Source organism: Pseudomonas sp. L5B5, from assembly GCF_020520285.1.
In the GTDB taxonomy this organism is placed as follows: Bacteria; Pseudomonadota; Gammaproteobacteria; order Pseudomonadales; family Pseudomonadaceae; genus Aquipseudomonas.
Genome location: NZ_CP084742.1, coordinates 3732264 through 4645762, shown reverse-complemented (window position 1 = coordinate 4645762; position 913499 = coordinate 3732264). Strand labels below are relative to the sequence as shown.

Sequence of the window (913499 nt, the reverse complement as noted above, 5' to 3'; positions counted from 1 at the left end):
CGGAGCCAGGGGTACATCGACGTAGCTCAACTGGCTGTCGAGCTTGCAGGAACGCGGAATGCCCTGCACCAGCAAGGCGATGAACTTCACTTCCGCGCGCCCGCCCAGGGCATTGAGCACGACGATCCGCGCCCGCTCGCCGATAACCGTGGGGCTGCCGCAGGCCGACTCGAAGCTGATCAGCGGAATCTGCCGGTCACGCCACAGCACCCGGCCCAGGTACCAGGGCGGCGAGTCCAGGTCGAAGCTGCCCTGCTGGTAGTCGATCAGCTCGGCCACGGCCACGTTGGGCAGGATCAAGGTGCGGTCGGCCAGGGGCAGCAACAGCCCGGTGAGGCTGCTTGCGCGGTGGTCAAGCATGGTTCTTGCTCCACAGGGCGATGCTTTCCAGCAGCACCGACTCTTGATAGGGCTTGCCGAGGTAGTCGTTGACGCCGATGGCCATGGCCCGGTCGCGGTGCTTCTGACCGGTGCGCGAGGTGATCATGATGATCGGCAGGTGCTGCAGGCGCGGGTCGTTGCGCACCTGGATCGCCACCTCGAAACCGTCCATGCGCGGCATCTCGATATCCAGCAGCATCAGGTCCGGGGTGTGTTCGGCCAGCAGCGCCATGGCATCGACCCCGTCCTTGGCGGTCAGCACGTTCATGCCGTGGCGCTCCAGCAGGCGGCTGGTGACCTTGCGCACGGTGACCGAGTCGTCCACCACCAGCACCAGCATCGGCCGTGGCGGCTGCGCCTCGCCCGAGGCTTCGGCACCGCTGGCCCGGGGCTGCGGCGGCTGGTCCTGGCGGGCGCGAATATGAGCCAGCAGGTCGAGGATCAGCACCACCCGGCCATCGCCGAGGATGGTCGCCCCGGACAGTCCCTGGACTGCGGCGAACTGCGGCCCCAGGCTCTTGACCACGATCTCCCGGGTGCCGAAGGTAGCGTCCACCTGCACCGCGATCCGCTGTTCGTTGCACTGCACCAGCAGTACCGGCAGTGCCAGCACCTGGCCCAGCAGCTTGGGCCGTTGCACGGTATTGAGCAGTTCACCGAGATAGCACAGCTCGTAGCACTGGCCGGCGTACTGGTAGCGCGGCGGGTCGAGCTGGTAATAGGCATCCAGCTCGCCCGGCATGACCCGCACGATGCCCTCCACGGTGTTGAGCGGGATCGCATATTGCTCATCGCCACACTGGACCATCAACGCGCGATTGACCGAGACGGTGAACGGCAAGCGGATGCGAAAGTGCACACCCTGCCCGGCCACCGAGTCGATGCTCATGCTGCCGCCCAGTTGGCGCACTTCTTCATGGACCACGTCCATGCCCACCCCGCGCCCGGAGATCTGGGTGATCTTCTCGGCGGTGGAGAACCCTGGCTGCATGATGAACTGCAGCACCTCGCGGTCGCTGAGTTGCGCCAGCGGGTCCAGCAGGCCGCGCTTGATGGCCTTCCTGCGGACGGCCTCCAGGGGGACCCCGGCGCCGTCATCGCGCATGTCGAAGACGATGTCGCCGCCCTCCCGGGACAGGTCCAGGGTGATCTGCCCCTGCGCCGGCTTGCCTGCCGCACGGCGGGCCTCGGCCGACTCCAGGCCATGGTCGACGGCGTTGCGCAACATGTGCTCCAGGGGGGCCACCATGCGTTCCAGGACATTGCGGTCCATCTCGCCCTCGGCGTTGCCGACCACGAACTCGACATCCTTGCCCAGCTCTTCGGCCACTTGCCGGACGATACGTCTCAGGCGCGGAACCATGCGCTCGAACGGCACCATGCGGGTGCGCATCAGCCCCTCCTGCAACTCGGTGTTGATCCGCCCCTGCTGTTGCAGCAGGTCTGCAGCATCATGGTTGCGCCGGTCGAGGGTGTCCTTGAGGTCCCACAGGTCCGAGGCCGACTCGAACAAGGCCCGGGACAGTTGTTGCAGCTGGGAATGGCGATCCATTTCCAGCGGGTCGAACTCTTCGTAACCCAGGCGCTCGGCGTCCACCTGCTGGCGGCTGAGGATCCGGCCCTGGGTCTCGGTGTCCAGGCGGCGCAACTGGTCGCGGATCCGCTCGATGGTGGTTTCCATCTCGTTCAACGTCACCCGGGCATCGTTGACTTGCTGCTCGATGCGGCCTCGGAAGATCGAGGTTTCCCCGGCCAGGTTCACCAGGTCATCCAGCAACTCTGCCGAGACCTTGACCATGTCTGCCCCGGCCGCCACCTCCGGCTGCGACGCGGCCGGCTCGGGCTTGCCGGCTGGCGGCGCAAGCTCCGGGCCCGGGGTGGCGGGTACGCGGGGGTGGCTCAGGTCGTGGATCGCGTCGATGAGCTTCTGCGCCGCTTCGATCGGCTGTCCGGCGCGGGCGGCATCGAGCATCTGCGCCAGGCGGTCGTGGCTCTTCTGCAACAAGGTGAACAGCACCGGGCTGGGCTGCAGCAGGCCGGCCGACAGGCCCTCGAAGAGGAACTCCAGCTCGTGGGCCAGGTCGCCGATGGCGCTGATCTCCACCATCCGGGCACCGCCCTTGAGGGTATGCAGGTCGCGCAGCAGGGTCTCCACCTCCTGGCGGGACTGGGGCTCGGCTTGCCAGCGGCTCAGGGCAGCAGCCGAGCTGTCGATGATGTCGAAACCCTCTTCGAGGAAGATTTCCAGCAGCTCGGGGTCCTGGGCCGCGTGATCCGGGACCTCGGAGTCCGGCACGGCTTCGACGGGGCTGGCCGCCTGCTGCCGGTAGGCCCGTACCGCCTCGACCTGGGCCCGGGAGTCGTCCAGGGGCCGTTGCCCCTGCAATTGCTGGAGCAGCAGGGCCAGCTGTTCATGGCTGCCCCGCAGCAGCAGGCCCAGGTGCTGGCCGTGGCTGTAGCGGCGATCCACCAGGCCTTCGTACAGCGACTCCAGCTCCTGGGCCAGCTCGGCCACCGGCGCCACCTCGGCCATCCGTGCCCCACCCTTGAGGGTGTGCATGTCCCTCTGCAGGGACGACAGCGGCGCGCCGTTTTCCGGATCGGACAACCAGCGCTGCAAGGCCTGGTCGGCGCTGTCGAGGATATCCACCGCCTCCTCGAGGAAGATCTCCACCAACTCGTCATCCGCCTGCTCCGGCGCCTGTCGCGCAAGACTTGCAGTGGCCATGCCCAGCTCGCTGATGCTCAAGGCCCGGCTGCCATCGCTCTTGACCAGGCCGGTGGCAGATGGATCGAGGCCCTCGTCCAGCAATGCACGCAGGGCCCGGAGCCGCTCGGGGCATGGGCTGACTTCCTGGCCGGCGGCCAGTTCGTCGAGCATGTTGATCAGTGCCTCATGGGCGTCCTGGGCCTCATGGAAGAACCGCTCGCTGACCGCCAGGCTGCTTTCCTCCACCGCGCCGTACAGGTCGAGCAGGGCTTCGCAGAGTTCGTCCACCGGCTGCAGGTCCGCCAGGTGCGCACCTTCACCCAGGGTGGTCAGTTCATCCAGCAAGGCACTGAGCTCCTGGCGTTCGCCGGGATGCTGCTGCCAGCGCAACAGCAGGCTTTCGGCATCCAGCAGGATGTCCATGCCGTGGGCCAGGAAGTCGTTGATCAGTTGCGGGTCGCGCTTGGCCCGGGGGGCGCTATCCGGCGCATCGAGCAGGGCTTCCAGGCGCTCGCCCAGCAGGGCCAGGGCCCGACCGGCCAGCGCACGGGCGCCGTCGATGGGCGCCAGCGGGGTGCTGTCCAGCTGCCGCAGGCCCTTGCGCAGCAGGCCTTCGGCCTCCAGCAACAGTTCAACTTCGTCCAGGTCCAAGGGAATCAGGTGCGCCCGGTATTCCCGCGCCAGTTGGTCGAAAGGGCCGGCCAATTCGGCGATCGGCCACACACCGGCCATCGAGGCGCTGCCCTTGAGGGTGTGCAACGCCCGTTGCAACGCATCGCTGGCTTGCAGCGGCATCTGGTCGGCGGCCTGGTCGAGAAAACGGTTGATGCTGTCCAGGTGGGTCTGGGCCTCGGTGCGGAAAATCTCCAGCAGTTGCGGGTCTAGGACATCCTCGCGCGGTACCGGGGTCGCGGCGCCACTGGCCAGGGAATGGGCCCGGGCAGCCAGGCGATCGACATCGTCACGCTGGCGCTGGGCATGGGCGGCATACTCGCCGATCAGCTCGGGCAGCAGCTGCAAGGTGTCAGCCAGCAGCTGGTGGATGTCGGCGCTGGGCTGCACACTGCGTTCCAGCACCCGGTTGAGCAGGTTCTCCACCGCCCAGGCCAGCTCCCCGAGCACCAGGGCACGGACCATGCGGCCACTGCCCTTGAGGGTATGGAAGGCTCGGCGCAGTTCGCTCAAGGCGGACTTGCCCTGGGGGTCGTCCTCCCAGCGCGGCAGGTACTCGCGAAGCATTTCCAGCACTTCCTCGGTTTCCTCGAGGAACACCTCGCGCAACTCGTCGTCCACCGGTTCCTCGTCCCCGGGCGGCGGCAACAGGCTGCCCGGCGTGCTCAAGGCCGGTGGGTTAAGGAGCGAAACCGGCGCGGCCAGGACATCGGCCAGGGATTGCGCCACCAGGGGATCATCCAGCACTTGCTGATCCGCCAGGTCCTGGGCGGCGGCCGGGTCCAGGGGTTGCTCCAGCAGCGGCACCTGGGCTTGCGGCTCATACCCCAGGGCCTCCAGGCCTTGCTGGGCGATATCGAGGATTTTCTCCCCCGGAGCCTCGGGGTCTTCGTTCAGGCGCTCCAGGTAATAGTCCAGGCTGGTGATCACATCCGCCAGGTGATCCAGCTGCCGCCAGCCGGGCCGGGCCGGGGCCGCCAGCAGCCGTTCGCCGATAAAGCGGTTGCAGGCTTGCAGCAATGCGGCCGCCCGGGGCAACGGGATCATCGCCAGGGCGCCGCGCACCTGGGTCAGCAGTTCCGGCAGGGCCAGCAGAGGCTCGTGCTCCCAGGCAGCCTCGATCGACTCGGTGATCAGCTCCCTGGCCTGTTGCAGGCAGACCCGCGACTCCTTGATCACCAGTTGGTGGATCTGGGTCAGGTCGGTGGTGGGCAGGCGGCTTTCCTCGCGGTTCTCCGGTTCCACGGCGCCGGCCATGCCGGCCAGGGTCGCCTCGACGTACAGCAGCGCGCCGGCGACGTCCATCAGGACCGCGTCATCCGGCGCGCGCTGGCCCTGGGCCAGGCTCTGGACCACCGCCAGCTGGTCGATGATCACCTTGCGCGGCTGGCCAAACCCCAGCACGGCCAAGGTGTCGGCGATCTGTCGCAGGGGCGACAGCAGGCTGTCCAGGTCATCGGTGTGCTGGCGGTCGCTGCGCACGAACAGATCGAGGCGCTCCTTGACCCGCACCAGGCCATCGCACACGGCGGTCAGTACCGAGCGCAGGGCATCGCGGTCGGGCCCGGCCATGCGGGCCCGCTCTTCATCGACTACTGCGCTGTCGGGCAAAGCGTCGTCCAGTCCGTAACGTTCTTTCATGGTCAGCATCAATGGGGTGGGATGGCGCGCCTTGGCGATATAGAACAGCAGGCTCTTGAGCAACTCGTCGGGGGCTGCCCGGTTGATCCCCGGCATGCCCTGCTCCTGCAGGCGCTTGAGCTCCTTGTCGGCATCCTTGAGCAGACTGCGCACCGCCGGGCTGTTGGCGATGACACCCTGGCGCATGCCTTCCACCAAGGCCGAGGCGATGTGCCACAAGGGCGCCAGCGGTGCATCCTGGCACAGCGCCTCCAGGCGCTCGAAGACCTTGGCCATGTGGCCCAGGCTGATTTCATCGTCCTGTTCGCGCAGCAGGTCCACCAGGGCGGTCTGCAACATGTGCCGCAGCTTGCGCAACTGGGTCGGCAGCTCCGGCGGTTCCAGGGCTGCCAGGGCCTTGTCGCCCAACGGCGGCAGGCTGGGCAACTGCGGGCTGAACAGGCTGGTTTCCGACAGCAGGCTCTCGCCACGGGCGCTGCGCAGGTCGTTGAGCAGCGGCAGCACCACCAGCGGCAGGTCGCGGCGTGCGCTCTGCACACGGTCCAGGTATTGCGGCAACTGGCCGATGGCCTGGCGCAGCAGACGCAGGGCTTCCTCGCGCTGGGCCACACGGCCCTGCTGCAGGGCCAGGGCGAGTTTCTCCATCTCTTCGGCCAGCAGCGCGGCGCCGTAGAACTCCACCATCTGCAAGCTGCCGTGGACCTGATGGATGCCTTCCAGGCACTGGTCCAGGGCGTCGAGGGCCTGGGGGTCTTCCGCCAGGTGCTCGAGCGCCTGATGCGCCTGCTTCAGGGTTTCGGCAATAGCGCCCTTGACCCATTCGAGGGCCACGTAGTCGTGCCGATCAACCATAACCACTCCAGTCGGGCCGTGCTTCAGTCAACGGTTGTCATTGGTGGCCGGGGCCCGGGTCGCCGGCAAGGTGAAACCGGACACCGAACGGCGCAACTGGCTGGCCATCTTCGCCAGGTTGCCGATGCTCTCGGCGGTCGCCGTGGAACCGGACGAGGTCTGCGAGGTGATCTGCTGGATCACGTTCATGGTCAGGGAAATCTGCCCGGCCGAGGAAGTCTGCTGCTGGGCCGCGTTGGAGATGCTCTGGATCAAAGCCGCGAGAGTCTTGGACACGCCTTCGATTTCCTCCAGGGCCACGCCGGCATCCTGCGCCAGGCGCGCGCCGCGTACCACTTCGGTGGTGGTCTGTTCCATGGAGATCACCGCTTCGTTGGTGTCGGTCTGGATCGCCCGGACCAGGGTCTCGATCTGCCGGGTAGCGGCCGAGGAACGCTCCGCCAGCCGCTGCACTTCGTCGGCGACCACGGCAAAACCGCGCCCGGCATCACCGGCCATGGACGCCTGGATGGCCGCGTTCAGGGCCAGGATATTGGTCTGGTCGGCAATGTCGTCGATCAGGCTGACGATGTCGCCGATTTCCTGGGAAGACTCACCCAGGCGCTTGATTCGCTTGGCGGTGTCCTGGATCTGCTCGCGGATGTTGTCCATGCCGTGGATGGTGTTGTGCACCACTTCGTTGCCCTTGTTGGCAATCTCCACCGAACGCTCGGCCACCGCCGAGGACTCCGCCGCGTTGGCCGATACCTGGTCGATGGACTGGGCCATGTCGTTGATAGCCGTGGAAGCTTCGGAAATCTGTTGTGCCTGGTGCTCCGAGGCTTCGGCCAGTTGCATTGCGGTGGCCTGGGTTTCCTGCACGGCGCCAGCTACCTGGCCGGCGGTGAGGTTGATGGTGGCCACCAGGTCCCGCAGCTGGTCGACGGAATAGTTGATGGAATCGGCGATGGTCCCGGTGAAGTCCTCGGTCACCGAGGCCGTCACCGTGAGGTCGCCGTCGGCCAGGTCTTCAATCTCGTCCAGCAGGCGCATGATCGCGTTCTGGTTGCGCTCGTTCTTCAATGCGGTCTCGCGCAGCTGGCGATTGGTCTCGCGGACCATCACCAGGCCGATGAGGATGACCGAGGCCAGGGCCAGCAGGCCCAGGACATAACCGCCGATGGTGTCCAGCTTGCGGCTGCCGGCCAGGTTCTCGAAACCGCTGGCCAGGCGCGACGCCTCGTCCAGCAGGGTCTGGGACAGGCTGAAGATGCTGCTGGCGGACTCGCGCACCTGGAACAGCTCGGGGGACGTCTCGAGGATCTCGTCCACGGAGCCGGAGACAAACTCGAACAACTCGGAAATCTCCGCCAGCCGGGCCCTTGCGTCGGGGTCCTCGACCTGGCTGATCTTCAGCCCCGGGTTGCCTTGCAGCATGCCGTTGAGCACCTGGCCGAAGCGCGCGGCATCACGGCCAAAGACGTCGGCGGCCTGTACTGCATTCTCATCCCCGGCCAGCACGGTGTTGACCGCGCCGAGAATCCGCTCGGCCAGCAGCGACTGGCGCTGGGCCATGGCCACCTGGCTGGCGGGAGCGCCACGCTGCAGGAGGATCTCCACGACCTTCTCGTACTCCACCTGCAACTGCGGCACGGTTTCGGCCAGGGTCGCGGCCACCTGATGCAGCGACAGCACCGTCTGCTCGCTGGCCAGGATGGCATCGGCGTTCTTCAGCAGTTTTTCCCAGTCCAGCTGCACCGCACGCATTTCCTGGCGCAGCGTCACCGGGGCGCCCGGCAGGCCGGTGGCCGGGTCACCCTGCTTCAGGTAACTCCAGCGCTGGGCGAAATCGTTGCGCGCATCGGCCAGCAGCTTGAACGCCGCGGCCTTGCCCGCGGCGGCCTCGGTGGCGTTCTTGGCGATGCGCTGGGACAGCACGCGCAGTTCACCGGCATGGCCGATGTACTGCTTGTCATAGGTGGCCTGGGTGTTCAGGTAGGCGAAGTTGGCGAACAGCAGCATGATGAACACGATCAGTGCGATGAACAGCACGATGATCTGCGAGCGGCTGCGAGAGCCCTCCTGGGGCATGCCGGGTTTGGCTTTGGTCATCGATCAGGCCTGTGGCGAGCGGGCGTTCCCGCATACGGCCGCCCGGGACACCGGGACGACGTGGGTTGATCCAGAAAGGCCCAGGCCTCCCGTGGTACTGCGATGGATAACGCAGGCGCCGTGGCGCCGTTCACGCCGCCACCTCCAGGAAGCGAGGTGAGCGAGCCAGGGCAAGGGGGCTGAAGACCTGCCAGATCTGCTCGCGGCGAAACTGCCCCTGCAGGTAGGGGTTGATCGCGACGTCGGCAGAATCGCTGAGGCCGGGCTCCAGGGTGTCCTGGGCAAAATGCTTGAGGCCCGCCACTTCATCCACCAGCAGGCCGACGAACAGGTCCTTGTATTCCACCACCAGTACCCGGCGCTGCTTGCGCAGGGGCGACAGCTCATGACCAAGGAATGCGCACAGGTCCATGATCGGCAGCAGCCGCCCGCGCAGGTTGGCCACGCCCCTGACCCAGGGCTTGACTCCCGGCAGCAGGGTGTAGCGCGGCTCATGCAGGACCTCGCTGACCTCGCCCATGGCCGCGACATACCAATGGCTGCCCAGGCGGAAACCGATACCGCTCCAGCTGTGCTGGCGGGTTTCCTGTGAGGGCAGGTCGGCAGCCAGCACGCGACAGCGCTGGTCGATCTCCAGCAGCAGTTCGAAGGCGGTCCGGGATTCACTCATGGCGCGGGCGTTCAGCCGGCCAGGACGTGGTTCAGGGTCTTGATCAGGGTCTCTTCTTCCACCGGTTTGGTCAGGTAGTCCCTGGCGCCCTGGCGGGTGCCCCAGACCTTGTCGGTTTCCTGATCCTTGGTGGTGATGATGATCACCGGGATATGGCTGGTCTCGGCGTCCTTGGTCAGCTGGCGAGTGGCCTGGAAGCCATTGAGTCCGGGCATGACGATATCCATCAGCACCGCATCGGGTTTTTCTTCCCGGGCCAGGGCCACACCGTCGGCGCCGTTCTCGGCCTTGAGCACTTCATGGCCGTGCTTTTCCAGCATGCCGGTGAGTTTGTACATTTCGGTCGGCGAATCATCGACGATCAGGATACGAGCCATGGTCTTCCCCATACGGTATAGGCGCGCGGCCCGCTGGCCGGGCATCGCTGTGCGTGTCTACTGTTGCGCAAGCGCGACGAAGTCCGGGACATGGGCCTTGATCGCGCTCAGCAGTTCTTCCTTGCTGAAGGGTTTGGTCAAAAACTGGTCGGAGCCGACGATACGGCCCTTGGCCTTGTCGAACAGCCCGTCCTTGGAGGACAGCATGATCACGGGAGTGGACTTGAACGCGCTGTTGTTCTTGACCAGCGCACAGGTCTGATAACCGTCGAGGCGCGGCATCATGATGTCGACGAAGATGATGCCGGGATGGTGGTCGACGATCTTGGCCAGGGCCTCGAAACCGTCCACTGCGGTGATGACCTCGCAACCGACGTTCTTCAGCAGCATTTCGGCCGTGCGGCGAATCGTCTTCGAGTCGTCGATCACCATCACCTTCAAGGCGTTGGAATGCTGTTCCATATCTGCTCTACCGTCGCCCCAGCGAATCGATTGGATCGGATGCCGCTGCCAACGCCCGGAACCCTTGAACTTCAAGGCCTCGGCCCGGCATGCGAGCCTTTTTAGCACACTCTCCCCCTGCAATCCATGGAGCACGCCAGGCAGTGGTTTTTCCTTGACCCAAGTCTCTGTCAGCGCCACTCTGACGCCACTTTTTCGCCTTGCTTAGCCTTGCGCCCACCCAATCATTTGAAGGAATCCACCCCATGAGCGTTCGCGTCGGGATTGTCATGGACCCTATCGCCAGCATCTCCTACAAAAAGGATAGCTCGCTGGCCATGCTGCTGGCCGCCCAGGAGCGTGGCTGGAGCCTCTTCTATATGGAGCAGCGCGACCTCTACCAGGGCGCTGGCGTGGCTCGGGCCCGCATGCGTGCGCTGCAGGTCTTCGCCGACCCGCAGAAGTGGTTCGAGCTGGGGGACGAGATCGACAGCCCGCTGAGCGACCTGGACGTGATCCTGATGCGCAAGGACCCGCCCTTCGACATGGAGTTCGTCTACTCCACCTACCTGCTGGAGCAGGCCGAGAACGCCGGCGTGCTGGTGGTCAACAAGCCCCAGAGCCTGCGCGACTGCAATGAAAAGCTGTTCGCCACGCTGTTCCCGCAGTGCACGCCACCCACCGTGGTCAGCCGCCGCGCCGATGTGCTGCGCGAGTTCGCCGCCGAACACGGTGACGTGATCCTCAAGCCGCTGGACGGCATGGGCGGCACCTCGATCTTCCGCCATCGGGCGGGCGATCCGAACCTGTCGGTGATCCTCGAAACCCTCACCGTGCTGGGCAGCCAGCAGATCATGGCCCAGGCCTACCTGCCGGCAATCAAGGACGGCGACAAACGCATCCTGATGATCGACGGCGAGCCGGTACCCTACTGCCTGGCGCGCATTCCCGCTGCTGGCGAGACCCGTGGCAACCTGGCAGCCGGAGGGCGTGGCGAGGCCCGGCCACTGAGCGACAAGGATCGCTGGATCGCCGCCCAGGTCGGCCCGACCCTGAGGGCCAAGGGCCTGCTGTTCGTCGGCCTCGACGTGATCGGCGAGCACCTGACGGAAATCAACGTCACCAGCCCGACCTGCATCCGCGAAATCGACAACGCCTTCGGCACCAACATCGGCGCCATGCTCATGGATGCCATCGACAAGAAGCTGCAAGCTGCAACCAGCAAGCCGCAAAGTTGACCTACATCACATGCAGCCTGTCGCTTGAAGATTGAGGCTTACGGCTTGAAACCAACATTGCGTTATCATGCGCCGCCTGTGAAACCGTGATGTTGGTTGTGCAATGCCTGCTGTGATGCCGAACTGCCAATGAGCCTTCCGTCCGACCTGCCACCCGAACTGGCCCACGGTGGCGTCCGCGCGGCCGATCGCCTGGGATTCACCCTGTTCCTCGCGGCGCTCCTGCACCTGGCACTGATCCTGGGCCTGGGGTTTTCCTTTGCCGAGCCCCAGCAGATCAGCAAGACCCTGGAAATCACCCTGGCCACCTTCAAGAGCGAGACCAAGCCGAAGAAGGCCGACTTCCTGGCCCAGGAAAACCAGCAAGGCAGCGGCACCCTGGACAAGAAGGCGATTCCCAAGACCACCGAAGTAGCGCCGTTCCAGGACAATTCGGTGAAAAAGGTCGTGCCACCGCCATCGGTCAAGCCGCAGGTCAAGGAAGTGGCACCCAAGGCTGCGGTGGCCACCACTGCGCCCAAACCGAAAAAGACCGTGACCCAGCGCGAAGAGGTCAAGAAGGAGCCGACGCCCAAGGCCGACGCCCCTTCGTTCGACAGCTCGCAACTGTCCAGCGAGATCTCCAGCCTGGAGGCCGAGCTGGCCAACGAACAGCAGCTGTACGCCAAGCGCCCCCGTATCCACCGACTGAGCGCGGCCTCGACCATGCGCGACAAGGGTGCCTGGTACAAGGACGAGTGGCGCAAGAAGGTCGAGCGCATCGGCAACCTCAACTACCCCGAGGAGGCCCGGCGCAAGCAGATCTACGGCAACCTGCGGCTGATGGTGTCGATCAATCGCGACGGCTCGCTGTATGAAGTGCTGGTGCTGGAGTCCTCCGGCCAGCCACTGCTCGACCAGGCCGCCCAGCGTATCGTGCGCCTGGCCGCGCCGTTCGCGCCTTTCACCGGTGACCTGTCGGACATCGACCGCCTGGAAATCATCCGCACCTGGCGATTCGCCCGGGGCGACAAGCTGTCCAGCAACTGACCACCCGCCTGGCACCGTGACCCGGGCGGCGGGTGCATCGCCAGCTTGTCAGCCGGGCCCGTCGCCGCCACACTAGCGCTCATGAAAAATGTCAGCCCCAGCTACCTCAAGCATCACTTCCTGATCGCCATGCCGCACATGGCCGACCCGAACTTTGCCCAGACCTTGACCTACATCGTCGAGCACAACGCCAGTGGTGCCATGGGGCTGGTGGTCAACCGCCCGCAGGACCTGAACCTCGCCGATATCCTGGAGCAACTGCGCCCCGACGAGGAGCCACCACTGCTGTGCCAGCATGTGCCGGTCTTCAGCGGCGGTCCGGTACAGACCGACCGCGGCTTCGTCCTGCACCCCAGCGGCCCGGTTTACCAGGCCACGGTGGAACTCGAGGGCTTGTCGCTGTCCACCTCCCAGGACGTGCTGTTCGCCATCGCCGATGGCTCGGGGCCGGCCAAGAGCCTGATCGCCCTGGGTTATGCCGGCTGGGAAGCCGGGCAACTGGAAGCCGAGCTGGCGGACAACGCCTGGCTGACCTGCCCCTTCGACGCCGACATCCTGTTCAACACCAGCAGCGAACTGCGCCTGGAAGCGGCCGCCCGCCACCTGGGCGTCAACCTCAGCCTGCTCACCAGCCAGGCGGGTCACGCCTGATGGCCTTGCGACTGATCCTCGGCTTCGACTACGGCACCCGGCAGATCGGCGTTGCCGTGGGCCAGGCCATCACCGGCCAGGCCCGGGAGCTGTGCACCCTGAGGGCGCAGAATGGCGTACCGGACTGGAGCCAGGTCGAAGCCCTGTTCAAGGAATGGCAGCCCGATGCGGTCGTGGTGGGCCTGCCACTGAACATGGACGGCACGCCCAGCGAGATGTGCCTGCGTGCCGAGAAGTTCGCCCGGCGCCTGAATGGCCGCTTCAATGTGCCCTTCTATACCCACGATGAGCGCCTGACCACCTTCGAGGCCAAGGGCGAGCGCCTGGCCCGGGGCGGACAGAAAGGCAGCTATCGGGACAATCCGGTGGACGCCATCGCCGCTGCCCTCCTGCTGCAGGGCTGGCTCGACGAGAATGCCACGCTGCTCAATACCTAGAGATCACGATCCCGAAGACGCGCGGCCCGCAGCTGCGCGTCTCCTGGCCCAACACCAGCCGCAAGAACCTGTTCACGATCCAGCGAGCGACGCCCAGGCAAGGCAGACATCGCCAAGAAAGCGCAGTTTAGGCACCTAAATGAGCATTCGAAGCCATTTCCAGCGCCAAGCGCAGCAGATCGCGAGCAGGTTCTAAGTCCCCGCGCCCAACTGCCCGGCAGTCAGGCGCGAGCCCACGAAGGAGCCACCATGAGCCTGCCCAATCCCGTCGCCCTGATCAGCCAGATGGCCATCGATCTCAAAGCCCACCTGGTCCAGCGCACCATCAGCGAACCACGCTTCATCGGTATCCGCACCGGTGGCGTGTGGGTGGCCCAGGCCCTGCTGGAAGCCCTGGGCAGCGATGCCCCCCTGGGCACCCTGGACGTCTCCTTCTATCGCGACGACTTCAGCCAGAACGGCCTGCACCCGCAAGTACGCCCCTCCGAACTGCCGTTCGAGATCGAAGGCCAGCACCTGGTACTGGTCGACGACGTGCTGATGAGCGGCCGGACGATCCGCGCCGCCCTCAACGAGCTGTTCGACTATGGCCGCCCGGCCAGCGTGACCCTGGTCTGCCTGCTGGACCTGAACGCCGCCGAGCTGCCGATCCGGCCGAACGTGGTGGGCGCGACCCTGTCGCTGGCGACCCATGAGCGAGTAAAATTGTCCGGTCCTGCGCCGCTTCAACTCGAGCTCCAAGACGTCGCCCCCTAAACCCGCCCTTTTAAAGAGTCCATTGCGATGACGCCTCTAGACGCCAAGCGCCCGCTGCAGCTCAACGATCAGGGCCAGCTGCGCCACTTCCTCTCCCTCGACGGCCTGAACCGCGAACTGCTGACGGAAATCCTCGACACCGCCGACTCCTTCCTCGAAGTCGGCGCCCGGGCAGTGAAGAAAGTCCCCCTGCTGCGCGGCAAGACCGTGTGCAACGTGTTCTTCGAGAACTCCACCCGCACCCGCACCACCTTCGAACTGGCCGCCCAGCGACTGTCGGCTGACGTGATCACCCTGAACGTATCGACGTCCTCGGCGAGCAAGGGCGAGACCCTGCTCGACACCCTGCGCAACCTTGAAGCCATGGCTGCCGACATGTTCGTGGTACGCCATGGCGACTCCGGCGCCGCGCACTTCATCGCCGAACATGTCTGCCCCCAGGTGGCGATCATCAACGGCGGCGACGGCCGCCACGCTCACCCGACCCAGGGCATGCTCGACATGCTGACCATCCGCCGGCACAAGGGCAGCTTCGAGAACCTCTCGGTGGCCATCGTCGGCGACATCCTGCACTCGCGGGTCGCGCGCTCGAACATGCTGGCGCTGAAAACCCTCGGCTGCCCGGACATCCGCGTGATCGCGCCCAAGACGCTGCTGCCCATCGGTATCGAGCAGTACGGGGTCAAGGTCTACACCGACATGGCCGAGGGCCTCAAGGACGTGGACGTAGTGATCATGCTGCGCCTGCAGCGCGAGCGCATGCAGGGCGGCCTGCTACCCAGCGAGGGCGAGTTCTACCGCCTGTTCGGCCTGACCACCACGCGCCTGGCGGGTGCCAAGCCCGACGCCATCGTCATGCACCCAGGGCCGATCAATCGCGGTGTGGAAATCGAGTCGGCGGTGGCCGACGGTCCACATTCGGTGATCCTCAACCAGGTGACCTACGGCATCGCAGTACGCATGGCCGTACTGTCCATGGCCATGAGCGGGCAGACCGCCCAGCGACAATTCGAGCAGGAGAACGCCCAGTGAAGCTCAGCATTCTCGGCGCCCGCGTCATCGATCCAAGCAGCGGCCTGGATCAAGTTACCGACCTGCACCTGGACGCCGGCAAGATCGCCGCCATCGGCGGCGCCCCGACCGGTTTCAACGCCGTCACCGTGATCGACGGCAAGGGCATGGTGGCCGCCCCCGGCCTGGTGGACCTGAACGTCGCCCTGCGCGAGCCGGGCTACAGCCGCAAGGGCAGCATCGCCAGCGAAACCCGTGCCGCTGCCGCCGGCGGCGTCACCAGCCTGTGCTGCCCTCCTCGCACCAAGCCGGTGCTGGACACCTCGGCGGTGGCCGAACTGATCCTCGACCGCGCCCGGGAGGCCGGCAACAGCAAGGTGTTCCCGATTGGCGCCTTGAGCAAGGGCCTGGAAGGCGAACAACTGGCCGAGCTGATCGCCCTGCGCGATGCCGGTTGCGTGGCCTTCGGCAACGGCCTGGAGGGTTTTCGCAGCACCCGTACCCTGTGCCGTGCCCTGGAATACGCCGCCACGTTCGACCTGACGGTGATCTTCAACTCCCAGGACCGCGACCTGGCCGAAGGCGGCCTGGCCCATGAAGGCGCCACCGCCAGTTTCCTCGGCCTGCCGGGCATCCCCGAAAGCGCGGAGACCGTGGCCCTGGCCCGCGACCTGCTGCTGGTGGAGCAAAGCGGCGTACGGGCGCACTTCAGCCAGCTGACCAGCGCCCGGGGAGTGGAGCTGATCGCCCAGGCCCAGGCCCGTGGCCTGCAGGTTACAGCCGATGTGGCGCTGTATCAGCTGATCCTGACCGACGAAGCGCTGATCGACTTCTCCAGCCTGTACCACGTACAGCCGCCCCTGCGCTCACGAGCCGATCGGGACGCCCTGCGTGCTGCGGTGAAGTCCGGCGTAGTACAGGCGATTGCCAGCCATCACCAGCCCCATGAACGCGACGCCAAGCTGGCACCGTTCGGCGCGACCGAGCCGGGGATCAGCAGCGTCGAACTGTTGCTGCCGCTGGCCCTGACCCTGGTGCAGGACGGCCTCCTGGACCTGCCGACCCTGATGGCGCGCCTGAGCGCCGGCCCGGCAGATGCCTTGCGCCTGCCAGCCGGCAAGCTGGCCGTGGGCGGTGCAGCGGACCTGGTGCTGTTCGACCCGGCCAGCTCCACCGTGGCCGGCGAGCGGTGGTTGTCCCGTGGCGAGAACTGTCCGTTCCTCGGCCACAGCCTGCCCGGCGCAGTGCGCTACACCCTGGTGGACGGGCATATCAGCCACCAGGGCTGATTGATCCTGTAGCTGCCGCAGGCTGCGAGCGGCTCCGAAGGGGCCGCCGCTCCTGCTGCTGGCCTGCCGCGACAGCCGCTACATGAGCCATCACCGCCGGCGCCGATGACGGGATCAACGGCGCTTGGCGTTTTCCAGGGAGACCTGGTCGTTCAGTGTCCAGAAGTCGTACAGCACCCCAAGGAAGAACAAGCCGCCGGTGAACAGGTAGATCACCCCGCTCAGCCATTTGCCCTGGTACATGCGGTGTACGCCCAATACCCCGAGGAAGGTCAGCAGGATCCAGGCCACGCTGTATTCAATCGGCCCCGAGGTAAACCGCAGGTCCGCTTCGCGGTCCATGGCCGGGATCAGGAACAAGTCGATCAGCCAACCGATACCCAGCAGGCCGAAGGTGAAGAACCAGAGGGTCCCGGTCACCGGCTTGCCGTAATAGAAGCGGTGGGCACCGGTAAAACCGAAAATCCACAACAGGTAACCGATCACCTTGCTGTGGGTGTCCTGGGTGGATGCGTCCTGACGATAGGTGTTCATTAAGTGCCTCTTGGCGGGTGATAGATAAATTTTCTCAAAAACTTTGTGACTTTTTTACAGGCACTCGACATACGGTCGGTGCTACCTTGTCGTCCGTCAAAGCCTTGTATTGCCTGACTTCTGACGGTTTTCTGCGTCAAGTTGCCGCCTCTTTGCCGAAGTTGACCTCAAGGTTGAATCGACAAACGGCCTCGGAAATGACCTGAAAGCTGTTATAAAGTTGCGCGCTAACCAATAAGAGCCTTGCCTAATGCGTCCATTTTTCAAGACATGGCTAACCATTTGCCTATTAATGCCACTGGCCGCCCACGCCACCAACCGTGAGCAACGACTTCCCAACGTCAACGGCTACACCCCGAAATCCCACGTTTCGACGGTCGCTGCCAAGCACAAGACTTCAATCAAGCATTCCACCCAGCTGGCCAAGGTCGACAGCAAGCTGGTGCCCCAGATGGGTGCCAAGCAGAGCAGCAATGTACTCAGTCGCGCCGTCAATGCCCTCGGTACACCTTATCGCTGGGGCGGTAGCAGCCCAAGCAAGGGTTTCGATTGCAGCGGCCTGGTGAAGTACGCCTTCAATGACGTCGCCGCCGTGGACCTGCCGCGCACCTCCAACGCCATGGCCAGCGGCCACGGGCAGAAGGTCGAGCGCAAGGACCTCAAGCCGGGCGACCTGCTGTTCTTCAACATCAAGAGCCGCAAAGTCAACCACGTCGCCATCTACCTGGGCAATGATCGCTTCATCCACGCCCCTCGGCGCGGCAAGGCAGTGAGCATCGATACCCTGAAGAAACCCTACTGGGACAATCACTACGTGGTTGCCAAGCGGGTCCTGCCCAAGGAACAGAAGACCCTGCGGGTCGTCCAGCGCTGATCCCGACTCGCCGCCTGCTCAACCAGGCGGCGAACGCACTTCCCTTCAAAGACTTTCCGGCATCCGCGCCTTCTCCCGCGCCTGCTCGCGACTGATCACCCCCCGCCCCAGCAACGCTTTCAGGCTCATGTCCAGGGTCTGCATACCCTGAGCACCACCGGTCTGGATTGCCGAATACATCTGCGCCACCTTGTCCTCGCGGATCAGATTGCGGATCGCCGCCGTGCCCAGCATGATTTCATGTGCCGCCACTCGCCCGCCGCCCACTCGCTTGAGCAGCACCTGGGCAATCACCGCCTGCAGCGATTCGGCCAGCATCGAGCGCACCAGGGCCTTTTCTTCTCCCGGAAACACATCCACCAGCCGGTCGATGGTCTTGGCCGCCGACGAGGTGTGCAGGGTGGCGAACACCAGGTGCCCGGTTTCCGCGGCGGTCAGCGCCAGGCGAATGGTCTCCAGGTCACGCAGCTCACCCAGCAGGATCACATCGGGGTCCTCACGCAGTGCCGCGCGCAGGGCCGTGGCAAAACTGTGGCTGTCGCGTGGCACCTCACGCTGGTGCACCAGGCAAGCTTGCGGTGGGTGAATGAACTCGATGGGGTCCTCCAGGGTAAGGATGTGTTGATGACGGGTCCGGTTCAGGTGATCGATCATCGCCGCCAGGGTGGTGGACTTGCCGCTGCCGGTGGGTCCGGTCACCAGTACCAGCCCCCGAGGCAGCTCGCTGACCTGCCGGAACACCGCCCCCAGGCCCAACTCATCCAGGCCCTGCACCCGCGAAGGGATCAACCGCAGCACCGCTCCGGCGCCCCGGGCATGCTGGAAGGCATTGACCCGAAACCTCGCCACCCCCGGCAGTTCATGGGCGAAGTCCAGGTCCCGCTGGGTGGCGAAGGTCGCACGCTGCGTCTCGTTCATCAGACTGTGGATCAGTACCAGCACTTGCTGCGCATCCAGTATCGGCCCCTGCAGCGGGCAGATATCGCCATCGATGCGCAACAGCGGCGCCAGCCCGGCGGACAGGTGCAGATCGGAAGCGCCTCGCGAGACGCTCAATCGCAGCAGTTCGGTGATGTCCATAGTGCCCCCCAATTCCAGTAGAATGCCGCGAGCTTCAGCCCCCCTGCGTGCCCGCAGGCTGGTGCAGGACAATGTCCGGCACGGCCCGGAAGCAACGCACGGGCCGATCGACAGGCAGGGGCTGGTGGATTACGCGGCAGGTGGCGGCCAGGCTCTCAGGCGCCCACCGCAGATACTTTTGAGACGGAATCGAATGTCCACGATAGCAGACAACATCGCCCAGGTAGCCGAACGCATCCGCAGCGCCAGCCAGGCCGCACAGCGTGCCCCGGACAGCGTCCGGCTGCTGGCCGTGAGCAAGACCAAGCCTGCCGCCGCCCTGCGCGAGGCCCACGCTGCCGGCCTGTGCGATTTCGGCGAGAACTATCTGCAAGAAGCCCTGGGCAAGCAGCAGGAGCTGATCGATCTGCCCTTGAGTTGGCACTTCATCGGCCCCATTCAGTCGAACAAGACTCGCGCCATCGCCGAGCACTTTGACTGGGTGCATTCCGTGGACCGCCTGAAAATCGCACAACGCCTGTCCGAGCAGCGCCCGGCCGAACTGGGCCCGCTGAACATCTGCATCCAGGTCAATGTCAGTGGCGAGGCCAGCAAGTCCGGCTGCACCGCGGCCGATCTGCCGGCCCTGGCCCGCGCCATCAGCGCCTTGCCACGCCTGCGCCTGCGCGGATTGATGGCGATTCCCGAACCCACCGAGGATCTCGCTGCCCAGCACGCCGCCTTTGCCGCGGTACAGACCCTGAACAACGACCTGCGCGGCAGCCTGGGGCTGCCCGTGGACACTCTTTCCATGGGCATGAGCCACGATCTCGAAGCGGCCATCGCCCAAGGCGCCACCTGGGTGCGGATCGGTACCGCCCTGTTTGGCGCCCGCGACTACAGCCAGTCCTGAAAGGACTGGCCCTGACCCCTGATAAGGACCTGTCATGAACACGACTCGTATCGCTTTTATCGGTGCCGGCAACATGGCGGCCAGTCTCATCGGCGGCCTGCGGGCCAAGGGCCTCGAGGCTTCGCAGATCCGCGCCAGCGACCCGGGCGAGCAGACCCGGGCCAAGGTCGCCGCCGAGCACGGCATCCAGGTCTTCGCCGATAACGCCGAGGCCATCGCCGGCGTCGACGTGATCGTCCTGGCGGTCAAGCCGCAGGCCATGAAGGCCGTGTGCGAGGCCCTGCGTCCAAGCCTGCAGCCCCACCAGCTGGTGGTCTCCATCGCTGCCGGCATCACCTGCTCGAGCATGGGCAACTGGCTGGGCGAGCAGCCGATCGTACGCTGCATGCCCAACACGCCTGCCCTGCTGCGCCAGGGCGTCAGCGGCCTGTACGCCACTTCCCGGGTGAGCACCGAGCAGCGTCGCCAGGCCGAAGAGCTGCTGTCTGCCGTGGGCACGGCCCTGTGGCTGGAGCAGGAGCAGCAACTGGATGCGGTGACCGCCGTTTCCGGTAGCGGGCCCGCCTATTTCTTCCTGCTGATCGAAGCCATGACCGCCGCTGGCGAAAAACTCGGCCTGCCACGGGAAACCGCTGCCCAGCTGACCTTGCAAACCGCCCTGGGCGCCGCCCACATGGCGGTCTCCAGCGACGTGGACGCCGCCGAACTGCGCCGCCGCGTAACCTCGCCGGCCGGCACCACGGAGGCGGCGATCAAGTCGTTCCAGGCCGACGGTTTCGAGGCCCTGGTGGAAAAAGCTCTGGGTGCCGCCGCGCACCGTTCGGCAGAAATGGCCGAACAACTCGGCCGCTAATTCGCCCCTACAAAGGAATCGACAATGTTCGGACTCAACGACGCTGCCATTTTTGTGATCCAGACCCTGGGCAGCCTCTACCTGCTGGTAGTCCTGCTGCGCTTCATGCTGCAAGCGGTGCGGGCCAACTTCTACAACCCCATCTGCCAGTTCATCGTGCGCGCCACCCAACCGCTGCTCAAGCCATTGCGTCGGGTCATCCCCAGCATGTTCGGCCTGGACATGTCCTCGCTGGTGCTGGCGCTGATCGTGCAGATGGTCCTGTTCGCCATCATCCTGACCCTCAGCTACATCCCCTTCAACGTACTGGGCCTGTTGCTCTGGGCGCCGATCGGCCTCTTCGCGCTGTTCCTCAAGATCTGGTTCTTCGCCATGATCATCAGCGTGATCCTGTCCTGGGTCGCGCCCGGCAGCCAGAGCCCCGGCGCCGAACTGGCCTACCAGCTGAGCGAGCCGCTACTGGCGCCGTTCCGCCGCGTCGTGCCCAACCTGGGCGGCCTGGATATCTCGCCGATCCTGGCATTCATCGTGATCCAGCTACTGCAGCAAGGGCTGATTCCACGCCTGGCGCTCTACACCTTCATGCCCCGCGAGCTGTTCGGGCTGATCTGATGAGCTACTTTCGCTGGGACGGTGACGACCTGTTGCTCGATTGCCACCTGCAACCCAAGGCCAGCAGCGACGAGTTCGCTGGCCTGCACGGCGACCGGCTGAAGATCCGCCTCACTGCCCCGCCCGTCGAAGGCAAGGCCAATGCGCACCTGATGGCGTTCCTGGCCAAGGCCTTCGGCATCCCCAAGAGCCACGTCAGCCTGGTCAGTGGCGAGCTGAACCGGCAGAAACGGGTGCGCCTGCTAGCGCCGAAGAAACTCCCCGAGCTGCCGGGCCTGGCGCGCCCGGCCTGATTCGTCGACAGGCCATTTCCAGCAACGAAATACAGGCCCGGGCTTTGCTTGCCGCTGGACACAGCGGTCTTTAGACTTACGCCTCATTTGAATGAGAGCAGGGTCGATGCCAACTGCCTTTCCCGCCGATTCCGTTGGTCTGGTCACACCTCAAGTTGCGCACTTCAGCGAACCCCTGGCCCTGGCCTGCGGTCGCTCGCTGCCGGCCTACGACCTGATCTACGAAACCTACGGCCAGCTCAACGCCAGCGCCAGCAACGCGGTGCTGATCTGCCACGCCCTGTCGGGCCATCATCATGCCGCCGGCTACCACAGCCCCGACGACCGCAAGCCCGGTTGGTGGGACAGCTGCATCGGCCCCGGCAAGCCGATCGATACCAGCAGGTTCTTCGTGGTCAGCCTCAACAACCTCGGCGGGTGCAACGGCTCTACCGGCCCCAGCAGCCTCAACCCGGACACCGGCAGGCCCTTCGGCGCCGACTTCCCGGTACTCACCGTGGAAGACTGGGTGCACAGCCAGGCCCGCCTGGCCGACCGCCTGGGCATTGGCCAGTGGGCAGCGGTAATCGGCGGCAGCCTGGGGGGCATGCAGGCCCTGCAGTGGACCATCACCTACCCGGACCGGGTTCGCCATTGCCTGGCCATCGCCTCGGCGCCCAAGCTGTCGGCACAGAACATCGCCTTCAACGAAGTGGCGCGCCAGGCCATCCTCACCGACCCGGAATTCCACGGCGGCTCGTTCCAGGAACAGGGCGTGATCCCCAAGCGCGGGTTGATGCTGGCGCGCATGGTGGGGCACATCACCTACCTGTCCGACGACTCCATGGGCGAGAAATTCGGCCGCGGCCTCAAGAGCGAGAAACTCAACTACGACTTCCACAACGTGGAATTCCAGGTGGAAAGCTACCTGCGCTACCAGGGCGAGGAGTTCTCCGGACGCTTCGACGCCAACACCTACCTGCTGATGACCAAGGCCCTGGACTACTTCGACCCGGCCGCCAACTTCGACGACGACCTGGCCAGGACCTTCGCTGGCGCCACGGCCAGGTTCTGCGTGATGTCCTTCACCACCGACTGGCGCTTCTCCCCGGCCCGCTCGCGAGAATTGGTGGATGCGCTGATGGCCGCCCGCAAGGACGTCTGCTACCTGGAGATCGACGCACCGCAGGGCCACGACGCCTTCCTGATCCCGATCCCGCGCTACCTGCAGGCATTTGGTCACTACATGAACCGCATCACGCTGTGAGGACACGATGAGAGCCGATCTGGAAATCATCCAGGAATGGATCCCCGCCGGCAGCCGCGTCCTCGACCTGGGCTGCGGCAACGGCGAACTGCTGAGCTGGCTGCAAGAGAACAAGCAAGTCACCGGCTACGGCCTGGAAAACGATGCCGACAACATCGCCGAATGCGTGGGCAAGGGCATCAACGTGATCGAGCAAGACCTGGACAAGGGCCTGGGCAACTTCGCCAGCAACAGCTTCGATGTCGTGGTCATGACCCAGGCCCTGCAGGCCGTGCACTACCCCGACAAGCTGCTGGATGAAATGCTGCGCGTCGGGCGCCAGTGCATCATCACCTTCCCCAACTTCGGCCACTGGCGCTGCCGCTGGTACCTGGCCAGCAAGGGCCGGATGCCGGTATCGGAGTTCATGCCGTACACCTGGTACAACACGCCGAACATCCACTTCTGCACCTTCGAGGATTTCGAGGCGTTGTGCCGCGAACGCCAGGCCCAGGTGATCAACCGCCTTGCGGTCGATCAACAACACCGCCACGGGTGGGCCAGTAAGCTATGGCCTAATCTGTTGGGAGAGATCGGCATCTACCGCCTCAGCAGTCCCGGCCTGCAGGACCACAAGGTCGCGGTATAACCCACGCTGCATCTAGGAGAACGATCATGGGACGTCTGGTTGCATTTCTACTGTCTGCCTGCCTGAGCCTCTCGGCGCTGGCGGCAGACCCGATCAAGGGCGAACGCCAGGAAGTGTTCGGCGACATCACCGTGCACTACAACACCTTCAACTCCACCTACCTGCAACCGGACATCGCCAGGGCGGCAGAGCTGATTCGCAGCAAGAACCAGGGCGTGATCAACGTTTCGCTGATCAAGGACGGCAAACCGTTGGTCGGCCAGGTCAGCGGTACGGTCAAGGACCTGACCAGCAAGAGCTTCCCGCTGAAGTTCCGCCAGATCACCGAACAGGGCGCGATCTACTACATCGCCCAGTTCCCGGTGGAGCAACAGGAAAACCGTACCTTCACCATCAATGTGCAGACTGGCGGTGATACCAACAGCTTCAGCTTCAACCAAGAGCTATTCCCGGGCGAATGATGAATCTCACGCAACTCGTATTGGCCAGCCACAACGCCGGCAAACTCAAAGAACTCCAGGCCATGCTCGGCGCCTCGGTGCAACTGCGCTCGATCGGCGAATTCAGCAGAGTCGAGCCGGAAGAAACCGGCCTGTCGTTCGTCGAAAACGCCATCCTCAAGGCGCGTAATGCCGCACGCATTTCCGGCTTGCCGGCACTGGCGGACGACTCCGGCCTGGCGGTGGATTTCCTCGGCGGCGCGCCGGGCATCTACTCGGCCCGCTATGCCGACGGCCAGGGCGACGCGGCGAACAACGCCAAGCTGCTCGAAGCCCTCAAGGATGTCCCGCAAGCCGAGCGCGGCGCGCAGTTCGTCTGCGTCCTGGCCCTGGTGCGACACGCCGACGATCCCCTGCCAATCCTCTGCGAAGGCCAGTGGCATGGGCGCATCCTCACCGCCGCCAGCGGCGAGCACGGCTTCGGCTACGACCCGCTGTTCTGGGTGCCGGAGCGCAACTGCTCCAGCGCCGAGCTGGGCCCCGAGGAGAAGAACCAGCTCAGCCACCGCGCCCGCGCCATGGCCATACTGCGGCAACGCCTGGGCCTGAAATGAGTCATGAGCCCTCCGCGTCGCCGCTGATTCTCGGCGGCGCGCATACGCCCCGGACGGCGCTCCCCCAGTTGCCGCCCCTGGCGCTGTACATCCACATCCCGTGGTGTGTACGCAAATGCCCGTATTGCGACTTCAACTCCCACGCCGCCAGCCCGACGCTGCCGGAAGAGGAGTACATCGACGCCTTGCTGGCCGATCTCGACCAGGACCTGCCCGCGGCCCATGGCCGGGAATTGAGCTCGATCTTCTTCGGTGGCGGCACCCCGAGCCTGTTCAGCGCCGCAGCCCTGGGCCGATTGCTGGCCGGCGTGCAGCAGCGGATCCCGTTCGCCAGCGACATCGAGATCACCCTGGAAGCCAATCCGGGGACCTTCGAGCAGGAAAAGTTCACGGCCTACCGCGCCCTGGGGATCAATCGCCTGTCCATCGGCATCCAGAGCTTCCAGGAACAGAAGCTTCAGGCCCTGGGCCGCATCCACAGCGGCGCCGAAGCCGTGCGGGCCGCCGACATGGCGCGCCAGGCAGGATTCGACAACTTCAACCTGGACCTGATGCACGGCCTGCCTGACCAGTCCCTGGACGATGCCCTGGGCGACCTGCGCCAGGCCATCGCCATGGGCCCGACCCACCTGTCCTGGTACCAGCTGACCCTGGAACCCAACACAGTGTTCTGGAATCAACCGCCGACGCTGCCCGAAGACGACATCCTGTGGGATATCCAGGAGGCCGGCCAGGCGCTGCTGGCGGAGCACGGTTATGCCCAGTACGAAGTCTCGGCCTACGCCCAACCCGGTCGTGCGGCGCGGCATAACCTGAACTACTGGAGCTTTGGCGACTTCATCGGTATCGGTGCTGGGGCCCATGGCAAGCTCAGCCATCCGGACGGGCGCATCCTGCGCACCTGGAAGACCCGCTTGCCCAAGGACTACCTGAACCCGGCCAAACCGTTCAAGGCCGGCGAGAAGGCCCTGGGCAACGAAGAGCTGCCGTTCGAGTTCCTGATGAACGCTCTGCGCCTGACCGATGGCGTGGATGCCGTGCTGTTCGCCCAGCGCACCGGCCTGGACCTGGCCAGCCTTGCCGAAGGCCGGCGCCAGGCCGAACAAAGCGGCTTGTTGCAGGTCGAACCGTCACGCCTGGCGGCCACCGCCCGCGGGCAACTGTTCCTCAATGACCTGCTGCAATACTTTCTGATCTAAGGAAACTACATGGATCTGGTACTCGATCTGCTTGCCACCGTGTCCCGCTGGAGTCGCAGCAACCTTTCGGAAATCTCCCTGGCACTGGTGGGCTGCCTGCTGGTGCTGTTCGGCGCCGACATCAAGGGCTGGGTCGAACAACGCCTGGGCGGTATCGCCGGCGCCCTGCGCGTCCCCCTGATGGCCCTGCTGTGCATGATCGGCAGCGGCCTGGCGCTGATCTATGCCACGCCATGGATCGTGCGGGGCCTGAGCCAGTTCAACAACTACAGCCTGGCGCCGGTGCTGCTGGTGGTACTGGTGCTGATCGGCGTGGTCGCGGACCGACGCTGAACTGCCGACGCCGCGAGCCCTCGGCTGCCGTTATCAAGGATGACATGAACAAGAAAACCCTCGAAGACACCAGCAAGTTCCTCAGCTACGTGCTGCGCCACGAACCCCAGGCCATCGGCCTGACACTGGACAGCGAAGGCTGGGCCGATATCGACGCGCTGATCGCCGGCGCAGCCACTGAAGGCCGGCAACTGACCCGGGAACTGATCGAACAGGTGGTCCGGGACAACGACAAGAAGCGCTTCGCCCTGTCCACTGAAGGCCAACGCATCCGCGCTGTCCAGGGGCACTCCAGCAAGGCAGTGCAGCTGCAGCTGGAAGAACGCCAACCACCTGCCGTGCTCTATCACGGCACCGCCACGCGCTTCATGGATTCGATCAATGAGAAAGGGCTGATCCCGGGCTCACGCCATCACGTGCACCTGTCCCAGGACATAGAGACTGCCAGGGGCGTGGGCCAGCGCTATGGCAAGGTGGTGATCCTGCAGATCGACACCCAGGCCATGCAGGCTCGGGGTTGCACGTTCTATCAGGCGGAGAACGGTGTGTGGTTGACCGACCAGGTACCGGCTGGGTTCATCACCGTTCTGTAGCGACCGGGCCCTTGCACGGCCCGGCAAGAGCCCCTCGGGGAGAGGGGCTGGCAGGTCAATCCAGCTTTTCGAACTTCAGGTCCCACACACCGTGGCCCAGGCGCTCGCCGCGACGCTCGAACTTGGTGATCGGACGTTCGGCGGGGCGCGGTACGCACTTGCCGTCTTCGGCCAGGTTGCGATAGCCAGGGGCGACGTTCATCACTTCCAGCATGTATTCGGCATAAGGCTCCCAGTCGGTAGCCATGTGCAGAACGCCGCCGACCTTGAGCTTGCTGCGCACCAGTTCAGCGAAAGACGCCTGGACGATACGACGCTTGTGATGGCGGCTCTTGTGCCATGGATCGGGGAAAAACAGCATCAGGCGATCCAGGCTGTTGTCGGCGATACAGCGGTTGAGCACCTCGATGGCGTCGCAATCATAGACCCGCAGGTTGGTCAGCCCCTGGGTCAGCACGCCATTGAGCAGCGCGCCGACACCTGGACGATGAACCTCCACGCCGATGAAATCCTGCTCCGGGGCCGCCGCCGCCATTTCCAGCAGCGAATGGCCCATGCCGAAGCCGATTTCCAGGGAGCGCGGCGCCGAACGGCCGAACACCTGGTCGTAATCCACCGGAGCATCGGCCAGGGGCAGCACATACAATGGTGCTCCCTGGTCCAGGCCGCGCTGCTGGCCTTCGGTCATGCGTCCGGCGCGCATCACGAAACTCTTGATGCGGCGGTGTTGGCGCTCGTCGCCGGCGTCCGGCTGGATTGGCGTGTCGTTTGATTCAGTCATCAATGGCTCTTACTTGATCAGACCATCCAGCGGCGAAGAGGCGCTGGCATAGAGTTTCTTCGGCATGCGACCGGCGAGGTACGCCAGGCGGCCCGCGACAATTGCGTGTTTCATGGCTTCGGCCATCATTACCGGCTGCTGTGCATGGGCGATGGCCGAGTTCATCAGCACCGCTTCACAGCCCAGTTCCATGGCGATGGTGGCGTCGGAGGCGGTACCGACACCGGCATCCACCAGCACCGGGACCTTGGCTTCTTCAAGGATGATCTGCAGGTTGTAGGGATTGCAGATCCCCAGCCCGGTGCCGATCAGGCCGGCCAGCGGCATGACCGCGATGCAACCCATTTCCGCCAGCTGGCGAGCGATGATCGGGTCGTCGCTGGTGTAGACCATCACGTCGAAACCTTCCTTGACCAGCACTTCGGCAGCCTTGAGGGTTTCCAGCACGTTGGGGAACAGGGTCTTCTGGTCGGCCAGGACTTCCAGCTTCACCAGGTTGTGACCATCGAGCAGCTCGCGGGCCAGGCGGCAGGTGCGCACGGCTTCCACCGCGTCGTAGCAACCGGCGGTGTTGGGCAGGATGGTGTAGCGATCCGGCGGCAGGATATCCAGCAGGTTCGGTTCGCCCGGGTTCTGGCCAATGTTGGTCCGGCGCACGGCGACGGTCACGATCTCGGCACCCGAAGCTTCGATGGCCAGGCGGGTTTCTTCCATGTCGCGGTATTTGCCGGTACCTACCAGCAAACGCGACTGGTACGTCCGACCGGCCAGGACGAAAGGCTTGTCACTACGAACGTTGCTCATCGGAAATCCTCTGTTGGGGTGAGGTTCTTGCAGAATTCTTTGGTGGACCAAATGCCATGAGAACGAGCGAGGGCAGGAAGGCAAAAACAGGCGAGGTGGTGGAACCTAGGCAACTCAATGAGTATTCCGAGCCTGCTTTTTAACGCCGCAATCCTCGCGGTACCTGGCTAGCCGCCGCCGATGGCGTGGACCACTTCCACCTGATCGCCTTCGTTCAGGGAAGTTTGGGCATGCTGGCTGCGCGGAACGATATCCAGGTTGAGTTCCACTGCTATCCGCCGCCCGGTCAGTTCAAGGTGCGTCAGCAGGGCCGCGACAGTCGAGCCATCGGGCAATTCGAAGGATTCACCGTTCAACTGAATGCGCATGCTCGAGGCCGCCATCATTTTTAGGGGCCAGCATTCTAGCCCGATCATGACCTAAAGGTCAGCTACAAGCGTCAGGCGGCCGCTTGCAGGCGCCAGGCGGCAAGCCCCAGCAGCAGCCAGCCGGCGAGGAACGCCGCGCCACCCAGGGGCGTGATGATGCCCAGCTTGCCAACGCCGGTCAGGGTCAACAGGTACAGGCTGCCGGAGAACAGCAGGATGCCCAGGGTGAAAGCCACGCCCGCCCAGGTCACCAGCCGTCCCGGAACCTGGGTGGCCAGCAGCGCCACGCCGAACAGGGCCAGGCAGTGCACCAACTGGTACGTGACCCCGGTATGGAAGATGGCCAGGTACTCGGCGCTGAGGCGGCTTTTCAGGCCGTGGGCGGCGAAAGCGCCAAGGGCTACTCCGGTGAAACCGAAGAAGGCAGCCAGCATCAGGAAGCCACGCAACATGGGGAACTCCAGTCAGATTCAGCGCAAAGGGTCTGTATAATGGCGCGCTCAACGGGTTCGGCCAAGCCATCTCTATGCTGCGTTATCTGTTTCGTCGTCTGGTAAAAGCCTTGAAGTGGTTCGTCATCGGCAGTGTCGCGCTGGTGCTGCTGTTGCGTTTCGTACCTCCGCCCGGCACGGCCCTGATGGTCGAGCGCAAGATCGAATCCTGGGTCGACGGCGACCCCATCGACCTGCAGCGTACCTGGACACCCTGGGACGAAATCTCCGACAACCTCAAGGTCGCGGTAATCGCCAGTGAAGACCAGAAATTCCCCGAGCACTGGGGATTCGACTTCGATGCCATCCAGGCAGCCCTGGCCTACAACGAACGAGGCGGCAAGATCCGCGGCGCCAGCACCCTGAGCCAGCAGGTATCGAAGAACCTGTTCCTGTGGTCCGGTCGCAGCTATCTGCGCAAGGGCCTGGAAGCCTGGTTCACTGCGTTGATCGAAGTGCTGTGGCCAAAGCAGAGGATTCTTGAGGTCTATCTCAACAGCGCGGAATGGGATGAAGGCGTGTTCGGCGCCGAAGCTGCCGCGCGTCATCACTTCGGGGTCAGCGCCGCCAATCTGTCGCGCCAGCAGGCCAGCCTGTTGGCCGCCGTCCTGCCCAACCCCAGGGTCTGGAGTGCCGCACGCCCCAGCACCTATGTCCTACAGCGCGCGGGCTGGATTCGACGGCAGATGAGCCAATTGGGCGGGGCCGACTACCTCAAGCGCCTGAACGAATCACGCCAGGCGCCCTGGGCCGAGTAATCCAGCGCCAAGCACAAACGAAAACGCCCCGATCATCTCGGGGCGTTTTGCTTGGTGCCTGGACGGCATTCAAGCGGCAATGGACAGCTTGAGCTTGTTCATCGCGCTTTTTTCCAGCTGGCGGATCCGCTCGGCCGAAACGTTGTACTTCTGTGCCAGATCGTGCAGCGTCGCTTTCTCTTCAGCCAACCAGCGCTGATAGAGAATGTCACGGCTACGCTCGTCCAACACTTCCAGCGCTTCATGCAGGTTGTTGGTGGAGTTGTCGCTCCAGTCAGCGTCTTCCAGCTGCAACGCCGGATCGTAGCGATGATCTTCCAGGTAGTTGGCCGGCGCCTGGAAGGCGCTGTCGTCGTCGGCTTCGGCAGCCGGGTCGAAGGCCATGTCCTGGCCGGTCAGGCGGCTTTCCATCTCGCGCACTTCACGTGGCTCTACGCCGAGGCTTTCCGCCACGCGATGGACTTCCTCGTTGTTCAGCCAGGCCAGGCGTTTCTTCTGGCTGCGCAGGTTGAAGAACAGCTTGCGCTGGGCCTTGGTGGTCGCGACCTTGACGATCCGCCAATTGCGCAGGATGAACTCGTGGATTTCCGCCTTGATCCAGTGAACGGCGAAAGACACCAAGCGCACGCCCATCTCGGGGTTGAAGCGCTTCACGGCCTTCATCAGGCCAACGTTGCCTTCCTGGATCAGGTCGGCCTGGGCCAGCCCGTAGCCGGAATAGCTGCGGGCGATATGTACGACAAAACGCAGGTGGGCAAGCACCATCTGCCGAGCCGCCTCAAGATTCTGCTCATAGTAGAGACTCTCGGCCAGTTCACGCTCCTGCTCGGGCGTCAGCAATGGAATGCTGTTCACCGTGTGCACATAGGCCTCCAGGTTTGCGCCTGGAACCAATGCGTAAGCAGGTTGCAAAGAAGTGGTCATACGAAAAAACCTCCGACTCACATAACTCGTGCAGTTCAGCACTGCGAAAATTGACCGGAAACCGCTAAACAAGTTCCCATGAACGCTGAAAGGTCAATACAAGCAAAAAGACACTATTTCGGTGCCAGCTCCCTCAGGTGACGGGCCACCGCAATCCACGCACCGATATAACCCAACAGCACCGCCCCTAGCAAGAGCGACAGACCGTCCGCAACAGGCACACCCGCCAGGGCGAAATCACTGCCGTAGAGACCTGCCAGGCCCACTACCGCATCGTTCAACCAATCCAGGCCAAAGGCCAGGACTCCCCAGGACAGGATGCCCGCACCGAAGCCATACAGCGCGCCCATATAAAGGAAAGGACGTCGCACATAGCTGTCTGTGCCGCCGACGAGTTTAATCACTTCTATCTCGGTGCGGCGATTTTCAATATGAAGACGAATGGTATTGCCTATCACCAAAAGTAATGCAGAAACCAGCAGCACCGTCAGGCCGAAGACAAACCGATCGCCCAGCTTGAGGATTGCCGCCAGCCGCTCCACCCAGACCAGGTCCAGCTGCGCCAGCTGCACCTTGGGCATTTCTGCCAGGCGCTGGCGCAAGGCATCCAGGGTCGTCTTGTCCACTTCGTTGGGCGTTACCAGCACCACACCCGGCAGTGGATTATGGGGCAGTTCGCGCAAGGCCTCGCCCAGCCCGGACTGCTGCTGGAACTCTTCCAGGGCCTTTTCCTTGCTGATGAACTCGGCATCCGCCACGCCCGGCAGGCTCTTGATCTGCTCGCGGAGCGTTTCGCCATCACTGGCAGATGCCCCCAGATCCAGGTACAGCGAAATCTGTGCTGCACGCTGCCAGGAGCCGCCCAGGCGCTCGATGTTATTGAGCAGCAGCGACAGGCCCATGGGCAGGCTCAAGGCCACGGCCATCACCAAGCAGGTGAAGAAGCTGCCGATCGGCTGCTTGCCCAGGCGCCGCAAGCTGTCCAGCAGGCTGGCACGGTGGTTTTCGAGCCAGGCGTGCAGCAGGGTGCCAAAATCCGGACCGTCGTCTTCGTCGCGCTTTTTCTTCGGCGGCGGCGCCTCGGAGGCCTTGGGCGCTACGCGCTCCGCCACTTTAGGGGTACGGGTCGCACTCATTCGCCGGCCTCCCCGTCGCCGATCAGGCGGCCACGTTGCAGGGTCAGCATGCGATGACGCATGCGGGCAATCAGGGCCAGGTCGTGGCTGGCTATCAGCACACTGGTGCCCAGACGGTTGATATCTTCGAATACGCCCATGATTTCCGCCGCAAGACGCGGGTCGAGGTTACCGGTGGGTTCATCCGCCAACAGCAATGCCGGACGGTGGACGATGGCTCGGGCGATGCCCACCCGTTGCTGCTGACCGGTGGACAGGTCGCCGGGATAGAGCTCGGCCTTGTCCGACAGGGCCACGCGTTCCAGGGCCGAATCCACGCGCTTGGCGATCTCGGCCTTGGACAGTCCGAGGATCTGCAGCGGCAGGGCCACGTTGTTGAAGACCGTGCGATCGAACAGCAACTGGTGGTTCTGGAACACCACACCGATCTGTCGACGCAGAAACGGAATCTGCGCGTTGCTGATCTGTCCCAGGTCCTGCCCGGCCAGCAGCAACTTGCCCGAGGTGGGGCGCTCCATGGCCAGCAGCAGGCGCAACAGGGTGCTTTTACCGGCACCGGAATGACCAGTGACGAACAGGAATTCTCCGCGCCGGACGCGAAAGCTCAGCTCATGCAGGCCAACGTGACCATTGGGATAGCGCTTACCGACCTGTTCGAAACGAATCATGAACGCTCCCGCTCGGCAAACAGTGCCTGGACAAAGGGTTCGGCTTCAAAGGTGCGCAAGTCGTCGATGCCTTCGCCAACCCCAATGTAGCGAATCGGCAGGCCGAACTGCTTGGCCAGGGCGAAGATCACCCCGCCCTTGGCGGTGCCGTCGAGCTTGGTCAGGGCCAGGCCGGTCAGTTCGACGGTCTGGTTGAACTGCTTGGCCTGGTTGATCGCGTTCTGGCCGGTACCGGCGTCCAGCACCAGCAGCACCTCATGGGGCGCTTCGGCATCAAGTTTGCCGATGACCCGACGGACCTTCTTCAGCTCCTCCATCAGGTTGTCCTTGGTATGCAGGCGCCCCGCCGTATCGGCGATCAGCACATCGATGCCACGGGCCTTGGCAGCCTGCACGGCGTCGAAGATCACCGAGGCCGAGTCGGCGCCGGTGTGCTGCGCGATCACCGGGATCTTGTTGCGCTCACCCCAGACCTGCAGTTGCTCCACCGCCGCCGCGCGGAAGGTATCGCCGGCGGCCAGCATGACCTTCTTGCCTTCCAGCTGCAGCTTCTTGGCCAGCTTGCCGATGGTGGTGGTCTTGCCGGCGCCGTTGACGCCGACCACCAGAATCACGAACGGCTTGTTCTGAGCGACGATCTTCAGCGGCTGCTCCACCGGCTTGAGCATGCCGGCCAGTTCAGCCTGCAGCGAGGCATACAGTGCGTCGGAGTCGGTGAGCTGCTTGCGCGCCACTTTCTGGGTCAGGTTCTGGATGATCACCGACGTGGCCTCGACACCGACGTCGGCGGTCAGCAGGCGAGTCTCCAGGTCTTCCAGCAGCTCGTCGTCGATGGCCTTCTTGCCCAGGAACAGGCTGGCCATGCCTTCGCCGATGCTGGCACTGGTCTTGGACAGACCCTGCTTGAGGCGGGCAAAGAAACCCACCTTGCCTTCTTCGCTCGAGCGAGCGGGTTCGGCGACAGGCTCAGGCTCGGCAACCGCGACTGGCGCCACGACAGGAGCAGGAGCAGGAGCAGGAGCAGGAGCAGGAGCAGGAGCAGGAGCAGGAGCAGGAGCAGGAGCAGGAGCAGGAGCAGGAGCAGGAGCAGGAGCAGGAGCAGGAGCAGGAGCAGGAGCAACAGGCTCGGGGCTGACGAACGCCGGCGCTACCGGTACCTGGACTTCAGCCACGGGAGCCTGGACCTGGACGGGAGCTTCGACCACAGGCTCGGGCGTTGCGGCCACGACAGGGATCGGCGGGGTAATGTGCTCGGCCTGGACATCGTCCACCAGCGCCACCGGCTCCTCGGCCACCGGCAGGGTCGGCCACGGCTTGTGCTCGGGACTTGGAGTCAGTGGCAGGTCGGGGGCAACCGGCGTGGCCGCCTGAGGTTCGATCTGAGGCTGCTGCAGCACCGGCTCGGCGATAGACTGCAACACCGGCTCAGCCGGCGCTACCGTCGAAGCAGGCTCGATGACCGGAGCCGGTACCGGCTCGACAGGCACCTGTGGCTGCTGGACGACGGGCTCCTGCGGCTTTTTGCGCAGCCATCCGAACAGGCCTTTCTTCTCGCCAGCCGCGGCTGGCGTCTTTTTGTCGTCGTTGGAACCAAACATGGAGATGACTATCTCAAGGTAGCGATGCGCCAGCAGGCGCCTCGGTAAATAAATATTCGATGCAGAACAGACTATGTTTCATCCAGCTTGTTCACGCGCAACATGTTGTCGAAATGCCCGAAAGCACCTCAAGGATCGATTTTACTAAAGGACTGGAACGGCAAAATCGGCGAAACGTCGAATTTTAGCTGATAAATCAAGGAATATTGCCGATAACTCATACAACCCGATCAAGTTGTTGCTGAGCCGCAAACACCTGATAGGCGTGGCCGCCAGTGAAACGGATCAGTATCCTAGGGCGTGTCACCCCTCATTACCAGTACCGTGTGGCCACCCGCAGGCCTGACCTGGTAACGAATGGCGACCCGCCCCAACCTCTCGCTCGCTGACCAAGACCCAGCGGGCAGCCCAACAGGTTTAAAAACGAATGAATGCTCTAGCCCGCCGCGCCGCAGGCCTGCTGCTCAGCACAGTTTGTCTGCCTCTTGCAGCCCTGGCTGCCGACCCGCAACCCACCCACGAATTCACCCTCGACAACGGCCTCAAGGTCGTGGTCCGCGAAGATCATCGTGCCCCGGTGGTGGTCTCCCAGGTCTGGTACAAGGTCGGCTCCAGCTACGAAACCCCTGGCCAGACCGGCCTGTCCCACGCCCTGGAACACATGATGTTCAAGGGCAGCGAAAAGGTCGGGCCCGGCGAAGCCTCGTTGATCCTGCGGGACCTGGGCGCCGAGGAGAATGCCTTCACCAGCGATGACTTCACCGCCTACTACCAGGTCCTGGCCCGTGACCGCCTGGGTGTCGCCCTGGAGCTGGAAGCCGACCGCATGGCCAGCCTGCGCCTGCCGGCCGACGAATTCAGCCGCGAGATCGAGGTGATCAAGGAAGAGCGCCGCCTGCGCACCGACGACAAGCCCATGTCCAAGGCCTACGAGCGTTTCAAGGCCATGGCCTATCCCGCCAGCGGCTACCACACCCCGACCATCGGCTGGATGGCCGACCTGAACCGGATGAAGGTCGAGGAGCTGCGCCACTGGTACCAGTCCTGGTACGCCCCCAACAACGCGACGCTGGTGGTGGTCGGCGATGTCACCCCGGACGAGGTCAAGGCCTTGGCCCAGCGCTATTTCGGCGCCATTGCCAAGCGTGACGTGCCACCGGCGAAGATCCCCATGGAGCTGGCCGAACCCGGCGAACGCCTGATCACCCTGCATGTGAAGACCCAGCTGCCAAGCCTGATGCTGGCCTTCAACGTGCCGAGCATCGCCACTGTCGAGGACAAGCGCTCGGTGAACGCTCTGCGCCTGGCCTCGGCCCTGCTGGATGGCGGCTACAGCGCCCGCATCCCGACCCAGCTGGAGCGTGGCGAGGAACTGCTGTCCAACGGCTCGACCAGCTACGACGCCTACACCCGGGGCGACAGCCTGTTCATGCTCTCGGCCACCCCCAACAGCCAGAAGAAGAAAACCATCGCCCAGGCCGAAGCCGGTCTGTGGCGCATGCTGGACCAGCTCAAGACCACCCCGCCGTCCGCAGAAGAGCTGGAACGCGTGCGGGCCCAGGTGATCGCCGGCCTGGTCTATGAACGCGACTCCATCACCAGCCAGGCCACCGCCATCGGCCAGCTGGAAACCGTCGGCCTGTCGTGGAAGCTGATGGACACCGAGCTTGCCGAGCTGCAAAGCGTGACCCCGGAAGACATCCAGAAGGCCGCCCGCACCTACTTCACCCGGGAACGTATGAGCGTGGCCCACGTACTGCCTGAGGAGTCCGCTCATGAATAAGCGCAAGAATGCTTCACCGATCCTGCTGGGCGCCGCGCTGGTGGCCCTGCTCACCGCCGGTGGCCTCTACCTGTCGCGCTCCGGCGAAAGCAATGCCAGCCAGGCCCTGGACAACGCCAAGAGCAGCCAGAAACTGCAATCCCTGGCCGAGCTGGATGGCAAGGCGCCCAGCCACCGCAACCTCAATGTACAGACCTGGAACACCGCAGAAGGCGCCAAGGTATTGTTCGTCGAGGCCCGCGAGCTGCCGATGTTCGACATGCGCCTGATCTTCGCCGCCGGCAGCAGCCAGGATGGCAACACCTCCGGCCTGGCCCTGCTGACCAACGCCATGCTCAACGAGGGTGTGCCCGGCAAGGACGTTGGCGCCATCGCCCGGGGCTTTGAAAGCCTGGGAGCGGATATCGGCAACGGCGCCTACAAGGACATGGCCGTGGTCTCGTTGCGCAGCCTCAGCGCGGTGGATAAACGCCAGCCAGCGCTGAAGCTGTTTGCCGAAGTGGTGGGCAAGCCGACCTTCCCTGCCGACTCCCTGGCCCGGATCAAGAACCAGTTGCTCGCCGGCTTCGAGTACCAGAAGCAGAACCCCGGCAAACTGGCCAGCCTGGAGCTGATGCAGCGCCTGTACGGCAACCATCCCTATGCCCATGCCAGCGAAGGCAATGCCAAGAGCGTTCCGAGCATTAGCCTCGCGCAACTGCAAGCGTTCCACGCCAAGGCCTATACCGCTGGCAATGGGGTGATCGCCCTGGTCGGCGACCTGTCGCGCAGCGATGCCGAGGCGATTGCCGCCCAGGTTTCCAGCGCCCTGCCCAAGGGCCCAGCCCTGGCGAAGATCGAGCAACCCGTAGAACCCAAGGCCAGCCTCGGCCACATCGAGTTCCCATCGAGCCAGACCAACCTGCTGCTGGCACAACTGGGGATCGACCGTGACGACCCGGACTATGCTGCAGTATCCCTGGGCAACCAGATCCTTGGCGGTGGCGGTTTCGGCACCCGGCTGATGAGCGAAGTGCGTGAAAAACGCGGCCTGACCTACGGTGTCTACTCTGGCTTCACCCCGATGCAGGTTCGTGGCCCGTTCATGATCAACCTGCAGACCCGTGCCGAAATGAGCGAGGGCACCCTGAAACTGGTGCAGGACGTGTTCGCCGAGTACCTGAAGAACGGCCCGACCCAGAAGGAACTGGACGATGCCAAGCGCGAGCTGGCCGGCAGCTTCCCGCTGTCCACCGCCAGCAACGCCGATATCGTCGGCCAACTGGGCGCCATGGGCTTCTACAACCTGCCCCTGAGCTACCTGGAAGACTTCATGCGCCAGTCCCAGGCGCTGACCGTGGAGCAGGTCAAGGCCGCCATGAACAAACACTTGAGCGTCGACAAGATGGTCATCGTCAGCGCCGGTCCGACCGTCGCCCAGAAGCCGTTGCCGCCCCCTACTGACAAACCCGCCGAGCAGCCGCTCGGGGTTCCGGAGCACTGATGGCCCGTCCAGCCCGTCCCAGCAAGAAACCCGCCCACAACCTGCACAATGGCGTGGGTCAGTTGCGCATCATCGGCGGCGAATGGCGCAGCCGTAAACTGAGCTTCCCCGACCTGCCCGGGTTGCGCCCAACCCCAGACCGAGTGCGCGAGACCCTGTTCAACTGGCTCGCGCCCTATGTGGCCGGGGCCAAGGTGATCGACCTGTTTGCCGGCAGCGGCGCGGTGTTCCTCGAGGCCCTGTCCCGTGGCGCCGCCAGCGGCCTGGCCCTGGACAGCAGCAGCGTCGCGGTGTCCAGCCTGCGCGAGCACCTGGGTACCCTGCGCTGCACCGTAGGCCAGGTGCAGACGAGCGATGCACTGCGCTACCTGGAGACCCAACCAGCCACCGCCTTCGACCTGGCGTTCCTCGACCCGCCGTTCAACCAGAACTTGCTGCCCGCCGCCTGCGCCCTGCTTGAAGAGCGTGGCTGGCTGGCAGACGATGCCTGGATCTACACCGAAAGCGAGACCCCGCCCTCGACCCTGGGCCTGCCAGCACGCTGGCGCCTGCACCGCGAGCAAAAATCCGGGCAGGTGCATTACGCGTTGTGGCAACGTATGGCAGACAACGCGGCTTAGCACCGGCCGGAACAAGGTGCGCAGCCCGCCCGGACTGCGCACCGCTGCATCGAGATACTCCCCGTGCCCGACTCGCCAGATCGCTTCATCCCCGCCTTCGGCCTAGGCAATCCGCACCTGCAGACCCTCTGGGGGCCCCTGTGGCGGCCGGCCACCCCACTGGAACGCCAGCGCGAACGCCTGTGGCTGGAAGACGGCGACTTTCTCGATCTCGACTGGTACGGCCCCCACAGCGCCGAGGCACCGCTGGTGCTGGTGCTGCACGGCCTGACCGGCTCCTCCGGCTCGCATTACGTGACCGGCCTGCAACAGGCCCTGGCGAACCAGGGCTGGGCCAGCGTGGCACTGAACTGGCGCGGCTGCTCCGGCGAACCCAACCTGCTAGCACGCAGCTATCACTCAGGCGCCAGTGAAGATCTGGCCTCGGCCGTCGCCCACCTGCGCGCCAAGCGCCCACTGGCACCGCTGTATGCCGTGGGCTACTCCCTGGGCGGCAATGTCTTGCTCAAGTACCTGGGGGAAACCGGCAGCGCCAGCTCCCTGCAAGGCGCCACCGCAGTGTCGGTGCCATTTCGCCTGGACCAGTGTGCCGACCGTATCGGCCAGGGCTTTTCCAGGGTCTACCAGGCGCATTTCATGCGCGAGATGCTGGCCTACATCAAGGACAAGCAGCGCCAGTTCCAGCACGACGGCCGCCACGAGGGCCTGGCGACCCTGGCACAACTGGGGCCGCTGACCAAGATGCGCACCTTCTGGGATTTCGACGGCCGGGTCACCGCGCCGCTGAATGGGTTTACCGATGCCCAGGACTATTATCGGCGAGCCTCCAGCCGCTATTTCCTGGGGGAAATTCGCACGCCGACCCTGATCATCCAGGCTGCGGACGACCCCTTCGTCTTCCGCCACAGCCTGCCCGAACCCAGCGAACTGTCATCCAGCACCCAGTTCGAGCTGCAAGCCAGGGGCGGCCATGTGGGGTTCGTCAACGGTTCCCTCAAGCATCCCGGCTACTACCTGGAACGCCGCATCCCACAATGGCTGGCCGATCTGGGCCGCCATGGATAAGTCCACCCGGGAGTCGATCCGTTTCTGGCAGACCGCCCCCCTGAGCGGCGTCGAACTGCTGGCCGCGCGCTACATCGAACACCGCTTCGTGCCCCATGTGCATGATGGTTTCGTGATCGGCATGATCATGGCCGGTGCCCAGCGCTACCGCTATCGCGGGGCCGAACACCTGGCGGGCAGTGGCACGCTGGTGCTGATCAATCCGGACGAGCTGCATACCGGCGCCAAGGGCGTCGAGGACGGCTGGCTCTATCGGGCCTTCTACCCGGAGAACCAGCAGATAATCGGCCTGCTGGATGAACTGGAACTGCCCAGCGGCAGCCTGCCGGCCTTTGGCGCAACCCTGTACCGCGATCCGGACCTGGTACAGGGTTTTGCCCGCCTGCATCACCTGCTGGAAAGCCCGGCCACGGCCCTGCAACAACAGACCCAATGGCGGGAAATGCTGCTGTTGCTGTTGCAGCGGCACGCCGGGGTCCGGGCACCGGGTGAGCCCGGGCAGGAACATCGGGCCATTGTCCAGGCCAAGGAGCTGCTGCGCTCGCAACTGGCAGCGCCGCCGTCACTGGAAGAATTGGCGACGGCAGTGAACCTGTCGCCGTTCCATTTCGCTCGGGTATTTCGCCGGGCAACCGGCATCCCGCCCCATACCTGGTTGATGCAACAGCGCATCGCCAAGGCCCGCGCCCTGCTGCGCGACGGCTGCCTGCCGCTCGAGGTGGCGACGCAGCTGGGGTTTGCCGACCAGAGTCACCTCAGCCGGCAATTCAAGCAGGTGTATGGGGTAGCACCGGCGGCTTATCGCAGCGCCGTGGTGTAGGCGGCGCGGCTCTTGCGAACAGGTTCGCGCCTACCGCCACGCAAGCCGTTTGCCGGCGAAGGAGCCCGCCTGGCTCCACAGGTGCCAAGGATGAAGGCAATCAATCGCCAGTGGCGACAGGCCGCTGGGCGTCGGTGATCCATTCGCTCCACGAGCCGGCATACAGGCGCGCCAGGGGATAACCGGCCAGGCACAGGGCAAACAGGTTGTGGCAGGCGGTGACGCCGGAACCGCAATAGGCCACCAGTTGCTCCGGGGAACGCCCGGCCAGTTTTTCCGCAAAACGCTGCCTGAGCCGATCGACTGGAAGGAAACATCCGTCCTCCCCCAGGTTGTCGGTGAATGCCGCGCATTGTGCCCCGGGAATATGCCCGGCCACCGGATCGATGGGTTCCACTTCGCCACGAAAGCGCGGCAGGCCGCGGGCATCCAGCAAGGTCATGTCCGTCCGGCCCAGGCGTTTGCGCAACTGCTCGGCATCCAGCAACAGCTGTGAATCCGGTTCACCACTGAAGTGCCCCGCGACCGCAGGTGGCGGGTCCAGGCTCAGCGGCAGGCCTGCGGCGTGCCAGGCCTTGAGACCACCGTCGAGGATGAACACGCCGTCGCGCTTGCCCAGCCAGGCCAGCAACCACCACGCCCGAGCGGCGAAGGCACCGGGACCATCGTCGTACAGCACGATGTCGCTGTCGTTATCGATCCCCCAGGCCTGCAAGCGCTCCACCAGCCGGACGGGGTCCGGCAGCGGATGCCGGCCCGTCACGCCCTTGACCACAGGCGCGCTCAAATCCCGGTTCAGGTCAGCGAAGTGCGCCCCCGCCAGATGCCCCTCGGCATAGCTGCGCTGCCCGTAGTCCGGGTCTTCCAGGGCAAAGCGACAATCCAGAATGACCAGGCCGGGCTGTTGTCGCTTCTGGTCCAGGGCAAGCGGGCTGATCAATTGCGCAACGGGCATAGCAGGCTCCTGTGAATGAGTGTCGAAGGTTGATCCTACTGCACTTCTTCCAGGGCTTGGGCCAGGGGCACGTAAAACTCCTCGAACAGGCCGTTGACGGCATCCCGCGCCTGATCGGTGACAAACCCGGCTTCCAGCACCAGCACCTGGTAGACGCCACGCTTGATCGCTTCTTCGCTCAAGTGAGTGGAGTTCTCACGAGTGGTGCACAGAAAACGCACCCAGGACGTGAGGATGATCCAGGCATTGAGGGTCAGTGACTCGATCTGCACCTTGTCCATGGCAATGATCCCCGCATCGACGAAACGCCCGTAGATGGCCATGCCCTGGATCAGGCAACGCTGGGAGAAACGCCGATAGCGCGCTGCGAGATCGCAATCGCTGTCCAGCAGGTGTTCCAGGTCGCGGTGCAGGAAACGGTAGCGCCACATGGCCGCCAGCAGCGCCTGCAGGTAGTAGCGCTTGTCCTCGACGGTGACGGCACGCCCGGAGGGCGGGCGCAGGAAACTGTCCACCAGGCTTTCGTACTCGGCGAAGAGCACGGCGATGATCGCCTGCTTGTTGGGGAAGTGGTAATACAGGTTGCCCGGAGATATCTCCATATGCGCCGCAATATGGTTGGTGCTGACGTTGCGTTCGCCCTGCTGGTTGAAGAGCTCGAGGCTGAACTGAACGATGCGCTCGCGGGTTTTTATACGTGGGGCCATGGCTTTGGGCTTTAATTCGAAAGACTGGATGCATTTTACGATCTATCCCCTTGAGGATAAATCGCGACCGGCACGGGATGGTAATTGACAATTTAGAGCATAAGCTCTAAAAAACTAGCCACCCCATACAAACCGGAGCCCGGTCATGTCTGCCGAGATCGCTTACCTACAGGATTCCCTTCAGCAACAGGACGGGTTGCTCGAGCTGTTCGAAGCTCAGCGCCGGGCCTATGCCGCCCATCCGATGCCCCCTGCCGCCCAGCGCGATCAATGGCTCAAGGCGTTGCAGGATGTGCTCACCACCGAACGCCAGGCGCTGATCGATGCCATCAGCCAGGATTTCAGCAACCGCAGCGCCGATGAAACCCTGCTCGCGGAGATCATGCCCAGCCTGCATGGCATCCACTATGCCCGCAAACACCTCAAGCGCTGGATGAAACCGTCCCGCCGCGCCGTCGGCATGGCCTTCCAGCCCGCCTCGGCCAAGGTGGTCTACCAGCCGCTGGGGGTGGTGGGCATCATCGTGCCCTGGAACTACCCACTGTTCCTGTGCATGGGCCCGCTGACCGGTGCCCTGGCGGCCGGCAACCGGGTCATGCTCAAGCTCAGCGAGTCGACTCCCGCCACTGGCCAGTTGCTCAAGCAACTGCTGGCGCGAATCTTCCCCGAAGACCTGGTCTGTGTGGTCCTGGGGGAGGCGGAGGTAGGCATGGCCTTCTCCAGGCTTCGCTTCGACCACCTGCTGTTCACCGGCGCCACCAGCATCGGCAAGCACGTGATGCGTGCCGCCGCAGAGAACCTGACCCCGGTGACCCTGGAACTGGGTGGCAAGTCCCCCGCCATCGTGTCGCAGACCGTGCCACTCAAGGACGCCGCCGAGCGCATCGCCTTTGGCAAGACCATGAACGCCGGCCAGACCTGCGTCGCCCCGGACTACGTACTGGTGCCCGAGGAACGCGTGGGCGCCTTCGTCGAGGCCTATCGCCAGGTGGTACGCGGTTTCTTCCCCACCCTGGCGGACAACCCCGACTACACCGCGATCATCAACCAGCGCCAGCTGTCTCGGCTCAATGGCTACCTGAGCGATGCCACCAGCAAGGGCGCGGAGCTGGTGCCCCTGTTCGACCAGGGCCAGGAGCGGCGCCTGCCCCACAGCCTGCTGCTCAACGTCAGCGATGACATGACGGTGATGCAGGACGAGATCTTCGGCCCGATCCTGCCGATCGTGCCCTACAAGACCCTCGACCAAGCCCTGGCCTATGTCTGCGAGCGACCTCGTCCCCTGGCCCTGTACTACTTCGGTTACGACAAGGCCGAGCAACAACGGGTACTCAACGAGACCCACTCCGGCGGCGCCTGCATGAACGACACCTTGTTGCATGTGGCCCAGGACGACCTGCCTTTCGGTGGCATCGGGCCTTCAGGCATGGGCCACTATCACGGCCATGAAGGTTTCCTGACCTTCAGCAAGGCCAAGGGGGTGTTCATCAAGCAGCGGTTCAACGCTGCCCGCCTGATCTATCCGCCCTATGGCACATCGATCCAGAAACTGATCCAGAAGCTGTTCATTCGTTAACCAACAGATCGCGGGTAATAACAACAATGACCCCTAGCCTGTCTGAAACACCCGCGCTGTCGCGGCGCGGCCTGCTGAAAATCGGTTTGTGCGCCAGCGCCTTCCTGGCCACCGCCGGTCTTGGCGCCAGCCTCAGCGGCTGCTCCGCCAGCACGCCTGCGAGCGGCTTCACCATGCTGCGCAGCAATGACCTGCCGTTCCTGCGGGCGCTGATTCCGGTGATGCTCGAAGGTGCCGTGGCCGCGGACAGGATGCCCGCCGCCATCGAGGGCACCCTGGGAAACCTGGACAACGCCCTCAATCACCTGTCGACCGAGATGTTCAAACTCACCCAGCAATTGTTCGATGTGCTGGGCATGGCGGTTACCCGTGGCCCGCTGACGGGGATCTGGGGCAGTTGGGAAAACGCCAGCGCGGATGACATCCGCAACTTCCTCAGCCGCTGGGAAAACAGCTTCCTGGCCCTGCTGCGCATGGGGCATGCGTCATTGCTGCAACTGGTGATGATGGCCTGGTACACCCGGCCCGAATCCTGGGCCCATTGCGGTTACCCCGGGCCGCCCAAGGTCTGATCGGCCTTTGTAGCCGCCGCCACAGGCTGCGAACGAGCGGGACGCTCGCGGGGCACTGGGGGTTCGGCTGCAGATCGTCAAGCAAGGCCCTGCGGGCCTTTTCGCAGCTTCGCAGGCTGAGCAGCGCCTACAGTGGATGCGCGCCGAGCCATCAATAATAAGAGAGCACCCGATATGCCTGTACCTGATCTGTTTCGCGAAGGCCTGACTCGTGGCTGGAAAACCTACAACGGCTCGCAACTGGACCAGGACCTGACCCTGGAAGCCGACGTTGCCATCGTCGGCAGTGGCGCCGGAGGCGGCACCACTGCCGAGATCCTCAGTGCTGCGGGCTACAAGGTGCTGCTGATCGAAGAAGGCCCGCTCAAGACCAGCGACGATTTCAAGATGCTCGAAGACCAGGCCTACACCAGCCTTTACCAGGAAGGCATCGGGCGCATGAGCAAGGACGGCGCCATCACCATCCTCCAGGGCCGCGCCGTGGGCGGCACCACCCTGATCAACTGGACATCGAGCTTTCGCACCCCCGACCCAACCCTCGAGCACTGGGCCCGGGAGCATGGTGTGGTGGGCCACAGCTCGGCCGAGATGGCCCCCTGGTTCGAGAAAATGGAGCAGCGCCTGGGCGTTGCGCCCTGGGTCATGCCACCCAACGCCAACAACGACGTGATCCGCAAGGGCTGCGAAGCCCTGGGCTACAGCTGGCACGTGATCCCGCGCAACGTGCGCGGCTGCTGGAACCTGGGTTACTGCGGCCTCGGCTGCCCGACCAATGCCAAGCAGTCGATGCTGGTGACCACCATTCCGGCAACTCTGGAGAAAGGCGGCGAGCTGCTGTACCTGGCCCGGGCCGAACGCCTGCAACTGAGCGGCGACAAGATCACCAGCCTGCAGTGCCTGGCCCTCGATGAGCGCTGCGTGGTGCCCACCGGCCGCACCATCACGGTCAAGGCCAGGCACTATGTACTGGCCGGCGGCGGCATCAATAGCCCGGCCCTGCTGTTGCGCTCCGATGCGCCGGACCCGCATTCGCGCCTGGGCAAGCGCACCTTCCTGCACTTGGTGAACTTCTCCGCCGGGCAGTTCGACGAGGTGATCAACCCCTTCTACGGGGCACCGCAGTCGATCTATTCCGACCATTTCCAATGGCAGGACGGCACCACCGGCAAGATGGCCTACAAACTCGAGGTGCCACCGCTGCAACCGGCCCTGGCCAGCACCCTGCTGGGTGGTTTCGGACCCCAGAGCGGCCTGTCCATGGAACAGTTGCCCCACACCCATGCCATGCTCGCGCTGCTGCGGGACGGCTTCCATCCCGACAGCACCGGCGGCAACGTCGAACTGCGCGGCGACGGCAGCCCGGTGCTCGACTATCAAGTCTCGCCCTACGCCTGGGACGGTCTGCGCCGGGCCTTCCACAGCATGGCGGAAATCCAGTTCGCCGGTGGCGCCAAGGCGGTCAAGCCGTTGCACAGCGACGCCCGGTTCGCCAAGACCCTGGCCGAGGTTCGCGCCCAGATCGACGGCCTGGACCTCGCGCTGTACCGCACTCGCCTGGGCAGCGCCCACGTGATGGGCGGCTGCGCCATGGGCCAGGACCCCAAGTTCGCCGTGGCCGACAGCCTGGGGCGCCACCACCAGTTGCATAACCTTTCGATCCACGATGGCTCGCTGTTCCCCACCAGTATCGGCGCCAACCCGCAGCTGTCGGTGTACGGCCTGACCGCGCAGTTGGCCACGGCCCTGGCGCAACGCTTGAAAACAGCGTGAAGAAGCTCGGGATTGACGGTGTCCATCGTGCTTTGTACCCCAAAAGGCGACTTGGCCGACCGGGAAGGCTGCGATACCATCCGACTCCCCAACGGATTCCCGCCAGGACGACGCGATGAACCGAGTGTTGTACCCAGGAACCTTCGACCCTATTACCAAGGGCCACGGCGACCTGGTCGAACGCGCCTCGCGGCTGTTCGACCACGTGATCATCGCTGTTGCCGCCAGCCCCAAGAAAAACCCGCTGTTTCCCCTGGAACAGCGCGTGGAGCTGGCGCAAGAGGTGACCAAGCACCTGCCCAACGTTGAAGTCGTCGGGTTCTCGACGCTGCTGGCGCATTTCGCCAAGGAGCAGAACGCCAATGTCTTCCTGCGTGGCCTGCGGGCCGTTTCAGACTTCGAGTACGAGTTCCAGCTGGCCAACATGAATCGCCAACTGGCCCCGGACGTGGAAAGCCTGTTCCTCACCCCGTCCGAGCGCTACTCGTTCATTTCCTCGACGCTGGTCCGGGAAATCGCGGCCCTGGGTGGCGATATCAGCAAGTTCGTCCATCCGGCCGTTGCCGAAGCCCTGACCCTGCGCTTCAAGAAGTAGGTCGCCTGGCCCCGGCCAAGGGGTCATCGCCTGCTGTCAGCCATCGCGCCCGCGTGCACTGCGGGCGTCAATACGGCACAATTGCGCGCATTCGTTTTTACATGCCCGGGCCTGGCGCCCAGGCCGGAGTACCCCATGTCCCTGATCATCACCGACGATTGCATCAACTGCGACGTCTGCGAACCCGAGTGCCCCAACGCGGCCATTTCCCAAGGCGAAGAGATCTACGTGATCGATCCGAACCTGTGCACCCAGTGCGTCGGCCACTACGACGAACCGCAGTGCCAGCAGGTATGCCCGGTGGATTGCATTCCCCTGGACGAAGCCCGCCCGGAAACCGATGAAGAGTTGATGGCCAAGTACCGCAAGATCACCGGCAAGGCCTGAGCCTGCCTGGGGCCATGGCGGCCCCTGTGACTGCGGATTTACGAGGATTGGCTGAGCGCCAGTGACGCCAGGATCAGCTCTGGCAGCGCGGGCAATAGACGCTGGCACGCTGGCCCAGCTTGAGCTCCCGCAATCCCGTACCACAGACCTTGCAGTGCTCCGTGCCCCGTCCGTAGACGAACAGCTCCTGCTGGAAGTAGCCGGGCTGGCCATCCCCGCCGATGAAATCGCGCAAGGTGGTCCCGCCACGTTCGATGGCGGCGGCCAATATCCGCTTGATCTCGATCGCCAGCCTCAGGTAGCGGGCTCGGGAAATGCCCTTGGCCTCGCGGCGCGGATCGATGCCCGCAGCGAACAGCGCCTCGGTGGCGTAGATGTTGCCCACCCCCACCACCACCGCGTTGTCCATGATGAATGGCTTGACCGCCATCGAGCGCCCCCGGGACAGCTGGAACAGGCGCTCGCCGTCGAACAGATCGGTCAAGGGCTCCGGCCCCAGCCGCGCCAGCAATTCGTGGCCCAGGGGATCGAGGCTCCAGAGCATGGCGCCAAAGCGCCGCGGGTCGGTATAGCGCAGGGCCAGCCCCGACTCCAGTTCGATATCCACGTGCTCATGCTTGGCCGCCGGCAGGCCGACTTCCACCAGCCGCAGGTTGCCCGACATGCCCAGGTGGCTGATCAGGGTGCCGACTTCGGCATTGATCAACAGGTACTTGGCCCGGCGGTCGACCTGGACGATACGCTGCCCGGACAGACGGATATCCAGGTCTTCGGGGATCGGCCAGCGCAGGCGCCGTTCACGAACGATCACCCGACTGACCTTCTGGCCCTCCAGGTGCGGCGCGATCCCGCGCCGGGTGGTCTCGACCTCGGGCAGTTCAGGCATCAGTGGGCGCCCAGCTCGCGCACGGTTTCCTTGAGGTTCTCGAAGTCGTAGTCCGACAGGCCGACATAATCGAGCACCAGGTGGCCGATGCTGTTCCACTCGTGGTCTTCGACCTGGTTGCCCAGCACCCGATAGGACGAGCAGATATGTTCGGCCATCTTCAAGATCGCCAGCAGGTTCTTCAGCTGGCTGTTGCGCGAGGACTCGTCGCTGAAGATTGCCAGGGCGTTGTGGTGATTGGCGATGGCGTTGGTCACGTGTTCCGGCAGGCGCCAGGACTTGGCCGTGTAGTAGCCCACCACCGCGTGGTTGGTATTGAAGGCGTGATTCTCGGTGTCCACCACCCGCTGCTCGGGGCCGGCACTGCCGTAGGCTTTTTCCAGTACCGTCATGTAGTTGGGGAAACGCTTGAGCATCAGCGGCACGCCACAATCGTGGAACAACCCCAGCGCATAGGCTTCGTCCACGGCCTGCGAGCCGGTGCGCTTGGCCAGGGTCAGGCAGGTCATGGCCACGTCCTGGGCGGTATCCCAGAAACGGTTGAGGGTGACGATGGTTTCATCGCTCATCTCGCCCTTGATCGACTGCGCGTTGATCAGGTTGATGATCGAGCGGCTGCCCAGCAGGTTAACCGCGCGCTGGATCGAGGCGATCTTGTTGCTCAGGCCGTAATAGGGCGAATTGACGATCTTCAGCAGTGCGCCGGACAGGCCCGGGTCCTGGGATATCAGCTTGGCGATCACCTCCAGGTCAGGGTCCGGCATGTACTGCTCCATCTGCAGATCCACCATGATCTGCGGCTGGGGCGGCACGCTGATGCCTTGCAGGGCCTGTTGAATCTGTTCGGCTGATAGCTCTTGGGACATAAGTACACACTCTGGGTCAGGCGGCGATTCTAACCCCTATCTCGGCAATGTTGGGCAAACCGTCAGGAACTTTACCTTGCACATTTAGCCGCAGGTCCAATGGCCATCGCCGAATCCACGGGACGGGGTATAATCGCGCCCTTTTTTCCGGAGCGACGTCATGTCCCTGCCAAGCCTGCGCCTCAAAGCCAACGCCGACCGCCGCCTGCGCGCCGGCCACCTGTGGGTCTACAGCAATGAAATCGATGTAGCCGCCACTCCCCTGCACGGCTTCAAGGCGGGCGACCAGGCGCTGCTGGAAGCTGCGGGCGGCAAGCCGTTGGGCATCGTCGCCATGAGCCCCAACAACCTGATCTGCGCCCGCCTGCTGTCGCGCGATGCCAAGCTGGCCCTGGACAAGTCGCTGCTGGTGCACCGCCTGAACGTGGCCCTGTCCCTGCGCGAGCGCCTGTTCGACAAGCCCTTCTATCGCCTGGTGTACGGCGACTCCGACCTGCTGCCGGGCCTGGTGGTGGATCGCTTCGGCGACATCCTGGTGGTGCAGCTGGCCTCGGCCACCATGGAACGTCACAAGGACGACGTGATCGCCGCCCTGGTCCAGGTGCTCAAGCCCAGCGGCATCCTGTTCAAGAACGATTCCGCGGCCCGTGACGCCGAAGGCCTTGAGCGTTACGTCGACACCGTGTTCGGCGTGGTGCCCGAGTGGGTCGCGCTGGAAGAGAACGGCGTGAAGTTCGAAGCCCCGGTGATGGAAGGCCAGAAGACCGGCTGGTTCTATGACCACCGCATGAACCGCGCACGCCTGGCCCCTTACGCCAAGGGCAAGCGCGTGCTGGACCTGTTCAGCTACATCGGTGGCTGGGGTGTGCAGGCCGGCGCGTTCGGCGCCAGCGAAGTGTTCTGCGTCGACGCCTCGGGTTTTGCCCTGGATGGCGTGGAGCGCAACGCGGCCCTCAACGGCATTGCCGACAAGCTCACCTGCATCGAAGGCGACGTGTTCGAGGCCCTCAAGGAACTCAAGGCCGCTGAAGAACGTTTCGACGTGATCGTTGCCGACCCGCCCGCCTTCATCAAGCGCAAGAAGGACCTGAAGAACGGCGAAGGCGCCTACCGCCGCCTCAACGAACAAGCCATGCGCCTGTTGACCAAGGACGGCATCCTGGTCAGCGCCTCGTGCTCGATGCACCTGCCCGAGGACGACCTGCAGAACATCCTGCTGACCAGCGCCCGCCACCTGGACCGCAACATCCAGCTGCTGGAGCGTGGCGGCCAGGGTCCGGATCACCCGGTGCACCCGGCCATCCCGGAAACCCGCTACATCAAGAGCATCACCTGCCGCCTGCTGCCCAACAGCTGAGGCCAACCGGCTGGCCGCTCCCGTTCGCGACGGGCGCGGCCAGTGGTACCGATTGACTTTGCAGGGCCATGACTCGATCCTCGGGAACACCTCAAGGACCGAGCACTCTGCCCCATGGACCACCCCCCGCGCTCCACGAAAAAGACCTCGGCCATCGTCCTGTTGATGACCATGACGCTGCTCGGCGTCTTCCCGCTGGACGTCATCCTGCCCTCCTTCCCTGCCCTGGCCGAACGCTTCCAGACCTCGAGCGCCGACATCGCGCTGTCAGTCAGCCTGTTCGCCATCGGCCTGTCCTTCTCGCTGATGGTGGTCGGCCCGCTGTCCGACTCCCTGGGCCGCAAGAAGCTGCTGCTGGCCGGCATGAGCGTGGCCATCGTCGGCGCAGCCGGTTGCATCATGGCCCGCGAATATTCGTGGTTCCTGTTCTTCCGGGTGATCCAGGCCATTGGCTGTGGCTGCTTCGTGCTGTCCCAGGCGCTGGTCCAGGACCTGTTCATGGGCAAGGAGCAGGAGCGCCTGCGCATCGCCATGGTCACTGCCAGCGGGATCTTCATTTCCCTGTCGCCACTGTTCGGCACCTGGTTGCAGGACCAGATCGGCTGGCAGGGCAGTTTCGAGGTGTTCATCGCCATCGGCCTGCTGGTGATCCTCAAGGCCTGCCTGCTGCTGGAAAACACCCCAGGCACCGCCTCGGTCCGGCACAGGAACCTGCTCGCGGCCTACTGGCTGGTCTGCTCGGAACCGCGATTCGTGGGTTACTGGCTGATCTCGGCGCTGGCGTTCTCCTGCCATTTCTCGTTCATCGTCATCTCGCCGATCATCTTCATGGAGCAATTGCAGCTCTCGTCCTACCAGTACTCGCTGGCCCTTCTGCTGTACGGCGCGGCCTACGTACTGGGCGGTTTTGGAGCCGGGGTGATGAACCGGTACATGCAGGCCAGCACCCAGATCACCGTCGGGTTGCTGCTGATTGCCCTGTCCGGCCTGCTGATGCTGCTCCTGCAGCAATCAGGCATGAGCGCAATCACGGTGCTGGTGCCCATGATCATCTGCACCGCCGGCACCACCATTACCCGCCCGGTCGCCACGTCCAGGGCCATGGGCCTGTTCCCGCAGAACGCGGGGACTTCGGCCTCGGCCGGCAACATGATCATCTTCACTTGCGGGGGCTTGATCAGTGGCTTCATCAATCTGAGCAGCAACAACCCGACCATGGCCCTGGGCCTGTGCTTCCTGGTGCTGAGTGCAAGTGCGCTGGCCTTGAACAGCCTGGTCAATCGGCGCGACCTGCGAGTCTGTGCCTGACGGGCCGGCTGCGCCACAGCTGGCCGAGAAACAGCGCAACCGAGAACGCCAGGGGCGGGCCGGTGAAGAATGCCACGGACAGCAATTCGTCCTTGAAGGGGTCCAGATGCCGATAGGCCAGCCACCGCTTGAACAGTTCATGGACCAGCCAAGGCCACGGCAGGGCCAGCAGCAGCCACAGGCCGGTTTCGAGCAGCCGTCGCCCCAATCGGGCTCGCCCCTGTGCCAGGGTGGCGCCCACTAGCGCGATCACCAGCAGCGCAGCAGCGATGCCACACACCACCAACAGGGTTACAGGCAGTGCCTGGCATGCCAGCACCAGCCCTGCCGAAACCACGCCCACCAGCAGCACGGCAGCCCAACTGCGCAACCGGCGCCATGGCTCACCCTGCAATTGCAAGGCGGTGCCGCCCGCCAGCAGGACAGCGGCCAGCGCCGCCATGGCGCTGGAGGGCCAGCTGCTATGGAGAAGCAGCCACATCAGCACGCCTCCCTGCAACAAGCCGACAGCCAGGTACAACCTCAAGGATCGAAAAGGGGCGGGCATTCCAGTTCCATTGGTAGCTGATCGAAGGGGCGCGAGTCTAAAGCAATCTGCCGGTTCCAGTCGTGTGCAGCGCGATCGACGCCGCAGAGCGGTCACGGCATTCCTTCCTGGCGCCAGCGGTGTAGAATCGGGCCTATTCATCGCCAGTCATCCCCCGGCGGGTTTATGAGCTCAGGCTGAGTCTCCCGGCGATCCCGCGGGGTCATCGGCAGCTTCGGACACACGGCCATTTCTGAGTGTTCCCGAGGTCAATAGAAGCTCACTCCCCATTTGTCACCTGATTAGCCGCCCGGAGTGCTTCATGCCTGATTACCGTTCGAAAACGTCCACCCACGGCCGCAACATGGCCGGTGCCCGCGCGCTGTGGCGCGCCACGGGGATGAAAGATGCCGACTTCAAGAAGCCGATCATCGCCGTTGCCAACTCCTTCACCCAGTTCGTCCCGGGGCACGTGCACCTGAAGGACCTGGGCCAGCTGGTGGCTCGCGAGATCGAACGCGCCGGTGGCGTGGCCAAGGAGTTCAACACCATCGCCGTGGACGACGGCATCGCCATGGGCCATGACGGCATGCTGTATTCGCTGCCGAGCCGCGAGATCATCGCCGACTCGGTGGAATACATGGTCAACGCCCACTGCGCCGACGCCATCGTCTGCATCTCCAACTGCGACAAGATCACCCCCGGCATGCTGATGGCCGCCCTGCGCCTGAACATCCCGGTGATCTTCGTCTCCGGCGGCCCGATGGAAGCCGGCAAGACCAAGCTGGCCTCCCACGGCCTGGACCTGGTGGATGCCATGGTCATCGCCGCCGACTCCAGCGCTTCTGACGAGAAGGTCGCGGAGTACGAGCGCAGTGCCTGCCCGACCTGTGGTTCGTGCTCCGGCATGTTCACCGCCAACTCCATGAACTGCCTGACCGAAGCCCTGGGCCTCGCCCTGCCGGGCAACGGTTCGACCCTGGCCACCCACAGCGACCGTGAGCAGCTGTTCCTGGAAGCCGGGCGCACCATCGTCCAGCTGTGCCAGCGCTACTACGGCGAGAACGACGAGTCGGTACTGCCGCGCAACATCGCCAACTTCAAGGCGTTCGAGAACGCCATGATGCTGGACATCGCCATGGGCGGTTCGACCAACACCATCCTGCACCTGCTGGCCGCCGCCCAGGAAGGCGAGGTGGACTTCGACCTGCGGGACATCGATCGCCTGTCGCGCAAGGTGCCGCAGCTGTGCAAGGTGGCGCCGAACATCCAGAAGTACCACATGGAAGACGTGCACCGCGCCGGCGGCATCTTCAGCATCCTCGGGTCGCTGGCCCGTGGCGGCCTGCTGCACACCGACCTGCCGACCGTCCACAGCCGCAGCATGAGCGATGCCATCGCCAAGTGGGACATCACCCAGACCACGGATGAAGCCGTGCATACCTTCTTCAAGGCAGGCCCGGCAGGCATCCCCACGCAGACGGCATTCAGCCAGTCGACCCGCTGGGAGACGCTGGACGACGACCGTGAAAATGGCTGCATCCGCAGTGTCGAGCATGCCTACTCGCAAGAGGGCGGCCTGGCGGTGCTGTACGGCAACATCGCCCTGGACGGCTGCGTGGTGAAGACCGCCGGCGTCGACGAATCGATCCACGTGTTCGAAGGCAACGCCAAGATCTTCGAAAGCCAGGACAGCGCGGTACGCGGCATCCTTGCCGATGAAGTGAAGGAAGGCGACATCGTCATCATTCGCTACGAGGGCCCGAAAGGCGGCCCGGGCATGCAGGAGATGCTGTACCCGACCTCGTACCTGAAGTCCAAGGGCCTGGGCAAGGCCTGTGCCCTGCTGACCGACGGCCGCTTCTCGGGTGGTACTTCGGGCCTGTCCATCGGCCACGCCTCGCCGGAAGCCGCCGCAGGTGGCGCCATCGGCCTGGTCCGGGACGGCGACAAGGTGCTGATCGACATTCCCAACCGCTCGATCAACCTGCTGGTCAGCGACGAGGAACTGGCCGCCCGTCGTGTCGAACAGGACAAGAAAGGCTGGAAACCAGTGGAAGTGCGCCCACGCAAGGTGACCACCGCCCTGAAGGCCTATGCCCTGCTGGCCACCAGCGCCGACAAGGGTGCGGTACGCGACAAGGCCCTGCTCGACAGCCTGTGATCGCCACCTGCAAATGAAAATGCCCCGCCAAGTGCGGGGCATTTTTTTACCTTGCCGGCCAGTGGAGCCTCACGGCATGCGTTCGCCCAACTGCCCGCGCAGGAAGCGGTACAGCCCGTCGGCGCTCTTGCGATAACCGTCGGCCGTCAGGTGGATCAGGTCATTGCGCGCCAGGTCACTGGCCTGCCACTGGCTGATGGAACAGTCACCGCCCATGAAAGCCTGCCAATCCCAGAACAGCGTGCGGCTGGTTTTCGCCACGTCCTTCTGGATCTGGATGATCTGGCGCAGCGGCTGCGGTTGCGAGGCAGCGCAACTGCCGGCATTGCGCCGCTTGATGGAGTCCGGCGGACCGACCAGCAGGATCACCGTCTTGGGCAGGTTCTTGCGCAGCACCGCGACCTTTTCCTGCAACTGGCTGCGATACAGCTGCAGATCGAGGTCGTCATCGAAGGCCTCGTTGGTGCCGTAGGCCAGCACCACCATGTCCGGGCGCAGGGCCTTGAGCGCCTCCAGCCAACCGTTCTGCCACTTGTCCAGCACGTCCAGGCGCGCACCGTTGATGCCCAGGGCGGAATAGATCACCCCGGCGCTCTTCTGCCCAAGGATGTTCCAGCCGCCCAGGACCAGGCCCTGGCTGTTGGCCACATTCAGGTCCAGGGGCAGGGTCAGGTTGTTGAACGGCGGGCTCATGCGCCACTGCCCGCCGGTGGCGGCAAGCATGCGGCTGCTTTTGTTGAGGTTGTCCCGTGCCGTCAGGGTGTTGTTGCTGGCCGCCTGGTACAGCGCGGAAATACGGTATTGCTGGTTGCTCGGCTGGCGCTCGACGATGTGCACCCGGGCGCCCGGAGTCATCGGCTGCGACAGGTAGCCACCCAGGGGAAACTGCGTGCTCTGCTGGTTGCGCGCCGACACCAGCGACCACTGGCGCTTGGCTGCGCTGAGGATCACACGCTCGTAGCGGGTTCCCGGCACCGGCGTGGCGGCCACGAAACCGATGCCGCCATCGCCGTATTGCGCCTGCAGCAGACGCCGCATCTCACCGCTGAACAAGTCGGCTGCGGTGTGCGAATCGCCCAACTGAACGATGCTGATCGGCGTGCGATTGGAGGTACTGAACTTGCGTGCCAGCAGCGCCAGGTTCGGATCGCTGCCCGTGGTCAAGACCTTCTTCTGGCTCGGACCGGCCTTGGCCAGGGCCGAGGCAGGAGTGGCCTGGACCTCGGTGGTCGGGCTGCAACTGCTCAGCAAGGTGATGCCCAGCAACAGCGCAATACCTTGCAGTCGCCCCATAGTCAGTGCTCCGTCAATTGTTGACTGGGAAAATTGATCATCGAGATCACACGCTCAGCGATCAGCTTCTGCCCAGTGGGTGTGAAGTGAATACCGTCATCGACCCGGGTCTTGACCTTCTGGCCATCCTTGGTGATGCGGTAGTAGGAAAACTCATCGTTGCGGTAACCGAGAATGTCGTTGGCCGAAACGAAGTGCTGGTGATACTGCTCGATCTGGCTCTTGTACAGGTCGCTCAGGTAAGCCATGGCTGTAGACAGCTTGGCTTTCTCCATGTTCGGCGGACCGACCCAGATGACCTGCACATTATGCGCCTGGGCGGTGTCGAGGATCGAATCGATGCGCAGGCGATAGGCCTGTTCCCAGTCGGGCGTCTTGAACCGCAGGAACGGCTTGCCCTTGACCACCGGCATGTCCCAGGGGTCGTTGGGCCCCAGGAAAATCACCATCAAGCGGATGTTGGGATTGCCTGCCAGGGTGTTTTCAACGGTCTTGGGCCAGTTGAAGAAACTCGGATACGCAAGGCCGGTGCTCTGCTTGCTCAGGTTCAGGCTCTTGACGTTGTAGCGCTTGCGCAAGGTATTGGCCATGTGGGGCGCCACGCCCTGCATCAGCGAATCACCTACGAAAAACACCTCGTCGCCGGTTCCGAGGCTGGCCATCAGAGGCGTCGCTGGATCCTGTGCAGCCTTGGCTGGGTGACTGGTCACAGGCGCCGCTGCCACGGTTTGCGCTGCGGTCACTGTCCCCTGGGGCACAGCCGGAGGGGTACTGGCTACAGGCTTGGCGTGCACAGGTGCGGGCAAAGTGGCCGCGGGTACTGGTGCGGGTGCCACAGGCTCCTGCTCAACCGCGGCTTCGACCTGGGCCACCAGGTTCAGCTCGGGCTGGGCAGCAAAACTGTCGACGAAGGCCACCCGGGCATTTTCCAGGGCCTGGTTGAGCTGCGCACCGAAGCGCCACTGCGGGTTCTGCGACACACCCGGGATCTCACAGGCTTCGTGATACTTCTGCTGGCAATAGAGACGGATCGATTGCTGGTTGAACCACACCAGCAGCAGGCTGGTCGCCACCAGGGCATAAAGCACCTTGGCTGCGCTGCCCAGGCTGACCGACAAGGGTGAACGGTTAGAAACTGGCATAGATGAACCCCGGTACGCCCGACGGTGAGGCGAAAATGACCACGCAGATGAACAGCCCCAGCGGCACTGGATACAGCAGCCACGGCAAGCGGGTGGCCGCGTCGAACAGGCGGCGCAGCAGAGCCACGATCCAGGGATAGAAGGCCACGAACAACAGACAGCCCAGCAGCGACAGCGCACTGCCAGCCAGTCCGGAGAGGGACAGGCCACCCAGGCCGCCCAGCATGTCCAGGGCATCGGACAGGGTCGCGCAACGGAAGAAGATCCAGGCCAGCGCCACGTAGTGGAAGGTCAGCAGGCGGGCCATCAGGTCGGACCGGGACCAGGCCGGGCCACGCGCCAGCAATGGGCTGCACAGCTTGTAAAGCGCCAGGCCGACGCCATGCAGCGCACCCCAGATGATGAAGTTGGCGCTGGCGCCGTGCCACAGGCCGGAGATCAGCATCGCCAGCAGCATGTTCAGGTTGCCGCGCCATACCGGGCCACGGTTGCCCCCCAACGGGATGTACACGTAGTCGCGGATGAAGGTCGACAGGCTGATGTGCCAGCGTCCCCAGAACTCCTTGAGGTTGCGCGCCGCGTAGGGGTAGTTGAAGTTCTCCGGCAGGCGGAACCCCAGCAGCAGGGCAATACCGGTCACCAGGTCGGTATAACCGCTGAAGTTGAAGTAGATCAGGAACGAATAACCGTAGACCGCCCGCAGGATCTGCTCGGCGGAAAACGCCACCGGGCTCTCGAACACCGGATCGACCCACTCGTTGGCCAGCCACGAGCTGAGGAAGAACAGCTTGACCACCGCCACCGCGATCAGACCCAGCGCCCGTTGCGGCTCCAGCACCTGGCGCAGCTGTGGCGGGTTGATCTGTCCCAGCATGGGAATCGCCCGGTTCACCGGGCCGGCAATCAGGCTGGGGAAAAAGGCCAGGTACAGCGCCAGGTCGAAGGGTGAGCCCGCAGTCAGCTCACGGCGATTGATCGACACCAGGTAGCTGACCGAGTGGAAGGCATAGAAGGACAGCCCCACCGGCAGCAGCACCTCCAGCAATGGCAGTGACACTTCCACGCCGAACTGGGCGAAGACGCCCTGCACGCTGCTGGTGAAGAAATCCTGATACTTGAATAAATAGAAGGCCCCCAGCACCAGCAACAGCATCAAGCCGTTGACCCAGCCACGCCCGGGATAACGCTGGCTAAGCAGCCCCAGCAGGTAGACCAGGGCGGTGTAGCCCAGCAGGATATAAAGGAAGTTCAGGCTGAAGCTGGCCAGGATGGCGTAGCTGGCGGCCAGCAGCAGGGCATTCTGCAGCCGCAGGCTGAAACCCAGGCCCCAGTACAGAACGAAGAACAGGATGAAGCAGAGGCCGAATTCGATCGAGAGATAGCTCACAACGTAGTCCATTACGTGCAGACGGGGATGAACCCGGCACAGGGAGAGCAGGCGGGAGAGTGCAAACGGGCGCGATTATGGCAGAGGGGGTTTGGCTGTCACAAGTTGAAACACTCACCGGGACAGGGCCCCAAGGCCCTGGCCGGCATGACGGATGATCCGCTGGGGAAAGCGGTCGAGAGCACCTTCCCCACCGGCTGACAGCGAACTACTGGATATCTTCCGGCTTGACGATCACCCAGTTCTTGTCGGCGGTCACCGCCAGCCCTTGCTTGGCCTGGGCTGCGGCATGCTTGGCGATCATGCCGTTGAGTTGGGTCATGTACTTGTCCTTGCGGTTGATCCACAGGTGGATGCCGCCCTTGGCCACGTCCACATCGTGGAACAGCATGTAGCCATCGCTGGTGGGGGTATCGCCGCCCACCAGCACCGGTTTCTTCCATTCATCGATGTAGGTCAGGATCGCCGCGTGCTTGCCCGCCATCCAGGTGGCCGGGGTCCACAGGTAGGGCGTCAGCTCCAGGCCCAGGTTGGCCTTCTCGTCGTACTTGCCTTCGGTTATCTGCTTGCGTGCCGTCGTCAGCGCACCGGTCTTGCGGTCCTTGAGCAGGGTGGTCACGCCAATGACGTTCTGCGGCTTGACGTTGTAGCCGTACTTGGGATCGGCGGCGACCATGCGCACCAGCTCTTCGGAAGCGGCGGTCATCACGTAGACCTCGATGCCGTTCTCCATCAGCTTGTTGTACAGCTCGGCCTGGCCGGTGAAGACCTTGGGCGGGTTGACCTCGATGGTCTTGACCACGTCACCGTCGAAATAGGTGCTCGGCACCGGCTTGCCGGAGGCCATCAGCTCATCCACATGACCCTTGAGTTCCTTGAGGGTGAAGCCCGAGAACACCTGGGCAACCCAGGGGTAACAGACCATGTCGTCGATCTCGCAGAGCCGATAGTAGTAGCTGAACAGGCTTTCCTTGTGTTCGGCGGTGTCCTTGAACGGGATCAGCTTGAGCGACGGATCGAGCGTGTCGCGGGTGATCAGGCCCTTGTTTTCCATGAAAGGCAGCAGGGATTCTTCCAGGTCGTAGCGGTAACTGGTGTTGTCCATGTCGAACACCGCGTAGTTACCCTTGTTGGCATTGGCCGCGATCATCGCGTCCAGCTGCTTGGCCTGCTCCGCGGGCCAGTGCTTCAACTCGGTGGCGAATACCTGGCCGGCAAGGCCCAGGCAAAGTGCGGCGGCAAGCAGTTTGGGTGCGAATTTCATCGGCGATTTTCTCCCTGGGTGAAAGTTATCGACGCTAACAAATCCCTGTGACAGTTCTCGTCTGCACACGACGGCCTGCGTCCTGTAAGCGTCAACTCCATGCGCCATAACGCCACCGGCTTATTCCAAAAACGACAGTCGCCATGCGATATCGTTATTAATTCAATAGATTTCAAACTGTTAGGCTTGCCGGTTCGCAATCGCCCGAGCCGCGATTGGCACACGTCTTACCGGAGCCCCAATGAATCTGCCGCTGATCCTCAACCTGCTGGTGTTCCTGGCCTTGCTGCTGGGCCTGGCACAAACCCGCCATACCACCTGGAGCCTGGCCAAGAAGGTGCTGCTGGCGCTGGTACTGGGCGTGGTGTTCGGTATCGCCCTGCACAGCATCTACGGTGCCGGCAACCCGATCCTCAAGACCTCCATCGGCTGGTTCGACCTGGTCGGCAACGGCTATGTGCAGCTGCTGCAGATGATCGTGATCCCGCTGGTGTTCGCCTCGATCCTCAGCGCCGTGGCCCGCCTGCACAACGCCTCGTCCCTGGGCAAGATCAGCTTCCTGACCATCGGCACCCTGCTGTTCACCACGGCCATCGCGGCCCTGATCGGCATCGGCCTGACCAACCTGTTCGGCCTGAGCGCCGAAGGACTGGTGGCCGGCACCCAGGAAATGGCGCGCCTGCAGGTCATCCAGAGCGATTACGCCGGCAAGGTCGCCGACCTCAACGTGCCGCAGTTGCTGCTGTCGTTCATCCCGCAGAACCCCTTCGCCGACTTGGCCCGGGCCAAGCCGACCTCGATCATCAGCGTGGTGATCTTCGCGGCCTTCCTGGGCGTGGCAGCCCTGCAACTGCTCAAGGATGACGCCGACAAGGGCCAGAAAGTGCTCAACGCCATCGACACCCTGCAAGCCTGGGTGATGCGCCTGGTGCGCCTGGTGATGAAGCTCACCCCTTACGGGGTGCTGGCCCTGATGACCAAGGTAGTGGCCGGCTCCAACCTGCAGGACATCATCAAGCTGGGCAGCTTCGTGGTGGTGTCCTACATCGGCCTGGGCCTGATGTTCGTGGTCCACGGCCTGCTGGTATCCCTGGCCGGGATCAACCCGCTGCGCTTCTTCCGCAAGGTCTGGCCGGTACTGACCTTCGCCTTCACTAGCCGCTCCAGCGCGGCGAGCATTCCCCTGAGCATCGAGGCCCAGACCCGGCGCCTGGGTATCCCGCAGTCCATCGCGAGCTTCGCCGCCTCGTTCGGCGCCACCATCGGCCAGAACGGTTGCGCCGGCCTGTACCCGGCCATGCTGGCGGTGATGGTCGCACCCACCGTGGGCATCAACCCGCTGGACCCAATGTGGATTGCCACCCTGGTGGCCATCGTGACCCTGAGTTCGGCCGGAGTGGCCGGGGTTGGTGGTGGCGCCACCTTCGCCGCGCTGATCGTGCTGCCGGCCATGGGCTTGCCGGTGTCCCTGGTGGCCCTGCTGATTTCCGTGGAACCATTGATCGACATGGGCCGCACCGCGCTGAACGTCAGCGGCTCGATGACCGCAGGTGCCCTTACCAGCCAGATCATGGGACAGACCGACAAGGCCCTGCTGGACGCCGACGAACACGAAGAACTGGCCCACGCCTGACTGCTCCGTGTAGCCGCTGCCGCAGGCTGCGCATGGCCCGCAGGGCCACGAGGGTCTCAGGATCGCTGAAGGTCCTGCGGCCCTTGGCGCAGCCTCGCAGGCTCGGCAGCGGCTACTGGGTCTTTTCCCAGACTTCGAAGCTGTAGGCCGGCCTGTCGCCTTCCGCCGGGTTGAGTACTTTGGACACCCGCTTCCACTGCTGCTCATCGAATGCCGGGAACCAGGCATCGCCTTGCGGGTTCAGGGCCACTCGCGTCAGGTACAGGCGATCCGCCTGCTCCAGGGCCTGGGCATAGAGCTGTGCACCACCGATCAGCATCAGTTCGTCCACGCCCTGCTCCAGCGCCCATTGCTCGGCGCGCACCACGGCGGCCTCCAGCGAGGGGTACACCTCGGCACCTTCGAGCATCAGGCCGGTCTGACGACTGACCACGATGTTCAACCGGCCGGGTAGCGGCCGTCGGAGCGAATCCCAGGTCTTGCGCCCCATGATGATCGGCTTGCCCAGGGTCGTGGCCTTGAAGTACTTGAAGTCCCCCGGCAGGTGCCAGGGCATGCTGTTGTCGACGCCAATCACGCGGTTTTCAGCGAGTGCCGCGATCAGGCTGAGGGGGAGAGATTTTTTCATGCCGGCGAGCATAACAGAGGGCCAGGGGTCTGTTCCCGCTTGATGGCAGACCCGGCCACCTAACCCGACCAGCGCTGCAGCAGTTATGCTCAGCGCACTCTCGAGCGATGGAATGACGCGTGACTGCAATGACTCCCCTGCAACGACTATGGCTGACCGAAACCGTGCGCCTGCGCGAGGAACACGCCGGCCCCCTGGAAGACCAGGAGGCCAACCGCCTCGCCCGCCAACAAGGCGGCGACCTGGCCACCCGCATCCAGGCCAGGGCCCTGTGGCTGGCCCGGCGTGATGGCCTGGACAGCGCCCTGCTCCACTGGCTGCAAGGTGCTCGCCTGGCCCTGCTGGCGCTGGCGGTGCTGGCGATCCTCAGCGGCGCCGGCCTGGCCTTCAGCGCACTGGGCGACACCCGGGAGCCGGTGAACGTGTTCTGGGCCCTGGGCAGCCTGCTGGGGATCAACCTCGTCCTGCTGCTGGGCTGGCTGGTCGGATTGCTGATGTTCGGCGGCCACGACACCGGCCTGGGCCGCCTCTGGCTGTGGCTCAGCGAAAAATGCTCGCGCGATGCCAAGGCCGCCCAGTTGCCACCGGCGCTGCTGCTCCTGTTGCAACGCCGCAAGCTCAATCGCTGGGCCCTGGGCACCCTGGTCCATGGCCTGTGGCTGCTGGCCCTGCTCAGCGCCATGAGCATGCTGCTGGCGCAGTTGATCACCCATCGCTACAGCTTCATCTGGGAAAGCACCCTGCTGGGGGCCGATGCCTTCATAACGCTGGTCAACGCCCTCAGTGCCGGCCCTCGGGCCATGGGCTTCGGCGTACCGATCGTGGAGATGATTCACGCCAGTACCCGGGACGTCTACAACACCGAGCTGGTGCGCCAGTCCTGGGCGGTCTGGCTGGTGGCATCGCTGGTGATCTACGGGATACTGCCACGCCTGATCCTGATGCTGTTCTGTCGCTGGCGCTGGCGGCACGGCCAGGCCCGCCTGCACCTGGACCTCAAGCTGCCCGGCTATGCCCAGCTGCGCGAGCGCCTGATGCCCAGCAGCGAACGCCTGGGAGTCAATGACCTCGATCCCGGGCAACTGCACCCGATCACGGGCGGCAGCACCCAGCTGGACAGCAGCGGAGCATTGCTGGTGGCCATCGAGCTGGACGACCAGCGAACTTGGCCGCCGCAGTTGCCGGAATCGGTCAAGAACGCCGGGATCCTCGACAGCCGTGAATCACGCCATCGCCTGCTGGAACAGATGAGCCGCTTTCCGCCGGCCCGCCTGCTGATCGCCTGCGATCCTCGGCGCTCGCCCGATCGCGGCAGCCTGGGGCTTATCGCCGAGCTGGCGCGCAACGCTGGCGCCACTCGCGTCTGGTTGCTGCAGGCCCCGCCCGGCCAGGCCCTGGACGCCGATCGCCTGGGCGACTGGCATGCCGCCCTGGAGCGGCTGGAGCTGACCTTCGCCGATTGCGCCCCCTTCAACTGGCTGGAGACCGGCCATGACTGATACCCGCCACACTCCCCTGAAGCTGGCAGTGGTCGGCCACACCAACGTTGGCAAGACCTCGCTGCTGCGCACCCTGACCCGGGACGTGGAGTTCGGCGAAGTCTCCCATCGCCCCAGCACGACGCGCCATGTGGAGGGCGCACGGCTGTCGGTGGATGGCCAGCCGCTGCTGGAGCTCTACGACACCCCGGGCCTGGAGGACGCCATCGCCCTACTCGACTACCTGGAACGCCTGGAGCGTCCCGGTGAGCGTCTGGACGGGCCGGCGCGCCTGGCGCGCTTTCTCGATGGCAGCGAGGCCCGCCAGCGCTTCGAACAGGAAGCCAAGGTGCTGCGCCAGCTGCTGGTTTCAGACGCCGGGCTATATGTGGTCGACACCCGCGAACCGGTGCTGGCCAAGTACCGCGACGAACTGGAAGTGCTGGCCAGCAGCGGCAAGCCCCTGCTACCGGTGCTGAACTTCGTCAGCAGCACCGTCCAGCGCGAAGGCGAATGGCGCGAGGCCCTGGCACGCCTGGGCTTGCATGCCCTGGTGCGGTTCGACAGCGTGGCGCCACCGGAAGACGGCGAACGGCGCCTGTACGAGAGCCTTGGCCTGTTGCTCGAGCACGCCCGCCCGGCCCTGCAACGCCTGATCGACGACCAGTTGGCCCAGCGCCTGGCGCGCCAGCAAAGCGCGGCGCGGTTGATCGCCGAGCTGCTGGTGGACTGTGCAGCCTGTCGCCGCAGCGTGGCCAGCGACCCCGAGCAGGAGCGCCAGGCCATCGCGACCCTGCGCCAGGCCGTACGCCAACGCGAGCAACGCTGTGTCGAAGCCCTGCTCAAGCTGTATGCCTTCCGCCCACAGGATGCCTCGGCCAGCGACCTGCCCTTGCTCGACGGGCGCTGGGGCGATGATCTGTTCAATCCCGAGACCCTCAAGCAGCTGGGGGTTCGGGTCGGCGGCGGGATTGCGGCCGGGGCCGCGGCCGGCGCCGGGGTGGACCTGCTGGTAGGTGGCTTGACCCTGGGCGCGGCGGCCCTGGCCGGGGCCATCGCCGGCGGCGCCCTGCAAACCGCCCGAAGCTACGGCAATCGCCTGCTGGGCAAGATCAAGGGCCAACGCGAACTGACCGTGGACGACAGCGTGCTGCGCCTGCTGGCCCTGCGCCAGAAGCAGCTGGTTCAGGCCCTGGACCTGCGAGGGCATGCAGCGCTGGAGAGCATCCAGCTGGCGACCCCCGAGGTCAAGAGCTGGCGCGAGGGCAAGCTGCCCGACGCCCTGGGCAAGGCCCGGGCCCACCCGCAGTGGTCGTCCCTCAATCCTGGCAAGCGCCTGGAGCAGGCCGAGCGCCAGGAGCAGATCGAGATCCTGGCCCAGAACCTGTAATCCTCCGTGTAGCCGCTGCCGCAGGCTGCGCATGGCCCGCAGGGCCACGGGGCCGCAGGATCGCTGAAGGCCTGGCGGCCTTGTCGCAGCCTCGCCAGCTCGGCAGTGGCTACAAGGGCTGGAGCAGGGTTGCGGCCTTGTCCTTGAGGATCTGCAGGTCCATCACTGGCACCCACTCCTGCTTGGCCTGCTCGTCCCAGTGGCGCAGGCGCAGGCTCAATGCGCACAGCGGGTCCTGCTCGAAGGCCAGCGCCTGCTCGGCGGTCATCACCCCACCCTGGTATTCCAGGGTACGGCGACTGGCCTCGCTCAACCGCTGGTAGTAACCCGGCTCCTTGAGGGTCAGGTAGCGCTTGGCCTGGACGTGATACTCCACCAGCCGCGCCAGGCGCTCGCTGAAACCGGCGCGCCGCAGATAGTCAGCCCCCAGGCGCTCATGGCTGACCACGCCAAAACCATCCATGTTCTCGGCATCCTGTTGACAGATATGCCCGATATCGTGGAAGAACGCCGCCAGCACCACTTCATCGTCATGCCCCTCGGCCAGTGCCAGCTGCGCGGCCTGGGACATATGCTCGATCTGCGAAATCGGCTCGCCGATATAGTCATGGTCCCCGAAGCGCTCATACAAACCGAAGACCTCGGCGATCACTTGTTGATGCTCCATCATCCCTCCTCCAGCATCCTGGCGATGTTGCGCTCGGCCAGCGCCGGGCCGACGCTCATGCCCACGCCGGTGTGCATCAATGCAGCATGGACCCCGGGCAGCGCCTCCAGAAACGAAAACGGTCCTGGCCCACGCGCCCCATAGACGCCCTGCCAACGCTCCAGCACCTGCACCTTGCAGCCCAGGGTCTGCTCCGCCAGCTCGAGCAGCCAGTCGTCCACCTGTTCACTGTTGAAGGGCGACGGATCGCTGCCGTAATCATGGGAATCACCGATGATCAGTTCACCATGAGGCGTCGGGCTGATCAGCAGGTGAATCCCATGTTCATGCAGGTGCGGCGCCTCGCGCAGGATCTGTGCCTGTACCGCGCCGGCTTCCGGCAGATCGGCAAAGGCACCGTAATGCACGCAGCTCAAACCGGTGAGCAAGGCATGTTGCAGGTTGAGATTGATCTCGGGCCGGGCACGGAGCATCTGCAAGCGGCAGACCTGCGGCTGCAGGGCGGCAATCTGTTCGGCCAGCAGGGTCTGGTAATCGTGCCCCGAGCACAGCAGGATGCGCGGCGCCTGGAAGGTCCCGGCCGTGCTGCGCAGCAGGCCCGGCTCGATATCGCGCACCAGGGTCGAGAAGTGAAATTGCACGCCCAGGTCCCGACGCAGGTAGTCGATCAGCATCGGGACAGCCTCGCGCGAATACAGCTGCTGGTCGTCCAGGCCATGCAAGGCCGCGCGATGATGACGGAACCGGCCGCCGTACAGGTCATTGAGCGCCGCGCCCTGAAGCAGTTCGACACGGTAGCCATGCTCCCGCGCACGCCCGGCACAGAAGGCTTCGAGCAATTGCTCCTCGGCCTCGCTGCGGGCGAACAGGTACGACCCGTTGCGCTTGAGCTGCAAGCCGGCCAGTTGCTGCCAGTCGGCCCAGATTTCCCGGCTGGCCTTGGCCAGTTCGAGCAGGGGCCCCGGTGGCTGGCCGGTCACCAGGGCCTGGCCAAAATTGCGCACCGAAGCCCCCAGGGGCGTCGCGCTGCGCTCGAATACCTGCACCCGCAAACCGCGCTTGGCAGCGGCATAAGCATGGGACAGGCCCAGGATGCCGGCGCCGACGATCAGCAGATCACTGTGGTGGGTCATGTTCATGTCTCGTTGTTTGTGGCGAGGGAGCTCGCTCCCGCTGGAGTGCGCAGCACTCCCAGGCAGATGCACCGCACTGTCGGGGTTCAGGGCCGCTTCGCGGCCCAGCGGGAGCAAGCTCCCTCGCCACAACAGTTCTGGTCGTTACTGCGCGGCGACCTTCTCCGACTTGCCGTCGTAGCGCTTGCGCCACTCGGCGAGGATCTGGTCGCGGTTCTTGGAGGCCCAGGCGAAGTCGTTCTTGATCAGACGCTGCTCGTAGTCCGCCGGCAGTTCGGTCTGCGGCTTGGCGATGCCCGGCTGAGCCAGCACGGCGAAGTTTTCCTTGTACAGCTCCATGGCTGCCGGGCTGGCGGAGAAGTCGGCGAGCTTCTTGGCGGCGTTCTCATGGGCACTGCCCTTGATCACCGCAGTGGCCTCGATTTCCCAGCCCAGGCCTTCCTTGGGCAGGACGATGTCCAGCGGAGCGCCCTTGCGCTTGAGCTGCACGGCCGGGTATTCGAAGGAAATGCCGATGGGGAACTCACCGGCAGCGGCCAGCTTGCACGGCTTGGAACCGGAGTGGACGTACTGGCCGATGTTCTGGTGCAGGTCGTCCATGTACTGCCAGCCCTGCTTCTCGCCGAAGGTCTGCAACCAGGCGCTGACATCGAGGAAGCCGGTGCCCGACGACGCCGGGTTGGGCATGACGATCTTGCCCTTGTACTCGGGCTTGGTCAGGTCCTGCCAGCTCACGGGCTTGCTCAGCCCCTGTTTTTCGGCTTCCACGGTGTTGAAGCAGATGGTGGCGGCCCACACGTCCATGCCGACCCAGGCCGGTGGATTGGCGGCGTCGCGGTAGTTGCCGCCGATCTTGTCCAGGTCCTTGGGCGCATAGCTCTGCAGCATGCCCTGCTGGTCGAGGATCGCCAGGCTGGACGCCGCCAGGCCCCACACCGCATCGGCCTGTGGACGGTCCTTTTCCGCCAGCAGCTTGGCGGTGATGATCCCGGTGGAATCACGCACCCACTTGATCTCGATATCCGGGTTGGCTTGCTCGAAGGCCTGCTTGTAGGACTTCAGTTGCTCGGCTTCGAGGGCGGTGTAGACCGTCAGCTCGGTTTTCGCAGCAAAGGCGTTCAGGCTGACAGCAGAGAGGACAGCAGCGGCAAGAGCCAGGGGCTTGAACATGGTGCGGTTCCTTGGTGAGTGCAGATCAGTGGAGGGTTGGGTGAACGAGCATCAGTGGCCCGGAGCAGTCTGGCGCCAGGCCTGGGAGCGACGCAGCAAGCCGCGCGAAGCCCAGGCCAGCAGCAGCGAGACGCCGACCGAGGTGAACAGGATCAGGGTCGACATCGCCGCGGCGCCGCCGACGTTGCCGGCGTCGTCCATGTTCAGCACAGCAACGGCAGCCAGGATGGTGTCGGGGCTGTAGAGGAAGATCGCCGCCGAGACGGTGGTCATGGCCGAGACGAACAGGTAGCGCACGATGTCCAGCAGCGCCGGCAGGCAGATCGGCACTGTGACCCGCAGGTAGTGCCGGTACAGCGGCGCCTTGAGGGACAGTGCCGCCGCCTCGAACTCCGCGTCCAGCTGGCGCAGGGCGGTGGTGGCGGTCATCTGTGCGGTGGTCAGGTAGTGGGCGATGGTGCACACCACCAGCAGGGCCATGCTGCCGTAGAACACATGCAGCGGGTTGCCGTTGAGGTTGAAGAAGAAGACGTAACCCAGGCCCAGCACCAGCCCGGGCACCGCCATGGGCACGAAGCTGAGCATGCGCAGGGCCAGGTTCAGGCCACGCTGGCCGCGGGTCTTCTCCATCAGGTAGGCGCCAGTGAAGATCAGCACGCTGCCGATCAACGCGGTGCACAGGGCCATGGTCAGGCTGTTGCGATAGGCCAGCCAGCCACCGCCGGCGGTTTCGTCGAACTGGTAGTGGTTCAGCGACAGCGACAGGTTGTAGGGCCAGAACTTCACCAGCGATGAATACACGGCCATGCCGAACACCAGCAGCAACGCCGCGCAGACCAGCAGCACGATGGCCAGGTAGCAGCCGTCGCGCAGCCGCGAAGGCGCCGGCTTGAACACCTGGGCCCGGCCACTCATGGAGTCGCCATGACGTCGGCGCAGCCAGGCATCGACACCGAAGCTCAACAGGGCCGGCACCAGCAGCACCATGCCGATCAGCGCACCTCGGCCGAACTGCTGCTGCCCGACCACCGCCTTGTAGGCTTCCAGGGCCAGGACTTGATAGTCGCCGCCCACCACCACCGGTACCCCGAAATCGGTGATGGTCAGGGTGAACACCAGGCAGAACGCGGCGAACACCGCCTGCCGGGTAGCCGGCCAGGTGATACTGCGAAACGCCCTGGCCGGGCTGGCGCCCATGCTCGAGGCAGCATCGAACAGCCGCGCATCGGCCAGGGACAGCGCCGACAGCAGGATCATCAGGGCATGGGGAAAGGTGTAGATCACCTCGCCCAGGACGATGCCCCAGAAGCCGTAGATGTTGTCGGCGAACAGACCGCGAAGCAGGCCCTGGTTGCCGAACAGGTAGACCAGGGCAATGCCCGGGAGCATGGATGGCGCCATCAGCGGCAACAGCGACAGGCCGCGCCAGATGCCCTTGCCGGGGATCAGCGTGCGTTGCAGGGCGTAGGCGAACAGGTAGGCCAGGGGCACGACGATGGCGGCCACGCTAAGGGAGACTTTCAGGCTGTTGCCCAGCAACCAGTGGAAGTTGGCACTGCCCACCAGCTCACGGGCCGCCAGCCAGCCACCGCCCTGCCCGGCCTCGGCACTGAAGCCGCGCCAGAAGATCGCCAGCAGCGGCAACAGCACCGCCAGGCCCAACAACACCAGCAGCAAAAGCTTGCCGCCGATGACGAACACTCGATCGCCGATTTCGGCCCGGGAAGCCTGGCGCGCCCGCTTGGCGGGTAGCGGCAGGGACATTGGCACGCTCATCTTAGGCAAACACCTGGAGACTGCGCGGCGGCAAGGCGACCCAGATGTCCTGGGCCCCCAGGCGCGGCATGGCTTCCGGTGCCAGTTCAGCCAGCAGTGCATGCCCTGGCAGTTGATTGAGTTCGAAGCTCATGCGGCAGCGGTTGCCGAGGAAGGTGATCTCGCGGACCTTGGCCGGGAACAGGTTTTCCTCATGCACCGGCGGATTCACGCTGATGGCTTCCGGGCGGCAGAACAACCGGCCCGAAGTTGCCTTGGCCGAACCGTCGGCCAGGCGCACGTTCATCCCGCCGACCTGTGCATGGCTGTCGCTGCTGCGACTGAACGGCAGCCAGTTGCCCTGGCCGACGAATTCGGCGACGAAGGGCGTGGCCGGGCGGTCGTAGATTTCCTGCGGCGTGGCGTACTGCTCGACCTTGCCGTTGTTCATCACGGCAATGCGGTCGGCCATCAGCATGGCCTCGTCCTGGTTGTGGGTGACCATCAGGGTGGTGATACCCAGGCGCCGTTGCAGCTGGCGCAGTTCGGTGCACAGGTGCTCACGCACTCGGGCGTCCAGGGCCGACATCGGCTCATCCAGCAGCAGCAACGAGGGCGACGGTGCCAGGGCACGGGCCAGGGCCACGCGCTGCTGCTGGCCACCGGACAGCTGGCCGGGGTACTTCTTCTCGCTGCCGGTCAGCCCCACCAGTTCCAGCATCTGCGCCACACGCTTGCGCGCTTCGTCGCGACCGCTGCCGGACAGGCCGTAGGCGATGTTGGCTTCCACCGTCAGGTTGGGAAACAGCGCATAGGACTGGAACAGGATCCCGTAGTCCCGGGCCTGCGGCGCCAGCAGCGACACGTCCCGATCCCCCAGGTACAACTCGCCCGCATCCTGGCGCTCCAGGCCCGCGATGCAGCGCAACAAGGTGGTCTTGCCGCAACCCGACGGCCCCAGCAGGCACACCAGCTCGCCGGCGGCCACGTCCAGGGACACGTTGTCCAGGGCGGTGAAGGCCCCGAAGCGCTTCTGGATGCCACGCACCTTCATCGGCGCGCCGGGGTTGCTCAGGGCAGTTGCAGGGGAGTTGTTCATGGGCGGACCTCATCTGACAGATGCAGGCCATCCTAGGGAGCGAATGCGTAGGTCGTGTGGCAAACAGATAAAACCTGCCGATAGTGGTATTGGCAGATTTGGGTTGAAACCCGGGACAGTCGTTCAGAACGACATGGTCGAGGACTGCTTGAGGCGCATGCTCAGCGAGTGCTTGGTCGAGCCCACGCGCGCGCGCAGGCGCTGCAAGTGGTGCTGGCCAGGCGCATTGCCCAGCGACTCGGCCAATCCTTGCCAGGTTTCATCCAGGCAGCGCTCCAGTTCCGCCAGGCTCATGCCCCGATACTTGATCAGCCAATGCATGACCGGATACAGGTGCCCATGCAGCATGGCGTGGATCAATCGCCCCTGGCCGATCGACGGATCCGGCATATGGACCCAGGTGTCTGGGGCGAGGGGTATGCGCTGCTCCTCGCAAATGGGCCGAACCCGGGCCGGGTCCATGATGGTGCTGTCCAGGTCGCGCAGCAGCAGCCGGACCGGCTGTCCGCCGCGCAGGACAATGCAGCTGTTCTGCATGTGGGGTTCGAGGCAGATGCCCCATTGCGCGCAGAGCAGCACCGGGCCGGACATCACGGCCCTGGCATAGCGCTGGAAGGTATCGAGCCGGTCCTGGTGGCAGTCCAGCTTCAGCAAGGTGGCGGCCTGTCCGGCAGGCGCCCACAGGTTCAGCGCCGGCACCACCTCCTCGCCGGCGGCCACCGGGCAAGGCGCCCTGACAATGGCGCTCAGGTGCTCGCTGACCAGGACGTCGTCCCAGCACAGCGAGGCGACGTCATACTGGAAACCGATGCCGGTGATCTCGCTGCGCCGGTGGATTTCGCGGACAACGCTCGAGACGAACGGCGCATTGTGGCTGTTGAGCCGGTACAGCAACCGACGCTCCCCCGTCAGGGTCGCATCCAGCGACAACTTGATGTCATACCCCGTCGCCAGCACTCGGCAGGTGCGCTGGGAGGCCAGGGGCACCACGGGCAACCGCACCGGTGCGAGCGAGATCAGGTCCCGGCGCAACAGCTCGCGGATCACAGGCGACAGCCGCAACTGCCAGGGATGGACGGGCAGCAAGCCCTCCTGGCTGGCCATGGCCTCCCCCCCCCCAGAGCGCGGCACAGGATTGCGGATCGACATGTTCGCTGGTGTGGAACCGAAAACCTGCGGCATTCACCAGGAACAGCGGGACCGGCTCGGGCGACAGGTTGGAGATCTCCACCACATCCTGAATGCTCGGGCCGATCCGCAGCGCCGGAAAGGGATAGTAGCCATGCCCCCGGCACACGGGCTCGAGGGCGCAACCGGGCTGCGGAGTACGCCGGCCCAGCGCCAGGTTGAGGATGAGGTTGCAGAAGCTGTTGCGGTAATCGAGCACCAGCGCCGGCAGGTACTGGCCATAGGGTGTGCCTGCAAGCACCTGGCCCAGGGCCCGCAGGAAGGCCCCCGACCACGCCAGCTCCCGACGCTGCCCTGCATCAAGCAGCCAGGGGTTGGCGAGCAGTTCGAAATACACCTGCGGCGCATTGCCCGACAAGTGCAGCTCCAGCCTCGGCCCCACGCCCAGGGACAGGCGCAGATCCCCCTGGCAGGCCTCGCAGGTTATCTGCTCATCGCACAGGTGTTCGAGAAACACATAGTGGAGCAGGCGGGCCATGCAGATGAGATGGGCTTCACGATGGAGCGCCCGCAAGGTACGCCGGTCCAGGCCGTTGCGCAGGCACCAGCCCCTGACACCGGCCAGGGAGATCGTCGTTTGAGGGCTCATGTTGTTCACCCCGGCATCAGTCGCTCACTCGAACACCCGCAGCTCAAGTTCCTGGCGGGTGATCGCATCGAAGTCATCCATGCGCTCGACCAGCAGCGCCTTGGCCAGCGCGGCATCGCCCTGGGTGCAGAACCCTTCGATAAGCCTCGCGGTATAGGCCACATGCCGGGTTTCGTCGTGCAAGAGGCGGTCGAGAATCCGCGCCAGCCGAGGCCTGCTGTCCGCCGGACAGAACTGCAAGAGGATCGGTCGCTGCATCAGGTGATGCACGCGGGTGCGAATTTCGGCGATGTTCATCTGGATCAGGTCGTCCAGGGTGATGGCGTGGGCAAAGGCCGAACCGGGTGTGGCCAACGGCGCCTGTTGCCGGGAATAACCGGGCGACAAGGTCAGCAACTCCTCGTGGAGTTTGCGATCGACCGCCCCGGGAAAGGCGATGTCCAGCATCTGCACATAGGCCCGGGAGTGATGGGATTCATCGATGGCGTGCTGGCGTATCTGGCCCGCCATGCTTGCATCCGGCGTACTGGCCGCCAGGTTCCACAGCCGGGTGGCGCCATCCCCTTCCCGCTCGGCATTGGTAATCAGCGAAATCGCCAGCCACTGGGGATCGCGCGCAGCGTCGTGGTAGATATCGGCATAGGCGGTTTCACCGAACAGCGGAGGGCTTTGCTTGCAGGCGTTGCATAACAGGTCGTCGTAATGGAACAGCACCGGGACATTCTGTTCACGCAGTGCCTGCAGCGTTGAATGGGCAATGTCGTTCATGAGGCATCCTCTTCCGTGGAAGTCACGCAAGTGCCGGAAGTTGCATGGCATTACTGCCGGCGACCGGGCCTTGAAACAATAACGAACGACCGTTGTTGAAGCGTTCGACATGAACTAACGAAAGAATTGGGGTATCGAGTATTCCCGGCATACCCCAATAACTCCAGGCTCCAGAGCTTCAGGTCGTCGTGTTCCAGATAGAGACCATCAGGGTATATCGGCTAGTGCGTCCTGAATGGGGCGTTGACCGCCACGAAAGACAAGTTGGCTTGCGGGTGCAACCTGTTCAGCTCGGCCAGGGATTCAGGGTCGATCTCCAGCTTGCCATTCTTGATCGCGCCCACGATCTTCACCGTGTGCCCGTCGTCCGCCAGCTTCTTGAGCGACTCGGACAACCGCCCTGGTTTTTTTGCCGTACCTGCTTCTTCCTTCTTCATGATTCCATCCTCGTTGCGTTCAGTTACCCCCCTGGCGAACGTTAGTGCATAAGTTTTATGCACCTGGGCAAAGCGGACCAACGGCCAGATATAAAACGCGATTAACATCTGCAAATTATGAGGAATCATTATTAGTCGAACCGGGCACTCACTAATGACTAATTAAAAACATCTAGATCAAGACCCTGGACGATTAAGCGAGCAGCACTTTCTGGCAACTAATGGAATTAAGGCAAATGAACGTGGGGTAGGACCTGAAACTCAGGACCCGGCCGGTAATCTTGTTCAGTTAAACGAGGTGATCCCCTGCAGAAGTCCATCGCGGGCAAGCCTCGCTCCTAGCATTTCCTTGACTGAGCAACATCAAGGACTAGGCCGGGGCCATTTCCTGGGCCAGGCCGAGGAAAGCAGCCGGCAGGCGTGCGTTCTTGCGCTCCTTGAGGCAATACAGGTATTCGGCGATCTGCGGCGCATGCTCGATGGTCAACACCCGCAGTTGTGGATCGTGGGGTACTTCCTGGCGGGCAATGATGCTGATGCCGATATTGCGCAGTACCGCCTCGCGAATCGATTCACGGCTGCCGATCTCCAGCAACGGGCCAAAACTGACGTTGGCTTCCTTGAGCAGCGTTTCAGTCAGGCTGCGGGTGGTGGAGCCCGGCTCGCGCATCAGCAACGTATGGCCGGCCAGGGCGCTCAGGGGCACATGCTCCAACGCCGCCAGGGGGTGATTGCGATGCACCGCCAGCACCAGCGGGTCACTGCCCAGCACCCGGCGAACCAGTCGCGCATCCTCCAGCAACTGCGAGGAGGCAGCCACGTCGACCCGGTACTCCTCGAGGGCCTCCAGGACCTGCTGGGAGTTGCCGATCTCCACCGAGACCTCCACCTGCGGCAGGCGCTGGCGAAAGGTCTTCACCAGGTCGAGGATGTAGTACGGCGCGGTGGCAGCGATTCGCAGCGTGCCCTGGACCTGCCCGCTGTTGCGCAGGAAGAATTCGATGTCGGCTTCCTGCTGCAGCAGGTCCTTGACCATCGGCAGCAGGCGCGCCCCTTCTTCGCTCAGGCTCAAGCGCCGGCCGCCGCGGTAGAACAGCTCCACCGAGTACTGGCTTTCCAGGTTGCGGATCTGGGTGGTCACCGTGGGCTGGCTGAGGCCGAGCTTTTTTGCCGCCAGGGTAATGCTGCCCAGGCGGGCGACCATGTAAAAAGCCTTCAGCTCGGCACTCAGCATGGCGGCAAGCCGCAAGCTGCAGCGGGTGCATAGGGGTTCATCACGCTTGCTCTCACCTCAGTCGCTTGCCGCTACGATTGCCTACTTGCGCAGCAGGCGCAAACCGTTGAACACCACCAACAGGCTGACCCCCATGTCGGCGAACACGGCCATCCACATGGTGGCCAACCCGGCAAAGGTTACCCCAAGAAAGATCGCCTTGATGACCAGGGCCAGGGCGATATTTTGCTTGAGCACTGTCGAGGTCTGGCGTGACAGGCGGATGAACGCCGGAATCTTGCGCAGATCGTCGTCCATCAGCGCGACATCCGCGGTCTCGATGGCGGTATCGGTGCCGGCCGCCGCCATGGCGAAGCCGATCTCGGCCCGGGCCAGGGCCGGGGCGTCGTTGATGCCGTCACCCACCATGCCCACCCGATGGCCCTGGGCGTACAGCTCTTCGATGGCTTGCAGCTTGTCGGTGGGCAACAGGTCGCCCCGGGCCTGGTCGATGCCCACCTGCCCGGCGATGGCCTGGGCGGTGTGGGGGTTGTCGCCGGTGAGCATCAGGGTCTTGATCCCCAGCTCGTGCAACTGCTCGATCGCCTCGCGACTGGACTCCTTGACCGTATCAGCCACCGCGAACAGCGCCAGCGGGCCCTTGCTGTCCAGCAACAGGACCACGGTCTTGCCTTGTTTCTCCAGGGCGAAGAGTTTTTCCTCCAGGGCTGGCGAGCACAGGCCCAGCTCTTCCACCAGGCGGTGATTGCCCAGGTGGTACAGCTGGCCGCCGATTTCACCGCGTACACCACGGCCGGCCAGGGCCGCGAAGTTATCCACAGGGTGCATGGCCAGCTGCTTATCCACAGCCGCCTGGGCAATGGCCAGGGACACCGGGTGATCGGAGCGCCCGGCCAGGCTGGCGGCCAGGGCCGGCGCGGTATCGCTGGCCAGCGGGTCCAGGGGCAGGAAGTCGGTCTGTACCGGCTTGCCGTGGGTGATGGTGCCGGTCTTGTCCAGGGCCAGGTAATCCAGCTTGTAGCCACCTTCGAGGTAGACCCCACCCTTGACCAGGATGCCCTTGCGCGCCGCGGCAGCCAGGCCGCTGACAATGCTCACCGGCGTCGAGATCACCAATGCACACGGACAGGCCACCACCAGCAGCACCAGGGCGCGGTAGATCCAGTCGAACCAGACACCGCCCATGAACAGCGGGGGAATCAGCGCCACCGCCAGGGCGAAGGCAAACACCGCCGGGGTGTAGATCTTCGAGAATGTATCGACGAAGCGCTGGGTCGGTGCCCGGGCGCCCTGGGCTTGTTCGACGGCGTGGATGATCCGCGCCAGGGTCGAGTTGCTGGCCGCGGCAGTGACCCGGTACTCCAGGGCGCCCGCCTGGTTGATGGTGCCGGCGAACACCTTGTCGCCGAGGGTTTTCTCCACGGGCAGGCTCTCGCCGGTGATCGGTGCCTGGTCGATGGTGGAGTTGCCGCTGACCACTTCGCCATCCAGGCCGATACGTTCGCCGGGACGCACCCGCACCGTGGCACCCAGTTCGACGCTTTTCGCTTCCTGTTCAAGCCAGGTACCGTCTGCCTGCTGCACCGTGACCTGCTCCGGGGTCATCTGCATCAGGCCACTGATGGCATTGCGGGCCCGGTCCAGGGAGCGAGCCTCGATCAACTCGGCCACGGTGAACAGGAACATCACCATGGCCGCTTCCGGCCATTGGCCGATCAGCACTGCGCCGGTCACGGCGATGCTCATCAGGGCATTGATGTTGAGGTTGCGGTTCTTCAGGGCGATCCAGCCCTTCTTGTAGGTGCCCAGGCCACCACTGAGAATCGACACCAGGGCCACCAGCGCCACGAGCCAGTCCGGACCGGCACCGGTGAAGTGAATGACCTCGGCGGCCAGCGCCCCGACGCCGGACAGCGCCAGGGGCCACCAGGCCTTCTTCACGGGCTGCACCGGCGCGGGCGCGCTGTCGCTGCTCGTGTCCAGCGGCTCGGCCTGCATCCCCAGGGACTTGATGGCCTCGATGATCGGCGCAGTGCTCGGCAGATCATGGGTCACCGCGAGCACCCGGTTGATCAGGTTGAATTCCAGGGCCTGGATCCCCGCCAGCTTGCCCAGCTTGTTCTGGATCAGGGTCTGCTCGGTGGGACAGTCCATGGCCTCGATGCGAAAACTGCTCGACCGCGCACCAGCACCCGATGCCTCGCCCAGGATGACCCGGGCCGGCGCAGCAGCGGAACCGCAGCAGGAGCCGCCATGGCTACCATGATCATGGGGCTTGACCGGCTGCAACGTGCCCACGGCAGCATGGGCATGGCTGTGATCGTGATCGTGATCGTGATCGTGATCGTGATCGTGATCGTGATCGTGGCCAGCATGGACATGCTGGGCGTCGGGCTTGCGCGGGTTGTGGAGAGAATCGCTCATCGGGTCGCGTCCATATGAAGGGTGCTTGTTGCCAAGTGAACACCCTGTAGCCACTATAGGGTCAAGCACCCAATGGGAGACGACGGCGATGAAGATTGGCGAATTGGCGAAACTCACCGACTGCCAGGTGGAAACCATCCGTTATTACGAGCGAGAAGGCCTGCTGCCGGAGCCGGCCCGCAGCGAAGGCAACTACCGTCTCTACACCCAGGCTCACACCGAGCGCCTGACCTTCATCCGCAACTGTCGCAGCCTGGACATGACCCTGGAGGAGATCCGCAGCCTGCTGAACCTGCGGGACAGCCCCCAGGACCAGTGCGCCAGCGTCAACGCCTTGATCGACGAGCACATCCACCACGTCAAGGCCCGGATCGACGGACTGTTGGCCCTGCAGGAGCAACTGGTGGACCTGCGCCAGCGCTGCGGCGAGGAGCCGGACCTGGAGCCGTGCGGCATCCTTCAGCGCCTGGAGGTCAGTGGCTCGGTGGCCCCCAGCGAGGCCGAGCCCTCTCATGTCGGACGCAGCCACGGCCATTGAGCCCATTGGCCGGGCGCTACGTCCTCAGGAGCCGTGGCGCCCGGGCAGCAACCGCAGGTAGATCCCTTCCAGCAGCGCCAGCAGGGTCTGATCGAGCTGACGCCAGGTGACGCACCGCCGCACCAGCCAGGCACTGCCCAGCCCTACCAGGCATCCCCCCAGGATATCGAACGGGAAATGCACCCCCAGGTAGACCCGCGCCCAACCGACCAGCAAGGCCAGGGCCAGCATCACCAGGGCGGTCCTGCGCAAGGAGGCCAGCAGCAACGCGAAGCCCATGGCGAACATGCCGCTGGCGTGGTCGCTGGGGAAGGACGCGCCGGGGGCATGGGCCAGGAAGTTCTGTCCCAGTTCCAGCATGAAGGGCCGAGGATGGAACCATAGACCCCGAATCAGCAGGTTGCTGGCCAGGGCCACAACGATGCTCAGAGTTGCCAGCAGGACGATCATGCGCTGGCGCCGCTCGCCGAAAACCCAGAACAGCAACAGCAGCAACGGCACGCTCAGGACCACCCACTGCGCGAGAAAAACCGCCAGCTCACGCAGGGGCAACGAGGCATCGGCACTGGCATTGATGGCCAGGAACAGGCTGCGATTGAGTTCTTCCATTCAAGGGCTCGCATTCAGGAAAAAGAGGAACGCCGCGCCCGGGGCCTAGTCGCCCGCCAGACACGGCAATGCCCGGGATGCATCCCGGGCACAGGTCGATAACGACAACAGGGTGAATCGACAGGGGCCGCGCGCTATCGGGCGCACGATCCCCGAGTACCGCAGGTGAAGCCTAGACCGCCATGGGCGCGGTCATCGGCGCATGGTGCTCGTACCCTTCCAGGGAGAAATCGCTCGGCTCGATCAGCTCCAGCCACTCCGGCTGATACACGCCGGTCTTGGCGAACTCTGGCACCCGCTCGGAGATCACCAGCTTGGGCATCGGGAACGGCTCGCGCTTGAGCTGCTCGTTGAGCATGTCCAGGTGGTTCTCGTAGACATGGGCGTCGCCGATGAAATAGGTGAACCAGCGCGGGGTGTAGCCGGTCAAGCGTCCGATCAGGCTCAACAGCGCCGCGCCTTCGGTGAGGTTGAAGGGTGTGCCCAGGCCCAGGTCGTTGGAGCGAATGTAGAGCGTCAGGGAAATTTCCCGGGTCTCGACATTGGGGTGGAACTGGTACAGCAGGTGGCACGGCGGCAGGGCCATTTCATCCAGCTGGGCGCAGTTCCAGCCATGGAACAGGATCCGCCGGCTGCCCGGGTCGTTGATGATGGTGTCGACGCACTGGCGCACCTGATCGATGGCCTTGTACAGCACCACGTAGGCTTGCCCGTCTTCCTCGCCCGCCGCGATCTGCCGGTAGCCCTGGCTCAACGCCAGGTCGATGGCGGCCTGGTTGGCCGTCTTGATCTGCTTGTAGGCTGGCCACTTGCGCCATTGCACACCGTAGATCTCGCCGAGATCGTCTTCGCCCTGGCGGAACGGGTTGGCCAGCCACTGGGCGTTCTCGTTGGCGTTCTGGTCCCAGACCTTGCAGCCCAGGGCGCGGAACTCGGCGGCATTGTTGACGCCGCGCAGGAAGCCGACCATTTCGCCGATGGCCGACTTGAAGGCCATCTTGCGGGTGGTGATGGCCGGGAAGCCTTCCTTGAGGTCGTAGCGCAGCATCGCCCCCGGGAAGCTGATGGTGTTCACACCGGTGCGGTTGGCCTGCTTGGTGCCGTTGTTGATGACGTGGGCCACCAGATCAAGATATTGCTTCATGAAGTACCTGCATCCTTGAACCCGGGACCTGCGTCCCGGGATTCGAATTTATTGCGCCGCGCTCTTGGCCGGAGCGCGATGATAAGCCAGCCAGATCAATCCCAGGCCACCGAGGATCATCGGCACGCACAGCACCTGACCCATGGTCAGCCAGTTCCAGGCCAGGTAGCCCAGTTGGGCGTCCGGCACACGGACGAACTCGACGATGAACCGGAAGATCCCGTAGAACAGCGCGAACATGCCGGAGACCGCCATGGTCGGCCGTGGCTTGCGCGAGAACAGCCACAGGATCAGGAACAGCGCCACGCCTTCCAGGGCGAACTGGTACAGCTGCGACGGATGGCGCGGCAACTGGGCCGGATCGCTGAACGGCGGGAAGACCATGGCCCAGGGCAGGTCGGTGGCCTTGCCCCAGAGCTCGGCGTTGATGAAGTTGCCAATGCGCCCAGCGCCCAGGCCGATCGGCACCATGGGCGCGACGAAATCCATCAGTTCGAAGAAGGTCTTGTTGTTGCGCTTGCCGAACCACCAGGCCGCCAGCATTACCCCGATGAAACCGCCATGGAACGACATGCCGCCCTTCCACACCTCGAAGATCAGGGTCGGGTTGGCCAGGTAGGCACTCAGGTCATAGAACAGCACGTAGCCCAGGCGCCCACCGACGATCACGCCCATGGACAGCCAGAACACCAGGTCCGAAAGCTTTTCCTTGGTCCAGGTCGGGTCGAAACGGTTGAGCCGGCGCGATGCCAGCAGCCAGGCACCGCCGATGCCGATCAGGTACATCAGGCCGTACCAGTGGATTTTCAGCGGGCCGATGGCCAGGGCCACCGGATCAATCTGCGGGTAAGGCAGCATTGCGACTCCTCGTAAGGGTTGAGACTTCGATTCCCGGGCGAAACTGTCACGCCAGGATTAAGCCAGGATTGCGTCACGGCTCAGAACAGGAAGCTGACCCCGACGCAGAACAGCAGCGCGGCGAACAGTCGTTTCAGCAATCGCGGTGACAACTTGTGAGCCAGGCGCGCACCGATACGGGCGAACACCATGCTGGTCAGGGCGATGCCCAGCAGCGCCGGCAAATAGACGAAACCCAGACTATGAGCCGGCAGCAGGGGGTCATGCCAGCCCAGAATCATGAAACTTAGCGCACTGGCCAGGGCGATGGGCAGGCCGCAGGCCGATGAAGTGGCCACCGCCTGCTGCATCGGCACGCTGCGCCAGGTGAGGAACGGTACCGTCAGCGAGCCGCCACCGATGCCGAAGATCGCCGAGGCCCAGCCGATCACCCCGCCGGCGGCGGTCAGGCCGAGCTTGCCAGGCACGTCGCGGCTGGCCTTGGGCTTGAGTTCGAGGGTCATTTGCACGGCGATCACCAGGGCGAATACACCGATGATCTTCTGCAGGTTCGGGCCGGAGATCGCCTCCGCGGTCAACGCCCCGAAACCGGCCCCCATCAGGATACCCAAGGCCATCCAGGCAAAGATCGGCCAGCGCACCGCGCCCCGACGATGGTGTTCGCGGACCGAGTTGATCGAGGTGAAGATGATGCTGGCCAGGGACGTACCGACCGCCAGGTGAGTCAGCACCGAGGCGTCGAAGCCTTGCAGGGTGAAACTGAATACCAGCACCGGCACGATGATGATTCCGCCACCTACGCCGAACAGCCCGGCCAGTACGCCCGCGCAGGCGCCCAGTAGCAGATAGAGCAGAAATTCCATGGGAGCATCCAAAATTGAGTCCGGCATGTTAACGGATGCGCCACCTCGGACTCCACCGGATGACGATGGATACCCGCCGGTTCTGTGCGTAAAGTGGGCAAAAACACACAGGGGGCCACCTTCATGTGCTTGATAGTCTTTGCCTGGCGACCGGGTCATGCCCTGCCACTGATCGTCGCGGCCAACCGCGACGAGTTCTACGCCCGGCCCAGCCTGCCACTGGCGCAATGGCCAGAATCGCCGCAGATCCACGCAGGACGCGACCTGGAGGCCGGCGGCACCTGGCTTGGGGTTGGCGCAGGCGGCCGCTTCGCCGCCCTGACCAATATCCGCAACCCGCACCAGCCTCCGGCACGGCGCTCCCGGGGTGAGCTGGTGGCGCGTTTTCTCGCCGGCACCATCGACCTGGATGAGTACCTGCGCGATGTGGTGGGTCGCTCGCTGGAGTACGCCGGTTTCAACCTGCTGCTGGGCACCGCGGACCAACTCTGGCACTACAACGCCGGGGACACGGCACCACGCCAGCTGGAGACCGGCGTCTATGGCCTGTCCAATGCCGGGCTCGACACCCCCTGGCCCAAGCTGATCAAGGCCAAGGCGGCACTGCGCGAAACCCTGGACGATCCCCGGCCCCAGGCCTTGCTGGCCCTGCTGAGCGATCCGCAGACCGCACCGTTCGCCGAGTTGCCGGACACCGGCGTGGGCCTGGCCACCGAGAGCCTGCTGTCGAGCATCTTCATTGCCAGCGCCGCCTATGGCACCCGCGCCAGTACCGCGCTGATCGTCCACGCCGATGGTTCACGGCATCTGGTCGAGCGCAGTTTCGGCCCCTGTGGCGGGCACCTGGGAGAAATCGAGCTGAGGGTCTGAGCCTGGATGGGCAGCCGGTTCCGCAGGAAACCGGCTGGCAGGCTAGAGGGTCTTGTTCGACGCCGGGTTGATCATGCGCGCCAGGCCGAGCTTCTTCAGCGCGAGCTGCAACGAGCTGTGGATAACCTGCGGGTTGTCGATGGTCATCATTTCGTCCAGCAGTTCCCGGGCCTTGGCCATGCTGATCTGGCGCAGCATCCACTTCACCTTCGGCAGGTTGGTGGCGTTCATCGACAGGCTGTCGAAACCCATGGCCATAAGCAGCACCGCCGCAGCCGGATCACCGGCCATCTCGCCACAGATGCTCACCGGCTTGCCTTCGGCATGGGCATCGCGGACCACGGTCTGCAGCGCTTGCAGGACCGCGGGGTGCAGGTAGTCGTAGAGGTCGGCCACCCGCGGATTGTTGCGGTCCACGGCCAGCAGGTACTGGGTCAGGTCGTTGGAACCCACCGACAGGAAGTCCACCTGGCGCGCAAGTTCCTTGGTCTGGTACACCGCTGCGGGAATCTCGATCATCACCCCCACCGGCGGCATCGGCACGTCGGTGCCTTCGTCGCGCACTTCGCCCCAGGCGCGGTGGATCAGGTGCAGTGCTTCTTCCAGCTCGTGGATGCCGGAAATCATCGGCAGCAGGATGCGCAGGTTGTTCAAACCCTCGCTGGCCTTGAGCATGGCCCGGGCCTGCACCAGGAAGATCTCCGGGTGGTCGAGGGTCACGCGAATGCCGCGCCAGCCCAGGAAGGGGTTGTCTTCCTTGATGGGGAAGTAGGACAGCGACTTGTCGCCGCCGATGTCCAGGCTGCGCATGGTCACCGGTTGCGGGTGGAAGGACGCCAGCTGTTCACGATAGATCGCCAGCTGCTCTTTCTCACTGGGAAAGCGCTGGTTGATCATGAACGGCACTTCGGTGCGGTACAGGCCCACGCCCTCGGCACCGCGCTTCTGCGCCCGGGCCACATCAGCCAGCAGCCCGGTGTTGACCCACAAAGGCATGCGGTGGCCATCGGGGGTGATGCAAGGCTGATCGCGCAGGGCATCCAGGCCCTGGGCCAGTTGCCGTTCTTCTTCCACCACATCGGCGAACTGCTTGCGCAGCACGTCGCTGGGGTTGGTGTAGACCTCGCCGTGGTAGCCATCGACGATCATCTGGATGCCGTCGACCTTGGAATACGGCAGGTCGACCAGGCCCATCACTGTCGGGATACCCATGGCCCGGGCCAGGATCGCCACGTGGGAGTTGCCCGAGCCCAGTACCGAGACCAGGCCCACCAGCTTGCCTTCGGGCACTTCGCCGAGCATGGCCGGGGTCAGCTCTTCGCTGACCAGGATGGTGTTGTCGGGGTAGACCAGGGTCTGCTGGCGCTCTTCCTGGAGGTACGCCAGGAGCCGGCGGCCCAGGTCCTTGACGTCCGAGGCGCGCTCACGCAGATAGGCGTCGTCCATCAGTTCGAAACGGTTGACGTGATCGCCGACCACCTGGCGCAACGCGCCCTGGGCCCATTGCCCGGTCTTGATCACGGCCTTGACTTCGCTGCCCAGGGAGGCGTCGTCGAGCATCATCAGGTAGACATCGAACAGCGCCCGCTCTTCGGGGCGCAGTTGGGTCGCAAGTTTTTCCGACAGCGTGTGCATGTCGGCACGCACCCCTTCCAGGGCGCTCCTGAACAAGGCCAGTTCGGCGTCGATATCGGTGATGTGCTTGTCCGGTACCACGTCCAGGTCGGCCGGCGGCAGCATGACCACTGCGCTGCCCACCGCCGCGCCGGGGGAGCCCGGTACGCCGACGAACTTGGCTTCCTGGATGCCCTTGCCCTGGCGCCCCAGGCCGCGGATCGACCCCGTGGCCTCGGCATGGGCGATAACCCCCGCCAACTGGGCACTCATGGTCACCAGGAAGGCTTCTTCGCCCTCGTCGAACTGGCGACGTTCCTTCTGCTGGATGACCAGGACCCCGACCACCCGGCGGTGGTGGATGATCGGCGCACCGAGGAAAGAGGCGTAACGCTCTTCACCGGTCTCGGCGAAGTAGCGATAGCGGGGGTGATCGGCAGCGTTTTCCAGGTTGAGGGGTTCTTCCCGGGTGCCCACCAGGCCTACCAGGCCTTCGTTGGGCGCCATGCTGACCTTGCCGATGGAGCGCTTGTTCAAGCCCTCGGTGGCCATCAGCACGAAACGGTTGGTTTCCGGGTCCAGCAGGTAGACCGAGCAGACCTGACTACCCATGGCTTCTTTGACGCGCAAGACGATGATCCCCAACGCCGTCTTGAGATCCTTGGCGGAGTTAACTTCCTGGACGATCTTGCGCAGCGTATTGAGCATGGCTCGGGGTCGAACTCCGTCGTCAGTCGCGCACTAGAAGGCGCGGGGCAAGCTCTTTGAGAGCGCGGCGATACACCTCGCGCTTGAATGTCACCACCTGGCCCAACGGATACCAATAACTGACCCAGCGCCAGCCATCGAACTCCGGTTTACCGGTCAGATCCATCCGCACCCGCTGCTCGTTGGAGATCAGGCGCAGGAGAAACCATTTCTGCTTCTGGCCGATGCACAACGGTTGGCTGTGAGTCCTGACCAGACGCTGCGGCAAACGATAGCGCAACCAGCCCCGGGTGCAGGCGAGAATTTGCACATCCTCGCGCTCAAGGCCCACTTCTTCGTTCAACTCGCGGTACAAGGCGTCTTCTGGCGTTTCGTCGGGGTTGATACCCCCTTGAGGAAACTGCCAGGCATCTTGATTGATACGGCGAGCCCATAGCACCTGGCCGGCATCATTCGTCAGAATGATCCCGACATTGGGGCGAAAACCATCGGGGTCGATCACGGCCACAACCTCGCAAACGCATGTCGCCGCATTGTTCCATAAAGCTTGGGAATGCAGCAACGAGGCGGCCAAGCTTATGTGCACTCTTGTGAAAAGACCGTATTCTGGGCACCTTTTCCAAGACTTTTCAGTGAGTAACTGCAATGCGCCTGGCTTTATTCGACTTGGACAACACGCTTCTGGGTGGCGACAGCGACCACGCCTGGGGCGACTACCTCTGCGAAAAGGGCTACCTCGATCCGGTGGCCTACAAGACTCGCAACGACGCGTTCTACCAGGACTACCTGGCCGGCAAGCTCGACAACGCCGCGTACCTGAACTTCTGCCTGGAAATCCTCGGCCGTACCGAGATGGACGTGCTCGCACAATGGCACCGCGACTACATGCGCGACTGCATCGAGCCGATCCTGCTGCCCAAGGCCCAGGCCCTGCTGGCCCGGCACCGCGAGGCCGGCGATAAGCTGGTGATCATCACCGCCACCAACCGCTTCATCACCGCCCCCATCGCCGAACGCCTGGGCGTGGAAACCCTGATCGCCACCGAGTGCGAGATGCAGGACGGCCGCTACACCGGGCGCAGCACCGACGTACCGTGCTTCCGTGAGGGCAAGGTGACCCGCCTGCTGCGCTGGCTGGAGGAAACTGGCCACGACTTGCAAGACAGCTATTTCTACAGCGACTCGATGAATGACCTGCCGCTGCTGGAGCAGGTGACTACCCCGGTGGCGGTCGACCCAGACCCCAATCTGCGGGCCGAAGCGCAAAAACGCGGCTGGCAAGTGATCAGCCTGCGCGACTGAGGAACTCCCCGGGCCGCCCTGCGGCCCGCGACGGCTAGGCCGGCTTGGCCACCATCAGGTAGAAGATCGCCATGAAGGCCAGGAAGGCCGGCCAGCCCAGGGCGAACCACCAGCGCATATAAAGAGCCGCCCGCATCGGCATCGGTGTTCCATCGCGCAACGCCTGCTCGGCCATCTTGTGCACCCGGATCTGCAACCAGACCACCGGCAGCCAGCACACCCCCGCCAGGACATAGAGCCCCAGGCTCCACATCAGCCAGGACTGCTGGATCGACCAGCCCGCCAGGTGTATCAGCCCCAGCCCGCTCAGCGGCTGGAACACCGCCGTGGTCGCGGTGAAGGCCCAGTCGGCGAATACCAGGTGCCTGAAAGTCACGGCAATCACCTGCACCTGGCCGCTGCGCCAGGCCCGCAAGGCGTAGTAGGCAGAACCCGCCCCCAGGCCGAAAAGGACGGTGGAGGACAGGATATGCAGGGTTTTCAGCAGCAGGTAAGCGCTCATCGGCGAGGTTCGGTCCACAACAGCCAAAGGGTCGCCACCATCAGCACCAGGTTCTTGGCGACGGCGGCATAAGGGTCAAACCAGAAATGCGGGAGGATCAGGCTGATGATCAGCGTGTAGCCGAACATCAGCAGCAACTGCGCCTGCAAGGCTCGCCGGCGCCAGCGCCGTAGCAGCAGGCCGACGCCCAGCACGGCGTCGCAGAGCGAACCGCCGATCACTGCCACAACCGCCCAGGCACCCTGCACCCCGGCCTCGGCCATGATCCGCAGCCCCCACGTGTAGCCAGGCCCGATGCACACCACCGCCGTTCCGAGCCAGATCAGCACCATCACCGCCAGCAGCATCGGCCGCAGTACCAACTGGGCCGTTTGCCCAGCCTGGGGCCAGTCCCCCAGGCGCATCGCCAGGGGCGCGACGTGATAGCCACAGACCGAAGCCAGCACCTCGGGATCCGCCAGGTTGTCCTGGCGGGCCATGCTCAGGCTCTGTGGGCTCAAGGCCCGCCACCCTAGGCGCTCGCCCAACCCAGCGGCAAGTCCCAGGATCGGCCCGGGCAACTGGATATAACGGGCCGGCGCCCAGCCCTGGGCAGCCCGCAGTCGATCGAGCAGTTGCCCCATGGTCATCCGCTGCGGACCGACCAGCGGCAGGACCATGGACTCTTGCGGCCAGTGCCTGAGCAACGCCAGCACCGCGGCGCTCAAGTCATCCACATGCAGGGGCTGCATCTGCGCCCGGGTGGACAGCAGCGGGATCAGCGGCCAGGGCGACAGCCGCGCCAGCCAGCCACTGCTGGCCCCCCCCGCACCGAGCACCAGCGAGGGCCGCAGCACCACCGCTGGAATATCCAGGCCCAGGAGGTATTCGTCCGCCACGGCCTTGCTTGCCAGGAACGGCACCCGTGGCTGGCTGCCGGCGCCCAACGCGGAAATCTGCAGCACTCGCGTGCCACGCGCCGCCGCCAGGTCGAACAGCGCGCGCGTACCCGAGTCCTGGGTCAGGCTCAGGGCCTTGGGGTCGTTGCTCAGCAGCCCGGCGGCATTGATCAGCAGGTCGGTATCGGCCGGCAGCTCGAACGAGCCGGGCTCACGGGCGAGGCGATCGAGGTCCAACTGCAACCACTGCACCCCGGGCAAACCCCGAGGTTGTGGCTGGCGGCTGGTAGCGATCAATTGATGACCGGCGGCGTGCAACGCCGCCAGCAGATGACGACCGACAAACCCCGTGGCCCCCACCAGAACAACCTTCATGGCGATCCTTAGGCCGGGTCAGACCGGCTTGGCCCCCATGAGGCCGGCGATGGTGACAAAACACAGGGCACTGAAGACCGCCAGCACCAGGGTGAAGGTCAGGCCGCTGGCGGCCTTGGCCTGGCGCAGGCGATTGAGCCGCACCATCAGCCACAACCAGGCCAGCGCTCCCAGGGTGTAGAGCACACTGGAGCCCAGGACCCAGGTCTGCCCCAGCGGCCAGCCCACCAGGTGGACCAGCCACCATCCGGTGAACGGCAAGGTCACCAGGCCCAGGGCCAGCAGCAGCCAGCCGAACAGGCCGGGACGGTGCAGCACCCTGCCGTAGGCCGTCGCATCACCCTGGCGGCGCAGGCGCCAGACCCAGATCGCCAAGCCCAGCGCGCTGCCCAGCAGCAATACCGTGGCCAGTACATGAAGTGTCTTGAGCGTGGTCAGCGTTTCCATATTCTCGCGTCCTTAAGGCCTCGATCCTCAGCGTAGCCGCTCAGCCAAGGAACAGCTGGTAGGCCGGGTTGTCGCTTTCGTCCCAGTACGGATAACCAATCTGCTCCAGGGCTGCCGGCACCAGGTGGCGTTCATCGGCCGGCACTTGCAGGCCTGCGACCACCCGCCCGTCCGCCGCGCCATGGTTGCGGTAATGGAACATGGAGATGTTCCAGCGCCCGCCCAGCTTGTTGAGGAAGTTGAACAGGGCCCCCGGGCGCTCCGGGAACTCAAAGCGCAGTACCAGTTCGTCGCTGACCTTTTCCGCGCGACCGCCAACCATGTAGCGGATGTGCAGCTTGGCCAGTTCGTTGTCGGTCAGGTCGATCACCGGGAAGCCCTGCTCGGCCAGGCTGGCGATCAACAGGCTGCGCGGATCGTTTTCCGGGTGGGTCTGCACGCCAACGAAGATGTGCGCCTCGCTGCCGGTGTTGTAGCGGTAGTTGAATTCGGTGATCTGGCGTTTGCCCACGGCCTCGCAGAACGCCTTGAAGCTGCCGGGCTTCTCGGGGATGGTCACGGCGATGATGGCTTCGCGGCCTTCACCCAGCTCGGCACGCTCGGCTACATGGCGCAGGCGGTCGAAGTTGACGTTGGCCCCGGAATCGATGGCCACCAGGGTCTGCCCGCTGATGCCGCGCTGCTCGACGTACTTCTTGATTCCTGCCACGCCCAGGGCGCCGGCAGGTTCGGTGATCGAGCGGGTATCGTCGTAGATATCCTTGATTGCCGCGCAGATTTCGTCGGTGCTGACGGTGATCACTTCATCCACATAGTCTTTGCAGATATCGAAGGTATGCTGGCCGATCTGCGCCACCGCCACGCCGTCGGCGAAGATCCCCACGGTTGGCAACACCACCCGCTCACCCGCGGCCATGGCGGCCTGCAGGCAATTGGAGTCATCGGGCTCGACACCGATGACCTTGGTCTCCGGGCGCAGGTATTTCACGTAGGCCGCGATGCCGGCAATCAGCCCGCCGCCGCCAACCGGCACGAAGATCGCGTCCAGCGGGCCCGGATGCTGGCGCAGGATCTCCATGGCCACGGTGCCCTGCCCGGCAATGGTGTGCGGATCATCGTAGGGGTGGATATAGACGTAGCCCTTCTCGTCCACCAGCTTCAGCGAATAGGCCAGCGCCTCGGGGAAGGTGTCGCCGTGCAGCACCACCTTGCCGCCCCGGGAGCGCACGCCCTCGACCTTGATTTCCGGGGTGGTCTTGGGCATCACGATGGTGGCCTTGACCCCCAGCACCTTGGCGGCCAGGGCCAGCCCCTGGGCATGGTTGCCCGCCGAGGCGGTGACCACGCCACGGGCGCGTTCGGCATCGGTGAGCTGGGTCAGCTTGTTGTAGGCGCCACGAATCTTGAACGAGAACACCGGCTGCAAATCTTCGCGCTTGAGCCAGATCTGATTGCCCAGCCGCTCGGAAAGCTGGCGGGCGGTCTGCAAGGGAGTTTCTACGGCAACGTCATAAACGCGCGAGGTGAGGATCTTCTTTACGTACTGTTCGAGCATCGGAAAGCATCACTGGGCGGGTTGGGCAGGGCCAAGGAGTCTAACCCAGCGTTTGCCCGTGCGACCACACGAATACCAAGGTTTTGCCCCGCACCCGCAGCATGCGGGGCAGGCAGGCGGGGGATTGGCCAGACGGGCAATGACCTGATCTGCGCCGGCGCCTATAATGCCGGGCTTTGTGCCCCCCCTTGCCCGCTTCGGAGCCCGCATGACCCAGGATCAACTCAAACAGGCCGTCGCCCAGGCCGCCGTCGACCTTATCCTCCCGAAACTCGACGACAAGAGCATCGTCGGGGTTGGCACCGGCTCCACCGCCAACTGCTTCATCGACGCCCTGGCCCAGCACAAGGGTGCCTTCGACGGCGCCGTGGCCAGCTCCGAAGCCACCGCCGCACGCCTCAAGGGCCACGGCATCCCGGTGTATGAGCTCAATACCGTCAGCGACCTGGAGTTCTACATCGATGGCGCCGACGAAAGCGACGCGCACCTGAACCTGATCAAGGGCGGTGGCGCAGCCCTGACCCGGGAGAAGATCGTCGCCGCCGTGGCCAAGACCTTCATCTGCATTGCCGACGCCAGCAAGCTGGTCCCGGTGCTGGGCAACTTCCCCCTGCCGGTGGAGGTGATCCCGATGGCCCGCAGCCACGTGGCTCGCGAGTTGGTGAAGCTGGGCGGCGACCCGGTGTACCGCGAAGGCGTGGTCACCGACAACGGCAACATCATTCTCGACGTGCACAACATGCAGATCACCCACCCGGTGGAACTGGAAAGCCGGATCAACGCCATTGTCGGCGTGGTCACCAACGGCCTGTTCGCCGCGCGTCCTGCTGACGTCCTGCTGCTGGGCACCGCCGAAGGCGTACAGACCCTCAAGGCCTGACCACCCGGACCTGTTCCGCGACCAGCTCCCAGGGCATTCGCCCTGGCTGGCCAGTCTCGACGCCCGGGCTAGCGAGCGGGCTTCTTGAAGACGTAGAACAGGTTCGGCTCGCTGACCAGGTACAGCGTGCCTTCATCGTCCATGGCGATGCCTTCGGCTTGGGGCACCGCCTGCCCCAACCCTTGCCGGCCCTTGCCTAGCGCCAGGGTACTCAAGGGACGCCCCTGGGGGTCGAGCTCCAGCACCAGCCGCGACTCATCCGACAGCGCCAGCAGATGGCCGCTGCGCTCATCGTATTGCAGGCTCGAAAGATCGCGCACGAACAGCGCCGCGTCGCGCTTGGGGTTGTTCACCACGTGCATGGCGTAGGGCGTGTCCGGTTCGCTGTCGGGAAACCCCTGGACCTCGTAGATCAGCATCGGATCACGTTCCTTGGCAACGAACAGGCGCTTGCCCCGGGAGTCGTAGGCCAGCCCCTCGAACCCCTTGTTGCCGCTCATGTGCAGGCCGAGGGTAACCTGCTCCGCTTGCGCCGCATCCACCATCGTGGTGTCGTCCCGCAGCCTGATCTTGATCAGTCGCTGCTGGCGCTCGTCGCTGATCACGTAGGTATCGGCGCTGATGAACTCCACCGCCTCGGGGTCGGCGAACCCCACCAGGGCCACGCGCCGGAGCACCTGCCCATCCAGGGACAGCTCGATCAGCTCGGGCTGCTTGTTGGTCACGGTGAACAGGCTGTTGCGCAACGGGTCGTAGGTCAGCGCCGACACATCATCCAGGCCCTCGATGGCCTGGGCCTCGCGCACCACCCGGTAATCACCCAGGCCCAGCGAATGCGGGTCACCCGCTTGCCAGTAGGCCTGCCAGTCGAACCAGGCGCGCTGCCACAGCCGGTGGTTGTGGGCGAATGCCGCCAGCAGCACGACCACCAGGCCGACAACAAGATAGAGGGGATGGAAACGACTCAAGCGATACATGGCAGGCAAGCTCGAAAACAGGACAGGCAGATGAAATATCACGACCGCCTGAATTCAAGCTTAATCGGAGCAGCCGGGCCCGGCGCTCAGCGTTTCTCGAAGCGATAGAACAGGTTGGATTCGCTGACCAGGTACAGGTTGCCTGCCTCGTCCATGGCCACGCCTTCGGCCCGCGGGATGGTGTTCTTCAGGCCATTGAAGCCGCCAAGCAGGGTCATGAAGCTGACTTGCTCGCCCTGCTCGTCCAGCTCCAGCAGCAGGTGGGACTCGGCAGACAGCACCAGGGTATGGCCGGTGCGCGGGTCGATGCCCAGGGCCGAGAGGTTGCGCAGGTCGAGCTCATCGCTGGGCAGCTTCTGCTTGTCGCCCTTGAGCACGTGGCCATCGCTGCTCCAGGTGAACAGCGCCGGCGGACGTTCCTCGCCCAGCAGCAGCTGCTGCTTGCGTGGGTCCCAGGCCACTGCTTCGAAAGCCTTGTTCTGGTCTTCCGAGGGCCCCAGGTCGTACTTGGGATAATCGGCAATATTCAACTGGCTGGTAGCGGCATCGACCTTGACGATCACCACGGAGTGATCACGCTCATCGACGATCGCCATCAGGCCACCTTCCATCACGGCCACCCCTTCAGGATTGCTCCAGCCCACCAGGGGAATCTTGCGCAGGACATCGCCCTGAAGGCTCAGCTCCACCAGGAACGGATGCTTGCCCATCACGGAAAACAGGGTCTTGGTCTGTGGGTTGTAGGACAGGTCGGAGGCTTCGTCGCGCTCCAGCCCTGGCATCAGCTTGGCGTCGATCACCGCCCGATAGGTGGGCAGCCAGATACTGGCACTGCGCTCAGCCGGGCTGACGAAGCCTTCCTGCAGCCAGAGCACGCCGCGGTCATCCCAATGCATGATGCTGGCCAGCCCATAGCTGAGCACGCCAGCCAGCAATAGCCAGGAATACCAGCGCATGCGCAATCGCAAGCGGCGGGGAGTGTAGGGTTTGGTCAGCGGTTGGGCATCCATTTCACAGATTCCAGAAGCTCGGCCGTAGGTAATAGCACGCAAATTTGAGTACTGCGCACCATAAACCCGGAGATTATCCGGAGGGAATGTGAAAAAACGGTAAAAGCGCGAGGGCTTTCTGCGAGATGTCCGTCCTTTCGGCGCCCTCGCAGAAAGTTTCCGATCAACGGACGGTGCTGGTGAAGCGGCTGACGCCGGGCAATTCAAGCACCAGCTCGTCACCGATATTCAGTGGCCCCACGCCGACCGGGGTGCCGGTCAGGATCACATCACCGGCCTGCAACGAGAAACAGCCCGCCATGTACTGGATCATCGGCACGATGGGGTTGAGCATGATGCTGCTGTTGCCATCCTGGCGCACTTCGCCATTGATGGTCAGGCGAATGCCGATATCAGTCAGGTCGGCGAAGGTGCTGCCCACCACAAAAGGTGCGATGACCGCCGCGCCGTCGAACGACTTGGCGATCTCCCAGGGCAGCCCCTTGGCCTTGAGCTCGGCCTGCTTGTCCCGCAGGGTCAGGTCCAGGGCCGGGGCAAAACCGGAAATGGCATCCAGCACTTCCTCGCGGCTGGGCGCTGGAGACAGCGGCTTGCCGATCAACACCGCGATCTCGGCCTCGTAGTGCACCGAGCCACGCTCGGTGGGAATGGCGAAACCGCCTTCCAGGGGCACGACACAGCTGCCTGGCTTGATGAACAGCAACGGCTCGGTGGGGACCGGGTTGTCCAGTTCCTTGGCGTGCTCGGCATAGTTGCGGCCGATGCAGACCACCTTGCCCAGCGGGAAATGGATCCGGGTACCGTCGACGTACTGGTGCTGATAGCTCATTACCGACTCCTGCTCGTGCGCTTGTTCGGGGGACTGCCTGGACTCAAGCAGCGAAGATCTTGCCAGGGTTCATGATGCCGTTCGGATCGAACACGGCCTTGACCGCCTTCATGTACTCGATTTCCACCGGCGAGCGACTGTAGGTCAGGTAGTCGCGCTTGGTCATGCCCACGCCATGCTCGGCGGAAATCGAACCGTTGTACTTCTCGACGGTTTCAAACACCCATTTGTTGACGGTGGCGCACTTGGCGAAGAACTCGTCCTTGCTCAGGTCGTCGGGCTTGAGGATGTTCAAGTGCAGGTTGCCGTCGCCGATATGGCCGAACCAGACGATCTCGAAATCCGGGTAGTGCTTGCCGACGATGCTGTCGATTTCCTGGAGGAATGCCGGCACTTTCGACACGGTGACCGAGATGTCGTTCTTGTACGGCGTCCAGTGGGAAATGGTCTCGGAGATGTACTCGCGCAGTTTCCACAGATTGTGCAACTGGGTTTCGCTCTGGCTCATCACGCCATCGAGCACCCAGCCCTGTTCGACGCAATGCTCGAAGGTCTCGAGGGCGTGGTTGGCCACCTCCTCGGTGGTGGCTTCGAACTCCAGCAGCGCATAGAACGGACACTCGGTCTCGAACGGTGCCGGCACATCGCCGCGGGCCAGGATCTTGGCCAGGGCCTTGTCGGAAAAGAATTCGAAGGCCGTCAGGTCGAGCTTGCCCTGGAATGCATGCAGCACCGGCATGATCGAGTCGAAGTCAGGCGTGCCGAGCACCATCGCGGTGAGGTTCTTCGGCGCGCGGTCCAGGCGCATGGTGGCCTCGACCACGAAACCCAGGGTGCCCTCGGCGCCGATGAACAGCTGGCGCAGGTCATAGCCGGTGGCGTTCTTGATCAGGTCCCTGTTCAGTTCCAGCAGGTCGCCATTGCCGGTGACCACTTTCATGCCAGCCACCCAGTTGCGGGTCATGCCGTAGCGAATCACCTTGATCCCGCCGGCATTGGTACCGATATTGCCGCCAATCTGGCTGGAGCCTGCCGATGCGAAGTCCACCGGATAGTACAGGCCGCTCTCCTGCGCGAGGTTCTGCAACTGCGCGGTCACCACACCTGGCTGGCATACCGCGGTGCGGTCGGTCAGGTTCAGTTCGAGAATCTGGTTCATGTAGTCGAAGGACACCACCACCTCGCCGTTGGCCGCCACTGCGGCAGCCGACAGCCCGGTACGGCCGCCCGACGGCACCAGCGCCACCTTGTGTCGGTTGGCCCAGCGAACGATGGCCTGGACCTGCTCGGTGCTCTTGGGGAACACGATGGCTGTCGGGGCGGGGGCGAAATGTTTGGTCCAATCCTTGCCGTAGGCATTCAGCGAGTCGGCGTCGGTCAGTACTTTGCCGGGCTCAACCAGGGTCTTCAGCTCATCAATCAGGGCAGGATTGGTCATCGACAGAACTCTCGAACAATTCATGGTCATCCTGAGAACGCTTCACGTCGCAGGAATGAGTGTTTAGCGGGGCGCGTATGCTAGCATACCGCCCCCGCAGCAGAGTGCCCAAGGGCCTTCTGCGGTGCCGGCCTCGCGCCGTCCAGGTCAGCTCGAGCTGTCCACTTCCCTGCCAATTTCTCCGGGACACAGGTTTACGCAGATGAGCAAGACTTCTCTCGATAAGAGCAAGATCAAGTTCCTTCTCCTCGAAGGCGTCCACCAATCCGCTGTCGACGTCCTCAAGGCCGCCGGCTACACCAGCATCGAGTACCTCACCGGTTCTCTGCCGGAAGCCCAGCTCAAGGAAAAGATCGCCGATGCACACTTCATCGGCATCCGCTCCCGCACTCAGCTGACTGAAGAGATCTTCGAGCACGCGAAAAAACTGGTCGCAGTGGGCTGTTTCTGCATCGGCACCAACCAGGTGGACCTGTCCGCAGCGCGCGAGCGCGGCATCGCGGTGTTCAACGCGCCTTACTCCAACACCCGCTCGGTAGCCGAGCTGGTACTGGCCGAGGCCATCCTGCTGCTGCGCGGCATTCCAGAGAAAAACGCTTCCTGCCATCGTGGTGGCTGGATCAAGAGCGCGGCCAACTCCTTCGAAATCCGCGGCAAGAAGCTGGGTATCGTCGGTTATGGCTCCATTGGCACCCAGCTGTCGGTCCTGGCCGAAGGCCTGGGGATGCAGGTGTTCTTCTATGACACCGTGACCAAGCTGCCGCTGGGCAACGCTACCCAGGTAGGCAACTTGCATGAACTACTGGGCATGTCCGACATCGTCACCCTGCACGTGCCGGAAACCGCAGCCACCCAGTGGATGATCGGCGAGAAGGAAATCCGCGCCATCAAGAAGGGCGGCATCCTGATCAACGCCGCGCGCGGCACCGTGGTCGAACTGGACGCCCTGGCGGACGCGATCAAGGACAAGCACCTGATCGGCGCGGCCATCGACGTGTTCCCGGTCGAGCCCCGCTCCAACGACGAAGAGTTCGAAAGCCCGCTGCGTGGCCTGGACAACGTGATCCTGACCCCGCACATCGGCGGTTCCACCGCTGAAGCCCAGGCCAACATCGGTCTGGAAGTGGCCGAGAAACTGGTCAAGTACAGCGACAACGGTACCTCGGTATCCTCGGTCAACTTCCCTGAAGTCGCCCTGCCTGCCCACCCTGGCAAGCACCGTCTGCTGCACATCCACGAGAACATTCCGGGCGTGATGAGCGAGATCAACAAGGTCTTCGCCGAAAACGGCATCAACATCTCCGGCCAGTTCCTGCAGACCAACGAAAAGGTCGGCTACGTGGTGATCGACGTCGACGCCGAGTACTCGGACCTGGCTCAAGAGAAACTGCAGCACATCAACGGCACCATCCGCTGCCGCGTGCTGTTCTGAGAGCAGCTTCAGGCGGCAAGTCTCAAGCTGCACTCCAGCTTGTAGCTTTTAGCTGAAACCTTGCTGCTAGCCGCACCAAAAAGGGAGCCTTGATAGGCTCCCTTTTTTGTCCGGCGTTTACGCTTATTTCACTGTCACTGTGATCTTCTTGGAGACGATCACCGGGTCGAACGGCACGTGGTTCTTGTCGCCCAGTTCCAGCTGCAGGGTGTGTTTGCCCGGAGCCAGGGTGACTTCGGTCTCGGTTTGGGCCTTGCCGAAGTGCAGGTGGTTGGCATCCATCGGAATCGGCATGTTCTCGGCCGGCAGCTGGTCGACGTCGATCAGCAGGTGATGGTGCCCAGTGTTGGCGCTCTGATCGCCCGCCGGTGCCAGGGCAATGCCCTCGACCCCGAACTTGACCTTGAAGGTCTTGTCCACGGTAGCCCCGTCAGCCGGGGAAACGATGAACACCTTGGCGCCGGCAGGTGCCTGCGTACGAGGAATTTCCGCTGCACCGACCAGCATCGAGGCTCCCAGCAATACACCCGCCAGGGCCGCGCAAGACATATACTTTTTCATTATCTTCTCCAGTTTCCGCAAATCTTTTACGGTTATGACAACTTCGTGGCAATTCGTTGTCGAAGGCACTCAACACCTTAGCAAAGCGAGCCTGATCAGAGCATCGCCCATATGAATTCAAGGAGTGACCATGCGTTTCCTGCCTGGCCTGATACTTCTGCTGCCCCTGGCGAGCACCTGCGTCCACGCCGAACTGATGGACGACGTCAATGATCGCCGGGAACTGCGCATCGCCCTGGAGGCCAATACCCCACCCTTCAACTACAAGGATGACGGCAAGCTTGCCGGCTTCGAAGTGGAGCTTGGGCAGTTGCTGGCCGCTGAGCTGGACGTGCGCGCAGACTTCGTGGTGGCAGAGGCTGCCGAGTTGCTGCCGGGTGTCGAGAGTGGCCGGTTCGACGTCGCTATCAATCACATAGCAGTGACACCGGAGCTCAAGGATCGTTTCGACTTCAGCGAACCCTACAGCTACTCCAGTGCCCAACTGATCGTGCGCAAGGAAGAGCAGCGCCCGCTGTTTTCCCTGCAATCGCTGCGTGGCCAGGCCCTGGGCGTGGCGCAGGGCAGCCAGTTCGTCGATCAGGCGCGCACCGTGGAAGGGATCAACCTGCGCAGCTATCCCGATGCCCAGCAGCCGATCAAGGATGTGGCGGACAAGCAGATCGACGCCGCCATCAGCGATCGCCTGCTGATTCCCTACGCCATTCGTGACAGCCGCCTGCCAGTGAAGGAAGGCGCCAAGGTGGGACCGACCCTGAGCCTGGCGATTCCCTTCCAGAAGGGTAACCCGGCGTTCCGGGCCAGCCTGGATAGCGCCTTGCAGCGGATCAAGGCAGACGGCCGGTTGATGGCCCTGTCGGACAAATGGTTCGGCATGGACGCCAGCAAGCCGCCCAAGGGCGAAGCCGAACAATAAACCTGGCCTGCCGCAGGCTGCGAGCGGCCCGAAAGGGCGCAGAGGACGCCAGAAGTTCGCAGGGAGCCGCCAGGCAAGGCCCTTCGGGCCTTTTCGCCGCCTCGCTAAAGCTCGACAGCGGCTACGAGGACAATGCAGCCAGGGCAGTGGCGGCTTCGGGCAGTTGCAGCTCGCTGAAGACCTGTACGCCGTGCTGCTTGAGCAACGCGGCGGTAACGCCCTCCCCCGGGACCTTGATCCCGCTGAAAGAGCCGTCATAGGTCAAGAGATTGCCGCAGGACGGGCTGTTGGCCTTGAGCACGGCAATACGTATGCCGTGCTTTTCCACCAGTTCCAGAGCCTGCCGGGCACCGGAGAGAAACTCGGCACTGACATCTTCACCCTCCGTGGTCATTACCGGTGTATGCCCCTCAAGCACGGCGACGCCCTGCCCACCGGGGATCTCCGCCGCCGCTCGGGGCGTCGGCAAGCCGCCCGCCACCTCCGGACACAGGGCGACCACCCGCCCCTCCTGCAGCCAGGCTGCCAGCACGTCGAACGGGCCACTGGCACCGCCGTCATAGCGCACCCGATGGCCCAGCAGGCAACGACTGACCAGGATCTTGTGCATCATCAGAACGGCTCGTTGCCGCGGCGCCGGAACCAACCCGTCAGGGACAGGCGTTCCCGGGTCGCGGGCAGGACTTCATGGGGCAGCTCACCGGAGAGGAACACCACCAGCCGACCGCCGACAGGCTCCAGGTCATGCTGCCCCTGGGCACCCAGGTACATGCGCAGTTGCCCGCCCTGCTCCGGCAGCCACTGCGAGTTGAGATAGACCACCGCCGACACCATCCGTCGATCATCGTCGCGAAACCGATCCACATGACGCTTGTAGAAGGCACCCGGCGGGTACATCGCAAAATGGCATTCGAAGTCCTCCAGCCCGAGGAACAGGCCACGGTTCAGGGCTTCGCGCAGGCTGTCCATCAGTTCCAGGTAGGCATCGATGGCCTCGGCCTGGCTGGGTTCGAGCCACTGGATGTGATCGCCGCGAATACCCTCGCGGATCTCCTGCGCAGGGCCACGCCCGACCGCTGCAGGGGCCAGTTCACCGTCAGCGGCACGTTTACGGCACTCGGCGGCCAGTTCGAGGGTCAGAGCCTCGGGCAGGAACACATCCTGCTGCGACCAGCCACGGGCGGCCAGGTCGTCGACGATGCGCAACAACAGCGGGTGATCAGAGGGTATGTGCATGGCGCGCATAGTATCCAGGCGCGGATAAATCCGACAGAGCCACAGGGCGGCAGATACAGCATTTTTTGCGCTGCGCCGGGCACCATGACTTCATCTGATACGAATTCTCGACAACTACCGCCTTGCCCCGGAGAATAGTCGCCTGCTGACAGGAGTCCTTATGCGCCGTTTGCTTTTCTCACTGTTGATCTTCTGCACCATGCCTGCCTGGGCAGACAGCCACGACCAGTTGTACAAGGTCGCCGGTTGGGCAGAACAACGCGCGCATTTTACCGATGCCCTCGGCGCCGCCCAGCAGCGCTACCAGAACAGCCTGCCGCCGGCGGTCTACCAGGCCCTGGTGGACAACAGCAACCAGCGTTTCGCCCCCCAGGCCGTGGATCGCCGTGCCGAGGAACAACTGCGCCAGCAACTGGCCGACCCCGCACCGGCCCTGAGCTTTTTCCAATCGCCACTGGGACGCAAGATCGTGGCTGCCGAGCTGCAGGCCACCCGCCGCGACCAGTTGGCCAAGAACGCCCAGGGTCTGCCGAAAATGCAGGCCAGCGACAATCGCCAACTGGTCATCGGCCACCTGGCCCAGGCCCTGCCGGCTCGCGAGGCCGGTGCGGAAGTCAGCCTGGCCATCGCCGGGGTCGCCGCTGACAGCCTGAGCCAGATGATCCCCGGCCTCCTGGGCAACGGCCAGGCCCAGGGCATGCTCAACGGGCAGCGCCAGCGCCTGATGGAGCAGATCGGCAACGACCTCAACAACACCCTGCTGTACGTCTACCGGGACCTGTCCGACACCGAGCTGGAAGAGTTCGCCACCTTCGCCGAGTCCAGCGAAGGCAAGGCCTACTACCAGGCGGCCCTGGCGGCCATCCGCGCAGGCCTGGCAGTGGGCCAGAGCACCTCCAGCCTCGCACCCTGATTCAGTAACGCACCTGTAGCCACTGCCGAGCCCGCGAGGCTGCGCAAAGGTCCGCAGGACCTTGCCCGACGATCGCCCGCCGAACCTCCTGCGCCCCTGGGAACCTTGCGCGCCCTACGAGCCGCTCGCAACCTGCGACTCAGACGTGCTGGCTCAGGAAGGCAAAATACTGGTCACGGTACAACGCCACCTCGTTGGCCAGGTGATGTCGCGCCTGCGGCAGCATCAGCACCTCGGGCGCCGCGAACTTGCCGCGAATCACTTGCAGGTTGTGCTCCCAGTCCACCGTCATGTCCTCTTGCCCCTGCACGATCACCGGTTGCCTGGCACTGCGCGGGGCCGCTTCCAGGTACTTGATCCAGCGAGCCAGCGCGCCGACCCAGGCTGTCGGCAGGCGCTGGGGCTGCAAGGGGTCGGCCTGAAGGAAAGCGAGGAAGTCGCGGTCGTTGGAGTTCTCGCTGAAACGCCGGGCAATGCCGCTGACGAAGGGCCGCAGCAGGTAGTAGCTGAGCAGCGACCAGCCCCAGGCGCGGGGCCGTACCAGCGGTGACAGCAGGATCACCTGGCCCTGGGCCGGGCTCTGGGCGCCCTGGTGCAACAGGTGATCGATGATGATCGCACCCCCCGTGCTCTGTCCGAACAGATGCCAGGGCTGAGGCAGGTCAAGGGACCGCGCCTGTTCGAACAACCCCTGCAGCACCCGCTGGTACACCGCGAAATCGTCGATGCTGGCCCGCTCGCCACTGGACAGGCCGTGCCCGGGCAGGTCACAGGAAATCACCACGAAATCCCGGTGCAACGCCCACTCGATCACATGCCGGTACAGGCCCATGTGATCGTAGAAACCATGGAACAGGAACATCGTCGCCCGGGGCTGCTGCGGCCACCAGACCTGGCTGACCACGTCGTAGCCGTCCACCCGGAAGCGTCCCAGGCGGCTGCGTGGCACCCGGGCGCGCCCGGCGAAATCCAGCCCGTAGAAACGCTGGTAGGCCTGGCCTTGCGCCGACAGGGGCTGCCCATCGACCAAGGGTTGCAGGCTGGCGCGCAGGAGGTCGGGGTCGAAGGTCGCGGACATGGATGTTTCCAAAACGGGAATGCCAGGGGCAAAACGGGCTTTATGAGCCTGCGATATTCATCTGTCGCGACAAGCATGGCAAGCTACGCGACCTTCGAGGACCTCTCTGCATGCGCAAGCCCTACCGCACAACCCTGCTCGCCAGCCTGCTCGTCCTGATCTGCGCCGTGGTGCTGTGGAGTGCCTACGACTGGTTCCAGGGCCGCTACCTGCGCGCCTTCAGCGAGCACACGGCGATGTTTTCCGGCGACCCCCTGCAACTGCCCGCCAAACTGGCTGGCCCCGGAGCGATCCGCCTGGTGCACTTCTGGGACCCGGCCTGCCCCTGCAACGTCGGCAACCAGCAGCACCTGGCCGAGCTGATCGAAACCTACGGGCCGCGAGGCGTGGAATTCTATTCGGTGCAAAGAGCCGGCAGCCACGGCCAGCTGCCAGCCACCCTGGAACGCCTCAAGCCCCTGGAACACCTGCCAGGCGCCGACCAGATCCCCGCCAGCCCCGCCGTGGCCATCTGGGACCGCAATGGCCGACTGGCCTACTTCGGTCCCTACAGCGAAGGCCTGACCTGCAACGCCAGCAACAGTTTCATCGAGCCCATTCTCCAGGCCTTGCAGGAAGACCGCGCGGTCAGCGCCACACATACCCTGGCGGTGGGCTGCTACTGCCCCTGGACCAGCAGCACCGACCAAGGCATTCGCGACTAATCAAGGACTGCCTCCTGCGCAGGGTCTGCCAGATGTGTTACATGTCTGCTGCTCTTCCGGGGCGGCATTGAACACAACAGCAGCAAGGAGCCCGCATGAAACGCAGCCTGATCATCGTCGCCGTGTTGATCCTCGCCCTGCTGGCGGGCCTTGGCGGGTATCTGTACAGCAAGCAGCCGATGCGTCAGGGCCAGGTGCAACTCAGCGGCCTGCAGGGCTCGGCCACGGTGCGCTACGACGAACGCGGCGTACCGCACATCCGTGCGGAAAACGAAACCGACCTGTATCGCACCCTGGGCTACGTGCATGCCCAGGACCGGCTGTTCCAGATGGAAGTGCTGCGACGCCTGGCCCGCGGCGAACTGGCCGAGGTCCTGGGGCCCAAGCTGGTGGACACCGACAAGCTGTTCCGCAGCCTGCGCATCCGCGAGCGGGCCGACAGCTATGTTGCCACGCTGGACCGCCAGTCCCCGGCCTGGAAGGCCCTGGAAGCCTATCTGGACGGCATCAACCAGTATCAGGACAGCCATGCCCGGCCCATGGAGTTCGACATGCTGGGCATCGAAAAACGCCCGTTCACCGCCGAAGACACGGTCAGCGTTGCCGGTTTCATGGCCTACAGCTTCGCCATGGCCTTCCGTACCGAGCCGCTGCTGACCTATATCCGCGACCAACTGGGCAATGACTACCTGAAGGTGTTCGACCTGGACTGGCAGCCCAAGGGCGTGCTGGCCAAGGACCGGTCGCAGCCTTCCCAGCCCCTGGCCGCCATCGACTGGCAAGACCTGGGGCAGATCGCCCACTTGAGCCAGCAGGCACTGGCCGAGGCAGGCTTGCCGCAGTTCGAGGGTAGCAATGCCTGGGCCGTGTCCGGCAGCCGGACCAAGAGTGGACGCCCGCTGCTGGCCGGCGATCCGCACATCCGCTACTCACTGCCGGCAGTGTGGTACGAGGCGCAGCTGTCGGCGCCAGGCTTCGAGCTCTACGGCCACCATCAGGCCCTCGTGCCGTTCGCCTTCCTGGGCCACAACCTGGACTTCGGCTGGAGCCTGACCATGTTCCAGAACGACGATCTCGACCTGATCGCCGAGAAGCTCAACCCGGATAACCCCAACCAGGTATGGTTCCGCGACAAATGGGTCGACCTGATCAGCAGCGAGCAACAGATTGCCGTCAAGGGTCAGGCACCGGTAACCCTGACCCTGCGCCAGTCGCCCCACGGCCCGATCATCAACGACATGCTCGGCAGCACCGTCGGCAAGGCCCCAATCGCCATGTGGTGGGGATTCCTGGAGACCCCCAACCCGATCCTCGACGGGTTCTACCAGCTCAACCGCGCCGACACCCTGGCCAAGGTCCGGGCGGCTGCGGCCAAGATCCATGCCCCCGGACTCAACCTCGTCTGGGCCAACGCCAAGGGCGACATTGGCTGGTGGGCCGCAGCGCTGCTGCCCAAGCGGCCGGCCGGAGCCCAGCCAGCCTTCATCCTCGACGGCAGCACTGCCCTCGCGGACAAGGACGGTTTCTATCCCTTCAGCGCCAACCCCCAAGAAGAGAACCCGGCGCGCGGCTACATCGTCTCGGCCAACTTCCAGCCCGTCTCGCCCACCGGCATGGAGATTCCCGGTTACTACAACCTGGCAGACCGCGGCCAGCAGTTGGATCGCCAGCTCAGCGACAAGGCGGTGAAATGGGACCTTGAGAACACCCAGAAGCTACAGCTGGGCACCACCACCGCCTATGGCCCGCGCCTGCTGGCACCGTTGTTGCCCGTCCTGCGGGAGGTGGTGCGCACCCCCGAGGAGCTCAAGCTGGTGGAGCAACTGGCCCAGTGGCAGGGTGACTACCCGCTGGAGTCCACCAGCGCCACCCTGTTCAACCAGTTCCTGTTCGAACTGGCCCAGGCCGCCTTCCGTGAAAAACTCGGTGATGCCTATTTCGATGCACTGATCCAGGCCCGGGTGGTGGATGCCGCCCTGCCACGCCTGGCGGCGGACCCCGACTCACCCTGGTGGGACGACCGCACCACGCCCCAGCGTGAAAGCCGTGCCGATACGGTGAACCGGGCCTGGCGCGCCAGCATCGATCACCTCAAGCGCACCCTCGGAGCGGACCCGGCGCAGTGGCGGTGGGGCACTGCCCACACCTTGACCCACGGCCATCCCCTGGGCATGCAAAAACCCCTGGATCACCTGTTCAATGTGGGTCCGCTGGAGGCGCCCGGCAGCCATGAAGTGCCCAACAACCTCACCAGCAAGATCGGCCCGGCGCCCTGGTCGGTGGTCTATGGCCCGTCGACCCGGCGCATCATCGACTTCGCCGACCCGGCCCACAGCCTGACCATCAACCCGGTGGGCCAGAGCGGCGTGCTGTTCGACAAGCACTATGACGACCAAGCCGAAGCCTACATCGAAGGGGTCTACCAGCAGGCGCACTTCAGTGAAGAGGAAGTCACTGCCAATACTCGTGCAACCCTGAAGCTGCTGCCCGCCCGCCGCCCCTGATGCCTCCCTCCCGTGGTCGGCAGCGACTACGGGGCAGGAGGGGCGAAGTTCGCGCGAAACTGTTGCGCAGTCAGCCCAAGCCGGCGCTTGAATACGCTGCGCAGGTGCTGGGCATCACGAAAGCCGCAGCGGTAGGCCAGGGTCTTGAGCGGCTCCCGGGAGCGCTCCAGCAGCGCCCGGACCGCATCCACCCGTGCCCGCTCGACAAATTCCCCGGGGGTCACCCCGGCCTCGCGCAGGAATACCCGGGAAAAGTTGCGCGGACTCATGTTCGCCGCCCGGGCCAGCTCGGCGATGCCCAGGTCGCCTTGCAAGTGATCCAGCACATACTGCTGGACCTGAGCCACGATGGAGGTGGCATCGCCCTGGGGCAGCAGGAACGGGCTGAACTGCGACTGGCCACCGGCACGCTGGGTGAACACCACCAGGCGCTTGGCCACATCCAAAGCGACCTTTGCGCCCTGCTCCTGGGCCAGCAGGTACAACGACAGATCGATGCCGGCGCTGACTCCGGCCGAAGTGAACAGCCTGTCATCCTGGACATAGAGGCGATCGGCCTCGACCCGGGTCGAGGGGTACAAGGCTGCCAGCGCCGGTGCATCACTCCAGTGAGTGGTCACCGTGCGCCCCTCCAGCAACCCGGCCCGGGCCAGGATGAACGCACCGTTGCAGATCGAACCGAAACCTGCGGCCCGGGCACAGGCCGTGCGCAGCCAGGCGTAGAAGGCCGCGCCAAAGTCGCTGCCGGGCACCTGCGGCCCGCCCGCCACCAGCAGCAAGTCAAAGGGCTCCAGGGCTGCCTCGAAGGAGCGTCCGGCCTGCAGCACCAGGCCATTGGAGCAGACCTGCGCGCCGGCCTGCAGTCCGATCACCTCCAGCTGGTAATGGGCCTGGACGGGAAGGAAGCGGTTGGCTTCGCAAAACACATCCATGGGGCCCGTCACATCGAGGGCCTGGACACCCGGAAACACCAGGATGGCAATGGATCTGGCCATGGGGCACACCGCCTTCTATGAGCTGGGCAGGCCAGTTTGCCTGTCCGGGGATTGTCGCAACCAGCCCCCCGGCGCAAAAGCCGATGGCCGTAAATGCCTCCAGGTTGGCCGCGATCGCAACCCCGCACCGATTGTTCACCGTGTGGTCCAGGCACAGACTTTCGACTCCAGCGCCAGCACGGCGCTTGCCAAGAGGACAGCCCCATGACTTCCACCATCGCCGGGATCAGGATTCCCGACAGTACCCTGGCCCGGGCCACCACCGACTATATCCGCGATATCGAATCCGACCTGCTGTACCACCATTCGCGCCGGGTGTTCCTGTTCGGCGCCCTGAGCGGCGAGCGGCGCCAGCTGGACTACGACCCGCAGCTGCTGTACGTCGGCGCCATGTTCCACGACCTGGGCCTGGTGCCCGGTCACCGCAGCGACGACCAGCGCTTCGAGGTCGACGGCGCCAATGCCGCCAGGGACTTTCTCAAGCCCCACGGCCTGAGCGACGACGATATCGAGCAGGTCTGGCTGTCCATCGCCCTGCACACCACCCCCGGCATCCCCCAGCACCTGCGCCCCACCGTGGCCCTGGTCACCGCCGGGGTCGAAATGGACGTACTGGGCATCGACTACGCGGCATTCCCGGCCGCCCAGCGCGAAGCCGTGGTCCACGCCCACCCTCGGGGCGAAGGATTCAAGGAGTGCATCCTATGCGCATTCGCCGATGGCCTGCGCCATCGCCCGCAGACCACCTTCGGCAACGTCAAGACCGATGTCCTGGCCGACCAGCAGCCGGGCTTCGAGCCGATGAACTTCGTCGAGGTGATTCGCCGCTCGCCCTGGGTCTCTTGAATGACTGAAGAGCACGTGTACTGAGCGGTCTGCGGCAGCTACTACAGAAACGACAACGCCCCTTTCCAGGGGCGTTGTCATGGCGCAGCAAGGGGCTTAAACGGCTTCCGGTGCCTGGGCCCGGCGCACGTCCGGCTGTTTCCAGAAGTCGGCGGCGCTTTCCTCGATGGCCTGCTGGATCGCCCGCTTGCGGGCTTCCTCGGCACGCCGGCTGAAGTACCAGACCAGGAACGTCACCAGCGACACCGCCAGCAGGATCAGGCTGGCCACCGCGTTGATCTCCGGCTTGACCCCCAGGCGCACCGCCGAGAACACTTCCATCGGCAAGGTGGTGGAGCCCGGGCCGGAGACGAAGCTGGCCAGCACCAGGTCGTCCAGCGACAGGGCGAACGACATCATGCCGCCCGCCGCCAGGGACGGCGCGATCATCGGGATGGTGATCAGGAAGAACACCTTGAATGGCCTGGCGCCCAGGTCCATGGCCGCTTCCTCGATGGACAGGTCCAGCTCGCGCAGGCGCGCCGACACCACCACGGCCACATAGGCCGCGCAGAACGTGGTGTGGGCGATCCAGATAGTCACGATGCCCCGCTCCTGAGGCCAGCCGATGGCCTGGGCCATGGCGACGAACAGCAGCAACAGCGACAGGCCGGTGATCACTTCGGGCATCACCAGCGGCGCGGTGACCAGGCCACCGAACAGGGTACGGCCCTTGAAGCGGCTGATCCGGGTCATGACGAACGCCGCCAGGGTGCCCAAGGCCACTGCCGCCACGGCGGTGTAGCAGGCGATCTCCAGGGAGCGCAGCACCGAGCCCATCAGCTGGGTGTTGTCCAGCAGGCCGACGTACCAGCTGATCGACCAGCCGCCCCAGACCGTCACCAGCCGCGAGGCGTTGAACGAGTAGATCACCAGGATCAGCATCGGCAGGTAGATGAACACCAGGCCGAGCACCAGCATCAGGTTGGAGAAACTGAAGCGCTTCATTCCTTGGCCTCCATTTCTTTGGCCTGGCTACGGTTGAACAGGATGATCGGCACGATCAGGATCGCCAGCATCACCACCGCCAGGGCCGAGGCCACCGGCCAGTCGCGGTTGTTGAAGAACTCCTGCCACAGCACCTTGCCGATCATCAGGGTTTCCGGGCCACCCAGCAGTTCGGGAATCACGAACTCGCCGACCACCGGGATGAACACCAGCATGCAGCCGGCAATGATGCCGTTCTTGGACAGCGGCACGGTGATGCGCCAGAAGCTGTTGAACGTGCCCGACCCGAGGTCGGCGGCAGCCTCCAGCAGGCTCAGGTCGTGCTTGACCAGGTTGGCGTACAGCGGCAGCACCATGAACGGCAGGTACGAATAGACCACGCCGATGTACACCGCGATGTTGGTGTTGAGGATCTGCAGCGGTTCGCTGATCCAGCCCATGGACATCAGGAAGCCGTTAAGCAGGCCGTTGTTGCTGAGGATGCCCATCCAGGCATAGACGCGGATCAGGATCGCGGTCCAGGTCGGCATCATGATCAGCAGCACCAGCACGGTCTGCATTTCCTTGCGGGCACTGGCGATGGCATAGGCCATCGGGTAGCCGATCAGCAGGCAGAGGATGGTGCTGATGAAAGCCATCTTCAGCGAGCCGAGGTAGGCCGCGATGTACAGCTCGTCGTCCCCCAGCATCGCGTAGTTGCCCAGGTTGAGCAGTACCTGGAGCTTCTGGTCGACGTAGCTGTAGATCTCGGTGTACGGCGGAATGGCCACGTCCGCTTCGGCGAAGCTGATCTTCAGGACGATGAAGAACGGCAGCATGAAGAACAGGAACAGCCAGATGAACGGGATCCCGATGACCAGCTGGCGGCCTCCGGGGATGATCCGGTCGAGTCGACGCTTGAGCTTTCGCATGTTCATGAGCGCAGTACCACGCCGCTGTCGTCTTCCCACCAGACGTAGACCTGGTCGCCCCAGGTCGGCCGTGCACCACGACGCTCGGCGTTGGCGACGAAGGACTGCACCAGCTTGCCGCTCGGCAACTCGACGTAGAACACCGAGTGGCCACCCAGGTAGGCGATGTCGTGGACCTTGCCACTGGACCAGTTGTACTCGCAGCTCGGCATCTCGGCGGTCACCAGGAGTTTTTCCGGGCGGATGGCGTAGGTCACCGACTTGTCCTGAACCGAGGTGCTGATGCCGTGGCCCACGTAGATGTTGCGATCCACATCCTTGCAGGTGATCAGCGCGTGCCCTTCGGCATCGTCCACCACTTCGCCCTCGAAGATGTTGACGTTGCCGATGAACTCGCAGACCAGGCGGCTGACCGGGGTCTCGTAGATATCGATCGGGCTGCCGATCTGGGCGATCCAGCCCAGGTGCATGATCGCGATGCGCTCGGCCATGGTCATGGCCTCTTCCTGGTCGTGGGTCACCATCACGCAGGTCACGCCCACGCGCTCGATGATCTCCACCAGCTCCAGCTGCATCTGCGAGCGCAGCTTCTTGTCCAGGGCGCCCATGGGCTCGTCCAGCAACAGCAGCTTGGGCCGCTTGGCCAGGGAGCGGGCCAGGGCCACGCGCTGGCGCTGGCCACCGGAGAGCTGGTGCGGCTTGCGCTTGGCGTACTGGCTCATCTGTACCAGCTTGAGCATTTCGGCCACCCGGGCATCGACCTCCGCCGTCGGGATCTTGTCCTGCTTGAGGCCGAAGGCAATGTTCTGGGCCACGGTCATGTGCGGGAACAGGGCGTAGGACTGGAACATCATGTTGATCGGCCGCTCGTAGGGCGGCATGTCGGTGATGTCCACGCCATCGAGGAAAATCCGCCCTTCCGTTGGGCGCTCGAAGCCGGCGAGCATGCGCAGCAGGGTGGATTTGCCCGAGCCGGAGCCGCCAAGCAGGGCGAAGATCTCGCCTTTCTTGATTTCCAGGGACACATCGTCCACGGCAACTGTCTCGTCGAACTTCTTCGTGACCCGGTCGATCTTGACCAGCACCTGCTTGGGTGTCTGATCGCCCTCGAGGGCTTTCTTATAGGCGCCGGAGGCAACTGCCATTTGCGAAACTCCCAACAAAATTTTCAGCCCGCCCCAGGTGGACGGGTCCAGGATAGTTTGAGCCTGTAGAACTATTTACCCGTCTTGACCTTGGTCCAGCTGCGGTTCATCAAGCGTTGGATACTGACTGGCAACTCTATGGACACGTAAGTCTTGTCGAGCACGGCCTGCGGTGGATAAACCGCCTCATCGGTGCGGATGGACTGGTCCATCAGCTTGTCCGACCCGGGGTTGGGGTTGGCATAACCGACGTAGTCACTGACCTGGGCGATCACCTCAGGTTTCAGCACGTAGTTGATGAAGGCGTGGGCTTCCTTGACGTTGGTCGAATCCTTGGGGATCGCCAGCATGTCGAACCACAGGGCGCCACCTTCCTTGGGGATCGTGTAGGCGATGTTCACGCCCTTGCCGGCGTCGGCAGCCCGGGCACGGGCCTGGAACACGTCGCCGGAGAAACCGACGGCCACGCAGATATTGCCGTTGGCCAGGTCCGAGATGTACTTGGAGGAGTGGAAGTAGGTCACGTAGGGACGCACCGCCAGGAGCGTGGCCTCGGCCTTCTTGTAGTCCTGGGGATTGGTGCTGTTGGGGTCCAGGCCCAGATAGTTGAGCACCGTGAGCATCATTTCGTCGGCAGAGTCGAGGAAGGACACGCCGCAGCTGCTGAGCTTCTTGATGTTCTCGGGCTCGAACAGAACACTCCAGGAGTCGATCTTGTCCACGCCCAGGGCGGCCTTCACTTTCTCGACGTTGTAACCGATGCCGTTGGTGCCCCACAGATAAGGCACTGCGTACTGGTTGCCCGGATCGTTGACTTCAAGACGCTTGAGCAACTTCGGGTCGAGGTTGGCGTAGTTCGGCAACAGGCTCTTGTCGAGCTTCTGGAAAGCCCCGGCCTTTATCTGCTTGCCCAAGAAGTGGTTGGACGGCACCACCACGTCGTAGCCGGTACGCCCGGCCAGCAACTTGCCCTCCAGGGTTTCGTTGGAATCGAACACGTCATACTGCGGCTTGATGCCCGTGGTCTTTTCGAAATCTGCCAGGGTGCCCTGCCCGATATAGTCGGACCAGTTATAAATATGCACGGTCGATGCAGCCTGAGCGCCTGCCACCAGCGTCAGGCTGGCGGCGACCAGCATGGCTTTGCGAAACAAAGAAATAGGCAAGTGGAGGTCCTCTTGAATAGTTGGGCCAAAGTTGCCCCGCGCTACCTGACAGCCCCCAAGCTGCCCAGCAACAAAACCGGCGCGCAACTTACCCTCGATAAACCAATCCAGCAAAACTTTCTGTCATTTAATTGTTTCCTGTTGCCGCCCTCGCCATGACGACGACAACAGGTGATGCAGCAAATCGGCTTACTTGCCGGATTTGATCTTGGTCCAGCTGCGGGTCAGGATGCGCTGGGTCGCGGCCGGCAAATCGGCGATCGCGTACAGCTTGGCCTGGACCTCGGCTGGCGGGTAGACACCCGGGTCGCTGGTGATGTCTTTATCGACCAGGGCGGTCGCGGCAGCGTTGCCGTTGGGGAAACGCACGGCGTTGGTGATCTCGGCCATGATCTCCGGCTTCTGCAGGAAGGTCATGAACTTGTAGGCGCCCTCGACGTTTTCCGCATCCTTGGGAATGGCGACCATGTCGTAGAAGCTGCCAGCACCTTCCTTGGGAATGTTGTAGCTGACCTTGACCTTGTCGCCAGCTTCGGCGGCACGGGCCTTGGCCTGGTAGATGTCACCCGAGTAGCCCACGGCCACGCAGATGTTGCCGTTGGCCAGGTCCGAGATGTACTTGGAGGAGTGGAAGTAGCCGATCGAAGGACGGATCTTGAGGAACAGGGCTTCGGCTTCAGCCAGCTGTTTCTTGTCCTGGCTGTCGGTCGGGTACCCCAGGTAATGCAGCGCCACCGGAATCATCTCGGTCGGCGAGTCGAGGAAGCTGATGCCGCAGGACTTCAACTTCTCGGCGTTTTCCGGCTTGAACAGCAGGTCCCAGGAATTGGTCGGCGCGTCGGCACCCAGTGCCGCCTTGACCTTCTCGGCGTTGAAACCGATGCCGATCGAACCCCACATGTAAGGGAAGGCATGCTTGTTGCCCGGGTCGCTCACCGAGACCGCCTTGAGCAGCGATTCGTTGAGGTTCTTCCAGTTCGGCAACTTGGACTTGTCCAGTTCCTGATAGACGCCTGCCTTGATCTGCTTGGCCAGGAAGTTGTTGGAAGGCACCACCACGTCGTAACCGGACTTGCCGGCCAGCAACTTGGCTTCCAGGGTTTCATTGCTGTCGAACACGTCGTAGACCACCTTGATGCCCGATTCGGCTTCAAACTTCTTGATGGTGTCCGCAGCGATGTAGTCGGACCAGTTGTAGACGTGCAGCACTTTGTCGTCCGCCTGTACTGCCGCCGCCATTACGCCCATCAGGGACATGGCGAGGAGGGTCTTGCCAGCTAACTTCATACCTAATGCCTTCATGCGTAATGCTCCAATTATTCTTCTTAAGCACATTCTCGGTGACCCGCGGCCTGGCACCCATGTCCGGGCCGTTAAAAACGGCGGGTAGTCTGGCAAGATCCAAGGCCGGCTTTCAAGGTGAGCCCCGGCCTTTATATCCGCTTTGGGCGCAATGCCCGCAAGCACTGCGCTCAAAGCCTAGCACTCAGCCCTGCAGAGCACTCAAGGTCAGGTCCAGGCACTTGCGCGCCTTGGCCACCAGCTCGTCGATTTCCGCCTCGCTGATCACCAGCGACGGAGCGATGATCATGGTGTCGCCCACGGCACGCATGATCAGGCCGTTGTCGAAGCAGAACTGCCGGCAGATCATGCCCACACCCCGGCCTTCGTAGCGCGTGCGAGTAGCCTTGTCCTTGACCAGCTCGATGGCCCCCAGCAGACCCACGCCGCGAACTTCGCCCACCAGTGGGTGGTCACCGAGCTCACGCAGACGTTTCTGCAAATAGGGTGCCGCTTTGCTGCGTGCCTTCTCGACAATTTTCTCGTCGCGCAGGATACGGATGTTTTCCAGGCCCACCGCGGCGGCCACCGGGTGACCGGAGTAGGTGAAGCCGTGGTTGAAGTCACCGCCTTCGCTGAGCACCTTGGCCACGGTGTCACGTACGATCACACCGCCCATGGGGATGTAACCGGAGGTCAGGCCTTTGGCGATGGTCATCAGGTCGGGTTCGAGGTCGTAGTAGTCGCAGCCGAACCACTCGCCGGTGCGACCGAAACCGCAGATCACTTCGTCGGCAACGAACAGGATGTCGTACTTGGCGAGGATCTCCTTGACCTTCGGCCAGTAGGTGTCTGGCGGAATGATCACGCCACCGGCGCCCTGGATGGGCTCGGCAATGAAGGCGGCAACGTTGTCTTCGCCGACTTCGAGGATTTTCTTCTCCAGCTGCTCGGCCGCCCACACCCCGAATTCGTCCGGGGTCATGTCGCCGCCTTCGCCGAACCAGTACGGCTGCGGGATGTGCACGATACCCGGGATCGGCAGGCCGCCCTGTTCGTGCATGCCGCTCATGCCGCCCAAGCTGGCGCCGGCGACGGTGGAGCCGTGGTAGCCGTTGACGCGACCGATGATGGTCTGCTTGTGCGGCTTGCCCTTCAATGCCCAGTAATGACGGACCATGCGCAGCACGGTGTCGTTGCCTTCGGAACCCGAGCTGGTGAAGAACACATGGGTCATGCCCTTCGGCGCCACGTCGGTGATTGCCTTGGCCAGTTCCAGCGCAGGCGGGTGGGCGGTCTGGAAGAACAGGTTGTAGTACGGCAGCTCGCGCATCTGCTTGCTGGCCACTTCGGCCAGCTCGTCGCGGCCATAGCCGATGGCTACACACCACAAGCCGGCCATGCCGTCGAGAATCTGGTTGCCTTCACTGTCCCACAGGTACACCCCCTTGGCATGGGTGATGATCCGCGGCCCCTTCTCCTTCAACTGGTTGAAGTCACTGAAGGGCGCCAGGTGGTGATCACTGCTGAGGGTTTGCCACTCGCGGGTTTGCGGGTTTTTATGAGTCATCAATGTCTCCTTGGTATCAGTGAAGGCGCCGCCGACGGGCAGCGGCGCCCGGCGTGTCAGACGGCGAACAACAGGAACTCCCTCTCCCAGGAACTGATCACGCGCTTGAAGTTTTCATGCTCGGCCCGTTTCACCGCGACATAACCGGTGATGAACTTGTGGCCCAGGTACTTCTCGATGGTCTTGCTGTTTTCCATGCGCTCCAGGGCGTCCTCGATGGTCAGCGGCAGGCGCAGGTTGCGCCGTTCATAACCACGGCCCACCACGGGCGCGCTCGGGTTGTGCCCCTCGACCATGCCGATGAAACCGCACAGCAGGCTGGCGGCGATCGCCAGGTAAGGGTTGGCATCGGCACCTGGCAGGCGGTTTTCCACCCGGCGGTTTTGCGGCCCGGCATCCGGTACCCGCAGCCCCACGGTGCGGTTCTCCTCGCCCCACTCGACGTTCACCGGCGCCGAGGTGTCGGGCAGGAAGCGGCGGAACGAGTTGACGTTGGGAGCGAACAGCGGCAGCAGCTCGGGGATGAACTTCTGCAGCCCGCCGATATGGTTCAGGAACAGCTGGCTCATGGTTCCGTCTTCGTTGGAGAAGACGTTCTTGCCAGTGTTGATGTCGATGATGCTCTGGTGCAGGTGCATGGCACTGCCTGGCTCGCCGGTCATGGGCTTGGCCATGAAGGTGGCGGCCACATCGTGCTTGAGCGCCGCTTCGCGCATGGTGCGCTTGAACACCAGGATCTGGTCGGCCAGGGACAGGGCGTCGCCGTGACGGAAGTTGATCTCCATCTGCGCCGTGCCGTCTTCGTGGATCAGGGTGTCGAGGTCCAGTTCCTGCAGTTCGCACCAGTCATAGACGTCCTCGAACAGCGGGTCGAACTCGTTGGCCGCTTCGATGGAGAACGACTGGCGCCCGGTTTCTGGACGCCCGGAGCGGCCCACTGGCGGCTGCAACGGGTAGTCGGGATCGTCGCTGCGCTTGGTCAGGTAGAACTCCATCTCCGGCGCCACGATCGGCTGCCAGCCATGGTCGGCATAGAGCTTGAGGACCTTCTTGAGCACGTTGCGCGGCGACAGCTCGATGGGGTTGCCCTGCTTGTCGTAGGTGTCGTGGATCACCTGGGCAGTGGGCTCGATGGCCCAGGGCACGAGGTACACCGCGTTGTGGTCGGGGCGGCAGATCATGTCGATGTCCGCCGGGTCCAGCAGCTCGTAATAGATGTCGTCTTCGACATAGTCGCCGGTCACGGTCTGCAACAGCACGCTCTCAGGCAGGCGCATGCCTTTTTCGGCGATGAACTTGTTGGTCGGCGAGATCTTGCCCCGGGTGATGCCGGTCAAGTCGCCGATCATGCATTCGACTTCTGTGATCTTGTGGTCTTTCAACCAATCGGTGAGCTGGTCGAGGTTGTTGCTCATAAATGCCTCTAGGCTGAGTTTCCTGCTCGCTATTGAGTCAGGCGTGTGTGACTTCGATGTCGCGCTTTTTTGCCCGCTCGCGGCAGGCATCACCAAAAGCCTGGAAGATGGCCAGGTAGTGAGGGTTGCAGCTTACCTGCCATTCGGGGTGCCATTGCACTCCCAAAGCAAAAGCCTTGCTCGCTTCGACGGAAACAGCTTCGATCAGCCCGTCCGGGGCACGGGCCTCGACTCTCAGGCCGGGGGCCAGGCGCTCCACGCCCTGGGCATGGATCGAGTTGACCTGCAAGGTGTCCGGCAGCCCCAGGCTCGCCAGCAAACCACCGGGCTGGACATGCAGGTCGTGGGCTGGCGCATACCAGGCGTCCAGGGGCTGACCGGGCTGCTCGGCATGACGGTGGTCCATGAACGGCGACACCTGGTGCACGTTCTGGTGCAGGCTGCCCCCCAGGGCGACGTTCATTTCCTGGAAGCCACGGCAGATACCCAGCACCGGAACCCCGCCTTCGACGGCGGCATTGAGCAGCGGCAAGGTGGCAGCATCCCGTGCAGAATCATGAGCAGTTCCCGGCGCGCTGGCCTGGCCCTGGTAATGGAAAGGCTCGATATTGGATGGAGAACCGGTAAAGAGGATGCCGTCCAGACCGTCCAGAATATCGGACGGAGCCAGCAGGTGCGCCATGGACGCAAGGATCACCGGCAGGCCCTGGGCCGCGGTGGCTACTGCCTGGACATACTCGTCGCCACTGATGTGATAGGCGTGCAGACCGATCTGCCTGGAGCAGGCCGTGACGCCGATTAACGGCAGGCGAGACATGAAACACCCCGGTATTATTGCTGTTATGGGTTTGATCCGAGCTTAGCCTTGTTCATTTTTTTACACAACACCCCCGTAAAAGATATGACACGGCCCGCTCAAGCGTGGGGTGGCCGTGGCTTCCGAGGCCCGAAAAGCGCCCTGTTTTGCCGCAAAATCGCCCTGCCAGCCCTTTATTAGGGCATAAAAGGCCTCGCTTGACTTCGGCATGCCGTTCGGGTTGACTGAAACCGGAAAAGATCAATGATTGATATTTTTAACAACAAAGGTGTTGCATCATGTCGGTACCCCCGCGTGCCGTTCAGCTGAACGAAGCGAACGCGTTCCTTAAGGAACATCCTGAGGTTCTGTACGTCGACCTTCTGATTGCGGATATGAATGGTGTGGTGCGCGGCAAGCGCATCGAACGCACCAGCCTCCACAAGGTTTACGAGAAAGGCATCAACCTCCCGGCTTCACTCTTTGCTCTGGATATCAACGGCTCCACGGTGGAAAGCACCGGGCTGGGCCTGGATATCGGTGACGCTGACCGGATCTGCTATCCGATCCCCGACACGCTCTCCAACGAACCCTGGCAGAAGCGTCCCACCGCCCAACTGCTGATGACCATGCACGAAATGGAAGGCGCGCCGTTCTTCGCCGACCCCCGTGAAGTGCTGCGTCAGGTGGTGAGCAAGTTCGACGAGCTGGGCCTGACCATCTGCGCCGCGTTCGAGCTGGAGTTCTACCTGATCGACCAGGAGAACGTGAACGGCCGTCCACAGCCGCCGCGCTCGCCGATTTCCGGCAAGCGCCCGCAGTCGACCCAGGTCTACCTGATCGACGACCTCGACGAGTACGTCGATTGCCTCCAGGACATCCTCGAAGGTGCCAAGGAACAAGGCATCCCGGCCGACGCCATCGTCAAGGAAAGTGCCCCGGCGCAGTTCGAAGTGAACCTGCACCACGTCGCCGACCCGCTGAAGGCTTGCGATTACGCGGTACTGCTCAAGCGCCTGATCAAGAACATCGCCTACGACCATGAAATGGACACCACCTTCATGGCCAAGCCGTATCCAGGCCAGGCGGGCAATGGTCTGCACGTCCATATCTCGGTGCTGGACAAGGATGGCAAGAACATCTTCACCAGCGAGGATCCCGAGCAGAACGCCGCATTGCGTCACGCGATCGGCGGTGTGCTCGAGACCCTGCCAGCGTCGATGGCCTTCCTGTGCCCGAACGTCAACTCCTACCGCCGTTTCGGTGCCCAGTTCTACGTGCCGAACGCACCGAGCTGGGGCCTGGACAACCGTACCGTGGCGCTGCGCGTTCCAACCGGCTCGTCGGATGCAGTGCGCATCGAGCACCGGGTGGCGGGCGCCGACGCCAACCCCTACCTGCTGATGGCTTCGGTATTGGCAGGCGTGCATCACGGCCTGACCAACAAGGTCGAGCCCAGCACGCCGATCGAGGGCAATGCCTACGAACAGGTGGAGCAGAGCCTGCCGAACAACCTGCGCGACGCACTGCGCGAGCTGGACGACAGCGAGATCCTCAACAAGTACATCGATCCGAAGTACATCGACATCTTCGTCGCGTGCAAGGAAAGCGAGCTGGAGGAGTTCGAACATTCGATCTCCGACCTCGAGTACAACTGGTACCTGCATACCGTCTAGGCGACCAGCCTCCAAGAACGCCGCGCGCCCAAGGCCCGCGGCGTTTTTTTATGCCCGTGATCCGCAAACGCGACACCTGCCTGGCGCTACAGGGAGCCCCGCCCTCTGGCGTACAATGCCGGCTGTCCAACAGGAGACCCCGATGACGCGTACCGCCCCTCTTCGCAAACCTCGTGCACGCAGCCAGGCCCGGATCGACTCGATACTCGACGCCGCCCGCGCCCTGCTGGCCGCCGAGGGCGTGGCCAGCCTGTCGATCTACAGCGTGGCCGAACGGGCGCAGATCCCGCCGTCATCGGTCTATCACTTCTTCGCCAGCGTCCCGGCGCTGCTGGAAGCCCTCACCGCCGATGTCCACGCCGCGTTCCGAGCCTGCCTGCAGGCCCCCATCGAGCATGAGCAACTCGACAACTGGGGCCACCTGTCGCGATTGGTGGAGCAGCGCATGCTGGCCATCTACGACGAAGACGCCGCGGCCCGCCAGTTGATCCTCGCGCAGCACGGCCTGACCGAGGTGACCCAGGCCGACCGCCAGCACGATCTCGAACTGGGCGAGCTGATGTTCCAGCTGTTCGACCGGCACTTCGAGCTGCCGGCCCTGCCTCGGGATGTGGACGTGTTCGCCCTGGCGATGGAGCTGGGCGACCGTGTGTACGCCCGCTCGGTGCAGCAACACGGGCAGATCACCCCGCGCATGGCCGAGGAAGGCATGCGCGTGTTCGATGCCTACCTGGGCCTGTACTTGCCGCCCTACCTGCCCAGGCGAGCCGCGCCGCTCTGACCCTCAGGCCTCGCGCAACGACAGCTTGTCGATGTGATGATCCAGGGTCTTGTGGATGATCAGGTTGGCCCGTTCCCGGGTCGGCAGGATGTTCTCGACAAGATTCTTCAGGTTCACCCGATCCCAGGTGTCGGACGCCATGGCCAGCGCCTCGGGGTCGGACAGCCCCTTGAACTTGTTGAAGTAGGAATCGGCCGACTGGAAAGCGGTGTTCTTCAGGTAGACGAAGCGCTCCAGGTACCAGGTCTTGATGGCCTCCGGCGCGGCATCGACGTAGATCGAGAAGTCGATGAAGTCCAGGGCATGCAGGCCCTGCCCCTGCTCGCCCTGCAGGACATTCAGGCCCTCGAGGATGATGATGTCCGGCGCCTCCACCGACTGCGCCTCGTCGGCCAGGATGTCGTAGCGCACATGGGAGTAGATGGGGATCTGCGCAGCCTCGCCCCGCCGGCACACCGCCTGCAGGAACGCCAGGAACAGCGGTTCGTCGTAGGACTCGGGAAACCCCTTGCGATGCAGGATGTTCTTTTCCTGCAGGGTCGCCAGGGGGTAAAGGAACGAGTCGGTGGTCACCAGGTGCACATTCGGCGTGCCCGGCCAATAGGCCAGCAACGCCGCCAGGACCCTGGCAAAGCTGCTCTTGCCCACCGCGACACTACCGGACACACCGATCACATAAGGCACCTTGGCCCCGGCCTGCGGCGCCTTCATTGCCTGCACCCGCGCTGCATGCAAATGCAGCAGGCGCGACAGGGGAAGCAGGATCTGCCTCACCTCCTCGGGCGCCATGGGCTGGGTCGGACTGGTCAGCGTCTCCATCTCGGACGGCGCCAGGCTCATGGGCTCTCCACCCCGGAGAGCCGCCCAATGATCGCGGTCGAACTCCAGGTACCCTGCGTTTGGACCCTGCTGTGTTGTCATGTCTGTACTGTTCAGGCCTTGCGAAAGCAGGGAAAGTATCAAATCTGACCGGTATTTACAGCGCCCATGAAAAAAGCCCCGCAGGACTTGCACCCTGCGAGGCCTGCTACCGCAGTGCTCACAACTTGGCGATCGAGACCTCGGTGGACTTCACGAAAGCAATCACTTCACTGCCGATGGACAGCTCCAGCTCCTTGACCGACCGGGTGGTGATCACTGAAGTGACAATCCCGGAGGCGGTCTGCACGTCGATTTCCGACAGCACATCACCCTCGACGATTTCCTTGATGGTGCCCTTGAACTGGTTGCGAACGTTGATGGCTTTGATGGTCATGGTATTTCTCCTGGGGTCGAAAAACAGAGCTGCAAGTTTCAAGCGGTCAGCGGCAAACAGAAGCACAACACTCTTGCTTGCCGCTGCTCTAGAGCGCCCAACGCAACTGCGTGGGCAAAGGTGAAACGGGTTCCGGTTCCGGCGGCGAGCCGGGCAGTGACAGCACGCGGTTCAGGACTTGGGTTTCCAGGGCCGCCAGGCGATGGGAACCCCGCACTCGCGGACGCGGCAGCTCGACGTGCAGGTCCAGCCCCACCTCGCCGTCCTCGATCAGGATCACCCGATCGGCAATCGCCACCGCCTCGCTGACATCGTGGGTCACCAGCAGGACGGTGAAGCCATGCTGCTGCCACAGCCGCTCGATCAACTGCTGCATCTCGATCCGGGTCAGGGCATCCAGGGCCCCCAGCGGTTCGTCCAGCAGCAACAGCCGAGGTTGGTGAATCAGCGCGCGGGCCAGGGCTACACGCTGCTTCTGGCCACCGGACAACGCCGCCGGCCATTCCTGGGCGCGATCGGCCAGGCCCACGGCTTCGAGAGCTTGCAGGGCCTGGGGCCGCCAGTTGCCCTTGAGTCCGAGCCCGACGTTGTCGATGACCTTCTTCCAGGGCAGCAGGCGCGCCTCCTGGAACATCAGCCGGGTGTCTTCGATGGCTGCGCTCAAGGGCGCGGCACCGGCCAGCAATTGGCCGGCGCTGGGCTGGTCGAGGCCGGCCAGCAGGCGCAGCAAGGTACTTTTGCCGCAGCCGCTGCGCCCCACCACCGCGACGAACTGGCCGGCAGGAATGTGCAGGTCGATTTCCCGCAGCACTTGCCGCGAGCCGAAGGTCTTTTGCAGCTTGCGCACCGCCAGGGGAATGCCCTGCAGCAGCCGCGGAGGTTGTTGAGCCGTCATTGGGCACCGCCTTTGGCTACCTGATAGGCCGGATGCCAGCGCAGCCAGACCCGCTCCAGGCCTCGCGCTGCCAGGTCCGCCAGCTTGCCCAGCACGGCGTACATGACGATTGCCAGCACCACCACGTCGGTCTGCAGGAACTCTCGGGCGTTCATCGCCAGGTAACCGATGCCCGAACTGGCGGAAATGGTCTCGGCCACGATCAGGGTCAGCCACATGAAGCCCAGGGCAAAGCGCACCCCAACCAGGATGGACGGCAAGGCACCGGGCAGGATCACCTGGCGAAACAGGGCGAAGCCGGACAGGCCATAACTGCGGGCCATCTCCACCAGCGCCGGATCGACGTTGCGGATGCCGTGGTAGGTATTGAGGTAGATCGGAAACAGCGTGCCCAGGGCCACCAGGAAGATCTTCGCCGACTCATCGATGCCAAACCACAGGATCACCAGCGGGATCAGTGCCAGGTGTGGCACGTTGCGGATCATCTGCACCGAGCTGTCCAGCAGGCGCTCGCCCCACTTCGACAGGCCAGTGATGAAGCCCAGCGCCAGGCCGATGCCGCCGCCAATGACAAAACCCAGGCCCGCGCGCCAGCCGCTGATGGCCAGGTGGGTCCAGATGTCGCCACTGCGTATCAGGCTGGCCCCGGCTTCGATCACTGCGCTGGGAGCCGGCAGGATGCGCGTCGACAACCAGCCCGCCGACACTGCCAGCTGCCACACCGCGAGCAGCAGCAACGGCAGCCCCCAGGGCGCCAGCCGATGCACTATGCGTTGTCCGTTCATGGCCGCACCTCAGCTCTGGGACACGGCTTTGGGAATGATGTCGTTGGCCACCATCTCGCCGAACGGGCTGACGTAACCTGCGGCTTCCGGCAGCTTGGGACGTTCGATGTCCAGGTGCGGGAACAGCAGTTCGGCCACCCGATAGGACTCCTCCAGATGGGGATAACCGGAGAAGATGAACGTATCGATGCCCAGGTCGGCATACTCCTTCATCCGCGCCGCCACGGTCGGCCCATCGCCCACCAGGGCGGTGCCAGCTCCCCCACGCACCAGGCCAACCCCGGCCCAGAGGTTGGGGCTGACTTCCAGCCGGTCGCGACGGCCGCCGTGCAGGGCCGCCATGCGCTGCTGGCCCACCGAGTCGAAACGCGCCAGGGAGGCCTGGGCCCGGGCAATGGTGTCGTCGTCCAGGTGCGAGATCAGCTTGTCCGCCGCTTTCCAGGCTTCGTCGTTGGTTTCGCGCACGATCACGTGCAACCGGATGCCGAAGCGCACGGTGCGCCCGAGCTTGGCGGCCTTGTCCCGCACTTGCTGGATCTTCTCGGCCACTGCGGCCGGTGGTTCGCCCCAGGTCAGCACCATTTCCACCTGCTCGGCGGCCAGATCCTGGGCGGCTTCCGAGGAGCCGCCAAAGTACAGCGGTGGACGGGGTTGCTGGAGCGGCGGATAGAGCAGCTTGGCGCCCTTCACGCTGATGTGCTGGCCGTCGTAGTTCACGGTTTCGCCTTCCAGTACCCGGCGCCAGATACGGGTGAACTCCACCGAAGCCTGGTAACGCTGTTCATGGTCGAGGAACAGGCCATCACCGGCCAGCTCATCCGGGTCGCCGCCGGTCACCAGGTTGAACAGGGCCCGGCCGCCGGACAAGCGATCCAGGGTTGCTGCCTGACGCGCTGCCACCGTCGGGGAAATGATCCCGGGACGCAGCGCGACAAGGAATTTCAGACGCTGGGTCACCGGAATCAGCGACGCCGCCACCAACCAGGAGTCCTCGCAGGACCGTCCGGTAGGGATCAGCACGCCACCAAAACCGAGACGGTCGGCGGCCTGGGCGATCTGTTGCAAATAACCATGATCGACGGCGCGAGCGCCTTCGGCGGTGCCAAGGTAATGGCCGTCGCCGTGGGTGGGCAGGAACCAGAAGATGTTGAGGCTCATGGAGTGGTCTCCTAAGGGGTCGGGTTACGGCGCTTTGGCCATGGTGGCGCTGGGCGTCCAGATCACATCTTTGATGCTCAGGGGCTTGGGAATCAGCTTGAGCTGGTAGAAGCTGTCGGCGATCTTCTGTTGCGCGGCGATCACTTCCGGGGTCAGGAAGCCTGCGCCATAGCCCTGGCGTTTCACCGAGGTCAGGGTTATTTCCGGGGATAGGCCCAGCAGCGGCGCCACCTGGTCGGTGACCTCCTGCGGGTTGGCCCTGGACCATTCGCCCACCGCCCGCACTTCTTCCACCAGGGTCTTGATCACCTCGGGATGTCGTTGTGCGTAGGGCTTGGTGGCCAGGTAGAACTGGTGGTTGTCGACGATGCCACCGCCGTCACGCAGGGTGCGGGCCTGCAACTGCTGTTCGGCGGCAGCCTGGTAAGGGTCCCAGATCACCCAGGCATCGACGCTGCCGCGCTCGAAGGCCGCACGGGCATCGGCCGGTGGCAGGAACACGGTCTGGATCTCGCTGTACTTGAGCCCGGCATCTTCCAGGGCGCGGACCAGCAGGTAATGAACGTTGGACCCCTTGTTCAGCACCACCTTCTTGCCCTTGAGGTCCTGCACCGACTGGATCGGCGAGCCCTTGGGCACCAGGATCGCTTCGCTGTGGGGGGCTGGCGGTTCGTACGCCACATAGAGCAGGTCGGCGCCGGCGGCCTGGGCGAATACCGGCGGAGTCTCGCCGGTCACGCCGAAATCGATGGAGCCGACGTTCAACCCTTCCAGCAACTGCGGACCGCCGGGGAACTCGGTCCACTGCACGTCGATGCCCTGCTGCGCCAGGCGCTTCTCCAGGGAGCCCTTGGCCCTGAGCAGCACCAGGGTGCCGTATTTCTGGTAACCGATACGCAAGGTCTCGGCTTGGGCTTGGACAATGGCGCCGAAGGACACAGCCGCAGCAAACAGAGCGACCAGACCGCGACGCAAAATGACAGGGCGCATGGCGCTCTCCTTTTTGCTCAGGGGTTATGGCTGCACCTGCTTGCCCGTTGGCGGGCGAGTAAGGCCAGTGATTCAAATCAGGGTGTGGTTCAAATGCTCCAGCGAGCACTCAACAGGCGTTCATTCAACAGGCCCGGGTCCAATGGCTTGGGACGGCGCGCCAGGGCACTGTGGAACTGTTCCAGGGCCTCGTGCAGGCGTTGCTCCAGGGCCGGGGCCAGTTGTGGCTGGGCGCTGCCTTCGCCGTAGGCAATCTGGCTGTCCTCGGCAAAGATTCCCTGGAGCATCTCCTGGGCCTTGAGCGCCGACAGCACGGGCTTCAAGGCGTAGTCCACCGCCAGCATGTGGGCGATGCTGCCGCCGGTGGCCATGGGCAGCACCACCTTGTGATGCAGGGCGCGCTCGGGGAGCAGGTCGAGCAGGGTCTTGAGCGCTCCAGAGAACGACGCCTTGTACACCGGCGTGGCGATCAGCAGGCCATCGGCCTGTTCGATCTGTTGCAGCAGGTCGATGATCCTGGGGCTGTCGAAGCGGGCATGGAGCAAGTCCTCGGCAGGGAAATCCCGCACCTGGTAACTGACCACTTCCACGCCTTGCTGCTGTAACCAGCGCTTGGCCAACTCCAGCAGCACTCCGGAACGGGAGCGTTGGCTGGGACTGCCACCGAGAGAGACCACCAGCATGCAGGGATTCCTTGAGCGATTGAGGCGATTCGCGGGATGCGATCTCGCCGGACTGAACAGACCTTAACAGCCTATTTTTATATCCATAAATCTTATTTATTCATTTGTTTATTCCATATATGAATATATGGAGGCATTTGGCACAGGCAAAAAAATAGGCCGTCGAAACGGCCTGAAAACCCCTGCTTTATGGATCTTTCCCCCTGTCGAGCCGATGGCTTCAACGGTTGGGTTGTGGAGTCAGGCGCAGGTAGGGCTTGACTGTACGGTAGCCTTTGGGAAAACGCCGCTTGATCTCTTCTTCGTCCTTGAGGGACGGCACGATCACCACTTCGTCACCGTCCTGCCAGTTGGCCGGGGTGGCCACCTTGTAGTTGTCGGTAAGCTGCAGCGAGTCGATCACCCGCAGGATTTCGTGGAAGTTGCGCCCGGTGCTGGCCGGGTAGGTGATGGTCAGGCGAATCTTCTTGCTCGGGTCGATGATGAACAGCGAACGCACTGTCAGGGTGTCGCTGGCATTGGGGTGGATCAGGTCGTAGAGGTCCGACACCTTGCGATCGGCATCGGCCAGGATCGGGAAATTGACCCGGGTATCCTGGGTCTCGTTGATGTCCTCGATCCAGCGGTGATGGGAGTCCACAGGGTCGACCGACAGGGCGATGGCCTTCACGCCACGCTGGGCGAATTCATCCTTGAGCTTGGCGGTGAAGCCCAGCTCCGTGGTGCACACCGGGGTAAAATCCGCCGGATGGGAAAACAGCACGCCCCAGCTATCACCCAGCCACTCGTGGAAACGAATCTTGCCGGCACTGGAATCCTGTTCGAAGTCGGGGGCGATGTCGCCCAGTCTGAGGCTCATGGGTGCTGCTCCTGTGAGTGCGGTATGGGCCTACTTTGCCTGCACAGGAGATCATTTAAAAAGAATAAATATCGATTTATTAATAGCTATTTCGAATATTAAAAATCTCTTCACTGGACGCGCAGGCAGCCACGGACCAACCTGCCCAGCAAGGTTCGAGAAGGCCTTGAGTAGCGGTAGACGCTGTAGAAAGAGGAGAACTCAGGATGGGCTCACGGGGGTGGGCCTGACTTGAAGCAGTACCTCGCCCGGCATTGCGCCGGGCGAGGTTTTATTGCGATTACAGCAGCGGGATCGAGTAGCTGACGATCAGGCGGTTTTCGTCCTGATTGCGCTGGCCCGGAATGTCGTTGCGCCACATGGCGTTTTTCCAGGTGAGGCCCAGGTTTTTCAGCGGACCTTCCGGGATCACGTAGGCGACAGTCAGGTCGCGTTCCCATTCGCTGCGGCCAGTGGCCGAAACGGTACGCTGGGTGGCACCGACCTTGCCGGAAGTATCGATGTTGTCGCCACGCAGGTAGACCAGGCCGGCGGTCAGGCCTGGCAGGCCCACCTTGGCGAAGTCATAGGAGTAGCGCGCTTGCCAGGTACGCTCGCCAGCACGGGCGAACTTCTGGATCTGCATGTCGGTAGTCAGGTAGGCCGACGAACCGTCGCCCTGGTTCAGCCAAGGGAAGTCGCTGTCGCCGTTGCTCACCTGGTAACCACCACCGAAGGTGTGGCCGGAAACCGAGTAAAGGAACAGGCCGCTGATCAGACGGTTGTCGACCTTGCCCTTGGTGAAGCCAGTGCCGTAGTCACCGGTGGTGTAGTAGGCCGAATCGTGGCCATTGGCACCGTCGTTACGGCTATTGAAGTAGCGCAGGTCGGACTTCAACACGCCCGGGCCGATAGCCCAGTTGTGGGTCAGGCCCAGGAAGTGCTGCTTGTAGAAGTCTTTCAGGTTGCCGTAGTAGTACTGGGCGGTCAGATCCTTGGTGATCTTGTAGTCACCACCACCGTAGAGGAACTTGTTGCTATCGCGGCCCGAGGCGGTGTGCGCGTTGGCACCAGCGATCGACAGCTCTTCGTTGTTGCTGGAGTTACGACCCTTCGCGTGTTCGATCTGGCCACCGACCAGGGTCAGGTCCTTGATCTCGTTGGTGGTGATCTGACCACCCTGGAAGGTTTGCGGCAGCATGCGACCATCGTTGGTCACGATGACCGGCAGTTTTGGCTGCAGGGTACCCAGCTTCAGCTCGGTCTGGGAGATCTTGGCCTTGGCGGTCAGGCCCAGGCTGGAGTAGTTGTCGACCGCTTTGCCATTGGATTTGCTTGGGAAGACAGTGCCGCCATAGGAGGTAGCGGTAGCGCCGTTGGTGCCGCCGCCCGAGTCCAGCTTGATGCCCAGCAGGCCGATGGCGTCGAGGCCGAAACCTACGGTGCCTTCGGTGTAGCCGGAAGTGAAGTTGAGCTGGAAGCCTTGACCCCATTCTTCCTGCTTGTTTTGGGCGCCGGCCGCTTTGGTGTCGCCGTCGCGGTTATCGGTATTGATATAGAAGTTACGCAGCCCCAGGGTGGCCTTGCTATCTTCGATGAAACCGGCGGCGCCTGCCTGCTGCGCCAAAACCCCTACGGCCACAGCCAGGGCCAAGGTGGACTTGTTCATGTATCGCTCCTCTCGTTTTCTAATTCTTGTGGTTCCTGGCCCCGGATCGAAACGCCCGGGTGCCACAGATGCGCGATTAGCGCCAGACCGTGACTGATAAGTCAATCGTAACGACCTGTGTCTTCGACCATGGTCTAATCGCAGTTATCGGGTCCATGTAGGGTAATGAATCACTCATAAACCCAAAAAGAATTATTCAATTCTTTCTCATACCATTCAGGAATAAAGCTCGTCATTAACCAGCCAAATGGTCCAGCCTAGACGCTTGCAAGCCTATTCCTGAAAAATATTTTCCCGCAGTTGCACCCTTCCAATCCCGGGACGGCATCAATAAACACGTCATTAGGGATCGAAAAAGCGACGCAATCATGGCTAAGAGCCTATCCTCCCGTCAATTTGTTACAGTTTTAGTATTGAACTGAAATTTTTCTGACATATGCAAAGCCGCGCTTCGATCCTTGGATCGAGCGCGGCTTTTTCATGGGAGGAACAACGTCAGAGGGCTTTTTCGAAGATCTTCGAATTGCGCTGGTAGTTGTACAGAGAGGCCCGGGCCGAGGGCAGGCGCTCAACGCTGCTAGGCACGAAGCCCCGCTCACGGAACCAGTGGGCGGTACGGGTAGTGAGGACGAACAGGGTCTTGAGGCCCTGGTCCCGGGCCCGGGCCTCGATCCTTTCCAGCAGTTCGTCGCCACGCTTGCCGTGCCGGTACTCGGGGTTCACCGCCAGGCAGGCCAGCTCTCCGGCTTCGGAATCGGCAATCTGGTACAGCGCGGCGCAGGCGATGATCATGCCCTCGCGCTCGACCACGCTGAACTGCTCGATCTCGCGCTCCAGCACCTCGCGGGAACGCCGCACCAGGATGCCCTGCTCTTCCAGTGGGCTGATCAGCTCCAGCAGGCCGCCGACATCTTCGATCGCCGCCTCGCGCACTCGCTCGAATTGCTCCTGGGCCACCAGGGTGCCGCCGCCATCACGGGTGAAGAGTTCGGTCAGCAGCGCCCCATCCTCGGCATAACTGACGATATGGCTGCGCCCCACTCCACCCCGGCAGGCCTCAGCGGCCGCATCCAGCAGCTCGGCCTGGTAGTTGGCCCCCAGCCGCTGCAGGTGGGCTGGCACCTGTTGCGGACGCAGCTCACGCACCAGCTTGCCGTTGTCGTCCAGCAGTCCCGGGTCCGCACCGAACAGCAGCAGCTTGTCGGCACCCAGGTCGATGGCAGCGCGGGTGGCCACGTCTTCACAGGCCAAGTTGAAGGTTTCACCAGTGGGCGAGTACCCCAGGGGCGACAACAGCACGATGGAGCGCTCGTCCAGCAGGCGGTTGATGCCCTTGCGGTCGACCCGGCGCACCTCGCCGGTGTGGTGGTAGTCGACGCCTTCCAGCACGCCGATCGGGCGCGCGGTCACCAGGTTGCCGCTGGCGACCCGCAACCGTGAGCCCTGCATCGGTGAAGACGCCATGTCCATGGACAAGCGTGCCTCGATGGCGATGCGCAGCTGGCCAACGGCGTCTATCACGCACTCCAGGGTCGCCGCGTCGGTAATCCGCATGCCGTGGTGGTAATGCGGGGTCAGGCCACGAGCGGCAAGGCGCGACTCGATCTGGGGACGCGAACCGTGCACCAGCACCAGGCGCACACCCAGGCTGTGGAGCAGCACCAGGTCGTGGACGATATTGCCGAAGTTGGCGTGTTCAACGCCGTCGCCGGGCAGCATGACCACGAAGGTGCAGTCGCGGTGGGCGTTGATATAGGGAGACGCGTGACGGAGCCAATTGACGTATTCGGGCATGAACCTGAGCCTGTAAATAAAAAGCAGCCTATGGAAGGACGAAATGGAAAACGCACAGCGGGCTGATGGTTATCGTCGGAACAGGCTTGGCAACACGCTTACTCTCCTCATGGGTACGGACAGGGACGACGGCAATTTACTGAAATTGAGCCGGGGTCAGGCAGTAATATTCGATCAGTTCACGCAATAGATGCACGGTAGGCTGCAAGCGTGACATTTCAAGGTACTCGCCTGGCTGATGGGCGCAGGCGATATCCCCCGGGCCGAGCACCAGGGTCTGGCAACCGAGGCGCTGAAGATAAGGTGCTTCAGTGCCGAACGCCACTGCTTCGGCGCGATGACCTGTAAGACGTTCGGCTACACGCACCAACTCGGCATCCTCGGCCTGCTCGAACGGCGGCACGGCGGGGAACAGTGGCGCGTAATCGATCTGCACCTCGTGTCGTTCGGCCACCGGTCTGAGCCTCTGGCGGATCGCCTCGCGCAGGGCTTGCGGGTCCATGCCCGGCAAGGGTCGCAGGTCGAACTCCAGCGAGCACTGGCCGCAGATGCGGTTGGGGTTGTCGCCACCGTGGATGCAGCCGAAGTTCAGGGTCGGCTGCGGCACGCTGAATTGCGGGTTGCGAAATTCCCGTTGCCACTGCAAGCGCAGGCCACGCAGCTCGCCGATGGCATCGTGCATGGCTTCCAGGGCACTGCGCCCCAGGCTCGGGTCCGATGAATGACCGCTACGGCCGAGAATGTCGATGCGCTCCATCATCACGCCCTTGTGCAGCCGGATCGGCTTGAGCCCCGTAGGCTCACCGATCACTGCCGCACGCCCCAGCGGATGACCGGCTTGCGCCAGGGCCCGGGCCCCGGCCATGGAGCTTTCCTCGTCACAGGTGGCCAGGATCAGCAACGGCTGCTTGAACGGCTGAGCCAGCAGCGGCTGTACCGCCTCGATGACCAGGGCGAAGAAACCCTTCATGTCGCAGCTGCCAAGGCCGACCCAGCGGCCGTCGACCTCGGTCAGTTTCAGGGGGTCGGTCTGCCACAGCCCAGCATCGAACGGCACGGTGTCGCTATGGCCTGACAGCACCAGGCCACCGGGACCACTGCCGAAACTGGCCAGCAGGTTGAACTTGCCAGGGCTCACTTGCTGGATGTCGCAGGCAAAGCCCAGGTCGCCGAGCCAGCCGGCAAGCAGGTCGATGACCGGTCGATTGGACTGGTCCAGCGCAGGCTGGGTGCAGCTCACCGAAGGGGCTGCGATCAAGGCGGCGAACTGATCCTTCATGGACGGCAATGGCATGAGCGGGCTCCGCAAGTTCCAGGACGAGGCCCATCATAGGGGCTGTTACCCCGCCGAAGGAACCGTGGCGGCACCTCCAGGCGCCTTGTCCTGTACACTGCACGACCTTGGCAGCCAACTCTTCCCCGGCTGCGCTCCCGATCCTGGATTGTCCGGCCATGCAGAAAGAAACCGAAATCAAACTCCGCGCCAGCCGCGAGACCCTCGCCGCCCTGCGCGAGCACCCGCTCCTGAAAAAACGCAACAAAAGTGGCTGGGAACGCCGTGAGCTGATGAACCAGTACTTCGACACTCCGGACCGCGACCTGGCCCAGGCCAAGGTGGCCCTGCGCCTGCGCCGTGACGGCGACGTGGTGATCCAGACCCTCAAGACCCGCGGGCAGAGCGTCGCCGGCCTGTCCGAACGCAACGAATACGACTGGCAACTGCCCAAGGCCAAGCTCGACCTGAAGAAACTCGATGGCCAATGCTGGCCCGAGGCCCTGGCCGAACTGGACAAGAAGACCCTCAAGCCCCTGTTCACCACTGATTTCGTCCGCGAGCGCGCGGAAATCGCCTGGGGCCGCGGCAAGGCCAAGGTGGTGATCGAGGCGGCGCTGGACCTGGGCCAGGTGATCGCCGGCAAACACAAGGAAGAAATCTGCGAGCTGGAGCTGGAACTGCGCGAAGGCGAGCCGGCCGCCCTGCTGGAGCTGGCAGCGGAACTGGCCCTGACCCTGCCGCTGATGCCTTGCGACATCAGCAAGGCCGAACGCGGTTACCGCCTGTTCGATGCCGGCAGCTACTCCCTGAGCCTGCCTGCCCCGCAACTGAACGCCGAGACGCCCCTGGACGAAGCTTTCGCCGCCCTGGCCTGGCACCTGCTGGCCAGCAGCCAGCGCCTGGCCGAGCAGTATCGCTTCAATGGCCACTGGCGCCTGCTGCAGGACTGGGTGGAGTGCCTCGCCGAACTGCGAGCCCTGGCCAGCAGCCTGGGCCAGGCTGCGCCGCGCCAGTCCACCGCTGAACTGCGCAGTGCCCTGGACGCCCTGCTGGAAGACTGGCGCCCGCTGGTACAGGCCGGTCTCGATGACGAGGACGTGCGCAAGGCAGCACCGGAGCAGTTCATCGAAGAACTGCAGGACGTGCGCTGGGGCCTGTTCTCCCTGAACACCTCGCGCTGGTTGCTCGACCGCGCCTGGACTGCCGAGCGCAGCACCCGGGGCAACCGCCAGGGCGCCGCGCAGCTGGCGAGCTGGCTGCCACGTTTGCTGGCCGAAGAGGCTTCGTCCCTGCAATTGCAGCGCTACCAGCAGCAACCCGAAGACCTGGCCGAGCAACTGCCGCGTATCGAGCGTATCCAGGCCTGGCTGCACCACGCTCGGGGTGCGCTGGAGATCCCCGAGCTGGACCGTCTCTACGGCGAGCTGAACAAGCTGGCGCAACTGGCCAACGAGCCGATCACCGAAGAGGCCCTGGTGGCGCGCAAGCACCAGGCCATCGCGGTGTTCCAGAACCGCGCCTGGAAGACCCTGCTGCGCATGTGATCAGCGCAGAACCGGCAGGCTGGTGGTGGACTTGATCTCCGACAGGGCAACGATCGAGTTCACCTCCTGGATGCCGGGCACCATGGACAGCTTCTCGAAGAAGAAGCGTTCGTAGGCTTCGATGTCCGCCGCCACCACCCGCAGCAGAAAATCCACCGCTCCCATCAGCACATAACACTCCAGCACTTCCGGAAAACCGCGGATCGCCTCGGTGAACTCGGTGAAGTTGGAGCGCCCGTGGGCATTGAGCTTGATCTGGGCAAAGATCTGCGTGTTCAGCCCGATCTTCTTGCGATCCAGCAAGGTCACCTGGCCACGGATCACCCCTTCGTCCTTCAAGCGCTGGATCCGCCGCCAGCAGGGCGACTGCGATAGGCCGACCTGCTCGGCAATCTGCGCGCTGGATAGCGAAGCGTCTTCCTGCAACAGGGCGAGAATCCGGCGGTCATAGGCGTCCAGCTCGTTATGCATGATCAATCCCCAAATATGTTATCTGGCGAATTATTCTATTCAATCATTTCACCAGAACCTCAATCTTAGATAAGAAATACCCGAATCCGAATGTAAAAATTTCTCCACTGAACTGGAGACTGCCATGCCCCCTCTCGACCCTGCCCTCGGCTCATCGCCCCGCCCCGATGTCTGGAGCGCCCACCAGGCCCACTGCCACGTGCAATACCACCTGCAAGCCGACGCCGAAGCCGACGTACTGTGCCGGGTGCTCAATCATTTCGCCTTGCAGTTCCTGGTACCGCAGCGGGTCTCGGTGCAGCAACGGGAAGCTACCTTGCACATGGAGGTGGAACTCGATGGCTTGAGCTGGCACCGGGCCGAAGTGATCGCGGACAAGCTGCGCAACCTGATCTGCGTCTGCTCGGTCGAGCTGCAACAGCTGCATCCGCTACGCCTGCAAGCCACTGGCTGAAATCGGCAAAACCCTGCAACCCTTGGCTGGCGGCCCCACGGCTGCACCGGGCTACTCTTGGCTGTTACCGGTCGGCATCACGACCGTGAGCCGGGGGGAACCTCATGAATGCCACCGATATGCCCCAGGACCGCAGGCTGGAACTCGACGAGCTGTTGCGCGAGCTGCTGGCCCAGGGCCGTATCAGCCCGGACGCCGCCGAACTGGCCCTGGCGGCGCAACCCGGGCCCGATGGTTCCCGGCATCCACTGGAAGAGATTGCCGCCCGGCAACTGCCGGACCTGCATCACCCCGGTCGCCCGCTGGACCTGGACAGTCTCACGGCCTGGCTCGCCCAGCAGGCCGGCCAGCCGTACCTGCGCATCGACCCACTACGGATCGACGTCGCCGCCATCACCCCATTGATGTCCCGCGCCTTTGCCCAGCGGCACGGGATCCTGGCCGTGGCCGTGGACACCCGGCAGGTGACCGTCGCCAGTGCCCAGCCTCATGTCCGCGCCTGGGAAGCCGACCTGGCCCACGCCCTGAAGCGCACCGTGCAACGGGTGGTGGCCAGCCCGGCACAGATCCGTCACCTGACCCTGGAGTTCTATCGCCTCGCCAGGTCGGTCAGCGGCGCCAGCAGCGAACACCGGGGCAGCGGCCCGGGCAGTTTCGAACAACTGCTGAAGCCGGGCAGCGGCGACCGCGAGCCGGACGCCGATGATGCCCACATCATCAACATCGTCGATTGGCTGCTCCAGTACGCCTTCGAGCAACGGGCCAGCGATATCCATGTCGAGCCGCGGCGTGACCAGGGCAACCTGCGCTTGCGCATCGACGGGCTGCTGTACGACGTCTATGCCTTTCCACCCCAGGTCACGCTGGCTATCGTCAGTCGCCTCAAGAGCCTGGGCCGGATGAACGTCGCCGAACGACGCAAGCCGCAGGACGGGCGGATCAAGGTCCTCGCCCCCGAAGGCCATGGCGTCGAGCTGAGGCTCTCGACCCTGCCCACCGCCTTCGGCGAAAAGCTGGTGATGCGTATCTTCGACCCCCAGGTCCTGCTCAAGGACTTCGACCAGCTGGGCTTCTGCGCCGAGGACCTGGCGCGCTGGCAGGCCATGACCGGACAGGCCCACGGCATCATCCTGGTCACCGGCCCCACGGGTTCGGGCAAGACCAGCACCCTGTATGCCACCCTGAAGAAGCTGGCGACCCCCGAAGTCAACCTGTGCACCATCGAGGACCCGATCGAGATGATCGAGCCGGCCTTCAACCAGATGCAGGTCCAGCCCAACATCGACCTGGGTTTTTCCAGCGGAGTCCGCGCGCTGCTGCGCCAGGACCCGGACATCATCATGATCGGCGAGATCCGCGACCTGGAGACCGCCGAGATGGCCATCCAGGCCGCCCTCACCGGGCACCTGGTGTTGTCCACCCTGCATACCAACGATGCCCCGGGCGCCATCAGCCGCCTGCTGGAGCTGGGGGTGCCGCATTACCTGATCAAGGCCACGCTGGTCGGGGTCATGGCCCAGCGCCTGGTACGTACCCTGTGCCCCCATTGCAAGGAACCTGCGGATCTCGACGCAGATCACTGGCACAGCCTGGCGCCGCCTGCCCAGCTGCCGACCCTGCGCCTCGGCCAGCGTGCCGTCGGCTGCGCCGAATGCCGGGGCACCGGCTATCGCGGACGCATCGGAATCTACGAAATCATGCTGTTGAGCGAGGGGCTCAAGCCATTCGTCCAGCCGGACCTCGACCTGGCCGCCCTGCGTCGCCAGGCAGGCGCCGATGGCATGCGTAGCCTGCGCCTGGCCGCCGCGCACAAGGTGGCACAGGGATTGACCAGCCTGGAGGAGGCACTGCGCGTAACCCCCTGCAACGAGTTCGGGTAGCCCCCCAGTCGCTGGACTACGCTCTAGGCACAGCCGAAACGGGCAGGGAACCATGCATGAACATTCGCCAGAACATGATCACCTCCGGAGCTATCAGCCTGCTGGCCATCGCCCTGGTAGCCGGCATCGGCCTCTGGGGCCAGTCGCGCCTGGCCAGCGCATTGGGCGACAACGAACTCAACGCCAGCGCCCTGCGCAACCACCTGGAGGCCGACATGATGCACGACGCCTTGCGGGCCGATGTACTGCAAGCCTTGAGCAGCCAGCCCGGTGATGTGGCAGCCGGTGACGAAGTACGTGACAGCCTGCGCGAACACGGTGACTGGTTCCGCAAGGCCCTGGCCGAGAATGCCCGCCTGCCCCTGGCGCCGGATATCCGCGAGGCGGTCGGCGAGTTGCAGCCCGTGCTGGAAAACTACATTCGAGCTGCACAGGACATTGCCGGGCTGGCGCTCAAGGACCCCCAGGCCGCCCGCCTGCAGATGCCGGAGTTCTCCCAGCGGTTCAGCGAAGTGGAAACCCGCAACGAGGCCCTGAGCAGCAAGATCGAAGCCAGCAGCGCCCAGACCCGCGCCCGCAGCGAAACGGCCGTGCGCCAGGCCGCCTGGTGGCTGATCGGTGGCAGCCTGTGCGCCGTACTGGCCCTGTGCCTGTTGACCCGCCAGTTGCTCAACCGGGTACTCAAGCCCCTGGAAAAATCCGTGGCCACGGCCCGAGCCATCGCCCAGGGCGACCTGACCCGCAGCATCAGCGTCGACAGCCAGGACGAAGCTGGCCAGTTGCAGCAGGCCCTTGGCGAAATGCAGGACAACCTGCGGCAGATGATCACCACCATTCGTCATGAGAGCGAGGAGCTGCGCGGCCGCTCCCATAGCCTCAGCGGTACCTCGTCGAGCATCGCCGACGGTGCCAGCGAACAGGCCGACGGCGCCACCGACATGGCAGCAGCCATGGAGCAGATGATCAGCAACATCGCCCAGGTCGCCGAGCATGCGCGCAACGCCCAGAGTATCTCGGCCCAGTCCGAGTCCCTGGCCGGCAGCGGCGGACAGGTAATACTCGGGGTGGTCGACGGCATGAGCCACATTGCCGAGGCGGTCAATCAGTCCTCTGAAAGCATCACCGCCCTGGGCCAGTCCTCCGAAGAGATTCATTCGATCATCCAGGTGATCAACGGCATCGCCGAACAGACCAACCTGCTGGCCCTCAACGCCGCCATCGAAGCCGCCAGGGCAGGAGAAGCCGGGCGCGGCTTTGCCGTGGTCGCCGACGAGGTACGCAACCTGGCGGCGCGCACCGCGCAATCGACCCGGGAGATCACCGGCATGATCCAGCGCATCCGGGAAACCACCGAGCAGGCGGTCAGCAGCATGCAGACCGGAGTCAGCCGGGTGAACGACGGCGTGAACATGGCCCAGCAGGCGGGCACCTCGATCAACGAGATCCGCCAGGGCGCACAGCGCTCGGCGCTGATGGTGCAGGAGATTTCCCACACCATCGGCGAGCAGTCCAAGGCCAGCGGCGAAGTCGCGCAACGGGTGGAGATGATCAGCGAAGTGGCCCGTCGCAACAGCCAGGCCATGCGTGACCTGAGCCTCACGGTGGAGCAGATGGAGAGTTCGGTGGCCACCCTGCAGACCTCGGTCACACGCTTTCAGCTATGAACCCTACCCGCCGCCCATTGATCAACCGTTGAACAGGTGAGCCAGATGCAGATCACAAGCGTACTGCTACTTTTCGTCGGCCTGGCCGTGGCCCTGGTGTTCATGGGTTTCAAGGTGGTCCCGCAGGGCTATCAGTGGACCGTGGAGCGTTTCGGGCGCTACACCAACACCCTCAAGCCGGGGTTGAACATCATCATCCCGGTGATGGACCGCATCGGGCGCAAGATCAACGTCATGGAGAACGTGCTGGATATCCCGCCCCAGGAAGTCATCACCGCCGATAACGCCACGGTACAGATCGACGCGGTGTGTTTCTTCCAGGTCGTCAATACCGCCCAGGCCGCCTACGAGGTCAACAATCTCGAGCATGCCGTGCGCAACCTGTTGCAAACCAATATCCGGACGGTGCTGGGCTCCATGGAACTGGACGCGATGCTCAGCCAACGTGATGCGATCAACGAGAAACTGTTGAAGACCGTCGATGAAGCCACCGCTCCCTGGGGCATCAAGATCACCCGTATCGAAATCAAGGACATCAGCCCGCCCACCGACCTGATGGCCGCCATGTCAGGGCAGATGAAGGCCGAACGGGTCAAGCGCGCGCAGATCCTGGAGGCCGAAGGATTGCGCGCCGCAGCCATTCTCACCGCCGAAGGCAAGAAACAGGCACAGATCCTGGAAGCCGAAGGCGAGCGCCAGGCGGCATTCCTCGAAGCCGAGGCCCGTGAACGCCAGGCAGAGGCCGAAGCCCGGGCGACCCAGGTAGTGTCCGAGGCCATCGCCCACGGCAACGTCCAGGCGATCAACTACTTCGTGGCGCAGAAGTACGTCGACGCCCTGGGCAAGCTGGCCTCGGCCAACAACAGCAAGGTGATCCTGATGCCACTGGAGGCGAGCCAGGTCATCGGCGCCGTGGGTGGCATCGGCGAAATCGTCAAGGCCACTTTCGACGGCAAGAAGACGTGAGGCGAGCGCCATGTCGGCATTCCTGCAAGCGCTGTCGTTCTGGGACTGGCTGGCCCTGGGCACCGTCCTGCTGATCTTCGAGGTGTTCGGTGCCGGCGGCTACTTGCTGTGGATCGGCCTGGCGGCCGCCAGCGTCGGGGTCCTGGCCTTCCTGATCCCGAGCCTGGCGTGGGAAATGCAGTTCCTGCTGTTCGGCCTGCTGTCAGTGCTGACGGCGCTGTACTGGTGGCGACGCCAACGCAAGGCGATCCGTTCCAGCGACCAGCCTAACCTCAACCTGCGGGGCCAGGAGCTGATCGGCAAGACCTTTGTGGTACACCAGGCGATCGTCAACGGGCGGGGCCGGATCAAGGTCGCCGATGGTGTATGGATCGCCAAGGGTGCCGATGCCCCGCAAGGCGCACGGGTACGGGTGGTGGGCCAGGAAGGCGCGATCCTGCTGGTCGAAAACCTCGACTGATCAGTCACGGAACTCGATCAGGGAATCTAGAATCAAAGAGTGTAGTTCCCCCTAGTCGGAGTCACCCATCATGCGTCTGAAAACAGCTGTCGTCACAATTGCCCTGCTGTCGCTCCCCATAGGTTCGGCAATGGCCGACACCTTCTGGCGTAACGTCATTTCCTCCGGTGCGACCACAGGCTCCACCTACCTGACCTTCAAGGATCACAAGCTGATCGTCGCTGCCCAGGACGACGCCGGCAGCTTCGTCGCCAGCGAAGGCAGCATCCGCGGTCCGTACCTGGAAGCCGCGATGCAGAAGGTCCGCGCCGACAATCCAGGTCTGCAGGCCACCGATATGGAACTGGCCAACGCCATCCTGGCCAAGAATGCCGTTGCCCAGGAATAAGGGTCGTCCCAGGGATGATCCTTGAAAAAACGCCGACCTCAGGGTCGGCATTTTTTTTGCCCGGATGTTCCTAGCCAGCCTTGGTGATACGGGAAACCGCCTGCAGGCCAGCCAGGGCGTAGCACATCATGTGCTCGATCAGTGCCGGTGGGTCGAGCTTCAAGCCGGGCAATACATTGCGCTCCAACGGGTCATGGGCGATCAGCAGGAACAGGCAAGGCGAAAACACGCTGACGGCGCTGCGCAAGGTGGCTGGATCGTCCGGCGACAGCTGCATGATCTGGCCAAGGATGGTGCGCACGATCTTCGCCTTGGGAAACGCCTGTTCCTCGAGCACTTGCGATAGCACCGAGGACGGCGACACCAGCTCGCGGGTCATCACCTTCAGCGCCCATCCGTCACGCTCGTTGCCCAACCCCTCGATCAGTACCGTGATGATCGCCCGCAGCTTGTTCTCGGCGCTGTCCTGGCTCTCGCTCAGGCGAATCATGGTCTCGATGCGGAGCAGGCGATCGTGGGCCTCGCGCAGGACCGCCTGATACAGGCCGTCCTTGTTCTCGAAGTGATAGTTGACCGAAGCGTTGTTGGCTCTGGAATTCTCGCAAATCTGCTTGCTGGTGGTGTTGGCATACCCCTGCTCAGCGAAAAGCCGGCCGGCCACCTCCAGAATCTGCTGGCGGGTCGCCTGGCCATCCTGGCGCGGTGCACGGGCTGCAGCTGTCTGCGGGGAATCGGGAGCGACCATGAGCGTCTCACTAAGTTAAATTCAAATTTGACTTTTGTTTATGGACTGCTTAGCTAAAAAGCGCCAGTTTCTCCTGCAACCCGTGTCCCGGGTTGCCATGAAGTGGCGGCTACTCGTCTAGTTCAGCCAGAGGATATCAGCATGGAAGCGCGCGTCATGACCCCCTTCACTTACTTCTCCCTGCCCATGCAAAAGCTCTTCCTGCATAACCAGGCCGAGGTGAGGAACAAGCCGTACGCCAAGTACTTCCGTGGAGAAATACAGGTGCCGCTGTCTGCCGTGCGCAAGATCCAGCAAGGCCCCATGCCCCTGAAGGACACCCTCACGCCCAGTATCGAGGACATCAATCGCCTGCTCGACCCGGACTATTTCAGCGAAGAGTCCGGTTATGCCCTGCTGCCTGGCCCAATGGCCTATGTGCAAAGTCGCAAGTTCTTCCCTGGGTGCACGGCCAGGATGTTCAAGTGGTGGTTCCTGTGGCACCCGCTGGAGCCGGAGCGCTACTCCCTCTCGTTCCCCTATGCCCATGTCGGCAACCCGTGCCTGAACCGTCAGCGCCTGGGCGACGAGTCCCTGAGTTTCGAGGAGCGGTTGTACGGCAATACCTTCTGCGCCTCCGAATACGTCGGTGACCGCCTGATGCACCTGAACATCGACTTCCAGCACCCGAACACACTGGGACTGGACCCCGACCTGTACCGTGAAGCGAAGATCGACGGCAGCGTCAGCGCCCTGATGAGCCTGTCCGATCATCCGCGGGTCCCCGTGTCATTGATGGTGCACCTGTTCAAGGAAGTCCCGGACGGCATGTACCTCACCAGCCGGTACTGGGTCGGCTCGCACCCGTCGATGGCCCGTTTTCCGGGGGCAGAAAAGGCAGCGGCCTTGTTGGGGGAAAAGGGTTTTGGTACTGCGGGACTGGAAGCCCTGGCCTATGAATTCGCCGTGCACGACATGTGCGAGTTCAACCACCTGGCCAGTTTCCTGCCAGACCTGTATCGAGAGTTCGGCAGGCCTTCAGCCTGAAGCGAAAAGCCCTCGAGCCCACGTCATTCGCAGGCTCGAGGTTGGAATCACTCAACGTTGTGCGCCAGGACAGACACCGTTGAGCAACATGGTCATGAACGCCCCGATGTCCTGCTCCGCACTCAACTGCTCAGTTGCCAACCGCTACCCGCAAAACCCGAAGATCATATCGAGCAGCCACTCTCGGCGGGTGTCCTTGGGCAGCTCGCCATGGCTGATGGCATTCCCCCCCGGTTAACGGGGACACGCCCCCCAACACTTACTGATTGGCTTGAGTACAGCCAAGGATTGGTCATGTCCACACTTTGCCTCCCCCACGTAATGTTTCCGCAACACACGATCACCCAGCAGCAAATGGTCGAACACCTGGAAAACCTGCACCCCGACCACCCACGCATGGCCCTGGCCAAGCGCATGATCGCCAACACCGAGGTCAACGAGCGCCACCTGGTGCTGCCGATCGACGAACTGGCGGTGCACACCGGCGTCACCCACCGCAGCATCGTCTATGAGCGTGAAGCCCGGCAGATGTCCTCGGCCGCCGCACGCCAGGCGCTCGAGAACGCCGGGCTGCAGATCGATGACATCCGCATGGTGATCGTCACCTCCTGCACCGGCTTCATGATGCCGTCGCTGACCGCCCACCTGATCAACGACCTGGGCCTGCCCACCTCCACCGTGCAACTACCGATCGCCCAACTGGGTTGCGTGGCCGGTGCCGCGGCGATCAACCGGGCCAACGATTTCGCCCGCCTCGACGCACGCAACCACGTGCTGATCGTGTCCCTGGAGTTCTCTTCGCTGTGCTACCAGCCGAACGACACCAAGCTGCACGCGTTCATCTCGGCGGCGCTGTTCGGCGACGCGGTATCGGCCTGCGTGCTGCGCGCCGATGACCAGGCCGGGGGCTTCAAGATCAAGAGGACCGAGTCGTACTTCCTGCCCAGGAGCGAGCACTACATCAAGTACGACGTGAAGGACACGGGCTTTCACTTCACCCTCGACAAGGCCGTGATGAACGCCATCAAGGATGTGGCCCCGGTCATGGAGCGCCTCAACCACGAGAGCTTCGAACAGACCTGTGCGCACAACGACTTCTTCATCTTCCACACAGGCGGACGCAAGATCCTCGACGAGCTGGTGATGCACCTGGACCTGACCGCGAACCGCGTCTCGCCCTCGCGCAGCAGCCTGTCCGAAGCCGGCAACATCGCCAGCGTGGTGGTGTTCGACGTGCTCAAGCGCCAGTTCGAGTCCAACCTGAACAAGGGCGACATCGGCCTGCTGGCGGCCTTTGGTCCCGGCTTCACCGCGGAAATGGCCGTCGGCCAGTGGACCGCCTGACGTAAGACCCTGCGTCAGTCCGACCTGGCGTTGCCAACTGCAAGGCAGCGCCAGGTTGTGGTTCATGGTTTCCAGCTGAGCGATGCACACCGCAGTGCCCATCACCGCTGCCGCTGTTGCCGGTGATCATCCACGAGCTGCAACTGGACGCTCAGGGCACCGCCCAGCCTGGTTACCGAGTCAGCGATAGGCCTCCAACGGCACGCAGGCGCAGAAGAGGTTGCGATCGCCGTAGACATTGTCCACCCGGTTCACCGCAGGCCAGTATTTGTGAGCCCGGACATGAGCACTGGGCAGTACCGCCTGCGCAATGCTGTAGCCGCGCTCCCACACTCCAGTGATATCCGCCAGGGTATGGGGCGCCCCCTTGAGCGGGTTGTCCTCGGCCGGCCAGCGGCCCTCCTGGACCTGGGCGATCTCGGCGCGAATGCTCAGCATGGCCTCGACAAACCGATCCAGCTCGGCCTTGGATTCGCTCTCCGTGGGCTCGACCATCAAGGTGCCCGGCACCGGGAACGACATGGTCGGCGCATGGAAGCCGTAGTCCATCAGGCGCTTGGCCACATCCTCCTCGGTAATGCCGGTCAGGGCCTTCAGCGGCCGCAAGTCGAGGATGCATTCATGGGCCACCCGGCCGTTACGGCCGCTGTAGAGCACCGGGAAAGCGCCGCTGAGCTGGGTGGCCAGGTAGTTGGCGGCGAGGATCGCCACCTCGCTGGCATCCGCCAGTTGTGGCCCCATCATGGCGATGTACATCCAGCTGATGGGCAGGATGCTCGCACTGCCCCAAGGCGCGGCGCTGACCGCGTCGTTACCTGGCAGCGGCCCCTCGATCGGCACCACCGGATGGTTGGCGACAAAGGGCGCCAGGTGCGCGCGCACGCCGATCGGCCCCATGCCCGGGCCGCCTCCGCCATGGGGAATGCAGAAGGTCTTGTGCAGGTTCATGTGCGAGACGTCGGCGCCGATGTCCGCGGGCCGGGCCAGCCCCACCTGGGCATTGAGGTTGGCACCATCCATGTAGACCTGGCCGCCATGACGGTGAATGACGTCGCAGATCTGGCGGATGCCCTCTTCGTAGACGCCATGGGTCGAGGGGTAGGTCGCCATCAGGCATGACAGCTTGTCACCGGCCTCGCGGGCCTTGGCCTCCAGGTCTTCGAGGTCGACGTTGCCGGCCTCGTCGCATTCGACGATCACCACCTGCATCCCCGCCATCTGCGCCGAAGCCGGATTGGTGCCATGGGCCGAGGCCGGGATCAGGCAGAGGTGCCGTTGCCCTTGCTGGCGGCTCTCGTGATAGCGCCGAATCGCCAGGAGCCCGGCATATTCGCCCTGGGCACCGGAATTGGGCTGCATGCAGATGGCATCGAAACCGGTGATCGCGCACAGCCAGCGCTCCAGCTCGTCGATCATCAGGCCATAGCCGATGGCCTGGTCCCGGGGGGCGAAGGGATGCAGGTTGGCGAACTCCGGCCAGGTGATGGGGATCATCTCGCTACTGGCGTTGAGCTTCATGGTGCAAGAGCCCAGGGGAATCATCGACTGGTTGAGCGCCAGGTCCTTGTTCTCCAGTTGCTTGAGGTAGCGCAGCATCCGGGTTTCGCTGTGATGGGCACTGAACACCGGGTGGCCCAGCACCGGGCTGCGGCGCAGCAACTCGCCGGGCAACCCGGATACCAGCTCCTCGGCATCCAGAGCGGCCACATCCAGGCCATGGTCGGCGCCCAGGAACACATCCAGCAACCGGGCGACGGTGTTCTCATCGCAGGTCTCATCGAGGCTCAGGCCCAGCCGGCCACGGCCGAGAATCCGCAGGTTGATTCGTTGCGCCTTGGCGCTCTCGATGATCGCGGTCTGGCTACCGCCCACCTCCAGGGTCAGGGTGTCGAAGAAGTGCCGGTTGACCCGCACGATGCCATGGCGCTCCAGCCCCGTAGCGAGGATGCAGGTCAGCCGGTGCACGCGCTGGGCAATGCGCTTGAGGCCCTGCGGGCCGTGATAAACCGCGTAGAAAGCGGCGATGTTGGCCAGCAGCACCTGGGCGGTGCAGATGTTGGAGTTGGCCTTCTCGCGGCGGATATGCTGCTCGCGGGTCTGCAGGGCCATGCGCAGCGCCACCTGGCCCCGGGCATCGCGGGAGACGCCGATGATGCGCCCGGGCATCGCCCGCTTGTATTCGTCGCGGCAGGCGAAGAACGCCGCGTGAGGCCCGCCATAACCCATGGGCACGCCAAAGCGCTGGGACGAACCCAGCACCACGTCCGCGCCCAGCTCGCCGGGCGCAGTGAGCACCAGCAGGCTGAGCAGATCGGTGGCGACACAGGCCAGGGCCTGCCGCGCATGCAGCTGGTCGATCAGCGGCCGCAGGTCACGGATCTCGCCGTGGGTATCCGGGTACTGCAGCAAGGCACCGAAGACCTCATGCTCGGACAGCTGGTCGACGCTATCGACCACCAGCTCGAAACCGAAACCCTCGGCCCGGGTGCGCACCACCGACACGGTCTGGGGATGGCAATGCTCATCGACGAAGAAACGATTGCTCCCGGACTTGGCCACGCGCTTGGCCAGGGCCATGGCTTCGGCCGCAGCGGTGGCTTCGTCCAGCAGCGAGGCATTGGCCAGGTCGAGGCCGGTGAGGTCGATGGTCATCTGCTGGAAGTTCAGCAGGGCCTCGAGCCGGCCCTGGGCGATCTCCGGTTGGTAGGGGGTGTAGGCGGTGTACCAGCCAGGGTTCTCCAGCACGTTGCGCACGATCACATTGGGTGTGCGGGTACCGTGATAACCCATGCCGATCAGGCTGGTCCAGACTTCGTTCTGCGTGGCGTAACCCTTGAGTCGCGCCAGGGCCGCCATTTCGTCAAGAGCCGGGGGCAGGTCCAGGGCCCGGTTGAAGCGAATGGCCGGTGGCACCGTCTGTTCGATCAGCTCGGCCCGGCTGCCCAGCCCAAGGCTGGCCAGCATGGCCTGCTGTTCCTCGGCATCGGGTCCCAGGTGCCGGTCGAGAAATGCATTGGGCTCACGTAGCTGGGTCAGGGATGGCATGACAGGCTCTCTCCGATGAACGGTGCTCAACGTCGATGCGACAGGGTGCCAAGCAGCATAGCAGTCGATTTTGCTGGCCGGCGCCCTGGCGTCCCGGAGCATTCGGGACCATCATGCTGGGCGTCGGCGCGCCTGCCCGGCGCACCTCAACCCACGCTTCCTGCGTCCGCTTATCGGGTGTCCCATCGTCATGAGCCAACTGCCTTTCCTGCCGTTCTCCAAACCCACCATCGATGAACCCACCATCGCCGCCGTCGGCGAGGTGTTGCGTTCGGGATGGATCACCAGCGGGCCCAAGGTCCAGGCCTTCGAAACCCAGCTCTCGGGGTTCTTCGGCGGGCGCACCGTGCGCACCTTCAACTCCGGCACCTGCACCATGGAGATCGCCCTGCGCATTGCCGGCATCGGCCCGGGCGACGAGGTGATCACTACGCCGATCTCCTGGGTTGCCACCGCCAACGTGATCCTGGAGGTGGGCGCCACACCGGTATTCGCCGACATCGACCCGGTGACCCGCAACATCGACCTGGACCAGGTCGAGGCCGCCATCACCCCCCGTACCCGGGCCATCATCCCGGTGTACCTGGCCGGCCTGCCGGTGGACATGGACCGCCTGTACGCCCTGGCTCGCAAGCATGGCCTGCGGGTGGTGGAAGATGCCGCCCAGGCCCTGGGCTCGAGCTGGAACGGCCAGCGCATCGGTGCCGGCGGCGATTTCGTGTCCTTCAGCTTCCAGGCCAACAAGAACGTCACCTGTTCCGAAGGTGGCTGCCTGGTCCTCAATACCCCCGAGGAAGTGCGCCTGGCCGAGAAGTACCGCCTGCAAGGGGTGACCCGCAACGGCCACGACGGCCTGGACGTGGACGTGCTGGGTGGCAAGTTCAACATGACCGACGTCGCTGCGGCCATCGGCCTCGGGCAGTTCGCCCATATCGAGGCGATCACTGCCCATCGCCGCGAGCTGGCCCGGCATTACTTCGAGTGCTTTGGCAGCGATTTCCAGGAGCGCTACGGCGCCCAGCTGCCGCCTGCGGACTTCCACAACAGCAACTGGCACCTGTTCCAGCTGGTGCTGCCGGAACGCCAGGACGGCCAGCCGGCCCGCGCCACGTTCATGGAGCAGATGCAGCAACGCGGCATTGGCATCGGCTATCACTATCCGCCGATACACCTGCTGAGCCTGTACCGCGAGCGCGGCTTCAAGGAAGGGATGTTCCCGATAGCGGAACGGGTGGGTCGCCTGATCGTTTCGCTGCCGATGTTCACGGCAATGGACAAGAACGATGTGGAACGCGCGGTAGCCGCGGTGAAAGACGTGTTGCAGAGGTAGCAGGCTCGCAGCCGGCCTGGTTCCAGGCCGGCTGCACAAGCCTTACTCGCCGATGGCGGCCTTGTAGCCGGCGGCGTCCAGGAGCTTGTCCAGATCAGCCGGATTGGCGGGCTTGAGCTTGAAGATCCAGGCGTCGTACGGCTCGCTGTTGAGCAGCTCCGGGCTGGAGCTCAGCTCTTCGTTGACGGCGATCACTTCGCCAGCCACTGGGGCATAGATATCGGAAGCGGCCTTCACCGACTCCACCACACCGGCCTGGTCCCCTGCGCCGAACACGTTGCCCACTTCGGTCAGCTCGACGAACACCACGTCGCCCAGGGCTTGCTGGGCATGGTCGCTAATACCCACGGTCACGCTGCCGTCGGCTTCCAGACGGGCCCATTCGTGACTTTCGGCAAAACGCAGGTGGGCAGGGATATCGCTCATGTTCTGTGTCCTCAAGAAGAAATGAACAGCGGCGCAATGCCGGCTGCAAAATGTTAGATCAAGGTTTTGCCATGGCGCACGAAGGTCGGCTTGACTACCCGCACCGGGTACCACTTGCCGCGGATTTCCACTTCGGCCCGATCGCCAGTGGCCATCGGCACCCGCGCCAGGGCAATCGACTTACTCAGCGTAGGGGAGAAACTACCACTGGTGATCTCTCCTTCGCCAACATCAGCGATACGAACCACCTGATGTGCACGTAGAACCCCACGCTCTTCGAGCACCAGGCCCACCAGCTTGTGCTGTACCCCGGTCGTGCGTTCGGCCTGCAGGGCGGTGCGCCCGACGAACTGGCGCGACGCCGGCTCCCAGGCAATGCTCCAGGCCATGTTCGCCGCCAGGGGCGACACGTCCTGGTGGATGTCCTGGCCATAGAGGTTCATGCCGGCTTCCAGGCGCAGGGTGTCCCGGGCGCCCAGTCCGATCGGCGAGATGCCTGCGCCTACCAGGTCGTTGAAGAAAGCCGGAGCCTGCTCGGCGGGCAGCACGATCTCCAGGCCGTCTTCACCGGTGTAGCCGGTGCGGGCGATGAACCAGTCACCGTCGACACGACCCTCGAAGGGCTTGAGCTGCTGGATCTGGGTGGCCTTTGACTGGCTGACCAGCGCGGCGATCCGCTGCCGCGCCTGGGGGCCCTGGATCGCCAGCATGGCCAGTTCCGGACGCTCGAGCAGGCGTACCTGGAAGGCCCCGACCTGCGCACGCATCCAGTCCAGATCCTGCTCGCGGGTAGCGGCGTTGACCACCAGGCGATAGCTGTCCTCAAGACGGTAGACGATCATGTCGTCGACGATGCCGCCCTGCTCATTGAGCATGGCGCTGTACAAGGCCTGGCCGGGGTTGTGCAGACGCTCGACATCATTGGCCAGCAGGTGCTGGAGCCAGGCCTTGGCCTGGGGGCCGTCGACATCGATCACGGTCATGTGGGATACATCGAAAACTCCGCAATCACGTCGCACCTGATGGTGCTCCTCGACTTGCGAACCGTAATGCAAGGGCATGTCCCAACCGCCAAAATCGACCATTTTCGCGCCGAGGGCGAGATGCAGGTCATACAGAGGCGTACGCTGTCCCATGGGTTTCTCCTTCCGGGCTTGGCGAGGGTGCGGGCTGGCGCTGCAAGGGTGAGAGCCTTGAAACACAAGGCTTACAGCCGGTTTCAGCGTCCCGGCCAAACAACAGACCGCACCGAATGCCGCGCATTGTAGCCGCAAGGTGCCGGGCTGGCACCTAACCGATTCGATGGGCCGAGCGCCGGATGAGGCCGATCACCGGCAGCAGTCCCACCAGCACCAGGGTCAGGGCCGGCAGCGAGGCGCGTGCCCACTCCCCTTCGCTGGTCATTTCAAAGATCCGCACCGCCAGGGTGTCCCAGCCGAACGGGCGCATGAGCAGGGTGGCGGGCATTTCCTTGAGCACATCGACGAACACCAGCAGGGCGGCGCTCAAGGTCCCGGGCAGCAATAACGGCAGATACACTTTGAAAAACAGTCGCGGTCCCCCGACCCCCAAGCTGCGGGCGGCTTCGGGCAACGACGGGCGAATTCGCTCCAGGCTGGTTTCCAGCGGCCCGTAGGCCACGGCGATGAAGCGCACCAGATAGGCCAGCAGCAGGGCTGATAGGCTGCCCAACAGCAGGGGTTTGCCGGCCCCGCCCAACCAGCCGGACAGCGGAATCACCAACTCGCGATCCAGGTAGCTGAAAGCCAGCATGATCGACACCGCCAGCACCGAGCCTGGCAAGGCATAACCCAGGTTGGCTAGGCTGACGCCCGCACGAATACCCCGAGTCGGCGCCAGGCGCCGGGCGAACGCCAGCAGCAGGGCCACGCTGACCGTGATCAGGGCGGCCATGCCACCCAGGTACAAGGTGTGGACGATCAGGCCGGCATAACGCTCGTCCAGGTCGAAGCGGCCACGTTGCCAGAACCACGCCAGCAGCTGCAGCAGCGGGATCACGAAGGCACAGGCGAACACCAGCAGGCACCAGCCGCTGGCCGCCAGGGCCTTGAGCCCGCGCAGTTGATAAAGGGCCTTGCCCCGGGGCCGCTCGTTGCCCGTGCGACTGGCGCCCCGGGCGCGGCGCTCGCCGTACAGCACCAGCATCACCGCCAGCAGCAACAGGCTGGCCAACTGGGCAGCACTGGAGAGGCTGAAGAAGCCATACCAGGTCTTGTAGATCGCCGTGGTGAAGGTGTCGAAGTTGAACACCGCCACTGCACCGAAATCCGCCAGGGTCTCCATCAGCGCCAGGGCCACCCCGGCACCGATGGCCGGGCGCGCCATGGGCAAGGCCACGCGCCAGAACGCCTGCCAGGGCGACTGCCCAAGCACTCGCGCGGCCTCCATCAAGCCCTTGCCCTGGGCCAGGAACGCATTGCGCGCCAACAGGTAGACATAGGGATAGAACACCAGCACCAGTACCAGGATCACCCCGCCGGTGGAGCGCACCCTGGGCAATCGCAGGCCACTGCCGAACCATTCGCGCAGCAGGCTCTGCACCGGCCCGGAAAAGTCCAGCAGGCCGACGAAGACAAACGCCAGCACATAGGCCGGGATCGCGAACGGCAGCATCAGCGCCCAGTCCAGCCAGCGCCGGCCGGGAAACTCGCAGAGGCTGGTGAGCCAGGCCAGGCTCACGCCCAGCAGAGTGACCCCGACACCGACGCCGAACACCAGGGTCAGGGTGTTGCCCAGCAGACGTGGCATCTGCGTGTCCCACAGGTGGGACCAGATCTGCTGGTCCACCGCCTGCCAGGACAACAGCAGCACGCTCAGCGGCAGCAGCACCAGGGCCGCGACGGCAAAGACCAGGGGATACCAGCGACGTTGGGCGGGATGGGCCACGGCGTACTCTCGGGCAGATTGAACAGACAAAAATACTTGCGCAAAACACGCGTGGCGAGGGCGCTTGCTCCCGCTGGCGGCTTAGCCGCCCCAAGGGCTGCAAACCCGCTCCGAAAGCTGCATCACGAAATCAGGGTTTGCCACCGCTGTGCGGTGGAACGCGAGCAAGCTCCCTCGCTACAAAAGGCCCGGGCGCGAAACAAAACGCCCCGCCAGGGCGGGGCGCAGTATAACGGCCGGCTCAGTTCCAGCCAGCGCGGTCCATCAGGCGAATCGCCTCGGCCTGGCGCTTGCCGGCGATTTCCACCGGCAGGGTATCGGCCACGAACTTGCCCCAGCTGGCCACTTCCGCAGACGGCGCCACCGCCGGGTTGGCCGGGAACTCCTGGTTGACGTCGGCGAAGATCTTCTGCGCTTCAGGCGTGGTCATCCATTCCACCAGCGCCTTGGCCGCTTCCGGGTGCGGCGCGTGCTTGGTCAGGCCGATGCCCGACAGGTTGACGTGTACCCCGCGATCGCCCTGGTTCGGCCAGAACAGCTTCACCGCCAGGTTCGGCTTCTGCTTGTGCAGGCGGCCATAGTAGTAGGTGTTGACGATGCCCACGTCGCACTGGCCGGCGTTGATCGCATCCAGCACGGCAATGTCGTCGGAGAACACATCGGTGGACAGGTTGTTGACCCAGCCCTTGAGGATCTCCTCGGTCTTGTCCGCGCCGTGGGTCTCGATCAGCGTGGCGGTCAGCGACTGGTTGTAGACCTTTTTCGCCGTGCGCAGGCACAGACGGCCTTCCCACTGCTTGTCCGCCAGGGCTTCATAAGTGGTCAACTCGCCCGGCTTGACCCGGTCGGTGGAGTAGGCCAGCGTCCGCGCCCGCAGGCTCAGGCCGGTCCAGGCATGGCTGGAGGAGCGGTACTGGAGGGGAATGTTGCTGTCGATGACCTTGGACGTGAATGGCTGCAGGATGCCCATCTGCTCGGCCTGCCAGAGGTTGCCGGCATCCACGGTCAGCAGCAGGTCGGCGGTGGCGTTCTCGCCCTCGGCCTTGATGCGCTGCATCAGCGGCGCTTCCTTGTCGGTGATGAACTTGATCTTCACCCCGGTCTTCTGGGTGTAGGCATCGAACACTGGCTTGATCAGCTCGTCGATACGGGAGGAGTAGACCACCACTTCGTCGGCCGCATGGGCGATGCCGCCGATGAGGGTGAGGGCCAGGGCGGTCAGTAGACGCTTCGGTGCCAACATGGGAGCAGTCTCTCGTATGCAAAGTGAGGCGAAATGATAAGGACTCCCATTTGTCAGCTCAACCGAACCCGGAACCGAGGAGTAACCAGATGTTGCGCAGTTGAGCCGTTGCGAACCCGCAGCGGCCGGCGTCCGGCAACTCCCGCCTGCAACCGGCAAGAGCCACCGTGAGCCCCGGTCACTCGGCCCGGGCCAGCTCCGGCAGGTCACCACTGAGCCCCAGCGCCTGGCGCACGAACAGGGCCTTGGCCTCGGGCATCTGGTCGACCATCTTCAGGCCGGTGTTGCGCAGCCAGCGCAGCGGCAACGGATCGGCCTGGAACAACCGCTCGAACCCCTCCATCGCCGCCATCAGCGCCAGGTTGTGAGGCATGCGCTTGCGCTCGAAACGGCTCAGCACCTTGACCTCGGCCAGGCGTTCGCCACGACCGGCGGCTTCCAGCAGCACCTGGGCCAGTACCGCGGCATCGAGGAACCCCAGGTTGACCCCCTGCCCCGCCAGCGGATGGATGGTATGGGCTGCATCGCCGATCAGGGCCAGGCCCTCGGCCACGTAGCGCTTGGCATGGCGCTGGCGCAGCGGTACGCAGAGTCGTGGGTCGGCGCTCAGCACCTGGCCCAGCCGACCCTCGAAAGCCCGCTCCAGCTCGGCGCAGAAGCTTGCGTCGTCCAGGGCCATCAGGCGCTCGGCCTCGGCGGGCGTGGTGGACCAGACGATGGAGCACCAGTCGTGCTGCCCATCCCTTACCAGGGGCAGGAAGGCCAGCGGGCCGGTGTCGGTGAACCGCTGCCAGGCCGTCAACCGGTGGGGCTGGCTGCAGCGCACGCTGGTGACGATGGCATGGTGCAGGTAATCCCACTCGCGGGTGGCACACCCGGTGAGGCGGCGCACGGCCGAGTTGGCACCATCGGCCGCCACCACGAGGGGCGCCCGCAGCGTCCGACCATCGGCCAGGGTCAGCAACCAGTCATCACCGGAGCGCCGCATCTGCTCCAGCCGCGCATTGGCCAGCAAACCGACGTCGCACTCATGCAGCCGTTCGAGCAAGGCATCCTGGACCACCCGGTTCTCGACGATGTGCCCCAGCACCTGGGCATGGACGCTGGCCGCCGAGAAGTGGATCTGGCCCGTGCCGCTGCCATCCCAGACCTGCATGTCGCAATAGGGGCTGCTGCGCCGGCGAGCGATGCCGTCCCAGGCGCCAAGGCGCTGCAGGATCCGCTGGCTGGCCGCCGACAGGGCACTGACCCGCGGTTCGAAGGGCGCCTGGTCATCGAAAGGCTTGACACTCAGGGAGCCGCCATCGAGCAGCAGCACCTCCAGGCCGTTGCCCTGCAACGCCAGGGCCAGGGCACTGCCGACCATGCCGGCTCCGACAATCAGCACATCTGCGCGCATTTCCATGCTTTAGGCCTGTCTCGCTTGCGGCTTGAGCCGCACATAAAGGGTTTTGTCGACCCGCGCCACCAGGGTGCCGGAGCCGTCGTGAATCTCGACCTGCAGCTGTGGCAGGTACTTTTGCCCGGCAGCGGTGTGCAGGCGGATCTGGTCGATCAGGGCCTGGTCGATGCTGAACCGGGCAAACACCGGGCCCTTGCCCGGAGCGATGAAATCGATGGCCGCGGCCTTGTCCCAGACGATGTACTCACGCCCCAGGTTCTCCATCAGCATCAGCATGAAGAACGGGTCCACCATCGAGTACAGGCTGCCGCCAAACTGGGTGCCGACATAATTGCGGTTGTACCAGCCCAGGCCCATGCAGGCCTGGACTTCACGGAAGTCCGCGCTGATGTGGCGAATCCGCACGCCGGCTCCCAGGTAGGGCGGGTACAGGTTCAACCCCCAGCGCAGCAGGCGTGCCTTGCCGACACGCCGGGCCAACCAGTCACGCATCGGGACGGGTACCCAGGCCCATGGCCTGGCGAGCGAACCAGCGCTTGGCTGGTGGCAACAGGTCGAGCCCGAGCAGCCCGAGGTTGCGCCCCACCGACAGCAACGGCAGCTTGCTGGCGAACAACCGCGTGACCTGGTCGGAGAAACCCACGGTCAATTCCTGGTCCAGGCGCTGGCGCTCGCGATAGGCCTGCAGCACGGCGAAGTCGCCCGGTGCACGCTCGCTGCCCAGGAGGGCGTCCGCCAGGGCCTGGGCATCGCGCAACGACAGGTTGAAACCCTGGCCGGCGATCGGATGCAAGCTATGGGCAGCGTTGCCCAGTACGGCCAGGTGCGGGCGCACCTGCTCCTCGGCCTCCACCAGGGACAGGGGGTACAGATGCCGGGCGCCCACCTGCTTGAGGGTGCCCAGGCGATAACCGAACACGCCCTGCAATTCACTGAGGAAACTGCGCTCGTCCAGTTCGGCCAGGCGCTGGGCGTCCATGCCCTGGCGGGTCCAGACCAGCGCACAGCGGTTTTCCGGCAATGGCAGCAAGGCCATCGGCCCATCGTCGGTGAAACGTTCGAAGGCCATGCCTGCATGGGCTTCGCTGGGGGTGATATTGGCGATCAGCGCGCTCTGGTCATAGGGCCGGTGCCTGACCCCGATGCCCAACTGCTCGCGCAAGCCGGAACGGCCGCCATCGGCGAGCACCGCAAGATCGCACTCCAGGGTGGTCTCGTCATTCAGGGTCAGGCGGTAGCCGCCTTCCAGGGGCTCCAGGCGAGTGACCTCGGCCGGGCAGCGCCAACTGATCACGTCCTTGTCCAGCGCCTGCCACAGGCATTGGCCGAGCCAGGCGTTTTCCACGACGTAGCCCAGGGCCGGAACGCCCTCCTCCATCGCCGACAGGCGCGCAGTGGAGAAGCGGCCACGGTCCGAAACGTGAATCTGCTTGATCGGCTCGGCACGCCGGGAAATCGCCTGCCACAGGCCCAGGCGCTGGTAGATCTGCCGCGCCCCGAAGGACAGGGCCGAGGAACGCGCGTCATAGCTGGGCTGGAAGCTGTCGCCAGGGGCGAACGGCTCGACCAGCACGATCTTCCAGCCCCGCGCCTTGGCCCCGTCCTGCAGGGCCAGGGCCAGGCTGGCACCGACCAGGCCGCCACCGATGATGGCCAGATTGGCGCGACTCATGATGCCTGGGCCCGGGCAGCGGCCATCAGCGCCTCGATCTCGGCGACGCTCTTGGGCACGCCACCTGTCAGAATTTCACAGCCCTGCTTGGTCACCACCACGTCGTCCTCGATGCGCACGCCAATACCGCGCCACTTCTTCGCTACTTGCTGGTTGTCCGGGGAAATGTAGATACCCGGCTCCACGGTCAGCGCCATGCCGACCTCCAACACCCGCCACTCGCCGCCGACCTTGTATTCGCCGACATCGTGTACATCCATGCCCAGCCAGTGCCCGGCACGGTGCATGTAAAACGCCTTGTAGGCCTCACTGGCGATCAGGTCGTCGACCTCACCTTCCAGCAGCCCCAGCTTCACCAGCCCCGTGGCGATCACCCGAACCGTCGCCTCGTGAGCCTGGTTCCAGTGCTTGTCCGGGGCGATCTCGGCAAAGGCGGCTTCCTGGGCGGCCAGCACCAACTCGTAGATTGCCTTCTGCTCCGGTGAAAACCGACCGTTGACCGGCCAGGTACGGGTGATGTCGCTGGCATAGCAGTCGATCTCGCAACCGGCATCGATCAGCACCAGGTCACCGTCCTTGAGCACGGCGTCGTTCTGCTGGTAGTGCAGGATGCAGCTGTTGCGGCCCGCCGCGACGATGGAGCCGTAGGCGGGCATCTTCGCCCCACCCTTGCGGAACTCGTAGTCCAGTTCGGCTTCCAGGCTGTATTCGTGCAGGCCGGCACGGCTGGCCTGCATTGCCCGAATATGCGCCTGGGCGGAAATCCGCGCGGCTTCGCGCATCACCTTCACTTCCGCCGCCGATTTATACAGGCGCATGTCGTGCAGCAGATGATCCAGGGCAACGAATTCGTTCGGCGGCTGGGCCCCCAGGTGCGCCTTGGAACGGATCACGTTGATCCAGTCCATCAGGTGCCGATCGAACTCGGGATTGCTGCCCATGGCCGAATAGACCCGATCACGCCCCTCGATCAGGCCGGGGAGAATGTCGTCGATATCGGTAATGGGAAAGGCGTCGTCCGCGCCATAGTCGCGGATCGCGCCCTCCTGGCCGGCCCGCAGGCCGTCCCAGAGTTCGCGCTCGGCATTACGCTCGCGGCAGAACAGCACGTACTCGCCATGCTCCCGGCCCGGCATCAGCACGAGCACGGCCTGGGGCTCGGGGAAGCCGCTGAGGTACTGGAAGTCGCTGTCCTGGCGGTAGACGTGCTCCACGTCGCGATTGCGAATGGCCACTGCCGCCGCCGGCAGGATCGCGATGCTGTTGGGCTCCATCTGCGCCATGAGCGCCTTGCGGCGCCGGCTGTATTCCGCTTTCGGGATATGAATCATGGGCAGGCCCGGGTCCCTGTCAGATCAGTGCAGAGAAGGCTTGGCAGCCGGTGCAGCAGCCTTGTTGGTTTCGGTGAACAACAGCAGGGGAGCGACCCGCAGGTATTCCATCACTTCCATGTAGTCGCTTTCACCGTCGTCGGATTCTTCCAGCGCGTCCTGGACCTGGGCAATGGCCGCAAGGTCCTGCAACACTTCCGTAGCCTCGGCGCTCAGCGCGCTGCTGTCACGGGAGTTGAGGCCGAAACCGGCGAGAAAACCCTGGCACCACTGGCCCAGGGCGGCAGCGCGTTCGGTCAGTGGGGCGTCGTCGCTGGGCAGCAGCAGGACCACGGTCATGTCGTCGCTGGTGAGCTCGCCCTTGACCATTTCCTGCAGGCCAATCAAGGCGTTACGCACGTTTTCTTGGGGTTCGCCCTCGAGCAGCTCGGTGGCATCCACCAGCCAGCCGTCGACTTCGAAGCCGGCGCCGGCGCAACTGCGCCCGAGCAACAGACCGTGCAGTTCGGCAGGGGAAACAGGGTGACCGCTGCTGCTGAGCAGGGTGGCGAAGGCGTTATAAGGGGAGTTCTGAATGGGCATGGGCAGCTAGGCGCCAAGCGGCGCAATGTCTAGAATGAAGGCCTTGTATCGTAGGGCGTGTCATCATTCATTGCCAGCGTCGCGTTGTGCTTTGCGCGCCCTTACCGCAGTCCGCAGGGCCTTGGGCGACAGACAGTCTGCCGACCGGGGCAGCGCCGCATGCACCGGGGCTGTACAACCAGTTGCCACTCATCAGATCAAACTCAGTGGGACACAATGGAAGACACCGACCTGCACGCACTGATGGCCAGACTCGAACTGCTTATTACCCGGGTCGAGCAACTAAAAAGTCAAAACGCACTCTTATTAGCTCAGGAAAAGACCTGGCGCGAGGAACGCGCGCACCTCATTGAAAAAAACGAAATCGCCCGGCGTAAGGTCGAATCGATGATTTCGCGCCTCAAGGCCCTGGAGCAAGACTCATGAGTTCAAGCAATAGCGTTACCGTGCAGATCCTGGACAAGGAATACTCGATCATCTGCCCCCAGGAAGAACGCAGCAATCTGGTGAGCGCTGCCCGTTACCTGGACGGCAAGATGCGCGAGATTCGCAGCAGCGGCAAAGTCATCGGCGCCGACCGCATCGCTGTCATGGCCGCCCTGAATATCACCCACGACCTGCTGCATCGCCAGGAACGCCCGGATGTGCAGGCCAGCGCAACCACTCGCGAACAGGTGCGCGACCTGCTGGAGCGAGTCGATCTAGTCCTGGCCACCGATTCGGACGCAAGCAAGGCTGATTCCTGAACGAGCTTGCGGTATACTCCCGCCACTCCCTGGGGTGCTTGCCAGTTGGCGATGTCCCTGAGCCGATTCGCACTACCCTGGAAGTTGCACGTTGGGCTGGTGTGCATGTCCGCTAGACGGAAAGCCTTAAAGCCTGCTGCATCTTCCGCCTTGAACTTTCGGGTTCAAGGGCTAAGTCGACAGCGGTTCGCCTGGGGAGCCTGAATCATCGATCAATGCCAGTTATCCATGCTGGCATTGGTTTTTCCGGGTAGGCTGTCCTGCCATCCCGACTTCCAAAGCTCCTCCATGACCGAACCTGCGCCGCCTTCCCGCCCGCAACTTCGACGCATGCTGCGTAAAGCCCGGCGTTCCCTGACACCCGCTCAGCAGCGTCAGGCTGCCCTTGGCCTGTATCGACAGCTGGCACAGGATCCGGTCTTCCGCCGTGCACGACACCTGTCGCTGTACCTGCCCACCGACGGCGAAATCGACCCTCGCCTGCTGCTGCGCGCCGCCCAGCGCCGGGGCAAGGCTACCTACCTGCCGGTCCTCAGCGCCTGGCCACGGACCAAGATGGTTTTCCAACGCATCCGCCCGGGCGAAAAGCTGCAGCCCAATCGCTTTCGTATCCTCGAACCCAGGATCGACGCCGCCCGCCAGCGCAAGGTCTGGACCCTGGACCTGGTGCTGCTTCCTTTGGTGGGGTTCGACGAAGAAGGAGGACGGCTGGGGATGGGTGGCGGTTTCTATGACCGCAGCCTGGCCTATCTTGCGCGCCGCCAGAGCTGGCGCAAGCCGAAGCTGTTGGGGTTGGCCCACGAGTGTCAGAAGGTAGGAAAGCTGGATCAAGCCAGCTGGGACGTGCCGTTGCACGGCACGGTGACCGATCGGGGATGGTATGGCGCCCGATAGACACCGCGATGGATTAGCGGCGTCCGGCGCAGGTCAGCGCTTGAAGGGTTGCGGCTGCTGTTGTGCGATCTCGACGGGAGCATCGGCCTTGCTGGCCCACAAGCTCTGCGCATAACCGGTGGTCACAACGCCCAAACCGAACAAAATAACCAAAATCCATAGCAAATCCGGTTGGCGTTTCATCGATTGCCCCTCCTCGGGCAAATCACACACGCTGGCTGCGACGGTCTCCATAACAAGCCGTGCAATAGCGTCAAGCTTAAAATCCCGGCATTTTGCGGTAACGTGAACCGACACGCAAATGCTGGCGTCAACCGACCGTCGGTTTGTCATAAAATTGCCAGATCACCCGCTCACTCACCTTGTCGGAGGGCAAGAACATGGCCTATTGGCTGATGAAATCCGAACCGGACGAGCTCTCCATCGAGGGTTTGCAGGCACTGGGGCAGGCTCGCTGGGACGGCGTGCGCAACTACCAGGCACGCAACTTCCTGCGGGCCATGGCCGAGGGCGACGAGTTCTTTTTCTACCATTCCAGTTGCCCCGAGCCGGGCATCGCCGGGATCGGCCGGATCATCAAGACTGCCTACCCCGACCCCACGGCGCTGGAGCCGGACAGTGTCTACTTCGACCCCAAGGCCAGCGCCGAGAAGAACGCCTGGAGCGCCATCGACGTGGCCCATGTGCAGACCTTCGGCAAGGTCCTGCGCCTGGACTATCTCAAGCAGCAGGCCGCCCTCGCTGAAATGCCCCTGGTGCAAAAAGGCAGTCGCCTGTCGGTGATGCCTGTGACCGCCGAGCAGTGGGCCGCGGTACTCGCCCTGCATTGACTGCTGCGGACCATGGCCATGCAAGCCATGGCACCGTTGCCGGTTTTCTGTCGCCCCCCTCATGCAGCCTGCCAGCATTAGGGTTAGGCTAGCGCCCTTTACATTTGACGAGCATCAAGCCGCCCGGGCCCCGGGCTCGTCAAACTAGGACGCTATAGCCGCAGGACGCAGAACACATGTCGACGAATCGCCGTTCCTCTCGCCTTTTCGCTGTATCCCTCTTGATTCTGTTGCTCGCCGCCGGTGGTTTCGGCTACTGGAAGTCTCTCCAGGACCGCCTGCCCGAAGGCTTGAGCATGGGCAACGGCCGCCTCGAAGCCACCGAGGTGCAGATTGCCAGCAAGATTCCCGGGCGCCTGGCCGAGGTACGGGTGCACGAAGGCGACAAGGTGATCCAGGGCCAGTTGCTGGCGCGCATGGATACCCGGACCCTGGAGGCCCAGCGCAGCCAGGCCGAGGCCGAAGTGGTGCGGGCCCGGGAAAACCTCTCCGCCGCCGAGGCCAATGTGCAACTGCGGCAAAGCGAACTGCTGCTGGCCAACCAGGAGCTCAAGCGCTCCCAGGAACTGTTCCGCCGCGGCTTCGCCAGCCAGCAGATCATCGACCAGCAGCAAGCCCGCTTGAGCACTGGCAACGCAGCGGTACTGGCGGCCCAGGCCCAGGTCGCCGCGGTCAAGGCCGCGATCGGTGCTGCCCAGGCCCAGGTGGCCCAGCTCACCAGCGAAATCGACGACAGCAGCCTGCGGGCCCCCATCGACGGCATCATCCAACTGCGCCTGGCCGAACCTGGCGAAGTGCTGGGCGCCGGTGGCCGGGTACTGCTGCTGATCGATCTCAACGACCAGTACATGAACCTCTACCTGCCAGCCTCCGTCACCGGTCGCCTGACCGTCGGCGACGAAGCGCGGCTCCTGCTCGACGGCCTGCCCAACCAGCCATTGCCGGCGAAGATCAGCTTCGTCGCGGCCAAGTCCCAGTTCACCCCCAAGGAAGTGGAGACCCGAGACGAACGCCAGAAACTGGTGTTCCGGGTCAAGGTGCGCCTGACCCAACCTGCCGCCGTGCCCCAAGCCAAGCCGGGCATGCCCGGCGCCGGTTATGTGCGCACTGCCCCCGTGGACTGGCCGGCTAACCTGAAATGAGCGGCCTGGCGCTGCAAGCGACCGGCATCGGCCACCGCTACGGCTCCCAGCAAGCGCTGGTCGATATCACCTTCAGCCTGCCGGCCGGCACCCGCTGTGGCCTGATCGGCCCCGACGGGGCCGGCAAGTCGAGCCTCCTGGGGCTGATCGCCGGGGTCAAGAAACTCCAGCAGGGCGAACTCCAGGTGCTCGGTGGCGCCATCTCCCAGCGCCGTCACCGCAGCAGCCTCTACCCGCGCATTGCCTTCATGCCCCAGGGCCTGGGCGGCAACCTGTACCCCGAGTTGTCCATCAGCGAGAACATCCGCTTCTTCGCCACCTTGTTCGGGCTGTCGGCCAAGGAATGCGAGCAGCGCATGCACAGCCTGCTGCTGGCCACCGATCTGTTGCGTTTTGCCGAGCGGCCGGCCGGCAAGCTGTCGGGAGGCATGAAACAGAAGCTCGGCCTGTGCTGCGCGCTGATCCACGAGCCGGACCTGCTGATCCTCGATGAACCCACCACCGGCGTCGACCCGCTCTCGCGCCGGCGCTTCTGGGAACTGGTGGAAGACGTGCGCCGGCAGCGCCCACAACTGACGCTGCTGGTGGCCACGGCCTACATGGAGGAAGCCGAGCAGTTCGAGCATTGCCTGATGCTCGATCGCGGCCGGTTGATCGCCCAGGGCCTGAGCCAGGAACTGGCCAGGGTTACCGTCAGCGGCAAGCTGGACGATGCCTTTACCCATTTCCAGGGCGACGGCGGCCAGGACACTCAGCCCCTGGTGATCCCGCCCCGTTCTGGCGACAACCAGGACATCGCCATCGAAGCCCATGAGCTGACCCTGCGTTTCGGCGACTTCACCGCCGTGAACAAGGTCAGCTTCGCCATCGGCCGCGGGGAGATCTTCGGTTTCCTGGGTTCCAACGGCTGCGGCAAGACCACCACCATGAAGGTCCTCACCGGCCTGATGCCGGCCACCGAGGGCAGTGCCAAGCTGCTGGGCAACCCGGTCAATGCCAAGGACCTGGCCACCCGCAAGCGGGTCGGCTTCATGTCCCAGAGCTTCTCGCTGTACGGCGAACTCAGCGTGCGCCAGAACCTGGAGCTGCATGCCCGCCTCTTCGATCTGCCCAAGGACCAGAGCGGCCCGCGCATCGAGGAACTGATCCAGCGCTTCGACCTGGGCGAGATCGCCGAGCAGCAGTCCGGCGCCCTGCCCCTGGGTTTGCGCCAGCGCCTGTCGCTGGCGGTGGCGGTGCTGCACCGCCCGGAAGTGCTGATCCTCGACGAGCCCACGTCCGGAGTCGACCCGGCAGCCCGCGACGATTTCTGGCGCCTGCTGATCGAGCTGTCCCGGGAACAGGGCGTGACCATCTTCCTGTCCACCCACTTCATGAACGAGGCCCAGCGTTGCGACCGCATCTCCCTGATGCACGCGGGCAAGGTGCTGGCCTGCGATACCCCGGCCGCGTTGCAGCAGCAGTTCGCCGGCGACACCCTGGAGGCGGCGTTCGTCCGCTGCCTGGAGGAGGCCCAGGGAGCGCCGGACAGCCCCGCCCCGGCGTCGGAACCGGCCGCCACACCCGCGACCATCGCCCCCGTGCGCAAGGGCCTGAGCCTGGCGCGGTTGCTGGCCGTGGCGACCCGTGAAGGCAAGGAGCTGTTGCGCGACCGCGTGCGCCTGGGGTTTGCCCTGCTCGGTGCGGTCTTCATGATGGTGATCTTCGGCTACGGCATTTCCCTGGACGTGGAGAAGCTCGCCTTCGCCGTCTACGACCAGGACCAGACGCCACAGAGCCGCGCCTACCTGGAGGCCTTTCGCAGTTCGCGCTACTTCGAGGAAAAACCGGCAATCGGCAACTCCGCCGACCTGCATCGACGCCTGCAACGCTCGGAGATCAAGCTGGCCCTGGAAATTCCGCCAGGTTTCGGCCGCGACCTGTACGCTGGCCGCCAGCCCACCGTCGCTGCCTGGCTCGACGGCGGCATGCCGTTTCGCGCGGAAACCAGCCGCAACTACGTGGAAGCGGTGCACCAGGCCAACCTGGAACTGCTGGCGGAATACAGCAGCTTGCCTCGCCATTCACCCCCTGCGGCCAAGCTGGAAACCCGTTTCCGCTACAACCAGGACGTGGTCAGCGTGAACGCCATCGGGCCCGGCGTCATGGCGCTGATCCTGGCGTTCATCCCGGCCATGCTCACCGCCCTGGGCATCGTCCGCGAGAAGGAACTGGGCTCGATCACCAACTTCTATGCCACACCCCTGACCCGTCTTGAGTTCCTCCTGGGCAAGCAGGCGCCGTACCTGGCGGTCAGCCTGATCAATCTGGGATTGCTGGTGGCCATGAACCGCTGGCTGTTCGGCGTGCCCTTCAAGGGCAGCGGCCTGACCCTGCTGCTGGGCGGCGTGCTGTACGTGCTGGCCACCACCAGCATGGGGCTGCTGATCTCGGCCTTCACCCGCACCCAGATCGCGGCGATCCTGGGCACCATGATCATCACCAGCCTGCCGACCATCCAGTTCTCCGGGCTGATCGTGCCGCGCTCGTCCCTGGACGGTTCGGCGGCGGTCATGGGCCAGTTGTTCCCCGCCGGCTATTTCCTCGACATCGCGGTCGGTACCTTCACCAAGGCCCTGGACGTGCGTGAGCTCTGGCCACAGTGCCTGGCCCTGGTGGGGTTCTTCCTGGGCTTCACCGGGCTGAGCCTGGTCATGTTGAAAAAGCAGGAGGTCTGATGAACCGGTTTGCCCACATCCTGCGCCTGGGTCTCAAGGAACTCACCAGCCTGCGCCATGACAGCGTGCTGCTGTTGTTCCTGATGTACGCCTTCACCGTGGCCATCTACTTGCCCGCCGCCGGTTCGGTGATCGGCGTGCACAACGCCAGCGTGGCCCTGGTGGACGAGGACCACAGTGCCCTGTCGCGGCTGCTGTCCGAATCCCTGCAGCCTCCTGAGTTCCAGGCGCCAGTGGCGCTACCCTACGACCGACTCGACGCGGTCATGGACAACGGCCAGTACACCTTCGTGATCAACGTCCCGGCCAACTTCCAGAGCGACCTGCTGGCCGGGCGCCAGCCAGCGGTACAGGTCAACGTCGATGCCACCGCCATGAGCCAGGCGTTCATGGGGGCCGGCTACATTGGCCGGATCTTCCAGCGCGAGCTGCTCAACTACGCCGGACAGGGGGACGCGGCAGCCAGGTCCCCGGCCCTGCTGACCCCTCGCGCATTGTTCAACACCAACCTGCAAGGCGGGTGGTTCCTCGCGGTGATCCAGATCGTCAACAACATCACCATCCTGGCCATCGTCCTCACCGGCACCGCGCTGCTGCGCGAGCGCGAGCACGGCACCCTTGACCATCTGCTGGTGCTGCCACTCACGGCCCTGGAAATCATGCTGGCAAAGATCTGGAGCAACATGCTGGTAGTGGTGCTCTGCACCTGGGTGTCGCTGGAGGTGATCGTCAAGGGCTTGCTGGGGGTACCACTGGCGGGTTCGCTGGGGCTGTTCCTGATGGTCACCGCGCTGTATCTGTTCGCCAGCACTGCCCTGGGCATCTTCCTCGCCACCCTGGCCCGCTCGACCCCGCAGTTCGGCCTGCTGGCGATTCCGGTGATCATCCCGATGCTGCTGTTGTCCGGCGGCAGCACACCGCTGGACAGCATGCCGCAGTGGCTGCAATGGGTGATGCAGGGCTCGCCCTCGACACACTTCGTCAGCCTCAGCGCGGCGATCCTGTTCCGGGATGCGGGGGTGAGCGTGGTCTGGCCTGATCTGCTGGCCCTGGCGACGATCGGCCTGGTGTTCTTTGCCATCGCCCTGGCGCGCTTTCGCAAGAGCCTGGCGTCCTGAGGTTGCCTCGGGACGCCGACATGCAGGAGCGGGGCCTGGCACACTCAAAACCTGTAGGAGCGAAGCTTGCTCGCGATCAGCCGTAAGGCTGGAATTTGGCTGGGATCGCGATATCGCTGTCGCGGGCAAGCCTCGCCCCTACGGATCCAGCATTACTGGATGATCAGGTTGTTGAACAGCAAGTCTTCGACCACCGGCTTGCCGGTCTCGTCGTTCATCACCTGCTGTACCTGTTTGAGGGCTTCCTGGCGCAGCTTTTCCTTGGCTTCGACATTGTTCATGGTCTCGGCAGTCTGCTGGGCGAACAGGGCCACCAGCTGATTGCGGATCAGCGGCTCGTTGGCCTTGACCGCCTGGGCCGACGCATCACCAGTCACCCGCAAGGCCACATCGGCCTTGTAGACCTTGAGCTTGGGGCCGCCATCCAGGCCATAGTTGCCCACGAAGGGTGGGTTCAGGCTGATGTAGCTGACTTTCGGCGCTTCGCCTTCTTTGGCTTCTTCGGCCATCGCTGCCACAGGCAGGGAGAGGGCCAGCAGCAACATGATCCACGCTTTCACAATTCGCTCCTTATCCGGTTTGCGGCCTAGCATAAAGGTCCGCCCGCCTGAGCCCAAGCACAAGCTTATGGCTGACTATCAGGACCGGGCATGCTCGTTGACCGCCTGATTCACACTCCTACACTTATCGGCCACCACTCCCAAAGGAATAGCCCTGATGAAAGCCGTGCTGTGCAAAGCCTTCGGCCCCGCCGAAACGCTGGTGCTGGAAGAGGTCGCAAGCCCTGTGCCGAAGAAGAACGAAATCCTGCTGGAGGTACATGCCGCGGGTGTCAACTTCCCGGACACCCTGATCATCGAGGGCAAGTACCAGTTCAAGCCGCCGTTCCCCTTCTCCCCGGGCGGCGAAGCGGCCGGCGTGGTCAGCGCGGTGGGCGAAAAGGTCAGCCACCTCAAGGCCGGTGATCGGGTCATGGCCCTGACGGGCTGGGGCAGCTTCGCCGAACAGGTGGCCGTGCCCGGCTACAACGTACTGCCGATTCCCGCCGCCATGGACTTCAACACGGCCGCCGCCTTAAGCATGACCTACGGCACCTCGATGCACGCCCTCAAGCAGCGCGGCAACCTGAAGCCCGGTGAAACCCTGCTGGTGCTCGGCGCCTCGGGCGGGGTCGGGCTGGCCGCCGTGGAAATCGGCAAGGCCATGGGCGCACGGGTGATCGCTGCCGCCAGCAGCGCCGAGAAACTCGCGGTAGCCAAGGCCGCCGGCGCCGACGAACTGGTGAACTACAGCGAAAGCAACCTCAAGGACGAGATCAAGCGCCTGACCGATGGCAATGGCGCCGACGTGATCTACGACCCGGTGGGCGGCGACCTGTTCGACCAGGCCATCCGCTCCATCGCCTGGAACGGCCGCCTGCTGGTGGTGGGTTTTGCCAGTGGACGCATCCCCGAACTGCCGGTGAACCTGGCCCTGCTCAAGGGCGCTGCGGTAGTGGGGGTGTTCTGGGGCTCCTTCGCCCAGCGCCAGCCACAGGACAATGCAGCAAACTTCCAGCAACTGTTCGCCTGGCACGCCGAGGGCAAGCTCAAGCCGCTGGTGTCCCAGGTCTACCCACTGGCCGAAGCGGCCCGCGCCATCGACGACCTGGGCCAGCGCAAGGCCGTGGGCAAGGTCGTGGTGCAGGTGCGTTGAACCGCCAGGACAGCCGTCCTCAGCAAGCCCTGCAGCGCTTGAGCCGCGCCTCGAGGTTGCGATCCGGCATGGCGTGGCTGCGCAGCGCCTGGACGGTCTGCTCGACGTAGTCGCGGGTGGTGCCATACCGCCCGCAGGCGCTTTCGAACACCTGGCTCAGCACATGATCCGGCAGGTTGCCGGCGTAGCTGGGCAGGTGGCGTTCCAGTACGAATCCCAGCGCCTGAACCTGATTGCCGTCTTCGAGACGGCAGTTGAGCCAGTGCGGACGGTAGGAAGGAAAGGGCATTTCCCGCTGCCACAGGGCGTACAGCGATTCTTCCAGGCGCTCCTGTGGCAACCGATAGGCGAAGCCACTGCAGGAACCGCCACGGTCCAGGCCAAATACCAGGCCCGGTCGCTCGGGCGTTCCTCGATGTTCGTGGGACCACAGATAGAGGCCGCGATGGTAGCCATGCACCCGTCCGCGTACGCGCTCGACCGCCGAACACTCCGGACGCCAGATCAACGAACCGTAGGCGAACAACCAGACCGGCCCGCCCTTGTGTCGGTCCATGGTGGAGTGCATGGAGCTGCGAAGCTGTTCGTGGGTGAGCTGCGGCCCAAGATCGAGCCGTGGAGGGTAAGCCAGATTCAGATAAGCGGATTCAAGGGCTGTCATGGCAAATAGCGTTCGGCTCCCCGCGCAAAAGAAGTTACTTAATAGAACGCCTGGCAGTAACGACAAGACACATGACTTTCAAGGCAAGTTAAATGAAGGCAACTAGCACTACTTAACTTGAAGGACTGATATATAACCTACCGATATTTATCAGTTTGAATAAATATCGTTGAGTTATATATCAAGTTATAACGCGAGAGAGGCTCCTGCCAGGATCAGGATCGCGGGGCGTAGGCGAATACGTCGGCGCGCATCTGGTGCGCATCCATCCCTGAGTTCACCAGGGCATCGAGGGTGGCGTAGATCATCGCCGGCGAGCCACTGGCATAGACATACACCGACGAAAGGTCGCTGATGTCCTCGCTGACCGCTTCATGCAGCATGCCGCAGCGCCCTTCCCAGCCACACAGGTCGCTGACCACCTTGTGCAGGTAGAGATTGGGCAGTTGCTGCCATTGGTCCCAGTGTTCCAGCTGGTAGAAATCTTCGGGGCGACGCACGCCCCAGTACAAATGCACCGGGTGCTTGAAACCCTTGGCCCGGCAATGCTCGATCAGGCTGTGCATCTGCGCCATGCCGGTGCCGGCGGCAATCAGCACCAGCGGGCCATCGGGCAACTCGGCCAGGTGAGTATCGCCGAACGGCAACTCGACCCGCGCCATGCCATTGCGCTGAAGTTGTTCTATCAGGCTTTGCGCGCTGTTCTCCCGGGCCAGCACATGCAGCTCCAGGTCCCGTCCGCGATGCGGGGCCGAGGCCAGGGAGAAGGCCGACTTCTCGCCGTTGTCTCGCTCCAGCATGAGGTACTGGCCGGCGTGATAGCGGGGAAGCTTGCCCGCCGGCGCCCGCAGCCTGACCCGCCAGACATCGCCGCCGACCTCCAGGCACTCAATGAGCTGACACGACAGGCTGCGCACCGGCAACTCTCCCAGCGCAAGGACGCCATCCCACAATACGATGCAGTCTTGCAGCGGCTGCGCGATACAAGTGTAGAACTCGCCGTGGTCACGCACATCGCCGGCCTGCTCCACGCTGCCTTCCACCAGCAGGGCCGCACACACATGACAGTTGCCATTGCGGCAGCTCTGGGGACAGTCGTATCCCAGACGCCTCGCCGCATCGAGAATACGCTCGCCGGGCAGTGTCTCTAGCACGGCTCCGGAGGGCTGCAAGGTTACACGCATCAATCTATTCCTAATTGATTCCAGATGGCATCGATCCGGCGGGTGACCGCCTCATCCTTGACGATGACCCGTCCCCACTCTCGGGTGGTTTCTCCGGGCCACTTGTGAGTGGCGTCGAGCCCCATCTTCGACCCCAGGCCGGACACCGGCGAGGCGAAGTCGAGGTAGTCGATCGGGGTGTTGTCGATCATCACCGTGTCGCGCTTGGGGTCCATGCGCGTGGTGATGGCCCAGATCACGTCGTTCCAGTCCCTGGCATTGATATCGTCGTCGGTGACGATAACGAACTTGGTGTACATGAACTGTCGCAGGAACGACCACACACCCAGCATTACGCGCTTGGCGTGGCCCGGGTACTGCTTCTTCATGGTCACCACCGCCATGCGGTACGAGCAGCCCTCGGGCGGCAGGTAGAAGTCGGTGATTTCCGGGAATTGCTTCTGCAGGATCGGCACGAACACTTCGTTCAGCGCCACGCCGAGGATCGCCGGCTCATCCGGCGGACGCCCGGTGTAGGTGCTGTGATAGATCGGCTTGGTGCGATGAGTGATGCGCTCCACGGTGAATACCGGGAAGCTGTCCACCTCGTTGTAATAGCCGGTGTGGTCGCCATACGGGCCTTCCGGTGCCATTTCGCCCGGGTGAATCACACCTTCGAGGATGATCTCCGCAGTGGCTGGCACCTGCAGGTCATTGCCGCGGCACTTCACCAGCTCAGTGCGATTGCCCCGCAGCAGGCCGGCGAAGGCGTATTCGGAAAGGGTGTCCGGCACCGGGGTCACGGCGCCAAGAATGGTGGCTGGGTCGGCGCCCAGGGCCACGGCCACCGGGAATGGCTGGCCTGGGTGCTTTTCGCACCACTCGCGGTAATCCAGCGCGCCACCACGGTGGCTCAGCCAGCGCATGATCAGCTTGTTGCGACCGATCACCTGCTGGCGATAGATGCCCAGGTTTTGCCGGTCCTTGTTCGGGCCACGGGTCACCGTCAGGCCCCAGGTGATCAGCGGCGCCACGTCACCTGGCCAGCAGTGCTGGATCGGCAGCTGCGAGAGGTCGACATCATCGCCCTCGACCACTATCTCCTGACACACCGCATCCTTGACCACCTTCGGCGCCATCGACACGACCTTCTTGAAGATCGGCAGCTTGGACCAGGCGTCCTTCAAACCCTTGGGTGGCTCGGGCTCCTTGAGGAACGCCAGCAGCTTGCCGATCTCGCGCAACTCGTCAGTGGATTCGGCGCCCATGCCCATGGCCACGCGCTCAGGCGTGCCGAACAGGTTGCCCAGCACCGGGATGTCGAAACCCGTGGGGTTTTCGAACAGCAGCGCCGGGCCCTTGGCGCGCAGGGTGCGGTCGCAGACTTCAGTCATTTCCAGGACAGGAGAGATGGGAACCTGGATGCGCTTGAGTTCACCGCGCTGTTCCAGGCCACGGATGAAGTCGCGCAAATCGCGATACTGCATGCATGAGCCTCGTGTTGGCCGTATCGATCGGGGGTGCAGAGTGTAGCGCCGTTCAGGCCGCAATGGCCAAAGTGCAGACAGCAAAAAGCCGGGTTGCCCCGGCTTTCGCTCGACCCGGCGATGTTACTTGCGTTTCATCGACAGGAAGAATTCATCGTTGGTCTTGGTCTGCTTCAGCTTGTCGATCAGGAACTCGATGGCAGCGACTTCATCCATGGGATGCAGCAGCTTGCGCAGGATCCACATGCGTTGCAGCTCGTCATCGGCAGTCAGCAGCTCTTCGCGGCGGGTACCGGACTTGTTGATGTTGATGGCCGGGAACACGCGTTTCTCGGCGATACGACGGTCCAGGGGCAGCTCCATGTTGCCGGTACCCTTGAACTCTTCGTAGATCACTTCGTCCATCTTCGAGCCGGTCTCGACCAGCGCGGTAGCGATGATGGTCAGCGAACCGCCTTCCTCGATGTTCCGCGCGGCACCGAAGAAACGCTTGGGTTTCTCCAGGGCGTGAGCATCGACACCACCGGTCAGCACCTTGCCAGAGCTCGGGATCACGGTGTTGTAGGCACGGGCCAGACGGGTGATGGAGTCCAGCAGGATCACCACGTCCTTCTTGTGCTCAACCAGGCGCTTGGCCTTCTCGATCACCATCTCGGCCACTTGCACGTGGCGGGTTGGTGGCTCGTCGAAGGTGGACGCGACCACTTCGCCGCGCACGGTACGCTGCATCTCGGTCACTTCTTCCGGGCGCTCGTCGATCAGCAGGACGATCAAGTGGCACTCGGGATTGTTGCGGGTGATGTTGGCCGCAATGTTCTGCAGCATGATCGTTTTACCGGCTTTCGGCGGGGCGACGATCAGGCCACGCTGGCCTTTGCCGATCGGGGCGCACAGGTCGATGACACGACCGGTGAGGTCTTCGGTGGAGCCGTTGCCGGCCTCCATCTTCAGACGATCGTTGGGGAACAGCGGAGTCAAGTTCTCGAACAGGATCTTGTTCTTGGCGTTCTCGGGACGGTCGTAGTTGATCGTGTCGACCTTGAGCAGCGCGAAGTAACGCTCGCCTTCCTTTGGAGGGCGGATCTTGCCAACGATGGTGTCACCGGTGCGCAAGTTGAAGCGACGGATCTGGCTTGGCGATACGTAGATATCGTCCGGGCCGGCCAGGTAGGAGGCGTCGGAGGAGCGAAGGAAGCCGAAGCCGTCCTGGAGGATCTCCAGCACGCCATCACCGGAGATTTCCTCACCGCTTTTCGCGTGCTTTTTCAGCAGGGAGAAAATCACGTCCTGCTTGCGCGAACGGGCCATATTTTCTATGCCCATCTGTTCGGCCAATTCGAGCAGTTCGGTAATCGGCTTTTGCTTGAGTTCAGTCAGGTTCATATAGGAATGACGTAATCATTTATAGAGGGGGAAATTAAGCTTTTGGCTTAATGAGGCCGCGCCGCGGAGAAGGCGACAGGATCGCGTACTTATTCGAAAAGGAGAGCGTCGGCGACGGCTTGCAGGGGGCACTGGAGAAACCAGTGCGGGGCCGAATGTAACACCTGAGTTTCGGAGCGTCTAGCCCTCAATTACGAAAAAGCCCCGCATTTTGCGGGGCCTTTTCGATCACGCTTAAATCGACGTTCAGATGTTGGCGTCGAGGAAAGCAGCCAGCTGCGACTTCGACAGCGCACCCACCTTGGTGGCTTCAACGTTACCGTTCTTGAACAGCATCAGAGTCGGGATACCACGTACGCCGTGCTTGGCCGGGGTTTCCTGGTTCTCGTCGATGTTCAGCTTGGCAACGGTGAGCTTGCCCTTGTAGGTTTCAGCAATTTCGTCCAGCACCGGAGCGATCATTTTGCATGGGCCGCACCACTCAGCCCAGTAGTCGACCAGTACAGCGCCTTCGGCCTTGAGTACGTCGGTCTCGAAGCTGGCGTCGCTGACGTGTTTGATGAGATCGCTGCTCATGGAATTCTCCAGGTTGTAAGCAAAAAAACGTGGCCCATCATATCTGCCCTTCCCGCGTTCAGGAAGCCGCAGGTGATTGACTCTAACTATAATGCCCCTTGAGTTTGGGTATAGCTCAGACGGGCAGGAAGTGGGGACAACGAGCCATCGCGCACCACCCGCTCCAGCCCACGGCACTCCCTGCGCGATGCCTGAACATGCCTTCCAGAAGGCTTGTGGCAGGGCCGGGAACAGTAACCACCCCGCCCCGGCCTGCCGTCGATGAGCCCTGGCGCCGGATGAACGGTAACCTCGTCCTCTTGCGTCACCTCACTCGCAGGCCTTCCAGCCGCTTGCCCCAACGCGGCCGGCACTGCCAGGACAACCAGGTATGCAGGCATAGCCAGCGACCAGGAGAATGCCGCCTGGCGCAGGCTTTTGTGCGTTGAATCAACGCATTGGCCACTGTGCGTTGGCGCGAGCCGTTGATCGTGGCAGGATGGCGAGGTTATCGACCGAGACCCCCAGCCATGCCCCAATCCCAAGCCAAGAATCTGTCCCTGATCGCCGCAATCGATCTGGGCTCCAACAGCTTTCACATGGTCGTGGCCAAGGCCCGGAACGGTGAAATCCGCATTCTCGAACGGTTGGGTGAAAAGGTTCAGTTGGCCGCCGGCATCAATGAAGAACGCCAGCTCAACGAAGAGTCCATGCAGCGCGGGCTCGACTGCCTCAAGCGCTTCGCCCAGCTGATCAACGGCATGCCCCAGGGCACCGTGCGCATCGTCGGCACCAACGCCCTGCGCGAAGCCCGCAACCGTGGCGAATTCATCCGCCGCGCCGAAGAGATCCTCGGGCACCCGGTGGAAGTCATTTCCGGTCGTGAAGAAGCCCGGCTGATCTACCTCGGCGTGTCCCATACCCTCGCCGACACCCCGGGCAAACGCCTGGTGGCCGACATTGGCGGCGGCAGCACCGAATTCATCATCGGCCAACGCTTCGAACCCCTGCTGCGTGAAAGCCTGCAAATGGGTTGCGTGAGTTTCACCCAGCGCTACTTCCGCGACGGCAAGATCACGCCCGCTCGCTACGCCCAGGCCTATACCGCCGCGCGCCTGGAAATCATGAGCATCGAGCACGCGCTGCATCGCCTGACCTGGGACGAAGCCATCGGCTCCTCCGGGACCATCCGTGCCATCGGCCTGGCTCTCAAGGCTGGGGGCCAGGGCAACGGCGAGGTCAATGCCGAAGGCCTGGCCTGGCTCAAGCGCAAGCTGTTCAAGCTCGGCGATGCCGAGAAAATCGACTTCGAAGGCATCAAGCCCGACCGCCGGGCGATCTTCCCGGCCGGCCTGGCGATTCTCGAAGCGATCTTCGACGCCCTGGAACTGCAACGCATGGACCACTGCGAAGGAGCCTTGCGCGAAGGCGTGCTCTACGACCTGCTGGGTCGCCATCACCATGAAGACGTCCGCGAGCGCACCCTCGGCTCGCTCATGGAGCGCTACCACGTGGACCTGGAACAGGCCTCGCGGGTCGAGGGCAAGGCCCTGCGCTCCTTCGACCAGGTCGCGGCCGACTGGGACCTGGAGGATGGCATCTGGCGTGAACTGCTGGGCTGGGCCGCCAAGGTACATGAGGTGGGGCTGGACATTGCCCACTATCACTACCACAAGCACGGCGCCTACCTGATCGAGCACTCGGACCTGGCCGGCTTCTCCCGGGAGGACCAGCAGATGCTGGCCCTGCTGGTACGCGGCCACCGCCGCAACATTCCCAAGGAAAAATTCGCCGAGTTCGGCGACGACGGCATCAAGCTGATTCGTCTGTGCGTGTTGCTGCGCTTCGCCATCCTGTTCCATCACATCCGCGGTACCCAGCAGATGCCCCAGGTGAAGCTCAGCGCCAGCGGCGACCAGCTGAACGTGAAGTTCCCGGCCAACTGGCTGGATGAAAACCAGCTGACCCAGGCGGACTTCGCCCTCGAGTCGGAATGGCTGACCCGGGTCGGCATCGTGCTCAACGTCGGCTGAGCCCGCCTCACAGGCAACAAAAAAGGCCAGCCGGGCAATCCGGGCTGGCCTTTTTTGTTGCCGGTCGTGCTTAGCGCACCGGCAATACCGGGCTGCCGAGACGTTCCAGCAGCGTGGCCTGGGCACTGCGCGGGTTCTGGTTGCCGGTCGGCGTATTACGGATATAACGACCGTCGGACTGCAGGCTCCAACTGTGGGTGTTATCGGTCAGGTAGCTCTCCAGCTCCTTCTTGACCCGCAGGATCAGCTTCTTGCCCTCCACCGGGAAGCAGGTCTCGACCCGCTTGTCGAGGTTGCGCTCCATCCAGTCGGCGCTGGAAAGGAACATCTGCTCCTCGCCACCATTGAGGAAGTAGAACACCCGGGTGTGCTCCAGGAAGCGGCCGATGATCGACCGTACATGGATGTTGTGCGACACCCCGGCAATGCCCGGACGCAGGCAGCACATGCCACGTATCACCAGGTCGATGCGCACGCCGGACTGGCTGGCCTTGTACAGCGCACGGATGATCTTCGGATCGGTCAGCGAGTTGAACTTGGCGATGATGTGCGCCGGCTTGCCGTCCAGGGCGAACTGGGTCTCCCGGGCGATCATGTCGAGCATGCCCTTCTTCAGGGTGAACGGCGCATGCAGCAGCTTCTTCATGCGCAAGGTCTTGCCCATGCCGATCAGCTGGCTGAACAGCTTGCCGACGTCCTCGCACAAGGCGTCGTCGGAGGTGAGCAGGCTGTAGTCGGTGTACAGGCGAGCGTTGGCCGCGTGGTAGTTACCCGTGCCCAGGTGCGCATAACGCACGATCTCACCCTGCTCGCGCCGCAGGATCAGCATCATCTTGGCGTGGGTCTTGAAACCCACCACGCCGTAGATCACCACCGCACCGGCCGCTTGCAAGCGGCTGGCCATCTGCAGGTTGGACTCTTCGTCGAAACGCGCCCGCAACTCGATCACCGCGGTGACTTCCTTGCCGTTGCGCGCCGCATCCACCAGGGCGTCGACGATCTCAGAGTTGGCACCGGAGCGATACAGGGTCTGGCGCACCGCCAGCACGTGCGGGTCCTTGGCCGCCTGGCGCAGCAGGTCGACCACCGGCGTGAAGGATTCGAAGGGGTGCAACAGCAGGATGTCCTGCTTGCTGATGACGCTGAAGATGTTCTCGCTGTTCTGCAGCAGTTTGGGAATCTGCGGGGTGAACGGCGGGTGCTGCAACTCCGGATGACTGTCCAGGCCGGTGATGCTGAACAGGCGCGTCAGGTTCACCGGGCCGTTGACCTGGTACAGCTCGGTCTCGTGCAGGTTGAACTGCTTGAGCAGGTAGTCCGACAGGTGTTTCGGGCAGGTGTCGGCCACTTCCAGGCGCACCGCGTCACCGTAGCGACGCGAGAACAGTTCGCCGCGCAGTGCGCGGGCCAGGTCTTCGACGTCCTCGGTATCCACCGCCAGGTCGGCGTTACGGGTCAGGCGGAACTGATAGCAGCCTTTTACCTTCATGCCCTGGAACAGGTCATCGGCGTGTGCATGGATCATCGACGACAGGAATACATAGTTGTCGCCGGGGCCGCCGACTTCTTCCGGCACCCGGATGATCCGGGGCAGCAGGCGCGGCGCCGGGATGATCGCCAGGCCGGAATCGCGACCGAAGGCATCGATGCCTTCCAGCTCGACGATGAAGTTCAGGCTCTTGTTCACCAGCAGCGGGAACGGGTGCGTCGGGTCCAGGCCGATGGGGGTGATGATTGGCGCGATCTCGTCGCGGAAGTAGCGGCGTACCCAAGTCTTGAGCTTGGTGGTCCAGTAGCGGCGACGGATGAAGCGGATCTGATGCTTTTCCAGTTCCGGCAGCAGGATGTCGTTGAGGATCGCGTACTGGCGGTCGACGTGACCGTGCACCAGTTCGCTGATGCGTGCCAGCGCCTGGTGGGGCTGCAGGCCGTCGGCGCCGGCCTGTTCGCGGGCAAAGGTGATCTGCTTCTTCAGGCCGGCAACACGGATCTCGAAGAACTCGTCCAGGTTGCTGGAAAAGATCAGCAGGAACTTCAGGCGCTCCAGCAGCGGATAGGACTCGTCCAGCGCCTGCTCCAGCACGCGGATGTTGAACTGCAGTTGCGACAGCTCGCGGTGGATGTACAGGCTGCTGTCATCCAGGTTGGGGATGACGATGGCCGGCACCGGTTGCGCCTCGGCCACCGGAGCCGCGGGAGCAGGCTCCAGTTCCGGCGGGGTCTCGGTCACTTGCTCGACCACGGGCTGAGCTTCTTTTACGGCAACTTCTGAGAGTCCTTCAGTATTCATCGCGTGTTCCTGGGAGGGCTATTTTTGCTCTCGTAACAATTGAGCAGCACGAACGGCAAAGTAAGTCAGGATGCCATCGGCACCCGCACGTTTGAAAGCGGTCAGGGACTCGAGAACGACCCCCTCACCCAACCATCCATTCTGGATCGCCGCCATGTGCATGGCGTATTCGCCGCTGACCTGATAGACGAAGGTCGGCACCTTGTAGGCGTCCTTGACCCGCCAGAGGATGTCCAGGTAGGGCATGCCCGGCTTGACCATGACCATGTCCGCCCCTTCCGCCAGGTCCGCCGCCACTTCATGCAGGGCTTCCTCGGCGTTGGCCGGGTCCATCTGGTACGAAGCCTTGTCGGCCTTGCCCAGGTTGAGCGCCGACCCCACCGCATCGCGGAAGGGCCCGTAGTAGGCACTGGCGTACTTGGCCGAGTAGGCCATGATCCGCACGTTGACGTGTCCGGCCAGCTCCAGGGCTTCGCGGATCGCCTGGACGCGGCCGTCCATCATGTCCGACGGCGCCACCACCTGGGCACCGGCCTCGGCATGGGACAGGGCCTGGAGCACTAGGGCATCGACCGTGATGTCGTTCTGCACATAACCATGCTCGTCGAGAATGCCATCCTGGCCATGGGTGGTGAACGGATCGAGGGCGACGTCGGTGATCACCCCGAGGTCCGGGAACCGTTCACACAAGGCACGGGTCGCGCGCTGGGCAATGCCCTGCGGATTCCAGGCTTCGGCAGCATCCAGGGACTTGAGTTCCCCGGGCGTCACCGGGAACAGGGCCAGGGCGGGAATCCCCAGCTCGACCCAGTGCGCCGCTTCTTCCAGCAGCAGGTCGATGCTCAAGCGCTCGACGCCAGGCATCGAGGCCACCGCCTCGCGACGATTCTCACCGTCGAGCACGAATACCGGCAGGATCAGGTCGTCCACGCTCAACCGATTCTCGCGCACCAGACGTCGGGAAAAGTCATCACGACGGTTGCGCCGCAGACGAGTGGCCGGAAACAGGCGATTGGCAGGGGTAAAGCTCACGACGGACTCCATGGCCCGCGCTGGCGGGCGAGCGTGACAGTTATAAGCGGGCATTATGACGAACAGATGACAGTTATGCTCAAGCTGTTGACCGGCAGCAACACTCATTGTCATTGAGGGGAATTGTTCACGTCGAGACACATTTGGATACTTTCCCCCGCGCCGTCGAAGGGGTAGGCTGCGCGTTCATTTCGCCAGCATCCAGACAATGCTCCAACAATTTCTTCAGGATTTCGGCTACTTCGCCCTCTTTCTCGGTACGTTTTTCGAAGGCGAAACCATTCTGGTTCTAGCCGGGTTTCTAGCGTTCCGTGGATACATGGATATCAACCTGGTGATGGTGGTTGCCTTCTTTGGCAGCTATGCCGGTGACCAGCTGTGGTACTTCCTGGGGCGCAAGCATGGCCGCAAGCTGCTGGCGCGCAAGCCGCGCTGGCAGATGATGGGTGACCGGGCGCTGGAGCACATTCGCAAGCACCCGGACATCTGGGTATTGAGTTTCCGCTTCGTCTACGGCCTGCGCACCGTCATGCCAGTGGCCATCGGTCTCTCCGGCTATCCGCCGGGCCGCTACCTGTTGCTCAACGGCATCGGCGCGGCAATCTGGGCCGTGGCCCTGGCGCAGGCGGCCTACCATTTCGGCGCGGTCATGGAAGGCATGCTCGGCAGCATCAAGAAGTACGAGCTGTGGGTGCTGGGCGCGCTGCTGGTACTGGGCTTGTGCCTCTGGCTGCGACGGCGTTTCAAGAACGCCCGCCTGGCCAAGCAGATCTACGAGGCCGAACAGGCCGAACTGCACAAGAAGCCGACCGAGTAAGCCCCGCCACACGCGGCGACGTCCCACCGTCGCCGCAGCCTGCTGTTCAGGGCAGCCCGCCCCTTCCAAATGCTTGAACTCGCGCATCCGCCCGTTTTCCAAGGCTACATGGCCGATGCGCCATAGCCTTCGGCAAGTCCCTGCCTGGTCGTGATACCCCTGCCCGGCGACTGGTGACAAACTGACGGGCATTTAGCGCGATGAACCTGGAGAAAACCCCATGAGCAAAAAAGTTGCAGTGATTCTTTCCGGTTGCGGTGTCTTCGACGGCGCCGAGATCCACGAAAGCGTAATCACCCTGCTGCGCCTCGATCAACGTGGTGCCCAGGTGCAGTGTTTCGCCCCGAACATTCCCCAGATGCACGTGCTCAACCACCTGACCGGGGAAACCATGCCCGAGACCCGCAATGTACTGGTGGAGTCGGCGCGTATCGCCCGTGGCGAGGTCAAGGACCTGCGCGATGCCAATGCCGAGGACTTCGACGCGCTGATCGTTCCCGGGGGCTTCGGCGCAGCCAAGAACCTCTCCAGCTTCGCCACCCAAGGCGCTGCCTGTTCGGTACAGGCCGACGTCCTGGCGCTGGCCGAAGCCTTTGCCGAAGCCGGCAAGCCAGTGGGCCTGATGTGCATCGCCCCGGCCATGGCCGCGAAGATCTACGGCCCGGGCGTGACCTGCACCATTGGCAACGATGCCGATACCGCCGCGGCCCTGGGCAAGATGGGCGCCAGTCATGCCGAATGCGCAGTGGACGAGATCGTCGAGGACAAGGCGCGCAAGCTGGTGACCACTCCCGCCTACATGCTGGCGCAGTCCATCAGCCAGGCTGCCTCGGGCATCAACAAGCTGGTGGACCGGGTACTGGAGCTGACCCACGAAGACCAGCAGTAACTCCAACTCCTGTGGCCGGAGAGCCTGAGCTTCCTGGCCACGTCAGGCCTGGCGCGCCAACCGGGTCAGGATCCTGTCCAAGGCATTGGCGAACGCCTGCTTCTCCCGATCGCCATAAGGCGCTTGCCCTCCACTGACCTGGCCCTGCTCGCGCAGGTCGGTGAACAGGTTGCGCACTGCCAGGCGTTCTCCCATGTTCTGTGCATCGAACTCCTTGCCCCGAGGGTCCAGCGCCGCCACGCCCTTTTTCACCAGGCGATCGGCCAGGGGGACATCGCTGCAGATCACCAGGTCACCAGGCACCGCGTGCTCGACCAGATAATCGTCCGCCGCATCCGGGCCACTGGGCACCACGATCAGCTTGGCGCAGGCGAACGGCGGCTTGATCTGCGGCTGTCCCGCTACCAGCAGGACCTCGAACTGGCGCTTGAGGGCAAAACGCACCACCTGTTCCTTGGCCGCCTTGGGGCATGCGTCGGCATCGATCCAGACACGCATTGATGTTCTCCTTACAGAATGCAAAACGGGCAAGCCGCTACTGGAACAGGCTTGCCCGCGATCGTTGAAGCCGGATTCAGGAAACCTGCAAGCGGCGCTTCTCGCTCATTCGGCTGCGACTGTAGAGCACCACGATCGCCAGGATCGCCACCGCCTGGGCTCCCAGCGAATAGGCGTCGGCATGGATACCCAGCCAGTCGAAGTCAAAGAACGGCACCGGCCGGGTACCAAAGATCCCCGCTTCCTGCAACGCCTTGACGCCATGGCCGGCGAAGACCACCGACAAGGCGCACAACAGCGCCGCGTTGATGCTGAAGAACAGCGTCAGGGGCAGCTTGGCCGAACCCCGCAGGATCACCCAGGCCAGGCCCACCAGCAGCACCAGGGCCGTGGCGCCGCCAGCCAGCACCGCGTTGTGCCCGGCAGGGCCGGCCTGCAACCACAGGGTTTCGTAGAACAGGATCACTTCGAACAGCTCGCGATAGACGGAGAAGAACGCCAGTACCGCAAAACCGAAGCGACCGCCGCCGCCCACCAGGCTGCTCTTGATGTAGTCCTGCCAGGCCGCGGCGTGCCGGCGGTCGTGCATCCACACGCCGAGCCACAGCACCATGACGCTGGCGAACAGCGCCGTGGCCCCCTCGAGCAGTTCACGCTGGGAACCGCTGACATCGATCACATAAGCCGCCAAGGCCCAGGTACCCAGGCCGGCCAACAGGGCCAGGCCCCAGCCGACGTTGACGCTGCGTACCGCCGACTGCTGGCCGGTGTTACGCAGGAAGGCCAGGATCGCCGCCAGCACCAGGATGGCCTCCAGGCCTTCACGCAGCAGGATCAGCAAGCCGGAAATGAAACTCAGGGACCAGCTCAAGCTGTCGCCACCCAGCAACCCGGCGGACTCCTCGAGCTTGGCCTTGGCAGCGTCCAGTCGCTGCTCGGCCTGCTCCACCGGCAGCCCGTCCTGCAGCGACTGCCGGTAGGCCATCAGGGCCTTCTCGGTGTCCTTGCGCACGGCGGCATCGACGTTGTCCAGGGAGCTTTCCACCAGCTCGAAACCTTCCAGGTACGCCGCCACCGAGAGGTCGTAGGCCTGCTCATGATCGCCGCTGCGGTAGGCCGCCAGGCTCTTGTCCAGGGTCGAGGCGGTGTAGTCCAGCAACTGGCCCGGACCACGCTTGACCTGCGGCGGCTGGGCCCGCTGCACGCGGAAGGTCGCGGCGGCCTGGGGCCCCTGGGCGGCCAGCACCTCGCCCGGGGTCTGGCGGGCCAGATCGGCCAGGTTGAAATTCTGTTCGCCCTTGGACGCGGCCGGGTCGGCACTGAAGCTGGCGATGTAGGTGGCCAGGTCCCAACGCTGGCGATCATCCAGCTGATCGGCGAAGGACGGCATGTCGGTGCCTTCCACGCCCAGCCCCAGGGTGTTGTAGATGGCGTACAGGCTCAACCGATCCAGGCGCGCCGTATCGCGCAGGTTGGCCGGAGGCGGCGTCATGCCCAGGCCTGCCGGGCCGTCGCCAGCGCCCTGCTGGCCATGGCACACCGAACAGTGCTGGGCATACAGCGGCGCCCCACGGGAAGGGTCCGGGGTGATGATCGGGGCCTGGCTCACCTCGTAGGCCACAGCCAGCCGGGCTCCCATCTGCCGCGCCAGGTGCGCGACCTGGTTGCCTTCCACACGATCGGCGACCGCCTTGCGCAGGCTGGCGATGCCCTGTTCCAGCTCGGCCTTCTCCGGCTTGGCGGGAAGATCGCTGATCAGCCCCTGCAAGACGCCGAGAAACTCCACCTGCTCGCGGTATTCGGACTCGTCGATGACCTTGCCATCCTCCACTGTGGCGGGGTAGTCCGCCCCAATGTAGTCCAGCAGGTGCAAGGCCTTGGGAGCGCCATCGACGGTATCGGCCAGAAGGTTGAAGCTGCAGAACACCAGTACCGGCAGTACCAGCAGCGCCAGTAAACGGGAAGGGGCAGTCATGAATGATTCTCAAGGGGAAATACGAAGTAACATATTGTTCCCTCCCAATCAGTTTCACTCAAGGTTTATCGGCTCGCTGAAACATCTTCATCCTCTGCCGGCCCCGCCCTTGCCCTTGACCTTTCCCCTGCGAATTCGCCGCGGTCGCGGGACCAGCGCGGCCTTCTGCCTGATCAGCCCCGCACCTTCGAGAACGCCCCGGTGATCCTGCGCCAAGCCGCACGCCAATAAAAAAGGCGACCCGTGGGGTCGCCTTTTTTGTACCTGGAAAACCTAGGCCGCCGCTTTGCGAAGGGTCGCCAGGAAGCCCGCGGCGCCGATGAACAACCCGGCGAAAGTGCGGTTCATCCGCCGCTGCTGGACCGGGGTGCGCAACAGCCGCAGGACCTTGGACGCCAGCCCGGTGTAGCCGGCCATGACGATCAGGTCGACCACTATCATGGTGGCGCCGAGAATCAGGTACTGCTTGACCAGCGGCGCGTGGGGGTCGATGAACTGCGGCAGGACTGCCAACATGAACACCAGGGCCTTGGGGTTACTGATGTTCACCAGGAAGCCGCGGAACACCAGCGCCAGGGGCTTGCCGATGGGGCGGATGGCAGCATCATCGCTGAGGTCGCTGGGCAGCGCTCGCCATTGCTTGACCGCCAGGTACACCAGGTAGGCCACGCCAAACCACTTGATCGCATAAAAGGCCGTCGCAGAGGCCGCCAGGATGGCGCCAACACCGGCCGCGACAATGGCGATCTGCATGGCCAGGCCCAGCTGCAGGCCCAGGGCGTTCCAGTAGCCGCGCCAGAAACCGTACTGCAGGCCACAGGACATGGACGCAATGGCACCTGCCCCGGGAGAAAGACTGATCACCCAACTGGCAGCAAAAAAAGCCAGCCATGTCTCAAAAGCCATCGCACACCTCGGATCGAATTTGGTCGTGACTGCCTAAGCTAATCCTCAGACCCGTGGCTGACCATGTTTTTTTCATCGAGAAGTGATGCATGGCCCTTTAGCTGCTGCCGCCCGTGCGGCGCTTATCGCAGCCTGCGACAGCGGCTATGGAGACAGGGGTTACTTTTCGTCGATACCCACGGACAGCACATCGGCACCACGCCAGCGGCGCACCGAGCGCTGGAAGAACAGGCTGTTGGGCACCTGCACCATGGCGCTGCCGGTGCCGGCTTCCTCAGGCTCGATCAACGTGGTGTACAGCAGATTGATGGCCACCACCCGACCCTTGATCCCCGGTTTGTCCAGGGTATCCACCAGCTCCACCACATCGCCCAGGCGGAACGGGCCGACAGTGAAGATCAGGATCGCGCACAGCAGGTTGGAGAGCACGCTCCACATGGCGAAGAACGCCACGGCTGCCACCGCGACGAAACCCGACAGTGCCGTCCACAACACGGTGGCGGACACGCCCAGGCGCTCCAGCACGAAGATCACCGCGCTGCCCATGATCAGCCAACGCAGGCCACCGCGCAGAGGCATCAGCAACTGCGGCGGGAATGGATACCGCTGGCCCAGGCGGGTAAGGCCACGGGCGACGAAGCGCTGGGCCAGGTAGCCCGCCAGGAGAATCAGCAGGATCTGCACGCCAAGCCACAACGGACCGACCCACTGCGCCGGCAGCGGCAATTGCAGCGCCTCCATCAGGACAGCGCCTCCAGCTCGGCCTGCATGCTTTCCAGCAGTTCCAGAGCGTGCATCCAGGCTTCTTCCAGCTCGGACTCACGGACCTTGAGCTTGGCCTGCTCGGCCAGCAGGTCCCGCAGTTCGTCCTTGCGCGCAGCCTCGTACAGACCGCTGTCGCCGAGGCTGGCCTCGATCTTGGCCAGGCGCTCATGGACCTTGCCCAACTCGGCTTCCAGCTTGTCGGCCTCGCGCTTGTGCGGCGCCAGTTGCTGGCGCAGAGCAGCGGCGGCCTGACGCTGGGCCTTCTTGTCGGTCTTGTCCGGATTGACCGGGGTGTTGCTGACCGGGGCATTGCGCTGGCGGTACTCCACCAGCCAACGGGTGTAGTCGTCCAGGTCACCGTCGAACTCTTCGACCTTGCCGTCCGCCACCAGGAAGAAGTTGTCGGTGGTGCTCTTGAGCAAATGACGATCGTGGGAAACCACCAGTACCGCCCCACTGAACTCTTGCAGGGCCATGGTCAGGGCCAGGCGCATCTCCAGGTCCAGGTGGTTGGTCGGTTCGTCGAGCAGCAGCAGGTTCGGCCGCTCCCAGGCGATCAGCGCCAGGGCCAGGCGGGCCTTCTCGCCACCGGAGAAATTCAGCACTGGCTCATCGATCCGCGCACCACGGAAATCGAAGCCGCCGAGGAAATCGCGCAGGGTCTGCTCACGCTCGGTGGGCGCCAGCCGCTGCAGATGCAGCAAGGGGCTGGCCTTGGAGTCCAGGGAGTCGAGCTGATGCTGGGCGAAGTAGCCGACAACGGTGTTCTCGCCCCGGGTCAGGCGCCCGGACAGCGGCGACAGCTCACCGGATAGGTTCTTGATCAGGGTCGACTTGCCGGCACCGTTGGGGCCCAGCAGACCGATCCGCGCACCCGGGGTCAGTTGCAGCTTGACCTTCTCCAGTACTGCGCGCTCGCCATAACCCAGGCGGGCATCGGAGAGGTCGATCAGCGGGCTAGAGATCTTCGTCGACTCGCGGAAGGTGAAGTCGAACGGCGAATCGACGTGGGCCGCCGACAGCTCCTCCATGCGTTCCAGGGCCTTGATCCGGCTCTGTGCCTGGCGGGCCTTGGTGGCCTGGGCCTTGAAGCGGGCGATGTACTTTTCCATGTGCGCGCGCTGGGCCTGCTGCTTCTCGTAGGCTTGCTGCTGCTGGGCCAGGCGCTCGGCCCGAGCGCGCTCGAACGCGCTATAGCCACCGCGATAGAGGGTGATCTTGCGCTGGTCGACGTGAGCCACGTGATCGACCACCGCATCCAGGAAGTCCCGGTCGTGGGAGATCAGCAGCAAAGTGCCGGGATAACCCTTGAGCCACTCTTCGAGCCAGATGATGGCGTCAAGATCCAAGTGGTTGGTAGGTTCGTCGAGCAGCAACAGGTCCGACGGGCACATCAGCGCCTGGGCCAGGTTCAGGCGCATCCGCCAGCCCCCGGAGAAGTCGCCGACCTGACGGTCCATCTGTTCGTTGGTGAACCCAAGGCCAGCCAGCAGCTTGCGTGCCCGGGCATCGGCGGTATAGCCGTCGGCGCTGTCGAGCTCGGCATGCAGTCGTGCCTGGGCTGAGCCGTCCTGGGCCGCTTCGGCGACAGCCAGGTCGCGCTGCACCTCGCGCAGGCGCAGGTCGCCATCGAGCACATAGTCCACTGCCAGGCGTTCGAGGGTATCGACCTCCTGGCGCATGTGGGCGATGCGCCAGTCGGCGGGCAGGAAGCAGTCACCCGAATCCGGGTGCAGCTCACCGCGTAGCAAGGCGAACAGGCTGGATTTTCCGGCACCGTTGGCACCGATCAGGCCGGCTTTCTGGCCGGCGTGCAGGGTCAGCTCGGCGTCTTCTAGCAGACGTTGCGGACCACGCTGTAAAGTCAGGTTCTGAAGTCGAATCATAATGGCGGCGGAGTCTACCAGCTTCGCTCGCAACTGGCGCGAGTAGCACTATGTCCTCTGATCTATGGAGTTTTTCCCTCAAGACCTATGCCCTGCCCGGCGTACAGCAAGCCTGCCTGCGCTTGCAGGATGACGGCGCCGATGTATGCCTGATGCTCTGTGGCGCATGGCTGGGTTGGCGGGGCGTGGAATGCAATGGGCAGCGCCTGGCACAACTCAAGGCGTTGGCCGCGCCATGGCAGCGGGACGTGGTCCAGCCACTGCGGGAACTGCGGATCGGCTGGCGTGTGGCGGCCAGTGCGGATGCCGACCTGGGCGCATTGCGCGAGCAGCTCAAGACCCTGGAGCTGGAAGCCGAACGACAGTTGCTGTGGCGGTTACAGGAGCAGGTGCGAAGCTGGCCCGAAACCCAGGAGCGGAGCCTGGACCACTGGTTGCAAGGATTGGCGACCGAAGCCGCCGACCGCGACGCATTGCAAGTGCTGCGCGCCGCGGTGGCTAACGCTTAGGACGCGCTGGAGGGGGTGCTGGCAGCTGGGGTCGCTGGAGCAGCGGCCGGAGTGCTTGCTGCGGTAGGAGCCGACGAAGCTGCTGGCGCTGCCGGCGCTGGCTTGGCGGCTGGTGCAGCGGGTTTGGCCGCGACTGGTTTGGCGGCGGCAGGCTTGGTCGCTGGCTTGGCGGCCGCAGGTTTGGCGGCAGGCTTCTTCACGGCGGGTTTGGCCGCAGGTTTGGCAGCGGCAGGCTTGGCGGCCGAGGATGCCGCAGGCTTGGCCGCAGCAACGGGCTTGGCAGCCGGTTTGGCCGGTGCCTTCACTGGAGCCTTGGCCACAGGTTTGGCGGCTGGCTTTGCTGGCGCGGGCTTGGCTGCAGCAGTCTTGGCCGGTGCCGGCTTGGCAGCAGGTTTGGCTGCTGGTTTCGCGGCGGCCTTGGCGGCCGGTTTAGCGGCTGGCTTGGCTGCAGCGGGCTTGGCGGCGACAGGTTTGGCTGCTGGTTTCGTAGCAGGTTTAGCTGCGGCAGTCTTGGCTGGCGCAGGCTTGGCAGCGGGTTTCGCAGCAGCCTTGGCAGCCGGTTTGGCTGCTGGTTTCGCGGCGGCCTTGGCGACAGGTTTAGCCGCTGGCTTGGTCGCCGGCTTCTTCGCGGCAACCACTGCCGGTTTGGCCTCACGAGTGTTCAGCGCCTTGGCTGCAGCTTCCTTCACCTTGCCAACGCCTTGCGCCAGCTTCAGGCTTTCCTGGGCATCACGCTTGAGCTGCAGGATGTAGCTGCGGGTTTGTGCCTGGCGCTCTTTCAAGGCGTCCAGCAAGTCTTCGAGTTCTTTCGCTGCGGTCTTGGCCTTGGCTTGTGCCTTGGCTTTGCCAGCTGTCGCGGCGTCCTGCAGTTTGGTGCGCGACTTGTGCAGTTTTTCCTGGGCCTTGCCTCGTTGTTTCTCCAGCTTGGCGAGCAGTTTTTCAGCATCAGCCAAGGCTTGGGAACAAGCGTTTTCCAAGTGTTCGAGCAAGCTGCCCGACAACTGTTGGAGCAAGTGCAACGGAGTATTTACAGGCTTCTTATTGGCCGACATGGTTTACCTCCTGGCTGACGTGAGTTGCGGCTCATACTAGACCTCTGCTGCTACCGCCGCTAGGTCATGTTGACAGTATCGAAAGCCCGGCGTTGCAGCCGATTGAAAATGTTCTTCGAGCCCATGGAAGTTGCCCACCAACAAGGGCTTCGGCGCTGGCATAATCCACCGCTACTCAGGCCGGAGAGTGCCCATGTCGCGTTACCTGTTTTTGTCCTTGAGCCTGTTCTTGCCGCTGGCCCAGGCCGCTGTCGAACCGCCGCCCAACGACGCCCACGATCTTGCCTACAGCTTGGGTGCAAGCCTCGGCGAAAGGCTGCGCGACGAAGTCCCCGACCTGCAGATCCAGGCGCTGGTCGAAGGCCTGAAAGCCTCGTACCAGGGCAAGCCCCTGGCACTGAAGACCGAGCGCATCGAGCAGATCCTCGCCCAGCACGACGCCCGAACCAGTGAGCAGTCGGCCAAGTCGCAGACCGAAGCTGCACTGGAAAACGAACGACGCTTTCTCGACCAGGAAAAAGCCAAGCCCGGAGTTCGCCAACTGGCAGATGGCATCCTGCTGACCGAGCTGGCCCCCGGCAGCGGCAACAAGCCCACTCCCAACGGTTCGGTCCAGGTGCGCTACACCGGACGACTGCCCGATGGCACCGTGTTCGACCAGGCTCAGCAGCCGCAATGGTTCCGCCTGGACAGCGTGATAGCCGGCTGGCGCAGTGCCCTGACGCAGATGCCTGTCGGAGCCAGGTGGCGCCTGGTGATTCCCGCCAACCAGGCCTACGGCACCGAAGGTGCCGGCGACTTGATCGCGCCCTATACGCCACTGGTATTCGAGATCGAGTTGCTAGCCGTCGCCGGCTGAACGCCAGCAACGAAAACGGCACGCCTTGGCGTGCCGTTTCCTTTGCCACCAGGACCTGCTCTCAGGCCTGGGCCACCGCTTGCTGCTTATGGGCATTGTGCAGCACTTCGATCAGGCAATCCTCGAGCTCGAAACGCTCATGCAACAGGCCACCCAGCTCCTTGAATTTTTGCGCCACGCACTGCCCTGCATCACACAGGTCATTGAAGGCCAGGAGCTTCTCGGTGATCACGTCGATGCGTGGATAGAGGGTGTCGGCCAGCTCCAGCCCGCGCGTGTCGCCAAAAGCCTTGGCTTCGCCAGTCAGCTGTTCGTAGATTTCAAAATGACCGGCGGACACGTAGTCCACCAGGAGCCCGCAAAACTCTTGCAGGGGCTTCTTGCTCTTGCTCAGCGCCTCGGGTTCGGCACCCAGCACATCATAGGCTCGAACCAGTTCATGACGCGCCTGCAACCAGCGGTCGATCAGCAGATGAACTCCACCCCAGCGTTCCTGAGCATTCTGACAACTTTCGAGCATGGTGATCTCTCTTCCCTCAAGGGTCATGCCATTGACCGCCATCCCCCAATGGAGACCCTGGACCAGGTCAGGCGCAACGGCATCGAGCAAGCGAATTAGAGTGGCAGGTGCGGGCCAGATTATGCCCGCGCGACAACAGCTTCAAGGTACGCAGGAGATAAAGTTCATACAAGCGTTTAATCCGCCAACCCCGGCCAAACAATGACTCAGGGCAACACAGCAGCCTTGCGGGCAGCCCCCAGGGAACGCAACAGGCGATAGCTGCTGAAGACCAGGACGAGCAGGAAAAGCAGCAGGCTCCACTCCGGCAGGCTCAAGTCGAGCAAGGTCCAGGAGACCTCGGCGCAGTCCGCAGTTCCCATGAAGATCAATTGCAGCGCCTGCCACCAGGACAGATTGCGCAGCATGAACGGCATGTCCGGCAAGCAGGCCAGCAATTGTTCGGAGGGGATATTCTGCAAGAGCACATGGCGCCCCGCAGTGATCACGCCGAGCACACCCAGCAGCAGGTTCGCTCCCCAATACAGCGGGCGCCCCCAGCGCATTGGCCCCTGGACAACGGCCAGCAGGTTGACGCCGCCGAGCACCAGCATCAGCACTCGCTGCACGCCCCACAAGGGGCAGGACTCCAGGCCGCCTCCGGCTTGCAGGTTGAAGGCCGCCCACGAGGCGAAGGCCCCCACCAAAAATACCAGGGAGAACAGCGAGCGAGAGCCGGCCAGCGACATGAGATATCCGTAACGGAAGAAACAGGCAGCCACGGTAGAGAAAGCGCTCGCTCCTTTCAAGGAGCGCCAGGTCGCAACCGATCGACGACCGATCGGCCAGCAGCCAGGTTACCGCAGCAAGAAAAAGACCGGTTGCCCGGAACAGGCAACCGGCCCTGACAAGGCTTCAGGTCCGCGCCGGAACCGGCAACGGTGCAGCCAGCAGGCGCTCGTCCAGTAATCCCAGGCCTTCCTGGAACAGCTGGTTACTGCGCTCGGTGTCACCCAGCTGCGCCAGCAGGCGAGCCAGTTCGGCGCAGGCCTCGGGATTGCGCTGCAGGCGCAAGCTGCTCTCCAGGTAGTCACGGGCCTTGCCCCAGAGACTGTTCTGCAGGCTCAGGCGTCCCAGGGTCAGCAGCAGGCCTGGATCATCCGCATGCTCCTTGAGCCAGTGCTCGGCAGTCTGCAACTGACGCGCAGGATCACCACCACGCACCAGACCATACAACCGTGCCAGGTGGCTTTCGTACTTGCGCTTGATCGCCGTGCGCAGCGCCTCTTCGGCCTCGGCCCCGGCACCCAGTTGACGCAATTGCTCGGCATAGGCCAGGACCAGTTGCGGCTCCTGGCGTTGGGCCGCAGTCAGTTGCTGCCAGGCGCGATTGAGCGATTGCAGGGCCGAGGCCTGATCCTCCTCGCGACGCGCAGCCAGTCCCAGGTTCTCACCCCAGGCCCGGCGCTCCAGCTCTTGCAGCTCAGCGGCAGGCAAGACCTTGTCCTTGCGCAGCTCGGGCAGCAGGCGGATCAGCGCCGGCCAGTCGCCACGCTGCTGATGCAGGCGCTGCAACTGGCGCAGGACCTGGACACTGTGGGGATGGCGATCATGCATGGCTTGCAGGGTAGCCAGCGCACCCTCGGTGTCGCCACGATCGGTCTGCAGCTGGGCGTGGCTCAGCGCCACGGCCAGTTCGGCCTGGGGCTGGCGGGTCAGCGCCCGCTCCAGCAGGCTGTCGCACTCGTCGTAATGACCCAGTTCGTTGGCCGCCCGGGCCGCGCCAAGGTAATACAGCAACGGCTGACGCTCGGCTTCGGCGGCACGGTGCAGGTGCTTCTGGGCACTGGCCCAGCGTCCTTCCGCGAGGTCCATCTGGCCTTGCTCGATGGCGATCTGCACTCGACGGCTGCGATTGCGTCGCGACCACGGATTGACCACGCCCCCGGAAACCATCACCAGCTCCACCAGCAGCTTGATGCCCCAGATCAACAGCCAGACGAGCGCCACCAGGGCCAGGGTCGCCCAGAGGCTCGATTCATAACGAAAGCTGCTGTAGGCGATCAGCACGTAGCCGGGATGTTCAGCGATGGCCAGCCCCAGCAGGCCGATGGCCGCGATCAGCAGCAGGACGATCACATAGGCACGCTTCATGGGCTGGTCTCCCGGGCGGTGCTTGCCGCGGGCTTGGCCAGGGGCTTGACCGACTCCTCGACACTGAGGTTACGCCGCTCGAGGTAGGCCTGGACCGCACCCAGGGTTTTGGCCAGGTCCGGCGTGACCACGGTCACTGGTTGCTTGCCCAGCTCGGCCAGGCGCTCGAGCATGAGCTTGCTCTGTGGGTTGTCCTGATTGAAGTGGCTGGTCAGCACATCGCGGGCTTCGGTCAGCGCCTGGGTATAGACCGGTGCCTGGCCGTTGAGCGCTGCCCACTGCGCTTGCTCCAGCGCCAGGCTGAGGGCCAGGCGTACCTGGGTCAGCCCCTGGCCGGCCAGCAGCGGACGAATGTTCTTGTCGGCATTGAAGTCGATACGGAAGTAACGGGAGACCTGGTCCCACCACTGTGCCCAGCGGCTGGCGCCGTCGCCGTCGGCGGTCAACCCCAGCAAAGAGTCGCCACGGTCCTTGTATTCCGGGGCCACGGCGCTGAGTTCCAGCACCTGGTCACGCAGGGCGCCCAGTTGCAGGAACAGGCCGGTGCGATCCGGCTGTTCTGTGCTGCGCAGGCCCGCCAGGCTCTTGGCTAGTTGCTCGCGGGCAGCGAAGGCGCCCGGATCGTTCTGTTCGCGCAGGATATCGTCGGCGCCCTGGACCAGCGCCTGGGCACTGGTGATGTCCTGCAATGCCGAGAGACGCAGGCTGGCCAGGCGCAACAGGTGCTCGGCCTCGGCCAGGCGCCAGTCCTTGCGGCTGGCGCCAAGCACGGTCTCCAGGCGCTGGTTCAGGCGCTGCTGGTCACCTTGCAGCTGTGCGACCAGGCGACGCCGGTCTTCCAGCTCGTCGGCCGCCGGCAACTGCTCCAGGCGCGCGCTCAGGCGCTGCTCACTGAGCTTGAAGCTCTGCGCCTGGTCGCCCAGTGCCTGCAACTGGCTCAACTGTTGCTGGTTGTTGGCCTGCAGGCTGCGCACCTGCCAGATCCCCCAGCCGCCGACAGCGACACCCGCCGCCCCCAGCAGCAGGGCCAGTATCGCCAACCCGTTGCCACGACGCTCAACGGTTGGGGCCACGGGTTCAGCCGGCGCCTGGGGCACCGGCTGGGCTTCATCTTTAGGCAAGGCTGTTTCGCTCACGTATCCATCCTTTGCGTTTAGAGAACGGGCACGGGTTGCTCCCGTAACGCCGTTAGCAAAGCCGCGGCACTGGCGCCGCGGCAATCCACAACTGTTTCCGCCCCGGCGGCACGCGCCATGTCGGCGACCCGTGGGCTTGGAACAAACAACGGCATCTTCGCCAGCTGCGGCCAGGCAGGGCCGGCCAATTGCTGCAGGTGGCTGAAACCCTGTCCACTGCTGACCACCAGCCCGTTCAAGCGTTCCCCAAGGATCCGCTGGAGCAATGCACCCTCGGGGTAATGAGGCAGGCACCGACGGTAGAGTTCCAGATAATCGACACTAGCACCTTGACTGCGCAAGCGCTCAGACAGCAGTTCACGCCCGCCCTCTCCGCGCACGATCAGCACCCTGGGGTCGGGCTGGCCGATAGCCTCGCGCAATTGGGGAAGTTCGAGCAAGGCTTCACTGTCATCGCCCGCCTGGGGATAGAACACCGGCAGCCCGGCATCCGCCAGGATCTGGCCAGTGCCTGCCCCCACACAAAACCAGTGCTGGGCTGGTGGCTGCGGCCAATACAGACGCAAGAGCTCGAGGCCAAGGTTGGCCGCTGGCTTGCTGACCACGATCACTGCGCAATAACGATCCAGCTCCAGCAGGATCGAACGTTGTGCATCAGTCACGGGCAGGGCCTGGATTTCCAGCAGGGGCAGGCTGTTGCTGGACACTCCCGACTCGGCCAGGGTCGCCGCCAGTGTGGCGCAGTCCTCGGCCGGCCGGGTCAGCAGCAGGCGCCAGCCGGTCACTCTTGTCCAGCCTCGCCATAGACCGCGCGCAGGATGTCACCGGCGCCCTGGGCCAGCAGGTCGTCCGCCACTTGCACGCCCAGCTCGGACGCACAGGCACGCGGGGCCCGGGCCTGGGCACTGAGCAGCACACCGCCACTCGGCTCGCCCACCAGGCCGCGCAACCAGAGCTGGTCGCCTTCCAGGACCGCGTAGCAGGCAATGGGCACCTGGCAGCCGCCGTTCAAGTGTTTGTTCAGCGCCCGCTCGGCGCTCACTCGGCTGGCGGTGTCAGCATGGTGCAGCGGCGCCAGCAGCGCGTGGATTTCACTGTCGGCGCTGCGACATTCGATGCCGACCGCACCCTGGCCGCCAGCCGGCAGGCTGTCCTCGACACTGATGGAGGAACGGATACGATCTTCGAAACCCAGGCGAATCAGGCCTGCCGCAGCCAGGATGATCGCGTCGTACTCGCCGGCATCCAGCTTGGCCAGGCGAGTATTGACGTTGCCCCGCAGGAAGCGGATCTGCAGGTCGGGGCGGCGAGCCAGCAACTGGGCCTGACGGCGCAGGCTGGAAGTACCCACCACGCTACCCTCGGGCAACTCGTCGAGGCTGGGGTAGGTGTTGGAGACAAAGGCATCACGCGGGTCTTCACGCTCACAGATGCAGAACAGGCCCAGGCCTTCGGGGAAGTCCATGGGGACATCCTTCATCGAATGCACGGCGATGTCGGCCTGGTTTTCCAGAAGCGCGGTTTCCAGCTCCTTGACGAACAGACCCTTGCCGCCGATTTTCGACAGGGGCGAGTCCAGCAGCTTGTCGCCGCGGCTGACCATGGGCACCAGGGTCACGACAAGACCCGGATGGGCCTCTTGCAGGCGGGCTTTGACGTATTCGGCCTGCCACAAGGCCAGAGCACTTTTGCGGGTAGCGATGCGGATTTCGCGAGAGGACATGGATCAATCCGTACTGAATAGATACGGCAGATGATAACAGCTCAGCCAAAGCAGCTTTGACTTGTGTCAGAAACCCGGCACCCTCGCGCTGCCAGGCTTCCCTGCTGGCATGTCCCGGCCCCCGCCCTAGAGCTGCTGCATCATCTTGCGCACGCCCGCCACATGGCGTCGACTGACAATCAGCGCATCGCCGTTGAGTCCCTTGAGGTACAGCTGGAAATGCCCCAGCGGCGTGCGTTGCAGGCGCTCGATGCGCTCGCGGGCCACCAGGGCATTGCGGTGAATCCGCACGAAGCGCTCGCCGAACTCGTCCTCCAGGGCCTTCAGTGGCTCATCGAGCAATACTTCGCCGCCCTCATGGCGCAAGGTCACGTATTTGTGATCGGCAATGAAGTACACCACCTGGGCCAGGGGAATCAGTTCGATGCCCTTGCGGGTGCGGGCACTGATATGACTGCGCGGACCACTGCCCGTTTCCGCTGCGGGCCGGGTCAGGGCGGCCAGTTGAACCCGGGAGGGCTTCTCGGCCTTTTTCAAAGCTTCCAGCAACAGCTCCGGGCGCACGGGCTTGACCAGATGCCCCACGCTGCTGTCGTTGAACGCTTCGAGGGCAAACTCCTCCGGAGCTGCGCAGAATACCAGCGCCGGGGGCGTCTCACGCTCGCACAGCTTGCCGGCGACCTGCAGGCCGTCCAGGCCAGGCATGCGCACATCGAGCAGGACGATGTCCGGCTTCAGGCTGTCGATCAGGCTCAATGCCTCTTCGCCATTGGTGGCGCTGGGCTCCAGGACACTGTACCCCTCGAGCTCGCCGATCATGCGGATCAGGCGCTCGCGGGCTTGGGGTTCGTCATCAACGATCAGGACATTCATATTGCGCTGGATTCCTGCGTGAGTCTCGCACAAGGATAGCGTAGACAGGTGGAGTGACGTCCGTCACGGCGATCCACGCTAAGACTAGTGCGAAGGCCAAAAAGTGCCGCAAGTCGGGTACCAATATTTACCCGTACCTGCCCGATGCCGCTTCGGGCTGCTGGATGCGCGACAAGGTCGCAGGGAATGCTGGAATTCAACACGAAGCCCCCTCGTTTATGGCCGGCGCCCAACCTGGCCGCACCCGGTCTCGTTTAGTGGACGGGTTGCATGGCCCATGCGCGGTATGAACTCGATGAACGACCTGTCGCGGGCACCCGGGGGGATACCGCGTGATTGCGCCGTTCCTCTTGTCCAACTGTAGACGGTTGCCAAGACGATATTGCTCAATCGGTAAATATCGTTTGATCGATATCACCTTCCGTACTCAGACAACCGACCTCGCACTGACGCACCGGTTCCAGTCTCCGCGCCGCCAGGGCCGGCGACAAGCTGTCCCGGGGTCGCACGCAAAAAGCTGTCGACCAGTGCCAGCGACAGCCCGGGCAACCCTGCTATCATCGGCGACTGTTTTTCACGCCATCTTCCTTCAGCAGATCACGAGCGAATTCATGAGCACTGACAAGACCAATCAGTCCTGGGGCGGCCGCTTCAGTGAACCCGTCGACGCCTTCGTCGCCCGCTTCACCGCCTCTGTCAATTTCGACCAGCGCCTGTATCGCCACGACATCATGGGCTCCATCGCCCACGCCACGATGCTGGCCAAGGTCGGCGTGCTCACCGACGCCGAGCGCGACAGCATCGTCGACGGGCTGAAGACCATCCAGGGCGAGATCGAGGCCGGCAGCTTCGACTGGCGCGTGGACCTGGAAGATGTGCACATGAACATCGAGGCGCGCCTGACCGACCGCATCGGCATCACCGGCAAGAAGCTGCACACCGGGCGCAGCCGCAACGACCAGGTGGCCACCGACATCCGCCTGTGGCTTCGGGACGAGATCGACCTGATCCTGGCTGAAATCACTCGCCTGCAAAAAGGCCTGCTGGAGCTGGCCGAACGCGAAGCCGAGAGCATCATGCCGGGCTTCACTCACCTGCAGACCGCCCAGCCCGTGACCTTCGGCCACCATATGCTGGCCTGGTTCGAAATGCTCAGCCGTGACTACGAGCGCCTGGTGGACTGCCGCAAGCGCACCAATCGCATGCCCCTGGGCAGCGCTGCGCTGGCCGGCACCACCTACCCGATCGACCGCGAACTGACCTGCCAACTGCTGGGCTTCGAAGCCGTGGGCGGCAACTCGCTGGACAGCGTTTCGGACCGGGACTTCGCCATCGAATTCTGCGCCGCCGCCAGCGTGGCGATGATGCACCTGTCGCGCTTCTCCGAAGAGCTGGTGCTGTGGACCAGCGCGCAATTCCAGTTCATCGACCTGCCGGACCGCTTCTGCACCGGCAGCTCGATCATGCCGCAAAAGAAAAACCCCGACGTGCCGGAACTGGTGCGGGGCAAGAGCGGCCGGGTATTCGGCGCCCTGATGGGCCTGCTGACCCTGATGAAGGGCCAGCCCCTGGCCTACAACAAGGACAACCAGGAAGACAAGGAACCCCTGTTCGACGCCGCCGATACCCTGCGCGACTCGCTGCGGGCCTTCGCCGACATGATCCCGGCCATCAAGCCCAAGCACGCGATCATGCGTGAAGCAGCCCTGCGCGGTTTCTCCACGGCCACCGACCTGGCGGACTACCTGGTGCGCCGTGGCCTGCCATTCCGTGACTGCCACGAAATTGTCGGCCACGCCGTGAAGTACGGTGTGGAGACCGGCAAGGACCTCGCCGAGATGAGCCTGGAAGAACTGCGCCAGTTCAGCGAGCAGATCGAGCAGGACGTGTTTGCCGTCCTGACCCTGGAAGGTTCGGTGAATGCCCGCAACCACATCGGCGGCACCGCGCCGGCCCAGGTCATCGCGGCCGTGGCCCGCGGCCAGGCGCTGCTGGCCAGCCGCTAGATCGCTTGACGCCCGCCCCGGCTGAAGCCTGGGCGGGCGCAAGTGGATCAGCCGTTTCGCGCGGCCAGCATCGCGGCCTTGTCGGCGGCGATCCGCCGGGCATGGGGCCTTTGTTCCAGGCGCTGCAACAGCGCTCTGGCCTCGGGCATCCGGGCCAGGAAATCGACCCCGAACAACTTGTCCCCGACCACCAGGGCAAGACTCACGCTGTACTGGAAGTACAGGTCCGCAAGGCTCAAGTCGCTTCCGGCCACATAAGGGTCGAACCGGGCATGCCGGTGCAACGCGGCAAATCCCTGCAACAATTCGATTCCGGCCTTCTCCTTGATCGCCTCGGGCAAGGTCGCACCGAAAAAGACTTCGGCAAAGCAGGCCCGGGCCGGCAACTCGATGTACAACTCGATCTCCCTGGCCAGCGACAGCACCTGGGCACGCTCGAAAGGCTCCTTCGGCAGCAGCGCCGGTTCGGGCCGGACCTGTTCCAGGTAATCGAGGATCACACTGGTTTCACTGATGAAACCCTGTTCCACCTCCAGCACCGGTATCTTGCCCCGGGGGCTGATGGCCAGCGCCTCGGGCCCCTGGCCGGCGTAGAACAGCACCTCTTCGAATGGCAGGCCCTTTTCCAGCAAGGCCAGCTTGACCATGTTGTAGTAGTTGCTGATGGCGAACCCATAAAGCTTGAACATTCCATTGCCTCCAGGCCGTGCAGGGGTCGGCTGTTTCATGGAAGCTTAACCCTCCCCGGGCCAAGCATGGCGTGCCGAAATCCGGGTAGACTGGCGCCTTTCCTTGAGGAGCCTGCCATGAGCGAGCCGACCGATATCGACAACGACGAAGAAGAGTTCGCCGAAAACACCCTGATCGAGGCCATCGAGAACCAGATCGAAGGCGACAACCCGCCAGCGGCCAAGGCCACGTTCAACAAGCTGACCCTGGTGGGCTACGAGCGAGAGGAAATCCTCAACCTGATGGCCCATGTGCTGGCGATCGAGATCGATGCGATCCTCGAACAGGACCGCCCCTTCGATACCCAGTGGTACGAAGCCGCGTTGCGTGCCCTGCCGGAACTGCCTCCCGAAAAGCAGTGAAACCTGCCTGCAGGAGCGCGGCATCACGCGGCGCTCCGTCCCGTCGCCACGACGTGACACCCGCCTGCTGACTACACTGCAACCACCCTGCGGCCAAACACCGCTGCAAGGGCTCGCAAAAGTACTCAGCGAACGCTGGACACACCGCCGTCGTGCGGTCACCTTAAGAACGCTGACCTTTCATTCATAGAAAGTCTGGAGTCCTTATGTCGTATACCCCTGAGTTGGTTGCCGAACTGGAAATCCTTGCACTGTTCAACCTGGACAGCTCCCAGGAAGGCCTGAAGATCCATCAGACCGCCGCCCCTTCCGCCATCGCCGCCGCCAAGCGCCTGTATACCAAGGAGCTGATCACCCAACCCGATGGCGGCTACCTCACCAGTCTCGGCCGCGACGCCGCCGAGCATGTCCAGGGCCTGCTGACCATTCTCACCGTTGCCGAAACCGCCTGAAGACTTCCCCTGGCCTGCGGGACTCCCGTCCGTCGGGTTTCCGTAGGCTGCTTCACGCCAATGCGCTAGAAATCCGGCGTCAAAAATAAAAATCAATTCAAGGCTCGGCCCAGTCTGCCGGTAAACTGCCTGCGACCCTGAACCACGCCACGTTCGAGCTCCGCTTGAGATGTCCCATACCCACGAAATCCGTCCCGACCTGGATGAAGGAATCGACCGCAAGGTCCTAAGCCAACTTCGCGCGCGTTTTCTCACCCTCAACGAAGGACGCATGGCCCGGGCGATGGAGGGGCTGTCTGCCCGCCAGCAACTGGTCCTGAACCTGTTGCCGCTGTTCTTCCACGTCAATCACCCGCTGCTGCCGGGTTATGTCTCCGGTGCGACGCCTGCGGGGCTGTCCAACTACGAACCCGATCCCCAGGTCCTGGCCGAAGCCCAGCGCCTGACCCGTTCCTTTTCCTACAAGGCGCGCCACGGCAACCCGCCCCGGCCGATCCACGGACTGTTCCTCATGGGCAGCCTGGGCACCCTGGCCCAGGCCGACCAAAGCGACATGGATGTCTGGGTCTGCCACGCTCCCGACCTGAGCGAAAGCGAGCTGGCCGAACTGCAGAAGAAATGCCAACTGCTCGAAGCCTGGGCCGCAGGCCAGGGCGCCGAAGCCCACTTCTTCCTCATCGAGCCAAGCCGCTTCGTGCGCGGAGAGCGCGATACCCAGCTGAGCTCGGACGATTGCGGCACCACCCAGCACTACCTGTTGCTGGACGAGTTCTACCGTACCGCCATCTGGCTGGCCGGACGCACGCCATTATGGTGGCTGGTACCGGTGTACGAGGAGCCACGCTACGAGCAGTACATCCACACGCTGCTATCCAAGCGTTTCGTCCCCGCCGAGGAAAATCTCGACCTGGGGCACATGGCGCGCGTCCCTCCGGGCGAGTTCATCGGCGCCGGGCTCTGGCAGCTGTTCAAGGGCATCGAGTCGCCCTACAAGTCCGTGCTCAAGCTGTTGCTGATCGAGGTCTACGCCAGCGAGCATCCGCGGGTCCAGTGCCTGAGCCTGCGTTTCAAGCAGGCGGTGTTCGCCAATCGCCTGGACCTGGACGAGCTGGACCCCTACATCGTGGTCTACCGGCGCATCGAGGAATACCTCAAGGCCCGGGGCGAGCAAGAACGCCTCGAGCTGGTGCGCCGCAGCCTGTACCTCAAGGTCAACCGCAAGCTGACTGCGGGCAACGGCGCCCGCAGCCCCAACTGGCAGCGGGCACTGCTGGAACGCCTGGCAGATGAATGGGGTTGGGATCAACGCCAGCTGGCACTGCTCGACAGCCGTAGCCAGTGGAAGGTCCGCCAGGTCGGCGCTGAACGCCGAGCCCTGGTCAACGAACTCAACTACAGCTATCGCTTCCTGACCCAGTTCGCCCGCACCGAGCAGGCTGCCAGCCTGATCAACAAGCGCGACCTGAACGTACTGGGCCGACGCCTCTATGCAGCCTTCGAACGCAAGGCCGGAAAAATCGAATTCATCAATCCGGGCATCGCCCCGGACCTGGCGGAAGACACCCTCACCCTGGTGCACTCGCCCAACCGCAAGGAGCCTGGCCACAACCACTGGGGCCTGTACAACGGCAACCTGACGGCCCTGGAGTGGGAACACTTCGCGCCGATCAAGCGCAGCCGCGAACTGCTGGAGCTGCTCACCTGGTGCCACCGCAACGGAGTCATCGACAGCAGCACGCGTCTGGCGCTGCACCCCGGCAGCAGCGATTTGAGCGAGTTCGAGCTGTTCAACCTGCTGGGCAGCCTGCAACAGACCGTGGCGCTGCCGCTGACTACCGTCAGCGAAGACCAGTTGCTGCACGCCAGTGTGCCCAGCGAGGTGCTGGTACTGGTGAATGTCGCGACCGACCCACTCAAGCATCACCGCGAGCTGAACATCCACATGACCACCGAGCGCACCGACTCGTTGAGCTACGCCGGGGTGCGCGAAAACCTGGTGCTGACCCTGGACCAGGTCACGCTCAACAGCTGGAACGAGGTCATGGTGGGCCGCCACGACGGCGAACATGCCTTGCTCGATTGCCTGCGGGACTACCTCAACAACCTGCCATCCGGCCTCCAGCCCCGGCTGCGGGTGCGCTGCTTCTGCCACAACCGGGCGCAGTTCATCGCCCGGCGGGTGGAGGAGCTGTTCGAGACCGCGCAGAACCTGCTGCTCAGCCAGCTCAACTACCGCTACCTGGTCCAGGTGCAGCAGCATTACCACGTCCTCGAGCTGGTACCCGGCCAGGTCCGGCACAGAGCCCTGGCCACTCCTGCGGCACTGCTGGACTACCTGGGGCAGGAACAGGCCCATTACAGCCCGTTGCACCTGGACCCCATGGCCCTGGAGGATCATGACCTGGCGCTGATCCTGCCCATGGGCCAGCCGGATTGCATCCAGGTGTTCTACCGGATCGTCGAGGGCCAGGCCGAGCTCTATGTCCTCGACGAGCACAATGCCCTGTGGCAGCAGAGCGCGCCCTACCATGACGAGCAGAGCCTGCTGGTGCCGCTGCAGCGTTTCCTGCAGTCGATTCTCTATCGCCGTGAAGCCCTGCTGCCCATGGACAGCAGCACGGGCGACAAACCTCTGGAGATACTCTATTTCCAGGTCCTGCCTTCAGGCACTTCCCGGGCGCGCCGAGTGGAAGCGCGGCCAGCCCCGCTGACGCCGGTGGACAAGGGTTTCTATGATGTGCAGGCGATCATTGGCAAGGCCGCACCGGGCCAGGTGCAGGTCTCGCTGTACTGCAATCAGCAGGAGTTTTGCGAACTGGAGCATGGCGACCAGCTGTTCAGTGCCGTGGTCCGGGAAATCGTCGAGCAGCGTCGCGACGCGGAGCGCTATCGCTGCTACATCACCGACCTGGACCTGTCCGGCCTGCTCGGTGATGGACAAAGCTCGAGCATTCTCTACCTGCGCTACAAGGCCAGCCTGGAGCGCGCCCTGAACGAGGCGCTCGAGCAGGCCTAGGCAGGCGTCAGAGGTGGAAGTCGCCAGCGGCTTCCGGTTGGTATTCCACTTCCAGCAGGGTCAGTTTCAGGGTCTTGCCGCCCGGGGCCGGCCAGTCGATGTACTGGCCCACTTGCAAGCCCAACAATGCGCTGCCCACCGGGGCCAGGATGGAAATCTTGCCCTCGTCGGCGTTGGCATCCTGTGGGTAGACCAGGGTCAGGTGGTAATCCTTGCCGCTGCTTTCTTCCCGGCAGTGCACCCGCGAATTCATGGTGACGACACCGGCCGGAACCTCATCGTGACCCACCAGCGTTTCGGCGCGATCCAGCTCGGTTTGCAGGGCAATGACGCCTGGCAGCGAGTCGTCCAGACTGTCGATCAGGCGCTCCAGACGCTGTACGTCAAGGCGGGTAAGGATGATGGATGGTGCAGTGCTCATGATCCTGGCTGACTCCTGTTTTTTCTGCACAAAAAAGCAAAACCCCGCCAAATAAGACGGGGTTCTCACCGGCCTCGAGGTAGCGAGGCGAAATCTGACACTATCACAGCAATCCGAATAAACAAACCGTGCAGGCTGGAACTACAGATCCCCCGGCGCCGCGGCCTGTTTACGCTGCAGCGCCTGGGCGCAGATCACCCGGCGACGCTCGTCGTCGGCCGAGCGCCATTCGCGAATATCTTCCACATGGCGGAAGCAGCCTCGGCAGACCTTCTCCTCATCGAGGCGGCACAGGCTGATGCACGGCGAGCCCACCGCCGGACTGACGTTGCTGTAGAGCGGTTTGGGCGCACGTGCCGCAAGCGTCTGGCTCACGATTCAGAGCCCCTCGAACTCGAGCTTGATGCCCGCCTGTTCGAAGACGATGCGTTCGAGCATCTCGCCCAGCTGTTCTTCGCTCTTGTCGCACATCCAGCGCTCGCTCTCTTCGTCGTAATCGAAGTGGAAACCACCGGAACGCGCAGCCAGCCACAACTGGCGCAGGGGCTCCTGGCGACTGAAGATCACCTGGCTGGCATTATCGAACTTGACGGTAAGCACGCCGGCCGAGCTTTCCAGATCGATGTCCAGGTCGCTCTCATCGAAAATATCCTCCAGCGCCTGCTGGGTGGCATCCACCAGGTCGTGGAAACGGGCTTCGGTCAAACTCATTGCGGGAACCTCGAAAAGTGTCTAGTCACGCTCAAGCACCGCAAGATACGGGCGCCTCCCGGTGAATGCAAAGGATACAGAACCTGCGGCGGCCCGGGGTGACCAATCCGCCGACGGAGCCTCGCAGCCGCTGGGAAAGGCCCGCCAGGCGGGATTTACCTTGCATAGGCAAGCTGCCGGGTGGCCGGTATACTCGGGCGCAATTTACGCATTCTCAAGGATTTCGCCATGAAGCGCCTGATCTCCGCCCTTGCTGCGCTCGTCGCGGTTGCCTGCCTTGTAACCGCCTGCGGCCAGAAAGGCCCGCTGTACCTGCCTGACGACAGCAAATCCCCTGAAGAGCAGTCCAAGGCGCACAAGCACGATACCTACGACACCTACTAAGGGCTCGCCATGGACGCTTTCAACTACCGCGACGGTGAGCTGTTCGCGGAAGGCGTAGCCCTGTCCGCCATTGCCGATCGTTTCGGTACGCCCACCTACGTCTATTCCCGTGCACACATCGAGGCCCAGTACAGGGCCTATGCCGACGCACTTGCCGGCATGCCGCACCTGGTCTGCTTCGCGGTGAAAGCCAACTCCAACCTGGGCGTGCTCAATGTCCTGGCGCGCCTGGGCGCCGGTTTCGACATTGTGTCCAGAGGCGAGCTGGAACGCGTGCTGGCAGCCGGCGGCCAAGCCGACAAGATCGTCTTCTCCGGTGTCGGCAAGACCCGTGACGACATGCGCCGCGCGCTGGAAGTCGGCGTCCACTGCTTCAACGTCGAATCCGCCGAGGAGCTGGAACGCCTGCAGTCCGTGGCCGCCGAGCTGGGCCTGCGTGCACCGGTGTCGCTGCGGGTCAATCCCGACGTCGATGCCGGCACCCATCCGTACATTTCCACCGGGCTCAAGGAAAACAAGTTCGGCATCGCCATTGCCGCCGCCGAGGATGTGTACATCCGCGCAGCGCAACTGCCCAACCTGGAAATCGTCGGGGTCGACTGCCACATCGGCTCGCAACTGACCACCCTGGCCCCCTTCATCGATGCCCTGGACCGCCTGCTGGACCTGGTCGACCGCCTCGCCGAGTGCGGCATCTACCTGCGCCACATCGACCTGGGTGGTGGCCTGGGCGTGCGCTACCGTGACGAGGAACCGCCACTGGCCGCCGACTACGTCAAGGCAGTGCGCGAGCGCCTGGCCGGCCGCGACCTGGCCCTGGTGTTCGAACCGGGGCGCTTCATCGTCGCCAATGCCGGTGTGCTGCTGACCCGCGTGGAGTACCTCAAGCACACCGAGCACAAGGATTTCGCCATCGTCGACGGTGCCATGAACGACCTGATCCGCCCGGCGCTGTACCAGGCCTGGATGGACGTCAGCGCCGTACGGCCCCGGGATGCCGAGCCCCGTACCTACGACATCGTCGGCCCGATCTGCGAAACCGGCGATTTCCTCGCCAAGGAACGCTCGCTGTCCCTGGTCGAGGGCGACTTGCTGGCAGTGCATTCCGCCGGCGCCTATGGTTTTGTCATGAGCTCCAACTACAACACCCGCGGCCGTGCCGCCGAAGTACTGGTCGATGGCGACCAGGCTGTGCAAGTGCGTCGCCGCGAAACGGTGACCGAGTTATTCGCTGGCGAAAGCCTGCTGCCGGAGTAAGACCATGCTGCTGCGTTTTACCAAGATGCACGGCCTGGGCAATGACTTCATGGTTCTCGACCTGGTCAGCCAGCACGCGCATATTCAGCCCAAGCACGCCAAGCAATGGGGTGATCGCAATACCGGAATCGGCTTCGATCAGTTGTTGATCGTCGAGGCCCCGACCAACCCGGAGGTGGATTTCCGCTATCGGATCTTCAACTCCGACGGTTCCGAGGTGGAACAGTGCGGCAATGGCGCGCGCTGCTTTGCCCGGTTCGTGCTGGACAAGCGCCTGACCACCAAACGCCAGATCCGCGTGGAAACCAAGAGCGGCGTGATCGAGCTGGACGTGCGCAACGACGGCCAGATCAGCGTCGACATGGGTCCGCCGCGCCTGGTGCCGGCCGACATCCCGTTCCAGGCACCGGCCCAGGCCACCAGCTATACGCTGGATGTCGAGGGACGCCAGGTCGAGTTGGCCGCCATCTCCATGGGCAACCCCCATGCCGTGTTGCGGGTCGAGGACATCAACAGTGCCCCGGTCCATGAACTGGGGCCGAAGATCGAGCATCACCCGCGCTTCCCGGCGCGGGTCAATGTCGGCTTTCTTCAGGTACTGGACCGTCAACGCGCGCAACTGCGGGTGTGGGAACGTGGCGCCGGGGAAACCCAGGCCTGCGGTACCGGCGCCTGCGCCGCTGCAGTGGCCGCGATCAGCCAGGGGTGGATGGATTCGCCGCTATTGATCGACCTGCCGGGCGGGCGCCTGTCCATCGAGTGGGCGGGCCCTGGCCAACCGGTGCTGATGACCGGCCCGGCAGTACGTGTATACGAAGGACAGGTGCGTCTATGAGTGAGCGAAATCCATGACCGATCAGCCGCAGGTTCCCGCCACAACGCCCGACGAATCCCCAGCCCAGAGCCTGGAGGCGGCCGCCGTCGCGGCCTACCTGGAGGCTCACCCGGACTTTTTCGTCGCCCATGAAGAACTGCTTCCGGCCTTGCGCATTCCCCACCAGCGCGGCGATACCGTTTCGCTGGTGGAGCGACAGATGAACATCCTGCGCGAGCGCAACATCGAGATGCGCCATCGCCTGTCGCAATTGATGGATGTGGCCCGGGACAACGACCGGCTGTTCGACAAGACCCGCCGCCTGATTCTCGCGCTGATGGACGCCAGCAGTCTCGAGGAAGTGGTGATGAGCGTCGAAGACAGTCTGCGCCAGGAGTTCCAGGTGCCTTTCGTCAGCCTGATCCTGTTCAGCGACAGCCCCATGCCCGTGGGTCGCTGGGTATCGGCCGCCGAAGCCCAGGGCGCCATCGGCGGGCTGTTGTCCGAAGGCAAGAGTGTCAGCGGCAGCCTGCGTGAACATGAGCTGGACTTCCTGTTTGGCGAGGAACAGCGCAAGCAGATCGGCTCTACCGCAGTGGTGGCCCTGACTCACCAGGGCATGCACGGCGTGCTGGCCATCGCCAGCCGTGATCCCCAGCACTACAAGAGTTCGGTGGGCTCCCTGTTCCTCAACTACATCGCCGAAGTCACTGGTCGCGTGTTGCCACGCTTCACCCATTCCCTGCGCTCGGTACGCTGAGCATGCACCAACAACTGGACGCCTACTGCGCACACCTGCGCAGTGAGCGCCAGGTGTCGCCCCATACCCTGGAAGCCTACCGACGCGATCTTGGCAAGGTGCTGGGGTTCTGCGAGAAGCAGCAGGTGCACAGCTGGGCCGACCTGGACATCCAGGGCTTGCGCAGCCTGATTGTCCGCCTGCACCAGCAAGGCCAGTCCTCACGCAGCCTGGCCCGCCTGCTGTCCGCGGTGCGCGGCCTCTATCACTACCTGAACCGCGAAGGGTTGTGCGAGCACGACCCGGCCAATGGCCTGGCCCCGCCCAAGGGCGAGCGCCGACTGCCCAAGACCCTGGACACCGACCGGACCCTGCAACTGCTGGAAGGCGCGGTGGAGGATGATTTCCTGGCCCACCGCGACCAGGCGATCCTGGAGCTGTTCTATTCCTGCGGGCTACGCCTTTCCGAGCTGACCAGCCTGGACCTCGAACAACTGGACCTGGCGGACGGCCTGGTCCAGGTCCTTGGCAAGGGCAGCAAGACCCGGGTCCTGCCGGTGGGCCGCAAAGCCCGCGAAGCACTGGCGTTGTGGTTGCCACTGCGGGCCTTGAGCAACCCGCCGGACAGCGCCCTGTTCGTCAGCCAGAAAGGCCGGCGCCTGGGCCCCCGGGCCATCCAGCTGCGGGTCAAGGCCGCCGGCGAACGCGAGCTGGGGCAGAACCTGCACCCGCACATGCTGCGTCACTCCTTCGCCAGCCACCTGCTGGAATCCTCCCAGGACCTGCGCGCCGTTCAGGAACTGCTGGGGCATTCGGATATCAAGACCACCCAGATCTACACCCACCTGGACTTCCAGCACCTGGCGGCGGTCTACGACAGTGCCCACCCACGGGCCAAACGCAACAAGGGCGGTGAGTAATGACCATCAAGCTGATCACCTTCGACCTCGACGACACGCTGTGGGATACCGCTCCGGTGATCGTCAGCGCCGAGGCCACCCTGCGCCAGTGGCTGGCCGAGCACGCACCAAACCTGGGCGGCGTGCCGGTGGAGCACCTGTGGGCCATCCGCACGCAGGTGCTGGAACGCGAGCCGGAGCTCAGGCACAGGATCAGCGCCCTGCGCCGGCGAGTGCTGTTCCATGCCCTGCAAGAGGCTGGTTATGAGCATGCCCAGGCCAGCCAACTGGCCGAAGAAAGCTTCGAGGTGTTCCTGCACGCCCGGCACCAGCTGGATATCTTCCCCGAGGTGCAACCGACCCTGGAGGCCCTGGCCAATCACTTCGCCCTGGGGGTGGTCACCAACGGCAATGCCGACGTGCGCCGCCTGGGCCTGGCGGACTATTTCCAGTTCGCCCTGTGTGCCGAGGACATCGGCATCGCCAAGCCCGATGCCCGGCTGTTCCAGGAAGCCCTGCAACGCGGTGGGGCCAGCGCCGACACCGCGGTGCATATCGGCGACCATCCGGGTGATGACATTGCCGGCGCCCAGCAGGCCGGCTTGCGCGCTATCTGGTTCAATCCGGGAGGCAAATCCTGGGAGGCCGAGCGCGCGCCCGATGCCGAGATTCGCAGCCTGACCGAACTGCCCGCGCTGCTGGGGCGCTGGAGGTCCCTCTAGCCGCTGCGTCCCCAGCGCAAACCATGGCCGGGTTTTGTGCAGGCATGAAAAAACCCGCAGCGACGGCGGGTTTTTTCAGCAAGCAAGTAGCAAGGCTCAGATAGGCCGGCTGCCGTACTTGTTATCAGGCTTCTTGGGCGGATCGGCGACCACATTGGCCTCGACTTCCTGCACTTTTCCGCCACGGGCCAGGAACTCTTCCATGGCACGCGCCAGTGCATCACGCTCCTTGTTCTTGGCTTCGACACTCGGCAGCTCGTCTACCGAGACAGCGGCCTTGGACTTGCCTTTGGCGGTCGGAGCAGGAACATCACTGCCATCGTCTTCCGCCACATCTTCGGCGGCCGCTTCAAGACCCTCTTCGGTGTCGTCTTCTTCACCTACTTCGAGGTCGTCGTTTTCCAGATCATCGTCGCTCATGTTCTACCTCATGACTTGCGAAAAGCAGATTAGTTATAGCCCAGCCCGGCCGTCTGTCGACGGCTGCCGGAAAAAATCAACGTCCACTGACACTCAGCGGCTTATGCCTTATCACCTTGCAAGGTGGCAAGGACTTTACGAGCACCGCCATGATCGCGGTGCTCGCCCAGATAAACACCCTGCCAGGTGCCCAACGCCAGGCGTCCCGCCGATATCGGCAAAGTCAGCTGACAGCCTAGCAAACTGGCCTTGAAGTGCGCCGGGAGGTCATCCGCGCCTTCGTCGTTGTGTTCGTACCCGGCCATGCCTTGAGGCACCAGGGTATTGAAGTAACGTTCGAAGTCGCGCCGGACCGCCGGATCGGCGTTCTCGTTGACGGTCAACGAGGCCGAGGTATGTTGCAGCCACAGGTGCAGCAGACCGACTCGATATGCCTTCAACTCAGGCAAGCCGGCGAGCAACTCGTCCGTTACCAGGTGAAAGCCCCGGGGCTTGGCCCGCAGGGTAATCAAAGTCTGTTGCCACATACCTATCTCCACGCTTCGGCGCGCATTCTAGCGCGCTCAGGAAAAAAACAAAGCGCCGAATAATCCTGCTTTAGTGTAAGCATTTGCCCTACAAAAAATCGTCATGGCAAACACGCCAACCCTTATCAGAAAAACCTTTCAGCCTTCCTCAATGACAAGTAGCAGGCAAAAAAATGCCCGGCCGGGGCCGGGCTTTTTCGCCTGCAGCACTTACAGGTTGTAACCCCGCTCGTTGTGCTGGGCCAGGTCGAGACCGACAGCCTCTTCCTCTTCGGACACCCGCAGTCCCATGATCGCATCCAGCACCTTGAGAATGATGAAGGTCACGACAGCGGTGTAGACCACCGTCAGGCCTACGCCCTTGGCCTGGATCCAGACTTGCGCGGCGATATCGGTCACGGTGCCGAAGCCCCCCAGGGACGGAGCAGCGAACACACCGGTAAGGATCGCGCCGAGGATACCGCCGATGCCGTGTACGCCGAAGGCATCCAGGGAGTCGTCATACCCCAGCTTGCGCTTGAGGCTGGTCGCGCAGAAGAAGCACATCACGCCTGCTGACAGGCCGATGATCAGGGCTCCCATCGGGCCGACGGTGCCGGCTGCCGGGGTGATCGCTACCAGGCCGGCTACCACGCCCGAGGCAATCCCCAGGGCGCTGGGCTTGCCGTGGGTGATCCACTCGGCAAACATCCAGCCCAGGGCTGCGGCAGCAGTGGCAATCTGGGTCACCAGCATGGCCATGCCGGCCGTGCCATTGGCCGCGGCGGCAGAACCGGCGTTGAAGCCGAACCAGCCGATCCACAGCATGGCCGCCCCCATCAGGGTGTAACCCAGGTTGTGCGGGGCCATCGGTGTAGTCGGGAAGCCCTTGCGCTTGCCCAGCACCAGGCAAGCCACCAGCCCGGCGATACCGGCATTGATGTGCACCACGGTGCCGCCGGCGAAGTCCAGCACACCCCAGTCGCCCATCAGCGAACCCGGGCCACTCCAGACCATGTGAGCGATGGGCGCATACACCACCGTGAACCAGATGCCCATGAAGATCAGCATCGCGGAGAACTTCATCCGCTCGGCGAAAGCACCGACGATCAGCGCCGGAGTGATGATGGCGAAGGTCATCTGGAAGGTGACGAACACCGCTTCGGGGAACAGCGCCGCCGGACCGGTCACGCTGGCCGGGGTGATACCCGCCAGGAAGGCCTTGGACAGGCCGCCGACGAAGGAATTGAGGTTGACGACGCCTGCTTCCATCCCGGTGGCGTCGAACGCGAGGCTGTAGCCATAGATGAACCACAGCACGGTGATCAGACCCGTGATGGCGAAGCACTGCATCATGACCGAAAGAATGTTCTTGGACCGCACCATGCCGCCATAGAACAGCGCCAGGCCAGGAATGGTCATGAACAGCACCAGGGCAGTGGAGGTCAGCATCCAGGCGGTGTCGCCGGAATTGAGGACTGGAGCTGCCACTTCGTCTGCCGCCATGGCCAGGCCAGGCATTACGAGGGACAAAAGGGCTCCTAGCCCTGCGAATTTACGCAGAGTCATGTTGTTTTCTCCTGGGGCGTTGGGTTTGGCGGCTTAGATTGCGTCGGTATCGGTTTCGCCGGTACGGATGCGAATTGCCTGTTCCAGATTGACCACGAAGATCTTGCCGTCACCGATCTTGCCGGTATTGGCAGCCTTGGTGATGGCCTCGATGACCCGGTCAAGATCCTTGTCGTCGATGGCGACATCGATCTTCACCTTGGGCAGGAAATCGACCACATACTCCGCGCCGCGGTACAGCTCGGTGTGGCCCTTCTGCCGACCGAAGCCCTTGACCTCGGTAACGGTAATACCCTGCACGCCGATCTCGGACAGCGACTCGCGCACGTCGTCCAACTTGAACGGCTTGATGATGGCGGTGACTAGCTTCATGAAACTCTCTCCCGAATTGGTGGACTTGCCCCAGGAAAACAAACCCGACTCAAGTCTAAGCGCAGTGCCTGGCTTTGTAACGCATCGTCGGCCCTCCTCAGCCTGACCGACGCCAGCTAACCGCTCCTGACGAAACACTCCCCCGTCCCGCCTGTCGCACTGCATTCGTCACAGCGACTGCATCAGTGCATGGGTCACCAGGGTCTAAGCAGAAAGCTTGCCAGGTCGGGAAAAACCAGCGATTTCAGCCCTTTGCCCCCTGACGGCCCCATGGGCCACAAAACCTCGCCACCGTTACGCACAATAACGGTGCATCGGGCTCCAGCCGAATGCGCAAAAAACGTGCAGGCTGCGTCGCGCAAAGCCCCCGCTGCGTGCGTGATACACTGCGGCCCATCTGCTATTCAGGACATTCCCATGCTCGCTCCCAAAGACCTCCTCGACGCCCTGAGCGGCCACGCCTCGCGCCTGTTCAGCGGCGAGACGCCCCTGCCTCGCAACGAGATCGAAAGCCAGTTCAAGGCCCTGCTGCAAAGCGGTTTCAGCAAGCTGGACCTGGTCAGCCGGGAAGAGTTCGACAGCCAGATGGTGGTCCTGGCCCGCACCCGAGCCCGCCTGGAAAGCCTGGAGGCCAAGGTCACCGAGCTGGAAGCCAGGCTCGATCCAAAAGCGCAGTGAACTGACACTCCCTCGCCGGACGCACGCCTCCATCAAGGCTGAAGGACAGCCCGGCGACACACCCTGTGTGCATTCGCCAGACCTTGCGCAGCCCTCCCCGACTATCCTTGCAGCACCGCAGGATGCGGTTCCCGCTGTTGCAAGGAAGAACGCTCATGTCCCTGGCCATCATCCACAGCCGCGCCCAGGTGGGCGTGCAAGCCCCGGCTGTCAGTGTCGAAGTGCACCTGGCCAACGGCCTGCCGAGCCTGACCCTGGTAGGCCTGCCTGAAGCGGCGGTCAAGGAAAGCAAGGACCGGGTACGCAGCGCGATTCTCAATGCCGGGTTCGACTTCCCTGCACGGCGTATCACCCTCAACCTGGCTCCCGCCGACCTGCCCAAGGATGGCGGCCGCTTCGACCTGGCGATCGCCCTCGGCATACTCGCCGCCAGCCAGCAACTGCCGGCCACGGCACTGGCCAGTATCGAGTGCCTGGGCGAGCTGGCCTTGTCCGGCGCGGTGCGCCCGGTGCGCGGGGTATTGCCGGCGGCGCTGGCGGCGCGTGATGCCGGCCATGCCCTGCTGGTGCCCCGCGCCAACGCCGGGGAAGCCTGCCTGGCCTCGGGCCTGGCCGTGATCGCGGTCGACCACCTGCTGGAAGCAGTGGCCCACCTCAACGGCCAGGCACCGATCCCGGCCTGCGTCACCCAGGGCCTGCCCCATCACCGCACGCCCTATCCCGATCTTCGCGACGTGCAAGGTCAACTGGCTGCCAGGCGGGCCCTGCTGGTGGCTGCCGCCGGTGCTCACAACCTGCTGTTCTGCGGCCCGCCCGGCACCGGCAAGACCCTGCTGGCCAGCCGCCTGCCCGGGCTGCTGCCGCCACTGGAGGAACACGAGGCCCTCGAAGTCGCAGCCATCCAGTCAGTGAGCAGCCATGCTCCGCTCGAATACTGGCCGCAACGCCCATTTCGCCAGCCCCATCACTCGGCCTCCAGCGCGGCCCTGGTCGGTGGCGGCTCGAAACCGCAACCCGGGGAAATCACCCTGGCCCACCACGGCGTGCTGTTTCTCGACGAGCTGCCGGAGTTCGACCGCAAGGTGCTCGAAGTGCTGCGCGAGCCCCTCGAGTCCGGGCAGATCGTCATCGCCCGGGCCCGCGATCGGGTGCAGTTCCCCGCCCGCTTCCAGCTGGTGGCGGCCATGAATCCCTGCCCCTGTGGATACCTGGGCGAACCCAGCGGGCGCTGTCGCTGCACGCCGGAGCAGATCCAGCGCTATCGCAACAAGCTCTCCGGCCCATTCCTGGACCGCATCGACCTGCACCTGACCGTCGCCCGTGAGGCCACGGCCCTGAGCCCCGTAGCCCAGCCGGGCAACGACAGCGCCAGTGCCGCCCGCCTGGTGGCCAACGCCCGCAACCGGCAACTGCAGCGCCAGGGCTGCACCAATGCCCTGCTCGACCTGCCCGGCCTGGGGCGTCACTGCACGTTATCCACAGCCGACGAGCGCTGGCTGGAAGACGCTTGCGAGAACCTGGGCTTGTCGTTGCGCGCCGCCCACCGCCTGCTCAAGGTGGCACGGACCCTGGCCGACCTGGAGCAGGCAACGGCCATAGGCCGCGAGCACTTGGCGGAGGCACTGCACTATCGGCCCGGCCGTGGTTGAAACCTCAGTCGCCCAGCCCCAGCAGCAACCCGGCGACTTCCAGGACCTCGTCCAGCGCGGCCTCCTCGGCCTCCGGCGAGGCTCGCAACAACAGGTCATCGGCGTAGCCCATGGCCTGGGCGAGGATCTGCCTGGCGGCCCGCTCGGCATCGGCACAACGAAATACCCGGGCCTGGATGCCCTCGGCGATGATCGACGCCAGCAGCGCCTGCCACTGACCGTTGATCTGCAGATAGACCTCGGCCAACTCCGCATCGTGCATGGCTTCATCCCAGGCATCGAGCCACAACCCCCAGCCGATTTCGCTGGAGTCCGTCAGGCAATCGATGAGGAAGATCCGCAGGGCCTGGGCCGGCGGCGCGTCGCGCACCAGCGCCGCCACGGCCTCCAGCTGACCGTTGGCAAAACGGACGAAGGCTTCACGGCGCAGTTCTTTCCAGTCCTTGAAGTAGTGGTAGATGTGGCTGCGGGACAGCCCGGCATGCTCGGCCAGGTCTCGGGTGGAAACCTCGGCGAAACCCTTGTTGTGAAACAGTTCCAGGGCGGCGCTGATGATCTGGTCCTTGCGGTCGTTACGGGACATCGGCAGTCGAACCTCTTGGTGTCGGAATGAACGGCACTTGCGTTTTGAGCGATCGCTCAAACATAATTGAGCGCTCGCTCAATATTAACCGTTATCCCATTCCTGGTGCAGTCATGTCTGTCCTCACCCGTCCCGCCACCGCCGACCCGACCCGGAAACTCGGCCAGCAATCCGCCGGCCCGACCCGGAAACTCGGCCAGCAATCCGCCGGCCAGACCCTCAAGGCCATCGCCAGGGCGTATCCGGGCAAGCTGTCCATCACCCTGTCGCTGGTGGCCCTGGAGAATGCCCTGCTACTGGCTTACCCGCTGTTCGCCGGATTCGCCGTGGACTCGATCCTGCGCGGCGATACCACCCATGCCCTGGTCTACGCCATGGTGGTCCTGGGCTTCTGGGTTGTGGGGGCGGCCCGACGTGCCGTGGACACCCGTACCTTCACGCGCATCTACGCGGACCTGGCCGTGCCGGTGATCCTCAATCAGCGCCAGCAGCAACAGAACACCTCCACCGCCGCAGCGCGAGTGGTACTGGCCCGGGAGTTCGTCGACTTCTTCGAAAAACACGTGCCGATCATCGCCACCGCCCTGGTGTCGATCATCGGTGCGGCGGTGATGCTGCTGGTGATCGAGCCCTGGATCGGCCTGGCCTGCCTGGTGGCGCTGGTGCTGTGCGTCGTCTTGCTGCCGCGCTTCGCTCGCCGTAACCAGCAACTGCACGAGCGCCTGAACAACCGCCTGGAAAAGGAGATCGGGCTGGTGGCCAAGGTCGGCGCCGAGTCCCTGCAACGCCACTATCGCCTGCTGTCACGGCTGCGGATCGGGCTCTCGGACCGTGAAGCGGTGGCCTATCTGTTCCTCGGCGTGGTGGCCGCAGTGCTGTTCGTGATCACCATCACCCAGCTGTCGCTGTCTCCTGAGGTCAAGGCTGGCCACGTGTATGCGGTCATGACCTATCTGTGGACCTTCGTCAGCAGCGTCGACGAGGCACCAGGCATGGTCGACCAGCTGGCGCGCCTGCGCGACATCGGCAAGCGCGTGGATCCGGGGCTCGGTGATGCCACCGAGCCCCAGTGAGCCTCAGAATGGCCGGATGCGGAAGCCACCGGCCCCCTGGTCGGCGAACTTGTAGTACGCCGACAGGTTGACCTGCTCGATGATGTGCTGGGCGAACGACACACCGTCATCGCCCCAGACCCGGCCGATGTGGCTGTAGGCGAAGGCCTGGGTCGCCCACTTCTTGTCGCCCTTGCCCATGTTGTTCATGGCCACGTAGCCCGATGACTGGTCGGACATGCCGCTGACCTTGCCACTGACATCATTCTGGCCATTGGTCACCGGCGAAATGAACACCTTGGCGCTGGAGGTCCGGGCTTCGGCGTACTGCGAGAGTTTCTGGTTCTCGGAATGGTTGAGCACCAGCAGGACCTTGCCCTGCAACTGGCTGGCGTTGGGCCAGGCCTTGCCCTTGAGGTTCTTCTGCAGGGCTCCGGCACTGCTGCCGATGTGGGTGGCCAAGTCCTGGGGAGTGTAGAGCTTGCCCTGGAACACCCGGCTCACCAGATCGTCGAAGTCCTGCGGCGTACGCCCGGAGCTGGCCTTGGACCAACCCTGCTTCTTGTCCAGGATCACGGTGATGGGGAAATGCCCCGGGTGGCTGTCGCTCCAGAGCTTGATGTCGTTCAGGCAAGCCTCGAGATCGTTCTTGCCCGTGCCATCGCCGGTGCAGTTGTTATCGTTGCCGGACTGGAACAGGGTGCCCGGGTTGTGCCGCACGAACCAATGCCGGGGCGAACCACCGGTTACCGCATCGCGCTGATCCCAGAAGTCCAGCTCCAGGGTGCGCACGCTGTCGAGCACGCTGCTGAAAGTGCCCGCGTACTGCTTTTCGTAGCAGTTGTGGCAGGCCACCTGGGCAATTCGGTTGAAGGGCGTACCCCAGGACGCCGGGGCGATGAACGCCGGGCTTTCCTGGCTGAATGCACCTGGGCTGAGCAACAGGGTCGAGACAGCCAGGGCACGGGGAAGCAAACGAGAGAGATGAGTCATGCCAGCTCCTGCTAAGAGGGAAATCCTTGAAGGGCAATCTACTGCTCATCTGTTTTAGTCCAACCCGGCGCCATTGCAACTTGCGCCCTGCGGTAACGCGCCGGAGGGCGAAGCAGTTCAGCGGAAGCGATCGACCTCGTGGCGCAGGTCGGCAGCCAGGGTTTCCAGTTCACGAGCGGTGACGGCCAGGTTGGACACTACCTCGCGCTGTTCACTGTTGGCCTGGGCGATGCTCTGCAAATTGCGACTCAGGACCGTGGCGGTGCTGCTCTGCTCCTGGGTCGCGGTGCTGATGGCGGAGAACTGCTCGCCCGCGCTCTGGCTCTGCTCGTCGATCAAGGCCAGGGCCGAGGCCACGCCGGCATTGCGCGACAGCCCTTCCTGCATCAGGTGGTTGCCCTGCTCCATGGTCTGGATGGCATTGTCGGTTTCCTGCTGGATGCTGCCGATCATCTGGGAGATTTGCGCAGTGGCCTCGCGGGTGCGCGAAGCCAGGTTGCGCACCTCGTCGGCGACCACGGCGAAACCACGCCCCTGTTCCCCTGCCCGGGCCGCCTCGATGGCTGCGTTGAGCGCCAGCAGGTTGGTCTGGTCGGCGATGGCGGTGATCACCCCGACGATCCCGCCGATTTCCTGGGACCGCTGGCCCAGGGTGTTGATCACCGCCGCCGTGCTGCCCAGGGCCCCGGCGATCTGCTCCAGGGACGAAGACGCCTGCTCCATGGACTCACGCCCGATGTGGGTCTGCTCGGCGTTTTCCTGGGCCAGGCGCTGGGTGTTGCCCATGTTGTCGGCGATGTTCAGCGACGTGGCGCTGAACTCCTCCACCGCCCCGGCCATGCTGGTGATTTCCCCGGACTGCTGTTCCATGCCTTCATAGGCACCGCTGGAAAGCCCGGACAGCACCTGGGCCCGGCCACTGACCTCGGTGGCGGAACGGCGAATGTGCTCGACCATGGTCGACAGGGCCTCGCCCATCTGGTTGAAGCTGGCGGCCAACTGGCCGATTTCATCGTGGCTGGAGACACTCAGCCGCGCGCCCAGGTCGCCGCCGCCCAGGGCCTGGGCCTGGCGTACCAGGTCGCCCAGGGGCGCCAGCTTGCTGCGCAGCAACCAGACCGTTGCCCCCACCGCCAGCAGCATCGCCAGCAGGCTGCCGATCACCAGGCGCAGCCCGACGCTCCAGGTCACCGCGCGGATCTCGGCCTTGGGCATGCTCGCCACCACCGACCAGGGACCGTCGGCAAACGGCATCGCCAGGCTGTAGAAGTCCTCGTCACCATCGCTCCAGAAACGCCCCTTGCCCGGCGCCTTCGCCATGTCCGCCAGGACCTGCGCCGCCTGGTCCAGTGCCTGCACACCAGCCGGTGGCACCAGCCACTTGTGCTGTTCGTCGAGCAAGGCCAGGGAACCGCTCTGGCCAATGCGAAAACGCTTCAGGTTGGCGAACTGCGCATTCTGCGCGTCGGTGTAATCGAACCCCACGAACAGCACGGCGATCACTCGCCCGCTGCGGTCCGTTACCGGCGTGTACTGGGTCATGTAGAACCGCTCGAACAGCAGCGCCCGGCCAACGTAGCTCTGCCCCGCCATGAGCTTCTGGTAGGCCGGGTGGGCATGGTCGAGCAAGGTGCCAATGGCGCGACTGCCATCCTGCTTGCTCAGGGAGGTGCTGACCCGGATGAAGTCATCGCCACTGCGCACGAACAAGGTCGCGACTCCGGCGGTCATCTGCTTGAACTGGTCCACTTCATCGAAATTGTTGTTCAGCACCACACTGCCCAGGTGCAGGCCGGGGGTCTGTGCCCCCGCCACGCTCACCGGTTGGTCGGGGTGCACGCTCAGGCCACTGCGAAAGCGGTTCTCGAACAGCCCGCTCAGGCGCTGGGTGCTTTCACGCAGGCTGCCATGGAAGGTGTTGAGCTGGTCGGCCAGCAGCCGGGCTTCGCTGGCCAGGTGTTCTTCGCGGGTATCGAGGTTGGCCGAATCCAGCGAACGCAAGGCGAACAGGGTGCTGCCACTGATCACCAGGGCGAGTATCAAGGCAAGGGCAAGCCCTAGCTGGGAGGCTATCCGGGCACGGGGTTGGGACATGATGGCTCCTGGCCGAGAAGGCGGATCATCCTGATCAAGTGGCACGCTCGGCAGCAATAATTCCAAGATTTTCTAGTAAGTTAGGACCTTCCTGAACGCTGGTTCCATGTCCCAGGATTCGGCGGCTCCCGGCAATACTTGAGCGACTTGCAAGGATATATCTCAAGCCATGCCAATCGGGTGCTTCAACGTTTCAGCCCAGGCGCTCCACCACAGGCAGTTGCATGGCCTCGACCTCCCCTTGCAGGAAGTCGCTCAGGCGCCGCAGTCGCTCGCCGCCAGCCCGGGTCCTGGGCCACACCAGATAGTAGTTCAAGCCACTGGCCACCGCCGTCGGCCAGGGCAGGCTCAAGCGTCCCTGGGCCACGTCCTCGGCGACCATCAACAGGTCGCCCATGGACACGCCATACCCCCGTGCCGCAGCGATCATTCCCAGTTCCAGGGTATCGAATACCTGCCCGCCCTTGAGCGAAACCTGGCCGGCAAGCCCCATGTGCTCGAGCCAGCTGCGCCAGTCCCGCCGGTCCGGGGTCGGGTGCAGCAACTCGGTGGTCGCCAGGCGTGCCGCATCCCAGGGCTGATCGTTGAGCAGGTTCGGCGCCCCCACCGGGATCAGCAGTTCGGGAAACAGGCAACTGGACTCCCAGTCGGCGGGAAAGTGGCCATTGCTCAGCAACACGGCACAGTCGAAGGGCTCCTGGTTGAAGTCCACCGAGTCCACATCCATCCAGGCGCTGGTGAGCTGCACCTCATTGCCCGGTTGCAAGTGACGAAAACGACTGAGCCGCGCCAGCAGCCAGCGCATGGTCAGGGTCGAAGGGGCTTTCATGCGCAAGATGCCATCCTCGCCGCGCAGGGTGCCGCAAGCCCGCTCCAGGGCACCGAACCCTTCGCGGATACCCGGCAGCAGCAGGCGTGCAGCCTCGGTCAACTGCAGGTTGCGCCCGTTGCGCTGGAACAGCCGGCAGGCGAAGTGGTCTTCCAGGGTACGGATATGCCGGCTGACGGCACTCTGGGTGATCGACAGCTCCTCGCCAGCACGGGTGAACGAACTGTGCCGGGCCGCCGCTTCAAAGGCGCGCAGGGCATAAAGAGGAGGAAGACGACGGGACATGGATTCGCTCCGACAACGCAATAGCGCAACGCTACCAGAAAGTACTTGGGATGAGTTTTTATCATGCCAGCAAGTATTTTTATCCCTTTGTGCTATGACCCAGAAGCGCCGAGAATCAGCGCTTTCCATGACTCTTCCTTGATCGAGCCTGATGACCATGCAGCATCCAGCACGCACCGAACTCTGGGCCATCCTGCGGCTGGCAGGCCCGCTGATCGCCTCCCAGCTGGCCCACATGCTGATGGTCCTCACCGACACCCTGATGATGGCCCGGCTCAGCCCGCAGGCCCTGGCCGGTGGCGGCCTGGGCGCGGCCAGCTATTCCTTCGTATCGATCTTCTGCATCGGCGTGATTGCCGCGGTGGGTACCCTGGTGGCGATACGCCAGGGCGCCGGGGACATCGAGGGCGCTACCCGCCTGACCCAGGCCGGCCTGTGGCTGGCCTGGATCATGGCCCTGGTCGCCGGCCTGCTGCTGTGGAACCTCAAGCCCTTGTTGTTACTGTTCGGCCAGACCGAAAGCAACGTCCAGGCTGCCGGCCAGTTCCTGCTGATCCTGCCCTTCGCGCTGCCCGGGTACCTGAGCTTCATGGCCTTGCGCGGCTTCACCAGCGCCATCGGCCGCGCGACTCCGATCATGGTCATCAGCCTTGCAGGGACTGTGGCCAACTTCCTGCTCAACTACGCCTTGATCACCGGCATGTTCGGCCTGCCCAAACTTGGCCTGGTGGGTATCGGCCTAGTGACCGCCATCGTCGCCAACTGCATGGCGCTGGCGCTGGCCTGGCACATCAGGCGCCATCCCGCCTACGCCCCGTATCCACTGCGCGAGGGCCTGTCCCGGCTGAACGTCCACTACCTGCGGGAACTGTGGCGCCTGGGCCTGCCCATCGGCGGCACCTACGCGGTGGAGGTCGGGCTGTTCGCCTTCGCTGCACTGTGCATGGGCACCATGGGCAGCACCCAGCTGGCGGCACACCAGATCGCCCTGCAGATCGTGTCGGTGGCGTTCATGGTGCCCGCGGGGATGTCCTACGCCATCACCATGCGCATCGGCCAGCACTACGGCGCTGGGCAATTACTGGATGCGCGCCTGTCGGGCAGGGTCGGCATCGCCTTCGGTGCGGTGGTGATGCTGGGGTTCGCGATGGTCTTCTGGCTGCTGCCCAACCAGTTGATCGGACTGTTCCTGGACCACACCGATCCGGCCTTCGCCGAGGTGATTCAACTGGCCGTGAGCCTGTTGGCGGTGGCCGCCTGGTTCGAACTGTTCGATGGCACCCAGACCATCGCCATGGGCGCAATCCGCGGCCTGAAGGATGCCAAGACCACCTTCCTGGTGGGCCTGGGCTGTTATTGGCTGATTGGCGCGCCGTCGGCTTGGCTGATGGCCTTCACCCTGGGCTGGGGGCCAACCGGCGTCTGGTGGGGCCTGGCCCTGGGATTGGCTTGCGCCGCCATCAGCCTGACCCTGGCGTTCGAGTGGCGCATGCGTCGCATGATCAAGCGTGAACCGGCGGTGCCGGCCATGGGCCTGCCAGCCGATTGAGCGGCGAACCTCAGATCACTTCTTCCTGGAGTGAGCGCTGGCTGCTGCCGAAGGTCAGGTACTCCACCAGCTCAGCCAGCGGCAGCGGCTTGCTGATCAGGTAGCCCTGGGCCTGGTCGCAGCCGAAGTCACGCAGCAACGCCAGTTGCTCGGCAGTCTCCACCCCTTCGGCCACCACCTCCAGGTTGAGGTTGTGGGCCAGGTTGATCATCGCGTGGACCAGCTTGCGATTTTCCTCGCGTTGCTCCATGCCGCCGACAAAACTCTTGTCCACCTTGAGCAGGGCGATCGGCAAGCTGTTGAGGTGCACGAAGGAGGAGAAACCAGTGCCGAAGTCGTCCAGGGAAAAACGCACGCCCAGGCGGCCCAGGGCATCCATGGTCTGCTTCACCAGATCGCTGCGACGCATCACGGCAGTCTCGGTCAGCTCGAACTCCAGCCACTGCGCCTCGACTCCGCGCTCGGCGATCAGCCGGCTCAGGGTCGAGAGCAATTGGCTGTCCTGGAACTGGCGGAACGACAGGTTGACCGCCATGTGCAGCGGTGCCAGCTCGCGCTCGCGCAGGGCCTGCATATCCCGCAGGGCCCGGGAAATGACCCAGTAGCCCAGGGGCACGATCAACCCGCTCTGCTCGGCCAGCGGCACGAACTCGCTGGGCGGCAACAGGCCGCGCTCGCCATGGCGCCAGCGCACCAGGGCCTCGAGGCCGACGATCTTGCCGTCATGCAGGTTCAACCGTGGCTGGTAGTGCAGTTCCAGCTCGTCGCGACGCAGCGCCCGGCGCAGTTCACTTTCCAGGTCGGCAAGGCTGCGGGCGTTGCGGTTGATCCGTTCGTTGAAGATATGAAAGGTACAGCCCTGGGTGCTCTTGGCTTGCTGCATGGCGATATGCGCATGCCACATCAGCGGGTCGGCCCCGGCGTTGGCGCGAGCATGGGCGATCCCCAGGCTGCAACCGATCAACAAGCTTTCGCCGTCGATCCAGTAAGGTTCCGCCATGGCCTCGGTGATGCGCTCGGCCATCCATTCAGCCCGCTGCGGGGCACGGCGGGTGTCGATCAACAAGGCGAATTCGTCGCTGCCCAGGCGGGCCAGTTGGTCACCGGCCTCCAGCTGGCTCTTGAGCCGCGAGACCACCTGCAGGATCAGCCGGTCGCCGGCCTGGTGGCCCAGGGCATCGTTGGCGTGACGAAAGTTGTCCAGATCCAGGTGGCCCAGAGCCAGGCCACGACCGTCGTTTTCCGCCAGGCGTGCGGCCAGCAGGGTCTGGAAACCCTGGCGGTTGGCGATACCGGTCAGCGGGTCCTGTTCGGCCAGGCGCTGCAGGGTGTTTTCCAGCACGCCGCGCTCACGCACATGGCGCAGGCAACGGCGCAAGGCATCGGTGCTCAGGCAAGAACCCACCAGCCAGTCGCTGACGCCCACCGGCGCTACCGAGGGCTCATGATCCAGCAACAGGACTGTGGGCAAACTGCAACGCCCGGGACCGGGCTGCAGGTGTGGAATAGTCAACAGGACCGCATTGCGATCGTCTTCGAACAAACGACTGACCGACTCCCAACTGGAAGCACTGATCAGTACCACCGAGTCTCCCAACGGAGCGACACACTCGCGCAACAACGCTGTCCACACCGGCTCTTGAGCCAGGAGCAGCACACGCAAGGGTTCGACAGGCTTGGACAAGCTAGCTCCCTAGACTCTGCAAAAAAGTTGGCGGCGGGCATTATGGCGCGCAAACGGACAATATCAATTGATACTGATTATCATACGCAGTTTCTTGTACCGCTCTAACTCGAACATTAGACGCATATTTAGCGCGCATCCTGCGGGAAAGTATCAAAACCGGCAAATTTAGATCGCGTTATGCGTCACAAGTCGGAGAGAGGCAGCAGAATCTGTTCATCCTGTTAAAATGCCCGCCCTTTTCGTAACCGACCCCTTTTTACCGTCATGTCCCGACTCAATCCCCGGCAACAAGAAGCCGTGAACTACGTCGGCGGCCCTCTTTTGGTGCTCGCCGGTGCAGGCTCCGGCAAGACCAGCGTGATCACCCGCAAGATCGCCCACCTGATCCAGAACTGCGGGATCCGCGCTCAGTACATCGTCGCCATGACTTTCACCAACAAGGCGGCACGGGAAATGAAGGAGCGGGTCGGCACCTTGCTGCGCAGCGGCGAGGGGCGCGGCCTGACGGTGTCGACCTTCCATAACCTGGGCCTGAACATCATCCGCAAGGAGCATGGACGGCTGGGCTACAAGCCGGGCTTCTCGATCTTCGACGAGACCGACGTCAAGGCCCTGATGACCGACATCATGCAGAAGGAGTACTCCGGGGACGACGGCGTCGACGAGATCAAGAACATGATCGGTGCCTGGAAGAATGACCTGATCCTGCCTCCCCAGGCCCTGGAAAATGCGCGCAATCCCAAGGAGCAGACCGCAGCGATCGTCTACACCCACTACCAGCGCACGCTCAAGGCGTTCAACGCGGTGGACTTCGACGATCTGATCCTGCAGCCGGTGAAGCTGTTCGAGGAACACCCCGACATCCTCGAGAAGTGGCAGAACAAGGTGCGCTACTTGCTGGTGGACGAATACCAGGACACCAACGCCAGCCAGTACCTGCTGGTGAAGATGCTCATCGGCACGCGCAACCAGTTCACCGTGGTGGGCGATGACGACCAGTCGATCTACGCCTGGCGCGGTGCCCGGCCGGAAAACCTGATGCTGCTCAAGGACGACTACCCGTCCTTGAAAGTGGTGATGCTGGAGCAGAACTACCGCTCCACCAGCCGCATCCTGCGGTGCGCCAACGTGCTGATCTCCAACAACCCCCACGAATTCGAAAAGCAGCTGTGGAGCGAGATGGGCCACGGCGACGAGATCCGCGTGATCCGCTGCAAGAACGAGGACGCCGAGGCCGAGCGGGTAGCCATGGAGATCCTGACCCTGCACCTGCGCACCAACCGTCCCTACAGCGATTTTGCGATCCTGTACCGGGGCAACTACCAGGCCAAGCTGATCGAGCTGAAGCTGCAGCACCACCAGGTGCCCTATCGCCTGTCCGGGGGCAACAGCTTCTTCGGGCGCCAGGAAGTGAAGGACCTGATGGCCTACTTCCGCCTGATCGTGAACCCCGATGACGATAACGCCTTCCTGCGGGTGATCAACGTACCGCGCCGGGAAATCGGTTCCACGACCCTGGAGAAACTCGGCAACTATGCCACCGGGCGCGAAATCTCGATGTACGCCGCCACCGAGGAAATCGGCCTGGGCGAGCACCTGGACAGCCGCTTTACCGACCGCCTGGCACGCTTCAAGCGTTTCATGGACCGGGTCCGCGAGCAGTGCGCCGGCGAGGACCCGATCGGCGCCCTGCGCAGCATGATCATGGACATCGACTACGAGAACTGGCTGCGTACCAACAGTTCCAGCGACAAGGCCGCGGACTATCGGATGGGCAACGTCTGGTTCCTGATCGAGGCCTTGAAGAACACCCTGGAAAAGGACGAAGACGGCGAGATGACCGTCGAGGATGCCATCGGCAAGCTGGTCCTGCGCGACATGCTCGAACGCCAGCAAGAAGAGGAAGACGGTGCCGAAGGCGTGCAGATGATGACCCTGCATGCCTCCAAGGGCCTGGAGTTTCCCTACGTGTTCATCATGGGCATGGAAGAGGAAATCCTCCCCCATCGCTCCAGTATCGAAGCCGATACCATCGAAGAAGAACGGCGCCTGGCCTACGTGGGCATCACCCGCGCGCGCCAGACCCTGGCCTTCACCTTCGCGGCCAAGCGCAAGCAATACGGCGAAATCATCGACTGTGCGCCGAGCCGCTTTCTCGACGAACTGCCCCCCGACGACCTGGCCTGGGAAGGCACCGACGACACGCCGACCGAGGTCAAGGCCGTTCGCGGCAACAACGCTTTGGCAGATATACGCGCGATGTTAAAGCGGTAAAATCGACTATTTTTTAACAGACCTTTGGCCCAGAAGTGGCCAGTAGAGGAAGCTCCGTGGAAGCACTGCACAAGAAAATTCGCGAAGAAGGCATCGTGCTTTCCGATCAAGTACTGAAAGTCGACGCCTTTCTGAACCATCAGATCGATCCGCAGTTGATGAAATTGATCGGCGACGAATTTGCCACGCTGTTCAAGGACTCGGGCATCACCAAGATCGTGACCATCGAGGCCTCCGGCATCGCTCCGGCGATCATGACCGGCCTGAACCTGGGTGTACCGGTGATCTTCGCACGCAAGCACCAGTCCCTGACCCTGACCGAGAACCTGCTCTCGGCCACCGTCTACTCCTTCACCAAGCAAGTGGAAAGCACCGTGGCCATTTCCCCACGGCACCTGACCAGCAGCGACCGCGTGCTGATCATCGATGACTTCCTGGCCAACGGCAAAGCATCCCAGGCCCTGATCTCGATCATCAAGCAGGCCGGCGCCACCGTGGCGGGCCTGGGCATCGTGATCGAGAAGTCGTTCCAGGGCGGCCGCGCCGAGCTGGACGCCCAGGGCTACCGCGTGGAATCCCTGGCCCGGGTCAAGTCCCTGGCAGGCGGCGTGGTCACCTTCATCGAATAACCCGCACCCTGCTCACGACTGACGGGTGGCCTGCAGACCGGCCAGCAGGAAACGCTGGTACAGGTCTTCGCGCAGGCCCTCGGGTTTCTCCAGCTCCATGCGCGCCAAGTGCGCGGGATATGCCTCGGGCTCCGGCGCGTCGAGCGCCGCCTTGCCCAGCTCGAGGATTTCACTGAGCTTGAACTTGCTCTTGAGCCAGTTCAGCGCCCGCAGCAGGTCGCGCTCCTGGGCAGTGAAGTCGCTGCCCAGCGGATACTCCGGAAACAGATGACGATGGCGCGCCTGTGTCGCTTGCAGACGCTGCGGGCTGTTGTCGGTGAAACGTGGGTCCAGACGGAAGTCCCTGGGCAGCTTGCCGGATTTCTGTGCCTGCTCCATCAGCCCTGGCTGGAAGCGCGAATCGGTGATGTTGAGCAGCGCCTCGATGACCTTCGCATCCGATTTGCCTCGCAAGTCGGCAATCCCGTACTCGGTGATGACAATGTCCCGCAGATGACGCGGAATGGTGCAGTGGCCGTATTCCCAGACAATATTGGAACTGACCTCCCCCGCCGATTCGCGCCAGCTGCGCAGGATCAGCACCGAGCGGGCATCGGCCAGGGCATGGCCCTGGGCGACGAAGTTGTACTGCCCGCCCACACCGCTCAGTACTCGTCCGTCCTGTAGCTGATCGGACACCGCGGCTCCCAGCAAGGTCATGGTGAATGCGCTGTTGATGAAGCGTGCATCGCGCCGCTGCAGGCGCTTGAGCTCCTCGTTGCCATACAGCTCGTTGATGTAGCTGATGGCGCTCATGTTGAATTGTGCCAGCCTGTCCCTGGGCAGCTCGCGCAAGCGCTGGTAGAAACTGCGCGGTCCCAGGAAGAACCCACCGTGGATCACGACGCCCCCCTCTGTGGTCGGGTCCAGGGTGCCGGCGTTGGCCTGCTGCTGCAGCGCCACACTCGAGTAGACCTTGCGCCGCACAATGCCGGCATCGGCCAGGGCCAGCAGGCCATTGACGAACATTTCGCTGCAGCCATAGAGCCCCTGGGCAAATGGTTCGACCCCACCTTCGCGATCGATCAAGGACTGCCAGTGGTCCACCTGCAAATCCGCCAGCAAGGCACGATATCCCTCGTTGTCCGCCTGGCGGGCGAGCAAGGCGGCGGTCAGCGCATCCCCCATGGAGCCGATGCCGATCTGCAGGGTGCCGCCGTCGCGTACCAGGGTACTGGCGTGCAGGCCAATGCAATGGTCCTGCACGCCCACCGGCATATTCGGCGTGGAAAACAGCGTGCTGCGCTCTTCTTCGTCAATCAGCAGGTCGAAGTCGGCGGCGTCCACTTCGGCGTCGCCTGGCATGTAAGGCAGATCACTGTGGACCTGGCCCAGGATCAGGATGGTCTCTCCCGCTGCGCGACGCTTGGCGATCAGCGGCAGCATGTCCAGGGTGATGTCCGGATTGCAGCTCAGGCTCAGGTGATCGGGCCGTTGCGGATCGCGGGCCACCAGTTGGGCTACCAGGTTCAGGCCGGCGGCGTTGATGTCCCGGGCGGCATGACTGTAGTTGCTGCTGACGTAGTCCTGCTGCGCCGCCGCACTGTGCAGCAGGCTGCCCGGCTGCATGAAGAATTGCTCGACCCGGATGTTGGCCGGCAGGCTGTCGCGGTGCAGGTCAGCAAGAAAGTCCAGTTCGGGGTAATCACCGAACACCCGCTCGACGAAGGGTTCGAGAAAACGTCGCTGCAGGCCGTCGCCCAGGGCCGGGCGCCCAAGGCTCAAGGCGGTGTAGAGGGTCAGCTGGCGCTCGGGCAGTTGGGCCACGCGCCGGTACAGCGCATTGGCAAAACGGTTGGGCTTGCCCAGGCCCAGGGGCATGCCCATGTGGATGTGTTGCGGCAAGCGGGCGAGCACTTCATCCACCGCATGCTCGATGGAACAGGATTGCAGCATCTGACCCTCCAGGAACCGTCCGTGAATTGGGGTTGGACCGAGCTTGCCGGGAGTTTGCTGCATTGAACAGGGCACAGGTCAAATCGCGCCCACAAAAAAACCGCTCGTAAGCGGCTTTTTCGCTGAAGATGACCGCTTATTTCAAGCCGGACATTTTCTGGATGGCGCCCTTGAGTTCCTCATCGGAGCAGTCGGCGCAAGTACCCTTTGGAGGCATGGCGTTGATGCCGGTAATCGCCTTGGCCAGGATGCCGTCGAGGCCGCCCTGGTGATCGGCACGCTCTTTCCAGGCAGCTGTGTCACCAATTTTCGGTGCGCCCAGCAGGCCGCTGCCGTGGCACGCATTGCAGTGCTTGGCGATCACGTCGTCCGGAGTCTTGGCACCACCGCCACCACCTGTTGAGGCAGCGACCTCCATTCCCTTGCATTCCTGCCCCTGGACACAGACCTGACCAACAGGCTCGAGGCGCTTGGCGATATCGTCATTAGTCGCAGCTTGAGCGCTGACTGCCCAAAGGGCCAATACGGTTGCTGGTGCGGCCAGCATTTTCATAATTAGGTTCACGCGTACACCCTCAATGGTGGCTAGTCACGCCTGCGGCCACGGTTTCGCAGGCGGGCGAAAGTATAACGGTTAGCCCGTCACACTGAAACAACCCCAAAGTCGAAGGGGTCTTGATCGCGGCGAAATGTCGCTGAGAGCCTCGCTGCAAACCTTGCAGGACGCCTCCCGCTCTAGAAGTTGGCCGGGGTGGCTGCGCTGATTAGTCGCGCTGGCACATTGAAGGGATTGCGAAAACGGTGGGGCTTGGTGCTTTCGAAGTAGTAGCTGTCGCCCGCCTCGAGGATGAACGTCTCCAGCCCGACCACCAGTTCCAGGCGGCCTTCGAGCAGGATCCCGGTTTCCTCGCCGTCATGGGTGAGCATCTCTTCGCCGGTGTCGGCGCCCGGTGGGTAGATCTCGTTGAGAAAGGCGATGGCACGACTTGGATGGGCCCGACCTACCAACTTCATGGTCACGGCACCATCGGAGATGTCGATCAGTTCGTTGGCCTTGTAGACGATCTGCGAAGGGGTTTCCTGGAGAATTTCCTCGGAAAAGAACTCCACCATGGACATGGGGATACCGCCCAGCACCTTGCGCAGGGAGCTGATCGAAGGACTGACGCTGTTCTTCTCGATCATTGAAATGGTGCTATTGGTGACGCCCGCACGCTTGGCGAGTTCACGCTGGGACAGACCTTTCAGTTTACGGATGGATTGCAGTCGTTCACCGACGTCCAATACGGCAGTCTCCTAGGCGGGAATCAGGCGTTGTTGTAATTGAGCGTTATCATGGCGACAGCGTTCAGTATTTACAACACTTGGCCCGGATTCCCCCAGGATAGGCGACTTTCGGTGCAGGCCCCGGAAACTCAGCCTTCGCTGTACACCAGCGGCACTCGGCGCAGGTTGCAGAAGAACTGGTAAGGGATGGTGTCAGCAGCCAGGGCGACCTCGCTGGCGAGGATGTTCTTGCCCCACAGTTCCACGGTCGAACCCAGGCCGGCCTCGGGCACGTCCGTCAGGTCGACGCACAGCATGTCCATGGAAACCCTGCCCAGCAAGCGGCTGCGCTGGCCGGCCACCAGTACCGGGGTACCGGTACGTGCGTGGCGCGGATAACCATCGGCATAACCCATGGCGACCACACCGATGCGCATCGGCCTGTCGGTGATGAACTTGGCGCCGTAGCCAATGGGTTCGCCAGCGGGCAGCTCTCGCACGCAGATGACCTTGGACTCCAGGGTCATGACCGGCTGCAAGCGTTCTGCCAGTGGATTGGATTCTTCGAACGGCGTCGCCCCGTAGAGCATGATGCCCGGGCGCACCCAATCGCTGGGGGCACTCGGCCAGCCCATCACCGCCGGCGAATTGCGCAGGCTGACCTCGGCCCCCAGGCCCTGGCGAGCCGCTTCGAACACCGCGATCTGCTCGGTGCTGCTGGCGCAATCCAGTTCGTCGGCGCGGGCGAAGTGGCTCATCAGCACGATCTTCTCGACCTTGCCACTGGCCTGCAGCCGCTGGTAAGCCGCCTGGTAGTCCTTGGGATGCAGGCCGACCCGGTGCATGCCCGAGTCCAGCTTGAGCCAGACCGTCAACGGCCTGGACAGGCTCGCTTGTTCGATGGCTTCCAACTGCCACAGCGAGTGCACCACGCACCAGAAGTCATGCTCGATGATCAGCGGCAGCTCGGAGGCCTCGAAAAAACCTTCCAGCAACAGCACCGGGGCGCGAATACCCGCAGCGCGCAACTCCAGCGCCTCCTCGATGCAGGCCACGGCAAAACCGTCGGCGCAGTCCTCAAGGGCCTGGGCGCAGCGCACGGCGCCGTGGCCATAGGCATCGGCCTTGATCACCGCAAGGGCGCGGACGCCCGAGACTTCGCGGGCCAGTTGGTAGTTGTGGCGCAGGGCTTGGAGATCGATCAGGGCACGGGCAGGACGCATGGCGGCAGACTTCTAGGCGGTCATGGGAATAAAAACCGGTGCGCAATGGCGGCGAACCACCACCGGCACCGGGAGAGGGATCTTGTCGCTTTCCTTACGGCAGGGCGGCTACTACTGACAGTTCGACGAGGATTTCAGGCTCGCAGAGCTTGGACTCGACAGTGGCCCGGGCCGGAGCCACACCCTTGGGCAGCCACTGGTCCCAGACACTGTTCATGCCCTCGAAGTGCGCATCGATGTCCTTCAGGTAGATGGTCACCGACAGCAACCGGGTCTTGTCGGTACCGGCCAGGTCCAGCAGGCGTTCGATACTGGCCAGGGTTTCCCGGGTCTGTTGCTCGATCCCGGCCTCCAGGTTGTCCCCAACCTGTCCGGACAGGTAGACCGTACTACCGTGAACAACGATCTGACTCATGCGCTCATTGGTGAGCTGGCGCTGGATTGACATGCTTAGCTGACTCCTCATGGTTGCCATAACGGGAAATGTCGAGGCCCTCGGCGCTGATCTGTGGCTGTTTCTTGGCCATCAGGTCCGCCAGCAGGCGACCCGAACCGCAGGCCATGGTCCAGCCGAGAGTGCCGTGGCCGGTGTTCAGGAACAGATTGCGATACGGCGTGGCGCCAACGATCGGCGTGCCGTCCGGGGTAGTGGGACGCAGCCCGGTCCAGAAACTGGCCTGGGACAGGTCGCCGCCTTGAGGATAGAGGTCGTTGACGATCATCTCCAGCGTTTCGCGCCGACGCGGATTCAACGACAGGTCGAAACCGGCGATCTCGGCCATGCCGCCGACCCGGATACGGTTGTCGAAGCGGGTGATCGCGACCTTGTAGGTTTCGTCCAGGATGGTGGAAGTCGGGGCCATGGCCGGGTTGGTGATCGGCACAGTCAGCGAGTAACCCTTGAGCGGATACACCGGCGCCTTGATACCCAGTGGCTTGAGCAATTGCGGCGAGTAGCTGCCCAGGGCCAGCACGTAGCGGTCGGCGGTTTCCAGCTTGCCATCGATCCACACGCCGTTGATCCGGTCACCGGCGAAGTCCAGGCGCTGGATGTCCTGGCCGAAGCGGAACTCCACGCCCAGCTTGACCGCCATTTCCGCCAGTCGGGTGGTGAACACCTGGCAGTCGCCAGTCTGGTCGTTGGGCAGGCGCAGGGCACCGGCGAGGATATTGGTAACGTTGGCCAGGGCCGGCTCGACCCGGGCGATGCCTTCGCGATCCAGCAGTTCGAACGGCACGCCGGACTCCTTGAGCACGGCGATATCCTTGGCTGCACCGTCCAGTTGCGCCTGGGTACGGAACAGCTGGGTGGTTCCCAGGCTGCGGCCTTCATAGGCGATGCCGGTTTCGGCTCGCAGTTCGTCGAGGCAGTCGCGGCTGTATTCGGACAGGCGCACCATGCGCTCTTTGTTCACGGCATAGCGGCTGGCGGTGCAGTTGCGCAGCATCTGCGCCATCCACAGATACTGGTCGACGTTGGCGGTGGCCTTGATCGCCAGTGGAGCGTGACGTTGCAGCAACCACTTGATGGCCTTGAGCGGCACGCCCGGGGCGGCCCAGGGCGAGGCATAACCAGGCGATACCTGGCCGGCGTTGGCGAAACTGGTTTCCATGGCAACAGCAGGCTGACGGTCCACCACGGTCACTTCGAATCCGGCCTGAGCCAGGTAATAGGCACTCGTGGTTCCGATAACGCCACTGCCCAAGACCAGAACGCGCATTTTCATATCCTCATCGCGGCTGACCGCCGACGGTTGTTATTCGAAGCAAAGATGCGCGCAGTGTAAGAAACATCAGGCAGTGATTTTCACTATATAAGCGCCTATATTTGGCGAGAATTCTCGGCAATATCGCTTTTCACGGAGGGGCATCCCCTATGAGAACCAATCATCAGACCCGACGCGCCCTGGACAAGATCGACCGCAACATCTTGCGGGTGCTGCAGGCCGACGGGCGCATTTCCTTCACCGAACTGGGGGAACGGGTCGGACTCTCCACCACCCCTTGTACCGAACGGGTGCGACGCCTGGAGCGCGAGGGAATCATCATGGGCTACAACGCCCGCCTCAACCCCCAGCACCTCAAGGGCAGCCTGCTGGTGTTCGTCGAGATCAGCCTGGACTACAAGTCCGGCGATACCTTCGAGGAGTTCCGCCGGGCAGTGCTGAAGTTGCCCCATGTGCTGGAGTGCCACCTGGTGTCCGGCGACTTCGACTACCTGGTCAAGGCGCGCATTTCGGAGATGGCTTCGTACCGCAAGTTGCTGGGCGACATCCTGCTCAAGCTGCCGCACGTGCGCGAATCCAAGAGCTACATCGTGATGGAGGAAGTGAAGGAGAGCCTGAGCCTGCCGATCCCGGATTGACGGACTAGACCAGTATCTGGCGCTGGCTGGCCATGTAGTCGTGGATCTGCTTTTCGACTTGTGGATGGATCATCTCCACCGGGCGCCGGCCATTGGGGCAAGGCAGGCTTGGGGTGGTGCCGAACAGACGGCAGATCAGCGGGCGCTCGTCATACACGGTGCAACCCTGGGGCCCCAGGTGCACACAGTCCAGCACGGCCATGGCCGCATCCTGCTCGGCGGCGGTCTTGCGCGGCAGCCGGGACATTTCCTCAGGCGACGTAGTGACCGGGCCGCAACAGTCGTGACAGCCCGGCACACATTCGAAGGAAGGAATCTGCTGGCGCAGGCTACGGACGGTCTGACGGTTACAGCTCATGAAAAGGGCTACCAGGCGCATGGATGACCGGGGATTTTGCCTCAAATCACCCTGTTCGGTCAGCGCTGACCGCTCTGCGGTTGCCCCACCGGAAAGGCGCGGATTATCCTCCGTCAATTTTCCCCTACCCGATCAGGACGCCCTCAATGCCTGCCAGCCTCCAGCACACCGCCAGCGACCGGCACCCCGCCTCCTACTACGCGGCCAGCAGCCTGCCGCAAACGGACTATCCGGCGCTGGCGGGCGAGCAGGTCGCGGACGTGTGCGTGGTCGGCGGCGGATTCTCGGGGCTCAATACCGCGCTGGAGCTGGCCGAGCGCGGGCTCAGCGTGATTCTCCTGGAGGCCCGCCGGATCGGCTGGGGCGCCAGCGGACGCAATGGCGGGCAGCTGATTCGCGGCGTCGGCCACGGCCTCGACCAGTTCACCAAGGTGATCGGCCAGGACGGCGTGCGGCAGATGAAGCTCATGGGCCTGGAGGCGGTGGAAATCGTCCGCCAGCGCATCGAGCGCTTCCAGATTCCCTGCGACCTGACCTGGGGCTACTGCGACCTGGCCAACAAACCTGCCGACCTCGAGGGTTTTGCCGAAGACGCCGAGGAGCTGCGCAGCCTGGGCTACCGTCACCAGACCCGCCTGCTGCAAGCCGATGAAATGCACGGTGTGGTGGGTTCCAGGCGTTACGTCGGCGGCCTGGTCGACATGGGTTCCGGCCACCTGCACCCACTGAACCTGGCCCTGGGCGAAGCCCGGGCCGCCGAGCAACTGGGGGTACGCCTGTTCGAGCACTCTTGCGTGACCCGCATCGACTACGGCGCCGAGATCAAGGTGCATGCGGCACAGGGCACGGTGCGCGCCAGGACCCTGGTCCTGGGCTGCAACGCCTACCTCAACGACCTCAACCCGCAACTGGGGGGCAAAGTCCTGCCGGCCGGCAGCTACATCATCGCCACCGAGCCCCTGAGCCCGGACCTGGCTCGGGAACTGTTGCCGCAGAACATGGCCGTCTGCGACCAACGGGTGGCACTGGACTACTACCGCCTCTCGGCCGACCGGCGCCTTCTGTTCGGTGGGGCCTGCCACTACTCCGGACGCGACCCCAGGGACATTGCCGCCTACATGCGGCCAAAGATGCTCGACGTGTTCCCGCAACTGGCAGGAGTGAAGATCGACTACCAGTGGGGCGGCATGATCGGCATCGGCGCCAACCGCCTGCCACAGATCGGCCGGCTCAAGGAGCAACCCAATGTGTACTACGCCCAGGCCTACTCCGGCCACGGGGTGAATGCCACGCACCTGGCGGGCAAGCTTCTGGGCGAGGCTATCAGCGGCCAGCACAGCGGCGGTTTCGACCTGTTCGACAAAGTGCCGCACATCACCTTCCCTGGCGGCAAGCACCTGCGCTCGCCGCTGCTGGCCCTGGGCATGCTCTGGCATCGCCTGAAAGAGCTGGCCTGAGCGACCCGGGAACCTGCTGCGGCCTGCCGCGTCCGGCTACTGGCGCCAGAAGGACTTGAGCCCCTCCTCCCGTGCCTCATCAGGGGTCAGGCCGATATCCCGCAGTTGTTCGGGGGGCAACTCCAACAGGGCCTTGCGAGTACACAGTCGATGCCAGTACAGGCCCCAGCGACCCAGGCCGGACGGCGCAGAACGCGAAGACACCCGCTCTGTTGCCTGCTCCTGCTCAGCCACCAGTTCCTGACTGTGTAACGACAGCCGCACATCGCTCAAGCCGTTCATTTGCATTGCTCCTGTTGCTCAAGTTGCCATGAGTCAACATGATGCTGGGCAAGCAAAAACCATTACAGACCCAAAGCAACTGTATTAACTCCATACAGATTTACCCGAAATACGGCTGAATCCTGTATTTTCACCCCATCTGTACCGGTTCCCACGACCATCACCGTGAGTCAATGCCATGACCCTCTATGTGAACCTTGCCGAACTGCTCGGCACCCGCATCGAACAGGGCTTCTACCGCCCGGGCGACCGACTGCCGTCGGTACGTGCCCTGAGCGTGGAGCACGGGGTCAGCCTGAGCACCGTACAGCAGGCCTATCGCCTGCTGGAGGACAACGGCCTGGCGATGCCCAAGCCCAAGTCGGGATACTTCGTCCCCCCCAGCCGCGAGCTGCCCGCCCTGCCAGCGGTGGGGCGCCCGGCACAGCGGCCGGTGGAAATTTCCCAGTGGGACCAGGTGCTGGAACTGATCCGCTCGGTACCTCGCAAGGATGTCGTTCAGCTGGGACGCGGCATGCCGGACATCACCACGCCGACCATGAAACCGCTGTTGCGGGCCCTGGCCCGGCTCAGCCGACGCCAGGACATGCCCGGCCTGTACTACGACAACATCTACGGCGTGCTTGAGCTGCGCGAGCAGGTGGCACGGCTAATGCTGGATTCCGGCTGCCAGGTAGGGCCCAACGACCTGGTGATCACCACCGGTTGCCACGAGGCCCTGTCCACCAGCATCCGCGCCATCTGCCAGCCCGGGGACATCGTCGCCGTGGACTCGCCGAGCTTCCACGGTGCCATGCAGACCCTCAAGGGGCTGGGCATGAAGGCCCTGGAAATTCCCACCGACCCGGTCACCGGCATCAGCCTGGAAGCCCTGGAACTGGCCCTGGAGCAATGGCCGATCAAGGCCATACAGTTGACTCCCAACTGCAACAACCCCCTGGGCTACATCATGCCCGAGTCGCGCAAGCGCGATCTGTTGACCCTGGCCCAGCGCTTCGACGTGGCGATCATCGAGGACGATGTGTATGGCGAACTGGCCTATACCTATCCACGCCCAAGGAGCATCAAGTCCTTCGACGATGATGGACGCGTCCTGCTGTGCAGTTCGTTCTCGAAAACCCTGGCGCCCGGCCTGCGCATCGGTTGGGTCGCGCCCGGACGCTACCTGGAGCGGGTCCTGCACATGAAGTACATCAGCACCGGCTCCACCGCACCGCAACCCCAGGTCGCCATCGCCGAATTCCTCAAGGGCGGCCACTTCGAACCCCACCTGCGCAAGATGCGCAGCCAGTACCAGCGCAATCGCGACCTGATGCTCGACTGGGTCAGCCGCTACTTCCCCGCCGGTACCCGCGCCAGCCGCCCGCAAGGCAGCTTCCTGCTGTGGATCGAACTTCCCGAGCGCTTCGACTCTCTGAAGCTCAATCGGATCCTGCTGGACCAGGGTGTGCAGATTGCCGTGGGCAGCATATTTTCCGCCTCGGGCAAGTACCGCAATTGCCTGCGGATGAACTACGCTGCCAAACCAACCCCGCAGATCGAGGACGCGGTACGCAAGGTCGGTGCCGCAGCCGGCCGGCTGCTCAGCGAACCCAGGGACTGACGCCCACTCCTTCGCCCCAAGCCAGGCATGCATGCCGTGATACGAGATGACCCGACTTGAGTCACAAACAGGCGTTTTCCCTGCTTCTGCTGCTGTGTCTCGGGCTCGGCGGCTGCGCGACCCTGCAAGCGCCAGCCCAGCCCAGCCAGGTGCTGCCCGCTGACGACTCGACGTTCGCCCAATCGATCAGGGCCCAGGCCTCTCCGTACCAGGGACGCTCGGGCTTTCGCCTCTTGCCCAACAGCACCGAAGCGTTCATGGCCCGGGCCGAACTGATCCGCAATGCGCAAAGCAGCCTCGACCTGCAGTACTACATCGTCCACGACGGCATCAGCACGCGGATGCTGGTGGACGAATTGCTCAAGGCCGCCGATCGCGGTGTGCGGGTGCGCATCCTGCTGGACGACACCACCAGCGACGGCCTGGACCAGATCATCGCCACCCTCGCCGCCCATCCACAGATCCAGATCCGCCTGTTCAACCCCCTGCACCTGGGCCGCAGCACCGGCGTCACCCGGACCATGGGGCGCCTGTTCAATCTGTCGCAGCAACATCGACGGATGCACAACAAGCTCTGGCTGGCCGACAACAGCGTGGCCATTGTCGGCGGGCGCAACCTGGGGGATGAGTACTTCGACGCCGAACCCAACCTGAACTTCACCGACATCGACATGCTCAGTGTCGGCCCGGTCGCCGAGCAACTGGGCCACAGCTTCGACCAGTACTGGAACAGCGCCCTGAGCAAACCAGTGGATGAGTTCCTCTCTCGCACACCGTCGGCCAGTGACCTGCGCAACACCCGCCTGCGCCTGGATGAGTCGCTGCAGGACAGCCGACGGCAGAACCAGGCGCTGTATCGACAGCTGATGACCTACCAGACCCAGCCGCGCATGACGCTCTGGCGCAAGGAACTGATCTGGGCCTGGAACCAGGCCCTGTGGGATGCGCCGGCCAAGGTCCTGGCCAAGGGTGACCCCGACCCGCACCTGCTGCTGACGACCCAGTTGGCCCCGGAGCTGGAGGGCGTCGGCAGGGAGCTGATCATGGTCTCGGCCTACTTCGTTCCCGGCCAGTCCGGGTTGCTGTACCTGACTGGCCGGGCCGATGCCGGAGTTTCGGTAAGCCTTCTGACCAATTCCCTGGAGGCCACCGATGTACCCGTGGTGCACGGTGGCTACGCGCCCTATCGCAAGGCGCTGCTGGAACATGGAGTCAAGCTCTATGAGTTGCGTCGCCAGCCTGGAGAGCGCGGCGGCAGCGGTCCACGGCTGTTCCACAGCGGCTCTGTGCACGGCTCCGACTCCAGCCTGCACAGCAAGGCGATGATCTTCGACCGGCGCAAGAGCTTCATCGGCTCATTCAACTTCGATCCGCGCTCGGTGCTGTGGAACACCGAGGTCGGAGTGCTGGTGGACAGCCCGGAGCTGGCCGGCCATGTCCGCGAGCTGGCCCGACAAGGCATGGCGCCGGCCCTGAGCTATGAAGTCAGGCTGGAGGACGGCAAGCTGGCCTGGGTCACCGAGGACCAGGGCCAGTTGCACAGCCTGGATCATGAGCCCGGCAGTTGGTGGCGTCGCCTCAACGCCTGGCTGAGCACTCGCATCGGCTTGGAGCGCATGTTGTAGCGGCTACAAGGGCTGCGCCTGGGGATTACCGAAGGCCCCCTGGCGCATCAGCAGGAGCAGCAGCCCGAACGCGCCGGCCGCTACCAGCAGCAACATGGCATGGCCACTGATCCACTGGCTGGCTGCCCCCGCCACCAGCGGCCCGATCAGGCAACCAATGCCCCAGAGCTGCGCCACATGCGCATTGGCCCGCACCAGGGCATCGTCACGGTAACGCTCACCGATCAGGATCAGCGACAGGGTGAACAAACCACCTGCACTGGCCCCGAACAGTACCCACAGCGGCCAGATCAGCAAGCGATTATCCAGTAGCAGCGGAATGGCCAGGCTGGAGCACAACAGGATCACTGCACAACCGGTGAACAACCCGCGTCGCGATACCCGGTCGGCCAGGGCACCAATCGGTAGCTGCAGCAGGGCATCGCCTACCACTACCGTGCTGACCATCGCCAGGGCGATGTCCTCGCTGAAGCCCTGGCTCAGGCAATACACCGGCAACAGCGTAAGGATCAGCGCCTCGAAGGTGGCGAACAGGGCCACCGCCCAGCTGATGGCCGGCAGTGTCCTGCAGAACGACCAGAGGTCAACCAGCGTCACGCTGCACGACTCGGTGGAGGGTGCGCCGCTGCGCCCCCACAGCAATAATGGCGCTATGGTCAGCAGGCCGACCGAGACCCAGAACCCGTAATCGTGCCCGGTTCCCAGCACGCCCAGCAGCAGCGGCCCAGCCAGCTGGCTCAAGGCGTAACCACTGCCATACAGCGCCACCAGGCGTCCGCGCCACTGCTCCACCACCAATTGGTTGATCCAGCTTTCCCCGAGAATGAAGATGACCGTCAGCACTGTCCCCAGGACCAGGCGCAACACCAGCCACACCGGGTAACTGGGCAGCAGCGCCAGCAGGCCAATGGACAAGGCGCCTGCCCACAAGCACAGGCGCATCAGGCGGGCGGTACCGAAGCGGGCCGCCAGGCGGCTGGAAACCTTTGCCCCGAGCAATACCCCGATGGCCGGCATCGCGGCGACCACACCGATCGCAAAAGGTCCGTAGCCCCAGCCCTCGAGACGAAAGGACACCAGGGGCATGGTCATGCCCAGGGCCAGGCCCACGCTCAGAACGGCGGACAAAACGGCGAAATAGGTCGCCCAAGGCATTTCCACGCTCCTGTGGATCATTGTTCTGCAAGGCACAGACAACACAGCCGGACTTCCCCTGCGGAAAGTCCGGCTGTGCTGCGATCGGTCGCCCCTTCAGGGGCTGGCTTGTCGAGGAGGAATCAGAGCTTGATCCAGGTCGCCTTCAGCTCGGTGTACTTGTCGAATGCGTGCAGCGACTTGTCACGGCCGTTGCCCGATTGCTTGAAGCCACCGAACGGCGCGGTCATGTCGCCGCCGTCGTACTGGTTGACCCATACGCTGCCGGCACGCAGGGCCCGGGCGGTCTGGTGAGCCTTGGAGATGTTCGCGGTCCACACTGCAGCCGCCAGCCCGTAGGGGGTGTCGTTGGCAATCTGGATCGCCTCTTCCACGGTATCGAAAGCAATGACCGACAGCACCGGGCCGAAGATCTCCTCCTGGGCGATCTTCATCGCGTTGCTGACGCCGTCGAAAATCGTCGGCTCGACGTAGGTACCGCCAGTCTCCTCGAGGGTACGCTTGCCACCCGCCACCAGCTTTGCACCATCGGCATGACCGGCTTCGATGTAGGACAGCACGGTGTTCATCTGCTGGGTATCCACCAGAGCCCCGACATTGGTTGCCGGGTCCAGCGGGTTGCCCGGCTTCCAGCCCTTGAGGGCCTCGATCACCAGCGGCAGGAATTTATCCTTGATGGAGCGCTCCACCAGCAGGCGCGAGCCCGCGGTGCAGACCTCGCCCTGGTTGAAGGCAATGGCGCCAGCGGCGGATTCGGCGGCGGCCTGCAGGTCCGGGGCGTCGGCGAACACGATGTTCGGGCTCTTGCCGCCTGCCTCGAGCCAGACGCGCTTCATGTTCGACTCGCCGGAGTACACCAGCAGTTGCTTGGCGATCTTGGTGGAACCGGTGAATACCAGGGTGTCCACGTCCATGTGCAGGGCCAGGGCCTTGCCAACGGTATGACCGTAGCCTGGCAGGACGTTGAACACGCCGGCCGGGATGCCTGCCTCTACCGCCAGGGCAGCGATGCGGATAGCGGTCAGCGGCGACTTCTCCGAAGGCTTGAGGATCACCGAGTTGCCAGTGGACAGCGCCGGCCCCAGTTTCCAGCAGGCCATCATCAGCGGGAAGTTCCACGGCACGATGGCCGCGACCACGCCCACCGGCTCACGGGTGACCAGGCCGAGCTGGTCGTGGGGGGTGGCGGCGACTTCGTCATAGATCTTGTCGATGGCTTCGCCGCTCCAGCTCAGGGCCTGCGCCGCGCCGGGAACGTCGATCTCCAGGGAGTCGCTGATGGGCTTGCCCATGTCCAGGGTCTCCAGGAGCGCCAGCTCCTGGGCGTGCTGCTTGAGCAGGCCGGCAAAACGGATCATCACCGACTTGCGTTTGGCCGGGGCCAAGCGCGACCAGACTCCGGAGTTGAACGTGGCGCGGGCGTTTTCCACGGCGCGCTGGGCGTCCGCCGCGTCACAGCTGGCAATCGTGGCCAGCACGCGCCCATCTACCGGGCTGATGCATTCGAAGGTTTCACTGGAGGCGGAAGCGGTGTATTCGCCATTGATGTAGGCACGGCCTTCGATTTTCAGTTCGCGGGCGCGTTGTTCCCAGTCGGCACGAGTCAGGGTGGTCATACGAGTGTCCTCCTCTTATTTTGCATACAAGCGCCATGCGAGCTACGCCGGCACTCCCGAAGAATTCTGCCCGGCGCGTTTTCAGTCCAGGGCACCCGCCACCCTAAACCAGCGGGACCTGTACTTTCAATATATTTGACAGCCCCCCGGAAAACCGGATTGCTATGTGCATTTTAATAAACATAGACTCTGCCCTTCATGACCACTCGCGCCGTAATTACGGGGGAATCCAGGAATGAGCATCCATAACGTCGTCGACTTCAGCCAGGCCAACACCGAGGGCGAACGCTACCGGCCCGCCGCGGAAAAAATCCTCAAGGGCGATCCCGAACAAGCGGTGTTCAACCACTACGCCAGCCCCTGCGGCCAGCTCAATGCCGGGATCTGGGAAGGCGCCGTGGGCCAGTGGACCGTGAACTTCACCGAACATGAATACTGCGAGATCCTGCAGGGCGTATCGGTACTGCGCGACACCGACGGCAACGCCAAGACGTTGCGCGTCGGTGATCGGTTCGTGATCCCGGCCGGCTTCAAGGGCACCTGGGAAGTACTGGAGCCTTGCCGCAAGGCCTACGTGGCCTTCGAACAGAAAGCCTGAATCACAGGCACAAAAAAACCCGCTTGAAGGCGGGTTTTTTTGTCAGAAGAAAAATCAATTACTTGATTTTGCCTTCTTTGTAGATCACGTGCTTGCGAACAACCGGATCAAATTTCTTGATCTCGATTTTGTCCGGGGTAGTACGCTTGTTCTTGTCGGTAGTGTAGAAGTGACCAGTACCGGCGCTCGAGATCAAACGAATCAATTCACGCATGATTAGCTCCCTTAAACCTTGCCGCCATCGCGACGGATGTCGACCAGAACGGCGTCGATGCCGCGCTTGTCGATGATACGCATGCCTTTGGCAGATACGCGCAGACGCACGAAACGTTTCTCGGACTCAACCCAGAAGCGGTGATGCTGCAGGTTCGGCAGGAAACGACGACGGGTTTTGTTGTTTGCGTGGGAAATGTTATTCCCAGTCACCGGACCCTTACCGGTAACTTGACAGACTCTAGACATGCCTCAGCCCTCTAAAACCACATGCCCAACCCGGCATGGGTTGGCCGCTTAATCTCTCAGTCATTTGGCGCTAGGCGCCGCGTTTCTTTAGGGTCTTACCGACTACACCTGCAAGCGCAAGGAACCGGGCCCCTAGAAAAGAGCGCTGCTTTATACCAGAAAGACCCCATGGCAACAACAATCACTGTATGGGGAATGACGAAAAGTCACGATTTTCTTGCGTCGGACGCCTACGGCAAAGGCTAGCGCAGACAATGACCACTCGTCGCTGAAGCATTCCCAATCTCCGCGACACCCGTCGACCAGCCCCGCAGGCAACGCCCGCAAGCCCATCCGCAGTTGCAAAAGGGATAGTCATTTTCCCACGAGATCACTAGGGTAAGGCAATTCCAGACTGCACTCGCAGATGGGCTTTCGATCTGCACAAGGAACCCGACCATGCGTCTCGCCGCCCTCCCACTCCTGCTCGCCCCTCTCCTGAGCCCGCTGGCCCAGGCCGCCGCGCTGAGCGTCTGCACCGAAGCCAGCCCGGAAGGCTTCGACGTGGTGCAATACAACTCGCTGACGACCACCAACGCCTCCGCCGACGTCCTGATGAACCGGTTAGTGGACTTTGATGCCAGCAGTGGCAAGGTGGTCCCCAGCCTGGCCGACAGTTGGGAGGTCTCGTCCGACGGACTGACCTACGTGTTCAAGCTGCACCCCAAGGTGAAGTTCCACCGTACCGAGTATTTCAACCCCAGCCGCGAGCTCACCGCCGAGGACGTCAAGTTCAGTTTCGAACGCATGCTCGATCCGGCGAACCCATGGCACAAGGTTGCCCAGAGCGGCTTCCCTCATGCCCAGTCCCTGCAGCTTCCCAGCCTGATCAGGAAGATCGACGCCCTGGACCCGCTGACTGTGCGCTTCACCCTTGACCACGCCGATTCCACCTTCCTGGCTACCCTGAGCATGGGCTTCGCCTCGATCTACTCTGCGGAGTACGCCGAGCAGTTGCTCAAGGCCGGCACCCCGGAAAAGCTCAACAGCCAGCCGATCGGCAGCGGCCCGTTCATCTTCGGGCGCTTCCAGAAAGATGCGGCCGTGCGCTACAAGGCCAACCGCGATTACTTTGCCGGCAAACCCGGCGTGGACTCGCTGATCTTCGCCATCACTCCGGACGCCAACGTGCGCCTGCAGAAGCTGCGGCGCAACGAATGCCAGATCGCCTTGTCGCCCAAGCCCCTGGATGTGCAGGCCGCCAGTGCCGATCCAACGCTGAAGATCGAGCACACGGCTGCATTCATGACCGCCTTCGTCGCCATCAACAGCCAGCACCCGCCCCTGGATAAACCCGAGGTGCGCCAGGCGATCAACCTGGCATTCGACAAGACCAACTACCTCAAGGCGGTCTTCGAGGGCACCGCCGAAGCAGCCAACGGCCCTTACCCGGCCAATACCTGGAGCTACGCCAAAGAGCTGCCCGGCTATGCCTTCGACCCGGAAAAGGCGCGCCAGCTGCTGGCCAAGGCCGGCCTCAAGAGTGGTTTCCAGACCACCATCTGGACCCGCCCCTCCGGCAGCCTGCTCAATCCCAATCCGAGCCTGGGCGCGCAGATGCTGCAATCGGACCTGGCACAAGTGGGCATCCAGGCGGAGATCCGCGTGATCGAATGGGGTGAGCTGATCCGCCGGGCCAAGGCCGGCGAGCACGATCTGCTGTTCATGGGCTGGGCCGGCGACAACGGCGACCCGGATAACTTCCTCTCGCCACAATTCACCTGCGCGGCGGTCAAGTCGGGCACCAACTTCGCCCGCTACTGCGACCAGAACCTGGACAAGCTGATCACGGCCGGCAAGACCACCAGCGAGCAGGGCGTACGCAGCAAGCTGTACCAGCAGGCCCAGACCCAGATCCAGCAACAGGCGCTATGGCTGCCCCTGGCCCACCCCACCGCCTTCGCCCTGACCCGCAAACAGGTCCAGGGTTACCAGGTGAGCCCCTTCGGCCGTCAGGACTACTCGAAGGTCAACGTCCAATAATCCCCGCCAACCCGCAGCGGCAAGTACCAAGGCCCACGAAGCCGCGGGCTTGCCCGGGGCTCATAGCCAGCCATACTCGGCCATCGACAAGGGATCCCCTTCACCGATGATGAAGTGATCCAGCACCCGCACATCGATCAGCTCCAACGCCTGTTGCAAGCGCCGGGTAACCACCCGATCCGCGGGGCTGGGGTCGGAAATGCCCGATGGATGGTTGTGACAGAGGATCACCGCCGCCGCGTTGTGGGCCAGGGTTCGCTTGATCACCTGGCGCGGATGTACCGTCGTGCTGTCGATCGATCCCTGGAACAAAATCTCGAATGCCAGGACCCGGTGCTTGGTATCCAGGAACAGGCAGCCGAACACCTCATGGGGCTCGTGCCGCAGCATCGACTTCAGGTAATCGCGCACCACCAGCGGGTTCTCCAACGCGGAGTGCCGGTGCAGCTCCTGCGCCAGGTTGCGCCGGGCCATTTCCAACACCGCCTGCAGTTGCGCGTATTTGGCCGGCCCCAACCCCGGCTGGCGGGTGAAGGTCAGGCGATCCGCCTCCAGCAGGCTGCGCAAGCTGCCAAAACGCTGCAGCAGGTGCCGCGCCAGGTCCACCGCGCTCCTGCCGGCGATGCCGGTACGCAGGAAAATCGCCAACAGCTCGGCATCGGAGAGGCTGATCGCGCCCTGCTCCAGAAGCCGTTCCCGCGGACGTTCCGCCACGGGCCAATCACGAATGCTCATCACACCTCCCTGTGCATGGCGCCGCTGTTCCATGGCAGACGCTGTGCTATCTTAGCCCCCTCTTTTTTGCGTGGTTTTTCACCTGGGGAGGGGGATGCCACGCAGTAATCACTTAACGGAAAGACAGGCTTATGCAGCGGTTGTATCGCAAACGCATCGTGCTCGGCGTCGGTGGCGGCATTGCCGCCTACAAGAGCGCGGAGCTGGTTCGCCGACTCCTCGACCAGGGCGCCGAAGTGCGCGTGGTCATGACCCGGGGCGGCTGTGAATTCATCACCCCGCTGACCCTGCAGGCCCTCTCCGGGCACCCGGTCCATCTCGACCTGCTGGATCCGGCTGCCGAAGCCGCCATGGGCCACATCGAGCTGGCCAAATGGGCAGACCTGGTGCTCATCGCCCCGGCCACGGCCGACCTGATCGCCCGCCTGGCCCAGGGCATCGCCGACGACCTGCTGACCACCCTGGTCCTGGCCACCGACGCCACGGTCGCCATCGCCCCGGCCATGAATCAGGCCATGTGGCGCGACCCCGCCACCCAGGCCAACACCCAACTCCTGCAAAGCCGGGGCCTTAAGGTGTTCGGCCCGGCCTCCGGCAGCCAAGCCTGTGGTGACGTCGGCCTGGGTCGCATGCTGGAGGCCAACGACCTGGCCCAGTGCGCCGCCGATTGCTTCCAGCACCTGGCACTGACCGGCAAACACGTACTGATCACCGCCGGTCCGACCCAGGAAAACATCGATCCCGTGCGCTACATCACCAACCATAGCTCAGGGAAAATGGGCTTCGCCCTGGCCGAGGCTGCCGTCGAAGCCGGTGCCCGGGTCACCCTGATCACCGGTCCGGTACACCTGCCGACCCCCGACAGGGTCACGCGGATCGACGTTGTCAGCGCTCGCGACATGCTCGCGGCCTGTGAAGCGGCCATCCCCTGCGACGTTTTCATCGCCTCTGCGGCGGTCGCGGATTACCGCCCAGAAGTCGTCGCCCCACAAAAACTAAAGAAAGACCCTACGAACGGTGACGGCCTGCTGCTGCAAATGGTGCGTAACCCGGACATCCTGGCCACCATAGCCACCCGCCCGGACCGTCCGTTCAGCGTCGGCTTCGCCGCCGAGACCGAACACCTGCTCGACTACGCTGCACGCAAGCTGAAGGACAAGAACCTCGACCTGATCGTCGCCAACGACGTGGCCAACCCGAGCATTGGCTTCAACAGCGAGGAAAACGCCTGCAGCGTGATTGACCGAGAGTTGCACGCAACCCTCTTCGCCCAGACCAGCAAAGGCAAGATTGCCCGCCAGCTGATCTCTTTCATCGCCCAACGGCTGAACCAGGTTTAACTCGCATGCACGCTTTACAAGCCAAGATCCTCGACCCCCGCATCGGCAACGAATTCCCCCTGCCGCAGTACGCCACGCCTGGCTCCGCCGGCCTCGACCTGCGCGCCATGCTCAAGGAAGACACCGTACTGGAGCCAGGCCAGACCTTGCTGATTCCTACCGGTCTATCGGTCTATATCGGCGACCCGGGCCTGGCGGCCCTGATCCTGCCTCGCTCCGGCCTGGGTCATAAGCACGGCATCGTGCTGGGCAACCTGGTAGGCCTGATCGATTCGGACTACCAGGGTGAGCTGATGGTCTCCTGCTGGAACCGCGGCCAGACTGCCTTCAACATCGCCGTCGGCGAGCGGATCGCCCAGCTGGTGCTGGTGCCCGTGGTCCAGGCCCACTTCGAAGTGGTTGAAGCGTTCGACGAAAGCCAGCGCGGCGCCGGTGGTTTCGGTCACTCCGGCAGCCATTGATACTGGCTGCGGCCGGGCGCCCTGTCCGGCCCGATCGGTTCTACAGGATAATTTCAGGATGAACGGTCGCCGGCCATTGCCGGCGAGTACGCCGCACCCACTCCGGTTCCGGCGTGATGGCACAGCGGCCATAGCCCATGGATGGCACTTTCGCAGTACGAACTCTATGCTGAAAACGCCGTCATACCCTTCAGTTTGAGCCTACCGGCCTGTCCTTCCTCGGCCGTACCGCACCCCCTTCAGATGGAGCACCCTCAGTGATGAGCAACGCAGCCAAAGTCGCCCCGACCTTTCCCGACAGCATCTTTCGCGCTTACGACATTCGCGGGGTGGTGCCGGAAACCCTGACCGCCGAAACCGCCTATTGGATCGGCCGCGCCATCGGCTCCCAGAGCCTGGCCCAGGGCGAACCCAACGTATCGGTAGGCCGCGACGGTCGCCTGTCCGGACCGGAGTTGGTGGCTCAGTTGATCCAGGGCCTGCATGACAGCGGCTGCCATGTCAGCGATGTGGGCCTGGTCCCGACCCCAGCCCTGTACTACGCAGCCAACGTGCTGGCCGGCAAGTCCGGGGTGATGCTCACCGGTAGCCACAATCCGTCGAACTACAACGGCTTCAAGATCGTCATCGCCGGCGACACCCTGGCCAACGAACAGATCCAGGCCCTGCACGAGCGCCTCAAGAGCAACAACCTGAGCAACGCCCAGGGCAGCATCACCCAGGTCGATATCCTGCCGCGCTACCTCGAGGAGATCACCCGGGACGTGAAGCTGGCCCGTCGCATGAAGGTGGTGGTCGACTGCGGCAACGGCGCCGCCGGGGTCATTGCCCCGCAACTGATCGAAGCCCTGAACTGCGAAGTCATCCCGCTGTTCTGCGAGGTGGATGGCAATTTTCCCAACCACCACCCGGACCCGGGCAAACCCGAGAACCTCGAGGACCTGATCGCCAAGGTCAAGGAAACCGGGGCCGACCTGGGCCTGGCCTTCGACGGCGATGGCGACCGTGTCGGCGTAGTCACCAATACCGGCAGCATCGTCTTCCCCGACCGCCTGCTGATGCTCTTCGCCAAGGATGTCGTGGCGCGCAATCCGGACGCGGAGATCATCTTCGACGTCAAGTGCACCCGCCGCCTGATCCCGCTGATCAAGGAATACGGCGGTCGCCCGCTAATGTGGAAGACCGGTCACTCGTTGATCAAGAAGAAAATGAAGCAGACCGGCGCCCTGCTGGCTGGCGAGATGAGTGGACACGTGTTCTTCAAGGAACGCTGGTTCGGCTTCGACGACGGCATCTACTCTGCAGCGCGCTTGCTGGAAATCCTCAGCCAGGAGAAAGCCACTTCGGAAGAGCTGTTCGCGACCTTCCCGAATGATATTTCTACCCCGGAAATCAATATCCATGTGACCGAAGAGAGCAAATTCAGCATCATTGATGCCTTGCACGACGCGCAGTGGGGCGAAGGTGCCGACCTGACCACCATTGACGGAGTGCGAGTCGACTATGCCAAGGGCTGGGGCCTGGTTCGTGCCTCCAATACCACCCCTGTGCTGGTGCTGCGCTTCGAGGCTGACAATGAAGCCGAACTGCAGCGGATTAAGGACGTGTTCCATGTCCAACTGAAACGTGTTGCACCTGATCTCCAACTACCGTTTTGATTGTTTCAAGCACCGGAGCCCTGAATGACCATCGAACGCGACGCCGCCGCTAACACCGCCAAGGTCCTATCCGAAGCGCTGCCTTATATTCGCCGCTATGTCGGCAAGACCCTGGTGATCAAGTACGGCGGCAACGCGATGGAAAGCGAGGAGCTGAAAACCGGCTTCGCCCGCGACATCGTGTTGATGAAGGCTGTCGGGATCAACCCGGTTGTGGTGCACGGCGGCGGCCCGCAGATCGGCGACTTGCTCAAGCGCCTGTCGATCGAAAGCCACTTCGTCGATGGCATGCGCGTGACCGATGCGCAGACCATGGATGTGGTGGAGATGGTCCTCGGTGGCCAGGTGAACAAGGACATCGTCAACCTGATCAATCGTCATGGCGGCAGCGCCATTGGCCTGACCGGCAAGGACGCCGAGCTGATCCGGGCCAGGAAACTCACCGTGACCCGGCAGACGCCGGAGATGACCACTCCGGAGATCATCGATATCGGCCATGTGGGCGAGGTGGAAGGGATCAATACCGACCTGCTGAACTTGCTGGTCAAAGGTGATTTCATCCCGGTGATCGCGCCCATCGGCGTAGGCGCCAATGGCGAGTCCTACAACATCAACGCCGACCTGGTGGCTGGCAAGGTGGCCGAAGCGCTGAAAGCCGAAAAGCTGATGCTGCTGACCAACATCGCCGGCCTGATGGACAAGTCGGGCACGGTCCTGACCGGCCTCAGCACCCAGCAGGTGGATGAACTGATCGCCGACGGCACCATCTACGGCGGCATGCTGCCGAAGATCCGCTGTGCACTGGAAGCGGTACAGGGCGGTGTTGGCAGCTCGCTGATCATCGATGGTCGTGTACCCAACGCGATCCTGCTGGAGATCTTCACCGATACCGGTGTCGGCACCCTTATCAGCAATCGCAAGCGTCCTTAAGCTCTGCAATAAAAAAGACCCCGCCTGGCTTGGCCCGGCGGGGTCTCTTTTTTTGCGCCTTCAGACGCCGAATTGCGTACGGTAGGCTTGCACCGCCGGCAAGTGCTGCTTGAGCTGCGGATCGTCCGCCAGGAATTCCAGGACCTGATTCAGGGATACGATGCTCACCACCGGAATGCCGAAGTCGCGCTCGACCTCCTGGATCGCCGACAACTCACCGTTGCCACGCTCCTGGCGGTTCAGGGCGATCAGCACACCGGCCGCCTTGGCACCGTCCTGGGAACCGATGATCTGCATCACCTCACGAATGGCCGTGCCGGCAGTGATCACGTCATCGATGATCAGCACATCGCCGGTCAGCGGCGCGCCCACCAGGCTGCCACCCTCGCCATGGGCCTTGGCTTCCTTGCGGTTGAAGCACCAGGGCAGATCACGCTGGTGATGCTCGGCCAGTGCTACCGCAGTGGCCGCGGCCAGGGGAATGCCCTTGTAGGCGGGACCGAACAGGACGTCGAAGGAAATGCCGCTGTCGACGATGGCCGCCGCATAGAAACGCCCCAGCTGGGCCAGGGCCGTACCGCTGTTGAACAGACCGGCATTGAAGAAGTAGGGGCTGGTGCGCCCGGACTTCAGGGTGAACTCACCGAAGCGCAAAACCCCGCGATCGATGGCAAAACGAATGAAATCGCGCTGATACGCCTGCATGAAAAAACCCCAGATACCACGGATTTAGCTAATTAGGTAGAGCTCGGGTATCATACACGCACGTGATTTTTGGGGCCATTTATGCGGATCATCAGTGTGAACGTCAATGGTATTCAGGCTGCAGTCGAGCGTGGTTTGCTCAGTTGGCTGCAGGCACAGAATGCCGACGTCATCTGCCTGCAGGACACCCGCGCCTCCGCCTTTGAACTGGACGACCCAGCCTTCCAACTGGACGGCTACTTCCTTTATGCCTGCGATGCCGAAGTCCCCGCCCAAGGTGGTGTGGCTTTGTACTCGCGGTTGCAGCCCAAGGCGGTCATCAGCGGCCTCGGCTTCGAGACAGCCGATCGTTACGGGCGCTACCTGCAAGCCGATTTCGACAAGGTCAGCATCGCGACCTTGCTGCTTCCATCAGGGCAGAACGGCGATGAAGACTTGAACCAGAAGTTCAAGCTAATGGACGATTTCGCCCGTTACCTGGATAAACAGCGGCGCAAGCGGCGCGAGTACATCTATTGTGGCTCGCTGTACGTAGCCCAACAGAAGCTGGATATCAAGAACTGGCGCGACAGCCAGCAGTCTCCGGGTTTCCTGGCGCCTGAACGCGCCTGGATGGACGAGATCATCGGCAACATGGGTTATGTCGACGCCTTGCGCGAAGTCAGCCGTGAAGGCGACCAGTACAGCTGGTGGCCGGATAACGAGCAGGCCGAAATGCTCAACCTGGGCTGGCGCTTCGACTACCAGCTGCTGACCCCGGGCCTGCGTCGCTTCGTGCGCAGCGCGCGCCTGCCTCGTCAGCCACGCTTCTCGCAGCATGCCCCGCTGATCGTGGACTATGACTGGACGCTGACTATCTAAGCGTCTTTTCATGCCTACAAAAAAGCCGACATCACTGTCGGCTTTTTTGTGCTCGCTTGATCTATTTGACCAGGCGCCAGGTGAAGGGATACCGATAAGGCACACCCTCTCCAGCCTTGACTCCACCAATGATGGTCAGTATCAGGGCAGCCAGTGCCAGCAGGCCGAACAACACGAAGCCGATCAGCACGAACATCAGCAGGAAGCACACCGCCGAAGCAATGGCGACGGTCAGCTGGAAGTTCAGCGCCTCCTTGCCCTGGGCGTCGATGAAGGGATCGGTCTCGCGCTTCATCTGCCAGAGGATCAGCGGCCCGATCAGCGTGCCGAACGGAAGCCACAGCCCCAGCAAGGCAGACAGGTGACAGAACATTGCCCATTGCCGAACCTCATGGCTCGGCGTGGGCAGCGGAAGTTGCTCATCACTCATATGACGCTCTCCTTGCCGTGGCGACCTCGATCAATCAGCGAGGGCAGCCTGTTGCAGTTGGAAGATCTCAGTCATGCCTTGCTGGGCGAGAGCCAGCATCGCATTCAGTTCGGCAGGCTGGAACGGCGCACCTTCAGCGGTGCCCTGCACCTCGATGAACCCACCGGTGCTGGTCATCACGACGTTGAGGTCGGTCTCGGCTGCCGAGTCCTCAAGATAGTCCAGATCCAGGACCGGTTCGCCCTGGTACATGCCAACCGATACCGCAGCGATCATCTGCTTGAGCGGATCACCACCCTTCAGGCCGCCACGCTTCTTGATCACCTTCAGCGCGTCCACCAGGGCGACCATCGCCCCCGTAATGGATGCAGTCCGGGTACCACCATCGGCCTGGATCACATCGCAATCGACATACAGCGTGATGTCGCCGAGCTTGGACATATCCAGTGCCGCACGCAGCGAACGACCGATCAGGCGCTGGATCTCCAGCGTCCGGCCGCCCTGCTTGCCACGACTGGCCTCGCGCTGGTTACGCTCGCCGGTGGAGCGCGGCAGCATGCCGTATTCGGCGGTCAGCCAACCCTGGCCCTGGCCCTTGAGAAAGCGCGGCACACCGTTCTCGACGCTGACCGTGCAGATCACTTTGGTATCGCCAAACTCGACCAGTACGGATCCCTCGGCGTGTTTGGTGTAGTTGCGGGTGATGCGGATCGAGCGAAGCTGATCGGCGGCGCGACCACTTGGACGTTTCATAGAGGAACACCTGTACGAGGACGGAAAACTGCCGGACATTATAAAGCCCGGGCCGCGCCAGGGCACACCAAAAACGGCCAAAGGCGCATTTGCCCCTGCAAAGCCCTGTCACGATGAACCATGGCCATTGTCGGCACCAGGGTTTGGGGGCGCCGACCGCACTGCGCTACAATCCTGCGCCTTCGCAGCCTGTCGGCTTTAATTCATCACTATCAGGCCCGCCCAGCCCGCTCGTGGCTGGCACGGCGCTGAACCGGAGGAACCTCCATGGTGCACAGCATGACCGCCTTCGCCCGGGTAGAACGGGCCGGAACCCAAGGCACTCTGAGCTGGGAGTTGCGCTCGGTCAACAGCCGCTACCTGGAGCCGCACCTGCGCCTGCCCGAAGCCTTCCGCGACCTCGAGGGCGCGGTACGCGAAGCCCTGCGCCAGGGCCTGTCGCGCGGCAAGGTCGAATGCACCCTGCGCTTCACCGAAGAAACTGCCGGCAAGCCGCTTCAGGTCGATCGCGAGCGGGCAGCACAGCTGGTGGCCGCCGCCGAATCCGTCGCCAGCCTGATCAAGCAGCCTGCGGCGCTCAACCCCCTGGAAGTCCTGGCCTGGCCCGGAGTTCTGGTGGCTGACGCCAGCGACCCGCAAGCCCTGAACAACGACGCTCTGGCGCTGTTCAACCAGGGCCTGAAAGACTTGAAGAATGGCCGCGAGCGTGAAGGCGCCGAACTGGCCCGGCTCATCAACGAACGCCTGTCTTCTATAGAAGAAGACGTGGCCACCCTGCGTGAGCTGGTTCCACAGATGCTCGCGACGCAGCGCCAGAAGATCCTCGATCGCTTCGCCGACATGCAGGCCGAGCTGGATCCGGCCCGGCTTGAGCAGGAGATGCTCCTGCTGGCGCAGAAGAGCGATGTCGCCGAAGAACTGGACCGCCTGAGCACCCACATCATCGAAGTCCGCCGCGTGCTCAAGTCCGGCGGCGCAGCCGGCCGACGCCTGGACTTCCTGATGCAGGAACTCAACCGCGAAGCCAACACACTGGGCTCCAAGGCCTTCGACCCGCGCAGCACCCAGGCTGCGGTCAACCTCAAGGTGTTGATCGAGCAAATGCGCGAACAAGTGCAGAACATTGAGTAAGGCAACTGACATGACCCACAGCACCGGCACCCTGTACATCATTTCCGCACCTTCGGGCGCGGGCAAGACCAGCCTGGTCAAGGCCCTGATCGACGCCGATGCCAGCATCCGCGTCTCGATCTCCCACACCACCCGCGCCATGCGTCCGGGAGAGGCCAACGGAGTGAACTACCACTTCGTCGAGCGCGAAGAATTCGTGCGGATGATCGAGCATGGCGACTTCCTCGAGCGCGCCGAAGTTTTCGGCAACCTGTATGGCACCTCCCAGAGCCACCTGCAGCAGACCCTGGACGAAGGTCATGACCTGATCCTGGAAATCGACTGGCAGGGTGCCGAGCAAGTGCGCAAGCTGATGCCCCAGGCGCGCTCGATCTTCATCCTGCCCCCCTCCCAGCAGGCCTTGCGCCAGCGCCTGACCAACCGCGGCCAGGACAGCGACGAGATCATCGAGGGACGGATGCGCGAAGCCGTCAGCGAGATGAGCCACTACGTCGACTACGACTACCTGATCATCAACGATGATTTCGCCCATGCCCTGGATGACCTGAAGGCGATTTTCCGCGCCAACCAGCTGCAACAGAAGCGCCAGCAACAGCGTTTCGGCAAATTGCTCGCTGAACTGCTGGGTTAAAAACAGCACTTCCCAAAACCGCTGCAAGCGCTTTACATTGGTGCTTGCAGCGCGTCGAAGGGTTTGGTCAAAAAATCAGCGCTTCCCTAAACGCTGGTGATTTTTTAAACTGTTGAGTCCGCTCGCCCATCCGGGCACCGCGCTTATTGCATTTGCTACGAGGAAGACCATGGCCCGCGTAACCGTTGAAGACTGCCTAGAACACGTGGATAACCGCTTTGAGCTGGTCATGCTCTCTACCAAGCGTGCCCGTCAGCTGGCCACCGGCGGCAAAGAGCCGAAAGTAGCATGGGAAAACGACAAGCCTACCGTTGTTGCCCTGCGCGAAATCGCTGAAGGCCTGATCGACTACGCCGCTATCGCTGAAGCCGAGATCGTTGAAGACGAGCCGCTTTTTGCTGCTTTCGAGGACGAGTCCAACGAGGCCGTCTAAGCCTATGCCTGGTCGACGTAGCACGGCGCGGGATCACAGCTTACGGCAGGAGACATCATGCCGAGCATAGACGCCCTCGCCGATCGCTTATCGACCTATCTCGGCACGGATCAGGTGAACCTGGTCCGCCGAGCGTACTTCTACGCCGAACAAGCCCATGACGGTCAGCGCCGTCGCAGCGGCGAGGCGTACGTCACGCACCCACTCGCGGTAGCGAACATTCTTGCCGACATGCACATGGACCATCAGAGCCTGATGGCCGCGATGCTGCATGACGTGATCGAAGACACCGGCATCGCCAAGGAAGCGCTCAGCGCGCAATTCGGCGAAACCGTGGCCGAACTGGTCGACGGGGTCAGCAAACTGACCCAGATGAACTTCGAGACCAAGGCCGAAGCGCAAGCCGAGAACTTCCAGAAGATGGCCATGGCCATGGCCCGCGATATCCGCGTGATCCTGGTCAAGCTAGCCGACCGCCTGCACAACATGCGCACCCTGGAAGTGCTGTCCGGCGAAAAACGCCGGCGAATCGCCAAGGAAACCCTGGAAATCTATGCGCCCATCGCCAACCGCCTGGGCATGCACACCGTGCGCATCGAATTCGAGGACCTGGGCTTCAAGGCCATGCACCCGATGCGCTCCGCGCGGATCTACCAGGCGGTCAAGCGCGCCCGGGGCAACCGCAAGGAAATCGTCAACAAGATCGAGGAATCCCTGGGACACTGCCTGGCCATCGACGGCATCCAGGGCGAAGTCAGCGGGCGCCAGAAACACCTCTACGGCATCTACAAGAAGATGCGCGGCAAGCGCCGGGCCTTCAACGAAATCATGGACGTCTACGCGTTCCGGATCATCGTCGACAAGGTCGATACCTGCTATCGCGTGCTCGGCGCCGTACACAACCTGTACAAGCCGCTGCCCGGACGCTTCAAGGACTACATCGCCATTCCCAAGGCCAACGGCTACCAATCGCTGCATACCACGCTGTTCGGCATGCACGGGGTTCCGATCGAGATCCAGATCCGCACCCGGGAAATGGAAGAAATGGCCAACAACGGCATCGCCGCCCACTGGCTGTACAAGTCCAGTGGCGACGAGCAGCCCAAGGGTACCCACGCCCGCGCCCGCCAATGGGTCAAGGGCGTCCTGGAGATGCAGCAGCGGGCCGGCAACTCGCTGGAATTCATCGAGAGCGTGAAGATCGACCTGTTCCCGGACGAGGTCTACGTGTTCACGCCCAAGGGCCGGATCATGGAGCTGCCCAAGGGCTCCACGGCGGTCGACTTCGCCTACGCGGTGCACACCGACGTGGGCAACAGCTGCATCGCCTGCCGCATCAATCGCCGCCTGGCGCCATTGTCCGAACCGCTGCAAAGCGGCTCGACCGTAGAAATCGTCAGCGCCCCCGGCGCCCGGCCCAATCCTGCGTGGCTCAACTTCGTGGTCACCGGCAAGGCCCGCACTCACATTCGCCATGCCCTCAAGCTGCAGCGCCGCTCCGAATCCATCAGCCTCGGCGAGCGCCTGCTGAACAAGGTACTCAACGGTTTCGACAGCGCCCTGGAGAAAATCCCGGCCGAACGGGTCCAGGCGATCCTCCACGAATACCGCCTGGAGTTGATCGAGGACCTGCTGGAAGACATCGGCCTGGGCAACCGCATGGCCTACGTCGTGGCTCGTCGCCTGCTGGGCGAGGGCGAACAGCTACCGAGCCCGGAAGGCCCGCTGGCCATTCGCGGCACCGAAGGCCTGGTCTTGAGCTACGCCAAATGCTGCACGCCGATTCCGGGCGACCCCATCGTCGGCCACCTGTCAGCAGGCAAAGGGATGGTGGTGCACCTGGAGAACTGCCGCAACATCAGTGAAATCCGCCACAACCCGGAAAAATGCATCCAGCTGTCCTGGGCCAAGGATGTCACCGGCGAGTTCAACGTCGAACTGCGCGTCGAACTGGAGCACCAGCGCGGCCTGATCGCCCTGCTGGCCAGCAGTGTCAATGCCGCCGACGGCAACATCGAGAAAATCAGCATGGACGAACGCGATGGCCGCATCAGCGTGGTCCAACTGGTGGTCAGCGTGCACGACCGCGTACACCTGGCCCGTGTGATCAAGAAACTGCGCGCCCTGATCGGAGTCATCCGCATCACCCGCATGCGTGCCTAACCCGCCACATAGCCCGCCCATTACAAGGAGTCATTCATGACCAAGACCGTTATTACCAGCGACAAGGCCCCGGCCGCCATTGGCACCTACTCCCAGGCAATCAAGGCTGGCAACACCGTCTACATGTCGGGCCAGATCCCGCTGGATCCAAAGACCATGGAGCTGGTAGAAGGCTTCGAAGCCCAGACCATCCAGGTGTTCGAGAACCTCAAGTCGGTTGCCGAGGCGGCAGGCGGTTCGTTCAAGGACATCGTCAAGCTGAACATCTTCCTCACCGACCTGAGCCACTTCGCCAAGGTCAACGAGCTCATGGGCAAGTACTTCGAACAGCCTTACCCAGCCCGCGCCGCCATTGGCGTGGCCGCCCTGCCAAAGGGTGCCCAGGTTGAAATGGATGCCATTCTGGTCATCGAGTGACACCCTCGGCGCAGCCGTTCAGGCTGCGCCGTTTTCGTTCTGAAAGGATTTCGTCATGCGCAAAGCGCTAGCTGTTTCGCTGCTCGCCGTATTGCTCGGCGGTTGTGCCAGCGACCCCACCAAACATGACGTCGGTGGCGTCTGGATCAACCAGGTGGCGATCGACGCAGCCTCCAAGGGTGGCCCTTTGCGTGAAGCCCTCCAGGCATACGGCCCGAACCTGGAATGGGAGATCAACACCAAGGCTGGCCAGGCTCGCTACACCAATGGCTTCGAGACCGTTGAGGGCAAGCTGCCCAGCGAAAGCTCCGACACGGCCAGGGTCGAGGTCTACGGCAGCGCTCCCACCGAGCTCAAGCGCAACGGCAAGCAACTGCTCCAGGTCGCCAACGACAACGAGCCCGAGCAAGTCTTCGACCGCCCCAAGGATCCGGCCCCCGAAGGCGCGCCCCTGGGCGCCAACTTCGAACGCGCCTTGTATTCGGCATACCTGGGTGGCAAATGGAAGATCACCAGCGGCCCAGGCTTGGGCAACAGCGTGCAGTTCCAGGCCGATGGTGTCGTACAAGGCCTGCCGGGCGCTGATCGTTATGCCCTGTGCCTGGCCGGCGACTGCGCATCGATGAGTGGCGGCAACGACAGCATCTGGCTGCAGTTCAATGGCCGCGGCAACTCCTGGATCTTCGTGCGCAAGGACCAGCAGCTGGAGATCTTCCAGGCGGTCAACACCGCCCTGGCAGACGAAGTGCCGTCGCTGACTCCGGGCAATCAACAATGGCTGCTGGAAAAACAGTAAACCGCCTGTAGCCGCTGTCGCAGGCTGCAATGAGCGCCCCGGGCCCCCTGCCTTATCGGCAGCGGCGTCCCCGGGTAGCCAGACGCAGCCTCCACACCCGACATCAAGCCACTCGGTCGATCTCAGCCCTGTCCCTCGAGAATCGCCGCATAACCCTCGCGATAACTCGGATAGCGCGGCAGCCAGCCCAACGCTCTGGCCCGCGCATTGCTGCAACGCTTGCTGCCCGTGCGCCGCACACTGGCATCCTCAGCCCACTCCGTGACGCCCAGGTACTCGCGCAACCAGTCAACCACGTCCGCCAGGGGCGCAGGCGCGTCATCCACACCGATATAGCAGTCATCCAGCTCCTGGCCGCTGCGGTCCGCCTTGAGCAGGAACGCCAGCAACCCCGCGGCATCGTCGGCATGGATACGGTTGCCGTACAGGGGCGGTTCGATCGCCACGCGATAACCACGGCGCACCTGGGTCAGCAGCCACTCGCGGCCAGGGCCATAGATACCGGTCAAGCGCACCACGCTGGCGGGAATCCCACTACCCAGGGCTACCTGTTCGGCCTCCAGCATCAAGCGCCCGGAATAGGCCGCAGCCTCGGCCAGGGACGTTTCATCGACCCACTCGCCATCCTTCTGCTCATAAACACTGCTACTGGACACGAACAGCAAGCGCTTGGGTCGCTGACCATGCTGTTCGAGCCAGCCCAGCACGTGCTGCAACCCCTCGACATAGGCCGCGCGATACCCGGCCTCATCGTGCTCGGTGGCGGCTGCGCAATACACCAGGTAGTCCGGGGACTCCTGGGGCCAGAGTGCGGGGCATTGCTCGCTGAACAGGTCACCGGCGACGCCAAGCACGCCCTGGGGCAGGCGCGACACGGTGCGCCGCAAGCCATAGACCCGCCATTGCTCGGCCAGCAGTTGAGTCGCGAGGCGACTTCCGACATCGCCGCAACCGGCGATCAGAACAGAGGGGGCAGACATCAGAAAACTCCTTGCATAAAGGTCAAGCCTAGCTTTCGCGGTGGACGAACGGCTAGCAATCGAGGAAAAAAAGATACTCTATTACTTCTGTTAACAAGAATTACTTGCAATAATGACCGCCCATTTTGTTCTCGGCCCTGCGAGGCCTAGAAGGACAATCACCCTATTCTTCTCTCAGGTCCGGCCAGCATGACAAGCAACCCATTCTCCGTCTCGCCAACCAAACGCCCAAGCCCGCTGCGCACCATGAGCGCAGTCGCTGCGCTGCTGTGCAGCCTGCTGCTGGCCCCGACCGCAGCCTGGGCCGACCAGCACGCACCGGCCACCGCGCCAGCCGCCGCAGCCCCTGCCGCCGAGCACCCGGCCACCGACCCCGCGGTGCCTGCACCCGCTGCAGCTCCCGCAGCCGGAGAGCAGGTCCAGGCCGACGGCCAGCCTGTGGCAGACCAGGACCTCCCCGAGGTTCTGGAAGCCGATAACACCCTGGGCATGGCCCACGATCTTTCCCCATGGGGCATGTACCAGAACGCCGACATCATCGTGAAGCTGGTGATGATCGGCCTGGCCATCGCCTCGATCATCACCTGGACCATCTGGATCGCCAAAGGCTTCGAGCTGATGGGTGCCAAGCGTCGCCTGCGCCACGAAATCGCCGCGCTGAAAAAGGCCACCACCCTCAAGGAAGCCAGCGCTACTGCGACCAAGGAAGGCACCCTGGCCAACCTGCTGGTCCATGACGCCCTGGAAGAAATGCGCCTGTCGGCCAACAGCCGTGAAAAAGAGGGCATCAAGGAACGCGTCAGCTTCCGCCTGGAGCGCCTGGTTGCTGCCTGTGGCCGCAACATGAGCAGCGGTACCGGCGTGCTGGCCACCATCGGTTCCACTGCCCCCTTCGTCGGCCTGTTCGGCACCGTGTGGGGCATCATGAACAGCTTCATCGGCATCGCCAAAACCCAGACCACCAACCTCGCCGTGGTTGCCCCGGGTATCGCCGAGGCCCTGCTGGCCACCGCCCTGGGCCTGGTCGCCGCGATCCCGGCGGTCGTGATCTACAACGTCTTCGCCCGCTCCATCACCGGCTACAAGGCCCAGGTAACGGACGCCTCGGCAGAAGTCCTGCTGCTGGTCAGCCGCGACCTGGACCACCAGCCAAGCGAGCGTTCCGCACAACCGCACATGGTGAAAGTGGGGTAATCGGCCATGGGCTTGCATTTGAAGGAAGGGGCAGGCGACGACCTGGCCGAAAACCACGAGATCAACGTCACGCCGTTCATCGACGTGATGCTGGTGCTGTTGATCATCTTCATGGTGGCCGCGCCCCTGGCCACCGTGGACATCAAGGTCGATCTCCCTGCCTCCAGCGCCAAGCCGGCGCCGCGCCCCGAGAAACCGGTGTTCCTCAGCGTCAAGGCCGACCAGCGCCTGTTCCTCGGCGACGACGAAATCAAGGCCGAGACCCTGGGCGCTGCCCTCGACGCCAAGACCCAGGGCAAGAAGGACACCACGGTCTTCTTCCAGGCCGACAAGGGCGTTGACTACGGCGACCTGATGAGCGTGATGGACACCCTGCGGGCGGCCGGTTACCTGAAGGTCGGCCTGGTCGGACTTGAGACGGCAGCCAAGAAATGATCACGACGCGCCAAAGACTGACGCGTTACAGCGGTAGCCTGGCCGTGGTGCTGGGCGTCCATGCGCTGGCGATCGCACTCGCCCTCAACTGGTCCAAGCCTCAGCCGCCGCCCATTCCACCCCAGGCCATGGTGGTGGAGCTGGCGCCTGCCCCTGTGCCACCGCCTCCGGCACCGCCCAAGGTGGTCACCCCGCCGCAGCCCCCGGCGCCGGTGGAAGAGCTGCCGCTGCCCAAGCTGGCCGAGGCACCCAAGCCCACCATCTCGGTGCCCAAGCCGGTCAAGCAGAAGCCCAAGCCACAGCCGCCCAAACCCGTGGTCAAGCCTGAGCCGCCCAAGGAAAAACCTTCCGACGAGAAGCCCAGCGACGCCCCGGTAACGCCGACGACCTCCAGCAACCCCGCACCGGCAACCGCAGGGCCATCGCCGGCCCAGGCGGCCGCCAAGGCCAACTGGCAGGGCGAGTTGCAGGCGCACCTGGCCAAATACAAGCGCTACCCGGGTGAAGCCCAGCGACGCGGCAAGGAAGGCACCAACTCCCTGCGCTTCGTCGTGGATGCCGAAGGCAAGGTCCTGTCCTACGAGCTGGTCGGGCGCTCGGGTAACGCCGACCTGGACCGCGCCACACTGGACATGATCCGCCGCGCCCAGCCGCTGCCCAAGCCTCCTGCCGACATGCTCAACAACGGCAGCGTGGAAATCACCGCCTCGTACAACTACGAGATCGACAGAAGCCGCGGCCGCCGCTGATACACCGCAAGGGCACCCCAGGGGTGCCCTTTGCATTTGTGCGAGTCGAAGCGGGTATTGGCGGGTGTCGTACTCCACACTCAGTCTGATAACGTGCGTCTATCGATTGCAGCCGTTATGCTTGGCCGCAACCTCATGGACGCCCGCTATGACCCTTACAGAACTGCGCTACATCGTTACCCTTGCCCAGGAACAGCACTTCGGCCATGCCGCCGAACGCTGCCACGTCAGCCAGCCCACCCTTTCGGTCGGCGTCAAAAAGCTTGAAGACGAACTCGGCGTGCTGATCTTCGAACGTAGCAAGAGCGCGGTACGCCTGACACCCGTGGGTGAAACCATCGTCGCCCAGGCACAGAAGGTCCTGGAACAGGCCCAGGGCATCCGTGAGCTGGCCCAGGCAGGCAAGAACCAGCTGACCGCCCCCCTCAAGGTCGGCGCCATCTATACCGTCGGCCCATATCTGTTCCCGCACTTGATTCCGCAGCTGCATCGCGTCGCGCCCCAAATGCCGCTGTACATCGAAGAGAACTTCACCCATGTGCTGCGCGACAAGCTGCGCAACGGCGAGCTGGATGCGGTCATCATCGCCCTGCCGTTCAACGAGGCAGACGTACTCACCCTGCCGCTGTATGACGAACCCTTCTACGTACTGATGCCCAGCGACCATGCCTGGACCCGCAAGGACACCATCGACGCCAGCCTGCTCAACGACAAGAGCCTGTTGCTGCTGGGCGAAGGCCACTGCTTCCGCGACCAGGTGCTGGAGGCCTGCCCGACCCTGACCAAGGGCAACGACGGCGCCAAGCACACCACCGTGGAATCCAGCTCGCTGGAGACCATCCGCCACATGGTCGCCTCGGGCCTGGGCGTCTCGATCCTGCCGTTGTCGGCGGTGGACAGCCATCACTACGCCCCTGGCGTCATCGAAGTTCGCCCGCTGACGCCGCCAGCACCGTTTCGTACCGTGGCCATCGCCTGGCGGGCGAGCTTCCCCCGACCCAAGGCCATCGAGATCCTCGCCGACTCGATCCGCCTGTGCTCGGTGGCCAAGCCACCCGCGGCGAGCTAAGCCGTCGCAATGTCTGAGCTGTCGAAGGTGCCGGTGACGGCACTCAAGGGTGTCGGTGAAGCCATGGCCGAAAAACTGGCCAAGGTCGGCCTGGAAAACCTCCAGGACGTGCTGTTCCACCTGCCCATGCGTTATCAGGATCGCACCCGCGTCGTGCCCATCGGCGCCCTGCGCCCGGGCCAGGACGCGGTGGTCGAGGGCACCGTCAGCGGCGCCGACGTGGTCATGGGCAAGCGTCGCAGCCTGCTGGTGCGCCTGCAGGACGGCACCGGCGGCCTGAGCCTGCGCTTCTACCATTTCAGCAATGCCCAGAAGGAAGGCCTCAAGCGCGGCACCCGGGTACGCTGCTACGGCGAAGCCCGGCCTGGAGCCTCGGGACTGGAGATCTACCATCCGGAGTATCGCGCTATCAGCGCCGACGAACCGCCGCCGGTGGACCAGACGCTGACCCCCATCTACCCGCTCACCGAAGGCCTGACCCAGCAACGCCTGCGCATGCTCTGCCAGCAGAGCCTGGCCATGCTCGGCCCCCGCAGCCTGCCCGACTGGCTACCCGATGAACTGGCCCGGGACTACCAGCTGGCCCCGCTGGACGATGCGATCCGCTACCTGCATCACCCACCGGCCGACGCTGACGTCGATGAGCTGGCCCTGGGTCATCATTGGGCCCAGCACCGCCTGGCCTTCGAAGAGCTACTGACTCACCAGCTGTCCCAGCAGCGCCTGCGTGACAGCCTGCGCTCCCAGCGTGCGCCGGTGCTGCCCCTGGCGAAAAAGCTGCCGCCCCGCTACCTGAAGAACCTGGGATTCGCCCCCACCGGCGCCCAGCAGCGAGTGGGCAAGGAAATCGCCTACGACCTGAGCCAGCCCGAGCCCATGCTGCGGCTGATCCAGGGCGACGTGGGCGCCGGCAAGACGGTCGTCGCCGCCCTCGCCGCCCTGCAGGCGCTGGAGGCCGGCTACCAGGTGGCGTTGATGGCACCTACCGAAATCCTGGCCGAACAGCACTTCATCACCTTCAAGCGCTGGCTGGAGCCACTGGGCCTGGAAGTCGCCTGGCTGGCCGGCAAGCTCAAGGGCAAGAACCGCACCGCCGCCCTGGAGCAGATCGCCGCCGGCGCACCCATGGTGGTGGGCACCCATGCGTTGTTCCAGGACGAAGTGCAGTTCAAGAACCTGGCCCTGGTGATCATTGACGAACAGCACCGCTTCGGCGTCCAGCAACGCCTGGCCCTGCGCCAGAAAGGCGTGGGCGGCCGCCTCTGTCCGCACCAGTTGATCATGACCGCCACGCCGATCCCCCGGACCCTGGCCATGAGCGCCTACGCCGACCTGGACACCTCGATCCTCGACGAGCTGCCACCCGGGCGCACGCCGGTGAACACCGTGCTGGTGACCGACAGCCGGCGCGTCGAAGTGATCGAGCGGGTCCGCGCCGCATGTGCCGAAGGGCGCCAGGCCTACTGGGTCTGCACCCTGATCGAGGAATCCGAGGAGCTCACCTGCCAGGCCGCCGAAACCACCTTCGAGGACCTCTCCAGCGCCCTCGGAGAATTGCGCGTGGGTCTGATCCACGGACGCATGAAGGCGCCCGAGAAAGCCGCGGTGATGGCCGAGTTCAAGGCCGGCAACCTGCAGCTGCTGGTGGCCACCACGGTGATCGAGGTGGGGGTCGACGTGCCCAATGCCAGCTTGATGATCATCGAGAACCCGGAGCGCCTGGGCCTGGCGCAACTGCACCAGTTGCGTGGCCGGGTCGGTCGCGGCAGTGCCGCCAGCCACTGCGTGCTGCTCTACCATCCACCGCTTTCACAAATCGGTCGTCAACGCCTGGGCATCATGCGCGAGACCAACGACGGTTTCGTCATCGCCGAAAAGGATCTGCAACTGCGTGGCCCCGGGGAAATGCTCGGTACACGCCAGACCGGATTGCTGCAGTTCAAGGTCGCCGACCTGATGCGCGATGCCGACTTGCTACCGGCGGTACGCGATGCTGCCCAGGCGCTGCTGGAGCGCTGGCCGACCCACGTCAGCCCGCTGCTGGAACGCTGGCTGCGCCACGGCCAGCAATACGGTCAAGTGTGAACCAACCCTCAGTTAGTGAACCATTGGAATGACCAAGCTGGTTATACTGGTCACATTGTAGAAGAACGGATACCACGCCATGACAGAAGTTGCCCTCGCCACTGCAACCCCGCACGCGCCATCTGTCATCCGGTTGCTGCTCGGCAAGCTGGCCATCGGCTATAACGAAGTCATCGACCATCCAGAGCTGCCAGCCGCGCGTAAAGTCCAGGCGGTATTGCTGGATGACGCCGTCGGCGCGCTGATGGTGCTGTTCCCGCAGAGCCAGTTGCTGGACCTGAACCGCCTGGCCGAACTCACTGGCCGGCGCCTGCGATCGGTTGCCACCGAACGCCTGGAGCGCATGCTCGGCAAGCACAGCCTGAGCCTGTTGCCCGGCCTGCCAGCCCTGACCAGCTCCCCCTGCCTGTACGAAGAGAGCCTGCTGCACGAACCCAGCCTGCTGATCCATTCGGGTGAGCCGGGCGTGCTGCTGGAAATCACCCGCGAAGACTTCAAGAGCATGCTCAGCAAGGCCAGCGCCGGCACGTTCGGCGAGTCGCTGGGCAGCATTCGTCCCAACCTCGACCGCCCGGATGACGACCGCGAGGAGATCTCCCAGGCGATGCAGGCCTTCACCGCGCGGCGCATCCAGCAACGCCTGGAAGCCACCATCGAGATCCCGCCCCTGGCGGAAACCGCACAGAAGATCATCAAGCTGCGGGTCGACCCCAACGCCACCATCGACGACATCACCGGCGTGGTGGAAACCGACCCGGCCCTCGCCGCACAAGTGGTGAGCTGGGCGGCATCGCCCTACTACGCCTCACCGGGCAAGATTCGCTCGGTGGAGGACGCCATCGTCCGCGTGCTGGGTTTCGACCTGGTGATCAACCTGGCGCTGGGCCTGGCCCTGGGCAAGACCCTGAGCCTGCCCAAGGACCAGCCACAGCACGCCACGCCGTACTGGCAGCAATCGATCTACACCGCCGCCGTGATCGAAGGCCTGACCCGCGCCATGCCTCGCCCCCAGCGCCCCGAAGCCGGCCTGACCTACCTGGCGGGCCTGTTGCACAACTTCGGCTACCTGCTGCTGGCCCACGTGTTCCCGCCCCATTTCTCGCTGATCTGCCGGCACCTGGAGGTCAACCCGCACCTGTGTCACAGCTACGTCGAGCAGCACCTGCTGGGCATCAGTCGCGAGCAGATCGGGGCCTGGCTGATGCGCTACTGGGACATGCCGGACGAGCTCTCCACCGCCCTGCGCTTCCAGCACGACCCGAGCTACGACGGCGCCTACGCCGAGTACCCGAACCTGGCCTGCCTGGCGGTGCGCCTGCTGCGCAGCCGTGGCATCGGTTCCGGCCCGCGCGAGGACATTCCCGACGCCCTGCTCGAACGCCTGGGCCTGACCCGTGACAAGGCCGAGGATGTGGTGAGCAAGGTGCTGGAAGCCGAAGTGCTGCTGCGCGAACTGGCCTCGCAGTTCAGCCAGGCCTGATCTTTCTGCAGGCCCTTGCGGCCTGCAGCATCCCTTCAAGCGTCTCTCCTGCGACCGGTCGCGGCATTGCCAACGACGGGTGCGCCAATCCACTCAAGCCTTGGGCTTGGGTTTTCTTGGCTTCAGATACTTGGTCAACCCCTGGAACCAGATCACCAGTGCCGGATTGCCCTTGATCTGGATCGACTTGTCCTGGATCCCGGTCATGAACGCCAGCTGCTTGTTCTTCGCCTGCAGGGTCGCAAAGCCGTAGGCGGCGTCCTTGAAGGCAATGGCGAACGCAGGCTCGGGGTATACACCCGAACGGCTGGTGACACGCTGGTCCTTGACGAAGAAATGCCGAGCAACCTTGCCGTCGAGCGTCTGCAGCTGGAACACCAGCTCCTTGTCGCCCAGCTGTTGCTGGAAAGCAGGATTGTTGCGACTGGCTTTGCCCATCAACAGGCCAAGCACCCAGAGGAGAAAACGAAATTTCATGCGCGGCGCCTCAGTGGAATTATTGGATGGCCGGCGCAGTGTAACCTGTAACGCGTCAAGCGCCAGCCGATCTGTTCGATTGCTCGAAGATCGACTGGCGTTCAACGCTTATAGCGACATCTTGTCAGACAATCACTGACTCAGACGTTCGGGCAAGGCACCGGTGCCCAGTCGCCCAGGTCCGGGTTCTTGCACATGCTGTTGACCTGGGTCTGGCCACTGCTGGCCACCTTGTTGCTCTCGGCCTGCTTGGTCTTGGCCTGCTGCATCGACTTCTCGGTGCTCACCGCTTCCTGGGGCACGGTCGGCAGCTTCGCCTTCGGAGGCGTCTTGCCTTTGCCCTTGCCCTTGCCGGTGGTCACCGGCGTGGTGTCGGCGCTCGCCACCTTGACCACGTCGGTACGCTGCACACCCACTTGCTGCAGGTCCTGCTCGTAGGCCTGGTTGTATTTGCTCAGGTCCTCGCTGGCTCGGCCATTCACGGCGGTGATCAGGTCGTTGGACTCCTTCAGCCCGCTGACGATTTCCGCCAGGCGCTTGCGCCCTTCCACGTCGTTGATGCTGTTGGCCTTGCGGGAGCTGATCAGGCTGTCGAAGGCACGCTGGTAGCAGGTCTGCGAAGCACGGGCATAAGCGGTGCTGCGGTCGATGTCGGCCACGCTCTTGTTGACGTCGGTCGCGTAGGAAGCGATGCGCTGGTTGTCATCGGCAATCTGCTTCTGGCGCTCGGTGTAGTAACCGGCGGCCCCACCGGCCAGGGCACCGCCCGCGGCGCCGATGGCGGCGTTGCGACCGCGATTCTCACCACCGGTCAGGGCACCCAGCAAGGCACCACCGGCAGCGCCCAGGGCGGCACCGGTCACGACCGACTTGGTCATGTCCGAATCAGTGGCACGCAAGTGCTGCACTGGCTCGTAGCAGCTCGGGTAGTACTCGACCTTGGTGGTCGAGGCGACCTTGGACACCGGAGAGGTCGCGCAACCGGTCAATACGGTGCTGAACCCGGCGGCAACCAACAGCAGGTGACGCTTGGACGTTGAAGCAAATGGGTTGCGGGAAAAAAGCATGTTCGTGATCTCGATTAAGTTTGACCAACTCGGCGCGACTCCAGGTCGTCCGAGATCCTCCAGGCTCGACAGACAGCGGCCGGTCATGACTTCTGACCGGTCGATGCGAGCAGTTCCTTCAAAATCGTCGCCGGGTCGGCTCGCCGTTGCTGGCGATAATTCCCGACATGGCGGACGAATAACGTAGCGCGCGTCACCAGGCTCTTGCCGAGCACTGGCTTGCGATTGAGCTCTTCCTTGATTCGTTGAAATTGCGCCTGGATCACCGCGTCGGTGTAACGGGTACCCGTGGCCAGGTTGTCGATGTAGATCGCCACCGCCCCGTCCAGAGCACTGCGGCCGTTGTCGATGGCTTCGGCGAACAGCTTGGCGCTGGGCTCATCCTTGGCATCGAGGGCTTGCTGCTGGCTCTTTTTCAGGTTGGTCAGACGAATGTTGTAGTTGTTGATGGTCTCGGCCACCAGTGCCGAGGACTGAATCAGGTTGCCGGCGGCCTCTTCACGCTGCTGGGCGATCAGCGACACGTTGCGCTTGAGCTCCTCGTTGACCAGCCCCAGTTCGGCCTGCAGCCGTGGATCGACGCTGGCGGCGATGATGCTGTCCAGGCGCTTGGTAGGGTCCTGGGCATCGTCGATGGCATCGGTCAGGGACGCCAGGCGGCCTTCCTTCTGCCACTGGGCAAACAGCTCCTTGTAGCGCGAGCGGGGCGCCGACAAGGCACCGATGGCGACCCGAAAGCCGGTGGTCTCGTTGCTCTGCTCGGTGCCGTCGGCGCCGAACAGCGGATATTCGCGGCGCATGCCGGTGAACAGCGTGCCCTCGCCTTCCAGGTAGTTGCCGCCCTTGACCACGAAACCGCCATAGGTGCCCTGGCGCCGCCCGGCATGCACCAACTGGAACGACTCCTGGACCATCTCGGCGGCGTTGCCGATCACGTCGAACAAGCCAATGGGGTTGGGCTGCTTGGTACCGATGGGCATCAGCCGCGCGGCCTGGCCAGTACCACCGGCCACCTGGTTGAACACTGCCCAGTCGGCCAGCGGGCCGTCGCTCTCGCTGCCCTCCAGGCGGCGGGGGAACAGCCGGCCTTCCAACTCCTGGCGGCTCACGGCCTGGCCGCCGCGGGCGGCGTACTCCCATTCCACTTCAGTGGGCAGGCGCACGAAACCCAGGCCGCCGTCCTCGGCGGAGTTGCCCCGCCCGCTGACCGGCAGCAGGTCGCGGTGATTCTTCATCAGCCAGGCGCTGTACACCGCGGCGAAACGCTCGGCCTCGAAGCGCGACAGCTTGACCTTGGGCAGGCGCCCCTGCATGCCCTCCGGCGCCTCGCAGGCCGGAGCCGGCTCGCCACTGGCCAGGGACTGCGCCTGGGCCATCACCTGAGCATACTGGCGAGCCGTGACCTCGTACTTGCCGATGAAGTACATCATTGGCTTGAGCGGTATCCCGGCGCCGGTCTTGGGCAACAGCGGGCCAATGGTCTTGGCCCAGGGCCCCGGCAGGTCCTTGAGGGTGAACTGGCCGTTGATGTAGTCCCGCCGATAGCCGGAAATGAACGACTGCTGATAACCGCTCTCGCCCTCGGAGAAGGGATAGCCAAGGTTGATTTCGCGATCGTCCAGGGTGCCCTGGGCAAGCACATAGACGTAGCGGAACAGCATCTGGCCGTCGCATGGCAGCGGCAGGCTGACGTCACCGGCCAGGGGCTTGGGGTTGTCCATCTTGTTGTCGGGCTCTTCGGCCCACACGGCGCCGGCCAGGGTCATGGCCAGCAGGGTGCTGATCAACTTATACATCGCGAATTCCTTCACAGGCTTCAATGCGCGCCACCCGCCAGCCGCCCAGCGCGGCGGCCAGGGTGCTGACGCCCAGCGTCGCCAACAGGGCCAGCCCGTAATGGACCGGCAGCAGGTGGCTGGCGTACTCGCCCGGCACCTGCATGAACAGATGATTCAGCCCCGCCTGGGCCAGGCCGTACAGCACGCCACTCAACACCGCGGCGAACCCGGCGCTGTACAGCGCCTGGGCCACCACGAACAGTAGCAATGCCCCGGTGGAGAAGCCCAGCAGGCGCAACACCGACAACTCCCGGCGCTTGCGCTCCACCGCCGCCAGGGCACCGGCGAAAATGGCCGCGAAGGCCCCAGCCAGGGCCAACCCGGCAATGATCCAGAACACGATCGACAGGTTGCGGCTCAAGGACTGCACCTGGGCGATGGTCTGGGCCTGGGTCGACACCAGCAGGCCGCGCCCGGCGAAGTACTGACGCAGCGTTTCAACGTCATCGAGGGTCCGCGCATACAGGCGAAACGCCGGATACACCCGTTGCCCGGCCAACGTCGGGGCGCCACCGGCCCAGCCCATGGCCAACACGGCACGGCCGTCGCGATAGTCCTCGGCAGCCTCCAGCAGCTCCAGGGGCGCCAGCAGCGCATCCCGGGCAAAGGCTTCCAGGGGCAGCACGCCCTCGACCTGCACCCGGGTTTGCTGCACCTCGGTGCGCCCCGCCACCTGCCGGCCGAAGCTGGCCTGCAGCCAATCTCCCGGCTGCACCCCGAGCTTCTCGGCGGCGGTCCGACTGAGCAGTACACCGTTCATGCCCTGCAATGCCGGCAGGCGCCCCAGCAACGGGTCCGAGCCTGCGGTAGGAAGCATTTCCACGGTCAGGCCGAGTTCCCCCGAGCCTCGCGACAGATCCGCCGTGGCGGCGATCTGCCGAGTCCTGGGCAAGGCGAACGCCACCTCCGGACGCTGCCTCAGCTCGGCAATGAACTGGGCACTGAAACGACCGCCACCCAGGGGAATGATCTCGCGCACCGTCGGGTCCTTCTCCAGGCGCTCGGTCAGGCTGCTGACCAGGCCGAACTTGAGCCCGAACAGCACCAGCAGCGGCGCGATCACCGCCACCAGGGCCAGCACCGAGCAGGCCGCCAACCAGGTATCGGCCCGATAATCCTGCCAGGCCAGCGCCGCTGTCAGGGCCGCACGCATCAGCACGCCTCCCCGAGGGTCGCGGTGACACCGCCATCGACGTCGCGCTGGCAGGTTATGCGCCGGATCTGCAAGCCATTGGCCCGGGCCAGTGGCTCATCGTGGGTGGCCACCACGCAGCACAGCTGCTGGTCCCGCACTTGCTGCACCAGAAGTTGCATCACCCGCTGGGCATTCAAGGGGTCCAGGGCGGCGGTCGGCTCGTCCGCCAGCAACACCTGCGGACCGTGGGCCAGGGCCCGGGCGCAGCTGACCCGCTGGCGCTGGCCCACCGACAGCGCGGCGGGTTTCTTGTGCAACTGGTCGACGATTTCCAGGCGTTCGGCCAGGCGCCGGGGAATGCCCTCATCGGCCAGCCCAAGCATCTTGCGCGGCAGGCTGATGTTGCCCCGTACATCGAGAAACCCCAGCAGGCCGCCGGTCTGCAACACGTACCCCAGGTGCCGGCTGCGCAATTCGGCCAAGGCGCCATGCCCGGCCTGCTGCCAGATTCCGGCGATATCGAAGGTTGCCCGGTCCGGGGCAAAATCGAAGCGCCGGCTCGAATCCGGTGCCAGTACCAGCGCCAGCAGGTCCAGCAGGGTGCTCTTGCCACATCCGCTGGGCCCTACCACGGCCAGTTGGTCGCCGGCACGCAGCTGCAGCCTGGGGATCACCAGGCTGTAGCGCTGGCGACCCTCGCCGCGACTCTTGCGCACGTCCACCAGGTCCAGCATCACGGCAGGGTCGACAAGGGAACGCGGTACAGCGCATCACCCGGTTCGGCATCGCCAAAGCGCACCCAGTTGGCCAGGTCGTTGTGGAACGTCTCGTAGAGGCGGATCTTCGAATCCAGCTCGTCGATGAAGTCCTCCTGCTCGGCCACGCTCAACGACAACCACAGGTCCTGGGTCATGTTCAGCGACTTGCTGCGGTACGGCAGCCCCTCCAGGTATTCCCCCAGCACGCCGCCATTGGCAAGGTTGCCGCCCTTGCTCAGGGCCGACGGATCGCGGCTCATATAGGCACTGGCGCTGGCGATTTCCTGGAAGAAATCCTTGGGCGAGGTCTGGGTCTTGCGCGCCGCATCGACGATCAGCTTCAGCGACTGCTGCAGATCGTTGAGCTGCAACTTGGTCAGCATCACGCACACCTGGAATGCCGGCAGCGCCGGATTGGTCAGGTCGCGGTCGGCGGTCCAGGCGCTCACCAGTTGCGGTGCCTGGCTGGCGGACTTGTGCCCGAGGAAATCCATGTGCATGGCATAACCGATGGCCGCCGATTTCTCGGCGATGCTCGGGCTCGCCGCCAGCACCGGAACCGCCTGGCTCTGGTTGCCGCGCACCTGATGGACCAGGTCGGCGAACACCGTCCCGATCTCGTCGACCCGCTCGCCGAACTTGCTCACATCGCCACCGGCCACCGGGATGTACAGGTCGCCGATCTTCGGGTTGGCGTCGGCGGTCAGCACCCGGTACTGGGTCTCGGCCTGGGCATGGTTCTTCTTGCCGGCATCGGTGCGCAGGTGCAGGGCATAGATCTTGATCTGCTTGCCCAGGGCCGCCTGGCGCACCTCGGCCTCGTTCATCTGGGTCCGGCTGAAGGGGTCGTTCTTGCGCAGGGCCCCGGCATCGCTGACCAACAGGATCAAGCGGCCGCCGTAGCCCTTCCAGTCCATGCCTTGCACGGCCTGCATGACCCCGGCGAAAGCGTCTTCGTTGAACGAGTGGCTGGACACGCTGGTGGCCTTGACCTGGCCGACCAGCTCCTGGAACCGCTGGGGGTCGCGCCCCTGGTCGAGGGTCACCAGGGTCTTGGCGACGTACTCCAGGCCCGGGGTCTTCTTGATGTTGTTGCGAAAGCCCACCAGGCCGAAGCTGACACTGTCCAGCTCGCCGCGCGCAGCCAGCTTGCCTTGCAGTTCATGCACCACATCACGTACCCGGTCGATGTAGGGCTGCATCGACACCGAGGTATCGACCACCAGCACCACTGCCGTACGGAAGGCATCGCCAGTGGCCTGCGCGCCGGCCAGCGGCTGGCTCTTGCCGCTGCTGTCGCTGATGCTCTGCGGGCTGCTGCCCGGATCGATGGAGGCGACATTGAGCAGCTGCACCGGCTGGCCGTTCTCGTCGAAGCTCTCCTTGGAGTCGAAGATCGGCAACAGGTAGAACTGATCCTGCGGCACCGCGCTGGCATTGGGTTCCAGGGCCAGCACCTGCTGATCGTCCTGAGGGTTCTTCTGGGCATTGAGCAACAGGTTCCTGGCCGCCGACGGGTCCGCCAGCAGGCGCTCCAGCTGGCTGGCCTGGCGCACGAACATCACCGGTGCCCGCCCGGAACGCTCGGTGAACTTGAGCACCAGGCTCTGCTTCCAGTCACTGACCTGGTCCGCCGGCAGCCAGCCGACGCTGCGACCATCGCTGGCCGCGCCCAGGCGCAACCAGGAACGACCGTCGAGGCTCTTGCGCTGATACACGTACAGCACCGAGAACGCCGGTACCGAGCGCCCCGGCGTGGCCCCCGGCTCGCTGGAGAAACTCGCCCCCGGCTTGCTCAGCACCCGCTGGAACAGGGTCTTCTTGCCGGGCATCAGCAGCGGTCGCTGGCCGCCATCGGCATCACCCGCCACCGGCTGGTTGACCGGCGGCGCCACGCTGGACGCACCGCTGGTGCCGGAGGCCGGAGGGCTGGCAACAACCTTTGGCGCAGGCTCCTGGCTGTCCCCGGACAGCCACCAGTAACCGACCCCTGCCACGGCCAGGGCGACTGCCACGGCCACGCCAGCCAGGGCCAGCACCGGGCCCCGACGTTGCCCTGCAGGCTCGGCGCCCTGGGGCGGCAAGCTGGACACGCGCTGGGGCGCAACCACGGGTTCAGGGCGCGGTTCCTGGCGTGGAGCAGGCGGCGGCGCCTGCCGCGGAATCTCGATGGACACCGGCGTCAGCCCGGCCAGGTCGCTGGCCGCCGGCACTTCCCGCGCAGGCAGCGGCAGCGGCTGGATCAGCGTCGCCTCGACCTCCGGGGCCGCCGCCGGCAGGTTGTCCAGGGCCACCAGCAAGGCAGCGGCGTCCGGGTAGCGCTCGGCGGGGTCCTTGGCCAGCAGCTTGCCCAGAATGTGCTGGTAACGGCCGTGGTGCACTGGCAGCTCCGGCAACGGCTCGGTGAGGTGGGCCAGGGCCGTCGACAAGGCATCGGTGCCGTTGTACGGCAGCTTGCCCACCAGGATTTCGTACAGCACCACGCCCAGGGCATAGAGGTCGGCACGCCCGTCGATGTCCTGGCCACGGGCCTGCTCGGGGCTCATGTAGCTCGGGGTGCCGACGGCAAAACCTGCCTGGGTGAACTGGGTGCGGTCATCCAGGGACTTGGCGATGCCGAAGTCCGAGAGCACCGCCGTACCGTCGGCACGGAACAGGATGTTGGCCGGCTTGACGTCACGGTGCACCAGCCCCTGGGCATGGGCATACCCCAGGGCCGAAGCGATCTGGCGGATATAGGTCACGCCCTGCTCCGGGGTCAGCCCGGCGGCGATCCGCTCCTTGAGGGTGCCGTTGGGCAGGTACTCCATGGCCATGTAGTACAGCTCGCCGACATTGCCGATGTCATGGATGGTCACGGTGTGCGGATGGGACAACCGCGCCAGGGTCTTGCCTTCGCGCAGGAAGCGCTCGCAGAAGCTCGGGTCGGCCGCCAGGGACGCAGCCATGACCTTGAGCGCCACCTTGCGCTCCAGGGAACGCTGGGTCGCCAGGTACACGGAGGCCATGGCGCCTTCGCCAATCTCGCCCTGGATGTCAAAGCCGGGAATCACAATGTCCATGGTCAGTTTCCTGCGGCCTTGATCACGATGGCGGTGATGTTGTCCGGCGCGCCCCGGGTCAGGCCCAGGTGGATCAGGCTGCGCACCACATCGTTGGGCTCGCTGTGGCTGAGCACGTCACGCAATTCGAAATCCTCGGCAGTCTTGTTCAAACCGTCACTGCACAGCAGGAAGGTGTCGCCGGCCAGTACCTGCAGGTCGACCTGGGACAGCTCCAGCTGGGCCTCGACGCCGATGGCCCGCGTGACGATGTTGGCCCGTGGGTGGACCCGTGCCTCGGCCTCGCTGAGCAGGCCGCTGTCCTGCAGGTCCTGGACGTAGCTGTGGTCCCGGGAAATGCTTTCCAGCTGTTCGTCGCGCAACCGGTACAGGCGACTGTCACCGGCCCACAGGCAGGCTGCCTGGTCGCCGCGCACCGCCAGCAGGACCACGGTGCTGCCCATCATCGTCACCCCACGATTGGCGGTTTCCTCGCGAACCGCGGCGTTCACCGCTGCCAGGCCGTTGCGCAGCGCGGCAACGTACTGCTCCAGGTTGTCACCGGCCGGCACCGTCCGCAGGCTGTCGACGATCAGGCTGCTGACGTAATCCCCGGCAGCGTGCCCCCCCATGCCATCGGCCACCAGCCACAGGCCGGTTTCCGGCGCTTCGAGCCAGGCATCTTCATTGATTTTCCGCACCATGCCGACATGGCTGTAGCTGGCGGACTGGTAGGACAGTTGTGGCGCTGAACGCATTTAGACGGCACCCTCTTGCCCGAGCAGAAATTGCCCAAAATCATTGGCCGGCGGCAGACCCTGGCAACGCAGCAACATCGGGCTGATGTACTGCGAACCGCGCCCCCACCAGACACTCGCCCCGTCCAGGGCCTGGGCAGCGAGTACCGCGCTCCGGGCCTGTGGGTCATTGACATAGAACCGCTGCAGGCCGGCGAACTGGCTGCCTTCGGCACGCAGTGCCGTAACAGGCGCGCCGAGGGCCTGCAAACCCTCCTCCAGGGCCTCGAAGCTGGCACCTTCGTCGAGGGTCGCCAGGAGCAACTGCTCCACTTGCTCGAACCACAGGTCCGGGCCACCCACCAGGCAGGCCAGGTCTTCACCCGGCTCCAGCAGCGCCGCCACGGTCAGGGGGAAATAGCGCCCGACCCGGTCGATGCTCGGCATCACCACCCCAATCGCCGCCTGGGGTCCGCACACGCCCGGGGCCAGGGCGAAGCGCCACAGCGGGCTGACCAGGTAGGCGTTGAGCCAGTGCTCGCCCATGGCGTTCTGGCTGGCCAGCAGCCCCGCTGCCAACCAGCTGTCCCAGGGACCGATGAAGCTCTGCGGCAGGCCACGGCTGACGAAGTCGCCACGGCTGGCCAGCTTGCCGTACAGGCCGGGCGCCGTCATAGCCGCTCCGGCAGGCTGAAGCCGCTGAGCACCCGGCTCTTGAACGGGTTGAAGGCACTGCTGGCCCGCAACTCATAGGAAATGCTCGCGCCGTCCACCCGCAGCCGCAGGTTGAAGCGATCCGGCGAGTTGGTGGCGGTCAGGTCCGATTGCTCCAGCAGGCGGAACCAGGCCCACGGGCCATCCAGGGTGATCCCCGAACGCCCACTGGCCGACGGCGGCATGATCGACAAGCGCACCACGCCAATGCTCCCCGGGTTCGGCCACTGCATGGCCACCGGCCGGCTCGGGCCGTGGTCATAGCTCAGTTGCTGGCCGTCGAGGTCGAGGAGGAACTGGCTGATATTGGCGTCCATCTCCACCGGCTTGAGCTCGAAACGCACGGCTGGCTGGGTGCCGCCGCTGGAGCGGAAGAACGCATCGCGAATGTTCGAGGCCCGCTGGAAGGTCTGCAGCACTCCAGGGGATATCCCCAGCTTCTGCGCCGCTCCCGGCTGCCAGCTCCAGGTGGTGGTGGAGGTGTTGACGTAAGGCTGCAGGTACTTGCGGAAGTAGCTGTCCATCACCCCGCCCGCACCGAAGAACTGGCCGAAGTCTTCCAGGGTCGCGTCCCGCGAGCTGCCCGGCGACATCGGGTAGCGGCCGCTCAGGGACTGGCGATAGACATTCACCACCTCGCTGACCCAGGCCGCGTTCAGTTGATTGCGAACCCCGCCCATCATGGTGTTGGTGGTGGAACCGACCACCGACTTCACCAGCCCCTGCACCAGCGGCGGCTGGCGTGCGGCCGTCAGGCTGACCCGTGCCGCCGCGGCGCTGGCCTGGTTCTTGGCCTCGCCCAGCAAGGCATCGCCGCTGGCGCCGACCATGGCACTGACCTGCACGTACAGGGCGTTCATGTCCGCCAGCAGCCCATCGATGGCCGCCGGCTCACCCTCGCCCTTGCTCACCAGGCTGATCAGGTCGGCGAAATGCAGGCTCACCGGGTCTTCGTTGGCCACGGCCGCCGGACCCGCCGTCTGCTCCTGGCCCAACAGCGAACCCAGGCGCTGCTTGAGCTGGTCGACCCCGCCCTCGACCTTCTGGCCCTGGGCTGCCAACAGGCGCTCTTCCTGCTGCAGGTCGGTTTCCTTGGACACGGCCACCAGCAGCTTCTTCAAGGGCGAGCTGGGGCCGGAGATGATCCGCAGCACATCCGCGGCCTGGGCCACGCTGGTGATCGGCACGAAGTCGATGTCCGCCAGCAGGGCGTCCCACTGGCGCAGGTAGTCCTGGAAGTACAAGCGGCGCACGTCGGCCGCCAGGCTGACGACATTCTGCTGCTCGGCCTGGTCGCGGCCCAGTACCCACTGCTCCTCGGCCAGGGTACCGGCCTGGTTGACGCTGGCCAGCAGGAAGCCCTCGCGATAGCCCTTGGCGGTGAACAGGCCGCTCAGCGGCTCGCTCAACGGCTTGCCACTCTTGCGGGTGAACACCAGCGCCGCATCGCGGCCCCCGGCTTCGCTCAGGCGAAAGTCCGGCACGCCGGCCGGCAGCTTGGCGCGCTTGACTCGGTCGTAGACTCGCTGGGCCACCGGCAGTTGTTGCAGTTGGCGGCGCAGGTCATCGATCAGGCGCTGGTCCAGGCGGGCATTGGGCGGATGCTTCTCGAACAGCGCCTGCAAATGCCCGGTCAGGGCCTGGCGCTGGTCGGGCGGCAGCTCGCGGGACAGGGTCTGGTCCCAGTCCAGGGTGATCCAGGCCTTGATGAAATCGGCGTCGTAGTGCTCGTTGTCCGCCAGCATCAGATAGGCCTTGAGCCCCTCGTAGAGGAAGTCCGAGTTGCCGCCGCTGTGCAACTGCTCCTCGATGCGAGTCATCAGGCGCGGGGCGAACACCGCCACCAGCAGCTTGCGATAGACACTGGCGGATTCGGCTTCGAGCATGTCGCCCTGGTACAGGCCCAGGCCCTCGGCCCAGCCCGGTGCATCGCCGGCCAGGTTGCGGGTCGCGTTGAGCAGCGGCAGCACCGCCAGCACATCGCGCTGGGCCGGGCTGAGGTTCTGCACGCTCTGGCGCACTGGCGCCACGCGCTGGTCGACCTGGGCGATGTAGTTCTGGTTGGCCCGGTAGCTGACGATCCACAGGGTGCCGACCACCAGCACCAGGGCCACGGTGGCCGCCAGGGCGCCGCGAGCGATCCATTTGCGCCGCCGCTCGACCTTGGGGTTGACCCCCACCAGGCCGCGCTCGGCAAAGGCCACGGCGCTGAACAGTTTCTCGATGAAGTAGCTGCGCCCGGTGCCGGTCTGGCGCGCCAGATGCTGGCGGTCCAGGTTCATGCTCTGGGCCATGGCGCCGATCAGCCGGTCGATGGGACTGCCTTCCTGGGTACCACTGGTGAAGTACACCCCGCGCAGCAGCACCCGCTCCTCGAAGGCATTGGGCTTGAACACGCCCTCGAGGAAACTCTGCAACGACTCCTTGAGCGCTGCGAACTGCTGCGGGAAGCCGTAGATCAGGTCGCGCCGCGCCGGGTCGCGTTCCTGTTGCAGGCGCTCCACCAGCCGCTCGTTGAGGCGCTGTTCCAGGGCCGCCAGTTCCGCCGGCAGGTGGGCCAGGGGGCTGTCGTTGCTCTTGCCGTCGTCCAGGGCGAAGGTCATGCCCCAGACCTGGGCCCGCTCTTCCTTGCTCAGGGAGTCGAAGAACTCCATGAACCCCGGCACGAGGTCGAGCTTGGTCAGCATCAGGTAGATCGGGAAGCGCACGCCCAGCTGGGTGTACAGCTCCTGGATGCGCAGGCGGATCGCCGCCGCATGGGCCGCCCGCTCCGCCTCGCTGCCCAGCAGCAGGTCGGACAGGCTGATGGCCACGAAGGCGCCATCGATGGGCCGCCGCGAACGCTGGGTCTTGAGCAGGTCGAGAAAGCCCAGCCAGGCGGCCTTGTCGACATTGGCGTGGCTGTCCTGGGTGGTGTAGCGGCCGGCGGTGTCCAGCAGCACGGCCTGGTCGGTGAACCACCAGTCGCAGTTGCGGGTACCACCGACGCCACGCACGGCGCCGGCGCCCAGCTGCGCTGCCAGCGGGAAGTGCAGGCCGGAGTTGACCAGCGCAGTGGTCTTGCCCGAACCCGGCGGACCGATGATCACGTACCACGGCAGTTCATAGAGGTTGCGCCGCTCGTCACCGCCTAGCTTGGCCTTCTTGAGCAGCACCAGGGCTTCGTCCATGCGCTGGCGCAGGGCGGCCAGCTCTTCGGCAGTGGCCAGGCTGTCCGGGTCCGGCGGGATGTCGGCCGCCAGGCTCTGCAACACCTTGGCCGCATGCCGGCGGGCCTGGATGATGCGAAACACCCGGTAGGCGATCCACACCGCGAAAATGAAAATGATCAGGGCCCAGCGCCGGCCTTCCGGCACCAGGAACTCCAGCAGCGGGCCGATGAACCAGATGATCAGGCTCAGGGCGATCAGGCCCAGCAGCGGGATCACCCAGCGAATCACAAAACTGAAAAACGCCTTCACTCGACCCCCTCCGCCAATACGCTGATTTCTACCCGACGATTGCGCGCCCGCCCTTCGGCGGTGGCATTGGTTGCCAGCGGCTCGGTGTCGCTGCGGCCTTCGGCGCTGAAGCGCGCGGGCTGTCCGGTCTTCGCCACGAGGATCTCCAGCACCGACTCGGCGCGGGCCTGGGACAGCTTCCAGTTGGACGGGAACCGCAAGGTGGCGATCGGCCGGTTGTCGCTGTGACCGGTGATCCGCACCTGGCCCTTGACCTTGCGCACGGCGTCGGCGATGCGCAGCATCAGCGGCTGGTAGTCGTCGCGGATGCTGGCACTGGCCGAGGCGAACAGCTCGTCGCCGCGGATGGTCACCACCGAGCGATCAGCAGTGTCTTCCACCGCCACTCGCCCAGCACGGATATCGTCGGCCAGGAACCCCGCCAGGCGTGGACGTTCCACCACCTTTGGCTGGATCACCGGGCGGTCCAGGGTCTGCACCGGGATCTCGCCCAGGGCATGGATGTTCTTGAACACCGGCTCGGCATCCGCCGCCAGCTTCAGGCGCAGGCCGAACAGCAGCGCCAGCAGCAGCGCGACACCGATGGCGATGCCGACCCAGGGCGGCATGAACTGGGCCAGGCGATCCCGGGCCACGGTCACGCCGCGCCAGTGCGGCGAAAGCTCGCGCTCATGCTCGCCGCGGGCACTGCGGATGGTCGCAGCCGTGCGCTCGCGCAGGGCCTCGAGCTGGCTGCGCCCGTCGATCATCACCCGATAGCGGCCTTCGAAGCCCAGGCACATGCACAGGTACAGGAGTTCCAGCAGGTACAGGCGCTCGCGCGGACTCTGCAGGCAGTGTTCCAGCAGCTGGAAGACCTTCTCGCCACCCCAGGCTTCGTTGTGCACGGTGATCAACAAGCTCTGCTTGCCCCAGTCACTGGTGCTGCCCCAGGGCGTGCTCAGCACGGCCTCGTCCAGGGCGGTGCACAGCGCATAGCGAGCCAGCAGCACGTCATTGCGCGGCACGCCTGCGGCCTCGGCACGTTCCTCGAACTGGCGCAGGTAGGCCAGCAACTGCGCCCGCAGGCTGGCCGGCGCCGGGTGCGCCAGGGTGCTGCGCAGGCGAGTGAGCAGCGCCAGCAACGGGCCGGCGGCGCTCTCCAGGGGGTTCAGGCCCCGGGCCTGGCCGGCCGCCAGCGGCGCCGATGGCATCGCCAGGGACGGTGCCGGCGCAGGTGCCGGGCGACCAGGCTCGGGCGCGCGACCACCGGGGCGCGGCATGAATTGGGTACGGTCGTTGGGCGGGGACGGCTGCCCTGCCGAATCGTCGAACGGATGCATCGCGACTTATCCTCGAATGGCCCAGAAGGCCAGGTTCAACCCCGGGAATTCCCCGGCAACGTGGAACGCAAAGCCACCGGAATGAGCCAGCTGCTTCCAGTGCTCGCTGCCGCGATCGAGTTCGTAGTACGTGGAGCCTGCGTGGTACGGCAACTGGCGTGGCGCCACCGGCAGCGGCAACAGGCCGATGCCCGGCAGCTGCAAGTTGACCAGGTCGCGAATGTGCTCCACCGAACCGACCTTGCTCTGCTGGGCAAAGCGCCCGCGCAGGGTCTCGCCCGGCACGTCGGCGCGCACCACCAGGATGAAACTGGCGTTGTCCAGCAAGGTACGGTCGGCCAGCATCGCCACGTGCACACCGTAGGCCTTCTCGACGATCGGAATCGGTGTCGCCTTGCTGTCGATCAGCATCGACAGGGCTTCGCGCAGCGCCTGCATCACCGGGGCGTAACTGAACGCCAGCTCGTCATGCTGGTACTGCGGATACTCCGCCGGGCGCCGGTTGCTGCTGGAGAAGGTGGAAAACTCGCCAGCCAGGCTCACCAGCTCGCTGTACAGGCGCTCCGGATGCAACGGGCTGATCTGGTTCAGGTGGCTGACCAGCGGCTGCGCGCGGTTCACCAGTTGCAGCAGCATGAAGTCGGCGATTTCCGAAGCGCCGCCTGCCCCCGAGGCCACCACGCGTCCGGCCAGGGCCTCGCCACGCTGGTGCAGCAGGCCCAGCAGCTCGCTGCGAAAGGCACTCAGCGGCTTGGAGGCCGCCACGTCCAGCAACGGCGGGATGTAGCTGTCGTCCAGCACCAGGGCACGGTCGGCGCGCTTTTCCTTGACCCGCACCACACCGACGGCGGCGTAGTCGTTGAGGCCATCCTGGGCCGTGAGCAGGCGCAACGCGCGGGAGCCCACGGCCACCGGCGCGCGGTTCTCGAAGGGCGCGTTGTCGTCACGTACCTCGCGGACCTGGCTCAGGTAGCGCGCGCCACCCAGCTCCTCGCCTTCATCCACGGTGTCGCGGGCGCCGGCGCGCTTGAGCGGCAGGGCCAGGTACACCAGGCCATCGCGCAGGTTGTCATCGATGCTCAGCGGGCTGGGCGCCAGGTCGTCATGGGGAATATTGAACGGCGTGCCGTCGGGCAACAGCCCGCGGGCGCTGATGATGGCCAGCTTGCCCTGGGCCAGCAGGCCCTGGTCGATGCGCAGCTCGGAGAACCCCCAGGCGCCGGCCGACAGCGGACGGTTGCGGGCGTCGATGAGGTTTTCCAGGTAACGGTCGTGCTGCTGGAAGTGCTGGGTTCCGATGAACATGCCTTCCGACCAGACCACTCGATTGTTCCAGGACATGGTTGCTCCGATTGCCTATTGGTCAGGGCTGGATGGGGACGCCGCGAGTTCGGCGCTGACCGCGCGCAGGTCGAGGCTGATCTGATATGCGTTGTTCAGGCGCGGCGCGGTGTTGACGCTGACCCGCCACAGGGCCCGGTCGATCTCGCGAAAACCCACCAGCAACCCGACCTGGCGGGTGGCCGGGTCCAGGGTGCGCTTGAGGGTGAACTGGTCGCCGGGCTGCACCAGCACTTCGTCCTGGTCGATCAGGTCGGGACCCAGGGTGGCCGCGGCCCGTTCCGCCAGGGCGAAGTAGTCGGCACGCATGAAGGCTGCCGGGTTCTTCAGCTCGAAGATCCGCACCCGCACCGGCGTGCTGCTGCCATCAGGGCTGGGGTTGAGCCCGGGCGTCGCCTGGAAGTGCAGCTCCACCGAGGTGGCGCCGGGTCCGTCCTTGGCCGGCTCGGCGGCGGGTGGCGGGGTGTCCTTGGCACAAGCCACCAGTACCAGCATGGCGACCAATGTCAGCAATCGTTGAATCATCCTGCGTCCTCAATGACGTATCAGCTGTCCGTGTATCCGTATGGGGTTCCAGGCGCGCTCAGGAGCGGCGCAGCCGGTGGGTATGTTCTTCGTAGGCGCGGCTGAACTCGCGGCCGAAGAGGTCCTGGAAATCATCCTGGGCCTCACGTGAAATCTGATTGTAGAGCGCGGTGAACTGCTGCCAGTTCTGCGCCTGGCGCGAGCCGCTGAAAAGATTGCCCAGGCCGCCTGGCTTGTTCATGCGGGCTTCCAGCTCGCCGGGCTCGAAACGCCCGAGCAGGTGCTTGATGGCCGCCTCCACGCCGGCCATGACCGCCAGCTGGTGGGCCCGCAGGTCGTCGAAACTGTCCTGCACCGCCTGGTCAGGGGCCATGAATGCCTGGTTGCTGTGACGCAACAGCAAGAGCATCGCCTCATCGACATTGGGGGCGAACTTCAGCGGGTTGTTCTCCACCGGGCGAATCATCGTCTGCTGCATGCGAAATTCGCCCTTGAGGCTGCTGCGGGCGCGCAGTACGTCGATCAGCCCCTCGACCATCAGGCGATAGCTGCGCCCCAGGTTTTCCATCTGTGCCTGGGCCTGTTGCGGGTCGATACGCAGGTGGTCGAGCCCGGCGCCACGCAGGAACGCCTGGAGCAAGTCTGTCTGTGGCGCAGGCTCGGCGGCGGGCGCACTGGCCACGGGCGTCACCGGGGCGACGGGCGCGACAGGTGCAACCGGCGCAGCGGCTTGCGGTTGCGGTTGCGGTTGCGGTTGCGGTTGCGGTTGCGGTTGCGGTTGCGGTTGCGCAGAGGGTGCGTCAAAACCCGCCAGGTCGGCGAACGGCGTCGCGACAGGCGGCACCCCTGGCGCGAACTCGGGCAGCGGCGCGGGTGCGGGGCGGGCCGGCGTCTCGCCGAACAGATCCCAATCCTCGGGGATCGTGGCCGCACCCTGGGGTGCCGGAGCAGGCGGTGCAACCTGGGGCACGGGTTGCGGGATGGCCGTCGGGGTCGGAGGACGGAAGTCGTGCTGTTCGGCCGGGACGTGATCGGGCTGAGTGGCCGGCGGAGTCGCGCTCGGGCTCAGGAAGTCGAAAAGGTCAGGAAAGGTGTCCTGGGCCGACGCGCCCTGGAAATGCGCCACCGGCGCCATGGAAATCGGCTCGATGGGCGCAGGCGCCGACGACTGGCGGCCCATCAGCGCTTCGAAACTGTTGGCATTGTCCCCGGCAAACGCCTCGACCTGGGAACGGCTTAGATTGAAATCGATTCGTGCACTGATCTCGTAATCGCCAATCCGGATAGTCTCGCCATCTTCCAGTAGCTCGCTGGTGCCTCGGCGCATGCGAATACCGGCGCGGACCAACTCCACACCATTAGTACTGTTATCGGTCAGATAATAGCGACCATCCTTGTATTGGATGACGCAGTGTCGCGCGGAGACTAAACGCTCGGGATCAGGAAGTACCCAGTCATTATCAGAACTACGGCCAATTGCCATCATGCCCTGGTCCATTAGTTTCTCAGGGCATTGACCGGGGGTAATCTTATGATAACTAGTGATAGTCAGACACAGCGACATCGCGCCTCCTTGCTGTACTTCCGCGTGCGAACCGGCGTCGGGAAAAAAGTTCCGTAAAAATATGAAAAGCCCGCAAAAAATCCCTTAAACCGCGCCGTTCACAGCATCATCGCTCAACTTAATCTACACAGATGACAAAAGCCTTTTTTTGCACCTCAATCTGACCCACCGGTCAAGGAGTCAATAAGGCGACATAACGCTGTCATGCAGGGCGAATAGCTTACCTTGACAAGGCACAACTACTACACCAAAAATGCACAACTTCTTGAACACGGATGATGGCTCACTAGTATCAACGAGTCCATATAAACCAAGAAATGTGCGCGAGTTCACAAACAAACTAGTGCATTAACTGCCTGACTGTCCTGCAGGCCGATAGGGAGATCAAACCAGGTGGATGTACCGATGTTGCTCACCGCGATTTCAGCAACTTCGCCATGCGGCGAAGACCTGGAATATGACGCGGATTTCTTGCACCTGGAGCGGTCTGCCCAAGGCCAGCCGGAGCGCAGCATGGGCGACTCGATCCTCCCGGCCGAGCCGCCGGAGTGGCGCAGCGTCCAGCAGCAAAGCCTGGACCTGCTGTCGCGCAGCAAAGACCTGCGCATCACTCACTTCCTGTTGCAGAGCACCCTGGCCCTCGAAGGCCTGCCAGGCCTGGCCACCAGCCTCGAACTGATCGACGGCCTGCTGCGCGACTACTGGGCAGACCTGCATCCACGCCTGGACGCCGACGACGACAACGACCCCACCGTGCGTATCAACGCCCTCGCCGGCCTGGCGTCCGATACCACCATCGGCCTGCTGCGCGAAGCCATGCTCACACGATCCCGGACCTTCGGCCCGGTCAGCCTGCGCGCCGCCCTGAACGCAGCCGGCCTGCAGCACTTTTCCGGCGAGAGCCTGGGCGCCGACCATCTGGCCGGCGCCTTGCAAGACAGCGACCCCTCGCACCTGGAAGCCATTCGCACTGCCTTGAGCAACGCTCGCTCGGCAGCCGAATCCATCGAGAAGCAAGTCAGCGAACAGGTCGGCTCCGCCAGCGGCGTGGACCTCAGCGCCCTCAAGCAGCCGCTGCGCCTGGCACTCCAGGTGCTGGGCCAGCACGCCCCGCAGGGCGCCGAAGCGCCTGCTGAAGCAGCAGCCCAGGACCCGGCCCAGGAAGGTTCCAGCGCGCCAGCGGCACAGCCCCAACCGCGCACTAGCACAGAGATCAGCAGCCGCGACGACGTGCTGCGCAGCCTCGACCGACTGCTGGCGTACTACAGCCGCCACGAGCCTTCGAGCCCGCTGCCGGTTTTGCTCAACCGGGCCAAGAACCTGGTCAACGCCGACTTCGCGGCCATCGTGCGTAATCTGATCCCCGATGGCATGTCCCAATTTGAAAACCTGCGCGGCCCCGAATCCGACTAATCCCGGGCGGACCGATCAGTAACGTCAACGGCAATCACCGACCGACGCCAACACCGTCGCAGCAGCGACCAGGAGCACAACGTGGCGAAGCAAAGTTCTCAGAAGTTCATCGCGCGCAACCGCGCGCCCCGGGTACAGATCGAATACGACGTCGAGCTCTACGGCGCCGAGAAGAAGGTCCAGCTGCCCTTCGTCATGGGTGTCATGGCCGACCTGGCGGGCAAGCCTGCCGAGCCCCTGGCCCCGGTGGCCGACCGCAAGTTCCTGGAGATCGACGTCGATAACTTCGACTCGCGCCTCAAGGCCATGCAGCCGCGCGTGGCGTTCCATGTGCCCAACGAGCTGACCGGCGAAGGCAACCTGAGCCTGGACATCACCTTCGAGAGCATGGACGACTTCAGCCCTGCGGCGGTGGCGCGCAAGGTCGACTCGCTGAACCAGTTGCTGGAAGCCCGCACCCAGTTGGCCAACCTGCTGACCTACATGGACGGCAAGACCGGCGCTGAAGAAATCATCATGAAAGCCATCAAGGATCCGGCGTTGCTCCAGGCCCTGGCGAGTGCGCCAAAGCCTGTGGACTCCGAGCCGAACGCTTAATCAGGACCAACGATCATGACCGAATCGATGCGTGACAATCAGGCCCAGCCTGGCACCACCGAGCAAGCCAGCGAGTTCGCCTCGCTGCTGCTGCAAGAATTCAAGCCCAAGACCGAACGCGCCCGTGAAGCCGTGGAAACTGCGGTACGCACCCTGGCCGAGCAGGCCCTGGCGCAGACCGACCTGGTGTCCAACGATGCGATCAAGTCGATCGAGTCGATCATCGCCGCCATCGACGCCAAGCTCACCGCCCAGGTCAACCAGGTGATCCATCACCCGGAATTCCAGCAGCTGGAAAGCGCCTGGCGCGGCCTGCACTACCTGGTCAACAACACCGAGACCGACGAGCAACTGAAGATCCGCGTGCTCAACATCTCCAAGCCGGAGCTGCACAAGACCCTGAAGAAATTCAAGGGTACGGCCTGGGACCAGAGCCCGATGTTCAAGAAGATGTACGAAGAGGAATACGGCCAGTTCGGCGGCGAGCCTTACGGCTGCCTCGTGGGCGACTACTACTTCGACCAGTCGCCACCGGACGTCGAGTTGCTGGGCGAGCTGTCCAAGGTCTGTGCGGCCATGCACTCGCCGTTCATCTCCGCAGCATCGCCGACCGTGATGGGCATGGGCTCGTGGCAGGAACTGTCGAACCCGCGCGACCTGACCAAGATCTTCACCACTCCGGAGTACGCCGGCTGGCGCTCCCTGCGTGAATCGGAAGACTCGCGCTACATCGGCCTGACCATGCCGCGCTTCCTGGCGCGCCTGCCCTACGGTGCCAAGACCGATCCGGTGGAAGCCTTCGCCTTCGAGGAAAACACCGACGGCGCCGACAGCTCCAAGTACACCTGGGCCAACGCGGCCTACGCCATGGCGGTCAACATCAACCGCTCGTTCAAGCACTTCGGCTGGTGCTCGCGGATTCGCGGCGTGGAGTCCGGCGGCGAGGTGGAGAACCTCCCGGCCCACACCTTCCCCACCGACGACGGTGGCGTGGACATGAAGTGCCCGACCGAGATCGCCATCTCCGACCGTCGCGAGGCCGAACTGGCGAAGAACGGCTTCATGCCGCTGCTGCACAAGAAGAACACCGACTTCGCAGCCTTCATCGGTGCCCAGTCACTACAGAAACCGGCCGAGTACGACGATCCGGACGCCACCGCCAACGCCAACCTGGCGGCGCGCCTGCCGTACCTGTTCGCCACCTGCCGCTTCGCCCATTACCTGAAGTGCATCGTGCGCGACAAGATCGGCTCCTTCAAAGAGAAGGACGAGATGCAGCGCTGGCTGCAGGACTGGATCCTCAACTACGTCGACGGCGACCCGGCGCACTCCACCGAAACCACCAAGGCCCAGCACCCGCTGGCCGCGGCGGAGGTGGTGGTCGAGGAAGTCGAAGGCAACCCGGGTTACTACAACTCCAAGTTCTTCCTGCGCCCGCATTACCAGCTCGAAGGACTGACCGTTTCGCTGCGCCTGGTATCCAAGCTGCCATCGGCAAAAGGCGCCTGACCCAACCTGTAGCCACTGCCTGCTCTGCGGCAGTGGCGACAACGCTGAATAAACATCGTGGCCAATGCCACACAGGGAGAAAACATGGCTGTTGATATTTTCATCAAGATCGGTGACATCAAGGGCGAGTCCATGGACAAAGCCCACAAGGACGAGATCGACGTGCTGAACTGGAGCTGGGGCATGTCCCAGTCCGGCAACATGCACGTAGGCGGTGGCGGCGGCGCGGGCAAGGTCAACATCCAGGACCTGTCGCTGACCAAGTACGTCGACAAGGCATCGCCGAACCTGATGATGCACTGCTCCAGCGGCAAGCACATCGACAAGGTGCGCCTGACCGTGCGCAAGGCCGGCGGCGAGAGCCAGGTCGAGTACATGATCATCGACCTGGAAGAAGTGCTGATCACCTCGCTGAGCACCGGCGGTTCGGGCAGCGATGACCGCCTGACCGAGAACATCACCCTGAACTTCGCCCAGGTGATGGTCGAGTACCAGCCGCAGAAAGCCGACGGCACCAAGGACGGCGGTCCGATCAAGTACGGCTGGAACATCCGTTCGAACACCAAGCGCTGATCCGCTGCGGCCGCGTCGCAGGTGGCAAGCGCCCCGGGGTTCACCCCGGGTCGCGCCGCCTGCGGCAGCGGCCACAGGCTTGTGCGTTTGAGGCTGCATCCATTTACCTGACGTTCTGCCTGCGCAATCCGATCCTGGAGCGAACCCCTTGGTAACCGACATCGCCGCCCGCGATCGCTTGCAACCTTCCCTGCTGGATCGTCTGACCGACGACGACCCCGGCAACCTGAAAGAAAGCCCCGACAAACGCGTGTTGTCCCTGAGCCAGCTCAAGGCTTCGGTACTGCGCGACCTGGCCTGGCTGCTCAACACCACCTCATTGCTCGAAGCCGACGCTACCCTGCATACCCCCGCCGGCTCCTCGGTGGTCAACTACGGACTACCCGCCCTGGCTGGCTACAGCGCGTCGAGCATCGATATCCCGGCCCTGGAAAACCTGATCCACCAGGCCATCGCCACCTATGAACCGAGGATCCTGCGCAGCACCCTGAGGGTCCGCGCGCGCACTGCGCCCGGCGAGATGAACCACAACGCCCTGAGCTTCGAGATCGAAGGCGACCTGTGGGCCCAGCCGATGCCCCTGCGCCTGCTGCTGCAAACCGACATGGACCTGGAGTCCGGGCACGTCCGGGTGGTCCAGGGCGATTCCCGGAGGCGCTCATGAACCCGCGCCTGCTGGAGCTGTACAACCAGGAACTGCACCACGTGCGCGAAAGCGCCGCGGAGTTCGCCAAGGAATTCCCGAAGATCGCCAGCCGCCTGACCCTGTCGGGGATGGACTGCGCCGACCCCTATGTCGAGCGCCTGCTGGAAGGTTTCGCCTACCTGACTGCACGGGTGCAGCTCAAGCTCGACGCCGAGTACCCGACCTTCACCCACAACCTGCTGGAGATCGCCTACCCGCACTACCTGGCGCCGACCCCGTCGATGACCGTGGTGCAACTGCAGGCCGATCCCGACGAAGGCAGCCTGAGCAGCGGCTTCACCCTGGAGCGCGATACCAGCCTGCGTGCGGCACTGGGCCGCGACACCCAGACGTGCTGCGAGTACCGCACCGCCCACCCCGTGACCCTGTGGCCACTGAAAGTCAGCCAGGCTGAGTACTTCGGCAACCCGACAGCGGTGCTCGGACGCCTGGCCGCCAGCGAGCCCAAGGCCAAGGCCGGCCTGCGCCTGACCCTGCGCACCGGTGCCGAACTGCCCTTCAACAGCCTGGCCCTGGACGAGTTGCCGCTGTACCTGAACGGCAACGACGAGCTGCCGTTTCGCCTTTACGAACAGTTGCTGGGCAACGCCTGCGCGATCTTTGCCCGGGCCCCGGGCGGCGACTGGGTCGAGCGCCTGCCCCTGGACGCCCTGCGTTCGCGCGGTTTCGACGACCGCGATGCAGCGCTGCCCGTGGTGCCCCAGGCCTTCCAGGGCTACCGCCTGTTGCAGGAATACTTCGCCCTGCCCAACCGGTTCCTCTTCGTCGAGTTCACCCAGCTGGGCCGTGCGGTCCAGCGTTGCGCCGGTCAGGAACTGGAGCTGATCGTGCTGTTCGAGCGCTTCGAGCAAAGCCTGGAAGGCAGCGTCGGCACCCAGCAGTTCGTGCCCTTCTGCACCCCGGCGATCAACCTGTTCCCCAAGCGCCTGGACCGTATCCACCTGTCCGACCGGGTCAACGAGCACCACGTGATCGCCGACCGTACCCGGCCGATGGACTACGAGGTTCATTCGCTGAGCGCCCTGAGCGGCCACGGCACCGGGCCGGAACAGCCGTTCCTGCCGTTCTACGCGGTACGCGATCCCTCACGCTACGGCCGCGACCAGGCCTACTACATCCTGCGCCGCGAGCCACGCGTGCTGTCCAGCGACCAGCGACGCAACGGCCCGCGCTCGACCTACATCGGCAGCGAATCCTTCGTCAGCCTGGTGGACAGCCAGCAGGCGCCCTATCGCCATGACCTGCGCCAGCTCGGCGTCGGCGCCCTGTGCACCAACCGCGACCTGCCGCTGTTCATGAACGCAGGCAGCGGCAAGACCGACTTCACCCTGGCCGACAGTGCCCCGGTACAGGCCATCCGCTGCCTCGCCGGGCCGAGCCGGCCACGTCCCAGCCATGCCCACGACGGCAAGGCCTGGCGCCTGATCAGCCAGCTGTCGCTGAACTACCTGTCGTTGAGCGAACAGGGCCAGGGCGCGGCGGCCCTGCGCGAATTGCTGCGGCTGTATGGCGACAGCAATGACGCAGCCCTGCAATTGCAGATCGAAGGCCTGCGCGAGGTCAGCAGCAAGGCCGTGACCCGGCGCCTGCCGATGCCCGGGCCGATCGTCTTCGGCCGCGGCCTGGAGATCACCCTGGAGTTCGATGAAAACGCGTTCCGCGGCACCGGGGTGTTCCTGCTCGGCGCGGTGTTCGAACGCTTCCTGGCACGCTACGTGTCGATCAACAGTTTTACCGAGACGGTGATCCGTACCACCGAACGCGGCGAGATCATGCGATGGAAAGCCAAGCCCGGACGTCGTCCGACTCTTTGAATACGCTGGCGGCGATGCACGCCGAGCCCTGGGAGTACGACTTCTTCCAGGCCCTGCGGCGTATCGAATGCCTGTCGCCGCAACTGCCGCGCTTCGGTCACTCCCTGCGCCTGGCAGACGATCCCCTGCGCCTGGGACAACAGGCCGACTGCACCTTCGCTCCCGCGACGCTGGCCTCGATCACCCCGGGCAACGATGGCAGCAGCACCCGCCTGGAACAGTTCTTCTTCGGCCTGGGCGGCCCCAACGGGCCGATGCCGCTGCACTTCACCGAATACGTGCGCGAACGCCAGCGCAACAATGCCGACAGCACCAGCAAGCGTTTCCTGGATGTGTTCCACCATCGCCTGCTGAGCCTGTTCTACCGCGCCTGGGCCGAAGCCCGGCCGACCGTCAGCCACGACCGTCCAGACGACGACTACTGGTCGGCGCGCCTGGCGGCCTTGAGCGGCCGGGGCATGCCCAGCCTGCTCAAGCAGGGGCTGATACCCGACACCGCCAAGCTGCACTACAGCGGCCACCTGGCGGCCCAGACCCGCTACCCCGATGGCCTGCGGGCAATCATCGGCGAGTATTTCGGCCTGCCGGTGACCATCGAGGAATACGTCGGCCAGTGGCTGGAACTGCCCGAGCGCAGCCGGGTCGGCGTCCAGGCCCACCGGCTGGGCGTGGACTTCTGCCTGGGCAGCCATGTCTGGGACCGCCAGCACAAATTCCGCATCTGCCTCGGCCCGCTGAAGCTGGACGATTACCTGGGAATGCTGCCCGACGGCCAGCAGTTCAAGGAGCTGGTGGCCTGGGTCGCCGAATACCTGGGGCACGAACTGGACTGGGACCTGAACCTGGTCCTGCTCCAGGCCGAAGTCCCCAAGCTGCAGCTCAACGGCCGCCAGCGCCTGGGTTTCAACACCTGGCTCGGCCAACCCGGCAGCGATGCCAAGGACCTCATTCTGGCCCGGCACTACGCCGATCAGGCCACTACCTCACAAACACCAAGGAGCACAGAGCATGGGTGAAATCAGTCGCGCGGCGCTGTTCGGCAAACTCAACAGCGTTGCCTACAAAGCCATCGAAGCCGCCACGGTCTTCTGCAAGTTGCGGGGCAACCCCTATGTGGAACTGGCCCACTGGTTCCACCAGTTGCTGCAGCTGCAGGACTCGGACCTGCACCGCATCATCCGCCAGTTCAACCTGGAGCCGGCGCGCCTGGCCAAGGACCTGACCGAGGCCCTGGACCGCCTGCCCCGGGGCTCGACTTCGATCACCGACCTGTCGTCCCACGTCGAGGAAGCGGTAGAGCGCGGCTGGGTCTACGGCAGCCTGATGTTCGGCGAGAGCCAGGTCCGCACCGGCTACCTGGTGATCGGCATCCTCAAGACCCCGAGCCTGCGCCATGCGCTGCTGGGGCTGTCCAGGGAGTTCGACAAGATCAAGGTCGAGACCCTGGCCGAACGCTTCGACGAATACATCGGCGACTCGCCGGAAAACGCCCTGGCCGCCAGCGATGGCTTCAATGCCGGCGCGGTGCCTGGCGAGGCCAGCGGCGCCATGGCCCCCAGCGCCCTGGGCAAGCAGGAAGCCCTCAAGCGCTTCACCGTCGACCTCACCGAGCAGGCCCGCAACGGCAAGCTCGACCCCATCGTCGGCCGTGACGAAGAGATCCGCCAGCTGGTGGACATCCTCATGCGCCGCCGGCAGAACAACCCGATCCTCACCGGCGAAGCCGGGGTGGGCAAGACCGCGGTGGTCGAAGGTTTCGCCCTGCGCATCGTCGCCGGCGACGTCCCACCTGCGCTCAAGGACGTCGAACTGCGCAGCCTCGACGTCGGCCTGCTGCAGGCCGGCGCCAGCATGAAAGGCGAGTTCGAACAGCGCCTGCGCCAGGTCATCGAGGACGTCCAGGCCTCGCCCAAGCCGATCATCCTGTTCATCGACGAAGCCCACACCCTGGTAGGTGCCGGTGGCGCCGCCGGCACCGGCGACGCGGCCAATCTGCTCAAGCCGGCCCTGGCCCGCGGCACCCTGCGTACCGTGGCCGCCACCACCTGGGCCGAGTACAAGAAGCACATCGAGAAGGACCCGGCCCTGACCCGGCGCTTCCAGGTGGTGCAAGTGGCCGAGCCTTCGGAAGACAAGGCGCTGCTGATGATGCGCGGCGTGGCCTCGACCATGGAACAGCATCACCAGGTGCAGATCCTAGACGAGGCCCTGGAAGCGGCGGTCAAGCTGTCCCATCGCTACATTCCGGCGCGCCAGTTGCCGGACAAGTCGGTGAGCCTGCTGGACACCGCCTGCGCCCGGGTCGCCATCAGCCTGCATGCCGTGCCGGCCGAAGTGGATGACAGCCGTCGGCGCATCGAGGCCCTGGAAATCGAGCTGCAGATCATCGCCCGGGAACAGGCGATCGGCGTTGCCATCGGCCAGCGCCAGGTCAACAGCGAGAACCTGCTGGCCGCCGAGCGCGAACGCCTGGCCGAGCTGGAAAGCCGCTGGAGCGAGGAAAAGACCCTGGTGGATGAGCTGCTGGCCACCCGTGCCCAGCTGCGCGACAACGTGGGCGTGGTCGACAGCGACGCTGGCGACGACAGCCACGACCTGCGAGAGAAGCTGGTGGACTTGCAGCAGCGCCTGAGCACCCTGCAAGGCGAAAGCCCGCTGATCCTGCCGACCGTGGACTACCAGGCGGTGGCCTCGGTGGTTGCCGACTGGACCGGCATTCCGGTCGGACGCATGGCCCGCAACGAACTGGAAACCGTGCTCAACCTCGATCAGCACCTGAAGAAGCGCATCATCGGCCAGGACCACGCCCTGCAGATGATCGCCAAGCGCATCCAGACCTCCCGCGCGGGCCTGGACAACCCCAACAAGCCGATCGGCGTGTTCATGCTGGCCGGCACCTCCGGGGTCGGCAAGACCGAGACCGCCCTGGCCCTGGCCGAAGCCATGTACGGCGGTGAACAGAACGTCATCACCATCAACATGAGCGAGTTCCAGGAAGCCCACACCGTGTCCACCCTCAAGGGTGCCCCGCCCGGCTACGTCGGCTACGGCGAAGGCGGCGTGCTCACCGAAGCGGTGCGGCGCAAACCCTACAGCGTGGTGCTGCTGGACGAGGTGGAGAAAGCCCACCCGGACGTGCACGAGATGTTCTTCCAGGTGTTCGACAAGGGCGTCATGGAAGACGGCGAAGGGCGCATGATTGACTTCAAGAACACCCTGATCCTGCTCACCACCAACGCGGGCACCGAGCTGATCGCCAACGTCTGCAAGAACCCGCAGGACGTACCGGAGCCGGAAGAGATCGCCAAGGCCCTGCGCCAGCCGCTGCTGGAGATCTTCCCGCCGGCACTGCTGGGCCGCCTGGTGACCATCCCCTACTACCCGCTGAGCGACGAGATGCTCAAGGCCATCACCCGCCTGCAGCTGGGGCGGATCAAGAAGCGCGTGGAAAGCACCCACAAGGTGCCATTCGACTTCGACGATGCCGTCATCGACCTGATCGTCTCGCGCTGCACCGAAACCGAAAGCGGTGGCCGCATGATCGACGCCATCCTGACCAACAGCCTGCTGCCGGACATGAGCCGCGAGTTCCTCACGCGCATGCTCGAAGGCAAGGCCCTGGCCGGGGTGCGCATCAGCCAGCGGGACAACGAACTGCACTACGACTTCAGCGAGCAGGCCTGACCGCCGCGCACCCTGTAGCCGCTGCCGAAGGCTGCGTACGACCGCGAAGCGGTCGCGCGTTTCAGGTCCCGCAAGGCCCTTCGGGCCTTGTCGCAGCCTGCGGCAGCGGCTACAGGGGCAGCAGGTCGGCCCTTTCAGCATTCAACGAGACTGACGATGTTATTTCAGCAATCCACACGACTGGCACAGGTCAACTGCCCGCTGGGACCGGATGTCCTGTTGCTCAAGAACATGGGCGGCAGCGAGGAGCTGGGACGCCTGTTCGACTACCAGCTGCAACTGACCTCCAGCGATGCGGCCATCGACCTCAACCAGCTGCTGGGCAAGCCCATGGGCCTGAGCGTGCAGCTCGACGGCGGTGGCCAGCGGTATTTCCATGGCATCGTGGCCCGGTGCAGCCAGAACATCGACACCGGCCAGTTCGCCAGTTACCAAGTGACGCTGCGGCCCTGGCTGTGGCTGCTGAGCCGGACCTCCGATTGCCGGATTTTCCAGAACCTGAGCATTCCGCAGATCATCAAGCAGGTGTTTCGCGACCTGGGTTTCTCGGATTTCGAAGACGCGCTGAGCCGTCCCTATCGCGAGTGGGAATACTGCGTGCAGTACCGCGAGAGCAGCTTCGATTTCGTCAGCCGGTTGATGGAGCAGGAAGGCATCTACTACTTCTTCCGCCACGAGAAGGACCGCCACGTGCTGGTGCTCGCCGATGCCTACGGCGCCCACAGCAGCGTGCCCGGCTACGCTTCCGTTCCCTACTACCCGCGGGATGAACAACAACGCGAGCGCGACCACATTTTCGACTGGCACCTGGCCCAGGAAGTCCAGTCCGGTTCGCTGGAGCTCAACGACTACGACTTCCAGCGTCCCAGCGCGCGGATCGACGTGCGCTCGGCCATGCCGCGTCCGCACACCGCCGGCGACTATCCGTTGTATGACTACCCCGGCACCTATGTACAAAGCAGCGACGGCGAGCACTACGCCCAGACTCGCATCGAGGCGCTGCAGAGCCTGCACGAGCGTATCGAGCTCAGTGGCAATGCCCGGGGCCTGGGCGTGGGCAACCTGTTCAGCCTCAGCGGCTTCAGCCGCCAGGACCAGAACCGTGAATACCTGATCGTCGGCATCCGCTACTACCTGGTCCAGGAAAGCCTGGAGAGCGGCGCGGGCGGTGGTTCGGCGCAGTTCGAAAGCAACCTGACCTGCATCGATTCCCAGCAGAGCTTCCGCCCCCTGGCCAGCACCCACAAGCCCATGGTCCAGGGCCCGCAGACCGCGCGGGTGGTGGGGCCCTCCGGCGAGGAGATCTGGACCGACCAGTACGGCCGGGTCAAGGTGCACTTCCACTGGGACCGCCACGATCAGTCCAACGAAAACAGCTCCTGCTGGATTCGCGTGTCCCAGGCCTGGGCCGGCAAGAATTGGGGCTCGATGCAGATCCCGCGTATTGGCCAGGAAGTCATCGTCAGCTTCCTCGAGGGTGACCCCGACCGCCCGATCATCACCGGCCGGGTGTACAACGCCGAGCAGACCGTGCCCTACGACCTGCCGGCCAATGCTACCCAGAGCGGCATGAAAAGCCGCTCGAGCAAGGGTGGTTCGCCGGCGAACTTCAACGAAATCCGCATGGAGGACAAGAAGGGTGCCGAGCAGCTGTACATCCATGCCGAGCGCAACCAGGACATCGTGGTCGAGGTCAACGAGAGCCACTCGGTGGGCAACAACCGCAACAAGAGCATCGGCCACGACGAGTACGTGACCATCGGCAACAAGCGCACGCGCATCGTCAAGCACGTGGATGAACTGGCGGTGGGCCAGAAGAAGCTCGACAGCATCGGCCAGAGCTACGTGATCGAAGTCGGCCAGCGCCTGCGCCTGGTCTGCGGCGCGAGCATCCTGGAACTCAACGCCAGCGGCGAGATCAACCTGTGCGGGGTCAACATCAGCGTCCACGCCTCCAGCGACGCGCAGATCAATACCGGCGGCGTGCTGCACCTGAACAATGGCGGCGGCCCGGGCACCACCACCGAGGGCCAGGGCGTGCAAGCCACCATCGCCGCCAAGGTGAGTGCCGTCTTCCCTGCCGCCAAAGGCTGATGCAAGGCCCCACCGGGTCTGAGCTGACGCCTCGACGAACTGCAGTTCCAGCCACCGGACGGCGAACTGCAGGACGCTGCGCTCGACATTCTCAAATGCCCGGCGCCGGGCACTGCGCCGATTGTCAGCTGTGGCTTGCCGGCTTCAAGGGAGACTAGGGGCTGGGGCTCGACAGCGCCGAACGGCGCGTGATGCCCTGTCGAAACAATGCTGAGGAGCGACGCTCGTCGAGTCAGATCGCCGTACCGCGCTTCTTGCCCGGTTTGATGATCAGCAGATGGTCCAGCTCCTGCTTCCTGGCCCGGGTGACGAACTCCAACGCCGCCTGCAAGTTCTTCTCGAACAGTTCGAACGTCGTCCGGTCGATGGCGTAGTACTCCTCGTAATCGACCATGCCGTTGCTCACCGGAAAGGAGACGTAGTACTGGCCGGAGACTTCTTCGATGCCCATCGAGAACATCTCTTCACGGCTGACGAACAGATCGTTGAATTTCATAGTGGTCCTTAGAAGTTGAGGATTTTCCAGTCCAGGTCGCTGGTCTTGAGCCCCCCGGCATCGATCACGGCCTCGCTGGTACCCTCGGGCAGCTTACCACCGGGGATCCAGTCCGCATTGGCTCCCGCCTCGTTACCCGAGGGAACGCGCAGGTTGAGGTCCCGGGGGTTGGGCAGGTCGACACGCACCAGTTCGCCACCGGATTCGAAGAATTTCTCCGGCAGGCCCAGGGCATCCGCCAGCGCCTGCTTGTCGCCCTTGGTCCTGGCCAGGAGCTGGTCGATCTCGTGCCTGGGGGAAATGAACGAGGTGCCGTCCTTCTGGCCAATGCCGTACTTGTCCAGGTTGGCCTTGGTCATCAGGCGCGAGGCGCCCTTGTCGAATTTCGCCAGGTGCTGGGCAATGAAGCGCGGATTCAAATAGGTGGAAGGATCGGGGCGATCGTACTTGGGAATGGCAAGGATGTCCGCTTCGCTGAAACCCGCCTTGAACTGGGGCGCCTCGATGCTCTTCACCATCTTCGGGCTCAAGCCCAGCATCGCCATGCCAGCCACGCCCTGGAGCAGATCGCGATAACCAGGGCCCAGCCTGTCGCCCAACTGCCCGAGCAACTCCATGCCTCCCATCATGGCGCCGCCGATCACCACGAACCCGGCCAGCGCCGCAAGTCCGGCCATGGCCGCCACCACCAGGCCGGCCCCCAGCGCCACCAGCCCCAGGATCTCGAGCCCGGTATGCAGCCAGCCCTCGATATCCAGGACGAAGGCCACCTGCACCGTCGGCCCGCCAATGAAGGTGTTTTCGCTGCCGGTCTTGATATGGGCGCCGCAGACCATCTTGCTTTGCAGGCGCGCCGCCGGCTTGCCATTGATGGTGACCTTGACGCTGCCTTCGGCGATCAGCACCGGGAACGGCCAGATGGGATGGTTAAGCGGCAGGCCGCTGCACGAGGACGAGTGGTCCTGGCCGGCGCGCATGGCATTGCGCAGGTTGATGCGGACATTGAAGCTGCCTTCCACCAGCACCCCCGTGCTGGGCTCGGGCAGATTGAAGATGGTGCTCAGGCCCTTGACGATCTGGAACATCGACAAGCCGCCAGCGGCAATCGAACCCGCCATGATCGCCAGGGCCACGCCACCGGTGGCCACGGTGGCAGCCACTACCGCAGCACCGATCAAGGCACCGACAACGGCTCCTGCCACCATTGCCGCGACACCAAAACCATGGGCGATTTCATCGCCCAGGCGCGCGGCAGCCAACATCTCCATGGCCTGCTCTACCCAGTCTAAGGAGTCAGGCCACCGGAGGTTGGGGCTTAAGGCTTTGCATGGCCTGTTTCCAGGCCGGCTCGTGATGGGGCATATCGTTGACCGTGGTGGTCAGGGTGGTGATCAGCACCGCCGGCTTACGTTCGACGAACACCTGGCGCAGCATCAGCTCGCGGCCTTCGCGCTTCCAGCTGTAGTCCAGCAGCACGGCGGCGTGGCCATGCATGTCGAAGTCCCAGCGCTTGATCAGGTTGAACTCGGGCAGCTGCTGTTCAGCGCTGCTCAGTTGCCGGGCCACGTAGTCCGCGAAGCTGGCGTCGCCCTGGCTCGGGTCGCGGCTGATGACAAAACTGGCTTCCTGGGCGCCGCCGACAGCGGGCAGCTTGAAGATGTTGATGCTCTGATCCTGCCAGGAATCGGGGATATCGAGATCGGCTTCTTGAAGGCGGTAAGAGGACAAGGGCTTGGCATTCCATGCTGAAAAGGGGGGGGCGTGCTGCGGCAAATCTTCAAGCAATGCTCGACAACAATCAAGGAACCCGTCGGCAACTTTGGACGAACGCATCATCGCCCATGCCAGTGCCATGCCCGGACTCAGCGCGCGTCGAGGCAGGAGGCGTAGGCACGGGCGAAGCGCCGCTCGAACGTGAGGGCCTGGGGTTCCTCGGGATCTATGGTGACGTTCCACAAGGCTTGCTGCGCCACGTCGTAACGGACCCAGCCGATGATTCCACTGCCGGAGGTTTCATAGAACAACTGCAGGCTCAGCTGCTCGCCATCATCCTGGTCGATCAGCAGCTTGAGCTTGTCCGGGGTGGTGAAGTCGCGGTAGGGATAATCGCTGCTGCGCACCATTTCGGTGAGGTAGCCATAGCAGCCCTGGCCCGGAGCCGACTCATCGGCCGGGACGGACAACGGTGTACCGACAAGCAGCAGGCCAAGGCCTGCGAGACTCAGGTGCCGCATGATTGCCCCTTGAGGGTCAGGGTCTGGACCTGGTCGTTGATTTCAATACGTGCCAGCACCTGGCGGTCATGGGACTCCTGGTACTCGCTGAAGTTGTTGCGTTTGAGAATGTTGAGGGTGACCCGGATGCCTGCGCTGGCATTCCGGTACTCGCTGCGTTCCGGGCCTTGCGCCGCGCCAGTGAGCTCCACCAGCTGGCCACCGGTCTTGAGGTAGAGGAACTGCTCCGCCACCTCCACCAGCAGCCGCGGCGCCTTGGCCGCCACCTTGTAGCCCTCCTGGGCCAGCGAGTAGCCACAGATCCAGGAAGCGGAGCTGTCGTACTTCTGGCTGTGAAACCAGTTGAGGGCCTCGCGATAGCCAATCTGGTCCAGGTGCGCTCCGGCCGAGGCCGCTGGCACCCCCAGCGCAAGCGCACCGCCCAGGGCCATGGCAACGCAACCCGGGGCTAACAGCCGGCGCAGCAGGACGGTCAATGCAGGAGGGGTGTTGATCGAGCGGGTCATCCTTGGCCTTGAGTCACGACGCAAACAGACGGGCATCCTAGCCACGCCCGTTGGCCTTCGCAAGCTGCGCCGGCGGTTTGCACCAGGCAAAAAAATAGGCACCCGATGCGCTCGGCGTGCCTATTTCCCCTGTGCGCTCCCGCTGGCGGGAGCCCACTCAATGCTTATGGATTGACGCTGTCTTTCAACGATTTGCCGGGCTTGAATGCCACGGTGTTGCTGGCCTTGATCTTCACTGGTTCGCCGGTCTGCGGGTTCTTGCCGGTGCGGGCGCCACGATGGCGTTGCAGGAAGGTGCCAAAACCGACCAGGGTGACGCTGTCTTTGCGGTGCAGGGCCCCGGTGATTTCCTCGAGGATGGCGTTGAGCACGCGGTTGGCCTGTTCTTTGGTCAGGTCCGCTTTTTCAGCAATGGCTGCGGCGAGTTCGGGTTTACGCATAGTGTGAAGCCTCTTTGACGGTTTTTTGTTGTTATGTCCGTGCTGTTCACGGGAACAGCGCCCAAGGCGCCGCAGGCTCTACACTGCGGCAGACGGGAGTGAGGATGGCACGCGCTTGAGAGTGACGCCAGTCTCCCGGCGTCCTTTGTAGGGGCAAAAAGCCGGTTAATCCGACAGAACGACCCGTATTCAGGCCAGCAGCGCCGGAAGCTCCTTGTTCAGGGCCAGTTTTTCCATCACTGCCGCCCCGGTCAGGGCGTAACCCAGCAACTGGCCGTTGGCATCGCGGCACAGGACCTTGATGTCGGCCCCCTGCCCCTCGGCCGTCCAGACACCCTCGGCGCCCCGCGGCGGTGGCGACACCACCAGCGGGCAGACCGGCGTCTTGACGGTGATCGGCATCGGCCCGTAGCTGACGGCCGTCGGCTTGCCGGCCAGGGTCTGCGCCAGGGCCCGGGCACAGCTCATCAGCGGCAGCACATACAGCAGGTTCAAGCCATCGACCTCGGCGCAGTCGCCCAGGGCGTAGATGTTGGCATGGGAGGTCTTGAGCTCGCGGTCCACCACCACGCCTCGATTGACCATCAGCCCGGCAGCGGCGGCCAGGTCGATGCGCGGTCGCAGGCCAATGGCCGAGAGCACCAGATCGCAGGCGATCACCTGGCCATCGGACAGATGGGCCTCGAGGCCGTCGGCATTGCGTTGCAAGCGGTTGAGCACCGGGCCCAGGTGGAAGCGCGCCCCCAGGCTCTCCAGCCCAGCCTGGACCGCCGCGGCGGCAGCCGGGTGCAACAGGGTCGGCATGACCTGCTCGCAAGGCGCCACCAGGTCTACCTCATAACCGCCAACGATCAGGTCGTTGGCAAATTCGCAGCCGATCAGGCCAGCACCCAGCAGCAGCACCCGGCGCTTGCCGGCAGCGGCGCCCCGGAAGCGGGCATAGTCTTCCAGGTCGTTGATGGGGAAGACCAGCTCGCCGGCGTCACCCTGTACCGGCACTCGCACGGTTTCCGCGCCCCAGGCCAGGACCAGGTCGCGATAGACCACGGCCTCCTCGCCGATCCACAGGCGCTTGTGACCCGGGTCGATGCCGCTGATCCGGGTATGGGTGCGCACCTCGGCCTTGAGCTGCTCGGCCATCGCGCCTGGCTCGGCCATGCTCAGGCCGTCGGCATCCTTGTTCTTGCCAAAGCCGGTGGAGAGCATCGGCTTGGAATAGGAGCGACCGTCATCGGCAGTGATCAGCAGCAACGGCGTGTCGCCATCGAGCTTGCGAAATTCCCTGGCCAGGTTGTACCCCGCCAGGCCTGTCCCTACGATCACTACCGGTGCGCTCATTCCTTGCTCCTTTTTTTATTGGTCATTGTCTGCAGAAGTCGATCAAGCGATCTCGATCATTTCAAAGTCGGTCTTGCTCACGCCACAATCCGGGCAGAGCCAGTCTTCAGGCACATCTTCCCAGCGGGTGCCCGGTGCAATACCGTCATCCGGCCAACCTTCCGCTTCGTTGTAGACCAAGCCACAGACCACACACTGCCACTTCTTCATTGATGCATATCCTCGGGAATTCAGGCTTCGCCGGCGGGGCGGTCGATGGGTCGACTCTGGAGGGCCCCCATGCTGATCAGCATCCGGCACTGGGGTTTTTACTGGTCGCTACTGGCAGATGCAAGCACGTTCGTGCCGCCTGGCGCCCAGGGTCAATCAAAACCGGCGGCTGCCATGCTAAGCTCGCCGCCTCATTTGCTGCCAATAACGACTCACCGTGCCGCACTCAATGTCCCCCGCTCCGGCCCCGAGCTGGCTGGTGCAAAGCCGCTTGTCCCCGATTCCCGGCGCACTCGTGGCCAACTGGCTGTTCGATGAAGGATCGCTGACCCGACGCCTGACCCGCCTCTCCAACGATGGCTTCAGCGTCACGCCCCTGCTGGAGCAATGGCAGACCCTGCGCAGCGACGAATGCGCGGCCCTGGGCCTTGCCGAGCACAGCCAGGGCTGGGTCCGCGAGGTGTACCTGCGAGGGCATGGCGAAGCCTGGGTCTTCGCCCGCAGCGTCGCTGCCCGTAGCGCCCTGGAAGAAGGCGGGCTGAACATCGACGAACTGGGCAGCCGCTCCCTGGGCGAGTTGCTGTTCTGCAACGAAGCCTTCACCCGCCAGCCCATCGAAGTCTGCCGCTATCCCCGGGAATGGTTGCCCGAGGCCGTTGCGGACAGTGGCCTGTGGGGCCGGCGTTCACGCTTCGATCGCGGGTCCTTGAGCCTGCTGGTGGCCGAAGTCTTCCTGCCCGGCCTGTGGCACGCCATAGACACCCAATCGGAGGCCTGCTGATGTACCTGCGCCTGCTCAAGTCCCTGAACCGCCTGCATCCGCGCACCTGGGATTTCCTGCAACTGACCCGCATGGACAAGCCCATCGGCATCTACCTGCTGCTGTGGCCAACCCTGAGCGCCTTGTGGATCGCCGCCAAGGGCGCACCGTCCCTGAGCCATGTGCTGATCTTCGGCCTGGGTGTGGTCCTGACACGGGCCGGCGGCTGCGCGATCAACGACTTCGCCGATCGCAAGGTCGATGGCCAGGTCAAGCGCACCGACCAGCGCCCGCTGGCCACCGGCAAGGTCAGCGCCAGGGAAGCCCTGCTGTTGTTCGCGGTGCTCATGGGGCTGGCCTTCCTGCTGGTGCTGTGCACCAACGCCACCACGGTCTGGCTGTCGTTCGGCGCCCTGGCCCTGGCCGCCTGCTATCCCTTCACGAAGCGCTACACCTATTACCCGCAGGTGGTGCTGGGGGCGGCGTATTCCTGGGGCATCCTGATGACCTTCACTGCCCAGGACAGCCAGCTGCCGGCCACCGCGTGGCTGCTGTATATAGCGAACCTGCTGTGGACCGTGGGTTACGACACCTACTACGCGATGACCGACCGTGACGATGACCTGAAGATCGGGGTCAAGTCCACGGCGATTTTGTTCGGGGACGCCGACCGGGTGATCATTCTCACCCTGCAGGGCCTGTCCCTGGGCTGCCTGCTGCTGGCGGGCCTGCGTTTCGACCTGGGGGGCTGGTTCCACCTGGGGTTGCTGGTGGCAGCGGCGTGCTTCGCCTGGGAGTTCTGGTACACCCGGGATCGCGACCGGATGAAGTGCTTCAAGGCCTTCCTGCACAACCACTGGGCAGGCATGGCGATCTTTATCGGGGTAGTGCTGGACTACGCGTTGCGCTAGACCGTCAAGCAAGGCCCTGCGGGCCTTTGCGCAGCTTCGCAGGCTCAGCAGCGGCTACAGGACTTGTAGCCGCCACCGGCAGGGTTATTGCTTGGCGACCTTCCAGGCACCATCCATCTTCCCTTCGCCGGTCATGTCGCCGGCCTTCTTGTCCATCACGAAACCGTACAACGGCTTGCCGTCGTAGGCCCACTGCATCTTGCCGTCGTCACGCTTGATCACCGTCCACTTGCCGTCGGCCTTGTCACTGCCCTCGGCCATCAAGGGCGGCCAGTTGGCAGCGCATTTGTCGTTGCACATGGATTTACCATCGGCATCCTTGGCAAAGGTGTAGAGGGTCATGCCCTTGTGATCCACCAGCATGCCGTCCTTGCTCATCGCAGGATCGGCGGCCAGGGCGAATGTCGGCAGGGCCAGTGCAGCGCCCACCAGCAGGACTTTCAGGGATTGCTTGAACAGAGTCATGGAAACCTTCTTTGGTGGTTGTCAGGAATCGGACTCAAAGCTTAGTCGACGAACTGACGCCTCGCCCCGCGAGCTGAAATACTGTCACACGACTGCAATAATTCCGTTATCTAATGCGGCGCAAGACAGTTAAATGACAAGAGGTTCAAGCATGGTTGGCAGAAGCATTCTGATCGTTGACGACGAAGCGCCTATTCGCGAAATGATCGCCGTTGCGTTGGAAATGGCCGGCTATGACTGCATGGAGGCAGAGAACTCCCAGCAGGCCCATGCCATCATCGTCGACCGCAAGCCGGACCTGATCCTGCTGGACTGGATGCTGCCGGGAACGTCCGGTATCGAGCTGGCACGCCGCCTCAAGCGCGACGAGCTGACCGGCGACATCCCGATCATCATGCTCACCGCCAAGGGCGAAGAGGACAACAAGATCCAGGGCCTGGAAGTCGGCGCCGATGACTACATCACCAAGCCGTTCTCGCCGCGCGAACTGGTCGCCCGCCTCAAGGCCGTGCTGCGCCGCGCCGGCCCGTCCGATGGCGAAGCGCCGATCGAGGTCGGCGGCCTGCTGCTGGACCCCATCAGCCACCGTGTGACCATCGACGGCAAGCCGGCGGAAATGGGCCCCACCGAATACCGCCTGCTGCAGTTCTTCATGACGCACCAGGAGCGTGCCTACACCCGCGGCCAGCTGCTGGACCAGGTCTGGGGTGGCAACGTGTACGTCGAGGAGCGCACCGTGGACGTGCATATCCGCCGGCTGCGCAAAGCCCTGGGTGATGCCTACGAGAATCTGGTACAAACCGTGCGCGGCACCGGCTATCGGTTTTCAACCAAAGGTTGAAAGCCGCTGCAAGCTGTCAGCCACAAGCGGCAAGTAGAAGCCGATCTGCTTTGATTTGAAGCTTGCAGCTTGAAACTTTTCACCGTCCGAAGGACCGATTGTGAATCAAAACTGGCATGGCACCCTGATTCGCCACATGTTGCTGTTGATCACCGGCTGCCTGCTGGTGGGCCTGATCAGTGGCTACTACGGCTGGAGCCTGGCGGCCGGCCTGGGAATCTACCTGGCCTGGACCCTCAAGCAGCTGCTGCGCCTGCACGAATGGCTGCGCCTGCACCAACCCGACGAAGCGCCCCCCGACGGCTACGGCCTGTGGGGCGAGGTATTCGACAGCATCTATCACTTGCAACGCCGCGACCAACGGGTCCGCGGGCGCCTGCAAGCGGTGATCGACCGGGTCCAGGAGTCCACCGCGGCTCTCAAGGATGCGGTGATCATGCTCGACAGCGACGGCAACCTGGAGTGGTGGAACCGTGCCGCCGAAACCCTGCTGGGCCTCAAGACACCCCAGGACAGCGGCCAGCCGGTGACCAACCTGGTACGCCATCCGCGCTTCAAGGAATATTTCGAACAGGACAGCTATGCCGAGCCGCTGGAGATCCCCTCCCCGGCCAACGACCGCGTGCGCATCCAGCTGTACATCACCCGCTATGGCAACAACGAGCACCTGATGCTGGTGCGCGACGTGACCCGCATCCACCAGCTGGAACAGATGCGCAAGGACTTCATCGCCAACGTGTCCCATGAGCTGCGCACGCCGCTGACGGTGATCTGCGGCTACCTGGAGACCCTGCTGGACAACGTCGAGGAAGTGAACCCGCGCTGGAGCCGCGCCCTGCAGCAGATGCAGCAGCAAGGCGGGCGCATGCAGACCCTGCTCAACGACCTGCTGTTGCTGGCCAAGCTGGAGGCCACCGATTACCCCTCGGACAACCAGCCGGTGCCCATCGACGGGCTGTTGCAATCGATCAAGAGCGACGCCCAGGCGCTGTCCGGGGAGCGCAACCAACGCATCACCCTGGAGGCCGACGCCTCGGTACTGCTCAAGGGCAGCGAGGCGGAGCTGCGTAGCGCCTTCTCCAACCTGGTGTTCAACGCGGTGAAGTACACACCCGCCGAAGGCAATATCCGCATCCGCTGGTGGGGTGACGAACAGGGCGCGCACCTGAGTGTGCAGGACTCCGGGATCGGCATCGACAACAAGCACCTGCCACGCCTGACCGAGCGTTTCTATCGGGTGGACTCGAGCCGCAACTCCAACACGGGGGGCACCGGCCTGGGCCTGGCCATCGTCAAGCACGTGCTGCTGCGGCACCGCGCACGCCTGGAGATCAGCAGCGTGCTGGGGCATGGCAGCACCTTCACCTGCCATTTCGCCCCGGCCCAGGTGAAAAAAAACCGCACCACCAGCCTTGCCGACCAGCGCTGACAGCGGCCTCCCCCTAGGCAATCGCCCTGTCAGCCGCTACATTGCGTAGCTTGTGCCTGCGCTCCAGGCACCGTATCGCCCTCTTTTTCGAATACATGGAACCCGCAAAACCCCATCATGGACCCTTCCCCTGGTTTTACCCTCGCGTCTCTGTTCGCCGACTTCGGCATGATTCTTTTCGCTCTGATCCTGGTTGTGCTCAACGGCTTCTTCGTGGCCGCCGAGTTCGCCATGGTCAAGCTGCGCTCGACCCGCGTCGAAGCCATCGCCCACAAGAACGGCTGGCGCGGGCAGATCCTGCGCACCGTGCACAACCAGCTCGATGCCTATCTCTCGGCCTGCCAGCTGGGCATCACCCTGGCCTCCCTGGGCTTGGGCTGGGTCGGCGAGCCTGCGTTCGCCCACCTGCTGGAGCCCCTGCTGGGCGCCGTGGGCGTGAGCTCCCCGGAAGTGATCCGCGGCGTGTCGTTCTTCACTGCATTCTTCATCATTTCCTACCTGCACATCGTGGTCGGCGAACTGGCGCCCAAGTCTTGGGCGATCCGCAAGCCGGAGCTGCTGTCGCTGTGGACCGCCGTGCCGCTTTACCTGTTCTACTGGCTGATGTACCCGGCCATCTACCTGCTCAACGCCAGCGCCAATACCATCCTGCGCATCGCCGGCCAGGGCGAGCCCGGCCCGCATCACGAGCATCACTACAGCCGTGAAGAACTCAAGCTGATCCTGCACTCCAGCCGCGGCCAGGACCCAAGCGACCAGGGCATGCGGGTACTGGCCTCGGCGGTGGAAATGGGCGAGCTGGAAGTGGTGGACTGGGCCAACTCCCGCGAAGACCTGATCAGCGTCGACTCCACGGCGCCGCTCAAGGACGTCCTGGCGCTGTTCCGCCGCCACAAGTTCAGCCGTTACCCGGTCCATGACAGTGAGCGCAACGAGTTCATCGGCTTGCTGCACATCAAGGACCTGCTGCTGGAACTGGCGGCCCTGGACCATATCCCGGCGTCGTTCAACCTGGCCGAGCTGACCCGTCCGTTGGAACGCGTATCGCGGCATATGCCGCTGTCCCAGTTGCTGGAACAGTTCCGCAAGGGCGGCTCGCACTTCGCCCTGGTGGAGGAAGCCGACGGCAAGGTGATCGGCTACCTGACCATGGAAGACGTGCTTGAAGTGCTGGTGGGCGACATCCAGGACGAACATCGCAAGACCGAGCGCGGCATCCTCGCCTACCAGCCAGGCAAGCTGCTGGTACGCGGTGATACCCCGCTGTTCAAGGTCGAGCGCCTGCTGGGCATCGACCTGGACCATATCGAGGCCGAGACCCTTGCCGGCCTGGTGTACGAGACCCTGAAACGGGTGCCGGAAGAGGAAGAAGTGCTGGAAGTCGAAGGCCTGCGCATCATCATCAAGAAGATGAAGGGGCCGAAGATCATCCTGGCCAAGGTCCTGATGCTCGACTGATCGAGCCCTCGCCAGCCAGTCGGCTCCGGTGCGAGCCGGCTGGCCATCGCTCCCCTATTTAGTATTGCCCAAGGCAAAGTTCGGCAGCTCCCCCAGGGGCTGGCTGAACTGATAGGGAATCGACACCAGCCCCAACCCGGTGTTGCGCTGCACCACGAAGTGCAGGTGCGGCCCGCTGCTGTTACCGGTGTTGCCCGAAAGCCCCAGCGGGCTGCCCACCGCCACTCGCTGGCCCTCGCGCACGCTCACCGACCCTTGCTTGAGATGCAGGTACACGCCCATGGTGCCGTCGTCGTGCAGCACCCGGACGAAATTGCCGGCTGGATTGTCGCCCCGGCCACTCTGGGCATTCTCGGTCTTGACCACCACCCCGCCACGGGCCGCGATGATCGGCGTGCCCACCGGCATCGCGATGTCCATCGCATAGCGGCTCTTGGGGCTGAAATGGCTGTACTGGCCGTTGGCACCCTGGGTCAGGCGAAATGGCCCGCCTCGCCAGGGCAGGGGATAGCGGTAGGCCTGAGCGGCCCCTATCGGATCGCCCAGGGAGTAACGAAACCTGGGGACATAGCTCAGGGGCTGATTGCTGCGGGTCGCCGTCAACAGTGCCAGGCGTTGCCTGCTGCGGGCCGGCAGCACCCGGCGGATCGGCTGCCCGGGTGCACCACTGACGTTGTTCAGCCCGGCAAAGCCCAACTCCACCTCCACCGGCGCGTATAGGTCGTTACGTACATACAGCGCGTCCACACCCTTGTGCTTCTGGATATCCAGGCGCACCTGGCGCTCCAGGTGTTCCTCCATGCGATCACGGAACACGAACGCCTGCGCCCCCGGCGAAGGCCGATCGCTGTAGGACACCACACCATCGGCATCGACAGACTTGTAGACCGTCGTCGCCGCCAGCGAACTGGCGACCATGGACAGGCCACAAAGGAACAGCAGGCGTAGGAACATTGGGCAGCTTCTTGGCAGGGTATGCCTCACGCTAGCAAGCCGATATGGAGGTTGTATGAATCAGGCGGGCGCCAGGGGCTCGATGCCGCCAGCACCGAAGTGAATGTCCACCCCCATCTGCGTGGCCTCGCAGAGGTTGACCAGCGCATCGAGGGAGAACTTGTTGATCCTGCCGCTAAGCACATCGTTGAGCCGGGGCTGGGTGATATTGAGGCGCTTGGCCGCCTCTTTCTGCGACACTCCCCAGGCCTGCACGGTCTTGCCCAGTTCCAGCATCAGTTTGGCCCGCAGGCGCATGTTGGCGGCCTCCTGGGGGGTGGCTTCAAGGGCATCCCAGACACTGGCAAAGCGCTGGTTGATCTGTTGGTCAGTCATGGCATGAACCTGCTTGCTGAAATCTGGCACGAGCCAGCTCGATATCCCGCGCTTCGGTCTTGCGGGTGGTCTTGCGCACCGCGTGCAGCACATAGATAGCTGCAGGCCGCCTGACCACATAAAACACCCGAAACGCCCCTGAATCTTCATGAATCCTAATTTCGAAAACACTCGGGCCGATGGTTTTCACCGACCTGCAATCGTAGGGCTGTTCGCCCCGCTGCAGCAGATCCAGCTGAAACCCGGCAGCCCGACGGGCATCTTCAGGGAATGCCCTGAGATCCCGCAGCGCGCTCCCGACAAACACCACATCCTTGTGCCTGGGCATTGAACTTCTCCTGTTAATGACCAGGAGCAAGGCTAATCAAGACTGCCAGGGCTGGCCGCACCGGGTTGTTTCAAGGCATGGCCGCAAGGGGTGAATCAGGTAGAGCGCTCCCTGCAATTTATATCCAAACAGATATAAATCAAGCACGAGACAATTAATCAGACGTACGGCGCAAAGTCGGCCAAGCCCCGCGGCCTGAGGGTTATGGCCAAGTGTTGCGTGTTGTTGGCAGGATCGAGGGGTAGCGCAGCAGCCGACCTGGGCGGTTGGCAAAAAACCTGTGTGGGAAAGTGTTTCCAGCAGATTTGCACATCAGTGCAGGAGCTGGCTTGCCAGTGCCTGCACTGATGTGCGCGGGGAGGATCAGGCGCCGGGAACGAAATGCTTCTGCGCCGTGCCGCGGGCGATCAGGCGGGAGATGTAGTCGAGCTTCTGCGCATCCTGGTCGACGAAGCGGAAGGTCAACTGCAGCCATTCGCTGTCGGGCTTGGGCTCGAGCGCCACCACCGCATGCAGGTAGCCGTTGAGCCGTGCCACTTCGGCGTTGTCGCCCTGCTCCAGATCCAGCACCGCGCTCTCCAGGACCTGTGGCAGGTTGTCGGTACGCTTCACTACCAGCAACGCCTCCTTGATGCTCAAGGCCTTGATCACACACTGCTGGTTGCCGCTGGACAGCCGCAACTGGCCCTGGCCACGGCCGCCGCTTGCCGCGGGGGCGGCAGCAGGCGCCTTGACCGGAGGGCTGTTGAGCAAACCGCGAGCCGGCGCAGCAGCTGCCGGGGCCGGAGCTGGGGCCGCCGGCTTGGCGAACGGGTTGACCGGAGCCGAAGCCCCCACCACGGCCGCCTTGCCGCCGGTCAGGGCGCTCAGGGAGTCGTTGCCGAAGGCCGAGTTCATCTTGGTCGGCGCACTGTTCATCAGGGTGTCGAGCTTGCCGACCTTGTTCAGCGCCTGCTTGACCTTGGTCAGCAGCTGCTCGTTGGTGAACGGCTTGCTGACATAACCGGAAACCCCGGCCTGGATCGCCTGCACCACGTTTTCCTTGTCGCCCCGGCTGGTCACCATGACGAACGGCATGGTCTTGAGCGCTTCCTGCCCACGGCACCAGGTCAGCAGTTCCAGACCGGACATTTCCGGCATTTCCCAGTCGCACAGGACCAGGTCGAAGGCTTCGCGGGCGAGCATCGCCTGGGCCTTCTTGCCGTTGACTGCATCTTCGATCTTGATTCCGGGGAAGTAGTTGCGCAGGCACTTCTTCACCAGGTCACGAATGAACGAAGCGTCGTCCACCACCAACACACTTACCTTACTCATCGACCACCCCTCTAAAAATCCCGGCAAGCATAACGCTGGCTGATGGCACTTTGCCAAAACTCTTCAGTCACGCCGGGACTTTTCGTTCGCGGGTGCTGCTTTTCGAATTCAAGGGCCGCAAACAAAAACGCCCGGCCAAAAGGCCGGGCGCTCTTCTCGGGCAATCTTAATTATCGTCAGCTTCACCTGGAACATTAGCGGATTCGCTGCTCGATCCTTCAACTTCTTCCTTCATGCGCTTGAGGCCCAGATGGCGGACATCGGTGCCGCGTACCAGGTAGATCACCAGCTCGGAAATGTTGCGCGCGTGATCGCCGATCCGCTCCAGCGAACGCAATACCCAGATGATGCTCAAGACCCGTGAGATAGAGCGTGGGTCTTCCATCATGTAGGTGGCCAGCTCACGCAGCGCGGTCTTGTACTCACGGTCGATGATCTTGTCGTACTGGGCCACCGACAGGGCCAGGTCGGCATCGAAGCGGGCAAAGGCATCCAGGGCATCGCGCACCATGTTGCGCACCTGGTCGCCGATATGCCGCACTTCCACGTAGCCACGCGGGGCTTCGCCCTCTTCGCACAGCTGGATGGCCCGGCGGGCGATCTTGGTGGCTTCGTCGCCGATGCGCTCCAGGTCGATCACCGACTTGGAGATGCTGATGATCAGGCGCAGGTCGGAAGCCGCAGGCTGGCGACGGGCGAGGATGCGCAGGCACTCCTCGTCGATGTTGCGCTCCATCTGGTTGATCTGCTCGTCGATCTCGCGCACTTGCTGGGCCAGCCCGGAGTCGGCCTCGATCAGCGCGGTGACGGCGTCGTTGACCTGCTTCTCCACCAGCCCGCCCATGGCCAGCAGATGGCTGCGTACCTCTTCCAGCTCGGCATTGAACTGCTGGGAGATGTGATGGGTTAAGCCTTCCTTCGAAATCATCGTGTTCGCTCCGCGAAAGTTGCAAGCTTCAAGCCGCAAGCTTCAAGCAGTTAAATATTGATCCGGATACCGCGCACAGCCGCTATCTTGCCGCTTGAAGCCTGCGGCTCGCAGCTGCTTTCTAGCCGTATCTGCCTGTGATGTAGTCTTCGGTCTGCTTCTTCGCCGGGTTGGTGAACAGCGTATCGGTGTCGCCGAATTCCACCAGCTTGCCCATGTACATGAACGCGGTGTAGTCGGAAACCCGCGCCGCCTGTTGCATGTTGTGAGTCACGATGACGATGGTGAACTTGGACTTGAGCTCGTAGATCAGCTCCTCGACCTTGAGGGTCGAGATCGGGTCCAGGGCCGAGCAGGGTTCATCCAGCAACAGCACTTCAGGTTCCACGGCGATCGTCCGGGCGATCACCAGGCGCTGCTGCTGACCGCCAGACAGGCCCAGGGCCGAGTCGTGCAGGCGGTCCTTGACCTCATCCCACAGCGCCGCGCCCTTGAGCGCCCACTCCACGGCTTCGTCGAGCACGCGCTTCTTGTTGATGCCCTGGATGCGCAGGCCATAGACCACGTTCTCATAGATGGTCTTGGGGAACGGGTTGGGCTTCTGGAACACCATGCCGACCCGGCGACGCAGCTCGGCCACGTCTTCGCCCTTGCGGTAGATGTTGTTGCCGTAGAGGTTGATCGCACCCTCCACGCGGCAGCCGTCCACCAGGTCGTTCATGCGGTTGAAGGTGCGCAGCAGGGTCGACTTGCCGCAGCCGGACGGACCGATGAAGGCAGTCACGCGCTGCTTGGGGATGTTCATGCTGACGTCGAACAGCGCTTGTTTCTCGCCGTAGAACAGGCTCAGGCCGGGCACTTCGATGGCCACGGTTTCCTGTTCCAGGCTCAGGCTCTGCTTGTCGCGGCCCAGGGCAGACATATTGATGCCGTGAGTGTGGGTTTCGTGTTGCATGGGTGACTCCCTACGCTAACAAATTCGTTTCAGTGAACCGCAGCGACAAGGCCTGCGGTGGCGCCTTCCGGTAGGAGCGAGGCTTGCCCGCGAAACGAGGGTGAGACCAGCGCACTGTCTGCGCCCGGAAGATCCCATCGCGAGCAAGCTTCGCTCCTACAGGGGCGCGCCGATTAACTGTCCAGCGCCTTGTACTTCTCGCGCAGGTGGTTACGTATCCAGACTGCCGACAGGTTGAGCGTGGCGATCACCAGTACCAGTAGCAGTGCGGTGGCGTACACCAGCGGCCGCGCAGCCTCGACGTTGGGGCTCTGGAAGCCGACGTCGTAGATGTGAAAGCCCAGGTGCATGATCTTCTGGTCCAGGTGCAGGTACGGGTAGTTGCCATCCAGCGGCAGCGACGGCGCCAGCTTCACCACGCCCACCAGCATCAGCGGCGCCACTTCGCCGGCGGCACGGGCCACCGCGAGGATCATGCCGGTCATCATCGCCGGGCTGGCCATGGGCAGGACGATCTTCCACAGCGTCTCGGCCTTGGTCGCGCCCAGGGCCAGGGAACCTTCACGCACCGTGCGCGGGATCCGTGCCAGGCCTTCTTCAGTGGCCACGATCACCACCGGCACCGCCAGCAGCGCCAGGGTCAGCGAGGCCCAGAGCAGGCCCGGGGTGCCGAAGGTCGGCGCCGGCAGGGCTTCAGGGAAGAACAGGCGGTCAACCGAACCGCCCAGCACATAGACGAAGAAGCCCAGGCCGAACACGCCGTAGACGATGGCCGGAACCCCCGCCAGGTTGTTCACCGCGATGCGGATCACCCGGGTCAGGGCGTTCTGCTTGGCGTATTCACGCAGGTAGACCGCCGCCAGCACGCCGAACGGGGTGACGATCATGGCCATGATCAGGGTCATCATCACGGTGCCGAAGATGGCCGGGAAGATCCCGCCTTCGGTGTTGGCTTCCCGCGGGTCGTCACTGAGGAATTCCCAGACCTTGCTGAAGTAGAAACCGATCTTGGTGAAGGTGCCCATGGCGTTCGGCTGGTAGGCGTGAACCACTTTGCCCAGGCCGATCTCCACTTCCTTGCCGTTGGCATCGCGGGCGGTCAGGCTGTCGCGGTTGAACTGCGCATGCAGCTCGCCCAGGCGCGCCTCGATGTCCTGGTAACGGGCATTGAGTTCGGCACGTTCGGCGTCCATGTCGGCCTGCGCCGCAGCGCTCATCTTGCCATCCAGCTCCAGCTTGCGACCATGCAGGCGGATACGTTCCAGGCCGGCGTTGATCGCACCGATGTCGGACTTCTCCAGGCTCTTGAGCTGGGTTGCCAGGGTGTTCACCCGGTCGATCCGCGCTTGCAGCTCGGGCCAGGCGGCTTCGCCTTCGGCAACGACCTTGCCGTTTTCCTTGACGTTGACCAGGTAGCCGTAGAAGTTGCCCCACTCACGGCGCTCGATGGCCATCAGCTCCTTGGGGTAGCTCTGGTTGGTCAGCCACTCGCCGACGATCCAGGTGAAGTCGTTGCCGTTCAGGTCGCGGTTGCCCACCTTGAGCAGCTCGCGAGTCATGAACTCGGGACCCTGGTCAGGCACCGGCAGGCCGGCGCTCTTCAAGCGTGCCCGGGGCACCTCTTCCTTTTGTACCACTTCACCGACGACCAGGTGGTTGGCCTGGCCCGGCACGTCGTAGCTGGCGTGCACCAGGTCCGCCGGCCAGAAGTGGCCGAGGCCGCGCACCGCGATCACCGCCAGGAGGCCAATGGTCATGATGACCGCGATGGACACCGCGCCACCGCTGATCCAGACGCCGGGGGCGCCGCTCTTGAACCAGTCTTTGAGGGAGTTCTGTTTCACAGACTTCTACCTTTCTTAAAGCGACGAGTATTTCTTGCGCAGACGCTGACGAATCAGCTCGGCGAGGGTGTTCATGACGAAGGTGAACAGCAGCAGCACCAGGGCCGAGAGGAACAGCACGCGGTAGTGGCTGCCGCCAACTTCCGACTCGGGCATTTCCACCGCGACGTTGGCGGCCAGGGTGCGCAGGCCTTCGAACAGGTTCATTTCCATGACCGGGGTGTTGCCCGTGGCCATCAGCACGATCATGGTCTCGCCCACGGCGCGGCCCATGCCGATCATCAAGGCCGAGAAGATCCCCGGGCTGGCGGTGAGAATCACCACCCGCGTCATGGTCTGCCACGGCGTGGCGCCCAGGGCCAGGGAGCCCAGGGTCAGGCCACGGGGCACGCTGAACACGGCGTCTTCGGCGATCGAGTAGATGTTCGGGATCACCGCAAAACCCATGGCCAGGCCCACTACCAGAGCGTTGCGCTGGTCGTAGGTGATGCCCAGGTCATGGGAGATCCACATGCGCATGTCGCCGCCGAAGAACCAGTTCTCCATGAACGGGCTCATGTACAGCGAGAGGAAGCCGACGAAGATGATCACCGGGATCAGGATCGCGCTTTCCCAGCCTTCCGGCACTTTCAGGCGCAGGGACTCGGGCAGGCGGCTCCAGGCGAAGCCAGCCACCAGGATGCCGATTGGCAGCAGCACCAGCAGGCTGAAGATGCCCGGCAAGTGGCCTTCGACATAAGGCGCCAGGAACAGGCCGGCGAAGAAGCCGAGGATCACCGTCGGCATCGCTTCCATCAGTTCGATCACCGGCTTGACCTTGCGGCGCATGCCGGGAGCCATGAAGTAGGCGGTGTAGATCGCCGCGGCCACGGCCAGCGGGGCTGCCAGCAACATGGCGTAGAAGGCGGCCTTCAAGGTGCCGAAGGTCAGCGGCGACAGGCTCAGCTTGGGTTCGAAGTCAGTGTTGGCCGCCGTGGACTGCCACACGTACTTGGGCTCGTCGTAGTTCTCGTACCAGACCTTGCTCCACAGGGCGCTCCAGGAGACCTCCGGGTGCGGGTTGTCGAGCACCAGGGGCTGCAGCTTGCCCCCGGCTTCGACGATCACCCGGTTGGCGCGAGGCGACAGGCCGAACAGGCCCTGGCCTTCCACGACCTGGTCCACCAGCAGGGTGCGGTGGGCGGTGCTGTGGAACACCCCGAGCTTGCCGGCGGCGTCCAGGGCGACGAAGCCCTTGCGGCGCTCTTCGGCGGTGATTTCAACGATCGGCGCGGTGCCCATCTGGAAAGTACGGATCTGCTTCAGGCGCAGTTCGCCGTCAGGATCACGGGCCATGAACCACTGGGCCAGGCCGCCCTTGGAGGTGCCGATGATCAGCGAGATACCACCCACCAGCTGGGTGCTGGCAGTGACTTCGGTGCTGGCATCCTCCAGCAGCTTGTAGCGCCCGTTGAGGCTCTTGTCCCGCAGGCTGAAGACGTCAGCCTGGGCCCGGCCGTTGATCACATACAGCCATTGCTGGCGCGGATCGATGTACATGGCCTTGACCGGTTCGGTCATCTGCGGCAGTTCGATGCTGCTCTGCTCGCTGGTGACTTCGCCGGTCATCATGTTTTCTTCGCGGGTCAGCTTGCGCACGAGCAGCTGCGAACCCGTGGAGCCGGCGAGGATCAGCGAGGAGTCGCTGGCGTTGAGATTGACGTGTTCCAGCGCGCCGCCCTGCTCGTTCAGCACGATAGGCGCTTCGCCATAGGGGTACTCGATCGCCGGGGAGATGGTCTTCTTGCCATCCGGGTAGCTGACCTTATAAGTGTGGCGGAACACCAGGGCCTGGCCGTTGGACAGACCGACCACCACCAGCGGGTTGCCGGGCTGGTCCTTGCCGATGGACGTGACGGTGGCACCCGCCGGGATCGGCAGGTCGACCTTGCGCAGCTCGGCGCCGTTGTCGATGTCGAAGAACAGCGCCTGCCCCTTGTCGGAGACGCGCAGGCCGACCTGGTTCTGCTCTTCCAGGGAGAACATCAGCGGCTTGCCGGCATCCTGCATCCAGGCAGGCGTGAGCGGGTCCTTGGCTGTCAGTTCGGCACCCTGGAACAGCGGGGCGACGACATAGGCAAGGAAGAAGAAGATCAGGGTGATCGCGCCCAGGACAGCCAGGCCGCCCACGAGGACGTACCAGCGGGTCAGGCGATCTTTCAGCGCGCGGATGCGGCGCTTGCGTTGCAGCTCAGGCGTATTGAAGTCAATGCGCTTGGGGGGAGAAGTCGTAGTCATGGTGGAATTGGCCAGATCATTCATGCGCACACCCTAGCGATCCTGTATGACAGAAAGATGACAATGCAGTGACGCACCAAATCCGCCGCGTGGCAGGGCCTGCAGCGGACAGAAAATGGAAGGGCAGGAGCCGGCCGGGAAGTAGTCCCAAGGGCCGGCTACTGCAAAAAAGGTCCGGTTGAAACGGACCTTTTCGTGGCGGCTTATGCGCCTTACTTCAGACCCAGGTCAGCCAGGGCCTTGGCGGCGACTTTGGCTGGCAATGGGATGTAACCGTCCTTCACGACCACTTCCTGACCCTGCTTGGACAGGACCAGTTTCACGAACTCGGCTTCCAGCGGAGCCAGAGGCTTGTTCGGGGCCTTGTTGACGTAGACGTAGAGGAAGCGCGACAGCGGGTACTTGCCGTTCAGGGCGTTTTCTTCGGTGTCTTCGATGAAGTCGCTGCTGCCTTTCTTGGCCAGGGCCACAGTCTTCACGCTGGCGGTCTTGTAGCCGATGCCCGAGTAGCCGATGCCGTTCAGCGAGGAGCTGATGGACTGCACGACCGAAGCCGAACCTGGCTGCTCGTTGACGTTAGGCTTGTAGTCGCCTTTGCACAGGGCTTCTTCCTTGAAGTAGCCATAGGTGCCGGATACTGAGTTGCGACCGAACAGCTGCACTGGCTTGTTGGCCAGGTCGCCCTTCACGCCCAGGTCGCCCCAGGTCTTCACTTCTTCCTTGGCGCCGCACAAACGAGTCGAGGAGAAGATCGCATCGACCTGTTCCATGGTCAGGTGCTGGATCGGGTTGTCCTTGTGCACGAACACGGCCAGGGCGTCCACGGCCACCGGAATCGCGGTTGGCTTGTAGCCGTACTTCTGCTCGAAGGCCGCCAGTTCGGTGTCCTTCATCTTGCGGCTCATGGGGCCCAGGTTGGAGGTGCCTTCGGTCAGGGCGGGTGGCGCGGTGGCGGAGCCAGCGGCCTGAATCTGGATGTTTACGTTCGGATATTCTTTCTTGTAGTTCTCGGCCCACAGGGTCATCAGGTTGGCCAGGGTATCGGAACCGACGCTGGACAGGTTGCCCGACACACCAGTGGTCTTGGTGTAGCTCGGGATAGCAGGGTCGACAGCGGCAACCGCGTGGGCAGTCGCAACGCCAGCGGCGACGAAGGTCATTGCCGCCATCAAACGCTTCAGTTTCATGCCTTACTCCTAGCAGATAGGGTGTGTTAATTCGGGGCCAAGTATCTGTAGGCCGTGTGAACACTCTATGTCCGGAATATGACAATTAGATGAAAGGCCAGCATTCCTGAATGGAAGCTGGCCTTTCTTTATGGAGGCAACGGGAAACCTCGTGGCGGAGGTCAGCGGCCCTTTTTCCACAGGTACAGCCCCGACAGCAGGCCGATGCCGCAAATGATCGCGACGTAATAGGCCGGGGCCATGGGGTTGCTCTTGAGCATCCAGGTCACGACCATCGGGGTCAGGCCGCCGAAGATCGCGTAGGCCAGGTTGTAGGAAAACGACAGGCCGCTGAAACGCACCGCTGCCGGGAAGGCCCTGACCATCACGTAGGGCACCGCGCCGACGAGGCCGACGAACAGACCGGTCAAGGCGTACAGCGGGAACAGCAGGTGCGGGTTGTCTGACAGCGAGTGGTAGAAGATCCAGGACGAGGCCAGCAACATCAGGCTGCCGAAGACGAACACCCGCCCGGCGCCGAAGCGGTCCGCCAGGCTACCGAACAGGATGCAGCCCAGGCTCAGGAACACGATGGCCAGGCTGTTGGCCTCCAGGGCGGTGATGGCCGAGAACTTGTAGACGGTCTGCAGCACAGTGGGGGTCATCAGGATCACCACGATGATCCCGGCCGACAGCAGCCACGTCAGCAGCATCGAAATCACGATGGCACCACGATGGTCGCGCAGCACGGCCCGCAGCGGCAGCTCCTCGGCCAGGGCCTTGCGCAGTTGCAGCTCGGCGAACACCGGAGTCTCGTGGAGCAGGCGGCGCAGGTACACCGAGAACAGGCCGAACACCCCGCCCAGCAGGAACGGCACGCGCCAGGCATAGGCCGCCACTTCCTCGGGGGTATAGATACTGTTGATGGCAGTGGCCACCAGCGAGCCCAGGAGGATGCCGGCGGTCAGGCCCGAGGTCAGGGTGCCGCAGGCGTAGCCGATGTGTCGCGCCGGAACGTGCTCGGAGACGAACACCCAGGCACCGGGCACTTCACCACCGATGGCAGCGCCCTGGATCACCCGCATCAGCAACAGCAGGACCGGCGCCCACAGGCCAATCTGCTCGTAGGTGGGCAGCAGGCCCATGATCAGGGTCGGCACCGCCATCATGAAGATGCTCAGGGTGAACATCTTCTTGCGGCCCAGCAGGTCGCCGAAGTGGGCCATGACAATCCCGCCCAGGGGTCGGGCCAGGTAACCCGCGGCGAAGATGCCGAAAGTCTGCATCAGCCGTAGCCACTCGGGCATGTCTGCCGGGAAGAACAGCTTGCCCACCACGGTGGCGAAAAACACGAAGATGATGAAGTCATAGAACTCCAGCGCTCCGCCCAATGCGGACAGCGACAGGGTCTTGTAGTCACTACGGTTCAGGGGACGGGCGGGGGGCGCTGATTGCGCGGCGCTCGAGGGCACAGTGGTCATGGCAAGGGCTTCTCTTATTAGTTGGTTCTGGAAGCCGCAACAGCTCTGGTTGGGGCCTGGCAGGTTCGGCACGATAGCAAATTGTTCGAATGCCTACACAGTGGCGCACAAATGACGCACAAAATTGCGAACTGGACGGGTCGTCGTGGAGTCTATCGACCGATATACTCGCAGGGCCCGGGGCGCAAAGCCGCTCCCGGCAAGGGTTGCTGTGCGAAAACGCCGTTGTATTCATGACCGCCGGGAGCCACCCGGCGCCAGCAAGACAAGGCAGGAACACGATTGCATGCCCCACCCTCAGTGCCCGGCGCGCAATGCTCCTCCCTGTGCATGAACAGCCGGTTTCGCAGAGTTTCCCTTTAGCACGCCTTAGAAAGAACGTGACGAACGTAGTATGTTCGGGCTGAATCGTTTTTCCTGAAGACGGCTATTCACCTGAAGTACTCATGAAGCGTCACGGGTCAGAGGCCCCTCGGCATGATAGAGCTCGAACAAGAAGATCCAATCCCGCAAGGCGACCTGGCCCTGCAAATCACCGCCCTACCCCGTGAAACCAATGGTTTTGGCGATATTTTTGGCGGCTGGCTGGTGGCCCAGATGGACCTGGCCGGCACCGCCATGGCCAGCCGCGTCGCCGGTGGCCGCGTCGCCACCGTGGCCATCGATCGCATGGCGTTCCTGGTACCCGTGGCCGTCGGCGCGCAACTGTCCTTTTATACCCAGACCCTGGAGATCGGCCGCAGCTCGATCCAGATGATGGTGGAAGTATGGAGCGACGATCCGCTGTCCAGTGAATGGCGCAAGGTTACCGAAGCGGTGTTCGTGTTCGTCGCCATCGATGGCAGTGGCCGTACCCGCTCGGTCCCGCCGAGGGCACGATAAACTTCCGGGCTGCCAGGTGGTCCATGGCAGCCCAAGCCTTCTGAACGAGAACCGCAATGTCTACGCCACATGTTGAAACGGTAAAACTCGACGAACTCAATTGCTGGCGCATTCGCCACGGCGAGGCCGAGTTGCTGGTGGCCCAACAGGGCGCGCACATCCTCAGCTACCAGGTGGCCGGGCAACCCCCGCTGATCTGGCTGAACGAAGAAGCCCAGTTCAAGACCGCCAAGAACATTCGCGCCGGGGTCCCGGTGTGCTGGCCGTGGTTCGGCAACCTGGTGCGCAATCCGCAGAGTGTGCAAGCCATGCGTCCGGGCAGCGACCCGGCGACAGCCCACGGCCTGGTACGCGCCACCGATTGGGAACTGCAAGGCATCGAGACCGACGGCGACAGCCTGCTGGTACGCCTGCACCTGCCCTGCCCTGCGGAAGGTTTTCCCGGCTGGCCGCACCAGGTGGAACCAAGCCTGACCATCCGCCTAGACCAGCAACTGCATATCAGCCTCACCAGCCACAACCTGGGCACCGAAAGCGTCAGCATCAGCCAGGCGCTGCACAGCTACTTCGCGGTCAGCGACGTTCGCCAGGTGCATGTGGAGGGTGTGGACGGCCTGAATTACATCGAAACCCTGGAAGACTGGACAACCAAGGCCCAGGCCGGCGACCTGCATTTTGCCGGGGAAACCGACCGCATCTACCTGGATGCGCCGGCGCAACTGGCGATCGTCGACCCGCAATGGCAGCGGCGCATTCGCCTGGCCAGCCAGGGCTCGCGCACTGCGGTGATCTGGAACCCATGGATCGGCCGCGCCGCACAGTTCAGCGACATGGCCGACGACGGCTGGCAACGCATGCTGTGCATCGAGACCGCCAACGTGATGGACGACATCGTGACCCTGGCCCCCGGCGCCAGCCACACCTTGAGCGTGAGCATCGACAGCGTCGCGCTCTGACCCACGATTGCGCTGATGGGCCCTGTGTACAGGCTGCGTGGCGAGGGAGCTTGCTCCCGCTCGGGCGCGTAGCGGCCGCAAGACCTGAGTACGCGTTCTGCCTGACAGACCGCGGACTCAGACCCTGGTAAGGCTGCGCCTTCCAGCAGGGGCTTGCTCCCTCGCCACGGTTCCTATCGGCTACAAATCCGACTCCTGCACCACCCGCACCTTCGCCGCGTCCAAGGCGTAGGCGGCGTCTGCCAGGTCATTGCTGACCTTCTCGACCTTCAACGTGCCGGTCACCCACAGCGGTGTGTAGATGTCGTCCAGCTTCACGCCCTTGGCAAAGCGCACCAGCACCAACTGGTTGGGCGGCGGCGGTGGCACGTGGATGCACGCGCCCGGATACGGCACCAGGAAGAACAGCGTGCTGCGGCCCTTGGCATCCGTCTCCAGCGGCACCGGATAACCGCCGATGCGAATCTGCTTGTCGTTCATGGCCGCCACGGTCTTGGTGGAATACATCACCGCCGGCAAGCCCTTGCTCTGCTTCAGGCCGCCCTTCTCGGTGAAGGTGCCATTGGCTTCGGGGGAGTTGTGGTCGATTTCCGGCATCTGCTCCAGGGCTTTCTGGTCCGACTTGGGCATCAGTTCCAGCCAGTCGGTTTCCGGCAGCTCGCCGGCCTGGGCCAGGCCGCAGCCGAGCAGAACGAGGGTCAACAAGAGACGACGCATGAGGGTGGGGCTCGGTCAAGGGAAAGGACGGGCAAACGGGGGCATTCTAGTGCCCAACCGGCAAAGGTGTTGCAGTTTCAAATGAAGAAGATGGCTCCCTTCGCCCGAGCGGCGAAGGGGGCTCATGCAGCGGATCAGTTCTTCTTGACGAAGCCGTAGATCACCAGGAGAACGATCGCGCCCACCAGTGCGCCGATGAAGCCTGCGCCCTGGCCAGCCTGGTAGATACCCAGCGCCTGGCCGCCATAGGTGGCTGCCAGCGAACCGCCGATACCCAGCAGGATGGTCATGATCCAGCCCATGCTGTCGTCTCCCGGCTTGAGGAAACGTGCCAGCAGACCAACGATCAAGCCGATGAAAATGGTTCCGATAATGCCCATGGCTGTTCCTCTGTAGGAGTGGGTAAACCAAAGCCTAGTCAGCGCCTTGGCATCCTGCTATCAGAGAACGGCGGGAAACGAAGGTTCCCGCCAGCCGGTGCATTTGTTACTCGGCGACCAGCGCCTGAACCTTGAGGATCTGCGCCTGCAGGGTCGCCTGATCGGCGCAGCGCAGGTTGGCATGGCCGACCTTGCGCCCGACCTTGAAAGCCTTGCCGTAGTGATGCAAGTGGCAGTCGTCGATGGCGATCACCTTGTCCACCGGCGGTACTTCACCGATGAAGTTGATCATGGCGCTCTCGCCCACCTTGGCGGTGGAGCCCAGCGGCAGGCCGGCCACTGCCCGCAGGTGGTTTTCGAACTGGCTGCACTGGCTGCCTTCGGTGGTCCAGTGCCCAGAGTTGTGCACTCGCGGAGCGATCTCGTTGGCCTTGAGGCCACCGTCCACTTCGAAGAATTCGAAAGCCATCACGCCCACGTAGTCCAGCTGCTTGAGCACACGGCTGGAGTAGTCCTCGGCCAGGGCCTGCAGCGGATGATCGCTGCTGGCCACGGACAACTTGAGGATGCCGCTGTCGTGGGTGTTGTGCACCAGCGGGTAGAAGCGGGTTTCACCGTCACGGGCGCGCACGGCGATCAGCGAGACTTCACCAGTGAACGGCACAAAGCCTTCCAGCAGGCACGGCACGCTGCCCAGTTCGGCGAAGGTGCCCTCAACGTCGGCGGCGTTGCGCAGGACTTTCTGGCCCTTGCCGTCGTAACCCAGGGTGCGAGTCTTGAGCACGGCCGGCAGGCCGATGCGCGCCACTGCGGCGTCCAGGTCCGCCTGGGACTGGATGTCGGCGAACTCCGGGGTGGGAATCCCCAGGTCCTTGAACATGCTCTTCTCGAACCAGCGATCGCGAGCGATGCGCAAGGCCTCGGCACTCGGGTAGACCGGCACGAACTGCGAGAGGAAGGCCACGGTTTCCGCCGGCACGCTCTCGAATTCGAAGGTCACCAGGTCCACTTCATCGGCCAGCTGGCGCAGGTGGTCCTGGTCGCCGTAATCGGCCCGCAGGTGTTCACCCAGGGCGGCTGCGCAGGCATCCGGCGCCGGGTCGAGGAAAGCGAAGTTCATTCCCAGCGGAGTTCCCGCCAGGGCCAACATGCGGCCCAGTTGGCCGCCACCGATTACACCGATCTTCATCGTCAACGACCTCAGGCGACGCGCGGATCTGGATTGTCCAGGACGCTGTCTGTCTGTTCAGCACGGAATTTTTTCAGCACCGCATGGAACTGCGGGTGCTTGGCGCCCAGGATGCTCGCGGAGAGCAGGGCGGCATTGATCGCACCGGCCTTGCCGATGGCCAGGGTGGCCACGGGAATGCCGGCGGGCATCTGCACGATGGACAGCAGCGAGTCCACGCCCGAGAGCATCGACGACTGCACTGGCACGCCCAGCACCGGCAGGTGGGTCTTGGCCGCGCACATGCCCGGCAGGTGCGCCGCGCCGCCGGCACCGGCGATGATCACCTCGATGCCTCGCGCCTCAGCCTCTTCGGCGTACTGGAACAGCAGGTCCGGGGTGCGGTGTGCGGAAACCACCTTCACCTCGTAAGGGATGCCGAGCTTTTCCAGCATATCGGCGGTGTGGCTAAGGGTGGACCAATCGGACTTGGAGCCCATGATCACGCCAACCAGTGCACTCATCGTCGTGCCTCTTCTCTCTGGGCGCCCGCAGGCGCGTCAAAAACAACAAGCCACGCGAAATGCGTGGCTTGAATTGTACGAATTATGGCCAGGCGAACCGGCCGAAGGCCGCGCAGTATACCGAAAAAGCCGCGCTAAACGCATTTTCGCCGACCATCTGTCGAACAAAGTATTTCCGACGCAAAACCCCGGTTTTATTGACTTCGGAGTCAGCCGCCCCGCACTGCAAATCCCTTCGACCTTGCCTGTTTCTTGTGGCCGCTGCCGCAGGCTGAGCACGGGCGCGCAGCGGCGGCAGAAAGGGTCCAGTCGACCACGTACCTGATGGCCCTGCGGGCCTTGGCGCAGCCTCGCAGGCTCGACAGTGGATGCAGGATCATGGGGTGCCTGTACCTTGCGCCGCGGCGCCTTCCAGCTTGCGCCACAACAGGCGCACGTTGGCCTTGCGCACCAGGGCGCAGCGGTACAGGCGGATCTCCAGCGGCACATGCCATTGCGCCCCGCCGCAGACCACCAGTTCGCCCCGGGCCAGTTCGGCGCGCACGCTCAGTTGTGGCACCCAGGCGATGCCCAGGCCTTCCAGGGCCATGCTCTTGAGGCTGTCGGCCATGGCAGTCTCGTAGACGGTGGTGTAACGCAGGTTGCGCTGGCGCAGCAGCAGGTTCACCGAACGCCCGAGGAAGGCCCCGGCGCTGTAGGCCAAGAGCGGCACGCTGGCCTCGCCTTCCAGGTCGAACAGCGGCTTGCCCTGGGCGTCGGCGGCGCACACCGGGAGCATCTCGGTGTGCCCCAGGTGCAGCGACGGGAAGATTTCCGAATCCATCTGCAGGGCGGCGTCCGGGTCGTAGAAGGCCAGCATCAGGTCGCAGCCACCTTCGCGCAGGGCGTGCACCGCGTCGCCGACGTTGGTGGCCACCAGGCGCGTGGCGATGTTCAGGCCCTCGTTGCGCAGCTGGGCGATCCAGCGCGGAAAGAAGCCCAGGGCCAGGGAGTGGGCCGCCGCCACCTGCATCACCTCACCCTGTCCGCCCTCCAGGTGATGCAGGTGGCGTACCACTTCACCAAGCTGCTCGACCACGGTCCGGGCGGTCACCAGGAACAGCTGCCCCGCCGCCGTCAGCTCCACCGGCGTGCGCGAGCGATTGACCAGGGTCAGCCCCAGGGCCGCCTCCAGGCTGCGGATCCGCCGGCTGAACGCCGGCTGGGTCACGAAGCGGCGCTCGGCAGCCTGCGAGAAGCTGCGGGTGGCGGCCAGGGCACTGAAGTCCTCGAGCCATTTGCTTTCCAGATTCATCACGTCCTCCCGGACACGCACCATTTTAGGTCACACGCTTGCCGGCAAAGCGGCGTCACACCAGCATTATGCCGAATATGCATAGGCCAGTGCTTAACAGCATTGGCTCTAAATTTCCCTTAGCCCTAGGATTCGCAGCGCTCCCGGCATAGACCGGGTCCCTACCGAGATGATTTCTATCATGTCCTCCGCTGCATCTTTCCGCACAGAAAAAGACCTGCTTGGCGTACTCGAAGTACCGGCCCAAGCGTATTACGGCATCCAGACCCTGCGAGCGGTGAACAACTTCCGTCTCTCCGGCGTTCCGATTTCGCACTACCCAAAACTGGTCGTGGCCCTGGCAATGGTCAAGCAGGCAGCTGCTGACGCCAACCGCGAACTGGGTCACCTGAGCGAAGCCAAGCATGCAGCCATCAGCGAGGCCTGTGCCCGTCTGGTGCGCGGTGACTTCCACGACGAATTCGTGGTGGACATGATTCAAGGCGGCGCTGGCACTTCGACCAACATGAATGCCAACGAAGTCATCGCCAACATCGCGCTGGAGGCCATGGGCCACAGCAAGGGCGAATACCAGTATCTGCACCCGAACAACGACGTGAACATGGCGCAGTCCACCAACGACGCCTACCCGACCGCGATCCGCCTGGGCCTGCTGCTGGGTCACGATGCACTGCTGGCCAGCCTCGACAGCCTGATCCAGGCGTTCGCCGCCAAGGGTGAAGAATTCAGCCACGTCCTGAAAATGGGCCGTACCCAGCTGCAAGACGCCGTGCCGATGACCCTCGGCCAGGAATTCCGCGCCTTCGCCACCACCCTGGGTGAAGACCTGGCGCGCCTGAAGACCCTGGCTCCCGAGCTGCTGACCGAAGTCAACCTGGGCGGCACCGCCATCGGCACCGGCATCAACGCCGACCCGCGTTACCAGGCCCTGGCCGTGCAACGCCTGGCCGTCATCAGCGGCCAGCCGGTTGTTCCAGCTGCCGACCTGATCGAAGCCACTTCCGACATGGGCGCCTTCGTGCTGTTCTCCGGCATGCTCAAGCGTACCGCCGTCAAGCTGTCGAAGATCTGCAACGACCTGCGCCTGCTGTCCAGCGGCCCACGCACCGGCATCAACGAAATCAACCTGCCAGCGCGTCAGCCAGGCAGCTCGATCATGCCCGGCAAGGTCAACCCGGTGATCCCGGAAGCCGTGAACCAGGTAGCGTTCCAAGTTATCGGCAACGACCTGGCCCTGACCATGGCGGCCGAAGGCGGCCAACTGCAGTTGAACGTGATGGAGCCGTTGATCGCCTTCAAGATCTTCGACTCGATCCGCCTGCTGCAACGCGCCATGGACATGCTGCGCGAGCACTGCATCACCGGCATCACCGCCAACGAAACCCGTTGCCGCGAACTGGTGGAGCACTCCATCGGCCTGGTCACCGCGCTGAACCCCTACATCGGCTATGAAAACGCCACCCGTATCGCCCGCATCGCCCTGGAAAGTGGCCGTGGCGTACTGGAACTGGTGCGCGAGGAAGGCCTGCTGGACGACGCCATGCTCGACGACATCCTGCGTCCGGAAAACATGATTGCCCCGCGCCTGGTTCCGCTGAAAGCGTAACCGCCGCGACACCGAAACATGCAACACCGCTCACCAGGTTGAGGGACTAGACACCTCTCACCTTTTGAGGGCCTGGAGCTTCGTCTCCAGGCCCTTTTTTTTGCCTGGGATTTTTCCCTGCCGTTGAAATCGCCACGCCGGCTGCATCGGAGCGCCACCCAATCTGAACTGCACCCGCGACCTCATTTGTAGCCGCTGCCGAGCCCGCGAGGCTGCGAACGGCACCGCAGGGGCCGCAAAACCTGCCGCCCCCTGACTGACTTTCCTCACTCACACACTCAACGAAGCCTTTATCCATTTCCTGCCCATCACCAGATTTGTCATGGGATACCGCCCAGAGACAACGCTGATTTGCTTTGTTTTGTAGGGTAAATCCGAGAAAATCCCCCATGCCTTTGAGCGCCTTGTACCCCTTCGAACGATCAGGCAGTCTCCCGGTGCCGCTGCCAAATCAGCGGCCCGGATGTGGAAGTTCGGACCTGAGTAAGCATGAGCGCTCATGGGCATGGTTCGACGTATTGTCGTCGGCATCGCTTTATGGCGGTTGTGCGCGGGACACCTTCGGGTGTGCTGGGTTACTCAGTCCCGGTCTTCCACACCCTCGCACAACTGCCACCCCCTCATGTGGAAGTGAGCTCGGCAGTCCGTTAACTACTGAGTGAGTGACCGTCATGAAAAAGCTCGTCCCCGATCCTCCTTTACCCACCGATCATCCGCGCCGCGATCCGGAGCTGGACTGCGCCAACGCCAACCTGCTGGCCGCCTTGCACGGCACCCGTCATCGCCCCTTCGGCCTGCGCGATGGCCGGGGCCATCCGCTGTTCGCCGTACAACCCCAGGTGAATGCCGAAGACGCCCTGATGCACGTCTCCCTGCTGCTCAAGTGCGCCGAAGAGGTGTCCGATGAAATCACCGAGCACGCCAGCGGCATCGAACGCGGGCTGATCTGGTCCATGGTGCATTCCGTGGAAATGGCCCGCGCCGTGGTGGACGCCCTGCTCGACAGCGCCCGCCCAGGCCCCTGACCTGGCTGGTGGCAACGGCATCGCCCGCAGCTAGAACCTGTGGCGAGGGAGCTTGCTCCCGCTGGACTGCACAGCAGTCCTTTTTTTGGGGGCCGCTTCGCGACCCAGCGGGAGCAAGCTCCCTCCCCACGTATAAAACACTCGGCCTTAGCCACAGCGTCGGTGGATAATCAGCCTCCCGCCGCGCCGGCAATGACTACCAAGGCCCTCCGTCGATGGACCCGACATCCACCCACACCCTGCAACAGCTACGCGCGCTGATCCCCATTGGCCTGCGCCACGCCCAGGCCCTGCTCGCCCGCTGCGCCAATAATCCGCAACAAGCCGCCGAGCTCTACAAAGCCGAGCTGGTGCAGGTGCTGGTGGACAAATCCGGCCTGGCCGCTGAACAAGCCCGGGAACACTTGCACGCCGCCGGTTACGACCTGAACCGCGCCCTGCACGCTATAGAAGAAGCACGTTTCACCCTGACCCAGCGCATCCTGCGCAAGCATCACCGGGACCCGGGCCAGGCCCTGGACCTGATTGCCCAGGCCGTCGAAACCGCAGAGCAGCTGCCGCGCCAGTACTGGCTGGATTTCGAACGCCTGGAACAACTGCCTCCGGCACCGCGTTGCTTCATGGTGCTCCACGAGTGGCTGGCCTTCGAGGACTGGGAGGGTTTCGACAGCGCCCTGCACTTTCACCTGCCCCAGGCCATCGCCCAGCTCAGGCTCCTGCAACTGGACGCCCTGGCGAACACCCTGGAACAGGCCGATCAGCGCCAACAGCAGTTGCGGTCCGCGCATGGCGCAAGCGACAGCGCCACCGAGCTGGCGGCACGGATCAATCAGGACCCGCTCTTCAACCGCTGCCAGGACAGCTACTGCCAAGGTCGAACCCAGCTCGACGAGCGTCTGTTGGAGTGGGTGGTACAGCATCAGGCAGCATTTCCCGCCTGAGCGGCACTGTCATCGTTCACACCATTCCTCGTTACGCCGCAGAAGCCGGTAGACTGCCGCCCTCACCGAACACGGACCTCGGATTCAGCCCCCATGGAATTGCACTACAGCATCACCCCCGCCCACACCGAAGCCTGGATTGCCGAACCGCTGAAGCAGGAACTGCTCAGGGATGATCAGCAGCATGTCCAGGCCATGACCACATTTGCCCGGTGGCAAAGCCGCTTCATCGGTCCCGTGATGTTCACCTTGTGCCTGGTCGGCGGCTGCCTGTCGATCTACTTCCCCGAGCGCACCTTCACCGCGGAGAAGGTCATCGCCATGGTGGCGTTCGCACTGATCTTCATCCCCCTGTGGTGGCGCTTTTCCGGGCGCTGGATCAAGCACCTGCAAGCCCGGATTGCCGCTACCCCGATCAAACCCCAGGCGCCGTTGCGCGGACTGAGCCAGCGCCTGATCGAAACCCGGTTGCGGGCCGTCGAAGGCACCTATTGCCTGAACTTCGACGACCAGGGCTTCACCCTGCTCAACGCCCGCGGAGGCCAGAGCAGCCTGGCCTGGGAGCAGATCGCAAGCGTGCAGGAAATAGCCGATTTCTACCTCGTGGCTGACGCCGACATGGCCCGCGAGGGCATGGCCTGTTTCATCGCCAAACGCAGCGACCTGATGCCGGTCGAGGAATACCAGCAAAGGCTGCAGGGGTTCCTGAGCAAATGCCCGGTGGCACCATCAGCCCACTGATCGCGCCTCGCAACGCCCCCGACGTACCACCAACGGAATTTGCATGCACACTTCAGCGTCCTCCCCCCGCCCTGCCCGCACACTGGCCATCCTCGGCACGGGCCATGCCCTGCCGCAGCAGGTGGTCACCAGTGCCGAACTGGACCGCCGGCTCGGCCTGGAAACCGGCAGCGTGGCGCGCATCAGCGGTGTTCATCAGCGCCATGTCGCCGCCCCTGCGGACACCGCCGCCAGCCTCGGTGCCAGTGCCGCGCGCCAGGCCCTGCACGCAGCAGGCCTGGCGCTTGAACAGCTGGACCTGATCGTCTGCGCCAGCGGCACCCAGGACCAGGGCATGCCCTGCAACGCGGCGCTGCTGCAACGGGAGCTGGGCCTGGGGCAATCGGGCATCCCGGCCATGGACATCAACGCCAGCTGCCTGGGCTTTATCGCCGCCCTGGACACCCTCTCCTGGCCAATCCAGGCCGGGCATTACCGGCGCGTGCTGCTGGTGTGCGCCGACATCGCCTCCTGCGGCCTGGACTGGCAGCAGGTGGAAGTCAGCGGCATCTTCGGCGACGGCGCGGCGGCGGTAGTGCTGGGGGCCGGTGACGGTGGCCAGAAGATCCTCGCCTCGCGCCTCAAGACCTACGCCGAAGGCGCCGCGCTGTGCCAGATCCCCGCCGGCGGCTCGCGCTTTCATCCGCGGCGCATCGACGTGCCGTTCGAGCCCCTGACCAGCTTCGCCATGCAGGGCAAGGGCGTGTTCCGCCTCGCCGCCAAGCACCTGCCCGAGCTGATGGACGACTTGCTGCAGCAAGCCGCATTGCCCCTGGCGCAGGTCGACTGGATCATCCCCCACCAGGCCAGCCAGCAGGCCATGGCGCATGCGACCAGGCGCCTGAGCCTCAGGCCGGAGAAAGTCATCGATATCTTTGCCCGGCACGGCAATCAGGTGGCGGCGTCCCTGCCCACCGCCCTGGATATCGCGGTGCGCGACGGACGCATTCAACGCGGGCAGTCCTTGATGCTGATCGGCACCGGCGCGGGCCTGTCCCTCGGCGGCCTGATCCTGGAGTTCTGATGAAGATCCTGGTCACGGGCGGCACCGGTTTTATCGGTCGGCATCTGGTGTGGAAGCTGGCCGCCGAAGGCTGCAAGGTACAGTTCAGCGGACGCAACCCCGAGGCGGCGGCGCAAGTCATTGCCCACAGCCCGGCACCTGTACGCTGGCTGCCCCTGGAACACGGCAGCCGCCAGGCCAAACGCCTGCTGGCCGACGCCACCCGAGCGCATGACGCCATCGTGCATTGTGCCGCCTTGTCTTCACCCTGGGGCTCGCCCCAGGCCTTTGCCCGGGCCAACCTCGACTCCACCGCCGAGGTGATCCACGCCTGCCGGAAAAACCGCATCCCACGGCTGGTGCATATCTCCACTCCGAGCCTGTATTTCAACTTCAGCGACCGCCTGGGCATCCGCGAAGACCAGCCGCTGCCGCCACCAGTGAACGACTACGCCCGCAGCAAGGCCCAGGCCGAAACGCTGCTGGGTGAAGCCGGCCTGCCCGAATGCGTGATCCTGCGGCCCCGGGCAGTGTTCGGCCCCTGGGACGCGACCCTGATGCCGCGCCTGCTGCGGGTGATGCAGCGCGGGGCGATTCCGCTGATGCGCGGCGGCCGGGCCCAGCTGGACCTGACCTGCGTCGACAATCTGGTGCACGCGGTGTGGCTGGCCCTGACCCGGCCCCTGCCGCGCCCGCTGTGCGTGTACAACCTGAGCAACGCCACGCCCCTGGCCTTCAAGGACCTGTTGCAACAGATGGCCGAGCACTTTCAACTGCCGCTGCGTACCCGCCGCCTGCCCTGGCCCCTGGTGCACGGCGTGGCGCACCTGCTGGAGCTCAAGGCGCGCCTGGGCAACGGCGCCGAACCCTTGATCACCCGCTATGGCGCAGGCGTCCTGGCCTTCAGCCAGACCCTGGACATCAGCGCCATCCAGCGTGAGCTGGGCTACCGCCCGGTAATCAGCCAGGAACAGGGCATCGCCCAGCACGCCCAATGGTGGCTGGCCCAACAGAGGCAACGACCATGAGCCGCCGCGTTAGCTTGAAGATCCTGCGGGCCGGCTGGTGCCAGCATCTGGAATGCATGGCCGACCGCGGCGGGCGCCTGGCGCCGGTGCAATTCCCGGCCTTGTGCGGGCTGATCCAGCACCCGGACCACGGCTGGATTCTCTACGACACCGGTTACGCCGAGCACTTCTTCCAGGCCACCCGCGCCCTGCCCGAGCGCCTGTACCGCAGTGCGGTGCCGGTGCAGCTACCGGTGGCGGAGCAACTGGGCGCGCAGTTGCACGAGCTGGGCATCGGCCCGGGGGATATCCGCCACGTGATCATTTCCCACTTCCACGCCGACCATATCGCCGGCCTGCGGGACTTCAGCAATGCCCGCTTCATCGCCCTGGAAGCCGATTACCGGCATATCGACAGCCTGCGCGGCCAGCGTTGGCGCGCCACCCTCGGCGGCCATCTGCCAGGGTTGCTGCCGGACGACTTCAGCGCCCGCCTGCGCCTGGCCGACGCCAGCCCCAGCTGTGCGCTACCGAGCTGGATGGCGCCCTTCGAGCAGGGCCTGGACCTGTTCGGCGATGGCAGCCTGATCGGCGTGCCACTGCCGGGACACAGCGCCGGCCAGCTGGGCCTGTTCATCGCCGATGCCCAGGGCCGGCCGGTATTCCTGGTGGCCGACGCCTGCTGGTCAGTGCCGGCCTGCCGCGCCGAACGCCTGCCAGCCGCACCGGCGCTGTGGTTTGCCAGCGCCGACCGCCAGCAATACCTGCGCACCTACAGCGGCCTGGGCCAGCTGATCCGTCGGGAACCGGCGGTGGCGGTGCTGCCGTCCCATTGCACCCAGGCCTGGGAGGCGTTCGCCAATGAACAGTGAACGCCTGCTGGGCACCCTGCGCAGCATCGGTGCCTTCGTGTTCAGCCGCTATGCCCTGCGCTTTCGCCGCCGCGAGCGGCTGGAAGCCTGGCAGGCAAGGCGCCTTAAGCACTTCATGGCCCGGGTCATGCCCCGTGGCCAGCGCTTTGCAGGGTTGGCAAACGCCGGCCTGCACCGCTTGCCGACCATGGACAAAGCCGCCCTGATGAGCGATTTCGCTGGCTTCAACACCCGCGCCCTGAGCCTGGAGCAGGTGCTGCCGGTGGCCTTGCAAGCGGAGCAGTCACGGGACTTCAGCCCGACCCTGGGGGACATCACCGTGGGCCTGTCCAGCGGTACATCGGGAGCCCAGGGGGTGTTCCTGGTCAGCAGCGTGGAACGCCAGCGCTGGGCCGGCATCCTGCTGGCGCGGACCCTGCCCCGCGCCCTGCTGCCACGGTTGCTGTGCCCCTGGCTGGCACCGCTGCGGATCGCCTTTTTCCTGCGGGCCAACAGCCGCCTGTACACCACCCTGGCCAGCCGTCGCATCGACTTCGCCTTTCATGACCTGACCCTGGGCCTGGGCGCCTCCCTGGAGCGCCTGAACCAGCAGAACCCGGACGTGCTGGTGGCCCCGGCCACGGTGCTGCGCGGGTTGGCCCAGGCGGCCCTGGCCGGGCAGCTGACGATCCGCCCACGGCACATCCTGTCGGTGGCCGAAGTGCTGGAAAGCACCGACGCCGAGATGGTGCAGCAAGCCTTCGGGCTCAAGCCCCAGCAGATCTATCAGGCCAGCGAAGGCTTCCTCGGCTACACCTGCGAGGCCGGCACCCTGCACCTGAATGAAAGCCACCTGCACATCGAGCCGCAGTGGCTGGACCCTGAGCGCACACGCTTCCAGCCGATCATCACCGACTTTTCAAGGCGTACGCAGTTGATCGTGCGGTATCGCCTCAACGACATCCTGCGGGTGGCCAGCGCGCCCTGCCCCTGTGGCCGTGCGGAACGGGCGATTGCCGCCGTGGAGGGCCGCGCCGACGAGATCCTCTGGCTGCCAAGGCTCCAGGCTGAAGAATTGGCACCGCTCTATCCCGATGTATTGCGCCGGGCCCTGCTGATGCTGGGGGCAGAGCTGGAGGAGTACCAGATCCAGCAGCGCGGCCTGCACTGGCAGGCCAACCTGCGCACCTCGGGCGACTACCACGGGCTGTGCCAGCGCTTGAGCGAAGCCCTGGCCGAACTCTGCGCGCAACAGGGGCTGCAGGCGCCGCAGCTGAGCTTCGGCCACTGGCAGGCACCACCGCCACAAACGAAAAGACGCCGCCTGCTGATGCTGCAACTACCCGAGGGACTGCCATGCGTGTATTGATTCTCGGCGCCCGGGCCCCGGCCTGCCTGGAATGGGCCCGGGCGTTCCAGCAAGCCGGCTGGACGGTGACCGTGGCCGATTCCCTGGCCCAACCCCTGAGCCGTTTCAGCCGCGCCGCCGAACACTTCGTGCGCCTGCCGGAACCGCGCCGCGACCCCGAGGCCTGGATCGAAGCCCTGGCCGCGGTCATCCGCCAGCAGGCCATCGACCTGCTGCTGCCCACCTGCGAAGAGGTGTTCTACCTGGCCCATGGCCTGGAGCGCCTACGGCCTTTGTGCCGGGTGTTCACCAGCGATTTCGAGCTGCTGCACCGCCTGCACCACAAGGGCGACTTCGCCGCCATGACCCAGGGCTGGGCCGTGGCCGCGCCGCCGACCCAGGTGCTGCATGACCCGGCCGCGTTGCAAGCGCTGGCGGCGGAGCACGACGCCCTGGTATTCAAGCCGGCCTATTCGCGCTTCGCCTCCCAGACCCTGATCTGCCCGAGCCCGGCGCAACTGGCCAAGGTCCGGCCCAGCGCCGAGGCCCCCTGGGTGGCCCAGCGCTTTGTCCCCGGCCAGGAATACTGCAGCTTCAGCGTGCTGGTGGACGGCCAGTTGCGCGCCCACAGCAGCTACCAGCCGCGCTACCGGGTCGGGCGCGGCTCGGGGATCTACTTTCACAGCTGCGCCCCGGCGCCAATCCGCGCCTTCCTGGAGCAGTTCGGCCAGGCCACCGGCTACACCGGGCAGGTGGGTTTCGACTTCATCGAGGATCAGCAGGGCCGCTTCCATGTCCTGGAGTGCAACCCGAGGGCCACCAGCGGCGTGCACCTGTTCGACGACCAGCGCACACAACTGGTTGCGGCGCTCGGCACCGAGGCAGCCGAGCCGCTGCAGGCCACCCTCGAACCGCGAATGATCGCCCTGGCCATGCTGCTCCTGGCGGCTCCGCAACGGGCCTTGAGCCGCGCGTTCTGGCACGACTACCGGCAAGCCCGGGACGTGATCGTCCAGGACGGCGACCGCGGGCCCCTCACCGCCCAGGTACTGAGCCTGGCGGAAATCATCGGCCGCGCCCTGACCCGCCGCTGCGGGCTGCTGGCCGCCTCCACCGCCGATATCGAGTGGAACGGCCAACCCCTGGAGGCGCCGCGCCCATGAAGCTGTTGCTGCCCGAACAACTGGCCCAGCAGCCACCCAGCGCCGACGACAGCCGCGCCCGGCATTACGTGCGCACCTGCGCCGGTGGCGCGCTGATCGGCAACGTCAGCACCGCCCTGGCCCTGCTGGACACCGGCCGCCAGCAGTTCCCGGTGAGCATCAACCATGGCCACGACCCTGTGGATAACTGCTACGTGGTGTCGCCGCAGACCGCCTACAGCGGCTATGCCCGGGAAGAACTGCAACGCCTGCGCCGGCCCTGGCTGGCCTGGCCACTGAAGCTGCTGACCCAGGGCGTGGACCGGCTGCTGAGCGCGGCCAAGGTCGATCGCCTGGTGCAGGTCAACAACTGGCTGCTGTCCACCAACCTCTACCCGGCCGACTGGGATGGCACGGATCTGCCGGCGATCACCGAGCTGCTGCGCCGGGAGTTTCCCGACCACGGCTTCGGCTTTCGCTCGCTCAACGATTTCAGCAACCTGGAACTGCGCAAGCGCCTGCAAGCCCTGGGCTACCTGGCGATTCCCAGCCGCCAGGTGTACCTGTTCGACGGTCGCGACGGCGAGGACTCGGCCTTCCTGCGCCATCACAACACCCGCCTGGACGCCACCCTGCTGCGCCGCAGCCCTTATACGGTGGTACCCGGCAGCGAGCTGAACGAGACCGACTTCCAGCGTATCGAGCAGCTGTACAACCTGCTCTACCTGGACAAGTACAGCCGCCTCAACCCCCACTACAGCGCGCAATGGCTGCAACGCGGGCAGGCCGAAGGCTGGCTGGAAGTACGCGCCCTGCGCAACGCCGAAGGGCGCATCGACGGCGCCCTGGGCTGGTTCGCCAACAGCGCGCTGATCAGCACGCCCATCGTCGGCTACGACACCGCCCTGCCCCAGCGCGCCGGCCTGTACCGGCAACTGACCAGGCTGTGCCTGCAAGAAGCGGCGGACCGCCGCCAGGTGCTTAACTTCAGCTCCGGCGCAGCAGCCTTCAAGCGTCTGCGGGGTGGCGAGCCAGAGATCGAATACAGCCTGATCCACGTCGCCCACCTGCCCAGGTCGCGAAGGCTGGTATGGCAACTGATGGGCCTGCTGCTGCAACGGATCGGCGTACCGCTGATGAGGAAACTCAAACTGTGACCAGTCACCCGGGCTGGTGGCCCGTAGCCCTGAGCCGACAGCTGCAACGCCAACCCCTGGCCTGCACCCTGCACGGCGTGCCGCTGGTGGTGTTCCGCGATGCCGAAGGCGCCCCCGCCGTGCTGCCGGACCGCTGCCCCCACCGCTTCGCGCCCCTGAGCGCCGGGCGGGTGCGCGACGGGCAGATCCAGTGCCCCTACCACGGCTGGCGTTTCGACCCCCAGGGCCGGTGCAGCCACCTGCCCGGCCAGGCGCAGCAGCGTTGCAGCCAGCCATTGCTGCACCCCCTGCACAGCTGCGAAGCCCAGGGGCTGGTGTGGGCCAGCCTCGCCAACGAGCGCCCGGACGCGCCTCCCGTGGCCGCCGCCGAACAGGCTCAGGCCCTGGATGTGTTCTGGATCAGCGACCGGGTGCAGTGCAGCTTGCAGGACGCCGCGGAGAACTTCCTCGACGGCTTCCACACCCACTTCGTGCACGCCGGCTGGATTCGCCACGACCGCCAGCGCCAGCGTATTCGCGCCTGGGTGCATCAGCTGGAGGATGGGGTTGAAGCGCAGTACAGCGAGGAAGGCACTCAATCCGGCCTGATATCCCGGCTGTTCGAAGGCGAACGCGGCCTTAGCATGGGCCGCTTCCGCCTGCCGGGGCTGGCGGAAATCGAATACCGCGACCGCCAGGGCCGGCTCAACCTGCTGGTCAGCGCCTGGCTGAGCCCGGCTGCCGAGGGCGAACTGCGCTTGTTCGCACGGATTGCCACGGCCCGAGGCCGCCTGCCGGGGTGGCTCAAGCGCGGTGTACTGCAGCCCTTGTTCAAGGTGATCCTCAAGCAGGACCGGCAGATCCTGGAAAAAGTCAGCGCCAACCAGCAGCGTTTTGCCGGCGTGCCAGTGCGCTGGCACCGGCAAACGCCCCTGGACGGCTCCCAGGACCTGCTCGGGCCATGGATCCGGCAATTGCTGGAACAGGGTGAACTGAGCGACTTCCAGGAGCGACACCACGAGTTCCTGCTGTAACTCGCCACAACCCCAACGCAGCAGCGCGACGAACGGACTGGACCGACACCGCGGCCCACCTCGGATCCCCCTGCAAGGCCCTGCCCACAAGGGTCGCAGCGCGCCCGATGAAGAACCGATTCAGCTTGCGCCGGGCCCACCGTTCCTCGGTTCCATGCGCTACATGCAGACGGCAAGCCCGCGCACCGGTATAGTGCGCCCCCTCTTCACGTGGGCAGCTGTCGGTAACGAAGCTCCAACCCACGGGAAACCCGAACTAATAACAACCCGCGAATAGAGAACCGGGACGAACACTCGCCCCACCGCTTTGCCGTGCGTGCAACCAGCGGTGTAACAAAGTGTTTCTGTCCGCTCTGCTTTTGCCTACACAAAAAACAGCGAGGAATACTCCATGCTCGAAGTCATCAACGACTTCCTCTCAGGGAAAGTGCTGATCGTGCTCATTGTCGGGCTCGGCAGCTACTTCACGATCCGCTCGCGTTTCGTTCAACTGCGCCACTTCTTCCATATGTTCGCGGTGTTCCGCGACAGCCTGAAAAGCACCGGCGGCCAGCTCAGCTCGTTCCAGGCGCTGATGCTCAGCCTCGCCGGCCGAGTGGGCGCAGGCAACATCGCGGGCGTCGGCATCGCCGTGACCCTGGGTGGCCCGGGCGCCGTGTTCTGGATGTGGGTGACCGCACTGGTGGGCATGTCCAGCAGCTTCTTCGAATGCACCCTGGCCCAGGTCTACAAGCGCGCCGACGGCGACGGCCTGTACCGCGGCGGCCCGGCCTACTACATGCAGCACGGCTTGAAGCTCAAAGGCATGGCGGTGGTGTTCTCCGTCCTGCTGCTGGTCACCTACGGCTTCGCCTTCATCGGCCTGCAGTCCTACACCGTGACGCACTCGCTGCAAGACGCCTTTGCCTTCGACCCAAGCCACACCGGTATCGTCCTGGCGGCGCTGCTGGCCATCACCTTCATCGGCGGCATCAAGCGCATCGCCGCGGTCTCCGACCTGCTGGTCCCGGTCAAGACCCTGGCCTACATCGCCGTGACCCTGTACGTGATCGGCACCCAGATCGAACAAGTACCGGCCATGCTGGAGACCATCATCAAGAGCGCCTTCGGCCTCGACCCAGCCTTCGCCGGCCTGCTCGGCAGCGCCATCGTCATGGGCGTGAAGCGTGGCGTGTTCGCCAACGAAGCGGGCCTGGGCAGTGCGCCGAACGTCGCCGCCGTGGCCGCCGTGAAGCACCCGGGCGCCCAGGGCGTGGTCCAGGCCTTCAGCGTGTTCCTCGACACCTTCGTGATCTGCACCTGCACCGCGCTGCTGATCCTGCTGTCTGGCTTCTACACCCCGGGCTTCGAAGGCGACGGCATCGTCCTGACCCAGAACTCGCTGGCCGCCGTGGTCGGTGACTGGGGTCGCCTGTTCGTCAGCGTCGCGCTGTCGCTGTTCGTCTTCACCTGCATCCTCTACAACTACTACCTGGGCGAGAACAGCCTGCAGTTCCTCACCCGCAACCGCACCGTGCTGATGCTGTTCCGCGGCCTGGTGCTGGCGCTGGTGGTGTGGGGTTCGATGCAGAACCTTTCGACCGTGTTCGCCTTCGCCGACATCACCATGACCTGCCTGGCCTTCGTCAACCTGGTGGCCATGGCCATGTTGTTCAAGGTCGGCCTGCGCGTGATGCGCGACTACGACGAGCAGCGCCGCGCCGGCGTCGACCAGCCTGTGTTCGACTCGCGCAAATTCGCCGATCTGGACCTGGACCTGAAGGCCTGGCCCGCCGAACCTTCGGCCGCCGCCCAGGCCGAGCCGCAAGGCGTGCCCGCAGCGCAACGCTGACGGGTGAACGACGGGCGCATCCTCTGCACCCGTCGGTTACAGTTCGATAAATGTGCGAGCGGGCTTGCCCGCTCCCACAGGAACTCACCGTTTCGGAGAATCCCATGAACCCTTCGACCTATCCTGCCGCCCAGCACGTCATGGTGCTCTATACCGGTGGCACCATCGGCATGCAGGCCAGCGCCGACGGCCTGGCACCGGCCTCCGGCTTCGAAGCCAGGATGCGCGACTACCTCGACACCCGCCCCGACCTGCCTGTACCGGCCTGGCGCTTTCGCGAAATGGCCCCCCTGATCGACAGCGCCAACATGAGCCCCGACTACTGGCAGCGCCTGCGCGAAGCGGTGGTCGAGGCCGTCGAGGACCAAGGCTGCGACAGCGTGCTGATCCTGCATGGCACCGACACCCTGGCCTACAGCGCCGCCGCCATGAGCTTCCAGCTGCTGGGCCTGCCGGCACGGGTGCTGTTCACCGGCTCCATGCTGCCGGCCGGCGTACCCGACAGCGATGCCTGGGAGAACCTCAGCGGTGCCCTGCTGGCCCTCGGCCGTGGCCTGGCACCTGGTGTGCACCTGTACTTCCACGGCGAGCTGCTGGCGCCCACCCGTTGCGCGAAGATCCGCAGCTTCGGCCGGCACCCGTTCGCCGCCCTACGCCGCAACAGCGGCGGCACCAAAGCCGAAGCAATTGCGCCGGCGCTGGATTACCGTCAGGCCAGGCAACTGGCCAGGGTCGGCGTGCTGCCGCTGTTCCCCGGCATCAGCGCCGAACTGCTGGACGGCGTGCTCGCCAGCGGGATCCAGGCCCTGGTCCTGGAATGCTTCGGCAGCGGCACCGGCCCCAGCGACAACCCGGCGTTCCTGGCCAGCCTCAAGCGCGCGCAGGAGCAAGGTATCGTCGTAGTGGCGGTGACCCAGTGCCATGAAGGCGGGGTCGAGCTGGATATTTATGAGGCCGGCAGCCGGCTGCGCGGCGTGGGCGTGCTGTCCGGTGGCGGCATGACCCGGGAAGCGGCCTTCGGCAAGCTCAACGCCCTGCTCGGCGCCGGCCTGGCCATCGCCGAAGTGCGGCGCCTGGTCGAACTGGACCTGTGTGGCGAGCTGAGCTGAAGCCCAGGCTCGGGAGCCGGTAGCTACTGCGGTAGCTGCCGGCTCGACGACGAACAAAGGGTGGAAGTCGGGTTACTTCTTGACCGAATAATCCTGGCCCCAGACCCGCACCGAACTCGGACTCTCGATCGGTCCTTCGAACACGAACTTCTGCCGCACGGCCGCCTTGGCCGGGATGGTGACTTCATCCGGGTTGTCGAGGCTGACAGTCAGGTTGTTGGCATAACCGTCCTGGTCGATCGCCAGCAGGGCACCGGTCTGCTTGAGGTTGATCAGCCGCAACTGGCTATCGCTGCTGTTCTTGAAACCCAGGGTGACGTTGAAGCTGTCGCCAACGGCTTCGGTCTTCAATACCTGGACGTCGACGCGGCCCTTCATTTGCTCGCGGGAGGAAATGATCGAGGCGCCGTCGACGCCTTGCGCCGATTGGCGGCCATCGAGCACGCCTTCGCTGACGCCACCCAAGAGGTTCTTGCCTGCCGAAATGGCTGACGAGACGGCTGACTTGGCAGAGTCCTTGATGGTGCTTTCGCTGCTTGGCTCAGCCTCGGCCAGGCATAGCGAACTCAGGAGCAAGCCGGACACCAGAAGCAGGGAACGCGCAGGAGTGAGGGTCATACATAATCCTTTATCGAGGTTGCTGCACCGCCACCTCAGGCGGTGAATGGCAGGCAGGTTGCACCAATCAAAGCGCCAAGTCACTAACCACACAACGCCCGCAATACCGCATGCCGCTGGCTGGCAAACCGCAGGTCCTGTCGCGGGCGGCATGCAACTTGCTCCGGTCAAGGGTCTTTCCCAGGTCGGAATCTGCGCATGCTGCATTCGCACCTCACCACCCTCAATGCGGTTTCCCTGATCCTCAACACCTTCAAGGACCAGGGTCAGGACGGCGACGCGCTGTTGGCCGGCAGCGGTATAAACCCCGCCGACCTGAGCCGCGCCGATCCCCGCATCACCACCAACCAGGAAATGCTGGTGTGTGCCAATGCCGTGGCCTTGCAGCAGGACATCGGCCTGGAACTGGGCCGGCGCATGCATGTGTCCTCCTATGGAATGCTCGGCTATGCCCTGCTCACCAGTGCCACCTTAGGTGACGCTTTGCGCCTGGCGCTGCGCTATCCGGCGCTGATGGGAACACTTTTCGAGCTGACCCTGGAAACCGATGGCCCGCGCATCTGGCTGACGGCCGCCGACTATCGCGAGTGCCCGGCCCTGGCCGCGTTCAACACCGAGTTCTGCCTGGTCTCGATGAAAGTCATCTGCGACGACCTGCTCGGGCACCCACTGCCGCTGTTGGGCGCACGCTTCGACTACCCGGCCCCGGATTACCAGCAGCGCTACCGCGAACCCTTCGACTGCCCGCTGCAGTTCGACGCCAGCAGCAACGCCTTCGCTTTCGACCAGCGCTGGCTCGACCAGCCGCTGCCCCTGGCGGACGTGATCACCCACCAGGCCATGGCCGAACGCTGCCGCAAGCAAAACACCGAGTTCACCGGACGCCAGGCCTGGCTCGGGCGCATCCGCCAGTTGCTGGCGGCGCAGATGGACGCCGCACCCGGCCTGGACGGGCTGGCGGAACAGATGAACTGCTCGGCCCGGACCCTGCGACGGCATCTCAAGGACCTGGGCTGCAGTTACCAGGAGCTGCTGGACGAATTGCGCTTCGAGCGAGCCAAGCAACTGCTCTGCGAAGACCAGATGCCGATCTACCGGATCGCCGAAGCCCTGGGCTTCAGCGAAACCGCCAGTTTTCGCCATGCCTTCATCCGCTGGAGCGGCGTGGCGCCGAGCCAGTTCCGGCCCTGAGACAAACCCCGGCACAAAGCCGCGGATTGCATTACATTGCCGACCTTTCTACCGGCAAGGGACTGCAACGTTGAACTTATCCACACGCGCCATCGCCCGACATGCCGGCATCCGCGGGGTTTGCCTGGCGCTGGCGCTGCTGGCCGGCGCACCTGCCGCCCAGGCCTTCGACCTATGGAAGATCCGCTGGTGGGAAATGCAGCGCGACATCCTCCTGGACGATCCGGAAACCGCCACGCTGCAACTCGAACCGTTCCCCTTGCCCGGGCTGGCCCAGACACCGGCACGGGTGATCCTCAGCCAATACCACGGGCTGTTCTATCTCAACGGCTATGGGGATGCGCAGTACCGGCAGCGGGTCTACAAATCGCCGCCTCTGCCACTGTTCAGCACCCAGGAACTGCAGGCCTGTGTACCAGAGCAACGCCCGGTTGAAGCCACGGACAACTGGCCGAAGAGCCACCAGCTGGAATCAGCCCTGAGTCTGAGCAAACTGAGTTTCGACTGCCAGAGCCCGGAATGGCAGCTCAGCAATCGCTACCTGTTGGTGGACAACCGCGATCCGCTGCGGCCGTTGCTGGCCATTGGTCAGCGCCAGGGCGAGACGCAGATCGATTTCACCCCGCTGCAACCGATCGGCCCCGAGCTGCAGCAGCAATGGCTCCAGGCCCTGCAGAAATACCCAAAGTTGCTGGAGCCCTTTGACCCCAGCACCGGCCAGCTGAGCGTCAAGCCCTATGCCCCAGGGCCCAGCGCGGACCAGGCCTGGACCGAATTTCGCCAGCTGCACGCACAATTGCGCGCTGCCAAGGACAAGGCCCCGGGCATCGCCCGGGTCGAAGACTTCTTCACCCGCCATGACTTTCGCGCTATCGCCCCCGAGCGCAGTGCCTACCCCGGCCTGCTCAACGACATCGCCTATTGGGCCACCGAGGCTGGCCAGTTGCAGAGCGCCCGGCCCTGGCTGGCGTACGTACTGAGCCGCGACCCCAACCGCATGCCCACCTACCTCAATCTGGCGGATCTGGACTGGCGCCTGTACGAAAAGGACCCGACAAACTCCGTGCACCTGGGCCGGGCCATGGAGAACTATCGGCTGTACTGCGGGCTACGCCTGCAACGCCAGCTCGGGGTGCCCGCCAGGGTTAGCCAACGCCTGGGCCTGGAGGTTGCCAGCGAGCAGGCCTGCCAGAGCTCCTGGCCGCTGGTGACGGCAGTGGACCAGGGTAGCGAAGCCGAAGTCCGCCGCCTGCTGCAAAGCGGCCTGCGCAGCGACGTCATCGCCGCCGATGGGCGCCCGGCGCTGTTGCACGCGCTGGACAAGCCAAACCTGGACATCGCCCGGCTGCTGCTGGCCCACGGCGCCCGCCCCAATGGCCAATACAACGGCAGCACCCAGGTCATTCTGGCCATGCGCCGCGACCTCAAGGAGAACCCGGACCTAAGCAAGGCCACACGTCTCAATTTCCTGCTGCAGGCAGGCGCCGCCATCGATGAGCAGGATGCCCGGGGCGGCACCGCTCTCCAGGAAATGGCCAAGAACCGCGACGACATCGAGCGCTTCAACTGGTTGCTGCAACATCCGCAGGACCTCGACAGACGCAGCGGACCGGACGCCGAGACGGCACTGTTCCTGGCGCTCAGGGGCGGCAACTACGCCGCAGCCAGGCAACTGATAGCAGCCGGCGCCAAGCTCAACCTGAGCTATGGCCGCTATGTTTGCGACAAACAGCCCACCCGCGAAAGCCTGCTGATGATCGTCGCCGAACAGGGCTCGCCCGAGGTCATCAATCCCTGGGTCAGCCAGCAAGAGAGCCTGGACATGTTCACCCTGCTGCTGGAAAAAGGCGCCGACCCCAACGTCGGCCGCTACTGCATGAACAACGGCTACACCTGGCTGCTGGAGATCATCGCCCGGAGAAAGCGCGACGACATGCTCAAGGTGCTGCAAGGCTTTCCAGTGCCCGCGGCCACCGCGTTTCGTCTTTGAGGCGTGGGTCCGCTACCCCCCTGAAACAAAGCCCGGCATAACAGCGCCGATTGCATTACATTGCCGGCCTTTCATACCGGCAAGGGACGGCAACGTTGAATCTATCCACAGGCAGCACCGCCAGGCATATCGACCTTCGTCGAATCGGCCTGGCGCTTCTGATGCTCGCAGCAGCACCCGCCGTCCAGGCTTTCGACCTGGCGAAGTTCAAGTGGTGGGAGATGTCCAGCCACTTCGCCCTCGACGAGCCGGAAACCGCCACCCTGCAGATCAAGCCCTTCCCGCTGCCGGGCCTGGCCAAGCTGCCGGCGCGGATCGTGCTGAGCCAGTATCGCGGGATGTTCTATCTCAATGCCTACCAGGACCTGGAGTACCAGCAGCGGGTCTACAAGTCGCCGCCCATAGCGCTGTTCAGCCCGGAAGACCTGCGTAACTGCGTGTCGCCGGACAATGACATCCAGGTCACGGACAACTGGCCGCCCAGCAATACCCTGGATACCGGCATCACCCTGACGCCGCTGGACTTCGACTGCTCGGTGCCGCCGCAGTGGAAACTCAGCCAGCGCTACCTGCTGATCGACCAGCGCGATCCCCAGCGCACGCTGCTGGCCATCAGTCATCGCCAGGACATGACGCAGATGGACTTCACGCCGCTGCAGCCCATCAGCGAAGAAACCGGACAGCAATGGTTGCAGGCCCTGCAGAAGTTTCCACAGTGGTTCCGGCCCTTCGACAGCGGCAGCGGCCCGATCACCCTCAATGCCTATGCCCCCCCGCCTGACGCGGACGCTGTATGGAAGCAGTTCCGCCAGCTCCACGCGCAACTGCGCAAGGCCAAGGACAAGGCGCCGGGCATCCGCCAGGTGGAGGACTTTTTCGCCGTTCATGACTATCGCAGCATCGCCATCGACCACAGCGAGTACCCCGGCCTGCTCAACGACATCGCCTACTGGGCCAGCGAGGCCGGCCAGCTGAAGGTCGCCCGCGGATGGCTGGTGGAAGTGCTGCGCCGGGACATGTGGCGCATGCCGACCTACCTCAACCTGGCCGACCTGGACTGGGCCCTGTTCGAACAGCGGCCCCTGGACAACATTCCCCAGGGCCGGGCCATCGAAGGTTATCGGTTGTATTGCGGCATGCGCCTGCAACGCCAGATGAGCATCCCGCCGCGGGTGCTCCAGCGCCTGGGCCTGCAGTCGGCCAACCCAGAGGCGTGCCAGGGATTCTGGCCCCTGGTGGCCGCCGCGGACGCCGGTGACGAAGCCGAGGTAAAGCGCCTGCTGGCCAGTGGCGTCAGCGGCGAAGTCATGGCCGAGGACGGCCGCAGCGCCCTGCTGCATGCCCTGGATGCCCCCCACCTGGAGATCGCCCGGCTGTTGCTGGCCAACGGCGCCCATACCAGCGGCCAGTATCGCTGGAGCACCCTGGCCCTGCTGGCCATGCAACGTGACCTCAAGGATGGCCCCGACCTCGAGCAGGGCGGGCGCTTGAAGTTCCTGCTGCAGGCCGGGGTCGCCATCGACGAGCAGGACTACCGGGGCCGGACTCCGCTGATGCAACTGGCGGAGCAGGAGCGCAACCTCAAGGGCTTCACCTGGGTGCTGCAACACCCGCAGAACCTTGACCTGCTCAATGTGCCAGACAAGGAAACCGCTCTATACCGTGCGTTCTGGGGCAACAACTATCCGGCCATGAAGCTGTTGATCAACGCGGGAGCCAACCTCAACCTGAGCTATGGCGGGGGCACCTGCTACAACCAGCCCATGGGGCAGAGCCTGCTGAACTATCTGGCCGACGCAGTCTCGGCCGACGACAAGGCGCGCATCGCCAGCCAGCAAGGCACCCTGGAAGTCTTCACTCTGCTGCTGGAAAAAGGCGCCGACCCGAATGTCGGCCAGCGCTGCGAGAAAAAGGGCTACGCCCTGCTGCTGGAGGCCATCGCCCGGAAAAAACGCGAGGACATGCGCCAGGTCCTGCAACGCTTCGTGCCGGCAGCACCGGCAGGCTGAAGCCACTGGCGCCCCGCAATGGGGCGCCATGCCCCTTCCAGGGGCGAATTTCGGTCACGCAATCTGGCCATATCGATCCTCTTTTGGCCGTTCCCGCCGTTCTCCAAAACCCCGCGTCCCGCAAGACTGTGATCCACCGAATCAGCCTGCGGAGAACAAGAAAATGCTGACGATCTACTCGGACGATCACCACCTGCACCACGGCCGTTGCGAACTGATAGACGGGCAACTGATGCCTTGCTTCGAAATGCCCTCCCGGGCCGACCACGTGCTGGACCGAGTGAAGTACCGCAACCTGGGGCCGGTGGAGGCGCCCAGGGACTTCGGCCTGGAGCCAGTCCAGCGGGTCCATGGCCGCGCCTACCTGGAGTTCTTCCAGGGTGCCTGGGAGCGCTGGGCCGCCAAGGGCATCGACGGCGACCTCCTGCCCTACACCTGGCCGGCGCGCACCCTGCGCAGCGTGATCCCCACCAGCCTGCACGGCCAACTCGGCTACTACAGCTTCGACGGCGGCGCACCGATCACCGCCGGCACCTGGCAGGCGGCCTATAGCGCAGCCCAGGTGGCCCTCACCGCCCAGGCGGTGATCCAGCGCGGCGCCCGCAGTGCCTTCGCCCTGTGCCGGCCGCCGGGACATCACGCCGCCAGTGACCTGATGGGCGGCTACTGCTACCTGAACAACGCCGCCATCGCCGCCCAGGCCTTCCTTGATCAGGGCCATAAAAAAGCCGCGATCCTCGACGTCGACTACCACCACGGCAACGGCACGCAGTCGATCTTCTATGAGCGCAGCGACGTGCTCTTCACCTCGATCCATGGCCACCCGGAAGCCGAGTTCCCGTTCTTCCTGGGTTATGCCGACGAATGCGGCGAAGGCGCCGGCGAAGGCTACAACTTCAACTACCCGCTGGCCGCCGGCAGTGGCTGGGACGTGTGGAGCGCGGCCCTGGAGCAGGCCTGCAACCAGATCCAGCGCTATGACGCCGACGTCATCGTGGTGTCCCTAGGCGTGGACACCTTCAAGGACGACCCGATCTCGCAATTCAAACTCGACAGCCCGGATTACCTGGCCATGGGCAAGCGCATCGCCGCCCTCGGCAAGCCGACGCTGTTCGTCATGGAAGGCGGTTACGCGGTGGAAGAAATCGGCATCAACGCCGTCAACGTTCTCGAAGGTTTTCAAAGCGCCCAGTGAGGAACCCGCATCATGAACAGATTCCAACGCCTCATGGTCCCTGCCCTGTGCGCAACCCTGCTGGGCACCGCCGCCCACGCCGAAGAGCGCACGCTGCGGGTGTACAACTGGTTCGACTACATCACCCCCAAGGCCCTGGAAGACTTCAAGGCCCAGAACAGCCAGGTGAAGCTGGTCTACGACATCTTCGACACCAACGAAGCCCTGGAAGCCAAGCTGCTCACCGGCAACTCCGGGTATGACGTGGTAGTGCCGTCCAACGTGTTCCTGGCCAAGCAGATCGAGGCCGGGGTGTTCCAGCCCCTAGACCGTAGCAAGCTGCCCAACTGGAACCACCTGGACCCCAAGCTGATGAAGCTGATCGAGGCCAACGACCCGGGCAACCGGTTCGCCGTGCCCTACATGTACGGCACCATCCTGATCGGCTTCAACCCGGCCAAGGTCAAGGCCGCCCTGGGGGACCAGGCACCGGTGGACAGCTGGGACCTGATCTTCAAGGAAGAGAACCTCAGCAAGCTCAAGCAGTGCGGCGTGGCCCTGCTGGATTCGCCATCGGAAATCCTGCCCCTGGCCCTGCAGCACCTGGGCCTGGACCCCAACAGCGAGAAGCCGGCGGACTACGCCAAGGCTGAAGCGCTGCTAATGAAGATCCGCCCGTACATCACCTATTTCCACTCGTCCAAGTACATGGCCGACATCGCCAACGGCGACATTTGCGTAGCGGTGGGGTATTCGGGAAGTTTTTCCCAGGCCGCCAACCGGGCCAAGGAAGCCAAGAACGGCGTGACCGTGGACATGCGCCTGCCCAAGGAGGGCGCGCCGATCTGGTTCGATATGCTGGCGATGCCCAAGGGCGCGAAGAATCAGGAAGACGCCTACACCTTCATCAACTACCTGCTGCAACCCCAGGTGATTGCCCCAGTCAGCGACTTTGTCGGGTACCCGAACCCGAACAAGGACGCCACCGAGCTGGTGGACCCTTCGATCCGCAACAACCCCAACCTGTATCCGACAGAAGCGGCCATGAGCACCCTGTATACGCTGCAGCCGCTGCCCCGTGACGCAGAACGGGCGCGAACCCGAGCCTGGACCAAGATCAAGTCGGGCACCTGATCATTACCCCTGGGGCTTGCTCGCGCTGGATTGCGCAGCAAGCCCAGGGCCAGCTACCCGGTTCTGCCTGATACTCCGCGAGAACCGATTCACGACTGCTACGCAGCCGTACGGGAGCAAGCTCCCTCGCCACAACAGCATTCCGCGCCCCCACCTGTGGCGAGCGAGCTTGCTCGCGCTGGATTGCGCAACAAGCCCAAGGCCGGCTACCCGGTTCTGCCTGATACTCCGCGAGAACCGATTCACGACTGCTGCGCAGCCGTACGGGAGCAAGCTCCCTCGCCACAACAGCATTCCGCGCCACCACCTGTGGCGAGCGAGCTTGCTCGCGCTGGCTTGCGCAGCAAGCCCAAGGCCAGCTACCCGGTTCTGCCTGATACCCCGCGAGAACCGATTCACGACTGCGGGAGCAAGCTCCCTCGCCACAACAGCGTTTCGCGCCACCACCTGTGGCGAGCGAGCTTGCTCGCGCTGGATTGCGCAGCAAGCCCAAGGCCAGCTACCCGGTTCTGCCTGATACTCCGCGAGAACCGATTCACGACGGCTACGCAGCCGTACGGGAGCAAGCTCCCTCGCCACAACAGCGTTTCGCGCCACCACCTGTGGCGAGCGAGCTTGCTCGCGCTGGATTGCGCAGCAAGCCCAAGGCCGGCTACCCGGTTCTGCCTGATACTCCGCCAGAGCCGATTCACGACTGCTACGCAGCCGAGCGGGAGCAAGCTCCCTCGCCACAACAGCATTTCGCGCCACCACCTGTGGCGAGCGAGCTTGCTCGCGCTGGATTGCGCAGCAAGCCCAAGGCCAGCTACCCGGTTCTGCCTGATACTCCGCGAGAACCGATTCACGACTGCGGGAGCAAGCTCCCTCGCCACAACCAGCCATCAGCAGCCGGTCAGCCCCTGGGGGGCACGCTCTTCGGCGAAGAACCAGGGCCGCAGGCGCACGCCCACGCCATTGCCGATGAACGCCGCCACCAGCCACAGCCAGCCGTGCACGCTGCCGGAGGCGATGCCGCTGAAGTAAGCGCCGATGTTGCAGCCATAGGCCAGGCGCGAGCCGTAACCCAGCAGCAGGCCACCGATCACCGCCGCCACCAGGGAGCGGGTGGGAATCCTCAGGTTGGGCGCGAAGCGTCCCGCCAGGCCCGCCGCCAGCAACGCACCGAGCACGATGCCGATGTCCATGACACTGGTGATGTCCTGCCACACCGGGGCCGCCAGGGCCTTGGCATTGGCCGCGCCCTGCCAGAACACCCAGCTGCCCACGTCCACACCCAACCCGCTGGCGACCTTGGCGCCCCACAGGGCGAACGCCGAGGTGATGCCCCATGGGCGCCCGGCCAGGGCCAGGGTGGCGAAGTTCAGCAGGGCCAGGGCCACCGCCCCCCAGACCAGCGGCCACGGGCCGCGCAGCAGACGGCGCCAGCCCTGTTGCTGGCTGGCCACCGGGGCTTCAAGGCTGCCGTGACGGCGTTTTTCCAGGGTCAGGGTCAGCACCGCGATCAGCGCGAACAGGCACAGGCTCAAGCCCAGCGCCGGGCCCACGCCAAAGCTCTGGACAATGGAGATCGGCGGCAGCGACGGCAGGGCGAACCACCAATCCACATGATGGGTGGCGATCAGCGAGCCACAGATGAAGAACGCCAGGGTCACCAGCATCCGCGCATTGCCGCCGCCGACGGTGAACAGGGTGCCGGACGCGCAACCGCCGCCCAGCTGCATGCCGATGCCGAAGATGAAGGCCCCGAAGATCACCGAGACCCCGGCCGGCGCCACCAGGCCCACCACCGGCTGGCCGAACAGGCTGCCCGCCCCCAGGGCCGGGAAGAACAGCAGCACGGCCAGGGCCAGCATGACCATCTGCGCCCGCAGGCCGGCGCCACGGCGGTCGCGGATAAACACCCGCCAGGCCGAGGTAAAGCCAAAGGCCGCGTGGTACAGGGTCAACCCCAGCGCGGCGCCCAGCAGCAGCAACAACACCTGCCGGGCACCGACCTGGGCTTGCAGGAACAGGGCGCCGGCCACCAGGAGCAGCAAGGCGAACAAGGGGGCGCCGAACTTGCGTTCCGGCGCCAGGGAAAGGGTCTGGTTCATGGGGGGTCTCGGGCGGGGAAAGGCTCGTGAGTATACCCGCTCAAACCCGCCAGGCCTGGCGCAAGCGGCTCACCGCCGCCTGGATATCGGCCTCCGGCACCGCCGCGAAGCCCAGCACCAGTCCGGCCCGCTGGTCCTCGGGCAAGGCGGTGTGCGGCAGCCAGTAGCTGCTCAGGCCGGTCATCTCGACCTCTACGCTTGTGGCCTGGGCCAGCAACGCCTGTTCCCGCGCCAGGCTGTCGACCCGCACTGTCAGGTGCAGCCCCGCCGCCACACCGGGCAGCGGCCCGACGCCGTCGATGGCCTGAGGCCAAGCGGCCAGCAAGGTGTTGCGACGGCTCAGGGCGGCCCGGCGCATGCGCCGGATATGCCGCTGGAAGTGCCCCGCGGCCATGAATTCGGCCATCACCGCCTGGGTACTGACTTCGGAATGGCGCACGTCCACCGCCCGACGCTGGGCGAAGGGCTGCACCAGGGTCGGCGGCAATACCAGGTAACCCAGGCGCAGCGCCGGGAACGCCACCTTGCCGAAGGTGCCGACATAGATCACCCGGCCCTGGCGGTCCAACGCCGCCAGGGGCGCCAGGGGTGCGCCGCTGTAGCGGTACTCGCCGTCGTAGTCGTCCTCGACGATCCAGCCCCCGGTGCGCTCGGCCCAGGCCAGCAGCTCCAGGCGCCGGGCCAGGCTCATGATCACCCCCGTGGGGTACTGGTGAGACGGCGTGACATAGGCCAGGCGGCAGTTGTCCAGCTGCTCCAGCTGGCGGCAGTCGATGCCCTCCTGGTCCACGTCCACACCCTGCAACTGCGCGCCCGCCAGGGCGAAGGCGTGACCGGCGGCCCGGTAGCCGGGATTCTCCACAGCCACCCGGTCGCCGGGCTCCACCAACAGCTGTGCACAAAGGCTGATGCCCTGCTGCGCGCCACTGGTGATCACTATTTGTTCAGCCGTGCAGTGCAGCCCCCGAGCGCTGCGCAAGTAGGCCGCGATCAGGCTGCGCAGGCGCGGGTCGCCCGCCGAGTCGCCGTAACACAACTGGCCGAGGTCGGGTCTGCGCCAGAAAGCCGCATTCAGCTTGGCCCAGACCTCGAACGGGAACAGATCGAAGGCCGGGACTCCAACCCGAAAAGCTCGCGGTGGCCCCTTGGGCGGGGTGCTCAAATGATGGGTTTGCAGGCGTTGCCAACCACTGCTGTGGATAACTTTACTGGATAAATCAACAGTAATTTCAGCTGATTTTGTGGATAAACCTGTGGGTAAGCTTGTTGAAAAGCCTGTGGATACTTTTGTGGATAGTTTTTTGATCGGTAACCGGGTTTCCGGCAATTGTGTCACGTAGGTGCCATCGCCGACCCGCCCCTCGATAAAACCCTCGGCATACAGCTGGTCGTAGGCGCGCACCACGCTATTGCGGGAGATCCCCAGGGCGGCGGCCAGGTCACGGCTGGCGGGCAAACGCGTGCCGCTGGCCAGGCGCCCGTCCAGCACCCGCTGGCGCAGGGCCTGGTACAGCTGGCGGCTGAGACCCTGGCCGCGATCCAGCTGGATGCCGGCAGGGTTGAAAGATAGCGCAGGCAAAGCACTGTTCATCGGGGCTTCCCGCAATTGGACCCATGAAATAGGCCGTTGATGGCTCTTACAACGAACCATTAGCCTGCCTAGGATGCAGGCACTCGCCAAGGATTTTTTTGCATGTACCTACCTCGTGCTTTTGTTGATGAAGACCTCCCCCGGCTGCATGGCGTGATCCAGCACAGCCGCCTGGCCACCCTGGTGACCTGGGGCGCCCAGGGCTTGCAGGCCAGCCATGTGCCGCTGTTGCTGGACCTGGCCCAAGGCGCCAATGGCACCCTCTACGGCCACTTGGCCAAGGCCAACCCGCAGTGCGCCGAGCTGGCCGACGGCGCCCAGGCCCTGGTGATCTTCCTGGCCGAGGACGCCTACGTCAGCCCTTCGTTCTATCCGAGCAAGGCCGAACACGGCAAAGTGGTGCCAACCTGGAACTACGTGGCGGTGCACGCCTATGGCCAGCCCGAGGTCTTCACCGATCTGCAACGGCTGCTGAAGGTGGTTGAAGGCCTGACCGAACGTCACGAAAGCGCTCGCCCGCAACCGTGGAAGGTAGCGGACGCCCCTGCCGACTACATCGATGGCATGCTCAAAGCGATTGTCGGTTTCGCCCTGCCGATCCAGCGCCTGGAAGGCAAGCGCAAGCTCAGCCAGAACCGCAACGCCGAGGATGCCGCCGGCGTGCGCGAAGGCCTGGCGGCCAGCGCCGACCTGCGCGACCAGCAACTCGCCCGACTGATGAGCTAGGTTTTCGTCCAGAACAATAAAGGAGCTCTCATGAGCCAGATCCAGATCCGCCCCGTTACTGCTGCCGACCAAGGCGCCTGGCTGCCCCTGTGGCAGGCCTACCTGCGTTTCTATGAAACCGAGCTGGCGGATGCAGTGACCCAGAGCACCTGGCAGCGTTTTCTCGACCCCAGCGAACCGACCCACGCGGCCCTGGCCTGGGACGGCGAGCGAGCGGTGGGCATGGTGCATTTCATCTACCACCGCTCCAACTGGAGCATCGAGAACTCTTGCTACCTGCAGGACCTGCTGGTGACCCCGGATCAACGCGGTACCGGCGTGGGCCGCCAGTTGATCGAATTCGTCTACGCCCAGGCGAAGCGGGACGGTTGCGCCAAGGTTCATTGGCTGACCCATGAAACCAACGCCACGGCCATCCAGCTGTATGAGCGCATCGCCGAGCGCCCGGGCTTCATCCAGTTCCGCAAACCCCTCTGAATTGCCAAGGAGCCACTGCATGTCGATTTCTCTCGCCGACTGGAAAGGCGTTCCCGCCCCTTCGGCCACCCTGCTCGAAGGGCGCTTCATCCGTTTGGAAAGGCTCGACCCGGCGCGCCATGGCGACGATCTGTTCCAAGCCCTGCAAGGCCCCGGAGCCGACCCCAAGCTGTGGAACTACCTGCCTTACGGGCCCTTCCCGGAGCGCCCGGTCTTCGATGCCTGGCTCAATGGCCACGCCGCCGCCAGCGATCCGTATTTCTTTACCGTGATCGACCGTGCCAGCGGCCAGGCCCAGGGCTTGATCAGCCTGATGTCCATTGTCGCGGCCCAGGGCCGCATCGAGATCGGCCACGTGACTTTCGGCGCGCCCATGCAGCGTTCGCCCAAGAGCACCGAGGCGGTGTACCTGCTGGCCAAAGAGGCCTTCGCCCTGGGCAACCGGCGCCTGGAATGGAAGTGCAACAACGCCAACGAGCGCTCGCGCTACGCGGCGCAGCGGTTGGGGTTCAGTTTTGAAGGGGTGTTTCGCCAGCACATGGTGGCCAAGGGTCAGAACCGCGACACCGCCTGGTTCTCGATCCTGGATGGGGAATGGCCGGCGATTGCCAAGGGCTTCGAGCAATGGCTCGGTGACGAGAACCAGAGCGGCTCGGGGCAGCTCAGGTCTCTGGCGGAGTGCCGCGGCTAGGCGGCTCGCCGGCGAACAACTGGAGCCACTGCCGCAGGCTGCGATCCACCGCGCAGCGGGCGGCGCCGTTGAAGGCTGCGACAGGGGCACTTCAGCGCAGTTTCTGCGCCAGCACCGCGATATGCTCCGGGCCAATGCCACAGCAGCCGCCCACATGGCTGGCACCGCGCTGGTGCCAGTCCGCCACCCATTGCAGATAACCCGGCGGGTCCAGGTCTTCGCGCAGGGGGCACAGGCCATCGTTGGCGGTCGCATCCTCGGGCTGAGGCGGGAAGGCATTGGCGTAAACGCCAATGTGAATCTGCGCTCCCAGGCGTTCGAACGTCTCGCGGGCCACATCCACCGCCGCACCGATCACTTCAGGCTGGCTGCAGTTGAACAGCAGGGTCTGTACACCCAACTGCGCCGCTGCGGCCGCCGCATCGGCCACCGGCTCGCCGGAACGCAGGCGCGGCACTTCGTCGACCTCTTCGTCCTTCAGGGTGAAGGACAGCCAGAACGGCTTGCCGTCCTGGGGCAGCCCGGCATGAATCGCCCGCGCCTCGGCAATCGAACTCTGGGTTTCCGCCAGCCACAGGTCGACATGGGGCGCCAGGCCCCGAACCAGCGGGCCCAGCACCTCCGCGACCCGGCCAGCGTCGAACAGATCAGGGCGATAGGAGCCGAACAGTGGCGGCAACGAGCCCGCCACTCGCACCGGCTTGCCGGAGGCCTGCACCGCACGACGCGCCAACTCGCCGGCCAGGGACGCCAGCGCCTGGCCTTCAGCAGCGAAGCGCTCTTCGCCAATGTGGAAAGGCACCACGGCGTAACTGTTGCTGGTGATCACATCGGCGCCGCTGGCGATGTAGGCCGCATGCACCGCCTCCACCGCCCGGGGATCTTCGCTCAACGCCAGCGCTGACCACTCAGGCTGTCGGAACGGTGCGCCACGGCGCTGCAACTCACGACCCATACCGCCATCCAGAATTACCGTGCTCTCTGCGCCCATATGCTTTTCGCTCATATTCTTATGAAAATAACTCACTACCAGAGTCGTTCTTATAACTATTAAATACGCACCATTCAGTTAATAACAACTCTTTTTCAGTCAGGATTCCGATGCCCTTCCAACCCTTGCTGGCCTTCGGCCTGACCCTGCTTGCCGCCTCCTCCCAAGCTTTCGCTGGCACTACCCTGGAGCGTATCGAACAGAAAAATGAGCTGGTGGGGGTGCTGATGGAAAGCTATCCACCCTTCTCATTCCTCAACGAGCAGAACCAGCTGGACGGCTTCGATGTGGACGTGGCCAAGGCCGTGGCCGACAAGCTCGGGGTCAAGCTGCGCCTGGAAACACCGTCCTGGGACGTGATCGCCGCCGGCCGCTGGAGCGGGCGCTACGACATCTGCATCTGCTCCATGACCCCGAGCAAGGCCCGCGCCGAAGTCTTCGACTTCCCGGTGCAGTACTACGCCTCGCCGGCGGTGATCGTGGTCAACGCCAAGGATGAGCGGATCCACGGTGCCAAGGACCTGAGCGACAAGAAGGTCGGCCTCACTGCCGCCTCCAGCTATGAAGGCTACCTGAACAAGAACCTGGTGATCGAAGGTGCCGAGGACACCCACCTGCAATACCCCTTCGAGAACGTGCAGATTGCTCCCTACGACACCGACAACGTGGCCTTCCAGGACCTCGGCCTGGGCCCGGGCGTGCGCCTGGATGCAATCCTCACCAACCTGGTCACCGCCCAGCCGCGCCTGACCCAGGACTCGCGCTTCAAGCTGGCTGGCGAGCCGCTGTACGCCGAGCCCAACTCGGTGGCCATCGAGAAAGGCGATGCACAGTGGGATGCCAAGGTGCGTGAAGTCTTCGCCCAGCTGAAGCAGGACGGCACCCTGAGCCAGCTGTCGCAGAAATGGATCGGCGCCGACATCAGCCGATGACTGCTCATACGCCACCGCCTCAGCCACCTCAATCGGTGGCTGCACCGCTGCTCAAGCGCCTGCTGGGCTTTCGCACCCGCCTGTACCTGACCTGGGCCGCGCTGCTGGTGCTGTTCGCCAGCTTCTTCCTGAGCTTCGACCTGAAGTTCTCGATCATCCTCGACAAGCTGCCAAACCTGCTGGGCCTGCACCTGTCACCCAGCGGCTTCCTCCAAGGCGCGGCGCTGACCCTGTTCCTCTGCGCCTGCTCCATCGTCGCCTCGTCGCTACTGGGCTTCGTCGCCGCCCTGGCGCGGCTGTCTTCGAGCGCCGTGGCATTCGGCATCGCCAGCTTCTACGCCTCGTTCTTTCGCGGCACGCCGCTGCTGATCCAGATCCTGCTGATCTACCTCGGCCTGCCGCAACTGGGAGTGGTGCCCGGCGCCATCACCGCCGGGATCATCGCCCTGTCGCTGAACTACGGCGCCTACCTGAGCGAGATCTTCCGCGCCGGCATCCTCGGCGTGCCCCATGGCCAGCGCCAGGCAGCCCTGGCCCTGGGCATGAGCGACAGTGTGATCTTCTGGCAGGTAACCCTGCCCCAGGCCATGCGTACCCTCATCCCGCCGGCCACCAACCAGTTCATCTCGATGCTCAAGGACTCGTCGCTGATCTCGGTGATGGGGGTCTGGGAAGTGATGTTCCTGGCCCAGTCCTATGGTCGTTCCAGCTACCGCTACATCGAGATGCTCAGCACTGCGGCGCTGATCTACTGGCTGCTGTCCATTGGCCTGGAACTGATCCAGGCGCGGATGGAAAAGCACTACGGCAAGGGTTACGTACAGCGCGGGTGAGGCTCAGGTGAGCACTGATGGGCCCGGGGTAACCGGGCTCCTTTCCGAGCGCTCAAGCTCATTGAGCAGCGAACGGGCTCGGCTGGTCTTCTGCACTTTCACCACGCCCATCTGCAGGCCGAAGGGCTTGAACACGGCGTTCAGCGACTTGAGGGTCGGATTGCCGTCACCGTGTTCGATATGGATCAGGGTGCGCAGGGAAATCCGGCACATCCGGGCGAACAGGTTCTGCTGCAGCCCCGTGACTTCAGTGCGCAGGCGCTTGACCGCATCGCCAATCGGCAGGCGACCGGCAGCCATTTCCTGCTGAATGTCGTCGATCAGAGTCCCGCGTTCTTCCACCGTCATACTCATCGCAATCCCCACTCCTGCAGGCGTCGGTCCAGGTGGCGCAAGTGAATGCGCGGATGGTTCAGGGTGGCTTCGGGCAAGCCACTGGCACTCAACAGGTCCGGCAGGGCCCGCAGCTGTTCGGCATCCGCGCGCAGGCGCGTCAGCGCGGCCTCGGGATCGAGCAACGGCTTGAGGCTGGCGCACACCAGGCGCCAGTCGACGTCACCAGCCACTTCCATGCGCCCGGGCCATTTGAGGGTCCGGGTAATGCCTTCCTCGTCCATGACCATGGGCGCCAGATCGTAGATCGGCGCCAGTTGCACCGCGTCTTCGCTGCGGATGATCGCGATATTGCGCCCATGGTTATCCGAGTTGCCGAGGATCTTGTTGAGCAGGTCTCGTCGCAGATAATCCGCCACCAGTTCGGGCAGCTGCGACTCCTGGCCGGTGATTCGCCACAGCTCCGCAAGTATCCCCAGGACCTCGGTGTGGCGCATGCCGTGGCCATAACCGACCAGCCCGGCCAGGGAATAGATCGACTCCACTGCCAGCCGCTCGACCCCCGCCTCCGACACTCGCCGGTCAAAGCGCTGCATCCACAGGCTGGGCTTGCGAGCCTCCTCCAGGGCCAAGCCTTGCGACGGCACCGTATCGACTCCCAGTTGCTGCAAGGCCCGGTAGTAATGGAACTCGCTTCTGAGGATGTCGCAGTCGTTCTGCGTAGCCTGGTTACGAGGGAACTTCACGAACCAGTGCTGCACCGCCAAGCCATCTTCAAGCACTGCATCGGGGTACAACAGCCCCTCGTGACTCTCGGTCAGCAGCAACTTGGGGGCTTCGCCCCCAGCTCCAGTGGCTCCCCCAATCGCCGCTCCCTGCTCATGGACATACTCGAGAAAACGGTTGTCACGAGTCACCACATCCTCGCGCGAGAAGCCCAGCGCCGGACGTTCGTCCAGGGTCGCCAGCGACTCCTTGATCCGCAGGTTGCCAATAGGTGACGGTGTGGATCGCGCCAGCAGAAACAACTCGGGCGCCAGATCTTCAGGCCGTTCACGCCCCATGTGCGTCAGCAGAAAACGCTTGGCCGCGCCCGCAGGGGCGATGTCATAGACAAAGGCCGGGGCCTGGGCTTCACGCCAAGGCTCCCAACCCAAAGGTATCTGTGCACTGACCGAACGGGCGAGCGGGCTGCCAGTAGCTTCCAGGTTATCCACCAGATACTGCGGGACATAACCAAAGCTGCAAGGGCTGGCAAAACCCGCTTCAGGTTGGTCGAAGGTCAGGGTCATGGCGTCGGCCCACGCCCCTGCGCAATAGAGTTGCAACGTCAGCCGAAGCATTTGAGCACCTGCAATTTAATGCATTTCAGTAGGCATTCGAATCAGTCATTCATGTATTATAATGCATACATTCACCGACATGGCCCAAAAAAGTGCATCAAAATGCATTTTCAACAAAATATCCTTGTTTAAAATGCATTAAATTACATTTTAGAAAGACAAAAAAAGGGAGGCCGTAGCCCCCCCGAGGTAAACAGTTGCAGATGAGGGCCTGAACTCAGCCTTCGATCTCGATCAGGATTTCGCCCGGGTTGACCCGGTCGCCCTTGGCCACGTGGATGGCCACGACCTTGCCGGCGATGGCCGCCTGGACTTCGGTCTCCATCTTCATGGCTTCGGTGATCAGCACGGCCTGGCCGGCCTTGACCACGTCGCCTTCCTTGACCAGCACATCGACGATGTTGCCCGGCATGGTGGTGCTGACATGACCCGGGGCGCTGGCCTGCTTGCGCTTGCTGGTGCCGCCGCCGACGAACTCGTTGAGCGGCTCGAACACCACTTCTTCCGGCATGCCGTCGATGGACAGGTAGAAGTGGCGCTTGCCTTCGGCCTTCACACCGACACCGGTAATGTCGACGCGGTAGGTCTCGCCATGGACGTCGATGACGAACTCGGTGGGCACGCCCTCGCCGCCCGGCTTGCTGACGCCACCGGCCTCGGGGATCGGCAGCAGCACTTCCGGTACCAGGGTGCCGGCCTCACGCTCTTCGAGGAACTTGCGCCCGATGTCCGGGAACATGGCGTAGGTCAGCACGTCCTCTTCGGACTTGGCCAACGCGCCGATTTCGCCACGCAACTTGGTCATTTCCGGCTTCAGCAGGTCGGCCGGACGGACGTCGATCACCTCCTCGCTGCCGATGGCCTGGCGCCGCAGTTTCTCGTCGACCTCACCCGGGGCCTTGCCGTAGCCGCCTTGCAGGTAAAGTTTCACTTCGTTGGTGATGGTCTTGTAGCGCTCGCCGGCCAGGACGTTGAAGAACGCCTGGGTGCCGACGATCTGCGACGTCGGGGTCACCAGCGGTGGGTAGCCCAGGTCGTGACGGACCCGCGGAATCTCCGCCAGTACTTCGTTCATGCGGTTCAGGGCGCCCTGCTCCTTGAGCTGGTTGGCCAGGTTGGAAATCATCCCGCCCGGCACCTGGTTGACCTGCACACGGGTGTCCACGGCGGTGAATTCGCTTTCAAACTGGTGGTACTTCTTGCGCACGGCGTAGAAGTACAGGCCGATTTCCTGCAGCAGTTCCAGGTCCAGGCCGGTGTCGAACTCGCTGCCCTTCAGGGCCGCGACCATGGACTCGGTGCCCGGGTGGCTGGTGCCCCAGGCGAAGCTGGAGATCGCGGTGTCGATGTGGTCGGCGCCATTCTCGATGGCCTTGAGCTGGCACATCGCGGCCAGGCCGGCGGTGTCGTGGGAGTGGATGAACACCGGCAGCGACTGCTCGGTCTTCAGCGCCTTGACCAGCTCGCCGGTGGCATACGGGGTCAGCAGGCCGGCCATGTCCTTGATCGCCACCGAGTCGCACCCCATGGCTTCCATCTGCTTGGCCTGGGCCACGAACGCCTTGATGGTGTGCACCGGGCTGGTGGTGTAGGCGATGGTGCCCTGGGCGTGCTTGCCGGCAGCCTTCACCGCTTCGATGGCCACGCGCAGGTTACGCACGTCGTTCATGGCGTCGAAGATGCGGAACACGTCGATGCCGTTGACCGCCGCCTTGGCCACGAAGGCCTTGACCACGTCGTCGCTGTAATGGCGGTAGCCCAGCAGGTTCTGGCCGCGCAGGAGCATTTGCAGGCGGGTATTGGGCAGCGCGGCGCGCAGCTGGCGCAGGCGCTCCCACGGGTCTTCCTTGAGGAAGCGCACGCAGGCGTCGAAGGTCGCGCCACCCCAGACTTCCAGGGACCAGTAGCCGACCTTGTCGAGCTTGTCGCAGATCGGCAGCATGTCGTCGGTGCGCATGCGGGTCGCCAGCAAGGACTGGTGGGCGTCACGCAGGATGGTGTCGGTAACAAAGATCTTCTTGGACATTCTTATCTCCTCTTAGCGACAAGCTGCGAGCGACAAGCTGCAAGTAAAAGCCGATCGGCTCTAGCTTGGCGCTTGTCGCTAAACGCTTGCCGCTGCTTGTTCAAAGGCCTGCGTGGGCGGCGATGGCGGCGGCGATGGCCAGGGCCAGCTCTTCGGGTTTGCGCTTGATCGAGTAGTTGGTCAATTCCGGGTGGCTTTCGACGAAGCTGGTGTTGAACTGGCCGCTACGAAATTCCGGATTGCGCAGGATTTCCTGGTAGTACGCGGCGGTGGTCTTGACCCCCTGCAGGCGCATGTCGTCCAGGGCGCGCAGGCCGCGGTCCATGGCTTCTTCCCAGGTCAACGCCCACACCACCAGCTTCAGGCACATGGAGTCGTAGAACGGCGGAATGGTGTAGCCGGTGTAGATCGCCGTGTCGGTACGCACGCCAGGGCCGCCGGGGGCGTAGTAGCGGGTGATCTTGCCGAAGCTGGGCAGGAAGTTGTTCTTCGGGTCCTCGGCATTGATCCGGAACTGCAGGGCAAAACCGCGGTGATGGATGTCTTCCTGTTTCACCGAGAGCGGCAGGCCCGAGGCGATGCGGATCTGCTCGCGGACGATGTCGATGCCGGTGATTTCCTCGGTGATGGTGTGTTCCACCTGCACCCGGGTGTTCATCTCCATGAAGTACACCTCGCCCTCGGCGAGCAGGAACTCCACGGTGCCGGCGTTCTCGTAGCCCACGGCCTTGGCCGCGCGCACCGACAGGTCGCCGATGTAGGCGCGCTGCTCGGGGGTCAGTTGCGGGCTCGGGGCGATCTCGATGAGTTTCTGGTTGCGGCGCTGGATCGAGCAGTCGCGCTCGAACAGGTGGACCACGTTGCCGAAGCTGTCACCCAGGATCTGCGCCTCGATGTGCTTGGGATTGACGATGCATTTTTCCAGGAACACTTCGGCCGAACCGAAGGCCTTGGTGGCCTCGGAGATCACCCGGGGGAAATTCTGCTCCAGCTCTTCGCGGCTGTTGCACCGACGGATGCCTCGGCCGCCACCACCGGAGGTGGCCTTGAGCATGACCGGATAACCGATGCGGTCGCCTTCGCGCAGGGCTTCGTGGATATCGGCGACGTTGCCTTCGGTGCCCGGGGTGACTGGCACGCCGGCCTTGATCATGCTGCGGCGCGCTTCGGTCTTGTCGCCCATGCGGCGGATCACTTCTGCCGCCGGACCTATGAACTTGATCCCGCGTTCGGCGCAGATGTCTGCCAGTTCGGCGTTTTCCGAGAGGAAACCATAGCCGGGATGCAAGGCATCGCAGCCGGTCTCCACCGCCAGGTTCACCAGCTTGCGCGGGTTCAGGTAACCGGCCAGGGGCTCGGCACCGATGCTGTGGGCTTCGTCCGCACGCTTGACGTGCAGCGCATGGCGGTCGGCGTCGGAGAAGATCGCTACCGAACGGATGCCCATCTCGGCGCAGGCACGCACGATTCGTACGGCAATCTCACCACGGTTGGCAATCAGGATCTTTTTTATCACTTGGAATTTCCCTTGAGCCATTGAAACAAACGACCCGCTAGACCGAGTCGGCGCGTGACCAAATGTTTCAAGTCAGTCGCAGCGACACACTAGCTCCGCGAAGGGATTAACAAAAATCAATAATTATTGGGATGACCATAAGTAAAGACTTATAGTTTTGTCACGAACCCTGGGTGCGAGCCTGAGAGATATGCGCAAGTCCCTGATGAGACTGACATTGCGTCAGCTGCAAATCTTCAACGAAGTCTGCGATCTACGCTCCTACAGCCGCGCCGCCGAGGAAATGTCCCTGACCCAGCCTGCGGTCAGCCTGCAGATCCGTCAGCTTGAAGAGTTGATCGGCCAGCCGCTGTTCGACTATGTCGGCAAGAAGCTCTACATGACCGAAGCCGCCGAGGCCCTGCAACGGGCCAGCCGGGACATCTTCGGGCGCCTGGAGAACCTCGACATGCAGCTCTCCGACATGCAGGGTTCGCTGCAGGGCCAGCTCAAGCTGGCAGTGGAGTCCAGCGCCAAGTACTTCGTGCCGCATCTGTTCGCCGCCTTCAAGCGCCAGCACCCGGAAGTCCATCTGCAACTGACCGTGGTCAACCGCGCCCAGGTGATCCGCCGCCTTTCGGACAACCGCGACGACCTGGTGATCATGTCCATGGTGCCCCAGGACATGGAGCTGGAGTTCCTGCCCTTCCTCAACAACCCCATCGTCGCCGTGGCCCCGCCGGACCATCCGCTGAGCCACATGGGAGCGCTGCGCCTGCAGGACCTGGAGCCCTACACCCTGGTGCTGCGCGAACAGGGCTCGGGCACCCGCCTGGCCTGCGAGGAGTACTTCAAGGAAAAGCGCGTGCACTTCACCCAGGTCCTCGAGGTGTCATCGGCGGAAGCACAACGCGAATGCGTCCGGGCAGGCCTGGGCGTGGCCTTGCTGACGCGCCACGCCCTGAACCTCGAGTTGGCGACCGGCGGCCTGATCGAGTTGCCGGTCGAAGAGCTGCCATTGCTTCGCAGCTGGTGCCTGGTGCAGGCCAAGGCCAAACGCCTGTCACCGGTAGCGCATGCGTTCCTGGGATTCATCCGCAGCGAACGGGTGCAGATCAGCGGGCTGGTTGAACGGTTTGACGGGAAGCTGCCGCCGCTGCCTGCCAGTAATTGACGGCATCGAGCTCGGGGTAGTCGTTGATTTCCTGTTGCAGGCGACGCAGCTCGGAGCGGTGTTCGATCGCACGGCGAAATTCCATGCGGCGTTGGTCTTCCTGCTGACGACGGGTCTTGACTGCGCTGTTGCTGTCTTCGTAAGGCCGGGCCATTTCGAGTCTCCCAATGCGAGTACGGAGGCTTCACGATGCGCTACCCCGATGACAGTTGTACGTCACTGGAGTAACAGAACGATGAAGCTTGCGTCGCTCGACGAACGGCGCCGCCAGGGCTCAAACGGCCTGCTGGGAGTCCTGTCGGTAACGGTCCGGGCCCAGGGCCTGCAGGATGAGTTTCTTGTGGGCGTCCGGTAACCGGCAGTACGCATGCAAGTGCGGGTTGAGCTGGAAATACAGCTTGCGGCCACCGAACAGCGTTTGCGCGTACAGGTGTTCATCGCGCAGGACTTCATAGGGCGTGGCGGTGTGCATGCTCAATACCGAGCGTGCCCTGTCCTTGCTCTTGATCGCCTTGCAGATCAACTTGCCGAACTGGCCCTCATCGCCCTTCTCCCCAAGCAGCTGGAAGAACGCTCCCATGAATCCGTCGAGCTTCTTCAACGGGTTGCAGTAGATCTCCCGGGGAATTCGCGCCAGTTCCAACATGTCCCGGTTGAACTCCTTGATCGAGGCAAACACCGCTCGCACCGGGGCGGGCCATTCGGGCAGATCATTGAAGGGAGTGAAAACCGTAGGCCAGGCCCCATGCAATTCAGCGATCTGTGGCTCCGACTCGATCCTGTAGCTGATCAGGGGGTTCTGGAGACCGTGCGCCATGGGCGTTTCCTGCATCACTTCCAGGGCGATGACATAGGACGCGGCGAAGAACCCCAGATGCCCCAACTGCTGTTTTTCCACGTAGGGCAAGACGCTCCGATAAAGCTCCAGGGCCCGCGCTGTCTCGCCCTCCTCCAGGGCCAGGGCGGCCCGTGCCTGCACTCCAAAGGCCGCAAACAGTGGGTAGTCCGAATGCCGCTCCAGCCTGGCGAACGCCTGCTCGATCACCACGGCAACCCGGGGGACTTCCTCAGTAGCCAGCATAAGCTGGTAGAGGGGTTCAAATTCCTCAATCGACCTGGCGGCGACTTGTTGTGAAAAGGTAGCGAATATGTACTCAAAGTAAGGGTTTTGATCGGCACTGGACAGGCGGGAAGCGATGACTCCATCGAACAGTCTGAGATGCGCAATCAGCAACCGATCCTGCTTCCGACGCCCGTAGACGGCTTCGTAATGATGACGAAAACGCTCTACCAAGGTGCTCTTCGAATCAACCTGGGCAGCACTGTACATCTCGGAAAAACGGTTGAGCGCAGTCGCCGCCCGGTACGCGCCACCAATGGTGTCCAGCAGTTCCTGCTGCTGCGCCGCAGTCAGCTTGCTGGATGAAATCTCCGCCCCGAGGCTCTCGATCTCGGCGTTGATCGTGGAGAGTTTCTTATGGGATTTATCGCTGGTCTTATCCAGGGCATAGAAAAAATCCGGAGCTTCCACCGTGGCTGGAACCAGGCTTTTTACGTAGGCCTTCAGGGAAGAAGCCTTCAGGTCGCCAGCCCCGTGGCTGACCAGCAGGGCGTGGAAATGATGGAGCGTCGTTCGAGGAGAGAGCTTGTCGCCCAACCGATGCAAAAGTACCGCCAGTTGCGGTAGCACCCACGTATCCAGGAACCGGGCGATCCCCGTTGGGTAGTCCTGGTAAGTGAGGATCGGGCGTGACCTCAATATCGAGAAGACATGCTCGTATTGGTCCAGATAATGCTGGAGCGCACGGGCCAGCGCCTGGTCGTCCTGCACCAGGTACCCGAGCAGGTCCGGCAGCAGCCCTTGTTCCACTCCATTGACCTTCCTGTAGTACAGCTTCTGCCTGCCTTCATAGGACCGAAGCTCGGAAAAGCCATTGGCAGCGGCAGTCACCAGCCCCGCCCCGTGGCATAGGGCCTCGAAGGCCTGTGCATATGTTGGAATCCTGACCATCGACTGCCGCTCCTTGAAAAATGGACATCGCCTCCCCGGATTTCCGGTCAACCGGAAAATAGCCGCTCTCTATTATCACCCTCGCAGCACTGAGCAGGACCAACCCCTCCCTGTTTCCTTCTGGAGAGCACTACCATGGCCACCCCCGAACACGAAGAAGCCCCCGGCGCAGCACCGACCGGGCAACCCACGATCTTCAACCTGGACAAAGAGGCGGCCCTGGCTGCCCTCGCTGCCGGTCGGAACCAGGAGCCGGCGCCCGACGCTGCGGCCGACCCCGAGGAAGTCGATGAAATCATCGATGAAATTGCCGAGCACCAGGATCTGCTGGAAAGGATCCACGCCAACCTGAGCGCCAAGCAGCGGCGCATCGACGACCTGACGGACGATGACACGTGCTACGAAGGTTATGGCGAGGAGCTGGTGCGGCTCGAGGAAGCCGACGACCAATTGCAGGCCGCGCAGAGGCTGCTGGACTTCAAGCCGGACATCGCTGCCGTGCGCCAGGCGCGCGGCCTCAGCGAAGACGCGGCGGGTACCCTGGCGGAAGTGAAGCCGGACGACCTCGATGACCAGGACGACGCGTCGCTGCCCTGACCGGGACGCTAACGGCTCAGTCGTCCAGGGCTTTGACGGCCTTGGGCGACAGGCGCAGGCTGCGCAAGCTGCGCTTCACGCTCTTGAGATGGTTGACCAGGCTCGGGCCACGGGCCATGGCCACGCCCATGGCCAGCACGTCGATCACCACCAAGTGGGCGATACGCGAGGTCAGCGGGGTATAGATCTCGGTGTCCTCGTGCACGTCGATGGCCAGGTTGACCGTCGACAATTCGGCCAACGGTGTCTGGCTCGGGCACAGGGTAATCAGGCTGGCTCCGCTTTCACGCACCAGGTTGGCGGTGATCAGCAAGTCCTTGGAGCGCCCGGACTGGGAGATGCAGATCGCCACGTCGGTGGGCTTGAGGGTCACCGCCGACATCGCCTGCATGTGCGGGTCGGAATAGGCCGCTGCGGTCAGCAGCAGGCGGAAGAACTTGTGCTGGGCATCCGCCGCCACGGCGCCGGAAGCTCCGAAACCGTAGAACTCCACGCGCTGGGCCTGGGACATGAGGGTCACGGCACGCTGCAACTCCACCGGATCGAGTTTCTCGCGCACTTCCATCAGGGTGTGCAGGGTGGTGTCGAAGATTTTCAGGCTGTAGTCGGCGACCGAATCGTCTTCATGAATCGCGAACTGGCCAAAGCTGGCACCGGCAGCCAGGCTCTGGGCCAGCTTGAGCTTGAGGTCCTGGAACCCCGAGCAACCGATGGCCCGGCAGAAGCGCACGATGGTCGGCTCGCTGATCCCCACGCTATGAGCCAGGTCCGCCATGGAGCTGTGCATCACGGCCGCAGGATCAAGGAGCACGTGATCGGCGACCTTGAGCTCCGATTTGCGTAACAGATGACGAGACTGGGCGATGTGCTGCAACAGGTTCAAGGGCTGGACTCATTGTTATCGGCAGGCGCCGGGGGATGTAGCAAGCTTGTAGTTATACTACATGAAATGCCTTTTCGCCTGCTCAATGCATCAGGAAATTACCTGCCTACCCCCCATGTTCAGCCGGGTACGCCATATGTAGCCGTTTTAGCGCACGCCCCTGGCGCTAGCGCGGTTGAGCCTGCAACAGCTGCGCCAGGCCCTGGGCATCCACTGGGCGGCTGATCAGGTAACCCTGCACTTCGTCGCACTGCTCGGCCCGCAGGAAGGCCAACTGGGCCGGCTCCTCGACCCCCTCGGCCACCACCTTCAAGGACAATCCGTGGGCCATCGCGATGATTGCCCGGGTAATGGCAGCATCCTCGCCGCCCTCGGCCAGGCCACGGATGAAAGCCTGGTCGATCTTCACGTAGTCCACCGGGATGCGCTTGAGGTAACTCAGGGATGAGTAGCCGGTGCCAAAGTCGTCAATGGCCAGCTTGACCCCCAGGTCGCGCAGTTGCTGGAAGGTCGCAATGATGTGCTCGACGCTGTCCAGCAACTGGCTTTCGGTCAGCTCCAGTTCGAGGAGGTGCGGCTCCAGGCCGGTTTCCTCCAGCACCTGGCGTACCAGGCTGACCAACTTGCCCTGGCGCAGCTGGTACACCGAAAGGTTCACCGAGACCCGTATCGGCTCCAGCCCCTGGCGTTGCCACTGGCAAGCCTGACGACAGGCCTGGCGCAGCACGAACTCGCCGATGGGGCCGATCAGCCCGGTTTCCTCGGCCAGACCGATGAAATCCCCCGGTGGCACTCGCCCCAGCACCGGATGCTCCCAGCGCACCAGGGCCTCGGCAGCATTGAGCCGCCCCGTGGCCAGGCACAGCTTGGGTTGATAGAAGACCATCAGCTGGTCGTCCTCGATGGCCTTGCGCAGCTGGATTTCCAGCTGCAGGCGCTCAAGCGTGCTGGCCTGCAGGCTCTCGGTATAGAACTGGAAGTTGTTGCCCCCCAGGTGCTTGGCGTGGGCCATGGCCATGTTCGCCTGGCTGACCAGGGCGGTGACCTCCCGGGCGCTGTCCGGCAGCATGCTGATGCCCATGGAGGCGCTGACCACCAGTTCATGGCCTTCGACCGTGATCGGCAGGCGCAGCTTGCTCAGCAGCCGGGTCGCGACCCGGGTCAGGCTCGACAGGTTGCCATAGGCATCGAACAGCACGGCAAACTCATCGCCGGCCAACCGAGCGATGGTGTCCGCCTCCGGCAAGGCATTGACCAGGCGCCGGGCCATTTTCTGCAGCAGCTGGTCGGCCACCTCATGGCCCAGGCTGTCGTTGAGCAGCTTGAAGCGGTCCAGGTTGATGTGCAGCAAGGCCAGGCTGCGTCCGCCCTGGCGCACCCGCTGGTGGGCTTCGCGCAGGCGCTCGCGGAACAGCGAGCGGTTGGCAAGCCCGGTGAGTTCGTCGTAGTGGGTGAGGTAGCGCATACGCTCCTCCGACTCCCGGCGGGCCGAGAGGTCGGCGAAGAAACCCACGATATGCCGAACCTTGCCCCGCTTGTCGCGTACCACATTCAGTTGTAGCCACTGCGGGTAGAGCTCGCCGTTCTTGCGGGTTTCCACCAGTTCGCCCTGCCAGCTGCCGTGCTGCTCCAGGGCCTGGTGGATCAGCGGAAAATGACGCCAGGCGTCTCGACTGCAGGACAGCTCCACCACATTGCGCCCGAGCATATCCTCGATCTGGAAGCCCGTGACCTGGCTGAAGGCCTGGTTGGCGGCGATCAGCACGTAGTCGGGGTCAAGGATGACGATGCCTTCGCTGGCCGCCTCGAACACCGTGGCCGCCAGGTTGCGCTGGACCTCCAGCTCCTTGTCGGCGCTGATGTCGCGACGGGTGCCCGCCATGCGCAAGACGCGACCGCTGGGGCTGCGCTCCACCGCACGGCCACGGTCCTCGATCCAGACCCAGTGCCCAGCGCCATGGCGCACCCGGTATTCCACCTGGTAATCCTCGCTGCGACCCTTGAGGTGCTCCACCAGCGCACGCTTGAGCACGGGCAGGTCTTCCGGATGCAGGCGCGGCTTGAGATGGCTGAGCATCGCCGTGACTTCCCCCGGCTCCAGGCCGAACAGCTCTCTGATCTGCGTGTGATGGACCTCGTCGGTCTGCAGATTCCAGTCCCACAGCCCCAATTCACTGGCGTTCAGGGCCAGGGCCAGGCGCGCCTCGCTCTTGCTCAGGGCCTGGTTGGCCGCATCCAGCTCCAGGCTGCGCTGGACCACCCGCTGCTCCAGCCCGGTCTGGGCCTGGCGCAGTTGTTCTTCGGCGTGCCGGCGCTGCTCGATTTCCCGGGCCAGTTCGCGGTTGAGCTGCCCGCTGCGGTTCTGCGCATCTTGCAGGTGCTCGATCAGCGCCTGGTTCTGGAAACGCCGCAACAGGCCGCGCCGCATCAGGCGGTTGACCTGCCAGGCCACCACGCTCAGGGACGCCAGCAGGATCAGTCCCAGCCAGCCCCAGCCTCGCTGCTGTTCGTCGCCGCCCCAGAACAGGTAGGCAATGGCCGGCAACAGACACGGCAAGGTGAACGACAGGAACGCCTGGAGGCTGACGGCATAGGCCACGCTGGCGCTGAGGATCGCAGCGCCGATCAGGCCGAAGACCCAGGCCTGCTGCAGGAAACTGTCGGTGGGTACCAGGGCGATGCCGGCGCAGGCCAGGGTCAAGCCACTGACCGTGGAGCCCAGCAGGAACATGCGCTGCCAGACCGGTTGCGCCTGGCGGCTGGGAATCGCCGAATCGAAGGCCGCCACCTGGATCACGCGCAAGGCCACCAGGGCCAGCAACCAGACCATCCACACGCTGAGCAGCAGATAACGCGAAGGATTCCAGAGCAGCCAGGTGCATACCAGGCCGTTGAGCAGCATGAACAAGGTCGGCAGCAACGACCCCTGGTACAGCAGGCGCGTACGCTCCACCGCCATCTCGACGGCATAGTGCTGGCGGATGACCCGGGGCTCCATGAAGGGCCCGGACAGGTCGGGAATAGGTGTCATAGGCAGTGTTCTTATAATGGTGAGCCTGAAACGTCGCCGGAGCATACACAAGCAAAGCCGCGAGCCAAACTGCCCCAAGTCATAAAATCGATAAAACCAATCGCGCGGCAAATCCTCTGCCAGGCCTGCGGGCGAGAAGCGTCAACGGCTGCACCCGGTGACTGGCCGGTCGTCCCCGGCGGTTGTTTTATCGGCTAATGCGAAGCCGGGTTTGCCCGGGGTGGCGCGGGCCCCTAGAATGCGCCGATGCGCGATGATCTCTCCCTCCTGTTGAATTCCCTCAACGATGCCCAACGCCAGGCCGTAGCGGCCTCCCTGGGTCGTCAGTTGGTCCTGGCCGGCGCTGGTTCCGGCAAAACCCGTGTGCTGGTGCACCGTATCGCCTGGCTGATCCAGGTCGAGAACGCCTCGCCCCACTCGATCCTGTCGGTGACCTTCACCAACAAGGCGGCGGCCGAGATGCGCCACCGTATCGAGCAATTGCTGGGGATCAACCCGGCGGGCATGTGGGTCGGCACGTTCCACGGCCTGGCCCACCGCCTGCTGCGGGCCCACTGGCAGGAAGCCGGCCTGAGCCAGACCTTCCAGATCCTCGACAGCGACGACCAGCAGCGCCTGGTCAAGCGGGTGATCCGCGAGCTGGGGCTGGATGAGCAACGCTGGCCGGCTCGCCAGGCCCAGTGGTTCATCAACGGCCAGAAGGACGAAGGCCTGCGCCCGCAGCACATCCAGGCCAGCGGCGACCTGTTCCTGGCCACCATGCGCGGCATCTACGAGGCCTACGAGGCTGCCTGCCTGCGCGCGGGGGTCATCGACTTCTCCGAACTGCTGCTGCGCGCGCTGGACCTGTGGCGCGACCATCCAGGCCTGCTGGCGCACTACCAGAAGCGCTTCCGCCATGTGCTGGTGGACGAGTTCCAGGACACCAACGCCGTGCAATATGCCTGGCTGCGCCTGCTGGCGCAGGGTGGCGAGAGCCTGATGGTGGTGGGCGACGACGACCAGTCGATCTACGGCTGGCGTGGGGCGAAGATCGAGAACATCCACCAGTATTCCGCCGACTTCCCGGACACCGAAGTGATCCGCCTGGAGCAGAACTACCGCTCCACCGCCGGTATCCTCAAGGCTGCCAACGCCCTGATCGCCAACAATACCGGGCGCCTGGGCAAGGAGCTGTGGACCGACGGCGGCGACGGCGAAGCCATCAACCTGTATGCCGCCTTCAACGAACACGATGAAGCCCGCTACGTGGTGGAAACCATCGAGAGCGCGCTCAAGACCGGCCTGGCCCGCAGCGACATCGCCATCCTCTACCGCTCCAACGCCCAGTCCCGGGTGCTGGAGGAAGCCCTGCTGCGCGAACGCATTCCGTACCGCATCTATGGGGGCCAGCGCTTCTTCGAACGCGCCGAGATCAAGAACGCCATGGCCTACCTGCGCTTGCTGGAAGGCCGTGGCAACGACGCGGCCCTGGAACGGGTGATCAACGTTCCGGCACGAGGCATCGGCGAAAAGACCGTCGAGGCGATCCGCGAACATGCCCGCCATAGCGACGTATCGATGTGGGAAGCCATGCGCCAGCTGGTGGCCAACAAAGGCCTGACCGGTCGTGCGGCCGGTGCCCTTGGCGCGTTCATCGAGCTGATCGAGAACCTGGCGGCCAAGACTCTGGACATGCCCCTGCACCTGATGACCCAGACGGTGATCGAGCAGTCGGGGCTGATCGCCTACCACGAAGCGGAAAAAGGCGAGAAAGGCCAGGCCCGGGTGGAAAACCTCGAGGAACTGGTGAGCGCCGCGCGCAACTTCGAGAATACCGAAGAGGACGAGGACTTGACGCCCCTGGCCGCCTTCCTCGGCCACGCCTCCCTGGAAGCCGGCGACACCCAGGCCGATGAGCATGAAGACAGCATCCAGCTGATGACCCTGCACAGCGCCAAGGGCCTGGAATTCCCCTATGTGTTCCTGGTGGGCATGGAAGAGGGCCTGTTCCCCCACAAGATGAGCCTGGAAGAACCCGGCCGCCTCGAGGAGGAACGTCGCCTGGCCTACGTCGGCATCACCCGGGCCATGCAGAACCTGGTCATGACCTACGCCGAGACTCGTCGCCTGTATGGCAGCGAAACCTACAACAAGGTGTCGCGTTTCGTACGCGAAGTACCCAAGGGCCTGATCCAGGAAGTACGTCTGTCCAACAGTGTCAGCCGGCCTTTCGGCGGCGGCCAGTCCCAGAGCACCAGCAGCCTGTTCAGTGGCAGCGAGATCCCGGATACCGGCCTGAGCCTGGGCCAGGCCGTGCGGCACTCGGTCTTCGGCGATGGGGTGATCCTCAACTTCGAAGGCGCCGGGGCCCAGGCTCGGGTACAGGTGAACTTCAGCGAAGGCAGCAAGTGGCTGATGCTCGGCTACGCCAAGCTGGAAGCCATCTAATCTGCTTGCAAGCACCGGTCTGCCGGTGAAGGCGCACCCTGCCCCTTCACCGGACAACCGGGCCCGTACCGCTATAGAGGAAGCACGACCATGGGTTCTGGCTTTTTTTCTTCGTGGACATTCTGGGCCCTGCTGTCAGCCGTTTTCGCTGCCTTGACGGCGATCTTCGGCAAAATCGGCATAGAAAACGTCAATTCCGACTTTGCCACCCTGTTGCGTACAGGGGTGGTGCTGGTGAGCCTGGCCTTGATTTTGTACGCAACGGGCCAATATCAATCCCTGGCATCGATTTCTGCCAAGAGCTACCTGTTCCTGCTGCTGTCCGGGCTGGCCACCGGGGCTTCCTGGTTGTGCTACTACCGCGCCCTGAAACTCGGCCCCGCCTCGCTGGTAGCGCCCGTGGACAAGCTCAGCGTGGTGATCGTCGCGATCATCGGCGTGGCACTGCTGGGCGAGAAGCTAGATTGGCGGCAATGGAGCGCCATCGGCCTGATTACTACAGGCGTGGTGCTGCTGGCTGTACGTCGCTGAACGCTTGCACGATGGAACCGTGACGGCTGCCCAGCGGACAAATCCATATGGCGAGCATGATTCCAGGCCGTACTGGCCAGGCAAAAGCCCGAAACATTATGCCGCTCGCCACTGACACTTCACCTGTGCAATATGGCGCGCGTGACATCCACAAATGGGAATCCCCTTTATGAAACGTTTTCTTAGCATCGCCATGGCGTTGTGCATCGGCCTGACGATGAGCCTGGACGCCAACGCCAAGCGCTTCGGCGGCGGTAAAAGTGCCGGCGCTGCCCCGACCCACCAGGCTCGCCAGGCGGCTCCAACCGCACCGGGCGCTCCTGCCGCTGCAGCCACCGCTGGCGCAGCCGGTGCCGCGGGCGCCGCAGCCAAGGCTGGCGGTGCTTCGCGCTGGCTTGGCCCTCTGGCAGGCATCGCCGCCGGTGGCCTGCTGGCTTCCATGTTCATGGGTGGCGGCTTCCAGGGCATGCAGATCTTCGACATCCTGATCATGGCGGTCATCGCGTTCGTGATCTTCCGCTTCATCGCTGCTCGTCGTCGCAAGCAACAGGAGCAGTTCGCTCCAGCGGGCCACGCACCGATGCAACGCGAAGCCTTCCAGCCCCAGCAGCCTGCCGGCGGTTCGATCTTCGGCGGCGCGCCCGCTGCGGTCGCCCGCCCGGTGATCAACGCTCCGGCCTGGTTCAACGAAGAGCGCTTCATCGAAGCGGCGCGCAACCATTTCCAGTCCCTGCAACAGCACTGGGACGCCAATGAGATGGACAAGATCGCCGAATTCGTGACCCCGCAGATGCTGCAGTTCCTCAAGCAGGAACGTGCCGATCTGGGCGACGGCTTCCAGTCGACCTACATCGACAACCTGCAAGTGCAACTTGAAGGCGTGGACGATCGTGCCGACAAGACCATCGCCACCCTGACCTTCAGCGGTGTGTCGAAGACCTCGCGCTTCGACCAGGGCGAAGTGTTCAGCGAAAGCTGGAACATGGAACGCGCCCCAGGCGACAACCAGCCTTGGCTGGTGGCAGGTATCCGCCAGAACGGCTGATTCATCCTGCTGTCACAGCTTTAATGCAAAACCCCGACTCAGGTCGGGGTTTTGCATTTCACGATTGCACTTATAGCGAGCTACTGTATAAACCGCCGTCAAACAACCGCGCCATAGAGCTAAGAGGACCCAGGCCGTGGAAGAAGTCATCGAACAACTCCGGGAAGCCAACGAACCGGTACCCGTTCCCCTGGAACTGCCGGACGAAGACCTGCTGGTGGAAATCGAGGAACAGCTGTTCATCAATATCCCGTTCGTCTTCAAGGAGTTCCTGTTGACGGTCAGCGATGTGGTTTACGGCAGCCTGGAACCCGTCACCGCCACCGATCCGCAATCCCACACCTACCTTCCGGAAGTGGCGGCGACCGCCTGGGATCTGGGTGTACCTCGGGAACTGATCCCGATCTGCCAGGACGGCGACGACTACTACTGCGTAGAGGAAGACGGCACCGTGGTGCTGTGGTCCGGCGAGGAAGAGCTGATCACCGAGGATTCCTGGGAATCGGTGTGGCACTGGGCGCGGGACGTCTGGCTGGAAAGCTGAAGCAAGCATGCCGCGACCTCATGGGTCGCGGCGCCATTCGCTCGCCAGCGCCCTGCTGGCGAGAGGCAAGCTCAATGCCCGCCACCATCCTTGCTCTGGTCGAACGTTTCGATCAACGCCACCTGCATCCGTGTGTGCACGCGGATGAACCAGCGCCACAACAGGGCAGCCACTGCCGCCGCCACGATCGCCACCAGCACCAGCAACTCGAGGGTCGGCAGGATGCTCGCCGACAACGCCGCCAGCAGCAGGAAAATCACCAGCAATGACAGGATCGGGATCACCTCGGCAATGACTCGTCGCACCCGTTGGGTATGGCGCCCGGCCATTTCCGCCTTGACCCCCATCTCCGCCAGCAGCATCGACAGCGCCTTGAGCTTGCGATAGGCGGCGATCAGGAACGGCAGCGACAACAGGAGCGCTCCCCCCCAGATCAGCGCCTTCTGCCACCCGGGATCACTGATCCAGTCCTGCAGATAAGCGCCAATGCGCCTGGAGAAATAGCTGCCGGAAAAGAAAATCGCCACCACCAGCGCCAGGTTGACCCCCACTTGCAGGAGGATCTTGCGGATCATCGATGCCAACACTGCTCCCTCGCCCTGGGGCTGGATGCTGCGCAACCATTCACCGTACATGCCCAGTACCCGGCTCAGCCGCTTGGGCAGCACCGTCGACAGCTTCAGCGACAGCGGGTCGGCGGCCTTGATCAAGTAGGGCGTAAGCAAGGTGGTGATGGCCGAGACCGCCACCGCCACGGGGTAGAGAAAGTCGCTGGTGACCTGCAGGGTCATGCCGAGGGCGGCGATGATGAACGAAAATTCGCCAATCTGTGACAGGCCCATGCCCACCCGCAGGGAGGTACGGCCGTCATTGCCGGCGATAAAGGCCCCCATGCCACAAGACAGCATCTTGCCAAGCACCACGGCCACCGTGATCACCGCGATCGGCCAGGCGTATTGCAGGAGGATCTGCGGGTCGATCATCAGGCCGATGGCGACGAAGAAGATAGCGCTGAACAGGTCGCGAACCGGTTCGATCAGCCGTTCTATCTTCAGCAGCTGGCGAGACTCGGCCATGATCGCGCCAATCAGGAACGCCCCCAGCACCATGCTGTATTCCAGGCGGACCACCAGCAGGCAGAAGCCGAAGCACAGCCCCAGCACCGTGATCAGCAGCACCTCGTTGCTGTCGAACTTCGCCACATAGGCCAGCAGGCGCGGCACCAGCAGGATGCCGATCACCAGCGCCACCACCATGAACAGCGAAAGCTTGCCCACCGTGGAAAACACCTCGCCGGAACTCACCGTACCGCTGACCGCAATGCTCGACAGCAAGGCGATGATGCCGATCCCGAGGATGTCCTCGACAATCAGCACGCCGAAGATCAGCTGGGCGAAGCGCTCGTTCTTCATCTTCAGGTCGTTGAGCGCCTTGACGATGATCGTGGTGGAAGAGATGGCCAGGATCGCCCCCAGGAACAGCGAATCCATGGTGCTCCAATCGAACCAGCGGCCAATCTCGTAGCCGATCCAGATCATCAGGACGATTTCCAGGAACGCCGCGATGAACGCCGTGGCGCCTACCTTGAACAGCTTGCGCAGACTGAATTCCAGCCCCAGGCAGAACATCAGGAAGATCACCCCCAGCTCGGCCAGGGTCTTGATGGTCTGCTCGTCGTGGATCAGTCCGAAAGGTGGGGTATGGGGGCCGATGATGAAACCGGCGGCGATGTAGCCCAGCACCACTGGCTGCTTGAAGCGATGGAAGAGCACCGTCACCACGCCCGCGACCAACATGATCACGGCCAGGTCCTGAATGAAGCTGATGGCATGCATGACCGAGGTTCTCCTTGAATGTTGGGCGGGGGCCGTCCGTGGAGAGAGCGTTTGAACAACCGCCTGTGCTGGCGTCACTCGCTGCCTGTTCAGAGATCCCTAAAAGAAAGGTCTGATCAATCGAAAGAAAAAGTCCTGTAGGAACGATGAAAAACCCCTGGAACGGGTGTTTTGCAGGGTAACACTGCGACTTCCGGCAGGAAGGCAGTGCAATATATGGAAACAGATCCACCGAAGCGTGACGGCTCGACGCAGCCCGGCGTCCCGTTATCGATGGTTTGAGACCCTTTTGGACCAGGCACCCGCAGAGGTGCTCCAGCAATCCCTGCCCTGACCCGTGAGCGTGCTATGGAACCCGGAAACGCCCAACTGTCGATGACAGTACTGATGACCCCCGACATGGCCAACTTCTCTGGCAATGTCCACGGCGGCACCCTGCTCAAGTACCTCGACGAAGTCGCCTATGCCTGCGCCAGCCGCTATGCCGGGCGCTACGTGGTGACCCTGTCGGTGGACCAGGTGATCTTCCGCGAGCCGGTCCACGTCGGCGAGCTGGTGACCTTCCTGGCCTCGGTCAACTACACCGGCAACACCTCCATGGAGGTCGGGATCAAGGTGGTGACCGAGAACATCCAGGAGCGCTCGGTACGCCACACCAACAGCTGCTTCTTCACCATGGTGGCGGTGGACGAACAGCGCAAGCCGGCCACGGTACCGCCACTGCAGCCGGCAACCGCCGACGGCAAGCGCCGTTACATCCAGGCCCAGCAGCGCCGCCAGATCCGCCAGGAGCTGGAAAAGCGCTACCAGGAGATCAAGGCCGACGGTCCTTGATTGCCGCACGCTGACCCCACCGGACCAAGGACGGTCCGCACGCCCTTCCCCCAGCCGCCAGAACGCCCTTCATCTCCCCGCCAGCGCCTCACAGGCCATGTTTACGGTCATCCCGAATGGCCATATCGATCCCTTTTTGACCACATAGAGAGTTATACCGGCCCGACAGCGCTGCCAGAATCAACGGGCAAGGCACAAACGCACTCCCTGCCCCGGGAGCCTTCGAGCCAACGAACGCGTGAGAACAATAACAATGCCCAGCGCCCATCCCCTGCCCAGCAGTCCCGCCCTGTCGCCTGGCCACAGCAGCCTGGGCGATTTTTCCCATAGCGCCCAAGGCACTGCGTTGCGTCGCATCCTCGGCCTGCCGGCCCTGGTGTTCTTCGGCCTGGTGTACATGGTGCCGCTGACCGTCTTCACCACCTACGGCGTGGTCACCCAGATGACCGGCGGGCGTACCGCCGCAGCCTACGTGATTACGCTCCTGGCGATGATCTTCACCGCCCGCTCCTACAGCGTGATGGTCAAGAAGTACCCGATTGCCGGCTCGGCCTATTCCTACGCCAGCTTGAGTTTCGGCCCGAGTATCGGTTTTCTCGCCGGCTGGTCGCTGCTGCTCGACTACCTGTTCCTGCCGATGATCAATTACCTGGTGATCGGGCTGTTTCTCAACCTGGCCTTCCCCGCCGTGCCCGCCTGGGTATTTGTGGTGGCGACCATCGGCCTGGTGACGCTGTTGAACATCCGCGGCATCGGCTCGGTGTCGAGCATGAGCAACCTGATCGTCTGCGCCCAGCTGGTGTTCGTGGTGGTGTTCCTGGCCCTGGTGATTCGCCAGCTGGCGGGGACCACGGACCTGGACCTGAGTGCACCGTGGGTCGGTGATGGCAGCCAGGCCGGCCTGTTGCCGCTGATGGCCGGCGCCGCGGTGCTCTGCCTGTCGTTCCTGGGCTTCGACGCGGTATCGACCCTGGCCGAGGAAACCCGCGATCCGCGCCGCGATATCCCGCGGGCCATCCTCATCACCACCCTGGGCGCCGGCCTGCTGTTCATCCTGCTGGCCATGGCCAGCCAGCTGGCCTTCCCGGGCAGCCGTTTCGACAACGCCGACTCGGCCGCCAGCGAAGTCATGCTGCGCACCGGCGGACGTTTCCTGGAGATCTTCTTCACCGCGACCTACGTGGCCGGCGCGGCGGGCTCGGCGCTGGCGTCCCAGGCCTCGGTGTCGCGCATACTGTTCAGCATGGGCCGCGACGGCATCCTGCCCCGCCGGGTGTTCGGCACCTTGTCGGCACGCTACAAGACGCCGGTGACGGCCATTGTCCTGGTATCGCTGGTGTCCCTGCTGGCCGCGTTCGTCGACCTGACGACCCTGGCATCGATGATCAGCTTCGGGGCCCTGGTGGCGTTTTCCGTGGTCAACCTGGCGGTGATCAAGAGTCACCTGGACCAGGGCCAGCCCCGCAGTGCAGGACACTTGCTGCGCTACGGCCTGCTGCCGTTGATCGGCTTCGGCCTGATCGTCTGGCTCTGGACCAGCCTCTCGGCCCTGACCCTGGGCATCGGCCTGGCCTGGTTCGCCCTGGGCCTGGGCTACCTGGCCGTGCACACCCGGGGCTTTCGTCAGCCGGCACCGACGGTGCAGTTCTCCGAGCAGGCCTGACAGGCAGCTCAGACGCCGATCGGCACCGCCTCGAAACGTACCCGTGGATGGGCAATGCGGTCCTGGGCCCGTACCAGCTCGAGCTCGTAGCTGGCACAGGCCTGGGTTTCCAGCAGGACCTCATGCACGGCCGCTGCGGTGAACTCGAAGGCCGCCACCAGGCTATCGCCCAGCAGCACCCGGGCCAGGAACAGCCCCGACGTCAGGTCGCCCACCCCTACCGGCTGGCGCGGGAAGGCCAGCAACGGCCGGCGCAAGTGCCAGCTGCCATCGGCGGTCACCAGCAGCATCTCGAAGCCTTCGGCCAGCTTGCCCGGATAGTCCAGGTGCTTGACCAGCACTGCCTTGGGGCCCTTTTCCAGCAACGAGCGGGCCATGGCCAGGCAATCGAACAGCGATTGCGGCTTGCGCCCGCAGAAGCTGTCCAGCTCCAACTGGTTGGGGCAGAGGAAGTCCGCCATTGCCGCGGCTTCGTCGAGCAGGAAGTCGCTGACCTCGGCCGGCACGATGCAACCTTTTTCCGGATGGCCCATCACCGGGTCGCACAGGTACAGCGCCTTGGGGTTCACCGCCTTGATCCGCGCCACGCCGCTGAGGATCGCCCGCCCCTGGGCGGCGCTGCCCAGGTAGCCGGACAGGATCGCATCGCAGTTGCCCAGCTCGCCAATGGCGGCGATGCCCTCTACCAGTTCGGGAATCTGCCGGGGCGCCAGCACTTCCCCGGCCCATTGGCCATACTGGGTGTGGTTGGAAAACTGCACCGTGTTCAAGGGCCAGACATTCACCCCGACCCGTTGCATGGGAAATACCGCGGCGCTGTTGCCGGCATGGCCGAAGACCACATGGGACTGGATCGCAAGCAAGTGAGGCGTACGTTTCATGCGGGATTTTCCATAGAACCGGGAGAATTCAAGCCGCGCAGTATGCGACTAAACGCAGCCTGTACGACAGACCGGAGACGCAGTTAAGCTGATGTCACTTCGTTGGAGCAAACCTTCATGCTGACCCTTGGAAACATCTTTGTGCTGATGTTGCTGGCAACCGGCGCGGCCTGGTTGTGGCACAACCACGGCTTGCGCGAGCGGGCATTGGAGCGGGTCAAGCAGCATTGCGCCAGGCTCGACATCGAGCTGCTGGACGGCAACGTCGCCCTCAAGCGCATCGCTTTCGTCAAGGATGCCAAGGGCCGCCGGCGCCTGGCGCGGGTCTACAATTTCGAGTTCACGGTCACCGGCGAGACCCGACATTCGGGGACCATCACCCAGTTCGGCCCCCATAGCGCACATATCGAGCTGGCGCCCTATCCATTTGAGGTCAAGGAGCCACTTCCCAGTGCCGAGGTCATCGAACTGAGCCAGTGGCGCGAAGAACACCGCAGGCGCAACTGAGCCCCGCCCTCTCCTGAAGCAGCGGCCAACGCTACCGCAGACACTGCGCCAGGCTCGCCTGCAGCGAAGCCATGTCCTGGGGCTGGTTGAAGATCAGCTCCAGGCGTGAATCGCGCCGCCATTCGCTGGGCAGCCAATTGAACGGCGAATTATCCAGGCCATTGCCCGACCGCCAGCCTTCGTCACTGTGGATCACCAACTTGGCCCGACGCCAGTCGAGGTTCTGCAACCAGTGATCGATCCGCGCCAGCTCGAACTGCTGGCTTGGGTGCCAGCGCCAGCCGATGCTCCAGCCATCGGGCTGGGACTGGCTGAGGCAGATCGGCAGTGCCGGATCACTCCACACCGCTGGCAGTTGCCCCAGGCCATGGGGCAGCTCGGGCGGCTCCAGGGCCGCCTGGGCGCTGACCGAAAGCCCCGGCAACTCGGCCAGGGGCAGCGCAGCGTGACGGGTCCAGAACAATGGCAAGGCCGGTAGCTGCTCCAGCACGCGCAGTCGATCGCTGTCGCTGAGCTGCTCGTCCTTGTTCAGCACCAGTAGGCCTGCACTGGACAGGGCATCCCGCTGGGCCACAGGCAGAGGCTGGCCGGCAGCCAGGGCCTGGGCATCGAGCACCAGCACGCATGGCTGCAATGCCAGAACCCCCTGCCAGGGGGCCGCCGCCAATTGCTTGAGCAGTTGGGCAGGATGGCCAAGACCTGACGGCTCGATGAACAGCCGATCGGGTCGGGCCTTGCGCAGCAGGCGCCCCAGCCCGACCTGGAACGGCGCGCCGCTGACGCAGCACAGGCAACCGCCGGCCACTTCACCGAAGGCGATGCCGTCTTCGTCGCGGCTGAGCAAGGCCGCATCCAGGCCGATCTGGCCGAATTCGTTGATCAATATCGCCCAACGCTCGTTGGCCGGACGCTGCTCCAGCAGATGTCGAATCAGGCTCGTCTTGCCGGCGCCCAGGGGGCCGGCAATCACGTGGGTGGGGATGTTCTGCAACATGGAAAGGGGTCCGCAACGCTGTGAGGTGATGCTACGCCCTTCCCGGCCCAGGCGAAAACCACCCGCTTGCAGCCTTCGGTGTGTTGCCGCTGTCGACGGCTGCGCACGCCCGGCAAGGGCGCGGGGATTGCCCTGGCGCCCAAACCCCTGCGGCCCCTGGCGCCGCCTGCGCCAGCGCCTCCATCAGCCCAGCCAGTCCAGGGTCAGGATCAGGCGCCGTTCGCCCGGAGCCAGCTGCGGGGAGCGGTGGATCAGGCCGAAGCCTTCGTTGCCGTGCCATTTCTCACCCTTGAACAGCGCGACTTCGCCGCAACCGACCTGCTGGATCAGGGTCGGGTCCGAGGGTTCGGCCTCGGGCCGGCCCAGCTGGCGACGATCCATCGCCCCCTCGCGCAGCCATTGGCTGCCCACGCCGGCATAAGTGGTGATCAGGCGCATCGGTACATGGTCCACGTGAAAACGCGGGCACATGGCCTTGTCCAGCACCCGCAACCGCAAGCCCACCCGACGAGCCCCCAGCAAGCAAGAAAAAGCACTGACCAGCCAGGAAACGTCGGCGATAAAGCCCTCATAACCCTGCAAGTCGCTGAACCCTGAGGCCAATCCGCGAAGATTCGGCACCGCCTCCTCATCGGCCAGCTCCAGGCTCAACGACTCGGCCAGCGGTTCGTTCAACGACAACAGCAACTCGCCAAAATCGGCGATATGGACCGGTAACTGGCGCTGCCAGAGCCCAAGGTTGACCTCATCATCGAGGACCTCGGCCAGCACCGCGGCAGTGGTCCCCATGGCCGGGCGGCGCACGGTCCTGAAAGCGGCTGGCAGGGGCCGGAACAATGGCTGCCGGGGCAGCAGCGTCAGCCGGGTGCCCAGAGCGAGCATCAGGCCGCCTCCTCGTCATGCCAGGGGCCGAATGGGTCGGTCATCAAGCTCCAGGCCTCGACCCCCTGGGCCATTTCGGCGTCGTCCAGCAGGCACTGGTCCAGCTCGGCATGAAGCCTTGCGAAATCGATGTTCTGGCCGATGAACACCAGTTCCTGACGACAATCGCCGGAGGCCGCAGTCCAGTTGTGCATGATCGCCGCCGTGCTGTCCTCATCCTCGGGCCAGTACTGCTTGGGTACGAAGCGCCACCAGCGTCCGGCGAAACCATGGCGCATCAGGCCTCCGGCCTGGGACCAGCTACCCGCCTCCTGGTACTTGCTGGCCAGCCAGAAAAAACCCTTGGAACGCAGCAGCTTGCCGTTGCTCCAGGGCCGGTTGATGAAGTCGAAAAAACGCTGCGGATGAAAGGGCCGACGGGCCCGGTAGGCACTGGAGGCGATGCCGTATTCCTCGGTTTCCGGCACATGCTCGCCTCGCAGTTCCTGCAACCAGCCCGGCGCCTGGGACGCGCGATCGAAGTCGAAGCGACCGGTATTGAGGATCTGCGCCAAGGGCACCTGGCCCATGACCATGGGGATGATGTGCGCCTGGGCATTGAGGCGCGCCAGGATCGCCAACAGCTCCTGGCGCTCTTCGCTGCTGATCAGGTCGATCTTGCTGACCAGGATCACATCGGCGAACTCGACCTGCTCGATCAACAGGTCGGCAATCGAGCGCTCGTCGTCCTCGCCCAGGGTTTCTCCCCGTGATGCCAGGCTCTGCGCGGCCTGGTAGTCCACCAGGAAGTTCATGCCATCGACCACGGTGACCATGGTGTCGAGCCGGGCGATGTCTGCCAGGCTCTGGCCGGATTCATCGCGAAAAGTGAAGGTTTCGGCCACCGGCAGCGGCTCGGAGATACCGGTGGATTCGATCAGCAGGTAGTCGAAGCGGCCATCGCGGGCCAGCTTGCCCACCTCTTCAAGCAGGTCTTCGCGCAGGGTGCAGCAGATGCAGCCGTTGCTCATCTCCACCAGTTTTTCTTCGGCACGGTTGAGGCTGACATCGCGCTGCACCTCGCTGCCGTCGATGTTGATTTCGCTCATGTCGTTGACGATCACCGCCACCCGCAGATTGTCACGGTTGCGCAGGATGTGGTTGAGCAACGTGCTTTTGCCGGCGCCGAGAAAGCCGGAGAGCACGGTAACGGGAAGACGCTCGGTCATGGGTGGTTCCTCATCAGGTTCGCGGCTGGCTCAAAGCGTCCGTTGATGGCGCTCGCGCAGCTCTTGGCGTTCTTTGGCTTCGATACACAAGGTGGCGGTGGGGCGTAGCAGCAGGCGCTTGAGTCCGATGGGCTCGCCGGTCTCGCGGCACCAGCCGTATTCGCCACGGGCCAGGCGTTCCAGGGCCTCATCGATCTTGTCCAGCAGCTTCTTTTCCCGTTCCAGCAGGCGCAGCTGCCACTGGCGCTGTTCTTCGGCGCTGCCGACATCCGCAGGGTCGCTGTGGGGTTCCTGCTCGCGCAGCAGGTCGAACTCACCGCTGATGCGCTCCTGCAGTTCACGGCGCTGGGCCAGCAATAGCTCGCGAAAGAAGCCCTGCTGGGCTTCGTTCAGGTAGTGCGTATCGGGCTGGGCGAGCAGGTCTTGTTCAGTCATGGCGGATCACGGGTTGGGCTTTATTTAATGTTATATTATAACAACACATATTCGCCAACGCTCTCTTGTCCGACATGACGAAGGGCGCGATGCTGCGCCCCTGCCGTCTCGAGAATCGCCATGCGCCCGTTCCTGCCTGTCCTGTTTTGCAGCCTGATGTTGTTGACTGGCCATGCCACTGCCGCTGCCCCCAGCACCCTGGCGACCTGCACCCGCAGCGCCACCCTGCTGGCCTGCGTCGATCCACTGGGCAACGCCTACAGCGTCGCCACTGTCGGCAACACTCTTTATCTGCGGGGTTTCGAGGTCATCGGCAAACGCTACTGGGTGCAAACCAGCAGTCGTTACGGCCAGCTGACCTTCTTCACTGGCCTGGCCTCCGATGGCGAGGCCTGGGTCGGTTACAGCCAGCGGGTGGGCTGGACCACCCGCAATCGGTTCTCCAGCTCCGGGGGCAGCCGCGCCCAGTTCACCTGCAGCCGTATCACCGGTTGCTGATAGCGCTCTAGCAGACCGTTGAAAAACGTAGGCGAGGCAGTCAGCGCAAGGCAAAAACAGGCGAAAAAGCGCAGTTTACGAGTGCTAAATGAGCATTTTGACCGGGCTGGCGCACCAGCGTGTTTTTAACGCAGCGATGGCAACGCAGGTAGTTTTTCAACGGCCTGCTAAGCCTGGTTGTCCCGGGTTTCCTTGAGCCAGGCCATGTAGCTGTTGACCGGTGGATTCCTCTCGAAATAGCGCTGCAAGCCCTGGAACAGGCCATCGGCTATCGCCTGCTGGTGTCGCGCGGTGACCAGGCGCTGGCTGTCGCGGCTATTGGAAATGAAGCCGGTCTCTACCAGGATCGATGGCACGTCCGGCGACTTGAGCACGGCAAACCCGGCCTGTTCCACACGCTTCTGGTGCAGGCTGGTGATCCCCGACAGGCTGTCCAGCACCGTGCTGCCCAACTGCAGGCTGGCGGCGATAGTGGCGCTCATCGACATATCGAGGATCACCCCCGCCAGCATCGGGTCCTTGTCCTTGAGATTGAGCAGGCTGCTGGCCCCCAGCAGGTCGACACCGTTTTCCCGCTGGGCCATGAAGCGGGCGGTGGCCGAAGTCGCGCCACCTTCGGACAGGGCGAACACCGAGGCGCCGGAGGCGGTCAAGCGTGGCGCCGCATCGGCGTGCACCGAAATGAACAGGTCAGCCTTGTGTTGGCGGGCGATCTCCACCCGCTTGCGCAGGGGCACGAAGAAGTCGTCATTGCGCACCAGTTTCACGTCGAAACCCTTCTCGCGCTTGAGTCGCTTGGCCAGAAGCCGGGCAATGGACAGCACCACATCCTTTTCCCGCTCGCCCCTGGCACCCACCGCTCCCGGGTCCTTGCCACCGTGTCCGGGGTCCACCACGACCATGATGTCGCGCTTGGGATGGGTAGGGTTCGCCGAAGCCTGGGGCCTGGCTGCGGGCACGGTGGCGGCAGCGATGGCCGGTGCGGACGCGGCGCTCCCGGACAGGTCCAGCACCAGGCGATGCCCCTGTCCGTCCTGGGGCGGCAACAGAAAGCTGTTGAGCTGCACCGGCTGCGTCAGATCGAGGACGATTCGCGTATCACCCTGGCCAAAATGCCCGGATCGGATCGAGCGGATCACCGTGTTGGCCAGGGCCAGCTGACTGAAGTCGCCGCTCATGCGCGCACCGCTCAGGTCCACGATCAAGCGCTCCGGGGCACTCAGGGTGAAAGTCTTGTAGTGCACCGGACCGCTCAGATCCAGCACCAGGCGCAACTTGTCGGTGGAATTCCACAACCTGGCGCTGCGAATCTGCGTTGCGCAAACACTCCAGGGAAACACCAGGGCCGTACCGGCCAACAACAGGTTGAGCAATTGACGTCTATGCATGGCGACTACCGCAAATGAGGAGCGTCCGTACTCACAAGGCAGGGTGGATGACCGCTGGGGAAAAAGCTTCCATCGATTGTATTGTTATAATATAACATGTCGAATCTTTTCCAACGACGGACCTGCTCATGAACGCGCTGACTCTGCCGGATATCGCCGCGCAGGCCTCACGCCAAGCCTTGCCACTGGACTGGGTCGGCATGTGCGGCATTGCCCTGCCCGTAGTGATCGATGGCCAGCGAACCTCCGCCCTCGCCGACGCCGGCGTCAGCCTGGACGATGGCGAGGCGCGAGGCATCCACATGTCGCGCCTGTACCTGGCCTTGGAGATGCTGGAACAACAGAACCTCGATCCGGCCCTGCTGCGCCAGGTACTGCAGCGTTTTCTCGACAGCCATGACGGCTTGGCACAGCAGGCCTATCTGCGCATCCACCTGGATCTGCTGCTCAAGCGCCCGGCATTGGTCAGCCCCCTGGCCGGCTGGAAACGTTATCCACTAAGCATCGAAGCGCAGCTGAAAAACGGCATGTTCCACGTGGAACTAAAAATCGACGTGCCTTATTCCTCGACCTGCCCTTGCTCCGCAGCCCTTTCGCGCCAGCTGATCCAACAGCAATTCATCGACGACTTCGCCAACCAGGCGTTGCAACATTCCGCTGTCCTGGCCTGGCTGGGATCGACCCAAGGCATAGTCGCCACGCCCCATAGTCAACGCAGCCATGCAGAGTTGCGCCTGCGCCTGGACAGTTTCATCGATGAGCTGCCGTTGATTGCCGTGATCAACGATGCGGAAAACTCCCTCGGCACCGCCGTGCAAACCGCCGTCAAACGTGCCGATGAACAAGCCTTCGCCCTGGCCAACGGACAGAACCTGATGTTCTGCGAGGACGCCGCCCGCCGCCTCAACCTGGCCTTGCGGCGCTCACCCGGGATCAATGCGTTTGCCCTGCGCGTGGTGCATGCGGAAAGTCTGCACGCCCATGATGCCGTGGCCGAAAGCCGCTGGAACTGGGAGGCCTGATGCTGCGCTGCCAAGCCTTGTGCTGGGGGCCGCCGGGCCAACCCATGACACCACCCCTGGACCTGCACCTGATGCCTGGGAGCCTGACCGCCATCATTGGCGCCAATGGTTCGGGCAAGAGCAGCCTGATGAAGGTACTGGCCGGATTGCAGAAACCTCTTTCGGGCAAGGTCGAACATAGCCTGCCCAACCGAGGCGGCCTGGCGTTCCTGACTCAGCAGCACCACCTGGACCGACAGTTCCCCATCAACCTGGAAGAACTGGTGGCCGCAGGTTTCTGGGGGCAACATGAAAGCGCTGCCCGCCGGGCGTACAAGCTGGAGGCGGTACTGACCGACTGGCAATTGGCAGGCCTGGAGAAACGTCCGCTGATGGCCCTCTCCGGTGGCGAGTTGCAACGCGCCCTACTGGCCCGGCTGACGCTCACCGACGCGCCGTTGCTGTTACTGGACGAACCCCACGCCGCCCTCGATGAAGCCGGCCAGGTCCTGCTCTGGCAGCACTTGCACCATTGGCATGCCCAAGGCCACACACTGGTGGTGGTTTGCCATGACCTGTCCGCCGTGCGCCAGCACATTCCCCAGACGCTGTTGCTCAAGGGCAGCGGTTGCGTGTTCGCATCCAGCCATGAACTGATCGCCCCACCCTTGTCCATGCAGGGGGTCTGATGCATCTCATCAGCCACCTCTGGCAACCCTTCAACGAATTCGTGTTCATGCGCCGGGCCCTGCTCGGCGGACTGGTATTGGCCTGCAGCACTGCGCCCCTGGGAGTGTTCCTGATCCTGCGGCGCATGAGCCTGATCGGCGACGCAGTCGCCCACGGCATTCTTCCGGGAGCGGCGCTGGGCTTCTGGTTCGCCGGCTTGAGCCTGCCGGCCCTGACGCTCGGCGGGCTCGGCGCGGGCCTGGGCATGGCCGGGATGGCGGCGTGGATCACCCGCCGCACCGGCCTACGGGAAGACGCCAGCATTGCCGCGATCTATCCCATCTCCCTGGCCAGCGGCGTTCTGATCCTCGGGCTGGCCGGCCAGCGCCTGGACCTGCTGCACCTGTTGTTCGGCTCGGCCCTGGCCGTGGATGGCCCGACCCTGGACGGCATGCTGATCGTCTGCACGGTCAGCCTGCTGGCCATGGCGCTGATCTACAAACCGTTGCTGCTGGATACCCTCGATCCGCTGTTCCTGCGCAGCGTCAGCTGCCTCGGCCCTCTGGCTCACGGCCTGTTCCTGACCCTGGTGGTGCTCAATCTGGTGATCGGTTTCCAGGCCATCGGCGCACTGATGGTGGTGGGCCTGATGATGCTGCCGGCCGCCGCTGCGCGTTTCTGGAGTCGTCGCCTGCCGGCCCTGATCGGCATCGCCGGACTGTTCGGTTGCCTCTCGGTATGGCTGGGGCTGCTGTTGTCGTTCCACTACTCGCTGCCCTGCGGACCGGCGATCGTGCTGGTGGCCGGCGGTCTGTACCTGCTCTCGGTGGTGTTCGGCCCGGTCCACGGCTTGCTGCACCGCCCGCCTTTGCCCACATCCCCATGAGGTGCCTGCCGATGCGTGTTCTACTCGTGCTGTTCAGCCTGCTGCTGCCGTTGTCGCTATCCACTGCCCAGGCGGCGGACAAACTGGCCGTGGTCACCAGCTTCAGCATCCTCGCCGACATGACCCGCCAGGTCGGCGGCGACCATGTGCAAATCACCAGCCTGGTGGGCGCCGATGAGGATGCCCACACCTACGAGCCGACTCCGGATGACGCCAAGGCCCTGCTCCGTGCCCGGCTGATCATCAAGAACGGCCTGGGCTTCGAACCCTGGCTGGACCGCCTGGTGGCCAGCACCGCGACCCCGGCCGTGGTCATCACCGCCAGCCGCGGGGTAATCCCCCGTACGCTGGAAGAAGACGGCGAACACATTCCCGATCCGCACGCGTGGCACAACCTGGCCAACAGTGAACTCTACGTCCACAACATCACCAAGGCGCTGGTCGCCGCCGACCCGGTCCATCGGGACGACTACGAACGCAATGGCCAGGCCTACCTCGAGCGCATCTATCAACTGCTGGCCGAAGCCAAGGCCAAGTTCGGCGCACTGCCCGCCGGCAACCGCAAGATCGTCACCTCCCATGACGCCTTCGGTTACCTGGGCCAGGCCTACGGCATCGAGTTCCTGGCGCCCCAAGGCCTGTCCACCGAGCGCGAGCCATCGGCGGCGGAAGTCGCTGCGCTGATCACCCAGATCCGCAACGCCGGGGTCAAGGCGGTGTTCATGGAAAACATCAAGGACGCGCGCCTGCTCAAGCAGATCGCCGACGAAAGCGGGGCCCATATCGGTGGCACGCTGTATTCCGATGCGCTCTCGGCCAGCGGTCCGGCGAGCACCTTCACCGGCTTGTTCGAGTACAACCTCAATACGCTGTACGACGCCCTGGGGCGACCATGATCCAGCGCCCACCGTTGTCGCTGCTGGATCTGGAAGCGGCCCCCCAGGGCAGCCGCTGGCCTTTGACTGCTGTGCTCGACGCCCTGCCCTGGAACGCCGACGGCTTGATCGCCGCCATCGCCCAGCGCCATGACAACGGCGAGGTACTGATGCTGGCCTGGATGAACCGCCGGGCCCTGGCCGAGACCCTGGCCAGCGGCCAGGTCTGCTACTGGTCGCGTTCGCGCCGGTGCCTGTGGCGCAAGGGTGAAAGCTCCGGGCACCGCCAGCGCCTGGTTGAAGCACGCCTAGACTGCGACGGCGACGCCGTGCTGCTGCGGGTAGAGCAGACCGGCCCGGCCTGCCACACCGGGCGCCCCAACTGTTTCTACAACGCCATTCGCGAGGGCGCGGTGGAAGTCATCAGTTCTCCCTTGAAGGACCCGCGCCATGATCCGTAAGAACCCGTCCGGCGACCTGCCGGTGATCGCCGAATCGGCCTACGTGGACAAGACCGCCATCATCTGCGGCAAGGTGGTGATCGGCGAAAATGTCTTCGTCGGCCCCTATGCGGTGATTCGCGCCGACGAAGTGGATGCCTCGGGCCAGATGGAAGCCATCACCATCGGTGCCAACTCGAATATCCAGGACGGGGTGGTGATCCACTCCAAATCCGGCGCCGCAGTCACCATCGGCCAGTACACCTCCATCGCCCACCGTTCCATCGTCCACGGGCCATGCGTGGTCGGCGATCGGGTGTTCATCGGGTTCAACAGCGTGCTGTTCAACTGTGTGGTGGGCGATGGCAGCGTGGTCCGCCACAACTCGGTGGTGGACGGGCGCGACCTGCCCCAGGGGTTCTACGTGCCTTCGACCACCCGTATCGGACCCAAGACCGACCTGGGGCAATTTCCTCCGGTGAGTGTCAGCGCTTCAGAGTTTTCCGAAGATGTGGCGCGCACCAACGTCGACCTGGTCCGTGGCTACAAGGCCCTGCAGAACGAGTTTTGAACATGCCCCGAATCCTCATCCGCAATGCCCGCCTGGTGAACGAGGGACGGGAATTCGACGCCGACCTGCTGGTGAACAACGGTCGCATCGAGATCATTGGCAGCCTGGATCACCTGAGCGCAGAGTGGGAGATCGACGCCCAGGGCCAGTGGTTGCTGCCGGGGATGATCGACGATCAGGTGCACTTTCGCGAGCCGGGCTCACCCGACAAGGGCACCCTCTACAGCGAATCGAGGGCGGCGGTGGCCGGTGGCATCACCAGCTTCATGGACATGCCCAACACCTCGCCAGCCACCCTGACCCTGGCCGCATTGGAGGACAAGAAGCGCCGCGCGGCGAAGACCTCGGTGGCCAACTACGGCTTCCACTTTGGCGTGAGCAACGAAAACCTCGAGCTGGTTGCCGCCCTCGACCCCACCACGGTAGCCGGGGTCAAGGTGTTCATGGGCGCGTCCACCGGCAACATGCTGGTGGACGACCCCCAAGTGCTGGACCGCTTGTTCAGCCAGGTGCCGACCATTCTCCTGGCCCACTGCGAACACACGCCCAGCATTCAAGTCCAGCAACAACGCTGGCAGCAGTTGTATGGCGAGCAGATTCCCGCCAGCGCCCACCCGCGTATCCGCGACGCCGACGCTTGCTACCGCTCGTCGTCCCTGGCGGTAGCCCTGGCCAGGCGCCATGGCACCCGCCTGCATGTGCTGCACCTGACCAGCGCCCGGGAACTGGCCTTGTTCGAAGACCGGCCACTGGCGCACAAACACATCACCGCCGAGGTCTGCGTGCATCACCTGTTGTTGGATGATCGTGACTATCCGCGCCTGGGGCACCTGATCAAGTGCAACCCGGCGATCAAGTCCCAGGCCGACCGGGACGCCCTGCGCCAGGCCCTGAACAGCCAGCGCCTGGACGTCATCGGCACCGACCACGCGCCTCACACCTGGGCGCAAAAACAGCTGCCCTACACCCAGGCTCCTGCCGGGTTGCCCCTGGTGCAGCACGCGCTGCCCGCCCTCCTGGAACTGGTGGCCGATGGCGTGCTGCCGCTGACCACCCTGGTGGAAAAGACCAGCCACCGGGTGGCCGATCTGTTCGCCATTCCCGATCGAGGTTACCTGCGTGAAGGCTACTGGGCCGACCTGGTGCTGATTCGCCCGGAGCCTGAAGGCCAGGCGGTGGACGAGCAGCCGATTCTTGCCCGTTGCGGCTGGACGCCGTTCAGCGGCAGGCGCTGGCGGCATAGCGTGAGCACCACCCTGGTCTCCGGGCAGTTGGCCTGGCACCAGGGGCGCCTGAACGAGGATTGCCAGGGCCTGCCCCTGCGCTTTCTCCGCTAGGCGCCCTGCTTTCGACTTACGAGGCGCGCGGCTTGACCGTGCCGCAGTCCTGGCCCAACCAGACTGCACGGGTGTCCATGCTGCCCTTCTGCTGAATCCCGGTGGCGTTGAAGGTACCGATCACGTTGGTGGTGAACTCGCGGTCGCTGATGAACTTCGCAACACCATCGCCCTGGGCCTTGGGGCAGCTGAAGCGAAACTTCCACTGGTTGCCAGTGCGCTCGGTGACCTGCTGCTGGCAACCGGACTGCGGGTCCTGCAGCGGGATGGTGTCGGACTTCACCTGGTCCGGGGTCAGGCACACGCGAATGCCCTTGCCCCCCATGGTCACGCCCTGCTTCTCCAGCATCGCCCGCTGCTGCGGGGTCATCTGCTGCTGCAACTGACCGAGGATCAGCGACAAGTCCGGCAGGTTCTGGTCATCGATCTTCATGTTGCTGCTGGTCAGCTCCCACAAGCCTGGCTGCAGCATCTGTGCCTGTGCAACCAGCGGCAGCGCCAACCCCGCGGCCAAAGCCCAACCCAGTAAGCGATGTTTCATCGAATGACTCCTAGACAGTAGTGGCCGTTAGACTTCGGCCGTGGCTCGGCGTTGCATGCACAATAAAATAGCGACTTTCGCCGTGGAACATGGTCTGTTAACGAATACCCAGGCAGCGAATCTTCAGGAGCATGACCGCCCCATGGATTATTTTGGCCCACACCTTTTCGGCTACCTCATCGCCCTGCTGCACTTTCTCGGACTGATCGCCGCCATCCATGCGGTGCTGACCGTCAGGACCGCCCAGGGCGCCATCGCCTGGGCCCTGTCGCTGATGTTCATGCCCTACCTGACCCTCATTCCCTACCTGGTGTTCGGCCGCAGCACCTTCGATGCCTACATCCAGGCCCGGCGCCAAGCCAACGTTGAAATGCACAAGGCCATCAGCGACCTGAACTGGCGACCCTGGGTCGAAGAGGCCCTCACCGCCCGCGCCTCCCAGGCCTACGCCTCACTGCGGGCCATGCCCAAGCTGGGACGCATGCCGTGCCTGGCCAACAACCAGGTGCGGCTGCTGGTCAACGGCGACGCCACCTTCGAAGCAATATTCAATGCCATCCGCCGCTCCCACAAGGCCGTACTGATCCAGTTCTTCATCATCCACGACGACGAACTGGGCCGACGCCTGCAACGCCTGCTGCTGGAAAAGGCCCGCGAAGGCGTGGCGATCCACCTGCTCTACGATCGCATCGGCAGCCACTCCCTGCCTGCCAGCTACGTGCAGCCCCTGCGTGAAGCTGGCGTCCAGGTGCATGCCTTCGCCACCCGCAGCGGCTGGCTCAACCGCTTCCAGGTCAACTTTCGCAACCATCGCAAGATCGTGGTGGTGGACGGGATGCTGGGCTTCGTCGGCGGGCACAACGTGGGGGATGAATACCTGGGCCTGAAACCGCCACTGGCGCCCTGGCGCGACACCCATGTCCAGGTCGGCGGCCCGGTGGTGGCCTGCCTGCAGGAATCTTTCGCCGAGGACTGGTTCTGGGCAACGCGGGAGCTACCACCCCTGATCCTGCCGGACACCTATCCCGATGGTGGCGTGCTCTGCCAGCTGCTGGCCAGCGGCCCGGCGGACGCCTACGAGACCTGCTCGCTGTTCTTCGTCGAAGCGATCCACGCCGCCACCGAGCGGGTATGGATCACCAGCCCGTACTTCATTCCCGACGAGGCAGTATTCGCCGCCTTGCGCCTGGCCGTGCTGCGCGGTGTGGACGTGCGCATCCTGCTCCCCGCACGCCCCGACCACCGTATCGTCTATGCCGCCTCCAGCCTGTTCGCCTTCGAGGCGATACGCGCCGGGGTCCGGGTATTCCGCTACCAGCCAGGCTTCCTGCACCAGAAGGTGGTGTTGGTCGACAACGAGATCAGCGCCATCGGCAGCGCCAACCTGGACAACCGCTCGTTCCGCCTGAATTTCGAAGTGATGCTGCTGACCGTGGACGAAGGTTTCGCCACCCAGGTGCAGGACATGCTGGAAGCCGACTTCGCCAGGGCGCGGGAAGTGGCCAAGGAAGAAAGCCGCCAGATCCACCGCTTGCAACAACTGGGCATGCGGGTCGCGCGGCTGATTTCCCCAATCCTGTGAAGACAGGCCTTACGGATTGTAGAGGTCGTCGCGGGTCCAGGGCAGTTCATGGCTGCCGTCGGCATGGGCCTTGACCGCCAGAATCTGGTGCAGGTTGATCCAGCCCTTGGCGAACGCATAGGCGCAACCTGCCAGGTACAACCGCCAGATCCTCAGCGCCTGCTCCGGCACTTGCCTGGCCGCAGCCTCGAGGTTGTCTTCCAGGCGCTCGCTCCAGTGATCCAGGGTGCGGGCGTAGTGCATGCGCAGGCTTTCCACATCGACGATCTCCAGCCCGACCTCGCTGATTTCCGCCGAGATCATCACCAGGTGCGGCAACTCGCCGTTGGGGAAGACATACCGCTCGATGAAATCGCCAGCACCACGTCCCACGGGACGACCGTCCGTGTGCTTGGCGGTGATCCCGTGGTTCATCACCAGGCCCCCCTCACGCACGGCGCCGAACAGGGTGCGACAGTACTCCGCCAGGTTGGCGTGGCCCACATGCTCGAACATGCCGACGCTGACCACCTTGTCGAAGCGGCCATCCTGGGGCAGGTCGCGGTAGTCCAGCAGTTGCAGCTCCACCAGGTCCTCCAGGCCTTCGGCCTTGACCCGCTCGCGCCCCAGTTCCAGCTGTTCCTTGCTCAGGGTGATACCAAAGACCCTGGCGCCGAACTCGCGGGCGGCATACCGGGCCAACCCACCCCAGCCGCAGCCGACGTCCAGCAGGTAGTCCCCCGGCTGCAGGCGCAGCTTGCGGCACAGATGGCGGAACTTGGCCTGCTGGGCCTGCTCCAGGCTTTCGCTGCCCGTTTCGAAATAGGCGCAGGAATAGGCCATGTCGCTGTCCAGCCAGAGCTGGTAGAAGGCATTGGACAGGTCATAGTGGTAGGAAATGGCTGCGGCGTCAGTGGCCTTGTCATGCAGTGCGCGCACCGGCTGGCCGCCTTCGTCGTCATCGAGCAGGGCCTGGCTCAGTTCGTCGCAGACCCGGATGACCTCGCTGATGGAGCCCTCGAGCTCCAGCTTGCCTTCGACGAATGCGCCCCCCAGCGCATCCAGGCTCGGGTGGGTGAGTTGCGCCACCAGCTGTGGGTCCTTGACGACGATGGTGACGTTGGGATCAGGGCCCAGATTGAACTCATGGCCATCCCAAAGCCTCAGGCGCAGGGGCAGATGCAGATTCTGTAAGGCCGGTGGAAGTTGCGCGAGCATGGAAAATCCCCCCTTGTTCAGACGTCTGGAAATGAGGGTAGACCATCCCTGAAAATTAGCAGGCTATCGATCTGATAGCGGCTCTCTATGGTCCGCTACGCAACACCAGGCCCTCTTCGACCCACTGTTTCAACCAGGATGCCGCCTGCAACGGAGCTCCCTCCCCATAAGTGACGGCCAGCCCTGCACAGAGTTCCGCGAAACTCCAATGCCCTTCACACATGCCTTGCAGTGCCCAGGCTTCGTCGGGTGCCAGGCTGCGGTAACGACAGATACGCTGTGTTCGCCAGACCAGGCACACCTGCTCTTGTTCCAGTAAAGCAGCCTGGGGGAAAACCGCGCGGTCCTTCACCGCTCGCCACTGCTCCAGGCTGTTGTAGCGCTGCGCCAACCATTGGACGCAGGGCGCCAGGCGCAGTTGCAAGGCCGGCCATTGCGCCACATCCAGGGCCGCCATGGCCGGCACAGTCAACACCGTCGCCTCGGGCGCATCGAAGGCCAGGGTGAAGGCCCATTCCAGGCGCGCCAGTTCTGCCAGGGGCAGGCCCTGCCCGGCCACCCAATCCTGGATGAAGTCGGCGAAGCCCTGTCCCAGCCAGCGCAAGCTGAAGTGCCGGGACGGCGAGTGCTGCAGATAGGCCGCGACCAGGGATGAGAACGCCGGGTCGCCAAGCCCCTGGCGGACACTCGGAAAGTCGCTGTCGAGCACTTCGTGCAGCCGAGCCCGGTAGGCGTGGTGATAGATCGCCAGGCCGGTATCGACATCCAGGGTCGGCCCTCCCAGCAGGCTGCCGCTCAATGCCTGGGCCGGCTGGACGTGTTCACCCAGCAAGTAGCGCTCAAAGGCCAGTTGCCAATCGTTCAGGCGCATCGCTGCCTCCCGGCGAGGGCTCGATGCCCCAGCTCCCGGGCCTTGTCCAGCTCGGCAAGCAATTGCTCAAGGGGTGGAAAATGATCATCACGTTCCAGCAGTGTCGCCACTGGTCCCAGGTGTTCGAGGGTGCGCTGGTACAGCGCCCAGACCGGATCGCACACCGGCTGGTCATGGGTATCGATCACATAATCGCCATGGTCCTGATGACCGGCCAGGTGCAGTTGTCGCACCCGCTGCGGCGGCAGTGCCTGGATGAACTGCCAGGGATCGAAACCGTGGTTGCGCGAGCTGACATACACGTTGTTCACGTCCAGCAGCAGCTCGCAGCCGCTGAGCTGGCTCAGGGCAGACAGAAACTCCCACTCGCTGAATTCATCGGCCGCAGCTCGCACATAACTGGAGACGTTCTCCAGCACCAGTGGCCGCTCCAGTACTGCCTGCACCTCACGCACCCGGCCAGCCACGTAGTGCAGGCTTTCCTCGGTGTAGGGCAACGGCAGCAGGTCGTGCAGTTGATGGGCATTGCCGCGGCTCCAGCACAGATGGTCGGAAACCCAGGCCGGACGTACCCGCGCGGCCAACACCTTGAGCTGCGCCAGATAGGCGTGGTCCAGCGGATGAGGACCACCGATGGACAGCGACACGCCATGCATCACGATGGGATAGCGCTCGGCAATGGCATCCAGGTAATACAGGGCCTTGCCGCCCTGGACCATGAAGTTCTCGGATACCACCTCGAACCAGTCGACCTGCGGTTCATCATCAAGAATCTGCTGGTAATAGGCACTGCGCAGGCCCAGGCCGTAGCCCAGGCAAGAAGGAACATCAGACATCGCCAACTCCTTGCCAAGTGGCCGCGGTGGGCGTCCCCGCCACGGCAACACTCGATCGCCGCTTATTCGCCTACCTTGCCGCCGGCTTTTTCACATGCGGCCTGGGTCATGGCCTTGAAGCCCTGGCCCTTGCAGGCGCCCATGCCCTTGCAAGCGTGATCCTTGGTCTTGCAGTCGTTCTGGCCCTTGCAGGCGTTCACGCCGTAGCAGTGCACCTGAGCATCGGCGGCCGTGGCCTGGGTGGCGACACCGGCGAACAGGCTGGCAGCAGCAAACGCCAGGGCAGCACCGGCAGCAGTTTTCTTCATGTTCATCTTGTGTTTCCTCTAGTAGTCAGTCGCAAGGGGGTGACGGGGCTGCGTGGGCAACCCCTTCATGCCACTAGAGAAAGGAAGGCTCCCGGCGTTACAGCCAGGAGAAAAATAAATCTCTGCGGGTCAGGGCTTGGCCAGGGACTCCTGGAAGCGCAGCAGGCGTCCGGCATTGCCCAATACCAGCAAGGTGCTGAGGTTGTGCAGCACGGCGGCGATCATCGCCCCCGCCCCTCCCAGCCAGCCGAACGCAGCGAAGGCGACAATGGCCAGGGTCCAGCCGAGGCCGATGATCACGTTGACCTGCAGGGTGCGCCGGCATTCACGACTCAGGCGCACGCAGGTACCCAGGCGCCGCAGGTCGCTGCCGATCAGCACCACGTCGGCCGATGCCAGGGCGATGTCGGCTCCCCCTGCCCCCATGGCCACCCCCACTACCCCGGCCTTGAGTGCCAGGGAGTCGTTGATGCCGTCGCCGACCACCATCGGTCGAAAGCCCTTGTCGATCTCTTCCAGTACACGTGCAAGCTTGTCATGCGGCAGCGCCTGGGCCACCACCTCGCCGATGCCCACCTCCCGCGCCAGGGTGTCCGCCACGCTTTGCCGATCGCCGGTCAGCAACAACTGGCGGCCCAGTCCCAGCCCACGCAACTCTTGCAGGGCCTGCGAAGCTTCGGGCTTGATGCTGTCGGCCAACAGCAGCCAGCCCAGGAACCGACCATCGAGGGCCAGGCCGGCAATCGGTCCGTCATGGCTCGGTACCGGGCTGGTATCGATCGACAACCGCGCAAACAGCTCCGGTCGGCCCAGGGCCGCCTGGCCTCGATCGGTGCCGGCTACCACCCCCAGCCCCTGGTGTTCGTGAATGTGCTCCAGGGCCCATTGCTGCTCCGGCGGCACCAGCGCCGCCAAGGCCCGGCTGACCGGATGGCTGCTGGCTGAGCCCAGGCTCGCGGCCAGGCCGAGCATCACCTGGCGATCCTCCCGAGGGCTGTCTACAGCTTGCAGGCGCAAGGAGCCAAAAGTCAGGGTGCCCGTCTTGTCCACCACCAGGGACGTCAGGTCGGCCAGCTCTTCAAGGAACGCCGAGCTGCGAATCAGGATGCCGTGCCGGGCCGCCACGGCAATCCCGGCGATGGCGGTGGCAGGAGCCGATAGCACCAGCGCGCAGGGACAGGCAGCCACCAGCACGGCGAGCATGGCCTGGGCATCGTTGGTGATGAACCAGGTCACTGCCGCCAGCAGCAACACCAGTACCAGGTAGCTGCCGGCATAACGCTCCAGCAGGCGGGTGATGGGCGGCTTGGCCCGCTCGGCGCTCTGCATCAGGGCGATCACCTTGCCCAGGGTCGACTCCTCGCCAGTACGGGTCACTTCCAGGCGCAGCAAGCCGTCTAGGTTGATCGCTCCGCCGAACACCTGCATGCCCACGCTCGCTTCCAACGGGACCGACTCGCCCGTGATCGACGCGGTATCCAGGCTCGCCTGGCCAGACACCACCAGCCCGTCGGCCGGAACGCGATCCCCGGCCCGCACCTCCACCAGGTCCCCGCGCCTGAGGCTGGCGTTGTCGACCTCCTCCACCCGACCATCGGCCTGCACTCGGCGGGCCAGGCTGCGGGTCAGGCGGCCCAAGGCATCGATGGCCTCCTGGGAACCGATCACGCTGCGCTCCTCCAGCACATGGCCGAAGATCATGATGATCGGCAACAACGCCGCGGTCAGCAGGTCGCCGGTGGCCCAGGCCCCGAGCATGGCCAGGGCGATCAGTTGATCGGTGATGCCGTGCAGGCTCGGGTAACGCAGGCTGAACCAGGCTGAACGCAGCACCGGTACAGCCACCAGCAGCGAGGCGCCGCCCAGCAGCAACTGGCTGACACCGACCTGCCCCGGTGCCATCCAGCGCCACACCAGGCCCAGGCCCAGCAAGCCCAGAGCCAGCATGGCCAGGGTCAACTGGCGCGCGGCGCTGCGTTGTTCGGCAGTGGTCAGCATGCTGGCGGGCATAGCAGGATTTTCAGCATTCATTGCTCGGCTCCCTGGATGATCAGGCGGGCATCGTCTTGGGGATCGACCGTGGTCACTGAACCGGCCTGCCCCAGAATCTGTGGCAAGCGTTCACGGTAGATGCGCAACAACATTTGCGGATCGGTGCCGTTGCGCTGAGCCTGGGCCAGGCTCTGTACCGTGGCGGTCTGTGCCCGGGCCAGGGCCAGTCGTTCGCTGGCCTGGGCATGCGCCACTTGCAGGGTCCGGTCGGCTTGCTGGTTGGCGTTCTGAGTGAGTTTTTCAGCTTCGGTACGGGCATTGGCCACTTCCTTGTCAGCCTGCTGGCTGGCGGTCAGCACCGCGTTGAACGCACTGACTGCTGGCTCGGGCAAACTCGATTGCACGTCCACCCGCGTGACCTGGACACCGATTCCCTGGCCACTGGCGGCGAGGTCAGACAGGCGCCGATTGATGCTCTGGAGCAGGTCGCCCCGCAGCCGCTCACGCTGCTCCGCGGCCTGATGATCGTTGCCCAGCAATTCGGGACGGGCCACCAGGATGGTGTCCAGGTCACGAGCACCCGCCAAGCTCACCGCGCTGCGGGTCACCAGGCGGTCCAGGGCCGGTAGTACATGCTCGCCCTGCAAGACATAGGCATAGGGATCGTCGACTTTGTAGAACACCCGCACATCCAGCTGCACCACGCCGGCATCGCCAGTGAGCAGATACCCCGAACCGGCGAGGGCATCGTTCAGGGGCGTGGCCAAGGTTGCGACGCGATCCCCCTTTACCGCTTCCTCGGAGCGCAACAGTCCCTCGATCCGCCGCTCCAGGACCCGGTCAGCCGCCGGCAGCAACACCACTTGTTCAAAAGGCCGGGGCCAGGCCAGCAGCAGCCCGGCATTCTGCACCCGCGCCAGAGCGCCGAAATGCAGGACCAGGGCTCGGTCTTGCGGGTCGATCTGCCGCACATTGGACAAGGCCCAGGCCAGTGCCGCGAGAACAGTGACTGCGTATAGCGCGATGAACGCCAGGCGTCCGGCCTGAATCCATGGACTGTCCAGTTGATTTGTTCCACGTGGAACGCTGTTCATGGCTGCGATCCAGAGGCTTTGTTCGGCAGGCTTGGCGGGCCATCCACCAGCACCCGGAATGGCGCGGCATCGGTACGCAGGATCAGCCGGGTCCCTGGATTGACCACGGTGCCCAAGGTATCCAGGGAGCGCAGCAGGTTATACAGCTGTGGTGAACTGGCGTAGGCACGGCCATAGATCTGCGCCGCCTCGACTCGCGACTGGGCCTCGATGTCCGCTGCCTTCACCGTGGCATCGGCCTGCACGATGCGCGCGTCACGCTCGGCAGCAGAACGAATCTGCGCCGCTTCGCGCTTGCCCACGGCAGTACGTTCGGTGGCAATGGTTTCGCGCTCGGCACGCATGCGGTCCACCGTCGCGGTCAAGGTCACCGAAGGCAAGGTCAATCGCTCGACCCCCACCTGCACCACACGCACGCCGTAGGTGGACAGCAACTGCTGGTCGATCTGCTGGCGCAACTGGGCCTCGAAGTCGGCGATACGCACTTTGCCGGCGTCGGTGTTCACCAGGTCGGCCAGGTCGAAACTGCTGGTGGTGGTTTCCAGGGCCGAGCCGACGAACGTGCGAATCTGCCGTGCCGCCTCATCCGGCTGGTTCTGCACGGCCCGCATGAAACGCTGCACATTGTCCGGGTCGCCCTGCACGCGCCAGGCCACATAGGCCTGGACGATGATGCGCAGGCCATCACGGGTGCCCACGTCCTGCAAACCGCTGGAGGTGGTACGCAGGCGCAGGTCCACCGGGATCGCCGCCTCGAAGGGCGCCGGCCAGCGCCAGTTCAACCCTGGCTCCAGCAGCACGCGCGCCGGGTTGCCGAAGCGGGTGATCACCGTGGCCTCGCCGGAACGCACCTGGACCAGGCTTGCCGCCGCCAGGGCGAACAGCACCAGTAACGCTGCCCAGCCCATGCGCCGCCAGGGAAAAGGCCCCGCCTCGGCTGGCGCACCGTGGTGATGGTGGTGATGTCCATGATGGTGATGATGGCCGTGGCCGTGATCATGGCCGGCGTGCTCGTCGTGGGAATGGGAGTGGGAAGACTGGCTCAATGGACGGCTCCTGGCGGTGCGGATTTACGCGGCGCCATCGGGTCGGCGGGCAAGGTGAAGGTGCGCAGGTCGAGGGTTGGCGCACTGGCGCCGCCCAGACGATGGTCGAGAATCAGCAGTCGTGCCTTGCCCAGACCCTGGGCCAGCTGGCCGAGGTACTGTTCCAGAACGAAGGCCTGCCCCGCACCGGCATAGGCTTTTTGCTCGGCGGCAAACCGCAGGTCGGCGGCCTGGGCCGTTGCCTGGATCTCGCGAGCCATGGCCCGGGCCTGGTCGCTGGCTTGGCTGGCCCGCAATTGCGCCTGGTTGGTCTGCTCGGCAGCCGCCCCACGTTCGCGAGAAATCAGGACCTGGGCACCGATCTGCGCAGCCTGCACACCGTGGTAGGCATTGGCCGCTCCAGCGGGAGGATGGATCGCCTCGACCACTGTGGCGAGAATCTCCACGCCGCTGTCGAGCCTGGCCAGATCAGCCTGCACCGCGCGGCCGATATCGTCGGCGAGCCGGGTGCGATCCTCTCCCAACAGGCCATCGAGGGTGCGCGAAGCGAAGTCATGTACCAGGACCCGGCTGGCGGTGCTGCGGATCAAGGTCGGGACATCGTTGCTGTTGTAGGTCGCCGCCAGTGCGGCGGCATCGTCCAGGCCGATGCGGTAGACGAAGCGCACATCCATGTTGACGATCTGGAAGCTCTGCTGCCGGGCGTTGCCGCTGGCGATCACCTGGGACTTGTCATTCACGTGGCTGGCATCCCACAGGCGGTTGGCGATCGCCGGCGCCGGCCCTTCGGCCGAGGCAGGCTGGGCTGGCTGCGAATTGTCGGCGACGCTGGTGGCCAGTTCGTGGACCACGCCGTTTTCCACCGTCAGCACCCGCCCCAGGGGCCAGGGCAGCCCCAGGTGCAAGCCGGGGCCGAAGACCGCCACGGGCTTACCGAAGCGCTCGTAGATACCGCGATCCTGGGTGGAGACTTCATGAACACCGGTCAACAACCACCCTGCCGCCACGACCAGCGCCAGCACGGGCAAGAATGCGCGGCGCATATAGGCAAAGGCCCAGATCTGCCGCAGGTCGATGCCAAACCGGTTGTGCAGTTCGTGCTGCAGGCTGAGCAAAGGCTGTGGCGGCCAGCGCAGCAGATCAGCGACAAAACTGTGGGCCAGCATGGGGGGTTCGAGGCGTTCACGCGGGGGGCTGAACAACGACAGCAGCGCGCGCAACAAAAACTCGCCGGCCACCAACGCCGGCAACAGCCCCATCACTACCGCCAGCCGCACCGGCCAGAGGGCCGTGTCGCTGCTGAACAACAGGCACAGGGCACCCACCAGCAGGCTGAGGATCGCCACCCGCAGCAGCTGCGCCAGGGCCCCGGCTTCCGGCCACTCGCCCGGGTGCTCCTGGGCCAGTTGGCGCTCCAGCACCAGCAAGGCGAAGGCCAGCAGCAAGGCCAGCACGGCGAATACACTGGCGCCCAGGCCCAGGACCGTGGCGGGCAAAGTCAGGTCGAACACCTGCGCCTGGCCATACAACACCACCAGCGCCCAGCCCCCCAGCCACAAGGTCGGGGCACCGATCTGCCGCAACAGGCGCCGAGCACGGGCGTTCACCCACGAACCAAAGATTCCCGCCGGCGGCCCCTGCACCTCATCCACCTGGGAAGGTGCCGCAGAGGGGGCCATCGCCTCCTCCCGCCAGCGGCTGACCCCGCACGCCGACTGCAAGCCGGCGACCACCACCAGCAAGGCGCAGGACAGGTTCACCAGCAGCACCGGCCACAGGGTCAGTGCGGCGAAGAGATCGACGAAGACCGCCGACACCAATCCCATCACGGCAAGCCCCAACAAGCCACTGCCCCAACGTTGCAAACGCGCGGCATGGAAGGCCGCGCGCTGGAATCGCGGCAAATCGGCCACCTGCGCCTGTTGCCCCTCAAGATCGACTTGCATACCACCCCACCGCTCTGGTCCGGCCCTGTGGAGAAGTCTGCGGCCGAATTATCTGGATACAATTCGTTACTATATAACGATCAAAGTGAAATTTTCGTCGCTCCTCATGCCTTTTCATCCAATGGGAGCGTCGTAAAGCGAAGATCGCTGATTGCACGAATACATCAACTTGTGATGTCAGCCCCCTGGCATTTAAGGCAATAATCCAGCCCTGCTCCCTGCGTGCGACAAGGAAACGTCCCATCATGCTTTCGATCTACCAGCTCAAACCGCGCTTTCAGAACCTGTTGCGGCCGTTGGTGCAGCGCCTGTACGACAACGGCACCACCGCCAACCAGATCACCGTGCTGGCTGCGGTCATCTCTGTGCTGGTGGGCGCGCTGATCGCCCTGTTCGCCAACCACGCCTGGCTCTTCGCCTTGATCCCCGCCTGGATGATCCTGCGTATGGCGCTCAATGCCATCGACGGCATGCTCGCGCGGGAATTCGGCCAGCAATCGCGCCTGGGCGCCTACCTCAACGAACTCTGCGATGTGGTCGCCGACAGCGCGCTGATCCTGCCCTTCGCCCTGTTGCCCGGGGTCAGCCTGCCGCTGGTGCTGGCCGTGACCCTGCTGGCCCTGTTCAGCGAGTACGCCGGCGTACTGGGCCCGATGGTGGGTGCATCGCGGCGCTATGACGGCCCCATGGGCAAGAGCGACCGGGCCTTCATCCTCGGCGTGCTGGCCACCGGCATCGCCCTGGGCTGGCTCACGGCCCTGTGGATCAACGGCGTGCTGGCGCTGGTCGCCGCATTGCTGGTCTACACCCTGATCAATCGGGTTCGCCAGGGCCTCAAAGAAGTTCAGCACAATGCTCCCTCTGCATAAGGAAATGGCTATGCGCGACGCTCAACACCAGACGTTCCTGACCCATGACGGTGTCGAACTGTTCTATCGCCACTGGCCAGCCACTGAAGTGGCTCCTGGCGAGCCGCGCCAGGCGGTGATGCTGTTCCACCGTGGCCACGAACACTCCGGGCGCATTGCCCACCTGGTGGATGAACTGGATCTGCCGCACATCGACTTCTTCGCCTGGGATGCCCGTGGCCACGGCCAGTCGCCCGGGGCCCGGGGCGACAGCCCGAGCTTCGCCACCAGCGTGCGTGACGTGCAGACCTTCTGCGACCACCTGGGCAGCGCCCACGCAATCGCCGAGGAAGACATCGCCGTGGTCGCCCAGAGCGTGGGCGCGGTCATCGCCTCCACCTGGGTCCACGACTATGCGCCGCGCATCCGCTCACTGGTGCTGGCCTCGCCGGCCTTCAAGGTCAAGCTCTATGTGCCGTTCGCACGCCCTGGCCTGGCCCTGATGCGGCGCTTTCGCGGCAACTTCTTCGTCAACAGCTACGTCAAGGCACGCTTTTTGAGCCACGACCCGCAGCGAGTCGAGAGCTACGACAGCGACCCGCTGATCACCAAGGCCATTTCGGTCAACGTCCTGCTGGGCCTGTACGAAGCGGCAGACCGGGTGGTGGCCGACGCCCAGGCGATCCAGGTGCCGACCCAGCTGCTGATCTCCGGTTCCGACTTCGTGGTGCACCGCAAGCCCCAGGAGCAGTTCTTCGAGCGCCTGGGCAGCCTGCACAAGGAAAAACACATCCTCCCGGGCTTCTTCCACGACACCCTGGGGGAAAAGAACCGCGCGCCGGCCATGGCCAGCATCCGCCGCTTCATCCTGCAGAATTTCGCGCGCCCGCTGAACCGCCCTGCCCTGCTGGACGCCGACCGCCTGGGTGTTACCTGTGCCGAGTCCGAAGCGCTGTCCGCGCCGTTGCCGCACAACTCCCTGCGTGACCTCTACTGGCGCGCCACCCGCGCCAGCATGCGCCTGGGCAGCCAGCTGTCGGCGGGGGTCAAGCTGGGCTTCGACACCGGTTTCGACTCCGGCAGCACCCTGGACTACGTCTACCGCAACCGCCCTACCGGGCATACGCCCGTGGGCCGGATGATCGACCAGAACTACCTGAACTCCATCGGCTGGCGCGGCATCCGCCAGCGCAAGCTGCACGTGGAAGAACTGCTGCGCCTGGCCATGGAAAAGCTCCGCGGGCAAGACAGCGAAGTGCGCATCGTCGACATCGCCGCCGGCCACGGGCGCTACATCCTCGAGGCCCTGCAAGGGGTCAACCCGTTGCCGGAGTCGATCCTGCTACGCGACTACAGCGACATCAACGTGCGTGACGGCAGCGCGCTGATCCAGGAAAAAGGCCTGGGCGACATCGCCCGCTTCGTCAAAGGCAACGCCTTCGATCGCCAGGACCTGGCCGCCCTCGATCCGAAACCGACCCTGGCAGTGGTTTCCGGCTTGTACGAACTGTTCGCCGACAACCAGATGGTCGGCGACTCCCTGGCCGGCCTGGCCAGTGCCGTGGAGCCCGGTGGCTACCTGGTGTACACCGGCCAGCCGTGGCACCCGCAGCTGGAACTGATCGCCCGCGCCCTGACCAGCCATCGCGAAGGCCAGGCCTGGGTCATGCGCCGCCGCACCCAGGCGGAAATGGACCAGCTGGTGGAGGCCGCCGGCTTTCGCAAGGTGACCATGCGCGTGGATGAATGGGGGATCTTCAGCGTTTCCCTGGCGCAGCGAGTGCAATGATGGCCGCAGGCGCCTTGCCGGCCCGGGAGCCGGGCCTGCTGAAACCCGCGGTGCTCTGGCTGCTGTTGCTGGCACCGCTGTTTTTCGGCACCTATGGTTTCGCCACCTGGGTCACCGCGCAGCGAGACGACGTCGCCAGCCTGGTGTTCGACTGGGAGCGGTACATGCCGTTCTGGGCCTGGACCATCGTGCCCTACTGGTCCATCGACCTGCTCTACGGCCTGTCCCTGCTGCTGCCGCGCAGCCGTGACGAGCTCAAGCGCCATGCCTTGCGCCTGCTCACCGCCCAGCTGATCGCGGTCAGTTGCTTCCTGCTCTGGCCGCTGCGCTTCACCTTCCCCCGACCGGAACTGGATGGGGTGTTCGGCTGGCTGTTCGCGGTGCTGGCGGGTTTCGACAAGCCCTTCAACCAGGCGCCGTCCCTGCACATCGCCCTGCTGGTGGTACTCTGGGTCTGTTACGCGCGGCATATCCAGGGCTTCTGGCGGTGGCTGGTGCATGGCTGGTTCGCGCTGATCGGCGTCTCGGTACTGACCACTTATCAACACCACTTCATCGATGTGCCCACAGGCGCCCTGGCCGGCTGGCTGTGCGTCTGGCTGTGGCCGCTGGACCGTCCCAGCCCGCTGTTCAGCGCTCGCCTCACCCACGAGCCAAGGCGCCGCCAACTGGCCTTGCGCTACACCCTGGGCGCAGCGGCATTGACCCTGGTGGCGTTCACCTGGGGCGGCGTCGGCTGGTGGCTGCTGTGGCCGGCGCTGGCGCTGCTGTTGGTGGCGGTGAACTACGCCCTGCTGGACGCGGCAGGCTTCCAGAAGCGCGCGGACGGACGCCTGAGCCCGGCCGCCCGCTGGCTGCTGGCGCCTTACCTGGCGGCAGCCTGGATCAATTCGCGGCTGTGGACAAAAAACCATCCACAACCCGACCAGGTTGTGGATAACGTCTGGCTCGGGCGCCTGCCAACGCCGGATGAACTGGAGACTGGCCCCTTCGCTGCGGTCCTCGACCTGTGCGCCGAACTGTCCCTGGACGGGCGCTCGCTTGCCGCCTACCAGAGCCTGCCGGTGCTCGACCTGTGCGCACCGAGCCCGGCCCAGTGCCTGGCGGCCGCCCAGGCCATCGAGCGCCTGCGCCAACAGGGACCCTTGCTGGTGTGTTGCGCCCTGGGTTATTCGCGCAGTGCCTCGGCGATTGCCGCCTGGTTGCTGCACAGCGGACGCGCAGCCACGGTGGATGGCGCCGTGGTGCAACTGCAGCGCGCACGCCCGCGGATCGTCCTGCAAGCCGCCCATCGCCAGGCCCTGGAAAGCCTGGTGAAAGACCGGAGCCCAGCCCATGGCCAGTGACATGCAGTTGTTCAGCGTCGCCAGCCTGCTGCGTCGGGGCCAGGCCCTGGATCAGTTATCCACAGGCCTGACCCTGCTCGGTGCCCTGTATGGCCTGGGTCAGTTCTTGCTGGCCAGCGTCAGCCTGGTCGGCCTGGTGCTCAGCGTGAGCCTGGTGGCGCTGGGCCTTGTGGAAAAGTACCTGGCGCTGCGCGTCGCCTTCGATGCCGACCTGTTCCAGCGGGTGGCCGACGCCCCCGCCTCCCTGGAGCACAGTACCCAAGCCCTGGACCAGGCCCTGAGCAGCCTGGGCCTGCAACCTGCCGACCGCGGCGGCCGGCCCTGGCATGAACGCAGCCAGGGCGCCCTGGGCCTGCTGCGCCGCCAGGCACTGCTGCTGGCGACACAGGTGCTGATACTGTTGAGCGTGATCCTGACCAGCCCCTGGCTGGCCTTTGCCGGATAAGGAATGCCCATGTTCGAACCTCTGGTTGCCAACCTCATCACCTCCGCCGCCCGCAGCATCACCGGCGCCCGCAGCCTGTGGCTGGGCTCGGCGCCGCAGGCGGTGCAACGCATCTACTTCGCCAACCACAGCAGCCACGGCGACTTCGTGCTGCTCTGGGCCTCGCTGCCGCCGGCCCTGCGGCGCCTGACCCGGCCCGTGGCCGGTGCCGACTACTGGCAGAAAAGCAATCTGCGCCGCTACATCATCAATCGGGTGTTCAACGGTGTGCTGATCGACCGCGAACGCAAGGAGGCTGTGGATAACAATCCCCTGCAGCCGATGCTCGACGCCCTGGACAACGGCGACTCGCTGATCATCTTCCCGGAAGGCACGCGCAACCCGGAGGACGGCCTGCTGCCGTTCAAGAGCGGGATCTACCACCTGGCCAAGCGTTATCCACAGGTGGAGGTGATTCCGGTGTGGATCGCCAACCTCAACCGGGTCATGCCCAAGGGGCGTTTCCTGCCTTTGCCGCTGCTGTGCACCACCAGTTTCGGCGCGCCGCTGACCCTGGAAGAAGACGAAAGCAAGGAACACTTTCTCGAACGCAGCCGCGCCGCGCTGCTGGCCCTGGCCCCGGAGCACGCCTGAGATGGATAAGCAGACCCTGATGTTGTTCGGCGGCATCGGCGCCATTCTGGTGCTGGCCTCGCTGATCGGATTCATCCTCAAATGGCGCACCCGGGCCAGCCCCAACCCGGTGATCGACAACCTCAATGCGCGAATCAACGCCTGGTGGGTGATGGTGCTGGTGATCGGCATCGCCTTCTGGCTCGGCACCGCGGCCGTGATCCTGCTGTTCTACGCAGTCTCGTTCTACGCCCTGCGCGAGTTCCTGACCCTGACCCCGACCCGGCGCAGCGACTACCCGGCGCTGGTGGCAGCCTTCTACCTAGCCCTGCCCCTGCAATACCTGCTGATCTACTCGGACTGGTACGGGCTGTTCTCGATCTTCATTCCGGTCTATGTGTTTTTGCTGCTGCCGATCCTCGCCTCGCTGGGCGGTGACAGCACGCACTTCCTGGAGCGCGCCTCCAAGGTCCAGTGGGGCCTGATGATCGCGGTGTTCTGCGTGTCCTTCGTGCCGGCTCTGCTGACCCTGGACATCGCCGGTTATGAGGGCCGCAACCTGCTGCTGATCGCCTACCTGGTGATCGTGGTGCAGCTCTCGGACGTGCTGCAGTACGTCTGTGGAAAACTCTTCGGCAAACGCAAGATCGCCCCCAACCTGTCGCCTTCCAAGACCGTCGAGGGTTTTGTCGGCGGTATCCTGCTGGCTTCGATGATCGGCGGTGCACTGTTCTGGATCACCCCGTTCAACGTCTGGCAATCGTTCCTCATCGCCCTGTTGATCAACCTGCTGGGCTTTGCCGGCGGCATCGTGATGTCGGCGATCAAGCGCGACCGCGGGGTCAAGGACTGGGGGCACATGATCGAGGGCCACGGCGGCATGCTCGATCGCCTGGATTCGGTGTGCTTCGCCGCGCCGATCTTTTTCCACCTGGTGCGCTACTGGTGGACCTGACCCCCTGTGGCGGGCGAGCTTGCTCGCGCTGGACTGCAGCGCGGCCCCACACCCGGCCAGCACCGAGTGCCTGACACAGCGCATGGCCTGATTCTGCGGCCGCTGCGCGCCGGGGCGCCGGCCGACCGGGCGGGAGCAAGCTCCCTCGCCACCCACAGCCGGGCAAGGATCATCAGCCCGGCAAATGCCCCAGCGGCAGTGGACCCGGGGTCTTCACCGTGTGGATGGCAAAATTGCTGCGGATATCGCTGACCCCGGGAATCTTCAGCAGATAGCCGGTCAGGAAGCGGTCGTAGCCCCGCAGGTCGGGCACCACCACCTGCAGCAGGAAGTCCGATTCGCCGGACACCAGGAACGCCGAGATCACTTCCGGCAACTGCAACACGGCCTGGCGGAAGGCTTCGGCCTCGGCGTCGTTGTGCCGCTCGACCTTGACCCCGACGAATACCGTCAGCCCCAGGCCCACCTCATCGCGGGCCAGGACGGCCTGGTAACCGCGGATCACCCCGGCCTCTTCCAGCATCCGTACCCGGCGCAGGCAAGGCGAGGGCGACAGGCCGATCTCCTCCGCCAGTTGCACATTGCTCAGGCGGCCGTCGCGCTGCAGGGCGGCGAGGATCTTGCGGTCGTAGGCATCGAGTTTCATGGTTGGCATATCCGGCTGGTCCATTGGCTGAATACTGGAAGATTATGCCAATTTTCGCGAACCTGCTGAGGGATTACGCAAGCACCTGCCCTGCCCTGCGGCCCTAAACTGGAGGCACCGACTCGACAACGAATGGGGGTGCAAGGTGGCGCAACTGTGGATGTTTTTCCTGGCTTTGGCGGTGGTCTACCTGCTGCCCGGTCCCGACATGATCCTGCTGTTGCAGACGGGTGCCCGCCAGGGCAAGGCCCAGGCACTGGCCACGGCCCTGGGCCTGGCCATTTCCCGGGGCTGCCATGTGGCCCTGGCCGCCCTGGGCCTGGCGGCCTTGTTCAAGGCCGCACCCTGGACCTTCGATGTGGTTCGCCTGGCAGGCGCCGCCTACCTGCTGTGGATCGGTATCCAGTGCCTGAGGAGCAACCTGTTGCCCACGCTGGACAGCAGTGGCGCCGTCGCCACGCCGTTGCGCTGGCGCCAGGCGATCCAGCGTGGAGTGCTGACCAACCTGCTGAACCCCAAGGCTTTGCTGTTCTGCTCGGTGCTGTTGCCGCAATTCGTCGACCCCCAGGCCGGGGCTGTGGCACCTCAATTCGTCACACTGGGTGTATTGCTAGTGGGTGTCGGTGCGCTGTTCGACTGCTGCTACGCCCTGGCTGGCGCCGGGCTGGGCCGCTGGATGCAACGCAGCCCCTCCGCGCAGCGCCTGCAGCAATGGCTGTTCGGTAGCCTGTTGATCGGCTTCGCCGTGCGCCTGACCTTCGTCCAGCAAGCCTGATGTAGCCGCTAGGCCGCGACCGCAATACCTGGCACTGCGCTGCATCTGGCACACCGCGCCAGCTGGCCTCGCGGCTCGTGCCGAGCCGTGCGCAGCCTGCGGCAGCGGCTACACGAAACCCTGTAGCCGCTGTCGAGCGCAGCGAGGCTGCGAACGGGTGCGCAGCACCCGCAATACCTGGCACTGCGCTGCATCCGGCACACCGCGCCAGCTGGCCTGGCGGCTCGTGCCGAGCCGTGCGCAGCCTGCGGCAGCGGCTACACGAAACCCTGTAGCCGCTGTCGAGCGCAGCGAGGCTGCGACCGGGTGCGCAGCGCCCGCAATACCTGGCATCTAGGCCTTGCGTCGGCGGCGGATCAGGTACGCCCCCCCCAACAGCAGCAGCGCCGCGCCACCGGTGGCGGCCAGCGCATGCTCCTTGAGGCTGGAGCGGCTGGCATCGACCCACTGGGTCAGGTAACGCTTGTTGGCGCTGCCGAAATCCGGCTCCTCGCAGTTCATGCCGAAATTGCCGGCCCACTCCACAAAGGGACCGTTCTCCACGTAGCGCCGGTAGTAGTCGATCTCCAGGTCGCTGCCCCGGGTCCAGCGCGAGGCCTTGCACAGCACCGCCGCGAAGGCCTGGCTGGTGTGGGGCAGGAAGTCCGCCGCCCGGTTGCCCAGTTCCCCGGCCACGTAACGGTAGTGGTAACGCACATCGGGCTCGGCGGTGCTGGCTTGCTGGCGCTGCACCTCATCGGCGCCGAGGAACGGTCCCGCCTGCACCGGCGGGATCTCCAGGTCGTAGCTACCCCAGAGGCTGTGGTAGTCCGGCCCCATCTCGTAGCCGAGGATCTCCATGCCCGAGGCCCGCGCCAGCTTGCCCGCCTGGTAGTAACCCTCGGCCCGACGGGTGGGCAACCAGGCCGACTCGGCGCTGCGCCGGTACTCGCCGTAGGCCTTGGCGATGGCCTGGCGCTCCGGACTGTCGAAGTAGCCCCAGCCTTCTTCATAGCGCCCTTCGCGCAGCAACCGGCGGCCCAGCAGTTCACGCAACTGCGCGGCAATCGGCAAGCTCTCGTAGTAGGCATCTGGCTGCTTGGCGGTGGGCGGCGGCGCCGGTACCTGGGCGTCGACGAACTGCTTGAGTTCATCGCTGGTGAGCACCCGCTCCGCCACGGTCGCCGCGTCGTGCCAGTAGATGTCGCCACTGCGATAGAGCAGTTCGAACGCCTGCACGTAGTCGCCACGGTCCAGGGCCAGCAAGGCGCTTTCACCTTCTACCCGGCAGCCCGGCTTGAGGTCTTCATAGTTGCTGCCGTAGTCGCCGCGAAAGCCCCAGCTTTCATCCCGGGGGAACGCGGCGGCCGCCTTGGCATAGGCCCCTGCGGCAGCCACCTTGTCGCCGGCGCGCACGGCCATCTTGGCCCGCAGCCACCAGGCCAGGCCGCCGTCGCCGGCATGCTCGAGCAGCAACTGGGTGGTGGCGAAATCACCGTTCTGGTAATTCAGCGCCGCCAGCCGGTCGGCATTGTCGAAATTCCCGGCGGTGCCCTGGCTCAGCAGCTTGACCAGGTTGCGTTCGGAGTCCGGTCTTTCGCCAAAGGACCAGCCTTGGTGGGACACCAGCGAGGCAGTCAGCAGGCGTGCTACCGCAGGCTGCTTGAGCTGCTGCAGCAGTTGCTCGTCCGGCAGGCTGCCAAGCTCGTTCACCACTTGCTTGAGGGAGCTGTAGCCGACATCCGATCCCAGCAGGCTCTGGCTGGCATACAGGTCGATGGCCTGGCTCCAGTCGCCCTGGTTCTTCAGGATGCGCGCCTCTTCGCCCAGGCTGGCAATCCCCAGTTCCTGCGGATCGCTGAAGCCGTCGATGCTCAATTGGCGGCTCTGGGCAAACGCCTTGCGCGCGGCCAGCAAGGTATCCCGTCGGCCCTGGTCGTCCAGCTCGTTGGCTTCTGCACTGATGGCGCTCAAGGCCCGGCCCAGGGAATAGGCCGCCCAGGTGCTGCGTAGCGCCCGCTGTTCGGCGGGCAGTGCCAGGACCTGGCGAAAATACTCGGCTGCCAGTTCGTGCTCCCCCGCGTTGAAGGCCACCGCGCCAGCGGTATACAGCCTCAGCTCGGCCGGCAGGCTGGCGCCCTGTTGTTCCACCACGCGAGCGTCAATGAGCTTGCGCAATTCCGCGACCTGGCTGCGCTGGGTGCTATCGAGGCCATCCTGTTCGGTCCTGAGGCGCTTTTGCTCCTCGGTTTCGTAATCGGCGCTATCGACTGGCTTGACGACCGGCTTGAGCCCGGCAACGGCCTGGCCCAGGCGGCTGACTTCGAACTTGAAACTGCCCTCCGGGAGCTGCGCCAGGGTTTGCGAGCGATCCTCCAGCAGGCGCATGGGAAAAGTCGGCCCGCAGGCCTGGGCCGGAGCCAGGGGCAGCAACAGGCTCAGGCACAACAAATGGCGGGATCTAGGGACGAACATGCACAGCTCCTTGGTCAATTTTTATACAGCGGGCCCAACCTACGGCCCGGCTGCCACCGGCCGCCAGGCGGCCGGTCTGCTGGCGGGTCAATTGCAGCTGGCCGTCGTGCAACTGGGCGGTGTATCCGCCCAGCCCGTCGAATCCGTCGCATTGGGCAACGGCCAGGGTCAGTTGTTCAGGCAAGGAGCGATCGAGGTTGCCCGGATTGCTCAAGCGAATATCGAACAGGCCATCCTGCTCATGCAGGCTGATGCTCAACCGGCTGTCCAGGGTATCGCCGCGGGCCACCGCCCTGAGGGTCTCCAGGCTCCAGGCCCGGACATCCCCCTTGAGCGGCAGACGAAACCAGATCAGCCCGGCCAGGTGCGGCGGCGGATCGTTGCGCAGGGTGCTGGCCAGCACGCTCAGCTGGCCGGGATCGGCCATCAGCTCGCGACGCTCGCCGCGCCGGGCGATGGGCGCCTCGCTCTCCACCAGCGGTGCCCCTTCACTGGCCGACAACAGGGCTACGCCATAGGCGGGCACGGCCAGGTAGAAGGGTTTGTCGGTCACTCGCGCCCAGCGCCGGGCCCATTGTTCGGCCTGCCCGGGATCGAACAGACCACGCCGAGGATCGCTCACCGCATGCACCTGAAGCACGCTGCTGTCGACCTGGGCCAGCAGCGCCGGCAGTTCGCGGCTGTCGAGCCAGGCCGGCAGCGCAGTGATACTCAGGGCCAGGGACGCCGGCAACTGGGCCCGCAGGCGCGCCAGCAGCTCGGCATAACCCGGCAGCCGCGCGGACCCGGCATCGTGGTCGATCTCCAGGCCGGCCAGGGTCAGCCCTTGCCCCTGCCAATCGGCTAGCAGTTGTTGCACCTGGGCGAGAATCTCGTCCTGATTCAAGGAGGGCAATTGCCCATCGAGGCGGACTACCGCGATCACCGGGCGACCGTCCTGGCGCAGCACATCGGCATCGATTCGCGCACGGCTCCAGCCGGCCTGTGGAAAAGCCTGCAAGGCCAGCACCCGAACGGTGGAAAAGTCTGCCCGGGAACCTGCCAGGGCGGCGGCATGGGCAGGCGTCCACTGGCGTTGCCAGATATACAGCTGCTGATCCAGCGGGGGCGCGTCTTCATGGCGGCAGGCAGTGAGCAGCAGCCCGCAGAGGAACACGGCGCAGAAACGGAGCAAGGCCCGGGAGAGCATGAATCGTTGATTCCCTTTAACACAGGAAGCCCAGCAATACCGGGCGCCATTCACTTGATCGATGTTGCCTGTAGCCACTGCTGAGCCCGCGACGCTGCGAAGAGGACCGCAGGGCCTTGCCTGGCAATCCCCCCAGGTGCCCTCGCCTGCAACCTGCAGCGACAGTGACACAGTTGGCGCCAGCCTACGCAGGGGTGGGGTTGGCGGCAATCGCCGGGGAGGATTTTTTCTCGCGGCTACAGGTCCAGGATCAAGGGTGATGCAACGTTATCCACAGCCGCGGGCACCGCGCAGCAAATCAGCACCTGGCCCGGCTCGGGCAGTTGCGCCGGCACCTGTGGATAATTCACCTGGCCGCTGAGCAGGCGCGTCTGGCAGGTGCCGCAGGAACCACCACGACAGCTGAACTCCGGGCGCAGGCCGACGCTCTCCGCCAGTTGCAGCAGGCTGCCGCTGCCCGGCTGCCAGTCAGGTACCAGGCCCGACTGCTGGAAACGCACCGGCACCACGCCAGTCGCCGCAGCCGGCTGGTGCCACGACGCCGCCTGTGGATCGGGCCGGCGATGCAGGGTCGAGGGCCCGAAGGTCTCGGCGTGGATCTGCCCGTCGCTGATGTCCAGGTCCCGCAGGCCGTCATAGAGGGCCTGGGTGAAGGCGCCGGGACCGCAGAGGACGAAATCCGCGCTGTCATAGTCATCCAGCCCCACGTGATCCAGCACCAGCCGCGTGTCGATCCGCCCTGATCGGTCGAAGTCCACGCCCGGCTGTGCTTCGGGCTCCGGCTGGCTGAGCAGGCGCAGTACCTGCAACGATTCCCCGGCCAGCTCCATCAATGTGTGCAGCTCACGGGCGAATGGCTGCTCGGCCAGGCTGCGCGAACTCTGCAGCAGCCACGTAGGCCGCATGCGTCGGGTACGCAAGCCCTGATACACCACCTCTCGCAGCATCGACAGCAACGGGGTGATGCCCACTCCCGCCGCCACCAAGACCAGGGGGCGAAGTCCCCTGGACTCGGCCGTGAAGCGACCTTGAGGAACCCGGGCCTGCAACAGGTCACCTGCGCCGACGGCATCGTGCAAGTGCCTGGATACCTGGCCCTCACGCTTGACGCTGATGCGCAGGAATCCGTCGGAAGGCGCGCTGGACAGGCTATAGGTGCGAATCAGCGGCTGCTGGTCGAGCGTCACTCGCACTGGCAGATGCTGGCCGGGCAGGAAGCCCGGCAGGCCGGCGTCATCCGCAGGCTCCAGGTAGAACGAGCGGATGTTGCAGCTCTCGTCCTCGATCCGGGCCACCCGCAGCGGCCGCCATTGCGCGCCCAGGGCGTGGGCCCGCAAGCGCGCCTCGGCCAGGCTCCAGGTGCCGGTCAGCAGGCTGTTGGGAGAAAAACCCTCCAGCTGCCACCGCAGGGACAGGGCCGCCGGACGCCGTACCATCCGCTCCACGGTAAAGCGCCACAGCCGCTCGGCGCCCTGGAAGGCACTGACCAGCGGGCCATCGAGGATAATTTCGGTATGGCCTGTGAGCTGCAGCAACTCGCCGCTATGAAAATCGATGAACAACAGGCCGGCCCTGGGGTTGAGCAGCAGGTTGCCCAGGGTATTGAAATGCAGGTTGCCGGCGAAATCCGGGATGGTCAGGCAATTGTCCTCGACCCGCACGAACCCGGCCTGCCCGCCACGGTGGGACACATCCACCGAGCGCTGGCCTTCCAGGTCGACGTAGCTGGCCACGAAAAACGTATCCGCCGCGCCGATCATCGCCCGTGCTGCGTCATCCAGGCCCTGGCGCCACTGGGCGGGGCGGCTGGCAGGCGCGGCCAGGGGCACAGTGCACATCTGTCGCAGCTGGATGTACTGCGGGCAATTGCCGAAGGACTGCTGCACCGTCACGCCAAAACCCCGGGAATCGAGGCTGGCGATCCGTCCATTGAGGCGGTTGCGCCGCCTCGTGTGCAACTCGATCCCCAGCAAGCCCAGGGCTGAACCTTCCTGCAGCTGCAACGGATCGTCGATGGCCGGCAGGCTGTCCAGGCGCAACAGGGTGTCTTGTGGGGCTCGGGCAAAGCCGGGCGGCCCTTCGAGAATGCTCGCCCAGGGAGCGCCATCGGCATCCACCGCCCCCACCAGCATGAATGGCAGCTGTTGGTAGAACTGCCGGTGCTGGTCGGGCATCGCCTGGCGAATAACCTTGGCCCCCCAGGCTTCCATGCGCTCGGCCACCCCGGCCCGAACCTGCAACTGCCGCTCGCCGGCATGCCAGGGGGACTGGACACTCATGCTGAACCTCCAGCGCCTCAGGCGCTTTTCAGGCCGGCTGCCGTGGATGGCATGGGCACGAAGCCCGGCAGGGCTTCGATCCGCGCCAGCCAGGCCCGCACGTTGGGGTAGTCCGCCAGGGACACGTTGCCCTCCGGTGCGTGGGCGATGTAGCTGTAGCCTGCAACGTCGGCGATGGTCGCCTGCTCACCCACCAGGAAGGGGCGGCCGGCCAGTTCCTGGTCCATGACCTTGAGCAGGCCATGGGCACGGGCGATGACTTCCTCGGCATTGAAGGTCGCGCCGAACACCGTGATCAGCCGCGCCGCGGCCGGACCGAAAGCGATCGGGCCTGCCGCCACCGACAACCAGCGCTGTACCTGCGCCGCGCCTACCGGGTCGGTGGGCAGCCAGTGGCCGCGGCCATAACGTTGCGCCAGGTACACCAGGATTGCGTTGGAGTCCGCCAGGACGGTGCCCTGGTCATCGATCACCGGCACTTGGCCAAAGGCGTTGAGGGCCAGGAACTCGGGCTGCTTGTGGGCGCCCTGGGCCAGGTCGACGAAGACGGTTTCAGTGGGCAGATCCAGCAGCGACAGCATCAGCTCGACGCGATGGGCGTGGCCGGACCGGGGAAAGTTGTAGAACTTGATGGGAAGCAGGGACATGCTCGACTCCGCAGGCTGGGACGCGGTCGAAGGGCCGCGCTGGCAGAGGCATCTTGTTCCATGACGCAAAACAACAGAATCACCATAAATCGCAATCTGGCATTTCATCCTGCGCAATAAAGCTGATCAGGAATTGAGCGATGGATGCTCACGCAGGGTCTGCACGGCAAAATCGACAAAGCTGCGGACCCGCGCCGCAGCCTTGCGTCCGCCCTGGTACACCACATGGATCGGCAAGGGCGGTAGCTCGAAATCCGCCAACACGATCTGCAACCGGCCGGCAGCCACCTGATCGGCCACCTGATAGGACAACACCCGGGTCAGGCCCAGCCCCAGAACCGCAGCACTGATGGCTGCCTGGTTGGCGCTCACCAGCAGCCGCGGCTCGGGACGGATGCTCAGGACGCGACCGGCGTCGTTGAATTGCCAGTGGCGCGCCTGGCCGGTGGAGGATGGCGCAATCAGCGGAGCCTGGCGCAGTTCATCGGGGTGCTGGGGGCAACCCTGGGCTGCCAGGAACCCTGGAGCCGCACACACCACCCGGCGCACCTGGCCTACTCGGATGCTGTGCTGGCCGCTGTCCGGCAATTCGCCGATGCGCACCGCCACATCGATGCCTTCATCCACCATGTTCGCCACTCGGTCCACCAGCAAGGCGTTGACGCTGACCTGTGGATAACGTTGCAGATAACGCACCAGCAGCGGGGTGACGAACAGATCGCCGAACAGCACCGGCGCGGTCAGGCTCAATTGCCCCCGGGGCTGGGCGTGGATGCCGGCGGCCGAGGCCTCGGCATCCTGGACCTCGGCAAGAATGCGTCGGCAGTCCTCCAGATAACGTTGCCCGGCTTCGCTCAGGTGCACCTTGCGGGTTGTGCGCACCAGCAACTGGGTGCCGATGCGCTGTTCGAGGGCTGCCACGGCCCGGGTGACGCTGGCCGCCGACAGGTTCAGGCGCCGCGCAGCCGCGGCGAACCCCTGCTCCTGGGCGACACAGACGAACACCTGCATTTCCTGAAACCTGTCCATGTCTTATCTCACCTGGCAGCGCCCACCCGACAGGCGCCCCGCTCGCGCAGCATAATCCACAGCCACGACGTCAGGGAGCGCACCAGGTCTGCACCTCGTGCTTGTCGAATCCGGGACAACGGTTGGTTTTGGCAATCAGCCGGTAAGGCTGGTCTTCGGCGTAGGAAAAATAGAAGTAGTACTGCCGATCTTCCCCGTACAGCCAATAGGAAGAGGAACCCTGGTTGATCAGGGTCGGTTCAAACGTCCAGATGGACGATTCAGCAGGAATGAAATTGGCTCGGTCCATCAACAGCAAGAGGCTGTTGGAGAGCACTGGGGTCAGGGCTCCCAGCCCCAGGACAACTACCATCAGAACGATCATCCATCCATGAATCAGGCGAAGTTTCATTGGTTTTCCATTAGCGCGATAAAAAGTTACGGCCTGTGCACAAGTCGGGATTCGCCGGGCCGTCCCCTTGCAGTCGCTGTGGGTTCGAAGCCCCAAAACTGTCGCACAAAAATAACGCTCTGATTTCAATTGTTTTTCCAAGATCCAACGCGGACAGGCGGGCGAGGAAACCGGTGCGCCTCAGCCGCCTGGATCGTTCCCATCGGCGGCGTGAAGCTCGCGTCATCCGCGGTGACGACAGACTGCCTTTCAGGTCTTGCCGCGTCCCTGGTTGCTCTTTGATAATCCGCCGCTCGGGCCAACCACTGGCCCCAGGGATGCGTGTCGCATCAGAGGCGGAGCTCAGCATGGATGTACAGGCCGCAGCGCGGTTGGGCGATGAAATCGCCCATGGATTCGGAGTTGCCGCCATGCTCGCCGGCGCGGTCGCGGGCGCTCTCATTGGCGCGGCCGTCATTGCGGCAACCGCGGCAACGGGTGGCCTGGCGGTGGTAATCCTCGCGGGTTCGGTCGCCGCCGGGGGCCTGTCGATGTTCCAGTTGGTGAAGGGACTGTCGACCATCTTCGATCTGCCCGAGCCAACCACCGGGGAACTCATAAGGGGCAGCCCCAACGTTTTCGTCAACTTGCGCAATGCCATGCGTGCAGGCGAGGACGTGTCCAGTTCCTGTACCGGCTTTCCCGTGGCGCATCCACCCTGGCCCCTTCCGGTCACCATCGCCGAGGGCAGCGCTACCGTGTACATCAACGGCAAGCCGGCGGCGCGCCTGACCAGCAAGATGACCTGCGGTGCGCATATCAAGTCCGGTAGCCAGAACACCTTCATCGGCGGTCCGACGCTGCAGGTGGAGTTCGTGCTGGATATCGAGGGCTGGCTGCACACGGGCCTCGAGGTGCTGGGCCTGGTCGCCGCCGCCGGGGCACTGGTGCTGGCCGCCATGGCCGGCCTCGCGGCCCTGCTGACTACCGTGGCGGTGGGGGCCGCGATCTACGGCGGCATGGAGTTGCTGGGGCAACTCGGCGACCGGCTCGGCCCGGGCTACCGTGACCTGCTGCAAGGCGTCGCCGGCCTGGCGCTGCTCGGCGCCGGGCCGAAAATGGCCAAGTTGAGCGCTGAACGCAATGCCGCGCGACTGGCCAACCAGTCGCAAGTGCTCGAGGTGCGCACGGCCGCCCAGGTCAACGAAGCGATGGTCACCGAGGGCAACTTGCCGGCGTGGCTGGAAGGCACCCAGGTCAAGACCGAAATAGTGCCGCCGGGAAGGCAATACCAGATGGTCGTCGCCAAGGGCCAGGCCGAGGCCATCATGCAGGGCAAGCCAGCCTTCGGAGGTTTCGCCGCCCCCGAGCCGATTCCCAACCAGGCCTATGCCCGGGATAAACTGGTGATCCTCGATCGATTCAAGACAGACGTGTCCCATGTGATCACCGTCGAAACCACCGCACCGCAAAAGATTCACAGTGGCATCACCGGTCCGCTGGAGAACTACAAGGGTGGAGTGCAGCAAGTGGAGTTCGTCGGTGACAGGAATCTGAAAATTGTCGGCACGCCGAGTGTGCTGCCTGTGGAGTGAAAGTTGTGATTAGTGATTTCGAGCGGATCCGCGAAGACGGCAAGGTCATCGACGAAAACATGACGGTGGACCAGATGATCGCCCTGGGGTGGTCGCCTTGCCGGGTCGTCGAGGCTCGCTGGCGCTGGCAGGAACAGCCCCTGAGCGTGGTCAACAGCCGCGGCCTGTTGGCGATCGTGGTGCCGGATCGGCAACACCTGGCCATCCTGTGGAACGACGACGATACGGGTGTGGCCGCAACCCTCTACGTGGTCTCCGGCGACCGCCAGCAGCAGATCCGGATTACCGACCAGCTGCTGATCAATGGCCAGCTCGAGGCAGGTACCTACAGCTGGTTCGAGCAGTTCCCGCAGGCTTCGCCCAGCATCTTCACCTGCATGTTCAGCCGTCAGCGTGACCAGGCAATGTTCAGGGTGGATATCGACGCATCGAATGGCGACATCGTTTCGGTACAGCATTCGCGCTGAGGGCTGTTCTGCGCCGCCACGCCCCAGCGCTGATCGCTGCAGGCAGGCAAAGGTAGATGGCAAAGAGGGGAGCCTGGCTGGGCTCCCCTCTTGCTGTGTCAGCTTCGATGATCCAGGACCGCCACTGAATTTAGAGAATTAAAACTGTCGCAGCCGCTGCTGATTCCTCGGGCTCTCCAGCCATCTTCGGAGGAAACGCAAAACTGTCGCAACAGTATAAATCGCGACTTAAGCCTCATGCTCTAGACAATTAAAACTGTCGCAACCAGAAACGACACGGCTTTCACGCGCGTTCAAGAGGACCGGCGGCAGGTGGCCGCCGGTCGTAGAATCATCGACGAGGGATGAAGTAGGCAACGAGACCGATGGTCATCAACCAGACGTGGGTTGAACTGTCGACTGGGGTGTCACCTGGGAAAAGGATCATGGTAAACATGGCCGATTCTCCGGCCACCTTGGGCTACTAGCGTGCAGGAACCTCTGCCAAGACACCTCATAACTATGGATAACGCTGTTCTTGATATCCGTTAGGGAATGAGTTAGTAATCTTGCTAACTTGCCCATCTGAATATTCGAACAAGACCTGATAGCTGGACCAATTTTCTTGGCCATGCTCTTTCTGTTTGACTTCTATTGACTCTAGCCTGTCGCCTACATACATATAGTCGGAAATGCTTTCGCCATATTTTCCATAGTTAATATCCTGCTTAATTTTATCGCCTTCATTCAGGCTGAGCATTACATTCCTAATGCTGCCAGCAGCATTGAAATATATGCTCTTAATTTCTCCTTCCTCGTAAAAATAGAACTCTCTATTTATTACGTTTTCTGACTGCCCGTAAATTTCTACAAATACAACCCTATTCTCTCTGTCAAAATAGTAAACATGAATATTTTTTATGTTTTTTGGCAGAGACTTTAGAACCTTACCAAGCTTAGAGCCTGACCTCTGAATTTCAAACGGTCTAAAATTATACAGAGCACCTTTGCTTATGGTATTTCTCACCACACGTAAATTTGCGCTACTTAAATAGGCACTCAGGAAGTGCTCGGTCTTTAATTGAAGCTCGTGGAATTGCTGTTGAAGCTCGTGAGATTTATTCATGAAATAATATTCCTGTTATTTAAAAAGCAAAACTGCCGCTGGAAATTTCGGAAGCAATTTTGCTTAACTCCGCTTCAAAGCTGGGCTTATCAGCAACCCCTTTAAGTCGATCAAAGACATTCTGTTTATATAGCTCTGTATGAATTTTTAAGTGCGCTGGCGCATTAACTCCCGCAGCCTGCCTAACTTTGCTACTCGAGGGTAGAAAAAGCGGTAAACCTCCCCACCGCCGGATCGTAGTACCTGAACGTGTTGTAGTACAGTCAGCTTTCCCGGTCGTGGTACTGCCCCTGAAAGCGTAAATTTTGATCAACCAGATTCGGTGACAACGCCTCCAGTCCACCCCACGCCTTGTAATAGGCGCGCTACACCACGTGCCCCTCGGCGTTGGTCATTTCCTGCGGCGTACCGATCTGGTCGGTGTGGAAGTAGTAGTGTCGAGCTTCCTGTTCCGGCAGTTCGGGGTCGCTGTCGATACGGGCCAGCGGTGCATAGCTATCCGGCTCGTAGAGGCGCTCCGAGATCAAAAAAAATATTTAATGATCTGAAGATAGAAATTTTTAACGCGCTTTTGAACGGCTCCACCAAAAAAGAGATATGTTCAAATTTTAATATATCTACATGTACAGTTAATCGGCTTCTGCGTTTAAACCCAGACGTCGAGAAAAAGGTTATCAATAAATCTTGCCTAAACAAACTTGAAGAAAAGAGAGCCATCTGGAGTGCAACAGTTCGTAATTATCCCGGTGCGAGCGCGAAGACTATTAAAAACTTAGCTCCAGATATTTACGCTTGGCTCTATAGAAATGACCGATCTTGGTTATTTTCACAGACAGCCGCACTACCAAGTGGTAGATGCGGAAACCATGTGACGATTGACTGGGATGCACGCGATGAGAATTTTTGTTCACTGATTAATCAGTTATTGACAACAGCGTCTTCAGACTTGAAAAAAGTCCGTAAGTGCGACCTCTACCAACTGGTACACAATCTATTCTCTTCGCTTGAGAAAAGATCACGTTATCCTAAGACGAGAAAACTTCTCACCGAAATTACGAAGTAGTTTTTCCCCAGATTGCGCGACAGGCAATCTTTTAACTGACACAACCACTTGGTATGACAGCACCTCACTGAGAAATGAGGAGGTTGTCGCTCCGGAAGCGACTGAAGCGTTCAAAGAGATCAGCATGCCAACAGCACTGAGCAGTCCTGTGTGGTGAACAGGATGTGAGGATACGGAGGCGGGAAGCATCGCAAGAGACGGTAGAACAGATCTGACCGGCCCTTGCGACAGTTTTAATTCTCTAAATCCACCACTTGGGCGGTCACTTTGGATAACTCACTCCACGGTCACCGACTTGGCGAGGTTGCGCGGCTGGTCGACGTCGGTGCCCTTGAGCACGGCCACGTAGTAGGACAGCAGCTGCAGCGGGATGGTGTAGAGGATCGGCGAGAGGATGTCGTGGATGTGCGGCATCTGGATCACGTGCGTGCCTTCGCCATCGGTCATGCCGGCCTGTTCGTCGGCAAACACGATCAGCTCGCCGCCACGGGCCCGCACTTCCTGCAGGTTGGACTTGAGCTTTTCCAGCAGCTCGTTGTTCGGCGCCACGGTAACCACCGGCATGTCGTTATCCACAAGCGCCAGCGGGCCGTGCTTGAGCTCGCCGGCCGGATAGGCTTCGGCGTGGATGTAGGAAATCTCCTTGAGCTTGAGCGAACCTTCCATCGCCACCGGGTACTGGGCACCACGGCCCAGGAACAGGGTGTGGTGCTTGTCGGCGAACAGCTCGGCGGTTTTTTCCACCACGCCATCCATGGCCAGGGCTTCGCCCAGGCGGATCGGCAGGCGACGCAGTTCTTCCACCAGCTCGGCTTCAACACCGGCGGCCAGGGTGCCACGGACCTGGCCCAGGGACAGGGTCAGCAGCAGCAGGCCCACCAGCTGGGTGGTGAAGGCCTTGGTGGAGGCCACGCCGATCTCGCGACCGGCCTGGGTCAGCAGGGTCAGGTCGGATTCACGCACCAGGGAGCTGATGCCGACGTTGCAGATCGCCAGGCTGGCGAGGAAGCCCAGCTCTTTGGCGTTGCGCAGCGCGGCCAGGGTGTCGGCGGTTTCACCGGACTGGGAAATGGTCACGAACAGGGTGTCGGGCTGCACCACCACCTTGCGGTAGCGGAACTCGCTGGCCACTTCCACCTGGCACGGGATGCCGGCCAGCTCTTCCAGCCAGTAACGGGCGACCATGCCAGCGTGGTAGCTGGTGCCGCAGGCGACGATCTGCACATTGCGCACCTTGGCGAACAGCTCGGCGGCTTGCGGGCCGAAGGCCTGGACCAGTACCTGGTTGGCGCTCAGGCGGCCCTCCAGGGTGCGTTGCACCACGGACGGCTGCTCATGGATCTCCTTGAGCATGTAGTGGCGGTATTCGCCCTTGTCCGCGGCTTCGGCGCCATCGCGATACTGCACCGCCTCGCGCTCCACGGCCTTGCCGTCGATGTCCCAGATCTGCACGCTGTCGCGGCGGATTTCAGCGATGTCGCCTTCTTCCAGGTACATGAAGCGGTCAGTGACCTGGCGCAGGGCCAGTTGGTCGGAGGCGAGGAAGTTTTCCCCCAGGCCCAGGCCGATCACCAGCGGGCTGCCGCTGCGGGCTGCGACCAGGCGATCCGGCTGGCTGGCGCTGATCACGGCCAGGCCATAAGCGCCGTGCAGTTCCTTGACGGTGGCCTTGAGGGCCACTGTGAGATCGCCCAGGTCCTTGAGCTTGTGGTTCAGCAGGTGTGCGATGACTTCGGTGTCGGTGTCCGAGGTGAACGCGTAACCCAGGGCGCTGAGTTGGGCGCGCAGGGCCTCGTGGTTCTCTATGATGCCGTTGTGCACGATCGCCAGGTCACCGGAGAAATGCGGGTGGGCGTTACGCTCGCAGGGCGCACCGTGGGTGGCCCAGCGGGTGTGGGCGATGCCCAGGCGGCCCACCAGCGGCTCGCTGGCCAGGGCTTGTTCCAGTTCGCTGACCTTGCCCGGACGGCGCATGCGCTCCAGCTTGCCGGCGTTGGTATAGACCGCTACGCCAGCGCTGTCGTAGCCGCGGTATTCGAGGCGCTTGAGGCCTTCCAGCAAAATGGCGGTGATATTGCGTTCAGCAACGGCGCCAACAATTCCACACATGGTTTCTCTCCTAGCTGACAGCCGCGCAAATCAGAGTTATGCCGCGGGCCTGGATCTGGTCGCGGACCTCGAAAGGCAGGCGATCATCGGTAATAAGGGTATGGACGCTGCTCCATGGCAGCTCCAGGTTGGGAATCTTGCGGCCGATCTTGTCGGACTCGACCATCACCACCACCTCACGGGCCACTTCGGCCATCACTCGGCTCAGGCCCAGCAATTCGTTGAAGGTCGTGGTGCCACGGACCAGGTCGATGCCGTCGGCGCCGATGAACAACTGGTCGAAGTCGTAGGAGCGCAGGACCTGTTCGGCCACCTGCCCCTGGAAGGACTCGGAATGCGGGTCCCAGGTGCCGCCGGTCATCAGCAGCATCGGCTCGTGTTCCAGTTCGGTCAGGGCATTGGCCACGTTCAACGAATTGGTCATGACCACAAGGCCGGGCTGCAGGCCCAGCTCGGGGATCATCGCGGCGGTGGTACTGCCACTGTCGATGATGATGCGCGCATGTTCACGAATACGCTGCACCGCAGCACGAGCAATGGCCTGCTTGTAGAGGGATACGGGCTGGCCAATGTCGCTGACCAGTTCCTGGGGCATGGTGATCGCCCCGCCATAACGGCGCAGCAACAGACCATTGCTTTCCAGGGCAGCCAGGTCCTTTCGAATCGTAACTTCCGAGGTTTCGAAACGCTTGGCCAGCTCGTCGACACTCACTTCGCCCTGTTCATTGAGCAAGGCAAGAATGTTGTGACGGCGTTGAGGTGTGTTGCGTTTCGACATGATGGTCTTAAGTTTCGATTCGAAAGATAACGGAAGCAATAAAACCCGATGATCGAAACTTCGTCAAGCACAAGCGCATAAAAAACCGACAAGACAGCCCTTGCAACACTCTGCAGGAGCCAGCTCGTCGGTGTGCAGGTCATCCGTGCCTGTGGATAACCTCAGTCCTTCTTGATCTTCTCCGGACGTTTCCAGCCGTCGATGTTCTTTTGCCGTGCGCGGCCCACTGCCAGTTGGGCCTGCGCCACGTCCTGGGTGATGGTGGAGCCGGCAGCCGTGGTGGCACCGGAGGAGATATCCACAGGCGCGACCAGGGAGTTGTTGGAGCCGATGAACACGTCTTCGCCCATGACCGTCTTGTGCTTGTTCACCCCGTCGTAGTTGCAGGTGATGGTGCCGGCGCCGATGTTGGTACGCGCGCCGATCACCGCGTCGCCCAGATAGGTCAGGTGACCGGCCTTGGCACCCTGGCCCAGGTGAGCGTTCTTCAGCTCGACAAAGTTACCCACATGGGCGCGGGCTTCCAGCACGGTGCCGGGACGCAGGCGGGCGAACGGACCAGCATCGCTGCCCTCGCCCATCACTGCGCCATCGAGGTGACTGTTGGCCTTGATCACCACCCCCTTGCGCAGGGTGCTGTCCTTGATCACGCAGTTGGGGCCGATCACCACATCGTCCTCGATCACCACCCGGCCTTCGAGAATCACGTTGATGTCGATCAGCACGTCGCGACCCACCGTGACATCTCCGCGCACGTCGAATCGTGCGGGGTCGCGCAGGGTCACGCCCTGGGCCATCAACCGGCGACCAGCGCGCAGCTGATAGTGACGCTCCAGCTCGGCCAGTTGCTTGCGGTCGTTGGCGCCCTGCACTTCCATGGCGTCGTGGGGCTGCTCGGTGGCGACGACCAGGCCGTCGCTGACCGCCATGGCGATCACGTCGGTGAGGTAGTACTCGCCCTGGGCATTGTTGTTGGACAGTCGGCCGGTCCAGTCGCCCAGGCGCTTGCCGGGTACCGCGAGGATTCCGGTGTTGCCTTCGGTGATGGCGCGCGTGGCTTCGTCGGCATCCTTCTGCTCGACGATGGCGGCCACCTTGCCGTGGGCGTCACGGACGATGCGCCCGTAGCCGGTAGGATCGTCCAGCTCGACGGTGAGCAGGCCCAGTTGCTCCGGGCCCGCTTGCTTGAGTAGGCGCTGCAGGGTCTCTACTTCGATCAGCGGCACATCGCCGTAGAGAATCAGCACGGTATCGGCAGTAATGAAAGGCACCGCCTGGGCCACGGCGTGCCCCGTGCCCAGCTGCTTGTCCTGCAGCACGAAATTCAGGTCATCGGCTGCCAGGCGCTCGCGCACCGCATCCGCACCGTGGCCGATCACCACGTGGATGCGCTGTGGATCGAGCTGGCGGGCGCTGTGGATAACATGCCCGAGCATGGAGTTGCCAGCGACCGGGTGAAGCACCTTGGGCAGCGCAGAGCGCATGCGAGTGCCCTGGCCTGCTGCGAGGATAACGATTTCGAGAGACATGACTGGCTACCAATCCTGGGTGGTCCGCGAGTGTGACCAAGAGGGGAAATGCGGAAAATAAAAAGGGTAGCCGAGGCTACCCTTTTTAATCAATCACACAAAAAGCCTGCGGCTTAGCCGCCGAACTTCTTGCGGATTTGCTGAACGGTACGCAGCTGGGCTGCGGCCTCGGCCAGACGTGCAGCAGCAGATCCGTAGTCGAAATCTGCGCCTTTTTCATTCAGGGCCTTCTCAGCAGCCTTGACGGCTTCCTGAGCGGAGGCTTCGTCCAGGTCGGCAGCACGTTGCACGGTGTCGGCAAGAACCTTGACCATGTTCGGCTGAACCTCGAGGAAACCACCGGAGATGTAGAACACCTCGGTTTCCCCGCCCTGCTTGATCAAGCGGATCGGACCTGGCTTCAGGTTGGTGATCAGCGGTGCGTGACCCAGAGCGATACCAAGATCACCCAGTTCACCGTGCGCAACTACCATCTCCACCAGACCGGAGAAGATTTCCCCTTCCGCGCTGACGATATCGCAATGGACTGTCATAGCCATCTGCTTGCCTCAACCTAAATTAGCGCCCGTTACCGGGCGCCGGGATTACAGTTTCTTGGCTTTCTCGATCGCTTCTTCGATGCCGCCGACCATGTAGAACGCTTGTTCTGGCAGGTGGTCGTAGTCACCGTTGAGGATGCCTTTGAAGCCAGCGATGGTGTCTTTCAGGGAAACGTATTTGCCTGGAGAACCAGTGAAGACTTCAGCCACGAAGAACGGCTGCGACAAGAAGCGCTGGATCTTACGAGCGCGGGATACCAACTGCTTGTCGGTTTCCGACAGCTCGTCCATACCCAGGATCGCAATGATGTCCTTCAGCTCTTTGTAGCGCTGCAGTACGTACTGAACGCCGCGAGCGGTGTCGTAGTGCTCGTTGCCGATCACGTTCGGGTCCAGCTGGCGCGAAGTCGAGTCCAGTGGGTCTACCGCTGGGTAGATACCCAGGGAAGCGATGTCACGGGACAGAACGACGGTGGCGTCCAAGTGGGCGAAGGTGGTCGCTGGCGACGGGTCGGTCAGGTCGTCCGCAGGTACGTATACCGCTTGGATCGAGGTAATCGAACCTTGCTTGGTCGAAGTGATGCGCTCTTGCAGCACGCCCATCTCTTCAGCCAGGGTCGGCTGGTAACCTACTGCCGAAGGCATACGGCCCAGCAGTGCGGATACTTCGGTACCGGCCAGGGTGTAACGATAGATGTTGTCGACGAACAGCAGAACGTCGTTACCTTCGTCACGGAACTTCTCGGCCATGGTCAGGCCGGTCAGCGCTACGCGCAGACGGTTTCCTGGTGGCTCGTTCATCTGACCGTAGACCAGCGCTACCTTGTCGAGAACGTTGGAGTCCTTCATCTCGTGGTAGAAGTCGTTACCCTCACGAGTACGCTCGCCCACACCGGCGAACACGGAATAACCGCTGTGCTCGATGGCGATGTTACGGATCAGTTCCATCATGTTTACGGTCTTGCCTACACCGGCACCACCGAACAGACCGACTTTACCGCCCTTGGCGAACGGGCAAACCAGGTCGATTACCTTGATCCCGGTTTCCAGCAGGTCGTTGCCGCCTGCCTGTTCTGCGAAGGAAGGAGCTGGACGGTGGATGCCCCAACGCTCTTCTTCACCGATAGGACCGGCTTCGTCGATTGGGTTGCCCAGTACGTCCATGATCCGGCCCAGGGTCGCTTTACCGACCGGTACGGAGATGGCTGCGCCAGTGTTGTTGACGTCCAGACCGCGCTTCAAGCCTTCGGTGGAGCCCATCGCAATGGTACGCACCACGCCGTCGCCCAGCTGCTGCTGAACTTCCAGAGTGGTTTCGGCGCCTTGAACCTTCAAGGCGTCGTAGATGCTCGGTACGCTGTCGCGTGGAAATTCCACGTCGATAACGGCGCCGATGATTTGAACGATACGTCCGCTACTCATAGCTGGATCCTCTGAATATTTGAACCGTTAAACCGCGGCAGCGCCGCCGACGATTTCCGAGATCTCTTGGGTGATCGCAGCCTGACGCGCCTTGTTGTAGATCAGCTGCAAATCGCTGATCAAATCACCGGCGTTGTCGGTGGCGTTCTTCATTGCGATCATCCGCGCGGCTTGTTCAGCTGCGTTGTTCTCGACCACCGCCTGGTAGACCTGCGACTCCACGTAACGGACCATCAAGCCGTCCAGCAGCTCCTTGGCATCCGGTTCGTAGAGATAGTCCCAGTGGTGCTTGAGTTCTTGATCCGGGGTTGCCTCCAGTGGAATCAACTGCTCCACGGTCGGCTGCTGAGTCATGGTGTTGATGAACTTGTTGGATACCACGGACAGGCGGTCAATCCGGCCTTCCAGGTAAGCATCCAGCATCACCTTGACACTGCCGATCAAGTCATTGATCGACGGCTCTTCACCCAGATGACTGATAGCTGCAACGACGTTACCGCCGAAGCTGCGGAAGAAGGCCGCACCCTTGCTACCAACCACGCACAGATCGATCTCGACGCCTTGTTCGCGGTTTACCGCCATGTCCTTGACCAGGGCCTTGAACAGGTTGGTGTTCAAGCCACCACACAGACCACGGTCACTGCTCACCACGATGTAACCGACGCGCTTGACGGCGCGGTCGATCATGAAGGGGTGACGATATTCCGGGTTGGCGTTGGCCAGATGACCAATAACCTGGCGGATGCGCTCCGCATAAGGACGGCTAGCAGCCATGCGCATTTGTGCCTTGCGCATTTTGCTGACCGCCACTTTTTCCATGGCGCTGGTAATTTTTTGCGTGCTTTTGATGCTCGCAATCTTACTGCGAATCTCTTTTGCGCCTGCCATGTAACACCTATCAGGTTAGCAAGCGGGAGCCTTGCGGCTCCCGCTGCGGCTTACCAGGTTTGGGTGGCCTTGAACTTCTCGATACCGGCTTTGAGGCCAGCGTCGATTTCGTCATTGAAGTCACCCTTCACGTTGATCTTCGCCATCAGGTCGGCGTGATCGCGGTTGAAGTAAGCAATCAGCGCTTGCTCGAAGCTGCCGATCTTGGTGATTTCGACGTCAGTCAGGAACCCACGCTCAGCGGCATACAGCGACAGCGACATGTCAGCGATGGACATCGGCGCGTATTGCTTCTGCTTCATCAGCTCGGTAACGCGCTGACCATGTTCAAGTTGCTTGCGGGTCGCTTCGTCCAGGTCAGAAGCGAACTGGGCGAATGCCGCCAGTTCACGGTACTGAGCCAGGGCGGTACGGATACCACCGGACAGCTTCTTGATGATCTTGGTCTGAGCGGCACCACCTACACGGGATACCGAAACACCGGCGTTCACTGCAGGGCGAATGCCCGAGTTGAACATGGCCGATTCCAGGAAGATCTGACCGTCGGTGATGGAAATCACGTTGGTCGGAACAAACGCGGAAACGTCGCCAGCCTGGGTTTCGATGATCGGCAGGGCAGTCAGGGAACCGGTCTTGCCAGTCACTGCGCCGTTGGTGAACTTCTCTACGTACTCTTCCGAAACGCGGGATGCGCGCTCCAGCAGGCGGGAGTGGAGATAGAACACGTCACCTGGGTAGGCTTCACGGCCTGGTGGACGACGCAGCAGCAGGGAAATCTGGCGATAAGCCACAGCCTGCTTGGACAGATCGTCATAAACGATCAGCGCGTCTTCACCGCGGTCGCGGAAGTACTCGCCCATGGTGCAACCGGAGTACGGAGCCAGGAACTGCAGTGCAGCCGATTCCGAAGCACTGGCAGCCACGATGATGGTGTTGGCCAGGGCGCCGTTTTCTTCCAGCTTGCGAACCACGTTGGCGATGGTCGATTGCTTCTGACCGATGGCTACGTAGACGCAGAAAATGCCGCTGTCTTTCTGGTTGATGATCGCGTCGATCGCCAGAGCGGTCTTGCCGATCTGACGGTCACCGATGATCAGCTCACGCTGGCCACGGCCGACAGGAATCATGGCATCGACAGCCTTGTAGCCAGTCTGTACAGGCTGGTCTACCGACTTACGCCAGATCACGCCTGGAGCAACTTTCTCGACCGCGTCGGTCTCGGTGTTGTTCAGCGGACCTTTACCGTCGACTGGGTTGCCCAGTGCGTCGACTACGCGACCCAGCAGTTCCTTACCAACCGGAACTTCGAGGATGCGGCCAGTGCACTTGGCGCTCATGCCTTCAGCCAGAGTGGTGTATGCGCCCAGTACCACGGCACCTACAGAGTCTTGCTCAAGGTTGAGGGCCATACCGTAGACGCCGCCCGGAAACTCGATCATCTCGCCGTACATGACGTCGGCCAGACCGTGAATCCGCACGATGCCGTCAGATACGCTGACGACAGTGCCTTCGTTACGGGCTTGGGAGGTCACATCGAGCTTTTCGATGCGGCCCTTGATAATTTCACTTATTTCGGAAGGATTGAGTTGCTGCATTGCTCTGCTGCCCCTTCAAACTCAAGATTTCAATGCTTCGGCAAGATTCGCGAGTTTGCCGCGAATCGAGCCATCGATAACCAGGTCGCCGGCGCGGATTACGACGCCACCAATCAGGCTGGCATCCTCCGCAGCGTGCAGGCGCACTTCCCGGCCGAGCCGTGCACTGAGAACCTTGGCGAGTTTGTCTTGCTGTTCTTGGTTCAATGCAAAAGCACTGGTCACATCCACATCCACCGACTTCTCTTGCTCGGCCTTGTACAGGTCGAACAGAGCGGAGATCTCCGGCAACAGCAGGAGACGGTCGTTTTCGGCGGCAACTTGAATGAAATTCTGTGCCTGTGCATCAAACTTGTCGCCACACACTTCAATAAACGTGGTGGCCTTTTCTGCGCTCGTCAGTCGCGGGGCCTTAAGCACGCGCTGCATGGTGTCATCTTGTGACACCGCTGCAGCCAGGCCGAGCATGGCTGACCAAGAGGCCAGCTGCTGGTGGGCCTGAGCGTGCTCGAAGGCCGCCTTAGCGTAAGGTCGGGCCAACGTGGTCAGTTCTGCCATGATCGCCCTCGCTTAAATTTCAGCAGCCAGTTTGTTAACCAGATCTGCGTGCGCGTTTTGATCGATTGTGGCACCCAGGATCTTCTCTGCACCATTGACCGCCAGGCTACCCAGTTGGGCACGCAGGGCGTCTTTGACGCTGTTCAGTTCCTGTTCGATCTCGGCCTGAGCCTGAGCCTTCACGCGTTCAGCTTCGACACGGGCCTGTTCACGGGCTTCGTCGACGATCTGAGAGCCGCGCTTCTTGGCTTGCTCGATGATTTCAGCTGCCTGAGTTTTGGCTTCGCGCAGTTGCTGACCCGCTTTATCTTGGGCCAGTTCCAGGTCACGAGCTGCTCGGCTGGCAGCGTCCAGTCCATCCGCGATCTTCTTTTGACGTTCGTGCAGAGCTGCAATGACCGGAGGCCAAATGAACTTCATGCAGAACAATACAAAAATTAAGAACGCAACGGACTGGCCAATCAGGGTTGCATTAATGTTCACGCCAACACCTCGCTCGTTCGTTGTCCGTCACACCAATCAACTCGAATACTCGAGTGATTAGCCAGCGAGTTGACCAACGAAGGGGTTCGCGAAGGTGAAGAACAGAGCGATACCAACACCGATCATGGTTACGGCGTCGAGCAGACCGGCAACGATGAACATCTTAACTTGCAGCATTGGAACCATCTCTGGCTGACGCGCAGCGCCTTCCAGGAACTTGCCGCCCAGCAGGCCGAAACCAATTGCGGTACCCAGTGCGCCCAGGCCGATCAACAGTGCAACAGCGATAGCGGTTAGACCAACTACAGTTTCCATCTTTCCTCCCGACTTTTACGTCGTATGGTTTAGGTTTTTTAGATTAAAGCGGTAAAACAAATCGTTTCATTGACCCGAGACGGGCCCCCTCTCGCCGCAACGAGAGGGACATCAGACTAGTCGAGACTGGTCTTAATGATTCTCTTCGTGAGCCATCGACAGGTAGACGATGGTCAGCATCATGAAGATGAAGGCCTGCAGGGTGATGATCAGGATGTGGAACACAGCCCACGCCCACTGCAGAACAACACCCATGCCGCTGAGCCACAGCAGGCCGCTGCCGAACATCACGGCGATCAGGATGAACACCAGCTCGCCAGCGTACATGTTGCCGAACAGACGCAGTGCCAGAGAGATTGGCTTGGCGATCAGCGTCACGAACTCCAGCAGGAAGTTCACCGGAATCAGCAGCGCCTGAACCAGGATGTTCTTGCTGCCAAACGGATGCAGGGTCAGTTCGCCGATGAAGCCGCCGATGCCCTTGACCTTGATGCTGTAGAAAATGATCAGAGCGAATACCGACAGGGCCATGCCCAGGGTAGCGTTCGGGTCAGTCGTGGATACGGCGCGGAACGGAATGTGCGGGTCGCCGGAAATCAGCATCGCCAATTGTGGGATCCAGTCCACGGGAACCAGGTCAATGGCGTTCATCAGGAACACCCAGACGAAGATGGTCAGTGCCAGCGGTGCGATGACCGGGCTGCGACCGTGGAAGCTGTCCTTCACGCTGCCATCGACGAAGCCAACCATGACTTCTACGAAGTTCTGCAAGGCGCCCGGAACACCGGAAGTCGCCTTCTTGGCCGCCATGCGGAACAGAAGAATGAAGATCACACCCAGTGCGACAGACCAGCCGAGGGTATCGACGTGGAATGCCCAGAAGCCCATTTCCTTGGCTTCTGCTGCGGAGTGGGCAAAGCCCCAGCTCCCATTGGGTAGCTGACCGAAGGTCAGGTTCTGCAAGTGGTGCTGGATATAGCCCGAAGCGGTTGTTTCTGCTGACATGGTTGCCTCAAACGCCCTAAGGTCTCGAAAGTCTTGTTCTCATTAGCAGGGGAGCGAACCAGCTGACCAGTTGGGTCAACACGAAGACGCCGAATACAGCCAGCGGCGCCAGTGGCTTCACACCTGCAAACGTCAGCGCGAACAGCACTGCCGTCAAAATCAATTTGCCCGCCTCGCCGGCATAAAAAGACCGAACGATAGCTTGGGCCGCTCGGGCGCCGGAAAACCGAAATGCCCTGTGAGCGAAGTACACATTGGGTAGCAAGGCTATCAGTCCTCCGCAAAGGCCTGAATATCCGGCTACGACTCCACGCCATTGCCAAAGCACCAGAGCGGCTATCAGCACAACGACAAACTGGGCCAGTAGAACCGGGAAAACCGCCAAGCGATGAAACGGCAAGCGGTTTGGCGTGCGGGTTTCCATCGCTTTTGCTCCTCAAGAGTCGGCTGCCAGAATTCTGTGACTTGGCATAATTTGTGCCGACAAAATGCGCGCAGAGTATAGGGGCGGTTCAGCCCCTATTCAACTGCCGGGTAGTGATTTCCGACTGCGCGCTACACAAGGAAATGTTTCAACGAATGTGTGCGAGGACGCCTTGCAGCTCATCCAAAGAGTTGTAGCCGATCACCAACTGCCCCTTGCCCTTCTTTCCGTGGCGAATCTGCACCGCAGAGCCTAGGCGCTCGGCCAAACGTTGCTCGAGACGGGCAATATCCGGATCGGGCTTGACCGGTTCAGCAGGCTCTTGCTTGCCGCTGAGCCACTGGCGAACCAAAGCCTCGGTCTGGCGTACAGTGAGACCTCGTGCGACAACGTGTCGCGCCCCTTCAACCTGTTGATTTTCGGGCAATCCGAGCAACGCGCGGGCATGCCCCATCTCCAGGTCACCGTGGGACAGCATGGTCTTGATCACTTCAGGCAAGGTAATCAGACGCAACAAGTTGGCCACGCTGACGCGAGACTTGCCTACCGCTTCAGCGACCTGTTGCTGGGTCAGCTGGAATTCCTGCTGCAAGCGCTGCAGGGCCAGTGCTTCCTCGATGGGATTGAGGTCTTCGCGCTGGATGTTCTCGATCAACGCCAGGGCGATCGCGGTTTCGTCCGGCACATCGCGAACCACTGCCGGAATGGTTTCCCGGCCAGCTTGCTGGCTTGCGCGCCAGCGCCGTTCGCCGGCGATGATTTCGAAGCGACCGTCGCCAATGGGACGCACCACAATGGGCTGCATCACGCCCTGGGACCTGATCGAATTTGCCAGCTCCTCCAGGGCCTGAGGGTCCATGTCCCGACGTGGCTGGTATTTGCCGCGCTGGACCAGGTCCAGTGGCAGATGTTGCAGCTCACGCTGGTCGGCCTGCGCGGCCTGTTCTTCCAGGGTACTGACAGTCGGACCACTCAACAGTGCATCCAGTCCACGTCCGAGACCTCGTTTCTTGACGGCCATGGGGACTCCTTAAGTTGGCTGGGCGGCTGCGATGCGCGATTGTTTACGTTGCCGACGAACCATCTCGCCGGCCAAGGCCAGGTAGGCCAGGGCGCCGCGGGATTGCTTGTCGTACGCCAATGCCGGCATGCCGTAGCTCGGCGCCTCGGCCAAGCGGATGTTGCGCGGGATCACGGTGTCGTACAACTGGTCGCCGAAGTGCTCCTTGAGCTGCGCGGAAACATCGTTCATCAGACTCAGGCGCGGATCGAACATGGTGCGCAGCAAGCCTTCGATCTTCAGCTGGGGATTGAGCAACTCGCCGATACGCTTGATGTTATCCACAAGGTCGCTCAAACCCTCAAGTGCGTAGTACTCGCACTGCATGGGGATAATGACCCCGTCGGCGGCCACCAGGGCATTGAGCGTCAACATGGACAGCGACGGCGGGCAGTCGATCAGGATGTAGTCGTAGTTCTCGCGGATGGGGGCCAGAGCACTGCGCAGGCGACTTTCCTTCATCTGCATTTCCAGCAGGACCACTTCCGCCGCGGTCAGGTCGCGGTTGGCCGGCAATAGCTGGTAACCGCCATGCTCGGAAAAATGCATCGCCTGGGCCAGGTCGCACTCACCAATCAGCAAGTCGTAGACCGAGTTTTCCAGGCCATGTTTATCCACACCGCTACCCATGGTGGCGTTGCCCTGTGGATCAAGGTCGATCAGCAGCACCCGGCGCTTGGTCGCGACCAGGGATGCTGCGAGGTTGATGCAGGTGGTGGTCTTGCCCACACCACCTTTCTGGTTCGCTATCGCGAATACCTTAGCCATTCTTGCTTGTGTTCCCAATCATGCCGTGCGGCGCAGTATCAGCAGATGGCGTTGGCCTTGGCAACCGGGTACGGCCAGGGCGTGTTCGCTATCGAGGTGGAAGTCTGCCGGCAATGCTAACAGCTCATCAGAGGGATGGACGCCCTTCATTGCCAGCCAGCGTGTATCACTGTCCCCGAGGTGGCGGGTCCAGCTGGTGAAGTTCTCCATGCTGCTGAACGCCCGGGAAATGATCCCGTTGAAAGGCTGTTCAGGAGTGAAGGCCTCGACCCGGTTGTGGATAACGTTCAGGTTATCCAGCTCGAGTTCGAGTTTGACCTGGGTCAGGAAGCGGGTTTTCTTGCCGTTGCTATCCAGGCACGTGACCTGCGACTCGGGAAACAGGATCGCCAGGGGAATGCCGGGCATCCCGCCGCCGCTGCCCACGTCCAGCCAACGGCCGTTTTCGATGAAGGACATCACGCTCAGGCTGTCGAGCAGGTGACGCGAAACCATTTCATCCGGGTCGCGCACGGCAGTCAGGTTGTAGGCCTTGTTCCACTTGATCAGCAGCGCCAGGTAGCCCAGCAGCAATTCGTGCTGGACCGGACTCAGGTTGACACCGAGGTGATGGGCGCCTGTGGATAACTCATCCGCGTGTTGCGAGGTGACCAGTGAACTCAAGCGCTTTGCTCCAACTGACGGCCAGCGCCGCGTTTTTTCAAGTGAATCATCAACAGGGAAATGGCCGCCGGCGTGACGCCGGGGATCCGTGATGCCTGGCCCAGCGTCTCCGGACGGGTGGTACCCAGCTTGCTCTGAATCTCCTTGGACAGGCCGGAGATGGTGGTGTAGTCGATATCCACAGGCAGTCTGGTGTCTTCACTGGCCCTGAGGCGGGCGATTTCATCCTGCTGGCGATCGATATAGCCGGCGTACTTGGTCTTGATTTCAACCTGTTCCGCGACCTGTGGATCTTCTGCGCCCTGGCCGGTCACCTCGACCAGCCCAGCGTAGTCGATTTCCGGACGGCTCAGCAGGTTCAGCAAGTTGTACTCGTGGGTCAGCGGCGTGCCGAATTTCTGCGCGATAGCATCGCCCTGCTCGGTACCGGGGCGGACCCAGGTCGACTTCAAGCGCTGTTCTTCCAGAGCGATACTTTCACGTTTCCTGCAGAAAGCCGCCCAGCGAACGTCATCCACCAGGCCCAGCTCGCGGCCTTTTTCGGTCAGGCGCAGGTCGGCGTTGTCTTCGCGCAGGATCAACCGATATTCCGCCCGGGAAGTGAACATCCGGTACGGTTCCTGGGTACCCAGGGTAATCAGGTCGTCGACCAGCACGCCGATGTAGGCTTCATCGCGACGTGGGCACCAGCTGTCCTTGCCTTGCGCGCGCAAGGCCGCGTTGGCGCCGGCCAGCAAACCTTGGGCACCGGCTTCTTCGTAACCGGTAGTGCCATTGATCTGGCCAGCAAAGAACAAGCCGCCAATGACTTTGGTTTCGAGGCTGTACTTCAGGTCCCGTGGATCGAAATAGTCATACTCGATGGCATAGCCCGGCCGCACGATATGGGCGTTTTCCATACCACGGATCGACTGCACGATCTGCAATTGCACGTCGAACGGCAAGGATGTGGATATCCCGTTCGGGTACAGCTCGTGGGTGGTCAACCCTTCAGGCTCGATGAAGACCTGATGGCTTTCCTTGTCGGCGAAGCGGTGGATCTTGTCTTCGATGGATGGGCAGTAACGCGGGCCGATACCTTCGATGACTCCGGAATACATCGGCGAACGATCGAGGTTCGAAGCGATGATCTCGTGGGTCCGGGCATTGGTGTGAGTAATCCAGCAACTGACCTGCCGCGGATGCTGTTCCTTGGAGCCCAGGAACGACATTACCGGGATCGGTGTATCACCTGGTTGCTCGGTCATCACCGAGAAATCCACAGACCGAGCGTCGATGCGCGGTGGAGTACCGGTTTTCAGGCGCCCGACCCGCAGTGGCAGTTCGCGCAGCCGTTGTGCCAGGGCGATCGAGGGTGGATCGCCGGCACGACCGCCGGAATAGTTCTGCAAGCCGATGTGGATAAGTCCTCCGAGGAAGGTCCCGGTGGTCAGCACCACGGAATCGGCAAAGAACCGCAGGCCCATCTGGGTCACTACGCCCTTGACCTGGTCCTGCTCGACGATCAGGTCATCGGCGGACTGCTGAAATATCCACAGGTTGGGCTGGTTCTCGAGAATCTCGCGAACAGCTGCCTTGTACAGGATCCGGTCGGCCTGGGCCCGAGTCGCCCGTACCGCAGGGCCTTTGCGGCTGTTCAATACTCGGAACTGAATGCCGCCTTTATCCGTAGCCATGGCCATCGCGCCGCCCAGGGCATCGATCTCCTTGACCAGGTGGCTCTTGCCGATCCCACCGATCGCGGGATTGCAGCTCATGGCTCCGAGGGTTTCCACGTTATGCGTCAGCAACAGGGTTTTTGCCCCCATGCGTGCTGATGCAAGTGCTGCCTCGGTACCGGCATGACCGCCGCCGATGACGATCACTTCAAAACGGGAAGGGAAATCCACCACGCACCTCGTGCCTGCTTCAAGTAGGAGTAATTAGGAATGGTTGTTGGGTTGGTTTTTGGACCAAGGGGGCAAGTATAGGGACTTCGACCTTTCTAAAGAACCCTTTGCACAAAATTTAACCAGCTGTGGATGACTGACAGACAATAGAAATTAAAAAGAAAGAAATTTATTAAAACCTTGTTTTTATGTTTATTCTTATATCGCCTCCTATCTGTGGATAAAGATCTACAGCCCTTGCTTATCAATGTGTACAAGGTTTTTGAACCCTGTGGTTAGGTGTCAATGAGCCCCTTGGATAAACGGCTTGAGGCTGTGGATTAAAGAGATCGTTATCCACAGGGCACTTTTTCCTCAGTGATGAAGGCCAGTTATCAACTGAGCTGAAGAGCAGTTATTCACAGGGCTTAATCCACAGTTTCGACTTGCTTCAGAAGGTCGGCAATGGTGCGGACAGTATTCCAGGCGCAGAAATTTGCCCCCCAGGATCGAAGAACGTCCCGTGAACGAGTGAATACAAGTGGTTTTTACAAGCGCACTCATCACGATCAGCGGCAGTCGCTATGCGTGAAGAGGCAGCGGTACCCGCGAAGGGGAAAAGAAAAGCGCCTGCAGGCGTGCTCCAACGAGCCTTGCCCACAGGCGTAAGCTCCCGGCCCTGATAGCCGGGGGAAGGTTTACTTGCCGATGCAGAAACTGGAGAAGATCCGTCCCAGCAGGTCATCGGAACTGAAGGCCCCGGTTATCTCTCCCAGGGATTGCTGGGCCTGGCGCAGATCTTCGGCCAGCAGTTCGCCGGCGCCAGCCAGGGTCAACTGTGCCCGGCCATGTTCCAGGGCAGCACTGGCGTAGCGCAATGCTTCCAGATGCCGTCGGCGAGCACTGAAGCTGCTTTCGGAGGTTTGTTCATAACCCATGCAGGCTTTCAGGTGGTCACGCAACAATTCCAGCCCGCTACCGGCAGCCATGGCGCTGAGGCTGATGGTGACATGGCCATCGTCGGAGGTTTCCAGGGCAATGGGTTCCCCGCTCAGGTCGGCCTTGTTGCGGATCAGGGTGACCTTGGCCGGATCTGGACGCTGCTCGAGGAATTCCGGCCATAGGGCAAAGGGATCACTTGCCTCGTCCGCAGTAGCGTCGACCACCAGCAGCACCCGGTCTGCCTCACCAATTGCCTTGAGCGCGCGCTCCACTCCAATCTTTTCCACCTGGTCGTCGGTATCCCGAAGTCCCGCCGTATCCACCACGTGCAGGGGCATGCCATCGATGTGGATATGTTCGCGCAGGATGTCCCGGGTGGTGCCGGCGACATCGGTAACGATAGCGGCTTCACGTCCGGCCAGGGCGTTGAGCAGACTGGATTTGCCCGCATTTGGGCGTCCGGCGATCACCACTGTCATGCCATCACGGAGCAGCGCCCCCTGCCCGGCTTCGCGCAGTACTGTGGACAACTCATTACGAACGCCATCGAGCATGCTCAATACATGGCCGTCGGCGAGAAAATCGATTTCTTCCTCGGGGAAGTCGATGGCGGCTTCGACATAGATCCGCAACGCGATCAGTTGCTCGGTCAAATGATGCACGCGTTGAGAGAAGGCTCCCTGCAACGAACGCAATGCATTGCGAGCGGCCTGTGCAGAACTGGCTTCGATCAGGTCGGCAATGGCTTCGGCCTGGGCCAGGTCGAGCTTGTCGTTGAGAAAGGCGCGTTCGCTGAATTCTCCCGGCCTGGCCAGGCGGCAGCCCAATTCCAGGCAACGCTGCAGGAGCATATCGAGGACTATGGGACCGCCATGGCCCTGCAACTCCAGCACGTCTTCACCGGTGAAGGAATTCGGCCCCGGGAAATACAAGGCGATGCCTTCATCCAGGACGTCACCCTGCTCGCTGAGAAAAGGCCCGTAATGCGCAAACCGCGGCTTGAGTTCCCGGCCATTGATGGCCTTGGCAGCCGCGGCCGCCAGTGGCCCGGAAATCCGCACGATACCCACGCCACCGCGCCCCTGGGCGGTGGCTATGGCAGCAATGGTTTCACGAGGGACATTCATAACCCGACATCCAGACAAAAGTGACAGATAGCAAAACGCCCCACTAGGGGGCGTCTTGTGTGGTTATCCACAGAGTAGGTCAGGCGGCTGCGTTCTTGGTAGCCGCTTCGATCTTACGAGTGATGTACCACTGTTGTGCGATCGACAGGCAGTTGTTCACTACCCAGTACAGCACCAGTCCGGCCGGGAACCACAGGAAGAAGAAGGTGAAGATGATTGGCATCATTTTCATCACCTTGGCCTGCATAGGGTCCGGAGGAGTCGGGTTCAACTGCTGCTGGATGAACATGGTGGCGCCCATGATGATCGGCAGGATGAAGAACGGATCCTTGATCGACAGGTCGGTAATCCACAGCATGAACGGTGCCTGGCGCATTTCCACGCTTTCCAGGAGTACCCAGTACAACGAGAGGAAGACCGGCATCTGCACTAGGATCGGCAAGCAGCCGCCCAGCGGATTGATCTTCTCTTTCTTGTACAGCTCCATCATCGCCTGGGACATCTTCTGACGATCGTCGCCGAATTTTTCCTTCAGCGCGGCCAGTTTTGGAGCCACTGCACGCATGCGCGCCATGGACTTGTAGCTGGCAGCCGACAGTGGGAAGAAGATCCCCTTGATCAGCATGGTCAGGAAGATGATCGACCAGCCCCAGTTACCCACCAGGCTGTGGATATGTTGCAGCAGCCAGAAGATTGGCTGGGCAATGAACCACAGGAAGCCGTAGTCCACGGTCAGTTCCAGGCCTGGGGACAGTTCCTTCAGCACAGCCTGGCTTTTCGGGCCGGCGTACAGAATGGCGCTGGTTTCAGCCTTGGCACCTGGAGCAACGGTCATCGAAGGGCCGGTGTAGCCGATGATGTAGTTGCCCTTGCTGTCCTTGCGCGCCAGAACCTGGTTGTTCTCGCCTTTTGGCGGAATCCAAGCGGTCACGAAATAGTGCTGCAGCCAGGCAACCCAACCACCCTGAACGTTTTCAGTGATTGGAGCCTTGGACTTGTCCTCGTTCACCTTGTCCATGTCTTTCATGGACACTTTTTTGTACGGCTCGGAACTTGTCCACAGGGCGGCGCCCAGGTAAGTCGCGGTGCCCGTGGCGGTGCTGGAGGACGGATCGGAACTGGCGTCGCGCTTGAGCTGGGCGAACATCGCACCGGTCCAAGGTTGAGCGCTTTCGTTATCGATCAAGTAGGAAACGGTGACGTCATACAGGCCACGCTTAAGGGTGAAGCGCTTGATGTAGTGAATGCCGTCCTTGCTGAACTTCAGGTCGACCACCAACTGGTCCTGGCCGTCAGCCAGTTGGTAACTTTTCTTCTCCGAGGAGTAGATCGGGCGACCAGCGGGGTTTGCGTCCGGGCCATTGCTGCCGATCAGGCCGCTCTGTGCCAGGTAAGTCCGCTCGTTGCCGTTATCGAACAGCTGGAACGGGATTTCCGGATGGTCCTGACGACGTGGATACAGTGGCAAACGCAGTTGCGCGATATCCCCACCTTGAGGATCGACAGCCAGGTCGAGCACATCCGTTTTGATCTGGATGAGATCCTTGCTTGCAGCTACTGGCACTTCGGCAGGGGCAGCGGTATCGCTGGTCGCGCGCGGAATGTCGTCATTGGCAGCTGGAGTGCCGGTTGGCGTGTCGGGCAAGCCCGGAGTGGTCGTGCTGGAAGCAACATTCTGAGTCGGCAGGGCAGCCTGGCCATAGTCCTGGTTCCATTTAAGAACCATGACATAGGACACGATTGCCAGGGCGACGATCAGGATCGTGCGTTTGATATCCATGATTACTCGGCCATCGAAGAAGAACGGGAGGTAGGGATAGGTGGAACCGGGTCATAACCACCGGGATTCCACGGATGACAGCGACCTAAACGACGAAAGGTCAGCCAACCACCGCGCAGAAGGCCATGGGTTTCGATGGCTTCCAACGCGTAGCAGGAACAGCTGGGGTGAAAACGACAGTGATCGGCCATCAGAGGACTAATGGCATAGCGGTAAAACTGGATCGGAACGAGTGCCAGTTTACGCATCGGGACTGTCTACCCCTACAGTTTCGGATTTTGCTGCAGATGCCGACTTGTTACGTGCCAGACGTTTCCACAGCTTGCCGAAATGCTGGATCAATTCAGGGTTTTGTAGATCGCCCAAACCTTTGCGCGCGACGATAACGATATCCCATCCAACCAGTGAATCCTGGTGCAGACGAAACGATTCGCGCATCAGACGCTTCAGGCGATTGCGCTCAACGGAAAGCTTTACGCTCTTCTTTCCGATCACTAACCCCAGGCGGGGATGATCAAGATCGTTGTCGCGAGCAAGGAGCAGGAGATTTTTCCCCGGAACCTTGCCGGTAGGGGAGTCAAAGACTGCCTTGAAGTGTCGGGGAGTAAGCAGACGCTTTTCCCGACTGAAGTCCTGACTCACCTCCAGTGCCGGATTATCAAACTGCCAGACGCGCACGACCTTTGGCGCGACGACGCGACAGGACGGCGCGACCGTTCTTGGTAGCCATGCGAGCACGGAAACCGTGGGTACGAGCGCGTTTGATAGTGCTTGGTTGGAAAGTACGTTTCATGTCGTGTTACCTGGTTCGTCCACAACGGGCCGGAATGGCCCCCGTTTTAAGAGATCGGCGATTCTAGAGAAAGCAAGCCTCTAGGTCAATTTCCAACCAGCTTTTCCTTCATCTACCTATGACTGGATTCAGACCTAATGGGCCTGGTTCAGCCAAATATAAAAATAGAGAAGGAAAGTATTTAAAGCTTTTCTGTAAAGCTTATAAAGGCTAGGGGCCGACCTTTCTGTGGATAACTACCTTGAGCCCTTCTAGTTCGTACTGTACAGAGAATGACAACATGGTTAAGAAACCGTGGTCTGCCTGTGCTGCGAGGGCGGAAAAGCTGTGTGTGGAATGGGCTGTTATCCACAGGCGATTTATCCACCGGGTTTCCACCCTACTTGTGCAAAGATCTCAAGCACGGTTATCCACAGGGCTTATGCACATACCGCTGGTCGTGTTTATTCTGGTTAAGGCATTGATTCTTAGTGCCCTGAAGGCACGCTACATGTGGATAAGTACGCAGCCGACCGTTACAATGGCCGCTTGTTTTTGCCTCACCGGCTTTCAACTCAGGGGATATCCGTGTCAGTGGAACTTTGGCAGCAGTGCGTGGAGCTTCTACGTGATGAGCTGCCTGCCCAACAATTCAACACTTGGATCCGTCCACTACAGGTCGAAGCCGAAGGCGACGAGTTGCGTGTTTACGCACCGAATCGTTTCGTTCTCGATTGGGTCAATGAAAAGTATCTGGGCCGCGTGCTTGAGCTACTGGATGAACACGGCAACGGTACGGCGCCGGTTCTTTCCTTATTAATAGGTAGCAAACGCAGTTCGGCGCCTCGTGCCGCACCTAACGCACCGTTGGCTGCTGCCGCGTCCCAGGCGCTGCAAGCTGCCACGGCCAAGGCGGCAGCGACTGAACCCGCTGTGCCAACGCCGGTGCCGGTCGCTGCTTCAGCCAAGAAGGCCGTCGGGCAGAAGACTGAGCAGGCCAGCGAAGAACCTTCTCGTGACAGCTTCGACCCCATGGCGGGTGCCAGTTCGCAACAGGCTCCGGTACGCACCGAACAGCGCACCGTACAGGTGGAAGGTGCGCTCAAGCACACCAGCTATCTGAACCGTACCTTCACCTTCGAGAACTTTGTCGAGGGCAAGTCCAACCAGCTGGCCCGCGCGGCAGCCTGGCAGGTGGCGGACAATCCCAAGCATGGCTACAACCCCCTCTTCCTTTATGGCGGCGTTGGCCTGGGTAAGACCCACTTGATGCATGCGGTGGGCAACCACCTGCTGAAGAAGAATCCGAATGCCAAGGTCGTGTACCTGCATTCCGAGCGCTTCGTTGCGGACATGGTCAAGGCGTTGCAGCTCAATGCCATCAACGAATTCAAGCGCTTCTACCGATCGGTCGATGCGCTGCTGATCGATGACATCCAGTTCTTCGCCCGCAAGGAGCGTTCCCAGGAAGAGTTCTTCCATACCTTCAACGCCCTCCTCGAAGGCGGTCAGCAGGTGATTCTCACCAGCGACCGTTATCCGAAAGAGATCGAAGGCCTGGAAGAGCGCCTCAAGTCCCGCTTCGGCTGGGGCCTGACGGTAGCGGTTGAACCGCCAGAGCTGGAAACCCGCGTAGCGATCCTGATGAAGAAGGCCGACCAGGCCAAGGTTGACCTGCCCCACGATGCGGCGTTCTTCATCGCCCAGCGGATTCGCTCCAACGTTCGCGAATTGGAAGGTGCGCTCAAGCGGGTCATCGCGCACTCGCACTTCATGGGGCGCGATATCACCATCGAGTTGATTCGCGAGTCCCTGAAGGACCTGTTGGCGCTGCAGGACAAGCTGGTGTCTGTGGATAACATCCAGCGCACTGTCGCCGAGTACTACAAGATCAAGATTTCCGACCTGCTGTCCAAGCGACGTTCGCGTTCCGTTGCCCGGCCGCGCCAGGTGGCCATGGCCCTGTCCAAGGAACTGACGAACCACAGCCTGCCGGAAATTGGTGATGTATTCGGTGGCCGCGACCACACCACGGTTCTGCACGCCTGTCGCAAGATCAATGAACTTAAGGAATCCGACGCGGACATCCGCGAGGACTACAAGAACCTGCTGCGTACCCTGACTACCTGATGATTCCAACGCAGCTTATTAAGGCAAGGGACTAGACCATGCATTTCACCATTCAACGCGAAGCCCTGTTGAAACCCCTGCAACTGGTCGCCGGCGTCGTCGAACGCCGCCAGACCTTGCCGGTGCTTTCCAACGTGCTGCTGGTTGTCGAAGGCCAGCAGCTGTCGCTGACCGGTACCGACCTGGAAGTCGAACTGGTCGGTCGCGTGCAACTTGAAGAACCAGCCGAGCAAGGGGAAATCACTGTTCCCGCGCGCAAGCTGATGGATATCTGCAAGAGCCTGCCCAACGACGTTCTGATCGATATCAAGGTCGACGAGCAGAAACTGGTAGTGAAGGCCGGGCGTAGCCGCTTCACCCTGTCGACCCTGCCGGCCAACGACTTCCCTACTGTGGAAGAAGGCCCAGGCTCGCTGACCTGCCAGCTGGAACAAAGCAAGTTGCGTCGCCTGATCGAGCGCACCAGCTTCGCCATGGCCCAACAGGACGTACGCTACTACCTCAACGGCATGCTGCTGGAAGTGTCGGCCGGAATCATCCGTGCCGTGGCCACTGACGGCCACCGCCTGGCCATGTGCTCGATGCAGGCCGACATCGGCCAGCAGGATCGCCACCAGGTGATCGTGCCTCGCAAGGGGATCCTGGAGCTGGCCCGCCTGCTCACCGAGCCGGATGGCAATGTGAGCATCGTCCTGGGCCAGCATCACATCCGCGCCACCACAGGCGAATTCACCTTCACCTCCAAGCTGGTGGACGGCAAGTTCCCGGACTACGAGCGGGTGCTGCCCAAAGGCGGCGACAAGCTGGTGCTGGGCGACCGCCAGGCCTTGCGCGAGGCCTTCAGCCGTACTGCGATCCTGTCCAACGAAAAGTACCGTGGTATCCGTTTGCAACTGGCCGCTGGTCAGTTGAAGATCCAGGCCAACAACCCGGAGCAGGAAGAAGCGGAAGAAGAAGTAGGCGTGGAATACAACGGCGGTTCGCTGGAGATTGGCTTCAACGTCAGCTACCTGCTGGATGTGTTGGGCGTGATGACCACCGAACAGGTTCGCCTGATCCTGTCCGATTCCAACAGCAGTGCGCTGGTGCAGGAATCCGACAACGACGATTCGGCTTACGTTGTCATGCCGATGCGCCTGTAATCATGCTCAGCAGAAGCTAGATGTCCCTCAGTCGCGTCTCGGTCACCGCGGTGCGCAATCTGCACCCGGTGACCTTCTCCCCTTCCCCCCGCATCAACCTTCTCTACGGCGCCAATGGCAGTGGCAAGACCAGCGTGCTGGAAGCCATCCACCTGCTGGGGCTCGCCCGTTCGTTTCGCAGCGCCCGCCTATTGCCGGTGATCCAGTATGAACAATTGGCCTGCACGGTGTTTGGCCAGGTCGAGTTGGCCGAGGGTGGCCATAGCAACCTGGGAATATCCCGCGATCGCCAGGGCGAGTTCCAGATTCGCATCGACGGTCAGAATGCCCGTAGTGCGGCGCAATTGGCCGAAATACTGCCCCTGCAATTGATCAATCCCGACAGTTTTCGCTTGCTGGAAGGAGCGCCGAAAATTCGTCGACAGTTCCTGGACTGGGGAGTGTTCCATGTGGAACCTCGTTTCATGTCCACCTGGCAGCGCTTGCAGAAGGCCCTGCGGCAGCGGAACTCATGGCTGCGGCATGGTACACTTGACGCCGCTTCGCAAGCGGCCTGGGACCGGGAACTGTGCCAGGCCAGCGCTGAAATCGATGAATACCGCCGCGCTTATATCAAAGCCTTGAAACCAGTCTTTGAGCGCACCTTGAGCGAACTGCTGGAGCTCGAGGGCCTGACGCTTAGCTATTACCGTGGTTGGGACAAGGACCGAGAACTCAGTGAAGTTCTCGCGACGGCCCTGCACCGTGACCAGCAAATGGGTCATACCCAGGCCGGTCCACAACGTGCTGATTTGCGTCTGCGCTTAGGCGGACACAACGCCGCGGACATCTTGTCCCGTGGCCAGCAGAAGTTGGTGGTCTGTGCCTTGCGCATTGCCCAGGGGCACTTGGTGAGCCAGGCCCGTCGCGGTCAGTGTATTTATCTGGTGGATGACTTGCCGTCCGAGTTGGACGAGCAGCATCGCCGCGCACTTTGTCGCTTGTTGGAAGACTTACGCTGCCAGGTGTTTATCACCTGTGTAGACCACGAATTATTGAGGGAAGGCTGGCAGACGGAAACGCCAGTCGCTTTGTTCCACGTGGAACAAGGCCGTATCACCCAGACCCACGACCATCGGGAGTGAAGGCATGAGCGAAGAAAATACGTACGACTCGACCAGCATCAAGGTGCTGAAAGGTTTGGATGCCGTACGCAAACGTCCCGGTATGTACATTGGTGACACCGATGACGGCAGCGGTCTGCACCACATGGTGTTCGAGGTGGTCGATAACTCCATCGACGAAGCGCTGGCCGGCCACTGCGACGACATCAGCATTATCATCCACCCGGACGAATCCATTACCGTTCGCGACAATGGTCGCGGCATCCCGGTAGATGTGCATAAAGAAGAAGGCGTCTCGGCGGCAGAGGTCATCATGACCGTGCTCCACGCCGGCGGTAAGTTCGACGATAACTCCTACAAGGTATCCGGCGGCCTGCACGGTGTAGGTGTGTCGGTAGTGAACGCCCTGTCCGAAGAGCTGATCCTCACTGTGCGCCGCAGCGGCAAGATCTGGGAACAGACCTATGTCCACGGTGTTCCGCAAGAGCGGATGAAGATCGTTGGCGACAGCGAAACCACTGGTACCCAGATCCACTTCAAGCCTTCGGCTGAAACCTTCAAGAACATCCACTTCAGCTGGGACGTCCTGGCCAAGCGGATTCGTGAACTGTCCTTCCTCAACTCCGGTGTCGGCATCATCCTCAAGGATGAGCGCACCGGCAAGGAAGAGCTGTTCAAGTACGAAGGTGGCCTGCGGGCGTTTGTTGAATACCTGAACACCAACAAGACAGCGGTCAACCAGGTGTTCCACTTCAACATCCAGCGTGAAGACGGCATTGGCGTGGAAATCGCCCTGCAGTGGAACGACAGCTTCAACGAGAACCTGTTGTGCTTCACCAACAACATTCCACAGCGCGATGGCGGCACCCACTTGGTGGGCTTCCGTTCTGCCCTGACTCGTAACCTGAACACCTACATCGAAGCCGAAGGCCTGGCCAAGAAGCACAAGGTTGCCACGACCGGTGACGATGCTCGTGAAGGCCTGACCGCAATCATCTCGGTGAAGGTGCCTGATCCGAAATTCAGTTCCCAGACCAAGGACAAGCTGGTCTCTTCCGAAGTGAAGACCGCTGTCGAACAGGAGATGGGCAAGTACTTCTCCGACTTCCTGCTGGAAAACCCCAACGAAGCCAAGTTGGTGGTGGGCAAGATGATCGACGCTGCTCGTGCTCGTGAAGCGGCGCGTAAAGCCCGTGAAATGACCCGTCGTAAAGGCGCGCTGGATATCGCCGGCCTGCCGGGCAAACTGGCGGACTGCCAGGAAAAGGACCCTGCCCTGTCCGAACTCTACCTGGTGGAAGGTGACTCTGCTGGCGGTTCCGCCAAGCAGGGACGCAACCGCAGGACCCAGGCGATCTTGCCGCTCAAGGGCAAGATCCTCAACGTAGAGAAAGCCCGCTTCGACAAGATGATCTCCTCGCAAGAGGTCGGCACCTTGATCACCGCACTGGGCTGCGGCATCGGCCGCGAAGAGTACAACATCGACAAGCTGCGTTATCACAACATCATCATCATGACCGATGCTGACGTCGACGGTTCGCACATCCGTACCCTGCTGCTGACCTTCTTCTTCCGTCAGTTGCCGGAGCTGATCGAGCGTGGCTACATCTACATCGCCCAGCCGCCGCTGTACAAGGTCAAGAAAGGCAAGCAAGAGCAATACATCAAAGACGACGAGGCCATGGAAGACTACATGACCCAGTCGGCTCTGGAAGATGCCAGCCTGCACTTGAACGAAGACGCGCCTGGCATTTCCGGCGAAGCCCTGGAGCGCCTGGTCAACGATTTCCGCATGGTGATGAAGACCCTCAAGCGCCTGTCCCGCCTGTACCCGCAGGAGCTGACCGAGCACTTCATCTACTTGCCGGCCGTGACCCTGGAGCAACTGTCCGATCACGCAGCGATGCAGGATTGGCTGGCCCGTTTCGATGCCCGCCTGCGCACCTCCGAGAAGTCCGGTCTGGTCTACAAGGCCAGCCTGCGCGAAGACCGTGAGCGTAATGTGTGGCTGCCGGAGGTCGAGCTGATCTCCCACGGCCTGTCGAACTACGTCACTTTCAACCGCGACTTCTTCGGCAGCAACGACTACAAGACGGTCGTCTCCCTGGGCGCTCAATTGAGCACCCTGCTGGACGAGGGCGCGTATGTTCAGCGCGGTGAGCGCAAGAAGGCCGTGACCGAGTTCAAGGAAGCCCTGGACTGGCTGATGGCCGAAAGCACCAAGCGCCACACCATCCAGCGATACAAAGGACTGGGTGAAATGAACCCGGATCAACTGTGGGAGACCACCATGGACCCAAGCATGCGCCGCATGCTCAAGGTGACCATTGAAGACGCCATCGGCGCCGACCAGATCTTCAACACCCTGATGGGTGATGCGGTCGAGCCTCGTCGCGACTTCATCGAAAGCAACGCCCTGGCAGTGTCCAACCTGGACTTCTGATCCGCAGCGGCACCTCAAAAGCCAACGCCTAGCGTTGGCTTTTTTTTGCGCGGACATCATGGCGTTGTCTGTGGTTCATGTAGCTGTTCTGCTCAACAGGAAGGCAAGGAGCCTATGAGTCGATTCAAGATTTCTCCATGGCTGTCCAGTTCCGGTGGCCCCTTGGTGGTGATGGGGGAAGGTTTGGCCGGTATGTGGCGTGGCCTCGAAGGCGATCCCTCGGATTACCACAGGGCGTGCCAGATTGATGACTATGCTGGCCGGCTTGAGTGTGTCGATGGCGACACTCTTGTCCTGGGTGACGAGCCTTTGGACACGGCGATTGCCACGGCAGACGATGCCTTGCTGATTATCCGCTGGATGTGCGCCCCATCCGAGGCCGAGGTGCTGGCGCAGCTTGAGCTGCTTGAGCTTGGTTCACTGACCCTGATCGAGCGATTGAGTATTGATTGGTCAAGCGACGCGCTGGTGCTGTTTGATGGGGTCGACCGGTTTGATCCACAGGCTTGTCTGCGCCTTCAACTGCTGTCGCCGCACAGCGAGGTATCGACATTCCGCTACCAGCCCACGCCCGATAGCGCCCTGTTGATCCACCAGATAGTGCCTCGTCAGTGGGCCCATCCGTTCTGAGGTTTGGCATGCATGGATAGGCAGCATTACCTTTTTGATGAGCAACGCTACCCCATTGCCTGGCGGTTCAATGCTCGGGATTGTGGGTTGTCCGATAGCGACAAACAGCGTCTGTGTTTGTACCAGCAGGCGCAGTCCCAGGCGCTATGGGATGAGTGGGTTCCGGTTTCGCACCTGATGAGCGTCAGCGCCGGGACGTTCCTGGTCAGCGAAACGACCACCCTGGATTTCAAGCGTCGGGCTGACGGCGCCAGGTTTTTCCAGAAGGTCCTAGAGGGTGAGGACTGGCTCTGGCTGTTCTGGGGCAAGCGCTGTGCAGCACAGGTGCCCAGGGATATTTTTATAAAATGCTGGGACGACTTTTTCTACCCGTCCGATGAGAATACGGCCCTGGTCATGTCGGGCAGTGCAGAGGTCATATTTTCCTTCGAGGAAAACTTCTTTTACGGACAGTTCATGAGGCCCATGGCGGCGCCTCTGTGAGATCGAATGGATAACTCGACAGCTCAGTTTCACAAGATCATTTTCAAACTCACCACCGATGCCGACGGTTATCCACCGGTTGAGTATGAGTCGCTGTGGGGTATTCAACGGGGCGCAGGTGTCTACCAGTTGGACAACACGCCCTACTATCTCTACGGCGTGAGCAAAGGTGACTGGGTGCTGACTCGTGCCGATGCCCATGAGCTGATCGCTACTGGCGTGGTACGGCAATCCGGGCACTCGACGTTGCGGGTTTTTGCCGAGCGCGAGCCAGAGCGCTCCGGTATTGTGCAGCACCTGCGCAGCCTCGGTGCTCAGTGTACGGTTACCCGGGGCTTGTCACTGTTCACGGTGGATATCGCGCCCGAGGTCAGTTTTTCCGCAATTGACCACTACCTGTCCTCCATCACTGACGACCAACATATCGCCTATGAAGATGCCTGTTTACAGCACGGGGCCATTGAGCCTGCGCGCATGAACGAGTGCTCTTCGCTGGCTTCACTGGAAGTTGAAGCATGACTGTCGAATGGCCTGAGAGTTGTTTCTGCGCAACCCTGGAAGACGATGGATAGCTTGTGGCGTTTTCCGGTGCCGGCTCGGCACTTTCCACCCTTGGTAAACAGTAATCGCTCGGAAACTTGTTATGGATGATCAACACCAGGAAATATCGATTCGGGTTGTCGCAGGGCAGAACAGCCGCGGCCCGGTCTATGAGCCGCTGCATGTCCGGCGCATTGATGAGGACAGTTACGAGATTCTCTACTCACCGGGGCTGGCGCTGAACCTGGCCAAGGGCGACATCATCTCGATCAAGGATCCCCAGGTCCCGGCCGTGGTGCTCAAGCGTGGCGGCAATTTCTGCATCCACATCTATTCGGCTCACATTCCGGAAGAACATATCGCTGTCCTGGCGGCGGATGTGGCGACCGAACTGGGCGGCATGCTTGATGGGCGCTACAAGGGCAATCTGACATTGTCGGTGCCAGCGCGAAATGGCATGGACAACATCGCCCTGTTCTTCAATCGCTTCCGCGAGACCACAGGCGTTGAGTGGTACTACGCCAACATCTATAAAAATCTCGATGACACCGATGACGAGACCTTGCTCAACTGGTGGCTGGACAGCTGACGGCGAAGGAGTGAAGACGAACATGAGCTACGAATATCGGCTGGTGTTTGATGAGCCGCTGGGCGCGCGGCAGGTCATGGATAAGCTGCGCGCCAGTGCGGATTGTGTGCGGGCTGCAGACCAGGTCGTCGAGTTCAAGGACCCAGGCCTGGGCAGCCGCGCCGACCATGATCTGCGCCTGACCCTGGAGAGCGACCAGGCGCTCTGGATGGAACTGCTGTTCCGCACCGCGGCGTTGCACGACTGCCTGGAACCGGCACTGCGGGGGCGCCGCTTCAGGTGTCTCGAGGACGGTGACAGCGATGATGAAGTTGCACTCGAACAGGTCTTTGCGCTGGGCAGGACTCTCCCGATTTTCCCTTGATGGCTGGACCAATGAACGAAAGACAGCAGCTTATCTGTGAACGCTACGACCTCGCTCCCCAGGCCCCGGAGCCGATGATTGCATTGGCCACCGGCTCCCTCGCGCATTCGCCCATCTATGGCACCCGGATCGAGTTGCCGCAGAACGGTACGGTCAGTTGGTTTATCCACTGCGGCGAACATTCCAGCGCTGCGGATTTCTACCAACCTTTGTGCGCCGAGCACCTGGTCGAGCTGCTGCCGGAGGTGATCGACTACCTGTATCTGCCGAGCGGGACGCGTTTCATCATCGACCGCGCGGGCTATGAAGATGTCTGGCAGGACCCGGAATGATATCAAGCCGTTTTTTGCGGCAAGCAGTCAGTTGTCCTGCTCGCCAGGCGACGTGACGCTTTCCAGCCGGTAGCCGTAGCCGTAGATCGTCAGCAACTGCCAGCCCCGATCTGCTGTCAGTCCCAGCTTGTTGCGCAGCCGGTATATGTGGGTATCCAGAGGCCGGGAGGAAAGGATTTCCTCATGGGTCCAGAAGCGTTCGTACAGGTATTCTCGGGACAACGGGCGGCCCAGGTTGGCGAACAGGCAGCGGGCCAGGCGGTACTCGCGCTCGGTGAGGCTGATGGGCACGCCGGCCCGGGTTACCGTCAGTTCGGCATCGTCGAAGGACAGGTCGTTGAAGTTCAGCACTTCTTCACTGTTGTTGCGTTGCAGGCCATGGCGGCGCAGCACCGCGTTGACCCGGGCCTTGAGCTCATTGGGGCGAAACGGCTTGCTCAGGTAGTCGTCGGCACCGGTGTTGAGGGCCTGGACGATATCGCTCTCGGCATCGCGGCTGGTGAGCATGATGGCGGCCGGCGGCGAGTCCAGGTGTTCGCGGGTCCAGCGTAGCAGCGACAGCCCGCTCAGGTCCGGTACCTGCCAGTCGAGGATCAGCAGGTCGAAGGTCTCGCGCCGCAACTGACGCAGCAGGTCCTCGCCCCGCTCGAAACGGTGCACGGTCCAGGGTTGTTCGCCCGGGCCGGGAATATCTCGCAGTGTCTGTTCTACCCGCGCCAGTTCTGCGGGTTCGTCATCCAGTATCGCGACACGCATGCGAGGCAGGTCCTTAGGGGTCGGGAGTCAGCCCGAGGCTGGGCTGTGCGCGCCTCGGGCTGGGGAGAAGTTTAGGCCCCAGAGCCGAATCTGAACAATTGTGGCGAATTGCTCTAGGAGCACGGCTCCCTCGGTACGCTGATATCAAATAGCCGGTAGCTGTTGGGAGGACCCTCAGCGCCGAATTCATTGAAGGACGATACCGGCTCGAACGAGCAAGGAAAAGGGCCATGGGCAACATGTCGGGAAGAGTGGATATGGGGTGGAGAAAGATTTCCGAAGGAGCGGGGCTGGTGAAGCTCGTCACGCTGTCGGTTGCTGCGCTCTTGAGTTTTGAGGCTTCCTCTACCGTCACCGCCGTGCCGGCGCCCCCTCACTACGACCTGCCGGTCCAGCGGTACTTCAGTCCCTCGGTGAGCCCGGCCGACCTCAGCGGTTCGCGGGGATTTGCCCCCGCAAGCATTCCGCCGTCGGCACCCGCGCTGGTGTATCAGGAACAGCAGCGCTGGGTTTTTTAACCATGGACCTGAAAATTCTGAACAAATATTGCAAAGCGACACCAGGCTTCGTGCGCCCGGTAAATTCGCACTCGCTGAGTGGCACACGGGGGCAATCGGAAGTGCTCCGACACAGGGAGTGTCATCCGCCGGTTTGGCGGCTGCGGACCGAAGCTCGCTTCGATTTGCCGTACAGGGGAAAACAGGGAGTGCCTCCTCAGGACGTAATACTCGACACACGGATGTGTCTTCCCCCCTCTTCGTCGACTCCCGGCGATCTAGATACTCCCCCCTTTATTTCAAATATCTGTGAAGGCCTCTGATGAAAACACTCGGCGCGGAATTCTTTGGTACGTTCTGGTTGGTCCTGGGCGGGTGTGGCAGTGCCGTATTGGCTGCCGGCGTTCCACAGTTCGGCATTGGTTACCTGGGGGTCGCCCTGGCTTTCGGTCTCAGCGTGCTGACCATGGCTTATGCCCTGGGCCCTATTTCGGGTGCCCACCTCAACCCGGCGGTCTCGGTAGGCCTGTGGCTGGGCGGGCGCTTTGCGGGTAACCGTCTGTTGCCTTACATCGTCGCCCAGGTCCTCGGCGGCCTGGCAGCCGGCGCTGTGCTGTACCTGATCGCCTCCGGCAAGGCCGGTTTCGACGCTTCGGCTGGTTTTGCCGCCAACGGTTACGGCGAACACTCGCCCGGCGGCTACTCGATGTTCGCGGCCCTGTTGACTGAAGTGGTGCTGACGGCAATGTTTCTCCTGATCATCCTGGGCGCCACGTCCAAGCGGGCGGCTCCGGGTTTTGCTCCGATCGCCATCGGCCTGACCCTGACATTGATCCACCTGATCAGCATCCCAGTCACCAATACCTCGGTTAACCCGGCCCGCAGTACCGCTGTGGCATTCTTTGCCGGAGAGTGGGCGGTGTCCCAGCTGTGGCTGTTCTGGGTGGCTCCGATGCTGGGTGCAGGCCTTGGCGCTCTGGCCTATCGCTTGATCGCCACTGACCGGGATTAACCCCAAATGCCGGAAGGGGCTCTACCCCGACTGGTGAATCACCCCATGAACGCACAACCGCTTCAGAGCGGTTGTGCCGTTCCAGTTGGAATGAAAGGCTGTGGACCGGTCTCGATAGAGAGCTATGGCCAGAACGCCAACAATCTAGTTCTAATGGCACGGACGCCAGAAGAGCGCGACCACGGACCCGATGAACTCATGACCTACTTGCCTATTCGCCACCGGGCCATGTGCGCCCCGCTCTTGTTTGGCGTGGTACTGGCCTTGTCCGGCACGGTGGCCAGCGCCGCGATCTCCCCGGCCAAGCGCCTGCCCTACATCGATGACAACCAGCAATGCCGTGGCCAGCCACTACCGGCCACGGTCGAGCACCTGACTGGCGAAGCCTGGAAGCTGGATGCCAAGGGTCGCGAGACAGCCCTGGAAGAAGGCATGGACATCGACGAGAAGGAAGGCGTGAAGACGTCACCTTCGGCGTTTGTCAGCCTGTCCCTGGGAGACGGCTCGCGCGTGGTGTTGCCATCGAGTTCCCAGGTCACCCTGCAACTGAACAACCAGTACAGCATTCCCCAGGTCGTGTTGCAGCAGGGCCAGATCGAGTCCTACGTGATCAAGCGCACCAGCGACCATGATCGCTTCCAGATCGTGACGCCAGTTGGCGTGCTGGGTGTGCGCGGCACCCACTTCCGGGTGCGCAATGACGATGAACAGTCCCTGGTCGAAGTGCTCAATGGCCAGGTGGCGGTGAACCGGGACGAAGAGACCCCCGACAAGAAACCGTTGCGTCGCGGCAAGCAGGTTGTGGATAAACCGGCCGGCCCCCTGCCAGGCGAAGTGCAGGTGATGGCGCGCCAGGGCATGCGAATTCGCAAGGAAGGCGAACTCAAGCCTGTGGAACTGCTGGCCGCGCCTCGGCTGCTGGGGCAGGCGGGGCAGATGGGCCCCCTGCCCGTGTGGCAGTTGATTCTGGAACCCCTGCCGGGCGCCCGTCGTTATCGAGCCCAGGTGGCCACCGACAAGGACTTCCTGAACATCAAGCAGGAGCAGTTTTCCAGCACCCCCAAAGTCAACTTCACCGGGTTGCAGGCGTTTTTCTATCATGTACGCCTCTCGGCATTCGACGAGCACGGCCTGGAAGGAGAAACCGGGGTCTATGACATTTTCTATTACCCCAGAAACACCCGTGTCCAGTAACCCGTCATCGAGTCGTCCATGAGTCCCTGGCGCCGTCGCCGCGATGGCCGGGAACCGACCCAGGCCCAGCAGCTGTTCCACCGCCTGGTGCGCGAATGGCTGTGGGTCAGCCTGCTCCTGCTGCCACTGACGGCGGCGTTGTCCCTGAGCCATGGCCTGGCCCTGAACAACCTGTTCTATGACCAATTGCGGCGCTTCACCCCGCTGCCGGTGGACTCGCGGATCCTGCTGGTGACCATCGACGACTACAGTCTCCAGCAACTGGGCCGCTGGCCCTGGCCACGGGCGATCCATGGCCAGTTGCTGGACCGCCTGGCCACCGCGGGTGCCAAGGGCGTGCTGTTCGACGTGATCCTCAGCGAGCCGGGTAGCACGGTGGAAAACGACACCCGCCTGGCCGCCGCCCTGTGCCGTGCCGGCAATGTGTTCCTGCCGGTACTGCGCGAAGGCGTGGCCCGTTATGGCCAGGACCTGGGCGAACTGTTGCCGGTACCGCCGTTGCGCAACTGTGCCCGAGGCCTGGGTCATATCAATGCCGAGGCCGATGCCGACGGCACCGTGCGCAGCGTCTATTTGCGCGAAGGCCCGCAACAAGCGCCACGGGCGCAATTGACCTGGCTGCTGTACCAGCTGACCGAGGCCGACCCGCTGGCGCCGCGGATGCCGGGTAACGGGCAGCCGGAGGTGGCTCGGGGCTGGCTGCGAGCCAACCCGGTGCGCATACCCTTCATCAGCAAGGCCGCAGGTTTTCCCAGCGTGCCCTATGTCAGCGTGCTGCGTGGCGAAGTCCCACCGGAGTTGCTGCGGGACCGGCTGATCCTGGTGGGCTCCACGGCTCCGGGATTGGGTGACCGCTATGTCACTGCGCAATCCGGTAGCCAGGGCACCACCCCGGGCGTCGAGATCCAGGCCAACCTGCTCAACGGCCTGTTGCAGCACCGTAGCGTGGTGGCGCTGGGACAGTGGCCGGGAGTGCTGCTGTCCATGACTCTGACGGCCGCCCTGCTCGGGTTGCTGCTGTGGCGTCCGCGCCACGCCCTGTGGATAACCCTGGGCTGCATGGGCCTGGCGCTAGTGGGCTCGGTCGCGATGTTGCGCCTGGGCTACTGGTGGTCGCCGGTAGCCAGCCTCCTGGGCATGTTGCTGGCGTACCTGATCTGGAACTGGCGACGCCTGCAGGTGATCCTGACCTACTTTGGCTGGGAGCTGCAGCGCCTGGACAGCGAACCCAAGGTATTGCCTGAGCGCCGACGCAGCCAGGCGCCGATGGGAGATGTGCTGCAAGGGCAGATCGTGGCCCTGGAGCAGGCCCTGGGCCGAACCCGGGATACCCGGCGCTTCATTTCCGATGGCCTGGAATGCCTGCCGGTGGCGACCCTGATCAGCGACCCCGAGGGCCGGATCCTGCTGGCCAACCGCAACGCCCGTGAAGTGTTCGACCATTCGCTGGTGGGCCACCCGTTACTGCCGCAACTGGCAGCCCTGGGTTATCCGGGCCTGGCTGAACCGGCGTCGTACCCCAGCCTGGCACAGTTGCCCGCGGTGGAGTTTCGTGACATTCAGCAGCGCAGCCTGCGGGTCGAGCTGGCGCCGTTATTGCCGGTCGACAGCGAAACGCCGCTCGGCTGGCTGTTGAGCCTGACCGACCTGAGTGTCGAGCGTGACGCCGAACAGCAGCGCGGGGTGCTCCTGCGGTTCCTGTCCCATGACCTGCGCGCGCCGCATTCGGCGATCCTCGCGCTGCTGGATGTCCAGCAGCGCCAGCCGTCGCTGCCCAAGCAGGTCTATGGGCAGATCGAGCAACAAGTACGCCGGGCACTGGCACTGACCGAAGCCTTCGTGCAACTGGCCAAGGCCGAATCGGAGGCCTATCAGTTCGAACCCAGCATGTTCGCCATGCTGGTGCTGGACGCCTTCGACCAGGCCAACACCCTGGCTCAGCTCAAGCACATCCATCTGCGTCACAGCCTGGATGAACAGGCCGAAAGCCTGGTGCTGGCGGATCAGTCCCTGCTGACCCGGGCGCTGTTCAACCTGCTGGAGAATGCCATCAAGTACAGCCCCGAAGGTTCCACGGTGAGCGTGCAGGTCAATTGTGCCGAGGGCTGGCTACGCTGCCAGGTCAGCGACGAAGGCCGGGGCATTGCCGCTGCGGACTTGCCCCAGTTGTTCGGCCAGTACCAGCGCTTCGCCTCGGCCAAGGGCATCGAGGGGCTGGGCCTTGGACTGTCGATGGTCAAGGCGGTGATGGACCGGCACCAGGGGCGTATCAGCTGCCACAGCGTGGTGGGCCAGGGTTCCTGCTTCATCCTCGAATTGCCCTTGCTCGAGGAGTGACGGCAGGGGAATTGCCCAGGCGAAAAAAACCGGCAGCGTGGCTAACGCCAGTCAGTTAGGGAAATTGTAGGAGCGAAGCTTGCTCGCGATGGACGTCAGAGCGCTGCGTTTATCCAGTAAACACGCGCTACCTTTAACGACCCTCGCGAGCAATCGAGCGTCGACCGGCTGCTCCTCCAAGGGATCATCTCGCGTCACTGACTGGCATCAGGCAGGGTGGCCGGTTTTTCCAGGTGCAAAACTTATGCACCTTTTTCGATATTTTATGAGCTTCTGAAATATATATATAAATCAGTGAGTTAAACCGGTAATTCAGCGGCTTTTGAAAAAGCCGTGCACAGGTTATCCACAGAAGCTCATACAGCCATCTTATCCGCAGCAACGTCCAATGGTGGCAATGAGCCCATATCCCGCTGAGCCTGTTCATTCCAGGCCGCCACACGGTCGTTGAGGTCGGCGATGGCCCGGGGACCGCTGCCTTCGGCATACATGGGGGCACCAATGGTCACGGTGATGGTTCCGGGGCGCTTGCTCCAGCCGGTCTTGGGCCAGAACTTGCCGGCGTTGTGGGCCACCGGCAGGACCGGCAGGTCGGCATTCACTGCCAGGGCGCTGCCACTGCGGGAGAATTTGCCGACCTGGCCATAGGGCACGCGAGTGCCTTCAGGGAATATCAGTACCCAGACATTGTCCTTGAGCAGCTCGTCGCCCTTGCTCGCCACTTGCTTGAGGGCCGCCTTGGGGTTGTCGCGATCAATGGCAATGGGGCGCAGCATGGCCATGGCCCAGCCGAAGAACGGTACATACAGCAGTTCACGCTTGAGCACCTGGCTCAAGGGTTGGAAATAGGCCGAGAGGAAAAACGTTTCCCAGGTGCTCTGGTGGTTAGAAACGATCACGCAAGGGCGCTCGGGGACATTTTCCGCGCCCTTCACTTCCACTCGGATGTTGAGGAATACCTTGGTTAGCCACAGCGCGCAGCGACACCAGTAGACATTGATAAAGCGATAGCGCGCCTTGAATGGCAGGAACGGCGCGATAAAAAAGCTCAGGGAGCACCACAGCAAGGAACTGGTGCCCAACAGCAGGTAAAAGAAAAAGGTTCTGATGGCCTGCAGGATCGACATAGCGGCATTTACCATTGCGGGCATGGCCCGTTTTAAAAAGCGCTCTCCCGAACGGTCCTTGGTCAGGATGCCAGAAGGGGCCTAGTTGTGGATAAGTTCAGCGGCAACGGCCGCCAGGTCGTCAAAAATCAGGGTGCCTACCGGTAGGGTTTTCCCCAGGGTCTTTTCGCCTTTTCCGGTCTTTACCAATATGGGCTGACAATCGACGGCCTTGGCTGCTTCCAGGTCACTGAGACTGTCACCGACAAACCATAAACCTGTCAGTTCTGCCTGGTAATGCTCGGCAATGTTCAGCAGCATGCCCGGTTTCGGTTTGCGACAGGCGCACCCTTCGTCGGGCCCATGGGGGCAATAGACGACCAGCCCGACCTCGCCACCCTGCTCTGCCACCAGCTCGCGCAGGCGCGCATGCATGGCATCGAGGGTGGCCAGGTCGTAGTAGCCGCGGGCAATGCCGGACTGGTTGGTGGCGACCGCCACCGTCCAGCCGGCTTTGCTCAACTGCGCAATGGCTTCGATCGATCCGGGTATCGGCATCCACTCCTCTACCGATTTGATATAGGCATCGGAGTCGTAATTGATCACGCCGTCGCGATCGAGTATCAGCAGTTTCACCGCAGTTCCCTACCTGTCAGCCCAGTACCGAAATGTCAGCCACGCCCAGGAACAGGCCACGCAAGCGCGCCAGCAGCGCGTAGCGGTTGGCCCGAACATTGGCGTCTTCGGCATTGACCATCACCGCCTCGAAGAAGGCGTCCACGGGCTCGCGCAGGGCGGCCAGGCGGGCCAGCGTCTCGCTGTACTGACGCGCCACGGCCATGGGCTGGACAGCCTGGTCCGCCTGCTGGATCGCCGAGTACAGGGAGAACTCGTTGGCGTTGTCGAAGTACTTGGCTTCGATGGTGGTCGGCACGTTGCCTTCGATCTTGCTCAGCAGGTTCGAAACGCGCTTGTTCACCGCGGCCAGGGCAGCGGCTTCCGGCAGCTTGCGGAACGCCTGCACGGCCTGGACGCGCTGGTCGAAGTCCAGGGCTGAACCCGGCTTCAGGGCTCGCACCGACAGGTAGGTGGCCACGTCGACGCCTTCGTCTTCGTAACGGGCCCGCAGGCGGTCGAAGATGAATTCCAGCACTTGGTCGGCCAGGCCGGCAGCCTTGACCTTGGTGCCGAAGGCGCTGACGGCGAAGGCTACGGCTTCGTTCAGGTCGAGGTCGAATTTCTTCTCGATCAGGATGCGCAGTACACCCAGGGCCGCGCGGCGCAGGGCGTAGGGGTCCTTGCTACCGGTTGGCAGCATGCCGATGCCGAAGATCCCCACCAGGGTATCGAGCTTGTCGGCAATGGCCACGGCGGCACCGGTCACGGTGCTGGGCAGCTCGGCGCCGGCGCCACGGGGCATGTACTGCTCGTTCAGGGCCAGGGCCACATCTTCCGGCTCGCCGTCATTGAGGGCGTAGTAGTAGCCGGCGATGCCTTGCATTTCCGGGAACTCGCCGACCATCTCGGTGGCCAGGTCGCACTTGGACAGCAGGCCGGCACGGGCCGCGCGCTGGGCGTCGCCACCGATGCGCGGGGCAATGAAGGCCGCCAGCCTGGAGATCCGCTCGGCCTTGTCGTAGACGCTGCCCAGCTTCTCCTGGAAGACCACGTTCTGCAGGCGCAGGTTGAAGTCCTCGAGTTTCTGCTTCTTGTCCTGCTTGAAGAAGAACTCGGCGTCGGTCAGGCGTGGACGAACGACTTTCTCGTTGCCCTCGACGATCTGGCGCGGGTCCTTGCTCTCGATGTTGGCCACGGTGATGAAGCGCGGCAGCAGCTTGCCATCCACGTCCAGCAGGCAGAAGTACTTCTGGTTGTCCTGCATGGTGGTGATCAGGGCTTCCTGGGGCACTTCCAGGAACCGCTCCTCGAACGAGCACACCAGCGGCACTGGCCATTCCACCAGGGCGGTGACTTCGTCCAGCAGGTCCGCCGGGACGATGGCGGTGCCTTCCTGCATGCGCGCCAGTTCCTCGGTGCGCTTGCTGATCAGCTCGCGGCGCTCGTTGGCGTCGGCCAGCACGTAGGCGGCGCGCAGGTCGGCCAGGTAGTTGGCCGGCGCGGTGATGCGCACGTTTTCCGGGTGATGGAAGCGGTGGCCGCGGGAGTCGCGGCCGGCCTTCTGGGCCAGGATGGTGCAGTCGATGACCTCATCGCCCAGGAGCATGACCAGCCACTGGGTCGGACGCACGAACTCTTCCTTGCGTGCGGCCCAGCGCATGCGCTTGGGAATCGGCAGGTCGTTGAGCGAATCCTCGACGATGGTCGGCAGCAGGCTGGCGGTCGGCTTGCCCTGGATGCTCTGGCTGTAGCGCAGTTTCGGACCGCTCTGGTCGATCTCGCTGAGGTCCACGCCGCACTTCTTGGCAAAGCCCAGGGCGGCCTGGGTCGGGTTGCCCTCGGCGTCGAAGGCGGCCTGGCGTGGCGGCCCGTCGAGGTTGACGCTGCGGTCCGGCTGCTGGGTCGCCAGCTGGGTGATCAGTACCGCCAGGCGCCGTGGCGCGGCGTAGACGTGCTTGGCTTCAAAGCTCAGGCCAGCGCTCTGCAGGCCTTTTTCGATGCCGGCCAGAAAGGCCTCGGCCAGGGTGCCCAGGGCCTTGGGTGGCAGTTCTTCAGTGCCCAGTTCAACCAGGAAATCTTGCGCACTCATTGTGCCGCCTCCAGCTTAGCCAACACTTCATCACGCAGGTCCGGGGTCGCCATCGGGAAGCCCAGCTTGGCACGGGCCAGCAGGTAGGCTTGCGCAACGGAACGCGCCAGGGTGCGGACACGCAGAATATATTGCTGGCGCGCGGTCACCGAGATGGCCCGGCGTGCATCCAGCAGGTTGAAGGTATGGGAGGCCTTCAACACCATTTCATAGCTCGGCAACGGCAGCGGCTGGTCCAGCTCGATCAGGCGCTTGGCTTCGCTTTCATAGAAATCGAACAGTTCGAACAGCTTTTCGACGTTGGCGTGTTCGAAGTTGTAGGTCGACTGCTCCACTTCGTTCTGGTGGAACACGTCGCCGTAGGTGACCTTGCCGAACGGGCCGTCGGCCCAGACCAGGTCATACACCGAGTCGACGCCCTGCAGGTACATGGCCAGGCGTTCCAGGCCGTAGGTGATCTCGCCGGTCACCGGGTAGCACTCGATGCCGCCGGCCTGCTGGAAGTAGGTGAACTGGGTCACTTCCATGCCGTTGAGCCAGACTTCCCAACCCAGGCCCCAGGCGCCCAGGGTCGGCGATTCCCAGTTGTCCTCGACGAAACGAATGTCGTGCACCAGCGGGTCCAGGCCCACGTGCTTGAGCGAGCCCAGGTAGAGTTCCTGGAAGTTCTCGGGGTTGGGCTTGAGGACCACCTGGAACTGGTAATAGTGCTGCAGGCGGTTGGGGTTTTCGCCGTAGCGGCCGTCAGTCGGGCGACGACTGGGCTGCACATAAGCGGCGTTCCAGGTTTCCGGGCCGATGGCCCGCAGGAAGGTGGCGGTGTGGAAAGTGCCGGCGCCTACTTCCATATCGTAGGGCTGAAGTACCACACAACCTTGCTCGGCCCAGTACTGCTGGAGGGCGAGGATCAAGTCTTGGAAGGTACGCACGGCTGGCGTAGGCTGGCTCACGAAATTCACCTGTTACTTGGGCTGCGATTTAAGGAGCGGGAGTATACCCGATTCAATCCTGCACACGCCCCCTGGAGCCTTATGCCACGCTGCTTTTGGTGTACCGAAGATCCGCTGTACATGGCTTATCACGATCAGGAGTGGGGCGTGCCGCTGCGGGATGGGCAGCGCTTGTTCGAGTTGTTATTGCTCGAAGGGTTCCAGGCCGGGTTGTCATGGATCACCGTGCTCAAGAAGCGCGAGCGCTATCGCCAGGTGCTGTTCGACTTCGACGTGCAGCGAGTGGCACAGATGAGCGATGCCGAGATCGACGAGCTGATGCTCGACCCGGGCATCATCCGCAACCGCCTCAAGCTCGAGGCCGCACGGCGCAATGCCCAGGCCTGGCTGGAGCTGGACGATCCGGTGGCCTTCCTCTGGTCGTTCGTTGGCGGTGTACCGAAGATCAACCATTTCGCCGACCGCAGCGAAGTCCCGGCGGTGACGCCCGAGGCCGAGGCCATGAGCCGTGGCCTGCGCAAGGCCGGTTTCACCTTTGTCGGGCCGACCATCTGCTACGCCCTGATGCAGGCCTCGGGGATGGTCATGGACCACACCCGCGACTGCGATCGCTACCCAAGCATGAGCTCCCCGGCGCCATGAGCGCCACGCCAGGCGTTTTCGCACAGGCGCCGATGGCCGGTTAGAATAGCCGGCTGCGACTAGGCCATGACCAAGAGATCAGGAGTCATCTGTGGATAAGTTCAAAGGCGCCCTGCTGGTGGGAGCCCTGCGATTGTTTGCCTTGCTGCCCTGGCGCGCAGTGCAGGCCGTCGGCGCGGCCATTGGCTGGATCATGTGGAAGACGCCCAACCGCTCCCGCGACGTGGTGCGGATCAACCTGGCCAAGTGTTTTCCACAGATGGACCCCGTCGAACGCGAGCGTTTGGTGGGACAGAGCCTGAAAGACATCGGCAAGTCCCTGACCGAAAGCGCCTGTGCCTGGATCTGGCCGGCGGAGCGCTCCATCGCCCTGGTACGGGAAGTCGAGGGCCTTGAGGTGCTCAAGGAGGCGCTGGCTTCAGGCAAGGGCGTGGTGGGCATCACCAGCCACCTGGGCAACTGGGAAGTGCTCAACCACTTCTACTGCAGCCAGTGCAAACCGATCATTTTCTACCGTCCACCCAAGCTCAAGGCCGTGGACGAACTGCTGCGCAAGCAGCGGGTACAGCTGGGCAACCGCGTGGCCGCCTCCACCAAGGAAGGCATCCTCAGCGTCATCAAGGAAGTGCGCAAAGGTGGCTCGGTGGGCATTCCCGCGGACCCTGAACCGGCCGAATCCGCCGGGATCTTCGTGCCCTTCTTCGCCACCCAGGCCCTGACCAGCAAGTTCGTGCCCAACATGCTGGCCGGCGGCAAGGCGGTCGGGGTATTCCTCCACGCCCTGCGCCTGCCCGACGGCTCGGGCTACAAGGTGATCCTCGAGGCGGCTCCAGAGGACATGTACAGCACCGACACCGAAGTCTCCTGCGCGGCCATGAGCAAGGTGGTCGAGCGTTATGTGGCTGCGTATCCAAGCCAGTACATGTGGAGCATGAAACGCTTCAAGAAACGTCCGCCGGGCGAGGCGCGCTGGTACTGACAGAGCCGACACGATCTGTGGATAACATCGTTCAGGGATTATCCACAGGACACTGGACAAGGGCGCAGAAGATGTCCGATCACCGCAAGTCGTTCCGTATCAAGATTTCCCACGAAAGCCTCGGTGAATGCCTGGGGCAGACCCGCAACCTCTCGGCCAGCGGGGTTTATGTGCAAAGCCCGCAGCTGGCGCGGTTGCCCAAGGGCGCGGTGGTCTACGGCCAGGTGCAGGGGCTGCCGGTGGCCGCGCCCCGGGTGCGCATGGAAGTGGTGCAGGTGGACGCCGAAGGCATCGCCTTGCGCTACCTCTGAGCCCGGCCCTGTCGCCGCTGCCGAGCCCTAGAGGCTGCGAAAATGACCGAGGGGTGGCGGTGTCGAGCGCCTTCACCGACGTTCCGCTCGCTCGCAGCCAGCACCAGGGATTACAGGCTGTTGTTCAGCCCTTGGCCAGGCGCTCGAGCTTCTTGAGGAACACGGTCATTTCCTTCTCCGCCTGCTTGTCGCCCTGGGCCCGGGCCGCTTCCAGGCCCTGCTCCCAGGCCTGGCGTGCCGCCTGCACATCGCCCTGCCCCTGCAAGGCCTTGCCCAGCAGTTTCCAGGCTGCGGAATACTTGGGGTCCAGCGCCACGCACTGTTGCAGGTGTTCGGCCGCCCTGGCGCACTCTCCCTGGTCCAGGTAACCCTTGCCGAGGCCGAAGCGCAGCAGGGGGTTATCCACACCCTTGGCGAGCATTTTTTCCAGCGATTCCAGCATTGTCGTCACTCCTGTGGACAAGACCGCATTCGGTCAGAAGAAACTCAGGCCCACGTGGAACAGCTTCTCCACGTCGCGGATATGCTTTTTATCCACAAGGAACAGGATCACGTGGTCCCCGGCTTCGATCACCGTGTCATCGTGGGCGATCAGTACTTCTTCGTCACGGATCACCGCGCCGATGGTGGTTCCCGGTGGCAGGCCGATGTTCTCGATGGCGCGCCCGATCACCTTGCTCGACTTGGCGTCGCCGTGGGCGACCGCCTCGATGGCTTCTGCGGCGCCCCGGCGCAGGGAGTGCACGCTGACGATATCGCCGCGGCGCACGTGGGCCAGGAGGGTGCCGATGGTGGCCAGCTGCGGGCTGATGGCGATATCGATGTCGCCGCCCTGGATCAGGTCGACATAGGCCGGGTTGTTGATGATGGTCATGACCTTCTTCGCGCCCAGGCGCTTGGCCAGCAGCGAGGACATGATATTGGCCTCGTCGTCGTTGGTCAGGGCCAGGAAGATGTCGGCGTCGGCAATGTTCTCTTCCAGCAGCAGGTCGCGGTTCGAGGCGCTGCCCTGCAGCACCACGGTGCTGTCCAGGGTATCGGAGAGGTACCGGCAGCGGGCCGGGTTCATTTCGATGATCTTGACCTGGTAGCGGCTCTCGATGGCCTCGGCCAGGCGCTCGCCGATCTGCCCGCCACCGGCGATGACGATGCGCTTGTAGGATTCCTCCAGTCGGCGCATCTCGCTCATCACCGCGCGGATGTGGGCCTTGGCGGCGATGAAGAACACCTCGTCGTCGGCCTCGATCACCGTGTCGCCGGTGGGCATGATCGGCCGGTCGCGCCGGAAGATCGCCGCCACTCGCGTGTCGACGTTAGGCATGTGTTCGCGCAACTGGCGCAGTTGCTGGCCGACCAGCGGGCCACCGTAGTAGGCCTTGACCGCCACCAGCTGGGCCTTGCCCTCGTAGAAGTCGATCACCTGCAGGGACCCGGGGTGCTCGATCAGGCGCTTGATGTAGTTGGTCACCACCTGTTCCGGGCTGATCAGCACATCCACCGGGATCGCATCGTTGTCGAACAGGCCTGCACGGGTCAGGTAGGCGGCCTCGCGCACCCGGGCGATCTTGGTCGGGGTGTGGAACAGGGTGTGGGCGACCTGGCAGGCCACCATGTTGGTTTCATCGCTGTTGGTCACCGCCACCAGCATGTCGGCGTCATCGGCGCCGGCCTGGCGCAGCACCGTGGGGAACGAGCCGCGACCTTGCACCGTGCGGATGTCCAGGCGATCGCCGAGATCGCGCAGGCGTTCGCCGTCGGTATCCACCACGGTAATGTCATTGGCTTCGCTGGCCAGGTGTTCCGCCAGCGTGCCGCCTACTTGTCCGGCGCCGAGGATGATGATCTTCATCCACTACTCCCTAGGTTCTTGTGCTTACCCGCGTGAAGCGGCGATCTTGATCAGCTTGGCATAGTAGAAGCCGTCGTGGCCGCCTTCCCGGGCCAGCAGCTGGCGGCCGTGGGGTTGGCGCAGGCCGGCTTCGGTGGCCAGGTCCAGCTCCCGGGCACCCGGAGTGCGGGCGAGAAAGGCCGCCATCACCTCGGTATTCTCGGTGGGCAGGGTCGAGCAGGTGGCGTAGACCAGGATGCCGCCCACCTCGAGGGTTTGCCACAGGGTATCCAGCAGCTCGCCTTGCAGTTGCGCCAGGGCCGCGATGTCGTCGGGCTGACGGGTCAGCTTGATGTCCGGGTGCCGGCGGATCACCCCGGTGGCCGAGCACGGCGCGTCCAGCAGAATGCGCTGGAACAGCTTGCCGTCCCACCAGGCCTGGGTGTCGCGGCCGTCGGCGGCGATCAGTTGAGCGTCGAGCCCCAGGCGGTCGAGGTTTTCCCGCACCCGTACCAGGCGCTTGGCTTCCAGGTCCACGGCCACCACGCCGGCCAGGGCCGGCTCGGCTTCGAGGATGTGGCAGGTCTTGCCGCCAGGAGCACAGCAGGCATCCAGCACCCGTTGTCCAGGGGCCAGGTCCAGCAGGTCGGCGGCCAGTTGCGCGGCTTCGTCCTGCACGCTGACCCAGCCCTGGGCGAAGCCCGGCAGGCCGCGCACGTCGCAGGCTTCGGCCAGCACGATGCCGTCTCGGCTGTACTGGCAGGCGCTGGCGCCAACGCCCGCCTCGGCCAGCAGCGCCAGGTAGGCATCACGGCTGTGGTGGCGACGGTTGACCCGCAGGATCATCGGCGGATGGGCATTGTTGGCAGCGCAGATGGCTTCCCACTGCTCGGGCCAGAACGCCTTGAGCGACTTCTGCAACCAGCGTGGATGGGCGGTGCGCACTACCGGGTCGCGCTCCATGCCGGCAAGCAGCTCCTGGCCTTCACGTTGGGCGCGGCGCAGCACGGCATTGAGCAGGCCCTTGGCCCAGGGCTTCTTGAGCTTGTCGGCACAACCGACGGTCTCGCCGATGGCGGCATGGGCCGGGATACGGGTGTAGAACAGCTGGTACAGGCCCACCAGCAGCAGCGCCTGGACATCGGCGTCAGCGGCCTTGAACGGCTTCTGCAGCAATTGCGCGGCCAGCAGGTCCAGGCGCGGTTGCCAGCGGGCGGTGCCGAAAGCGAGGTCCTGGGTCAGGCCACGGTCACGCTCGTCGACCTTGTCCAACTGTCCCGGCAGTGAGCTGTTCAGTGAGGCCTTGCCGCTGAGGACGGCGGCCAGGGCGCGGGCGGCGGCCAGGCGTGGGTTCATTGGCCGAGCACCTTGCCACTGGCGAACTTCTCGCGGCGGCTGTTGAACAGGTCGCTGAAGGCCAGGGCCTTGCCGCCGGGCAATTGCAGGCGGGTCAGGCTCAGGGCGCCATCACCACAGGCGACGACCAGGCCGTCCTTGCTGGCGCAGAGGACTTCGCCAGGGGCGCCCTTGCCTGTGGACAGATTGGCGGCCAATACCTTCACGCTTTCACCGTCGAGGGTGCTGTGGCACACCGGCCACGGGTTGAAGGCGCGGACCAGGCGCTCCAGCTCCACGGCGGGGCGGCTCCAGTCGATGCGCGCTTCGTCCTTGTTCAGCTTGTGGGCGTAGGTGGCCAGGCTGTCGTCCTGCACTTCACCTTGCAGGCTGCCATCGGCCAGGCCGGCGATGGCTTGCACCACTGCGCCCGGGCCCATTTGCGCGAGGCGGTCGTGCAGGGTGCCGCCGGTGTCTTCGGCGTTGATCGGGGTGACCACCTTGAGCAGCATCGGTCCGGTATCCAGGCCCGCTTCCATGCGCATCACGGTGACGCCGCTCTCGGCGTCGCCGGCTTGCACGGCACGCTGGATCGGCGCTGCGCCACGCCAGCGTGGCAGCAGCGAGGCATGGCTGTTGATGCAGCCCAGGCGTGGGATATCCAGCACCGCCTGGGGCAGGATCAGACCGTAGGCCACCACCACCATCAGGTCCGGCTCGAGTGCCGCCAGTTCGGCCTGGGCCTCGGCATTGCGCAGGGTCTGCGGCTGATAGACCGGAATTGCATGGTTCACGGCCAGCGCCTTGACCGCGCTCGGCATCAGCTTCTGCCCGCGGCCGGCTGGGCGATCCGGCTGGGTGTAGACGGCCACGATCTCGTACGGGCTGTCGAGCAGGGCCTTGAGGTGTTCGGCGGCGAATTCTGGGGTGCCGGCAAAGACGATGCGCAGTGGCTCAGTCATGGGAGTTCTCGGTTGCGAAGGTGCGGAAAAGAAAAAGGCTTGCCATGGCAAGCCTTTGCAAGACGGCCATCAAGCCTGCTGGCGATGCTGCTTTTCCAGCTTCTTCTTGATCCGGTCACGCTTGAGCGTGGACAGGTAGTCGACGAACAGCTTGCCGTTCAGGTGGTCGCATTCATGCTGGATGCACACAGCCAGCAAGCCTTCGGCGATCAGTTCGTAGGGCTGGCCATCGCGGTCCAGGGCCTTGACCTTGACCCGCTGCGGACGGTCGACGTTTTCATAGAAACCCGGTACCGACAGGCAGCCTTCCTGGTACTGGTCCATTTCGTCGGTCAGGGATTCGAACTCGGGGTTGATGAAGACCCGGGGCTCGCTGCGATCTTCGGACAGGTCCATGACTACCACGCGCAGGTGCACGTTGACCTGGGTCGCCGCCAGGCCGATGCCGGGGGCCTCATACATTGTTTCAAACATGTCGTCGACCAACCGGCGCACTTCGTCGTCCACTACGGCCACGGGTTTGGCGATAGTGCGCAGGCGCGAGTCGGGGAATTCGAGGATGTTTAAAATGGCCATAGACGTAATTGCTACACGTGTGAAATGAAGGCGGATTCGACGTCCTGGCAGGTCCTGGACCTGGGGCGCCGATGCAAAACGTGCTCTGGGAAGGAGCGAGCCGCGCAGGCTCTGGCGTTTCACGCGAATGCACATGATAAAGGGATTCAGCCCCCGAGGAAATCACTGTTCGCCTTGCCGTCCCTGGGCTGCAGCCTTGTCCCCCGGCTCCTGCAGTGGTGTGCCGATGGCTCGCCCGCTCCCCGTTGGCCGGGGCAGGCCCACAGTGCCCGGGCAAGCGGCAGCCGCTTCGCAAGAAGGTATTCCTCAACAAGTTACCAACAGACTTATCCACAGCTTGTTCCGGCGCAGGCCGGAGCCATGACGATCAAGGATGATCCATGTCACAGTCGACCGCCGCCGCCATTTCCCCTGCGGAACTGGAAGCCCGCCTACGTTTGCATGGCTTGCCCGGCTTGGGCCCCATGCGTTTTCAACGCCTGCTCCAGGCCTTCGGTGGCGCGGCCAGGGCCCTGAGCGCCCCGGCGGCGGCCTGGCAGTCCCTGGGGATGCCGGCGGTCTGTGCCGACGCCCGGCGCAGCGCCGAAGTGCGTGAGGGGGCCGGGCGCGCATTGGCCTGGATAGACGGCCCGGGCCGGCATTTGCTGATGTGGGACCAGCCCGGCTACCCGGCGTTGCTGGCCCAGTTGCAGGATGCCCCGCCCCTGCTGTTCGTCGCCGGTGACCCGGCGATCCTCGAGTGGCCGCAGCTGGCGCTGGTGGGCAGTCGACGCGCCTCGAAGCCGGGGCTGGATACCGCCACGGCGTTTTCCCGCAGCCTGGCCGAGGCGGGTTTTGTCATTACCAGTGGCCTGGCCCTGGGCATCGACGGGGCTGCCCACAGGGCGGCGCTGGACGTCGGCGGGCGCACGGTGGGGGTGCTCGGCACCGGCCTGGAAAATTGTTATCCACAGCGGCACCGGGACCTGGCCCGGGCCATGATCGATCAGGGCAGCGCGCTGGTTTCCGAATTTTCCCTGGACACTGGTCCACGCCCGGAGCACTTCCCCAGGCGTAACCGGATTATCAGCGGCCTGTCCCTGGGCGTACTGGTGGTAGAAGCCAGCGTGGCCAGTGGTTCGCTGATCACTGCCCGGCTGGCCGCGGAGCAGGGCCGCGAGGTTTATGCCATTCCCGGTTCGATCCATCACCCCGGCGCCCGGGGCTGCCATCAACTGATTCGAGATGGCGCGGTGCTGGTCGAAAGCGTCCACCACATCCTCGAGACTCTCCAGGGTTGGCAGCGCCTGCCGCCCGCCGTCGAACCGATGGCCAGCAGCGCGCATCCGCTGCTGGCCCTGCTGCAGGCCGCACCCCACAGCAGCGAAGCCCTGGCGCTCGCCAGTGGATGGCCGCTGCCACGGGTGCTGTCGAGCCTGACCGAGCTGGAGATCGATGGCCGTGCGGCCAATGAAAACGGGCGCTGGTTTGCGCGCCTGAGCTAGGTTTTATAAGCAGGATCGGTAAACTGCGCACAGCTTTTATCTGGAGAGTCGGCAATGGTCAGCAGTTGGCGTGTGCAACAAGCCGCACGAGAGATTCGCGCAGGGGCGGTGATTGCCTATCCAACCGAAGCGGTCTGGGGCCTGGGGTGCGATCCGTGGAACGAAGAGGCGGTGGATCGCCTGTTGGCGATCAAGTCGCGGTCGGTGGACAAGGGCCTGATCCTGATCGCCGACAATATCCACCAGTTCGATTTCCTGTTCGAGGATTTCCCCGACACTTGGATCGAACGTATGTCCAGCACCTGGCCGGGGCCCAACACCTGGCTGGTGCCCCATCAGAACCTGTTGCCCGAATGGGTCACCGGGGTCCATGACACCGTGGCCCTGCGGGTCAGCGACCATCCGCTGGTGCGTGAGCTGTGTGCCCTGGTGGGGCCGCTGATCTCCACCTCGGCCAATCCCCAGGGGCGGCCCGCGGCGCGGACGCGGCTGCGGGTCGAGCAGTACTTCCGGGGTCAGCTGGACCTGGTTCTGAGCGGCAGCCTGGGAGGACGCAGGAACCCCAGCCTGATTCGCGACCTGGCCACCGGCAAGGTGATCCGGCCTTCCTGAAGGAGGGTGACGAGGGAGCGTGCTCGCGCCAGAGTGCGCAGCGCTCCCCCGGCAGCGAACGTCCTCGCCAGGTTATGGCAGCAGCAGGGTCGAGCCGGTGGTGCGCCGGGCCGACAGTTCGACATGGGCCTTGGCCGCATCTGCCAGGGCAAAGCGCTGGTTGATCTCGACCTTGATCTGGCCGCTGGTGATCATGCCGAACAGGTCGTCGGCCATATGCTGCAGGTTCTCGGCATTGTTGGCGTAGCTGCCCAGGGTTGGCCGGGTTACGTACAGCGAACCCTTGGCTGCGAGAATCCCCAGGTTCACCCCATCCACCGCCCCCGAGGCGTTGCCAAAGCTGACCATCAGGCCCCGTGGCGCCAGGCAGTCCAGGGAGGTCAGCCAGGTATCCTTGCCGACGCCGTCATAGACCACCGGGCACTTGCGCCCGCCGGTCAGTTCCAGCACCCGCTGGGCCACGTCTTCATGGCTGTAGTCGATGGTTTCCCAGGCGCCGAGGGCCTTGGCGATGGCGGCTTTTTCCGGCGAACTGACCGTACCGATCAGCTTGACCCCCAGGGCCTTGGCCCATTGGCAGGCCAGGGAACCGACACCACCTGCGGCAGCGTGGAACAGCACGGTTTCCCCGCCCTTGAGCTCATAGGTCTGGCGCAGCAGGTACTGCACGGTCAGTCCCTTGAGCATCACCGCAGCGGCCTGCTCGAAGCTGATGCCCTGCGGCAGCAGCACCAGGTGGTCTTCGGGCAGGACATGCACGTCGCTGTAGGCGCCCATCGGGCCGCTGCCGTAACCCACTCGGTCGCCAGCCTTGAAACGCGTCACCGCGCTGCCGACGGCCTCGACCACCCCGGCGCCCTCGAAACCCATGCCCGATGGCAGTGCCGGCGGTGCATACAAGCCGTTGCGGTAGTAGGTGTCGATGAAGTTCAGGCCGATGGCCCGGTTGCTCACACGCACTTCCTGCGGGCCCGGCTCGGCCGGCTGGTAATCCACATACTCAAGTACTTCGGGGCCGCCATGGGCGTGGAACTGGATACGTTTGGCCATCTGTCCTGTCTCCTTGGTCACATGCTGAAAAGTGCTCTATCGGACTCCTCTGCTTGACCTTCGTCAACTGCGGCAGGCCCCGACGCGGTGTTATGCTACGCGCCCATTTGCGCCGGCCTGCGCGTCATCCCCAGTGCCGCGTAGCTTTGCCCGACCCAAGGTGATGCCATGACTACCCGCACCGAGGCCGTTAAGGCCTATCTGCTCGACCTGCAAGACCGTATCTGCGCCGCACTGGAAACCGAGGACGGTAGCGCTCGTTTCATCGAGGACGCCTGGACTCGTCCCGCTGGCGGTGGTGGCCGGACCCGGGTGATCGGCAATGGTGCGGTGATCGAGAAAGGCGGGGTCAACTTTTCCCATGTGTTCGGCAGCGGCCTGCCGCCGTCCGCCAGCGCCCATCGACCAGAGCTGGCCGGCCGCGGGTTCGAGGCCCTGGGCGTGTCCCTGGTGATCCACCCGCACAATCCCCACGTACCGACTTCCCACGCCAACGTACGGTTCTTCATCGCCGAGAAGGAAGGCGAAGAGCCGGTCTGGTGGTTCGGTGGTGGCTTCGACCTGACGCCCTACTACGGCAACGAGGAAGATTGCGTGCACTGGCACCGGGTCGCCGAACGTGCCTGTGCACCCTTCGGTCCCGATGTCTATCCACGCTACAAGGCCTGGTGCGACAGCTATTTCCATATCAAGCACCGCAACGAACCGCGGGGTATCGGTGGCCTGTTCTTCGACGACCTGAACGAATGGGACTTCGACACCAGCTTCGCTTTCATGCGGGCCATCGGCGACGCCTACATCGAGGCCTACCTGCCCATCATCCAGCGCCGCAAGGCCGCGGCCTACACCGAGCAGCAGCGTGAATTCCAGGAGTTCCGCCGGGGCCGCTACGTGGAGTTCAACCTGGTCTACGACCGCGGCACCCTGTTCGGCCTGCAATCGGGTGGCCGCACCGAGTCGATCCTCATGTCGCTGCCGCCACAGGTCCGCTGGGGTTATGACTGGAAGGCCGAGCCGGGCAGCGAAGAAGCGCGCCTGACCGAATACTTCCTCAAGGATCGCGACTGGCTGGCCAGCGCCAACTGACCGGACCTGGCACCAGACTGCTCGCACACAAGGGGGAAGAGATGGACCAGTACGTTGTCTTTGGTAATCCGATTGGCCACAGCAAATCGCCGCTGATTCATCGGCTGTTCGCCGAGCAGACCGGCCAGCAGCTCGAGTACGCCACCCTGCTGGCGCCCCTGGACGATTTTGCCGGCGCCGCCCGCGACTTTTTTGCCCAGGGACGCGGGGCCAACGTCACCGTACCGTTCAAGGAAGAGGCCTACCGCCTGTGTGACAGCCTCACCAGGCGCGCACAACGGGCCGGGGCCGTGAATACCCTGTGCAAGCAGGCCGATGGCAGCCTGCTGGGGGACAATACCGACGGCGCCGGACTGGTACGCGACCTGATGGTCAATGCCGGGGTCAGTCTCAAGGGCAAGCGGATCCTGCTGCTGGGGGCCGGCGGCGCGGTGCGCGGAGCCCTGGAACCCTTGCTGGCCGAGCAGCCCGCCACGGTGGTGATCGCCAACCGCACCGTGGAGAAGGCCGAGCAACTGGCCGCCGCGTTCGCTGACCTGGGGCCGGTGTCGGCCAGCGGTTTCGACTGGCTGGAAGAATCGGTGGACCTGATCATCAACGCCACCTCCGCCAGCCTGTCGGGCGAGCTGCCGCCGATCTCCGCCAGCCTGGTCGAGCCAGGCAGGACGGTGTGCTACGACATGATGTATGGCAAGGAGCCGACCACGTTCTGCCGCTGGGCCAGCGAGCAGGGAGCCGCGTTGGTGCTCGACGGCCTGGGCATGCTTGCCGAGCAGGCGGCGGAAGCCTTCTACCTGTGGCGCGGGGTGCGTCCGGACAGCGCCCCGGTGCTGGCCGAGCTGCGTCGCCAACTGGCGCTCTGACGGAGCGCCTCATCGTTCAGCGCGCGATTGCGCCCTCCCTGCAGGAGCGCCGCTTGCCCGCGATGGGGCTGCCGCGATAACCCTGCTGCAACCCGGGCTCAGTCCTCGAAGCGGATCGGGCAGTCCTCTGCCCCTTCCAGCTTGATCAACTCCTCCTTCACCGCCGGTCGCGCCCGGCGCAAGGTCAGGCTGCGGCCCTGGCGCCTGAGCCGGCGTGCTTCCTGGTGCAGCATCTCCACCCCCGAATAGTCGATGAAGTTGATCTGCCGTGCGTCGATCACCAGTTTCGCTCCGTGGCAGCCTTGCAGGCGAACCTGCAGGTAATGGCTGGCGCCGAAGAAGATCGAACCGCCGACCCGCAGGATGTCCTCGTCGCCTTCGCGACTGTGCTGCACCCGTGGTTGCGAGGTGCGCTTGAGGTAGAAGAACAGCGACGCCAGGACGCCGGCGTAGATCGCGGTCTGCAACTCCAGCAGCAAGGTGGCGATGCAGGTCAGGCTCATCACCACGAACTCGGCACGGCTGACCCGGAACAAGGCGCGGATGCCTCGGTGGTCCACCAGGCCCCAGCAGATCAGCAGGATGCTGCCGGCCATGGCCGGGATCGGGATATGGGCGATCAGCCCGGCACCGGCCACCGCGAACAGCGCCACCCACAGCGCCGAGAACACCCCAGCCAGGGGCGAGCGTGCGCCGGCCTCGTAGCTCAGGCCCGAGCGGGTGAAGGAACCGGAGGACAGGTAGCCGGAGAAGAAGGCCCCGACGATGTTCGACAGGCCCTGGGCGCGAACTTCCTGGTTGGCGTCGAGCAGTTGCTCCGAACGGGCCGACAGCGAGCGGGCGATCGACAGGCTGGTGACCAGCCCCAGCATGCCTACCGCCACGGCGCTGGGCAGCAGCCGCAGGATCAGCTCCAGGTCCAGCGGCAGAGGGCTCAGCGGCGGTAACCGGCCGACGAACGCGCTGACCAGCTGGACATGGCCGAACAGCCCTGGCAGCAGCCAGACCGCCAGGGCACTGAGCACCAGGCTCAGCAACAGCCCCGGCCAGCGTGGCGCCAGCAGCTTGAAGCCAACCCCCAGCGCCAGGCTGCCCACCCCCAGCAGCAGGGACGGCCGATCGATGTCGCCCAGGTGTTGCAACAGCAGGTTCAGGCTACCCAGGGCGGTGGCCTGGTTCGGCAGGTCCAGGCCCATCAGGTTGGGTAGCTGGCCCAGGGCGATCACCACCGCCGCGCCAAGGGTGAAGCCCAGCACCACCGAGTGCGAGACGAAATTCACCAGGGCGCCGAAACGCAGCATCCCCAATAACCACTGGAAGGCTCCGGCCAGCAGGGTCAGGAGCAGGATCAGCGTGATGTAGTCCTCGGAAGCCGGCACCGCCAGGGGGCTGACGCTGGCATAGAGGACGATGGAGATCGCCGCCGTGGGCCCGCAGATCAGGTGCCAGGAAGACCCCCACAGGCAGGCGACCAGGACCGGGACGATGGCGGCGTACAGGCCGTACTCCGGGGGCAGGCCGGCGATCAGTGCATAGGCGATCGACTGCGGCAGGGCGAGGACCGCACCGCTCAGGCCCACCAGCAGGTCGCGCCCGACACTGGCGCGGGTCTGGCGTGGCAGCCAGTCGAGAAAGGGCAGCAGTGAATGGCGATCAGGCCAGGCCATGGGTCCTCGCGGTCAGCTTGTTCAGAGGCGTCAGGGTAAAGCATTGCCGCAGGGCTTACCCCACTCCTGTAGGAGCAAGGGGGAAGCCCAGTCCTTGCGCGTGATGCAGGCGACGTGGTCCTTCAGAGGGAGCGCGTGCGCAGGTTTGCGGCTACTGCGTAGCCCATCGCGTGCAAGCCTCGCTCCTGCAGTGGGTGCTAGAGACGGGCTTGCACGGCTGGCAGGGCATCCTGGCCGTCGAGGGTCTTCACCCCTTCCAGCCATGGAGCCAGCACCGCCGGGTTGGCCTTGATCCAGGCCTTGGCGGCGTCGGCGTTGCTGACCTTCTTGTTCGTCACCTCGGCCATGATGCTGTTCTCCATGTCCTGGGTGAAGCTGAGGTTGCCCAGCAGCCTGGCGACGTTCGGACAGGCCTGTGCATAACCCTTGCGCGTCAGGGTGTAGACGCTGCCGCTGGTGCCGAAGTACTTCTCGCCGCCCTTGAGGTAGCGCATGTTCAGTTGCACGTTCATCGGATGCGGAGTCCAGCCGAGGAAGGTGACGAACTTGTGCTTTTTCACCGCCCGCGAGACCTCGGCCAGCATCGCCTGCTCGCTGGACTCCACCAGTTTCCACTGGCCGAGGCTGTAGTCGTTGCGCTTGATGATTTCCTGCAGCGACAGGTTGGCCGGGGCACCGGAGCCGATGCCGTAGAGCTTCTTGTCGACGTCCTGGGGGTGCTGTTCGGCATAGGTGTTCAGGTCGTTGAAGTCACGCACGCCGGCGTCCCACACATAGTCCGGCACGGCCAGGGTGAACTCGGTGCCCTCCAGGTTCTTCGCCAGCCGGGTAACGTCGCCGCTGGCCACGAACTTGTCGTGGAAGCCTTGTTGCGCCGGCATCCAGTTGCCCAGGAACACATCGACCCGGGCGTCCTTGAGCCCGCCAAAGATGATCGGCACGGCCAGGGTATCGACCTTGGGCTTGTAGCCCAGGCCTTCAAGCAGAAAACCGGCGATGGCGTTGGTGGCGGCGATGTCGCTCCAGCCCGGATCGGCCATCTTCACCGTCTCGCACCCCGGCTCGGCCCAGGCCGGCGTACTGGCCAGCAGCATCAGGGTGGCACTCACTACTGTGGATAACCTTTGCATGCGTTTCCCCTTGCGTTGTTCGTTATTGGTCTTGGCAGGGTTGTGGATAACGGGCCTTGCGTTCCAGGTCATCGAGGTCGATGTGGTTGCGCATGTACTGCGCGCTGGCATCGACCAGTGGCTGGTGATCCCAGCTCTTGAGCCTGCCGATGCTCAGCGCCTGGGCAACGAAGCGCCGGCGGCGCTGGCTGGCGAGCACCTGTTGGTGGATCTGCGGGATATCCCAGCGGCGGCGGGCTTCGTCGAGAAAGTCGGCGAACAACTGGCGATGCGCCGGTGACTGGCGCAGGTCCCGGCGTTCGTGAGGGTCGTTGGCCAGGTCGAACAGCAGGCATGGGTCATCCTCGCTGTAGATGAACTTGTAGGCACCACGACGAATCATCATCAGCGGGCCGATGGTGCCTTCGGCCATGTATTCGCCAAACACTTCGTCATGTCCGCCCTGCCCTTGCAGATGCGGCAGCAGCGAGCGGCCATCCAGCGGCAGGCCGGGCTCCAGGGTGCCACCAGCCAGTTCCACCAGGGTGGGCAGCAGGTCGGCGGTGGACACCGCGCGGGTGACCCGGCCGGCGGCGAACTGCCCCGGGGCATGGACCAGCAGCGGCACCCGGGCGGCCATGTCGAACCAGTGCATTTTGTACCAGAGGCCGCGCTCGCCCAGCATGTCGCCGTGGTCGCCGGAGAACACCACGATGGTGTCATCCGCCAGGCCGGTTTCCTCCAGGGTCTGCAACAGCTTGCCGACATTGTCGTCGATGTAGCTGCAAGCGCCGAAGTAGGCGCGTCGGGCAGCGCGGATCTTGTCCTCGGGCAGCGGCTTGTCCCACAGGTCGTAGACCTTGAGCAGGCGCTGGGCATGCGGGTCCTGCTCGTCCTGGGGCAGCGCCTGGGGCATGGGAATCTGCTCGTCGCGGTACAGGTCCCAGTAGGCCCTGGGAATCGTGTACGGATCGTGGGGGTGGGTCATCGACACGGTCAGGCAGAACGGTTGCTCACCCGCCTCGCGTACATGGTCGAACAGATATTGCCGGGCCTTGAACAACACCTCTTCATCGAAATCCAGCTGGTTGGTACGCACGCAGGGCCCGGCCTGCAGCACCGAGGACATGTTGTGGTACCAGCTGGGGCGCACGTCGGGCTCGTCCCAGTTCACCGCCCAGCCGTAGTCGGCGGGGTAGATGTCGCTGGTCAGGCGTTCTTCGTAGCCGTGCAACTGGTCCGGCCCGCAGAAGTGCATCTTGCCCGACAGCGCAGTGCGGTAGCCCAGGCGCCGCAGGTAGTGAGCGTAGGTGGGCACATCGGCGGGAAAGTCGGCGGCGTTGTCGTAGGCGCCGATCCTGCTCGGCAACTGGCCGCTGACCAGGGTGAAACGCGATGGCGCGCACAGCGGGCTGTTGCAGTAGGCCGCGTCGAACACCACGCCCTCGGCGGCCAGCCGGCTCAGGTTCGGCAGCTGGATCGGCGACGGGCCGTAGAACGGCAGCAAGGGGGCGGCCATCTGGTCGGCCATGATGAAGAGAATGTTCTTGCGCTTCATGGGATCGCGGCATTCCATAGTCGATGGTTATGCGAGATTGCTGCGATCGAGGATGAATTCCACGTCGATGGCGGTAAAGCCCATGCACGACAATGACTAGGATAAGCACAGCTTATGTATGAAGCCCTGGGTGACCTGTCCCTGGACCTGTTGCGGGTGTTCGAAGCAGCAGCACGCCAGCGCAGCTTTACCGCTGCTGCGGTGGAGCTGGGCACCACCCAGCCGGCCATCAGCCAGCAGATCAAGCGCCTGGAAGAACAGCTGGGGATACGGCTGTTCGACCGGATCTATCGCGGCATAGAACTGACCGACTCCGGCGCGCTGTTGCTGGAGCAGGTCCAGGCCGGCCTGCAGAACATCGATGCCGGCCTGAGCGCCATCCGCCAGCAACATCAGCACGAGGTGCTGCAAGTCGCCACCGACTTTGCCTTCGCCGCCTACTGGCTGATGCCGCGCCTGCATCGTTTCCATGAGGCCAATCCCCAGGTGGATGTCAGCCTGGTGACCAGCGAGCGCAGCCAGGGTGCCCTGCGCAGCGATGTCGACGTGGCGGTGCTGTTCGGCGATGGGCGTTTCAATCAGGGGCAAAGCCACTGGCTGTTCAGCGAGGAGGTGTTTGCGGTGTGCAGCCCGGCGCTGCTCAAGGATCGCGCCACGCCCCTGCCCGCTCACGGGCTGCTGGAGTTGCCGCTGCTGCACTTGCGGGGCGAGGGCAGCAGTCGCTGGTTCGACTGGAGCGGGGTGTTTCGCGAGCTGGGCATCGCCTCTGCACCCGCTCCGGGGCCGCTGCGCTTCGACAACTACACCCTGCTGATCCAGGCGGCCATCGCTGGCCAGGGCGTGGCCATCGGCTGGCGCCACCTGGTGGACAGCCTGCTGGCCCAGGGCCTGTTGTGTCGGCCCATCGCCGAGACAGTGATCTCCAGCTACGGCTATTACGTGGTCTTGCCCCAGCGCAAGCGCCGGGGGCCGCTGATCCAGCGCTTCGTCGATTGGCTGATGGTCGAGCAGGCCGCCAGCGCCCAGACCCTCACGGGGCTGGCGTTGCCCTCCATTGCCCGTTGACCGGAGCCGTGAACAGCCCGGCCAGGGGCATGCAACATCGCTTCGGCCTGAGCCTGCGGCCGCTACCCTGGCGCCCCAGTCTTGAGCGTCAACCGCTTTCGTGGATGCCGACGAACTCCACGTGTTCGCGCAGGTGCAGGTTCAGGTGCAGCTCGTCGTTGATACCCACGGCCACGCCATGGAGGCGCCGCAGGGATTCTGCAAGCCCGGGCTCGAGGCTGTCGCCCACCTGGTTGAAGTGTTCGATGCCCAGCCCGGCGGCGGCCCGTGGCGCATTGACCAGGGTCCAGTCCAGGGGACTGCTGCGCAGGGTGTCGAGGATTTCCTCGGCAGTGTGATGCGGCAGGCTGGTATGGGCGGGCGGGTTATCGAGGACGGCGAAGTTTCCCACCAGCACCAGGCGGCGGATACCGGCGGCCTGCAGGCCCTCTACCAGCGCGTCGGTGGCCTGCACCTGGGCCAGCGGATCGGCGACCCTGCCCGGGATCGGGCTGCCCGGCAGACCGGAAGCATCCAGCAGGCAGATCACCGCCGAGCAGCCGGCGACGCTTCGTTGTACCTCGTCGGCCTCGAACAGGCTGCCACCCTTGGTGCGCAGGCCGGGGCGCGGGGCCAGTGCGGTGAGATCGTCGAGAATGGCGATGACTTCATGCTGGCGCCGCAGGCTCTCGGCCATCAGCGCACTGCCCAGGCTGCTCATGGCACCATAGAGCACTAGCTTGATCACTGGGGTTTCGGCATTTTTCATGGCCAGGCCTCCTTGTTTACTACAGGTAGGGTTGTGACCTGTGGCGGGCCCAGAGGGTTCGTCTTATATCGCGAGGGTTTGCATGCAACGAATCAAGGGTTATCACGCCCATGTCTACTTTGACGCCAGCACCATCGACCAGGCCCGGGCATTGTGCGAGCAGGCGGCGCAACGGTTCGGCCTGCAGATGGGCCGGGTCCACGAGCGGCTGGTGGGGCCGCATCCAGACTGGAGCTGCCAACTGGCCTTCAAGCCGGGGCTGTTCGGCGAGGTGGTGCCCTGGCTGGCGCTCAATCGCCAGGGGCTGGTGGTGTTCCTGCACCCGGATACCGGTGATGACCTGCTGGATCACACTGACCATGCAATCTGGATGGGGGCGCTGCGGCCGTTGGACCTGACGGTGTTCTGAGCTGTCGGCGAACCATGAAAAAAGGGTTCCGGGACTGCTCCTGGAACCCTTTTTGGCTTCTGGCCGGGCCTTAGCCGAGGCGCGCCTTGCGCACGCCTTCGGACAGCGCCGAGCACAGGCTCAGCACACCGTCCACCGCCTGGGCCGGGGATTCGGCGTTGGCGATATGGTCGATCAGCGCCGAACCCACTACCACGCCGTCGGCCAGGCGGGCGATCGCCGCGGCCTGTTCCGGGGTGCGGATGCCGAAGCCGATGCTGATGGGCAGCTCGGTATGACGGCGCAGGCGTGCCACCGCTTGCTCCACATGTTCCAGGGTCGCGGCACCGGCACCGGTCACCCCGGCCACCGACACGTAGTAGACGAACCCGGAACTGCCATCGAGCACCTTCGGCAGGCGCTTGTCGTCCGTGGTGGGGGTGGTCAGGCGGATGAAGTCGATGCCCGCGGCCTGGGCCGGGTCGCACAGCTCGCTGTTATGTTCCGGTGGGATGTCCACCACGATCAGGCCATCGACCCCGGCGGCCTTGGCGTCGGCGATGAAGCGCGGCACGCCATAGTGATGGATGGGGTTGAAGTAGCCCATCAGCACCAGCGGTGTATCGCTGTTGTCCTGGCGGAATTCGCGGACCATCTGCAGGGTTTTCGCCAGGTTCTGCCTGGCCCCCAGGGCACGGATGTTGGCGAGCTGGATCGCCGGGCCGTCGGCCATGGGATCGGTGAAGGGCATGCCCAGCTCGATCACGTCGGCGCCGGCTGCAGGCAGGCCCTTGAGGATCGCCAGCGAGGTGTCGTAGCCCGGGTCGCCAGCGGTGATGAAGGTCACCAGGGCGGCGCGATTCTGCTGCTTGAGTTCGGCAAAGCGCGTTTGCAGGCGGCTCATCAATGTTTCTCCTGCTGGGACTGTTGCATGTGGTGCATCACGGTTTGCATGTCTTTGTCGCCACGCCCCGAGAGGTTGACCACCATCAGGTGATCCTTGGGCAGGGTCGGTGCGCGCTTGAACACCTCGGCCAGGGCATGGGCGCTTTCCAGCGCCGGGATGATGCCTTCCAGGCGGCAGCACTGGTGGAACGCGGCCAGGGCTTCGTCGTCGGTCACCGAGGTGTATTCGACGCGGCCGATGTCGTGCAACCAGGCGTGTTCCGGGCCGATGCCGGGGTAGTCCAGGCCGGCGGAAATCGAGTGGGCATCGATGATCTGGCCATCGTCGTCCTGCAGCAGGAAGGTGCGGTTGCCATGCAGTACACCCGGGACGCCACCGTTGAGGCTGGCGGCGTGCTTGCCGGTCTCGATGCCGTAGCCGGCCGCTTCGACGCCGATGATCTCGACGCTCTGGTCATCGAGGAACGGGTGGAACAGGCCCATGGCGTTGGAGCCGCCACCGATGCACGCCACCAGGCTGTCCGGCAGGCGGCCTTCCTGGGCCTGCATCTGCTCGCGGGTTTCCTTGCCGATCACCGCCTGGAAGTCGCGGACCATGGCCGGGTACGGGTGCGGGCCCGCCACGGTGCCGATCAGGTAGAAGGTGTTGTCGACATTGGTCACCCAGTCCCGCAGGGCTTCGTTCATCGCGTCCTTGAGGGTGCCGGTGCCGGCCACCACCGGGATCACCTCGGCGCCCAGCAGCTTCATGCGGAACACGTTGGCCTGCTGGCGCTCGATGTCGGTGGTGCCCATGTAGATCACGCACTGCAGGCCGAAACGCGCGGCCACGGTGGCGGTGGCCACGCCGTGCATGCCGGCGCCGGTCTCGGCGATGATGCGTTGCTTGCCCATGCGCCGGGCCAGGAGGATCTGGCCGATGCAGTTGTTGATCTTGTGCGCGCCGGTGTGGTTCAGCTCTTCGCGCTTGAGGTAGATCTTGGCGCCGCCGCAGTGTTCGGTCAGGCGTTCGGCGAAATACAGCGGGCTTGGACGGCCGACGTAGTCGCGCTGGAAGTAGGCCAGTTCCTCGAGGAACGCCGGATCGTCCTTGGCCGCTTCGTATTCGCGAGCCAGGTCGAGGATCAGCGGCATGAGGGTTTCTGCGACATAACGGCCGCCGAACGCACCGAACAGGCCGTTTTCGTCAGGACCATTACGCAATTGGGACTGGGTCATTGGAGCGCTCCCGAATGGATTCGTGGAAAAAGCGTGGAAACAATGGGGCTCACTCTACCGCTGCCATCGGGTACTGAAAACCGATAAGATCGCCACAACCTGTCAGGAAAACTCACCAATCAAATGAGCCGCGACCTGCCTCCCCTGAATGCCCTGCGGGCGTTCGAAGCCACTGCCCGGCTGAACAGTGTCAGCCAGGCGGCCGAGCAGCTGCATGTCACCCACGGTGCGGTCAGCCGGCAGCTGAAGGTGCTGGAAGAGCACCTGGGGCTGAGCCTGTTCGTCAAGGATGGGCGTGGCCTTAAACTCACAGATGCCGGGGTCCGCCTGCGGGACGCCAGCAGCGAGGCCTTCGAACGCTTGCGCGACGTCTGTGCCGAGCTGACCCAGGGCAACGCCAATGCACCTTTCGTCCTGGGTTGCTCCGGCAGCCTGCTGGCCCGCTGGTTGATTCCGCGCCTGGGGCGCCTGAATGCCGACCTGCCGGACCTGCGCCTGCACCTGTCCGCCGGTGAAGGCGACCTGGACCCACGCCGGCCGGGACTCGATGCCCTGCTGGTATTTGCCGAACCGCCCTGGCCGGCGGACATGCAGGTCCATGAGCTGGCTTGCGAGCGTATCGGCCCGGTGCTCAGCCCGCGCTACGCCGGGTATCCGCGGCTGCATCAGGCTCCGGCGGCGGCCCTGGCGAGCGAGCCGCTGTTGCATACCACGTCGCGACCCCAGGCCTGGCCCAGCTGGGCCAGGCACAACGGTATCGCCCCGCAGGGCCTGAAGTACGGACAGGGGTTCGAGCACTTGTATTACTTGCTAGAGGCGGCCGTGGCCGGGTTGGGGGTGGCGATCGCCCCGGAACCGCTGGTGGTCGAGGACCTGCAGGCCGGTCGGCTGGTGGCGCCCTGGGGGTTTTGCGATACCCCGGGGCAGCTGGCGCTGTGGTCCCCCAAGCGCGCCGCGGATGGGCGCGCCCGCCAGCTGGCGCAGTGGCTGAAAAGCGAACTGCGCCAGCCGGCTTGAGTTTCAGGAAGGGAAGCAGGGCTCAGTCGTTGCGCTTGCACAACAGATAGGCGGCCAGCAGGCCAATGGCCCCGACGGCCACGCCAGCGGTGGTCCAGGGGTGTTCCTGGGCGTAGTCGCGGGTGGCGATCCCGGTTTCGCGGGTTTTTACCTTGACCTCTTCATAGGCATCGCTGAGTAGGCTGCGTGAATGTTTCAGCGCGCTTTCGGCGTTGCTCTTGAGGGTCTTGAGGGTCTTGCGCGACTCCTCGGACGCGTCGTCCTTGAGGCTTTCCAGGGATTTGAGCAGGCTCTCGATCTCGGCTTCCATACTTTCCAGCGAGGCTTTGCGTAACGACGAATTGGCCATGTGTTGCTCTCCTGCTAGGTAATGATGAGGTGTGTAGGTTCCGACTGCGGCGCATTGGGAAAGTGCAGAAAATCTGAACTTCACCCTGGGACAACGCGCCACAAGTACGTGAAGCAATCACTGCTAGGCTTTAGTGCATCACTGAAAAGGAGAGTGCCATGACTGATCATCACACCTACAAGAAGGTCGAACTGGTGGGTTCGTCGCCCAACAGCATCGAAGATGCGATCAACAACGCGCTGGCCGAGGCGCACAAGAGCATCAAGCATCTGGAATGGTTCGAAGTGACTGAAACCCGTGGCCATATCAAGGACGGCAAGGCGGCCCATTTCCAGGTCACCCTCAAGGTCGGCTTCCGCATTGCCAATAGTTGAGGGCTTGAGCTAGGCTCTGGAACTTGTGCGCTGGCCGAGTGCCATAGGAAATGGCAAAGCGCTACAACTGTCTTCAGCGTCTGCCAGGCTGGTGTTCACGCCGCCCCTTTTGATCCGACCAGGGAATGTGACCGATGAAAAAACTAGTTTTAGCTGCTGCTTTGTTCAGTCTTGCGGGAACTGCCCTTGCCGCCGGCAAGCCATGCGAAGAGCTCAAGAGCGAGATCGCCGCGAAGATCGATGCCAATGGCGTCCCTCACTACTCGCTGGAAGTGGTCGACAAGGGCGCTGCGGCTGATGGCAAAGTGGTCGGCTCCTGCGAAGCCGGCAGCAAGGAAATTGTCTACAAGCGCGGTTGAGCCCTTGTAGCGTGCAATGAACAAGCCGACGCAAGGCGTCGGCTTTTTTGTGCCCGGCGCTCGGCGCCGGATCAGCCCTTCATGATCTGCGACAGCAGTTCATAGGAGTGCAGGCGGTCGGCATGCTCGTAGAGGTCGCAGGTGAAGATCAGCTCATCGGCACCGGTCTGCTCGATCAGGACTTCCAGCTTGCCGCGAATCTTCGCCGGGCTGCCAACCATTGCCAGGCCCAGGAAACTGGCGACCGCTTCCTTCTCGTGGGGCAGCCACAGGCCGTCCATGCTCTGGACCGGTTTGCGCTGGACCAGGCTCTGGCCGCGCATCAGCGCGAGGATGCGCTGGTACACCGAAGTGGCCAGGTAGTCGGCCTGCTCGTCGGTATCGGCGGCCACCAGCGGCACGCCGAGCATCACGTAGGGTTTGTCGAGTACTGCCGAGGGCTTGAAGTGGTTGCGGTACACGCGGATCGCCTCATGCATGAAGCGCGGTGCGAAGTGCGAGGCGAAGGCGTAGGGCAGGCCGCGCTCCCCGGCCAGCTGGGCGCTGAACAGGCTGGAGCCCAGCAGCCATACCGGCACGTTGCTGCCGGTGCCGGGCATGGCGATCACCCGCTGCTCCGGCGAGCGCGGGCCGAGGTAGGCCATCAGCTCGGCCACATCCTCGGGGAAGTCGTCGGCGCTGCCGGAGCGTTCGCGGCGCAGGGCCCGGGCGGTCATCTGGTCCGAGCCCGGGGCACGCCCCAGGCCCAGGTCGATGCGCCCGGGGTAGAGGCTTTCCAGGGTGCCGAACTGTTCGGCGATCACCAGGGGGGCGTGATTGGGCAGCATGACCCCGCCGGAACCGATGCGGATGGACGAGGTGCCACCGGCCAGGTATCCGATCAGCACCGACGTGGCGGAGCTGGCGATGCCGTCCATGTTGTGGTGCTCGGCAACCCAGAATCGGGTGTAGCCGAACTTCTCCACATGCCGGGCCAGGTCCAGGGAGTTGTGCAGCGACTGGGCCGGGCTACCGTCTTCACGCACCGGTACCAGGTCGAGGGTCGAGAATTTCACAGCGGACAGCGGTTTCATAAGCCTGCTTCTCCTTGGGTGTGCAGGCTTTTGTCGGACGCAAAACCTGCCGCAATCTGTAAGTCAGACCTATGCAATGTGGGCATATACCCGAGTTTCAATAGCCTGAGTGAAATTGTCGGGTAAATGGCCGGCCAAACCGGCTGAACTTTGCCGTGGCCTCTGTCCTCAGAACCCTTGAGAGGCAGGAAATCATTGTGGTGCGCGTCCGCACCGTTTCTACGAGGAGAGACAGATGGCTATCAAGAAAAAGGCTTCAGCCCATTGGGAAGGCGACCTGAAAAGCGGAATCGGCTCGATTTCCACCGAAACCGGCGTCCTGCGTGATGCGCCCTACGGCTTCACCGCGCGCTTCGAAGGCGGCAAGGGCACCAATCCTGAAGAGCTGATCGGCGCGGCCCATGCCGGCTGCTTTTCCATGGCGTTCTCGATGATCCTCGGCGAGGCTGGGCTCAAGGCCCAGAGCATCGATACCCAGGCCGAAGTGACCCTGGACCAGGTCGATGGCGGCTTTGCCATCACGGCGGTGCACCTGGTGCTCAAGGCCAGGATCCCGGGGGCCAGCCAGCAGCAGTTCGATGAGCTGAGCCGCAAGGCCAAGGAAGGATGCCCGGTGTCCAAGGTGCTCAATGCCAGCATCACCCTGGATGCCACGCTGGTCGGTTGACCGCAGTCGCCGGCTCCTGCCCGGGGCCGGCACGGCCGATATCCGCGGCTGTGAGGCAGTTCAGAACGGGGTTGTGGAAAATGTGGTCGAATACCTGACTGCGGCTTGAGTGTGCGTTCGCACGCGCCGCAGCAAGGGAGTCTGAAATCATGAAACGTTTAGCCTTGGCGGTAGCAAGTTGTGCGCTGGCCACATCGGCACTGGCCGCGCCCAAGCCCTGCGAGGAACTCAAGGCCGAGATCGAAGCCAAGATCCAGGCCCAGGGCGTGCCCTCCTACACCCTGGAAATCGTCGCCAACGACGAGGTCCACGACAACAACATGGTGGTGGGCAGCTGCGAGAACGGCACCAAGAAGATCATCTACCAGAAGAACGATCGCTGAACCCGATCAGGGTACGCAGTTGACCATGCGTTCTTCGGCGACGATCTCGCGCTGGGCGTTGTACAGCCTGGCGCTGGGCGTGAACCCCAGGTTGCGGGCCTCCAGCCGGTAGCGCTGGCCGGCCTGGAAGTGGTCGTAGCGCAGGCTCAGGTAGCACAGACGCTCCTGCGGGTCAGTGGTCATGCCCATGCCACCGGCGAACACCTCGAAGTCAAAACGCACCATCAGCTCATGGCTGCCGGGGGTGACCTGGAAGAACCGGCCGTCGTTCAGGCGCTGGTTGTCCAGGCGCTCGGCCATCAGCAGCCGGCCTCCTGGCGCCGGGGTGGCCAGGTCGATCCAGGCCTGTTGCGGGTCGACGCCGGGCAGCGGCGTGCTGCAGGCGGTGAGGGTGGCAAGGGCGAGGAGCAGCAGTTGCAGGCGCATGAACAAGGGGCCAGGTCAGCGAAGGGGCTCCAGCATAGCGCCGATCAACTGCGCTGGCAGCCTGCCGGTTGTGCCTTGCCCAGCAGGGTGTGTTGTTCGTCGTAGAGCCTGGCCCAGGGATGGAAACCGATGTTGCCGGCCCGTACCTGGTAGCGCTGGCCGGCGCTGAAACCGGCGAATTTCACGTTCAACTGGCAGTCGCGCCACAGCGGCTCCTCGACGTCGGCGCCGATGTTGCCCGGGGCCACGGCGAACTGGTAACGCAGGGTCAGCTCGTGAGTGCCGGGCGGCACCTGGAAGTAGCGCGGGTCCGCGGCGCCCTTGGCGTCCACTTCCACGGCTTGCAGGGTGGTCTCCCCCGCAGGGGCGAGGTCGATCCAGGCTTGCGCCGGGTCGGGATCGGGCAGGCTGGCGCAGCCGTTGAGGGCCAGCAGTCCGGTGGTCAGCAGCAACACGCGCATGGCGAAACTCCAGGCAGGCGAGATAGTCTTGCGGGCAGACTCTCTCTGGATGATTCGATTTGAATAGGCCGTGTCCAAGCCATGGGGTACTTGATCGCGTTTTGCGCTTTTTGTTTCCGTCCCTGATGCTTTTGCTGCTCAACGGTTGCTCCAGCGCCGGCTATTACAGCCAGCTGGCCGGCGGCCAGTTGCAGCTGCTACGGGCCCGCACGCCCGTGGCCCAAGTGCTGGCCGACCCTTCCCGCGACCCCACCCTGCGGGCCCATCTCGCCCAGTCGCAGCAGGCGCGGACCTTCGCCAGCACGCACCTGCACCTGCCGGACAACCGCAGCTATCGGCTGTATGTCGATATCGGCAGGCCCTACGTGGTGTGGAATGTGTTCGCGACTCCGGAGTTTTCCCTGGCTGCGCAAACCCACTGTTTCCCCATCGCCGGATGCGTGGCCTACCGCGGCTACTACAGCCAGGGAGCGGCCCGGGGCGAGGCGGCGCTGTTGCAGCAAAAGGGCCTGGACGTGAGCATCGGCGGGGTGGAGGCCTACTCGACCCTGGGCTGGTTCGACGACCCGATCATCAGTTCGATGCTGCACTGGGGCGACGAACGCCTGGCCACCCTGATCTTCCATGAGCTGGCCCACCAGCGCTTCTATGTGAAGGACGACACCGAGTTCAACGAGTCCTTCGCCACCTTCGTCGAGCAGGAAGGCACCCGCCAGTGGCGCAGCTATCGCGGGTTGCCGCCGGCTACCGAGGGTGAACTGGGTCAGCGCGACCAGTTCACCCAGCTGGTGCTCGACACCCGCAAGCGCCTGGAGCAGCTCTATGCCCTGCCCTTGCCCGCCGAACAGATGCGCCAGCGCAAGGCCCTGGAGTTCGAGCGGATGCGCCAGGACTATCGTCAGCTGCGGGACAGCCAGTGGGCCGGCTCCAACCGCTACGACGCCTGGATCAACGCCCCGCTGAACAACGCCCGATTGTTGCCTTTCGGCCTGTATGACCAGTGGGTGCCGGCCTTCGCTGCGTTGTTCAAGGCGGTGCACGGCGACTGGCCGGCGTTCTACGCGGCGGTGGAGCAGCTCGGTGGCCAGCCTGCCGAACAGCGCAAGGCGGCGCTGAAAGCCTTGATGGCTGGCGCCTAGCAGAACCCCAAGGAATACATTTGCTTTCGTAGGAGCGAGGCTTGCCCGCGATGAGGCCGAATCGTCAAACCCAGATCGCATCCCAAAGCGCGTAGTCGCCAACCCGCTTTACCAGCCCCGCGCGTAAGGGATTGGCCACGATGTACCGTGCAATGGCCTGTACATCCTCTTCCCGACGAATGCCCCGATCATGGTAACCACGTTGCCACACTGCCCCTTTGCGCCGCCGCTGACGATTCAACGCTACGGAAATGCGCGAGCGAGTTCTGCCCATCAGCACGGGTAGCGTGGTGCGGTCCAGCTCGATCAACCAGTGAAAATGATCGGGCATGACGACAAAGGCCAATGAACTAACGAGTTGCTCCTGTTCGGCCTGCTTGAAAGCCGCTACTGCCAGGCGGCCCGCTTGAAAATTGTCGAATAGCGGTTCTCTGTTCCGGGTGACAGAGGTGAGGACATAGATGTGGCCGGATCGGGAATAGCGTCCGATGCGCAGGCGATGGGCGTGGGGTTTGTCAGGCATGGTCGATCCTCCTTGATCATGTTTCCAGGCTAGATCGAAGGAGGCAGAGACGGGGTGTATCTGTGCTGCGGGATGTGTCCGCAAAGGCACTATCGCGGGCAAGCCTCGCTCCTACGGGGTAGGCGTGCTGGCCCGCGATGCGCTCGGCTCAGCGCTGCAGGAACGCCTGGTGCAGTTGCTCCAGGGTCTGGAAGTGATAGGCCGGTGCCTCGGCGCTCAGTTCCTCATGGCTGCCAAAGCCGTAACCCACTGCTGCCGCGTCCAGGCCGTTGCGCCGGGCGCCGATCAGGTCGTGCTTGCGGTCGCCGATCATCAGGGTACTGGCCGGGTCGAGCTGTTCCTGTTCCAGCAGATGGGCGATCAGCTCGACCTTGTCGGTGCGGGTGCCGTCCAGCTCGCTGCCGTAGATCACCTTGAAGTGCTTGGCGAAATCGAAGTGGCGAGCGATTTCCCGGGCGAACACCCAGGGCTTGGAGGTGGCGATGTACAGCTGCCGGCCCTGGCCGCCAAGGGTCTCGAGCAGCGGGGTGACGCCATCGAAGACGCGGTTTTCATACAGGCCGGTGACCTTGAAGCGCTCGCGATAGAAATTCACCGCCTCCCAGGCCCGGGCCTCGTCGAAGCCATAGAACTGCATGAAGGCCTGCAGCAACGGCGGGCCGATGAAGGGCTCCAGCTTGCTCAGATCCGGCTCGTCGATGCCCAGCTTGCCCAGGGCGAACTGGATCGAGCGGGTGATGCCTTCGCGGGGGTCGGTAAGGGTGCCGTCGAGGTCGAACAATACGCTTTGGTAATGCATGGGAATTCCTGGGCTGTGCAACGGTTGATCAGGGCTGGTCGTAGCCTTCGGCCAGATGCTGGTCCTTGAGCCTCACATAGTTGCCGGCGCTGTAGGTGAAGAACGCGCGCTCCTTGTCGGTCAGTGGCCGCACCTGCTTCACCGGGCTGCCGACATAGAGAAAGCCGCTGGCCAGGCGCTTGCCTGGTGGCACCAGGCTGCCGGCACCGACTATCACGTCGTCCTCTACCACCGCGCCGTCCATGACGATGCTGCCCATGCCGACCAATACCCGGCTGCCGATGCTGCAACCGTGGAGCATGACCTTGTGGGCGATGGTCACGTCATCGCCGATCAGCAGCGGGAATCCGTCGGGGTTGAACGGGCCGGCGTGGGTGATGTGCAGCACGCTGGCGTCCTGCACGCTGGTGCGCGCGCCAATGCGGATGCGGTGCATGTCGCCGCGGATCACGGTCAGGGGCCAGATCGAGCTGTCGGCGCCGATTTCGACGTCGCCGATGACCACCGCCGAGCGGTCGACAAAGGCCCGTTCGCCCAACTGCGGCGTGTGGTCCTGGTAGGTACGAATGGCCAAGTGCGGGTGCCTCTCAGAGATTTATTAATGGGGGCTATAGCTGCGGTTGCGGTCGATTGTAATTAAGATGGCTCAATGTTTCTTCCAGCCAAGGTGCCCACCGTGAGTGTGAACAACCCTCTTCTGCAGCCCTACGACCTGCCGCCGTTCTCGGCGATCCGTGCCGAACATGTACAGCCGGCCATCGAACAGATTCTGGCTGACAACCGCGCCGCCATCGCCGAAATCCTCAAGACCCAGGCCACTGCCCCGACCTGGGCCGGCCTGGTGCTGGCCATGGATGAGCTCAACGATCGCCTGGGCGCCGCCTGGAGCCCGGTCAGCCACCTCAATGCTGTGTGCAACAGCGCCGAACTGCGCGAGGCCTACGAGGCCTGCCTGCCGGCATTGAGCGCCTACTCCACTGAAATGGGCCAGAACCGCGAGCTGTTCCAGGCGTTCGACGCCCTGGCCAAGGGCCCGGAAGCGGCCGGTTTCGATGTGGCGCAAAAGACCATCCTCGAACATTCCCTGCGCGACTTCCGCCTGTCGGGCATCGACCTGCCGCCAGAGCAGCAGCAGCGCTATGCGCAAGTGCAGAGCAAGCTGTCCGAACTGGGCAGCCGTTTCTCCAACCAGCTGCTGGATGCCACCCAGGCCTGGACCAAGCACGTCACCGACGAAGCGGCCCTGGCCGGCCTGACCGACTCGGCCAAGGCGCAGATGGCCGCCGCCGCCCAGGCCAAGGACCTGGAAGGCTGGCTGATCACCCTGGAGTTCCCCAGCTACTACGCGGTGATGACCTACGCCCAGGACCGCGACCTACGTGAAGAAGTCTACGCCGCCTACTGCACCCGGGCGTCCGACCAGGGCCCCAACGCCGGCCAGCACGACAACGGTCCGGTGATGCAGGAAATCCTCGACTTGCGCCAGGAGTTGGCCAAGCTGCTGGGTTTTGCCAGCTTCGCCGAGCTGAGCCTGGCCACCAAGATGGCCGAGTCCAGCGACCAGGTGCTGGGTTTCCTGCGGGACCTGGCCTCGCGCAGCAAGCCGTTCGCCGCCCAGGACCTGGCGCAGCTCAAGGCCTATGCCGCCGAACAGGGCTGCCCTGACCTGCAAAGCTGGGACAGCGGCTTCTATGGCGAGAAGCTGCGCGAGCAGCGCTACAGCGTGTCCCAGGAAGCCCTGCGGGCCTACTTCCCCATCGACAAGGTGCTGTCCGGCCTGTTTGCCATCGTCCAGCGCCTGTACGGCATCGAGATCGCCGAGCAGAAGGGCTTCGACGCCTGGCACCCGGACGTGCGCCTGTTCGAGATCAAGGAGAACGGCCAGCACGTGGGCCGGTTCTTCTTCGACTTGTATGCCCGCGCCAACAAGCGCGGTGGCGCCTGGATGGACGGTGCCCGCGACCGTCGCCGCACCGCGGGTGGCGAGTTGCAGAGCCCGGTGGCCAACCTGGTGTGCAACTTCACCCCGGCCGCCCCCGGCAAGCCGGCGCTGCTGACCCACGATGAAGTCACCACCCTGTTCCACGAGTTCGGCCATGGCCTGCATCACCTGCTGACCCGTATCGAGCATGCCGGCGTGTCCGGGATCAATGGCGTGGCCTGGGATGCGGTGGAGTTGCCGAGCCAGTTCATGGAGAACTGGTGCTGGGAGCCGGAAGGCCTGGCGCTGATCTCCGGTCACTACGAAAGCGGCGAGCCGTTGCCCCAGGACCTGCTGCAGAAGATGCTGGCGGCGAAGAACTTCCAGTCCGGGCTGATGATGGTGCGCCAGCTGGAGTTCTCGCTGTTCGACTTCGAACTGCACGCCACCCATGGTGATGGCCGCAGCGTGCTGCAGGTGCTCGAAGGCGTGCGCGACGAGGTTTCGGTGATGCGTCCACCGGCCTACAACCGTTTCGCCAACAGCTTCGCCCACATCTTCGCCGGCGGTTATGCCGCGGGCTACTACAGCTACAAGTGGGCCGAAGTGCTGTCGGCCGACGCCTTCTCGCGCTTCGAGGAAGAAGGTGTGCTCAACGCCCAGACCGGCCGTGCCTTCCGCGAGGCGATCCTGGCCCGTGGCGGTTCCCAGGAGCCGATGGTGCTGTTCGTCGATTTCCGCGGACGGGCCCCGTCGATTGACGCACTCTTGCGCCACAGCGGCCTCAGCGAGGACGCGGCAGCATGAGTGAAGCCCCCGTGAAGACCAAGAAACGCTTCATCGCCGGTGCGGTCTGCCCGGCGTGCAGTGAGCAGGACAAGCTGATGATGTGGAGCGAGGACGACGTGCCCCACCGCGAGTGCGTGGCCTGCGGTTACGCCGACACCTTGAATGAACAAGGCCTGTCGGTGCCCAAGGAATTGAGCACGCGGGTGAATACCGCGGCCCTCAAGGCGGCGGACGTGAAGGTGCAGTCGGTGCAGTTCTTCCCCAACCCCAAGTTGAAGAAGAAAACCGACGAACCCGGGTAACCGGGAACTCCTGTAGGAGCGCAGCTTGCGCGCGATAGCGGTGTGTCGGACACATCGCGGCACCTTCATCGCGAGCAAGCTTGGCTCCTACAGGTCTATCCCGCCTCGCAATCAGTTCGCCGGCTTGCCGGCGCTCACCGTCTCGAACCAACTGCGTACCGAACAGGTGGCGAACACACTGGTGCTGCAATCGCCGTTGGCCAGTGCCGTGCGCAGCTTCTCCACATCGGCCTGCATCATGTAGCGAATGCCGTCCTTGAAGTGGGCGCTGTCGCCGAATCCGCCCTGGGTCATTTCACTCAAGGCTTCCTCTTTGCTCCAGCCCTGGACCACCACCCGGTACATCGCCGACATCAGGCCGGTGCGGTCCGAGCCATGCTTGCAGTGCATCAGCACCGGGCCCTGGGCTTCGGCGGTCTGGATCGCGCGCAACGCCTTGAGCACATCGGCGTCATCCACGTGATTGGTGCGGTAAGGCAACTGCACCTGCTGGATGCCCGGCACCGACAGCCAGTTGGCGTCCGACTCGGGCAGGAAGTTGATCACCGTCCCCACCTTGAGCTTCTCCAGCAACGGCACGGCGCCTTGGTCCGGCAGCGCGCTGCGATACAGGGTGGGTGACATCTGGTACAGGTTGTACTGCTTTTCCACCGGCTGGGCCCAATGCTCGGGGCGGTCGGCGGCCTGCGCCAGAGGGGCAAGCAGGGCCAGCAAGGCCAGGCAAAGAGCGGGAAGCAAGCGTGTTCTCGACATGGACGGTCACGGATGAGGGATCGATGGCCGGCAGTCTCGGCCTGTGCCGGTCAATGCCCCGTGAGGCCTGCGTCAAAGAATCGTGAAGCTGTTCTGATCCGGTCTTTTTTGCGTCGCCTGATCTTTTTTTTCAAGCTGAAACGATTTACCTGGATGCTTAGCCTGCTATCATTTGTAACTATTGTTTGCTGATGTGTTCATAAAACCGGGTTTTGCCCGGCTTTTTGCGTTGCCAAAACACAAAGTCGCGCCATGACGCGGCTGAAGTCCATCAATGCCTGATGAGGTGTACCCATGTCTGATCAAGATCGAGACAACCCGCGGCGTGAGTTTTTGCGTAAATCCCTGACCTTGATCCCGGTGGTCACCGTGGCCAGTACCGGGCTGGGCAGCAGCATGCTGGCAGCCGCGCCCGAGGCGGCCGCCCCGGCCAAGCCTGGCGTGCCGAACAAGCTGCCCAGCAGCGGTGCCGGTTATGAACCCACCTACTTCAGCGCCGAGGAATGGGCCTTCATCAAGGCGGCGGTGGAGCGCCTGATCCCGGCCGACGACATGGGCCCGGGCGCGCTGGAAGCCGGCGTGCCGGAATACATCGACCGGCAGATGAACACGCCCTACGCCGCAGGCGCCCTGTGGTACATGCAGGGTCCGTTCAAGGCCGATGCCGCGCCGGAGATGGGCTGGCAGAGCAAGCTGGTGCCCAAGGAGATCTATCGCCTGGGTATCGCCGCCACGGATGCCTGGTGCAAAGACCTCAAGGGCCAAGCTTTTGCTGCGCAAGACAGCGCTACCCGAGATGAATTGCTCAAGCAGCTGGAGGCTGGCGCCCCGCAGTTCGACACGGTCCCGGCCAAGCTGTTTTTCAATCTTTTGCTGCAGAACACCAAGGAGGGTTTCTTCAGCGACCCGATCCACGGTGGCAACAAGGGCCTGGTGGGCTGGACCCTGATCGGCTTTCCCGGCGCCCGCGCCGATTTCATGGATTGGGTGGAGCGCAACGAGCCGTACCCCTTCCCGGCAGTATCGATTCGCGGCGAGAGGGCTTGAGCATGGCGACAGTGATGAAGAAGGTCGATGCAGTGATCGTCGGGTTTGGCTGGACCGGCGCCATCATGGCCAAGGAACTGACCGAGGCCGGTCTCAACGTGCTGGCGCTGGAGCGCGGGCCGATGCAGGACACCTACCCGGACGGCAGTTATCCCCAGGTGATCGACGAGCTCACCTACAGCGTGCGCAAGAAGCTCTTCCAGGACATTTCCAAGGAGACGGTGACCATCCGTCACAGCGTCAACGACGTGGCCCTGCCCAACCGCCAACTGGGCGCGTTCCTGCCGGGCAATGGCGTGGGTGGTGCCGGCCTGCACTGGTCCGGCGTGCACTTTCGCGCCGACCCCATCGAATTGCGCATGCGCAGCCACTATGAAGAGCGCTACGGCAAGAATTTCATCCCCAAGGACATGACCATCCAGGACTTCGGCGTCACCTACGAAGAGCTGGAGCCGTTCTTCGACTATGCGGAAAAGGTCTTCGGCACCTCGGGCCAGGCCTGGACCGTGAAGGGCCAGCTGGTGGGCGAAGGCAAGGGTGGCAACCCCTACGCGCCGGATCGCTCGGATCACTTCCCGCTGGAGTCGCAGAAGAACACCCATTCGGCGCAGCTGTTCCAGAAAGCGGCCAATGAAGTGGGCTACAAACCCTACAACCTGCCGTCGGCCAACACCTCGGGGCCTTACACCAACCCCTACGGCGCGCAGATGGGCCCGTGCAATTTCTGCGGGTTCTGCAGTGGTTACGTCTGCTACATGTATTCCAAGGCTTCACCCAACGTGAATATCCTGCCGGCCCTCAAGCCGCTGGCGAATTTCGAGTTGCGGGCCAATTCCCATGTGCTCAAGGTCAACCTGGACAGCAGCAAGACCCTGGCTACTGGCGTCACCTACGTCGACGCCCAGGGCCGCGAGATCGAGCAACCGGCTGACCTGGTGATCCTCGGCGCCTTCCAGTTCCACAATGTGCGCCTGATGCTGCTCTCGGGCATCGGCAAGCCCTACGACCCGATCTCCGGCGAAGGCGTGGTGGGCAAGAACTTCGCCTACCAGAACATGGCCACCATCAAGGCCTACTTCGACAAGGACGTGCACACCAACAACTTCATCGGCGCCGGCGGCAACGGCGTGGCGGTGGACGACTTCAACGCCGACAACTTCGACCACGGCCCCCATGGTTTCGTCGGTGGCTCACCGTTCTGGGTCAACCAGGCCGGCAGCCGGCCCATCGCCGGCACCTCCAACCCGCCGGGCACCCCAGCCTGGGGCAGTGCCTGGAAAAAGGCCACGGCCGACTACTATACCCACCAGGTGTCGATGGACGCCCACGGCGCGCACCAGTCCTACCGGGGCAACTACCTGGACCTGGACCCGGTATACCGCGATGCCTACGGCCTGCCGCTGCTGCGAATGACCTTCGACTGGCAGGAAAACGACATCAAGATGAACCGCTTCATGGTGGAGAAGATGGGCAAGATCGCCCAGGCGATGAACCCCAAGGCCATTGCGCTGCTGGGCAAGAAGGTCGGTGAGCACTTCAACACGGCGTCCTACCAGACCACCCACCTGAACGGCGGCGCGATCATGGGCACCGACCCCAAGACCAGCGCCCTGAATCGCTACCTGCAGAGCTGGGACGTGCACAACGTGTTCGTGCCCGGGGCCTCGGCCTTTCCCCAGGGCCTGGGCTACAACCCCACCGGCCTGGTGGCGGCGCTGACCTACTGGTCGGCCCGGGCGATCCGCGAGCAGTACCTGAAGAACCCCGGCCCGCTGGTCCAGGCATAAGGAGCGATGACCATGAAAGCACTCGTTATCGCGACCCTGGCGCTGCTGGGCAGCGCCTCCCTCCAGGCCGCCGAGGTCGACCAGGCCCTGGTCAAGCAAGGCGAATACCTGGCCCGTGCCGGTGACTGCGTGGCCTGCCACACCGCCAAGGACGGCAAGCCGTTCGCTGGCGGCCTGCCGATGGAAACCCCGATCGGCGTGATCTACTCCACCAACATCACGCCGGACAAGACCGGTATCGGCGACTACAGCTTCGAGGACTTCGACCAGGCCGTGCGCCATGGCGTGGCCAAGAACGGCAGCACCCTGTACCCGGCCATGCCCTTCCCGTCCTACGCCCGGGTCAGCGACGCCGACATGCAGGCGCTGTATGCCTACTTCATGCACGGCGTGGCGCCGGTGGTGCGGGACAACCAGGACAGCGACATTCCCTGGCCCCTGAGCATGCGCTGGCCGCTGTCGATCTGGCGCTGGATGTTCGCGCCGAGCGTGGCGCCGGCCGCCGTCGCTGCCGACAGCGACCCGCTGATCAGCCGTGGTGCCTACCTGGTGGAGGGCCTGGGCCACTGTGGCGCCTGCCATACGCCACGGGCGCTGACCATGCAGGAGCAAGCCCTGAGCGCCAGCGAAGGCAGTGCCTTCCTGTCCGGCAGTGCGCCGCTGGAAGGCTGGATCGCCAAGAGCCTGCGCGGCGATCACAAGGACGGCCTGGGCAGCTGGAGCGAAGAGCAGCTGGTGCAGTTCCTCAAGACCGGCCGCAGTGATCGCAGCGCGGTGTTCGGCGGCATGAGCGACGTGGTGGTCCACAGCATGCAGTACATGACCGACCAGGACCTGACAGCCATCGCCCGCTACCTCAAGTCGCTGCCGGCCAATGACCCCAAGGACCAGCCGCACCAGTACGACAAGCAGGTGGCCGACGCCCTGTGGAAAGGCGACGACAGCAAGCCGGGAGCCTCGGTCTACATCGACAACTGCGCCGCCTGCCACCGCACCGATGGCCATGGCTACACCCGGGTGTTCCCGGCGCTGGCGGGCAACCCGGTGCTGCAATCGGAGGACGCTACCTCGCTGATCCACATCGTGCTCAAGGGCGGCACCCTGCCGGCCACCCACAGCGCGCCGTCGACCCTCACCATGCCGCCCTTCGCCTGGCGGCTGTCGGACCAGGAGGTGGCCGACGTGGTCAACTTCATCCGCAGCAGTTGGGGCAATCAAGGCGCATCGGTGAAGGCCGCGGATGTGGCCGGGCTGCGTGACGGGCGCCTGCAGAGCACCTCCAACGACGACCTGGGCAACGTGATTCCACGTCACTAGTGGCAGGACCGGCGTCCGCAACGGGCGCCGGTTAGATGCAGCCCTTCAACCCCGGGGGAAGGGCTGGATCCCCAGCTGGCTTTGTAGCTGGTAGCCGGCGATGCAGTCCGCCAACCCGGCGTTCATCAAGTCTTCCCAGCTCGCGGGCAGCAGGCCGATGTCGTCGTGGTGATGGCGCCAGCGGGCCTCGGCGAACTTCGGATCGGCTGCATCGAAGGGCTGCGAGCCGCTCACGGTGGCATGCCGGATGTCCCGGGTGCACAGATCGAATTCGCAGGCCAGGCCCCAGAGCTGGCCATCCGCGGCCCTGACGATGATCAGGTCGGCGCCTTGCTCGTAGCTCGGCAGGTAGGCGTGCGCCGCATAGAAGATCTTCTCCAGTGTGCCGGGTGTTCTGGGCATTGCCGTGCTCCTTTGTTTGCCGCTCGGGAAGCCTTTCCGGCTGCCGGGCTGCAGGGTGTCCTGTTTAGTGTGCTGCGGGGTCTGTTCCCCCTCGGCATGGCTGCGCCGCCGAGTCAGGCAGCCATGTCCTGGGCTGCTGTGATCTTACTGAACACGCCATGGAGGCGAACATGAATAGCTCTGAAGTTGAAACAGGAAACTCACTGTCCCGGGGCGCTGCGCTGCGCTCCAGAGGCAAAGGCACGTGGTGGCTGGCGGGCGCGCTGATATTCCTGGCCCAGGGGGCATTTGCCAGTGATGTGTGCAGCGTGCCGGATACCAAGGCGCCGCTGGACATCGCCTGTTCGATGCCGACCAAGGACAACGCGGACACTGCCAAAGGATACGAGAGCGCGTTGACGCTGATCCAGAAGCAACTGGCCAAGGCGCTGGACTGGAAGGGTGTGCTCAACCCGGTGACGGAAAGCCAGGTTGCCGCGAGTGGCAAGTTTGCCAGCCTGAGGTTCTTGGACGACAACCAGAAAGAGGTCGTCAGGTTCTATATCAATCTACGGGACCTGTATGTGGTCGGCTATAAGGTTGGCGCTACTTACTACGAGCTCAAGGACCAGACCGGCCCTGATCTCCAGCCGAAGGTGAAGTTGAGTTTTGGCGGGAGCTACCAGCAACTGGAAACCAAGGAGGTTGATCGGACCGACATCAACTATGGATGGGTGGTGCTTACCAGTTCACTCAACAAGCTCGCGCTGGATCCCAGCGGTGGCAGAGAGGGCAAGGGCGCGAGGAAGGCGTTGCTGGTCGTCATCCCCATGTTGATCGAAGGCTCCCGCTTCAAGTACTCCATCGGTCGCGATATCCAGCAGAACATTGTCAAGGAGGGAGAGGGGCGGCCAGTGCAGAGCTACAACATCGACTTGATGGAAAGCTGGCGCAAGTTGAGCGATCTGGCATTTTCCAGCTATGCCCCCAAGAAGGGCGAGAAAGTGACGCCCGTGACCATCGCGCCGAACACGTCCAAGGCCAAGACATTCAAGGACTACAAGGATGTCAGTGGCTCGCTGGGCATCTTGCTGACCCTGAAGAAGTGAAGCCGGGCCGGCGACAGGTCCCGCGAAACGTTCTGCTCGACGGCGCTAGGCGGATAGTCGTAGCTCCATTACTGTATGCGCATACAGTAATGGAGCGCCCCCATGTCCAGCCCCCTGCCGCCTCGCGGTCGCGGCACCGCGAGCAACCCGCACAACCGTTTCGCCCCCAGTCGTTCGGTGGCCGAGGATGATGGCTGGTACCAGGAAGTGCCAATGACCCAGGGCACCGAGGTGCGTTTCGAGACCGCCAAGTCGATCATCACCCGCAACACCTCGCCGGACCTGCCCTTCGATCGTTCGATCAATCCCTACCGGGGTTGCGAGCACGGCTGCATCTACTGTTATGCGCGACCCAGCCACGCCTACTGGGACATGTCCCCGGGGCTGGACTTCGAAACCCGGCTGATCGCCAAGAGCAATGCCGCCACCTTGCTGGAGCAGCAGCTGTCCAAACCCGGCTACCAGTGCGCGCCGATCAACCTGGGGTCCAATACCGATCCCTACCAGCCCATCGAGCGTGAACAGCTGCTGACCCGGCGTACCCTGGAGGTGCTGCTGCGCTACCGGCACCCGGTGACCATCGTCACCAAGGGCTCGCTGATCCTGCGCGACCTTGACCTGCTGGCCGAGCTGGCCCGGCAGCGGCTGGTGGCGGTGATGATCAGCCTGACCACCCTGGACGACGAATTGAAGCGCATCCTCGAACCCCGGGCGGCTGCGCCCAAGGCGCGCCTGCGGGCAATCCGGGTATTGCGTGGAGCGGGCGTGCCGGTGGGGGTGTTGTGTTCGCCGATGATCCCGATGATCAACGACAGCGAACTGGAGGCTCTGCTGGGCGAGGCCCAGGCGGCTGGCGCGCAAAGTGCGGCCTACATGATGCTGCGCCTGCCGCTGGAGGTGGCTCCGCTGTTCGAGGAGTGGCTAGCGGCCCACTATCCACAACGCGCCGCCCATGTGCTGAGCCTGATCCGCCAGAGCCGTGGCGGCGAACTCTACGACAGCCGCTTCGGCAGTCGCATGCGGGGCGAGGGGCCGTTCGCCGACCTGCTGGCCCAGCGTTTTGCCAAGGCGCTCAAGCGCCTGGGGCTCGACCGTCGCGCTGATTCCGACCTCGACTGTACGGCGTTCTGCCCGCCGGGCAGGCAGATGGCGTTGCTGTGAGCGGGTGGGGTCGATGATCAGCCGGGCGCCGGTCATCGTTCTGTCACCTGCATAGCACCTGCATAGTGGCGTTCTAGAGCGCTGCATTCAGCTTGAATTAAGATTTCACGGCTACCTTGCTCATCAAGTGACTGGGATGTCACTTCCGGCGATTCGGTTGTTTTTTAACCCATTGCTGGCGTCGTGCCGGAAAATTCATCAAATCCGACAGAGAGAATCAATCATGAGTGACAAGGATAAACAGCCGCTGGCTGCGTCGGCCCCAGCTCCCACCAACGGTTCTGCAGAAACCGCCGATGTAGCCTTGCAACATATCGTTGACGGCTTCTTGCATTTTCATCATGAAGTCTTCCCACAGCAGCAAGCGCTGTTCAAGAAACTTGCCACGGCCCAGCGCCCCCGGGCGATGTTCATTGCCTGCGCCGACTCGCGCATCGTCCCCGAACTCATTACCCAGAGCTCACCCGGCGACTTGTTCGTGACCCGCAACGTGGGCAACGTGGTACCGCCCTACGGTCAGATGAACGGTGGCGTGTCCACGGCGATCGAGTACGCGGTAATGGCCCTTGGGGTGCACCACATCATCGTGTGCGGGCATTCGGACTGCGGCGCCATGCGCGCCGTGCTCAACCCGCAGAGCCTGGAGAAGATGCCCACGGTCAAGGCCTGGCTGCGTCACGCCGAAGTGGCTCGGACCATGGTCCAGGACAACTGCACCTGCGCCGACGAACCTTCGAGCATGCATGTCCTGACCGAAGAGAACGTCATCGCCCAGCTGCAGCACTTGCGTACCCACCCCTCCGTTGCCTCGCGCATGGCCAACGGCCAGCTGTTCATCCACGGCTGGGTCTATGACATCGAGACCAGCTCGATCAAGGCCTATGACGCGGACCAGGGCTGTTTCCTGCCGTTGGACGGCACCCATCCGATTCCCGTGGCGACGCCCAAAGCGCGCTTCTGAATCTGCCTGAATCCCATGTGAGGTCTTGGCCTGGGCTGCACTCACGCGGCCAGGCTTTGCCACGCCTGAAAAAATGTCGGGAGAACTGTCATGCGTGCAGCACAGTTGAAAAATGGCCTGCCACGGGAGCTGCTGGCTTCGGTGGTGGTGTTTCTGGTGGCCCTGCCCTTGTGCATGGGCATCGCCATCGCTTCGGGCCTGCCGCCGGCCAAGGGCCTGATCACCGGGATCATCGGTGGCCTGGTGGTGGGATGGCTGGCGGGATCGCCGCTGCAGGTCAGCGGCCCGGCCGCGGGTTTGGCGGTGCTGGTCTTCGAACTGGTGCGCCTGCACGGGGTGGCCGTGCTTGGGCCGGTCCTGCTGTTGGCCGGGTTACTGCAGTGGCTGGCCGGGCGCTTGCGCCTGGGCTGCTGGTTCCGGGTCACCGCGCCTGCGGTGGTGTACGGCATGCTGGCGGGTATTGGCGTGCTGATCGTGCTGTCCCAGGTCCATGTACTGCTCGATGCCGCGCCCCAGGCCTCGGGGCTGGACAACCTCGTCGGCTTCCCCCAGGCGCTGTCCCAGGCCCTGGGCGGCCTGGGCTGGCAGGCCGGCCTGCTGGGCCTGGCGACCATCGCGGTGATGTGGGGCTGGGACAAGTGGCGGCCCCAGGCGCTGCGCTTCGTGCCCGGGGCGCTGCTCGGGGTGGGGCTGGCGACCCTCGCCAGCCTGCTGTTGGCGCTGCCGGTGAAGCGGGTTGAGGTACCGGCCAGCATGGCCGAGGCCATCGACTGGCTGCGCCCTGGCGACCTGCTCCACCTGGCTGACCCGGCCCTGCTGGTGGCGGCCCTGGCGCTGGCCTTCATCGCCAGTGCCGAAACCCTGCTCTCGGCTGCTGCTGTGGATCGCATGCACAACGGCCAGCGCTCGGACTTCGACCGCGAGCTGTCGGCCCAGGGCACCGGCAACATGCTCTGCGGCCTGCTGGGCGCCTTGCCGATGACCGGTGTGATCGTGCGCAGTTCGGCCAACGTCCAGGCCGGTGCTCGCACCCGCTACTCGACCATCTTCCACGGCCTGTGGCTGTTGGGTTTCGTGCTGCTGCTGTCCAGCGTCTTGCAGCGTATCCCGGTGGCGAGCCTGGCCGGTGTGCTGGTCTACACCGGGTTCAAGCTGGTGGATCTCAAGGCTTTTCGTGGCCTGGGCCGGTACGGGCGGATGCCGATGTTCACCTATGCGGTGACGGCCCTGGCGATCGTCTTCAGCGACCTGTTGACCGGGGTGCTGCTGGGGTTCGCCCTGACCTTGCTCAAGTTGGCGCTCCAGGCTTCGCGCTTGAAGATCAGCCTGGTGGATTTACCGGGCGTTGGGCAGATGGAACTGCGCCTGATGGGGGCGGCGACCTTTCTCAAGGTGCCGGCGCTGACCCGGGTGCTAGCCACGGTGCCGCCGGCGACCACCTTGCATGTACCGCTCAACCACTTGGGTTACATCGACCATGCGTGCCTGGAGTTGCTGGAGGAATGGGAGCGGGCCAATGCCGCCAAGGGGTCGAGCCTGGTGATCGAAGCCCATGGCTTGAAGCGGCGCCTGGAGGGACGCTTGAGCAGTGCGAGCGGGATCGGATTGGCCGCGCGAGGGTGATGCGCGAGCCTTGGGCGTAGTGCCAGGCCCTTCGCCACAAGGCCCGATGCGGGCCTTGCTGGCGAGGAATGGGTCAGGCGGCGGGCTGGTCGAGTTCCAGTTCCACGCCCAGCTGGCGCGACAGGCACGGCCAGCGTTTCCAGGCGGCCTCGGTATCGGGGCTGCCGAGGGTGTCGCGGTAGGTTTCCACCGATTCCAGGGCGAAGCTGTCCTCGTCGAGCATGGCGTCGACGGCGTGGTGCACGGCTTCGTCCAGTTGGTTGGCAAAGGACTCGCCGATCAGCTGATGGGCGATGAGATTGGCGACCGTCATGTCCAGTGGGATCAGTGGACGGCCGAAGTGCTTGATGTACAGGTCGTTGACTTCCTCTACCAGGCGCATGGCCAGGTAGGCTTCGTCCAGCAGGCTGTCGAGGCCCACGTGGCCGTCCATGATGGCCGGTGGCTGGAGGAAGAATTGCTCGGCGATCTTGAGTACCGGCTTGATCTGCGACTCGATGCCCGCTTCACGGGCAACGGCGTTGGCGGCGTCCAGAAGGTCTGGCACCTGATCGATGTATGCGCTGACAAAACGGGTCATGACGCCTTGTGCGTCGACTTCGGGCAGCAGGATGGCGGGGTGCAGGTGAGGCAGCTGCGCTTCCAGTTGGCGGGCCAGGAGGCCCGTACCGGCTTCGTGCTGTTGAGCCAATAGGATCTGCTCGCGCAATGCGGCGGTGTTCATGAAAGCTCCAGGGACAAGGGCGGTCGATAGGGACACCGAGGGTGGATGACGGCCTGCCGCCCAGTGACAGCCGCCCCTCGGGGGAGAACATAAGTTAGCCTGCTTGCGAAAGTGTTTAAGACATATTTGTCATATTCACTCATTACTTAGTCAGCTGCGTTATATCGTCGCACCCCCTCTTCTTCACCAATCCCTTGATTCCCGTGGCCTGCAAACCTTCCATGGGGTGTTTCAGCAGGTTTACGCCCATGCGTTGCGAGGTGGGAGTCGCTGGCTATACTCGCCAAGGTATGAAGTTAGTTGATGATGCCCGACTGCAATTGCAGCGAGGCTCGGCGGTCTGAGTTCGTAGTCTAGGCAGTCGCTCCCTTGCCGCAGGTGTATAGCCGGCGGGATAACAAGAACGATAAGGGGAACCCGCAATGAAGCGACATCCACATGTCTGGATGGGCCTCCTGTTGTGGACGATATTCAGCCAGGCGCAGGCCGCCTGGACGGTGAATATGGCGCCTGGGGCTACCGAGATAAGCCACGCGGTATTCGACCTGCACATGACCATCTTCTGGATCTGTGTGGTGATCGGCGTCATCGTCTTCGGCGCGATGTTCTGGTCGATGATCGTTCACCGCCGTTCCACTGGCCAGGTCCCGGCCAAGTTCCACGAAAGCACCACGGTGGAAATCCTCTGGACCATCATTCCCTTCCTGATCCTGGTGGCCATGGCCGTGCCGGCCACCGCGACGCTGATCAAGATGTACGACACCAGCGAGCCGGATGTGGACGTGCAGATCACCGGCTACCAGTGGAAGTGGCACTACAAGTACCTGGGCCAGGATGTGGAGTTCTTCAGCAACCTGGCCACTCCGGCCGAGCAGATCCACAACCAGAGCGCCAAGGGCGAGCACTACTTGCTGGAAGTCGACCAGCCCCTGGTGCTGCCGGTGGGGGCCAAGGTGCGCTTTCTGGTGACCGCCGCCGACGTCATCCACTCCTGGTGGGTGCCGGCCTTTGCGGTCAAGCGCGATGCCATCCCGGGGTTCGTCAACGAAGCCTGGACCCGGGTCGACAAGCCCGGCATCTACCGTGGCCAATGCGCCGAACTGTGCGGCAAGGACCATGGCTTCATGCCGATCGTGGTGGAGGTCAAGAACCAGGCCGACTACGACACCTGGATGGGCGAGCGCAAGGCCGAGGCCGCCAAGCTCAAGGAACTCACCAGCAAGGAGTGGACCCTCGACGAACTGGTGGCCCGTGGCGACAAGATCTACCACACCACCTGCGTGGCCTGTCACCAGGCCGAAGGCCAGGGCCTGCCGCCGATGTTCCCGGCCCTCAAGGGCTCGAAGATCGCCACCGGGCCCAAGGACGCTCACCTGAGCATCGTCTTCCACGGCAAGCCGGGCACCGCCATGGCGGCCTTCGGCAAGCAGCTGTCGGAAGTCGATATCGCCGCTGTGGTGACCTACGAGCGCAACGCCTGGGGCAACAACAAGGGCGACATGGTGACGCCCAAGGATGTCCTGGCGCTGAAACAGGCGGAAAGCAAATGAGCCGGCTATTGGGGTATCTGCGCAACCGGTCGCGGCGTGCCGCCGCCGATCGTCCAGTCCATTCGCGTGCAGGAGACAGGACATGAGTGCTGTGATCGATGACCACGGCCATGCCGGCCATGATGACCATGCCCATGGTCCCGCCAAGGGCCTGATGCGCTGGGTGCTGACCACCAACCACAAGGACATCGGCACCTTGTACCTGTGGTTCAGCTTCACCATGTTCCTGGTGGGCGGCACCTTCGCCATGGTGATTCGCGCCGAGCTGTTCCAGCCCGGACTGCAGATCGTCGAGCCGGCATTCTTCAACCAGATGACCACCATGCACGGCCTGGTGATGGTCTTCGGTGCCGTGATGCCGGCCTTCGTCGGCCTGGCCAACTGGATGATCCCGCTGATGATCGGCGCGCCGGACATGGCCCTGCCGCGGATGAACAACTTCAGCTTCTGGCTGTTGCCGGCGGCCTTCCTGCTGCTGCTCTCGACCCTGTTCATGGCCGGAGGCGGGCCGAACTTCGGCTGGACCTTCTATGCGCCGCTGTCGACCACCTATGCGCCGGAAAGCGTGACCTTCTTCATCTTCGCCATCCACCTGATGGGCATCAGTTCGATCATGGGGGCAATCAACGTGATCGCCACCATCCTCAACCTGCGGGCCCCGGGCATGACCCTGATGAAGATGCCGCTGTTCGTCTGGACCTGGCTGATCACCGCGTTCCTGCTGATCGCGGTGATGCCGGTGCTGGCCGGCGTGGTGACCATGATGCTGATGGACATCCACTTCGGCACCAGCTTCTTCAGCGCCGCCGGTGGTGGTGACCCGGTCCTTTTCCAGCACGTGTTCTGGTTCTTCGGCCACCCCGAGGTGTACATCATGATCCTGCCGGCCTTCGGCGCCGTCAGCGCGATCATTCCCACCTTCAGCCGCAAGCCGCTGTTCGGCTACACCTCGATGGTCTACGCCACGGGGGCGATCGCCTTTCTGTCGTTCATCGTCTGGGCGCACCACATGTTCGTGGTGGGCATCCCGCTGGTGGGCGAACTGTTCTTCATGTACGCCACCTTGCTGATCGCCGTGCCCACCGGGGTCAAGGTGTTCAACTGGGTGAGCACCATGTGGCAGGGCGCGTTGACGTTCGAGACGCCGATGCTGTTCGCCGTGGCCTTCGTCATCCTGTTCAGCATCGGCGGCTTCTCCGGGCTGATGCTGGCCATCGCCCCGGCGGACTTCCAGTACCAGGACACCTACTTCGTGGTGGCGCACTTCCACTACGTACTGGTGCCGGGGGCCATCTTCGGCATCTTCGCCTCGGCCTACTACTGGCTGCCCAAGTGGACCGGGCACATGTACGACGAGACCCTGGGCAAGCTGCATTTCTGGCTGTCCTTCATCGGCATGAACATGGCGTTCTTTCCCATGCACTTCGTCGGCCTGGCGGGCATGCCCCGGCGAATTCCGGACTACAACCTGCAGTTCGCCGACTTCAACATGGTGTCCTCCATCGGGGCGTTCACCTTCGGGGCCACGCAGGTGTTCTTCCTGTTCATCGTCATCAAGTGCATTCGCGGCGGCAAGCCGGCCCCGGCCAAGCCCTGGGAAGGTGCCGAGGGGCTGGAGTGGAGCATTCCATCGCCAGCGCCCTATCACACCTTCGTTACGCCGCCGGAAGTGAAATGAACAGCCTGGCGCGATACCTGCTGACCCCCTCCTGGAGGATGGGCTGATGGCTGAGCTCTCGTTGAAGAAGCTGGTCACGCGCCTGTTGCTGGTGGTGCTGGCGATGTTCGTCTTCGGTTTTGCCCTGGTGCCGATCTACGACGTGATGTGCAAGGCCCTGGGTATCAACGGCAAGACGGGCGGGCAGTACCAGGACGGGCAGCAGCAGGTCGATGTGTCGCGCCAGGTGCGGGTGCAGTTCCTGTCCACCAATGCCATCGACATGGTCTGGGATTTCTATCCCAAGTCCGATGACATCGTGGTCCACCCCGGGGCGGTGAACGAGATGGTGTTCATCGCTCGCAATCCCAGCGACCACCCGATGAGCGCCCAGGCCATCCCGAGCATCTCCCCCAGCAGTGCGGCGGTGTACTTCCACAAGACCGAATGCTTCTGCTTCACCCAGCAGGTGCTGCAACCCGGCGAGCAGATCGAGATGCCGGTGCGTTTCATCGTCGATCGCGACATGCCCAAGGATGTGAAGCACCTGACGCTGGCTTACACGCTGTTCGATATCACCGCGCGTCATCCACCCGTGGCGGCCGCCGCCAAGACCGGCGGCCAGGCGTCCTGGGATGCCCGATAAGGAGAACAATCAATGGCGACTCATGAGCACTATTACGTTCCCGCCCAGAGCAAGTGGCCCATCATCGCCACGGTGGGCATGTTCATCACCGTGGCTGGCCTTGCGACCTGGTTCAACGATCTCAAGGCGGCGCGCCCGGAATCCCACGGCCCGCTGATCTTCTTCGTTGGCGGCCTGTTGCTGGCCTACATGCTGTTCGGCTGGTTCGGCGCGGTGATCAAGGAAAGTCGCGCCGGCCTGTACAGCGCCCAGCTCGACCGGTCGTTCCGCTGGGGCATGAGCTGGTTCATCTTTTCCGAGGTGATGTTCTTCCTGGCCTTCTTCGGCGCCCTGTTCTATGTGCGGCACCTGTCCGGCCCCTGGCTTGGCGGCGAGGGCCACAAGGGCATCGCCCATACCTTGTGGCCGAACTTCCAGTTTGTCTGGCCGTTGCTCGAAAACCCCGACCCGAAGCTATTCCCCTCGCCCAAGGGCACCATCAGCCCTTGGGGCTTGCCGCTGCTCAACACCGTGCTGCTGGTGAGTTCCAGTGTCACGGTGACCATTGCCCACCACGCCCTGAAGAAGGGCCATCGCGGGGCGCTGAAGCTCTGGCTGGCGCTGACCGTGGTGCTGGGGTGCGCGTTCCTGGGCTTCCAGGCCCAGGAGTACATCCACGCCTATCACGAGCTGGGGCTGACCCTGGGCTCGGGGATCTACGGCGCGACCTTCTTCATGCTCACCGGCTTTCATGGCGCCCACGTGACCATCGGCACCCTGATTCTGTTCGTGATGCTGATGCGGGTGATGCGTGGGCATTTCGATGCCGAGCACCAGTTTGGCTTCGAGGCCGCCAGCTGGTACTGGCACTTCGTCGACGTGGTCTGGATCGGCCTGTTCGTTTTCGTCTACGTGCTCTGAACAGCCTTACCAGGGGGAATGGGAGACCAGCTGGCCGCTGAAGAAGCCCCAGGCGATCAAGCCCACGGTGATCACGGCCAGGCCTACCCGAATACTCAGCGACGTCAGCAAACGCTTGGATTGGCTGTCGTCCTTGACCAGAAAGAACAGGCCGCTGAACAGGCTGATGACCGTGGCAATCAGCATCAGGACGATGGCTGCTTTGAGCATGGTGGGACTCCGGGGGCAAGCGCGATGCAAGTCAGTATAGCGAGTGGATTTCCCAACTTTGCGGCGCGGCCATGAAGGGCTTCCGGCCGGGTGTGGTGCCGACCCTGGTGGTGTTTGCATTGCTGCCGGTGCTGGTCTGGCTGGGGTTCTGGCAACTGGCGCGCGGCGAACAGAAACGCCAGCTGCTGGACAGCTACGCCGAACGCCGGACGGCCACACCGATGCCGGTGTTCGAACTGCTGGAGGCCACCGACCCGGCCTTCTTGCGGGTGCGCCTGCACGGGCATTTCGATGACGCACACAGCCTGCTGCTGGATAACCGCCTGCATGACGGCCAGGTCGGGGTCGAGCTGTTGCAGCCTTTCCTGGATCAGGCCAGCGGCCGCTGGTTGCTGGTCAATCGTGGCTGGCTGCCCTGGCCCGACCGGCGCACGCCACCACGCTTCGACACCCCGCAGCAGAGCCTGGACCTGGTGGCCTGGGTCTACGTCGTGCCCGGCTCGGCCTTCCAGCTCCAGGCCGACCCGAGCGGGGCACGCTGGCCACGGCTGGTGACGGCCGTGGTGCCGGACGCGCTGTGGAGCGAACTGGGCCGCAGCGGTTTCGCCCATGAGGTGCGCCTGGAATCCGGCCCCGGCGCCTACCTCACACAGTGGCCCGTGGTCTCCATGGGTCCGGAGAAGCACCAGGCCTATGCGGCGCAGTGGTTCGCCATGGCGCTGGCCCTGCTTGTCCTCTACGGCTACTTCGGCTGGCACAACGCACGGGAGAAACGCCATGGGAACGGCCATGAATCCACTCAACATCTCTGACACCCGGGAGCCCAACCGGCGCCGTGGACGTTGGCAACTGGTGCTGATCGTGCTGATGGTGATCGGTCCGATGATCCTCGCCACCAGCATGTACAAGCTGCAGTTCTGGGTGCCGGAAAGCCGCAGCTACCACGGCGAGCTGATCGGCAATGGCCAGACCCGCGCCGAGATTGGCGTGCAGTCCGAGGATGACCGCTGGCAGGTCCTGGTGACGGCGCCCCAGGGCTGCCTGCAAGAGTGCCAGCAACTGGTGTACCTGGCGCGGCAGATCCAGGTGGCCCTGGGCCGCGATGCCTCGCGGGCCAGTCATGCCCTGGCCAGTGCCCAGCCGCTGGAGCCTGGGTACGCGTCCAGGTTGCAGGCCGAGTACCCGCAACTGCAGCGCTACCCGCTGGAACTGGCCACATTCGCCAAGGGCGCGAAGGACTCGCAGGCACCGCAGCTGTGGATCGTCGACCCCCATGGCAACCTGGTGCTGCGCTACGACGCCCGGGTCAAGGGCAAGGACTTGCTCGATGACCTGCGCCACCTGCTGAAACTGTCGAATATCGGATGAGGGCAGCGACATGGCCAAACCTGGATTTCGCCTTGCCTTGTTCGCCACCCTGCTGGCGCTGATCGTGGTGCTGTTGGGGGCCTATACCCGGCTGACCCACGCCGGCCTCGGCTGCCCGGACTGGCCCGGTTGCTACGGCTTCATCAGCGTGCCGAAAAGCGAAGCCCAGCTGGCCCATGCCGAGCTGCATTTTCCCGAGTCGCCGGTGGAGGCGCACAAGGGCTGGAACGAGATGATCCACCGCTATTTTGCCGGCACCCTGGGCCTGCTGATCACGCTCCTGGCGGCCCGTTCCTGGACCCATCGGCGCTATCCCGGGCAACCCCTGAAGCTGCCGCTGTTCCTCCTATTGGTGGTGTTCGCCCAGGCTGCCTTCGGCATGTGGACCGTGACCCTCAAGCTCTGGCCCCAGGTGGTCACTGCGCACTTGCTGGGCGGCTTCGCCACCTTGAGCCTGCTGTTCCTGCTGACGCTGCGCCTGTCAGGCGTGCTGCCGGCGCTGATCGTCCCACGCCGCCTGCAGTACTGGGCCACGGCGGGGCTGGTGCTGGTGATCGGGCAGATCGCCCTGGGCGGATGGGTCAGTTCCAACTACGCGGCTGTGGCCTGCATCGACCTGCCCACCTGCCACGGCCAATGGTGGCCGCAGATGGATTTCGCCAACGGCTTCCACCTGACCCAGCACATTGGCCCCAATTACCTGGGCGGACAGCTGGACAGCGATGCCCGTACCGCGATCCACATGACCCACCGCCTGGGCGCGGTGCTGGTGAGTGTGGTGTTGCTGGGGCTGGCCTGGCAGTTGCGGCAGACCGGCATGACTCGCCTGGCCATGCTGGTGCTGGCGGCGCTGGCGGCGCAGGTCGGCCTGGGCCTGAGCAATGTGCTGCTGCACCTGCCGCTGCCGGTGGCGGTGGCTCACAACGCCGGGGGTGCTGCGCTGCTGCTGACCCTGGTACTGGTCAATTATCACGCCCGGACCAGCCTGGTGCAGGTCCGGGAGCGCCGGCCCCTGGGCTGGCGGCTCAGCCCACGCAAGCCGGTGTCGGGCCTGGTCACTATCAAAGGAGAGATGCCATGGCGACTCTGATTGGCGCACGCCAGCACCCCCAGGCGCTCTGGCGCGATTACCTGGAGCTGACCAAGCCCAAGGTGGTGGTACTGATGCTGATCACCTCCCTGGTGGGGATGTTCCTCGCCACCCGGGCCGGGGTGCCGTGGACGGTGCTGGTGTTCGGCAACCTGGGCATTGCCTTGTGTGCGGGCGGGGCGGCGGCGGTCAACCATGTGGTGGATCGGCGCATCGATGCGGTGATGGCCCGTACCCACAAACGTCCGCTGGCCGAGGGCCGGGTGTCGCCCCGGGCGGCGCTGGCCTTCGCCCTGTTGCTGGCAGTGGCCGGGCAAGCGCTGCTGCTGGCCTTCACCAACCCGCTCACGGCGTGGCTGACCCTGGCCTCGCTGTTGGGTTATGCGGTGGTCTACACCGGTTTTCTCAAGCGCGCGACGCCACAGAACATCGTCATCGGCGGGTTGGCCGGCGCGGCCCCGCCGTTGCTGGGCTGGGTCGCCGCCACCGGGCACATGAGCGCCGAGCCGTTGCTGCTGGTGCTGATCATCTTCGCCTGGACGCCACCGCATTTCTGGGCCCTGGCCATCCACCGCAAGGAGGAGTACGCCAAGGCCGATATCCCGATGCTGCCGGTGACCCATGGCGAGCACTACACCAAGGTGCATATCCTGCTCTATACCTTTGCCCTGCTGGCGGTGAGCCTGCTGCCCTTCGTGATCCACATGAGCGGCGTGCTGTACCTGGTCTGCGCCCTGGTCCTGGGCGGGCGCTTCCTGCAATGGGCCTGGGTGCTGTACCGTGGCACTCGACCGCACGCGGCGATCGATACCTTCAAGTACTCTATCTACTACTTGTTCCTGCTGTTCATCGCCTTGCTCGTAGACCACTACCTACTGTTGAACCTATGACCAGAACCCAGAAAACCGTCTTTATCCTCGTTGCCGTGGTCGCCCTGATCCTGGGGTTGACCGTCAACAAAGTACTGTCCGGCAAGGGCCAGGGCGACCCCACCGCGCTGATCGATGCCGGCATCATCATGTTGCCCCAGAGCCGCAGCCTGCCCGGGGTCAAGATGCTTGACCAGGATGGCCAGCCGGTGGTGGTGGATGAACTGAAGGGCAAATGGTCTCTGCTGTTCTTCGGCTACACCTTCTGCCCGGACATCTGCCCTACCACCCTGGCCCAGCTGCGCCAGATCAAGAGCGAGTTGCCCAAGGACGTGGTGGACCAGTTGCAGATCGTGCTGGTCAGCGTCGATCCCAACCGTGACACCCCGCAGCAGCTCAAGCAGTACCTGGGCTACTTCGACAAGGATTTTCGCGGCCTGACCGCCTCTTCGATGGAAGACCTGCAGAAGCTCGCCAACGCGGTGAGCATTCCCTTCATCCCGGCCGATACCAGCAAGCCCAACTACACCGTGGATCACAGTGGCAACCTGGCGGTGATCGGCCCGGACGGCAACCAGCGCGGTTTCATCCGTGCGCCGTTGAACAACCAGAAGCTGGTGGCCCAGCTGCCAGCGATGGTGCAGCGCAAGTAATGCTTGCCCTGTAGCCGCTGCCGCAGGCTGCGCCAAGGCGCGCAGCGCCTTCAGGATCGCCAGGGCGCGGCCTTCGGCAGCGGCCACACGAAGCTAGGTCACTAGGTCTGGGTGCATGTGCATGAAATGAAACGGGGCGCCCCAAGGCGCCCCGTTCGTGTTTCTGCGAGTCGATCAGAACGCCGGCACGATTGCGCCCTTGTACTTCTCTTCGATGAATTTCTTCACTTGCGGGCTGTGCAGGGCGGCTACCAGTTTTTTCATGGCGTCCGAATCCTTGTCGTCAGGGCGGGCCACCAGGATGTTCACGTAAGGCGAGTCCTTGCCTTCGATCACCAGGGCGTCCTTGGCCGGATCCAGCTTGGCTTCCAGGGCGTAGTTGGTATTGATCAGCGCCAGGTCGACCTGGGTCAGCACGCGCGGGATGGTGGCGGCTTCCAGCTCGCGGAACTTCAGGCCCTTGGTGTTCTCGCTGATGTCCTTGACGGTGGCCAGGATGTTGTTCGCGTCCTTGAGCTTGATCACACCGGCCTTGTCCAGCAGCAACAGGGCGCGACCGCCGTTGGTGGCATCGTTGGGCACGACCACGGTGGCGCCGTTGGGCAGTTCGGAGAGTTGCTTGTACTTGCTCGAGTAGGCGCCCAGGGGTTCGATGTGCACGCCGGCAACGCTCACCAGTTGGGTGCCCTTGGCCTTGTTGAACTCATCCAGGTAGGGCTGGTGCTGGAAGAAGTTGGCGTCCAGGCGTTTCTCGGCCACTTGCACGTTGGGTTGCACGTAGTCGGTGAAGACCTTGACCTTCAGGTCCACGCCTTCCTTGGCCAGGGCTGGCTTGACGAATTCCAGGATCTCGGCGTGGGGCACCGGAGTGGCAGCGACGGTCAGGGTTTCGGCGGCATGCGCGGAGAACGCGGCGACAGCTGCGAAAGCGACGAGTAGTTTTTTCATCGAACAAGCTCCTTGTAAGTCGCCCGACCCCGGGCGCCTGCCGGCCAGACCGGCGATTGCGTTTATTTACGGGAAAAGTGCACTACCAGCTTATCGCCAATGATCTGCAGAACCTGAACCAGCACGATCAGCAGCACCACGGTGACCAGCATCACGTCGTCCTGGAAACGCTGGTAACCATAACGAATGGCCAGGTCGCCAAGCCCGCCTGCACCCACCACGCCAGCCATGGCGGTATAGCCCACCAGGGCAATGGCGGTGACGGTGATGGCCGCGATGATGCCGGGACGGGCCTCTGGCAGCAGGGCGTTCATGATGATCTGCCGGGTCGTGGCGCCCATGGCCTGGGTCGCCTCGATGATGCCGCGGTCGACTTCACGCAGCGCGGTTTCCACCAGGCGGGCGAAGAACGTCGAGGCTCCCACCACCAGCGGCGGGATAGCGCCAGCCACGCCCAGGGAGGTGCCAGTGATGAGGATGGTAGTGGGGATCATCACGATCAACAGGATGATGAACGGCAGCGAGCGGATGGCGTTGACCACGAAGCCCAGCACCGAGTAGACCGATTTCTGTTCCAGCAGCTGCTTGGGGCTGCACAGGAACAGCAGGACCCCCAGGGGCAGGCCCACCAGCACGGTGAAGAACAGCGACGTGCTGAGCATGATCATGGTGTCGCTGGTGGCGATGCCGATATCGACCCAGTCGATATTGTCGAAGTACGTCAGTAGGTGTTCCATCAGCGCAGCACCTCCATGTGGACATCCGCCGCGGTGAAGCGGGCAAAGGCCGCTTCCATGTCACCGCCAGTGATGGCCAGGGTCAATTGCCCGTAAGGGGTGTCTTTGATGCGGTCGATGCGACCGGCCAGGATGCTGTAGTCGACTCCGGTCTCCCGGGCGACGGTGCCCAGCAGCGGCGCGTAGGTGGATTCGCCCTGGAAGGTCAGGCGCACGATGCGCCCCGGTACATGGGCGAAGTCGTCGCGCTGTTCGTTCTCGTCGACCTGCTCGTCTTCCTGGACGAAACGCTTGGTGGTCGGGTGCTTGGGGTGCAGGAACACCTGGGCCACGTCGCCCTGCTCGACGATCATGCCGGCGTCCATCACCGCCACCTGGTCGCAGACGCGACGGATCACGTCCATCTCGTGGGTGATCAGGACGATGGTCAGCTTCAGTTCGCGATTGATCTCGGCCAGCAGCTGCAGGACCGAGGCCGTGGTTTGCGGGTCCAGGGCGCTGGTGGCTTCATCGCACAGCAGGATCTTGGGCTTGGTGGCCAGGGCGCGGGCGATGCCGACGCGCTGCTTCTGGCCGCCGGACAACTGCGCCGGGTACTTGCGCGCATGGTCGGCCAGGCCCACGCGGGCCAGCAGTTCATTGACGCGTTTGTCGATCTCGGTCCGCGACAGGCCACCGGCGAGCAGCAGGGGCAGGGCCACGTTGTCGGCCACGGTCTTGGAGGCCAGCAGGTTGAAGTGCTGGAAGATCATCCCGACCTGCTGGCGGAACCGGCGCAGGCCGCTGGCGTCCAGCGCGGTGACTTCCTCGTTGTCGACGATGATCCTGCCGCCGCTGGGGTTTTCCAGGCGGTTGATCAGGCGCAGCAGGGTGCTCTTGCCCGCGCCGGAGTGGCCGATCAGGCCGAAGACCTGGCCAGCCTCGACCCGAAGATTGGTCGGGTGCAGTGCGGGATTGTCCCTACCGGCGACCCGATAGGTTTTATGGACGTTTTGAAACTCGATCACGTAGCGAACCTTGTGAGGCGCGTTAGAAAGGGGTCAGCGGTTAGCCGGGCGCGCATTTTAGCCTGTCCGTATAGAGGTTCTTAGCATTTATTTCGTAATCATCCTGCCATTTGGCAATAACGCGATCAAAGGTCATAAAAAAGGAACGCTCGCGCCGACTTCCCAGTCACTACTTAAGCCACTCGAAAGCGCCCAGGTGCCGTGCCTCGGCGCATCTGTCCACGAAGCCCAGGCACGCCAGGGATTTCGTCAACGAGGAGTATGTGTCTGATGAGTACCAAGAAAACCAGTACCCCGAACAGCCAGGCGGCCGGGACCGACACCCTGGACCGGGGCAACAGCAACGCCAAGCTCGAGAGCCTGGAACGGTTTCGCAGCGATGCGACCGGGCAGGCCCTGCGCACCAACCAGGGGGTGAAGATCGCCGACAACCAGAACACGCTGAAAGTCGGTGCCCGCGGCCCTTCCCTGCTCGAAGACTTCATCATGCGGGAGAAGATCACCCACTTCGACCATGAGCGGATTCCCGAGCGCATCGTCCACGCCCGGGGCACCGGGGCCCACGGTTTTTTCCAGAGCTACGACAACCACGCGGCGCTGACCAAGGCCGGCTTCCTGTGCGACCCAGGGAAAAAGACGCCGGTGTTCGTGCGTTTTTCCACGGTCCAGGGGCCGCGAGGTTCCGGCGATACCGTGCGCGATGTGCGGGGCTTTGCCGTGAAGTTCTTCACCGACGAGGGCAACTTCGACCTGGTGGGCAACAACATGCCGGTATTCTTCATCCAGGATGCGATCAAGTTTCCCGATTTCGTGCATGCGGTCAAACCCGAGCCCCACAACGAGATGCCCACCGGCGGTTCGGCCCACGACACCTTCTGGGACTTCGTTTCGCTGGTGCCGGAGTCCGCGCACATGGTGATCTGGGCCATGTCCGACCGGGCCATTCCCAAGAGCCTGCGCAGCATGCAGGGTTTCGGCGTGCACAGTTTCCGCTTGATCAATGCCGAGGGCCGTTCGAGCTTCGTCAAGTTCCACTGGCATCCGAAGGTGGGCACCTGTTCGCTGGTTTGGGATGAGGCACAGAAGCTGGCGGGCAAGGACACCGACTTCCATCGTCGCGACCTGTGGGAGGCCATCGAGACCGGTGACTATCCGGAGTGGGAGCTGGGCGTGCAGATCATCGCCGAGGAGGACGAGCACAGGTTCGACTTCGACATTCTCGACCCGACCAAGCTGATTCCCGAGGAACTGGTGCCCGTCACGCCGCTGGGCAAGATGGTGCTCAACCGCAACCCGGACAACTTCTTCGCCGAGACCGAGCAAGTGGCGTTCTGTCCGGGGCATATCGTGCCCGGGATCGACTTTTCCAACGATCCGCTGCTGCAGGGCCGGCTGTTTTCCTACACCGACACCCAGATCAGTCGCCTGGGTGGCCCCAACTTCCACGAGCTGCCGATCAACCGGCCCGTGGCGCCGTTCCACAATAGCCAGCGCGATGCCATGCACCGCTCCACCATCGACAAGGGACGAGCCTCCTACGAGCCCAATTCCATCGACGGCGGCTGGCCCAGAGAGACCCCGCCGGCGGCGCAGAACGGCGGCTTCGAGAGCTACAACGAACGCATTGATGCGCACAAGATCCGCCAGCGCAGCGAGTCCTTCAGCGATCACTTCTCCCAGGCGCGGCTGTTCTTCCACAGCATGAGCAAGCATGAGCAGGAGCACATCATCGCCGCCTACAGCTTCGAGCTGGGCAAGGTCGAGCGGCCGCAGATCCGCGAGCGTCAGGTGAACGAGATCCTTGCCAACATCGACTTGCAACTGGCCAGGCGCGTGGCCGAGAACCTCGGGCTGCCGGCTCCCAAGAAGGGCACGGTGGCCGAGCGCAAGGTCTCGCTGGCGCGCTCGCCGGCCCTGAGCCAGGCCAATTTGTTGTCGGGGGATATCAAGACCCGCAAGGTGGCGGTGCTGGTGGCCAATGGCGTCGATGGCGCGGCGGTCACGGCCTTGCGCAAGGCGCTCAAGGCCGAGGGCGCCCATGCCAAGGTGCTGGGGCCGACCTCGGCGGCGGTGACCACCGCGCAAGGCCAGGCGCTGGCGGTGGATGCCTCCATGGAAGGCTTGCCGTCTGTGGCGTTCGATGCGGTGTTCGTGCCCGGTGGCGCCCAGTCGATCAAGGCCCTGACCGGTGATGGGGTGGCGCTGCACTATGTGCTTGAGGCCTATCGGCACCTGAAGGCCATCGCCTTGCACGGCGAAGCCAGGGAGCTGTTGCAGGTGCTTCGCCTGGAGGCGGATGAGGGTTTGATCGTCGGTGGCGATGCCAAGGCGTTGAAAGCGTTCTTCGCCGCCATTGCCCAGCATCGGGTGTGGAGTCGCGAGCCCAGGGCCAAGGCGGTCCCGGCTTGAGGTGGTGGCCGGCAGCCCGTGGGCTGCCGGCCACTGTCATTGCGCCTGGCGTGGGGTCAGGACGACCTGGGCCGGTACGTGGCGCACGATCTGCCGGCTGATCTTCTGGTCGAAGGCGGGATCGAGCTTCTTCACCCGCTTGCCCAGCAGGGTCGAGAGCCAGGGATAGTCTTCGGTGCGCGGCACCTGGAGAGTGACGTCGCACTGGTAGTTCACCACGTCGGCGGCCAGGGCATCGAGCTGATGCCGCAGCTTGCGGATATCGGTGACGTTCAGGGCGATGGTGCTGCTGGGCGCCGCAGGGTCGATGAGCCTGGCCGGTGGTCGCGCTTCGGCGGCCTTCAGGGCGGCTTCGGCCTTGTCCAGTTCGGCCTTGCGGGCGTGGGCGATGGCGCTGTTGACGCCGCCGGTCAGGGCCGGCGCCTTGGGCATCAGGGCCCGGGCACGGCTCAAGGCGGTGGCTGCGGCGTTCACATCGCCCTTCTGCAGGACGATCTGGCTGCGCTGCAGGTAGGCCTCGGCCAGCTGGCGCTGGTACTGCACCAGTTGTGGGTCGTCCGGCGTTTGTGCCTGCAGGGTGCCCAACTGGTCCTCGGCGGTCGCCAGTTCGTTGCTGGCGATGCTTTGTTGCAGCTGTGCAATGGCCGTGGCCCGCGCATCGGGGACCTCGGTGGCGGCCGGTGGCGTGCTTTGGCAAGCCCCCAGCAGCAGGGAGAATGCGACAAGGAGCAGATAACGGGAGGCGAACGGCTTCATTCCTGCGACTCTCTAATTGCGCAAAAAGCGAGCAAGTCTACACCCCTCGACGGGGCAGAACAAAACTCAGCAGAAACAGTGCGGCGGCCGTGACCACGATCGATGGCCCGGCCGGGGTGTCCTTGAACCAGGACAAGGCCAGCCCGCCGACCACGGCCAGCATGCCCAGGAGGCTGGCGCCCAGGGCCATCTGCTCCGGCGAGCGGGCGTGACGCTGTGCCGCAGCGGCCGGAATGATCAGCAGGGAGGTGATCAGCAGTACCCCGACGATCTTCATCGCCACGGCGATCACCACTGCGATCAGCAGCATCAGCGCCATGCGCAGCGAGGCCACGGGCAGGCCCTCGACCCTGGCCAGCTCCTCGTGCACGGTGATTGCCAGCAACGGCCGCCACAGCGCCACCAGCAACAACAGCACGGCTGCGCTGCCGCCGAGGATCCATGCCAGGTCGCCGGGGCTGATCGCCAGCAGGTCGCCGAACAGATAGGCCATCAGGTCGATTCGCACTTCATGCATGAAGCTTAGTACCACCAGGCCCAGAGACAGGGTGCTGGGGGCAAGAATCCCCAGCAGTGTGTCGGATGCCAGGGGCTGGCGCTGTTGCAGGGTCACCAGCAGTACTGCCAGCAGCAGGCAGCCCACGGTGACCGCCACCGCCGGGCTGACATCCAGCAGGAAGCCCAGGGCCACCCCCAGCAGCGCGGCGTGGGACAGGGTGTCGCCGAAATAGGCCATGCGCCGCCAGACTACGAAGGAGCCCAGGGGGCCGGCGACCAGGGCCAGGGACAAACCTGCGAGCAGGGCATACAGCAGGAAATCAGCCATGCTTGCAGTTTTCTCCGTGGACATGGGGCTGGACCACGACCGAGCCATGCAGGTCGTGGGCGTGATCGTGATGGTGGTGATAGATCGCCAGGCTCGGGGCGTTCTTGCCGAACAGCTCGACGAAGGCCGGATCGCCGCTGACCTGCTCGGGGTGGCCGGAGCAGCAGACATGACGGTTGAGGCAGACCACCTGGTCGGTGGTGCTCATCACCAGGTGCAGGTCGTGGGAGACCATCAGCACGCCACAGCCGTGGCGGTCCCGCAGGCGGGTGATCAGGCTGTAGAGTTCGGCCTGGCCGGCCACATCGACGCCTTGCACCGGCTCGTCCAGCACCAGCAGCTCTGGCTCGCGCAGCAGCGCCCGGGCCAGCAGCACCCGCTGCATTTCTCCGCCGGAAATGCTCTGCACGGGGCTGTCGATCACCTGCTCGGCGCCCACTTCCTTGAGTGCCGCCAGGGCACGGGTGCGGTCCACTCCGGGCACCAGGCGCAGGAAACGCAGGACCGACAGGGGCAGGGTCGGGTCGACGTGGAGTTTTTGCGGCATGTAGCCGACCCGCAACCGGGGCTTGCGCCAGACGCTGCCGGTGTCGGGCTTGAGCAGGCCGAGCACGGCGCGTACCAGGGTGGTCTTGCCGGCGCCATTGGGGCCGATCAGGGTGACGATCTGTCCGGGTTCGACGCTGAGCTGGATGTTGTCCAGCACGCTCTGCCCGGCAAAGGTCACCCCGACCTGCTCGAGGCGGATCAATGCAGTGCTCATCAAGCCCCCTGGCAGCCCGAGCAGAGCCCGACCACCTCGACGGTCTGGCCTTCGACCACGAAGCCGACGTCGCGGGCGCTGTTGATGATCGCGTCGCTGATGGATTTCTGTTCGAGCTCGATGGCCGCGTGGCACTCGCGGCAGATCAGGAACTGGCCCTGGTGCGCGTGTTCCGGATGGTTGCAGCCGACGAAGGCGTTGAGCGAGGCGATGCGGTGCACCAGGCCGTTTTCCAGGAGGAAATCCAGGGCGCGGTAGACGGTGGGCGGGGCGGCGCGGCGACCGTCCTGCTCGCTGAGCACCGCCAGGATGTCGTAGGCGCCCAGGGGCTTGTGGCTTTGCCAGACCAGCTCGAGCACCCGTCGGCGCAGCGCGGTCAGGCGCAGGCCCTGCCGTGTGCACAGGGCATCGGCCTCCGACAGTGCGTTGTGCACGCAGTGAGAGTGGTCGTGTGGTCGGCTGGCGAGGGGTGTTTTAGGCATGAGCGGCGACGAGGTTGGTGAGAGACGTTATTATGTTACCCGCTATCGCCTCTTCGAGTGTTCATCGTGCCCCGACTTTTTCGTCTTTTTGTCGCTTTTGCCTTCAGCTTGTTCGCGATCGGTTCGGCCCAGGCCGACGTCCGGGTACTGACCAGCATCAAGCCGCTGCAGCTGATTGCCGCAGCCGTGCAGGATGGCGTGGCGATTCCCGAAGTGTTGCTGCCGCCGGGCGCCTCGCCGCACAACTACGCGCTGCGCCCCTCCGATGTGCGCAAGGTGCAGAGCGTCGACCTGCTGTACTGGATCGGCCCGGACATGGAAGGTTTCCTGCCGCGTGTCCTGAAGGGCCGCGGCCTGCCCTCGGTGGCGGTACAGGACCTGCCCGGCATGAAGCTTCGGCATTTTTCCGAAGACAGCCACTCCCACGCCGAAGAGGCCGATGAACATGACCACGATCATCGGCCGGGCACCCTGGATGCGCATCTCTGGCTGTCGCCGGTCAACGCCCGGGTGATCGCCACCCGCATGGCGGCCGACCTGAGCGCTGCCGATCCGGCCAATGCCGCGCGGTACCAGGACAACCTGAAGGCCTTCAGCGAGCGCCTGGATGCTCTGGATACCCGCCTGAAGGCTCGCCTGGCGGGCATCGCCGGCAAGCCGTACTTCGTCTTCCATGAAGCCTTCGATTATTTCGAGGACGCCTATGGCCTCAAGCACACCGGGGTGTTCAGTGTTGCCGCCGAAGTGCAGCCCGGAGCCCAGCATGTGGCAGCCATGCGCGCCCGCCTGCAACAGGTCGGCAAGACTTGCGTGTTCAGCGAACCGCCGCTGCGCCCGCGGCTGGCAGAAACCCTGGTGGCCGGTTTGCCGGTGAAGCTGGCCGAGCTGGATGCCCTGGGTGGCTACACCCCGGCTTCCGCGACGGGCTACGAGCAGGTGCTGGAGAAGCTGGGGAATGATCTGGCAGGCTGCCTGGAGCAGCTGTAGTCGGACGTTCCAGCTGGGGACCTCTTCTTCGCGGGCCAGCCTGCTCTTGCCATGACAGCGCAGGAGCGGTCTGGCCCGCGAAGCGTTTCAGAGGGCGAACGGCAGGGCTACGCTGACGTGCTGGCGCTGCGCCAGGTAGCGCTGGAACTCCATCGGGTCGTGAATCAGCACGTCCTGGCCAGCGAAGGTCTCGGCAGCGATCAGGCGTGACAGCCAGAAACGCACGCAGGCCACCCGCAGGATGGTTGGCCACAACTCGGCCTCGGCGGCGGTGAAGGGCCGCAGGGCCGCGTAGGCGCCCAGCAGGGCGCGGGCGCGCTGGCCATCGAGCACACCTTCGGCGTCGGAGCACCAGTCGTTCAGGGCAATGGCCACGTCGTACAGCATCGGTCCCGAGCAAGCGTTGTAGAAGTCGATCAGGCCGGTCAGGTGGGTGCCTTCGAACATGGCGTTGTCACGGAACAGGTCGGCATGGATGTTGGCCCGCGGCAGGGCGAGGATGCTGGTCTTCTGGGCGACGATTTCATCCAGCGCCCGCTGCAGCAGTTCCTGGGCCGCGCTATCCAGGTGCGGCAGCAGTTTTGCGCCTTCTCCCTGCATCCAGTCCAGGCCGCGATCGGTCTTGCGCTTGATCATGTTGTCCTTGGTGGCCACGTGCAGGTGACCCAGCAGCTCGCCGACCTGGACGCAGTGCTGGGCATTGGCCTGCTTGACGTGCTTGCCGGCCAGGCGCGGTTGCAGCAGCGCCGGCTTGCCAGCCAGTTCCCGCAGGGCGATGCCGTCAGTGGTGCGCAGGGCGTAGGGCACAGGCAGGTCCGCTTCGTGCAGTACGTCCAGCAACTCGATGAAGAACGGCATTTCCTGGATCGGGCCGCGCTCGACCAGGGTCAGGACGAATTCGCCCTGCTCCAGGCTGATGAAGAAATTGGTGTTTTCGCTACCAGCGGCAATCCCCTGGAAGTCAAGCAGGCGGCCGAGCCCGTACGGGGCGAGAAAGGTTTCCAGCTCGGGCCGAGCCAGGGGGGTGAACACAGACATGGTTGAGAACTGCCAGTACGGGCGCCGCTATCGAGACGGCGCCATTGAGTTGAAATGGGAGTGGCTTACCACTCGAAGATTTTCCACGAAGGGATCAGCATATCCGGCTGATCCGAACGGATGAAATTGCCGTCGGAGCCATCAGCGCGCACCAGGAAATAGGGTTTGCCACCCTTGGGTGTGACCTTGATGGCATACAGGAAGCCATTTTGCCGGTATTCCTGGATGGTCTTGTCACCTTCCGTGCGAATGGTCACTTCCGGGTCTGCCGATGGAGCATCTTCTGCGGCGATCACTGCCACGGGAGAGAGTGCAATCAGGCTGGCCAGCAGCAAGCGATTTAGTGTGCGCATGATAACCTTGTCCCTTTGTCGTCAACGGTCCCGCTATTCTAGCGCCGGACCCGCCCAAAAGGTTGATCCTACTCATGAGCCAAGCCCCCCTCGTCCTGGTGGACGGATCGTCCTACCTGTACCGCGCCTTCCACGCACTGCCACCGCTGACCACCTCCAGAGGCATGCCGACCGGCGCGGTCAAGGGCGTGCTGAACATGCTCAAGAGCCTGCGTAAACAGTACCCGCACAGCCCGTTCGCCGTGGTGTTCGACGCCAAGGGCGGCACCTTCCGCGATGAAATGTATGCCGAGTACAAAGCCAACCGCCCAAGCATGCCGGACGACATGCGTGTGCAGATCGAGCCCCTGCATGCCAGCGTGATCGCCCTGGGTTTCCCCCTGTTGTGCGTCGAAGGCGTGGAGGCCGACGACGTGATCGGCACCCTGGCCCGCAGCAGCTCGGCGGCGGCCCGGCCAGTGGTGATTTCCACCGGTGACAAGGACATGGCGCAGTTGGTGGATGGGCACATTACGCTGGTCAACACCATGTCCGGTAGCAGCATGGATGTTGAAGGCGTAAAGGAGAAATTCGGTGTCGCTCCCGAGCAGATCATTGATTACCTGGCGTTGATGGGCGACTCCTCCGATAACATTCCTGGCGTTCCGGGCATTGGTCCGAAAACCGCCTCCGGCCTGCTGGTGGGCGTCAACGGTGGCCTCAAGGAGCTGTACGAGCAGCTCGACATTGTGCCGACCCTGCCGATCCGGGGAGCCAAGACCCTGCCGGCCAAGCTCGAAGAGCACAAGGAAATGGCCTTCCTTTCCTATCAGTTGGCCACCATCAAGATCGACGTGCCGCTGGACGTGGGGCTGGATGACCTGCACCTGCGCGAGCCGGACCGCGAGAAGTTGATGGAGCTCTACAGCTTGATGGAGTTCAAGAGCTGGATCGACGAACTGGGGCGCGATGCCAAGCGCGTCGAGCTCGATACCGCCGCGACTGCCTTGACACTGGAGTCCCCGGCCCAGGCCGAGCAGGCGCCGCTGGAGCTGCAATACGAAACCATCCTCGACCAGGGGCGCTTCGATGCCTGGCTGGACAAGCTCAAGGGCGCCAAGCTGATCGCCTTCGATACCGAGACCACGGGCATCGATGCGCAGCAGGCGCAACTGGTGGGCTTGTCCTTCTCGGTCAAGGCTGGGGAGGCGGCCTACGTTCCCCTGACTCATTCCTACATGGGCGCGCCGGAGCAGCTGGACCGCGACACCGTGTTGCTGGCCCTGAAGCCGTTGCTGGAGGACCCCAAGCTGCTCAAGGTCGGCCAGCATGCCAAGTTCGACATGAACATCCTGGCCAACTGCGCCATCGGTGGCGACCAGGCCAATGGCATCACCATGCGCGGCGTGGCCTTCGACACCATGCTCGAATCCTATGTGCTCAACTCCACCGCAACCCGCCACGACATGGACAGCCTGGCGCAGAAGTACCTGGACCACAGCACCGTGAGCTTCCAGGACATCGCCGGCAAGGGCGCCAAGCAACTGACCTTCGACCAGATTCCGCTGGAGCAGGCGGGGCCCTACGCCGCCGAGGACGCTGACGTGACCCTGCGTCTGCACCAGGCTCTGTTCGAGAAGCTGACCGCGATCCCGAGCCTGGCCAGCGTGCTGACCGACATCGAGATGCCATTGGTACCGGTGCTGGCGCGTATCGAGCGCCAGGGTGCGCTGGTGGACGACAAACTGCTGGGCGTGCAGAGCATCGAGCTGGGCGACAAGATGGTGGCCCTGGAGCGCGAGGCCTTCGAGATTGCCGGCGAGGAATTCAATCTGGGCTCGCCCAAGCAGTTGGGCAGCATTCTCTACGACAAGCTGGGCCTGCCGGTGCTGAAGAAGACCGCCAAGGGCCAGCCGTCGACCGCCGAAGAGGTGCTGGCCAAGCTGGCCGAAGACGATTACCCACTGCCCCGGGTGCTGATGCAGTACCGCTCCATGAGCAAACTCAAGAGCACCTACACCGACCGCCTGCCGGAGCAGATCAACCCGCGCACGGGGCGGATCCACACCTCCTATCACCAGGCGGTGGCCTCTACCGGGCGCTTGTCCTCCAGCGACCCGAACCTGCAGAACATTCCGGTGCGCACGGCCGAGGGCCGGCGAATTCGCCAGGCTTTCGTCGCCCCGGCTGGCTACAAGCTGCTGGCGGCGGACTACTCGCAGATCGAGCTGCGGATCATGGCTCACCTGTCCCGGGACGAAGGGCTGCTCAATGCCTTTCGCAACAACCTGGACGTGCACACGGCCACCGCGGCCGAGGTGTTCAAGGTCGAGCTTGCGGATGTCACGTCCGATCAGCGGCGCAGTGCCAAGGCCATCAACTTCGGCCTGATCTACGGCATGGGCGCGCAAAAGCTGGGCAAGGACATCGGCGTCGATACCAAGCAGGCCAAGGCCTATATCGATACCTACTTCGCCCGCTATCCCGGGGTGCGTGAATACATGGACCGTACCCGCGCCCAGGCGGCCGACCAGGGGTACGTCGAAACCATCTTCGGTCGCCGCCTGTACCTGCCGGAGATCAACTCCAACAAGCCCCAGGAGCGGGCCGGCGCCGAACGCACCGCGATCAACGCACCGATGCAGGGCACTGCGGCGGACATCATCAAGAAGGCCATGGTGGCGGTGGACAACTGGCTGCAGTCCTCGGGGCTGGATGCCCGGGTGATTCTCCAGGTGCACGACGAACTGGTGCTGGAAGTGCGCGAGGACCTGGTCGACCAGGTGCGCGAAGAGATCCGCGGCTACATGAGCGGCGCGGCGACTCTGGATGTACCGCTATTGGTCGAAGTCGGGGTGGGAAACAATTGGGATGAGGCCCATTAAGGGGACTCCATGGCGGTTTTTGCCGCGGCATAGTGTCGCGGCAAAAACTGGCGGAAAGCTATTAGCACGGAAAATTTCATCGTTTATTGCCAATAGTTTTTGCAGCGCTCGGAACTAAATCGAGTCATGCCTACTCAGAGGTACTGAATGGCTGGTGAAGCCCTTCAATGCTCCTATGTTGTGTTAAGTGTTGGCAGATATCTGGACCCCGCCCTAGCGGTCTAGAACTTGAACCCCGAACTTCCCCCTCCCCATATGAAGTCCGGGGTTTTTTTTGCCTGAAAATTGCCTACGTGGCGACCATGCTGCGTTAAAAAGCGGCGGGAAGTGCTCATTTAGGCCCCTAAACTCCGCTTTCCCGCCACTTTTTGCCTTGCCTGATCACCGGGCAGACAATTTTTATCTCTCTCAAGCCTCGATCTCGGCACCTTTGTCGGCCAGTTCCAGCCAGCCCGCCAGCACGGTGTAGGCCTCTTCCAGACCCATGCGCTTGGGTGCGGAGAACAGCTGGATAGTGATGGCTTCGCCCCAGCCCTTGCGGATCTGCGACTGGACCTTGAGCAGGCTGTTCTTGGCCGCGCCGTAGGTCAGCTTGTCGGCCTTGGTCAGCAGGATGTGCATGGGCATGCCGCTGGCGACGGCCCAGTCCAGCATCAAGGTGTCGAAGTCGGTCATCGGATGACGGATATCCATCATCAGGATCAGGCCCTTGAGGCTCTCGCGGCTGCCCAGGTAGGCCTCCAGGTGACGCTGCCAGTGCTGCTTCAGCGGAATCGGCACCTTGGCGTAGCCGTAGCCTGGCAGGTCGACCAGACGGCGATCGTCGTCTAGCTTGAAGAAGTTCAGCAACTGCGTGCGACCCGGGGTCTTCGAGGTGCGTGCCAGGCTGGCGTGGGTCAGGGTGTTCAGGGCGCTGGATTTACCGGCGTTGGAGCGCCCGGCAAAGGCTACTTCGAAGCCGGCGTCGTCCGGGCATTGATCGACCTTGGCGGCGCTGAGCATGAAAGTGGCCTGTTGGCACAGGCCGAGGATGGGGTTCTTCAGTTGCATGGGATTTCCGAATAGGGGCGATGCCAAGGGTGGGTGCGGCGAGCGGTGTCGTTTAAGTTTCAGTAACGCCAGTATATAATGCCGCAGATTTTGTGTGCGCTTTGTCCCAGCGTAGGATGAAGCTCACGAGAGCGATAAACCTTGGATGCGCATTAGAACGCAGCACGCTCTCAACCCTGAAAAGGTCGTTTTATGACGAAATGGCTGCTAGCTGCCGGCGTCCTGATGCCGCTTTACAGCGCTCAGGCTACACAGGATCCGGAAGCTGTGTACAACCGTGTTTGTGGGGCTTGTCATTCCGGCCAACTACCCACGGCGCCCCGCAAGGGCGACCAGGAAGCTTGGGCGCCGAGGTTGGCGCAAGGTATGGAGACGCTGGTGCAACACGTGACCCAGGGTTTCAAGGCGATGCCGCCGCGTGGTTTGTGCATGGACTGCAGTGCCGAGGATTACCGAGTCATCATCCACTGGATGAGCGAGTGATCCCGGTCCATAACTCTTAACCCTTAGCCGTAGTTGGATTAGCTGATGAACAAATTACTCGTGAGTCTGCTGTTGACCCTGGGCATCACTGGTGTTGCCCATGCCGCAGGCGACGCTGCTGCCGGTCAGGCGAAAGCCGCAGTCTGTGGCGCTTGCCACGGCCCTGATGGGAACAGCATGGCGCCAAACTTTCCCAAGCTGGCGGGTCAGGGGGAAAAGTACCTGGACAAGCAGTTGCACGATATCAAGTCCGGCAAGCGTCAAGTGCTGGAAATGACCGGCTTGCTGACCAACCTGAGTGATCAGGACCTGGCCGACATCGCGGCCTATTTCGCCAGCCAGAAAGGCAGTGTCGGTGCCGCCGATCCCAAGGTCGTGGCCCGTGGCGAAGAGCTGTTCCGCGGCGGCAAGCTGGACCAGGGCATGCCAGCCTGCACCGGTTGCCACTCGCCGAACGGTGCGGGTAACGCTGCAGCCGGCTTCCCTCACCTGAGTGGCCAGCACGCTCAGTACGTGGCCAAGCAGCTGACCGATTTCCGCGAAGGTGCCCGTACCAACGACGGCGACACCATGGTCATGCGCAGCATCGCCGGCAAACTGAGCAACAAGGATATCGAAGCGGTATCCAGCTATATTCAGGGCCTGCACTGAGGCCGCTTCGATCAGTTGCTGGCCGATGCGCAGCCAAGGCCACGTTAATGATCGATTAATCTGACGGTGCAAGCATAAAGGGTGGCTCAGGCCGCCCTTTTTTATGGCGCCAGCCGCTACACTAGCGAACTCAAGCCTGCCATGACCTGTCTGAATTCAGGTCGCGCGAGGCGCCTAAATTGTCCAGGAGTAAAGCATGCGTAATCTGATTCTCAGCGCCGCTCTCGTTACCGCCAGCCTGTTTGGCGCGACCGCTCAAGCCGCCGAGCCGCTTGAGGCCGGCAAACAGTATGTGGAGTTGAGCAGCGCCGTTCCGGTTGCGGTGCCTGGCAAGATCGAAGTAGTGGAGCTGTTCTGGTACGGCTGCCCGCATTGCTATGCCTTCGAGCCCACCATCAATCCATGGGCCGAGAAGCTCCCGGCCGACGTCAACTTCGTTCGTATCCCTGCCATGTTCGGCGGTATCTGGAATGTTCACGGCCAGCTGTTCATCACCCTGGAAGCCATGGGTGTCGAGCACAAGGTGCACAAGGCCGTTTTCGAAGCCATCCACAGCGGCAAGAAGCTCGCCACACCTGAAGAAATGGCCGAGTTCCTGGTTGGCGAAGGCGTCGACAAGGACAAGTTCCTGAGCACCTACAATTCCTTCGCCGTGAAGGGCAAGGTCGAGGATGCCAAGAAGAAGGCCCAGGCCTACCAGATCACCGGCGTACCGACCATGGTGGTCAATGGCAAATACCGCTTCGACCTGGGCACTTCTGGTGGTCCTGAGGGCGCACTGAATGTCGCCGATCAGCTGATCGCCAAAGAGCGCGCAGCCAAGTAAGCGCTGCCGCCATGCTGCGCTGGGGCTCGGAACGCATCGTTGGCCTGCATGATCCGCAGGTCAACGAACATCATTTAGCGTCGTCCGGCCTGCCGGCTGACAGCCGTCTGCGCTTGCTCAGTTTCAACATCCAGGTCGGTATCAGCACCGAGCGTTATCGTCACTACCTGACTCGTGGCTGGCAGCACCTGCTGCCCCACACGGGGCGGGCGGACAACCTGCAGAAGATCGGTAGCCTGCTGGGAGACTTCGACCTGGTGGCCCTGCAGGAGGCCGATGGCGGCAGCCTGCGCTCGGGCTATGTCAATCAAGTGGAACACCTGGCCCAGCTGGGTGCCTTTCCCTACTGGTACCAGCAACTCAACCGCAACCTTGGGCGCCTGGCTCAGCACAGCAATGGCGTGCTCAGTCGCTTGCGCCCCTGGGCCATTGAAGATCATCCGTTGCCAGGTCCGAAAGGGCGTGGCGCGATCCTGCTGCGGTTCGGCGAAGGCCCGGATGCGCTGGTGGTGGTGATGATGCACCTGGCGCTCGGTGCCCGGGCGCGAACCCGGCAACTGGCGTACATTCGCGAGTTGATTGGCGGTTACAAGCACCAGGTCCTGATGGGCGACATGAACACCCATGCCAGCGACCTGCTGGAGCATTCTCCCTTGCGTGACCTCAGCCTGCTGGCGCCGCAACTGCAGGCGACCTTCCCCAGCTGGCGTCCGCAACGCTGCCTGGACCACATCCTGCTCAGCCCCAGCCTGACCCTGGAGCGTGTCGAGGTCCTGGCTCAACCCATATCCGATCACCTGCCGGTCGCGGTAGAGATTCGTCTGCCGGGTTCGCTCACGGCCGATGCATTGCCCGCGTTGAGTCCTGCCCCTCGCGGAACCGATGAATGAGCGACGACGCCCAGCGCTGGAAAGAGAAGTACCTCAAGAGCATCGAACAGCAGGACAAGCTAGAGCGCCGCTGGGCTGCCCGGCTTGACCTGCTGCGCCGCGGCCTGGTGCGCAGCACCCTGGCGGCGGAAGGGACGGATCGTGCAGTCGACCAATGCATGAAGGAAATGCGCGAGGTCGTGCGGGCCGACGATATGGACGCCGGGCTGGCTGCCCTGTTGCCCCGACTGGAAAAGGCCGTGCTGGATTCCGAGCAGCGCCGGGAAACCCGCATCGACCAGATGAGCAGCGCCCTGACGGCGCTGGTCACCCAATTGCAGGCCTTGCCCCTGCCGCGCGAGGTCAGCCGTCCGCTCAAGGTCTTCGCCAAGCAGCTGGATGGCCGGGTCAGCCAGGCGCGGGAGATCCCGCTACTGCTGGGCGAGTTGAGCACCCTGCAAGGCAAGGCCCTGAACCAGTTGGACAGCCCGGTCGAGCCGGAGCGTCCGAGCCTGTTGCAGCGCTTGTTCGGAGCGCGCGATGCCGGCGATGCGACGCCCGTACCCCAGCCCGCACCTGTGCCAGAGGCACCGACACCCGCGTCGGACAGCCAGTCCCGGCCCGAAGAGGCTGCCCACGATACGCTGCACGAGCATGGCCAGGCGCCGGCACGCATAGCACCCGCAGCTCTTGCCAGCCCCCAGGGGCCCGTCGTCTCGCCAGCGGTACAGGAGGCGGCGGATATCCTGCCAGAGCCGTCCTTCGAGCCTGTCGCCACCCAGCCCAAGCCCACGCTTGAACCTGAGCCTGAGCCTGAGCCCGAAGCCGAACCGGTCGCGGCGTCGGTGGTCGCCTTCGTACCGCCGGTCCTGCCCCGGGAGGAAGCCCCCGCCCTTGAGGTCGAGCCTGAGCCCCTGGTCCAGGTTCCGGAACCCGTAGCGGTTCAAGCCATACCTGCATCCCCGGCACCCGAGGCAATGCCTGAGCCGGCAGCCATGCCCCAGGTTGCCGAACCTGGTGCCGGCAACCCCGACGAACTGCTGCCGATTCCCGCCGCCGCACTGCTCGACAGCCTGCCTTTGCCGGCCGTCATGGCCGAGGCCCTGGCGGCCATCGATCCGGAGCAGCCGGAACACGATGTGCTGTATGCATTGCCCGACTCTCCCGAGCCCTCCTATAGCTCGGTGGCCAAGCACATCGAGCACACGCTGCTGGGGCTGCTCGACGACCTGAGCCTGCCGGAGCGGCACCGCCCCCAGGCCGAGGCGATGCGCGACCGTCTGCAACATGGGCTTAACTGGTACGAATTGCTGCCGATCCTCGACGATCTTGCAGTCTTGATGCTGGCCATCACCGATTCCGGCCAGCATGAGTTCGAGGATTACCTCAAGCATCTCAACGAACGCCTCGAAGCCTTCCAGAACAACCTGCAGGCCGCCAGCGACGGCCATGCCGACATCAGTTCGGCGGCACGGGCGATGGACTCGCAGATTCGTGAACAGGTCGATGGCCTGCAAAGCAGCGTCCAGGAAGCGGCGGACCTGGATGATCTCAAGCAGGTGCTGGAAAGCCATCTCGAAGGCTTGCTGGGGACCATGGACCAGCACCAGAAGCAGCGGGACGAGCGCGAGAAAGACATGGCCGTCCGTCTGCAGAGCCTGGCGACACGGGTATCAAGCATGGAACAGGAGGCCCAGGGTTATCGCGAGCACCTGGAGGAACAGCGACAGAAGGCCCTGGTCGACCCGCTCACCGGCCTGCCCAACCGTGCGGCCTGGAGCGAACGCCTGGAGCACGAGGTCGGCCAGTGGCAGCGTCATGGCAACAGCCTGCTGCTGGCGATGCTGGACCTCGATCACTTCAAGCGGATCAACGACAACTATGGGCACCTGGCGGGCGACAAGGTGCTCAAGATCATCGCCAACGTGCTGCGCAAGCGCCTGCGGGGAACTGATTTCATCGCTCGCTTCGGTGGCGAGGAGTTTGTCCTGCTGATGCCCGATACCCCGTGGCCGGTAGGGGCGCGTCTGGTGGAAGCCCTGCGTGCGGCGATCGAGGCCTGCCCGTTCCACTTCAAGGGCGAACCGGTAACCGTCACGGTGTCGATCGGCCTCAGCGCCTTCAAGGCCGGAGATCGCAGCGATCTGGTGATCAAGCGAGCCGATCAGGCGCTGTACCGCGCCAAGGATGCCGGGCGCAACCGGGTCGAGGCCGGTTGAGGCGCTGGTCGCCTGCGCTGCCGCCGATGCAGTTTTGCCCATGAGGTGGGGATCAGTACGTTACACTGTTGCATTAATGTCTCAAGCGTACTGTTCCCTGCCATGAAATTCCTCGTTCTTGCCGTCTCCTTCCTGCTGATGCTTGCCGGCTGCTCCAGCGGCCCGCGCATCGATACCAGCCACCCTTCGGTCAACTATGACCAGCGTGCGCAGTTCATCATTGTCCACTACACCTCGGCCTCCCTGGAGCGCTCGCTGGCCTTGCTGACCCATGGTCAGGTCAGCAGCCACTACCTGATCGGCGACGACAAGTCCGCCACGATCTACAAGTTGGTGGACGAGCAGTACCGCGCCTGGCACGCCGGCGACAGCCAGTGGCAGGGCCGGACGTGGCTCAACTCCAGCTCCATTGGCATCGAGATCGTCAATCCGGGCTTTCGCGATGGCCCTGGCGGACGCCTGTGGTATCCCTACAGCGAGGCGCAGATCCAGAACCTGATCGTGCTGCTCAAGGACATCAGCAAGCGCAACAACATCTCCCCGCGCCACATCATCGGCCACAGCGACATTGCGCCCATGCGCAAGCTCGACCCGGGCCCGTTGTTCCCCTGGAAGCGCCTGGCCGAGGCAGGCCTGGGCCTGTGGCCCAATGCCCAGGCCGTGGCGCGCCAGCAAGCGTTCTATGCGGCAAGCCTGCCGAGCATCAGCTGGTTCCAGCAGCAGCTGGCGCGCCTGGGTTACGCCACCCCGCAGACCGGCGAACTGGACGTGGCGACCCGCAATGTCCTGGCGGCCTTTCAGATGCACTACCGGCCGGGACGTTTCGACGGCACGCCGGACGCCGAGAGCGCGGCGATCCTGCAGGTGCTCAACCAGACAAAATAATGACGCCGCCGGACGGTGGAGGCCGATTGTCCAATCAGTTGCTATAACTCATTGGTAATCCTTCGGATCTTCCCTGATGCCGGCCGCTCGCGAGACCACGCGCACCTGGTTCTATCGCCCCTGGCTGCTGGCGACGCTGGCGGTTGCCCTGAGCGCGGCAGTGCTGATTCTAGGCAGTGCCGCTGTGGCCATGTACGAAGTCCAGCAGCGCGAAAGCGAGCAGATGAATGCCCAGGGCCGGCGTTTCCTGGAGCGCCTGGAGCAACTCTTCAGGCAACTGCGCGAAGGCCTGGATACCCTGGAGGCCCAGCCACTGCGAGAGTGCAGCGCGGACATGGTCGCCGTGCTGCAGCAGGTCAGCTTCAACTACCGCTTCATCTATGAGGCGGCCTACATGGATGCCGACCAGGCCTGCTCCAACTGGCCCCGGCAGAACCTTGCGCCCTCCTCCAGGCCGGCGGACATCCTTGGGCCGACCTACAGCTACTGGCTGAACACCTCGACCCAACCCAACGAGAACCTGGCGGCGCTGATGCTGGGCCGGGGCAATTTCCGGGTCGCCACGTCCCGCGGGCACCTGACCGACGTGGTCGACCTGCCCCCCGGTGGCAGCCTGATGGTGGTGGTCGACCAGGGGCGCAGGGCCATTCCGGTGCTGGGCCCGGCCCGCCCCTGGCCGCCGACGCAACCCTGGCAGAACGACCCTGGCCGACCGTTGCAGGTGACCCGCGAGCTGCTGGTCTATCGCATGCCGACCCAGAATCCCGAGTACCAGCTGGTGCTGATGACTCCTCGTGCCAGCTTGCAGGCTGAGATGCTCGAAGGCTGGTGGTGGCTGCTGCCAGCCAGCCTGCTGCTGGCGTTGTTCATCGGTGCCCTGGTGTACCAGCTGGTACGCCAACGCCAGTCCCTGGGGGCCGAGCTGCAAGGGGCCTTGCGCCGAGGCGAGCTGCAGGTGTTGTACCAGCCGATCTTCGAGCTGAGCAGCCGGGCCTGCGTTGGGGCCGAAGCGTTGCTGCGCTGGCGCCGCCCGGATGGCACCCTGACCAGCCCGGACCTGTTCATTCCGCTGGCGGAAAACACCGGGCAAATCCGCCAGATCACCGATTTCGTCCTGCAACGCCTGCTGGAGCAACTGGGGCATGTGCTGCGGGCCAATCCGCAGCTGTATATCTCGGTCAACCTGGCCGCCTGCGACGTCATGGTGCCACGCATCGGCCGAGTCATGGCCCGGCTCCTGGCGCTGCATCGGGTCGCGGCGCGACAGATCGCCTTCGAGGTGACCGAGCGTGGCTTGATCGATGTGGTGGTGGCGCGCAACAACCTGCAGGCCCTGCGGGATGTCGGGCATCAAGTGCTGATCGACGACTTCGGCACGGGTTACTGCAGCCTGGCCTATCTGCAGAGCCTGCCGGTGGACTGCCTGAAGATCGACAAGGCGTTCATCGACGCCCTGGGGCACGACGCGGCCAGCAGCGGTGTGGCGCCGCACATCATCCGCATGGCCCACGCCCTGAAGCTCAAGGTGATCGCCGAGGGTATCGAATGCGAGGACCAGGCCGTGCTGCTGAGCAGCGAAGGCGTGAGCTTTGGCCAGGGCTGGCTGTTCGCCCAGGCCCTGAGCGCGGTGCAGTTCACCGAGTTGCTCACCCGAGGTCGGCGCCTGGTGGTCCGGCGTCTGGACGATGAAGCCTAGAGCGGCAGTGCCAGGTAGAACTGGGTGCCCTGTCCCGGCCTTGAGTACACGCCCATGCGTCCGCCATGGAGCTGGACGATCTCCTTGCACAGCGCCAGCCCCAGGCCGGCGCCGCCTTTCTTGCGTCCCACCTGGACGAAAGGTTCGAAGATCCGTCCCTGCTGGCCATAGGCGATGCCCTCGCCGTTGTCCTCGACACTGACGATCACTCGTTCGCCATGACGCCGGGCTTGCAAGCGGATCTGGCCGCCGCGGGCGGTGTGGCGCAGGGCATTGTCCACCAGGTTGTCCAGCACTCGCTCCAGCTGCGGGCGATCGGCATGCAGGCGCGGCAGTGGTGCCTGGATCTCCAGCAGCAGCGAGATGCCCTGTTGCTGCGCCTGTTCGATGAAGCGCCCTTGGGTCTGTTCCAGCAACTGGTCGAGGGAGCAAGGGGCGAGCGTCAGCTTCTGCAAGCCGTTCTGGTAGCGGGAAAAGTTCAGCAGGTCGTTGATCAGTTGCATCAAGCGCTGCATTTCTTCGTTGACGGTGTTGAGCAGGTCGGTTTCCCGGGACTCCTCGGCAAAATGCAGGCGCTCCTGGAGCAGGCCGAAGGCCATGTGCATGCCGGTGACCGGGGTGCGCAGCTCGTGGGAGGCGCGCAGCACGAACTCGCTGCGCACGCGTTCGAATGCCCGCTGCTCGGTGACGTCGTGCAGCACCATCACCGCCCCGAGGATATGCCCCTGGGTGTGGCACACCGGGGTCAGGCTGTAGGTCAGCAGGCGCGATTCGCCATCAACCTCGATGTCCAGATCCTCGGGTGCCCGCTCCAGGTTGCCACCGCGCAACACCAGTTGCAGTTGCTCGTCCAGCTCCGGGCGTTGCAGGGCGCTGCCCAGGCCCTGTCCCAGGCGTTCCTGGTCCCAGCCGAGCTGGCGTTGGGCGACCGGATTGAGGTGTTCCAGGCATCCCTGGCGATCGATCATCAGGAGCCCGTCATCGATGCTGTCGAGCACTGCCTGCAGTCGCTGCTGCCCGGCCAGCAGCTCATCGACATTGGTTGCCTGATGCTGGCGCAGGACTTCGGCCATGATGCCGAAACGGCGGGTCAGCAGGTTCATTTCCGCCGGACCCGAAATCGGCAGGGTGACGTCGAAGTTGCCCTGGCTGATCTTGTCCGCCGCCTTGGCCAGGGCTTCGATCGGGCCGCCAAAGCGTCGAGCGATGGAATGGGCGGTAATGAAGCCGATGATCAGCACCGCCAGGCCCACGAGGCCCAGCAGGCCGGCCACCAGCAAGGCCCGGCCACGGGTCTGGTGTTCCACTTCGCTGATGTTGTCCAGGGCTCGCTTGTGTTCGTTGATCAGGCCGCCGCGCAAGGTGTTGAAACGCTCGGTCAGCTCATTGTTGTTGCTCAGGCTGGAGTTGCTGCGCTCGAAGGCCTGGAAGAAGCTCAGGTAGTCGTTGCGGGCTTGCTGGAAGCCGTTTTGCCGCCCTTGCTGCTGTTCTTGGGCGATGCCCTGGTCCAGCAGCTCCAGATAACGCTGGCGGGAGGTTTCCAGGGCGACCGGGTCGGGCTTGTTGCTCAGCATGAGGATCAACTGGTCACCCAGGGTCTGGCGCAGCTTTAGCCCCAGGTCCAGGGTGATGAAGTTGTTGCGGATCAGTGATTCCTGGGTGCTGGCCATCTGCATCACGCTGACCAGCCCCAGCACCAGGCCCAGCAGCGCCACCGTGATCAAGGCGGAGATACTGAGAAACAGCCGGGTCCGCAGTTTAATCGCTAGCTTCATGAGGGCCTGTTCACAGGTTGTACTGCTTGCGCTTGCGGTACAGGGTCGATGCGTCGATGCCCAGGGTCCTGGCGGCCTGGTCCAGGGTGTCGCTGGTGGCCAGCACCGCGCCGATATGGGCCTTTTCCAGTTCGTCCAGGCTCAGGGCGGCACCGATCCGTGGGGCATTGTTGGTGGGTTGCTCGGCCATGCCCAGGTGGCTGATTTCCACTCGCTCCTGGGGGCAGATGATGCTCGCCCGTTCCACCACGTTGCGCAGCTCGCGGATATTGCCCGGCCAGCGGTAGTTCAGCATTGCGTCGCGGGCTTCGTCGCTGAAGCCTCGCGCTGGCCGCGCATACTCCTTGACGAAGCGCGCGAGGAACCGGTCGGCCAGGGTCAGGATGTCCTCGCTGCGTTCGCGCAGCGGTGGCAGGTGCAAGGTGATGACGTTCAGCCGGTACAGCAGGTCCTCGCGAAAGCGCCCGTCGCGCACCATGTCTTCCAGGTTGAGGTTGGTGGCGGCGAGGATGCGCACGTCGGCCCGGCGGGTCACGGGATCGCCGACCCGCTCGTATTCCTTGTCCTGGATGAAGCGCAGCAACTTGGGTTGCAGGGTCAGCGGGAAGTCACCGATTTCGTCGAGGAACAGTGTCCCGCCATCGGCCTGGTTGACCCGGCCTAGGGTGCTCTCGCTGGCCCCGGTGAAGGCGCCGCGGCTGTGGCCGAAGAGTTCGCTTTCCATCAACTCGGCGGTCAACGACGGGCAGTTGATGGTCACACAGGACTTCTTGGCGCGCTTGCTCCAGCCATGAATCGCCCGCGCCAGCTCGCCCTTGCCGGTGCCGGACTCGCCGAGGATGAGGATGTTGGCGTCGGTAGTGGCGACCTGGCGAGCGGTTTCCAGCACCACCTTCATGGCCGGGCTGTGGGAGTCCAGGCCGTCGCGGGGCTTGCGCACTTCGCCTTCCAGCGCCTCCAGGCGCGCCGAGAGCTGGCGGACCTCGAGCTGCTTGGCAGTGGCCAGGCGCAGTTGATCAGGGCTACAGGGCTTGACCAGATAGTCGGCGGCGCCGGCCTGGATCGCGTCCACCGCCGTGTCCACGGCGGAGTGGGCCGTGACGATAACCACCCGCATCCAGGGCGCCTGGACTCGCATCTGGGCCAGTACGTCGAGGCCGTTGTCCTCGCCCAGGCGCAGGTCGAGGAAGCACAGGTCGAACACCTGGCGCTGCAACAGGGCATCCGCCTGGGCCGCGCTGTTGGCGGTGGCGACGGTGTATCCCTCGTCTTCCAGGCAGTAACGAAAGGTGCGAAGGATGGCGGACTCGTCGTCCACCAAGAGGATGCGGCCTTGATTCTCCGGCGCTGACTCCATTTTCCCAGGCTCCTTAAATGAACGATCTGATTTAGTCCCGGAAAAATCGGGCAAGTTGCAAGGTTGATTCTGATCGATTCTGCGCCTTGGAGGTTAGATCTCTCCGGGCCAAATGACTAACTAATTGAAATTAATGAATTTTTTAGTCAACAAGAGACGTTGCGCAGATACCGGTCTGTATCAGGCTATTCGCGGATCAGCAAAGTTCCCACCAAAAGTCAGAAAGCATTCGGTCTGGCGCGGGTCGATCGTGCATTTCGCACGGCTCCACACGCGGTCATCGTGCAGGATGCGTCGCGACAGATTTTGATGATGTTTCATAACTAATTGATTTTAAAGGTTTTTATAGGTGATAAAAACCTGGCATGCAGTCTGCAATGTCCTCTCCATATCGCATAACAACATCACCACTGCCGTGGGAGGTATTCCAGGATGAATCGCCAACGTCTCGCCCAATTGCGCATTGCGCCACTGCACCTGCAGCAAGGCCTGTTTGCCAGCCTTGCGTTGCTGGTCACCCTGATCGCGGGGCAGCAGTTCCAGCGCTGGCAAGACACCCAGGCGCCCGCTCCTCGCATGGCGGTCCAGCACCTGACCCAGACCCATTTCACTCCGGTGAGCAGTTCGCTCACCGGCTCATCACCCGTACAACTGATGACCGTCGACCAGGCGCAACCGGTGCTTGAGTCGCCACGCCAGGAACGCTGGGTGTTCTAGGCATCCCGTCCAGAGCACCACGGTCGGGTCTGCCCCCGCTGACCCGGCTGGCCATGCAGGCAGCATTTCCAATAGAGAAGAGTAAGGAGAATCATCATGCTGAGTTGGGCAATCACATTCCTGATCATCGCCATCGTCGCTGCCGTCCTGGGCTTCGGTGGTATCGCGGGCACGGCCACCGGGATCGCCAAGATTCTCTTCGTAGTGTTCCTGGTGATGTTCATCGCATCGTTCTTCTTTGGCCGTCGCGGCCGGGGCTGACCATGGGATTCTCCTACAAGACCCTGGCCGTCGCGCTGCTGTTGGGCGCCAGTACCCTGGCGTCCGCGGCCAACGATGGCCAGGCACGTGCCAACCAGTTGCTCAATTCGGACCCGCAGTTCCGAGAGACCTGGCAGGACGTCGTGCATAAGGAAGAACGCTTGCCCGAATGGGTGATGAACCTGTCCGGCGATGCCGAGCAAATGAATGCAGTAGAGGAGGATGGCGACAAGTACCTGGTCGGCCCCTTGTGCGAAACCGCCCAGACTTGCCGCAGCCAGCGCCTGATCGTGGCTTTCGGTTTCGACAAGAAGCATGCCTATGGATTGCTTGTCGAAGTGCCGGCTGGACTGCCCGCCGACAAATCTCCTACCCGGCATGCCAACTACCGTTTCCTCGGCAAGCCCGAGCCAGGTATGCAGGAATTGCTCAAGGAGCAACTGAGGAAGGACCCGAACTGGTACTGAGTTCGAGTCACCCGAATAGACGAAAGGGCTAGAGGCGCTTTCGGCTGTTGCACGACCCGAGGAGGGCACGTGCATGACCAGGGGGCCGGGATGTTCTGATCGACACGTGATCGGAGTGACCTAGGGGTACAGGGAGTGCCTCCGCAAGGGCCGGGTCAGGAAAAAAGCGACGGCGCAAGCTCCCGGGTCTACATCGGCCTGACGAGCTTGCGGCGTGCTTGGACGACACGAAACCGATTCCAGAGCCCTTGGCATCAAATCCTGCGCTAGTAGCTGAAAAATCTTCCTTTGACGTCGGTCAAACGTTTCCTGGTGTTTCTCTGCGACCGTATATCGAGAAACTTTGGGGAAAGTCCAGAGCGTTCCAAGGCACCCGAATCAGAACATTCCGAACTGTTTTCAGACCTTTTCCTGACCCTTCCGACAAGCCTGCACGCCGCCTGAAATGGCCGTTTCACGGTATTCTGGCCTGCCGAAATGTCGTATTCGAACCGGTTGGGACGCTCGTTTTGTTTCGAAAAACTCATGCCGATTCGGCATAGGGTAGGCGTTTACGGCATTAGACGCGCCTCCCTTGCATCGGAATAGTTGCGCCTTTTTTCGCCCGCAGAGAGCCGTAATTGCTCGCTCGGGATGACCTTATACGGGGGCCGATGCACAGACTTTTCCGCCATTGAGCGTTGCAGTTCGCGCATCAGCCCGAGTCCAACTGAAGTAAGGGTAATGATATGAAGAAGGCCAAATTAAGCCTCGCCTGGCAGATCCTCATCGGTCTGGTCCTGGGTATTGCGATCGGCGCACTGCTCAACCATTTCAGTGCTGAAAAAGCCTGGTGGATCAGCAACGTCCTGCAACCTGCGGGCGATATCTTTATCCGCTTGATCAAGATGATCGTCATCCCGATCGTCATTTCCTCGCTGGTGGTCGGCATCGCCGGAGTCGGCGACGCCAAGAAGCTGGGCCGCATCGGCCTCAAGACCATCATCTATTTCGAAATCGTCACCACCATCGCCATCGTCGTCGGCCTGCTGCTGGCCAACCTGTTCCATCCGGGCGCAGGCATCGACATGAGCACCCTGGGCACCGTGGACATCTCCAAGTACCAGGCCACCGCGGCCGAGGTACAGCATGAACACGCGTTCATCGAGACCATCCTCAACCTGATTCCATCGAACATCTTCGCGGCCATGGCCCGTGGCGAGATGCTGCCGATCATCTTCTTCTCGGTGCTGTTCGGCCTGGGCCTGTCGAGCCTGCAGGCCGACCTGCGCGAGCCGTTGGTGAAGATGTTCCAGGGCGTTTCGGAAACCATGTTCAAGGTCACCCACATGATCATGAACTACGCCCCTATCGGTGTGTTCGCGCTGATCGCGGTGACCGTCGCCAACTTCGGTTTCGCCTCGCTGCTGCCGCTGGCCAAGCTGGTGATCCTGGTCTACTTGGCCATCGCCTTCTTCGCCTTCGTTGTCCTGGGCCTGATCGCCCGCCTGTTCGGCTTCTCGGTGATCAAGCTGATGCGCATCTTCAAGGATGAGCTGGTCCTGGCCTACTCCACCGCCAGCTCGGAAACCGTGCTGCCGCGGGTGATCGAGAAGATGGAAGCCTACGGCGCGCCGAAGGCCATCTGCAGCTTCGTGGTGCCGACCGGCTACTCCTTCAACCTCGACGGTTCGACCCTGTACCAGAGCATCGCGGCGATCTTCATCGCCCAGCTGTACGGCATCGACCTGTCCATCAGCCAGCAACTGCTGCTGGTCCTGACCCTGATGGTCACCTCCAAGGGTATCGCCGGGGTTCCGGGCGTGTCCTTCGTGGTCCTGCTGGCCACCCTGGGCAGCGTGGGCATCCCGCTGGAAGGCCTGGCCTTCATCGCAGGCGTCGACCGCGTGATGGACATGGCGCGTACCGCCCTGAACGTGATCGGCAACGCCCTGGCGGTGCTGGTGATCGCCCGTTGGGAAGGCATGTACGACGATGCCAAGGGCCAGCGCTACTGGAATTCCCTGCCGCACTGGCGCAGCAAGGAAAAGCTGCCGGCCGGTGAAATCACCAAAGGCTGAAGCCCCAGGCGTGTGAATTGAACAAACCCCGGTTGAACCGGGGTTTGTCGTTTCTGCGGCCCCCGCTATCATTCGCCGCATCTTCCGAGGGATATGACCGATGCTCAATGGCCTGTGGCTTGGCTTCTTTATCGTGGCAACCGTTTCCGCCCTGGCGCAGTGGCTGGTGGGGGGCAACGCCGGGATCTTCGCTGCCATGGTGGAAAGCATCTTTGCCATGGCCAAGCTGTCGGTCGAGGTGATGGTGCTGCTGTTCGGCACCCTGACCCTGTGGCTGGGCTTCCTGCGCATCGCCGAGAAGGCCGGTATCGTCGAGTGGCTGGCCAAGGCGCTCGGGCCGCTGTTCAAGCGCTTGATGCCGGAAGTGCCGCCGGGGCATCCGGCCCTGGGCCTGATCACGCTGAACTTCGCGGCCAACGGCCTGGGCCTGGACAACGCCGCCACGCCCATCGGCCTCAAGGCCATGCGCGCCCTGCAAGAGCTCAACCCCAGCGCCACCACCGCGAGCAACGCGCAGATCCTGTTCCTGGTGCTCAACGCCTCATCCCTGACCCTGCTGCCGGTCACCATCTTCATGTATCGCGCCCAGCAAGGCGCGGCGGACCCGACCCTGGTGTTCCTGCCGATCCTGCTGGCGACCAGTGCCTCGACCCTGGTGGGCCTGCTGTCGGTGGCGGTGATGCAGCGCCTCAAGCTGTGGGACCCGGTGGTGCTGGCCTACCTGATCCCCGGCGCCCTGGCCCTGGGGGCCTTCATGGCGCTGCTGGCGAGCCTGTCGGCGGCGGCCCTGGCATCGCTGTCGTCGATCCTGGGCAACTTGACGCTGTTCGGCCTGATCATGCTGTTCCTGGTGATCGGTGCGTTGCGCAAGGTCAAGGTCTACGAGGCCTTCGTCGAGGGCGCCAAGGAGGGTTTCGACGTTGCCAAGAGCCTGCTGCCGTACCTGGTGGCCATGCTCTGCGCCATCGGCGTGCTGCGCGCTTCCGGGGCCCTGGACTTTGGCCTCGACGGGATTCGTCATCTGGTGGGATGGGCCGGTTGGGACACGCGCTTCGTCGATGCCCTGCCCACTGCCCTGGTCAAGCCGTTCTCCGGCAGTGCGGCCCGGGCCATGCTGATCGAGACCATGCAGACCCAGGGGGTGGACAGTTTTCCGGCCCTGGTGGCGGCGACTGTCCAGGGCAGCACGGAAACGACCTTCTATGTGCTGGCGGTGTATTTCGGCGCGGTGGGCATCCAGCGGGTGCGCCACGCGGTGGGCTGCGCCCTGCTGGCGGAGTTTGCCGGCGTGGTGGCGGCGATCGCCGTCTGCTACTGGTTCTTTGGCTGACCCTTCGTCAGCCTGCCCACCGCGCGAACTTCAGCGCCTGACGGCCTGGCTGCCCTGCCCCACGGCCCAGTCCACCACCTGACGGGCCAGCACGTCGCCGGCCTGGCCGAACCCGGCCACTACCGCCGGCACCCGGGTCTCGGCCAGCGGCTGGCGCACTTCAAAGCGCCGGCTGGCGAGGATCTTCTGGTCAGCCCCACGGATCAGCCGCGCATCCAGGCGGATCACCACCTGGGCGGCCTTGCCCTGGTACTCGGTCTGGAAGGCCTGCAGATCGCCGCCCAGGGCCAGGTCGGTCTGCAGGTTGCTGTCATCGGTGCTCAGCAGCTGGACCCGGCCGTCGCGCTGGAACCCGTCCAGCAGACGGTTGCGTAACAGGATCGGCGCCGGATCGGTCCAGCGCGAAGCCTTGTAGCTGCTGATCAGGTCACCTTCTGGAATCACCGCGATCCGCGCGCTGTTCAGGGCATCGCTGGCCTGGGGCTTGAGCAATTGCAGGGACCACGGCAGGGCCTTGGCCGCCGTGCTGGCCTGGCCGACCGGCAGGCGGTAGATGTCCAGCGGCTCGCTCTGGGGCAGGATCGTGCAGCCGCCCAGGGCCAGGGCGGCTCCCAGGGCCAGTGGAACAAACAGGCGACAGGCACGCTTCATGGCGTGAACTCCTTGTTCTTCTCGTTGCCCAGCAGGTAACCGCCGGGATTGGCTTCCAGGCGGCGGGTAATGGCCCGCAGGGAGCTCATGGTCTCGCGCAGTTCGCGTACGGCCGGTGCCAGGCCGTTGAGGCCCTGCATGCCGTTGTTCAGTGAGTCCTGATTGTCCGTCAGCAACTGGTTCAGGGTGGCGCTGCTCTGCTCCAGCGAGCGCATGGCCTGCTCGGCGCTGCCGAACATCTGCCGGCCCTGGTCGTTGAGCAAGCCGTTGGCGTTGCGCATCAGTGCGGTGGTCTGCTCGAGCATGGCGCTGGTCTGCTTGGTGATGGTGCCCAGTTGCTGCATCAGCTGGCGCAGGTCATTGCGCTGGTCGGCGATGCTGGCGGTGGTCTTCTGCAGGTTCTCCAGGGTGTTGCTTACCCGGCCCACGTTCTCCGGGGAGAACAGGCGATTGGCGTTGTGCAGCAGCAGGTTGACCCCGGTCATCAGGTCATCGCTGTTGTTCAGCAGCCGGGCGATGGGCGATGGCGACGCGGTGATGGTCGGCAACTGGCCGTTCTTGCCCTTGAGCGGCGGGCTCTGGGGCGTGCCGCCACTGAGCTGGATGATCGAGGTGCCGGTGATGCCGGTCAGCGCCAGCTTGGCCTGGGTGTCTTCCTTGATCGGCGTGTCGCCGCCCAGGCGGATCTGTGCCAGGACCCGGCGCGGGTCCTTGGGGTCCAGGCGCAGGTTGACCACGTCGCCGACCTTGATCCCGCTGTACTGCACCGAGCTGCCCCGGGACAGGCCGCTGACGGCCTCGTTGAAGACGATCTCGTAGTCCTGGAAGGCGCTGTCGACGCTGGACTTGGCCAGCCACAGGCCGAACAGCAAGGCGCCAGCCACCAAGATCACCGTGAACAGGCCGATCAGTACGTGATGGGCTCGGGTTTCCATGTCATCCCTCGTTGGTCTGTGTCGCCGCCTGGTAGGCGGCGCGGCCCCGGGGGCCGTGGAAGTATTCGTGGATCCATGCGTCCGGCGTCTGGGCGACGCTGTCGATGGCATCGGCTACCAGCACCTTCTTCTGTGCCAGCACTGCCACCCGGTCGGTGATGGTGTAGAGGGTATCCAGGTCATGGGTGACCAGGAACACGCTCAGGCCCAGGGCATCGCGCAGGGTCAGGATCAGTTGGTCGAAGGCGGCGGCGCCCACCGGGTCGAGGCCGGCGGTGGGTTCGTCGAGAAACAGGATGTCCGGGTCCAGGGCCAGGGCGCGGGCCAGGGCCGCGCGCTTGATCATGCCGCCGGACAGGGACGCCGGGTACTTGTCTGCCGCCGACAGCGGCAGGCCGGCCAGGGCCAGTTTCACCGCCGCCAGGTGTTCGGCGTCGCTGCGCGACAGGCCGGCATGTTCGATCAGCGGCAGGGCGACGTTCTCGGTCACTGTCAGGGAGGTGAAGAGCGCGCCCTTCTGGAACAGCACGCCAAAGCGCCGCTCCACCAGCGAGCGCTGCTGTTCCGACAGGCTTGGCAGGTCCTGGCCGAATACGCGCACCGAGCCTTCGCTGGGCTGGCGCAGGCCGACGATGCTGCGCAGCAGTACCGACTTGCCGCTGCCGGAGCCGCCGACCACACCGAGGATCTCGCCCTTGTACACATCCAGGTCGAGGTTTTCGTGCACGCTCTGCTGGCCGAAGCGGTTGCATAGCCCACGGACCTCGATCACCGCCTCGGCGGATGGACGCGGCGGGCGGCTCACCAGCCCATCTCCATGAAGAACAGTGCGGCGATGGCGTCAATCACGATCACCACGAAGATCGATTGCACCACTGCAGAAGTGGTGTGCGCGCCCACCGACTCCGAGCTGCCGCTGACCTTGAAGCCTTCCAGGCAGCCGATGGCGGCGATCAGGAAGGCGAACACCGGGGCTTTCACCAGGCCCAGCAGGAAATGTTTCACGCCGATGTCCGAATGCAGCAGTGAGAGGAACATGGCCGGCGAGATATCCAGGGACAGCGCACAGACCACGCCACCGCCGATGATGCCCGAGAGCATCGCCAGGAAGGTCAGCATCGGCAGCGCCACCAGCAAGGCCAGGACCCTGGGCAGGACCAGCAGCTCCATGGGGTCCAGGCCCAGGGTGCGGATCGCGTCGATTTCCTCGTTGGCCTTCATCGAGCCGATCTGCGCGGTGAAGGCGCTGGCGGTACGTCCGGCCATGAGGATTGCGGTCAACAGCACGCCGAACTCACGCAGGAAGGAAAACGCCACCAGGTCCACGGTGAAGATGCTGGCACCGAACCCGGCCAGTACCGTGGCCCCGAGGAACGCCACCACCGCGCCGACCAGGAAGGTCAGCAGGGCGACGATGGGCGCGGCATCCAGGCCGGTCTGCTCGATGTGCGCCACCACCGGCGTGATGCGCCAGCGCCTGGGGTGCAGCAGCCCGCGGGCCAGGGTCTCGAGGATCAGGCCGATGAAACCCAGGACTTTCAGGCTGTCTTGCCAGACGGTGTAGACCGAGCCGCCGATGCGCGAGAGCAATTGCACGCTGACCGGGATCTCCGGCTGCCTGACCGGTACGCAGAAGTCGTTCAGCGAGCTGTAGACGGTCTGCAGCAGTGCGCGGTCGGCCGCGGACAGGGTGCAATCGGGATGTTCGGCGCTGCGGCCCAGGCGCTCGGCGCCCAGCAGTTCCACCAGCAGCGAGGCGCCGGCGGTATCCAGGGCCCCCAGGCCGTTGAGGTCAATATGGGTGTCGCTGTCGTAGCGCCCGGCCAGGGATTGGCCCAGGCGCTTGAGGTCGGCGTAGTGCGCCAGCGTCCAGTCGCCATGGATGCGCAATTGCGCCGGGGATTGGGCAAGGTCCAGTTGAGCGGTGCCGGGCGTCACGCTGGTAGTCATAAGCTCCAAGCTTGTATGGCCATTTTGCAGTGCTACGTAATAGCACGATCGGCATTACTTTGCCTCGCCGGGCTTGGCCGCCTGTTGATCTGGATCGTCGATCTGGAAACGCAGCACGCCGATCACCTGGCCGTCCTCGGTGACCACCCGGACCTGCCACTTGCCGGCAGGGTTGGCCGGGAAGTTCTGCTTGTGGGACCAGGCGCGGTAACCCTCCTTGCGCCCGCCGTGGATGTCCAGGGCGATGCGGTCCACTTCGGTGCCGTTGAACTGCCAGACATGGTAGATGCGCTCGTCCAGGCCTCGCGGGGCGTTGATTGCGGTGTAGGCGTAGAGGCCGTTGCCGCGCACCTGGCTGGCGCCCAGCCGGTCCAGGCTGGCGCCGGGAGTGCGGTCCTGGAGCTGGGTGCTGATGGCGTCCTCGGTCAGCCACAGGGTGGCCGGTGGTACCCAGGAGCGCAGCAGCCAGCCGGTGCCGCCGATGGCCAGGGTGATGCACAGCACCGTCAGGGCATTGCGCACGCTGCGGATCGGCAGGATCGAGGCCAGGCTCGGAAAGGACAGCAACATGGCGGTGCCCAGCGCCAGCTTGAAACTCTGCGCGGTGGTCAGGTGCAGGATCAGCGGCAGCGCCGTCAGCAGGACAGCGAACAGGGTCAGGGTGTGCAGGCCCAGGAACAGCCAGCGGCGCGGGGCAAGCCATTTGTAGTACAGCGGATCGGTGATGGAAATCAGCGCCGCGGCGCCCAGCAATCCGGTGAACACCATCTGGCCGCTGTACCAGCTGGTGGTGATGAAGAAGAACGGCAGGACGAAGAACAGGCTCTCCTGGTGGATCATCTGCGTGGCGTAGCGCAGCAACGGCTGCGGGATCTCGCGCTTGAAGACCTGGGCGAACAGCTGGGTCAGGGTGTTTTCCAGCATCAGCCAGACCCAGCTCACCAGCATGATGATGGCGATCCATGAAGCCAGGCTCTGTTGCCGGTCCACCAGGATGAAGCTGCAGACCCCCGAGATGAAGCCGCCGAGTGCGATGACGCCCGGATAGCGCTTTATCAGTTCCAGCAGGCGCTGTATGTGTCGGTTCCAGTCGGGCATCGGGCGGAGGTCACAGTCATGGCAGGAAAAGCGCGACAGGATAACGTTGGCGGCTGTCCGTGGCGAGGGAGCGCGCTCCCTTGCCAGGGGTCAACCGGCTCGACGGCGTAGCAGGCCGACGCCCACGCCACCCAGGGCGACCAGGGCCAGCAGCCCCCCCACCAGCCAGAGCAGTTGCTCGTCGCTGAGCAGGGGCTTTTCAATCCGCAGGTAACCCGGTTGCTGCAGCAATTGCCGCAGGGCCTGGTTGGCCTGGTCCAGGGTCACACCGCGCAGGGCCTTGGCCGGGTCGCTGAAGCGGCCATCGTCGAAATCGCCCAGGGCACTCCAGTAGTAGTCCGCCAGGGCACTGTTGCCCTGCACCGCCCAGGCCTGGCGATCGATGGCGGCCTGCTTCAGCCGGGCGAAGGTGGCCGGGTCGAGGCCATCCTTGAGCAGATGGGTACGCAATTGCTCCACCACCTGTCGGGCCTCGGGCAGGTCCTCGCGCTCGAGGTCGGCGTTGAGACTGAGAAAGCCGACGCCACCGAAGACTTCTCGATCGCTCCAGGGGCCGTAGGACAGTTCGTGCTTCAGGCGCAGTTGACGGTAGAGGGCCCAGTCCAGGTAGTCCTTGAGCAGGTCGAAGGTCTCGCTGTGCTGCTGCTCCAGCACCGGTTCGGGAAACAGCCAGTGCAACTGGGCGCTCTGCCCTACCCAGCCGCGTATCAGGTAGCGCTCGGCGGCGGCATGGCTGTCGAGCTGGGGCAGCTCTGGGTGCTCGCTGGGCTCTACCGGCTCCAGGCTGCCGTAGGTCCGTTCCAGGTAGGCGGGCAGCAGGCGATCCAGCTCACCCACCACGATCAGGGACATGTTGTTGGGGGCATACCAGTCCTTGCGCACTTGTTCCAGCCGGGCCAGGGTCAGGTGGCCGACTTCGGCTCGCTCGGCACACTTGAGCCCCAGCTCCACTGCCAACTGGTTGCTGGCCTTGTGGCCCAGGTCCTGGCGGTCGAGCCAGCGTTGCAGGTGTGAGTAATGGCCGCCGTCCTCGCGCTCCACTACCCGCTTGGCGCTTTCCAGCGCCTTTTCGTCCAGGCGGGTATGGGTCAGCAGCGACAGCAGCAGATCGAGGACCTTGCGCTGGTTTCGCGCCGGGGCCTCGATGACGAAGGTGGTGTCGGCATTGCTGGTGTAGGCGTTCCATTCGCCGCCCAGGGCTTGCATGCGTTCTTCGAGGCCGCCTTCCCCACTGGCGTCGGTGCCGCTGAACAGCAAGTGTTCGAGCAGGTGGGGCAGTTCCTTGTCGGTACAGGTGAAATCGTCCAGGCCCACGCCGACCACCAGGCGGATTGCCACGTGACCGCGCTCGCTGCCGGGCTTGAGCAGCACCTGAAGGCCGTTGGGCAGGGTGTAGCCTTCGACCTGGAAGCGATCCAGGGCCCAACCTTGTGCACTGCCCAGCAACAGGCAGGCGAATAACAGACAACGCATAACAGGAGCTTCCTTACGACGTGCGTAAGTTGTAGAGACTGCACACGACCCTGGACGTTCAGGGCGAGTGGGTGATGTCGGTCATGTCCTCGACTTCCAGGGCCCCGGTATCGGAAGTCTCCAGCACGACGTAGGCACTGCTGCAGAACAGCGAGTTGAGGCGTTTCATGTCGGCGATCAGCTCCAGGTGCAGGGAGCTGGTCTCGATGCTCTGGACGATCTTGCGCTGCAGACGGCTGACATGGGCATGGGCCAGGCGCCGTTCCTGGGCGCGAAAACGGCGTTTTTCCCGCAGTAGCTGGCGAGCGCTTTCCGGGTCGGCGCTGAGGAACACCGAAAGCCCCAGGCGCAGGTTGGCGATCAGTTGGGCGTGCAGGCCGGCCAGCTCCTCCAGGCCGACCTCGGAAAAGGACCGGCGCTGGGAGGTCTTCTGCTGCTGGACCTTGCGCAGCATGCGCTCGATCAGGTCGCTGGCCAGCTTGAGGTTGATCGCCAGCTCGATGATTTCCGCCCAGCGCCGGCTGTCCTGCTCGCTGAGGTCTTCGCGCGGCATTTGTGCCAGGTACAGCTTGATCGCGCTGTACAGCGCCTCGACATCGTCGCTCAAGGCCCGCAGCTCCTGGGTGATGGCCGTCTGCTTGCCTTGCAGTACGTCGCCCATGGCTTCGAGCATGCTGTCCACCAGGTCGCCGATGCGCAGGGTCTCCCGGGCGGCATTGGCCAGGGCCAGGCTGGGCGTGGAAAGAGCGGTGAGGTCCAGGTGGCGCGGCCGCGCCCGGCCGTTTTCCTGGGGACGTTCGGGCAGCAGCCAGGCGCAGAGCCGGGCCATGGGGCCGACGCTGGGCAGCAGCAACAGGCAGCGGGTGGTGTTGTAGAGCAGGTGGAAGCCGATCACCACTTCCTGGGGGCTGAAGTCCAGGCTGTCCATCCAGTGGGCCAGGGGATCGAGGACCGGGATGATCAGCAGCAGGCCGATCAGCTTGTACAGCAGGCTGCCCAGGGCTACCTGGCGCCCGGCGGCGTTCTGCATGCTGGTGCTGAGGAAGGCCAGCACCCCGCTGCCGATGTTGGCGCCGATCACCAGGCCGATGGCGACCGGCAGGCCGATGACCCCGGCCCCGGCCAGGGTGGCGGTGAGCAGCACTGCCGCCAGGCTGGAATAGGAAACCATGGCGAACACCGCGCCCATCAGCGCATCCAGGAGGATGTCGCCGGTCAGCGAGGCGAACAGCACCTTCACGCCCTGGGCATGGGTGATGGGGGCGGCAGCTTCCACGATCAGCTGCAGGGCCAGGATGATCAGGCCCAGGCCGATGCCGACCCGGCCCAGCTGGCCGGCGCGGGTCTGCTTGCGCGAGAGGAAGAACATCACCCCGATGAAGATCAGCAGCGGCGACAGCCAGGACAGGTCGAAGGTCAGCACCCGTGCCATCAGTGCCGTACCGACGTCGGCACCCAGCATGGTGGCCAGTGCCGGGGTGAGGCTCATCAGGCCCTGGCCGACGAACGAGGTCACCAGCATGGCCGTGGCGTTGCTGCTCTGGACCATGGCGGTCACCAGGATCCCGGCGATGAAGGCCAGCGGGCGGCGACTCATGTTCTGGCCGATCACGTGTCGCAGGTTGGAGCCGTAGACCCGCAGGATCCCGGTACGCACGATGTGCGTGCCCCACACCAGCAGGGCCACGGCGGAAAGCAGATTGAGCAGGGTCAGCATGCACGGCCCCCCTGGGGTGAAGAGCCCCAAGCGGGGCCAGTGGACGTTGCTGCGCGTGGTTTTTGGTTATGTATGTAAGCTTTAGCCGGCTAACGCACAGGGCGCCAGCATCGCATAGCTAATCTGGCGACTGAAACATGACTGTTATGAAAACGTCATGTTTCACGCAAGCAAAAGGGGCCCGAAAGCCCCTTTTTCATTTCAGCGCATTCGGGTTATTGACCGGGAATGTCCTTGCGCAGTTTCACCGGATCCGATTGTTTTTTCTTCGCAAGGTTGGTGCGCAGCTTGATGTTGATGACTTCCACCGCCAGGGAGAAGGCCATGGCGAAGTACACGTAGCCCTTGGGCACATGCACGTCGAAGGCTTCGGCGATCAGCACCGTGCCGACCACCAGCAGGAACGACAGCGCGAGCATCTTCAGCGATGGGTGCTTGTCGATGAATTCGCTGATGGTGCCCGAGGCCAGCATCATCACCAGCACCGCGACGATGATCGCCGCCACCATCACTGGCACGTGGGAGACCATGCCCACTGCGGTAATCACCGAGTCCAGGGAGAATACGATGTCGATGATCGCGATCTGGATGATGGTGTAGATGAACTTGCCGCCCTTGCCCTTGGGCTCGTCGTTGGTCTCATCCTCGCCTTCCAGGGCGTGGTACATCTCCTGGGAGCTCTTCCACAACAGGAACAGGCCACCGAAGAACAGGATCAGGTCGCGCCCGGAGACGCCCTGGCCGAGCACCGTGAACAGGTCGTCGGTCAGGCGCATGACCCAGGTGATCGACAGCAACAGCAGGATCCGCGTGATCATGGCTAGCGCCAGGCCGAAGATCCGGGTGCGGGCCTGCATGTGCTTGGGCATGCGGCTGACCAGGATCGAGATCATGATGATGTTGTCGATGCCCAGGACGATCTCCAGGGCGGTCAAGGTGAAGAAGGCAACCCAGATCTCCGGGTTGGTCAGCCATTCCATGTGTATTCCTTTGAGCGAGTGTTATGGCCCTGTCCGGTGATCGGCCAGGGCGAAGAATCTATGGCCTTATAGAGTGCTGAACAGGGGAAATATTCCCATCAGCAAGGCGGCGAACATTATGCACAGGCAGACCAGCACTGCCCACTTGAGGGTGAAGCGCTGGTGATCGCCGAACTCGATGCCGGCCAGGGCCACCAGCAGGTAAGTCGAGGGTACCAGTGGGCTGAGCAAGTGCACGGGTTGGCCGACGATCGACGCCCGGGCCATTTCCACGGCAGTGATGCCGTAATGGCTGGCGGCTTCGGCCAGCACCGGCAGAACCCCGTAGTAGAAGGCATCGTTGGACATGAAGAAGGTGAACGGCATGCTCACCAGCGCGGTGATGACCGCGAGGTAAGGCCCCAGGGCTTCGGGGATCACCGCCAGCAGGCTCTTGGACATGGCGTCGACCATGCCCGTACCGGACAGGATGCCGGTGAAGATGCCCGCGGCGAAGATCAGCCCGACCACCGCGAGCACGCTGCCAGCGTGGGCCGCGACCCGGTCCTTCTGCTGTTGCAGGCAGGGGTAGTTGACGATCATCGCAATACTGAAGGCCACCATGAACAGCACGGGCAGCGGCAGCAGGCCGGCGATCAGGGCGCACATGAGGGCGAAGGTCAGGGCACCGTTGAACCAGATCAGCTTCGGCCGGCGGGCGTCGGGGTACTGCGACACGCTGATCTCGCTGTGGTCGATCTCGTCGCCCGCCAGGTGCAGTTCACCCAGGCGTGCCCGTTCGCGCTTGCCGTACAGGTAGGCGATCGCCAGGATCGCCACCACGCCGGCGAGCATGGCCGGGATCATCGGCACGAAGATGTCCGACGGGTCCACGTGCAGGGCGCTGGCCGCGCGGGCGGTCGGGCCGCCCCAGGGGGTCATGTTCATTACCCCGCCGGCGAGGATGATCAGGCCGGCCATGATCCGCGGGCTCATGCCGATGCGGCTGTACAGCGGCAGCATGGCGGCCACGCAGATCATGTAGGTGGTGGCGCCGTCACCGTCCAGGGACACCACCAGGGCCAGCACCGCGGTGCCCACCGAGACTTTCAGCGGGTCGCCCTTGACCAGCTTGAGGATCTTGCGCACGGCCGGGTCGAACAGGCCTGAGTCGATCATCAAGGCGAAATACAGAATGGCGAACATCAGCATCACGCCGGTGGGCGCAAGCTTGGTGATGCCTTCGAGCATCATCGGGCCGATCTTCGGCGCGAAACCACCGAACAGGGCGAACAGGATGGGCACGATGATCAGGGCGATCAGCGCCGACAGGCGCTTGGTCATGATCAGGAACATGAAGGTGATGACCATGGCGAAGCCAAGGAAAGTCAGCATGGGAATACTCCAGGCGTAGCGCGGCTAGGGAATGGCGAACCGGGTGGGATCAGCGCAGAACGGCAAGCACGAGGCGTACGGGAGGAGTTGCAGCGAACAGGCGGGTACGAGCGGACATCAGAATCACCATTGTTGTTGTTAATAGGGCCGGGAGCGCGCGAGCGCCCGCTGTGGCCAACCGGTCTGTCGCCGGTAGTGGGGTGATGCTAATGGGGGAAGCTTTCAGCCAGCTTTCGCCGGAGAAAGGAATCAGCGGTTGTGTCATCGCCCGACAAGCGGCCTAAAGTGCAAGGCATGACGACAAAGGAGACGGTAAATGGAGCAGTTGCACAACGGAGGCTGTCACTGCGGGCGGCTGCGTTATCAATTCAGCGGGCCGTTGCGGGACATCGCCCACTGCCACTGTTCGATCTGCCGTCGGGTCAGCGGCGGCCTGGTGACCACCTGGATCACCTTGCCCGCCTTGGCCTTCAGGTGGCTGGCGGGCAGCCCGGCCCGCTATGACTCATCCGCCAGTTGTGCGCGTTATTTCTGTGGCGATTGCGGGGCGCACTTGGCGCTCGTCACCCAACTGAGCCCGGACAGCATCGACGTCACCATCGCCACCCTGGACCATCCGGAGCAGGCCCCGGCGCAGCGGCATATCTGGACCGACAGCCGCCTGCCCTGGCTGCACCTTGACGAAGAACTGCCGCAGGAGTCGCAAGAAACCCTGTAGTCGCAGGCTGCGCAGGGTTCGGTACGAGCCGTCGGGTTCTGCGGGGCTGCGCCCCGTGCGCAGCCTCGCTGGTGCTCGACAGCGGCTACAGATCGACAGGGTTGCTGCTTCGTGTAGCCGCTGCCGCAGGCTGCGCACGAGCGCGCAGCGGTCGCGAGGCGCGCAAGACCGGCAAGCGGTTATGGCAGCTCCAGCCCGCCCGCCGCCTTGTGCAGCGCTCGCAGATGTTCGCCCACCTGCTTGAGGTTGGCTTCGTTGGCGGCAATCTCGGCGGCGCGGGCAGGATCCAGCAAGGCCCGGACTTCCTTGTCGAGATCGCCGGTCAGGGACTGCAGCTGCTTCTGGCGCAGGCTGGTCTCGGCTTCCAGGCGCTGCCATTCGCCAGGCTGGGGCAGGCCATAACCGCTGCTGCCCAACAGCTCGGCCGGGCGGCTGAGGAAGCCGCTGTTGGCGAGAATCTGCTGCAGGGTCTGGTTGGCCTTCTCCATGCCGCCATTCTTCAATTCGCGAGCCCCCAGGTAGCGCTGCTTGACCTCGTCCTGGGCCAGCAGCAGCTGGCGACGAAAGCTGGCCTGCTCCAGCAGCAGCAAGGCGGCGCTGGTACGCAGGTCGGCCTGGGCGAACCACTGGCGACGTTCTTCGGCGCTCAGCGACAGCCAGTCCTCGACGTTGGCCTGCTTGATCGGCAGGTACTTCCTGATGACTTCGAACATTGCCTGGTAGCGATCACGGAAGGAATCGAAGCGATAGCCCAGGCGCAGCGCCTCGCGGGGGTCGTCGAGCACGCTGGTATCGGCCAGTCCCCTGCCCTTGAGCACCTCCAGCAGGCCATTGGGCATGATGCTGTCCAGGCCGACCAACTGCTGGTTGTTGCTGCCGCTGCGCAGCAGCTTGAGGCTCTCCACCGCGCAATTGTTGGACAGGAAGTAATAGTTGCCGTCGTAGCTCCAGTGCATCTCGGCGGCGTGTTCCACCACCTCCTCGATCTCGCTGCGCGAGAGGTTCAAGGGGACCGAGGCCAGGCTGCGCAGCTCGGTCTTGGTGTATTCGTCGATCACCTGGGCCAGCGGCAGGATGAACAGCCGTGACGGGTACTTGCCCACCAGCCCATCCCAGCTCGACAGCTGCACGTCACCGACGAAGGCGCGGTAGGACAGCACCAGGTGCTGGTCCAGGTCCAGCCGGCAATCCGGTCCGCGAGGCCGGCCCGGAGCGCAGATCACCAGGCGCAGCATGCTGTGGCCCCAGCGGCTGACCCAGTTCTGGTTGGCTTCGGCCAACAGGTAGTCCACCGCGTAGACCCGTTCCGGATCGACCTGGCCCAGGGGTGTCCTGGCGAAGTCGTTACCGGCATTGAGGAAGGCGAAGGACTTGGCGCAGCTGTCCTTGGCGGCCGGCGCCCAGTCGAAATGCTCCTGGTAATAACGGTACAGCGCCGGGCGCCGGCAGGCGTAGCTCGGGTCCAGGAGGAAGTATTCCATGTTCACCGCGACGAACTCTTTGGGATTTGTCGTCTCGTAGAGGTCGGGGCTGCGGGCGACCTGGCGGTTGTGCTGCTCGCGTTCCCCGCGACGGCCAACGTATTGCGGCCAGCCGGCCAGGTCCAGCAGGCGTGGGTCGTCGCTCAAGGTGAAGCGGCGATCGTTCTGGCCGCGACATGCGTCCGGCAGGCCCACCAGGCCGGTGGTGCCATTCCTGCGGGTGCAGCGCTGGATCAGGCTGCGTTCGGCACTGGGCCACAGACGCGCGCGATCATAGATATGGGTCAGTTCATGGAGCACGGTGGCGAGCATTTCCCGGCGCACGGTGCCATGGGGGCGGCTGGTCTTCTGGGTGGCGGCGGAACCGTCGGCGAGGCTGGGCAGCAACGCGCGGTTGAGGTCCAGTTCCGCTACCAGGGAGGCTTCGCCATAGGCGTTGTCGGGCATGCGGTCGGTCCAGCCGACATCGATGGTGCGGTCCAGTTGCTGGATGAAGCGTGGCGGCAATGCCTGCATCGCTTCATCCAGCAAGGCCTGGCTGGCTTGTTGTTGCTGCGGGCTCAGGCCATCGGTCTTGAGGTGCAGCTTCAGGTCGGCCTGGGCGTTGCTGCAGAGCAGTCCCAGGGTCGTGGCCAGCAGCCAGGCGCGCAGCGGCTTCACAGGGCGAGGATGGCTTCGGCCAGTACCTGGTCGCTGGCGTCGCGAGCTTGCGGCACGCGGGTGCGCAGGGTGTCGAAGGCCGCTTCCAGCTGGGCGCCACGGATATCGCCGTTGCTGGCGACGAAGCTGGCGGCATCGTCGTGGGCTTCACGCACGACCTTGGAGTCGCGGATCGAGGTTGTGGTGTCCGAGGTGAAATCGATCGTTCGGCCAAAGGCACGGACGATGATGTTACTGGTGGCCACCAGGGTGTGTGCCTGGGCCACGTCGGCCAACAACAGCAGGCCGAGGGTGGCGGCAATCAGCGGGCTACGCATGGGATGACTCCGGGATAACGGGAATGACTATTGGACGAGAATTGCCTGCGCCAGTTCAAGGTCGTCGGCATGCAGTTTCGCCGGGGCACTGCGCAAGTATCTGAGCGCGGATTCCAGGCGTGCACCACGCAGTTGGCCGTCGGTTGCAACGAAGGCAGCGGCATCATCCTGGGCGGCGAGTATCAGTTTATGGTCGAAGGGCGCGGAGGTCACCTTGCTTGTCGCGTAGGCGGTGATGACCGAGCTCTGGGTACTCAGGTCGAACGCCTGCACCGGGCAGGCCCAACAGATCAAGAGCAGTAATGGAGTGGAAAATGCTATGCGGAACAAACCTGTGGATCTCGACAGCTGAAAACCAGCGCAAAGGCTAGCGCAATGGTTCGCGGAGGACCAGCGTAGAGAGGTTCAGGTGCGCATGCGCACCTGACCAGGTGCTCTTCAGATTGCCAGGATGGCCTGGGCCAGCTGGGTGTCGGTGGCCTGTTGCAGTTGCGGAGCCTGCTGGCGAATGTGGGCGAAGGCGCTTTCCAGTTTCACCCCGCGAATGGCGCCATCGGTGGCGACGAAGCTGGCGGCATCATCCCGGGCAGCACGAACGATCTTGTGGTCGCGCAGGGAGGACGTGGCATCGGAAGTCGCATCCGAGGTGGCCTTGAGCGCTCCGACGATGGCGTCGGTGGTGACGATCAGGCTGGTGGCATGGGCATTGGCAGCCAGGGCCAGCAGGGCGGCGGCGCTGAGCAGGCGGAGACGAGGCATGGGTAACTCCTGTGAATGAACAGACAATAGAAGGCGCTGAGTGAGACGCCGGGCAGCCACTGCGAAGTGCTGTGTCTGATTGCTCTGACGCAGTTCGAGAAGAAATGGCCACGTCGTGGCTGATATTAGGCTGCGCCGCTGCGTTCGCCCATAGCTGTTCAATCCCGCCAGAACGGTTTGTGCAGTTCCGCTGCTCTGTCGCAAAAACTGATGCCGCTGTCGGCCAACTGCTGCTCATTCATCTGCGCCAGCAACTTGCGGGTCCTGGCTCGTTCACGCAGGCGGCCGAAGGCGGCTACCCAGCTGTACCTGGTAGTAGTTGTGCGGGCAGTGGCGTGGAGGGTGCTGTCGGTGGGCCGGGTCGATGAGTCCATAATGCGATCCTCGAGGCAATGTCGGGCGCTTGGCCTGGAAGCTCCATGGTGCGAGGTTCGAGCGGACTCTTGCAGATACACTGGGGTAAAATTGTACTGGTACAAATCAAGTATCTATAAAACTGTACCTGTCTTGGGTTTTCCGGCTGTACTCTCCTGTTCTCCCGGCCAGAAAGCACAAGACCCGTCGCGGTTTCCCGCGACGGGTCTTGTTTATGCAATTCGGGTGCTGGCGGTGGACCCGGTGGGTCAGGGCCAGCGACGCTGAGTTAGCGCCAGAACGGCTTGCTCAGCTCTTCGTAGCGTTGTGCTTCGCTGATCCCGGCATCGGCCAGCAGACGCGAATCCAGGCGAGCCAGTTGGTGGCGGCTGGAGATGCGGCGCTGCCACAGCATCAGGTTGGAGAGCAGGCGCAGAGGCAGGGAAGCCTGGGATTTTACAGCCTTGTCTTCGAAGAACAGTTCGGAACTGAGTGTACGTTCCATGGTTGACATCCTTCCGCTTGTGGCGGGATCAGGTAGTGGTTTAACTGGTGCCCATGATCCTCCTCCGGCGCAAGACTCTGTAGATACAGTTCACTTGTATTGTGAATGACCAGTTAACTGTTTATAGCGGCTGTACTGTTCGGAAATGGCGCAACTGTACCTGTTGGCACCTTTTTGGTGCGTTTTGATGGTTTTTGATGGAAAGGCAGCGATTTTAGGCGGGGAAAATAGCAGTACAGTAGTACAGTTTTTGTCTGGCGGTGGGCGGGCTATCGGCAGGCTGACGAAACTGTGTTTGCGTCAGCCGCCGACTGTATCCATTACTCGGTGAGCATCTTCCCGGTTTCTTCCAGGTTGATGTGCCAGCTCAGGGCCTCGCGCAGGATGTGCGGGGTGTGGCCACCCAGTGCGCAGGCCTTGGTGAAGTACTCGTTGAGAGCTTCGCGGTAGGACGGATGCACGCAATTGTCGATGATCACCCGTGCACGCTCGCGTGGCGCCAGGCCGCGCAGGTCCGCCAGGCCGACCTCGGTGACGAGGATATCGACGTCATGCTCGGTGTGGTCGACGTGGCTGACCATGGGCACCACGCTGGATATCGCACCGTCCTTGGCAATGGACTTGGTCACGAAGATCGCCAGGTGTGCGTTGCGGGCGAAGTCACCGGAGCCGCCGATACCGTTCATCATCCTGGTGCCGCAGATGTGAGTGGAGTTGACGTTGCCGTAGATGTCGAATTCCAGCGCGGTGTTGATGCCGATGATGCCCAGGCGCCGTACCACTTCGGGGTGGTTGGAGATTTCCTGCGGACGCAGGACCAGCTTGTCCTTGTAGCGCTCCAGGTTGCCGAACACGTCGGCGTTGCGCCGGCTCGACAGGGTAATGGAGCTGCCCGAGGCGAAGCTCAGCTTGCCGGCATCGATCAGGTCGAAGGTCGAGTCCTGCAGCACCTCGGAGTACATGGTCAGGTTCTCGAAGGGCGACTCGATCAGGCCGCACATCACCGCGTTGGCGATGTTGCCGATACCGGCCTGCAACGGGCCGAGCTTGTTGCTCATGCGCCCGGCCTGGACTTCCCGCTTGAGGAAGTCGATCAGGTGGTTGGCAATGCCCTGGGTCTCGCTGTCCGGTGGCGAGACGGTTGACGGCGAGTCGGATTGGTCGGTGATGACGATGGCGGCGATCTTGTCCGCGGGGATCGGGATCGCCGTGCTGCCGATGCGATCGTCGACCTTCACCAGTGGGATCGGTGTGCGGGTCGGACGGTACGTCGGGATATAGATGTCGTGCAGCCCTTCCAGGTTCGGGTTGTGCGCCATGTTGATCTCGACGATCACTTTCTTGGCGAAGATTGCGAAGCTGGCCGAGTTACCCACCGAGGTGGTTGGCACGATGTGTCCCTGTTCGGTGATGGCCACGGCCTCGATCACCGCGATGTCCGGCAGCTTGAGTTGCTGGTTGCGCAGTTGTTCGACGGTTTCCGACAGGTGCTGGTCGATGAACATGACCTTGCCGGCGTTGATCGCCTTGCGCAGGGTGCTGTCCACCTGGAACGGCATGCGTCGGGCCAGCACGCCGGCTTCGGTCAGTTCCTTGTCCAGGTCGTTGCCCAGGCTGGCGCCGGTCATGAGGCTGATTTTAAGCGGTGACACCTTGGCCCGTTGGGCCAGGGCATGGGGCACGGCCTTGGCTTCACCGGCGCGGGTGAAGCCGCTCATGCCGACGGTCATGCCGTCCTCAATCAGAGCGGCAGCGTCTGCGGCGCTCATCACCTTATCCAACAACGAAGGCAAGCGGATACGATCACGGTACATGGATTGTTATCTCGGGCAACGAAAGCAAGAAGCGCAGTCTAGTGATTTCCAGAAAAAACGCCCCGCGACAAAGGTCGAATGAAAGGTCCTGTCCTAGAGCCTTCCGTCGGCTTTCTGGAGTAAATAAAAAACCCCAGCCTACTAAAGGCTGAGGTCTTGGGTATTGCGCTACGGCAGGATTATTCGACGGCTTTGACCATGTCTTCGATGACCTTCTTCGCGTCGCCGAAGACCATCATGGTCTTGTCCAGGTAGAACAGCTCATTGTCCAGGCCGGCGTAACCGCTGGCCATGGAGCGCTTGTTGACGATGATGGTCTTGGCCTTGAAGGCTTCCAGGATCGGCATGCCGGCGATCGGTGATTTTGGATCGTTCTTCGCCGCCGGGTTGACCACGTCGTTTGCGCCCAGCACCAGTACCACGTCGGCCTGGCCGAACTCGGAGTTAATGTCTTCCATCTCGAACACCTGGTCGTAGGGCACTTCGGCCTCGGCCAGCAGCACGTTCATGTGGCCGGGCATGCGACCGGCCACCGGATGGATCGCGTACTTCACGGTGACGCCGCGATGAGTCAGTTTTTCGGTGAGCTCTTTCAGAGCGTGCTGGGCGCGTGCCACTGCCAGGCCGTAGCCGGGAACGATGATCACAGTGTCGGCGTTGGTCAGCAGGAAGGTCGCGTCGTCGGCCGAGCCGGACTTCACCGGACGAGCTTCCTGGGCGCCGGCCGGGCCACCGGCGTCGGCGCTGTTGCCGAAGCCGCCGAGCAGCACGTTGAAGAATGAACGGTTCATCGCCTTGCACATGATGTACGACAGGATCGCGCCGCTGGAGCCCACTAGGGAGCCGGCGATGATCAGCATCGAGTTGTTCAGCGAGAAGCCGATCCCCGCTGCGGCCCAGCCTGAGTAGCTGTTGAGCATCGACACCACGACCGGCATGTCGGCGCCGCCGATCGGGATGATGATGAGCACGCCCATGATGAATGCCAGGGCCAGCATCAGGGCGAAGGCGCCCAGGTTGCCGGTGACCATGAAGGCGATGCCCAGGCCCAGCGTGGCCAGGCCCAATACCAGGTTCAACTTGTGCTGACCGGCGAACTGTACCGGTGCGCCCTGGAACAGACGGAACTTGTACTTGCCCGACAGCTTGCCAAAGGCGATCACCGAACCGGAGAAGGTGATGGCGCCGATGGCCGCGCCGAGGAACAGTTCCAGGCGGTTGCCGGCAGGAATCGCGTCGCCCAGTTGTTTGACGATACCCAGGGACTGTGGCTCGACCACGGCGGCAATGGCAATGAACACCGCTGCCAGGCCGATCATGCTGTGCATGAAGGCCACCAGCTCAGGCATCTTGGTCATTTCTACGCGCTTGGCCATGATCGAACCGGCGGTGCCGCCGATCAGCAGGCCGACGATCACATAGCCAATGCCGGCGGTCGCCAGCTCAGCGCCCAGTTTATAAATGAGGCCGATGGTGGTCAGCACCGCCAGCGCCATGCCCAGCATGCCGAACAGGTTGCCGCGCCGCGACGTGGTCGGGTGCGAAAGACCCTTGAGCGCCTGGATGAAGCACACCGAGGCGATCAGGTAGAGGGTGGTTACCAGGTTCATACTCATTATTTCTGCACCTCTTCTTTGGCTTTGGGCGCTTTCTTCTTGAACATTTCCAGCATGCGACGGGTGACCAGGAAGCCGCCGAACACGTTGACCGCGGCCAGGGCCACGGCCAGCGTGCCCATGGTCTTGCCCAGCGGGGTCACGGTCAGGGCGGCGGCCAGCATGGCGCCGACGATGACGATTGCGGAAATGGCGTTGGTCACTGCCATCAGGGGGGTGTGCAGTGCGGGTGTAACGTTCCAGACCACGTGGTAACCGACATAGATCGCCAGCACAAAGATGATCAGGTTGTAGATACCGGGGGAGATGAGCTCTTCCATCGTCTGAATCCCTGCTTAGGCGTTTTTGCGGATGACTTGGCCGTCGCGGCACATCAGGCACGCGGCGACGATGTCGTCTTCGAGGTTGACTTCGAACTGCCCTTCTTTGGTGAAGACAAGCTTCAGGAAGTCCAGCAGGTTGCGGGCATAAAGGGCCGAGGCATCGGCGGCCACCGCGCCTGCGAGGTTGGTCGGGCCGACGATGGTCACACCGTTTTCGACCACCACCTGGTCCGCCACGGTCAGCGGGCAGTTGCCGCCCTGGGCCGCGGCCAGGTCGATGACCACCGAACCGGGTTTCATCTGGGCCACGGTGTCGGCGCTGAGCAGTGTCGGCGCCTTGCGGCCCGGGATCAGGGCCGTGGTGATGACGATATCGGCCTGCTTGGCGCGTTCGTGCACGGCCAGGGCCTGACGCTGCATCCAGCTGGCTGGCATTGGACGGGCGTAACCGCCTACCCCCACTGCACACTCGCGCTCTTCGTCAGTCTCGTAAGGCACATCGACGAACTTGGCGCCCAGGGACTCGATCTGCTCCTTTACTGCCGGACGTACGTCGGAGGCTTCGATCACTGCGCCCAGGCGTTTGGCCGTGGCGATGGCTTGCAGCCCTGCCACACCGGCGCCGAGGATCAGCACGCGAGCTGCCTTGACGGTACCTGCGGCGGTCATCAGCATCGGCATGAAGCGTGGGTAGTAGTGGGCGGCCAGCAGCACGGCCTTGTAGCCGGCGATGTTGGCCTGGGACGACAGTACGTCCAGGCTCTGGGCGCGCGAAGTGCGCGGCGCGGCTTCCAGGGCGAAGGCGGTGATCCCGCGCTCGGCCAGCTTGGCGATGGTTTCATTGCTGAAGGGGTTGAGCATGCCCACCAGGACGGCCCCGCTCTTGATCAGAGCCAGTTCGCTGTCATCGGGAGCCACCACCTTGAGGATCAGTTCGGCGCCAAAGGCATCGTTGGCGCTGCCAATGGTTGCCCCTGCCGCTTCGTAGGCACTGTCGAGCACGCTGGCATTGATGCCGGCACCGCTTTGCACAGTGACCTTGTGACCCTGGCCGATCAGCTTCTTGATGGTTTCCGGGGTTGCAGCAACCCGTGTTTCACCCGTATGGGTTTCGAGAGGAACACCAATGTGCACGTCAAATCTCCTGCTTGATCTTATTGCTTTCGATCTTTCTTAGAAGGCCAGCGCACTACGCAGGGGCGCTGGGGCGGCCGATCAGCACGATCCCACTGAAATCACAGCGGGGCGCGGCATTTTGCAGGCGAACTTTGAGGCCTTCAAGGAATTCTGACTAGTGACGGAAAATTAACTACAAGTCACCCCGTGACCGAATGTCGCAACCTCCTGCCTTTAAGCCTTGCAGGCCGTGGCCTTAAAGGCTTTTATCGTAAATCCAAGTTTTTTCGCATCGGTGACATGAATACTCATACATTGCCTCTGAATAAACCCTACAACCCGCGTGGTTAGCAGCTTGTAGAGTGGTTTTGATGGGCGTCGGTACAGTCTGTCTAAATGCGACAAAAAATTATATCTGTAGTGCTTTTGTTTTTCTGACTACGGGGTCAATAATTGCCGTAAGTCCTGTTTCACGGGGCGTAGCTGTGGGCCTGGTGCACCAGCCAGTCGCGAAACGCCCTTAATGAGGCCGATTCCACCTTTCGCTCGGGAATCATCAAGTAATACGCCTTGATGCTTGGCAGGGCCTTGGGGTTGGCAATGACCAGGCGTTTTTCCGCCAATTCCCGCTGGATCAGGAACGGCGGGATCAACGCAATGCCCATGTCGTGCATGGCGGCTTGGGCGAGCATGGAGAATAGCTCGTAGCGTGGGCCTGTCATGTCGCGGGGGACGTTGAGCTGCTGGGAGTTGAACCACTGGCGCCAGGCGTAGGGACGTGTTGTCTGCTGCAGCAAGGGCAGTTCGGCAATCACCTGGGCAGGCAGTTGCTGGAGGTCGCCCAGCATGGCCGGGCTGCACACCGGCATCGGGTGCTCGTCCATCAGGCGGTGGGACTGGGTGCCTGACCAATCGGCATCGCCGAAGTAGATAGCGGCATCGAAGGGCGTGTCGGCGAACAGGAACGGTCGTGTGCGGTTGGTCAGGTTGACCGTGACATCGGGGTGCTGTTGCTGGAAGTCCTTGAGGCGTGGCAGCAGCCACTGGGTGCCGAACGTCGGTACTACCGCCAGTTCGATGACATTGGCGCCCTGCTGTCCCATCACCGACAGTGTGTCGCGCTCCACGGCATCGAGTTGGGTGGCGACCCGACGGCTATAGGACAGGCCGGCTTCTGTGAGCTTGACCCCTCGGCGCGAGCGACGAAACAGTTCCACGCCGAGGAACTCTTCCAGGCTGGCTATTTGCCGACACACCGCTCCTTGCGTCAGGGAGAGCTCCAGCGCTGCCTTGGTGAAGCTCTCGTGACGGGCGGCGGCTTCGAAGCTGATGAGGGCGGCGGTACTGGGGATTTTTCTGCGCATGTACGGCAATCTCACTAATGAATGCTGTAGACGGCGATTGGCACCGTTACGGAGTGAGAAATTAGCACAACAACATGCAAAATCCTCGTTTGCCCGCGGTGGTGCGTGGGCCTAGGATCAATCCACGATAGTTGACCTACTTCACGAGGACTCACTCATGGGCGGCAAAGCAAGCTTCAACTGGATCGACCCCCTTCTGCTGGATCAACAACTGACCGAAGAAGAGCGCATGGTGCGCGACAGTGCCGAGCAGTTCGCACAAGACAAGTTGGCGCCACGAGTCCTGGAAGCTTTCCGCCATGAACAGACCGATCCGGCGATCTTCCGCGAGATGGGGGAAGTCGGCCTTCTGGGCGCGACCATTCCCGAGCAGTACGGTGGCAGCGGCTTGAACTACGTGTGTTATGGCCTGATCGCCCGTGAAGTGGAGCGTGTGGACTCGGGCTATCGTTCGATGATGAGTGTGCAGTCCTCCCTGGTGATGGTGCCGATCAACGAGTTCGGTACTGAGGCACAAAAACAGAAGTATCTGCCGAAGCTGGCCTCTGGTGAATGGATTGGCTGCTTCGGTCTGACCGAGCCGAACCATGGTTCCGACCCGGGTGCGATGATCTCCCGTGCACGCAAGGTGGACGGTGGCTACAGCCTGACCGGCAACAAGATGTGGATCACCAACAGTCCGATCGCCGATGTATTTGTCGTCTGGGCCAAGGACGATGCTGGTGATATCCGTGGTTTTGTTCTGGAGAAAGGCTGGAAGGGCCTGAGTGCCCCCGCTATTCACGGCAAGGTCGGCCTGCGGGCGTCGATCACCGGTGAAATCGTCATGGACAATGTATTCGTGCCGGAGGAGAACATTTTTCCGGATGTGCGCGGCCTGAAAGGTCCTTTTACCTGCTTGAACTCGGCACGTTATGGCATCTCCTGGGGCGCCCTGGGGGCTGCAGAGTTCTGCTGGCACACCGCGCGTCAATACACCCTTGATCGTCAGCAGTTCGGTCGTCCTCTGGCGGCAACCCAGTTGATCCAGAAAAAGCTGGCCGACATGCAGACCGAGATCTCCCTCGCCCTGCAGGGCTGCCTGCGTCTTGGACGGATGAAGGATGAGGGGACTGCGGCGGTGGAGATCACTTCGATCATGAAGCGCAATTCCTGTGGCAAGTCCCTGGACATTGCGCGCATGGCCCGTGACATGTTGGGCGGCAACGGTATTTCCGACGAGTTCGGGATCGCCCGTCACCTGGTGAACCTGGAGGTGGTCAACACCTACGAAGGCACCCATGACGTGCATGCGCTGATTCTGGGGCGCGCGCAGACCGGTATCCAGGCGTTCTATTAATAGGAGAGCAGCCATGGGCGCGTTATCGCATCTGCGGGTACTGGATTTGTCTCGGGTGTTGGCCGGGCCTTGGTGCGGCCAGATCCTGGCGGACCTGGGGGCCGAGGTCATCAAGGTCGAGCGCCCTGGCAACGGTGACGATACTCGCGCCTGGGGGCCGCCCTTCCTCAAGGATGCCTATGGCGAGAACACTACTGAGGCCGCCTATTACCTGTCGGCCAACCGCAACAAGCAATCGGTGACCATCGACTTCACTCGCCCGGAAGGCCAGCAACTGGTCCGCGAGCTGGCGGCCAAGTCGGATATCGTCATCGAGAATTTCAAGGTTGGCGGGCTGGCGGCCTATGGCCTGGACTATGAATCACTCAAGGCGCTCAATCCGCGCCTGATCTATTGCTCGATCACGGGCTTCGGCCAGACCGGTCCTTATGCCAAGCGCGCAGGTTATGACTTCATGATTCAGGGGTTGGGCGGCCTGATGAGTCTCACCGGGCGACCTGAGGGCGATGAAGGTGCTGGGCCGGTGAAGGTCGGGGTGGCCTTGACCGACATCCTGACAGGGCTCTATTCGACGGTGGCGATTCTGGCGGCGTTGGCTCATCGGGACCAGGGCGGTAGTGGGCAGCATGTCGACATGGCACTACTGGATGTGCAGGTTGCATGCCTGGCGAACCAGGCGATGAATTACCTGACGACAGGAGTCGCTCCCAAGCGGCTGGGTAATGCGCATCCCAATATAGTGCCCTATCAGGATTTTCCGACGGCCGATGGTGACTTCATTCTTACCGTGGGTAATGACGGGCAGTTTCGCAAGTTTGCCGAGGTAGCGGGTCAGCCGCAGTGGGCGGATGATGCCCGGTTCATCACCAATAAGCTGCGGGTGGCCAATCGTGCAGTGCTGATCCCCCTGATCCGCCAGGCAACGGTATTCAAGACCACGGCGCAATGGGTGAGTCAGTTGGAACAGGCAGGAGTGCCGTGTGGGCCTATCAATGATCTGTCTCAGGTGTTTTCCGATCCGCAGGTGATGGCTCGTGGCCTGGCCCTGGAGATGCCTCATGCGCTGGCAGGAATGGTGCCCCAGGTGGCCAGCCCGATTCGTCTCTCCGAGACGCCGGTGGAATATCACCAGGCCCCTCCGCTGCTGGGTGAGCATACGCTGCAGGTTCTGCAGCGAGTGCTGGGCATGGAGGCTGGGGCGGTGGATAGCTTGAAGCAGGCGGGGGTGTTGTAGGGAACCCCTTCTATATATAGAGCAGTGTCGGTGTTCTGTATCACTGGCCCAAATCCCTCGTTTCGGGGGTTTTGGGCTTTCTTCAGATAAAACAGAAGATAAGTGTTGACGGCAGATTCTACAGGTCTATAATTCGCCCCACTTCCGGCGCAGTCGAAACGGAAAACTCCTTGAGATTCAATGAGTTACACGGTTTTCGACAGCGGTAACGCTTCAGTTCATCGAAGCCCAGAGGGAGCTGATAAGGCAGCGTTTTTCGCCTTGTTAGCGTTTCGATCCTCTCGATCGAAAGCGGATAAAAAGAGGTGTTGACAGCAGCGTGTAACGCTGTAGAATTCGCCTCCCGCTGACGAGAGATCGGAAGCGCAAGTGGTTGAAGTTGTTGAAGAAATCTTCGAAAGCTTCTGAAAATAATCACTTGACAGTAAATGAGGCTGCTGTAGAATGCGCGCCTCGGTTGAGACGAAAGCTCTTAACCAACCGCTCTTTAACAACTGAATCAAGCAATTCGTGTGGGTGCTTGTGTAGTCAGACTGATAGTCAGAAAGATTATCAGCATCACGAGTGACCATGCGAGAAATCACATAGTCATTTGAGATTGCTGAGCCAAGTTTAGGGTTACTTAAAAACCCAAGCAGTATTGAACTGAAGAGTTTGATCATGGCTCAGATTGAACGCTGGCGGCAGGCCTAACACATGCAAGTCGAGCGGATGAAGTAAGCTTGCTTACGGATTCAGCGGCGGACGGGTGAGTAATGCCTAGGAATCTGCCTGGTAGTGGGGGATAACGTTTCGAAAGGAGCGCTAATACCGCATACGTCCTACGGGAGAAAGCAGGGGACCTTCGGGCCTTGCGCTATCAGATGAGCCTAGGTCGGATTAGCTAGTTGGTGAGGTAATGGCTCACCAAGGCTACGATCCGTAACTGGTCTGAGAGGATGATCAGTCACACTGGAACTGAGACACGGTCCAGACTCCTACGGGAGGCAGCAGTGGGGAATATTGGACAATGGGCGAAAGCCTGATCCAGCCATGCCGCGTGTGTGAAGAAGGTCTTCGGATTGTAAAGCACTTTAAGTTGGGAGGAAGGGCAGTAAGCTAATATCTTGCTGTTTTGACGTTACCGACAGAATAAGCACCGGCTAACTCTGTGCCAGCAGCCGCGGTAATACAGAGGGTGCAAGCGTTAATCGGAATTACTGGGCGTAAAGCGCGCGTAGGTGGTTTGTTAAGTTGGATGTGAAAGCCCCGGGCTCAACCTGGGAACTGCATCCAAAACTGGCAAGCTAGAGTATGGTAGAGGGTGGTGGAATTTCCTGTGTAGCGGTGAAATGCGTAGATATAGGAAGGAACACCAGTGGCGAAGGCGACCACCTGGACTGATACTGACACTGAGGTGCGAAAGCGTGGGGAGCAAACAGGATTAGATACCCTGGTAGTCCACGCCGTAAACGATGTCAACTAGCCGTTGGGAGCCTTGAGCTCTTAGTGGCGCAGCTAACGCATTAAGTTGACCGCCTGGGGAGTACGGCCGCAAGGTTAAAACTCAAATGAATTGACGGGGGCCCGCACAAGCGGTGGAGCATGTGGTTTAATTCGAAGCAACGCGAAGAACCTTACCAGGCCTTGACATGCAGAGAACTTTCCAGAGATGGATTGGTGCCTTCGGGAACTCTGACACAGGTGCTGCATGGCTGTCGTCAGCTCGTGTCGTGAGATGTTGGGTTAAGTCCCGTAACGAGCGCAACCCTTGTCCTTAGTTACCAGCACGTTATGGTGGGCACTCTAAGGAGACTGCCGGTGACAAACCGGAGGAAGGTGGGGATGACGTCAAGTCATCATGGCCCTTACGGCCTGGGCTACACACGTGCTACAATGGTCGGTACAGAGGGTTGCCAAGCCGCGAGGTGGAGCTAATCCCACAAAACCGATCGTAGTCCGGATCGCAGTCTGCAACTCGACTGCGTGAAGTCGGAATCGCTAGTAATCGCGAATCAGAATGTCGCGGTGAATACGTTCCCGGGCCTTGTACACACCGCCCGTCACACCATGGGAGTGGGTTGCACCAGAAGTAGCTAGTCTAACCTTCGGGAGGACGGTTACCACGGTGTGATTCATGACTGGGGTGAAGTCGTAACAAGGTAGCCGTAGGGGAACCTGCGGCTGGATCACCTCCTTAATCGACGACATCAGCTGCTTCATAAGCACCCACACGAATTGCTTGATTCATTGAAGAAGACGATAGAAGCAGCTTTAAGCTCCAAGCTGATAGCTCCAAGCTAACAGTTACAAGCTCGAAATTGGGTCTGTAGCTCAGTTGGTTAGAGCGCACCCCTGATAAGGGTGAGGTCGGCAGTTCGAATCTGCCCAGACCCACCAATTTTGTTATGGGGCCATAGCTCAGCTGGGAGAGCGCCTGCCTTGCACGCAGGAGGTCAGCGGTTCGATCCCGCTTGGCTCCACCATAAACTGCTTCGAAAAGCTTAGAAATGAGCATTCAGACACGAATGTTGATTTCTAGTCTTTTGATTAGATCGTTCTTTAAAAATTTGGGTATGTGATAGAAAGATAGACTGAACACTACTTTCACTGGTAGTGGATCAGGCTAAGGTAAAGTTTGTGAGAACAAACTTTCGGCGAATGTCGTCTTCACAGTATAACCAGATTGCTTGGGGTTATATGGTCAAGTGAAGAAGCGCATACGGTGGATGCCTTGGCAGTCAGAGGCGATGAAAGACGTGGTAGCCTGCGAAAAGCTTCGGGGAGTCGGCAAACAGACTGTGATCCGGAGATGTCTGAATGGGGGAACCCAGCCATCATAAGATGGTTATCTTGTACTGAATACATAGGTGCAAGAGGCGAACCAGGGGAACTGAAACATCTAAGTACCCTGAGGAAAAGAAATCAACCGAGATTCCCTTAGTAGTGGCGAGCGAACGGGGACTAGCCCTTAAGCTTCTTTGATTTTAGCGGAACGCTCTGGAAAGTGCGGCCATAGTGGGTGATAGCCCTGTACGCGAAAGGATCTTAGAAGTGAAATCGAGTAGGACGGGGCACGAGAAACCTTGTCTGAATATGGGGGGACCATCCTCCAAGGCTAAATACTACTGACTGACCGATAGTGAACTAGTACCGTGAGGGAAAGGCGAAAAGAACCCCGGAGAGGGGAGTGAAATAGATCCTGAAACCGTATGCGTACAAGCAGTGGGAGCAGACTTTGTTCTGTGACTGCGTACCTTTTGTATAATGGGTCAGCGACTTATATTCAGTGGCAAGCTTAACCGAATAGGGGAGGCGTAGCGAAAGCGAGTCTTAATAGGGCGTTTAGTCGCTGGGTATAGACCCGAAACCGGGCGATCTATCCATGGGCAGGTTGAAGGTTAGGTAACACTGACTGGAGGACCGAACCGACTACCGTTGAAAAGTTAGCGGATGACCTGTGGATCGGAGTGAAAGGCTAATCAAGCTCGGAGATAGCTGGTTCTCCTCGAAAGCTATTTAGGTAGCGCCTCATGTATCACTGTAGGGGGTAGAGCACTGTTTCGGCTAGGGGGTCATCCCGACTTACCAAACCGATGCAAACTCCGAATACCTACAAGTGCCGAGCATGGGAGACACACGGCGGGTGCTAACGTCCGTCGTGAAAAGGGAAACAACCCAGACCGTCAGCTAAGGTCCCAAAGTTATGGTTAAGTGGGAAACGATGTGGGAAGGCTTAGACAGCTAGGAGGTTGGCTTAGAAGCAGCCACCCTTTAAAGAAAGCGTAATAGCTCACTAGTCGAGTCGGCCTGCGCGGAAGATGTAACGGGGCTCAAACCATACACCGAAGCTACGGGTATCACGTAAGTGATGCGGTAGAGGAGCGTTCTGTAAGCCTGTGAAGGTGAGTTGAGAAGCTTGCTGGAGGTATCAGAAGTGCGAATGCTGACATGAGTAACGACAATGGGAGTGAAAAACTCCCACGCCGAAAGACCAAGGTTTCCTGCGCAACGTTAATCGACGCAGGGTTAGTCGGTCCCTAAGGCGAGGCTGAAAAGCGTAGTCGATGGAAAACAGGTTAATATTCCTGTACTTCTAGTTATTGCGATGGAGGGACGGAGAAGGCTAGGCCAGCTTGGCGTTGGTTGTCCAAGTTTAAGGTGGTAGGCTGAGATCTTAGGTAAATCCGGGATCTTAAGGCCGAGAGCTGATGACGAGTTGCCTTTAGGCGACGAAGTGGTTGATGCCATGCTTCCAAGAAAAGCTTCTAAGCTTCAGATAACTAGGAACCGTACCCCAAACCGACACAGGTGGTTGGGTAGAGAATACCAAGGCGCTTGAGAGAACTCGGGTGAAGGAACTAGGCAAAATGGCACCGTAACTTCGGGAGAAGGTGCGCCGGTGAGGGTGAAGGACTTGCTCCGTAAGCCCATGCCGGTCGAAGATACCAGGCCGCTGCGACTGTTTATTAAAAACACAGCACTCTGCAAACACGAAAGTGGACGTATAGGGTGTGACGCCTGCCCGGTGCCGGAAGGTTAATTGATGGGGTTAGCGCAAGCGAAGCTCTTGATCGAAGCCCCGGTAAACGGCGGCCGTAACTATAACGGTCCTAAGGTAGCGAAATTCCTTGTCGGGTAAGTTCCGACCTGCACGAATGGCGTAACGATGGCGGCGCTGTCTCCACCCGAGACTCAGTGAAATTGAAATCGCTGTGAAGATGCAGTGTATCCGCGGCTAGACGGAAAGACCCCGTGAACCTTTACTATAGCTTTGCACTGGACTTTGAGCTTGCTTGTGTAGGATAGGTGGGAGGCTTTGAAGTGGGGACGCCAGTTCTCATGGAGCCATCCTTGAAATACCACCCTGGCAATCTTGAGGTTCTAACTCAGGTCCGTTATCCGGATCGAGGACAGTGTATGGTGGGTAGTTTGACTGGGGCGGTCTCCTCCTAAAGAGTAACGGAGGAGTACGAAGGTGCGCTCAGACCGGTCGGAAATCGGTCGTAGAGTATAAAGGCAAAAGCGCGCTTGACTGCGAGACAAACACGTCGAGCAGGTACGAAAGTAGGTCTTAGTGATCCGGTGGTTCTGTATGGAAGGGCCATCGCTCAACGGATAAAAGGTACTCCGGGGATAACAGGCTGATACCGCCCAAGAGTTCATATCGACGGCGGTGTTTGGCACCTCGATGTCGGCTCATCACATCCTGGGGCTGAAGCCGGTCCCAAGGGTATGGCTGTTCGCCATTTAAAGTGGTACGCGAGCTGGGTTTAGAACGTCGTGAGACAGTTCGGTCCCTATCTGCCGTGGACGTTTGAGATTTGAGAGGGGCTGCTCCTAGTACGAGAGGACCGGAGTGGACGAACCTCTGGTGTTCCGGTTGTCACGCCAGTGGCATTGCCGGGTAGCTATGTTCGGAAAAGATAACCGCTGAAAGCATCTAAGCGGGAAACTTGCCTCAAGATGAGATCTCACTGGGATCTTGAATCCCCTAAAGGGCCGTCGAAGACTACGACGTTGATAGGTTGGGTGTGTAAGCGCTGTGAGGCGTTGAGCTAACCAATACTAATTGCCCGTGAGGCTTGACCATATAACACCCAAGCAATTTGCGAACTCGAAAGAGGCCAGATTGCGGTGTGTGAAGATGACAGACCGAAAGTTTGAAGCACAAACCAAACCTATTACATACCCATTTGCTGGCTCGTTGCATAAGCAACGGATCGGCTCCAGAATTTCTTGACGACCATAGAGCGTTGGAACCACCTGATCCCATCCCGAACTCAGTAGTGAAACGATGCATCGCCGATGGTAGTGTGGGGTTTCCCCATGTGAGAGTAGGTCATCGTCAAGATTAAATTCCGAAACCCCAATTGCGAAAGCAGTTGGGGTTTTGTCTATAGGTAGAAGTTACTGATTTCGCTGACACGTTCGACCTCGAATCCAACGGATCGGCTGCAGAATTTCTTGACGACCATAGAGCATTGGAACCACCTGATCCCATCCCGAACTCAGCAGTGAAACGATGCATCGCCGATGGTAGTGTGGGGTTTCCCCATGTGAGAGTAGGTCATCGTCAAGATTGAATTCCGAAACCCCAATTGCGAAAGCAGTTGGGGTTTTGTTTTTCTAGGGCAAAAAACTGGGCAAGCTACCGCCCCTAAATGCTCCCTTTCCCTGCGTGTTCCTTGCAGCCTTAAATACCGAGCCTGGCCATGGGTGTGCCCATCATCCAGGCCCATGCTTCAACTCCTTGGCCCTGCCATGCCATGTTCATCAATATCCCCCGGGCTCGGCTTGCCGCCCTTCGAGCCTGTTCTGTAGAGGCAACCTCAAGGGAAACTTATCCACAGTCCTTGGCCTCGATGCTATTCCTCCAGCCGGTTGCCATGGCCTTTATCTCCTGTGGACAAATACCTCAACCCAAGAGACGCGGCCGCTCTAGCGTGCCGTTCGGCGGGATTCTGAGAAATCACGCGAGTAATTCAGATAAATCCCTAAGGGTTCGGAGATTTTGGCCGACAGAGTAATGAGACGTGCGTGCACCAAAGTAGAGCGATCAGAGAATGTCGCCTGCGTTGTTTAATGGAATGTTGCATTCCGTACGCATCCCCACTTTCGGCATAAGAAGTCCCATGAAATGAATCTCAAGTTCAGCCATAAAATCCTTTTGGCCGCCTCTGGCGTGGTGGTTCTGGCTTTTGCGTTGTTCACTCTGTACAACGACTACCTGCAGCGGAACACCATCCGACAGAATCTCGAATCCTCCATTCAGCAAGCCGGTGAGCTGACCTCCAGCAGCGTGCAGAACTGGATGAGCGGCCGGATTCTGGTGCTCGAGAACCTGGCGCAGAACGTCGCCCACCAGGGCCACAATGCGGACTTCCCAGGCCTGGTCGATCAGCCAGCCTTCACCTCGAACTTCCAGTTCACCTACGTTGGCCAAGCCAATGGCACCTTCACCCAGCGCCCTGACGCGAAGATGCCCGACGACTATGACCCTCGCCAGCGCCCCTGGTACAAGCAGGCTGTCGCTGCCGACAAGACCATGCTGACTCCGCCCTACATGGCCGCAGTCGGTGGCCTGGTGGTGACCATCGCCATGCCGGTGAAGAAGCAGGGTGAACTACTGGGTGTGGTCGGTGGTGACCTGAGCCTGGAAACCCTGGTCAAGATCATCAACTCGGTGGACTTCGGCGGCCTCGGCCACGCCTTTCTGGTCAGCGCCGACGGTCAGGTGATCGTCAGCCCGGACAAGGACCAGGTGATGAAGAACCTCAAGGATATCTACCCTGGCGCCAACGTGCGGATCGAGAGTGGCAACCAGGAAGTGGTCCTGAACAAGCAGGAACGTATCCTTTCCTTTACCCCGGTAACCGGCTTGCCGAATGCTGAGTGGTACATCGGCTTGTCTATCGATAGGGACAAGGCCTACGCGCCATTGAGCCAGTTCCGTACCTCTGCACTGATTGCGATGTTCATCGCTGTAGCCGTGATTGCCGTGCTGCTGACCCTGCTGATCCAGGTCCTGATGCGTCCTCTGGTCACCATGGGCCGGGCGATGCAGGATATCGCCCAGGGCGAGGGCGACCTGACGCGCCGCCTGGTAGTGGTGAGCAAGGACGAGTTCGGCGAGCTGGGTAGCTCCTTCAACCAGTTCGTGGAGCGGATCCACGCCTCGATCTCCGAGGTCTCCTCGGCCACCCGCCAGGTTCACGATTTGTCCCAGCGGGTGATGACGTCGTCCAACGCCTCGATCATCGGCTCCGACGAGCAGAGCGCTCGCACCAACAGCGTAGCGGCGGCCATCAACGAGCTGGGTGCCGCTACCCAGGAAATCGCCCGTAACGCCGCCGATGCCTCGCAGCACGCCAGCGGCGCCAGCGACCAGGCCGACGACGGTCGCCAAGTGGTGGAACAGACTATCCAGGCGATGACCGAGCTGTCGCAGAAGATCAGCCTGTCCTGCACCCAGATCGAGACTCTGAATGCCAGCACCGACAACATCGGGCATATCCTCGATGTGATCAAGGGCATCTCCCAGCAGACCAACCTGCTGGCACTCAACGCTGCCATTGAGGCGGCCCGTGCTGGTGAAGCCGGCCGTGGCTTCGCGGTGGTCGCCGATGAAGTGCGCAACCTGGCGCATCGCACCCAGGAGTCGGCAGAAGAGATCCACAAGATGATCACTTCGCTGCAAATCGGCTCCCGTGAGGCAGTGGCGACCATGAACGCCAGCCAAGTGTCCAGCGAAGAGAGCGTCGAAGTGGCCAACCAGGCCGGTGCCCGTCTGGTCAGCGTGACTCAACGCATCGGCGAGATCGACGGCATGAACCAGTCGGTGGCTGCAGCGACCGAGGAGCAGACTGCGGTGGTGGAGACCCTCAACGTCGACATCAACCAGATCAACCTGCTGAACCAGCAGGGCGTCGCCAACCTCAACGAAACCCTGAAGGATTGCGATGCGCTTTCGCAACAGGCCAGCCGCCTGAAGCAATTGGTCGACAGCTTCAAGATCTGAATCCCGCCCGAGCGACTCCCGGAGCCCGCTCCTGCCTGATGGCAGGGCGGGCTTTTTCATGACCGGCGTTCAGCCTAGGGGTTCGCCCAGCAACCCCAGGTGGGTGTTGATCACCTGTAACAGGCGCTGGCGTTGGGACTTGATGAAGAAATGGTTGCCAAGCACCTCGATCAGTTCGAATTCACGGGTGGTGAACTCCCGCCAGTTGAGCATGTGGCCGGCAGTCGCCAGCGGGTCTTCGCTGCCGTAGAAAGCCGTCAGCGGCACGTTGAGGCAACCGCTGGAGGTGTCGTACCAGGTTTCGAAAAGCTTCAGGCCGGTGCGCAGCAGGTGCTCGTAGGCTTGCAAATCACCCTGCCCGCGAGGGATTTCCAGGGGGCTGCCGCCCAGCGTCAGGATCGCCTCGCGAAAGGCCGCAGTGGGCAGGGTATGCAACAGGGGGTGATGAGGCAGGCTATCAGGGCTGCGACAGCCTGAGACGAACAGGTGGCGGGTCTGCCGGGGAAACCGTTCCTGAGCGTATTTGGCGGCCTCATAGGCCAGCAGTGCCCCCAGACCATGGCCGAATAATGCATGGGGCTCCTTCAGCCACGGAGCCAGGGCTGCGAAGGTCTTCTCCAGCAGGCTCGGCCAGTTGTCACACGGGGTCTCATGACGACGCGGGCCATGCCCGGGCAGGTTGACCAGTACCAGCTCGATATGGTCGGCCAGCCCCGTGGACCAGACCCGCAGTGGCTCGGCCGCCGCTCCAGCGTGGGGAAAGCAGATCAGGCGAATCTGCGGGGCTTGTCCGGAATTGATGACCAGCGTCCATTCTCGGTTATCGGTATCCACTGCTTTTCCTTAAGCAAAGGGCCGGCAGTTCCTCTGCCGGCGCTGGAGGGGCATCTAACATAGAGGCTGATGCCAATGAATGCACGCGATCGCATGGCGGCCTGTGCGGCAGGCGACGGCTGGCGTTGTGCGCGTGACCAGTGGCACAGGCCACACGTTGTAGGGGGGTGATTGTAAGGTGCCATTGTTTTTTGCTGGGCCAGCCTGCACCATCAGCCGATTCACGACAGCTCCCATGGATTCAACGCATTGGCGGCACGTTTAGCTCTTTCCCGGACCCTGCGCTGGTTTGGCTCGGCACTGCTGCTGGCCGGCGTACTGCTGGGCAGCCTACACGCCGACTGGGACTTTTCCCTGATCAGCCGGCGTGCCACGGCGCTCTACGGGCCCCTGGGCGAGGGCCAGCAACGCATCGACGCCTGGCAGCACCTGCTGGCCTCCCAGAAGCAGGTGGCCGAGCGTGAGCAGTTGAAGGTGGTCAACCTGTTCTTCAACAAGCAAATGCGGTATGTCGAAGACATCGATCTGTGGCACCAGGTGGATTACTGGGAGACGCCCGTGGAGGCCCTGTGGAAAGGCGCCGGCGACTGCGAGGACTACGCCATCGCCAAGTACTTCAGCCTGCGCCGCCTCGGGGTCTCCAGTGACAAATTGCGCATCACCTACGTCAAGGCCCTACGCCAGAATCGCGCGCACATGGTCCTGACCTACTATTCCACCCCGGACGCCATGCCGCTGGTGCTCGACAGCCTGGAAGACTCGATCCGCCCGGCCGCCGAACGGACCGACCTGTTGCCGGTGTACTCCTTCAACGCCGAAGGGCTGTGGTTGCCGGGAGCCAAGGGCAACAAGCGCGTGGGTGACACCAAGCGGCTGTCGCGCTGGCAGGATGTACTGAAAAAAATGCAGGCCGAAGGATTCCCGGTCGAGACGACTAACTAGGAGCACGAGCCCAGATGTCTTTGTTCAAACAACTGCTGATCGCAATCTGCGTGTTCCTGGTGGTGGCCTTCAGCGGCAGCTTCATGGTCAGCCTGGAAAGTTCGCGTACCCAGTACGTCAACCAGCTGCGCTCCCACGCCCAGGATGCGGCCACGGCGCTGGCTCTGTCGCTCACGCCGAACATCGATGATCCGGCGATGGTCGAGCTGATGGTCAGTTCGATCTTCGACAGCGGTTATTACGCCAGCATCCGGGTAGTGGACCTGGCGACCGACAAGACCATCGTCGAGCGCAGCGGTATTCCGGAGATGGGTCAGGTGCCTCAGTGGTTCGTCAGTCTGATCGGCCTTGAGCCGGCCGGTGGCGATGCCATCGTCAGCCGTGGCTGGGAGCAGGCGGCGCGAGTAGAGGTACTCAGCCATCCGATGTTCGCCGTGGCCAAGCTCTGGCAGAGCGCCCTGGGCAGCCTGGGCTGGTTGTTGATCTGCGGGGCGGTGAGCGCCGTGCTGGGTGCCCTGTTGCTGCGTCGCCAGCTCCGGCCGCTGGATTACATGGTCAAGCAATCCCACGCCATTGCCCGGCGTGAGTTCCTCAGCCTGCCGGAGCTGCCGCGCACCCCCGAACTGCGCCGGGTCGTGCAGGCGATGAACCAGATGGTGGAGAAGCTCAAGGCCCTGTTCCAGGAGCAGGCCGAGCGCAGCGAAAAGCTGCGGGTCGAATCCTATCAGGACAGCCTGACCGGGCTGGCCAACCGCCGTTATTTCGAAATGCAGCTCAATGCCAGGGTCAGCAACCCGGAGCAGGCCAGCTCCGGTTACCTGCTGCTGTTGCGGGTCAAGGACCTGGCGGGCTTGAACCAGCGGCTGGGCGGCCAGCGCACCGACCAGTTGCTGGTGGCCGTGGGCGAGCAGTTGCTGCGTGAGTGTGACAAGTACCCCGAGACCCATAACCTGGTGACCCGGGTTCGCGGGGGGGAATTCGCGGTGCTGGCTCCCGGGCTTGTACGCGAGGAAGCCATCCAGCTGGCCCAGAGCCTGGACAGCGCCCTGGGTAACCTGCACGCCACTGGCGCTACCGACGTCGCATCGGTAGCGTCCATCGGCCTGGCGGCCTTCGCCCATGGTGATTCGCCACAAGCGGTGCTCAGTCTCGGCGACCAGGCCCTGGCCCAGGCCGAGGCTCAGGGTGATACCAGCTGGGCCTGCCTGGACCAGGGAGCCAGCGCCCAGGGAGGGGATGACCATCACGCCTGGCACAAGCTGCTGGACCAGGCTCTCTCGCAACAACGCTTCCAGCTGTATTTCCAGCCGGTGGTGGCGACCCGGGACACCTCGCTGGTGCTGCATAGCAAGGTGCTGTCGCGGTTGCTGGACGAACAGGGCCAGACTATTCCGGCCGGACGCTTCCTGCCCTGGCTGGAGCGTTTTGGCTGGACCTCCCGCCTGGACCTGCTGATGCTCGAACAGGTGCTCGGGCACCTTGCAGGACATACCGAATCCTTGGCGCTGAACCTGTCGGCCGCCACCCTGGCCGACCCACAGGCGCTGAACCGGGTCTTCGACCTGCTGCGCCAGCATGCCAACCTGGGGCCGCGCCTGACCCTGGAAATCGGTGAAGAGCAGCTACCGGACCAGGCTCTCCTGGAGCAACTGACCCGGCGCCTGCGGGAGCTGGGCTTCTCCCTTAGCCTGCAGCGGTTTGGTGGCCGCTTCAGCATGATCGGCAACCTGGCTCGCCTGGGCCTGGCCTACCTGAAAATCGATGGCAGCTACATCCGCGACATCGACCAGGAAAGCGACAAGCGCCTGTTCATCGAGGCCATCCAGCGTGCCGCCCACAGCATCGACCTGCCGCTGATTGCAGAACGGGTCGAGACTCAGGGCGAGTTGCAGGTGATCCGTGAAATGGGCCTGTTCGGGGTACAGGGGCAGTTGTTCGGCGAACCTGCTCCCTGGAACTGAAAAGCCCGATGATGCCCCACCGGCAGGCCGGTGGGGGTCAGATCAATCCGGTTTCGTCATCGTTGATCAAGCGGCTCAGGCCACCCAGCGCCTCGCGGGCGTTGGTGCGATCCAGCAGCTTGACCTGGGCCGCCTCTGGCAGGTCGGTGATGCGGATCACGCCCTTGCTGGTCAGGACCTGAATCAGGTCGTCCAGCACCCGGATCATCTCCAGGTCGCTGTGCTTGAGTTGCTTCAGGCTGACTTCCACGGCCTCGTTGGCGTACCAGGTCTGGATCTCGTGGTGATCGGCGGGCAGCGTCTCGGTGGCTTCGGCGTAAGCGGCAGCTTCCACGCGAATCAGCTGGCCTTGTGCATCGCGTTGCACGTAGAACATGGCAAATCCCTCAGGCATTTTTTCAGCGTCCAGCCGTGGGCAGCATAGGCCAACGCGGTACTCGAGACGCGAGTATGCGGTGTGCCGATGCAATCGTCACGATGCTTGCGATCTGCAGAAGGCCCGGCCACCGCCCGTGAGGGGCGATGGCCGGGAGCTGATCAGCTGTTGTTGTGGTCGATCTTGATGGTCGGATCGCTGCCGGCAATCAACGAGTTGATGTTGGCATTGGACCAGTTGTTGCCTTCCAGCTTGATCGTCACGTCGGCGTTGGCCAGGCCACCGGCGGCGTTGAGCTTGCCTTCGGAGCTGACCTGCAGGGTCGAGACCCCGTCCACGGTGGTGATCTTGAGGAAGTTGTCGATAGTGCTGGCGCTCTCGCCCTGCAGCAGGTCCCGCAGGTCGATCCGGTCACCCTCGCTGGCCTTGAAATCCTTGATCACGTCGTTGCCGGTGTCGCCAGCCTTCCAGACGAAGGTGTCGGCTCCGGAGCCGCCGATCAGGATGTCGTTGCCTTGGCCACCGATCAGGATGTCGTTGCCGGTGCCGCCCAGCAGGATGTCATTGCCCTTGCCACCGTCCAGGATGTCGTTGCCGCCCTGGCCGAAGAGAATGTCATTGCCGGCGCCGCCCAGCAGCGTGTCATTGCCGTCGTGGCTGCCAGACACATCGAACTCGGTGTAGTGCTCGGTGACGTACTGGTGCACGTTGCTGGCGCTGACCTTGCTGACATCGACGCCGGTCTGCTTGGCCACATAGGCCTGCATGGCCTGGTAGCCCTCGCCGGCAACGCCGTTGAAGCTCACCAGGTCGCCGAACAGGATGTCGTTGCCGTTGCCGCCGTTGATGGTGTCCGAACCCGGCATGGTGGCCTCGGTGTGACCGATGATCGAGTTGGCCAGATCCTTCGGATCGATGTTGGTCTGTGGCTTGCCGTCGGTGTCGTACGGCTTGAGGTCGTTGAGGCTGACCCCGTTGTTCAGGCCGATGGCCTCCACTTCCGACAGCTTGCTCAACAACGCGAAGCCGGAATTGGCGTTGTTGGTGGTGTACCAGTCGGTGCCGCTGCCGGAACCGGCGAGGTACGACAGTTCATAGGTGCCATCGCCCTGGGCGTGCACGGTGCCCAGATCCCTGGCGCTCCAATAGCCGCCACCCCAACCGTTGCTGATATAGGTCTGCAACGTCAGCGTACCGTTGCTGCTCACGCTGTAGGCGTGAGTGTTGTCCAGGTAGGTGGTGTTGATGGTGTCGCCCAGCTTGTAGTTGTTGACGTTGATCACATCATCGAGCTTCGGACCGCCACTGTAGAGCGCCGGGTTGGTCTGCTCGCCGCTCTGATAGTAGGTCGGCTTGCCGTCGGTGATGAAGTACGTCAGGTTCTTGGCATTGGTGTTGCTGGTGGCCTGGTTGCTCTGGAAGAAGTTGGCCGTGGCCTTGAACACGTCTTCATAGTTGGTGCCGCCGCCGGAACTCATCGAGTCCAGCACGGCCTTGAGCTGGGTCAGGGCGTTCGGGTCATTGAGGTTCACCGACACCGACTTGTTGACCTGGGTATCGAAGTCCGCGAGGAAGATGTTCACCGTGCCCGAACCGGCGCTGCCGATGCTGTTCTTCAGGGTGTTGAACACCGACGTCAGGGACTCCTTGGCGGCGGCGATGGACGAGCTGCTCATGCTGCCCGAACTGTCCACCATGAAGGCGATGTTGTAGTTGGTGCCAGGGACCACGGTCAGGCCACCGATGTCGGCGACCACGATGTCGTTGCCGTCGGTGCCGGTGACGGTGTCGTCACCGGAAGTGCCGACCACCGGGTTGTACACGGCCGGGTAGACCTTGACCGGGATCTGCGCCGAGGTGCTGGCAGAGCCGCCCAGGGACTCGGTGGAGGTCGACGTCACGTTGAGGTTGAACGTGCCGTTGTAGTAAGGCGGCGGAGTGACCGTCAGGCTGCCCAGGTTCCAGCCAGTGACGTTGGCTTCGCCGTTGGTTGCCGTAGCGGTGAAGGTGTGTCCGGCGCCATCGCTGAGTACCGAGCCGGCCGGGATGCCGCTGATCTTCACGCTCAGGGTTTCCGAACCATCGGTATCAGTCAGGGCAGTGGTGATCTTCGCCAGCTTGACGGTGCCGCCTTCGGCGCCTTCGTTGAGCTTGTAGCCGTCGTAGTAGCCCTCACCGTTGCTGCCGTGCAGTTCGGAAAGGGTGACGCCGGCATTGTTCAGCGCGGTTTCGTTAGGGTACATCGGGATGTTGGCGTTGCTCAGGTCGACTGGTGCGCCGCCATTGACCGACAGGTTGACATCATAGCTTCCCGGGCCGCTCTGGTTGGCATGGTAGATGTCCAGGGTGTAGTAGCCGCTGGTGGTCGGGGTGAACGAGCCGCTGATGCCGCCACCCGAGCCCCAGAGAGCGGTAGCCACGTTCTTGCCGCCAATGGTGATCAGCAGGCTGTCGTCACCGGTACCACTGAAGCTGTAGGTCTTGCCGGCTTCCAGATAGATCAGGCCGGACGTTTTCGAACCGCTGCCACCTGCGACGCTGCCATCGGACTGGGCATTGGTCACCGTCGAGCTGCTGGTCGGTTTGCCGGAGTTGTCGAACACCGCCTTGAGCGCGTCGCCGGTAATGCCGTTGCCGTTGGTTCCCAGGCCGTTGAGGCTGGTCCAGGTCTCTTTGAGCAGGCCGATGGAGTTCACATTGTTGTTCGCCACGCCCAGGCTCGGTGCATCGGCCACCGGAGTGATGTCGATGGTCACCGTGCCGGTGTTGCCCAGGGCCTGGCCGTCGGTGGGCTGGAACTTGATCTGCGCGTAATCCGCCTGCTGGTTGCCCACGCCGCTGCCGCCGTAACCATTGGTGCCGGATTCATTGGCATCAGGCGTGAAGCGCAACTTGCCGGCATCGATATCGGCCTTGCTGAAGGTCTGGTTGTTGGCCACGTCCTTCCAGGTTGAACCATCGAGGTACTGCAACTTGCCGTCGCTTGGCAACTGGGTGATCTTCACCCCGAGGCTGGACGCCGGGCTGTCGACATCGCTGACGCCGAAGTTGGACCAGGTCAGGGCCAGCGCGGTGTCTTCGGTACCGGTCACGGCGCCGCCGGTGGCGACTGGGGCATCGTTCACCGCCACCACGTTGACCGTGGTGGTGGCGACGTTGGAGTAGTTGCCACCATCGGTCACCGTCACGGTAATGGTCCGTGGCGTGGTACTCGGATCTTCACTGTTGTTGGTGAAGGTGATGTTCTTGATCTGCTGCATGTAGTCGGCCAGCGTCGCGTTGCCCGACAGGGTCAGCGTGATCGAGCCGTCCTTGCTGTTGGCGTTGATGCTGATGCCGTTGACGCTGTTGCCCAGGTTCAGCGAGTCCCCCGGCTGACGGTTGGTCAGCACGATCGTGGCGCCGGTGAGCATGGTGCTGTCCGGGTCGGTGATGCTCAGGTCGGTATCGGCAATCGACACGCCAGGACCGCTGGTACCCTCGGTGAAGGTGACCTTGTAGTCGGCACCGGTGGCGCCGCTGGAGTTGTTGGCATCCAGGTCGATGACCGGCGGTGCGTCGTTGTCGATGATCGAGGTAGTGACGCTGCCATTGGTGCCGCTGACCACCAGGTTCTCGAAGTTGCCACCAGTCGCCGAGTCGATCTTGACCACGAAGTTTTCCGTGTTCTCGGTGATCTTGTCGTCGATGGTCGCCACATTGAAGGTGGCGCTGCTGGCGCCGGCCGGGATCTTCACGGTGTAGACGCCGGTGAAGTCCGAACCGTCGGTGGCTGTGCCGCTGTAGCTGATCTTCAGGGTCACTTCGGTTTGCGCCGGATGCGTCAGGCTCACGGTGTAGCTGGCGGTTTGGCCCTCGACCACCGACGTGCTGCCAGTGATGCTGACCGAAGTGGTGTCCATGGTATCGGTGACGTTGGTCACCGCCGGGGTGGTATCGGTCACCAGCTTCTCGAAGTTGCCCCCGGTGGCGCCGGTGATACTGGCGTTGACCTTGCCAGCGTCGATGTACACGTCATCTGCCGGAGCCGGGACGGTCACGGTGCCCGTGGTCTTGCCCGCGCCGATGGTGATCACTGCGCCGTTGCTGAGAGTCACGGTGACCGGAGTGCCGGCGGCATTGCTCAGGGTGGCGGTGTAGATGATCTGACCGCCTTCTGCCACGGACGCAGTGGCTGTCAGCGACAGGTTGGTGGTGTCCACTGTGTCGGTGACGTTGGTGCTGACCGGAGTCTTGTCGGCGACCAGGTTCTCGTAGTTGCCACCGCTGGTGCTGGTGATGGAGTTGGTCACGGCCGTGTGGCCAACCAGCACGTCGTTCGGTGCAGTGATGCTGATCGAGCCAGTGGTTTCGCCGACTGGAATGGTGATTTTTTCACCATTGGCCAGGGTCACTACCACAGGCGAGCCGGTCACGGGTGCAGTGACGGTAGCGGTGTAGGTGATATTGCCGCCTTCGGCTGCCGAAGGTGTGGCCTTCAACGAAACAGTCGAATCATCGATGGTGTCGGTGACATTGGTGACGGCAGGCGCTGGGTTAGTCACCAGCTTCTCGAAGTTGCCGCCTTCGGCTTTGGTGATGGTCGCTTCAACCTTGCCGGCATCTTTGTACACGTCGTCTGCCGGAGCAGGAACCGTAACGGTACCGGTAGTCTTGCCCGCGCCGATAGTGATAACCGCGCCGTTGCTCAGCGTCACGGTGACCGGAGTGCCGGCAGCATTGGTCAGGGTCGCGGTGTAGATGATCTGACCGCCTTCTGCCACGGTACCGGTCGCACTCAGGCTCAGCCCGGTGTCATCGACGGTGTCGGTGACATTGGTGTTAACCGGAGTTTTATCGGCGACCAGGTTCTCGTAGTTTCCGCCACTTACATCGGTGATGGAGTTGGTTACGGAAGTGTGGCCAACCAATGCGTCGTTTGGCGCGGTGATGTTGATCGAGCCAGTAGTTTCGCCAACTGGGATGGTGATTTTCTCGCCATTGGCCAGGGTGACAGTTACTGGCGAGCCAGTGACTGGAGCGGTCACCGTCACGGTGTAAGTAATCTGCCCACCTTCAGCGGCTGAAGGCGTGGCCTTCAACGAAACAGTCGAGTCATCGATGGTGTCGGTGACATTGGTGACGGCAGGCGCTGGATTAGTCACCAGGTTCTCGAAGTTGCCACCTTCAGCCTTGGTGATAGTGGCTTCGACCTTGCCAGCGTCCTTGTACACGTCATCGGCAGGGGCTGGGACGGTCACGGTGCCGGTAGTTTTACCGGCTTCGATGGTAATGACCGCGCCGTTGCTGAGGGTCACGGTGACCGGAGTACCAGCGGCATTGGTCAGGGTGGCGGTATAAACGATGGAGCCGCCTTCCGCCACGGTACCGGTCGCACTCAGGCTCAGCCCGGTGTCATCGACGGTGTCAGTGACATTGGTGTTGACCGGAGTCTTGTCGGCGACCAGGTTTTCGTAGTTACCACCGCTCACATCGGTGATGGAGTTGGTCACAGAGGTGTGACCAACCAGGGCGTCGTTTGGCGCAGTGATGCTGATCGAGCCAGTGGTTTCACCGACCGGGATGGTGATTTTCTCACCATTGGCCAAGGTGACAGTTACTGGCGAGCCAGTGACTGGAGCCGTGACAGTAACGGTGTAGGTGATCTGTCCACCTTCAGCGGCTGAAGGCGTGGCCTTCAACGAAACAGTCGAGTCGTCGATGGTGTCGGTGACGTTGGTGACCGCTGGTGCTGGGTTAGTGACCAGGTTTTCGAAGTTGCCGCCTTCAGCCTTGGTGATGGTGGCTTCGACCTTGCCGGCATCTTTGTAGACATCATCGGCTGGCGCTGGAACCGTAACGGTACCGGTAGTCTTGCCCGCGCCGATAGTGATGACCGCGCCGTTGCTCAGCGTCACGGTGACCGGAGTGCCGGCAGCATTGGTCAGGGTCGCGGTGTAGATGATCTGACCGCCTTCTGCCACGGTACCGGTCGCACTCAGGCTCAGCCCGGTGTCATCGACGGTGTCGGTGACATTGGTGTTAACCGGAGTTTTATCGGCGACCAGGTTTTCGTAGTTACCACCGCTCACATCGGTGATGGAGTTGGTCACAGAGGTGTGACCAACCAGGGCGTCGTTTGGCGCAGTGATGCTGATCGAGCCAGTGGTTTCGCCAACTGGAATGGTGATTTTTTCACCATTGGCCAGGGTCACTACCACAGGCGAGCCGGTCACGGGTGCAGTGACGGTAGCGGTGTAGGTGATATTGCCGCCTTCGGCTGCCGAAGGTGTGGCCTTCAACGACACGGTCGAATCATCGATGGTGTCGGTGACATTGGTGACGGCAGGCGCTGGGTTAATCACCAGGTTCTCGAAGTTGCCACCTTCGGCCTTGGTGATCGTGGCTTCAACCTTGCCAGCGTCCTTGTACACGTCATCGGCAGGGGCTGGGACGGTCACGGTGCCGGTAGTTTTGCCCGCTTCAATGGTGATGACTGCGCCGTTGGACAGCGTCACGGTGACCGGAGTACCAGCGGCGTTGGTCAGGGTCGCGGTATAGGTAATCTGCCCGCCTTCAGCCACGGTGCCGGTAGCGCTCAGGCTCAAACCAGTGTCGTCAACGGTGTCAGTAACGTTGGTGTTAACTGGAGTTTTATCGGCGACCAAGTTCTCGTAGTTACCACCGCTTACGTCGGTGATGGAGTTGGTCACGGAAGAGTGGCCAACCAGGGCGTCGTTTGGCGCGGTGATGTTGATCGACCCGGTGGTTTCGCCGACTGGAATGGTGATCTTCTCGCCGTTGGCGAGGGTCACCACGACCGGAGAACCGGTGACTGGAGCCGTGACGGTAACGGTGTAGGTGATCTGTCCACCTTCAGCTGCCGACGGAGTCGCTTTGAGCGATACAGTCGAATCATCGATGGTGTCGGTGACGTTGGTGACGGCTGGCGCTGGATTAGTCACCAGGTTCTCGAAGTTGCCACCTTCAGCCTTGGTGATAGTGGCCTCGACCTTGCCAGCGTCCTTGTACACGTCATCGGCAGGGGCTGGGACGGTCACGGTGCCGGTAGTTTTACCGGCTTCGATGGTAATGACCGCGCCGTTGCTGAGGGTCACGGTGACCGGAGTACCAGCGGCATTGGTCAGGGTGGCGGTATAAACGATGGAGCCGCCTTCCGCCACGGTACCGGTCGCACTCAGGCTCAGCCCGGTGTCATCGACGGTGTCGGTGACATTGGTATTAACCGGAGTCTTATCGGCTACGAGGTTCTCGTAGTTACCGCCACTTACATCGGTGATGGAGTTGGTTACGGAGGTGTGGCCAACCAATGCGTCATTCGGCGCGGTGATGCTGATCGAGCCAGTAGTCTCACCGACTGGAATGGTGATCTTCTCGCCATTGGCCAGAGTCACGACAACCGGAGAACCTGTCACGGGTGCAGTAACAGTAACGGTGTAAGTGATATTGCCGCCTTCGGCTGCCGACGGAGTCGCTTTGAGCGATACGGTCGAATCATCGATGGTGTCGGTGATGTTAGTGACGGCTGGTGCAGGGTTAGTCACCAGGTTCTCGAAGTTGCCGCCTTCAGCTTTAGTGATGGTCGCTTCGACCTTGCCGGCATCCTTGTACACGTCGTCTGCTGGCGCTGGGACGGTCACGGTGCCGGTGGTTTTACCAGCCTCGATGGTGATGACCGCGCCATTACTCAAGGTCACAGTCACTGGCGTACCAGCGGCGTTGGTCAGGGTCGCGGTATAGGTAATCTGCCCGCCTTCCGCCACGGTGCCGGTCGCACTCAGGCTCAAGCTAGTGTCATCCACGGTATCGGTGACGTTGGTATTGACCGGAGTTTTATCTGCTACGAGATTCTCGTAGTTACCACCGCTCACATCAGTGATGGAGTTGCTCACGGAGGTGTGGCCAACCAGTGCATCGTTTGGCGCAGTGATGCTGATCGAGCCAGTGGTTTCGCCAACTGGAATGGTGATTTTTTCACCATTGGCCAGGGTCACTACAACCGGAGAACCGGTAACCGGCGCAGTGACGGTCACGGTGTAGATGATGTTTCCACCTTCGGCCGCCGACGGAGTCGCTTTGAGCGACACGGTCGAGTCATCGATGGTGTCAGTCACATCAGTAACGGCAGGCGCCGGATTAGTGACCAGATTCTCGAAGTTGCCGCCTTCAGCCTTGGTGATGGTGGCTTCAACCTTGCCGGCATCTTTGTACACGTCGTCTGCCGGAGCAGGAACCGTAACGGTACCGGTAGTTTTGCCAGCTTCGATAGTAATCACTGCGCCATTGGACAGAGTCACGGTAACTGGCGTGCCAGCGGCGTTGGTCAGGGTAGCGGTATAGGTAATCTGCCCGCCTTCAGCCACGGTTCCAGTGGCCGAGAGGCTCAGCCCAGTGTCATCAACGGTGTCAGTGACGTTGGTGTTGACCGGAGTTTTATCGGCTACGAGGTTTTCGTAATTACCGCCGCTCACATCGGTGATGGAGTTGGTCACCGATGTGTGACCAACCAAGGCATCGTTCGGCGCGGTGATGCTGATAGAACCTGTGGTTTCACCGACTGGAATGGTGATTTTTTCACCATTGGCCAGAGTGACAGTTACTGGCGAGCCAGTGACTGGAGCCGTGACAGTAACGGTGTAAGTGATGTTGCCGCCTTCGGCCGTCGAAGGTGTGGCTTTGAGCGATACGGTCGAATCATCGATGGTGTCGGTGACATCAGTAACGGCAGGCGCCGGGTTAGTGACCAGATTTTCGAAGTTACCGCCTTCAGCCTTGGTGATGGTGGCCTCGACCTTGCCGGCATCTTTGTAGACGTCGTCTGCTGGCGCTGGGACGGTCACAGTACCAGTAGTTTTACCGGCTTCGATGGTGATCACTGCGCCGTTGCTCAGCGTCACAGTCACTGGCGTACCAGCAGCATTGGTCAGAGTAGCGGTGTAAACGATGGAGCCGCCTTCAGCGACAGAACCCGTGGCCGAGAGGCTCAAGCCAGTGTCATCAACAGTGTCGGTGACATTGGTATTAACCGGAGTTTTATCGGCGACCAGGTTCTCGTAGTTACCACCGCTCACATCAGTGATGGAGTTGCTCACGGAGGTGTGGCCAACCAAGGCATCGTTCGGCGCGGTGATGCTGATAGAGCCAGTGGTTTCGCCAACTGGAATGGTGATTTTTTCACCATTGGCCAGAGTGACAGTTACTGGCGAGCCAGTGACTGGAGCGGTCACCGTCACGGTATAGGTGATCTGTCCACCTTCGGCTGCCGACGGAGTCGCTTTGAGCGATACAGTCGAATCATCGATGGTATCGGTGACGTTGGTGACGGCTGGCGCTGGATTAGTCACCAGGTTCTCGAAGTTGCCACCCTCAGCTTTGGTGATAGTGGCTTCGACCTTACCGGCATCTTTGTAGACATCATCTGCTGGCGCTGGGACGGTCACGGTGCCGGTGGTTTTACCGGCTTCAATGGTGATGACCGCGCCGTTGGACAGAGTCACGGTAACTGGCGTGCCGGCAGCATTGGTCAGGGTCGCGGTATAGGTAATCTGTCCGCCTTCGGCGACAGTACCGGTCGCACTCAGGCTCAACCCGGTGTCATCAACAGTGTCGGTGACGTTGGTATTAACCGGAGTCTTATCGGCGACCAAGTTCTCGTAGTTGCCACCGCTCACATCAGTGATGGAGTTGATTACAGAAGTGTCGCCAACCAAGGCATCGTTCGGCGCGGTGATGTTGATCGAGCCAGTAGTCTCACCGACTGGAATGGTGATCTTCTCGCCATTGGCCAAGATGACAGTTACTGGCGAGCCAGTGACTGGAGCGGTCACCGTCACGGTATAGGTGATCTGTCCACCTTCGGCTGCCGACGGAGTCGCTTTGAGCGACACGGTCGAGTCGTCGATGGTGTCAGTCACATCAGTAACGGCAGGGGCTGGGTTGGTTACCAGGTTCTCGAAGTTGCCGCCTTCAGCTTTAGTGATGGTCGCTTCGACCTTGCCGGCATCTTTGTAGACATCATCGGCTGGCGCTGGAACCGTAACGGTACCGGTGGTTTTACCGGCTTCGATAGTGATCACGGCACCGTTGCTCAGCGTCACAGTCACTGGCGTACCAGCGGCGTTGGTCAGGGTCGCGGTATAGGTAATCTGCCCGCCTTCAGCCACGGTGCCTGTAGCGCTTAGGCTCAAACCAGTGTCATCAACGGTATCAGTGACATTGGTATTGACCGGAGTCTTATCGGCGACCAGGTTCTCGTAGTTGCCGCCGCTGACATCAGTGATGGAGTTGGTCACGGAGGTGTGGCCAACCAGTGCGTCATTCGGCGCGGTGATGCTGATAGAACCAGTAGTTTCGCCAACTGGAATGGTGATTTTTTCACCATTGGCCAAAGTGACAGTCACTGGCGAGCCGGTGACTGGAGCCGTGACAGTAACGGTGTAAGTGATGTTGCCGCCTTCGGCCGTCGAAGGTGTGGCTTTGAGCGACACGGTCGAGTCGTCGATGGTGTCAGTCACATCCGTGACCGCTGGTGCTGGGTTGGTTACCAGGTTTTCGAAGTTTCCACCTTCAGCCTTGGTGATGGTGGCTTCGACCTTGCCGGCATCCTTGTACACGTCGTCTGCTGGAGCAGGAACGGTCACGGTCCCAGTGGTTTTACCCGCCTCGATGGTGATGACCGCGCCATTACTCAAGGTCACAGTCACTGGCGTACCAGCAGCATTGGTCAGAGTAGCGGTGTAAACGATGGAGCCGCCTTCGGCGACAGTACCTGTCGCACTCAAGCTCAGCCCAGTGTCATCGACGGTGTCAGTGACGTTGGTGTTGACCGGAGTCTTGTCGGCTACCAGGTTTTCGTAATTACCGCCGCTCACATCGGTGATGGAGTTGGTCACCGACGTATGGCCAACCAGTGCGTCATTTGGTGCGGTGATGCTGATCGAACCGGTGGTCTCGCCGACCGGGATGGTGATCTTCTCGCCATTGGCCAAGGTGACAGTTACTGGCGAGCCAGTGACTGGAGCGGTCACCGTCACGGTATAGGTGATCTGTCCACCTTCAGCGGCTGAAGGCGTGGCCTTCAACGAAACAGTCGAGTCATCAATGGTGTCAGTTACATCCGTGACCGCTGGCGCTGGGTTAGTGACCAGATTCTCGAAGTTACCGCCCTCGGCCTTGGTGATGGTCGCTTCGACCTTGCCAGCGTCCTTGTACACGTCATCGGCAGGGGCTGGGACGGTCACGGTGCCGGTAGTTTTGCCAGCTTCAATGGTGATGACTGCGCCGTTGCTGAGGGTCACGGTAACTGGCGTACCAGCAGCATTGGTCAGAGTAGCGGTGTAAACGATAGAACCGCCTTCAGCGACAGAACCCGTGGCCGAGAGGCTCAAGCCAGTGTCATCAACAGTGTCGGTGACATTGGTATTAACCGGAGTTTTATCGGCTACGAGGTTCTCGTAGTTACCACCGCTCACATCGGTGATGGAGTTGGTCACCGATGTGTGACCAACCAGTGCATCGTTTGGCGCAGTGATGCTGATCGAGCCAGTGGTTTCGCCAACTGGAATGGTGATTTTTTCACCATTGGCCAAAGTGACAGTCACTGGCGAGCCGGTGACTGGAGCGGTCACCGTCACGGTATAGGTGATCTGTCCACCTTCAGCGGCTGAAGGAGTCGCTTTGAGCGACACGGTCGAATCATCGATGGTGTCGGTGACGTTAGTGATGGCTGGTGCAGGGTTAGTCACCAGGTTCTCGAAGTTGCCACCTTCAGCTTTGGTGATAGTGGCTTCAACCTTGCCGGCATCTTTGTAGACATCGTCTGCTGGCGCTGGAACCGTAACGGTGCCGGTAGTTTTACCGGCTTCGATAGTAATCACTGCGCCGTTGGACAGCGTCACGGTAACTGGCGTGCCAGCGGCGTTTGTCAGGGTGGCGGTATAGGTAATCTGCCCGCCTTCCGCCACGGTGCCGGTAGCGCTCAGGCTCAAGCCAGTGTCGTCAACGGTATCGGTGACGTTGGTATTGACCGGAGTCTTATCGGCGACCAGGTTCTCGTAGTTGCCGCCGCTGACATCAGTGATGGAGTTGGTCACCGATGTGTGGCCAACCAGTGCGTCATTCGGCGCGGTGATGCCGATAGAACCAGTAGTTTCGCCAACTGGAATGGTGATTTTTTCACCATTGGCCAAAGTGACAGTCACTGGCGAGCCGGTGACTGGAGCGGTCACCGTCACGGTGTAAGTAATCTGCCCACCTTCAGCGGCCGACGGAGTCGCTTTCAACGACACGGTCGAGTCGTCGATGGTGTCAGTTACATCCGTAACCGCAGGAGCTGGGTTAGTGACCAGGTTCTCGAAGTTGCCACCCTCAGCTTTGGTGATAGTGGCTTCAACCTTGCCGGCATCCTTATAGACATCATCAGCCGGAGCAGGAACGGTCACAGTACCAGTAGTTTTACCGGCTTCGATGGTAATGACCGCGCCGTTGCTGAGGGTCACGGTGACCGGAGTACCAGCGGCATTGGTCAGGGTGGCGGTATAAACGATGGAGCCGCCTTCAGCGACAGAACCCGTGGCCGAGAGGCTCAAGCCAGTGTCATCAACAGTGTCGGTGACATTGGTATTAACCGGAGTTTTATCGGCTACGAGGTTTTCGTAATTACCGCCACTCACATCAGTGATGGAGTTGGTCACGGAGGTGTGGCCAACCAGGGCGTCGTTTGGCGCAGTGATGCTGATCGAGCCAGTAGTTTCGCCAACTGGGATGGTGATTTTCTCACCATTGGCCAAGGTGACAGTTACTGGCGAGCCAGTGACTGGAGCGGTCACCGTCACGGTATAGGTGATCTGTCCACCTTCAGCGGCTGAAGGCGTGGCCTTCAACGAAACAGTCGAATCGTCGATGGTGTCGGTGACGTTAGTGACGGCAGGCGCTGGGTTGGTTACCAGGTTCTCGAAGTTGCCGCCTTCAGCTTTAGTGATGGTCGCTTCGACCTTGCCGGCATCCTTGTACACGTCGTCTGCTGGCGCTGGGACGGTCACGGTGCCGGTCGTTTTACCAGCCTCGATGGTGATGACTGCGCCATTACTCAAGGTCACAGTCACTGGCGTACCAGCGGCATTGGTCAGAGTGGCGGTGTAAACGATGGAACCGCCTTCCGCCACGGTTCCTGTGGCCGAGAGGCTCAAGCCAGTGTCGTCAACGGTGTCAGTGACATTGGTATTAACCGGAGTTTTATCGGCGACCAGGTTTTCGTAATTACCGCCGCTCACATCAGTGATGGAGTTGATTACAGAAGTGTCGCCAACCAGCACATCGTTTGGTGCCGTAATGCTGATCGAACCAGTAGTTTCGCCGACCGGGATGGTGATCTTCTCGCCGTTGGCCAAGGTCACGACCACAGGAGATCCTGTCACTGGAGCGGTAACGGTTGCGGTGTAGGTGATGTTGCCGCCTTCGGCCGTCGAAGGTGTGGCTTTGAGCGACACCGTCGAATCATCAATGGTGTCAGTTACATCCGTAACCGCAGGAGCTGGGTTAGTGACCAGATTCTCGAAGTTGCCGCCTTCAGCTTTAGTGATGGTCGCTTCGACCTTGCCGGCATCCTTGTACACGTCGTCTGCTGGCGCTGGGACGGTCACGGTGCCGGAGGTTTTACCAGCTTCAATGGTGATGACCGCGCCGTTGCTGAGGGTCACGGTAACTGGTGTACCAGCAGCATTGGTCAGAGTAGCGGTGTAAACGATGGAACCGCCTTCCGCCACGGTTCCTGTGGCCGAGAGGCTCAAGCCAGTGTCGTCAACGGTGTCAGTGACATTGGTATTAACCGGAGTTTTATCGGCGACCAGGTTTTCGTAATTACCGCCGCTCACATCGGTGATGGAGTTGATTACAGAAGTGTCGCCAACCAGCACATCGTTTGGTGCCGTAATGCTGATCGAACCAGTAGTTTCGCCGACCGGGATGGTGATCTTCTCGCCGTTGGCCAAGGTCACGACCACAGGAGATCCTGTCACTGGAGCGGTAACGGTTGCGGTGTAGGTGATGTTGCCGCCTTCGGCTGCCGACGGAGTCGCTTTGAGCGACACGGTCGAGTCATCGATGGTATCGGTAACTTCAGTGACGGCTGGAGTTGTATTCGGCACCAGGTTCTCGAAGTTACCGCCCTCGGCCTTGGTGATGGTCACTTCGACTTTGCCGGCATCTTTATAGACGTCATCGGCTGGCGCAGGAACCGTAACGGTGCCGGTAGTTTTACCGGCTTCGATGGTGATGACTGCGCCGTTGGACAGCGTCACGGTAACTGGCGTACCGGCCGGGTTGGTCAGGGTCGCGGTGTAGGTGATGGAGCCACCCTCGGCCACGGTGCCGGTCGCACTCAAGTTCAAGCCAGTGTCGTCGATGGTGTCGGTAACCGTAGTCACCACCTTGTCGGGATTGGGCACCAGGCTTTCGAAGTTGCCGCCTTCGGCCTTGTCGATACCGACTTCCACCTTGTCGCCATTCTTGTAGACGTCATCGGCTGGAGCCGGGACATTGATCGAACCGCTGGACTTGCCTGCCTCGATGGTGATCACCGAGCCGTTGGACAAGGTGATGGTCACCGGCGTCTGTGCCGGGTTGGTCAGGGTCGCGGTGTAGGTGATCTGCCCGCCCTCGGTGACGCTGCTATCGGCGGTCAGGGTAACGGTGGTGGTGTCGATGGTATCGGTGATCTGGGTCACCGCCGGGTTCGGATCGACATTGACCAGCAGGCCACCGCCGCCGGTAGTGCCGGTCACGCTCACGCTGATCTGGCCCGGATCGATATAGACGTTGTCCTGGGGCGCCATGGGCACCTGCACGGTTCCGGTCAGTTGACCGGCACTGATCACGATGACCGCGCCATTGGACAGGGTGACACTCAGGTCCGTCAGGGGAGCCTGGGTCAGGGTGGCGGTATAGACCAGGGTGCCACCGGCTTCGGTGATCGTCGGGGTGGCGCTCAGGGTCAAGGTGGCCGGGCGCAGGCTATCGCTGCCGTTGCCATTGGTGGAGCCCTGGCCGTTGGCATTGGCCAGGCCGCCGAAGTTGTTGTCCAGGGCCGAAGTGGCCCGGCCCAGGCCGGCGGTAGGGAAGCCGATGGTGGGGTCTACCCGGCCAGCGGTCTCTTGCAGCTGGACGAAACTGTGGCCACCTCCTGCGTTGCCCCCGGTGCCTGCAGCGGTCGGGCCGGCAGCCGTGGCTTCCAGGTCGGTGGTCGGGTCGACGCCGGCAGCGATGGCCTGTTGCAGTTCTTCGACCGAAGGCGCGGCTTGCGCGGCGGCCTGGGCCAGATCGGCTGCGGAGTCTGGAGCGGCGGCGCTCCATTGAGTGTCGCGTCCCAGGTCAAGTGTGCGTCCATCGGCCAGTTCCAGGCTGACGGCACCAGCCAGGCCGGTGTCCACCTGGTCGCCCACGAACAGGCGGTCGCCCTCGATGAGCACACGCCGGATCCCTTCCGGGGATACCACGAAAACTTGACCGACAATGCTTTTGACGATGGCAACAACACTGCTCATTGGGGACTCTCCGGTGTACCGCTCATTCGACTTCCATGTACCAGTGTGGGCGCGGGCCGCAACTTAGTCTGGAGGTACATTGCTGGGTGAATTGGGAACGGGTAATTGACAGGTATCGCGTCAATGTTTTGGCAATATTTTTTCGAGATTAACTTTATGCCAAACTATTGACCTTATGGGTGCCATCCTAAACAATCGCTCTATTAATGTCACATTGATATTCACGCGGTAACCTGACTTGAAGTATGTGAACCAGTTCTTGGTTTGAGCTTTCCGACGGACGGTCGTTGTGGTTGTAGTCATTCGATGTGGTTCCACGTTCTGACGTGAATTTGGACATGCCGTCCGAGGAAATTTCTTACCATGCGTTTTCACCTGTTCAAGGCCCTGCCCTTTGCCCTCGCCGCCAGTTTCGTACAGGCGCAGACACTCCCCGAAGCCATGCAGAAAGCACTGGATGTGCACCCGGAAATCCAAGCCGGCGTGAACAGTCGCCTGGCTGCCGATTACCAGCTCAAAGCTGCCAAGGGTGGTTACCTGCCGCGCGTCGACATGCTCGCCGGCTACGGTCGCGAAGGGACCGATAACCCTACTACTCGCGCGGGTACTGGTAGCAATCACTGGGAAAGCATGACCCGAGGCGAGTCAAGTTTACGTCTTCAACAGATGGTTTTTGACGGTTTTGCCACTTCCAGCGAAGTGGGACGTCAACAAGCTACCGTCAACTCCCGGGCCTACTCCCTGCTGGGTACCTCCGAACGCACCGGCCTGACCGTGGCCCAGGTGTACCTGGACGTGCTGACCCGCCGCCAGTTCGTCCAGCTGGCCGAAGACAACCTGCGCAATCACGAACGCATCTACGACCAGATCAAGTTGCGCACCCAGCGCGGCGTGGGTAGCGGTGCCGACCTCGACCAGGCCGAGGCGCGCCTGGCCCAGGCCCGCAACAACCTGATCACCGAGCAGACCAACCTGGCCGATGCCCAGACCAACTACCTGAGTGCCGTCGGGCAATTGCCGGATCAGTTGGAGCGTCCTGGCAACTACATGGCGATGATGCCGGCCACCCTCGACGAAGCCCGGCGCCAGATGCTGGAGAACAGCCCGATCCTGCGCTCTGCCGAGTCCGACATCGTGGCCGCCGAGAAGCAGTACGAAGCGGCCAAGTCGGCGTTCTACCCACGTTTCGATGCGGAGCTTGGGCGTACTGCCGATAACGACCTGGACGGCCAGAACGGCCACAACAACGAATGGCAGGCCATGCTGCGCATGCGCTTCAACCTGTTCGCCGGTGGCAGCAACAAGGCTGACCTGGAGTCCAAGGCCTACCAGTCGAACCAGGCGCTGGATATCCGCAACAATGCCCTGCGGGTGCTGAACGAAGAACTGGGCCTGGCGTGGAACGCCATGAACAACGCCAATGCCCAGGTACCGATCGCCCAGGAATACGTCGACCGCAGCACTGCGGTGCGTACCGCCTACCAGAAACAGTTCAGCCTGGGCGAGCGTACCCTGCTGGACTTGCTCGACAGTGAAAACGAACTGTTCACCGCTTCCCGTCGTCTGGCAGAGATCAAGAACATTCAGTTATTTACTCATTACCGAATCAAGGCGACCATTGGCGAGTTGCTCAAGAGCCAGGGCGTGGTCGCGCCCATGGCCTCCGTCGTGCAGAACGACGTGAAGCCCAAGGTCCAGCTGCCTGGGATGAATTGAGCTAATTTCATCCTATAGCCAGCCAAGAGTGTCGAGCGTGGAATCAGAAGTCAGTCGAGTGCAACTCAATCATGATCCACGCGCAATGCATGACGACCCCTTGCTGGATGGCTTGCTGAGTCTGTGCTTTCTGCATCAGAAACCTGCCAGTGCAGCCATGCTCACCACCGGCCTACCATTGCCGTCCCAGCGCCTGAGCGCCGCGCTGCTGCCCCGTGCCGCCGCTCGTGCCGGGCTCCAGGGGCGCGTGCTGCGGCGCAGGCTCGATCAGATCCCGGCCATCGCCATGCCCGCCTTGCTGCTGCTCAAGGACGGCCGCAGCGCTGTGCTGCTGGGCTGGCAGGGCGAGGATCAGGCGCGCCTGCTGCTCAGCGAGAGCGATGGTGGTGAGGTCTGTGTCAGCCGCGAGCTGCTGGCCGACGACTACAGCGGCCAGGTGTTCTTCGCCCAGCCCCAGCACAAGTTCGACGTCAATCACGGCTCGCTGATCCCCAGGGCTCGCTCCTGGTTCCGCGACACCCTCAAGCGTTCGCGCTGGTTGTATGTCGATGCCGTTGCCGCGAGCCTGCTGATCAACATCATCGCCATGGCCGCGCCGCTGTTCGTGATGAACGTCTATGACCGGGTGGTGCCCAACCAGGCGACCGCGACCCTGTGGATGCTGTCCATCGGCATCATCGGTGCCTACATCTTCGACCTGATCCTCAAGGGGCTGCGCAGCCTGTGCCTGGACCTGGCGGGGAAAAAGACCGACCTGATCATCTCCGCTACGCTGTTCGAGCGCATCGTCGGCATGGCCATCAAGTACCGGCCCGCACGGGTCGGCAGCTTTGCCCAGAACATCCATGAGTTCCAGAGCCTGCGGGACTTCCTCGCCTCGCTGACCCTGACCAGCCTCATCGACCTGCCCTTCACCCTGCTGATCTTCCTGGTGATCGCCATCCTCGGTGGGCACCTGGTGTGGATCCCGGTGCTGGCCTTTCCCATTGCCCTGGGTATTGGCTACGCCCTGCAGAAGCCGCTGGTGGCGACCATGGAGAAGACCATGGCCCTGGGCGCCGAGCGCCAGTCGAGCCTGATCGAGACCCTGTCCGGCCTGGACGCGGTCAAGGTCAACAACGCCGAGAGCGAGCGCCAGTACCAGTGGGAGCAGACCATCGGCACCCTCAGCCGCCTCGAGCTGCGGGTCAAGATGCTGTCCAGCCTGGCGATGAACATCACCTTGCTGATCCAGCAGTTGACCGGGGTGGTGATGATCATCTTCGGTGTGTACCAGATCATCGACGGCAACCTCAGCATGGGGGGGCTGATCGCCTGCTACATGCTCAGCGGCCGAGCCCTGAGCCCGCTGGCTTCGCTGTCCGGGTTGCTGACCCGCTACCAGCAGGCTCGCGTCACCATGACCTCGGTGGACCAGATGATGGAACTGCCCCAGGAGCGCAATTTCGACGAGCGCCCGCTGAGCCGCAGCGTGCTGCAGGGTGCCATCGAATGCCGGCAGTTGAACTTCACCTACCCGGGCCAGCAGAACCTGGCGCTGAAGAACATCAACCTGGTAATCAAGCCGGGCGAGAAGGTCGGCATCATCGGCCGCAGCGGCTCGGGCAAGAGCTCCCTGGCCAAATTGCTGGTGGGGCTCTACCAGCCGGACTCCGGGGCGCTGCTGGTGGATGGCGTGGATATCCGCCAGATCGACGTCAGCGAGCTGCGCCACAACATCGGCTACGTGCCCCAGGACATCCAGCTGCTGGCCGGTACCCTGCGAGACAACCTGACCTCCGGTGCCCGCTACGTCGAGGACGAGTTGGTGCTGCAGGCCGCTGAACTGGCAGGGGTCCACGAGTTCGCCCGGCTGCACCCCCAGGGTTATGAACTGCAAGTGGGCGAGCGCGGGCAGAACCTGTCCGGCGGCCAGCGGCAGAACGTCGCCCTGGCTCGTGCCCTGTTGCTCAACCCGCAGATCCTGTTGCTCGACGAACCCACCAGCGCCATGGACAACACCGGCGAGGAGCGCCTGAAGCAGCGCCTGGAAGCGGTGGTGCAGACCAAGACCGTGGTGCTGGTCACCCACCGAGCCTCGCTGCTGTCGCTGGTCGACCGGTTGCTGGTGGTGGACCGTGGGCAGATCCTGGCCGATGGCCCGAAAGCAGTGGTCATGGAAGCGTTGAAGAAGGGGCAGATCAGTGTTGCTTAAGCCGGAAATCAGGGACTCGATCCGCCGTTATTTCAAAGGTAGCGATTCACTCCAGGGGCAGCCGCTGCCTGAGGTCAACAAGGCCCTGATCGAAGATGCGCCGCGGGTTATCCGCCTGACCATCTGGGGCATTATCGCGTTCTTCCTGTTCCTGGTGCTGTGGGCCAACTTCGCGGTGATCGACGAAGTGACCAAGGGCGAGGGCAAGGCGATTCCGTCCTCCAAGGTGCAGAAGATCCAGAACCTGGAAGGCGGGATCGTCGCCGAGCTCTACGTCAAGGAAGGCCAGGTGGTGGAGGCCGGGGCGCCGCTGATCCGCCTGGATGACACGCGCTTCCAGTCCAACGTCGGCGAGACCGAGACCGTGCGCCTGTCCATGCTGTTGCGGGTCGAGCGCCTGAGCGCCGAGGTGGACGAGCGTGCGCTGAACTTCCCCGAGGAAGCGCTCAAGGATGCTCCGGGCCAGGCGGCCAGCGAGAAATCCCTGTACGAGAGCCGGCGCCAGCAGTTGCACGACGAAATCGGTGGCCTGCAGGAGCAACTGATCCAGAAGCAGCAGGAACTGCGCGAATTCAACTCCAAGCAGGCGCAGTACCGCCAGCAACTGGGCCTGCAGCGCCAGGAAATCAACATGTCCGAGCCGCTGGTGGCCCAGGGCGCGGTGTCGCCGGTGGAAGTGCTGCGACTCAAGCGCGCCGAGGTCGAGACCCGTGGCCAACTGGACGCCACCACCCTGGCGATCCCTCGCGCGGAGTCGGCGATCAAGGAAGTGCAGCGCAAGATCGATGAAACCCGTGGCAAATTCCGCAGCGAGGCCCTGACCCAGCTCAACGAGGCTCGCACCGAGCTGAACAAGGCCAGCGCCACGGGCAAGGCCCTGGAAGACCGGGTCAGCCGGACCCTGGTCACCACGCCGGTGCGCGGTATCGTCAAGCAACTGATGGTCAACACCATCGGTGGGGTGATCCAGCCGGGCAGCGACATGGTGGAGATCGTCCCGCTGGACGACACCCTGCTGGTCGAAGCGAAGATTCGTCCCCAGGACATCGCGTTCCTGCACCCGGGGCAGGAAGCGATCGTCAAGTTCAGCGCCTATGACTACACCATCTACGGTGGCCTCAAGGCCCGCCTGGAGCAGATCGGTGCCGACACCATCACCGATGAAGACAAGAAGACCACCTACTACATGATCAAGCTGCGCACCGAGCGCAGTCACCTGGGCACCGATGAAAAACCGCTGCTGATCATTCCCGGCATGGTGGCGTCGGTGGACATCATCACCGGCAAGAAGAGCATCCTGAGCTACCTGCTCAAGCCGATCATCCGCGCCCGCGCCGAAGCCCTGCACGAACGCTGAGCCCTGCCTGCAAGCAGTGCGAGACAGGCGACCTTCGGATCGCCTGTCCCGGCAAGCGGTGCCGCTGGTTGATCTCGCTCAGGATCGCCGTCGGCAACCCTGCTAGCATTGCATTCCAGTCATTACCGACCCGCCATGAGTGCCCAGCATGCAACTCCCGGACATGAACCTTCTGGTGGCCCTCGACGCCCTGCTGGACGAGGGTAGCGTGGTGGGTGCCGCACGCCGCATGAACCTCAGCCCCGCGGCCATGAGTCGTACCCTGACGCGAATTCGCGAGGCCCTGGGTGATCCGGTGCTCGTGCGTGCCGGACGTGGCCTGGTGCCCACGCCCAAGGCCCTGGAGCTGCGGGCCCAAGTGCATGAAGTGGTGGAGCAGGCGGCGATGGTGTTCCGTTCGGCCGACACCATCGACCTATCCTCGCTGCAGCGGCGCTTCAACGTGCGGGCCAATGACTTTTTCGTGGGGGTCTACGGTGGCCGCCTGATCGACATCCTCGAGCGCCAGGCACCGTTGTGCGAACTGCGCTTCGTCCCGGAGGGCGATGGTGACGACGAGGCCCTGCGCGAGGGTCGGGTTGACCTGCGCATCAGCAATACCCGGCCCCTGTCGCCGGAGGTGAAGGTGCAGAACCTGTTCACCACCAACTTTGTCGGCCTGGTGCGCGAGGGTCACCCGCTGCTGGCCGCAGAGATCACGGCCGAGCGGTTTGCCGCCTATCCCCACATCAGCATGTCGCGGCGCGGCATCGCCCGTGGCCCGATCGATGCGGCGCTGGCGGAGCAGGGCCTCAAGCGTCGGGTGCCGATGATCGCCCCGGGTTTTCACGCAGCCATGTTCATGCTGCCGGACTCGGACCTGATCCTGCCGGTACCCAAGGAGTCCCAGTTCAGCGTCCGGCGCTTGGGCTTGCACTTGCGCTCCTTCGTGCTGCCGATCTCCCTGCCGACCCTGATCCTGACCCAGTCCTGGCACCCGCGCTACGACAAGGACCAGGCGCACAAGTGGTTTCGCGAGACCGTGCGTGCCTGTTGCCAGGAAACCTGGAAGGACGTTCAGGCGTCCCTCCAATAGGCGCCAGCGGCAGGGCCAATCATTGCGTCTGGTGCATTTATTAAGTTCCGATAAGTCAGTTTTCGTCAGTACTGCCTGTTCATAAACTGCCCCGGTATTTCCTCACTGGAGCAGTACCCATGAGTTCCCTCGCTGTCGCTGCGCCTGCTTCGGTCGAAGCCGCCAGCAAGCCGGCAGCCCCCCCTGCGCAAACCTTCGGGCCGCGGATCGTCATCGGCCTGGTGGGCGTGCTGCTGGCGGTGCTGGTTTCCGGTCTCAACGAGATGGTGACCAAGATCGCCCTGGCGGATATCCGCGGCGCGCTGTTCATCGGCTACGACGAAGGCACCTGGCTGGTCGCCTGCTATACCGCCACCTCGGTGGCTGCCATGGCGTTCGCGCCCTGGTGTTCGGTGACCTTTTCCCTGCGGCGCTTCACGCTCTGTGCCATCGCGCTGTTCACCCTGCTGGGGATCCTGTGTCCCTTCGCTCCCAACTATGAAAGCCTGTTGCTCATGCGGACCCTGCAAGGTCTGGCCGGCGGCGCGTTGCCGCCGATGCTGATGACCGTGGCCCTGCGCTTCCTGCCCGCCAACATCAAGCTCTACGGCCTGTCCGGCTATGCCCTGACCGCGACCTTCGGCCCGAGCCTGGGCACGCCCCTGGCAGCGCTGTGGACCGAGTACGTGGGGTGGCGCTGGGCATTCTGGCAAGTGGTGGGGCCTTGCCTGCTGGCCATGGCGGCGGTCGCCTATGGCCTGCCCCAGGACCCGCTGCGCCTGGAGCGCTTCAAGCAATTCAACTGGCGCGGCCTGCTGCTGGGGTTCCCGGCGATCTGCATGCTGGTGATCGGCATCCTTCAGGGCAATCGCCTGGACTGGTTCGAGTCATCGCTGATTACCCTGCTGCTCGGCGGCGGCCTGCTCCTGCTGGTGCTGTTCATGATCAACGAATGGTCGCAGCCGATCCCTTTCTTCAAGCTGCAGATGCTGGGCATCCGCAACCTGTCGTTCTCCCTGCTGACCCTGGCCGGGGTGCTGGTGGTGCTCACGGCGGTGATCATCATCCCGTCTTCCTTCCTGGCCCAGGTCCAGGGCTACCGCCCTTTGCAGACGGCGCCGGTGATGCTGGTCATGGCCTTGCCGCAACTGATTGCCCTGCCGTTGGTGGCGGCCCTGTGCAACCTGCGCTGGGTCGACTGCCGCTGGGTGCTGGGAATCGGCCTGGCGATGCTGGCCCTGTCCTGCCTGGGGGGCACGCACCTGACCTCGGCATGGATCCGCGACGATTTCTATGTGCTGCAACTGCTGCAGATCTTCGGCCAGCCCATGGCGGTAATGCCATTGCTGATGCTCGCCACCGGCAGCATCACCCCGGTGGAGGGGCCTTTCGCCTCCTCCTGGTTCAACACGGTGAAAGGCCTGTCGGCGGTGATCGCCACCGGGGTCCTGGATGTGCTGACCACGCATCGCCTGCACCTGCACTCCACCATGCTGGTGGACAGCCTGGGCAACTCGCCCCTGGTGGACGACCGGGTCCCCGGCCTGGCCCTGCGCCTGCATCAGCAGGCGGTGGTCCTGACCAGCGCCGATCTCTATTTCTGCATGGCAGGGGTGGCCGCTGCGCTGATCCTGCTGATTTTCTGGCTGCCGACGCGGATCTATCCACCGCGGGCGCCTGTTTGAACGCTGATTGATACGGAAGAATTCCCATGACTATTGCAAGCAAAGACAAGATCGCCGTCGCCGTCGCGGCGGTAGCGGCCCTTGGTGTGCTGGCCTACCTGGTGGCGCCGGGGCTGTTCGGTCGCTCCAGCGAACAGAGCACCAACGATGCCTTTATCGCCGCCGACTACACCCTGGTCGCCCCCCGCGTGGCAGGGTTCATCAAGGAGGTGCTGGTGGAGGACAACCAGCAGGTCAAGGCCGGGCAATTGCTGGCCCTGATCGACGACCGCGACCTGCGCGCCGCAGCCCAGGCCGCGGATGCCGAGACCCTGGTGGCCCAGGCACAGCTGCAGAACGCCCGGGCGACCCTGGACCGGCAGAGCTCGGTGATCGCCCAGGCCCAGGCGGCCGTGGTGGCCGCCCGGGCCGAGATGGATTTTGCCCAGCATGAACTCAATCGCTACAACCACCTGGCCGGGGTTGGCGCCGGCACGGTGCAGAACGCCCAGCAAGCGCGTACCCGCATCGACCAGGCCACTGCCCGGTTGGCCACTGCCACCGCGGCCCTGGCAGCGGAGCGCAAGCAGGTGGAGATTCTCACCGCCCAGCGCGATGCCGCCGAAGGGGGCTTGAAGCGGGCCCAGGCGGCCCTGGAAATGGCCAGCTACGAGCTGTCCTATACCCGTATCGTCGCGCCGGTCGACGGCATGGTCGGCGAGCGCGCGGTGCGGGTCGGCGCCTACGTCACCCCCGGCAGCAAGATCCTTGCCGTGGTGCCGTTGCAGCAGGCTTATGTCGTGGCCAACTTCCAGGAAACCCAGCTCACCGCCATGCATGCCGGGCAAGTGGTCCAGGTGCGGGTCGACAGCCTGGGCGGCGAGACCCTGCAGGGCCGGGTCGAAAGCCTGGCACCGGCCACCGGCGTGACCTTCGCTGCGGTGAAGCCGGACAACGCCACGGGCAACTTCACCAAGGTGGTGCAGCGCATTCCGGTGAAGATCCTGCTGGACCCCAACCAGCCCATGGCCGAGCGCCTGCGGGTCGGCATGTCGGTGGAGGCCAGCGTCGATATCCGCAGCTCCGCCACCAGCGTCCGAGAGGTGACCCAGCGATGAGCCACGAACGCAGCAGCCACAGACGCTTCCCGTGGCAAGGACGCTTGCTCCCGCTGGGTAGCACAGCTACCCCGGAACCGCTCGGCGCGGTAGCCCAGGCCGCCCGCCAAGGTTGCCTTGCGAGTGCTACGCACTGGAACGGGAGCAAGCTCCCTCGCCACTGGCCCCGCACTCTGCTGGCGCTGGGTCTTGTGTCGCTGGCTGCGTGCAGCGTCGGCCCGGATTTCCAGCGGCCCCAGGCCACCCAGCTGCAGACCTGGCCAGCCCCGGCCCAGGCCGCCGCCAGCCAGGCGGTGGACAGCGCCCTGCAAGAGCGCTGGTGGGACGTATTCAACGATCCGCACCTGTCGGCCCTGAGCCGTCGCGTCCTGACCGACAACCTCGACCTGCAACTGGCCACCAGCCGCTTGCAACAGAGCCGGGCGGCACGCCAGGTGATCACCGCCGAGCGTTACCCCGGCACCTCGGCCAATGGCGGCTACGGGCGCAAGCGCAACAGCGCCGAAGGCCTGAACGACCCTTCCGGGCACCAGGGCAAGTCCGACTTCAACCTCTGGGAAGCCGGGTTCTCGGCCTCCTGGGAACTGGACTTCTGGGGCCGCGTGCGACGCGAGACCGAGGCCGCCGATGCCAACCTGGAAGTGGCGGAGAACGACCGGCGCGGCGTGTTGCTGTCGGTGCTGGCGGAAACCGCCCAGGACTACATCCAGTTGCGCGGCGTGCAGAGCACCCGGGCCGTGACCGAGCAGAACCTGGAGGTCGCCCGCCATAGCCTGAAACTCTCGCAACTGCGCCTGGCCGATGGCGTGGCCACCGACCTCGACGTGGCCGAGGCCGCCGCCCAGGTCGCCACCATCGAGGCGCGGCTGCCTGAGTTGCAACAGCGCCAGGCCCATCTGATCAACGCCCTGAGCCTGCTCCTGGGCGAGCCGCCCCAGGCCTTGCAGCAGGAGCTGGCCAGCGATGCTCCGGTGCCACAGGCGCCCGTCCGGCTGGCCATCGGCTTGCCGTCGCAACTGGCCGAGCGCCGCCCGGATATCCGCCAGGCCGAGGCGCGCCTGCATGCCGCCACGGCCAGCATCGGCGTGGCCAAGGGGGATTTCTATCCACGTATCACCCTGTCCGGCAACGTGGGTTCCCAGGCCTTGCAACTGGCGGATTTCGGCTCCTGGAACTCCCGGCAGTACGGCATCGGCCCGCAGTTCAGCCTGCCGCTGTTCGACGGTGGGCGCCTGCGCGGCGTGCTCAAGCTGCGTGAAGCCCAGCAGCAGGAAGCGGCAGTGTCCTACCAGCAGACCGTGCTGCGGGCCTGGCATGAGATCGATGACCAACTGACCCGCTACAACGCCAGCCAATTGCGTCGCGACAGCCTCGCCGAAGCAGTGCGGCAGAACCAGATCGCCTTGCGCACGGCGCAACAGCAGTACGTCGAAGGGGTGGTGGATTTCGTCAACGTCCTGACCGTGCAGGGGGCCTTGCTGGCCACCCAGGAGCAACTGGTGGAAAGCTCTGCCGGCGTGTCCCTGGCCATGGTCGGCTTGTACAAGGCCCTGGGGGGCGGCTGGGAGTCGGTGTATCCGCTCCAGGCGTCTGGCACGGGCCCGTGAAAACGCGTTTTGCCTGGCCGTAGAAAAAAGTGTAATGATAATTGCTCTCAATCATGTGTGCGGTTCCATTCATGGAAGCAACGACTGACGGCAAAGCACAGGTCCATCGCCTGTATCAGGATCATCACGGCTGGTTGCAAGGTTGGTTGCGCAAGCGCCTGGGCGATCGTGAGCATGCGGCGGATGTGGCGCAGGACACTTTCCTGCGCCTGCTGCTTTCGGGGCGTCTTCCCGGGCACCAGGAAAGCCGCAGCTACCTGGCGCAGATCGCGCGCAACCTGGTGATCGACCAGTGGCGGCGCATGCGCATCGAACGGGCCTACCTGGAAAGCATTGCCCACCTGCCGGAGCCGCAGACCCCTTCGCTGGAAAGCCGTGCGCTGATTCTTGAAACCCTGATGCAGATCGACGCCATGCTCGATCGGATGCCGGACAAGGTCCGCCAGGCCTTTGTCATGTCGCAGTTCGAAGGGCTGGGTTACATACAGATCGCCGAGCGCCTGGAGGTGTCCGTCAGCTCGGTGCAGAAGTACATGATCCGCGCGATCCAGGCCTGTTATCAGGTGCTCTACGAAGAATGAAGGATCAGGCACCGATCGACCCTGGAGTGGTCGAGCAGGCCAGTGAATGGCTGATGCTGCATTGGAATGGCGAGCTCGATCCGTCGCAGCGCCAGGCCTTCGCGGCCTGGCAGCAGGCCGACCCCGAGCACCGGCGCGCCTGGCAGCGCCTGCAGCAGTTGCAGCAGACCCTGGGCAGCGTCCCGGAGCATAGCGCCCATCTGCTGCGGGCCCAGCCCGTGGACCACCAGCGTCGTGCGGCGCTCAAGGTGCTTGGCCTGTTGCTGGTGGCTGGCGGCAGCGGTTACCTGGTGCAGGGCAGCCAGCCCTGGCGTGCGGCGTTCGCCGGGCAGCGCACCGCGACGGGTGAAGTCCGCCATCTGACCTTGAGCGATGACAGTCTCCTGGAGCTCAACAGCGCCAGTGCCGTCGATGTTCTGTTCAGTGCGAGCGAAAGACGTATCCGCCTGATCCAGGGCGAAATCCTGCTGACCAGCGGCCACGATCCGAGGCCGCTGATCGTCGAAACCGCCGCCGGGGACATCCAGGCCCTGGGCACGCGGTTTGCCGTGCGCGAGTTGGATGGTGGCACCCGGGTCGACCTGTACGAAGGCGCGCTGCGCGTCAGCCCCAGGCACGCCCCCGCGCTGCAACTCAATGCCGGCGAGCGCTTGTGGTTCAGCGCCGACCGAGTCTCGGCCAGGCAGGTGGCCCAGCCCAATGCCAGCAGCTGGAGCCAGGGCCGCCTGGTGGCCGAGCGCCAACCGCTGGGGCAGTTCGTGGCCGAGCTGGCGCGTTATCGACCGGGAGTGCTGCGTTGCGATGAGCAAGTGGCCGATTTGTTGCTCACGGGCGTCTTTCCCCTGGCCGACACTGAGGCAGTGCTCGCGGCCCTGGAACGTTCGTTGCCGGTGAAGGTGCACAAGGTGACCCGCTACTGGGTGACCCTCAAGCCGCGCGGCTGAAGAAAAAAATTGCGCTGGTGGTTGTCGATTTTCGCGAGTCGTCCGGGATACCCCATGAATCCGATCAAGACGCATTCTCATGGGGAGTTCAGGAATGCCTTACCAGACCACCGCATCCATTTTGACCCTGGGCCCAGCTGCCCGACGCCGCGCATTGGTCGCCCTGCTGGCCATGGCCCCGGTCTTGCCGGGCGTGGCCCAGGCCGACAGTGGCAGCCAGAGCCAGGCACGCGATTATCAGATCGCTGCCGGCAGCCTCGATCAAGTCCTGAACCAGTTCGCCAGCACCGCAGGCATCCTCCTGTCGGTGGATGCAAGCCTGACGGCCGGCAAGTACAGCAGCGGTTTGCAGGGCCACTACGAGGTCGCCCAGGGCCTGCAGGCGCTGCTGGCCGGCAGTGGCTTGCAGGCGGTCCGGGCCGGTTCCAGCTGGAGCCTGCAACCTGTGCCCCAGGAGGGGGGAGTGCAGCTGTCCCCGACCCGCGTGGGGGCTACCCAAATCGATGAGGATGCCTGGGGCGCGGTGCCGGGGCTGGTGGCCAAGCGCAGCGCCACCGGCAGCAAGACCGATTCGGCGCTGGTGGAGATCCCGCAGACCATCAACGTGGTCGGCGCCAAGGAAATCAAGGCCCGCGGCGCCCACAGCGTGACCGAAGCGCTGCTCTACACGCCTGGCATGACTGGGGGCGGTTTCGCCGATCGAGTGAAGATCTTCGACGAGCCCACTTCCCGTGGCTTCGCCCCTATTCCCATGTACCTGGACGGCCTGCACCTGCCCTATGGCGGCGGCAGCACCGGCGGTGCGCTGCAGATCGAGCCGTACTCCCTGGAGCGCATCGAGGTGCTCAAGGGACCGGCTTCGGTGCTGTATGGGCAGAACCAGCCGGGCGGTATCGTCAACATGGTCAGCAAGCGCCCCACCGCCACGCCTGTGCATCAGTTGGTGCTGGAGGCCGGCAGCTACGACCACAAGAGCATCGCCCTGGACTTGGGTGGCCCGCTGGATGAACAGGGGCAGTTCCTCTACCGCCTGACCGGTCTGGCCAACGACAGCCAGGCGGAAATCGACTACGTCAAGCAGCAGCGCCAGTTCATCGCCCCGAGCCTGACCTGGCGGCCTGACGACGACACCCAGCTGACGGTGTTCGCCCAGTTCCAGAAGGACAATGACGTACCCGAGGCCCAGGGCCTGCCGAGCGTGGGCACGGTGTTTAGCAACCCCAATGGCAAGATCGACCGCGACCTGTTCCTTGGCGAACCCGGAGTCAACGCCTATGACCGTCGGCAGTACGTGCTGGGCTATGAGTTCTCCCATCGCCTGAACGAGGTCTGGACCCTCAAGCAGAACGCCCGCTATGCCGATGTGGATGACCGTTACCGTGCCCCGCTGCATGGCTACAAGTTCGTCACCAACCCCAAGACTGGCCTCGACGACCAGCGCTACATGACCCGCTACGGCGTGGACTGGAAGCAGCACAACAAGGTCTATGGCGTGGATAGCATCGCCCAGGCCGAGTTCGACACCGGTCCCTTCAGCCATACCCTGGTGATGGGCCTGGATTACTACCACTCCAACTCCAAGTTCGACGGCAAGTACGACTTCAACCCGCCGATCCTCGATATGTTCAGCCCTACCTACGGGCAGTCGCTGAGCTTCGGCCGGCCACACCAGTGGGACAACACCATCATCCAGACCGGCCTGTACCTGCAGGACCAGATCAAGTACGAGAAATGGGTGCTGGTGCTGGGCGGTCGCAAGGACTGGGCCGAAACCGACAACAGGACGCCGCTCAATGGCGGCCACACCAACGCCAGGGACCAGGCCTTCACCGGCCGTGCCGGGTTGGTGTACCTGTTCGACAATGGCGTGGCGCCCTTTGTCAGCTACTCGGAATCCTTCCTGCCGTTGAGCGGCACCGACGTGCGTAACAGTGTGTTCGAACCCTCCACCGGCAAGCAGTACGAGGTGGGCATCAAGTACCAGCCGCCAGGCCAGGACAGCTTCGTGCAGGTCTCGGCCTACCAACTGGACCAGGAGAACATGCTCAGCGTCGACCTGGCCAACCCCGGGTTCAATGTCCAGACCGGCTCGATTCGCTCCCGGGGCATCGAGTTCGAAGCCAAGGCCAGCCTCAGCGAGTCGCTGGATGTGACCGCCTCGGCGTCGCGCAACGACATCAAGTACACCAAGGACAATGAAGGACGCGAAGGGCGGCATCCGGCGGGCATGCCACCGCTGACCGCCTCGCTGTGGCTCAACTACACCATTCTTGGCGACACGCCCCTGGCGGGCCTCGGAGCAGGGGTGGGGACTCGCTACGTCAAGGGCAGCTATGGCACCGATTACGAGGGCGCCTTCCAGATCCCGTCCTACACCGTGTTCGATGCCAGCCTGTCCTACGACCTGGAGAAGTCGCCGCTGCAATGGAAGGGCGTGAAGCTGGCGCTGAACGTGAAGAACGTCACCGACAAGACCTACGTGGCCAACTGCACCAGCATCTGGGATTGCTACTACGGCGAGGGGCGGACCATGGTCTCGAGCCTGACCTACGACTGGTAAGGGGACGAGTCGAACAGCAAGCTGTCGGATGGCGAGCCCGCCACGCCATCCTCGCGCTTCAGGGGTTCTGCAGGAACACCACGTAGCCTTTGAACCAGGGGCTGTCGCGCAGCGCCTGGGGTTCCTGCCAGGCGCCGCCCTGGATCAGGCCAACCTTGTAGGGCAGGCCCATGCGGTCCAGGCGCGGCAGATAGGAGGCGTAGTTGGGGATGCTGTGGCGCCCCTGGTAGGTCTGCACCACGACTTCGTCCACCACGCCCTTGAGCTGGCCGATGGCTTGCGGGTCGCCATTACTGCCCCAGTCCATCAGGCCGGTGATGCTCAGGCGGTACTGCGCCGGCAGGCGCTGGCGCAGGTCCCGCAGGAACTGCCCATAACGCTCCAGGTCGCGGGTGCCGCTGTCGAAGTCGATCTGGATGCCCACTACCTGGGTGCCGCTGGCATGCCAGCGCTGCACCTGGCCAAGCAACTGGTCGTAGACGGTTTCCGGCCAGGCCAGGGTATGGGCGCGATAGACCACCCAGACCTGCTCCTGGCGCAAGCGCGATACCGGCAGGCCCTGGGCGATCAGCTCGACGCCGCGGGCCGGGTGGCGTCGCGAGCGGCTGACCTGGCCCTGGAGGATGTACAGCGTAGTGGCCCGGGCCAGCACCGGCTGGGTCCTGACCCCGCTCCACAACCAGAAGGCGTCGTGATCGGCCGCGTCAACCGTCGCGGCCGCCGGGCCCGCCCAGCACAGCCAGAGCGACAGCAGGCAGCAGCCCAGCAACCTGTTCCTCACCAGTAGTAGCGCAGCGACTGGGCCCACTGGGTATCTCCCAGCTTGGTCTTCAACTGGCGGAACCAGGCCTTGCGCACATCCGGCTCGACGCCCTTGCCGCCGCACCGGTTGTTGCCCGAGGAGGCGTAGCAGTAGATTCCCCGGTACAGGGCGAAGGCACGTTCATCACGGCTGGCCTTGGGGTTGTCGATCACCCTCTTGTAGCTGTCGAGCCGCGAGTAGGTGCCGCCCTGGAAGTGGTCCGGGGTGCCGCCCAGCAGCTGGGCTTCAGGTGGGGTGTCCAGGGGCATCTCGTCGAAGTTGTTCAGCCGGATGAACTCCGCCAGGCACAACAGCCCGGCCGGGGCCTTGGGGTTCTCCTGCAAGATCGCCGCGGTCTCGGCAATGCCTGGGCAGCGGTAGTTGGCACTCTCGCCGGCCTCGCCCTTGCCATCCCAATCGAACACCTGCAAGGAGGGGCCCTGGGCGAAGACGTAGCCCAGGTAGGAGCCGATGTTGTCATTGGACAAGCTGCTCGGCAGCGGCTTCAGGTCCTTGCCCAGGCTTGCGTACTGGCCTTGCTTGAGGCCCTTCAAGTCTTCGCCGAAGGCCGCGTATTGGCCGCGGGTCAGGTCCTTGTACAGCAGGACGAAGTAGGCGGTGTTGCGCTCGCTGAGCGATTCGGCCTGTCGTGCCTGCTGGCGCAGCAGCTCGGGCGAGGCGACATGGCGCAGGAGGATGGCGCGCACCTGAGCGGACTTGATCGGTGAGTCGACGGCGAACACCTTGGCCAGCTGGCCGCTGCGCTCATAGGTATAGGCCAGGGCCAGTTCCAGTTGTTCACGTTGCAACGGTTGCTGGGCCAGGGGCAGCAGTTGCAGCCACAGGGCCGCGGCACCTTTCCAGTCCTGCTGGGCCTGCATGGCCATGCCGCGCAGGGTCTGCTGACTGAAGGCCAGGTAATCCAGGCGTGCCGGAAGCTGCGTCGGCAACTGCTTGAGGGCTGCCGCGGGTTGCTGGTCGACAAACAAGGTGAACGCCGCTTGCAGGTAGTCGTACAGGGCCGGTTGTTCGGCGAACAAGGCTTTTTGTTGCGCCAGGGTCGCGCGGGTCAGGCTGGCCGATGGATCGCGACGCATGCCCATCAGGTCCCTGATGGCCAGCAGCAGCGGAACCTGGATTTCCGTATTGGGGTTGTCCAGCAATTTGTAGTCGATCTCTGCCACCAGGTCATCCTGGCGCTTGTCGCCTGGGTTGGTCGGCGCCTGGGTCAGTTGCCGGCCGTAATCTTCGGCCAGGGCCCGGGTATCACCGGCCAGCCAGTGCACACGACGGATCAGCCCCTTGGCGGACTCGGCGTACAGTCCCTGTGGATAAGTTTTCAGATAGGCATCGAAGCCTTCCCCGGCCTGTTGCAGCGCCGTCTTGTCCACATGTTCCAGGTTGACCGTGCCCCAATCGTCCATGGCGTCTTTCTGGGCCTGGTTGAGGGCGGTGCGGGCCAGCATGTAGGTGGCCGTCTCGGCCAGCCAGGGCAGGGCGTTGTCCTTGAGGCTGGCGAAATCCCTGGCGGCCGCATCGAAGTAGCCGTTGTAGAACCGCACGCTGGCCTGCAGGTAGCTGGCCAGGTCGCGAGCCGGGGCGGACAGGTTGTCCGGCAAGAGGTCGGTCAGCGGATTGGCTTCCCAGGAGCAGGCATTGAGCAGCGTTACCCGGGCCTGGGCCAGGGCCTGGCGCTCTGCGGGGCCCAGCTGCGGGTTATCCAGTTGGGCGACGAAGGCCAGGGCGCTGGCGTCGGAGTTGCTGCGGCAGCGGCTGCCCTCGCCCTGGATGAAGTTGTCCCCGGCGGTTTTCTGGTTCTCGCGGGATATGCCCAGGGCCTGCAAGCGACGGTTGAGTTCGGTGGTGACAGGAGATGGCCCGGGCTCGTCCGCAGGGGCGGCTGGTTGCAAGCGATAGGTCGGGAACGGTACGGGGCCGAACCCCAGGTCCAGGTCGTCTTTGCTCAGCGCTCGGGGCGTCAGTGCCAGGCTGCCCTGGTCGGCCATCAGCAGGCGCAGGTTGACCCGACTGTCGTTGCCGGGACTGAGGAAGGGCAGGTTGCTGCAGCCATTGAGCCGGTAGGAATAGAGCTGCCAGGACGGCGAGCAGATGTCGTCGGAACTGGCCTGGGCCTGGCCGGCACAGAGGGTGGCCAGGGCCAGGGTCAACGACGAGAGCAGAGCGATACGCATGAATTGTCCTTAATTCAGGAGGCCATGAGGGTGGGCCCCGAAAGTGTCGGAAATCATACAGAAGGAGCTGGGCGGAACCTACGTCGCAGGCTTGGGATTTCGTGGTTTTGTGGCACAGGACGCAGGCTTGAGCGGTTGCGCCGGACAGGCGGTGGATCACCCGCACACCGTTGGTGAAAAGATGGTGGCCATCTGCTTGACGCCTTTGGCGGCTGTCGTAGACTCCGCCCATCCGACAGGGAGTAGCGGCTATGCGGCGTTTTCGTGGTGTGGGTCTTGGCTTGGGATTGATCGGCATGGCATGCCTGGCACATGCACAGACGCCAGCGCCGCCGGATGATCCGCTGCTCGGCAGTCCTGCGGCAGAAGCGGCCTCGTCCGCCAGCCAGGCTCGAGGCGTGTTGCGTGCCCGTGACCAGGCGATGCTGGCCAGCGAACTGTCGGGGCGGATTGTCGAGCTGCCCTTCAGCGAGGGCGAGTCCTTCAGCAAGGGTGATGTCCTGGCCCGTTTCGACTGCTCCGCCTATCAAGCCCAGTTGAATGCCGCCCAGGCGGCCAGCCGCGGCGCCAGCGAAGAGCTGGCCCACAACAAGCAATTGGCGGCCCTCAATTCGGTGGGTCGCTTCGAAGTGGCCCGGGCCGAGGCCCGCCTCAGCGAAACCCAGTCCCAGTCCCAGGTCTACCAGGTGCAGATCAAGCGTTGCAGCGTGATCGCGCCCTATGACGGCCAGGTGGTGCAGCGCAAGGTGCAGCGCTACGAAAGTGTTTCCGCTGGTGCGCCGCTCTTGGAGATCGTCGATAACCGCACCCTGGAGATTCACCTGCTGGTGCCTTCGCGCTGGATGGGCAAGCTCAAGGCCGGCCAGACCTTCAGCTTCACTCCCGATGAAACCGGGCGGCCATTGCAGGCCACGGTCAAGCGCCTGGGCGCGCGCATCGACGAAGGCAGCCAGACCCTGCTGCTGGTGGCAAGCCTGCCCAAGGCCGATGGCCTGCTGGCCGGCATGAGCGGCACGGCGCATTTCGAGGCCTCGCCGTGAACGCACCGGCCGCGAGCGGGGTGGAGAGGGTCTTCGCTCAATTCCTTGATCTGGAACGCCTGACCCGCGCGGCCCGCACGGTCGAGCAACTGGCTTTCAGCCTGGTCAATGACGGGCAGGCACTGTTCGGTTACCGGCACGCGGCCCTGGTCATTGCCGGTAAGGTGCGTGCGGTCACGGGGGTGAGCATGATCGAGCCGAATGCGCCGTTCGTGGCGTTCGTCGAGCATGCCGTCGCGCAGTTGTTCAAGCAGGAGCGGGCCAGGGCGGCGACAGTGGTGCCGATGGAGGGGCTCAGCGCGTCGGTGCGCGAGGACTGGCAGAGCCTGTCGGCACTGCAGGTGTTCTGGTTGCCGCTGCTCGATCGCAAGGGCGAGGTCTTCGGTGGCTTGTGGTTTGCTCGTGACACCCCGTGGAGTTCGTCGGAGCAGGTCCTGCTGTCGCAGCTCGGCGATACCTACAGCCATGCCTGGCTGGCGCTGCAGCCGCGCCAGCCGTGGCGCCTGCGCTTGACCGGCAAGCGCCAGCTCGCGCTGGTGGCAGTGGCGCTGCTGGCGCTGTTCATCCCAGTTCGCCAATCGGTCCTGGCTCCGGCCGAAGTGGTGCCGCTGGCCGGGCGCGTGGTAGCCGCGCCGCTGGATGGGGTGATCGCAGAATTCCTGGTCAAGCCCAACCAGCCGGTCCATACCGGCGATCTGTTGCTGCGCTTTGAAAGCACCACCCTCAAGGCCCAGGCCGATGTGGCCGAACGGGCACTGGGGGTGGCCGAGGCCGAATTGAAGGCCAATGCGCAACGGGCCTTTGCCGATGCCGAGTCGAGTTCGAAAATCGACCTGCTGGCGGCCCGCGTCGAGCAGAAGCGTGCTGAGCGCGATTACGCCCGGGAGTTGCTCAAGCGCAGCGAGGTCCGCGCCGAGCGCGACGGCATCGCGGTGTTCCCCGATGCCGAGCGCTGGACCGGCAAGCCCGTGCAGACCGGTGAACGCCTGCTGGAGATCGCCGACCCGGCCCAGGCCGAGTTGCGGATCGAGCTGGCGGTGGGCGACGCCATTGCCCTGGAGCCGGGAGCCGAGGTCGCGCTGTTCCTCGACAGCGACCCCCTGCAACGCCACCCGGCGCGACTGGAGCGAGCCGCCTATGAGGCGCAGCCGACAGCGGGCGGGCAGCTGGCTTATCGACTGGACGCGAATTTCCTCGACGCACCGCCGCCGCGCATCGGCCTGCGGGGAACCGCGAAGGTGTTCGGCCAGCGCGCTCCCCTGGCCCTGTACCTGCTGCGCCGACCGCTGGCAGGCTTGCGCCAGAGCGTGGGCCTGTAGATGAACCTGCCCAGCCTGCGGGCGGACCTGCAACTGACCAGCGCCGCGCCTGCCCTGGACGGCTCACCGCGCTGGACGCTGGCCGATCCGGTGCGCGGGCGCTATTTCAAGCTCGGTGCCCAGGCCATCCGGTTGTTGCGCCACTGGTCTCTGGGAGACCCCGAACAAGTGCTGCGGGCGGCCAATCGCGAGCCCGGCGTGCCCTTGGGCAGTGGCGAGATGGATGAATTGCTGGCCTTCCTGCGGGCCCATGACTTGATTGCCGCCCTCGACCCCGAGCAGCGTGCCAGCTATGGGTACAAGGCCGCCGCGTCGCAGCGCGGGCTGTGGACCGCCCTGCTGCACCAGTACCTGTTCTTCCGCATTCCGCTGTGGCGCCCGGATGCCTTCCTCAATCGCGCCTGGCCGTGGCTGCAGCGTTTCGGCCCGGTGCTCCTGCGTTATGGCCTGCCGCTGGTCCTGGGGCTGGGCGTGTTCCTGGTCGCGCGGGACTGGCAGCGCTTTCTCGCCACCTTTCCGCATCTGTTCAGCCTGGGCGGGGCCATGGCGTTCGGCATGGCGCTGTTCTTCGCCAAGCTGTGCCACGAGTTCGGCCATGCCTTCATGGCCAAGCGTGCCGGCTGTCGGGTACAGAGCATGGGCGTGGCCTTCATGGTCCTGCTGCCGCTGTTCTATACCGATGTAAGCGACGCCTGGCGGGTCAATGACCGGCGCTCACGGCTACTGATCGGCGCGGGCGGGGTGATGGCCGAGCTGCTGCTGGCAGCGATCGCCCTGCTGGCCTGGTCACTGCTGCCGGACGGACCGGCACGTACGGCGGCGTTCATGCTCGCCAGCGCGACCTGGCTGACGACCCTGGTGGTCAACTTGAACCCGTTCATGCGCTTTGACGGCTATTTTCTACTCAGCGACCTGTGGGAGGTCGACAACCTCCAGAGCCGGTCCTTCGCCCTGTGCCGCTGGCGATTGCGCGAGCTGCTGTTTGGCTACGATGAACCGGCCCCCGAGCCCTGGTCGCCGCCGATGCAGCGCCGCCTGCTGTGGTGGGGGTACCTGTCCTGGTTGTGGCGCGCGGCATTGTTCTTCGGGATCGCGCTGGCGGTGTATCACCTGTTCTTCAAGTTGCTGGGGATTTTCCTGATGCTGGTGGAGTTGGGCTGGTTCATCTTTCTGCCGATCGTCAAGGAAGGGCGCGAGTGGTGGTCGCGTCGTGAGCAGGCACATACGCCGCGAGTGCTGCTCACCGGGCTGGGCCTGCTGGCGCTGCTCCTGTTGGTCGTCGTGCCCTGGCGCAGCAGTGTCGAACTGCCGGTGATGCTCGAAGCCGGCCGGGTCACGGCGCTGCATGCGCCGGCTGCGGCGCGGGTCAGGCAGGTGAATGTGCACGACGGCCAGCGAGTGGAGCAGGGTGCGGTACTGGTGGAACTGGAGTCGCCGGACATCGATTCGCGCCAGGCCATCGTGCGCAAGGAAATCGACATCCTGCAATTGCAGATGCGGCGCCAGGCCGGGCGCAGCGAGACGGCGGCGGATGTCGGGGTGCTGGAGCAGCGCCTGGCCGAGTCCGTGGCGGAGTATCGCGGGCTGGCGGCCCGCCGCGAACGCCTGTTGCTGCGGGCGCCCCAGGCAGGGCAGGTGCGGGACCTGATGCCGCAGCTGGCACCGGGCCGCTGGGTCTCGACCCGCGAACCGCTGGCGCGGATCGTCGAGGACGGCAGCCGCCTGCGCGGCTATCTTGCCGAAGACGCTCTCTGGCGCGTGGCGCCGGGAGCCACCGGGCGCTTCGTTGCCGACGACCCGATGCGCCCGGCATTGCCGGTGCAGCTGCTGGATGTGGACACCAACGGCGTGGCCTTCCTGGATCAGGAAGCCCTCACCTCCGATCACCATGGGCCGATCGCCGTGCGCCGGGATGAGAACCGGCGGGCCGAGCCGGTCCAGGCACAGTACGGCGCCCGGTTGAAGCTGCTGGAAGACACCGCCACCCCGAGCCAGCCGCTTCGTGGCGTGGCGGTGCTGCAAGGGCGCAGTGAATCATTGCTCGGCGCGGCCTGGCGGCGCTTCGCTGCGCTGGGGATACGTGAAAGTGGTTTCTAGGGAGAGCAACCGATGTTGAACAAACAGGCAGATGTCGACCTCGGGCTGGTGGTGCGCCCGTCCAGGGATAGCGACGAGCCCTTCCTGCAGGGGCTTTACCGCTCGGCGCGCGCGGATCTGCAATGGATCGACGGCGAGCAGGCGTTCGTCGAGGAAGTGATCGCCCAGCAGTTCCAGGTCCAGGAGCAGGGCCGGGGCAGTGAATTCCCCAATGCCATGCGCTATGTCGTCGAAAAGCTCGACACCCCGGTTGGCGCCCTGATCGCGGATTTCGGTCATAACGAGATCCGCGTGCTGTACCTGGCGTTCATTCCCGCCGCGCGAGGCAAGGGTTTCGGCCGAGCGGTGCTGCAAGGCGTCCAGCGGGCCGCCGAGCAGATTCGCTGTCCGGTGGCGACGGTGGTCTGGGCCAGCAATCCCCATGCGCGCCAGCATTACCTGGCACTGGGTTTCCAGGTGCAGGAACAGGATGTCGCCGCCGAACGGCTGGTCTGGTATCCCGGGCAGGCCAGGATGAACTGATCAGTTGAAGCTGATGCAGTAGTACGCCAGGTTCGCATCCCGCCCCAGCGGCGGGACCCGCGACACGAACACCCCCTCCAGGCGTCCGAGCTCGGGCAGGTCGATGGTGCACGGCCCATCGATGAAGTCGCTCGGTACCAGGGCATTCACCGCGACGCTGAACGGCAGGCGCGACGTCTCCGACAGGCGTGCCAGGGCTTTGTCCTGAATGGACTCGATCACGACCGGCAGCAGGCTGCCGTCCTCCAGATGCAGTGCGCATTGCGCACCCAGCAATGCCCGAAAATGATCGCCAGTGACGTGTTGCAGCATGGTTCTACTCCAGAGACGGTGGGATAAGGGCCCTTCCCTGGGCCGCGGCAGGATCAGTTGCGCGATGGGAAGATGCCCTGGATCGCAATGCTGAAGTTGATCACCAGATACGGGTTCATGATCGCCAGCGGAAGCCCGGTACCGGTGTTGGCGGCGGTCACGCCACCGCTCATGGCGGTAGTGACGCCCTGCTGGGTGATGGGGTTCGAGCCCAGGCCGGTGGCGAAGATGTTGGCGCCCGTCGGGCCTGCGGTCGACCCGCCGATGAACGAGGCGGCGGCCGTGGGAGCGAGGACGTTGCTGGTCGAGGCATCGGCGAACTTGACGGTGGTCGAGACCGCCAGCGTCGAAGTGATGGCATGGGTGTGGGTAGGCATGTTGTTGATCAGCACCGAGGTGTTCTCGGTGCCGTTGTATTCGCCCATCACGCGATTGCTCAGGCCCGGCCCCTGACCCTGGGAAATGGGCATGCGGCTGCGCAGGTCGGGCAACCCGAAGGTTGTCTGGCCGTTGCCTCCGTAGGTGACACCCACGAGGGCGAACAGTGCCGAGTACTGATTGACGGGCAGGAGCTGTCCGCTGCAGAGCATCCAGTCCCGTGGGGCGAACGGGAAGCCAAATGTCATGATCGTGCCGATATAAACTTCCATATATCCTCATCCTTCAGGTGTTTTGGGTAATGCCGGTTCCCTCTCGGCGCCTGACCGTACACGCTCTGTTGGCCGCTTGGCGGGGCCGAGTTGGTGGCATCGTGACAGCGTAGACGTTGCCCGAAGTCTTGCCCGGGTTTGCCCATGGCCCGCTCGCCAGTGGAGCAATGGGCCAGGGCAATGGGGTTCTGGCCTACAATCGCCGGGGCCAACCCTTTGGCCAGCGCTGGTTTATTACAAGAGGATAGTGATGGGCGTTCCGAGTAAGGATGAGATGGCGAAGGCCCTGCTTGGCCCTCCGTTGGCGCATTCGCGGCCCCTTGTCCTGTTGCTCCGCGAACCCTGGCTGATACCCATCCTGATCCTTGCGGTGGGCGCGCGCCTGTACCAGCTCACGGCCGCCTCGATCTGGGGCGACGAAGGTTCCAGCCTGCTGCTGGCCCAGTACGCGCCGTCGGGTATCTGGTTCCACGCCGCCCGTGACGTCCATCCGCCGTTGTATTTCGTGCTGCTGCACTACTGGACCGCGTTGTTCGGCGATTCGATCCTGTCGATCCGCCTGATGAGCGCCGTGCCGGGCGTGCTCACGGTGTTCCTCGGCACCTGGCTGGTGTACCTGACCAGCACCCGCCGCGCGGCGCTGCTTGCCTGCCTGCTGCTGGCGCTGCTGCCCACCGCGGTGCGCTACAGCCAGGAAATACGCATGTACTCGCTGATGTGCGTATGGCTGATGGGCGCGACCCTGGCATTGGTCCACTGGGTCAGGGCGCCCCGGCGCGCACGTTATCTGGCGATCTACGTGGTGCTGATGGCCGCGGGTTTCTACACCCATTACTTCACTGCGCTCTGTGTGCTGGCCCATTGGCTGTACTTGCTGGTGCTCCGCCTGCAAGCCGAGCACCCCTGCCACTGCATCACCCGGCCGGGCTGGTGGCTGGCCAATGTCGCGATTGTCGTGCTGTACCTGCCCTGGTTGCCGGGGCTGCTGGATCTGGTCCGGCACTGGGAAGCGCTGAAGGTCGGCGGCGATGTGGACTGGGAGCCGGCCATCACGGCGGGCTCCCTGCCATCGATGCTGTGGCAGCTGCTGGCGCAGGACGACGGCGAGAACATGCCCTGGTGGCTGTTCGTCAGTGTGCCGCTGCTGGTCCTGGCGGTGTGCCTGTCCACGGCGTGGAGCGACCGCAGCCGCTACCGGTTCGACTTGATGATGGTGATCTACAGTGTCCTGCCGCTGTCGGTGGTGTTTGCAATCTCGCTGGTCTCGCCGATTTTCATCGAGCGCTACCTGACCGCCTATGCCCTGGGGCTGGCGATCCTGTTCGCCTTGACCATCGACCGCCTGGCCCGGCGTTCCCGGGTCTTGGCGGCGGGACTGCTGGGCGTGGTACTGGTGGTCTTCGGCCTGGGCCTGAAGAACAACTACACCGTGGACCCCAACGACCAGTTCAGCGCGATGGTCGACTACGTCAACCAGCATGCCGTGGCCGGCGACCGCGTGGTGCTGGGCGACATGTTCTGGTACCTCACCTATGGCTACTACGACCGGGTAGGTGTCCAGATGCTGCTGTTCACCCCGCCGTCTGCCGATGGCACTTCCACTCGGCCCAACGAATACGGTTTCGGCACGCTGATCGACCAGCAGGCCGGCGTCTACCTCGACAGCCTGGAACTGCTGCCCGAGGGCAATGGACGGGCCTGGCTGGTGATGAGCCGGGAAGCCCCGGACGAATTTCCCTCGATTCCGGGCGCCTGGCGGGAGGTTGCGCGGCATGCCGGCGGCGATACCCAGGCGGTTTTGTATGACACCTGTCATCCCGTCTGTCGCAGCCGCTGACTGGCGGAGGCCCGAACTAGAGCGTCGCGCCTGCAAACCCCGGTTTTCATGGGCATTTTCCAGGCAGATCCGGCGAGCGGTGATATCAAAACACTACTAGGCGGAAATAATTCCTTACGCTAGGCTTTGTCCTACAAATGGACTGACTCAGCAGGTGAAAGGATTGCGCAGTTTTCACTTCATTTCCGGATTGCCGCGCTCGGGGTCGACCCTGCTGGCCGCTATTCTCCTGCAGAACCCGCGCTTTCATGCGGGCATGAGCAGCCCGGTGGGCGCCCTGTTCGCCGGTGTCCTGGAACAATGCAGCGCCGGCAGCGAATTCGGCTCGGTGATCGACACCCCCCTGCGTCGGCGCCTGCTGCGCGGCCTGTTCGATTCGTTCTATGCCGACAAGGCCGACAAGTCGGTGGTCTTCGATACCAACCGGCTCTGGTCGTCGCGCATGCCCGCCCTGCACGACCTGTATCCCCAGGCCAAGGTCATCGCCTGTGTGCGCAATGTCGCCTGGGTGATGGACAGCATCGAGCGGCTGTATCGCGCCAATCCCTTCGAGAACACCAAGCTGTTCAACGATGCCATCGAGCGCAACACGGTCTACAGCCGTTGCGAGACCCTGGCCCAGCGCAACCGCCTGGTGGGATTCGCATGGTCGGCGCTCAAGGAGGCCTATTACGGCGAACAGGCCGGCTCCATGCTGATCGTCGACTACGACCTGCTGACCCAGTCGCCCGAGCGAGTGATGCGCCTGGTCTACGACTTTATCGGTGAGCCGTGGTTCGACCACGATTTCGACAACCTGGTGTATGACGCTCCCGAGTTCGACCAGGCCCTGGGCGTCTCCGGGTTGCACAAGGTCAAGCGCAAGGTGGCACTGGAGCCCAGGCGTACCATTTTGCCGCCGGACCTGTTTGAAAAATATGCAGAGTTGTCGTTCTGGCGCGATGGGTCCTCCAGCGAAGCCAACATCATCCGTATGAAAACCGACGCCGCGATCAATTGATCGCGGTTTTTCATTAGAGCGTCTGACCGTTCGAGCGCAGGTGAGCAACATGTGGTGGAGCAAACAAAAGTCGCGGACTTCACAGCGGGTGTCTGCGGGTGCCAAGGCCCGGGTATCGCCCATGATCCTGTCGTTGGAACCGCGCATGCTGTTCGACGGCGCCGTGGCCGCCAGCGTGGCCGAGGCCGCGCAGCCGGATAGCCATTCGAGCGCCGACGCCGCCAAGCCCACCGCGACCGAACAGGCCAGCGCTGGTGCGAGTGCCGACACGCGCCCGACCTCCGACACCCCCGCGACCGCTGCGCCGGTGGCGGCTGTACCCGGTTCGACCGTGGTTTTCGTCGACTCCCGGGTCAAGGACTCGGACGCCCTGCTCAAGGGGGTTGCGCCCGGTACCCAGGTGGTCCAACTCGACGGCTCCCGGGACGGCCTGCAACAGATCGCCGATTACCTGGACACCCACCAGGGGGTCAGTTCCGTACAGCTCATCGCCCACGGCAACGCCGGCGATCTGTGGTTGGGCGACACCTACCTTTCGGCCGATAACGTGGCGGCGCGCAGCGAGGTCCTGGCAGAGATCGGCAAGGACATGAATGTCGGCGGCGACATCATGATCTACGCCTGCTACACCGCCGAGGGCAACAAGGGCATCAGCTTCGTCGACTCCCTGGCCGACCTCACTGGACGGGATGTGGCGGCATCGACCAACCGCACCGGGGTCGGTGGCGACTGGACCCTGGAAATCGCCACCGGCACCATTGAAAGCGCCAACGTCCTGTCCCGGCAGTCGATGGCCGACTACCAGTGGGGCCTGGCGACCTGGACCGCGACCAACGGCAATGACAGCGGCACCGGTTCGCTACGGGCCGAGATCGCCCTGGCGCAGAATGGCGACATCGTCACCTTCCAGAACAGCATGACCGTTACCCTCAACAGCGAGCTGCTGATCACCAAGAACATCACCGTCGACGGCGACCTGAACAACGATGGCATCGCCGAGGTGACGCTGGACGGCCAGTACAAGACCCGGGTGCTGGAAATCAGCAGTGGCGCCACCGTGACCCTCGATGGCCTGATCATCACCAAGGGGCTGGTCTCGGGCAATGGCGGCGACGGTGGTTCGGGCGCCACGGGGGCCATGGCCGGCGGTATCTTCAACGCCGGGATCCTGACCCTGAACAACGTCACGGTCACCGCCAACGCGGCTGCCGGCGGCGGCGGCGGAGGAGGCGTGACGCCGGTCTACTACGGTGGCGGTGGCGGCGGTGGTGGCGGCGTCAACGGCTCGGGCGGCGGTCATGGCGGTGCTGCCGGCCCTGCGATCGGCAATCCCAGCTATCCCGGTCCCTTGGCCGGAGGTGCGGCCAGCGCTGGCTCCGGCGGCTTCGGGGGTTCCTTCAACGGTATCGACCTGAGCGGGCGCGGTGGTACCACCACGGGTGGCGCGGGTGGCAACGGCATCGCCAACTACAGCACCGGCGGCGCGGGCGCGACGGCGACGGCCGGCACCTTGTCGATCGGCGGTGGCGGTGGCGGTTCGGGGTGGGACAATACCGGTGGCCGGGGCGGGAACGCCGCCGGCGGGATCTACAACGCCGCCAGCGGCAGCCTGACCATCATCGGGGCATCGCATATCACCAACAACGTTGGTGCTGGCGGCGGTGGCGGTGGCGGTGGCGGCCTCAATGCCAGCCCGGCGCCCGGCGGCGCCGGTGGCATCGGCGTGGGGGCGATCTGGAACAAGGGCACGTTGTTGATGACTGCTTCCAACCTGAACGCCATTACCGGCAACGCCGGGGCCGGCGGTACGGGCGGCGGCGCCAAGGGGGGCGGTGCCACGGGAGCCACGGGCACCTCGCAGAGCCTGATCTACAACGATGGCGGTACGGTCAAGAGCAACCTGCCCGAAGCCACCATCACCTTCGGTTCCAGCACCCTGGGCATCGGCCAGAGCACTACGGTGACCATCACCTTCAGTGCCGCGGTGACCGGTTTCACCGCGTCCGATCTGACCGTGGCCAATGGCACCTTGAGCGGACTGAGCACCAGCAACAACATCACCTGGACGGCGACCTTCACGCCGACCATCGGCATCACCGACACCACCAACGTCATCACGCTCGACAACTCCGGCGTGGCGGCGGCACTGGACGGTACGGTGGGGGCGGGCAAAAGCGTATCGGGCAACTACATCGTCGATACCGTGCGCCCTACGGCAAGCATCGTCGTCGCCTCCCCGAGCCTCAATATCGGTTCCACCTCGCTGGTGACCATCACCTTCAGCGAAGCGGTGACCGGCTTCACCAATGCCGACCTGACCGTCGAGAATGGCAACCTGAGTGCGCTCAGCTCCATCGATGGCGGGATCACCTGGACGGCCACCTTCACCCCCACCAGCTCGATCAGCGATACCAGCAACGTGATCAGCCTGGACAACTCCGGCGTGGCTGATGCGGCGGGCAACGCCGGCAGCGGCACTACCAGCTCCAACAACTACGCAATCGACACCCTGCGCCCGACCGCCACTATCGTGGTGGCCGATTCGACCCTGACCACGGGCGAAACCTCGCTGGTGACCATCACCTTCAGCGAAGCGGTGACCGGCTTCACCAACACCGACCTGACCATCGAAAACGGCACCTTGAGCGCCGTCAGCTCCAGCGATGGCGGCAAGACCTGGACCGCGACCCTGACCCCCACGGCGCAAGTCAACGACACCACCAACATCATCAGCCTGAACAATGCCGGTATCAGCGACCTGGCGGGCAATCTCGGCATGGGCACCACCAGTTCCGGTAACTACATCGTCAATACCCTGTCGCCCTCGGCAACCATCGTCGTTGACGACACCAGCCTGAGCATCGGTGAAACCTCGCTGGTCACCTTCACCTTCACCCAGGCGGTGAGTGGTTTTGACAACTCGGACATCACTGTCGCCAATGGCACCTTGAGCAATGTCAGCAGCAGCGACGGCGGGGTGACCTGGACCGCGACCCTGACCCCCACGGCCAATATCACCGACGCCAGCAACGTCATCACCGTGGACAATGCCGGGGTGAATGCCGGTGGCACCGCCGGCATCGGCATCTCCACCTCGAACAACTACGCCATTGACGGCGTGCGGCCGACCGCGACGATTGTCATGTCCAACCCGACCCTGGCAATCGGCTCCACGTCGCTGGTGACCATCACCTTCAGTGAGGCGGTGACCGGCCTCACCAACGGCGACCTGAGCGTCGCCAACGGCAACCTCAGTACGGTCAGCTCCAGCGATGGCGGGGTCACCTGGACCGCGACCTTCACCCCGAACCTCGGCGTGACCGACGCCAGCAACGTGATCAGCCTCGACAGCACCGGCATCGCCGACCTGACGGGCAACGCCGGCAGCGGTGTCATCGATTCGGGCAACTACAGTATCGACACGGCGCGGCCAACGGTCAGCATCGTGCTGGCGGACACCCAGCTCACGGCCGGGGAAACCACTCAGGTCACCTTCACCTTCAGTGAAGCGGTGAACAATTTCAGCAATGCCGACCTGACGATTTCCAACGGCACCTTGAGCGCCGTCAGCTCCAGCGATGGCGGAATCACCTGGACCGCGACCTTCACCCCGAGCAGCTCGGTGAGGGCCGCCTCCAACGTGATTTCCCTGGCCAGTTCGAGCGTGGCCGATCTGGCGGGCAACGCCAATAGCGGTGTCACCAACTCGGCCAACTTCACCATCGATACCGTGCGGCCGACCGCGACCATCTTGCTGTCCGACAACGCATTGAAGGCCGGCGAGACCTCGACCGTGACCATCACCTTCGACCAGGCGGTGACCGGCTTCACTAACGCCGACCTGACAGTGGTCGGCGGCACCCTGAGCGCGGTGAGCAGCAGCGATGGCGGCATCACCTGGACCGCCACGTTCACACCGGCCGGCAATATCAACAGCGCGGCCAATCACATCACCCTGGACAACAGCGGCATCCAGGCGGCGGCTTCGGGCAACGCCGGCGCAGGCGTCACCCTGTCCAACGACTACTCGATCGACACCCAGCGCCCGACGGCGACCATCGTGGTGGCGAACGATCACCTGGGCATCGGTGGCAGCTCGCAGGTGACCATCACCTTCAGTGAGGCGGTGACCGGTTTCACCCTGTCCGACCTGGCGGCGGCCAATGGCACCCTGAGCAACCTGAGCACCGTCGACAACATCACCTGGACCGCGACCCTGGTTCCGGCGGCGGGCGTCACGGTGGGCAACAACCGCATAGCCCTGACCAACTCCGGTGTATTCGACGGCGCCGGCAATGCCGGTTCCGGCACCACCGATTCGAATGTCTACGTGATCGACAGCGTGCGGCCGACAGCGACCATCGTGCTGAGCGATCCGACACTGTCGGCAGGCGAAAGCAGCACGGTAACCATCACCTTCAGCGAGGCGGTGATGGGGTTGGACAATGGCGACCTGAGCGCACCCAATGGCACGCTGAGCACTGTCAGTTCCAGTGACGGCGGCATTACCTGGACGGCGACCTACACCCCGAACGCCAACGTGCGCGACACCAGCAACGTGATCACCCTGAACAACAGCGGCTACACCGATCTTGCCGGCAACACCGGTATCGGCGTGACCAACTCGGCCAACTTCACCCTCGACACGGTGCGCCCGACGGCGACCATCGTGGTGGCCAGCCCTGCACTGAACGTTGGCTCCAGTACCCAGGTGACCATCACCTTCAGCGAAGCGGTGAGCGGTTTCACCAACGCCGACCTGACGGTGGAACATGGCACCCTGAGTGCGGTGAGCAGCAGCGACGGGGGCATCACCTGGACCGCGACATTCACCCCTGAGGTGAACATCACCGACACCACCAACCTCATCACACTCGACAACAGCGGGGTGCAGAACGCTTCGGGCAACGCCGGCAGCGGCACCACCACGTCCAACAGCTATGCGATCGATACCCAGCGGCCCACCGCCTCCATCACCGTGGCGGACAGCAGCCTGGGCATCGGCCAGACCACCACCGTGACTATCGCCTTCAGTGAAGTCGTCAGCGGTTTCGACCTGTCCGACCTGACTGTCGCCAACGGTACCTTGTCCAATTTGCTCAGCAGCGACGGCGGCAAGACCTGGACCGCGACCCTGACACCCACCGCGGCGATCACCGACGCGACCAACCTGATCGTGCTGGACACTGCGCTGGTCAGCGATGGTGCGGGCAATACCGGCTCGGGCATCTCCCTCTCCAACAATTACGCCATCGACGGCGACCGGCCGACGGCGACCATCGTGGTCGCCAATCCCTCCCTGGCCGTGGGCCAGACCACCCAGGTGACCATCACCTTCAGCGAAGCGGTGAGCGGTTTCAGCAATGCCGATCTGAGCGTGCCCAATGGCACCCTGAGCGCCGTCAGCAGCAGCGACGGCGGCAAGACCTGGACCGCGACCTTCACCCCCGATGCCAACGTCCAGGACACCAGCAACCTGATTACCCTGGACAACACCGGTTATACCGACCTGGCGGGCAATACCGGGCTGGGCGTGACCCAGTCGGCCAACTTCAGCATCGATACTACACGCCCTACGGCGACCATCGTGGTAGCGACCCCCTCGTTGAATGCCGGCTCCAGTTCGCTGGTGACCATCACCTTCAGCGAAGCGGTGAACGGTTTCACCCTGGCCGACCTGAGCGTGGAAAACGGCACCCTGAGCAACCTCGGCAGCAGTGATGGCGGCAAGACCTGGACCGCGACCTTCACCCCCGGCAGCGATATCAGCGATACCAGCAACCTGATCGTGCTGGACAACAGCGGGGTGCAGGACGCCTCGGGCAACAGCGGCAGCGGCACCACCGCTTCCAACAACTATGCGATCGATACCCAGCGGCCAACCGCGACCATCTCGGTGGCGGACAGCAACCTGGGCATCGGCCAGACCACCACCGTGACCATTGCCTTCAGCGAAGCGGTCAGCGGCTTCAGCCTGGCGGACCTGAGCGTGGCCAATGGCACGCTGTCCAATCTGGCCAGCAGCGATGGCGGCAAGACCTGGACTGCGACCCTGACGCCCACGGCGGGCATTACCGACGCCACCAACCTGATCGTGCTCGATGCCTCCAGCGTCATCGACGCTGCGGGCAACCTCGGCTCCGGCATCGCGATTTCCAACAACTACGCAATGGATGCCGACCGTCCGACCGCGACCATCGTGGTTGCCAATCCGAATCTGACCGCCGGCCAGACCACCCAGGTGACCTTCACCTTCAGCGAGAAGGTCACCGACTTCGACCTGTCGGACCTGAGCGTGGCCAACGGGGTGCTGTCCGACCTGGTCTCCAGCGACGGCGGCAAGACCTGGACCGCAACCCTGACGCCCACGGCGAACATCACCGATCCGAGCAATTTCATCACCCTGGACAACAGCCTGGTCACGGACCTGGCGGGCAACGCCGGTACGGGCTTTGCTAACTCCAACAACTATGCGCTGACGATGGCTTCCGTGGACGGCGATCCACAGTTTCGCATCACCGATCCGGCCAGGCCGGTCGTCGTGTCGGACGTGCCACTGCAGCCGGTGGTATTCGGTCCGCCGACGGGCGATCTTGGCTCACCGTTGGGTTTCCCGCCGCTGTTCGAGCAACGTACGACAGGCGGTGGCTTGCCGCCGATTGGCAGTATTTTCATCAATCACGGCGCGCTGGCTCCGAGCTTCATCGCCCAGGTGTTCGCCACTGACGGCATTGGCGATGGCAGCGGCAAGGGTTTCCTCGGCTTCGGCGGTGGCGATGGCGGGGTATTTGGCAGCAGTACCCTGTCGACCCTGTTCAACCGCGATGCCGATGGCGATCCCTCGGCCTTGAGCGCCTTCGACCGGCAGGCCGACAAGGGCCAGGGCGATGTGTCCCAGGGCCTGCGCGGGGTGTTTGGCGCGCCGACCCTGGGGCAGCAATTGCAGCAGCTCAAGGACAACGAGCAAAAACAGCTGCATGAACTAGCCTGGGCATTGGAGCAAGCCGGTATCAATCCGATACCGGCCTGAAAGCATTTTGTAACCTGCGTCGGCAAGGATCGGCGCTCATAAAAAAAGCGGGACTCAGGGGCGGGGCAAGGGATGAGAGACAGTCAAAAGTGGTTCAGCGTCAGCTTGCTGGCGCTGATGGTCAGCGGGTGCGCCGTCACCAGCCAGCCGATCGACCGCAGTGTCAGTGAACAACGGGCAAAAACCGATCTGCTGCACATGTACCAGGGCCAGGAACCCCTCAGCGGGCCGCTGACCCTGCACCAGGCCATGGCCCGGGCGGTGAAGTACAACCTCGAAGGCCGGCTGAAGATCATGGAGGAGGCCCTGGCCAAGCGGCAGCTGGACCTGGCCAGCTTCGACATGCTGCCGCGCATGGCGCTGTCGGCCGGTTATGCCGGACGCAACAATGTCAGCGGCTCCAGTAGCGAGAGTGTTCGAACTCACACCCAGTCTCTGGAACCGTCGACCTCCCAGGACGAAAACCGCCGTGTGGCCGACCTGACCATGGTCTGGAACGTGCTCGATTTCGGTGTCAGCTACATCAACGCCAAGCAGCAGGGCGACCAGCGCCTGATCGTGCAGGAGCGGCGGCGCAAGGTGATCAACACCATCGTCCAGGACGTGCGTTCGGCCTATTGGCGAGCGGTGGCGGCCGAGCGCCTGCTCAAGCAGATCGACAGCCTGATGGCACGGGTCGATACCGCGCGTGGCAACAGCCAGAAGATGAGCGACCAGCGCATCGGCGATCCGATCCAGTCCCTGGGCTACCAGCGCGCGCTGATCGAGGCCACCCGTCAGCTCGAGGAGCAGCGCCGAGCCCTGTCACTGGCCAAGACCGAGCTGGCGACCCTGATCAACCTGCCGCCGGGCAGCGACCTGACCCTGGCCACCAGCGACGATTACCCGATCCCCGAACTCAAGGTCGACATGCGCCGGTTGGAACACGAAGCCCTGGCCAGCCGCCCGGAACTGCGCGAGCAGGACTACCAGACCCGCATCAGTGCCGCAGAAACCCGCAAGGCCATGCTGCGCCTGCTGCCGGGGCTGGAGTTCTCCGCTGGTGGGCATTACGACAGCAACTCGTTCCTGGTCAATGACAAGTGGGCCGACTACGGGGTCAAGGTCACCTGGAACCTGTTCAACGTGATTTCCGCTCCGGCGGCCATCGATGTGGCCAAGGCTGGCGAAGAAGTTGCCTCCGCCCGGCGCCAGGCGATGTCGATCGCGGTACTGGCGCAGCTGTATGTGGCCAACGCCAACTACCGTGATGCCCTGCGCCAGTTCCAGACCAACCAGCAGCTGGCGCAGATCGATGGGCAGATCGTCGGTCAACTGCGCAACCGCTACCAGGCGGCGGGGATCGGCGAACTGGACCTGATCCAGGGCGAGTTGAATACCCTGCAGGCCGATCTGCGGCGTGACCTGGCCTATGCCGACTTGCGCAATGCCTATGGGCAGATCTTCGCCAGTGCCGGTCTCGATCCGCTGCCCGACCAGTTGCAGTCGACCCAGATCCAGAGCATCGCCAGCGCCCTGGCCAGTCGCGAGGCCGACTGGTCGGCCGGCAACATCGGCGTAGCGGCGCCCCATGCCAAGGTCCAGTGACCTGCTGGCGCCACGGGCCAGTGTCAGTCGTGAACAGCGCGAGCGCGGCAACGGCCACCGTGGCGCTGCCATCCTGCTGACCGGCCTGCCGGCCTCGGGCAAGTCGACCCTGGCCCAGGCCCTGCAGGCAACGCTGTTCGAGCGTGGCGTGCAGTGCCTGGTGCTCGATGGTGATGCGCTGCGCAGCGGCTTGAACAGCGACCTGGGTTTCAGTGCTGCCGACCGTCAGGAAAACATCCGCCGCGCCAGCGAGCTGGCGGCCCTGCTGGTGGAACAGGGGCAGGTGGTGATCCTGGCGTTGATTGCCCCGCTGATCGAATTGCGCGAGCTGTTCGCCCGGCGCCTGGGGTCGGACTATCGCGAGGTCTGGTGCAGCGCCTCTCTCGCGGTGTGCGAACAGCGCGATCCCAAGGGGCATTACGCCCGCGCCCGGCGCGGCGAGTTGCCAGGCTTCACCGGGGTCTCGGCACCCTATGAAGCACCACCGGCCGCAGCACTGGTGCTGGACACGGGCGAGCTACCGGTGGGGGTCTGTCTCGAGCAATTGCTGGCATGGCTGCGCGCGTGCCAGGTGTTGCCGGCGCCATGACTCGCCCGGCGTATTCGCGGCTGCCCCTGCAGCTGGATCTGCGGCTGTTGCGCGAAGCGCTGGCGGGCGTTCGCGCCGACCAGTGGCTGGATCATTTCAATCGGGAGTATTTCCAGGGCGACTGGAGCGGGGTGGTGCTGGTCGGTGCCACCGACGCGGTCGGGCTGGCCCCGGGGCGCGAAGCTGCCGTGCCGCACGACGCCTGGCTGGACGAGCCGCGCTGGGAACAGGCCCTGCGCCCCCTGGCGGTGGAACTGGTCAGTGCCCGGTTGCTGCGGCTGGGGCCGGGCAGCCGGATTCTCGAACATTGCGATTATGACTTGCAGGCAGAGCAGGCCGACCTGCGCCTGCACATTCCCCTGCTCTGCCCGCCGGAAGTGGATTTCATGCTGGATGGCCAGCGCATGCCGATGGCTGCAGGCGAGTGCTGGTACCTGGACCTGGGGCGCCCCCACAGCGTGGTCAACCGCGATACCTGCGAGCGCATTCACCTGGTGCTCGACTGCCGTCCCGGCTCCTGGCTGGAACAGGCTATCCAGCAGGGCCTGGCCAGCACTCCGGCGCCGGGGCCTGGCCAGGGCGCCGCGGCCTTTGAACGCCTGCGCCAATGGGTGGAACAGGACCGGCAGCTGTGCCGGAGGCTGCAGGCCGAGACCGACCCACAGGCTTTCATTGAACTGTGCGTGGTCCTGGGCGCCGAGCGCGGCCTGGTCTTCGGGCCCGACGAGGTGCGTTCGGCCATGGCCCGGGGGCGACGCCAATGGCAACGACAATGGAGCCACTGAACCTGCAAGGGTGGCTGCCGATCGGTATTCGCCGCTCGGAGCTGGGCTGGCGGGTGGACTGGTGCTGGTTCGGCGATCGAGCGCTGTCCCAGCCCTTTTTCCGCGATGCGGTGGATCAGGCCCTGCGCTTGCCGTTCAACCAGGCGCTGCGTCGTGAAACGTCCCTGGCGGCACTGGAAAGCTGGCCGGAGCAGCAGCCGGGACTGGTGCCCAGTGCCTTCATCCTGCATGCCTCCCGCTGTGGTTCGACCTTGATCAGCCAGATGCTGGCGCAACTGGCCAGTCACATCGTGGTGTCGGAACCGCCCCCGCTGGATACCCTGTTGCGCGCCGACCTGCCGCAGGAAATTCGACTGCGGGCAATCAGAGGGCTGCTCGGCGCTTATGGCCAGGCTCGCTATCCGGGGGTGTCGCAACTGGTGGTCAAGCTTGATGCCTGGAACATCGGCGAGCTGCCGCTGCTGCGCCAGTGCTTTGCCGACACTCCCTGGCTGTTTCTCTACCGCGATCCGCTGGAAATCGCCGTTTCGCATCTGCGCCGGCCGGGCATGCACATGGTGCCCGGGATGATCGGTCCCAGTGTGCTGGATGCCGGTGCTTTCACCGATCGCGAGAGTTTCATCGCCCGGCGCCTGGGGCGGCTCCTGCAGTGCGGCCTGGACCATAGCCGGGCCTTCGACGGCCTGTTGGTCGAATACCGGCAGCTGCCGATGGCCATGGGCGGGCACCTGGGGGATTTCTTCGCCCTCAGTGCAGACCAGCGCCGGTGCGCGCTGGCCTGCACCGACCGGCATGCCAAGCAACCGGACCAGGCATTCGTGGCGGATGCCCAGGACAAGCGCCAGGCGGCTTCGCCAGCGCTGGTCGAGCAGGTCCAGCGCTGGGCCCGGGGGCCTTACGAGCGCCTGGAACGGCGGCGCAACGCCTGACGAGCCACCGTTGGGAAGTTCGCCCGGCACCTGTCGGCGCCCGGCCTAGACTTGCATCAGGGAGTCACAGTCCTGTCCCCCGGCCGGGGTAGCGAGGTGCATCATGCGTATGGCCAGAACCGTGCAACACAGCCTGGAACAAGCCCATTGCCAGTTCGACCTGGTAACCCATCCCCACTCGGCCAGCAGCCTGGAAACGGCGCGAGTGGCGGGAGTGCCCGCCGAGCGCCTGGCCAAATCGGTGATCCTCGACGACCAGCACGGGCGCTACCTGATGGCGGTGCTGCCGGCCAGCCGCCACCTGGACCTGAGCAAGGTGCGTGGCAGCGACCAGTGGCGGGTGACCCGGGAAAGCACCCTGGCGTACCTGTTCAACGACTGCGAGCGCGGCGCGGTGCCGGCCCTGGGTGAATCCTATGGGCTGGATGTGGTCATAGATCCATTGCTGACCCGCCAGAAGGACATCTACCTGGAGGCTGGAAACCACCACAGCCTGGTGCACATGAGCATGGCCGAATACCTGAAGATGGTGCCCAATGCCCAGGTCTGCGAAGTCTGTCACTGATCAGGAGCCCCACCATGGAATCACCGACCCACACCCTGCCCGCCCTGTTCAAGCAACTGGGGCTGGCCGACGACCCGGTGAGCATCGAGCGTTTCATCGCCACCCATTCCCCGCTGAAACCGGAACTGCACCTGGCGGACGCGTTTTTCTGGAGCAAGAGCCAGGCGGCCTTCCTGCGTGATGAAATACTCGACGATGCCGACTGGGCAGAGGTGGTGGACCAGTTGAATGTCCTGCTGAGAAAGGGGCGGGGTGGCTGATCAGCGAATACGCATCGGAGGCCATTGGCGAGCAGTGTCGAGGAGCGTCAGGATCCAGATGCGCTCCTGGTCGATCTGGTAAACCAGGCGATAGCTGGGGTGCGGAATGGGCTCTCGGGTTCCGGTGACCTGCCCGGTCGAGCCGGAGTGTGGATTACGGATCAGCTGTCCGATGCACTGGCTGAAACGGCTGTCCATTTCAATGGCTGCTTGTGGGTTGCGAGCATGCAGGTAGTCCCAGATGTCAGCACGATCCTGTATGGCCTCTGGTGTCCAGACGATGTTCATTCTCTCTTTGCCGCCTGCGTACGCCTGGCGGCGAACTCTGCCTCGACCTCCTCATGACTGCGCCCTTGCCCTGCAGCTACGGAACTCCGGGCCAGTTGCACCTTTTGCTGGAGGAACTCTTCGTATTCACGGGTTTCACGTTGTTTCTGAATGAATTCGCGCATCATCTCGCGCACGATCTGCGAGGCCGGACGATGTGAGGCGTTCGCCTCGGCCATGAACTGATCCCGAAGCTCGGTCTCCAGCTTCATGGTAAAAATGGCATGTTTGGACATGGGAAATACCTCAAGAAAGTATTGAAAAAGTATATACCTTTTATGTATTCGACCCACTTGATTGCTGGACAAGTGGGTGACCCGGATATTTGTTACAAAACTTGACTGAAATTATTCGCCAATGTCATATTGATAGTTAGCAAACTATCAGTATGCGAACAGTCTTGTGCCCAACTCCCTCGAATCGCTCCATATGAACATCAGCAGTGGCATGGTGGTCGCTTCGCGCCATTGGCGGCGGATCTGCCAGAACACGCTGATCAACTTCGGGATCTCCGAAGCCTGCGCCGTGCCCTTGCTGATGATCGGGCGCCTGGGCGAGGGCGTGCGCCAGGTGGCCGTGGCACACGCCGCGGGCATGGAAAGTCCGTCCCTGGTACGCCTGCTGGATCAACTGTGCAGCGCTGGCTACGTGTGCCGCAGCGAGGACCCCAACGACCGCCGGGCCAAGTGCCTGAGCCTGACCGACTCCGGCCGCGAGCTGGTGCAGGCAGTGGAAGGCGAGCTGGTGCGCCTGCGTCATGAGGTCCTGGCGGGCATCAGTGCCGAAGACCTGGAGTCGGCCTTGCGGGTGATCCGCGCCTTCGAGTCCGCCAACCACTCGCCGGTGCAGCCATCTTGAAGGGATTCTTTACCGGCATGCCCCCCGCGCGCGACTGGTTCTACGGCGTGCGCACCTTCGCTGCATCGATGATTGCCCTGTACATCGCCATGCTGATGCAGATGCCTCGTCCGTACTGGGCCATGGCCACGGTGTACATCGTCTCCAGTCCCTTCGTCGGCCCTACCAGTTCCAAGGCGCTGTATCGCGCCATCGGCACCTTCCTCGGGGCGGCCGCCGCGGTCCTGCTGGTGCCGATGTTCGTGCAGAGTCCCTATCTGCTGGTGGTGATCATCGGCTTGTGGACCGGCATCCTGCTGTTCCTGTCCATGCACTTGCGCACCGCCAACAACTACGCACTGATGCTGGCCGGCTACACCCTGCCGATGATCGCCTTGCCGGTGGTGGACAACCCCCTGGCGGTGTGGGACGTGGCGGAGGCGCGGACCGAGGAAATCTTCCTCGGCATCGTCTGCGCGGCGGTGATCGGCAGCCTGTTCTGGCCCCGGCGCCTTGCCCCGGTGTTCGTCGGGTCGGCGGGCAAGTGGTTCGCCGACGCCGCGACCTACAGCCGGCACTTCCTGACCCGCAATGTCCAGCCCGAAGAGGTCAGCGCCCTGCGCACCTCGATGGTGGCGACCTTCAACACCCTGGAGCTGATGATCGGCCAGTTGCCCCACGAAGGCGCCCGGCCACAGACGGTGCGCAACACCAAGGAGCTGCGGGGGCGGATGATCCACCTGTTGCCGGTGGTGGATGCCCTGGACGACGCCCTGCATGCCCTGGAGCGGCGCGCGCCGGAGCAGGTGGAGCGGTTCGCGCCGTTGCTGGCCAAGGCCGATCAATGGCTGGAAGGCACCGCCAAGGACGCATCGGTGGAGCGCTGGCAGGCCCTGCGCAGCGAGCTTGAAGCCCTGCAACCCGATGCCCAGGCCCTGGACGACCGGCGCCAGTTGCTGTTCTCCAATGCCCTGTATCGCCTGGGTGAATGGATCGACCTGTGGCAGGACTGCCGCAGCCTGCAGCACGCCATCCAGTGCGAAAGCCAGGACACCTGGCGTGCGGTCTATCGCCATTGGCGCCTGGGTCGGTTGACACCCTTCCTCGATCGCGGGCTGATGCTGTATTCGGCGGGCTCCACCGTGCTGGCGATCATCGTCGCCTCGGTATTGTGGATCTTGCTGGGCTGGACTGACGGCGGCAGCGCGGTGATCCTGGCGGCGGTAGCTTGCAGCTTCTTCGCCGCCATGGACGATCCGGCGCCGCAGATCTACCGGTTCTTCTTCTGGACCGCGCTGTCGGTGCTGTTCGCCAGCCTCTACCTGTTCCTGATCCTGCCCAACCTGCACGACTTCGCCATGCTGGTGCTGGTGTTCGCCGTGCCCTTCATCTGTGTCGGCACCCTGACGGTGCAGCCACGGTTCTACCTGGGCATGCTCCTGACCATCGTCAACACCGCGTCCTTCATCAGTATCCAAGGCGCCTACGACGCCGACTTCCTGAACTTCTCCAACGCCAACCTGGCGGGGCCCCTGGGCCTGCTGTTCGCCTTCATCTGGACCCTGGTGGCCCGCCCGTTCGGCTCGGAGCTGGCGGCCAAGCGCCTGACCCGCTTCAGCTGGCACGACATCGTCAGCCTGTCGGAGCCGGCGACCCTGGCCGAGCACCGGCACATGGGCGCGCAGATGCTCGACCGCCTGATGCAGCACCTGCCGCGCCTGGCCATGACCGGCCAGGACACCGGCAGTGCCCTGCGCGAACTGCGGGTGGCGCTCAATGTGCTGGACCTGCTGGCCTATGCGCCGCGAGTCCAGGGCGTGGCCCAGGACCTGCTGCGCCAGGTGGTGGCCGAGGTCGGTGAATACTTCAAGGCCTGCCTCAAGGCCGGCGAGCGCCTGCCGGCCCCGAGCCCGCTGCTGATGACCCTGGACCGCACGCGTCGGGCCCTGGACAGCCAACGCCTGCAAGGTGACGACGAAACCCGTCGGCACCTGCTGCACGCCCTCAGCGGACTGCGCCTGGCGCTGTTGCCGGGCGTCGAGTTCGTGGCGTCGGGCGAGCATGAAGAACCCCTTCCCCGTGGCATCGATGGAGCACCCCTATGATCGGTGATCTGGATATCAGCGGGGTGTTCCTGCCCACGCTGCTGGTGCTGATGGGCATCACCTATGGCGTGTACCTGCTGGTGCACGGGGTACTGACACGCCTGCACTTCTATCGCCTGGTCTGGCACCGGGCGCTGTTCAACGTGGGTCTCTACGCCTTGCTGCTGGGCGCCGTGGACTCTCTCAGCCGATACCTGATGACATGAAAAAACCTTTATTGACCATCGGCCGTGTGGTCTTGACGTTACTGGTGGTGACCTTCGCGGTCGTGGTGGTCTGGCGCATGGTCATGTACTACATGTTCGCGCCCTGGACCCGGGACGGGCATATCCGCGCGGACATCGTGCAGATCGCCCCGGACGTATCCGGGCTGATCCAGCAGGTCGAGGTTAAGGACAACCAGCTGGTCCAGCGCGGCCAAGTGCTGTTCAGCATCGACCAGGATCGCTTCCACCTGGCCCTGCGCCAGGCCAAGGCAGGCCTGGCCGATCGTCAGGAAACCCTGGCCCAGGCCCAGCGCGAGGCCCGGCGCAACCGTGGCCTGGGCAACCTGGTGCCGCGCGAGCAACTGGAAGAGAGCCAGTCTCGCGAGGCCCGGGCCCAGTCGGCCCTGGCCGAGGCCCAGGTGGCGGTGGACAGCGCCCAACTCAACCTTGACCGCTCGGTGGTGCGCAGCCCGGTGGACGGCTACGTCAACGATCGTGCGCCGCGGCCCCAGGAGTTCGTGACCGCCGGGCGGCCGGTGCTGTCGGTGGTGGACAGCAACTCCTTCCATATCGACGGCTATTTCGAGGAAACCAAGCTCGATGGCATCCAGGTCGGCCAATCGGTGGATATTCGCGTGGTCGGCGACCGCGCACGCCTGCGCGGGCATGTGCAAAGCATCGTCGCCGGGATCGAGGACCGCGACCGCAGCAGCGGCAGCAACCTGCTGCCCAACGTCAACCCGGCCTTCAGCTGGGTGCGCCTGGCCCAGCGGATTCCGGTGCGTATCGCCTTCGATGATGTGCCGGCGGATTTCCGCATGATCGCCGGGCGTACCGCCACGGTGTCGATCATCGACGACCAGCCCCGGCAGGAGCCCGGGCAATGAACCACGGCGCGCGTTTGGCCCTGCTCGGGCTCGGGTTGCTGCTCTCGGCTTGCCAGGTCGGGCCGGATTACCAGGTGCCCGGGGAGGCGGCGCTGCAACGCCCTGATCTGCAGGGCGAGCTGGCGGCCAAGGGCGCCAATGTAGTCTCGGCCCCGGTGCCGGGCGACTGGTGGCGCCTGTACCGGGAGCCGCGCCTGGACCAGTTGGTGCAGCAGGCCCTGGCCTCCAGCACCGATTTGCGCGTGGCGGCGGCCAACCTGGCCCGCGCCCGGGCCCAGGTCGACGAGGCCCAGGCCGCCGGTGGCTGGAGCGGTGGGGTCAAGGCTGGGGTCGAACGCCTGCAGGAGTCCGGCGAGGCCTTCCTGCTGCCGGAGAAAGTGCCGGTGGCCAACGTCGGCAACCTGTCCATCAGCACGTCTTATCAGTTCGACCTGTTCGGCACCCTGCAGCGCGGCATCGAGGCGGCCAAGGCCAATGCCGATGCGACCCAGGCCGCGGCGGACATCGCTCGCATCACCCTGGTGGCGGATGTGGTGCGTGCCTACACCCAGGTGTGCGCGGCCAACGAGGAGCGGGAAATCGCCGAGCGCTCCCTGGGCCTGCAAGCCCAGAGCACCGAGCTGACCCAACGCCTGCGCGATGCCGGGCGTGGCGATGAAACCCAGGTCACCCGGTCCCAGACCCAGTTCAAGTCCCTGCGCGCCGAACTGCCGCGCTATGAAGCGGCGCGCCAGTCGGCACTGTTCCGCCTATCGATGCTGCTGGCCCGGCCGGTGGACCAGTTGCCCGCCGGCACCGCCAGTTGCGCCGAGCTGCCGCATATCGCCCAGTTGCTTCCGGTGGGCGATGGCGCGGCGCTGCTCAAGCGTCGTCCGGACGTGCGCCAGGCCGAACGGCACCTGGCGGCCGCCACTGCGCAGATCGGGGTCGCCACCGGTGCCCTGTACCCGGACATCAGCATCGGCGCCACCGTGGGCACCGTGGGTATCCTCGACAACCTGGGCAAGGCGTCCACCAACCGCTGGGGTTTTGGCCCGCTGATCAGCTGGACGGTGCCGGCCAACGGTGCCCGCGAGCGCATCCACGAAGCCGAGGCGGCGAGCCAGGGGGCCCTGGCGCATTTTGACGGCGTGGTGCTCAACGCCATCCGCGAAACCCAGACCGGCCTGGCCCAGTACACCGCCCAGCTCCAGCGTCGCGATGCCCTGGCCGATGCCGAGCAATCGGCGCAAGTGGCGGCGGACCAGACCCACCGCTTCTTCCAGGCCGGGCGCGCGTCCTTCCTCGCCGACCTGCAGGCTACCCGCACCTACACCGACATGCGTGCGCAGTTGGCGGCGGCCAATACCCAGGTGGCGATGAGTCAGATCGATCTGTTCCTGGCCCTGGGCGGTGGCTGGGAAAGCGGACGAACGCAAGGCCCGGAACACGCGAAACCCTGAGGCGGTTGCTATGCTTTGATCAGTTGGACAAGTGCCTGGTGCAACGTGCTTTCCAACCGATCAAAGCATGTGATGGCCATGGGGACTCCAATAATGAAAAACCCTTATGCTCCGGGCTTCTGGTGCGCGCTCTGCGCCCTGGTGCTGCTGTCCGCCACCTATTTCTACGGCGTCATGCTGGCCCACCAGATCGACAAGGCCATGGTGTTTCTCGACAGCGCCAGCGCGCTGATCGCCGTGCTGGCCATCGGGGTGGTGGCGTGGTCCTCGTTCCAGGGCCAGAAAATCAAGAAGCGCCAGCTCGAACAGAGCAAGACCCTGGTGGTCATCTGGGACACCAAGGTGGCCCTGCGCCGGGTCGAAACCGTGTTCGACCGCTACTTCTGGGGCAGCTACTGGCAGCCGGGACGCACCTTTGCCGAAGTCATGGGCGAGCTTACAGGCACCCCGCTGGAAAAGAGCCTGGAGGCCCTGAAGAAGCAGTGCATGCTGCTCGACAAGCAGGCCGAGGACGGCCACCACTGGCTGAGCAATGCCCGGGAGCTGTCGGATGTCGCCACGGCCATGGCCCGGGAGCGCTACCAACTGGACTTCTGCGACCCCCGTGGGGAGTCCCGTGGCAACAGCGCGGTGATCGACCGCGACTTCGAAGTGCTGGTCTACACCTGGAGCGCACGGCTCAAGAGCTTCGACCATCAACTCGATGCCCTCGAGGTCGAATACTCCTAGCCGCAAGCCGCAAGCCGCAAGCCGCAAGCCGCAAGCCGCAAGCCTGGAGCCTGCGATCCTTTGCCTTTGCCTTTGCCTTTCGCTTGGAGCTTGGAACTTGCTGCTCGCCGCTTCGCTCTTTTGTTGGGCTCCCACCTGCCGCCAGTGATAATCTGCGCCCGTTTCACGCGGAGTCGAGCCGCGACCCATCACGGGTTCAGGGAAGACGACCACACCTTCAAACAACGGATATTGATCGGGTCAGACATGAATAAATCAGCAGGCGTACTGTTAGGAATCGTCGTCGCAGTAGGTGCAATCAGTGCCGGCGGCGCCTGGTACACCGGCACCAAGCTGGAAGGGGTTCTGCAGCAGCAGATCGTCGAGAGCAACAAGGAGCTGCAGGCAGCGCTGATCGGCTACAACGCCACCGCGACCCTGGAGCTGGTGTCGCTGGAGCGCGGCCTGTTCAGCAGTGACGCCCGCTATCGCCTCAAGGGCCAGGGCGACGTGTTCCACGGTGATCTGGAACTGCTGATCGCCGACCACATCGAGCATGGCCCGCTGCCGTTCTCGCGCCTGGTTCGCTTCAAGTGGCTACCCGTCATGGCTTCCAGCAATTACGAACTGGTGAACAACTCCCAGACCGACAAATGGTTTGCGGCCACCAAGGGCACTGCACCGTTCAAGGGCGTGGTCAATGTCGGTTACGACCTGTCCGCCGAGGGCACCCTGGATTTCGCTCCGATGGAACTGGCCCTGGATGAGCTGAACAACCTCAAGTTCTCTGGCCTGAACGCCACCTTCAGCGTCAGCGAAAACCGCCGCAAGGCCAAGGTCGACGGCTATATGGACAGCCTGGACCTGTTCCTCAGCTCGCCGGACAAAGCCCCGCTCAAGCTGGAAATCAAAGGCCTGACCCTGGCCAGCAACCTGCACAAGAGCAGCTTCGACTACTACCTGGGCCAGAACACCCTGGAGTTGAGCGGCCTGAATGCCACCTTCGGCGACAAGCAGTCGGTGCTGACCCTGAAGAACTTCGAACAGAAGACATCCAGTGAAGAGACCGGCAGCAACGTGGCCGGCCGTGCGGATTACCGCGTGGGCGAGATCGCCTTCGACGGCAAGGCCGTGGGCTCCGCCGAGATGCTCTGGAGCATGAAGAGCCTCGACAGCCAGGGCATGCTGGAGCTGGTCCAGGTCTATCAGAACGTACTGCAGCCGTATCAAAAGGCTGCCGCCGAGGCCTCGGCCAAGGGCGAAGGGGCGCCGGAGCTGCAAATGAGCGAAGCCGAGGAGGTCAAGGTCCGTGCGGCGGTGAACAAGGTCCTGGCCGCCAAGCCGCAGATCGCCCTGGAAAGCCTGGCACTCAAGACTGGCAACGGCGAAAGCCGCTTCAGCCTGAGCCTGGACCTGGCCAAGCCGCAGAGCCTGGAGCTGCCCACCGCAGAACTGGGCAAGCAACTGATCAGCCAGCTCGATGCCAAGCTGTCGTTGTCCAAGCCGATGGTGGCGGACATGGCCGCCTTGCAGGCCCAGGCCGAAGGCATGACCGACGCCAAGCAGATCGCCGAGCAGAGCGCGGCCACCGCCGAAATGCTCAGCGCCATGGCCGTTGCCACCCAGCTGGCCAAGCTGGACGGCAATAACGTGGTCTCGGCTCTGCACTACGCCAACAACGAAGTGAACTTCAACGGCCAGAAGATGACCGTCGAGCAGTTCGTCGGCTTTGTCATGAGCAAGCTGGGAGGCGCAGGCGCCCAGCAGTAACCGGCTGTGCCGGGCGCCCTGGCGCCCGGCTTGCCTCTCCCAGACGCCCGGTTCGTGCTGCTCACGGCCCGGGCGTCTTGCTGTCCAGGGCCCGGTGCACGGGGCTTTGGAGCGCCTCGCCGATCGGATTCTGAATAATTATTGCATTGCAATTTCTGAACTAACCTACGTGAAAGACTTCTCCCGGAAAGCTTCTCTGGAGTGTCTGATCCCGGTTGCCGGGGCGTACAGGCAGGGGGCGCGGAACTCCGGCTAGCCACGTAAAGGTGCTGACGAAATGCAATGCACTGTCCATCCTGCTCGCCGCTATGGCCTTCGTCCGTTGTTTCGTCTGGCGCTGTGCAGCCAACTGTTGTTGCCGGGGCTGGTGTTCGCCGATGCCGCCTATGACCAACTGATCATCCAGGCCAGGTCCGGCAGCTACGCGCCGGCCCTGGATCACCTGCGGCAAGTGCCGAGCCGCCAGTTGACCAACGGGCTGGTCAGTGACCACCTGCAGATCGCCAGCTGGGCCGGGCTCGATAGCGAGGTGGTGCATGTCTACGAGAGCCAGGGGCGCAATCGTGTGCTGCCGGTGCAGGCCCTGACCGCCACTGCCCGCGCCTATCGCAACCTCAAGCAATGGGACAACGCCACCCGGCTCTATCGCCAGGCGCTGGAGCGCGACCCGCAGAACGCCGACCTGCAACTGGGCCTGGCCCTGACCCAGGCCGATGCCGGCCAGCCGGCCGAAGCCGTGGCACGGGCCCGGGCGCTGGTGGCGGCCCGGCCCGACGATCCGAACCGGCGCCTGGCGCTGGGCTACGCCCTGACGCGGGCCAACCAGCCCCAGGATGCACTGGTGGAGTACGACCAGGCCTTCACGCGCGCCGGCGCCCGGCCCGATGTGCTGCGCGAATACATCTACGCCCTGCAACGGGCCCGCCTGCCGGAGCCCGCCGTGCGCCTGGCGCGCCAGCATCCGGGGTTGATCGACCCGGTGATCCAGCGGCGCATGGAGGCCGACCTGGCCGCCGAGCGAGTACGCCTGTCGGAGCTGGCCAGCCGCAGCGAGAAAGAACGTTTTGTGGTGGCCGACCGTGCCCTGGCCGACTACGACGCGCTGTTCGCTGCCTGGGGCAACGACCCCAAGGCCCGGGACGACGTGACCCGCTGGCGCATCGATCGCCTGGGTGCGCTCAAGTCCCGGGCACGCACCGCCGAGGTGATCAGCGAATACGAGCAACTGACCGCCGCGGGCGTGGCGATTCCCACCTACGCCCTGCGCTGGGTGGCCTCGGCCTATCTCGACCAGCGCCAGCCCGAGGTCGCCGTCGACCTGTACCGCAAGGTGCTGAGCGCGCCGGATGCCGACCGTGGCAATCGGGTCGAAGACACCACCGCCCTGTACTACTCGTTGCTGGAAAGCGAGCAGCCCGAGGCGGCGCTGAAGGTGGCCAGCGGCCTGGCCGATAGCGAGCCCCAGCGGATCCAGCTGGTCGGGCAAACCGTGGGCGACCCCAACGACGACTGGCTGGACGCGCAACTGTTGGCGGCCCAGGCCGGCACCTACGGCAACAACCTGCCCGACAGCGAACAGCGCCTGGATGAGCTGGCCATCAAGGCCCCGGGCGACGTCAGCGTGCGCCTGGCCCAGGCCAACCTGTACCTGGCCCGCGACTGGCCGCGCCGGGCGGAGTACCTGCTCAAGGAGCTCGAGAGCGTGGCGCCGCGTGATATCGCCCTGGAAGTCGCCCAGGGGCACACCGCCCAGGACCTGCAGGAGTGGCGGCAACTGGATGCGCTGACCGACGACGTGGTGGCGCGTTATCCGGAGAACCGTTCGGTGCAACGCCTGGCCCGGGAGCGTGAAGTGCACGACATGGCCGAGCTGCGTGTCTCGACCTATGGCGGCAAGAGCAACGGCGGCGGCAGCAACGGTGCCGGTGCGGTCTCCGGCAGCCGTGACTTCGGTATCGAAAGCCGACTCTACAGCCCGCCCATCGACGAGGACTGGCGCGTGTTCGCCGGTGCCGGCTACGCCATGGGCGATTTCCAGGAAGGCACCGGCCATCACCGCTGGCAGTTGTTGGGGGTGGAGCGGCGCACGCGCGACATGACCATCGAGGCCGAGGTCTCCAATCACTCCTACGGCTACGGCAACAAGACTGGCGCCCGGGTTTCCCTGGCCCGGGACATCGACGATCACTGGCAGTACGGCGGCAGCCTCGACTACCTCACCGCCGCTACGCCGCTGCGGGCCCTCAACAGCGATATCAGCGCCAATGGTGGCAGTGCCTTCCTGCGCTGGCGCGCCAATGAAAGCCGCGAATGGAAACTGGCCCTGAGCCCGTCGCATTTCAGCGATGGCAACAACCGTTTCGAGGCCCTGCTCACTGGCCGCGAAGGGGTGTATCGCTCACCCGGGGTCCAGGTCGACCTGGGCCTGGAAGTCGGCACCAGCCACAACACCCGGGATGACACGCCGTACTTCAACCCCAAGTCGGATTTCAGTGTCCTGCCGACGGTGAACGTCAACCACGTGCTCTATCACCGCTACGAAACCTCCTGGAGCCAGCAGTTCCAGGTGGGCCTCGGCACCTACAGCCAGCGTGACTACTCCACCGGCGGCGTCGGCCTGCTCAGCTATGGCCAGCGCTACAGCTGGAACGATGTGTTCGACATCGGCGCGGTGCTGAGCGTGATCAACCGGCCCTACGACGGTGAACGGGAAACCGACTTGCGCCTGGCCGTGGACCTTACCTATCGCTTCTAGAGGACGAGTGTGACGATGAGCCTGATCAAGCGTTGCATCCTCTTGCTGGGCGCGCTGCTGCTCGGTGCCTGTTCCCAGCCCGCTGCGGATTTCGTCACGCCGGCGCAGCGGCCGGTGCCGAACAACGAAGCGCCCTGGCCGAAGAACCATGTGCTGGGCATCGCCTACCACGATATCCAGGACCGCAACCCGGACCAGCGGGTGGTGGCGGTACGCACCGATCGGCTGCTCCAGCAACTGGCCTGGCTGCGGGAGAACGACTACCGGCCTGTGACCGTGGACCAGATCCTGGCGGCGCGTCGGGGTGGGCCGGAACTACCGGCCAAGGCTGTGCTGCTGAGTTTCGACGATGGCTATTCCAGCTTCTATACCCGGGTCATGCCGGTGCTGCGCAGTTATCGCTGGCCGGCCCTGCTGGCCCCGGTGGGCACCTGGATCGACACCCCGGCCGACCAGCCGGTGAACTTCGCCGGGGAGCTGCGACCGCGCTCGCAGTTCCTGACCTGGGCGCAGATCCGCGAGATTTCCCGTTCCGGGCTGGTGGAGATCGCCGCCCATACCGATAGCAGCCACCTGGGCATCCTCGGCAACCCCCAGGGCAACATGCAGCCGGCCGCCGCCACCCGCCGCTACGACGCCGCTACCGGGCGCTATGAACCCGAAGCGGATTTCCAGGCGCGCATGCGCAAGGACGTGAACACCATCTCGGACAAGATCCTGGCCGCCACCGGCTATCGTCCGCGGGTCTGGGTCTGGCCCTACGGCACGGCGGATGGCTCGACCCTGCAGGTGGTCGATGGCCAGGGCTTCAAGCTGGCCCTGACCCTGGACGACGGCCTGGACCGCCTCGACAACCTGATGAGCAGCCCGCGCCTGCTGGTGGTTTCGGACCCGGACGGCATCCACTTCTCCAACAGCATCGTCGGCGTGGAGACCGCAGCCCCCATGCGCGTGGTCCACGTGGACCTGGACAACGTGTACGACCCGGACCCCAAGCAGCAGGAGATCAACCTCGGCAAGCTGGTGCAGCGCATGGCCGACCTGGGCGTCAATACCGTGTTCCTCCAGGCTTTCGCCGATCCCAAGGGCGATGGCCTGGTGCAGTCGCTGTACTTCCCCAACCGCCACCTGCCCATGCGCGCCGACCTGTTCGACCGGGTCGCCTGGCAGTTGCGCACCCGAGCCCATGTCAAGGTCTACGCCTGGATGCCGGTGCTCAGTTTCGATCTCGATGCCCGGTTGCCCCGGGTCACCCGCTGGGACCCGCAGACCGGCCAGGTGGCGGTCGATCCGAAGCAGTACCGGCGGCTGTCGCCGTTCGATCCGCAGGTACGACGGTTGATCGGCGACCTGTACGAGGATGTGGGACGCATGACCTCGGTGGACGGCATCCTGTTCCATGACGACGCGGTGCTGTCCGATTTCGAGGACGCCAGCCCCGAGGCCCTGCGCGCCTACGCCGCCCAGGGCTTGCCGGGCTCCATCGCCGAGCTGCGCGACGACCCTGCGGCCTTGCAGCGCTGGACCCGCTTCAAGAGCCGCTACCTGATCGATTTCACCCATGAGCTGGCGGCCAAGGTCCGGGCGATCCGCGGGCCCCAGGTGCAGACCGCGCGCAACCTGTTCGCCGAGCCGATCATCAATCCCCAGAGCGAAACCTGGTTCGCCCAGAACCTCGACGATTTCCTCGCCAGCTACGACTGGACCGCGCCCATGGCCATGCCGCTGATGGAAGGCCAGAGCGCCCGGCATTCCGGGCCGTGGCTGGAAGCCCTGGTGGACCAGGTGCGAGCCCGCCCCGGAGCGTTGCAGCGCACGGTCTTCGAACTCCAGGCCCGGGACTGGACCCAGAAGCCCGCCAGCGACCTGCCTGCCGGGCAGATGGCCGACTGGATGGGACGGCTCAAGCGCCAGGGAGCGATCAACTTCGGTTACTACCCGGACAACTTCCTCGAGAACTCACCGGACCTGAAGACCTTGCGGCCCGCCCTCTCCAACAAATGGAGTCCATGAATCATGATGGATCGTATCTTCGCTGTGGTGGTTCTGGCGCTGGTCATGGGGGTGCCCCTGGGCCTGATCTTCGTGGTGACAGGCGAGTTCCTCATGGACTTCGTCTTCTACTACCCGTTGTTCATGTCGGCGTTGTGGATCGCCGGTGGCCTGTATTTCTGGCTGCACTGGGAGCGTCACTGGCCCTGGAGCGACGACACCCTGCCGCCGCCGCTGGCCGGTGAACCGCTGATCAGCATCCTGATTCCTTGCTACAACGAAGGGGAGAACGTCGCCGATACCATCCACGCGGCGCTGGCCCAGCATTATCCGAACATCGAAGTGATCGCCATCAACGATGGCTCCAAGGACAACACCGGGCAGATCCTCGACCAGCTGGCCACTCTCGATCCGCGCCTGCGGGTGCTGCACCTGGCCCAGAACCAGGGCAAGGCCGTGGCCTTGCGCATGGGCGCGGTCGCCGCCCATAGCGAATACCTGGTATGCATCGACGGCGATGCGCTGCTGGCGCCCAATACTGCGGCCTACCTGGTGGCGCCGATGCTCGACAACCCGCGCCTGGGCGCGGTGACCGGCAATCCGCGCATTCGTACGCGCTCGACCCTGGTGGGTCGGGTACAGGTCGGCGAGTTCTCCTCGATCATCGGCCTGATCAAGCGCACCCAGCGGGTGTTCGGCAAGGTCTTTACCGTCTCCGGAGTGATCGTCGCCTTTCGCCGCACGGCGCTGCACCGGGTGGGTTACTGGAGCCCGGACATGATCACCGAGGACATCGACGTCAGCTGGAAGCTGCAGCTGGACCACTGGTACGTGTTCTTCGAGCCCCGGGCCCTGTGCTGGATCCTGATGCCCGAAACCCTGCGCGGCCTTTGGAAGCAGCGGCTGCGCTGGGCCCAGGGTGGCGCCGAGGTGCTGTTCAAGAACATCCGGGGTATCTGGGAGTGGCGGCATCGCTACTTGTGGACCTTGCTGTTCGACTATTGCCTGTCCACCGGCTGGGCGTTCACCTTCCTGCTGTCGGTGATCTTCTGGGCCCTGGGCAAGTTCATCGTCATGCCCGAGGCCATCGCGGTGCACAGCATCGTGCCACCGGCCTTCACTGGCCTGGTGCTGGCGATTGTCTGCCTGACCCAGTTCGCGGTCAGCATCCTGATCGACCGGCGCTACGAGAAGGATCTGTGGAAGACCATGTTCTGGGTGGTCTGGTATCCATTGGCGTTCTGGTTCATCAGCCTGTTCACCACCCTGGTGAGCTTTCCCAAGGTGCTGTTCAGCGAGCGGCAGAAGCGTGCGCGCTGGGTCAGCCCGGACCGTGGCATCAAGCCCGTCGATGACAAAGAGGAGGCGCGCTGATGAAAATCATCCGGACTCGCCAGCGTCCATTCCTGGTGGTGGTCGACGTCTTCTTCACCCTGCTGGCCTGGGCCGCACTGCTGTACCTGCTGATCCGTGGACTCTGGCCACTGATCTACAGTCATGAAGGCCCCCGGTTCGAGGCCGGCGTGCTCGATGCCCTGACCACTTTGCAGTTCTATGGACTGGTGGCGGTGATCAACGCCGTGCTGCTGATCTCCTGGGCCCGCTATCGCCAGCGGCGCAGTCGCAAGTATCCGCCGCGCCTGCCGGCACCAGCGGTGGATGACAAGCGCCTGAGCGAGACCTTCAAGCTCAGCGATGCCACGTTCGCCCAGATGCGCCAGCCCGGCAGCCTGATCGTGCACAACGATGAAGAGGGTGGCATCAGCCATGTCACCACCCAGTTCTACCGCATTCCTCCCGACAGCCAGCCGCATCCGCCCCTGGTGGCGGAGCCGCCGCCGCGAGTGATCCACCTGCGCTCCGAGGACGACGAGGGCAAGCCCTAGGCGTCACCTGGCTGGTGGCAAATCGGGCGTCGATTGCACGGAACCCGGATCGGTTGATCCGGGTTTTTTATTGTTCTGATTTTTATAGGTTCAACTTCAGCTGTTTATTTAGTTCATTTAAGAGATATCTGAATGTTGATCAATGACTGATGTTTAAAGTGACTGTCCGTTAGTTGCAGGAATATGCTCTCCGCGCTCCATTCGGCCTTCGGGGTCCGACATCGGCCAAGCGGTTTACAGCCCGGTTACCCGGGCTTTGCGGCCGTTGGATCAAGGGGTTTGTCGTTACGCCACCCTTTATGCCAAGGGTGTAAACAACCCCCTGATAGATAAATAACTTCCTTGTTTCCTGGCGAGTTGGAACGCTGTTTTCCCTCGGACGGAAAACACGCTGAGGAACCGGCAAGCGTTTGCTTGAAGTGGCCGTTGGATAATTGACGCCAGCGTAGTGGCACATTAGTATCGCTCGCGCTGTTGACCCCTGCAGTATGTTTCGAAGGACCGAACATGTTTTTTCCTACCCTCGGGATGAGGTTGTGTTGTGTGCTGTCCTGCCTGTTGTATCTGGCAGGCTCACTGAACAGTGCCTCAGCAGCCCCGATGAACAATCCTGGTGACCAGGAACTGATCCGCGATCGCCAGAACCGCCTGCTGGAAGAGCAGCAGCGGCGCCTCGAGGAGCTCCAGGACCTGCCCGGCAAGAGCGCTGTCCCCGTGGCGCCGGCGGCCCCGACTGACAGCCGCTGCTTTGCCATCGACCACATCGAGCTCAAGGGCGCCGACGCCCTGTCCGCCACCGAGCGCGAGCGCCTGCTCAGGCCCTACATCGGCCAGTGCCTGGGAGTGGCCCAGCTCAACCAGCTGCTCAAGGTCATCACCGACCACTACATCGAAAAGGGCCTGGTCACCAGCCGCGCCTACCTGCCGCAGCAGGATCTGTCCCGTGGCCACTTGCAGGTGCTGGTGGTGGAGGGCCGGCTCGAGGGCCTGAAGGCCGCCGAAGGCAGCAAGCTCACCGCCCGTGAGCTGGGCATGGCGTTTCCCGGCAAGGCCGGGCAGTTGCTCGACCTGCGGCAGATCGAGCAGATGGTCGACCAGCTCAACCGCTTGCCCTCGAACCAGGCGCAAATGGAACTGGCCCCCGGCCAGGCGGTGGGCGGCAGCGAGGTGCTGGTCAAGAACACCCCGCAAAAGCCCTGGCGGGTCGGCTTGTCCCGTAGCAACGACGGGCAGAGGAGCACTGGCGAGCAGCAATGGGGCAGTTCCTTCGAGTGGGACAGCCCCCTGGGCCTGGCCGATCAACTGGTGCTGCGCGGCGGCCACGACGCCATCAGCGATCACCAGAAGACCTCGCGCAACGCGATGCTCTACTACAACCTGCCGCTGGGCTGGTGGAACCTCAGCTATAGCTACAGCCAGAGCGAGTACCGCTCCCTGGCCCAGGGCCAGGGCTTCGACTTCAAGCAGACCGGCGACAGCCAGAACCACCAGTTACGCGTGGAGCGGGTGATCCACCGCGATTCGGTGAGCAAGACGTCCCTCAACGCCGGCCTGACCCACCTGCGTACCAACAACTACATCGAAGACAGCAAGCTCAGTACCAGCAGCAACCGCCTCAGCGAAGCGCAGTGGGGCATCAACCATGGCCGGCGCATCGGCGGGGCCTTCGTCAACCTCGACCTGGGCCTGCAAGAGGGGGTCGGCGCCCTCGATGCCCAGCGCCAGAACGAACGCGACAAGTACGGCAACCGCCAGGCCAACGCCCGCTACCGCAAGTACACCGCTACCGCCAGCTACCTGCAGCCGTTCAAGTTGTGGGACGAATCCCTGGTGTTCAGCAGCCTGGTCACCGGCCAGCGCAGCGAGGACATCCTCTTCAGCTCCCAGCGCATGAGCCTGGGCAGCCAGTCCTCGATCCGTGGCTACAAGGACCAGAGCCTCAACGGCGACAGCGGCTACTACTGGCGCAACGACCTGCGCTGGAGCCGCCCCGTGACCTGGACCTGGTTGCAGCCGGTGTTCGCCGAATACGGCGCCGGGCTCGGTTATGACGTCGGCGTCATCCGCAACGACCGCTACAACGCCGAGCAGCATGGCCGGGTGTCCAGCGACTCCATCGAGCTGTTCGCCCGTGGCAAGCACCTTGCTGCCAGCGTGACCTTCGCCCATTCCCTCGAGCGGCCAGATGCCCTGAGTGAACGCGAAGCACCGATCTACTTCCGCCTGGATCTTTTTCTCTAATTTCGCTCTTTACCCGAGATAAACGACATGGATGTTCGTCAGTTTGCCTTCCTGGCCCGCCAGCCTTCCGCAACCCTGCAACCGCGTGATTCGTTCTGGGGCCTGCCCAAGCGTGGCCTGGCGTTCATCCTGGCGAACGCGATGTTCTGGCAGCCGTTGCTGGTCATGGCCGATGGCATCGTGGTCAACGGCAGCGGCACCACGCTCGGCCAGGCGGGTAATGGCGTGCCCATCGTCAACATCGCCACGCCCAATGGCAGCGGCCTGTCCCACAACACGTTCAGCGACTACAACGTCGGCCAGCAGGGCGTCATCCTCAACAACGGCATCGACCGTACCCAATCCACGCAACTGGGCGGGATCATCCTTGGCAACCCCAACCTGGGCGGTCGCGCGGCCAATGTGATCCTCAACGAGGTCAACGGCGGCAGCCCCAGCCAGCTCAAGGGCTACACCGAAGTGGCGGGGCAGTCGGCCCATGTGATTGTCGCCAACCCCTATGGCGTCACCTGCAACGGTTGCGGCTTCATCAACACCCCGAAAGCGACCCTGACCACCGGCAAGCCGGTGATCGAGAATGGCCAGTTGCAGCGCTACCAGGTGGACCAGGGCAGCGTCGCCATCGAAGGCGCGGGCCTCAACGCGAGCAATATCGACCAGTTCGAAATCATCACCCGCAGTGCCAGGATCAACGCTCAGATCCAGGCCAGGCACCTGGCGCTGGTCGCTGGCGCCAACGACGTCGACGCCAAGACCCTCAAGGCCACCGCCCGGGCCGCCAACCCGGTGGATGCACCGCAACTGGCCATCGACTCCTCGGCCCTGGGCGGCATGTACGCCGGGGCGATCAAGCTGGTGGGCACCGAAGCCGGCGTGGGGGTGAAGCTCGACGGCAAGCTGATTGCCAGCGGTGGCGATATCCAGCTCGACGCCAACGGCCAGTTGCGCATGGCCCAAGTGACGGCCGAGAAGGGCGCGGTGGCGATCAAGGCCCAGGGCCTGGAGACCCAGGGCGCGGTGTATGCCGGGACCGAACTGAAGGTTGAAACCCAGGGCGACCTGCACAACCGCAACAACCTGGTGGCCCGGGACCGCATCACGCTCACCAGCGGCGGCACCTTGAGCAACCAGGGCATCATCGAGGCCGGGGTCAATGCCGACAACAGCCGCAATGCCCAGGGCGATTTGAGCCTGCGTGCGCAGAGCCTGGACAACGCCGGCAAGAGCCTGGTGGCCAGCCGTGATGTGAGCGTGACCACCACGCAAACCCTGGACAACCAGGGCGGCACCCTCAGCGGGCAGCGCCAGGTCACGGTCAATGCCGGAACCCTGGATAACCAGAACAAGGGCCGCGTGCTCAGCGCCGGTAACGCCGACCTGACGACCGGCCAACTGCGCAATGCCCAGGGTGGGCTGATCAACAGCGCCGGCCAGTTGAACGTCCGGGCTGCAGCCCTGGACAACCGGCAGGGCGAACTCTCGAGTCTGGCCGGCCTGAAGCTGCAAGTGGCGACGCTGGACAACGTCGCCGGGCTGGTCACGGCCGGTACCCAGTTGCACCTGAACGTCGACGGGGCCCTGAACAACCAGGGTGGCCAGCTCACCAGTTTGCAGACCCTGGACCTCAAGGCCGGGCAGGTGGACAACCGTGACGCAGGACGCATCGCCAGCAACCACAAGCTGACGGCCAGCGTCACGGCGCTGGACCAGCGCAACGGCGGACGCCTGACCAGCACCATGGCGCTGGACCTGGATCTGAACCAGGGCTTTCTGAACAATCAGGATGGCTTGATTCGTGGCCCGCGCCTGGTGCTGAACAACCTGGCGCAGGTCAGCAACCAGGACGGCGAGATCTCCAGCGCCCAGGCGTTCACGCTGAACGCCCAGGGCCTGGATAACCGCGGCGGCGAACTGCTGAGCGACCAGGGCCTGACCCTGCGCCTGGATCAGGCCCTGAACAACGTCAGCGGCCTGATCTCGGCCAAGGGCCTGACAGTCCGGGCGGCTGCGCTGGACAACAGCTCCGGCACCCTCACCAGCCAGGACGCGCTGAACCTGAACCTGGACGGCGCCCTGACCAACCACGAAGGGGAGCTGTCCAGCGGCGCCGATGGCGAACTGCACGCGGCCAGCCTGGACAACCACGCGGGCAAGCTGATCAGCGAAGCGCGCCTGACGGCCGTCATCGCCGGCCTGCTGGACAACCAGGACCAGGGGCACGTCAGCGCCCAGGGGGCGATGGCAATCCGGGCGGGCAGTGTCGACAACCGCCAGGGCCACCTCATTGGCCAGGACCTGCTCACCCTCGACAGCGCGCTACTGGACAACCGCCACGGCAAGGTCAGTGCCGGGCAGCGGCTGCAGCTCAACGTCGATAGCCTGGATAACCGTCTCAACGGCCTGCTGCTCGGTCGTTCGGCAGTCAACTACCGGGGCACGACACTGGACAACCGGGGCGGCTTGCTGAGCGGCGCCGGGCCGGTACGGCTGGATGCCGCGCTGGTGGAAAACGCCGGTGGCCGGATAGCCAGCCAGGCTGACCTGAACGCCAATGTCGAGCGCTTCCACCAGCAAAAGGGCGAGCTGGTGGCCCAGGGCAACCTGAGCCTGACGGGCCGTGTCCTGGATAACCGCGAGGGAGGCTTGGTCGGCGCTACAAAAGCGCTGGAACTCAAGGTCGACGACATCGACAACCAGCGCGGGAGCCTATCCGGTTCCACTGGCGTGAAGGTCAATGGCACGCGCCTGGACAACAGCAGCGGCAAGCTGCTGACCGACACGGACCTGACGCTGCAGGTTGCGCAACTGATCAACCAGAGCCAGGGCCTGGTCTCCGGCAAGGGCCAGGTGACCGTGCAAGGCCAACGCCTGGATAACCGCGAGGGCACCGTCTCCGGGGAGAAAGGCCTGGCGCTGCACCTGACTGGCAAGCTGGACAACACCCGGGGCGTGCTCACCACCGAAGGCGCCTTGGGGGCCAGTGCCGCCAGTGTGGATAACTCCACCGGCAAGTTCTCCAGCGCCGGCGCCCTGACCCTGGCCAGCAGCGGAGCCCTGGACAACCGGCAGGGTTCGATCAGCAGTGCCGCTGGCCTGGGGCTGGGCAGCTCCAGCCTGGATAACCGCCACGGCCTGCTCGATGCCAAGGGCCCGGCAACGGTGACCACCGGAGCCTTCGACAACACCGCCGGCGGTCGCCTGGTCAGCCTCGACAGCCTCGAACTCAAGGCCGGGCAAGTCAGCAATGGCGCCGGCAGCCGCATTGCCAGCGATGGCGCGCTGACGGCCAGCGTCAGTGGTTTCGATCAGCAGGGCGGCCAGTTGTTCAGCAAGACCTCGCTGAACCTGGACCTGAACAACGGTCAGTTGAACAACCGCCAGGGGCTGATCAACGGCCCGCTGCTGATGTTGAAAAACCTCAATGGCGTCGACAACCGCAACGGTGAGATCTCCAGTAGCCAGGCCTTTGTCCTGGCCGCCAACACCCTGGATAACAGCGCCGGCAAACTCATCAGCCAGCAGGCCCTGACCCTGCGTATCGAACAGGCCCTGGCCAACCTCAAGGGCCAGGTGTCCGCGGCGGCCTTGCAGGTGCGCAGCGCCAGCCTGGATAACCGCGACGGCATGCTCAGCAGCCGTGGGGCCACGACCGTGACCGTCGATGGCTCGCTGCTCAACCAGGGCGGCAGCCTGATTGGCGACGGTATTGTCCGGCTCGATGCCGCCAGCCTGGATAACACCCATGGCCAGGTGTCCGGCAAGAGCGATGTGCTTGCCCGGGTGGCGCAAGCCAGCAACCACAACGGGCTGCTGCTGGCCGATGGTTCGTTCACGCTTGAAGGCTCCGGCCTGGACAACCGCAACGAGGGTCTGGTCCGGGCCACCGGGGGCGTGAAGCTCCAGGTCGGCGAGATCGACAACCGTGGCGGCGAAATCTCCAGCAAGGCGGATGTGCACCTCAAGGGGCGGCAACTGGATAACAGCGACGGCGGCCAGGTGATCGCCGGGCAGGCCCTGGACCTGATGCTGGACAGCATCCTCAACCGCCACCAGGGCAAGCTGCAGGCGCAGACCGCACTGGCCCTGAACGGGACCCGCCTGGACAACACCGGCGGCAGCGTGAGCAGCCAGGAAGAGGTCACCCTGGAGCTGGCCGGTGACCTGCTCAACGACCAGGGTTCGTTGAGCAGCGAGGGGCGGTTGACGGTCAACACCGCGAATTTGCACAACCACCAGGGCGTGCTCTCCAGCGCCGGGCAACTGGGCATCACCAGCCTGGGCCAGGTGGACAACCGGGGCGGACAGCTGGTGAGCGATGCCGGCCTGGTCCTGCACAGCGCCAGCCTGGACAACACCCAACAGGGCACCCTGAGCAGCGCCCAGGCCCTGCAGATCACCACCGGGGCGTTCGACAACAGCCAGGGCGGCCACGTCAGCGCTCGCGACACCCTCGATGTTCACGCCGGCCAGCTGAGCAACCGCGACGGCGGTCAGCTCACCAGCAATCAGGCGCTGACCGCTACGGTCACCGGCCTCGACCAGCAGGGCGGCAAGCTGTCCAGCAACAGCGCCGTGACGCTCGACCTGAATCACGGCCAGCTGAACAACCAGGCGGGCCTGATCAACGGCCCGCTGCTGAACCTGAAGAACCTCAAGGGCGTGAACAACCAGGGGGGCGAGATCTCCAGCGCCCAGGGCTTTGTCCTGGCCGCCGAGCACCTGGACAACGGCGCTGGCAAGCTGCTCAGCAACCAGGCCTTGACCCTGCGCGTCAGCCGGGAACTGAACAACCTCAAGGGGCTGATCGCCGCCCAGTCCATCGATGGCCGCGCCGCCAGCCTGGACAACAGCGGCGGCACACTGACCAGTCGCAGTGACCTGCTGCTGAACATCGATGGCCAGTTGGGCAATCGCCAGCAAGGGCTGATCAATGCCACCCGTAACCTGACGCTCAACAGTGTCGGCCTGGACAACCAGCAGGGCACCTTGACCGCCGCCGCCATTGGCCTCGACCTTGGTGCCGGCGACCTGAACAACAATTTGGGCCTGATCAACAGCGCCGGCGTCCTGACCCTCGAGCACCTGCGGGACCTGGACAACCGCCAGGGTGAAATATCCACCACGCAGCAGCTGGAGCTGGCCGGGCGCCGGCTGGACAACGACGCCGGCACACTGATCAGCCACCAGGGCCTGAGCCTGAACGCCGGCCAGATGAGCAACCGTGGTGGCCTGATGTCTGGCTGGCAAGGGGTGAAGATCGATGCCGCGAACCTGGACAACCGCAACAACGGTACGGTCTCCAGCCGCTACGGCAAGCTTGAGGCCCGTGTTGCCAACGACCTGCTCAACCGTGACGGCGGGGCGCTGGTCAGCCAGCAGGACCTGAGCGTCAGCGCCGCCAACCTCGACAACAGCGAGCGCGGCGTACTCTCCAGTGCGGGCGGCCAACGCCTGAGCGTCAGCGGGCGACTCGATAACAGCCAGGGCGGCCTGATCGACAGCGGCGCCGACCTGGACCTGCAGGCCCAGACCCTGGTCAATGCCGCAGGCACGATCAACGCGCAGCAGCAACTGAGCGTGACCGGCACCCACCTGGATAACAGCGCGGGCACCCTGGCCAGCAATGGCGCGGTGACCCTCGACCTGCTGGGTGCCCTGGTCAATACCCGGGGCAAGCTGGCCAGCGCCGAGCAGTTGTTGCTCAAGCGCGCCAGCCAGGTCGACAACCAGGGCGGCGAGCTGATCAGCCAGGGGCTGCTGAGCCTTGCCGCCGGCAGCCTGGACAACCGCAACCGCGGTACTGTCGCGGCTAATGGCGCCTTGCTCCTGACCCTCGACGCAGCCTTGCAGAACAGCGCCGACGGCTTGCTCCACAGTCGCAACGCGGACGTGAAGCTCAAGGCCGGCAGCCTCGACAACGTGGCCGGCGTGATCCAGGGCCAGACGGCCCTGGACCTCGATGTGCAGGGCGCCTTCGACAACCGGCGCGGCAAGGTCATCGCCGAAACCGCCGACCTGGACCTTGCGGCCGCAACCATCGACAACCGTGGCGGCACGCTCTCCAGCCTCAAGGGCACCTTGCAAGGCAAGGCCCTGGGGGGCTGGCTGCGCAATGACTTCGAGCAGGACAACCCGCGCCAGGGCGGAATCATCCAGGCCCAGGCGCTGAGCTTGAGCAGTGCCAGCCTGAACAACCATGGCGGTCGTCTCGCCGCGCAAAGTGGCGACACCATCATCACCACCGGGGATTTCGACAACCGCGACGGCGGCGTGTATGCCCAGCAAGCGGTCAAGGTCAACGCCGCCAGCTTCGACAACAGCGGCGATGTGCGTGGCCAGGTCGCGGGCAACCGGATCGACTTCGACCTCAGCGGTGCACTGAACAACCAGCGAGGCATCCTGGAAAGTGCCCAGACCCTGAACATCCGCGCGGCTAGCCTGGACAACCGCAGTGGGCAACTGCGGGCGCTGGGCGCAGAGGGCCGTACCGGCTTGCAGATCGCCGGGGCATTCGATAGCCGTGCCGGCAAGCTGGAGACCGCCAACCGCGACCTGACCCTGGATGTCGGCAGCTTCCAGAACCAGGGCGGCAGCGTCTTGCACGCCGGCACCGGCACCTTCGATATCAGCACCGACAACCTGACCCGGGCCGGGGGCAACCTCGTGACCCGGGGCGGCCTGACCCTGGACACCGACACCTGGACCAACAGCAGCGTGATCCAGGCCGGCCGCCTGACCCTCAACGTCAACACCCTCAACCAGACTGCAGAAGGCCAGCTGCTGGCGTCCGAAAGCCTGGTGGGCCGCGGCGGCAACTGGTCCAACGATGGCCTGATCGCCAGTGATGGCAGCCTCGCCCTGACCCTGGGTGGGAGCTATGGCGGCAGTGGCCGGACCAGCAGCCAGGGCAACCTGGACCTGAGCGCCGCACAGTTGAACCTGGCCAGTGCCGGCAGCCTGGCGGGTGGCGGTCGGACCTCGATCGACGTGCTCGGGCAAATGAACAACCTGGGGCGCGTGACCTCCAGTAGCGATCTGCACATCAAGGCCGACACCGTGCTCAACCAGGGCACCCTGGCCGGCGCCCAGGGCTTGACGGTGAAGGCCCGCAGCTTGAGCAATGGCAGCCTGGAAACCAACGGCGGCGGGCTGCTGTTCAGCGGCGCCGACATGGACCTGCAGGTTACCGAGCTGACCAACAACCGCAGCGATATCTACAGCCTGGGCAACCTGGTGGTGGCTGGTCGTGACAGCGCACGGGCCGCCAGGATGGAGAACATCTCCGGCACGCTCGAATCCCAGGGCAACATGCAGCTCGATGTCCAGGAACTGATCAACCGCAAGGAAAAGCTGACCTACAAGAAAGAGTTCGTTTCCGGAAACATCACCGTTTCCAACTACTACTCGGGTAGCAAGCACCGGCAGACCGACTATTACGCCCGGGAGACCTTCCGCAACATCGTCGACGAAGATTCGCAGCAATCGCTGCTCCATGCAGCAGGCAACCTGGCGATCCAGGGCGGCAACATCGCCAATACCAACAGCACCATCAGCGCCACCGGCAACATCAGCATCGCTGCCGACAATCTGCTCAACAAGGGCGACGTGGCCGGGGAGTCCGTACGCACCCGCAAGTGGTATTCCGGCTGGGCCAAGAAAAAGAGCGACTACGCCTTCAGCGGTGGCTACGTCGCCGCCTACAACGCGCAGGCAACACCGACGCCGATCTCCGAGCAAGCGTTCAACAACTACACCTCCACCTGGGGCGGTGGCCTGGTCAGTGACATCACCACCGATTCGCAGGGCGTGGGGAGCGCTGTTTCAGCCGCCATCATCCAGGCCGGTGGCGCGGTTTCGATCAATGCCAGCCAGACCCTGGTGAACAGCTCGGTGACGCAATCCAAGCGCCCTGACAGAACCTCGCAGCCCGGGGTCGATACCTCGGTGCGCGGGGGTGTCGAGCCGGTGGTCGTGAAGCTCAATGCTCAACTGCCGCCAGACCTGGCCCAGCAGCAGGTCAACCCGCTGACCCTGCCAGGGTTCAGCCTGCCCTCGGGCCAGAACGGCCTGTTCCGCCTGAGCCAGCAAGACGGCAGCACCGCCACCGGGGCCGCGCCCCAGCAGTGGAGCATGGGCAGCGCCCAGGTCAGCAACGTGCAGCACCAGAAGGCCGTGCCCACGGGCGTGGAACGCGAGGTGACGATCACCGGCTCGACCCCGCTCCAGGCCCAGGCGCTGGAGTCACTCCAGGCCAATCGCCAGAAGGGTGAGCGCGCGACCGGCGCCACGGCGATCACTGTCGCAACGCCCGGTATCGAGACAGGCCCGTTGGGGCGGACCACGGTTGCCGATAGCCAGCCAACCGCGGCCTTGAACAACCAGGCCTCCGACCCTAGCTTGCTGAACATCAACCGCGTGCAGGGGTTGCCGGAGCGCTCCCCGGCGGCTCAGCCGCACAAGTACCTGATCGAAACCAATCCGGTGCTGACCGACCTCAAGCAGTTCATGAGCTCGGACTACCTGCTGTCCAACCTGGGTTACAACCCCGATGAAAGCGCCAAGCGCCTGGGCGACGGTTTCTACGAACAGAAGCTGATCCAGCAAGCGGTAACCGCCCGCACCGGCCAGCGCTTCATCAATGGCCAGGACACCGACGAGAAACTGTTCAAGTACCTGATGGACAACGCCATCAAGAGCAAGCAGCAGCTCAACCTGGCGGTGGGCGTGAGCCTGACCTCCGAGCAGGTGGCGGCCCTGACCCATGACATCGTCTGGCTGGAAAGCACCGAGGTGAACGGCGAGCAGGTGCTGGTGCCGGTGCTCTACCTGGCCCACTCCAACAACCGCCTGGCGCCCAATGGCGCGCTGATCGCCGGCAGCGACCTGAACCTGATCGCCGGGAAGAACCTGGACAACGCCGGCACCCTGCGGGCCACCCACAACCTCTCGGCCCAGGCCGGGCAAGACCTGGTCAACAGTGGCCTGATCGAAGCCGGCGAGCGCCTCGACCTGCTGGCCGGCAACACCCTGGTGAACAAGGCCGGCGGCATCATCGCCGGGCGTGACGTGAGCCTTAGGGCCAGCCAGGGGGATGTGATCAACGAGCGCACCGTCACCGGCCTCGACAGCGCGATTGGCGATCATCGCTTCCACAACGACCTGCTCGACAGCAGCGCACGGATCGAAGCGGCCAACCAGTTGAGCGTGGATGCCGGTCGCGACCTCCTCAACAACGGCGGCAGCCTGAAAAGCGGCGCCGACCTGAGCCTCAAGGCCGGTCGTGACATCCGCATCGCCTCCGTCGAGAAAATCGACAGCGCCGACCAGGGCGCCCACCACCGCAGCCAGACCATCACCCAGTCCGGCTCCACCGTGGAAGCCGGACGCGACCTCAAGGCCCAGGCAGGCCGCGACCTCACTGCCATCGCCAGCCAGATCGAGGCCAAGCGCGACATCAACATGACCGCCACCGAGAACCTGACCCTGGCCTCGGCAGCCGATGAAGAGCACGCCTACAGCAAGACCAAAAAAGTCACCCGCCAGCAAGACCAGGTCAAGCAAGTGGGAACCAGCGTCAAGGCGGGTGGTGATGTGAGTTTGGGGGCGGGGCAGGATCTGACCCTGATCTCCAGCCGGATCAGTGCTGGTGATGACGCGTACCTGGTCGCGGGTGACAAGCTGGAGCTACTGGCCGCCCAGGACAGCGAATACTCGCTGTATGACATGAAGAAAAAGGGGAGTTGGGGAGCCAAGAAAACCCAGCGTGATGAAGTTACCAAGGTCACCCACGTCGGGAGTGAGATCGCCACGGGAGGTGACTTGGTACTGGCCAGTGGTGGAGACCAGAAGTATCAGGCCGCCAAGTTGGAAAGTGGCAATGACATCAGCCTGAACAGCGCAGGGGCTGTCACCTTCGAAGGCGTGAAGGACCTGCATCAAGAAAGCCACGAAAAAAGCAGCAACAGCCTTGCCTGGACCAGTGCCAAGGGGAAAGGCAATACAGATGAGACATTGCGGCAGACCCAGATTGTGGCTCAGGGCGAGCTGATCATTAAGGCCGCCGACGGTCTGAAGATCGACATCAAACAAATCGACCAGAAGTCCGTTAGCCAGACCATCGATGCAATGGTACAGGCCGATCCGCAGCTAGCGTGGCTGAAGGACGCCGAGAAGCGTGGTGATGTTGATTGGCGTCGAGTTCAGGAAGTCCACGACAGTTTCAAGTACAGCCATTCTGGCCTTGGCCAAGGCGCGATGCTCGCAATCATCATCATCGTGACCGCTTTGACCGCAGGAGCGGCGAGTGGCGTGGTGGGGACGGCGTTTGCGGGTGCAGGTTCTGCCGGTAGCGGCACAATCATGGCCGCTGCAGGAAATTCCGCGATGGTTACAGCCGGGACCGCCGCAGGAACTGCAGCGGCAGGTTGGGCAAACGTTGCGGTCACTGCAGTTGTGACATCCGCTGCCAGTGGTGCGGCAGTTAGCACAATAAATAACAGAGGAAATATAGGCACAGTAATAAAGGATATTACGTCCAAGGACGCAATAAAGGGTTATGCCACTGGAGCGATAACTGCTGGTTTGACTTCAGGGGTGTTGGATAAGACTTTTGGAGTCACTGGTGACAACGTAAATAAAGTCACTAAGGGGTTTGACTTAGGCAGTATTAAAGACCTCGGGAAATTTGGGGCCTATCTGGGAGCTCAAGGGGTTGTCCAGGCAGGCGCACAAACAGTTATCCAAGGAGGTCGTTTTAGCGAGAATCTTAGTAAGTCGCTAACCGCACAAGGGCAGCATTTACTGCAGGCGGGTGCTTTCAACTGGGTTGGAGATGTTTCGGACAAATTCGACTGGAAAGAAGGAAGTTTGGAAAAAGTGGCTTTCCATGCACTTGTCGGCGGAACTCTCAGTAAGGCGACAGGTGGGGACTTTGCTACGGGTGCAGCTGCGGCTGGTGCTAATGAGGCGCTTATCTCGCACCTATCTGGTTTAATTGATAAAGATAAAAATCTTGAATTGATGTTTTCTCAACTTATTGGCATCAGTGCAGCTGCTGCTGTCAATGGTGATGTGGCCAAAGGTGCGGAAATTGCCAAGAACGCTACGGCATATAATCGCCAACTACACCCAGAAGAGCGTAAGCGTATCCAACAGCAAGCAAAGTTGTTGGCAGAGGAACAAAAAATTAGTGTTGTCGAGGCTGAACGTCGTTTGGCTGAAGCCTTTGCCTTCTATACGGATAAAGCCTGGCAAGAAAAGCTTGGCAGTACAGGAGTGGTGTTTTCAGACAGTACGTTAGCTCACTTGGGACAGGCGCTGGCTCCGTTAGGTGCCTTTTATGATGTATCAAGGGAAACTGTGGGCGATGTTCCTATTCCCGAATCGGTGAAAAAATACACACCCTCTGAAACATTGGCAATGCTGAAGAACTATGAGTCTACCCACGCCGACTTCTTCAGCCCGGCATTAAATCTTGAGTATATTACTGACCGTGAACAACGAAATTATTATGAAAATAATCTAAATCATCGGCGATATGATATTGCCGAAGAGGGGGTAGGTGCGGCGAAGGGCATTGGCAATGCCTTTAAAGGTGAGGCAGAGGGTATCTATGATTTTGGTAAGCGTTTAGTAGAAAACACACCTAACACTGTTAATGGTGTCACCCATGGCCTGATACAGCTTGCGAGTGATCCACCTGGGGTGATCGCTGCATTTAATAGTGCCAAGCAGGATGCAGAAAACCTTGCTCTTCTATATCGCTTACAGGGTAATCCCGGTGCGGCTCTTGAAGTAGATATGAAATGGGCAACTGAGTTTGCATTGAGTTTTGCGGTTATTAACCGGGTCGGAAAGCTCGGTAAGGTTGCAAATGCACTACGGGATCAGGAGTTGGCTGCAAAAGGGGGAGTTGCTGCTGAAAAAGCTGTTCTGCCGGCTGGTTATCGTGAGGGCGGTTCAGTAGGAGCTGCTTTCAATGAGACGGGAGGGTTACCAGAGGGTTATCGCCGGGTTATCAATAGCAAGACGGGTAATATCGAGGTTCTGGCGGCAGATGGAAAGTTCTATTATGAAACCAGTAATGGGCTGAAACCCAAGGCGGGAGGTAACCTTGCTGGATTGGTTGAGGCAGAGAAAAATATCGATTTGAAGGCACAAGCTTCAAAAATTACAGCCCCAATTGATTTTGATGGTCACATAATTAGAGCCGAAATAAAAGCAAATGGAAGTGTAGTCGGTGGACACTCGACTGTGACTGGTGATGTTCGCGTCATCCCTGGAACCGAGTCTGTTCCGAATGCCCAAGGCGTCTATAGTGCAAGAATTGAAGTAGTAGATCCCCGTAATTCTGGAGCGTATTTACCAAAAACAAACAACGGTGGTGTATCCACAATGTTCCCTAAGTCTTGGTCTTCTGATAAGATAAAAGTAGAAGTTGATGCCGCGTTCCAGAACAAAACAGTAGTAGGAAATAAATGGACCGGCACGACACCAAGTGGCGTAAAGGTTGAAGGGTTTATTAGCCCTAAAACTACCGTTTATCCGAAAATGTAGGTTTAGTTAAATGGAAATTTGTTTTTTTTGGGATGATGAAGATGGTGTTTATGTGCCAAATTGTCGATCAAATGTTCTTAATGAGAATGGGGTGGATTTTTTAGCGTGCCTTTTTACTGATCATGGTGGGCAAAAATATGAAAACTCCATACCATGGTTGGATGAAGGATTATCTAGGATTTTATTGGTTAAAGATGGTGTTTTAAAAAAAACAGATTGGAGTCGTGATAGCTGGGGTGTAGAGCTAAGTCAAAGTTCGGCAAAAATATATTCCTTGTATGATGAGGATTATTTTTCAATTATAAATATTGATGAGTTTGAAAAAGCTTTAACTGGTTGGAGACGTTTTATTCTGAGTGCGTAGATTTTAGATGTCAGATTTGTCTTGAGGCTTAAACTTAAGAATCCTGTTGTAAGCCAGGTGTTTTTTCATGTAAGCGGTGGTGCCGGAGTATTGAATACCCAACTGGGCGAGGGAGTTGCATTAGATGTTTTTAATGAAAATATTCTTCGTGTGGAAACATTGCGTTAAGTGGGGGTGTGATGTTTTTATCTTTGGCTGAGCGTCGTGTGCCCATGAGATTAACTTATCAATTGGCTGAGGAGCTTAGGCGTGACCCAGAGCAGGTTTTTTAGTGCAGTCGTTGACGTTGGATAAAAATAGACCCTTGTTAGAGCTTAAGGGAAGTTTTGGACTTTTTGGCTCTAAGGAATGGTGGGGTAATATTGGTTGTGGCGTTATGCCTGCAAAGAAAATTTCTGGTGTTATAGTTAGGGTCTACTATTCTGGTCAGGATGGTGATATGCCTGATAATACAATGGATGTGATGCTGGATGAAGGTGTTTTGTGCACTGAGGGTATTTATGTTCATGATGAAGAGGATGTCAGTTTTTATCAGGTCGGCTCACGTGTTGAGATTTTTTATGTGCTTGATCCCCTAAAGAATGAAAGTTTATCTCGTGATCAGTCTGGTGCTTCTAAAATAGTTATAGAGGTTGCGGTTTCGGTTGGGAGGGCGAACGTTTAGTCAGTTGAAATCACAGGCAGATATTGATTTCGCCAGTGGAACAATTTTTCTAGTTCGTAGAAAATTATAAAAACTATGTGTAATAGGGAAGGCTCACATGATTAAGATTGTCTGCAAGATTGCCTCTGTTGTTTCTATAGCCCTGCTTTACGGCTGTGCCTCAGCCCCATCAATGGAAAAGATGCAAGCCGAAGTCGCGCAGTACTCACCACCCAAACCTGCCGTTGCTGATAAAGGGTTGGTATACGTCGTTCGCCCCAGCAATGTGGGAATGATGGTGCGTTTCAATGTCTTCCTGGATGACAAGGAAGCCGACTCGGAAATGGGCTACAACCGTGGTAACCAATACATCTATTTTTACGTCACTCCAGGTCAGCACGTGATCAGCTCCAAGGCTGAAAACTGGGCAGACATGTCTGTGACGGTAAAAGCTGGCGAGGTTATCTACCTCAAGCAAGAAGTTGAGGCTGGCGTGATGATGGCTCGCAACAGCTTGAAGGTGTTAAGTGATGTGGAAGGGCGTTATCTGGTCAAGGATGCAAGCCTGGGCACTATTGCCAAAGAGACCAAGTAAGGCTTTGACCGATCGGTATTCGATCTACTGCGAGAGAAAAAGGGCGACTTTCAAGTCGCCCTTTTTGGCTCACTGGAGCACCTGTTCCAGCAACCCTCACGACATTTCCAATTCACCTGCTTGATGATGAAAACAGAAAGCTGGTCAATCCGATTGTTGATGCCTCAGGCAGGAATCCCACCAGTGGCGGCTATGCTGAAGATGGCGCGCCAGGCGGTTTACGCATCAGGGCCCGCCACTGGGTATTCGCGCTCCTGGGGCAGCAGGCGCCGCGCCTCTTCCAGGTCGCCAGCCAGCACCCGCTCATGAATGCGGTGCGCCAGCGGCGTAACATCGCTGATGCGCTGGATCCACTGGTTGACGTACAAGCCCACCGCTTCCTGGCCAAGGCCGATCTGGATGGCCCGGTGTTCCTGGGGCTGCAGGTGCAGGTCGCGTTCCGGGTCCCACTGGATGCGCACCGGCGACTGGTCCTTCAACTGCAACCATTGTTCTTTGCTCAGCCCCTCGTCGGCATGGCTCGGGCAGCTGTGGGCCAGGGCCCATTCGAAGCCTTCGCGGCTGATGTCGATGGCCAGGATGCGGCTCTGCCCAGCGTCTTTGAAGCCCCAGCCGGCGCGATACATCATCCAGAGGAAGGAGGGTTTTATCCAGGTCATGCGCTCCATCTTGAACGGTGGCGAGACGAAGGTGCCATGGGCCAGCGCCGCATCGGCAATGCTCGCGGAATAGGCCTGGTAGACGCGCAGGGTGCTGGCGTCGTAGACCGCCCGGATCTGGCGCAGGGGGATGTTGTCGGCCGTTGCAGGCATGGCATTTCCTTGTGCAAACGGGCGGCGGGGTCGCCGCCCAGGGTCGTTCAGAAGACGGCCTGCCGTTGCAGGCGCAGGGTGGTCACCTCCAGCAGGTCGCGACCATCGCGCAGCAGTATGCTGCACACCAGGGTCAGTATCGACACACGAATACCCCGAGCTGGACGAGGCGTTCTTTCGTCAGGCCGAGCTGCATCTGCCGGGCAAGAAGGCCGTGACCATCCGCCTGGATGCCGATGTGATGGAGTGGTTCAAGAGCCAGGGCGCGGGTTACCAGACGCGCATCAACCAGTTGCTGCGCCAGTACATGCAGGCCCACCGAGGCTGATTCCAGCGAAGGTGGACGGGGCACGGTGGTTTTGGCTGGAAAATTCCGCTTTATTTCCATTTACAACCACCCCTGTACTCAAGCTCAATCTCCAACCGCGCCTTGCGTGAAGGGCGCGTTCATTCAAGCCGGCTATAGTCTGGTGCTCACCCTCGCTTCCCTGCGCAAAAAGGTGCTTTCGTATGTCTCGCTTTGCCTTCCGCAATACTTGGCTGGCCGCTGGTACCGTGCTGCTGTGCCTGCATCTTCCCGTGCAGGCCCAGGAGCGTTTCACCCTGAATGTGCCCGGGGTGTCGGATGACCGGCTGTTCACCACCGGTAATGCCAGTGACGCCAAGGGGTGTGGTGGGCACAACAATTCCCCGGCGCTGAACTGGACTGCGGGCCCTGCCGGGACCTTGAGTTATGCCATCGTCATGCACGACCCGGATGGCGCCAAGGGCCAGGGTGTCGATCACTGGGTGCACTACGGCCTCAAGGCCAGCACCCGGCAACTCCCGGCCGGCGCCGGCACCAAGCCGAACCTGGAAGGCCTGGCCGGTATCAACAGTCGCAACAGCACCACCTACATGGGCCCCTGCCCGCCGGTGGGCGACAGCGCCCATCACTACATCATCCAGATCTTCGCCCTGGACCTGCCGCCCGATGCCTTGCCCGCCGGGCTGACTCGCGCCCAATTGCTGGAAAAGATCAACGGGCATGTGCTGCGTAACAGCAGTGTGGTGCGCCGCTACTCGCGCTGAAGAATTTTTTTCAGGGGGCTTAACCCGAATCGCCAAGGCGTTTCGTCTGAAGGGGGGAATGGATCATTTCTTCCCGAGGTCAGCCCCCATGTCCCTTCCTCTGCATTTCCTTCGCCCGGCCACCCAGGGTTTCGCCATCGCTGGCTTGCTGCTGGCGATTGCCGGTTGCGGCGTGTCGTCCAAGCCCGAGGCCACTGCGGAAGCTGCGGCCCAGGGCGCGCTGCAGGATGCACCTGAAGCCCAGTACGATAGGCCACGTGCCGATACGTCCCTGGCCAAGCGCGGCCTGCGCCCGGTATCGATGATCGCGCCCATGCCGGCGCCGGCGGTGTACCGCGAGTCATTCCAGGCCGCTTACCGTGAGGAGCCTCGCGAGCAGTACCAGGCCCTGCCGGACAACCCGATCCACAGCGTGGCCGAGGCTCCGGTGTCGACCTTCAGCGCTGACGTGGATACCGGCGCCTATGCCAACGTCCGCCGTCTGCTCAACCAGGGCAGCCTGCCGCCCGAAGGCGCGGTGCGCCTGGAAGAACTGGTCAACTATTTCCCCTACGACTACGCCTTGCCCACCGATGGCTCGCCCTTCGGCGTGACCACTGAGCTTGCGCCCACGCCGTGGAACCCCCATACCCGCTTGCTGCGCATCGGTATCAAGGCGTCGGATCGCGCGGTGGCCCAGTTGGCCCCGGCTAACCTGGTGTTCCTGGTGGATGTCTCCGGCTCCATGGACCGCCGCGAAGGCCTGCCCCTGGTCAAGAGCACCCTCAAGCTGCTGGTGGACCAACTGCGCGATCAGGACCGGGTATCGCTGGTGGTCTATGCCGGTGAATCGCGGGTGGTGCTCGAACCCACCTCCGGCCGCGACAAGGCCAAGATCCGCAACGCCATCGACCAACTCACCGCCGGAGGCTCCACTGCTGGCGCCTCGGGCATCCAGATGGCCTACCAGATGGCCCAGCAGGGCTTCATCGACAAGGGCATCAACCGCATCCTGCTGGCCACCGACGGCGACTTCAACGTCGGGATCAGCGATTTCGAGAGCCTCAAGGCCATGGCGGTCGAGAAGCGCAAGAGCGGCGTTTCCCTGACCACCCTGGGTTTTGGCGTGGATAACTACAACGAGCACCTGATGGAGCAGTTGGCCGATGCCGGCGATGGCAACTATGCCTACATCGACAACCTGCGCGAGGCGCGCAAGGTGCTGGTGGACCAGCTCAGCTCGACCCTGGCGGTGGTGGCCAAGGACGTGAAGCTGCAAGTGGAATTCAACCCGACCCAGGTCAGCGAGTATCGCCTGTTGGGCTATGAGAACCGTGCGCTCAAGCGTGAAGACTTTAGCAACGACAAAGTCGATGCCGGTGAAATCGGTGCCGGACATACCGTCACGGCGCTGTATGAAATTGTCCCGGTGGGCGAGAAGGGCTGGCTGGAGCCGCTGCGTTACGGCCAGGCCAAGGCGCCGGCCGCCAGCGCCAAGGCCGACGAGCTGGCCATGCTGCGGGTGCGCTACAAGGCCCCCAAAGGTGGAAACAGCCGGTTGATCGAACGGCCGATCAGCGCCCAGCAACCTGCAGAACTGGCCAAGGCTAGTCCTGACCTGCGCTTTGCCGCTGCGGTGGCGGCGTTCTCCCAGCAGCTCAAGGATGGCCGCTACACCGCGGACTTCAGCCTGGCCGACACCGCCACGTTGGCCCGGGGTGCCCGTGGCGATGATCCTTATGGCCTGCGAGGCGAGTTCGTACAGCTGGTGGAGCTGGCGCAAAGCCTGCAAACTCAAGCCCCCAACGACCGGGCGGCCGATGCGCTGGGCCAGCATGCCGTGCAAAGCCGCCTTGAGTAGAACCATGACGAGCAGTGAACAGGAGTTTCAGCGCCCTATGTCTGCTCCCCATCCGTCCACCGACGCCAGCAGCGATGAAGCGCTGCTGGCGCGTTATCGTGCTGGCGATGGTGCGGCCTTCGAGCTGTTGTACCAGCGCCACCGCCAGGGCCTGTACCGGTTCCTGCTGGGCCTGTCCGGCAAGGCGGAGCTGGCCGAGGAGGTCTACCAGGAAACCTGGCTCAGCCTGATCCGCAGCAGCAGCGGGCCATCGGGTCGGGCCAGTTTCCGCACCTGGCTGTACCAGATTGCGCGCAATCGGCTGATCGACCACTGGCGCAAGCACGGTGTGCGCACTCCACTGCACGACAGCTACGACGAACAACTGCATGCCGAGGTCGACGGCGCCCCCGGGCCCGAGCAGCAATTGAGCCTGTGCCGCGACCGGCAGCGCATCGACGCCGCCCTGCAGGATTTGCCCGAAGACCAGCGCGAAGTGTTCCTGCTGCGCGCCCATGGCGAGCTGGAGTTGCCACAGATCGCCAGCCTGACCCAGGCACCCTTGGAGACGGTGAAAAGCCGTTTTCGTTATGCGCTGAAAAAATTGCGTCGGCTCCTGGCCGAGGAGGTACTCACATGACTGACGCCCGACAGACCCCATCCGCCGAGGAACAGGTGCTGGCCCATGTGCGCGAGCACAGCGCGATAGAGCCGCCGGCCCACCTCGACGCCCTGATCCTGGCCGCCGCTCGCCGCGAGGCTCCCGCACCCCGGCCGGGGTTGTGGCAGCGCTGGCTGCAGGCCTGCCAGCGTCCGCGTTACCAGGTGGCCTTTGCCAGCCTGTTCGGCGTGGCGCTGATCATCGGTATGGTGCAGCGTGCCCCGGAGCCTTACCCGACCCAGGTGTTCGCCCCGGCGCGAGCCCCGGCCCCGGCCCCGGTGCCTGTGGCAGCCAAGGCCAGGCCCCGGGCCATGGAACAGGCCGAGATGGCCCCGGCACCAGCCCCGGCCGAGGCATCCGGTGCCCTGAGCGCTCCCGCCCCGGCGGCGCCCACCAGCAGTTTCGCCATGGCGCCGCACATGGACCGGCTCGAGGAACGACTCGCGCAATCGGACGCTCCCTCCGAGATCCATGCATCGCACCTGGCCAAGCGCATGGCCGCGACGCTCGGGCCGAGCCCCATCGAGCGGCTGGACCCGGTTCTGAAGGAGGTGTTGCGCCTGTGGGACGGAGGCCATCACCGTGCGGCTGCCGAGCTGTTGCTCAAGCTGTATGCCGCCTACCCGGACGAGGACCTGGACAGCCGCTTGCAAGCCTTGCGTCGCCGGTGAGGCGCAGGGCTTGGCTGCGGGGAGGGAAAACGCGCACTATCGAGGTCATTTTCAGAATTCGAGAGGCCGGTCATGGCTCCCCGCATCGACCGCATTGCGGCAATGTTGAACTGCCCGATCAAGGGCGCGGATATCCGCCAGGCCATCAAGGAGAGCCGCAAGGACTTCGGCCTCGAGGAAGCCGAGGACGAGGACGAGGACGTGGACGATGTCGAGGTGCTAGCGCCGCAGGCCCAGGCGGGCCAGCCGGCCAAGGCCGCCGAGGATCAATGAACCCGGCGGCCTGAGCCGTCAGGCGTAGGGCGTGGCGGGCAGGTCGAGGAACTCGGCGCAGGCGCCATCTGCGTTCATGCGCCGGGCCCGTTCTGTCAGCAACCGATGGTGGTTTTCCACTTGCCAGCGATACCAGCTCAGGCGCTGGACGATCCGCCGCTTGCAGGCCTGCGGCAGCTGCCCCAGCAAGTCGGTGCTGTCAGGCGCCAGGCGGGCTCGGGTCGAGTAGTAGCTGAAGAGGTTTTCCCGCAGGCCGAAACAGTCCTCCAGGATCTGCTCGATGCTGTAGGCGTACAGCTCGAAGCTGGCACTGAACTGTTGCTCGCCGTCGGCGTTATCGCGCAGGTAGGTAAAGATTCCCGGCCAGTTGATGCAGTACAGGTGTTCGTCCCAATCGCCGTCCCGGGTCAGGTACTGGCCCTGGCCACGAAAGAACTGGGGGATTTCCTGGCGCGCCAGGGCGATCTCGAAATTGCTGGTCATCTCATCTTCCCTCGACGTCGGCGATGCTGACGGACAATGCCACGCACTCGATCACGCAGTCGAAGCCGATCTTCAGCCGTACGTAGTAACCGGGGTTCAAGCGGGTGAGTTGGGTGCGCATGGGCCCATCGAAGCGTGTGCCGCTCATGGTCAGTTCGCTGATGCCCTGGATATCCAGCATGAAGCGGCAATGGCCCGGCCCTTGCGGGCTGTTCCAGCTGGCGGGCAGGAGCTGGCGGGGCAGCTCCCCGGACAGGGCCAGGTGCAGTCGCTCGCCGTGGAGTTGCGGACCGGGGGTGTCTAGCTCGTAGGGCGTGGCGGCGAGGCCGAACAGCGCTTTCCAGGCCTCGGGGTTGTCGACGCTGAACAACCAGTCGCGGCTGCCGTGATCCCGTTCGGCAATCTCCTGGCATTGCTTGAGCGAGGGCAGGTCCGCACGGACCAGGTCGTCGTGCCACAGCTCGCGGGCAGCGCGCAGCAGCCGCTGGAAAAAGTCGCGGCTATCGATCACTCGCTCCGGCCAACGGCTGGGCCACTGCGGGTCCTCGTAGTCGTCCTCGGGCGGTTCCCAGACCTTGTCGAAGTCGTAGTGCGTATCGGCCACGGCCGCTTGCAGCGCCAGAACCCGTTGCTGTCGATGGCGGAAGTTCTCGCGCAAATCTTCCCGCGCCAGGCAGAAGCGGCGAATCAATTGTTCGCGGTCGTCGGGGTCGTTGGGGTCATAGCGGCTCAGCTCGGCATCCAGCGCCTCGGGCATGCGGTAGCCGGTGAAACAGGCGATCCAGGCCTGCAAGGTTGGCTGGTACGGTTGGTCGAGCAAAGGATGGCGCAGCATCGGGACCTCCTGTCCGGGGGGCGGTGAATGTAGCAAGTTGTCCACAGCCCTGGCAGCCCCGGGCGGCGATGGCCTTGTCGTCCGGTTTGTACCTGGCAACAAAAAAGCCCCGGGCCATGGGCCTGGGGCTTTCTCGTTGAAGCTGGTGCACCCGGCGGGATTCGAACCCACGACCCCTGCCTTCGGAGGGCAGTACTCTATCCAGCTGAGCTACGGATGCAGTGCGGGCGACATCATACCTATGTCCACCCGGGGCGTCCACGCCGGTTTTCATGTGCATGCCGCCGTCCGCTAGCCCCGCAACTAGCGGCTAATGCCGATCAGTCAAGGACTTTGTAGGAGCGAGGCTTGCCCGCGATGCACTTCAGCGCGCGGCGCCTATCCCATAAACAAGCGCTGGCGCTGGCATTAGGGGCTAGCGGTAGTTTTTCCCGCTGAATCGTCCTCGCGCGTCCGCGCAACCTGCAGCCATGTCCGTGCAATCACGGGGCACAGGGAGGTGTGGGGGATGAACTGTTCCATGCAAGAGGATCTGCAAGTCGCGCTGGCAGATCGTCTGTTCGAGTCGAGTTGGCGTGCCGTGCTACCCGGTTTGCAGCGTCGGGCCCGGCAACTGGCGCGAGGCAATGCCGATGGCGCCCAGGAATGGCTGGCGGCGGCGGCGATCAAGGCCTTGCTGTTCTTCCGCCGGTCGCCGGAACGGATTCGCGACCCCCAGGGTTTCCTGTTCCTGGTTCTGGAACATGTCTTTCTCGACAGTTGCCGACGCCGGACCCGCGAGCAGCGACTGTTCGTCGACCTGGCCGATGTCGAGCAGGACCCGATGCAGCAGCTGGAGTCTTCGCAGCTCTCGGTGCTCGAGCATGTGGAATTGCTGGAGGCCCTGGCCCGGCTCAGCCGACGCGTGGCGCAGCTGCCCCTCAAGAAGCGCCGGCTGTTTGAACTAAAGTTCATTGAAGAGCTGTCCTACCCGCACATTGCAGCCGAGCTGGGGATCAACCAGCCCCTGGCACGCAAGCACGTGCAGTTGCTGCGTGAACAGCTGCGCTGAAGCACGACGAAGATTCACACCGGGAGCGCTGGGACGTTTTCCTTCAGTGAGCCTGATTTCGACGCTGTAGCCGGCGCCGCCGCCCTTGCGGTGGGCCATTCCATCTAAGGAGAGATGTATGCCAGATCCCATGGTCAACTCGCAGATCACCGATGCCGTCACCCAGACCAACGTCAAGGTGGTGGCCGAGGCTCCGGCCCAGTCCATCGCCTCGCTGTACCAGGTGGCCAGCCATTCCGCGGGCTTGTCGTTGCAGAACGCGGTCAACAGCCAGCAGGCGCTGAACCAGATCTCCAACGCGGTGGTGTCCAAGGCCGTGGCCCTGATCATGGCCATCGGCGAGTAGGGCTGATCGCCCGGGAGAAGCGTCATGGCGTGGTTCAAGAAGAAAACCCCACCTGCAGCCGAGGCCGCTGCAACCGCAGATGCTGCGGTTGCACAAGAGTCGGGCCCACAACGCAAAGCTGATCCGGAGCCGAAACCTTCCGCCACTTCGTCCAGCACCTCGGTCATGAGCCTGATGAACGAGCAGTTGCTCAAGAAGGCCAACAACCCGGATACCGGCAACACCGGCGCCCTGAACAGCCAGATCGTCCAGGCGGTGCAGTTCACCAATGCCGAGGCGTTCAGCTACGCCCCGGCGCAGATCGCCGTTCCTCCGGACATGATGATCAGCCAGGCCGCCGGCCTGGTGGCGCAATCGGCGGCGGGATATTTCGACGGAGTCAGCAAGCTGGCCCTGGCGGCCCAGGCGGTGCTGATCAAGCAGATGACCGAAAACATCGTCAAAGAGAACGTCAAGGGGGCCGCCGAGGATGCCCTGGGCGTGCTGGCCACCGACCTGATGGTGGGAGCCGCTGCCGCCGTGGCGGCCGCGGCCGGGGCCATGGAGGCCGATGCCGCGAGCGATGCCATCGACAAGATCGACGCCAGCATCGCCAAGTACGCCGACACCCTGGCCAACCGTTCGTCATCCTGAACACCACTTCCCCCGGGGCGCGCAAGGCGCCTGGGGTGCTGTGCCCGGGGCCCGCGAGGGCTCTTTTTCATCCCCGGCGCTGAAGTCCGACCAACCCGATACCCAGTGCTTCAGCGCCATCGATCGACTAGGAGCATGAAATGGCGAATGAAGACCCCAATGCACTGGCAATGATCCAGCGCTTTGCCGAATCCTACCTGAATCGTCCACTGACCCAGGTCGAGCGCCAAGTGCTCGAGGCATTCGTGCAGGACAAACCCCTGGACCTCTCCCAGGGCGCGCAGCAGAGCGTCGAGCAGGCCCGTAAGCGAGCCATGGAGCAGATCCGCTCCGACACCCAGCGCACCCGCAGCATTCTCGACCAGGTGGTCGGCCCGAGGGCCGCCGACAAGGCCGATCCCCAGGCCCGCGAGCTGGTGCTGTCGCAGCTGCTGGCGGCCATCGAGGCCCAGGGCCAGGCGGCGCCACCACCTGCGCCTGCAGGTCCGGCGGACGATCCGGCGCTCAAGGAGATGGTCAGCGCGATGGTGCAGGCCGAGGTCAAGAGCGTGATCGAGACGCAGATGGCCGAACTCTCGCGGCAGGTCGAGCAGGCGCTCAAGCAGCTCAATACCCCCGGCGGCAAGCCAGGCGGGCGTTGACGGCGGATGACCGGTACCCGGCCCCGTTCACAGTCTCCAGGCTGCCACGTTCACTCAATGACACGGAATGCTCCGTGTATCAAACAAAGGAAGTTGAGCCATGCCACTCGTAAATGAACAAATCACCGATGCCGTCACCCAGACCAACGTCAAGGTCGTCGCCGAAGCGCCGGCCATGGCAATGGGCACCATCTACCAATCCATGGCCCAGGCCACCGCGATCCTGTTCCAGAACTCGGTTTCGGCGCAGCAGCAGCAGAACACCCTGGCGCAAGCCGCGACCAACCAGGGCGTGATGCAGATCTACAGCGTCGATACCACCGCTGGCGCCGCAGCGACCGAGAAGGTTGCCCAGGGCGGGGTCGCCGACAACCTCACCAGCCTGCTCACGGTACTCAAGTCCTTCCAAGGCTGAAGGGCTGAAGTGAGCGTCTTTCGTTGAGTTTTCCTGCTAAAAAAATGGAGTTTTTATGAGCACAGTTAGCCCGCAAATCACCGACGCCGTTACCCAGAGCAACGTCAAGGTTGTCGCCGAAGCACCTGCCGTAGCCATGGGGACTGTCTACCAGTCCATGGGCCAGTCCGTGGCCATCCTGTTCCAGAACTCGGTCTCGGCGCAGCAGCAGCAAAACACCCTGGCGCAAGCCGCGACCAACCAGGGCGTGATGCAGATCTACAGCGTCGATACCACCGCCGGTGCAGCCACTACCGAAAAAATTGCCCAGGGCGGTGTGGTCGACAACCTCACCAGCCTGTTGACCGTGCTCAAGTCGCTCAACAGCTGATCGTCCCCCTGGCAACCTGCCAGCGCCCCCGCTGTCTTCCGGCAGCGGGGGCGTTGTCTTTGGGGCGTGACGTTGATCCGAAAGTTTTCGCCTGGGGGACGTTTACGTTCTTTTTTTCGAACGGCCTATTGTCCTTTTACCCCCTTTGCTCCTAGGATTCGTTTGAGATTTCAAACGCTCTTGCCTGGGTGTCCAAGCGCACGTCTATCCTTGTGTGCGACATTTTTCATGCTTATACCCAGTGAACGATTTTCCTGACGGCAGCTTTGCCCCGTCCGTTGCAGGCGCTGCTGCGCTCAACGGCCGACAAGGCGCCTTTTTACAATCACAATTCGCCCCGCGTATGCGCGGTGCTGTTAAGGAAGCCGACATGCAGCTCAAAGACGCCCAGTTGTTCCGCCAACAAGCCTATATCGATGGGGCTTGGGTGGATGCGGACAACGGCCAGACGATCAAGGTCAACAACCCCGCCACCGGTGAAATCCTCGGCACCGTGCCCAAGATGGGCGCCGTCGAGACCCGTCGCGCCATCGAGGCTGCCGACCAGGCCCTGCCGGCCTGGCGTGCCCTGACCGCCAAGGAGCGCGCCACCAAGCTGCGCCGCTGGTATGAGCTGCTGATCGAGAACCAGGACGACCTCGGTCGCCTGATGACCCTGGAGCAAGGCAAGCCACTGGCCGAAGCCAAGGGCGAAATCGTGTACGCCGCCTCCTTCATCGAATGGTTCGCCGAAGAAGCCAAGCGCATCTACGGCGACGTGATCCCCGGCCACCAGCCCGACAAGCGCCTGATCGTGATCAAGCAGCCGATCGGCGTGACCGCGGCCATCACCCCGTGGAACTTCCCTGCCGCCATGATCACCCGCAAGGCCGGCCCGGCCCTGGCCGCCGGTTGCACCATGGTGATCAAGCCCGCTTCGCAGACCCCATTCTCGGCCCTGGCCCTGGTGGAACTGGCGCACCGCGCCGGGATCCCGAAAGGCGTGCTGAGCGTGGTCACCGGCAGCGCTGGCGACATCGGCGGCGAGCTGACCAGCAACCCGACCGTGCGCAAGCTGTCGTTCACCGGCTCCACCGAAATCGGTCGCCAGCTGATGGCCGAATGCGCCAAGGACATCAAGAAAGTCTCCCTGGAGCTGGGCGGCAACGCGCCGTTCATCGTGTTTGACGACGCTGACCTGGATAAGGCCGTCGAAGGCGCGATCATCTCCAAGTACCGCAACAACGGCCAGACCTGCGTCTGCGCCAACCGCCTGTACATCCAGGATTCGGTGTACGACGCCTTCGCCGAGAAGCTGAAAGTGGCCGTGGCCAAGCTGAAGATCGGCAACGGCCTGGAAGAGGGCACCACCACCGGTCCGCTGATCGACGAGAAGGCCGTGGCCAAGGTCCAGGAACACATCAAGGATGCCCTGGACAAGGGCGCCACCCTGCTGGCGGGCGGCAAGCCCATGGAAGGCAACTTCTTCGAGCCGACCATCCTGGTCAACGTGCCCAAGGGCGCGGCCGTGGCCAAGGAAGAAACCTTCGGCCCGCTGGCGCCGCTGTTCCGCTTCAAGGACGAGGCCGAAGTCATCGCCATGTCCAACGACACCGAGTTCGGCCTGGCCTCGTACTTCTATGCCCGCGACCTGGGTCGCGTGTTCCGTGTGGCCGAAGCCCTGGAATACGGCATGGTCGGGGTCAACACCGGCCTGATCTCCAACGAAGTGGCGCCGTTCGGCGGCATCAAGGCCTCGGGCCTGGGTCGCGAAGGTTCCAAGTACGGGATCGAGGATTACCTGGAAATCAAATACCTCTGCCTGGGTATCTGATCCGGTTTCAAGCGCGTGGGGCACGAGAGCGCTGTCCCTGCGCGCAGCTTTAAAACCGCACTATTCAAGGTGGCCTGGGACCACTGCGGCAGTCGATCATCGCATGCTGCCGCCGTCACCTCCCCGCCCCGCAACCCTTGAACCACACCGCGGTCGCCGCGGTGAATGAGGACACTATGAGCAAGACCAACGCATCCCTGATGAAACGCCGTGAAGCCGCCGTACCGCGTGGCGTGGGCCAGATCCACCCGATCTTCGCCGACAGCGCGAAGAACGCCACCGTCACCGACGTTGAAGGCCGCGAGTTCATCGACTTCGCCGGCGGCATCGCGGTACTGAACACCGGTCACGTGCACCCGAAAATCATCGCCGCAGTGACCGAGCAGTTGAACAAGCTGACCCACACCTGCTTCCAGGTCCTGGCCTACGAGCCCTACGTTGAGCTGTGCGAAAAAATCAACGCCAAGGTGCCGGGTGATTTCGCCAAGAAAACCCTGCTGGTGACCACCGGTTCCGAAGCCGTCGAGAACGCCGTGAAGATCGCCCGCGCCAGCACGGGCCGCGCCGGTGTGATTGCCTTCACCGGCGCCTACCACGGCCGCACCATGATGACCCTGGGCCTGACCGGCAAGGTCGTGCCTTACTCGGCCGGCATGGGCCTGATGCCAGGCGGCATCTTCCGCGCGCTGTACCCCAACGAACTGCACGGCGTGAGCATCGACGATTCCATCGCCAGCATCGAGCGCATCTTCAAGAACGACGCCGAGCCTCGTGACATCGCCGCGATCATCATCGAGCCGGTACAGGGCGAAGGTGGTTTCTACGTTGCGCCGAAGGAATTCATGAAGCGCCTGCGTGCCCTGTGCGACCAGCACGGCATCCTGCTGATCGCCGACGAAGTGCAGACCGGCGCCGGCCGTACCGGCACCTTCTTCGCCATGGAGCAGATGGGCGTTGCCGCCGACCTGACCACCTTCGCCAAGTCCATCGCCGGTGGTTTCCCGCTGGCTGGCGTGTGCGGCAAGGCCGAGTACATGGACGCCATTGCCCCAGGTGGCCTGGGCGGCACCTACGCTGGTAGCCCGATCGCCTGCGCCGCGGCCCTGGCCGTGATGGAAGTGTTCGAGGAAGAGCACCTGCTGGACCGCTGCAAGGCCGTCGGCGAGCGCCTGGTGACCGGCCTCAAGGCCATCCAGGCCAAGCACCCGGTGATCGGTGAAGTACGTGCCCTGGGCGCGATGATCGCGGTGGAGCTGTTCGAGAACGGCGACAGCCACAAGCCGAACGCCGCTGCCGTGGCCCAGGTCGTGGCCAAGGCTTGTGACAAGGGCCTGATCCTGCTGTCTTGCGGCACCTACGGCAACGTCCTGCGGGTCCTGGTGCCGCTGACCTCGCCGGATGCGCAGCTGGACAAGGGCCTGGCCATCATCGAAGAGTGCTTCGCTGAACTGGCGTGACCTTGGGGCCTGAAGGCCCGTCGTGCAAAGCCGCTGGCGCCCCCTGGGCCCAGCGGCTTTTTCTTGCCCGGGTTTCAGGCCCCGGCCAGCCAGCCGGCCAGGCGTTGCTGGACCCCGGGATCGAACAGCTGGTGGTGGTCCATCCACTCATCGTTGAACACCGTGTCCAGGTACTTTTCCCCGCCATCGCAGACCAGCGCCACGATCACGCTCTGCGCCGGGCAATCCTGGACCTGGCGCAGCGCATGGTAGATCACCCCGCCTGCGGAGCCGCCCACCAGCAGGCCGTGATGGCGCGCCAGGTAGCGGGCGGTTTCGAAGGCTTCGGCATCGCTGACTTTCAGGCCGCGATCGATCAGCGAGTAATCGATCAATACACCGATCTCGGCGCCTTCCGGCGTACCGGTACCGGATTGCAGATAGGGCCCGCCGGGGCCGCCGAAGATCACCGAGCCCACCGGCTCCACACCCACCACCTGCACCGGCTGGTGGTACGCCTTGAGGGCGCGGGCGGTGCCACACAAGGAGCCACCGGTGCCCACCGCGCCGAACAGGTAGTCCAGGCGCTCGCCAAGGGCCCCGTGCAGCTCCTCGGCCAGGGCTCGGTAGCCGTTGGCGTTGGCCGGGTTGTGGTGCTGCTGGGTCCAGTAAGCGCCCTGTTCCCGGGCGATGCGCTCGGCGGTGGCGTCGCGGTCGGCGGTGGCCAGCCCGCCTTCCGGGCTGCCGACCCGTACCAGCCGGGCCCCGAAGGCTTGCATGCCGCGCAGTTTGTCCGCGCTGGAGTGATGATCGACCACCGCGGTAAAGCGGTAGCCCCGTTCAGCGGCGATCAGTGCCAGGCCCAGGCCGGTATTGCCGGAGGTGGATTCGACGATCTGCCCACCCGGCTGCAGCAGGCCCTGGGCCTCGGCCTCGTCGATCATCTGCCGGGCCATGCGGATTTTTGCGGTGCCGGTGGGGTTGAACTGTTCGAGCTTGAGCAGCACCCGGCTGCCGTTGGCGGTTTCACAGAGCTGGAGCAAAGGAGAGGCGCCGATCAGCTCGGAAACCTGGTGCTTGATGGCGCAATCGGGGTGTCGCGAATGCATTGTGACCTCCAAAGAGTGAACGGCCAGGCAACTGCGCCCGGGCCGCGCAGGCGGATTCAGCGCAGGGCCAGGACGGCGCGTTGCAGTCCGGCGAGCAAGCGTGCGTTGTCGTCAGGTTGGCCCAGGGTCATGCGGATGCAGGTTTCGTAGCCCGGCTCACGCCAGGCCTTGATGATCAGGGCCTGCTCCAGCAGGCGCCGGTTGACCTCCAGGGCATCGACCCCGGTATCGATGAACAGGAAATGGGTGCGCGAAGGGGCGACCTGGAAGCCGGCAGCGCCGAGGGCCTCGATCATCGGCGCCCGCACCTGGGCGGCAAAGGCCCGGCTGCGGGCCACATGCTGCTGGTCGCCGAGGGCTGCCAGTGCCGCCAGTTGGGCCAGCTGGTTGATGTTGTAGGGCGTGCGCACCCGATCCAGGGCGGCCACCAGGCTGGCATCGCTGGCAATCCCGTAGCCCACCCGCAGCCCGGCCAGGCCATAGGCCTTGGAGAACGTGCGCAGGACGATCCAGGGGCGTGACTGGGCGCGCAGCAGGCCCAGCACCTCGGGGAAGTCCGGGTCGGCGCAGGCGTACTCGTAGTAGGCCTCGTCGATCACCAGCAGGGTATCGCCAGAGGCCGCATCGATCAGCCGGGCCAGGGTCTGCTGGTCGAAGATGGTGCCCAGGGGGTTGGACGGGTTGCTGATCAGCAGCATCTTGCTCGGCACGGCCAGGGCACTGCGCCAGGCGCCGAGGTTGCAGGAAAAGTCTGGGTGTGGCGCGACCTTGGTCACCTGCGCCGCCATCATCAGGGGAAAGATCTCGTGCAGGCCGAAGCACGGCGACTGGGTCACCACTCGGTCGCCCGGGTCGAGAAAGGCCAGGCACAGCAGCTCCAGCAGGTTCTCCGAACCATTGCCGATGATCAGCTGGCCGGGGTCGGTATCCAGCCGCTCGCCCAGGGCCCGGCGCAGCGCCAGGCAGGCCGGGTCGGGGTACAGGCCGAGCAGCTCCGGGCGATAGTCGCGCAGCACGGCGAGGGCGGCGGGGGCCACGCCCAGGGGGTTCTCGTTGTTGCTGAGCTTGAGCAGCGGCTGGCCGGCGCAGTGCTGCGCCACCTGCTCCGGGTCCGCGCCGGGATCGTACAGGGGCAAGGCCTGCACGCTGGGGCGCAGCAGCTTGAGGACAGCGGCGGATCGATCGAGGGTCATGTCGGTTCCTTGGCAGCATGCATGCCGCCTGCTTGGGTTTGGCTCGGATGACGCTGGGCCAGGAGGGCCTTGATCTGGCGCTCGAACGACAGCACCAGCAGCAGTGCGGTGACGGCGAGGCCGATGGCCAGGCCGATCCAGATGCCGAAGATGCCGTTGGCGCCGAGTACGCCAAGCCCGTAGGCGGCGGGCAGGCCCACCAGCCAGTAGCCGTACAGGGACAGGCGAAAGGGCCCGGCGGTGTCGCCGAGGCCCCGCAGGATGCCGTTGCCGATGTTCTGCGCGGCGTCGAAGAACTGCAGCAGCGCGGCAATCAGCAAGCCACTGGCTGTCAGGCTCAGCACCTGCTGGTTGGCGGCTTGCTCGGCAGAAATGAACAGCCCCACGATCTGCTGTGCGAACCCCAGGTAGAGCACCGCGAACAGCAACATCAGCGCGGCGCCGGCCACCAGGCCCATGTGCCCCAGCTGGCGGGCGCGGGCGTACTGGCCGGCGCCATGGGCTTCGCTGATGTGGATGGACGCGGCGTGGGAGATCCCGGCCGAGAACATGAACACGATGTAGATGATCTGGTTGAGCACCGTTTGTGCTGCCAGCGCCTCCATGCCCAGGGTGCCGATCAGCAGGGTCAGCACGCTGAAGAAACCGGCCTCCGACGCATAGGTGCCGGCAATCGGCAGGCCGAGCTTCCACACCGCGCCCAGGGTTGCCCAGGAGCAGCGCAGCTGCTTGAGGTCCAGGTACTGCGCGAGCTGGCGGTCCTTGAGCACCACCGCGAGGAACATCAGCAGCGACAGCAGGAACACCAGGCTGCTGGTCAGCGCCACGCCCTTGAAGCCCAGGGCCGGCAGGCCGAGCTTGCCGAAGACCAGCCCGTAGTTCAGGCCGGCGGTGAGCACGATCGACACCAGGGTAATGGCCAGCAGCGGCCCCGGGCGCTTGAGGCCGACGGTGAAGTGCCGCAGGGTCTGGAACCACAGGCAGGGCAGCAGGCCCGGAGCGATGATGGCGAGGAACTGCACCGTATCCCTGGCCACTTGCGGGTCCTGCCCGAGCCAGACCAGGGGCCGCTCCAGAAGCAGCAGCACGGCGATGAACAGCCCGCCACTGAGGGTCGCCCAGAACAGCCCGGCCACCAGCAGTTGGCGGATCTGTCCGTGATCCTGGCGTGCGTTGGCCTGGGCCACCAGGTTGCTGACGCCGGTCACCAGGCCGGTGCCGGTGGTGCGCAACTGGTTGAACAACGCCAGGGCCAGGCCACCGGCGGCGATCTCCCGCGCACCCAGGGTGCCCAGCACCACGATGTCGATGGTGGTCAGGGCGACGTGGGCCAGGTTGGTCAGGATCAGTGGGCAGGCGAGCAGCAGCAGCGGCAGGAACTCCTGGCGCCACGGGGACGGATTGCGCGAGGTCGGGCTCACCATAGCTTGACCCTCTGTCCGCGCCGCCTGGCCAGGGCCAGGTCCGCCAGGTAGCGGCCCAGGGCCACGTCGGTGACCACCATGCCGCTGTTGTAGGCGAACACGATGTCCCGTTCATGGCGGCGTGCCGGGGCGCGGCCGAGGAGGATGTCCGGCAGTTGCGCGTCCATCTCCGGCAGGCTGCCGTCGGCGGCGGCAAGGTCGGCGCTGGTGACGCGCATCTGCGCGCTGTCGGTGGCAATGCGGTAGTCGGCGCCGTGCAGCACATCGGCATCGATGCCATAGCCCACCAGCACCGCCACGGCCCCGGGCTTGAGCCAGGCCCGCCTGACCTGCTGGCGAGCGGTCAGGCCGGCCACGCCGAGGATGATGTCGGCCTGCGCGGCAGCCCGCGGCAAGTCCTCGATCACCTCGACCTCGCGTCCCGGGCAGTGGCGCTGGAGATTCTCGCGCACTGCCCTGAGGCCCTCGGCGTAGTGGCCGTAGACCTGCAGGCGCTGCAGCCCGGGCAGGGCGGCCAGGAGCATCGGCAGGGCAATCTGCCCCTGCACGCCGGTACCGACCACCAGTGCCGTGCGGGCGTCGGGGCAGGCAGCCCGGGCCATCAGCGCCGAGGTTGCACTGGTGCGCATCGGCCCCAGCTGGGCCACGTCCATCAAGGCGATGGGCTGGCCGCTGTGGTCATCGCAGAGAAAGATGAAGGAATGGAAGCGGTAGGCGTCGCGCTGGCGTTGCGGGTCGTGTTCGTACACCACCTTGAAACCCAGGGTCTGGCTGGCGCCATCGCGGCCCACCATCGAGTAGCTGATGGAGCGCTGGTCCGCCGGCTCGACGATGGTTTTCAGCGGGTTCTGCGAATCGCCATTGCGCAGGGCGACATAGGCTTGCTCCACCACCTTGAGCACGTCTTGGTGGCGTACTCCCAGGTCTTCCAGGTCGGCCTGTGCAAGCACCCACAGTTCGCCGGGCGCGGCGTATTGCGTTGAGCGGTTCATCCTGACTCCTTGTTGGCAAACAAAACCTCACGCCAGCCCGTCGAGCTTCCAGCGCAGGGAGGGGCCGTCGAGTTCGATGACGACCTTGTGGGGCAACCGGGCCTCGTGAAACGGCGACTCGTTGGAGTCCATCTGGTAGCCGGCGGTGTTGAGGTAGACCAGCAGGTCGCCGGGGCGCACCGGCTGGTCGAAACGGAGCTTGCGCCAGGTCAGCATGTCGGCCTCCAGGCAGGTCGAGCCGCCGACACAGGCGACGAAGGGCGCGGCCGGGCGGGGCTCGGCGGGAAGCAGCAGGGGCTCGGGCAGGAACTCGCTGTTGAACCACTGCTCGGAGAGGCTGAAGCTGCTGCCCTGCACCGTGACCAGCGCGTAGCCGTCACCCCGGTCCTTGACCCCCTGGACGCGAAAGACGCTGATGCCGGCCTGGTCGAGCAGGGCCCGGCCGGGCTCGATCATCAACTCGATGGCGTGCCGCTCGGCCTTCTGCGCCAGGGTCATGGCCCCGTCCACCGGGGAGCCGAGAATGTCTGCCAGGGCATCGGCAGTGGCGCGCGGTACGCCATAGGGATAGAAGCCGCTGAAGGCGCGACCACCGTGGTAATGGCTGGGGTGATCCTGCTGGAGAAAGCGGGCCCAGGCCTCGGGGCTGACGTACTGCACGGCAAGGCCGCCCCCCAGGTTCAGGCGCCGGCAGTGTTCCAGGCCCGCCGCGCGGGTACTCACGCAGAGGTTGAGCAACTGGCTGGCGGTCTGCGCGCGCTGTGCGCTGGAGTAACCGCCGAGGTGGAAGGAAAACCCCGTCAGGCGCAGCCACCGGGCATGCTCTCGACACAACGCGATGGCCTGCGCGCACTGCTCCGGATCGAGGCCGAAACGGCTCTGCGGCTGGCTTTCGGGGAGACAGCGCAGGAGCAGCCGGGCCTGCTGGTCGCGGCTTTTCGCCAGGTGCAGCAGGCGCTGCAACTCGCTGGGCGAATCGACGGCCAACAGGCACTGGTGGCTCAGGCTCAGCGCCAGCAAACGCTCGCTTTTCTCCGGGCCGGAGACGCCAATGGCGCGGCCCGGTACGCCGCCCCCCAGGGCCTTTTCCAGCTCGCCGACGCTGGCCACATCGACGCCGATGCCCTCTTGGCAGCAGGCCTGGATCAGGCAGTCGGCCTTGTTGGCCTTTTTCGCGAACAGCAGCGAACCCCTGGCTGGTGCCTGTTCGAAGGTGCGCTGGAGCTGGCGGATATTGTCCACGAACACCTGCGGCAGCATCAGGTGCAAGGGTGAGCCCAGGCCCTGTACCAGGCTGTGCAGGGTTGCCGGATGCTGGCGCAGCAGGTCGTCGACGCTGGCGTGCCGCAGGCTGGTCAATGTGCTGGACGGCTGGGGCGCGCTGGCGCGTAAAGGCAGGTGCATGACTGACGTTTTCATCCTTGGCAGAGACGCTGGCGCCGACACCCTGTGCCGACGCCGTGTCAGGTCAGAATTCGAAGCGCGCCGAGAGGAAGACCTCGCGTTCGCGGCCCACTTCCAGGCCACCCTGGTAGTAGGTGCTGGCGTAGTAGTAGGTATTGGTCAGGTTCTTGCCGTGGAGCCGGTAGGTCACGGGTGTGTCGCCCAGCCGGGTGCGGTAGCTGGCACCGGCGTCGAGCAGGGCATAGCCGGGGATGTAGCCGCTGTTCTGGGCATCCACCGGGCGGCTGCCGACCAGGCTCAGGGTGCTGTCCAGGGACAATCCGGGAACGCGTTGCAGCTGGTATTGGGCACCGAAGGAACCCTTCCATTTCGGCACGCCTTCGGTGCGATTGCCGGCGACGCTCAGGTCATCCACGTTTTCCAGGCGGGTCGCCAGGTAGGCCAGGTTGGCCTCCAGGGTCAGCGAGTCGGTGGGCCGGTGGGTGAGGTTCAGCTCGATCCCGCGGTGGCGGTACTGGCCCTTGCTGACGAAGGTGTTGCTGGTGTCCAGGTAGCTGGCGTTGCGGCGGATCTCGAAGAGCGCCAGGCCCAGGCTTGCGCGTGAGTCGAGCTCGGCCTTGAGCCCGACTTCATATTGCTCGGACTCGATGGCATCGGTGGGCTGGTTCTTGTTGGTGGCATTCCAGGGCGCGTAGTCGCCCTTTTCCAGGCCGCGCGAATAGCTGACGTAGGTCATCAGGTTCTCCAGCGGGCGATAGATCAGCGCGCCGCTGGGGACGAACACGTCGTGGCGCTGGGGCAATGCATTGGCCGACAGATGATCGGCGCGGTACCAGATGTAACGCCCGCCGAGCAGCACCTGGAACTGCTCGCTGAGGGACACCAGGTCACTGGCGAAGACCGAGCTTTCCTTGATCCGGGAGACGAACTCGATGTCGTTCTCCGGGCCGAAATGATGCTTGGGCGGTTGCACGGGGTGGCGGATGTTGCCCACCGAAACATCGCTGACCCGGACGCCGGGGTTGGCGCTGTTGATATCGTCCCAGGCCGGGCTGCGGTCCTTGAACTGCTTGTAGCCGGTGCCCAGGAACACGTCGTGGTAGAGGCTGCCGGTGTTGAACTTGCCCGCCAGGTAGGACTGCAGCGACCAGGTGCTGAACACCTCGCCACGGGAAACGTAGAGGTCGGCGGTGCCGATGTCGCCATTGGGCTGGATGTTGAACAGGTCGTTGTAGCCGCCATGGCGCTCGACCCGCGAGTAGTTGGCCTGGGTGATGGAGGTCCAGTTGTCGCTGAGGGTGTATTCGAACTTGGCGTCGAGGTTCTTGCCCTCGGTCTGGTGGCGGAACCAGGAACCGGTGAGCAAGTCTCGGCGATTGATCTTCGGCGGCCTGACGTAGCTGGAGGCATCCAGCGGGTTGGCGCGGTGGCTCTGGTCGGCCCGCAGCAGGGGGTCGGCCACCGTGGATTTCCACGACCAGTCGCCGTTGAGTTGCAGCAGCGCGCGGTCGTTCAAGCGCCAGTCGGTGGCCAGGCCGATGAACTTGCGCTCCATGTCCCGGGCGTGATTGTAGTCGCCGTTCTTTTCGTAGCCGGCATTCAGGCGATAGCCGAACGCGCCGTCGGCGGTGGAGTTGCTGTTGTCGATGGCCACGTAGCGCCCGGTCAGGGACGAGCCCTGGACCGTCAGGTTGAGCAGGGGATCGAGGGTCGGGCGCTTGAGGATGTAGTTGATCGTGCCGCCAGGGGAGTTGACCCCGTACAGGAAGCCCGACGGGCCCTTGAGCACGTCGATGCGCTCGACGTTCTCCAGGGGCACGTCATGGTGCGGAGCCAGCGTCAGGCCATCGCGGCGAATGGTGTTGAAGTTGTCCATGGCAAAGCCGCGCAGGCGGAAGTTGTCGAAGCCGCTGCCAGCGGAGGCACTGAGGATCGAGGGGTCCAGGCTCAGCACATCGACGGCGGTACGCGCGGAGGAGTCGGCGATGGTCTTGGCGTCGTAGCTTTGGATCACCAGGGGGATCTCCATGGCCGTCTTGGCGCCGAAGGCACCGGCATTCACCTCGTAGGCCTCGTTGAGTGGCGGGGCGACGATATGGCTGGTGTCCAGGCTCAGGGACGCGGCCTTGCGCTCTTCGGGCACCTCCTGCGCTTCGACGGCGGGCAGGCTGCAACAGGCCGAAAACACACCGGCCAAGACCGTGCACGCACACCGCGGAGCTGATCCGTACAACTCGTTCATCCTGTCGTCCCTTGTGTAGTCCCTTGACGCAACGGTGCATGAGGCTCGCCGCTGTCCAGCCTGCTGCCTGCCCTGGCTCGCCGAGGAGCCGTGCCGAGGCTGCAGGCCGTGCTGGCGGCCTTTGCAAATGTGAGAACTGTTCTCGAATGAAACATTATAACGTTTTTATTTTTCATGCAACGCCCACCCACGACGGGTCGCTCAACCGCTCTGGCGCGCAGGGTTTGGCTGAAAGGGAAGACGGGCTGAAACGATCCTTACCCACACTTTTGCCGGTTTTTGCGGGGCTTTTGGCGTTTTCGGCTGTATGAATCCGGCGGCTTTGACTAAGGTGCACCCATAGTGACCGGAGCGTGCTGCATGACCGCTGTTGACCTACCCGCTGTACCTCGCGTGCTGATCGCCGAGGCCGATCCGTGGTCTCGCGACCTGCTCAAGCAAGTGCTGCTGAACGTGCGCTGCGATGCTCGCCTGGACCTGTGTGCCGATGGCCAGGAAGCCATGGACCTGCTCGGCGCCAAGCCCTATGACCTGATCATTGCCGACTGGGAGCTGCCGGGCATCGATGGCCTCGCGCTGCTGCGGGCGGTGCGCAGGCGCAAGCGCAACCCGTTGCAGCCGTTCATTCTCCTGAGCGTGCGCAGCGACAGCGCCAGCGTGCGCGAGGCCTTGCCCCTGGCGCCCACGGCCTACCTGACCAAGCCCCTGAACATGGAAGGCCTGACCCAGCGCCTGCAAGGCCTGCTGCTGGATGCCGGCCAGGAGGTGTCCTGCGAGATACCGGCACTGGCCCCGGGCATGACCCTGTACGGCTTTCTCGAACAGCGCCGCGAACGAGCCGACGGCGCGCCGCTGTTGACCGACGTGCAACAGGCGGTCAAGCGCAGCCTGCACCCCGAGGGGCTGGACCTGCGGCTGCTGGAAGACGAGATCCGCACCGACCCGCAGGTCACCGCAGTGCTGATCGCCGCAGCCAACAGCGCGGCCCAGCACCATGGCGATGGGGTGCAGACCTTGCCCCAGGCCCTGCAGCGGCTCGGCACCGGGCAGAGCATGAACCTGATTCTCGGCCTGACCCTCAAGCGCAGCGCCCGCCTCAGCGACCCGGCCCTGGCCGACTATGCCGAGCGCTACTGGGGGCTGTCGCTGCACACCGCCGAATACGGACGGACCCTGGCGCGCATGCTGGACCTGGACCAGGAGCGTTGCTACTGCGCCGGTCTGCTGCACCGCCTGGGGGACCTGGCGTTGCTGCGCTGCCTGCAGGAGTGGAAACAGGCCGGGGGCGAGCTGGACGACCAGGAAGAGATCGGCGATGCCCTGGAGCGCTTTGGCGCAGCCTACGGTTCGGCCCTGCGCACCCGGTGGCGCATGCCCCTGGAACTGCGCGAGCTGATTGCTTCGATCTACCAGCTGGGCGGCGGCGTGTACTCCCGCGAGGCGCTGGTGATGAACCTGGCGGCGCAGCTGGCGCGCCTGACCGAACATGAAGGGGTGGAGGCGGTGGCCGACAGCAAGACCGCGCGGCTGTTGAAAGTCGGCCTGCCGGAGCTGGTGCGCCTGCGCAAGGGCTGAGCCCTGTCAGTTGCCCAGCAGGGTGAACAGTTCGAACCAGCCTTCGACGGTCTGGTCTTCGGCCAGGAAGGCCAGGTGGAAGAACGGCCAGGCCGCCAGCAGTGTCAGCAGCTGCGCCGGATGCGGCCCGTGCTTGACCGCCAGGGCCACGCCCAGCAGCACGATGGTCAGGGCGATCAGCGCGCTCGCCAGGCGTTTGCCCCGGCAGCCATTGCGCTTGCTGTTGACGCGTTTGAGCAGTTGTTCTTCGTTCATCGAGCGCTTCTATCGACAGGGGCCGTCACTGCGACGGGGGGCGCAGTCTAGCCTTGTCCTGCCTGCGAATCATCCGCTGACGATGCGGTTCTTGCCCTGGTGCTTGGCTTCGTACATGGCCGCGTCGGCCCGGGCGAACAAGCTGTCGAGGCTTTCGTCTTCCGGCAGCAGGCTGGTCAGGCCCTGGCTGACGGTGATGCTGAAGGCCTGGCCCTGGTGGTTGAAGTGCTGGCGCTGGATTTCCCGCTGCAGGCGCTCGGCCACCTGGCGCGCCACGTCGGCGGCGCAGCCGGGGAACAGGGCGGCGAATTCCTCGCCGCCGACCCGCCCGAACAGGTCGCCACGGCGCAGGGCCGCGCGGCCGCTCTCGGCAATGCGTTGCAAGACGATGTCGCCCTCGGGGTGGCCGTAGGTATCGTTGATCACCTTGAAATCATCGATATCCAGCAGCAGGAAGGACAAGGGCGAGCCCTGTATTCGGGCCTGTTCGAACTCGCGGTTGGCGCACTCGAAGAAGTACCGGCGATTGCTGCTCTGGGTCAGCGCATCGGTGGTGGCCAGGCGTTGCAGCTCGGCCTCCAGCTGCTTTTTCTCGGTGATGTCCTCGGCGATTCCCACCACGATCAGGCGTTGTCCGGCTTCGGCATTGCGATTGATGAAGCATTTGTCGCTGAGCCAGCGCACCTGGCCTGTGGCATCGATGATGCGGTATTCGCGGTCTTCCACCGCGCCTTTTTCCAGGACCTGGGCCAGGCTGCGCTCGGCGTACTCCAGGTCGTCGGGATAGATGCTGTCGTGCCACTGGTTGTAGTCCGCCAGGAGCAGGCCGGCGGGGCGGCCGAACAGACGTTCATAGGCGGGGCTGACGTACAGCACCTGGCGGTTGTCCCAGTCGAAGGCCCAGAGCACCGCATTGACGCTCACCAGCAGGGAGCTGAACAACTGCTCGCGTTCGGTCAGGCGGGCCACTTCGCCCTGGGCATGCATCAGGGCCATGAGGGTGTGCGCGGCCTCGGGCCACTGGGGAGGTGAAGAGGGAGTGTCCGGATTCTTGTTGACCATCGGCACAGATCTCGAAGGGCGCGCCGCGCGGTGTTCCACAACGGCTACTACCAGGCCCGCCAGGATGGCGAAGTGTTGCTTGAGATAGGGAGATGGAACACTAAGTTCCCGGCCGATCCGGCGATGCGCCGGGCGGTCGGCAGGGGCTGTCTGGAGGCGGAACTGGCGGGAGCCAGCGTCCGTGCTGCGACACAAGCTCCCGCCACGGCAGGAGCCGTGGCGGGGTGAGGGTCAGGCGACGCTGGGGCGCAGCGAGTAGGTCTTGAGCTGGCTGGCGAAGTCCCGCAGGGACTGGATACCGCTGGCCTCGGCCTCGTGGACCCAGTCCCTGATCGCGGCCAGCATGTCGTGGCCGTTGGAGCTGGTCTTGACCCAGATCTGTTGCAGGGCCAGGCGTTTCTCGTAGATCACTTTCAACGCCTGGCTGTGTTCCAGCATGTTCTGGATGCGCAGGTGGTGCCGGTCTTCCAGCAGGCTGGTCTCCCGGGACAGCAGGCGCTTGGCGCGGTGGAACTGGTGGCGCACCGAGTGATCGACCTTGGCCAGTTCCTGCTTGACCAGCGGGCCGATCACCAGCTTGCGGTACTGGGCCATGATCTGGAACCGGTTGTTGAGGATGGCCATGGCGGTGTCCATGTCCAGGTGGCCCTTGCCTTCGACCCGGTGGGCGATCGGCGCCACGCGCTGGACCTTGGCCAGGCGCAGGAAACTGAAGACCTTGATCCAGGCCCAGCCCAGGTCGAACTCCCACTTCTTCACCGAGAGCTTGGCCGAGTTGGGGTAGGTGTGGTGGTTGTTGTGCAGCTCTTCACCGCCGACGATGATGCCCCAGGGCACCAGGTTGGTGGCGGCGTCGCGGCACTCGAAGTTGCGGTAGCCCACGGCATGCCCCAGGCCATTGATCACGCCTGCGGCCCAGAGCGGAATCCACATCATCTGGATGGCCCAGATGGTGATGCCGATAGTGCCGAACAGCAGCAGGTCGATGGCCGCCATCAGCGCCACGCCACCCAGCTTGTAGCGGCTGTAGAGGTTGCGCTCGATCCAGTCTTCCGGGCAGTTCTTGCCGTAGATGCGCAGGGTCTCGGGGTTCTTCGCCTCTTCGCGATACAGCTCGGCACCCTTGCGCAGCACGGTGGACAAGCCCTTGACCACCGGGCTGTGGGGGTCGTCGGCGGTCTCGCACTTGGCGTGGTGCTTGCGGTGGATGGCGGTCCATTCGCGGGTGTTCTGCGCCGTGGTCAGCCACAGCCAGAAACGGAAGAAATGCTTGAGGCCGGCATTGAGCTCCAGGGAGCGATGCGCGGAATAACGGTGCAGATAGACCGTGACCGCAACGATGGTCACGTGGGTCATCAACAGGGTGACTGCCACCAGTTGCCAGGCGGACAAGCCAAGTAAACCTTCATACCACATAGGCGATAAGGCCCTCGATAGAGAAAAAACAGCCCAGGCATTATCACCAAGCCCGGGGAGAAAACCAGTCGCCCTTTCAGATAAGAGTGGCGGGATGTTTCTTCCTCTATAATCCCAAACTTTTCGTGTGGAAATAGACGGACTTATGTCGGTTTCTTATCGCAATGGCTTGCGTGCCGCGCTGTTCTACCTGCTGCTGTCCCTGGTCTGGCTGCAGCTCAGTGGTTATTTATTGAGCAGTTTCTTCGATGGATCGATCGACCAGGTTGTTTGGCAGCAGGCCAGCGGCTACGCCTGGGCCCTGGTCAGTGCGGTGTTGATCTTCTTTGCCCGTGCCCGCTTGCTGCGGGCGATGGGCGCCGATCGCTGGCTGCGCCACCAGCAGAAGGACCGCGAGCGCCTGCGCCAGGCGGCGGCCGTGTTCGACTGCACCCGCGAAGGGGTGCTGGTGAGCGACACCCAGGGCCTGATTGTCCACGTTAACCGGGCCTTCATCGAGATCACCGGCTACCAGCGCGAGGAAGTGCTGGGCCGCCAGCCGAGCCTGTTCAAGTCCGGCCACCATTCGGTGGATTTCTACAAGGCGATGTTCGGCGCGTTGCGCCAGACCGGCGAATGGAGCGGCGAGATCTGGAACCGGCGCAAGAGCGGTGAAATCTACCCGCAGTGGCAGACCATCCGTGCGATTCACGATGAGCAGGGCGAGCTGACCCACTATGTGGCCGTGTTCTCCGACATCAGCGCGATCAAGGATTCCGAGCACGAACTGGCGCACCTGGCTCACCACGACCCCCTGACCGACCTGCCCAACCGCCTGTTGCTCACCGACCGTGCCGAACAGGCCCTGTCCTCGGCGCAGATCCACAAACGTGGCTGCGCCATGCTGATGATCGACCTGGACCACTTCAAGATGGTCAACGACAGCCTCGGGCACAACGTCGGCGACCAGTTGCTCAAGGCCTTCTCGTTGCGCTTGAGGGAGATGTTCGGACCGGGCGTCACCCTGGCCCGGCTGGGGGGCGACGAGTTCGCCGTGTTGGTCGAAAGCTGCCCGCAACTGGTGCAGGCGGTAGCCCTGGCCCAGCGCATCCTCGATGGCCTCAAGGAGCCGTTCCAGCTGGACGGGCACCAGGTCCTGATCAACGCCAGCATTGGCATCAGCCTGTTTCCCAGCGATGCCCGCAGTGCCAGCCAACTGTTGCGCAACGCCGATGCGGCGCTGTTCAAGGCCAAGAGCGCCGGACGCAACGGTTATGCCCTGTACACCGAAGAGCTCACCGCCCATGCCCAGCAGCGGGTGGAGACTGCCTTCGAGTTGCGCCGGGCCCTGGACCGCCAGGAGCTGCGAGTCTATTACCAGCCGGTGCACGACCTGGCCAGCAGCCGCCTGGTGGGTGTCGAGGCCCTGGTGCGCTGGCAGCATCCACACCGTGGCCTGGTGCCTCCGGGGGAGTTCATCCCGATCGCCGAACGCACCGGGATGATTGCCGAGATCGATGCCTGGGTCATGCGCCAGGCTTGCCAGCAGATGTGCCAGTGGCAGGCCGAGGGCGTGGTGCTGTCGTTCATCGCGGTGAATGTCTCGACCCGCCTGTTCGCCCGCAGCGAGCTGTACCAGCAGGTGGCCCAGGTGCTGCACGATACCGGGCTGGATCCGGCCTTCCTGGAGCTTGAGGTGACCGAAAGTGCACTGATGGACGATCCGGAAGTGGCCCTGGAGCAGATGCACCGCTTGCGTGAGCTGGGCATCCGCCTGGCCATCGACGACTTCGGCACCGGTTATTCCTCGTTGCTGCGGCTCAAGCGCCTGCCGGTGCAGAAGCTCAAGATCGACCAGGGTTTCGTTGCCGGCCTGCCCTGGGACGAGGACGATGCGGCAATTTCCCGGGTGATCGTGGCCCTGGCCCAGAGCATGGGCATGCAGGTCCATGCCGAGGGCATCGAGCAGATGGAGCAGGCGCGGTTCCTCCTTGACCAGGGCTGCGACCTGGGCCAGGGCTACTGGTTCGGTCGTCCGATGCCGGCCTCGCTGCTGGACTGGGACAACGCCCCGCACATCCTCTGACGTGCCTGATGCACCGCGCCGCCTTGCTTTGCGGGCGCTGCGCCCCCGGTCGCAGCCTCGCTACGCTCGACAGCGGCTACAACGCTTCGTGTAGCCGCTGCCGCAGGCTGCGCACGGCTCGGTACGAGCCGCCATCCCAAGGTGTGCCTGATGCAGCGCGTTGCCTGGTTTTGCGGGTGCTGCGCCCCCGGTCGCAGCCTCGCTACGCTCGACAGCGGCTACAGCGCTTCGTGTAGCCGCTGCCGCAGGCTGCGCACGGCTCGGTACGAGCCGCCATCCCAAGGTGTGCCTGATGCAGCGCGTTGCCTGGTTTTGTGGGTACTGCGCCCCGGTCGCAGCCTCGCTACGCTCGACAGCGGCTACAGCGCTTCGTGTAGCCGCTGCCGCAGGCTGCGCACGGTCGCGCAGCGGCCGCAAGAGAGCGGGCATGGACCCGCGAGGCACGTAACTGCGCGTCCCGGCGAATAATTTCCGATGGTTATATAAACATTCTTAAATAGTATTTTTAAGAATATCCCTGCCTATCTACTATTGCTCCACGCCACCCGCAGTGCCGCCACTGCACGGCACATCCCACTCAGGAGCAACACCATGAGCGCATCTCTACGTAGCGTCGACGGACAGGACGAAGCAACCATCTTGCGTGAAATTCAAAGTGCGCTGCGGGACCTGCGCTTCGGTGCGGTGGAAATCACCGTGCACAACGCTCAAGTCGTGCAGATCGAACGCAAGGAAAAATTCCGCCTGCAGCAACCCGGCAACAAACCCAGCTGAATCGCGCATCACCCTCTCGTGATCGAGAGGCCCGACTGGTCAACCGGAGGGCGTCATCCATGACCCCCAGCCTGTCCCCCAGCGTTCGCCCGCGAATGCGGGCCTGATTCGCCATAAGAAAAATGCCAGCACATTAGAAAAATATTCGGGAGTTCTACCATGTCGTCGATTCGCCGTTATGCCCTGGCTGCCCTCGCCAGCGCCGTTTTTGCAGGGTCCGCCGTCGCCAAGGACTATGAGTTGCTCAACGTCTCCTACGACCCGACCCGCGAGCTGTACCAGGACTACAACGCCGAATTCACCCGCTTCTGGAAGCAGGAGCATCCCGGCGACAACGTCAAGATCCAGCAGTCCCATGGCGGTTCGGGCAAACAGGGCCGGGCAGTGATCGACGGCCTGCGTGCCGACGTGGTGACCCTGGCCCTGGCCGGCGACATCGACGAAATCGCCAAGCTCGGCAAGACCCTGCCGGCGGACTGGCAAAAACGCCTGCCCGACGCCAGCACCCCCTACACCTCGACCATCGTGTTCCTGGTGCGCAAGGGCAACCCCAAGGGCATCAAGGACTGGGGCGACCTGATCAAGCCGGACGTCTCGGTGATCACCCCCAACCCGAAGACCTCCGGAGGCGCGCGCTGGAACTTCCTCGCCGCCTGGGCCTACGGCCTGAAGGCCGGCGGTAGCGAAGCCAAGGCCCAGGAGTACGTGAAGCAGCTGTTCAAGCATGTACCGGTGCTGGACACCGGGGCTCGCGGTTCGACCATCACCTTCGTCAACAACGGCCAGGGCGATGTGCTGCTGGCCTGGGAAAACGAAGCCTTCCTGGCCCTCAAGGAAGACGGCGGCGCCGACAAGTTCGATATCGTCGTGCCGTCGCTGTCGATCCTCGCCGAGCCGCCGGTGGCGGTGGTGGACAAGAACGCCGAGAAGAAGGGCAACACCCAGATCGCCGAGGCCTACCTCAAGCACCTGTACAGCCCGGCCGGCCAGGAAATCGCCGCGAAGAACTTCTACCGTCCACGGGACAAGGACGTAGCCGCCAAATATGGCCAGCAGTTCCCGAAACTGGAGCTGGTGACTATCGACAAGGACTTCGGCGGCTGGAAAACTGCCCAACCGAAATTCTTCAATGACGGTGGCGTGTTCGACCAGATCTACCAGGCCCAGTAAGTAACCCTACCTGTGGGAGCGAGCTTGCTCGCGAAGAACTCAAGAGCACCGCCTTCATTCAGAATGTGCGCGTTATCGTTGAAGATCTTCGCGAGCAAGCTCGCTCCTACATGGGTATCTATCCGTTAACCAAGGACTCCTATGTCGCGTCGTATCTCCCCCGTCATACCCGGCTTCGGGCTGACGCTGGGCTACACCTTGGTGTACCTCAGCCTGATTGTGCTCATTCCCCTGGCGGCGATGTTCGTCCATGCCGCACAACTCACCTGGGATCAGTTCTGGGCCATCGTCTCGGCGCCCCGTGTGCTGGCCGCCCTCAAGCTCAGCTTCGGCACCGCGCTGTGCGCAGCGGTCATCAACGGCCTGATTGGCACCCTGCTGGCCTGGGTCCTGGTGCGCTACAGCTTCCCGGGGCGCAAGGTCATCGATGCCATGATCGACCTGCCCTTCGCCTTGCCCACCGCGGTGGCCGGCATCGCCCTGACCGCGCTCTACGCGCCCACCGGCCTGGTGGGCCAGTTCGCCACCGACCTGGGTTTCAAGATCGCCTACACACCCCTGGGCATCACCCTGGCGCTGACCTTCGTCACCCTGCCGTTCGTGGTGCGCACGGTGCAACCGGTGCTGGCGGACATCCCCCGGGAAGTGGAGGAAGCCGCTGCCTGCCTGGGTGCCAAGCCCTGGCAGGTCTTTCGCCACATCCTGGTGCCGGCCTTGCTGCCAGCCTGGCTCACCGGTTTTGCCCTGGCCTTTGCCCGGGGGGTGGGCGAGTACGGTTCGGTGATCTTCATCGCCGGCAACATGCCGATGAAGACCGAGATCCTGCCGCTGCTGATCATGGTCAAGCTCGACCAGTACGACTACACCGGCGCCACCGCCATCGGCGTGCTGATGCTGGTGGTTTCCTTCATCCTGCTGCTGCTGATCAACCTGCTGCAGCGGCGCATCGAACGACCTTGAGGAGGCGCGCACATGTCCCAATCGTCCATTAGCGCCGCCTCGTCGGCCAACGCTGCACGCCGTGGCAGCGCAACGTCCCGGCGGGTACTGATCGGCCTCGGCTGGCTGGTATTCGCCTTGTTCCTGCTGCTGCCATTGTTCATCGTCGTGTCCCAGGGGCTGAAGCTTGGCCTGGGCGCGTTCTTTGAAGCGATCTTCGAGCCCGACGCCCTGTCGGCGCTGAAACTCACGGTGTTCGCGGTGCTGATCTCGGTGCCCCTGAACCTGGTGTTCGGGGTCTGCGCCGCCTGGTGCGTGAGCAAGTACTCGTTCCGCGGCAAGAGCATCCTGGTGACCCTGATCGACCTGCCGTTCTCGGTCTCGCCAGTGATCGCCGGCCTGGTCTATGTGCTGATGTTCGGCGCCCAGGGGCTGTTCGGCCCGTGGCTGTCGGACCACGACATCCAGATCGTCTTCGCCCTGCCGGGCATCGTCCTGGCCACGATCTTCGTCACCGTGCCCTTCGTCGCCCGCGAACTGATCCCGCTGATGCAGGAGCAGGGCACCCAGGAAGAGGAGGCCGCGAGGTTGCTGGGCGCCAACGGCTGGCAGATGTTCTGGCACGTCACCGTACCCAACATCAAGTGGGGCCTGATCTATGGCGTGGTGCTCTGTACCGCCCGCGCCATGGGCGAGTTCGGTGCGGTGTCGGTGGTCTCCGGGCATATCCGCGGGGTGACCAACACCCTGCCGTTGCACGTGGAGATCCTCTACAACGAGTACAACCACGTCGCCGCCTTTGCCGTGGCCAGCCTGCTGCTGATCCTTGCGTTGTTCATCCTGCTGCTCAAGCAGTGGAGCGAATCCCGAATCAACCGCCTGCGCGCCAGCGCCGCGGAGGAATAAGTCATGTCGATCGAAGTCCGTAACGTCAGCAAGAACTTCAATGCCTTCAAGGCCCTGAACAGCATCAACCTGGATATCCACAGCGGCGAGCTGGTGGCCCTGCTGGGCCCGTCCGGCTGCGGCAAGACCACCCTGCTGCGGATCATCGCCGGCCTGGAGACCCCCGACGCCGGCAGCATCGTGTTCCACGGCGAGGACGTCTCCGGCCACGATGTGCGCGATCGCAACGTGGGATTCGTGTTCCAGCACTACGCGCTGTTCCGGCACATGAGCGTGTTCGACAACGTCGCCTTCGGGCTGCGCATGAAACCCAAGAACCAGCGCCCGAGCGAAAGCCGGATCGCCGAGAAGGTGCATGAACTGCTGAACATGGTGCAGCTGGACTGGCTCTCCGATCGCTATCCGGAGCAGCTGTCCGGTGGCCAGCGCCAGCGCATCGCCCTGGCCCGCGCATTGGCGGTGGAACCCAAGGTGCTGCTGCTGGACGAGCCGTTCGGTGCGCTGGATGCCAAGGTGCGCAAGGAGCTGCGCCGCTGGCTGGCGCGCCTGCACGAGGACATCAACCTGACCTCGGTGTTCGTTACCCACGACCAGGAAGAGGCCATGGAAGTGGCCGACCGCATCGTGGTGATGAACAAGGGCGTGATCGAGCAGATCGGTTCCCCGGGCGAGGTCTACGAGTATCCGGCCAGCGATTTCGTCTACCACTTCCTTGGCGACTCCAACCGCCTGCGCCTGGGCGAGGACAACCATGTGCTGTTCCGGCCCCACGAAGTGTCGCTGTCGCGCTCGGAGCTGGACGATCACCACGCTGCCCAGGTGCGCGACATTCGTCCGCTGGGGGCTACTACCCGGGTCACTCTCAAGGTCGAGGGCCAGGACGAACTGATCGAGGCCGAAGTGGTGAAGGACCATGACAGCCTGGTCGGCCTGGCGAAGGGCGAGACGCTGTTCTTCAAGCCCAAGGTCTGGCAGAAAGTCGCCAACCTCTGAAGCATCGCGGGCAGACGGATCGCCGCCCGCTCCTACACGATGTGCTTTTGTAGGAGCGAGGCTTGCCCGCGATCCGGCTTAGCCCGCGATAACGATCTAAATCGCGGCACGCTTCGGATTGGTCCGCACACCCCCCGCTCGTGCCTCGATCTGTTGCTTGAGGTCATGACGCAATCCCAGCAGGAAGGCCAGTTCGGCCACCACGAACAGCGGGCCGATGATCAAGCCCGACAGATCATCGACGAAGGCCGGCTTGCGGCCCTCGTAGTAATGGCCGATGAACTGGATCACCCAGCCCACCACGAACAGCCCCACACCGCTGCTCAGCCAGAGTCCGGTAGCCTGGGTCGCCAGCAGTTGCCCGATCCAGACCGACAAGCCCATCAGGACACTCATCAACAAGCCCAGGCGCAGTTCCAGGCGCAGGTAGAACACCGCCGAGAACAGGGCCAGCAGCAGTGCCGGCGACAGCGCCAGCCCGGCTACCGGCCAGGCGGGGCGGGACAGCAGCACGGCCACGGCGACCACGATCATCGGGATGCCGATGAAGTGGCTGGCGATGTTGCGTGGGTCGCGGTGATAGGCCGCGTATTGACTGAGATGATCGACGAGGCTTTTCATTGTTGTTCCTCCGTAGGGGTGGCTGGATCATGCCGGACGCCCGATCACGGTTCTGTCGGCTAGACGACAATCATGGCGATGCCCTGGGGATAACACCTGCCCATGAATATGCAGCAATGGCGCGAAGGCCTGATGGCCGGACAGTGGTTCAGCCACTTGCCGGCCTCTCTACAGGATAGTCTGCTCGACGGTGCCCGCTTGCGGCGGCTGGCGCCGGGGCAGTACCTGTTCCGCCGGGGCGATCCGCCGTGTGGCCTGTATGCAGTGGTCGAGGGGGCCGTGCGGGTCGGTGCGGTCAGCGCGCAGGGCAAGGAAGCCTTGCTCAGCCTGGTGGAAGCGCCCCACTGGTTCGGCGAGATCTGCCTGTTCGATGGCCAGCCGCGCACCCACGACGCCTGCGCCGAGGGCGCCTGTACCTTGCTGCAGGTGCCGCAGCCGATCCTGTTGCAGCTGTTGGAGGAGCAGCCGCAGTACTGGCGTCAGTTCGCCTTGCTGATGAGCCACAAGCTGCGGCTGGCCTTCATCAACCTGGAGCAGTTGAGCCTGATGCCGGCCCCGGTGCGGGTGGCCAACCGCCTGCTGGCAATCGCTGCCGGTTATGGCGAAGTGGCCCAGAGTCGCAGCCTGCTGCAGCTGCCCCAGGAACAGCTGGCGCTGATGCTCTCGCTGTCGCGCCAGACCACCAACCAGATCCTCAAGGACCTGCAGAACCAGGGCATCCTGCGCCTGAGCTACGGCGAGATCGAAATTCTCGACCCCGAACGCCTGCGTGCCCTGGCCCGCTCCGTGTAGCCGCTGCCGCAGGCTGCGCACGGCTCGGCACGAGCCGCTCTTTCGCGGTGTGCCTGGTGCACCGCGTCGTCTGGTTTTACGGGCGCTGTGCACCCGGTCGCAGCCTCGCGTTGCTCGACAACGGCTACAGGTGTTTGCGTACGGCTCGGCATGGGCCGCCATCTGGCGGTGCCTGGTTCTATGCAGGTCAGGGGCGGTTCGAGGGGTCAGCGCAAACCGTCGCGGAACTGCCCGGGGGTCATGCCGGTCCAGCGCTTGAAGGCCCGGCTGAAGCTGCTGGCGTCGGCAAATCCCAGCAGGTAGCTGATCTCGCTCAGGGAGCAGCCCGGGTCACGCAGGTGCAGCAGGGCGAGGTTTTCCCGGCACTCATTGAGCAGCGTATCGAAGCGCGTGCCTTCGTCCGCCAGGTGCCGTTGCAGGCTGCGCAGGCTCAGGTGCAGGGCCTGGGCGACCCGTTCGGCCGCCGGCTCGCCATCGGGCAACTGGGCCTCGATCACCTCGCGCACCTTGCGTTCCCAGGTCAGCGGCCGCAGCTGCGCCAGGGCGCGCTTGAGCACTTCCTCGTTGTGTTCGGCCAGCTCCGGGTTGGCATCGTCCAGGTGGCTCTCGAAATCCTCCACGAGAAACTCCAGGCAATCCTCGCTGGCCGCGAAGTGCACCGGACAGCGAAACACCCGGTGCCACTGGCTGGGGTCCTCGGGTTCCGGGCGCCGCAGGTGTACGGCCACGGGTGCATATTCGCGGCCCAGGCGGCTGCGGCAGGTGCGCACATGGATCGCGGCAAACGCGTCGATGGCCTCGAACGCCGGCTGCTGGGCCCCTTCGGGAATCTTCAGGACGAACCGATAGCGGTCCTGATCGCGGATCAACTGCGGCACCAGGGCATCGCTGACCACCTGGTGATAGCGCAGGATGCGCTCGAACACCTCGCGCAGGCTGCCGCTGGCCACCAGGGCGTACCCCAGGGCGTGGAAGGTGGTGGGGCTGACGAAGCGCGACACCCGCAAGCCGATGGCCGGATCGCCGCTGGCCTGCACCGCCAGCTGCCACAGGCGGGTGGTGGCCGACAGCGGATAGCGGGCGTTGGGGTTGTCCATCAATTGGGGGTCAAGCCCGGCCTCGCGGCACAGAGCGTCGCTGTCCAGTTCAAGGGCAGCCAGCTGCTTGCGCAGGGCGCGGGTCCAGCTGGCGAGGGAGGTGGCTTCAGTCATGCGTTTGGCGCGTCCGGTCAACAGGTTGGCGTTTACGGCTAGCGCCCAGGGCCAGTACCCGGGGCAGGATGCACACATCACTGAATCAGAGGATGGAATCATGCAGGGCATTTGTGCAAGTCCCGAACGAATGAATGCGCAGCAACGGGCAGCCCACATTCGTGAGGTCGTCGTCGCCCGGGGGGACGAATTGCGCCGGCGCTACCCGATCCTGCGCCACCAGGATGCCCTGGGCGCGGCGATCCTGGCCTTCGCCCTGGCCGGCATGATCGGTTCGGCGGCGCTCTACCTCAATGGCCACCTGGCTTGGTGGGCCTGCCTGCTGCTCAATGCGTTCTTCGCCTCGCTGACCCACGAGCTGGAGCACGACCTGATCCACAGCATGTATTTCCGCAAGCAGCGCGTGCCCCACAACCTGATGATGGGATTGGTCTGGCTGGCCCGCCCCAGCACCATCAATCCCTGGATACGGCGCCAGCTGCACCTGAACCACCACAAGGTGTCGGGCTCCACGAGCGATGTCGAGGAACGTGGCATCACCAACGGCGAGCCGTGGAGCATCGTGCGGCTGCTGATGGTGGGCGACAACATGATCTCGGCGTTCGTCCACACGCTGAGGACGGCAGGCTGGCGCCCCAGGCTCAGGAGAATCCTGCGGACCATGGTGGCGTACGCACCGCTGGCGCAGTTGCACTGGGGGGCCTGGTATGTGTTTCTCGGCTTCCACGGGATCAATGGCGTGGCCACGCTACTGGGCACGCCCATCGAGTGGTCGGCCAGTACCCTGGCGCTGATGCAGGTGATCGACATCGCTGTGGTGGTGATCGTCGGCCCTAACGTGCTGCGTACCTTTTGCCTGCACTTCGTCAGCTCCAACATGCACTACTACGGCGATGTCGAGCCGGGCAACGTGCTCCAGCAGACCCAGGTGCTCAACCCCTGGTGGATGTGGCCGCTGCAGGCGTTCTGCTGCAACTTCGGCAGTACCCACGGCATCCACCACTTCGTGGTCAAGGAGCCCTTCTACATCCGCCAGATGACCGCGCCGGTGGCGCACCGGGTGATGGCGCAGATGGGCGTGCGCTTCAACGACCTGGGCACCTTCGGCCGGGCCAATCGGTTTGCCGCCAGGGAGCAGGCGGCGACGGAGGCGGTGCAGGGGGTGAAGGCTTGAGGTGTGTTGGTTGAGGGCCAATCGCGGGCAAGCCTCGCTCCTGACCATTTGCGTAGGAGCGAGGCTTGCCCGCGATGGCGATTGCCCGGCCACCGTCAATCCGGCTGGAACGGCGATTCGCTGAGGATCACCCCGGTTTCATCCACATAGCGCTGCCACTCTTGCAGCAGGGCGTGCAGTTTGTCCGGGTGGCTGCCGGCCAGGTCATGGATCTCCCCCGGGTCGCGCCCCAGGTGGTACAGCTGCCAGGTGGCCGGGCCCACAGGGCCTGGAATGTACACCGCCTTCCATTGCCCCTGGCGGATCGCCCGGCGGCCGAACAGCTCCCAGCCGGTGACCGTGTGCTCGTCATGCACCTGGGCCGTCTCGCCGGACAGGAACCCCAGCCAGGACTTGCCCCGTAGCGGCGCGATATCGCGTCCGCGCCAGCGCTTGCCGGGGTGACGCACGCCGGCCAGGTCCAGCAGGGTCGGGGTGATGTCCATCACCGTGCCGAAGCCATGGCTGACCTGCCCCTTGAGCGGCAACTGCGGGTAGTGCAGCAACGCCGGGACGCGAATCCCGCCCTGGGTGGTGAAGGCCTTGAACAGCCGCGACGGCGCGGTGGCGGCCTGGGCCCAGGCCGGCCCGTACCAGACGTAGGAGTTGGCCCGGCCGATGTTTTCCAGGCGGTTGTCGTAGTGCTGGTCGAGGTAGCTCAGCAGCTGTGGGCCGAACTTGGGGAAGGCTTCCAGCAGCGCCCCTTCGGCACCGTTGTCGGACATGAACAGGATCAGCGTGTTGTCCAGCTGACCCTGCTGGCGCAGGTAATCCACCACCCGGCCGATGTTCCAGTCCATGCGCTCCACCATCGCGGCATACACCTCCATGGCCCGTGCCGACCGTTGGCGCTGTTCGTCGTCGAGGGCATCCCACTCGGCGTTCAGGCCGATCAGCGGATGGGGTTCGACCTGGGCGTCCACCAGCCCCAGGGCCTTGAGTTTTTTCAGGCGCTCCAGGCGCAGCACCTCTGGGCCTGCGTCATAGCGCCCACGGTACTTGGCGACGATTTCTTCGGGCGCCTGCAGCGGCCAGTGGGGCGCCGAGAACGGCAGATAGGCGAAGAACGGCCGACTCTGGTCGCGTTCCTTGAGGTACTGCAAAAGCTTGTCGCCGAAGGCGTCGGAGGAATAGAACCCCTGCGGCAACTCATCGATGAAGCGATCGTCCTCGATGTACAGCGCCGGGGTGGACTTGAGCAGGCCCGGGGTGTGTTCGTCGTAGGTGGGTTCGAATCCGTAGTGGTTGGCCGCCCCGGGCAGCAGCGAGAACGACCGCTCGAACCCTCGGGCATGGGGCGCCAGCTCGGCGGTCAGGCCCAGGTGCCACTTGCCGCTCATCAGGGTCTGGTAGCCGGCCTCGCGCAGCAGTTCGGGCAGGGCCGCTACCCGGTCGTTGAGGTGGCCTTCATAACCCGGCTTGCCGATCAGCTCCGGGGTCAGGGCCTCGGCCATGGTGCCGATCCCGGCGATGTGGTGATCGGTGCCCGTCAGCAGCATGGAGCGGGTCGGCGAGCAGGTTGGCGCGGTGTGGAAATCGGTCAGGCGCAGGCCATTGAAGGCCAGGGCATCGAGGTTCGGCGTGGCAATCTCGCCACCGAAGGCGCCGAGGTCGGAAAAACCCAGGTCGTCGGCCAGGATCACCAGGAAGTTGGGACGTTGCGGCATCGGGTCACTCCTGTTCAGCACGCAATGAAGGTCAAGGGCAGGTCGCTGATCCGTACCGGTGGCGGGGCCTGGTAGTGATCGTCGCTGGTCAGTTCGTGCAGCAGTTCCTCGCGCAGCTGATGGAAGTCGAAGCTGCTGCGCTGACGTGGATGGGGCAGGGCCACCTGCACCACGCGCTTGATCCGCCCCGGACGCGGCTCCATCACCACCACCCGGTCGGCGAGGAAGATCGCCTCCTCCACATCGTGGGTCACCAGCACCGTGGTGATCCGTGCCCGCTCGCGAATGGCCAGCAGCTCGTCCTGCATCTGCTGGCGGGTCAGGGCATCGAGGGCGCCGAAGGGTTCGTCCAGCAGCAGGATGCGCGGGCTGGCCACCAGCCCACGGGCGATGGCCACCCGTTGCGCCATGCCGCCGGACAACTGGTGCGGATACGCCTTGGCGAAGTCCTTGAGGCCCACCAGGTCGATGAAGCTGGCGATACGCTGCCGGCGCTCGGCGGCGCCCAGGGGTTCGTTGACCAGGCCCAGGCCGATGTTTTCGGCCACCGTCAGCCAGGGGAACAGCCGGTGCTCCTGGAACACGATGCCGCGTTCGCTGCCGATGCCGCTGACAGCCTGCCCGGCAACGCGGATCTCGCCGCGAAACTCGGTGTCCAGGCCGACCAGCAGGCGCAGCAGGGTGGACTTGCCGCAGCCGCTGGAGCCGACGATGGCGACGAACTCGCCCTCGGCGATGTCCAGGTTGAATTCGCGGATCGCCTCCAGTTCGCCATCGGCTACGGGGAAGCTCTTGCCCACGTGATTGAAGCTGACCAAAGGTGCGTTCATGCGTGTCTCCAGCGGGTGGCGTAACGTTCCAGCCGTTGTCCAAGGGCGTTGATAAGGGCGCCGGTGATGCCCACCAGCAGCATCCCGGCCATGATCAGGTCCATGCGCAGCAGTTGCTGGGCGCTGATCATCTGGCTGCCGATACCGCCGTTGGACGGCATGAAGTATTCGGCGCCGATGGTGCCCAGCCAGGCATAGATCAGGCTCACCCGCAGGCCGGCGAAGATCCCCGGCGCGGCCCCGGGCAGCACCAGGCGCCGCAGGCGCTGCCAGAGGCCCAGGCGCAATGCCTGGGCCGCCTCCGCCAGGTGCGGCGAAAGCTGGGCGACGCTGCGCTGGGTGGCGATGAACAGCGGGAAGAAGGCCGCCAGGGCGACGAACACCCATTTGGCCAGTTCTCCGAGGCCGAACCAGGCGGTGAGCAGCGGCACCCAGGCGAAGATGGCGATCTGGCGGATGGCGGCCAGGGTGGGGCCCAGCAGGCGTTCGCTCAGGCGTGACAGGCCCAGCAGCAGCCCCAGGCCCAGGCCCAGGCTGGCGCCCAGCAGCAGGCCGCCGAGGGTGCGCTTCAGGCTCAGGCCCAGGCCGCCCAGCAGGCTGCCATCGAGCAGGCCGTCGAAGGTGGTGGCCAGTACCGCCAGGGGGCTGGGCAGGATGTTGGCGTCCACCCATTGCTCGGCACTCGCCCATTGCCACACGGCCAGCAGCGCCAGGGGCAGCAGCCAGGGCTGCAGGCGCTGCCAGCCCTGGTAGCGCGGGCCACGGCGGAATTCGGCGGTGGCCGGGTGCGGCCAGGACACCAGCTTGCGATCCAGCCAGCCGATGCCGTGGTCCATCAACAAGCCCAGCAGGCCAATCACCAGGATGCAGACGAAAACGATGTCCAGCATGAACAGCTGCCGCGCCCAGACCATCAGGTAACCAATGCCTTCGCTGGAGGCCAGCAGTTCCACGGCCAGCAGCGAGGTCCAGCCGGTGGCGAGGGCCAGGCGTACCCCGGCCATGAACGGTGGCAGCGCGGCGGGCAGGATCAGGCGCCGCAGCAGCAGGGCCGGTGGCAGGCGCAGAACGGCGGCGGCTTCTCGCAGCTTCGGTTGCGCATCACGCACGCCCACCAGGGTGTGCAAGGTCACGGGGACCACCACGGCCTTGATCAGTACCACCAGCTTGAGCACTTCGCCGATGCCGAAAAACACCATGAACAAGGGGATCCAGGCCAGGGTCGGAATTTGCGCCAGGGCGCCGAAGGTGGGGAACACCAGGCGTTCCAGGCGCCGGCTGAAACCCAGGGCGCCCCCCAGCAGGGCACCTGCACCGATTCCGGCCAGCAGGCCCCAGAACAGCCGCTGCAGGCTGATTGCCAAATGGCCCCACAACTCCCCCGTGGCCAGTTCCCGGGCGCTGCTCCAGACCAGCGCGGGTGTCGGCAGGATCTGCTCGCTCATCCAGTGGTTGCGGCTGGCCAGCCACCACAGGCTGAAGAGCCCCAGCGGCAGTAGCCAGGGCAGCACGCGACTGGCCGCCGGCCAGCCCTGGCGCCGGCCGGAGGGTGCCCACAAGGGCAGGCTGAGTAGCGAAACACGGGCCATGGATGACCTCCGTCGTCGGGTGCGGCATGGCATGGGGGCTGGCCACGTCCAGGCGTGGCGAAACCGATCGCTTCTACAATATGCATTTGTGTTCTATAAAAATTCACATCAATGCTATTGAGCGATAAGAGAGGCCATTTAAGGCTTCCCGCCGTCACGCATCCAATGCATTTGGAGAATATTTTTCATGCATTTCCCGCATATCTCCGGGGGAGCCCCGTACTGGCTGATTTATTTCTTTGAGTTATTAAAATGTGAATTTTTAGTATTTAAATGCCTGTGCCGGCTCAGCCTACCTTTGGCTCCTCAACATCTTTGCCCTCCAGGAGCCGCCCCATGAACCTTCCCTTCAAACGCGTGATCCGTCTGTTCGCCGCGCCAGCCCTGGTCGGGCTGCTGGGCTACCTGCCGCTGCTGGCCCAGGCCGCCGAGCTCAAGGAAATCCGCATTGCCGTGCCCGACCTCAGCGCGGGCACCCAGCACAGCTCGGGTGGGGTGGTGGACGTACTGCGCCATCAGCAGATCCTGGAGAAGGCCTTCGCCGACCAGGGCATCAAGATCCAGTGGAATTTCTTCAAGGGTGCAGGGCCGGTGATCAACGAAGCCTTCGCCAACGGCCAGGTGGACCTGGCCTATCTGGGCGACCTGGCGGCCATCATCGGCAAGTCCAATGGCCTGGATACCCGCCTGCTCAGCGCCACGGCCCGGGGGGTCAAGCATTACCTGGGCGTTGCGCCGGGGTCGGGGATCAAGACCCTGGAAGACCTCAAGGGCAAGCGCGTGGCAGTGTTCCGTGGCACCGCCACCCAGCTGTCGTTCGATGCGGCCCTGGCCAGCCGTGGCTTGAGCGAGAAGGACCTGAAAGTGGTCAACCTCGACTTCAATGCCGCCGTGGCGGCCTTGGCGGCCAAGCAGATCGACGCCTCCTGGGGCAGCACCGGGCTTTCCGCCCTGCGCAGCAAGGGCCTGGCCGAACTGCCTTTGAGTACCAAGGACCTGGGCGATGCCGGCAGCGTGCAGGCGGTGTTGGTGGGATCGGGCAAGTTCGTCGACGAGCATCCCGAGGCTGTGGAAAAACTGCTCAAGGCCCAGCAGCAAGCGGTGCAGTGGTTGACCCAGGACAGCAACAAGGAGGCCTACATCCAGCTGGTATCGGGGTTGGCCAGCTATCCACCGGTGATCCTCCAGGATGACCTCAAGGACCAGCGCCTGAGCGAGATCTTCCCCTCGACCCTGGACCCGGTATTCCTCGGTCGACTGCAGGATTCGGTAGACCTGGCGGCCAAGGAGCGGCTGATCCGCAAGCCGTTCAAGGTCAGCGAGTGGGTCGCCCCGCAACTGGCTGCCGCCGGCCTGTAGCGCCCCGCCGAAAGGTAGCCGCTGCCGAGCCTGCGAGGCTGCGACAAGGCCCGCAGGACCTTCAGCGATTCCTGATGCCTGCGCCCGCGTTGCGCGGTTTGCCTGATGCACGGTGTCGCCTGGTTTTGCGGGCGCTGCGCACCCGGTCGCAGCCTCGCGCTGCTCGACAGCGGCTACAGGGCGATGGCGACTTGCTGCTGGTCCACGCTCACCAGCACTTCGATCAGCTTGCGCGCCGCCGGCGACAGGCGGAACCCGCTGCGGCTGACGATGCCGCAGCGAGCGTTCAGGCTGTCGATGTTCTGCGGCAGGTTGCGCCAGTGCAGCAGGGCCAGGGAGCCCTGCTCGATGTCTTCGGCAAAGGCCTCGGCGGTGCCCACGCCAATGGCATTGGATTGGCGGACGATCTTCACCAGGGCCGGGAAATGCTCGGTCTCGATGGTCGGCGAAAAATCGATGCGCCCGCTCAGGTTGGCCAGCAGCTTGCGAATGCCCGGCGGGATCAGGGTGCTGGCCAGGGGATAGTCGAACATGTCGTTGGTGGACAGGCTTTCCTTGGCCAGCAGCGGGTGTCCGGGGCGGCAGAAGAACACCCCGCGCTTGGGCGTCAGCGCCTGGGTCTGGTAGTTGGGATCGGCCTCGAAGTGGCGGATGTCGGCGATGAAGAACTCGATTTCCTCGCGATCGAGGCTGCGGCTGAGTTTCTCCCAGTTATCCACGGCAAAACGGGTACGCACCCTGGGGTGGGCGCTGGTGAATTGCGCCACCGCATCGGGCACCAGCTTCACCGCTGGCGCCGGCCCGCAGCCGAAGCGCACCTCGCCGGCATCGAGCTTGGTCATCTGGGTCACTTCGCTGCTGAGCAGGGCCGCGCCCTGCACCAGGCTCAAGGCATGCTGCAGCACCACCTGGCCTTCGGGCGTGGGCCGCAGGTCCTTGTTGCCGCGATCCACCAGCACGCAACCGAACTCCTGCTCCAGGCCCTGGATACTGCGGCTGAAGGCAGGCTGGGTAATGCCCATGGCATCGGCGGCGCGGACAAAGCTGCGGTGTTCATTGAGGGCGATGAAGTAACGCAATTGGCGAAGATCCATATGCTTTCCCGGCATCCGAAAAATAGCTCGAAGGCATTTGCGACGAGTGAGGAATGAGGTTTTAAATGCAAGCTCTTATTCCGTCAACGAAGCATGTATTTATCTATTAGATCTAAAGTGAATATAGATAGAGCGTTGTTTCGCTGCGGCTCCAACCGTAAGCAGTCAGATGAGGGTGTCTTCGATGAGCAATGCCGCATTAGCTGTCAAACCCGTTGTCCAGGCCCTTGAAATCCATCCGGTGGCCGGTCGTATCGGCGCCGAGATCCGTGGCGTGCAACTCTCCGGCGACCTCGACGCGGCCACCGTGCAGGCCATCGAGCAGGCGCTGGTGCAGTACAAGGTGATCTTCTTCCGTGGCCAGGCCCACCTCGATGACCAGAGCCAGGAAGCCTTCTCCCACTTGCTGGGCGAGCCGGTGGCCCACCCCACCGTGCCGGTGCGCGACGGCACCCGCTACCTGATGGAACTTGATGGTGCCCAGGGCCAGCGAGCCAACTCCTGGCACACCGACGTGACCTTCGTCGACGCCTACCCCAAGGCCTCGATCCTGCGCTCGGTGGTGGCCCCGGCCGCAGGTGGCGATACGGTGTGGGCCAACACCGCCACCGCCTACGACGAGCTGCCGCAAGAGCTGCGAACCCTGGCTGACCAGCTGTGGGCGGTGCACAGCAATGAATACGACTATGCCGCGGCCAAGCCCGACGTCTCGGCGGAGCGGCTGGAGCGCTACCGCAAGATCTTCACCTCCACGGTGTTCGAGACCGAGCACCCGATCGTTCGCGTACACCCTGAGAGTGGTGAAAAGAGCCTGGTACTGGGGCACTTCGTGAAGCGTATCAAGGGTTACTCCCAGGCCGATTCGGCGCACCTGTTCAACCTGCTGCAAAGCCACGTCACACGCCTGGAGAACACCGTGCGCTGGCGCTGGAGTGCCGGTGACGTGGCGATCTGGGACAACCGCTCGACCCAGCACTATGCCGTCGACGACTACGGTACCCAGGAGCGCGTGGTGCGCCGAGTGACCCTCAAGGGCGACGTCCCGGTGGGTGTCCACGGCCAGCGCAGCCAGACCACCAAGGGGGTGTGACAGTTACCGGCCAGGCATCAGGTGGTCATGTGGCGAGGGAGCTTGCTCCCGCTCGGTTGGCCGGTGCCCCGGGACGTAGCAGCCGTAAACCCTGCTACCCGGTGCTGCCTGAGTGGATGCGGTGCCTGTTTTGGGGCCGCTTCACAGCCCAGCGGGAGCAAGCTCCCTCGCCACAGGGGAGCATCAGGCTGCGTTTAGCCGGATGCCTGGCCAGGGTTCGAACGCGCCCCCGAGTTACCACACCCCAATCTGCACCACCTTTTCCGCTTCCGGCTCGCCATAACGAAACCGCTGCCCGCGCAAGTCAATCTCGGCGTGGCTGATGGTGGTCCGCCGCTTCAACCCGCGCAGCCAGTCGAACAGATACCCCAGGTGTTCTTCACGCACCGCGGCATAGGCCGGGTCGGCCCCCAGGTCGTGCAACTCTTGCGGGTCGTTTTGCAGGTCGAACAGCTGCGGGCGCAGGCCGTCGTAAGCCAGGTATTTCCAGCGCTCGCTGCGCACCATGGTCATGCGGCAACGGTCGATGGGCTGGCCCAGGCGTTCCCGGGCCGGGGCCTGGAAGGCGTAGTCGTATTCGCTGATGGCGTAGCGGCGCCAGCTCGGCGCAGCGCCGTGCAGCAGCGGGATCAGCGAACGGCCTTCCAGGCGATGTTCGGCTCCCGGCAGCCCCAGGGCATCGAGAAAGGTCGGCAGGGCGTCGATGGTTTCCACCAAGTGCTGATCCAGCGTGCCGCGGCTGCTATCCGCCGCCGCGCGCGGGTCGCGGACAATCAGCGGCACCCCCACCGCCGGCTCCAGCAGGAACTCCTTTTCCCCCAGGTAGTGATCGCCGAGGAAGTCACCGTGATCGCTGGTGAAGACGATCAGGGTGTCGTCCCAGCGGCCGTTGCCCTGGAGGAAATCCAACAGCCGGCCAAGCTGATCGTCGACCTGCTTGATCAGGCCCATGTAGGTGGGCACCACGTTCAGGCGCACTTCGTCGCGGGAGAAGTTCAGGCTCTCTTCATGCTGGCGGAAAGCCTGGTAGACCGGGTGATCGCTGATCTGCCCGGGTTCGGCGCGCACGGCGGGAATCACCTGCTCCGGGCCGTACAGGGAGTGGTAGGGCGCCGGTGCGATATAGGGCCAGTGGGGCTTGATATAGGACAGGTGCAGGCACCAGGGCTGCTCGCCCTGTTCCTCGATAAAGTCGATGGCGCGGTCGGTGGTGCAGACGGTCTCGGAATGTTCTTCGGCGACCCGGGCTGGCAAGTGCGCGTTGCGCATTTGCCAGCCGCTGCGGATTTCCCCCTGCTCGCCGGCCCCGGCGTTGGCCCAGTCATGCCAGGGGTTGCGGCCGTCGTAGCCGAGGCCGCGCAGGTAGTGGGTGTAGGGCGCCGACTCGCGCTTGTCGGCGAACAGCGGGTCGTCGGGGTAGATGCCGTCATGACGGAAATAGGGCTCGAAGCCGACCTCGTTCAACACCTCGGCCTGTTGGCTCGCCGGGTCGATCGCCAGGCGTTGCAGGGCGTCGAGGTTGGGCGTGGCGTGGGTCTTGCCCACCAGCGCGGTGCGGATGCCGTGGGGCCGCAGGTAGTCCCCCAGGGTCAGCTCCTCCAGGGGCAGGGGCACGGCGTTCCATGCCACTTGGTGGCTGCTGACGTAGCGTCCGGTGTAGGCCGACATCCGCGATGGGCCGCAGATGGTGCCCTGGGTGTAGGCGCGGCTGAAGCGCACCCCGGCAGCGGCCAGGCGGTCGATGTTGGGGGTGTGCAGGTGCGGGTGGCCGTAGCACGACAGGTAATCCCGGCGCAGCTGGTCGCACATGATGTAGAGCACGTTGCGCACGGGCGGGAGGGTAGGGGACATGGGCTTCACCGATCAAAAGACAGGTGAGGGTTTTCGCCTTCGTCGGGGGACGCCGGCAAGCGCATTTGGCGCATGCTTTTCATGCGTGATGTGCATCGCTCTTGAGGACGCCATCGCGGGCAAGTCGGATCAGATGGCCAGGTTGTTCAGCGAGCACAGCTCCTCGTCCTGGTCGTCGATGGCCTTGATCTCCTCGATCATCGCCTGGGCCAGCGGCGAGAGGCGATATCCGGCACGGCTGACGATGCCGTAGCGGGTGTAGAGCTCTTCCAGGTCGTCGGCCAGGCCGTCGATCTTCAGGCAGGTCAGTTCGCCCTTGGCCTGGTGCAGGGCATCGCTGTAGGAGCCGACGATGCCGATGGCGTCCGAGCGCAGCACCACGCCCAGCAGGCTGTAGCTGTTCTCGCATTCCACGTTGGGCGTGAAGTCCGGCTTGCCGCTCAGGTCGACGATGACCTTGCGCAGGTTCGGCGGGCGGATGGTCACCGCCAGCGGGTAGCTCATCAGCTCGCTGGCGCTGACGCTGTCGCGCCCGGCCAGGGGGTGGCCGGCGCGGCAGCAGAAATGCCATTTGCGCGGACGCAGGCGCTGGGTCAGGTAGTCCGGGTCGGCCTCGAAGTGCCGGGTATCGGCAACGAAGAACTCGAACTCCTCGCCTAGCAGGCGCTTGCCCAGACTCTGCCAGTCCTCCACCTGGAACTGCACCCGGGCCTTGGGGTAGCGCCCGATGAAGCTGCCGATCGCCCGGGGGATCAGCCCGGCGGCTGGCGCAGGGCCGCAGCCGAAGCGCAGTTCCCCGGCCTCCAGGCCATTGAACTGGCTGATCTCGTTGGCCATCTGCTGGGCGCCGCTGACCAGCCGCCGCGCGTGCTCCAGCAACAGCTGGCCCTGCTTGGTCGGCGCCAGGTCCTTGCGCCCACGATCCACCAGCTGGCAGCCGACGCTGTGTTCCAGCGCCTGGATGCTGCGGCTGAAGGCCGATTGCGAAAGGTTCACCGCCGCTGCGGCCGCGACGAAGCTGCGCTGTTCGGCGAGGGCGATGAAGTGGCGGAGCTGGCGCAGATCGATATGCATTTTTCACATAAAAAATATCGGGGAAATGCATTGGCTATGCATTAGGTCGACTCCTTATAAAGGCAATCTCTTATGCAGTAAATCTTTGTAAAAACATAAATAAATAACTTTAGAGAATATGCGAGCTGTGTATTTTCTGACCAGGAGCCGCCCATGAGCCCGTTGTCCACCGCTTCACCTCTTGCACCCTGGCGGCTCAAGCGTCTGCCCCTGGCCTTGCTGCTGGCCGGTAGCGCCAGCTGGGCCACGGCCTGGGCCGAGGAGGCGCCGGCGCCCCAGGCGAGCCCGGCCAAGGCCAGCGCCAACAAGGCCAAGGCCGACGATGGCCAGTTGCAGGCGGTTACCGTGACTGCCCGGCGCCGCGAGGAAAGCTCGCAGAACGTGCCCACGCCCATGAGTGTGATCGGTGGCCAGGCCCTGGAGAGCCAGCGGGTGTATCGCATCCAGGACCTGCAACAGCTGGTGCCCAGCGTCAACGTCGCCTACATGCATGCGCGCCAGTCCAGCGTGTCGATCCGCGGCCTGGGCAACAACCCCGCCAGCGACGGCCTGGAAGGCAGCGTCGGGCTGTACATCGACAACGTCTACCTGGGACGGCCGGGGATGGCGGTGTTCGACCTGATGGACATCGAGCAGCTGGAAGTGCTGCGCGGGCCCCAGGGCACCCTGTTCGGCAAGAACACCACCGCCGGGGTGATCAACATCAGCACCCGCGCGCCGAGCTTCACCCCCGAGCGCAGCATCGAAACCTCCCTCGGCGAGGACGGCTACTTCCAGACCAAGGGCACGATTTCCGGGCCGCTGACCGACGAGCTGGCGGGGCGGTTCTCGGCTTATCGCACCCGCAGCGATGGCGACATCAAGAACGAGCACGACGGCCATGACCTCAACGGCGGATCGCGCCAGGGCTTTCGCGGGCAGTTGTTGTACAAGCCCAACGAGAGCTTCAACCTGCGCTGGATCGGCGACTACAACGAAGAGGATTCCAGTGCTGGCACCCGGGTGCTGTACAGCACCGGGCCGACCATCAACGGCACCAATGTCTATGAGTCGCGCGCGGCTGCGGCCGGAGCGACCCTGGTCAACGGCAGCCACCGCAAGGTCAACCTGGACAACGACCAGCATGTGACGGTGTTCCAGGGCGGCACGTCCCTGGAGGCCAACTGGACCCTGCCCAGCGACTTCACCCTGACCTCGGTCAGCTCCTATCGCTGGTGGAACTTCACTCCGCGCAACGACGACGGGCTCAATGTGCCGGCCACCTACAACGCCGGGGTTTCGGTACAAGACAAGCAGTGGTCCCAGGAATTTCGCCTGGCCTCGCCCAGCGGCGGTTTCTTCGACTATGTGCTGGGGGCCTACTACTTCGGCTCGGACCTGGACAACAAATCCTTCGCTTACTACGGACCCAAGGCCGATATCTGGAATGGCACGCCGAGCGGTGCGTTGAACGACGTCACCAGCATCGGCAAGGGCAAGATCCGCACCGACAGCTTCGCGCTGTTCGCCCAGGGCACCTGGCACCTCACCGAGCGCCTGGATTTCACCGCTGGCCTGCGGGGCACCTACGAGGAGAAAACCGCCTCGGTCGGCCGCAACGCACCTTTGGGCGGCGTCGCGGTAAGCGGTGCTGCGGCCAATGCCCGGCGCGGTCGGGCCGGTGCCTACGATTCCGGTGACCTGAACCAGTACAGCACCAGTCCTTCGGGTTTGCTCAACCTGAGCTACCGCTTCACCGATGACCTGCTGGGCTACGCCACCTTGTCCCACGGCGAGAAGTCCGGCGGGGTCAACCTGGCCGTGGGGTCGGCGCCCACCGCCGGTGCCGACTCGCTGCTGATCGGCACCGAGCGCGCCAACAACGCCGAGCTGGGTTTCAAGAGCACCTTGTGGGACCGGCGCCTGCAACTCAATGCCAACCTGTTCTGGACCCAGGTCAACGGCTACCAGACCAACGCCTATGACTACGGCAACCGCGTGCAGTACCTGACCAACGCCGGCTCGGTGCGCTCGCGTGGCGTGGAGGTGGAAAGCACCCTGGTGCCGATTCGAGGCCTGACCCTGAACCTCAACGGCTCCTACAACGATGTGCGCTACCTGTCCTACAAGGACGCGCCGTGCCCACCGGAGGTCAGCCTGCGTCCCGGGGGGCCGGCGTCTTGCGACCTCACCGGGCACCAGGTGGTGGGCGCCTCGAAGTGGATCGGCAACGCCAACGGCGAATACAAGTGGAACCTGGACAACGGCCTGGAGGAGTACGTCACCGCCAGCTATGCGTTCCGCTCCAAGGCGGTGGGCACCGTGGAGGATTCCCAGTACGGGCAGATCCCCAGCTACGCCGTGGTCAACCTGTCCACCGGCCTGCGGGGCAACTACGAGCAGGGCCAGTGGGACGTTTCGCTGTGGCTGAAGAACGCCTTCGACAAGACCTACTACACCACCCTCTGGACCGGCGGCAACGGCGGTTACGAAGGCTTGCTGGGCACGCCGCGAACCCTGGGCGTGACCGGTCGCTACGACTTCTGATACCCGGTTTTTCGCCCTTTGCGCCGGGACATCCGGCGCCTTTCGACTTGAACAGGAGTGCTTATCATGTTGCGCCTCGACACCGCGTTGCCCCTGCTGCTGTCCACCGTTTTGCTGGCTGCGGCGGTGCAGGCCGCGCCCAGCGTCTACCCCACCGGAGTCACCCGCTACGACCCGGCCAAGGCCCATAACCAGTACGTGATCTTCAGTGGTGCCGATAAACAGACTCACCTGATCGACATGAACGGCAACGAGGTGAAGAACTGGCCCCAGGCTGGCTTCCCATCGGCGATCATCGACCCGCAACAGGTGGGCGGCGAGCGCGGCCGGGTACTGTTGCAGCTCAAGGACAAGGACCCCGGCCCGCTCGGTTCTGCCGGCAACGGCCTGGGCAACCAGAGCGTCGGTGAGCTGGACTGGAACGGCCAGGTGCTCTGGCAATGGGGCGACCAGGCTCCGGGTGGCGCTGCCCAGCAGCACCACGATCAGCGCCGCCTGAGCAACGGCAACACCCTGGTGCTGGCCAACAAGGTGCACAAGGTGGCGGGGTTCAAGGTGCCCCAGGTGATCGATGATGCGATCTACGAAGTCAGCCCCGACGGCCAGGTCAAATGGCAGTGGCTGGCCTCCGAGCACCTCAAGGAGTTCGGCTTCACTGCCGCCCAGTTGAAGCTGGTGTACGGCACCGACAACCCGGACTACTTGCACATCAACAACCTCAGCGTGGTGGGCCCCAATCAGTGGTTCGACGCCGGTGATAAACGCTTCGCCCCGGACAACCTGCTGATCGATTCACGTAACGCCAACTTCATCGCCATCCTCGACAAGCACAGTGGCAAGGTGGTCTGGCGCCTGGGGCCGAACCTGTTGCCGATCAACCCCAAGACCGCCGCCAAGGTGCCGCGTCCGGTGGACCAGTTCGTCGGCCAGCATGACGCCCACATCATCCCCGCCGGCTTGCCGGGTGCCGGGCACTTGCTGGTGTTCGACAACCAGGGCACGGCCGGTTACCCCTCGGTGCCCCTGGGGCTGATCGCCGGCTCCCGGGTGCTGGAGATCGACCCGATCAAGAATGAAATCGTCTGGCAGTACAGCGCCGCCAGTTCCCGGCAGCCGGGCTGGGCTTTCTACAGCTCGTTCATCAGCAGCGCACGGCGTTTGCCCAACGGCAACACACTGATCGACGAAGGCATGAACGGGCGTTTCTTCCAGGTCACGGCTGGCGGCGAGATTGTCTGGGAATACGTCAGCCCTTACCTGGGCAAGGCCCCGGGCAGCGACGCAGTGAGCAACTGGGTGTACCGCGCGCTGCCGGTGAGCTACGACTGGGTGCCCGAGGGCACACCGCGTTCGGAGACTGCGGTGAGCGTGCCGGCGTCGGGTCTGAAACAGGTCGGTGCCAGTGCGGGAATCTGACCCTGCGAGGTCACCAGTGGCGAGGGCATTTGCTCCCGTTCAGAAGTAGAAGTACAGGCCGGTGTCCCGCTCCAGGGCGAGTCGATTCAGGGCGATGAGCCTGTGGATAAGTTCATCCCCGGCGGTCGCGGCCCGGGTGAGGATCGACAGGGCCGTGGCCAGTGCGGCCTGGCCCTGGATCGACGCGTCTTCGTAGTCGTCGATCAGGATGCCCAGGGCGCGGTTCAAGTTCGCTAGCAGGTCGCTGCGGGACAGGGTCGCCCACTGTTCTTCGCACAGCGCCAGCTCCACCAGGTCACCTGGCAGGCACTGGTCCAGATCCAGGCGCTGCAGGGCGGCCTTGCTGGTGGGCACGACTATCCAGTGGCGCGGTGCGTTCATGGCCGCCACAGCTCGACGAAGGCCTGGAAGTCGGCCGCCACCGGGTAGCGGCAGGCGCTGTCGGGGTCGAAGACCTCCACCGCTACGCATGGGCTGTTGAAGTCCAGGCAGACCAGCAGGCCACCGGCATCCCGGGCGATTGGCAGGCAACCTGCGGCGAGCCCCGGCACGCGGTCAGGGCTGGCGTACCAGAGCAGGGTCCAGGGTTGGTTGTTCAGGCTGAACTCGAAGAACTCGCTGATGCAGGCGTAGCCGTTGCCATAGGCAAAGGTGCCGATCTCCGGCGTGGCGGCCTCGGCGTAGCGCACCAGCGCCAGGTACAGCGGCGGCAACTCGACGCCGAGGCGTTGCTGTACTTGGGCGATCAGTGAGTCGTCCACTGTCGATCCGGGTTGTATTTCCCAGGCGTTCCAATCCAGGGTCATGCTCGACATGCGCCTTGTCGTTGAGGGTCGCGCGCCCCGGTGGGGCGCGCATCGAGGGCGATTGTAGGCGTGTCGCCCGGTGCGTGGTAGGCGCTTAATTGCAGCTTTGGCCCTCGGGCAGCGTGACGGTGTACTTGCGCTGCACCCGATTGCGGAAGTCCAGGTTGTCCAGGCTCTCCTGCACCAGGAAATCCTCGACCTTGGCGTTCTGGCAGTCCTCGTTGTAGGACGAGGCCCGCAGCACGAACACCGTGCGCCGGCTCTGTTCGTCCTTGGCCTTGATGTTGAAGGTCGACAGGGTGGTGTAGGCGGTGCGTTCCGATGAGCCGACGGCGCGGTAGGACATGCTCGGGGTGCTGGTGCACACGGTCTGCTGGTGCTTGCCGGGCATGCACGTGGTTTTGGTACTGCTGGGCACCGAGGCGTAGTCGGTGGCGGTGTAGCGGTAGCTGGTCTGTTTACTGCCCACATCCAGGGCAATGTTCATGCGAAACGGCGGATGGTCCTTCGGCAATGCCGATTCGGTGTACACCTGCGTAAAACCCATGCCGTGAAGGGCGGCGACCATGTCGCGCAGGTAGTAGCTGGCCTTGAGGGCCTGGTCATCCTTGGCGCCGTTGACGGTCACCAGCACCGGCGCCTTGGGGTCGAAGTAGTAGTCTTGGGCGGGGGTGGCGTCGATCGCCACGTCGAGTTTGTTGGCGCAGCCGGTCAACAGACAGGCGAGCAAAAGCAGCGGGCAGAGCAGATAACGAGTCATGAATAAGCCAATGTGCAACGTGAGGGGTGGTCAGGCGTTAACGATTGGGACTCGGGTCAAACAACTGCGGGGGTGTTACGCGGGCTCGCTTGCCTGGTATTCCAGCAAGTCGCCGGGTTGGCAGTCGAGTGCGATGCAGAGTTTGTCCAGGGTCTCGATTTTCATCCCCTTGACCTTGCCATTTTTCAGCAACGACAGATTGGCCTCGGTGATGCCCAGGATGGCGGCCAACTCTTTCGAGCGAATCTTGTTTTTAGCCATGACAACGTCAAGCCGAACGATAATGGTCATCTCATTGTTCTATATGTAGTGACTGTGCTCATCACTGAGGACTTTGGCGTCGCGCATGATAATGGAAAATGAGCACAGCAAGATTCCCTTGACCACCTCGTAGGCGGCGTAGGACGAGAAGCCGGCCGAGATCTGCAGGATGCGCTGGCCGGGCGGCAGGTCGATGGACAGAGCCAGGCCCTGCAGGGTTTCCATCATCGGGAAGGTGGCCGGCGCGACGATCCACAACATGCCCACACGCCAGAGGATGCTGATGTTGCGGTCGCTCCAGGTCTCGCCCCGGGACAGGCGCAGGAAGAACACTCCGGTCAGCCACAGGGCGAAGCTCGACAGCAGCAGCGGCAGGAAGTCCAGGATCACCAGCAGGGTGAAGCTCAGGGAGGAAAGCTTGAAGTCTGCTTCCAGCAGGCGTGGCGAGTGCTCGGCGAAGACCCCGAGCAGGGCGCCCAGGACCTGATCCTTGCTGTAGATCCAGAGCCCGGCGTTGCCGCCGATCTCGACCACGCCCATGACCCAGGCCAGGATCGCGGCCAGCACGCCAACCCGGCGTAACCGGTATTGGGCGGAACCATTGGTTTGGAGGGGCATGCGGTATTCCTTGCAAAACTGTGGGGGTGGCGGATTATTTATAAATAATTATCGAATTACAATAATTTATTTCCCTAATAATTTACCTCGCCCCGTCGTCTATACCTCTGGCTCCCTTCAATGACCGGTGGCTGCAGGGCTTCGTGTAGCCGCTGCCGCAGGCTGCGTACGGCTCGGCACGAGCCGCTGTTCAGTGGTGTGCCTGGTGCGTCGCGGCGTCTGGTTTAGCGGGCGCTGCGCACCCGTTCGCAGCCTCGCTGCGCTCGACAGCGGCTACAGGGCTTCGTGTAGCCGCTGCCGCAGGCTGCGTACGGCTCGGTACGAGCCGCTGTTCAGCGGTGTGCCTGGTGCGCGGCGGGTCAGGCTGCTTGGGCGGTGGCGAAAGCTGCCTGGGGCTGGTAGCTGGACGGGCTGAAGGTGCGGGTCAGGAGCAGCATCGCCACGACGCCGGCAATCAGCACCCACCAGGCGCTGGTGAAGTTGCCGGTGACCTGGCGCAGCCAGCCGCTGAGCCAGGGCGAGACGGCGTTGAGCAGGAACCCCATGCCCTGGACGAAGGCCGCCAGTTGCCCGGCTTCCCGGGGATCGCGGCGGTGGTCCAGGGTGAGGATCAGGCTCAGGCCGAAACAGGCGCCCAGGCCAAAGCCGATCAGCGCCACCCACAGGTGCGGGGCCTGCAGCGGCCACAGCACCAGGCCGAGAAAACCCAGGGCCTGGGCGGCGAGGCTGATGCCCAGCAGGGGCCGGCGGTCGACGCTGCGCTGGGCCAGGGCCGGCATCAACAGCGCGGCGATGACCTGGAACACCGTCATGAAGGCCAGCAGCGAACCGCTCAGCGTGGCGCTCCAGCCCATCTGCAGATAGTAGGCCGGCAGCCAGGCCACCATGCTCATGTAGCCGCAGTTCACCAGGCCGAAGTACAGCGCCAGCAGCCAGGCCCGGCGATTGCCCCACAGGCGCTGGGTCGTGGCCCGGGAACCGTTGCGCCGGGCGGCGCCCAGGGGCAGGCACGTCCACAGCATCAGCGCCGCCGCGGCCGGCAACAGCCAGACCCCCAGGCCCACCTGCCAGTTGGCGTAGTGCAGCGCCACCTGCGGGCTGAGCAGGGCGGCGAGCCCGCCCCCGCCCATCAGCGAGGCCGAATAGACGCCCATGGCCAGGGCCACCCGCTGCTGGAACTGGCGCTTGATCAGTGCCGGCACCAGGGCCTGGATCAGGGCGACGCCGGTGCCGCCCAGCAGAGCCGTGGCCAGCAGGGCCGATGCCTGGCCGCAGTACAGGCGTGCCAGGCAGGCCAGCAGCACCAGCAGCAGTCCCAGGGACACCCCATGACGTTCCCCGAGGCGGGCTTCGATGCGCACGCCCAGCAACGCCACCAGGCCCATGCAGATCACTGGCAGGCTGGTGAGCCAGGCGCTGCTCTGGAAACTCATGCCGGTGGCTTCGCGGATCTGGTTCAACAGCGGGCTGACCGAACTGAGGATGGGCCGCAGGTTGAGCCCCAGGCATACCAGCAGGGCCCAGCTGGCGAAGGTCTTGAACGATGACTCAGCGGGCTGCATGACGGTCTTGCCAATCCTGGTAAAGAGCGCTCATCGCGGCCTGGGGCAGATGCTGCACAGGCAGGCGCTGGGTCGCCAGGGGCTGGCCCAGCTGTTCGTAGATCGCCGCCGTGGACAGGCCGAAAGGCGCCGCTTGTTCGTTGCTGGCGGCAAACACCGCCCGTGAAATGCCGCACAGGTACATGGCGGCCAGGCACATGGGGCAGGGTTGGCCGCTGGCGTAGATCACGCAGCCCTCCAGGCGCGGGCCCAGTTGCCGGCTGGCGCTGCGGATCGCCAGCAGTTCGGCATGGGCGGTCGGGTCCTGGCTGAGGTGGATTTCATTGACCGCCTCGGCCAGCACCTGGCCGTCGCGCACCAGCAGCGCGCCGAAGGGGCGGCCGCCCTGTTCGACGTTGTGCCGGGCCAGGGCCACGGCCTGCTCCAGGAAATATTGATCGTTGTTCATGGAATTCTCCGGTGTGTGTGGCACGAATTCAGGACGCCCCGGCATCGCGCAGCAGCTTGACGATGGCCTGCTGGCCGCGCTGTTCGGCGTGGCGCAAGGGGCTGACCCCGGCGCGGTCCGGCAGGTTCAGGTCGGCGCCGGCGGCGATCAGCCGGCTGACAATGCGCTGGTGCGCCGGGCCGCCGTCGGAGAGCAGGATGGCCTCGAGCAGGCAGGTCCAGCCCAGGCGATTGACGTGGTCCAGCTCGACCCCGGCGGCGATCAGCAAGTCCACCGTGGCCTCGTGGCCGCGCTCGCAGGCCGGGATCAGTGCGGTGCCGCCATAGCGGTTGGTGCTCTTGAGGTCGGCAGCGTGGGCCAGGGTCAGCTTGAGAATGTCGTTGTAGCCGCTGGCGCCCGCCAGCAGGTAGGGGCTGTCCTGCATGAGGTTCTTGCGGTTGACGTCGGCCCCGGCGTCGATCAGCGCTTGGGCGATGTCCACCTGGTTGCTGCGTGTGGCCATCAGCAGTGCAGTGCTGCCGTCCAGGCTCTTGCCGTCGAGGGGCACGCCCTGGGCGATGAGCTGCTGTACCTGGTGCAGCTGGCCGTTGCGTACCGCCTCGAACAACGCCTTGTCGCTGGCCATCGCCACCCCCGTTGTGAGCAGACCGGCGGCCAACAGGCCGCGCTTGAGGAACAGGCTGAGCTTCATGCAAACCTCCCGTTGCTACTGGTGTGCGGCGAGTATGGGCAAGCGCCCTGGTATTCTGAAATTAAATATAATCATGCAAACCAGTGGCTATCAGGATGGTGAAGGCAATGTTCGATCCCGTGTTGTTGCGCAGTTTCGTGGCGGTCGCCGACTGCCAGAACTTCACCCGCGCTGCCGAGCGCCTGCACCTGACCCAGTCCACCGTGAGCCAGCAGGTACGGCGCCTGGAGCAGAGCCTGGGCTGCCAGTTGCTGGACCGCGACCAGCGCCGGGTGACGGCCACCGTGGAGGGCGAGCGGCTTTTGGCCTATGCCCGGCGCATCCTGGCCCTGCACGAGGAGGCCAGCGACGTGCTGATCAACCAACGCGGCGAGGAAGTGCTGCGCCTGGGGGTGCCGGAAGACTTTGCCGCCGAGCGCCTGATGCCGTTGTTGTCGCGGTTTGGTCATGACTACCCGGCTGTGCGCCTGGAGGTCGCTTGCGGGCTGGGTCCGGAGTTGCTGCGTCAGTACCGGCGCGGTGAGTTCGACTTGTTGCTGGTCAAGCAGATGGGCCATGGCGAGGACTGCCTGGATTCCTGGCCCGAGCCATTGTGCTGGGCCGACAGTCGCCTGCAACCCGCTTTCGGTCGTGAGCCACTGCCCCTGGTGGCCTTCCCGGTGGGAGGCCTGTATCGCCAGGAAATGCTTCATCACCTGGAAGTGGGTGGCTGGTCCTGGCGCATCGCCTACTCCAGCGCCAGCCTGGCCAGCGTCTGTTCGGCGGTGGCCGGGGGGTTGGGCATCAGCCTGCTGCCGGTGCGGGTACTGGGCAAGGATCACCGTATCCTCGATGCCGGCAGCGGCCTGCCGGATATCCAGGGTGTGCGCCTGGCGCTGTATGCCGGTAGTGGCTTGAGTCGGGCAGGCAAGGCGCTGCAGGAACAACTGCGAGCAGTGGCCAGCGGCAAGCTGCAAGTCAGGCAGGCCGGAAAGTTATAAGTGGTGGTGTTTCCGTCATGGCTTATAGAACACCGGTTGCAGGCTATAGCCATTTAGTTAGTTGCCGACAATGTTTATCTTGGACAGTATTGGAATCGCCGGCCATGCTGGGTTTGCAAGTTCCAGGAGGAACTTGCTTCATTGGATGAAACTTCAACCGAGAAGGAAACCCGCATCATGTCGAGCATCAATGGAACCTATGTAAACGCCAACGCTGACGCCCGCCTGGTCCTGACCGACGGCAACGATTCCAACGGCTCGTTCAGCGGCGAGTTGACCCAGGCCGGGGTCAAGTACAACGTGGCCGGGCATTACCACTTCCAGAACAGCACCGGCCAGCCGACCATCATCAATGTCTCCGGCTACAACGACGGCTACGGCTACCAGGCCTGGGCGCTGTTTTCTCCGGATCACAACTACTCCCGGTTGCGAGCATCCGGCGCCCGCAGCAACTTCAGTGGCGATGTGGTTGGCCTGAGTGGTGAGTTCGTCAAACAATGACAGTTAAATAAAAAACAGCCGTTGAACAGTCACTGTCGCCTTTAGGATTAGTCTGCTGTTCAACGGCTTTGTCGTGCCTGTTTATAAAATTGTTAGTGGTTGTTAGATGTCTTGTTAGTTACGGTTTTTGCTACTTGGATAGTTGCCTTGATTCGCTTGCACCGCTGTTTCGATGCTTTCAGGGAATATTTTCAATGCCTGTAAAGCATGATTTTTTCAGGGCTTGGCTGCAGCCCTTGAAACACGGGGGCTGGGGCGATTTGCTGGAATTCATTATTCAATTTCAGTCTATGTATAACTTGAAAGATTACTTTAAGAGATAAGCGCCGACACTGATCATTGATTTCACCGCAGCGTGGCGTGGGGTCGTTCAAACGCCGCTGCCGGGTTATTCAAAAGATCGTAGGGAGTGAATCAATGGGCAATGTCCAGACCGTCGCCAGTGCACAGGAGGTGCTGTGGCGCCAGGCACCGAGCGGCGAGTTGGTCGACCTTGGCCGGCCGCACCGTTCGCCGCTGGGCCAGGCTCGTCTGCAACGCACGCCCAAGGACGTGTTGCGCCGTCGCGAGGCTATCCTGCTGGCCGTGGCGGCCCTGGTATTGCACGGCGCGGTGATCTACTGGCTGAGCCAGAAACCGACCCCGGTGCTGCCTGTGGCGCCACCGCAAATCCCTCCCATGACCATCGAGTTCTCGCATCCGGCGCCACCTGTGGTCGAGCCACCACCCCCGCAGCCGGTGCAGCCTGTGGTGGAGCCGCCGCCTCCGGTGGAGGATGAGTTGGCGGTGAAGCCGCCGCCCCCCAAGCCGGTGCCCAAACCCAAGCCCAAGCCGGTACCCAAGCCAGAGCCGAAGCCTGCGCCCAAGCCGGTGCAGCAGACGCCGGCACCGCCCCAGCCCGCTGCGCCGGTCGCGGCTGCGGCGCCACCTGCGCCACCTGCGCCCGCTCCGGTGACCCCGGCCTCGGCCAGTGCGGCGTACCTGAAGAATCCGGCGCCGGAATACCCCTCCCTGGCCCAGCGTCGGGGTTGGGAAGGCACGGTGCTGCTGCGGGTGCACGTGCTGGCCAGTGGCAAGCCGGGAGAGATCCAGATCCAGAAGAGCAGCGGGCGCCAGCAGCTCGACGATGCGGCCCTGGCCGCGGTCAAGCGCTGGAGTTTCGTCCCGGCCAAGCAGGGCGATGTGGCCCAGGACGGCTGGGTCAGCGTACCTATCGATTTCAAGATTCATTGAGCCGCAAGGCCCGATCTACATGCTTATAGAGGGAACACATCATGACGTTACTGGCATCTCCACTGGAATCGATCGAAAGCGCGGTGATCTGGCTGCTGGTGGTCTTCTCTGTCGCCACCTGGGGCCTGGCCCTGGTCAAGGGCGTACAGTTCGCCCGCCTCAAGTCCCAGGATCGCAAGTTCCACAATCAGTTCTGGGCGGCGTCGAGCCTGGATTCCGCCGCGCCCCTGAGCGAAACCCAGCCTGGCGCGGCGGCCCGGGTGGCCCAGGCCGGTTATGCGGCGATCCAGGTGGGCGATGCGCCCCACGCTGCGGACCTGAGCCAGGCGATCAACCACCAGGATCGTCTCGAACGCGCCCTGCGCCAGCAGATCGTGCGTGAGCGCCGCTCCCTGGAAACCGGATTGGCAGTGGTGGCCAGTATCGGCAGCACTTCGCCCTTTATCGGCCTGTTCGGCACCGTGTGGGGAATCATGGAGGCCCTCAAGGGCATCAGCGCGGCGGGCTCGGCGAGCCTGGAAACCGTGGCCGGGCCCATCGGTGCGGCACTGGTGGCGACCGGTGTGGGGATCGCCGTCGCCGTGCCGGCGGTACTGGTCTACAACTACTTCCTGCGGCGCCTGAAGCTGACGGCCGCCGACCTCGACGACTTCGCCCATGACTTCTACAGCCTGGCGCAGAAGAACTCTTTCCGCGTACTGATCCACCCGAGCGTGCACAAGGCCGCGGCCCAGGGCAGCTCGCAAAAAGTGAAGGAGGCGTCCTGACATGGCCTTCTCCACCCAAGACAGCGATGAAGTGCTGAGCGAGATCAACGTCACCCCGCTGGTGGACGTGATGCTGGTGCTGCTGGTGGTGTTCATCGTCACCGCGCCACTGCTGACCAACGCCATTCCCATCAACTTGCCCAAGACCGAGGCCGTGGCCCCGGTGGAGCAGAAGGACCCGCTGGTAGTGAGCATCGACGGGGCAGGCAAGCTCTTCATCAACAAGGACGAGATCCAGCCGGATCTCCTGGAAACCAACCTGCAAGCGGCCAAGCAGAAGGACCCGGAAGTCCGCGTCCAGCTGCAGGCCGACGATGGCGTCAACTACGGCGAGGTGGCCCGGGCCATGGCGTCCATCGAGCGTGCGGGCATCACCAAGCTGTCGGTGATCACCGCCCGTTGATACCGAGCAACAAAGCCACGACTTTTCAGGCCGTCTCCTTGGCAGGGTGCGGCCTTTTTTTGTTGTAGCCGTTGTAGCCGCTGTCGAGCTTGCGAGGCTGCGCCAAGGCCCGCAGGGCCTTCAGGTACGCGGCGCCCGGGCCTTTTCTGCGGCCGCTGCGCGCCCGTGCGCAGCCTTCGGCAGCGGCTACACGAAGCTGTTGTAGCCGCTGTCGAGCCTGCGAGGCTGCGCCAAGGCCCGCAAGGCCTCCAGGTACGCGATCGACCGGGCCTTTTCTGCGGCCGCTGCGCGCCCGTACGCAGCCTTCGGCAGCGGCTACACGAAGCTGTTGTAGCCGTTGTCGAGCCTGCGAGGCTGCGCCAAGGCCCGCAAGGCCTCCAGGTACGCGATCGACCGGGCCTTTTCTGCGGCCGCTGCGCGCCCGTGCGCAGCCTGCGGCAGCGGCAGCGGCAGCGGCAGCGGCTGCACGGAGCGGGGGATATATTCTTTATGGGTCTTAATAAATAGCTTCTTATTCCTTAACCAATATAAATCCCCTCCCTATACTCGTCCGGGAACAGACACGCAGCAGGAGAGTTCCCCATGCGCAACGAATCCATTCGCTACTTGATTGTGCCGGGCTGGCAGGGATCGCCAGAAGATCATTGGCAAAGCCACTGGCAGCGCAGCCTGCCCAACAGCGCGCGAGTGGAGCAGGCCGACTGGCTGACGCCGCGTCGGGAAGACTGGGTGGCCGCCCTGGCCGAGGCCATCGCCGCCGATGACACCCCGGTGATCCTGATCGCCCACAGCCTGGGTTGCATCACCGTGGCGCACTGGGCAGCACATGCACCGCTGGAGGCCTTGCGCCAGGTACGCGGCGCGCTGCTGGTGGCGCCGGCGGATGTCGAGCGTCCCGCCTGTGTTCCGGCGCTGCGCAATTTCGCCCCGATCCCCCGGGACCTGCTGCCCTTCCCCAGCCAGGTGGTCAGCTCGGACAACGACAGCGCCGTCAGCGCCCCCCGGGCCCTGGAGTTGGCCCGTGACTGGGGAGCCGAGGCGGGAGTCCTGGCCGGTGCCGGGCACATCAACGTCAAGTCCGGCCATCACCGCTGGGAGCAGGGTTTCGCCTATCTCTACCGCCTGCAAAACCGCATGGAGCAACATGCCCTGCGTCGTGCCTGAGGTTTCTTTTTTCGTTTAAACGCCCCCGCCGCCAGGCGCCTTGGGGCGGGAGTCCGCCATGAGTTCTCATTCCCCCTTCGGCCAGCCGCTGCTGACCTTTCCCGATGCCGAGAAAAGCCCCCTGAGCATCCGCGCCAAGGCGCTGGTGTTCGTCGACCCGCGTTCGCGGCAGCTGCGCGAGGAGCTGGAACAACTGGCGCCCCGTGCAATCTCGGTGCTGATCCGTGGCGAGACCGGCACCGGCAAGGAACTGCTGGCCCGGCATATCCACCGTGCCAGCGACCGTGGCGGGCTGTTCGTCTCGGTCAACTGCGGGGCGATCAGCCCGACCTATGCCGATGCCGAGCTGTTCGGTTATGCGGCGGGTACTTTCAGTGGTTCGGCCAGCAGTCGTGCTGGCTGGTTCGGTTCGGCCAACGGCGGGACCCTGTACCTGGACGAGATCGGCGACCTGCCGCTGCCGATCCAGACCAAGCTGCTGGCGGCCCTGGAGAACCACGAAGTGACCCGGGTCGGCGCGCAGCAGCCAAGCCCGGTGGATGTGCGCCTGGTGGCGGCCACCAGCATCGACCTGGCCCAGGCGGTGGCGGCGGGCAAGTTCCATGAGCGCCTGTACCGCTACTTGCGCGAGGGCCAGCTGGAGTTGCCGGCCCTGCGCGAGCGGGTGGGGGACATCGAGTCCCTGGCCGAGTACTTCCTGGGGATCTACAGCCAGCGGCTCGACCTGCCGGTGCCCCTGATCAGCGACACCGCGCTACAGGTTCTGGAACGCCACAGCTGGCCAGGCAATACCCGCGAGCTGGAGAACGTCGTGCACTTCGCCCTGCTGGTCAGCAGCGGCGAGGAGATACTGCCCGAGCACCTGAACCTGCCGGAAACAGTGTCACCGCTGAGTGAGTTGGAGCGGCAAGTAGAGGTGTTGCTGCGGGGAAGCGAGAGTGAGCGCAGCGGATTGAAGGCCGTGCTGGAGAAGGTTGCGCAGCGGTTGGAGGGTAGAGGAGCGAACACGTGAGTTATTGCGAAAGCAATGGTTGTTCATGCGAATGATTTGCATTAACTTTTTTCGAAAAGGAGATCTGCTTCAAGCATTAAAGGGATATTTATGAGAAGAGTATCTTGCGCGGTGCTTTTTCTGTCTGCTCTGGCCCCCAACGCCTATGCGTACCTCACTGAACTAGCGATGTTTTCTCGTGCCAACTGTTTCGGTTTCAACGAGTCGGTCAGTGGGACACGATACATACATGGAAATTAGAAACATCGTCTATGCAATACAATACGGCGGATGGCAGTTACAGGGAGTTTCACGATCAATCCGACAGTACCTGGCGGTCTTATGCAGGTTGCGGATTGTGTGGCATGGACTGGCAAGTCTACGGTTTCCATTATGCGGACGGGAAATATGGCGACCCTGACTACAGCGCTCAACAGGATCATCTCCTTGTCAATGTCTGTACTGCTGGCTGGTCGCCAAGTGTAGCTGATGGTTCGCCCTGCCTCGAAACCTACACGACCTCTTGCAATCTGACGGAGTGGTAATGATGCGCTTGTCGATGATCTGCATAAGCATGTTGCTCGTTTCATTCTCGGCAATTGCCGAGTTGGAGATTCACCCTTTAAGTAGCAACGCACATATTCAAAGGATCATTAATAAGGGGCCCGCTTCATCCAGGATGGAGCCTGAGAAAAAATCGGGCTTTCCAAGCTTCGAGCAATTCAGTTCGATGGTCACACTCGCTCAGAGGAGCGATAAAAGGCTATCTCAAGCTGTCATGTGCAAATCGGAGTCGAGAGCGGCAATTGAAAAATTGAGATGTCAGTTTTCCAAAGAAGCCCCCTCCGGTGTCGAGATGAAGGAAGGCGGTTTGAACGGTGTCATGTCACTTTATTCGTGCGGCGATGATTATGTTGTCACCTACGAGACCCACTATGAACCTGAGCTGACGCAGCGCGTAGTGGTTTACGACGATGATTACGCCAAGCCTCAAGACCCAGGCAAGCCCTTGGTGAAAACGTCGGAAAAAGTAGTGGGCGGGGTCAGGAAGACCGGGTTGCGCTGGATGAATTCCAAGCATGAAGTGAGGTATGACATTTATGCCAGCCTGGAAGGTGATGGTGCACTGGAGAAGGCACTGACGTCGGTCATTACCGAGGTTGCCATTGAAATCGGTAATCGATAGATCGCAGGTGTTGTGTAACGGAGCGACCAGATGCACCGGCAGGCGAGCCAGTTGTCCTTTCTGCACCAGTCAAAAAGGTATAAGTGCTTGCCAAAAAGATATTGTTCGGGAATAAAAAATCTCGGTATTGTCCGCCACACGCCAGCAGTGGCACTTCACCAGCATCCCGATCAACACCCTGATTGAAGCCGTCGTCGATCCCGACACCTAAGGACCTCGCATGAAAAAAGTTCTGTTGTTCACCGCACTGGCGGCAGCCCTGGGCGCAGGTATGGCCCAGGCCGCCGAGAAGCTGGTGGTCGCCGCGACCCCGGTACCCCACGCCGAGATCCTCGAGCTGATCAAGCCGACCCTGGCCAAGGAGGGGATCGACCTGGAAGTGAAGGTGTTCACCGACTACGTGCAGCCCAACGTGCAAGTGGACCAGAAGCGCCTGGACGCCAACTACTTCCAGACCCTGCCCTACTTGAAGAATTTCAACGAAGGCAAAGGCACTCACCTGGAAACCGTGATCGGCGTGCACGTCGAGCCTTTTGGCGGTTACTCGAAGAAGGTCAAGAGCCTGGCCGAGCTGAAGGACGGCGCCACCATCGCCATCCCCAACGAAGGCAGCAACAGCGGTCGTGCGCTGATCCTGCTGCAGAAGGCCGGCCTGATCGAGCTCAAGGACCCGAAGAACGCCGTATCCACCCCCAAGGACATCGCCAAGAACCCGCACAACTTCAAGTTCAAGGAGCTGGAATCGGCCATGCTGCCACGGGTCCTGGACCAGGTTGACCTGGACATGATCAACACCAACTACGCGCTGGAAGCCGGCTTGAATCCGGCCAAGGATGCGCTGGTGATCGAGGGCGCCGATTCGCCTTACGTGAACTTCCTGGTGGCCCGTCCGGACAACAAGGACAGCCCGGCCATCCAGAAGCTGGCCAAGGCCCTGACCAGCCCTGAAGTCAAAGCTTTCATCGAGAAGAAATACAGCGGCGCGGTCCTGCCGGCGTTCTGATGGTCTAGGCTACCCACGCGACAAACCCCTTCAAGGTTCGAACGCCGACGGCTATGACAGCGTCGGCGTTTTTTTGCGCCTGTGTCTTGTCGCAAGGGCGCGTGGGGTCAACCGACGGGCTGTACGGCCCGGCGCAGGGCTGTCAGCCACTTGAGCAGATCGTGAGGGTCCAGCGGTTGCGGAGTCTTTTCATTGGCCATGGTGATCGTCCTTGGAAGGCAGTACGTCCTGTAAGGCTGGCCAGGCTCTGAAGACTCCCGGCAGGCAGGCAAAAAGGTAGTCGCTCGGCGCCAGCCCGGCAAATCCGCGGGTTAGGTTTTTGGGTGATATCAATATGCTTTATTGGTATTTAAATTATTGTTTTTATAGCTATAAAGTCGCGCCAGCCGGGCGATTACCCATCGCCCCAAGGACTGCATCACCGTCGCTGTATCCCAGCGGCGTCCAGGACGCTCAATGACCCTCGACTACGCTTTCATCCTCAGCACCCTGCCGGCCTTTCTCAAGGCCGTGGGCGTGACCCTGCAGGTCGGCCTGATCGCTATCGGCACGTCGCTTCTGGTGGCGCTGATCAACGCGGCCTTTCTGGTGTTCCGTACCCCTTATGTGCACCGGCTGATCGGCCTGTACGTGGAGCTGGCGCGCAACACACCGCTGCTGATCCAGTTGTTCTTCGTCTACTTCGCCTTGCCGGCGCTGGGGGTCAAGGTCTCCGGATTCACCGCGGCAATCATCACCATGACCTTCCTCGGCGGCGCCTATCTCACCGAGGTGCTGCGCGCCGGGGTCGAGGCGGTGCCGCTGGCGCAGTTGGAGTCGGGACGCTCCATCGGCCTGTCGCGCTGGCAACTGCTGCGCCATGTGATCCTGCCCCAGGCGGGCATCCTCAGCCTGCCGTCGCTGTTCGCCAACTTCATCTTCCTGCTCAAGGAAACCACCGTGGTCTCGGCGGTGGCGGTGCCGGAGATTCTCTACACCACCAAGAGCTACATCGCCCTGTACTACAAGACCTACGAGATGCTGGCGGTGCTGACGCTGATCTGCGTGCTGCTGTTCCTGCCGCTGTCGCTGTTGCTCAGCTACCTGGAAAGGAGGCTGCAACATGGCCAGTTCGGGTCTTGAGCTGCTGCTGGTGTCCCTGCCGCAACTGGCCAGGGGCGCCGAGCAGACGTTGTCGATTTCCTTGCTGAGCATTGTCTTCAGCACCCTGGGCGGCGTGCTCTATGGCGTGTTGCGCAGCCTGCAGCGGCGAGTGCTGGATGTGCCGCTGCGCATCTACCTGGAGCTGTTCCGGGCGATCCCGGTACTGGTCTGGCTGTACTTGCTGTTCTTCGGGTTTCCGATCTTCTTCGGCATCAGCATTCCCAGCTTCACCTGTGCGGTGCTGGTGCTGTCGCTGTGGGGCGCCAGCGAAGTCGGCGAGGTGGTGCGCGGGGCGTTGCGTTCGCTGCCGCGGGGCCAGCGTGAGGCGGGGCTGTCCATCGGCCTGTCGACGTTGCAGCTGTACGGCCATGTGCTGTTGCCCCAGGCCTTGAAACGCATGACGCCACCGACCATCAACGTCTACACGCGGATCATCAAGACCAGCTCCCTGGCGGTGCTGATCGGTGTGGTGGACGTGATCAAGGTCGGCCAGCAGATCATCGAGCGCACTTACGAGTCGGTGCTGATCTACGGCGTCCTGTTCCTGTTTTTCTTTTTCATCTGCTACCCGCTCTCGGCCGCCTCCCGCGTGCTGGAGCGGCGCTGGACGCAAGCATGAGCGCATTGATCGAGTTCCAGGGTTTCAACAAGTTCTTCGGTTCGCAGCAGGTCCTGTGCGATGTCGACCTGCGCGTTGAGGCAGGCGAGGTGGTCGTCATCCTGGGCCCCAGCGGCTGTGGCAAGAGCACCTTGCTGCGCTGCCTCAACGGCCTGGAAAGCGGCCAGGGCGGTCACCTGCGCTTTGCCGGCCGCGAGCTGCTGGAGCCGGCCACCGACTGGCGCCAGGTGCGCCAGCAAATCGGCATGGTGTTCCAGAGCTATCACCTGTTTCCTCACATGAACGTGCTGGACAACATTCTTCTGGGCCCGCTCAAGGTGCAGAAGCGCGAGCGCCGCGAGGCCCAGGCCCAGGCCGAGGCATTGCTGGAGCGGGTGGGCCTGGCGGACAAGCGCCAGGCCTTCCCCCGGCAATTGTCCGGCGGCCAGCAGCAACGCATCGCCATCGTCCGTTCGCTGTGCATGAACCCCCAGGTGATGCTGTTCGACGAGGTCACCGCGGCGCTGGACCCGGAAATGGTCAAGGAAGTGCTGCAAGTGATCCAGGGCCTGGCCCGGGACGGCATGACGCTGCTGATCGTCACCCATGAAATGGCCTTTGCCCGAGCCGTGGCCGACCGTGTCGTGTTCATGGATGGCGGGCGCATCGTGGAACAGAACACCCCCGAGGCTTTCTTCACGAACCCGCAGAGCGCCCGTGCGCAGCAGTTCCTGGAGAAGTTTTCGTTCGTCGAAGCATTACCCAAGAAAGCCCCTAGAAAGGAACTGGAGCTCTTATGAAAACTGCCAAGTCTTCACTGCTGTTGCTGCCACTGTTCGGTCTGGCCCTACTGGCCGGCTGCGATAAATCCAATGATGCGCCCAAGCCTGCGGCCACCGCCGCCAGCGCGGCCCCGGCCGCCGGTTACCTGGACAAGATCAAGGCCCGGGACAAGCTGATCGTCGGCGTGTTCACCGACAAGCCGCCGTTCGGTTTCGTCGATGAGACCGGACGCTACGTGGGCTTCGATACCGACATCGGCCGGCAGCTGGCCAAGGACCTGCTGGGCGACGAGAACAAGGTGGAGTTCGTCGCCGTGGAACCGGCCAGCCGCATTCCGTTCCTGCAAAGCGACAAGGTCGACCTGATCCTGGCCAACATGACCGTGACCCCCGAGCGCAAGGAAGCGGTGGAATTTACCAACCCCAACCTCAAGGTGGCGGTCCAGGCCCTGGTGCCCGAGGGTAGTTCGGTGAAGAGCCTGGATGACCTGGCAAGCCGCACCACCATCGTCACCACCGGCACCACTGCGGATATCTGGCTGACCCAGAACCACCCGGACTGGAAGCTGCTCAAGTTCGAGAAAAACACCGAGTCCCTGCAGGCCCTGGCCAATGGTCGTGGCGACGCTTATGCCCAGGACAACCTGATCCTGTTCAGCTGGTCCAAGCAGAACCCGGGCTACCGCGTGCTGCCCCAGACCCTGGGCGAGCAGGCGCCGATCGCGCCGGCGGTGAAGAAGGGCAACATCGAGCTGCGTGACTGGGTCAATGCCGAGCTGGCCAAGCTGGGCGAGCAGAAGTACCTGCTCAAGCTGTACGACCAGTACGTGCGCAAGGAGCTGAGCGACGACACCAATCCCGACAGCGTGATCGTCGAAGGCGGCAAGTGGCAGGGTTGATCCGCTCCGGGCGCCTCAGGCGCTCTTGAGGACGCCATCGCGGGCACGCCTCGCTCCTACTCAGACCGTAGGAGCGAGGCGTGCCCGCGATGCTTTTGTGGCTGTTCAATCGGGCCAGTACCACGCGGGCTCGTCGAGCAGGCGCTGACCCACGATGCCGGTCTGGCCCAGCTCCTTCTCCAGCACGATGCAGTTGCACTCGGGGTCTTCCTGCAGGGCTGCGATCAGGCGCCGGGCGTGGGACACCACCCACACCTGGCACTGCTCCGAGGCACGGATGATCAGGCGCGCCAGCGCCGGCAGCAGGTCGGGGTGCAGGCTGGTTTCCGGTTCGTTGAGCACCATCAGCGTCGGTGGTCTTGGTGTCAGCAGGGCCGCAACCAGCAACAGGTAGCGCAAGGTGCCGTCCGACAGCTCCGCCGCCGACAGTGGCCGCAATAATCCCTCTTGATGAAACTCGATGGCGAAGCGTCCGCCCGGTTGCGCGTCGATCTCCAGGCGGGCTCCGGGGAAGGCGTCACTGATGGCTGCCTGCAAGGCCTCGGGGTCACCGATCTCGCGGATGGTCTGCAGCGCTGCGGCCAGGTCGCGGCCGTCGTGGTGCAGCACCGGGGTGCGGGTGCCCAGTTGCGGTTGGCGCGCCGGGGCTTCGCTGTCGCAGCGAAAATGATCATAGAAGCGCCAGCGGCGAATGGACTCGCGCAGATGCAGCACCTCGGGGGACGTGCGCAGGCTGCCCACCTGGTCGAACAGGCTGTCGAACTCTGGCGTGTGCTGGGCCAGTACGTCCCAGGCCCGGCCCTGGCGCGCCCGGATCAACGGGCCGTCACGATCTACCAGCAGGCTGGCGGGGCGATAGAAAGGCCCGGACCAGATGCATTCCTTCTTGATCTGCGGGTCCAGGGCAAATGCCGAGCGGCTGGGTTCCGGCAGGCCCAGGGCAATGGCGTAGCCGAAGTCCTCGCCGGCGAACCCCAGGCGTAGGCGCTTGCTGGAGGAGCGCACGCCGGCCTCGATCGGCACCTCGCCCTTGCGCATGCGTCGGCTGATGGATTCCGGCCCAGCCCAGAAGGTCGAGTCCAGCCCGCCCTCCCGGGCCAGGGCGTTGACCACCCCGCCCTGGGCGGTTTCCGCCAGCAGGCGCAGGGCGCGGTAGAGGTTGGATTTACCGCTGCCGTTGGCACCGGTGATCAGGTTCAGCCGAGCGAGGGGAATCACCAGTTTGTTGATGGAGCGGTAATTGGCCACCGCCAGGGTCTTGAGCATGCAGGGTCTCCTTTGCGTGGCGCACAGTGTGCCCAATCCCCAGGACCCGCCGCTATCCCTGTAGCCGCTGTCGAGCCTGCGAGGCTGCGCCAAGGCCCGCAGGGCCTTCAAGTGCACGGGCTCGAGGTCGTACATCGTGGTCGCTGCGCGCCCATGCGCAGCCTGCGCCAGGGGCTACACCAAGCGAGGCCGTGGCCGCAGGTGCTGGGCCCGTGCAAGGGTTGAACCCTGTTCTAAGCTCACAGTCGTAACGTCACTGGCGCGACGAACAAGCACAAGGAGCCTGCATGGCTGGTCTCGATACGAGGTGGATGGTGGGGCTGAGCCTGTTGGCCCTGCTGGGGGGATGTGGCGCGGAGCAGCCAACGGAGAAGGACCATCCGCGGGTGCGTATCCAGGCGGTGCAGAACAGCGAATTCGCCGCTTCAGTGACCATCACCGGCGATGTCCAGGCGCGGGTGCAGACCGAGCTGTCGTTCCGCGTTGGCGGCAAGATCATCCAGCGCCTGGTGGATGTCGGCGACCGGGTCGCGGCCCGGCAAGTGCTGGCCAGGCTCGATCCCAAGGATTTGCAGACCAACGTCGATTCCGCCAATGCCGCGGTGTTTGCCGAACAGGCGCGGGTCAAGCAGACCAGCGCAGCCTTCGTCCGCCAGCAGAAACTCCTGCCCAAGGGCTACACCAGCCAGAGTGAATACGACTCGGCCCAGGCCGCCTTGCGCAGTAGCCAGAGCGCCCTGAGCGCGGCCCAGGCGCAGTTGGCCAATGCTCGCGAGCAATTGGGCTACACCGAACTGGTGGCCGAGGCCCCGGGGGTGATCACCGCCCGCCAGGCCGAAGTGGGCCAGGTGATGCAGGCGACCCAGCCGATCTTCAGCCTGGCCCAGGATGGTGAGCGCGATGCGGTGTTCAATGTCTACGAGTCGTTGCTGATGCAGCCCCCCGGCCAGGAAATCATCCACATCACCCTGCTGGACAATCCCAAGGTGGCCACCACCGGCACGGTCCGCGAAGTGACCCCGGTGGTCTCGGCCCAGAGCGGCACGGTTCAGGTCAAGGTCAAGCTCGACTCGTTGCCGGCGGGCATGGAGCTGGGTTCGGTGGTCAGCGCCACTGCCCGGGCCCATGCCAAGGCCAGCGTGCTGTTGCCCTGGGCGGCGCTGACCAAGGACCTCAGCGAACCGGCGGTATGGCTGGTGGGCGATGACGGCAAGGCCACCTTGCACAAGGTCAAGGTCGGGCGCTACCTGACCGGCAAGGTGATCATCAGCGACGGCCTCAAGGGGGGCGAGCAGGTGGTGGTGGCCGGCGGGCAACTGCTGCATCCGGGAGTGCAGGTGGAAATCGCCGACCAGACTGCCGAGCAGGGAGGGCAGCCATGAAGCGCCTGGCCTTGCTGTGGAGTGTCGCCTTGCTGTTGCCAGGTTGTTCCAAGGAGGAGCCGGCGCCGGAGCCGGTGCGCCCGGTGCTGTCGATCCAGGTGGCGCCGCAATCCGAGGAGAGCCTGGGGCGTTTTGCCGGCAACATCCAGGCTCGCTATGAAACCAACCTGGGCTTCCGTGTGCCGGGCCGCATCGCCAAGCGCAATGTCGATGTCGGAGCCGAGGTGGCGCCGGGCGACTTGCTGGCGACCCTGGACCCCACTGACCAGCAGAACCAGTTGCGCACGGCCCAGGGCGACCTGGCCCGGGTCGAGGCCCAGTGGATCAATGCCCAGGCCAATGCCCGGCGCCAGCAGGAGCTGTTCGATCGCGGGGTGGGCGCCCAGGCCCAGCTGGACCTGGCCCAGACCGACATGAAGACCACCGGTGCATCCCTGGAGCAGGCCCGGGCTTCGGTGCGCCAGGCCCGGGACCAGTTGGGCTACAGCGAACTGCACACCGACCACGGTGGCGTGGTCACCGCTTGGAATGCCGAGGCCGGGCAGGTGGTCACCGCCGGCCAGCAAGTGGTGACCCTGGCCCGGCCGGAGATCAAGGAGGCAGTGATCGACCTGCCGGCGAACCTGGTGGACCAGCTGCCGGCGGATGTGGTGTTCAAGGTCGCGGCGCAACTGGACCCGAGCATCAGCACCACGGCCACGGTGCGCGAGATCGAGCCCCAGGCCCAGAGCGCAACCCGTACCCGTCGGGCCCGCCTGACGCTCAAGGACACCCCCGAGGCCTTCCGCCTGGGCACGGCCATCAGCGTGACCCTGAGCTCGGCCATCGCCCCGCGTACCGAACTGCCGCTGAGCGCCTTGCAGGAGGTGGAGGGCAAGAGCCGGATCTGGGTCATCGACCCCAAGGCCGCAACCGTCTCGCCCCGTGAGGTCACGGTACTGAGCCGCGACCAGGGTTCAGTGCTGATCAGCCAGGGCGTACAGCCTGGCGAGCGGGTCGTCAGCGCCGGGGTCAACAGCCTCAAGCCGGGGCAGAAAGTCAAAATCGACGAGGACCGTACTCAATGACGCCTGCCACCAAAGGGAGCTTCAACCTGTCCGAGTGGGCGATCAAGCACCAGTCCTTCGTCTGGTACCTGATGTTCGTGGCGTTGCTGATGGGCGTGTTCTCGTACATGAACCTGGGGCGCGAGGAAGACCCGTCCTTCACCATCAAGACCATGGTCATCCAGACCCGCTGGCCGGGCGCGACCCAGGAGGAAACCCTCAAGCAGGTCACCGACCGCATCGAGAAGAAGCTCGAGGAACTCGACTCCCTGGACTACGTGAAGAGCTATACCCGGCCAGGCGAGTCGACGGTGTTCGTCTACCTGCGCGACACCACCAGCGGCAAGGACATCCCCGACATCTGGTACCAGGTGCGCAAGAAGATCAACGACATCCGTGGCGACTTTCCCCAGGGCTTGCAGGGCCCGGGGTTCAACGATGAGTTCGGCGATGTGTTCGGCTCCATCTACGCCTTCACCGCCGATGGCCTGACCATGCGTCAGCTGCGCGACTACGTGGAGCAGGTGCGGGCGCAGATTCGCGAGGTGCCGAACCTGGGCAAGGTGGAGATGGTCGGCGAGCAGGACGAGGTGATCTACCTCAACTTCTCCACCCGCAAGCTGGCGGCCCTGGGGATCGACCAGCGCCAGGTACTGCAGAGCCTGCAGTCGCAGAACGCGGTGACCCCGGCCGGGGTGATCGAGGCCGGGCCGGAGCGGATTTCGGTGCGCACCTCGGGGCAGTTCGCCTCGGAGAAGGACCTGGCCACGGTCAACCTGCGGCTCAACGACCGCTTCTATCGGCTGGCGGATGTCGCCCAGATCAGCCGTGGTTATGTCGACCCCTCGACCCCGCTGTTCCGCTTCAACGGCCAGCCGGCCATTGGCCTGGCGATCGCCATGAAGAAGGGCGGCAATATCCAGGACTTCGGCAAGGCCTTGCATGCGCGCATGGACCAGCTCACCGCCGACCTGCCGGTAGGGGTGGGCGTGCACAAGGTCTCCGACCAGGCCGAGGTGGTGGAGGAGGCGGTGGGTGGCTTTACCAGCGCGCTGTTCGAGGCGGTGGTGATCGTCCTGGTGGTGAGCTTCATCAGCCTCGGGGTGCGCGCCGGGCTGGTGGTGGCCTGCTCGATCCCGCTGGTGCTGGCCATGGTCTTCGTGTTCATGGAGTACAGCGGCATCACCATGCAGCGCATTTCCCTGGGGGCCTTGATCATCGCCCTGGGCCTGCTGGTGGACGATGCGATGATCACCGTGGAGATGATGGTCACGCGCCTGGAGAAGGGCGAGAGCAAGGAGCAGGCGGCGACATTCGCCTACACCTCCACTGCGTTCCCGATGCTCACCGGGACCCTGGTGACGGTGGCCGGCTTCGTGCCCATCGGCCTCAACGCCAGCTCCGCCGGGGAATACACCTTCACCCTGTTCGCGGTGATCGCGGTGGCGATGCTGGTGTCGTGGATCGTCGCGGTGCTGTTCGCCCCGGTGATCGGCGTGCATATCCTGAGCACCGACGTCAAACCCCACTCCGAAGAGCCTGGCCGTGTCGGTCGTGCCTTCAACGGCGGCCTGCTGTGGGCCATGCGCAACCGCTGGTGGGCCATCGGCATCACCGTGCTGCTGTTCGTCGCTTCGGTGTTCGGCATGCGTTTCGTGCAGAACCAGTTCTTCCCGTCCTCGGACCGGCCGGAGATCCTGGTGGACCTGAACCTGCCGCAGAACGCCTCGATCAACGAGACGCGCAAGGCGGTGGACCGCCTGGAGGCGACCCTCAAGGACGACCCGGACATCGAGCGCTGGAGCACCTACATCGGTGAAGGCGCGATTCGTTTCTACCTGCCCCTGGACCAGCAACTGCAGAACCCCTACTACGCCCAGCTGGTGATCGTCAGCAAGGGCCTGGAGCAGCGCGGCGCGTTGATCGAGCGCTTGCAGAAGCGCCTGCGCCAGGACTACGTCGGCATCGGCAGCTACGTCCAGGCCCTGGAAATGGGGCCGCCGGTGGGGCGGCCGATCCAGTACCGGGTCAGCGGCAAGGACATCGACCAGGTGCGCAAGCATGCCATCGAGCTGGCCGCCGAACTGGACAAGAACCCGCACATCGGCGAAATCATCTACGACTGGAACGAGCCGGGAAAAGTGCTGCGCATCGACATCGCTCAGGACAAGGCGCGGCAACTGGGCCTGTCCTCGGAGGACGTGGCGCAATTGATGAACGGCATCGTCAGCGGCTCCACCGTGACCCAGGTGCATGACGACATCTACCTGATCAACGTGGTCGGTCGCGCCGACGACAGCGAGCGTGGCTCCCCAGACACCTTGCAGAACCTGCAGATCGTCACCCCCAGCGGCACCTCGATCCCGTTGCTGGCCTTCGCCAGCGTGCGTTATGAACTGGAGCAACCGCTGGTGTGGCGTCGCGACCGCAAGCCGACCATCACCATCAAGGCGGCGGTGCGCGACGAGATCCAGCCCACCGACCTGGTCAAGCAGCTCAAGCCGGCCATCGACACGTTCGCCTCCGGCCTGCCGGCCGGCTACTCGGTGGCCACCGGCGGTACCGTGGAAGAGAGCGGCAAGGCCCAGGGGCCGATCGCCAAGGTGGTGCCGCTGATGCTGTTCCTGATGGCGACCTTCCTGATGATCCAGCTGCACAGTGTGCAGAAGCTGTTCCTGGTGGCCAGCGTGGCCCCGCTGGGGTTGATCGGCGTGGTCCTGGCCCTGGTGCCCACCGGGACGCCCATGGGGTTCGTGGCGATCCTGGGGATCCTGGCGCTGATCGGCATCATCATCCGCAACTCGGTGATCCTGGTGACCCAGATCGACGACTACGAGAAGGACGGTTACGAACCCTGGGATGCGGTGCTGGAAGCCACCCACCATCGTCGGCGGCCGATCCTGCTGACGGCGGCTGCGGCCAGCCTGGGCATGATCCCGATCGCCCGGGAAGTGTTCTGGGGGCCGATGGCCTACGCCATGATCGGCGGCATCATCGTGGCCACCTTGCTGACCCTGTTGTTCCTGCCGGCGCTCTACGTGGCCTGGTACAAGATCAAGGAGCCGAAGTCGGACCAGGACAGCCGGTGATCCGTAGGAACGAAGCTTGCTCGCGATGGCGGCGCAGCAGGCGCATCGCTATCGCGGGCAAGCCTCGCTCCTGCTGGTAGTCAGTAGGCGGTGGTGTTTGTCAGGCCTTGCGCCAGACGCTGGCCAGCCAGGGTTGTTGTTCCCGGGGCAGGCCGGCAGGACGGTAGTAGTGTTCCAGTTCGATGAAACCCGCTTCGGTGAGCAGCGCCTGCCAGGTCGCGAGGTCGTGGTAGGCGCCGTAGCGGGCGCCGTTCCAGCCTTCCTGGTTGTCGCCCCGGGGGTTGGAGCTGAACAGCACGCCGCCGTCCTTGAGGCTGGCATGCAGTTGCGTGAGCACCCGCGGCAGTTCCTGGCGGGGGATATGGAACAGCACGGCGTTGGCGAAGATGCCGTCGAAGCGCCCGGGGGGCAGGTCGAGCTTGAGGAAGTCCTGCTGCCAGACCTCGCAACCGCTGTCTTGCCGGGCCATCCGGGCGAACTGCTCGCTGCCGTCTAGGCCGACGGCCACATGGCCCAGGCGGGTGAAGGTTTGCAGGTCGCGGCCGGGGCCGCAGCCAAAATCCAGCACGGTGAACGGCGCCGAGCCCTGGATATGCCGCAGCAGGGCGTCGATGTTCTGGCTCACATCGTGGTCGCGGGTGCCTTGGCGAAAGTCCTCGGCGACCTGGTTGTAGTGGCCAAGGGTGGTTGCGGTGATGGCTTCGAGATCGTCGGGAGCGAGTTTCATGGCGGCAGGCGGCTTGTGGGAGGGACCGGCCGAATATACACCTGCGGTCGCTGCGCGTCCGTGCGCAGCCTGCGGCAGCGGCTACACGAAGCGGGTCTTGTGTGCCTGCGTCGCTGTAGCCGCTGCCGAGCCTGCGAGGCTGCGCCAAGGCCCGCAGGGCCTTCAGGTGCGTCAGCGCTTGTTGAGGTGCCGCGCCAGGCGGTCGCCACCCAGCTGGATCGCGGCCACCAGAATCACCAGCAGCACGATCACCGTGAGCATGATCTGGCTGTCGAAGCGCTGGTAGCCGTAGCGGTAGGCAATGTCCCCCAGGCCGCCGGCACCGATGGCTCCAGCCATGGCCGAAGAGTTGATCATGGTCACCAGGGTGATGGTGAAGCCGCCGACGATCCCCGGCAGCGCCTCGGGCAACAGCACGTGCCAGACGATGTGCCAGCGCCGGCAGCCCATGGCCTGGGCCGCCTCGATCAGGCCGTGGTCGACCTCCCGCAGGCTGACTTCGGCGATCCGCGCGAAGAACGGCGTGGCGGCGATAGTCAGGGGCACCACCGCGGCCCACACGCCATAGGTGGTGCCGACGATCAGCCGAGTGAAGGGGATCAGCGCCACCATCAGGATCAGGAACGGGATCGAGCGGAACAGGTTGACGAAGGCCCCCAGGGCGCGGTTCAGCGCAGGCGCCTCATAGATCCCGCCCTTGCCGCTGGTGACCAGGATCACCGCCAGGGGAATGCCGGCCAGCAGCGCAATCAACGACGACGCGCCGACCATCAGCAGGGTGTCGAGAGCCCCCTGGAGCAAGCGTTCAAACCACATAACCCAGTACCTCCACCTGTTGGGCCCAATGCCCTGCGCGCTGGCGCAGTTCTTCGGCGTCCAGGGGCGAGTCCTGGACCGCCAGCAGCAGTTGCCCCAGGGCGTGGCCCTGGATGCGTTCCACCCCGCCTTGCAGCAGGTGCACGCGGCCGCCCAGGGCGACGAACAGCGCCGCCAGGTCCGGCTCTTGATGCTGGGCGCCGGTGAACCGCAGGCTCAGTACCAGTGCGGCATCGGCTGTCGGCTGGCTGTGCAGGCGGCTTTGCAGCTCTGGCGGCAGGCCGTGCTGCAGGGGGGCCAGCAGCGTCTTGCTGACCTCGTGCTGCGGGTTGCCGAAGACTTCCCAGACCGGCCCCTGCTCGACGATGCGCCCGTGCTCCAGCACCACCACCCGGTCGCAGATCTCGCGGATCACCGCCATCTCGTGGGTGATCAGGATGATGGTCAGGCCCAGGCGCTGGTTGATCTCTTTCAGCAGGCCGAGGATCGACTGGGTGGTCTCCGGGTCCAGGGCCGAGGTGGCTTCGTCGCACAGCAGGATCTCGGGGGCGTGGACCAGGGCCCGGGCGATGCCCACCCGCTGCTTCTGGCCGCCGGACAGCTGTGCCGGGTAGGCCTTGTGCTTGTCTGCCAGGCCCACCAGTTCCAGCAGCTCGCGCACCTTGCGCTCACGCTGGGCCTTGGGCACCCCGGCCACTTTCAGCGGCAGCTCGACGTTGTGCCACACGGTCTTGGCCGACATCAGGTTGAAGTGCTGGAAGATCATGCCGATGCGTCGGCGCAGGGCTACCAGGCGGTCTTCGTCGAACTCGCCGATGTCCACCTGGTCGATCAGCACCCGGCCGCTGGTGGGTTGTTCCAGGCGGTTGATGGTGCGGATCAGCGACGACTTGCCGGCACCGCTGCGGCCGATGATGCCGAACACCTCGCCGCGCTGGATCGACAGGTCGATGCCGTGCAGGGCCTGCACCGGGCCCTGCTGGCCCTGATAGGTCTTGCCCAGGCCGATGAAACGCACCTGGGCGCGGTTCAGTTCGGGATGCAGTTCAGTCCGTTCGGCGCTGTGGGGGGCGGGTTCGGGGAGTGGGAGCTTGCGTGTGGCGACTGTCATCTCAACCTTCCCAGCCGGCCTGGTAGAGCTTGCCGTGGGCCTGGTCCAGGGCGGCACGCACGGCAGGCGAGTGCTGGTAGATATCGACGAACTTGATCAGGCGCGGATCGTCCTTGCTCTTGGGCTGGATCACGAACTGGATCACGTATTCCTTGTGGTCCAGGCCGTCGAACAGCAGCGCCGAGCCGGCGTCGAAGGTCTTGGCCAGGCGGATGTAGGCCGGGTAGCCCTGGACCAGGTCGGCATCGTCATAGGCGCGCACCAGTTGCACGGCTTCGACCTGGAGGATCCTGATCTTTTTCGGGTTGGCGATGATGTCTTCTTCGGTGGCCTTGTAGCCGACCCCCGGCTTCAGGCTGATCAGCCCGGCCTTGGCCAGCAGCTGCAGGCCGCGTCCGCTGTTGATCGGGTCGTTGGCGATGGCCACGCTGGCCCCGGTGGGCAGTTCGTCGAAGCTCTTGTACTTCTTCGAATACAGGCCGACGTTGTTGATGATCCCCGGGGCGAAGGGCACCAGGTTGAAACCGGCGGCGGCCTTGGCGTTTTCCAGGAAGGGAATGTGCTGGAAGTAGTTCACGTCGATATCGCCGGCGGCCAGGCTGACGTTGGGCGCGATCCAGTCGGTGAACTCCACCAGTTCCACCTTCAGGCCTTGCTTGCCGGCTTCGGCGACGGCGGCCTCCAGGGGAATGGCAAAGGCGGCGGTGGTGCCGACCTTGAGCGGCGGTTCGGCGGCGAAGACGCTGCTGCTGAACAGGCCGAGGGCGAGGGCCAGTGCTTTGACCGGGTGGCGCAGGCGTTTGGTTTTCATGGTGCTTACTTCCAGTCAATCCGAATGAGGAGGTTGAATAATTTGCTGCTGGTGTGGCGAGGGAGCTTGCTCCCGCTGGGCTGCGAAGCGGCCCCGGATCCAGGCGATGCGGTGTTGCAGGCGTACCGAGTCGTCTGGGGTTGGGCTTGCTTCGCAAGCCAGCGGGAGCAAGCTCCCTCGCCACCGGGTGGTTAGCGGCGGTAGGCCGCGCCGGTGTGGCGTTCGGGCAGCTTGCGGTCCTGGTGGAAGAGCTTTTCGCGCAGGGTGCCTTCGTCGTAGGCGGTCTTGTAGGACCCGCGCCGTTGCAGTTCCGGGATGACCAGGTCGATGAAGTCGACATAGCTTTCCGGGGTGACGATGCGAGTCAGGTTGAAGCCGTCCAGGCCGGTCTCGGCGATCCAGGATTCCAGGTCGTCGGCCACCTGCTGCGGCGAGCCGACCACGGTGAAGTAGCGGCCGCCCAGGGCGTGCTGGTCCAGCAGCTTGCGCCGGGTCCAGTCGTTGTTCTGCAGGTGCTTGGTGGCCGACTGGATGGCGTTGTTCTTCACGTACTGGATAGGTTCGTCGATCTCGTACTGGGCAAAGTCGATCCCGGTGGAAGCAGAGAAATGCGCCACCCCGGCTTCGGCGCTGGCATGGCTGCGGTACTCGGCGTGCTTCTTCCAGGCCAGCTCCTCGGTTTCGCCGACGATCACGTTCAGGCCCATGAAAATCTTGATGTCCTCGGGGTTGCGCCCGGCAGCCACGGCGCTGGCGCGGACCTTGTCCACCTGGGCCTTGGTCGCGGCCTTGTTCTGCCCGCTGATGAACACGCACTCGGCATGGCGCCCGGCGAACAGCAGGCCGCGGTCCGAGCTGCCGGCCTGGAACAACACGGGGGTGCGCTGGGGTGACGGTTCGCACAGGTGGTAGCCGCTGACCTGGTAGAACTCGCCCTGGTGCTCGACCTTGTGCACCTTGCCCGGCTGGGCATAGATGCGTTGCTCGCGGTCATTGAGCACTGCGTCATCCTCCCAGCTGCCTTCCCAGAGTTTGTACAGCACCTCCAGGTACTCGTCGGCCTGGTCATAGCGACGGTCGTGCTCGATCTGCTCCTTGAGGCCCATGGCCTGGGCGGCGCTGTCCAGGTAGCCGGTGACGATGTTCCAGCCGACCCGGCCACGGCTCAGGTGGTCGAGGGTGGAAAGGCGCCGGGCGAACAGGTAGGGCGCCTCGTAGGTGAGGTTGGCGGTGAGGCCGAAACCAAGGTTCCTGGTGACGGCGGCCATGGCCGAGACCAGCAGCAGCGGGTCGTTGACCGGCAGCTGGATCGACTCCTTGAGCGTCACGTCCACCGAGTCCTGGTAGATGTCGTAGACCCCGACGATATCGGCGATGAACAGCCCGTCGAACAGCCCGCGCTCCAGCAGCTGGGCCAGTTTGGTCCAGTACTCGATCGTCTTGTACTGGGTCGAGTTGTCCCGCGGGTGGGTCCACAGGCCATGGTTGATGTGCCCGACGCAGTTCATGTTGAACGCGTTGAGCAGGATCTTCTTCTTGGTGGTGCCAGGGAGGCTCATCAGATGGTCCCCCGCAGTGGCGGGTTCTGCTGGTTGAGGTAGTAGTTGCCCACGGCGTGGTACTTCCAGCGCACCGGATCGTGCAGGGTGTGCACCCGGGCGTTGCGCCAGTGACGGTCCAGGCCGTGCTCGGCCAGGGTCGCCTGGCTGCCGGCCAGTTCGAACAGGGTGCTGCCGGCGGCCAGGGAAATCTCGGTGCTCAGGGCCCGGGCCTCGGCCACGGCGATGGACGCGGCCGCCACGGTGTCGGCGTTGGTCTGGGCCTGGGCCCGGTCGAGGAATTCCCCGGCCCGCTCCAGCAGGGCCTCGGTGGCGTGCAGGCGGATGCTCAAGTGGCCGAAACTCTTGAGGGTCAGTGGATCGTCGCTGGCCTTGTCGAGGCCGGAATCGATCCACGGCCGGCTCCTGGTCCGCACGAAGCGCAGGGCGTCTTCGTAGGCGGCTCGGGCGATACCGGTGTCGATGGCGGCGTGGAGGATCTGTGCCAGGGGACCGACCGGGGTCGGGCGCTCGAAGGCACTCTGGAACGGCACCACGTCGGCCGCGTCCACCGCCACGTTGTCGAACACCACCGAGCCACTGCCGGTGGTGCGCTGGCCGAAACCGCTCCAGTCGTCGATCACGCTCAGGCCCTGGCTGTCGGCGGGGACGAACGCCAGCTGCTGGACACCGTCTTCATCCACCACCGAGGTGGGAATGCGCTGGGCGTAGATGGCACCGGTGGCGTAGAACTTGCGCCCGTCGATGCGATGGCCCTGGCCGTTGCTGTCGCGGCTCAGGCGGGTGGTGCGATCGTGAGAAGTCTTGGTGCCCAGTTCGGCCAGGGCATTGCCGAAACGCCGGCCCGCCAGGACTTCGGCGTACAGCCGTTGCTTCTGCTGCTCGCTGCCGTTCACCCGCAACACTTCGAGGGCGTAGAAATGGTTCTGCGGGATCTGTCCCAGGGAGGCATCGGCCTCGGCGATCAGTGCGGTGACCTTGGCCAGGGTCACGTTGGACACGCCAGCGCCGCCGTATTCCTTGGGCACGCTGATGCCCCACAGGCCGGAGCGGGTGAACGCTTCGAGTTCCGGGTGCGGCAGGCGCCGTTCGCGATCGCGCAGGGCACTGTCACGCTTGAAATCTTCCGCCAGGTCGCTGGCGACAATCAGGGCTTGCTCGTCGCTGGTGATGACCGCGACGTGTTGAGAGAGGCTCATGTGTTTCTCCAGAGATCTGGTCAAAAGCGTTCTGGGCGGTTAAATCCAGGAATGACGGGCCGGCAAAGTGCCGTTCAGGTGATAGGCGCCCACGGCGTGGTACTTCCAGCGCACCGGATCGTGCAGGGTATGTACCCGGGCGTTGCGCCAGTGGCGGTCGAGATTGAACTCGGCGAGGGTGGCGCGACTGCCGGCCAGCTCGAAGAGCTTTTCACTGGCCAGCAGCGAGATCTCGGTAGTCAGCACCTTGGCTTCGGCCACGGCAATGGAAGCGCGGGCTGCCGACTCGGCGGTGACCGGCGCCGCGTTGACCTGATCCAGCACTTGGCCGGCCTTGCGCAGCAGGGCCTCGGCCGCGTGCAGTTCGATCTGCAGCTTGCCGATGTCGGCGATCACATACAGGTCGTCGCTGGCCCGTTCGACGTTGGCGTCGATCCACGGGCGTGAACGTTCACGGACGAAACGGATGGCATCGGCCAGCGCCTCGCGGGCAATGCCGGCGTCGATGGCGGCCTGGATCAGTTGCGAGGCGGCGCCCTGGATGTTCGGCGTGTCGTTGATCCGCCAGTTGTCCAGCACCAGCTCGGCGTCGACCCGCACGTTGTTCAGCACGATGGTGCCGCTGGCGGTGGTGCGCTGGCCGAAGCCCGACCAGTCGTCGACGATGCGCAGCCCCGGGGTGCCGCGGCGGACGAAGGCCAGTACCTGGCGCCCGTCGTCGTTGAGCGCCTTGACCGCCACCCAGTGGGCGAACAGTGCGCCAGTGGAGTAGAACTTCTGGCCATTGAGTACAGGGCCGTCGGCGTCGGCGCTGATCCGTGCCTTGAGTTCCAGGGTGTTCTTGGTGCCGCGTTCCGGGCCGGCATTGCCGATGCGCCAGCCTTCGAGAACGCTTTGCAGCAGTTGCTTCTTCTGCCGTTCGGTGCCGCAACCGAGGATCAGGTTGAGGATGCCGAACTGGTTCTGCGGGATTTGCCCCAGGGCCGGGTCGGCCGCGGAAATGATCGCGAAGACCTCGGCCACGGTCACGTAGGACACTTGGGGCCCGCCATAGGCACGGGGGATGGCGATACTGCCCAGGCCGCTGCGGGTGAACTGTTCGACCAGCGCCCAGGGCAGCTTGCGCTGGCGGTCGCGCTGGGCGGCCTGCTGGCGGGCCGCATCGGCCAGTTCATGGGCGGCCTGCAGGGCCTGGGCGTCGTTGAGCAAGACCTGTGCGGGCAGCAACAGGGGGGCAATATCCAGGTCGCTCTGGACCTGTGCTTCTACCAGACTGGACATCAGTGCCGCTCCTTGGCTGCACGCAATGCCCTGGCGATCTGCACTGGGGTGATTGTGTTCCGGACCATACCTACCTCACATCTTTTGGATAGGCCGCGTCATGCGGCGAAATCAGAATCAAGAATGTCCGGTGGTCCGGTGGCATATACCCTAAACGTGGATAAAAATTAAATAAACTAACTTATAGGAATATGCATAGAAGAGGGTTACGTATACGTCAGGCGGGGATGGGGCGTGTGGGTATCGGGGCGTGTGTAGCCGCTGCCGCAGGCTGCGCATGGGCGCGCAGCGGCCGTGGAGATGGGGCAGGGCTCAGGCCGAGGTGAGGAACTTGCTGAGGAACTGCCGGGTGCGCTCTTGCTGGGGATTGGCGAACAGGGCCTTGGCTTCGCCTTGCTCGACGATCACCCCCTTGTCGAAGAAGATCACTCGGTTGGCCACGTCGCGGGCAAAGCTCATTTCGTGGGTGACGATGACCATGGTGCGTTTTTCTTCGGCCAGGCTGCGGATGGTAGCCAGCACTTCGCCTACCAGCTCGGGGTCGAGGGCCGAGGTGGGTTCGTCGAACAGGATCACCTTGGGTTCCATGGCCAAGGCCCGGGCGATCGCCACCCGCTGTTGCTGGCCGCCGGACAGGCGCCGCGGGTAGGCGTCCTCCTTGCCCGCCAGGCCGACCTTGGCCAGCAGCGTGCGGCCCAGGGCCAGGGCTTGCTCGCGTGGGGTCTTCTTCACCACCAGCGGGCCTTCGACGACGTTCTCCAGGGCGGTGCGGTGGGGGAACAGGTTGAAGTTCTGGAACACGAAACCCACTTGCTGGCGCAGTTGGCGGATCCGCCCTTGCTGCTGGCCCAGCGGGACGTTGCTGTCGATGGCGATGTCACCGATGCGGACTCGGCCGCTGGTGGGCTCCTCGAGGAAGTTCAGGCAGCGCAAGAAGGTGGTCTTGCCCGAGCCGCTGGGGCCGATGATGGCCACTACCTCACCTTCCTTGACCTCCAGGTCGATGCCATTGAGCACTGTCTGGCCCTTGAACTGCTTGGTCAGTTTTTCCACCGCGATCATGGCTTCAAGACTCCTGGTCGTGCCGATTGACCCGCTCTTCCAGCCGGTTCTGCAGGTGCGCGAGCACACTGGCCAGAACCCAGTAGATCAGAGCGGCGGCAAGATACATGGTGAAGATTTCGAAGGTCCGGGCGGTAATCAGCTGCGCCTGGCGGAACAGTTCCGGGACCTGGATGGTGGCGGCCAGGGCCGTGTCCTTGACCAGGGAAATGAAGCTGTTGCCCAAAGGCGGCAGGGCGGTACGCATGGCTTGCGGCAGGATCGCCCGGCGCAGGGCCTGGGCCCGGGTCATGCCGATGCTGGCGGCGGCTTCCCACTGGCCACGCTCGATGGAGCCGATGGCGGCCCTGAGGATTTCACAGGCGTAGGCCGCCATGTTCAGGGAGAAACCGATCAGCGCCGCGGGCAATGGGTCCAGCTCGATCCCCAGTTGCGGCAGGCCGTAGTAGATCACGAAGAGCTGCACCAAGAGCGGCGTGCCGCGAAAGAACGACACGTAGATCCGGGCGATCCAGCTGACCAGGGCCAGGCGCGACAGGCGCATCAAGGCCAGGCCAAAGCCCAGCAGCAGTCCGAAGAACATGCCGCCCAGGCTCAGGATCACCGTGTAGTACGCGCCCTTGAGCAGGAAGGGCGCCGAGTCCAGCGCCAGTTGCAGGCCTGCTTCCATTATTGGGTAACGTCAGCGTTGAAGTATTTCTCGGAGAGTTTCTTCAGCGTGCCGTCGGCCCGCAGTTCCTCGATGGCCTTGTTCACCGCGGCCAGCAGTTCCGGTTCGCCCTTGCGCAAGGCTACGCCAGCTTCCTGGCGGGAGAAGGGTTCGCCGGAGACGACCAGGGTGTCCTTGGTTTTCTTGATCAGTTCGAAGGCGGCCAGGCGGTCCACCAGGATGGCTTCGATACGGCCTACACGCAGGTCCTGATACTTGGTCGGATCGTCGTCATAGGTCTTGATGATGGCGTTGGGCACGTTTTCCTTGAGCCATTGCTCGTAGTTGGTGCCCAGGCCCACGCCGACCTTGTGCCCGGCCAGGTCGGCGGCGGTCTTGAACTTGCCCTCGTCCTTCTTCTGGGTCAGGGCCTGGATGCCGGAGATGGTGTAGGGCGTCGAGAAGTCGTACTTCTTCTTGCGTTCCTCGGAGATGGTCACCTGGTTGACCACGGCGTCCAGGCGCTTGGATTCCAGGGCCGCGAGGATGCCGTCCCACTTGGTCGGCTGCAGCTTGATCTTGACCCCGAGCTTGTTGGCCAGGGCCTCGGAGAACTCCACTTCGAAGCCGGTCAGCTTGCCGTTTTCGTCGACGTAGCTGAAAGGTGGATAGGTGCCTTCCAGGCCGACGCTGATCACGCCTGCGTCCTTGATCTTCTGCAGTTGCTCGCCGGCAACCGCTTGCCCCATCACCCCGGCACCGAGGGCCAGGCCCAGTGTGCCAATCAGCAGATTGCGACGCAGTACGGAAAGATTCATGACAAGCCCCTGTGGTTTCTTATGCACGATGCGGATGGGAAATGCAGGTCGATCGGTGAGCCGGAACGCAGGTTTTATCCTGCCCTAAATGCAGCGTATGCGTCTCCCGGCAAATTCGCCTGCGACGCGACTATAAGTGGCCTTTTATAGATGTAAAAATAATATAAATTCACATTTATATTTCTTTGAGGAATATAAAGTCCGCCTTTTGTAGCCGCTGCCGCAAGCTGCGCACGAGCGCAGGGCGCTCGCCTTTGCCGCTGTCTTTTGCTGTCTCTGTCTTCAGGCGAAGGCCCCGGCATAAGCGAACAGCGCCGGGGCGCCACCGGTATGCAGGAACAGGATCGGCCCCTCGTCGAAACGTTGGCGACCGATGCCGTCCAGCAGGCCGGCCATGGCCTTGCCGGTGTACACCGGGTCCAGCAGCAGGCCTTCCTGGCTGGCCAGCAGCCTGACTGCAGCCAGGGTGCCGGCGTTGGGTTCGCCGTAACGCGGGGCGAAATACTCGTCCCACAGCTGCACGTTGAAACTCTGCGGCAACGGCACGCCCAGCAGTTGGGCAGTGCGTTCGGCCAGCCCCTGGACCTTGGGCCGCTGGTCTTCCTCGCTGCGCGAGACGGTGACGCCGATCACTGGCAGTTGCGGCAGCACCTCGCCCAGGGCCAGGGCCAGGCCGCTGTGGGTCCCGGCGCTGCCGGACGCCAGGACCACGGCGGCGAAGCGCTGGCCGCTGTCCTCGATCTGTTGTGCCAGCTCCAGGCCGGCGCGCACGTAGCCCAGGGCCCCCAGGGCGTTGGAGCCGCCGATGGGCACCAGGTAGGGGTTCTTGCCATTGTTGCGCAGGCGTGCGGCCAGGGCCTGGAGCTGTTCGTCAGCCTGGTCGAGGTTGTCCACCAGCTCGACCTTGGCGTCGAACAGTTCGAGCAGCAGGCGGTTGCCGTTGCCCAGGTAGTTGGCGTCGTCGGTGCCGATGGGATTCTCCAGCAGGGCCACGCACCCCAGGCCCAGCTGGGCGGCCAGGGCCGCGGTCTGGCGTACGTGGTTGGACTGGATGGCGCCGGCGGTAATCAGGGTGTCGGCGCCCTGGGCCAGGGCATCGGCCGCCAGGTACTCGAGCTTGCGCAGCTTGTTGCCGCCCATGGCCAGGGGCGTGGTGTCGTCGCGCTTGATGTAAATGTCGCGGCCGGTCCAGGCCGACAGGCGATGGAGTTTTTCCAGGGCGGTGGCATGGCCGAGCAGGTCGAGGCGGTCGAAACGGGCGAGCTGTTGTTTGATCATGAGTCCGCACGGAACAGGGAAGGTGCAACGACTATAGGCAGCCATATTTGGCCGGGCAACCGCCGATCGCTTATGCAAAAAAGTGCTTGAGTGCGCACAATTAGTTCTTAAGCGTGGCGGTGACCGGGCGTAAAGTGATCGCCGTTTGCGCGGCCTGACAGTCCGGCCGCCCGAGTCTAGGAGTCTTATCGTGAGCGAGCGTTCCAGCCATTGGCAATTGCAGAGCATCGTCGGTCAACTGCGCGATGCCCGTGATCATTGGCGTACCCGCAACGGTCGGGTCAGCGGCGAGCAGGGCGGTCGCGAGCTGCCGTCGCGGGCGGCCATGGCCGAGATCCTCGAGGCCCTGTGCGGCGCCCTGTTCCCCATGCGCCTGGGGCCGGTGGACCTGCGGGAGGAGAGTGAGGATTTCTACGTCGGCCATACCCTGGACGCGGCGCTCAATGCGTTGCTTGCCCAGGCGCGCCTGGAGCTGCGTTATGTGGCCCGGCAGAACGGCGAGGCGGACGCTGACGTCAACGCGCGGGCGATCCGCCTGATCCAGGATTTCGCCCTGGCCCTGCCGGGCCTGCGCGTGCTGCTGGACACCGACGTGCTGGCGGCCTATCACGGCGACCCGGCGGCCCGCAGCGTCGATGAAGTGCTGCTGTGCTACCCCGGCATCCTGGCGGTGATCCACCACCGGCTGGCCCACCACCTGTATGGCGCCGGGCTGCCGTTGCTGGCGCGGATCAGCTCGGAGATCGCCCACTCGGCCACCGGTATCGACATCCACCCGGGGGCGCAGATCGGCAAGAGCTTCTTTATCGACCACGGTACTGGCGTGGTAATCGGCGAGACCGCGATCATCGGCGAGCGCGTGCGCATCTACCAGGCGGTGACCCTGGGGGCCAAGCGTTTCCCGGCGGACGAGGATGGCCAGTTGCAGAAGGGCCATCCGCGCCACCCGATCGTCGAGGACGACGTGGTGATCTACGCCGGTGCGACCATCCTGGGGCGCATCACCATCGGCAAGGGTTCGACCATCGGCGGCAACGTCTGGCTGACCCGCAGCGTGCCGGCCGGCTGCAACCTGACCCAGGCCAACCTGCAGCACGACGACGGTTCGCAGAAGTAGGGCAGGCCCTCTGTAGTCGCTGCCGAAGGCTGCGAACGAGCCGCAGGCTCGCCGGCGATCCCTCCACCGCCGAGGCCCCTTCGGTGCCTAGCGCAGCCTGCGGCAGCGGCTACAGAGGTGCCCATGCCTCCCGCTGCACCCGCTTCTTGTAGCCGCTGCCGAGCCTGCGAGGCTGCGAGGCTGCGAAAAGGTCCGCAGGACCTTGCTTGACGATCAACCGCCGTACACAGCCTGCGGCGTCTTTTCTGCTGAACGATTGCGCCCGGCATACGTCATACCCTTCCTTGAGCTAGCGTACTGACAGTACCGCTGAGCCCTGCAATTGGTCCTGAACCCCTTATCCATGTTTAACTTGAACGCTTGTTCAAGTTAAACCGGTGGTTCGCTGCCCGCTCACAACAGGAGGCTTGCCTTTGCTGAGTCCGTACATTTCAGCCATGTTTCACCCCTTCGAGGTGCACCATCCATGAGTGCATCGTCCGTCCCCGCGAACAGTCCGGTTCGCATGAATCCCCCGGTGTTCTATTTCGCCGCCAGCTTCATCCTGATCTTCGGCGTGGTGGTGATCAGCCTGCCGGAACAGGCCGGTGCCTGGTTGCTGGCCGCGCAGAACTGGGCAGCCAACACGGTCGGCTGGTACTACATGCTCGCCATGACCCTGTACCTGATCTTCGTGGTGGTCACCGCCTTGTCCGGCTACGGCAAGATCAAGCTCGGTGCCGACCACGACGAGCCCGAGTTCAGCTACCTGTCCTGGGCCGGCATGCTGTTCGCCGCCGGGATCAGCATCACCCTGTTCTTCTTCTGCGTTTCCGAACCCCTGACCCACATGCTCCAGCCGCCCAAGGGCGAGGCCGGCACGGTGGAGGCGGCACGCCAGGGCATGCAGTTGCTGTTCCTGCACTGGGGCCTGCATGGCTGGGGGGTGTTCGCCTTCGTCGGCATGGCCCTGGCGTATTTCGCCTACCGGCATAACCTGCCGCTGGCCCTGCGCTCGGCGCTGTACCCGCTGATCGGCAAGCGCATCAACGGTCCCATCGGTTATGCGGTGGATGGTTTCGGCATCATCGCCACGGTGTTCGGCCTGGGCGCCGACATGGGTTTTGGTGTGCTGCACCTCAATTCCGGCCTCGACTACCTGTTCGGCATCGCCCACACCCAGTGGATCCAGGTGCTGCTGATCACCCTGATGATGGGCGCGGCCATCCTCGTCGCGGTGTCCGGGGTCGACAAGGGCGTGCGGGTGATGTCCGACATCAACATGCTGCTGGCGGTGGCGCTGCTGCTGTTCGTGCTGTTCGCCGGCCCGACCCAGCATCTGCTCAACACCCTGATCCAGAACCTGGGGGATTACCTGGGAGCGTTGCCGGCCAAGAGCTTCGACGTCTATGCCTATGACAAGCCCAGCGACTGGCTGGGTGGCTGGACGGTGTTCTACTGGGCCTGGTGGATTGCATGGTCGCCGTTCGTGGGCCTGTTCATCGCGCGGATTTCCCGGGGTCGGACCATCCGTGAGTTCGTCTTCGGCGTGCTGCTGATTCCCCTGGGCTTCACCCTGGCCTGGATGTCGATTTTCGGCAACAGCGCCATCGACCAGGTGCTCAACCACGGCATGAGCGCCCTGGGCATGTCGGCCATCGACAACCCGTCGATGACCCTCTACCTGCTGCTGGAAACCTACCCCTGGAGCAAGACCGTGATCGCGGTCACGGTGTTCATCAGCTTCGTGTTCTTCGTCACCTCGGCGGATTCCGGCACGGTGGTGCTCTCGACCCTGTCGGCCCGGGGCGGCAATGCCGACGAAGACGGTCCGAAATGGCTACGGGTGTTCTGGGGCGCGATGACCGCCCTGGTCACCAGCGGGCTGCTGTTCGCCGGTAGCGTCGACTCGTTGAAGTCGGCGGTGGTCCTGACCTCGCTGCCGTTCTCGCTGATCCTGCTGCTGATGATGTGGGGCCTGCACAAGGCGTTCTACATGGAGTCGCAGAAGCGCATCGCCCAGCTGCATTCCCTGGCGCCGGTGTCGGCCTCGCGCCGGGGCCGTGGTGGTTGGCGCCAGCGCTTGAGCCAGGCGGTGCATTTCCCGTCGCGGGACGAGGTGTATCGCTTCCTCGACCAGACCGTGCGTCCGGCCATCGAGGAGGTGACGGCGGTGTTCGTCGAGAAGGGCCTGAACGTGGTCACCCAGCCTGATCCGGCCAACGACAGCGTCAGCCTGGAGATCGGCCACGGCGACCAGCATCCGTTCATCTACCAGGTGCAGATGCGCGGTTACTTCACGCCGTCCTTCGCCCGTGGCGGCATGGGCCCGAAAGAGCTGCGCAATCGTCGTTACTATCGCGCCGAGGTGCATCTGTCCGAGGGTAGCCAGGACTACGACCTGATGGGCTACAGCAAGGAGCAGATCATCAACGACATCCTCGACCAGTACGAACGCCACATGCAGTTCCTGCACCTGGTGCGCTGAACCAGGGCCTGCCGGCCGGGAGTTGCCTGTTGGCTCCCGGCCTGCGGCTCAGGCGCCGTTCATGGCCAGGTACAGCCCCAGGGCTGCCACCGGCAGGGCGAACACCAGGCCGCCGAGCGCCAGCTCCGAGTGCCAGCCTTGTCCGGTACTGACCACCCCCACCACCCCGTTGAGCACGCTCAGCGCCAGCCACAGCCCGCAGAAGGCATAAGCCAGGATCTGGCGGCTGAAGCCCAGCCGTTCGCCGATATACAGCACCAGGGCCAGCAGGAGCAGGCCGAAGGCAATCACGATGGTGGTGTGCATGGGGCAGCTCCTGGCGCATGCCGATTGACCGAAGAAGAGTCCGGTGGCCCTGGCCTCCAGCATAGGCGTCAAACCAGCCCGCCGTTGGCCCGCAGTACCTGGCCGTTGACCCAGGTGGCCGCCGGGCTCACCAGGAAGGCGACGATGTCGGCGATGTCCTGTGGCTGCCCCAGGCGCTCCAGCGGCGGCAGCTTGGCGAAGTGCCGCACTTGCTCCTCGCTCTTGTCCTGCAGGAACAGCTCGGTGGCCACCGGCCCCGGTGCCACGGCATTGACCGTGATATTGCGTCCGCGCAGTTCCTTGGCGAACACCTGGGTCATGGATTCCACTGCCGCCTTGCTGGCGATGTACACCGCGTAGCCCGGCAAGTTGAGGCCCACGGTGCTGCTGGAGAAGTTGACGATGCGTCCGCCGTCGTTGAGGCGGGCGGCGGCCTCGCGCAGGGTATTGAAGGTGCCCCGGGTGTTGATGGCAAAGGTGCGGTCGAACAACTCGTCGCTGTGCTCGGCCAGCGGCAGGACCTTGAGAATGCCGGCATTGTTGACCAGCACATCGATCTTGCCCCATTGGGCCTCGGTGGTTTCGAACAGCTGGCGTACCTGGGCGGCGTCGGCCACGTCGGCCTTGACCGCGATGGCCTGGTGGCCGGCCTGGCGCAACTGCTCCACCAGCCTGGAGGCCTCCTCGGCATTGCTCGCATAGTTGATCGTCACCGCATAGCCGTTCTCGGCCAGTTGGCGGGCGATCACCGCACCTATGCCCCGTGAGGCTCCGGTGACGATGGCGATTTTGAAGGGTTGGGCGGTCATGGCGGATGTCCTTGTACAGGTGGCGGGGAATGACCGCAGATTCACCGATTTACCCCTGTGGATAAATACGCCAGAGTTGCCTTGACTGTTCAAGGAACGCCAACAATCTCGCCTGCGGAGGTGCCTGTGGATCAAGTCAAAGCGATGAAAGTGTTCGTGCGGATCTACGAGCGCAGCAGCTTCACCCTGGCCGCCGATGACTTGAACCTGCCTCGGGCGACCTTGACCCACACCCTCAATCAATTCGAGGCCTGGCTCGGCACTCGGCTGCTGGAGCGCAGTACCCGGCGGGTGCGGCCGACCCTGGACGGCGAAGCCTACTACCCGCGTTGCGTGCAACTGCTGGCGCAGTTGGAAGAAGCCGAACTGGCGTTTCGCACCGTTGAGCCCCATGGACGCTTGCGGGTGGACATGCACGGCACCCTGGCCCGGCATTTCGTGATCCCGTCCCTGGGGCAGTTCATGCAGCGTTATCCACAGATCGAGCTGGCCATCAGCGAGGCCGATCACTTCGTCGACCTGATCGCCGAAGGCGTGGATTGCGTACTGCGTGCCGGAACCCTGGGCGACTCCTCGCTGATCGGCCGGCGGGTGGCGAACCTGGCCCAGGTGACCTGTGCAAGCCCCGCCTACCTGGCTCGTCATGGTGAGCCCCGGAACCTGGAGGAGCTGTCCCGGCACCGGGCTGTGAACTATGTCTCGCGCAGCGCCAGCGGGCCGCTGCCCTTCGAGTTCCTGGTCGCCGGCAAGCTTCGCCACATCGCCCTCGACGGCGCGCTCTCGGTGTTTGGCGCCCAGATCTACGGCGCCTCGGCCCTGGCAGGGCTGGGCATCATCCAGTGCCCGCGCTACCACGTGGCCGAAGCGCTCGCCCAGGGGCTGATGTGCGAGATCCTCAGTGATACGCCGCCGCCCTCGATGCCGGTATCGGTGGTTTACCCCCATAACCGTCAACTCTCTGCGCGGGTACGGGTGTTCGTCGACTGGCTGGTCCAGGTGTTCGCCGACGCTGAGTGAGCGGGTGTCCGGCGCACCTGGAACAGCCCTTCCACAGGCCAGTCACTGGCTGTTTTTTTCCTGCCAAGGGTGACTGTCGCGGCCTGGGCAGGAGTGGTTTTTGCCGTCTATAAACAATGGAGGCCACCTGCCTGATGCCGATCAGAAGGAAGTTGTAGGAGCGAGGCTTGCCCGCGATGGACTTCGGGGCGCTGCGTTTATCCAGTCAACACACGCAACCGCTAACGACCATCGCGAGCAATCGAGCGTCGACCTGCTCCTACAGGGGATCAACTGGCTTGACTGACTGGCATCAGGCGACTTGCCTGGCGTATGGCTTTCGACGCATTCCTCGCGACTCGCGAGTGAGTGTCAGCGACTGCGAGGCCTGGGTATTTCTCCAGGATCGGCGTTGGCTGCGGTTTTTGCCCCCGGGCCTGTGTGGCCACTTTTGAGCATCGTTCAGTGGGTAAAAAGGCAAATTGCCATTAGCCTCTGAGGACGATTTCGTATTGTGCTACGTAGTACGTAATTCATTTTTAGCCGCGCTTTGCAATGCGATTCATCGATCCGTCGATTTCAAGGGTGTGCGATCTGGGCTTCGTGGTACGAAGCGTCAGTCATCGCGCCTCGCTCAATTCGTTTCATGGGGTTTTAGCCCAGTAAATACTGGATGGTTCGCCACTGCATGAAGCCTGGGCCTGATACTTCGTGGGCAAGCGCTTTTGGGCTGAAAGTCGAGCAAAAGATTGTTTTTTAGCGGTTTTTAGTACGAAATTAAGTATGAATTCAGTATGAAATACGGAATTTCATGGCGTTTTCGATTTGCGGAACTGCCATGGCCCGGGTGGTTTCACAACAACAGGAGGGTGGCTGGCCGTTGCGCCGGCCGCCATGCAGGCACTGGCCATTTCAGAGGTGGCCCTCGTCCAGATGAGGATTCGATGACTTATTCAGCTGCTGAACATCGCTACGACTCCATGCCCTATCGCCGTGTCGGCCGCAGTGGCCTGGTGCTGCCAGCCCTGTCCCTGGGGTTGTGGCACAACTTCGGCGACAGCACGCCGATCGATACCCAGCGCGCCTTGCTGCGCACCGCTTTCGACCTGGGGATCAACCATTTCGACCTGGCCAACAACTATGGCCCGCCCTATGGCAGCGCCGAGGTCAATTTCGGTCGCCTGCTGCGTGAAGATTTCAAGGCCTATCGCGATGAGTTGATCATTTCCAGCAAGGCGGGCTGGGACATGTGGCCGGGGCCTTATGGCCAGGGTGGCGGTTCGCGCAAGTACGTACTGGCCAGCCTGGACCAGAGCCTGCAGCGCATGGGCCTGGACTATGTGGATATCTTCTATTCCCATCGCTTCGACCCGGATACGCCGCTGGAGGAAACCGCCAGCGCCCTGGCCAGCGCGGTACAACAGGGCAAGGCGCTGTACATCGGCATCTCTTCCTATTCGGGGGCCAAGACCCGGGAGATGGCCGCGCTGCTCAAGGAGTGGAAGGTGCCGCTGCTGATTCACCAGCCGGCCTACAACATGCTCAACCGCTGGGTGGAAAAGGACCTGCTGGACACCACCGAGGAGCTCGGCGTCGGGGTGATTGCCTTCACGCCCCTGGCCCAGGGGCTGCTCACCGACAAGTACCTGGATGGCATTCCCGAGGATGCGCGGGTCAACCGCCCAGGCGGAGGATCATTGCAAGCCTCCCACTTGTCCGAGGCCAACATTGCCCATGTACGGGCGCTCAACGATATTGCCAGGAATCGCGGGCAGAGCCTGGCCCAGTTGGCCCTGGCCTGGACCTTGCGGGATGCGCGAGTGACCTCGGCGCTGATCGGCGCCAGCCGGCCCGAGCAGATCATCGAGAACGTCGGTGCCCTGCAGAACCTGGGTTTCAGCGTGGAAGAGCTGGCGGAAATCGATCACTTCGCCAGGGAAGGCCGGATCAACCTGTGGGAAAAACCGTCGACCGCCGAATAGATCGGCGCACTGGCAGGGCGATCACCCGGTCTGCACGGTGCAGCCGGTCGCCTGGTGCGGGGCGACCGGGATCGGGTGCGCCGTTCATTTGCTGGTGGCGCTGACCTTCAATTCGGGGGACGCGTTGCCTGCGGTGCGTTGTGCTGGCTCGTCGAGGTCGACCTTGGCGATCACCGACAGGCCTGGGCGCAGACGCTCGAGGCCTGGCTGGTTGGCGTCGAAGCGGATGCGTACCGGTACCCGCTGGACGATCTTGGTGAAGTTGCCGGTGCCGGGCTCAAAGGGCAGCAGGGCGAAGGTCGAGCCCGAGCCCGGGGCCAGGCTCTCCACGGTTCCGGTGATGCTGACCCCTGGCAGGGCATCGATCTTGATACGTGTGGGCTGGCCCGGGAACATGTGCTGGGTCTGGGTTTCCTTGAAGTTGGCCAGCACGTAGAGCTCGTGCAGCGGCACCAGGGTCAGCAGGCGCGAACCCGGTTGGACGTAGTCTCCCACCTGGATCTGGCGATTGCCCACGGTGCCATCCATTGGCGCATAGACAGTGGTGTGGCTCTGGTCCTGCTGGGCCAGTTCCAGGCGGGCCTTGGCGGTCACCACCTTGGCCTTGGCCATCTGCAGCTGCGCCTGCAGGCGCTGGCGCTGGGCCGTGGTCACGGCCAGGTCGTTTTCCGCTACTTGCAGCATGGCCTGGGCGTGGGCGTGGTTCTGCTCTGCGGAGATCGCCTGGGTGCTGTACTTCTCCACTTCGTTGCGCGCCACGGCACCGGTAGTGACCAGGGTGTCGAAGCGGTTGCGTTCGGCCCCGGCCCGCTTGGATTCGGCCTGGGTGGTGCGGATCGAGGTGCGGGCGGCCAGTACCCGGGTATCGGCCAGTCGCTGTTCGGCGTCCTGGATGGCCAGCGCGGCTTGTGCCAGGGCGACCTGGGCGAGGCTGTCGGCCAGGTCACCTTCGGCCAGGGCTACCCGGCTATCGAACTCTTCGCTGTTGATGCGCACCAGGGGTTGGCCGGCCGTGACGTTCTGGTGGTCCTTGACCAGCACCTCGGTCACCAGGCCATGGACGCGTGGCGCGACGGAGGTGGCATCGGCGGCGATGTAGGCATCGTCCGTGGACTCGGTCGATGGTGCCATCAGCACCCAGGCCACGCCGACGGCCACCAGGGTCAAGGCGATGGCACCGGCAATCAGCGGGCGCCTGGAGCGCTTGCGCGGCGCCTGCGTGTCCTCCGAAGCTTGCAGGATAGCGTTCTGGGTCTGGGTGCTTTGCTCCATGTTGAAGCTCCATGCGGTTTTGAATTACGATCATAATATTCACATGACGACCGCAATACTACAGGGAAGTATCCACGTGACGACAAGCGCATCCGACCTCCCTGGCGCGGGCATCCAGCCTGGTCAACCTACCCTGCGACGCAAGTTCCTGGTCTTCACGATCATGGCCTTCGGCATGTTCATGGCCTTGATCGATATTCAGATCGTCGCTGCTTCGCTCAACGAAGTGCAGGCCGGGCTCAGCGCCGGCCCTGATGAAGTGAGCTGGGTCCAGACCGCCTACCTGATCGCCGAGTTGATCATGATTCCCTTCTCGGCCTTCCTGGCCCAGGCGATTTCCACCCGCTGGCTGTTCGCGACCAGCGCGGCGCTGTTCACCGTGTTCAGCATCGGTTGCGGCATGGCCTGGAACATCGAGTCGATGATCGTGCTGCGGGCGCTGCAGGGCTTCACTGGCGGGGCCATGGTGCCGACGGTTTTCGCCGTCGGGTTCGTGCTGTTCGAAGGCAAGCAGCGAGCGATGGTCCCGGCCATCCTGGGCATGACCGCGGTCCTGGCCCCTACGCTCGGTCCTACCGTGGGCGGGTTGGTGACCTACTACCTGGACTGGCGCTGGATCTTTTTCATCAACGTGCTGCCCGGCCTGCTGATCTGCATCGGCGCGGCGCTGTTGATCGATGTCGACCGCCCCGACCTGTCCATGCTGCGACGTATCGACTGGCTGCACTTCGTGGCCATGGCCCTGGCCCTGGGCTGTTTTGAATATGTGCTGGAAGAGGGGCCTCGCAAGGACTGGTTCGGCGATACCGGCATCGTCATCTCCGCCTGGGTGTCCCTGGTGTCCTTCGGGCTGTTTCTCGAGCGTTCCCTGTATTCGAACAACCCCATCGTATCGTTGCGGCCGTTTCGCGACCGGACCTTTTCCATCGCTTGCCTGTTGAACCTGGTGATAGGTTTCGGCCTGTACTCCTCGACCTACCTGGTGCCGGTGTTCCTTGGCCGGGTACGCGGCTTCGACAGCCTGGAGATCGGCACCACGGTATTTGTCGTGGGCATCGGGCAACTGGTCAGTACCATCATCGCTGCCCGGGCTTCGGAAAGGGTCGATCGGCGCCTGATCATCTCGGTGGGTTTCCTGGGCCTGGCCCTGAGCCTGTGGCTGACCTCAAGGGTCACCTCCAACTGGGGGTTCGACGAGTTGCTGGTGCCCCAGGTGGCGCGGGGACTGTTCCTGATGCTGTGCATCGTGCCCAGCGTCAACATGGCCCTGAGCTCATTCCAGGGCGTGGAGTTGCGCCAGGCCTCAGGGCTGTTCAACCTGATGCGCAACCTGGGCGGGGCCATCGGTATCGCCACGGTCAACACCTGGCTGCAAGACGATGCCCGGACCCAGGTCCTGCACCTGTCCGAATCCCTGGGGGCCAAGGCCGTCGCCGCGCAGGAGCTGATGAGCCAGCTGGCGCTGAAGATCGCCGCCGATACTCCGGATTCCAGCCATGCGTTCCTGATGGCCCAGGGCATCCTTGGCCGGTTGGTGGGGCGCGAAGCCCTGACCCTGGCCTTTGGCGACGTATTCCGCCTGATGGCGATGATGTTCGTGGTGGCACTGCTGCTGGTGCCGCTGTGCAAGGTGCCCCCGGCCGCACCCGCAGCCGAGGAAGAGAAATGACCGGGACCGCTACATGATGGGTGGGCCGGATCTGGCCTTGCGCAGCTGGCTGGGGGTGCAACCCATGTTTTTCCACATCAGCCGGCGCAATGCGGTGGAGTCGGCGTAACCCACTTTGAAGGCAACTTCTTCAATACTCATATTGGTTGTTTCCAATAAGCTTTGAACATGTTGCAGGCGAACTTTCTGAATGAACGCCATGGGCGGCTTGCCTGTGGCGCTACGAATTCTCCGGGATAAGGTTTTCTCGGTGATTCGCAGGTGTTCGGCGATTGTGCTGAGCGGCGGAACGTTTGGCAGGCAGTCTTCGATGAATTTTTCCAGCATCAACACTTCACGGCTTTCTGTCTTCAAGTTAGACAGGGCCATGTAGTGGTATTGTGCCGGGCGTCCATCTATCAATAAGTAACGCATGGTCAGCTCGGCAACTTGGTTGCCCATGTTGTTGCGAAGGATATATAGCATCAAGTCCATTTGCGACATGCCTGCACCGGCAGTAATCATATTTCCGTCATGAATAAGCATGCGTTTGGTGTCCAGAATCGCCTCGGGATAACGCTGCTTGAAAGTGTCATACAGCTGCCAGTGGGTGGTGACGGTCCGGTCCTGCAGGATGCCCGCTTCGCCGAGGACGAAAACCGCCGAGCAGGAGGCTGCGGTCTGCTGTCCGCGCAGGTGATGTTCCTGCACCAGTTTGCTCAGCTTGCGGATGTCGCCATGGTCCAGGCGGGAGATGAGCTCGGTGGACAGGCTCAGGCCGGGTTGGCGTTTTTCCGTGCGACAACCAAAAAAATCCAGCTCCTGGGTGTTCTCCAGCCCCAGCCCGGGGATCACCAGCATGCTGCCTTCGATGGCCTGGACCCGTTCCAGCGGCACCGCATCCAGGCGCATGCCATTGCGCATTCTCACAGATTCGCTGCTGCCGATGATCTGCCAGGTAATGGTGGGCCGCCCCATGACTTCGGCAACCTGGTTGGCAGTACGCAGCACATCCAGAGTGATGGCGACACTGGAGCCCATGGCGCCTTCCAGTGCGATAAGGGTCAGCACATCCATGTCCATTTTCTCCCTGTAAGTGTCCATTTGTGCATTAGCAAAATATACAAGCTGGTGGCAGACTTCTCAACGCATCCAGATTTCACTATCTCTGCCCGCGTTAGTTCCTGTGGGACATATAAAAATATGCATTCACCAATGAATGCCTCGTTCTGTCATTGAAATGACACCTTTTAAATCTGCCTAGTAAGAGCTCCCCATTTTAGGGGCGTTTGTTCGGTTCCTTAGCGCTAAAAATAATAAATGACCATCAGGTCGATATATGGCTCTCCATTTAAAAAGGATTTTGAATGAACTACGCCGCGCCTCGTGACTATCTAAGCGATGTCAATAAATCCTTCTCGACACATATAGCCGTTGATGACAAGACACTGGCCGAGACCTTGGGTGTCGAATGTTTAAGTTCGGTTACCGAAGTGCTGGCCTATCGCGCCTGGCACCAACCCGAGGCGACAGCCTTCGTCCACCTGCTCGATGGCGAGCAGGAACAGGCGGCCATCAGCTACGCCGAACTGTGGAAGCGTAGTCAACAATTGGCGGGTGCGCTGCAGATCTTCGAGCCCCGGGGTAAACGGGTGCTGATGCTGTTCGAGACCGGTATCGACTACATCGTTTCCCTGTTCGGCCTGTTCCTGGCCGGTGCCGTGGCGATCCCGGCCTTCCCGCCCGTGGGCACCCGTGGGTTGGAGCGCCTGGCGCTGATCTGTGCCGATGCTCATCCGCAGATCGTGCTGACCAGTTCGCGTTTCATGCGCTCCCAGGAGCGAGTCGACGCCCTGCTGCAGGGCGATTTGCCCAAGCCGCAGTGGGTCGATCCGCAGCAACTGGCCGATACGGATTCGACCTGGAGCGCCCAGGGCATGACCCCTGACCAGCTGGCGCTGCTGCAATACACCTCGGGTTCCACTTCGACACCCAAGGGCGTGATGCTCACCCACGCCAACCTCTACAGCAATTGCCGCAGCGCCAGCCAGTGGATGGGCCCGGCCCACGAGCGAGTGGGCTGCAGCTGGCTGCCGCCGTATCACGACATGGGCCTGATGGGCGGAATCCTGCAGCCGATCTACGACGCCTTTCCGACGGTGCTCATCAGTCCCGGGCACTTCGTCCAGCGGCCCCTGCGCTGGCTGGATGCAGTGTCGCGATTTGGCGCTGCCGTCACCATCGCGCCGAACTTCGCTTTCGACCTGTGTGTGGAAAGCATCACCGATGCCGAGCTGGCGGCTCTCGACCTGAGCCGGCTCAAGGCAATCTACTGCGGGGCCGAACCGGTTCGCCAGAGCACCCTGGCGCGTTTTGCCGATCGTTTCGCCGCCGCCGGTTTCGACCCGGCGGCCCTGGGGCCTTGTTATGGGCTGGCTGAATCTACGGTACTGGTCTCGGGCAAACCCTACGACGAACCGGCGTTCGGCATCCAGGTCGATCGGGACCAACTGGCCACCGGCACCCTGGCGATTGTCGAAGCTGGCGATGCCCTGGCATTGCCACTGGTCAGCAGCGGGCGCGTGGCGCCCGGACTGCACCTGGCCATCGTCGACCCGGTCAGCCTGCTGCCCGTGGCCGACGGCCAGGTCGGTGAGATCTGGGTCCAGGGTGGCAACGTCGGGGCAGGCTACTGGGGCAAGGAAGCCCTGAGCGAGCAGGTGTTTCGCGCCAGCTTGCCAGGCGTCGATGGCCACTTCATGCGCACCGGCGACCTGGGCGCGCTGTATCGGGCCGAGCTGTTCGTCACCGGTCGTCTCAAGGACCTGATCATCATCGCCGGCCGCAACCTTTATCCACAGGACCTGGAACTGGCCGTGGAGAACGCCGACCCGCGCATCCGCAGCAATGGCTGCGTCGCGGTGGGCCTGGACAACGGCCAGCAGGAGCAGTTGGCGATCGTGGCCGAGATCAAGCGCAGCGAAAAGCTTGACGAGGCCCAGCAGGAACAACTGCGCCAGGTGATCACCAGCACCCTGGTCAGCCAGTTCGGCGTGGCCCCGGCGCGCATTCACCTGGCGCCCATGGGCGGCATTCCGCTGACCACCAGCGGCAAGGTCCAGCGCCAGGCCACTCGCCAGGCCCTGCTCAACGGCAGCCTGGGGCGTTACGGCGCCGGGCGCGCGGCGGCCTCGGCACAACCTCTCAAAACCCCTACGGATGCCCTGTCATGACCGCGATGAATCCTCATATCGATCGTACCGGCCAGCGCGAGCGTCAACTGGCCTGGCTGACCGTTGGCGTGCCGGCGGTGGGTACCGTGGCAGCCCTGGTCCTGGCCTGGCATCAGGGCATCAGCTGGCTGGAGGTCGGCGCCCTGGCCTGCATGTACCTGCTGACGGCCCTGGGGGTAGAGGTGGGGATGCACCGCTTCTTTTCCCATCACGCGTTCAAGGCCGGCCCGGTGGTCACCGCGTTCTTCGGGATTGCCGGTTCGATGGCGGCCCAGGGACCGATCCTGTTCTGGGCCGCGACCCATCGCCAGCATCATGCGTTCACCGACAAGGAAGGCGATCCGCACTCGCCGCGTCCGCTCAAGGAAGGTCTTGTCGGCAACCTCCAGGGCTGGTGGCACGCCCACCTGGGCTGGCTGTTCAGCCTGCGCAAGCAGAGCTGGAGCCAGTTCGTGCCCGACCTGTTGCGCGATCGCCTGATCATGCAGATCAACCAGCGCTACTACCTGTGGATCATCCTCGGCCTGTTGCTGCCTACCCTGGCCTGCGGACTGATTACCCGCAGTTGGGAGGGTGCGCTCAGCGGCCTGTTGTGGGGCGGCTTCGTGCGGATTTTCCTGGTGGATCACGCGACCTGGTGCATCAACTCCTTCGCCCACAAGGTCGGCGGCCGCGATCACAAGACCCGTGACACCAGCCGCAATGTGTTCTGGCTGGCGATCCCGACGGTAGGGGGCGGCTGGCACAACAACCACCATGCCTTCCCGGCGCTGGCCCATGCCGGCCTCAAGCCCTGGCAACTGGACCTGGGCGGGCTGTTCATCGAGTCGCTGGCGCTGTGCGGGCTGGTCTGGGACGTCAAGCGGCCCGGCCCGAGCGCGGCAGTGGAACCTTCAGAAGGCTGATAGTCGGTACTCACCTCACAGGACGCTATTCATGGACGAAATACTTTCCACCACAGCCACCCCCGAGATCAGCGGGGTCGCCCAGCTGAGTCCCCAGGCGGCGAAGACCAAGGCCCGTATCGCCCTGGCGGTGATGCTGATACCCCTGTTCGGGACCTTCGAGGCGATCCGTCTGTGGGTCACCGGCCAGGCCCATGCTCTGGACTTCATTCTGTTCGGGGTGTTTTACGTCGTGCAGATGTTCGGGGTTTCCATGGGTTACCACCGCTACCTGGCGCACCGTGCGTTCAAGACCTCGCGCCTGATGAGCAGCCTGATGCTGATCGCCGGCTCGATGGCTGCCCAGGGACCGATCCTGTTCTGGGTCACCACCCACAGGCGTCACCACACCTACAGCGACCAGCACGGCGATCCGCATTCACCCAATCTGCTGGGCCAGAACCGCTGGGACCGGGTCAAGGGCCTGTGGCATGCGCACATGCCCTGGATGCTGACGCCGGACCTCTCCAGCTGGAACTACTTCGCCCCCGACATCCTGCGTGACCGGCGGCTGTTCTTCTACAACCAGACCTACCTGCTCTGGGTGGCCCTGGGAGTCCTGCTGCCCGGCGCCATCGGCGGCCTGGTCACCCAGAGCTGGGCAGGGGCCTGGAGCGGCCTGATCTTCGGCGGCCTGGCACGGCTGTTCATCGCCAACCAGGCGGCCTGGTGCGTGGGCTCGATCTGCCACCGCTATGGCAGCCGGCCGTTCGTGACCCACGACCAGAGCACCAACAACTGGTTCATCGCGTTCCTCACCTTCGGCGAGGGGCTGCAAAACAATCACCACGCATTTCCTGCCTGGTACCGGCATGGCGTGCATTGGTGGGAGCCCGACCTGTCGGGCTGGACACTGGCGTTAATGGGCAAGTTGAGACTGGTCTCAGACCTGCGTTCACCGTCCCAGGCAATGATCGACAAGGTCCGTAAGCGTCAGGCCTCATCCTGAGCAGCGGGATTCTTAGGTCGTACCAACCCCCACTCATCAAGGAAGAAACCTAATGTCCAACTTCATTTCCAATTTGCTGAGCACCTTGAGTTTTTCGGAGAAAAAACAGGCTCCGGTCGAACTCAACGAGGAAAACATCAAGCACTGGCTGGTGCAGCGCATGGGGACCCTGCTGAAGATCGATCCGTCGCAGGTCGATACCGCGCGCACCTTCGAAGCCTACGGCCTCGACTCGCTGGTGGCGGTGAAGGTGGCGGGCGACCTGGAGAAGTTCATGGAGCAGCGCCTGTCCCCGGCGCTGTTGTTCGAATACTCCAGCATCGACGACCTGTCCAAATACCTGGCCAGTGAACTGACCACATCCGAAGTTTGACTTCGCAGGAGCTAGGCCATGGCCTTTGTACAGATGCCCACGCAAAAAACGGATAAATTCAACGATCTGCTCCGACGTTCGCAGGAGATCGATGGCTTGCGTCTGACCGACGCCATTCCCAAACACCTGTATCAGCCTCGCGTATGGCGCGGGATGCTCAGCTTCATCGTCAGCTACGCGCTCTACATCGGTGCCGTGGTGGCTGTTGCCCACGTGCACTGGGCGTTCTACCTGCCGCTGTGGCTGATTGCCGGCCTGGGTGGCTGGGGCTTGTTCTGCGTCGCTCACGATTGCGGGCACAACTCGTTCTCCCGCAACCGCAGCTTCAACCACATCCTGGGGCATATCGCCCTGCTGCCCCTGCTGTATCCGTTCCATGGCTGGCGCCACATGCACAACATGCACCATGCCAACACCAACAACCTGGAGATGGACGTCGACTGGCGCCCGGTGCTGCGCGTGCAATACGACGCGATGCCCTGGTGGGACAAGCTGGTCTACAGCAGCACCCGCACCTGGCTGTTCTGGCTGGGCACCGTCAACTACCAGCGCCATTCGGGCTTTCGCCCGGAGATGTTCCCCAAGCTCGAAGCGCGCAACGAAGTGCGTCGTTCGATCCTGTTCATGGCCGTGGCCGCAGTGATCTACCTGCCGACCCTGGTGTACTTCACCGGCTTCACCGGTCTGTTCCTGTACTTCGTTGCCCCGTGGCTGGCGATCCATGCCTGGTTCAGCCTGACCACCATGATGCATCACATCAGTGACGAGACTCCGTTCCTGACCAAGGAGCACTGGAGCTTCAACAGCAGCCGCCTGCTGCTGACCACCGACTACATGTATCCGAAGTGGCTGCTGTTCCTGACCCACTACATTTCGGTGCACACCGCGCATCACGTGGCACCGATCATCCCCCACTACAACCTGCCCGAGGCCCAGGCCGCGCTGAAGACGGCCTTCCCGGGGATGGTCCGGGAAAAGCCGATGACCGTGCAGGACGTGTGGCACGTGGCGCGTCACTGCCATCTGTACGATCCGGTCAACGGCTTCTACGAGTCCTTCGACCGGCATCCGGCCGCTTCGGGCAAGGGCTACAGCGGCCCGCTGAGCATGAAGCAACAGGCATTGCGCACCTACATGAGCGTGCTGGGTTCGCTGGCTCCCGAGCGTGCCGGTTCCAGGGCCACTGACCTGTTCGGCTATACCCGGGAATACATCAAGCAGCCGGACAAGGAAATGAGCCCACTGGGCGCCCAGCGCTTTCATATCAAGGGCATTCCCGGCGTACCCCATGGCTACCAGTGGGGCACGGGCGAGCAGACCATCCTGCTGGTCCATGGCTGGGGTGCGGACAGCCGCAGCCTGTACTCCTTCACCCGGGTACTGCAGCGCCAGGGCTTCAAGGTCGCGACCTTCGATGCGCCGGCCCATGGCATCTCGCCGGGCTCGCTGAGCACCATGACCGAGTTCAAGGACGCGGTGAAAGCCGCGATTGTCGCCCTGGGCGACGTGGTGGGCATCGTCGCCCACTCCCTGGGCGGGATCGCCGCCACCGGGGCCCTGGCCGAACTGGCCGAGACCCATCGGATCAAGGCCATGTGCCTGCTGGGTTCGCCCGCGAACCTGCCAGTGGTGATCGATCGCTGGGCCAACGGCTACCTGCAGCTCAAGCCGCAGATCGTCCAGGCCATGCACCGTGAACTGTGGAAGCGCAACGGCGTGCCGGTCCAGCACTGGGACATCCCCGCGCTGGGCAACTCCCTGCAACTGCCGATGCTGGTCCTGCACGACCAGGAAGATCCGACCGTGCCGTTCTGCGAGGCACAGCAGATCACCACGCTGATGCCGTGGGCGAAGCTGGTGCCGGTGTCCGGGCTCGGCCATGTGCGGATCCTGTCCGATGCCGCGGTGCTGGAGCAGGTGGCGCAATTCCTCGCCGAAAACATCAAGGTGGCCGAAGTGGCCCAGGCCAGTGCATGAGAACGATATGACGACCTATGCTGAAAACGTTGTGGCTGAGTCCGGTGTATGGATGTGCCTGATTTGCGGCTGGATCTACGATCAACGGCTAGGTGATCCCGATTCGGGGGTGCCTGCGGGCACCTCCTGGGATGACATTGCCGATGACTGGACCTGTCCTGAATGTGGCGTGGGCAAGTTGGACTTCAACATGGTGAAGCTGTAACCCGACGCTTGAAATCTGTAGTCGATGAGGAAGGAAGATGGCGACCCAAGAGCACCCGCCGGTAGCGGCCAAGGCCCGGCGCAGCAGTTTCAGGAAGATGCTGTTCAAGGGCATCTACAACGGGGTTCTGGGAGCGTTGCGCTGCAGCTTCTGGATTGAGTCGCGACTTCTTCCACAGCGGGCTGCGCAGAGGGCGCTGAAGATCTTCACCACGCCACAGCGCCTGCGCCAGCATTTTCCGCCGGCGCTGCCCACGGCCACGGTGCGGGACCTGGAAACCGGGGACGGGCGCTTGCGCTGCTTTTGCTGGACGCCGCCGCAAGTCCGGCGCAGGGTGGTGCTGGTGCACGGCTGGAGCGGCGCCAGTACCCAGTGGCAGTACCTGATCCCGTTGCTGCTGGAGCAGGGCTGCGAGGTCTTGTCCTTCGACTGCATCGGCCATGGTGGCAGTGGTGGCCGGCAGGCGTCGCTGCCTACCTTCGTCAGCATGCTCGACCAGGTGCAGCAGCAACTGGGGCCGTTCGACACCGTGATCGGTCACTCCCTGGGTGGCGCCGCCGCGGGCTACGCTTTGAGCACCGACATCGGCAAGGGTTTCCAGCGCGCGGTACTGGTGGCGGCACCGGCCGACATTGAAAACGTCGTCCGGCGCTTCGCGGCCTTTCTCTGGATCAATGATGACGTCAGGCAGCGCATGCAACGCCTGGTCGAGCAACGCTATCAGAAAGACATGGGCAGCCTGGCGGTCAGCCGTTACGGCCAACAGGTAGACATCCCGGTGCTGCTGGTCCACGACCAGCAGGACCAGGAGGTTCCGGCAGATGACCTGCAATCCTTCGCCCAGGGCTTGCGGCACCGGCAGGTCCTGCAGACCCGCGGGCTTGGCCATCTGAAAATTCTCAAGGACAGGGCGACCATGGGAGCCGTGGTCGATTTTGTCTGTGCAAAGGACGGCAACCTATGAGTGAAAGTTACGATGTGATCGTTATCGGCGCGGGCCCGGGGGGATATGTCGCTGCGATCCGAGCGGCGCAACTTGGGCTGAAGACGGTCTGTATCGAGCGCTACAAGGGCAAGGATGGCAAGACGGCCCTGGGTGGCACCTGCCTGAACGTGGGCTGCATTCCTTCCAAGGCGCTGCTCGACAGCTCCCATCACTACTATGAGGCGCGCCACGGTTTCGAGGTGCACGGCATCGGCATCAGCAATCCGCAGATGGACGTGGCGGCGATGCTGGCGCGCAAGGACAACGTGGTACGCAACTTCAACGGCGGCATCGCCTCGTTGTTCAAGGCCAACGGCGTGGCCGTGCTGGAAGGCCACGGCAAGCTGCTGGCCAACAAGGAGGTGGAGGTCACCGCCGCTGACGGCAGCACGCAACGCATCAGCGCCGAGCACATCATCCTGGCGCCTGGCTCGCGACCAATCGACATCCCGGCGGCGCCCCTGACCGGCGAGGTGATCGTCGATTCCACCGGTGCCCTGGAATTCACCAGCGTGCCCAAGCGCCTCGGAGTGATCGGCGCCGGGGTCATCGGCCTGGAGCTGGGTTCGGTCTGGGCGCGCCTGGGAGCCGAGGTGACCGTGCTCGAGGCCCTCGACAGCTTCCTGCCGGCAGTGGATACGCAGATCGCCAAGGAAGCGCAGAAGATCCTCGGCAAGCAGGGCCTGGATATCCGTCTTGGCGCCCGGGTGACCGCTTCCGAAGTGCAAGGCGACAGCGTCAAGGTCAGCCTGAGCGAGGCCGGCGAGGACAAGCAGCAGACGTTCGACCGGCTGATCGTGGCCGTCGGTCGCCGCCCCCTGACTGCCGACCTGCTGGCGGCCGACAGTGGCGTGCATCTGGACGAGCGCGGTTTCATTCATGTCGATGGCCAGTGCCTGACCAGCGTCCCCGGGGTCTACGCCATCGGTGACGTGGTGCGCGGGCCGATGCTGGCGCACAAGGCCTCGGAAGAGGGCGTGATGGTGGCCGAGGGAATTGCCGGGCACCAGCATCCGTTGAATTACGAGCTGATCCCGTCAGTGATCTACACCCATCCGGAAATCGCCTGGGTCGGCAAGACCGAACAGGCTCTTAAGGCCGAGGGTGTCGAACTGAATATCGGCACCTTCCCGTTCGCGGCCAGCAGCCGGGCCATGGCGGCCAACGACACGGCCGGGCTGGTCAAGGTGATTGCCGACGCAGGCACCGATCGGGTGCTGGGCGTGCATGTGATCGGGCCGGGTGCGGCGGAACTGGTCCAGGAAGGGGCCATCGGCATGGAGTTCGGCACCAGTGCCGAAGACCTGGGAATGATGGTGTTCTCCCATCCGACCCTGTCCGAAGCGCTGCACGAGGCGGCGTTGTCGGTGAATGGCCACGCCATCCACATCGGCAACCGCAAGAAGAAAGCACCCGCCAGCGTCAAGTAGCCAGTCGGCCCCGGTACCGCTCATTCAGCGGCGCCGGGGCTCGCTGCATGCCTTCGCGTTTCAGCGAAAGAACGGCACATCCCCAATAATGGTCGCGCGCTGCATCACCCGGCGCTGTGGACGGTAGTCGTCCACCGCATAGTGCTGGGTCACCCGGTTGTCCCAGAACGCCACGTCGTTTTCCTGCCAGCGCCAGCGGATGGTGAATTCCGGGCGGGTGGCGTGGGCGAACAGCAACTGGAGGATGGCCGCGCTTTCGCTTTCCGACAGCTCGTTGATCCGGGTGGTGAAACCATCATTGACGAACAGCGACTTGCGCCCGCTGACCGGATGGGTGCGAATCACCGGGTGCGATAGCGGCGGGTTCTTGCGCCGGGTCTCCTCCCAGCGCGCCAGGTCCTCGGGGGTATTGCCGAAGCGTTCCAGAGGGAACGACTTGATGAACTCGTGGGTGGCGGTCAGGCCCTGCAGCAGGTTCTTCATGGGTTCCGACAGGGCCTCGTAGGCGGCGATGCCACTGGCCCACAGGGTATCGCCACCGAACCTGGGCAGCAGCTTGGCACTGAGCACCGCGCCCAGGGCTGGGGTCGGTAGGAAGGTCACGTCGGTGTGCCAGATGGCGTTGTCGCGCACATCGGTCTCGGCGGTGTCGAGGATCAGCACCTCGGGTTGCTCCGGCACGTTGGGGTAGATCGGGTGGATGTGCAGGTCGCCAAAGTGGGCGGCGAATCGCGCCTGCTGCTGGGGCGTGATCGGCTGGTTGCGAAAGAACAGCACCTGGTGCTCGAGCAGTGCCTGTTCGATGGCGTCACGCTGCGTGCCGCTCAGTGGCTGGCTGATATCGACGCCGTCGATCTCGGCGCCGAGGGCGGAACTCAAGGGGGTGATGATCAGGCTCATGGTGGTTCTCGTGTTCGGTGCCGAACGGTCGGCGTGGTCGGATTCGGTTTATCTGCATCAATCTGGAAATCGCGGGCTCGACAGCGGCTACAGGCAAGCGGCGCGGAGCCTGTCAGTGGCTCTGGCCGTGCCAGGGCACCAGCCTGCGTTGCAGGGCGCGCAGGCCCATCTCCAGGGCGAAGGCGATCAGGGCAATCACCAGGATGCCCAGCACCACCACATCGGTGACCAGGAACTGCGCGGCGGACTGCACCATGAAACCCAGGCCACTGGTGGCTGCAATCAGCTCCGCTGCCACCAGGGTCGACCAGCCCACGCCCAGGCCAATGCGGACCCCGGTGAGGATGTCCGGCAGGGCGCTGGGCAGGATCACGTGGCGGATCAACTGGACCCGAGTCGCCCCCAGGGACTGGGCGGCGCGCAGCTTGGCCGGGTCGACGGTGCGTACCCCGGTGGCGGTGGCGATGGCGATCGGGGCGAAGATCGCGAGGTAGATCAGCAGCACCTTGGACAACTCGCCGATGCCGCACCAGATCACGATCAGCGGCAGGTAGGCCAGGGGCGGGATCGGCCGGTAGAACTCGATCAGCGGATCGAGCACACCACGGGCGATGCGGTTGGCGCCGATGGCGATGCCCACCGGGATCGCTGTCAGCACGGCGCAGCCCAGGGCCAGGCCGATGCGTCCCAGGCTCGCGGCCAGGTGCTGCCACAAGGTGGCGTCCATGTAGCCGGTGGTGGCCAGCAACCAGCCTTTTTGCAGGACGGCGGCAGGCGAGGGCAGGAACAGCGGCTCGACCAGGCCGCTGGCCGTGACCGCCCACCACAGGGCCAGCAGGCCGGCCAGGGTCAGTACGCTGATCCAGCGGGTACTCAGGTTGCGACGCGCCGACAGCGGTCGGGAGCCGGTCTCGCGGCTGGCGGTGGCGGGAATCTCGTAGCTGCTCATGGGCGCTCCTGCTGCTGGCTGGCGCGTTGGGAGAACACCCGTGCCAGTACGTGTTCGCGGGTTTCGATGAAGCGTGGATCGGACTTGATCGCCCGGGCCGACTCGCCGGCGGCATACCGCTGGCCGAAGTCCAGGTGCAGGCGCTCGACGATCTGCCCCGGATTGGGCGCCAGGAGAATCAGGTCGGTGGCCAGGAACACCGCTTCCTCGATGTCGTGGGTGATCAGGAAGACCGGCTTGGCGGTGCGTCGCCAGACTTGCAGCAACAGCTCCTGCATCTGCTCGCGGGTGAAGGCGTCCAGGGCGCCGAAGGGCTCGTCCATCAGCAGTACCCGTGGATCGGCGGCCAGGGCGCGGGCCAGGCCGACACGTTGTTTCTGGCCCCCGGAAAGCTGCCAGATGCGGCGTTGGTCAAAACCGGCCAGGTCCACCAGGGCGAGCATTTCCCGGGCCCGGGCTTCGCGCTTCGCGCGCGGCACACCGGCCAGCTCCAGGCCGAAGGCGACGTTGGCCAGCACATCCTGCCAGGGCAGCAGGGCATCGTCCTGGAACACCACGCCACGTTCGGCGCTGGGGCCTTGCACCGGTACGCCATCGAGGCTGATGCGCCCGGCACTGGGCTCGACGAAACCGGCGATCAGGTTGAGCAGCGAGGTCTTGCCGCTGCCGGACGGCCCCAGGGCGACCAGCAGTTGCTGTGATCCCAGGGTCAGGGAAATATCCGCCAGCACCGGTTCGGCGGCGCCGGGGTACTGTGCGCTGATGCGCTCCAGTTGTAGCAAGGCCATGACGGCTATCTCCTGTCCTGATGCGGGTTATTCAGTGATGAATTGGGCGCTGACGTAAGGGGCGTAGTCCGGCAGGACGGCGTCGACCTTGCCCTGCTCCTTGAGGAACACGGCAGTGTCGGTGATGGCCTTGGTGGTCGGGGCGCCGAGGCTTGCGACCTGGTCGGCGGCCAACGGATAGACGTTGCCTTGCAGCAGCAGGGGGATGTCGCTGGCCTTGGCGCCGGAGAGTTTCACCAGCTTGTCGACGTTGCCCGAGTTGGCCAGCCAGGCCTGCGGGTCCTTGCGGTAATCGGCGTAGGCATCCAGGGTCACCTTGGCGAAGGCGGTGACGATTTCCGGGTGTTTCTGGGCGAAGTCCTTGCGCACGATCCAGGCGTCGAAGGTCGGTGCACCGAACTTGGCCAGTTCACCGGAAGTGATCAGCACCTTGCCGTTTTCCTTGGCCACGCCCAGGGCCGGGTCCCAGACGTAGGTGGCGTCGATGTCGCCGCGTTTCCAGGCGGCAATGATTGCCGGTGGCGCCAGGTTGAGCACCTGGACCTTGGCCGGGTCGATGTTCCAGTGTTTCAGGGCTGCGAGCAGGCTGTAGTGGCCGGTGGAAACGAACGGCACCGCGATTTTCTTGCCAACCAGGTCCTGGGGGGTCTTGATCCCGGAGCCGTCGCGGGCCACCAGGGCTTCGGCGGCGCCGATCTGGGTGGCGATCAGGAAGGTTTCCACCGGCACCTTGCGGGTGACGGCGGCAGTCAGCGGGCTTGAACCCAGGTAGCCGATCTGTACGTCACCGGAGGCGATGGCGGCGATGACGTCGGCGCCGTTGTCGAACTTGCGCCAGTTGATCTTGGCCTGCGTGGCTTTTTCGTAGCTGCCGTCGGCCTGGGCCACCTTGGCTGGATCGACGGTGGTCTGGTAGGCGACGGTGAGATCGGCCGCCTGGGCCAGGAAACTTGCTGCGGCCAGGGAGGCAGCCGCCAGGAGTCGAAGGGGGAAATGCAGTTTCACGGTAGGAGCTCCTCATGGGCGGCCGTTGATCGGCGTTGGAGGAGACTAAATGATCTAAGAATTCTAAAATAAATAACTTATTTGCATTAGCTTATGAGGGGAAACATGCGGGCATGGCCCGGAGGCTGTTGTGGCGAGGGAGCTTGCTCCCGTCGGGTGGCGCAGCCACCCTCGAACCTGGCGGCTGGATATTCCTGAATGACCGCGCCGCCTGGGCTGAGGGCTGCTTTGCAGCCCAGCGGGAGCAAGCTCCCTCGCCACTCTAGTTGCTGATGGCCAGGATGCTGGCCTGGTAGGCGCCGACGAACACGTCGAAATCCCCCACTTCGTTCTGTTCCAGTTCGGCCTGCTGTTCCAGGGACTTGCGCGCCGCGTCTTCGAACGCGGCTTGTTCGTCCTTGGTCAGGGCCTGGCTGCGGAAGTGCTCGGCATGGGCCAGGCTCTGGCGCAGGGAGAACTGGCTGAAGCTTTCCTTGCGCTCGGTCATGACCGCCAGCACCTGGGCCGAAGGCGTCAGGGACGAATCCTTGACCTTGGCCAACTGGGCATCCAGCGCCTTGCTGTGTTCATCGCTGCCCTGGCTCTGATCCAGCAGGGCGGCCAGCGGGGCGATGTTCTCCAGCAGCTCGGCGGCCCATTCCTTCATGTCCACCGCTTGCCCGCGGCGCTGCAACTGCAGGCCCGGTCGCCGGCCTTCCTTGACCACGCTGAGGAAGTTCGAGGTGGCATTGCCACACTCGATGTTTTCCAGCAGCGGGCTGTCGTTGAGGGCGCAGTACAGCAGGAAGGCGTCGAGGAAGCGGGCTTCCTGCACATCGATGCCCAGGGGCAGGAACGGGTTGATGTCCAGGCAGCGCGCTTCCACGTACTGGACGCCACGGGCCATGAGGGCCTGGATCGGCCGCTCGCCGGTGTAGGTCACGCGCTTGGGGCGGATGTTGGAGTAGTACTCGTTTTCGATCTGCAGGATGTTGGTGTTCAGCTGGACCCACTCGCCGTCCTTGTGGGTGCCGACTTCCACATAGGGCGGGTAGGGCGTGGCCACTGCCTTGCGCAGGCTGTCGGTGTAGCTGTTCAGGTCGTTGTAGCAGGGGGTCAGGCCGGCCTGGGCCTTGCTCTGGTAGCCCAGGTCGCTCATGCGCAGGCTGGTGGCGTAGGGCAGGTACAGGGTCTCGGCGTCGAACTGCTCCAGCTGGTGCGAGCGGCCGCGCAGGAAGCCTGCGTCCAGGGCCGGCGAGGCACCGAACAGGTACATCAGCAGCCAGCTGTAGCGACGGAAGTTGCGGATCAGCGCGATATAGGCCGCGGACTGGTAGTCACGGTCGGTGCCGACGAAACCCTCGGCCTGCTTGAGCAGCGGCCACAGCGCTTCCGGCAGGGAGAAGTTGTAGTGGATCCCGGCAATGCACTGCATGGTCTTGCCGTAGCGCAGGGCCAGGCCCTTGCGATACACGTACTTGAGCTGCCCGATGTTGGAGGTGCCGTAGTAGGCAATCGGGATGTCTTCCTCGGCCGGCAACGGGCACGGCATCGATGGACTCCACAGGTACTCGTTGCCGAGCTTGCTGTAGGCGAAGCGATGGATCTTGTCGAGGCTGGCCAGGGTGTCCGCCGGGTCCTTGAGGGCCGGGGTGATGAACTCCAGCAGCGACTCGGAATAGTCGGTGGTGATCTGTTCGTTGGTCAGCGCGGAACCCAGTTCCTCCGGATGCGGGGTCTGGGCCAGGCGGCCTTCGCCGGTGACACGCAGGCATTCACGTTCGATGCCGTGCAGGCACTGCTCGAGCAGGGAAAGGTTAGCGCACTCGCCGAGCAAGGCCAGGCGGCGGTTGAGAAGTTCGCTCAAGTTGGATTCCTTCACGCGTCAGTCGCCCCAATATGGGGGTGGGCAGGACGGTCTACAAGGGTGGAGTTAAAACTGGCGTTTTCGCCTGGTTCCTGAGTCAAGCCGACTCGCCTGAAAACGCCAGTGCTCCCTCCCTGAATCTGGCATCAGCGTGGGCAGAAAACCCCGACGCCGCTTTCGCAGCGCCGAAATTAACCCAAATCGCCGACGGTCAGCTACAGGACCGCGAAGGTGCCTTGTGCTTTTGCGACCAGTTTGTCGCCCTGGATCACGTCCGCCTCGACCACCAGGGTACGGCGCCCGGGATGGATCACCCGGGCCCGGCACAGGACCTCGCCTTCGGCCACGGCGCGGATGTAGTTGATCTTGCACTCGATGGTGGCGCTCTGCTGGTCGAAGCCATGGGTACTGGAACAGGCCAGCCCCATGGCGATGTCCACCAGGCTGAAGATCGCCCCACCATGCAGCTTCTGCCCGCGATTGCGCAACGGCGGAGTCAGCTCCAGGGCCACGTCCGCCTCGCCGGTTTCCAGGCGTTGCAGACGGCAGCCGAGCAATTGGCTGAAGGCGCTTTCGGTCAGGCCGGCGGGGATTTCCATCAGCGCTTCTTCAACTGTTTGGCATTGGCGAACAGCGAGGCCATGGCGTTGTTGCTCGGCGCCGCAGCGGTGGTTTCCTTGCGTGGTGCGTTGCCCTGGGAGGAGCGGGGCGCCGAACCTGGGCGGGAACCGCGGGCACCGTCGATCTTCTCGCCCGGGGTGTCGCTCATGCGCATCGACAGGCCCACGCGCTTGCGCGGGATGTCGACTTCCATGACCTTGACCTTGACCACGTCGCCGGCTTTCACGGCTTCACGCGGGTCCTTGATGAACTTCTCCGACAGTGCCGAGATGTGCACCAGGCCGTCCTGGTGCACGCCGATGTCGACGAAGGCACCGAAGTTGGTGACGTTGGTCACCACGCCTTCGAGGATCATGCCCAACTGCAGGTCCTTGAGGTCCTCGACGCCTTCCTGGAACTCGGCGGTCTTGAACTCGGGACGCGGGTCGCGGCCGGGCTTGTCCAGTTCCTGGAGGATGTCGGTGACGGTGGGCAGGCCGAAGGTCTCGTCGGTGAATGTCTTCGGGTCCAGGCGCTTGAGGAAACCGCTGTCGCCAATCAGCGAGCGGATGTCGCGGCCGGTGTCGGCGGCGATGCGTTGCACCAGCGGGTAGGCTTCCGGGTGCACGGCCGAAGCGTCCAGCGGGTTGTCGCCATTCATCACGCGCAGGAAGCCGGCGGCCTGTTCGAAGGTTTTTTCACCCAGGCGGGCGACTTTCTTCAGGGCGGCGCGGGTCTTGAACGCACCGTGCTCGTCGCGGTGGCTGACGATGTTCTGCGCCAGGGTCGCGTTAAGACCCGAGATGCGCGCCAGCAGGGCCACCGACGCGGTGTTGACGTCGACGCCCACGGCGTTCACGCAGTCTTCGACCACGGCGTCCAGGCCGCGCGCCAGCTTGAGCTGGGACACGTCGTGCTGATACTGGCCGACACCGATGGACTTCGGATCGATCTTCACCAGTTCCGCCAGCGGGTCCTGCAGGCGGCGAGCGATGGACACCGCGCCCCGGATCGAGACGTCCAGGTCAGGGAATTCCTTGGCGGCCAGTTCCGAGGCCGAATACACCGAGGCGCCGGCTTCGGAGACCATCACCTTGGTCATGCGCATGGCCGGGTATTTCTTGATCAGGTCGGCTGCCAGCTTGTCGGTCTCGCGGCTGGCGGTGCCGTTGCCGATGGCGATCAGGTCCACTGAATGCTTGGCGCACAGGGCCGCCAGGGTCGCGATGGTCTGGTCCCACTTGTTGTGCGGCACGTGAGGGTAGACGGTGGCGTGATCCAGCAGCTTGCCGGTGGCATCCACCACCGCCACCTTGCAGCCGGTGCGCAGGCCCGGGTCCAGGCCCAGGGTCGCGCGTGGGCCAGCTGGGGCGGCCAGCAGGAGGTCGTGCAGGTTGTGGGCGAAGACGTTGATCGCCTCGGTTTCCGCGCCATCGCGCAGTTCGCCCAGCAGGTCGGTTTCCAGGTGGGTATAGAGCTTGACCTTCCAGGTCCAGCGCACCACCTCGCCCAGCCACTTGTCCGCCGGGCGGTTCTGGTTCTGGATGCCGAATTGCTGGCCGATCATGCCTTCGCAGGGGTGCATGGTGCCCGGCAGCTCGTCCCCGACTTTCAGGGCGGAGCTGAGGATGCCTTCGTTGCGGCCGCGGAAAATCGCCAGGGCACGGTGCGACGGCATGCTTTTGAGCGGCTCATCGTGTTCGAAGTAATCGCGGAACTTGGCGCCTTCCTCTTCCTTGCCTGCGATCACGCGGGCGCTGAGGGTGGCTTCCTGCTTGAGGTAGTTGCGCAGCTTGTCCAGCAGGCCGGCGTCTTCGGCAAAGCGCTCCATGAGGATGTACTTGGCGCCCTCCAGGGCAGCCTTGACGTCGGCCACGCCTTTGACGGCGTCGACGAAACGTGCGGCTTCGGCTTCCGGGGCCAGGCTCGGGTCGTTGAACAGGCCATCGGCCAGTTCGCCGAGGCCGGCTTCCAGGGCGATCTGGCCCTTGGTGCGGCGCTTCTGCTTATAAGGCAGGTAAAGGTCTTCGAGGCGGGTCTTGGTGTCCGCCAGCTTGATGTCGCGGGCCAGCTCGGGCGTCAGCTTGCCCTGCTCCTCGATGCTGGACAGGATGCTGGCCCGGCGGTCGTCGAGCTCACGCAGGTAGCGCAGGCGCTCTTCCAGATGGCGCAGTTGGGTGTCATCGAGGCTACCGGTGACTTCTTTGCGGTAACGGGCGATGAAGGGCACGGTGGAGCCTTCATCCAATAGGGCGACGGCCGCTTCGACCTGTTGTGGGCGTACGCCGAGTTCCTCGGCAATGCGGCTGTTGATGCTGTCCATAAAACCACCTGACAAATATGTGAAAGCAGGCCCGCGGGAGCGAAAAAAGGCCCGGCGAGCCTGGTTGAGCGGCCTGGTCGCGCCGCCACCTGGATCAAAAGGCTGCCTGTTGACCCCTGTAATCGTGGAAATACTGCCGGCCGAGGCAAATAAACAAACCGGCCGCAGGGTACTGATCAGAGACTGCCCAACACAAAAGGCGGCGCATTATACCCAGCTGCGGGACGATCGCCGACCTCAGGCCGACAGCGGGTTTGCTGGCGATAGAGGAAAAATCTGCTAACAATGCACACGGTGCGTATAACGGCAGCTACGCCATAATGCGCATCGAGATTAGAGGAGCATCCAATGAGCAGCACTGCACAAACTGCTGAAGGCGAAAAAATTCTTATTGTTGACGATGACCCGGGGCTGAGCAGCCTGCTGGAGAGATTCTTCGTCAGCAAGGGCTACCGTGCCCGCGCAGTCCCGAACACCGAGCAAATGGACCGCCTGCTGGGTCGCGAAGTGTTCAACCTGGTCGTCCTCGACCTGATGCTGCCCGGCGAAGACGGCCTGACCGCCTGCCGCCGCCTGCGTGGCGCGAACAACCAGATCCCGATCATCATGCTCACCGCCAAGGGCGACGAGCTGAGCCGCATCAAGGGCCTGGAGCTGGGTGCCGACGACTACCTGGCCAAGCCGTTCAACCCCGACGAGCTGATGGCCCGGGTCAAGGCCGTGCTGCGTCGCCAGTCGGCTCCCGTTCCCGGTGCCCCGGGCAGTGAAGACGAAAGCGTGACATTCGGTGATTACGAACTGTCCCTGGCCACCCGCGAACTCAAGCGCGGCGCCGAGGTGCACATGCTCACCACCGGCGAGTTCGCGGTACTCAAGGCGCTGGTGATGAACGCTCGCCAGCCGCTGACCCGCGACAAGCTGATGAACCTGGCCCGGGGCCGCGAATGGGATGCCCTGGAGCGCTCCATCGATGTGCAGATCTCCCGCCTGCGCCGGATGATCGAACCTGATCCGTCCAAGCCGCGTTATATCCAGACGGTCTGGGGCGTGGGTTATGTCTTCGTGCCGGATGGCACTGCGACCAAGTGATCGATGATTTGTAGGAGCGAGCGCCCGGGCCCAACCCGGGCGTTCGCATTCCGCAACGTTGCGAGCATGGCTCGCTCCTGCAAAGTGTGTATTGGCTGTCATGAAAACCCCGCTGTGGTTCCCCCAGAGTTTCTTCTCCCGCACCCTGTGGCTGGTGCTGATCGTGGTGCTGTTCTCCAAGGCGTTGACCCTGGTTTATCTGTTGATGAACGAGGACGTGCTGGTGGATCGACAGTACAGCCACGGCGTGGCGCTTACCCTTCGCGCCTACTGGGCTGCCGATGAATCCAATCGCGACCAGATCGCCGAGGCCGCCGGCCTGATCAAGGTGGTGGGCAGCGGCGTGCCGGCCGGCGAGCAGCACTGGCCCTACAGTGAGATCTACCAGCGGCAGATGCAGGCCGAGTTGGGGGCCGACACCGAGGTGCGGCTGCGCATGCACGCGCCGCCAGCCCTCTGGGTGCGGGCGCCGAGCCTGGGGGATGGCTGGCTCAAGGTGCCGTTGTATCCGCACCCGTTGCGCGGCCAGAAGATCTGGAGCGTGCTGGGCTGGTTCCTGGCCATCGGCCTGCTGTCCACCGCATCGGCCTGGATCTTCGTCAGCCAGCTCAACCAGCCCCTCAAGCGCCTGGTCTATGCCGCCCGGCAACTGGGTCAGGGCCGCAGCGTGCGCCTGCCCATCAGCGACACCCCAAGCGAGATGACCGAGGTGTACCGCGCGTTCAACCAGATGGCCGAGGACGTGGAGCAGGCCGGGCGCGAACGCGAGCTGATGCTGGCCGGGGTCTCCCATGACTTGCGCACGCCGCTGACCCGCTTGCGCCTGTCGCTGGAACTGATGGGCAATCACACCGAGCTGACCGACGACATGGTGCGCGACATCGAGGACATGGACGCCATTCTCGACCAGTTCCTGGCCTTCATCCGCGATGGTCGCGATGAGTCGGTGGAAGAAGTGGACCTCAACGACCTGGTGCAGGAAGTGGCAGCGCCTTACAACCAGAACGAGGAACGGGTGCACTTGCGCCTGGAACCGATCCAGCCGTTCCCGCTGCGCCGGGTGTCGATGAAGCGCCTGCTCAACAACCTCATCGGCAACGCCTTGAATCATGCGGGGACGGACGTGGAGGTCGCCGCTCATCTGTCGGGTGACGTCAACGCGCCCTACGTGGTGCTGAGCGTGATGGACCGTGGCGCGGGGATCGACCCTTCGGAACTGGAGGCAATCTTCAACCCCTTCACCCGTGGTGATCGTGCCCGGGGCGGCAAGGGCACCGGCCTGGGGCTGGCCATCGTCAAGCGAATTGCCGCCATGCATGGTGGCAACGTCGAACTGCGCAACCGCCCCGACGGCGGCCTGGAAGCGCGGGTACGCCTGCCGCTGGGCCTGCTGCTGCCCCGCGACGCAGACTAGGGGCAGCGGCAAGCCTCAAGCCGCAAGTGAAAAGCCCACTCGCTTCTCACTTGCCGCTTGCAGCTGCTCTTATCCTTTGCCTTTAGTGCGGGTCATGTTCGGCCCGCCGTTCTTCTCGATGTGTTCGATGATGATCCCCGCCACGTTCTTGCCGGTGGTGGTCTCGATGCCTTCCAGGCCCGGCGAGGAATTGACCTCCATCACCAGCGGTCCGTGATTGGAACGCAGGATGTCCACCCCGGCCACACTCAGGCCCATGACCTTGGCGGCCCGCAATGCGGTCATGCGTTCTTCGGGGGTGATCTTGATCAGGCTGGCGCTGCCGCCACGATGCAGGTTGGAGCGGAACTCACCCGGCTTGGCCTGACGCTTCATCGCCGCGATCACCTTGTCACCCACCACGAAGCAGCGGATATCGGCACCGCCGGCCTCCTTGATGTACTCCTGGACCATGATGTTCTGCTTCAGGCCCATGAACGCTTCGATCACCGACTCCGCGGCGGTGGCGGTTTCGCACAGCACCACGCCGATGCCCTGGGTGCCTTCCAGCACCTTGATCACCAGCGGGGCGCCGTTGACCATTTCGATCAGGTCGGGGATGTCGTCCGGGGAGTGGGCGAAGCCGGTCACCGGCAGGCCGATGCCACGCCGCGACAGCAACTGCAGCGAGCGCAGCTTGTCCCGGGAGCGGGCGATGGCCACCGATTCGTTGAGGGGGAACACCCCCATCATTTCGAACTGGCGCAGCACCGCACAGCCATAGAACGTCACCGAGGCGCCGATCCGCGGGATCACTGCATCGAACCCCTCCAGGGGTTTGCCGCGGTAGTGGATCTGCGGCTTGTGGCTGGCGATGTTCATGTAGGCACGCAGGGTGTCGACCACTACCATTTCATGGCCACGCTCGGTGCCGGCCTCGACCAGGCGGCGAGTGGAATACAGACGCGGGTTACGCGACAGCACAGCGATCTTCATGCAACACCTGTGGCAGAGGTAGTGGATACCGGGAACACCGGCTTGTCTTGTACATACTTGAGGCCCGGATTGACCACCAACTGGCCGTCGATCAGGGCCTTGGAACCCAGCAGCAGGCGATAGCGCATGGCCTTGCGGCAGGCGAGGGTGAACTCCACCCGCCATAGGTGATCGCCCAGGGCCAGGGTGGTGCTGATCACGTAGCGGACCTGGGCCTGGCCGTTGGAACTCTTGATGGTCTTCATCGCCACCAGTGGCGCTTCGCAACGTCGGTGGCGCAACTGCACCACGCTACCCAGGTGGGCATTGAAACGCACCCATTGCTCGCCGTTGCGCTCGAAGGGCTCGATCTCGGTGGCATGCAGGCTGGAGGTGCTGGCGCCGGTATCGATCTTGGCGCGCAGGCCGGCGACTCCCAGATCCGGAAGCGCCACCCACTCGCGCAGACCGACAACGGTCAAATGGTCAAAAGTCTTCAATAAGGGAAATCCGCAATTAGCTGTTCCAGGCCGAGGCCGGAACGTCGGCCAGGGCTTTGAATGCAGGTCTGGCGAACCAGTAACCCTGCATCAGATAAATTCCACAGTCGCTGAGAAAGTCCCGTTCACCGGCGCTTTCAATGCCCTCGGCGATGACTGTAACCCCCAACTCCGCACACATTGTGACAATCGCGCGGATGATCGCCTGGCGTACGCGATCCTGGTCGACATCACGCACCAGCGCCATGTCGAGCTTGATCAGGTCGGGTTGGAAATCCGCCAGCAGGTTCAGCCCCGAGTACCCCGAGCCGAAGTCGTCGATGGCGGTCTTGAAGCCGAATTCGCGGTATTCACGCAGAATATTGGTCAAATGGCGATAGTTATCTACGTGCTGGCTTTCCAGGGTTTCGAAAATCAGCCGCTCCAGGGGGAAACACTGGGCCCGGGCCGCCTCCAGGGTGCTGCGGATGCACAGCTCCGGCCGGTACACGGCGTTGGGCATGAAGTTGATCGACAGGTGGCTTTGCATGCCCAGTTGGGCGGCGAGGGTGATCGCCTGGGTGCGGCAGCGCTGGTCGAAACGGTAGCGATTGCTGTCGTCGACCTGCTCCAGCACGGTGCCTGCCCCTTCGCCATTGACCCCGCGTACCAGGGCCTCATGGGCAAAGACCGAGCGGTCTCGCAGATCGACTATGGGCTGATAGGCGAAGGAAAAATCGAAGCCCAGTGGCTGGCTTTGCTGGCAACCTTCGCAGCGGTTGCCGGGCGAGGTCAGGGAAGTGGGAAAGTCAGTCACGGGGACTCCTCGCGTATCAGGGCGCAACCTGGGTTATTTTAGGTGAGCGGCAGGGTTTATGAGAGCCCGCTTGCAAGCGGTACCGTTGCGACATTTTTCAGTTAGGGGAATTTCAGTGGCGCACAAGCAGGAACAGGAAGAAGAGGACAAGGTCCGTCTGGACAAATGGCTCTGGGCAGCACGTTTCTACAAGACCCGGGCTCTGGCCAAGGGGGCCATCGAAAGCGGCAAGGTGCACCACCGTGGCGAGCGCTGCAAGCCGGGCAAGGAGCCTCGGATCGGCGATGAGTATGAGATTCGCACCGGCTTCGACGAACGCACGGTGGTGGTCCAGGCCCTGTCCATCGTCCGCCGTGGCGCGCCCGAGGCGCAAGCACTCTACGCGGAAACCGAGGCCAGTATCGCCAAGCGTGAAACCGCTGCGGCCCAGCGCAAGGCTGGCGCCCTTGGGGTGAGCACCGACGGCAAACCGAGCAAGAAGCAGCGCCGGGACCTGTTCAAGTTCCACGGCAGCAACCACGAATGAAGCCGCAGGAGCCGGCTTGCCGGCAAGCCGGCTCCTGCCGGTCTGCTTAGCGCAGCTGGCTGCTGGCGCGGACTACGCTCATGCGCGACAGGACTGGCATGCGGCCTATCAGGTTGAACAGTGGCTGGGTCAGGCGCAGCAGGACGTTCGACATCCGCGCCGCATAAGGGGTGTAGAAGCCCCAGCCCAGGGCCAGTACGGCGAGCAGCACGCCACCGATGTAGTCGTCCTGGCCCCAGTGCGCACCCGCCACCAGGCGTGGCAGCATGAACAGCAGGGTCAGCCCCCACACCACCAGGAACTGGCCGACAGTGCGGCTGAAGAGGCCCATGAACAGGCCCCAGATCAGCAGCACCGAGGCGTGATCGCCCGGAAAGCTCTGGCTGGAGCGATCCTTGATTTCCCAAGTCTTTTCCCAGCCCGGGAAGTAGTCGCTCATGTGCACGGCGCCTTCGAGCACCATGGATGGACTGTTGTGTTGCCAGTTCATCACGGCCACCAGCTTGGAAAACAGCGCGCGAATCACCACCATCAGGATCAGGATCGACAGGAAGCCGAAGAAGGCGCGGCGTACATCCACGGCCTGGAATACCCAGTCGCCGCGGATCAGCAGGCCGAGCATGATCAGACCCACCACGATGTCGAATGGCCGCAGGCTGGCCACGGCCCACAGGTGCAGCCAGGTGGTATGGGTGGCAAGGGGAGTGTTGAGCAGGCGGAACAGCCACTCGTCGAACATCGTGCAGAGCATTTGCCCGGTGGGCCACAACCAGAAACCCAGCAGGGCCAAAGGGAGTACATTGCACAGAACCAGCTTGCCGAGGTTCCACCTTGCTTGGAACAAACCCGGATTGTTCATAAAATATCTCCAATCACCGCAAAAACTGCACCTTCATGGTGCAAAAAAACGCAATTTTCGGTGCTTGTAACCTTTTTGTCACCTTTCAGATGCCCAGACCTATGACTGATTTGCCGGATACCGACTTCACTCAACGCTTCATTTTTGACGAGAGCGACGCCCGCGGCGAGCTGGTCTCGCTGGAGCGCAGTTATGCCGAAGTCCTCGCCAAGCACGCCTATCCCGAGCCGGTGGCGCAGCTGCTGGGCGAACTGATGGCGGCGGCGTCGTTGCTGGTCGGCACCCTCAAGTTCGATGGCTTGCTGATTCTCCAGGCGCGCTCCGAAGGTCCGGTGCCACTGCTGATGATCGAGTGCTCCAGCGAGCGCGAGATTCGCGGCCTGGCCCGTTATGACGCGGCGCAGATCGCCCCTGACGCGACCCTGGCCGACCTGATGCCCAATGGTGTCCTGGCCCTGACCGTGGACCCGGCCCAAGGCCAGCGTTACCAGGGCATTGTCGACCTGGACGGCGCCACCCTCGCCGAGTGCTTCACCAACTATTTCGTCATGTCGCAGCAGACCGGCACCCGTTTCTGGTTGTATGCCGATGGCCGCAATGCCCGTGGCCTGCTGTTGCAGCAATTGCCGGCCGACCGCCTGCGCGATCCCGAGGAGCGCGAGGCCAACTGGCAGCACCTCACCGCCCTGGCCAGCACCCTGACCGCCGATGAACTGCTTAGCCTGGACAACGAAACCGTGCTCCATCGCCTGTACCACGAAGAAGCCGTGCGCCTGTTCGATGTCCAGCCGCTGCGTTTCCGCTGCAGCTGCTCGCGCGAGCGCTCGGGCAATGCCCTGGTCAGCCTGGGGTTGGAAGATGCCCAGCAACTGGTGGTGGAGCATGGCGGCAGCATCGAAATCGACTGCCAGTTCTGCAACGAACGCTATCTGTTCGATGCGGCGGACATCGCGCAATTGTTTGCCGGTGCGGGCGTTGACTCACCGTCAGATACTCGTCACTAAAACGTTTCAGCGAAGGTAAATCACCTGGTAAACGCCGGAATTACGCCGTGCTGACGGGAGGACCCTACTTTTTTTGGGCTTTTCTGGCATAATCCGGCGCACTTTTTTCGCGGTAGTAGTGCGCGAGTTTCTACTACAAAACGTTTGGAGCACTCGGCCGCTGGCCGACGACGGGGAACCTCATGACGCAAGCCAACAACACCGTGTACACCGACCTGAGCGTCGATGAGCTGGTAAAAGAAGCGCTGTCCCGCGGTGAAGGCGAATTGGCCGATACTGGCGCGCTGACGGTCAAGACCGGTCACCGCACCGGCCGTTCGCCGGCAGACCGTTTCATCGTCGAGGAGCCTTCCACCCAGGATGCGATCGCCTGGGGCCCGATCAACCGCAAGTTCCCAGCCGACAAGTTCGATGCCCTGTGGGCTCGCGTCGAGGCGTTCAACAACGCTCAGGAACACTTCGTTTCCTACGTTCACGTAGGGGCTGCCGCCGACCACTACCTGGCCGTCAAGATGACCACCCAGACCGCCTGGCAGAACCTGTTCGGCCGGTGCCTGTTCATCACCCCGGAGCAGTACAACCCGGCCGGTCGCCAAGAGTGGCAGATCCTCAACGTTGCCAATTTCGAGTGCGTGCCAGAGCGTGACGGCACCAATTCCGACGGTTGCGTCATCCTCAACTTCGCCCAGAAGAAAGTGCTGATCGCCGGCATGCGCTACGCCGGTGAAATGAAGAAAGCCATGTTCTCGGTGCAGAACTTCCTGCTGCCGGCTGTCGATGTGCTGCCGATGCACTGCGCCGCCAACATCGGCGAAGAAGGCGATGTGACCCTGTTCTTCGGCCTGTCCGGTACCGGCAAGACCACCCTGTCGGCCGACGAAAGCCGTTACCTGATCGGTGACGACGAGCACGGCTGGGGCGAAGGCGTCGTGTTCAACATGGAAGGCGGCTGCTACGCCAAATGCATCGACCTGTCCGAGAAGAACGAGCCGGTCATCTGGAAAGCCATCAAGCACGGCGTTGTGCTGGAAAACGTCGTCCTGGACGACGCCAAGCAGGCCGACTACGCCGATGCCAGCCTGACCCAGAACACCCGCGCCGCCTACCCGCTGGAGCACGTCGAGAAGCGCTCCGAGCAGAACCTGGGTGGCGAGCCCAACGCGGTGATCTTCCTGACCTGCGACCTGACCGGCGTACTGCCTCCGGTGTCGATCCTGAACAACGAGCAGGCGGCCTACCACTTCCTGTCCGGCTACACCGCGCTGGTCGGTTCCACCGAAATGGGCTCGGGCGGCGGCATCAAGTCGACCTTCTCCACCTGCTTCGGCGCCCCGTTCTTCCCGCGTCCAGCCGGCGAATACGCCGAGCTGCTGATCAAGCGCATCAACGGTTTCGGCTCCAAGGTCTACCTGGTCAACACCGGCTGGACCGGCGGTGGCTACGGTGTCGGCAAGCGCTTCAACATCCCAACCACCCGTGGCGTGATCGCAGCGATCCAGAGCGGCGCGCTGGTGGGTGCCGAGACCGAGCACCTGGACATCATCAACCTGGACGTTCCAAAGACCGTTCCGGGCGTCGACACCGAGCTGCTCAACCCACGCAACACCTGGACTGACAAGGCCGCCTACGACGAAGCCGCCAAGGCCCTGGCCGGCCTGTTCATCGAGAACTTCAAGAAGTTCGACGTGAGCGACGCCATCAAGGCTGCCGGTCCGAAGCTGTAAGCCTCGACCTGCCATGAAAAAGCCGCCCTTCGGGGCGGCTTTTTTGTGCGCGACGAGCCGGGATGCCATCGACCCGGGCCCAGGCCCGTTATCTGGTTCGAGCCCGAGCCTCAACCCTTCAAATGCAGCGCCAGCGCGCCCAGCAGTACCAGCACCACGCCCGTCACCTGCACCGCGCTCAGGCGTTCCTTGAAGAACACATAACCCAGCACCGCGGCGATGCCGCCGGACAGGGTACTGATCACTGTCACCACCGACACCGAGCCGGCCATGGCGCCCCAGGAAAAGGCGAAGAAGGCGCCAAGGTTCATCAGGCTGGTAGAGGCCAGGATGCCGCAGTTCTTCGGTGGCGGAAGCTTCAGCCCATCCGGGATTTTCAGCACCATCAGCAGCATGGTCGCGCTGCCCACCATGTAGCCGAGCCAGAGCATGCTGATGGGCCCCAGCTGGGGCAGGGTGTAGCGGCCCTGCAGCCAGAAGCTGGTGCCATAGAGGAAGGCCGACAGCAGGGCGTAGAAGATCGAGCGACCTGCTGCGGTGCTGTGGGGCAGCTTGGGGTCCGAGTGCAGGCCAGTGAGGACCACGCCGACCACGCACAGCAGGATGCAGGACAGCTGGATCAGGCTGATCTGCTCGCCGCTGGCCCAGGACAGCAACGTGGTGACCACACCGTAGGAGGTCACCAGCGGTGCGACGATGGACGCCTTGCCCAGGGCGAAGGCCTTGCCCAGGGCCAGGGCGCCGGAGACGGTGAACGCCGCGGCGACCACGCCCATCAGCCAGACCTCCGGCGGCGCAGCCACGGCCTTGAACAGGAAGGCGGGAAAGACCACCAGCAGCAGGCTCATCAGCGTGAACCCGAGGGTCTGGCTGAAGAACACCGCACGTTTTACCCCCACCGCGCGAACGTTGAGCCCCACGAGAAAATCAGTGCCGCCCCAGAGCAAGGCGGCGAGCAGCCCCATCATTACATCCACGGTTTCTTCCTTGTTTTTGTTGTACGTCCTAGAGGCTTTCCAGTTCCCGGGTATCCCAGCGGCGCAGCCTGATCGCCTGGTACAGCATGCCGATGGTCAACGGCAGTTTGTCGCTGCGGCCCTTGGCGCGGCGCTTGAGAAACGGATCGAAACCTTCGGGCTGGAAGTAGCGATAGCTGTCGAAGTCGAAAAAATCGAGGTCGAACTGCTCCTCCAGGGCCAGCAGCAGGTGTCGGGCATCGGCACCGTCGCAACCCAGGTCGAGGTTGATCGCGGTCGCCAGGTGCAGGGTCTTGCGTTCGGGCAGGCCGATTTCTTCATGCAGCAGCTGCATCAGCTGGCGCATGGGGGCGTCGTCGGGAAAGCCGGGGGCCAGGTGCATGGTCACGTTCGCGGCAGCTCTTGGAAGGGGGGGGAGTGTAAGGCGATCCGGTGGGGGTTTTTCAAGCCCCGGGACCGTCTTCTGGCCAGTTTTTGCAAAGGTTCGACTGTGTCCCATTGCGCGCCATTTTCCTGCCTTGGGCCGAGCATTGACGGGCAAAAATGTGTATGGTGCGCCGCTGGCTGGCGGGCTGGAATCGAGCTGCCATCACCTTCGGTTACAGGGATTTTGTTATGGCTTTTTTTCGCCTGGCGGCGGTGTTGTGGCTAGGAATGGCGATGGGTGCGGCGCAGGCCCAGGCGTTGTCGATCCAGGTGCTGGACGCGGTGGTCAAGGATTCGCCGCTGGCTGATGTCCAGGTGCAGTTGCAGCAGGACAAGAGCCAGGTCTCGGGGCGTACCGACGCCCAAGGGCGAGCGGTCCTGGAGGACGCCGAGGGTGCGGCCGGCGAATTGCTGCTGCGCAAGCAGGGCTACGCCGACCTGCGAGTCAAATGCCCGTGCCAGGGGCTTGGCCTGGCCATGAGCCCGGTGCTGCAAGATCCGCGAAGCCTGCGAATAGTGCTGAGCTGGAGCGCACCGGGACAGGACCTGGATACCTACCTGGCCTACCCGCACAAGCTGCTGTATTTCGGCACCGGCAAGGGCCAGGGGGCCCGGTTGGATGTGGACAGCACCGACAGTGGCGGGCCGGAAACCATCACCATCGACGAGCCAGTGCCCGGGGACGCCTATGTGTTCGCCGTGCACGACTTCACCAATGGCAACAACCCCGAGTCGCTGCACCTGGGGCGCAGCCGGGCGTGGGTCCATGTCTACAAAGGTCCGTCGCTGATTCGCAGCTATCGGGTACCGGAGAATCGCCAGGGTAATCTGTGGGTAGTGTTTCGCCTGAGCGCAGCCGGGCAATTGCAGGATATCGACCGCGTCCTGCAGGAAAACCGGGGTCCGGAACCCATCATGATCAGCTTCGATCCCCTGCTGGACGGTACCCGGCCCATCGACGAAGTGGTGGCCAAGGATGCCGGCCCGGTGGATGCCAAAACCCTCAATCGCAAGGGCGAGGAGTATTACCGCAGAGGCGATTTCGGTGGCGCTGGGATCTATTACAAGCAGGCCATCGAGATGGACCCGGGTTATGCCCAGGCCTACAGCAACCTGGCCCTGGCCTATCGCAAGAACAACCGGCCGGATGAGGCCATACTCGCCGATCGCCAGGCCATTGCCCTGGCCAGCGGGCCGGCGGCGGCGACCATTCGTGCCAGTGCCTACTACGACATGGGCCGGGTCTTCGAGGAGGCCGGGCAGTTCGCCATGGCACTGGAAAATTACCGTCAGGCCCGTGAGCAAAAGGCCAACCCGGTGTACGACCAGGCGATAGAGCGGCTGCAGCAGCGCTGATCCCAGGCTAGATGTTGTTGCACAGCGCGCCGGCAGGGGCGCTGTGCATTCATGGAGGTTGATATGCGAATTCTTGTTTTCCCCTGGTTGCTGGCGTTGTGCCTGTCCAGCGGCCTGGCCCAGGCGGCAGGTCCACTGGTGTTCGCCACCATCGATCGCAGTGGCTGGCCGACTCCCCTGGCCAGCACGGAAGAATTCGACACGGCCTCCCGGGCTGAAATCCTGATGTTCGGCAAGGCCCTGCTGGCCAGCGAAAACCTCGACGAGGGGGCCTTGAAGCAGCGACTCGGTGTGAGGCAGCTGGACCTCAAGTCCGTCAATCAGGTACGCCAGCGTTTTTGGGCGTTGCTGCTGGTCAACTACCAGATGGCCAGTCGCGACTGTGGCACCGCGCCGTTCTGCCAACCCGTGCGCAACCTTGCCGAACTGCGCCAGCTGGTGGCGGGTTTCACCGGCGAGAGCAAGGCCACCTATGACGCCTGGGCGAAGGCCAGCGCCCGCTTCCACCAGCAGTACCTGCAGGAGCAACTACGGCTGGCAGCGTTGTTCCCCACGGTCAGCAGCGAGATCCAGCGAATGGATCCGGCAGAGAAGCTGGGGGACGAGCTGGCGGATCGGCAGTTCCTGCTGACCTTCGACGATGGGCCGAGCCCCCGTGGCGGCCATAGCGACGAGCTGGTGACGGTACTGCGGGCCCATGACCTGCATGGCCTGTTCTTCGTCCTGGGAACCGCGTTGCAGGCACGCCTGGACCCGTCTTCGGCGGGCCAGGTGCGAGAGCTCTACGACGGCCAGTGCGTGGGCCTGCATGGTTGGGAGCACAAATCCCATGCGTCCTGGAGCCAGTGGCAAGGTTCGCTGGTCAACAGCGCCAGCCTGGCGGGGCGTAGTCTGGAAGGGGAGTACCTGCCGCTGTTTCGTCCACCTTATGGGCAACGTCGCAGCGACACAGCCGCCTTTCTCAAGGGGCACGGCCTGCAACTGATGCTGTGGAACATCGACTCCCAGGACTGGAGCAAGAAGGTCAGTGCGCAGGCTGCCGCCCAGCGGGTGCAGACGCTGATGCTGCTGTGGCGGCGCGGCATCATCCTGTTCCATGACGTCCATCCCAAGGCGGCCCAGGCCTTGCCGGTGTTGTTCCAGGAAAATCTGCACAATGGCGTGCAATGGCTGGACTGCCGCAGCCTGCGCTAGCCGCCCCTGGTCGATGGACCGGCCACCGCCACGGTGTGCCGGTATCATCCGGTAGCGCTTTTGCCCATGACCTTTTCCCGATCCGCCGACCTGCCGCGCTAGTCTCAGGCATGGTCAGCGGTCAAAGGAGTGACCCCATGCACAGTACTCTCGAACAGGTCTTCGGTTATCCAGGTTTTCGCCCGGGCCAGGAGGCCACGGTCAGCGCGGTGCTGGCCGGGCGCTCGGCGGCGGCGATCTTTCCCACCGGCTCCGGCAAGTCCTTGTGCTACCAGCTGCCGGCCTTGCTGCTTCCGCACCTGACCCTGGTGGTCTCGCCGCTCCTGGCGCTGATGCAGGACCAGCTGGCCTTTCTGCAACGGCACGGCATTGCCGCCGCTAGCATCGACTCGGCCCAGGGCCGCGATGAGGCCAACCAGGTCATGGCCAGGGCTCGTTCCGGTGAGCTTAAGATCCTCATGATCTCGGTGGAGCGCCTGAAGAACGAGCGCTTTCGCAACTTCCTGCAGCAGGTGCCCATTTCCTTGCTGGTGGTGGACGAGGCCCACTGCATTTCCGAATGGGGCCACAACTTCCGGCCCGACTACCTCAAGTTGCCCGACTACCAGCGCCAGTTCCGCATTCCCCAGGCCCTGCTGCTGACGGCCACGGCCACGCCCAAGGTGATTGCCGATATGCAGGCCAAGTTCGCCATTGCCCAGCAGGATGTGGTGACCACGGGTTTCTATCGGCCCAACCTCAACCTGCTGGTGGAACCGGTGGCGGGTGTCGATAAGCGTCGGCGCCTGGTGCAGTGGCTGGGCGAGCGGATCGGCCAGCCGAGCATCGTCTACGTCACCCTGCAAAAGACCGCCGAGCAGATCGCCGAATACCTGGGGCAGCACGGGATCGCTGCCCAGGCCTATCACGCCGGTTTGCCCCACGAGCGGCGCGAGTCGATCCAGCGAAACTTCATGACGGGCAACAGCCAGTGCATCGTCGCTACCATTGCCTTTGGCATGGGCATCGACAAGAGCGACATTCGCAACGTGGTGCACTTCGACCTGCCCAAATCGATCGAGAACTACAGCCAGGAAATCGGCCGCGCCGGGCGCGATGGCCAGCCCTCGGACTGCCTGGTGCTGGCCAACCGCGACAGTCTCAACGTGCTGGAGAACTTCGTATACGGGGATACGCCGGAGCTGAGCGGAATCCGCTGTGTGCTGGACGAGCTGCTGGCGTCGGCGCCCCAGGGGCAGTGGGAATTGCTGCTGGGGCCCCTGGCGGACCAGAGCAATATCCGCCAGTTGCCCCTCAAGACCCTGCTTGTGCAGCTGGAGCTGCGAGGCCTGATCGCCCCGCGTTATGCCTACTTCGCCGAGTACCGTTTCAAGTTGCTGCAGGAGCCGGCGGACCTGCTGGCGCGTTTCGAGGGTGAGCGGCGGGACTTCGTCGAGGCCATCCTCCACACTTCGAGCCGGGCCAGGACCTGGGCCACGGTGGATTTCGACGCGCTCCATACCCACTGCCAGGCGCCGCGCCAGCGGGTGGTCAAGGCCCTGGACTACCTCCAGGAAAAAGGCTGGGTGGAACTGGAAAGCAAACAGATGACCGAGGTCTACAGCCTGTTGCAGAGCGATTTCGACCCAGTGGCGCTGAGTGCCGAGCTGCATGCCTACTTCACCTGCCACGAGGCCGGCGAGGTCAGGCGGATCCACGCCATGCTCGAACTGTTCGCCAGCGAGCAGTGCCTGGGGTATCGCCTGGCGCAGTACTTCGGCGACCAGCAGGCCCCCCGGCACTGTGGGCATTGTTCGGTCTGCCGGGGCCAGGTGGCGCAGCTGCCCGCGCCGCCGGGGCTGCCGGCACTTGTGGATAAAAATTTCGAGGGGCTGTGCGGCAATTTTATCCACAGGCACCAGCAGCACACCGGCGATGTGCCCGGGGCAGAACGCCTGACGCGTTTCCTGTGTGGCATCAGCGTGCCGTTGTTCACCAAGCTCAAGGCCAGGAGCATCGCCGGTTTTGCGGCGCTGGAGGAGTATCCCTATGGCGCCGTGCGGGAGTGGTGCACGGCCCATTTGCCCGAGTGAAAATCCATTTGCTGAATGTTGCGCATCACAGGAATAAATTTCAAAAATGATGTTCGCCTGACTATGGTGGTGGCTGTCTTGGGATCCACCACCAGAGAGTCGACATGAGCCAGACAGCCTTCGATATTCAGCGCGCCGCAGTGATCGGTGCCGGCACCATGGGCCGTGGCATCGTCATGTGCCTGGCCAACGCCGGCCTGCCGGTGTTGTGGCTGGACAACAATCCACAGATGCTCCAGCAGGCGCTGGCGGCGGTGGCCGAAACCTATGCTCACCACGTGCGCCAGGGGCGCCTCGAGCAGGCCGAAGCCGACGCACGCCTGGCACGGATCGGCGTCGCGCCAGGTTATCCACAGCTGGCCGATGCGGACCTGGTGATCGAGGCCGTGTATGAGAATCTCGAGCTCAAGCAGCAGATCTTTCGTCAGCTGGATGACACGCTCAAGCCGTCGGCGATCCTGGCCAGCAACACTTCTGCCCTGGATATCGACGCCATTGCTGCGGTTACCCGGCGCGCTCCCCAGGTGTTGGGCCTGCACTTCTTCAGTCCTGCGCACATCATGAAACTGCTGGAAGTGGTACGCGCGGCCAAGACCGCGCCCGCGGTACTGGATGCGGCACTGGCACTGGGTCAGCGCATGGGCAAGGTCAGCGTGGTGGCTGGCAACTGCTTCGGTTTCATTGGCAATCGCATGCTCAACACCTATGTGCACGAGGCCCGCAAGATGCTGCTCGAAGGAGCCTTTCCCTATCAGGTGGATGGTGCTCTGCAGGCCTTCGGTTTTGCCATGGGGCCGTTTCGCATGTACGACGTGGTGGGTGTCGACCTGGGCTGGCGCGCGCGGCAACTGAGTGGCATCGGCCAGGATGTGCCAGAGGTCCAGGTCGACAATCGCTTGTGCGAGCTGGGGCGTTTCGGTCAGAAAAGCGGCAACGGCTACTACCACTACGAGCCCGGCAGCCGGCAGGCCGAGCACGACCTGGAGGTCGATGCGCTGGTGCAGCAGGTCAGTGAGGGCCTGGGCTACCTGCGCCGTGACATCGGTCCTGGGGAAATCCTCGAACGCTGCCTGCTGGCCCTGGTCAACGAGGGCGCGAAGATCCTCCAGGAGGGCATTGCCGGCTCGGCCCATGACATCGACCTGGTCTACCTCAACGGTTATGGCTTCCCCAGGGAGCGGGGCGGGCCGATGAGCTGGGCCGACAGCCAGGGCCTGGAGCAGGTCCGCCGCCGGTTGCTGGAGCTGCAAGCCGGGCTGGGCGGCCATTGGCGGCCCGCGAAACTGATCGAGGAGCTGGCCGCCGCCGGAAAAGGGTTTGCCCAGGTTTAGTCGCCTGGGGTGAAATGCCCGGCGATCAATCTTCAGCCCATGGGAGACAGCCCTGATGTCCGAACCTGTGCCGCAACGCGGCGACTACCGTCATTTCCAGCCGATCACCACCCGCTGGCACGACAATGACGCCTATGGCCATGTGAACAACGTCACCTACTACAGCTTCTTTGATACGGCAGTGAACACCTACCTGATCGAACAGGGCGGTCTGGATATCCACGATGGCGAGGTGGTGGGTTTCGTGGTCAGTTCGGCCTGCGACTACTTTGCTTCCATCGCCTTTCCCGAATGCATCGAGGTGGGTCTGCGGGTCGGCAAACTGGGCAACAGCTCGGTGCAGTATGAGTTGGCGGTGTTCAAGCTGGGAGAGGGAGAGCCGTGCGCGGCAGGACGCTTCGTCCATGTGTTCGTGGACCGGGCATCCAACCAGCCGGTAGCGATTCCGCCCGCATTGCGGGCGGCGCTGGAGCAGTTGCTGGTGGTGTGAACGTTGGAGCCTTTAGCTGCTGCCAGGCTGCGATCGTCTGCGCAGGAGACGCTAGAGCGCAATCAACGGTGCAACTGATACACCGTTGCGCCTGCCTGGCGAGTCCTGCGGCCTCGTTCGTTGCCTGCGGCAGCGGCGACAGTCAGTCGCGATAATGACGATGCTTGCGATGCCCGTAGGCATGGCCACGGCCACGGTGGCCGTCGCGGTAGTAGCGGCGGTCGCGATCACGGCGGTAGTCGCGGTCTTCGCGGGCGCTCTCATTGCCCATGTAGTTGCCCAGTGCACCGCCGGCGCCGCCACCTGCTGCTGCGCCGATCAGGCTGCCCGTGTTGCCGCCCATGCTGCGGCCCACCACGTTGCCGCCTGCAGCGCCAAGGGCGCCGCCAATGGCTGCCTGGCCGCGGCTGCGCTTGTCCGCACCGACCGCACTGCCGCCTGCGCCGCCCAAGGCCGCGCCGATGGCCGATCCGGTATTGCCACCGATCTGCTGACCGACCACCGAGCCTAGAACCCCGCCCAATGCGCCGCCCACACCTGCTTCAGTGGTGCCTCCGGCAGAGGCGACGCCGCTGACCAGGCCAAGGGACAACAAGAGAATCGAGGAGAACTTCATACATGAGCCTCAAAGGGATGACGGCGCGATCCTGAGGCTGTGCCGCGGCGCTTACAAACGAAATCCGACGAATAGCACGAATTGTACACAATCCCGTAACTTATTGTTTTTAATCGGGAACTTAACTGGCTTTAGTGGGTCTACAGCTACTTCGGACAGGCCGCCCTTGCATGCAGGGCGGCCTTTTTCATGCCTGGAGTTCCTGTGGTGCAATCGCCGAGGGATCAGGCCGAGCGGGCCATGATCAGGCCATTGTCGCTGGCGGGTTCCAGGCGGATGGCGATGAACTTGGAGGTCGGGGTGTGGCTGCCGTCGCCGGTGCTTTCCAGCGGCACCAGTGGGTTGACCTCCGGATAGTAGGCGGCGGCCTGGCCCGCGGGGACGTCGAAGGCCAGCAGCGTGAAGCCCTTGACCCGCCGCTCGCGGCCATCGTTCCACAACGACACGATGTCGGCCTTCTGCCCGGGCTTGAAGCCCAGGCGGATGATGTCCGCCTCGTTGGCGAACAGCACATCGCGCTGGCCCTTGACCCCGCGATAGCGATCATCGAGGCCGTAGATGGTGGTGTTGTACTGATCGTGGGAGCGCATCGACTGCAGGATCAGATCCGGCAACTGGCCGCTGGCCCGGGTGCGTTCGTCGATCAAGTCCCTGGGCAGCAGATTGGCGCGGAAGTTGGCGCGGCCCGAGGAGGTGCTCCACTGGCGAGCGCCGGCCGTGTTGCCCAGGTAGAAGCCGCCCGGGTGCTTGAGTCGCTCGTTGAATTCCTTGAAGCCCGGGATGGTGTCGGCGATCAGGTCGCGGATGCGTCCGTAGTCGGCTGCCAGCCAGCTCCAGTCCACCGGGCGGTTGCCCAGTGTGGCCGAGGCGATGCCCGCCAGGATCCAGGGCTCGGAGCGCATATGCACCGACAGCGGCTGCAACTGGCCGTTGGAGGCGTGGACCATGCTGAAGGAGTCCTCCACGGTTACCGCCTGCGGACCGCCGGCCTGCAGGTCGATATCGGTACGACCCAGGCACGGCAGGATCAGGGCGTTCTTGCCGTGGGCCAGGTGGCTGCGGTTGAGCTTGGTACTGATCTGCACGGTAAGGTCGCAGTTGCGCAGGGCCTGGAAGGTGCGCTCGCTGTCCGGGGTGGCCTGGGCGAAATTGCCGCCCAGGCCGATGAACACCTTGGAGCGCCCTTCGAGCATGGCGTGGATCGCCTCGACCACGTTGTGGCCGTTGTCCCTGGGCACCTTGAACTGGAAGCGTCGCTCCAGGGCATCGAGGAAGGCCACCGGCGGACGTTCGTTGATGCCCATGGTGCGATCGCCCTGCACGTTGCTGTGGCCGCGTACCGGGCACAGGCCGGCACCGGGCCGGCCGATGTTGCCGCGCAGCAGCATCAGGTTGGCGATTTCCTGGATGGTCGCCACCGAGTGGCGGTGCTGGGTGATGCCCATGGCCCAGCACATGATCACGTTCTTGCCCTTGGCGTACATGCGCGCCGCCTGCTCGATCTCCACCAGGGTCAGGCCGGACTGCTCGACGATGTGCTCCCATGGGGTGTCGTCGATGACCCCCAGGTACTCCAGCACCTGGGCGGTATGGGTGTTGAGGAAGTCGTGGTCGAACACCGCTTCGGTGCCAGCCTTCTGGGCGTCGCGTTCCCATTGCAGGAGGAACTTGGCCATGCCGCGCAGCAACGCCATGTCGCCGCCCAGGGCTGGGCGCAAATAGGCCGTGTTGGTCGGACGGTTGCCGTTGGTGAGCATCTCGAGGGGATTCTGCGGGTGCTGGAAGCGTTCCAGGCCACGCTCTTTCAACGGGTTGACGCACACCACCTGGGCACCACGCTTCACCGCTTCACGCAGTGGTTCGAGCATCCGCGGGTGGTTGGTGCCGGGGTTCTGGCCCCAGACGAAGATTGCGTCCGAGTGTTCGAAGTCGTCGAAGGTCACCGTGCCCTTGCCGACCCCGACGCTCTGCGCCAGCGCCACGCCACTGGCTTCGTGGCACATGTTCGAACAGTCGGGGAAGTTGTTGGTGCCGTAGGCACGCACGAACAACTGGTAGAGATAGGCCGCCTCGTTGCTGGCCCGGCCCGAGGTGTAGAACTCGGCCATGTCCGGGCTTGGCAGGTTCAGCAGGTGCCGGGCGATCAGGCTGAAGGCATCTTCCCAGCTGATGGGTCGATAGCGGTCGGTCTCGGCGTCGTAGCTCATCGGCTCGGTCAGCCGGCCCTGGTACTCGAGCCAGTAGTCGCTCTGCTCCAGCAGGGAGGTCACGCTGTGCCTGGCGAAGAAGGCGCCGTCGACCCGGCGCTTGGTGGCTTCCCAGTTCACCGCCTTGGCGCCGTTCTCGCAGAACTTGACCATGCCGCTTTCCGGCGAGTCGCCCCAGGCGCAGCCCGGACAGTCGAAACCGCCGTTCTGGTTGGTCTTGAGCATCATGCGCAAGTTCTTCAGGGCGTTGTCGCTGGTCAGCCAGGCCTGGGCCACGCTGATCAGGGCGCCCCAGCCACCGGCCGGCCCCTTGTAGGGCTTGTAGCGGGCCACGGGTTTCTGATCGGCTTGGTTATGTGTACTCACGGGCGACTCTCCATCGCGGGGCTGTCGAGCCGCAGTACGTTTCGATGCGGCAGGCGGACAAGGTTGGGGCTGTGATGACGTGGTCGTTGCCGGGTCTGGCGGATGCGCAAGGGGCGAGCATGGTGGCGGGGCTGGCACTGCGCAGGGCGGGCAACGGGCGTTCATCGGGGGCAGCGGGGTAGTGCAGGCAAGCCTAAGCGCGGCATTGTGTCGCGTCTAATTGCTAGTACTGATCCTTTGATAGATGGCGTCGATCAAGCCTCGTCGAGCAATTTCCGATACAGCGCGAAGCAGGCCTCGGCGAGGGCCGAGCGCGGGGCGCTGCGGCGCATGATCAGCCCCAGGCGGGCCAGGGTCTGGGCCTCCTCGATCTGTTGCAGGCGCAGGTGCTCGGTCATGGCCTCAAGGCCACTGTCCAGGGGCATCACCGCGCAGCACAGGCCGCCATGGACCATCTGCACCAACTGATGGACGGCGTCGGTCTGGACCACTGGCCTGGGATGGAGTCCGCGAATATGGAAGTTGTGGTCGATGGACTGGCGAAAATGCATGCCGCTGGTCAGCAGGCCCAGGGGCAGTTCGGTCAGCGCCTCCCAGCTCAGGGGCGGTTCGCCGAAGCTGAAATGCCGCTGGTCGTACAACAACCCCATGCGGGTCTGGGCCAGGGTCAGGGAGTCGAAGTGCTCGCTGTCCAGGCGTTCCAGGTAAGAGACGCCCAGGTCCAGGCGATTGCTCGCCAGTTGCTCGAGGATCTGTTCCGAGCTAAGGGACGAGAGCTCGAAGCGCAGGTTCGGGTGTTCGGCATGCAAGCGCTGCATCAACGGCAACGGATCGAAACTCGACAGCGGCACCACGCCCAGGCGCAGGGTGCCGACCAGGTTGCCCCGGCAGGCGGCGGCCTCGGCCAGCAAGCCGTCGTAGGCGGTGAGCACGGTGCGGGCCCAGGCCAGGACCCGCTCGCCGGGTGCGGTAAAGCCTTCGAAGCGCTGGCCGCGGTTGACCAGTGGCAGGTCGAGCTCTTCCTCGAGGTTGCGCAGGCGCATCGACAGGGTCGGCTGGGTGATGTGGCAGCGGGCAGCGGCCTGGCCGAAGTGGCGGGTTTCGTCGAGGGCGATGAGGAATTTCAGCTGCTTGATGTCCATCTTCGCTCCGGCGCGACAAAAGGCCGGGATTCTACCGTGCCCGCAGAACCTTGGTCAGTGGTCGGTCGGGAACCTCGTTTGGCCGCACTGGTCTAGTCTTTCGCATCTGGATCTATCAACCAAGGAGTGTGCGACATGAGCATTTTCAGCTTTGTGAAGGAAGCCGGCGAGAAACTGATCGACCTGCTGACCCCGGGTAACGCCAACGCCAGTGAACAGCTCAAGGAGCATATCGCCAAGGTCGGCCTGGGCAATCCCAACGTCCAGGCGACGGTGGAAGGCGACAAGGTCATCGTCAAGGGTGAAGTGTCGAGCCAGGAAGAGAAGGAAAAGATTCTCCTGGCCCTGGGCAACATCGCCGGCGTCGGCAGCGTCGAAGACCAGATCACCGTCAGCGGCCCGGTTGCCGTCTCGGCGGTATTTGTCACGGTGAAGAAGGGTGACACCCTGAGTGCCATCGCCAAGGTGCAATACGGCGATGCCAACAAGTACAACAAGATCTTCGAGGCCAACAAGCCCCTGCTGTCCCACCCGGACAAGATCTACCCGGGCCAGGTGCTGCGTATCCCCGAGTGATCGGATAGCAATCGCTTCGTACAGGCCCGCGCAGATGCGGGCCTGTTACTCGTCCAGCCCCTCGAGCAACTCCCGATAATCCCCTACCGCCGCGAACTCTGCCGTGTCCTTGGGCCCCTTGCGGCTGTCTGGCTGGCGCACCGCGAGCAATTGCGCGACCCCGAAGTCCCGGGCGCTGCGCAAGATTGGCAAGGTATCGTCGATGAACAGGCTGCGGGCCGGATCGAAGTGGATATCGGCTTGCAAGGCATCCCAGAACTGCGGGGCCTCCTTGGGGAAACCGTAGTCGTGAGAGCTGATCAGGCGTTCGAAATAGGGCGCCAGCTCGATCCGTTCCAGTTTCAATGACAGGGAGTCGCGGTGGGCATTGGTGATCAGGATCACTCGTTTGCCGGCCGCCCCCAGTGCTGCGAGGAACGTGTCGGCGTCCGGGCGCAGGGCGATCAGGTGGGCGGTCTCCAGCTTCAGCTCGCGTACCGGCAGTTTCAGCTCGGTGCTCCAGAAGTCCAGGCAATACCACTGCAACCGGCCGGCGTTACGCTCGAACAGCGGCCGCAGTTCCAGCTCTGCCATGGCCCGGCTGACCCCGTGCAGTTCGGCATAGCGCTGGGGCAGGTGCTCCAGCCAGAAATGGTTGTCGTAGTGCAGGTCCAGCAAGGTGCCGTCCATGTCCAGCAGGACGGTATCGATATCGCGCCAGGGCAGCATGGCCATTGAACATCTCCAGCGGTAGGGAAGCAGCCGACCGGCAAGGTCGACAGGGTGCAGGGGCAGGGACCGGTCGCCCGTTGGAAAGAATCCGCCGTCCCCGGCAGGACGGTCACATGCAGTAAACAAGAGGTGCGGGGCAGAGGGCACGCAGGCGCAATCTGCAACCCAGTCACTTTAAAACAGCCTGTATAGTAACCCGCTATCGTCAAGGAGCCCGCCATGCGTCAGAAACCCACCGTACTTGCCCGTGAGATCGTCGCTTCCAGTCGCCTGTTCTGTGTCGAACAGGTGCAGCTGCGGTTTGCCAATGGTGCCGAACGCACCTACGAGCGGCTGGTGGGCCGGGGTGCAGGCTACGGTGCAGTGATGATCGTGGCGATGCTCGATGCCGAGCACGCGGTGCTGGTGGAGGAATACTGCGGCGGCACCGATGCCTACGAACTGTCCCTGCCCAAGGGCCTGATCGAGCCGGGGGAGGATGTCCTGGCGGCGGCCGAGCGTGAACTCAAGGAAGAAGCCGGGTTTGGCGCACGGCAACTGGAACACCTGACCGAGCTGTCGTTGTCCCCGGGCTACATGAGCCAGAAGATCCAGGTGGTGCTGGCCACCGACCTGTATGAAGAGCGTCTGGAAGGTGATGAACCGGAGCCGATGCGGGTCGACAAGATCAACCTGCGGGAGCTGTCGGGCCTGGCGCAGAATCCCCAGTTCAGCGAAGGCCGGGCCCTGGCCGCGCTGTACCTGGCCCGCGATCTGCTGAGCCAGCGCGGGGTGTTTCAAGCATGAGTGAGATATCGATGACGCTTCCCCATCCTTTCCTGGCCCCGGTGATGGAGCTGGCGCTGCGCGCCGGCGAGGCGATCCTGCCGTTCTGGCGCGCGGACGTGGCGGTCGAGCACAAGGCTGACGATTCGCCGGTGACGGCTGCCGACCTCGCGGCCCACCATCTGATCGTCGCCGGCCTCAAGGCCCTGGCCCCGGAGATCCCGGTGCTGTCCGAGGAAGACGCCGACATTCCCCAGGCCACTCGCGCTGGTTGGCAGCGCTGGTGGCTGGTGGATCCGCTGGACGGTACCAAGGAGTTCATTGCCGGTAGCGAGGAGTTCACCGTCAACATCGCCCTCATCGAGCAAGGGCGCGTGGTGTTCGGTGTGGTGGCGATGCCCACCAATGGCCGTTGCTACCTGGGGGGCGCCGGCCTGGGCGCCTGGCGTGCCGAGCGTGGCCAGCCACTGCAAGCGATCGCCGTGCGCGAGCAGCCGGCGACTGGCGAGGCCTTCACCGTGGTGGCCAGCCGGCGCCATTCGAGCCCGGCGCAAGAGCGTCTGCTCAGTGGCCTGAGTGCCTCCCTGGGTGAGCTGAAACTGGCCAATATCGGCAGTTCGTTGAAGTTCTGCTTGCTGGCCGAAGGTTCGGCGGATTGCTATCCGCGGTTGGCACCCACTTCGCAATGGGATACGGCGGCGGCCCAGGGTGTGCTCGAAGGCGCCGGGGGCGAGATGCTGGATCTTTCCGGGGCGCCGTTCTGCTATCCGCCCAGGGAGTCGCTGCTCAACGATTTCTTCGTGGCATTGCCCGCCAAGGCACCTTGGCGGGCCAGGTTGCTGGAACTCTGTGGCGCCCAGGACGGGCAGCCCTGATACCACAGGCGGCCTGAACCCCGGGTAAAGCCCCGTAATGCTGTTCAGTTAAGGAAATGGTAGGAGCGAGGCTTGCCCGCGATGGTCTTCAGAGCGCCGCGTTTATCCAGTAAACACGCGCTACCGTTAACGACCATCGCGAGCAATCGAGCGTCGACCGGCTGCTCCTACAGGGGATCACCTTGCTTAACTGAACGGCATTAGGGTAAAGCCCAGGGGCATGCCGATTTCAGCGGTGCAGCACGTACTGGCCGGCGAACAGCACCGCGTCCTCATCGCTGCCGGCATTCACTACCCGGGTATGCAAGGTCAGGCGGGCACGGCCGTAGCGTCGGTACATCGCCAGGAATTTCTTCCAGTCGTTCGCCTCGGGGGCAGCGCAGATGGCCTGGGCGTCGCCGGTGACCGGCAACGGGTAGCTGATCTGCCCTTCCTGGATGACGATGTGCCCATCCTCGACGCCCTCTTCCTTGAGCCGCAAGTGCAGCCAGCCCCAGCCGGCCAGCACTGCGGCGCAGTAGAGACTGCCGCCGAACATGGTGCTCTTGTGGTTCACGTTGGCGTCCAGGGGCAGTTCCAGGCGCAGCTTCTGCCCCTGCCAGTCGAGCACCTTCAGGCCCATTTCCCGGGTCAGGGGTATGTCGTGATGAAGGATGGATTCCAGGTATCGACTGTCGCGGTTCATGCAGGGGCCTCGGGGGCAGCAGGTGGGTGGACGTGGTTCATTCCGATTCGTCGCCGGGCTGGCCCGAGGCGCTATCGGCGAAGTTCAGGCCATGCTTGCGCAACTTGTCATGCAGGGTCTTGCGCGGGATGCCCAGGGCTTCGGCGAGGCTGCGCAATGAGCTGTGGGGCTGGGCCATTTCGGCAGCGATCAGCGATTTCTCGAAATACTCGACCTGCTCGCTCAGGCCCCCGGCGACCAAGGGAGGAGCCATGACTGGGGCCTGGCCAGGATCGCCATTGTCCAGGGCCAGTTCCAGGCCCAGGGCGAAGCGCTCGGCGACATTCTGCAACTCGCGCACGTTGCCCGGCCAGTCATGGCGCAGCAGCAGGGCCCGGTGCCCCGGTTGCAGTTCCTGGACGGGCAGGCCATGGCGACTGCTGGCTTCATCGGCAAAATGCTGGAACAGCATCAGGACGTCCTCACCCCGTTCGCGCAGCGGGGCAATGCGCAGTGGCGCCACGTTCAGGCGGTAATAGAGGTCAGCCCGAAAGCGTCCCTGGTCAGCGGCCTGGCGCAGATCTTCCTTGGTCGCGGCGATGATGCGGATGTCCAGGGGAATCAGCTGGTTGCCCCCCAGGCGCTCCACCACTCGTTCCTGGAGCAGGCGGAGCAGCTTGACCTGGACATCCAGGCTCATGCTTTCGATTTCATCAAGGAACAGGGTGCCGCCGTTGGCGAATTCGAACTTGCCGATGCGGCGCTTCTGGGCGCCGGTGAACGCTCCGGGTTCGTGGCCGAACAGTTCGCTTTCCACCACCGACTCCGCCAGGGCGCCGGCATTGATCGCCACGAATGGCCCGTTGCGCCGACCGGACAGGTCATGCAAGGCGCGAGCTACCACCTCCTTGCCGGCCCCGGTTTCGCCCAGGATCAGTACATCGGCGCGGGTTGCCGCCAGGGCCCCGATCTGTTGGCGCAGGCGCAGCATGGGGGCCGACTGGCCTACCAACCGGGCACTCAGTTCCTGGCGATCGCTCAAGGCCAGGCGCAGGCTGCGGTTGTCCAGCACCAGGCGCCGCCAGGCCAGGGCCCGGCGCACGCTGTCCAGCAAGGCATCGCTGGCAAAGGGTTTCTCCAGGAAGTCATAGGCCCCGGTGCGCATGGCCTGCACGGCAAGTGGCACGTCTCCATGGCCGGTGATCAACAACACCGGCAGTTCCGGGTCCTGGGCATGCAACTGGACCAGCAACTCCATGCCATCGATGCCGGGCATGCGGATATCGCTGACCACCACCCCGGGCCAGTCCCGCTCCAGGCGCTCGGCCAGGCCCTGGGCATCCCCCAGGGACAGCACCTTGAGCCCGGCCAGGTCCAGGGTCTGGCTCAGGGCCTGGCGCAGGTGCGGGTCGTCGTCGATCAACACCACTTGCAACTGAGGGTCGAGGCTGTCGGGACGGGTCATCGGTCGCTTTCCAGAAGGTGTCGTGGCTGGCCTTGCCAGGCCAGCCCGTGGATTGTCGGCGTGCAGTGCTTCATACCCCGCGATCCTCTGAGGGTTGCGGACTGACGCCTGGCGCCCCGGCCCGCAGGCGCAGGGTGATCAGCGCCCCGCCATCGCGGTGGTTGGCGAACGACAACTCGCCGCCGAACGCGCGCATCAGGGTGTCGCAGATTGCCAGCCCGAGGCCCAGGCCCTGGGTTCGTGTCTTGGTGGTATAGAACGGTTCTCCGGCGCGGCCCAGGGCTTCCATGCAGAAGCCCGGGCCGTTGTCGCGGATGTACAGGTTGACGCCCGTGGCGGTGGATTCGGCACTCAGCCAGAGTTTGCGTGGCGGACCCTTTTCGGTGAGGGCGTCCAGGGCATTGGCCAGCAGGTTGCCCAGCACCTGGCGCAGGCGGGTTTCCCCGGCCTCGACCCACAAGGTGGCGGCCGGCAGGTCGCGGATCAGTTCCACGTCCATGGCTCGACGACGCTTGGCCAGCAGGGCCAGGGCATCGTCCAGGGCCGGTTGCAGGGCGACGCTCTCCGGCGCGTGGTGATCGCGCCGGGCAAAGGCCCGCAGGTGAGTGATGATCGAGGCCATGCGTCCGGTCAGCTCGCTGATCAGCTTGAGATTGCCCCGGGCATCGTCGGTACGTTGATGGTCCAGCAGTACCTCGGCGTTCTCCGCGTAGCTGCGGATCGCCGCCAGGGGCTGGTTGAGCTCGTGGCTGATGCTGGCGGACATGGTGCCCAGCGCCGAGAGCTTGCCGGCCTGGACCAGGTCATCCTGGGCGCGCACCAATTCCTGCTGGGCGGTTTCGCGCTCCAGCACTTCCTGTTTCAGGCGCCGGTTGAGGTTCTCCAGGTCACTGGTGCGCTCGGCCACGCGCATCTCCAGCTCTCTGCGGGCCTTGCCTTCGAAGGCGATTCGGTCCAGGTAATGCCGGCGCCGCTGCATCATCAATCCGAGCAGCAGCATCAGCACCAGCAACGCAGCGGCGCCGACTGCCACCACGGTCCGCACCGGGCGATCGATCAGCGGGCGCGGGGCGAGGATGCTGACGCTCCAGCCGGTTTCCTCGATCTGCTGGGTCTGGGTCAGCCAGGCACCCGGGTTGAGGTTCAGCGGACGCGGAGTGCGGGTCGGGTAAGGCTGGATGGCGATGATCGCCTGGCGTTCCGGCTCGCTCAGCTCACGGGTTGCGCGAAAGCGCCACTCCTGGCGCGAGGTCAGGATCACCACGCCATTGTGGTCGGTCACCAGCAATTGCTCAGGGGTCTTGCCCCACAGCCTTTCGGTGTGGTCCAGGTCTACCTTGACCACCATCACCCCGAGTATGCGTTCACCGTCGCGCACCGCGGCAGCGAAGAAGTAGCCACGCTTGGCCGAGGTGGTGCCCAGGCCGAAGAAGCGGCCCAGGCGTCCGGCCATGGCCTCGCTGAAATAGGGGCGGAAGGCGAAGTTGCGGCCAACGAAACTGTCGTGCTTGTCCCAGTTGGAGGCCGCCAGGGTGTTGCCGCTGGTGTCCATCAGGTACATGACCTCGGCACCGGTCTGGGCGCTGATGTTCCTCAGCAGGCGGTTGGCGTTGCCTTGGGTCACGCCGTCGTCGGGGGCGCCCAGTACCGCGCGCAACGCCGGCAGATCGCCGAGGATCTGTGGCAGTACCTCGTAGCGATGCAGGGTCCCCAGCAGGTTGGCCACGTAGAGATCGAGGGTCTGGCGGTTCTGCCCGGCCAGCTCGTTGCGGTAGTAGCTTTCCGCCAGGCGCTCCAGGGGCCATAGCAGCGGTGCCAGGCACAGGGCCAGCAAGGCCAGGCTGCGCCAGCGGGGGCGACGGGGAAGGGGTGCAGTCATGGATAGGGCGCCTGTGGATACAGGCGCATTATGCCCGGGGTCTGCCGACGTTGGGTAACCGGCGACCGCACGTCACCGAGCGTCAGCCCTGTTCGGCAAGGCACTCGCGCAATGCGGTGTGCCAGTCCGGCTGGATCACGCCCCATTCCTGCGCCAGGCGGCTGCAGTCCAGTCGCGAGTTCAGCGGCCGCGGTGCCGGGGTCGGGTAGGCGCTGGAGGGAATGGCCTCCAGGATCGCGCAGGGTTTGTCCAGGGCCAGCAATTGCTCGCCAATGGCCTGGGCGAAGCCGAACCACGAGGTTTCGCCGTGGGCAGTCAGGTGATAGGTGCCCCAGGCTCCGGGCGTTCCTGCCTGCCAGCGCTCGATCAGGGCGCGGGTACTGTCGGCGATGGTGCCGGCCCAGGTCGGGGCGCCGATCTGGTCGGCCACCACCCGCAGCTCCGGTCGTTCCTGCAGCAGGCGCTGCATGGTCAGGAGGAAGTTCTTGCCGTGGCTGGAGTAGACCCAGCTGGTACGCAGGATCAGGTGCTGGCCCTGGACCAGGTTGATGGCCCGTTCTCCGGCCAACTTGCTCTGGCCGTAGACGCTCAGCGGATTGGGCTCGTCCTGTTCGACGTAGGGGCTGTCCTTGCTGCCGTCGAACACATAGTCCGTGGAGTAGTGGATCAACGGGACACCCAGCTCGAAGGCTTCCTGGGCGAACACGCCCGGAGCGATGGCGTTGATGGCGAAAGCCAGTTCCGGCTCGCTCTCTGCCTGGTCGACCGCCGTGTGGGCGGCGGCGTTGATGATCAGGTCGGGGCGCAGCGCCCGGATCTGCTGGCGGATCTGGTCCGGATGGGTCAGGTCCAGCTGATCGCGGCCCAGGACCAGCAGTTCGCCCAGGTCGCCCAGGCGCTTTTGCAGCTCGCGGGAAACCTGGCCGTGCTGGCCGCTGACAAGAATCTTCAAGGGAGTGTTCATGGGAACAGGTCGGCCTCACTCAACAGGTTTGCTGCCTGGTCCTTGGCGGAGAGTTGCGGGGGCTCGGTGAGCTCCCAGTCGATGGCCAGCGTCGGGTCGTCCCAGCGAATGCTGCGCTCTGCCGATGGCGTGTAGTAGTCGGTGGTCTTGTAGAGGAACTCGGCGAAATCGCTGAGCACCACGAAACCGTGGGCGAACCCTTCGGGTACCCACATCTGGCGATGATTGGCCGCCGACAGGCGCACCGCCACCCACTGGCCGAAGTGCGGCGAGCTGCGGCGGATGTCGACGGCAACGTCGAGCACCTCGCCCTGGGTCACCCGCACCAGTTTTCCCTGGGTGTTCTGCAATTGGTAATGCAGGCCGCGCAGCACGCCCTTCTGCGAGCGCGAATGGTTGTCCTGGACGAATTGCACCTGCAGCCCGCTCGCCTCGGCGAAGGCCTTGGCGTTGAAGCTTTCATAGAAGAAACCACGTTCGTCACCGAACACCCTGGGCTCGATGATCAGCACGCCAGGCAGCTCGGTTGCAATGACCTTCATTGGGCTTCTCCGGCCAGGGTGAACAGGTACTGGCCGTAGCCCGTCTTGCCGAAATAGGCCGCGCGCTCAAGCAGATGCTCGCGGCTGATCCAGCGGTTCTCGTAGGCGATCTCTTCCAGGCAGGCGACTTTCAGGCCCTGGCGGTGCTCGATGGTCTGCACGTATTGCGAGGCTTCCAGCAGGCTGTCGTGGGTGCCGGTATCGAGCCAGGCGAAGCCGCGACCGAAGCGCTCCACATGCAGGTCGCCGCGCTTGAGGTAGGCGTTGTTGACGTCGGTGATTTCCAGCTCGCCCCGTGGCGAGGGCTCGACCGCCTTGGCGATCTGCACCACGTCGTTGTCATAGAAGTACAAGCCGGTGACGGCGTAGCTGGACTTCGGTTTCTTGGGTTTTTCCTCGATGGACAGGGCCCGGCCTTCGTTGTCGAAATCGATGACTCCGAAACGCTCCGGGTCCTTGACCCAATAGCCGAATACCGTGGCGCCAGAGGTCCGTTTGGCGGCATCGCGCAGTTGTTCGCCGAAGTACTGGCCGTGGAAGATGTTGTCGCCGAGGATCAGGCACACCGGATCATTGCCGATGAACTCCTCGCCAATCAGGAAGGCCTGGGCCAGGCCATCCGGCGAAGGCTGTTCGGCATAGTTGAAGCGCACGCCGAACTGGCTGCCGTCGCCCAGCAGGTTGCGGTACTGCGGCAGATCCTGGGGGGTGGAGATGATCAGGATGTCCTGGATGCCAGCCAGCATCAGCACCGAGATCGGGTAGTAGATCATCGGTTTGTCGTAGATCGGCAACAGCTGCTTGGATACGCCGAGGGTGATGGGGTGCAGGCGGGTACCGGACCCGCCTGCCAGAACGATGCCCTTGATCATGCGATCAGATCCTTGATGTCGGTGGAACCCAGGCGTTCGCCCTGATAGCTGCCGTCCTGTACCCGGCGGCACCATTCGAGGTTTTCCAGGTACCACTGCACGGTCTTGCGCAGACCACTGGTGAAGGTTTCTTCAGGTACCCAGCCCAGTTCGCGCTCGATCTTGCCGGCGTCGATGGCGTAGCGCAGATCGTGGCCGGGGCGGTCCTGGACGAAGGTGATCAGGTCGGCGTAGTGGGCCACGCCTGCCGGTTTGGCCGGGGCCAGTTCTTCCAGCAGGCTGCAGATGCCACGCACTACATCGATGTTCTTCTGCTCGTTGTGGCCGCCGATGTTGTAGGTCTCGCCGACCACGCCTTCGGTGACTACCTTGAACAGCGCCCGGGCGTGGTCCTCGACGTACAGCCAGTCACGTACCTGCAGGCCATTGCCGTAGACCGGCAGCGGCTTGCCCGCCAGGGCATTGAGGATCACCAGCGGGATCAGTTTTTCGGGAAAGTGGAACGGGCCGTAGTTGTTGGAGCAGTTGGTGATCAGCACCGGCAGGCCGTAGGTACGCTGCCAGGCACGGACCAGATGGTCGGACGCGGCCTTGCTCGCGGAGTAGGGCGAGCTGGGGGCGTAGGGCGTGGTCTCGGTGAACAGGTCGTCGACGCCATGCAGGTCGCCGTAGACCTCGTCGGTGGAGATGTGGTGGAAGCGGAAGGTGGCTTTTTCCGCCTCGGGCAAGCGCTGCCAGTAGGCGCGCGTCGCTTCCAGCAGGCTGTAGGTGCCGACGATGTTGGTCTGGATGAAGTCGGACGGTCCGTCGATGGAACGGTCCACGTGGGACTCGGCGGCCAGGTGCATGATTGCATGGGGCGCGAAGCGTGCCAGTACGGCACTGACGGTGGCCTGGTCGGCGATGTCGGCCTTGACGAATTCGTAGCGGCTATTGCTGGCGATGCTATGCAGCGATTCCAGGTTGCCTGCGTAGGTCAGTTTGTCCAGGTTCAGCACTTCGTGTTCCGTGTGCTGAATCAGATGGCGGACCAGGGCCGAACCGATAAAACCGGCTCCGCCGGTAACGAGAATGCGCATGTTTAGAGGCCTGTATCCTTAAAAACAATCAATAACCGTGGCGAATGCAGCATAGCTTGTCGGTACAACCCTTGAGGTGCAATAGGCACCGTCAGTCGAATTTGTCGCGGGCCTGCCATGAGGCCCGTTCATGGCTGATGCGGCTTTGCGCCAGGGGCACGATCAGGGGGTTGCGCATTGTCCTGGCCGGTGGCGATATAGGCGGCCAATAACCATCGCCAGGGGTCGTTGTATGTTGCTCGCCACCTTGATCCATCGTGCCAGTCTGCCCAGTCCACAGGTCACTGCGCAGCAAGCGCTGGAGTTGCTGCAGACCCACTACGGCCTGCAAGGCACCTTGCAGACCCTGGGCAGCCAGCAGGACCTCAACTACCGCGTCGACAGCCCCCAGGGCCGGTTTGTCCTGAAGATCTGCCGGGGTGACTACGACGCCCGGGAGCTGCAGGCACAGCACGAAGGTCTCAGGCATCTGCGCCAACATCCCGAGTTGCGGGTGCCCAGGGTCATGCCGGCGCGCAATGGCGAAGAGCTGCTGACCCTGGAAGTGGCCGGGCAAACCCTGCATGTACGCCTGCTCGACTATATAGACGGCCGTTCCCTGACCCACCTGCCGCACCTGGGGCTGGAACTGGTGGCCGGCCTGGGTCGGCTCTGCGGGCAGATGGACCTGGCCCTGGCGGATTTCCAGCATCCTGGCCTGGAGCGCACCCTGCAATGGGATGCCCGGCATGCCCAGGCATTGATCGAACACCTGCTGCCGGTGATCCAGGAGCCCGGGCAACGGGATCTGATCGCCGATGCCGCGCAGCGTGCCGAGCGCCATCTGCGACCACTGATCGAGCAGTTGCCGGTGCAGGCGATCCATATGGACATCACCGACGACAATGTGGTCTGGCAACGAGACGCCGCACGCCACTGGCAGTTGCAAGGGGTGATCGACTTCGGCGACCTGGTCCGCACCTGGCGCATCACCGACCTGTCGGTGACCTGCGCGGCCCTACTGCACCACGCCGAGGGCGATCCGCTGCGTATCCTGCCGGCGATCCAGGCCTACCATCGGGTCAACCCGTTGCTGCGGGTGGAACTGCTGGCGCTCTGGCCACTGATCGTGGCCCGGGCCGCCGTGCTGGTGCTCAGTGGCGAGCAGCAGGTCGCGATCGACCCGGGCAACGAATACAGCCGCAGCAACCTGAACCACGAGTGGGAGATCTTTCGGGTCGCCGTTTCCGTGCCTTTCGAACTGATGGAGGCTGCGATCCTCTGCGCGGTTGGCCACTCGCTGCCGGCCATCGCCAGCGAAGGGTTCGCCCCGTTGCTGCCCAGCCTGGTCGGACGGGAGTTCGCCCTAATCGACCTGGGGGTACTCAGCCCGCACTTTGCCGCCGGCAACTGGGAGCAGCCGGGCATCGACGAGCGTCTGCTGGCCGAGGCGGGTGCTGTCCATGGCCAGGCGGCCAGTCGCTATGGGCAGTACCGTCTGTCACGCACCCAGCCAGACAGTGCGCTGGAGCCGCAGACCTGTGCGTTGCATGTGCAGTTGCAGGTGCCTTCGGGCACCGCCGTGGAGGCACCGTTCGCCGGCACCCTGCACAGGGTGGCGCAGGACCAGCTACGCCTGGACGGGCCCGGGCTGAGCCTGCGGCTGTGGGACGTCGAGGCCTCGGTTCAACCGGGTGCGGCGCTGGTCAAGGGCCAGGTGCTGGGCGCGGTGGCCGCCGATGGCCGGCTCAAGGTCCAGCTGTGCCGGAGTGTCGAACTGGATCCGCCGCTGTTCTGCAGCCCCTCGTGGGCCCCGGCCTGGCAGGCCCTGTGCCCGTCACCGGCGGCGCTGCTGGGGCTGGCCTGTGACGCCGAGCCGGAAGTGGACGCCCAGGCCCTGCTGGCCCGGCGCGATGCCAGTTTTGCCCGCACCCAGAAGCACTATTACGTCGATCCACCACGGATCGAGCGCGGCTGGCGCAACCACTTGATCGACATGCAGGGCCGCTCCTACCTGGACATGCTCAACAACGTCGCCGTGCTCGGCCATGGTCATCCGCGGATGGCGGCCGAGGCGGCTCGACAGTGGTCGTTGCTCAATACCAACTCGCGCTTTCATTACGCCGCCATCGCCGAGTTTTCCGAACGCCTGCTGGCGCTGGCCCCGGACTCCATGGACCGGGTGTTCCTGGTCAACAGCGGCACCGAGGCCAACGACCTGGCCATTCGCCTGGCGTGGGCCTACAGCGGTGGGCGCGACATGCTCAGCGTGCTGGAGGCCTACCACGGCTGGTCGGTGGCCGCCGATGCCGTCTCTACCTCGATCGCCGACAACCCCCAGGCCCTCACCAGTCGCCCGGATTGGGTGCATCCGGTGACGGCCCCCAACACCTACCGTGGCGAGTTCCGGGGGCCGGATACCAGCGCGCAGTACCTGCGCAGCGTCGACCAGCAACTGGCCAAGCTCGACGAGACGGGGCGCCAGTTGGCGGGCTTCATCTGCGAGCCGGTCTATGGCAACGCCGGCGGTATCTCGCTGCCCCGGGGCTACCTGCGCGAGGTCTATCAGCGGGTCCGGGAGCGGGGCGGGGTGTGCATCGCCGACGAGGTCCAGGTGGGGTATGGCCGCATGGGCGAATTCTTCTGGGGGTTCGAGGAGCAGGGCGTGGTGCCGGACATCATCACCATGGCCAAGGGCATGGGTAACGGCCAGCCCCTGGGGGCTGTGATCACCCGGCGCGAGATCGCCGAGGCGCTGGAGGCCGAGGGGTATTTCTTCTCGTCGTCCGGTGGCAGCCCGGCCAGTTGCCGCATCGGTATCGCGGTACTGGACGTGATGCGCGACGAAGGGCTCTGGGACAACGCGCGGGTGGTGGGCGAACACTTCCGCCAGCGCCTGGAGGCGCTCAAGGACCTGCATCCGCTGGTGGGAGCGGTGCATGGTTCGGGCTTCTACCTGGGGCTGGAGTTGATCCGCGATCACCACACCCTGGAGCCGGCCACCGAGGAAACCGCCCTGCTCTGCGAGCGCCTGCGGGAGCTGGGGATCTTCATGCAGCCCACCGGCGACTACCTCAACATCCTCAAGATCAAGCCGCCGATGGTCACCACCCGGCAGAGCGTCGACTTCTTCGTCGACATGCTGTCCAAGGTGCTGGGCGAAGGCCTCTAGGGCGCGCGCCACCCCGGTCCTTCCTTGGCCGGCCATCCGCCCGCGGCATCGCCTGGGGGAGAGGAGGGCCGGCCAAGTGCTTTATCCGACGACTACTTTGTCCATTAAGTCGATTAATATCTGTATTTTATCGGGTATTTATTTGATTGGCTGTGGTTTTAGCTTTTAAAGTCGATTTTTATCGGATATAAAGTGGCCGTTGTCGGGCCTGCGCTGCTGCGTCCTGCCCATTACCGTCGTCATTGACTGCGTCCATTCGCCCAGGAGTTGATCCATGAGCCGTACCGTTACCGTCGCCGCGACCCAGATGGCCTGTTCCTGGGACCTTGAGGCCAACCTTGAAACCGCCGAGAAGCTGGTGCGCGAAGCGGCTGCCAAAGGCGCGCAGATCATCCTGATCCAGGAACTGTTCGAGACGCCGTACTTCTGCCAGAAGCCCAACCCGGACTACCTGCAACTGGCCACCACGCCGGAGAGCAACGCGGCCATCGCCCACTTCCAGAAACTCGCCCGGGAGCTGCAGGTGGTCTTGCCCATCAGCTTCTTCGAGCTGGCTGGCCGGGCCCGTTTCAACAGCATCGCGATCATCGATGCCGACGGTAGCAACCTCGGGATTTATCGGAAAAGCCACATTCCGGACGGTCCCGGCTACCACGAAAAGTACTACTTCAATCCGGGTGATACCGGCTTCAAGGTGTGGAACACCCGCTACGCGAAGATCGGCGTGGGCATCTGCTGGGACCAGTGGTTCCCGGAGTGCGCCCGCAGCATGGCGCTGCAAGGCGCCGAGATCCTGTTCTACCCCACCGCCATCGGCAGCGAGCCCCACGACAAGAGCATTTCCTCCCGCGATCACTGGCAGCGGGTGCAGCAGGGCCACGCCGGGGCCAACCTGATGCCGCTGGTGGCCAGCAACCGCATCGGCAACGAAGAACAGGACGGCTACGACATCACTTTCTACGGCTCGTCCTTCATCGCCAACCCGTTCGGCGAGAAGGTCCAGGAGCTCAACCAGACCGAAGAAGGTATCCTTGTGCACAGTTTCGACCTCGACGAGCTCGAGCACATCCGCAGCGCCTGGGGCAGTTTCCGTGACCGCCGTCCGAACCTCTATGGCGCCCTGAAAACCCTCGACGGTTCCCTGGAGTCCTGAACATCATGAGTACATTGCACAGCACGCCACGCGCCGACGGTTTCTACATGCCGGCCGAATGGGCCAGCCAGACCCAGGCCTGGATGATCTGGCCCGAGCGCCCGGACAACTGGCGCCTGGGCGGCAAGCCGGCCCAGGCCGCCCACGCCGCAGTGGCCAAGGCCATCGCCCGCTTCGAACCGGTGACCGTGGCCGTGTCCGCGGCCCAGTATGAAAACGCGCGCGCGCGCCTGGACGTCCCGAACATCCGAGTGGTGGAGATGTCCAGCGACGACGCCTGGGTCCGTGACACCGGCCCGACCTTCGTCATCAACGACAGCGGCGAAGTCCGTGGCGTGCACTGGGGTTTCAACTCCTGGGGCGGTTTCGAGGGTGGCCTGTATTCGCCGTGGAACCGTGACGAGCAGGTGGCCAGCAAGGTGCTGGAGATGGAGCGCTGCCAGGAATACCGCACCGAGGGTTTCGTGCTCGAAGGCGGTTCGATCCATGTCGATGGCGAAGGCACGCTGATCACCACCAAGGAATGCCTGCTCAACCACAACCGCAACCCGCACCTGACCCGCGAGCAGATCGAAGCGGTGCTGCGCGATCACCTGGCGGTGGAGCAGATCGTCTGGCTGCCGGATGGCCTGTACAACGACGAAACCGACGGCCATGTGGATAACTTCTGCTGCTACGTGCGTCCGGGCGAAGTGCTGCTGGCCTGGACCGACGACCCGCAGGACCCGAACTATCCCCGTTGCCAGGCGGCCATGCAGGTGCTGGAAAACACCCGTGACGCCAAGGGCCGGGCCTTCAAGGTGCACAAGATGCCGATTCCCGGCCCGCTGTTCGCCACCGAGGAGGAATGTGCCGGTGTCGATGCGGTGCAAGGCAGCCAGGAGCGCAATCCGTCGGTGCGCCTGGCCGGTTCCTACGTGAACTTCCTGATCGTCAACGGCGGGATCATCGCCCCGAGTTTCGACGATCCGATGGACGCCCAGGCCAAGGCGATCCTGCAGCAGCTGTTTCCCGAACACGAAGTGGTGATGGTGCCTGGGCGCGAACTGTTACTGGGGGGCGGAAACATCCACTGCCTTACCCAACAGCAACCCGCACCGCATCGGGTTTGAGTGCCCTTGTAACAGCGTGTGTGGGCCGTTCGACGGTCTTGGCCCCGGCCCAGTGCCGGGGCCTTCCAGCCAGCCCGCAGCCCAGATGGGCCGCGGGCTTTTTCATGGTTGCAGATCGGTCTGCCGGGCACATTGGCATAGCTCTTGTATCTGCCTGAGTGTGATTCTGAGACATGTGGAACTCTGATGTTCTGTCATAAACCTTGGATAAGTTAGGTCGCTCAGAAACCGGGAGAGAGCGCTGGAATGAATATGGTCAGCGAGCAGGCATCGCATCCCTTGGCAATGAGTAACGAAGCGCTGCACGTTCTGGTGCAATGGTTGAAATCCAATGGAACGCGTCAGATCAGGGAACCTGATCCGCGCCGGATCATCATTGAGCGTTACCCCGCTGGATTGCTCAGCGAGGCAGAACTGCAAGCGTTGTGGGACGTGGTGAAAGGATAGACAGACAAGGATCGTGAAAAAGCGCTGCCAGGATGGCAGCGCTTTTTTTTCGCCCGAGATCCGGGCGGATCAGAAGCTGTAGGTGCCGGTCATCACCAGGCTGCGCGGATCGCCTGGCTGGATCTGGGAGGCACTGGTGGCGGAGCTGTAGTAGTCGCGGTTGGCGATGTTGTTCAGCGCCGCACGTACATCCCAGTCCTTGTGCCGGTATCCGGCCAGGGCATCCCAGCGGCCATAGCCTGGCAGCGCCACGGTGTTGGCGTTGTCGGCGAAACGGTCGCCCACCAGGGTCAGGCCGGTCTCGGCATACCAGCCCAGTTCGGGTTTCCAGGTGATGAACAGGCTGGCGTTGCGCTTGGCCACATCGTTGATGCGCTTGCCCTCGTTACCGTTCTTGTCCTTGACGATAGTGGCGTCCTGCAGGCCGATGCCACCGCGTACATACCAGTTACCGATCACATTGCCGGTGGCGGTGAGTTCGACCCCGCGCGAACGCTGCAGGCCTGTCATCAGGAAGGTCCCCTTGTTCAGCGGGTCCTCGGTACGGCGGTTGTACAGCTCGATTTCATACAGGGCGAGGGTGGTGCTCAGGCGTTCGTCGAGCCACTCGCTCTTGACCCCGATCTCTTTCTGGCGAGTCAGCTCAGGGTCGGTCTGGTTGGTGTTGCCCTTGGCACCCGGACTGATGCCGATAAGGCCACCGCCAGGCGGGGCGAAGGACTTGCTCCAGGAGGCGTAGAAGGAGTGATCCTTCCAGGGGGTGTAGACCACACCCACGCGTGGGCTGGTGCTGGTGCTGTCCTGTTTCTCCTGCTGGCCGGAAAGCCTGCTGGTGGTCTGCACCTCGAAACGGTCGAAGCGTACGCCGGCCAGCAGTTGCCACTGATCGTTCAGGCGGATCTGGTCCTGCAGGTACAGGCCGGCACTGTCGACATTGGTCACGTTGTTGCTGAACACCTTCAGTGCGCCGTTGTGCTGGTTGCTGGCGGTGGAGCCGCTCAGCGGAGCGGTGGGCACGCCGACGCCCTGGTTGAGCAGCGAATGGCGACGCTGCTCGCCCACTTCCAGGCCTGCCAGCAAGGTATGCTCGATGTCGTAGGTCTGTACATGGCCTTCGAGCTCGAAGGTGTTGTACAGGTTGCGGGTACTCAGGTCCTGCTGCCAGCGCTGGCGGTCCACCAGGCCCGTCGCCGGTTTGTAACCGGTCAGGTAGGTGTTTTCGAAATCGCTCTCCAGCTTGAACAGGCTGAAGGTGTGGCGCAGTTGCCACTGTTCGTTGAGCTCATAGTTCAGGCGCGAGCGCAGCGATTGCGAGCGGTCGTTGATGTAGTCGCGCTGGGTGTCGCCGTAGGTGGTCTTGTGGCTGACGTCGGCAGGGCGCCCGGTCAACACGTTGCCCGGAATGCCACGATCGGGGGTGCGGTCGTAGCGGCTGTATTCGTATTGCACCAGCCAGTTGAGGTCAGGGCTCAGCTGCCAGTTCATGGACGGGGCGAACAGTTGGCGATGACTGCCGTCGATGCCATCACGGAAGCTGTTCTTGTCCTCGTTGCCCAGGTTCAGGCGCAGGCTGATGTTGTCCGTCGGGTCGGCGCTGAGGTCGGCGTACAGGCTGCGCAGGTCCTGGCTGCCGCCCTGGGCCTCGATGCTGGAGCGCCGGCCGGCCTCGGGCAGCTTGCTCACTCGGTTGACGATCCCGCCCTGGCTGCCGCGTCCATAGAGCACGGCCGCCGGGCCCTTGAGCACCTCGACCCGTTCGATGTTGTGCAGGTCGCGCACGTACTGGCTGTCGTCGCGGACACCGTCCAGGTAGAAGTCGTTGCTGGCGTCGAAACCTCGGATGCGCACGCTGTCGAAGCGGGTGTCGGCGCTGCTGCTGACGTTGGGGATGCCACTCAGGGCGCTGCCCAGGTCGTTGGTGCCGTAGTCCCGCAGGTTGGCGGTCTTGACCGTGTCGATGGCCTGGGGCACGTAGCGCGCAGGGGTCGAGGTGCGGGTCGCGGTACTGACTTCCCTGACCCGTGGATCATCGGGGTCGGACGCTGCCTCGGCACGAATGGAGGTCGTGGGCAGGGTGGTGCCAGCGGCGCAGGCGTAACCGGCGGCCAGCAGGGTGCAAAGTCCCAGGGACAGGGGAGTGAGGCGGAAAGGGGCAGGCATTTTGGTGCGCATCCGAGAGGGGGTGATTCGGGAGGCGCGAATGGTAATGGTTGCTATTTACTTATGTTAATTATTTGCTAAAACTCATTTGTTTCTATTGTTTCCAATTATTTCAAAACTGTAACGATTCAGTCTCTCAACCATTTGCTCGTTCATGGGCACTCAATGATGCGATTCGACCGGATCCAGAAACAGACTGGAAGCCATTTCGAGGTTTTTCAGCTGACGCGAGGGGCATAGTCTGCGTCCTGTCGAATTTTCAAGATCCTGCTGGAGCCCCTATGTCCTCGGCCACTCTTCATTACATACACGACCCGTTGTGCGGCTGGTGCTACGGCGCCAAGCCGCTGGTGCAGGCCGCCCAGGCGGTGCTGCCGGTGATCGCCCATGGCGGCGGCATGATGACCGGCCGCAACCGCCAGCCGGTGTCGCCACAGCTGCGTGACTACGTCATGCCCCATGACCGGCGCATTGCCGAGTACACCGGGCAACCGTTCGGCCAGACCTATTTCGAGGGTTTGCTGCGCGACCATTCGGCGGTCTTCGACTCGGCCCCGCCGATTGCCGCCGTGCTGGCAGCCCAGGCCCTGGCCGGCCGAGGCCTGGAATTGCTGGGGCGGTTGCAGACTGCCCACTATGTGGAAGGCCGACGGATTGCCGAGCGTGAAGTCCTGGTGGAACTGGCACAGACTCTGGACCTGGCCCCCGAGCCCTTTGCCGCGGCGTTCGACCAGGCACTGGCTCATGAGCTGGACGACCATATAAAGGCCAGCCGGGCGCTGCTGGCCAAGGTCGGCGGCCAGGGCTTCCCGACCCTGGCACTGGAGCGCGACGGGCATTATCAGTTGCTCGATATCAGCCCCTGGTTGGGTAAGCCCGAGGCGTTCGCCCAGTGGCTGGAAGACTCCCTGGACCTGGCTGACAGTCCCCCTGCCGGCCAGGTCCAGGCGTGTGGACTGGACGGTTGCACCCCCTGAACTCACCTGAACCGAGTGGAGTCACCCATGGATAACCTTGCGTTGATCAAAAGCACCTATGAAGGGGCCAACTCCCAGGAAAATGCGCGCAACACCGCAGCCGCCCTGGCTCCCGATGCCCGCTGGACCGAAGCGGCGGGCTTTCCCTATGCCGGTACCTACGTTGGATTCGAGCAGGTGCTGGAGCATGTCTTCAAGCGCCTGGGCTCGGAGTGGCAAGACTTCACCTTCAAGGTCGAGAATTATGTCGCCCAGGGTGACAAGGTATTCGCCTATGGCAATTACCAGGGCATCTACAACGCGTCGGGCAAACCGATCGATGTACGGGTAGCCCACCTGTGGACACTCAAGGATGGCCAGGTCACCCATTTCGAACAGTTCGTCGATAGTCACAGCGTACAGCTGGCAATGCTCTAGCCCGCGATTCTTAGAACATTTTCAGCTATTCAAAGACGATTCACGAAATTGACACGTTGTTAAAGGCGCAGATAGGATTCGCCCCAACGCCTGTGGCCAAGAGCCATATTGCAGAATATTAAAAGGCCCGCCACGATCCCATGTGGGCGGGCTTTTTGTATCGACGGTAGAAGAGCGTTCAAACGCCATAGCCGCCAGAGCTCACAGCGCGTCATCAAACCGTAATAAGGAAAATAAAATGTATAAACAGCGGATCTGCTTGATTGCACTGGGGATTTTGAGCGCTACACAAGCCATGGCCGACGGCCAGGCCGACGCCAAGGGTTTTGTTGAAGACAGCAGCCTGAAAGTGCTGGTGCGCAACGCCTACATCAACCGTGACTACAAGGACGGCAACGAGGACAAGGCTGAATGGGGCCAAGGCTTCATCGGCACCTTCTCCTCCGGTTTCACCCAGGGCACCGTGGGCGTGGGCGTTGACGCCTTCGGCCTGTACGCACTGCGCCTGGACGGCGGCAAGGGTCGCAGCGGTGCCGGCGGCATCGACTTCTTCCAGCAGGACAACAGCGGCAAGGCCGCCAACGACCTGGCCAAGGCCGGCGCCGCGGTCAAGTTCCGTTTCTCCAACACCGTGCTGACCTACGGCGACCAGATGCCGGCCCTGCCGGTACTGAACTACGACAACGCGCGCCTGCTGCCGGAAAGCTACACCGGTACCCTGATTACCTCCAAGGAGATCAAGGGCCTGGAGCTGAATGCCGGTCACTTCACCGCCGAATCGCGCAAGAGCGACGAAGGTCGTGACAGCGGTGGCCTGAAGTCCATCAACGTGTTGGGCGGTAGCTACCAGTTCACCGATCAGTTCAAGGGCGCCCTGTACGCTTCCGACGTCGAAGACGTGCTGAAGAAGCAGTACGTGAACCTGAACTACGTGTTCCCGCTGGCCACCGATCAGTCCCTGACCCTGGACTTCAACGGCTACCGCACCAAGCTGGACAAGTCCTATGCGACCAAGGCCAAGGCTGGCGGCCAGGACAACAAGATCTGGAGCCTGGCAGCGACCTACGCCACCGGCCCGCACTCCTTCACCCTGGCGCATCAGCGCAGCACCGGCGACAGCCACCTGGGTTACGCCTACGGCGGTTATCAGCGTGGCCAGAACCGCGTGGGCGACGGTGGCAACACCATCTACCTGGCCAACTCCTACTGGTCCGACTTCAACGCTGAAGACGAGCGCAGCTGGCAGTTGGGCTACGGTCTGGACTTCAGCGCCTTCGGCGTACCGGGCCTGACCTACAACGTGGCCTACGTGCGTGGCGACAACATCACCACCGCCACGTCCTCCGGCGGCAGCGAGCGCGAAATCTTCAACCAGTTCAAGTACGTGGTGCAGAGCGGCCCGGCCAAAGACCTGAGCGTGAAGGTTCGCAGTTCGGTCCTGCGCGTATCGCAGAAGTCTTCCGACTACAACGTGGGCGGCAACGAACTGCGTGTGTTCGTCGACTACCCGATCAACGTGTTCTGATGAACGCCTGATCACCACCTGGTTGCAGGTGGCGCAATGCCAAAAAGCCCCGACTGGTTCGGGGCTTTTTCATGCCCGCAGGGCGCTGGCCGGAATGTGGTCGCCTGTGGGCAATCTTGCTAAAGTCCGTACCCCCTTTCCCCTTCACGGATGATTTCGATGTTCCGTTCCCTGTTGTCCGGCCTGTGCCTGCTGGGTGTCGCCAGCGTCGCCCATGGCCAGCCAGCGACCTCGCCCGAGCAGTTGCTGAGTGATTTTTCCCGCTGCGACGCTCAGTTCTTCCAGAGCCTGAATACCGCCCAGCTGCCAGTCGGCACCTTGAACCTGGCCCAGTACGGCGCGGTCAAGGCGCCCAGGGTCATGAACCCGTTGCAGGAAGGTGGCCGCTACCAGGCGTTCGAGCAACCGCTGGTGGTCAAGGGTGTGCGCCTGGTGGGCTACTACAACGAAGCCATGTCGATGAAGTCGGCGGGCAACATGCTGTTCTGGGGATTTGTCGCCGAGGGCCAACCCAAGGACGTGGCGGCAAGCCTCAAGCCGCTGCTGGCGGACAATGCTCGCGTGAAGGACGAGCGTGGCGCTTTCAGCCGGGTGGACATCCGCCGGGTGGGTGATCCGATCCAGAAATGGCGCACCGAGGGCCTGGTCGGTGGCGGCGTGGCGACGCCGTTCGGTTTCGTCGAGCGCGTCCTGAGCATCGACAAGGGTGTCGACCAGGAGCCGATCGCCGGGCGCACCACGATCTTCTGCAGCCTGCAGGGCACCGTTACCGCGCCGCTGCTGCAAGTCTATCGCCCTGACCTCAACGCCCACCTGCTGGATTGAAAATCATGCCTTCATCGTCTGTTCGTGGAGCGCTCCTGCTCCTGGGTTCCGTGCTCCTGGGCGGTTGTGCCGGCCTGCAAAGCCAGGACCAGATCAACTATGCCCATTGCCGCCTGGTGGGCCAGGCCGCCAAGGTCGAGAAGTTCGACGTGGTGCTGCAAGAGGCCGACCTGTGCCTTGAGAAGAACCAGCTGTCCGCGCACATGCAGAGCCTGGTGTACTGGCTCAAGTCCGATGCCTACGCCAACTTCAAGCGCTATCCGGAAGCCATCAGCGCCAAGGAAAAATCCATCGCCCTGGAAGGCAAGCCCGATGCCCGCGCAGTGCTCGACCTCAGCCGCCTGTATCGCGAAGCGGGCAATCCGCGCAAGGCCCTGGAACTGGTGCAGTCCAACCTCGACGCCAACCTGGGCGAGACGGGCAAGGGCGGCGGCTTCAACATGCCGACCTACTACCACCTGGGCCAGACGCTCTACGACCTGGGGCAGTACCGCGAGGCTGCCGAGGCCTACAGCACCGGCCTGCAACGCCAGCCCGACTATGCCTGGGCCTTCTACCACCGCGGCCTTGCCTACGACAAACTGGGCCTGACCGACGACGCCCGCAGCGACTTCAGCAAGTTCGCCAAGCTGGTGAACCAGAAGTACGTCGAGCCCCAACACCAGGCCAAGCTGGCCGAGTACAAGGTCACCCTGCCTTGAGCTGGATGCGGATCGCGCCATGAAAAAAAGGCTCGTCATTGACGAGCCTTTTTTTGCCCTGGCACTTGCCCTCAATCATCGTACTTGAAGGCGAACTTCAGCTGGTTGCCTTCCAGGTACACCACCGCCTCGCGGCCATGCAGGTCGATCGGGCGTGCTGAGACGGCTTCATGCTCGGGCACGATCTTGAACAAGGTCTTGTACTGCGTGTCGACTCGCCAGATGCAGGCCCGCGGCCCTTCGTTGTCGAAGTACATGATCGGGCGGGTAGCGCTCCAGGTCGGGTTGACGATGCTCCAGCCCTCCTCGGTGTCGTTGTGCGCGGTGACATTTTCACTGTAGGTGCCGTTGCTCTGCTGGTCGTAGTCCAGGGACAGGCTGTAGTTATCCACATTCAGGTCCTGGCCCACCCGTGCCCGGGCATGGCGCACGGTGTTCGAGGGGGTTTGGTAGGACTTCACGCTGGCCTCGGGCGCGCTGCGTGAGCCCAGGCGATAGGTCATGCTTTGCTGCAGGTCGCCGCCGATGCGCTGGCGGTAGTACAGCAGCCCACTGTCGAACCCGGCAAAACGCAGGCCCTGGTCGTTGGAGCCCTGGGAGGTCCAGCCGGTGAAGGCGATGTCCCGGGCGATGGGATACAGGCCCGGCTGGTCATCGGCATATTCGTACAAGGTGCCGACGAAGCCGTCCTGGTCTCGCTGGTACAGGCCGGTGAACAACACCACGCGCAGAACGCCGTCGATCACCTGGGCGTCGACGATCTGCTTGTCGCCCTGGGGGGCTATGGCAGGGAAGGACGCCAGCGGGAAGCGCTGCCAGTGTTCGGCCTCATCCAGGCGGTACTGTTGCGTCGGAGCCATGGGCAGGAGCTCGTTCTTGCCCGGGGCCGGGGGAATCGGCAGCGGTGCGAGCATCTTCAGCTGGGCCCGATAGGCCCCCTCAAGGCAATCGTCGGGCGTGCAGGTATCGCGCACTTCGCGCAGCCAGCGCACTTGCAGCAGGCGAAACACCTGCAAGTGCTTGAGCCCGTTGTAGCGGCGATTCAACTCATCGTCCTGGGCGGACATCTTCGGCGTGTTGCAGACGGTCTTCTCGACCGGCGTCGAGGCCTTGGCACAGTCGAAACCGGCGGCGCCCGCTTGCGGTGCGAGCACGGCCAGGGCCAGTCCGGCGGTCGCCAGGGACAGCAGGGAAAGCTTCATCGAAACATCCTTGTAAGGAGGCGAAACGGAATCAGGGGGTAGGGAAGGTCTGCAGATAGGCCAACAGATTGTCGATTTTCTCTTCGTCGCTCAAGCCCCAGAAAATCATCCGGGTGCCGGGCACCACGCCCTTGGGATCTTGCAGGTACAAGGAGAGCTTGTCCCGGGTCCAGACGATGCCCGAGGACTTCATCGCCGTCGAGTACTGGTAGTCCTGGGCGCTACCGGCCGGGCGATCGATGATGCCGTTGAGCTCTGGCCCGAAGGAACTGCGCACCGAAGGCCCGATGTTGTGGCAGCCGCTGCACAGGCGCTTGAACAACTTGGCGCCGGCTTCGGCATCGCCGGCCAGGGCCGGGGCACTGAAGAGCATGGAAGGGAGCAACAGGGTCAGGATCGATACTGCGATGGATTTCATGGGCGCCTGCGTGCAACTGGAATCGGCGGCTATTGGAGCATGAAGCGCATGCCTGGGGGGAGCCTGGCCATGCAAGGCTCGGAAGGGTCCGCTGATACCCAGCAGCGGGCCCTTCTGGACAACCCCGTAGACAAACCCCTCATGGCGATAACTGCCCCCCCATGGCCGGTAGCCGGCCACCACCGAAAAGCCCGGCAGGAACTCCTAATGCTGTTCACTTAAGCAAGGTGATCCCCTGTAGGAGCGAAGCTTGCTCGCGATGGTCGTTAACGGTAGCGCGTGTTTACTGGATAAACGCGGCGCTCTGAAGACCATCGCGGGCAAGCCTCGCTCCTACCATTTCCTTAACTGAACAGCATTACGGCAGGAACTCCCACCTTTAGTGTGAGCTTTTTAGTTCAGAGCCATTGCTGAACCGATAGGCAGTATTGGCCTGTTGGGTATTTGCGTTTTACGTGAGCGCAAGCCCGCCAAAGTTTCGGTGGGAGATACTGGCCTTGTTGGACACTGGCGGTAAGCTGCTTAACTGTGGTTGCGTCTGATAGACGCAGTAGCGCTCAGTCGCTGGGATAGGGTTGGTGTGATACATGGCAGTCTTTGTGATACAGCAAGAACGGGTGATGCGTTCATCACCCGCTCCTGCATTGGAACTTCCGTGTTGATCTTGTCTGTAATGCAGCACGCTCGCCGTTAAAACACTAACTAAATAATGTAAAACAAACAGCGATGCGCATTTCATGCGCATCGCCTGCCAACATTAAGCAGCAGCCACTACAAAAGCATTCAATGCATAATCCTTCAGTACTTGCGCAAAGACGGTGCGCGACTTTTTGGTTGCGGTTCCCAGGTTCGAATCATAAACTTGCATTTCCGTGGCGCTAATTATGTAGATGCCGATGACATGCCTATCATTTCCTGCCCAGGTTTTAGTGCCGGTTTTGTATGCCGAAAACTCCTTTGTAACCTGGTCCTTCGACTTGGAATTGCCGTGTATCGCCTGCTCCGCCGCTTTTACTTGTGAGGCCAAACTATTCGATGCCTCAATCACTTGCTGGGCCAACTGAATTTTGCCCGGATCGTCAAAGCTTTTAATATCGAACTGTGCTGGATGTTTGGCATCATTGAGCCAGGCGCTTGATAGCACTGCGCAGAACTGCCCTACATCTACCCAGTCGCCTTTTGGAGCATTTGATTGAATGACGTAGACGACATCGGGCAGGCCCAACGTATCCGGATTCAACCAAAGAAAAGGATTAGGGGTCGTGATGCTACCTACGGTAATAATATTAGCCATGATTTTTTCCTGCGCGTCATGATGATTGAAATCAAGGATTAGTCCAGCATGGCTGGCCTGCGGCATTCGCGATGTCATGCGCTGCCATCATCAGGAAATCCTTTTTTTTCTGATCAGCGTCCTTACTTTTATTCTTCCAATCATTAAAGATTTTAGTATAGTTATTGTCGGGGTTGACAGCTTTCAGACAGGTATAGGCAACTTCATCAAACTTGCTACCAGGGTCATCAGGGCGAGCATTGGTTCCCACGACCAGATTGCCCTGAGTCCAGGCCAGTAACGATTGCCAGACCTCCACTGCTTCGGAATTTTTCGGCGGATTCAGTCCTTTGACCAACGTCGGTATATCATTCTGGAATGAACCGAGATTGACCTTGCGGGTGCCGATAATGGCATTGATCAAGGTCGTTCTGTCTGCATCGCTGGTAAAGTTGTCGGTACCAAACTCGACCAGTTCTTCCCACGGAATAATATGGTGGCGCGACAAGCCGGTAGCGATCGAATCATCAAAGGGATAGTCGGGGCGGGCTGCCATGGCAGAACTGCATGTGAAACCAAATAACAAGGCAAAACAAAGCATTACTTTCTTCATGATGAACTCCTTTCATTGTAAATGCCGATGGCCGCAGCCTATCGATCAGGCAAACTCACTTTTGCTCGAATAATCCAACTTATAGATCGACGGATTCTGGTTTTGCAAACCTCCTTTGCCGCTCAGTATTTCGTTGCTCGCTCGATAGAGCCTGACCTATGGTTTCAGCCGGGTGTCGTAACCAGACAGTTAACGGCATTTGCGTTGCAACCACCGATCAGGTGGCGGATCGACACCTTTCGGACTGTATAAGAGCCGTCCCCTGGAAACTTGCCATTTGGTGCCAAAAGCACAGCAAGCAAGTGCCGTGAAGGACGCCATTGGCAGGCGTCCGATAGTAGAGGGAAGGGGCAGGCAAAGAGGTTAACGATCATCTTTCAAGAGCGAGCGGTAGCGCGATGGTGAACTTCCGGTCCAGCGCTTGAAGGCTCGGGTAAAGTGCGCTTGATCACTGTAGCCAACCATGTAGGCAATTTCGGTTGCGCTGTACTTTTTGCTGGCAATCAGTTGTAGCGCTTCGCTGCGACGGGTTTTGTCCCGCAGGTCTTCGAAGTCGATGCCGCAGTATTTGAGGCGACGCTGTAGTGTTCGGGAAGACAATCCGAGGTTTCTTGAAATGGCGGTAAGAGTGGATCGGTCCTGATCCCCGATCCGCTCGATAAGCATGCCGGCGGCTTTCGCGGTCGACTTCAAGGCCTCGGTGGCTTTCCAGGCGTCATCCCGGCCGAGCGGCAGGGAGATGTCGAGCAACTCACGATCGAATTCGATCATGTTGTGCTGCGCGTTCATGTGCAGATTCGGCCCCAGGTACTTCTCCAGCGCCTCATTTCCTCGTTGCCTCGGGTTTTGCAGATGCACACGGACGGCGCATGGCTCACCGGACCCGAGCGGTACGTTTCTCAGCAGCGCCAGCGTGCCGAGAATGACCTGCTTCGGATTCGCCCCGTGCTGTCCGGTGGATTGCCGGATCAGTTTCATCGTACGGCCTTCGGTGACGATTCTTACGTCACTCCCTTGATGCAGCAAGTCCGTATGGATCGCCGCCACTGCGCACGTCCGAGCGAGATTGGACGAACCCAGGATCAACTCGCCCCAGGCGCCGAGTGAGCGTACTTCGATCAGGTGCCCCTGCGTTGCACCCGCGAAGGGATCTTGTGTGAGCGCGGCCATTTCACTGGCTACATGAAAGCAGGTCGCTCGCGGCACCCAGGCATCCGGGTACTGAAAAACCTGAGGGGAAATACCGTAACGTCGAAAGAACTCCAGCGGCGATACCCCGTGCATGCTCAAGTAGGGCGCGAGTTGCTGAAGAGTGCTGAGTTTGATGGAGGGCGTTGGGTGGGGCATGAGCGTTTGCACCTGCGTCAAAGGACCGTCCTGGTCCGCAGGGAAACACTAGCGCAAAACGTTTGACGCAGCGGTGCTGACGACCGTGCAGCCAACACAAGGGGCGAATCAGCAACAATATCAGCGTGCTTTCAGGCAGGGCGCACTTCAAAAATGAATGAGGCCAGTGTGCGAAGCCAGGGGCAGGCGAGGGGGCAGGCGGTGAAGCACCGAGATCACAACCGTGCTGAAGGCATGGGGACAGGATTTCTGGAGCCTGGAAACAACAAAGCCCCTGCATTTCTGCAGAGGCTTCGTTTTATATGGTGCGGCACCAAGAGTCGAAAAAGTACGTAACCATATGATACTAATGCATTAATTATAATTCTTATCGTCCGGCTATCCCTAAAAATATCCTTTTTCTCTTTCTGGGCTCCTGGATGGGACCAGATTAAGCAGTCGAGGGGAATATTTACGTTGTAGGCCTGGCAGATTGAGGCCTTCGAATTGCGCAATTCTATTGCATTTTTATAAATTGGTGCGTATTTCTACATGTCTAGAGAAGGATGGCGGAGTTGTAGTTGTTAAGTGCAGGTGTGGCCAAGGTTTTAAGGTGGTGCTATATTTGCACGCCCAGAACGTCGTTGCTATGTTGTCTATGTCAGTGAGAGTGTAAGGCGGGGATAATGGCCAAAGTTGAAGTCAAAGCAAAAGGGGCGCATATTTAGTTGACATACAGAAATCTGCGCGCCCTCAGCTAACTTTGAAATCGTAAGAATGTCCCAATAAGGTCAAGTCAACTGTAAAAGTCTCGCTTTACTAGCTCCGTTCTGATTTTTTCATAAATCTCATTTTCGCCAAGTAATAAACCGTTCTCAAAGCAGTCAATTATGATCCAGTCGGGCGTTTCGCAGGCAAGCTTTTTAAAGACATGATAGACCTTTTCAAGGTAGCTTTCGTCCTCTTCGTGAAGGTCTTTCTTTTTGTCGGTGTAATCCCTTAACTCTTTTTTAAGGATCAAGTTTCCTGAAACTGACGGGGGGACGTCGAGAAAGATTGTCAGGTCTGGCTTGGGTAACTTGTAGATATTGAATTCTAACTCTTCAATCCATTGCGAAATTTCATCGCGGGCTTCAGTTGAAAGTTTTGCGCTTTGATGGGCGACGTTAGAATAAACATAACGGTCACAAATAAGAATTCCGTTGCCGCCAATCTTGCTTAGAATATCATCTCTAGACTCGTATCTATCGCCAGCATACAGCATTGCCGAAAGCTTAGGGCTGATGGACTCGAGACTGCCAAATTCCCCATTTAGGTAGCGCCCAACTTCACGGCCAAAAAACGTCTCTCCATATCGTGGGAAAGACATTTTCTCGCACTTAAAGCCACTATCTAAAAAGCCTTGAAGGATTTTATTTGACTGAGTGTTTTTACCACTACCATCAATACCTTCGATCGCAATTATTTTTCCCATACGTCACCGCTTAACAATCGAATGAAGTCTAACGCCATTTGATAAAAGAAGATTCTTCCCATTTTTCCCTTGTGGTTCGAAGGCCACAAGACAGTCGCCAATTACACAGCCGAAGTGACGCAGATCGCTCACTAGTGAGCAGACTTTCCTTCCGCCAGTAGTGCTATCATCTACGACCAAGCCAACCATGCCTGGCCTTAGATCGAATCCATAATCAATTTTCGATAGGGCACTTAGTGTCGGGTCGTCCACTCGGTACTTTTCCTCGTGACAATCGTGCAATACCAATGGTTTTTGCAAGATTTTAGCAAACTCATAAGCGATAAATGGCGAGCCACTCTTCGGGCATGCTACGAAGTCGAAAGAGTCAGCACTAAACTCAGAGATATTATTTTTCAAGTATGTGCTTAGGCACCTAGCAATTAATACTGCCTCTTTCGGGTCGCACGAGGCGGACATCAAATCGGCGAAGTCCTTAATTTTAAAGTCAGAAGTGCGGCCGACTTTAAAGTCGCCTTTCCTCAAGTGTTTAGCTATAATTTTTTTTACTTCGGAAGCAATGTCGGAATTTCCATCAAAATATGAAGCAAGCTTCGATCGAAATCGTACTTTTTTTTGTTCGGAAAAGTCTACTCCCAGATCTTTTAAAATGTCTTTAAGTTCCCTGACTCTATTTCGTAGCAAAAACCTCGACAAGGCCTGAGGTAAAAAACCACTCCACTCTAGGAGAGTCAAAATTCCCCCTAGCGCAAGTATCGCAAGTACGGCTGCAGTAAAGAACTCGCCTGAAAATGTATTTAGTCCTGAAAGCACGTCACTCATAGTATTCACTTATATGCTTTCCAGCCCGCCAGGACTTTCTTAAAGAAATCTTCATCAACACCTGCATCACTTATTACGGAGTCGACCACTTTCTTTCTCAGGTCAGGAGGAAAATACATTGCGTCACTAAGAGAGCCCTCAATAGCCTTCACTATAGAAAAAGCCGCTTCTAAGTCAGATACGGCATGCCCGCTCAAGCTCCGGGACCTGGTATCAAATACAACCAAATCAACTTTCTGAGATTGAATTATTGAGTAGTAATGGTATTCAGTATCTTTCTGGTCGTAAGAAACGGGGTCAAACCCTAAACTGCCGAGCAGGGCTACAATTAAGTTCTGGGGGTCAGAGAATGAGGAAATTGCTGTAGGCAAGTCTTTGCCTTCAATCTCATTGATTCTGTCTTTTACATATATAATTTCATTATTTGAGTTCATTCGGACCTCCAGAAATTAATGGCGTCGACACTGTTATTATAACAGATGTACTCTTTCATGCGAAAGAAGTTTAAAATGTATTCCATGTCATTGCTAGCGCAGACATAGAGTCCAGTTGAAGGAATTGGCGCCTTAATCAAATCTGGCCTACTGTTTGGTGATGTAAAATTAAATATGTCACCGATAACTACAGAGCAGCCAGTGCGATCTATCACGTCGGCGAATAGATCCAAATCATTTATTGTAACGCCATCTAGTACAGGCTTGATGTAAATGCAAACCTTTAAGCCGTTCGACAGCAGTTGGGTTATTTCTCTGAATCTGTCTTGAGGTTTTGATGTTCCTTTTTCATAGGTGCGCCATTGAGATATTGTTGAACATGATATAAATAAAGATAGCTGCCCGCTCCACTCTATTAATGGAAAAATATCTGCTAGCTGAGTAGTGCTAACCGAGCGTTTTGTCGCGAACTGTATCGGATTCAAAAATTCGAGTGCTGTTTTTATAAAGTCTTTTGTGACGGCGATATTAGCGGGGCTCCAACACTCTGAGTAGCATCCAATAGAGATGACTGTCCCTTCCTTACCTTTTCTAAAACCCGGGAAAGCAAGCAGACCTTCAATCAGAAACTCAGCACTTTTGGGGCTTATAGTTTTTTTCCCAATATCTAGGCCTTGTGTTCCTAAATAACAATAGGAGCAGTTAGAGTCACATCCTAAAGTGGGGTTTATGAAAATACGGTCCTTAGTGCCTGAGATGTAACTAGCCATTCACTCCCCCTATGACACTCTCTTCAATGAGGGGGCAACTCGCTTTCTCCAAGTTTATATTTATCCCTAAAGCGGAAAGAACGACTAAAACCAATCCCATCCTGACTGTTTCTTTACCAGCTTCTAGGTCAACAATAAACCGCACTCCCACACCCGCAGTATCTGCCAGCTGGCGCTGCGTCATATGCAAAGCTTTTCGCGACGTTGCCACAGTGCTACCAATTAAGGCACAAGAACCGACGAAAGCCATGATGAATGTCCAAGAACAATTTGGTTAGCTATTTCTGCCTATTGTACATTTTTTTCCCGATCGGGAAATTAACATTAGCTTACGGCTCAGCTTTTCTGGTGAAAAATGGCAGTCAGGGGTGCTGCCTGAGCCATAAATTCAGGCAGTCAACCAGATCCTGTACCAGACCCTTGAAATGCCGATTTCGTCAGCATCCGTCGCCATTAGCGCCAGCGGGCCAAAACGGGATGAGCTCCCCGACGCAGACCAGGAGCGGGGTACCGATGTCACCGCTCTGTCCTGTCGCAGCGGACGACCGCGAGTCGATGATTACTTGACCCTCAATGGCGTTTCCGTCTATCGGGGCCTCTGCTTAGGCATGGCAGGGCGGGACACGCCAGTGGGCTTCGGTCCATGGATAGGGCAAGGACGATATCTGCTGTTGGAGCAAGGGACGTGGTGGTCCTTGGTCTCGCGCAGTTGCATAGCCATCCTCCAATAATTGCCAATCTCTCCCTCACGTCATCCCGCCAAGAATGCTGAGTGTTATCAGGGATCAAGGCCCCTGCGACCTGTGGGGATGTCCTCTAACGCGGGACTGGCGGCTCCTTACGTCCGGGAGCAAGGGCATCTCATGATCTGGCCTCCTGAACACCGTTACCGGTGGGCGGGCGGAGGCTGCATTGGCTGACGAGACCAGTGCCGCGAGATCCTGAGTCGGGTGAACGCAGCATGTGATGACCGGGGCATGCCTGACTGTCAGTCAGGTGCAGTCCATTTCCTGGTCTGCGGCACCATCATCTGCATGGCTGTTGCTGGTGACATCGGTGTTTGTCACGCCAATTGTCACGAGGGGAATTGCGGCTGAGCCATGTGCGATCAGGGCTGCAGCAGTGTCATGAGCGCCCGTCTCTTTCCAGTGAAAGAGACGGGCGCAGGTTGGCGCACGCGAAATGGCCAAGCGGATAGGCTGCTGCTGAGCAGATGGGTAGGGTGGTTACCGCAGGGGCAACGATATTGAGTTGGCATCCATCACATGGGTAGTGACCGTACGAGCTGCCGGACGCGAATCGTACTTGCGGGTGAACCACCGAGGGAGCGGCGTGACCTTAAAGGTTCGGGTCACCTGGGGTGCTGTCATCGACAGCTCTTGCGACTCCCGGTCTACGCTTGTGGACAATATTCGTCAAGCAGCGCGATATCAGGGATTTAGCGCCTGTGGATAAAACTATCCCCCGGTGGACATTAGTGGTTTTCCACAGACGTAAGCTGTGCCAGCAGTTTTTTCTGAGATATGGTCCTTTCAAACGGGGCGGCTTTGCAGCCCCGTTTGAAAGGACCCGCGCGGAGGAGCTTCATGCGGTGCTGTGGGTAACTTCACAGCGAGTTGAGGTGGTGGTGCGGCGGGTTACTCGGTCCTCTTGGCACTGCGAAGCCGCGTGACGTTCTCGCCCGTCTGCTTGGCAAACTCATGCGGCGTCACATGGTCCTCGCGGTTCGCCTCCAGAAACCGGCTCCACCAGGTCATGATCATCCGGCGTTCTTCGAGGAACTCGGCCTTGTGGGTATAAGCGGCCCGCACGTTGTTGCGTTCCTTGTGGCTCATCTGCCGTTCGATGGCCGTCTCTGACCACAGCCCGGACTCGACCAGCGCACTGCACGCCATGGCTCGGAACCCGTGGCCGCAAATATCCACCTTGGTGTCGTAACCCATCGTCCTGAGCGCGGCATTCACCGTGTTCTCGGACATCGGTTTCCATGGCTTGGCATCGCCAGCGAACACCAGCTCGAATTTGCCGGTGATCGCGTGGATCTGCTCGAGCAAGGCCACGGCTTGCGGCGATAAGGGTACAACGTGAATGTCCCCGGCCATCTTCGTACCCCTTGTGGAAAAGGGCACTCCGTCCAGCGCCGGGCGGGTGTCGGGAATCTCCCAGATTCCGCACTTGAGGTCGAACTCATTCCAACGGGCGAAGCGCAGTTCGCTGGAGCGTACGAATACATGCAACGACAGCATCACCGTGAGGCGCGTGAGTGGGCGACCTCTGTAGTCCTCGATGCAAGCCAATAGCTCTGGGAGTCGTGATAGGGGGAGTGCGGGCCGGTGAGTTACCCGTGGTGTCTTGATCGAGCCATCGAGGTCGTGAGCCGGGTTCGCCGTGATCAGTCGCAGCCGTTTGGCTTCACGCATGATGCTTTGCAGGTAGTTCTTGATCCTGAGCGCCACGTCGATCGTGCCGCGCTTCGTCACGGCTTCCAGTGGCTGCATGAGGTCGTGGGTGTCCAGCTCAACGATTGCTCTGGCACCGATTAAAGGGAACACGTGGGTTTTCAATCGGCTGAGCACTGTCTTGGCGTGGCCGGGCGCCCACTTGGGCACCATGCTGGCGTGCCAGTCGAGCGCAACGCTTTCGAAGGTCCGACCGTTGATCACGGCCTGAGTCTTGGTTTGTTGCTTGTACTGGATGGGATCTATGCCGTTGGCGAGCTGCTGTTTGATCTCGAAGCGCTTGCGGCGTGCGTCGCCTAGCCCGACCACCGGATAGCTGCCGAGGGCGGTCAGGCCTTCGCGGCCATCAGGTTTCACGTACCTGAGTCGCCAGCCTTTGCGGCCGTTGGGTTGCACAAGCAGGTAAAGACCGTCGCCGTCGAAGAGCTTGTATTCGCGCTCTTTGGGCTTTGCCGTGCGACAGGCGGTGTCTGTAAGCGGGGCAGTGGTGCGGGCCATAAGGGTAGTCTCCGATATCGAAACGGACCTCTATCCTTAAAACTACCCTTATTAGCGCTGGCTACCCTCGGAATCCGACGGAACGCCAAAACGAAAAAACCCGCCAGAAAGCGGGTTTTTCGGGGGTTCCAGAGATTTTGAAAGCTTTCTATGGAACCTTGAATGGTGCCGGCACCAGGAGTCGAACCCGGGACCTACTGATTACAAGTCAGTTGCTCTACCAACTGAGCTATACCGGCGTGTTAGGGCGACGATTATAGCGATTGGCGGGGTTCTGTAAACCCCTGAAATCTGACTATTTTTGCGCGGGGTTTCTGGGGCGGGCAGGGCTTGCTGCCGCTTGGTCGGTCATGGCGGTCTGGAGCCGGGCTAGATCGCCAGGCTCTCCACCTCGCCGCTGTCCACGCCCAGGGCGGCGCTGAGGGTGGCCGAGGAGCAGGGCGTGGCGATGCAGGCTACCGGGGACGCCACTTCCTTGGTCTCGGCCACGGGGGCTGGGGCCTTCGATGCGATAGTCGATCAGTCGCTCCGGGACGCCACCGACTCGGCCAGGATGCACAGCAGTTCGAACATCAGGGTCGCGCCTGCCAGGGCGGTGGCGCCGCCGAGGTCGAAGGGCGGCGAGACTTCCACCACGTCGGCACCCACCAGGTTCAGGCCGCGTAGGCCGCGGATCATCTGCTGGGCCTGCAGGGTGGTCATGCCGCCGATTTCCGGGGTGCCGGTGCCGGGGGCGAAGGCCGGGTCGAGCACGTCGATGTCGAAGCTGATGTAGGTCGGCTCATCGCCGACCACGCGTCGGGCTTCGGCCAGGGTCGCCTCGACGCCCAGGTCGGCGAACTCCTCCATGTGGATCACGCGGATTCCGCAGTCCTTGGCGAAGTCTTCGTCGTCGGCCGAGTAGATCGAGCCACGGATGCCGATCTGCACCGTGCGCCTGGGGTCCAGCAGGCCTTCTTCGATGGCCCGGCGAAAGGGTGTGCCGTGGGTGTAGAGGTTGTCGCCGAAGTAGCGGTCGTTGGTATCGGAGTGGGCATCGAAGTGCACCATGCCGATCGGCCGCTGGCGGGCCAGGGCGCGGAAGATCGGCAGGGTCACCAGGTGGTCGCCACCCACCGACAGCGGCACGGCGCCGGCCTGGTGCAACTGGCTGAAGAAGCCTTCGATCTGTTTCAGCGAGTCCAGCAGGTCGATGGGATTGACCGGCGCGTCGCCCAGGTCGCCGACCCGCACCAGGTCATAGGGGGCGATACGGCTGACGTGGTGCACCTTGCGCATCAGGCTCGACTGGTTGCGCACTTCCCGTGGCCCATGACGGGCGCCGGCGCGGTTGGTGGTGCCGCCATCCCAGGGCACTCCGACCAGGGCGATCTGCACCTGCGCGGGGTCGTCGAACAGGGGCAGGCGCATGAAGCTGGGAATGCCGGCGAAGCGCGGGACCAGGGCGGCGTCCACCGGTTGCGGGAAAGACGTGGGCATGGGCGGTTCCTCATTCTGGATACAGGGGGTCATTCGGTGGTACTGGGCAGGGCCGGTGCCGGCTGGCTCAGCAGGCTGACGGCGACGAAGGTCAGCAGGCTGGCGCCCAGGCCGTAGTAGATCGGGGTGTTGGCCAGGATGCCGTCGCGGGCCATGAAGCCGATCACGGTCAGGCTGCCGCTGATCATGCAAGCGATGGCGCCATGGGCCGAGGCCCGGCGCCAGAGCAGGGCTCCGATGATCGGCACCAGCAGGCTGCCCACCAGCAGGTTGTAGGCGATGCTCAGGCCCGCGATCACGTCGTTGACCAGGCAGGCCATCACCAGCATCGCCACCCCCAGGCCCAGGGTGATCCAGCGGCTGGTGGACAGGTGATTCCCCCGGCCCCGGGTCAGGAAGCGGCTGTAGATGTCTTCCTTGAGCACCGTGGCCGAGGCCAGCAGGCAGGCGCTGGCGGTGGACATGATGGCGGCCAGGGCGGCGGCCACCACCAGCCCGCGCAACCCGGCGGGCAGCACGCTGCGGGTGACTTCGGCGAAGGCGTTCTCGGCCACCGCCAGGTCTGGTAGCAGCAGCTTGGCGGCGGCCCCCACCAGGGCGCAGGCGGCGCCGTAGAACATGCAGTAGACCCCGGCGCCGAGGCCGGCGTAGCGCACCACCTGTTCGCTGCGGGCGGTGAACAGCCGTTGCCAGATGTCCTGGCCGATCAGCGCACCGAAGAAGTACAGCAGGAAGTAGGCGAGGATGGTGTCCAGGCCGATGTTGCCCAGCTCGAAGAAGCCGGACGGCAGCCTGGCCTGCAGGGCCTCGAGGCCGCCGGCCTGGCCGACGCTCATGGGCAGCAGGACGCAGAAGATGCCCAGGGTCATGATCACGAACTGGATGATGTCGGTGAGGGTCAGCGACCACATGCCGCCGATCACCGAGTAGAAGATCACCAGGGTGCCGCCACAGAGGATCGCCGGTATGCGCGGGATGTCGAATACCACCTCGGTGATCGAGCCGATGGCGATGGTCGCGGTGACTGCCACCATCAGGTCGTAGGCCACCATCACGCAGCCGCCGATCAGGCGCGATGAAGCCTGGTAGCGCTGTTCGAGGATCTGGGTCACGGTGAACACCCGCAACTGGGCGATCTGCCGGGACAGCACCAGGCTCAGGACGATGATCCCCAGGCCCAGCATGAACACCAGCCACAACCCGGAGATTCCGTAGCTGTAGCCCAGGCGCACCGAACCGATGGTGGAGGCTCCGCCGAGCATCACCGCCGACAGGGTGCCCAGGTACAGTGCCGGCCCCAGGCGCCGGCCGGCCACCAGGAAGTCGTCCTGGTTCTTCACTTTGCGCATGCCCCACCAGCCGAGGCCGGCCATCAGCAGGACATAGACCAACATCACCGCGTAATCGAGTGCCATGACGAATGCTCCCTGGTTGTTCTTGTTGTTCAGGTAGATGGCCGCAGAGTAGGCGGGTGGCTGGCCGCGGTACATCCCGGCGGGCACAAGCTGGCTTGCGTTTTCGCGCAAGTGGTCGGGCGCCCTGGTTGTACGCCGCCCACCCTGGAGCCTGCGCGATACCTGCCGATAGCCTGCCCGGGCCATGAGGCGAAACCAGTTCAAGGGAAGCAACGATGAGTGTCAGAAATCTCGCCCTGGCAGGGCTGTTGGGACTGCTTGGCGCATGCAGCGTCAAGCCGGTGGAACCCTATTCGGAGCCACCCCTGGGAACCGCGGTCGCGCAACTGCGGGTGATCACCAACGGTGAAGTCCGGGGCGCCGCCTATGCCGGTTGCCTCCCTGACAGTCAGCGGCTGGCCAAGGCCGGGCGGTTCGTCAGCGGCCACCGGCCGAACGTCAACTACCCGCAGTTCCCCGAGGTCCCACGGCAGATCGACATGCTGGCGCGGTTCGCCCCGAAGCTGCCGGATTACCCGGGGGCCATCCGCCGGGGCGAAGGTGACTACTCCGAGGTCGTCACCGAATACCGGGTGCCCGCCGGACGCCCGTTCCTGCTGGACGGTGGTGGTGTGGCGGCAGGGGGCTCCGTCAACACCTATCGCACCTGCCCGCAGGTGCAGAAGGTGGTGGTGTTCGAGCCGGGCAAGAGCTACGAAGCCTACGTCGGCCTGAACTACATTCCGGTGGCCGGCGGCGAAGTGGAGGCGATGTGTGTGTTCACCGTGTACCAGCTGCTGCCCCTGAGCAAACCGGGAGCCAGCATGCCTTTGGCGCTCCCGACCACTCAGCCGGCACAGCAACGCTGCTCCGGCCTGTGAGGGAATGACGCCCGGGCCCGTCGCGGGGACGGCCCGGGCCGTGCTGGCCTAGGTCGGTTGACCCGCAGCGATGGCCTGGCGCACCAGCGGATGCAGCTCGCTCTGCTGTTGCTGCTGGTGCCAGGTCAACAGCTCCTGGCGCATGGCCGGGGTCCAGAACAGCTGCATGTGGTTGCGCACGCTGAGCATGGCCTGGGCCTGATCCGGCTCGTTGGCGAAGTACGCAGCGATCTGGTTGGCCATCTTGACCAGGTTGGCGGTGCTCATCGGCGCACCTCCGCCTTGCCGCCCCGGGACCGGTCGCGGGCGTGCAGCAGGCGCTGCTGTTCGTCGCTGAAGGCCTGGTAGCGCTTCTGCCATTCGGACGGATGGTAGACCCGGCTGACCTCCACCGCCGTGACCTTGTACTCCGGACAGTTGGTGGCCCAGTCGGAGTTGTCGGTGGTGATCACGTTGGCGCCCGATTCGGGGAAGTGGAAGGTGGTGTAGACCACCCCCGGCGCCACCCGCTCGGTCACCCGGGCCCGCAACACCGTCTGCCCGGCGCGGCTGCCGATGCCCACCCAGTCGCCTTCGCCGATGCCCCGGCTCTCGGCGTCGGTGGGGTGGATCTCCAGGCGGTCCTCGGCGTGCCAGGCGACGTTCTCGGTGCGCCGGGTCTGGGCGCCGACGTTGTACTGGCTGAGGATGCGCCCGGTGGTCAGCAGCAGCGGATAGCGGCCGTTGACCTTCTCGTCGGTGGGCACGTAGCCGGTGAGCATGAAGCGCCCCTTGCCACGCACGAACTCGTCGATGTGCATGGTCGGCGTACCATCCGGTGCCTGGGCGTTGCACGGCCACTGCAGGCTGCTTTGGCGGTCCAGGGCGGCGTAGCTGACGCCGGTGAAGGTCGGCGTCAGGCGGGCGATCTCGTCCATGATCTGCGACGGATGTTCGTAGTGCATCGGGTAGCCCAGGGCCGCCGCCAGGGCCAGGGTGCCCTCCCAGTCGGCCTTGCCGCCCAGCGGCTGCATGACCTTGCGAACCCGCGAGATGCGGCGCTCGGCGTTGGTGAAGGTGCCGTCCTTTTCCAGGAACGAGGCGCCCGGCAGGAACACGTGGGCGAACTTGGCGGTTTCGTTGAGGAAGATGTCCTGCACCACCACGCATTCCATGGCCGACAGGGCGGCAGTCACGTGCTGGGTGTTGGGGTCGCTCTGGGCGATGTCTTCGCCCTGGCAGTACAGGCCCTTGAAGCTGCCGCCCAGGGCCGCCTCGAACATGTTGGGAATGCGCAGGCCCGGGTCGGGTTGCAGGGTGACGTTCCAGGCCTGCTCGAACTCCTGGCGCACGGTCTGGTTGGAGATGTGCCGGTAGCCCGGCAGCTCGTGGGGGAAGGAGCCCATGTCGCAGGAACCCTGGACGTTGTTCTGGCCCCGCAGCGGGTTGACCCCGACCCCTTCGCGGCCGATGTTGCCAGTGGCCATGGCCAGGTTGGCGATGCCCATCACCGAGGTGCTGCCCTGGCTGTGCTCGGTGACGCCCAGGCCGTAGTAGATCGCCGCGTTGCCACCGGTGGCGTACAGACGGGCGGCGGCGCGGATGTCGGCGGCGGGCACGCCGCAGATCACGCCCAGCACCTCTGGCGAGTTGTCCTCACGGCTGACGAAGGCGCGCCACAGGGCAAAGGCCTCGGGCTCGCAGCGGGCCTCGACGAATGCCTCGTCCACCAGGCCCTCGGTGACGATCACGTGGGCCAGGGCGTTGAGCATGGCCACGTTGGTGCCCGGGCGCAGGGCCAGGTGCAGCTCGGCGCGGGCATGGACCGAGTCCACCAGGTCGATGCGCCGTGGGTCGATGACGATCAGCCGCGCCCCTTCACGCAGGCGGCGCTTGAGCTGGGAGCCGAACACCGGGTGGGCGTCGCTGGGGTTGGCGCCCATCACCAGGATCACGTCGGCCTGCATCACCGAATCGAAGCTCTGGGTCCCGGCGGATTCCCCCAGGGTCTGCTTCAGGCCATAGCCGGTGGGGGAATGGCAGACCCGGGCGCAAGTGTCGACGTTGTTGTTGCCGAAGGCGGCCCGCACCAGTTTCTGCACCAGGTAGGTTTCCTCGTTGGTGCAGCGGCTGGAAGTGATGCCGCCGATGGAGTCGCGCCCGTACTTGAGCTGGATGCGCCGCAGCTCGCTGGCAGCGTAGGTCACGGCCTCGTCCCAGCTGACTTCCTGCCACGGGTCGCTGATGTGCTTGCGGATCATCGGCTTGGTGATGCGGTCCGGGTGGGTGGCATACCCCCAGGCGAAGCGGCCCTTGACGCAGGAGTGGCCGTGGTTGGCGTGGCCGTTCTTGTCCGGGACCATGCGCACCAGTTGGTCGCCCTTCATCTCGGCGCGGAACGAACAGCCCACGCCGCAGTAAGCGCAGGTAGTAATCACTGCCCGCTCCGGCTGGCCCAGTTCCACCACGCTCTTTTCCATCAGGGTCGCGGTGGGGCAGGCCTGCACGCAGGCGCCGCAGGACACGCATTCGGAGTCCAGGAAGTTGTCGCCGCCGGCCGCCGCCACGCGGGATTCGAAACCCCGGCCGCTGATGGTCAGGGCGAAGGTGCCCTGGGTTTCCTCGCAGGCGCGCACGCAGCGGTTGCAGACGATGCACTTGCTCGGGTCGTAGTCGAAGTAGGGGTTGGAGCTGTCCTTCTGGTCGCTCAAGTGATTGGCGCCCTCATAGCCGTAGCGCACTTCGCGCAGGCCCACCTGGCCGGCCACGGTCTGCAGCTCGCAGTTGCCGTTGGCCGAGCAGGTCAGGCAGTCCAGCGGGTGGTCGGAGATGTACAGCTCCATCACGTTGCGGCGCAGGCTCGACAGCTTCGGCGTTTGCGTATGCACCACCATGCCTTCGCTGACCGGGGTGGTGCAGGAGGCCGGGTAGCCGCGCATGCCGTCGATTTCCACCAGGCACATGCGGCACGAGCCGAAGGCTTCCAGGCTGTCGGTGGCGCAGAGCTTGGGAATGCTGGTGCCCAGCAGGGCCGCGGCGCGCATCACCGAGGTGCCCTGGGGCACGCTGATGCTGCGCCCGTCGATGTTCAGGCTGACCTGCACCTGGCTGTCGCGGGCCGGGGTGCCCAGGTCCACGGCGTTGAGGTCGATGTCCTTGGCGGGGTCGAAGAGAGTGATCATTGGTCGGCCTCCGAGGGTTGCAGACCGAAGTCGGCAGGGAAGTGCTTGAGGGCGCTGGCCACCGGGTAGGACGTCATGCCGCCCAGGGCGCACAGCGAGCCGTATTGCAGGGTGTCGCACAGGTCCTTGAGGATCAGTGCCTGGTGCTGGCGTTCTTCGGTTCCGGGGGCCGCGAGCAAACGGTCGATGACCTCCACGCCACGGGTCGAACCGATGCGGCACGGGGTGCACTTGCCGCAGGATTCCTCGGCACAGAACTGCAGGGCGAAGCGCGCCATGCGGGCCAGGTCCAGGCTGTCGTCGGCCACCACCACGCCGCCGTGGCCGAGCATCGCGCCGATGGCGGCGAAGGCCTCGTAGTCCAGCGGTGTATCGAACTGTGCAGGTGGCACCCAGGCGCCAAGGGGGCCACCGACCTGGGCCGCTTTCAGTGGCCTGCCGCTGGCGGTGCCGCCGCCGTAGTCGTGCACCAGCTCGCCCAGGGTCAGGCCGAAGGCCCGTTCCACCAGGCCGCCCTGGCGGATATTGCCCGCCAGTTGGAAGGGCATGGTGCCCAGGGAACGGCCCATGCCGTAGTCGCGATAGAACGGCGCGCCCCTGGCCAGGATCAGCGGCACCGAGGCCAGGGTCAGCACGTTGTGCACCAGGGTCGGCTGGCCGAACAGGCCTTGCAGCGCCGGGATCGGCGGCTTGGCGCGGACGATCCCGCGCTTGCCTTCCAGGGAGTCGAGCAGTGCAGTTTCCTCGCCGCAGATGTAGGCCCCGGCGCCGACCCGTACTTCCAGGTCGAAGGGCTGGCCGCTACCGGCGACGTTGACCCCCAGGTAGCCGGCATCCCGAGCGATCTCCAGGGCTGCGCGCAGGGTCTGTACGGCCTGTGGATACTCCGAGCGCACATAGATATAGCCAAGGCTGGCGCCGACGGCGATGCCGGCGATGGCCATGCCCTCGATCAGCAGGAAGGGATCACCTTCCATCAGCATGCGGTCGGCGAAGGTCCCGGAATCGCCCTCGTCGGCGTTGCATACCACGTACTTCTGTTGCGGCGGGGTCTCGCGCACGGTGCGCCACTTGATCCCGGCGGGGAAGGCCGCGCCGCCCCGGCCGCGCAGGCCGGAGTCGAGCACCGTGGCGACGGTCTGTTCGCCGCCCAGGGCAATGGCGCGTTCCAGGCCGGCGAAACCGCCATGGGCCCGATAGTCCTCCAGGGACAACGGCCGGGTGATGCCGGCGCGAGCGAACAGCAGGCGCTGCTGGCTCTTCAGGTAGGGAATCTGTTCCACCAGGCCCAGGGCCAGGGGGTGGCCGGCCGGCTCGGCTTGCAGGGCGTCCAGCAGCGACGGCACGTCGGCGACGCTCACCGGGCCGAAGCCCAGGCGCCCGTCCGGGGTGTCGATTTCCAGCAGCGGCTCCAGCCAGTACAGGCCACGGGAGCTGGTGCGTTGCAGTTGTAGCGACAGCTGGCGCTGGCCGGCCTGGGCGAGGAGGGCGTCGGCCACTGGGTCGGCACCCACGGCGCGGGCCAGGGAGTCACAGGACAGATAGAGGTTGGCCATCATGCATCCTCCCGGCAGCTGTCCAGCAGGGCATCCAGGCGTTCGGCACTGAGCCGGGCATGCAACTGGCCGTCCAGCTCCAGGGCCGGCGAGCAGGCGCACGCCCCCAGGCAGTACACCGGCCGCAGGCTGATGCGGCCATCGGCGCTGCTGCCGTGGTCATCCAATTGCAGGCGTTCGCGCAGCTGCGCGGCCAGTTGCTCGGCCCCACGGCTCTGGCAGGACTCGGCCCGGCACAGGCGCAGGATGTGCCGCGCTGGCGGCGCGGTGCGAAAGTCATGGTAGAAGCTGATCACTCCGCGCACTTCGGCCTGGCTCTGGTTGAGCCCATGGGCGATTTCGGGGATGGCCAGGTCGGGGATGTAACCCAGGGTTTCCTGGATCTGGTGGAGCAGCGGCAACAGTGCCCCGGGAACGTCCTTGTGGCGCTCCAGCAGGGTGTGGATCACAGACAGGTGCAACGTTTCATCAGGCATACAGCATTCCTCACGGTCACGGACACACCTGGTGGTTGTCGGTTGTCCGAAAGTCTCGGCTGCGGCTCTGCTTGCCACGTCACGGTAGCGCGGCGATCTGGCCGGTAGCCATGCACCCTGAATGGGCATCTTGTCGTACCCGGCGCGGTCATGGCCGCGCCTGTCCAGAGCATAAAGGGCAGCTTGACACGCTGCCTCTGATTGATCCGCACGAAAGCGACTTGCTCAGTTCCGAATACGACCACTCATTGAGTCTAGAAGAGGCCAGCAAGCCCGTGGGGACGAGCCGCGCACTATGGAACGAAACCCGGTGGTCCAGACGTGACCTCGGTCAGCTCAGAAGCGAATAGCCAGAGAGGTTGGCACTGTGGCGAGGGAGCTTGCTCCCGCTCGGGCGCGCAGCGGCCGTAGAGCCTGAGCCAGCGGTCCGTCGGTTGGAACCGGGACTCAGCCATCGGGCTGGCGTTGCCAGCCAGCGGGAGCAAGCTCCCTCGCCACAAAAGGATGGGTCAGGAGCGGGCGCGGCGCTGGGCGTAGTACTGCAAGGCCAGGCGACCGACGAGCACCAGCAGGGTCAGGCTGATCAGTAGCACGGAAATGGCCGCCACGCTGGGGTCGACGTTGTCCCGCAGCCCGCTCCAGATCCGCCGGGGCAGGGTGTTGACGTCGACGCTGGTGATGAACAAGGTCACTGCCACCTCTTCCCAGGACAGGGCGAAGCCCAGCAGCGCGGTGGAGAAGATCCCCAGCTTCAGGTTTGGCAGTATCATCAGGAAGGTGGTCTGCATCAGGCTGGCGCCCAGGTTGCGCGAAGCCAGTTCGATGCGCCGGTCCACCTGGCTCAGCGCCACCAGCATGGTCACCACGCCATAGGGCACCACCATCACCACGTGAGCGATCACCACCCCCGGCAGGCTGTCATAGCCCCAGCCGGGAGCGATCTGTCCCAGCCGGGTCTCCATGAAGTACAGCACCAGGGCCGAAATCACCGGCGGGATCGCCATCGGCAGCAGCACCAGGCCGATCAGCAGCGTCGCCAGGCGGGAGCGCAGGTACCAGATGCCCAGGCTGAAACTCACCGCCAGCAAGGTGGCGATCAGGCTGGTGGCCGTGGCGATGACCAGGCTCTGGCCGATGCTCGACAGCCAGTCGGGGTTGCTCAGCAATGCCTCGTAGTGGCGCAGCGACCAGTTGCCCTCGGGCATCGACAGGTAGCGCTTGGCGGTGAAGGACACCGGGATCACCGTCAGCAACGGGAACAGCATGAAGGCCATGGCAATCACGGCGATCAGCCGGGTGCTCAGGGCAGTGCGATGTGTATTCATAGTGACCTCAACCCACCAGTCGATTGACACGGGTAATGCGCATCAGCAGCCAGATCAGCGCGCTGACCAGGGCCAGCAGCACCAGGCTCAGGGCCGCGCCCAGCCCCCAGTTGCTGGTCTGGAACATCTGCAGGAACACGTACTCGGCGATCATCACCGTCTGCCCGCCGCCCAGCAGCACAGGGGTAATGAAGAAGCCCAGGCAGAACACGAAGACCATGATGAAGGCCCCCAGCAGCCCCGGCAGGGTCTGCGGCAGCAGCACCTGCCAGAAGGTTCGCAAGGCCCCGGCGCCTAGCCCGCGGGAAGCCAGCAGCACGCGCTGGTCAAGCTGGCGCATGCTCGACAGCAGCGGAAACAGGGCGTAGGGGATCATGAAGTGGAGCATGCCGATCACCACCCCCAGCTCGTTGCGGGTCAGTTGCAGGGGATGATCGATCCAGCCCAGGGACAGCAGGCTGTCGTTGACCACGCCATTGCTGCGCAGGGCGATCAGCCAGCCGAAGGCGCGGACCAGCACCGAGATCCAGAACGGGATGAACACGCAGATTTCCACCATGCGCTGCCAGAACGGCGGGCTGAACACCCAGCAGTAGGCCAGCAGGTAGCCGATCGCCAGGGCCAGCAGGCTGACGGTCAGGCACAGGCGCAGGGTGCGCAGCAGCATGTCGTGGATCGCCGGGTCCGTGGCGATGCGCTGGTACTGCTCGATGCCGGGCTCGGGCAGGGTGAAGCTCCAGCTCACCACGCCCACGAACGGCAGCAGGTAGAACAGCACCAGCAACAGCGGCAGGGGCACCAGCAGCAGGCTGCGTTCCAGGCGCGCGGTTTGGGTCGCACTCATGGTCGGCGCCTCACTTGGACAGGTGGGTGAGGTACTGCTCCAGGGTGCTGGAGTAGTGATCGGCGTACCACTGGGTATCGAGGAAAATCTGCTTTTTCATGTTGGCTTCGGAGGCGCAGTTGATCTCCCGCTGCTCGGCGCTCATCAGTTGCTGGGTCGCGGCATTGGACGGGCCGTTGCCCAGGGTCTCGAATAACTTCAACTGGCCGGCCGGCTGCAGGGCATGCTGGATGAACTGCATGGCTGGGGCGGCTCCGGCCGGATTGTCGCGCAGCACACCCCAACTGCTGGCATTGAGGAATGCGTTGTCGAAGCCCCACTGGATGCGTCCATCGCTGTCTTCATGGAGCAGGGTGGCGCGGGTGTGCCAGATGGCGCCCATGCTGGCTTCGCCTTCGATCATCAACTGCTGGCTTTCGGCGCCCGACCCCCAGAACGACAGGACATGGGGCTTGAGTTCGTCGATCTTGCGCAGGGCCCGGGGCACGTCCAGCGGGTACAGTTGTTCGGCCGCCACGCCATCGGCCAGCAGGGCGGCTTCGAGCATGCCGTTCATCCACTTGTAGAGGGTGCGCTTGCCGGGGAATTTCTCCACGTCCCAGAAATCTGCCCAGTTCCTGGGGCCGCTGTCACCGAACTTCTGGCTGTCCCAGGCCAGTACATAGCTGAACAGGTAACCGGCAATCCCATGTTCATGGGACAACGCCGGTGCCACCAGGTCCCGTTGCACCACGCTGTAGTCCAGGGGCTGCAGGACCTTGTCGCGGCCCAGGGTCATGGCGCTATAGCTGTCCACATCCACCACGTCCCAGCTGGGCCGGCCGCTGGCCAGCTGCGAACGGATGGCCCCTTCGGTGGGGCCGGTGCCATCGATGCGCACCGGGATGCCGGTGCTCTTGGTGAAGCTGTCGGTCCAGGCTGTGCGAAACGCGTTCAGTGCATCGCCGCCCCAGTTGACCAGCACCAGGGGCTTGTCCGCCGACCAGCTGATGCCGCTGCGCAAGGCCAGGGGCACGGCCGCCAGCAGGCCCATGGCCTGGACGAAGGTGCGGCGGCTGACTTGCCCGCCGCGGGCTTTTTCGATGAGGATTTCAATGCAGTCGCGCTGATGGTGCTGGCTCATGGGGCAAGTCCTCGCAAGGCCGGTGTTCGAGGCGCCGGCCGTTGATTGTTGTTGTTCTGTACGAAAACCGGGGTGGTGATCCTTTGTAGGAGCGAAGCGTGCTCGCGATGGTCGTGAACGTTACGGGATCAACGCAGCGCTCTGCAGCCCATCGCGGGCAAGCCTCGCTCCTACAATTGCCTGACTGATCGCGGGGCTCAGGCTTCCAGCAGGAAGCTGTGGCGCACCGGCCAGCTCAGCCAGACCGGGGTGCCGCTGGGCAAGCGGGCGCCGGGATGGTCGCCGGGCACCGAAAGGTTCACCGGCGCCAGTTCCGGGCTGATGTTCAGGGCCAGATGGGTGCTGGAACCCTGGTAGACCCGCTCGCCCATGTGCGCCGGCAGCACGTTGTGCTCGCCCGGCAGCGGGCGTTCGGTATGCAGCGTCATGTGCTCGGGGCGCACCGCCAGCAGTTGCGGCTGGCTGCTCAACACACCGGGTAGCGCAGCGTGCAGCGCGGTGTCGGCGCAACGGCCGCTGGCCTGGTTGCCGCTGCGGGAAATGCCCTGCAGGGGGAACAGGTTCATCTTGCCGAGGAATTCGGCGACGAAGCGGTTGCGTGGCCGATCGTAGATCTCTTGCGGGGAGTCGATCTGCGCCAGGCGGCCCTGGTTGAAGATGGCGATGCGGGTCGACAGGGCCAGGGCTTCGCCCTGGTCGTGGGTGACGAACACGAAGCTGGTGCCGACCTGGCGGTGGATGCGCTGCAGTTCGGCCTGCAGCTGTTCGCGCAGGTTCTTGTCCAGGGCCGAGAGCGGTTCGTCGAGCAGCAGCATCTCTGGCTCGAACACCAGGGCCCGGGCAATGGCCACCCGTTGCTGCTGGCCGCCGGAAAGCTCGGAGGGTTTCTTGTGCAGGTGGGCGCCCAGGCCCACGACTTCGAGGATGTGCTTGACCCGGCGCTGGCGCTCGTCGGCCTTCACCCCGCGGATGCGCAGCGGATAGGCGACGTTGTCGGCCACGCTCATGTGCGGAAACAGTGCATAGCCCTGGAACACCATGCCGTAGTTGCGCTTTTCCGCGGGGCGCCGGCTGATGTCGACGCCACGTTCCATGAGCTTGCCGGCGCTGGGGGAAAGGAAGCCTGCGAGGATCATCAGCAGGGTGGTCTTGCCGGACCCGGAGGGGCCCAGGAGGGTGAGGAATTCGCCTTGGCGAACGTCGAGGTCAATGCCATCCAGGGCGGTGAAGCTGCCGTAGTACTGGCTGATTCCCTGGGCGCTGAGTTGAGTCGAAGGACTGCTGGACACTACAGAGTTCTCCTGCGAAACCCGACCTGCGCTGTGGAATTTTTATTGTTGGAACAGCAGGCGGTCGGCTCATTATTGGCAAAAGCAACGCCACATCAATGGAATAATTTTTGCCTCATTGGTGAGTGAAATTATCCATTGGCCAGCAGGCGCAGACCTGTCGTCCGGAGCTCAGGGCTCGTTCGGCAGATGGTCGATGATGCCCTGGGCGCTGGTCTGCAGCTGGTTCTTCAGCCAGGCGCCGAAGGCCTGGACCACCGGCCGTTCGGCCTTGGCCGGATCAATCACCAGGAAGTAGCCGCGCCGGGCGTTGATGGCGATGTCGAATGGGCGCACCAGCAGGCCCCGGGCCAGGGCATCGCCGCTGAGCAGGTTGTCGCCGATGGCCACGCCCTGGGCAGCGATGCACGCCGACTGGGCACAGTGGGCATCGGAGAAGGTGATGCCGCTGTCGGCGTCTACCCGGCTGGCCCCGGCGGCGGCCAGCCAGACCCGCCAGTCGCTGGTGTCGCTCATGTGGATCAGCGGGAAGTCCTTGAGATCGTGTGCGGTCTTCAGGCCACCGATGCTGTTGATCAGGCGCGGGCTGCATACCGGCGAGAAGCGCAGGGTGACGATCTGCTCCACCAGCAGCCCCGGCCAGTCGCCGATGCCGTAGGCGATGAACAGGTCGGCCTCGGGGTCGCTGGTGTCCTCCTGGGAGCGAGGACTGACCACCTGCAACTGGACCTGGGGATATTGGCGCAGGAACCCGTTGATGTGGTTGCACAGCCAGAAGCTGGCGAATCCGGGGTTGCAACTGATGCGCAATTTGCCGGACACCGCCGGGCCATCGAACAACCGGCCGGCATCCTGGATATCAGCGAGGATGCGCCGCACTTCGCGGGCATAGCACTGGCCCTGGTAGGTCAGGCCGATGCCGCGTCCGACCCGTTCGGTCAGGGCGAAACCCAGGCCCTGCTCCAGGCTGATGATCTGGTGGCTGATGGCGCTGCGGGTCAGGCTCAGTTGCTCGGCCGCAGCGGTCACGCTGCCCAGCCGGGCGACCGCGTCGAGGGCGCGCAAGGCGGTGATCGAGGGATATCGCATACAACCTCCGGATCGGCTGGACCTGTCTTCGCGGGTGTGGGCTGCGCGCCCCGAGCGGCATGGCGCGTGGCGCAGTATGGGCCGGGATGCTCCTTGACTGGTCAATTTTCTTTGACATTGGCGGCGAAATAATTCGATTGATGTGATCTGTGCTTCACCAATACTGGGCCCCGATCCGGCCCGCAGCCGACCGGACCATTCCCATAACAACAGCAGGTCCGAGAGGTCCGGCGAGCGTCGATGCGCCCCGGCCGTGAACGATCGGAACCTGGATAATCAGGAGTGCCGTGGATGTCTCGCTACAAGGAATTCGCGTTGGATTGGGTTGAACGCCACCGTCAGCAACTGTCGGACTGGCACCAGATCATCTGGCATTACGCCGAGCCGGCGTTCCGTGAATACAAGTCCAGTGCCTGGTACGTGGCGCTGCTGGAAGCCGAGGGGTTCACTGTCGAACGCGCCAGCGGCGGCATGCCCACCGCTTTCTGCGCCACCTTCACCCAGGGCCGGGGCCCGTTGCTGGCCACCTATGGCGAGTACGACGCGGTGCCTGGCAACTGCCAGGCGGCCACTACCCGTAAACAACCGCGCGACGGCCTGTCGCGCTTCGCTCCGGGGCACACCGACCCGCACTCGGCCCTGGGCATCAGTGCCCTGGGCGGGGCCCTGGCGGCCAAGGCGACCATGGTGGAATTCGGCCTGCAGGGCAGCATCAGGTTCTTTGGCGAGCCGGCGGAAAAGCTCCGTGCCTCCAAGCCCGTGCACGCCGCCAAGGGTTACTACGACGACCTGGATGCCGCGATCAGCTTCCACCCCACCTACATGCTGCCGCTGAACAACACCACCACCTGGGACACCCACTGCGGCATCGCCTACGCCTATATCTACAGCTTCACCTGCGAGGACCCGCAGAACTGGATCGCCGCCGATCGCTACAGCCCGATCCCGCAGAATCACCTGGCCGCCCGGGCGCCGGGGGCCAACGATGCGCTGGTGCACTTCTACACCCTGAATGAGAGTCTGCGTCGCTCGACCCTGCCGTTCACCGGCCTGTGGAGCTACAACGAGGCGATCCTCACGGCCGGCCAGGCCACGGCCGACAACCTGCCGCCGCACCTGGCGCAGATCCAGTACTTGCTGCGCTGCGACTCCATCGAGCAGGCCGAGACCATCTCCCAGGTGATGGACAACAACGCTGCGGCAGCGGCCATGGCCACCGGCTGCCGGTGGAAAAAGACCTGGGTGTGCAAGTCTCGGGGCGGCCTGCCCAACCATGTCATGGCCCAGGCCACCTACGACAACCTGGCGGCGGTGGGCGCCCCGCAGTGGGACGAGGAGGCCCGGGAGATTGCCCGCGAGATCCAGCGCAATCTCGGCCTTGCGGCCATGGATCGGCCGTTCCTGCCGGCCACCGAGGCGTTGATCGAACCCCAGGAATGCGAGCGCCAGATGCGCCTGCAGATGCCCGCCTGGCAGAACTACCTGACGTCCGACGATTACCCGGAATACACCTGGCATTGCCCCACGGTGCGCCTGCTGGTGGCTCGACCGATGCTCAGCGCGCCTGCGGGGGTTGTCTATCCGGATTGGGTGTCCAACGCCCTGGGAGGGATTCGCCAGACGATCGACCCGATGATCGAGGTGGCGGCCAAGACCATCGCCGCGACCCTGGTCGACCTGCTCACTGACGAGGCGTTGCTGGCGGCGGCCAAGGCTGAGTTCGTCGAGCGTACCGGCGGCGGGATCGGTGGCAGCCGCTGGCAGGCGCCGTTGCTGCCCGCGGACTTCCAGGTGCCCCACGACTTCCGCTGGCCGGAGTACATCCGCACGGCGCGAGGTGAAGACTGGTGGATTCCGGCACGAGCCGACGAGTAGTCCAGGTGCCCGGGCGAGGGGCGTTATATCCGTTCGCTCGGGTGTTTATGCACAACCGATGGGTTGGCGGGGTCGCAAAATGCCGGATATGCGTACCCATTCTCATCTTTTTGCAACTGGCTGTTTTTTCGATGGTTTATTTTGTGAGCAAAAAATGACCAGTTGCGGATTGCGCTTGCGCATCCAGCAATACCTGGCTTTCTCAAGATTCCATCAACAGACTTATCCACAGGCTGCGACGCCCAGTCGCAGAGGTATGCAGCCTGCTCGTCAAGCCGATGGCGCTGGGCCGCCGGGAGGCTCGATCGAGCACGCTGTACTCATGCCTGTGTGATGTGTCGAGGCCGGAACCTACTCGGTCCTTGTGGCCGGAATGGACAGTTCATGACGAAACAGGTTGTGCGGATCAATGGCGGCCTTGAGGTTGGCAAGCTTGGTGATGAGCTCGGAATTCCAGCCGTAGTACAGGTTCAGCCAGTTGGGGTCTAGCGCGCCGCTGTCGGTGTACTTCATGTCGACATCGGGGTAGTTGATGTAGCAGCCATCGTAGGCAGGTCGTTGCGGCTTGCCGCCGTGCACGGCAGTGAAGATGTTGCGAATCCAGGCCAACTGCACCCCGTCCTCGGCGGCATGAGTCCAATAGGTCTGGTATTGGGCTTTAAGCAGCGAGCTGCGTTGAGGAACAGCGGTGGTGCCCATGCCCTTTTTGTTGATCGCCCCGCCGTAGGAATCAATCTGCACCAGCGACTGGCTGAAGCGTTTGTCTGGCGTGGCTTCGGTCAAGTGCGTCAACAGCGCGTTGCAGGCCTGCTCGGAGAACTGTTCGACCTGATAGTCGGACTTGTATTTACCCCGCTGGTTGTTGCCCGAGCCGTTGATCATTTGAGTGACGTACAGCCAGTCCATCGCCGTGTGTTGAGCCGCTGTCCCTTTGAATTTCCTGCCCGCCTGCGGGTGCCTGAGCGGGGCAATGTTAGGCGCGATGAAACCGTCATGCAGGGTCGGTGTCAGGCCCGCCGCGGCATTCATCTTGTTGATGAAATCGTTGAGCGGTATGTCGTTGGCGCCGCCGACCTGGCCATTGGGGCCGGTGTACTGGATTGCCAGCACCACATGGTCGGAGGTATCCACGTGGTTGAGTTTCAACAGGGTGAACAAGCCACCGTTGCCAATGCCTTCCACCGGGCTGGTTGCGGCGGCGTCGTTATCGGCGAACCACTGCCAATAAGCTCGCAGGAAGTTCGAGAAGTTGGGAATCAGCTCTTTCCACGGGTAGGCCAGGGGAATCCAATAGGCTTTTTGCGGGGCTTGGGGCAGTTGGTCGAAGTAGTAGCCGATGATGATGCCGAAGTTGCCACCGCCGGCTCCGCAACAGGCGGTGAACAATGCCTTGTCGTTGTTTGATGGGCTATCCGCGCGAACATGCCGGAATTCCAGTTGCCGCGAGTTTTCCACCGGCACAAGAATGTCGACGCCGGTGACCCAGTCCACGGTCAAGCCCTGCAGGCGGGATAACAACCCATAACCGCCACCGCTAATATGCCCACCCACGCCGACCGAATAACATGAACCGCCAGGAATGGTGCGCCCGGCCTGCTTGTACAGTGACAGGTAGCCGTCCCAGTTCTGGTTGCCGGTCAAGGTCATGAATCGATACTTCTTGTTCCGGCTGTCCCAGGGAGAAGTGATGGATTGGCTTTCATCGTATTTCAGGCCTTTCATTTCCCCCACGTCGATAATCGCCAGGCTTTCTGCCTCGCCGTTCAACTTGTTGGAAACAAAACCCTCGTAGCAGTGGCCGCCACTGCGCACCGTGATGCGATAGCCCTCACGCAGTGCGGTATTGGCTGCCGCCAGGACTTCATCGGGTGTCGTACACACATAAATCCGCTGTGCGCCCTGTTCGATACTGGGCGGCCAACGCAGGTTGAACCCCTTCTGCAGGGTTTCGTAAGTGTGTGCCTGGTGGTCTATGACGTTCATGGATAACTCCCTGTAGGTGATGGTGAACCTGGCGACTTCCTGTCGAAACATGACGGTTCTGGTTGCGCCGGATCGGTTGCCCGAGCGCTGCTCGTGGCCAGCACGCCTAGAGACTAGTAGCTGCAACGGACTTGGTTTTTCTTTCGTGGGATCGAGTGCAACCAGCAATGGTCGATAGGCCCAACGGCGGGTTATCGGCGTTCTGCCAGTAGCAGCAGATTGCGCGGGGTCAAGGAGGCCTGGCAGAAGGTTCCCAGGCGCACGGCATAACCCTGCTCCTGGAGGAACAGCGCCCGGTCCAGTACCAGCCACAACTCCAGGGGGCGGCGGAACAGGCCGCGCAGCAGCTCCAGGTTGCGTACCTGGGCCAGGCGCTGCCAGCCGGCGGCCTCCAGCGCCGGCCAGTCTTGCGCGCCGACTGTGGACAACTGCTTGAGAGCCGCCAGGTCGCGGCAGTATTCGGCGAACGGCTTGTCCAGCCAGTGGCTGGGCAGCGAGGGGGTCGGCAGGTAGTCGTCGACCCCGGGCAACTGGCGTTGCAGCAGGTCGAAGGCCAGGCGGCGGGCCATGGAGGTGTCGCGCTGGCGGCGCACCCGGGCGCCGGCGGTCACGGTCTCGCTCATGGGCAGGGCCAGGTCATCCAGGGACAGTGTCAGGCCGCAAGCCTGGCCGGCTGTGGATAAACCCCGGTAATGGCTGGCGCCCGTGCGGTTGTAGCAGCACGGGGCGATGGCCAGCTGGCGACAGCCTGCCTGGCTGGCCAGCTGCATGAGGCGCACGTGCAGATCGCCGCAGGCGTGCAGGGCCACCGGGCTGTGCTCGACTGTCAGCTGAGCCGCCGCCGTCGTGGCCAGGACGTCCTGCTGCAGATGGGTGGCGGGCAGGCCGTGGTGGCGGCTCAATTGCTCGCCGCTGGCCACCAGCGCCGGGTCGTGCTCCAGGCAAGTCAGGCATTGCCCGTCTTGCAGCAGGCGTCGCCCGAGATGGCCCTTGCCGGAGCACCAGTCGAGCCAGTGCCCGGGGGCGCTAGCGAATTGCAGGCAGGCGGCGAAGGCCTCGATCTGCTGCCACTTGCGTCCAGGTACATCGACGCTGAGGCGCTGGCGCAGGGGCGGCAGTCCCTGGCCAGGCAACTCGGCCACGGCAGACAGGGCCCGGGAGCGCGCGGCCAGTTCGCCGAAGGGGGCCGGTGCCTGGAGCTGCTCCGGATGGTTGTGGGCGGCCTCGGCGTCTTCCAGGGAGCGCTGGCGCAGCCACAGGGCCAGCTGTGGATAGCGGGATTCCCAGGGCAGGTGCAGGTGGTGGAAGGGGCGCGGGCGCCACAGCTCCTGGTGTTCCAGGAGAAAGCCGCCCAGAGCCTGGAAGCGAGTCAGCAGGGCGGGGCCTTGGAGGGGTGGGGACATGGTGTGGCGTCCGGGGCAGGACCGCTCCCTGGCGGGAGCGGACGGGCTCAGCGTCCCTGGCAGGCGTCGACCCGCAGCCAGCGCTCCAACAGCTTGAAGGCGCGTACCAGGATGTAGGCCATCAGCAGGTAGAACAGCCCCGCGGCAAAGAAGATCTCCACCGGCAGATAGGTCCGGGCAATGATCGTCCGGGCCATGCCGGTCAGTTCCAGCAGGGTCACGGTGCTGGCCAGGGCACTGGCCTTGAGCATCAGGATCACTTCGTTGCTGTAGGCCGGCAGGCCGATGCGTGTTGCCCGCGGCAGGATGATGTAGAGCAGGGCCTTGGGCTTGGACATGCCCAGGGCCCGCGCCGCTTCGATTTCCCCGGGCGGAATGGCCTGGATCGCGCCCCGCAGGATCTCGGCGATATAGGCTGCGGTATGCAGGGTCATGGTGGCGGTGGCGCACCAGAACGGATCCCGCAGGTAAGGCCATAGCGAGCTTTCACGCACCGCATCGAACTGCGCCAGGCCGTAGTACACCAGGAACAGTTGCACCAGCAGCGGCGTACCACGGAAAAAGAAGATGTAGCAGTAGGGCACGATGCGCACGTACCACAGGCGGGACGAGCGGGCGATGCCCAGCGGGATGGCCAGCAGCAGGCCGGCGGTAACGGCGATGGCCACCAGCTCCAGGGTCAGGGTTGCGCCCTGGGCCAGCTTTGGCAGCCACTTGATGATCACTTCCCAGTTCATTGGGCGCTCCTTGCGAAGCCGCGAGCGGCGCGTTTTTCCAGGAAGTGCATGCCGATCATGGCCAGGATGGTCAGGCCCAGGTACATGAAGGCGGCGACCATGTAGAAGGTGAACGGCTGCTTGGTGACGGTCACGCCGATCTGCGCATGGCGCATGATTTCTTCCAGGCCGATCACCGACACCAGGGCGGTGTCCTTCATCAGGATCATGAACAGGTTGCCCAGGCCGGGCAGGGCGACGCGCCACATCTGCGGCATGACCAATCGCGAGAAAATCCGCCATTTGGACAGGCCCAGGGCGAGGCCGGCTTCACGGTGGCCCTTGGGAATGGCCAGGAGCGCACCCCGGAACACTTCCGTGGCATAGGCGCCAAAGCACAGGCCGAGGGCGATGACCCCGGCGCTGAAGGCGTTGAGTTCGAGGTCGGGGTTGCCGAGGAATTCTCCCAGGGCCCGCATCCCGTTTACCGTGCCGAAATAGATCAGCAGTACCCACAGCAATTCCGGAACGCCGCGTACCAACGTCGAATAGGCGCCGCCCAGCCATTGCAGCGGCTTGTAGGGCGAAGTCTTGGCCAGCGCGCCGGCCAGGCCGAGCACCAGCCCCAGGCACAGGGCCGAGAGGGCCAGTTTGACGGTCATCAGCGCGCCAGCGGCAAGCGCCGGGCCGAATCCGTAGAGGTCGAAGTTCATGGTCTAGTCATATCGCAAGGCGTTGCAGAAGTGCGGCGCACTCAGAGGAGTGCGCCGGCCAGGCAATGCAGGATCATTCGATGCTGAAAGGGAAGTACTTGTCGTTGATTTTCTTGTAGGTGCCGTCGGCCTTGATCTCGGCCAGTGCCTTGTTCAGGCGTTCGCGCAGCGGGTCGCCCTTGCGCACGGCAATACCGATCTTGTCGCTTTCAACCACGGGCTCGCCCTTGAACTCGAAGTTCTGGCCGTCCTTGCTCTTGAGCCATTCGTACTGCACGTACTTGTCGGCCAGGATGCCGTCCAGGCGGCCGGAGAGCAGGTCGAGGTAGGCGTTTTCCTGGGTGTCGTAGAGCTTGATGCTCACGTCGTAGTCGTCTTCCATGTTGCGATCGTCCAGCCAGGTGCCGGCCAGGGTCGCGCGCTGGGCGCCGATCACCTTGCCCTTGAGGTAGGCCTTCTCGATCTTGAAGTCGACTTTCTTGGGAGCGATGAACTGCAGCTTGTTGGAGTAGTACGGGTCGGTGAAGTCCACCGCCTGCTTGCGCTCGTCGGTGATCGACAGCGAAGACACCAGGAAGTCGAACTTCTTGGCGTTCAGGGCCGGGATGATGCCATCCCAGTCGGAGGTGACCACTTCGCACTTATCGACTTTCAGCTTGGCGCACAGGGCGTCGCCGATGTCCTTGTCGAAGCCCACGACCTGGCCGCTGGCATCCTTGTTGTTGAACGGTGGGTAGGCGGCCTCGATCCCCATTTTCAGGGTCTCGGCGACGGCGCTGGCGCTGAAGGCCAGGGTGACGGCAGCGGCCAGGAGGATTTTCTTATAGCTCTGCATGCGTGTAGCTCCGTTAGCGGTTGCTGGACATGAATTGTTTGCAGCGTGCCGAAAGCGGGTTTTCGAAGACCTGCTGTGGCGAGCCTTGCTCTTCTACCAGACCCTGGTGCAGGAACACCACTTCGCTGGAGACCTGGCGGGCAAAGCTCATTTCATGAGTGACCAGCAACATGGTGCGGCCTTCTTCGGCCAGGGCGCGGATCACGTTGAGGACTTCCTGGACCATTTCCGGGTCCAGGGCCGAGGTCGGCTCGTCGAACAGGATGACCTTGGGCTGCATCGCCAGGGTCCGGGCAATGGCGGCGCGTTGCTGCTGGCCGCCGGACAATTGGGCCGGGTAGGCGTGGCGCTTGTCGGCGATGCCGACCTTGGCCAGCAGTGCCTCGGCCACCTCGATGGCTTCTGCCTTGCTCTGGCCCAGCACCCGGCGTGGCGCCTCGATGATGTTGTCGAGTACCGTCATGTGCGGCCAGAGATTGAAATTCTGGAATACGAAACCGATTTCGCTGCGCAGGCGGTTGATCTGCTTGCCGTCGGCGGCGACGAGCTCGCCATTTTTCGCGGGCTTGAGCTTGAGCTCTTCACCGGCGACCAGGATCTGGCCCTGGTGCGGGTTTTCCAGCAGGTTGATGCAGCGCAGGAATGTGGACTTGCCGGAACCGGAGGACCCCAGGATCGATATCACGTCACCGTCGCGAGCGGTCAGCGAGATACCCTTGAGTACCTCCTGGGAGCCGTAGCGTTTGTGCAAGTTGCGGATTTCAAGCGCGGGCGTGGCCTCAGCCATGTGCGGTCCTCATAGAGTTCAATGTGCTCCTGCTGTTGGGCTGCCTTCCTGGCGAGGCGCCAAGCTAGCATAGGGTTCGAATCGCAGCCAACAGCACTGCCGGAGGTAAACGAGCGACGTGTGACAGGTTGTCGCATCGGCACAGCTGACTGTCGCCCCATCAACAACCGAACGCCCGTTTGAACCCTGGATCCGGTGGGTGTCGCGTAAAAAAAGGCGCGATGGTGCCACCTTTGGCCGGGTGTTGGAAGGGTTAACGGGCCAAAGGTCGTGGATCTGCTGCCTATTTGTGTGTCTCGCACTTTTGGACTCTGTTTGCGCCGGGCAGCGATGCACGATCTGTCGGGGCGTCCACCAGTGGCCTGGCGAAATGCCTCTGGGCTCAATGGCTTGCAGTTCTTCAGAGGGCACGTTGGCAACCGGGCTCGGCGAGACTGCGGAGCATCCTGGTGCTGGCTTTGCGTACGAGATAGGCAATGTCCTGGAGGTTTCTTTTCACCAGAACGAATGCAGGTCGGGCGAAGTTAGGATTTTGTTGTTGGCGGGTGGTTCTGGTCCGGGTGGCGGGCAAGCTGTCGATGACTCCAGCGGGGGGCTGGAGCTACGACGCGTGATCCTGTTCGTCGCCACGGTATTGGGGGACAGGTTGTCCCGGATGGAGCGCAAGGGCGTCCTGATGCCCAGCTGGTGATTTGATCGTCTGAAGGCCAAAAAGGCTGCTGCCAACATAGACAGTGGCCCTTTTTATTGGATTTTTGACTTGTTACATGGCGTTTCGTGGACAGCATGCAGGCGAAATAGTAGCCTGCGCGCTCTTCGATAAGAGCTCTTGCGTGCCAGCGTGAGAGGAGCTATGGAATAGCGCTGTTGTACAAGGGATTGAACGCTTGTCGGGCCCCAGGGGCCGCCTCTCTCCTCCCTTGAACCATCCCTGCCTTTCCTGCTCCTGACCTGTTTGCACTCGCCTTTGGCGTGGTCAGTGGTCCCTGTCCGAAGAACCAAGCATTCAGGGTCCAATGGTGATCGCCCGGTCATTGGTTCCTCATAACGGGGCGGCAAGGAGACGCGCATGGCGTTCACTAAAATCATTTTCAAAAACCCGAACACCGGGGCCATCAAGGAAGCGCCAGTCGGTTTCTCCTGGACCGTGTTCTTCTTCGGTTTCATCCCGGCCCTGTTCCGTGCCGACTGGAAATGGGCGGCGATCATGTTCCTGCTGTCCATGTTCACATTCGGCCTGAGCAACCTGGTGTTCATGTTCATCTACAACAAGCTGCATGTCCGTGACCTGATCGGTGCCGGCTTCAAGGCCCAGTCCATCGCCAGCGGCGACCTGAGCTTTGCCAGCTCGCGCATCGGCATGGAAATCCCGCGGCTGGAAGCGGCCTGAGTATCGGGTCGGCTCCTGTAGCTGAAATGCAAAAGGGCGCATCCACTGGATGCGCCCTTTTTTAATGCCTGGCGGTTTCAGCCTTCGCTGCTGAACAGCGCCTGGGAAGCGGCGGTGTAGTCGGCCTGGAAGGCTTCGGACTCGATCCAGGCCAGTGCGCTGGCTTCGTCGGCCTCGGTGGACCAGTTGCGGTACTCGATCAGCGCCGCGAGGATGAAGTCGGTGGCGCCCTGTTCGCCTTCCTGTTCATACACCAGTTCCAGCAGCGGGTCGGCGAGGAACGCCGCGCACAGGGCCTGCTGGCTGGTTTTTTCGGCGTCGCGCATTTTCACGAACAGTTCGGTCAGGTCCACCGATTCGAAATCGATGCGGCTATCGTTGGGATCCAGCTCCAGTTCCGAGGTCGGTGCGCTGCGTTTGGCGCGGTTCTGCTTGGCCTTGGCTTTTGCCCGCTGGGCCCTTTTATGTTGCTTGTCCGCAGATGCCATGGGCGTCTTACCTTGTTGCTTGAAGGTGCATTGCATGGGCCGCGCTGCTGCAGCGGCCGGTGAGGCGGGCAAGGATGCCAGTAAATCGGGGTCGCAGCACCTGCCATCGGCCGGGAGGTGGCGCCCGGGTGCCGCTCAGGCCCTGGGAACGATGCGCCCCGGACTGGCGCTGTCCAGCTCGCCGTGGCGCAACCAGCCGAGGATGATCGGCCAGAGCCGGGTTTCGAAGCGGCTGTGGAAGAACGCGAAGTGGCCGACGGCGGTTTCGCCGATGTCCTGCGGACGGATACGCAAGTGGGTGCGCGGGCTGTTGTGGAAGTAGCCCAGCAAGCGCTCGATGGCGGCTTCGGTGCCGAACGGGTCGTCGCTGAGGCTGATGGCCAGGATCGGCGCGCTGACGTGGCTGAAAAGGCCCCCGTTGCGCTGGGCGGCGACCTTGCGGCCACTGGGGCGGCCCTCGAAGCGCGGATGCGCGGTACTCCAGTCGCGGACCACGCCTGCCGGGGTGTCTTCCATCCAGCCCAGCCGCTTGCCGGGGAAATAGCCGTAGAGGCGAGTCAGCAGGGGCATTGCCAGGTGCCACTTGCCCAGCATCCGCCAGCGTTCCTGTGGGGCGTAGTCGCGCCAGTAGGCGAACTGCGCACCCATGGTGGCGATACGACGGATCTGCCCTGCCGAGCTGCCCAGGCCCGCCGCGCAACCGCCGAAACTGTGACCCACCACGTCGATCGGCTGGCCGGGAAACTCCCGCTGGGCCCGTTGCAGCATCGCTTCGAAGTCCAGGGTGCCCCAGTCCGACCAGGAGGCCTTGAAGCCCTTGAGCGAGGCAGGCCTGGATTCGCCGATGCCGCGGTAGTCGTAGGTCATGACATCGAAACCGTGGGCGAACAGGTAGTCGGCGAAACGCACGTAGTAGCGGCAGCGTACCGAGGTGGCGGCGCAGATGATCACCACCGGGCGCTGCGGGTTGGCCAGGGGCTGGCGCCAGGCGAAACCGCCGAGCATGAAGCCGTCTGCCGCCGGTTCGCTGAAGCTTTCGCCGGGGCCGCTGGCAGGTTCGACCTTGGCGGAGTTCGTGACAGGCAGTTCGGGGGGTGACAACAGGGACATGGGACATTGTTCCTGGATGGCCGAAGTGAAGGGGTCAGGTTCAGTGGCGTTGTTTGTCGGTGCTCATTAGTAACCGGCCAATCCACAGCGCGGCAACGGCCAGGGCGCCCAGCATCAGGGTCGTGATGCCCTGCCAGAGCAGTTCGGCGTAGAACTGGGTGGGTTGCTGCGCCTGGCTATAGACGAACTTCGGGCCGGCGCGGTTGCTGGTGACGATCACGCCCTCCAGCAACGCGCTCCCCAGGGTCCAGCCCAGCAGTACGGTGAGTGCCAGCAGCACGCTACCGATCAGCAGGAATACCCAGGCACCCCTGCCAGTCTTGCCGGGCTTGGGGTGGGGCAGGCGGACTCGGGTTCTCTTCTGGTTCACGCGAACAGTTCCTTGGCAGTCGAATGGGCGCGGGCCCGCAACTTTACTCCCATGCGCCGCCATGGGAATAATCCGGGCAGGCCAAAGTCGGGTAGTCCTAGACATCAATGGAGCCTTGAGCATGGAAGTGAAGCATCAGATGAGCCCGGAACAATGCCAGGGCTTGGAAGATATCCGTCGGGAAATCGACACCCTGGATCGGACGGTCATTGCGCTGCTGGGCGCGCGTTTCAAGTACGTGCTGGCCGCGTCGAAGTTCAAGACCTCGGCGGCCACCGTACGGGCCGAGGAGCGCTTCAAGGCGATGCTCGCCACCCGCCGCGAATGGGCCGAGGCCGAAGGCCTGAACGCGGACGCGATCGAGAAGCTGTACAGCGATTTGGTACAGCATTTCATTGCTGAGGAGATGAAGCATTGGCAGGCGGCGCAGGCACCTGCTTGAGGTGGCAGGCGCACGCTCGGTGCTGAGCGGATTGTGCGGCGCCGACCCGTGCCCTTGATTTGTATCGACGCGGGTATGCTGGCAGCCTTTTCTCGATCGATCAGGAACGACAACGATGCAATTTCGCTCATGGACAGGGCTGGCGCTGGCGGCGCTATTGGCAGGGGGTGGGCAGGCGCAGGCCAGCGAGCCCGCCTCGGTGTATTTGCGTTGCACCATGACTCCCGAGCAGTACGTCAATGCCATGGCGGCGGCGCCACGCTCGGCGATCTCCTACAGCGATTGGCAGAAGTGGTTCGACAGCCAGGACATGTACGGTTCGGCGCGGGTCGACGCCGAGTGGTTGAAGGATTCCGGTGCGCGCAGCCTGCAGGAGGTGGTGCAGATCTGGGCGGGGCCGGGTAGCGCTTCGCACTATGATCCGCGCACCGGTCGCTGGCAGTTCGCCCTGCTGGAGTTCACCGACAACTACGGTGAGATGATCCAGCTGCTCGCGCCGCTGCGCAGTGTCGCCCCTTACTGCCAGCCCGGCTCCGACAGTTTTCTGCTGATCTATTCCTACATCTGGAAGGGTGGCGATAACGCTTACCTGACCCTCAACAAGCAGCGCAGCCAATTTGCCGGCAAACCCACCAAGGCGCAGCGCGCCGAGGCCGATGCGGCCCTTGAGATGCTGATGAGGTCTGGGCTGGACTAAGGCGGCCTTAGGCGCCTTTGCTCAAGCCTTGGTGTCGAATCGATCTAAAACCGCTGGTGCCGGGGCGTACACTGAAACTTGGGAGCTTGAGACGGACCGGCTATGCAAGCCTGTCGTGGCTTGGCCATTCGAGATGCAATAGGGGAGGCCCGGGCGCTACCGATCCTGGGGCTGGAGGCTTGATGGTGGCGTCCCATTGCAGTGGTTCGAAACGAACCCGGGAGTGGTCATCATGAAATGCTCTTCCATCAGTGTCATGTCGGCGCTCGCTGCGCTGCTGCTTGCGCTGGCATCACCCAGCGTACTGGGCGCCGTCGCCAGCAGCGAGCCGATCGATCCGGCCGGCGTCCAGTTGGTGCCGCAGCAGCAAAACGGTATCGCCTACCTCAGCGGCGGGATTGGCCTGGATGAGTCGCGGGCCATCCAGCAGGTGACGGGCTACAACCTGCACCTGACGTTTTCCGTCGGCCCGCAGAACCAGTACACCTCGGATGTGGACGTGGCGATCGAGAATGCCCAAGGGCATTCCCTGTTGAGCCTGGTCGGGGTGGGGCCGATCGTCTATGTGCAACTGCCCCCTGGCACGTTCCAGGTCGTCACTACCCGCAAGGGCCTGCAGCGGCGTAGCACTATCGATGTCGCCGCTAGCGCCCGGCGCGATCTAAACGTCCATTGGGATAACTTTTGAGCACAGCCCTGGGGGCTTGAACCTGACGTAGCGTGAGGATTTATCCTGTCTTCAATCATTGCTCGGCGTAGGGAGGCAGATGAGGAATGTTGAAGATCGGCGAACTGGCTCTCAGGGCTGGCGTTACAGTGCGCACCTTGCATCATTACGATGGGCTGGGATTGCTTTCTCCATCCGCACGCTCCAATGGCGGCAATCGGCTGTATTCAGAGGCCGACGCCGCTCGTTTGGGGCGTATCCAGGTGCTCAAGCAGGGCGGGCATTCGCTGGGCCAGATCAAGCAGATGCTGCAAGCGGACAGCCTGTCTCCCGCAGAGCTCATTTCCCGGCAACTTGAATCCCTGGCTGCGCAGCAACGCCATATAGAGAAGCTGCGCGTGCGCCTGCTGAGGCTGAACCAGAAGATAGGCAAGGGCACCGTGCTTCTCGGCATCGACTGGATCGACATGCTGGAGATGCTGGCCCTGCAAGAGGAAGTCCTGTCCGAAAGCGAGATCGCGGCCTTGCTGGCCGTCGAAGAGCGGCTGGATGATGTCGAGCGCGACTGGGGGGTGCTGGTGGCCGACGTCCAGTCAGCTATCGCGGCGCAGGCGCCAGGGCACAGTCCGCACGCGCAAGCATTGGCCTGGCGCTGGATGCGCCTGGTGCATTTGACCGTCGCCGAGGATGCCGAGCTGGCGTTCAAGCTGACGGCGCTCCAGCGCAACTCCCGGCGAGCGCAGCAGCTCAACGGGATTCATGACGCCATGTTGGATTGGGTCATGGTGGCATTCGTCCATGCTCGAGCAGCGCTATTGGGCAACTACCTGACCCCCTCCGAGCAGAAAGACCTGACGCAGCGCCAACTCGAGCATCTCTGGCAGTGGCAGCCCTTGATCGCGCAGGCCCGCGAGCATCAGCGCAACGGCCTCGAAGCTGCATCCCCTGGCATGCAGGAGCTGGCTCGGCAGTGGCTGGGGTTGTTTCGTGCCTCCCATTACGGTGACGACCTGGAGCTTGAGCGCAAGGTGCGCCATGCCTACGCACAAGAACCTGGTTTGAGTGCATGCACCGGCCTGAACGACTCGCTGGTGCATTTCATCAACCGCGCCCTGGCGCTGATCTAAGTCGTGCCGCTGGAATTTGAATAAGGAATCGATCATGGAACACAGCGCTGTCCACCTGGTTTGCGGGCCTGTGGGAGCGGGCAAGTCCACTTATGCCCATGAACTCTCGAGCGGCGGTAGCGCTGTGGTTTTCTCCATGGATGCCTGGATGGCCAAGTTGTTTGCGCCTGACATCGTATCGGGCACCACTGTACAGACAATGAACCCCGCATGGTTTGCCGAGCGGGTGGACCGTTGCGAGGCAGTCATCTACTGGATGGCTGCCGAGGTGTTGCGTTGTGGCGGCTCCGTCATCCTCGACCTGGGCTTTCTTCGTCGCCAGCGACGCGATACGGCTTACGCCTTTGCCGCCCGGCACGGCAGCCCGGCCGTACTCCACTACGTCACCGCGGAAGCGGAAGTTCGGCGCAATCGGGTAGCGCGCCGCAATGAGCAGCGGGGGCAAACGTACACCATGGAGGTCACCCCGCAGATGTTCGATTTCGCTGAAAGCGTGTTCGAAGTCCCGCAGTCGGAGGAGCTGGCAGGTGCGCGGATGGTATTCACCGATCGTGAATAGGCGCAGGTTGTAGCGCGTTAGCCACTGAGGCTAGCTATGGAGCGATGCGCTGGCGGATCACAGCATCGCTGCCGTGCTGCGGGCGGGGCTCCAGGCCGAATCGGCCTTGAAGGGTTGGTAAACCATAGAAAGCAAAAAACCCGCACTAGGCGGGTTTCTTGGTTGCTTTCACGTGATGTAAACACCACCTGAAAGCTGAAGGTGGTGCCCAGAGACGGAATCGAACCGCCGACACGGGGATTTTCAATCCCCTGCTCTACCGACTGAGCTATCTGGGCAACGGGGCGCATTAAACGGGTTTTTCAGGGGGTCGTCAAGCAAGTTTTGAAAAAAAGTTTAATTATTACCGCCGCTTACGATCCGCCCCCCGGATTTACAGCGATTTCACTCCGCTGGCGGCACGTAACCTTCGGCCTTGGCGTATTCCTCGCCGGAGAAGTACTTGTCCATTTCCGCCTGGATGAACTTGCGATCTTCGGCGTTCATCATGTTCAGGCGCTTTTCGTTGATCAGCAGGGTCTGGTGTTTCTGCCAGTCGGCCCAGGCCTTGGCCGAGACGTGATCGAAAATATCCTGGCCCTTGGCGCCCGGATACGGCGGACGGTCCAGGCCTGGCAGTTCTTCTTGGTACTTGCGGCACATTACGGTGCGGGTCATGACGACTCTCCTGCATTCAAGACTTCGGCCGCGCGCTTGAGCAGTGTCTTCACCGGGGCGGCGAGGCCCAGGCGCGGCGGGGTGGCGAGGTTATACCAGAGCCAATCGGCCTCGGCGACGTGCAGGGCCGACTCTTCGACCCGGATCAGCCAGGGCTCGATGGCCAGCTGGAAGTGGCTGAAGGTGTGTACCAGCCCCGGCATCTGCTGTTGCTGGCCCACTTCCAGGGAATGCTGCAGTGCCAGGTGCTGGACATCGTCCAGGTCGTCGAGCTCCGGCAGGCTCCACAAGCCTCCCCAGAGCCCGCTGGAGGGGCGCCGGTAAAGCAGGATGGCGCCCTCGCGGTTGGCCAGCATGGGCATCAGGGTGCGCTTGCGCGGCACTTCCTTGCGTGGCTTGGGGATCGGGTAGCGGGTCTCCAGGCCGAGCATGTGCGCCTCGCAGCCGCGCTCCAGGGGGCACAGCAGGCAACTGGGCTTGCTGCGAGTGCAGAGGGTCGCCCCCAGGTCCATCATCGCCTGGGTGTAGTGGTTGACTCGCGCGTGAGGCGTGAAGCGCTCGGCTGTCGCCCATAGCTGTTTGGCCACCTTGGGTTCCCCCGGATAGCCCTCCTGGGCGGTGAAGCGCGCCAGGACCCGCTTGACGTTGCCATCGAGGATCGGCGCCCGCAGGCCCATGCTGATGCTGGCAATGGCCCCGGCGGTGGACAGGCCGATGCCCGGCAGGTCGGTGAGCTTCTCCACGTCGCGGGGAAACTCGCCGCCATGTTCGGCCATCACGATCTTCGCGGTCTTCTGCAGGTTGCGTGCCCGGGTGTAGTAGCCCAGGCCGGTCCACAGGTGCAGGACCTCGTCCTCCGGGGCTTCGGCCAGGGCCTGTACCGTGGGTAGCGAGGCCATGAAGCGGTCGAAGTAGTTGAGCACGGTGCTGACCTGGGTCTGCTGCAGCATGATCTCCGAGACCCAGACCCGATACGGGTTGATGTCCTGCTGCCAGGGCAGGTCGTGGCGCCCGTGCCGGTCATACCAGTCCAGCACAGCGCTGGAAAAAGCCTCGGCTCTCATCGCTTGAACAGCCCCTTGAGCGCGTTCTTGAGTTCCGGGCTGACCTTGTCGCCGAGCTTCTCTTCGATCTTGTCCTTGAGCCGGTCGCCGGCCAGCTTGGCCGCGACCTGGCCCAGGCCGTCCTTGTCCAGGCGGCAGGCCTTGGCACCCAGCTCCAGCGGGCCACGGCAGCGCAACGGCAGCTCGATGCCGCGGAAGCGCTCGCCCACCTGGCAGGCCGGGTCCGGGTTGTCGCTCAGGTCGCCCTCGACGACGATGCCCACGCGGTAGTCCATGCCCAGCACCCGCAGGTCGATGTCACCGTTGCCGTTGACGCTCATGCCGGGGATGCGCACCTTCAGGTCCGGGTTGCTGGCCACGCCATTGCGCAAGGTCAGGTTGCCCTTGAGCTCCTGGAAGGGGGTGTCCTTGCCACGCGGGGTGCTGGTCAGGTTCTTGCGGTTGAGCACGGCGATGCCCTGGCACAGTTGCTGTTCGATATTGGCATTGAGCAGCACGCCGTTGTTGATGCTGAAACCGACGTTGCCGTTGAGGCTGTCGACCAGGGCTTTCTGGCTGTTGCCATTGCCACTCAGGGTGCTGTTCAGGGTCACCAGGCCCTTGACCGGTGGGGTCTGGCCCTGGCTTTCGAGGATGCGCTCCACCGGCACCCGGTTGATCCGGGTCTGCAGGGCCAGTTGCGGCGTGCTCTGGCGTACGTCCAGGGTGCCACTGGCCTCGAAGCTGCCGTTGTACAGCTCACCCCGCAGGTTGGCGAGCTTGAGCAGCCCGCCCTGGCCGGAGGCCTTGAGCGCGGCATTCTGGATCGGCAGTTTGTCCAGGGTCAGTTGGCCGAAGTTCAGGTCGGCGTCCACGTCGAGCTTGGCCAGGCGTTCCACCGGCAGCAGTCGATCGGTGCTCCAGGCGCCCTTGGTGGGTGCGTTGGGCAGCGGCGTGGTGCCGGCTCCAGCCATGGCATCGGCCTCGCTGCTCTGCACTTCGGCCTTGCGCGCCGAGGCTGCACTGTTGGCTGCGGCGGACTTGGGCGGCAGGTAGCGGTCGACGTTGAAGGTGTCGGCCTTGAGTTGGGCGCGCACGGCTTGCCTGGCGAAGTCCTCGATGGCCAGGCGGCCGCTGAAGGTGCTGTCGTCGAGCTTCAGGTTCAGGTCTTCCAGGGCCAGGCTGGTGGGAGTGCCTTGCAGGCGGCTGACCAGCTCGACCTTGCTCAGGCTGCCCTCGGCCATGGCCGGCAGGCTCTGGCCGACGCTGTCGACGAACTTGGCCAGGTCGAACTGGGCGATGGAAATCCCGCCGCTGATCTGTGGGGTCTTGTCCAGGTCATTGACCTTGAGTTCGCCCAGGGCGCGCAGCTGGTTGAGGGAGATTTTCAGGCCGGTCCATTGGGCGACGTTGGCGGCCTTGTCCAGCAGCAGCTGGCCCTGGGCGGCGAAGGTCAGGGTCTTGCCTTGCAAGGGGTCGCCGGCCGCTTCGCCGGCAAGGCGCATGTCTTCGAACTGGTAGCGCTGCAGGGCGCGGTCGAAGCGCAGTTCGCCATTGAGCTCGGTACGCACGCGCACGGCGGGCTGGGTGCTGGCCAGGAAGGCCGTGAGCTTGACCGGAGTATTGGTGGCTTCGTGGATCGGCCCGGTGCTCAGCTGGATGCTCTCGGCGGTGAACTGCTTGCCGGTCTGTTCATCGTTGTATTCGACCCGGGCGTTGTTCACCGTCAGGCTGTCGATGTCCAGGCGGATCGGCTGCGAGGGTTTTTCCGCGCTGGCGGTGGCCTGTCCGGCGTCGCCGGTGCTGGTGGCCGGGGTCTCGGCCTGGCGGTCGGCCGGGGCGGCCTTGCCGATGTCCTGCCAGTTGCCGTGGCCGTCCTTGTTGCGGGTCAGGCGCAGGTTCAGGCCCTCGACCCGCACGTCGCTCATCTGCACTTCGCGGCGCAGCAGCGGCAGCACCCGAACCGACAGGCCAAGCATCTGCAGGTCGGCGAACGGCTGGGTGGGATTGGCCAGGGTGGCCACGCCGGCATCGTGCAGCTCCAGGCCGAGCCAGGGGAACAGGCTCCAGCCGATGTCGCCGTTGAGGGTCAGCTCGATGTGGGCCTTGTCGCGGGCAATCTGGCGGATTTCTTCTTTGTAGTCGTTGGGATCGAACAGGTGGGTCAGGGCGAAACCCAGAGCCACGATGATCAGCAACAGCCCGAGAATTACCAGACCCAGGATTTTGCCGAGCGCTTTCATGGGCGAGTCCTTGTATGTCGAATTCAGAATTTAGCGGGGCAGTATAACGCCCGGGACTGGCGACTGTTGACCCAAACCGCTTACAGGGCTTTGAGCTCCAGTTGCAGCTTCGCTGCCAGGGCCTGGGCCTCGAGATGGCCGGCCGGCGCCAGCAGGTACAGGGATGCACCCTGGGCCCGGGCCATTTCCCAGGCCTGGCTTACCAGGCGCTCGGCCACGCCGCGGCGTCGGGTGATCGTGCGTACGCAAAGGTGGGACAGGTACCAGCCGTCCGAGTGCCGTTGCAGGTATCCGGCCCCCAGCAGTCGATCGTTGAAGCGCGCAGCGATCAGGCGGCCTTCCTGCAGGGCGCTGGCGATCAGTTGCCGTGCGTCGTCGTGGGGAGCGAACAGCCAGTGCGGAGCGTCCTGGTAGATCTTCTGCAGGTCTTGCTGGTCCTGGTGGCTGGCTGGGTCCAGCGCTTGGACAACGATGGGCATGGAGGTTCCTGGGATGAAAGTGGATGGCAACGAACAGCGCAGTTGCGGCAAAAAAGGCGCTAGCAGTTTGGTTTCTTAATGTTTCGCAGATGGTAACCTCTGGCGGTTCGTCCGTCCTTCTGCGACTTAATGTCGCGCCTGCTCAAAGGAAGCTTTACTCAACCAGAACGATCGCGCCTGCGTGCCAAGGTCGTCGCAGGGGAGTGGCCGATGAACAATTCCAATAATTGGGGGAACATCCATGAGCTCTAGCACTGCGGCTGCCACTGCGCCCGCCCAGCCGGCGTTCTTGTCCAAAGAACGCATCATCGCCAAGCCCGGTTTCAACCGTTGGCTGGTTCCACCGGCCGCCCTGGCCATTCACCTGTGCATCGGCATGGCCTATGGCTTCTCGGTGTTCTGGCTACCGCTGTCCAAGGCGCTGGGCATCGGCGCACCCGTGGCTTGCGAGCCGGGCATGGGCTTCATCGCCCAGGTCTTCTCGTCCCAGTGCGACTGGCCGATTTCCATGCTCGGCTGGATCTACACTTTGTTCTTCATCTTCCTGGGCTGCTCGGCGGCGATCTGGGGCGGCTGGCTGGAACATGCCGGGCCGCGCAAGGCGGGCGTGGTGTCGGCCCTGTGCTGGTGCGGCGGCCTGCTGATTTCCGCGCTGGGGGTCTATACCCACCAGATCTGGCTGATGTGGATCGGCTCCGGGGTGATCGGTGGCATTGGCCTGGGCCTGGGGTACATCTCCCCGGTATCGACCCTGATCAAGTGGTTCCCGGACAAGCGCGGCATGGCCACCGGCATGGCGATCATGGGCTTTGGCGGCGGCGCGATGGTCGGTGCACCCCTGGCGGCAGCCCTGATGAGCCACTTCGCCACCCCCACCAGCGTGGGTGTCTGGCAGAGCTTCCTGGTGATGGCCGCGATCTACTTCGTGTTCATGATCGGTGGCGCACTGGCCTACCGGGTCCCGCCGACGGGCTGGAAGCCCGAAGGTTGGAGCGCCCCGGTGAAAAAAGCCGCGAACGCGATGATCACCCACCGCCACGTGCACGTGAACGTGGCCTGGAAGACCCCGCAATTTCGCCTGGTGTGGCTGGTGCTGTGCCTCAACGTGTCGGCCGGTATCGGCATCCTCGGCATGGCCTCGCCCCTGCTGCAGGAAGTGTTCGCCGGCAAGCTGCTGGGCAACGGCCTGAGCTTCAGCCAGCTGGACGCCGGGCAACTGGCGCAGATTGCCGCCATTGCCGCCGGTTTCACCGGCCTGCTGAGCCTGTTCAACATCGGCGGTCGGTTCTTCTGGGCGTCGTTCTCCGACTACCTGGGCCGCAAGAACACCTACTTCGTGTTCTTCGCCCTGGGCTTTGCCTTGTATGCGCTGGTCCCGAACCTCGGCCACCTGGGGAACGTCGCCCTGTTCGTGGCGGCGTTCTGCATCATCCTGTCGATGTACGGCGGCGGCTTCGCCACGGTGCCGGCCTACCTGGCGGACCTGTTCGGCACCCAGATGGTGGGCGCGATCCACGGTCGCCTGCTGACGGCCTGGGCGGCTGCCGGCGTGCTGGGCCCGGTGCTGGTGAACTACCTGCGCGAGTACCAGTTGAGCATCGGCGTCGAGCGCGCCGCGGCCTACGACATCACCCTGTACATCCTCGCCGGCCTGCTGGTGCTGGGCTTCCTGTGCAACCTGATGGTGCGCCCGGTGGCCGACAAGTACTTCATGACCGACGAGCAACTGGCGGCCGAGCAGGCGCTGGGCCACGACAAGGGCGCCGATAGCAGTGTCGTCCTGGAGTGGAAGGCGTCGCCGGCCAGCAAGCCGCTGGTGATCGCTGCCTGGCTGGTGGTGGGCATTCCCCTGGCGTGGGGCGTGTGGGTCACCCTGCAGAAGACGGCGGTGCTGTTCCACTAGGGACACGCCAGGTGCAGGAGCGGGTCAGCCCGCTCTTGCATGCGGGGTTGCTTGTCATGACAGGTACAGCCCCGCAGTCATTGGTTTGCGCCCGTCAGGATGTCGCCCCACGTGTTCCTGTTTGGCCCTTGTCGGGCCTATACTGCTCGCCTTTTTCGCCCAATGATTTTGCGGAGCTGGTGATGGCCGAACGTAAGGCATCTGTCGAGCGCGACACTCTGGAAACCCAGATCAAAGCCTCGATCAACCTGGATGGCACCGGAAAGGCCCGATTCGATATCGGCGTGCCTTTCCTCGAGCACATGCTGGACCAGATCGCCCGGCATGGGCTGATCGACCTGGATATCGAAAGCAAGGGCGACCTGCACATCGACGACCACCACACCGTGGAAGACGTCGGCATCACCCTGGGCCAGGCGTTCAGCAAGGCCATCGGCGACAAGAAAGGCATCCGTCGCTACGGCCACGCCTATGTGCCGCTGGATGAAGCCCTGTCCCGCGTGGTGATCGACTTCTCGGGCCGTCCCGGCCTGCAGATGCACATACCCTTCACCCGCGCCACCGTTGGTGGTTTCGACGTCGACCTGTTCCAGGAATTCTTCCAGGGCTTCGTCAACCACGCCAACGTGACCCTGCACATCGATACCCTGCGCGGCACCAACACTCACCACCAGATCGAGACCGTGTTCAAGGCCTTCGGCCGTGCGCTGCGCATGGCTGTGGAGCTGGACGAGCGCATGGCCGGGCAGATGCCTTCGACCAAGGGCGTGCTGTAATGCAGACGGTAGCCGTGATCGACTACGGCATGGGCAACCTGCACTCCGTGGCCAAGGCCCTGGAGCACGTGGGCGCCGGCAAGGTGCTGATCACCAGTGATGCCAGCGTGATTCGCGAAGCCGATCGAGTGGTGTTCCCCGGCGTGGGCGCCATTCGCGATTGCATGGCCGAGATCCGCCGCCTGGGGTTCGACACCCTGGTGCGCGAGGTCAGCCAGGACCGTCCGTTCCTGGGCATCTGCGTGGGCATGCAGGCCCTCCTCGAGCACAGCGAAGAGAACGAAGGCGTGGACTGCATCGGCCTGTTTCCCGGTCAGGTGAAGTTCTTCGGCAAGGGCCTGGTGGAAGATGGCGAGCACCTCAAGGTGCCGCACATGGGCTGGAACGAAGTGAAGCAGGCGGTGGATCATCCGCTGTGGCACAACATTGCCGACCTGGCGCGTTTCTACTTCGTTCACAGCTACTACATCACCGCTGGCAATGCCCGGCAGGTGGTGGGCAGCGGTCACTACGGCGTGGATTTCGCCGCGGCGCTGGCCGACGGTTCGCGTTTCGCCGTGCAGTTCCACCCGGAGAAGAGTCATACCCACGGCCTGCAGCTGCTGCAGAATTTTGCCGCCTGGGACGGGCGCTGGTAAATGGCGATCAAGAACGCCAAGCCGCCGCTCCTGACCCTCACTGCCGAACAGGAGAGCGAGGCGACGCACAAGATCAAGCGTTTCATGGAGGATCGGTTCGAGCTCGACCTCGGTTCGTTCGAGGCGGCGGAGATTCTTGAGCTGTTTACCCGCGAAATTGCTCCGCACTACTACAACCGGGCGATTTTCGATGTCCAGACGCACCTCAAAGAGAGGTTCGAGAGCATCGAAAGCGACCTGTGGGCTTTAGAAAAGAGCAGCTGAAAGCACCAGGCTTCAAGCTGCAAGAACAACAGACACGCATGCTTGCAGCTTGTTGCTTGCAGCTTGCAGCTCTTTTGACGAAGGAAAAAGCATGCTGATTATTCCCGCTATCGATCTCAAGGACGGCGCCTGCGTGCGTCTGCGTCAAGGCCGCATGGAAGATTCCACGGTGTTCTCCGATGACCCGGTGAGCATGGCCGCCAAATGGGTTGATGGGGGATGCCGGCGTCTGCACCTGGTGGACCTGAACGGTGCATTCGAAGGTCAGCCGGTCAACGGCGAGGTGGTCACCGCCATCGCCAAGCGCTACCCGAACCTGCCGATCCAGATCGGTGGTGGCATCCGTTCCCTGGAAACCATCGAGCACTACGTCAAGGCTGGTGTGAGCTACGTGATCATCGGCACCAAGGCGGTCAAGGAGCCGGAGTTCGTCGCCGAGGCTTGCCGCGCGTTCCCGGGCAAGGTGATTGTCGGGCTGGACGCCAAGGACGGGTTCGTCGCCACCGACGGCTGGGCTGAAGTCAGCAGCGTGCAGGTCATCGACCTGGCCAAGCGCTTCGAGGCCGACGGTGTGTCCGCCATCGTTTATACCGACATCGCCAAGGACGGCATGATGCAGGGCTGCAACGTACCCTTCACTGCAGCGCTGGCGGCCGCTACGCGGATCCCGGTGATCGCTTCCGGCGGCATCCACAACCTGGGCGACATCAAGGCCCTGCTGGACGCCAAGGCGCCAGGAATCATCGGCGCCATCACGGGCCGCGCGATTTACGAGGGCACGCTGGATGTGGCAGAGGCCCAGGCGTTCTGCGACAGCTACAAGCCGTAAGCTGCAAGGTGCAAGTAAAAAGCGCGGCCTCGGCCTGCTCTTACTTGCAGCTTGAAGCTTGAAGCTTCTTCATCGGAGATTAAGCCCATGGCGCTAGCCAAGCGCATCATCCCTTGCCTGGACGTGGACAACGGCCGCGTGGTCAAGGGCGTCAAGTTCGAGAATATCCGCGACGCCGGCGACCCGGTGGAAATCGCCCGTCGCTACGACGAGCAGGGTGCCGACGAAATCACCTTCCTCGACATCACCGCCAGCGTCGACGGGCGCGATACCACCCTGCATACCGTCGAGCGCATGGCCAGCCAGGTGTTCATCCCGCTGACCGTGGGCGGTGGCGTGCGCACCGTGCAGGACATCCGCAACCTGCTCAATGCCGGCGCGGACAAGGTTTCGATCAACACCGCAGCAGTGTTCAATCCCGAGTTCGTCGGCGAAGCGGCGCAGCACTTTGGTTCTCAGTGCATCGTGGTCGCCATCGACGCCAAGAAGGTCTCCGGCCCGGGTGAAACCCCGCGCTGGGAGATCTTCACCCATGGCGGGCGCAAGCCCACCGGGCTGGACGCGGTGGAGTGGGCGAAGAAGATGGAAGGCCTGGGTGCCGGCGAGATCCTGCTCACCAGCATGGATCAGGACGGCATGAAAAACGGCTTCGACCTGGGCGTGACCCGGGCCATCAGCGATGCGCTGGGGATTCCGGTGATCGCCTCCGGCGGTGTCGGCAACCTCCAGCATCTGGCCGACGGCATCATCGAAGGCCATGCGAGCGCAGTGCTGGCGGCGAGCATTTTCCACTTCGGCGAGTACACGGTTCCCGAGGCCAAGGCCTACATGGCCCAGCGCGGGATTGTTGTGCGATAGCCACTGGACAGCATGGCGGGCTCACGGCACTCTTGAGCACGCCATGGATTCCGGTAGCCCGTCATGTTCAAACGTCTTCTAGTGGTTGTCGCCAGCGCTGGTTTTCTGCTGGGCGGCCTGGTCCGCGCCGCTGAAACCGCCGACACCTCCCTGGTGTTGCTGACGGAAAACTTCCCCCCCTACAACATGGCCATCAACGGCAAGAACTTCGCCCAGGGTGAGAATATCAACGGCATCGCCGTGGATATCGTCCGCGAGATGTTCAAGCGTGCCGACATCAACTACAGCCTGACCCTGCGCTTTCCCTGGGAACGCATCTACAAGATGGCCCTGGAGCAGCCCGGCTACGGCGTGTTCGTCACGGCGCGGTTGCCGGACCGCGAGCCGCTGTTCAAGTGGGTCGGTCCCATTGGCCCGGACGACTGGATCATGCTGGCCAAGGCCGGCAGCAAGATCACCCTCGAGTCCCTGGAGCAGGCGCGCAAGTACCGGATCGGTGCCTACAAGGGCGATGCCATCGCTGAAACCCTGACCAAGCAGGGGCTGGCTCCGCAAGTGGTGCTGCGCGACCAGGACAATGCCAGGAAGCTGGTAGCGGGGCAGATCGATCTCTGGGCCACCGGTGATCCGGCCGGGCGCTACCTGGCCAAGCAGGAAGGCATCAGCGGCCTCAAGACCGTACTGCGCTTCAACAGCGCCGAGTTGTACCTGGCCCTGAACAAGGACGTATCCGACGAGGTGGTGGCAAGGCTGCAAACCGCCCTGGACGAGATGCGCGAGGAGGGCCTGGTGGACGAGATCATGGGCCGCTACCTGTAACAGCTATCGCGGGCAAGCCTCGCTCCTACGACATGGCACCGGCCTTGTAGGAGCGAGGCTTGCCCGCGATGCGTTACAACGGCCAACACCAAGCCTCAGCGGTAAATCCCGCCTTTGCCATGCCCGCTCATGGCCTGGTTGCTGCGCAGGCTGATCATCGACTTGATATCTATCCACTCGATGCCCTGGGCCTTGAGCCTGGGCAGCTCACGTTCGAGCACTGCCAGGGTCTGTGGATAAGGGTGGCCGATCATCACCGCCGAACTCTGTTTGCGCGCCAGTTTGATCGCGGTCTGCAACTGTTGGCTGATCGCCGCTTCGGTACGTTCGTCATCCAGGAACACATCCCGGGAAACACTGGCCAGGCCGATCTTCTGCGCTTCGGCGGCGGCCACCGTCTGGGCGCTGGTGCGGCTGTCGACGAAGAATTTGTGTCGCCGCTGCAAGTCGGCCATCAGCCATGCCATGGCCTGGGGTTGGGCGGTCATGCGGCTGCCCATGTGGTTGTTGATGCCGCTGGTGTAGGGCACGGCCTGGAAGGCGGCTTCCAGGCGTTTTTGCAGCTCTTCGACGGGCAACTCGGGGTGCCAGGCAAACGGCCCGGTGGCCGGGTCCATGGGCATGTGCAGGATGACGATCTTGCCGGCGCGATGAGCTTCACGGGCGAACTCGGCGGCGTGGGGCGTGTCCGGCATGATCGCCGTGGTGACCGGGCCGGGCAGGGCCAGTACGCGGCGGTCACGGGGCAGGTTCTGGCCCAGGTCGTCGATGATCAGAGTCACGTAGGCCTTGGGCGGGGCGGGGGGAGCAGCCTGGGCCGGGAACGAGCAGAGCAGGGCCAGCAACAGGCTCCCGAGCAGCCCGGAGCATGGCCGGCTACGAAGGATCAGGGTTGAACGCGACATGGGAATCAGCAATGGCCTTGGCAGTGGGAACGCCCTGGCGGACGCTTCGCCGGCGAACCGGCTCCCTGATTGGGAGTCGGCTGGCCGGCGAGGGTTCAATCATTTTCCGCGGGTGATGCTCAGGCCCTTGAGCAGGCTCAGGGCCTGGGCCAGCTGGTAGTCGTCGTCCTGCGGCATCGGCTTGGCCTTGCCGGCCGAACCACTTGGCTTGTCGGCGCCGCCGTTGCCGTTGCCCAGGTGACCCTGGAGGTCGGCTTCCTTGAAGTACTCGCCGTCCTGGGACTCGCTGGTGATCTTGGCGCGGCGCACCTCGATGTCCGGGACGATGCCCTGGGCCTGGATCGAACGGCCGTTGGGGGTGAAGTACAGCGCGGTGGTGATCTTCAGGGCGCGGTCGTTGTTCAGCGGCAGCACGGTCTGCACCGAGCCCTTGCCGAAGCTGTTGGTGCCCATCAGTACGGCGCGCTTCTGGTCCTGCAAGGCGCCCGCGACGATCTCGGAGGCCGAGGCGCTGCCGCCGTTGATCAGCACCACCATCGGCACGGCTTCGCTCTCGTCCTTGCCGGTGGCGGAGAAGCGCAGCTCGGAGTTGGCGATGCGACCCTTGGTGTAGACGATCAGGCCCTTGGTGATGAAGTGGTCGACCACTTCCACCGCTGCCTGGAGGACGCCGCCCGGGTTGTTGCGCAGGTCGAGGATGATGCCGTTGAGCTTCTTGCCGTTGTCCTTGCGCAGCTTGGCCAGGGCCTTGGAGACTTCCTCGCCGGTCTTGACCTGGAACTGGGTGATGCGGATGTAGCCATAGCCCGATTCCAGCAGCTGGCTCTTCACGCTCTTGACCTGGATGGTGGCGCGGGCCAGGGTCACGTCGAATGGCGTGCCGCCGTCGCGGACCAGGGTCAGGGTGATCTTCTGGCCGATCTTGCCGCGCATCTTGTCCACGGCTTCGGTCATGGTCTGGCCGCGGGTCGGCTGGCCATTGATCTTGACGATCAGGTCGCCGGCCTGGATGCCGGCCTTGGAGGCGGGCGTGTCGTCGATCGGCGACACCACCTTGATGAAGCCGTCTTCGGCGCCGACCTCGATGCCCAGTCCGCCGAACTCGCCGCTGGTGCTTTCTTGCAGCTCGGCGAAATCTTCCGGCCCCAGGTAGGCGGAGTGCGGATCGAGGTTGCTGAGCATGCCCTTGATGGCGTTTTCCAGCAGGGTCTTGTCATCGACAGGTTCGACATACGCGGCCTTGATGCGGTCCATCACCTCGGCGAAGGTGCGCAGTTCTTCCAGCGGCAAGGGCGCCTTGGTCGTCGCGGCGGAGGTCGATTGAGCGGTTTCGGCGGCAAACGCCAGGGGCGCGCCGATCACCAGGGCGATCGTCAGGGCCAGCGAGGTAAGGCGGGACAAATGCAGCATGTCGAACGAACTCCTAATTTAGATGCAGCGCTTATCCTTGCGCGTGGCACCACTGTGCCGGGTCGCTGGGGCGGCCCTGCTGACGAATTGCAAAGTACAGCGCAGGAGTGTCCTGTCCGCCACTATTGCCCACTGTGGAGATGGACTCTCCGGCCTTGACCACGTCGCCGGCTTCCTTGAGCAGCGTCTGGTTGTGCCCGTAGAGGCTCAGGTAGCCGTTGCCGTGGTCGAGGATCACCAGCAGGCCGGCACCGCGCAGCCAGTCGGCGAACACCACCCGGCCACCATGCACGGCGTGCACCTGGCTGCCAGCGGAGGCGCTGATCATCACCCCGTCCCACTTGGAGCGGGAGTCATCGCCACGGGTTTCGCCGAAGCGTGCCAGCAATCGACCATCGACTGGCCATGGAAGTTTTCCCCGGGCCGAGGCAAATGCGCCGCCAAAAGACGGGCCGGTGCTGGAAACCAGGGCGCCTGGTGTCGAGCGGGGCGGCTTGCGCGGCGCATCGCTGGTGTCGGCCTGGGCCTCACGCAAACGCTTTTTTTCGGCTTCCTGCTGGGCGATCAGCGCTTTCTGGCGCGCTTCCTCTGCCTCGCGGGCCTGGCGAGCCAGGGTCTCTTCGATGGTCTTGAGGACCTTGGCCAGGTCGGCCTGGTCCTGCTCGCGCCGTTGCAGCTTCTGGTCCCGCGCCTTGACGTCGTCGTTGAGCTTGGCCAGGGCCAGCTGGCGTTCCTTGCGGACCTTGGCCAGTTCATCGCGCTGGGTGTCGAGGCTGCTTTTCTGCGCCAGCAGCTGGGCCTGTTGCAGGGAGATTTCCTTCTCTACATTGGCCAGCTGGCGCAGGGTCTCGTTGAAGTTCTTCAACTGCTCCAGGCGGGCCTGGCTCAGGTAGTCGTAATAGGTGAGGGTACGGGCGAACTTTTCCGGATTCTGCTGGTTGAGCAGCAGCTTGAGGTATTCCTGGCGTCCGTTCTGATAGGCCGCACGGGCCTGGATGGCGATCAGCCGTTGCTGTTCAGTGCGCGCGCTCTGGAGTTTTTTTTTCTCCTCATCGAGTCGCTGCAGCTCGGATTCGCTTTTCTTCAGCTCTTTCTGCAGGGCGTCGACCTGCTTTTCCAGCTTGCCCATCTCGGTCTCGGTGCCGCGCAGTTCCTTCTGGACGCCGGATTTCTCTTCCTGCAGCTTGCCCAGCAGCTTCTTCAGCTCGGTGATGTCCTGACGCGTGGCGTCCAACTGTTGTTGGGTTTGCGCGCGCTCGTCGGCGAAAGCCGGTTGGAGCAGGCAGGTCAGGACAAGGGCAATCAGGGCGCGAAGCATAGAGGCGGGCGACACCAGGGAAAGGGACGGCCTAGTATGCCCGCCCATCGCTGCAAAAAAAACGCCTCAAAGCCAACTGCTTTGAGGCGTTCGTCATAAAAAGCCGTTTAAGGCCAGTTATTGGGCCATTTGCTATCAGACCAGGATCGACTTGCCGGTCATTTCCGCAGGTTGCGGCAGGCCCAGCAGCTTGAGCATGGTCGGTGCCACATCCGCCAGCACCCCGCCTTCACGGACTTTCAGCGCACGTTTGCCGACATAGATGAACGGCACCGGCTCGGTGGTATGGGCGGTGTGGGCCTGGCCGGTGCTCTCGTCGGACATCTGCTCGACGTTACCGTGGTCGGCGGTGATCAGTGCTTCGCCACCGACCTTTTCCAGGGCGTCGACGATACGGCCCACGCAAAGGTCCAGGCACTCGACGGCCTTCACCGCCGCCTCGAACACGCCGCTGTGGCCGACCATGTCGCCATTGGCGTAGTTGACGATGATCACGTCATAACGCTGGTGCTCGATGGCATCGACGATCTTGTCGGTGACTTCCGGGGCGCTCATTTCCGGCTGCAGGTCGTAGGTGGCGACCTTGGGCGATGGGATCAGGATGCGTTCTTCCCCCGGGAACGGCTCTTCGCGGCCACCGGAGAAGAAAAAGGTCACGTGGGCGTATTTTTCGGTCTCGGCGATGCGCAACTGGGTCTTGCCGTTCTTGGCCAGGTAGTCGCCCAGCACGTTTTCCAGGCTGCTGGGGGCGAAGGCCGCCGGGGCCGGGATGCTGGCCGCGTACTGGGTGAGCATGACGAAGCCGGCCAGTGCTGGCTGGCGCGAACGCTCGAAATCCTTGAAATCGTCCTCGACGAACACCCGGGTCAGCTCGCGGGCACGGTCAGCACGGAAGTTCATGAACACCACGGCGTCGCCATCCTCGACCTTCACTGGCTCGCCGATGGTGGTGGCCTTGACGAATTCGTCGCTTTCATCGCGTGCGTAGGCCGCTTGCAGGCCCTCCTGGGCGGTGGCTGCGTTGAACTGGCCCTGGCCGTCGACGATCAGGTTGTAGGCCTGTGCCACGCGGTCCCAGCGATTGTCGCGGTCCATGGCGAAGTAGCGGCCGACCAGGCTGGCGATGCGCCCCTTGCCCAGGGTCTTGAAGGTTTCGTCCAGCAGCTCGATGGACGACTGGGCGCTTCTGGGCGGCGTATCGCGACCGTCGAGGAAGGCGTGCAGGTAGATCTCCTGGGCACCGCGCTTGAAGGCCAGTTCGGCCATGGCCACCAGGTGGTCCTGATGGCTGTGCACGCCACCGTCCGACAGCAGGCCGAGGATGTGCACGGCCTTGCCGGCGGCCACGGCCTTGTCCACGGTGGCGCAGATGGTCGGATTCTCGAAGAACTCGCCATCGCGGATGGCCTTGGTCACCCGGGTGAAGTCCTGGTACACCACACGGCCGGCCCCGAGGTTCATGTGGCCGACTTCGGAGTTGCCCATCTGGCCGTCCGGCAGGCCGACATCCATGCCCGAGCCCGAGATCAGGCCGTTGGGCACGCTGGCGCACAAGCGGTCCAGGACCGGCTTCCTGGCGGCATAGACGGCGTTGGATTCGTGGCTCTCGCTGTGACCGAAGCCATCCAGAATCATCAGGACCAAAGGTTTAGGCGTGGTAGTCATGGCGTCCACTCGTGGCTGGATAAGGAGGAGTTGAAAAAGGGAGTGGCAGTTTAAAGGCAAGTTCCATCGGCGTCACCGCCGGGCGGGGTTTGGCCGACCTTGAGGGCTGTGTATACTGGCCGGCATTTTCACGCCCTGGAACCTCCTTCGATGGTTGCTCACCTGATTCAATTCGCTACTGAACACTATTTGCTCGTTGGTGCTTTCGCCATCCTCCTGGCGCTGCTGATCGCTCACGAATTGAGCCGTGGCGGCCGCAGCCTCAGCACCGGCCAGCTGACTGCGCTGGTCAACAGCGAGCAGGGCGTGGTGGTCGATCTGCGTCCATCCAAGGATTACGCCGCGGGCCATATCGTCGGCGCGCTGAACATTCCCCAGGACAAGCTGGCCGCCCGTGTCGGCGAGCTGGAGAAGCACAAGGCCAAGACCATCATCCTGGTCGATGCCCAGGGCCAGCACGCCGGCGCTCACGCCCGCGAGCTGATGAAGTCCGGCTTCACCGCGGCCAAGCTGTCCGGCGGTGTCGCCAGCTGGAAGGCGGATAACCTGCCGTTGGTGAAGTAATGTCCCAGGTCATCGTCTACTCCAGTGATTACTGCCCTTATTGCTCGCGAGCCAAGCACCTGCTCGCCAGCAAAGGCGTAGCCTTCGAAGAGATCAAGGTCGATGGCAAGCCGCAGGTGCGCGCCGAAATGACCCAGAAGGCCGGACGCACGTCCGTGCCGCAGATCTGGATCGGTGCCACCCACGTAGGTGGTTGTGATGATTTGTTTGCCCTGGAGCGCGCCGGCAAGCTCGACGCGCTGCTGGCAGCCTGAAACTTCCCTTATAGACCCCGAGATCAAGAAGGATCTGAGATGACTGACCAACAGAACACTGCTGCTGCCGAAGACGAAAGCGCACCGCAATTCTCCCTGCAGCGCATCTACGTGCGTGACCTGTCCTTCGAAGCGCCGAAAAGCCCGGCGATCTTCCGCCAGCAGTGGGAGCCGAGCGTCGCCCTTGACCTCAACACCCGCCAGAAGGCCCTGGAAACCGATTTCCACGAAGTGGTGCTGACCCTGTCCGTGACCGTGAAGAACGGCGACGAAGTAGCCTTCATCGCTGAAGTGCAGCAGGCTGGCATCTTCCTGATCAAGAACCTGGACGAGGCTTCCATGAGCCACACCCTGGGTGCCTTCTGCCCGAACATCCTGTTCCCTTACGCTCGTGAAGCGCTGGACAGCCTGGTGACCCGTGGTTCGTTCCCGGCCCTGATGCTGGCTCCGGTGAACTTTGACGCGCTGTACGCCCAGGAGCTGCAACGCGTGCAGGCCGCTGGCGAAAACACTGTTCAATAAGCGTTTCGCCCAGTCATGAAAAAAGCGCCCTTGACGGCGCTTTTTTCATGGCTGGGTGAAACATAGGGGTAGGCGTGAGGCTTGCTCGCGATAGCGGCGATGCGAAACGCGTTACCGTTCATCGCGAGCAAGCTTCGCTCCTACACAAGCAGGAGCTTATTTGAAGCCCAGTTGCCGCCAGCCTTCGTAGACCGCCACCGCCACGGTGTTGGACAGGTTGAGGCTGCGACAGCCTTCGCGCATCGGCAGGCGCAGGCGCTGCTCGGCGGGCAGGGCGTCCAGCACGTCCGTCGGCAGGCCACGGCTTTCCGGGCCGAACAGAAAGGCATCGCCTTCCTGGAAACTGGCGTCGTGGAAGGGCCGCGAGCCTTTGGTGGTGAAGGCGAACAGGCGGGGATGGCCGAGGCCTGCCAGGCAGCTGGCAAGGTCGGGGTGGCGTTGCAGGGTGGCGTATTCGTGATAGTCGAGGCCGGCGCGGCGCAGGCGCTTGTCGTCCATTTCGAAACCCAGCGGCTCGATCAAATGCAGGTGGCAGCCGCTATTGGCGCACAGCCTGATAACGTTGCCGGTATTCGGCGGAATTTCTGGTTGGAAGAGGATGACGTGAAACATGCACGGCTCCGAAGAAAAAGACAGGCAGCATTCTACGCCTGAAGCGTACACGCGGCCGAAGCTAATGCTGCGAGTGTTCGGCTCGCTGGCGATTGTCGGGATGATGGTCGGCTTGATGATCGGCCGCCTGACCCAGCCTGAACCGGTGCAACTGCTCGAGGTCCAGAGCATGCCCGATGGCCTGGTGGTCTGGTTCAATCATGAGCCCAAGGTCCATGGCGAACATGTCGAGGGGGCGGTGGCGCTGCTGTTCGATGCAACGGGCCAGGCACGGCAGGGGCAATTGCAGGTCAACCAGCGGGCAGTGAACTGGCGGGTGCGCCTGGCGGATCAGGGCCTGTTGCTGAACCTGGTGGCCGCTCGTCCGCTGCGGGGGCAGTGGAGCGGGGAGGAAGTGGACGGGCGCTGGCGGCTGGAAGTCCGCCTGCGCGAGCAATAAAAGAGGGAAACCCCGGCCTGCCTGTACCAAGGCCCCCAAAGTGGCAGGGACTGATCGCCTTGCTGGCGATGAGCCCCGGTGTAAAGAAGGGGATTCCCGGCCTGCCTGTACCAGGGTCCCCAAAAGCGTGGTCCGGCGTCTTGAACGTGGCGGACCGGGATTAAAGAGGGGAATCCTCGGCCTGCCTGTACCAAGGTCCCCGAAACGGGTGAGCGGTGGTGCTCGTGATCTTGTTGTTGCAGGGGGCGTGCCAACTCAGGCTTGAACTGTTCGGTTAATTGCAGGGTCAAGCTGGAGGCCCCGGTTCTCGGGGCTTTCGCCGCTTTGTTGAGTTTTTCTTGTCCGGCCTGGCGCGGCCGTTTGGAAGCGCATCCTCCGTCTGGCTGAGCCTTTTGGCGGTGCAGGCTCACCATTTCGGTGCACGAAAAGCATCGCGGGCAAGCCTCGTTCCTACGAAACACAAGGTCCGTAGGAGCGAGGCGTGCCCGCGATAGGGGTTACACAACAGCAGCTCAAGCCTCGTCGCTATCCTCCTCGTCGCCCCCATCGACCTTCATGCCCAGTTCCTTGATCTTGCGGGTCAGGGTATTGCGCCCCCAGCCCAGCAGGACGGCGGCATCGCGGCGTCGGCCGGCGGTGTGCTTGAGGGCCGTCTCGATCATGATCCGCTCGAAGCTCGGCACCGCGCTGTCCAGCAGGTTGGACTGGCCACGGGACAGGGCCTGGTCGGCCCACTGGCGCAGGGCCTGCTCCCAGTTGGTCACCGGAGCCGAATCCTGGGGCAGGCTCAGCAGCTCCGGCGGCAGGTCGCCGATATGCACTTCGCGGCCGGAGGCCATGACGGTGATCCAGCGGCAGGTGTTCTCCAGTTGGCGCACATTGCCGGGCCACGGCAGGTTCTTCAGGTATTCCTCGGTCTCGTTCTTCAGCAGCTTGGGTTCCACCGCCAGTTCCTGGGCCGCGCGGCCGAGGAAATGCCTGGCCAGGGTCGGGATGTCTTCGCGACGATCCGACAGGCGTGGAATATGGATGCGGATCACGTTCAGGCGGTGGAACAAGTCTTCGCGGAACTTGCCGGCCTGGACCAGGGTTTCTAGGTTCTGGTGAGTGGCGGCGATGATCCGCACATCGACCTTGACCGGGGTATGGCCGCCGACCCGATAGAACTCGCCATCAGCCAGCACCCGCAGCAGTCGGGTCTGGGTGTCGGCCGGCATGTCACCGATTTCGTCGAGGAACAGGGTGCCGCCGTCGGCCTGCTCGAAGCGTCCGCGACGCAGGTTGGCGGCGCCGGTGAAGGCACCTTTTTCATGACCGAACAGCTCGGATTCCATCAGGTCCTTGGGAATCGCCGCCATGTTTAGGGCGATGAACGGCGAGCTCGCCCGCGGGCTGTGGCGGTGCAGGGCGTGGGCCACCAGTTCCTTGCCGGTACCGGACTCGCCGTTGATCAGCACGGTGATGTTGGAGTGGCTCAGCCGGCCAATGGCGCGGAACACCTCCTGCATCGCCGGCGCCTCGCCGATGATCTCCGGGGTCCGGGTCAGGCTCGGCACCACCTCCAGGCCCTGCTGTTCCTGGGCGTGCTGGTTGGCGCGCTTGACCAGGGAGACGGCCTCGTCGACGTCGAAGGGTTTGGGCAGGTATTCGAAGGCGCCGCCCTGGTAGGAGGCGACGGCACTGTCCAGGTCGGAGTGCGCGGTCATGATGATCACTGGCAGGCGCGGGTGCTGCTCGCGTATCCGTGCCAGCAGGTCGAGGCCACTGGCCCCGGGCATGCGGATGTCGGAGATGATCACGTCGGGAGCCTGGCGCGCCAGGCGGCTCATCACGCCGTCGGCACTGTCGAAGCTCTGGGTCGTCATTCCTTCCTGCTGCAGGGCCTTTTCCAGGACCCAGCGGATTGAGCGGTCGTCATCGACGATCCATACGGTTTCACTTCGGCTCATGTCGATGGGGCTCCTTGTTCCAGTGGCAGAAAGATCGAGAAGGTGGTGTGGCCTGGATGGCTGTCACATTCGATCAGGCCCTGGTGCTGGCTGATGATGTTCTGGGTGATGGCCAGGCCCAGCCCGGTACCGTCCGGACGGCCGCTGACCATGGGGAAGAAGAGGGTGTCCTGCAGCTCCCCGGGAATGCCCGGGCCGTTGTCGATGATCTCGATCTTGGTCACCAGGCGGTGGCGCACGTGACCGATGGTGAACTGGCGCATGGTGCGGCTGCGCAGGGTGATGCGGCCCAGGCGCATTTCGTTCTGGGTGCTGATGGCCTGCATGGCGTTGCGCACGATGTTGAGCACCGCCTGGATCATCTGCTCGCGGTCGATCAGCACATCGGGAATGCTCGGGTCGTAATCCCGCACCAGGGTGATGCAGCCCTGGCTCTCGGCCTCCACCAGGCTGCAAACCCGCTCCAGCACTTCATGGATATTGGTCAGCGCCAGGGACGGCAGCTTGTTCGAGCCCAGCATCCGGTCCACCAGGTTGCGCAGGCGATCGGCCTCTTCAATGATCACATTGGTGTAGTCCCGCAGGCCTTCCTCGGGCAGCTCACGGGCCAGCAACTGGGCGGCGCCGCGAATCCCGCCCAGGGGGTTCTTGATCTCGTGGGCCAGGCCGCGCACCAGCATCTTGCTGGTTTCCTGCTTGGACAGCTGGGCCTCTTCCTTGGTGATGCGCAGCAACCGGTCCCGGGGGTGGACTTCCAGCAGCAGCAAGGTGTCGCCGTTGCTGAGGATGGGGGTTACCGCATAGTCCACGGTCAGGGTCTGGCCGGTGAGGGCGGTGAGCATGGCTTCGCGCTTGGTGAACGGGTGGGCCTGCTCCACTGCCTGGCGCAGGGAGCTCAAGGCCTCGGCCGACTCGGTGAACAGCTCGCTGATGAATTGCCCATGGCTGCGCTGGCCGCTGATGGCCAGGAGCATTTCCGCCGCCGGGTTCATGTACTCAAGGCGCAGGTCGGCATTGAGCAGGATGGTGGCGGTGGTCAGGTTGTCCAGTAGCAGACGGTGCAGTGGGTCGCTGATGGTCATGGGTAGATGGTGACCTCTTTTGAAGCAAGACAATCCGGGGCCGGTCCCGAAGTGCGCGCGCGGCTGAGGCGCTGCGGTGGAGAAAATGCAAAAACCAAACCAAGGCTCCGAAAAGAAGCGTGCAGCCCCTGAAACAGGCGTTTGAAGCCGGATTCTGTGGCGCTTTGCCAGCTCTGGCGGGTATTTTCGAACCAAAATGGGCTGGTATTGGCACCGGGGTGCAAGGTGTTGCACCAATATAGTGCATGAATGTGAACAACGCTTGACGGACGCGTCCAGATAGAAGAATCAACGCCCGTTTTTCAGCGGCGCGGGCCCACCCACGGGTTTAGAGTGCTCGAACCCGATGTTTCAAGGTTTAGGATGCGGTCATGGAAAATGCCCCTCTGCTGTTCCAGCTTCCCGACGACGACACCCTGTATCAGGCGCTGCTGGCGCGGGACCCGGCCTATGAAGGCTTTGCCTTTGTCGGGGTGAAGAGCACCGGCGTGTTCTGCCGCCTGACCTGCGCCGCACGCAAGCCCAAGCGCGAGAACACGATGTTCTTCGGCTCCATCAAGGGCTGTGTCGAAGCGGGATTCCGTGCCTGCCTGCGCTGTCGCCCACTGGAGCGGGCCGGGGTCCAGGAGCCTTGGGTGAAGACCCTGCTCGAACAGTTGGGCGGCGACCCGGAGCGTCGCTGGCATGAAGACGACCTGATCGCCCTGGGGCTGGACCCGTCCACCGTGCGCCGCGCATTCAAGCGCTATTTCGGTGTCACCTTTCTGGAAATGGCGCGCCTGCGACGCATGGGCCAGGGCATGCAGCAGCTGTCTTGCGGAGAGTCGGTGATCGAGGCGCAGATCAGCGCCGGGTTCGACTCCGACAGTGGCTTTCGTCGTGCCTTCGGCCGTCTGGCGGGCCAGCCGCCGTCGAACCTGCGGGGCCGGGAACTGCTCAAGGTCGATTGGCTGCAGACGCCCATCGGGGTGATGCTGGCGGTGGCGGATGCCCAGGTCCTGCATCTGCTGGAGTTCTTCGATCGCCCGGCGCTGGCCAGCGAACTGCAGAGCCTGCAAAAGAGCAGTGGTTCGAGCATAGGCTTCGGGCGTTTTGCTCCCATCGATCAGATCGAGGCCGAATTGCAACGCTACTTCGCCGGCGACGCGGTGCATTTCGCCACACCGCTGGCGATGAACGCCTCGGCCTTTACCCGTACGGTCTGGCAGGCGCTGCGCGCGATTCCCCCAGGCAGCACGTGCAGCTACGCCGAGGTGGCACGGCAGATCGGCTCGCCGACAGCGGTGCGGGCAGTGGCTCGGGCCAATGGGGCCAACCAGATTTCCATCGTCATCGCCTGCCATCGGGTGATCGGCGCTGATGGTTCCCTGACTGGCTATGGCGGCGGTCTGTGGCGCAAGCGCTGGCTGCTGGAGCACGAGCGACGCATGCTCCAGGCCGCGCAGGGGAGCCCGGCGGTGGCCTGAGCTGCGTTCAACGATGGACGCGCAGCAGGACGAACACGATCTCCGGGCTTTGCTGCAAGACTCGCTCGCCCTCCAGAACCTGCAGTACCAGGCGATGCCGGCCGCGATCGAGGTTCTCCAGTTGCAGCTGAGGTCCCCGGCCGGGACTGCCATGAGGCTCGCCGTCCAGCACCAGACGCAGGCGATGGGACGGCTGCAGTGGCGGTTGCAGCCGGGCCCGGATGCGCAGGCTGCCATTGTTGGCCCGCAGGGTTTCCTGGTCCGTGATGCCGTCGAGTCGGATTTGTGTGTAGGGCTTTCGCCGGGGCGGCGAAGCGATGGGCGAGGGGCGCACGATCGGCGCCCGGATCAAGCCGCCGGCCGGCTCCTCGATCGCCAGCGGCGAATCGCCCGGTGGCCGGTCGCTGAAGGTGCGATGGCCTTCGTCATCTATATAGCGATAGAGGGCTGCACTGGCCGGCAGCATGATTATCCACAACAGGCAAAAAGCCGCGACGCGCATGATCCCGATCCTCCTGGAGAGCCCCCAGCATAGGGCGCGCCGGGTACGCAGCGGGCCTGGTTAATCTTTGAACACACATAACTCGGCGGTGGCGCGGATCATCGCCAGTTGCCGGAGAGGGTCCACATCGCTGGCCTGGTTGGCCCGGGCCAGCCACTGCGGGCATCGAGGGTCGGTGCGGGAGGGGGCGAAGGCGGCGAGTTGTTGCAGCAGGCGCTCTTGCAGCTGATCGAGTTGCGTGCGGATCTGCCCGGCCAGCGTCTGGCGTGGTGTGTCCGGTGCCTGGCCTTGCAGGTGCCAGGCCGAAAGCCTGGCGTACTGCACCAGCTTGTTGGCCTCGATCTGCGCCGCGAAGAATTGCCCGACCGTAGCCTCATCCAGGCCATGGCGGATGGCCTGGGCCGTGGCGCCTGCGATCACCTGCTGCTCGCGCGGTCGGTCTTCCACGGCCTTGTGGCTGTCCCATTTGCTCAGGGCCACCTGGTCGGCAAGTGCCAGGCGTGCGCCGATGCTGCCCAGCAAGGGGGCGAGGCTGGCGGGGGCGTCATCGGCCCGGGCCAGGCTGGCGAGCAGGGCGCAGGCCAGGACAAAAAACAGGTTCAGGGACGACTTCATCTGCGGGCTCCCGGGTAGGTAAGGGGGCTGGCCATGATGCCTGCAAGCGGGCGGTGCGCCCATGAAAAATCCCCGGGCACTTTCTGGCGGGCATGAAAAAGGCCTCCCGAAGGAGGCCTCTCGATCACGCCGCTTGTGCGAGCGCTACCGGATCAGCAGCTGTAGTACAGCTCGTATTCCAGTGGGTGCACGAAGGTGCGAACCTTGATTTCTTCTTCGCTTTTCAGGGCGATGTAGGCGTCGATGAAATCGTCGCTGAACACGCCGCCCTTGGTCAGGAACGCACGGCCCTTGTCCAGCTCTTCCAGGGCTTCCTTCAGGCTGCCGCAAACCTGTGGGATCTCTTTCGCCTCTTCAGGCGGCAGGTCGTACAGGTTTTTGTCAGCGGCATCGCCAGGGTGGATCTTGTTCTGAATACCATCCAGGCCGGCCATCAGCAGTGCAGCGAAGCACAGGTACGGGTTGGCAGCCGGGTCCGGGAAGCGTGCTTCGATACGGCGGGCTTTAGGGCTCGACACGTAAGGAATGCGGATCGAAGCGGAGCGGTTGCGAGCCGAGTAGGCCAGCATTACCGGAGCTTCGAAGCCTGGAACCAGGCGCTTGTAGGAGTTGGTGGCCGGGTTGGTGAAGCCGTTCAGGGCCTTGCCGTGCTTGATGATGCCGCCGATGAAGTACAGGGCGGTGTCGGACAGGCCGGCATAACCTTCACCTGCGAAGGTGTTCTTGCCGTCTTTCCAGATCGACATGTGCACGTGCATGCCCGAGCCGTTGTCACCGTACAGTGGCTTGGGCATGAAGGTGGCGGTACGGCCGTAGGCGTCGGCCACGTTGTGCACGACGTACTTCAGGGTCTGGGTTTCGTCGGCCTTCTTCACCAGGGTGTTGAACTTGACGCCGATTTCGTTCTGGCCGGCAGTTGCCACTTCGTGGTGGTGAACTTCGACGGTCAGGCCCATTTCTTCCAGTGCGTTGCACATGGAGGTACGGATTTCGTGGTCGTGGTCGAACGGTGGAACCGGGAAGTAGCCGCCCTTGATGCCTGGACGGTGGCCCTTGTTGCCGCCTTCCACGTCCTGGTCGGACATCCACGAGCCTTGCTCGGAGTAGATCTTGAACATCGAGCCGGAGATGTCGGACTTGAACTTCACCTGGTCGAAGATGAAGAACTCAGGCTCAGGGCCTGCGAATACGGTGTCGCCGATACCGGTGGCTTTCAGGTGCTCTTCGGCGCGCTTGGCGATCGCGCGCGGGTCGCGGTCGTAGCCCTGCATGCTCGAAGGCTCGATGATGTCGCACACCAGGATCAGGGTCGGTTCTTCGGTGAACGGATCCAGTACGGCGGTTTCGTCGTCCGGCATCAGGATCATGTCGGAGGCTTCGATGCCTTTCCAGCCAGCGATGGAGGAGCCGTCGAACATCTTGCCCGCTTCGAAGAAGTCGTCATCCAGTGCATCACGAGCCGGCATGGTCACGTGATGTTGAGTGCCCTTGGTGTCTGTGAAGCGCAGATCAATCCACTTGACGTCATGATCTTTGATGAGTTGAACCGACTTCGACATAGTGTCCTCCGGGGTGGCTTCGGGCTTGATGTTGGAGTGCCCTTAGAATGTGGGTGATGCCGGCGCGAATACTCTGCCATGGCAACCTGCCTCACAAGGGAGCAAATTGCATGCCAGTGCCCTGGGATGGGTTTTGTGCGCCAAAATCAGGCTTTATGCGACCCATGGGCGCAAACGCCGGCATTTTGCGCACTGCAATGTAGCGCTTATTTGAATAAATGACCCGTTTTGGTGCACTGAAAACCTTCTGCACATTAACTGGTTAAACCTTGAGCAATTTCCGCTATAATCCGCGCCCCCCTTTTTCGGCTGGCCTAGCGCGCGCTGTTTTCATGAAACTAATCGTTAAAGTTTTCCCGGAAATCACCATCAAGAGCCGCCCGGTTCGGACGCGTTTCATCCGCCAGCTGGCCAAGAACATCCGTGCCGTGCTCCGCGACCTGGACCCGGCCGTGGTGGTCAATGGTGTATGGGACAACCTCGAGCTGGAAACCGCCGTCAGCGAGCCCAAGGCCCTGAAGGACATGACCGAGCGCCTGTGCTGCATGCCCGGCATCGCGCATTTTCTGCAGGTCGACGAGTACCCCCTGGGTGACTTCGACGATATCGTCGCCAAGTGCAAGCAGCACTTTGGCGATGCCCTCTCGGGCAAGGTTTTCGCCGTGCGCTGCAAGCGTGCCGGCAAGCATGAATTCAGTTCCATGGATGTGGAAAAGTACGTCGGCAGCCAGTTGCGCCGGCAGTGCGGTGCGGCGGGAATTTCCCTTAAAGAGCCGCAGATCGAAGTGCGAATGGAAATTCGCGACCAACGGTTGTTCGTGATCCATAGCCAGCACAACGGCATCGGTGGTTATCCGCTGGGTGCCCTGGAACAGACCCTGGTGCTGATGTCCGGTGGTTTCGACTCCACTGTGGCGGCCTACCAGATCATGCGCCGCGGCCTGATGGGGCATTTCTGCTTCTTCAACCTGGGTGGACGTGCCCATGAACTGGGCGTGATGGAAGTCGCGCACTATATTTGGAAGAAGTACGGCAGCTCCCAGCGGGTGCTGTTCGTCAGCGTGCCGTTCGAGGAAGTGCTCGGCGAGATCCTTGGCAAGGTCGACGACAGTCATATGGGCGTCATCTTGAAGCGTATGATGTTGCGTGCCGCGTCGAGCATCGCCGAACGCCTGCACATCGACGCGCTGGTGACCGGCGAGGCGATTTCCCAGGTGTCCAGCCAGACCCTGCCGAACCTGTCCGTGATCGACTGCGTGACCGACAAGCTGGTGCTGCGGCCGCTGATCGCCAGCCACAAGCAGGACATCATCGACCTGGCCAACCAGATTGGCACCGCTGACTTCGCCAAGCACATGCCGGAGTACTGCGGGGTCATCTCGGTGAACCCCAAGACCAATGCCAAGCGCCATCGCGTCGAGCATGAAGAGAAAGAATTCGACATGGCCGTGCTCGAGCGTGCTATCGAGCGGGCCAAGCTGGTGCCGATCGATCGAGTGATCGACGAGCTGGGCCAGGACCTCAAGGTCGAGGAAGTCGACGAAGCCCTGGCCGGCCAGATCGTCATCGACATCCGCCATCCGGATGCCCAGGAAGACGATCCGCTGGAACTGTCGGGGATCGAAGTGCAAGCGTTGCCGTTCTATGCGGTGAACGCTCGTTTCAAGGAACTGGATCCCAACCGCCAGTACCTGCTGTATTGCGACAAAGGCGTCATGAGTCGCCTGCATGCTCACCATCTGCTCAGCGAGGGACATGCCAATGTGCGCGTTTATAGACCGAGCTAAATGCCCGGGGCTGTTCGCCTGTGGCTTGCGTCACCGGCCCCCCGACGCCGCCGTCAAGCTGTAACGGCAAGGCCTGAATCTACTGTCCATCGCTGCCCGCATTGGTCAGCACACCGAATCCTCTGATCGAGATACACAAGTGATCGAAAATCTACGCAACATCGCCATCATCGCCCACGTTGACCATGGTAAGACCACCCTGGTAGACAAACTCCTGCGTCAATCCGGCACCCTGGAGCGCAACGAGCTCAACGACGAGCGCGTGATGGACTCCAACGACCAGGAAAAAGAGCGCGGCATTACCATCCTGGCTAAAAACACCGCCATCAACTGGAACGGCTACCACATCAACATCGTGGACACCCCGGGCCACGCCGACTTCGGCGGCGAAGTTGAACGTGTAATGTCGATGGTCGACTCCGTTCTGCTGCTGGTTGACGCTCAAGACGGCCCTATGCCGCAAACCCGTTTCGTGACCAAGAAGGCTTTCGAAGCCGGCCTGCGTCCGATCGTGGTAATCAACAAGGTCGACCGTCCGGGCGCTCGTCCTGACTGGGTTCTGGACCAGATCTTCGACCTGTTCGACAACCTCGGTGCTACCGAAGAACAGCTGGACTTCAAAGTCGTCTACGCCTCGGCCCTGAACGGCATCGCCGGCCTGGACCACACCGAGATGGCCGAAGACATGACCCCGCTGTACCAGTCGATCATCGACAACGTGCCAGCGCCAAGCGTCGACCGTGACGGTCCGTTCCAGATGCAGATCTCTGCCCTGGACTACAACAGCTTCCTGGGTGTGATCGGCGTTGGCCGTATCGCTCGTGGTCGCGTCAAGCCGAACACTCCGGTTGTCGCCATCGACACCGAAGGCAAGAAGCGCAACGGCCGTATCCTGAAGCTGATGGGTCACCACGGTCTGCACCGCGTTGACGTCGAAGAAGCCCTGGCTGGCGACATCGTCTGCATCAGCGGTTTCGACGAGCTGTTCATCTCCGACACCCTGTGCGACCCGCTGAACGTTGAAGCGATGAAGCCGCTGACCGTCGACGAGCCGACCGTTTCCATGACCTTCCAGGTCAACGACTCGCCGTTCTGCGGTAAAGAAGGCAAGTTCGTGACCTCCCGTAACATCAAGGAGCGTCTGGACAAGGAGCTGCTGTTCAACGTTGCACTGCGCGTTGAAGAAGGCGACTCGGCTGACAAGTTCAAGGTTTCCGGCCGTGGTGAGCTGCACCTGTCGGTACTGATCGAAACCATGCGTCGCGAAGGCTTCGAGATGGCTGTAGGCCGTCCTGAAGTGATCATCCGCGAAGTCAACGGTACCAAGCAGGAACCGTTCGAAAACGTCACCATCGACATCCCTGAAGATTCCCAGGGCAAGGTCATGGAAGAGATGGGCCTGCGTAAGGGCGACCTGACCAACATGGTGCCGGATGGCAAGGGCCGTGTTCGCCTGGAATACAACATCCCTGCTCGCGGCCTGATCGGTTTCCGTAACCAGTTCCTGACCCTGACCAACGGTGCTGGCATCCTGACCTCGATCTTCGACCGTTACGACACCATGAAGTCCGGCCACATGTCCGGCCGTCAGAACGGTGTCCTGGTTTCGGTTGAAACCGGCAAGGCCCTGACCTACTCCCTGGAAACCCTGCAGGCGCGCGGCAAGCTGTTCGTCGAGCACGGCCAGGAGATCTACAACGGTCAGATCGTTGGTCTGAACAGCCGTGACAACGACCTGGGCGTCAACCCTACCAAGGGCAAGAAGCTCGACAACATGCGTGCTTCGGGTAAAGACGAAACCATCGCCCTGGTTCCACCTGTTCGCTTCACCCTGGAACAGGCTCTGGAATTCATCCAGGACGATGAATTGTGCGAAGTGACTCCTAAGTCCATCCGTCTGCGCAAGAAGATCCTGGACGAAGGCGAGCGTACCCGCGCTGCCAAGAAAGCCAAGAACTGAGTCTTTAGTTCCGGCTGAATGAAAACGCCCCCGGCCTCGCGGTCGGGGGCGTTTTTTTTGATCTGTGAAAAAGCTCGGGTCCTGTAGCCGCTGCCGAGCCTGCGAGGCTGCGATCGACCGCGTAGCGGTCGTAAAACGGTGTATCTGAAACTCTGCAGTGGTCCGTACTGCGGCTGCTTTGCAGCCGTTCGCAGCCTCGCCAAGGCTCGGTAGCGGCTACAGGGCTACGTGGTGAACGGGGTTGCAGGCGCAGGCAGGGGATCAGAAGCGTTCCAGGGTCCGCCGGCTGGTGTTGCTCGGGCGTTCCAGGGGCTTGGGCTTGTAGGCGCAGTAGCCTGGGCGCGGGCCGATCTTGGGATGGTTGCGGCAGGTGTCGGGTCGCTTGTCGTAAATGGTGCACAGGCGGCTCTTGCGGTCCAGATACAGGCAGTCGTTGTTGCTCATGCGCTGCAAGGTGAAGATTTCCGACTTCTGGTTGTAGCGCTCGACGATACCTTCCTTCTGCAGGCGCTTGGCGATGTTCTTCGCCGGCTCGCCCCGCTCGAACTCGTCGACGATGCCGATGCGGATCAGGTCCTTGATCTTCACTTCCACTGGCAGTGTGCAGCAACTGGACATGCAGGAACCGCACATGGGCGCGGAGTACTTGGCCCAGGTATCGAGGCGATCGATTTCCGCGGCGGCAATCAGGTTGGAGTTCATCAAGGTGGGTTCCGGCAGGTTCCAGGGCGCGCGATCATACCGGGACTGGTGGATTTTTGAACAACTTTGTGTCGGATTTTTCGCACTGACAGGTCAGCCGGTTTTCGTCGGCACGGCCCCTGCATTGATTTTCCTGTCGCTGCCCAAGGCCCACCCTTTTTGCCCGGCCAGGTGAAATAGCGCCGAACCAGAGCCTTTGCCCCGTGTCAGACCGACTAGGCTCAGTCAATTCCATGCTCACTGTGAATCTCGTCAGAGGTCGTAACGATGACTCAGGAACCCCAGGTTCGCGACACGGAGGTGGCGGCTTTTCGCGAAGCTGTCTTGACCAAACTCACCTATGCGGTCGGCAAGGACCCGGACCATGCCTTCGACCACGACTGGTTCGAGGCCATTGCCCTGGCGGCCCGGGACCACATGGTCGATCGCTGGATGGACCACACACGGCAGATCTATCGCCGAGGGCAGAAGCGGGTGTACTACCTGTCCCTGGAGTTCCTGATCGGTCGGTTGCTGATCGACAGCCTGAGCAACCTCGGGCTGCTGGATGTGGCCCGTGAAGCCCTCTCCGACCTGGGGGTGGACCTGGAACGCATTCGCCTGCTGGAGCCCGATGCAGCCCTGGGCAACGGTGGTCTCGGGCGCCTGGCGGCATGTTTCATGGAAAGCATGTCGACCCTGGGTATTGCCGGCCACGGTTATGGCATCCGCTACGAACACGGGCTGTTCCGCCAGGCCATCGTCGATGGCTGGCAGCAGGAGCAGACCGAGCACTGGCTGGACTTCGGCAACCCGTGGGAGTTCGAGCGGCCCGAAGTGATCTACTCCATCGGTTTTGGCGGCAGCGTCGAGACCGTGACCGACGAGGCGGGTGGTTCCCGTCAGGTCTGGTGGCCGGCAGAGACGGTGCGCGCGGTGGCCTACGACACCCCGGTGGTGGGCTGGCGCGGGGCCAGCGTCAATACCCTGAGGCTGTGGCGGGCCCGAGCCATGGAGGAGCTGCACCTGGAACGCTTCAATGCCGGGGACCATCTGGGGGCCGTGGCCGAGGTGGCCCGGGCCGAGAGCATTTCCCGGGTGTTGTACCCGGCCGACAGCACCGAGGCCGGCCAGGAACTGCGCCTGCGTCAGGAATACTTCTTCGTTTCGGCCTCGTTGCAGGACCTGCTGCGTCGGCACAAGAACATGCACGATTCGGTGCTCAGCCTCGGCGAGCATGCAGCCATCCAGCTCAACGACACTCACCCCTCGATCGCCGTGGCCGAGCTGATGCGCCAGTTGGTGGACCTGCACGGTATCGCCTGGGATGCGGCGTGGCAGATCACCGTGGAAACCCTGGCCTACACCAACCACACCCTGCTGCCCGAGGCGCTGGAAACCTGGGCGGTAGGATTGATGGAGCGTTTGCTGCCGAGGCACATGCAGATCATCTACCTGATCAATGCCCAGCACATTGACGCGCTGCGGGCCAAGGGCCTGCACGATTTCGACGTGCTGCGCGCGGTGTCTCTGATCGAAGAGGACAACGGGCGCCGGGTGCGGATGGGCAACCTGGCCTTCCTCGGTTCCCACAGCGTCAACGGTGTGTCCGGCCTGCATACCCAGCTGATGCGCAGCACGGTGTTCTCCGAGTTGCACAAGCTCTACCCCGAGAGGATCAACAACAAGACCAACGGCATCACCTTCCGCCGCTGGTTGTACCAGGCCAATCCGCAACTGACCCAGATGCTGGTCGATGCCCTGGGACCGGAGTTGCTGGACAGCCCCGAGGACCGGCTGCCGGCGCTCGAGCCCTTTGCCGAGAAACCGGCGTTTCGCAAGCAGTTCGCCGAGCAGCGCCTGCACAGCAAGCGGGCCCTGGCGGCGATCATCCACGAACGGTTGGGGATCGCAGTCAACCCGGCGGCGATGTTCGATGTGCAGGTCAAGCGAATCCACGAGTACAAGCGCCAACTGCTCAACCTGTTGCACACCGTGGCCCTGTACCAGGCGATCCGCGCGGAACCGGAAACCGACTGGGTGCCACGGGTGAAGATCTTCTCCGGCAAGGCAGCCGCCAGCTACCACCAGGCCAAGCTGATCATCAAGCTGACCAACGACATCGCCCGCACGGTGAACAACGACCCGACGGTGCGCGGGTTGCTCAAGGTGGTGTTCCTGCCCAACTACAACGTCAGCCTGGCGGAGAGCATCATTCCTGCCGCCGACCTGTCGGAGCAGATCTCCACCGCCGGGTTCGAGGCCTCGGGCACCAGCAACATGAAGTTCGGCCTCAACGGCGCCTTGACCATCGGCACCCTGGACGGGGCCAACGTCGAGATGTGCGAGCGCGTCGGGGCCGAGCACATGTTCATCTTCGGCCTCAGTGCGCAGCAGGTGGAGGCGCGCAAGCGCAACGGCGAGTTCAGCGCGGTGCCGGATGTTGCCGCCTCCCATCGCCTCAACGATGTCCTGCAGGCGATCCGGGGCGGGGTGTTCTCCCCGGACGACCCGTCGCGCTACACCGGCCTGGTCGATTCACTGGTCGACCACGACCGGTTCCTGGTCTGCGCCGACTTCGACGCTTACTGGAGCGCCCAGGCCAGGGTCGAGGAGCGCTGGCACGATTCCAAGGAGTGGTGGCGCTCGGCCGTGCTCAATAGCGCGCGAATGGGCTGGTTTTCCTCGGACCGGACCATCCGCGAGTACGCCACGGACATCTGGAAGGCCCTGGAGTAGGTCCGCCGGCCAGGCGCTGGAACTGTGAGCAAGGCCCGGCGTTCGCCGGGCCTTGTCGATATACTGGATGCCGTTTTCTCCTGGTCCGTGCCTTGCTGCCCACACCCGGCTTCCAATAGAGGTGACGGGCCCTGCGCAGGCAGGGCCGCAGCCGAGGCTGCAACACAACAACAGCTGGACCTGTCCGCCAGCGGACTGTTTAGGGATATCGACACATGCAATGGATGTTCATGCTGCTGGGCGCGGTGCTGGGCTGGATCGTCGATGAGTCTTTCAGCGATGCCCTGATCGGTGCTTTCCTCGGGCTGGCCGTTGGCCTGGCCTTTCGTCTCGGCCTCTTGCACAAGCAGGTGGCTGGCCAGCAGCGTGAGCTGGAGCAAGCCAGGCAAACGCTGGCCGGGCTGGGCCAGCGCCTGGCGCTGCTGGAGGCCGGCAGCAGCCCGCCTGTCGAACCGGTGGCGCAGGCCCAGGCCAGCGCCAGCAGCCATTCGGCGCCAGAGGCGCAGGCCGATGACCGCCTGGCCCCTTCCCCACAGCCCTTGCCTGAATTCATTCTTGATGAGGTCCAGCCCCTGCGGCCGGCTCCAGCTGCCGCCGACCTGGTCTGGGAACTGCCGCCTGCCGCGGCCAGCGCACCCGTGCCGGATTCGGTCTGGCGGCCGCAACCGACACCACAGCCAGCACCTCGGTCGGCAACTCCGGTGGCGCACGAACCGAACCTGATCGAACGCGCCATCAGCGGTGCCCGCAACTGGCTGTTCGGCGGCAATACCGTACTGCGGGTGGGGGTCGTGCTGCTGTTCCTTGGCCTGGCCTTCCTCCTGCGTTATGCCACCGAAGGCGTGGTGGTGCCCATCGAACTGCGTTATGCCGCAGTCGCGGCCTGCTCCCTGGGCTTGCTGGGCCTGGGCTGGTGGTTGCGGCACCGCAACGGTGCCTATGCCCTGATGCTCCAGGGCACGGGGATCGCGGTGCTGTACCTGACGGTGTTCGCGGCCATGCGCCTGCACCCGTTGCTGGACCCTTCCGCCGCCCTTGGCCTGCTGGTGGCGGTGACGCTGTTCTCGGCGATCCTGGCCATTACCCAGGATGCCCTGGGGCTGGCCGCCGCCGCGGCCCTGGGCGGGTTCGCCGCGCCGATCCTCACGTCCACGGGCGCGGGTAGCCACGTGGCGCTGTTCAGCTACTTCGCCCTGCTCAACGCCGGCATCCTCGCCATCGCCTGGTTCAAGGCCTGGCGCCTGCTCAACCTGATCGGTTTCGTCGGCACCTTCGGCATCGGTTTCGCCTGGGGCATGCGTTCCTATACCCCGGAACTGCTGTGGAGCAGCGAATCGTTCCTGATCCTGTTCTTCCTCATGTACCTGGCCATCGGCCTGCTGTTCACCCGGCGCAAGTTGCTGGACCTGAGCGATGCTCCGGCCGACGGCGATCGCCAGGCGCTGCTGCAATGGTCGGTGCGCAAGGGCGACTATGTCGACGGCAGCATGCTCTTCGGCCCACCGCTGGTAGGCTTCGGCCTGCAACTGGCGCTGGTCCAGCACCTGGAGTTGGCCGCCGCCTTCAGCGCCCTGGCCCTGGGCCTGGTCTACATGCTGCTGGCACGCCTGCTGCTGGGCGGCCGGGCGGTGCTGCTGGGCGAGACCTGCCTGGCCCTGGGCGTGATCTTCGCCAGCCTGGCGATTCCCCTGGGCCTGGATGCGCGCTGGACCGCAGCGGCCTGGGCGGTCGAGGGCGCCGGGATCTTCTGGCTCGGCATGCGCCAGCAGCGTTCGCTGGCCCAGGCCTTCGCCCTGCTGCTGCAAGCAGGCTCGGCCGCGGTCTTCCTCGATTCAGTGCGTTTTGCCAGCACCAGCCTGCTGTCCGCTGCGCCCTTGGGCGCGCTGCTGCTGGGCGGCGCCTTGCTGTTCAGCTACGACCAGATGCGGCGCACGCCGAAGGCCCTGTTGCCGAACTGGCTGAAGGAGGGCATCCGGCCGCTGTTGGCGGTGGCTGGCTTGGGGTTCCTGTACTTGCTGGCGCCGCTGTTCTTCCTCACCCAGGGCACGGCTATCAGTTGGGCCCTGGCGGGGCTGGCGACCCTGTTCGTCGGCCTGCGCCTGCAGTCGCGGACCTTCCTGTTCAGCGCATTCGCCATCCAGTTGCTCGGTGGGGCATTGTTCCTGACGGGCCTCAAAGGTGCGGATGCCGGGGCCAATGGGGTGTTCGGCAGTGGCTGGAGCGGATTGATGAGCGCGTCGCTGATTGGCCTGGCGCTGATCGGCGGCATGCTGGTGGCGTCGCGCGATGCCATGGTGCGCGACGATCCGCGCCTGCTGCGCGGCCTGTCGCTGGTGCTGCTGGCGGGGCTGGTGCTGATCAACCTGGCGGTGCTGTTTGTCTTGCCGTGGCGCACCGCCAGCGGTGTGTGGGCCGCCAGTGGCCTGCTGATCATCTGGTTGAGCCTGTACCTGCAACAGCGGACGAGCTTTGTCTTCGGCCTGGTGCTGCAAGTGATTGGTGGCAGCGCCTTCCTGCTGGTCGGTTCGCAGGGGGGCTACGCTGCCGTGGTCGACGGTGTGCGGCCCCTGGCCAATGGCGACTTCTGGACGCCCATGGTGCTGGGCCTGGCGGCGCTGCTGGGGGCCTGGCGTCTGCAGCGCGGCAACCATGGCGCGGCGTTCGATGCCTTGAGCCTGGGGCGGCTGTCCGACCTGCTGCTGGCCTGGGGCGCGTGCTGGTGGGCGTTCACCTGGATCAAGGAAGTGCTGCGTTTTGCTCCAGTCCATTGGCAGCCGGCCTTGCTGTTGGCGCTGGCCACGGCCAGTGTGCTGTTCGCCACGCTGCTGGCGGTGCGCCTGCAATGGAAGTCCCTGGGCCTGCTGGGCAGCCTGCTGATCCCGGCTGGCGCGCTGGTGTTGATGGCTTCCTGGGCCAGCCGCTACCACCCGGCGGCGAATTTCGGCTGGCTGGCCTGGACAGCACTGTTCGCCGTGCATTTCTTCAGCCTGCGGCGCCTGGCAGGGCTGCTGCCGGCCCGGGTGGCGAGCGTCGCCCATGTGCTGGGTTGCTGGTTGTTGATTGCGGTACTGGCACTGCAGCTGCGTTATGGCCTGCTGCTGTTGTCCGAGCAGTACAACGCCTGGCGCTGGCTGGGCTGGGCGATCCTGCCGAGCCTGTACCTGGTGGCGATGGCCGCGCCGCGCACCTGGCCGTGGCCGGTGGCTGGTCATTCCCGGGAGTATCGCTTGTATGCCGCGTTCCCCCTGGCGGTGCTGATGCTTGGCTGGTTCTGGCTGGCCAACCTGTTCAGCGACGGGCGCGCCGATCCGTTGCCCTATCTGCCGTTGCTCAACCCGCTGGAGCTGGGGCTGCTGTTCGCCCTGTTCGGGGTCTATGTCTGGTCCCGTAGCGCAGCGCGGGAACTGGCGATCCGCAGTGATTACGCCGAGCGTGGCGCGCAGTTGGTGGCCGGGGTCTCGCTGTTCGCCTTCTTTACCGTGCTGGTGATGCGCACCGCCCACCACTGGAGCGGCGTGCCGTTCCATCCCGATGCGCTGCTCGAATCGATGATGGTCCAGGCTGGGTTGTCCATTGTCTGGACCCTGATCGCCCTGGGCTTGATGATTGGCGGGCACCTGCGCCATCGCCGCGAAGTGTGGCTGATCGGGGCGGTGCTGATCGCCGTGGTGGTGGCCAAGCTGTTCCTGGTGGAGTTGAGCAACCGTGGCGGGCTGGCGCGGATCGTCTCGTTCATCGGGGTCGGTGCGCTGTTGCTGGTGGTGGGCTACTTCGCCCCGTTGCCGCCCAAGCGGCAGGAGGCCGAGCCTCGGGCCGGCCAGTCGTTGAATGAAGGAGTGTCGCCTTGAGTCAGAAGCTGAACCTGCGCTGGTGGGGGGCCATGGGCCTGTGTGTGGCGTTGTCCGCCGTGGCCCAGGAGCAACCGGGGGATTTCCAGTCCCGGGTGCCCTTGAGCCTGAGCGGGGAGGGGCCCTGGTATCGCCTGGAGCTTGCGCTGGCGGTGCAATTGCGCGCCAGCCAGACCGATCTGCGAGACATTCGGGTATTCAACGCCGCCGGCGAACCCCAGGCCTATGCACTGGCTCGCCAGCAGGCCCAGGCCACCGAGCAGCGCAGCCTCAGCGCGGTGAAATGGTTCCCGCTGTACAACGCCGCCCAGGCCGGCGATACCCCGGCCACCGTGCGTGTGCAGTCGGGTACCAACGGCACCCTGGTGGAGGTGCAACCCGAAGCCAGGCCGCAGGCAGGGCAGGCGGTGCTGCGCGGCTGGTTGCTCGATGCCAGTGCGATCAAGGCACCGCTGCAGCAGCTGATTCTGGACTGGAGCAGCGAGCATGATGGTTTCCAGCGCTTCAGCATCGAGGCCAGCGACGATCTGCAGCACTGGCAAGCCTGGGGCGAAGGGCAGGTGGCGCGGCTGTCGTTTGCCGACGAACGAGTCGAGCAGCACGAAGTGGCGCTACCCGGGCAGTCGGCGCGTTACCTGCGCTTGCTGTGGAAGACCCCGCAAACCGCCCCCGCCCTGACTTCCGCGCAATTGCAGAGCAGCACCACCAGCAGCCAGCCATCGCCTCTGGTGTGGTCGCAGCCATTGGTCGGTGCCACTGCCAAGCCGGGTGAATACAGCTGGCAGTTGCCCATGGGACTGAATGTCGAGCGGGTGCGAATCGAACTCAAGCAGGCCAACAGCCTGGCGCCGGCCCGTCTTTACGGGCGACGCGAGAGCAACCAGCCCTGGCAGCCCCTGGGCAATGGCCTGCTGTATCGCCTGACCCAGAATGGCCAGGATGTGCAGCAGAACGAGTTGCAACTGCCGGGGCAGGTCGTGCAGCAGCTCAGGCTGGTGGTGGATGAGCGCGGCGGTGGCCTGGGCGCCGAGGCACCGCCCCTGGCCTTCGCGGTGCGTGGTGCGCAACTGGTGTTCCTGGCCCGAGGGACGGGGCCCTATACCCTGGCGCTGGGCAACCCCGGGGTGAGCGCGGCCAACCTGCCGCTGTCCACCTTGATCCCCGACTACAGCCCGCAACGCCTCAAGGAGTTGGGCCAGGCGCGGATCGAGGATGCAGGGCAACTGGCTGCGCCGGCCGGCGTTGCTGTCGCGACACCCGTTGCGCCAGGGCGCGACTGGAAGAAGGTCGGCTTGTGGGCGGTGCTGCTGCTGGGCGTGCTGGCCCTGGGCGGCATGGCCTTCAGTCTCTTGCGCAAACCCCAGGCCGGGTCCTGAGCCAGGGGCGAGGAGGCGCGCCTCCTCGCCAGCCATGGCCGTGGTTTGCGACTACGCTCAAGCCGGTGCCTGAACTCTATCTGCCGGTTCCCTGTCTCAGATGAGGAAATGCGCCCCGACTCGCGTTAAACTGCGCGGGTTTTTCAAGCCCCCCATCCTTCCGGAGCCTTCCATGTCCCGCGTTACCCTGAGTCGCTACTTGATTGAGCAGACCCGCAGCAACAACACTCCTGCCGATCTGCGCTTCCTGATCGAAGTGGTGGCGCGTGCTTGCAAGGAAATCAGCCATGCCGTGTCCAAGGGTGCCCTGGGCGGGGTACTGGGCAGCATGGGCACGGAAAACGTACAGGGCGAAGTGCAGAAGAAACTCGACGTGATCTCCAACGAGATCCTGCTCGAGGCCAACGAATGGGGCGGTCACCTGGCCGGCATGGCGTCCGAGGAAATGGACAATGCCTACCAGATCCCCGGCAAGTACCCCAAGGGTGCCTACCTGCTGGTATTCGACCCGCTGGACGGCTCGTCGAACATCGACATCAATGCCCCGGTCGGCACTATCTTCTCGGTGCAGCGTTGCCCCAACGAGTACCTGAGCCAGAACGAAGCCCTGAATGAAAAGGCCTTCCTGCAGCCGGGCTCCAAGCAAGTGGCCGCCGGCTACGCGATCTACGGCCCGCAGACCATGCTGGTGCTGACCCTGGGCGACGGCGTCAAGGGCTTCACCCTGGACCGCGAGATGGGCAGCTTCGTCCTGACCCACGAGGACATCACCATTCCTGAAAGCACCCAGGAATTCGCGATCAACATGTCCAACGAGCGTCACTGGGAAGCCCCGGTCAAGCGCTACGTGGACGAACTGCTGGCTGGCGATACCGGCCCGCTGAAGAAGAACTACAACATGCGCTGGGTTGCCGCGATGGTGGCCGATGTGCACCGTATCCTGACCCGTGGTGGCCTGTTCATGTATCCGCGTGACAGCCGTGAACCGGAGAAACCCGGCAAGCTGCGCCTGATGTACGAAGCCAACCCGATGTCGTTCCTGGTGGAACAGGCCGGTGGCGCTTCCACCAACGGTCACCAGCGTATCCTCGACATCCAGCCTGAAGGCCTGCACCAGCGCGTAGCGGTGTTCCTCGGTTCGAAGGAAGAAGTGGCCCGGGTAACCGCCTACCATCAGGAGTAGATCATGAGCACACCCTGGCAGCCTCTGCTCGAATGGTGGTTTGGTGATGCCCAGACGCCGGCGCAGATCGTCGCTGCCAAGGGTGGCTTGTGGTTCGGCAAGCGCGACAGCCAGGACCGCGAAGCGCAACAGCGTTTCGGCGACCTGGTCGAGCAGGCCCTTGCCGGGGGCTTGACCGAGTGGACGCAAAGTCCCGAAGGCTGGCTGGGCCTGGTGCTGTTGCTGGACCAGTTGCCGCGCATGATCCATCGCGACACACCCAGGGCATTCTCCGGCGACTCCCGTGCCCAGGCCCTGGTGGCCCAGGGTATCGCCGCGGACTTCGACCGGCGCCTGACGCCCATGCAACGCTGCTTCATCTACCTGGTGTTCGAGCATTGCGAGCACCTGGCGGTGCAGAACGAAGCCGTCTCGCGCTTGGCAGCCCTGCACGATGAGCAACCGCTGGAGGACCGTCCGGTCTTTGCCAGCCAGCTGGACTATGCCGAACGGCACCAGAAGATCATTGCCCGCTTCGGGCGCTTCCCCCACCGCAATGTCATTCTCGGGCGGGAGTCTAGCGCCGAGGAAGTGGCCTTCCTGCGTCAACCCGGTTCAAGCTTCTAAGCCTGACCCTGCAGCCGCTGCCGAGCTGGCGAGGCTGCGCCAAGGCCCGCAGGGCCTCGCGGCAGTTTTCCTGCGGATCGCGCGCCAGCAGCTTACGAAGCCATCCACCGATAGCGTCAGATACGGAAACTGCCCACCAGGTGTTGCAGGCGCTTGGCCTGCTGCTCCAGGTCGGCGCAGGCGCGCAGGGTGGCTTGCAGGTTTTCTACGCCTTCCTGGTTGAGGGTGTTGATTTCGGTGATGTCGACGTTGATCGATTCCACCACGGCGGTCTGTTCTTCCGTTGCAGTGGCCACCGACTGGTTCATGCCATCGATTTCGCCGATGCGCTGGGTCACGCTTTCCAGGCGCTCGCCGGCCTGATTGGCGATGCCCACGCTGCTGTCGCTCTCACGCTGGCTTTCGGTCATGGTGCCGACGGCCTGGCGAGCGCCCACTTGCAGCTCTTCGATCATCTTCTGCACCTGCTGCGCCGAGTCCTGGGTGCGGTGGGCGAGGTTGCGTACCTCGTCTGCCACCACGGCGAAGCCGCGGCCTGCTTCACCGGCCCGGGCTGCCTCGATGGCGGCGTTGAGCGCCAGCAGGTTGGTCTGCTGGGAGATGCTCGTGATGACCTCGAGGATCTGGCCGATGTTCACCGTGTTGCTGTTCAGGGTCTCGATGTGCTCGCAGGAGCTGCTGATCTTGGCCGATAGCTGGTGCATGGCGTCGATGGTCCTGCCCACGACCTGCTGGCCGTCCTGGGCCAGGTTGCGGGCCTCGCTGGAATGCTGGGAGGCCAGGGCTGCGTTCTGGGCGATCTCCTGGGCGGCCGCACCCAGTTGGTTGATGGCCGCGGCCACGCTGCTGGTGCGCGAGGCCTGCTGGTCGGAGTTGAGCATCGACGAGTTGGATGCGGCGACCACTCGCAGGGCCACTTCATTGACCTGGCCGGTGGCCGAGGACACTTCGCGGATCGAGCCATGGATGCGCTCGACGAAGCGGTTGAACGACATCCCCAGGGTGCCGAACTCGTCGTGGCCATGGATCACCAGGCGCCGGGTCAGGTCGCCTTCGCCTTCGGCGATATCGTGCATGGCACGTCCCATCAGGTGCAGCGGTTGCATCAGCAGGCGAATCAGCATGCCCAGCAGGCCGATGATGATCACCACGGCTATCGCCATGGCGATCAGCGCCGTGGTGCGAAACTCGCTGAGCATGGCGAATGCGGTGTCCTGCTCCAGGACCAGGGCCACGTACCAGTCGGCCGAGGTCACACCCTTGACGCGAGTGAAGGAAATGAACTGGGTCTTGCCGTTCAGTTGTACTTCCTGCAGGCCGGGGCTCACCCGTGGTGCACCGTCCGGGTAGGCCTCGGCCAGGTTCTTGAGCACCAGCTTGTTGTCGGGGTGGATCAGGATCTTGCCGTCTGCGCTGACGATGAAGGCGTGGCCATGACCGCCGAAGTTCAGCGAATTGATGATGGCGCTGATGCTCGACAAGTCGATGTCGGCACCGGCGACGCCGATCATCCGGTTCTGGTGCTGCACCGGGGTGGCGACGGTGATCACCAGCTTGCCGGATGAGGCGGCGATGTAGGGCTCGGTGACGATGGTCTGCTGCGCAGCGTTGGCCGCCTTGTACCAGCCACGGGCCCGAGGGTCGTAATCGGCGGTACGGTTGCCGGCGGGCACCGAGAACATCACGCCGTCCTGGCCGCCGAAGTAGCTGAGCTGGAAGTTGCTGGTGTAGGCGGGCAGGCCGACGCTGCGCTTGAGGCTGTCGGCACCGTTGCCATCCACGGCGATCTGCTGGGCCAGCGATTGCAGGAGCTGGATGCGGCTTTCCAGCCAGGTCTGGATGTTGCTGGTGGTCAGGCTGCCCAGTTCCTGCATCGAGGATTCGGTACTGCTGCGCAAGGCCTCCCGCTGGCGGTAGTCGTTGAACAGAATGAAACAGGCGAACGCAACGGCGACCACGAGGGCGGCGGCAAGCAGGATCTTGTGGCTGAACTTCATATTACTGGTCATTAAGTGAACTACCGCGAAGGGGTGGTCAGCGAGGGGCGTCAATTTGCCACAGTGGTGGGCTTTGCGCTGCAGTTATGTCGACTGGCCATCATCGAAAATGAGCCCGGCCAGGACAAAACCGACGAACTGTCGGACGGCGCTTGAAGGTGGTTGATTTTCGAAGGAAATGCCTGGCGCAACGGTAAGAAATACCAAGTCCTGCGGGGAACCAGACGGGGCTTTTCTCTTCTAAGCTTCTGGTTGGCTGACAGGCCTTCCCCCTTTCGTCCAGGAGTTCACCATGTCCCTGCGTTCCATCGCTCTGTTGTCGTTCTGCGTGCTGCTGGTCGCATGCAGCAAGGTCAATCAGGAAAACTATTCCAAGCTCTCGGCGGGCATGCCCAAGGCCGATGTCGAAACGCTGCTGGGCAAGCCGACCGACTGTTCGGGCGCACTGGGCATGTCCAGTTGCACCTGGGGCGACAAGAACAGCTTTATCAGCGTGCAGTATGCCGGTGACAAGGTCCTGATGTTTTCCGGGCAAGGCCTGAAGTAAAAACCGGGGCTTCGGGCCCGCGGGAGAAAAATAATGATGCGTTTTGTTGTCACTCTTCTGGCCGGCCTGCTCTTGGCCGGCTGCGCCACGTCCCGGGACGATTCGTTGGCGCCCAAGACCGCCAATCATGTGGACCTCAAGCGTTACCAGGGAACCTGGTACGAGTTGGCTCGCCTGCCCATGTACTTCCAGCGCAACTGTGCGCAATCCGAGGCTCGTTACACGCTGCTGCCGGAGGGCAACGTGGCGGTGCTCAACCGCTGCCTGACCCCGCAATGGACATGGGAAGAAGCCCGTGGCACGGCCACGCCCCAGGTGCCGGGCAAGACCGACAAGCTCTGGGTGCAGTTCGATAACTGGTTCTCACGGCTGCTGCCGGGCGCTATCAAGGGCGACTACTGGGTGCTGTATGTCAGCGATGACTACAAGACCGCGATTGTCGGCAACCCGAATCGTCGTTACCTGTGGCTGCTGTCGCGTACCAAGGAGGTCAGCGAGACCGTGCGCGAGGAATTGCTGAGCAAGGCCCGACAGCAGGGCTATGACACTACGCGGCTGGTCTGGCGAGTGTCGGACTCGGCGATGGCCAAGACCTCGAAGTAGACCGGACGTCATCAGGGCGGGCGCTCGTTGTGGCTAGAGCCCCGCTGGCCCGTGAGGCGGGCCTGGCACCTGATGATTGACCGGGGCGGCGGGAGCCGCTCAGCCCAGCAAGTCGCGCAGCACCCGGGTGAAGGCCTGGCTGCTGTCTTCCTCGGCGGCATGCCGGCCGTCTCGCACCACCCAGCAGCCACCCACCATCACATCTCGTACCTGGCGGTCGCCGCCGGCAAACAGCCAGCGGTTGAGTATCCCGTCGGCGTTAGCGGTGGCCAGGTAGGGGTCGTTGCCATCGAGCACCAGCCAGTCGGCCCGGCGACCCACGGCGAGCGCGCCGATGGCCTGGCCCAGGGCCTGGGCGCCACCGTCCAGTGCCGCGTCGTACAGGGTGCGTCCGACCATCGGCTGATCGGCCCGGTACAGGCGGTTGCGGCGTTGGTCGCGCAGCCGCTGGCCGTATTCCAGCCAGCGCAATTCTTCCACCACGCTCAACGAGACATGGCTGTCGGAGCCGATGCCCAGGCGTCCGCCCTGGGCCAGGAAGTCCACCGCAGGAAAGATGCCGTCACCGAGGTTGGCCTCGGTGGTCAGGCACAGGCCGGCGATTGCCTGGCTACTGGCCATCAGGCTGACTTCCTCGGGATTGGCATGGGTGGCGTGGACCAGGCACCAGCGCTGGTCTACCGGGACGTTTTCATACAGCCATTGCAGGGGGCGGCGGCCGCTCCAGGCCAGGCAGTCATCGACTTCCTTCTGCTGCTCGGCGATGTGGATATGCACCGGGCAGTGCGGGTCGCTGGCGGCCAGCACCTCGGTGATCTGCTGGGGCGTGACCGCGCGCAGCGAGTGGAAGCACAGCCCCAGCTGCTGGTGGGCCTGGCTGGCGAGCAGGGGCTGCAACTGCTGTTGCAGCCGCAGGTAGTGTTCGGTGCTGTTGATGAAGCGGCGCTGGCCGTCGTTGGGAGCCTGGCCGCCGAAGCCGGAGTGGCTGTACAGCACCGGCAGCAAGGTCAGGCCAATGCCACTGCCGGCAGCAGCCTGGCTGATGCGCCGCGACAGCTCGGCGGGGTCGGCGTAGGCCTGGCCGTCGACATCGTGGTGCACGTAATGGAATTCGGCTACCGAGGTGTAGCCCGCCTTGAGCATCTCGATATACAGCTGGCGGGCGATGATCTCCAACTGATCGGGGTTGATCTTGCCGACCAGGCGATACATCAGGTCGCGCCAGGTCCAGAAGCTGTCGTTGGGATTGCCCGCCACTTCCGCCAGGCCGGCCATGGCCCGCTGGAATGCATGGGAGTGCAGGTTGGGCATGCCCGGCAGCAGGGGGCCCCTGATTCGCTCCGCGCCCTCTGCGCCGGCATTCGCCTGGATGTGGGTCAACTGGCCGTCGGCATTGACTTCAAGACGTACATCATTGGCCCATCCGTCGGGCAGCAGCGCGCGTTCGGCAAAGAAGGCGGACATGGTTCGAGCACCCCATTCTGTGTTATTTGTATATACATATACAGACGTTTGCCTGCCCGGTAAACTCCGGCAAGCTAGGCTTTCGTCGCCAGGCGTCAGCAGACCCTGGCCACCTTCACCGACCTTCAAGGATTTCCCGTGCCGACCCCGACTGCCAACTCGCCGCTGGCTGCCCACCTGAGCGATAGTCCGGCGCCCTTGTATGCCCGCGTCAAGCAGATGATCACCCAGCAGATCGAGAGCGGAAACTGGCCGCCGCATTACCGCGTGCCATCGGAAAGCGAACTGGTCAGCCAACTGGGCTTCAGCCGCATGACCATCAACCGCGCGCTGCGCGAGATGACCGCCGAAGGCCTGCTGGTGCGCATGCAGGGCGTGGGTACGTTCGTCGCCGAGCCCAAGACCCAGTCGGCGCTGTTCGAAGTGCACAACATCGCCGACGAGATTGCCTCCCGCGGGCATCGCCATACCTGCCAGGTCATCACCCTGGGCGAGGAGGCCGCCGGTTCCGAGCGCGCCCTGGCCCTGGACATGCGCGAAGGGCAGAAGGTCTTCCACTCGCTGATCGTGCACTTCGAGAATGACATCCCGGTGCAGATCGAGGATCGCTTCGTCAACGCGCTGGTGGCGCCGGAATACCTCAAGCAGGATTTCACCCTGCAGACCCCCTACGCCTACCTGTCCCAGGTCGCGCCCCTGACCGAGGGCGAGCATGTGGTCGAGGCGATCCTCGCCGAGCCTGAAGAATGCAGGCTCCTGCAGATCGAACGCGGCGAGCCTTGCCTGCTGATCCGCCGCCGCACCTGGTCCGGGCGCCAGCCTGTGACCGCCGCGAGGCTGATCCACCCCGGTTCCCGCCACCGCCTCGAAGGACGCTTTCACAAATGATCCGATCCAGCCTGTTACGTGCCGCCGACTATCCGCGCATGCCCTGGAAGAACGGTGGCGGCAGCACGGAGGAAATCACCCGGGATGCCGGGGCCGGCCTGGAAGGGTTCGGCTGGCGCCTGTCGATTGCCGACATCGGCGAATCCGGTGGTTTCTCCAGCTTTGCCGGGTACCAGAGGATCATTACCGTGCTGCAGGGCGCCGGCATGCAGCTCTGTGTGGATGGCCAGGATGTGCGGCCGCTGCTGCCCCTGGACCCCTTTGCGTTCAGTGGTGCCAGCCAGGTTGACTGCACGTTGCTGGACGGTGCGATCCGTGACTTCAACCTGATCTACAGCCCCGAACGTTATGTGGCGCGTCTGCAATGGTTCGAGGGCCAGCAGCGTTTCTTCACCCAGGCACACACCGTGCTGGTGTTCAGCGCTGTCGAACAGGCCTGGGTAGAAGTCTGCGGCGCCTCGGTACAGGCCTTGGGACATCATGACTGCCTGCGCCTGGACGATAATGCCGGCGTGCTTGAAATCGCCCTCGAAGGGCGTTGCTGCGTGATCGAACTCACCGGCATCTGATCCCCCGGCACCAACAGGCCAGGGCCTGGCCTGTTGGCTTCCCGCCTTTGACTACCCTCTTTTTCCATCGGTACTTCGTCCCCTCGGGCGAGGTGGCCAGGCCTTGCCCGTTCCAGTGACGACGGCTGTTTCTTGCGCGCACCCATTTGTTACCGAAGGCCCCATAACGGCGCAAATTCCGCGGCTGGTAACAGCCGTACAGGGCAGTGGCTGTGACCAACGAATTTTTTTCGGTGCGATGAGAGGCCCGTCCTGCAAGGCCTCCTGGGATTTTCAAACGGCCCGCGAGCATGTGCGGGCAGAGTTGGCCGCTTGATTGCATATGCTTGTATGTACAAGTAAATATGTGTGCGTAAGAGTCGTCACTTTCCTCTTCGCACCTTGAGCACATCGTCGAGGAGGTTTTCCGTGGCTGACAACAAATTCACCAAATACCGGAACGTTGAAATTCGCGCTGCACGTGGCAATACGCTGACCGCCAAGAGCTGGCTGACCGAAGCGCCGCTGCGCATGTTGATGAACAACCTCGATCCGGAAGTCGCCGAGAATCCCAAGGAACTGGTGGTCTACGGTGGGATCGGGCGCGCTGCGCGCAACTGGGAATGCTACGACAAGATTGTCGAGGCCCTGACCCAGCTCAATGATGACGAAACCCTGCTGGTGCAGTCCGGCAAGCCCGTCGGCGTGTTCAAGACCCACTCCAACGCCCCGCGCGTGCTGATCGCAAACTCCAACCTGGTGCCGCACTGGGCCAGCTGGGAACACTTCAATGAACTGGATGCCAAGGGCCTGGCCATGTATGGCCAGATGACCGCCGGCAGCTGGATCTACATTGGTAGCCAGGGCATCGTCCAAGGCACCTACGAAACCTTCGTCGAGGCCGGTCGCCAGCACTACGGCGGCACCCTCAAGGGCCGTTGGGTCCTGACCGCGGGCCTGGGCGGCATGGGTGGCGCCCAGCCACTGGCCGCGACCCTGGCCGGCGCCTGCTCGTTGAACATCGAATGCCAGCAGAGCCGCATCGACTTCCGCCTGAGCAGCCGTTATGTCGACGAGCAAGCCAAGGACCTGGACGACGCCCTGGCACGTATCGCCAAGTACACCGCCGAAGGCAAGGCGATCTCCATCGCCCTGCTGGGCAACGCGGCAGAAATCCTGCCTGAACTGGTCAAGCGGGGCGTGCGCCCGGACATGGTCACCGACCAGACCAGCGCCCACGACCCGCTCAACGGCTACCTGCCGGCCGGCTGGACCTGGGAGCAGTACCGTGACCGCGCCCAGACGGAACCGGCTGCCGTGGTCAAGGCCGCCAAGCAGTCCATGGCCGTGCACGTGCAGGCCATGCTCGACTTCCAGAAGCAGGGCATCCCGACCTTCGACTATGGCAACAACATCCGCCAGATGGCCAAGGAAGAGGGCGTGGCCAACGCCTTCGACTTCCCGGGTTTTGTCCCCGCCTACATTCGTCCGCTGTTCTGCCGCGGTATCGGTCCGTTCCGCTGGGCAGCCCTGTCGGGCAACGCCGAAGACATCTACAAGACCGACGCCAAGGTCAAGGAACTGATCCCGGACGATGCCCACCTGCACAACTGGCTGGACATGGCCCGCGAACGCATCAGCTTCCAGGGCCTGCCGGCGCGTATCTGCTGGGTCGGCCTGGGCCAGCGCGCCAAGCTGGGCCTGGCGTTCAACGAAATGGTCCGCAGCGGCGAGCTGTCGGCGCCGATCGTCATCGGTCGCGATCACCTGGATTCCGGTTCGGTCTCCAGCCCGAACCGTGAAACCGAGTCGATGCAGGATGGCTCCGACGCCGTGTCCGACTGGCCACTGCTCAACGCCCTGCTCAACACCGCCAGCGGCGCGACCTGGGTTTCCCTGCACCACGGCGGTGGCGTCGGCATGGGCTTCTCCCAGCACTCGGGGATGGTCATCGTCTGCGACGGCAGCGACGAGGCTGCCGAACGGATCGCCCGCGTACTGACCAATGACCCGGGCACCGGCGTCATGCGTCACGCCGATGCCGGTTACCAGATCGCCATCGACTGTGCCAAGGAGCAAGGCCTTAACCTGCCGATGATCACCGGCAAGTAGCACCCCGGCGGTTCGCCGCCAGGACCAGGGAGGGAGCCGTCGCACCTTGCAGGGCGACGGCTCGGTCCGTGTAGCAGAGCTTCGACATGACAAGAATCCCCCGGGAGAACAATAACGATGTCCACGGCCAGTGATAGCTCCAAACCCCTGATCGAGCGGCGCTCGATCAACTACATTCCCGAAGCCGAGCGCCACGGCAAACTCTATAGCCAGTTCACCTTGTGGCTGGGCGCCAACCTGCAGATCACCGCCATCGTCACCGGCGCCCTGGCGGTAGTGCTGGGCGGCGATGTGTTCTGGTCGCTGATCGGCCTGTTCGTCGGCCAGCTGCTGGGGGGTGGCGTCATGGCCCTGCACGCGGCACAAGGGCCCAAGCTCGGCTTGCCGCAGATGATTTCCAGCCGGGTACAGTTCGGTGTCTACGGTGCGGCGATCCCGATCGTCCTGGTGTGCCTGATGTACCTGGGGTTCACCGCCACCGGCACGGTGCTGTCCGGCCAGGCCCTGGGCCAGCTGTTCGGCGTCAGCGACAGTGTCGGCATTCTGATCTTCGCCAGCGTCATCGTCCTGGTCACCGTGCTCGGTTATCGGGTCATCCACTTCATTGGCCGTGTCGCCAGCGTCATTGGCATCATTGCCTTCGTCTACCTGTTCAGCCGCCTGATGGGCCAGACCGACGTCGGCGCGCTCCTGGAGATCCGCCACTTCAGCTGGGCGAGCTTCCTGCTGGCCGTGTCGCTGGCCGCGTCCTGGCAGATCGCCTTCGGTCCCTATGTGGCCGACTACTCGCGTTACCTGCCGAGCAAGACCTCCTCGGTGAAGACCTTCCTCGCCGTGGGTGCCGGCTCGGTGATCGGTGCACAGGTGGCGATGATTCTCGGCGTGTTCGCCGCAGCCATGGCCAATGGGCAGTTCGCCGGACGTGAAGTGGCCTATATCGTCGGCCTCAGTGGCAGCGGCGCCGCTGCCGCGCTGCTGTACTTCAGCATCGCCTTCGGCAAGATCACCATCTCGACGCTCAACTCCTACGGCAGCTTCATGTGCATCGCCACCATCATCAGCGGCTTTCGTGGTCACCTTGAGGTGACGCGCCTGCAGCGGCTGGTGTTCGTGCTGGTCATCGTCGGCACCGCGACCCTGATCGCCCTGCTCGGCCAGCATTCGTTCCTGGGGGCATTCAAGTCCTTCATCCTGTTCCTGCTGGCCTTCTTCACCCCGTGGAGCGCCGTGAACCTGGTGGACTACTACTGCATCACCCGCGAGAACTACGACGTGCCTGCGCTGGCCGACCCCAAGGGCCGCTACGGTCGCTGGAATGTCCTGGGCATCAGTGTCTACGTGATCGGCGTGCTGGTGCAGTTGCCGTTCATTTCCACCAAGTTCTTCACCGGGCCGCTGGTCGAGGCCCTGGGCGGCGTGGACATCTCCTGGATCATTGGCCTGGTGGTGCCTGCGGCGCTGTACTACGTCTGCGCCAGGAAGTGGCACGGTGCGGTACCCGAAAAACTGATCCTGCCGCCAGAGCTGGACGAAACGAGCGAACAACAGATCGATGGGACCCGTCGCGCCGCCGCGGTGTGAGTCCTATTGGACGTGGACAGGGCTGGATGCCTCTTGACTGCCGTAAGCCAACTCATGTTTAGGAGCGTCACGTAATGAAAATGCACAAGACCCTGCTGACCACGTTGCTGTCCACGGGCCTGCTGGCCGCCTCCGGTGCCCAGGCGGCCGGCTGGTGCGAGTCGGGCAAGCCGGTGAAGTTCGCTGGCCTGAACTGGGAAAGCGGCATGTTGCTGACCGACGTCCTGCAGGTCGTCCTGGAGAAGGGCTACGACTGCAAGACCGACAGCCTGCCGGGCAACTCCATCACCATGGAAAACGCCCTGGGCAGCAATGACATCCAGGTATTCGCCGAAGAGTGGGTTGGCCGCAGCGAGGTCTGGAACAAGGCCGAGAAGGCCGGCAAGGTGGTTGGCGTCGGGGCGCCGGTGGTCGGGGCCGTCGAAGGCTGGTATGTGCCGCGCTATGTGATCGAGGGCGATGCCAAGCGCAAGCTCGAGGCCAAGGCCCCGGACCTGAAGAACGTCGCCGACCTGGCCAGGTATGCCAGCGTGTTCAAGGACCCGGAAGAGCCGGCCAAGGGACGCTTCTACAACTGTCCGGCCGGCTGGACCTGCGAGCTGGACAACAGCGCGATGCTCAAGAGCTACGGACTGGAAAGCAGCTATACCAACTTTCGCCCAGGCACCGGCCCGGCCCTGGATGCTGCGGTGTTGTCGAGCTACAAGCGCGGTGAACCGATCCTGTTCTACTACTGGTCGCCGACCCCGCTCATGGGCCAGGTGGACGTGGTCAAGCTGGAGGAAAAGGCCGGTGTCGACAAGAGCGTGAGCATCAAGGTCGGCCTGTCCAGGACCTTCCACGACGAGGCTCCGGAACTGGTGGAGGTACTGGCCAAGGTCAACCTGCCGATCGACTTGCTCAATCAGAACCTGGCGCGCATGACCAAGGAGCGCATCGAGTCGCCGAAACTGGCGAAAGCCTTCCTCAAGGAACATCCTGAGGTCTGGCATGCCTGGGTGAGCGACGAAGCGGCCAGGAAAATCGACGCTGCCTTGTAGGTCTGGTTTCTACGGCGGCCTGCGGGTCGCCGCAAGCTGGACCAAAACCTCCCTTGATCGAGAATTTCCCATGTTTCCAGAAAGCTTCACGTTCTCCATCGCCGACTGGGTCAACGGCTGGGTCGATTCGCTGGTGACCAACTATGGCGACGTGTTCCGGCACATCTCCGACACCTTGCTGTGGGCCATCGTCAACCTCGAAGGCCTGCTGCGCATGGCGCCCTGGTGGCTGATGCTGGGCATCGTCGGCGTAGTGGCCTGGCACTCGACCCGCAAGTGGCTGACCACGGCGGTGATCGTCGGCCTGCTGTTCCTGGTGGGTGCCGTCGGCCTGTGGGACAAGCTGATGCAGACCCTGGCGCTGATGCTGGTGGCGACCCTGATTTCGGTGCTGATCGGCATTCCCCTGGGGATCCTCTCGGCTCGCAGCGACCGCCTGCGTTCGGTGCTGATGCCGCTGCTGGACATCATGCAGACCATGCCCAGCTTCGTGTATCTGATCCCGGTGCTGATGCTGTTCGGCCTGGGCAAGGTGCCGGCGATCTTCGCCACGGTGATCTACGCCGCGCCGCCGCTGATTCGCCTCACCGACCTGGGAATCCGCCAGGTCGACGGCGAGGTGATGGAGGCGATCAACGCCTTCGGCGCCAACCGCTGGCAGCAGCTGTTCGGCGTGCAACTGCCGCTGGCGCTGCCGAGCATCATGGCCGGGATCAACCAGACCACCATGATGGCCCTGTCGATGGTGGTGATCGCCTCGATGATCGGCGCCCGTGGCCTGGGCGAGGACGTGCTGGTGGGGATCCAGACCCTGAACGTAGGCCGTGGCCTGGAGGCGGGCCTGGCGATCGTGATTCTTGCAGTGGTGATCGACCGCATTACCCAGGCTTACGGTCGGCCACGCCATGAGGTGAGCAAATGAGCACGCAGGTCAGCAAGATCGAAGTGAAGAATGTCTTCAAGATCTTCGGCAACCGTGCCGAGGACGCCCTGCGACTGATCCAGCAGCAACGCAGCAAGGAGCAGGTGCTGGCCGAAACCGGTTGTGTGGTGGGGGTCAACGACCTGTCGCTGTCCATCGGCAGCGGCGAGATCTTTGTCATCATGGGCTTGTCCGGTTCCGGCAAGTCGACCCTGGTACGCCACTTCAATCGCCTGATCGACCCCACCAGCGGACAGATCCTGGTCGATGGCGAAGACATCCTGCAGTACGACATGCAGGCCCTGCGTGAATTCCGCCGGCGCAAGATCAGCATGGTGTTCCAGAGCTTCGGCCTGTTGCCGCACCGCAATGTGCTGGACAACGTCGCCTACGGCCTCAAGGTGCGCGGCGAGAGCAAGGAGTTGTGCACCGAGCGCGCCCTGCACTGGATCAGCACCGTGGGCCTCAAGGGCTACGAGAAGAAGTACCCGCACCAGCTCTCCGGTGGCATGCGCCAGCGGGTCGGCCTGGCACGGGCCCTGGCCGCGGACACTGACATCATCCTCATGGACGAAGCCTTCAGCGCCCTCGACCCGCTGATCCGGGCCGAGATGCAGGACCAGTTGCTGGAGCTGCAGAAGACCCTGCACAAGACCATCGTCTTCATCACCCATGACCTGGACGAAGCGGTACGCATCGGCAACCGCATTGCGATCCTCAAGGATGGCCGCCTGATCCAGGTGGGAACGCCCCGGGAGATCCTGCATTCGCCGGCCGACGAGTACGTCGACCGCTTTGTCCAGCGCCGGGCAGCCACCGCATGAAGGTTCTGGCAGCGGTACATCACAGCATCACGGAGTACGAGGTGGGGCATGTCCCAGGCTGAAACGATCGTTGTCGCCGACGCCCCCATGGGTTGGCAGGATGTGGTCGCCGTGGCCCGCCACGGAGCGCCGCTGGAACTGGCGCCCCAGGCCTGGGCGCGGATCGACAATGCCCAGGCCATTGTCCGCCAGGTGGTGGAGAACGGAGAGCGGGCCTATGGCATCAGCACGGGCCTGGGGGCCCTGTGCAACGTGCTGCTGGAGGGCGACCAGCTCAGCCAGCTGTCACGCAATACCCTGCTCAGCCACGCTTGCGGGGTCGGGCCGGCACTGGCCGACGAGCAGACCCGGGCCATTCTCTGTGCGGCGGTGATCAACTACAGCCATGGCAAGTCCGGCATCCACCGGCAGGTGGTCGAGGCCCTGCTGGCCCTGCTCAACCGCGGAATCACCCCGCAGGTGCCGTCCCAGGGTTCGGTGGGTTACCTGACGCACATGGCCCATATCGGCATTGCCTTGCTCGGGGTTGGCCTGGTCAGTTATCGCGGACGCATCGTGGCCGCCGAGCAGGCTCTGGCCGAGGAGGGGCTGCAACCGGTGCAACTGGGTGCCAAGGACGGGCTGTGCCTGGTCAACGGTACGCCCTGCATGACCGGCCTTGGCTGCCTGGCCCTGGCCGATGCCAGCCGCCTGCTGCAATGGGCAGACGTGATCGGCGCCATGAGCTTCGAGGCCCAGCGTGGCCAGATTGCCGCTTTCGACCCGGAAATCATCGCCCTCAAGGCCCACCCCGGCATGCAGCTGGTGGGCGGCAACCTGCTGGCCTTGCTCGACGGCAGTGAGGTGATCGCCGCCAGCAAGGGCATCCGGACCCAGGACGCCCTGAGCATTCGCTCCATTCCCCAGGTGCATGGCGCCGCCCGGGACCAATGGACCCATGCGGCGAAACAGGTGCAGACCGAGCTCAATTCGGCCACCGACAACCCGCTGCTGCTGGGGACTCCGGAGCACTATCGGGTGGTATCCCAGGCCAATCCCCATGGCCAGTCGGTGGCCCTGGCGGCCGATGTGCTGGCCATCGCGATGGCGGAGATCGGCTCCATCGCCGAGCGCCGCCTGGATCGCTTGATCAACCCTCATGTCAGCGGCCTGCCGGCATTCCTGGTGAGCGAGCCCGGAGTCAATTCCGGCATGATGATCGTGCAGTACGTCGCCGCGTCGCTGTGTGCACAGAACCGCCAGCTGGCCCAGCCGGCGGTGCTCGACAACTACGTGACCTCGGGCCTGCAGGAGGACCACCTGAGCCTGGGCACCAATGCCGCGCTGAAGCTGCACCAGGTGCTGGAAAACTGCACCCGGATCCTCGCCATCGAGTACCTGCTGGCCGCCCAGGCCTTCGAATTCCTCAAGGAACAACGCTTCGGCGCCGGCACCGGGCTTGCCTGGAGCCTGTTGCGCGAGCGGGTTCCTGCCTACCACCAGGATCGCTGGCTGGCCCCCGACATCGCCAGTGCGGCGACGCTGCTCAAGGAGCCGGCGTTGCTGAACAGGCATTTTCCGAAGTTGCAATAAAACGCTTTTCCCATAGCCAGCGTGCCAAGGCGCCACCTGCCCGACTGTGTGGGTGGCGACGGATAACGGAAGCTTCCGGAGCGACTGGTAGTTATTACAAAACTCTCAAAAGGAGCATGAATGTGACTGCGCTAAACCTGATTCCCGGCCAACTGACCCTGGCCCAACTGCGGACCGTCTATCAGCAGCCGCTGACCCTGACCCTGGATGGCAGCGCCTCGGCGCAGATCGACGCCAGCGTCGCCTGTGTCGAGCAGATTCTCGCCGAGAACCGCACCGCCTACGGGATCAACACCGGTTTCGGCCTGCTGGCCTCCACCCGCATCGCCAGCGCCGACCTGGAAAACCTCCAGCGCTCGCTGGTGCTGTCCCATGCCGCCGGTGTCGGCCAGCCCATCAGCGACGACCTGGTGCGGTTGATCATGGTGCTCAAGGTCAACAGCCTGAGCCGTGGTTTCTCGGGGATCCGCCGCCAGGTGATCGATGCCCTGATCGCCCTGATCAATGCCGAGGTCTACCCGCACATTCCACTCAAGGGCTCGGTGGGTGCATCCGGTGACCTGGCGCCACTGGCGCACATGTCCCTGGTGCTGCTGGGCGAGGGCAAGGCACGCTACAAGGGGCAGTGGCTGGAAGCCACTGCGGCCCTGGAAGTCGCCGGCCTCAAGCCGCTGACCCTGGCCGCCAAGGAAGGCCTGGCGCTGCTCAACGGCACCCAGGTGTCCACTGCCTTCGCCCTGCGCGGTCTGTTCGAAGGCGAAGACCTGTTCGCCGGCGCTCTGGTCTGTGGCGGCCTGACGGTGGAAGCCGTGCTGGGTTCGCGCTCGCCGTTCGACCCACGGATTCACGCCGCTCGTGGCCAGCGCGGGCAGATCGATACGGCCGCGGCCTACCGTGCGCTGCTGGGGGAACGCACCGAGGTGTCTGCTTCGCACCAGAACTGCGACAAGGTCCAGGACCCGTACTCCCTGCGTTGCCAGCCCCAGGTGATGGGCGCCTGCCTGACCCAGTTCCGCCAGGCGGCCGAAGTGCTGGTGGTGGAGGCCAATGCCGTGTCGGACAACCCGCTGGTGTTTGCCGCCGAAGGTGACGTTATTTCCGGTGGCAATTTCCACGCCGAGCCAGTGGCCATGGCGGCCGACAACATGGCCCTGGCCATCGCCGAGATCGCCTCCCTGAGCGAACGGCGGATCTCGCTGATGATGGACAAGCACATGTCCCAGTTGCCGCCGTTCCTGGTGGCCAATGGCGGGGTCAACTCCGGCTTCATGATCGCCCAGGTCACCGCCGCGGCCCTGGCCAGCGAAAACAAGGCCCTGGCCCATCCGCACTCGGTGGACAGCATTCCGACCTCGGCCAACCAGGAAGACCACGTTTCCATGGCGCCGGCCGCCGGCAAGCGCCTCTGGGAAATGGCCGAGAACACCCGTGGTGTCCTCGCCGTGGAGTGGTTGGCGGCCTGCCAGGGCCTGGACCTGCGCGAAGGCCTGAAAACCTCGCCGGCCCTGGAAAAGGCCCGCGCCACCCTGCGTGAGCAGGTGGCCTACTACGAGAAGGACCGCTTCTTCGCTCCGGACATCAATGCCGCCAGTGACTTGCTGGCCTCGCGCTGCCTTAGCGCACTGTTGCCCGCCGGCCTGTTGCCGAGCCTGTAAGGCCGGAAGGTGGCCGCGGGCTACCTTCCAGCCAGACGCGGAACGTCTGCTTCAGCCACCGCGCTCCGTCACGCGCGGTGGCTGTCCAATAACAATAAAAGGGACGAACACATGCAATCACAAGAGACAGGACTACGTCGCGGCCTGACGGCTCGCCACATACGTTTCATGGCCCTGGGGTCGGCCATCGGCACCGGGCTGTTCTATGGTTCCGCCTCGGCCATCCAGATGGCCGGGCCGGCAGTGTTGCTGGCCTACCTGATCGGTGGCGCGGCGGTATTCATGGTCATGCGCGCCCTCGGGGAGATGGCCGTGCACAATCCTGTGTCCGGTTCTTTCGGACACTACGCCAGCCAGTACCTGGGGCCATTGCCGGGCTTCATCCTGGGCTGGACCTATGCCTTCGAGATGCTGATCGTCTGCCTGGCGGATGTGACCGCCTTCGGCATCTATATGGGCTTCTGGTTTCCGGAGGTCGAGCGCTGGATCTGGGTGCTGTCCATCGTGATGTTCATCGGTGGGCTGAACCTGTGCAACGTCAAGGTCTTTGGCGAAATGGAGTTCTGGTTGTCGCTGCTCAAGGTCGGGGCCATCGTCGCGATGATCCTCGGTGGTCTTGGCATCATGCTGTTCGGCATCGAGAGCGCGGGCCAGGAGCACGCCACCGGGTTCAGCAACCTCTGGGTCAACGGCGGTTTCATGCCCAATGGCATAGGCGGGGTCATCGCTTCTTTCGCGGTGGTGATGTTTGCCTTTGGTGGCATCGAGATCATCGGCGTGACTGCTGGCGAAGCCCAGGATCCGAAACGGGTCATTCCCAGGGCGATCAACGCCGTACCGGTGCGCATCCTGCTGTTCTACGTGCTGACCCTGCTGGTCCTGATGGCCATTTTCCCCTGGCCACAGATCGGCACCCAGGGCAGTCCGTTCGTGCAGATTTTCGACAGCCTGGGCATCAGCTCGGCGGCTACCCTCCTTAATATCGTGGTGATCTCGGCGGCGGTATCGGCGATCAACAGCGACATCTTCGGTGCTGGACGCATGATGTATGGCCTGGCCCAGCAGGGGCAGGCGCCCAAGGGGTTTGCCCAGATTTCCAGGCATGGAGTGCCATGGATGACCGTGGTGGTGATGGCCGTGACCCTGCTGATCGGGGTTGTGCTGAACTACCTGATTCCGGAGAACATCTTCCTGCTGATCGCGTCCCTGGCCACTTTCGCCACGGTCTGGGTATGGCTGATGATTCTGCTGACCCATGTGGCCATGCGCCGTTCCATGACCGCCGAGCAGGTGGCCCAGTTGCAGTTCAAGGTGCCGTTCTGGCCCTGGGCTCCGGC

At 63.5% G+C, this 913499-nt stretch carries 817 protein-coding genes, 5 tRNA genes, 4 rRNA genes, 1 other RNA gene and 8 pseudogenes (2 of these 835 cut by a window edge); 410 read left to right on the top strand and 425 right to left on the bottom strand.

Annotation, left to right across the window (positions count from 1 at the left end; genetic code table 11):
- The 6 genes from LGQ10_RS21210 to pilG form a co-directional block, all read right to left on the bottom strand.
- Window positions 1–360, bottom strand: partial view of a chemotaxis protein CheW gene (locus LGQ10_RS21210; RefSeq protein ID WP_058434714.1) — the 5' portion only. It extends 99 nt beyond the left edge of the window; 360 of the gene's 459 nt are visible here — the first part of the coding sequence; the start codon lies at window positions 358–360; its stop codon lies off the left edge, out of view.
- Window positions 353–6256, bottom strand: a complete 5904-nt coding sequence (locus LGQ10_RS21205) for an Hpt domain-containing protein (RefSeq protein WP_226523099.1) — start codon at window positions 6254–6256, stop codon at window positions 353–355. Before LGQ10_RS21205 ends, LGQ10_RS21210 begins: the two co-directional genes overlap by 8 nt.
- Before the next feature lie 27 nt (window positions 6257–6283).
- Window positions 6284–8347, bottom strand: coding sequence for a methyl-accepting chemotaxis protein (locus LGQ10_RS21200; RefSeq protein WP_058435253.1), 2064 nt, complete (start codon window positions 8345–8347; stop codon window positions 6284–6286).
- Window positions 8348–8477: 130 nt separating this feature from the next.
- Window positions 8478–9017, bottom strand: a complete 540-nt coding sequence (locus LGQ10_RS21195) for a chemotaxis protein CheW (RefSeq protein WP_058435254.1) — start codon at window positions 9015–9017, stop codon at window positions 8478–8480.
- An 11-nt stretch (window positions 9018–9028) separates the two neighbouring features.
- On the bottom strand, window positions 9029–9394 hold the full coding sequence (gene pilH / locus LGQ10_RS21190) for a twitching motility response regulator PilH (RefSeq protein WP_058435255.1): 366 nt from the start codon (window positions 9392–9394) through the stop codon (window positions 9029–9031).
- Between the two features lie 57 nt (window positions 9395–9451).
- Window positions 9452–9856 (bottom strand): twitching motility response regulator PilG, encoded by a 405-nt coding sequence (gene pilG / locus LGQ10_RS21185; RefSeq protein WP_058435256.1) that lies wholly within the window; start codon window positions 9854–9856, stop codon window positions 9452–9454.
- A gap of 245 nt (window positions 9857–10101) precedes the next feature.
- On the opposite strand from pilG, the gene gshB reads away from it, so the two are divergent.
- The 7 genes from gshB to LGQ10_RS21150 all read left to right on the top strand — a co-directional run bounded on the left by gshB (window position 10102) and on the right by LGQ10_RS21150 (window position 16246).
- Complete coding sequence (gene gshB / locus LGQ10_RS21180) at window positions 10102–11073, top strand: glutathione synthase (protein ID WP_058435257.1); 972 nt, start codon at window positions 10102–10104, stop codon at window positions 11071–11073.
- Between the two features lie 129 nt (window positions 11074–11202).
- Window positions 11203–12102 carry an energy transducer TonB gene (locus LGQ10_RS21175; RefSeq protein WP_226523098.1) on the top strand — a complete coding sequence of 300 codons (900 nt, stop codon included), beginning with the start codon at window positions 11203–11205 and terminating at the stop codon, window positions 12100–12102.
- A gap of 81 nt (window positions 12103–12183) precedes the next feature.
- Window positions 12184–12753, top strand: a complete 570-nt coding sequence (locus LGQ10_RS21170; protein ID WP_058435259.1) for a YqgE/AlgH family protein — start codon at window positions 12184–12186, stop codon at window positions 12751–12753.
- Window positions 12753–13190 (top strand): Holliday junction resolvase RuvX, encoded by a 438-nt coding sequence (gene ruvX, locus LGQ10_RS21165; RefSeq protein WP_058435260.1) that lies wholly within the window; start codon window positions 12753–12755, stop codon window positions 13188–13190. Before LGQ10_RS21170 ends, ruvX begins: the two co-directional genes overlap by 1 nt.
- A gap of 249 nt (window positions 13191–13439) precedes the next feature.
- On the top strand, window positions 13440–13946 hold the full coding sequence (gene pyrR, locus LGQ10_RS21160; protein ID WP_058435261.1) for a bifunctional pyr operon transcriptional regulator/uracil phosphoribosyltransferase PyrR: 507 nt from the start codon (window positions 13440–13442) through the stop codon (window positions 13944–13946).
- A gap of 27 nt (window positions 13947–13973) precedes the next feature.
- Window positions 13974–14978: an aspartate carbamoyltransferase catalytic subunit gene (locus LGQ10_RS21155; protein ID WP_058435262.1), complete on the top strand. Its 1005-nt coding sequence runs from the start codon at window positions 13974–13976 to the stop codon at window positions 14976–14978.
- On the top strand, window positions 14975–16246 hold the full coding sequence (locus LGQ10_RS21150; RefSeq protein WP_226523097.1) for a dihydroorotase: 1272 nt from the start codon (window positions 14975–14977) through the stop codon (window positions 16244–16246). Before LGQ10_RS21155 ends, LGQ10_RS21150 begins: the two co-directional genes overlap by 4 nt.
- A gap of 114 nt (window positions 16247–16360) precedes the next feature.
- Here LGQ10_RS21150 and LGQ10_RS21145 read toward each other — a convergent pair whose 3' ends face one another.
- Window positions 16361–16780 carry an NINE protein gene (locus tag LGQ10_RS21145; protein WP_058435264.1) on the bottom strand — a complete coding sequence of 140 codons (420 nt, stop codon included), beginning with the start codon at window positions 16778–16780 and terminating at the stop codon, window positions 16361–16363.
- Between the two features lie 250 nt (window positions 16781–17030).
- Here LGQ10_RS21145 and LGQ10_RS21140 point away from each other — a divergent pair, with 250 nt between their 5' ends.
- A complete protein-coding gene (locus LGQ10_RS21140) occupies window positions 17031–17654 on the top strand; it encodes a C40 family peptidase (protein ID WP_058435265.1) in 624 nt (207 codons plus the stop codon).
- A 45-nt stretch (window positions 17655–17699) separates the two neighbouring features.
- On the opposite strand, the gene LGQ10_RS21135 is transcribed toward LGQ10_RS21140, so the two are convergent.
- Window positions 17700–18734, bottom strand: coding sequence for a type IV pilus twitching motility protein PilT (locus LGQ10_RS21135; RefSeq protein ID WP_058435266.1), 1035 nt, complete (start codon window positions 18732–18734; stop codon window positions 17700–17702).
- Between the two features lie 193 nt (window positions 18735–18927).
- Here LGQ10_RS21135 and LGQ10_RS21130 point away from each other — a divergent pair, with 193 nt between their 5' ends.
- The 11 genes from LGQ10_RS21130 (at window position 18928) to LGQ10_RS21080 (ending at window position 26437) form a co-directional block, all read left to right on the top strand.
- Complete coding sequence (locus LGQ10_RS21130) at window positions 18928–19626, top strand: YggS family pyridoxal phosphate-dependent enzyme (protein ID WP_226523096.1); 699 nt, start codon at window positions 18928–18930, stop codon at window positions 19624–19626.
- Window positions 19627–19660: 34 nt separating this feature from the next.
- Window positions 19661–20479 carry a pyrroline-5-carboxylate reductase gene (gene proC, locus LGQ10_RS21125; protein WP_226523095.1) on the top strand — a complete coding sequence of 273 codons (819 nt, stop codon included), beginning with the start codon at window positions 19661–19663 and terminating at the stop codon, window positions 20477–20479.
- 24 nt (window positions 20480–20503) lie between these two features.
- Complete coding sequence (locus LGQ10_RS21120) at window positions 20504–21091, top strand: YggT family protein (protein WP_058435042.1); 588 nt, start codon at window positions 20504–20506, stop codon at window positions 21089–21091.
- Window positions 21091–21384, top strand: coding sequence for a DUF167 domain-containing protein (locus tag LGQ10_RS21115; protein WP_022641624.1), 294 nt, complete (start codon window positions 21091–21093; stop codon window positions 21382–21384). The genes LGQ10_RS21120 and LGQ10_RS21115 overlap by 1 nt, the downstream gene beginning before the upstream one ends.
- Window positions 21385–21490: 106 nt before the next feature.
- Window positions 21491–22630, top strand: coding sequence for a homoserine O-succinyltransferase MetX (gene metX, locus LGQ10_RS21110; protein WP_058435043.1), 1140 nt, complete (start codon window positions 21491–21493; stop codon window positions 22628–22630).
- Between the two features lie 7 nt (window positions 22631–22637).
- On the top strand, window positions 22638–23258 hold the full coding sequence (gene metW / locus LGQ10_RS21105; protein WP_058435044.1) for a methionine biosynthesis protein MetW: 621 nt from the start codon (window positions 22638–22640) through the stop codon (window positions 23256–23258).
- 26 nt (window positions 23259–23284) lie between these two features.
- Entirely contained in the window at window positions 23285–23719 is a 435-nt protein-coding gene (locus tag LGQ10_RS21100; protein WP_058435045.1) for a DUF4426 domain-containing protein, read from the top strand.
- The gene (gene rdgB, locus LGQ10_RS21095; RefSeq protein WP_226523094.1) at window positions 23716–24312 is read left to right on the top strand and encodes an RdgB/HAM1 family non-canonical purine NTP pyrophosphatase; all 597 of its coding nucleotides are present in this window, start codon (window positions 23716–23718) and stop codon (window positions 24310–24312) included. Before LGQ10_RS21100 ends, rdgB begins: the two co-directional genes overlap by 4 nt.
- Entirely contained in the window at window positions 24309–25511 is a 1203-nt protein-coding gene (gene hemW / locus LGQ10_RS21090; protein WP_226523093.1) for a radical SAM family heme chaperone HemW, read from the top strand. The genes rdgB and hemW overlap by 4 nt, the downstream gene beginning before the upstream one ends.
- A gap of 9 nt (window positions 25512–25520) precedes the next feature.
- Entirely contained in the window at window positions 25521–25844 is a 324-nt protein-coding gene (locus LGQ10_RS21085) for a DUF3392 domain-containing protein (protein ID WP_058435046.1), read from the top strand.
- Between the two features lie 44 nt (window positions 25845–25888).
- Entirely contained in the window at window positions 25889–26437 is a 549-nt protein-coding gene (locus LGQ10_RS21080; protein WP_226523092.1) for an RNA 2'-phosphotransferase, read from the top strand.
- Between the two features lie 55 nt (window positions 26438–26492).
- Here LGQ10_RS21080 and trmB read toward each other — a convergent pair whose 3' ends face one another.
- The 4 genes from trmB to LGQ10_RS21060 all read right to left on the bottom strand — a co-directional run bounded on the left by trmB (window position 26493) and on the right by LGQ10_RS21060 (window position 28842).
- A complete protein-coding gene (gene trmB, locus LGQ10_RS21075; RefSeq protein WP_058435048.1) occupies window positions 26493–27218 on the bottom strand; it encodes a tRNA (guanosine(46)-N7)-methyltransferase TrmB in 726 nt (241 codons plus the stop codon).
- Between the two features lie 9 nt (window positions 27219–27227).
- Window positions 27228–28022, bottom strand: coding sequence for a thiazole synthase (locus tag LGQ10_RS21070; protein WP_011064024.1), 795 nt, complete (start codon window positions 28020–28022; stop codon window positions 27228–27230).
- A 167-nt stretch (window positions 28023–28189) separates the two neighbouring features.
- The gene (thiS, locus tag LGQ10_RS21065) at window positions 28190–28390 is read right to left on the bottom strand and encodes a sulfur carrier protein ThiS (RefSeq protein ID WP_058435857.1); all 201 of its coding nucleotides are present in this window, start codon (window positions 28388–28390) and stop codon (window positions 28190–28192) included.
- Between the two features lie 71 nt (window positions 28391–28461).
- Window positions 28462–28842: a DUF423 domain-containing protein gene (locus LGQ10_RS21060; protein ID WP_058435844.1), complete on the bottom strand. Its 381-nt coding sequence runs from the start codon at window positions 28840–28842 to the stop codon at window positions 28462–28464.
- Window positions 28843–28916: 74 nt separating this feature from the next.
- Between LGQ10_RS21060 and mtgA the strand changes: the two genes are divergently transcribed.
- Window positions 28917–29639, top strand: a complete 723-nt coding sequence (mtgA, locus tag LGQ10_RS21055) for a monofunctional biosynthetic peptidoglycan transglycosylase (RefSeq protein WP_226523091.1) — start codon at window positions 28917–28919, stop codon at window positions 29637–29639.
- A 69-nt stretch (window positions 29640–29708) separates the two neighbouring features.
- On the opposite strand, the gene rpoH is transcribed toward mtgA, so the two are convergent.
- From rpoH to ftsY, 4 genes are all read right to left on the bottom strand, one after another.
- A complete protein-coding gene (rpoH, locus tag LGQ10_RS21050) occupies window positions 29709–30563 on the bottom strand; it encodes an RNA polymerase sigma factor RpoH (protein ID WP_058435846.1) in 855 nt (284 codons plus the stop codon).
- Between the two features lie 113 nt (window positions 30564–30676).
- Complete coding sequence (gene ftsX / locus LGQ10_RS21045; RefSeq protein ID WP_058435847.1) at window positions 30677–31699, bottom strand: permease-like cell division protein FtsX; 1023 nt, start codon at window positions 31697–31699, stop codon at window positions 30677–30679.
- Complete coding sequence (ftsE, locus tag LGQ10_RS21040) at window positions 31696–32367, bottom strand: cell division ATP-binding protein FtsE (RefSeq protein WP_226523090.1); 672 nt, start codon at window positions 32365–32367, stop codon at window positions 31696–31698. Before ftsE ends, ftsX begins: the two co-directional genes overlap by 4 nt.
- Window positions 32364–33965, bottom strand: a complete 1602-nt coding sequence (gene ftsY, locus LGQ10_RS21035; protein WP_226523089.1) for a signal recognition particle-docking protein FtsY — start codon at window positions 33963–33965, stop codon at window positions 32364–32366. Before ftsY ends, ftsE begins: the two co-directional genes overlap by 4 nt.
- 427 nt (window positions 33966–34392) lie before the next feature.
- On the opposite strand from ftsY, the gene LGQ10_RS21030 reads away from it, so the two are divergent.
- The 5 genes from LGQ10_RS21030 to LGQ10_RS21010 all read left to right on the top strand — a co-directional run bounded on the left by LGQ10_RS21030 (window position 34393) and on the right by LGQ10_RS21010 (window position 39736).
- Entirely contained in the window at window positions 34393–35748 is a 1356-nt protein-coding gene (locus LGQ10_RS21030; protein WP_058435849.1) for a M16 family metallopeptidase, read from the top strand.
- Complete coding sequence (locus LGQ10_RS21025; protein ID WP_226523088.1) at window positions 35741–37231, top strand: M16 family metallopeptidase; 1491 nt, start codon at window positions 35741–35743, stop codon at window positions 37229–37231. Before LGQ10_RS21030 ends, LGQ10_RS21025 begins: the two co-directional genes overlap by 8 nt.
- Window positions 37231–37851 carry a 16S rRNA (guanine(966)-N(2))-methyltransferase RsmD gene (gene rsmD / locus LGQ10_RS21020; protein ID WP_058435851.1) on the top strand — a complete coding sequence of 207 codons (621 nt, stop codon included), beginning with the start codon at window positions 37231–37233 and terminating at the stop codon, window positions 37849–37851. Before LGQ10_RS21025 ends, rsmD begins: the two co-directional genes overlap by 1 nt.
- 63 nt (window positions 37852–37914) lie before the next feature.
- Window positions 37915–38916: a hydrolase gene (locus tag LGQ10_RS21015; RefSeq protein ID WP_058435852.1), complete on the top strand. Its 1002-nt coding sequence runs from the start codon at window positions 37915–37917 to the stop codon at window positions 38914–38916.
- The gene (locus LGQ10_RS21010) at window positions 38909–39736 is read left to right on the top strand and encodes an AraC family transcriptional regulator (RefSeq protein ID WP_226523087.1); all 828 of its coding nucleotides are present in this window, start codon (window positions 38909–38911) and stop codon (window positions 39734–39736) included. Before LGQ10_RS21015 ends, LGQ10_RS21010 begins: the two co-directional genes overlap by 8 nt.
- Before the next feature lie 100 nt (window positions 39737–39836).
- On the opposite strand, the gene LGQ10_RS21005 is transcribed toward LGQ10_RS21010, so the two are convergent.
- Together LGQ10_RS21005 and LGQ10_RS21000 are read right to left on the bottom strand one after the other, a co-directional pair.
- A complete protein-coding gene (locus LGQ10_RS21005; protein ID WP_226523086.1) occupies window positions 39837–40691 on the bottom strand; it encodes a sulfurtransferase in 855 nt (284 codons plus the stop codon).
- Window positions 40692–40726: 35 nt separating this feature from the next.
- Complete coding sequence (locus tag LGQ10_RS21000) at window positions 40727–41398, bottom strand: TetR/AcrR family transcriptional regulator (protein WP_058435855.1); 672 nt, start codon at window positions 41396–41398, stop codon at window positions 40727–40729.
- A gap of 145 nt (window positions 41399–41543) precedes the next feature.
- Here LGQ10_RS21000 and LGQ10_RS20995 point away from each other — a divergent pair, with 145 nt between their 5' ends.
- From LGQ10_RS20995 to LGQ10_RS20975, 5 genes are all read left to right on the top strand, one after another.
- Window positions 41544–42974, top strand: coding sequence for a coniferyl aldehyde dehydrogenase (locus LGQ10_RS20995; protein ID WP_226523085.1), 1431 nt, complete (start codon window positions 41544–41546; stop codon window positions 42972–42974).
- Window positions 42975–43000: 26 nt separating this feature from the next.
- Entirely contained in the window at window positions 43001–43546 is a 546-nt protein-coding gene (locus LGQ10_RS20990; RefSeq protein WP_226523084.1) for a twin-arginine translocation pathway signal protein, read from the top strand.
- Between the two features lie 174 nt (window positions 43547–43720).
- A complete protein-coding gene (locus LGQ10_RS20985) occupies window positions 43721–45316 on the top strand; it encodes a GMC family oxidoreductase (RefSeq protein WP_226523083.1) in 1596 nt (531 codons plus the stop codon).
- Window positions 45317–45431: 115 nt separating this feature from the next.
- Window positions 45432–45911, top strand: coding sequence for a pantetheine-phosphate adenylyltransferase (gene coaD, locus LGQ10_RS20980; RefSeq protein WP_058436699.1), 480 nt, complete (start codon window positions 45432–45434; stop codon window positions 45909–45911).
- A gap of 135 nt (window positions 45912–46046) precedes the next feature.
- Window positions 46047–46298, top strand: a complete 252-nt coding sequence (locus LGQ10_RS20975; protein ID WP_058436700.1) for a YfhL family 4Fe-4S dicluster ferredoxin — start codon at window positions 46047–46049, stop codon at window positions 46296–46298.
- A gap of 73 nt (window positions 46299–46371) precedes the next feature.
- Here the strand turns inward: LGQ10_RS20975 and mutM are convergent, their stop codons facing one another.
- On the bottom strand, window positions 46372–47184 hold the full coding sequence (gene mutM / locus LGQ10_RS20970) for a bifunctional DNA-formamidopyrimidine glycosylase/DNA-(apurinic or apyrimidinic site) lyase (RefSeq protein ID WP_058436701.1): 813 nt from the start codon (window positions 47182–47184) through the stop codon (window positions 46372–46374).
- Window positions 47184–47996, bottom strand: coding sequence for an HDOD domain-containing protein (locus LGQ10_RS20965; protein WP_226526171.1), 813 nt, complete (start codon window positions 47994–47996; stop codon window positions 47184–47186). The genes mutM and LGQ10_RS20965 overlap by 1 nt, the downstream gene beginning before the upstream one ends.
- Window positions 47997–48210: 214 nt before the next feature.
- Between LGQ10_RS20965 and LGQ10_RS20960 the strand changes: the two genes are divergently transcribed.
- Together LGQ10_RS20960 and LGQ10_RS20955 are read left to right on the top strand one after the other, a co-directional pair.
- Entirely contained in the window at window positions 48211–49407 is a 1197-nt protein-coding gene (locus tag LGQ10_RS20960; RefSeq protein ID WP_058437100.1) for a class I SAM-dependent rRNA methyltransferase, read from the top strand.
- Between the two features lie 114 nt (window positions 49408–49521).
- On the top strand, window positions 49522–50715 hold the full coding sequence (locus tag LGQ10_RS20955; protein WP_226523082.1) for an MFS transporter: 1194 nt from the start codon (window positions 49522–49524) through the stop codon (window positions 50713–50715).
- Here the strand turns inward: LGQ10_RS20955 and LGQ10_RS20950 are convergent.
- Window positions 50684–51196, bottom strand: a complete 513-nt coding sequence (locus tag LGQ10_RS20950) for a hypothetical protein (RefSeq protein WP_226523081.1) — start codon at window positions 51194–51196, stop codon at window positions 50684–50686. The two genes, LGQ10_RS20955 and LGQ10_RS20950, sit on opposite strands and share 32 nt — an antisense overlap.
- Window positions 51197–51563: 367 nt before the next feature.
- On the opposite strand from LGQ10_RS20950, the gene ilvD reads away from it, so the two are divergent.
- Window positions 51564–53405 carry a dihydroxy-acid dehydratase gene (ilvD, locus tag LGQ10_RS20945; protein WP_226523080.1) on the top strand — a complete coding sequence of 614 codons (1842 nt, stop codon included), beginning with the start codon at window positions 51564–51566 and terminating at the stop codon, window positions 53403–53405.
- A 69-nt stretch (window positions 53406–53474) separates the two neighbouring features.
- Here the strand turns inward: ilvD and LGQ10_RS20940 are convergent, their stop codons facing one another.
- The 4 genes from LGQ10_RS20940 to LGQ10_RS20925 form a co-directional block, all read right to left on the bottom strand.
- Window positions 53475–54698 (bottom strand): SGNH/GDSL hydrolase family protein, encoded by a 1224-nt coding sequence (locus LGQ10_RS20940; RefSeq protein ID WP_226523079.1) that lies wholly within the window; start codon window positions 54696–54698, stop codon window positions 53475–53477.
- Window positions 54699–54700: 2 nt separating this feature from the next.
- Complete coding sequence (locus LGQ10_RS20935) at window positions 54701–55840, bottom strand: DUF459 domain-containing protein (protein WP_226523078.1); 1140 nt, start codon at window positions 55838–55840, stop codon at window positions 54701–54703.
- Window positions 55827–57227 (bottom strand): MBOAT family O-acyltransferase, encoded by a 1401-nt coding sequence (locus LGQ10_RS20930; protein ID WP_226523077.1) that lies wholly within the window; start codon window positions 57225–57227, stop codon window positions 55827–55829. The genes LGQ10_RS20935 and LGQ10_RS20930 overlap by 14 nt, the downstream gene beginning before the upstream one ends.
- Window positions 57228–57435: 208 nt before the next feature.
- Window positions 57436–58491, bottom strand: a complete 1056-nt coding sequence (locus tag LGQ10_RS20925) for a haloacid dehalogenase-like hydrolase (protein ID WP_226523076.1) — start codon at window positions 58489–58491, stop codon at window positions 57436–57438.
- Between the two features lie 241 nt (window positions 58492–58732).
- Between LGQ10_RS20925 and LGQ10_RS20920 the strand changes: the two genes are divergently transcribed.
- The gene (locus tag LGQ10_RS20920) at window positions 58733–60124 is read left to right on the top strand and encodes an L-cystine transporter (RefSeq protein WP_058438006.1); all 1392 of its coding nucleotides are present in this window, start codon (window positions 58733–58735) and stop codon (window positions 60122–60124) included.
- 112 nt (window positions 60125–60236) lie between these two features.
- On the opposite strand, the gene LGQ10_RS20915 is transcribed toward LGQ10_RS20920, so the two are convergent.
- Window positions 60237–60752 carry a dihydrofolate reductase gene (locus LGQ10_RS20915; protein ID WP_226523075.1) on the bottom strand — a complete coding sequence of 172 codons (516 nt, stop codon included), beginning with the start codon at window positions 60750–60752 and terminating at the stop codon, window positions 60237–60239.
- 119 nt (window positions 60753–60871) lie between these two features.
- On the opposite strand from LGQ10_RS20915, the gene LGQ10_RS20910 reads away from it, so the two are divergent.
- Window positions 60872–62251: a DUF2868 domain-containing protein gene (locus tag LGQ10_RS20910; RefSeq protein WP_058438004.1), complete on the top strand. Its 1380-nt coding sequence runs from the start codon at window positions 60872–60874 to the stop codon at window positions 62249–62251.
- A complete protein-coding gene (locus tag LGQ10_RS20905; protein WP_226523074.1) occupies window positions 62244–63620 on the top strand; it encodes a GTPase/DUF3482 domain-containing protein in 1377 nt (458 codons plus the stop codon). The genes LGQ10_RS20910 and LGQ10_RS20905 overlap by 8 nt, the downstream gene beginning before the upstream one ends.
- A 109-nt stretch (window positions 63621–63729) precedes the next feature.
- Here the strand turns inward: LGQ10_RS20905 and LGQ10_RS20900 are convergent, their stop codons facing one another.
- From LGQ10_RS20900 to LGQ10_RS20850, 11 genes are all read right to left on the bottom strand, one after another.
- Entirely contained in the window at window positions 63730–64290 is a 561-nt protein-coding gene (locus LGQ10_RS20900) for a phosphonate degradation HD-domain oxygenase (protein WP_226523073.1), read from the bottom strand.
- Window positions 64287–65420 carry a TIGR03364 family FAD-dependent oxidoreductase gene (locus LGQ10_RS20895; protein ID WP_226523072.1) on the bottom strand — a complete coding sequence of 378 codons (1134 nt, stop codon included), beginning with the start codon at window positions 65418–65420 and terminating at the stop codon, window positions 64287–64289. Before LGQ10_RS20895 ends, LGQ10_RS20900 begins: the two co-directional genes overlap by 4 nt.
- A gap of 144 nt (window positions 65421–65564) precedes the next feature.
- A complete protein-coding gene (locus LGQ10_RS20890) occupies window positions 65565–66590 on the bottom strand; it encodes a putative 2-aminoethylphosphonate ABC transporter substrate-binding protein (RefSeq protein WP_226523071.1) in 1026 nt (341 codons plus the stop codon).
- Window positions 66591–66641: 51 nt separating this feature from the next.
- Window positions 66642–68366, bottom strand: a complete 1725-nt coding sequence (locus LGQ10_RS20885) for a putative 2-aminoethylphosphonate ABC transporter permease subunit (RefSeq protein ID WP_226523070.1) — start codon at window positions 68364–68366, stop codon at window positions 66642–66644.
- 1 nt (window position 68367) lies between these two features.
- Window positions 68368–69444: a putative 2-aminoethylphosphonate ABC transporter ATP-binding protein gene (locus LGQ10_RS20880; protein ID WP_226523069.1), complete on the bottom strand. Its 1077-nt coding sequence runs from the start codon at window positions 69442–69444 to the stop codon at window positions 68368–68370.
- Between the two features lie 123 nt (window positions 69445–69567).
- Window positions 69568–70491, bottom strand: coding sequence for an IucA/IucC family C-terminal-domain containing protein (locus LGQ10_RS20875; protein WP_264194099.1), 924 nt, complete (start codon window positions 70489–70491; stop codon window positions 69568–69570).
- Window positions 70382–71221 (bottom strand): hypothetical protein, encoded by an 840-nt coding sequence (locus LGQ10_RS20870; protein WP_226523068.1) that lies wholly within the window; start codon window positions 71219–71221, stop codon window positions 70382–70384. The genes LGQ10_RS20875 and LGQ10_RS20870 overlap by 110 nt, the downstream gene beginning before the upstream one ends.
- A 24-nt stretch (window positions 71222–71245) precedes the next feature.
- Window positions 71246–71989 carry a hypothetical protein gene (locus tag LGQ10_RS20865; RefSeq protein WP_226523067.1) on the bottom strand — a complete coding sequence of 248 codons (744 nt, stop codon included), beginning with the start codon at window positions 71987–71989 and terminating at the stop codon, window positions 71246–71248.
- Between the two features lie 221 nt (window positions 71990–72210).
- Window positions 72211–72426 (bottom strand): hypothetical protein, encoded by a 216-nt coding sequence (locus tag LGQ10_RS20860; protein WP_058435975.1) that lies wholly within the window; start codon window positions 72424–72426, stop codon window positions 72211–72213.
- Between the two features lie 370 nt (window positions 72427–72796).
- Window positions 72797–73660 carry a LysR family transcriptional regulator gene (locus tag LGQ10_RS20855; RefSeq protein WP_058435976.1) on the bottom strand — a complete coding sequence of 288 codons (864 nt, stop codon included), beginning with the start codon at window positions 73658–73660 and terminating at the stop codon, window positions 72797–72799.
- 81 nt (window positions 73661–73741) lie between these two features.
- Window positions 73742–76084: a heavy metal translocating P-type ATPase gene (locus tag LGQ10_RS20850; protein ID WP_226523066.1), complete on the bottom strand. Its 2343-nt coding sequence runs from the start codon at window positions 76082–76084 to the stop codon at window positions 73742–73744.
- An 88-nt stretch (window positions 76085–76172) separates the two neighbouring features.
- Here LGQ10_RS20850 and cadR point away from each other — a divergent pair, with 88 nt between their 5' ends.
- Window positions 76173–76622: a Cd(II)/Pb(II)-responsive transcriptional regulator gene (cadR, locus tag LGQ10_RS20845; RefSeq protein ID WP_058435978.1), complete on the top strand. Its 450-nt coding sequence runs from the start codon at window positions 76173–76175 to the stop codon at window positions 76620–76622.
- A gap of 24 nt (window positions 76623–76646) precedes the next feature.
- Here cadR and LGQ10_RS20840 read toward each other — a convergent pair whose 3' ends face one another.
- From LGQ10_RS20840 to LGQ10_RS20825, 4 genes are all read right to left on the bottom strand, one after another.
- Window positions 76647–77231, bottom strand: a complete 585-nt coding sequence (locus tag LGQ10_RS20840; protein WP_058435979.1) for an undecaprenyl-diphosphatase — start codon at window positions 77229–77231, stop codon at window positions 76647–76649.
- A 172-nt stretch (window positions 77232–77403) separates the two neighbouring features.
- Window positions 77404–78375, bottom strand: coding sequence for a thymidylate synthase (locus LGQ10_RS20835; protein ID WP_226523065.1), 972 nt, complete (start codon window positions 78373–78375; stop codon window positions 77404–77406).
- 48 nt (window positions 78376–78423) lie between these two features.
- Window positions 78424–79233 (bottom strand): prolipoprotein diacylglyceryl transferase, encoded by an 810-nt coding sequence (lgt, locus tag LGQ10_RS20830; RefSeq protein WP_226523064.1) that lies wholly within the window; start codon window positions 79231–79233, stop codon window positions 78424–78426.
- Between the two features lie 80 nt (window positions 79234–79313).
- On the bottom strand, window positions 79314–80096 hold the full coding sequence (locus LGQ10_RS20825; protein WP_058433468.1) for a sulfite exporter TauE/SafE family protein: 783 nt from the start codon (window positions 80094–80096) through the stop codon (window positions 79314–79316).
- A 123-nt stretch (window positions 80097–80219) separates the two neighbouring features.
- Between LGQ10_RS20825 and LGQ10_RS20820 the strand changes: the two genes are divergently transcribed.
- Window positions 80220–80966, top strand: a complete 747-nt coding sequence (locus tag LGQ10_RS20820; protein WP_226523063.1) for an NRDE family protein — start codon at window positions 80220–80222, stop codon at window positions 80964–80966.
- 42 nt (window positions 80967–81008) lie between these two features.
- On the opposite strand, the gene ptsP is transcribed toward LGQ10_RS20820, so the two are convergent.
- Together ptsP and LGQ10_RS20810 are read right to left on the bottom strand one after the other, a co-directional pair.
- Complete coding sequence (gene ptsP, locus LGQ10_RS20815) at window positions 81009–83288, bottom strand: phosphoenolpyruvate--protein phosphotransferase (protein WP_226523062.1); 2280 nt, start codon at window positions 83286–83288, stop codon at window positions 81009–81011.
- A 22-nt stretch (window positions 83289–83310) separates the two neighbouring features.
- Complete coding sequence (locus LGQ10_RS20810) at window positions 83311–83790, bottom strand: RNA pyrophosphohydrolase (RefSeq protein WP_011064073.1); 480 nt, start codon at window positions 83788–83790, stop codon at window positions 83311–83313.
- A gap of 143 nt (window positions 83791–83933) precedes the next feature.
- On the opposite strand from LGQ10_RS20810, the gene LGQ10_RS20805 reads away from it, so the two are divergent.
- Window positions 83934–84590, top strand: coding sequence for an HAD family hydrolase (locus LGQ10_RS20805; protein ID WP_058438221.1), 657 nt, complete (start codon window positions 83934–83936; stop codon window positions 84588–84590).
- 34 nt (window positions 84591–84624) lie between these two features.
- Here the strand turns inward: LGQ10_RS20805 and LGQ10_RS20800 are convergent, their stop codons facing one another.
- From LGQ10_RS20800 to ilvA, 4 genes are read right to left on the bottom strand one after another with little or no spacing between them, the layout of a single operon-like run.
- Window positions 84625–85092, bottom strand: a complete 468-nt coding sequence (locus tag LGQ10_RS20800) for a DUF2269 family protein (protein WP_058437360.1) — start codon at window positions 85090–85092, stop codon at window positions 84625–84627.
- Window positions 85089–86345, bottom strand: coding sequence for an SDR family oxidoreductase (locus LGQ10_RS20795; protein ID WP_226523061.1), 1257 nt, complete (start codon window positions 86343–86345; stop codon window positions 85089–85091). Before LGQ10_RS20795 ends, LGQ10_RS20800 begins: the two co-directional genes overlap by 4 nt.
- Window positions 86346–86363: 18 nt before the next feature.
- A complete protein-coding gene (locus LGQ10_RS20790; RefSeq protein ID WP_058437358.1) occupies window positions 86364–86792 on the bottom strand; it encodes a DUF2269 family protein in 429 nt (142 codons plus the stop codon).
- 40 nt (window positions 86793–86832) lie between these two features.
- Window positions 86833–88347 carry a threonine ammonia-lyase, biosynthetic gene (gene ilvA, locus LGQ10_RS20785; protein WP_226523060.1) on the bottom strand — a complete coding sequence of 505 codons (1515 nt, stop codon included), beginning with the start codon at window positions 88345–88347 and terminating at the stop codon, window positions 86833–86835.
- A gap of 208 nt (window positions 88348–88555) precedes the next feature.
- Between ilvA and rpiA the strand changes: the two genes are divergently transcribed.
- Window positions 88556–89227, top strand: coding sequence for a ribose-5-phosphate isomerase RpiA (gene rpiA, locus LGQ10_RS20780; protein WP_058437135.1), 672 nt, complete (start codon window positions 88556–88558; stop codon window positions 89225–89227).
- A 68-nt stretch (window positions 89228–89295) separates the two neighbouring features.
- Here the strand turns inward: rpiA and LGQ10_RS20775 are convergent, their stop codons facing one another.
- From LGQ10_RS20775 to LGQ10_RS20760, 4 genes are all read right to left on the bottom strand, one after another.
- Window positions 89296–90204 (bottom strand): SdiA-regulated domain-containing protein, encoded by a 909-nt coding sequence (locus LGQ10_RS20775; RefSeq protein ID WP_226523059.1) that lies wholly within the window; start codon window positions 90202–90204, stop codon window positions 89296–89298.
- An 86-nt stretch (window positions 90205–90290) separates the two neighbouring features.
- Window positions 90291–91214 carry an SdiA-regulated domain-containing protein gene (locus tag LGQ10_RS20770; RefSeq protein WP_058437137.1) on the bottom strand — a complete coding sequence of 308 codons (924 nt, stop codon included), beginning with the start codon at window positions 91212–91214 and terminating at the stop codon, window positions 90291–90293.
- A gap of 163 nt (window positions 91215–91377) precedes the next feature.
- Window positions 91378–92043: a fumarylacetoacetate hydrolase family protein gene (locus tag LGQ10_RS20765; RefSeq protein WP_226523058.1), complete on the bottom strand. Its 666-nt coding sequence runs from the start codon at window positions 92041–92043 to the stop codon at window positions 91378–91380.
- Between the two features lie 43 nt (window positions 92044–92086).
- Window positions 92087–93481: an FAD-binding oxidoreductase gene (locus tag LGQ10_RS20760; protein ID WP_226523057.1), complete on the bottom strand. Its 1395-nt coding sequence runs from the start codon at window positions 93479–93481 to the stop codon at window positions 92087–92089.
- 202 nt (window positions 93482–93683) lie between these two features.
- Here LGQ10_RS20760 and serA point away from each other — a divergent pair, with 202 nt between their 5' ends.
- Window positions 93684–94913 (top strand): phosphoglycerate dehydrogenase, encoded by a 1230-nt coding sequence (gene serA, locus LGQ10_RS20755; RefSeq protein ID WP_226523056.1) that lies wholly within the window; start codon window positions 93684–93686, stop codon window positions 94911–94913.
- A gap of 123 nt (window positions 94914–95036) precedes the next feature.
- Here the strand turns inward: serA and LGQ10_RS20750 are convergent, their stop codons facing one another.
- Window positions 95037–95474 (bottom strand): DUF4399 domain-containing protein, encoded by a 438-nt coding sequence (locus tag LGQ10_RS20750; protein ID WP_226523055.1) that lies wholly within the window; start codon window positions 95472–95474, stop codon window positions 95037–95039.
- Window positions 95475–95604: 130 nt separating this feature from the next.
- Between LGQ10_RS20750 and LGQ10_RS20745 the strand changes: the two genes are divergently transcribed.
- Window positions 95605–96390 carry a transporter substrate-binding domain-containing protein gene (locus LGQ10_RS20745; RefSeq protein WP_058433238.1) on the top strand — a complete coding sequence of 262 codons (786 nt, stop codon included), beginning with the start codon at window positions 95605–95607 and terminating at the stop codon, window positions 96388–96390.
- 121 nt (window positions 96391–96511) lie between these two features.
- Here the strand turns inward: LGQ10_RS20745 and LGQ10_RS20740 are convergent, their stop codons facing one another.
- Together LGQ10_RS20740 and LGQ10_RS20735 are read right to left on the bottom strand one after the other, a co-directional pair.
- Window positions 96512–97000: a DUF523 domain-containing protein gene (locus LGQ10_RS20740; protein ID WP_058433246.1), complete on the bottom strand. Its 489-nt coding sequence runs from the start codon at window positions 96998–97000 to the stop codon at window positions 96512–96514.
- A 2-nt stretch (window positions 97001–97002) separates the two neighbouring features.
- The gene (locus tag LGQ10_RS20735) at window positions 97003–97635 is read right to left on the bottom strand and encodes a 2OG-Fe(II) oxygenase (RefSeq protein WP_058433239.1); all 633 of its coding nucleotides are present in this window, start codon (window positions 97633–97635) and stop codon (window positions 97003–97005) included.
- Between the two features lie 151 nt (window positions 97636–97786).
- Between LGQ10_RS20735 and LGQ10_RS20730 the strand changes: the two genes are divergently transcribed.
- Window positions 97787–98539 carry a DUF2059 domain-containing protein gene (locus LGQ10_RS20730; RefSeq protein ID WP_058433240.1) on the top strand — a complete coding sequence of 251 codons (753 nt, stop codon included), beginning with the start codon at window positions 97787–97789 and terminating at the stop codon, window positions 98537–98539.
- A 139-nt stretch (window positions 98540–98678) separates the two neighbouring features.
- On the opposite strand, the gene LGQ10_RS20725 is transcribed toward LGQ10_RS20730, so the two are convergent.
- Window positions 98679–99617: an alpha/beta hydrolase gene (locus tag LGQ10_RS20725; RefSeq protein WP_058433241.1), complete on the bottom strand. Its 939-nt coding sequence runs from the start codon at window positions 99615–99617 to the stop codon at window positions 98679–98681.
- A gap of 110 nt (window positions 99618–99727) precedes the next feature.
- Between LGQ10_RS20725 and LGQ10_RS20720 the strand changes: the two genes are divergently transcribed.
- A complete protein-coding gene (locus LGQ10_RS20720; RefSeq protein ID WP_226523054.1) occupies window positions 99728–100321 on the top strand; it encodes a DUF6436 domain-containing protein in 594 nt (197 codons plus the stop codon).
- A 95-nt stretch (window positions 100322–100416) separates the two neighbouring features.
- Entirely contained in the window at window positions 100417–102825 is a 2409-nt protein-coding gene (locus tag LGQ10_RS20715; protein ID WP_226523053.1) for a penicillin acylase family protein, read from the top strand.
- Between the two features lie 26 nt (window positions 102826–102851).
- Here the strand turns inward: LGQ10_RS20715 and LGQ10_RS20710 are convergent, their stop codons facing one another.
- A complete protein-coding gene (locus tag LGQ10_RS20710) occupies window positions 102852–103820 on the bottom strand; it encodes a GlxA family transcriptional regulator (protein WP_058433243.1) in 969 nt (322 codons plus the stop codon).
- Window positions 103821–104024: 204 nt separating this feature from the next.
- On the opposite strand from LGQ10_RS20710, the gene LGQ10_RS20705 reads away from it, so the two are divergent.
- Window positions 104025–104666: an HD domain-containing protein gene (locus LGQ10_RS20705; RefSeq protein ID WP_226523052.1), complete on the top strand. Its 642-nt coding sequence runs from the start codon at window positions 104025–104027 to the stop codon at window positions 104664–104666.
- 96 nt (window positions 104667–104762) lie between these two features.
- Here LGQ10_RS20705 and LGQ10_RS20700 read toward each other — a convergent pair whose 3' ends face one another.
- The 8 genes from LGQ10_RS20700 to LGQ10_RS20665 form a co-directional block, all read right to left on the bottom strand.
- Complete coding sequence (locus LGQ10_RS20700; protein WP_226523051.1) at window positions 104763–105653, bottom strand: ABC transporter permease subunit; 891 nt, start codon at window positions 105651–105653, stop codon at window positions 104763–104765.
- A complete protein-coding gene (locus tag LGQ10_RS20695) occupies window positions 105650–106531 on the bottom strand; it encodes an ABC transporter permease subunit (RefSeq protein WP_226526169.1) in 882 nt (293 codons plus the stop codon). The genes LGQ10_RS20700 and LGQ10_RS20695 overlap by 4 nt, the downstream gene beginning before the upstream one ends.
- Before the next feature lie 35 nt (window positions 106532–106566).
- Window positions 106567–107709: an ABC transporter ATP-binding protein gene (locus LGQ10_RS20690; protein WP_226523050.1), complete on the bottom strand. Its 1143-nt coding sequence runs from the start codon at window positions 107707–107709 to the stop codon at window positions 106567–106569.
- Between the two features lie 71 nt (window positions 107710–107780).
- Window positions 107781–108875 (bottom strand): polyamine ABC transporter substrate-binding protein, encoded by a 1095-nt coding sequence (locus LGQ10_RS20685; protein ID WP_226523049.1) that lies wholly within the window; start codon window positions 108873–108875, stop codon window positions 107781–107783.
- Between the two features lie 189 nt (window positions 108876–109064).
- Window positions 109065–110162 carry a polyamine ABC transporter substrate-binding protein gene (locus LGQ10_RS20680; protein WP_058436055.1) on the bottom strand — a complete coding sequence of 366 codons (1098 nt, stop codon included), beginning with the start codon at window positions 110160–110162 and terminating at the stop codon, window positions 109065–109067.
- Window positions 110163–110361: 199 nt separating this feature from the next.
- A complete protein-coding gene (locus LGQ10_RS20675) occupies window positions 110362–111726 on the bottom strand; it encodes an aspartate aminotransferase family protein (protein WP_226523048.1) in 1365 nt (454 codons plus the stop codon).
- A 56-nt stretch (window positions 111727–111782) separates the two neighbouring features.
- A complete protein-coding gene (locus tag LGQ10_RS20670) occupies window positions 111783–113141 on the bottom strand; it encodes a glutamine synthetase family protein (protein ID WP_226523047.1) in 1359 nt (452 codons plus the stop codon).
- A gap of 37 nt (window positions 113142–113178) precedes the next feature.
- Complete coding sequence (locus tag LGQ10_RS20665) at window positions 113179–113958, bottom strand: gamma-glutamyl-gamma-aminobutyrate hydrolase family protein (RefSeq protein ID WP_058433267.1); 780 nt, start codon at window positions 113956–113958, stop codon at window positions 113179–113181.
- A 278-nt stretch (window positions 113959–114236) separates the two neighbouring features.
- Here LGQ10_RS20665 and LGQ10_RS20660 point away from each other — a divergent pair, with 278 nt between their 5' ends.
- The gene (locus LGQ10_RS20660) at window positions 114237–115613 is read left to right on the top strand and encodes a glutamine synthetase family protein (protein ID WP_226523046.1); all 1377 of its coding nucleotides are present in this window, start codon (window positions 114237–114239) and stop codon (window positions 115611–115613) included.
- A gap of 142 nt (window positions 115614–115755) precedes the next feature.
- Window positions 115756–116394 (top strand): TetR/AcrR family transcriptional regulator, encoded by a 639-nt coding sequence (locus LGQ10_RS20655; RefSeq protein ID WP_058433667.1) that lies wholly within the window; start codon window positions 115756–115758, stop codon window positions 116392–116394.
- A 3-nt stretch (window positions 116395–116397) separates the two neighbouring features.
- On the opposite strand, the gene coaA is transcribed toward LGQ10_RS20655, so the two are convergent.
- The 11 genes from coaA to argE all read right to left on the bottom strand — a co-directional run bounded on the left by coaA (window position 116398) and on the right by argE (window position 127755).
- On the bottom strand, window positions 116398–117315 hold the full coding sequence (gene coaA, locus LGQ10_RS20650; RefSeq protein WP_226523045.1) for a type I pantothenate kinase: 918 nt from the start codon (window positions 117313–117315) through the stop codon (window positions 116398–116400).
- Window positions 117316–117433: 118 nt separating this feature from the next.
- On the bottom strand, window positions 117434–117649 hold the full coding sequence (locus LGQ10_RS20645) for a TOBE domain-containing protein (protein WP_011064106.1): 216 nt from the start codon (window positions 117647–117649) through the stop codon (window positions 117434–117436).
- Between the two features lie 88 nt (window positions 117650–117737).
- The gene (gene ssuB / locus LGQ10_RS20640; RefSeq protein ID WP_226523044.1) at window positions 117738–118544 is read right to left on the bottom strand and encodes an aliphatic sulfonates ABC transporter ATP-binding protein; all 807 of its coding nucleotides are present in this window, start codon (window positions 118542–118544) and stop codon (window positions 117738–117740) included.
- Window positions 118541–119329 (bottom strand): aliphatic sulfonate ABC transporter permease SsuC, encoded by a 789-nt coding sequence (gene ssuC, locus LGQ10_RS20635; RefSeq protein ID WP_226523043.1) that lies wholly within the window; start codon window positions 119327–119329, stop codon window positions 118541–118543. Before ssuC ends, ssuB begins: the two co-directional genes overlap by 4 nt.
- Window positions 119330–119338: 9 nt before the next feature.
- Window positions 119339–120487, bottom strand: a complete 1149-nt coding sequence (gene ssuD, locus LGQ10_RS20630) for an FMNH2-dependent alkanesulfonate monooxygenase (protein WP_226523042.1) — start codon at window positions 120485–120487, stop codon at window positions 119339–119341.
- 24 nt (window positions 120488–120511) lie between these two features.
- Window positions 120512–121477, bottom strand: a complete 966-nt coding sequence (locus LGQ10_RS20625; protein ID WP_226523041.1) for a sulfonate ABC transporter substrate-binding protein — start codon at window positions 121475–121477, stop codon at window positions 120512–120514.
- An 89-nt stretch (window positions 121478–121566) separates the two neighbouring features.
- Window positions 121567–122160, bottom strand: coding sequence for an NADPH-dependent FMN reductase (gene ssuE / locus LGQ10_RS20620; protein ID WP_226523040.1), 594 nt, complete (start codon window positions 122158–122160; stop codon window positions 121567–121569).
- Window positions 122161–122380: 220 nt separating this feature from the next.
- Window positions 122381–123019: a peroxiredoxin gene (locus LGQ10_RS20615; protein ID WP_058436136.1), complete on the bottom strand. Its 639-nt coding sequence runs from the start codon at window positions 123017–123019 to the stop codon at window positions 122381–122383.
- Window positions 123020–123299: 280 nt separating this feature from the next.
- Entirely contained in the window at window positions 123300–124667 is a 1368-nt protein-coding gene (locus LGQ10_RS20610) for an OprD family porin (protein ID WP_226523039.1), read from the bottom strand.
- Window positions 124668–125162: 495 nt separating this feature from the next.
- Window positions 125163–126461, bottom strand: a complete 1299-nt coding sequence (gene argA / locus LGQ10_RS20605; protein WP_058435699.1) for an amino-acid N-acetyltransferase — start codon at window positions 126459–126461, stop codon at window positions 125163–125165.
- A 136-nt stretch (window positions 126462–126597) separates the two neighbouring features.
- Window positions 126598–127755 (bottom strand): acetylornithine deacetylase, encoded by a 1158-nt coding sequence (gene argE / locus LGQ10_RS20600; protein ID WP_226523038.1) that lies wholly within the window; start codon window positions 127753–127755, stop codon window positions 126598–126600.
- A 158-nt stretch (window positions 127756–127913) separates the two neighbouring features.
- Between argE and LGQ10_RS20595 the strand changes: the two genes are divergently transcribed.
- Window positions 127914–129281 carry an inorganic triphosphatase gene (locus tag LGQ10_RS20595; RefSeq protein WP_226523037.1) on the top strand — a complete coding sequence of 456 codons (1368 nt, stop codon included), beginning with the start codon at window positions 127914–127916 and terminating at the stop codon, window positions 129279–129281.
- Here LGQ10_RS20595 and LGQ10_RS20590 read toward each other — a convergent pair whose 3' ends face one another.
- The gene (locus LGQ10_RS20590; protein WP_226523036.1) at window positions 129282–129752 is read right to left on the bottom strand and encodes an Lrp/AsnC family transcriptional regulator; all 471 of its coding nucleotides are present in this window, start codon (window positions 129750–129752) and stop codon (window positions 129282–129284) included.
- Window positions 129753–129876: 124 nt separating this feature from the next.
- Here LGQ10_RS20590 and LGQ10_RS20585 point away from each other — a divergent pair, with 124 nt between their 5' ends.
- From LGQ10_RS20585 to LGQ10_RS20560, 7 genes and pseudogenes are all read left to right on the top strand, one after another.
- On the top strand, window positions 129877–130206 hold the full coding sequence (locus LGQ10_RS20585) for a hypothetical protein (protein WP_226523035.1): 330 nt from the start codon (window positions 129877–129879) through the stop codon (window positions 130204–130206).
- A gap of 104 nt (window positions 130207–130310) precedes the next feature.
- Window positions 130311–132086, top strand: a complete 1776-nt coding sequence (locus LGQ10_RS20580; protein ID WP_226523034.1) for a GspE/PulE family protein — start codon at window positions 130311–130313, stop codon at window positions 132084–132086.
- Between the two features lie 56 nt (window positions 132087–132142).
- Window positions 132143–132895, top strand: a pseudogene (locus tag LGQ10_RS31640) (HAMP domain-containing protein); the annotation flags it as partial.
- Complete coding sequence (locus tag LGQ10_RS31635) at window positions 132887–133750, top strand: methyl-accepting chemotaxis protein (RefSeq protein WP_413247632.1); 864 nt, start codon at window positions 132887–132889, stop codon at window positions 133748–133750. The pseudogene LGQ10_RS31640 and the gene LGQ10_RS31635, both read left to right, overlap by 9 nt.
- 45 nt (window positions 133751–133795) lie before the next feature.
- Window positions 133796–134716, top strand: coding sequence for an SPFH domain-containing protein (locus LGQ10_RS20570; protein WP_058437530.1), 921 nt, complete (start codon window positions 133796–133798; stop codon window positions 134714–134716).
- Between the two features lie 10 nt (window positions 134717–134726).
- Window positions 134727–135176 (top strand): NfeD family protein, encoded by a 450-nt coding sequence (locus LGQ10_RS20565; RefSeq protein ID WP_058437532.1) that lies wholly within the window; start codon window positions 134727–134729, stop codon window positions 135174–135176.
- Window positions 135177–135246: 70 nt separating this feature from the next.
- Window positions 135247–135564 (top strand): DUF2388 domain-containing protein, encoded by a 318-nt coding sequence (locus LGQ10_RS20560; protein ID WP_058437534.1) that lies wholly within the window; start codon window positions 135247–135249, stop codon window positions 135562–135564.
- Window positions 135565–135634: 70 nt separating this feature from the next.
- Here the strand turns inward: LGQ10_RS20560 and LGQ10_RS20555 are convergent, their stop codons facing one another.
- A complete protein-coding gene (locus tag LGQ10_RS20555) occupies window positions 135635–136309 on the bottom strand; it encodes a TetR/AcrR family transcriptional regulator (protein ID WP_058437536.1) in 675 nt (224 codons plus the stop codon).
- Window positions 136310–136450: 141 nt separating this feature from the next.
- Between LGQ10_RS20555 and LGQ10_RS20550 the strand changes: the two genes are divergently transcribed.
- Both LGQ10_RS20550 and LGQ10_RS20545 read left to right on the top strand, forming a co-directional pair.
- A complete protein-coding gene (locus LGQ10_RS20550) occupies window positions 136451–137335 on the top strand; it encodes a DAPG hydrolase family protein (RefSeq protein WP_226523032.1) in 885 nt (294 codons plus the stop codon).
- A 294-nt stretch (window positions 137336–137629) separates the two neighbouring features.
- Window positions 137630–138679: a type III polyketide synthase gene (locus LGQ10_RS20545; protein ID WP_226523031.1), complete on the top strand. Its 1050-nt coding sequence runs from the start codon at window positions 137630–137632 to the stop codon at window positions 138677–138679.
- A gap of 180 nt (window positions 138680–138859) precedes the next feature.
- Here LGQ10_RS20545 and gcvP read toward each other — a convergent pair whose 3' ends face one another.
- On the bottom strand, window positions 138860–141724 hold the full coding sequence (gene gcvP, locus LGQ10_RS20540) for an aminomethyl-transferring glycine dehydrogenase (RefSeq protein ID WP_226523030.1): 2865 nt from the start codon (window positions 141722–141724) through the stop codon (window positions 138860–138862).
- A 190-nt stretch (window positions 141725–141914) separates the two neighbouring features.
- On the opposite strand from gcvP, the gene LGQ10_RS20535 reads away from it, so the two are divergent.
- Complete coding sequence (locus tag LGQ10_RS20535; protein WP_226523029.1) at window positions 141915–143054, top strand: DegT/DnrJ/EryC1/StrS family aminotransferase; 1140 nt, start codon at window positions 141915–141917, stop codon at window positions 143052–143054.
- 42 nt (window positions 143055–143096) lie between these two features.
- Here the strand turns inward: LGQ10_RS20535 and gcvH are convergent, their stop codons facing one another.
- The 9 genes from gcvH to LGQ10_RS20490 form a co-directional block, all read right to left on the bottom strand.
- Window positions 143097–143480 carry a glycine cleavage system protein GcvH gene (gene gcvH, locus LGQ10_RS20530; protein ID WP_058437543.1) on the bottom strand — a complete coding sequence of 128 codons (384 nt, stop codon included), beginning with the start codon at window positions 143478–143480 and terminating at the stop codon, window positions 143097–143099.
- Window positions 143481–143533: 53 nt separating this feature from the next.
- Complete coding sequence (gene gcvT, locus LGQ10_RS20525; protein WP_226523028.1) at window positions 143534–144616, bottom strand: glycine cleavage system aminomethyltransferase GcvT; 1083 nt, start codon at window positions 144614–144616, stop codon at window positions 143534–143536.
- A gap of 154 nt (window positions 144617–144770) precedes the next feature.
- Entirely contained in the window at window positions 144771–146387 is a 1617-nt protein-coding gene (locus LGQ10_RS20520; RefSeq protein WP_226523027.1) for an ABC transporter permease, read from the bottom strand.
- A gap of 241 nt (window positions 146388–146628) precedes the next feature.
- Window positions 146629–147630, bottom strand: a complete 1002-nt coding sequence (locus LGQ10_RS20515; protein ID WP_226523026.1) for an extracellular solute-binding protein — start codon at window positions 147628–147630, stop codon at window positions 146629–146631.
- Between the two features lie 178 nt (window positions 147631–147808).
- Window positions 147809–149029, bottom strand: coding sequence for a 2-octaprenyl-3-methyl-6-methoxy-1,4-benzoquinol hydroxylase (locus LGQ10_RS20510; protein WP_226526168.1), 1221 nt, complete (start codon window positions 149027–149029; stop codon window positions 147809–147811).
- A gap of 9 nt (window positions 149030–149038) precedes the next feature.
- Window positions 149039–149524 carry a DUF4442 domain-containing protein gene (locus LGQ10_RS20505; protein ID WP_226523025.1) on the bottom strand — a complete coding sequence of 162 codons (486 nt, stop codon included), beginning with the start codon at window positions 149522–149524 and terminating at the stop codon, window positions 149039–149041.
- Window positions 149517–150704, bottom strand: a complete 1188-nt coding sequence (ubiH, locus tag LGQ10_RS20500) for a 2-octaprenyl-6-methoxyphenyl hydroxylase (protein WP_226523024.1) — start codon at window positions 150702–150704, stop codon at window positions 149517–149519. The genes LGQ10_RS20505 and ubiH overlap by 8 nt, the downstream gene beginning before the upstream one ends.
- Entirely contained in the window at window positions 150701–152035 is a 1335-nt protein-coding gene (gene pepP / locus LGQ10_RS20495; protein ID WP_058438373.1) for a Xaa-Pro aminopeptidase, read from the bottom strand. The genes ubiH and pepP overlap by 4 nt, the downstream gene beginning before the upstream one ends.
- A gap of 24 nt (window positions 152036–152059) precedes the next feature.
- A complete protein-coding gene (locus LGQ10_RS20490; RefSeq protein ID WP_226523023.1) occupies window positions 152060–152617 on the bottom strand; it encodes a YecA family protein in 558 nt (185 codons plus the stop codon).
- Window positions 152618–152833: 216 nt separating this feature from the next.
- Between LGQ10_RS20490 and LGQ10_RS20485 the strand changes: the two genes are divergently transcribed.
- The 4 genes from LGQ10_RS20485 (at window position 152834) to LGQ10_RS20470 (ending at window position 154257) form a co-directional block, all read left to right on the top strand.
- Window positions 152834–153043 (top strand): TIGR02449 family protein, encoded by a 210-nt coding sequence (locus tag LGQ10_RS20485; protein WP_011064144.1) that lies wholly within the window; start codon window positions 152834–152836, stop codon window positions 153041–153043.
- The gene (locus LGQ10_RS20480) at window positions 153040–153363 is read left to right on the top strand and encodes a cell division protein ZapA (protein ID WP_016962902.1); all 324 of its coding nucleotides are present in this window, start codon (window positions 153040–153042) and stop codon (window positions 153361–153363) included. The genes LGQ10_RS20485 and LGQ10_RS20480 overlap by 4 nt, the downstream gene beginning before the upstream one ends.
- 23 nt (window positions 153364–153386) lie before the next feature.
- Window positions 153387–153565: non-coding RNA, 6S RNA (ssrS, locus tag LGQ10_RS20475), on the top strand.
- An 86-nt stretch (window positions 153566–153651) separates the two neighbouring features.
- On the top strand, window positions 153652–154257 hold the full coding sequence (locus LGQ10_RS20470; RefSeq protein WP_226523022.1) for a 5-formyltetrahydrofolate cyclo-ligase: 606 nt from the start codon (window positions 153652–153654) through the stop codon (window positions 154255–154257).
- Between the two features lie 33 nt (window positions 154258–154290).
- Here the strand turns inward: LGQ10_RS20470 and LGQ10_RS20465 are convergent, their stop codons facing one another.
- Window positions 154291–154440, bottom strand: coding sequence for a hypothetical protein (locus LGQ10_RS20465; RefSeq protein ID WP_226523021.1), 150 nt, complete (start codon window positions 154438–154440; stop codon window positions 154291–154293).
- Window positions 154441–154637: 197 nt separating this feature from the next.
- Here LGQ10_RS20465 and LGQ10_RS20460 point away from each other — a divergent pair, with 197 nt between their 5' ends.
- The 4 genes from LGQ10_RS20460 (at window position 154638) to LGQ10_RS20445 (ending at window position 160064) form a co-directional block, all read left to right on the top strand.
- Entirely contained in the window at window positions 154638–155087 is a 450-nt protein-coding gene (locus tag LGQ10_RS20460; RefSeq protein ID WP_226523020.1) for an EVE domain-containing protein, read from the top strand.
- Window positions 155088–155263: 176 nt separating this feature from the next.
- Window positions 155264–156229 (top strand): HlyD family secretion protein, encoded by a 966-nt coding sequence (locus LGQ10_RS20455; protein WP_058436544.1) that lies wholly within the window; start codon window positions 155264–155266, stop codon window positions 156227–156229.
- Window positions 156226–158946, top strand: a complete 2721-nt coding sequence (gene rbbA / locus LGQ10_RS20450; RefSeq protein ID WP_226523019.1) for a ribosome-associated ATPase/putative transporter RbbA — start codon at window positions 156226–156228, stop codon at window positions 158944–158946. Before LGQ10_RS20455 ends, rbbA begins: the two co-directional genes overlap by 4 nt.
- Window positions 158946–160064 carry an ABC transporter permease gene (locus LGQ10_RS20445; RefSeq protein WP_226523018.1) on the top strand — a complete coding sequence of 373 codons (1119 nt, stop codon included), beginning with the start codon at window positions 158946–158948 and terminating at the stop codon, window positions 160062–160064. Before rbbA ends, LGQ10_RS20445 begins: the two co-directional genes overlap by 1 nt.
- 152 nt (window positions 160065–160216) lie before the next feature.
- Here LGQ10_RS20445 and LGQ10_RS20440 read toward each other — a convergent pair whose 3' ends face one another.
- Entirely contained in the window at window positions 160217–160624 is a 408-nt protein-coding gene (locus LGQ10_RS20440) for a flagellar basal body-associated protein FliL (protein ID WP_226523017.1), read from the bottom strand.
- A gap of 157 nt (window positions 160625–160781) precedes the next feature.
- Between LGQ10_RS20440 and LGQ10_RS20435 the strand changes: the two genes are divergently transcribed.
- A complete protein-coding gene (locus tag LGQ10_RS20435) occupies window positions 160782–161759 on the top strand; it encodes an NADPH:quinone oxidoreductase family protein (RefSeq protein WP_226523016.1) in 978 nt (325 codons plus the stop codon).
- Window positions 161760–161778: 19 nt separating this feature from the next.
- Here LGQ10_RS20435 and LGQ10_RS20430 read toward each other — a convergent pair whose 3' ends face one another.
- From LGQ10_RS20430 to trxA, 5 genes are all read right to left on the bottom strand, one after another.
- Window positions 161779–162420, bottom strand: a complete 642-nt coding sequence (locus tag LGQ10_RS20430) for a gamma-glutamylcyclotransferase (protein WP_226523015.1) — start codon at window positions 162418–162420, stop codon at window positions 161779–161781.
- A gap of 215 nt (window positions 162421–162635) precedes the next feature.
- Entirely contained in the window at window positions 162636–163604 is a 969-nt protein-coding gene (locus LGQ10_RS20425) for a CDP-6-deoxy-delta-3,4-glucoseen reductase (protein WP_226523014.1), read from the bottom strand.
- Window positions 163604–165070, bottom strand: a complete 1467-nt coding sequence (ubiD, locus tag LGQ10_RS20420; RefSeq protein ID WP_226523013.1) for a 4-hydroxy-3-polyprenylbenzoate decarboxylase — start codon at window positions 165068–165070, stop codon at window positions 163604–163606. The genes LGQ10_RS20425 and ubiD overlap by 1 nt, the downstream gene beginning before the upstream one ends.
- Window positions 165071–165193: 123 nt before the next feature.
- Complete coding sequence (rho, locus tag LGQ10_RS20415) at window positions 165194–166453, bottom strand: transcription termination factor Rho (RefSeq protein ID WP_058438358.1); 1260 nt, start codon at window positions 166451–166453, stop codon at window positions 165194–165196.
- 246 nt (window positions 166454–166699) lie between these two features.
- On the bottom strand, window positions 166700–167029 hold the full coding sequence (gene trxA, locus LGQ10_RS20410; protein WP_044465682.1) for a thioredoxin TrxA: 330 nt from the start codon (window positions 167027–167029) through the stop codon (window positions 166700–166702).
- 509 nt (window positions 167030–167538) lie between these two features.
- On the opposite strand from trxA, the gene ppx reads away from it, so the two are divergent.
- Window positions 167539–169041 carry an exopolyphosphatase gene (gene ppx, locus LGQ10_RS20405; protein ID WP_058436631.1) on the top strand — a complete coding sequence of 501 codons (1503 nt, stop codon included), beginning with the start codon at window positions 167539–167541 and terminating at the stop codon, window positions 169039–169041.
- Between the two features lie 70 nt (window positions 169042–169111).
- On the opposite strand, the gene ppk1 is transcribed toward ppx, so the two are convergent.
- Together ppk1 and hemB are read right to left on the bottom strand one after the other, a co-directional pair.
- Window positions 169112–171331 (bottom strand): polyphosphate kinase 1, encoded by a 2220-nt coding sequence (gene ppk1, locus LGQ10_RS20400; protein ID WP_058436632.1) that lies wholly within the window; start codon window positions 171329–171331, stop codon window positions 169112–169114.
- A gap of 18 nt (window positions 171332–171349) precedes the next feature.
- Window positions 171350–172363 (bottom strand): porphobilinogen synthase, encoded by a 1014-nt coding sequence (hemB, locus tag LGQ10_RS20395; protein ID WP_226523012.1) that lies wholly within the window; start codon window positions 172361–172363, stop codon window positions 171350–171352.
- Between the two features lie 208 nt (window positions 172364–172571).
- Here hemB and LGQ10_RS20390 point away from each other — a divergent pair, with 208 nt between their 5' ends.
- Both LGQ10_RS20390 and elbB read left to right on the top strand, forming a co-directional pair.
- Window positions 172572–173180: a DedA family protein gene (locus tag LGQ10_RS20390; RefSeq protein WP_058435478.1), complete on the top strand. Its 609-nt coding sequence runs from the start codon at window positions 172572–172574 to the stop codon at window positions 173178–173180.
- A 220-nt stretch (window positions 173181–173400) separates the two neighbouring features.
- Window positions 173401–174069 carry an isoprenoid biosynthesis glyoxalase ElbB gene (elbB, locus tag LGQ10_RS20385; protein WP_058435479.1) on the top strand — a complete coding sequence of 223 codons (669 nt, stop codon included), beginning with the start codon at window positions 173401–173403 and terminating at the stop codon, window positions 174067–174069.
- 42 nt (window positions 174070–174111) lie between these two features.
- Here elbB and LGQ10_RS20380 read toward each other — a convergent pair whose 3' ends face one another.
- The 5 genes from LGQ10_RS20380 to LGQ10_RS20360 all read right to left on the bottom strand — a co-directional run bounded on the left by LGQ10_RS20380 (window position 174112) and on the right by LGQ10_RS20360 (window position 180099).
- Window positions 174112–174567: a YaiI/YqxD family protein gene (locus tag LGQ10_RS20380; protein WP_058435480.1), complete on the bottom strand. Its 456-nt coding sequence runs from the start codon at window positions 174565–174567 to the stop codon at window positions 174112–174114.
- A 76-nt stretch (window positions 174568–174643) separates the two neighbouring features.
- The gene (locus LGQ10_RS20375) at window positions 174644–176542 is read right to left on the bottom strand and encodes a cytochrome c/FTR1 family iron permease (protein WP_226523011.1); all 1899 of its coding nucleotides are present in this window, start codon (window positions 176540–176542) and stop codon (window positions 174644–174646) included.
- Window positions 176543–176815: 273 nt separating this feature from the next.
- On the bottom strand, window positions 176816–177448 hold the full coding sequence (locus LGQ10_RS20370; RefSeq protein ID WP_058435482.1) for a LysE family transporter: 633 nt from the start codon (window positions 177446–177448) through the stop codon (window positions 176816–176818).
- Window positions 177449–177607: 159 nt separating this feature from the next.
- The gene (locus LGQ10_RS20365; protein ID WP_058435483.1) at window positions 177608–178189 is read right to left on the bottom strand and encodes a mechanosensitive ion channel family protein; all 582 of its coding nucleotides are present in this window, start codon (window positions 178187–178189) and stop codon (window positions 177608–177610) included.
- Complete coding sequence (locus LGQ10_RS20360; protein WP_058435484.1) at window positions 178189–180099, bottom strand: ATP-binding cassette domain-containing protein; 1911 nt, start codon at window positions 180097–180099, stop codon at window positions 178189–178191. The genes LGQ10_RS20365 and LGQ10_RS20360 overlap by 1 nt, the downstream gene beginning before the upstream one ends.
- 50 nt (window positions 180100–180149) lie before the next feature.
- Here LGQ10_RS20360 and LGQ10_RS20355 point away from each other — a divergent pair, with 50 nt between their 5' ends.
- Entirely contained in the window at window positions 180150–180608 is a 459-nt protein-coding gene (locus LGQ10_RS20355) for a TIGR02444 family protein (RefSeq protein WP_226523010.1), read from the top strand.
- Here LGQ10_RS20355 and LGQ10_RS20350 read toward each other — a convergent pair.
- Complete coding sequence (locus tag LGQ10_RS20350) at window positions 180605–181660, bottom strand: AlgP family protein (RefSeq protein ID WP_226523009.1); 1056 nt, start codon at window positions 181658–181660, stop codon at window positions 180605–180607. The two genes, LGQ10_RS20355 and LGQ10_RS20350, sit on opposite strands and share 4 nt — an antisense overlap.
- A gap of 193 nt (window positions 181661–181853) precedes the next feature.
- Between LGQ10_RS20350 and LGQ10_RS20345 the strand changes: the two genes are divergently transcribed.
- Window positions 181854–182519: an FKBP-type peptidyl-prolyl cis-trans isomerase gene (locus LGQ10_RS20345; protein ID WP_058435487.1), complete on the top strand. Its 666-nt coding sequence runs from the start codon at window positions 181854–181856 to the stop codon at window positions 182517–182519.
- A gap of 61 nt (window positions 182520–182580) precedes the next feature.
- On the opposite strand, the gene LGQ10_RS20340 is transcribed toward LGQ10_RS20345, so the two are convergent.
- The 7 genes from LGQ10_RS20340 to LGQ10_RS20310 all read right to left on the bottom strand — a co-directional run bounded on the left by LGQ10_RS20340 (window position 182581) and on the right by LGQ10_RS20310 (window position 188904).
- Window positions 182581–183039, bottom strand: coding sequence for an Rsd/AlgQ family anti-sigma factor (locus tag LGQ10_RS20340; protein WP_058435488.1), 459 nt, complete (start codon window positions 183037–183039; stop codon window positions 182581–182583).
- Window positions 183040–183245: 206 nt separating this feature from the next.
- Window positions 183246–183767, bottom strand: a complete 522-nt coding sequence (locus LGQ10_RS20335; protein WP_058435489.1) for a disulfide bond formation protein B — start codon at window positions 183765–183767, stop codon at window positions 183246–183248.
- 166 nt (window positions 183768–183933) lie between these two features.
- Window positions 183934–185172, bottom strand: a complete 1239-nt coding sequence (locus LGQ10_RS20330) for a heme biosynthesis protein HemY (protein ID WP_226523008.1) — start codon at window positions 185170–185172, stop codon at window positions 183934–183936.
- Window positions 185169–186308: a uroporphyrinogen-III C-methyltransferase gene (locus LGQ10_RS20325; RefSeq protein WP_058435491.1), complete on the bottom strand. Its 1140-nt coding sequence runs from the start codon at window positions 186306–186308 to the stop codon at window positions 185169–185171. Before LGQ10_RS20325 ends, LGQ10_RS20330 begins: the two co-directional genes overlap by 4 nt.
- Window positions 186309–186325: 17 nt before the next feature.
- Window positions 186326–187093: a uroporphyrinogen-III synthase gene (locus LGQ10_RS20320; protein ID WP_226523007.1), complete on the bottom strand. Its 768-nt coding sequence runs from the start codon at window positions 187091–187093 to the stop codon at window positions 186326–186328.
- A complete protein-coding gene (hemC, locus tag LGQ10_RS20315) occupies window positions 187090–188031 on the bottom strand; it encodes a hydroxymethylbilane synthase (protein ID WP_058434801.1) in 942 nt (313 codons plus the stop codon). The genes LGQ10_RS20320 and hemC overlap by 4 nt, the downstream gene beginning before the upstream one ends.
- Window positions 188032–188157: 126 nt before the next feature.
- Entirely contained in the window at window positions 188158–188904 is a 747-nt protein-coding gene (locus LGQ10_RS20310; RefSeq protein WP_058434802.1) for a LytR/AlgR family response regulator transcription factor, read from the bottom strand.
- Between the two features lie 611 nt (window positions 188905–189515).
- Between LGQ10_RS20310 and argH the strand changes: the two genes are divergently transcribed.
- The gene (argH, locus tag LGQ10_RS20300) at window positions 189516–190910 is read left to right on the top strand and encodes an argininosuccinate lyase (RefSeq protein WP_226523006.1); all 1395 of its coding nucleotides are present in this window, start codon (window positions 189516–189518) and stop codon (window positions 190908–190910) included.
- 47 nt (window positions 190911–190957) lie between these two features.
- Here argH and LGQ10_RS20295 read toward each other — a convergent pair whose 3' ends face one another.
- Complete coding sequence (locus LGQ10_RS20295; protein ID WP_226523005.1) at window positions 190958–191599, bottom strand: glutathione S-transferase family protein; 642 nt, start codon at window positions 191597–191599, stop codon at window positions 190958–190960.
- A 117-nt stretch (window positions 191600–191716) separates the two neighbouring features.
- Between LGQ10_RS20295 and LGQ10_RS20290 the strand changes: the two genes are divergently transcribed.
- From LGQ10_RS20290 to LGQ10_RS20280, 3 genes are all read left to right on the top strand, one after another.
- A complete protein-coding gene (locus LGQ10_RS20290) occupies window positions 191717–192001 on the top strand; it encodes a hypothetical protein (protein WP_058434805.1) in 285 nt (94 codons plus the stop codon).
- A gap of 206 nt (window positions 192002–192207) precedes the next feature.
- Window positions 192208–192453: a TIGR02647 family protein gene (locus tag LGQ10_RS20285; RefSeq protein ID WP_058434806.1), complete on the top strand. Its 246-nt coding sequence runs from the start codon at window positions 192208–192210 to the stop codon at window positions 192451–192453.
- A gap of 169 nt (window positions 192454–192622) precedes the next feature.
- Window positions 192623–195469 carry a class I adenylate cyclase gene (locus tag LGQ10_RS20280; RefSeq protein ID WP_226523004.1) on the top strand — a complete coding sequence of 949 codons (2847 nt, stop codon included), beginning with the start codon at window positions 192623–192625 and terminating at the stop codon, window positions 195467–195469.
- Between the two features lie 7 nt (window positions 195470–195476).
- Here the strand turns inward: LGQ10_RS20280 and rnk are convergent, their stop codons facing one another.
- The 3 genes from rnk to cyaY form a co-directional block, all read right to left on the bottom strand.
- The gene (gene rnk / locus LGQ10_RS20275) at window positions 195477–195890 is read right to left on the bottom strand and encodes a nucleoside diphosphate kinase regulator (protein WP_025130883.1); all 414 of its coding nucleotides are present in this window, start codon (window positions 195888–195890) and stop codon (window positions 195477–195479) included.
- Window positions 195891–196031: 141 nt separating this feature from the next.
- Window positions 196032–196265: a DUF1289 domain-containing protein gene (locus LGQ10_RS20270; RefSeq protein WP_058438529.1), complete on the bottom strand. Its 234-nt coding sequence runs from the start codon at window positions 196263–196265 to the stop codon at window positions 196032–196034.
- Between the two features lie 3 nt (window positions 196266–196268).
- Entirely contained in the window at window positions 196269–196601 is a 333-nt protein-coding gene (gene cyaY, locus LGQ10_RS20265) for an iron donor protein CyaY (protein WP_058438531.1), read from the bottom strand.
- A 228-nt stretch (window positions 196602–196829) separates the two neighbouring features.
- On the opposite strand from cyaY, the gene lptM reads away from it, so the two are divergent.
- The 6 genes from lptM to LGQ10_RS20235 are packed head-to-tail and all read left to right on the top strand — an operon-like array spanning window position 196830 to window position 201416.
- Entirely contained in the window at window positions 196830–196985 is a 156-nt protein-coding gene (lptM, locus tag LGQ10_RS20260) for an LPS translocon maturation chaperone LptM (RefSeq protein ID WP_022641796.1), read from the top strand.
- A 9-nt stretch (window positions 196986–196994) separates the two neighbouring features.
- Window positions 196995–198242 carry a diaminopimelate decarboxylase gene (lysA, locus tag LGQ10_RS20255; RefSeq protein WP_058437477.1) on the top strand — a complete coding sequence of 416 codons (1248 nt, stop codon included), beginning with the start codon at window positions 196995–196997 and terminating at the stop codon, window positions 198240–198242.
- 4 nt (window positions 198243–198246) lie between these two features.
- Window positions 198247–199077 (top strand): diaminopimelate epimerase, encoded by an 831-nt coding sequence (dapF, locus tag LGQ10_RS20250; protein ID WP_226523003.1) that lies wholly within the window; start codon window positions 198247–198249, stop codon window positions 199075–199077.
- A gap of 13 nt (window positions 199078–199090) precedes the next feature.
- Window positions 199091–199816 (top strand): DUF484 family protein, encoded by a 726-nt coding sequence (locus tag LGQ10_RS20245; protein ID WP_058437475.1) that lies wholly within the window; start codon window positions 199091–199093, stop codon window positions 199814–199816.
- 2 nt (window positions 199817–199818) lie between these two features.
- Window positions 199819–200715, top strand: a complete 897-nt coding sequence (gene xerC / locus LGQ10_RS20240) for a tyrosine recombinase XerC (protein ID WP_226523002.1) — start codon at window positions 199819–199821, stop codon at window positions 200713–200715.
- Window positions 200715–201416, top strand: a complete 702-nt coding sequence (locus LGQ10_RS20235; protein WP_058436857.1) for an HAD family hydrolase — start codon at window positions 200715–200717, stop codon at window positions 201414–201416. Before xerC ends, LGQ10_RS20235 begins: the two co-directional genes overlap by 1 nt.
- Window positions 201417–201512: 96 nt before the next feature.
- Here LGQ10_RS20235 and sutA read toward each other — a convergent pair whose 3' ends face one another.
- The 4 genes from sutA to glnK form a co-directional block, all read right to left on the bottom strand.
- The gene (gene sutA, locus LGQ10_RS20230) at window positions 201513–201836 is read right to left on the bottom strand and encodes a transcriptional regulator SutA (RefSeq protein WP_058436856.1); all 324 of its coding nucleotides are present in this window, start codon (window positions 201834–201836) and stop codon (window positions 201513–201515) included.
- A gap of 101 nt (window positions 201837–201937) precedes the next feature.
- Entirely contained in the window at window positions 201938–202363 is a 426-nt protein-coding gene (locus LGQ10_RS20225) for a secondary thiamine-phosphate synthase enzyme YjbQ (RefSeq protein WP_226523001.1), read from the bottom strand.
- 210 nt (window positions 202364–202573) lie between these two features.
- The gene (locus LGQ10_RS20220; protein WP_226523000.1) at window positions 202574–203911 is read right to left on the bottom strand and encodes an ammonium transporter; all 1338 of its coding nucleotides are present in this window, start codon (window positions 203909–203911) and stop codon (window positions 202574–202576) included.
- 33 nt (window positions 203912–203944) lie between these two features.
- The gene (gene glnK, locus LGQ10_RS20215; RefSeq protein WP_002555808.1) at window positions 203945–204283 is read right to left on the bottom strand and encodes a P-II family nitrogen regulator; all 339 of its coding nucleotides are present in this window, start codon (window positions 204281–204283) and stop codon (window positions 203945–203947) included.
- A 417-nt stretch (window positions 204284–204700) separates the two neighbouring features.
- Between glnK and LGQ10_RS20210 the strand changes: the two genes are divergently transcribed.
- Window positions 204701–204961: an accessory factor UbiK family protein gene (locus tag LGQ10_RS20210; RefSeq protein WP_226522999.1), complete on the top strand. Its 261-nt coding sequence runs from the start codon at window positions 204701–204703 to the stop codon at window positions 204959–204961.
- A gap of 155 nt (window positions 204962–205116) precedes the next feature.
- Window positions 205117–206610 carry a YifB family Mg chelatase-like AAA ATPase gene (locus LGQ10_RS20205; protein WP_226522998.1) on the top strand — a complete coding sequence of 498 codons (1494 nt, stop codon included), beginning with the start codon at window positions 205117–205119 and terminating at the stop codon, window positions 206608–206610.
- 4 nt (window positions 206611–206614) lie between these two features.
- Here LGQ10_RS20205 and LGQ10_RS20200 read toward each other — a convergent pair whose 3' ends face one another.
- Window positions 206615–207193 carry a TetR/AcrR family transcriptional regulator gene (locus tag LGQ10_RS20200; RefSeq protein ID WP_058437639.1) on the bottom strand — a complete coding sequence of 193 codons (579 nt, stop codon included), beginning with the start codon at window positions 207191–207193 and terminating at the stop codon, window positions 206615–206617.
- Between the two features lie 26 nt (window positions 207194–207219).
- Here LGQ10_RS20200 and LGQ10_RS20195 point away from each other — a divergent pair, with 26 nt between their 5' ends.
- Entirely contained in the window at window positions 207220–208266 is a 1047-nt protein-coding gene (locus tag LGQ10_RS20195) for an ABC transporter six-transmembrane domain-containing protein (protein WP_226522997.1), read from the top strand.
- Window positions 208267–208269: 3 nt separating this feature from the next.
- On the opposite strand, the gene LGQ10_RS20190 is transcribed toward LGQ10_RS20195, so the two are convergent.
- The 3 genes from LGQ10_RS20190 to LGQ10_RS20180 form a co-directional block, all read right to left on the bottom strand.
- The gene (locus LGQ10_RS20190; protein WP_226522996.1) at window positions 208270–209238 is read right to left on the bottom strand and encodes a Ca2+-dependent phosphoinositide-specific phospholipase C; all 969 of its coding nucleotides are present in this window, start codon (window positions 209236–209238) and stop codon (window positions 208270–208272) included.
- 117 nt (window positions 209239–209355) lie between these two features.
- A complete protein-coding gene (locus LGQ10_RS20185; RefSeq protein WP_226522995.1) occupies window positions 209356–211332 on the bottom strand; it encodes a methyl-accepting chemotaxis protein in 1977 nt (658 codons plus the stop codon).
- A gap of 193 nt (window positions 211333–211525) precedes the next feature.
- Entirely contained in the window at window positions 211526–212446 is a 921-nt protein-coding gene (locus tag LGQ10_RS20180) for a LysR substrate-binding domain-containing protein (protein ID WP_226522994.1), read from the bottom strand.
- A 157-nt stretch (window positions 212447–212603) separates the two neighbouring features.
- Between LGQ10_RS20180 and LGQ10_RS20175 the strand changes: the two genes are divergently transcribed.
- A complete protein-coding gene (locus LGQ10_RS20175; protein ID WP_226522993.1) occupies window positions 212604–213995 on the top strand; it encodes a NorM family multidrug efflux MATE transporter in 1392 nt (463 codons plus the stop codon).
- A gap of 10 nt (window positions 213996–214005) precedes the next feature.
- Here the strand turns inward: LGQ10_RS20175 and LGQ10_RS20170 are convergent, their stop codons facing one another.
- Window positions 214006–215679 carry a putative bifunctional diguanylate cyclase/phosphodiesterase gene (locus LGQ10_RS20170; RefSeq protein ID WP_226522992.1) on the bottom strand — a complete coding sequence of 558 codons (1674 nt, stop codon included), beginning with the start codon at window positions 215677–215679 and terminating at the stop codon, window positions 214006–214008.
- A 267-nt stretch (window positions 215680–215946) separates the two neighbouring features.
- Here LGQ10_RS20170 and rep point away from each other — a divergent pair, with 267 nt between their 5' ends.
- Window positions 215947–217956: a DNA helicase Rep gene (gene rep, locus LGQ10_RS20165; protein WP_226522991.1), complete on the top strand. Its 2010-nt coding sequence runs from the start codon at window positions 215947–215949 to the stop codon at window positions 217954–217956.
- 56 nt (window positions 217957–218012) lie between these two features.
- Window positions 218013–218585, top strand: coding sequence for a xanthine phosphoribosyltransferase (locus LGQ10_RS20160; RefSeq protein ID WP_016968070.1), 573 nt, complete (start codon window positions 218013–218015; stop codon window positions 218583–218585).
- Between the two features lie 12 nt (window positions 218586–218597).
- On the opposite strand, the gene LGQ10_RS20155 is transcribed toward LGQ10_RS20160, so the two are convergent.
- The 6 genes from LGQ10_RS20155 to dadA all read right to left on the bottom strand — a co-directional run bounded on the left by LGQ10_RS20155 (window position 218598) and on the right by dadA (window position 224730).
- Window positions 218598–220520 (bottom strand): acetyl-CoA hydrolase/transferase C-terminal domain-containing protein, encoded by a 1923-nt coding sequence (locus LGQ10_RS20155; protein ID WP_226522990.1) that lies wholly within the window; start codon window positions 220518–220520, stop codon window positions 218598–218600.
- A 136-nt stretch (window positions 220521–220656) separates the two neighbouring features.
- Complete coding sequence (locus LGQ10_RS20150) at window positions 220657–221073, bottom strand: c-type cytochrome (RefSeq protein WP_226522989.1); 417 nt, start codon at window positions 221071–221073, stop codon at window positions 220657–220659.
- 182 nt (window positions 221074–221255) lie between these two features.
- A complete protein-coding gene (locus tag LGQ10_RS20145) occupies window positions 221256–221804 on the bottom strand; it encodes a cupin domain-containing protein (RefSeq protein WP_226522988.1) in 549 nt (182 codons plus the stop codon).
- Window positions 221805–221935: 131 nt separating this feature from the next.
- A complete protein-coding gene (gene alr / locus LGQ10_RS20140) occupies window positions 221936–223009 on the bottom strand; it encodes an alanine racemase (RefSeq protein ID WP_226522987.1) in 1074 nt (357 codons plus the stop codon).
- Between the two features lie 94 nt (window positions 223010–223103).
- Entirely contained in the window at window positions 223104–223457 is a 354-nt protein-coding gene (locus LGQ10_RS20135) for a RidA family protein (RefSeq protein ID WP_058437489.1), read from the bottom strand.
- Window positions 223429–224730, bottom strand: coding sequence for a D-amino acid dehydrogenase (dadA, locus tag LGQ10_RS20130; protein WP_058437490.1), 1302 nt, complete (start codon window positions 224728–224730; stop codon window positions 223429–223431). Before dadA ends, LGQ10_RS20135 begins: the two co-directional genes overlap by 29 nt.
- A 155-nt stretch (window positions 224731–224885) precedes the next feature.
- On the opposite strand from dadA, the gene LGQ10_RS20125 reads away from it, so the two are divergent.
- The gene (locus tag LGQ10_RS20125; RefSeq protein ID WP_058437491.1) at window positions 224886–225374 is read left to right on the top strand and encodes an Lrp/AsnC ligand binding domain-containing protein; all 489 of its coding nucleotides are present in this window, start codon (window positions 224886–224888) and stop codon (window positions 225372–225374) included.
- 4 nt (window positions 225375–225378) lie between these two features.
- Here LGQ10_RS20125 and LGQ10_RS20120 read toward each other — a convergent pair whose 3' ends face one another.
- Window positions 225379–225732: a YkgJ family cysteine cluster protein gene (locus tag LGQ10_RS20120; RefSeq protein ID WP_226522986.1), complete on the bottom strand. Its 354-nt coding sequence runs from the start codon at window positions 225730–225732 to the stop codon at window positions 225379–225381.
- A gap of 146 nt (window positions 225733–225878) precedes the next feature.
- On the opposite strand from LGQ10_RS20120, the gene LGQ10_RS20115 reads away from it, so the two are divergent.
- Window positions 225879–227189, top strand: coding sequence for an NAD(P)/FAD-dependent oxidoreductase (locus LGQ10_RS20115; protein WP_058437492.1), 1311 nt, complete (start codon window positions 225879–225881; stop codon window positions 227187–227189).
- 36 nt (window positions 227190–227225) lie between these two features.
- Here the strand turns inward: LGQ10_RS20115 and LGQ10_RS20110 are convergent, their stop codons facing one another.
- Window positions 227226–227471: a DUF1127 domain-containing protein gene (locus tag LGQ10_RS20110; protein WP_226522985.1), complete on the bottom strand. Its 246-nt coding sequence runs from the start codon at window positions 227469–227471 to the stop codon at window positions 227226–227228.
- Window positions 227472–227649: 178 nt separating this feature from the next.
- Here LGQ10_RS20110 and LGQ10_RS20105 point away from each other — a divergent pair, with 178 nt between their 5' ends.
- On the top strand, window positions 227650–229074 hold the full coding sequence (locus tag LGQ10_RS20105) for a PLP-dependent aminotransferase family protein (protein ID WP_058437493.1): 1425 nt from the start codon (window positions 227650–227652) through the stop codon (window positions 229072–229074).
- A gap of 56 nt (window positions 229075–229130) precedes the next feature.
- The gene (locus LGQ10_RS20100) at window positions 229131–230699 is read left to right on the top strand and encodes a phospholipase D family protein (protein WP_058437494.1); all 1569 of its coding nucleotides are present in this window, start codon (window positions 229131–229133) and stop codon (window positions 230697–230699) included.
- A 3-nt stretch (window positions 230700–230702) separates the two neighbouring features.
- Here the strand turns inward: LGQ10_RS20100 and LGQ10_RS20095 are convergent, their stop codons facing one another.
- Window positions 230703–231854 carry an MFS transporter gene (locus LGQ10_RS20095; protein WP_226522984.1) on the bottom strand — a complete coding sequence of 384 codons (1152 nt, stop codon included), beginning with the start codon at window positions 231852–231854 and terminating at the stop codon, window positions 230703–230705.
- Window positions 231855–231976: 122 nt separating this feature from the next.
- A complete protein-coding gene (locus LGQ10_RS20090; protein WP_226522983.1) occupies window positions 231977–233470 on the bottom strand; it encodes an aldehyde dehydrogenase in 1494 nt (497 codons plus the stop codon).
- Between the two features lie 235 nt (window positions 233471–233705).
- Here LGQ10_RS20090 and LGQ10_RS20085 point away from each other — a divergent pair, with 235 nt between their 5' ends.
- Window positions 233706–234068 carry a cupin domain-containing protein gene (locus tag LGQ10_RS20085; RefSeq protein WP_226522982.1) on the top strand — a complete coding sequence of 121 codons (363 nt, stop codon included), beginning with the start codon at window positions 233706–233708 and terminating at the stop codon, window positions 234066–234068.
- A 58-nt stretch (window positions 234069–234126) separates the two neighbouring features.
- On the opposite strand, the gene rpmG is transcribed toward LGQ10_RS20085, so the two are convergent.
- Window positions 234127–234282 carry a 50S ribosomal protein L33 gene (gene rpmG / locus LGQ10_RS20080; protein ID WP_007894709.1) on the bottom strand — a complete coding sequence of 52 codons (156 nt, stop codon included), beginning with the start codon at window positions 234280–234282 and terminating at the stop codon, window positions 234127–234129.
- A gap of 11 nt (window positions 234283–234293) precedes the next feature.
- Window positions 234294–234530 (bottom strand): 50S ribosomal protein L28, encoded by a 237-nt coding sequence (gene rpmB, locus LGQ10_RS20075; RefSeq protein WP_031320695.1) that lies wholly within the window; start codon window positions 234528–234530, stop codon window positions 234294–234296.
- Window positions 234531–234968: 438 nt separating this feature from the next.
- On the opposite strand from rpmB, the gene LGQ10_RS20070 reads away from it, so the two are divergent.
- Window positions 234969–236552 (top strand): ABC transporter substrate-binding protein, encoded by a 1584-nt coding sequence (locus tag LGQ10_RS20070; RefSeq protein ID WP_226522981.1) that lies wholly within the window; start codon window positions 234969–234971, stop codon window positions 236550–236552.
- Window positions 236553–236612: 60 nt separating this feature from the next.
- Here LGQ10_RS20070 and radC read toward each other — a convergent pair whose 3' ends face one another.
- Window positions 236613–237287, bottom strand: coding sequence for a RadC family protein (gene radC / locus LGQ10_RS20065; protein ID WP_058435420.1), 675 nt, complete (start codon window positions 237285–237287; stop codon window positions 236613–236615).
- A gap of 131 nt (window positions 237288–237418) precedes the next feature.
- Between radC and coaBC the strand changes: the two genes are divergently transcribed.
- From coaBC to argB, 4 genes and pseudogenes are all read left to right on the top strand, one after another.
- Window positions 237419–238627 (top strand): bifunctional phosphopantothenoylcysteine decarboxylase/phosphopantothenate--cysteine ligase CoaBC, encoded by a 1209-nt coding sequence (coaBC, locus tag LGQ10_RS20060; RefSeq protein WP_226522980.1) that lies wholly within the window; start codon window positions 237419–237421, stop codon window positions 238625–238627.
- Between the two features lie 5 nt (window positions 238628–238632).
- On the top strand, window positions 238633–239088 hold the full coding sequence (gene dut, locus LGQ10_RS20055) for a dUTP diphosphatase (protein ID WP_025130826.1): 456 nt from the start codon (window positions 238633–238635) through the stop codon (window positions 239086–239088).
- A 257-nt stretch (window positions 239089–239345) separates the two neighbouring features.
- Window positions 239346–240746, top strand: a pseudogene (locus tag LGQ10_RS20050) (phosphomannomutase/phosphoglucomutase); the annotation flags it as partial.
- Window positions 240747–240770: 24 nt separating this feature from the next.
- Window positions 240771–241676: an acetylglutamate kinase gene (gene argB / locus LGQ10_RS20045; protein WP_058435410.1), complete on the top strand. Its 906-nt coding sequence runs from the start codon at window positions 240771–240773 to the stop codon at window positions 241674–241676.
- Between the two features lie 60 nt (window positions 241677–241736).
- On the opposite strand, the gene pyrE is transcribed toward argB, so the two are convergent.
- Entirely contained in the window at window positions 241737–242381 is a 645-nt protein-coding gene (pyrE, locus tag LGQ10_RS20040) for an orotate phosphoribosyltransferase (RefSeq protein ID WP_226522979.1), read from the bottom strand.
- Window positions 242382–242462: 81 nt separating this feature from the next.
- On the opposite strand from pyrE, the gene LGQ10_RS20035 reads away from it, so the two are divergent.
- Window positions 242463–243242 (top strand): exodeoxyribonuclease III, encoded by a 780-nt coding sequence (locus LGQ10_RS20035; protein WP_011064227.1) that lies wholly within the window; start codon window positions 242463–242465, stop codon window positions 243240–243242.
- A 61-nt stretch (window positions 243243–243303) separates the two neighbouring features.
- On the opposite strand, the gene LGQ10_RS20030 is transcribed toward LGQ10_RS20035, so the two are convergent.
- Window positions 243304–243672, bottom strand: a complete 369-nt coding sequence (locus tag LGQ10_RS20030; protein ID WP_058435413.1) for a DUF4870 domain-containing protein — start codon at window positions 243670–243672, stop codon at window positions 243304–243306.
- A 30-nt stretch (window positions 243673–243702) separates the two neighbouring features.
- Entirely contained in the window at window positions 243703–244425 is a 723-nt protein-coding gene (gene rph, locus LGQ10_RS20025) for a ribonuclease PH (protein ID WP_022641842.1), read from the bottom strand.
- Window positions 244426–244692: 267 nt separating this feature from the next.
- Between rph and LGQ10_RS20020 the strand changes: the two genes are divergently transcribed.
- The 6 genes from LGQ10_RS20020 to LGQ10_RS19995 all read left to right on the top strand — a co-directional run bounded on the left by LGQ10_RS20020 (window position 244693) and on the right by LGQ10_RS19995 (window position 249996).
- Window positions 244693–245556, top strand: coding sequence for a YicC/YloC family endoribonuclease (locus LGQ10_RS20020; protein WP_058435414.1), 864 nt, complete (start codon window positions 244693–244695; stop codon window positions 245554–245556).
- A gap of 10 nt (window positions 245557–245566) precedes the next feature.
- Window positions 245567–246187: a guanylate kinase gene (gene gmk / locus LGQ10_RS20015; RefSeq protein WP_058435415.1), complete on the top strand. Its 621-nt coding sequence runs from the start codon at window positions 245567–245569 to the stop codon at window positions 246185–246187.
- A 169-nt stretch (window positions 246188–246356) separates the two neighbouring features.
- Complete coding sequence (gene rpoZ / locus LGQ10_RS20010) at window positions 246357–246620, top strand: DNA-directed RNA polymerase subunit omega (RefSeq protein WP_007921129.1); 264 nt, start codon at window positions 246357–246359, stop codon at window positions 246618–246620.
- A 57-nt stretch (window positions 246621–246677) separates the two neighbouring features.
- A complete protein-coding gene (gene spoT, locus LGQ10_RS20005; protein ID WP_058435416.1) occupies window positions 246678–248783 on the top strand; it encodes a bifunctional GTP diphosphokinase/guanosine-3',5'-bis pyrophosphate 3'-pyrophosphohydrolase in 2106 nt (701 codons plus the stop codon).
- Between the two features lie 36 nt (window positions 248784–248819).
- Window positions 248820–249200, top strand: a complete 381-nt coding sequence (locus LGQ10_RS20000) for a RidA family protein (RefSeq protein WP_058435417.1) — start codon at window positions 248820–248822, stop codon at window positions 249198–249200.
- 55 nt (window positions 249201–249255) lie between these two features.
- Window positions 249256–249996 (top strand): hypothetical protein, encoded by a 741-nt coding sequence (locus tag LGQ10_RS19995; RefSeq protein WP_058435418.1) that lies wholly within the window; start codon window positions 249256–249258, stop codon window positions 249994–249996.
- Window positions 249997–250118: 122 nt separating this feature from the next.
- Here LGQ10_RS19995 and LGQ10_RS19990 read toward each other — a convergent pair whose 3' ends face one another.
- Entirely contained in the window at window positions 250119–250976 is an 858-nt protein-coding gene (locus tag LGQ10_RS19990) for an NAD-dependent epimerase/dehydratase family protein (RefSeq protein ID WP_226522978.1), read from the bottom strand.
- Between the two features lie 189 nt (window positions 250977–251165).
- Between LGQ10_RS19990 and exbB the strand changes: the two genes are divergently transcribed.
- The 6 genes from exbB (at window position 251166) to LGQ10_RS19960 (ending at window position 257988) form a co-directional block, all read left to right on the top strand.
- Complete coding sequence (gene exbB, locus LGQ10_RS19985; RefSeq protein ID WP_226522977.1) at window positions 251166–252170, top strand: tonB-system energizer ExbB; 1005 nt, start codon at window positions 251166–251168, stop codon at window positions 252168–252170.
- Window positions 252171–252176: 6 nt separating this feature from the next.
- Window positions 252177–252605, top strand: coding sequence for a TonB system transport protein ExbD (gene exbD, locus LGQ10_RS19980; RefSeq protein ID WP_058434866.1), 429 nt, complete (start codon window positions 252177–252179; stop codon window positions 252603–252605).
- Complete coding sequence (locus LGQ10_RS19975) at window positions 252602–253354, top strand: energy transducer TonB (RefSeq protein ID WP_058434867.1); 753 nt, start codon at window positions 252602–252604, stop codon at window positions 253352–253354. Before exbD ends, LGQ10_RS19975 begins: the two co-directional genes overlap by 4 nt.
- Before the next feature lie 148 nt (window positions 253355–253502).
- Complete coding sequence (locus LGQ10_RS19970; RefSeq protein WP_058434868.1) at window positions 253503–254423, top strand: hydrogen peroxide-inducible genes activator; 921 nt, start codon at window positions 253503–253505, stop codon at window positions 254421–254423.
- Between the two features lie 9 nt (window positions 254424–254432).
- Window positions 254433–256508, top strand: a complete 2076-nt coding sequence (gene recG / locus LGQ10_RS19965) for an ATP-dependent DNA helicase RecG (protein ID WP_226522976.1) — start codon at window positions 254433–254435, stop codon at window positions 256506–256508.
- Window positions 256509–256587: 79 nt separating this feature from the next.
- Complete coding sequence (locus LGQ10_RS19960; protein ID WP_226522975.1) at window positions 256588–257988, top strand: aminoacyl-tRNA deacylase and HDOD domain-containing protein; 1401 nt, start codon at window positions 256588–256590, stop codon at window positions 257986–257988.
- Between the two features lie 93 nt (window positions 257989–258081).
- On the opposite strand, the gene LGQ10_RS19955 is transcribed toward LGQ10_RS19960, so the two are convergent.
- The 13 genes from LGQ10_RS19955 to tagH form a co-directional block, all read right to left on the bottom strand.
- Window positions 258082–258465: a helicase gene (locus LGQ10_RS19955; protein ID WP_226522974.1), complete on the bottom strand. Its 384-nt coding sequence runs from the start codon at window positions 258463–258465 to the stop codon at window positions 258082–258084.
- 140 nt (window positions 258466–258605) lie between these two features.
- Window positions 258606–259532, bottom strand: coding sequence for a type VI secretion system-associated lipoprotein TagQ (gene tagQ, locus LGQ10_RS19950; protein WP_226522973.1), 927 nt, complete (start codon window positions 259530–259532; stop codon window positions 258606–258608).
- A gap of 83 nt (window positions 259533–259615) precedes the next feature.
- Window positions 259616–261298 (bottom strand): formylglycine-generating enzyme family protein, encoded by a 1683-nt coding sequence (locus tag LGQ10_RS19945; protein ID WP_226526167.1) that lies wholly within the window; start codon window positions 261296–261298, stop codon window positions 259616–259618.
- A 22-nt stretch (window positions 261299–261320) separates the two neighbouring features.
- Window positions 261321–262523 carry an ABC transporter permease gene (locus LGQ10_RS19940; protein WP_226522972.1) on the bottom strand — a complete coding sequence of 401 codons (1203 nt, stop codon included), beginning with the start codon at window positions 262521–262523 and terminating at the stop codon, window positions 261321–261323.
- Window positions 262523–263239, bottom strand: coding sequence for an ABC transporter ATP-binding protein (locus tag LGQ10_RS19935; protein WP_226526166.1), 717 nt, complete (start codon window positions 263237–263239; stop codon window positions 262523–262525). The genes LGQ10_RS19940 and LGQ10_RS19935 overlap by 1 nt, the downstream gene beginning before the upstream one ends.
- Window positions 263239–266325: a serine/threonine-protein kinase gene (locus tag LGQ10_RS19930; RefSeq protein ID WP_226522971.1), complete on the bottom strand. Its 3087-nt coding sequence runs from the start codon at window positions 266323–266325 to the stop codon at window positions 263239–263241. Before LGQ10_RS19930 ends, LGQ10_RS19935 begins: the two co-directional genes overlap by 1 nt.
- A 2-nt stretch (window positions 266326–266327) precedes the next feature.
- The gene (locus LGQ10_RS19925) at window positions 266328–267062 is read right to left on the bottom strand and encodes a PP2C family protein-serine/threonine phosphatase (protein ID WP_058434548.1); all 735 of its coding nucleotides are present in this window, start codon (window positions 267060–267062) and stop codon (window positions 266328–266330) included.
- Window positions 267063–267716 (bottom strand): type VI secretion system-associated protein TagF, encoded by a 654-nt coding sequence (gene tagF, locus LGQ10_RS19920; RefSeq protein WP_058434549.1) that lies wholly within the window; start codon window positions 267714–267716, stop codon window positions 267063–267065.
- On the bottom strand, window positions 267713–271216 hold the full coding sequence (gene tssM / locus LGQ10_RS19915) for a type VI secretion system membrane subunit TssM (RefSeq protein WP_058434550.1): 3504 nt from the start codon (window positions 271214–271216) through the stop codon (window positions 267713–267715). Before tssM ends, tagF begins: the two co-directional genes overlap by 4 nt.
- On the bottom strand, window positions 271213–272538 hold the full coding sequence (locus LGQ10_RS19910; RefSeq protein WP_226522970.1) for a DotU family type VI secretion system protein: 1326 nt from the start codon (window positions 272536–272538) through the stop codon (window positions 271213–271215). The genes tssM and LGQ10_RS19910 overlap by 4 nt, the downstream gene beginning before the upstream one ends.
- A gap of 6 nt (window positions 272539–272544) precedes the next feature.
- Entirely contained in the window at window positions 272545–273879 is a 1335-nt protein-coding gene (gene tssK, locus LGQ10_RS19905; RefSeq protein WP_226522969.1) for a type VI secretion system baseplate subunit TssK, read from the bottom strand.
- Window positions 273880–273894: 15 nt separating this feature from the next.
- Complete coding sequence (gene tssJ / locus LGQ10_RS19900) at window positions 273895–274404, bottom strand: type VI secretion system lipoprotein TssJ (RefSeq protein ID WP_226522968.1); 510 nt, start codon at window positions 274402–274404, stop codon at window positions 273895–273897.
- 58 nt (window positions 274405–274462) lie between these two features.
- Window positions 274463–275968 (bottom strand): type VI secretion system-associated FHA domain protein TagH, encoded by a 1506-nt coding sequence (gene tagH, locus LGQ10_RS19895; protein WP_226522967.1) that lies wholly within the window; start codon window positions 275966–275968, stop codon window positions 274463–274465.
- A 393-nt stretch (window positions 275969–276361) separates the two neighbouring features.
- On the opposite strand from tagH, the gene tssA reads away from it, so the two are divergent.
- The 9 genes from tssA (at window position 276362) to LGQ10_RS19850 (ending at window position 288358) form a co-directional block, all read left to right on the top strand.
- A complete protein-coding gene (gene tssA / locus LGQ10_RS19890; RefSeq protein ID WP_226522966.1) occupies window positions 276362–277381 on the top strand; it encodes a type VI secretion system protein TssA in 1020 nt (339 codons plus the stop codon).
- A gap of 81 nt (window positions 277382–277462) precedes the next feature.
- On the top strand, window positions 277463–277978 hold the full coding sequence (gene tssB / locus LGQ10_RS19885; protein ID WP_058436126.1) for a type VI secretion system contractile sheath small subunit: 516 nt from the start codon (window positions 277463–277465) through the stop codon (window positions 277976–277978).
- A gap of 15 nt (window positions 277979–277993) precedes the next feature.
- Complete coding sequence (gene tssC, locus LGQ10_RS19880; protein WP_226522965.1) at window positions 277994–279487, top strand: type VI secretion system contractile sheath large subunit; 1494 nt, start codon at window positions 277994–277996, stop codon at window positions 279485–279487.
- Between the two features lie 84 nt (window positions 279488–279571).
- Window positions 279572–280060, top strand: a complete 489-nt coding sequence (locus tag LGQ10_RS19875; RefSeq protein WP_011064257.1) for an Hcp family type VI secretion system effector — start codon at window positions 279572–279574, stop codon at window positions 280058–280060.
- 148 nt (window positions 280061–280208) lie between these two features.
- Complete coding sequence (tssE, locus tag LGQ10_RS19870; RefSeq protein WP_226522964.1) at window positions 280209–280724, top strand: type VI secretion system baseplate subunit TssE; 516 nt, start codon at window positions 280209–280211, stop codon at window positions 280722–280724.
- Window positions 280721–282580, top strand: a complete 1860-nt coding sequence (tssF, locus tag LGQ10_RS19865; protein ID WP_058434499.1) for a type VI secretion system baseplate subunit TssF — start codon at window positions 280721–280723, stop codon at window positions 282578–282580. The genes tssE and tssF overlap by 4 nt, the downstream gene beginning before the upstream one ends.
- Window positions 282544–283596 (top strand): type VI secretion system baseplate subunit TssG, encoded by a 1053-nt coding sequence (gene tssG, locus LGQ10_RS19860; protein WP_058434500.1) that lies wholly within the window; start codon window positions 282544–282546, stop codon window positions 283594–283596. The genes tssF and tssG overlap by 37 nt, the downstream gene beginning before the upstream one ends.
- Window positions 283589–286264, top strand: coding sequence for a type VI secretion system ATPase TssH (gene tssH / locus LGQ10_RS19855; RefSeq protein WP_226522963.1), 2676 nt, complete (start codon window positions 283589–283591; stop codon window positions 286262–286264). The genes tssG and tssH overlap by 8 nt, the downstream gene beginning before the upstream one ends.
- A 156-nt stretch (window positions 286265–286420) precedes the next feature.
- Window positions 286421–288358 carry a type VI secretion system Vgr family protein gene (locus tag LGQ10_RS19850; protein WP_226522962.1) on the top strand — a complete coding sequence of 646 codons (1938 nt, stop codon included), beginning with the start codon at window positions 286421–286423 and terminating at the stop codon, window positions 288356–288358.
- Between the two features lie 232 nt (window positions 288359–288590).
- On the opposite strand, the gene LGQ10_RS19845 is transcribed toward LGQ10_RS19850, so the two are convergent.
- From LGQ10_RS19845 to LGQ10_RS19810, 8 genes are all read right to left on the bottom strand, one after another.
- Window positions 288591–288854: a hypothetical protein gene (locus LGQ10_RS19845; protein ID WP_058436904.1), complete on the bottom strand. Its 264-nt coding sequence runs from the start codon at window positions 288852–288854 to the stop codon at window positions 288591–288593.
- 8 nt (window positions 288855–288862) lie between these two features.
- The gene (locus LGQ10_RS19840; protein WP_058436905.1) at window positions 288863–290122 is read right to left on the bottom strand and encodes a PAAR domain-containing protein; all 1260 of its coding nucleotides are present in this window, start codon (window positions 290120–290122) and stop codon (window positions 288863–288865) included.
- Between the two features lie 25 nt (window positions 290123–290147).
- Window positions 290148–290582 carry a DcrB-related protein gene (locus tag LGQ10_RS19835; RefSeq protein ID WP_058436906.1) on the bottom strand — a complete coding sequence of 145 codons (435 nt, stop codon included), beginning with the start codon at window positions 290580–290582 and terminating at the stop codon, window positions 290148–290150.
- A gap of 134 nt (window positions 290583–290716) precedes the next feature.
- Complete coding sequence (locus tag LGQ10_RS19830; protein ID WP_226522961.1) at window positions 290717–291088, bottom strand: hypothetical protein; 372 nt, start codon at window positions 291086–291088, stop codon at window positions 290717–290719.
- A complete protein-coding gene (locus LGQ10_RS19825) occupies window positions 291076–291594 on the bottom strand; it encodes a hypothetical protein (RefSeq protein ID WP_058436908.1) in 519 nt (172 codons plus the stop codon). The genes LGQ10_RS19830 and LGQ10_RS19825 overlap by 13 nt, the downstream gene beginning before the upstream one ends.
- Window positions 291595–291758: 164 nt before the next feature.
- Window positions 291759–292034 carry an HU family DNA-binding protein gene (locus LGQ10_RS19820; RefSeq protein WP_011064269.1) on the bottom strand — a complete coding sequence of 92 codons (276 nt, stop codon included), beginning with the start codon at window positions 292032–292034 and terminating at the stop codon, window positions 291759–291761.
- A gap of 189 nt (window positions 292035–292223) precedes the next feature.
- Window positions 292224–293372 carry an NAD(P)/FAD-dependent oxidoreductase gene (locus LGQ10_RS19815; RefSeq protein WP_058433215.1) on the bottom strand — a complete coding sequence of 383 codons (1149 nt, stop codon included), beginning with the start codon at window positions 293370–293372 and terminating at the stop codon, window positions 292224–292226.
- Window positions 293373–293414: 42 nt separating this feature from the next.
- On the bottom strand, window positions 293415–293582 hold the full coding sequence (locus LGQ10_RS19810; RefSeq protein WP_058433214.1) for a rubredoxin: 168 nt from the start codon (window positions 293580–293582) through the stop codon (window positions 293415–293417).
- A 217-nt stretch (window positions 293583–293799) separates the two neighbouring features.
- On the opposite strand from LGQ10_RS19810, the gene LGQ10_RS19805 reads away from it, so the two are divergent.
- Complete coding sequence (locus LGQ10_RS19805; RefSeq protein WP_226522960.1) at window positions 293800–294363, top strand: chorismate--pyruvate lyase family protein; 564 nt, start codon at window positions 293800–293802, stop codon at window positions 294361–294363.
- Window positions 294363–295253, top strand: coding sequence for a 4-hydroxybenzoate octaprenyltransferase (gene ubiA / locus LGQ10_RS19800; protein WP_058437512.1), 891 nt, complete (start codon window positions 294363–294365; stop codon window positions 295251–295253). Before LGQ10_RS19805 ends, ubiA begins: the two co-directional genes overlap by 1 nt.
- 84 nt (window positions 295254–295337) lie before the next feature.
- Here ubiA and LGQ10_RS19795 read toward each other — a convergent pair whose 3' ends face one another.
- Entirely contained in the window at window positions 295338–295718 is a 381-nt protein-coding gene (locus tag LGQ10_RS19795; RefSeq protein WP_058437513.1) for a hypothetical protein, read from the bottom strand.
- A 151-nt stretch (window positions 295719–295869) separates the two neighbouring features.
- Between LGQ10_RS19795 and phoB the strand changes: the two genes are divergently transcribed.
- From phoB to LGQ10_RS19780, 3 genes are all read left to right on the top strand, one after another.
- Window positions 295870–296559 (top strand): phosphate regulon transcriptional regulator PhoB, encoded by a 690-nt coding sequence (gene phoB, locus LGQ10_RS19790; protein WP_022641884.1) that lies wholly within the window; start codon window positions 295870–295872, stop codon window positions 296557–296559.
- 136 nt (window positions 296560–296695) lie between these two features.
- Window positions 296696–297988, top strand: coding sequence for a phosphate regulon sensor histidine kinase PhoR (gene phoR, locus LGQ10_RS19785; protein ID WP_264194098.1), 1293 nt, complete (start codon window positions 296696–296698; stop codon window positions 297986–297988).
- Window positions 297989–298105: 117 nt separating this feature from the next.
- A complete protein-coding gene (locus LGQ10_RS19780; protein WP_226522958.1) occupies window positions 298106–299446 on the top strand; it encodes a hemolysin family protein in 1341 nt (446 codons plus the stop codon).
- Window positions 299447–299500: 54 nt separating this feature from the next.
- Here LGQ10_RS19780 and LGQ10_RS19775 read toward each other — a convergent pair whose 3' ends face one another.
- The 10 genes from LGQ10_RS19775 to LGQ10_RS19730 form a co-directional block, all read right to left on the bottom strand.
- Window positions 299501–300400 (bottom strand): peptidoglycan DD-metalloendopeptidase family protein, encoded by a 900-nt coding sequence (locus LGQ10_RS19775; protein WP_058437035.1) that lies wholly within the window; start codon window positions 300398–300400, stop codon window positions 299501–299503.
- A 60-nt stretch (window positions 300401–300460) separates the two neighbouring features.
- Window positions 300461–300775: a helix-turn-helix domain-containing protein gene (locus LGQ10_RS19770; protein ID WP_058437036.1), complete on the bottom strand. Its 315-nt coding sequence runs from the start codon at window positions 300773–300775 to the stop codon at window positions 300461–300463.
- Window positions 300768–301103 (bottom strand): type II toxin-antitoxin system RelE/ParE family toxin, encoded by a 336-nt coding sequence (locus tag LGQ10_RS19765; RefSeq protein WP_226522957.1) that lies wholly within the window; start codon window positions 301101–301103, stop codon window positions 300768–300770. The genes LGQ10_RS19770 and LGQ10_RS19765 overlap by 8 nt, the downstream gene beginning before the upstream one ends.
- 363 nt (window positions 301104–301466) lie before the next feature.
- Window positions 301467–302417, bottom strand: a complete 951-nt coding sequence (locus LGQ10_RS19760) for a response regulator (RefSeq protein WP_226522956.1) — start codon at window positions 302415–302417, stop codon at window positions 301467–301469.
- Between the two features lie 166 nt (window positions 302418–302583).
- Window positions 302584–303345: a phosphate signaling complex protein PhoU gene (gene phoU / locus LGQ10_RS19755; protein WP_058434715.1), complete on the bottom strand. Its 762-nt coding sequence runs from the start codon at window positions 303343–303345 to the stop codon at window positions 302584–302586.
- 121 nt (window positions 303346–303466) lie between these two features.
- Window positions 303467–304300, bottom strand: a complete 834-nt coding sequence (pstB, locus tag LGQ10_RS19750; protein WP_016964959.1) for a phosphate ABC transporter ATP-binding protein PstB — start codon at window positions 304298–304300, stop codon at window positions 303467–303469.
- A 173-nt stretch (window positions 304301–304473) separates the two neighbouring features.
- Window positions 304474–306144, bottom strand: a complete 1671-nt coding sequence (gene pstA, locus LGQ10_RS19745; RefSeq protein ID WP_226522955.1) for a phosphate ABC transporter permease PstA — start codon at window positions 306142–306144, stop codon at window positions 304474–304476.
- Between the two features lie 15 nt (window positions 306145–306159).
- A complete protein-coding gene (locus LGQ10_RS19740) occupies window positions 306160–308445 on the bottom strand; it encodes an ABC transporter permease subunit (protein WP_058434716.1) in 2286 nt (761 codons plus the stop codon).
- A gap of 188 nt (window positions 308446–308633) precedes the next feature.
- Window positions 308634–309608, bottom strand: a complete 975-nt coding sequence (locus LGQ10_RS19735) for a phosphate ABC transporter substrate-binding protein PstS (protein WP_058434717.1) — start codon at window positions 309606–309608, stop codon at window positions 308634–308636.
- 161 nt (window positions 309609–309769) lie between these two features.
- Window positions 309770–311059 (bottom strand): MFS transporter, encoded by a 1290-nt coding sequence (locus LGQ10_RS19730; protein ID WP_226526165.1) that lies wholly within the window; start codon window positions 311057–311059, stop codon window positions 309770–309772.
- Between the two features lie 486 nt (window positions 311060–311545).
- On the opposite strand from LGQ10_RS19730, the gene LGQ10_RS19725 reads away from it, so the two are divergent.
- Window positions 311546–311950: an acyl-CoA thioesterase gene (locus LGQ10_RS19725; RefSeq protein WP_003229628.1), complete on the top strand. Its 405-nt coding sequence runs from the start codon at window positions 311546–311548 to the stop codon at window positions 311948–311950.
- 56 nt (window positions 311951–312006) lie between these two features.
- On the top strand, window positions 312007–312906 hold the full coding sequence (locus tag LGQ10_RS19720; RefSeq protein ID WP_058436591.1) for a D-hexose-6-phosphate mutarotase: 900 nt from the start codon (window positions 312007–312009) through the stop codon (window positions 312904–312906).
- Between the two features lie 180 nt (window positions 312907–313086).
- On the opposite strand, the gene LGQ10_RS19715 is transcribed toward LGQ10_RS19720, so the two are convergent.
- The 5 genes from LGQ10_RS19715 to LGQ10_RS19695 all read right to left on the bottom strand — a co-directional run bounded on the left by LGQ10_RS19715 (window position 313087) and on the right by LGQ10_RS19695 (window position 316989).
- Window positions 313087–313623 (bottom strand): DUF3299 domain-containing protein, encoded by a 537-nt coding sequence (locus tag LGQ10_RS19715; protein ID WP_058436592.1) that lies wholly within the window; start codon window positions 313621–313623, stop codon window positions 313087–313089.
- 134 nt (window positions 313624–313757) lie between these two features.
- Entirely contained in the window at window positions 313758–314003 is a 246-nt protein-coding gene (locus tag LGQ10_RS19710; protein ID WP_058436593.1) for a GlsB/YeaQ/YmgE family stress response membrane protein, read from the bottom strand.
- A 106-nt stretch (window positions 314004–314109) separates the two neighbouring features.
- On the bottom strand, window positions 314110–315192 hold the full coding sequence (locus tag LGQ10_RS19705) for a 5-(carboxyamino)imidazole ribonucleotide synthase (RefSeq protein ID WP_226522954.1): 1083 nt from the start codon (window positions 315190–315192) through the stop codon (window positions 314110–314112).
- Window positions 315193–315203: 11 nt separating this feature from the next.
- Window positions 315204–315695: a 5-(carboxyamino)imidazole ribonucleotide mutase gene (gene purE, locus LGQ10_RS19700; RefSeq protein WP_016967060.1), complete on the bottom strand. Its 492-nt coding sequence runs from the start codon at window positions 315693–315695 to the stop codon at window positions 315204–315206.
- Window positions 315696–316071: 376 nt separating this feature from the next.
- A complete protein-coding gene (locus tag LGQ10_RS19695; protein ID WP_058434552.1) occupies window positions 316072–316989 on the bottom strand; it encodes a LysR substrate-binding domain-containing protein in 918 nt (305 codons plus the stop codon).
- Window positions 316990–317170: 181 nt separating this feature from the next.
- On the opposite strand from LGQ10_RS19695, the gene aspA reads away from it, so the two are divergent.
- From aspA to LGQ10_RS19630, 13 genes are all read left to right on the top strand, one after another.
- Window positions 317171–318595 (top strand): aspartate ammonia-lyase, encoded by a 1425-nt coding sequence (gene aspA / locus LGQ10_RS19690; RefSeq protein ID WP_058434553.1) that lies wholly within the window; start codon window positions 317171–317173, stop codon window positions 318593–318595.
- 671 nt (window positions 318596–319266) lie between these two features.
- Entirely contained in the window at window positions 319267–319620 is a 354-nt protein-coding gene (locus LGQ10_RS19685) for a DUF6124 family protein (protein WP_226522953.1), read from the top strand.
- Between the two features lie 215 nt (window positions 319621–319835).
- Window positions 319836–320561: a hypothetical protein gene (locus LGQ10_RS19680; RefSeq protein ID WP_226522952.1), complete on the top strand. Its 726-nt coding sequence runs from the start codon at window positions 319836–319838 to the stop codon at window positions 320559–320561.
- A 93-nt stretch (window positions 320562–320654) separates the two neighbouring features.
- Entirely contained in the window at window positions 320655–321302 is a 648-nt protein-coding gene (locus LGQ10_RS19675) for a hypothetical protein (RefSeq protein WP_226522951.1), read from the top strand.
- Between the two features lie 43 nt (window positions 321303–321345).
- Entirely contained in the window at window positions 321346–322365 is a 1020-nt protein-coding gene (locus tag LGQ10_RS19670) for a beta-ketoacyl-ACP synthase 3 (RefSeq protein WP_226522950.1), read from the top strand.
- Entirely contained in the window at window positions 322365–323372 is a 1008-nt protein-coding gene (locus tag LGQ10_RS19665; RefSeq protein ID WP_226522949.1) for an NAD-dependent epimerase/dehydratase family protein, read from the top strand. The genes LGQ10_RS19670 and LGQ10_RS19665 overlap by 1 nt, the downstream gene beginning before the upstream one ends.
- Complete coding sequence (locus LGQ10_RS19660) at window positions 323369–324223, top strand: MBL fold metallo-hydrolase (RefSeq protein ID WP_226522948.1); 855 nt, start codon at window positions 323369–323371, stop codon at window positions 324221–324223. Before LGQ10_RS19665 ends, LGQ10_RS19660 begins: the two co-directional genes overlap by 4 nt.
- On the top strand, window positions 324213–325571 hold the full coding sequence (locus LGQ10_RS19655) for a F390 synthetase-related protein (RefSeq protein WP_226522947.1): 1359 nt from the start codon (window positions 324213–324215) through the stop codon (window positions 325569–325571). The genes LGQ10_RS19660 and LGQ10_RS19655 overlap by 11 nt, the downstream gene beginning before the upstream one ends.
- Window positions 325559–326713 carry an ATP-grasp domain-containing protein gene (locus LGQ10_RS19650; protein ID WP_226522946.1) on the top strand — a complete coding sequence of 385 codons (1155 nt, stop codon included), beginning with the start codon at window positions 325559–325561 and terminating at the stop codon, window positions 326711–326713. Before LGQ10_RS19655 ends, LGQ10_RS19650 begins: the two co-directional genes overlap by 13 nt.
- Window positions 326710–327849 (top strand): hypothetical protein, encoded by a 1140-nt coding sequence (locus LGQ10_RS19645; protein WP_226522945.1) that lies wholly within the window; start codon window positions 326710–326712, stop codon window positions 327847–327849. Before LGQ10_RS19650 ends, LGQ10_RS19645 begins: the two co-directional genes overlap by 4 nt.
- Complete coding sequence (locus tag LGQ10_RS19640) at window positions 327846–328862, top strand: aromatic ring-hydroxylating oxygenase subunit alpha (RefSeq protein ID WP_226522944.1); 1017 nt, start codon at window positions 327846–327848, stop codon at window positions 328860–328862. Before LGQ10_RS19645 ends, LGQ10_RS19640 begins: the two co-directional genes overlap by 4 nt.
- Window positions 328863–329253: 391 nt before the next feature.
- Entirely contained in the window at window positions 329254–330693 is a 1440-nt protein-coding gene (locus LGQ10_RS19635; RefSeq protein WP_058436012.1) for an alanine/glycine:cation symporter family protein, read from the top strand.
- A 104-nt stretch (window positions 330694–330797) separates the two neighbouring features.
- Complete coding sequence (locus LGQ10_RS19630; RefSeq protein ID WP_058436013.1) at window positions 330798–331802, top strand: asparaginase; 1005 nt, start codon at window positions 330798–330800, stop codon at window positions 331800–331802.
- A gap of 72 nt (window positions 331803–331874) precedes the next feature.
- On the opposite strand, the gene LGQ10_RS19625 is transcribed toward LGQ10_RS19630, so the two are convergent.
- Window positions 331875–332420: a hypothetical protein gene (locus LGQ10_RS19625; protein ID WP_226522943.1), complete on the bottom strand. Its 546-nt coding sequence runs from the start codon at window positions 332418–332420 to the stop codon at window positions 331875–331877.
- 198 nt (window positions 332421–332618) lie between these two features.
- Here LGQ10_RS19625 and LGQ10_RS19620 point away from each other — a divergent pair, with 198 nt between their 5' ends.
- From LGQ10_RS19620 to LGQ10_RS19600, 5 genes are all read left to right on the top strand, one after another.
- Entirely contained in the window at window positions 332619–333611 is a 993-nt protein-coding gene (locus tag LGQ10_RS19620; RefSeq protein ID WP_226522942.1) for an AraC family transcriptional regulator, read from the top strand.
- A 70-nt stretch (window positions 333612–333681) separates the two neighbouring features.
- Entirely contained in the window at window positions 333682–335601 is a 1920-nt protein-coding gene (locus tag LGQ10_RS19615; RefSeq protein WP_413247562.1) for an ankyrin repeat domain-containing protein, read from the top strand.
- A gap of 95 nt (window positions 335602–335696) precedes the next feature.
- A complete protein-coding gene (locus tag LGQ10_RS19610; RefSeq protein WP_413247561.1) occupies window positions 335697–337610 on the top strand; it encodes an ankyrin repeat domain-containing protein in 1914 nt (637 codons plus the stop codon).
- Between the two features lie 163 nt (window positions 337611–337773).
- Complete coding sequence (locus tag LGQ10_RS19605) at window positions 337774–338805, top strand: histone deacetylase family protein (protein WP_226522941.1); 1032 nt, start codon at window positions 337774–337776, stop codon at window positions 338803–338805.
- A 12-nt stretch (window positions 338806–338817) separates the two neighbouring features.
- Entirely contained in the window at window positions 338818–339918 is a 1101-nt protein-coding gene (locus tag LGQ10_RS19600; protein ID WP_226522940.1) for a polyamine ABC transporter substrate-binding protein, read from the top strand.
- A gap of 881 nt (window positions 339919–340799) precedes the next feature.
- On the opposite strand, the gene LGQ10_RS19595 is transcribed toward LGQ10_RS19600, so the two are convergent.
- Both LGQ10_RS19595 and LGQ10_RS19590 read right to left on the bottom strand, forming a co-directional pair.
- A complete protein-coding gene (locus LGQ10_RS19595) occupies window positions 340800–342011 on the bottom strand; it encodes a YeeE/YedE family protein (protein WP_226522939.1) in 1212 nt (403 codons plus the stop codon).
- Between the two features lie 40 nt (window positions 342012–342051).
- Complete coding sequence (locus LGQ10_RS19590; RefSeq protein WP_226522938.1) at window positions 342052–343602, bottom strand: PLP-dependent aminotransferase family protein; 1551 nt, start codon at window positions 343600–343602, stop codon at window positions 342052–342054.
- A gap of 102 nt (window positions 343603–343704) precedes the next feature.
- Between LGQ10_RS19590 and LGQ10_RS19585 the strand changes: the two genes are divergently transcribed.
- From LGQ10_RS19585 to LGQ10_RS19575, 3 genes are read left to right on the top strand one after another with little or no spacing between them, the layout of a single operon-like run.
- Entirely contained in the window at window positions 343705–344328 is a 624-nt protein-coding gene (locus LGQ10_RS19585; RefSeq protein ID WP_226522937.1) for an FMN-binding negative transcriptional regulator, read from the top strand.
- A 30-nt stretch (window positions 344329–344358) separates the two neighbouring features.
- Window positions 344359–344805 (top strand): GNAT family N-acetyltransferase, encoded by a 447-nt coding sequence (locus LGQ10_RS19580; protein ID WP_226522936.1) that lies wholly within the window; start codon window positions 344359–344361, stop codon window positions 344803–344805.
- Window positions 344806–344824: 19 nt separating this feature from the next.
- On the top strand, window positions 344825–345496 hold the full coding sequence (locus LGQ10_RS19575; protein ID WP_226522935.1) for a GNAT family N-acetyltransferase: 672 nt from the start codon (window positions 344825–344827) through the stop codon (window positions 345494–345496).
- A gap of 91 nt (window positions 345497–345587) precedes the next feature.
- Here the strand turns inward: LGQ10_RS19575 and LGQ10_RS19570 are convergent, their stop codons facing one another.
- Window positions 345588–346487: a homocysteine S-methyltransferase family protein gene (locus LGQ10_RS19570; protein WP_226522934.1), complete on the bottom strand. Its 900-nt coding sequence runs from the start codon at window positions 346485–346487 to the stop codon at window positions 345588–345590.
- A 110-nt stretch (window positions 346488–346597) separates the two neighbouring features.
- Here LGQ10_RS19570 and LGQ10_RS19565 point away from each other — a divergent pair, with 110 nt between their 5' ends.
- Complete coding sequence (locus LGQ10_RS19565; protein WP_058438881.1) at window positions 346598–347419, top strand: ABC transporter substrate-binding protein; 822 nt, start codon at window positions 346598–346600, stop codon at window positions 347417–347419.
- The gene (locus LGQ10_RS19560) at window positions 347416–348252 is read left to right on the top strand and encodes an amino acid ABC transporter permease (protein WP_226522933.1); all 837 of its coding nucleotides are present in this window, start codon (window positions 347416–347418) and stop codon (window positions 348250–348252) included. The genes LGQ10_RS19565 and LGQ10_RS19560 overlap by 4 nt, the downstream gene beginning before the upstream one ends.
- 90 nt (window positions 348253–348342) lie before the next feature.
- Here the strand turns inward: LGQ10_RS19560 and LGQ10_RS19555 are convergent.
- The 4 genes and pseudogenes from LGQ10_RS19555 to LGQ10_RS19540 all read right to left on the bottom strand — a co-directional run.
- A pseudogene (locus LGQ10_RS19555) lies at window positions 348343–348606 on the bottom strand (helix-turn-helix domain-containing protein); the annotation flags it as partial.
- The gene (locus LGQ10_RS19550; RefSeq protein WP_226526162.1) at window positions 348603–349877 is read right to left on the bottom strand and encodes a type II toxin-antitoxin system HipA family toxin; all 1275 of its coding nucleotides are present in this window, start codon (window positions 349875–349877) and stop codon (window positions 348603–348605) included. The gene LGQ10_RS19550 and the pseudogene LGQ10_RS19555, both read right to left, overlap by 4 nt.
- A gap of 268 nt (window positions 349878–350145) precedes the next feature.
- Window positions 350146–351954, bottom strand: coding sequence for a sodium-extruding oxaloacetate decarboxylase subunit alpha (oadA, locus tag LGQ10_RS19545; RefSeq protein WP_058438884.1), 1809 nt, complete (start codon window positions 351952–351954; stop codon window positions 350146–350148).
- A 100-nt stretch (window positions 351955–352054) separates the two neighbouring features.
- A complete protein-coding gene (locus LGQ10_RS19540; protein ID WP_226522931.1) occupies window positions 352055–353470 on the bottom strand; it encodes an acetyl-CoA carboxylase biotin carboxylase subunit in 1416 nt (471 codons plus the stop codon).
- 190 nt (window positions 353471–353660) lie between these two features.
- Between LGQ10_RS19540 and LGQ10_RS19535 the strand changes: the two genes are divergently transcribed.
- A complete protein-coding gene (locus tag LGQ10_RS19535; RefSeq protein WP_058438886.1) occupies window positions 353661–354623 on the top strand; it encodes a LysR family transcriptional regulator in 963 nt (320 codons plus the stop codon).
- On the opposite strand, the gene LGQ10_RS19530 is transcribed toward LGQ10_RS19535, so the two are convergent.
- Window positions 354565–354777, bottom strand: coding sequence for a PA3496 family putative envelope integrity protein (locus tag LGQ10_RS19530; protein ID WP_226522930.1), 213 nt, complete (start codon window positions 354775–354777; stop codon window positions 354565–354567). The genes LGQ10_RS19535 and LGQ10_RS19530 overlap by 59 nt on opposite strands.
- A gap of 120 nt (window positions 354778–354897) precedes the next feature.
- The gene (locus tag LGQ10_RS19525) at window positions 354898–356685 is read right to left on the bottom strand and encodes a hypothetical protein (RefSeq protein WP_226522929.1); all 1788 of its coding nucleotides are present in this window, start codon (window positions 356683–356685) and stop codon (window positions 354898–354900) included.
- A gap of 84 nt (window positions 356686–356769) precedes the next feature.
- Between LGQ10_RS19525 and LGQ10_RS19520 the strand changes: the two genes are divergently transcribed.
- Window positions 356770–357231 carry a hypothetical protein gene (locus LGQ10_RS19520; RefSeq protein ID WP_058438889.1) on the top strand — a complete coding sequence of 154 codons (462 nt, stop codon included), beginning with the start codon at window positions 356770–356772 and terminating at the stop codon, window positions 357229–357231.
- Between the two features lie 16 nt (window positions 357232–357247).
- Here LGQ10_RS19520 and hexR read toward each other — a convergent pair whose 3' ends face one another.
- Both hexR and LGQ10_RS19510 read right to left on the bottom strand, forming a co-directional pair.
- The gene (gene hexR, locus LGQ10_RS19515; RefSeq protein ID WP_007962240.1) at window positions 357248–358114 is read right to left on the bottom strand and encodes a transcriptional regulator HexR; all 867 of its coding nucleotides are present in this window, start codon (window positions 358112–358114) and stop codon (window positions 357248–357250) included.
- A gap of 166 nt (window positions 358115–358280) precedes the next feature.
- Window positions 358281–361145: a putative bifunctional diguanylate cyclase/phosphodiesterase gene (locus tag LGQ10_RS19510; protein WP_226522928.1), complete on the bottom strand. Its 2865-nt coding sequence runs from the start codon at window positions 361143–361145 to the stop codon at window positions 358281–358283.
- 246 nt (window positions 361146–361391) lie between these two features.
- Between LGQ10_RS19510 and uvrD the strand changes: the two genes are divergently transcribed.
- From uvrD to LGQ10_RS19490, 4 genes are all read left to right on the top strand, one after another.
- Window positions 361392–363575, top strand: coding sequence for a DNA helicase II (gene uvrD, locus LGQ10_RS19505; RefSeq protein ID WP_226522927.1), 2184 nt, complete (start codon window positions 361392–361394; stop codon window positions 363573–363575).
- A gap of 90 nt (window positions 363576–363665) precedes the next feature.
- The gene (locus tag LGQ10_RS19500) at window positions 363666–364106 is read left to right on the top strand and encodes an EamA family transporter (RefSeq protein ID WP_058433877.1); all 441 of its coding nucleotides are present in this window, start codon (window positions 363666–363668) and stop codon (window positions 364104–364106) included.
- Window positions 364107–364275: 169 nt separating this feature from the next.
- On the top strand, window positions 364276–365151 hold the full coding sequence (locus LGQ10_RS19495) for a Tim44 domain-containing protein (RefSeq protein WP_058433878.1): 876 nt from the start codon (window positions 364276–364278) through the stop codon (window positions 365149–365151).
- Window positions 365152–365287: 136 nt separating this feature from the next.
- Entirely contained in the window at window positions 365288–365695 is a 408-nt protein-coding gene (locus LGQ10_RS19490) for an SMI1/KNR4 family protein (RefSeq protein WP_058433879.1), read from the top strand.
- A gap of 71 nt (window positions 365696–365766) precedes the next feature.
- Here LGQ10_RS19490 and LGQ10_RS19485 read toward each other — a convergent pair whose 3' ends face one another.
- A complete protein-coding gene (locus LGQ10_RS19485) occupies window positions 365767–367530 on the bottom strand; it encodes a cation:proton antiporter (protein WP_226522926.1) in 1764 nt (587 codons plus the stop codon).
- A gap of 348 nt (window positions 367531–367878) precedes the next feature.
- On the opposite strand from LGQ10_RS19485, the gene LGQ10_RS19480 reads away from it, so the two are divergent.
- Both LGQ10_RS19480 and LGQ10_RS19475 read left to right on the top strand, forming a co-directional pair.
- Window positions 367879–368364, top strand: coding sequence for an acyl-CoA thioesterase (locus tag LGQ10_RS19480; RefSeq protein ID WP_058433880.1), 486 nt, complete (start codon window positions 367879–367881; stop codon window positions 368362–368364).
- Window positions 368365–368617: 253 nt separating this feature from the next.
- A complete protein-coding gene (locus LGQ10_RS19475) occupies window positions 368618–370027 on the top strand; it encodes an APC family permease (protein ID WP_226522925.1) in 1410 nt (469 codons plus the stop codon).
- An 8-nt stretch (window positions 370028–370035) separates the two neighbouring features.
- Here LGQ10_RS19475 and pdxY read toward each other — a convergent pair whose 3' ends face one another.
- On the bottom strand, window positions 370036–370908 hold the full coding sequence (pdxY, locus tag LGQ10_RS19470) for a pyridoxal kinase PdxY (protein ID WP_058433882.1): 873 nt from the start codon (window positions 370906–370908) through the stop codon (window positions 370036–370038).
- A gap of 117 nt (window positions 370909–371025) precedes the next feature.
- Here pdxY and LGQ10_RS19465 point away from each other — a divergent pair, with 117 nt between their 5' ends.
- Window positions 371026–371415, top strand: coding sequence for a DUF3301 domain-containing protein (locus LGQ10_RS19465; RefSeq protein WP_058433883.1), 390 nt, complete (start codon window positions 371026–371028; stop codon window positions 371413–371415).
- 31 nt (window positions 371416–371446) lie between these two features.
- Here LGQ10_RS19465 and LGQ10_RS19460 read toward each other — a convergent pair whose 3' ends face one another.
- The 4 genes from LGQ10_RS19460 to dksA all read right to left on the bottom strand — a co-directional run bounded on the left by LGQ10_RS19460 (window position 371447) and on the right by dksA (window position 374934).
- Window positions 371447–372409 (bottom strand): CobW family GTP-binding protein, encoded by a 963-nt coding sequence (locus tag LGQ10_RS19460; protein ID WP_226522924.1) that lies wholly within the window; start codon window positions 372407–372409, stop codon window positions 371447–371449.
- A 183-nt stretch (window positions 372410–372592) separates the two neighbouring features.
- Window positions 372593–373198, bottom strand: a complete 606-nt coding sequence (locus tag LGQ10_RS19455; protein WP_226526161.1) for a DUF1826 domain-containing protein — start codon at window positions 373196–373198, stop codon at window positions 372593–372595.
- Window positions 373199–373290: 92 nt separating this feature from the next.
- Window positions 373291–374499, bottom strand: coding sequence for a zinc metallochaperone GTPase ZigA (zigA, locus tag LGQ10_RS19450; protein WP_058438676.1), 1209 nt, complete (start codon window positions 374497–374499; stop codon window positions 373291–373293).
- Between the two features lie 30 nt (window positions 374500–374529).
- Window positions 374530–374934 carry an RNA polymerase-binding protein DksA gene (dksA, locus tag LGQ10_RS19445; protein WP_058438674.1) on the bottom strand — a complete coding sequence of 135 codons (405 nt, stop codon included), beginning with the start codon at window positions 374932–374934 and terminating at the stop codon, window positions 374530–374532.
- A gap of 120 nt (window positions 374935–375054) precedes the next feature.
- Here dksA and LGQ10_RS19440 point away from each other — a divergent pair, with 120 nt between their 5' ends.
- Entirely contained in the window at window positions 375055–375432 is a 378-nt protein-coding gene (locus LGQ10_RS19440; RefSeq protein WP_058438672.1) for a hypothetical protein, read from the top strand.
- A gap of 167 nt (window positions 375433–375599) precedes the next feature.
- On the opposite strand, the gene LGQ10_RS19435 is transcribed toward LGQ10_RS19440, so the two are convergent.
- A complete protein-coding gene (locus tag LGQ10_RS19435; RefSeq protein WP_226522923.1) occupies window positions 375600–376820 on the bottom strand; it encodes an N-acetylmuramoyl-L-alanine amidase in 1221 nt (406 codons plus the stop codon).
- A gap of 128 nt (window positions 376821–376948) precedes the next feature.
- Between LGQ10_RS19435 and folE2 the strand changes: the two genes are divergently transcribed.
- Genes folE2 through LGQ10_RS19400 form a run of 7 tightly spaced genes read left to right on the top strand, consistent with a single transcriptional unit; the run spans window position 376949 to window position 382599 of the window.
- Entirely contained in the window at window positions 376949–377842 is an 894-nt protein-coding gene (folE2, locus tag LGQ10_RS19430) for a GTP cyclohydrolase FolE2 (RefSeq protein ID WP_226522922.1), read from the top strand.
- Window positions 377842–378510: a metal ABC transporter ATP-binding protein gene (locus tag LGQ10_RS19425; protein WP_226522921.1), complete on the top strand. Its 669-nt coding sequence runs from the start codon at window positions 377842–377844 to the stop codon at window positions 378508–378510. Before folE2 ends, LGQ10_RS19425 begins: the two co-directional genes overlap by 1 nt.
- The gene (locus LGQ10_RS19420; RefSeq protein ID WP_058435531.1) at window positions 378510–379376 is read left to right on the top strand and encodes a metal ABC transporter permease; all 867 of its coding nucleotides are present in this window, start codon (window positions 378510–378512) and stop codon (window positions 379374–379376) included. Before LGQ10_RS19425 ends, LGQ10_RS19420 begins: the two co-directional genes overlap by 1 nt.
- Before the next feature lie 11 nt (window positions 379377–379387).
- A complete protein-coding gene (locus tag LGQ10_RS19415; protein WP_058435530.1) occupies window positions 379388–380272 on the top strand; it encodes a metal ABC transporter substrate-binding protein in 885 nt (294 codons plus the stop codon).
- Entirely contained in the window at window positions 380269–380712 is a 444-nt protein-coding gene (hisI, locus tag LGQ10_RS19410; protein WP_058435529.1) for a phosphoribosyl-AMP cyclohydrolase, read from the top strand. The genes LGQ10_RS19415 and hisI overlap by 4 nt, the downstream gene beginning before the upstream one ends.
- A complete protein-coding gene (locus tag LGQ10_RS19405; RefSeq protein WP_226522920.1) occupies window positions 380702–381262 on the top strand; it encodes a carbonate dehydratase in 561 nt (186 codons plus the stop codon). Before hisI ends, LGQ10_RS19405 begins: the two co-directional genes overlap by 11 nt.
- 2 nt (window positions 381263–381264) lie before the next feature.
- Entirely contained in the window at window positions 381265–382599 is a 1335-nt protein-coding gene (locus tag LGQ10_RS19400) for a dihydroorotase (protein ID WP_226522919.1), read from the top strand.
- Between the two features lie 16 nt (window positions 382600–382615).
- On the opposite strand, the gene LGQ10_RS19395 is transcribed toward LGQ10_RS19400, so the two are convergent.
- Window positions 382616–383140: a DUF3617 domain-containing protein gene (locus LGQ10_RS19395; RefSeq protein WP_058437361.1), complete on the bottom strand. Its 525-nt coding sequence runs from the start codon at window positions 383138–383140 to the stop codon at window positions 382616–382618.
- A 142-nt stretch (window positions 383141–383282) separates the two neighbouring features.
- Between LGQ10_RS19395 and cls the strand changes: the two genes are divergently transcribed.
- Window positions 383283–384722 (top strand): cardiolipin synthase, encoded by a 1440-nt coding sequence (cls, locus tag LGQ10_RS19390; RefSeq protein ID WP_226522918.1) that lies wholly within the window; start codon window positions 383283–383285, stop codon window positions 384720–384722.
- 9 nt (window positions 384723–384731) lie between these two features.
- Here cls and cfaB read toward each other — a convergent pair whose 3' ends face one another.
- The 8 genes from cfaB to hflK (LGQ10_RS19350) form a co-directional block, all read right to left on the bottom strand.
- Window positions 384732–385919: a C17 cyclopropane fatty acid synthase CfaB gene (cfaB, locus tag LGQ10_RS19385; protein ID WP_226522917.1), complete on the bottom strand. Its 1188-nt coding sequence runs from the start codon at window positions 385917–385919 to the stop codon at window positions 384732–384734.
- 85 nt (window positions 385920–386004) lie between these two features.
- On the bottom strand, window positions 386005–386790 hold the full coding sequence (locus tag LGQ10_RS19380) for a putative DNA-binding domain-containing protein (protein WP_226522916.1): 786 nt from the start codon (window positions 386788–386790) through the stop codon (window positions 386005–386007).
- Window positions 386781–387626 carry a DUF692 domain-containing protein gene (locus tag LGQ10_RS19375; RefSeq protein WP_058435464.1) on the bottom strand — a complete coding sequence of 282 codons (846 nt, stop codon included), beginning with the start codon at window positions 387624–387626 and terminating at the stop codon, window positions 386781–386783. Before LGQ10_RS19375 ends, LGQ10_RS19380 begins: the two co-directional genes overlap by 10 nt.
- Before the next feature lie 62 nt (window positions 387627–387688).
- The gene (locus LGQ10_RS19370; protein ID WP_058435465.1) at window positions 387689–387940 is read right to left on the bottom strand and encodes a hypothetical protein; all 252 of its coding nucleotides are present in this window, start codon (window positions 387938–387940) and stop codon (window positions 387689–387691) included.
- Window positions 387941–388063: 123 nt separating this feature from the next.
- Window positions 388064–389965 (bottom strand): heavy metal translocating P-type ATPase, encoded by a 1902-nt coding sequence (locus LGQ10_RS19365; protein ID WP_226522915.1) that lies wholly within the window; start codon window positions 389963–389965, stop codon window positions 388064–388066.
- Window positions 389962–391020 carry a protease modulator HflK gene (gene hflK / locus LGQ10_RS19360; protein WP_226522914.1) on the bottom strand — a complete coding sequence of 353 codons (1059 nt, stop codon included), beginning with the start codon at window positions 391018–391020 and terminating at the stop codon, window positions 389962–389964. Before hflK (LGQ10_RS19360) ends, LGQ10_RS19365 begins: the two co-directional genes overlap by 4 nt.
- Window positions 391017–392066 carry a protease modulator HflC gene (gene hflC / locus LGQ10_RS19355; RefSeq protein WP_226522913.1) on the bottom strand — a complete coding sequence of 350 codons (1050 nt, stop codon included), beginning with the start codon at window positions 392064–392066 and terminating at the stop codon, window positions 391017–391019. Before hflC ends, hflK (LGQ10_RS19360) begins: the two co-directional genes overlap by 4 nt.
- The gene (gene hflK, locus LGQ10_RS19350; RefSeq protein ID WP_226522912.1) at window positions 392063–394012 is read right to left on the bottom strand and encodes a protease modulator HflK; all 1950 of its coding nucleotides are present in this window, start codon (window positions 394010–394012) and stop codon (window positions 392063–392065) included. The genes hflC and hflK (LGQ10_RS19350) overlap by 4 nt, the downstream gene beginning before the upstream one ends.
- Window positions 394013–394257: 245 nt before the next feature.
- Between hflK (LGQ10_RS19350) and LGQ10_RS19345 the strand changes: the two genes are divergently transcribed.
- The 6 genes from LGQ10_RS19345 to LGQ10_RS19320 are packed head-to-tail and all read left to right on the top strand — an operon-like array spanning window position 394258 to window position 400007.
- A complete protein-coding gene (locus tag LGQ10_RS19345; RefSeq protein ID WP_058438734.1) occupies window positions 394258–394881 on the top strand; it encodes a CDP-alcohol phosphatidyltransferase family protein in 624 nt (207 codons plus the stop codon).
- Between the two features lie 10 nt (window positions 394882–394891).
- Complete coding sequence (locus LGQ10_RS19340; RefSeq protein WP_226522911.1) at window positions 394892–396649, top strand: bifunctional alpha/beta hydrolase/class I SAM-dependent methyltransferase; 1758 nt, start codon at window positions 394892–394894, stop codon at window positions 396647–396649.
- Window positions 396649–397995, top strand: coding sequence for a phosphatase PAP2/dual specificity phosphatase family protein (locus LGQ10_RS19335; RefSeq protein ID WP_226522910.1), 1347 nt, complete (start codon window positions 396649–396651; stop codon window positions 397993–397995). The genes LGQ10_RS19340 and LGQ10_RS19335 overlap by 1 nt, the downstream gene beginning before the upstream one ends.
- Window positions 397985–398440 carry a hypothetical protein gene (locus LGQ10_RS19330; protein WP_226522909.1) on the top strand — a complete coding sequence of 152 codons (456 nt, stop codon included), beginning with the start codon at window positions 397985–397987 and terminating at the stop codon, window positions 398438–398440. Before LGQ10_RS19335 ends, LGQ10_RS19330 begins: the two co-directional genes overlap by 11 nt.
- Before the next feature lie 9 nt (window positions 398441–398449).
- A complete protein-coding gene (locus LGQ10_RS19325) occupies window positions 398450–399073 on the top strand; it encodes a lysophospholipid acyltransferase family protein (RefSeq protein ID WP_058436080.1) in 624 nt (207 codons plus the stop codon).
- 1 nt (window position 399074) lies between these two features.
- Window positions 399075–400007, top strand: coding sequence for a phosphatidate cytidylyltransferase (locus LGQ10_RS19320; protein WP_226522908.1), 933 nt, complete (start codon window positions 399075–399077; stop codon window positions 400005–400007).
- 172 nt (window positions 400008–400179) lie between these two features.
- Here the strand turns inward: LGQ10_RS19320 and LGQ10_RS19315 are convergent, their stop codons facing one another.
- Window positions 400180–400653: an Lrp/AsnC family transcriptional regulator gene (locus LGQ10_RS19315; protein WP_058436083.1), complete on the bottom strand. Its 474-nt coding sequence runs from the start codon at window positions 400651–400653 to the stop codon at window positions 400180–400182.
- Between the two features lie 145 nt (window positions 400654–400798).
- On the opposite strand from LGQ10_RS19315, the gene LGQ10_RS19310 reads away from it, so the two are divergent.
- On the top strand, window positions 400799–401428 hold the full coding sequence (locus LGQ10_RS19310) for a LysE family translocator (RefSeq protein WP_058436081.1): 630 nt from the start codon (window positions 400799–400801) through the stop codon (window positions 401426–401428).
- A 333-nt stretch (window positions 401429–401761) separates the two neighbouring features.
- Here the strand turns inward: LGQ10_RS19310 and LGQ10_RS19305 are convergent, their stop codons facing one another.
- The 6 genes from LGQ10_RS19305 to LGQ10_RS19280 form a co-directional block, all read right to left on the bottom strand.
- Window positions 401762–403882, bottom strand: a complete 2121-nt coding sequence (locus LGQ10_RS19305) for a hypothetical protein (RefSeq protein WP_226522907.1) — start codon at window positions 403880–403882, stop codon at window positions 401762–401764.
- A complete protein-coding gene (locus tag LGQ10_RS19300) occupies window positions 403869–405071 on the bottom strand; it encodes a DUF3142 domain-containing protein (protein ID WP_226522906.1) in 1203 nt (400 codons plus the stop codon). The genes LGQ10_RS19305 and LGQ10_RS19300 overlap by 14 nt, the downstream gene beginning before the upstream one ends.
- 236 nt (window positions 405072–405307) lie before the next feature.
- Window positions 405308–407350: a pyridoxamine 5'-phosphate oxidase family protein gene (locus tag LGQ10_RS19295; RefSeq protein WP_226522905.1), complete on the bottom strand. Its 2043-nt coding sequence runs from the start codon at window positions 407348–407350 to the stop codon at window positions 405308–405310.
- Between the two features lie 17 nt (window positions 407351–407367).
- Window positions 407368–407997, bottom strand: a complete 630-nt coding sequence (locus tag LGQ10_RS19290) for a glutathione S-transferase family protein (RefSeq protein WP_226522904.1) — start codon at window positions 407995–407997, stop codon at window positions 407368–407370.
- A gap of 126 nt (window positions 407998–408123) precedes the next feature.
- A complete protein-coding gene (locus LGQ10_RS19285; RefSeq protein WP_058433222.1) occupies window positions 408124–409026 on the bottom strand; it encodes a LysR family transcriptional regulator in 903 nt (300 codons plus the stop codon).
- Between the two features lie 70 nt (window positions 409027–409096).
- Complete coding sequence (locus tag LGQ10_RS19280) at window positions 409097–409417, bottom strand: hypothetical protein (protein ID WP_058433223.1); 321 nt, start codon at window positions 409415–409417, stop codon at window positions 409097–409099.
- A 347-nt stretch (window positions 409418–409764) separates the two neighbouring features.
- Between LGQ10_RS19280 and LGQ10_RS31415 the strand changes: the two genes are divergently transcribed.
- Window positions 409765–410991 carry a PAAR domain-containing protein gene (locus LGQ10_RS31415; RefSeq protein ID WP_058433224.1) on the top strand — a complete coding sequence of 409 codons (1227 nt, stop codon included), beginning with the start codon at window positions 409765–409767 and terminating at the stop codon, window positions 410989–410991.
- 5 nt (window positions 410992–410996) lie between these two features.
- Window positions 410997–411458, top strand: a complete 462-nt coding sequence (locus LGQ10_RS19270; RefSeq protein WP_226522903.1) for a hypothetical protein — start codon at window positions 410997–410999, stop codon at window positions 411456–411458.
- A 499-nt stretch (window positions 411459–411957) separates the two neighbouring features.
- Here the strand turns inward: LGQ10_RS19270 and LGQ10_RS19265 are convergent, their stop codons facing one another.
- Together LGQ10_RS19265 and LGQ10_RS19260 are read right to left on the bottom strand one after the other, a co-directional pair.
- Window positions 411958–412563: a hypothetical protein gene (locus LGQ10_RS19265; RefSeq protein WP_226522902.1), complete on the bottom strand. Its 606-nt coding sequence runs from the start codon at window positions 412561–412563 to the stop codon at window positions 411958–411960.
- Window positions 412564–412826: 263 nt separating this feature from the next.
- Window positions 412827–413075 (bottom strand): annotated as a pseudogene (locus LGQ10_RS19260) (RHS repeat domain-containing protein); the annotation flags it as partial.
- Here LGQ10_RS19260 and LGQ10_RS31630 point away from each other — a divergent pair.
- A complete protein-coding gene (locus tag LGQ10_RS31630; protein ID WP_226522901.1) occupies window positions 413051–413626 on the top strand; it encodes a TnsD family Tn7-like transposition protein in 576 nt (191 codons plus the stop codon). The pseudogene LGQ10_RS19260 and the gene LGQ10_RS31630 overlap by 25 nt on opposite strands.
- Window positions 413627–413902: 276 nt before the next feature.
- Here the strand turns inward: LGQ10_RS31630 and glmS are convergent, their stop codons facing one another.
- From glmS to rpmH, 21 genes are all read right to left on the bottom strand, one after another.
- Complete coding sequence (gene glmS, locus LGQ10_RS19250) at window positions 413903–415735, bottom strand: glutamine--fructose-6-phosphate transaminase (isomerizing) (RefSeq protein ID WP_226522900.1); 1833 nt, start codon at window positions 415733–415735, stop codon at window positions 413903–413905.
- A gap of 10 nt (window positions 415736–415745) precedes the next feature.
- Window positions 415746–416516 (bottom strand): DeoR/GlpR family DNA-binding transcription regulator, encoded by a 771-nt coding sequence (locus tag LGQ10_RS19245; RefSeq protein ID WP_226526159.1) that lies wholly within the window; start codon window positions 416514–416516, stop codon window positions 415746–415748.
- A gap of 158 nt (window positions 416517–416674) precedes the next feature.
- Window positions 416675–418042 (bottom strand): bifunctional UDP-N-acetylglucosamine diphosphorylase/glucosamine-1-phosphate N-acetyltransferase GlmU, encoded by a 1368-nt coding sequence (gene glmU / locus LGQ10_RS19240; protein WP_058438436.1) that lies wholly within the window; start codon window positions 418040–418042, stop codon window positions 416675–416677.
- A gap of 113 nt (window positions 418043–418155) precedes the next feature.
- Window positions 418156–418581, bottom strand: coding sequence for a F0F1 ATP synthase subunit epsilon (locus LGQ10_RS19235; RefSeq protein ID WP_058438442.1), 426 nt, complete (start codon window positions 418579–418581; stop codon window positions 418156–418158).
- A gap of 45 nt (window positions 418582–418626) precedes the next feature.
- Window positions 418627–420003 (bottom strand): F0F1 ATP synthase subunit beta, encoded by a 1377-nt coding sequence (atpD, locus tag LGQ10_RS19230; RefSeq protein ID WP_226522899.1) that lies wholly within the window; start codon window positions 420001–420003, stop codon window positions 418627–418629.
- Between the two features lie 27 nt (window positions 420004–420030).
- A complete protein-coding gene (gene atpG / locus LGQ10_RS19225; RefSeq protein WP_058437888.1) occupies window positions 420031–420891 on the bottom strand; it encodes a F0F1 ATP synthase subunit gamma in 861 nt (286 codons plus the stop codon).
- Window positions 420892–420941: 50 nt separating this feature from the next.
- Window positions 420942–422486 (bottom strand): F0F1 ATP synthase subunit alpha, encoded by a 1545-nt coding sequence (atpA, locus tag LGQ10_RS19220; protein WP_068576573.1) that lies wholly within the window; start codon window positions 422484–422486, stop codon window positions 420942–420944.
- A 21-nt stretch (window positions 422487–422507) separates the two neighbouring features.
- On the bottom strand, window positions 422508–423044 hold the full coding sequence (locus LGQ10_RS19215) for a F0F1 ATP synthase subunit delta (protein WP_226522898.1): 537 nt from the start codon (window positions 423042–423044) through the stop codon (window positions 422508–422510).
- Between the two features lie 12 nt (window positions 423045–423056).
- Window positions 423057–423527, bottom strand: coding sequence for a F0F1 ATP synthase subunit B (locus LGQ10_RS19210; protein ID WP_226522897.1), 471 nt, complete (start codon window positions 423525–423527; stop codon window positions 423057–423059).
- 57 nt (window positions 423528–423584) lie between these two features.
- A complete protein-coding gene (gene atpE, locus LGQ10_RS19205) occupies window positions 423585–423842 on the bottom strand; it encodes a F0F1 ATP synthase subunit C (RefSeq protein ID WP_002555987.1) in 258 nt (85 codons plus the stop codon).
- 132 nt (window positions 423843–423974) lie between these two features.
- The gene (atpB, locus tag LGQ10_RS19200) at window positions 423975–424847 is read right to left on the bottom strand and encodes a F0F1 ATP synthase subunit A (RefSeq protein WP_025132141.1); all 873 of its coding nucleotides are present in this window, start codon (window positions 424845–424847) and stop codon (window positions 423975–423977) included.
- A gap of 16 nt (window positions 424848–424863) precedes the next feature.
- Window positions 424864–425271, bottom strand: coding sequence for a F0F1 ATP synthase subunit I (locus LGQ10_RS19195; RefSeq protein WP_226522896.1), 408 nt, complete (start codon window positions 425269–425271; stop codon window positions 424864–424866).
- Window positions 425272–425419: 148 nt separating this feature from the next.
- Window positions 425420–426292, bottom strand: a complete 873-nt coding sequence (locus LGQ10_RS19190; RefSeq protein ID WP_058435030.1) for a ParB/RepB/Spo0J family partition protein — start codon at window positions 426290–426292, stop codon at window positions 425420–425422.
- A 9-nt stretch (window positions 426293–426301) separates the two neighbouring features.
- The gene (locus tag LGQ10_RS19185) at window positions 426302–427099 is read right to left on the bottom strand and encodes a ParA family protein (RefSeq protein WP_058435031.1); all 798 of its coding nucleotides are present in this window, start codon (window positions 427097–427099) and stop codon (window positions 426302–426304) included.
- An 18-nt stretch (window positions 427100–427117) separates the two neighbouring features.
- Window positions 427118–427762: a 16S rRNA (guanine(527)-N(7))-methyltransferase RsmG gene (gene rsmG, locus LGQ10_RS19180; protein WP_226522895.1), complete on the bottom strand. Its 645-nt coding sequence runs from the start codon at window positions 427760–427762 to the stop codon at window positions 427118–427120.
- The gene (gene mnmG, locus LGQ10_RS19175) at window positions 427759–429651 is read right to left on the bottom strand and encodes a tRNA uridine-5-carboxymethylaminomethyl(34) synthesis enzyme MnmG (protein ID WP_058435033.1); all 1893 of its coding nucleotides are present in this window, start codon (window positions 429649–429651) and stop codon (window positions 427759–427761) included. Before mnmG ends, rsmG begins: the two co-directional genes overlap by 4 nt.
- Window positions 429652–430328: 677 nt before the next feature.
- On the bottom strand, window positions 430329–431699 hold the full coding sequence (gene mnmE / locus LGQ10_RS19170) for a tRNA uridine-5-carboxymethylaminomethyl(34) synthesis GTPase MnmE (RefSeq protein ID WP_226522894.1): 1371 nt from the start codon (window positions 431697–431699) through the stop codon (window positions 430329–430331).
- A gap of 79 nt (window positions 431700–431778) precedes the next feature.
- Window positions 431779–433479: a membrane protein insertase YidC gene (gene yidC, locus LGQ10_RS19165; RefSeq protein ID WP_226522893.1), complete on the bottom strand. Its 1701-nt coding sequence runs from the start codon at window positions 433477–433479 to the stop codon at window positions 431779–431781.
- Window positions 433480–433481: 2 nt separating this feature from the next.
- A complete protein-coding gene (yidD, locus tag LGQ10_RS19160) occupies window positions 433482–433727 on the bottom strand; it encodes a membrane protein insertion efficiency factor YidD (protein WP_083235628.1) in 246 nt (81 codons plus the stop codon).
- Window positions 433720–434121 carry a ribonuclease P protein component gene (gene rnpA / locus LGQ10_RS19155; protein WP_226526158.1) on the bottom strand — a complete coding sequence of 134 codons (402 nt, stop codon included), beginning with the start codon at window positions 434119–434121 and terminating at the stop codon, window positions 433720–433722. Before rnpA ends, yidD begins: the two co-directional genes overlap by 8 nt.
- Window positions 434122–434137: 16 nt before the next feature.
- Window positions 434138–434272 (bottom strand): 50S ribosomal protein L34, encoded by a 135-nt coding sequence (rpmH, locus tag LGQ10_RS19150; RefSeq protein WP_003213577.1) that lies wholly within the window; start codon window positions 434270–434272, stop codon window positions 434138–434140.
- Between the two features lie 567 nt (window positions 434273–434839).
- On the opposite strand from rpmH, the gene dnaA reads away from it, so the two are divergent.
- The 8 genes and pseudogenes from dnaA to LGQ10_RS19110 form a co-directional block, all read left to right on the top strand.
- Window positions 434840–436381 carry a chromosomal replication initiator protein DnaA gene (gene dnaA / locus LGQ10_RS19145; protein WP_058434307.1) on the top strand — a complete coding sequence of 514 codons (1542 nt, stop codon included), beginning with the start codon at window positions 434840–434842 and terminating at the stop codon, window positions 436379–436381.
- 38 nt (window positions 436382–436419) lie between these two features.
- On the top strand, window positions 436420–437523 hold the full coding sequence (gene dnaN / locus LGQ10_RS19140; RefSeq protein ID WP_058434308.1) for a DNA polymerase III subunit beta: 1104 nt from the start codon (window positions 436420–436422) through the stop codon (window positions 437521–437523).
- A 20-nt stretch (window positions 437524–437543) separates the two neighbouring features.
- Window positions 437544–438647 (top strand): DNA replication/repair protein RecF, encoded by a 1104-nt coding sequence (recF, locus tag LGQ10_RS19135; RefSeq protein WP_058434309.1) that lies wholly within the window; start codon window positions 437544–437546, stop codon window positions 438645–438647.
- 4 nt (window positions 438648–438651) lie between these two features.
- On the top strand, window positions 438652–441069 hold the full coding sequence (gene gyrB, locus LGQ10_RS19130; protein ID WP_226522892.1) for a DNA topoisomerase (ATP-hydrolyzing) subunit B: 2418 nt from the start codon (window positions 438652–438654) through the stop codon (window positions 441067–441069).
- A gap of 114 nt (window positions 441070–441183) precedes the next feature.
- Complete coding sequence (locus LGQ10_RS19125; RefSeq protein WP_058436722.1) at window positions 441184–441699, top strand: Imm21 family immunity protein; 516 nt, start codon at window positions 441184–441186, stop codon at window positions 441697–441699.
- A 12-nt stretch (window positions 441700–441711) separates the two neighbouring features.
- On the top strand, window positions 441712–442182 hold the full coding sequence (locus LGQ10_RS19120; RefSeq protein ID WP_226522891.1) for a hypothetical protein: 471 nt from the start codon (window positions 441712–441714) through the stop codon (window positions 442180–442182).
- A gap of 6 nt (window positions 442183–442188) precedes the next feature.
- Window positions 442189–442701: a DUF4265 domain-containing protein gene (locus LGQ10_RS19115; RefSeq protein WP_226522890.1), complete on the top strand. Its 513-nt coding sequence runs from the start codon at window positions 442189–442191 to the stop codon at window positions 442699–442701.
- Between the two features lie 124 nt (window positions 442702–442825).
- A pseudogene (locus tag LGQ10_RS19110) lies at window positions 442826–443215 on the top strand (DUF4265 domain-containing protein); the annotation flags it as partial.
- Here the strand turns inward: LGQ10_RS19110 and LGQ10_RS31625 are convergent.
- Window positions 443183–443335: pseudogene (locus LGQ10_RS31625) on the bottom strand (hypothetical protein); the annotation flags it as partial. The pseudogenes LGQ10_RS19110 and LGQ10_RS31625 sit on opposite strands and share 33 nt — an antisense overlap.
- On the opposite strand from LGQ10_RS31625, the gene LGQ10_RS19100 reads away from it, so the two are divergent.
- Both LGQ10_RS19100 and LGQ10_RS19095 read left to right on the top strand, forming a co-directional pair.
- The gene (locus LGQ10_RS19100) at window positions 443334–443675 is read left to right on the top strand and encodes a hypothetical protein (RefSeq protein WP_058436719.1); all 342 of its coding nucleotides are present in this window, start codon (window positions 443334–443336) and stop codon (window positions 443673–443675) included. The pseudogene LGQ10_RS31625 and the gene LGQ10_RS19100 overlap by 2 nt on opposite strands.
- A gap of 11 nt (window positions 443676–443686) precedes the next feature.
- Window positions 443687–444007 (top strand): hypothetical protein, encoded by a 321-nt coding sequence (locus LGQ10_RS19095; protein WP_226522889.1) that lies wholly within the window; start codon window positions 443687–443689, stop codon window positions 444005–444007.
- Between the two features lie 27 nt (window positions 444008–444034).
- Here the strand turns inward: LGQ10_RS19095 and LGQ10_RS19090 are convergent, their stop codons facing one another.
- Complete coding sequence (locus tag LGQ10_RS19090) at window positions 444035–444763, bottom strand: response regulator transcription factor (RefSeq protein ID WP_058436717.1); 729 nt, start codon at window positions 444761–444763, stop codon at window positions 444035–444037.
- Window positions 444764–444993: 230 nt separating this feature from the next.
- Between LGQ10_RS19090 and LGQ10_RS19085 the strand changes: the two genes are divergently transcribed.
- The 4 genes from LGQ10_RS19085 (at window position 444994) to LGQ10_RS19070 (ending at window position 449803) form a co-directional block, all read left to right on the top strand.
- Complete coding sequence (locus tag LGQ10_RS19085; RefSeq protein ID WP_226522888.1) at window positions 444994–445281, top strand: hypothetical protein; 288 nt, start codon at window positions 444994–444996, stop codon at window positions 445279–445281.
- 301 nt (window positions 445282–445582) lie between these two features.
- Entirely contained in the window at window positions 445583–446272 is a 690-nt protein-coding gene (gene aqpZ / locus LGQ10_RS19080; protein WP_058438991.1) for an aquaporin Z, read from the top strand.
- Window positions 446273–446470: 198 nt separating this feature from the next.
- Window positions 446471–447466, top strand: a complete 996-nt coding sequence (locus LGQ10_RS19075) for a FecR domain-containing protein (RefSeq protein ID WP_226522887.1) — start codon at window positions 446471–446473, stop codon at window positions 447464–447466.
- An 18-nt stretch (window positions 447467–447484) separates the two neighbouring features.
- Entirely contained in the window at window positions 447485–449803 is a 2319-nt protein-coding gene (locus LGQ10_RS19070; RefSeq protein ID WP_226522886.1) for a CHASE2 and HATPase_c domain-containing protein, read from the top strand.
- Between the two features lie 356 nt (window positions 449804–450159).
- Here the strand turns inward: LGQ10_RS19070 and LGQ10_RS19065 are convergent, their stop codons facing one another.
- From LGQ10_RS19065 to glyQ, 4 genes are all read right to left on the bottom strand, one after another.
- Window positions 450160–450930, bottom strand: coding sequence for a lysophospholipid acyltransferase family protein (locus tag LGQ10_RS19065; RefSeq protein ID WP_226522885.1), 771 nt, complete (start codon window positions 450928–450930; stop codon window positions 450160–450162).
- A gap of 81 nt (window positions 450931–451011) precedes the next feature.
- A complete protein-coding gene (gmhB, locus tag LGQ10_RS19060) occupies window positions 451012–451545 on the bottom strand; it encodes a D-glycero-beta-D-manno-heptose 1,7-bisphosphate 7-phosphatase (protein WP_058436794.1) in 534 nt (177 codons plus the stop codon).
- A gap of 16 nt (window positions 451546–451561) precedes the next feature.
- Complete coding sequence (gene glyS / locus LGQ10_RS19055) at window positions 451562–453616, bottom strand: glycine--tRNA ligase subunit beta (protein ID WP_058436795.1); 2055 nt, start codon at window positions 453614–453616, stop codon at window positions 451562–451564.
- Window positions 453613–454566, bottom strand: a complete 954-nt coding sequence (gene glyQ / locus LGQ10_RS19050; RefSeq protein ID WP_003177094.1) for a glycine--tRNA ligase subunit alpha — start codon at window positions 454564–454566, stop codon at window positions 453613–453615. The genes glyS and glyQ overlap by 4 nt, the downstream gene beginning before the upstream one ends.
- A gap of 81 nt (window positions 454567–454647) precedes the next feature.
- Between glyQ and LGQ10_RS19045 the strand changes: the two genes are divergently transcribed.
- The 3 genes from LGQ10_RS19045 to LGQ10_RS19035 all read left to right on the top strand — a co-directional run bounded on the left by LGQ10_RS19045 (window position 454648) and on the right by LGQ10_RS19035 (window position 456498).
- Window positions 454648–455208: a DNA-3-methyladenine glycosylase I gene (locus LGQ10_RS19045; RefSeq protein WP_226522884.1), complete on the top strand. Its 561-nt coding sequence runs from the start codon at window positions 454648–454650 to the stop codon at window positions 455206–455208.
- 91 nt (window positions 455209–455299) lie between these two features.
- The gene (locus LGQ10_RS19040; RefSeq protein WP_058437860.1) at window positions 455300–456187 is read left to right on the top strand and encodes a lysophospholipid acyltransferase; all 888 of its coding nucleotides are present in this window, start codon (window positions 455300–455302) and stop codon (window positions 456185–456187) included.
- A gap of 71 nt (window positions 456188–456258) precedes the next feature.
- The gene (locus LGQ10_RS19035) at window positions 456259–456498 is read left to right on the top strand and encodes a PilZ domain-containing protein (RefSeq protein WP_058437862.1); all 240 of its coding nucleotides are present in this window, start codon (window positions 456259–456261) and stop codon (window positions 456496–456498) included.
- Window positions 456499–456622: 124 nt separating this feature from the next.
- Here the strand turns inward: LGQ10_RS19035 and LGQ10_RS19030 are convergent, their stop codons facing one another.
- The 5 genes from LGQ10_RS19030 to def form a co-directional block, all read right to left on the bottom strand.
- Window positions 456623–456940: a tetratricopeptide repeat protein gene (locus LGQ10_RS19030; protein ID WP_058437864.1), complete on the bottom strand. Its 318-nt coding sequence runs from the start codon at window positions 456938–456940 to the stop codon at window positions 456623–456625.
- 33 nt (window positions 456941–456973) lie between these two features.
- Window positions 456974–458347, bottom strand: a complete 1374-nt coding sequence (gene trkA / locus LGQ10_RS19025) for a Trk system potassium transporter TrkA (RefSeq protein ID WP_226522883.1) — start codon at window positions 458345–458347, stop codon at window positions 456974–456976.
- Window positions 458348–458371: 24 nt separating this feature from the next.
- On the bottom strand, window positions 458372–459682 hold the full coding sequence (rsmB, locus tag LGQ10_RS19020; protein WP_226522882.1) for a 16S rRNA (cytosine(967)-C(5))-methyltransferase RsmB: 1311 nt from the start codon (window positions 459680–459682) through the stop codon (window positions 458372–458374).
- The gene (fmt, locus tag LGQ10_RS19015) at window positions 459679–460623 is read right to left on the bottom strand and encodes a methionyl-tRNA formyltransferase (RefSeq protein ID WP_226522881.1); all 945 of its coding nucleotides are present in this window, start codon (window positions 460621–460623) and stop codon (window positions 459679–459681) included. The genes rsmB and fmt overlap by 4 nt, the downstream gene beginning before the upstream one ends.
- Before the next feature lie 69 nt (window positions 460624–460692).
- Window positions 460693–461199 (bottom strand): peptide deformylase, encoded by a 507-nt coding sequence (gene def, locus LGQ10_RS19010; RefSeq protein ID WP_058436035.1) that lies wholly within the window; start codon window positions 461197–461199, stop codon window positions 460693–460695.
- Window positions 461200–461579: 380 nt separating this feature from the next.
- Here def and dprA point away from each other — a divergent pair, with 380 nt between their 5' ends.
- A complete protein-coding gene (gene dprA / locus LGQ10_RS19005) occupies window positions 461580–462683 on the top strand; it encodes a DNA-processing protein DprA (protein ID WP_058436036.1) in 1104 nt (367 codons plus the stop codon).
- Between the two features lie 54 nt (window positions 462684–462737).
- A complete protein-coding gene (locus tag LGQ10_RS19000; protein ID WP_058436037.1) occupies window positions 462738–463295 on the top strand; it encodes an L-threonylcarbamoyladenylate synthase in 558 nt (185 codons plus the stop codon).
- Between the two features lie 72 nt (window positions 463296–463367).
- On the opposite strand, the gene LGQ10_RS18995 is transcribed toward LGQ10_RS19000, so the two are convergent.
- Window positions 463368–464345 carry an NADPH:quinone reductase gene (locus LGQ10_RS18995; RefSeq protein ID WP_058436038.1) on the bottom strand — a complete coding sequence of 326 codons (978 nt, stop codon included), beginning with the start codon at window positions 464343–464345 and terminating at the stop codon, window positions 463368–463370.
- Between the two features lie 168 nt (window positions 464346–464513).
- Here LGQ10_RS18995 and hemF point away from each other — a divergent pair, with 168 nt between their 5' ends.
- On the top strand, window positions 464514–465431 hold the full coding sequence (hemF, locus tag LGQ10_RS18990) for an oxygen-dependent coproporphyrinogen oxidase (protein WP_058436039.1): 918 nt from the start codon (window positions 464514–464516) through the stop codon (window positions 465429–465431).
- 41 nt (window positions 465432–465472) lie between these two features.
- Window positions 465473–466294: a shikimate dehydrogenase gene (aroE, locus tag LGQ10_RS18985; protein WP_058436040.1), complete on the top strand. Its 822-nt coding sequence runs from the start codon at window positions 465473–465475 to the stop codon at window positions 466292–466294.
- A 98-nt stretch (window positions 466295–466392) separates the two neighbouring features.
- On the opposite strand, the gene LGQ10_RS18980 is transcribed toward aroE, so the two are convergent.
- The 3 genes from LGQ10_RS18980 to betC form a co-directional block, all read right to left on the bottom strand.
- Window positions 466393–467961 (bottom strand): SulP family inorganic anion transporter, encoded by a 1569-nt coding sequence (locus LGQ10_RS18980; RefSeq protein WP_226522880.1) that lies wholly within the window; start codon window positions 467959–467961, stop codon window positions 466393–466395.
- A gap of 197 nt (window positions 467962–468158) precedes the next feature.
- Entirely contained in the window at window positions 468159–469091 is a 933-nt protein-coding gene (choX, locus tag LGQ10_RS18975; RefSeq protein WP_226522879.1) for a choline ABC transporter substrate-binding protein, read from the bottom strand.
- 22 nt (window positions 469092–469113) lie between these two features.
- Window positions 469114–470628, bottom strand: a complete 1515-nt coding sequence (gene betC / locus LGQ10_RS18970; protein ID WP_226522878.1) for a choline-sulfatase — start codon at window positions 470626–470628, stop codon at window positions 469114–469116.
- Window positions 470629–470742: 114 nt separating this feature from the next.
- On the opposite strand from betC, the gene LGQ10_RS18965 reads away from it, so the two are divergent.
- Complete coding sequence (locus tag LGQ10_RS18965; protein ID WP_058436044.1) at window positions 470743–471693, top strand: choline sulfate utilization transcriptional regulator; 951 nt, start codon at window positions 470743–470745, stop codon at window positions 471691–471693.
- Window positions 471694–471781: 88 nt separating this feature from the next.
- On the opposite strand, the gene LGQ10_RS18960 is transcribed toward LGQ10_RS18965, so the two are convergent.
- A complete protein-coding gene (locus tag LGQ10_RS18960; protein WP_226522877.1) occupies window positions 471782–472441 on the bottom strand; it encodes an NAD(P)-dependent oxidoreductase in 660 nt (219 codons plus the stop codon).
- 82 nt (window positions 472442–472523) lie between these two features.
- Here LGQ10_RS18960 and LGQ10_RS18955 point away from each other — a divergent pair, with 82 nt between their 5' ends.
- Window positions 472524–472850 carry a DOPA 4,5-dioxygenase family protein gene (locus LGQ10_RS18955; RefSeq protein WP_226522876.1) on the top strand — a complete coding sequence of 109 codons (327 nt, stop codon included), beginning with the start codon at window positions 472524–472526 and terminating at the stop codon, window positions 472848–472850.
- 70 nt (window positions 472851–472920) lie between these two features.
- On the opposite strand, the gene trpA is transcribed toward LGQ10_RS18955, so the two are convergent.
- Complete coding sequence (gene trpA / locus LGQ10_RS18950) at window positions 472921–473733, bottom strand: tryptophan synthase subunit alpha (protein WP_226522875.1); 813 nt, start codon at window positions 473731–473733, stop codon at window positions 472921–472923.
- Window positions 473733–474953, bottom strand: coding sequence for a tryptophan synthase subunit beta (gene trpB, locus LGQ10_RS18945; protein WP_226522874.1), 1221 nt, complete (start codon window positions 474951–474953; stop codon window positions 473733–473735). The genes trpA and trpB overlap by 1 nt, the downstream gene beginning before the upstream one ends.
- A gap of 123 nt (window positions 474954–475076) precedes the next feature.
- Here trpB and LGQ10_RS18940 point away from each other — a divergent pair, with 123 nt between their 5' ends.
- Window positions 475077–475970 (top strand): LysR family transcriptional regulator, encoded by an 894-nt coding sequence (locus LGQ10_RS18940; protein WP_226522873.1) that lies wholly within the window; start codon window positions 475077–475079, stop codon window positions 475968–475970.
- Between the two features lie 22 nt (window positions 475971–475992).
- Here the strand turns inward: LGQ10_RS18940 and LGQ10_RS18935 are convergent, their stop codons facing one another.
- Window positions 475993–476319, bottom strand: coding sequence for a DUF883 family protein (locus LGQ10_RS18935; protein WP_058436211.1), 327 nt, complete (start codon window positions 476317–476319; stop codon window positions 475993–475995).
- 158 nt (window positions 476320–476477) lie between these two features.
- On the opposite strand from LGQ10_RS18935, the gene LGQ10_RS18930 reads away from it, so the two are divergent.
- Together LGQ10_RS18930 and LGQ10_RS18925 are read left to right on the top strand one after the other, a co-directional pair.
- The gene (locus tag LGQ10_RS18930; protein ID WP_011058429.1) at window positions 476478–476693 is read left to right on the top strand and encodes a dodecin; all 216 of its coding nucleotides are present in this window, start codon (window positions 476478–476480) and stop codon (window positions 476691–476693) included.
- 134 nt (window positions 476694–476827) lie between these two features.
- The gene (locus tag LGQ10_RS18925) at window positions 476828–477052 is read left to right on the top strand and encodes a DUF1161 domain-containing protein (RefSeq protein WP_058436210.1); all 225 of its coding nucleotides are present in this window, start codon (window positions 476828–476830) and stop codon (window positions 477050–477052) included.
- Between the two features lie 71 nt (window positions 477053–477123).
- Here LGQ10_RS18925 and LGQ10_RS18920 read toward each other — a convergent pair whose 3' ends face one another.
- Complete coding sequence (locus tag LGQ10_RS18920) at window positions 477124–478125, bottom strand: LLM class flavin-dependent oxidoreductase (RefSeq protein WP_226522872.1); 1002 nt, start codon at window positions 478123–478125, stop codon at window positions 477124–477126.
- Between the two features lie 235 nt (window positions 478126–478360).
- Between LGQ10_RS18920 and LGQ10_RS18915 the strand changes: the two genes are divergently transcribed.
- On the top strand, window positions 478361–478792 hold the full coding sequence (locus tag LGQ10_RS18915) for an OsmC family protein (protein ID WP_058436208.1): 432 nt from the start codon (window positions 478361–478363) through the stop codon (window positions 478790–478792).
- 149 nt (window positions 478793–478941) lie between these two features.
- Window positions 478942–479175 carry a DUF1161 domain-containing protein gene (locus LGQ10_RS18910; RefSeq protein WP_058436207.1) on the top strand — a complete coding sequence of 78 codons (234 nt, stop codon included), beginning with the start codon at window positions 478942–478944 and terminating at the stop codon, window positions 479173–479175.
- 6 nt (window positions 479176–479181) lie between these two features.
- Here LGQ10_RS18910 and LGQ10_RS18905 read toward each other — a convergent pair whose 3' ends face one another.
- On the bottom strand, window positions 479182–479601 hold the full coding sequence (locus LGQ10_RS18905; protein ID WP_226522871.1) for a hypothetical protein: 420 nt from the start codon (window positions 479599–479601) through the stop codon (window positions 479182–479184).
- Window positions 479602–479645: 44 nt separating this feature from the next.
- On the bottom strand, window positions 479646–480062 hold the full coding sequence (locus LGQ10_RS18900; protein ID WP_058436205.1) for a hypothetical protein: 417 nt from the start codon (window positions 480060–480062) through the stop codon (window positions 479646–479648).
- 59 nt (window positions 480063–480121) lie between these two features.
- Between LGQ10_RS18900 and LGQ10_RS18895 the strand changes: the two genes are divergently transcribed.
- Window positions 480122–481201, top strand: coding sequence for an aminopeptidase (locus tag LGQ10_RS18895; protein ID WP_226522870.1), 1080 nt, complete (start codon window positions 480122–480124; stop codon window positions 481199–481201).
- 64 nt (window positions 481202–481265) lie between these two features.
- Here the strand turns inward: LGQ10_RS18895 and LGQ10_RS18890 are convergent, their stop codons facing one another.
- The 3 genes from LGQ10_RS18890 to LGQ10_RS18880 all read right to left on the bottom strand — a co-directional run bounded on the left by LGQ10_RS18890 (window position 481266) and on the right by LGQ10_RS18880 (window position 483097).
- Complete coding sequence (locus tag LGQ10_RS18890; protein ID WP_058438541.1) at window positions 481266–481724, bottom strand: REP-associated tyrosine transposase; 459 nt, start codon at window positions 481722–481724, stop codon at window positions 481266–481268.
- Between the two features lie 148 nt (window positions 481725–481872).
- A complete protein-coding gene (locus tag LGQ10_RS18885) occupies window positions 481873–482523 on the bottom strand; it encodes an HAD family hydrolase (protein WP_058438539.1) in 651 nt (216 codons plus the stop codon).
- 28 nt (window positions 482524–482551) lie between these two features.
- Window positions 482552–483097 (bottom strand): gamma carbonic anhydrase family protein, encoded by a 546-nt coding sequence (locus LGQ10_RS18880; protein ID WP_226522869.1) that lies wholly within the window; start codon window positions 483095–483097, stop codon window positions 482552–482554.
- Window positions 483098–483199: 102 nt separating this feature from the next.
- Here LGQ10_RS18880 and prlC point away from each other — a divergent pair, with 102 nt between their 5' ends.
- Entirely contained in the window at window positions 483200–485251 is a 2052-nt protein-coding gene (gene prlC / locus LGQ10_RS18875; RefSeq protein WP_226522868.1) for an oligopeptidase A, read from the top strand.
- Entirely contained in the window at window positions 485248–485535 is a 288-nt protein-coding gene (locus LGQ10_RS18870; RefSeq protein ID WP_058434204.1) for a YheV family putative zinc ribbon protein, read from the top strand. The genes prlC and LGQ10_RS18870 overlap by 4 nt, the downstream gene beginning before the upstream one ends.
- Before the next feature lie 111 nt (window positions 485536–485646).
- Here the strand turns inward: LGQ10_RS18870 and LGQ10_RS18865 are convergent, their stop codons facing one another.
- Window positions 485647–486288, bottom strand: a complete 642-nt coding sequence (locus LGQ10_RS18865; protein ID WP_226522867.1) for a dual specificity protein phosphatase family protein — start codon at window positions 486286–486288, stop codon at window positions 485647–485649.
- A 294-nt stretch (window positions 486289–486582) separates the two neighbouring features.
- Between LGQ10_RS18865 and LGQ10_RS18860 the strand changes: the two genes are divergently transcribed.
- From LGQ10_RS18860 to LGQ10_RS18850, 3 genes are read left to right on the top strand one after another with little or no spacing between them, the layout of a single operon-like run.
- Complete coding sequence (locus LGQ10_RS18860; protein ID WP_058434206.1) at window positions 486583–487335, top strand: gluconate 2-dehydrogenase subunit 3 family protein; 753 nt, start codon at window positions 486583–486585, stop codon at window positions 487333–487335.
- Window positions 487336–487337: 2 nt separating this feature from the next.
- On the top strand, window positions 487338–489122 hold the full coding sequence (locus LGQ10_RS18855) for a GMC family oxidoreductase (RefSeq protein ID WP_058434207.1): 1785 nt from the start codon (window positions 487338–487340) through the stop codon (window positions 489120–489122).
- Window positions 489123–489134: 12 nt separating this feature from the next.
- Window positions 489135–490439, top strand: a complete 1305-nt coding sequence (locus LGQ10_RS18850) for a c-type cytochrome (protein ID WP_058434208.1) — start codon at window positions 489135–489137, stop codon at window positions 490437–490439.
- A 45-nt stretch (window positions 490440–490484) separates the two neighbouring features.
- On the opposite strand, the gene LGQ10_RS18845 is transcribed toward LGQ10_RS18850, so the two are convergent.
- Window positions 490485–490841, bottom strand: a complete 357-nt coding sequence (locus tag LGQ10_RS18845) for a hypothetical protein (RefSeq protein ID WP_226522866.1) — start codon at window positions 490839–490841, stop codon at window positions 490485–490487.
- 170 nt (window positions 490842–491011) lie between these two features.
- On the opposite strand from LGQ10_RS18845, the gene LGQ10_RS18840 reads away from it, so the two are divergent.
- The 4 genes from LGQ10_RS18840 to LGQ10_RS18825 all read left to right on the top strand — a co-directional run bounded on the left by LGQ10_RS18840 (window position 491012) and on the right by LGQ10_RS18825 (window position 495674).
- The gene (locus tag LGQ10_RS18840; RefSeq protein ID WP_058434209.1) at window positions 491012–491929 is read left to right on the top strand and encodes a ribosome-inactivating family protein; all 918 of its coding nucleotides are present in this window, start codon (window positions 491012–491014) and stop codon (window positions 491927–491929) included.
- Between the two features lie 102 nt (window positions 491930–492031).
- Window positions 492032–493090 carry a PA0069 family radical SAM protein gene (locus tag LGQ10_RS18835; RefSeq protein WP_226522865.1) on the top strand — a complete coding sequence of 353 codons (1059 nt, stop codon included), beginning with the start codon at window positions 492032–492034 and terminating at the stop codon, window positions 493088–493090.
- 223 nt (window positions 493091–493313) lie between these two features.
- Window positions 493314–494051 carry a carbonic anhydrase gene (locus LGQ10_RS18830; RefSeq protein WP_058435070.1) on the top strand — a complete coding sequence of 246 codons (738 nt, stop codon included), beginning with the start codon at window positions 493314–493316 and terminating at the stop codon, window positions 494049–494051.
- Between the two features lie 90 nt (window positions 494052–494141).
- Complete coding sequence (locus LGQ10_RS18825; RefSeq protein ID WP_226522864.1) at window positions 494142–495674, top strand: SulP family inorganic anion transporter; 1533 nt, start codon at window positions 494142–494144, stop codon at window positions 495672–495674.
- Window positions 495675–495747: 73 nt separating this feature from the next.
- Here the strand turns inward: LGQ10_RS18825 and LGQ10_RS18820 are convergent, their stop codons facing one another.
- Window positions 495748–496398, bottom strand: coding sequence for a hypothetical protein (locus LGQ10_RS18820; RefSeq protein WP_058435072.1), 651 nt, complete (start codon window positions 496396–496398; stop codon window positions 495748–495750).
- A gap of 422 nt (window positions 496399–496820) precedes the next feature.
- Here LGQ10_RS18820 and coxB point away from each other — a divergent pair, with 422 nt between their 5' ends.
- The 4 genes from coxB to LGQ10_RS18800 all read left to right on the top strand — a co-directional run bounded on the left by coxB (window position 496821) and on the right by LGQ10_RS18800 (window position 501151).
- Window positions 496821–497948, top strand: coding sequence for a cytochrome c oxidase subunit II (coxB, locus tag LGQ10_RS18815; protein ID WP_226522863.1), 1128 nt, complete (start codon window positions 496821–496823; stop codon window positions 497946–497948).
- Window positions 497949–498030: 82 nt separating this feature from the next.
- The gene (gene ctaD, locus LGQ10_RS18810) at window positions 498031–499626 is read left to right on the top strand and encodes a cytochrome c oxidase subunit I (RefSeq protein ID WP_058436432.1); all 1596 of its coding nucleotides are present in this window, start codon (window positions 498031–498033) and stop codon (window positions 499624–499626) included.
- 46 nt (window positions 499627–499672) lie between these two features.
- Window positions 499673–500251 carry a cytochrome c oxidase assembly protein gene (locus LGQ10_RS18805; RefSeq protein ID WP_058436431.1) on the top strand — a complete coding sequence of 193 codons (579 nt, stop codon included), beginning with the start codon at window positions 499673–499675 and terminating at the stop codon, window positions 500249–500251.
- 12 nt (window positions 500252–500263) lie between these two features.
- Window positions 500264–501151 (top strand): cytochrome c oxidase subunit 3, encoded by an 888-nt coding sequence (locus LGQ10_RS18800; RefSeq protein ID WP_058436430.1) that lies wholly within the window; start codon window positions 500264–500266, stop codon window positions 501149–501151.
- Window positions 501152–501157: 6 nt separating this feature from the next.
- Here LGQ10_RS18800 and LGQ10_RS18795 read toward each other — a convergent pair whose 3' ends face one another.
- On the bottom strand, window positions 501158–501361 hold the full coding sequence (locus tag LGQ10_RS18795) for a twin transmembrane helix small protein (protein ID WP_058436429.1): 204 nt from the start codon (window positions 501359–501361) through the stop codon (window positions 501158–501160).
- 71 nt (window positions 501362–501432) lie between these two features.
- Between LGQ10_RS18795 and LGQ10_RS18790 the strand changes: the two genes are divergently transcribed.
- The 5 genes from LGQ10_RS18790 to LGQ10_RS18770 are packed head-to-tail and all read left to right on the top strand — an operon-like array spanning window position 501433 to window position 505341.
- Window positions 501433–502173, top strand: a complete 741-nt coding sequence (locus tag LGQ10_RS18790) for an SURF1 family protein (RefSeq protein ID WP_058436428.1) — start codon at window positions 501433–501435, stop codon at window positions 502171–502173.
- A complete protein-coding gene (locus tag LGQ10_RS18785; protein WP_226522862.1) occupies window positions 502139–502729 on the top strand; it encodes a hypothetical protein in 591 nt (196 codons plus the stop codon). The genes LGQ10_RS18790 and LGQ10_RS18785 overlap by 35 nt, the downstream gene beginning before the upstream one ends.
- 10 nt (window positions 502730–502739) lie before the next feature.
- Complete coding sequence (locus LGQ10_RS18780; protein ID WP_058433312.1) at window positions 502740–503819, top strand: COX15/CtaA family protein; 1080 nt, start codon at window positions 502740–502742, stop codon at window positions 503817–503819.
- Window positions 503807–504709: a heme o synthase gene (gene cyoE, locus LGQ10_RS18775; protein WP_226522861.1), complete on the top strand. Its 903-nt coding sequence runs from the start codon at window positions 503807–503809 to the stop codon at window positions 504707–504709. The genes LGQ10_RS18780 and cyoE overlap by 13 nt, the downstream gene beginning before the upstream one ends.
- A complete protein-coding gene (locus LGQ10_RS18770) occupies window positions 504706–505341 on the top strand; it encodes an SCO family protein (protein WP_226522860.1) in 636 nt (211 codons plus the stop codon). The genes cyoE and LGQ10_RS18770 overlap by 4 nt, the downstream gene beginning before the upstream one ends.
- 174 nt (window positions 505342–505515) lie before the next feature.
- On the opposite strand, the gene LGQ10_RS18765 is transcribed toward LGQ10_RS18770, so the two are convergent.
- From LGQ10_RS18765 to LGQ10_RS18755, 3 genes are all read right to left on the bottom strand, one after another.
- Complete coding sequence (locus LGQ10_RS18765) at window positions 505516–506289, bottom strand: MetQ/NlpA family ABC transporter substrate-binding protein (protein ID WP_226522859.1); 774 nt, start codon at window positions 506287–506289, stop codon at window positions 505516–505518.
- A 62-nt stretch (window positions 506290–506351) separates the two neighbouring features.
- Entirely contained in the window at window positions 506352–507026 is a 675-nt protein-coding gene (locus tag LGQ10_RS18760) for a methionine ABC transporter permease (protein WP_058436925.1), read from the bottom strand.
- A complete protein-coding gene (locus LGQ10_RS18755; protein WP_058436926.1) occupies window positions 507026–508033 on the bottom strand; it encodes a methionine ABC transporter ATP-binding protein in 1008 nt (335 codons plus the stop codon). Before LGQ10_RS18755 ends, LGQ10_RS18760 begins: the two co-directional genes overlap by 1 nt.
- Window positions 508034–508276: 243 nt before the next feature.
- On the opposite strand from LGQ10_RS18755, the gene katE reads away from it, so the two are divergent.
- Window positions 508277–510442: a catalase HPII gene (katE, locus tag LGQ10_RS18750; protein WP_264194097.1), complete on the top strand. Its 2166-nt coding sequence runs from the start codon at window positions 508277–508279 to the stop codon at window positions 510440–510442.
- Between the two features lie 36 nt (window positions 510443–510478).
- Here katE and LGQ10_RS18745 read toward each other — a convergent pair whose 3' ends face one another.
- Genes LGQ10_RS18745 through zur form a run of 4 tightly spaced genes read right to left on the bottom strand, consistent with a single transcriptional unit; the run spans window position 510479 to window position 513269 of the window.
- On the bottom strand, window positions 510479–511198 hold the full coding sequence (locus LGQ10_RS18745; RefSeq protein ID WP_226522857.1) for a PA5502 family lipoprotein: 720 nt from the start codon (window positions 511196–511198) through the stop codon (window positions 510479–510481).
- A gap of 37 nt (window positions 511199–511235) precedes the next feature.
- Entirely contained in the window at window positions 511236–512024 is a 789-nt protein-coding gene (gene znuB, locus LGQ10_RS18740; protein ID WP_058433295.1) for a zinc ABC transporter permease subunit ZnuB, read from the bottom strand.
- Window positions 512017–512787: a zinc ABC transporter ATP-binding protein ZnuC gene (znuC, locus tag LGQ10_RS18735; RefSeq protein WP_226522856.1), complete on the bottom strand. Its 771-nt coding sequence runs from the start codon at window positions 512785–512787 to the stop codon at window positions 512017–512019. The genes znuB and znuC overlap by 8 nt, the downstream gene beginning before the upstream one ends.
- On the bottom strand, window positions 512787–513269 hold the full coding sequence (gene zur / locus LGQ10_RS18730) for a zinc uptake transcriptional repressor Zur (RefSeq protein ID WP_058437420.1): 483 nt from the start codon (window positions 513267–513269) through the stop codon (window positions 512787–512789). Before zur ends, znuC begins: the two co-directional genes overlap by 1 nt.
- Window positions 513270–513335: 66 nt before the next feature.
- Between zur and LGQ10_RS18725 the strand changes: the two genes are divergently transcribed.
- Window positions 513336–514256: a zinc ABC transporter substrate-binding protein gene (locus LGQ10_RS18725; RefSeq protein WP_226522855.1), complete on the top strand. Its 921-nt coding sequence runs from the start codon at window positions 513336–513338 to the stop codon at window positions 514254–514256.
- Window positions 514257–514343: 87 nt separating this feature from the next.
- Here LGQ10_RS18725 and LGQ10_RS18720 read toward each other — a convergent pair whose 3' ends face one another.
- Both LGQ10_RS18720 and LGQ10_RS18715 read right to left on the bottom strand, forming a co-directional pair.
- The gene (locus LGQ10_RS18720; RefSeq protein WP_226522854.1) at window positions 514344–515294 is read right to left on the bottom strand and encodes a homoserine kinase; all 951 of its coding nucleotides are present in this window, start codon (window positions 515292–515294) and stop codon (window positions 514344–514346) included.
- Between the two features lie 65 nt (window positions 515295–515359).
- Window positions 515360–515647: a DUF2782 domain-containing protein gene (locus tag LGQ10_RS18715; protein ID WP_226522853.1), complete on the bottom strand. Its 288-nt coding sequence runs from the start codon at window positions 515645–515647 to the stop codon at window positions 515360–515362.
- Window positions 515648–515721: 74 nt separating this feature from the next.
- Between LGQ10_RS18715 and polA the strand changes: the two genes are divergently transcribed.
- Window positions 515722–518511, top strand: coding sequence for a DNA polymerase I (gene polA / locus LGQ10_RS18710; protein ID WP_226522852.1), 2790 nt, complete (start codon window positions 515722–515724; stop codon window positions 518509–518511).
- A 408-nt stretch (window positions 518512–518919) separates the two neighbouring features.
- Here the strand turns inward: polA and yihA are convergent, their stop codons facing one another.
- Window positions 518920–519561: a ribosome biogenesis GTP-binding protein YihA/YsxC gene (gene yihA / locus LGQ10_RS18705; RefSeq protein WP_226522851.1), complete on the bottom strand. Its 642-nt coding sequence runs from the start codon at window positions 519559–519561 to the stop codon at window positions 518920–518922.
- 192 nt (window positions 519562–519753) lie between these two features.
- On the opposite strand from yihA, the gene LGQ10_RS18700 reads away from it, so the two are divergent.
- The 7 genes from LGQ10_RS18700 (at window position 519754) to LGQ10_RS18670 (ending at window position 527190) form a co-directional block, all read left to right on the top strand.
- Window positions 519754–520044, top strand: coding sequence for a c-type cytochrome (locus tag LGQ10_RS18700; RefSeq protein WP_025132045.1), 291 nt, complete (start codon window positions 519754–519756; stop codon window positions 520042–520044).
- Window positions 520045–520089: 45 nt separating this feature from the next.
- Window positions 520090–520695: a c-type cytochrome gene (locus LGQ10_RS18695; RefSeq protein ID WP_058433580.1), complete on the top strand. Its 606-nt coding sequence runs from the start codon at window positions 520090–520092 to the stop codon at window positions 520693–520695.
- Between the two features lie 196 nt (window positions 520696–520891).
- Entirely contained in the window at window positions 520892–521521 is a 630-nt protein-coding gene (locus tag LGQ10_RS18690; protein WP_226522850.1) for a thiol:disulfide interchange protein DsbA/DsbL, read from the top strand.
- 11 nt (window positions 521522–521532) lie between these two features.
- A complete protein-coding gene (locus LGQ10_RS18685) occupies window positions 521533–522411 on the top strand; it encodes an endonuclease/exonuclease/phosphatase family protein (protein WP_058436933.1) in 879 nt (292 codons plus the stop codon).
- On the top strand, window positions 522408–524609 hold the full coding sequence (locus tag LGQ10_RS18680) for a diguanylate cyclase (protein ID WP_226522849.1): 2202 nt from the start codon (window positions 522408–522410) through the stop codon (window positions 524607–524609). The genes LGQ10_RS18685 and LGQ10_RS18680 overlap by 4 nt, the downstream gene beginning before the upstream one ends.
- 102 nt (window positions 524610–524711) lie before the next feature.
- On the top strand, window positions 524712–525494 hold the full coding sequence (locus LGQ10_RS18675; RefSeq protein ID WP_226522848.1) for an N-acetylmuramoyl-L-alanine amidase: 783 nt from the start codon (window positions 524712–524714) through the stop codon (window positions 525492–525494).
- Between the two features lie 76 nt (window positions 525495–525570).
- Window positions 525571–527190: an EAL domain-containing protein gene (locus LGQ10_RS18670; RefSeq protein WP_058437882.1), complete on the top strand. Its 1620-nt coding sequence runs from the start codon at window positions 525571–525573 to the stop codon at window positions 527188–527190.
- Here LGQ10_RS18670 and LGQ10_RS18665 read toward each other — a convergent pair.
- The gene (locus LGQ10_RS18665; protein WP_226522847.1) at window positions 527187–528965 is read right to left on the bottom strand and encodes a KinB sensor domain-containing domain; all 1779 of its coding nucleotides are present in this window, start codon (window positions 528963–528965) and stop codon (window positions 527187–527189) included. The two genes, LGQ10_RS18670 and LGQ10_RS18665, sit on opposite strands and share 4 nt — an antisense overlap.
- A 10-nt stretch (window positions 528966–528975) precedes the next feature.
- The gene (algB, locus tag LGQ10_RS18660) at window positions 528976–530322 is read right to left on the bottom strand and encodes a sigma-54-dependent response regulator transcription factor AlgB (RefSeq protein WP_226522846.1); all 1347 of its coding nucleotides are present in this window, start codon (window positions 530320–530322) and stop codon (window positions 528976–528978) included.
- Window positions 530323–530754: 432 nt separating this feature from the next.
- Here algB and LGQ10_RS18655 point away from each other — a divergent pair, with 432 nt between their 5' ends.
- The 5 genes from LGQ10_RS18655 to LGQ10_RS18635 all read left to right on the top strand — a co-directional run bounded on the left by LGQ10_RS18655 (window position 530755) and on the right by LGQ10_RS18635 (window position 535157).
- Window positions 530755–531039 carry a hypothetical protein gene (locus LGQ10_RS18655; protein ID WP_226522845.1) on the top strand — a complete coding sequence of 95 codons (285 nt, stop codon included), beginning with the start codon at window positions 530755–530757 and terminating at the stop codon, window positions 531037–531039.
- 96 nt (window positions 531040–531135) lie between these two features.
- Entirely contained in the window at window positions 531136–531300 is a 165-nt protein-coding gene (locus LGQ10_RS18650) for a DUF1328 domain-containing protein (protein WP_003170804.1), read from the top strand.
- A gap of 2 nt (window positions 531301–531302) precedes the next feature.
- Window positions 531303–531767: an inhibitor of vertebrate lysozyme family protein gene (locus LGQ10_RS18645; protein ID WP_058436595.1), complete on the top strand. Its 465-nt coding sequence runs from the start codon at window positions 531303–531305 to the stop codon at window positions 531765–531767.
- Window positions 531768–532495: 728 nt separating this feature from the next.
- Entirely contained in the window at window positions 532496–533827 is a 1332-nt protein-coding gene (gltP, locus tag LGQ10_RS18640; RefSeq protein ID WP_226522844.1) for a glutamate/aspartate:proton symporter GltP, read from the top strand.
- A gap of 100 nt (window positions 533828–533927) precedes the next feature.
- Window positions 533928–535157 carry a nucleoside recognition domain-containing protein gene (locus LGQ10_RS18635; protein ID WP_226522843.1) on the top strand — a complete coding sequence of 410 codons (1230 nt, stop codon included), beginning with the start codon at window positions 533928–533930 and terminating at the stop codon, window positions 535155–535157.
- Window positions 535158–535187: 30 nt separating this feature from the next.
- Here the strand turns inward: LGQ10_RS18635 and LGQ10_RS18630 are convergent, their stop codons facing one another.
- From LGQ10_RS18630 to LGQ10_RS18590, 9 genes are all read right to left on the bottom strand, one after another.
- Window positions 535188–535808: an ABC-type transport auxiliary lipoprotein family protein gene (locus LGQ10_RS18630; protein WP_058436785.1), complete on the bottom strand. Its 621-nt coding sequence runs from the start codon at window positions 535806–535808 to the stop codon at window positions 535188–535190.
- Window positions 535805–536743 carry an MlaD family protein gene (locus LGQ10_RS18625; RefSeq protein ID WP_058436784.1) on the bottom strand — a complete coding sequence of 313 codons (939 nt, stop codon included), beginning with the start codon at window positions 536741–536743 and terminating at the stop codon, window positions 535805–535807. The genes LGQ10_RS18630 and LGQ10_RS18625 overlap by 4 nt, the downstream gene beginning before the upstream one ends.
- 1 nt (window position 536744) lies before the next feature.
- A complete protein-coding gene (locus tag LGQ10_RS18620; RefSeq protein ID WP_226522842.1) occupies window positions 536745–537548 on the bottom strand; it encodes an ABC transporter ATP-binding protein in 804 nt (267 codons plus the stop codon).
- On the bottom strand, window positions 537545–538693 hold the full coding sequence (locus tag LGQ10_RS18615) for an ABC transporter permease (protein WP_226522841.1): 1149 nt from the start codon (window positions 538691–538693) through the stop codon (window positions 537545–537547). The genes LGQ10_RS18620 and LGQ10_RS18615 overlap by 4 nt, the downstream gene beginning before the upstream one ends.
- Window positions 538694–538747: 54 nt before the next feature.
- Window positions 538748–539791 (bottom strand): DUF5924 family protein, encoded by a 1044-nt coding sequence (locus LGQ10_RS18610; RefSeq protein WP_058436835.1) that lies wholly within the window; start codon window positions 539789–539791, stop codon window positions 538748–538750.
- A 90-nt stretch (window positions 539792–539881) separates the two neighbouring features.
- Window positions 539882–541264, bottom strand: coding sequence for a M16 family metallopeptidase (locus LGQ10_RS18605; RefSeq protein ID WP_058436836.1), 1383 nt, complete (start codon window positions 541262–541264; stop codon window positions 539882–539884).
- A gap of 58 nt (window positions 541265–541322) precedes the next feature.
- Window positions 541323–542981 carry a Na/Pi cotransporter family protein gene (locus LGQ10_RS18600; RefSeq protein ID WP_226522840.1) on the bottom strand — a complete coding sequence of 553 codons (1659 nt, stop codon included), beginning with the start codon at window positions 542979–542981 and terminating at the stop codon, window positions 541323–541325.
- 215 nt (window positions 542982–543196) lie between these two features.
- Window positions 543197–543961 carry a TerC family protein gene (locus LGQ10_RS18595; RefSeq protein WP_226522839.1) on the bottom strand — a complete coding sequence of 255 codons (765 nt, stop codon included), beginning with the start codon at window positions 543959–543961 and terminating at the stop codon, window positions 543197–543199.
- A gap of 66 nt (window positions 543962–544027) precedes the next feature.
- Complete coding sequence (locus LGQ10_RS18590) at window positions 544028–545335, bottom strand: CitMHS family transporter (RefSeq protein ID WP_102881461.1); 1308 nt, start codon at window positions 545333–545335, stop codon at window positions 544028–544030.
- A 316-nt stretch (window positions 545336–545651) separates the two neighbouring features.
- Between LGQ10_RS18590 and LGQ10_RS18585 the strand changes: the two genes are divergently transcribed.
- Entirely contained in the window at window positions 545652–546053 is a 402-nt protein-coding gene (locus tag LGQ10_RS18585; RefSeq protein WP_226522838.1) for a GFA family protein, read from the top strand.
- A gap of 179 nt (window positions 546054–546232) precedes the next feature.
- Here LGQ10_RS18585 and LGQ10_RS18580 read toward each other — a convergent pair whose 3' ends face one another.
- The 11 genes from LGQ10_RS18580 to LGQ10_RS18530 form a co-directional block, all read right to left on the bottom strand.
- Entirely contained in the window at window positions 546233–548194 is a 1962-nt protein-coding gene (locus LGQ10_RS18580) for a DUF4105 domain-containing protein (protein ID WP_226522837.1), read from the bottom strand.
- A complete protein-coding gene (locus LGQ10_RS18575; RefSeq protein WP_226522836.1) occupies window positions 548191–548511 on the bottom strand; it encodes a DUF2388 domain-containing protein in 321 nt (106 codons plus the stop codon). The genes LGQ10_RS18580 and LGQ10_RS18575 overlap by 4 nt, the downstream gene beginning before the upstream one ends.
- Window positions 548512–548538: 27 nt before the next feature.
- Window positions 548539–548832, bottom strand: a complete 294-nt coding sequence (locus LGQ10_RS18570) for a DUF2388 domain-containing protein (RefSeq protein WP_226526157.1) — start codon at window positions 548830–548832, stop codon at window positions 548539–548541.
- A gap of 117 nt (window positions 548833–548949) precedes the next feature.
- Window positions 548950–549270, bottom strand: coding sequence for a DUF2388 domain-containing protein (locus tag LGQ10_RS18565; protein WP_226522835.1), 321 nt, complete (start codon window positions 549268–549270; stop codon window positions 548950–548952).
- Between the two features lie 158 nt (window positions 549271–549428).
- Window positions 549429–549644 carry a DUF1127 domain-containing protein gene (locus tag LGQ10_RS18560; protein WP_226522834.1) on the bottom strand — a complete coding sequence of 72 codons (216 nt, stop codon included), beginning with the start codon at window positions 549642–549644 and terminating at the stop codon, window positions 549429–549431.
- 269 nt (window positions 549645–549913) lie between these two features.
- Window positions 549914–550129 carry a DUF1127 domain-containing protein gene (locus LGQ10_RS18555; protein WP_058436503.1) on the bottom strand — a complete coding sequence of 72 codons (216 nt, stop codon included), beginning with the start codon at window positions 550127–550129 and terminating at the stop codon, window positions 549914–549916.
- Between the two features lie 320 nt (window positions 550130–550449).
- A complete protein-coding gene (locus LGQ10_RS18550; RefSeq protein ID WP_226522833.1) occupies window positions 550450–551943 on the bottom strand; it encodes an acetyl-CoA hydrolase/transferase family protein in 1494 nt (497 codons plus the stop codon).
- Between the two features lie 179 nt (window positions 551944–552122).
- Complete coding sequence (locus tag LGQ10_RS18545) at window positions 552123–553559, bottom strand: NAD(P)(+) transhydrogenase (Re/Si-specific) subunit beta (RefSeq protein WP_058436501.1); 1437 nt, start codon at window positions 553557–553559, stop codon at window positions 552123–552125.
- Entirely contained in the window at window positions 553559–553879 is a 321-nt protein-coding gene (locus tag LGQ10_RS18540; protein ID WP_003233786.1) for an NAD(P) transhydrogenase subunit alpha, read from the bottom strand. Before LGQ10_RS18540 ends, LGQ10_RS18545 begins: the two co-directional genes overlap by 1 nt.
- A 15-nt stretch (window positions 553880–553894) precedes the next feature.
- Window positions 553895–555016 (bottom strand): Re/Si-specific NAD(P)(+) transhydrogenase subunit alpha, encoded by a 1122-nt coding sequence (locus LGQ10_RS18535; RefSeq protein ID WP_226522832.1) that lies wholly within the window; start codon window positions 555014–555016, stop codon window positions 553895–553897.
- Window positions 555017–555468: 452 nt separating this feature from the next.
- On the bottom strand, window positions 555469–556362 hold the full coding sequence (locus LGQ10_RS18530) for a LysR family transcriptional regulator (protein ID WP_058436548.1): 894 nt from the start codon (window positions 556360–556362) through the stop codon (window positions 555469–555471).
- A gap of 157 nt (window positions 556363–556519) precedes the next feature.
- On the opposite strand from LGQ10_RS18530, the gene LGQ10_RS18525 reads away from it, so the two are divergent.
- The 9 genes from LGQ10_RS18525 (at window position 556520) to LGQ10_RS18485 (ending at window position 567435) form a co-directional block, all read left to right on the top strand.
- Entirely contained in the window at window positions 556520–557701 is a 1182-nt protein-coding gene (locus tag LGQ10_RS18525) for an acyl-CoA dehydrogenase (protein WP_226522831.1), read from the top strand.
- A 13-nt stretch (window positions 557702–557714) separates the two neighbouring features.
- Window positions 557715–558935 carry a CaiB/BaiF CoA transferase family protein gene (locus LGQ10_RS18520; RefSeq protein ID WP_226522830.1) on the top strand — a complete coding sequence of 407 codons (1221 nt, stop codon included), beginning with the start codon at window positions 557715–557717 and terminating at the stop codon, window positions 558933–558935.
- Between the two features lie 642 nt (window positions 558936–559577).
- Window positions 559578–561114: ribosomal RNA gene (locus tag LGQ10_RS18515) — 16S ribosomal RNA — on the top strand.
- A gap of 123 nt (window positions 561115–561237) precedes the next feature.
- Window positions 561238–561314 (top strand) — tRNA-Ile (locus LGQ10_RS18510).
- Between the two features lie 10 nt (window positions 561315–561324).
- Window positions 561325–561400, top strand: a tRNA-Ala gene (locus LGQ10_RS18505).
- Window positions 561401–561616: 216 nt separating this feature from the next.
- Window positions 561617–564507, top strand: a 23S ribosomal RNA gene (locus LGQ10_RS18500).
- Between the two features lie 145 nt (window positions 564508–564652).
- Window positions 564653–564768, top strand: a 5S ribosomal RNA gene (gene rrf / locus LGQ10_RS18495).
- 112 nt (window positions 564769–564880) lie between these two features.
- Window positions 564881–564996 (top strand): 5S ribosomal RNA (gene rrf, locus LGQ10_RS18490).
- Together the 16S, 23S and 5S rRNA genes with 2 tRNA genes alongside form the textbook arrangement of a ribosomal RNA operon.
- Before the next feature lie 558 nt (window positions 564997–565554).
- Entirely contained in the window at window positions 565555–567435 is a 1881-nt protein-coding gene (locus LGQ10_RS18485; RefSeq protein ID WP_226522829.1) for a methyl-accepting chemotaxis protein, read from the top strand.
- 69 nt (window positions 567436–567504) lie between these two features.
- Here the strand turns inward: LGQ10_RS18485 and LGQ10_RS18480 are convergent, their stop codons facing one another.
- Window positions 567505–568269, bottom strand: coding sequence for a thioesterase II family protein (locus LGQ10_RS18480; protein WP_058435402.1), 765 nt, complete (start codon window positions 568267–568269; stop codon window positions 567505–567507).
- Between the two features lie 249 nt (window positions 568270–568518).
- On the opposite strand from LGQ10_RS18480, the gene lapG reads away from it, so the two are divergent.
- Both lapG and lapD read left to right on the top strand, forming a co-directional pair.
- Complete coding sequence (gene lapG / locus LGQ10_RS18475) at window positions 568519–569211, top strand: cysteine protease LapG (protein ID WP_058435403.1); 693 nt, start codon at window positions 568519–568521, stop codon at window positions 569209–569211.
- 14 nt (window positions 569212–569225) lie between these two features.
- The gene (gene lapD, locus LGQ10_RS18470; RefSeq protein WP_058435404.1) at window positions 569226–571172 is read left to right on the top strand and encodes a cyclic di-GMP receptor LapD; all 1947 of its coding nucleotides are present in this window, start codon (window positions 569226–569228) and stop codon (window positions 571170–571172) included.
- 37 nt (window positions 571173–571209) lie between these two features.
- On the opposite strand, the gene LGQ10_RS18465 is transcribed toward lapD, so the two are convergent.
- Both LGQ10_RS18465 and LGQ10_RS18460 read right to left on the bottom strand, forming a co-directional pair.
- Complete coding sequence (locus LGQ10_RS18465) at window positions 571210–571548, bottom strand: tryptophan synthase subunit beta (RefSeq protein WP_226522828.1); 339 nt, start codon at window positions 571546–571548, stop codon at window positions 571210–571212.
- Window positions 571549–571709: 161 nt separating this feature from the next.
- Window positions 571710–587087, bottom strand: coding sequence for a LapA family giant adhesin (locus tag LGQ10_RS18460; protein ID WP_226522827.1), 15378 nt, complete (start codon window positions 587085–587087; stop codon window positions 571710–571712).
- Between the two features lie 363 nt (window positions 587088–587450).
- Between LGQ10_RS18460 and LGQ10_RS18455 the strand changes: the two genes are divergently transcribed.
- The 10 genes from LGQ10_RS18455 (at window position 587451) to LGQ10_RS18410 (ending at window position 601882) form a co-directional block, all read left to right on the top strand.
- Window positions 587451–588803 (top strand): TolC family outer membrane protein, encoded by a 1353-nt coding sequence (locus LGQ10_RS18455; RefSeq protein WP_058435066.1) that lies wholly within the window; start codon window positions 587451–587453, stop codon window positions 588801–588803.
- Between the two features lie 37 nt (window positions 588804–588840).
- Window positions 588841–590997 (top strand): type I secretion system permease/ATPase, encoded by a 2157-nt coding sequence (locus tag LGQ10_RS18450; RefSeq protein WP_226522826.1) that lies wholly within the window; start codon window positions 588841–588843, stop codon window positions 590995–590997.
- On the top strand, window positions 590987–592354 hold the full coding sequence (locus LGQ10_RS18445; RefSeq protein ID WP_058435067.1) for an HlyD family type I secretion periplasmic adaptor subunit: 1368 nt from the start codon (window positions 590987–590989) through the stop codon (window positions 592352–592354). The genes LGQ10_RS18450 and LGQ10_RS18445 overlap by 11 nt, the downstream gene beginning before the upstream one ends.
- A gap of 148 nt (window positions 592355–592502) precedes the next feature.
- On the top strand, window positions 592503–593429 hold the full coding sequence (locus LGQ10_RS18440; RefSeq protein WP_226522825.1) for a LysR family transcriptional regulator: 927 nt from the start codon (window positions 592503–592505) through the stop codon (window positions 593427–593429).
- Between the two features lie 119 nt (window positions 593430–593548).
- Complete coding sequence (locus tag LGQ10_RS18435) at window positions 593549–595093, top strand: MFS transporter (protein ID WP_226522824.1); 1545 nt, start codon at window positions 593549–593551, stop codon at window positions 595091–595093.
- A gap of 26 nt (window positions 595094–595119) precedes the next feature.
- Window positions 595120–596190, top strand: coding sequence for an HlyD family secretion protein (locus tag LGQ10_RS18430; RefSeq protein WP_226522823.1), 1071 nt, complete (start codon window positions 595120–595122; stop codon window positions 596188–596190).
- The gene (locus tag LGQ10_RS18425) at window positions 596187–597797 is read left to right on the top strand and encodes an efflux transporter outer membrane subunit (RefSeq protein WP_226522822.1); all 1611 of its coding nucleotides are present in this window, start codon (window positions 596187–596189) and stop codon (window positions 597795–597797) included. The genes LGQ10_RS18430 and LGQ10_RS18425 overlap by 4 nt, the downstream gene beginning before the upstream one ends.
- A 71-nt stretch (window positions 597798–597868) precedes the next feature.
- The gene (locus LGQ10_RS18420; RefSeq protein ID WP_058436270.1) at window positions 597869–598378 is read left to right on the top strand and encodes a sigma-70 family RNA polymerase sigma factor; all 510 of its coding nucleotides are present in this window, start codon (window positions 597869–597871) and stop codon (window positions 598376–598378) included.
- Window positions 598375–599322 (top strand): FecR domain-containing protein, encoded by a 948-nt coding sequence (locus tag LGQ10_RS18415; RefSeq protein WP_226522821.1) that lies wholly within the window; start codon window positions 598375–598377, stop codon window positions 599320–599322. The genes LGQ10_RS18420 and LGQ10_RS18415 overlap by 4 nt, the downstream gene beginning before the upstream one ends.
- Before the next feature lie 94 nt (window positions 599323–599416).
- The gene (locus tag LGQ10_RS18410; RefSeq protein WP_226522820.1) at window positions 599417–601882 is read left to right on the top strand and encodes a TonB-dependent siderophore receptor; all 2466 of its coding nucleotides are present in this window, start codon (window positions 599417–599419) and stop codon (window positions 601880–601882) included.
- 58 nt (window positions 601883–601940) lie between these two features.
- Here the strand turns inward: LGQ10_RS18410 and LGQ10_RS18405 are convergent, their stop codons facing one another.
- Both LGQ10_RS18405 and LGQ10_RS18400 read right to left on the bottom strand, forming a co-directional pair.
- The gene (locus LGQ10_RS18405; protein ID WP_226522819.1) at window positions 601941–602651 is read right to left on the bottom strand and encodes a DUF3142 domain-containing protein; all 711 of its coding nucleotides are present in this window, start codon (window positions 602649–602651) and stop codon (window positions 601941–601943) included.
- 8 nt (window positions 602652–602659) lie between these two features.
- The gene (locus LGQ10_RS18400) at window positions 602660–604876 is read right to left on the bottom strand and encodes an outer membrane assembly lipoprotein YfiO (RefSeq protein WP_226522818.1); all 2217 of its coding nucleotides are present in this window, start codon (window positions 604874–604876) and stop codon (window positions 602660–602662) included.
- Between the two features lie 251 nt (window positions 604877–605127).
- Between LGQ10_RS18400 and LGQ10_RS18395 the strand changes: the two genes are divergently transcribed.
- The 4 genes from LGQ10_RS18395 to LGQ10_RS18380 are packed head-to-tail and all read left to right on the top strand — an operon-like array spanning window position 605128 to window position 609854.
- Complete coding sequence (locus LGQ10_RS18395; protein ID WP_226522817.1) at window positions 605128–605916, top strand: efflux RND transporter periplasmic adaptor subunit; 789 nt, start codon at window positions 605128–605130, stop codon at window positions 605914–605916.
- Entirely contained in the window at window positions 605913–607235 is a 1323-nt protein-coding gene (locus LGQ10_RS18390; protein ID WP_226522816.1) for an efflux RND transporter periplasmic adaptor subunit, read from the top strand. The genes LGQ10_RS18395 and LGQ10_RS18390 overlap by 4 nt, the downstream gene beginning before the upstream one ends.
- Complete coding sequence (locus tag LGQ10_RS18385; RefSeq protein ID WP_226522815.1) at window positions 607236–609332, top strand: biotin/lipoyl-binding protein; 2097 nt, start codon at window positions 607236–607238, stop codon at window positions 609330–609332.
- A 12-nt stretch (window positions 609333–609344) separates the two neighbouring features.
- Window positions 609345–609854 carry a GNAT family N-acetyltransferase gene (locus LGQ10_RS18380; RefSeq protein ID WP_226522814.1) on the top strand — a complete coding sequence of 170 codons (510 nt, stop codon included), beginning with the start codon at window positions 609345–609347 and terminating at the stop codon, window positions 609852–609854.
- On the opposite strand, the gene LGQ10_RS18375 is transcribed toward LGQ10_RS18380, so the two are convergent.
- Complete coding sequence (locus LGQ10_RS18375) at window positions 609855–610166, bottom strand: DUF6916 family protein (protein ID WP_058437308.1); 312 nt, start codon at window positions 610164–610166, stop codon at window positions 609855–609857.
- Window positions 610167–610219: 53 nt separating this feature from the next.
- A complete protein-coding gene (locus LGQ10_RS18370; protein WP_226522813.1) occupies window positions 610220–610816 on the bottom strand; it encodes a phage tail protein in 597 nt (198 codons plus the stop codon).
- A 250-nt stretch (window positions 610817–611066) separates the two neighbouring features.
- On the opposite strand from LGQ10_RS18370, the gene LGQ10_RS18365 reads away from it, so the two are divergent.
- From LGQ10_RS18365 to LGQ10_RS18325, 9 genes are all read left to right on the top strand, one after another.
- Complete coding sequence (locus LGQ10_RS18365; protein ID WP_226522812.1) at window positions 611067–612653, top strand: glycosyltransferase family 39 protein; 1587 nt, start codon at window positions 611067–611069, stop codon at window positions 612651–612653.
- A 154-nt stretch (window positions 612654–612807) separates the two neighbouring features.
- Complete coding sequence (locus LGQ10_RS18360; RefSeq protein WP_058435720.1) at window positions 612808–613653, top strand: sulfotransferase family protein; 846 nt, start codon at window positions 612808–612810, stop codon at window positions 613651–613653.
- 49 nt (window positions 613654–613702) lie between these two features.
- Window positions 613703–620683: an Ig-like domain-containing protein gene (locus tag LGQ10_RS18355; RefSeq protein ID WP_226522811.1), complete on the top strand. Its 6981-nt coding sequence runs from the start codon at window positions 613703–613705 to the stop codon at window positions 620681–620683.
- Window positions 620684–620755: 72 nt separating this feature from the next.
- Entirely contained in the window at window positions 620756–622270 is a 1515-nt protein-coding gene (locus LGQ10_RS18350; RefSeq protein WP_226522810.1) for a TolC family protein, read from the top strand.
- A complete protein-coding gene (gene cysC, locus LGQ10_RS18345; RefSeq protein WP_226522809.1) occupies window positions 622254–622859 on the top strand; it encodes an adenylyl-sulfate kinase in 606 nt (201 codons plus the stop codon). Before LGQ10_RS18350 ends, cysC begins: the two co-directional genes overlap by 17 nt.
- Window positions 622856–623644 (top strand): aspartyl/asparaginyl beta-hydroxylase domain-containing protein, encoded by a 789-nt coding sequence (locus LGQ10_RS18340; RefSeq protein ID WP_226522808.1) that lies wholly within the window; start codon window positions 622856–622858, stop codon window positions 623642–623644. The genes cysC and LGQ10_RS18340 overlap by 4 nt, the downstream gene beginning before the upstream one ends.
- Complete coding sequence (locus LGQ10_RS18335) at window positions 623632–624573, top strand: sulfotransferase family protein (protein ID WP_226522807.1); 942 nt, start codon at window positions 623632–623634, stop codon at window positions 624571–624573. The genes LGQ10_RS18340 and LGQ10_RS18335 overlap by 13 nt, the downstream gene beginning before the upstream one ends.
- Before the next feature lie 103 nt (window positions 624574–624676).
- A complete protein-coding gene (locus tag LGQ10_RS18330) occupies window positions 624677–625138 on the top strand; it encodes an aminoacyl-tRNA deacylase (RefSeq protein WP_226522806.1) in 462 nt (153 codons plus the stop codon).
- A gap of 14 nt (window positions 625139–625152) precedes the next feature.
- A complete protein-coding gene (locus LGQ10_RS18325; RefSeq protein ID WP_058437954.1) occupies window positions 625153–625398 on the top strand; it encodes a DUF2789 domain-containing protein in 246 nt (81 codons plus the stop codon).
- Here LGQ10_RS18325 and LGQ10_RS18320 read toward each other — a convergent pair whose 3' ends face one another.
- Both LGQ10_RS18320 and LGQ10_RS18315 read right to left on the bottom strand, forming a co-directional pair.
- Window positions 625399–625686: a type II toxin-antitoxin system RelE/ParE family toxin gene (locus LGQ10_RS18320; RefSeq protein ID WP_226522805.1), complete on the bottom strand. Its 288-nt coding sequence runs from the start codon at window positions 625684–625686 to the stop codon at window positions 625399–625401. It abuts the gene before it with no gap.
- Window positions 625683–625961 (bottom strand): antitoxin of toxin-antitoxin stability system, encoded by a 279-nt coding sequence (locus LGQ10_RS18315; protein WP_226522804.1) that lies wholly within the window; start codon window positions 625959–625961, stop codon window positions 625683–625685. Before LGQ10_RS18315 ends, LGQ10_RS18320 begins: the two co-directional genes overlap by 4 nt.
- Before the next feature lie 193 nt (window positions 625962–626154).
- Here LGQ10_RS18315 and LGQ10_RS18310 point away from each other — a divergent pair, with 193 nt between their 5' ends.
- The 16 genes from LGQ10_RS18310 (at window position 626155) to LGQ10_RS18235 (ending at window position 656711) form a co-directional block, all read left to right on the top strand.
- A complete protein-coding gene (locus LGQ10_RS18310) occupies window positions 626155–626583 on the top strand; it encodes a MarR family winged helix-turn-helix transcriptional regulator (protein ID WP_058437958.1) in 429 nt (142 codons plus the stop codon).
- The gene (locus LGQ10_RS18305) at window positions 626580–628667 is read left to right on the top strand and encodes an FUSC family protein (RefSeq protein WP_226522803.1); all 2088 of its coding nucleotides are present in this window, start codon (window positions 626580–626582) and stop codon (window positions 628665–628667) included. Before LGQ10_RS18310 ends, LGQ10_RS18305 begins: the two co-directional genes overlap by 4 nt.
- The gene (locus tag LGQ10_RS18300) at window positions 628664–628873 is read left to right on the top strand and encodes a DUF1656 domain-containing protein (RefSeq protein ID WP_025131710.1); all 210 of its coding nucleotides are present in this window, start codon (window positions 628664–628666) and stop codon (window positions 628871–628873) included. The genes LGQ10_RS18305 and LGQ10_RS18300 overlap by 4 nt, the downstream gene beginning before the upstream one ends.
- Window positions 628870–629760 carry an HlyD family secretion protein gene (locus tag LGQ10_RS18295; protein WP_058437266.1) on the top strand — a complete coding sequence of 297 codons (891 nt, stop codon included), beginning with the start codon at window positions 628870–628872 and terminating at the stop codon, window positions 629758–629760. The genes LGQ10_RS18300 and LGQ10_RS18295 overlap by 4 nt, the downstream gene beginning before the upstream one ends.
- Window positions 629757–631202 carry an efflux transporter outer membrane subunit gene (locus LGQ10_RS18290; RefSeq protein WP_226522802.1) on the top strand — a complete coding sequence of 482 codons (1446 nt, stop codon included), beginning with the start codon at window positions 629757–629759 and terminating at the stop codon, window positions 631200–631202. The genes LGQ10_RS18295 and LGQ10_RS18290 overlap by 4 nt, the downstream gene beginning before the upstream one ends.
- A 93-nt stretch (window positions 631203–631295) precedes the next feature.
- Window positions 631296–631931 (top strand): NADH:ubiquinone oxidoreductase subunit N, encoded by a 636-nt coding sequence (locus tag LGQ10_RS18285; RefSeq protein ID WP_226522801.1) that lies wholly within the window; start codon window positions 631296–631298, stop codon window positions 631929–631931.
- 246 nt (window positions 631932–632177) lie between these two features.
- The gene (locus tag LGQ10_RS18280) at window positions 632178–633680 is read left to right on the top strand and encodes a YdgA family protein (RefSeq protein ID WP_226522800.1); all 1503 of its coding nucleotides are present in this window, start codon (window positions 632178–632180) and stop codon (window positions 633678–633680) included.
- A gap of 277 nt (window positions 633681–633957) precedes the next feature.
- Complete coding sequence (gene pgaA, locus LGQ10_RS18275) at window positions 633958–636435, top strand: poly-beta-1,6 N-acetyl-D-glucosamine export porin PgaA (protein ID WP_058436027.1); 2478 nt, start codon at window positions 633958–633960, stop codon at window positions 636433–636435.
- 15 nt (window positions 636436–636450) lie between these two features.
- Complete coding sequence (pgaB, locus tag LGQ10_RS18270) at window positions 636451–638448, top strand: poly-beta-1,6-N-acetyl-D-glucosamine N-deacetylase PgaB (RefSeq protein WP_226522799.1); 1998 nt, start codon at window positions 636451–636453, stop codon at window positions 638446–638448.
- A 3-nt stretch (window positions 638449–638451) separates the two neighbouring features.
- Window positions 638452–639801, top strand: a complete 1350-nt coding sequence (gene pgaC / locus LGQ10_RS18265; RefSeq protein WP_058437213.1) for a poly-beta-1,6-N-acetyl-D-glucosamine synthase — start codon at window positions 638452–638454, stop codon at window positions 639799–639801.
- Window positions 639801–640313 carry a poly-beta-1,6-N-acetyl-D-glucosamine biosynthesis protein PgaD gene (gene pgaD / locus LGQ10_RS18260; RefSeq protein WP_058437214.1) on the top strand — a complete coding sequence of 171 codons (513 nt, stop codon included), beginning with the start codon at window positions 639801–639803 and terminating at the stop codon, window positions 640311–640313. The genes pgaC and pgaD overlap by 1 nt, the downstream gene beginning before the upstream one ends.
- Before the next feature lie 507 nt (window positions 640314–640820).
- Entirely contained in the window at window positions 640821–642554 is a 1734-nt protein-coding gene (locus LGQ10_RS18255; RefSeq protein ID WP_319003932.1) for a ShlB/FhaC/HecB family hemolysin secretion/activation protein, read from the top strand.
- A 27-nt stretch (window positions 642555–642581) separates the two neighbouring features.
- A complete protein-coding gene (locus LGQ10_RS18250; RefSeq protein WP_226522798.1) occupies window positions 642582–655109 on the top strand; it encodes a DUF637 domain-containing protein in 12528 nt (4175 codons plus the stop codon).
- A gap of 10 nt (window positions 655110–655119) precedes the next feature.
- Window positions 655120–655473, top strand: a complete 354-nt coding sequence (locus tag LGQ10_RS18245) for a hypothetical protein (protein ID WP_226522797.1) — start codon at window positions 655120–655122, stop codon at window positions 655471–655473.
- Between the two features lie 271 nt (window positions 655474–655744).
- On the top strand, window positions 655745–656137 hold the full coding sequence (locus LGQ10_RS18240; RefSeq protein ID WP_226522796.1) for a hypothetical protein: 393 nt from the start codon (window positions 655745–655747) through the stop codon (window positions 656135–656137).
- Between the two features lie 181 nt (window positions 656138–656318).
- Window positions 656319–656711: a DUF2846 domain-containing protein gene (locus LGQ10_RS18235; protein ID WP_226526155.1), complete on the top strand. Its 393-nt coding sequence runs from the start codon at window positions 656319–656321 to the stop codon at window positions 656709–656711.
- Between the two features lie 218 nt (window positions 656712–656929).
- Here LGQ10_RS18235 and LGQ10_RS18230 read toward each other — a convergent pair whose 3' ends face one another.
- Window positions 656930–657523, bottom strand: coding sequence for a DUF4291 domain-containing protein (locus tag LGQ10_RS18230; RefSeq protein ID WP_226522795.1), 594 nt, complete (start codon window positions 657521–657523; stop codon window positions 656930–656932).
- A 148-nt stretch (window positions 657524–657671) separates the two neighbouring features.
- Here LGQ10_RS18230 and LGQ10_RS18225 point away from each other — a divergent pair.
- The 6 genes and pseudogenes from LGQ10_RS18225 to LGQ10_RS18200 form a co-directional block, all read left to right on the top strand.
- Window positions 657672–657851, top strand: a pseudogene (locus LGQ10_RS18225) (BrnA antitoxin family protein); the annotation flags it as partial.
- Window positions 657852–658033: 182 nt separating this feature from the next.
- The gene (locus LGQ10_RS18220) at window positions 658034–658594 is read left to right on the top strand and encodes a YbhB/YbcL family Raf kinase inhibitor-like protein (RefSeq protein WP_226522794.1); all 561 of its coding nucleotides are present in this window, start codon (window positions 658034–658036) and stop codon (window positions 658592–658594) included.
- A gap of 88 nt (window positions 658595–658682) precedes the next feature.
- On the top strand, window positions 658683–660434 hold the full coding sequence (locus LGQ10_RS18215; RefSeq protein WP_058435176.1) for a vWA domain-containing protein: 1752 nt from the start codon (window positions 658683–658685) through the stop codon (window positions 660432–660434).
- Window positions 660435–660471: 37 nt separating this feature from the next.
- Window positions 660472–661053, top strand: coding sequence for an RNA polymerase sigma factor (locus LGQ10_RS18210; protein ID WP_058435177.1), 582 nt, complete (start codon window positions 660472–660474; stop codon window positions 661051–661053).
- On the top strand, window positions 661050–661745 hold the full coding sequence (locus tag LGQ10_RS18205; protein WP_226522793.1) for a hypothetical protein: 696 nt from the start codon (window positions 661050–661052) through the stop codon (window positions 661743–661745). The genes LGQ10_RS18210 and LGQ10_RS18205 overlap by 4 nt, the downstream gene beginning before the upstream one ends.
- A gap of 72 nt (window positions 661746–661817) precedes the next feature.
- A complete protein-coding gene (locus LGQ10_RS18200) occupies window positions 661818–662018 on the top strand; it encodes a hypothetical protein (protein ID WP_226522792.1) in 201 nt (66 codons plus the stop codon).
- Window positions 662019–662036: 18 nt separating this feature from the next.
- Here LGQ10_RS18200 and LGQ10_RS18195 read toward each other — a convergent pair whose 3' ends face one another.
- The 3 genes from LGQ10_RS18195 to LGQ10_RS18185 form a co-directional block, all read right to left on the bottom strand.
- The gene (locus LGQ10_RS18195; RefSeq protein ID WP_226522791.1) at window positions 662037–662501 is read right to left on the bottom strand and encodes a hypothetical protein; all 465 of its coding nucleotides are present in this window, start codon (window positions 662499–662501) and stop codon (window positions 662037–662039) included.
- A 1-nt stretch (window position 662502) separates the two neighbouring features.
- Window positions 662503–663336 carry a hypothetical protein gene (locus LGQ10_RS18190; protein ID WP_226522790.1) on the bottom strand — a complete coding sequence of 278 codons (834 nt, stop codon included), beginning with the start codon at window positions 663334–663336 and terminating at the stop codon, window positions 662503–662505.
- Between the two features lie 143 nt (window positions 663337–663479).
- Window positions 663480–663556: transfer RNA gene (locus tag LGQ10_RS18185), tRNA-Arg, on the bottom strand.
- 288 nt (window positions 663557–663844) lie between these two features.
- Between LGQ10_RS18185 and LGQ10_RS18180 the strand changes: the two genes are divergently transcribed.
- The 8 genes from LGQ10_RS18180 to gabT all read left to right on the top strand — a co-directional run bounded on the left by LGQ10_RS18180 (window position 663845) and on the right by gabT (window position 670062).
- Window positions 663845–664387, top strand: coding sequence for an RNA polymerase sigma factor (locus tag LGQ10_RS18180; RefSeq protein ID WP_226522789.1), 543 nt, complete (start codon window positions 663845–663847; stop codon window positions 664385–664387).
- Between the two features lie 118 nt (window positions 664388–664505).
- Window positions 664506–664733, top strand: a complete 228-nt coding sequence (locus tag LGQ10_RS18175) for a RebB family R body protein (RefSeq protein WP_031321382.1) — start codon at window positions 664506–664508, stop codon at window positions 664731–664733.
- A 24-nt stretch (window positions 664734–664757) separates the two neighbouring features.
- On the top strand, window positions 664758–665366 hold the full coding sequence (locus LGQ10_RS18170; protein ID WP_226522788.1) for a hypothetical protein: 609 nt from the start codon (window positions 664758–664760) through the stop codon (window positions 665364–665366).
- A 140-nt stretch (window positions 665367–665506) separates the two neighbouring features.
- The gene (locus LGQ10_RS18165) at window positions 665507–666007 is read left to right on the top strand and encodes a hypothetical protein (RefSeq protein WP_226522787.1); all 501 of its coding nucleotides are present in this window, start codon (window positions 665507–665509) and stop codon (window positions 666005–666007) included.
- 100 nt (window positions 666008–666107) lie between these two features.
- The gene (locus tag LGQ10_RS18160) at window positions 666108–666422 is read left to right on the top strand and encodes a RebB family R body protein (protein ID WP_058437287.1); all 315 of its coding nucleotides are present in this window, start codon (window positions 666108–666110) and stop codon (window positions 666420–666422) included.
- Window positions 666423–666477: 55 nt separating this feature from the next.
- The gene (locus LGQ10_RS18155) at window positions 666478–666792 is read left to right on the top strand and encodes a RebB family R body protein (protein WP_058437286.1); all 315 of its coding nucleotides are present in this window, start codon (window positions 666478–666480) and stop codon (window positions 666790–666792) included.
- A gap of 370 nt (window positions 666793–667162) precedes the next feature.
- The gene (gabD, locus tag LGQ10_RS18150) at window positions 667163–668605 is read left to right on the top strand and encodes an NADP-dependent succinate-semialdehyde dehydrogenase (protein WP_226522786.1); all 1443 of its coding nucleotides are present in this window, start codon (window positions 667163–667165) and stop codon (window positions 668603–668605) included.
- A 176-nt stretch (window positions 668606–668781) separates the two neighbouring features.
- Entirely contained in the window at window positions 668782–670062 is a 1281-nt protein-coding gene (gabT, locus tag LGQ10_RS18145) for a 4-aminobutyrate--2-oxoglutarate transaminase (protein WP_226522785.1), read from the top strand.
- Between the two features lie 74 nt (window positions 670063–670136).
- Here gabT and LGQ10_RS18140 read toward each other — a convergent pair whose 3' ends face one another.
- The 6 genes from LGQ10_RS18140 to LGQ10_RS18115 all read right to left on the bottom strand — a co-directional run bounded on the left by LGQ10_RS18140 (window position 670137) and on the right by LGQ10_RS18115 (window position 678405).
- The gene (locus tag LGQ10_RS18140; RefSeq protein WP_226522784.1) at window positions 670137–671150 is read right to left on the bottom strand and encodes a PLP-dependent cysteine synthase family protein; all 1014 of its coding nucleotides are present in this window, start codon (window positions 671148–671150) and stop codon (window positions 670137–670139) included.
- Window positions 671151–671206: 56 nt separating this feature from the next.
- The gene (locus LGQ10_RS18135; protein ID WP_226522783.1) at window positions 671207–672343 is read right to left on the bottom strand and encodes an aminotransferase class I/II-fold pyridoxal phosphate-dependent enzyme; all 1137 of its coding nucleotides are present in this window, start codon (window positions 672341–672343) and stop codon (window positions 671207–671209) included.
- The gene (locus LGQ10_RS18130; protein ID WP_226522782.1) at window positions 672340–673767 is read right to left on the bottom strand and encodes an MATE family efflux transporter; all 1428 of its coding nucleotides are present in this window, start codon (window positions 673765–673767) and stop codon (window positions 672340–672342) included. The genes LGQ10_RS18135 and LGQ10_RS18130 overlap by 4 nt, the downstream gene beginning before the upstream one ends.
- Window positions 673761–674759 carry a hypothetical protein gene (locus LGQ10_RS18125; protein ID WP_226522781.1) on the bottom strand — a complete coding sequence of 333 codons (999 nt, stop codon included), beginning with the start codon at window positions 674757–674759 and terminating at the stop codon, window positions 673761–673763. Before LGQ10_RS18125 ends, LGQ10_RS18130 begins: the two co-directional genes overlap by 7 nt.
- A 27-nt stretch (window positions 674760–674786) precedes the next feature.
- Complete coding sequence (locus LGQ10_RS18120; protein ID WP_226522780.1) at window positions 674787–676163, bottom strand: alanine racemase; 1377 nt, start codon at window positions 676161–676163, stop codon at window positions 674787–674789.
- Window positions 676164–676227: 64 nt separating this feature from the next.
- On the bottom strand, window positions 676228–678405 hold the full coding sequence (locus tag LGQ10_RS18115; RefSeq protein ID WP_226522779.1) for a TonB-dependent receptor: 2178 nt from the start codon (window positions 678403–678405) through the stop codon (window positions 676228–676230).
- A gap of 360 nt (window positions 678406–678765) precedes the next feature.
- Here LGQ10_RS18115 and LGQ10_RS18110 point away from each other — a divergent pair, with 360 nt between their 5' ends.
- Window positions 678766–679980, top strand: coding sequence for a response regulator (locus LGQ10_RS18110; RefSeq protein WP_226522778.1), 1215 nt, complete (start codon window positions 678766–678768; stop codon window positions 679978–679980).
- Window positions 679981–679986: 6 nt separating this feature from the next.
- Here the strand turns inward: LGQ10_RS18110 and LGQ10_RS18105 are convergent, their stop codons facing one another.
- The 3 genes from LGQ10_RS18105 to desA form a co-directional block, all read right to left on the bottom strand.
- A complete protein-coding gene (locus LGQ10_RS18105) occupies window positions 679987–680235 on the bottom strand; it encodes a hypothetical protein (protein ID WP_058438477.1) in 249 nt (82 codons plus the stop codon).
- 69 nt (window positions 680236–680304) lie between these two features.
- Window positions 680305–681297: a GGDEF domain-containing protein gene (locus LGQ10_RS18100; protein ID WP_226522777.1), complete on the bottom strand. Its 993-nt coding sequence runs from the start codon at window positions 681295–681297 to the stop codon at window positions 680305–680307.
- Window positions 681298–681528: 231 nt separating this feature from the next.
- Window positions 681529–682713, bottom strand: coding sequence for a delta-9 fatty acid desaturase DesA (desA, locus tag LGQ10_RS18095; protein ID WP_058438472.1), 1185 nt, complete (start codon window positions 682711–682713; stop codon window positions 681529–681531).
- A 145-nt stretch (window positions 682714–682858) separates the two neighbouring features.
- On the opposite strand from desA, the gene dibA reads away from it, so the two are divergent.
- The 6 genes from dibA to LGQ10_RS18065 all read left to right on the top strand — a co-directional run bounded on the left by dibA (window position 682859) and on the right by LGQ10_RS18065 (window position 689560).
- Window positions 682859–684778, top strand: coding sequence for a phosphodiesterase DibA (gene dibA / locus LGQ10_RS18090; RefSeq protein ID WP_058438470.1), 1920 nt, complete (start codon window positions 682859–682861; stop codon window positions 684776–684778).
- 591 nt (window positions 684779–685369) lie between these two features.
- A complete protein-coding gene (oscA, locus tag LGQ10_RS18085; protein ID WP_022643503.1) occupies window positions 685370–685552 on the top strand; it encodes a sulfur starvation response protein OscA in 183 nt (60 codons plus the stop codon).
- A 159-nt stretch (window positions 685553–685711) separates the two neighbouring features.
- Complete coding sequence (locus LGQ10_RS18080; protein WP_226522776.1) at window positions 685712–686722, top strand: sulfate ABC transporter substrate-binding protein; 1011 nt, start codon at window positions 685712–685714, stop codon at window positions 686720–686722.
- 141 nt (window positions 686723–686863) lie between these two features.
- Window positions 686864–687682, top strand: coding sequence for a sulfate ABC transporter permease subunit CysT (gene cysT, locus LGQ10_RS18075; RefSeq protein WP_058438468.1), 819 nt, complete (start codon window positions 686864–686866; stop codon window positions 687680–687682).
- Between the two features lie 12 nt (window positions 687683–687694).
- Window positions 687695–688567, top strand: coding sequence for a sulfate ABC transporter permease subunit CysW (gene cysW / locus LGQ10_RS18070; RefSeq protein ID WP_058438466.1), 873 nt, complete (start codon window positions 687695–687697; stop codon window positions 688565–688567).
- A gap of 3 nt (window positions 688568–688570) precedes the next feature.
- Window positions 688571–689560 (top strand): sulfate/molybdate ABC transporter ATP-binding protein, encoded by a 990-nt coding sequence (locus tag LGQ10_RS18065; protein WP_058438464.1) that lies wholly within the window; start codon window positions 688571–688573, stop codon window positions 689558–689560.
- 96 nt (window positions 689561–689656) lie between these two features.
- Here LGQ10_RS18065 and LGQ10_RS18060 read toward each other — a convergent pair whose 3' ends face one another.
- Window positions 689657–690181: a DUF962 domain-containing protein gene (locus tag LGQ10_RS18060; RefSeq protein WP_226522775.1), complete on the bottom strand. Its 525-nt coding sequence runs from the start codon at window positions 690179–690181 to the stop codon at window positions 689657–689659.
- A 102-nt stretch (window positions 690182–690283) separates the two neighbouring features.
- Here LGQ10_RS18060 and LGQ10_RS18055 point away from each other — a divergent pair, with 102 nt between their 5' ends.
- A complete protein-coding gene (locus LGQ10_RS18055; protein ID WP_226522774.1) occupies window positions 690284–690973 on the top strand; it encodes a Crp/Fnr family transcriptional regulator in 690 nt (229 codons plus the stop codon).
- Between the two features lie 206 nt (window positions 690974–691179).
- Here the strand turns inward: LGQ10_RS18055 and LGQ10_RS18050 are convergent, their stop codons facing one another.
- Window positions 691180–692184, bottom strand: coding sequence for an AraC family transcriptional regulator (locus tag LGQ10_RS18050; protein WP_226522773.1), 1005 nt, complete (start codon window positions 692182–692184; stop codon window positions 691180–691182).
- A gap of 100 nt (window positions 692185–692284) precedes the next feature.
- On the opposite strand from LGQ10_RS18050, the gene LGQ10_RS18045 reads away from it, so the two are divergent.
- Entirely contained in the window at window positions 692285–693358 is a 1074-nt protein-coding gene (locus tag LGQ10_RS18045; protein ID WP_226522772.1) for a fatty acid desaturase, read from the top strand.
- A gap of 95 nt (window positions 693359–693453) precedes the next feature.
- On the opposite strand, the gene LGQ10_RS18040 is transcribed toward LGQ10_RS18045, so the two are convergent.
- The 3 genes from LGQ10_RS18040 to LGQ10_RS18030 are packed head-to-tail and all read right to left on the bottom strand — an operon-like array spanning window position 693454 to window position 697483.
- Window positions 693454–695064 (bottom strand): arylsulfatase, encoded by a 1611-nt coding sequence (locus tag LGQ10_RS18040; RefSeq protein ID WP_226522771.1) that lies wholly within the window; start codon window positions 695062–695064, stop codon window positions 693454–693456.
- A gap of 14 nt (window positions 695065–695078) precedes the next feature.
- On the bottom strand, window positions 695079–695894 hold the full coding sequence (locus LGQ10_RS18035) for an ABC transporter ATP-binding protein (RefSeq protein WP_226522770.1): 816 nt from the start codon (window positions 695892–695894) through the stop codon (window positions 695079–695081).
- Window positions 695891–697483: an ABC transporter permease gene (locus LGQ10_RS18030; RefSeq protein WP_226522769.1), complete on the bottom strand. Its 1593-nt coding sequence runs from the start codon at window positions 697481–697483 to the stop codon at window positions 695891–695893. Before LGQ10_RS18030 ends, LGQ10_RS18035 begins: the two co-directional genes overlap by 4 nt.
- Window positions 697484–697819: 336 nt before the next feature.
- On the opposite strand from LGQ10_RS18030, the gene LGQ10_RS18025 reads away from it, so the two are divergent.
- Window positions 697820–698842 carry an ABC transporter substrate-binding protein gene (locus LGQ10_RS18025; protein ID WP_058436483.1) on the top strand — a complete coding sequence of 341 codons (1023 nt, stop codon included), beginning with the start codon at window positions 697820–697822 and terminating at the stop codon, window positions 698840–698842.
- Between the two features lie 173 nt (window positions 698843–699015).
- On the opposite strand, the gene LGQ10_RS18020 is transcribed toward LGQ10_RS18025, so the two are convergent.
- Window positions 699016–699936 carry a LysR family transcriptional regulator gene (locus tag LGQ10_RS18020; RefSeq protein WP_226522768.1) on the bottom strand — a complete coding sequence of 307 codons (921 nt, stop codon included), beginning with the start codon at window positions 699934–699936 and terminating at the stop codon, window positions 699016–699018.
- A gap of 184 nt (window positions 699937–700120) precedes the next feature.
- Between LGQ10_RS18020 and LGQ10_RS18015 the strand changes: the two genes are divergently transcribed.
- Window positions 700121–701026 carry a TauD/TfdA dioxygenase family protein gene (locus LGQ10_RS18015; RefSeq protein WP_058436481.1) on the top strand — a complete coding sequence of 302 codons (906 nt, stop codon included), beginning with the start codon at window positions 700121–700123 and terminating at the stop codon, window positions 701024–701026.
- A 234-nt stretch (window positions 701027–701260) separates the two neighbouring features.
- On the opposite strand, the gene LGQ10_RS18010 is transcribed toward LGQ10_RS18015, so the two are convergent.
- Together LGQ10_RS18010 and LGQ10_RS18005 are read right to left on the bottom strand one after the other, a co-directional pair.
- The gene (locus LGQ10_RS18010) at window positions 701261–702877 is read right to left on the bottom strand and encodes an alkaline phosphatase family protein (protein ID WP_226522767.1); all 1617 of its coding nucleotides are present in this window, start codon (window positions 702875–702877) and stop codon (window positions 701261–701263) included.
- Window positions 702878–703006: 129 nt separating this feature from the next.
- A complete protein-coding gene (locus tag LGQ10_RS18005; protein ID WP_226522766.1) occupies window positions 703007–703951 on the bottom strand; it encodes a LysR family transcriptional regulator in 945 nt (314 codons plus the stop codon).
- 153 nt (window positions 703952–704104) lie between these two features.
- On the opposite strand from LGQ10_RS18005, the gene LGQ10_RS18000 reads away from it, so the two are divergent.
- Window positions 704105–706477, top strand: coding sequence for a TonB-dependent receptor (locus tag LGQ10_RS18000; RefSeq protein WP_226522765.1), 2373 nt, complete (start codon window positions 704105–704107; stop codon window positions 706475–706477).
- A gap of 66 nt (window positions 706478–706543) precedes the next feature.
- On the top strand, window positions 706544–707893 hold the full coding sequence (locus LGQ10_RS17995) for an aryl-sulfate sulfotransferase (RefSeq protein ID WP_226522764.1): 1350 nt from the start codon (window positions 706544–706546) through the stop codon (window positions 707891–707893).
- A gap of 39 nt (window positions 707894–707932) precedes the next feature.
- Here LGQ10_RS17995 and LGQ10_RS17990 read toward each other — a convergent pair whose 3' ends face one another.
- The 8 genes from LGQ10_RS17990 to LGQ10_RS17955 form a co-directional block, all read right to left on the bottom strand.
- Complete coding sequence (locus LGQ10_RS17990; protein ID WP_226522763.1) at window positions 707933–708274, bottom strand: hypothetical protein; 342 nt, start codon at window positions 708272–708274, stop codon at window positions 707933–707935.
- Window positions 708271–708708 (bottom strand): SMI1/KNR4 family protein, encoded by a 438-nt coding sequence (locus LGQ10_RS17985; protein WP_226522762.1) that lies wholly within the window; start codon window positions 708706–708708, stop codon window positions 708271–708273. The genes LGQ10_RS17990 and LGQ10_RS17985 overlap by 4 nt, the downstream gene beginning before the upstream one ends.
- 85 nt (window positions 708709–708793) lie before the next feature.
- Window positions 708794–709459: a hypothetical protein gene (locus LGQ10_RS17980; protein ID WP_058435160.1), complete on the bottom strand. Its 666-nt coding sequence runs from the start codon at window positions 709457–709459 to the stop codon at window positions 708794–708796.
- A gap of 75 nt (window positions 709460–709534) precedes the next feature.
- Window positions 709535–709750: a helix-turn-helix domain-containing protein gene (locus LGQ10_RS17975; protein WP_058435159.1), complete on the bottom strand. Its 216-nt coding sequence runs from the start codon at window positions 709748–709750 to the stop codon at window positions 709535–709537.
- A gap of 9 nt (window positions 709751–709759) precedes the next feature.
- Window positions 709760–710338: a hypothetical protein gene (locus LGQ10_RS17970; RefSeq protein ID WP_058435158.1), complete on the bottom strand. Its 579-nt coding sequence runs from the start codon at window positions 710336–710338 to the stop codon at window positions 709760–709762.
- 359 nt (window positions 710339–710697) lie between these two features.
- Entirely contained in the window at window positions 710698–711900 is a 1203-nt protein-coding gene (locus tag LGQ10_RS17965) for a CynX/NimT family MFS transporter (RefSeq protein WP_226522761.1), read from the bottom strand.
- Entirely contained in the window at window positions 711887–712348 is a 462-nt protein-coding gene (locus LGQ10_RS17960; protein ID WP_226522760.1) for a nucleoside deaminase, read from the bottom strand. The genes LGQ10_RS17965 and LGQ10_RS17960 overlap by 14 nt, the downstream gene beginning before the upstream one ends.
- Window positions 712349–712376: 28 nt before the next feature.
- A complete protein-coding gene (locus LGQ10_RS17955; RefSeq protein ID WP_226522759.1) occupies window positions 712377–713039 on the bottom strand; it encodes an ankyrin repeat domain-containing protein in 663 nt (220 codons plus the stop codon).
- A 107-nt stretch (window positions 713040–713146) separates the two neighbouring features.
- Between LGQ10_RS17955 and LGQ10_RS17950 the strand changes: the two genes are divergently transcribed.
- The 13 genes from LGQ10_RS17950 to LGQ10_RS17890 all read left to right on the top strand — a co-directional run bounded on the left by LGQ10_RS17950 (window position 713147) and on the right by LGQ10_RS17890 (window position 724689).
- Complete coding sequence (locus LGQ10_RS17950; protein WP_226522758.1) at window positions 713147–714019, top strand: LysR substrate-binding domain-containing protein; 873 nt, start codon at window positions 713147–713149, stop codon at window positions 714017–714019.
- Window positions 714020–714196: 177 nt separating this feature from the next.
- Window positions 714197–714520, top strand: coding sequence for a hypothetical protein (locus LGQ10_RS17945; protein ID WP_058438816.1), 324 nt, complete (start codon window positions 714197–714199; stop codon window positions 714518–714520).
- Window positions 714521–714937: 417 nt separating this feature from the next.
- Window positions 714938–715753, top strand: a complete 816-nt coding sequence (locus tag LGQ10_RS17940) for an energy transducer TonB (protein ID WP_226522757.1) — start codon at window positions 714938–714940, stop codon at window positions 715751–715753.
- A 41-nt stretch (window positions 715754–715794) separates the two neighbouring features.
- Window positions 715795–716520 (top strand): MotA/TolQ/ExbB proton channel family protein, encoded by a 726-nt coding sequence (locus LGQ10_RS17935; RefSeq protein ID WP_058438809.1) that lies wholly within the window; start codon window positions 715795–715797, stop codon window positions 716518–716520.
- A 1-nt stretch (window position 716521) separates the two neighbouring features.
- The gene (locus LGQ10_RS17930; protein WP_058438807.1) at window positions 716522–716923 is read left to right on the top strand and encodes an ExbD/TolR family protein; all 402 of its coding nucleotides are present in this window, start codon (window positions 716522–716524) and stop codon (window positions 716921–716923) included.
- 582 nt (window positions 716924–717505) lie between these two features.
- Window positions 717506–718087 carry an alpha/beta hydrolase gene (locus LGQ10_RS17925; protein ID WP_058438805.1) on the top strand — a complete coding sequence of 194 codons (582 nt, stop codon included), beginning with the start codon at window positions 717506–717508 and terminating at the stop codon, window positions 718085–718087.
- A gap of 58 nt (window positions 718088–718145) precedes the next feature.
- A complete protein-coding gene (locus LGQ10_RS17920) occupies window positions 718146–719099 on the top strand; it encodes a sigma 54-interacting transcriptional regulator (protein ID WP_058438802.1) in 954 nt (317 codons plus the stop codon).
- Window positions 719100–719622: 523 nt separating this feature from the next.
- Window positions 719623–720264 carry a hypothetical protein gene (locus LGQ10_RS17915; protein WP_226522756.1) on the top strand — a complete coding sequence of 214 codons (642 nt, stop codon included), beginning with the start codon at window positions 719623–719625 and terminating at the stop codon, window positions 720262–720264.
- Between the two features lie 220 nt (window positions 720265–720484).
- Entirely contained in the window at window positions 720485–721267 is a 783-nt protein-coding gene (locus LGQ10_RS17910) for a MetQ/NlpA family ABC transporter substrate-binding protein (RefSeq protein WP_226522755.1), read from the top strand.
- A 456-nt stretch (window positions 721268–721723) separates the two neighbouring features.
- The gene (locus LGQ10_RS17905) at window positions 721724–722389 is read left to right on the top strand and encodes an amino acid ABC transporter permease (protein ID WP_058438799.1); all 666 of its coding nucleotides are present in this window, start codon (window positions 721724–721726) and stop codon (window positions 722387–722389) included.
- A complete protein-coding gene (locus LGQ10_RS17900) occupies window positions 722370–723029 on the top strand; it encodes an amino acid ABC transporter permease (RefSeq protein ID WP_058438797.1) in 660 nt (219 codons plus the stop codon). Before LGQ10_RS17905 ends, LGQ10_RS17900 begins: the two co-directional genes overlap by 20 nt.
- Window positions 723026–723808 (top strand): amino acid ABC transporter ATP-binding protein, encoded by a 783-nt coding sequence (locus LGQ10_RS17895; protein WP_226522754.1) that lies wholly within the window; start codon window positions 723026–723028, stop codon window positions 723806–723808. The genes LGQ10_RS17900 and LGQ10_RS17895 overlap by 4 nt, the downstream gene beginning before the upstream one ends.
- Window positions 723805–724689, top strand: coding sequence for a transporter substrate-binding domain-containing protein (locus LGQ10_RS17890; RefSeq protein WP_226522753.1), 885 nt, complete (start codon window positions 723805–723807; stop codon window positions 724687–724689). The genes LGQ10_RS17895 and LGQ10_RS17890 overlap by 4 nt, the downstream gene beginning before the upstream one ends.
- A gap of 105 nt (window positions 724690–724794) precedes the next feature.
- Here LGQ10_RS17890 and LGQ10_RS17885 read toward each other — a convergent pair whose 3' ends face one another.
- Window positions 724795–725955 (bottom strand): AAA family ATPase, encoded by a 1161-nt coding sequence (locus LGQ10_RS17885; RefSeq protein ID WP_226522752.1) that lies wholly within the window; start codon window positions 725953–725955, stop codon window positions 724795–724797.
- A 287-nt stretch (window positions 725956–726242) separates the two neighbouring features.
- Between LGQ10_RS17885 and LGQ10_RS17880 the strand changes: the two genes are divergently transcribed.
- Genes LGQ10_RS17880 through LGQ10_RS17870 form a run of 3 tightly spaced genes read left to right on the top strand, consistent with a single transcriptional unit; the run spans window position 726243 to window position 731472 of the window.
- On the top strand, window positions 726243–727337 hold the full coding sequence (locus LGQ10_RS17880; RefSeq protein ID WP_058435773.1) for an efflux RND transporter periplasmic adaptor subunit: 1095 nt from the start codon (window positions 726243–726245) through the stop codon (window positions 727335–727337).
- Window positions 727334–728404, top strand: a complete 1071-nt coding sequence (locus LGQ10_RS17875) for an efflux RND transporter periplasmic adaptor subunit (RefSeq protein WP_058435772.1) — start codon at window positions 727334–727336, stop codon at window positions 728402–728404. The genes LGQ10_RS17880 and LGQ10_RS17875 overlap by 4 nt, the downstream gene beginning before the upstream one ends.
- Window positions 728401–731472, top strand: a complete 3072-nt coding sequence (locus LGQ10_RS17870) for an efflux RND transporter permease subunit (RefSeq protein WP_058435771.1) — start codon at window positions 728401–728403, stop codon at window positions 731470–731472. The genes LGQ10_RS17875 and LGQ10_RS17870 overlap by 4 nt, the downstream gene beginning before the upstream one ends.
- A gap of 100 nt (window positions 731473–731572) precedes the next feature.
- Here LGQ10_RS17870 and LGQ10_RS17865 read toward each other — a convergent pair whose 3' ends face one another.
- The 11 genes from LGQ10_RS17865 to LGQ10_RS17815 form a co-directional block, all read right to left on the bottom strand.
- A complete protein-coding gene (locus LGQ10_RS17865; RefSeq protein WP_226522751.1) occupies window positions 731573–732199 on the bottom strand; it encodes a class I SAM-dependent methyltransferase in 627 nt (208 codons plus the stop codon).
- A 171-nt stretch (window positions 732200–732370) separates the two neighbouring features.
- Window positions 732371–733015 (bottom strand): methionine ABC transporter permease, encoded by a 645-nt coding sequence (locus LGQ10_RS17860; protein WP_226522750.1) that lies wholly within the window; start codon window positions 733013–733015, stop codon window positions 732371–732373.
- On the bottom strand, window positions 733005–734126 hold the full coding sequence (locus tag LGQ10_RS17855) for a methionine ABC transporter ATP-binding protein (RefSeq protein ID WP_226522749.1): 1122 nt from the start codon (window positions 734124–734126) through the stop codon (window positions 733005–733007). Before LGQ10_RS17855 ends, LGQ10_RS17860 begins: the two co-directional genes overlap by 11 nt.
- Window position 734127: 1 nt before the next feature.
- Window positions 734128–734937: a MetQ/NlpA family ABC transporter substrate-binding protein gene (locus LGQ10_RS17850; protein ID WP_226522748.1), complete on the bottom strand. Its 810-nt coding sequence runs from the start codon at window positions 734935–734937 to the stop codon at window positions 734128–734130.
- A 191-nt stretch (window positions 734938–735128) separates the two neighbouring features.
- Window positions 735129–736496 carry an LLM class flavin-dependent oxidoreductase gene (locus LGQ10_RS17845; RefSeq protein ID WP_226522747.1) on the bottom strand — a complete coding sequence of 456 codons (1368 nt, stop codon included), beginning with the start codon at window positions 736494–736496 and terminating at the stop codon, window positions 735129–735131.
- A complete protein-coding gene (locus LGQ10_RS17840) occupies window positions 736496–737695 on the bottom strand; it encodes an SfnB family sulfur acquisition oxidoreductase (protein WP_058434039.1) in 1200 nt (399 codons plus the stop codon). The genes LGQ10_RS17845 and LGQ10_RS17840 overlap by 1 nt, the downstream gene beginning before the upstream one ends.
- Window positions 737696–737734: 39 nt before the next feature.
- Entirely contained in the window at window positions 737735–738976 is a 1242-nt protein-coding gene (locus tag LGQ10_RS17835; protein ID WP_058434038.1) for an SfnB family sulfur acquisition oxidoreductase, read from the bottom strand.
- Between the two features lie 312 nt (window positions 738977–739288).
- On the bottom strand, window positions 739289–740038 hold the full coding sequence (gene tcyN, locus LGQ10_RS17830; RefSeq protein WP_058434037.1) for an L-cystine ABC transporter ATP-binding protein TcyN: 750 nt from the start codon (window positions 740036–740038) through the stop codon (window positions 739289–739291).
- A 4-nt stretch (window positions 740039–740042) separates the two neighbouring features.
- A complete protein-coding gene (gene tcyL, locus LGQ10_RS17825; RefSeq protein ID WP_058434036.1) occupies window positions 740043–740708 on the bottom strand; it encodes a cystine ABC transporter permease in 666 nt (221 codons plus the stop codon).
- Window positions 740708–741505, bottom strand: coding sequence for a cystine ABC transporter substrate-binding protein (gene tcyJ / locus LGQ10_RS17820; RefSeq protein WP_058434035.1), 798 nt, complete (start codon window positions 741503–741505; stop codon window positions 740708–740710). The genes tcyL and tcyJ overlap by 1 nt, the downstream gene beginning before the upstream one ends.
- A 282-nt stretch (window positions 741506–741787) precedes the next feature.
- Complete coding sequence (locus LGQ10_RS17815; RefSeq protein ID WP_226522746.1) at window positions 741788–742783, bottom strand: D-cysteine desulfhydrase; 996 nt, start codon at window positions 742781–742783, stop codon at window positions 741788–741790.
- Between the two features lie 190 nt (window positions 742784–742973).
- Between LGQ10_RS17815 and epsC the strand changes: the two genes are divergently transcribed.
- Window positions 742974–743900 carry a serine O-acetyltransferase EpsC gene (gene epsC, locus LGQ10_RS17810; protein ID WP_226522745.1) on the top strand — a complete coding sequence of 309 codons (927 nt, stop codon included), beginning with the start codon at window positions 742974–742976 and terminating at the stop codon, window positions 743898–743900.
- Between the two features lie 505 nt (window positions 743901–744405).
- On the top strand, window positions 744406–746367 hold the full coding sequence (gene betT / locus LGQ10_RS17805; RefSeq protein ID WP_226526154.1) for a choline transporter BetT: 1962 nt from the start codon (window positions 744406–744408) through the stop codon (window positions 746365–746367).
- A 48-nt stretch (window positions 746368–746415) separates the two neighbouring features.
- Here betT and LGQ10_RS17800 read toward each other — a convergent pair whose 3' ends face one another.
- Both LGQ10_RS17800 and LGQ10_RS17795 read right to left on the bottom strand, forming a co-directional pair.
- Window positions 746416–746673 (bottom strand): hypothetical protein, encoded by a 258-nt coding sequence (locus tag LGQ10_RS17800; RefSeq protein ID WP_226522744.1) that lies wholly within the window; start codon window positions 746671–746673, stop codon window positions 746416–746418.
- A 68-nt stretch (window positions 746674–746741) separates the two neighbouring features.
- On the bottom strand, window positions 746742–747482 hold the full coding sequence (locus LGQ10_RS17795; protein ID WP_226522743.1) for an SDR family oxidoreductase: 741 nt from the start codon (window positions 747480–747482) through the stop codon (window positions 746742–746744).
- 126 nt (window positions 747483–747608) lie between these two features.
- Here LGQ10_RS17795 and LGQ10_RS17790 point away from each other — a divergent pair, with 126 nt between their 5' ends.
- Window positions 747609–748499: a LysR family transcriptional regulator gene (locus LGQ10_RS17790; protein ID WP_226522742.1), complete on the top strand. Its 891-nt coding sequence runs from the start codon at window positions 747609–747611 to the stop codon at window positions 748497–748499.
- A 923-nt stretch (window positions 748500–749422) separates the two neighbouring features.
- A complete protein-coding gene (gene mgrA / locus LGQ10_RS17785) occupies window positions 749423–750460 on the top strand; it encodes an L-glyceraldehyde 3-phosphate reductase (RefSeq protein WP_226522741.1) in 1038 nt (345 codons plus the stop codon).
- A gap of 84 nt (window positions 750461–750544) precedes the next feature.
- Here the strand turns inward: mgrA and LGQ10_RS17780 are convergent, their stop codons facing one another.
- Window positions 750545–751732, bottom strand: coding sequence for an HlyD family secretion protein (locus tag LGQ10_RS17780; protein WP_226522740.1), 1188 nt, complete (start codon window positions 751730–751732; stop codon window positions 750545–750547).
- Window positions 751733–751808: 76 nt separating this feature from the next.
- Here LGQ10_RS17780 and LGQ10_RS17775 point away from each other — a divergent pair, with 76 nt between their 5' ends.
- A complete protein-coding gene (locus LGQ10_RS17775) occupies window positions 751809–753401 on the top strand; it encodes a DHA2 family efflux MFS transporter permease subunit (protein ID WP_226522739.1) in 1593 nt (530 codons plus the stop codon).
- A 9-nt stretch (window positions 753402–753410) separates the two neighbouring features.
- Here the strand turns inward: LGQ10_RS17775 and LGQ10_RS17770 are convergent, their stop codons facing one another.
- Window positions 753411–754457 (bottom strand): GlxA family transcriptional regulator, encoded by a 1047-nt coding sequence (locus LGQ10_RS17770; RefSeq protein WP_226522738.1) that lies wholly within the window; start codon window positions 754455–754457, stop codon window positions 753411–753413.
- A 290-nt stretch (window positions 754458–754747) separates the two neighbouring features.
- Between LGQ10_RS17770 and LGQ10_RS17765 the strand changes: the two genes are divergently transcribed.
- Genes LGQ10_RS17765 through lpdA form a run of 8 tightly spaced genes read left to right on the top strand, consistent with a single transcriptional unit; the run spans window position 754748 to window position 763476 of the window.
- Window positions 754748–756613: a fatty acyl-AMP ligase gene (locus tag LGQ10_RS17765; RefSeq protein WP_226522737.1), complete on the top strand. Its 1866-nt coding sequence runs from the start codon at window positions 754748–754750 to the stop codon at window positions 756611–756613.
- On the top strand, window positions 756610–757518 hold the full coding sequence (locus tag LGQ10_RS17760) for an acyl-CoA desaturase (RefSeq protein WP_226522736.1): 909 nt from the start codon (window positions 756610–756612) through the stop codon (window positions 757516–757518). The genes LGQ10_RS17765 and LGQ10_RS17760 overlap by 4 nt, the downstream gene beginning before the upstream one ends.
- Window positions 757519–757549: 31 nt before the next feature.
- Window positions 757550–758506 carry an acyl-CoA desaturase gene (locus LGQ10_RS17755; RefSeq protein ID WP_226522735.1) on the top strand — a complete coding sequence of 319 codons (957 nt, stop codon included), beginning with the start codon at window positions 757550–757552 and terminating at the stop codon, window positions 758504–758506.
- A gap of 52 nt (window positions 758507–758558) precedes the next feature.
- Window positions 758559–758879 carry an acyl carrier protein gene (locus LGQ10_RS17750; RefSeq protein WP_226522734.1) on the top strand — a complete coding sequence of 107 codons (321 nt, stop codon included), beginning with the start codon at window positions 758559–758561 and terminating at the stop codon, window positions 758877–758879.
- Window positions 758880–758897: 18 nt separating this feature from the next.
- Window positions 758898–760856 carry an alpha/beta fold hydrolase gene (locus LGQ10_RS17745; RefSeq protein ID WP_226522733.1) on the top strand — a complete coding sequence of 653 codons (1959 nt, stop codon included), beginning with the start codon at window positions 758898–758900 and terminating at the stop codon, window positions 760854–760856.
- A gap of 7 nt (window positions 760857–760863) precedes the next feature.
- Window positions 760864–761061 (top strand): rubredoxin, encoded by a 198-nt coding sequence (locus tag LGQ10_RS17740; RefSeq protein WP_058438244.1) that lies wholly within the window; start codon window positions 760864–760866, stop codon window positions 761059–761061.
- Between the two features lie 37 nt (window positions 761062–761098).
- Window positions 761099–762025, top strand: a complete 927-nt coding sequence (locus LGQ10_RS17735) for an alpha/beta hydrolase (protein ID WP_226522732.1) — start codon at window positions 761099–761101, stop codon at window positions 762023–762025.
- Window positions 762022–763476, top strand: coding sequence for a dihydrolipoyl dehydrogenase (gene lpdA, locus LGQ10_RS17730; protein ID WP_226522731.1), 1455 nt, complete (start codon window positions 762022–762024; stop codon window positions 763474–763476). The genes LGQ10_RS17735 and lpdA overlap by 4 nt, the downstream gene beginning before the upstream one ends.
- 60 nt (window positions 763477–763536) lie before the next feature.
- Here lpdA and tauD read toward each other — a convergent pair whose 3' ends face one another.
- From tauD to LGQ10_RS17695, 7 genes are all read right to left on the bottom strand, one after another.
- Window positions 763537–764376 carry a taurine dioxygenase gene (gene tauD / locus LGQ10_RS17725; RefSeq protein ID WP_058438248.1) on the bottom strand — a complete coding sequence of 280 codons (840 nt, stop codon included), beginning with the start codon at window positions 764374–764376 and terminating at the stop codon, window positions 763537–763539.
- Between the two features lie 112 nt (window positions 764377–764488).
- Window positions 764489–765325: a taurine ABC transporter permease TauC gene (gene tauC, locus LGQ10_RS17720; protein ID WP_058438250.1), complete on the bottom strand. Its 837-nt coding sequence runs from the start codon at window positions 765323–765325 to the stop codon at window positions 764489–764491.
- A complete protein-coding gene (gene tauB, locus LGQ10_RS17715; protein ID WP_226522730.1) occupies window positions 765322–766113 on the bottom strand; it encodes a taurine ABC transporter ATP-binding subunit in 792 nt (263 codons plus the stop codon). The genes tauC and tauB overlap by 4 nt, the downstream gene beginning before the upstream one ends.
- Before the next feature lie 27 nt (window positions 766114–766140).
- Complete coding sequence (gene tauA, locus LGQ10_RS17710; RefSeq protein ID WP_058438254.1) at window positions 766141–767118, bottom strand: taurine ABC transporter substrate-binding protein; 978 nt, start codon at window positions 767116–767118, stop codon at window positions 766141–766143.
- A 262-nt stretch (window positions 767119–767380) separates the two neighbouring features.
- Window positions 767381–768964 (bottom strand): glutamate--cysteine ligase, encoded by a 1584-nt coding sequence (gene gshA, locus LGQ10_RS17705; protein WP_226522729.1) that lies wholly within the window; start codon window positions 768962–768964, stop codon window positions 767381–767383.
- A 215-nt stretch (window positions 768965–769179) separates the two neighbouring features.
- Window positions 769180–769563, bottom strand: coding sequence for a PaaI family thioesterase (locus tag LGQ10_RS17700; protein ID WP_058438257.1), 384 nt, complete (start codon window positions 769561–769563; stop codon window positions 769180–769182).
- A complete protein-coding gene (locus LGQ10_RS17695; RefSeq protein WP_226522728.1) occupies window positions 769563–771887 on the bottom strand; it encodes a Tex family protein in 2325 nt (774 codons plus the stop codon). Before LGQ10_RS17695 ends, LGQ10_RS17700 begins: the two co-directional genes overlap by 1 nt.
- Window positions 771888–772235: 348 nt before the next feature.
- Here LGQ10_RS17695 and ompR point away from each other — a divergent pair, with 348 nt between their 5' ends.
- Together ompR and LGQ10_RS17685 are read left to right on the top strand one after the other, a co-directional pair.
- Window positions 772236–772976 carry a two-component system response regulator OmpR gene (gene ompR / locus LGQ10_RS17690; protein ID WP_058438306.1) on the top strand — a complete coding sequence of 247 codons (741 nt, stop codon included), beginning with the start codon at window positions 772236–772238 and terminating at the stop codon, window positions 772974–772976.
- A 100-nt stretch (window positions 772977–773076) separates the two neighbouring features.
- A complete protein-coding gene (locus LGQ10_RS17685) occupies window positions 773077–774390 on the top strand; it encodes an ATP-binding protein (protein WP_226522727.1) in 1314 nt (437 codons plus the stop codon).
- A gap of 69 nt (window positions 774391–774459) precedes the next feature.
- Here LGQ10_RS17685 and rimK read toward each other — a convergent pair whose 3' ends face one another.
- The 3 genes from rimK to LGQ10_RS17670 are packed head-to-tail and all read right to left on the bottom strand — an operon-like array spanning window position 774460 to window position 776640.
- Window positions 774460–775365: a 30S ribosomal protein S6--L-glutamate ligase gene (gene rimK / locus LGQ10_RS17680; RefSeq protein WP_007931744.1), complete on the bottom strand. Its 906-nt coding sequence runs from the start codon at window positions 775363–775365 to the stop codon at window positions 774460–774462.
- On the bottom strand, window positions 775362–775844 hold the full coding sequence (locus tag LGQ10_RS17675) for an ATP-dependent zinc protease (protein ID WP_226522726.1): 483 nt from the start codon (window positions 775842–775844) through the stop codon (window positions 775362–775364). Before LGQ10_RS17675 ends, rimK begins: the two co-directional genes overlap by 4 nt.
- A gap of 16 nt (window positions 775845–775860) precedes the next feature.
- On the bottom strand, window positions 775861–776640 hold the full coding sequence (locus LGQ10_RS17670; protein WP_226522725.1) for an EAL domain-containing protein: 780 nt from the start codon (window positions 776638–776640) through the stop codon (window positions 775861–775863).
- 115 nt (window positions 776641–776755) lie between these two features.
- On the opposite strand from LGQ10_RS17670, the gene LGQ10_RS17665 reads away from it, so the two are divergent.
- The gene (locus LGQ10_RS17665; RefSeq protein ID WP_058437506.1) at window positions 776756–777166 is read left to right on the top strand and encodes an RNA-binding S4 domain-containing protein; all 411 of its coding nucleotides are present in this window, start codon (window positions 776756–776758) and stop codon (window positions 777164–777166) included.
- Window positions 777167–777212: 46 nt separating this feature from the next.
- Here LGQ10_RS17665 and LGQ10_RS17660 read toward each other — a convergent pair whose 3' ends face one another.
- Entirely contained in the window at window positions 777213–778025 is an 813-nt protein-coding gene (locus LGQ10_RS17660; protein WP_226522724.1) for a phosphatase PAP2 family protein, read from the bottom strand.
- Between the two features lie 101 nt (window positions 778026–778126).
- Here LGQ10_RS17660 and hslO point away from each other — a divergent pair, with 101 nt between their 5' ends.
- Window positions 778127–779029 carry an Hsp33 family molecular chaperone HslO gene (gene hslO, locus LGQ10_RS17655; RefSeq protein WP_058437464.1) on the top strand — a complete coding sequence of 301 codons (903 nt, stop codon included), beginning with the start codon at window positions 778127–778129 and terminating at the stop codon, window positions 779027–779029.
- A 182-nt stretch (window positions 779030–779211) separates the two neighbouring features.
- Window positions 779212–780753, top strand: coding sequence for a phosphoenolpyruvate carboxykinase (locus LGQ10_RS17650; RefSeq protein WP_058437465.1), 1542 nt, complete (start codon window positions 779212–779214; stop codon window positions 780751–780753).
- Window positions 780754–780863: 110 nt separating this feature from the next.
- Here LGQ10_RS17650 and LGQ10_RS17645 read toward each other — a convergent pair whose 3' ends face one another.
- Window positions 780864–781718 (bottom strand): DMT family transporter, encoded by an 855-nt coding sequence (locus LGQ10_RS17645; RefSeq protein ID WP_226526153.1) that lies wholly within the window; start codon window positions 781716–781718, stop codon window positions 780864–780866.
- A gap of 40 nt (window positions 781719–781758) precedes the next feature.
- Window positions 781759–782112, bottom strand: a complete 354-nt coding sequence (locus tag LGQ10_RS17640) for a DUF1493 family protein (RefSeq protein WP_226522723.1) — start codon at window positions 782110–782112, stop codon at window positions 781759–781761.
- 233 nt (window positions 782113–782345) lie between these two features.
- Between LGQ10_RS17640 and LGQ10_RS17635 the strand changes: the two genes are divergently transcribed.
- From LGQ10_RS17635 to LGQ10_RS17615, 5 genes are all read left to right on the top strand, one after another.
- Window positions 782346–783512 (top strand): YfaP family protein, encoded by a 1167-nt coding sequence (locus tag LGQ10_RS17635; RefSeq protein WP_226522722.1) that lies wholly within the window; start codon window positions 782346–782348, stop codon window positions 783510–783512.
- Between the two features lie 63 nt (window positions 783513–783575).
- Window positions 783576–784706: a polysaccharide deacetylase family protein gene (locus LGQ10_RS17630; RefSeq protein ID WP_226522721.1), complete on the top strand. Its 1131-nt coding sequence runs from the start codon at window positions 783576–783578 to the stop codon at window positions 784704–784706.
- Window positions 784707–784843: 137 nt separating this feature from the next.
- Window positions 784844–786778, top strand: coding sequence for an ATP-dependent DNA helicase RecQ (locus tag LGQ10_RS17625; RefSeq protein WP_226522720.1), 1935 nt, complete (start codon window positions 784844–784846; stop codon window positions 786776–786778).
- A gap of 104 nt (window positions 786779–786882) precedes the next feature.
- A complete protein-coding gene (locus LGQ10_RS17620) occupies window positions 786883–788109 on the top strand; it encodes a 3-hydroxyacyl-CoA dehydrogenase (protein ID WP_226522719.1) in 1227 nt (408 codons plus the stop codon).
- Between the two features lie 55 nt (window positions 788110–788164).
- The gene (locus LGQ10_RS17615; protein WP_058435777.1) at window positions 788165–788599 is read left to right on the top strand and encodes an acyl-CoA thioesterase; all 435 of its coding nucleotides are present in this window, start codon (window positions 788165–788167) and stop codon (window positions 788597–788599) included.
- A 142-nt stretch (window positions 788600–788741) separates the two neighbouring features.
- Here LGQ10_RS17615 and LGQ10_RS17610 read toward each other — a convergent pair whose 3' ends face one another.
- From LGQ10_RS17610 to LGQ10_RS17600, 3 genes are all read right to left on the bottom strand, one after another.
- On the bottom strand, window positions 788742–789215 hold the full coding sequence (locus LGQ10_RS17610) for a YMGG-like glycine zipper-containing protein (RefSeq protein ID WP_058435776.1): 474 nt from the start codon (window positions 789213–789215) through the stop codon (window positions 788742–788744).
- Between the two features lie 224 nt (window positions 789216–789439).
- A complete protein-coding gene (locus tag LGQ10_RS17605) occupies window positions 789440–791788 on the bottom strand; it encodes an FdhF/YdeP family oxidoreductase (protein WP_226522718.1) in 2349 nt (782 codons plus the stop codon).
- Window positions 791789–792042: 254 nt separating this feature from the next.
- The gene (locus tag LGQ10_RS17600) at window positions 792043–792930 is read right to left on the bottom strand and encodes a LysR family transcriptional regulator (protein WP_226522717.1); all 888 of its coding nucleotides are present in this window, start codon (window positions 792928–792930) and stop codon (window positions 792043–792045) included.
- Between the two features lie 135 nt (window positions 792931–793065).
- Between LGQ10_RS17600 and lysM the strand changes: the two genes are divergently transcribed.
- Window positions 793066–793506 carry a peptidoglycan-binding protein LysM gene (gene lysM, locus LGQ10_RS17595; RefSeq protein ID WP_226522716.1) on the top strand — a complete coding sequence of 147 codons (441 nt, stop codon included), beginning with the start codon at window positions 793066–793068 and terminating at the stop codon, window positions 793504–793506.
- Window positions 793507–793551: 45 nt separating this feature from the next.
- Here lysM and yrfG read toward each other — a convergent pair whose 3' ends face one another.
- Window positions 793552–794220, bottom strand: a complete 669-nt coding sequence (gene yrfG, locus LGQ10_RS17590; RefSeq protein WP_226522715.1) for a GMP/IMP nucleotidase — start codon at window positions 794218–794220, stop codon at window positions 793552–793554.
- Window positions 794221–794436: 216 nt separating this feature from the next.
- On the opposite strand from yrfG, the gene nudE reads away from it, so the two are divergent.
- Window positions 794437–795003 (top strand): ADP compounds hydrolase NudE, encoded by a 567-nt coding sequence (gene nudE / locus LGQ10_RS17585; RefSeq protein WP_058436878.1) that lies wholly within the window; start codon window positions 794437–794439, stop codon window positions 795001–795003.
- Between the two features lie 11 nt (window positions 795004–795014).
- The gene (gene cysQ / locus LGQ10_RS17580) at window positions 795015–795857 is read left to right on the top strand and encodes a 3'(2'),5'-bisphosphate nucleotidase CysQ (RefSeq protein ID WP_226526152.1); all 843 of its coding nucleotides are present in this window, start codon (window positions 795015–795017) and stop codon (window positions 795855–795857) included.
- A 229-nt stretch (window positions 795858–796086) separates the two neighbouring features.
- Here cysQ and LGQ10_RS17575 read toward each other — a convergent pair whose 3' ends face one another.
- From LGQ10_RS17575 to rfbB, 7 genes are all read right to left on the bottom strand, one after another.
- Window positions 796087–796542: a YiiD C-terminal domain-containing protein gene (locus LGQ10_RS17575; RefSeq protein WP_058436876.1), complete on the bottom strand. Its 456-nt coding sequence runs from the start codon at window positions 796540–796542 to the stop codon at window positions 796087–796089.
- A gap of 37 nt (window positions 796543–796579) precedes the next feature.
- Window positions 796580–797986, bottom strand: coding sequence for a sigma-54-dependent transcriptional regulator (locus LGQ10_RS17570; protein WP_226522714.1), 1407 nt, complete (start codon window positions 797984–797986; stop codon window positions 796580–796582).
- A gap of 70 nt (window positions 797987–798056) precedes the next feature.
- Complete coding sequence (locus LGQ10_RS17565; RefSeq protein WP_058436161.1) at window positions 798057–799865, bottom strand: sensor histidine kinase; 1809 nt, start codon at window positions 799863–799865, stop codon at window positions 798057–798059.
- Between the two features lie 82 nt (window positions 799866–799947).
- Window positions 799948–800829, bottom strand: coding sequence for a dTDP-4-dehydrorhamnose reductase (gene rfbD / locus LGQ10_RS17560; protein WP_226522713.1), 882 nt, complete (start codon window positions 800827–800829; stop codon window positions 799948–799950).
- Complete coding sequence (gene rfbC, locus LGQ10_RS17555; RefSeq protein ID WP_058436163.1) at window positions 800826–801371, bottom strand: dTDP-4-dehydrorhamnose 3,5-epimerase; 546 nt, start codon at window positions 801369–801371, stop codon at window positions 800826–800828. The genes rfbD and rfbC overlap by 4 nt, the downstream gene beginning before the upstream one ends.
- Window positions 801368–802243, bottom strand: a complete 876-nt coding sequence (rfbA, locus tag LGQ10_RS17550) for a glucose-1-phosphate thymidylyltransferase RfbA (RefSeq protein WP_058436164.1) — start codon at window positions 802241–802243, stop codon at window positions 801368–801370. The genes rfbC and rfbA overlap by 4 nt, the downstream gene beginning before the upstream one ends.
- A complete protein-coding gene (gene rfbB / locus LGQ10_RS17545) occupies window positions 802240–803322 on the bottom strand; it encodes a dTDP-glucose 4,6-dehydratase (protein ID WP_226522712.1) in 1083 nt (360 codons plus the stop codon). Before rfbB ends, rfbA begins: the two co-directional genes overlap by 4 nt.
- Before the next feature lie 232 nt (window positions 803323–803554).
- On the opposite strand from rfbB, the gene LGQ10_RS17540 reads away from it, so the two are divergent.
- From LGQ10_RS17540 to LGQ10_RS17525, 4 genes are all read left to right on the top strand, one after another.
- Window positions 803555–806473 carry an aminotransferase gene (locus LGQ10_RS17540; RefSeq protein ID WP_226522711.1) on the top strand — a complete coding sequence of 973 codons (2919 nt, stop codon included), beginning with the start codon at window positions 803555–803557 and terminating at the stop codon, window positions 806471–806473.
- A 274-nt stretch (window positions 806474–806747) separates the two neighbouring features.
- The gene (aguB, locus tag LGQ10_RS17535) at window positions 806748–807626 is read left to right on the top strand and encodes an N-carbamoylputrescine amidase (protein ID WP_058436122.1); all 879 of its coding nucleotides are present in this window, start codon (window positions 806748–806750) and stop codon (window positions 807624–807626) included.
- Window positions 807627–807631: 5 nt separating this feature from the next.
- Complete coding sequence (aguA, locus tag LGQ10_RS17530; protein WP_226522710.1) at window positions 807632–808738, top strand: agmatine deiminase; 1107 nt, start codon at window positions 807632–807634, stop codon at window positions 808736–808738.
- A 246-nt stretch (window positions 808739–808984) separates the two neighbouring features.
- Window positions 808985–809185, top strand: coding sequence for a hypothetical protein (locus LGQ10_RS17525; RefSeq protein WP_058437395.1), 201 nt, complete (start codon window positions 808985–808987; stop codon window positions 809183–809185).
- Window positions 809186–809254: 69 nt separating this feature from the next.
- Here the strand turns inward: LGQ10_RS17525 and LGQ10_RS17520 are convergent, their stop codons facing one another.
- On the bottom strand, window positions 809255–811345 hold the full coding sequence (locus tag LGQ10_RS17520; RefSeq protein WP_226522709.1) for a TonB-dependent receptor: 2091 nt from the start codon (window positions 811343–811345) through the stop codon (window positions 809255–809257).
- 281 nt (window positions 811346–811626) lie between these two features.
- On the opposite strand from LGQ10_RS17520, the gene LGQ10_RS17515 reads away from it, so the two are divergent.
- The 5 genes from LGQ10_RS17515 to LGQ10_RS17495 all read left to right on the top strand — a co-directional run bounded on the left by LGQ10_RS17515 (window position 811627) and on the right by LGQ10_RS17495 (window position 815790).
- On the top strand, window positions 811627–812322 hold the full coding sequence (locus LGQ10_RS17515; protein ID WP_226522708.1) for a DsbA family protein: 696 nt from the start codon (window positions 811627–811629) through the stop codon (window positions 812320–812322).
- Between the two features lie 27 nt (window positions 812323–812349).
- On the top strand, window positions 812350–812739 hold the full coding sequence (locus tag LGQ10_RS17510; protein WP_226522707.1) for a nuclear transport factor 2 family protein: 390 nt from the start codon (window positions 812350–812352) through the stop codon (window positions 812737–812739).
- A 238-nt stretch (window positions 812740–812977) separates the two neighbouring features.
- A complete protein-coding gene (locus tag LGQ10_RS17505; RefSeq protein ID WP_058436864.1) occupies window positions 812978–814264 on the top strand; it encodes an OprD family porin in 1287 nt (428 codons plus the stop codon).
- A gap of 159 nt (window positions 814265–814423) precedes the next feature.
- Complete coding sequence (locus LGQ10_RS17500; RefSeq protein WP_226522706.1) at window positions 814424–815089, top strand: hypothetical protein; 666 nt, start codon at window positions 814424–814426, stop codon at window positions 815087–815089.
- 5 nt (window positions 815090–815094) lie between these two features.
- Window positions 815095–815790: a tetratricopeptide repeat protein gene (locus tag LGQ10_RS17495; protein ID WP_226522705.1), complete on the top strand. Its 696-nt coding sequence runs from the start codon at window positions 815095–815097 to the stop codon at window positions 815788–815790.
- Window positions 815791–815861: 71 nt separating this feature from the next.
- Here LGQ10_RS17495 and LGQ10_RS17490 read toward each other — a convergent pair whose 3' ends face one another.
- The 14 genes from LGQ10_RS17490 to LGQ10_RS17425 all read right to left on the bottom strand — a co-directional run bounded on the left by LGQ10_RS17490 (window position 815862) and on the right by LGQ10_RS17425 (window position 829973).
- Complete coding sequence (locus tag LGQ10_RS17490; RefSeq protein ID WP_226522704.1) at window positions 815862–816992, bottom strand: lysozyme inhibitor LprI family protein; 1131 nt, start codon at window positions 816990–816992, stop codon at window positions 815862–815864.
- Window positions 816993–817023: 31 nt separating this feature from the next.
- Entirely contained in the window at window positions 817024–817410 is a 387-nt protein-coding gene (locus LGQ10_RS17485; RefSeq protein ID WP_226522703.1) for a c-type cytochrome, read from the bottom strand.
- A 757-nt stretch (window positions 817411–818167) separates the two neighbouring features.
- Window positions 818168–818770 (bottom strand): hypothetical protein, encoded by a 603-nt coding sequence (locus LGQ10_RS17480; protein ID WP_226522702.1) that lies wholly within the window; start codon window positions 818768–818770, stop codon window positions 818168–818170.
- Window positions 818736–819296: a hypothetical protein gene (locus tag LGQ10_RS17475; RefSeq protein WP_226522701.1), complete on the bottom strand. Its 561-nt coding sequence runs from the start codon at window positions 819294–819296 to the stop codon at window positions 818736–818738. The genes LGQ10_RS17480 and LGQ10_RS17475 overlap by 35 nt, the downstream gene beginning before the upstream one ends.
- Window positions 819297–819659: 363 nt before the next feature.
- Window positions 819660–820643, bottom strand: coding sequence for an AraC family transcriptional regulator (locus LGQ10_RS17470; RefSeq protein ID WP_226522700.1), 984 nt, complete (start codon window positions 820641–820643; stop codon window positions 819660–819662).
- Between the two features lie 775 nt (window positions 820644–821418).
- A complete protein-coding gene (locus LGQ10_RS17465) occupies window positions 821419–822096 on the bottom strand; it encodes a hypothetical protein (RefSeq protein ID WP_226522699.1) in 678 nt (225 codons plus the stop codon).
- A 3-nt stretch (window positions 822097–822099) separates the two neighbouring features.
- A complete protein-coding gene (locus tag LGQ10_RS17460; protein WP_226522698.1) occupies window positions 822100–822918 on the bottom strand; it encodes a hypothetical protein in 819 nt (272 codons plus the stop codon).
- Between the two features lie 5 nt (window positions 822919–822923).
- Window positions 822924–823352 carry a hypothetical protein gene (locus tag LGQ10_RS17455; protein WP_226522697.1) on the bottom strand — a complete coding sequence of 143 codons (429 nt, stop codon included), beginning with the start codon at window positions 823350–823352 and terminating at the stop codon, window positions 822924–822926.
- Window positions 823349–824122 carry a hypothetical protein gene (locus tag LGQ10_RS17450; protein WP_226522696.1) on the bottom strand — a complete coding sequence of 258 codons (774 nt, stop codon included), beginning with the start codon at window positions 824120–824122 and terminating at the stop codon, window positions 823349–823351. Before LGQ10_RS17450 ends, LGQ10_RS17455 begins: the two co-directional genes overlap by 4 nt.
- Window positions 824115–824372: a helix-turn-helix domain-containing protein gene (locus LGQ10_RS31620; protein ID WP_413247560.1), complete on the bottom strand. Its 258-nt coding sequence runs from the start codon at window positions 824370–824372 to the stop codon at window positions 824115–824117. Before LGQ10_RS31620 ends, LGQ10_RS17450 begins: the two co-directional genes overlap by 8 nt.
- A 1387-nt stretch (window positions 824373–825759) precedes the next feature.
- The gene (locus tag LGQ10_RS17440) at window positions 825760–827079 is read right to left on the bottom strand and encodes a tyrosine-type recombinase/integrase (RefSeq protein WP_226522695.1); all 1320 of its coding nucleotides are present in this window, start codon (window positions 827077–827079) and stop codon (window positions 825760–825762) included.
- Between the two features lie 163 nt (window positions 827080–827242).
- Window positions 827243–827318: transfer RNA gene (locus tag LGQ10_RS17435), tRNA-Thr, on the bottom strand.
- A gap of 280 nt (window positions 827319–827598) precedes the next feature.
- Complete coding sequence (gene speB, locus LGQ10_RS17430) at window positions 827599–828558, bottom strand: agmatinase (RefSeq protein WP_226522694.1); 960 nt, start codon at window positions 828556–828558, stop codon at window positions 827599–827601.
- Window positions 828559–828587: 29 nt separating this feature from the next.
- Window positions 828588–829973: a sodium:solute symporter gene (locus tag LGQ10_RS17425; protein ID WP_226526150.1), complete on the bottom strand. Its 1386-nt coding sequence runs from the start codon at window positions 829971–829973 to the stop codon at window positions 828588–828590.
- Window positions 829974–830188: 215 nt separating this feature from the next.
- Between LGQ10_RS17425 and LGQ10_RS17420 the strand changes: the two genes are divergently transcribed.
- Complete coding sequence (locus LGQ10_RS17420) at window positions 830189–830833, top strand: amidase (RefSeq protein ID WP_226522693.1); 645 nt, start codon at window positions 830189–830191, stop codon at window positions 830831–830833.
- 48 nt (window positions 830834–830881) lie between these two features.
- Here LGQ10_RS17420 and LGQ10_RS17415 read toward each other — a convergent pair whose 3' ends face one another.
- The 9 genes from LGQ10_RS17415 to LGQ10_RS17375 form a co-directional block, all read right to left on the bottom strand.
- Complete coding sequence (locus LGQ10_RS17415; RefSeq protein WP_226522692.1) at window positions 830882–831100, bottom strand: formate dehydrogenase subunit delta; 219 nt, start codon at window positions 831098–831100, stop codon at window positions 830882–830884.
- Complete coding sequence (fdhF, locus tag LGQ10_RS17410) at window positions 831097–833994, bottom strand: formate dehydrogenase subunit alpha (protein WP_226522691.1); 2898 nt, start codon at window positions 833992–833994, stop codon at window positions 831097–831099. The genes LGQ10_RS17415 and fdhF overlap by 4 nt, the downstream gene beginning before the upstream one ends.
- Window positions 833991–835553, bottom strand: a complete 1563-nt coding sequence (locus LGQ10_RS17405; protein ID WP_226522690.1) for a formate dehydrogenase beta subunit — start codon at window positions 835551–835553, stop codon at window positions 833991–833993. Before LGQ10_RS17405 ends, fdhF begins: the two co-directional genes overlap by 4 nt.
- The gene (locus LGQ10_RS17400) at window positions 835550–836026 is read right to left on the bottom strand and encodes a formate dehydrogenase subunit gamma (RefSeq protein ID WP_226522689.1); all 477 of its coding nucleotides are present in this window, start codon (window positions 836024–836026) and stop codon (window positions 835550–835552) included. The genes LGQ10_RS17405 and LGQ10_RS17400 overlap by 4 nt, the downstream gene beginning before the upstream one ends.
- 509 nt (window positions 836027–836535) lie before the next feature.
- Complete coding sequence (locus LGQ10_RS17395; RefSeq protein WP_226522688.1) at window positions 836536–837351, bottom strand: ABC transporter permease; 816 nt, start codon at window positions 837349–837351, stop codon at window positions 836536–836538.
- Window positions 837352–837358: 7 nt separating this feature from the next.
- Window positions 837359–838195 carry an ABC transporter permease gene (locus tag LGQ10_RS17390; protein ID WP_226522687.1) on the bottom strand — a complete coding sequence of 279 codons (837 nt, stop codon included), beginning with the start codon at window positions 838193–838195 and terminating at the stop codon, window positions 837359–837361.
- Window positions 838196–838205: 10 nt separating this feature from the next.
- Window positions 838206–839318: an ABC transporter substrate-binding protein gene (locus LGQ10_RS17385; protein ID WP_226522686.1), complete on the bottom strand. Its 1113-nt coding sequence runs from the start codon at window positions 839316–839318 to the stop codon at window positions 838206–838208.
- Between the two features lie 197 nt (window positions 839319–839515).
- Window positions 839516–840607, bottom strand: coding sequence for an ABC transporter ATP-binding protein (locus tag LGQ10_RS17380; protein WP_058435074.1), 1092 nt, complete (start codon window positions 840605–840607; stop codon window positions 839516–839518).
- Window positions 840608–840778: 171 nt separating this feature from the next.
- Window positions 840779–841696, bottom strand: coding sequence for a LysR substrate-binding domain-containing protein (locus LGQ10_RS17375; protein ID WP_226522685.1), 918 nt, complete (start codon window positions 841694–841696; stop codon window positions 840779–840781).
- 291 nt (window positions 841697–841987) lie between these two features.
- On the opposite strand from LGQ10_RS17375, the gene LGQ10_RS17370 reads away from it, so the two are divergent.
- Window positions 841988–843571: a hypothetical protein gene (locus tag LGQ10_RS17370; RefSeq protein ID WP_058437268.1), complete on the top strand. Its 1584-nt coding sequence runs from the start codon at window positions 841988–841990 to the stop codon at window positions 843569–843571.
- 351 nt (window positions 843572–843922) lie between these two features.
- On the opposite strand, the gene LGQ10_RS17365 is transcribed toward LGQ10_RS17370, so the two are convergent.
- From LGQ10_RS17365 to LGQ10_RS17340, 6 genes are all read right to left on the bottom strand, one after another.
- Entirely contained in the window at window positions 843923–845722 is a 1800-nt protein-coding gene (locus LGQ10_RS17365) for an FAD-binding protein (protein ID WP_226522684.1), read from the bottom strand.
- A gap of 23 nt (window positions 845723–845745) precedes the next feature.
- The gene (locus LGQ10_RS17360) at window positions 845746–846957 is read right to left on the bottom strand and encodes a methyltransferase (RefSeq protein WP_226522683.1); all 1212 of its coding nucleotides are present in this window, start codon (window positions 846955–846957) and stop codon (window positions 845746–845748) included.
- Window positions 846958–847004: 47 nt separating this feature from the next.
- Window positions 847005–847694: an ABC transporter permease gene (locus LGQ10_RS17355; RefSeq protein WP_226522682.1), complete on the bottom strand. Its 690-nt coding sequence runs from the start codon at window positions 847692–847694 to the stop codon at window positions 847005–847007.
- Window positions 847691–848386, bottom strand: a complete 696-nt coding sequence (locus LGQ10_RS17350; protein ID WP_058435510.1) for an ABC transporter permease — start codon at window positions 848384–848386, stop codon at window positions 847691–847693. Before LGQ10_RS17350 ends, LGQ10_RS17355 begins: the two co-directional genes overlap by 4 nt.
- A gap of 73 nt (window positions 848387–848459) precedes the next feature.
- Window positions 848460–849221: an ABC transporter substrate-binding protein gene (locus tag LGQ10_RS17345; RefSeq protein WP_058435511.1), complete on the bottom strand. Its 762-nt coding sequence runs from the start codon at window positions 849219–849221 to the stop codon at window positions 848460–848462.
- A gap of 13 nt (window positions 849222–849234) precedes the next feature.
- Window positions 849235–850008: an ABC transporter ATP-binding protein gene (locus tag LGQ10_RS17340; protein ID WP_226522681.1), complete on the bottom strand. Its 774-nt coding sequence runs from the start codon at window positions 850006–850008 to the stop codon at window positions 849235–849237.
- Between the two features lie 1069 nt (window positions 850009–851077).
- Between LGQ10_RS17340 and LGQ10_RS17335 the strand changes: the two genes are divergently transcribed.
- Window positions 851078–851398, top strand: a complete 321-nt coding sequence (locus LGQ10_RS17335) for a hypothetical protein (RefSeq protein WP_058435513.1) — start codon at window positions 851078–851080, stop codon at window positions 851396–851398.
- A gap of 77 nt (window positions 851399–851475) precedes the next feature.
- On the opposite strand, the gene LGQ10_RS17330 is transcribed toward LGQ10_RS17335, so the two are convergent.
- The 3 genes from LGQ10_RS17330 to LGQ10_RS17320 all read right to left on the bottom strand — a co-directional run bounded on the left by LGQ10_RS17330 (window position 851476) and on the right by LGQ10_RS17320 (window position 853366).
- Window positions 851476–851886 (bottom strand): hypothetical protein, encoded by a 411-nt coding sequence (locus tag LGQ10_RS17330; RefSeq protein ID WP_226522680.1) that lies wholly within the window; start codon window positions 851884–851886, stop codon window positions 851476–851478.
- Window positions 851887–852021: 135 nt separating this feature from the next.
- The gene (locus tag LGQ10_RS17325; RefSeq protein WP_226522679.1) at window positions 852022–852996 is read right to left on the bottom strand and encodes an alpha/beta fold hydrolase; all 975 of its coding nucleotides are present in this window, start codon (window positions 852994–852996) and stop codon (window positions 852022–852024) included.
- A gap of 40 nt (window positions 852997–853036) precedes the next feature.
- A complete protein-coding gene (locus LGQ10_RS17320) occupies window positions 853037–853366 on the bottom strand; it encodes a hypothetical protein (protein WP_226522678.1) in 330 nt (109 codons plus the stop codon).
- 121 nt (window positions 853367–853487) lie between these two features.
- On the opposite strand from LGQ10_RS17320, the gene LGQ10_RS17315 reads away from it, so the two are divergent.
- The 5 genes from LGQ10_RS17315 (at window position 853488) to LGQ10_RS17295 (ending at window position 856858) form a co-directional block, all read left to right on the top strand.
- On the top strand, window positions 853488–853808 hold the full coding sequence (locus LGQ10_RS17315) for an isochorismate lyase (protein WP_226522677.1): 321 nt from the start codon (window positions 853488–853490) through the stop codon (window positions 853806–853808).
- Window positions 853809–853923: 115 nt separating this feature from the next.
- On the top strand, window positions 853924–854505 hold the full coding sequence (locus LGQ10_RS17310; protein ID WP_226522676.1) for a hypothetical protein: 582 nt from the start codon (window positions 853924–853926) through the stop codon (window positions 854503–854505).
- Between the two features lie 232 nt (window positions 854506–854737).
- Window positions 854738–855193: a carboxypeptidase regulatory-like domain-containing protein gene (locus tag LGQ10_RS17305; protein WP_226522675.1), complete on the top strand. Its 456-nt coding sequence runs from the start codon at window positions 854738–854740 to the stop codon at window positions 855191–855193.
- A gap of 86 nt (window positions 855194–855279) precedes the next feature.
- On the top strand, window positions 855280–856299 hold the full coding sequence (locus LGQ10_RS17300; protein ID WP_058436229.1) for a MerR family transcriptional regulator: 1020 nt from the start codon (window positions 855280–855282) through the stop codon (window positions 856297–856299).
- A gap of 34 nt (window positions 856300–856333) precedes the next feature.
- Entirely contained in the window at window positions 856334–856858 is a 525-nt protein-coding gene (locus tag LGQ10_RS17295; RefSeq protein ID WP_226522674.1) for an AAA family ATPase, read from the top strand.
- 202 nt (window positions 856859–857060) lie between these two features.
- On the opposite strand, the gene LGQ10_RS17290 is transcribed toward LGQ10_RS17295, so the two are convergent.
- The 5 genes from LGQ10_RS17290 to LGQ10_RS17270 all read right to left on the bottom strand — a co-directional run bounded on the left by LGQ10_RS17290 (window position 857061) and on the right by LGQ10_RS17270 (window position 861280).
- A tRNA-Phe gene (locus tag LGQ10_RS17290) sits at window positions 857061–857136 on the bottom strand.
- Between the two features lie 106 nt (window positions 857137–857242).
- A complete protein-coding gene (locus LGQ10_RS17285; RefSeq protein WP_058436231.1) occupies window positions 857243–857515 on the bottom strand; it encodes an oxidative damage protection protein in 273 nt (90 codons plus the stop codon).
- Complete coding sequence (gene mutY, locus LGQ10_RS17280; RefSeq protein ID WP_226522673.1) at window positions 857512–858579, bottom strand: A/G-specific adenine glycosylase; 1068 nt, start codon at window positions 858577–858579, stop codon at window positions 857512–857514. Before mutY ends, LGQ10_RS17285 begins: the two co-directional genes overlap by 4 nt.
- Window positions 858576–860801, bottom strand: coding sequence for an AsmA family protein (locus LGQ10_RS17275; RefSeq protein ID WP_226522672.1), 2226 nt, complete (start codon window positions 860799–860801; stop codon window positions 858576–858578). The genes mutY and LGQ10_RS17275 overlap by 4 nt, the downstream gene beginning before the upstream one ends.
- Window positions 860802–860881: 80 nt before the next feature.
- The gene (locus LGQ10_RS17270; protein ID WP_226522671.1) at window positions 860882–861280 is read right to left on the bottom strand and encodes an acetyl-CoA sensor PanZ family protein; all 399 of its coding nucleotides are present in this window, start codon (window positions 861278–861280) and stop codon (window positions 860882–860884) included.
- 241 nt (window positions 861281–861521) lie between these two features.
- On the opposite strand from LGQ10_RS17270, the gene LGQ10_RS17265 reads away from it, so the two are divergent.
- The 7 genes from LGQ10_RS17265 to LGQ10_RS17235 all read left to right on the top strand — a co-directional run bounded on the left by LGQ10_RS17265 (window position 861522) and on the right by LGQ10_RS17235 (window position 867367).
- Window positions 861522–863183 (top strand): OFA family MFS transporter, encoded by a 1662-nt coding sequence (locus tag LGQ10_RS17265; protein ID WP_226522670.1) that lies wholly within the window; start codon window positions 861522–861524, stop codon window positions 863181–863183.
- Window positions 863184–863365: 182 nt separating this feature from the next.
- A complete protein-coding gene (hisB, locus tag LGQ10_RS17260; RefSeq protein ID WP_058438316.1) occupies window positions 863366–863959 on the top strand; it encodes an imidazoleglycerol-phosphate dehydratase HisB in 594 nt (197 codons plus the stop codon).
- Window positions 863959–864597 (top strand): imidazole glycerol phosphate synthase subunit HisH, encoded by a 639-nt coding sequence (hisH, locus tag LGQ10_RS17255; protein WP_058438317.1) that lies wholly within the window; start codon window positions 863959–863961, stop codon window positions 864595–864597. The genes hisB and hisH overlap by 1 nt, the downstream gene beginning before the upstream one ends.
- Window positions 864598–864861: a DUF2164 domain-containing protein gene (locus LGQ10_RS17250; RefSeq protein WP_058438320.1), complete on the top strand. Its 264-nt coding sequence runs from the start codon at window positions 864598–864600 to the stop codon at window positions 864859–864861.
- A gap of 91 nt (window positions 864862–864952) precedes the next feature.
- Window positions 864953–865690, top strand: a complete 738-nt coding sequence (gene hisA / locus LGQ10_RS17245; RefSeq protein ID WP_058438323.1) for a 1-(5-phosphoribosyl)-5-[(5-phosphoribosylamino)methylideneamino]imidazole-4-carboxamide isomerase — start codon at window positions 864953–864955, stop codon at window positions 865688–865690.
- Window positions 865691–865777: 87 nt separating this feature from the next.
- Window positions 865778–866548, top strand: a complete 771-nt coding sequence (hisF, locus tag LGQ10_RS17240) for an imidazole glycerol phosphate synthase subunit HisF (RefSeq protein WP_015633827.1) — start codon at window positions 865778–865780, stop codon at window positions 866546–866548.
- A 63-nt stretch (window positions 866549–866611) separates the two neighbouring features.
- Window positions 866612–867367 carry a substrate-binding periplasmic protein gene (locus tag LGQ10_RS17235; RefSeq protein ID WP_058438324.1) on the top strand — a complete coding sequence of 252 codons (756 nt, stop codon included), beginning with the start codon at window positions 866612–866614 and terminating at the stop codon, window positions 867365–867367.
- Between the two features lie 95 nt (window positions 867368–867462).
- On the opposite strand, the gene LGQ10_RS17230 is transcribed toward LGQ10_RS17235, so the two are convergent.
- The 4 genes from LGQ10_RS17230 to gpmI form a co-directional block, all read right to left on the bottom strand.
- Entirely contained in the window at window positions 867463–868272 is an 810-nt protein-coding gene (locus LGQ10_RS17230; RefSeq protein WP_226522669.1) for a divergent polysaccharide deacetylase family protein, read from the bottom strand.
- 99 nt (window positions 868273–868371) lie between these two features.
- Window positions 868372–869682, bottom strand: a complete 1311-nt coding sequence (locus tag LGQ10_RS17225; RefSeq protein WP_058438328.1) for a S41 family peptidase — start codon at window positions 869680–869682, stop codon at window positions 868372–868374.
- Between the two features lie 31 nt (window positions 869683–869713).
- Window positions 869714–871000 (bottom strand): murein hydrolase activator EnvC family protein, encoded by a 1287-nt coding sequence (locus LGQ10_RS17220; RefSeq protein ID WP_226522668.1) that lies wholly within the window; start codon window positions 870998–871000, stop codon window positions 869714–869716.
- 135 nt (window positions 871001–871135) lie between these two features.
- Complete coding sequence (gene gpmI, locus LGQ10_RS17215) at window positions 871136–872665, bottom strand: 2,3-bisphosphoglycerate-independent phosphoglycerate mutase (protein ID WP_226522667.1); 1530 nt, start codon at window positions 872663–872665, stop codon at window positions 871136–871138.
- 150 nt (window positions 872666–872815) lie between these two features.
- Here gpmI and LGQ10_RS17210 point away from each other — a divergent pair, with 150 nt between their 5' ends.
- From LGQ10_RS17210 to secB, 3 genes are read left to right on the top strand one after another with little or no spacing between them, the layout of a single operon-like run.
- Window positions 872816–873229, top strand: coding sequence for a rhodanese-like domain-containing protein (locus LGQ10_RS17210; protein ID WP_058438338.1), 414 nt, complete (start codon window positions 872816–872818; stop codon window positions 873227–873229).
- A complete protein-coding gene (gene grxC, locus LGQ10_RS17205) occupies window positions 873229–873483 on the top strand; it encodes a glutaredoxin 3 (RefSeq protein WP_022639250.1) in 255 nt (84 codons plus the stop codon). Before LGQ10_RS17210 ends, grxC begins: the two co-directional genes overlap by 1 nt.
- A 39-nt stretch (window positions 873484–873522) precedes the next feature.
- The gene (gene secB, locus LGQ10_RS17200; RefSeq protein ID WP_058438339.1) at window positions 873523–874005 is read left to right on the top strand and encodes a protein-export chaperone SecB; all 483 of its coding nucleotides are present in this window, start codon (window positions 873523–873525) and stop codon (window positions 874003–874005) included.
- 156 nt (window positions 874006–874161) lie between these two features.
- Here the strand turns inward: secB and LGQ10_RS17195 are convergent, their stop codons facing one another.
- On the bottom strand, window positions 874162–874617 hold the full coding sequence (locus LGQ10_RS17195) for a tRNA (cytidine(34)-2'-O)-methyltransferase (protein ID WP_226522666.1): 456 nt from the start codon (window positions 874615–874617) through the stop codon (window positions 874162–874164).
- On the opposite strand from LGQ10_RS17195, the gene LGQ10_RS17190 reads away from it, so the two are divergent.
- A complete protein-coding gene (locus LGQ10_RS17190) occupies window positions 874616–875056 on the top strand; it encodes a hypothetical protein (protein ID WP_226522665.1) in 441 nt (146 codons plus the stop codon). The genes LGQ10_RS17195 and LGQ10_RS17190 overlap by 2 nt on opposite strands.
- A gap of 512 nt (window positions 875057–875568) precedes the next feature.
- Here the strand turns inward: LGQ10_RS17190 and ntrC are convergent.
- Together ntrC and glnL are read right to left on the bottom strand one after the other, a co-directional pair.
- Window positions 875569–877005 carry a nitrogen regulation protein NR(I) gene (gene ntrC, locus LGQ10_RS17185; protein ID WP_058435569.1) on the bottom strand — a complete coding sequence of 479 codons (1437 nt, stop codon included), beginning with the start codon at window positions 877003–877005 and terminating at the stop codon, window positions 875569–875571.
- Window positions 877002–878087: a nitrogen regulation protein NR(II) gene (glnL, locus tag LGQ10_RS17180; RefSeq protein ID WP_058435570.1), complete on the bottom strand. Its 1086-nt coding sequence runs from the start codon at window positions 878085–878087 to the stop codon at window positions 877002–877004. Before glnL ends, ntrC begins: the two co-directional genes overlap by 4 nt.
- Before the next feature lie 371 nt (window positions 878088–878458).
- Here glnL and LGQ10_RS17175 point away from each other — a divergent pair, with 371 nt between their 5' ends.
- Window positions 878459–879553 (top strand): bifunctional transcriptional activator/DNA repair enzyme AdaA, encoded by a 1095-nt coding sequence (locus LGQ10_RS17175; protein ID WP_226522664.1) that lies wholly within the window; start codon window positions 878459–878461, stop codon window positions 879551–879553.
- 7 nt (window positions 879554–879560) lie between these two features.
- On the opposite strand, the gene LGQ10_RS17170 is transcribed toward LGQ10_RS17175, so the two are convergent.
- The 3 genes from LGQ10_RS17170 to glnA all read right to left on the bottom strand — a co-directional run bounded on the left by LGQ10_RS17170 (window position 879561) and on the right by glnA (window position 882229).
- The gene (locus LGQ10_RS17170; RefSeq protein WP_226522663.1) at window positions 879561–880055 is read right to left on the bottom strand and encodes a DUF4124 domain-containing protein; all 495 of its coding nucleotides are present in this window, start codon (window positions 880053–880055) and stop codon (window positions 879561–879563) included.
- Between the two features lie 60 nt (window positions 880056–880115).
- The gene (locus LGQ10_RS17165; RefSeq protein WP_226522662.1) at window positions 880116–880670 is read right to left on the bottom strand and encodes a chorismate mutase; all 555 of its coding nucleotides are present in this window, start codon (window positions 880668–880670) and stop codon (window positions 880116–880118) included.
- Window positions 880671–880822: 152 nt separating this feature from the next.
- Window positions 880823–882229 (bottom strand): glutamate--ammonia ligase, encoded by a 1407-nt coding sequence (glnA, locus tag LGQ10_RS17160; protein ID WP_226522661.1) that lies wholly within the window; start codon window positions 882227–882229, stop codon window positions 880823–880825.
- Window positions 882230–882561: 332 nt separating this feature from the next.
- Between glnA and thiI the strand changes: the two genes are divergently transcribed.
- Together thiI and typA are read left to right on the top strand one after the other, a co-directional pair.
- Window positions 882562–884016 carry a tRNA uracil 4-sulfurtransferase ThiI gene (gene thiI, locus LGQ10_RS17155; RefSeq protein WP_058437669.1) on the top strand — a complete coding sequence of 485 codons (1455 nt, stop codon included), beginning with the start codon at window positions 882562–882564 and terminating at the stop codon, window positions 884014–884016.
- A gap of 139 nt (window positions 884017–884155) precedes the next feature.
- Entirely contained in the window at window positions 884156–885976 is a 1821-nt protein-coding gene (gene typA / locus LGQ10_RS17150; protein WP_058437671.1) for a translational GTPase TypA, read from the top strand.
- Window positions 885977–886237: 261 nt separating this feature from the next.
- Here typA and LGQ10_RS17145 read toward each other — a convergent pair whose 3' ends face one another.
- Window positions 886238–886681: a YkgJ family cysteine cluster protein gene (locus LGQ10_RS17145; protein ID WP_031320092.1), complete on the bottom strand. Its 444-nt coding sequence runs from the start codon at window positions 886679–886681 to the stop codon at window positions 886238–886240.
- 264 nt (window positions 886682–886945) lie between these two features.
- Here LGQ10_RS17145 and LGQ10_RS17140 point away from each other — a divergent pair, with 264 nt between their 5' ends.
- The 5 genes from LGQ10_RS17140 (at window position 886946) to LGQ10_RS17120 (ending at window position 896409) form a co-directional block, all read left to right on the top strand.
- The gene (locus LGQ10_RS17140; protein WP_058437673.1) at window positions 886946–889396 is read left to right on the top strand and encodes a glycogen/starch/alpha-glucan phosphorylase; all 2451 of its coding nucleotides are present in this window, start codon (window positions 886946–886948) and stop codon (window positions 889394–889396) included.
- A gap of 215 nt (window positions 889397–889611) precedes the next feature.
- Complete coding sequence (locus LGQ10_RS17135; RefSeq protein ID WP_226522660.1) at window positions 889612–893244, top strand: DUF2339 domain-containing protein; 3633 nt, start codon at window positions 889612–889614, stop codon at window positions 893242–893244.
- Window positions 893241–894620: a DUF3999 domain-containing protein gene (locus tag LGQ10_RS17130; protein WP_226522659.1), complete on the top strand. Its 1380-nt coding sequence runs from the start codon at window positions 893241–893243 to the stop codon at window positions 894618–894620. The genes LGQ10_RS17135 and LGQ10_RS17130 overlap by 4 nt, the downstream gene beginning before the upstream one ends.
- A gap of 172 nt (window positions 894621–894792) precedes the next feature.
- Complete coding sequence (locus tag LGQ10_RS17125) at window positions 894793–895803, top strand: class 1 fructose-bisphosphatase (RefSeq protein WP_058438907.1); 1011 nt, start codon at window positions 894793–894795, stop codon at window positions 895801–895803.
- Window positions 895804–895806: 3 nt separating this feature from the next.
- Window positions 895807–896409 (top strand): DUF924 family protein, encoded by a 603-nt coding sequence (locus LGQ10_RS17120; RefSeq protein ID WP_226522658.1) that lies wholly within the window; start codon window positions 895807–895809, stop codon window positions 896407–896409.
- Between the two features lie 116 nt (window positions 896410–896525).
- Here LGQ10_RS17120 and LGQ10_RS31615 read toward each other — a convergent pair whose 3' ends face one another.
- Window positions 896526–897290: a methyl-accepting chemotaxis protein gene (locus tag LGQ10_RS31615; protein ID WP_413247631.1), complete on the bottom strand. Its 765-nt coding sequence runs from the start codon at window positions 897288–897290 to the stop codon at window positions 896526–896528.
- 93 nt (window positions 897291–897383) lie between these two features.
- A pseudogene (locus LGQ10_RS31610) lies at window positions 897384–898406 on the bottom strand (cache domain-containing protein); the annotation flags it as partial.
- Window positions 898407–898421: 15 nt separating this feature from the next.
- Here LGQ10_RS31610 and LGQ10_RS17110 point away from each other — a divergent pair.
- The 3 genes from LGQ10_RS17110 (at window position 898422) to LGQ10_RS17100 (ending at window position 899556) form a co-directional block, all read left to right on the top strand.
- Window positions 898422–898562, top strand: a complete 141-nt coding sequence (locus LGQ10_RS17110; RefSeq protein ID WP_226522656.1) for a hypothetical protein — start codon at window positions 898422–898424, stop codon at window positions 898560–898562.
- Between the two features lie 136 nt (window positions 898563–898698).
- On the top strand, window positions 898699–898953 hold the full coding sequence (locus LGQ10_RS17105; RefSeq protein WP_058433821.1) for a hypothetical protein: 255 nt from the start codon (window positions 898699–898701) through the stop codon (window positions 898951–898953).
- Between the two features lie 33 nt (window positions 898954–898986).
- A complete protein-coding gene (locus LGQ10_RS17100; RefSeq protein ID WP_058433822.1) occupies window positions 898987–899556 on the top strand; it encodes a lipocalin family protein in 570 nt (189 codons plus the stop codon).
- Between the two features lie 99 nt (window positions 899557–899655).
- Here LGQ10_RS17100 and LGQ10_RS17095 read toward each other — a convergent pair whose 3' ends face one another.
- The gene (locus LGQ10_RS17095) at window positions 899656–901020 is read right to left on the bottom strand and encodes a formimidoylglutamate deiminase (protein WP_226522655.1); all 1365 of its coding nucleotides are present in this window, start codon (window positions 901018–901020) and stop codon (window positions 899656–899658) included.
- Window positions 901021–901239: 219 nt separating this feature from the next.
- Between LGQ10_RS17095 and hutC the strand changes: the two genes are divergently transcribed.
- From hutC to LGQ10_RS17045, 10 genes are all read left to right on the top strand, one after another.
- On the top strand, window positions 901240–901908 hold the full coding sequence (hutC, locus tag LGQ10_RS17090; RefSeq protein ID WP_264194096.1) for a histidine utilization repressor: 669 nt from the start codon (window positions 901240–901242) through the stop codon (window positions 901906–901908).
- Window positions 901905–902477: a HutD family protein gene (locus LGQ10_RS17085; protein ID WP_226522654.1), complete on the top strand. Its 573-nt coding sequence runs from the start codon at window positions 901905–901907 to the stop codon at window positions 902475–902477. The genes hutC and LGQ10_RS17085 overlap by 4 nt, the downstream gene beginning before the upstream one ends.
- A 408-nt stretch (window positions 902478–902885) precedes the next feature.
- Window positions 902886–904568, top strand: coding sequence for a urocanate hydratase (gene hutU, locus LGQ10_RS17080; RefSeq protein ID WP_226522653.1), 1683 nt, complete (start codon window positions 902886–902888; stop codon window positions 904566–904568).
- A 117-nt stretch (window positions 904569–904685) separates the two neighbouring features.
- Window positions 904686–906149, top strand: a complete 1464-nt coding sequence (locus LGQ10_RS17075) for a purine-cytosine permease family protein (RefSeq protein WP_058433825.1) — start codon at window positions 904686–904688, stop codon at window positions 906147–906149.
- A gap of 74 nt (window positions 906150–906223) precedes the next feature.
- The gene (locus LGQ10_RS17070) at window positions 906224–907189 is read left to right on the top strand and encodes an ABC transporter substrate-binding protein (protein WP_226522652.1); all 966 of its coding nucleotides are present in this window, start codon (window positions 906224–906226) and stop codon (window positions 907187–907189) included.
- Between the two features lie 70 nt (window positions 907190–907259).
- Window positions 907260–908111: an ABC transporter permease gene (locus tag LGQ10_RS17065; RefSeq protein ID WP_058433827.1), complete on the top strand. Its 852-nt coding sequence runs from the start codon at window positions 907260–907262 to the stop codon at window positions 908109–908111.
- Window positions 908108–908935 carry a quaternary amine ABC transporter ATP-binding protein gene (locus LGQ10_RS17060; RefSeq protein ID WP_226522651.1) on the top strand — a complete coding sequence of 276 codons (828 nt, stop codon included), beginning with the start codon at window positions 908108–908110 and terminating at the stop codon, window positions 908933–908935. Before LGQ10_RS17065 ends, LGQ10_RS17060 begins: the two co-directional genes overlap by 4 nt.
- A 48-nt stretch (window positions 908936–908983) precedes the next feature.
- Window positions 908984–910507, top strand: coding sequence for an HAL/PAL/TAL family ammonia-lyase (locus LGQ10_RS17055; protein ID WP_226522650.1), 1524 nt, complete (start codon window positions 908984–908986; stop codon window positions 910505–910507).
- Between the two features lie 116 nt (window positions 910508–910623).
- Window positions 910624–912162 (top strand): histidine ammonia-lyase, encoded by a 1539-nt coding sequence (hutH, locus tag LGQ10_RS17050; RefSeq protein WP_226522649.1) that lies wholly within the window; start codon window positions 910624–910626, stop codon window positions 912160–912162.
- A gap of 111 nt (window positions 912163–912273) precedes the next feature.
- Window positions 912274–913499, top strand: the 5' portion of a protein-coding gene (locus LGQ10_RS17045) for an amino acid permease (protein WP_226522648.1). Its footprint extends 187 nt past the window's final position; only the first 1226 of its 1413 coding nucleotides appear in the window; it begins with the start codon at window positions 912274–912276; its stop codon lies beyond the right edge, outside the window.

Bases quoted from the DNA above. Each gene is read 5' to 3' on its own strand.
- LGQ10_RS19645 (WP_226522945.1), top strand. From the start codon at position 326,710: ATGAAGCTGTTGCTGCCCGAACAACTGGCCCAGCAGCCACCCAGCGCC.
- LGQ10_RS18050 (WP_226522773.1), bottom strand. From the start codon at position 692,184: ATGACTGAAGCCACCTCCCTCGCCAGCTGGACCCGCGCCCTGCGCAAG.
- LGQ10_RS19945 (WP_226526167.1), bottom strand. From the start codon at position 261,298: ATGACCCTGGCCGGCGCCGTGTGGGCCGAAGAGCCCGACAACAAGATG.
- dut (WP_025130826.1), top strand. From the start codon at position 238,633: ATGCACGCTTTACAAGCCAAGATCCTCGACCCCCGCATCGGCAACGAA.
- ssuB (WP_226523044.1), bottom strand. From the start codon at position 118,544: ATGACGGCTCAACAACCTCCGCGGCTGCTGCAGGGCATTCCCCTGGCG.
- LGQ10_RS17415 (WP_226522692.1), bottom strand. From the start codon at position 831,100: ATGAGCACCGCCAACCTGGTCAAGATGGCCAACCAGATCGCTGCGTAC.
- LGQ10_RS20285 (WP_058434806.1), top strand. From the start codon at position 192,208: ATGTCGTATACCCCTGAGTTGGTTGCCGAACTGGAAATCCTTGCACTG.
- LGQ10_RS20535 (WP_226523029.1), top strand. From the start codon at position 141,915: ATGAGCCAACTGCCTTTCCTGCCGTTCTCCAAACCCACCATCGATGAA.
- LGQ10_RS19320 (WP_226522908.1), top strand. From the start codon at position 399,075: ATGGATAAGCAGACCCTGATGTTGTTCGGCGGCATCGGCGCCATTCTG.
- LGQ10_RS19495 (WP_058433878.1), top strand. From the start codon at position 364,276: ATGAAACGTTTTCTTAGCATCGCCATGGCGTTGTGCATCGGCCTGACG.
- LGQ10_RS18010 (WP_226522767.1), bottom strand. From the start codon at position 702,877: ATGTCCCCTACCCTCCCGCCCGTGCGCAACGTGCTCTACATCATGTGC.
- hemC (WP_058434801.1), bottom strand. From the start codon at position 188,031: ATGTCCTCTCGCGAAATCCGCATCGCTACCCGCAAAAGTGCTCTGGCC.
- LGQ10_RS18795 (WP_058436429.1), bottom strand. From the start codon at position 501,361: ATGCTCAAAGCAGCCATCGTCCTGATGCTGATTGCCACGGTCATCAGC.
- LGQ10_RS20195 (WP_226522997.1), top strand. From the start codon at position 207,220: ATGAACGGCACTTGCGTTTTGAGCGATCGCTCAAACATAATTGAGCGC.
- LGQ10_RS19925 (WP_058434548.1), bottom strand. From the start codon at position 267,062: ATGCGTTCAGCGCCACAACTGTCCTACCAGTCCGCCAGCTACAGCCAT.
- lgt (WP_226523064.1), bottom strand. From the start codon at position 79,233: ATGCTGCCTTACCCGCAGATTGATCCGGTGGCCCTGGCCATCGGCCCG.
- LGQ10_RS18545 (WP_058436501.1), bottom strand. From the start codon at position 553,559: ATGAGTATGAACCTGGTAACCACCCTCTACCTGATCGCCTCGGTGTGC.
- LGQ10_RS18160 (WP_058437287.1), top strand. From the start codon at position 666,108: ATGCCACTCGTAAATGAACAAATCACCGATGCCGTCACCCAGACCAAC.
- LGQ10_RS20310 (WP_058434802.1), bottom strand. From the start codon at position 188,904: ATGAATGTCCTGATCGTTGATGACGAACCCCAAGCCCGCGAGCGCCTG.
- cysC (WP_226522809.1), top strand. From the start codon at position 622,254: ATGCCAAGGTCCAGTGACCTGCTGGCGCCACGGGCCAGTGTCAGTCGT.
- LGQ10_RS20900 (WP_226523073.1), bottom strand. From the start codon at position 64,290: ATGATGGAGCATCAACAAGTGATCGCCGAGGTCTTCGGTTTGTATGAG.
- LGQ10_RS20210 (WP_226522999.1), top strand. From the start codon at position 204,701: ATGCTCGCTCCCAAAGACCTCCTCGACGCCCTGAGCGGCCACGCCTCG.
- ilvA (WP_226523060.1), bottom strand. From the start codon at position 88,347: ATGCTCGAACAGTACGTAAAGAAGATCCTCACCTCGCGCGTTTATGAC.
- LGQ10_RS18905 (WP_226522871.1), bottom strand. From the start codon at position 479,601: ATGCGCCTGCAACTGCTGCTCCTCGCCCTTGCCACCCTCACCGCCTGC.
- LGQ10_RS19575 (WP_226522935.1), top strand. From the start codon at position 344,825: ATGTCGATTTCTCTCGCCGACTGGAAAGGCGTTCCCGCCCCTTCGGCC.
- LGQ10_RS17860 (WP_226522750.1), bottom strand. From the start codon at position 733,015: ATGTGGTTTGAACGCTTGCTCCAGGGGGCTCTCGACACCCTGCTGATG.
- LGQ10_RS19535 (WP_058438886.1), top strand. From the start codon at position 353,661: ATGCGCAAGTCCCTGATGAGACTGACATTGCGTCAGCTGCAAATCTTC.
- LGQ10_RS18915 (WP_058436208.1), top strand. From the start codon at position 478,361: ATGGCTATCAAGAAAAAGGCTTCAGCCCATTGGGAAGGCGACCTGAAA.
- LGQ10_RS18105 (WP_058438477.1), bottom strand. From the start codon at position 680,235: ATGAACGAAGAACAACTGCTCAAACGCGTCAACAGCAAGCGCAATGGC.
- LGQ10_RS19265 (WP_226522902.1), bottom strand. From the start codon at position 412,563: ATGAATAAATCTCACGAGCTTCAACAGCAATTCCACGAGCTTCAATTA.
- thiS (WP_058435857.1), bottom strand. From the start codon at position 28,390: ATGCGCATTCAGTTGAACGGTGAATCCTTCGAATTGCCCGATGGCTCG.
- cysQ (WP_226526152.1), top strand. From the start codon at position 795,015: ATGACGCTTCCCCATCCTTTCCTGGCCCCGGTGATGGAGCTGGCGCTG.
- LGQ10_RS18030 (WP_226522769.1), bottom strand. From the start codon at position 697,483: ATGGCCCGTGTTTCGCTACTCAGCCTGCCCTTGTGGGCACCCTCCGGC.
- LGQ10_RS17525 (WP_058437395.1), top strand. From the start codon at position 808,985: ATGAATATGGTCAGCGAGCAGGCATCGCATCCCTTGGCAATGAGTAAC.
- rfbC (WP_058436163.1), bottom strand. From the start codon at position 801,371: ATGAAGGTCATTGCAACCGAGCTGCCTGGCGTGCTGATCATCGAGCCC.
- LGQ10_RS18665 (WP_226522847.1), bottom strand. From the start codon at position 528,965: ATGAAGCTAGCGATTAAACTGCGGACCCGGCTGTTTCTCAGTATCTCC.
- LGQ10_RS17565 (WP_058436161.1), bottom strand. From the start codon at position 799,865: ATGACTGCACCCCTTCCCCGTCGCCCCCGCTGGCGCAGCCTGGCCTTG.
- trpA (WP_226522875.1), bottom strand. From the start codon at position 473,733: ATGAGCCGCCTGCAAACGCGCTTTGCCGAACTCAAGCAGCAGAATCGC.
- elbB (WP_058435479.1), top strand. From the start codon at position 173,401: ATGAGCAAAAAAGTTGCAGTGATTCTTTCCGGTTGCGGTGTCTTCGAC.
- LGQ10_RS20360 (WP_058435484.1), bottom strand. From the start codon at position 180,099: ATGATTCGACTTCAGAACCTGACTTTACAGCGTGGTCCGCAACGTCTG.
- LGQ10_RS20670 (WP_226523047.1), bottom strand. From the start codon at position 113,141: ATGAGCAACAACCTCGACCAGCTCACCGATTGGTTGAAAGACCACAAG.
- gcvH (WP_058437543.1), bottom strand. From the start codon at position 143,480: ATGAGCGATATCCCTGCCCACCTGCGTTTTGCCGAAAGTCACGAATGG.
- hemW (WP_226523093.1), top strand. From the start codon at position 24,309: ATGAGTCATGAGCCCTCCGCGTCGCCGCTGATTCTCGGCGGCGCGCAT.
- tssC (WP_226522965.1), top strand. From the start codon at position 277,994: ATGACCGAATCGATGCGTGACAATCAGGCCCAGCCTGGCACCACCGAG.
- pilH (WP_058435255.1), bottom strand. From the start codon at position 9,394: ATGGCTCGTATCCTGATCGTCGATGATTCGCCGACCGAAATGTACAAA.
- LGQ10_RS17910 (WP_226522755.1), top strand. From the start codon at position 720,485: ATGAAAAAAGTTCTGTTGTTCACCGCACTGGCGGCAGCCCTGGGCGCA.
- LGQ10_RS18900 (WP_058436205.1), bottom strand. From the start codon at position 480,062: ATGCGCGTGTTGCTGCTGACCACCGGACTGCTGGCCCTCAACGGCTGC.
- LGQ10_RS20460 (WP_226523020.1), top strand. From the start codon at position 154,638: ATGGCCTATTGGCTGATGAAATCCGAACCGGACGAGCTCTCCATCGAG.
- atpB (WP_025132141.1), bottom strand. From the start codon at position 424,847: ATGTCAGCAGAAACAACCGCTTCGGGCTATATCCAGCACCACTTGCAG.
- LGQ10_RS18140 (WP_226522784.1), bottom strand. From the start codon at position 671,150: ATGCATTCGCGACACCCCGATTGCGCCATCAAGCACCAGGTTTCCGAG.
- LGQ10_RS18840 (WP_058434209.1), top strand. From the start codon at position 491,012: ATGAATAGCTCTGAAGTTGAAACAGGAAACTCACTGTCCCGGGGCGCT.
- atpE (WP_002555987.1), bottom strand. From the start codon at position 423,842: ATGGAAACTGTAGTTGGTCTAACCGCTATCGCTGTTGCACTGTTGATC.
- cls (WP_226522918.1), top strand. From the start codon at position 383,283: ATGGATTATTTTGGCCCACACCTTTTCGGCTACCTCATCGCCCTGCTG.
- LGQ10_RS17635 (WP_226522722.1), top strand. From the start codon at position 782,346: ATGGCTTTTTTTCGCCTGGCGGCGGTGTTGTGGCTAGGAATGGCGATG.
- LGQ10_RS20105 (WP_058437493.1), top strand. From the start codon at position 227,650: ATGACCCTCTATGTGAACCTTGCCGAACTGCTCGGCACCCGCATCGAA.
- LGQ10_RS19935 (WP_226526166.1), bottom strand. From the start codon at position 263,239: ATGCTGGACCTGGTGGACGTGCGCAAGAGTCGCGGCGAGGGTCGCCAG.
- LGQ10_RS17770 (WP_226522738.1), bottom strand. From the start codon at position 754,457: ATGGATGTGCTGACCCTTATCGCACTGGAAGGCGCCATGGGCTCCAGT.
- LGQ10_RS17420 (WP_226522693.1), top strand. From the start codon at position 830,189: ATGAGTGTCAGAAATCTCGCCCTGGCAGGGCTGTTGGGACTGCTTGGC.
- pgaD (WP_058437214.1), top strand. From the start codon at position 639,801: ATGAAAATCATCCGGACTCGCCAGCGTCCATTCCTGGTGGTGGTCGAC.
- LGQ10_RS17815 (WP_226522746.1), bottom strand. From the start codon at position 742,783: ATGATCAAACAACAGCTCGCCCGTTTCGACCGCCTCGACCTGCTCGGC.
- LGQ10_RS19605 (WP_226522941.1), top strand. From the start codon at position 337,774: ATGCTGACGATCTACTCGGACGATCACCACCTGCACCACGGCCGTTGC.
- aroE (WP_058436040.1), top strand. From the start codon at position 465,473: ATGGACCAGTACGTTGTCTTTGGTAATCCGATTGGCCACAGCAAATCG.
- LGQ10_RS19335 (WP_226522910.1), top strand. From the start codon at position 396,649: ATGGCCGCAGGCGCCTTGCCGGCCCGGGAGCCGGGCCTGCTGAAACCC.
- LGQ10_RS20355 (WP_226523010.1), top strand. From the start codon at position 180,150: ATGTCCTCTGATCTATGGAGTTTTTCCCTCAAGACCTATGCCCTGCCC.
- LGQ10_RS17630 (WP_226522721.1), top strand. From the start codon at position 783,576: ATGCGAATTCTTGTTTTCCCCTGGTTGCTGGCGTTGTGCCTGTCCAGC.
- atpA (WP_068576573.1), bottom strand. From the start codon at position 422,486: ATGCAGCAACTCAATCCTTCCGAAATAAGTGAAATTATCAAGGGCCGC.
- LGQ10_RS20725 (WP_058433241.1), bottom strand. From the start codon at position 99,617: ATGTCCGCGACCTTCGACCCCGACCTCCTGCGCGCCAGCCTGCAACCC.
- LGQ10_RS20280 (WP_226523004.1), top strand. From the start codon at position 192,623: ATGTCCCATACCCACGAAATCCGTCCCGACCTGGATGAAGGAATCGAC.
- LGQ10_RS20185 (WP_226522995.1), bottom strand. From the start codon at position 211,332: ATGTCCCAACCCCGTGCCCGGATAGCCTCCCAGCTAGGGCTTGCCCTT.
- LGQ10_RS20180 (WP_226522994.1), bottom strand. From the start codon at position 212,446: ATGTCCCGTCGTCTTCCTCCTCTTTATGCCCTGCGCGCCTTTGAAGCG.
- LGQ10_RS21085 (WP_058435046.1), top strand. From the start codon at position 25,521: ATGGATCTGGTACTCGATCTGCTTGCCACCGTGTCCCGCTGGAGTCGC.
- LGQ10_RS18005 (WP_226522766.1), bottom strand. From the start codon at position 703,951: ATGCATATCGATCTGCGCCAGCTCCGCCACTTCATCGCCCTCGCCGAA.
- ssuC (WP_226523043.1), bottom strand. From the start codon at position 119,329: ATGAACGGACAACGCATAGTGCATCGGCTGGCGCCCTGGGGGCTGCCG.
- LGQ10_RS17375 (WP_226522685.1), bottom strand. From the start codon at position 841,696: ATGCGATATCCCTCGATCACCGCCTTGCGCGCCCTCGACGCGGTCGCC.
- LGQ10_RS19300 (WP_226522906.1), bottom strand. From the start codon at position 405,071: ATGCTCTCCCGGGCCTTGCTCCGTTTCTGCGCCGTGTTCCTCTGCGGG.
- LGQ10_RS19845 (WP_058436904.1), bottom strand. From the start codon at position 288,854: ATGAAATTCAACGATCTGTTCGTCAGCCGTGAAGAGATGTTCTCGATG.
- hisI (WP_058435529.1), top strand. From the start codon at position 380,269: ATGATCCAGCGCCCACCGTTGTCGCTGCTGGATCTGGAAGCGGCCCCC.
- betT (WP_226526154.1), top strand. From the start codon at position 744,406: ATGAATCCCCCGGTGTTCTATTTCGCCGCCAGCTTCATCCTGATCTTC.
- LGQ10_RS21170 (WP_058435259.1), top strand. From the start codon at position 12,184: ATGAAAAATGTCAGCCCCAGCTACCTCAAGCATCACTTCCTGATCGCC.
- LGQ10_RS18655 (WP_226522845.1), top strand. From the start codon at position 530,755: ATGAATCGCCAACGTCTCGCCCAATTGCGCATTGCGCCACTGCACCTG.
- coxB (WP_226522863.1), top strand. From the start codon at position 496,821: ATGAAGCGACATCCACATGTCTGGATGGGCCTCCTGTTGTGGACGATA.
- rpiA (WP_058437135.1), top strand. From the start codon at position 88,556: ATGACCCAGGATCAACTCAAACAGGCCGTCGCCCAGGCCGCCGTCGAC.
- LGQ10_RS21100 (WP_058435045.1), top strand. From the start codon at position 23,285: ATGGGACGTCTGGTTGCATTTCTACTGTCTGCCTGCCTGAGCCTCTCG.
- LGQ10_RS18040 (WP_226522771.1), bottom strand. From the start codon at position 695,064: ATGCCGCAACGTCCCAACTTCCTGGTGATCCTGGCCGACGACCTGGGT.
- LGQ10_RS18555 (WP_058436503.1), bottom strand. From the start codon at position 550,129: ATGGAACGTACACTCAGTTCCGAACTGTTCTTCGAAGACAAGGCTGTA.
- gabD (WP_226522786.1), top strand. From the start codon at position 667,163: ATGCAGCTCAAAGACGCCCAGTTGTTCCGCCAACAAGCCTATATCGAT.
- LGQ10_RS19665 (WP_226522949.1), top strand. From the start codon at position 322,365: ATGAAGATCCTGGTCACGGGCGGCACCGGTTTTATCGGTCGGCATCTG.
- LGQ10_RS18310 (WP_058437958.1), top strand. From the start codon at position 626,155: ATGAACATCAGCAGTGGCATGGTGGTCGCTTCGCGCCATTGGCGGCGG.
- LGQ10_RS20935 (WP_226523078.1), bottom strand. From the start codon at position 55,840: ATGCCAGTTTCTAACCGTTCACCCTTGTCGGTCAGCCTGGGCAGCGCA.
- yihA (WP_226522851.1), bottom strand. From the start codon at position 519,561: ATGCAACTGAAGAACCCCATCCTCGGCCTGTGCCAACAGGCCACTTTC.
- LGQ10_RS17075 (WP_058433825.1), top strand. From the start codon at position 904,686: ATGTCCACGGCCAGTGATAGCTCCAAACCCCTGATCGAGCGGCGCTCG.
- LGQ10_RS20860 (WP_058435975.1), bottom strand. From the start codon at position 72,426: ATGAAGAAGGAAGAAGCAGGTACGGCAAAAAAACCAGGGCGGTTGTCC.
- LGQ10_RS19235 (WP_058438442.1), bottom strand. From the start codon at position 418,581: ATGGCTATGACAGTCCATTGCGATATCGTCAGCGCGGAAGGGGAAATC.
- LGQ10_RS18760 (WP_058436925.1), bottom strand. From the start codon at position 507,026: ATGGAACACCTACTGACGTACTTCGACAATATCGACTGGGTCGATATC.
- LGQ10_RS18805 (WP_058436431.1), top strand. From the start codon at position 499,673: ATGGCTGAGCTCTCGTTGAAGAAGCTGGTCACGCGCCTGTTGCTGGTG.
- LGQ10_RS20775 (WP_226523059.1), bottom strand. From the start codon at position 90,204: ATGTATCGCTTGAGTCGTTTCCATCCCCTCTATCTTGTTGTCGGCCTG.
- LGQ10_RS19435 (WP_226522923.1), bottom strand. From the start codon at position 376,820: ATGCATAGACGTCAATTGCTCAACCTGTTGTTGGCCGGTACGGCCCTG.
- LGQ10_RS20505 (WP_226523025.1), bottom strand. From the start codon at position 149,524: ATGCGTGACTGGTTGGCCCGGCGTGTCGGCAAGGCACGCCTGCTGCGC.
- tcyL (WP_058434036.1), bottom strand. From the start codon at position 740,708: ATGGAAGCAGGCCTGCAACTGGCGCTGGACTCGGCGCCCTTCCTGCTC.
- LGQ10_RS19955 (WP_226522974.1), bottom strand. From the start codon at position 258,465: ATGAAATTTCGTTTTCTCCTCTGGGTGCTTGGCCTGTTGATGGGCAAA.
- LGQ10_RS19600 (WP_226522940.1), top strand. From the start codon at position 338,818: ATGAACAGATTCCAACGCCTCATGGTCCCTGCCCTGTGCGCAACCCTG.
- LGQ10_RS20095 (WP_226522984.1), bottom strand. From the start codon at position 231,854: ATGCCTTGGGCGACCTATTTCGCCGTTTTGTCCGCCGTTCTGAGCGTG.
- LGQ10_RS19185 (WP_058435031.1), bottom strand. From the start codon at position 427,099: ATGGCTAAGGTATTCGCGATAGCGAACCAGAAAGGTGGTGTGGGCAAG.
- LGQ10_RS18460 (WP_226522827.1), bottom strand. From the start codon at position 587,087: ATGAGCAGTGTTGTTGCCATCGTCAAAAGCATTGTCGGTCAAGTTTTC.
- LGQ10_RS19715 (WP_058436592.1), bottom strand. From the start codon at position 313,623: ATGCGTCGTCTCTTGTTGACCCTCGTTCTGCTCGGCTGCGGCCTGGCC.
- LGQ10_RS19760 (WP_226522956.1), bottom strand. From the start codon at position 302,417: ATGAGTAAGGTAAGTGTGTTGGTGGTGGACGACGCTTCGTTCATTCGT.
- serA (WP_226523056.1), top strand. From the start codon at position 93,684: ATGAGCAAGACTTCTCTCGATAAGAGCAAGATCAAGTTCCTTCTCCTC.
- LGQ10_RS17985 (WP_226522762.1), bottom strand. From the start codon at position 708,708: ATGTCGAGCATGACCCTGGATTGGAACGCCTGGGAAATACAACCCGGA.
- LGQ10_RS17230 (WP_226522669.1), bottom strand. From the start codon at position 868,272: ATGTCGCGTTCAACCCTGATCCTTCGTAGCCGGCCATGCTCCGGGCTG.
- cysT (WP_058438468.1), top strand. From the start codon at position 686,864: ATGTCGCGTCGTATCTCCCCCGTCATACCCGGCTTCGGGCTGACGCTG.
- LGQ10_RS19195 (WP_226522896.1), bottom strand. From the start codon at position 425,271: ATGGAAACCCGCACGCCAAACCGCTTGCCGTTTCATCGCTTGGCGGTT.
- LGQ10_RS20675 (WP_226523048.1), bottom strand. From the start codon at position 111,726: ATGACTCATAAAAACCCGCAAACCCGCGAGTGGCAAACCCTCAGCAGT.
- LGQ10_RS18625 (WP_058436784.1), bottom strand. From the start codon at position 536,743: ATGGAAACCCGAGCCCATCACGTACTGATCGGCCTGTTCACGGTGATC.
- LGQ10_RS20030 (WP_058435413.1), bottom strand. From the start codon at position 243,672: ATGAGTGATGAGCAACTTCCGCTGCCCACGCCGAGCCATGAGGTTCGG.
- LGQ10_RS21195 (WP_058435254.1), bottom strand. From the start codon at position 9,017: ATGAGTGAATCCCGGACCGCCTTCGAACTGCTGCTGGAGATCGACCAG.
- LGQ10_RS17475 (WP_226522701.1), bottom strand. From the start codon at position 819,296: ATGAAGAAAGTAATGCTTTGTTTTGCCTTGTTATTTGGTTTCACATGC.
- LGQ10_RS19570 (WP_226522934.1), bottom strand. From the start codon at position 346,487: ATGGGCGCAGAGAGCACGGTAATTCTGGATGGCGGTATGGGTCGTGAG.
- phoR (WP_264194098.1), top strand. From the start codon at position 296,696: ATGTTGCTGTTGATCACCGGCTGCCTGCTGGTGGGCCTGATCAGTGGC.
- LGQ10_RS17905 (WP_058438799.1), top strand. From the start codon at position 721,724: ATGACCCTCGACTACGCTTTCATCCTCAGCACCCTGCCGGCCTTTCTC.
- dprA (WP_058436036.1), top strand. From the start codon at position 461,580: ATGTCACAGTCGACCGCCGCCGCCATTTCCCCTGCGGAACTGGAAGCC.
- yrfG (WP_226522715.1), bottom strand. From the start codon at position 794,220: ATGGCCATGCTGCCCTGGCGCGATATCGATACCGTCCTGCTGGACATG.
- mutM (WP_058436701.1), bottom strand. From the start codon at position 47,184: ATGCCTGAACTGCCCGAGGTCGAGACCACCCGGCGCGGGATCGCGCCG.
- LGQ10_RS18415 (WP_226522821.1), top strand. From the start codon at position 598,375: ATGAAGGATCAGGCACCGATCGACCCTGGAGTGGTCGAGCAGGCCAGT.
- LGQ10_RS21000 (WP_058435855.1), bottom strand. From the start codon at position 41,398: ATGGCCCCACGTATAAAAACCCGCGAGCGCATCGTTCAGTTCAGCCTC.
- LGQ10_RS20850 (WP_226523066.1), bottom strand. From the start codon at position 76,084: ATGAGCGATTCTCTCCACAACCCGCGCAAGCCCGACGCCCAGCATGTC.
- pstB (WP_016964959.1), bottom strand. From the start codon at position 304,300: ATGCAACACGAAACCCACACTCACGGCATCAATATGTCTGCCCTGGGC.
- LGQ10_RS17195 (WP_226522666.1), bottom strand. From the start codon at position 874,617: ATGTTTCACGTCATCCTCTTCCAACCAGAAATTCCGCCGAATACCGGC.
- phoU (WP_058434715.1), bottom strand. From the start codon at position 303,345: ATGATTTCGAAGGAAGGCTTAACCCATCACATCTCCCAGCAGTTCAAT.
- LGQ10_RS17755 (WP_226522735.1), top strand. From the start codon at position 757,550: ATGGACGAAATACTTTCCACCACAGCCACCCCCGAGATCAGCGGGGTC.
- trxA (WP_044465682.1), bottom strand. From the start codon at position 167,029: ATGAGCAGCGATCTCATCAAACACGTCAGCGACGCCAGCTTCGAGACC.
- LGQ10_RS20700 (WP_226523051.1), bottom strand. From the start codon at position 105,653: ATGAAGCGCTTCAGTTTCTCCAACCTGATGCTGGTGCTCGGCCTGGTG.
- LGQ10_RS19625 (WP_226522943.1), bottom strand. From the start codon at position 332,420: ATGACCCTCACTCCTGCGCGTTCCCTGCTTCTGGTGTCCGGCTTGCTC.
- pilG (WP_058435256.1), bottom strand. From the start codon at position 9,856: ATGGAACAGCATTCCAACGCCTTGAAGGTGATGGTGATCGACGACTCG.
- metW (WP_058435044.1), top strand. From the start codon at position 22,638: ATGAGAGCCGATCTGGAAATCATCCAGGAATGGATCCCCGCCGGCAGC.
- LGQ10_RS18465 (WP_226522828.1), bottom strand. From the start codon at position 571,548: ATGTTCTACGTGCAACGCGATGCACAAGGCCAGCTGATTCGCGTGGAA.
- LGQ10_RS20825 (WP_058433468.1), bottom strand. From the start codon at position 80,096: ATGGAATTTCTGCTCTATCTGCTACTGGGCGCCTGCGCGGGCGTACTG.
- LGQ10_RS17945 (WP_058438816.1), top strand. From the start codon at position 714,197: ATGTCGAGCATCAATGGAACCTATGTAAACGCCAACGCTGACGCCCGC.
- LGQ10_RS18890 (WP_058438541.1), bottom strand. From the start codon at position 481,724: ATGCCTGACAAACCCCACGCCCATCGCCTGCGCATCGGACGCTATTCC.
- dksA (WP_058438674.1), bottom strand. From the start codon at position 374,934: ATGACTGAACAAGACCTGCTCGCCCAGCCCGATACGCACTACCTGAAC.
- exbB (WP_226522977.1), top strand. From the start codon at position 251,166: ATGACAAGCAACCCATTCTCCGTCTCGCCAACCAAACGCCCAAGCCCG.
- LGQ10_RS20190 (WP_226522996.1), bottom strand. From the start codon at position 209,238: ATGACTCATCTCTCTCGTTTGCTTCCCCGTGCCCTGGCTGTCTCGACC.
- LGQ10_RS19125 (WP_058436722.1), top strand. From the start codon at position 441,184: ATGAGTCGATTCAAGATTTCTCCATGGCTGTCCAGTTCCGGTGGCCCC.
- LGQ10_RS21025 (WP_226523088.1), top strand. From the start codon at position 35,741: ATGAATAAGCGCAAGAATGCTTCACCGATCCTGCTGGGCGCCGCGCTG.
- speB (WP_226522694.1), bottom strand. From the start codon at position 828,558: ATGCCCACGTCTTTCCCGCAACCGGTGGACGCCGCCCTGGTCCCGCGC.
- LGQ10_RS20610 (WP_226523039.1), bottom strand. From the start codon at position 124,667: ATGAACAAGTCCACCTTGGCCCTGGCTGTGGCCGTAGGGGTTTTGGCG.
- tssK (WP_226522969.1), bottom strand. From the start codon at position 273,879: ATGTCCTGGAACAATCGAGTGGTCTGGTCGGAAGGCATGTTCATCGGA.
- LGQ10_RS17515 (WP_226522708.1), top strand. From the start codon at position 811,627: ATGTCCTCGGCCACTCTTCATTACATACACGACCCGTTGTGCGGCTGG.
- LGQ10_RS20885 (WP_226523070.1), bottom strand. From the start codon at position 68,366: ATGAGCGTGCCAATGTCCCTGCCGCTACCCGCCAAGCGGGCGCGCCAG.
- LGQ10_RS17500 (WP_226522706.1), top strand. From the start codon at position 814,424: ATGTTCCGTTCCCTGTTGTCCGGCCTGTGCCTGCTGGGTGTCGCCAGC.
- LGQ10_RS18245 (WP_226522797.1), top strand. From the start codon at position 655,120: ATGGAAATTTGTTTTTTTTGGGATGATGAAGATGGTGTTTATGTGCCA.
- LGQ10_RS18215 (WP_058435176.1), top strand. From the start codon at position 658,683: ATGTCCCTTCCTCTGCATTTCCTTCGCCCGGCCACCCAGGGTTTCGCC.
- LGQ10_RS17660 (WP_226522724.1), bottom strand. From the start codon at position 778,025: ATGAACAATCCGGGTTTGTTCCAAGCAAGGTGGAACCTCGGCAAGCTG.
- LGQ10_RS18375 (WP_058437308.1), bottom strand. From the start codon at position 610,166: ATGCTGCAACACGTCACTGGCGATCATTTTCGGGCATTGCTGGGTGCG.
- LGQ10_RS17620 (WP_226522719.1), top strand. From the start codon at position 786,883: ATGAGCCAGACAGCCTTCGATATTCAGCGCGCCGCAGTGATCGGTGCC.
- LGQ10_RS18130 (WP_226522782.1), bottom strand. From the start codon at position 673,767: ATGGTGAGCCCGACCTCGCGCAATCCGTCCCCGTGGCGCCAGGAGTTC.
- LGQ10_RS18865 (WP_226522867.1), bottom strand. From the start codon at position 486,288: ATGTCGAGAACACGCTTGCTTCCCGCTCTTTGCCTGGCCTTGCTGGCC.
- rpoH (WP_058435846.1), bottom strand. From the start codon at position 30,563: ATGACCACTTCTTTGCAACCTGCTTACGCATTGGTTCCAGGCGCAAAC.
- LGQ10_RS31615 (WP_413247631.1), bottom strand. From the start codon at position 897,290: ATGCTCAACTCCGACCAGCAGGCCTCGCGCACCAGCAGCGTGGCCGCG.
- LGQ10_RS20835 (WP_226523065.1), bottom strand. From the start codon at position 78,375: ATGAAGCAATATCTTGATCTGGTGGCCCACGTCATCAACAACGGCACC.
- LGQ10_RS19830 (WP_226522961.1), bottom strand. From the start codon at position 291,088: ATGCGGCACCTGAGTCTCGCAGGCCTTGGCCTGCTGCTTGTCGGTACA.
- LGQ10_RS20345 (WP_058435487.1), top strand. From the start codon at position 181,854: ATGTCGCGTTACCTGTTTTTGTCCTTGAGCCTGTTCTTGCCGCTGGCC.
- LGQ10_RS17135 (WP_226522660.1), top strand. From the start codon at position 889,612: ATGCAATGGATGTTCATGCTGCTGGGCGCGGTGCTGGGCTGGATCGTC.
- LGQ10_RS18700 (WP_025132045.1), top strand. From the start codon at position 519,754: ATGACGAAATGGCTGCTAGCTGCCGGCGTCCTGATGCCGCTTTACAGC.
- LGQ10_RS19530 (WP_226522930.1), bottom strand. From the start codon at position 354,777: ATGGCCCGGCCTTACGAAGACAGCAACAGCGCAGTCAAGACCCGTCGT.
- pyrE (WP_226522979.1), bottom strand. From the start codon at position 242,381: ATGCAGGCGTATCAGCGCGATTTCATTCGTTTTGCCATCGATCGCGGG.
- LGQ10_RS19725 (WP_003229628.1), top strand. From the start codon at position 311,546: ATGATAGAGCTCGAACAAGAAGATCCAATCCCGCAAGGCGACCTGGCC.
- LGQ10_RS19520 (WP_058438889.1), top strand. From the start codon at position 356,770: ATGGCCACCCCCGAACACGAAGAAGCCCCCGGCGCAGCACCGACCGGG.
- LGQ10_RS19990 (WP_226522978.1), bottom strand. From the start codon at position 250,976: ATGTCTGCCCCCTCTGTTCTGATCGCCGGTTGCGGCGATGTCGGAAGT.
- gmk (WP_058435415.1), top strand. From the start codon at position 245,567: ATGACCCACAGCACCGGCACCCTGTACATCATTTCCGCACCTTCGGGC.
- LGQ10_RS20960 (WP_058437100.1), top strand. From the start codon at position 48,211: ATGTCCCTGCCAAGCCTGCGCCTCAAAGCCAACGCCGACCGCCGCCTG.
- hemF (WP_058436039.1), top strand. From the start codon at position 464,514: ATGACTACCCGCACCGAGGCCGTTAAGGCCTATCTGCTCGACCTGCAA.
- LGQ10_RS20745 (WP_058433238.1), top strand. From the start codon at position 95,605: ATGCGTTTCCTGCCTGGCCTGATACTTCTGCTGCCCCTGGCGAGCACC.
- LGQ10_RS18330 (WP_226522806.1), top strand. From the start codon at position 624,677: ATGCGTATGGCCAGAACCGTGCAACACAGCCTGGAACAAGCCCATTGC.
- LGQ10_RS18400 (WP_226522818.1), bottom strand. From the start codon at position 604,876: ATGCGTATCGCTCTGCTCTCGTCGTTGACCCTGGCCCTGGCCACCCTC.
- metX (WP_058435043.1), top strand. From the start codon at position 21,491: ATGCCAACTGCCTTTCCCGCCGATTCCGTTGGTCTGGTCACACCTCAA.
- LGQ10_RS19995 (WP_058435418.1), top strand. From the start codon at position 249,256: ATGCGCAAAGCGCTAGCTGTTTCGCTGCTCGCCGTATTGCTCGGCGGT.
- LGQ10_RS20890 (WP_226523071.1), bottom strand. From the start codon at position 66,590: ATGTTCAAGCCCCTGGCTCTTGCCGCTGCTGTCCTCTCTGCTGTCAGC.
- alr (WP_226522987.1), bottom strand. From the start codon at position 223,009: ATGCGTCCTGCCCGTGCCCTGATCGATCTCCAAGCCCTGCGCCACAAC.
- aguB (WP_058436122.1), top strand. From the start codon at position 806,748: ATGAGCCGTACCGTTACCGTCGCCGCGACCCAGATGGCCTGTTCCTGG.
- gabT (WP_226522785.1), top strand. From the start codon at position 668,782: ATGAGCAAGACCAACGCATCCCTGATGAAACGCCGTGAAGCCGCCGTA.
- LGQ10_RS20350 (WP_226523009.1), bottom strand. From the start codon at position 181,660: ATGTCGGCCAATAAGAAGCCTGTAAATACTCCGTTGCACTTGCTCCAA.
- LGQ10_RS20625 (WP_226523041.1), bottom strand. From the start codon at position 121,477: ATGCGCCCTGTCATTTTGCGTCGCGGTCTGGTCGCTCTGTTTGCTGCG.
- LGQ10_RS19635 (WP_058436012.1), top strand. From the start codon at position 329,254: ATGCTCGAAGTCATCAACGACTTCCTCTCAGGGAAAGTGCTGATCGTG.
- LGQ10_RS17400 (WP_226522689.1), bottom strand. From the start codon at position 836,026: ATGCCTGATGAAACGTTGCACCTGTCTGTGATCCACACCCTGCTGGAG.
- LGQ10_RS20135 (WP_058437489.1), bottom strand. From the start codon at position 223,457: ATGTCAATCCAGCGCCAGCTCACCAATGAGCGCATGAGTCAGATCGTT.
- pepP (WP_058438373.1), bottom strand. From the start codon at position 152,035: ATGATTCATATCCCGAAAGCGGAATACAGCCGGCGCCGCAAGGCGCTC.
- LGQ10_RS21145 (WP_058435264.1), bottom strand. From the start codon at position 16,780: ATGAACACCTATCGTCAGGACGCATCCACCCAGGACACCCACAGCAAG.
- gcvP (WP_226523030.1), bottom strand. From the start codon at position 141,724: ATGCCATCCCTGACCCAGCTACGTGAGCCCAATGCATTTCTCGACCGG.
- mnmE (WP_226522894.1), bottom strand. From the start codon at position 431,699: ATGAATGTCCCTCGTGAAACCATTGCTGCCATAGCCACCGCCCAGGGG.
- LGQ10_RS19930 (WP_226522971.1), bottom strand. From the start codon at position 266,325: ATGGACATTGTGATTCCCGGCTTTGACATCCAGGGCGAGATTGGCGAA.
- LGQ10_RS20340 (WP_058435488.1), bottom strand. From the start codon at position 183,039: ATGCTCGAAAGTTGTCAGAATGCTCAGGAACGCTGGGGTGGAGTTCAT.
- LGQ10_RS19655 (WP_226522947.1), top strand. From the start codon at position 324,213: ATGAACAGTGAACGCCTGCTGGGCACCCTGCGCAGCATCGGTGCCTTC.
- LGQ10_RS20710 (WP_058433243.1), bottom strand. From the start codon at position 103,820: ATGGCCAGATCCATTGCCATCCTGGTGTTTCCGGGTGTCCAGGCCCTC.
- LGQ10_RS20800 (WP_058437360.1), bottom strand. From the start codon at position 85,092: ATGAGCGCTTACCTGCTGCTGAAAACCCTGCATATCCTGTCCTCCACC.
- LGQ10_RS20990 (WP_226523084.1), top strand. From the start codon at position 43,001: ATGACCCCTAGCCTGTCTGAAACACCCGCGCTGTCGCGGCGCGGCCTG.
- LGQ10_RS20590 (WP_226523036.1), bottom strand. From the start codon at position 129,752: ATGCATAACGAGCTGGACGCCTATGACCGCCGGATTCTCGCCCTGTTG.
- LGQ10_RS17840 (WP_058434039.1), bottom strand. From the start codon at position 737,695: ATGAGCCTCTCTCAACACGTCGCGGTCATCACCAGCGACGAGCAAGCC.
- gltP (WP_226522844.1), top strand. From the start codon at position 532,496: ATGAAGAAGGCCAAATTAAGCCTCGCCTGGCAGATCCTCATCGGTCTG.
- LGQ10_RS18425 (WP_226522822.1), top strand. From the start codon at position 596,187: ATGAGCCACGAACGCAGCAGCCACAGACGCTTCCCGTGGCAAGGACGC.
- LGQ10_RS17455 (WP_226522697.1), bottom strand. From the start codon at position 823,352: ATGAACTCAAATAATGAAATTATATATGTAAAAGACAGAATCAATGAG.
- LGQ10_RS17395 (WP_226522688.1), bottom strand. From the start codon at position 837,351: ATGAATACACATCGCACTGCCCTGAGCACCCGGCTGATCGCCGTGATT.
- LGQ10_RS31635 (WP_413247632.1), top strand. From the start codon at position 132,887: ATGCAGGACAACCTGCGGCAGATGATCACCACCATTCGTCATGAGAGC.
- LGQ10_RS19065 (WP_226522885.1), bottom strand. From the start codon at position 450,930: ATGTCGATCCTGCAGGCCATCAGAACCTTTTTCTTTTACCTGCTGTTG.
- LGQ10_RS20175 (WP_226522993.1), top strand. From the start codon at position 212,604: ATGCAGCATCCAGCACGCACCGAACTCTGGGCCATCCTGCGGCTGGCA.
- LGQ10_RS18080 (WP_226522776.1), top strand. From the start codon at position 685,712: ATGTCGTCGATTCGCCGTTATGCCCTGGCTGCCCTCGCCAGCGCCGTT.
- LGQ10_RS17875 (WP_058435772.1), top strand. From the start codon at position 727,334: ATGAAGCGCCTGGCCTTGCTGTGGAGTGTCGCCTTGCTGTTGCCAGGT.
- LGQ10_RS17105 (WP_058433821.1), top strand. From the start codon at position 898,699: ATGTCCCTGCGTTCCATCGCTCTGTTGTCGTTCTGCGTGCTGCTGGTC.
- argH (WP_226523006.1), top strand. From the start codon at position 189,516: ATGAGCACTGACAAGACCAATCAGTCCTGGGGCGGCCGCTTCAGTGAA.
- LGQ10_RS18550 (WP_226522833.1), bottom strand. From the start codon at position 551,943: ATGTACCGTGATCGTATCCGCTTGCCTTCGTTGTTGGATAAGGTGATG.
- LGQ10_RS21070 (WP_011064024.1), bottom strand. From the start codon at position 28,022: ATGAGCAACGTTCGTAGTGACAAGCCTTTCGTCCTGGCCGGTCGGACG.
- glnK (WP_002555808.1), bottom strand. From the start codon at position 204,283: ATGAAGCTAGTCACCGCCATCATCAAGCCGTTCAAGTTGGACGACGTG.
- cfaB (WP_226522917.1), bottom strand. From the start codon at position 385,919: ATGCTCGCGCAACTTCCACCGGCCTTACAGAATCTGCATCTGCCCCTG.
- LGQ10_RS18850 (WP_058434208.1), top strand. From the start codon at position 489,135: ATGAAAGCACTCGTTATCGCGACCCTGGCGCTGCTGGGCAGCGCCTCC.
- glnA (WP_226522661.1), bottom strand. From the start codon at position 882,229: ATGTCGAAGTCGGTTCAACTCATCAAAGATCATGACGTCAAGTGGATT.
- LGQ10_RS18935 (WP_058436211.1), bottom strand. From the start codon at position 476,319: ATGGCCAATTCGTCGTTACGCAAAGCCTCGCTGGAAAGTATGGAAGCC.
- LGQ10_RS20995 (WP_226523085.1), top strand. From the start codon at position 41,544: ATGTCTGCCGAGATCGCTTACCTACAGGATTCCCTTCAGCAACAGGAC.
- LGQ10_RS18210 (WP_058435177.1), top strand. From the start codon at position 660,472: ATGTCTGCTCCCCATCCGTCCACCGACGCCAGCAGCGATGAAGCGCTG.
- LGQ10_RS17920 (WP_058438802.1), top strand. From the start codon at position 718,146: ATGAGTTCTCATTCCCCCTTCGGCCAGCCGCTGCTGACCTTTCCCGAT.
- znuC (WP_226522856.1), bottom strand. From the start codon at position 512,787: ATGAGCACTGCATTGATCCGCCTCGAGCAGGTCGGGGTGACCTTTGCC.
- algB (WP_226522846.1), bottom strand. From the start codon at position 530,322: ATGGAGTCAGCGCCGGAGAATCAAGGCCGCATCCTCTTGGTGGACGAC.
- LGQ10_RS18155 (WP_058437286.1), top strand. From the start codon at position 666,478: ATGAGCACAGTTAGCCCGCAAATCACCGACGCCGTTACCCAGAGCAAC.
- LGQ10_RS19095 (WP_226522889.1), top strand. From the start codon at position 443,687: ATGAACGAAAGACAGCAGCTTATCTGTGAACGCTACGACCTCGCTCCC.
- LGQ10_RS18035 (WP_226522770.1), bottom strand. From the start codon at position 695,894: ATGAACGCACCTTTGGTCAGCTTCAATCACGTGGGCAAGAGCTTCCCC.
- LGQ10_RS20445 (WP_226523018.1), top strand. From the start codon at position 158,946: ATGAACCGGTTTGCCCACATCCTGCGCCTGGGTCTCAAGGAACTCACC.
- LGQ10_RS18025 (WP_058436483.1), top strand. From the start codon at position 697,820: ATGAACCTTCCCTTCAAACGCGTGATCCGTCTGTTCGCCGCGCCAGCC.
- LGQ10_RS18340 (WP_226522808.1), top strand. From the start codon at position 622,856: ATGACTCGCCCGGCGTATTCGCGGCTGCCCCTGCAGCTGGATCTGCGG.
- glmS (WP_226522900.1), bottom strand. From the start codon at position 415,735: ATGTGTGGAATTGTTGGCGCCGTTGCTGAACGCAATATCACCGCCATT.
- LGQ10_RS18560 (WP_226522834.1), bottom strand. From the start codon at position 549,644: ATGGACTCATCGACCCGGCCCACCGACAGCACCCTCCACGCCACTGCC.
- LGQ10_RS18220 (WP_226522794.1), top strand. From the start codon at position 658,034: ATGTCTCGCTTTGCCTTCCGCAATACTTGGCTGGCCGCTGGTACCGTG.
- LGQ10_RS19560 (WP_226522933.1), top strand. From the start codon at position 347,416: ATGACTGCTCATACGCCACCGCCTCAGCCACCTCAATCGGTGGCTGCA.
- LGQ10_RS21005 (WP_226523086.1), bottom strand. From the start codon at position 40,691: ATGCCCGTTGCGCAATTGATCAGCCCGCTTGCCCTGGACCAGAAGCGA.
- gpmI (WP_226522667.1), bottom strand. From the start codon at position 872,665: ATGACTACCACGCCTAAACCTTTGGTCCTGATGATTCTGGATGGCTTC.
- dnaN (WP_058434308.1), top strand. From the start codon at position 436,420: ATGCATTTCACCATTCAACGCGAAGCCCTGTTGAAACCCCTGCAACTG.
- spoT (WP_058435416.1), top strand. From the start codon at position 246,678: ATGCCGAGCATAGACGCCCTCGCCGATCGCTTATCGACCTATCTCGGC.
- LGQ10_RS19330 (WP_226522909.1), top strand. From the start codon at position 397,985: ATGGCCAGTGACATGCAGTTGTTCAGCGTCGCCAGCCTGCTGCGTCGG.
- desA (WP_058438472.1), bottom strand. From the start codon at position 682,713: ATGTGGTATGAAGGTTTACTTGGCTTGTCCGCCTGGCAACTGGTGGCA.
- ssuD (WP_226523042.1), bottom strand. From the start codon at position 120,487: ATGAGCCTCAACATCTTCTGGTTCCTGCCCACCCACGGCGACGGCCAT.
- tauB (WP_226522730.1), bottom strand. From the start codon at position 766,113: ATGGCCTTGCTACAACTGGAGCGCATCAGCGCACAGTACCCCGGCGCC.
- LGQ10_RS18370 (WP_226522813.1), bottom strand. From the start codon at position 610,816: ATGGAAGTTTATATCGGCACGATCATGACATTTGGCTTCCCGTTCGCC.
- LGQ10_RS18685 (WP_058436933.1), top strand. From the start codon at position 521,533: ATGCTGCGCTGGGGCTCGGAACGCATCGTTGGCCTGCATGATCCGCAG.
- yidC (WP_226522893.1), bottom strand. From the start codon at position 433,479: ATGGATATCAAACGCACGATCCTGATCGTCGCCCTGGCAATCGTGTCC.
- LGQ10_RS17345 (WP_058435511.1), bottom strand. From the start codon at position 849,221: ATGCAGAGCTATAAGAAAATCCTCCTGGCCGCTGCCGTCACCCTGGCC.
- LGQ10_RS19775 (WP_058437035.1), bottom strand. From the start codon at position 300,400: ATGTTCCTACGCCTGCTGTTCCTTTGTGGCCTGTCCATGGTCGCCAGT.
- LGQ10_RS18280 (WP_226522800.1), top strand. From the start codon at position 632,178: ATGAATAAATCAGCAGGCGTACTGTTAGGAATCGTCGTCGCAGTAGGT.
- LGQ10_RS19415 (WP_058435530.1), top strand. From the start codon at position 379,388: ATGCGTGTTCTACTCGTGCTGTTCAGCCTGCTGCTGCCGTTGTCGCTA.
- choX (WP_226522879.1), bottom strand. From the start codon at position 469,091: ATGCAAAGGTTATCCACAGTAGTGAGTGCCACCCTGATGCTGCTGGCC.
- LGQ10_RS19325 (WP_058436080.1), top strand. From the start codon at position 398,450: ATGTTCGAACCTCTGGTTGCCAACCTCATCACCTCCGCCGCCCGCAGC.
- LGQ10_RS19940 (WP_226522972.1), bottom strand. From the start codon at position 262,523: ATGCGTGCGGCCCTGACAGCGGCGCTGGCCTGGCAGGATTATCGGGCC.
- grxC (WP_022639250.1), top strand. From the start codon at position 873,229: ATGTCCCAGGTCATCGTCTACTCCAGTGATTACTGCCCTTATTGCTCG.
- LGQ10_RS20645 (WP_011064106.1), bottom strand. From the start codon at position 117,649: ATGACCATCAAAGCCATCAACGTTCGCAACCAGTTCAAGGGCACCATC.
- LGQ10_RS17855 (WP_226522749.1), bottom strand. From the start codon at position 734,126: ATGACAGTCGCCACACGCAAGCTCCCACTCCCCGAACCCGCCCCCCAC.
- LGQ10_RS19840 (WP_058436905.1), bottom strand. From the start codon at position 290,122: ATGGAGATGTTGGCTGCCGCGCGCCTGGGCGATGAAATCGCCCATGGT.
- LGQ10_RS19735 (WP_058434717.1), bottom strand. From the start codon at position 309,608: ATGAAACTGAAGCGTTTGATGGCGGCAATGACCTTCGTCGCCGCTGGC.
- LGQ10_RS19475 (WP_226522925.1), top strand. From the start codon at position 368,618: ATGCCCAGCGCCCATCCCCTGCCCAGCAGTCCCGCCCTGTCGCCTGGC.
- LGQ10_RS20805 (WP_058438221.1), top strand. From the start codon at position 83,934: ATGCGCCTGGCTTTATTCGACTTGGACAACACGCTTCTGGGTGGCGAC.
- LGQ10_RS20235 (WP_058436857.1), top strand. From the start codon at position 200,715: ATGACCATCAAGCTGATCACCTTCGACCTCGACGACACGCTGTGGGAT.
- LGQ10_RS20110 (WP_226522985.1), bottom strand. From the start codon at position 227,471: ATGAACGGCTTGAGCGATGTGCGGCTGTCGTTACACAGTCAGGAACTG.
- zigA (WP_058438676.1), bottom strand. From the start codon at position 374,499: ATGACCGAGCGTCTTCCCGTTACCGTGCTCTCCGGCTTTCTCGGCGCC.
- LGQ10_RS19460 (WP_226522924.1), bottom strand. From the start codon at position 372,409: ATGTTGCAGAACATCCCCACCCACGTGATTGCCGGCCCCCTGGGCGCC.
- LGQ10_RS21175 (WP_226523098.1), top strand. From the start codon at position 11,203: ATGAGCCTTCCGTCCGACCTGCCACCCGAACTGGCCCACGGTGGCGTC.
- LGQ10_RS18135 (WP_226522783.1), bottom strand. From the start codon at position 672,343: ATGACCCTCGATCGATCCGCCGCTGTCCTCAAGCTGCTGCGCCCCAGC.
- def (WP_058436035.1), bottom strand. From the start codon at position 461,199: ATGGCCATTTTAAACATCCTCGAATTCCCCGACTCGCGCCTGCGCACT.
- LGQ10_RS18855 (WP_058434207.1), top strand. From the start codon at position 487,338: ATGGCGACAGTGATGAAGAAGGTCGATGCAGTGATCGTCGGGTTTGGC.
- LGQ10_RS19190 (WP_058435030.1), bottom strand. From the start codon at position 426,292: ATGGCCGTCAAGAAACGAGGTCTCGGACGTGGACTGGATGCACTGTTG.
- LGQ10_RS19290 (WP_226522904.1), bottom strand. From the start codon at position 407,997: ATGTCCCTGCTTCCCATCAAGTTCTACAACTTTCCCCGGTCCGGCCAC.
- LGQ10_RS20200 (WP_058437639.1), bottom strand. From the start codon at position 207,193: ATGTCCCGTAACGACCGCAAGGACCAGATCATCAGCGCCGCCCTGGAA.
- LGQ10_RS20865 (WP_226523067.1), bottom strand. From the start codon at position 71,989: ATGAACGACATTGCCCATTCAACGCTGCAGGCACTGCGTGAACAGAAT.
- LGQ10_RS20070 (WP_226522981.1), top strand. From the start codon at position 234,969: ATGCGTCTCGCCGCCCTCCCACTCCTGCTCGCCCCTCTCCTGAGCCCG.
- LGQ10_RS17225 (WP_058438328.1), bottom strand. From the start codon at position 869,682: ATGCTGCATTTGTCCCGCCTTACCTCGCTGGCCCTGACGATCGCCCTG.
- LGQ10_RS18170 (WP_226522788.1), top strand. From the start codon at position 664,758: ATGGCGTGGTTCAAGAAGAAAACCCCACCTGCAGCCGAGGCCGCTGCA.
- LGQ10_RS18335 (WP_226522807.1), top strand. From the start codon at position 623,632: ATGGAGCCACTGAACCTGCAAGGGTGGCTGCCGATCGGTATTCGCCGC.
- LGQ10_RS17350 (WP_058435510.1), bottom strand. From the start codon at position 848,386: ATGAACTTCGACCTCTACGGATTCGGCCCGGCGCTTGCCGCTGGCGCG.
- lptM (WP_022641796.1), top strand. From the start codon at position 196,830: ATGAAGCGCCTGATCTCCGCCCTTGCTGCGCTCGTCGCGGTTGCCTGC.
- LGQ10_RS17930 (WP_058438807.1), top strand. From the start codon at position 716,522: ATGGCCTTCTCCACCCAAGACAGCGATGAAGTGCTGAGCGAGATCAAC.
- LGQ10_RS18715 (WP_226522853.1), bottom strand. From the start codon at position 515,647: ATGCGCACACTAAATCGCTTGCTGCTGGCCAGCCTGATTGCACTCTCT.
- LGQ10_RS17610 (WP_058435776.1), bottom strand. From the start codon at position 789,215: ATGAAGTTCTCCTCGATTCTCTTGTTGTCCCTTGGCCTGGTCAGCGGC.
- LGQ10_RS20120 (WP_226522986.1), bottom strand. From the start codon at position 225,732: ATGAGCTGTAACCGTCAGACCGTCCGTAGCCTGCGCCAGCAGATTCCT.
- LGQ10_RS19000 (WP_058436037.1), top strand. From the start codon at position 462,738: ATGGTCAGCAGTTGGCGTGTGCAACAAGCCGCACGAGAGATTCGCGCA.
- LGQ10_RS18955 (WP_226522876.1), top strand. From the start codon at position 472,524: ATGCAACGAATCAAGGGTTATCACGCCCATGTCTACTTTGACGCCAGC.
- LGQ10_RS19455 (WP_226526161.1), bottom strand. From the start codon at position 373,198: ATGGGGACCACTGCCGCGGTGCTGGCCGAGGTCCTCGATGATGAGGTC.
- LGQ10_RS18745 (WP_226522857.1), bottom strand. From the start codon at position 511,198: ATGAAGCCGTTCGCCTCCCGTTATCTGCTCCTTGTCGCATTCTCCCTG.
- LGQ10_RS18385 (WP_226522815.1), top strand. From the start codon at position 607,236: ATGAACCTGCCCAGCCTGCGGGCGGACCTGCAACTGACCAGCGCCGCG.
- LGQ10_RS21135 (WP_058435266.1), bottom strand. From the start codon at position 18,734: ATGGACATCACCGAACTGCTGCGATTGAGCGTCTCGCGAGGCGCTTCC.
- LGQ10_RS19500 (WP_058433877.1), top strand. From the start codon at position 363,666: ATGGGTTCTGGCTTTTTTTCTTCGTGGACATTCTGGGCCCTGCTGTCA.
- LGQ10_RS18845 (WP_226522866.1), bottom strand. From the start codon at position 490,841: ATGCCCAGAACACCCGGCACACTGGAGAAGATCTTCTATGCGGCGCAC.
- LGQ10_RS18290 (WP_226522802.1), top strand. From the start codon at position 629,757: ATGAACCACGGCGCGCGTTTGGCCCTGCTCGGGCTCGGGTTGCTGCTC.
- LGQ10_RS17270 (WP_226522671.1), bottom strand. From the start codon at position 861,280: ATGCCCATCGTTGTCCAAGCGCTGGACCCAGCCAGCCACCAGGACCAG.
- LGQ10_RS21060 (WP_058435844.1), bottom strand. From the start codon at position 28,842: ATGTTGCGTGGCTTCCTGATGCTGGCTGCCTTCTTCGGTTTCACCGGA.
- LGQ10_RS19810 (WP_058433214.1), bottom strand. From the start codon at position 293,582: ATGAAGAAGTGGCAGTGTGTGGTCTGTGGCTTGGTCTACAACGAAGCG.
- LGQ10_RS19850 (WP_226522962.1), top strand. From the start codon at position 286,421: ATGTTATTTCAGCAATCCACACGACTGGCACAGGTCAACTGCCCGCTG.
- LGQ10_RS19960 (WP_226522975.1), top strand. From the start codon at position 256,588: ATGACAGAAGTTGCCCTCGCCACTGCAACCCCGCACGCGCCATCTGTC.
- LGQ10_RS20225 (WP_226523001.1), bottom strand. From the start codon at position 202,363: ATGTGGCAACAGACTTTGATTACCCTGCGGGCCAAGCCCCGGGGCTTT.
- LGQ10_RS19825 (WP_058436908.1), bottom strand. From the start codon at position 291,594: ATGACCCGCTCGATCAACACCCCTCCTGCATTGACCGTCCTGCTGCGC.
- LGQ10_RS19675 (WP_226522951.1), top strand. From the start codon at position 320,655: ATGGAATTGCACTACAGCATCACCCCCGCCCACACCGAAGCCTGGATT.
- LGQ10_RS20655 (WP_058433667.1), top strand. From the start codon at position 115,756: ATGACGCGTACCGCCCCTCTTCGCAAACCTCGTGCACGCAGCCAGGCC.
- ppk1 (WP_058436632.1), bottom strand. From the start codon at position 171,331: ATGAATACTGAAGGACTCTCAGAAGTTGCCGTAAAAGAAGCTCAGCCC.
- rpmH (WP_003213577.1), bottom strand. From the start codon at position 434,272: ATGAAACGTACTTTCCAACCAAGCACTATCAAACGCGCTCGTACCCAC.
- LGQ10_RS20715 (WP_226523053.1), top strand. From the start codon at position 100,417: ATGAAACGCAGCCTGATCATCGTCGCCGTGTTGATCCTCGCCCTGCTG.
- zur (WP_058437420.1), bottom strand. From the start codon at position 513,269: ATGCCTAAAACACCCCTCGCCAGCCGACCACACGACCACTCTCACTGC.
- LGQ10_RS17495 (WP_226522705.1), top strand. From the start codon at position 815,095: ATGCCTTCATCGTCTGTTCGTGGAGCGCTCCTGCTCCTGGGTTCCGTG.
- hisB (WP_058438316.1), top strand. From the start codon at position 863,366: ATGGCCGAACGTAAGGCATCTGTCGAGCGCGACACTCTGGAAACCCAG.
- LGQ10_RS17625 (WP_226522720.1), top strand. From the start codon at position 784,844: ATGCACAGTACTCTCGAACAGGTCTTCGGTTATCCAGGTTTTCGCCCG.
- dadA (WP_058437490.1), bottom strand. From the start codon at position 224,730: ATGCGCGTTCTGGTCTTGGGCAGTGGCGTTATCGGAACCACGAGTGCC.
- LGQ10_RS18200 (WP_226522792.1), top strand. From the start codon at position 661,818: ATGGCTCCCCGCATCGACCGCATTGCGGCAATGTTGAACTGCCCGATC.
- LGQ10_RS18065 (WP_058438464.1), top strand. From the start codon at position 688,571: ATGTCGATCGAAGTCCGTAACGTCAGCAAGAACTTCAATGCCTTCAAG.
- LGQ10_RS20795 (WP_226523061.1), bottom strand. From the start codon at position 86,345: ATGAAGGTTGTTCTGGTGGGGGCCACGGGGTTTGTCGGTCGTCATCTG.
- LGQ10_RS19815 (WP_058433215.1), bottom strand. From the start codon at position 293,372: ATGAGCGCACCGGTAGTGATCGTAGGGACAGGCCTGGCGGGGTACAAC.
- LGQ10_RS18355 (WP_226522811.1), top strand. From the start codon at position 613,703: ATGTGGTGGAGCAAACAAAAGTCGCGGACTTCACAGCGGGTGTCTGCG.
- LGQ10_RS20455 (WP_058436544.1), top strand. From the start codon at position 155,264: ATGTCGACGAATCGCCGTTCCTCTCGCCTTTTCGCTGTATCCCTCTTG.
- dapF (WP_226523003.1), top strand. From the start codon at position 198,247: ATGCTGCTGCGTTTTACCAAGATGCACGGCCTGGGCAATGACTTCATG.
- LGQ10_RS19670 (WP_226522950.1), top strand. From the start codon at position 321,346: ATGCACACTTCAGCGTCCTCCCCCCGCCCTGCCCGCACACTGGCCATC.
- LGQ10_RS18605 (WP_058436836.1), bottom strand. From the start codon at position 541,264: ATGCGTTGTCTGTTATTCGCCTGCCTGTTGCTGGGCAGTGCACAAGGT.
- LGQ10_RS20985 (WP_226523083.1), top strand. From the start codon at position 43,721: ATGCCTGTACCTGATCTGTTTCGCGAAGGCCTGACTCGTGGCTGGAAA.
- LGQ10_RS18585 (WP_226522838.1), top strand. From the start codon at position 545,652: ATGGAGCAGTTGCACAACGGAGGCTGTCACTGCGGGCGGCTGCGTTAT.
- LGQ10_RS19770 (WP_058437036.1), bottom strand. From the start codon at position 300,775: ATGACTGACCAACAGATCAACCAGCGCTTTGCCAGTGTCTGGGATGCC.
- LGQ10_RS18965 (WP_058436044.1), top strand. From the start codon at position 470,743: ATGTATGAAGCCCTGGGTGACCTGTCCCTGGACCTGTTGCGGGTGTTC.
- LGQ10_RS20550 (WP_226523032.1), top strand. From the start codon at position 136,451: ATGGAAGCGCGCGTCATGACCCCCTTCACTTACTTCTCCCTGCCCATG.
- LGQ10_RS19710 (WP_058436593.1), bottom strand. From the start codon at position 314,003: ATGGGCATTATCGGAACCATTTTCATCGGCTTGATCGTTGGTCTGCTG.
- LGQ10_RS18300 (WP_025131710.1), top strand. From the start codon at position 628,664: ATGATCGGTGATCTGGATATCAGCGGGGTGTTCCTGCCCACGCTGCTG.
- LGQ10_RS18455 (WP_058435066.1), top strand. From the start codon at position 587,451: ATGCGTTTTCACCTGTTCAAGGCCCTGCCCTTTGCCCTCGCCGCCAGT.
- ptsP (WP_226523062.1), bottom strand. From the start codon at position 83,288: ATGCTCAATACGCTGCGCAAGATCGTCCAGGAAGTTAACTCCGCCAAG.
- LGQ10_RS17540 (WP_226522711.1), top strand. From the start codon at position 803,555: ATGTTGCTCGCCACCTTGATCCATCGTGCCAGTCTGCCCAGTCCACAG.
- LGQ10_RS20870 (WP_226523068.1), bottom strand. From the start codon at position 71,221: ATGAGCCCTCAAACGACGATCTCCCTGGCCGGTGTCAGGGGCTGGTGC.
- oadA (WP_058438884.1), bottom strand. From the start codon at position 351,954: ATGTCCAAGAAGATCTTTGTTACCGACACCATCCTGCGTGACGCCCAC.
- LGQ10_RS17570 (WP_226522714.1), bottom strand. From the start codon at position 797,986: ATGACCCGTCCCGACAGCCTCGACCCTCAGTTGCAAGTGGTGTTGATC.
- ubiH (WP_226523024.1), bottom strand. From the start codon at position 150,704: ATGAGTCGCGCCAATCTGGCCATCATCGGTGGCGGCCTGGTCGGTGCC.
- LGQ10_RS20580 (WP_226523034.1), top strand. From the start codon at position 130,311: ATGAATGCCACCGATATGCCCCAGGACCGCAGGCTGGAACTCGACGAG.
- LGQ10_RS18830 (WP_058435070.1), top strand. From the start codon at position 493,314: ATGAGTGACAAGGATAAACAGCCGCTGGCTGCGTCGGCCCCAGCTCCC.
- LGQ10_RS18820 (WP_058435072.1), bottom strand. From the start codon at position 496,398: ATGAACACCGCCGCATTGCGCGAGCAGATCCTATTGGCTCAACAGCAC.
- polA (WP_226522852.1), top strand. From the start codon at position 515,722: ATGAGCCAAGCCCCCCTCGTCCTGGTGGACGGATCGTCCTACCTGTAC.
- LGQ10_RS17220 (WP_226522668.1), bottom strand. From the start codon at position 871,000: ATGCTTCGCGCCCTGATTGCCCTTGTCCTGACCTGCCTGCTCCAACCG.
- LGQ10_RS18320 (WP_226522805.1), bottom strand. From the start codon at position 625,686: ATGAACATCGTCTGGACACCAGAGGCCATACAGGATCGTGCTGACATC.
- znuB (WP_058433295.1), bottom strand. From the start codon at position 512,024: ATGGCTGATTTCCTGCTGTATGCCCTGCTCGCAGGTTTGTCCCTGGCC.
- LGQ10_RS18350 (WP_226522810.1), top strand. From the start codon at position 620,756: ATGAGAGACAGTCAAAAGTGGTTCAGCGTCAGCTTGCTGGCGCTGATG.
- LGQ10_RS21130 (WP_226523096.1), top strand. From the start codon at position 18,928: ATGTCCACGATAGCAGACAACATCGCCCAGGTAGCCGAACGCATCCGC.
- LGQ10_RS20820 (WP_226523063.1), top strand. From the start codon at position 80,220: ATGTGCTTGATAGTCTTTGCCTGGCGACCGGGTCATGCCCTGCCACTG.
- LGQ10_RS19550 (WP_226526162.1), bottom strand. From the start codon at position 349,877: ATGACCCTGACCTTCGACCAACCTGAAGCGGGTTTTGCCAGCCCTTGC.
- ctaD (WP_058436432.1), top strand. From the start codon at position 498,031: ATGAGTGCTGTGATCGATGACCACGGCCATGCCGGCCATGATGACCAT.
- LGQ10_RS18835 (WP_226522865.1), top strand. From the start codon at position 492,032: ATGTCCAGCCCCCTGCCGCCTCGCGGTCGCGGCACCGCGAGCAACCCG.
- LGQ10_RS17890 (WP_226522753.1), top strand. From the start codon at position 723,805: ATGAAAACTGCCAAGTCTTCACTGCTGTTGCTGCCACTGTTCGGTCTG.
- argA (WP_058435699.1), bottom strand. From the start codon at position 126,461: ATGCCCGAATACGTCAATTGGCTCCGTCACGCGTCTCCCTATATCAAC.
- LGQ10_RS18765 (WP_226522859.1), bottom strand. From the start codon at position 506,289: ATGAAAAAACTACTCGTCGCTTTCGCAGCTGTCGCCGCGTTCTCCGCG.
- ubiA (WP_058437512.1), top strand. From the start codon at position 294,363: ATGTACCTGCGCCTGCTCAAGTCCCTGAACCGCCTGCATCCGCGCACC.
- LGQ10_RS17405 (WP_226522690.1), bottom strand. From the start codon at position 835,553: ATGATGGCCAACCTCTATCTGTCCTGTGACTCCCTGGCCCGCGCCGTG.
- pgaA (WP_058436027.1), top strand. From the start codon at position 633,958: ATGCAATGCACTGTCCATCCTGCTCGCCGCTATGGCCTTCGTCCGTTG.
- tssH (WP_226522963.1), top strand. From the start codon at position 283,589: ATGGGTGAAATCAGTCGCGCGGCGCTGTTCGGCAAACTCAACAGCGTT.
- LGQ10_RS17190 (WP_226522665.1), top strand. From the start codon at position 874,616: ATGCACGGCTCCGAAGAAAAAGACAGGCAGCATTCTACGCCTGAAGCG.
- LGQ10_RS20595 (WP_226523037.1), top strand. From the start codon at position 127,914: ATGCAGAAAGAAACCGAAATCAAACTCCGCGCCAGCCGCGAGACCCTC.
- LGQ10_RS20560 (WP_058437534.1), top strand. From the start codon at position 135,247: ATGCGTCTGAAAACAGCTGTCGTCACAATTGCCCTGCTGTCGCTCCCC.
- LGQ10_RS20465 (WP_226523021.1), bottom strand. From the start codon at position 154,440: ATGAAACGCCAACCGGATTTGCTATGGATTTTGGTTATTTTGTTCGGT.
- LGQ10_RS17355 (WP_226522682.1), bottom strand. From the start codon at position 847,694: ATGAACTGGGAAGTGATCATCAAGTGGCTGCCAAAGCTGGCCCAGGGC.
- LGQ10_RS20565 (WP_058437532.1), top strand. From the start codon at position 134,727: ATGTCGGCATTCCTGCAAGCGCTGTCGTTCTGGGACTGGCTGGCCCTG.
- LGQ10_RS20915 (WP_226523075.1), bottom strand. From the start codon at position 60,752: ATGAAAAAATCTCTCCCCCTCAGCCTGATCGCGGCACTCGCTGAAAAC.
- LGQ10_RS20950 (WP_226523081.1), bottom strand. From the start codon at position 51,196: ATGTGGCTGCTTCTCCATAGCAGCTGGCCCTCCAGCGCCATGGCGGCG.
- LGQ10_RS17440 (WP_226522695.1), bottom strand. From the start codon at position 827,079: ATGGCCCGCACCACTGCCCCGCTTACAGACACCGCCTGTCGCACGGCA.
- LGQ10_RS17700 (WP_058438257.1), bottom strand. From the start codon at position 769,563: ATGGAAATCCCCGCCGGCCTGACCGAAAGCGCCTTCAGCCAATTGCTC.
- LGQ10_RS17295 (WP_226522674.1), top strand. From the start codon at position 856,334: ATGGAACACAGCGCTGTCCACCTGGTTTGCGGGCCTGTGGGAGCGGGC.
- rpoZ (WP_007921129.1), top strand. From the start codon at position 246,357: ATGGCCCGCGTAACCGTTGAAGACTGCCTAGAACACGTGGATAACCGC.
- LGQ10_RS19795 (WP_058437513.1), bottom strand. From the start codon at position 295,718: ATGACTCTGTTCAAGCAATCCCTGAAAGTCCTGCTGGTGGGCGCTGCA.
- LGQ10_RS17175 (WP_226522664.1), top strand. From the start codon at position 878,459: ATGGAAAATGCCCCTCTGCTGTTCCAGCTTCCCGACGACGACACCCTG.
- phoB (WP_022641884.1), top strand. From the start codon at position 295,870: ATGGTTGGCAGAAGCATTCTGATCGTTGACGACGAAGCGCCTATTCGC.
- LGQ10_RS20365 (WP_058435483.1), bottom strand. From the start codon at position 178,189: ATGGAGGCGCTGCAATTGCCGCTGCCGGCGCAGTGGGTCGGTCCGTTG.
- rpmG (WP_007894709.1), bottom strand. From the start codon at position 234,282: ATGCGTGAATTGATTCGTTTGATCTCGAGCGCCGGTACTGGTCACTTC.
- LGQ10_RS17640 (WP_226522723.1), bottom strand. From the start codon at position 782,112: ATGCACCTGGCCCCCGGCTTTCCCGACGACGCCCCCATGCGCCAGCTG.
- LGQ10_RS19045 (WP_226522884.1), top strand. From the start codon at position 454,648: ATGCCACGCTGCTTTTGGTGTACCGAAGATCCGCTGTACATGGCTTAT.
- LGQ10_RS20615 (WP_058436136.1), bottom strand. From the start codon at position 123,019: ATGAGCCTCAGACTGGGCGACATCGCCCCCGACTTCGAACAGGATTCC.
- LGQ10_RS18860 (WP_058434206.1), top strand. From the start codon at position 486,583: ATGTCTGATCAAGATCGAGACAACCCGCGGCGTGAGTTTTTGCGTAAA.
- LGQ10_RS17795 (WP_226522743.1), bottom strand. From the start codon at position 747,482: ATGACCGCCCAACCCTTCAAAATCGCCATCGTCACCGGAGCCTCACGG.
- LGQ10_RS18525 (WP_226522831.1), top strand. From the start codon at position 556,520: ATGGGCGGCAAAGCAAGCTTCAACTGGATCGACCCCCTTCTGCTGGAT.
- LGQ10_RS18285 (WP_226522801.1), top strand. From the start codon at position 631,296: ATGAAAAACCCTTATGCTCCGGGCTTCTGGTGCGCGCTCTGCGCCCTG.
- LGQ10_RS17085 (WP_226522654.1), top strand. From the start codon at position 901,905: ATGATCCGATCCAGCCTGTTACGTGCCGCCGACTATCCGCGCATGCCC.
- LGQ10_RS18645 (WP_058436595.1), top strand. From the start codon at position 531,303: ATGGGATTCTCCTACAAGACCCTGGCCGTCGCGCTGCTGTTGGGCGCC.
- tagF (WP_058434549.1), bottom strand. From the start codon at position 267,716: ATGACGGCGCCCGGCCTGTACGGCAAGCTGGCCAGCCGTGGCGACTTC.
- LGQ10_RS18595 (WP_226522839.1), bottom strand. From the start codon at position 543,961: ATGGAATGGCTGACCAACCCGGAGATCTGGGTTGCCTTCTTCACCTTG.
- LGQ10_RS20295 (WP_226523005.1), bottom strand. From the start codon at position 191,599: ATGTTCAAGCTTTATGGGTTCGCCATCAGCAACTACTACAACATGGTC.
- LGQ10_RS20680 (WP_058436055.1), bottom strand. From the start codon at position 110,162: ATGAAGTTAGCTGGCAAGACCCTCCTCGCCATGTCCCTGATGGGCGTA.
- LGQ10_RS17865 (WP_226522751.1), bottom strand. From the start codon at position 732,199: ATGAAACTCGCTCCCGACGATCTCGAAGCCATCACCGCAACCACCCTT.
- LGQ10_RS18610 (WP_058436835.1), bottom strand. From the start codon at position 539,791: ATGCCCGACTGGAACCGACACATACAGCGCCTGCTGGAACTGATAAAG.
- LGQ10_RS19215 (WP_226522898.1), bottom strand. From the start codon at position 423,044: ATGGCAGAACTGACCACGTTGGCCCGACCTTACGCTAAGGCGGCCTTC.
- LGQ10_RS20690 (WP_226523050.1), bottom strand. From the start codon at position 107,709: ATGGCAGTTGCCTCCGGCGCCTATAAGAAAGCCCTCGAGGGCGATCAG.
- LGQ10_RS21120 (WP_058435042.1), top strand. From the start codon at position 20,504: ATGTTCGGACTCAACGACGCTGCCATTTTTGTGATCCAGACCCTGGGC.
- LGQ10_RS17955 (WP_226522759.1), bottom strand. From the start codon at position 713,039: ATGAAGCTCAGCCTGTTCCTCAAGCGCGGCCTGTTGGCCGCCGGTCTG.
- hutH (WP_226522649.1), top strand. From the start codon at position 910,624: ATGAATGTGACTGCGCTAAACCTGATTCCCGGCCAACTGACCCTGGCC.
- LGQ10_RS17980 (WP_058435160.1), bottom strand. From the start codon at position 709,459: ATGACTCGTTATCTGCTCTGCCCGCTGCTTTTGCTCGCCTGTCTGTTG.
- trkA (WP_226522883.1), bottom strand. From the start codon at position 458,347: ATGAAGATCATCATCCTCGGCGCCGGACAAGTAGGCGGCACGCTGGCG.
- LGQ10_RS18720 (WP_226522854.1), bottom strand. From the start codon at position 515,294: ATGTCTGTGTTCACCCCCCTGGCTCGGCCCGAGCTGGAAACCTTTCTC.
- LGQ10_RS20975 (WP_058436700.1), top strand. From the start codon at position 46,047: ATGTCCCTGATCATCACCGACGATTGCATCAACTGCGACGTCTGCGAA.
- purE (WP_016967060.1), bottom strand. From the start codon at position 315,695: ATGAGTGCACTGGTTGGCGTGATCATGGGCTCCAAGTCCGATTGGTCC.
- LGQ10_RS17645 (WP_226526153.1), bottom strand. From the start codon at position 781,718: ATGGGGCTGCTCGCCGCCTTGCTCTGGGGCGGCACTGATTTTCTCGTG.
- LGQ10_RS19315 (WP_058436083.1), bottom strand. From the start codon at position 400,653: ATGAAACTCGATGCCTACGACCGCAAGATCCTCGCCGCCCTGCAGCGC.
- LGQ10_RS18670 (WP_058437882.1), top strand. From the start codon at position 525,571: ATGCCGGCCGCTCGCGAGACCACGCGCACCTGGTTCTATCGCCCCTGG.
- pyrR (WP_058435261.1), top strand. From the start codon at position 13,440: ATGAGCCTGCCCAATCCCGTCGCCCTGATCAGCCAGATGGCCATCGAT.
- LGQ10_RS19295 (WP_226522905.1), bottom strand. From the start codon at position 407,350: ATGAGTGTCCAGTCCCCCTGGCATGCCGGCGAGCGGCAGTTGCAGGTT.
- rfbA (WP_058436164.1), bottom strand. From the start codon at position 802,243: ATGATCAAGGGCATCGTTCTGGCAGGCGGGTCCGGTACCCGCCTGCAC.
- LGQ10_RS19485 (WP_226522926.1), bottom strand. From the start codon at position 367,530: ATGCATGCCATCAGCTTCATTCAGGACCTGGCCGTGATCATGTTGGTC.
- coaBC (WP_226522980.1), top strand. From the start codon at position 237,419: ATGCAGCGGTTGTATCGCAAACGCATCGTGCTCGGCGTCGGTGGCGGC.
- LGQ10_RS17870 (WP_058435771.1), top strand. From the start codon at position 728,401: ATGACGCCTGCCACCAAAGGGAGCTTCAACCTGTCCGAGTGGGCGATC.
- LGQ10_RS17735 (WP_226522732.1), top strand. From the start codon at position 761,099: ATGGCGACCCAAGAGCACCCGCCGGTAGCGGCCAAGGCCCGGCGCAGC.
- pgaB (WP_226522799.1), top strand. From the start codon at position 636,451: ATGAGCCTGATCAAGCGTTGCATCCTCTTGCTGGGCGCGCTGCTGCTC.
- LGQ10_RS18000 (WP_226522765.1), top strand. From the start codon at position 704,105: ATGAGCCCGTTGTCCACCGCTTCACCTCTTGCACCCTGGCGGCTCAAG.
- LGQ10_RS20545 (WP_226523031.1), top strand. From the start codon at position 137,630: ATGTCCACACTTTGCCTCCCCCACGTAATGTTTCCGCAACACACGATC.
- thiI (WP_058437669.1), top strand. From the start codon at position 882,562: ATGAAACTAATCGTTAAAGTTTTCCCGGAAATCACCATCAAGAGCCGC.
- LGQ10_RS18410 (WP_226522820.1), top strand. From the start codon at position 599,417: ATGCCTTACCAGACCACCGCATCCATTTTGACCCTGGGCCCAGCTGCC.
- LGQ10_RS19565 (WP_058438881.1), top strand. From the start codon at position 346,598: ATGCCCTTCCAACCCTTGCTGGCCTTCGGCCTGACCCTGCTTGCCGCC.
- LGQ10_RS18315 (WP_226522804.1), bottom strand. From the start codon at position 625,961: ATGTCCAAACATGCCATTTTTACCATGAAGCTGGAGACCGAGCTTCGG.
- LGQ10_RS19425 (WP_226522921.1), top strand. From the start codon at position 377,842: ATGCTGCGCTGCCAAGCCTTGTGCTGGGGGCCGCCGGGCCAACCCATG.
- LGQ10_RS20925 (WP_226523076.1), bottom strand. From the start codon at position 58,491: ATGAAATTCGCACCCAAACTGCTTGCCGCCGCACTTTGCCTGGGCCTT.
- LGQ10_RS20895 (WP_226523072.1), bottom strand. From the start codon at position 65,420: ATGACCCACCACAGTGATCTGCTGATCGTCGGCGCCGGCATCCTGGGC.
- LGQ10_RS18045 (WP_226522772.1), top strand. From the start codon at position 692,285: ATGCAGGGCATTTGTGCAAGTCCCGAACGAATGAATGCGCAGCAACGG.
- LGQ10_RS20035 (WP_011064227.1), top strand. From the start codon at position 242,463: ATGCGGATCATCAGTGTGAACGTCAATGGTATTCAGGCTGCAGTCGAG.
- LGQ10_RS17695 (WP_226522728.1), bottom strand. From the start codon at position 771,887: ATGGACAGCATCAACAGCCGCATTGCCGAGGAACTCGGCGTACGCCCA.
- LGQ10_RS17900 (WP_058438797.1), top strand. From the start codon at position 722,370: ATGGCCAGTTCGGGTCTTGAGCTGCTGCTGGTGTCCCTGCCGCAACTG.
- rfbB (WP_226522712.1), bottom strand. From the start codon at position 803,322: ATGCGCATTCTCGTTACCGGCGGAGCCGGTTTTATCGGTTCGGCCCTG.
- rep (WP_226522991.1), top strand. From the start codon at position 215,947: ATGTCCCGACTCAATCCCCGGCAACAAGAAGCCGTGAACTACGTCGGC.
- LGQ10_RS20155 (WP_226522990.1), bottom strand. From the start codon at position 220,520: ATGCTGCAATCCTGTTCCATCGAGCATGCGGTGGATGAAGTGCTCGCC.
- yidD (WP_083235628.1), bottom strand. From the start codon at position 433,727: ATGCGTAAACTGGCACTCGTTCCGATCCAGTTTTACCGCTATGCCATT.
- hisA (WP_058438323.1), top strand. From the start codon at position 864,953: ATGCTGATTATTCCCGCTATCGATCTCAAGGACGGCGCCTGCGTGCGT.
- LGQ10_RS20390 (WP_058435478.1), top strand. From the start codon at position 172,572: ATGCTCCAACAATTTCTTCAGGATTTCGGCTACTTCGCCCTCTTTCTC.
- LGQ10_RS19280 (WP_058433223.1), bottom strand. From the start codon at position 409,417: ATGAAACTTCGCCTGATTCATGGATGGATGATCGTTCTGATGGTAGTT.
- ppx (WP_058436631.1), top strand. From the start codon at position 167,539: ATGCCCCAATCCCAAGCCAAGAATCTGTCCCTGATCGCCGCAATCGAT.
- LGQ10_RS20375 (WP_226523011.1), bottom strand. From the start codon at position 176,542: ATGACTGCCCCTTCCCGTTTACTGGCGCTGCTGGTACTGCCGGTACTG.
- LGQ10_RS19910 (WP_226522970.1), bottom strand. From the start codon at position 272,538: ATGCATCCGTTCGACGATTCGGCAGGGCAGCCGTCCCCGCCCAACGAC.
- rsmD (WP_058435851.1), top strand. From the start codon at position 37,231: ATGGCCCGTCCAGCCCGTCCCAGCAAGAAACCCGCCCACAACCTGCAC.
- LGQ10_RS20880 (WP_226523069.1), bottom strand. From the start codon at position 69,444: ATGAACAACTCCCCTGCAACTGCCCTGAGCAACCCCGGCGCGCCGATG.
- radC (WP_058435420.1), bottom strand. From the start codon at position 237,287: ATGAGCATTCGTGATTGGCCCGTGGCGGAACGTCCGCGGGAACGGCTT.
- LGQ10_RS17880 (WP_058435773.1), top strand. From the start codon at position 726,243: ATGGCTGGTCTCGATACGAGGTGGATGGTGGGGCTGAGCCTGTTGGCC.
- argB (WP_058435410.1), top strand. From the start codon at position 240,771: ATGACCATCGAACGCGACGCCGCCGCTAACACCGCCAAGGTCCTATCC.
- LGQ10_RS20480 (WP_016962902.1), top strand. From the start codon at position 153,040: ATGAGTTCAAGCAATAGCGTTACCGTGCAGATCCTGGACAAGGAATAC.
- LGQ10_RS19400 (WP_226522919.1), top strand. From the start codon at position 381,265: ATGCCCCGAATCCTCATCCGCAATGCCCGCCTGGTGAACGAGGGACGG.
- lapD (WP_058435404.1), top strand. From the start codon at position 569,226: ATGTCTTTGTTCAAACAACTGCTGATCGCAATCTGCGTGTTCCTGGTG.
- LGQ10_RS20020 (WP_058435414.1), top strand. From the start codon at position 244,693: ATGGTGCACAGCATGACCGCCTTCGCCCGGGTAGAACGGGCCGGAACC.
- coaD (WP_058436699.1), top strand. From the start codon at position 45,432: ATGAACCGAGTGTTGTACCCAGGAACCTTCGACCCTATTACCAAGGGC.
- LGQ10_RS18175 (WP_031321382.1), top strand. From the start codon at position 664,506: ATGCCAGATCCCATGGTCAACTCGCAGATCACCGATGCCGTCACCCAG.
- LGQ10_RS17300 (WP_058436229.1), top strand. From the start codon at position 855,280: ATGTTGAAGATCGGCGAACTGGCTCTCAGGGCTGGCGTTACAGTGCGC.
- LGQ10_RS17685 (WP_226522727.1), top strand. From the start codon at position 773,077: ATGAAAACCCCGCTGTGGTTCCCCCAGAGTTTCTTCTCCCGCACCCTG.
- LGQ10_RS18195 (WP_226522791.1), bottom strand. From the start codon at position 662,501: ATGACCAGCAATTTCGAGATCGCCCTGGCGCGCCAGGAAATCCCCCAG.
- LGQ10_RS21115 (WP_022641624.1), top strand. From the start codon at position 21,091: ATGAGCTACTTTCGCTGGGACGGTGACGACCTGTTGCTCGATTGCCAC.
- proC (WP_226523095.1), top strand. From the start codon at position 19,661: ATGAACACGACTCGTATCGCTTTTATCGGTGCCGGCAACATGGCGGCC.
- LGQ10_RS18925 (WP_058436210.1), top strand. From the start codon at position 476,828: ATGAAAAAACTAGTTTTAGCTGCTGCTTTGTTCAGTCTTGCGGGAACT.
- LGQ10_RS18420 (WP_058436270.1), top strand. From the start codon at position 597,869: ATGGAAGCAACGACTGACGGCAAAGCACAGGTCCATCGCCTGTATCAG.
- LGQ10_RS19035 (WP_058437862.1), top strand. From the start codon at position 456,259: ATGTCCGATCACCGCAAGTCGTTCCGTATCAAGATTTCCCACGAAAGC.
- LGQ10_RS20770 (WP_058437137.1), bottom strand. From the start codon at position 91,214: ATGGATGCCCAACCGCTGACCAAACCCTACACTCCCCGCCGCTTGCGA.
- LGQ10_RS20855 (WP_058435976.1), bottom strand. From the start codon at position 73,660: ATGCTGAGTGCCGAGCTGAAGGCTTTTTACATGGTCGCCCGCCTGGGC.
- LGQ10_RS18630 (WP_058436785.1), bottom strand. From the start codon at position 535,808: ATGAAGCGTGCCTGTCGCCTGTTTGTTCCACTGGCCCTGGGAGCCGCC.
- sutA (WP_058436856.1), bottom strand. From the start codon at position 201,836: ATGAGCGACGATGATCTGGAAAACGACGACCTCGAAGTAGGTGAAGAA.
- tagQ (WP_226522973.1), bottom strand. From the start codon at position 259,532: ATGCTTTTTTCCCGCAACCCATTTGCTTCAACGTCCAAGCGTCACCTG.
- rho (WP_058438358.1), bottom strand. From the start codon at position 166,453: ATGAACCTGACTGAACTCAAGCAAAAGCCGATTACCGAACTGCTCGAA.
- LGQ10_RS21010 (WP_226523087.1), top strand. From the start codon at position 38,909: ATGGATAAGTCCACCCGGGAGTCGATCCGTTTCTGGCAGACCGCCCCC.
- LGQ10_RS17760 (WP_226522736.1), top strand. From the start codon at position 756,610: ATGACCGCGATGAATCCTCATATCGATCGTACCGGCCAGCGCGAGCGT.
- oscA (WP_022643503.1), top strand. From the start codon at position 685,370: ATGAGCGCATCTCTACGTAGCGTCGACGGACAGGACGAAGCAACCATC.
- lysM (WP_226522716.1), top strand. From the start codon at position 793,066: ATGAGCATTTTCAGCTTTGTGAAGGAAGCCGGCGAGAAACTGATCGAC.
- trmB (WP_058435048.1), bottom strand. From the start codon at position 27,218: ATGACTGAATCAAACGACACGCCAATCCAGCCGGACGCCGGCGACGAG.
- secB (WP_058438339.1), top strand. From the start codon at position 873,523: ATGACTGACCAACAGAACACTGCTGCTGCCGAAGACGAAAGCGCACCG.
- LGQ10_RS17095 (WP_226522655.1), bottom strand. From the start codon at position 901,020: ATGTCCGCCTTCTTTGCCGAACGCGCGCTGCTGCCCGACGGATGGGCC.
- LGQ10_RS17490 (WP_226522704.1), bottom strand. From the start codon at position 816,992: ATGAAGCTTTCCCTGCTGTCCCTGGCGACCGCCGGACTGGCCCTGGCC.
- rfbD (WP_226522713.1), bottom strand. From the start codon at position 800,829: ATGAACACTCCCTTGAAGATTCTTGTCAGCGGCCAGCACGGCCAGGTT.
- LGQ10_RS18430 (WP_226522823.1), top strand. From the start codon at position 595,120: ATGACTATTGCAAGCAAAGACAAGATCGCCGTCGCCGTCGCGGCGGTA.
- tagH (WP_226522967.1), bottom strand. From the start codon at position 275,968: ATGTCGCTGTGTCTGACTATCACTAGTTATCATAAGATTACCCCCGGT.
- LGQ10_RS18485 (WP_226522829.1), top strand. From the start codon at position 565,555: ATGAATCTCAAGTTCAGCCATAAAATCCTTTTGGCCGCCTCTGGCGTG.
- LGQ10_RS19780 (WP_226522958.1), top strand. From the start codon at position 298,106: ATGGACCCTTCCCCTGGTTTTACCCTCGCGTCTCTGTTCGCCGACTTC.
- LGQ10_RS17935 (WP_058438809.1), top strand. From the start codon at position 715,795: ATGACGTTACTGGCATCTCCACTGGAATCGATCGAAAGCGCGGTGATC.
- LGQ10_RS18885 (WP_058438539.1), bottom strand. From the start codon at position 482,523: ATGCATTACCAAAGCGTATTGTTCGACCTCGACGGCACCCTTACCGAC.
- LGQ10_RS31415 (WP_058433224.1), top strand. From the start codon at position 409,765: ATGGATGTACAGGCCGCAGCGCGGTTGGGCGATGAAATCGCCCATGGA.
- LGQ10_RS20955 (WP_226523082.1), top strand. From the start codon at position 49,522: ATGGACCACCCCCCGCGCTCCACGAAAAAGACCTCGGCCATCGTCCTG.
- LGQ10_RS19070 (WP_226522886.1), top strand. From the start codon at position 447,485: ATGAGTCCCTGGCGCCGTCGCCGCGATGGCCGGGAACCGACCCAGGCC.
- LGQ10_RS20515 (WP_226523026.1), bottom strand. From the start codon at position 147,630: ATGTTGGCACCGAAGCGTCTACTGACCGCCCTGGCCCTCACCCTCATC.
- LGQ10_RS18395 (WP_226522817.1), top strand. From the start codon at position 605,128: ATGCGGCGTTTTCGTGGTGTGGGTCTTGGCTTGGGATTGATCGGCATG.
- LGQ10_RS18380 (WP_226522814.1), top strand. From the start codon at position 609,345: ATGTTGAACAAACAGGCAGATGTCGACCTCGGGCTGGTGGTGCGCCCG.
- LGQ10_RS17055 (WP_226522650.1), top strand. From the start codon at position 908,984: ATGTCCCAGGCTGAAACGATCGTTGTCGCCGACGCCCCCATGGGTTGG.
- LGQ10_RS17780 (WP_226522740.1), bottom strand. From the start codon at position 751,732: ATGGAGCAAAGCACCCAGACCCAGAACGCTATCCTGCAAGCTTCGGAG.
- LGQ10_RS17330 (WP_226522680.1), bottom strand. From the start codon at position 851,886: ATGGCATCTGCGGACAAGCAACATAAAAGGGCCCAGCGGGCAAAAGCC.
- ntrC (WP_058435569.1), bottom strand. From the start codon at position 877,005: ATGAGCCGAAGTGAAACCGTATGGATCGTCGATGACGACCGCTCAATC.
- LGQ10_RS17745 (WP_226522733.1), top strand. From the start codon at position 758,898: ATGGCCTTTGTACAGATGCCCACGCAAAAAACGGATAAATTCAACGAT.
- LGQ10_RS19595 (WP_226522939.1), bottom strand. From the start codon at position 342,011: ATGAACCAGACCCTTTCCCTGGCGCCGGAACGCAAGTTCGGCGCCCCC.
- mgrA (WP_226522741.1), top strand. From the start codon at position 749,423: ATGACTTATTCAGCTGCTGAACATCGCTACGACTCCATGCCCTATCGC.
- dibA (WP_058438470.1), top strand. From the start codon at position 682,859: ATGTCGGTTTCTTATCGCAATGGCTTGCGTGCCGCGCTGTTCTACCTG.
- LGQ10_RS18255 (WP_319003932.1), top strand. From the start codon at position 640,821: ATGTTTTTTCCTACCCTCGGGATGAGGTTGTGTTGTGTGCTGTCCTGC.
- LGQ10_RS17450 (WP_226522696.1), bottom strand. From the start codon at position 824,122: ATGGCTAGTTACATCTCAGGCACTAAGGACCGTATTTTCATAAACCCC.
- fmt (WP_226522881.1), bottom strand. From the start codon at position 460,623: ATGACTGAGCCACTGCGCATCGTCTTTGCCGGCACCCCAGAATTCGCC.
- trpB (WP_226522874.1), bottom strand. From the start codon at position 474,953: ATGACCCAGTCCCAATTGCGTAATGGTCCTGACGAAAACGGCCTGTTC.
- gshB (WP_058435257.1), top strand. From the start codon at position 10,102: ATGAGCGTTCGCGTCGGGATTGTCATGGACCCTATCGCCAGCATCTCC.
- LGQ10_RS20730 (WP_058433240.1), top strand. From the start codon at position 97,787: ATGCGCCGTTTGCTTTTCTCACTGTTGATCTTCTGCACCATGCCTGCC.
- LGQ10_RS17340 (WP_226522681.1), bottom strand. From the start codon at position 850,008: ATGGCTGAGGCCACGCCCGCGCTTGAAATCCGCAACTTGCACAAACGC.
- LGQ10_RS18440 (WP_226522825.1), top strand. From the start codon at position 592,503: ATGCAACTCCCGGACATGAACCTTCTGGTGGCCCTCGACGCCCTGCTG.
- LGQ10_RS20435 (WP_226523016.1), top strand. From the start codon at position 160,782: ATGAAAGCCGTGCTGTGCAAAGCCTTCGGCCCCGCCGAAACGCTGGTG.
- rbbA (WP_226523019.1), top strand. From the start codon at position 156,226: ATGAGCGGCCTGGCGCTGCAAGCGACCGGCATCGGCCACCGCTACGGC.
- LGQ10_RS17960 (WP_226522760.1), bottom strand. From the start codon at position 712,348: ATGAACAACGATCAATATTTCCTGGAGCAGGCCGTGGCCCTGGCCCGG.
- tssJ (WP_226522968.1), bottom strand. From the start codon at position 274,404: ATGATTCAACGATTGCTGACATTGGTCGCCATGCTGGTACTGGTGGCT.
- rimK (WP_007931744.1), bottom strand. From the start codon at position 775,365: ATGAAGATCGCTGTGCTGTCGCGTAACCCGCGTCTGTATTCCACTCGC.
- LGQ10_RS18785 (WP_226522862.1), top strand. From the start codon at position 502,139: ATGGGAACGGCCATGAATCCACTCAACATCTCTGACACCCGGGAGCCC.
- LGQ10_RS17140 (WP_058437673.1), top strand. From the start codon at position 886,946: ATGACTCAGGAACCCCAGGTTCGCGACACGGAGGTGGCGGCTTTTCGC.
- LGQ10_RS17425 (WP_226526150.1), bottom strand. From the start codon at position 829,973: ATGGCACTCGATTACGCGGTGATGTTGGTCTATGTCCTGCTGATGGCC.
- LGQ10_RS18590 (WP_102881461.1), bottom strand. From the start codon at position 545,335: ATGCTGACTTTCCTTGGCTTCGCCATGGTCATCACCTTCATGTTCCTG.
- LGQ10_RS17575 (WP_058436876.1), bottom strand. From the start codon at position 796,542: ATGAACCGCGACAGTCGATACCTGGAATCCATCCTTCATCACGACATA.
- LGQ10_RS20330 (WP_226523008.1), bottom strand. From the start codon at position 185,172: ATGAAGCGTGCCTATGTGATCGTCCTGCTGCTGATCGCGGCCATCGGC.
- hisF (WP_015633827.1), top strand. From the start codon at position 865,778: ATGGCGCTAGCCAAGCGCATCATCCCTTGCCTGGACGTGGACAACGGC.
- LGQ10_RS20085 (WP_226522982.1), top strand. From the start codon at position 233,706: ATGAGCATCCATAACGTCGTCGACTTCAGCCAGGCCAACACCGAGGGC.
- nudE (WP_058436878.1), top strand. From the start codon at position 794,437: ATGCGTCAGAAACCCACCGTACTTGCCCGTGAGATCGTCGCTTCCAGT.
- LGQ10_RS19480 (WP_058433880.1), top strand. From the start codon at position 367,879: ATGGAACCCGGAAACGCCCAACTGTCGATGACAGTACTGATGACCCCC.
- LGQ10_RS19765 (WP_226522957.1), bottom strand. From the start codon at position 301,103: ATGCCCAGGCACAAGGATGTGGTGTTTGTCGGGAGCGCGCTGCGGGAT.
- mtgA (WP_226523091.1), top strand. From the start codon at position 28,917: ATGCTGCGTTATCTGTTTCGTCGTCTGGTAAAAGCCTTGAAGTGGTTC.
- LGQ10_RS17970 (WP_058435158.1), bottom strand. From the start codon at position 710,338: ATGCCCCTCCAAACCAATGGTTCCGCCCAATACCGGTTACGCCGGGTT.
- LGQ10_RS19875 (WP_011064257.1), top strand. From the start codon at position 279,572: ATGGCTGTTGATATTTTCATCAAGATCGGTGACATCAAGGGCGAGTCC.
- LGQ10_RS20220 (WP_226523000.1), bottom strand. From the start codon at position 203,911: ATGACTCTGCGTAAATTCGCAGGGCTAGGAGCCCTTTTGTCCCTCGTA.
- LGQ10_RS17460 (WP_226522698.1), bottom strand. From the start codon at position 822,918: ATGAGTGACGTGCTTTCAGGACTAAATACATTTTCAGGCGAGTTCTTT.
- LGQ10_RS20470 (WP_226523022.1), top strand. From the start codon at position 153,652: ATGACCGAACCTGCGCCGCCTTCCCGCCCGCAACTTCGACGCATGCTG.
- rnk (WP_025130883.1), bottom strand. From the start codon at position 195,890: ATGAGCACTGCACCATCCATCATCCTTACCCGCCTTGACGTACAGCGT.
- hisH (WP_058438317.1), top strand. From the start codon at position 863,959: ATGCAGACGGTAGCCGTGATCGACTACGGCATGGGCAACCTGCACTCC.
- LGQ10_RS17975 (WP_058435159.1), bottom strand. From the start codon at position 709,750: ATGACCATTATCGTTCGGCTTGACGTTGTCATGGCTAAAAACAAGATT.
- LGQ10_RS17965 (WP_226522761.1), bottom strand. From the start codon at position 711,900: ATGCAGCCCGCTGAGTCATCGTTCAAGACCTTCGCCAGCTGGGCCCTG.
- LGQ10_RS19380 (WP_226522916.1), bottom strand. From the start codon at position 386,790: ATGCGCCTGAACGATTGGCAACTGGCCTTTGAGCGCTACTTGCTGGGT.
- LGQ10_RS19120 (WP_226522891.1), top strand. From the start codon at position 441,712: ATGGATAGGCAGCATTACCTTTTTGATGAGCAACGCTACCCCATTGCC.
- LGQ10_RS18800 (WP_058436430.1), top strand. From the start codon at position 500,264: ATGGCGACTCATGAGCACTATTACGTTCCCGCCCAGAGCAAGTGGCCC.
- hutC (WP_264194096.1), top strand. From the start codon at position 901,240: ATGATCACCCAGCAGATCGAGAGCGGAAACTGGCCGCCGCATTACCGC.
- LGQ10_RS19285 (WP_058433222.1), bottom strand. From the start codon at position 409,026: ATGGACAGGTTTCAGGAAATGCAGGTGTTCGTCTGTGTCGCCCAGGAG.
- LGQ10_RS18295 (WP_058437266.1), top strand. From the start codon at position 628,870: ATGAAAAAACCTTTATTGACCATCGGCCGTGTGGTCTTGACGTTACTG.
- LGQ10_RS19090 (WP_058436717.1), bottom strand. From the start codon at position 444,763: ATGCGTGTCGCGATACTGGATGACGAACCCGCAGAACTGGCGCGGGTA.
- LGQ10_RS17385 (WP_226522686.1), bottom strand. From the start codon at position 839,318: ATGAGCCAGCACCATCAGCGCGACTGCATTGAAATCCTCATCGAAAAA.
- recG (WP_226522976.1), top strand. From the start codon at position 254,433: ATGTCTGAGCTGTCGAAGGTGCCGGTGACGGCACTCAAGGGTGTCGGT.
- exbD (WP_058434866.1), top strand. From the start codon at position 252,177: ATGGGCTTGCATTTGAAGGAAGGGGCAGGCGACGACCTGGCCGAAAAC.
- LGQ10_RS20720 (WP_226523054.1), top strand. From the start codon at position 99,728: ATGCGCAAGCCCTACCGCACAACCCTGCTCGCCAGCCTGCTCGTCCTG.
- cyaY (WP_058438531.1), bottom strand. From the start codon at position 196,601: ATGAGTTTGACCGAAGCCCGTTTCCACGACCTGGTGGATGCCACCCAG.
- LGQ10_RS19970 (WP_058434868.1), top strand. From the start codon at position 253,503: ATGACCCTTACAGAACTGCGCTACATCGTTACCCTTGCCCAGGAACAG.
- LGQ10_RS17520 (WP_226522709.1), bottom strand. From the start codon at position 811,345: ATGCCTGCCCCTTTCCGCCTCACTCCCCTGTCCCTGGGACTTTGCACC.
- hslO (WP_058437464.1), top strand. From the start codon at position 778,127: ATGACTGATTTGCCGGATACCGACTTCACTCAACGCTTCATTTTTGAC.
- LGQ10_RS17120 (WP_226522658.1), top strand. From the start codon at position 895,807: ATGAGCACACCCTGGCAGCCTCTGCTCGAATGGTGGTTTGGTGATGCC.
- LGQ10_RS17885 (WP_226522752.1), bottom strand. From the start codon at position 725,955: ATGCTCAAGACCCTGGCGGTGGCCAATTACCGCTCCATCAACAAACTG.
- rph (WP_022641842.1), bottom strand. From the start codon at position 244,425: ATGAAACGTCCAAGTGGTCGCGCCGCCGATCAGCTTCGCTCGATCCGC.
- LGQ10_RS19740 (WP_058434716.1), bottom strand. From the start codon at position 308,445: ATGAATGATCTGGCCAATTCCACCATGACTACGACTTCTCCCCCCAAG.
- LGQ10_RS19590 (WP_226522938.1), bottom strand. From the start codon at position 343,602: ATGAACAGTGCTTTGCCTGCGCTATCTTTCAACCCTGCCGGCATCCAG.
- LGQ10_RS18100 (WP_226522777.1), bottom strand. From the start codon at position 681,297: ATGGTCAACAAGAATCCGGACACTCCCTCTTCACCTCCCCAGTGGCCC.
- LGQ10_RS20335 (WP_058435489.1), bottom strand. From the start codon at position 183,767: ATGTCGCTGGCCGGCTCTCGCTCGCTGTTCTCCCTGGTATTTTTGGTG.
- tauC (WP_058438250.1), bottom strand. From the start codon at position 765,325: ATGAGCAGCTACGAGATTCCCGCCACCGCCAGCCGCGAGACCGGCTCC.
- LGQ10_RS17650 (WP_058437465.1), top strand. From the start codon at position 779,212: ATGACGCAAGCCAACAACACCGTGTACACCGACCTGAGCGTCGATGAG.
- LGQ10_RS18120 (WP_226522780.1), bottom strand. From the start codon at position 676,163: ATGCACCTGCCTTTACGCGCCAGCGCGCCCCAGCCGTCCAGCACATTG.
- LGQ10_RS17990 (WP_226522763.1), bottom strand. From the start codon at position 708,274: ATGAACGCACCGCGCCACTGGATAGTCGTGCCCACCAGCAAGGCCGCC.
- LGQ10_RS17060 (WP_226522651.1), top strand. From the start codon at position 908,108: ATGAGCACGCAGGTCAGCAAGATCGAAGTGAAGAATGTCTTCAAGATC.
- LGQ10_RS19085 (WP_226522888.1), top strand. From the start codon at position 444,994: ATGGGCAACATGTCGGGAAGAGTGGATATGGGGTGGAGAAAGATTTCC.
- LGQ10_RS17285 (WP_058436231.1), bottom strand. From the start codon at position 857,515: ATGACCCGCACCGTAATGTGCCGCAAGTACCAAGAAGAACTGCCAGGC.
- LGQ10_RS19100 (WP_058436719.1), top strand. From the start codon at position 443,334: ATGAGCTACGAATATCGGCTGGTGTTTGATGAGCCGCTGGGCGCGCGG.
- LGQ10_RS17315 (WP_226522677.1), top strand. From the start codon at position 853,488: ATGGAAGTGAAGCATCAGATGAGCCCGGAACAATGCCAGGGCTTGGAA.
- LGQ10_RS18940 (WP_226522873.1), top strand. From the start codon at position 475,077: ATGAGCCGCGACCTGCCTCCCCTGAATGCCCTGCGGGCGTTCGAAGCC.
- ubiD (WP_226523013.1), bottom strand. From the start codon at position 165,070: ATGCAGTATCGCGATTTGCGCGACTTCATCCGTGGCCTGGAACAGCGC.
- LGQ10_RS20570 (WP_058437530.1), top strand. From the start codon at position 133,796: ATGCAGATCACAAGCGTACTGCTACTTTTCGTCGGCCTGGCCGTGGCC.
- LGQ10_RS20125 (WP_058437491.1), top strand. From the start codon at position 224,886: ATGAGAACCAATCATCAGACCCGACGCGCCCTGGACAAGATCGACCGC.
- LGQ10_RS19405 (WP_226522920.1), top strand. From the start codon at position 380,702: ATGATCCGTAAGAACCCGTCCGGCGACCTGCCGGTGATCGCCGAATCG.
- LGQ10_RS20430 (WP_226523015.1), bottom strand. From the start codon at position 162,420: ATGACAGCCCTTGAATCCGCTTATCTGAATCTGGCTTACCCTCCACGG.
- LGQ10_RS19440 (WP_058438672.1), top strand. From the start codon at position 375,055: ATGCGCCCGTTCCTGCCTGTCCTGTTTTGCAGCCTGATGTTGTTGACT.
- LGQ10_RS17265 (WP_226522670.1), top strand. From the start codon at position 861,522: ATGAGCTCTAGCACTGCGGCTGCCACTGCGCCCGCCCAGCCGGCGTTC.
- LGQ10_RS18650 (WP_003170804.1), top strand. From the start codon at position 531,136: ATGCTGAGTTGGGCAATCACATTCCTGATCATCGCCATCGTCGCTGCC.
- LGQ10_RS18635 (WP_226522843.1), top strand. From the start codon at position 533,928: ATGCTCAATGGCCTGTGGCTTGGCTTCTTTATCGTGGCAACCGTTTCC.
- LGQ10_RS18870 (WP_058434204.1), top strand. From the start codon at position 485,248: ATGAGTGAAGCCCCCGTGAAGACCAAGAAACGCTTCATCGCCGGTGCG.
- LGQ10_RS19630 (WP_058436013.1), top strand. From the start codon at position 330,798: ATGAACCCTTCGACCTATCCTGCCGCCCAGCACGTCATGGTGCTCTAT.
- LGQ10_RS18110 (WP_226522778.1), top strand. From the start codon at position 678,766: ATGACCGCTGTTGACCTACCCGCTGTACCTCGCGTGCTGATCGCCGAG.
- LGQ10_RS17995 (WP_226522764.1), top strand. From the start codon at position 706,544: ATGTTGCGCCTCGACACCGCGTTGCCCCTGCTGCTGTCCACCGTTTTG.
- LGQ10_RS19650 (WP_226522946.1), top strand. From the start codon at position 325,559: ATGCGTGTATTGATTCTCGGCGCCCGGGCCCCGGCCTGCCTGGAATGG.
- LGQ10_RS17100 (WP_058433822.1), top strand. From the start codon at position 898,987: ATGATGCGTTTTGTTGTCACTCTTCTGGCCGGCCTGCTCTTGGCCGGC.
- LGQ10_RS19720 (WP_058436591.1), top strand. From the start codon at position 312,007: ATGTCTACGCCACATGTTGAAACGGTAAAACTCGACGAACTCAATTGC.
- LGQ10_RS17505 (WP_058436864.1), top strand. From the start codon at position 812,978: ATGTATAAACAGCGGATCTGCTTGATTGCACTGGGGATTTTGAGCGCT.
- LGQ10_RS17165 (WP_226522662.1), bottom strand. From the start codon at position 880,670: ATGAAGTCGTCCCTGAACCTGTTTTTTGTCCTGGCCTGCGCCCTGCTC.
- LGQ10_RS18325 (WP_058437954.1), top strand. From the start codon at position 625,153: ATGGAATCACCGACCCACACCCTGCCCGCCCTGTTCAAGCAACTGGGG.
- LGQ10_RS18695 (WP_058433580.1), top strand. From the start codon at position 520,090: ATGAACAAATTACTCGTGAGTCTGCTGTTGACCCTGGGCATCACTGGT.
- ftsE (WP_226523090.1), bottom strand. From the start codon at position 32,367: ATGATTCGTTTCGAACAGGTCGGTAAGCGCTATCCCAATGGTCACGTT.
- LGQ10_RS19375 (WP_058435464.1), bottom strand. From the start codon at position 387,626: ATGTCTGATGTTCCTTCTTGCCTGGGCTACGGCCTGGGCCTGCGCAGT.
- coaA (WP_226523045.1), bottom strand. From the start codon at position 117,315: ATGACAACACAGCAGGGTCCAAACGCAGGGTACCTGGAGTTCGACCGC.
- LGQ10_RS19820 (WP_011064269.1), bottom strand. From the start codon at position 292,034: ATGCGTAAACCCGAACTCGCCGCAGCCATTGCTGAAAAAGCGGACCTG.
- LGQ10_RS17325 (WP_226522679.1), bottom strand. From the start codon at position 852,996: ATGTCCCTGTTGTCACCCCCCGAACTGCCTGTCACGAACTCCGCCAAG.
- LGQ10_RS17615 (WP_058435777.1), top strand. From the start codon at position 788,165: ATGTCCGAACCTGTGCCGCAACGCGGCGACTACCGTCATTTCCAGCCG.
- LGQ10_RS17360 (WP_226522683.1), bottom strand. From the start codon at position 846,957: ATGTCCCCACCCCTCCAAGGCCCCGCCCTGCTGACTCGCTTCCAGGCT.
- ftsX (WP_058435847.1), bottom strand. From the start codon at position 31,699: ATGAGTGCGACCCGTACCCCTAAAGTGGCGGAGCGCGTAGCGCCCAAG.
- LGQ10_RS18980 (WP_226522880.1), bottom strand. From the start codon at position 467,961: ATGGCCTGGCCTGATCGCCATTCACTGCTGCCCTTTCTCGACTGGCTG.
- LGQ10_RS21155 (WP_058435262.1), top strand. From the start codon at position 13,974: ATGACGCCTCTAGACGCCAAGCGCCCGCTGCAGCTCAACGATCAGGGC.
- LGQ10_RS18060 (WP_226522775.1), bottom strand. From the start codon at position 690,181: ATGAAAAGCCTCGTCGATCATCTCAGTCAATACGCGGCCTATCACCGC.
- LGQ10_RS20290 (WP_058434805.1), top strand. From the start codon at position 191,717: ATGAGCGAGCCGACCGATATCGACAACGACGAAGAAGAGTTCGCCGAA.
- LGQ10_RS19075 (WP_226522887.1), top strand. From the start codon at position 446,471: ATGACCTACTTGCCTATTCGCCACCGGGCCATGTGCGCCCCGCTCTTG.
- LGQ10_RS20090 (WP_226522983.1), bottom strand. From the start codon at position 233,470: ATGACCACCCTGACTCGTGCCGACTGGGAACAACGCGCCCGCGAACTG.
- LGQ10_RS17275 (WP_226522672.1), bottom strand. From the start codon at position 860,801: ATGAAAGCGCTCGGCAAAATCCTGGGTCTGGTAATTCTCGGGCTGTTG.
- LGQ10_RS17125 (WP_058438907.1), top strand. From the start codon at position 894,793: ATGTCCCGCGTTACCCTGAGTCGCTACTTGATTGAGCAGACCCGCAGC.
- LGQ10_RS18250 (WP_226522798.1), top strand. From the start codon at position 642,582: ATGGATGTTCGTCAGTTTGCCTTCCTGGCCCGCCAGCCTTCCGCAACC.
- aqpZ (WP_058438991.1), top strand. From the start codon at position 445,583: ATGAAAACACTCGGCGCGGAATTCTTTGGTACGTTCTGGTTGGTCCTG.
- LGQ10_RS18055 (WP_226522774.1), top strand. From the start codon at position 690,284: ATGAATATGCAGCAATGGCGCGAAGGCCTGATGGCCGGACAGTGGTTC.
- LGQ10_RS19030 (WP_058437864.1), bottom strand. From the start codon at position 456,940: ATGCTGGAATCGCTGGAAAAAATGCTCGCCAAGGGTGTGGATAACCCC.
- LGQ10_RS17835 (WP_058434038.1), bottom strand. From the start codon at position 738,976: ATGTCCAGTCTGGTAGAAGCACAGGTCCAGAGCGACCTGGATATTGCC.
- LGQ10_RS20205 (WP_226522998.1), top strand. From the start codon at position 205,117: ATGTCCCTGGCCATCATCCACAGCCGCGCCCAGGTGGGCGTGCAAGCC.
- LGQ10_RS18020 (WP_226522768.1), bottom strand. From the start codon at position 699,936: ATGGATCTTCGCCAATTGCGTTACTTCATCGCCCTCAATGAACACCGC.
- LGQ10_RS18530 (WP_058436548.1), bottom strand. From the start codon at position 556,362: ATGCGCAGAAAAATCCCCAGTACCGCCGCCCTCATCAGCTTCGAAGCC.
- LGQ10_RS18920 (WP_226522872.1), bottom strand. From the start codon at position 478,125: ATGAAACCGCTGTCCGCTGTGAAATTCTCGACCCTCGACCTGGTACCG.
- LGQ10_RS20940 (WP_226523079.1), bottom strand. From the start codon at position 54,698: ATGGGGCGACTGCAAGGTATTGCGCTGTTGCTGGGCATCACCTTGCTG.
- LGQ10_RS17070 (WP_226522652.1), top strand. From the start codon at position 906,224: ATGAAAATGCACAAGACCCTGCTGACCACGTTGCTGTCCACGGGCCTG.
- LGQ10_RS17305 (WP_226522675.1), top strand. From the start codon at position 854,738: ATGAAATGCTCTTCCATCAGTGTCATGTCGGCGCTCGCTGCGCTGCTG.
- LGQ10_RS17800 (WP_226522744.1), bottom strand. From the start codon at position 746,673: ATGCACACCACCATCGTGATTGCCTTCGGCCTGCTCCTGCTGGCCCTG.
- LGQ10_RS18780 (WP_058433312.1), top strand. From the start codon at position 502,740: ATGGCCAAACCTGGATTTCGCCTTGCCTTGTTCGCCACCCTGCTGGCG.
- LGQ10_RS18960 (WP_226522877.1), bottom strand. From the start codon at position 472,441: ATGAAAAATGCCGAAACCCCAGTGATCAAGCTAGTGCTCTATGGTGCC.
- tcyN (WP_058434037.1), bottom strand. From the start codon at position 740,038: ATGATCGCGGTGGAAAAACTGACCAAGCAGTTCAAGGGCCAGACAGTG.
- LGQ10_RS17210 (WP_058438338.1), top strand. From the start codon at position 872,816: ATGGTTGCTCACCTGATTCAATTCGCTACTGAACACTATTTGCTCGTT.
- glyS (WP_058436795.1), bottom strand. From the start codon at position 453,616: ATGAGTGCGCAAGATTTCCTGGTTGAACTGGGCACTGAAGAACTGCCA.
- LGQ10_RS20905 (WP_226523074.1), top strand. From the start codon at position 62,244: ATGACTGATACCCGCCACACTCCCCTGAAGCTGGCAGTGGTCGGCCAC.
- LGQ10_RS19465 (WP_058433883.1), top strand. From the start codon at position 371,026: ATGCTGACCCTTGGAAACATCTTTGTGCTGATGTTGCTGGCAACCGGC.
- LGQ10_RS17915 (WP_226522756.1), top strand. From the start codon at position 719,623: ATGATGCGCTTGTCGATGATCTGCATAAGCATGTTGCTCGTTTCATTC.
- LGQ10_RS19685 (WP_226522953.1), top strand. From the start codon at position 319,267: ATGAAAAAGCTCGTCCCCGATCCTCCTTTACCCACCGATCATCCGCGC.
- tcyJ (WP_058434035.1), bottom strand. From the start codon at position 741,505: ATGAATCTTTCCGTACTGCGTCGCAATCTGCTGATTGGCACACTGGGC.
- LGQ10_RS19580 (WP_226522936.1), top strand. From the start codon at position 344,359: ATGAGCCAGATCCAGATCCGCCCCGTTACTGCTGCCGACCAAGGCGCC.
- cadR (WP_058435978.1), top strand. From the start codon at position 76,173: ATGAAGATTGGCGAATTGGCGAAACTCACCGACTGCCAGGTGGAAACC.
- LGQ10_RS18435 (WP_226522824.1), top strand. From the start codon at position 593,549: ATGAGTTCCCTCGCTGTCGCTGCGCCTGCTTCGGTCGAAGCCGCCAGC.
- ftsY (WP_226523089.1), bottom strand. From the start codon at position 33,965: ATGTTTGGTTCCAACGACGACAAAAAGACGCCAGCCGCGGCTGGCGAG.
- atpG (WP_058437888.1), bottom strand. From the start codon at position 420,891: ATGGCAGGCGCAAAAGAGATTCGCAGTAAGATTGCGAGCATCAAAAGC.
- glnL (WP_058435570.1), bottom strand. From the start codon at position 878,087: ATGACCATCAGCGACCCACTGCACCGTCTGCTACTGGACAACCTGACC.
- LGQ10_RS19305 (WP_226522907.1), bottom strand. From the start codon at position 403,882: ATGTTCGTCCCTAGATCCCGCCATTTGTTGTGCCTGAGCCTGTTGCTG.
- ssuE (WP_226523040.1), bottom strand. From the start codon at position 122,160: ATGCTGGTGGTCTCTCTCGGTGGCAGTCCCAGCCAACGCTCCCGTTCC.
- LGQ10_RS20840 (WP_058435979.1), bottom strand. From the start codon at position 77,231: ATGGAAGAACTCAATCGCAGCCTGTTCCTGGCCATCAATGCCAGTGCC.
- cyoE (WP_226522861.1), top strand. From the start codon at position 503,807: ATGGCGACTCTGATTGGCGCACGCCAGCACCCCCAGGCGCTCTGGCGC.
- atpD (WP_226522899.1), bottom strand. From the start codon at position 420,003: ATGAGTAGCGGACGTATCGTTCAAATCATCGGCGCCGTTATCGACGTG.
- tauD (WP_058438248.1), bottom strand. From the start codon at position 764,376: ATGAGCCTGATCATCACCCCCTTGAGTTCCGCCCTCGGCGCCGAGATC.
- LGQ10_RS17470 (WP_226522700.1), bottom strand. From the start codon at position 820,643: ATGCCCCACCCAACGCCCTCCATCAAACTCAGCACTCTTCAGCAACTC.
- ilvD (WP_226523080.1), top strand. From the start codon at position 51,564: ATGCCTGATTACCGTTCGAAAACGTCCACCCACGGCCGCAACATGGCC.
- LGQ10_RS20750 (WP_226523055.1), bottom strand. From the start codon at position 95,474: ATGAAAAAGTATATGTCTTGCGCGGCCCTGGCGGGTGTATTGCTGGGA.
- ruvX (WP_058435260.1), top strand. From the start codon at position 12,753: ATGGCCTTGCGACTGATCCTCGGCTTCGACTACGGCACCCGGCAGATC.
- gyrB (WP_226522892.1), top strand. From the start codon at position 438,652: ATGAGCGAAGAAAATACGTACGACTCGACCAGCATCAAGGTGCTGAAA.
- tssG (WP_058434500.1), top strand. From the start codon at position 282,544: ATGGAAAGCCAAGCCCGGACGTCGTCCGACTCTTTGAATACGCTGGCG.
- LGQ10_RS18115 (WP_226522779.1), bottom strand. From the start codon at position 678,405: ATGAACGAGTTGTACGGATCAGCTCCGCGGTGTGCGTGCACGGTCTTG.
- LGQ10_RS17480 (WP_226522702.1), bottom strand. From the start codon at position 818,770: ATGCCGCAGGCCAGCCATGCTGGACTAATCCTTGATTTCAATCATCAT.
- LGQ10_RS18575 (WP_226522836.1), bottom strand. From the start codon at position 548,511: ATGCGTAGCCCGCTGATTGCCGCCACCCTCGGCCTGCTGTTGTTGGCC.
- LGQ10_RS17600 (WP_226522717.1), bottom strand. From the start codon at position 792,930: ATGGACATCAAGCAGCTGAAATTCCTCATCGCCCTCGACGAAACCCGC.
- LGQ10_RS20735 (WP_058433239.1), bottom strand. From the start codon at position 97,635: ATGCGCGCCATGCACATACCCTCTGATCACCCGCTGTTGTTGCGCATC.
- LGQ10_RS18995 (WP_058436038.1), bottom strand. From the start codon at position 464,345: ATGGCCAAACGTATCCAGTTCCACGCCCATGGCGGCCCCGAAGTACTT.
- LGQ10_RS17750 (WP_226522734.1), top strand. From the start codon at position 758,559: ATGTCCAACTTCATTTCCAATTTGCTGAGCACCTTGAGTTTTTCGGAG.
- aspA (WP_058434553.1), top strand. From the start codon at position 317,171: ATGTCCTCCGCTGCATCTTTCCGCACAGAAAAAGACCTGCTTGGCGTA.
- LGQ10_RS20370 (WP_058435482.1), bottom strand. From the start codon at position 177,448: ATGGCTTTTGAGACATGGCTGGCTTTTTTTGCTGCCAGTTGGGTGATC.
- uvrD (WP_226522927.1), top strand. From the start codon at position 361,392: ATGCGCGATGATCTCTCCCTCCTGTTGAATTCCCTCAACGATGCCCAA.
- LGQ10_RS17065 (WP_058433827.1), top strand. From the start codon at position 907,260: ATGTTTCCAGAAAGCTTCACGTTCTCCATCGCCGACTGGGTCAACGGC.
- LGQ10_RS18190 (WP_226522790.1), bottom strand. From the start codon at position 663,336: ATGCTGCGCCATCCTTTGCTCGACCAACCGTACCAGCCAACCTTGCAG.
- fdhF (WP_226522691.1), bottom strand. From the start codon at position 833,994: ATGATCACTCTCTTCGACCCCGCCAAGGACATCGACCTCAACGCCGTG.
- LGQ10_RS20740 (WP_058433246.1), bottom strand. From the start codon at position 97,000: ATGCACAAGATCCTGGTCAGTCGTTGCCTGCTGGGCCATCGGGTGCGC.
- LGQ10_RS17740 (WP_058438244.1), top strand. From the start codon at position 760,864: ATGACGACCTATGCTGAAAACGTTGTGGCTGAGTCCGGTGTATGGATG.
- LGQ10_RS19705 (WP_226522954.1), bottom strand. From the start codon at position 315,192: ATGAAGATCGGTGTAATCGGTGGCGGCCAACTGGGCCGCATGTTGGCC.
- glmU (WP_058438436.1), bottom strand. From the start codon at position 418,042: ATGTCTCTCGAAATCGTTATCCTCGCAGCAGGCCAGGGCACTCGCATG.
- LGQ10_RS19370 (WP_058435465.1), bottom strand. From the start codon at position 387,940: ATGAACATGAAGAAAACTGCTGCCGGTGCTGCCCTGGCGTTTGCTGCT.
- LGQ10_RS20665 (WP_058433267.1), bottom strand. From the start codon at position 113,958: ATGTCTCGCCTGCCGTTAATCGGCGTCACGGCCTGCTCCAGGCAGATC.
- LGQ10_RS20380 (WP_058435480.1), bottom strand. From the start codon at position 174,567: ATGCGTGTCTGGATCGATGCCGACGCATGCCCCAAGGCGGCCAAGGAA.
- LGQ10_RS19510 (WP_226522928.1), bottom strand. From the start codon at position 361,145: ATGACACCTATTCCCGACCTGTCCGGGCCCTTCATGGAGCCCCGGGTC.
- LGQ10_RS19340 (WP_226522911.1), top strand. From the start codon at position 394,892: ATGCGCGACGCTCAACACCAGACGTTCCTGACCCATGACGGTGTCGAA.
- LGQ10_RS20705 (WP_226523052.1), top strand. From the start codon at position 104,025: ATGACTTCCACCATCGCCGGGATCAGGATTCCCGACAGTACCCTGGCC.
- LGQ10_RS17170 (WP_226522663.1), bottom strand. From the start codon at position 880,055: ATGCGCGTCGCGGCTTTTTGCCTGTTGTGGATAATCATGCTGCCGGCC.
- gcvT (WP_226523028.1), bottom strand. From the start codon at position 144,616: ATGGGACAGCGTACGCCTCTGTATGACCTGCATCTCGCCCTCGGCGCG.
- LGQ10_RS20760 (WP_226523057.1), bottom strand. From the start codon at position 93,481: ATGACCAATCCTGCCCTGATTGATGAGCTGAAGACCCTGGTTGAGCCC.
- LGQ10_RS20425 (WP_226523014.1), bottom strand. From the start codon at position 163,604: ATGCGTGTAACCTTGCAGCCCTCCGGAGCCGTGCTAGAGACACTGCCC.
- LGQ10_RS20245 (WP_058437475.1), top strand. From the start codon at position 199,091: ATGACCGATCAGCCGCAGGTTCCCGCCACAACGCCCGACGAATCCCCA.
- LGQ10_RS20485 (WP_011064144.1), top strand. From the start codon at position 152,834: ATGGAAGACACCGACCTGCACGCACTGATGGCCAGACTCGAACTGCTT.
- LGQ10_RS17250 (WP_058438320.1), top strand. From the start codon at position 864,598: ATGGCGATCAAGAACGCCAAGCCGCCGCTCCTGACCCTCACTGCCGAA.
- LGQ10_RS18165 (WP_226522787.1), top strand. From the start codon at position 665,507: ATGGCGAATGAAGACCCCAATGCACTGGCAATGATCCAGCGCTTTGCC.
- LGQ10_RS18565 (WP_226522835.1), bottom strand. From the start codon at position 549,270: ATGCCTCGTCTCCGCCTGCTCAGCGCCGCCGCCCTGCTGGCCCTGGCT.
- xerC (WP_226523002.1), top strand. From the start codon at position 199,819: ATGCACCAACAACTGGACGCCTACTGCGCACACCTGCGCAGTGAGCGC.
- LGQ10_RS18230 (WP_226522795.1), bottom strand. From the start codon at position 657,523: ATGCCTGCAACGGCCGACAACATCCCCCTGCGCCAGATCCGGGCGGTC.
- argE (WP_226523038.1), bottom strand. From the start codon at position 127,755: ATGCCATTGCCGTCCATGAAGGATCAGTTCGCCGCCTTGATCGCAGCC.
- LGQ10_RS21140 (WP_058435265.1), top strand. From the start codon at position 17,031: ATGCGTCCATTTTTCAAGACATGGCTAACCATTTGCCTATTAATGCCA.
- LGQ10_RS18690 (WP_226522850.1), top strand. From the start codon at position 520,892: ATGCGTAATCTGATTCTCAGCGCCGCTCTCGTTACCGCCAGCCTGTTT.
- LGQ10_RS20920 (WP_058438006.1), top strand. From the start codon at position 58,733: ATGAATCTGCCGCTGATCCTCAACCTGCTGGTGTTCCTGGCCTTGCTG.
- LGQ10_RS20000 (WP_058435417.1), top strand. From the start codon at position 248,820: ATGACCAAGACCGTTATTACCAGCGACAAGGCCCCGGCCGCCATTGGC.
- LGQ10_RS21200 (WP_058435253.1), bottom strand. From the start codon at position 8,347: ATGACCAAAGCCAAACCCGGCATGCCCCAGGAGGGCTCTCGCAGCCGC.
- LGQ10_RS17235 (WP_058438324.1), top strand. From the start codon at position 866,612: ATGTTCAAACGTCTTCTAGTGGTTGTCGCCAGCGCTGGTTTTCTGCTG.
- LGQ10_RS19395 (WP_058437361.1), bottom strand. From the start codon at position 383,140: ATGAAACATCGCTTACTGGGTTGGGCTTTGGCCGCGGGGTTGGCGCTG.
- LGQ10_RS18790 (WP_058436428.1), top strand. From the start codon at position 501,433: ATGAAGGGCTTCCGGCCGGGTGTGGTGCCGACCCTGGTGGTGTTTGCA.
- LGQ10_RS17390 (WP_226522687.1), bottom strand. From the start codon at position 838,195: ATGAGTGCGACCCAAACCGCGCGCCTGGAACGCAGCCTGCTGCTGGTG.
- LGQ10_RS19365 (WP_226522915.1), bottom strand. From the start codon at position 389,965: ATGAATGCTGAAAATCCTGCTATGCCCGCCAGCATGCTGACCACTGCC.
- LGQ10_RS18600 (WP_226522840.1), bottom strand. From the start codon at position 542,981: ATGCTGACCCTGCTCAATCTGCTTTCCGCCGTGGCCCTGCTGGTGTGG.
- LGQ10_RS19585 (WP_226522937.1), top strand. From the start codon at position 343,705: ATGTACCTACCTCGTGCTTTTGTTGATGAAGACCTCCCCCGGCTGCAT.
- LGQ10_RS17310 (WP_226522676.1), top strand. From the start codon at position 853,924: ATGCAATTTCGCTCATGGACAGGGCTGGCGCTGGCGGCGCTATTGGCA.
- LGQ10_RS18180 (WP_226522789.1), top strand. From the start codon at position 663,845: ATGAACTGTTCCATGCAAGAGGATCTGCAAGTCGCGCTGGCAGATCGT.
- LGQ10_RS19680 (WP_226522952.1), top strand. From the start codon at position 319,836: ATGGACCCGACATCCACCCACACCCTGCAACAGCTACGCGCGCTGATC.
- pdxY (WP_058433882.1), bottom strand. From the start codon at position 370,908: ATGAAACGTACGCCTCACTTGCTTGCGATCCAGTCCCATGTGGTCTTC.
- LGQ10_RS19345 (WP_058438734.1), top strand. From the start codon at position 394,258: ATGCTTTCGATCTACCAGCTCAAACCGCGCTTTCAGAACCTGTTGCGG.
- LGQ10_RS20660 (WP_226523046.1), top strand. From the start codon at position 114,237: ATGTCGGTACCCCCGCGTGCCGTTCAGCTGAACGAAGCGAACGCGTTC.
- aguA (WP_226522710.1), top strand. From the start codon at position 807,632: ATGAGTACATTGCACAGCACGCCACGCGCCGACGGTTTCTACATGCCG.
- ompR (WP_058438306.1), top strand. From the start codon at position 772,236: ATGAGCAGCACTGCACAAACTGCTGAAGGCGAAAAAATTCTTATTGTT.
- pgaC (WP_058437213.1), top strand. From the start codon at position 638,452: ATGATGGATCGTATCTTCGCTGTGGTGGTTCTGGCGCTGGTCATGGGG.
- LGQ10_RS17370 (WP_058437268.1), top strand. From the start codon at position 841,988: ATGTCTCGCTACAAGGAATTCGCGTTGGATTGGGTTGAACGCCACCGT.
- LGQ10_RS20510 (WP_226526168.1), bottom strand. From the start codon at position 149,029: ATGCGCGCAGATGTGCTGATTGTCGGAGCCGGCATGGTCGGCAGTGCC.
- LGQ10_RS17940 (WP_226522757.1), top strand. From the start codon at position 714,938: ATGGGCAATGTCCAGACCGTCGCCAGTGCACAGGAGGTGCTGTGGCGC.
- LGQ10_RS17335 (WP_058435513.1), top strand. From the start codon at position 851,078: ATGGCGTTCACTAAAATCATTTTCAAAAACCCGAACACCGGGGCCATC.
- lysA (WP_058437477.1), top strand. From the start codon at position 196,995: ATGGACGCTTTCAACTACCGCGACGGTGAGCTGTTCGCGGAAGGCGTA.
- LGQ10_RS19420 (WP_058435531.1), top strand. From the start codon at position 378,510: ATGCATCTCATCAGCCACCTCTGGCAACCCTTCAACGAATTCGTGTTC.
- LGQ10_RS18540 (WP_003233786.1), bottom strand. From the start codon at position 553,879: ATGGAAGAGCTCATCTCCCCCGGTATCTACAACCTGATCATCTTTGTG.
- hflK (WP_226522914.1), bottom strand. From the start codon at position 391,020: ATGAACAGCGTTCCACGTGGAACAAATCAACTGGACAGTCCATGGATT.
- LGQ10_RS19695 (WP_058434552.1), bottom strand. From the start codon at position 316,989: ATGAATCTGGAAAGCAAATGGCTCGAGGACTTCAGTGCCCTGGCCGCC.
- LGQ10_RS18615 (WP_226522841.1), bottom strand. From the start codon at position 538,693: ATGACTACCAGCGTGACGCCCGGCACCGCTCAACTGGACCTTGCCCAA.
- LGQ10_RS20150 (WP_226522989.1), bottom strand. From the start codon at position 221,073: ATGAAAATGCTGGCCGCACCAGCAACCGTATTGGCCCTTTGGGCAGTC.
- hflK (WP_226522912.1), bottom strand. From the start codon at position 394,012: ATGCAAGTCGATCTTGAGGGGCAACAGGCGCAGGTGGCCGATTTGCCG.
- LGQ10_RS18205 (WP_226522793.1), top strand. From the start codon at position 661,050: ATGACTGACGCCCGACAGACCCCATCCGCCGAGGAACAGGTGCTGGCC.
- LGQ10_RS21030 (WP_058435849.1), top strand. From the start codon at position 34,393: ATGAATGCTCTAGCCCGCCGCGCCGCAGGCCTGCTGCTCAGCACAGTT.
- LGQ10_RS19115 (WP_226522890.1), top strand. From the start codon at position 442,189: ATGGATAACTCGACAGCTCAGTTTCACAAGATCATTTTCAAACTCACC.
- rsmB (WP_226522882.1), bottom strand. From the start codon at position 459,682: ATGAACCCACGCCTGGCCGCCGCCCGCGCCCTGGCCGCCGTCCTCAGC.
- LGQ10_RS18235 (WP_226526155.1), top strand. From the start codon at position 656,319: ATGCAAGCCGAAGTCGCGCAGTACTCACCACCCAAACCTGCCGTTGCT.
- tssF (WP_058434499.1), top strand. From the start codon at position 280,721: ATGAACCCGCGCCTGCTGGAGCTGTACAACCAGGAACTGCACCACGTG.
- LGQ10_RS19620 (WP_226522942.1), top strand. From the start codon at position 332,619: ATGCTGCATTCGCACCTCACCACCCTCAATGCGGTTTCCCTGATCCTC.
- LGQ10_RS18125 (WP_226522781.1), bottom strand. From the start codon at position 674,759: ATGAACCGCTCAACGCAATACGCCGCGCCCGGCGAACTGTGGGTGCTT.
- LGQ10_RS17925 (WP_058438805.1), top strand. From the start codon at position 717,506: ATGCGCAACGAATCCATTCGCTACTTGATTGTGCCGGGCTGGCAGGGA.
- betC (WP_226522878.1), bottom strand. From the start codon at position 470,628: ATGAAGCGCAAGAACATTCTCTTCATCATGGCCGACCAGATGGCCGCC.
- LGQ10_RS19660 (WP_226522948.1), top strand. From the start codon at position 323,369: ATGAGCCGCCGCGTTAGCTTGAAGATCCTGCGGGCCGGCTGGTGCCAG.
- LGQ10_RS20555 (WP_058437536.1), bottom strand. From the start codon at position 136,309: ATGGTCGCTCCCGATTCCCCGCAGACAGCTGCAGCCCGTGCACCGCGC.
- lpdA (WP_226522731.1), top strand. From the start codon at position 762,022: ATGAGTGAAAGTTACGATGTGATCGTTATCGGCGCGGGCCCGGGGGGA.
- LGQ10_RS20490 (WP_226523023.1), bottom strand. From the start codon at position 152,617: ATGCCCATTCAGAACTCCCCTTATAACGCCTTCGCCACCCTGCTCAGC.
- LGQ10_RS31620 (WP_413247560.1), bottom strand. From the start codon at position 824,372: ATGGCTTTCGTCGGTTCTTGTGCCTTAATTGGTAGCACTGTGGCAACG.
- LGQ10_RS18770 (WP_226522860.1), top strand. From the start codon at position 504,706: ATGACCAGAACCCAGAAAACCGTCTTTATCCTCGTTGCCGTGGTCGCC.
- LGQ10_RS17850 (WP_226522748.1), bottom strand. From the start codon at position 734,937: ATGAAAACCAAACGCCTGCGCCACCCGGTCAAAGCACTGGCCCTCGCC.
- LGQ10_RS18910 (WP_058436207.1), top strand. From the start codon at position 478,942: ATGAAACGTTTAGCCTTGGCGGTAGCAAGTTGTGCGCTGGCCACATCG.
- rdgB (WP_226523094.1), top strand. From the start codon at position 23,716: ATGATGAATCTCACGCAACTCGTATTGGCCAGCCACAACGCCGGCAAA.
- LGQ10_RS20585 (WP_226523035.1), top strand. From the start codon at position 129,877: ATGCCCCCTCTCGACCCTGCCCTCGGCTCATCGCCCCGCCCCGATGTC.
- LGQ10_RS17510 (WP_226522707.1), top strand. From the start codon at position 812,350: ATGGATAACCTTGCGTTGATCAAAAGCACCTATGAAGGGGCCAACTCC.
- LGQ10_RS18930 (WP_011058429.1), top strand. From the start codon at position 476,478: ATGACTGATCATCACACCTACAAGAAGGTCGAACTGGTGGGTTCGTCG.
- rpmB (WP_031320695.1), bottom strand. From the start codon at position 234,530: ATGTCTAGAGTCTGTCAAGTTACCGGTAAGGGTCCGGTGACTGGGAAT.
- recF (WP_058434309.1), top strand. From the start codon at position 437,544: ATGTCCCTCAGTCGCGTCTCGGTCACCGCGGTGCGCAATCTGCACCCG.
- LGQ10_RS20115 (WP_058437492.1), top strand. From the start codon at position 225,879: ATGCCTGCCAGCCTCCAGCACACCGCCAGCGACCGGCACCCCGCCTCC.
- LGQ10_RS18365 (WP_226522812.1), top strand. From the start codon at position 611,067: ATGGGCGTTCCGAGTAAGGATGAGATGGCGAAGGCCCTGCTTGGCCCT.
- LGQ10_RS17895 (WP_226522754.1), top strand. From the start codon at position 723,026: ATGAGCGCATTGATCGAGTTCCAGGGTTTCAACAAGTTCTTCGGTTCG.
- LGQ10_RS18015 (WP_058436481.1), top strand. From the start codon at position 700,121: ATGAGCAATGCCGCATTAGCTGTCAAACCCGTTGTCCAGGCCCTTGAA.
- mutY (WP_226522673.1), bottom strand. From the start codon at position 858,579: ATGAGAGCCGAGGCTTTTTCCAGCGCTGTGCTGGACTGGTATGACCGG.
- LGQ10_RS20790 (WP_058437358.1), bottom strand. From the start codon at position 86,792: ATGGAAACGCTGACCACGCTCAAGACACTTCATGTACTGGCCACGGTA.
- folE2 (WP_226522922.1), top strand. From the start codon at position 376,949: ATGAACGCGCTGACTCTGCCGGATATCGCCGCGCAGGCCTCACGCCAA.
- LGQ10_RS17485 (WP_226522703.1), bottom strand. From the start codon at position 817,410: ATGAAATCCATCGCAGTATCGATCCTGACCCTGTTGCTCCCTTCCATG.
- LGQ10_RS17950 (WP_226522758.1), top strand. From the start codon at position 713,147: ATGTTCGATCCCGTGTTGTTGCGCAGTTTCGTGGCGGTCGCCGACTGC.
- LGQ10_RS18675 (WP_226522848.1), top strand. From the start codon at position 524,712: ATGAAATTCCTCGTTCTTGCCGTCTCCTTCCTGCTGATGCTTGCCGGC.
- cysW (WP_058438466.1), top strand. From the start codon at position 687,695: ATGTCCCAATCGTCCATTAGCGCCGCCTCGTCGGCCAACGCTGCACGC.
- LGQ10_RS19975 (WP_058434867.1), top strand. From the start codon at position 252,602: ATGATCACGACGCGCCAAAGACTGACGCGTTACAGCGGTAGCCTGGCC.
- LGQ10_RS17765 (WP_226522737.1), top strand. From the start codon at position 754,748: ATGAACTACGCCGCGCCTCGTGACTATCTAAGCGATGTCAATAAATCC.
- LGQ10_RS18680 (WP_226522849.1), top strand. From the start codon at position 522,408: ATGAGCGACGACGCCCAGCGCTGGAAAGAGAAGTACCTCAAGAGCATC.
- LGQ10_RS21205 (WP_226523099.1), bottom strand. From the start codon at position 6,256: ATGGTTGATCGGCACGACTACGTGGCCCTCGAATGGGTCAAGGGCGCT.
- LGQ10_RS18825 (WP_226522864.1), top strand. From the start codon at position 494,142: ATGCGTGCAGCACAGTTGAAAAATGGCCTGCCACGGGAGCTGCTGGCT.
- LGQ10_RS21080 (WP_226523092.1), top strand. From the start codon at position 25,889: ATGAACAAGAAAACCCTCGAAGACACCAGCAAGTTCCTCAGCTACGTG.
- LGQ10_RS18520 (WP_226522830.1), top strand. From the start codon at position 557,715: ATGGGCGCGTTATCGCATCTGCGGGTACTGGATTTGTCTCGGGTGTTG.
- LGQ10_RS20765 (WP_226523058.1), bottom strand. From the start codon at position 92,043: ATGAGCTATCAGCACCAGTACGTCGACGGTACCCGGATCCATTTCCCG.
- LGQ10_RS17465 (WP_226522699.1), bottom strand. From the start codon at position 822,096: ATGGGAAAAATAATTGCGATCGAAGGTATTGATGGTAGTGGTAAAAAC.
- LGQ10_RS17845 (WP_226522747.1), bottom strand. From the start codon at position 736,496: ATGAGCCTCCCTGGCACCACCAAGAAGAAGATCCTGCTCAACGCGTTC.